Origin of the sequence: Bradyrhizobium sp. BTAi1 (assembly GCF_000015165.1) — a bacterium.
Lineage (GTDB): Bacteria > Pseudomonadota > Alphaproteobacteria > Rhizobiales > Xanthobacteraceae > Bradyrhizobium > Bradyrhizobium denitrificans.
Genome location: NC_009485.1, coordinates 2073529 through 2991363, shown reverse-complemented (window position 1 = coordinate 2991363; position 917835 = coordinate 2073529). Strand labels below are relative to the sequence as shown.

Sequence of the window (917835 nt, the reverse complement as noted above, 5' to 3'; positions counted from 1 at the left end):
GCGGGTCGGCCTGGTGATCGGCGAACACCAGCTTGATCTTGGCGCCGCCGAGGCCCGGCAGGCCTTCGTTACGGGCGAGCGGGAGATCGTAATCGAACTTGCCGTTGATGATCTCGGCCGCGGTTTCGAACGCGCGCTGCGCATCGACGCCGATCTGGGCGCTGGCACCGGAGAACGGATAGATGACGCCAATCTTCACCTCGGACGTCTGGGCACGGGCAGCAATCGGCCCGAGCGCGGCGGCAGCGGTGGCTCCAAGCAGGACGTTACGGCGCGTGATGGTCATGGCAAGATCCTCTGATAAAAGCGCGTCGATGAAGAGTTGAGGTCGGCGTGAAAGCTCAAAAGGAGGCATAGCTGCCTGATTAGAGGACGGCGAGATCCTTGTTCTTGAGATCGGTGATCAGCATCAGCCCCGGTGCGTGGGTGATGGCGAAGGGCAGCTTGGCCGCTGATATGACCGCCTGCGGCGTCACCCCGCAGGCCCAGAATACAGGGATTTCATCCGCCGCGACCGGCACCGGATCACCATAATCCGGCTTGTTGATATCGACGATCCCGATCTGGTCGGGATGACCGAGATGCACCGGCGCGCCGTGCACGGCGGGAAAGCGTGTCGTGATCTGCACCGCGCGGATCGCCTGCGCCGGCTTGAACGGGCGCATCGATACCACCATGGGTCCGGCGAACGGCCCAGACGGCGTGCAGGCGATGTTGGTGCGGTACATCGGCACGCGGCAGCCCTGCTCGATGTGGCGGATCGGCAGGCCGTCGGCCATCAGCGCTTCTTCAAAAGAGAAAGAGCAGCCGAGCACGAAGGTGACGAGATCGTCGAGCCAATGCGCCAGCAGATCGGTCGGCTCCTCCACCATCTCGCCGTCACGCCAGACGCGATAACGCGGCACGTCGGTACGGATGTCGAGATCAGCGCCGAGCGCCGGAATGAAAGGATTGCCCGGATCGGACATGCCGATGATCGGGCACGGCTTGGGATTGAGCTGGCAGAAGCGGTGGAAGGCGCCGGCATACTGCTCGGGGATAATCGCCAGATTACCCTGCACGAAGCCGTTAGCGACCCCCGCCGTGCTCCAGCCCTTGCCGGTGCGATAGTCCAGACGGGCCTGGTGGCTGGGGAGAAGCCCGGCCTCGCCGGCCTGTTGCTGCACTGCCGCGGAAACAGTCATTTGAGCCATTTGCCTAATATCTCGACAAACTCACTCAACATCAGCCATGCTATAAAGTCTAATCTTCGTTTTTAATCAGGATCGATAAAACAAATTGATCCGAGGCGGGGCCGATGTTGGATTTCCGTTCCATCGAGACATTTCTCTGGGTGGTGAAGCTGGGCAGCTTCCGCGGCGCGGCGCAGCGCCTCAATACCACCCAGCCCGCGATCTCCCAGCGCATCGCCCAGCTCGAGCGCGAGCTCGGCGTCAAGCTGCTCAACCGCGATCACCGCGTGGCCTCGCCCACCGCGAGCGGACGGCAGATGCTGGTCTATGCCGAGAAGCTGATCGGCCTGCGTGCGGAGATGCTGGCCGAAGTCGGCGACCGCTCGGCGATGCGCGGCGTTCTCCGACTCGGCGTGGCCGAGACCATCGTGCATGACTGGCTGCCGCGGCTGATCAAGAGCGTCAACGAGAGCTATCCCAATCTCTCGCTGGAGATCGAGGTCGACGTCACGCCCAATCTGCACGCGCGCCTGCTGGCGCAGGAGATCGAGCTCGCCTTCGCATTGGGGGCGCCCTCGGAGTCGGGCATCCGCAGCCGGGTGCTGTGCGATTACCCGATCAGCTTCCTGGCCAGCCCTGCCTTGGGCTTCGGCAAGGGCCTCGTCACGGCCGAGCAGATGGCACGGTTTCCGATCATCACCTTCCCGCGCAACACCCAGCCCTATGACAATGTGCGCTCTCTGTTCAACCGGCCGCATTTGCCGCCGATGCGGCTGCACGCCAGCGCCTCGCTGGCGACCGTCATCCACATGGCGATCGAGGGCCTCGGTGTCGCCGTGATTCCCGCGGCGATCGTCGCCAACGAGATCGAGAGCGGACGCTTGCAGGAGCTAGAAACGGATCTGCGGATTCCGCCACTGACCTTCACCGCAAGCTGGCTGTCATCGCCCGAGATGGTCGCGATCGAGCGCGTTGCCGAGCTCGCAGCCAGGACGGCGCAGACGGCCAGCCATCCGGCCGCATCGGTTGACGGGATCGTCGCGGCGCGCGATGGACAGGATGCCGGAGTACAGGAAATTCAAGCATGAGCCGCGCCGTCACCAATCTGCAGATCGATTCCGCCCGCCTCTGGGACAGTATCCACGAGACCGCCAAGTTCGGTGCCACGCCGAAGGGCGGCGTACGCCGGCTGACCCTGAGCCAGGAGGACAGGCAGGTCCGCGACTGGTTCCGCAAAGCCTGCGAGGACGCGGGGCTCGAGGTTCACGTCGACACGCTCGGCTCGATGTTCGGCTTACGCAAGGGACGCGACATGTCGAAGCCGCCGGTCGGGCTCGGCTCGCATCTCGACACCCAGCCGACCGGCGGCAAGTTCGATGGCATCCTGGGAACGCTCGGCGCGCTCGAGGTGATCCGCACGCTGAACGATGCCGGCATCGAGACCGACGCGCCGCTGTGCATCGTCAACTGGACCAATGAGGAAGGCTCGCGCTTCGCACCGGCGATGATGGCGTCCGCAGCCTATGTCGGCGACTTCACTGTCGAGGACATCCTGTCGCGCAAAGATGCGGACGGCGTCACGGTCGGCGAGGCGCTGGACGGCATCGGCTATCGCGGCGAGAGCAAGGTCGGCACGCAGAAATTCTCCGGCTTCGTCGAGCTGCATATCGAGCAGGGCCCGATCCTGGAGGCCGAGAACAAGACCATCGGCGTGGTCGATCACGGCCAGGGCGTGTTCTGGTATGACGGCAAAGTCACCGGCTTCGAGAGCCATGCCGGCTCGACGCCGATGCCGCTGCGCCGCGACGCGCTGCTGGCACTGTCCGAATTCGCGCTCACTTTGGAGCAGATCGCGCTCAAGCTCGGGCCGAATGCGGTCGCCACCATCGGCGAGGCCGTGATCGCCAATCCCTCGCGCAACGTCATCCCCGGCGAGATCGCCTTCACCATCGACTGCCGCAGCGCCAATGCCGACACGCTTGAAGCGCTCGACGCCAGCCTGCGCGCGGCGGCGAGCGAAATTGCGAAGAAGCGGAAGGTCGAGATCGCGATCGATCAGGTCTGGCGCAAGCCGCCGACGCATTTCGACCCCAAGCTGGTCGACGCCGTCGAGCGCGCCGCCGGCGCGCTCGGCTACGCGCACCGCCGCATCACCTCGGGCGCCGGCCACGACGCCTGCAATCTGAACACCATCATGCCGGCGGCGATGGTGTTCGTCCCCTGCAAGGACGGAATCAGCCACAACGAGCTGGAGGATGCGACCCAGTCCGACTGCGCCGCCGGCGCCAACGTGCTGCTGCACACAGTGCTGTCGCTGGCCGGCGTGGCGTCGTGATGGGCTGACGATTGTGGCCGCATTCTTTTGGGGCCTCATCCTTCGAGACGCCGCTGCGCGGCTCCTCAGGATGAGGGGAAAGTGTGCGGTGAAAGAGTTTCCCCTCATGGTGAGGAGCGCCGAAGGCGCGTCTCGAACCATGAGGCCCGAGACGCTTCAGGCTAAACCACATCCAATCGCCCTGCCCCGCATGGTCCAATAGGGGCTCATCAGGAGGTATCCGTGCGCGGAGTTTTCATCGACGCCAACTCGTCGCTTGCCGAGATCTTCGAGCGGCAGCGCCAACCCGGCGATCCCGAGATGCGCGTGCATCTCAACCCGGACATCAAGCCGGAGGACTGGCCGGCCATCCTCGACGGCGCCGAGATCGGCGTGGTCGATCACACCGCGCTGCCGACGGATGTCGCCCGGCAGTGCACGGGCCTCAAGCACGTCGTGTTCCTCGGCACCGGCGCGCGCAGCTACATGAACCCGGAGGAGCTCGCCGAGCTCGGCATCACCGTCCACCTGATCAAGGGATATGGCGACACCGCCGTGGCCGAAGCCGCCATTGCGCTGATGTGGGCCGCGGCCCGCGGCCTCGCGCAGATGGATCGCGAGATGCGCGCCGGCAATTGGCTGCGTGACGATGGCATGCAACTGACCGGCAAGACGCTCGGCCTGATCGGCTTCGGCGGCATCGCCGCCGAGGTGGCGCGCATCGCGTCCGGCAGCGGCATGAAGGTGATCGCCTGGAACCGCTCGCCGAAGAGCCATCCTGGCGTGGCGTTCACCGATCTCGACACGTTGCTGAAAGAGAGCCACGTCGTCTCGCTGCATCTGCTGCTCAACGACGAGACCCGCGGCTTCCTGTCGCGCCAGCGCATCGCGCAGATGCGCAAGGGCGTGATCTTCGTCAACACCGCCCGCGCCGCCATCGTCGACGAGGCCGCGATGATCGACGCGCTGCGCTCCGGCCACATCCACCACGCCGGCCTGGACGTCTTCAACACCGAGCCACTGCCGGCCAATCACGTCCTGACGACAATCCCGAACGTGACGCTGTCGGCGCATTCCGCGTTCCGGACGCCGGAGGCGAGCGAGAACCTGATCCACGCAGCGTGGGAGCATTGCCGAAGGGTGGCGCGCACCTAACAACCCTCCCCTTCGTCATTGCGAGCGAAGCGAAGCGAAGCAATCCGTCGTCCCGCGACGCCCGGATTGCTTCGTCGCTGCGCTCCTGGCAATGACGCCGTTGTCCGAGCTGTCGTCTAAACTACCCCTGTCGTCCCGGCGAATGCCGGGACGCATACCGCGTGATGCAACGAGAGCAGACGGTGGTCGATACCGGTGCGAAAAATGTCTGCCGGTGGTTATGGGCCCCCGCGTTCGCCGGGGCGACAACACACCGTCGTTCCTAATCCACCATCTCCGCGACCGCCTTGCCGCACGCCTCGGTATCCGCGTTGCCGCCGAGGTCGCGCGTGCGCAACGTCCGCTCGGCCAAGGTGCGCTCGATCGCGCCGACGATCGCCTGCGCCGCGGTCTTCTCGCCCAGATGCTCCAGCATCATCGCGCCCGACCAGATCATGCCGATCGGGTTGGCGATGCCCTGCCCGGCGATGTCGGGCGCGGAGCCGTGCACCGGCTCGAACACCGACGGGAAATTGCGCTCGGGGTTGATATTGCCCGAGGGCGCGATGCCGATAGTACCGGTGCAGGCGGGGCCGAGATCGGACAGGATGTCGCCGAACAGGTTGGACCCGACCACGACATCAAACCAATCCGGATGCAGCACGAAATTCGCGGTGAGGATGTCGATGTGGTACTTGTCCCACTTCACGCCCGGATAGTTCTTGGCCATCGCCTCGACCCGCTCGTCCCAATACGGCATCGTGATCGAGATGCCGTTCGACTTGGTCGCCGACGTCAGGTGCTTCTTCGGCCGGGACTGCGCCAGCTCGAACGCGAACTTCAGGATACGATCGACGCCGGTGCGCGTCATCACCGTCTGCTGGGTGACGAATTCGCGGTCGGTGTCCGGAAACATGCGGCCGCCGACGGACGAATACTCGCCTTCGGTGTTCTCGCGCACCACCCAGAAATCGATGTCGCCCGGCTTGCGGCCCGCCAGCGGCGACGGGACGCCGGGCATCAGCCGCACAGGCCGCAAATTGACGTATTGGTCGAACTCGCGGCGGAACTTGATCAGCGAGCCCCATAGCGAGACATGGTCGGCGATCTTGGCCGGCCAGCCGACGGCACCGAAATAGATCGCGTCATGGCTGCCGATCTGCGCCTTCCAGTCATCCGGCATCATCTGGCCGTGCTTCTCGTAATAATCGTAGCTCGAGAAGTCGAAATGATCGAACTGCACGGCGACGCCATGCTTCTTGGCCGCGGCCTCGATCACGCGCAGCCCCTCGGGCATGACCTCCTTGCCGATGCCGTCGCCGGGGATGACTGCGATGCGATAGGGCTTCTTGCTCATCGAGCGGATCCTCAGATGGGGCGCCGGCTGTCCCGGCTCAAATGGTCGATCGCCTGAATGGACCAAATGGCGGACCGACGCAACGCTGCGGTGCAAGATTGACCGCATGGCTGACGCGCCCGACAATCGGGTCTCCTCCCCTTCAGCGAGAACCTCCATGGATCTTCATCTGCGCGGCAAGCGCGTTCTCATCACCGGCGCCTCCAAGGGCATCGGCGCCGCAGCAGCGGAAGTGTTCGCCGAGGAAGGCTGCCACGTCCGCCTCGCGGCGCGCAGCGCCGACCGGCTCTCCGCGCTGGTCGAGCAGCTCAGGTCGAAGCATCAGATCGATGCGGCGGCGCATGTGGTGGATCTGCGCAAATCCGAGGACGTCACCCGGCTGGCCCAAGAGGCCGCCGACATCGACATCCTCGTCAACAATGCGGGCGACATTCCGGGCGGGCCGATCGACAAGATCGACGAGACGACCTGGCGGCACGCCTGGGACTTGAAGGTGTTCGGCTTCATCAACCTCACCAGGCTGGTCTACGCACAGATGAAGGCACGCGGATCGGGCGTGATCATCAACGACATCGGCGCGGCCGGCGAGAAGTTCGACGCCAACTACATCTGCGGCAGCGCCGGCAATGCGGCGCTGATGGCGTTCACCAGGGCGCTCGGCTCCAAGAGCCTCGCCGACAACATCCGCGTCGTCGGCATCAATCCGGGGCCGGTGGGCACCGACCGCCACGTCACCCTGCTGAAGACCCGCGCGCGACAGCAATTCGGTGACGAGAGCCGCTACACGGAATTCCAGAAGGGCCTGCCGCTCGGCCGCCCCGCGCATGTCAGGGAGATCGCCGACCTGATGGCCTTCCTGGCATCCGACCGTGCCGGCTACACGTCGGGCGTGATCTATACCGTCGACGGCGGCATCAGCGCAGGGTGGGGTTGATCGCCGCAACCTTTCCACGCCGACCGAAACGTGATCTACCAGCTTTCGCCGGGACGCTTCCAATCAGGAGAACTGCACTTTGGCCGACCAGGGATTGATCCGTGAGACCGCCTGCGCCGTCGTCGACAAGTTGAAGGCCGGCGTCATCACGCCGCTCGATTGCCTCGACGCGCTGGAAGCCCGCATCACAGCTGTCGACGACAAGGTCAACGCGCTTCCGACCCTCTGCTTCGACCGCGCCCGCGCTCACGCCAAGGCGCTGATGCAGAAGCCGGTCGCCGAGCGCGGGGTGCTCGCCGGGCTTCCCGTTCCGATCAAGGATCTCACCGATGTTCAGGGCGTGCTGACGACGCAGGGCTCGCCGATCTTCAAGGACCGGATTCCGGAACAGTCCGATCTCCTGGTGACGCATCTCGAAGCCAATGGCGGCGTGATCTACGCCAAGTCGAACACGCCGGAATTCGGCGCCGGCGCCAACACCTTCAACGAAGTGTTCGGCGCGACGCGCAATCCCTGGGACACGTCCCGCTCGGCGGCGGGCTCCTCGGGCGGCGCCGCGGTCGCGCTCGCGACCGGCATGGCGTGGCTGGCGCACGGCTCGGACATGGGCGGCTCGCTGCGGAATCCCGCGAGCTTCTGCGGCATCGTCGGCCTGCGCCCGAGCTTCGGCCGCGTCGCGCATACGCCGGCTGTCGCGGTCGACCGCAATCTCGGCGTCCAGGGTCCGATGGCCCGCAATGTCGAGGACCTCGCGCTGCTGCTCGACGCGATGAGCGGCGAGTACGCCGCCGATCCGATCTCGCTGCCCTCGCCCACGACCTCGTTCCTGGCCGCGGCCCGCTCCGGCAAGAGGCCGGTGCGCGTCGCCTACTCGCCCGATCTTGGGATCACGCCGGTCGATCCCGAAGTCGCCGCGGTCACCCGCAAGGCGGCGCAGCGCTTCACTGAGCTCGGCGTGATCGTCGAGGAGGCGCATCCCGATTTCAGCGAGGCGCATGAATGCTTCCACGTGCTGCGCGCGCTCGACTTCGCGATGAGCAAGGCCGAGCTGTTGCGCACCAAGCGTGACCTGTTGAAGCCCGAGGTGATCTGGAACATCGAGGAAGGCCTGAAGCTCACGGTCGCACAGATCGCGCGCGCCGAGGCGCAGCGCGTCGCGATCACGGCGCGCGCCGTCAGGTTCTTCGAGACCTATGATCTGCTGCTGGCGCCTGCGACCATCGTGCCGCCCTTCCCGGTCGAGAACCGCTACGTCGCCGAATGCGCCGGGCACAAATTCGACAACTACGTGCAATGGCTCGGCATCGTCTACGCGATCACGCTGGCCTGCTGTCCGGCGCTGTCGTTGCCCTGCGGCTTCACCGCGTCGGGGCTTCCGGTCGGCCTGCAGGTGATCGCGGCGCCGCGCGCCGATGCCCAACTGCTCGCCGGCGCCAAGGTGCTGGAGGACATTCTCGGTGTTGCGGCCTCCACGCCGATCGATCCACGCGCGCCGAAGTGATGAACCTTCCCCTCACCCTGAGGAGTCGCGCAGCGGCGTCTCGAAGGGTGAGGCCCGAACGGTGGCCTCATGGTTCGAGACGCGCCTTCGGCGCTCCTCACCATGAGGGGCAAAAGCCGAGGCACTGCACACCGGACCATGAACACGCCGAGAGGCGTGTTCATGGAGAGGGTCGAGTTCGATGTCGACGCTGCGGATTGCAGTAAGCAGCGCCCGTAGAGAGAGTCGCGCGACCGGGGCGCCCCCTGCGTTTCGCGCTGTTCTCGCAACGACTCTCCCCCCTCACCCTGAGGAGCCCGCCGAAGGCGGGCGTCTCGAAGGGCGAGGCCCGGACGTTGCCGGTTCCCCACGCCCTTGAACATGGGACCCCTGCCCTTTCTCCATATTGGCAATCCCGCCGGCTCCCGTAGAAGGGCCGCAAATCATGCTTGCCCGGAGACCGGATATGACAGACCAGGCGATCGAGCCTGCCACCGAAGCCACGACGTTCACCGACGTCGAGCGGCGCATCAAGGCGATCCTGATCGGCTCGGCCGGTAACCTGGTCGAATGGTACGACTTCTATGCCTACACCGCGTTTGCGCTGTATTTCGCGCCGGCGTTCTTCCCGTCAAGAGACCCGGTCGTCGAGCAGTTGAACGCCGCCGTGGTGTTCGCCGCCACCTTCCTGATGCGCCCGCTCGGCGGCTGGTTGTTCGGCTATATCGCCGACCATTATGGCCGGCGGCTGTCGCTGACGGTCTCCGTGCTCTGCATGTGCTTCGGCTCGCTGATCATCGCGGTGACGCCGACCTATGCCACGATCGGGATCGCCGCACCGATCATCCTGGCGCTCGCCCGCGTGATCGAGGGCCTGAGCCTCGGCGGTGAGTATGGCGCCAGCGCCACCTATCTGTCCGAGGTCGCCGACGCCAAGCACCGCGGCTTCTATTCGAGCTTTCAATATGTCACGCTGATCGGCGGCCAGCTCACCGCGATCATCGTGCTCCTGCTGCTGCAGAAAGTGTTTCTGACGACCGACGAGCTGAAGGCCTGGGGCTGGCGCATCCCCTTCCTTATCGGCGCCGGCCTCGCGATCTTCGTCGCGGTGATGCGGCGGAATCTGCACGAGACCGAAGCCTTCGTGGAGGCCAAGAAGACAGTCGGCCCGTCCGGCTCGATCGCCGCGCTGTTCAGATATCCGCGCGAGCTCTTGCTGGTCGTCGGCCTCACCGCCGGCGGCACCGCCGCGTTCTACACCTTCACGACCTATATGCAGACCTTCGTGAAGCTGTCGGTCGGCCTCACCGAGGATCAGACAACCATGGTGATCTTCGGCTCGCTGCTGTTCGCCTGCGTGCTGCAGCCGGTCTATGGCGCGATCTCCGACCGTATCGGCCGCAAGCCGCTGTTGATCTTCTTCGGCGTCGTCGGCACCTTGGCAACGATCCCGATCCTGACCGCGCTGAAGGCCACCAAGGAGCCATTCATGGCGTTCCTGCTGATCTGCGGCGCCTGGATCTTCACGGCCGGCTATACGTCGATCAACGCGGTCGTCAAGGCGGAGCTATTCCCGACCAATGTGCGCGCGCTGGGCGTCGGCCTGCCCTACGCGATCACCGTGTCGCTGTTCGGCGGCACCGCGCCGGCGATCGCGCTCTACTTCAAAAGCATTGGGCATGAGACCTGGTTCTATTATTATCTCTCGGGCGTGATCTTCCTGTCTTTGCTCATCTATGCGACCATGCGCGACACCAAGCATGCGTCCGCGATGCACAGGCACGAATAAGCCCGCACGAACCGACGAGGTGCTGAGATGGCTGACGAGTCCGGGCTGCCGCCCGAGAACAAGCTGACCCGCAGCAAGGAACGCTGGGCGCGCGAGGGCAAGTTCCTGACTGGCCGCATCGCGCGGCCTGAGGACCAGCGCCTGCCGCCGGGTCAGCATCTGACCCGTGACTGGCCGGTGCTGGACCTCGGCCTGACGCCGTCGGTCACATCAGAGCGCTGGCGGCTCGACGTCTATGGCGCGGTCGAAAATCCGCTGTTCTGGGACATGCCGACCTTCCTGGCCCAGGAGCAGCGCCAGTTCGTCTCCGACATCCATTGCGTGACGACCTGGTCGCGCTACGACAATCAATGGGAGGGGCTGGCGACGCGCGATCTGCTCGCCGCCTGCCGGCCGCGCGACACGGCGGACTTCGTCGTGCTGCATTCCTATGACGGCTACACGACCAATCTGGCACTGGCGGATTTCGCTGCTGAGGATGCGCTGCTCGCGCACAGCTGGTCCGGCGCGCCGTTGACGCAGGAGCATGGTGGCCCGGTGCGCGTCGTCGTGCCGCATCTGTATTTCTGGAAGAGCGCGAAATGGCTGAAGGCGATCGAATTCCTCGATCACGATGCCCCCGGCTATTGGGAAGTGCGCGGCTATCACAACCGCGGAGATCCCTGGGCCGAGCAGCGCTATTCGGACTGACCGGCTTCGCTCAACGCCAAGCCAACGCAGTCGCAGGTTGGGCAAAGACGCGGAGCGTCGTGCCCACCGTCTTTCGCCGAAAAGCAAAGAAGGGTGGGCACGCTTCGCTTTGCTCCCGTATCAATCGAGTTCGTTGCAAAGGTCCAAGAGCGACTGCGCGATACAGCGCCCTCTCCCCTTGCGGGAGAGGGCATCTCCGGCCTATCCAGGCACTCGGTTGGGTGAGGGGTCGCTCTCGGCGGACAGCGCTGGTGGCGACATCCCCCTCCCCCAAGGGAGCTTGCGGCTCTGTCCTCCAGGCGCTCTCCCGCAAGGGGAGAGGACGCAGCCATGACCAGCGTGCTGATGATCTCAGTGATTGCTACGGACTGAGTTTCTATGAGCTTCTGAGCTGGGGTCCAACACGGTTATGGTCGTATCCGAGCGTGACAGAGAAGATCAACCATGGAATTCACCTCAGAGACGGGCAAGATACCGAAAGGCTATGGATATCTTCTGAAGCCGTCCGTCATCCTCGCCGCACTGACCGCAAGAGATCTCGGCGGCATTCGCGTCCACCTCGTTCGCAGCCACGGCAGGCGTCTGTTCGATGCACGATATCGGCCTCCGGACGGCGACATTCCTTATGAGCGTCTCAACATCAAAGTCGGCACCGCGCACGAGCGGGACTTGCCCCCACTTCGCCGGCAGGCGAAGGACGAAGCCCTTCCCGCGCTCGTCCGATGGATTTCCGATCTTGTCGCGCAAGACCTGCCGACGGCGATCCGGCACGGTGAACAGGAGATCGAGCTGTTGCCGCCGCGGGAGTGATCGTGGCTTGCTCCCGAGAGCTATTGCGGGTCCGGGCTGACCTCCGTCCAATCGCATACAGATGTCCTCAGCAGAACCTGTGGTTCTGCCGCCTGCATTTTTTCCGCAGGCGGACCATGGGGGCGGCAGGCTCCCGACCTTCCCTGCGCCCTCTCGATGTCAGAGGGGCCAATAACCGCAAAGCTCGGGCCGAGCAAGCCGCGAGAATGCGCCATCATACCTGCGTACAGACGCTATCTGGTGTATCCTGATGCCAGACGGTGCGGCGTCATTGCCGCCAGCGGACGTAGCGATTGGGGACCCACATCATGCCCACCGAACGTTTCCAATTCGAAGGCGCAGGCGGCGACAGACTGTCCGCAGCGCTCGACCTTCCTGATGGCGCGCCGCGCGCCTATGCGCTGTTCGCGCATTGCTTCTCCTGCGGCAAGGACACGCATGCGGCGCGCCGCATCGCGATGGCGCTGACGGCCCATGGCATCGCGGTGCTCAGGTTCGACTTCACCGGCCTCGGCTCCAGCGAGGGCGACTTCGCCAACACGACATTCTCCTCCAACATCGCCGACCTCGTCCGCGCCGCCGATCATTTGCGCAAAGCGCGACAGGCGCCCGCCATCCTGATCGGCCACAGCCTCGGCGGCGCCGCGGTGCTGGCCGCGGCGGCCGACATTCCGGACGCGAAAGCCGTGGTGACGATCGCGGCGCCCTCAGATCCCGCCCATGTCACCGCGATGTTCAAGGACCGTCTCGCCGCGATCCGCCGCGACGGCACGGCCGAGGTCTCGCTCGCGGGCCGCCCGTTCCGCATCAGCAGTTCGTTCCTCGACGACATCGCCGAGCAGCGCCTGCTCGACAAGGTTAGGCATCTGCACAAGGCGCTGCTGGTGATGCACTCGCCCGTCGACGACACGGTCGGGATCGACAACGCCACCCACATCTTCGTCGCCGCCAAGCATCCGAAAAGCTTCATCTCGCTCGATCATGCCGATCATCTCATCAGCAGCAAGACCGACGCCGCCTATATCGCCGAGGTGATCGCAAGCTGGGCCGGCCGCTATGTCGCGCCGGCGGCCGCGGAGCCGGCCGCCAAGGATGGACCGCGCGATGTGGTGGTGCGCGAGACCCGGTCGAGCAAGCTGCAGCAGAGCATCGCGCTCGGCCCGCATCATCTCACCGCCGACGAGCCGCTCTCCGTCGGCGGCCAGGATTCCGGCCCCGGCCCCTACGACCTGCTGCTCGCCGCGCTCGGCGCCTGCACCTCGATGACGCTGCGGCTCTATGCCGATCGCAAAGTCCTGCCGCTCGAACGCATCACCGTCACCCTGCGTCACAGCAAGATCCATGCGGAGGACTGCGCCGAGTGCGAGACCAAGGTCGGGCTGATCGATCAGCTCGAGCGCGAGATCCACCTCGACGGTGCGCTCGACGACGAGCAGCGCAGGAAGCTGATGGAGATCGCCGACAAATGCCCGGTGCACCGGACACTGACATCGGAGATCCGCATCGTCACGCGTGCCACGGAGTGAACAACGTGCGACCCGAACTTGATCGAGGTCGCGCGTCCAGGGACGTCCACCTCTCCCCGGTGGGGGAGGTGAATGAGCGGCCAGCATCTCATTCAAGCCAAAGGCGTCGAGACCTACTAAAGCCCCGCCTTCGGCTCGATCTGCAACGGCCGCACGCGCAAGCCGCCGCGCAGGCCCATGGCCGCGCCGATCATGATCCCGGCAATGGCCACGAACGACGGCAAGGCCAGGGTCGACAGGCCTGTGAGCCCCTGTCCGACCGAGCAGCCCAGCGCCATCACGCCGCCGATCCCCATCAGCGCGGCGCCGCCGGCCGAGCGCAGCATGTGCTGCGGCGAGTGAAAACCTTCGAGCTTGAAGCGGCGCGTGGCGACGGCCGTCAGGAGGCTGCCGAGGAGCACACCCGCCACTGTCACGATGCCGAAATTCACCGTCGAGCCGGTCGATAGCATCACATATTGCAGGCCATCGGCGATCGGCGCGACAAAGGTCAGCGACGCCACCGGCACCGGGTTGAAATCGTCGGCACCGAGATGACCGGTCGCAAACCAGCCCGCCGCGATCAGCAGGCCGACGATAAACCCCGCGAGCATCTGCCCGGGCGCGCGCCGGAATGGTGCATGCGCGAAGGCAAAGATCATCAAGCCGCCACCGAGCACGAGCGCCGGCAACAGCCGTGCCGGTACGCCATGCAGGCCGCCAATCGACAGCAACGCCGGCAGAGAGGTCACGGTCGCCGTGGTCTGCGAGCCCTGCATCAGCGCGATACGCAACGGTGCGATCAGACCCTTCAACGTCATCTCGGCCGCGATCGCCAGCACCATGACGACGACAAACGAGCGCAGATTGCCGCGGCCGAGCAGCACCAGCGCGCGCGAGCCGCAGCCATTGGCGAGCACCATGCCATAGCCGAACAGCACACCACCTGCGAGCATCAGCGGCAGCGAGAATGTCGGCTGCAGATAGATCGATTTGCCGAGATCGACGACGCCATTGGCCGCGAGAAGCTGGGTGACCAGAATGGCGATCCCCATCGCCAGCGCGTAAGTTCGTACCAGACGACCGTCGCCGTCGGCCCACCAGCCGCGCAGGCTGCTCATCATGCAGAAGCCGCTGACGAGACCGACCACGCCATAGATCACGCCGATCAGGAGACCGGCGAGCACGGCGAGGTTGGCAGCTTCGGGCACGGGTCAAATTCCCTCTGGTTGCGATCGACAGGCGGCGACACGCGGGCACCGCTTTCGCTTGACGCGCACGGAAACTTTGCCACGATGTCGGCCCTAACTAGATGAGAATGCTTGTTCCAACAAGCATCAGCGGGAGAGAACGCCGTGGTTTCACCAGCACGCCTTTTGAGGGGGAAACCGGCCTTTGAAGACCGGGAGCCGTGGCGATGAGCGACGCCGCGACGCTCTCCCCTGACGCGCTCGCCCGCGCCTGCGCCAACGCGATGTGGCAGGACGATCGCGCCAGCCAGGGGCTTGGCATGCAGATCATCGACATCGGCCCGGGACGCGCCACCTTGCAGATGACGATCCAGCCGCACATGGTGAACGGCCATGGTATCGCCCATGGCGGCTTCATCTTCACGCTCGCCGATTCCGCCTTCGCCTTCGCCTGCAACTCGCACAATGACCGCACCGTTGCCGCGCAGGGCAGCATCAGCTTCATCCGGCCGGGCAAGCTCGGCGATGTCCTGACGGCAAGCGCGAGCGAGATCTCGCGCAGCGGCCGCTCCGGCATTTACGACGTCCGCGTGACCGCGGCCGGCACCGTGATTGCTGAATTCCGCGGCCATTCGCGCAGCATCGGTGGCGCGCTGGTGCCGTCTGGTACAGCCAACGCGACCTAAAGCAGTTTCCTTTCGCCCCGCCCCTGCCGGAGGATCCGACGCCATGACATCGCCCAAGCATCAATCGGCCGGCAGCTATGTGCCCGACATGGACGCCACCGAGCGCGCCTCGCGCGACGAGATCATGGCGCTGCAGACAAAACGCCTCGCCTGGTCGCTGAAGCACGCCTATGACAACGTCGCGCATTACCGCCGCGCCTTCGACACGGCCGGCGTTCATCCGTCGGATTTCCGCGAGCTCGCCGATCTCGCCAAATTTCCGTTCACGGTGAAGACCGACCTGCGCGACAATTATCCGTTCAACATGTTCGCCGTGCCCCGCGAGCAGTTGGTGCGGGTGCATGCCTCCTCGGGCACCACCGGCAAACCGATCGTGGTCGGCTACACCCGAAACGACATCGCGACCTGGTCTCACGTGATGGCACGCTCGATCCGCGCCGCCGGCGGCCGCAGCGGCATGATCATTCACAATGCCTATGGCTACGGCCTGTTCACCGGCGGGCTTGGCGTCCATTACGGCGCCGAGGAACTCGGCTGCACCGTGGTGCCGATCTCCGGCGGCATGACCGAGCGGCAGGTGCAGCTGATCAACGATTTCCGGCCCGACATCATCACGGTGACGCCGAGCTACATGCTGGCGATCCTCGACGAGTTCAAGCGCCAGGGGCTGGATCCCCGGCAGAGCTCGCTCAAAATCGGCATCTTCGGCGCAGAGCCCTGGACCAACGCGATGCGCGCCGAAATCGAGGACGCCTTCGCGATGGACGCCACCGACATCTACGGCCTGTCCGAGGTGATCGGCCCTGGCGTGGCGCAGGAATGCCTGGAGACCAAGGACGGCTTGCACATCTGGGAGGATCATTTCTATCCGGAGATTGTCGATCCCGACACCGGCAAGGTGCTGCCCGACGGCGAGATGGGAGAATTGGTGTTCACCTCGCTGACCAAGGAGGCCTTCCCAGTCATCCGCTATCGCACCCGCGATCTGACACGGCTGCTACCGGGCACCGCGCGGCCGGGCATGCGTCGGATGGAGAAGGTCACCGGCCGCTCCGACGACATGATCATCCTGCGCGGCGTCAATCTGTTCCCGTCGCAGATCGAGGAAATCCTGCTCACCACCGAATGGTGCGGCGGCCATTTCATGCTGGAGCTCACGCGCGAGGGCCGCATGGACGAGCTGACCATCTACGCGGAATCCCGCCCCGAACATTGGGACGAAACCGGCCTCGGCGCGCACGCCGAACGCATCTCGATCCACATCAAGAACACGATCGGCGTGACGGCAAAGGTGAAGGCGGTCCCGCCCGATACGCTGGAGCGCTCGGCCGGCAAGGCGAAGCGGATCAAGGACAGAAGGCCGGCGGGATAGCGGACCGGAGCGCGGCAAAGCAGCCCCTCTCCATGAGCACGCTGCTCATGGCCGATGTGCAGCGCCGGCATCGGAGCCGGACCCTCTTGGTGAGGAGCGCCGCGCCGATCGGGCCAACGCTAGGCGAAACTCTCGTACGCGGCGCGTCTCGAACCATGAGGCCCCATCACAAGTGCTTCCTCACATATGATCGTAGTCCACCACCACCCGCTCCGTCACCGGCCTCGCTTGGCATGTCAGCACAAATCCCGCCTGCAACTCCCACGGCTCCAGCGAGTAGTTCAGCTCCATCTCCGCGTTTCCTTCGACCAGCTTCGCGCGGCAGGTGGAGCACATGCCGCCTTTGCAAGCGAACGGCAGGTCGACACCAGCGCGCAGCGCGGCGTCGAGGATGGCTTCGCCGTCGGCGACCGGGACCTCGCGGCGCTTGCCGTCGATGATCAGGGCGGCAATCGCTTTCGGTGGCGCGGAGTCGGGCACGACCATCTTCGGCCGCGGCTTGCCGCCAGAACCGGAGACGAAACGCTCGATATGCACGCGCTCGTCGGCGATGCCCATCGCGCGGCAGGCAACCTCGATATCCTCGCTCATTCCGGTGGGGCCGCAGATGAAGACGTGGTCGACGCTCTCGGCCGGCACCAGCGAGCGCAGCAGCATGCGCACCTTCTCGCCGTCGAGCCGGCCGTGCAGGATCGGCAGATCCTGCTCCTCGCCGGAGATGACGTGGAACACCGAGAAGCGCTCAAGGAAACGGTCCTTCAGCTCCTCGAGCTGCTCGCGGAACAGCATGCCGGCGGTGGTGCGGTTGCCGTAGAACAGGAAGAAGCGGCTGTGCGGCTCGCGCGCCAGCACGGCCTTGACGATCGACAAAATCGGCGTGATGCCCGATCCCGCCGCAAAACCGACATGCGTCCGCGCAGCCTCGGGCTGCAGCGCCACGCCGAAACGGCCGGTCGGCGTCATCACGTCGATCTCGTCGCCGCGCTTCAATTCGTCGGTGACGAAGCTGGAGAACGCGCCGCCATCGACGCGCTTCACCGCGATGCGGATCTCGTTGTCGTCAGGGCCCGAGCAGATGGAATAGGAGCGCCGGATCTCCTCGCCGCCGAGCATGGTCTTCAGGGTGAGATATTGCCCCGGCGCGAAGCGATAGTCCGCCGCCAGCTCGTTCGGAATGGCAAAGGTCAACGACACCGCATCAGGCGCCTCACGGCGCAAGTCACGAACGGCGAGACGATGGAAGCGTGGCGTTGTCGACATCGATCCTATCCCCGCGTCATTGCGAGGAGCAAAGCGACGGACCAATGCAGAGCTGCACGCGCAGCCCTGGATCGCGTCGCTGCGCTCGCGATGACGGATGTGGCATCAGTGACATTTGAAATAATCAAACGGCTCGCGGCACGATTTGCAACGCCACAGCGCCTTGCAGGAGGTCGAGCCGAACTCCGCGAGTTGCTCGGTGTCGACGGAGCCGCATTGCGGGCATGCCACCTCGGCGACGCCGAACAGCGCGCGCCGGCCGCTTGATGGCTGCGGCGGCGCAATGCCGTAGTCGCGCAGCTTGCGGCGTCCCTCTTCGCTCATCCAGTCCGTGGTCCAGGCCGGCGACAGCACGGTCCGCACCCTGGCCTCACGGAAACCGGCGCGCTCCAGCGCGAGCTCGATTTCCAAGGCGATCATGTTCATCGCCGGACAGCCGGAATAGGTTGGCGTGATCGCGACGTCGACGCGATCGCCGACCAGTTCGACCTCGCGCAGCACGCCGAGATCGTCGATCGTCAGCACCGGAATTTCCGGATCGGCCACCGACGCAGCCGCCTCCCAGGCGCGCTGGCGCAGTTCGGCAGGGCTGAGGTCCGTGACTACCATGTCGCACCGGGGAAGCTGCGCTGCATATATTGCAGCTCGCTGAGCAGATGACCGAGATGCTCGCTGTGGCGGCCGTCGCGGCCGCCCTGCTGCATCCAGTCGTTTTCCGGCAGGGTCAGCGTCGCCTCGCGCGCGACATGCGAGACGATCGACAGCCACTCCGGCAGCAGCATCGTCGGATCGATCGCGACACCGGCATCGATCAGGCCGCGCTCAGCATCGTCGGCGCCGAACATCTCGCCAGTATAGGCCCAGAGATCGTCGACCGCGACCTGCACGCGGGCGTGGCTCTCATCAGTGCCGTCGCCAAGCCGGATCACCCATTCGCTGGCATGGCGCAGATGATAGGCGGATTCCTTCTCCGACTTGGCTGCGATCGCCGCCAGGGTCGCATCCGTCGAGCCCATCATGCCGCGCCAATAGAGATCGGCGAACGCCGCGTAGAACAGCTGCCGCACCATCGTGTGCGCGAAGTCGCCGTTGGGACGCTCGACCAAGAGGAGATTGCGGTACTGCCGGACGTCGCGCAGATAAGCGAGCTTGTCCTCGTCATTACCGCGCCCCTCGACCTTCGCCGCGTAGCCATACAGCTCACGCGCCTGGCCGATCAGATCGAGCGCCATGTTGGACAGCGCCATGTCCTCTTCGAGCATCGGGGCATGGCCACACCATTCGGACAGCCGATGCCCCAGGATCAGCGCATCATCAGCCCGGCGCAGCGTGTACAGCACCAGCGGCGTTTCCGAGACGATGATCGAGGGTGCGGTCATAGCTATAATCCGATCAGGCCCGCCACAGAGTCCGTCATTGCGAGCGCAGCGAAGCAATCCAGGAATTCATCCGAGCAGGCAGTCTGGATTGCGCCGCTGCGCTCGCAATGATGACGGCTGACAGCCGCGCACAATCACATATGCCCGACTTCCTCGGGCACTTCATAGAATGTCGGGTGGCGATAGATCTTCGATTCCGCCGGCTCGAACATCATGGCCTTGTCAGCAGGGTCCGACGCGGTGATCGCACTCGACGGCACCACCCAGATCGACAGGCCCTCGCCGCGACGGGTGTAGAGGTCGCGCGCGGCCTGCAGCGCCATGGTCGCATCAGGCGCATGCAGCGAACCGCAATGCTTGTGCGCGAGCCCGTTGCGGCTGCGGATGAAGACCTCCCACAACGGCGTGTTCGGCGTCGCCATGTCGCTCTCCCCTGTCCTATTCGGCAGCTTGCGCCATCTGGCGGCGCGCGCGCTTCTCGGCATAGGCTGCCGCCGCCTCGCGCACCCAGGCGCCGTCGGCATGCGCCTTGCGGCGCGCCGCCAGCCGGTCACGGTTGCACGGGCCGTTGCCGGCCAGCACCTGCTTGAACTCGTTCCAGTCGATCGGACCGTGCCGCCAGTGGCCCTGCTCGTCCTGCGTCATCTCGGGATCAGGAATGGTCAGCCCGAGATATTGCGCCTGCGGCACGGTGGCATCGATGAACTTCTGGCGCAGCTCGTCATTGGAGAAGCGCTTGATCTTCCATTTGGTCGACGTGTCGCTGTGCTGGCTGGCCTGGTCGGGCGGGCCGAACATCATCAGCACCGGCCACCACCAGCGGTTCAGCGCATCCTGTGCCATGGCCTTCTGCTCGGCCGTGCCGCGGCACAAGGTCAGCATGATCTCGTAGCCCTGGCGCTGGTGGAACGACTCTTCCTTGCAGACGCGGATCATCGCGCGGGCATAGGGTCCATAGGAGCAGCGGCACAGCGGGATCTGGTTCATGATCGCGGCGCCGTCGACCAGCCAGCCGATCACGCCGATATCCGCCCAGGTCAGGGTCGGGTAGTTGAAGATCGAGGAGTACTTCGCCTTGCCGGCCAGCATCGCGTCGACCAGTTCCTCGCGCGAGGCGCCCAGCGTCTCGGCGGCGGCGTAGAGATACAGCCCATGGCCGCATTCGTCCTGGACCTTGGCGAGCAGCGCCGCCTTGCGGCGCAGGCTCGGCGCGCGCGTGATCCAGTTGCCCTCGGGCAGCATGCCGACGATTTCGGAATGGGCGTGCTGGGAGATCTGCCGGACTAGCGTCTTGCGATAGGCCGCCGGCATCCAGTCGTTCGGCTCGATGCGCTCCTCGGCATCGATACGGGCCTGAAATCGCGAGGCGCGCACGGCGTCCTCGGCGAGGCTGCCCTCCTCGGGCGAATTAAGCGCCTGCGTGTACATGCGGCGGCGTCCTCCCAGGACTTGGTTGCCGCCAATATATAACGGAATTTTATTCGTGCAATCGAATTTTGTAATATATCAGGGCGCCTCATCAACGTCGGCGAACCGCCGCAGCAGCGCCGCAGCGGCGGCGGGCAGCGGCCCTGCTTCGTTGATTGCATGCGCATCGAGCCAGCGCTCCGAGCCCGGCAGCAGCAGCCGGTAGATCTCGCCACACAGCGCCCGGGCCTGCCGGCCCGGCCAGTTCCCCGGCAGCAGCTCCGCCGGCAGCAGCGGATCGCGCAGCACGATGCGGCGATAGTGATGGATCAGCAGAACCCTCGCGGTGAAGGCCTGCCCATCCGACAGCGCCTCGCCGCGTTCGATGCTGGATTTGAGGGGGGCAAAAGACGCGCTGAACTTGCGGTAGGCCTCCGCCGTCCGCTCCAGCGCCCAGCTCTCCGCCACCAGCCGTCGCGCCATGTCAGATCCGGCGGAGGCCTGCAGCCGGATCGCGCCCTCCACGGCGTCGGGGACGGCGATGCTGGAGGGAGCCACGAACACCCCGGGCAGCGGGCTGCCGAAGCCGGCGTCGCGCAGCACGGTGCGTGCCTGCTCGCGATCATCGGCACTGCCGAGCAAGAGCAGTTCGAAGCTGCCGTTCCATTCGGCCGGCGGGGAGTCGTAGATGTGCCGGGTGGCACCGGCAAAGGTCTGCTCGCCGCGCCGGGTCAGGCGATAGAAGCTGTGGCGGCCGCTCTTGCTGCGCTCGAACCAGCCCTCCGCCGTCAGCCGCGACATCGCCGTGCGCACCACGCTGCCATCGATGGCCAGCCCCTCGAAGAAGGCGAGCAGGCTGCCGAGCCAGACACTGCCGCCGCGCGGCACGATGGCGTCGCCGAACACGGTGATGATCAGCGAGCCGGTGCGCGACGGCTCGCTCTTGAGCTGGTTGACGATGCGAGACAGCGGCTGCGGCATGGCCTCCGCTTTAGCCGGTTTCGCCTGATCACAAAAGAAAAGGCCCGCGAGAGGCGGGCCTTGGAGGTCGATCGGCTGACGCGCCGGAGGCGATCAGGCGGTCTTGTTGTAGGCCTTGGCCATGTTCTCCTGGGCGAGCTTGGCCCCCTCGGTGACGAGCTTGCCGACATACTCGCTGGTCGACTTGGCGCGGGCGACGAGCGCCTCGCCGCGGGCACGGGCCAGTTCACCCTGGATCTGAACGGCTTCGCTGAGCGACTTGGCGGACGCCAGCCGATCGATGCCGTCGAAGAACGCTTCGGTGTCCTGGTAGAGCGCCTGCTGGATGTTGCGGCTGATCTTGCCGGCCTCAGTCACGCCGTCGAACACGGCGGTCTCGATCGCCGAGGTCACCTTCTCGGAGCCGGCCAGGGCCTCCGCGGCGCGCTCCTTGGCGGTCGACGCGGTCTTCTTGACGAACTCGCGCGCCGACTCCGGCACTTCCATGGTCTGCAGGTTCTTGAACGCGTCGGTCACCGGCGCAAAGGCATCCTTGACGGTGTCGAACACGGTGTTGGTCTCGCTCATGGCTGTCTCCATCCTCAATGCATCTGAGCTATGGGCTCGCTCCGTCCCTCATGAAACCGGAGTAACTCAACTATAGCATCAACAATGGTGCATCGCAACATTAATGCTGCAACGCACCATTGGCGAAGCAGAAGGGAGGGAGGAATGCCCGGTCAGCTGCCGGACGGCGCGTCATTGCCTGGACGCGCGCCCGAGCCGGCCGGGGCGCCGCCGTGCTTCTTGTTGCGCGACTTGCCAGGCCGCTCCGACGCTCTCGGAACCACCTCGGTTGCTGTGGGCTCGCCCTCGCCTGGCTGCGACGCCTTCAGCAACGCGTCCAGCGCCGTCCGGATCTCGCGCAGCTCCGCTTCGAGCGGTGCCGTGTCAGAGGGCCGCGTGGCGTTGAGGAGCTTGTCAAGCAGGCCCCTGATCTCGCCGAGCTGAGGCGTCACATCAACCGCAGGCGCGGTCGGCGCTGGCGGCGCCTTGGACGCAGCAACAAGCCCGTCCAGCAAGGCCTTGATCTCATTGAGCTCCGGCGTGAGGTCGACCGGCGCGCGAGGCTGAACTTTGGATGCGGCGACAAGCGTATCGAGCAAGCCCTTGATCTCATTCAACTGCGGACTAACATCGGCCGCCGGCTGCGGAGCCACTGCGGGCGCCTTTGCTGCCAGGAGTTCCTTCAACAGCGCCCGCGTCTCGGCCAGTTCGCTTTCGATCGACGCCAGCCGATCATTCAACGCGGTGAGCTGACCACGGCTCGGCACATTCATGCCGGCGAAGTAGTTTTCCATGAGATCGGCCATAGGCTTCTGTCCGGTTCCAGAACCAGTTGCGGAATCGTCGGAGGATGGATGAGACGTCGTGCCCATCGGTCGCAGCCGTGTGAAGGCCGTGAAGCTCTTCTGCATCTCGCCGACCATCTGTTGCCAGAACGCGATCGGATCGCCGGATTTATTCACCATCGGCACGCTCCTTCAGGCCACACAAAGACTCAGAGTACAACCTATCATAGCACGCCCTCGCTGCGATGCGGCAGGATCATGCGGCCGCTTCTCTCGGTCCGCGGAAGCATGGCATAGAGGGCTCGTTGGCCTTGAAAGAGGGATCACGTGACTGCAACCGCCCATCAGCCGCCGCACATCACCCGCGCCAACGGTATCGACATCTGCTACGAGACCTTCGGCGACCCGGCGGCGCCCCCTCTTCTCCTGATCATGGGACTCGGCGCCCAGATGATCATCTGGTACGACGAGTTCTGCGAACAGCTCGCAAGCCGCGGCTTCCGCGTCATCCGATTCGACAACCGCGACATCGGCCAATCGAGCAAGATGCATGGCGGGCGCCGGCTGACGCCGTTCGAGCTGATCAAGCTGCGCTTCTTCAACATCCCGGTCGCGGCGCCCTACAAGCTCATCGACATGGCCAAGGACACGGTCGGCCTGATGGACGCGCTCGACATCAAATCAGCGCATCTGGTCGGCGCCTCGATGGGCGGCATGATCGCGCAGGAGATCGCGCTCAACTTCCCGCAACGCCTCCGCTCGCTGACCTCGATCATGTCGACGACCGGCAATCCACGGCTTCCGCCGCCGACGCGCGAGGTCGCGATGCTGCTGATGGCGCCGCCGCCGAAAACCAAGGACGAGTACGTCCGACGCTTCCAGAAGACCTGGAAGGTGCTGCGCGCCGGCTCGTTTCCGGAGGACGAGGCCCGCGACGTGGTGCTGGCGGAACGCTGCTTCGCCCGCGGTCCCCATCCGGCCGGTGTCGGCCGCCAGCTCCGCGCGATCCTGGCCTCCGGCAGCCGCAAGCCGCGGCTGCATCAGGTGACGGCGCCCACGCTCGTGATCCACGGCAAGGTCGATCCGCTGGTGCATCATGCCGCCGGCACGGACACCGCGGAGTCGATTCCGAATGCCAAGCTGTTGATGATCGAGAAGATGGGCCACGCCATCCCGACCCCGACCTGGCCGCAGATCATCGACGCCATCGCCAAGCACGCCCACGGCGCAAACGCGCAGGCGGCTTAGAACCGGTACGCGGCTCAGGATCGGTGCTCGGCGGTCTCGGAACCGCGGGCACTCAGCGAGCAGTCCCGTCCCTACCCAAACCTCCGCCGCCGCCATTCGATCAGCTTGGCGCTGACCTCCGCCGGCTGCTCCTGCTGGGTCCAGTGGCCGCTGTCCTTGACGAGATACTTTTCCAGGTCCGGCACCAGTCGCTCCATGCCGTCCGCGGCCGACGGCGGCAGCACGGCATCGTTCTCCGCCATGATCATCAGCGACGGCACGCGGACCGTATGGTCGAGTCCCTCCGAGCGCTGCCAGTTGCGGGTCATGTTGCGGTACCAGTTGATGCCGCCCGTGAAGCCGGTGCGCGTGAACGTCTCGACGAACACCCGCTTCTCCGCCTCCGACAGGATCGGCTGCCGCGTATCCTTGGCGGCATCATAGGCGGCAATCATCTGCGGGAACGCCAGATTGAGCGAGGGCGGCGCGGCGATGCCGCCGGCGGGCGGCTCGGTCGGCGGCGCATCGTGACGCGGCAAAGGCTTGCGCATGAAGGCATCGAAGGTCTGCTCGACCCGGTTCGCAAAGATGCGATCCGGCTCGCGCGCCGGATCCTGGAACTGCACGATGTACATCATGTCGCCGAAGCGCTTGCGCATGATCGCAATCGGATCGGCCGGCGCGCGCGGCAGATGCGGCGTGTTGATGCCGACCACGCCGGCGACGCGGTCCGGGTGCCGCAGCGGCATTTGCCAGACGACGAAGCCGCCCCAATCGTGGCCGACGAAGACCGCCTTGTCGATCTTCAGATGATCGAGCAGGCCGACCAGGTCGGCCGTGAGCTGTTCGAGGTCATAGGCCTCGACCGCCTCCGGGCGATCGGTCGCACCATAGCCGCGCTGGTCGGGCGCGATCACGCGGATGCCGGCTTCCGCCAGCGCCCTAATCTGATGCCGCCAGGAAAATGCGAGCTCCGGCCAGCCGTGACACAGGATCAAGGGCGGCCGATCGGACGCAGGGCCGGCCTCGTAATAGCCCATGCGAATGCCGTTCGTCGTGGCGAATTGCAGCGGCGGCATCCAAGCCGAATCGGTCATCGCTCCTCCCCTGAGCTGTCATCGCCGGCTTGCCGCCGGTCTCCAGCGCACGCATGGTGCAGGCCCATGCGCCGATGTAATGGCGCCGATGTAATGGCCTCGCTTCTCGACGCGGCGCCCGCTCCGCTCCGTGCTGATGCCGGAAACCCCGAGGCGAGCCGAGGGCTCGATTCAGGCCGACTTCTTGTCGTTCGAACGGCTGCCGCCGAGCCCCGTCATGGTCAGCATCAGATCCTGGAACCGTTCGGCAAGCCGCGGATCGAACGTGAACCAGCTCTGCATAATGGCTTCGGGCGTGAGCTTGTCGATGTTGCTCGTCATCTGCTGCTGCAGCCGGTCCATCACGGCGGCCTGCATCGGGCCAAGATCGGGAAGTCCGAAAAACTGCCGGGCCTCGAGCGGTGTACAATCGATCTCGATATTGACTTTCATTTCCGCTCCGCGCTGTTCATGGCTCTCCCCGTCGGCGCTCCGGTCGATTTCCCGCAACACGGCAGAACCGACCCGGTCGCCGAAGGCGAACGGTAGCAGTATCACCGCCCTCGCCCCTCTCTAGCAAGCGGCGCTTTGCTGCAGCCGCGCAATTCCTGCGGCATGGTCAATCCATGGGCCCGCCGGGCCCGAGGACCGCATATCCACGCTTGAGTGCGCTGCACGCGGACGAGCGAGGACTAACCATATCGTTTAGGCTTCAACAAACCGGACTTGTGTGGCGCTGCTGAACTCTGGCAACATGCTGACATCGAGGTGCCGCGGGTCCGAAGGCGCCGCTCGGCGCAGCCCTTGGAAGCAGTTCTTCCGGTGCGGCATCAGACTTGCAAGCACATCGCCCGGCGTCCTGTTGCTTCTTGAAGTTCGTGCAAGAGGCGCTGCAGAACTCACGAACTTCAAACAAGGCAGGCCGGATGCGATCTGTCCCTGCCGAGAAAACAAGCGTCAAACGCGGAGAATTTGAACATATGTCGGGACGCAAATCCCTGCTCATTGCGGCGGCCGCCATCCTCGTTGGCCTCGCGGGGCTGCCGGCCTCGGCCCAGACCCTGCGCTATGCCAACCAGGGCACCCTCAAATCGCTCGATCCCTATACTTTCAAGGAATCGACCACGATCGCGCACCACGCCCACGTTTATGAGGGTCTCACCGCCCGTGACAAGGATCTCAAGATCATTCCTGCGCTGGCCGAGAGCTGGGAAACCCCCGAGCCGACCCGCTGGCGTTTCCACCTGCGCAAGGGCGTCAAGTTCCACAATGGCGAACCGTTCACCGCCGATGACGTGATCTTCTCCGCCGACCGCGTTCGCGCCACCGGCTCGAACTTCCTCTCCAACGTTCCGCCCGACGCCAAGTTCGTCAAGATCGACGACTACACCGTCGACGTGAAGCTCGATGCGCCCAATCCCATCCTGATCTCGCAATGGGATACTTGGTACATCATGAGCAAGAAGTGGTGCGAGGAGAACAACTCCGTCGCGCCGACCCCGGTGTCGGCAACGACACCGAGCTACGCGGCACTGCACGAGAACGGCACCGGCCCCTTCATCATCGAGAGCCATCAGCCCGGTGTGAAGACGGTGTTCAAGGTCAATCCGAACTGGTGGCGCAAGCCGGAGCACAACATCAAGGAGATCGTGTTCACCACCATCTCCTCGGACGCCACCCGCGTTGCGGCGCTGCTGTCCGGCGAGGTCGACATCATCGAGCCGGTGCCGGTGCAGGACATCGGCCGCGTCGATTCGAGCCCCAATGCCCAGGTCCTGAAGGGACCCGAGCTGCGCACGATCTTCCTCGGCATGGACGAGAGCCGCGACGAGCTGCTCTATTCGAACGTCAAGGGCAAGAACCCGTTCAAGGATATCCGTGTCCGCGAGGCGTTCTACAAGGCCATTGATGTCGAGCTGATCAAGACCCGCGTGATGCGCGGCCTGTCGACGCCGTCGGCGCTGATGATTGCACCTGAACTGTTCCCGCTGTCCAAGGAGTTCACCAGGCCGAAATACGATCCGGACGGCGCCAAGAAACTGCTGACAGAGGCCGGCTATCCCGACGGCTTCGAAGTCGCTCTGGACTGCCCGAACGACCGCTACGTGAACGACGCCGCCATCTGCCAGGCGGTGGTCGGCATGCTCGCCCGGATCGGGGTCAAGGTGAACCTCAACGCGCAACCGAAGGCGCAGTATTTCGCCAAGGTGCTGAAGCCGGGCGGCTACAACACCTCGTTCTTCCTGCTCGGCTGGACCCCGTCGTCGATGGACGCCCACAATGTGATGCACGACATCATGGGCTGCCGCGAGGATCCCAAGGACCCAACCCGCGGCGAGGCCAATCTCGGCAATTACTGCAACAAGGAGTTCGACGCCCTGACCGACAAGGTCCTGGTCGAGACCGACGCCGCCAAGCGCAATCAGCTGATCAAGCAGGCGTTCGAGATCGGCATCAAGGACTACGGCTATATCCCGGTGCACCAGCAGGCCGTGGCCTGGGGCGTGTCCAAGAAGGTCAAGATTGCGCTGCGCGCCGACAACCTCGTGCTGATGTACTTGGCCACCAAGACCGAGTAGGATTCCGACCATCTCAAGTCCCGGAAAGCAGAACTGCTTTTCGGGACTTTTCATTTCTCGCGACAGGTGCTACCCGCCGCGCGATCGAAGGGACTGAAAGGACCAGATGCTCGCCTTCACGCTTCGCCGAGCAATTCAGGCCATCGGCGTCATGATCGCCGTCGGGATCATCGCGTTCGCCATGTTCCGCTTCGCCGGCGACCCGGTCAGCCAGATCGTGCCGATCGACGCCTCCGCCGCGGAACGCGCCCGCGTCCGTGAATCGCTGGGCCTGGACGATCCTTTCATCGTGCAGTTCGGCCGCTATCTGTTCGACGCCGCGCAGTTCAAATTCGGCGTGTCCTATCAGTTCCGGCAGCCGGTCTCCGATCTGCTCAAGGAGCGCATGCCGGCGACCCTGGAGCTCGCGATCTGCGCGACCATCCTCGCGCTGTTCTTCGGGATCATCATGGGCGTGTTCTCGGCGCTGCGCCGCGACTCGCTGATGGCCAAGCTGTTCCAGATGGTGTCGCTGATCGGCATTTCGCTGCCGACCTTCCTGATCGGTATCCTGCTGATCTATCTGTTCTCGGTCACGCTCGGCTGGCTGCCCTCGTTCGGCCGCGGCGACGTCGTGAAGATCGGTTGGTGGACGACGGGTCTGCTCACCGCCTCCGGATGGAAGGCGCTGATCATGCCCTCGATCACGCTCGGCCTGTTCCAGATGACACTCATCATGCGGCTGGTCCGCGCCGAGATGCTGGAGGTGCTGCGCACCGACTATATCCGCTTCGCCCGCGCCCGCGGGCTGACCACCCGCGCCATCCATTTCGGCCATGCCCTGCGCAACACGCTGGTTCCGGTCATCACCGTGGTCGGCCTGCAATTCGGCTCGGTGATCGCGTTCTCGATCATCACCGAGCAGGTGTTCCAATGGCCGGGCATGGGCCTGTTGTTCGTGCAGGCGGTGCAGAATGTCGACATCCCGATCATGGCGGCCTACCTGATGATGGTGTCGCTGATCTTCGTCACCATCAATCTCGTGGTTGATATCCTCTACACCGTGGTCGATCCGCGCCTGCGCGCGACCATCAGCCGCCCGGCCTGATCATGAGCGACGCCGCCCTTCCCCACCCCACGCCCGTCCAGGCCCCCCACACCGTCAAGAATGGCTGGCTCAAGCGCGCGCTCGCGAGCGACCTGTTCTATTCGTTCCGGCGTTCGAAGCTGACGGTGGTCGCGGCCGTGATCACGCTCATCTTCTTCCTGCTCGCTGTCTTTGCGCCCGTGCTGTCGCCGCAGAATCCGTTCGATCCGGCGCAGCTGCAACTCCTGAACTCGCGCATTTCGCCGCTGTGGACCGCCGACGGCCAGAGCCCGTTCTTGCTTGGCACCGACGAGCAGGGCCGCGACGTGCTCTCGGCCATCCTCTACGGCCTGCGGATCTCGCTGATCGTCGGCATTCTCGGCGTGGTGTTCTCCGGCGCGCTCGGCATCGCGCTCGGCCTGATCGCCGGCTATTTCGGCGGCCGCGTCGACACCGTGATCATGCGCATCGCCGACGTGCAGCTCACCTTCCCGCCGATCCTGATCGCGCTCCTGGTCAACGGCATCGCCAAATCGGTGTCCGGCAATCATCTGGAATGGTTGAGCATGCTGGCCGTCCTCGTGCTGGCGATCGGCCTGTCGTTCTGGGTGCAATATGCGCGCACGGTGCGCAGCTCCGTCATGGTCGAGAAGAACAAGGACTATGTCGCCGCCGCGCAACTGATCGGCCTGCCCGCGCCGGTCATCATGCTGCGTCACGTGCTGCCCAACACCACCGGCCCCGTGCTCGTCATCGCGACCATCAATCTGGCGCTTGCGATCATCACCGAGGCGACCTTGTCGTTTCTCGGCTCCGGCATGCCGGAGACGATGCCCTCGCTCGGAACCCTGATCCGGATCGGCAACAACTACCTGTTCGCCGGCGAATGGTGGATCGTCGCCTTTCCCGGCCTCGCCCTGGCCGGGCTGATCCTCGCCATCAACCTGCTCGGCGACTGGCTGCGCGACGCCCTCAACCCGAAACTGCGATGATCCCGTTCATGCGTATGAAGGTCTGACCTGATGACCGCCCCCGTTCTGTCCGTGCGCAATCTGCAGGTCGAGTTCGAAACAAGGCGCGGCATGCTGCGCGCGATCGACAGCGTCTCCTACGACATCGCCAAAGGCGAGGTGCTCGGCGTGGTCGGCGAATCCGGCGCCGGCAAATCCGTCACCGGCCTCGCCGTGATCGGCCTGATCGATCCGCCCGGCCGCATCTCGGGCGGCGAGATCCTGCTGTCCGGCCTGCGGATCGACAACCTCCCGCCGGAGGAGATGCGCAAGGTGCGCGGCAAGCGGATCGGCATGATCTTCCAGGATCCGCTGACCTCGCTCAATCCGCTGTATCGCGTCGGCGACCAGATCATCGAGACCATCAAGACCCACACCAACCTCACCGACCAGCAGGCGCGCAAGCGCGCCATCGACCTGCTCGCCGAGGTCGGAATCCCCGCCCCTGAGAAGCGCATCGACGGCTATCCGCACGAATTCTCCGGCGGCATGCGCCAGCGCGTCGTGATCGCGCTCGCGCTGTGCGCCGAGCCGGAGCTGATCATCGCCGACGAGCCGACCACCGCGCTCGACGTCTCCGTGCAGGCGCAGATCATTTCGCTGATCAAGCGGCTCGGCCGCGACCACGGCACCGCCGTGATGCTGGTGACCCACGACATGGGCGTGATCGCCGAGACCTGCGACCGCGTCGCCGTGATGTATGCCGGTCGCGTCGCCGAGATCGGCCCGGTGCAGGAGGTCATCAAAAACCCGCTGCACCCCTACGCCAAGGGCCTGATGGGTGCGATCCCGACGCTCGCGGGTGAGGACAAGCGCTTGGTGCAGATCCCGGGCGCGATGCCGCGGCTGTCCGCGATCCCGCCCGGCTGCTCGTTCAATCCGCGCTGCAGCTCCGCCTTCGACCGCTGCCGCGTCGACCGGCCGGAGCCGCTGCGCCAGGGCACGCAGGCAGTCGCCTGCCATCTGTATGATCGCGCGACGGAGACCGCGGCATGAGCGATTTTGTCGAGGTCAGGAATCTGCGCCGGGTGTTCGACGTGTCGAAACCCTGGCTGAACCGGGTGATCGAGCGGCAGCCGCAGGAGTTTCTCAAGGCGGTCGACGGCGTCAGCTTCGGCATTCGGAAGGGCGAGACCTTCGCGCTGGTCGGCGAGTCCGGCTCCGGCAAGACCACGGTCGCGCGCATGGTGGTCGGGTTGCTGGCGCCGACCTCCGGCGAGGTCATCATCGACGGCGTGTCGATGAGCGAAGCGCGCCAGGCCCAGGTGCGGCGCAAGCTGCGCCGCCGCATCCAGATGGTGTTCCAGGATCCGTATGCGAGCCTCAATCCGCGCTTCCGCGTCGACAGCATCATCGCCGAGCCGATCCGCGCCTTCAACGTCATCGAGGGCGAGCGCCAGATCAAGGACCGCGTCGGCGAGCTGCTGACCCTGGTCGGCCTGCATCCGGATGACGGGCAGAAATTCCCGCACGAATTCTCCGGCGGCCAGCGCCAGCGCGTCGCGATCGCGCGGGCCCTCGCCTCCGAGGCCGACTTCATCGTCTGCGACGAGCCGACCTCGGCGCTCGACGTGTCCGTGCAGGCGCAGATCCTCAATCTGATGCGCGACCTGCAGGACAAGTTCGGCCTGACCTATCTGTTCATCAGCCACAATCTCGCGGTCGTGCGCCACATGGCGAGCCGCATCGGCGTGATGTATCTCGGCCGCATCGTCGAGATCGCGGAAGGACGCACGCTCTTCAACGATCCGCGCATGCCCTACACCAAGATGCTGCTCGGCGCGGTGCCGGATCTGTCGATGTCCGGCCGCCAGCGCATTCCGGTCAAGGGCGAGATTCCAAACCCGATCAATCCGCCTTCGGGCTGCACCTTCAACCCGCGTTGTCCGATGGCGTTCGATCTGTGCCGTCAACAGGCCCCGGAGCTGATCGGCGGCGTCGCCTGCCACGTGGTGAACCAGCCGGTCACGACGGCCGTTCCGACGGCATCGGTTGCGTGAAGCCCTCAGATGTAAATGGGGTCGTCATTGCGAGGAGCGAAGCGACGAAGCAATCCAGAGTCCCGCCGAAATCCTGGATTGCTTCGCTTCGCTCGCAATGACGGTGAATGTTTAGGATAGAAAGAAAGGGCCCCATGAGCTTCATCAATCCCGATCCCTTCACGACCCGCCCCGAGATCGACGGCACCTTCGGCGTCGTCACCTCCACGCATTGGCTCGCCACTGCGGTGGGCATGGCGATGCTGGAGCGCGGCGGCAATGCCTTCGACGCCGGCGTTGCTGCGGCCTTCACCCTGCAGGTCGTCGAGCCGCATCTCAACGGACCCGGCGGCGACGTGCCGATCATCCTGCACGACGTGAAGCGCGGACGCACCGAGGTGATCTGCGGTCAGGGCCCGGCGCCAGCAGGCGCCACCATCGCGCACTACAAGCGCGAAGGCCTCGACATGGTGCCCGGCACCGGGCTGCTGGCGGCCTGCGTGCCCGGCACCTTCGAGTCCTGGATGCTGCTGTTGCGCGACTACGGCACGATGCGGCTGCGCGACGTGCTGGAGCCGGCGATTGGTTACGCGCGCGACGGCTATCCGCTGGTCGAGCGCGTCTCGGCGACCATCCAGACCGTCGAGCAGCTGTTCAAGACACATTGGCCGACTTCAGCAGCGCTCTATCTGCCCCATGGCGAGGTACCGAAGCCAGGCACGCTGTTCACCAATCCGCAGCTCGCCGAGACCTATGCGCGCATCCTCAGCGAAGGCGAGAGCGCGGGCGGCGACCGCGACGCGCAGATCGAGCGGGCGCGCAAGGCGTGGTCGCAGGGCTTCGTCGCCGAGGCGATCGACCGCTTCTGCCGGACGCAGGAGGTCATGGACGTCTCGGGCACGCGCCATAAGGGCGTGCTGACCGCCGACGACATGGCGCGCTGGCAGCCGAGCATCGAGGCGCCACTGACCTATGAGTACGGCCGCTACACCGTTTGCAAGGCCGGCGTCTGGAGCCAGGGCCCGGTGCTGCTGCAGCAGCTCGCGCTGCTCAAGGGCTTCGCGCTCGACGGTCTCGACCCGACCGGTCCCGATTTCATCCATTGGCAGATCGAAGCCGCCAAGCTGGCGTTCGCCGATCGCGAGGCGTTCTACGGCGATCCGAACTTCGCCGACATCCCGATCCAGACGCTGCTGTCGGATGCGTACAATGACGAGCGGCGCAAGCTGATCACCGAGAAGGCGTCGCTGGAGCTGCGCCCTGGCAAGCTCGACGGCTACGGCGCCAAGGTGCAGTTGCGCGAGGCGCAGGGCCATCGCGAGGCCGTCGGTGCAATGGGCTCGGGCGAACCCACCGTGGGCCGCTTCGGCGAGGTGCGCGGCGACACCGTGCATTTCGACATTATCGACCGCGACGGCAACATGATCTCAGCGACCCCGTCCGGCGGCTGGCTGCAATCCTCGCCCGTGATCCCCGAGCTCGGTTTCTGCCTCGGCACGCGCGCGCAGATGTTCTGGCTCGAGGAGGATCATCCGGCCGCGCTGGTTCCGGGCAAGCGGCCGCGCACCACGCTGTCGCCGACCATGGCGCTGCGCGATGGCGAGCCCTACGTCGCCTGGGGCTCGCCCGGCGGCGACCAGCAGGACCAGTGGAACACGCAGTTCTTCCTGCGCCACGTTCATGCCGGCATGAACCTGCAGGAAGCGATCGACGCGCCGGCCTGGCACTCCGAGCATTTCCCGATCTCGTTCTGGCCACGCACCGCGCGGCCCGGCGTGCTCGTGGTCGAGAACCGCGTCCCCAAGACGACCGTCGAGGAGCTGCGCCGCCGCGGCCATGTCGTCGAGGTAGGGCCCGACTGGTCGGAGGGCCGCCTCACCGCGGCCTCGCGTGTCAGCCGACGCCGTCGCGCCGCCGCCAATCCGCGTGGCATGCAGGGCTACGCCGCCGGACGATGACAGCGAGACGCCGATGACCTGGTCGATCATTGCCAAGGACGACACAACCGGCCAGATCGGCATCGCCGTCGCCACGCGCTTCTTCGCCGTCGGCGCGCGCGTTCCGTTCATCGTCGCGGGCCACGGCGGCATCGCCACGCAGGCGCTGGTCAATCCGTACTACGGCATCGACGGCGCGACGCTGCTGCGCGACGGCCGGCATCCGCGCGAGATCGTGCAGTTGCTGACGGCGGCCGATCCCGGCCGCGAGAGCCGGCAAGTCCACATCCTCGACCGCAACGGCCAGATCGCCGCCCACACGGGCCACGACTGCATCGACTGGTGTGGCCATCTCGAAGGCCAGGGCTTCTCGATCGCGGGCAACATGCTGGCTGGTCCGCAGGTGCTGAACGAGACCGCGAACGCCTTTCTCGCGAACAGCACTCTCCCCTTCGCCCGGCGCCTGATCGCGGCGATGCAGGCTGGCGAGGCCGCCGGCGGCGACAAGCGCGGCAGACAATCGGCGGCGCTCGTCATCCACGGCAAAGAGGAATGGGCCGAGCTCGATCTGCGCGTCGATGACCATGCCGATCCGCTCGCCGAGCTCGAACGGCTGGAGAGCGTGAGCCGCAAGCATTGGGCGGTGTTCCGGCAGTTCATGCCGACGCGCGAGAATCCAGCCGGCATCACCGATCGCGCGACGATCGACGCCGGCATCGCGGCTGCGCTCGCGAACCAGACATGAGCGGCCGGAAGGACGGCGCATCACCGGGGTTGGTATGAATGGTGCAACAACGCAGGCGGCATGGCCGAGGGGTAATCGGATGATGAGGAACTGGTGCTTGGCCGCAACCGCGGCTGTTGTCATGGCCTCGTGCGGGGCGACCGCGCAGGCACAGACCACGTTGCGCATCGGGCTCGCCGAGGATGCCGACATTCTCGATCCGACCATGGCGCGGACCTATGTCGGCCGCATCGTCTTCGCCGCTGTCTGCGACAAGCTGTTCGACATCGACGAGAAGCTGAACATCGTGCCGCAGCTGGCGCTGTCGCACGAGACCTCCGCCGACGGCAAGGACGTCACGATCAAGCTCCGCCCCGGCGTGAAATTTCACGACGGCGAGCCGTTCGATGCCGAGGCGGCAAAATTCTCGCTCGACCGCCACCTCAGCATGCCCGGCTCGTTCCGCAAGCCCGAGATCGCCTCGCTCGATCATGTCGAGGTGGTCGATCCCCTGACGATCAAGCTGGTGCTGAAGACGCCGTTCTCGCCGCTGCTCGCCCAGCTCACCGACCGAGCCGGGATGATGGTGTCGCCGAAGGCGGCCAAGGAGGCCGGCGACAAGTTCGGCCTGCGCCCGGTCTGCGCCGGCCCCTACAAGTTCGTCGAGCGCGTCCAGCAGGACCGCATCGTGTTCGAGAAGTTCGCCGACTACTGGAACAAGGACAACGTCTTCATCGACAAGATCGTCTATCAGCCGATCGTCGACGCCACGGTGCGGCTGGCCAATCTGAAATCCGGCAGCCTCGACATGATCGAACGGCTGCTCGCCACCGACATCAAGGATGTCACGAGCGACAAGCGGCTGAAGCTGTCGACCGCAACCAGCCTCGGCTATCGCGGCCTCACAATCAACATCGGCAAGGACAAATCCAAGGGGGCGCTGAGTCAGTCCGCCAAGGTCCGCCAGGCGCTGGACTTGGCGATCGACCGCGAGGCACTCAACCAGGTGATCTTCAACGGCGAGTTCAAGCCCGGCAACCAGTTCGTCAATCCCGAGAATCCGTACTACCAGACCGCCTTCCCGGTGCGCGGCCGCGACGTCGAGAAGGCCAAGGCGCTGCTGAAGGAAGCCGGCGTGACGCCGCCGGTCGCGGTCGACTTCATGGTGTCGAAGGAGAGCGAGAGCGAGGCTGCGGCCCAGGTGCTGCAGGCGATGGCCGCCGAGGCTGGTTTCGATCTGAAGATCCGCATCACCGAGTTCGCGACCTCGCTGAAGCAGGCGGAAGCCGGCGAGTACCAGGCCTTCATGCTCGAATGGAGCGGCCGCAGCGATCCCGACGGCAACGCGTTCAACCACCTGCATTCAGGCGCGGCGCTGAACTACAGCGCCTGGAGCAATGCCGCGGCCGACAAGGCGCTTGAGGATGCGCGGCTCGTGTCCGACATGGCCAAGCGCAAGGCGATTTACGAGACCTTGGTGCGCGAGCAGCAGGCGGATGAGCCGATCCTCTACCTCTATCACCGCAAGTTCCTGTTCGCGCAGACCACCAGGCTCGAAGGCTTCAAGCCGATGCCGGACGGCCTGCTGCGCGTGGTCGGACTGAAGCTGAAGTGAGCGGTCGGGCGGCTCCTGTTCGTTCGAACGCGCAACCGGCGCGGCAAGCTCGCTCTGCTCCCTCCCCCCTTGTGGGGGAGGGCTGGGGTGGGGAGTGCCACGCATTCCGACCTCGCTTGCACAAAAAGATGCAGAGCCGTCACGACCAAAGATCCTGGCGATTAGTGACTCCGTCATGCCCGGGCACGTCCCGGGCATCCGCGTCGTTCCCAGCGTGCCGAACGACGTGGATGGCCGGGACAGGCCCGGCCATGACGACCTGCAGACAGGCGAGCGCATCATGTTGACCTTCCTCGCCCGCCGCCTCGCCCAGATCATCCCGACGCTGATCTTCGTCTCGATCCTGATTTTCTCGCTGCAGCAATTGCTGCCCGGCGATCCTGCCCTCGTGATGGCCGGCGAGGAGCGCGATCCGGCTGTGATCGAGCAGATCCGCAAGCAATATCGCCTGGATCAGCCGCTGCCCGTCCAATATGGCTACTGGATCAAGGGCGTGCTCTCAGGCGATTTCGGCGAGTCGCTGCGCATCAAGATGCCGGTGCGCGACCTCATCCTGCAGAAGCTGCCGGTGACGCTGCAGCTCGCATCGATGGCGATCGTGATCGCGTTCCTGATCGGCATTCCTGCCGGCATCATCTCCGCGGTAAAGCGCGGGACCGCGTGGGACTATGCCGCCAACCTGTTTGCGCTGTGGGGCATCTCGACGCCGAATTTCTGGCTCGGCATCATGCTGATCTTCGTGTTCTCGATCCAGCTCGGCTGGCTGCCCGCCTCCGGCTATGTCCCGCTGGCCGAGGACTGGCGCGCCAGCCTCGCCGCCACCATCATGCCAGCCTTCGTGCTCGGCAATGCCATCGCCGCGATCCTGATGCGTCACACCCGCAGCGCGATGCTGCAGGTCCTGGGCAGCGACTACATCCGCACCGCGCGCGCCAAGGGCATCTCCGAGCGCCAGGTCATCCTGCGTCACGCGCTGCGCAATGCCTTGACGCCGGTGATCACGCTGGGGGCGCTCGAGCTCGGCACGCTGCTGTCCGGCGCCGTGCTGACCGAACAGATCTTCTCGATCCCCGGCTTCGGCAAGCTGATCGTCGATGCCGTGTTCAATCGCGACTACGCCGTCGTGCAGGGCGTCGTGCTGGTCACCGCCACCGTCTACATCATGCTGAACCTGATTGCCGATCTCGCCTACGTCCTCGTCAACCCGCGGCTGAGGAGCTGAGATGGCCGAGACGATGCTGTCAGCACCGCAAGGCGCCCGCGCCCTCGCCCCGCTCGAACGGCCAATGCAGCGCGCCTGGCGCCAGCTCGTCAAGCGCAAGGGGGCCATGGTCGGGCTCGGCCTGATCGCAGCCTTCATCCTGCTCGCCGTAGCAGCGCCGCTGGTGGCGCCCTACGATCCCCTCAAGACGAGCTGGACGCTGGTCCGCAAGGCGCCGTCGGCGGCGCATTGGTTCGGCACCGACGATCTCGGCCGCGACGTCCTGGCCCGCGTCCTCTACGGCGCGCGCGCCTCGCTGCTCGCCGGCGCCATCTCGGTCGTCATCGCGCTGTCGATCGGCGTGCCGATCGGCATGATCGCAGGCTACCGCGGCGGCTTCGTCGACGCCCTGATCAGCCGCATCACCGACGCGATGCTGGCCTGCCCGTTCCTGATCCTGGCGATCGCGCTGGCCGCGTTCCTCGGTCCGAGCCTCGGCAACGCCATGATCGCGATCGGCATCTCCGCGACCCCGATCTTCGTCCGACTGACCCGCGGCGAGGTGCTGAACGTCAAGGTCGAGGAGTATGTCGAGGCCGCGCGCAGCGTCGGCGACACCGACCTGCAGATCGCGGTCAGGCACATCCTGCCGAACATCATGCCGGCGCTCTTGGTGCAGGCGACCTTGTCGGTCGCCGCCGCCATCATCGCCGAGGCGGCGCTGTCGTTCCTCGGCCTCGGACAGCAGCCGCCGGCGCCGTCCTGGGGCAGCATGCTCAACGCCGCCCAACGCTTCCTTACCAACGCGCCCTGGATGGCGATCTGGCCGGGACTTGCGATCTTCCTCGTCGTGCTGTCGCTCAACCTGCTGGGTGACGGCCTGCGCGACGCGCTCGACCCGCAGCAGGAGCAGTAGGACGGCCCTCTTTGCCCCAAAACAAAACGGCGGCTGCCGAGGCTGCCGCCGTTGATGTCGCGGAACCAGGACTCGCCGTCTCAGCTCGCCTTCAGCGCATGCTCCGGCTCGGCGTCGAACTGGGCGATCTCGCGGGCGCGCTTCGACTTGGCGGCGGCCTGGTGATCGGTGGCGATGACGGTGTAGACGGCCGGCAGCACGAACAGCGTGAACAGCGTGCCAATCGACATGCCGGCGACGACGACGAGGCCGATCGAGAACCGGCTGGCCGCGCCGGCGCCGGACGCCGTCAGCAGCGGGATCAGGCCGGTGACCATCGCCGCCGTGGTCATCAGGATCGGCCGCAGGCGGATGCGCGCGGAGGTTTCGATCGCGGTCCGGCGGTCCACGCCTTCCTTGAGCTGCAGCTCATTGGCGAACTCCACCATCAGGATGCCGTGCTTGGTGATCAGTCCGACCAGCGTCAGCAGACCGACCTGGGTGTAGATGTTCATCGTCGCAAGTCCGAAGAACAGCGGGATCAGCGCGCCGACGATCGCCATGGGCACGCTGATCATGATCACCAGCGGATCGCGCAGGCTCTCGAACTGCGCCGCCAGCACCAGGAAGATGATGATCAATGCGAAGCCGAAGGTGATCGCGAGCTGATTGCCTTCCTGGACGTATTGACGGGCGTCGGCGAGGTAATCGTGGCTGAAGCCCGACGGCAGGTTCTTGGCCTGCTTCTCCAGGAAGTCGACCGCCTGGCCGACGGTGACGCCCGGCATCGGCACGGCCGAGAAGGTCGCCGAGTTGAGCTGGTTGAAATGCGTCAGCGAGTTCGGATCGGTCGCGGTCTCGATGGTGACCACCGTCGACAGCGGCACCTGCTGGCCCGCGGCGGTCGCCACATAATAACCCGACAGCGAGTCCGGCGACAGCCGCTTGTCGCGCGGCACCTGCGGGATCACCTGGTAGGAGCGGCCTTCGAGATTGAAGCGGTTGATGTAGTTGCCGCCGAGCAGCACCGCCAGCGTGTTGCCGATCGACTGCATGGTGATGCCGAGATCGGAGGCCTTGCTGCGGTTGATCCAGACCTTGACGACGGGCTGGTTGAATTCGAGATCGCTGTCGGAGACGATGAAGATGCCGCTCTTGCGCGCGGCGTCCTTCAGCTTGGCCATCTGCTCATAGACCGCCTGGAAGCCGCTGGTCGAGCTGATCACCATCTGCACCGGCAGGCCGCCCGGGCCGCCCGGCAGCGCCGGCAGGTTGAAGGCGAAGGCGTTGATGCCCTCGATCTTGGACAGCTCCGCCTGCACCAGCGGTTTCAGCTTGATCGAGGAGCGCGTGCGCTCGTCCCACGGCTTCAGCAGCATGCCGGCGAAGCCGCCCTGCGGGCCGTTGATGCCGTTCAGCACAAAGCGCAAATCGGTCTCGGGGAACTTCTGGAACACCTTGTCGAGCTTGTCGGTGTAGAAGTTGATGTAGTCGATATTGGCGTATTTCGGCGCCTTGGTGATCGAGAACACGATGCCCTGATCCTCCTCCGGCGCCAGCTCCTTGGACGTGTGCATATAGAGGAAGCCGACGAGACCGAGGATCGTGACCGCGAACAGCGCCGTCACCGGCCGGTAGTCGAGCGAACGGTCGAGCTGCCGGCCGTACCAGCGGGTCATCGCGCCGAACACGCGGTTGACGATCCGCGCGAAGCGGCCCTCCTCGGCGCTGCGCAGCAGCACCGAGCACATCATCGGCGACAGGGTCAGCGCGATGACGCCCGACACGATGACGGAGCCCGCGAGCGTGAAGGCGAATTCGCGGAACAGCGAGCCGGTGAGGCCGCCGAGAAAGCCGATCGGCGCGTACACTGCGGCCAAGGTGATCGTCATCGAGATGACCGGGCCGACGATCTCGCGCGCGCCCTGCAGCGCCGCCTGGACGGGCGCCCTGCCCTCCTCCAGATGGCGGTGGATGTTCTCGACCACCACGATGGCGTCGTCGACCACGAGACCGATCGCCAGCACCATGGCCAGCAAGGTCAGCAGATTGATGCTGAAGCCGAGCGCCAGCATCATCGTGCAGACGCCGATCAAGGACAGCGGGATCGTCACCACGGGAATGATGACCGAGCGCAGCGAGGCCAGGAACAGGAAGATCACGACGATGACGATGAGCACGGCCTCGCCGAGCGTGTGCTCGACCTCGTCGATCGACGACTGGATGAACTTGGTGGAATCGTAGGCCACCTTCATCTTCATCGACGGCGGCAGGTTGCGCTCGAGATCGGGGAACAGCGCACGCACGCCCTTGACGATGTTGAGCGGGTTGCCCTGCGGCGTCGCGTCGACGCCGATGAAGATGGCGCGCTCGCCGTTGAAGGCGACGCTGGCATCGGTGCTCTGCGCCGCGAGCTCGACGGTGGCGATGTCCTCCATGCGGACGAAGCCGCCGTCCTTGGCCTTGACGATCATCCGCTTGAACTGGTTGACGTCGGTCAGGCCGGTATTGGTCGTGACGTTGGAGACGATGAAGTAGCCCTTCGCCTGTCCGGCGGCGGATTGGAAGTTGTTGGCGGAGATCGCGGCGGCGACATCGGCCGGCGACACGTTACGGCCGGCCATCTTTTCCGGGTTGAGCCAGATCCGCATCGCGAAGGTCTGGCCGCCGAGAATGTTGGCCGCGGCGACGCCGTCGACGGTCGACAGCACCGGCTGCACCACGCGCGTCAGATAGTCCGAGATCGCCGAGCCCGACAGCTCCTCGCTGGAGAAGCCGAGATACATCACCGACGTCGTCTGCCCCGTGCTCTTGGTGACGATCGGGTCGTTGGATTCCCTGGGGATCAGATAGCGGACCGAGTTCACCTTGGCGAGCACCTCGGTGAGCGCCTGGTTCGGATCGAAATTGAGCTTGATGAAGACCTGGATCGTGCTGGTGCCCTGCACCGAGGACGAGGTGATGTAGTCGACGCCTTCGGCCGACGCGACCGCCTGCTCCAGCGGCGTCGTGATGAAGCCCTGGATCAGATCGGCGGAGGCGCCGGGATAGACGGTCGTGACGTTCACGACCGTGTTCGACAGCTTCGGATATTGCCGGATCGGCAGCTCGAACGCGGCACGCAGGCCGAGCAGCAGGATGAGCATGCTGACCACGAGCGACAGCACTGGCCGCTTGATGAAGATATCGGTGAAACGCATCGCGGCAATCTCGTCAGCGGGAGGCAGATGATGCCCGCGCGGGCCGCTTCACAGCGGCCTCGGCGGGCATTTGGTTCGATCAATAGCGCGGCGGCTTGGCGGGCACCGGCGGCGGCGGATCGGTCGAGATCGCGACCGCGGCACCGGACTGGATCTTGAGCTGGCCGACGGCAACCACGCGGTCACCCTCCTTGAGCCCCTTCAGGATCACGGCGCGACCGTTGATGCGGTCGCCGGTCTGCACATAGGTCCGATCGGCCGTCAGCGTGGTCTTGCCGTCGTCGGTCTTCTTCTCGTTGATCACGAAGACCGAGTCGCCATAGAGCGTATAATCGACCGCCGTCTCCGGAACCGTCAGCACCGGCGGCTTGTCCGGCAGCACCACGGTGGTGGTCGCGAACATGCCGGGCTTGAGGATGTGATCCGGATTCGCGATCGTCGCCTGCACCCGGATGTTGCGCGTGTCGGTCGCGATCTGCGGCTCGATGGTGGTGATCTTGCCCTCGAACACCTTGCCCGGATAGGCGTCGACGCCGACGCGCACGGTCTGGCCGACCTTCAACTGACCGCTGTCCTTTTCGGTCACCGTGAAGTTGACCCACAGCTCCGACAGATCGGTCAGCGACACGATCTGGGTGCCGGCGCTGAGATATTGGCCGACCTCAACCTTGCGGACGCCGAGGTCGCCATCGAACGGCGCGCGCACCAGCTTCTGCGCGATCAGCGCCTCGGTCTTGGCGATGCCGGCCTGGGCCTGGTCATAGGCGGCCTGGGCCTGATCGACGGTCGCCTGCGGTCCGAACTGGCGCGAGGCGAGCTGCTTGGCGCGATCGAGCGACAGCTGCGCCACGGTCACCTGGGCCTTGAAATTGGCGAGGTCGCCCTGCTCCGGCGCATCATAAAGCTGCACCAGCGGGGTCCCCTGCTTCACGGTTGTGCCCGGCGTGAACATGATGTCGGTGATGCGGCCCGAGGCATCCGAGGTTACGTTGACTTGATGCACGGCGGCGAGATCGCCGACGGCGGTCAGGAGGTTCGGCACAACCTCTGCGGTCGCGGTGGCCATGCTGACATTGATCGGCGGCGGCTTCATGTTCGCGAAGAACTGCGCGATCATCTTGTCGCGGAACATGTTGAACCACACGAAGCCGCCGACCAGCGCCGCGAGCAGGATGGCGACGATGGTGAACCAGAGCACCGGGCGGGTGCGCTTGCGCGGCTTGTCGTCGATCGGCTTGCCAGAGAGCTTGGGTTCCGTCGCGATGTTCATGTCATGCACTTTCTGCCGTCGCCGGCCGGGCCGGAGGTTGCGACAATTCGTGGTCGAGATAGCACGCAATCGCGGCGTCGGTCAGTCCGATGCCGCGCAGAATGAACTCACTGAGCTGGCGCTCCAGGCTCGCCGCGGTTCCATAGGATAGACACGGGGTCGATGGAAGCCGCGTCAACGCCGCCGTCAACACAGTGTGATGCGCGAACCAGAATAGATCGCGCGGTGCAGCCGCAAGTCGTACGGCATCACCTGACGCCACGGCGCTGTCCAGGGAGTCAACGAACTTCGCGCCGATCAGATCATCGATTTTCGTATAAAGCAGCCTGGCGAATTCGCCATCGTCGAGATGGCTGGTGATCATCAGCCGCAGCCGCTGTTCCTCTTCCTCATTGGCGCCGTCGGCCGTGCTGAGAAAGTGCCGGACCATGCCGGCCATCAGCTTGACCAGCGTGACCGTCGAAGGCTCCTGTCCCAGCAGCAGCTCGAAATCGGGATCGGCCTCGCACTCTTCGGCCAGGATCTCTGCATAGAGCGCAGCCTTCGAAGAGAAGTGCTTGAACAGCAAGGCTTCCGAGATCGCGGCAGCGGCGGCGACGCTCTTCGTCGTGGTGCCGACATAACCATGCCGCGCGAAGCAACGCTTCGCCGCGCCAAGGATCAACTGCCGCCGCAGGTCGCTGGTCATGCGCAGAGTGGACATTACGCGTGAGTAAATACTCACTTGATCTATGTCAAGAAACACGCCGCAACGCAGCAGCAGTCCTGGGCCAAGTCCCTGACATTTCGAGACATATCTCGGCGCCACCGAAGGCAATAAAATACCTTCAATCAAGGCGGTTGTGCGGCAAGGCCTGCGACGCCTACCCAGCTCGGCTGTGCAGACCCCGCGCCGCGCGTTTTCTTCTGTGGCGGACCGTGCGACGGTCGCAGCGACAAGAGCAAGAACCGGCCGGGAGGACCATCGATGAATGACGCCGCTGCGCTCGCTGCCGATTTCGATCTGGAGAGCCTGACGCCCGCCTTCTATGCCGATCCCTACCCCACCTATCGCGCGCTGCGGCAATATGCGCCGGTCAAGCGCCTGCGCAACGGCTCCTATGTTCTCACCCGTTACGACGATCTGGTCACAGCCTACAAGGCAACGAAGACGTTCTCCTCGGACAAGACGCGCGAATTCGCGCCCAAATACGGCGCATCGCTGCTGTATGAGCATCACACCACGAGTCTCGTCTTCAACGATCCTCCGGCGCATACGCGCGTCCGCCGCCTGATCATGGGAGCGCTGTCGCCGCGGGCGATCGCCGAGATGGAGCCCGCTCTGATCGCGCTGGTCGACGGACTGCTGGACCGGATCGCCGCCGAGGACCGGTGCGAGTTGATCGAGGATTTCGCCGCGGCGATCCCCATCGAGGTGATCGGCAATCTGCTCGGCGTCCCGCACGAAGAGCGCGGACCCTTGCGCGACTGGTCGCTGGCCATTCTCGGCGCGCTGGAGCCGGTGGTGTCGGAGGCGCAATTGTCGCGCGGCAATCGGGCGGTGAAGGCGTTTCTCGCCTATCTCGAAGGCCTCGTAGCGCGCCGCCGCGCGGCGCCTGGCAATCCCGAGCGCGACGTTCTGACGCGGCTGATCCTGGGCGAAGCGGATGGCGAGCGCCTGAGCGAGAAGGAGCTGTTGCACAACTGCATCTTCCTGCTCAATGCCGGCCACGAAACCACGACCAACCTGATCGGCAACGGCCTCGTGCTGCTCTGCGAGCATCCTGCCGAGCGGCAAAGGTTGATCGATGCTCCCAGCCTGATCCGCACCGCCGTCGAGGAGATCCTGCGCTATGAGAGCTCGAACCAGCTCGGCAATCGCATGACGACCGAGCCGGTCGAGCTCGGCGGCGTGAAGCTGGAGGCCGGCACCTCGGTCACGCTGTGCATCGGCGCCGCCAACCGCGATCCCGCGCAATTCGAGGACCCCGAACGCTTCGACATCGGCCGCCTCGCCAACCGCCACCTCGCCTTCGGCACCGGCGCACATCAATGCGCGGGCATGGCGCTGGCGAGACTGGAGGGCGCGGTGGCGATCTCGCGGTTTTTGGCGCGGTTTCCGAACTATCAGCTCGACGGCGCGCCGGTGCGGGGTGGACGGGTGAGGTTTCGAGGGTTTGCGAGCGTGCCGTGCAGGATTGGCGTCGGAGGCGGATGAGACTGCCGCTGAGCCGCGTGAGCGCTCGCAAAATTGAGTCCGCAGGGCGGATTATTTTGGTGCGAACGAGATCAGGAGCAGGCGCGTCATTGCCTCGCTTCCGCTCGTCAAAAGACGACTTGCGGGCGATGGAGGCTTGACTTCAAGACCACCGACGTCCCGGGGATGCGGCAAGGAACCCCACCCCGGGGGCTTTGATGGCTTGACACGGGTCAGAGCGCCCGGACACCGCGGAGAAAACCGGACACCGCCATTTCCAGCGTCGCGGACTCCGTCTGCAGCGTATTTGCAGCCTGAAACACTTCCTGCGCCATGGCGCCGGTCTTGGTTGCCGAGGACGTTACCCCCGTGATGTTGTCAGCCACGAGCGTAATACCACCCGCAGCCTGATCCACGTTGCGAGCAATCTCGGCTGTCGCAGACCCCTGCTCCTCCACGGCGCTCGCTACGGCAGCGGTCAGTTCGTTCACTTTCGTGATGGTGGCGGTGATTCCGCGGATCGCCGCAACTGTATCCGTGGTTTCGCTCTGCATCGCCGTGATCTGGCTCGAAATTTCCTCCGTCGCCTTGGCGGTCTGGCTCGCGAGGTTCTTGACCTCTGCTGCGACCACGGCGAAGCCGCGTCCAGCCTCGCCGACCCGTGCCGCCTCGATGGTAGCGTTCAGCGCCAGCAGATTGGTCTGCGAGGCGATGCCATTGATCAGGGTGACGATTTCACCGATCCGGTCGGCAGCCTCCGCAAGGCGGTTGATCTTGGTGTTGCACTCCTCCGCCTCTGCGGTTGCGCCCTGCACGAAGGAGGCCGTCTGGGCGACCTGGCGCGATATTTCCTGGATGGACGACGACAATTCGTTGCCGGCTGCCGCAACGGACTGCACGTTGGTGCGGGCCTGCTCGGCCGCGGACGCCGCAGCCTGACTTTGCCCGCTGGTGGCCTCCGCGGTGCCCGACATCGACTGCGACGATCCATGCAACCCGCCGACGCCGCGCTTGAGGTTTTCGAGCACGGTCACGACTGTGCCATCGAATTCCGACGTCAGTTGCTCCATCCGGTTCTGACGCTCCTGGCGGCGGGTCGTGTCGCCTTTTTCCCGCGCTTCCATAGCGATGCGTGCGATCGCACTGTCCTTGAAGATCTGGACCGCGCGCGCCATGGTGCCGATCTCTTCCTTCTGCTCGATGCTGGGAATGGCGACCGACGTGTCCCCATTGGCAAGCGCCGACATGGCGCCGGTGAGCGCGGCGACCGGCTTGGTGATCGCACTGGACACCACGACGCCAAGGACGATGCCGAGGATCGAAATTCCGCCGCCGATGATCGCCAGCCACATCAGAATGGTCTGACGTGAGGTAATCATCGACTGCGACGTCTCCTGCGCGGCGTCAAAAGCCAGCTTGATGACATTGTCACCCAGCGTCTTCATGTTCGGAAGAATATCCTTGAACAGCAGGTCGCTGCGTTCGACCCACTGATAGGCGTCCTTCTCGTAGCCCTTGGCGGCATCACTGAACTTCTTGACCGCCTGCAATTCCTTGTCGCCTTCGGCGGTCTTTTCAAGCGTCGCCAGACGCTCCATCATGAACGCAAAATTCGCCTTCATCTTGCCGAACGTCTCCGCCCGCTGGTTCAACATGTAGCGCTTTTCGTCGGCACGGATGAGATAGGTGTATTCCAGAATATCGCTCGCCGTGGCGGCTTTCTTAGCATCGCCTACGCTGCGGATATAGTCCTTGGCGACCTGCGACGCGGTCTCGCCGTTCTTCTCCAGCAGATCAGTCAGCTTGTCGAGTTCGACAAGGGCTGCGACACCCTTTCGATACAGCTCCGCGTAGGCGGTCGTGCCCTTGCGAGCAGAACGCGAGCGTTCAACGATCGCAGGCCCCCCGGTGCGGTCAATGCTGTCCAGCGTCTTGAGGATGGTGGCGACGTCTTTTTCGGCCGTCTCGAATGCCTCCGCGGCAAGCTTCTTGTTGGAGGTCGATGCGTTGGCATTCAGCAGATAGTTCTTCTCTTGCAGGATCGTTTCGTACGCATAGCGCTCAACATTGGTGGCCTGAACAAGCTCATCGAGTGAGGACTTGATGTTGGAGAGACCGATCGCCGCCACGACGAACATCAAGGCGCCAGTGACCAGCGCCATGGCGACCAGAACGCCTGCCTTGTACTTGATTTTCAGGTCTCTCACGCTCGACATGATCTCTCCAGAATTGGGCATCGACCTTGTTCGGTCACATGCCCGTTGCCACGAGGATGGGCGCAATCCACGTGGATATGAACGGGAGAAACAGCCGCGTACTTAGCCCCAGCATCACACAAATACGGGAATCACGATACTAACCGCTTAAATTTTCCAGCCGTAGCTTTACCGGCTGTTAGTCGATCGGGTGCCGGACGGCAGCTGAAGAACTGCGGCGTCAACCCTTCGAAACGTTGCGGCGCGGCGCGATCCGCCCCCCCCGGACCGATTGGCCACGTTATGAGCCGATGCATCGTCAGCTTTGCGAATTTCGTTCAAGGCCTTTCGGTTGACCCGTTCTGCAGTTCTCAGCCGACAGTCGGAAAAAGGTAAAAGTGGCACATTCAACGATGCCTGCCTGCTCAGCCCGGCGGGCAAATCGCCAGACGCAGATCGCCTACATCGACCGCGCGATCTGCTGCCCTCACACGCTGATCGCGTGATGATTGCCGCCACATCGGCCTGCACTGAAAGACGTATTTCTCCAGCGGGCTCAAACGGATGCCCCGATACGGCTCCGTTGCGCAAGATTTTTCGCTTTCGTTTTACACGAAATCATGATTGTATATCCCCGTTCCGCCTCACCAGAGGGGCGCTTCGCGGTCGTCACGAACGTCGAGTGCGGGATGCGGTGGGCGTGTCGGTGCTGCGCGTGAGGTCTCCTTGCGCGGACGAACGGCAGCGATGCGCACGGTCAAGTCGCGTGGTCCTGGCACCCCGAAGCTGGTGTCACGCCTGTGTCGGCGCTCACGCGCCGCGCGGGCAACGGTGGCCAGAAAGCCCGGCGCACCGAGGAGAGCGCGAAGCAGCCGTCAAAACCATCGCGCGGGGAATGCCGGGTTGCTCTCGGCTGAACCTGTGGTACCTGCCGCCTGCATTTTTTTCCGCAGGCGGGCCATGGGTGCGGCCAGCGCCCGGCATTCCCCGTGCCCTCTTCAAAGAGAGGGCAGGACAGCAGCAAAGCTCGGACGCGACAGCGCGCCGCGAGATCGGGCACTCATGTCTCATCACCATGATTGCGAGATTCACCACCGTGACCACAAATCTCACATCGTCATTGCGAGCGAAGCGACGCAATCCAGGGCTGCACGCGCGACTCTGGATTGCGTCGTCGCTTACGCTCCTCGCAATGACAGGGAGAGAGATCGAGGCTCAGAACACCGCATGATCGCCACGCTCGGCCATGGCCTCGCCGCGGATCAGCTGTGTGTAGTAGTCGAACAGCGTCTCCGAGCCGGTCGAGGGCGTGGCGTCGGCGTCGTAGCGGCCGGTGACGGGGTCGAGCACCAACATGGATTCGGTGGCGTAGTAGCGACCGATGCGGGCGAGCTCGGCCTTGTCGGCGAGCGATGGCGCGATCCGCCCGGCGATGCCGAGTCCTGCGATGATGACGTCCAACAGCGCCACCGGGACGCGCCGGATGTTCGGCTTGCGTCCGAGCAGCGCGAACAGATGCTCCGCCTGCTCGATCGGCGTGATGGCCGGGCCGGGACCGCCGATCGGCAGCACCTTGTTCCAGCGGCGCTCGTCATCGAGGCATCCGGCCAGATAATCGCCGAGGTCGGCGTCGCTGATCGGCTTGCACGCGGTCAGACGGCCGTCGCCGAACACGAGGTAAGGCCGGCCCTGCTTCACCCGCGCCACCTGCCCCGACAGCGATTTGAAGAACGCGGTGGGGCGGACGATCGAATAGGTCAGCCTCTCCCCCTGCCCGATCAGCCGCGCCTCGAACGCCAGCTTGGCCTGCTGGAACGCCAGCAGCGGCTTCTGCACACAGATGGCGGACAGCAGCACGAAGTGCGTGATGCCTGCACGGCATGCCGCGTCCAGCACATTCACATGAGCCTGGTCATCGATCGCCTGGGCATCCCCGGGCACGCCGGTCCGCGACGCCATGCAGGACACCACGGCGTCGAAAGGCTCACCGCGAAAGCCGTCGCGCGCCAGCGAGACGGGGTCGGTCACGTCGCCGATTCTAAGGGCAGCACCCGGGACCTCCACCACGTCGCGGTGCGGACGAATGAAGCAAACCACCTCGTGCCCGCGCGCGACCAGCGCACGCACGGTGGCGCGGCCAATGGTTCCGGTCGCGCCGAGCATGAAGACGCGACGCCGATCAGACGAGGGGACGACAACAGGAGAGATCATCGGCTTGGGCGAGAGGCTGAAACCGCCTCAGTCTATATCATGGCTCGCACATGCGCGGCGTCGAGACTGCCAATGAGAGTCTCGTCATGCCCGGGCTTGTCCTGCCTGCGCGGCCGAAGCCGCTTCGGCGCGGCGAAGGCCCGGGCATCCACGTCGTCCGGCGTGTGCGGTGCAACGTGGATGGCAGGGACGAGCCCGGCCATGACGAGCTGGAGATAGCTGTGCACAGGCCGAGATCTTTGCCTGCAGCCCTCGCGGCATCGGCGCAAGACAGCGCCAATCGCCGTTCGAAGCCATCACTCCGCTGCGCGCGGCGTCTTCTCCAAAATCAGCGTGTGGATGCCACAGGTGCCGCTGTAGAGGCTCATCACCCGCGTGCCCGGCTTGCGGCCGGCGCGCGGCTCGGAGACCTGCAGGCCGGCGGCGAGCAGGCGCGCCCTCGTGGCTTCGATGTCCGCCACGCGCCAGCTCAGGCCCCACAGCTTGTCGTTGGCCTTGTCGTTGCCGGCCACCGGACGCTTGACGACCTCGACGATGAGGTCGCCGCAGCGGAAGAACATCAGCTGGCCCCATTCCTGATGGCTGCGGTCGAGCGCCATGTCGAGGCCGAGCCGCGCGCCGTAGAGCGCGGCGGCCCGCTCGGGGTCCTCGGTCGAGACCACGATGTGGTCGAGACCGAGCACCGCAGAATCGGCGGTCTTCTCCGACATCGGCCGCGGCCCGGCAAGCTCAAGGAAGAACATGCGCACGCCGCGGGTGAGATCGGTCATCGCACGCGTGCGTTTCCAGTGCAGCGTCTGGCCCGAGATACGGTCGGTGTTGTCGACCTCGGCGATCGGCTCCGGCTTCAGCGCCACGCGTTCCAGCCGCCGATGCATCTTGCCGATGTCATCGGTTGCGAAACAAATGCTGGCGAGCCCCTCGCCCCAGATCTTGATGACATTGCGGATACGGTCGGCGGCGGGGCTCTGCCCTGCCGGCGCCATCAGCTCCAGGCTCATATTGTCGAGCGTGAACAGCACGCGGTCGGCGCCCTCGCCCGAGTTCTGCCAGGACGGCTTGCGCGCCAGCAGCGTCTCGAACGCGGCGCTGCCGGCCTGGATGTCCTCGAGCAGGACGACGACGTGGTCGAGGCCGGTGATCACGGAAACAGCCCTCGCGTGTTCTTGGCGTTGCGCACCTTCTCGACGCCGATCGCCATGGCCGCGGTTCGGTGCGAGATGTCGTCGGCCTTGGCCCGCGTCACCATCCGCTCGAAGGCGCGGTCGAGGATCTGGTACTCGCGCCGCATCACCTCTTCTTCTTCCCAGAACAGCTGCTGCAGATCCTGCACCCATTCGAAATAGCTGACGATGACGCCGCCGGAATTGCAGAGAATGTCTGGAATGAGGAAGATCTCCTTGCGGCGCTGGTCGAGCACGAGGTCGGCATCCGGCGTGGTCGGGCCATTGGCAGCTTCCGCGATGACCCGGCATTTCAAGTTCGCCGCCACCTTGGCATCGATGACCCGCTCGACCGCCGCCGGCACCAGGATGTCGCAGGCGAGTGTCAGGATCTCCTTCGGATCGAAGGCAAGCTCGGTGGAGAAGCCGGCGATGCTGCCGTGCTTGCTCGCATGCGCCATCAGCGCGGGAATATCGAGGCCCCTGGCATCGTGGAGTGCCCCGGTATGATCGCTAACCGCAATCACCTTCATGCCCATCTGGTGGAAGCCGAGCGCGGCATAGGAGCCGACATTGCCAAAGCCCTGCACGACCACGGTGGACTTGGCGGGATCGATGCCCAGCACATCCATCACCCGGCGCGAGACGTGGGCAACGCCACGGCCGGTCGCCTCGCGGCGGCCGAGCGTGCCACCGGAGAACACCGGCTTGCCGGTGACGATCTCGGTCACGGTCTGGCCCTGGTACATCGAATATGTATCCATGAACCAGGCCATCACCTGCTCATTGGTGCCCATGTCGGGCGCCATCACGTCGGTGTGCGGGCCGACGAAGGGGATCATCTCCTGCATGTAGCGGCGCGACAGCGATTCGAGCTCGCGCCGCGACAGCTTGGACAGGTCGACGGTCACGCCGCCCTTGGCTCCGCCATAGGGCAGGCCGACGAGCGCGCATTTCCAGCTCATCCAGATCGCGAGAGCCGCGACCTCGCCGATGTCGACGGTCGGGGCAAAGCGGGTGCCGCCCTTGGTCGGCCCCATGGTCAACAGATGCTGGACGCGGTAGCCCTCATAGACGGCAATGGTGCCATCGTCCTTGTGGATCGGACACGAGACGGTGATCGCGCGCTTCGGCAGCAGCAGGCGATCGCGCTCATCGGCTGGGATGCCAAGGTGATCGGCGATCACGTTGAACTGATTGGCGGCCATCTCGAAGACCGGACCCGCATAGACAGTCATCTTCCACTCCCGAATCTGCGCTCCTGCAGGTCGGCAACCATAGCGCGACCCGGCTGCCGGTGGCAGGGGGCCGGCGGTTGCAAGGAGGTGATCTCAACCACCATGGTGACGATTTGACGAAGAATTTCAGCGTTGATCCGCCTTAACCGCTTGCTAATCTGCGGCGCCGGGGCCGCGATCACCCCTTAGTGAGACAGAAATGGCAATGCAGGCCCTTTTCATCGGACAGACCTACATCGACGTTACGTTCATCACCGACCACATGCCGACCGGAGACGAGAAGCACGTCGCCTCCGACTACGCCGTGTCGTTCGGCGGCAATGCAGTCACTGCGGCATTTTGCTGCGCCAAGCTGGGGATCGTTCCGGACCTGATCGCCACCGTGGCGAATGACTGGCTCGGGCGGATGTTCCAGGACATGACGGCGAAATACGGCATCTCCGTACATCCACGGAAGGTCAATGCCTCGTCGCTGTCCTTCATCATGCCGAAGGACGGCAAGCGCGCCATCGTGCGCTGCCGCGACGATGCCCACATCCACCCTTTCCCGCTGCTCAATCTCGGCAATTGCCGGGCGCTGCATGTCGATGGTCACCAGCCTGATGCAGCCATCCATTACGCCAAGCTATGCCGCGAGGCCGGTATTCTGACCTCGCTCGACGGCGGCGGCCTGCGCACCAACACGCATGAGCTTCTGGAATATATCGACGTCGCGATCGTGGCCGAGCGGCTGTGCGAGCAGATGGATCTCACGCCGGAAAAGATGCTCGATTATCTGAAAGGCCGCGGCTGCCGCATCGGCGGCGTGACCCAGGGCGAGAAGGGCCTCTTGTGGTATGATGAGGTCGGCGCGGTGCATACGTTGCCGGCCTACCCGATTCCGCGCGAGCGCGTCATCGATACCAACGGCGCCGGCGACGTGTTCCACGGCGCCTATGTGTATTCGTATCTGGCCAATCCGGCGAAGGGCTGGAAGGAGCATTTCGAGTTCGCCCGCGCGGCCTCGACGTTCAAGATCCAGAAGCTGGGCAACGAGGCCGGCCTGCCGACGCTCGCCGACATCGATCTTGTCAGGCAGGAATTCGAGGCCCGCGTTTAGCGGCTGATCAGATACAAGGGAGAACACCGATGGGGCGCGTCGTCGTCGCCGGCAGCATCAACATGGATGTGGTGGCGACAGCCGAGCGGCATCCCCGCATCGGTGAGACCGTCGCCGGTCATTCGGTGATGTATTTTCCCGGCGGCAAGGGCGCCAACCAGGCGGTATCAGCCGCCAAGCTGGGCGCGCCGACATCGCTGATCGGCCGGCTCGGCCGTGACGCCTTCGGCGAGCAACTGCGCGCGTTTCTCGCCAGCCAAGGCATCGATCTCACCGCGGTGAAGGACAGCGCCGGCGCGGCGACCGGCACGGCGCTCATCACGCTGGCGAAGGCCGACAACACGATCGTGGTCATCCCGGGCGCCAATGCCGAGGTCTCCCCTGAGGATGTCGCGCAGGTCGCGTTGACTGCAAGCGACGTGGCGGTCAGCCAGTTCGAGATTCCCCAAGCGACGATCGTCGCCTTCTTTCGGCAGGCACGCGCGGCGGGCGCGACCACGATCCTCAATCCGGCCCCTGCAAGTGCATTCGACAGCGCGCTGTTCGCACTCATCGATGTGCTCGTGCTGAACGAGACCGAGCTCGGCTTCCTGACCGGCATCGCGCTCGGCGACACACCCACGCTGCCGCAGGTGAGCGACGCGGTTCGCGCGCTGGACCCGCGCGACGATCAGACGGTCTGCGTGACGCTCGGCGCGCGCGGCGCGGTGGCCGTCACGGGCAGCAAAGCGAGGCTGGTCGAGGGCCGCGCCGTGACGGCCGTCGACACCACCGGCGCCGGCGACTGTTTCGTCGGCGCGCTGGCCGCGCGGCTCTCGCAGGGCGCGCCGATCGCCGATGCGATCGGCTACGCCAACATCGCGGCCTCGATCTCGGTGCAGCGGATGGGCGCCGGGCCGTCGATGCCGACAGCAGAGGAGGTCGGCGCGCTGCTCTAGACGAGAGCGCTCTTCAGGTCGAAGCTGGGATCGGCGGCCTTGGCTGCATCCACCGTGCCGCCTGCCGCGAGCAGCTTGCGGCCGAACATGTGATCGCCGGCGCGGTTGACGGATTCGATGCCGACCAGCCGGCCCTCTTTGTAGCAGAATGCGGAGAATGCCTTTTGCGCCGGATCCCCGCGCAGCACGACCTGGTCATAGCCCGTGGTGAGCCCCGCGATCTGCAGCTTGTCGTTGCCTTGGTCGCTCCAGAACCACGGCTGGCCGTCATACGGCTTGACGTCGCCCGTCAGCCGCGCCGCGACGCAGCGGGCATGATCGGTCGCGTTCTGCACCGACTCCAGCCGCAAGGTGCCGCCAAAGCGCGGGCTGGCGAACAGCGCACAGTCGCCGATCGCGGAGATGTGCGGATCGCTGGTCAGCAGGTACTCGTCGACCACGATGCCCGAGGCGACGGCCAGTCCCGCGTCAGCGGCGAGCTCAATATTCGGCAGCACGCCGACGCCGACCACAACCAGATCGGCCGGAATATGCCGGCCGTCGCTCAGGCTGACGCCGGTGACCTTGTTGCCGTCGGCCTCGATGCTGGTGGCCTGCACGCCGAGATGGATGCGCACGCCGGCTTCAGCATGCTGCTTCTGGAAATAGTCGGAAATCTCGGCCGTAACGGCCCGCGCCATCACCCGCGCCCCGAGTTCGAGCACATCGACCTCGAGACCCTTGATGCGCGCGGTCGCCGCGAATTCGAGGCCGATGAAGCCGGCGCCGATGACGACCACCCGCTTGGCCTCGCCGAGCAGACCGCGCAGCGCCTCGCTGTCGTCGAGGATGCGCAGGTAACGCACCGCGGGAAGATTGGCATTGGGGATGTCGAGCAGGCGATTGCGCGCCCCCGTGGCGAACACCAGGTGCCCGTAGCCGAGCGCCTTACCCGACGCGAGCAGCACCTTGCGCTGGTCGCGCTGCACCGAAACGACGCGGTCATGGACCAGGTCGATGGTCTGGTCGGCATAGAATTTCTGCGGCCGGAACATCAGGGTCTCGGGACCGCCGGTGCCCTTGAGATAGGCCTTGGACAGCGGTGGGCGCTGATACGGCAGATGCGCCTCGTCGTTGATCAGATGAATCGGATCGGCAAAGCCTGCCTGACGCAGCGAGGTCGCGAGCTGGAAGCCCGCATGCCCCGCGCCCACGATCACAACCGGTCCGTTCGTCACTGTCCCCTGCCCCATTCTGTCATCGTCCATGCCGACGGAACCGGGTTGTCGCAGACTTCCCCGGCATTGTCACCGTTCCCGGCCTACGGTTTAAATGCGGCAACACCAGCCATACCCGGGAGGAATGAATGTCGGACGCAGTAGCGGAACCTGCCCGCCTCAGCATCAATGGCGCGATCGCGACCATCACACTCGATCGGCCGGCGGCGTTCAACGCCATCAACCTTGCCATCGCCCAGCGCCTGGAGCAGCTTGCGGCGCAGGTCGAGGCTGATCCGTCCATCCGGGTGCTGGTCCTGAAGGGCGAAGGCCGCGCCTTCTGTGCCGGTGGCGACCTGCAGACGATCGGCGCCGCGGCCGAGGCCGACACCATCACGCCGGTGGTGAGCGAGCTGCTGCATCACTACCACGCCTTCATCGCGAGCCTGCGCCGCATGCCCAAGATCGTGCTGGCGAGCGTGCACGGCTCCGCCGCGGGCGCCGGGATGTCGCTCGCTTTTGCCGCCGATCTGTGCATCGCCGCCGATGAAGCGCGCTTCACCCCCGCTTATGCCAAGCTCGGCGTCTCGCCCGACGGCGGCGGCACGGTTGGCGTCGTCGCGACGGCAGGCGTAAGGCGGGCGCTGCAGATCTTCCTGGCCGAGGACAGCTTCACAGCTGCGCAAGCCTATGAATGGGGCCTTGTCGCCAAGGTCGTCTCGGCATCCGAGCTGGCCGCGGCCACCGAGGCGCTGGCGCAGCGTTTGGCGCAGAACATGCCCGCCGGCATCGCGGCCACCAAGGCGCTGATCCATCGCGCGCCGACCAGCACGGTCGAAGACCAGCTCGCCGCAGAACGCGATGCCATCATCAATTGCATGCACACCGGCGAATTCCGCGCCGCCGTGAAGCGATTCACCAGCAAAGGAAAGTAGGACAGCGCTCACCCCTTCCCTTTCCGGCGCATGAAGTCGAAATCGCAGCCGTCGTCGGCTTGCAGGATCGTTTCATGAAACAGATGCGCATAGCCGCGTTCCGCCCAGTCCGGTGTCGTCGCAGGCTTGAGCGCCGCCCGACGCCGATCCAGCTCGGATTGATCGACCAGCAGGTCGATGCTGCGCCTTTCGACATCGAGCCGGATCATGTCGCCGGTCTGCACCAGCGCCAGCGGACCGCCGACCGCGGATTCCGGCGTGATGTGCAGCACGATGGTGCCGAAGGCGGTGCCGCTCATGCGCGCATCGGAGATGCGCACCATGTCCTTGGTGCCGCCGCGTGCGAGCTTCTTCGGGATCGGCAGATAGCCGGCCTCCGGCATGCCGGGCGCCCCCTTGGGCCCCGCATTGCGCAGCACCAGGACGTCATCGGCAGAGACGTCGAGATCGGGGTCATCGACCCGCCTCGTCATGTCCTCGACCGACTCGAACACGACGGCGCGCCCCGTATGCTGCAGCAGCTTTGGGCTCGCCGCGGAATGCTTGATGACGGCGCCGCGCGGCGCGAGATTGCCGCGCAGCACGGCCAAGCCGCCCTCCGGCTTGATCGCGTCGTCGCGCGCGCGGATCACGTCCTGCCCTGGCACATCCTCGGCGGCGGCGACGATCTCGCGCAGCGACTGGCCGGTGATCGACCGGCAATCGAGATCGATGAGATCGCCGAGTTGCTTCATGAGCTTCGGCACACCGCCGGCGTGGTGGAAGTGCTCCATGTAGTGCTCGCCGGACGGCTTGAGATCGACCAGCACCGGAACCTCGTGGCCGATGCGGTCGAACGCATCGAGGTCGATCTTGTGGGGGGTCCGGCCGGCGATCGCGGTCAGGTGCACCAGACCGTTGGTGGAGCCGCCGATGGCTTGCAGCACCACCTGCGCATTCTTGAAGGCCGCCGGCGTCAACAGCTCGCTCGGCTTCGGCCCCTTGGCCTTGGCCAGTTCAGCCGCGACCCGACCGCTCGCTTCGGCCGATCGGAAACGCTCGGCATGGGGCGCCGGGATCGTCGCGCTCATCGGCAAGGACAGACCGAGCGCCTCGGTGATACAGGCCATGGTCGAGGCCGTGCCCATCACCATGCAGGTGCCGACAGACGGCGCGAGCCGGCCGTTGACCGCCTCGATCTCGCTGTCGTCCATCTCGCCGGCACGATATTTGGCCCACAGGCGCCGGCAGTCGGTGCAGGCGCCGAGCACCTCGCCCTTGTGATGCCCGACGACCATCGGCCCCACGGGAATGACGACCGTGGGCAGGTCGGCAGACACTGCCGCCATGATCTGCGCTGGCAGCGTCTTGTCGCAGCCGCCGATGACGACCACGGCATCCATCGGCTGGGCGCGGATCATCTCCTCGGTTTCCATCGCCATCAGGTTGCGCAGATACATCGAGGTCGGATGCGCAAAGCTCTCCGCGATCGAGATGGTCGGAAACACGAAGGGCATCGCGCCCGAGAGCATGACGCCGCGCTTCACCGCCTCGAGGATCTGCGGCACGTTGCCGTGGCAGGGATTGTAGTCGCTATAGGTGTTGGTGATGCCGACGATGGGTCGATCGAGCGCGTCGTCGGAATAGCCGGCCGCCTTGATGAAGGCCTTGCGCAGGAACAGCGAGAATCCGGCATCGCCGTAAGCGGTCAGTCCCTTGCGCAGGCCGTCGGTCATGTCAGTCTCGTGTCGTTGTCTGTTCTTGTTGTTCTTGGTCACAGGAGCCATTCCGGGGCGCGGTTGCCCCGGAACGCCAAAAAAAAGGATCAACCCCAGTCGATGATCCGGCTGGTATCGCCATCGAACTCGGTGGTGCAGAACGTGCCCCCCTGGAAGTAGTCGCCGATCGGATCGGCGGGCAGCTTGGCCTGCTCGGCAAGGGCATGTTCGCGGAAATCCTCGGCCCGACCGGTCGGACGGTAGCCGAGATCATAGGCGCGCTGATTGTCCCACCAGGCGCGCTCATTCAGCGAAGCACCATAGAGCACCTCAAAATGAATATCCGGATGCTCGAGCCCGATGCGGCAAAGCTGGACCAGATCGTCCGGCTTCAGCCAGATCGACAGACGCCGCCGATCGAGCGGCTTGTCGCCGAAATTGCCGATGCGGATGCAGGTCACCTTCAGCCCGTGCTTGTCGGCATACAGCGAACCGAGCGCCTCGCCGAACACCTTGCTGACGCCATAGCGACCGTCGGGGCGCGGCTGCACGTCGTTGTCGATCTTGCGATGTCGCGGATAAAAGCCGACCGCGTGGTTCGACGATGCGAACACAATCCGCTTGACTCCCTTGCGGCGGGCGGCCTCGAACAGGTTGTAGCCGCCGATAATATTGGCCTGCAGTATGTCGTTCCACGGGCCTTCGACCGAGTAGCCGCCGAAATGGATGATGCCATCGACGCCCTCGCACAACGCCTCGACCTGCGAGAGGTCGGCAAGATCGGCCGCCTTGAAGGTTTCCTGGCTGGAGAGGTCGGCCGGCGGCCGGAGGTCGCTGAGCAAAAGGTCCGGATAGATCGGCGGCAGCAGCTTCCGCAAGGAACTGCCGATTCCACCGCTCGCACCGGTCATCAAGATACGTGGCATTTCATCCCTCGTTTTCGGCCCGCAGGTTTGCGGCCGTGGCGGTCCAATGATAGCAGAGATCGCAAAGGCGCAATAACGGGACGGGACAATGTCCGACGGAAACGCTCATGCCCAGGGCTGGCGCCCTGCGACCTTCTATCCTGACCCGGCGATCCAGGCGCTGGACCCACGCTTCGAAAAATACTGGCTGAAGCTCTCGGCGGTCGAACGGCTGGCCACCGGGCTGCGCTGGGCCGAGGGGCCGGTGTGGTTCGGCGACGGACGCTACCTTTTGTGCAGCGACATCCCCAACCAGCGCATCCTCAAATGGGAGGAGGAGACCGGCGCGGTCTCGGTCTTCCGCAAGCCCTCCAATTTCGCCAATGGCAATACCCGCGATCGGCAGGGCCGGCTCGTCACCTGCGAGCATGGCGGGCGCCGCGTCACCCGCACCGAATATGACGGATCCATCACCGTGCTGATCGACAGTTTCGACGGCAAGCGGCTGAATTCGCCGAACGATGTTGTCGTGAAATCCGACGGTTCGATCTGGTTCACCGATCCGACCTTCGGCCTGCTGGGCAATTACGAGGGCTACAAGGCCGAGCCCGAAATCGACGCTAACGTGTACCGGATCGACGGCGCCACCGGCAAAGCGACGGTTGTCGCCGACGGCGTACTGGGGCCGAATGGGCTGTGCTTCTCGCCCGACGAGCGCATCCTCTACGTCGTCGAATCCCGCGGCGTGCCCAACCGGAAGATCCTCGCTTATGACGTCTCCGCCGACGGCACGACGCTCGCCAACAAACGCGTCCACATCGATGCCGGGCCTGGCACGCCGGACGGCATGCGCTGCGACGTCGACGGCAATCTCTGGTGCGGCTGGGGAATGGGCAGCCCCGAGCTCGACGGCGTCATGGTGTTCGCTCCCGACGGCGGCCCGATCGGCCGCATCGCCTTGCCCGAACGCTGCGCCAACCTGTGCTTCGGCGGCCTCAAGCGCAACCGCCTGTTCATGGCGGCCAGCCAGTCGATCTACGCGCTCTACGTGAACACGCAGGGGGCGCTGGGGGGATGACTGGCCGTCCTTGCGAGGAGCCCCCGGGGTCTCGCCTCCGGCGAGCCCAAGGGCGGGCTCCGCGAAACAATCCAGACTTTCTTTTGGCCCTGGATTGCTTCACTGCGCTCGCAATGACGGAGACCGATCAAGCCGCGTTGTAGCCGGCGACCGCCTTGACCTCGAGATACTCCTCAAGACCGAACTTGCCCCATTCGCGGCCGTTGCCGGACTGCTTGTAGCCGCCGAACGGCGCGGTGCGGTCGTTCGGGACGCCCTGCAGGTTGACGTTGCCGGCACGGATCTTGCGGCCGACCTCGCGGGCCTTCTCGATGGTCGGGGCGGAGACGTAGCCGGCGAGACCATAGGGCGTGTCGTTGGCGATCTTCACCGCCTCAGACTCGTCCTGCGCGCCGATGATCACGAGCACCGGTCCGAAAATCTCCTCGCGCGAGATGGTCATGTCGGGCTTGACGTCGGCGAAGATGGTCGGACGCACATAGAAGCCCTTGTTGACGCCCTCGGGCAGGCCCGGACCACCGGCGACGAGGGTGGCGCCCTCCTCGATGCCCTTGTTGATGAGCGCCTGGATCTTCTCCCACTGACCACGATTGACGACCGGACCGATCGTGGTGCCCTCCCCGCGGGGATCGCCGGCCTTGGTCTTGTCGGCGACGCCCTTGGCGATCGCGGCCACTTCCTTCATGCGCGCGGCCGGCACGATCATGCGCGACGGCGCGTTGCAGGACTGGCCGGAGTTGTTGAACATGTGCATGACGCCGCCGGTCACCGCCTTGACCAGATCGGCGCCCTCCAGGATCACGTTCGGCGACTTTCCGCCGAGCTCCTGGCTGACGCGCTTCACCGTCGGCGCGGCGCGCTTGGCGACGTCGATGCCGGCGCGGGTCGAGCCGGTGAACGAGATCATGTCAATGTCCGGATGCTCGCTCATCGCGGCACCGACCTCCGGGCCGAGGCCGTTGATCAGGTTGAACACGCCCTTCGGCACGCCTGCTTCATGCAGGATCTCGGCGAAGATCAGCGCCGAGGTCGGGGTGAACTCCGACGGCTTCAGGATCATGGTGCAGCCCGCGGCCAGCGCCGGCGCCACCTTGCAGGCGATCTGGTTGAGCGGCCAATTCCAGGGCGTGATCATGCCGACCACGCCGACCGGCTCGCGCACCACCACGGAGGCGGGCAGCGTCTCCTCGAACTCGTACTTCTTCAGCACGTCGAGCGTCGACATCAAGTGGCCGAGGCCGGCGCCGGCCTGCAGCTTCTCGGCCATCGGCAGCGGCGCGCCCATCTCGTCGGAGACGGCAGCGCCGATCTCCTTCATGCGGCCCTTGTAGATCGCGATGATCTTCTCGAGCAGTGCGACCCGCTCCTCGCGCGAGGTCAGCGAGAAGGTCTCGAACGCGCGGCGGGCGGCGGCGACCGCCTTGTCCACATCGGCCTTGGAGCCCAGCGCAACCTCATACATCGCCTCTTCGGTCGCCGGATTGACCACCGGCGTGGACTTCTTGACGACCGGATCGACCCAGGCGCCATCGATGTAGAATTGCAGGCGATTGACCATCGGAAAACCTCTTCACGTCGGAAGCATATGGGAGGGGCGGGAGCGTGCGGGCCAGCACCCTGGCACGAACGGTCCGCAGGTTGAACCCGCCACATGCGGGGACCGGGGTTGCGGATGGCTCGGATATAGGATCAACGCCACGACCGGCGCAAGCCAAGCGCCCGCTGCATCTTGACGCCATTTCCTTTTGCGCTGCAGCAAAACACGGCCTGACCGGAAGGTTTTCCGGCTCCCAGAATTCCAGTTCAACCGCGGCCGGTCGCCGAACATACGCAGATTCATTTTGCGATGTGTGAACTGGTTCACAACCGGGCCCGATCGTCCCGGCTAATCTCTCCCCATCGGACACGCCGGCTCACCGAGACGCTGCCGGAAACGCTTTCATGACGAATGACTTCGTCAGGTTTTATTGAAGCCGCTTTTTAGCACCTAGCCCTTTTAACCCAAGTTGCGACGCCGTCTCCTTCATCCAGGTGAGGGAGACGGCGCATCTGTTTGTGCCGCGCGCCGCTACACCGCCATTTTCCGATGGCGCACCGGCGCGCCGGTCAGGCTTTCCGCCGCATCAATGATGGCATTCGCATCCATGCCGTTGTGACGATAGAGATCGTCGATCGTGCCGGTCTGGCCGAACGTCTCGACCCCCAGCGCCTCGACGCGATGGCCACGGACCGAGCCCAGCCAGCCCAGCGTCGCCGGATGGCCGTCGATGACGGTGACAATGCCGCAATCGCGCGGCAGCGGTGCCAGCAGCTGCTCGACATGACTGAGATGCTGCACACCGCGGCGATGCCGCCGCAGGCTGCGCGCCGCGGTCCATCCGGCATGCAGCCGGTCGGCCGAGGTGATAGCGAGCAGGCCGACGTCGCGCCGCGACTCGCCGATCAGCCCGGTCGCCTCGATCGCCTCCGGCGCAACCGCGCCGGTATAGGCGACGATCACCTCCGCATTCGGGCCCGGCTTGCGCAGCCAATAGGCGCCGGCGGCGATGTCGGCTTCCAGCTCCGGCGACATGATCCGCTGCGGCTGGTCGATGGTGCGGGTCGACAGCCGCAGATAGACCGAACCGCCCTCGCCCGGCGCGGCTTGCATGTGGGCAAAGCCCCATTTCATGATCGCGGCGAGCTCGTCGACGAAGGCCGGCTCGAACGACGACAGTCCGTCCTGCGCCATGCCGATCAGCGGCGTTGCGATCGACTGATGCGCGCCGCCCTCCGGTGCCAAGGTCACGCCCGACGGCGTCGCCACCACCATGAAGCGCGCATCCTGATAGCAGGCGTAGTTCAACGCATCGAGGCCGCGCTCGATGAAGGGATCATAGAGCGTAACGATCGGCAGCAGCCGCGCGCCGTTGATGGCATGCGACAGGCCGAGCGCGGAGGCCATGATGAACAGGTTCATCTCGGCGATCCCCAGCTCGATGTGCTGGCCCTTCGGCGAGGCCGCCCAGTTGAAGGTCGACGGGATCCTCTCGCTGCGGAACAGGTCGGCCTTCTCGGCGCGAGCGAACAGCCCGCGGCGGTTGACCCAGGCGCCGAGATTGGTCGAGACGGTGACGTCGGGCGACGAGGTCACGATGCGTGAGGCCATCGCGCTATCGCTGCGGGCGAGATCGTTGAGGATGAGGCCAAAGCCCTGCTGCGTCGACATCTGCGCCGCGGCCGTGAAGGTCAGTCGCCCCGGCACGTCGAGCACGGCATCGCTCAGGCGGCGACCATCACGGTTGAACGGCACCGACGCCAGGAACGACTCCAGCATCGCCGCATCCTGCTTCAGCCCTTCGAACTTGTCCCACTCGTGGCCGGGGCGGATGTTCTGCTGGGCGCGCCATCTCTCCATCTGCGCGACCGTCATCAGCCCGGCATGATTGTCCTTGTGGCCCTGGAACGGCAGGCCGACGCCCTTGATGGTGTAGGCGATGAAGCAGACCGGGCGGTCGTGGTCGATGGACTCGAACGCCTCCAGCATGCTCGCCATGTCGTGGCCGCCGAGATTCGACATCAGCGCCAGCAGCTCGTCGTCGCTGCGCCGGTCGAGCAGCCGCGTCACGTCGCCCTGGTCGCCGATGTCGTCCTGGATGTGCTTGCGAAAGGCCGCGCCGCCCTGGAAGCACAGCGCGGCGTAGAGCGCGTTGGGACAATTGTCGATCCAGCGCCGCAGCGCCTCGCCGCCGGGCTCGGCGAAGGCCTCACGCATCAGCCGGCCGTATTTCACGATCACCACGTCCCAGCCGAAGTTGCGGAACATGGTCTCGAACTTCTCCCACAGGCCCTCGCGCACCACGGCGTCGAGGCTCTGGCGGTTGTAGTCGACGATCCACCAGGTGTTGCGCAGGCCGTGCTTCCAGCCTTCGGCCAGCGCCTCGAAGATGTTGCCCTCGTCCATCTCGGCATCGCCGACCAGCGCGATCATGCGGCCTTCGCGGCGGTCCTTCATCCAGCCATGCGCCTGCACATAGTCCTGCACCAGCGACGAGAACAGCGTCTGCGCCACGCCGAGGCCGACCGAGCCGGTCGAGAAGTCGACATCGTCGACGTCCTTGGTCCGTGACGGATAGGACTGCGCGCCCTTGAAGCCGCGGAAATTCTCCAGCTTCTCGCGGCTCTGCCGGCCGAACAGATATTGGATGGCATGGAAGACCGGGCTGGCATGCGGCTTCACCGCGACGCGGTCCTCGGGGCGCAGTACCGAGAAATACAACGCCGACATGATGGTCGCGAGCGAGGCCGAGGATGCCTGGTGTCCGCCGACCTTCAGGCCGTCGATGTTGGGCCTGATATGGTTGGCGTGGTGGATGGTCCAGGACGACAGCCAGAGCACCTTGCGGGTCAGCGCGTTCAGGATGTCGAGACGGTCTGACGAGGCGGATGGCTTGGCCATGGCGCTGCTCCCGGCGGGTCGTGGTGGATTCGTCAAGCTTAATCCCGCCGGCCCGGCCAAAATTCTCAATTTTTCGCGCACGATCCGACATTATTGGGATATTTTCCCATCAATCTGCCAGTTTTACCAAAATGATCCCAATGCCCGATCTCGACGCCATCGACCGCAAGATCCTCGGCCATCTCCAGGCCGACGGCCGCATCACCATGCAGGAGCTCGCCGACAAGGTTGGCCTCTCGGTCTCGCCGTGCCACCGCCGCGTCAAGCTGCTGGAGGAGCGCGGCGTCATCACCCGCTATCTCGCGACCGTCGACCAGAAGGCACTCGGGCTGCACGTCTCCGTCTTCATCTCGATCAAGCTGGCTCGGCAGAAGGAGGAGGATCTCAAGCGCTTCGAAAAGGCGATCTCCGCCTGGCCCGAGGTGCTGGAATGCTATCTGATGACCGGCAATCGGGACTATCTGCTGCGCGTAGTCGCGGCCGATCTGTCGTCTTACGAGGCGTTCCTGAAATCGAAGCTGACGCGGCTCGACGGCATCGCCTCGATCGAAAGCAGCTTTGCGCTCAGCCAGGTGAAGTACTCGATCGCCCTGCCGGTGTGAGCCGCGCCACCTCCGCAATCTCTGCCGTCGTTGCCGGGAGCACGCAGGCGCGGCCTTGATCTTGCCGGAGGCGTGTCACAGCAAGGGTCGTCATTGATCCAGATCAAACGCCCGCGGAAATGCACATCGATATCGATCAAATGCTTGATGTTCCTGGATTTGATCCAGATCAAACGGCCGCAAGCCAACCGCAGCATGGCCCAGACACGTCCATATTGGCCGTCAAAAAGCGCCACATCTCGCCGTCAGATTCTGCACCACAGCATGCGCTGAGACACGAGCGAACGGGATCGCCGGACTAACAAGTCCAGATCCGGGGCTCGTGCGGTCGGCGCGATCGTGAAGAACAACACGCGTCCTGGAAAGCAATGCCAAACAACAGCGCCCAACGTTCGTCCCGACACGACTACACTTCGCATCATGGAAACGCCCGGCCGCTCGCTTATGTGGCCGTGAAAGTGGCTCCCGCGCGGTATCAGCCGGCGGCACAGCCCGGCAGCCGCAGCACCGGACGGGCCGAGCGACGGTTCTGGCTGACGATGCAGACGGTCATGTTGATCGTCGGCGTGCTCCTGGTGAATCTGCTGCTGTTCTTTCCTCCGCTCGGCATCGCGCTGATGTGGAATCTCCTGATTCCGATCGCGCCGGCGCTGGTGACGATCTCGCCGGGCCTCTGGCGCAACATCTGCCCGATGGCGACCTTCCATCTGCTGCCGAACAAGATGGGCATCTCGCAGAACATCCGGATGCCGGAATGGGGCGCGGCGACCTTGGCGGTGATCGGCGTGACCCTGCTGTTCATCGTCGTGCCGATGCGGCGCATCGGGCTGAATGTCGACGGTCCGCTGACGGCGCTGATGCTGCTGTCGGCTGCGTTCATGGCGTTCGCAATGGGATCGGTGTTCGAGATGCGTTCGGGCTGGTGCACCTCGCTCTGCCCCATCCACCCGGTCGAGCGTCTCTATGGCACCAACCCGGCGCTCACCTTCAAGAACGCCCGCTGCAATATCTGCGAGGCCTGCAGCAATCCGTGCCCGGACTCGACGCCCGAGCTGACGCCGACGGCGGGCGTCCCGACCAAGGTGCAGCAGTTCCTCGGCAACTTCCTGATCGGCAGTTTTCCGGGCTTCGTCTGGGGCTGGTTCCAGGTGCCGGACTATCCGCCGCAGCAGGTCGGACATGCCGAGATCATCACCGCCTATGTCTGGCCGTTCGGCGCGGCCATCATCAGCTACATCCTCTTCAAGATTGGCGAGCATGTGCTGCGCTACAAGCCGGCCAGCCGCACCAGGATGCATCGCATCTTCGCGGCGGCCGCGATCAGCACCTACTACTGGTATCGCCTGCCCGGCCCGGCCTCGCTGCTGCCGGACTGGTTTCCGCTGGTCTCACATCTCGTCACGACGCCGTTCTTCTTCTGGTTCCTGGTGCTGCGTAACCCGAAGGTGAGCTGGCTGAAGCGGCCGGTGATGGCCTCGAACTATTGGTCGAGCCGGTTCGAGAGCACCGCCAACAAGAACCTGATCCGCGTCTCACCCGGCAAGGCGTGATCCCGCGGCTTAAAGCCTTCCCACAGTCTCAGCGTCATCGATCGAGGAGTAGCCCATGTCGAACTTCAGGACCGTCACCGTCAAAGGCCGCCAGTTCCGCGTCCGCGCGGGTGACGTGCTGCTCGACGGCGCGCTGGCCAACGGCGTCGAAATTCCGTTCGACTGCCGCGCCGGCACCTGCGGCACCTGCATGGTTCACGTCGCCAAGGGCCAGACCGTGTGCGGGGAGACGCATACGCAGGGCATGATCTATGCGTGCCAGGCCCGCGTGGTGTCGGACCTCGACGTCGAGGTGGAGGACGTGCCGGAGATCGACATCAGCAAGGCACGGCTGGTGGGCCTGCGCGAGGTCGCGCCCGACATCATGGAGCTGATGATCGCACCCGAGAAGAGCATCAGCTATCTGCCGGGTCAGTACTTCAAGTTCACCTTCGCCGGCTATCCGGCGCGCGCCTACAGCCCGACGGCGTCGTTCGACGGCCGCATCGGCGGCCGCGTCATCCATCTCAACATCAAGAAGGTGCGCGGCGGCCGCGTGACGACCGCGCTCGGCAGCGGCATCCGCCCGGGGCACCGGCTGCGCATCCAGGGGCCCTATGGGCATGCGTTCCTGCGTCCAGGCGGCGCCGGCCGGCTGATCCTCGCCGGCAGCGGCACCGGCTTCGCGCCGATCTGGGCCATCGCCGCCATGGCGCTGCGCGAGAACCGCAATCGGCCCATGGTGATCATCGCCGGCGCCAAGAAGCTGCCGCAGCTCTACATGACGCCGATCCTGGCGCAGCTGGCGCGGCTGCCGAATGTCACGATCATTCCGACCGTGGAGGAAGGCCCGATCAACCATCCCTCGATCCGCACCGGGCGCATCGAGCCGCAGATGCCGACACTGACGGCCTCCGATGTCGTCTATGCCTGCGGCTCGCCGCGCATGGTCACGGCGCTCGCCGGCATGGTCGAGAAGGCCGGCGCGACGTTCTATGCCGACCCGTTCGACTCCGCCCCGCCGGAGGCGCCGTCCGGCCTGATCGGCCGCATCAAGACCTTGGTGGCACGGCGTCCGGCCGAGGCGGAGCCGAGCCGCGACAGCGGCAAAGGCCGCGAACCCTCGGTCGATCCGTTCGAGCGCGCGCTGTCGCTGGTGCCCAAGGACCCGATCGACGACGATCTGGGCCTGCGCCGTCCCGAACCGCGGCGTAGCACGGCCGCCGAGCGCGACCATGCGCTGTCGCTGGTGCGCGAACGGGCGCTGGCCGATCCCGCACAATTGCAGGAGCGCCCCCGTCGCGCCGCCGGGCAGACGGCGTCAGGGCTTGTGTGACGGGCCGACGGCGGCAGCTCGACGTCCGCCGTCACTCCGTGACACTGGCGCGAGCATGAGCGGACATCGGGCCGGCAGAGCCCTGCAGCGGTCCTTCGAGACGCCCGGCGGGCTCCTCAGGACGAGGGCTGATTGCGTGGCGCGAGCTCGAGCCTGAGATCCTCTCAACCCTCATGGTGAGGGCCGCTTGCGGCGCGTCTCGAACCATGAGGCCCGGCGATGTTTCGCCATCCTCTGACGTCACTCCGGGGCGCGCGCAGCGCGAGCCCGGAGTCCATAACCACGCCCCTGCGTAGTGAAGCACGATCGCCACTCAGCTCGGCGGACTCACCACCGCCGCGGCGTATGGATTCCGGGCGCGCGCTATCGCGCGCCCCGGAATGACATCGTGTGTGTGGAGGCGGCGTGCCTCAGATCAGCTTCCGCCTTGCCAGGTTGCGCATCAGGGCGCCCAAGCCGAAGGTCCAGGGCTCGCATTCGTCGCTGTTGCGCATGCGGTTGACGAGGCGGCCGAGTTGCGGAGCGGAGATGGTGACGATGTCGTCGCGCTTATGGGTGAAGCCTTGGCCTGGCGCGTCGCGATCCTTCACGGGCGCGAACATCGTGCCGAGGAACAGCGCGAAGCCGTCGGGATATTGATGCACGGCGCCGATGGTCTGGGCGACGAGATCCGTCGGATCGCGACTGATCTTCGAGATCGAGGAATGGCCATCGAGCACGAAGCCATCGCTGCCGGTCACGGTGAGCGCGACATCCATCTTGCGGACATCATCCAGCGTGAAGCCCTTGTCGAACAGGCGCAGCAGCGGGCCGATGGCGCAGGAGGCGTTGTTGTCCTTGGCCTTGGACAAGAGCAGCGCCGAGCGGCCCTCGAAGTCGCGCAGATTGACGTCGTTGCCGAGCGTGGCGCCGACGATTTTGCCGCGGCTCGACACCGCCAGCACGACCTCCGGCTCCGGATTGTTCCAGGTCGATTTCGGATGCAGCCCGGCATCCATGCCGGTGCCGACCGACGACAGCGTCGGCGCCTTGGTGAAGACCTCGGCATCGGGGCCGATGCCGACCTCGAGATACTGGCTCCAGGCGTTCTGCTCGATCAGCACCTGCTTGAGGTGCATCGCCTGCTCCGATCCCGGCTTGAGCTTGGAGAAGTCGTCGCCGACCAGCCGCACCACCTCCTTGCGGATGGCGTCGGCCGAGGCCGGATTGCCGCGCGCACGTTCCTCGATGACGCGCTCCAGCATCGAGATCGCAAAGGTGACGCCGGCCGCCTTCAGCACCTGGAGATCGACCGGGGCCAGCAGCCAGGGCTTTGCGGGATCGCGGCGGTCCGGCGGCGTGTTGGCGAGGATATCGGCGAGATCGCCGATCCGATGACCGCCCATGGAGCGGAGCGCGGTCGCGGGATCGTCCTGCTCGCACAGCGCGCTGACGGTCGGGAATGCCGAGGTGACGTCGAACACGCCGTCGTCGCGGACGGCGACCACCGCCGGGCCATCCACGTCGGGGCGCCAGATGCGGCCGACCAGCGTGCCGCTGGTGCCATCGTCGGGCAGCATGGACTCGGGCGTCAGATCGATCATGGCGGCGTGCTCCCTGTTGTTCTTGTTCGTCCGGGGCACACCTAGCATCGGCGGAAGCCGGCTCCAAGCCGCTCGACCTCGCGCCGGAAAGGATCGTCACGATCTCAGGGATTCGGCGAACTCTCGCCGGCAACCTGCAGCAATTGCGAGCGGCGCACGCGCTCGCGATGGGCGGTGTAGAGACCGCTGGAGACGATGAAGGCGGCGCCGACCACGGTCCAGATGCTCGGCACCTCGCCGAACACGAAGAAGCCGAGCAGGCTGACCCACAGCAGCTGGGTGTAGGAGAACGGCGCCAGCACGGAGGCATCGGCGTAGCGGAACGCGAGCACAACGATCCACTGCCCCATCGTCGAGGCGACGCCGACCAGCACGCCGAAGCCGATGTCCTGCCATGACGGCGTGATCCACACGAACGGCACCATCGCCGACAGCAGGCACAGGCCGGCAATCGACGAATAGGTCATGATGGTGATGGCGTGCTCGCGGCCGCTCATGATCCGCGTCATGATCAGGGTGCAGGCCCAGGAGAAGGCGGAGGCGATCGGGAACAGAGCGGCGAGATGGAACGCGCCGGTGCCGGGCCGGAGGATGATCAGCACGCCGCACAGGCCGACCGCGGTCGCGATCCAGCGGCGCAGGCCGACCTTCTCGCCGAGAAAGATGATCGAGAGCGCCGTGACGAACAGCGGCGCGACGAAGCCGGTGGCGGAGGCTTCCGCGATCGGCAGATAGCCGAGACCGGTGATGAAGAAGATCGACGAGCCGAGCAAAGCGACGCCGCGCAGGAGTTGGAATGGCAGCCGCTCGGTGCGCATCGCAAACAGCGGCGAGCCCGGGATCATCGCCGGCACCATGATCAGCGCGAACACCGTGAAGCGGATCCAGGTGATTTCGATCGCGGGCAGCGTCTTCGACAGATATTTGGCGGTCACGTCGGAGGTGCCGAGGAACACGGTCGACAGCAGGATCAGCGCAATCCCGCGGAACGGCCGGTCCGTGCGCGCGGGCGCACGCTTGCGCGCCACTGGCGGCTTCTGTGGCAGGGACGTCGGCACGTCGTCGAGACGCGCGGCGGCTGCCGCGCTCGGTGGCGGGGTCACGGTCGAACTCGGGGATCTCAAGGCGAAACGAATCGGTGAGTGGCGACAAAACGCCAATCAGGCCGTCGCGACAACCCATTGAAAGCGGGCAGCATCTATGCATTGCCCACGCGCCCAGGTCGCAAACATCCGTAATTTTCCGTGATGCTGCACTACAACATGGGCAGACCGCGCGGCTTCGGCCCGCGCGGAAAAGCACGATCGATCGCAGCAATGTCGGCGGCGGTCAGTGCGATGTCCCCGGCAGCGGCATTCTCCTCGGCATGGTCTGGGCGCGAGGCCTTGGGGATGGCGAGCAGCGAGGAGGCGCGGGTCAGGAAGGCGAGTGCGATCTGGCGCGGCGTGGCCCCGTGCTGCTCCGCGATGCGCTGCAGCACCTCGCCGCCGGCGCTGCGGCGCTCCGGAAAATCATCATGGCCGAACGGCGAATAGGCCACCACGGCGACGCCGTGCTGACCGCACCAGGGAATGACCGCGTGCTCGATGGCGCGCTCCTGCAGATGATAGAGCACTTGGTTGCAGGCAATCTTGCCCTCGCCGGCAACCTCCAGCAATTCGTCGAGATCGTCGACGTCGAAATTGCTGACGCCCCAGGAGGCGATCTTGCCGGCGGCCTTGAGTTCCTCGAATGCGGCGACGGTGTCCTCCAGCGGATAGGACCCCGGCCAATGCAGCAGGTAGCAGTCGAGCCGGTCCGTCTTCAGCCGCTTCAGCGAGCGCTCGCAGGCGGTGATGGTGCCCTTGCGCGAGGCGTTGCTCGGCAGCACCTTGGACACCAGGAACACCTCGTCGCGGCGCCCGGCGATGGCCTCGGCAATGATGAGTTCGGCATCGCCATACATCTCGGCGGTGTCGATGTGGGTGGCGCCCAGCTCCAGCCCGCGGCGAAGCGCCGCGATGGCGCGGCTGCGGTCACCGAAGTCGAAATGCCAAGTGCCCTGCCCGATGACGGAGACGCTGGCCCCGCCGGTTCCGAATGTCTTGTGCTTCATGGCAGCGAACATAGAGGATGGCGCTGATGGCGTCGATTGCCTCCTTCCGTCATTGCGAGGAGCCGCATACGACGAAAGCCATCCAGAGTCGTCGCGGGACTCTGGATGGCGTCGCTTCGCTCGCAATGGCGGCGCTGAACTAGCTCGCCACCTTTACCGCGTCGGCAGCCTGCGTCGCCGTCTGCGCGATCAGCCGCTTCATCTCCGGGATGCAGGAGCCGCAATTGGTGCCGGCCTTGAGCCGCGCGCCGATCGCAGCGGGCGTGCGCGCACCGGAGGCGATCGCGTCGCATATCGTGTCGCGGCCGACGCCGAAGCAGGCACAGACGATCGGCCCGCCGCCTGTCCCGTCCGGCGCGCGGCCGGACAGCAGCATGCGGCGCTGCTCGTCGTCGAGGCTGTCGGCCGCGAACATCGTCTTCACCACGTTCCAGTCGCCGGCGTCATGGCCGGGGCCGACGAACATGCAGGTCTCGATGCGATCCCCGGCAAAGGACGCGGCGCGATAGACGCCGCCGCCGACATCCATGTAGTCGGCGACATCGTCGCTGGCGCGCGCCTTGAACCAGGCCGGCCAGCGCATGAGGTCGCCATTGTCGGCGAACAGATAACCGAAGCCGCCCGGCACCGTCGCGCGCACCCACCACAGGTTCGGCGGCAGTGGCAGCTCGCTGCGCGACAGGATGAAGCCGCGGAACACGTACTCATAGGGACTGATCGCAGCCGGCGTCGCCTTGGCCTCGGGCTGGCCGGAGAACGGATCGGTATGCGCGGCGACCAGCGCGCCGACGCGGCCATGCGAGGAGTTGGTCGCGTTCCAATGGATCGGCGCGAACAGCATGCCGCGCTGCTGGCGCTCGCTGACGACGACTTTGAGGATGCACTGGCCATGCTCGGTCGTGACCTTGGCAAAGCCGTCATGCATCAGGCCGTAGCGCAGCGCGTCGTCCGGATGGACCTCGACGAACGGCTCCGGCAGATGCGCCGAGAGCCGTGGGCTAAGGCCCGTGCGCGTCATTGTGTGCCACTGGTCGCGGATACGCCCAGTATTCAGCCGCAAGGGCCGCGCGGCGGTCGTCTCGCTGCGCAGCGCCGGCACGTCAGGCGCGACGAAGCGGGCCTTGCGGTCGTTGGTAAAGAAGCTGCCGTCGGCAAAGACGCGCGGCTCGGGCGGCTTGCCGGCGCGCGCCGGCCACTGCACCGGCGCCATCGCCTCGTATTCCTCATCCGTCAGCGTCGCCAGCGCGCCGATGTCGAAATCGCGGCTGCCCTCGTTCTCGAACGCCGACAGCGCGGCGTGCTCGCGGAACACGTCGGCCGCGGAGTTGTAGTTGAAGGCCTGTGCAAAGCCGAGCCGCTTGCCGACCTCGCTCAGGATCCACCAGTCCGGCCTAGCCTCGCCGGCCGGTGCCATGAAGGCGCGCTGCCGCGAGATGCGCCGCTCCGAATTGGTGACGGTGCCCGACTTCTCGCCCCAGGCCTGCGCGGGCAGCAGCACATGCACGCCGGCATCGACCGTGTCGTTGGAGCGGACATTCTCGGAGACGACGAACAATTCGAGCTTCTTCAGCGCGGCGCGGACGAGATCGGCGTCCGGCAGCGACACCGCCGGATTGGTGCCGATCACCCACAGCGCCTTGATCTGGCCGCGCGCGATCGCCTCGAACATCGCGACCGCCTTCAAGCCCTCATGGGTGGCGATATCGGGCGCCTTCCAGAAGCGGCGGACCCGATCGATCTCCGGCGGCGTGAAGCTCATATGGGCGGCGAGCTGGTTGGCGAGGCCACCGACCTCACGGCCGCCCATGGCATTGGGCTGGCCCGTCAAGGAGAACGGCCCCATGCCCGGTCTGCCGATCCGCGCTGTCGCGAGATGGCAGTTCAGGATGGCATTGACCTTGTCGGTGCCCTGCGCCGACTGGTTGACGCCCTGCGAATACAGCGTGACGACCTTGGGCGTCTCGCGGAACAGCTTGAAGAAGGCGGCCACGTCCGTCTCGGACAGGCCGGTCGCGAGCGCGGTGGCGGCAGCGCTGCCCGCGAGGCTGCGGGCGCGCGCGAGCGTCTCGTCGAAGCCGCTGGTGTGGCGGGCAATGTAGTCGCGATCGAGCGCGCCGCTGTCGGCGAGATGCACCAGCAGGCCGGAGAACAGCGCTGCATCGGTGCCCGGCTTCAGGCCAAGGAACAGGTCCGCTTCGCTGGCGGTGTCGGTGCGGCGCGGATCGATGACGACGAACTTCGCGCCACGGCCCTGCTTGTTGGCGAGCATGCGCTGGTACAGCACCGGATGGCACCAGGCGGCATTGCTGCCGACGAAAACCAGCAGATCGGCCTGGTCGAGATCCTCATAACTCCCGGGCACGGTATCGCTGCCGAAGGCGCGGCGATGGCCGGCGACCGAGGAGGCCATGCACAGGCGCGAATTGGTGTCGACATTGGCCGAACCGAGAAAGCCCTTCATCAGCTTGTTGGCGACGTAATAATCCTCGGTCAGCATCTGGCCGGAGAGATAGAACGCCACCGCATCCTCGCCGTCGCGGGCGACGATGTGCTTCAGACGGCTCGCGACGTGATCGAGCGCATCGCTCCACGCCACCCGCTCCAGGCCGTGCTTGCAGCGGACCATCGGATACAGCAGGCGGCTCTCCAGCCCGAGCGTCTCGCCGAGCGCCGAGCCCTTGGAGCAGAGCCGGCCGAGATTGGCGGGATGCACCGGATCGCCCGAGATGGCGGCGCCGCCGCTGCCATCGGGCGTGGCGAGCACGCCGCAGCCGACGCCACAATAAGGACAGGCGGTGCGCACGGTGCGCAGCTTCGGATCGACAGTGGTCATCGTCGTGCGAATCCCCCTCACGCGGCCCTTGGCCGCGCCCCCGCGCGGCCGAACATCATCTCGGTCCGGATCGACGCAATCGGCTCGCGATTGCGGATCAGGTCGCGATACCAGAGCGCATCCTGCGTGTCGCCGATCAGCACGGCACCGGTGAGGCGGCCATCGGCGATCACGAGCTTCTTGTAGATGCCGCGCCTGGCATCATTGAGCACGATCGCCTCGCTGCCCGGGGCGCCGACGAAGTCACCGGCCGAGAACACCGCGACCCCGGACACCTTCAGATTGGTGGCGACCACGCTGCCCTGATAGGCCGCCTTGCGGCCCGCGAGATGCCGCGCCAGCACCCGCGCCTGCTCATAAGCGGGCTCGACCAGCCCGTAGCAGGTGCCGCGATGCTCGGCGCATTCGCCGAGCGCGGAGATGCCGGGCACCGAACTCTGCAGAGCGTCGTCGACGACGATGCCGCGATTGACCGCAAGCCCCGCCTCCTTGGCGAGCGCCACGTTGGGCCTGATGCCGGCCGCAAAGATCACCGCATCCGCAGCCAGGCTCCGCCCGTCGGCGAGTTCGACACGCTCGACGCGGAGCTCGCCATGGATCGCCGCCGTGCTCGCCTGCAGCAGAACCTCAATGCCTTTCCGCTCGACCAGCACTTTCAACAGCGCCGCCGCCGAGGCGTCGAGCTGCCGCTCCATCAGCCGATCCATCAGGTGCAGCAGCGTCACCTTGGCGCCGGCACGCGCCAGGCCATAGGCCGCCTCCAGCCCGAGCAGTCCACCGCCGACCACGACCACGCGCGACTTCTTCGCAGCCAGGCTCAACAGCACGTCGGTGTCGCGGCTGTCGCGGAACGTATGCACCCCCGCCAGATCGGCGCCGGGCACCGGCAGCCGCAGCGGCAGCGAGCCGGTGGCCAGAACCAGGCGTGAGAACGCCATGTTCTCTTCGTTCTCGACCTCCAACTCCCGGCGGCCGACATCGATGCGCGTGACCCGCGCGCCATATTTCAGCGTCACGCCGCGCTCGCGCCACCACGCCGCGGGCTTGAGCTCGATCTCGTGCGATGCCGCCTCGCCGGCCAAGACCGACGACAGCAGCACGCGGTTGTAGGCGAGCCGCGGCTCCTCGCCGATGACGGCGATCGCATAGCGACCGAGGGCGGTCTGCGACAGCTCCTCGACCAGCTTCGCAGCGGCCATGCCGTTGCCGACGATGACGAGCGGCTCACTCAACGGGCCTACTCCGCTGCCTGTGCGTTGCCATAGGCTTCCGAAATCATGTAGCCGGACAGCGTGCCGTAGGCCGCGGTCCAGGCTTCGGCGACCTCGGGGGTCCAAGCCTCGCCGAGCCCCTTTTCGAGCGTCCACAGCAGCGCGGCGCCGACCACCGGGTAGTGCTCGGGCTTGGCACCATAATTCACGTGGCGCTTGGCGAGTGCGCTTGCCGCCGGCAGCACCGTGTCCAGGTTCGACAGGCCGCCGACCACCACCGCCAGCGTGCCCATCAGCTTCTTGCGCTGCTCGGTCAAATCCTCGGGAAACATCGCGCGCACCGGCGGCGCGACCTCGAACAGCCGATCGTAGAACAGCACGGCGGCCTGATCGGAGATCGGCGCGACCTTGGCGAAGCTCTCCTGAACGAGCGTGATCTGAGACGGGGTCATCGGCAATGCCTTCCTTGAAATGGACGAGAGCCTGTTGGTCGCCTCACGCGGAGAGTGGTTCGATCCACTCTCCGAATGTCTCCTGCGTCACGCGGCCTCGACGAAGCGGTGGCGCTCATAGAGGAATTCGAGCACCCGCTGTCGGCACTTCACATAGGTCGCGTTGGTCGCGAGCTCGAGCCGCTTGCGCGGCCGCGGCAGCGCGACCTCGAGCACCTCGCCGATATGCGCGCTCGGGCCGTTGGTCATCATCACGATGCGGTCCGACAGCAGCACGGCCTCGTCGACATCGTGGGTGATCATCAGGATGGTGTTGCCGAGCTTCTGATGCAGCGCCATCACCGAATCCTGCAGATGCGCCCGCGTCAGCGCGTCGAGCGCGCCGAACGGCTCGTCGAGCAGCAGCACTTTCGGCTCCATCGCCAGCGCCCGCGCGATACCGACGCGCTGCTTCATGCCGCCGGAGATCTCGTTGGGCCGCTTGTCCTTGGCATGCGCCATCTGCACGAGGTTGAGATTGTGCATGGTCCAGGCATCGCGCTCGGCGCGAGTCTTGGTCTTGGCGAACACCTTGTCGACGCCGAGCCGCACGTTCTCATAGACCGTCAGCCAGGGCAGCAGGCTGTGGTTCTGGAACACCACGGCGCGGTCGGGCCCCGGCGAATTGACCTCGCGCTCCTCCAGCAGAACGCCGCCTGACGTCGCGGTGGTGAGGCCGGCGACGATGTTGAGCATCGTCGACTTGCCGCAGCCGGAATGGCCGATGATCGAGACGTACTCGCCCTTCTCGATCGTGAGGTTGATGTCCTTCAGCACTTCGGTCGTGGTGGCGCCGCGGGTGAAGGTTTTGTCGACGTGATCGAGCTTCAGATAGGCCATGATCCAATCCCTCTCAGTTCGTCGCGGTGCCGCGGGTGACGACTTTGCCGACGGTCGCGATCAGGCGATCGAGCACGAAGCCGATGATGCCGACATAGAACAGCGCCAGGACGATCTCGCTGATATGCGAGGAATTCCACGCGTCCCAGATGAAGAAGCCGATGCCGACGCCGCCGATCAGCATCTCGGCGGCGACGATGGCGAGCCAGGACAGGCCGATGCCGATGCGCAGGCCGGTGAAAATGTAGGGAGCGGCCGCGGGGATCATGATCTTGGCGAAGAACTCAAGCGGATTGAGCTGCACCACCGCGGCGACGTTGCGATAGTCCTGCGGAATGTTGCGGATGCCGACCGCAGTGTTGATGATGATCGGCCACACCGAGGTGATGAAGATGACGAAGATCGCCGACGGCTGGCCATCGCGGAACGCCGCCAGCGACAGCGGCAGCCAGGCCAGCGGCGGGATCGTGCGCAGCACCTGGAAGATCGGATCGAGCCCGCGCATCGCCCAGACCGACTGGCCGATCAGCGTGCCGACCGCGACGCCGACGATGGCGGCGATGGCATAGCCGATCGCGACGCGGCGGAGGCTCGCCTCGAGATGCCAGAACAGGCCCTTGTCGATGCCGCCATGGTCGAAGAACGGATCGAAGATCAGCTCGCGCGTATCCGAAAACACGCGCGATGGCGGCGGCAGCGCCGAGCCGGCGCGGCGGCACAACAGCTCCCAGACGATGAGGAACAGCGCCAGCACGATCAGCGGCGGCACCACGCGCACGGCGGCCTCTCGGGCCATCTTCACATAGCGCTCAGCCTTCGGCGGCTGCTTCGGCGTCATCGTCACCACGGACGCAGAAGCGGCCGTGGGCGCGGATGCCGTCGGCACGATCTTGGGCGCGCTATCGCTCGTCAACGCTGGCATGGACATCGGAAACCTTTCTCCGTGCAATGAGAGGAGCCGCGCGCCGGTCGCGCGCGGCGGGTCCTGATCAGGCGTCGACGCGCTTGATCGACAGCGACTTCAGATAGGCGGCGGGATCTTCGGGGTCGAACACCTTGCCGTCGAAGAACGTCTCCTTGCCGCGCGACTTGGAGGTCGGGATCTCGCTGGCGGCGACGTTCATGTCCTTGGCCGCCTCGCGCCAGATGTCCTCGCGGTTGACCTTGGCGATCAGCGCCTTGGCGTCGAAGCCCGCTTCGTATTTGCCCCAGCGGATGTCCTCGGTGATGAACCAGAGATCGTGGCTCTGGAACGGATAGGAGGCGAAGTCGCTCCAGTACTTCATGATATGAGGCGAGTTCTCGACCACCTTGCCGGTGCCGTAGTCGAACTTGCCGGCCGAGCGTCCCGCGACGTCCTCGACCGGGCAGTTGATCCACTGCCGCTTCGCCATGATGGTCGCAAGCTCCTGCTTGTTTTCCATCTTGTCGCACCATTGCTGGGCTTCCATGACCGCCATGGTCAGCGCCTTTGCGGCCTTCGGATATTTGTCGACGAAGGCTGAGCGCATCGCGAAGGATTTTTCGGGATGCTTGTTCCAGATCTCGCCGGTCGTCACCGCGGTGTAGCCGATGCCCTGGTTGACGAGTTGCGCATTCCAGGGCTCGCCGACGCAGAAGCAGTCCATGGTGCCGACCTTCATGTTGGCCACCATCTGCGGCGGCGGCACCACGATGGTCTCGATGTCCTTGTCGGGATCGATGCCCCCGGCCGCGAGCCAGTAGCGGATCCACAGATCGTGCGTGCCGCCCGGGAAGGTCATCGCGGCCTTCACGGCCTTGCCTGAGGCCTTCTTCTTTTCGAGAGCGGCCTTGAACGGCGCGGTGTCGAGGCCGAGCTTGAGGTCGGCATATTCCTTGGCGACGGAGATGCACTGCGCATCGAGATTGAGCCGCGCCAGGATGTACATCGGCGTCGGCTGATTGTTCTGCGTCACCTTGCCCGACGAGATCAGATAAGGCATCGGCGTCAGGATGTGCGCGCCATCGATGCCATTGCCTTCGGAGCCCAGCACGAGGTTGTCGCGCGTCGTCCCCCACGAGGCCTGCTTCTGCACGTCGACATCGGGCATGCCGTATTTGGCGAACATGCCCTTGTCCTTGGCGACGAACAGCGGGCCGGCATCGCTCAAGGCGATGAAGCCGAGCTTGGCGCTGGTGACTTCCGGCCCTGCGCCTTGCGCAAACGCTCCGCCAGGCAGGTTCAGCTTCGCCGCGGCGAGCAGCGCAGCCGTGCCGGCGCCGGCCTTGAGAAGCTGACGACGGCTGAGGCCGTTGCGGCGAGCAGGATTGGCAGTCTTCGTCATGAGTGCTGTCGTCCTTTGTCTGAAAAGCGCTCGATGGGTTGAAGGGCCCGTCCGCCAGTCGCCGATCGATCGCGCACAGGGGCGCGTTCCGAGGGATGCCTCGGAGGGGCAGCGTCAGATGTCGGATGGGGTTTGCGCAGACGGCATCGATGGCGTCAGAGAAATCTATTCAAGCTTTGTGCCAGCGATCGAATGAGCGGGAATTTCTATGAAAACAATAGCTTAGTCAAAATCACCAGCACCTGCGGATCACCGCAATCGCACGCAAAATTTGCGATTCGCCCACTTCCTGTGCGTTGCACAAAAAGTGGGCGCCTTCATTTATCCTACTCCGCTGCGGCCGTTGCGGGCTTCGCCAACATCGGTTGGGGAGCGGTGCCGACGCCCGGCTTCATGCGGAATTCGTAGGTCATCAGGTGCCACGGAGACGATGCCAGCTTGCCGTCGGGCATCACCGGATCGGTGTGTTGACTCACCGTCGCGACCAACTCGTCCTTCACGCCGAAGACCACGTCACTATCGAGATATGCATCGCCGCCGATGAAGACATGGGTGATCAGCGGCTCATAGCCCGCGGCATCCACCAGGAAATGGACATGGGCCGGCCGCATCGGATGTCGCTTGGTCGCGAGGATCAGCTGGCCGACCGGACCATCCGTCGGAATCGGATAGCTACAGGGCAGGATGGTGCGGAAGAAGAAGCGTCCGTCCGCATCGGTGATGAACCGCGCCCGCGACGACGGGCCGTCCGCAGCATAGGCCGGCCGCTGTGAATCGTAGAAGCCTTCATCATCGGCATGCCACACGTCGACAGCCGCGCCCGCGAGCGGCGCGCCGGAAAGATCGGTGACGCGCCCCTGAACGAACATCTTCTCGCCCTTCAGGTTTGCGGAGATATCGGTGCCATGCGGCATCTGCCGATGCTCGCCGACGTAAAACGGGCCTAGCACCGTGGTCTCCGTCGCGCCGGCGCGCTCCCGGTGATTGATCGCGTCGACCAGCATGGACACGCCGAGCACATCCGACAACAGGATGAACTCCTGCCGGCTGGCGGTGCAGGTCTGTCCCGTCCGGGTCAGGAATTCGATCGCGGCGGCCCATTCGTCGAAGGTCAGATGGGTCTTGCGGACATAGTCGTGAAGCGAGGTCACGAGTTCCTGCAGCAGGAATTTCACGCGGCTGTCGGGCGTCTGGTCGAAGCTTGCGACGACCGCGTCGGTAAGCTCGGCTTCATTGAATTGGGTCATTGGCAGTCCTCCCGGCGGCTGACGCTACATCAGCCCGGCAAGCGCTGCCATTGGAGACCGGGCAATTTTCCGCTATCACCCGACTCCTCGCTTGCGCCAGGCCGCCACGCGCGCGGGCCACGAAAATCGAACGACAGCGGAGACGCCCGATGCTCGCCCCCACCCCCGCCTCGCCCGACACCGTCGGCATGTCCAAAGCCGCGCTCGACCGCATCGACGCCCATCTCAGGGACCGCTATGTCGAGGCTGGCCGCTTTCCCGGCACCCAGCTCCTGGTCTATCGCCGCGGCAAGATCGTGCATGCGAGTTCGCTCGGCTATGCCGATGTCGAGCGCAAAGTGCCGGTCAAGGATGACACGATCTATCGCATCTATTCGATGACCAAGCCGATCACCTCGGTCGCCTTCATGATGCTGGTCGAGGAAGGCAAGGTCGCGCTCGACGAGCCGGTCGCCAAATATATTCCGGAGTGGAGGAATCTCGGCGTGTTCGTCGCCGGCACCGCGCCGGCCTTCATCAGCCGGCCGCCGACGCGGCCGATGCTGATCGTCGACCTGCTGCGCCATACCTCCGGCCTCACCTACGGCTTCCAACAGCGCTCCAATGTCGATGCGGCCTATCGCGAGGCGAAGATCGGCGCCGTCGAAAAGGCCGGCACGCTGCAGTCGATGATCGACGATTTGGCGCGGATCCCGCTGGAGTTCTCGCCCGGCGAGGCCTGGAACTACTCCGTTTCCACCGACGTGATCGGCTATCTCGTCGGCAAGATCGCGGACAAGCCGTTCGAGCAATTTCTCAAGGAGCGCATCTTCGATCCGCTCGGCATGACCGACACCGACTTTCACGTCCCGGCCACGAAGGCGCACCGGCTGGCGGCCTGCTACTCGGCTGACGCCGGCGGCGCCTTGTCGTTTCACGCCGCCGACCGCAAAGGCGGCCTGACCTTGCAGGATGATCCCGCGACCAGCTCGTTCCTGAGCCCGCCCGACTTCATCTCCGGCGGCGGCGGCCTGTGCGCGACCACGGCCGACTATCTGACGTTCTGCCGCGCGCTGATCAATGGCGGCGAGGTCGGCGGCGTGCGGCTGCTCGGACCGAAGACCTTGAAGCTGATGACATCCAACCACCTGCCCGGCGGCGTCGACCTGCCGGCGCTGTCGCGGTCGATGTTCGCCGAGGCCGCCTATAACGGCATCGGTTTCGGCCTGGGCTTCTCGGTCACGATGGATCCTGCGAAGACATTGATTGCCGGCAGCCCCGGCGAATATGCCTGGGGCGGCGCCGCCTCCACGGCGTTCTGGATCGACCCGGCGGAAGAGCTGATCACGATCTTCATGACCCAGGTGCTGCCGTCGAATGCCTACCCGATCCGGCGCGAGCTGCGCACCATGGTCTATGCCGCCATCACCGAGAGCAATCTGTAGCAGCCAGACCGGGCACGGCGCCCGCTGATGGAACCGGGGATCGCCGCGCAATGAGCTTGGCGCGGGTGCGCCACTCTCTTATGCTGATGATGCAAACGGCTGCAGCCGCCGGGCCATGCGGATGCAGCCGATGCAGCCTGACCACCGGGCCGTCATCGCCGATCGTCTCCGGGCCCAGCCTTCCTGCCGCCGATTGCGGTCCTACCGCTCATTGGAACCGTCATCTCAACGGGGCATCCGTGCCAAAGCTTTCCCTGCCGGTCCGGCTTGCTCTTCTGGTCGCAGGGACCACGCTGCCGCTCATCCTATTCGCCGGCGGCATCGTATTTCACAACTACATGCAGGACCGCACCGATGCCCGGCAGCGCGTGCTCGAGACGGTGCGCGCCATCCGCCTCACGCTCGATGCGGAGATGCAGCGGATGACGGGCGGCGTGCAGGTGCTGGCGCTGACGGATGCCTTGAAGACCGGCGACTTCGAGCGCTTCCGCCCGATCGCGATGGGCTTCCTCGAGCAGTACGGTAAGCACGGCACGATCCTGGTCGCTGACCGCGACGGACACCAGCTGTTTTCGTCGGCAACCACCGACACTGCCAATCTCCCCTTGCGCAGCAACCGCGAGATTACCAAACGCGTTTTCGAAACGCGCCAGCCGCAATATTCCGACCTGTTCTACGGCATCGTGAAGAAGAGCCTGATCGTCACGGTCGAGGTGCCGGTGTTTCGCGACGGCGAGGTGATCTACGATATCTCTTTCAGTCCGCCGATCGAGATGTTCCAGACCATCCTCGAGAAGCAGCGCCCGAGCGCCGATTGGACATTGTCGCTGCTCGACCGCCAGGCCGTGGTGTTCGCGCGCGTGCCAAATCCGCTCGAGACGATCGGCAAGCAGGCGTCGCCGTCGGTCTATGAACGCATGATCAGCGAGCACGAGGCGACGCTGTCGAGCGTGTCGTTGGAAGGCCTGCCGCTGCTGTCGAGCTTCACCCATTCGCCCCTGACGGGCTGGATCATCGGCGCCGGGATCAGCGAGACCTCGCTGGTGGCGCCGCTCTGGCGCAACCTCGCCATCACCAGCCTGATTGGCGGCATCATGCTGGCAATCGGCCTTGCCTTCGCGGTGCGGATGGCGACGACGATCGCCCGCGCCGAGATGCTGCATGACCTGCTGATCGAGGAACTCAATCACCGCGTCAAGAACACGCTGGCCATCCTGCAGGCCATCGCCGTCCAGACCTTCCGAAGCGCCAGCCGCTTCGAGCGCGAGAAATTCGAGGGGCGGCTGGGAGCCCTCGCCGAGGCCCACAACCTCCTGAGCAAGGAGAAGTGGCAGGGCTCCGAGCTGGAGGACGTGATCGGACGCGTGCTCAAGCCGTACCGGCTGAACACCCCGGAACGCATCCGGATCACCGGCCCCAAAGTGGCGCTGTCACCGCGCCTCGCCGTCGTCCTGTCGATGATCGTGCACGAGATTGCGACCAACGCCGCCAAATACGGCGCATTGTCCAACGACACCGGCGCAGTCGATCTGTCGTGGGAGCTCTTGAACCACGCCGATACGGCAAAGAAGCAGCCGGCACGGCTGAAGCTGACATGGCGGGAGACCGGCGGCCCGGTGGTCTCGGCCCCGATCCAGCGCGGCTTCGGCTCGCGCCTGATCGAGCGCAGCGCGCGCGATCAGCTCGGCGGCGAAGCCACGGTCGACTTCCTGCCGCCGGGCGTGATCTACACGATCACCTGCGCGCTCGACGATTAGACTAATCTCTTTCTTTGAGCATGATCTTTTCGCAAAAACCGGTTTCCACTTTTCCGGATCATGCTCTCACCGCAGCGGCGCCCGCTCAGCCGAACTTCTGCAGCGCCGGGAAGGTTTCGAGCAGCCAGATGCTGAAGGTCGAGACCGCGCCGGTCAGAAAGCCGATGCCGGTGACGATCATCAGGAGGCCCATCGCCCGCTCGACATTGACCAGATGGCCACGCATCCGCATGAACAGCGCCGAGAACTGCTCGATCATGAAGGCGGCGACCAGGAACGGAATACCGAGCCCGGCGGAGTAGATGGCCAGGAGGCCGGCGCCCTTGGCGACCGTTGCTTCGGCCGCGGCGATCGACAGGATCGCAGCCAGGATCGGACCGATGCAGGGGGTCCAGCCGAAGGCGAAGGCAAGCCCCATCACGTAGGCCCCCCACAGGCCGACCGGCTTCGGGATCGGCAACCTCCCCTCCCGCATCAGAAACGCAATCCGGGTGAGGCCCAGGAAGTGAAGGCCCATCACGATGATCACGATGCCGGCGAGGATCGACAATTGCTCGGACCAGGCCCGGATCAGGCCGCCGATCAGCGAGGCGCTCGCCCCCAGCATCACGAAGACGGTGGAGAAGCCCAGCACGAACAGGCCCGCCGAGAGCATGACGGCGCGCCGCGAGGCGGCCGGCGCCTCGTCGCTCTCGATATGCTCGATCGTGGCGCCGGTCAGATAGACCAGATAGGGCGGAACCAGCGGCAGGACGCAGGGCGACAGGAAGCTGACCAGTCCGGCAATGAAAGCAGCCGGTATCGATACGTTTTGGATCATGCGGGTCCCGCGATACACCCTCTTGGCGGCCTCGTGCCCAGGGCACTCCGCTTCATGCCGCCGTTATGAGGAATACGCAACACAGGGCCGGCAGGTTACGGCCAGAACCAGCGCACATCTCGAACGTCCGCAGCGACGGCGATCTCCCCTGCCGAGACGGTCCATCGTCTGACGAGCTTCGTTCAGCGCTCAAATTGAGGAAGATCGGCCTGACAAAAGGTCGGTCCCGATCTTGCCGCAGCAATTCGCTCCGGCTAGCCTTGCACCGCTGACCAGCTTCACAGCTTGATCACGACTTGGAACCGCCCCCCGTGCGCGCATCGCACCGTGCTACTTGACCAGCCTGAGCAAAGGTTGCCGGCGCTGCCCTGGCTGCGGCTTCGGATCGCGCAATTTCTCGGGGTTGTCAGCCTGAACCATTTCATTGCAGAGCGACTTGAGATCGTCTTCGCTCAAGCGGTTCAACTTCATGCGGAGGTCGAGGATGGCAACCGAGACCATATGCGCCGATTCGCGATTCCCGGCAGCAGTGAGCGCAGCGCGGCACTGCTCCAGAGTAGCGAGGACGGCAAGCATTTGTTCGTCTGAATTGGCCACAGGCGTCGTTCCGTTCTAGCGTCTGACGAGATGGAGCTGGAGAAGTCCCGCCCCGCGGATGGCACCCTGATTCGTCATCTCGTTCCTCCCCACGCCGTGTATGCGAACTCCACGTCGCTTCCGTCCCTGCTGTGGCAATCGGCGCCCCGATTTTCCACAACATCGCCGCGCAAGAGTCGATGATCGAAGATCGGAGTCCGCTGAGTCAACAACACGCAGCGTTCACCACGATAGCATGGCCCCTTGCCATCTTCGATTACCATTTCATTGCGGCCGAGGCAAAAACCGTCGATGCTCCGGTCGACTCGCGCTGCGCGTGTCCGCGTGATACTCGGCAGTTCCTGCCAAGCTTCTGCTGCTGGTAAAACCATGCTGCAGAGACTGCACGTCGCAGGGATCATGAATCGCCAATGTCTCAACCAACCGATGGCATCGAACCGGCCACCACGTAGTTTCTCGGCCATACTCTAGCAGGCGAGGAAAGCTTGTATGCGCGCTGCAGCGGAACGGGGCGTTCCTCAAAAGGAACGCCAGGAGGAAGCGGGATCTCATGCGACGGACGTGCCGGCAGAGATCAGCGACGCTTCGGTTGCGCTCCAGGGGCCGGGTGGCGACCAGATCGGTGATGCCGGTGCGGTGGGCGCACCAGCCGCTCGGGCGGTGAAGCCGGCTGCGCGAAGCCCGTCTGGGCGGGCAGCCCCGGCGAAAGCCGTAGCAGGCAAGCCGGCGCTGGCGAGCCTGACCGACTGGGACGCGGCCCGGATCTTCCTCGAGGTCGTCCGGGCCGGCAGCTTCCGTTCCGCCGCCGAACGTCTCACGCTGTCGATCAACGCGGTGCGCCGACGGATCGACGATTTCGAGCGGCAGATCGGCGCCACATTGTTCACGCGCGACGTCCACGGGGCGCGGCTGACGGATGAAGGCGCGCTGGTCGTCTCCGCTGTCGAGCGCATGGAGACCGCCGCGTTCGAATTGCTGCGCGCCGGCGACGGGCTGGCCGGTGCGGCGTCCGGCGAGGTCCGCGTCGCGGTCACCGAGGGGCTTGGGACATTCTGGCTGGCGCCGCGCCTGGTCGAATTTCAGCAGAGCTTTCCGAATGTGCTGGTCGACCTGTATTGCGCGATGCGCTCGGCGGATGTCTCGCGCCACGAGGCCGACGTGGCCATCCACCTCTCGCGGCCGTCCGCGCTCGATGTCAAGCTGGTGCGGCTTGGCCGCATGCATCTGATGTGTTTCGCGAGCGAGAAATATCTAGGTCGTGGACTCAAACCGCATCCAGAGGCGGGTTGAGGCGAGCAAGACGGCGGAGAGGAAATTGCGAGCGCTCTTATCGTAGCGGGTCGCGATGCGGCGGAAATGCTTCAACTTGTTGAAGAAGCGTTCGATCAGATTGCGCTGTCGATAGAGAGCAGGATCGACCGAACGCTGAACCTTGCGGTCGCGGCAGGTTGGGATGTGAGCGCGCCCGCCACGGCTTTCGACCAGATCGATGAGGGCTCGGGCATCGTAACCGCGGTCGGCGACCAGATCGCGCCCCGGCTCGACCGCTTCGATGAGGGGCGGCGCCACGGTCTTGTCCGAGGACTGGCCCTGCGACAGCACAATATGGACCGGCATGCCGGCCTGATCGACGATGGCGTTTATCTTGGTGCTCAGTCCTCCACGAGAACGGCCGATGGCGTTATCCGGGCCCCCTTTTTACCACCGGCGGCGTGCTGGTGAGCGCGGATGATCGAGGAGTCGATTAACTGCAATGACTGTGGAGACTTCGCTGCCAAGGCCTCAAATATCTGCAGCCAGATGCCCTTCTTGGCCCATCGATTAAAGCGATTGTAGGCTGTTGTGTAAGGGCCATAGCGCTCAGGCAGATCGCGCCACGGCGTGCCAGTGCGCAAGACGAAGAAGATGCCGTTGAGCACCTTGCGGTCATCCGGCCGCGGCCGGCCGTTCTTCTTGCCCTCCGCTCCAGGCAACAGCGGCGCGATGATTGTCCACTCCGTGTCTGAAAGGTCGAAGCGAGCCATCGGGACCTCCTCTTTTGGGAAGCCTTGAATCACTCCGCCCCGTCACCCGCAAGGGGTTTGGGTACAGGACCTAGACGTGTATGGCGTTCCGAACACGATTGACGACTTGATGAAACATCGCTTGGTTCTGCAGGTCGCCGATGAAGCCGCTGCGAACGAAGCATTTGCCAGCATCTTTCCCGGCTTCGAGCAGCGGGACCTGATCGCGATGACCACCAACGTCTCGAGCGCCAACTACTGGGCCGTCGCCCACGGCGCCGGTATCGGGGTATTCCCAACCTATGCGAGCGCGCTCGGCGGAAAGATGATACCGCTTGAGGTTGAGTTGAAGTGGTCTTACGATATCTGGCTGTCCTACCATGCCACCACCGGCCGCATCCCGAGGGTGCGCCATATGATTGACTGGTTGGTGGAGGCTTTTAACCCTGGCAAATACCCGTGGTTTAAAGACGAATTCATCCATCCACGGCAACTTAAAACAGTATATATGGGTGAACCCCTGACCCATTTATTCGGGGGCTTTCCGATGGAAGGACGGCAAGACTAGTATGAACAAATCAGCGGCAAAGAAGATGAAGCAGCGCAGTGCCGGCAAGCCGGACATTGAGCTTGGCAAGCGCATTCGCCTGCGCCGGGTTGAACAGAAGATTTCGCAGGCAGAGCTCGGTGAAAAGCTCGGCGTGAGCTTCCAGCAGGTGCAGAAGTACGAGAAGGGCGTCAATCGCGTCGGCGCGGCACGCTTGCAGCAGATCGCGACGGCGCTCGATGTGCCCGTGACCTTCTTCTACGATGGCGACAACAAGGCCCGTGAGGTCGAGAGCCTGCTCTTCCTGGACAGCGCCTTCAGCCTGCGTCTGCTGCGCGCTTACAGCAAGATCAAGGATCAGACGGTGCAGCGTCAGCTCGTTGCCCTTATGGAATCGATTGCAGCGAACGAAGAATAGGCACAGCCGTCTGACCGGGTCAGACGCGCCTGCTGGTCGACGTGGGCCATCATCGCTCGAGGGCGCAACTTGGGGGCGCCAGGCGGTCAGCCAGCTCGGGCGGGTTCACTGCCTTTCCGAGGATTGCCTCAGTGGTTAATGTCAGCTGAGTGCAACGTCGATTACGTGTAACGTCGATTGAGTGCGATGACTGATCGACGCGGCCGGATGATCCGGCCCTTATCTCCGCTCGGCGAGAGCCGTGCGGTCTTACCTTTTTAATCCCTGCCGTCATAGGAAATGGCGGCCCGATTTTGTCGCGACTGATCTTGTCGCGTCCCGAAGGCGGCTGCCCGCCGCCAATGTGCTGGAAACGCCATGCCGATCGCCGCCGGGGACTCCATTGCCTTTGCCGAAGGCAAGATCCTGACGACCCATGCGGGAGATGGCGTCGGCGTCGTCACCTTCAACCATCCGGACAAGCGCAATGCGATGTCGCTGGAGATGTGGGACGGGCTCGGCCAGGCCCTGATCGCCTTGCGCGACAGCACCGACATCCGCGTTGTGGTGCTGACCGGCGCTGGCGACAAGGCGTTTGTATCCGGCGCCGACATCAGCCAATTCGAACAGAGCCGGCACAACGCCGCGGCCTCGGACGCCTATGCGCAGCGAAGCGCCGTCCAGCGGGCATTGCTGGCGAGCTACCCCAAGCCGACCATCGCCTGTATCCGCGGCTTCTGCCTCGGTGGCGGCCTGCAGATCGCGATGCTCGCGGACATGCGCTTCGCCGCCGAGGACAGCCGGTTCGGCATTCCCGCGGCCAGGCTCGGCATCGCCTATGGCTATGACGGCCTGCGCAATCTGGTCTCGCTTGTCGGGCCGTCGCAGGCGCGGCTGCTGCTGTATACGGGGATGCGGATCGACGCCCATGAAGCGCTGCGGATCGGCCTGATCGACCGGATGATGGGCAATGAGGAGCTGATGCCGGCGACGCTCGACATCGCCCGCACCATCGCCGGCAATGCGCCGCTGGCGGTTCAGGCCGCCAAGATCACGATCGCCGAAGTGCTGAAGGACGAGAGCGGCCGCGACATGGCTGCCATCAAGCGGATCGGCGACGCCTGCATGGATTCTGAAGACTTCCGCGAGGGCCGCCGCGCCTTCATGGACAAGCGCAAGCCGGTCTTCAAGGGACACTAGATCATGATGCGTTTCCGCGGAAACGCATCATGATCTTTCCTCCTTGTTTGAGCATGATCTTCCACTTGTCTGGATCATGCTCTTAAAGCGCCTCCAGCACCGCCTTGGTGACCTCGAGCGTGCCGGCACTGCCGCCGAATTCGAACGGCTTGAGACCGGACGCATAGACCTTGTCGACCGCCTGCTCGATCCGCTGCGCCGCCTCGGCCGCGCCTTCGATGCCGCGCGTGTCCGCCAGCCAATCCAGCATCATCGCGGCCGACAGGATCATGGCGGTCGGGTTGGCCTTGCCCTGCCCCATGATGTCGGGCGCGGTGCCGTGGCAAGGCTGAAACACGGCATGGCGATCGCCGATATCGGCCGAGGGCGCCATCCCCATGCCGCCGATGAGGCCGGCGGCGAGGTCAGACAGGATGTCGCCGAACATGTTCTCAGTGACCAGGACGTCGAAATCCCAGGGACGCTTCACCAGCATCAGCGCGCAGGCGTCGATATAGAGCCGCTCCGCCTTCACGTTCGGATGGAGCTCAGCGACCTCGTCGAAAATCTTGCGGAAGTAGGCGAAGGCCTTGAAGACATTCGCTTTATCGACGCAGCCCAAAATGCCGGAACGGCCACGGGCCCGACGCCGCTCGGCGAGCTTGAAGGAGAAGTTGAAGAGACGCTCGGAGGTCTTGCGGGTGATGACGAGCGTCTCGCGCGCCTCCTCATGTGTCACCACACCTTTGCCCATCGAGGCGAACAGGCCCTCGGTCGACTCGCGGATGACGACGAAGTCAATGCCGCGCTCCGCGGCGCCGACGATCGGGCTCGGCACGCCCGGGATCAGCCGCGCCGGCCGCACCCCGGCATAGAGATCGAAGTGGAAGCGCAGCTCGATCTGCGGCGCGATCTCGGTGTTGTCGGGGTAGCGCACCGAGGGCAGGCCGCAGGCGCCGAGCAGGATCGCGTCCGCCTGTTCGCAGAGACGGATCGTGGACTCGGCGATCGACACGCCGGTCGCCAGATAATTGCCGGCGCCGGCCTGGGCTTCCGTGAAGCGGAACGCCAGGCCCGCTTTGGCCTCGACCTTGCGCAGAACTTCAAGAGCGGGCGCCATGACCTCGGGCCCGATGCCGTCGCCGGGCAGAACTGCGATGTGAAGTGAATTGGTCGAGGACATATTTTCTTCGCAATGTGAGTGAGTTGGCGACGTCATTGCAAGCGAAGGACGCAATCCAGAGCCCAGCTTGAGACGCTGGATTGCTTCGCCGCTTCGCTGCTCGCAAGGACGAGAGGAGTCGAGACTTAAGGCGTCAGCACCGCGCGGCCGACCAGCTTGCCCGACTGCAGCTCGCGCAGGGCGTCGTTGGCCTTGACGAGCGGCATCGGGGTGACCGGGATCGGTGTAATGTTCTTGGCGCGGACGAGGTCGAGCAGCTCCTTTGTCTCCCTGAGATTGCCGACATAGCTGCCCTGGATCGTCACGGCCTTGATCGGAATAAGCGGCAGCGCCCATGGCGCGCCGCCGCCGAACAGGCCGACGATGACGAGCTTGCCGCCCTTGGTCAGACAGTCGAAGCCGAGTTGCGCGGTGGCGGCATTGCCGACCAGGTCGATGACGGCCCGGATCGGCTCGCCTGCCGCCTTGGTCAGTTGCTCCAGCGCATCCGGCGCCTTGCCGTCGACGGCCGCGAGCGCGCCCGCCGCCAGCGCCGCCTCGCGCTTGCGGGCATCGATGTCGACGACGATCGCTCCCTTCCCGCCCATGGCCTTGAGCAGCGACAGCGCCATCAAGCCGAGGCCGCCGGCGCCGAAGATCACGATCGGCGTGTCCAGATCCTTCTCGATCTTCTTCAGCGCGCTGTAGGTGGTGACGCCCGAGCAGGCATAGGGCGCGGTCGTCACCGGATCGAGCCCCTTGAGATCGGTCAGATGGCGCGGATGCGGCACCGTCATGTGGTCGGCATAGCCGCCATCGCAATAGACACCGAGCGAGGCCGGCTTCAGGCACATATTTTCATCGCCGGCCAGACATGTCGCGCATTTGCCGCAGCCGATCCAGGGATAGACCAGCGCGACGTCGCCGACCTTCAGCCCGCCCTTCTCCGCCTCGGTGACATCGGGTCCGAACGCCACGATCTCCCCGGCGCTCTCATGTCCCATGGTGCGCGGCAACGACACGCCGCGATCCTTCAGCGACAGCGGCTTGCGGCCATGGCCGAGATCGTAGCCGCCTTCCCAGATGTGCAGATCGCTGTGGCAGACCCCTGCTGCCTTGACCTTGATCAGCACCTGCTTGCCGAACGGCTGCGGCGTCGGCTCGTCGACCTCGGTCAGCGGCGCGTTGAAATCGGTGACCTTGAAGCTCTTCATCTTTCACTCCCGTGGTCCGGTATGACCGGACAGCGCCATCACGGGACGAGCGGCGACGGCTCGCGCGGGCAGCGCGGCCTCGACAGATCCTCCCGACAGACGCGCGTCCGGCTGGTCCGCACCGTTCTTGCAATCCCGCGACATTGGCCGGAAACGGGCAGAGCGGCAAGGCCGCGCGCATGGCGCGCGATCATGGCTGCCCTGCAGCCTTTCGCCTCACCAAGCTCGGCCTTGTCTCATGAAGCTCGACCTTGTCTCAGCCTTGGCCGGTGTCGATCGCGCCGACCTCGCGAAGAACATCGGCCGTGTGCTCACCGAGGCTCGCCGCACGCGCTCCCGCCGCGACCCTCGCTTCCGACATCCGAAACGGCAGGTTGACCACCTTGAAGCTGCCGGCCGCGTCCGTCACCTCGGCCAATGCGTCACGATGGGCGAGCTGCGGGTCGGCAAGCGCCTCGGCGACGCTTCGATAGGCCGAGCTCGGGACCCCGCCCGCGCTCAGTGCCGCGACACATTCGGCCGTCGTGAGCCCGCTGGACCAGGCCTCGACGCCATCCATGAGATCCCCCCAATGACGGCGACGGTCGGCGTAGCGGGCAAATCTGGGATCCTCGACCCAGGCGGGCCGGCCGATGACGCCCATCAGGTTCTGGAACGTCTTCTCGCTGGCAACCGCAATCATCACGTAGCCGTCGCGGGTTTCAGCCGGACCAAACGGCGGGCGCTGCGGCGGCTCGACCGCGAACTGGGCGCCCTGGATCTCGTTCAGGGTGAGGCTGAGCATGGATTCGAGCATCGAACAGTCGATATGCTGGCCGCGTCCGGTGCGCTCGCGCTGATAGAGGGCGGACGCGATGGCGCCGAACGCGTAGGTGCCGGTCACCACGTCGGCATGGTAGATGCCGCAATAATCCGGCCGGCTGCGGCCGGGCTGGTAAGCAAGATGCGCCATCTCGTAGCCGGATGCGGCATGGATCACCGGGGCATAGGCCGGGAGTTCGGCCGATGGGCCGGTCTGGCCGTAGCCGGAGATCGAGCAGTAGATCAGCCGCGGGTTCAACTCACTCAGCGTTGCATAAGCAAGGCCGAGCCGTTGCATGACCCCGGGCCGGAAATTCTCAACCAGGATATCGGCCGTTGCGACGAGCCGACGCACCGCCTCCACATCCGCTGAACATTTCAGATCGAGCACCACGCTCTTCTTGCCGACGTTGAGCTGACCGAAAGCCGTGGAGCAGCCATGCCGGACCGGCGGGCGGGTGCGCATGGTTTCACCTTCCGCTGACTCGATCTTGATCACCTCCGCCCCCATATCAGCAAGCATGCGGGCGCAATGCGGGCCGGCGATGGTGGTCGAGAAGTCGAGGACGCGGAGCCCCTCGAAGCATCCTGTCAAACGGCTCTCATCGTTTCCAGTTAGACTCACCCTCGCAGCTCCTTGGTTCTGATTCTTCGCGTTGATGGCCGGTTGGACAGTCTGCCGCGCCCTCACGGATTCACGAAGCGTAAGCCATGCAACGCGGTGCGCCTCGCTTCTAGATCGAACCATTCGATCTCGAAAGCGTTTCGCCTCTCGCCGCAGTGCGGCACGACTTTCGTTGACGGCTATATTTGGACCTTTTCTTGCATAGGACGGTCATGGGGCTTGATCGAGGACATCTCTTGCGGGTTCTGTTCGTTACAACCGAAATGGACGATTTCGTCCGGGTGGGCGGACTGGCGGCCGTTTCAGCCGCACTGCCCCGGGCACTCCGCTCTCACACTGACGTCAGGATCATGCTGCCCGGCTACCGGGACGTGATCGAACATCTCACTCACATCGAGATCGTCGGCCAATGCGCAGCCCTGGCGGAGATGCCGGCCTGCTCGCTCGGACGATCATCGACGCGCGACGGCCTGCCGGTCTACGTCCTGCTCTGCGACGAGCTGTACGACCGGCCCGGCAACCCCTATGGCGACGAGAGCGGGCAGGACTGGGCGGACAATGACATCCGCTTCGGCCGCCTTGCCGCTGCGGCTGCCGAGCTCGCCGCAGGCACCCTGGACAAGAACTGGGCAGCTGACCTGGTGCACGCCAATGATTGGCAGGCGGCCCTCGTGCCGGCCTATCTCGCATGGCGCGGGGTCGCGGTTCCCTCGATCCTGACCATCCACAACCTGGCCTATCAGGGCCTGTTCCCGCGGGAGTCGCTGCGGAGGATCGGCGCCCCGGAATCATCGTTCCACATCGACGGCCTCGAATTCTACGACAAGCTGTCGTTTCTCAAGGGCGGCCTCGTCTATGCGTCGCATCTCACCACGGTCAGCTCCACCTATGCCCAGGAGATCACCACCTCCGAGCTGGGCTGCGGCCTGGAGGGCCTGCTGCGTCAGCGGTCGAATGCGCATGAGCTGACCGGGATCCTCAATGGCATCGATGAGAGCTGGGATCCGCGCTACTGCCAGCAGCTGGCGCAGCCCTTCGCCGCCGGGGATTGGGAAGGCAAGAAGGCCAACGCGGACTATGTCCGCAAGCAGTTTGGGCTCGCGGTGTCGCGTGGACCGATGTTCGGCATCGTCGCACGTCTCGTACATCAGAAGGGCATCGATCTGGTGCTGGAAGCCGCGGACGAGATCGTCGGGGCGGGAGGCCAGATCGTCGTCACCGGAACAGGCGAGCCGGCGATCGAGCGCGCATTGTTGGAGGCCCATCGCCGCCGGCCGGATGCGATCGGGGTTGCGATCGGGTTCAACGATGCGCAAGCGCGGCGCATCTTCGCAGGCAGCGACTTCACCCTGATGCCGTCGCGCTTCGAGCCGTGCGGCCTCAGCCAAATGTACGCGCAGCGGTTCGGCTCGCTGCCGATCGGCCATCAGACCGGCGGATTGGCTGAAACGATCACCGACGGCGAGACCGGCTTCCTGTTCGAAAAGCCGTCGGCGGAGTCGTTCCTCGGCGGCGTGAAACGCGCCTTCTCGGCTTTCACACGGACGGAGCAATTGAACGCGATGCGACTATCAGCGATGGCGCGCTCCTTCAGCTGGGATCTGTCGGCAGCCTGCTACAACACGCTGTACCGAAAGATGCTGACATCCGCGTAACGCACGAAGGCCCAGACGATCTCCGGGCCTTCTGTTTGTGGATCGGACCTGTCGGACGCCGCGAAGCTATCTCAGGCGGCGCGGACGGCCTCCAGGAAATTGCCAACCTCGCGCTTGAGCCGGTTGGAGTCGCCGGCGAGCGATTTCGCCGACGACAACACTTCGGCCGATGCCGAGCCGGTCTGAGCGGCCCCCCGCTGCACGTCCGTGATGTTGGCTGAGACCTGCTGGGTCCCGGTGGCGGCCTGCTGCACGTTGCGGGAAATTTCCTGGGTCGCGGCCCCCTGCTCCTCGACGGCCGCAGCGATCGCCGAGGCGATCTCGGCCAGCCGCTCGATCGTGGTGCTGATCGACTGGATGGCATTGACCGATTCCTGGGTGGCCGCCTGCACCCCGGAGATCTGATGTGAGATCTCGTCGGTCGCCTTGGCAGTCTGCTCGGCCAGCGCCTTCACTTCGGTCGCCACCACTGCAAAGCCGCGGCCGGCCTCGCCGGCCCGGGCCGCCTCGATCGTGGCGTTCAGGGCCAGCAGGTTGGTCTGGCCGGCAATGGTGTTGATGAGCTCAACGACATCGCCGATGCGGGCGGCAGCCTGCGACAGCTCGGCGACGCGGCCGTTGGTCTGGCGCACCTGCTGCACGGCATCGCCGGCCATGCGGGCCGAGGCCTGGACCTGGCGGCTGATCTCGGTCACGGAAGAGGACAGCTCCTCGGTGGCGGAGGCCACCGATTGAACGTTCGACGAGGCTTCCTCGGAGGCCGCCGCCACGACGGTGCTGAGTTCCTTGGAGCGGTTCGCGGTGTTGGTCAGCGTATCCGCCGAGATTTCGAGTCCGGACGCGGCCGACGAAACCGTATTGACGATGTCGGCGATCGTCGCTTCGAAATTGCGGGTCAGCGTGTCGAGCCGACGGGCGCGATCGATCTGCGCCTGCGCATCGCGCTGCGCCGCCTCATCGGATTCCTTCTTGGCGATCAGGGCATCCTTGAACACCTTGAGCGCGCGCGCCATCGCGCCGATCTCGTCCTTGCGCGACTCGCTCGGAATATCCGCGCCCAATTCGCCATTGGCCAGCCGGAGCGTCACGCCGGTCAGTCCGACCAGCGGCCCGATGACGCCGCGCACGACCCCGACGACCACGGCCGCGGACACGATCGCGACCAGAAGCACGATGCCGAGCGCACCGAACAGGCGCAGCCGCGCCGCGTCGATGGCCTTGTCGATCGCCTGATGCGCCGATGTCAGCGCCGCGTCGCGCAGCACGATGACGTTGTTCAGCATCGGCGTGGTCCAGCGGCCCCACTCCTCCGCGGTGACCGGGGACGGCTGTCCGTCGCGCGCGGCCGTGACGATCTGCCGATAGCGGCGCTCGCCCTCGCCCATCAGCGTCGAACGCACATGCTCCAGCGCGGCGGCAACCGCCGGCGTGTCACGGACGCTGCGCGCTGCGAGCTCGATCTGCTGCCAGAGCAGGGTCACCTGGCCGCTCTGCTCCGTGACCTCGGCAAGACGGGCGGGCGTCCAGTTCTGGTTCTGGATGAAGAAGCGCAGCACCGCGGAGCGTGCACCGTTGACGGTGCGCATCGATTGCGACAATTGCGCCAGCTGGCCCGACGGCAGCAGGTTCTCGACATCGCCGCCGACGCGCGACAGCTCGATCGCGGTCTCGTCGATGGAGGCATTGAGAGCTTCCGCAGCGCGTCCCAGTCCGTCGGTGGTGGCCGCCTGGATATTCGCGGGACGTTGCGCGGCAGGCAACGGAACGGCGCCGCGCGCCGCGGATCGAACATCACGGAGCGTCCGCTCGGCCGAGTCGATGTTGTTGGTCGAGAGGCTCGCGATCTGGGCGGCGGTCTTAGCCTGCGCCAGCGCCTCGTCGGTGGTCGCAATCGCCTTGTCCAGCTTGGCGATGTCGTCGGCCGAGGCCGCCGCGCCGGCGGCGAGCAGATTCCATTGGCTGCGCTCCAACGGGATCTGGGCGTTCACCTTCATCACCAGCTCGAAGGCGTTGAGGACGCGGGCGGCCTGCTCACGCTTGCGCAGATCGCCCCATCCGCCCCACGCCAGGACGCAGGCGAAGACCATCGCAAACACGCCGGTCAACAGATTGCCAGCGAGGATCTTCCATTTGAGACTGACCGCCCCGGTGTCTGCTTGAAATGTCTCGCTTCGCATCGTTCCACGCTCGGACATCGGCCGTTCCTAATCGTCATCGATGGTTCGGCGGCTCACGGCGCACCGGGGCGACTGCACAGCTCTGCAAGATTCCGCTGCCGCATGGCCGGTCGACCGGCAGCAGCAAGGGCGTCGCCTTGATGATTAAGAACAAACTACAACTAATCCCTTAAGCCGAGCGGATCAGCCGGTATCCTGATGGGAGTTTCGGGCTTTCGGGCCTTAGCGAATAGGAGGGAAGCTCACAGCGCAGCGGATCGCTCAGCCCGAACGGGAAGGACGCACCACACTTTAGGTGATGCTGCAACGCAACTCTCGCAGTAGTTGACCTGCGATCAGCCTCCGAATCTGCAGGCACACCTGCGGGTCAAAGCGTGGCCGTCACTCAGGGCCGGCCCGGAGCGGCCTCCGGCTGAGCCGGCGCCGGCTCATCGTCATCGGCGATGGCGCGCCACGCCGCGCCTTCGAGATCCTCATACTGGCCGCTCTTCAGCGACCAGAGGAAGCCGACCAGGCCAGCCAGGCCGAGCGCCAGCGCCAACGGCACGAGAATGATCATCACTTCCATGACACCGCCTCCCCGGCGACCTTGCGGGCGCGCAGCGCATTCAGCATGACCAGGATCGACGAGCCCGACATCGCCGCCGCCGCGATCAATGGCGTGACGAGACCGCTGATCGCCAGCGGCACGGCCAGGACGTTATAGCCGACCGCAAGCCACAGATTCTGCCGCATCAGATGCAGCGCCTTGCGCGCATAGTCGACAGCGGCGAGCACCGGCGCCAGCGGACGGCCGAGAAACACGAGATCGGCGGTAGCCTGGCTGAGATGCGCGGCCGAGATCGGCGACATCGAGACATGCGCGGCGGCGAGCGACGGGGCGTCGTTCATGCCGTCACCGACCATCATCACCTTGACGCCGGCGCGCTTCAGCTCCTCGATCCGCGCGATCTTGTCGGCCGGCGTGACGCTGGCGCGCCACTCATCGATGCCGAGCGCCTTGGCGGCGGCGGCGACGGCCGCCTCACGATCGCCCGATAGGATCTCGACCTTGATGCCGCGACGCTGCAGGCCGGCGACGATCTTGGCCGCGTCGGGACGCAGCCCCTGGCGCACCGAGAACAGGAAGGTGTCGCTGCCACGACGGAAGGCGACGACGGAAGCCTCGGGATCGAGATTGGCATTCTGAACCGCGAGCGCCTCGGCGCCGCAGAAGGCCGGCCGTCCCAACCTGATCTCGACGCCGTCGACCACGGCGCGCACGCCCTGCCCCGGCTCCTCGACCGCGCCCATCAGCGGCGACCGTGCCTTCGCGGCCTGGGCGACGGCGGCGGCCACCGGATGATGGCTCGACAGCGCGAGCTGCCCCGCGAGAGCGAACACATCGGCCGGAATGTCGGCCGCGTTGACCACTTCAAGCTCGGGCAAGGTCAGCGTGCCGGTCTTGTCGAAGATGACGTGCTCAGCCTCGGCGAGGCGCTCGATGGCATCGCCCGCATTGAGCAGCACGCCCGACTTGAACATCGCGCCAGACGCGACGGTCTGCACCGTGGGGATCGCAAGACCGAGCGCGCAGGGACAGGTGATGATCAGCACGGCGATGCCGGTGACAATGGCATCATGCCAGCTCGCCCCAGCCAGAACCCAGCCCAGCACGGTCAGCGCGGCGGTCGCATGCACCACTGGCGCATAGAGCCGCGAGGCGCGGTCGGCCAGTCGCATGTAGCGCGAGCGGGCCTGCAGCGCATTGTCGAGCAGGCGCGTGATCTCGGCCAGCAGCGTGCCTTCGGCCGCCGCGGAGACACGGACGCGCAAGGTGCCGGAGATATTGAGCGAGCCGGCATAGACGGCGGTGCCCTGCTCGGCCGGCACGTAGAGCGTCTCGCCGGTGATCAGGCTCTGGTCGATCTCGGAGCGGCCCTCGACCACCACGCCGTCGACGGCGCAGCGCTCACCGGGACGCAGCAACACCAGATCGCCGGCGCGGATCGCCGCGACCGGCACCTCGGAAATCTCGTCGGCGCCGATGAACTTGGTCGCGGTCTCGGCCTTCAGGGCCGCGAGATTGCCGGCGACCGCACGCGTCCGCCGCCGCATGTTCTGGTCGAGATAGCGGCCGACCAGAAGGAAGGTCAGCAGCATGATCGCGGCGTCAAAATAAGCATGCTCGGCGTGATGGAAGGTCTCGACGAGCGACATGCCGAGCGCCAGGATCACGCCGATGCAGATCGGCACGTCCATGTTGACGTTGCCGCTCTTAAGCGCGCGCCAGGCGGAGCGGAAGAAGGGCTGGCCGGCATAGGCCACGGCCGGCAGCGCGATCACCGCCGACAGCCAATGGAAAAAGTCGCGCTGCTCGGGCAGCATGTCGCTGACATTGCCGGACCACACCGGGACCGACAGCATCATCACATTCATGGTCGCAAACGCCGCGACACCGAGACAGCGCAACAGAAAGCGCGACTCCTCGGCTTCGGTGGCCTCGGCGCTCGCCTTCTCGAACGGATAGGCCTTGTAGCCGAGCTCGGCGAGGCGATCGATGAACTTGGCCGGGTCCAGCGTGCCCTGCTTCCATTCCAGGGCGACGCGGCGATCGGTGAGATTGACGCGCGCGAGGGTCACGTCGGGCAGCGCCGACAAGCCGCGCTCGATCTTGGCCATGCAGCCGGCGCAGCTGACGCCCTCGACCGCAAGGTCGATGTGCTTCAGGCCGGCGCCAAGATCCTTGACGTAATGCGAGAAATCACGCGTCACATGCATGGTCGGACGTCCTTCAGTTCAGCAGCACGCGATTCTTGGACAGGAACAGCCGTCGGCCGCTGGAATCGCCTTCGAGCACGAGGTCCCACTGGCCGGGTGCGATCGCCTCAGCCGTGCCGCGATAGATGCCGATGCCGATCTCGGCGAGCTCGACCTCCTGGTCGGCGCGCTTATCGGCGGGCCGCTCGAGCCGGCCCTGGAATTTCACGCCCGAGAGCGGATTGCCGCTGGCGTCACGTGCATTGACCTGCACCACAGCGGCACCGCTCGCGCCGCGCTCGATATGCGCCTCGACCTGCCAGCGCCGCGCCTCCTGGTCGCGCGCCGCCGCGATCTCCTTCTTGTAGCCGAGGCTCGCGGTATAGGCGCTGTCGACATCGGTGCCCGGCAGGGTCGAGATCGCCATCTTCATCATATAGACGTTGACGCCGATCACGGTCCCGAAGAAGCCGAGGAGCATGGCGAGCACCATGCGGCCGGTCAGCGGCTTGGATCGATCGGAACGGCTGGCCATTGGCGGGCTCCTTCGGCGCGTTAGGGACTGACGAAATTGTCGGTGGCGGCGGCGACGACGCCGAGACCGATATCGGTGACGTGGAACTTTACCGGGATCGACTTCTCGGGATTGTTTTCCTCGGGCGCGGTCACCAGTAGGCGAAGCTCCTCGGTCTGGTCGCGCCCGACCACGATCATCGGACGATCCGGCGTCACCGAATCGGCGCCGACGACATGAACCGTCGCATTCGCCGGCCCCTCGATGTCGATGGCGATGACGCGATCGAAGCCATGCTTGTTGAGGACGCGCACCGTATAGGCGTTGCGGATCGAGCCGTCGGACAGCTTGATCGCAACCGGATTGCGATCGTGCAGCACGTTGACCTCGAGCAGCGAGCGGGTCGCGAGCTTGTAGACCATCGCGCCTCCGACCACGGCGATGATCGCGGCATAGGCGACGGTGCGCGCGCGCACGAGCTTGTAGACCGGCGGCTTGCCTTCCTGGCGGCGGTGGATGTTGATGTCATTATCGTAGCCGATCAGCCGCGTCGGGCGGCCGATCTTGGTCATCACCGTATCGCAGGCGTCGATGCACAGGCCGCACTGAATGCAGTCCATCTGCGCGCCGTCGCGAATGTCGATGCCGGTGGGACACACCGCCACGCATTGCTTGCAGTCGATACAATCGCCGGCGGGCTGGCCCAGCGCGCGCAGCTCGGCCGCCTTCTTGACCGACATGCGGCTCTCGCCGCGGTCATAGCGATAGGTGACGTTGAGCGCCCATTCGTCGGTCAGCGCCGCCTGGATGCGCGGCCAGGGACACATGTAGACGCAGACCTGCTCGCGCATGAAGCCGGCGAGCGTATAGGTCGTGGCGGTCAGGATGGCGATCCAGATATAGGCCAGCATCGGCCCCTGGAAGGTGACGAGGTCCTTCACCAGGGTCGGCGCGTCGCTGAAATACAGCACCCAGGCGCCGCCCGTCCACCAGGCGATCATCAGCCAGATCGAATGTTTGAGCACCAACTCCGAGATCCGCTCCAGCTTCATCGGATCGCTGGAGGCATCCTTCTTCATGCGCTCGCGGCGATCGCCCTCGATCAGTCGCTCCACGGCATAGAACAGGTCCGTCCATACCGTCTGCGGACAGAGATAGCCGCACCAGATGCGGCCGCCGATCGCGTTCATCAGGAACAGACCGATCGCGGCGATGATCAAGAGGCCGGTGAAATAATACACCTCCTGCGGCCACAGTTCGATGAAGAAGAAGTAAAAGCGGTGATTGGGAAAATCGATCAGCACCGCCTGGTCCGGCGCGCCTAGGCCGCGATTCCAGCGCACGAAAGGCAGGAAATAATAGACGCCGAGACAGAAGCCCATCAGGCCCCATTTGATCCGGCGGAAGGTGCCCGAGACGCTCTGCGGATAGACCTTCTTGTGCGCAGCATAGAGCGGACCGTAATCGTCCACCGGTTGCAGGTCTTCGGGCTTTACCGTCTGGTTCATGGCAGGCGCGTCATGGCTGGGGTCTTCTCGCAGTTGCGGCCGAAGGTATGCCCACCTCCGGCCGCTCAGTTGATCCAGCTCAATTGAAGGGAACGTTCCGTTGGATTTCCGTTACTTTCCTCCACCCAGCGAGTGGACATAGACCGCCATCGCCTTGATCGTGGTCGGGTCGAGCCGGCCTTCCCAGGCCGGCATGACGCCGGCGCGACCATTGGTGATGGTCTCGATCAGGGTCGCCTCGTCCGAGCCATAGAGCCAGATCTTGTCCGTGAGGTTCGGCGCGCCGACCTCCGGATTGCCCTTGGCATTGTCGCCATGGCAGGCGACGCAGTTCTCGGCGAAGATCTTGGCGCCCGCCTTGGCGTCGTAGCCCTGCCGGGTCGGCAGGCCCGCTAGCTCGCGGACATAGTTGGCGACCGTGACGATCTCCGCCGGCTTCAGGACACCGTCCTTGCCGAAAGCGAGCATCTGGCCTTCACGGGTCTTCGGATGGCCCGAGCGCACGCCGTACAGCAGGGTCTGCTGGATCTGCTCCAGCGAGCCGCCCCACAGCCAGTCGTCGTCGTTCAGGTTCGGGAAGCCCTTGGCGCCGGCCGCACCCGTGCCGTGGCAGGCGGCGCAATTGTCGCCGAACACGGTCTTGCCCTTGGCGCGCGCCAGGGCGAGCATCTGCGGGTCCTTCTCGATGTCGGCGAGCGAGGCAGTGGCCAGCGCCGCCATCTTGGCGCCGCGGATCTTCTCGAGATTGGCGAGCTCGACCGCCACGTCCGCGCGGGACGAGTAGCCGAACAGGCCCTTGGTGTTGCTGGAGATGGTCGGCCAGGCCGGATACACGATCCAGTAGCCGATCGCCCAGATGATGGTGATGTAGAAGGTGATCACCCACCACCGCGGCAGCGGGGTGTTGAGCTCCTTGATGCCGTCCCAGGCGTGGCCCGTCGTGGCGGTGCCGGAGACGCTGTCGACTTCGGTATGGTCAGCCATGATGAGTTTACTCCTCCCGCAACGGCATGCTCGCCGCCTCATCGAAAGCGGCCTTGTTGCGAGGCCAGAGGGCATACGTCACGATCGCAATGAAGATCGCGAAGAAGATTGGGGTCCACAGCGTCGTCACGAGTGACGACGCGATGTTTTCGACTGCAATGATGGGCTTCATGATGCTCGCCTCTCGATCTCAGCGCAGATTGGCTTTTTCGTTGTAGATCTTGAAGTCGACGAGCGTGCCGAGCATCTGCAAATAGGCCACCAGCGCATCCATTTCCGTCGGCGCTCCCGCCTTGCCGTCGAAGTTGCGCACCACGGCCTTCGGATAGCGCTTGGTGAGCGCCTCCGCACCGGCACCGTCCGGATCGACCTGCGCCTTCAGGTCGGCGGCGGCGTTGGCGATCTGGTCGTCGGTGTAGGGCACGCCCACCGCCCGCAACGTCTTCAAGTGATCGGCGACGTTGTCGGCGTTCAGCTCGGTCTCCTTCAGGAAGGGATAGCCGGGCATGATCGACTGCGGAACGATGGCGCGCGGGTTGGTCAGGTGGGTGACATGCCAGTCGTCGGAGTATTTGTTGCCGACGCGGGCGAGGTCAGGACCGGTGCGCTTGGAGCCCCACTGGAACGGGTGGTCGTACATGCTCTCCGCGGCGAGCGAGAAGTGGCCGTAGCGCTCCACTTCGTCACGCAGCGGACGCACCATCTGCGAGTGGCAGAGATAGCAGCCCTCGCGGACATAGATGTTGCGGCCGGCCAGCTCGAGCGGCGTGTAAGGCCTGATGCCGTCGACCGCCTCGATCGTGCTCTTCAGGTAGAAGAGCGGAGTGATCTCGACGAGGCCGCCGATCGCGATCACCAGCAGGATGCCGATGACCAGGATGATCGAGTTCTTCTCGAAGACTTGGTGTCGTTGCCAGAATGACATGGTTGGATACCTCACTCCGCCGGCTGAAGGGCGACGGGCGACTGAACCTCTTCCTCACCGACACGGACCGTCATCCAGAGATTGTAGGCCATGATGAGTGAGCCGATCAGGAACAGCGCGCCACCGGCGGCACGGATGATGTAGAAGGGATGCATCGCCTCGACGGTCTCGATGAAGGAGTATTCGAGGAAGCCGAGCGCCGTGTAGGACCGCCACATCAGACCCTGCAGGATGCCCGAGACCCACATCGCCGAGATGTAGAGCACGATGCCGAGCGTGGCCGTCCAGAAGTGCCAGTTCACGAGCTTGAGGCTGTAGAGACCCTTGCGGTTCCAGATCCAGGGCACGAGGCAGTACAGCGCGCCGAAGGACACGAAGCCGACCCAGCCGAGCGCACCGGAATGCACATGACCGATGGTCCAGTCGGTGTAGTGGCTGAGCGAGTTGACCACCTTGATCGACATCATCGGACCTTCGAAGGTCGACATGCCGTAGAAGGCGACCGACACGACCAGCATGCGCAGCACGGGGTCAGTCCGCAGCTTGTCCCACGCCCCCGACAGGGTCATGAGGCCGTTGATCATGCCGCCCCAGGAGGGCATCCACAGCATGATCGAGAAGGTCATGCCCAGCGTCTGGGTCCAGTCCGGCAGCGCCGTATAGTGCAGGTGGTGCGGGCCGGCCCAGATGTAGAGGAAGATCAGCGCCCAGAAGTGGATGATCGACAGCCGGTACGAATAGACCGGACGCTCCGCCCGCTTCGGGATGAAGTAGTACATGATGGCGAGGAAGCCGGCGGTCAGGAAGAAGCCGACCGCGTTGTGGCCGTACCACCACTGGAACATCGCATCCTGCACGCCGCCCCAGGCGATGTAGGACTTCGAACCGAAGAACGACACCGGAAGCGCCGGGTTGTTGCCGAGATGCAGCACCGCGATCGTGACGATGAAGGCCAGATAGAACCAGTTCGCCACGAAGATGTGCGGCTCCTTGCGCTTGATGACCGTCACCAGGAACACCAACAGGTAGACCACCCAGACGATCGTCAGCCACAGATCCGAATACCATTCGGGCTCGGCGTACTCCTTGCCCTCGGTGACGCCGAGCAGGTAGCCGGTGCCCGCGATCAGGATGAAGAAGTTGTAGCCGATCACCACGAACCAAGGGGCGAGATCGCCGGCGAGCCGGACGCGGCAGGTGCGCTGCACGACGTAGAACGACGTCGCCAGCAGCACATTGCCGCCGAACGCGAAGATCACCGCCGAGGTGTGCAGCGGCCGCAGGCGGCCGAAGCTGGTCCAGGGCAGGTCAAAGTTCAATGCCGGCCAGGCGAGCTGCGAGGCGATGATGAGGCCGACGGCAAAGCCGGCGATGCCCCAGAACATGGCCATGAAGGAGGAGAACTTGATCGGCCCGAGATTGTAGTTCGGCCGGCCGTTGATCTCCTGCGGCGGCAGCTCGCCACGCTCGAAATAGCGGTTGAGAATGAAGAAGACGGACGCCGCGCTGGCGGCAGCCGCGAGCGAGGCGTGGAACGCGAAGGCCGTATCCAGTGCCTTCGCCGCAGCGAAGACGCACAAGAAGGCGGTGACGGCGAAAGTCAGCGACAAGCCGCTTTCGCCGATGGTCATTGATTTTGTGGGTGAGGACGCGCTCATGCGGAATCTCGCTGAAAGAACACGAGCCCAGCAACCATAATCGTTCACACGTGGAATTGATCGAAATCAAGTTTGCGACCGGTTCGCCGACAACAGGCCGCGCGCGGACCGATTAAGCACGCATGAAGCACGCAAACGCATCGTCCCGCGCGCCGTCATGCGTGCGGGACGATGTGGTCTTAGACTTCCGTATCAGTTCCAGCCGAGCGGCCGCCGTCAGTCCTTCGCGGCCGCCGCGAGCGCCCGAACGATGTCCTCGCGGGCGACGATCCCGACCAGGCGGTTGTTGCCGTCGGTCACTGGAAGACTGCGGATGCGATGCTCCACCATCAATTGCAGCACCCGCGTCAGCTTCGTATCCGGCCGGACATAAATGAACTCGGACGTCATTACGGTGGCGACGGTGCGGTCCATCAGATCGCTGTAGCGGGGCAGCATCTGATTCGGCGTGAACGCGAAGCATCTCAGGATGTCGAACTTGGTGACGATGCCGATTACTTCGTCGTTCTCGACGACGGGATAGGTGTTGAAATCGTCCCGGTCGAACATGTCACTCAGCTCGCGGATCGTCGTGTCCCGGGTCACGGTCGTGACGTTCCGCGTCATGTAGGTGCCGGCGGTTTCCTCGAGAAATCTGTACAAGGCGGCGATCCTGTTCTCGGATGAAGCGGTTGAGTTTCAGTGCGACAGCAGCACGCAACGCTCGGTGCGCGTCACCAGATGCTCGGTGACGCCGCCGAGCACGAGCTCGCGGAAGCGCGAATGACCGTAGGCGCCGGCAACGACGAGGCCGGCCGAGACATCGGCGGCAACGGCATCGAGCTTGGCCGCGACGTTGCGCCCCTGCCCAGGCTGCTCGACCCGGGCCGATGCGACGATCTGATGACGGCCGAGCCAAGCGACCACGTCATCCAGGCGCGCCTCGCAGGCATCGTATTCTGATGTGTTTTCGAGGATCTCGGTCACGACGACGTCGGTCGCCTTGGCGAGCAGCGGCAGCGCATCGACCAGTGCGCGACGGGCCTCGGGGGTCTCCTTCCAGGCGACGAGGACCGTCGAGAGGTCGAGCCAGGTCGCATTGTCCGGAACCACGAGCAGCGGTCGCCCCGCCTGCATCACGAGATCCTTGGGGCTGGCGACCGCGAATGCATCGGACACCCCGGGAGGAATGCTCCCGGTCACCAGGATGTCGGCGGCGCGGGCCTGCGCCAGAACGTAGCGGACCGGGAAATCCAGCGCCGCACGCCAGCTCAATGGCGCCGCGCGCCCCCCGACCACCGAGCGGAAGTGCTGCTCAAGCTCGCCAAGCCGCGTCTGCAGCGCGGCCTCGCCTTGCTCGATCAGATCCTGGGCCTGCTCCCCGGTGGTGAAATACAGCGGCGGGGTAAATTCCGCGGCCGCCACGCCGATCACCCCGGCCTCGAAGCGCGCCGCCAAGTCGCCGGCGACCTGGAGACGGGCTTCATTCGGCTGGCTGAGCGCTAGGCTCACCATGACAGTCGCGAACGTCATCCCGCGTCTCCAAACATTGCTTCCATGCAGCTCATAGAGGTGAAATCCCCCGCCGTGATGAGATAGATCAATGTGCGGCTGCGGAGCCCGCCGGTCGAGGTGAACCGTGGAACTTGCGGAAAACCGGGGAAACCCTTGAATTGTCGATCCAAAGTTTACGCCAACCCTGCGTTGCGGCTGCTAAATCTCGTGTAGAATACCGGTGCGGCCCCTCCCCGCACCGCCTGTTCACGGCAATCCAGCTTCGGCCATTATGGCGAATCGATTGAAAGTCTAGAAGTGCGCGGCGTCACCCAACCTTTTCCCGATGCGGCGGCCCGGCCAGAGGACGCCAATGCGCTCGGCTTCGGCGCCTGGGATCTCGACCTGGCCACCGGCGATTTCTATTGGTCGGCCACCACCCGGAAGCTGTTCGGAGTGGGGGCCGATGACCAGGTCACGTTCGCGGTCTTTCTTGCGCTGCTCGCGCCGGAAGATCGTGCGGCTGTCGAAGCGGCGATCGAGCATTCCCGCCAGCAGGGCACCGGCTTCGACCTGTCGTTCAAAGTGCCCGGCGGCGATCACTGGATTCGCGTGCTGGCCGGCGTGGTGCCCGACGCGGCCGACAAGCCGCGACATCTTCGCGGCATCGCGCTCGATATCGACCAGGAGAAGCGACTGGAAGAGACGCTGCGGCTGCGGGAACAGCATTTCCGCTCGATCCTGGACACGGTGCCCGACGCGATGATCGTGATCGACGGCAGCGGCATCATCCAGTTCTTCAGCACCGCCGCCGAGCGCATGTTCGGCTACACCGAGAAAGAGGCGGCCGGCCTCGACGTCAGCGAATTGATGCCGGAGCCGGACCGGTCGCGTCATGCGGGCTATCTCACCCGCTATCATTCGACCCGCGAGCGCCACATCATAGGCATCGGCCGGATCGTGACCGGCCGGCGCCGCGACGGCACGACCTTCCCGATGCATCTGTCGATCGGCGAGATGCAATCCGGCGGCAAGCCCTATTTCACCGGCTTCGCCCATGACCTCACCGAGCACCAGCAGACCCAGGCACGCTTACGCGAATTGCAGTCCGAGCTGGTTCATGTGTCGCGGCTGAGCGCCATGGGCGAGATGGCCTCGGCGCTGGCGCATGAGCTGAACCAGCCGCTGGCGGCCATCAGCAACTACATGAAGGGCTCGCGCCGGCTGCTCGCCGGCAGCAGCGACCCGAACACCGGCAAGATCGAAAGCGCCATGGACCGCGCTGCCGAGCAGGCGATTCGCGCCGGCCAGATCATCCGCCGGCTCCGCGACTTCGTCTCGCGCGGCGAATCGGAAAAGCGGGTCGAGAGCCTGTCCAAGCTGATCGAGGAGGCCGGCGCGCTCGGCCTCGCCGGCGCCCGCGAACAGAACGTCCAATTGCGCTTCCAGCTCAACCCGGATGCCGATCTGGTTCTGGCCGACCGCGTGCAGATCCAGCAGGTGCTCGTGAACCTGTTCCGCAACGCCCTGGAGGCCATGTCGAACGCTCCGCGACGGGAACTGGCCGCGACAAACCGCCGGATCAGCGACGACTTGATCGAGGTCGCGGTGTCCGATACGGGAACAGGCTTCCACGACGACGTCATGCCCAACCTTTTCAAGACCTTCTTCACAACCAAAGACACCGGAATGGGAGTCGGGCTTTCCATCAGCCGTTCCATCATCGAGGCCCATGGCGGGCGCATGTGGGCCGAGAACAACGAGGCGGGTGGCGCGACATTCCGCTTCACCCTGCCGGCGGCTCCAACCAGGGTTGAGCATGATGGCTGAACGGGCCAAGGTCTATGTGATCGATGACGACGAGGCGATGCGGGATTCGCTCAACTTCCTGCTCGATTCCTCCGGCTTCGAGGTGGTTCTGTTCGAGCACGCGCAGTCGTTTCTCGAGCACCTGCCCTCGCTCAGCTTCGGTTGCGTGGTGTCGGACGTACGGATGCCCGGCATTGACGGCATCGAACTGCTGAAGCGCATGAAGGCGGCTGGCAGCAGCTTCCCGATTCTGGTGATGACCGGCCATGGCGACGTCCCGCTCGCGGTCGAGGCGATGAAACTCGGCGCGGTGGACTTCCTCGAAAAGCCGTTCGAGGACGAGCGGCTCGTGGCGATGATCGAGACGGCAATCCGACAGGCCGAGCCGGCGGCGAAGAACGAATCGATCACGCAAGACATCCTCGGCCGCATCGCCAGCCTGAGCCCCAGGGAGCGGCAGGTTATGGACGGATTGATGGCCGGCCTCTCCAACAAATTGATCGCGCGCGAGTACGACATCAGTCCGCGCACCATCGAGGTCTACCGCGCGAACGTGATGACCAAGATGGGCGCGAACAGCCTCTCCGAGCTGGTGCGGCTGGCGATGCGCGCTGGCGCTTTGAAGGATTGAGCTAGATCAAGCGGCCTTGACGGAATCGATTGTAATGTTGTGTCTCGGTTCAACATTACATTCTCGCGGCACGTGCCATGTCGGTTCACACCAAACCCAAGGTCTACGTCGCCGATGACGATGCCGACGTCCTCGGCTCGCTCCGCTTCCTGCTCGAGGCCGACGGGTTCGACGTCCGCACGTTCCGCAGCGGCATCGCGCTGCTCAACGCATCGGATCATGCGCCGGTCGACTGCTTCGTCGTCGATTACAAGATGCCCGAGCTCAACGGCGTCGAGCTCGCCGAACGGTTGCGCAAGCAGGGTGCGACCGCACCAGTGGTGCTGATCACCGGCCATTATGACGACCGGCTGGAGGCGCGCGCAGCAGCCGTCGGCATCCAGGATTTCCTGCTCAAGCCGCTGCTCGACGACAATCTGGTCAAGCGCATCCGCAAGGCGATCGCGAACGAGCATTCGACTACCGCCCAGCGCGCCTCCTGAGGGGCCGATCTACGTATATCTACGTAAGGGAACGTCCTTAAGATAACGGCCGAAATGTCCTTAACGGGAGCCGCCGTGTACCACATCGCCATCCGCCGCAAGGAGATGGTCATGCTCAATCAGCCGGTTACACATTCGGTCGTCACCCCCACCGCCACCGTCCTTCCCTCTCCTGCCGCCAATCCGTTTGCCGAGATCACCGGCCATGCCGGGCTGATCGCCAGCGAGTTCTCGTACAAGAAGGACGAGGAGATCTACGGCGAGGACGAGCCGGCCGAATATGTCTACCAGGTTATCTCCGGCGCCGTGCGCAGCTACAAGCTGCTGTCCGACGGTCGCCGCCAGATCGGCGCCTTCCATCTGCCGGGCGACGTGTTCGGCCTGGAATTCGGCTCCTCGCATCGTCTGGCCGCCGAAGCCATTATCGACACCAATGTGCGCCTGGTGAAGCGTCGCAGCCTCGAACAGGCCGCCAGCGTCGACGTGGCCGTCGCCCGCAAGCTGTGGACGATGACCGCCGGCGACCTCCGCCATGCGGAAGACCACATGCTGCTGCTGGGCCGCAAGACCGCGATGGAGCGGGTCGCGACCTTCCTGCTGGAAATGGACCGCCGCCTGGCCGTGGCCGGTATGATGGCGCTGCCGATGTGCCGCCGCGACATCGGCGACTATCTCGGCCTGACGCTGGAGACCGTCTCCCGCGCGCTGTCGCAACTGCACAGCCAGGGTGTTCTCGGCTTCTCCGGTGCCCGCCAGATCGTGCTGCGCAACCGCCAGCGCCTGCGCAGCATGGACGCCTGAGGCGCCCAGCGGACTCAAGCCCTCCTTAAGCCTTGCCTCAAGCCCTGCGCGCGTGCTGCCCGGTCTCGGGCATCAGCAGCGCGATCAGGACCAGCCCCGTGAGCGCCACGCCCGATAATCCCAGAAAGGCCGTGGCGCTGCCAAACCTGTCGCTGACGAATCCGGCCACCACGGTCGACAGCGACGCGCCGATTCCGGTCGCGGTCCCCACGATCCCCTGCGCCAGATTGAAGTGACCGCTGCCGAAGGCGACATCGGCCACGGTCAGCGGGATCATCACGGCGAACACCGCGGCAGTCATGCCATCGAAGATCTGCACGGCCACCAGGATGTAGGGGTCGTGCACCACCGCGAACAGCGCGCCGCGAATCGCGAGCGCCGAAAATCCCAGCATCAAGAGTGGCCGGCGGCCATATTGTTGTGCCACCGCGCCGACGGACGGCGAGGTCAGCGCGACGATGGCCTGCGGCACGACGATGCAGAATGCGATCAGCATCGGCGCCCATTCGCTGGATTTTGTGGTCACCACCCCTGCCATCAGCGGCAGCATCGCTGCATTGGCGAATTGCAACAGGAACACGCCGAACGCGAACACCAGCAGCGCCCGTTGGCGCAGCAGGCCGAGCAGATTCGACAGCCGCGCGACCTCCCTGTCCTCCTGCACGGCGTGGCCATGCGCCCGCGCGATGTCGATCTCGCGCTCGCGGATCCGCGACAAAGCGATCAGGGTCGGAAAAGCGAGAATGAAAGTGACGAGAAACACCGCACGGCTCGAGAGCAGATAGCCGCACGTTCCCATGATGGCGGCGGCGACGCCGTTGCCGAGCGAGGCGAAGCGCGCGTTGCGGCCGAGACGCTCGGCCATGCCGCGCGGACCGACCAGACCGAGACTGATCGCGGCGATCGCGGGCCCCAGCACGCAGCTTGCGGCCGCATGCAGGGTCGCCGCGCCTGCGACGACCGGAAAGATCGGCCAGACCGCATAAGCCAGCGCGCAGCATCCGATGGCGGCGACGGCGAGCCCCGCCACGCGCCGCTCGGATTTCGCCGCATCGATGATCGCGCCGCCCGGCATCTGTCCGATCAGGCCGACAATGCCGCCGATCGAGAGCACCAGGCCGATCTGCGCCTGGGTCCATTTCTGCGTCGTGAGATAGACGGCGATGAACGGACCGAAGCCGGTCTGTACGTCGGCCAGGAAGAAGATGAACCAGTCGAGCCCGCGCAGGCTCTGCTGCGACGGCGACGGCTTCCCAGAAGGGCCGTGCTCTTGCGCGGTGCCGGCGCGCGCGCCGGCGTCCGTGCCATCTGGCTCGGGCTCGCGGTCGGGCGGTAGGGACGGCCGTGCAATCGGCATCGCTCTCACGGTCTCAATTCATGACGGTCGCGGGACAGAATAGGCCCACCTTGTCCGGAGCACGCTGACGTGCCGGACCGGCGGTCTCACGCATCAACTCAATGATCGAAAATCCAGGGGGACAGCTTGCCGGCGGCGCCGAGCACGACGACGGGTTTGTCCTCCTTGTATTCGGGCGCGGCCTTCACCTGCTCCTTGGTGAGATCCAGCGTGACCTGGTCGCTCTTGTCGGCGATGTGCTTGAAATCGAGCGCAGTCCAATCGACGACGATCTTGCGGCTGCCGACGCCGAGAAAACCACCGAAATCAATCACCGCCGCCCGCACCGTGCCGGTGAGATCGACGATGACGTCGACGATGTGACCCATGTCCTCGCCGGTCGAACTGCGCACGTCGCGGCCGAGCACGCCATGCGCATCGCGCGCGCCGAGGATCGTCACCGAAGGCGGCGGCGCCGGCTCCTTCGTGGGCGGCGTCGGCGACGCCTGCTGGGCATGGCCGGCATTCATCTGCAGGCCCGCGAGCAGCGACAACCCAACGAGGCCGCCGAGCGCGCGAGCGTTGCGGAACCGATGCACAGTCCGCGTCATTGCGCCAGCACCAGCGAGACCTGGATCTGGCCGCGCCGCCGCAGCACCTCCATCGAGATGTCCTCGTCGTGGCGGCGGATGCGCAGATCGATCGTAGAGCTGCCGAGCCGGAGGTCGCGCAGCACCACCCAGTCCAGGAATGCCGGCAGCCGCGGATTGCGCAGGCGGATCTCGCCGCGAGCGGCGTCGAACTCGAGCCCGAGGGCCGCCTCGAGCAGGGTGAACGGCGTCGCGCTCGCCCAGGCCTGCGGCGCGCAGGCCACCGGATACAGCGTCGGCCCGCGATGCTTCTCACGGCGGAAGCCGCAGAACAGCTCCGGCAGCCGGCGCAGATCCATGTAGGACGCCGCCTCGAACAGGCCCCCGAACACCTGCTCCACCGCGTGCTTCAGGCCGTAGCGCGACAGGCCGAGCGCAATCAGCGCATTGTCGTGCGGCCAGATCGAGCCGTCGTGATAGGACATCGGATTGTAGCGCACCTCGCCAGAGGCGACGGTGCGGATGCCCCAGCCGGAGAAGAAGTGCGGCCGCAACAGATCGGCGGCGACCCTGCGGGCGCGGTCCTCGCGCACCATGCCGCTGAACAGCAATTGCCCCGCATTCGAGGTGCGCACCCGGCACGGCTGCTTGCTGCCGTCGAGCGCGAGCGCATAGGTGTTGAGATCCTCGCACCAGAAGGCGTCCTCGAACTGCTGCGCTAGCCGCGTGGCCTCCGCCTGCAGCCGTTCGGCCAAATCGGCCTTGCCGAGCCGGCGGGCGCACCGCGCCGCCAGCTGCTTGCCGGCGAAGACGTAGCCCTGCACCTCGGCGAGCGCGATGTAACCCTCGGCCAGCCGTCCGTCGGCATGGAACACGGCATCGTAGGAATCCTTCCAGCCCTGATTGGCAAGACCCTGCTCCGAGGCGCGCTGATATTCGACAAAGCCGTCGCGATCGGGATCGCCGGGACCGTCGATCCAGTGCAGCGCCGCCTCGATCGCCGGCCACAGCTCGCGCAGCGTGTCGATGTCGCCGGTCCGCTCGACATAGAGGCCGGCGAGCAGCACGAATAGCGGCGTCGAGTCGACGCTACCATAGTAGCAGGCGAACGGCACCTCGCGCAGCGCCGCCATCTCACCGCCGCGCATCTCGTGCAGGATCTTGCCCGGCTCGGCGTCGGCGAGCGGATCGGTGGCGTCCGCCTGATGCGAGGCGAGCCGGCGCAGCACGCCGCGAGCGATGCGCGGGTCGACCCACAGCATCTGCATCGCCGTGATCAGCCCGTCGCGGCCGAACGTGGTCGAATACCAGGGAATGCCGGCATAGGGATAACGCCCCTCCGGCGTGTCGGTCATCAGGATGTTGAGGTCGGCCGCAGCCTGGCACAGCACCTCGTTGAGAATGTCGTTGGAGGTCTCGATCGTGGTCGCACCATGGGTGCAGCGGCGCATCTCGCGGCGATGCGCGAGCAGGCTGCGGAAGAAGCGGCCCGGCCGTTCGCCCGCCTTCGCATTGCAGCTTACGGCCACGAACAGCGACGTCGATTCCTGCGGCGCGAGATCGAAATGATAGGTCGCGACATCGACCGCAAGCGATGTCGGTCGCGGATCGAAATGCAACGCCGTCGTGCGCGTGACATTGTCGAGCCCGCGATAGTCCAGCACGACATCGGACGGACCGATCAGCCGGCTGGCGCCCTTGCCGCGCCGCGTCCTGACGGCGCCGCGCACCTCGAACAGATCAGCGAAATCATTGTCGAAAGCGAGCTTGAGATCGAAGCTGGCGCGCCGGTCGCCATGGTTCTGCACGCCGATGCGCTGATAGGCGGTCCCGCGCCACAGGAAGATCGTGCGCACGATGTGCAGCACGTCCTTCGGCAGCACCAGCCGGCCCTGCTCATAGATGTCGGGATTGGTGAGGTCGACGGTCAACCCCGAATTGTCGTCGCGCAGGCTGGAACCGAGCAGCAGCGGCTGGACCTCGTCGAGCGTCAGTTCCAGCCGCGCGAGATAGCGCGTATCGGCATTGAACAGGCCGTCCGGCCCGCCGGCGGACGCGCCGATGTCGCCATGGCCGTCGAGCACGATGAAGGTGTCGTCGTGCTTGAGCGAGCGCCGTGGCCGCGCCGCCGGTCCCGTCATCGGAATGTAGAATGGCTGCTCGGCGGGCTCGTCGGTTCGGGCGCTCGATGCGAATGCGGTTGCGGGTTCGGCCGACATGTTGACCTCGTGCGATGTTGGAGTGTCCGCGCGGCCGGCCATGGCCGGCGCGGGAAGCGACGCAACGATCAGGCCGCGACCTTGGCCAGCCGGTTCATCTCCTGGGTGACGAGGTCCCGATAGGGTCCCTCTCCCTGCATGAGCCGGTCGGGCGCGCCGTCCTCGATGATCCTGCCCGATCTGAGCACCACCACGCGATCGAAATTCCGCAACGTCGCGAGCCGATGCGCGATCGCGATCACCGTGCGCCCGCGCATCAGCCGGCTCAGCGCCTCGCGGATCGCCTCTTCCGACTCGCTGTCGAGCGCGGCGGTCGCCTCGTCGAGCAGCAGGATCGGCGCGTCCTTGAGGAACGCGCGCGCAATCGCGATGCGCTGGCGCTGGCCGCCAGAGAGCTTGACGCCGCGATCGCCGACCATGGTCTGCAGTCCCTCCGGCAGCGTCTCGACGAAATCGCAACGCGCAGCGATCGCGGCCCGCAACACCTCGTCATCGGTCGCGCTGGGACGGCCGTAGCGGATGTTTTCCAGGATGGAGCGGTGGAACAGCGAGATGTCCTGCGGAACCACCGAGATCGCCTCACGCAGGCTCTGCTGCGTCACCCGGGCAATGTCCTGGCCGTCGATCATGATGCGGCCCGCTTGCGGATCATAGAACCGTTGCAGCAGGGTGAACAGGCTCGACTTGCCGCCGCCGGACTGTCCGACGAGGCCGACGCGCTGGCCCGGCTGCAGCCGCAGCGAGAAGTTCTCGAACAGCTTGTTGCCGCCGGGATAGTGGAAGGTGATGTTGTCGAAGGCGATGGCCGCACCGCTCTTGACCAGCGGCTCGGCGTCCGGGTGATCGCGCAGCTCATGCGGCTGCAGCAAAGTCGCAATCGCCTCGCTCATGCGCGCGACATGCTGGGTGACATCGACCAGCGCCACCGCCAGATCGCGGGTGGCGTTGAGAATGCTCAGGCCGAGCGTGCACACCAGAACGACGTCGCCGGTGGTCGCCCCGCCCCGCTGCCACAGCGAGATCGCCCAGGCCATCAGCGCCACGGTCAGCACGATCGTCACCGTGGCGTGCAGGATCCGCAGCTTCTCGAGATAACGCAGGCTGCGCCCGCGAGCCTCGAGCTCCTTGTTCACGGTCGCGTCGAATCGGTCGTGCTCGTGACGCAGACCGCAGAATGCGCGGACCAGCGGCATGTTCGAGATCACATCGACCATCTCACCGTCGACCATCGCTGCCTTGTCTGCGAAATCATCGTGCAGCGGTTTGCCCGCCGCCGCAAGCCGGAACATCGCCAGCACCATCATGGCCGCGATCAGCAGCAGCGCGATCGCCATCGCTCCGCTGACGGTTCCGATCAGGGCGATCGCCGCCACCGTCGCGAGGCATGGCGGCAGCACGTTCCAGACGAACATGTTCTCGACCGTGAACACCGCATTCGATGTCGCCGTGATGCGGCTCGACAGCATGCCCGGCAGACGGTCGCCGAAATAACTCGGCGAATGGCCGGTGAGATGCCGGAAGATATCGCGCCGAAGATCGCCTGTGACGCGCACGAAAGTGAAGCTCGCGATCCAGCTGGCGACACGCCAGAGGATGTTGTCGGTTGCGATCAGCGCCATCAACAAGGCGAATGCCGCCCAGACGCGGCCATTGCCACCTGGTCCCGCGGAAAGGCTGTCGACCAGCGCCTTGACGCCGTATTGCGTGCCCACCGAGCAGGCCACTGCGCCGATAACGGATAAGAGAATGACGAGATGGGATACCGGACGCATGCGCAGATAGCGCATGACGAACGGAAACGGCCGGTGCGCGTAGCCTGAGAGCTGATCCATTGTCTTCCTGTGCAGTGAGCTGGTGGTGGCGACACCTGTTGCGGCCAATGAACGATAAACGGTTTCTCCGGTTCCGGCATACCGGCCGTCAAGTTCATGCGGTGGCAGCGTTGGAGATCGTGGATGGCATCATTGAGACGCGGAGGAACACGTTGTCTCGAATAAAGAGTGATCGCCTGAGGGGAACTTCGCAGATGCGACAACGTTCCAGCTACGGCTGTGCCGGTGCCTTCGATCGGGGACGTCAGCGAACATCACAAATAGGAGACGATGAGATGCGCATTGCGCAGGTTGCTCCATTGACGGAGGCCGTGCCTCCGAAGCTCTACGGCGGCACTGAGCGGGTCGTGCACTGGTTGACCGAAGAGCTCGTTGCCCTCGGACACGACGTCACGCTGTTCGCCAGCGGCGATTCCCAGACCTCGGCAAAGCTCTCGCCGACGTGGCCGAAGGCGCTGCGCCTCGATGGTTCGGTGCGCGATCCCAACGCGCTGCACATGGTGATGCTGGAAGGCGTACGGCGGAAATGCGACGATGAGGAGTTCGACATCCTCCATTTCCATCTGGACTATTATCCGTTCTCCCTCTTCCAGCGCCAGCCGACGCCGTTCCTGACCACGTTGCACGGCCGCCTCGATCTGCCCGAGCACCAGCCAGTGTTCTCCATGTTCAAGGATGTTCCCGTCGTCTCGATTTCGGACGCGCAGCGCCGTCCCGTTCCGAATGCCAACTGGGTCCGCACCGTCCTGCACGGATTGCCCGGAAAGCTGCTGATGCCGAAGCCGGTCACGCCGAGCTATCTCGCCGTGCTCGGGCGGATCGCGCCAGAGAAGGGCGTCGACCGCGCCATCAAGATCGCCATGCGCTGCGGCGTGCCGCTCAAGATCGCGGCCAAGGTCGATCGCGCCGACCAGGACTATTACGATCAGCTGATCTATCCCTTGATCAATGGCAACCCGCTGGTCGAATATATCGGCGAGATCGGCGACGATGAAAAGCCGGAGTTCCTATCGGGCGCGGTCGGCCTATTGCTGCCGATCGACTGGCCGGAGCCGTTCGGCCTCGTGATGATCGAAGCGATGGCCTGCGGAACGCCCGTGATCGCCTATAATCGCGGCTCGGTCCCCGAAGTGATCGATGACGGCATCACCGGTTTCATCGTCGAGGACGAGCTCAGCGCCGTCGCCGCGGTCAATCGTCTCGCCGGTCTCAGCCGCGCCCGCGTGCGTGAGCAATTCGAGAGGCGCTTCACCGCGCGGCGCATGGCGCTCGACTATCTCGCCGCCTATCGCGGCCTGATCGACCGCGCCGAGCCGCGCATCAGGCTGGTCAGCAGCGCGGAATAGCAGCATGGAGACCGGGCGATTGCCCCCGGTCTCCGCCTCGATCTAATTTAGGCTTCCTAAGTCACCTTCGTCCGTTTCGGCGCGACGATCTCAAACATGCGCGGGAACTCGTCCATCAAGGACATCAGCTCGGCAAGCCGCATCGGATTGCCAGCGAAGCTGATCTTTCCGGCCGCGACCGCGTCCGGAAAGGTCACAGCTTTCGCGATGATGTCGTCGAATGTGGAGCGCGCCAGCGTAAATCCCGCGTCCGCCGTAGAGGCCTGCACGCCCACCGCATAGGTCAGCGCGCAGTTCTGCAGGGTCAGCACGAAGCGCTCGCCGGTATCGGTGAAGGTCCAGTTCAGCACGATGTGCTTGCCCTCGGCCTTCGGCCCGTTCAGCCGGACGCCGAGCACGTCCCATAATTGCTCCGTGCGCAAGGCCGCCAGGGTCTCGCGCGGCATGCCCGGGCGCGCCGGGACGTCCGGCATGCCGTGGCGCAGCTCCTGCGCACCGAACAAATAGGCATTGCGCCAGGTTGCGCTTTCGGCCGCGTAGCCGAGCTGCTCCAGCGTATCGGCCAGCAGCGCGCGCGCCGCGGCATTGTCGGGCTCGGCAAAGACGAGATGACTGACCGCCTGCGCCACGAAGCGGAACTCGCCTCTTGCAAAATCCTCGCGCGCCCGCGCCAGCAGGCTTGCCGCGCCGCCCATGTATTCGACATATTTCCGCCCGGCCTCGACCGGCGGCAAAGGATCGAGGTTGGCGGGGTTGGCATCATACCAGCCGAGATATTTCTGATAGATCGCCTTCACATTGTGCCGGATGTGGCCGTAATAGCCGCGCGCATGCCACGCGCCTTCGAGGCTTTTCGGCAGCGCGATGGTCTCGGCGATCTCGCTCGCGGTCAGGCCGTGATTCATCAGCCGCACGGTCTGATCATGCGCGAATTTGTAGAGATCGCGCTGCTCGCGGATGACGGTGTCGACCCGGCCCGCACCCCATACCGGCCAATGATGCTGGCCGCACATCGCCTCGGCCTTGCCGCCCCACAATTGCAGCGCCTCGCCGAGATATTTCGACCAGGCCAGCGCATCGCGCACATCGGCGCCGCGAAACGGCAGCAGATTGTGGAAGTTGTGCGTACAGTTCTCGGCGAGGTTCAACAGCCTGTAGCGCGGCACGTAGAAATGCATCTCGGCCGGCGCCTCGCTGTTCGGCGCCATCTGGAATTCGAAGACGAGCCCGTCGATGGTCCTGGTGTCACCCGTCGCCATGATGAGGTCGGTCGGCCGCAGCAGCGCCACGGATCCCGCCGCCATGCTCTTGCCGAGCCCGCAATCGACATGCCCCTTCGCGCCCTTGGCCAGCAACGGACCGAACTGATATTGCGCCCGGCGCAGCATCGCGGGACCGGCGATGATGTTCTCAGACACCGCATGCTCGATGAACAGGTTCGGCGCGATCAGCGGCACCCGGCCACTGGCGACCGCATCCTCGTCGACCACGCCGCGCGCGCCGCCCCAATGATCGGTGTGGGTGTGGGTGAACATCACAGCCGTGACCGGCCGGACCCCGCGATGCTGATAATACAGCTCGAGCGCGGCCCGCGCGCCCTCGATCGAGGTCAGCGTGTCGACCACGATCACCCCCGTCTCGCCCTCGATCAGCGTCATGTTGGCGATATCGAGCCCACGCACCTGGTAGACGCCGGGCACGACCTCGAACAGGCCATGATGCATGTTGAGCTTCGCCTGCCGCCACAGGCTCGGATTGACGGTCGGCGGCGCGTCCTCTGCATCCAGAAAGCTGTAGGGCGCAAGGCTCCAGACGGTCCGCCCCTGCGCCGTCGTGACCTTGGCATCCTCGATGGTGCCGAGAAAGCCGCGCGCCGCGTCCGCGAAATCAGCCGTGTCCGCAAAAGGCAACGCGTCGAGCATGGAGCTCTGCGCCGCGATCACGGCCGAAGTGGCCTCCTTTGGCTCGTTGAAGCGATCACCGTCGATCGAGGCATTCATGGCTTCCGTCCTCCCGCAACCCACCTGTTTGCAGGATGCTAATGCGCGGAACCCTGGAGCGCAAATCGCAGCCGGGGAAGGCTTTCAGATCACGTGATCGACCGCTGCATCGATCGTGGCGTAGATCGCCTCGAGATCGGCAGCGGTGACGCAGTAAGGCGGCATCACATAGATCGTATGGCCGAGCGGCCGCAGCAGTATGTCGCTGTCGCGAAAGAACGCCTGCAGCTTCGGTCCGATGTCGGCGAGATAGCCCTCGTCGTCGGCATGAAGGTCGAGCGCCGTGATGGTGCCGCAGCGCCGCACATCCGAAAATCGCTCGTCCTCTCGAAAGCGCGCAACACTGCGCTCCTGTGCTGCAGCGACGGCAGAGATCCGGGCGTGCGCCTCCGGCTGCCGCCACAGTGCGAGATTGGCACATGCCGCGGCGCAGGCGATCGGATTGGCCGTGTAGGAGCTGGAATGGAAGAAGGTACGCCTGCGGTCGGTCGAATAATGCGCCTCGAAGATGTCTGCGCTGCACAGTGTCACCGCGAGCGGCATCGCCCCGCCGGTCAGACCCTTGGCGTAGCAGGCGATATCGGGAGCGATGCCGGCCTGCTCGCAGGCGAATAAAGTGCCGGTCCGGCCCCATCCGGTCATGACCTCGTCGGCGATGAACAGCACGCCGGACGCCTTGCAGATGCGGTGCATCTCGCGCAGCAGCGCTGCCGGATACATGAGCATGCCGCCGGCACCGAGCACCAGCGGCTCCACGATGAAGGCGGCCGGCCTGTCGCGTTCGCAGGTCGCGGCAAGCGCGTCGAGCGTCGCCTGCTCGAATCCCTCGGCAGGAAACGGCACCACGGCGACATCGAACAGCAGCGGCTCATAGGCTGCGTTGAACACGCCGCGGGCGCCGACCGACATCGTGCCGATCGTATCGCCGTGATAGGAATGCTGCATCACGGCAATGCGTGTGCGCGGCTCGCCGATATTCCTGAAATAGCCGAGCGCCATTTTCAGCGCGACCTCGACGCTGGTCGCGCCGCTGTCCGAGAAGAAGACATGCGCCAGCGTTGGCGGGACCAGATCGAGCAGGCCGGCCGCGAGCTGCTCGGCCGGTTCGTGGGTATGTCCGGCGAAGATGACCTGATCCAGCTGCCCGGCCTGCTCCTGGATCGCGCGCACGATCGGCGGATGACAATGGCCATGCGTCACCACCCACCAGGAGGCGATCGCATCGATAATGCGCCGGCCATCGCGTGTGATGAGATACGCGCCGTCGCCGCGCGCGACCGGCGTCATCTCCGGCTGCAGCGCATGCTGAGTGAAGGGATGCCAGATCGGCGAGACGGCCTTGCGCATCATGGCGCGAAATCCGCCCGCCGGAATTCAGCGGCCACGGCGTGCTGCAGGGATCGCGCGGTCAGCTCCGGAAGCCAGGGCAGCCGGCCGAGCCGCTTCACCGCGCCGAGCCGGCAGATCGTCTCCTCACTATCCGCATTGGCGTCGCCGATGAAGGCGACACCGAGCACCGCGATGCCGCGGCTGCGCAGCGCGGCCAGCGACAACAGCGAGTGATTGATCGTGCCGAGGCTGGTGCGGGCGCAGAGCACGACCGGCCATTGCCATCGCGCGAAGACGTCGAGATAGAGCGTATCCGCGGTGAGCGGCACCATCACGCCGCCGGCGCCCTCGATCACCAGGGGTCTGCCGCCGGTGTCAGGAGGGTTCAAACACAGCGGGTCGATGCTGACGCCATCGAGACGTGCAGCGAGATGCGGCGAAGCTGGCGCGGCCAGGCGATAGGCTTCGGGGACCAAACGGTCGTCGGCCAGGTCGGCGAGCCGCTGGACGCGGTGCGAATCCGTCTCCTCCGCAAGCCCCGCCTGCACCGGCTTCCAGTAGCAGGCCCCGAGCAGGTCCGTGAGCGCCGCGGCGAACACGGTCTTGCCAATTCCAGTGTCGGTGCCCGTGACTACGATGCGCTGCGCCATCGCTGTCCTGCCCCGGTCTCCTCGGCGAGTGCGTCAAGCAACGACACCACCGCGGCCTCGTCGACATTCAAGGTGAGCGACAACCGGAGCCGCGCCGTGCCGGCCGGCACGGTCGGCGGACGGATGCCGCGAATGTCGAAGCCGCGCGCCTGCAGCGCCGAGGCCAGTTGCATCGCCGGCGCATTGTCGCCGACGATGTAGGGAATGATCTGGGACGACGACCAGGTGGCGCCGAACAGGCGCGCGATCTCGCCATGGGCGAAGGCGACAAGCCGTGAGAGCTGCTGCAGCCGTTGCGGCTCGTCCTGCAGGATCGCAAGCGCTTCAAGCACGGCGACCGCCATCAGCGGCGACGGCGCGGTCGCGAAGATGAAGGGACGGCAGCGGTTGACGAGCGTATCGCGCAGCACCCGGCTCGCCGTGACCAGGGCGCCGGCGGCGCCCAGCGCCTTGCCGCAGGTATGAACGACCACGATGTTGTCGCGTCCCTCGAAGCCCGACGCGAGACCCCGCCCCTGCTCGCCATGCACCCCGGTCGCATGCGCCTCGTCGATCAGCAGGAATGCATCGTGACGCGCGGCGATCGCGATCAGATCGTCGAGCGGAGCCAGATCGCCGTCCATGCTGTACAGGCTTTCGACAGCGATCCAAGGCCGGCCGACGCCGCCATCCCTCCGCCATGCCAGGATCGCGTCCTCGGCGGATTGTGGATCATTGTGCTTGAACTGACAGATCTCGGCGCGGCCGGCGCGGGCGCCCTCATGCGTGCTGGCATGCACCAGCGCGTCGAGCACCAGCAGGTCGTCGGCTTGCGGCAGGGTCGTCAGCACGGCGAAATTGGCGACGTAGCCCGATCCGAAGAACAGCGCGCTGTCAGCGCCGAAGAAGCGCGCGGCCGCCGCCTCCAGCCGCTCATGCTCCTCGCAATTGCCGCGCAGCAGGCGCGAACCGCCGGCTCCGACCGGCGTGCCCGCCTCCATGGCAACGGCAATCGCGCGCTTCATCCGCGGCGCCTGCGCCAGGCCAAGATAGTCGTTGGAGGAGAAATCGAGACCGGATCTCGGGCTCAACCGGCGCAGCCGATCGTCGGCGGCGAGGCTCTGCAACCGCTCGGCGTAGCCGGCGAGCTTGTCGGCAGCGGCATTCATGCATCAGCTCCCTTCTTCGAAACGCCATTTGTCAGGGCAACGTCGTCGGCACCGGCGCTGCGCCGGGCCGGTCAAGGGATGACGGCCTTGCTCAGGCGACGAGCGAACTGTCCGCCGTTTCACTCGGGGCCGTCGCTGCGGCCGGACGTACCGACAATGCGGAGGTCATGCCGAGGCGCGCGAGCAGCGCCGCATCGCGATCGGCCTGCGGATTGGCCGTGGTCAGCAACACATCGCCGATGAAGATCGAATTGGCGCCGGCGAGCAGACACAAGCTCTGCAATTCGTCGCTCATATATTGCCGGCCGGCGGACAGCCGCACGACGCTTTGCGGCATCATGATGCGCGTCACCGCGATCAACCGCACCAGTGCGATCGGATCCGGGCGCGCGGCGGTGTCGTTGACCGGCACGCCCTTGACCTCGTTCCACATGTTGATCGGCACGCTGTCGGGATGCGCGCCAAGATTAGCCAGCAGCACCATCATGCCGAGCCGGTCATCGACCGCCTCACCCATGCCGATGATGCCGCCGCAGCACACCTTGATGCCGGCGTCCCGCACATGCGCGAGCGTGTCGATCCGATCCTGCAGGGTCCGCGTCGTGATGATTCGGTCGTAGAATTCGGGCGAGGTGTCGACATTGTGGTTGTAGAAATCGAGTCCGGCCTGCTTCAGACGCTGCGCCTGCGGCGGCGTCAGCATGCCCAGGGTGACGCAGGTCTCCATCCCCAGATCCTTCACCGCGCTGACCATGTCGCAGACCTGGTCGAGATCACGGTCTTTCGGACTGCGCCAGGCTGCGGCCATGCAGAAGCGCTCGGCCCCCGCCGCCTTGGCGCGCTGTGCGGTGGCGACCACGGTGTCGCGATCCATCAGCTTGGTCGCCTTGAGGCCGGTGTCGTAATGCGCGCTCTGGGAACAGTAGCCGCAATCCTCCGGACAGCCGCCGGTCTTGATGCTGAGCAGGCTCGCCGTCTCCAGCCGGGTCGGATCGAAGTGCCGGCGGTGCACCGACTGTGCACGGAACATCAGATCCGGGAATGGCAGAGCGTACAGCGCTTCGGCTTCTTCTCTGGTCCAGTCGTGACGGATGGCGCCGTCCGCTGCAGGTTGCGACGACGATGGCCTGCGCACTTCACTCATCTCAAACTCCCGTCCACAGATCATAGATTTTATTTTGGATAATCTATAATCAAGCGTATTTGAGCACCGTAGAATATCGATCCTTCCGAGGCACGCGGTTTTTCGATAGATAATCTATCACCATGCAGGACGAGAATCTCACCACCGCCCATCGGATCGCCGACGTGCTCACCGAGCGGATCGTCAGCGGCGCGCTGCCGCCAGATGCCCCGCTGCGGCAGGACCACATTGCGCGCGAGTTCAACTCCAGCCACGTGCCGGTGCGCGAGGCGTTCCGACAGCTCGAAGCGCTGTATCTGGTGGTCGCAGCGCCGCGGCGCGGCGTGCGGGTGGCGCCGCTCGACGCGAAGTCGACCAAGGAGATTGTCGAGATGCGCGTTGCGCTCGAGGTGGTGGCGCTGCGCAACGCCGCCCCGCGCTACACGCCGACGCAGCTCGCCGCGATCGAGCTTGCGCTGATCGAGGCGGACAATGCCGAGACCATCCAGGAGTTCGAGACTGCCAACCGCGCCTTCCATCGCGCGCTGGTCGCGCCTTGCGCCATGCCGCGGCTGCTGGCGAGCCTGGACGGATTGCGGCTGGCCAATTCGCGGCTGGTGCTCGCGATGGCGCGCAATGCCGGCTGGCGTCCACGCACCAACCAGGATCACCGGCTGATCCTGCAGGCCCTGCGCGCCCGCCAGATCGGCCATGCCTGCGAACTGCTGACCCGCCACAACCAGACCATCGAGCGGCTGGCGCGGCCGGGCGGCACGTAGCTCTCCACAGAGGTTCTGACGGTTGGCTTGGGCGCCTTGACGGCTTCAAGGGTCCCGATGTTCGAGGAATTCCTTCACCGGCCCAACGAAGGGGTGCATGAACTGGCCGAGCATGCCGCCGGGGATCGGCTTCACCGTACCGTAGTTGACCGGCCAGCGGTCCTTGGGCAGATGCCAGGTTCCGCCCAGCATATCGAACAGCGGCGTGTGGGCCGCGTAGTTCTTGTCGAGGGCCTCGGCGTCAGACGCGTGGTGCCAGTGATGGAACTGCGGCGTGACGATCACGTAGCGCAGCCAGCCGACATCCATCTTGATATTGGAATGGATCAGCACCGATTGCACGGAGATGAAAACGAGATAGGCGAAGATCGTATCCTGCGGAAAGCCGAGCAGGACGATCGGCACCAACACCAGAGCGCGCGTGGCCAGCGGCTCAAGAAAGTGGAGGCGAGATCCCGACAGCCAGTCCATGTGTTCGGGCGAATGATGCACCGCATGGATTCGCCACAACCACGGCACCTCGTGATAGGCGCGGTGGGAGATGTATTCGACGGCATCGGCCGCCAGGATCACCAGCACGAAGCGGACGATCGCCGGCAGGGCCACGACATGCGCCTGCAGGGATGGGCTGATCGCCCAGGCAAAAGCGTCATGCGCAAAATGCGTCGAGACCACCAGGAAGATGCCGATCAGCAGGTGGTTGACGCCGAAATAAGCGAGATCGAGTTTCCAGCCGGGACTGAGCGGCCCTTGCTCCGGCCGCACCCGCGGGAAGATCCACTCCAGCAGCACGAAGGCTGCGCCGGTGAAGAAGAGATCGAGCACCAGCCAGTCGAGGCCGAGATAAAAGCGCGGCTGGAGAAAATCCGGTGTCGGCACGTAGGGCCCACCCAGCAGCGTGGCGAGAAACAGCGCGCTGAGGCCGATCGCAGCCTGCAGCCGCGGGCCGCCGAGCACGATCCCGACGACCCCGAGCCAGGCCCCGATGACCATGGCGATCGCCAGCGTGAGGCGCAGCAGCTCGACGTCGTAATGGACCCGCAGCTCAGGCGTCGTAAGAAAGGCCGGGTAGCGCAGGCACAGCACAGCAGCGACGCTGAGCACGCCGATCGCGGCGCAGAGTGAACTGCCGATGCGCCCTTCCCCGATGCGCGGCCTCGACGTTTCCTGAGCCATTGACGGCCTCCCCACACGGATTCTCGAGCGCGTCAGCATGGGCGCGCGAGTTTTTCAAATCCAACGCTAGGGCATGTAGATGGCCGATAAGAGTTAAAATTGCCGGAAGTCAAAGTCTGCTTGGGCCATAAGCTGACCATCAATCACCGTCTTAGGCGCGATAAGAGCGCGGCCGCGTTCGGCTGCCTCGCAGTCCACGCCATATTATATTCGCCGTCGATCTTCACCCAATACGTACGTTCAGGCATGTCGCTCCCATCTAGTGAGTTGAAAGTGCATGTTGCCCTTTCGCGAATGATGGCGCCGATGGGGTCCTGAGCTTGGTAATCGATGAGCGCGACATACTGAACCGGCGGCACTCGTGCGACTTGGACCATGGCGTTCCTGGCTGCTTCAGACTTAGGCCGTAGAGGGTCCTTGAAGAACTCATAGAACGTCATTGTCTTCCGAAACTCGTCTACGCTAATCCGTTCATAGGTGGACGGAACAACCAGCCGCTCCTTGATTGCTCTATCACACGTTTGCACAAATTGAGAGTTGAAGGGTGGGTAACCACGAACGTACGCGTGGCCCAGAACGATCGCAGCGAAACTCAGAAGCGCTGCGAATACGAGCTTTGTTCTCATCTTCCTGGTCGTTGCCGATATTGTCCACGCGGCACTCTGCACCGCTCCGAACAAGGAAGCGAAAATCAAAGGCAGAACATTTTTCGTTCAGCCGATACTGAGCGCTAACGATGTCGTCTTTGAGTCCGAAGCAGCCATGCGTTTCGGAACGGGTCACCGCCGTCGTGTGTCACCCCCCAGGGCCGTCTTTCATGATGAAGCCCATCAGGTCGTCCACATTGTGCTCGAGATCCCGGATGATGTTCTTAACGACGTCGCCGATCGAGATCACGCCGACGACCTTGCCTGCGTCCAGCACCGGCAGATGTCGGAAGCCGCGCTGGGACATCATGGCCATGCAGCCGTCCAGCGGATGGTCCGGCTTGACCGTTACCGGGTTGGCCGTCATCACCTGGCCGACCTGCGTCTGCTTCGCATCGAGCCCGGGCAGCAGCACCTTGATGGCGCAATCGCCCTGGGTCACGATGCCGACCAGCACGCCGTCGTCGATGACCAGCACCGACCGGACCCGGTTGTCGCGCATCTTTTGCAAGGCTTCGACGACCATGTCGCGGGACCGAACATGGATCAGGGCGTCACTCTTCTGGGCCAGTGCGTTTCTGACTGTGGTCATCGATCTCTCTCGCACTCCCTGGTCTGTCTCGCCTTGACGGTTTGCATGGAAGCGTAGCCGAAATAGCTGGCCTCGTCAGCACTGCGCCGCCGCCGGCGAGGCTCGTCACCGATGGTGCGCTGCAGTGTGTCGAGGAACATGCCGTCGGCCTCCCGGGCACAACCCATCCCCACGACGCCGTATGAGGCACACACACCGTTGGCATCTACGCCACTCACGCGTCCCTGTGGCTATGGATTCCGGATTCGCTTGTGCTGTTTCAAAACGGCTACGCCGTTTGGCGCGCGAATGCCCGGGAATGACGGAGCAAGACGGCAGCAGCGTTCCAGATATCGGCGTGTGTGTCCAAGGGCGAAGGCACGGCGAGCTTGGGCACGATTGGCCGGACGCGGTCGCCCTGCCCCCACAGCCTCGCGCATAAGCCCATGCGCGCGCGACGGCTGGGGCCCTCGCCCGCTCCCGTGTACATGCTCATCCGACGCGCCCGCGAACCGAAGGTCTCCAAAGGGTCCCCATGTCCAACCGCCACCATGCTTCGAAGCTCGCCGGCGACGGCGCCGACGGGCTGCCTTCCAGCCAGCGGCCCTGGGCGATCGCCGCGATCTTCACCGCGCTGTCGATGGCCTCGCTCGACGTCGCCATCGCCAACATCGCACTGCCGTCGATCTCGGCCGATCTCCACGTCACGCCGGCCGAGGTGGTCTGGGTCGTCAACATCTACCAGATCGCGCTGGTCGCAACCCTGCTGCCGCTCGGCGCGCTCGGCGAGATCGTCGGCCATCAGCGCATCTATCTCGGCGGCCTGCTGCTGTTCACGCTGGCGTCGGTCGGCTGCGCGCTGGCCTGGTCGCTGCCGACCTTGGTGATCGCGCGCGCCCTGCAGGGCCTCGGCGCCAGCGGCATCATGAGCGTCAACACCGCGCTGGTCCGCTTCGTCTATCCCGGCAAGATGCTCGGTCGCGGCCTCGGCCATAACGCGCTCGTGGTCGGCATCTCCTTCACCTTCGGCCCGACCATCGCCTCCGCCATTCTTTCGCTCGGCTCCTGGCCGTGGTTGTTCGCGATCAACCTGCCGTTCGGCCTGGTTGCAATCGCGATCGGCATGAAGATGCTGCCGCGGACGCCGCGCGCCGAGCACAGCTTCGACTTTCTCGGCGCCGGCTTCGCCGCACTTTGCCTCGGCCTCTTCATCACCGGCATCGGCAGCGCCGCGCATGGCGCGACGCCAGCGGCGGTCGTGGCCGAACTGGTGGGCGCGCTGGTGCTCGGCATCATCCTGACCCGCCGTCAGGCCGATCACCCGGCGCCGATGCTGCCGATCGACCTGTTCCGCCGCGGCGTGTTCGCGCTCTCGGCCGCGACGGCCGTGTGCTCGTTCTCGGTGCAGGGCCTCGGCTTCGTGTCGCTGCCGTTCTATTTCGAGGACATTCTGCAGCGCTCGCAGGTCGAGACCGGTTTCTTCATGACGCCCTGGCCACTCGCGGTGACGATCATGGCGCCGATCGCCGGGCGGCTGTCGGATCGCTTTCCCGCCGGCCTGCTCGGCGGCATCGGCCTCGTGATGCTTGGAACCGGCATGGCGCTGCTCGCTATGCTGCCGGAAAATCCGAGCACCGCCAACATCGTCTGGCGCATGCTGATCTGCGGCATCGGGTTCGGCTTCTTCCAGGCGCCGAACATGAAGGCCATCATGTCAAGCGCCCCGCCGCATCGCAGCGGCGGCGCCAGCGGCATCGTCGCGACCGCGCGGCTGACCGGCCAGACCACGGGCGCGGCCCTGGCTGCACTGTGCTTCAGCCTGGCGGGGCGCGAAGGCGCGACACTGGCCTTGGCGCTCGGTGCAGGTTTCGCCGCGCTCGGCAGCGTGATGAGCTTCCTGCGGCTTGCCGTGGCGCCACCGCGGGGCTGATGAGTTCGAGCGAACTACAACCCCGCGCCATCACAATTCTTCCGCGCCGCAAACGCATATTCTTGATTTGAAGGATGCAAACGTTCGCGGCACAGTGCGGCCCACAGTTCAACTGGCGAGTTGAACGAAAGGGATCTGCGATGGCAAACCTCACGATTAACGGCAAAGTTTATGATCTCGACGTCGAGCCCGACACGCCGCTGCTGTGGGCGATCCGCGAGAATGCCGGATTGACCGGCACCAAATATGGCTGCGGCATTGCACAATGCGGCGCCTGCACCGTGCATCTCGATGGCGCGGCCGTTCGGTCCTGCGGCGTCACCGTCTCCGAGGCCGCGGGCAAGCAGATCACCACGATCGAAGGCCTCGGCAGCGAGAGCGGCCTGCACAAGGTGCAGCAGGCCTGGCTGGAGAACGATGTTCCACAATGCGGCTATTGCCAGAGCGGCATGATCATGGCGGTGGCCGCGCTGCTGAAGGACAATCCGAAGCCGAGCGACCAGGACATCAACGACGCCATCACCAACATCTGCCGCTGTGGAACCTTCGCGCAGGTGCGCGAGGCGATCCATGCCGCCGCGAACGCCTGAGGAGGTCGGCATGAACAAGCACGTCTCGCCGCGCCTCAACCGCCGCTCCTTCATCATCGGCACCGCCGCGCTCGGCGGCGGGCTCGCGCTCGGGCTCGATCTTCCCTTCGGCGGCCCGCAAGTCGTGCGCGCCGCGGATGGTTCGCCAGAGGTCAATGCCTGGGTGGTGATCCGTCCCGACGACACCGTGGTGATCCGCATCGCCCGCTCCGAGATGGGCCAGGGCTCGCTGACCGGCCTCGCCCAGCTCGTCGCCGAGGAACTCGCCTGCGACTGGAGCAAGGTCACCACCGAATATCCGACACCGGGCCAGAACGTCGCCCGCAAGCGCGTCTGGGGCGACTTCTCCACCGGCGGGAGCCGCGGCATCCGCTCGTCGCAGGACTATGTCCGCAAGGGCGGCGCCGCCGCGCGCATGATGCTGATCCAGGCCGCCGCCGACCAATGGAAAGTGCCGGTGGCCGAATGCACCGCGGCGAACAGCGTCATCACGCACAAGGCGTCGGGCCGGACCACGACCTACGGCAAGGTGGCTGAAGCGGCGGCGAAGTTGACGCCGCCAGCCGACGTCAAGCTGAAGGACCCGAAGGACTGGACCCTGATCGGCAAGGGCGTGAAACGCCTCGACACCGCCGACAAGGTGACGGGCGCCATGATCTACGGCGCCGACATCAAGCTCCCGGGCATGCTCAACGCCGCGATCAAGGATTGTCCGGTCACCGGCGGCAAGCTGAAAAGCTATGATGAAGCCAAGATCGCCGGCATGAAGGGCGTGAAGAAGGTGGTGGCGGTCGACGGCACCGCAGTCGCCGTCGTCGCCGACACCTGGTGGCACGCGAAGACGGCGCTCGATGCGCTGCCGATCGTCTGGGACGAAGGCGAGAACGCCAAGGTCTCTTCGGCCTCGATCGCCAAATGGCTGGCCGAGGGTTTGGAATCCGGCCCGGCCTTCGTCGGCAACGAGAACGGCGACGCCAAGGCGGCGCTCGCCAGCGCAGCGAAGAAGGTGGAGGCAACCTACAACTATCCCTACCAGAACCACGCCACGATGGAGCCGATGAACGCGACCGCGCTCTACACGCCGGAGCGTTGCGAGGTGTGGTGCGGCACGCAGAATGGCGAGGCGGCGTTCGCCGCTGTGCTGGAAGCCTCGGGGCTGCCGGCCGACAAATGCGAGGTGCACAAGCTGATCCTTGGCGGCGGCTTTGGCCGGCGCGGCCAGACCGACTATGTCCGCCAGGCCGTACAGATCGCCAAAGCGATGCCGGGCACGCCGGTCAAGCTGTTGTGGTCGCGCGAGGAGGACATGACCCATGGCCGCTATCACCCGATCACGCAGTGCAAGCTCACCGGCGGCTTCGACGCCGACAACAATCTGACCGCGCTGCACATGCGCATATCCGGCCAGTCGATCCTGTTCAGCCTGCGCCCCGACGCGCTGGTCAACGGCAAGGATCCGGCGACCTTCCAGGGGCTGGCGCCGTCGGGCGAGGCGACGATCGGCTATTCCGTGCCGAATCTGCTGATCGAGCACTCCATGCGCAACCCGCACATCAATCCGGGCTTCTGGCGCGGCGTCAATGTGAACCAGAACGCGATCTATCTCGAATGCTTCATGGATGAACTCGCCAATGCGGTGGGCCAGGACCCGCTGGAATTCCGCCGCAGGCTGATGAGCAAGAATCCGAAGCATCTCGCGGTGCTCGACGCGGTGGCCGAGAAGATCGGTTGGGGCTCGCCGGCGCCGGAGGGCGTCTATCGCGGGCTGGCCCAACTGCACGGCTATGGCAGCTACGTCGCGGGTGCCGCCGAGATCTCGGTGATCGACGGCACCAAGATCAAGATCCACCGCATCGTCGCCTCGACCGACCCGGGCTATGTCGTCAACCCGGCGCAGGTGGAGCGGCAGATCGCGGGCTCGTTCGTGTATGGCCTGTCCGCGCTGTTCTATGGCGGCTGCACGGTCAAAGATGGGCGCATCGAACAGACCAATTTCGACACCTACAACTCGATGCGAATCGCCGAGATGCCGAAGGTCGAAGCGATCATGATACCGAGCGGCGGCTTCTGGGGCGGCGTCGGCGAGCCGACTATCGGCGTGGCTGCGCCGGCCGTGCTGAATGCGTATTTCGCCGCCACCGGCAAACGCATCCGCTCGGTGCCGCTGCGCGACCAGAACATCACCTTCGCATGATCGGCGGGGCGGCAGGCGTTCGGAACAAAGCCTGCCGCCGTGCTATTCTGAAGCCATGACATTCACCCGGCAGCGCACCCGCAGAGAGGTCGGCGGCCTGATCGCGGCGAGCGCTGCCCTGCTCGCGGCGCCGACCGTGCTGCGTGCGCAGACAACCGCGCGCGTCATCGTGATCGGCGGCGGCTTTGGCGGCGCCAGCTGTGCCCGCGCGCTGCGCCAGGCCGATGCGAAGCTCGAGGTCACCCTGGTCGAGGCCAACAAGACCTTCACCTCGTGCCCACAGAGCAACGAGGTCATCGCCGGCCTGCGCGAGATCAGCGCGCAACAGTTCGGCTACGACAAGATCGCCGCTGAAGGCGTGCGCGTCGTGCTGCAGGCGGCCGCCGCGATCGATGCGCCCGCGCACAAGGTCACGCTCGCCGACGGCGCGACGCTGGCCTATGACCGCCTCGTGCTGGCGCCGGGCATCGACATCGATTTCACCGCGCTGCAGGGCTATGACGAGGCCGCCTCCGCGCTTATGCCGCACGCCTACAAGGCGGGCGAACAGACGCTGCTGCTGCGGCAGCAGATCGAGGCGATGCCGGATGGCGGCACAGTCGCGATTGCCGTTCCCGCCAATCCGTCGCGCTGTCCGCCGGCACCTTATGAGCGCGCCAGCCTGATCGCGGATTATCTGAAGACGTACAAGCCGAAGTCGAAAGTGCTGATCCTCGACGCCAAGGACAGTTTTTCGCAACAGAAGCTGTTCGAGCAGGCGTGGAACGAGCTGTACGCTGGCATGATCGAGCGCATTCCGCTGTCGCAGGGTGGCCGCGTCACCGGCGTCGAGATCGCCACGCGCACGGTCGTGACCGAGTTCGGCAACTACAATCCGGATGTCGCCAACATCATCCCGCCGCAGAAGGCCGGTCGCATCGCGGCGCTGGCGGCGGCTGCCGACCGCACCGGCTGGTGCCCGATCGATGCCGCGACCTTCGCCTCCAAGCTCCTCCCGGACGTCCACGTCATCGGCGATGCCTGTCTTGGCGGCGGCATCCCGAAATCCGCGGGCGCCGCGCAGGCGCAGGGCAAGGCCTGCGCGGCCGTGATCGTGCGCGACCTGACCGGACGCTCCTCCGAGCCGCCGCCGCTGACCGGCATCTGCTACAGCCTGGTCGCACCGAACACCGCGTTCTCGCTATCAGGCGTCTATCAGCCCAAGGGCGATCTGTTCGCCGAAGTGGAGGGCGGCAGGACGAGCTCTCTCGACGCGCCGCGCAATGCACGTGCCGCCGAGGCGGACGCTGCGACGGCCTGGTTCAAGGCGCTGACCCATGATGCGTTCGGTTAGCCGGGTCATCGCCATGATCATCTGCGCCCTGCCCGCAGCCGCGGTCGCGCAGGAGCTGAAGCCGTATACGATCGTCGGCGACGGCATCCCCGACTCGCTCACCGGTCAGCCCGGCGACGCCGCGCGCGGCCGCGCGCTCGTGCTCGCCCGCAGTTCGACCTGCATCCTCTGCCATTCCGGCCCGTTTCCGGAAGCGCGCTTCCAGGGCGATCTCGCGCCGAGCCTCGCCGGCGCGGGCCACCGCGCCACCACGGCGCAGCTCCGGCTGCGGCTGGTCGATGCCAGCCGCATCAATCCCGAGACGATCATGCCGTCTTATTACCGCGTCGACGGGCTGACGCGCGTCGGTTCCGCCTGGCGCGGCAAGCCGATCCTGTCGGCCGAGCAGATCGAAGACATCGTCGCCTATCTCGCGACCCTGCGCGAGTGAGCCCATATGGAGAGCATGTTCGACCCGTCCCACATCTCGCGTCGCCTCCTGCTGCAGCTCGCCGGCACGCTCGCGGCCGCGAGCGCGCTGCCGCTGGTGACCGTTCGCACCGCACGGGCCACACCGGCGATGCTCGCCTCGGCCATCCGCAACCTCGTCGGCGAAGCGCATGTGCAGGTCGGCAAGGTCCGGCTCGACATTCCCCCGCTGGTCGAGAACGGCAACACCGTGCCGATGACCGTCAGCGTCGACCACCCGATGACGGCTGACAACTGCGTCAAGAGCATCCACATCTTCAACGAGAAGAACCCGCAGCCCAACATCGCGAACTTCTATCTGACGCCGAGCGCCGGCCGCGCCCAGGTCACGACCCGCATCCGGCTCGCCGACACCCAGAAGGTGGTGGCGATCGCAAAGCTCTCCGACGGCTCGTTCTGGTCGGTCAGCGTCGACGTCATCGTGACCTTGGCCGCCTGCACCGAGGAGCTGCCGTGATGCCCGCCGCCCTCGTCAACGTACCCGCCAAGGCCAAGCGCGGCGCGGTCATCGAGATCAAGACCTTGATGAGCCATGTGATGGAGCCGGGCTATCGCCACACCGCCGCCGGCGAGGTCGTGCCGCGCGACATCATCACCAGCTTCACCTGCAGGTTCAACGGCGCCGAGATCTTCCGGGCCGACCTGTTCCCCGCCATCGCGGCCAATCCGTTCCTGTCGTTCTTCACCACGGCGAGCGAGAGCGGCCGCTTCGAGTTCGAGTGGATCGGCGACAATGGCTTTGTCGCCACCGCCTCGGCGGCGATCATTGTCGAATGATGCGGCGCGCAGCCATCGCTATCCTGGCGCTTCTTGGCGCAGCGCTGCCTGGTCTGGCCGGCGAGATCGGCGAGTCCGCGCGCCGCTCCGGCTATGAGTTCATGTCGGCCGACACGAAGGCGATGCAGGACGACAACACCGCCAATCCCGCGATGCTGTCGGTGCTCGACGGCGAGACGCTGTGGCGCACGAAGGCCGGCGCTGCCGGCAAATCCTGCAGCGATTGCCACGGCGCCGTCGACGTCAGCATGAAAGGCGTCGCCGCGCGCTATCCCGCCTTCAATGCGGCGAGCGGCGCGCCTGTCGATCTCGGCCAGCGCGTCAATCTCTGCCGCAGGCAGCATCAGGAGGCTGAGCCGTTCGCACCCGAGAGCCGCGAATTGCTGGCGCTGACGGCCCTGATCGCAAGGCAGTCGCGCGGGATGCCGATCACCGCCGGTGACGATCCGCGGCTGGCACCGTCGGTCGCGCACGGCCGTGCGCTGTTCATGCAGCGGCAGGGCCAGCTCAATCTCGCCTGCACCAATTGCCATGACGACAATTGGGACAAGCATCTCGCGGGCTCCGCGATCACGCAAGCACAGCCGACAGGCTACCCGATCTATCGGCTGGAATGGCAAGGCATGGGCTCGTTGCAGCGGCGCCTCCGCGGCTGCATGACCGGCGTCCGCGCCCAGGCCTACGATTTCGACGCCCCCGACATGATCGCGCTGGAGCTCTATCTGACGTCGCGGGCGCACGGCATGGCGGTGGAGGCCCCGGCGGTGCGGCCGTGAGCGGGCAAAAGCTCACGAGCTATCATGTGAGTCGTTTTAGAGCCGAGCAGCGCTGCACCTCGCCTCGCTTGCAGGACGTCGCTTCGAGCGAGCCTCCTAATGAGTTACTCGTCATGCCCGGGCTTGACCCGGGCATCCACGTCTTTCTTTCCGGAACAACGGTGTGGATGGCCGGGTCAAGCCCGGCCATGTCGGACGAGAGACCTCCACAACCCCAGATCAGGGCCCTGCCTTCCGTCCCTTCCGCGCCCCCGCCGCTGTCGCATCGATCACCGGGGGCGGTCCCTCCGAGGCCTGCTTCATCAGGGGATCGGCGGCGATGAAGTCGATGAAGGTGCGGACCTTGGCGGAGAGATATTTGCGGCTGGGATAGACCGCCATCAGTGGCGCCCTGATCGTCATCGCGTCCGGCAGCACCGTCTCGAGCCGGCCGCTGGCGAGATCGTCGGCCATCAGCCAGCGCGGCAGCACCGCCATGCCCATGCCGGCGACGGCGGCGTGATGCAGCAGCGTCTCATTGCCGCTGATCAGCACGTCCTTGAACGCCAGCGCGACCTCGCCGTCAGGACTGGACAACGTGATCGTCCGGAGCGGATACAAGGCGTATTTCAGCATTGCATGGCCATTGAGATCGGCCACTGCCTTCGGCCGCCCGGCCGTGGCGAGATAGCTCGGCGCGGCGACGAGCTGCATTAGCACTGGCGTCAGCGGCCGCGCGATCAGCCCGTCGCCCGGTGCCGCGGAGACGCGCAGCGCCAGATCAAACCCCTCGTCGACGAGATTGACCAGGCGTCCGCTGAGATCGAGATCGATCACCACGTCCGGATAGCGCGCGCGGTACGCCGCGAGCGTGCCGGCAAACAGCGGATTGGCGAACCATACCGGCGCGCTGACCTTCAGGGTGCCGCGCGGGATCACGGTCGCCTTGCTGACGACGGCCTCGACCTCGTCGAGAGATTCCAGCATCGGCCGCACCTGGTCGAAATAGACCTGGCCGGCCTCGGTCAGGCCGACCCGCCGGCTGGTGCGGTTGAGCAACCGGGTCGAGAGCCGCTGCTCCAGCTGCATGACATGCTTGGAGGCCATCGCCGGCGAGAGCCCCAGGCGATCGGCGGCGGCCGCGAAGCTCTTGAGCTCCGCGACCTGGCAGAACACCCGAATACTGACCAGCGTATCCACTTGTCATCAACCCTCAGGAAATGATGGCTTAACGAAAAGCATAATGATCAAACCAGAAGAAATTATCAATGTCGGGCACCTTTCCATTTGGAGCTCCGACCATGTCCAGCACCGCATCGACCACCGATCTCAGCCCACTCCAGCCCTCGCTGGCGCTGCGCATCAGCCTGTGGGTCGCCCAGACCCTGCTCTTCGCCCTGTTCTGCTTCGCCGGCGTCACCAAGGTCTTCACCCCGATCAAGGAACTCGCCCAGATGATGCCGTGGACCGGCGAATATTCGGTGGCCTTCGTCCGCACCATCGGCCTGATCGATCTGGCTGGCGGGCTCGGCATCCTGCTGCCGTCGCTGACCCGCATCATGCCGCGCCTGACCGTGCTGGCTGCGATCGGCTGCGCCACGCTGCAGGTGTTCGCGTTCGCCTTCCACATCTCCCGCGGCGAAGCGGCGGTCACGCCCTTGAACATCCTGCTGCTGGCGCTGTCGCTGTTCGTGCTGTGGGGCCGCAGCAGCAAGGCGCCGGTCGCGCCGCGCGGCTGATCCGAGCATCGCCGGCGCTGGTCATCCGGCGCCGGCGCATCCCGTGCTTTGAAGGAAGCCATGATGAGCGAACCGATCCCTGACGTGTCGCGCCGCGGCTTTCTCGCTGGCGCAACGGCCCTCGGCGCCCCAGCCCCCGCCGTCCCGGCCGTCGCCCAGCATCGCGCCGGCATTGTCGTGCTGATCGACCGCAACGACCCCCATGTGATGGGTCATGCCATCAGCTATTCCGGCAATCTGACGCGGCATTTCGCCAGTCTCGGACAGACCCCCGCGATCGAGGTCGTCGCCAACGGCACCGGCATCGATGTGTTTCGCGCCGACAAATCACCGCTCAAGGAGCCGCTCGCGGCGCTGCGGCAGATGTATCCGCATATCGGCTTCAGCATGTGCGCCTCGTCGAAGTCGATCGCGGAGAGCAAGGAGAACCTCACGATCCAGCTGATCGACGGCGCCAGGCTGGTGCCGTTCGGCATCGGCCGCGTCGTCGAACTGCAGCGCAAAGGCTGGGCCTACGTCCATGGCTGAGGCTTTGAGCGCGCCCGCACGGCGCGATCTGCTGCTGGCCGCGGCCAGCCTGCTGCTGACAAGCAGGCCTGCCTGCGCCGGCGCGCAAGACCCGAGCCCGCCGGTGTTCCGCAGCGGCCGCACCCAGTTCATCGTCGAGCGGCCGCGCAAGGCGCTGCGGCCTTTGAAGCTGCAGGATATGAGCGGGAAGGACGTGACTCTCGCGCCCAAGCCCGGCCATGTCACGCTGGTCAATCTCTGGGCGAGCTGGTGCGCGGCATGCAAGATCGACCTGCCGACGCTGGCCGGGCTGGACCGGATGCGGAGTCCGGCGCTCGACGTCTGGACCATCTGCACCGACCGGCGCGACATCAAGAGCATCCGCCGCTATGCCGAGGCGATCGCGATGCCCCGCGCCTCCTTCGCCGATCCGCATGCGCAAGCGACCAATCCGGCCAATGCCGATGCCTCGCTTTTCGCGACGCCGGCGATGCCGATCACCTATCTGATCGGCACGACGGGATTGATCGAAGGCTATGTCACCGGGGCGGCCGAATGGCTGTCCGAGCCGGGCCAGGCGCTGCTGCGCTATTATCTCGATCTGCCGGGCGCGTGAAAAATCATAACCGGCGGCCATGCCGCCGGCTGTCGTTCTCTTTGAAAAGATACCTATTCTGCTGGCGCCGCATGCATGTCGGCATGCGCCACGTAGCTCTCGGACGTGCCGAGCCGCCCCAGCGCGAACAGCCCGCCTGCGACCACGGCATAGGCCAGCGCCACCGCCGGCGTGACGCCGAAGCCGCCGCCGATGCCGACCGCCTCGCCATGCATGAAGCCGAAATAGGTCATCACGGCACCGGCCAAGGCGAAGGCCGCCGCCTTGGTGAAGTCGCGCTCGATCACGAACACGCCGATCGCGCCGAGCACGAGGCCGGCGAGGATCGAGCCGCCGCCCATCACTTCCAAGCCGTGATACAGAACGCCCTGCTGCGGCAGCGCGGCAATCGCGGCGGTCTTGACCGCATCGACCTTGTCGGCTGCGAGACCGCCGATGCTCTGCGCCGCCGTCACGGTGGAAGCCAGCATGGTGTCGATCTGCAGCTTGGCCCAGGCGGCGAGATGCGGCGTGAAGGCGAGCACGATTGCCGGCGCGTGCTTGACCGGCGTGGTCTGGAACGCCTGCGCGCCGATCAACATGCCGATATAGAGCAGGATCGGCGAAATCGCGACCACCGGCACCAGCGCCAGCAGCACCGAGATGATGCCGAGCCAGGATAGCACGATCACCATCAGGCCGGTCGCCGCCGAATAGCCGATGCGGCCGCCCATCGCCTTCCAGCCGGGATGGCCGATATAGACGGCGTTGATGAAGGGGTTGCCCATCATGCAGCCGATCAGGCTGACGATGCCGTCGGCGGTCAGCACGCGCGTGGTCGGATATTCGTCGCCGGCGGCTTCCGCGCTCTCGACATTGTCCATGGCCTCGACGAGGTCGTAGATGCCGAACGGGATCGCGGTGACCAGGATGATGCCGAGATATTCGAAGCCGGAGAACACCGTGCCAAACGCCGGCAGCGGCACCGAGAAGCCGAAGCTCGCAAAGGCATCGCCGACGCCCTTGACGCTGAGGCCGCCGAGACCGAGGCCGAACAGGTTCGAGCCCCAGCCGATGATCATGCCGACGGCGATCGCCACGAGACCTGCAGGCAGCCCCTTCGGATATTTCACGCCGCCGAACCAGCTGACGAGAATGATCGCGAAGCAGACGAGGCCGATCTGCGGCGTCATGTACATCTCGAGCGCCGGCCGCATCGAGATGAAGGTGACCGAGACGCCGGCGAGCGTGCCGAGCAGCGCCGCCCGCGGCGTGATCTTGCGGATGTACGGCGCGACGAAGCCGCCGATCATCAGGATGAAGCTCTGGAAGAACACCCAGACGAGCCCGGCGGACCAGCCCTTCAGCGGATCGCCGGTCTTGAGCGTGATCGGCAGCATGATCACGAAGGTGACGATGAACATATGCGGGACGCTGACACCGGACGGCAGCGCGCAGACATCGGTCCGCCCCGTCTTCTGCGCCAGGCGATAGGCGAGAAACGCGTAGTAGAAGGTCGACAGGCACATCATCAGACCGAGCGCCGGCAGGATGCGGCCGAACACCAGGCTGTCCGGCATCTTCAGCACGAAGCGCAACAGCCCGGTGAGGACGAGCATGTTGACGAGGATGTTGGTGCCGAAACCGAAGAACGCGTTCCAGTCGCCGGGTGTCCACAGCACCGGCTTGAAATCCGCACTTGTCGAGCTTGCCGTCCCGCTTCCGCTCATCGCCTTGCTCCCCTGTTGAGTTGAACGCCTACATTTTCGAGCTCATCTCTCGCGACCCGTGTCTCTCGTGTCTCCTCTGCGGCTCAGCCGATCGCCTGCAGCACGGCCGCTGACTCCGCGACCCAGCCGAAAATGCCGCCCTGGGCCTTGATCATCTTCAGGCCCATCTCGTGGAATTCGGGGAAGTAGGAGGCGCAGCCATCGGAGATGACGACGCAGCGATAGCCGCGGTCATTGGCCTCACGCACGGTGGTGTTGACGCAGACCTCCGTGGTGACACCACACACCAGCAGATTTTCAATGCCGTGATGCTGCAGCACGTCGCCCATTTCGGTCGCGTAGAACGCGCCCTTGCCCGGCTTGTCGATCACCACCTCGCCATCGATCGGATAGAGCGCGGGAATGATGTCGTGCCCGGCCTCGCCGCGAATGAGGATGCGCCCCATCGGTCCGGGATCGCCGATCCGCAAGGACGGTGCACCGCGTTCGATCTTGGCCGGCGGCGCGTCGGACAAATCCGGCTCGTGGCCCTCGCGGGTGTGAATGACCAGCATGCCGGTCTTGCGCGCTGCCGCCAGCACGTTGGCAATCGGTGCAACCGCCCGCGCCAGCTGCGACACGTCATTGCCGAGCGTCTCGCCGAAGCCACCCGGCTCCATGAAGTCGCGCTGCATGTCGATGATGACCAGCGCGGTCCTCGACAGGTCGAGGGTGATCGGCTCAGGCTCGGCTGTGACCGTGGCGGTTGCCGCTGCAGATGAGTTCGCCATGTCAGCCGCTGCCTCCGCGCGAGAATGTCTCGCAACCAGCGAAGCAAGCGCTATGCCATTGTGTACAATGGCCGGATGAGCACGACGGACTACGAAGTCATAACTCATTCAATGGGTTGGAGCGATTGCCTGGTGCTGCCCGCTTGCTGGGCAACCGCCACTCTCAAGCGATCAGCTTATTTTGTAAGCGGCCATTGCATGCAGCGGTCGCCGCTTTGCTGCTCTGCGAGCCAAGCGAAACACACGTGGTGATCGTGGCGTGCTTGACGGCCCGCCCGCCTCGCACGGCTCCCTGGGGTGCGTCCCGGCGTTCGCCGGGACGACCGCATTGTGCTTGGCGCCAGCCTATCGCCTCACGCCGCTACGTCGCCGGCTGCCGCGACGCCGGCTTGCGCTCGACGGGATGAATGTCGATGCCGCGCAGCCGTCCCAGCCGCAGCACGTCCATCGCCACGGTGCGGCCGATGCGGTCGCGGTCGAGCACGCGGATCAGGTCGTCGACGCCGTTGATGTCGACACCGTCGAGCCTGATCACGACATCGCCCGGCAACAGCCCGGCACGCGCGGCCGGCCCGTCCGGCTCGATCTGCATCAACAACGCGCCCATCTTGTTCTCGACGCCGGCCAGCACGGCGTGGCGCCGCGGCACCGGCGCGGTCTGTCCGGAGACGCCGACATAGGCGCGGCGGACATAGCCGTGGCGGATGATCTCCGACAGCACGAATTGCGCGGTGTTGCTGGCAACCGCAAAGCAGATGCCCTGCGCGCCTTGGATGATGGCGGTGTTGATGCCGATCACCTCGGCGGCCGACGACACCAGCGCCCCACCCGAATTGCCGGGGTTGAGCGCGGCATCGGTCTGGATAACGTCCTCGATCATCCGGCCCGAGACCGAGCGGATCGAGCGGCCCAGCGCCGAGACGACGCCGGCGGTCACCGTCGACTCGAAGCCGAGCGGATTGCCGATCGCGACCACGAGTTGGCCGCGCCGCAGGCTCTTGGAGTTGCCGAGCGCGGCGTAACGCAAATCGCGCGCATGGTTCGCGCGCAGCAGCGCGAGGTCGGTGTCGGGATCGACACCGAGCACCTGGGCGTCGGTGACGACACCCTCGACATCGCGCAACCGGATGGTCTTGGAGCTGCCGACCACATGGCTGTTGGTCAGCACGAGACCATCCGGCGAGATCACGATGCCGGAGCCGAGGCCGCCGCGCTCGCCGCGGGAGCCGACCTTCGGGCCGGTCTCGACGCGGACGACGGCCGGGCCGACGCGCTCGGTGACGTCGATGACAGCATTGGAATAGGCGTCGAGCAGCGCCCGATCATCGGCGGGGGCAGCACCAGACGCTTGCGCCGGCGACAGTGCGTCGCCGGCGACATCGGAAGTGAAATCCAGCATGGTGTAATTCCTTTGTAACGTCAGATGGGTAGCAGGCCGCTCCGGCGCAAGATCACAGCCGGCGGAGCTGTTCCCGCGGCCCTTGGCGAGACTCATGCGCGATGTGGTAGGAGTTCGGCAGGGTATTTGATGCATTTGATTGCGGGAGGAAGCATGCGGCTGCGAGACCGGCTGTTGTCATTGTGCGGGGCGATCGTGATCGGAGCGGGCATGGCGAGCGCGTCGCTGGCCGCGACCGCTGCGGTCCGCAGCGGCGACACCCTCCAGCTCGGTGAGACCGTGTATCGACTGGACGGCATCGACGCGCCGGAGGTCGATCAGCTCTGTATCGACGACCACGCCGACCCCTGGAGCTGCGGTGTCGAGGCGCGCGAACAGTTGACCAGACTGATCGCCGGCCGCGCGGTGCGCTGCGACGATCTCGGCCCGGACAAGCCGCTCAAGAGCCGCAGGCTCGGCCTCTGCACCGTCGACGGCGACAAGCTCAGCCTCAACCAGCAGATGGCACGGGCCGGCTACGCCGTGAGCGCCGACCCGGCGGTCAAATATCGCGCCAAGGACGATATCGCCGCCGCCAAGGAGGCGCTGCGCGGGATCTGGAAGGGCTGTTTTGTCGCCCCCGGCGAGTTTCGCACCGACAAGAAGGACGGCTCCCTGCTCGGCGCGTCCTGCCGCAGCGATCGCGACCGCGAGATCCGTGACGTGTTGTTCCCGGACGCCCCGAGCGCGCCGCCCGGCTGCAGCATCAAGGGCAAGTTCGCGGTGCGCGCCCGCGTCACCGGCAATATCGGCATCTATCATCTGCAGGGCTGTCCGAGCTATCCGGCGACGACCGAACCGGATCGCTGGTTCTGCTCAGAGGATGACGCCCGCGCCTCCGGCTTCCGCCGCGCCTTCAATTGCCGGGCGCCGAAGAAGTAAAGTCGGCGCACTGACGCCACATAATCCAGAGGGTTTCGTGTGGCCCCTGGATCGCTTCGCTTGCGCTCGCGATGACCGCATGTGTGGCGCGTTCAGTGCCCGCCACGACCGTCATTGCGAGCGCAAGCGAAGCAATCCAGGGGCTCAGCAACCACTCGGCGATATCAGCGGCGATGCTCAATGCTGCATCTGCATCAGCGGATCCATCGGCATCATGTTGTGGTTGAGGTTCGACATGATCCACAGCGAGCCGCCGACCACAAGGAAGACGATGATCAGCCCGAAGGCGAGCGCCAGCACGTTGTTGGTGTTGTCGGGCCCGGTCGTGATGTGCAGGAAAAACACGAGATGCACGCCCATCTGGGCGATCGCCAGCACGATCAGCGCCACCGGAATCGAGGGCTGCCAGACCAGGTTGGTCCCGGCGATGAAGAACGAGGCCGCGGTCAGCAGCACCGCAAGGCCGAGACCCGCCACGTGGAACAAGATGCGGGAACGCAGATCGCCATGCTGCTGCTCGCCCGGCGCAAGATCGCCGCGATCGTCGAACTCTTGGACCTGATCGGTCATGTCGCACTCCCGAGCAGATAGACCACGGAGAACACCGCGACCCAGATGATGTCGAGCGCGTGCCAGAACAGCGCGAAGCACAGGATGCGGCGCTCGATGTCGGCGCGGAATCCCTTCGTCATCACCTGCGCCATCATCGTCAGCAGCCAGAGAAGGCCGGCGCCGACATGCAGCCCGTGGCAGCCCACGAGGGTGAAGAAGGCCGACAGGAAGGCACTGCGGCTCGGCCCGTCGCCGCGCCCGACGAGATCGGTGAATTCCCGGGCCTCGAGCAGCAGGAAGCCGGCCCCGAGCAGGCCCGTCGCAGCCATTGCGACCTGGAACCAGAGCGCGCTGTGGCGCTCGGCGGCGATGCTCGCCATGCCGCAGGCGAAGCTCGACACCAGCAGCAGCGCGGTCTCGATCGCAACGTTGCGGATGTCGAACAGCTCCGCGCCGCCGGGCCCGCCGGCCGTGGCTTTCGACAGCACCGCGAAGCTCGCGAAGAAACACGAGAACATCACGATGTCTGACAACAGGAAGATCCAGAAGCCGTAGCCGGTCACGATCCGCTTCGGCGCGGGCCCGTCGTGCTCGGCCGCCCGCAGGTGATGCGGATCGGCATAGGCCGGGGCCTGCTCGACAGCGCTTACCGACATCGCCACACTCCGACGACGAACCAATCAGTGTGCATGGGATGCTCCGCCTTCCGGACGCGACTTATTCTCGCTCAGTTGAGGTCCGGGCGCTGGTGGAATGTGCTGGCTGGCGATCTTGCCGAACAGTTCGGGATCGGCGAGCCGGTAGGTCTTCGGCGTCGTCTCGACCGACTGCGCTGCGAGCTGCTTGTAGCTCGCCTCGTCGAGCACCTGGTCGCTCTTGGCGGCATTGGCTGCCCAATTGGAGAAGTCGACCTGCGACACAATGTGGGTGTCGAACATCATGTCCGGAAAGCCGTCGCCGCTGAACTGCGAGGCAAGGCCCTTATAGGTCCCTACGTGATCGCCGCGCAGGTTCAGCTGCGTCACCATGCCGTTCATGGTGTAGATCATGCCGCCGAGCTGCGGGATGAAGAACGCCGTCATGACGCTGCCCGAGGTCAGCTCGAAGCGCAGCGGCGCGCCGATCGGAACCGTGAGGCTGTTGACGGTCGCGATACGCTGGTCGGGATAGAGGAACAGCCATTTCCAGTCGAGCGAGACCGCCTGGATGCGGATCGGAAGGCCGGTGCCGGCGACGGGCTTGGCAGGATCGAGATCGTGCGAGCCGATCCAGGCGACGCCGCCGAGCAGGATCACGGTGAGCGCCGGGATCGACCACACCACGAGTTCGACCGCGCCGGAATAAGCGAAATCCGGTCGGTACGTCGCCCTCGTGTTGGAGCTGCGGAACCAGAACGCGAAGGCGAGCACGGCGATCGAGGTCGGCACGATGATCGCCAGCATGATGATGACGGAGTCGATCAGGATCGTCTGCTGCGCGGCGGCGATCGGTCCTTTCGGATCGAAGATGTTCATGCGGTCATCCGGCGTTCAACCCCGCTCACAACCCATGCTGGGTCGGGAGGTTCCTGCGCCGCGACAACCGCTCAGCGGCTGACGCGCCAGATCGTGCCGTTGCCGTCCTCGGAGATCAGCAAACTGCCGTCGCGCGCCACGGCGACGCCGACCGGCCGGCCCCAGACCTCGCGGTCGTTGACGACGAAGCCGGTGACGAAATCCTCATATTCGCCGGTGGGCACGCCGTCCTTCAGCCTCACCCGGATCACCTTGTAACCGGTGCGCTTGGAGCGGTTCCAGGAGCCGTGCTCCGCGGCGAAGGCATCGCCGCGATACTCCGGCGGGAACAGGGCTGCGTCATAGAAGGTGAGGCCGAGCGAGGCGGAATGTGCCTGCAGCAGCACGTCGGGAATCGTGACCTGCCCCTTCAGGTCAGGACGCTCGCCGGCGTGCCGCGGGTCCTCGTTGTCGCCGACATAGTACCAGGGCCAGCCATAGAACCCGCCCTCCTTCACCCGTGTGACATAATCCGGCACCAGATCGTCGCCGAGCCCATCGCGCTCATTGGTGGAGCACCAGGGCGTGCCCGATCCAGGCTGGATCGCCAGGCCGACGCAATTGCGGATCCCGGTGGCGAACAGGCTGCGGTTCTTGCCGTCGGGATCGAACGCCAGCACGCCGGCACGTTCGGTCTCGGCGCCCCACGCAGCGCCCGGCGGATTCGCCTTGATCCAGGCGGCGAGGCCGCCATCCGGCTCGCCCAGAGCTTCGCCGACATTGCCAGCCGACCCGACCGAGACCAGCATGCGCTGGCCGTCCGGGGTGAAGACGAGATCGCGCGTCGAATGGCCATAGCCCGCGGGCAGGTCGGCGACGACGACCTGCATTGCGCCCGCCGGCTTCATGTCGCCGGACCGATAGGGAAAGCGCAGCACGCGGTCGGTGCTCGCCACATAGACCCATTGCGGATCGACGCTCGGATAGAAAGCGATGCCGAACGGATGGCCGAGCCGCTCGGCGAACATCTCACTTGACGCAACCTTGCTGCCGTCCTCGCTCGGACGCAGCACGCGGATGCGCCCTGCCCGGGTCTCGGCAACGAAGATGTCGCCATTGGGCGCGGTGCGGATGATACGCGGGCCGCTCAGCCCGTCCGCGAACAGCGCGATCTTGAAGCCGTCGACGACCTTTGGCAGGACCGAGGCCGGCCGCTGCACCACGCGCGAGACATTGGCGGCGGATGCGGTGGCGCCGGGCTTCGGCAGATCCTCGGGACGGATCAGCCGGATCGTGCCGGGCGCGTCGCCCTGCCAGCTGCCGAAGGCGTCCCGGCCTTTCAGCACTGCAGGTTCGGCTGCTGCGGATGTCGTCGCCAGCGCAGCGGCAGTCGCCGCAACCGTCATTCTCGTCCAAATCGTCATGCAATCCTCGCGCGTCGGCCGCGTCTCAAGCGGCCGGCAGCCTACTCTGTTCCCGGCGAGAAGATTCCGTGTCGCGGCGATGTGACGCGATTACGACAGCGCGCCGAGCACACCGCGCGTCGCCTGATCGATTTCCTCGACATAGCGGCGGCGCGCGAAGGACTCGGTGAGGAAGCCGATCACCTTGCGGCTGTTCTCCGACTCCAGCACCGCGAGCACCTCGGCGCCGGAATCGTCAAAGATCTTCATCGCCGTCTTGACGTTCATTTCGGGCAACAGCGCGACATCGAAATATTTGGCGAGCTCCACCACCTGGATGTCGTCCGCGATCGAATCCAGTTCGCCCGAGAACAGATCGGGCAGCGACACCAGCCCGCAATAATCGTCGCTGTTGTTGACGACCACGACCGCCTGGCGGGTGCCGAGCGCGAATTCGCGCCGGCAGGCGGCGATCGAGGTGGTGGTCGGTACCTTGCCGACGTCGGAGCGCATCAGCCGCTCGACGGTGAGATTGCGCAGCCAGCCGACATCATTGGCGCTGCGGATGGTCTCACCGCGCAGATGCAGGCGCCAGGTCGAGAACGAGTGCCCGAACAGCACGCGCACGTACACCGAGGTCACGATGCAGGCGGCCAGCACCACCGCGGTGACGTCGACGCTGCGCGTCATCTCCAGCACCAGGAAGGACATCGTCAGCGGCCCGCCGACGATGGCGACGCCGAGCGTCGCCATGCCCGTGAGCATCGCGACGAGGGGATCCAGCGCGACGCCCAGTCCGACCATCGCGAGCAGGCCTGCGAACAGCTTGCCGAGCAGGCTGCCGATGAACAGCGAGGCGAAGAACAGGCCGCCGCGGAAGCCCGACGCCAGCGAGATCAGGCAGGCCGCGAGCTTCAGCACGATGATGGTGGCGATCATGCCGACCGCCATCTCGCGATGCAGGTCGAGCAGCATCGCGCCGTGACCGGCCGCCAGCACCTGCGGCGTGACGATCGCCATCGCTCCGACGCAGACACCGCCGATCGCGGGACGCAGCCACACCGGAATGCGGACGAACAGCCGCTCGACGGCCGGCGAGGCACGCATCACCACGATGCCGATGCCGGCGACCAGCAGCGCGAGCACGAACAGCGCGATATATTGCTCGAAGCCGACCGCGCCGACCTTTTGGATCTCGAGCGAATACGGCGCACCGGTGAGATATTGCGACGTCAACGCCCCGGCCAGCGAGGCCGCCAGGATCGGCGCGGCGCTGGCCACCGAATACACCCCGACGATCAGTTCGCACGCATAGAACGCGCCGGTGATCGGCGCGCCGAAGGCCGCGGCGATGGCGGCGGCCGCGCCGCAGCCGACGATCAGGCGGAGATCGTTGCGGCGAAGCGTGAGATATTGGCCGAGCAGCGAGGCCACGCCGGCACCGATCTGGGTGTAGCCGGCCTCGAGGCCGACCGAGGCGCCGGAGCCGTTGGAGACCAGCGTCTGGCTGCTCACCACGATGCTGTCGCGCATCGACAGCCGGCCGCCGCGCAGGGCATTGGCCTCGACCGGGTCCACAGCGGCCGCGATCTTCCAACGCCGCCGCAGCCATTCCATCACCCCGAGGATGAGGCCACCGCAAGCCGGCGCAATCAAAGCGATGATGGGATTGACCCAGGCGTTGGCGCTGAGCCGCACGTCGATCGGGATGCCGTAGATCAGCACATGGGCGACCTGCGCGATCAGGCTCATCACCGTCACGATCGCGCCGGTAGCAACGCCGATCACCAGCGCCAGCGGTATCAGGTAGAACTCGTTGCTGCGCAGCAGCGCCCGCAGCCGCGTGACCACCCGGTTCGAAGCCTTGCGATCGATGATATGCGACAGTGTGGAGAGCACGAGAGCCATTTCTTCTAAGATGAGGCCTCTCGGTGGCAATAACCCGCCGCAAATTGCGGAACAAGCGCGAATTCCTTTCCAGTCGAAACGTGGTTGACTGGTCCGGAAAGTGGAACCGCCGCGGCCTGCGGGGAGCAGCGACAGCATCAACGAAATCGACGCGGGAACGTCGCAAAACTGGCTTTGCCGTTTCCGGCGGGCTTCCGGCCAATCCGGTCGCCTGTTCCTCGCACCCGAACGACAGCGCCCGCTGCGGGGGTCCGCGGCGGGCGCAACGACCGGTATCAGGCGATAGACGAACGCCTCAGACGCGCTCGATGATGATCGCCGGCGCCATGCCGCCGGCCGCGCACATCGTGACCAGGCCGCGCTTGAGGTCGCGCCGCTCCAGCTCGTCGAGCAGGGTGCCGATCAGAATCGAGCCTGTGGCCCCGATCGGGTGCCCCAGCGCGATCGAACCGCCATTGACGTTGACCTTGGCGCGGTCGAGCTTGAGGTCGCGGATGTACTTCTCGGCAACGACCGCGAACGCCTCGTTGATCTCGAACAGGTCGATGTCATCGAGCGTGAGCCCGGCCTTGGCCAGCACCTTGCGCGTCGCCGGCACCGGCGCGTTCAGCATCAAGGTCGGATCGTCGCCCATATTGGCCATCGCCACCACGCGCGCGCGGGGCTTGAGCCCATGCGCCTTGGCATAGGATGGCGAGGCCAGCAACAGCGCGGCGGCGCCGTCGACCACGCCCGACGAATTGCCGGCGTGATGCATGAACTCGATCTCGAGGCCGGGATAGCGCTGCAGGATCAGGCCGCGATAGGTCGTGCCCTTGTCGTCGAGCGCGTAATCGGCAATCGCTGGAAACGCCGGCTTCAGCCCGGCCAGCGCCTCGGCGGTGGTCTGCGGCCGCGGATATTCCTCATGGTCGAGCGCGAGGCTGCCGTCGTCGCGATGCACCGGCACCAGGCTCTTCTTGAAGTGCCCGCCGGCGATCGCGGCCGCGGCGCGCTTCTGGCTCTCCAGGCCGAGCGCATCGACATCGGCGCGGGTGATGCCTTCCATGGTCGCGATGGCGTCGGCGCACACGCCTTGATGCGACTGCGGATGCAGCGCGCGCAGATGCAGATTGCCGGCATCCATCATCAGCGGACCCTCGCCGCGCCGTCCTTCCATCGACATCATCTCGCAGCCGCCGGCCACGACGAGATCCTCTTGCCCCGCCATGATCGAAGCGGCCGCGATATTGACGCTGGTGATGCCAGAGCCGCAGAAGCGGTCGAGCGTGACGCCGGAGGCGCGGATGTCATAGCCGGCATCGAGCGCCGACATGCGGCCGAGATCGCCGCTCTGCGGGCCGCGCTGCGACGAGCAGCCCCAGATGATATCGTCGACATCGGCGGTGTTGATGCCGGTGCGATCCGCCAAGGCGCGCAGCACGGTGGCGCCGAGATGCTGCGGATGCAGCCCGGCCAGCGCCCCCTTGCCGGCCTTGCCGATGCCGCGCGGTGTCCTGCAGGCGTCGATGATGAGCGCGTCGACCATGGTGTTTCCTTTGCCCGTTGTTGTTCTCAGGTCGGCCGTCAGGCCGCAGCGCCGCGCCGCCAACACCGCCTTTGCTGTCGCATAGCATTCCGCCGGCGGTGTCCACAACGGCACTTCGAGCTGTCAGCGCATGATCAGAACGCACGGCATACCGTTGACGTTACTCGCTTTTCCGTCGCACGAACAATTCACCGCAGCGCCGTGATGGACTGCCCTTCTCACAGGCGCGTTGAAGACGATCCTGCCATGGCCACTTGTCTTGCAGCGCCCCTCGAACCACCGCATCCGCAACATCGCCGCGCAGGCCACAGCGCATTGTCCAATCAAGCGAACTGACCGTTCACCCAAGGCTCCTTGTAAAGCCTGGACGAGTGCAGGATCGTGGCATGCCAGTGGCGAACCGGATCAGGATCGCGCCAGGGCCAAGCGCAACACGGACGCGACAAGGCGCCGGATCGGGAGGACGTCATCATGATCACGATGTCACGCCGCCAACTCATGGCGGGGGCCGCAGGCCTGTCGCTGGCGCCCCTCTGCCGCGTGCCGGCAATGGCGGCAGATGCGGCCAAGTCCGACAGCAAGGACGTCACGAAGATCCTCGCCCATTATCTCGTCAGCGCGCGCTACGAGGACCTGCCGGAGAATGTCCGCAAGGCAGGCGTCCGCACGCTCCTGAACTATGTCGGCGTCGCCATTGGCGGGTCGCACCACGAGACGGTGGACATCGCGGTCGCGGCGCTGGCGCCGTTTTCCGGCCCGCCGCAGGCCAGCCTGTTCGGCCGAGCCGAGCGGCTCGACATCATGAACGCGGCCTTCATCAATGGCGTCTCCAGCCACATCTTCGATTACGACGACACCCACCTGAAGACGATCATTCATCCCGGCGGGCCGGTGATCTCGGCCATCCTGGCTCTTGCAGAGATGAAGCCGGTCAATGGCCGCGACCTGCTCAATGCGCTCGTGCTCGGGGTCGAGACCGAATGCCGGATCGGCAACGCGGTGTATCCCAATCATTACGATGTCGGCTGGCACATCACCGGGACCGCCGGCGTGTTCGGCGCGGCCGCCGCCGCGGGCCGGCTGATGGGCCTAAGCGAACAGCAGATGGTGTGGGCGCTCGGGCTCGCCGCCTCGCAGCCGGTGGGCCTGCGCGAATCCTTCGGCTCGATGAACAAGAGCTTCAATCCCGGCCGCGCCGCCGCCGACGGCCTGTTCGCGGCGATCCTCGCGTCGAAGAACTACACCAGCTCCGATGGGATGATCGAGGCCAAGCGCGGCTGGGCCAACACGATCAGCACCAAGCAGGACTACCGCGAGATCACCGGCGAGCTCGGCCAGCGCTATGAGGCCGCGCTCAACACCTACAAGCCGTTTGCCTGCGGGATCGTGCTGCATCCCGCGATCGATGCCGCGATCCAGCTGCGCAACGAGAACAGCCTGACCGCAGCGCAGGTCAAGTCGATCGACATGAAGGTCAATCCTTTGGTGCTCGAACTGACCGGCAAGAAGACTCCGAAGGAAGGGCTGGAGGGCAAGTTCAGCGTCTACCACGCGGTCGCTGTGGCCCTGATCGAAGGCGCTGGGGGCGAGAAGCAGTTTTCCGACCGCGCGGTGCGCGATGGCGCGATCATCGAGCTGCGCGGCAAGGTCAATCCGGTGATCGATGCGGCGATCAAGCCGGAACAGGTCGAGATGTCGATCACGCTCACCGATGGCCGCGTGCTGACCAAGCGGATCGAGCATGCGATCGGCAGCCTGGAGCGGCCGATGAGCGATGCCGATCTCGAGCGCAAGTTCAAGGATCTCGCCGAAGGCATCATTCCCCCGCAGCAGATCGCGACCGTGATGGAGCGCTGCTGGACTGTCGAAACCCTGGCCAGCGCCGGCGACATCGTCGCGGCCGGCCGCAAGGCGGCCTGAGCGGATCGGCTGCCCGCCGATTCCGGCGATGAGACATGCTGTGACCCGGCAGGTGACGCTGCCGGTCACGACGGCCATTTGAAGGAGACCCACGATGCGACGACGAGATCTGCTGGCCACCATGGCGGGACTGGGCACGGCAACCGCGCTCGGCGCAGCCCCGGCGAGCCTGCGGGCTGATGAGACCAAGATCCCCAGCATTCCCGGGCCGGATCCGGCGACCAAGACGCCGAACTTCAAGGCGCCGCCGGGCAGCGTCGACACCCACACTCACATTTTCGGCCCGGCAGCGACCTACCCGTTCTCGCCGACCCGCCCCTACACCCCACCGGAGGCGCCGCTGGAGATGTTTCGGGCGCTTCATGCCAAGATCGGGATCGAGCGCGCCGTCATCGTCAATGCGACCGTTCATGGCACCGACAACCGCGTCGTCACCGACGCGATTGCGCAGAGCAACGGCAACTACAAGGGCGTCGCCAACATCAACGCCGCGATGTCCGATGCCGACCTCGCAGCGCCCGGCAAGGCCGGCATCTGCGCCTGCCGTTTCGCCTTCCTGCGTCGGCTCGGCGGGGTCGGCGACATGACGGTGTTCCGCACCCTGGTCGATCGCGTCGCGGCGATCGGCTGGCATGTCGACATCTACCTCGAGGCCGGCACGATCCAGGAATTCGTGCCGGTCCTGAAGGCGCTCCCGGTCACCTATGTGATCGACCACATGGGCACGATCAGCGCCGCCAAGGGCATCGACGACGCCGAGTTCAAGGCGCTGCTCAACCTGCAGGCCAGCGACGAGAAGTGCTGGGTCAAGATCACCGGTCCCGAGCGCGCCTCGGCCTCCGGCCCGCCGTTCCACGACGCGGTCCCGTTCGCCCGAAAGCTGATCGACAATGCGCCCGACCGCGTCATCTGGGGCACCGACTGGCCACATCCGAACGTCAAGATCATGCCCAATGACGGTGATCTGGTCGATCTGATCCCACTCTACGCCCCGGACCCTGCGATCCAGCAGAAGCTGCTTGTCAGCAATCCCGAACGGCTGTTCAAGTTCGCCGCGAAGAGCTGAATCACCAGCACCGGCGCAAGGCCAACCGACAGGACCGATCATGACCACCACGACCCTGACTGCCGACAGCAAGGCAGGCTCCCGCCGCGCCTGGTGGAAGGAGCTGTGGGTCCAGGTCATGGTCGCGATGGCCGCCGGCATCCTGCTCGGCGCCGTGAAGCCGGATCTCGGCGCCCAGATGCAGCCGCTGGGCGACGCCTTCATCAAGGCGATCCGGATGCTGATCGCGCCGATCATCTTCTGCACCGTGGTCAACGGCATCGCCCACATGGCCGACATGGCCAAGGTCGGCCGCGTCGCGATCAAGGCGCTGGTCTATTTCGAGGTGATCACGACCTTGGCGCTGATCATCGGTCTCGCCGCCGTCAACCTGTTCCAGCCCGGCGTCGGCATGAACATCGACCCGGCGACCATCAACGCCGCCACCATCGAGCCCTATGTCAAGCAGACCGCGGCGGTGGGCTTGGTGCCGTTCCTGCTCAACATCATCCCGCAGACTTTTGTCGGCGCCTTCGCCGAGGGCAACATCCTGCAGGTGCTGTTCATCTCGGTGATGTGCGGCTTCGCGCTGATCTGGCTCGGCGAGCGCGCCAAGCCCGTGACCGACGTGATCGAGGTCGGCGGGCAGATGATCTTCGGCGTGGTCAGGATCGTGATGTGGGCCGCGCCGCTCGGCGCCTTCGGCGCCATCGCCTTCACCGTCGGCAAGTTCGGCTTGGGCTCGCTCGCCAAGCTCGGCCTGCTGCTCGGCAGCTTCTACGTGACCTGCCTGATCTTCATCGCCGCGGTGCTCGGCCCGATCGCCGCCCTCACCGGCTTCAGCCTGTGGAAGCTGATCCGCTACATCCGCGACGAGGTTCTGGTCTGCATCGCAACCACCTCGTCAGAGACCGTGCTGCCGCGCATGCTGGAGAAGCTGGAAGCTGCCGGTTGCGAGCGCAGCATCGTCGGCCTTGTCATTCCGACCGGCTATTCCTTCAACCTCGACGGCACCTGCCTCTACCTCGCCACCGCCGCCGTCTTCCTGGCGCAGGCCACCAACACCCATCTCGACATCGGCCACCAGATCGGGCTGCTGCTGATCCTGCTGGTGACCTCGAAGGGCGCCGCGGGAATCGCCGGCGCGGCCTTCGTCGTGCTGGCGGCAACCCTCGCGGCCACCGGCACGATTCCCGTGGCCAGCGTCGCGCTGGTGCTCGGCATCCATCGGCTGATGTCTCAGGGGCTCACGCCGACCAACCTGATCGGCAATGCGGTGGCGACCATCGTCATCGCGCGGTGGGAGAATGCCCTCGATACGACACGCCTCACGCAGGTGCTGGATGGCGATGCCGTCGACGCGCCGGACGGACCGCACAGCGCGGCAGGCGAGCGCGGAGACTCTGCGGCTTCCTCGCCTCGGCGTCGCCGCGACCAAGCAGAGTGACCGCTCCGGACATCACGACGGAATGTCTGTCCACGACACGGCGCTGCGCGCAGCCGCCTGCACCCCGGTCTCGCAGGCACCGAATCCTTGTAGCAATGACAGCCATGCCAACGCCGCAATGACATCGATCAAAGCGCGCATGACTTAAAATTAATAGTTGCGCTCTTTCATCGCGCCGGACGGCTCAGCTAATGAAAGCGCAACACGGCCCTCGGCACCATGTGCGCCGTCCGGCAGGAAACGATCGGAAACATACGGGAGGCAAACGCCTGCGGACCATTGTCGCGCCGCATCGCGCTTCATGCGTGACGATCATTCGGAGACGGTCATGAACAAGCTGCTGCTGCTCAAACTCCACCGCTGGATCAGCCTGGTCTTCGCCCTGCCCTTGCTGGTGATCATCGTGACGGGATTGATTCTTTCCTTCGAACCGGTGACGCAGGTTGCGGCGGTCAAGCCCGGCGGCATCGATGCCGCACGCGTGGTCGCGCTGGTCAAGCAATATGATCCCGACGGCAAGGCGCGCGGCCTGTCGATCAACCCGGCGGTGCAGCACATCACGCTGCTCGGCCGTCCGGGCACAGAGATCGATCTCGCGAGCGGCGCCGTGACAGACCGGCCAGCCCTGGCCGGCATCTTCCAATGGGCGCGGATGACCCATGAGCACCTGATCGGCATCCCCGGTCTCACCCTGATCTCCACCATCGCGATGGTCACGATCATGGTCATCGGCATCCTGATGGGGCTGCCACGGCTGCGCAACACGCTGTCCGGCTGGCACAAGGGCGCGGCCTGGTTCACGCTGCCCTTGATCCTGCTCAGCCCGTTGACCGGGATCTGCCTCGAGCTTGGCCTGACCTTCGCGGGCAGCACGCCAGCACCGGCGCCCGCTCGCCTGTCGCTGGCTGATGCCATCAACGTCGTCGCCCGAGATCACGATCTTGCGCAGGTGAATTCCATCGGGAATCGCGGCGGACGGCTGCTGGCGCGAATCATCGAGGGCGACGAGTTGCGCGGCTATGCGATCACGCCCGACGGTCTCTCCGCGCTGCCGCGCAACTGGCCGCGCCTGCTCCACGAGGGCAATTGGTCGACCATCGGCAGCCTGGCCAACGTGCTGATCTCGGTCGTGCTGCTGGCGTTGCTGGTCACGGGCGTGCTGATCTGGACGCAGCGCCGGCTGCGGCGGCCGAACCGGGCCCGAGCGTTTCCGGCAAAGCCCGTCGTGGCGACGTCCCAGAGCTCCTGACGATCAGGGACGCCGGGACGCTGGCGCGCGCGCGCGCTTCGAAGCCGTCTTCGTCACCGGCCTCGCCTGTCTGGTTGGTCCCGCCTTGCGGCCGTAGGCGGCAATGAACACCTTGATCCCCCCTTCGAGCTGGGCGCGGGACTCCGCCGCGCTCGGCGCCTGCAGCGACAGCGCCCACGTCAATGGCAGCCGGCCCTGGATCAGCATGAGAAACTGCGTTGCGGCCAGCCTGACATTGGGGACATCGATCAATCCCTCGGCCTTTGCCGCGCGCAGAAAAGCTGCGACCTCGGCGTCGCATCGGTCGGGCCCCGCCCGCATGAAGGCTTCGGCGATCGCCGGATAGCGCGCGGCGCAGGACATGATCAGCCGATGCATCGCCAGCGCTTGATCGTCCAGAAATATCGACAAGAATCGCTGCCCGATCTCACGCAGATCGCGTTCGAGATCGATCGTCCGATCATGCGGCATCCACAGCGGATCGCGCCGGCGTTCGCAATCTTCCTCGACAAGCGCGAGGAGCAATGCATCCTTGTCGGTGAAATGAGCATAGAGCGTTGCCTTCGATACTCCCGCATGGCGTGCGATCGCATCGACGCTGGTGGTATCGAAGCCGCTCTCCAAAAATAGAGTCCGTGCACTTTCGAGGATCTGCGTGTGCTTCCGTTCTGTACGGCCGGCGTCCGTAACAACGCGGGATAGACCTGGATTCGAAGAGGATGTCATCCTCCCTCCTAGCATCAACGTGACTTGACTCAAGCATGACATGCACAGCATGGTTCCTCAAGAAGAACTAAACGGTTTAGTTTTATGACAAATGATGTCCGAATGTTTCCGACGACGCGACGGATCCTCTCGAGACGCGGCACGGCGGCGACGCCGCTGGGCCTCGTCGGCTGCAGCGTGCTGCTCGCGTCCTGCGCCGTCGGGCCGGACTTCATGCCGCCTGACGCGCCGCCCGCGACCGGCTACACGTCCGAGCGCCGGCTCGCTCCGACCGGAAGTGCGGCGACGCCGGGCGGCAATGCGCAAAGTTTTGCCGCCGGGAGCGACCTGCCCGGCACCTGGTGGGCGCTGTTTCATTCCCGGCAGATCAACGCCTTTGTCGAGGAGGCGATTCGCAACCATCCGGACATTGAAGCTGCGCAATATGCGCTGCGGGCCGCGCGCGAGAACGCGCTGTCGCAGCAGGGATCGCTGTTTCCACAGGTAAGCGCGAGCGGATCGGCCGAGCGCACGCAGGCCTCGACCACGCAGTCCGGGCAATGGCCGGGCCAGACCTCGCTCTACACACTCTATGGTGCCTCCGTCAGCGTCAGCTATGCGCTCGATCTGTGGGGCGGCACCCGCCGCCAGGTCGAGGCGCTGCAGGCGCAGGCGGACTACCAGGCGTTCAGGATGGAAGCGACCTATCTCTCGCTGACCGCCAATGTCGTGACCGCTGCGATCACCGACGCCTCGCTGCGCGATCAGATCGCCGCGACCGAGGAGATCATCAAGGCGGAGACCGATCAGCTCGAGCGGATCCAGCGCCAGTTCGACGTCGGCGCCATCTCCAAATCGGACGTGCTGTCGCAAGAGGCGACGCTGGCGCAGGCCAAGGCAACGCTCGCCCCGCTGCAGAAGCAGCTGGCGCAGCAGCGCAATCAGCTGATGGCCTATCTCGGCCGGCTGCCGCATCAGGATCGCGGCGAGCATGTCAGCCTTGCCGAGCTCCGACTGCCGCGCAAGCTGCCGGTCTCGCTGCCCTCCTCCTTGGTCCGCCAACGGCCCGACATCCGGCAGGCCGAGGCGACCTTGCATCAGGCCACCGCGACGGTCGGCGTCGGCATTGCCAATCTGCTGCCGCAGGTCACGCTGTCGGGCAGCTATGGCGCGAGCGGACCGGAGCGGCTGTTCTCGCCGACCACGCTGGTATGGGAGGCCGCCGCGAGCGTCAGCCAGAAGCTGATCGACGGCGGCGCGCTCTACCACACCAAGGAGGCCGACGTTGCGACGTTCGAGCAGGACCTGTCGCTCTACAAGAGTACGGTCATCACCGCATTTCAGAACGTCGCCGACTCCTTGCGCGCCATCCAATACGACGCCGAGGCGCTGAAGGCGCAGGCCGCCGCCGAGAAGGCGACCGCCGACAGCCTCAACATGGCGATCGAACAGTTCAAGAGCGGCGCCGTGCCCTACGCCAACGTCATCAACGCGCAGCAATCCTATCTCAACGCGCGGGTCTCCCGCATCAAGTCGCAGGCCACCCGCTTCACCGACACCGCGGCGCTGTTCCAGGCGCTCGGCGGCGGCTGGTGGCATCGCCAGGACGAGACACCAGCGGCGCTGCCCCGCGCCAACCCCGGCTATTTCGCCGGCCCCAATCGGACGACCCAGGAAGCAATGTGATGAAGAAGCGCATGACCATCATGCTGGCCGCCATGGCTGTTCTGTTTGGCGGTCTCTACGGCTTTCAGACCTTCAAGGGCATCATGATCGCCAAGGCGATCGGCGCCATGGCGAACCCGCCGCAGACGGTCTCGACGGTCACCGCGGAGACCGCGCCCTGGCGCACCAATCTCACCGCGGTCGGCTCGCTGCGTGCCGTCAACGGCGCCGACCTGGCGCTGCAGGTCGCCGGCATCGTGCAGAGCATCCAGTTCAATTCCGGCGACAGCGTCGAGGCGGGCCAGCCGCTGCTGCAGCTGGTCGCCACCGACGACGTCGCCAAGCTGCAATCGCTGCAGGCAACGGCCGAGAACTATGCCATCGTGGTCAAGCGCGACGAGGAGCAGATCAAGTTCAACGCCGTCAGCCAGGCGACGCTCGACAGCGACCGCGCCAATCTGAAGAACGCCCAGGCGCTGGTGACTCAGCAGAAGGCGATCGTCGAGCAGAAGACGCTGAAGGCGCCGTTTGCCGGCCGGCTCGGCATCCGCGCCGTCGATCTCGGCCAGTATCTCGGAGCCGGCACCACGATCGTGACATTGCAGAGCCTTGATCCGATCTTCGTCGATTTCTATTTGCCGCAACAATCGCTCGCGGAGATCCGGATCGGCCAGGATGTCGGCGTCGCCGTCGATGCCTTTCCGGGCGAGCGCTTCACCGGCCAGATCTCGGCGATCAACGCCAAGGTCGATTCCACCAGCCGCAACGTCCAGGTCCGCGCCACCTTGCGCAACAATCAGGCCCGGCTGCTGCCGGGCATGTTCGCCAAGGTCGAGATCGCGACCGGCAACCCCGAGCAACTCGTGAATGTGCCGCTGACGGCTGTCGTCAGCAATCCCTATGGCGATCTCGTCTACATCGTCGACGATCTCAAGGACGGCCAGGGCAAGGCGCGGCAGATGTTCATCAAAAGCAAGCCGGCCAAGGGCGACCGCGTCGCCATCACCGACGGCGTCAAGCCCGGCGAGACGGTGGTGATCGCAGGCCAGCTCAAGCTGCGCAATGGCAGCCCGGTGAAGATCGACAATTCGCACGTTCCTGTCGCCGAGGCGGCGCCGAACATCGTCGACCAGTAAGCCCCGCGCCCTCGTTCAGAGAACATCCATGCGTTTCACAGACATCTTCATCCGCCGGCCGGTACTGGCGCTCGTGGTCAGCGCCCTGATCCTCGTCCTCGGCCTGCGCTCGATGACGACGCTCTCGATCCTGCAATATCCGCGCACCCAGAACGCGATCGTCACGGTGAGCACCGCCTATGCCGGCGCCGATTCCGACATCATCGCGGGCTTCATCACGACGCCGCTCGAGAATGCGATCGCCCAGGCCAACGGCATCGACTACATGACCTCGACCAGCGTCACCGGCAGCAGCACCATCACGGTCAACCTGCGGCTCAATTACGATTCCGGCAAGGCGATGACCGAGATCAACGCCAAGGTGAACTCGGTGTTGAATCAGCTGCCGACCGGCACGCAACAGCCGACCTTGACCCTCAAGGTGGGCCAGACCATCGATGCGATGTATATCGGCTTCGCCAGCGACGTGCTCGCGCCCAACCAGATCACGGACTATCTGACCCGCGTGGTGCAGCCGAAGCTCCAGGCGGTCTCGGGGGTGCAGACCGCCGAGCTGATCGGCGCCAAGAAGTTCGCGCTCCGCGCCTGGCTCGATCCCGACAAGCTCGCCGCCTACGGCCTGACCGCGACGGACGTGTCGACCGCCTTGTCCGGCAATGACTACATTTCCGGTCTCGGCACGACCAAGGGCCGGCTGGTGCAGGTCGACCTCGCCGCGGCGACCAACCTGCATTCGCTGGAGCAATACCGCAACCTGGTCGTGAAGCAGGTGAACGGCGCCATCATCCGCCTGCGTGACGTCGCCAGCGTCACCCTCGGCAATGACGACTATGACACGGCGACACGCTTCAACGGCAAGACCGCGGTCTATATCGGCATTCAGGTGGCGCCGACGGCCAATCTGCTCGACGTGATCAATGGCGTGAAGGCCGTCTTCCCGGATCTGCAGCAGCAGTTGCCCAACGGCATCCGCAGCGAGATCATCTACGATTCTACCGACTTCGTGAACTCCTCGATCGACGAGGTCGAGCACACCCTGGTGGAGGCGATCGGCATCGTCATCGTGGTCGTGTTCATGTTCCTGGGCTCGTGGCGCTCGGTCCTGATCCCGGTCATCGCCATTCCCCTGTCGCTGATCGGCACCTTCGGCCTGATGCTCCTGATGGGCTTCTCCATCAACCTGCTCACCTTGCTGGCCCTGGTGCTCGCCATCGGCCTCGTCGTCGACGATGCCATCATCGTCGTCGAGGCCGTGCATCGCCTGATCGACGAGGGCGTGTCGCCGGTCGAGGCGGCGATCCAGTCGGCGCGGGCCCTGGCGAGCCCGATCATCGCGATGACCGTGGTACTGATCGCGGTCTATGTGCCCGTCGGCTTCCAGGGCGGCCTCACCGGCGCGCTGTTCACCGAGTTCGCCTTTACGCTGGCCGGCGCCGTCACCGTCTCGGCGGTGATCGCGCTGACCTTGTCGCCGATGAACTGCGCCTGGCTGCTGCGGCGGACCGAGCGCGGTTCGACCACGCTGGAGGCGCGGCTCGTGCGCGCGATCGACCACGTGCTCGAGCGGCTCGCGCATGCCTATCGCCGCTGCCTTGAAAGCGTGTTCTCGACCAAGCCTGTCGTCGTGGTGTTCGCGTTTCTGCTGCTCGCGATGATCCCCTGGCTCTATGTCAGCTCCACCAGCGAGCTCGCACCGGACGAGGACCAGGGCGTGGTGCTGACGCTGACCAACTCGGCGCCTTCGGCCACGCTGGAGCAGCGCCAGTTCTATGCGCAGCAATTGCATGACCTGATCGCGGATCGGCCGGAGACACGCACGGTGTTCCAGATCGACGCCTCCACGCAGGTGATCGGCGGCTGGGTGCTCAAGCCCTGGGATCAGCGCAAGGCAACGACGAAGACCTTGCAGCCTGAATTCCAGCAGATGCTGAATGGCATCGCCGGCGCGCGCTCGGTCGCCTTCCAGCCGTCGCCGCTGCCGGGCAGCAACGGCCTGCCGATCCAGTTCGTGATCGGCAGCACCGGCACCTTCAACCAGCTCAATGATGTGTCGCGCGACCTCATGAACAAGGCGCTCGCCAGTGGCAAGTTCATCTTCCTCGACAGCGACCTCAAGATCGACAAGCCGCAGACCACCGTCGTGTTCGACCGCGACAAGGCCGCCGATCTCGGCCTCAAGATGAGCGATCTCGGCGGCGCGCTCGCCACCATGCTGGGCGGCAATTATCTCGATTATTTCAGCCTCGAGGGCCGCTCCTACAAGGTGATCCCCCAGGTGCGGCAGAACGACCGCCTGACCGACGCGCAACTCCTGGATTATTCGATCCGCGCCGGCAGCAGCACCATGGTGCCGCTTGCGACGGTCGCCCATCTCGAGCACAAGACAATCCCGGAGTCGCTTAACCACTTCCAGCAGATCAACGCCGCGACCATCTCCGGCGTCGCGATGCCGGGTGTCTCGATGGGAGACGCGCTGGCGACGCTGAAGGAGCTCGGGAAGTCCCTGCCATCGGGCTATTCGATCGATTATGGCGGCGCCTCGCGGCAGCTCGAACAGGAATCCGGCGGCTTCGTCACCACCTTCGTCTTCGCGCTGATCATCATCTTCCTGGCGCTCGCCGCCCTCTTCAACAGCTTCGTCGATCCCATCATCATCCTGGTCTCGGTGCCGATGTCGCTGGCCGGCGCGCTGATCTTCATCAGCCTCGGCATCGGCGGCGCCAGCATCAACATCTACACCCAGGTCGGCCTCGTCACCCTGATGGGCCTGGTCAGCAAGCACGGCATCCTGATGGTGGAGGTCGCCAATGAGCTGCGTGAACAGGGCAAGGACCGCACCGAGGCGATCATCGAAGCCGCGACGATCCGGCTGCGGCCGATCCTGATGACGACCGCGGCGATGGTGCTCGGCGTGATCCCGCTGATCACCGCGAGCGGCGCCGGCGCGGTGTCGCGCTTCAACATGGGCCTGGTCATCGCCACCGGCCTCTCGATCGGCACCCTGTTCACGCTGTTCGTGGTCCCCGTCGCCTATGCGCTGATTGCCCATCGCGGCACAACGGTCGAGGCGACAGCGCACAGCAAGGAGGCGCCCGCCGCCGTCTCGTGAGTGAAAACAGTTTCTTTATCAGACACTTGGCGCCGGTTTCGTAAACTCGACACCGGCGCATTGACAAACGATACGACATAACGATATATCGTTCGTACGAAACGGAGATCATATCGTATGAGACATCATTGGACATTCGGCCGCCCGGGTTTTGACGACGACCGCGAGGTCCGCGGCTGGGGCCATCGCGGCCACCACCCAGGCCATCGCCACGGCCAGCATCGTTCTGACGAAAGCTGCGAGGAGGTTCGGCTTGGAGAACGCGGCCCAGGCTTCGGCCGGCACCGCGGACATGGGCTGTTCGAGCGCGACGGCCGCCGCGGCGGTCGCGACGAGTTCGGGCGGGGCGGCGGCGGTCGCTTCTTCGGGCCCGGCGACCTGCGCAGCCTGCTGCTGTGGCTGATCGGCGAGAAGCCGCGCCATGGCTATGAGCTGATCAAGGCCGTCGAGCAGTTGGTCGGCGGCGCCTACTCGCCGAGCCCGGGGTCGGTCTATCCGATCCTCAGCCTGCTCGAGGACATGGGCCAGATCGAAGCGGCAGCGTCGGAGGGCGGCAAGAAGCTGTTCGCGATCACCGACGCCGGACGCCAAGCATTGAAGGACGACGCCGCCGCGATCGAGGGCCTGCTCAGCCGGATGCGGATCATGGCGCGCACGATGGGCGGCATGCGCCCGCCCGAGCCGGTGCTGCAGGCGGTGCAGACGCTGAAGATGGCGCTCAAGATGCACCGTCCCGGCTGGAGCGATGCGGAAGCCAACCGCGTCAGCGACATTCTCACCCGCGCCATCGCCGAGATCCAGGGCGATGACGAGGGCACCGCAACCTGATCAGTCCCCCCCTCTTGCACAAGGAGGCAACCGATGCCCCACGCCTACGCCATCGAAGTGACCGACATCACCCCAAGCGCCGACGGCAGCGCCGGCCGCAGCTACGACTTCACCTTCACCAACCATGACGATCTCAACGAGATCGTCGCGCGCGTCCAGCGCCGCGGCTTGTTCGACCAGAACGAGAGCAAGGCGTTCGTCACCGGGCTGAAGCTGCTCGGCGGCGTGATGCTGAACCATCGCGGCGAACCGCTGTTCGCCGAGTTCGGCCCGGCGTTCAAGGCGTTCATGACAAAGTTGAAATCGGGCGCCAAGACCCAGGAGACCCAGGAGGCCCCGGCGCAGCAGGCGCAAGCGTAGCTCGCGGCGAACCGCCGCGGTCAATCGCTGTGTCCTGAGCGGCCACTGGCCGCAACGTTCCCGACTGTATCGCGGCATGGTTCGCGTCGGTCGCCGGAATGACCGCGGAGATGAGGCGCGTCCGCGCAGCACGTTCCGCTGTCGTCCCGCACCAGCTTTGCCGTCGCATCGCGGCGGCAAAGCGGCGATCCGGGAGCGGTGCTGCGCCATGAAAGTCGGCGGCACAGCTCCCGATCATCGCCGTCCAGGACGAGGCTACACCGGCTCCAGCACCATCAGCCCGGTGGCCGTATTGGAGATCGGAATGTGGTAGTTGGAATGCTCCTTGCGCACCTTCTCCGGCAGGGCGCCGCGCGCGACCATCCAGTTCAGGAGTTCGACGCCCTGCGTGCCTGACAGCTCCACGAGCTCAGTGGTCGAGTACTTCGTCGCCCAGGCGGGATCGTCGACCATGCTGGCCATGAACGTCTCGTCGAAATCCTTGTTGATGAAGCCGGCGCGCTCGCCGTCCAGCTGGTGCGACAGGCCGCCGGTGCCCATGACGACCACCCGCTCGTCCTTCGGCCAGGATTCGATGGCGCGCGCCAGCGCCTGACCGAGCTTGTAGCAGCGCGCGGCCGAGGGCAGCGGCGCCTGCACTGTGTTGACGACGACCGGCACCACGCGCACTGGCCATTTCTGGTCCGGCCAGCACAACGCCATCGGCAGAGTGAAAGCGTGATCGACCACCATCTCCTGGCAGGTGGTGAGATCGAAATCCTCCTTCACCAGATGCTCGATCAGGTGCCAGGATAATTCGCTGTCGCCCTTGAACGGCGCGGTCTGCGGAATGCCCCAGCCTTCGTCGGCATTGCTGTAGCTGTCGCAGGCGCCGACCGCGAAGGTCGGCATCTTGTCGAGGAAGAAATTGAGCCCGTGGTCGTTATAGACCAGCACCACGACATCCGGCTTCACCTTGGCGAGCCACTCGCGCACATGCGGGAAGCCATCGAAGAACGGCTTCCAATAGGGATCCTGCTGCAGCCCCTTGGCGATCGCGCCGCCGATGGCCGGAACGTGGGAGGTGGTGATTGCGCCGACGATCTTTGCCATGATGATTACCCCCTGGCCGCCAGAAGCTTGGCCTTGAACTGATCCTTGGTGAGTCCGGTCTGCTGCGCGCCGATATCCTGCATGTCCAGGCCGAAAATGCCGGCGAACTTGGCGAGGTAATAGGCGTTGCCGCCGGCTTCGATCAGCTCCAGCACGTTGCGGTGCTTGATCGCCGCGCGCTGCTGCGCGTTGAGGCCGAACTTGGTGCAATAGGCGTCTTCGTCGGCGACGAAGGCCTTGCGGTTGGCCGCGTCATTGAACGAGTAGCACATCTTGTTGAGCGCGTAGCCTTTGCGGGCCTGCTCGCCGTCGAAGATGGTGGTGCCGGGCACGGGCTGCCGGGCTGACGTGGCGGACATCTTGACCTCCCCTGTGATGTTTCGGCCGCCCGCGCTTGATCTGGATCAAAGGCGGCCGGCGTCGTGCCGCCAGTATCGCGCTTCGACAGCATCAATAAAGGCCGCGCGCCCGATCCGATCCATGAGCCAATTCGATCATTTGGACCTCGACGGCCACCTGCTGCAGCTGCTGCTCGCCGTCATCGAGGAGGGCTCGGTGACGCGCGCCGCGCAGCGGCTCGGCGTGACGCAATCGGCGGTCAGCCACCTGCTCGACAAGCTGCGCGCGATCACCGGCGATCCGCTATTCGTCAAATCCGGCCGTGGTATCGTGCCGACCGCTCATGCGCAATTGCTGGCGCTGCGGGCGCGCGCTTTGCTCGACGATCTCCGCAGCTTCTCGCATGCCGCAGCGTTCGATCCGGCGCAGGTCTCGGCGCAGGTGACGATCGCCGCCAACGACCTGCAGCGCGACCTGCTGCTGCCGTCCCTGCTCCGCTACGCCCGCGCCCAGGCGCCCGGCTTGAGCCTTCGCGTCATCCCCTCCGGCGCCCCCACGCCCGACATGCTGCGCGAGGAACATTGTCAGCTGATCATCACCCCCCGCCCACCCGAGGGCAGCGACATCCTGCAGAAGCGGCTGTTCGAGGACAGCTACCGCGTGTTCTACGATTCCAGCCAGCGCGAGCCGCCGCAATCTCTCGAGGACTATCTGGCGAGCGACCATGTCACGGTGCTGTATGAGCCGCGGCGCCGACTCGACATTGACGAGGTGTTTGCCGAGCGCGGCATTGTCCGGCGCTTCGTCGCACAAGTGCCGGGCTTCGGCGGCGTCGGCCCGTTCCTGCGCGGCAGCCGCATGATCGCGACGCTGCCGAGCCTGCTGCGCGCCTATATGCTCCGCGGTCTCGCGGTGGCACCGGTGCCGGTCCCCTGCCCGGCAATGCCGATGTACATGGTCTGGCATCTGCGCCACCACGACGATCCGATGCACCGCTGGCTGCGTCAGCAGCTCGAGATCGTGGTCGCGCCGAGCCTCGCCGCGGCCGCCGAGCACATGCCGGTCACGGTGTGACCGACGGCCGCGCGAGCCGTCGGTCTCACGCCGGCATGTGACAGACCGCCTCGACATTGTTGCCGTCGGGATCGCGCACGAACGCGCCGTAATAATGCGCGTGATAATGCGGCCGCAGCCCCGGCGCGCCATTGTCACGGCCGCCTGCTGCGATGGCCGCGCGGTAGAAGGCGTCGACCGTGGCGCGATCCTTGGCGTGGAAGGCAATATGCGTCGCCGTTGCGGCCGTGCCGCCAGTGCCGATCCAGAAATCCGGGCGGCCATCGCCGAATCCGGCATGATCGCCGTGCCCGCCGGTCTGCGCGTCGGAGATCTCCATCATCAGCACATAACCGAGCGGGGCCAGCGCGGCCGCATAGAAGGCCTTGCTGCGGGCAAAGTCCGAGACGGGAAAGCCGACGTGATCGAGCATGACGATCCTCCTGTCGTGATCAGGTGATGACCGGTCGACGATAGGACGGCTTCAACGCGGTCGCAACGCCGTGCCCCGGGCGGCGCCGGCGCAGGACCGTGGCCGGTGCGGGGCCCATGCGCCCCGCACCGACGCTGCGCACCATTCAGCGCAGAATGTGGTGCAGGACCTCGCCATCGACCTGCTGCGGCTTGACACCCAGGATCCTCATGATGGTCGGCGCCACGTCGATGTTGCGCATGCGCCGGATGGTCGCGCCCTCGCGGATGTCGGGCCCGGCCGCGATGAACGTCGCACTCATCTCCGACAGCAGAGGATCGTGGCCGTGGGCGCCATAGAAGTTCGGCATCGACAGCACGGTCGTGGTCGCGTTGAACGCGGCGTCACCGAGGCGGGCCACGCCGGGGCTCTGGATGCCGTCGAAATTGTAGCCCGGAGCCATCAGCGCAAAGACGTCACCGAAATCCTGGCCGATGGCCTTGCTGGTGCACAGCCCCGTGCCAGCGTCGCATTGCAGCGGCCGGCTCTCGACCACCGTGAACAGACGTCCGTCCTTGAGCGACGTGTTGAACTTCGGATTGGGATCGACCGCGTTCTTGACGGCATTGGCGACCTGCGTCACCAGCGCGTTGTAGCTCGCCGGATCGACGGTGCCGCCCGCCTCGCGATTCTGCAGGTTGACATAAATGTTGACGGCAGGCCCCGAGGTGCGGATCGCGAGCTTCGACGTATCGATGCCGGCATTGCGGAGGATGTTGAGCATGCTCACCGATGTGTGGAACGGGGCGAAGCCGTGATCGGACACCACGATGACGTTGCTATCGCGGCCGGCCGTGTCGGCAATGCGCTTCACCGCGTTGTCGGCCGCTTGATACGCCGCACGAATATAGGACGCGTAGCGCGCGACCTTGGCTGCATCCTGGTTGGCACCGATCGAGTGCGGGTCCTTCGGGTTGGTGCCCTGGCGACGATCGGTCAGCAGGAACTGGTGCTCGGAGCCGTCCGGCTGCTCGATATAGATCATGACGAGGTCAGCATCGCGGTGCTTGCGGATCGCGCGCTCGCCGATCGCCGCCTGATAGCGCACGAAGGTCTTCACCATATCCTCGAACATTGCCTCGATCTCGACATCGGGGAAGCTGGTGAAGCCGGGGCTCAGCCGCTCGGGAATGCGGAAATCGGCCTGCGGACGCCAGAAACCGATATTAGTGTTGATATCTTCGACATCGGCCAGAACTGGAGCATTGCGCGGGATGTAGTTGGCGCCGTAACGGGCGAACCGCACCACCGACAGATCCGGAGCCAGCGCCGAGACGAAATAGGCCGTGCCGACCTTGGCGCCGCTGCCTTCGAAGAAGAACGGCGCATTCTCGCCGCCCAGCCTGGCGAAGGCCGGTCCCGTGGAAGGAGCCTGGAACGGACCCGCGGCGATGCCGCGCGTCACATCGAAGAACACCAATGTGTCGTAGTTCACCTTGCCGTCATTGGTGGTGTCGATCGCGGCAACACGGATCGCATATTTAAGGTCGAGCGTCGCTGCCGCCGTACAAGTCGCGGGCGCGGCCGACGCGCAGGAGAAGGTCTCGATCGGCTGAGCGGTGACCAGCACAGGGCTGTAGGAGGAATGTCCAGCCGACTGCAATGCTGCGACAACCGCCGGATCCGACACGAAATCGCTGCGCGACAGCGAGAAGCCCTGGGCCGAGAGACCGCCGAACGCGCCGAACGGCACCGTGTAGTCGGTGACGCGGGTCGGCTCGGCCTGCTGCACCACCGTGCTGTTGATGGAGATGTCGGCGCCGTCGCCGCCCGGCCAGGTCGCGGTGACCACCTTCTTGCCGTGCTGACGCAATTGCACCCACAGCGGCTGCGCGGTCGGCTGCGGGCTCGGCCCGAGCGGGCTCAGGCGGTAGCCGCCGATCGGCGCGGCGAAGCCGCTGATGCTGGACGTGATCGGAGCCGCAATCGCCTGGAACGTATTCGAGGGAATGTCGTTGTGGACCGCCGTGGATCCCGTCGCGATCTCGATATGCGACACCGCCGTCAGCGAGGGTGACGCCGTGATGTTCTGCTTGGCCACGGCCCCGCGGCGGCTCAGCCGCGCCAGCCCGCCGTCGCGCGGCAGAACGCCCTCCGCGATGAACTTCTCGATGAAGTCGGGCTTCGCGCCGTCGAGCGAGATCAGCACCACACGTGGCGATCTCCGGCCCTGCCGGTCGTGATCACGGTCATCGTCACGGTCGCGATCGCCGTCATGATCATGGAATGCGCGATCACCATGTGCGTCATGATCTGCCGTCCACGCTGGCGTCGAAATCGCCGCAAGCAAAGCCGCGAGCGCAGCGCCCGACAGCGCTCGGAGACAACTCTTCGAATGCATGTGATGGCCCCCCAGGTCGCGCAACCTTCGCGCGCTCATTCTTAACGGGGGTACCGCTTATCGGTCCTGGCTGACGCGCATGTGACGTCCGCACGACACATGTGACGGTCGCGCGACATTATGTATCTATCTTCAGGATCGTTCGCGCCGTCTGTCGCCCGCTCGCCAGAGCCGCTTCGACGGTGCCCATATCGCGCCCGCGATAGAGCGCCTCACCGGAGATCAGCACCGGCCCGCCATCCCAACGTGTCAGCACGTCCTGTGCGGTCCGCGTGGCGAGCGTCGCATAGGAATAGGCGCCGCGCGCAAACGGGTCCTTTGCCCAATCGGTCACATGCGCCGCCGTGAGATCCCGCCTGAGAAGGTTCACGGGCTTCGCGAAGATATCGGCAAGTGCTGCAAGTCCGACCTCGATCAGCGCATGCTCGTCGAGCGCCGCGAACGCATGCGTCGGCGGCCCAGCCAGCCAGCCGGTCAGCACGTCACGATCGCTCGGGTGCTGCGTCCACCACACCGGCACCGCGGCATCGGACAACAGGAATAGCATGTCCGACAGATCGCGCGCCGGAATCGCCATCCACCAGCGCCGCTCGAAGCGCAGCAGCAGCTTGATCACGTTGCCAAACCCGATGTCGGCGGCAGCCGCCACCTGCCCGTGCATCGCCGCCGGCAGCGCGATGGTCCGCAGCAGCGGCAGCGGCACGGTCAGAATGACCGCATCGCCGCGAAACGTGCGTCCGTCGGCGCAATGCACGATCGCAACGCCCTCTGCACTCTCGACCGCCGCCACGACGGATTCGAACGCGAACGTGACGCCACGCCCGCGGCACGTGGCTTCGAGATCATCGACCAGCGCCCCGTAACCGCCGACGACGCGGGCCTGGCCGCCACGGTGGCCGCCCATCCACTCGTCGCGCAATGCGAACACGCTGGCGCGATCGGGGTCGGCGGCGTCGTAGCCTTGCACCATGCCGAGCACGGATTTGCGCAGGCTGGCAAACTGCGCGCCGGCGAAATGGCGCTCAAGCAGCGCGGTCACGGTGAGATCGTGATCGAGCCTGGCGAGCACCTCGTGCAGCCTCGTCATCTCCCGGTCGGACGGATCGTCGGAGGAGAAGGTCCCGTTCTCGACATGCCAGCGCGCGCCGTCGACGGGCTGCGCTGTCAGCCCGGCCTCGGCCAGCAGCTGATAGGTCACCGGCGCCTCGCCATGGATGAATTCAGCGCCGGCATCCGCTCTGTAGCCGAAGGAGCTTTCGGCGAGCGGATGGATACGGCCGCCGCAACGATCGCGGGCTTCGAGGACGGTTACTTTCCGGCCGGCGGAGACGAGCTCGCGCGCCGCGATCAGGCCCGCAGCGCCGGCCCCGACGACGATGATATGATCTCTTCTCTCAGCCATGGCTGGCCTGAGCCGGCGCGGACGGGCCGTTGGTGATCTTGTAGCGCAGCCACAGCGCGCCGCCCGCAAGGGCCGTGCTGCTCTCCAACGTCATGGACGTGATCGGCGCGCGCTGATCCGACTCGCTCTCGGGCGAGTCGAACACGCTGGGCGCGCCCTTGGCGCCGTCGATGGCCGGACACAGAACGAGGTTGAACTCGTCGACGAGCCCGGCGCGCAGGAACGCGCCATTGGCGCCACCGCCGCCTTCGAGCAGCAACCGCTTCACACCGAGCTCGCGCGCGAGAACGTCGAGCACCACCGCAAGGTCGAGCTGCGACCGGCCGGCGAAGATGTACGACACGCCCTCGCTGCGTAGGCCCGCAAGATGCGCATCCGACACCGCCTCGGTGAGCACGACCACGATCGGATCACCGCCGATGTCGGCGCGTCCCCAGCAGATCTTGCCTTGCGCATCGAGCACGACGCCATAGGCCCGGGCGTCGCGCCGGACGATCCAATTCTCGCGCGGAAAGCGCTCCGACGTCATTGCCGGATAGGCAGCGCCCTTGGCGAATTCCTGGCCGGTGACGCGGCCGATCAGCCAGGCATCGCCGCCGAGTTGCTCATGGACCTGCTCGAACAGATCACCCGAGCCCTTTGGTCGCCAGCGGCTCGGCAAAGTCCGGCCATCGACGCTCGAGGCCATCAGGCAGATGACGTCCGGTTTCATGCATCCTCCTGTCGTCGCGGATGGGAGCCACCGAATATCGCTCCCGCGGCGTTGTCAACGAAGCGGGTCGGGTTTCGTTCGAATGCGCTGCGGCGACCTGGAACGCTGGCGTCCGCCAGGCGCTGTCACGCCGCATAACCCTGCGCTAGACTTGATGGAAGACGGAGCAAGTCATGGCACGCGGGATCGCGCCGAAACGGCGAAATGGCATAGGTATGCGCGGTGCAGCCTTGCTGATCGCGGCGCTCGCCGGCCTCGCGCTCTGTCTCGCCGGGATCTGGCAGCTCGAAGCTGCACGCGCCGGTCTGACGATCACCCGGCTGCAGGCCGGGACGACGCCCCTCACCGTGTATCGGCGCGACGGCGCCGCGGCCTCGCCGGTGGTGGTCATCGCCCACGGCTTCGCCGGCTCACGCCAATTCATGGAGGCCTATGCGCTGACTTTGGCGCATGCAGGTTATGTTGCCGTCGCATTCGATTTCGAGGGCCACGGCCGCAATCCCACGCCGATGTCCGGTGACGTCACGCGCGTCGACGGCACGACCAGCAAGCTGATGAGCGAGATCGGCCGCGTCACCGACGTCGCCTTGTCGTTGCCAGGTGCCGATGGCCGGGTGGCGCTGCTCGGCCATTCGATGGCCTCCGACATCATCGTGCGCCAGGCCAGCGCCGATCCCCGGATCGGCGCGACGGTCGCGATCTCGATGTTTTCCGAAGCCGTCACGGCGAGCGCGCCGCGCAATTTACTGATCATCGCCGGCGAATGGGAGGCTTCGCTGCGCCAGGACGGCCTGCGCAATCTCAAGCTCGCCGATCCCGACGCGCAGGAGGGCGACACGGTCGGCGATCCCGCGGGTGCAGGCGGGCGCCGGGCCGTCGTGGCGCCGGGCGTCGAGCATGTCAGCGTGCTCTATTCCTCGGCCGCTCTTCACGAGGCGCGCGACTGGCTCGACCGGGTGTTCGGCCGCACCAGCAGCGGTCCGGTGACCGCGACCGGCGGCTCGATCGCGCTGCTGCTCACCGGCCTCGTGCTGCTGGCCTGGCCCTTGGCCGCGCTGCTGCCGAAGGGCGATGCGGCTCCGCTTGTGGTTCCGCTGCGCAGCCTCGCCATCGCCACCCTGGTGCCCGCGGTCGTGACGCCGATCGCGCTGAGATTTGTCGACACCCGGTTTTTGCCGGTGCTGGTCGCGGACTATCTGGCCGCGCATCTGCTCGTCTATGGCGCGCTGTCGCTGGCGCTGCTTCGGCTGCAAGGCGTTCGGTTCGGCCGCATCGCCTGGCTCGGGGCGCTGACGCTGGCTGCCTATGGCATCGTCGGATTCGGCACCGCGCTCGACCGCTATGTCGCCTCCTTCATGCCGATCGCGGCCCGCCTGCCGATCATCGCGGCGATCGCGGTGGGCGCCGTGCCCTATATGCTGGCCGACAGTATCGCCAATCAGGGCGGCCACGCCGCGCTGTGGCGCACGCTCTGGATCCGCGCCGCATTCCTCGCCTCGCTCGGCGGCGCGGTGGCGCTCGATGTCCGGCGGCTGTTCTTCCTGCTGATCATCATCCCCGTGATCGTGCTGTTCTTCATCGTGTTCGGGGTGATCGGCGGCTGCGTCGGCCGCAGGACAGGGTCGCCCTTGGCCGAAGGCATCGGCCTCGGCCTGATCCTGGCATGGGCGCTCGGGGTGACGTTCCCGATGTTCGTGGCGGGTTGAGCGGCGATCCGATCGCTGATGCAGGACCCTGCTCCGTCAGTCCTGCTCCTGCCGCAGCATGAAATGGCCGAAGGCGGTGGCGATCGGCTTGGTTGCGTCGTCCTGCCAGGCGCGGGCCTCGAAGGCGACGACGCGGCGGCCCTGCTTGACGATCGAGGCGGAGGCCATGCTGTCGAGCGCGCGGCCCGACCTGAGATAGTTGATGGTCAGACCGATCGGCTTCGGCGGCGCGGACACACCGAGCTCGCGCATGACCGTGATGATCGCCGTGGTTTCCAGGAATGCGCCGGTCATGCCGCCATGGATTGCGGGCAGCACCGGATTGCCGATAATCCGCTGCGAGAACGGCATCACCAGCGTGTCGCCCTCCCCGGCGCGGATCCCGAGACAGCGCGCGAACGGGCTGGACGCAAACAGTCCGCCGCCATCCTCGGGAGCTTCGAGCGGCGCCGGTTCACCGGCGAAGACCGGCCGGTCGACGAGCATGTTGGTGCGGTTGGCGTCGACCATGAAGCAGGCGGTCGCGGTCGCGACAGGCTCGCTCTCCTGCTCCTGATAGGCCGTCGCACGCACGAAGGCGATCGAGCGCGTGACGCGGAAGCACACCGCATGCGCCTTGATGTCGAGGCCGGGCGTCGCCGGCTTCTGATAGTCGATGCGCAGATCGAGGGTCGCAATAGCCCGCGTGCCGTCGAGCGCAAGCTGCACCGCCATGCCACAGCTTTCATCGAGCATCGCGGTGACGACGCCGCCATGGATCACGCCGGTGTCGCTGTCGCCGACGAACACCGGCCGATAGGGCAACGTCGACCAGACCTCACCGGGGGCGTAGCGATCCATCCTGAGCCCGCTGAGATGGCCGTAGACCGAGCGACGATGCCTGATTGCCTCGGCGAGTGCGTCGAAGGAGGGTGGTGCGGTGGGCGGCTGCGTGTTGGTCATGGCGCGAGTTTAGAGCATGATCCGCCGACAGGGCGAAGTGTTTTCCGATACCGACGGACGACGAGCGTCCATCGCGTAGCGGGCGCGGCAGTCAGCTCGGCCGCACCGCAGAAGGTTGCGCTGATATTCGTCGTGTCATTGACCGTCCCTGACAGGATCTTGTGATGCTGATTGCCGCGCCCCGGTAATCTACGTAGATGAAAAGTTTCACAGGCCGCGCGGACTTAGAACATTGGCAACCTTGCTATGAGCATAATGGTCTCAATCAAATCCCGGAGACCTGCCCATGCGCAAGCCCATCAAGACATCGGACGTTCCGCCGAGCCGCGGCGCTGCCTCTCTACGAATCGTCATGAGCCTGGCCCTCGCCACCAGCGCCGGTGCGATATGGTGGAGCACCGGCGGAGCCAAGAGCTTGTCCTTCGCGATGGACGGATCGCCCTCGCTGGAGACCCGTGTCGCGGCGCTGAGCTCCGAGCTCACCCAGCTGAAAGCCGAGACGGCGCAGTTGCGCGAACGGCAGAACGACACCTCCGGAGAGATCGTCCAGCTGCGCGCGACCCTGACCAGTGCCGAAACGGGCCTTGCGAGCTTGCGCACGGCGGCTGACGTGACCGAGGCGATCCGCCGCGACACGGCCGACAAGATCGAATCCGACATTGCCTTGCTGAAGCGCCAGACCATTCGGCTGCGCACCGCGCAAGAGGACGCGTCGACCGAGCTGAGCGGACTGCGCGCCGCCGCCGCCAACAGCGAAATCGGCATCGAACAGCTCCGCACGAGCACCGGTCAAATTCGTCAGCAGGTCGCGCGCATCGAGACCCTGCGCGAGGTAACCGGCTCGATCGGCCGCGTCCACAAGCATCGCGTCAAGCGGATTGCGCGCGCGCCCGAGACCGAGCCGCAGCCGATGCAGCCGCTTCTCGCCCAGTGGCCGGCCGCGGCACCTGCCAGCCGCAACTGATCCCGACGCACGATCCGCAGACCGGACATCGGTCTTTCGAGACGATCGTGCGTGAACGAGCAGACAAGATCATGATGCGCCGCCCCGCGGCCGCATCATGATCTGTCCCTTTCTGCTATCGAAGAGCAGCGAACCTGTCCGCGTCTTGCGCCGCGGTGAGCACCAGGCGGGTTACCACCAGCCTGGCTGCACCGGCCGGAAATAGGTCGGAGGCGGTCCACGCCGGCGCGGCTGCGTGATAGGCTGGCCGTCCCAGCTGCGCTGGAAGACATTGCCGAAACCGTCGTCATATTCATCGCCGCTCGCAACGACATCGACATTGGTGGTCGGCTTGCGCGTGACGAAGCCGCCCTGCGGCTGATTGCTCAAGACGGCAACGAACTCGGTCCGATAGTTGGTTTCGCTCGACAAAGGCTCGTCAGAGACGATGATCGACGAGCGCGGCACCGCCGTCGGCGCGATTCGGTCCAGGACCTCTTTCGGAATGGTGATCCGGTCGAGCGCGTCCTTGGCGTCGTCGCCATCGTCGATCGTCACCGCCGTCCAGCGCAGGCCCGCATTGCCCTGCGCCACCGCCGTGAAGATGTGCGTGCCGATCGGCCGTTCCGGATCGCGGATCTCCACCGGCGCCTCGATCGAGGTGTCGAACACCTCCCCGCCACCGTCGCGCGCCGGCTTGTGCGTGTTGCGCCTGACATAGACCATCTGCGTGGAGCGGCTGATATAGACCGACACCGGCTCGGTCGCGAGTTGCGCATCGGTCGCCGCCTTGGTGGCGTCGGCCTTCCGCGCGGCGGCGACCTTGGCCGCCTCCTTCGTGCTCGCGACGGCGGCGAGCTTGGCCGCCGCGTCCGCCTTGGCGGCGTCGAGCTGCGTCGCGGCGTCGCTGGCCTGCGTCGCTAGCTTCTGCCTGGCCTCCGCGAGCTGGGCCTTGGCCTCCTCGGTCTTGGCAGCAGCCAGCTTGCGGTCGATCATCTTGAGGTCAGCCTCGGTGCGGGCCTTGGCCTGCTCCAATTTGCGCAGCGACGCCTTCAGCGATTTGGCGTCCCGCTCGGCGGCGGTGGCCGCCGTCTTGGTCTCGTCGGCGCTCCTGGCCGCGTCCTCTGCTTCGCGGCCGAGTGTCGCAGCGCGCGATGGCACGGCGGCGAGCGCCGCGGCCTGCGGCACGAACAAGGCCGGATGGGAGAACTCGACCGGCGCCACGTCGCCCGGCGCGATGATCACCCGCATGCCGATCCAGGTCCGGTCGAACAGCTTCTCCGCGAAGCCATAGGGCATCCGCACACAGCCATGCGAGGCGGCATAACCGGGCAGCGGCCCGCCATGCAGCGCGACACCGTTCCACGTGATGCGCTGCATGTTCGGCATCCAGGCATCGTCATACAGCGTCGAATGGTGGTCCTTGTCCTTCTCGATGATGGCGAACACGCCGGCGGGCGTTTCACGTCCGGTCACGCCGGTCGAGACCGGCGCGCGCCAGATCCAGCCCTCCGCGTCGTAGAACGTCACTTTCTGGGCCTTGATCGACACGATCGCCATGATCGGCTCGCCATGCGCCCGCGGCGCCGTCGCCTCGGTCACCGGCGCAGGCCGCGCCTGCCGCGCGGTCGCGGCCGGAACAGACAGCGCCAGCGCGGCCAGGGTTGCCACAACGCTCAACACCGATCCCGGAACGCGTCTTGCTGCGGTGGTCTGAGCTGCCGAGGATCGTGTCACCATGCTCTGTCCCGATATGCTGCTGTTTCGGCCCGCGCCGTCTTCGATCGGCGCGGCAAGATTTATACGCTCGACCACGTCTTGGGGTGAAGTAAGGCGGAGATCGCTCCGCAGATCCCGCTCCGGCGCATTCCATTGAGGCGCCCGCCAAGCCGGACCGTGGCAGAAGCATGACAGAACGCATCGAAGTCGAAAATGTTCGCGCCCGGTGGAAACATCGAGAGCATGGACGGCCTGCATCATCCGGCGGTTCCGGTCAGCGCGAATCATTGTCGCACTGCTCGCCGGCGAGAGGCTGCATAAGCGTCAACCGCGGTCCCTCGACATGGGTCACCGTGGCGTCGAGGCTTTGGGCATAAGCCGTCATCTCCGCGATCATCTGGCCCGCACGATCCTCGTCCTCGCATCCCATCGTGTCCCGAAGCCTCGTCCATGAGATCGGCACGCGTCGCAATCTGCTCAGTCAGCGGCGCGAGCTCCTCACGACTGCGCATCTGTCGACGCGCGGGCGGCGGAGATCCGTCGCGCGCGGGGGATGGCGCCCGATAGGTTTGTATCTTCAGACCCGCCTTTGGCCGTTCATCCTCGGTCATCCCGGACGGTCCTCCCGCTGCATGGCGAAGATGAAGATGGCGGCGCCAGCACTTTCAGCCGCTCATTTCATATTCATCGCAGCTTTATGAATCCGTTGAGAAGGCTGCGTCCGTGCCCCCCCGAAATCAGCGTCGGCTGCCGCCACCGCGCACTTGAACGGCGAGCACCAGCGTTCCATGTTCCGGGTCACGGGGAGCAAGACGGATGATGGCCCGCTCTTCGACACCACGCTTCTGAACGGAGATAGCGCCGTGCCCCACCCCCACGATTTCCATACGCCGCAGCCGTCCTATTCCAAGGAAGACCTGCTCCGATCCAGCGAAGGCGGCTATTTCGGACCCGGCAACGCCCAACTGCCGGCGCCGCCGATGCTGATGATGGACCGGATCACCGCGCTCAGCCTCGACGGCGGTCGCTACCGCAAGGGTCACGTCGTCGGCGAATTGGACATCACGCCCAAGCTCTGGTTCTTCGACTGTCTGTTTCGCGGCGATCCGGTCATGCCGGGCTGCCTCGGCCTCGATGCGATGTGGCAGATGGTCGGCTATTGGCTCGGCTGGTCGGGCTCCCCCGGCAAGGGCCGCGCCACCGGCGTCGGCGAGGTCCGCTTCCGAGGCGCCATCACGCCCGATGTCAGCTGCGTGCGCTACGAGGTCGACATGCGCCAGGTGAAGCGGGGCCGGCTGGTGCTCGGCATCGCCGATGGCCGCGTGCTGGCGAATGACAGCTGCGTCTATGAGGCCCGCGACATGAAGGTCGCGCTGGTTGGAGCGGCAGGTTGACGCCCCGATCCGTCCGAGGCGACATGAGCAAACAGCTCGTGCTGATCGCGGGTCCGATGGTGCGTGCGTCGAGTTGGCAGCCTACAGCCGCCCATCTGCGTCAGGCCGGCTGGTCGGTCCAGGTGCCGGATCTGCTCGCGTATAGCGTGACGCCCCCCGCCTGGCGCGCCTGGTCTCGGCACTTGCTGGACCACATCACACCAACGAAGGCTCCGATCCTGGTCGGCCATAGTTCGGCGAGCGCGCTGGTCGCCGATCTCGCGATAAAGCTGCCGGCCGGCGGTCTCATCATCGTTGACGGCGACATCCCGCCGGAGCAAGGCCGCGCATCGCCAGTGCGGCCCGCACTGCATGATGTCATCCGCAACCAGGCGGACGCAGATGGAGTGCTTCCGGTTTGGTCACGCTGGTTCTTGCACGATCCCCAGCGCGCCGCGCTGATCGGCCTGGACCGTCTGGCTCAGGACCCTGTTGCTCTCGCCAGGTTCGAGGACGGGCTGCCGGTCATGCATATCGACTGGTTCGACGACTCGATCGAATTGGCGCGCTGGGATCACGTCCCAGCCGGTTTCATCCAGGCCTCGCCGATCTATGATCACGCGACGGCCGAGGCGCTCCGGCGCGGCTGGCCGGTCGCGCGACTCGGCGGAACTCATCTCCACCCCACGCTTTGTCCAGCCGATACCGCGCAAGCCATCCTATTGCTGGTCCATCAGCTCGATGCGGGCTCCGGCCGAACGCAGCTCACAGACGCTTCTCGAAAAACAGGTCTGGATACGGATCGTCGTTGAAGCGCTCGATCTCGGTCCAGCCGGTGCGGCGATAGAGCTGCATCGCCTCGCCGAGCGCGCTGTTGGTGTCGAGCCGCAGCGTCGTGATCGAAAGCTGGCGCGCGGCGGTCTCCGCGGCGTCCATCAGGCGGCGGGCAAGGCCGAGGCCGCGCGCGGCGGGCGCGACCCACAGCCGCTTGATCTCGGCGAGCGGGCCGCCGGCGCCCTTCAGCCCGACGCAGCCGAGCGGCAGCCCGTCCGACAGCGCCACGAAGAACGCGCCCCGCGGCGCTATCATGTCGGTGGCGTCGGGATCGCGCGACAGCGCCACGTCATACCCCCGCGCAAACCGGCGCGACAGCTCGGCGTAATATTCGCCGAGGCAATAACGCGCCGGCTCCGACCGCGGGTCGAGCAGGTCGATGCTGATGCGGCTGCGGCCGAGCGCGGCGGCGACCATGTCCATCGCGGCCAGCAGCGCCTCGGGCTGGCTGTGGCGCGCCAGCATCGACTCCGCTTGCGCATTCGACAGCGTCTCATAGGCCTCGAACTCGCGCCGGCCGGCCGCGGTGAGCTTGGCGATGCGACGGCGCGCATCCTCCGGATGCGGCTTGGTCGTCACCAGCCCCTCCTCCTCCAGGCTGCGCAGCAGCCGACTCATCAGGCCGGAATCGAGCGCGAGATAATCGCGCAGCTCAGCGACGTCGCTGCGGCCATGGCCGATGGCGTTGAGCACGCGCGCCGCGCCGAGCGGCCGTCCGCGGCCCAGGAAGGAGGTGTCGAGCGCGCCGACCTCCGATGTGACGGCGCGGTTGAAGCGGCGGACGCGGGAGATCGGATCGAGCATGATATCTGACCTAAGTCAGATATCAGTTACTGTCAAGCACGCGGCCGCTGGCGCTCACCGCGGCAGCCCCGTCAACAAAAAAGGCGGTCCGGCCGCCGGCCAGGGCCGGATGCCAGACCGCCAGGTTTCCCCGGGAGGAACTTAGTTCAGAAGCTTGGCGACGTTGTCCTTGGTGACGAGGTCGAGGCCGGTATAGATCACCTCCGGCACCTTCTCGCCCTTCTTGATCGCCAGCAGCGTATCCATCGCCTTCTCGCCCATCTCGAACGGGCGCTGGCCGGTGAGTGCGTTGGAATAACCGTCGCGCAGCAGTTCGAGCTGCATCTTGAGCGTATCAGCGACGACCAGCGTCAGCTTGCCGGCGTCGATGTCCTTGCGGTTCTTGTTGACGAACGCCTTGTAGCCCTCGGGCGCGAACATCGGCCAGCCACCGACCGGCACGATCGCGGCGAGGTCGGGCGTCGCGGTGCGCAGATCGGCCATCTGCTGCACGGCGAGCGCTGGATCGTCGTTGCAGAAGGTCGGCGAGCCCGCCACTTCCGTCCACTTCGAGCCCTTCAGCGCCTCACGCACGCCGTCGACGCGCTCGGCAAGATTCTTGGCGCCCGGGCCGCCCGAGACGACGGCGTATTTGCCGCCTTCAGGCTTGAGCTGCAGCAGCTGCTTGCCGAGGGCGAGGCCGAAATCCTTGTTGTTGGTGCCGATATAAGCGAGGCGCTTCGAGCCGGGTGCATCCGCGTCGAACGTGATGACGGGAATGCCCGCCGCGGTCGCCGCGTCGATCGACTTGGACATCGCCGCGACATCGGCGACCGAGATCGCGAGGCCGTCGACCTTCTGGGTGATGAAGTCCTGGATGATCTGCGCCTGCGTGGCCGGCTCGTGCTCGATCGGCCCCTTGTAGATGCACTCGACATTGCCGAGCTCCTTGGCGCGCTTCAGGCAACCGTCGCGCGCGACGTCGAAGAACGGATTGTTCATCGCCTTCGGCACGACGGCGAAACGATACTTGGTCTCGGCCTGCGCCGGGGCCAGCATGATCGCGAGCGACGCGACCGCATACAGCAACTTCTTCATGAGCTTCCCTCCTCCATGTCTATCCCTGCTGATTGTCTGTGCCGGGCGCGGATAGACGTGATCAGTCACATCCCGGACAGTATCTCGTCACATCAGCCGCGCGCGAATGCGGTCGACCAGCACCGCGGCGATGATGATCACGCCGACCAGCGTCTGCTGCCAATAGGAGTTGACCTGCGCCAGCACCAGCCCGTTGCGGATCACTTCGAGCAGCACGCAGCCGACGATCGCACCGAGCGGACCACCGATGCCGCCGGCCAGATTGGCGCCGCCGATCACCGCGGCCGCGATCACGTTGAGCTCGTAGGATGTCGCCATGTTGGCCGGCGCCGAGCCGAGCCAGCCGGAGATGATGATGCCCTGCAGCCCGGCGGCGAGCGCGCCGATCACATAGACCTCAATCTTGACCCGCGTCACCGAGATGCCGGTGAGCTCCGCGGCCTTCTCGTTGCCGCCGATCGCGAACACGTGGCGGCCGAACGCGCTGTGATGCAGCACCACGGCCATCACCAGCGCGAGCATGACCAGATAGATGAACGGCGCCGGCAGGCCCCACAAGTCGCCTTGGGTGAGCGCGTAGAAATACTCGGCGTCCGGACCGCCGGGAAAGCTGCCCCTGCCGTTGGAGATCACGTAGCAGAGGCCGCGCACGATCGACAGCATGCCGAGTGTGGTCACGAATGGCGACAGGCCGAGGATGGCGATGCACATGCCGTTGACGAGGCCGACGAGCACCGACACTACGAGGCCCGCGAGCACCGACACGACCAGGATCAGGCCGGGTACATTGGCGACCACGGTCTTGCCGTCGGCGGCCAGATGCACGAACAGCGACGACAGCGGCGCGCCGGGGGTCGACAGCGTCGTCATCACCATCGAGGTGATCATCGCCGCGAAGCACATCAGTGAGCCGACGGACAGGTCGATGCCGCCGGTGATGATCACGAAGGTGATGCCGAGCGTGGCGATGGCGATGAAGGAAAAGTTCTTGGCGACGTTCTGCAGATTCCCCTCGGTCAGGAAATAGGGACTCGCGAAGCTCATCAGGATGATGAGCGCGATCAGCGCCAGGGTCACATAGGCTGTCTGCGACGCGAACAGGCCGCGATGCCACCATCTGATAGCGCCGACATTGGTGAAAGTGACCTCGCTGCTCGCCACGGGCGTCTCCGACGGGACAGACATCACGCAGTCTCCTTGGCGCCGGTGATCAGGGCGGTGACTTCGTCCGGGCTGGTGTCGCCGACCGGCTTGTCGGCCTTCTTCTCGCCGCGCCGCATCACCACGACGCGATCGCACACCGCAAAGATGTCGGGCATGCGGTGCGAGATCAGGATCACGGCGATCCCCTGCTCCTTCAGCCGGTGGATCAGGCTCAGCACCTGCTCGACCTGGCGCACCGAGATCGCGGCGGTCGGCTCATCCATCATCACGAGCTTGGCGTTGGAGAGCCGGGTGCGCGCGATCGCGACCGCCTGGCGCTGCCCCCCCGACATGTCCTTGACGAGGTCATGCGGCCGCGTCTCGGAGCGCAGCTCGCGGAACAGTTCCAGCGCGCGCGCCTCCATGCCCTTGTGATCGAGCAGCACCAGCGGGCCAAAATTGCGCTTCAGCTCACGGCCGAGGAAGACGTTGGCAGCGGCGGTCAGATTGTTGGCGAGCGCGAGGTCCTGGTAGACGACCTCGATGCCGACGCTGCGCGAATCCATCGGCCGATGGAAATGCACCTCGCGGCCGCAGAAATGGATCGAGCCCTGGCTCGGCGGGAAATTGCCGGCGATGATCCGCACTAGGGTCGATTTGCCGGCGCCATTGTCGCCCATCAGGCCGACCACCTCGCCGGCGCCGATCGAAAGATCCACGCCTTGCAGCGCGCGGATCGCGCCGAATTGCTTCCCGACGCCCTTGAGCTCAAGGACCGGCTGAGCGGCCGGGCTGATCGCCGCTCCGCCCCCTTCATTCACCGACATGCGCAGGCTATTGTCATCAGACATAACGGTTCACCACGCTTTCCAGATATTCCTGCCGGCCCGAACGCGGTTGCGGATCGAGCCCGGACGTGAGGGCACTGTCGGCGAGGTCGGCGAGCGAGCGGCGGCCGGCGAGGATCGCCTGCCCCTCCTCGCCGTCCCAGCCTGCATAGCGCGCCGTGAGCGGCGCGGTCAGCGCGCCAGCCGCGAGCATCTCATCGGCGGCGAGCAGCGCGCGCGCGCATGCATCCATCGAGCCGACATGGGCGTGCAGCAGATCATCCGGGTCGATCGACTGCCGCCGGATCTTGGCGTCGAAATTCAGCCCGCCGGTGGTGAAGCCGCCGCCCTTGAGGAGCTCGTGAAACACCAGCGCCAGCTCCGGCACATTCATCGCAAACTGGTCGGTGTCCCAGCCGAGCAGATCGTCGCCGCGATTGATGTCGAGCGAGCCGAACACGCCGAGCGCCTGCGCCAGCGCGACCTCATGCTGGAACGAATGGCCGGCGAGGATGGCATGGTTCTGCTCGATGTTGAGCTTGACGTCGTTCAGCAGGTCATAGCGCTGCAGGAAGCCGTAGCAGGTGGCGACATCGAAATCATACTGATGCTTGGTCGGCTCCTTCGGCTTCGGCTCGATCAAGAGCGGCCCCTTGAAGCCGATCTTGTGCTTGTGCTCGACGACCAGCGAGACGAAGCGGCCGAGCTGGTCGAGCTCGCGCTTGAGGTCGGTGTTGAGCAAGGTCTCGTAGCCTTCGCGGCCGCCCCACAACACGTAGTTGGCGCCGCCGAGCCGATGCGTCACCTCGAGCGCGGCGCGCACCTGTCCCGCCGCATAGGTGAAGACGTCCGGATCGGGATTGGTCGCGGCGCCCGCCATGTAGCGGCGGTGCGAGAACAGATTGGCCGTGCCCCACAGCAGCCGCACCTTGGCCGCGGCCATCTTCTGCTCGAACAGATCGGCGATCGCGTTGAGGTTGGCGACGGACTCCTTCAGCGTCGCGCCTTCCGGCGCCGCGTCGACGTCGTGGAAGGTGAAGAACGGCACGTCGAGCAGGCGGAACAGTTCGAACGCGACATCGGCTTTCGCGCGCGCCATGGCCATGGCGTCGTCGCCATGCTGCCAGGACCGCAGGAACGTTTCGCCGCCGAACGGATCGCTGCCGGGCCAGCAGAACGAGTGCCAGTAGCAGACGGCAAAGCGCAGATGGTCCTCCATCCGCCTGCCCCTGACGATGCGATCCTTGTCGTACCAGCGGAACGCCAGCGGGCTGCGGGCGTCGGCGCCGCCATAAGCAACGGTCGCACCGGTCTGGAAGAAGGGAGGCTGGACGTTCACGAGGTGCACTCCTTGAGAGCGGGATAGAGCTTGCGCCAATGCGCATAGGCATCGTCATAGGCGGCGCGCTGTGCCGGGCGAGGTTCGAAACTCTGCAGCCGCCGCGGCTTGCGACAGACATCGGCCGGCGCAGCGCCGGTCGCGGCAAGGCGGCCGAGCCGCGCGGCGCCGATTGCGGCGCCGACCTCGCCCTCCTCGACGCGATGCACGCGGACGCCAAGCACATCAGCCATGATCTGCGCCCACACCACGGAGCGCGAGCCGCCGCCGACCAGGTCGAGCTCAGTGATCGGCTGGGCGCTGCGGCCGAGCGCGGCGAGCATGTCGCGTGCGGCGAAGGCGACGCCCTCCAGCACCGCCTGCACGAGATCGCCGCGGCCGGCCGCGCTGCGCAGGCCGACAAAGGCGCCATCGGCATGGGCATCATTATGCGGCGTGCGCTCGCCGTCGAGATAAGGCAGGAACTGCACCGGGCTCGGCCGCTCGACCGTGGCCCCCAGCGGGGCGAGCAACGCAGCCTCGGGCGTCTCGAGGATGCGCGCCAGCCACGCCAGCGACGCCGCCGCCGACAGCATCACGCCCATCTGGTGCCACAGACCGCCGAGCGCGTGACAGAACGCATGCACGGCCGCCTTTGGCGCCGGCGCGAACCGGTCTGTGACGCGGAACAACACGCCCGACGTGCCCAGCGACAGGAACGCATCACCCGGTGTGATGGCGCCGAGGCCGATCGCGCTCGCGGCATTGTCGCCGGCGCCGCCGGCGATGACGACATTGTTTGCCATGCCCCAGCGCTGCGCCAAGTCGGGCGACAACACCGCGCTCGGCGCGTTGCCTTCGACCAGCCGCGGCATGTGGCTGAGATCGAGCCCCGTCGCCGCGAGCAACGCCTCCGACCAGCGCCGCGCCCCGACGTCGAGCCACAGCGTGCCGGCCGCGTCGGACATGTCTTCGACCATCTCTCCGGACAGCCGGTAGCGAACATAGGCCTTCGGCAGCAGCACCTTAGCCACCTCGGCGAAGATCGCCGGTTCGTGCTTGGCGACCCAGGCAAGCTTCGGCGCGGTGAAGCCGGGCATCGCAAGATTGCCGGCGATGGCGTGCAGCTCCGGACAGCGGCGCTCGAGCTCGGCGCATTCGGTTTGCGAGCGGCCGTCATTCCACAGGATCGCCGGCCGCAACGGACGCCCGTCGCGGCCGAGCAGCGTCGCGCCGTGCATCTGGCCGGACAGGCCGATGCCGCTGACGGATGCGGTCTCGCGCGGATGAAGCCGGGCGAGGTCATCGACCGCGCCGACGCTTGCCGCCACCCAATCATCCGGATTCTGCTCGGACCACAGCGGCTTCGGATGCGACAGCGTCAGCGGACGCGACGCCGTCGCGACCAAAGCGCCCGCCTCGTCCTCCAGCACGGCCTTCACGCCGGATGTGCCGACATCCAGTCCGAGAAACACGAGTCTCACTCCTCCCACACACGGCACCGGTCGTGAGCGATCTGCGTCGCTTCGAAACCAGCGTTCCCTCTTTTCTTTCTGCCCAGTGCTCACCGACGCCGCGCCAGCGGCGGCGACCGGCTCAGGGCAGATTGTCCCGCATCACGATGTCGATGCGGATCGTTTCCTGTTCACTCAGCAGCGGCTCGCCCCGCGCCAACGCCAGCAGCACGCGCACCGCCGACCGCGCCTCGTGCCCCGGGTTCTGCGAGATGACCGCATCCATCACGCCGTTCAGCAGCAGCTTGCGCGTCACCGCGGTCACGTCATGGCCGACGAACACGATATTGCCGGCGCGGCCGGCCTCGGTCAGCGCCTTGGCAACGCCGGCCGTGCCGGCACCGACATTGTACAGACCGACAATGTCGCCATGCCGGGCCAGCAGCTGGCCCATGAGGTGTTCTGAGCGATCATCCTCATCATGCCCCTCAAGCACGGGCAAAACCTCAAGTTGTCGATGCTCGGCAGCGATGACTTGGGTGAAGCCGAAGATGCGTTCGGCATGGTCCCGCAGGCCTTGCGAGCCCGCCATGATCGCCAGCCGTCCCGTCCTGCCACCGACGAAGCGCCCCACCAGCGCGCCGGCGCTGCGGCCGGCGGCGATGTTGTCGATCCCGACATAATGGTGCCGCCGCGACGAGGGCACATCCGACACCAGCGTCACCACCTTGGCGCCGGCCTCGACAAGGTCGTTGATGGCGGCGCGCACGCTCGGATGATCGAGCGCGACCACGGCGACGCCATCGACGCGGCCAACCAGATCTTCAAGCTTGCCGGCCAGGACGCCTGGATCAAACACATCGGTGGTGACGATATCGACCGATAGCCGGCGTGCGGCCATCCAGGTCCCCAGCTCGCCGAGATGCGCCTCGATCTGCTGCATGAACAGGTTGATGCCGGCCGGCATCACAAAGGCAAAGCGCCGCGAGCGAGCCCTTGCAAGCTCCGACGCCGCCGCATGGGGCTGGAACGCGCTCCGCGCCATCGCATCCTTGACGCGCTGAACCGTATCCGGTCGTACCCCCGGCCGGTTGTGGAGCACGCGATCGACCGTGGCGAGGCTGACGCCCGCCTGCCGCGCGATGTCCCGCAATGTCAGCGGCGCGTTCATGCTCCTCCCCGTATGGTTGAATAAAGCTTAGCGCGGTTTTTGAGGTGCGCAACTCATTTTTGAGGTGAGACCATCATGGGCCGCAGGGGATGGCGCCCGACATCCCGCCTGCTGACAGCGTGCCCCATACCGCTCTCTGGGATTATGGGTCCCGGCGCAAGGCCGGGACGACAGAGCGGTTTGTCGCGCGAACATTCCGTCTCACCACGCATCGCTGCGCCCGCAACGACGACGGAGAGATGCGATGACGGAGGAGAGAGCCTGCATTATCCGAAGGCCCTCGTCCCTCCTCAAACGACTACGGCGTGCAGCTGAAGCTCGCGGCCTGCGCGACCGGGCCCGTCTTGTAGCGCGGCCAGGAGGGCCAGCGGCACAGCGGCAGGCTGCGTGTGACGGTGAACGCGGGCGCTTCGATCGTCTGCTCGACGACTTCCAGATCGCCCGGCGCCTTGCCGCTCTCGACCCAGTCGACCAGCACACTCAGCATGTCGACATTGGCCGGCGCGCCATTGCCGACATGATCGACGCCCGGCGCCGTGTAGAGCCGCGCGAACTCCGCCGTCTCGGCCTTGCCGAGCTTGCGCTCGACCGCCTCGAAATAGCGGATGCCGGCGTAAGGGCTCTGCGCGTAGTCGGCCATGTGCTCGAGGATCACGAGCCGGCCGCCCCGCGCGCGGAAGCGGCTCAAATCCGGATTGGTGGAGTCCATCAGCTGCGAGACCTGCAGCAGGCGGTCCTTGTAATCCTCCGGGCGATATCTGGTGACGTCGAGCTTGGGATCCCTGGCAAACACATATTGCGTGCCGCCGGCGCCGAACACCCAGGCGATGCCGTTCGCTTGTGTCGGCGGCTGCGTCGGCGCCGCCTTGCCGAGCCACCACGAGATCCAGCCGCCGGCCGAGGCGAAGCCCTCGGTGTCCTCGCCGGAGATACCCCATCCCGGATAGTCATCGAGGCCGTTGGCCAGCGGAAACGAGAATGTGTAAGGTGCATGCAAGGTCGCGATCGCCTTCACCTGCGCATCGCTCAGGCAGGCATCGCCGCTGTTGCCGTCGGGACAGCGCAGGCTCTCGGGCTTGAAGCTTGCCTTGCAGCCGACGGCATCCGCGACAAGGCCATCCTCGGCGCCATCAGCCTTGTCGCAGGTCTTGCGCACCGCGTCCGCCACCAGCTTGACCTGCGCCGGGCTGATCCAGCCCTCGCCCATCGTCACCAGCCCGCCGCGCGTGCCGGCATGCTGCAGCCCGACCCAGTTGATGACCGGCACGCGGGCGAAGATGCCGTCGAAATCGTCCGGGTAGCGCTGCGCCATGGTCAGCGCCTCGCGGCCGCCCTCCGACGAGCCCATGAAGTACATCTTGTCGGGCGCCTTGCCATAGGCACGCTTGACGATGCCGACCGCCGCATCGCGCACCTTCTTGTAGGCGACATGGGCGAAATTCTCGAACGCCTCGTCGTTGAGCGCAAAGGTCTGCGGCGGCTCGCCTTGCTTGGATTCGTGGCCGGAGTCGGTGCCGTAGGTGACGAAGCCGCGCGCGAGCGGCGAGGCCTTGTCGAACGGATAGGCCGGCGGCAGGCCGAGACCGGTGATCAGCACGCCGTTGAAGCCGCCGCCGCCGTATTGCAACGCGCGCCCGTTCCAGTCGGTCGGCAGATTGACCTCGAATTTGATCGGCGGTGCCGCCGGATCCCTCGGCGCGATATGGCCGAGCACCTTGCAGAACGCCGGATTTGCGGGCGCAACCCGCGCCGCCGGCGATCCGGCCTTCTCCGCCACGGTCAGTTGCGACGGCGCCTGCATGGCGGCGCTGTCGATCCGCATCGCGCCATCGGAGAGACTTGCCAAGCCGCTGCAGGTCGCCGTGGCGTCGCCGACCAGGGCCGCAGCGCCCGCGGAACCGATCGTCGTCAGCGTCAACAGGCCGGCGAGCGCGCTCGCATGCGGCCAGCTCGTGAATGTCGTCATGTCGCTTCCTCACCTGTCCGTCCCGTTGAGCCGGGATCTCGAATCCGCGCCGTCGCGGCGCGGATTCACTGGTCGTGTTCTAGCAGAGCGATGTCTAGAACGGCAGCCCGACATAGTTCTCTGCGAGCGACCGCTGCGCGGCCTCGGAGGAGAACAGATAGGCGAACTCTGTGTCCTGCAGCTTGTCTTCATAGGGCAGGCGATCGGGGAAACGATGCAGCAGGGTCGTCATCCACCAGGAGAAGCGCTGCGCCTTCCAGATCCGCGCCAAGGCGCGCTGCGAATAGCCGTCGATACCGCGGTCGTCGCCCTTTTTGTAGTGATCGACCAGCGCGTGGTAGAGATAATAGATGTCGGACGCAGCCGAGTTCAGCCCGCGCGCGCCGGTCGGCGGCACGATGTGCGCAGCATCGCCGGCGAGGAACATCCGGCCGTAGCGCATCGGCTCGGCGACGAAGCTACGCAGCGGCGCGATGCTCTTCTCGATCGACGGCCCGGTGATCAGCTTGGCCGCGATCTCCGCCGGCAGCCGCAGCTTCAGCTCCTCCCAGAACGCGTCGTCGCTCCAATCCTCGACCTTGTCGGTGAGCGGCACCTGGATGTAGTAGCGGCTCAGCACCTGGGAGCGCAGCGAGCACAAAGCGAAGCCGCGCTCGTGCTTGGCGTAGATCAGCTCCGGCGACACCGGCTTGGTGCGGGAGAGCACGCCGAGCCAGCCGAACGGATAGACCCGCTCATATTCCTTGATCTTGTCCTGCGGGATCGACTTGCGGCTGACACCGTGAAAGCCGTCGGCGCCGATGATGTAGTCGCAGTCGACGCGGATCAGCTCGTCGCCGCTTCGGTAGGTCACGTAAGGCGCGTCGGAGGCGATGTCGTGCGGGGTCACGTCGTGGGCATTGTGCACGACCTTGCCGCCAAGCCTGTCGCGCGCCTCATAGAGATCACGGGTCAGTTCGGTCTGGCCGTAGACCATCACCGAATTGCCGCCGGAATATTTGTGCAGGTCGACGCGGTCGAGTTTGCCGTCATGGGCGATGTAGAAACCGTGATGGATCTCGCCCTCGCGGTCCATGCGCTCGCCGCACTGCGCTTCGCGCATCAGCTTGGCGAAACCGTGCTCGAGCACGCCGGCACGGATGCGCGACAGCACGTAGTCGCGGCTGGACTTTTCGAGGATGATCGTATCGATCCCCTGCAGGTGCAGGAGCTGCGACAGCATCAGGCCTGAGGGGCCGCCGCCGATGATACAGACTTGGACTTTCATGAGGCATCTCTCCCGGATTCGCGAAGGGCCGATTTTTGGGTTTGCTTTTCAGTCGCGGAATTTATCAAGGATTGCGCTCGTCCACTTGGATGGACGCAGCATTCTCTTGCACTTTTCCGGCATCGCGCCGGAATAGCGCAGCGGTATCCAGACCCAGCCGGATCAGCCGGCTGCTCCGGCCTCGGTCGAAACGCCCATCGCGCGGCGGTAGTCGCGCGGACTGGCCCCCGTATGGCGCTTGAAGAAGCGGCAGAAATAGGCCGGGTCCTTGAAGCCGAGCTCGAACGCCAGCTTGGACACCGGCGCTGCAATATAAGTGAGCCGCCGGCAGGCCTCGCGGGCGAGCCGCGCATGCACGATGTCCAGCGCGGACTGGCCGGTTTCGGCCCGCGTCAGACGGTTCAGCCGCTCCGGCGTCATGCCGAGCTCGTCGGCATAGCGCGCCACCGACCAGTGGTCGCGGTGGTGCGCCTCGACCAGCACGATGAACCGGGTGAACAGCGCCGCATGCCCGCTGCCGCGCCGCGCGCCCTGCGACTGCCGCGCGCTCTGCTGCGCCAGTCGCCAAACGATCGAGCGCCCAAGCCAATGCGGCACCGGCGAGGCTGCGGAATCCGCGGCAGCGAACTCATCGGCGAGGTCGACGAGCAGCGCGCCGATGCGGCCCGTCGCGACGGCCTTGGGCTCGAGATGCAGGATTTGCGGCGTTGCAAACAGATCGCGCAGCGCCTCGCCCGTCGCCGGCACATCGCCCTCGACCACGGCGCGCGGATTGAACGTGAGGACGAAGCCGTCGGTCTCGCGCGAGAAGCGGAAGGCGTGGACCACGCCGGGCGGGATGATCACCGCGACCGGGCCGGTGCAACGCTCGCGGCTTTCGTCCAAGGCGATCTCGGCGGGGCCGGAGCCGACCCAGAGGATCTGGTGCAGACCCTGATGGGTGTGGGCCTCGATCTCCCAGCGATAGAGCCGGCTGCGCACCTGGATCGGCTCGATATGCAGCATGTCCGGCTGCGCGGCGGAGGCCTCGCCATACAGCGCAAAGGCAGGGATCGACGGCTTGGTGCGAAAGCGCGGCATGATCGGGAGCTAAACCCGAATGTCGGAAAAGTACAAGTCTTGACCGGCGTTCGTGTCTCACGCGGCGCCCGTGGCTCGGATAGGTTCGTGACAAGAACAACAACGACCACACTCAATGGAGAGGAGGCCCCGAGATGTTCACGTTCGACCCGTATTCGGCTGCGGTCGATGCCGACCCGTTCCCGTTCTACAAGACCTTGCGCGACGCGCATCCCTGCTTCTGGAGCCAGCAAGCGCAGATGTGGATCCTGTCGCGCTACGCCGATGTCGCGGCGGCCGGCACCAACTGGCAGACTTATTCCTCGGCCAAGGGCAACCTGATGACCGAGCTGCCGAACCGCGCCGGCGCGACGCTCGGCACGACCGACCCGCCGCGCCACGACCGGCTGCGCGGCCTGGTTCAGCACGCTTTCATGAAGCGCAATCTGGAAAGCCTGTCCGGCCCGATCCGCGACATCGCACGCGCCAGTGCCGAGGCGCTGCGCGGCCAGGAGCGCTTCGACTTCATCGAGGCGTTCTCCTCGAAATTCACCGTGCGCGTGCTGTTCGCCGCGCTTGGCCTGCCGCTCGGCGACGAGCAGACGGTGCGCGACAAGGCGGTGCTGATGGTGCAGAGCGATCCGGTGAGCCGCGCCAAGGGTCCGCAGCACATCGCCGCCTATAATTGGATGCAGGACTATGCGGCGGGCGTCATCGCCGAGCGCCGCGCGCGGCCGCAGAACGATCTGATCTCGCATTTCAGCATGGCCGAGATCGATGGCGACAGGCTCGACGAGCGCGAGGTGCTGCTGACGACGACGACCTTGATCATGGCTGGCATCGAGTCGCTCGGCGGCTTCATGAGCATGCTCGCCTACAATCTTGCCGATCACCCTGACGCGCGCCGGGCCGTGGTCGCCAATCCCGATCTCCTGGCCGACGCGGTGGAAGAGTCGCTGCGCTTCAACACCTCGGCCCAGCGCTTCCGCCGCTGCCTGCAGAAGGACGTCACCCTGCATGGCCAGACCATGCGCGAAGGCGACTTCGTCTGCCTCGCTTACGGCTCCGCCAATCGCGACGAACGGCAGTTTCCCAATCCCGATGTCTACGACATCACGCGCAAGCCGCGCGGCCATTTCGGCTTCGGCGGCGGCGTGCACGCCTGCCTCGGCAGCGCGATCGCGCGCATGGCGATCAGAATAGCCTTCGACGAACTTCACAAGGTCGTGCCGGAGTATCGCCGGACCCAGGAGCAGCTGCCCTGGATGCCGTCATCGACCTTCCGCAGCCCGATGTATCTGGAGCTGACGGTGCATTAGTTGGGAGAGGGATCGGAGACTGCGCGATGACAGTCGTTTCGTCTCCGCATCTACAAACTATCGCCCACGACAGATGACGAGGGACGGCAAGAAACAAAGCAAGAGAGAGAGGAAACGAACAATCGAGCGGCAAGGACGGTGCACCCTCTCCCCTTGTGGGAGAGGGTGGATCGCATGAGCGCAGCGAAATGCGAGCCGGGTGAGGGGTCTCTCTCCGCGAGCTCCCGTGCGGATGAAGACCCCTCACCCGCCTCCGATGCTTCGCATCTCCGGCACCCTCTCCCGCAAGGGGAGAGGGTGCACCGAGCAAGTCTCCACTCATCGAGTTCCACTAGCAGTGAAGGTCATCCACGCTGCGAGAGGAGGACACGAATCGACAATATCAACCAGCAAGGATGCAGCTCAAACCAGCGCGCCGAGATCCGCGGCGTTGAAGCCCTTGAGGCTGGACTTGTCGCCGGCCTTGATCTTGGCGACCCAGTCGGCATCGCTGATCAGCACGCGGCCGACCGCGATGAGATCGAATTCGTCCTTGGCCATGCGCTCCAGCAATGCGTCGAGATCGGCCGTCGTCGACGGCTTGCCGGCAAACGCCGAGAAGAAGTCCCCGGACAGGCCGACAGAGCCGACGCTGATGGTGGCCGCGCCCGTGATCTTCTTCGCCCAGCCGGCGAAGTTCAGGCCCTTCTCGCCGTCGATCTCCGGGAATTCCGGTTCCCAGAAGCGCCGCTGCGAGCAGTGCAGGATGTCGACGCCGGCATCGACCAGCGGCTGCAGCCAGTCGCCCATCAGGGCCGGCGTCTCGGCGAGACGCGCCGCGTAGTCCTGCTGCTTCCATTGGCTGACGCGCAGGATGATCGGGAAGTCCGGGCCGACCGCCTTGCGGATGGCGGCGACGATCTCGCCGGCAAAGCGCGAGCGCTCCTTGATGGTAGCGCCGCCATAGCGGTCCTCGCGCTTGTTGGTGCCGGACCAGAAGAACTGGTCGATCAGATAGCCGTGCGCGCCATGGATCTCGACGGTGTCGAAGCCGGTGCGCTTGGCGTCGGCCGCGGCCTGCGCGAACGCCGCGACGGTGTCGGCGATGTCGTTCTCGGTCATCACCTTGCCGCGCGGCTTGTCCGGCGCGACCAGGCCCGACGGGCTCTCCACCGGCGCATCCGGCTCCCAGCGGCTCATGCCCTTGGTCGAGCCGGTGTGCCAGATCTGCGGCGCGATGCGGCCACCGGCGGCGTGCACGGCGCTCGCCACGCTCTGCCAGCCGGCCAGCGCAGCATCACCGTGGAAGAAGGGAATGTTGGGCTCGTTCTTGGAGGCCGGGCGGTTGACCACCGTGCCCTCGGTCAGGATCAGCCCCACGCCGCCTTCAGCGCGGCGGCGGTAATAGGCGACGTTGGCCTCGCCGGGAATGCCATTCGGCGCCGCGTTGCGCGTCATCGGCGCCATGACGATGCGGTTCTTCAGCTCCAGCGTCTTCAGACGGAAGGGACGAAACAGCACGCTGGTATCGAGATCGGACATTCAGAAGGCTCCATTGCGTTCGGAACCGCTCCAGTATACTTCGTAAACCTGAAGTCAATCAGGCACCTGAAGTCGCTCAGGTATATCCGAGGAAACCACTGCCGTGACGGCCGCGCCGAATGCAGAAACCACCCCGCCGCGCTGCAAGCCGCAGCACTTCTCGTCGGAATGCCCGAGCCGGGTGCTGATCGACCAGATCGCCGACAAATGGTCGATGATGGTGCTGGCCGTGCTCGATTCCGGCCCGCTGCGCTTCAACGCCATCAAGAAGCAGCTCGAAGGCGTCACCCAGAAGGCGCTGACGCAGTGCCTGCGCCGTCTCGAGCGTAACGGCCTCGTCTCGCGCGAGGTGATCGCGGACTCGCCCGTGGCGGTTCAATACGAGATCACGCCGCTCGGCCGCACCCTGCAGCCGCCGTTCCGCGCGCTCTACGCCTGGACCATCGCCAAGATGCCCGAGGTCGAGCAGGCGCGTCAGGCGTTCGATCAACGCTGGGCGCGCTGATATCGTACGGCAGTGCCCGCCGTGGACCCCGGCGGCAGTTGAAGAACCAGCGGCACCGGAGCTGCCCTCAGCTTGTTGACGCCAGCAGCCTACTGGTCGGAACGCAGCGGTTGGATCGGCTGATTCTTGGCATCCGCACCCTGCACATCGTCTCCGATCGTAAACGAATCGAGGTCGTGACCGACCACGAACGGGCCGCGATACGTCGTTCTCGTCCGCGCAATCAGCATGTCCTCGGGAACGTCCTGCACGGGCTTCAACGTCGCGAAGACGATATGCGAGTAGACCGCGAGCTTCGGGCCGGCGATCGAGAAGATCTTGCCCGCCTCCTCAGGCGAGGAGTGGTGCGCTTCGATGTCGCGATAGGACGGATAGCTCTTCGACAGCTCCGGCTCGATCACGGCAACCTCGTGAACGAGGAGATCGGCGCCTTTCGCCGCGTTGGCAACCCGCTCGTCGTATTTGGTATCGCCGGAGAGCACCACCTTCTTGCCGTCATACTCGATCACGTAACCGAAGGATGGCTTGATCTTCTCACCGTGATTGACCTCGATCGCCGTCACCTTGACGCCGTTCTTGTCGTAGACCGGTCCCGGCTCGATATCCTTGGCCACGAAGGCGACGCCCTCCGGAGGGAGATGTTCGTCGTCCTCGCGAATCCGAATGTCCTCGGCAAACGCCTTGGTCAAATTCTCGGTCATCGCCACCGTTCCCTTGGGACCAAAGACGATCATGGGAGACTTGCGCGACGCCCAGGGCGTTCCGATCCAGCCGCTCAGCCACATGTCCGGCAGCCCGACGAGATGATCGGAGTGCAAATGAGTGATGAAATGCGCGGTGATGGAGCCGAGAGCGACCCGTTTCTGAAACAGCCTGATCGTCGAGCCGCGGCCAAAGTCGAACAGCAGCTTTTCAGGGCCGGCCTCGATCAATGTCGACGCGCTGAAGCTGCTCACGCGCGGCGTCGGCGTTCCCGTTCCGAGCAATGTCACCTTCATCGTCTCGGCGCTCGCAGCCTGTCCGGACACGAGCATGGCAACCGTCAAGAGTGTCGGCCCGATTCGCATTATCTCTCTCTTTTTCTTGTTGGTCTTGTTGTTCGTCGTCTTGGCCGAGTCCAAACCGCTACTGAAACGCCACTTCCGCGAAGCTGCGTAGCTTCCGCGAATGCAGCCGCTCCGACTCCTGGTGCTTCAAGAGCTCCAGCGCCTTGAGGCCGATCTGGAGATGCTGGCCGACGCGCTGGCGATAGAAGTCGCTGGCCATGCCCGCGAGCTTGATCTCGCCATGCAGCGGCTTGTCGGAGACGCAGAGCAAGGTGCCGTAGGGCACGCGGAAGCGATAGCCATTGGCGGCGATCGTGGCCGATTCCATATCGAGCGCGATCGCGCGCGACTGCGACAGCCGCCGGATCACGGCCGGACCGGAGATCTCCCAGTTGCGATTGTCGACGCTGGCCACCGTGCCGGTGCGCATCACCCGCTTCAGCTCGAAGCCGGAATAGCCGGTGACCGTCTCCACGGCCTCCTCGAGCGCGACCTGCACCTCGGCGAGCGCCGGGATCGGCACCCAGGGCGGCAGCTCCTGGTCAAGCACGTGATCCTCGCGGACATAGCCGTGCGCCAGCACATAGTCGCCGAGCCGCTGCGTGTTGCGCAGGCCTGCGCAATGGCCGACCATCAGCCAGGCATGCGGCCGCAGCACCGCGATGTGGTCGGTGACGTTGCGCGCGTTGGACGGCCCGGTGCCGATGTTGATCAAAGTGATGCCCTGATGTCCGGGCTCGACAAGGTGAAGCGCCGGCATCTGTGGCGTGCGCGCCGGCGCGGAGCCCGTCGTGCCGCCACCGAGACGCGCATTACGGGTGATGACGTTGCCCGGCTCGACGAAGGCCTCGGCTGCCCCCTGCCCGGCCACCAACTGCTGCCGGCACCAATCGGCGAACGCATCGACGTAGAACTGGTAGTTGGTGAAGATCACGAAGTTCTGGAAATGGTCGGGATCCGTGCCCGTATAGTGATAGAGCCGGCGCAGCGAGTAGTCGACGCGCGCGGCGCGAAACAGCGACAGCGGCTCCGGCATGCCCGGCTTCAGCTCGAGCGTGCCGTCGGCGATTGCATCGTCCATCGTCGAGAGGTCCGGCGCGTCGAACACGTCGCGCAGGGAACGCGTCACCAGCGGGCTCTCGTGATGCGGCAGCGCCGTCTCGATGTTGATGTCGCGCCGATAGGCGAAATGCACCGGGATCGGCTCGGCGGATTCGCCGATCTCGACCGGCACGCCGTGATTTTCGATCAGGAGGCGGATCTGCTCGGTGAGATAGGAGCGGAACAGGTCCGGCCGCGTCACGCTGGTTTCGTGCACGCCAGGCCCCGCGACGAAGCCGTAGGCGAGCCGCGAGTCCAGCCGGGCATGGCTCGCGGTGGTCAGGCGCACGAACGGATATGTCGCCCGGATCCGCATCGCCGGCACCACGCCATTGGCATAGGCCTCGAAATGGCCGCGCAAATACGCCGTGTTGCGCTCATAGATCTCTTCGAGGCGGGCCACAGCGGCGGCGGCGTCGGTAAAGGTCTCGGTCGGTAAGGGTTGCGGCGATTGCACGGTCAAAGGCGGCCTCATCTTGCGGAAGCCGATGGTAAGCGAAGCCGCCGCTCCGGCGCAACGCTCGCCGGCGATTCTTCAAGCCCCCGCCGGAGGCACCCTCCCCGCGCAGTGGCGCGAGGAGGGCGAACGTGTCAGCCCTTGGCGAGCTGCACGTCGAGATCGTGCAGCACCTGGTAGCAGGGCAGCACCTGGGCGACCGAAGCGTTGGGCTCGCGGCCCTCCTTGATCGCGGCGAAGAACTCGCGGTCCTGCAGCTCGATGCCGTTCATGGAGACGTCGACCTTGGAGACGTCGATCTTCTCCTCCTTGCCGTTCACCAGATCGTCGTAGCGGGCGATGTAGGTGCCGGTGTCGCCGATGTAGCGGAAGAAGGTGCCGAGCGGGCCGTCATTGTTGAACGACAGCGACAGGGTGCAGATCGCGCCGTTGGCGGCCTTGAGCTGGATCGACATGTCCATGGCGATGCCCAGCGTCGGGTGGATCGGTCCCTGGATCGCGTTGGCCTTCACAATCGGCGAGCCCGCCTGATAGGCGAACAGGTCGACGGTATGGGCGGCGTGGTGCCACAGCAGATGATCGGTCCAGCTGCGCGGCTGGCCCAGCGCATTCATGTTGGTGCGGCGGAAGAAGTAGGTCTGCACGTCCATCTGCTGGATGTGGAACTCGCCGGCCTTGATCTTCTTGTGCACGAACTGATGGCTGGGGTTGAAGCGCCTTGTGTGGCCGCACATCGCGACCAGCTTGGTCTCCTTCTGCAGCTCGACGACCTGCTGCGCGTCCTTCAGCGAATCCGCGAGCGGAATCTCGACCTGGACGTGCTTGCCGGCCTTGAGGCAGTCGATTGCCTGCGCCGCATGCATCTGCGTCGGCGTGCAGAGGATCACGGCGTCGACCTCCGGCAGCTTCAGGCTGTCGGCGAGTTCGGTCGAGACGTGCTTGATGCCGTATTTGTCGGCGACTTCCTTGGTCTGGTCGAAGCGGCGCCCCACCAGCGACACCACCTCGACGCCATCGATGTTCTTGATGCCGTCGAGATGCTTGATGCCGAAGGCGCCGGCGCCGGCAAGCGCGACCTTGATGGTCTTGCTCATATCAGTTGTTCTCCAGGATCAGATGGCCGACCGCAGTGTTGCTGGCCGGCACATGGTAGAAGCGGTGACGCACGGTCGGCGCGTTGCCCTTCTTGGTCTCGTTGACGTCGCTCATGGCGCCGCGTGCGATCAGCCACATCACGAGTTCGATGCCCTCGCTGCCGGCCTCGCGCACGTAGTCGATATGCGGCACCTTGGAGAGCCCTTCGGGATCGTTGATGAGCTTATCCAGGAACATATTGTCCCATTCGCGATTGATCAGGCCCGCGCGCGGGCCCTGCAGCTGGTGGCTCATGCCGCCGGTGCCCCAGATCTGCACGTTGAGCGGCTCGTCATAGCTCTCGATCGCCTTGCGGATCGCCTTGCCCAGCATGAAGCAGCGGCGGCCCGACGGCACCGGATATTGCACGACGTTGACGGCGAACGGGATCACCGGGCACGGCCACGCATCGACCTGACCGAAGATCAGGCTGAGCGGCACGGTGAGGCCGTGGTCGACGTCCATCTTGTTGACGATGGTGAGATCGAAATCGTCCTGGATCACCGACTGCGCGATATGCGCGGCGAGCCGCGGGTGGCCGATTACCTTCGGCACGGGGCGCGGGCCCCAGCCCTCGTCGGCCGGCTGATACTCGGCGGCGGTGCCGATCGCGAAGGTCGGGATCATTTCCAGGCTGAAGGCGGTCGCGTGATCGTTGAAGACCAGGAACACGACGTCCGGCTTCTGCTCCTTTTCCCACTGCTTGGCGAAGTCGTAGCCTGCGAACACCGGCTTCCAATAATCCTCGCCGGTCTTGCCGAGGTCGAGCGCCGCGCCGATCGCCGGTACGTGCGAGGTGAAAACGCTTGCGGAGATCTTGGCCATTTACTTCTTCTCCCCGGTGTAGCGGTTGCCCTCAGGCGAGCGGCCGCCCTTCACCATCATGTCGCGGTATTGTTCTTCGGTCATGCCGGTCATGCTGCCGGCCATCTGCTGAAAGCTCTTGCCATCGGTCGCACCGATCTTGGCGAGGAAGTAGATGTTGCCGCCAAGCGCAATGCAGCGGTTCAGGTCACGATCGAGCACCGCCTGCTTCTGCTCCTCGCTCATCGGCCATTCGTCGAGATAGGCGCGCTCATTGGCCTTGAAGCGGGCGCGGTTCTCCGCCTTCATCAGTGACATGCAGAACTGGTTGAGGTGATAGCCCATCCGCGACATGTCCGCGTCGAAGATGGTCGTGCCGGGAACGTCGGTATAGGGTTTGTCGAGCGACATCGCTTCCCTCCTTCAGGATTCGTCGGGCCAGTAAAGCCGCATCGGGTTGTCGACCAGGAGCTTGTGCTGCAGCTCCGCGGTGACGGCGATATGCGGAATGAAATCGACCAGCAGGCCGTCATCCGGCATGTGGTCCTTCAGGTTCGGATGCGGCCAGTCGGTGCCCCACAGCACGCGATCCGGGAAGGTCTCGACGATGCGCTTCGCAAACGGCACCACGTCACGATAGGCGTTCTGCTCGCCATTCAGTGCCGGCGGTCCCTTGACCGAGAGACGCTCCGGGCAGCTCACCTTGGACCAGACGTTTGGGTGCTCGCGCATGAACTTCACGAACAGCTCGAACTCCGGACCGTCGACCGGCTTGGTGACATCGGGGCGACCCATGTGGTCGACGACCACGGTGGTCGGCAGCGAGGTGAAGAAGTCCCACAATTCCGGCAGGTCGACCGCCTCGAAATAGATCACGACATGCCAGCCGAGCTTGCTGATGCGGTTGGCGATCTCGATCAGCTCGTCCTTGGGCGTGAAGTCGACCAGGCGCTTGACGAAGTTGAAGCGGACGCCGCGCACGCCGGCGTCGTGCATCGCCTGCAACTCGGCGTCGGTGACGCTGCGCTTCACCGTGGCGACACCGCGGGCCTTGCCGTTGGAATGCACGAGCGCATCGACCATGGCGCGATTGTCGGCGCCGTGGCAGGTCGCCTGCACCACGACATTACGGGCGAAGCCGAGATGGTCGCGCAAGGCATAAAGCTGATGCTTGGAGGCGTCGCAGGGCGTGTACTTCCGCTCGGGCGCATAGGGAAATTCGGCGCCGGGGCCGAACACGTGGCAATGCGCATCGACGGATCCGGCCGGCACCTTGAAGCGCGGCTTCGACGGGCCGTCGTACCAGTCGAGCCATCCCGGGGTCTTCTGGAACTCCATGAGGTTCCCTACTCCTTGGACTTGATCTTGTTGAGAATGCGATCGGCCTCGGTGCGCCAGTCCGGGCTGCGCGCGAATTCTTTCGTGCCACGCGCACCGAACAGGCCGTCATCGGCGAGATCGGCGACCCAGGCCTGGCGCTCGGCGGTCCCCTCCGCCGACCAGGGCGTCAGCCCGATATCACGCACGGTCTCGGCGACCTCCCGCACCTCCTCGGCGCGGCGGCGGCCATGCTCGATCACGCGCTGAAAGAAATAGGCGCCCTGCTTCTCCCAGTCGATGCCGGGAAACGTCTCCTGCAGCGAGGCGATCACCGCATCCTCGACGCCGTAGGCGCGCGCAGTGGTGAAGCTCTCGATCACCATCGCCTCGAGGCCCTTGATCATGATGCTGCGGCACATCTTGGTCGCCGAGGCCACGCCGAGCTTGTCGCTGGCCGCCTTGGCGGCGAAGCCGAGCTCGTTGAGCAGCGGCGCCAGCTCGCGCGCCCCAGCGCCACCGAGCAGCAGCGGCACCTTGATGCGATAGGGCGGCACCGAGGTCATGACGGCGCCCTCGACATAGCGCCCGCCTCCCCCATCGATCAGCGCGGCGGCGCGCTGCTTGGCGCCGGGCGAGGCCGAGTTGAAATCGAGGAACCAGGCACCCGGCTTGATGGTCACAGCGCAGGCCTCGGCGACCGCCACGTCCTGGCTCGCGGTGACCGCGGAGACGATGAAGTCGGCCTGCGCCGCCAGTTCGGCATGCGAGGCCGCCAGCGTCACGCCGATGCCGTCGGCGTGGCTGCGCAACGCATCACCACGCGAGTCCTCCAGCTTGACGTCATAGGCAGAGACGCGCACGCCGTCCTTGCGCAGATCCTCGGCGAGGATCTTGCCGACCTCGCCGTAGCCGATCAGCCCGACATGCCATCGGTTCGAAGGATTTTGGTTGGACGCCGCCGTCATGCTCGATCAATCGATGTATTTGAGCCCGGCCTTCGCCAAGGGCTCGCGCATCTTGTACATGTCGAGACCGAGCACGCCCGACGCCAGCTTCTCGCGCTTGTCGGCCTCGTTGGCCTCGCGCGCAGCGGCGGCATCGGCCGCCTGATGGGCGACCGCGGCCGGCACGACGACGATGCCGTCGACATCGGCGACGATCACGTCGCCCGGATTGACAGCCGCCCCGGCGCAGACGATCGGGATGTTGACCGAGCCGAGCGTCGCCTTGACCGTGCCGCGCGCCGAGATCGCGCGCGAGAATACCGGGAACTGCATCTCGGTGAGGTCGGCGACGTCACGCACGCCGCCGTCGATCACAAGTCCCTGGGCGCCGCGGGCGCGAAAACTGGTGGCGAGCAGGTCGCCGAAGAAGCCGTCGGTGTTCTCGACCGTGCAGGCCGCGACGACGACGTCGCCGGGCTGGATCTGCTCAGCCGCGACATGCAGCATCCAATTGTCGCCGGGCTGCAGCAGCACGGTGACCGCGGTGCCGCACATTTTCGCCGTGGGGTAGATCGGGCGCATGTAGCACTGCATCAGGCCGACGCGGCCCATCGCCTCGTGGATGGTGGCGACGCCGAACTTGGACAGCTTCTCGACCGCCGCCTTGTCGGCGCGGGTGATCTTCGTCTTGACGATGCCGAGATTGTTCATGGATGTGCTCATCGCGATGGTCCTAAATCACTTGCCCTGGGCCTTCAACGCGGCGTCGAGCCGCGGGAACACGCGCCGCGCATTGCCTTCATAGATCTGGTGGCGCTGCTCGGGGGTCAGCTTGGCGGCCTCGATATAGCGCTTGGTGTCGTCATAGTAGAAGCCGGTCTCCGGATCGATGCCGCGGACGGCGCCGATCATCTCCGACGCGAACAGGATGTTGTCGACCGGGATCACGCCGGTCAGCAGATCGATGCCGGGCTGGTGATAGACGCAGGTGTCGAAGAAGATGTTGTTGAGCAGATGATCCTTCAACAGCGGCTTCTTGAGCTCCTGGGCGAGGCCACGGAACCGGCCCCAATGATACGGCACCGCGCCGCCGCCATGCGGGATCAGGAACTTCAAGGTCGGGAAGTCCTTGAACAGGTCCGAGGTCAGGCACTGCATGAACGCCGTGGTGTCGGCATTGAGATAATGCGCGCCCGTGGTGTGGAAACAGGCGTTGCAGCTGGTCGAGACGTGGATCATCGCGGGAATGTCCAGCTCGACCATCTTCTCATAGATCGGATACCAATGCCGGTCGGACAGCGGCGGCGAGGTCCAGTGACCGCCCGACGGATCCGGATTCAGGTTGATTCCGACGAAGCCGTACTCCTTGACGCACTTCTCCAGCTCGGGAATGCAGGTCTTGGGGTCGACGCCGGGCGACTGCGGCAGCATCGCGGCGCCGATGAAATGGTCCGGGAACAGCTTGCTGACGCGGTAGCACAGCTCGTTGCAAATCGCGGCCCAGGTCGAGGACACCTGGAAGTCGCCGATGTGGTGCGCCATGAAGCTCGCGCGCGGCGAGAAGATGGTGAGGTCGCTGCCGCGCTCCTTCATCTTCTTGAGCTGGTTGGCCTCGATGCTCTCGCGCAGTTCGTCGTCGCTGATCTTGAGCTCGGAGGCCTTCGGCATCACGGAAGCGTCCTTGATGCCCGCGATCTGCCGGTTGCGCCACTCTTCCAGCGCCTTCGGAGCCGTCGTGTAATGGCCGTGCACGTCGATGATCACGTCAGTCTCTCCCTCAGATTTTCTCGCGAGCCAGCGACGGTCGGCTCAGCAACGATCCGCTCAATGCGCCGCCACGGGGGCGCCGACATCCTTGCCGCTGGCGCGGCCTCCCGGTCCCACGACCTGCTTTACCACAAGGGCGAGCGCCGCGATCAAGCCGGGAACTGCGATCACGGTGAAAATCTCGCTGAAAGTCAGATGCCTCGCGGTCAATTCGGCGACCAGGAAGGAGCCGGCAATACCGCCGAAGCGGCCGATGCCCATCATCCAGGCGACACCGGTGGCGCGGCCCTGGGTCGGATAGAAGGCGGCCGCCAGCGCCGGCAGCGACGACTGCGCCGTGTTCATGACGACGCCGGCGACGAACACGATCACCACCAGGAAGCCCATATTGCCGGCCGCCTGGCCGATCAGGAAGATCGTCACGGCGGTCAGCGCATAGCCGACCGCGACGATGCGGTTGGCGTTGAAGCGGTCCATCAGGAAGCCGAAGAACACCGCGCCGACGCCGCCGAGCGGGAACAGCGCCGAGATCAACGTCGCCGTCTGCGGGTTCAGCCCGACATCCTTGAACAGGATCGGCATCCAGTTGATCAGCGAATAGAAGATCACGAGCCCCATGAAATAGGTGATCCACAGCATCAGCGAGCCGATGCGCAGCACCGGCGACAGCACCATGCCGATGCCGGTCGCATTGACGCGCCGCGTCGTCTCGGCATGCTCCGGCTCCAGCATCACGAACTGGCCGATATCGTTCGCGGCCTGCGAGATCCGGCGCATCACCTTGCGGACACGCTCGACACTGGCGCCGCGCGACAGCAGGTAATGCACGGATTCCGGCAGGATCGCGATCAGCAGCACGGTCAGCACCAGCGGCGTGACGCCGCCGAGCACCAGCACGCTGCGCCAGCCCCATTGCGGGATCATCCAGGCGGCGAGGAAGCCGCCGCAGGCCGCGCCCAGCGGAAAGCCGCAGAACATCAGGTTGGTCATGGTGGCGCGCAGCCGGCCCGGGCAGTACTCGCTGAGCAGCGTCACGGCGTTGGGCATGGCCGCACCGAGGCCGAGGCCGGTGACGAAGCGCAGCACGGTGAGTTCCGTCAGGTTGGTCGCGAAGGCCGAGACGAGACAGGCGACGCCGAAGACCAGGACCGAGCCGACCAGCACCAGCTTGCGGCCGAGCCGGTCCGCCACGGGACCGGCGAGCAGCGCGCCGGCGGCAAGCCCGAACAGCGCCGCGCTCAGCACGGGTCCGAGCGCCGACTTCTCGATGCCCCACTCCTTCAACAGCGAGGGCGCGATGAAGCCGATCGCCGCGGTGTCGAAGCCGTCGAGCAGCACGATGCTGAAGCCGAGGGCGAAGATCAGCCATTGAAAGGCGGAGAACGGGTGATCGTCGAGAAAGGCCTGGACGTCGACACGGCCGGTCGTTGGCATCGCTTCTGCTTCCCTGGGTGCTGTTTCTGGCTCGTCAACCGAGGTCCACGAGGGCGCGCGGCACGCGCGATCGCCCTGCTGCTTCGGCGGCTTGACCGGCTATGTGACCGAGCGCGCCAGGGCACACCAGCGCCGGGGGACTTCTATCAGCTATTCCAAATCGGCATAAGATATCAAATGAGCCATGCTGATTTTAGAATGGGTCTGGAAAGCTTTGGCCATTTGTTTTTGCGAGACACAGGCGCCGCGGGCTCCACCCTCCCCTGGAGGGGAGGGTGGCACTGCCCGAAACGAGATCACCAGTGATTCAGCGCGGCAGCTTCCTGATCAGCGCGGTCGCCAGCTTGATCGTCTGCTGCGCCAGCGGCGTCGGCCGCTTGTGCGCCGAGGTGACGAAGCACAGCACGCTGGTCGGGGCGGGCTCGGTCAGGGGGCGAATGGCGAGCTCGCTGGCGCGGCCCGAGGCGGCGACGCCGCTCGGCGTCAGCACGGCGTGGCCGTAGCCGGCGCAGACGAGGTCGATGATCGAGGGCACGCTCGACACCTCCCAGGCGATGTCGAGCTTGATCCCGGCCAGCGCAGCCTGGGTCTCCAGCAATCTGCGCATCGCATGCACGCGCTCGGGCATGATCAGGCTGTAGCGCGGCAGCTCGGCCATCGGCAGCGGCGCGGTGGTGCGGCGCTTGCCCTTGGGCGCATGGCTCACCAGCGCGAGCGGCTCCTGCAGCACCGGCGTGATCTCGATGCCGGCCTGGGCCTCGGGATTGTAGACCATGCCGACATCGATGCGTCCGGTGGTGACCCACTCCACCACATGCGTCGACAATCCTTCGACGACGGCCAGTCGCGCCGCCGGATACTCTTTCCGGAAGCGGTCGATCAGCGGCAGCGTCAATTGCCGCGCGATGCTCGGCGGCAGGCCGATGGTGACGCGGCCGACCGGCGCATCACGGCTGGCGCCGAGATCCTCGCGTGCATGCGCCACCAGCTGCAGCACGCCGACGCTGTGATCGAGCAGCCGCTTTCCCGCTTCGGTCAGTTCGACCCCGCGGCCATTGCGCGCGAACAGCTGCTGCTTCAGCTCCGATTCCAGCGCCCGCACCTGCCGCGACAGCGCCGGCTGTGCCACGTCGAGCACGCTCGCCGCCTTGCTGAACGAGCCGAGCTCGGCCACCTGCACGAAATATTCGAGCTGCTTGAGGTTCATGGGTGGGGGCCTCGAGCATCAGGCGTGAGGCGGCCCGGCCACCTACCCCACCCCCCATTGTCGTCCCTGCGAACGCAGGGACCCATACCGCGGAAAGCCGACGATTGAAAAAGGCTCTGCGTCGCCCTTCTTTGTCGACAATTTGGGCTGGTGGCTACGGGTCCCTGCGTTCGCAGGGACGACAGCCGAGCGTAGAGCCGCGCCGTGCCCGATCGTGTCCAACCTCGCCCCATCAGGTCAGCCCCATCTCAATTCAGCACGTTCACCGCAAAATTCAGCACCGACGCAAATCCCACCCAGCACGCATAGGGCACGAACAGCAGCGCCGCGATCCGGTCCTTGCGCCATTGCATCACGATGAAGGTCACGATCAGCACGAACATGCTGGCGATGATCACGAAGGCCGGCCACATCAGATGCGCGGTGAAGAACACCGGCGACCAGGCGAAGTTCAACACCAGCTGGCCCCACCACACCTGCATCACGGCACCGCTGACCACCCGCTCATAGGTACGCCAGCCGGCCACCGCGATCATGATGTAGAGCACCGTCCAGGCGATCGGAAACAGCCAGCCCGGCGGGGTGAACCAGGGCTTGTTCAGCGAGCCGTACCAGGCTCCCGGCAGGTTGGAGGCGCCGATGATCCAGCCGCCTCCGACCACGAGCGCCAGGAGGACGAGGAAATGCAGGATGGATCGGTTCATATTCCGCTCGGCGTGATTCGAAGGGTCCGTCCGCTGGCGATCGGCTGCCATGCGGCCGAGACACCCACGCGCGCACTGGACAGGGCTGCCCGGTGCGCGTAGCCAGGACATAACACAATGCGAGGAAAAGTCAGGGTTTTCGCCTGACGCTTACGTCCAGGGACCGGAACGCCGACCAAATCTGCGCCGGGGTCCTGAGAGCAGGAACGGAGTTTCGTCAGTGGCTGCTTCCCCGGCCCCCTCTTCAGCCATCGCCGCGATCGCGGCCGTCGAAGCCGGCCTCGCCGCGCAGGGCTATATCGCCAGCCGCCAGATCGCCACCGCGGTCTACCTGTCGCAGGCGATCGACAAGCCGATCCTGGTCGAAGGCCCGGCCGGCGTCGGCAAGACCGAGCTCGCCAAGGCGATCGCCGCCTGGCGCGGCCTGAAGATGATCCGGCTGCAATGCTATGAGGGGCTCGACGAGGCCAAGGCGCTGTACGAGTGGAAATACGCCAAGCAGCTGCTCTACACCCAGATCCTGAAGGACAAACTCGGCGAGGTGCTCGGTGGCGCCCAGACCCTGCATGCGGCGCTCAGCCAGCTGCATGATTTCGGCGACGTGTTCTTCTCCAAGGAGTTCGTCGAGCCGCGGCCGCTGCTTCAGGCCCTGCTCGAGCCCGAGGGCTGCGTCCTCCTCATCGATGAGATCGACAAGTCCGACGCCGAGTTCGAATCGCTGCTGCTGGAAATCCTCTCCGACTTCCAGGTCACAATCCCCGAGCTCGGCAGCATCGCCGCCGCCAGCCCGCCGACCGTGATCCTCACCTCCAATTCCGAACGCAATCTCGGCGACGCGCTGAAGCGGCGCTGCCTGCATCTGCATATCGGCTTCCCCGAGCAGCGGCTGGAGGAGCGCATCGTCGAGAGCCGCGTGCCCGGCATCTCGCAGACCTTGCGCCGCCAGCTCGTGGCCTTCATCCACGACATCCGCTCGCTCGACCTGAAGAAGCAGCCCTCGGTCAGCGAGACGATCGACTGGGCGCGGGTGCTGGTGCTGTTGCAGGCGGCCGAGCTCGGCCATGACCTGGTGAAGGACACGCTCAACGTGCTCTTGAAATACGAGTCCGACATTGAGGTGGCGCTGCCCCAGGTGACGACCTTCGTCGCCAAGGCGCAGCGCCAGAACATCTTCGGGTAGGTACCATGCAGGAGAACCTGCATCGGTTCTTCCGGGCGGCGCGCGGCGCCGGCGTACATGTCTCGCCGGCGGAGAGCATCGACGCCATGCGCGCGGTCGCAAGCATCGGCCTGTCCGACCGCACGGTGCTGCGTGACAGCCTGCTGCTGACCTTGGCCAAGAGCGAGGACGAGAAGAAGGCGCTCGGCGCCTGCTTCGACCTGTTCTTCGCCCATGTCGACCCGGCGCAGCCCGAGGCCAAGGACGACGAGGCGCCGCAGGACGCGGCGTCCAGCGAGGCCCAGACAGCGCAGCCTTCAGACCAGCCGGTCCAAGACGAAGCGAATGCCGAGCTCGGCCCTCTCGCCCAGATGCTGCTGGCGCAGAACACCGCCGACATCTCGGCCGCCATCGCCAACGCCTCCAGCGCCGTCGGCCTGTCCGAGATCCGCTATTTCACCCAGCGCGGCTTGTTCTCGAGCCGCATGCTGGAAACAATGGGCATCCAGCGGCTGCGCGACGATCTGGATGCGCTGAACGACAGAAACCCGGCCCAGGCCGAGCGGCTGCAGGCCGCGCTCGACGGCCTGCGCGACACCGTGCGCGATGCGGTCGCGCAAGCGCTCGCTTTGTACGGCCGCGAGGAAACCGAGAACCTGCGTCACGAGATCCTGCGCAACGCGCAGCTGTCGCGCATCGAGCCGCGCCAGGTCGCGGAGATGCGGGCGCTGATCCGGCAGATCGCCCGCCGGCTGCGCGAGCGCTACAGCAAGCCGCGCAAGCGCCAGCGCCGCGGCCATCTCGACGTCCGCCGCACGCTGCGCCGCAACGCAGCCTGGGGCAGCGTGCCCTTCCTCACCGCGTGGAAACGCCGGCATCGCGATCGCCCGAAGATCGTGGCGCTGTGCGACGTCTCCGGCTCGGTCGCTCGCGTGTCCGACTTCTTCCTGCTCTTGATCCACAGCCTGCACGACGTCGTCAGCGACGTCCGCTCCTTTGCCTTCTCCGGCCACCTGATCGAGGTCAGCGAGATCCTGGAGCAGAAATCCGCCGAGGAGGCGATGGCCGAGATCATGCACAAGGTCGGCTTCGGCTCGTCCGACTATGGCTCCTCGCTGGTGGATTTCGAGAAACAGTTCATGGCCGCGGTGACCCCGCAGACCACCGTGATCGTGCTCGGCGACGCCCGCAGCAACAAGCTCGACCCGCGCGCCGACATCCTGAAAGCCATCGCCGAACGCGCCAAGCGCGTGGTCTGGCTCAATCCCGAGGGCCGCATGACCTGGGGCTGGGGCGACTCCGAAATGCCGCGCTACCAGACCTTCTGCAACGTCGTCCGACCCTGCGCCACCGCGCAACAGCTCGAGCGTGCCGTCAGCGACATCGTCTCGGCCTATCAGTAAGCCCCCGCTCTCACCCCGTCATTGCGAGCGCAGCGCCGCAATCCAGGGCCGAAGCAAAGAATCTGAACTGCGTCGTCGCGGAGCCTGTTCTCGGGCTCGCCGCAATGACGATGGAGCAGCGCGTAGTCCGCTCTTATCGTCCCGCCGCGCTACCGTCCCCCCGCCGCCCGCTTCAACAACGCCGCGCGCTGCTGATCGGTGAAGCTCACACCCGACTTCTTCTCCACCACTTTCACCGCCCATGACCGCATCGGATCATCATCGACCCGCGCCGGCTCGCGCAGGATAGCGACGCCGATCTCCAGCATCTTGGCGTCGGCCTGATGCTCGATGCCGCCACCAGCACTCGCCAACGCGAATGCGCCGGCGGCAGCGCCGAAGCCGGCCGCCAGCGCCGTTGTGAGGAATAGTTTCCAGTCCACCTAGGCCCCCTGCTCTCATCGCCACTGCGCCGCCACGCTCGAACAGGTTCGTGTCTGCGACATGGCCATCCCGAGCCCTTCCTTCGGCAGCAAGCGCGTCACCCGTCCACATTTGTGCGGTCCGTGACCGCGCACGGCGCGAGAACTGTGATCCCCGTGTGATTGCCCGTCGCGTTACCATGTCGCAGCAATCAGGCCTTGTACCGTCGGGCAAATCACGACGATGGTTGCGCCCAACCTGGCTCAACGAAAGGGGCGTACGCGTCGTCACGTGACGTGAGGCAGGCTGCGGTGGACGCCATTGCATCATGCGCTTGTTGCGCGGACGAGTGGTGCTGTGGCGTACGGTGAAGTCGTGATGTCCTGACACCCCGATGCTGGTGTCACGCGCGCAGCCATGCATGCGCATGGCGCGCGCAATGGTGGCCAACAAGCCCGGCGCACCAGGGAGACCACGTATAAGCCGTCAGACCATCGCGCAGGGAAGGCCGGAATGTTCGGCCCACCTGTGGTTCCTGCCCCGTGCATTTTTGATCGCACGGGGGCCGCGGGTGTGGTGGACACCCGGCCTTTCCTGCGCCCTCGATCTTACCGGGGGTGATCGATCAGCAAGGCTCGGACGCAGCGGCGCCGCGAGAACGCGATGTCACATCCTGAGATCTCAGCCAGCCTTCGCGTTCGGATCCCACGCTCAGCGCGGCACCACCGCGGTGGCCTCGATCTCGACGCGGGCCGCCTTCTCGACCAGCCGCACCACCTGCACCAGTGCCATCGCCGGATAGTGGCTGCCGAAGATCTCGCGATAGATCCTGCCGAGTTCCTTCAGATTGCCGAGATACTCATCCATGTCGACCACGTACCAGGTCAGCCGAACGAGATGCTCGGGCCGCGCCTGGCCTTCGGCCAGGATGGCCGCGATGTTCTGCAGCGTCTGGCGCACCTGCGCCAGGAAGCCGTCGGCGAGCTTCTCGTGTTCGTCCCAGCCGATCACGCCGCCCGTGACCACGATCCGGCCCTCGGCGCTGATGCCGTTGGCGTAGCCTTTCGGCATCGGCCAGCCGCCCGGCTGCAGCACGCGCAGACCCTCGCTTTCGTCCTGCCTCGCCACGGCCGCGATGGGCGCTTTGGTCGTGCTCACAAACGTCTCTCCTTGTCTATCCTACGCGGCAGTGCCGGACGACGGCGAGGTTGCGGCTTGCGCAATCTGCCGCAAGGCAAACCGCTTGAGCTTGCCGGTCTCGGTCTTCGGCAACTGCGTCACGAATTCGATCGCCCGCGGATATTTGTAGGGCGCGATCTCGCGTTTCACATGCTCCTGAAGCTCGGCGACCAGCGCAGGGGTGCCCGCCACGCCCGGCGCCAGCACGACATAGGCCTTCACGATCATGCCGCGGGCCTCGTCCGGCGCACCGACCACGCCGCATTCGGCCACCGACGGGTGGGTCAGCAGCGCCGCCTCGACGTCCGTGCCGGCGATGTTGTAGCCGGACGAGACGATCATGTCATCCGACCGCGACTGGTACCAGAAGTAGCCGTCGTCATCCATGACATAGGTGTCGCCGGTGACGTTCCAGCCGTTCTGGACGTATTTGCGCTGGCGCTCGTCGGCGAGATAGCGGCAGCCGGTCGGCCCGCGCACCGCGAGGCGTCCCATCGTCCCCGGCGGCACGTCACGGCCCTCGTCATCGACGATCTTCGCCTCATAACCCGGCACCGGCTTGCCGGTCGCCCCGGGCCGGATCTCGTCCTCGACGGCGCTGATGAAGATGTGCAGCATCTCGGTCGAGCCGATGCCATCCATCAGCTTCAGCCCGGTGGCCTTGAGCCAGGCGTCGAAGGTCGGCTTTGGCAGCGTCTCGCCGGCCGAGACGCATTTGCGCAGCGAGGAGATGTCGCGCCCCCCAAGCTTGGCAAGCATGGCCCGATAGGCCGTGGGCGCCGTGAAGCAGATCGTGGCCTTGTAGCGCTCGATGGCGGCGAGGAGATCGTCGGGCGAGGTCTTTTCGAGCACGACATAGGATGCGCCGATATGCATCGGAAACAGCACGCCGCCGAAGCCGAAGGTGAAAGCCAGCGGCGCCGTGCCGATGAAGCGGTCGCTCTGGTTGGCACGCAGCACGTTGCGGGCATAGCCATCGCACACCGCGAGCATGTCGCGGTGGAAATGCATGGTGCCCTTGGGATCGCCAGTCGTCCCCGAGGTAAAGGCGATCAGGCAGAGATCATCGGACGCCGTATCGACCGCCTTGAAGTCGGGGCTGGCATCCGCAATCAAGGCCTCCAAGCCATCGGGCTGGCCGCTGCCCCAATACACCACCTTTTGCAGCGCGGGCGCGACCGCACGGGTCTTTTCCATCTCATCCGAAAGTTTGCCGTCGCAAAGCGCCAGGGCGATCTGCGCCTTCTGGATCGGGTAGGACAGCTCTTTCGCACGCAGCAGGGGCATGGTGGCGACGACGATCCCACCCGCCTTGATGACGGCGAGATAGGTCGCCACCATCATCGGATTGTTGGCAGAGCGCAGCAGCACGCGGCCGCCGGGCACGAGGCCGAGCCTGCCGACGAGCACGTTGGCGATCCTGTTCACCAGCGCCTGAAGCTCGCGATAGGTGTAGCTCACCTCCGCGCTGATGATGCATGGCGCGTCGCCCCGCCCCTCCTCGACCCAGCGGTCGACGAAATGGGTCACGCAGTTCAGGCGCGGCGGATACTGGTATTCCGGCCGGCTGAAAACGAAGTCGGGCCACAGCTCGCGCGGCGGCAGATGGTCCTGCGCGAACGTGTCGACGTGGGCGCTATGCGCCTTCGTTCCGTCCGGAAGTTGAGCCTCGTCGTGGATCTGAGCACTGGCGGCAGAGGCCATCTCACGCTCCTGTCTGAAGGAAAGGACACCCGGCACGTTTCAGTCCTAAACATTTTAGACTTAAAACATTTGGACGCAAGAGCGGAGGAGAGTTGAAGATTGTGCACTGCCCGCAAATTGTTTGAGCGTTTGCCGCCCGGCGCGGCGGCGCGGCCAGGCAACAGCGCTGCCCGAGCCTCAAGTCTGCCGGCGCTGCACGGCGTTCTGCGCCGATCCCTTGGTCTTGGCGAGCAGGCGCATCAGCTCACGCACATCCTTGGGCGTCAGCTCGCTGAACAGATCGGCGATCCAGGTTTCATGCTCGGCCGCCATCTTGCGGAATTCCGCGCGGCCGAGCTTGGTCAGCCGGATCACCTGGACGCGCCGATCGGTCTCGGAGGTCCGGCGATCGAGATGACCGGAATCGACCAGGCGCTCGACGAGCCCGGTCACATTGCCGTTCGACACCATCATGCGCTTGGAGACGTCCGACAAGGTCATGCCGTCAGGGGCCTTGTCGAGCTGAGCCATCAGGTCGAACCGCGGCAGCGTGACGTCGAAACGCTCGCGCAGCCGGGTGCGGATCTCACCCTCGATCAGCGTGGTGCAGGTGAGGAGCCGCAGCCACAGCCGCAACTCCTCGGCATGGTCCTCGGGCAGCTCGACGGCCTTAGTCTCGGAATCAAGAGTCATGACGGAATCACATGCGGACGTTCAGCCCAAACGGGCGAGACTTGGGAGTTTGACCTTTCGGGCCTTCCCGGAGCAAGGAAAAACGTACCATCGCCACGGCACCGCGCGAGGCACGACAATTCCTTTAACCTTCAAGCAATTGGCGCGGCGCTTGCATGCGCGCCTGAACCACCCCGCAGCACGAGCAGCTCGCTTGCGGCCGGGGGCGGCATCAGACTAGGCTTGAGCCGGACTTGCCGTCTGGTCAGGTGCACAACGCATCGTCCTGAATTTCAGAATCCGGGGGAGTTGTCATGAAAGTGAGTTCGAAGCTGGCGGGGCTGGGCCTGGCCGCGAGCCTGTTGGCGCAGCCGGCGCTGGCCGCCGACAAGATCAAGATCGGCGTCATCGTCACCCTGTCCGGACCGGCAGCCGCGCTTGGCGGCCAAGTCCGCGACGGCTTCAATCTCGCGATCAAGGACCTCGGCGGCAAGATGGGCGGCAAGGACGTCGAGGTGATCGTCGCCGATGACGAGCTCAAGCCGGACGCCGCGATCACCAAGGTCAAGGGCCTGCTCGAGCGCGACAAGGTCGACTTCGTCGTCGGCCCGATCTTCTCCAACATGCTGCAGGCGATCCACCGGCCGGTCACCGAGAACAAGACCTTCCTGATCAGCCCGAATGCCGGCCCCTCCTCCTATGCCGGCAAGGAGTGCAACCCGTTCTTCTACGTCACGTCGTATCAGAACGACCAGGTCCATGCGATCCTCGGCAAGGTCGCGCAGGACCGCGGCTACAAGCGGATGTATCTGCTGGTGCCGAACTATCAGGCCGGGCGCGATTCCGTCGCCGGCTTCAAGCTCGACTACAAGGGCGAGATCGTCGAGGAATCCTACGTCCCGCTCAACACGCTCGACTTCCAGCCCGAGCTCTCCAAGATCTCCTCGCAGAAGCCGGACGCGGTGTTCACCTTCATGCCGGGCGGCATGGGCGTGAACCTGGTCAAGCAGTTCAAGCAGGCTGGCCTTGCGGACACCATTCCGGTGCTGTCGGCCTTCACGGTCGACGAATCCACGCTGCCCGCGCAGCAGGATGCGGCAGTGGGCATGTTCGGCGGCGCCGACTGGGCTCCCAATCTCGACAATCCGCAGAGCAAGAAGTTCGTCGCCGGCTATGAAGCCGCCTACAACAGCGTGCCGGGAACCTACGCGATGCAGGCCTATGATGCGGCGCTGCTGATCGAGAGCGCCGTGAAGGCGGTCGGCGGCGACCTCGCCAACAAGGACGCGGTGGCGGCGGCACTGAAGAAGGCCGACTTCACCTCGCTGCGCGGCAGCTTCAAGTTCAACACCAACGGCTATCCGATCCAGGACTTCTATCTGACCAAGGTCGCCAAGCGTCCTGACGGCAAGTTCCAGACCGAGATCGTACAGAAGGTGTTCGAGAACTACGCCGACCGCTACGCCAAGGACTGCGCGGCCAAGTAACAACAGGGAGCGAAACCACCATGAATCATCCGGAAATCGCCGGCATTACCCGCGCCAATGAGGGCATCCAGGGCATCTCCTGGAACATCCTCGGCCAGATCTATGTGCCGAAGAACCGCACCGAGCACAGCTTCTCCTGGCACGCGACCTTCCCGGTCGGCACCTTCGTGCCGCCGCACATCCATCCCGACCAGGATGAGTACCTCTACATCCTCGAAGGCCGGCTCGATTTCTTCCTCGACGGCGCCGAGGAATATGCGACCGCCGGCGACACGGTGCGGCTGCCGATGGGCAAGCCGCACGGCATTTTCAACAAGTCGCAGCAGACCGCGAAGACGCTGTTCTGGGTGTCGCCGACGCGACGGCTCTACGAGCTGTTCTGGGCGATCCACAACATGCGCGAACAGAACCCGGACGATGTGGTCAAGCTCGCCGCCGAGCACAACATCCACTTCCTGCCGCCACCTCCGGGAGCTTAGTTCGGCCAAGAACTTGGCTATCGCGCGGCATGCGGTGCACTCCCTCTCCCCGTCCTTACGGGGAGAGGGGCGGGGCAAGGGGCAGCCCCAACGACGGTGTTGTATATGGGCCCGGCTACGACGCCTGCCGCGTCACCATCCGCGCAGCAAAGCCGGCCCGGCTCGCATAGCCGCGCACAATGGCCTCACGGGCCTCGTAGTTGAGGATCGTGTTGATGTCGGTGAAGCCCTGCGGCGCGAGTTGCTCGACCGCGTCGATGACGCCTTCCGGCCCGCCACGGCGGTTGGATGCCACGATGTCGGCCGTCATCGGCAGCCGCTTCTGCTCATAGGCCATCAGCGCCTGGCGCGGATGCTCGGAGCGGGCCAAGGCATCGGCGAGCGCGCGGGCATCGAGAATCGCCTGCGAGGCGCCGTTGGAGCCGACCGGATACATCGGATGCGCAGCGTCGCCCAGCAGCGTGACGCGGCCGCTCGACCAATAGGGCAGCGGGTCGCGGTCGCAGCATGGGTATTCCCAGAACTCCGGCGTCGCCCGCACCATCGCGGCGAAGTCGACCTGGGGAATGGAGAAGCCGTTGACATGCGGCATCAGTTCGTCGGCCTTGCCGAGCCGCGACCAATCCTCGCGCCGTGGCGGGGTGGTATTGGCATCGCCGATGCGCACCAGCACGGCCCAGTTGGTGAGGCGGGTCGCGGGGCTCGAGCCCTCGGCGATCGGATAGATCACCGCCTTGGCGTTGAGGCCGCCGGCAATGATCATCGAGCGGCCGGTCAGGAACACAGGCCAGTCGGTGGCGCCACGCCACAGCATCAGGCCGTTCCAGCACGGCGCGCCCTCATTGGGGAACAGCGTCTGCCGGACCTTGGAATGAATGCCGTCGGCGCCGATCAGCACGTCGCCACGGACGGTGTGGACATGAGCGCCGCTGCGGTCGAAGAAATAGGCGGTGACCCCGCCCTCGTCCTGCGTGAACGCGCCGAGCCGGCAGCCGGTGTGCACCTTGTCCGGCCCAAGCCGCTGCATCACCGCCTGATGGATCACGCTCTGCAGCCGGCCGCGATGGATCGAGAATTGCGGCACGTCGTGGCCGGCCTCGACGCCGCGGGTCTCGTGCCAGACCTCCTGGCCGCGCCGGGTCAGATAAAACAGCTCATAGGTCCGGATCGCGACCTCATCGAGCCGGTCGAGCAGCCCGAGTTGGGCCAGCTCGCGAATGGCATGCGGCAGGGTGTTGATGCCCACGCCAAGCTCGCGGATCGCATCCGCCTGCTCGAACAGCTCGCAGTCGATGCCACGCGCCCGCAGCATCAGGGCCGTGGTCAGTCCACCGATACCGCCGCCAACGATGATCGCCTTCATCGCTCTCTACTCCACTCGCACGGAACGCACGGGGCAGCAGCGTCGCATGGAGGCTTACTCCGCCGCAAGCGGCTTCGCAGCCTCGGCCCGCAGCTCCGCCCGCGTTTTCGGCTTAGCCTTAATCTTCAGCTCCTCGAAATCCAGCCGGTCGCGCACGCTGTTGCGGAAGATCTGCTCCTTGCCCGGCAGATATTGCGGCGGGCAGAACATGTCAGCGCCATACCAGGCGGCGGCCTTCATCGTGAAGGCGGGGTCGACCAGATGCGGGCGGCCGAGCGCGACGAGATCGGCGCGGCCGGCGGCGAGGATGGTGTTGACCTGATCGGCCGAGGTGATGTTACCCACGCACATGGTCGCGACATGCGCCTCGTTGCGAACCTGATCGGAGAACGGCGTCTGGAACATGCGGCCGTAGATCGGCTTCGCCTCGCGCACGGTCTGCCCCGTCGAAACGTCGACGAGATCGACGCCTGCCTCGCCGAACGCGCGGGCGATCAGCACCGCGTCGTCTCCGGTGATCCCGCCCTCGGCCCAGTCGGTGGCGGAGATGCGCACCGACATCGGCTTGTGCGCCGGCCACGCCGCGCGCATCGCCGCGAACACCTCCAGCGGAAAGCGCAAGCGGTTCTCCAGCGAGCCGCCATAGTCGTCGGTGCGCCTGTTGGTCAGCGGCGAGATGAAGCTCGCGAGCAGATAGCCGTGGGCGCAATGCAGCTCGAGCATGTCGAAGCCGCAAGCGTGGCCACGCTCGGCCGCGGCGACAAAGTCGGCCTTGATCGCATCCATCGACGCGCGGTCGAGCTCGCGCGGCACCTGGCTATCGGGGAAATATGGCAAGGGCGACGCCGACACGACCTCCCAGCCGCCCTGCTCCAGCGGACGGTCCATGCCGTCCCACATCAGCTTGGTCGCGCCCTTGCGGCCGGCATGGCCGAGCTGCAGCGCGAATTTGGCTTGCGAGTTGGCGTGGACGAAATCGACGATGCGCGTCCAGGCCGCCTCCTGCGCGTCGTTCCACAGACCGGCGCAGCCGGGCGTGATGCGCGCATCGCGGCTGACGCAGGTCATTTCGGTGAACAGCAGGCCGGCGCCGCCGATCGCGCGCGAGCCGTAATGCACGAGGTGAAAATCGCCGGGGATGCCCTCCTCGGCCGAGTACATGCACATCGGAGACAGCACCGCGCGATTGACCACCGTCATCTCGCGCAGCTTGAGCGGCTGGAACATCGGCGCGACCGGCTTGTCGACATCGACGTCAAAGCCCTTGGCATGAACCTGCCGCGCAAAGGCTTTGTCGACCTCGGCGACGAAGTCCGGCGCCCGCAGCGTCAGATTGTCGTAGGTGATGGCCTTCGAGCGCGTCATCACGCCAAACGCGAACTGCACCGGATCGAAGTCCCAGAAGCGATCGACATGCTCGAACCACACCAGCGAGACGTCCGCGGCGTGCTGGATCTTCTCGACTTCCTCGCGACGGCCATTCTCGTAAAGCTCGAGCGCGGCAGCGATGCTGGGCGCGCGCGCCATCGCATCGGCGAGCGCGATCGCGTCCTCCATCGCCAGCTTGGTCCCCGAGCCGATCGAGAAATGTGCCGTCGACTTGGCATCGCCGAGCAGGACCATGTTGTCCTTGACCCAGCGCTTGTTGCGGATCATCGGGAAGTTTCGCCACATCGAGCGGTTGATCAGCAGCGGATGATCGCCGAGGAACCAGCCGAAGATCTCCTTCATACGATCCGCGGATTGCCGCTCGTCCAAGCCGGTGAGGCCGGCCCGCTCGAATGTCGCCGGATCCGTCTCGAAGATCCAGGTCGAATGCCCCGCCTCATACTGATAGGCGTGCGCGATGAACGGCCCCCATTCGGTCTCCTGGAAGATGAAGGTGAAGGCGTCGAGCGGCTTGGTCGATCCCATCCAGGCAAACTTGTTGGCGCGCAGGTCGACCTCGGGCTGGAAATGCTCGACGTGCTTCTCGCGAAAGCGGCTGTTGATGCCGTCGGAGAGCAGAATCAGATCGGCACCCGCAAACAGCGCCTCGTTGTCGATGTCGACCTCGAATTGCAGGGTGACGCCAAGTTCACGAGCCCGTTCCTGCAGGATCATCAGCAGCGTGCGGCGCGAGCAGCCACAGAACCCGTTGCCCCCGACCCGGTGCACCGTGCCGCGGAAGTGCACCGCGATATCGTCCCAATAGGCGAACTCCTGGGTGATGCGCTGGTAGCTCGGCAGGTCGTATTTCTCGAAATTGTCGAGCGTAGCGTCGGAAAACACCACGCCGAAGCCGAACGTATCGTCGGGGCGGTTGCGTTCGTAGACCGCGATGTCGGCGCTCGGCCGCTGCTTCTTGAGCAAGATTGCCGCATAGAGACCCGCGGGTCCGCCACCGATGATCGCGATCTTCATGAACGCCTCCGCACGAGAGCCGAGCCAATGAAATTATTTTAACCCTAAAATATCTCCTGGCAAGCCCCTCCGGTTCCTTGCCCGGTCAATTCCCCTGAAACACCGGCTTGGATTTGGCGGCGAAAGCCTCGAAAGCGCGCGTGAAATCCTCGGTGGTCATGCACAAGGCCTGGGCAACTGCCTCGGCCTCGATCGCCTCCTCCACCGACATCGCCCATTCCATCGCCAGCATGCGCTTGGTCATCGTGTTGGCGAAGGTCGGGCCGTTCGCAATCTCGGTCGCCAAGGTGACCGTCTGCGCCAGCACGTCGCCTGGCGCGACGATGCGGCTGAAGAAGCCCCAGCGCTCGCCTTCCTCGGCGCTCATGAAGCGGCCGGTATAAAGCAGCTCCGAGGCGCGGGACTGTCCGATGATGCGCGGCAGGATCGCGCAGGCCCCCATGTCGCAGCCGGCGAGACCGACCTTGTTGAACAGGAACGCCACCTTGGCGCCGGTCGCGGCGAGCCGGATATCGGAGGCCATCGCGACGATTGCCCCGGCGCCGGCGCAGATGCCCTCGACGGCGGCGAGGACAGGCTGCGGACAGGCGCGCATCGCCTTGACGAGATCGCCGGTCATCCGGGTGAAGGCCGTCAGGCCCTTGGTATCCATCTTCACCAGCGGCCCGATGATCTCGAACACGTCGCCACCGGAGGAGAAATTGCCGCCTGCACCGGTGACGACCACGGCCTTGACGTCGTCATCGAAGGCGCAGGCGCGGAAGAAGTCGGCCAGCTCACGATAGCTGTCGAATGTCAGCGGATTCTTGCGCTCGGGCCGGTTCAACGTGACCGTCGCGACGCGGTCCTTCACCGCCAGCAGGAAGTGACGGGGCTGGTAGTCCGCCAACGGCAGGGTGACGGGATTGGCCGGTTTCGACATGATTGTTTCCTTCCTGTTGTCGTCGGGTGTTGCCGATCATACTTCGCCGCCTGCGACAGCGATCGCCTGCCCTGTGATGGCGCCCGCGCCGGCACCGCACAGCCACACGACGGCGTCGGCGACTTCCTGCGGCATGATGAGCCGCCCTTGCGGATTGTGCTTGGCGAGCTCAGCGATCGCCTGCTCGCGGCTGCGACCGGTCTTCTTCATGATGTTGTCGACGCTCTCCGCGACGAGATCCGTGTCGGTGAAACCAGGACAGACGGCGTTCACGGTCACCCGCGTGGCAGCCAATTCCAGCGCCAGCGAGCGCGTGAGACCGACCACCGCGTGCTTGGCCGCGGTGTAGGCGCTGACATAAGGATATCCCTTCAAGCCTGCCGTGGACGCCACTGCGACGATGCGGCCGTAGGGCCTGCTCTTCATGGCGGGCAGCACCGCCTGCGCGGCATGCACGACGCCCATGAAGTTGATGTCCATCATGCGGCGGAACAACGCGGCGTCCGACTTCAGGAATGGCGCTGATTCTGCGCTGCCCGCATTTGCAACGAGGATGTCGATCGGCTGACGTGTCGCAGCCACGGCAACCGCTGCACTCAGTGCAGCCTGATCGGCAACGTCGGCGATCGCCGTGTGATCGGCACATCCAGCCCCGACCGCTTCATCGAGCGTCGCGCCGTTGCGGCCGACGATCGTGACAATTGCGCCGGCCTGCTTGAGCGCCCGCGCGATCTCGCGGCCGATGCCGCGTCCACCGCCGGTCACAACGGCATGTGCGGCGTGGGGAAGTCCGGACATGCGCGCGTCTCCTCCGATGTCAGTGGCAGGCCTCACCACGCAATTTATTTTAACCTTCAAATTTTTGCAACAACGCGCCTGATGCGGCTTGACTCCCCTGCCTCCCCGGCTAGCGTTCCTGCATCTGCTAAGAACAGCTTTGCTGCTCGGCGCGCACTGTCCGATGCCCCCACCTGCGTGTCGCGGGTTCGACGACGAGGGTTCTGCCGGCTGGAAGACCGGCGTCGAACGCGCTCCGGCGGCAGGCGTATCTGCGAGTTGCGGTTTGGACAGGGAGACTCGATCTTGAAGATTGCAGTGCTGGGGGGCGGCAATGGCTCCTTTGCGGCCGCAGGGGATTTCGCCCTCGGTGGTCACGAGGTGCGGCTGTGGCGCCGTGATGCGGAGCTGGTCGCCCAGCACAGAGCGGCGGGATCGACGATCATCGTCAAGGACGTCAACGGCCGACACGAGGCCAGGCTCGCCCTGGTCACGACCGACATCAGCGCGGCCGTTGCGGGGGCTGAGCTCATCCTCTGCCCCGCGCCGGCTTTCGCGCAAGCCGACATTGCGCGCCAGCTCGCGCCGCACCTCGTGGATGGCCAGGTCGTGTTCCTGCCGCCGGCCACGTTCGGCACCATGATCTTCGCGGCGGCCGCGCGCGATGCTGGCAACAAGTCCGTCGTCAGCTTCGCCGAGACCGGCACCCTGCCTTGGCTGACGCGCAAGCACGACCTGTTCGAGGTCGCGATCACGATCCGGGCCAAGCGGCTCCCGGTCGGCGTGTTCCCGCTCAAGACGGCGGAGCACGCGCTCGCGATCATCGGCGGCGCCTTTCCCGGCGTCATCGAGCCATGCGGCGACGCGCTGTCGGGCGCGCTGATGAATGCGGGGTGCATCATTCATCCGCCGCTGATCGTGATGAATGCCGGGCCGATCGAACATTTCGAGCGCTGGGACATCCACAAGGAAGGCACGCAGCCCTCGATCCGTCGCGTGACCGACGCGCTCGATCACGAACGGATCGCGGTGCGCGAGGCACTCGGTTATGGCGCGCCGCATTTTCCGCTGGCGCACCACTATGCCAAGGAGGGCGAGATCTGGATGTATGGCCGCGGCTCGCATGACCGGCTGACGGATTCCGGTGATTGGCGCGAGCAGCTGGTGCTCACGCAGCACCGCTATATGCGGGAAGATCTGCGGCTCGGCCTGTCGTTGCTGATCTCGGCCGCCGAACTGGCCGGCATGCCCACGCCGCTCGCCCGCGCCTTTCTCGCCATCGGCGGCGCGATCTGCGGCGAGGACTTCATGGCGATGGGGCGGACGCTCGCAAGCCTCGGCCTCGGCGGTCTCGATCGCGCCGCGTTGCAAGCGCTGTTGGCTGAAGGATATGCGGCATGAGCCCGCGCGGTCACGTTGCCTGTCTCGGTGCAGGCCGCATGGGCCGCGGCATTGCGGTCGCCTTCGCCTATGCCGGCCATCCGGTCACGATGATCGACATCAAGCAGCGGACGCCGGACGAGTTCGCGCGGCTGCAGCGCGAGGCGCTCGGCGAGATCGAGGCCACGTTCGCCACGCTCACACGGCTGGGATTGCTGCAGGCCACGGATGCCGCGAAGCTGATGCGCAAGGTCGCCGTCGCTCCAGCCGACACCCGTGACGGCGTCCTGGCGCACACGATGCTGGTGTTCGAGGGCGTCCCGGAGATCGTCGATCTCAAGCGCGAGGTGCTGGCTGCAGCCTCACGCGCGGTCGCATCCGACGTGATCATCGCGTCGACGACGTCGACCATCCTGGTCGACGATCTCTCGGGCGCCGTGGAACGGCCGGAGCGCTTCCTCAATGCGCACTGGCTCAATCCGGCCTATCTGATCCCGCTGGTGGAGATCTCGCCGGGCCTTGCGACGGGTCCCGAAGTCACTGAACGCTTGAAGACGCTGCTCGAGGGGATCGGCAAAGTGCCGGTGGTCTGTGCCGCCACGCCGGGATTCATCGTGCCGCGCATTCAGGCGCTCGCGATGAACGAGGCCGCGCGGATGGTCGGCGAAGGCGTCGCGAGTGCCGAGGAGATCGACAAGGCGATCCGCTATGGCTTTGGCTTCCGCTTCGCGGTGCTCGGCCTGCTCGAATTCATCGACTGGGGTGGCGGCGACATTCTCTATTACGCCAGCCGCTATCTCGAAGGAGCGCTGCACAGCGACCGCTACCGCGCACCCGAAGTGATCGAGAAGAACATGGCCGAGGGCCGCATCGGCCTGCGCAGCGGTGCCGGCTTCCTCGACTATTCCGGCCTGGACGTCGCGGCCTATCGCGAGCAGCGGCTCGGCGCGCTGGTCGACATGCTCCGTCACCACAAGCTGGCGCGTCCGCCGGTGGTCGATTGAGCGCGCGGACTGATCAAACCGAGGGAAAGCCGCGCAGCAGGTAGGCACGCAGCCCCTGCAACAGGCCATTGAGGATGAGCCCCAGCAGCGAGATGGTGATCAACGGCACGAACATGTCGACCGCCTGGAAGGTCCGCGCCGCCGTGACCAGCACATGGCCCAGCCCATCGGTAGAGGTGATCATCTCGGCCAGGAACACCACGATGCACGAGATGACGAGGCCGATGCGACAGCCGGTCAAGATGGAGGGCATCGCCGCCGGCAGCACCACCTTCCACAACACGTCGCGCGGCGGCGTGCCAGCCGCGAGCGCCGACCAGATCAACTTCTGTTCGACGATGGTCGCGCCGTAGTAGGTCGACAGCAGGATCGGGAACAGCGCGTCCGCCGCCACCAGCATGATCTTGGATTCGTGGTTGAAGCCGAGCAGCAGCAGGAAGGCCGGATACAGCGCGACCTTCGGCAGCGGCGCCAGCACGCGCACGATCGGCCTGACCACGGCATTGACCGGCGGGCTGACCGCCGCGGCAATGCCGATGGACACGCCCAGCACCACCGCGATGGCAAAGCCGGCGAACAACCGAAACAGCGTGGCCGCGATATCCTGCTGAAATGTGGCACTGGCGAGCTGCTGCCCCATGCGCAGGAACACCTGCACCGGCGGCGGCAGCAGCGTAGCCGGCGCGTAGCCGAACGAGACGAGGCCCTGCCACAGCAGCAGGACCAGCACGATCGGCGCAGCGCCGAGCAGCCATTCGTTGGTCGTGCGCGTCGTGATCATGAGAAGCTCAAGGGCATGTCGAATTGCGGTTCCGACCAGCGCACCAGCCATCTCCGGATCGTCTCGAACACCGCGTCCAGGCAGATGCCCATCGCGCCGATGATGATGATCATCGCAAACACCGTGTCGTACTGGCCCATGTCGAGCGCATTGAACAGGATGTTGCCGGCGCCGGATTGCCGCGCGATCATCTCGCTCGTGACCATCGTGATCAGTGCCAGCACGAGGCCGGTGCGGCATCCGGTCAGGATCTCCGGCAGCGCGGCAGGCAGCACGATGCGCAGCAGGCGTTCGCCAGCCGACAGGCCCATGGCCGCGCCCGACCACAGCATCTTCTCCTCCACCGCCTTGGCGCCCTCGAAGCTGTGATAGATGACGGGAAGGCTGACGCCGAGAAAGATCACCAACGTCTTGGAGACGTCGCCGACGCCGAGCCACAGCATGATGATCGGCATCAGCGCCGCTTTCGGCACCGGGTAGACCAGCATCAGGAGTGGATTGAAGAAGGCAGCGGTCGCCCTGCTCCGCCCCATCAGCAGCCCGAGCGGAATCGAGAACGCGAGCGCCAGCGCGAAGCCGATCGCCATCCGCCGGAGCGAGGCCAGGATGTTGATCAGCGCTTCCTTGTCAGTGAGGATCGGCGGGATCGCGCGCAGCGAGTCGAGAGCCGTCGGAAAGCTGTCATTCTTCAACCCGAGCGAGGCCAGTTGCCAGGTCAGCAGCAGGCCGCAGCAGGCCAGCGCCGGCGACAAATGCTTCAGAGCGCCCTTCATGACGGCAGCTCGTTGTCGCCGGAATCGTCGAACATGCGCTCGATCTCGACGATGTAGTTCTGATAGCGCGGATCCAGCAGCAGCTCCTCGCGGCGGCGCGGCCGCGGCAGGTCGATGTCGATCACCTCGCGGATGCGGCCGGGCGAACGCGACATCATCACGACCTTATCGGACAGGAACACCGCCTCCTCGACCGAATGCGTGACGAACAGCACCGTCTTGCGATCCCGCTCCCAGATCTCGAGCAGATCATTTTGCAGGCGCGTCCGCGTATGCGCATCCAGCGCCCCGAAGGGCTCATCCATCAGCAGCACTTCAGGACCATAAGCGAGCGTGCGCGCCAGCGCGACGCGCTGCTTCATGCCGCCGGAGAGCTCCTTCGGATAGAACTTCTCGAACCCGGTCAGCCCGACCATGGCAATCAGCTCAAGCGCGCGGGCCTCCGCCTTCGCGGAATTCATGCCCTGCTGCAGCGGACCATACATCACGTTGCCGAGCACGCTTTTCCACGGAAACAGCGCAAATTCCTGGAACACAGGCCCACGATCGGTGCCAGGGCCGGTGATCGGCTTGCCCTTCATTTTGGCCGTGCCGCTGGTCGGGCTGACGAAGCCACCGACGATATAGAGCAAGGTGGATTTACCGCAGCCGGAGGGGCCGAGGATGGAGACGAAGGCGCCCTCCTCGACTGACAGCGAGATGTTCGACAGTGCGGTATGGTCGCGGCGCGACGACGTCTTGAACACCTGCGACACGTGGTCGATCTCGATGATCGGCTCGGCCGGACGACGACCGAGCGGAACGCCCGCGAGCTCGCCGGGTCGAATCGGGGTCACGCCCATGTCCGCTTCTCTTTTCGGTGCAGCACGCTCAAACGCTCCGTGATGTCAGGCATGACAGACCGCCAGATTAGCAAGAAACCTGCCAATCGTCGTCTCGCGCGGCTCATTTCTGCTCCTGATCGAACCACGGCCAGTCCGCGGGTCCTTCATGCGTCACGGCGCCGAGCGGTGCCTGGCCGACGAGCTTGGCATATTTCGCCAGCGCGCCGGCGCGATGCCGTGGCGGCCGCTGCGACCACGCGGCGCGACGGGCCGCGAGCTCGGCGTCGTCGAGCAGGACGTCGAGCGTGCGCGCTTTTGCATCGATGCGAATCGGATCGCCGTCGCGCAGCAGCGCCAACGGACCGCCGACGAAGGCTTCCGGCGAGACATAGCCAATGCACATGCCGCGCGTCGCTCCGGAGAAGCGGCCGTCGGTGATCAGCGCCACCTTCTCGCCCATGCCCTGACCGTAGATCAGTGCGGTCACACCGAGCATTTCGCGCATGCCGGGACCGCCGACCGGCCCCTCGTTGCGGATGATCAGTACCTCGCCCGCCTGATAGTTGCGCGCGCGGACGGCGGCGACGCAGGCTTCCTCATCCTCGAATACGCGGGCCCGCCCCTCGAATACGAGGTTCTTCAGGCCGGCCACCTTGATGACCGCGCCGTCAGGCGCCAGATTGCCCTTGAGCACGGCGACGCCGCCCTCCGCCATGATCGGGCTGGCCGGATGAAACACGATCTCGCCATCGGGCGCATTGGCGGCCCCATAGTCCTCGGCAAGCGTGCGGCCGGTCACCGTCATGCAGGAGCCGTCGATATGGCCGCTCTCGATCAGCGCGCGGATCACAACGGCCGCGCCGCCGATGTCATAGACGTCCTTGGCGGTGTACTTCCCGCCCGGCCGGAGATTGCCGATCAGCGGCGTGCGGGCGAAGACCTCGCCGACATCGTCGAGCGTGAAACGGATGCCGGCTTCGTTGGCGATCGCCGGCAGATGCAGCGCGGCATTGGTCGAGCCGCCGGTGGCGGCGACGATCGCCGCACCGTTCTCCAGGGCCTTGCGGGTCACGATATCGCGTGGCAGCGGCCCACCACGAGCCAGCATCTGCATGATCAGCCGGCCGGCCTGCCGCGCGACATGGGCGCGCTCGGCATAGACGCCGGGGATCATCGAGACGTTGGGCATCGACAGGCCCATCGCCTCGGACAGCATGCCCATGGTGTTGGCGGTGAACTGCCCGGCGCAGGCGCCGATGGTGGGCAGGCACGACCGCTCGATGCCCTCGAGCGTCGCGACATCGATCTCGCCGGTCATGTAGCTGCCGACCGCTTCATACGAATCGAGCACCGTGAGCGTCTTGCCCTGGAACTTGCCAGGCAGAGCGCTGCCGCCATAAATGAAGATCGACGGCACGTTGCAACGAACCATGCCCATCATGACGCCCGGCAGGGTCTTATCGCAGCCGCCAAAGCCGATCAGCGCGTCATAAGCGAGACCATGGACCACGGCCTCGATCGAATCCGCGATCAGTTCGCGCGAGAACAGAGAGAACTTCATTCCCTCATGGTTCATGCTGATGCCGTCCGACACCGAGATGGTGGCGAATTCGCGCGGCGTCCCACCGGCTTCGGAGACGCCCGTCTTGGCGGCGTCGACCTGGAAGTCGTGCGTCATGTTGCAGGGCGTCTGCTCGCCCTTCTGGCTGACGATGCCGATCATCGGCTTGGCGATGTCGGCATCATCCAGCCCCATCGCGCGCATGAAGGCGCGGTGCGGGGCACGATCGAGCCCCTCCACCGTGACGCGCGAGCGCAGCTTCCTCATCGACGACGACCTCCGCCCAAAGCGCTCGCTCCTTACTGGATCGGCGCGACGATCGTGGGATGCTTGAACTGGGCGACGTCGAGTTTCGGCAGCATGCCGGTCTCGGCGTAGATGTCGAGCATCTTCTGGATCGCCGGGAAGTTCGGCGCGGCCACGGGATCACGGCCGAAATCATTGTCCTTCAGGAGGTAGGTCTCGATCACCGGCACCGGCACCTTCATCACTTCGGAGACGACCTTCAAGGTCTCGTCGCGATTGGCGAGCGCCTTCTTCATGCCTGCGGTGATGTCGCGGACATAGGCCTTCACGAGATCCGGATTCTTGTCGACAAAATCGGCGCGGCAGGCTTCGAGGATATGGACGATGTTCGGCATCGCCTCCGAGAGCTGGAACAGCTTCCGCGTGCCGCCCTTGGCCTCGGCGCGCGCCGCGAACGGCTGGTTCATGTTGACCGCATCGACACGGCCCTGGCGCAGCGCATCCTCGGCCACGGCGAAGCCGACCTCGACCAGCTTGATGTCCTTGGCGGGATCGAGCCCGGCCTGCTTCAACAGCAGATTGAACGGCCCCTGCGTGCCGCCGCCGATCACGGAGATGCCGACCGTCTTACCTTTGAGGTCGGCGATGGTCTTGATCGGCGAATCATCCTTGACCGCCCAATACACCGAGAAGCCGCCCGGCTTCTCGTAGACATGCTGGGCGACGATGTAGGCCTTGAGGCCGCCACCGACCACACCATTCGACAGCGACAGCGGCGCCTGTGTCGCGCAGTCGAGCGCACCGGCAGCCAGCGCCTGGGTCATCGGTGCCGTTCCCTGGAACTGGGTCCACTCGATGGTGTAGGTCTTGCCGAGGTCGGGAAACTCGGTGGGACGCTTCATCATCCAATACTTCGATTCCTCCGCCGGAATGGTCCAGCCGACGCGGATCGTCTGTTGAGCAAATGTCGGCCCCGCACTCGTCGCCAGCGCCATACTTGCCAGCACCGCCAGCATCACCTGTTTCCGCATCACGCCCCTCCGCCAATCCATCAAGGAACCTCGCGGAGAATGTTTCATGTCTCAAATATCGGTGCAAGCGCGGAAAACGCCCTTGCCTTGCCTGCCCCGTGAGCAAGATCTGCTTCGCAGCGCGACAAGGCCGCACCGTCAGGACTGCCGCGCTCCGTGTGCCGCGCCGGCTCCGGCAACGCAAGGTCGCGCGCGCCGCCGAACCGAACAAGGCCGGCGATTCCGGCCGTTCAGCCGACTGGCGCTGCCGCGCCGCACGCGCTAGGGAGAGGCCCCCGAATTGATCCTTCCAGGAGTTCTCTCGATGTCGATCCAGCGTTTTGAAACCGGCCCGCGCATGAGCCAGGTGGTCGTTCACGGCAATACCGTCTATCTCGCGGGTGTCGTGGCGCAGAAGACGGCCGGCGAGAGCGTCACCAAACAGACCGAGGAGATCCTCTCGATCATCGACGGTCATCTCGCCAAGGCCGGCACCGACAAGTCGAAATTGCTGTCCGCGACCATCTACCTCACCGACATCAAGACGTTCGGCGAGATGAACGCGGTCTGGGATGGCTGGGTGTCGGCCGGCAACACCCCGGCGCGCGCCACCGTCGAGGCCAAGCTCGCGGCGCCGCAATACACGGTCGAGATCATGGTGATCGCGGCCAAGTAAGCCGCTGCGGTGGCCGCGGCATCAGTCGGTGCCGCGGCGGCCGGTGTTGCGATTGAGCGGATCGCGCCGCTCGCGCGTGAGCCCTTCCGGCAGCACCGGCTCGGTGCCCGGAAGCGGTTCGGCGCGCACATCGGCACCCCACTGCTCCCGTTGGCGGGGCGCCGTGTCGTCCTTGACCTGTTGCAGCTGCGGCAGACCGTCCTTGCTGACGGGGTAGTAGGCGCCGGAGCGCAGGTCGCGCGTGTCTCTGCCTGTCATGCCCTCTCAACAAGCCTGGTCGCGCATTCGTTCCTGGTCGCCGGCCCACCAAAACCACTCCAAAGTCACGACCGCATAATCTCGGTTCGGCGTGGCAAGCTCCGCTCCGGACATCGCGGCCAACCTCGTATGAGGAGCCACGCGAGCGCCGGCGCGGCCTTAGCCCTGTGACAGATCATCGCGACACCTCGCCGCAGCAGATACGGAGGCCAACGCCTCTTCAATCAGCCTTCTTCGGAAACGCCTTGACAGCGGTCCGACGCCGCTTCGACGCAACCCGTGACCCGCGGATGCGGCGCTTTCGAAACTCCAAGCCGCACATCACGACATCGATGCTCTCATGCGGCAGACGCAGTCGTCGACCATGGAACCCAAGCCACCTCTCGACCTGTCGAACATGGACCCGAGCAAGCTCGAATCGGCGCGACAGCTCATCACGCGTGTGAAGCGATGCAATGTCGACGATGTAGTCGAGCCGCTCCGACGGAGTACGGCCGACGAGCTGTGCGTAATCGCTTGCAAGCAATAAATCTATAATCTTCTCAGGCAGCTCCGGCTTACCCATCTTCCATTCCCAAACCCGCCGTGCGTGCCCGCCGAGACAGGCCCGTGGGCCGCCGGCATGAGCCATCACGACGTTCACCGATGATCATGCGACCGCCTCTCCTCGGCGAACGCCGATGACGAACTCCGCTTGGATGAAGGTTGCAGGCCGACGTTCGGCTTGTCCGGCCGCCCTGCGCATCAGTCAGGGGGCGCCAGCGGGCCGCAATCGCGAGAGACCAACATCAAGCTGAATTCACGTCGGCGCAGCCGAGCCGCATCGTTCACGACTTGACATCACGCCACAAAAACTCAGTTCGCATGATGCCCAACAAGCAAGACCCCGCCGCGCATCCGGCGCGCGGCGGATCATTGCTCTTTCGCCGGATCGATCCCTCAGAAGTTGAAGGTCGTGGAGACGAGATATGTCCGTGGTGCCCCCAGCGTGATCACGCCGCTATAGGCAGACGCCCAATAGGCCTTGTTGAATACGTTCTCGACGCTGGCCCGCACCACGATCGGCTTGCCGTTCCACGGCGAGGTGAACGTATAGCGGGCGCCCAGATCGACCCGGGTCCAGTCCGGCAGCGACAACGTATTCGCCTGATTGACGTATTGCGCACTTGTGTAGATCACCCGCCCCGTCAAAGTCAGGTCGCGCACGAACGGCGTATCCCATTCGGCCCCGAGATTCACCGCCAGTTGCGGAACACCGATGGCGCGCTTTCCGTCATAGGTCCCGTTGGTCGTCTTCTCCTGAACCGCGTGGATATAGGTCACGCCGCCCAGCACGCGGAACTCCGGCGTGATCTCGCCAAATATGTTGAACTCTGCGCCCCGATTTCGCTGCATGCCATCGAGTTGTTGCGTCGAGCTGCTCCCGCTGACGACCGTGATGGCGTTACGTTGGCTGATGTCAAACAGACTGGCGGTCGTCGTAATGCGACCGAAGTCGACCTTGATGCCGGTCTCGGTCTGCTTGGTCGACGTCGGCGGGAATACAGTTCCGCCGTTGGCAAACGTTCCGGGAACGATGACCGGTGTCTGCAATCCCTCGACGTAATTGGCATAAAGCGAGACGCGATCGACCGGCTTGACGATCACGGCATAGGCCGGCGTCCAGACCGACGCATCCTTGAAGGGCCTGCTGTTTGCCGCCGCCACATAATCCGTCACCTCCGTGCCTGCCGTCTGACGCCGAGCGCCTACGACGAACTGAAGACGGTCGTTGAACAGCGACATGGTGTCAGATACGCCGACGCTCCACAGATCGACCCCGGTCATCTGGTTGAGACGCACGTAATTGTAATTTGGCGCAGGTGCGTTTACCGGCTCAGTGTAGAGATTCCAGCTGGTCGAGATCGCCCCCGCCGCCGCGGCTGTCGCCGCGCCCGGCCTGCTGACCGGCCAGAGGACGCGCTGATTATAGGTGCGGTCAACAATCGAATAGCCAACATTGATGGCGTGGTTGACCGGTCCGGTATCGACCTTGACCCGAACGCCGGCTTCGCCAGCAAATGTCTCGTAGGTCTCCTTGCCCTGCCCTGGGACCGCCGATAAGGCGCCGGCGTTGGAGTTGAGGGTCGGCGACGGATAGGAATAGTTGATATTGCTGTCGTGGTACCCGAACGAGGCGTAGGCCGTGATGCGATCGCTGAGATCGACTTCGCCCTTCACGGTGGTGAAGAAATCGGTCGGCGCGTAATACGCCCATGGCACCTGGAAATTCAGCCCGGCCTTTGGCGGGTCTGGGATCTGGGTGACGGCACCAACGCCAAAGAAGCGAAGCGGTGGCTTCAGATTGTCGGCCTGGTATCCGATGTCGACAGCCAGACGCGCGTTCTCGCCGCGGTAGTCGAGCCCAAGCGCCACGTTGCCCAGCTCGTCAGTCTGCCGGTTCCAGGGCGTGTTGCCGTTCGAATAGGAGCTGTTCAGCCTGACGCCCCACTCCTTGTGCTCGCCATAACGGCGGCTGACGTCGATCTGCTCGCCGAATTGCGACTTGGAGGCATAGGTTCCCGTCAGCTGCGTGATATCGACATCGGGCGCGTGCTTGGTGATCAGGTTGACGCTGCCGCCGACCGCGCCGCCGCTGGACGCGCCGGTTCCGCCCACCGTCATACCGTTGAGAAGCGCGCTCGGCCCCTTCAACAGCTCGACGCGTTCGATGAAGTTCGCCCCTGTCGAATAATAGGGCGCGATGCCAGCGAGGCCGTTCAGCGCATAGTCGCCGCTGTCGTAGAAGAAGCCGCGGATGAAGAGACCGTCGGCCCCGCCACCGGCCGCCTGGGTCACCCGCACCGACGGATCGTTGATCAGGACGTCGCGGATCGTGCGCGCCTGCTGGTTCTGCATCAACTGCGCGGTGAAGCTCGTCTGATTGAACGGCGTGTTCATCACCCCGCGATTGCCGAGCAGCCCAAGTCCGCCTCCGCTCGCCACCTGCCCGCCGGCATAAGGCGCCGGCGGCGCGCCGATCGTTCCGGTCGAGGGGGTGACATAAGGGACCGGAGCCGTCGTCGGCGGCGGGCGATTACGGGTCTCGGCGCGGCGCTGGACGGCCCGGCTCGGCGATGCTTGCGCGCGCTGGACAGATTGTCGCGGCTTCTGCTTGGGCGCATCCACCGTCACGTCCGGCAATTGGGTTTGAGCAAAGAGCGGCCGTACTCCGCCCGGATCTAACGTCAACGCAATTGTGCTTACAGCAGCCAACAAGATCAAACGTCGGGCATTTGCGCCCGTATCGCGACAAGCCATTTTGACACCCCGTACTACCAAGTTCCACACTGGTCCTTGGCGCTCCTAACACACGGGTATTCGGGGATGGCGTCGCCGATCATAGAACCCATCTAACGAACGACAGGTTTGACAAGATCCAGGCATCAAGTTTTTGCCAGCGCAGCAGAAATTCGGCGCCCGATTTTCGTTGAAGCTTTCTAAAGAAGCGCAACATCTCCTACGTTTCGTCGAGGCCAACGCACCGCGTTGTCCGACTTTAACTAACAGCATTTGGTCAGTTTGCGCGCCTTTTTACAAACGGCAACGACACGACCACGATCCCGCCACAGCGGCATCGGCTCCGATGTCAACCAGACCTCATATTTGAAGCCTTCGGAGTGGTTCACAGTCGCGCGTGACCTCCGAACGTCGCCGTCTCCCGCGCGCGTCAGGCCTGCTTGGCGCTCCGCTTCCACGGCACACCATGGATCAACGACAGCAGAATCGGGACTGACAGGCCCAGCCAACACAGGCTGTCCCAGAGACCGTCACCGAACAGCCCGAATGCCAACCCGGCCGCGCTGACAAGGCCGATCATCAGCGGCGCCCGGAAGACCTGCCACGCCGAGCGCCGCTCGTCACGATCCGACGCGATCGCACTGCTGATCGGACCTTTCATGGCGAAACCACGACCGGGGCTGTCGAACCAACAACGACAGCAGACTTCTTCCTGCTGCCCCATCGTTTGGCGATCCACAGATACAGGCCGCTACTCAGCACGATGATGGTGATGATATCGAGCAGAGCCCAGATGATCTTCAGCGGCAGGCCGCCGTAATCACCGAAATGCAGCGGACGCGACAGCTGCAGCGCGTAAAGATACCAGGCGACCGGCGGCGCCGTCAGCTTGGTCGGATCCTGCGCGTCGACCATGACAGGCTGGAACATGCGCGCCGTGAGCGCCGTCTTGCCCTTGGTCCAGACGATCAGATGCTGCGGACTGCCGAAACGCGCCGTCGTGGGCATCGTCACGGAACTGACCCGCCGATCCGGAAACGCCTGACGGACCGCCGTCACGGCGGCATCGACCGCAGCCGACGCGGCGATCGGCTTACCCTGATAAGGAGCGAGCAGCGCCGGCATGGTCTGCGCTCGCCACAGATCTGACAGCGGCACGGCAAGCGTATTGATCGTTCCGGTCAGCCCGACCGCGAGCGCCCAGCTAACGGTGACGATGCCGAGCAGATTGTGCATGTCGAGCCATTTGACGCGCGACGAGCGGTTGCGGATCGTGCCAAACTCAAGACGACGCATGAAGGGCCAATACACGACAATCCCCGACACGATGGAGGCGACGAACACGAGCCCCATCAAGCCGAGGAACAACTCGCCCGGCAGCCCGGCGAACATGTCGCGATGGATCTGCAGGATGATATCCATCACGCCCTGGTGCGGCGGTTCTTCGCCCAGCACGACGCCCGTGCGTGCATCGACGGTGATGCGATGAAACTGGCCAGGAACGGGAATCGCGGTGGCTGACATCGCGACCGTGACCAGCGGCTCCGCCTCCTTGAGCGTGACAAAAAGCGCATGCTGGCTGGGCAATTGATTGCGCGCCGATTCGATCAAGCGGTCGAGAGACAACACGGGCGTATCCGCCGGCATCGGCGGCGCCGCGATCGGGTGTTCCAGCAATTCGTCGATCTCATGATGGAAGATCAGCGGCAGCCCGGTCAGGCAAAGCATGAGCAGAAAGACCATGCTGATCAGCGAAGTCCACGTATGAATCTGCAGCCATACCCGGGTCGCTCGCGCACTCACCATGCTTCACCACCACCTTCCAACGTCGCGACCTGCACCCGACAGCCACTCCTCGCTGCCGCTGTCGCAACCACATCTCGCTGCTTCGATCTCGACTTCGCTCAAATACAATCGAGCCGGAAAGAGCCAAATACAATGCGAGCGGTCCCCTGATGAGCGCGTGAGCTTCACCACGCTCCGGCGTACCATGACATCGAGTCCCAATGACCCATCGGGCAAAAGCAGCGGTAGCGGCGACATCTATCGCGCGCGGCAACGAGATCCGTATCTTGCCGATCGTCCTCCCTGCATCAAACGAATTCGACGGGGCCGATGCTGGAATATCTTTAAGGTAGAGCACGGCCCGCGGCATGTCGGATCGTCGCGCAGCCGCAGATCGAGCGTCGACGTGGCGGCGATGCGGCCGAATATTGCCAGGCGCTGCAGCTCAGCTTCCGAAGGCCTCGATCACAGCCTGCTGCAACGACAATGTCGGCCGTCCGATCAGGCGCGAGAGCGTTCGGCTGTCGTCGTGCAGGACACCGGCGGCGACGCCCTTCGCCTCCACCTCAGCGAGCATGGCAGCCACCGGAGGCGGCAATCCGACGCTCTCGTAGAAGCTGGCGTGCTCGGCCTGGGTCAGATTTCGATAGACCAGAGGCTGTCCGCTTTGGCTTGCGGCCTCTGCGGCGATATCTCCCAGGGTGTGAGCTGTGTCGCCGGCCAATTCGTAGACTTTGCCTTCATGACCCTTTCCGGTCAGGACCGTGACAGCTGCGTCCGCGAAATCCTTTCGCGACGCCCAGGAGATTAATGCCGTGCCGGCGCTTCCGATCAACTGACCGTACCCGAGCGCCACGTTCAGATTTGTGGTGTGGTTCTCCCAGTACCAACCATTGCGCAGGATCGTGTGAACGAGCCCAGATTCCGCAATCCACTTCTCCGTCTCGGTATGATCCTTGGCGAAGCTAGGTTCCCATCGGTCGGCATGGAGCAGGCTGGTATAGACAAGATGTCCAACACCCGCCGTCTTTGCGGCAGCAATCACATTGGCATGCTCAGCCTGGCGAGTGCCGAATGAGCTCGACGAGATTAGAAGAAGTCTTTCAATGCCCGCGAGGGCGCCTTCCAGAGCGCGGGGGTCGGCGTAGTCGGCTGTCCGGATGCCAACGCCAAGATCGGCCGCCTTGCGCGCATCACGAACGACGGCGACGATCTCGGACGACGGGACGAACTCACGCAGGCGTGCGACAACTTTGCGTCCCAAGTGCCCGGTCGCCCCGGTTACTGCATACATCTGGAAAAACTCCCTGTTACGACGGCGCGGGGTCCCCGCACGGCTTAGTCTCTGAAGAGGAGAATTTGCTTCTCTCGTTGGCGATTTACAGTGGTCCCGCCGTCACGACGGCGGAAGCTGGCCCATGCCCCCGCTCCTGTAGCGCACCCGTGCCGCGGCGATCTGCTCTGCGCTACTCATGATGAACGGCCCATCGATGAGGACCGGCTCACGGATCTCAGGGGCGGACATCACGACGAGGTGAGCCAGCTCATCAGCTGCAAAGCTTAAGCGCGCACCATCGCCATGCATGGCAATCGCCTGCCGCTGGGCCAAATGCCGCGCGCCACCTTCGCTGCTGACGGCAAGATCGCCAGTTGCGACATAGATGAGTGTCACGTGACCCTGCGGATGATCGAACGTAAGATGTCGTCGGAGCTCCACGTCGAGAAGCGTGAACGGCTCGATGGGCACCATCGGCGACGTCAGATGCTCGTAACATCCGACCACCACACGGACGCGATCTCCGGCGGCATTCGTCCACTCGGGCACTTCGCTGCCCGACAGCGTCATCGTCTTGGGCGCACTCGACTTGTTCGGCGACGTCAGATTGACGAACAGCTGCAGGCCGTGCAGTTCGCCTGTATCGGCGGGAGTCTCGTGATGCACTATGCCGCTTCCAGCATGAGTCCAGACCAGACCTCCCGCGCCGACCACGATATCGTTGCCGAGCGAGTCCCTGCTGCGCAAACGACCCGCCGAATCGGGGAAGACATAAGTCGCGGCCACAAATCCAGCGTGAGGGTGCAGCGGAAACGGCCGTCCGCTCACCCTGAAATCGTCACAGACCAGCACCGAAGACTTCAGATCTCCCAACGGAGCGAGATCCAGGGCCTGAGCTGAAAAGGAGGATCGGCTGGAGCCTCGCTCCTGCGCGGCGACGATGGAAGAGAAGAGCACGGCCATCTCGGTCCTTTCGATCGACTGATGCGAAGGTTCTCAAGCCGCGAGCTTGGCGGCGTGCTCCTTGGCGGCAGCAATGGCCTTGGCGCGTACAACCGGCCCCAGAGCGACACCTTCAGCTCGCACGAACGAGATCTCGGCGATGCCGAGAAAGCCGAAGAAGCTCAGCAGGTAGTTCTCCTGATGATCGAGCGCAGCAAGGGGAGACCCTGCGCTGAAGATGCCGCCCCGCGCCGAGGCGACGATGACCTTCTTGCCCTTGCAGAGCCCGACCGGGCCATGTTCTCCGTAGCTGAATGTCTTGCCCGGGACTGCCAGCCGATCGATCCAGGCCTTGAGCTGCGACGGAACGCCGAAATTGTACATTGGCGCGCCGATCACGATGACATCGGCTGCTAGAAAATCTTCCATGACCGCCAGACCCGCGCCGACGTCGGCCTGCACTGCCTGATCGGCCGGCGCACCCTGCAGCGCGGCCAGATAGCCTCCCGTCAGATGCGATAACGGTTCGGCCACAAGGTCGCGGTAGATCACGTTCCAAGATTTGTCGGCTCCCTTCAGCAAGGCGACGATCTCGGCCGACAACTCCCGCGTCACGGACCCTACGCCGGCGATGCTCGAATCGATGTGAAGAAGCTTCATGGTTCCTCCATTTGGCGGACGCTCCGCCAAGCCGCCCGACCATGAGAACTTGCCATCGATCTGAAAAGCCAATATAAACCGATGTTATTTATCTGTTTGGACGATATATCGTGCTCGATGGAATCTCCCTCGACCAACTGACGACGTTCGTGACCGCCGCTGAGACCGGCAGCTTCTCTGCTGCCGGACGCAAGCTCGGGCGTGCTCAGTCAGTCGTCAGCCAGAACCTCGCCAATCTCGAAACCCAGCTCGGCATTCAGCTGTTCGATCGCAGCGCGCGCTATCCCGTCCTCACCGCAGCGGGCCGGGCTCTCCTTGCGGACGCCCGCGCGGTCGCGGAGGATCTGGCCAAGCTGAAGGCGCGCGCGCGCGGACTAGGTCGTGGACTCAAACCGCATCCAGAGGCGGGTTGAGGCGAGCAAGACGGCGGAGAGGAAATTGCGAGCGCTCTTATCGTAGCGGGTCGCGATGCGGCGGAAATGCTTCAACTTGTTGAAGAAGCGTTCGATCAGATTGCGCTGTCGATAGAGAGCAGGATCGACCGAACGCTGAACCTTGCGGTCGCGGCAGGTTGGGATGTGAGCGCGCCCGCCACGGCTTTCGACCAGATCGATGAGGGCTCGGGCATCGTAACCGCGGTCGGCGACCAGATCGCGCCCCGGCTCGACCGCTTCGATGAGGGGCGGCGCCACGGTCTTGTCCGAGGACTGGCCCTGCGACAGCACAATATGGACCGGCATGCCGGCCTGATCGACGATGGCGTTTATCTTGGTGCTCAGTCCTCCACGAGAACGGCCGATGGCGTTATCCGGGCCCCCTTTTTACCACCGGCGGCGTGCTGGTGAGCGCGGATGATCGAGGAGTCGATTAACTGCAATGACTGTGGAGACTTCGCTGCCAAGGCCTCAAATATCTGCAGCCAGATGCCCTTCTTGGCCCATCGATTAAAGCGATTGTAGGCTGTTGTGTAAGGGCCATAGCGCTCAGGCAGATCGCGCCACGGCGTGCCAGTGCGCAAGACGAAGAAGATGCCGTTGAGCACCTTGCGGTCATCCGGCCGCGGCCGGCCGTTCTTCTTGCCCTCCGCTCCAGGCAACAGCGGCGCGATGATTGTCCACTCCGTGTCTGAAAGGTCGAAGCGAGCCATCGGGACCTCCTCTTTTGGGAAGCCTTGAATCACTCCGCCCCGTCACCCGCAAGGGGTTTGGGTACAGGACCTAGCTGGTGGACTTGAGCCCGAGCTGAGCGTTGCGTCCAATGTGCTATTTCCAACCGCTGTCCTGACGGAGGCGGTGAGCGCCTTTCAGCAGGAGTTTCCGACCACATCGTTGCGAGTTTCTGTCGAGAGCATGGGAGGGGTCATCGAGCCAGTCCTCGAACGGCGGTGCTCGTTCGGCATCCGAGGCCCTCTGCTGACCAACCATCCCGAACTTCGCGATGAAGCCCTGCTCGGCCTTCGCTACCTTATGGTCGCCTCTCCACGGCATCCTTTGGCCACCCATCCCGGCGCCATTCCTCCGGATGTGCTCAGCGAGCACGTTCAGCTCGTCCTGACCGATCGATCGCGTCTGACCGATGGCAAGGATCTGCGTGTCTATTCGTCAAAGACCTGGCGTTTGTCGGATCTCGGGGCGAAGCATGCGTTCCTGCGGGCAGCACTTGGATGGGGCGGCATGCCCTATCATGTGGTTGAGGATGATCTCCAAAACGGCGAGCTGGTGCCGCTGACGCTCGAACAGGCAGAATCGGATACTCACATCAAGATGTCCGCGGTCTATCGAACAGATACGCCCCCAGGGCCCGCAGGGCGTTGGCTCATCGACCGACTGAAAAAGGCGACAGACATGCGGCGCGCATGAGAGCCAGAGAGCCCACCGATCTCGTCGATCTGCGGCTCGGGCGCGCTGACCGTCTTCCGCAAACGTCGTGTCCCACCTGCCGCATGCAAGGTGCCCGCTGACCAGCAGACTCTCCATTTGCGCATGGTCTTTTCTCGTTCTTGCCATTGCGCGGCGCGCGCATCGGCCAGATTGAAATGCAGCCAGTACCATCCGTACTGATCGAGATGGAACGGCTCGTCATGCACAAGCGGCTGGGGTGTGCCGTCCGCGGTGAAGCGGAAGGCCCACACCAGCCCCTCCAGGGGCGGCGCCGTCACCGCTGCGAGGGCCGCCCCATCTGCGTCAGAAGATCCGGCTGAAGATGACGTAGAGCGAGCCCGACAACAGGATCGCCGCGGGCAAGGTCAGCACCCAGGCCATCAGCAGGTTGCGCACGGTTGCCATCTGCAGGCCGGAGCCGTTGGCCGCCATCGTGCCGGCGACGCCAGACGACAGCACGTGAGTGGTCGACACCGGCAGGCCGAACACATCGGCCGCGCCGATCGTGGCGGCGGCGACCAGCTCGGCGGAGGCGCCCTGCGCATAGGTCAGATGCGACTTGCCGATCTTCTCGCCGACCGTGACCACGATGCGCTTCCAGCCGATCATGGTGCCCAGGCCGAGCGCGATCGCCACCGCGATCTTGACCCAGTTCGGAATGAACTTGGTGGCGCCGTCGAGCGAGGCCTTGTACGCGTTCAGCGTAGCGATCTCCTCCTTGTTGAGGTCGTTCTCCTTGTCCTTCATCAGGAAGCGGATCGCCTCCGAGGTCAGATACATGTCATTACGGGTATTGCCGACGGCTTCCGCGGGTACCTTGTTGAGCGAGCCGTAGGTCCGCACCTGGTTGCCGACGTCCTTCACCAGCATGGCGAGGGACGGATAGGTGCCCTCGTTGATCTTGCGCTGCGCGACGTAGAGCGTGACCGCGGGACGTGGATCGCCGATCACGTTGTGGCCGGCGGCCTTCGCCGCGATCACCTTGGAGGCGGCTTGCGAGGTCTCCTGGAATTTCGCGATCTGCGCCTCGGGGAGCGTGCGGTTCAGCGCATAGGCGGTCGGCACCGTGCCGATCAGGATCAGCATGATCAGGCCCATGCCCTTCTGGCCGTCATTCGAGCCATGGGCAAAGGAGACGCCGGTGCATGTCAGGATCAGCAAACCGCGGATCCAGATCGGCGGCGGCTTCGGGCCTTCCGGAGCGGCGTAGAGCGCGGGGTTGCGAACGAGAAATTTGAGCAAATAGAGCAGCGCAGCGGCGCAGATGAACCCGACCAGCGGCGACAGCAGCAGCGCGTAACCGATCTCGGTCGCCTTGCTCCAGTCGACGCCGGACGTGCCATCGCGGCCGCGAAGGAGAGCATTCGCCACGCCGACGCCGATGATCGACCCGATCAGCGTATGCGAAGACGAGGCCGGCAGGCCGAAATACCAGGTCCCGAGATTCCACACGATGGCGGCAATCAACAGCGCGAACACCATCGCGAAGCCGGCGCTCGATCCCACCTGCAGGATCAGCTCGACGGGCAGCAGCGAGACGATGCCGAACGCGACCGCGCCGCTCGACAGCAGCACGCCGAGGAAATTGAAGAAGCCGGACCACATCACGGCGAACTCGGCCGGCAGCGAATGCGTGTAGATCACGGTGGCCACCGCATTGGCGGTGTCATGGAAGCCGTTGACGAACTCGAACCCGAGCGCGATCAGCAGCGCGACGAACAGCAGCAGGTAAGGCAGATATGTCGTCACCTTCACGCCGGTGGCGTCGACATCGGCATAGATGCTGTAGGCGACGAACAGCAATCCTGCGGCGAGGACGCCGAAGAAGAGGATCATCGTCAGCGGGTTGAAGCCCTTGTCGAGGTTCGGCCGTCCGGCCGGCTGAATTGGCCGTTCGTCGCCGACCGCCTGATTGACTGTGATTTCGGCCATGTCGCTCCCCATACCGTTCCACTTGGAGCCCCATAGTGGAACGAAGATTTGAAGCGTGGATGACATGCGCTCGCAACAGTGTGAGCGGATAACAAATGAACGGGTCAATAAGTCGTCACGGTCAGATCGTATAATAAACATGTGGCACTACGCTTGCGCTCCGTCGATCAGCAGGCGCAGCAATACGATGAAACTTTCGGCAACGGAGCGCGAAATGACCCAGACCATACGCAACAAGAGCTGGGCGGAGCTGGAGGTCGGCGACAAAGCCGCGATCGAACGGACATGCGCAGTACAGGACCTGATCCTGTTCGCCCATGTCTCCGGCAACACCAATCCGATGATGCTGCCGGATGGTAGCGCCAACCATGGTTCGAAAGAGGTCATTGCGCCATCGATGTGGGTCGGATCGTTGATCTCGGCCGTACTTGGCAACGTCATGCCCGGTCCGGGCACGCTGTATCGCTCGCAATCGCTTGAGTTCAAGAAACGTGTGCATGTCGGCGACCGCCTGCGCATCACCGTGACCTGCTGCGAGAAGCGCGAGGCGCCGGTCGCGTTGTTTCGCGCCGAGATCACCGACCAGGCCGGCGATCTCGTCTGCGCGGGGCTTGCCGAGATCGATGCGCCGACAGTGTCGATCGAGACGCCGGTGCGCGAGCTGCCGGCGCTGATCGTCGATCATGCCGATCATTTCGCCAAGCTGGTCGATCTCGCTGCGCAGCTGCCGCCGCTCAAGACCGTCATCGTCTGTCCTGAAGACCGCAACTCGCTCGGCGGCGCCCTGCTCTCAACCGAACGTGGCCTGATCCACCCGGTGCTAATCGGCGATCCCGATCGCATCTCGGCCGCGGCGCGCGAGATCGAGGCCGACATCAGCGGCTGGGCGCTGGTGCCGGAGACTGACCACCGTGCCGCCGCCGCGCGCGCCGTGGCGATGGTGCTGGCCGGCGACGCCCATGCGGTGATGAAGGGGGCGATCCATTCCGACGAGCTGCTGGCGGCGGTGGTGAAGAAGGATGGCGGGCTGCGCACCAATGGCCGGATCAGCCATGTCTTCGCGCTCGACGTGCCAACGCTGGACGAGATCCTGTTCATTTCCGATGCCGCCATCAACATCGCGCCCGACCTGATGGCGAAGGTCGACATCGTGCAGAACGCCATCGATCTGGCGCGCGCCTGCGGACTCGACCGGCCGCGCGTCGGCGTGCTGTCCGCGGTCGAGACCATCAACCCGAACATTCACTCCACGCTCGACGCCGCCGTACTGTCGAAGATGGCCGAGCGCGGCCAGATCAAGGGCGGTATCGTCGACGGTCCGCTGGCGATGGACAATGCCATCGACATGGAAGCTGCGAAGACCAAGGGCATCGCCTCGCTGGTCGCCGGCCATGCCAACGTGCTGATCGTACCGAACCTCGAGGCCGGCAACATGCTGGCGAAAGAGCTGACCTTCATCGCCCGCGCCGAGGCCGCCGGGCTCGTGATCGGCGCGCGCGTGCCGGTCATGCTGACCAGCCGAGCGGACAACGACCGAGCCCGGCTCGCCTCCTGCGCCCTCGCGCAGCTCTACAATCACTGGCGGCGCGAGGGCCGCGCCTTTGCCGGCTCGGCGCAGGCGAAGGCGGCGGCGGAGTAGAGGATGACCGACGCCATTCTGACCATCAATGCCGGTTCGTCCTCGATCAAATTCGCGGCCTATGAGATCGCAACTGCCGGGCTGCGCCCGTTGGCCAGGGGACATATCGACGACATCGGCGACGACACGACGTTCACGGCCGGTCCGGCCGACGGTCCCGCCGAGCGACAACCGATCGATGCGTCCAAGGGCACGGTCGATCACCGCTCTGCGTTGGAGCTCGCCGTCGATTGGCTGCGCCGGCATGAGGACGGCTGCCATGTCGTGGCTGTCGGCCACCGCGTGGTGCATGGCGGGCCGGATCATGCCGAGCCGGTGGTGATCGACGACGGCACGTTGCTGCGCCTGCGCAAGTTTGTGCCGCTGGCGCCGCTGCACCAGCCGCATAATCTCGCCGGGATCGCCGCGGCGCTGCATGCGTTTCCGGACGCGGCGCAGGTGGCCTGCTTCGACACCGCGTTCCACCGCCAGCACCCGTTCATCGCCGACACGTTCGGACTGCCGCGGCGGCTCTATGACGAGGGCGTGCGCCGCTACGGCTTTCACGGCCTGTCCTACGAATATGTCTCGCGCCGGCTGCGCAGCGTGGCGCCAATGCTGGCATCGGGGCGCGTCATCATCGCGCATCTCGGCAATGGCGCCTCGGTCTGCGCGCTGCGCGACGGCCGCTCGGTCGCCTCCACCATGGGCTTCACTGCGCTCGACGGCCTGCCGATGGGCACCCGCTGCGGCCAGCTCGATCCCGGCGTCGTGCTCTATCTCCTGACCGAAAAGGGCATGAGCCCCGACGAGATCACGCATCTCCTGTATCACGACTCCGGGCTGAAGGGCCTCTCGGGCCTCTCCAACGACATGCGCGAGCTCGAGGCATCCCACGCGCCGGCAGCGCGCGAGGCGATCGACTATTTCGTCGCGCGCGTGCGCCGCGAGATCGCGGGGCTCGCCGCGACCATCGGCGGCGTCGATGCCATCGTGTTCGCCGGCGGCATCGGCGAGCATGCCTTTCGCGTGCGCGAGCAGATCCTCGGCGACATGGGCTGGCTCGGCGTCGGTCTCGACCGGGACGCCAATGCGCGCAACGCACAGACCGTGAGCCTGCCGGACTCTCGCGTCGCCGTGCTCGTCATTCCGACCGACGAAGATCGCATGATCGCCGAGCACACCGCCGAGATCCTGGGCCTGATTCACAGCGCCGCGGACTCCACGCGCCTGACAGACTGACCGAAGGGACCGCCAATGTCTTCCCCCTACAGCCCCGCGACCGCCCTCGCCCGCAGCTTCGGCGCAGCCGGCATCACCACGACTCAGACGCAACGCGTCTCGCAGAGCCTCAGCCGGCATCTTGACAAGTTCGCCCGCGAGCATGGCAAGCGGGCGCAGGATCTGATCAGCGAGGGTGCCGGTCTGGCGCGGTCGTTCAGCAGCGCCACGCAAGGCCATATTTTCGACCAGGCGCGTGACTATTGGATCGACGCCGGCCAGCGCATGGTCCTGACACTGGACGTGCTGCGCGAGCGCGCCGACAACGATGCCCGGCACGAGGCCGCGGGGACGCCGCCGGTGCTGATCTACGACCATGAGGTCGCGCTCGATGGCCGCAACCTCGTCCGTCCGGTCAACTACATGCTCCTGAAGATCCTGCCGCCGGCCGGCGTGGTCACCTATGACTGGAAGCGTCCCTATGTCATCATCGATCCTCGCGCCGGCCACGGCGCCGGGATCGGCGGCTTCAAGCAGGACAGCCAGGTCGGTGTCGCCCTGCATGACGGGCATCCCGTCTATTTTGTCGTGTTTAGGCCGCATCCGGAGCCCACCCAGACGCTCGCCGACGTCATGCGCGCCGAGGCGGCGTTCATCGCCGAGGTCCATCGCCGCCATCCCGAGGCGCCGAAGCCGATCATCGTCGGCAATTGCCAGGGCGGCTGGGCGACCCTGATCCTGGCGGCGGCGAATCCCGACATCACCGGACCGCTGGTCGTCAACGGCGCGCCGGTCGCCTCTTGGTCGGGACGGCTCGGCGAGAACCCGATGCGCTATAATGGCGGCCTGCTCGGCGGCATTCTGCCGGCGCTGGTGCTGTCCGATCTCGGCGGCGGCGAATTCGACGGCGTGCACCTCGTCTCCAACTTCGAGATGCTCAATCCCGGCCGCAACTATTTCGGAAAGTATTTCGACCTCTATGCCGATCCGGAGAAGGGCCGCGCGAGCTTCCTCGAATTCGAGCGCTGGTGGGGCGGCTTCCATTTCATGAACGAGCAGGAAATCCGCTGGATCGTCGAGCAGCTGTTCATCGGCAACCGGTTGTCGCGCGGCGAGGCGCGCATCGAGCGCGGCCGTCAGCTCGATCTCAAGGCGATCCGCTCGCCGATCATCGTATTCGCGAGCTGGGGCGACAACATCACGCCGCCGCAGCAGGCGCTGAACTGGATCGTCGACACCTATGCCGACGAGCACGAGATCCGCATCCGCGGCCAGCGCATCATCTACATGGTGCATGACAAGGTCGGCCATCTCGGCATCTTCGTGTCGTCCTCGATCGCGAAGAAGGAGCACACCGAGGTCGCCTCGACGATGAAGACGATCGAGGCGCTGGCGCCCGGTCTCTATGAGATGACGATCGACGAGCAGATCGGCGAAGGCATCGCCGCGCGCTTCCACGTGTCGTTCCATGAGCGCAAGATCTCCGACATCCTGGCGATCGACGACAATGACCGCAGCGAGGAGCGCGGCTTTGCCGCGGTCGCGCGCCTGTCCGAGCTCGGCGCAGAGCTGTACGACCTCACCGCCCGTCCGCTGGTGCAGTCGATGGTGACCGACGAGATGGCCAAGCTGATCAGCGACGCGCATCCGGCACGCCTGATGCGCCGTGGCTTCGGCGGCGACAACGCCATGACCCACGCCATCCGGAAAGCGGCGGATGAGGCCCGCGCGGCGCGGACGAAGGCAGGACCATCGAATCCGTTCCTGGCGCTCGAGCAGTTCTGGGCGAAGAGCGTGGTGCAGGCGTTCGACGTGTTCCGCGACGTCCGCGACAGCCTCTACGAGGCCACGTTCCTGTCGATCTACAGCTCGCCGCTGATGGATGCGATCGCCTCGACCCACGCCTTCCAGCGGGTTCACCGCGAGCCCAAGGAGCTGCGCTTCCTCCCCGAGGTGCAGGCGATCCTGCTCGGCATCGCGCGCGGCGGCTTCGAGGAAGCGGTCATCCGGATGCTGATCCTGCTCGCGGACTCCCGCGGCTCGGTGCGCCGCGACCGGCTGGAGCGCTCCGCCAAGGTCTTGACCAAGGACGAGCCGTTTGCCTCGCTCGGCGCCGAGCGCCGCGCTGCGCTGATCCGCGAGCAATCGATCATCGTCGAGTTCGAGCCCGACCCGGCTGTCGCGACGCTGGCCGAGCTGCTGCCCGACTTCGGCGACCGCAACCGCGCCATCGACGTGGTCGAGTTCATCGCAGGCAGCGTCGAGGACATGGAGCCGAATACGATCCGCACCCTGCAGCGGCTGCGCGAGGCGCTCGGCCTGCCGCCGCTGGCGCTGGCCGCGGTGTCGGCCGATCCGCTCACGGAGAACCTCGCGGTCCGCGACGTGGCCTGACAGGAGAGCACGATGCCGGACACCGCTCACTCGCCCGATCCGCTGCCGATCGTCTGGAATCCCGACGACCGGATCGGCGACATGCTGAAGGGGCGGCGCGGCCTCGTGCTCGGCGTGGCCAATGAGAACTCGATCGCCTTTGGCTGCGCTGCCAAGCTGCGCGCCTTCGGCGCCGAGGTGGCGCTCACCTATGCGGACGACCGCACCCGCAGCTTCGTTGCGCCACTCGCCGAGCGCATCGGCGCCAGCCTGCTGCTGCCGTTGAACGTCGAGCAGCCGGGCGAACTGGACGCGGTGTTCGAGCGCATCAAGCGCGAATGGGGCCGGCTCGATTTCGTCGTGCATTCGATCGCGTTCGCGCCGAAAGCCGACCTGCACGGCCGCGTGATCGACTGCTCCGCCGACGGCTTTGCCCGCGCGATGCGGATCTCGGTCTACTCGTTCCTGGAGCTCGCGCGTGCCGCCGAGCCGCTGATGGCGGCGGGCGGCGCGCTGCTGACGATGAGCTATTACGGCGCCGACAAGGTCGTGAACCACTACAACGTCATGGGCCTCGCCAAGGCCTCGCTGCAGGCCGCCGTACGTTATCTCGCCGCGGAACTCGGCGAGAAGAACATCCGCGTCTATGCCGTCTCCCCCGGGCCGCTGCAGACCCGCGCCGCCAGCGGCATCGCCCATTTCGACGAGCTGATCGAGGCCGCCGTGAACCGCAGCCCGGGACACCGCCTGGTCGACATCGCCGAGATCGGCCGGGTGGTCGCATTCCTCGTCGGCGGCGGCGCCTCCGGCATGACCGGCGACACGATTTATGTCGACGCCGGGCTGCACAATATGGCGTAAGCATCAACCGAGCTGATGCCGGTCGCACTGCTTCGGCCAAAGAAGGCTACCGCGCGCCCTCTCAGGCGGCATTAGCCCATCGCCCTCCGGCGATCAAGATTCTGACCGCTCCTCAAGCTGCTGCCACAGCAGATGGCCACGATAGGCATGCGAGACGCGGCCTTGCGGCGAGATCGCGTAGAGATGCAGCCAATGATGGTCGACGAGTTCACGTACGATGTCATTTTTCGCGATCACGCCGTTGATTGCCTCGAGCGGAGCCTCGATCAGCACCGTCAGGCGCAGCGGCTCGTGCACGAAGCGGCTGCCGTCATGCACGGACTGCCAGGGCAGCCCGACCTTGAGGTCGCCGGCATTACCCTCGAGCACACCGAGCGTGCCGACGACATTGTGCAGCACCTTGTTGCCGGCGCCGAACGCGGCATTGTTGACCGTCGAGCCATAGTATTGAAGGTTGATCCAGCTCGCCACCACCATCGGCGCGGTCATGATCAGCTGCAGCGTGCCGAAGTCCTTGTCCTGCTGCCAGTCGTAATCGTGCAGGAAGCTGCGGCCGCCGAGATCGATTCCCCTGGTGCGGGCGCGCGGCGCCGCGATGAAGCTGGCATTGCCGGCCAGGCCCCATTCCGGCCTGACCTGGGCCCAGTCGCGGCTTCGCGTTACCACCTGCTGCTCCGTCGCCGCGCCGCGAGCTATGCCGAGCAGCGCCGCGCGCTCGAGCCGCGTCAGCGAGGTGGCCTTGGCCAGCAGCGCACGCAGGCGCCGCAGGTCGTCGGCATGAGACGCGGGCAGTTGCTCGATGTCAAACAGCCTGATCACGTCGGTCGTGGTGTCGTGCAGGCAACCGAGGAACACGGTGTCGTCCGGAATGTCGATGCCGCGCTGGCGCAGCGCGACGCGAACGTCGGGATCGTTGAGGATGGCCGCCGCGACCCGCGCATTGGCCTCGCCGGTGTGTCCACCACAGGCGCCGCAGTCCAATCCTGACGCATGCGGATTGTTCACCGTCGTGCTGCCATGGCCCGTCAACATCACCAGGCGCGCGAACGGTCCGGTCATCGACATCGCCCGGAGCACCGCCTCGGCCATCGCGACCCGCTGCGCCGGATCGAAGCCGGTGGCGCGCCCGCCGACCGGGCGCGGCTCGATCCGCGGGCCGAGCCGGCCGATGAGATCGTCGTCCAGCCCGTCGGTGTTCGGATCGTGCACGGTGCGGGTCACTGCAAGGCTGTCGCTGAGGATCTTGCCGGCGAACAGCAGCCCCGCCGTCTCGACATAGATGAACGACGACACCGCCGACAGCTTGAACGACTTCCAGGCCTTCCTGACGCGGCGGCGCAGCAGGCGCATGACCAGGATCTCGGAGTCCTCCTCCTCCGATGTTCCGCCGACGGCCTCGCACACCGTGAATTGCGGCCGCAGCAGCACCGGGCAATGCGCGCGGCCGGTGACGTGACCGATCGGCACGAACTCGATCGGGAAGCCGAAGAAGCCGGCAAATCCCACCGTCTCGACGCCGTCGCCGACCGACTCCATCGCCCGCCGGTACACCTCGGAACGCACGTCGATGCAGAACGCGGCCTGCACCGCCGGCCGCGCGCCTGCCGTGCGTGCTGCAGGCGCCCCAGCGAGACGATCGAGCAGGCGGCGTCGAAACGCGATCTCATAGGCCTCCTGCAGCACCATGTTGATGCAGAAATCAGGATCGCCGCCGAGCTGATCGTCGAGCGGCGGCAGTGCCGCCTGCTCCATCGCGCGGCGCCAGGCCTCGCGGAACGCCGTATCCGTGCGTTGCGCAAACAGCGTGTAGCCCCACACCACGCGGATCGCCAGCAGCTGCTCCAGCGTATCGTCGCGGTCGCCGGCGAGCTCGTGGTTCCACATCAGGTAACGCGCATAGGCAGCCCAGCCGCCGATCTCGAGCAGCGCCTGATGCAGATAGTCCTCGACTGCACGTGCCGGAATGCCGAGCCGTTCGATCACCGTGGCGATGGCGGCGACGTAGTCGTCGGGCATGTCGGCGACCAGCGCGCGGAAACGCGCGATCCCCATCATCTCCGGATTGCGGTCGTAGCGCACCCAGGCGCGCCAGGCCGCATAAGGGCGCAGCCCGCGCGCCGGCATCCGCCACACCGACTGCCCCTCGTCGAAATAGGCGGCGCACCAGCGCGAGATCTCGTCGGTCATGAAGGCGGTGCGCGCCACATGGCGATCGCCGGCCGCGAGCTCGTTGAGCACTTCCGCCACTGTCGCGACCACCGCCGGAGGCTTGCGCGCGATCCGGTCGTTGTCAGCGAGCTTGAGCAGCTCCGCGGCCTCGGTCGGCAGACGCCAATCCGCAGGCGCGGCGGCAAGCGCCGCCGCGAGATCTGCCGTTTCGATCGTGCCGTTGCGAATGGCCTCGCGGTAGAACGCCCGCGGCATCAGCGTATCGATGCGGGCGACCCGATGCAGCATCGCGCAGGTCGCGTGGAAGCTGCGGTCGCTGAAGCCCAGGAACGGGTTGACGGCGACGAAGTTCTTGAGCGGCCAGACCGGCGCGATACGGCGGCAGGCGCGTTCGATGGCGTGTCGCAGCAGCGGCGTCGGGGCCAGGACGGCGGCCGGCGCCTCACGGTCGATCACATCGCTCATGGGTGTTCCCTCAGCACGATTGGAAGACGAACGGGGACGGATGTCGGCGCCGGCCCGGGCCAGTAATGCAGCACGAGACGGTTGGTGATCGTGTTGACGTAGAAGCCGTTGGCGACGTGGACGTACAGCGCCTGCCAGCGCGGCTCCGTCGCATGCCTGGGCACCATGCCCTGCAGGAAGGTGACGGTCGCGAAGGACAGCACGATCAGCGCGACGATGGCGATGCCGAGCGGCCCACGCAGCGCCTCGGTCTTCGGCAGCGCGCCGGCGAACATCTGCTCGGCGACGAGCTGCAGGCCGAAATAGGCCGCCGCGACCACGGCCGCCAGCGCCAGCGTGCGCACGACGACATAGGCATTCGGCCGCTCGTCGATGCCGTTGGCGACGAGGTGGATCAAGCCGAGCAGCAGCACCGCGCCGAGCGCGAACACGCCGGGCTGGCGGGCCGGCGTCGCGCCGGTCAGCAGGCTGAACAGCAAGGTCACCAGCAGCACGCCGGCGATCGAGAAGATCAGCCGAAACGGGTGCGGCTTGCCGCCGGGGCTCGGCGTCCAGGACGCGCGGGCGATGTCGATCACGCTGCCCGAGGACAGGAAGGCATGCGCCTTGTAGAGCGAGTGCGCGACGATGTGCAGGAGCGCGGCGGCGAATGCGCCGAGGCCGCATTCCATCATCATGAATCCCATCTGCGCGATCGTCGACCAGGCCAGCGAGACCTTGATCGAAGTCTGCGTCAGCATCACCACCGAGCCGAACAGCGCAGTGAAGCCGCCGATCACCGCGAGCAGATCCATCGAGGTCAGCGACAGCGAGATGACATCAGTGAAGCGCAGCACCAGGAAGCCGCCGGCATTGATGATGCCCGCATGCAGCAGCGCCGAGACCGGGGTCGGCGTCTCCATCACCTCGATCAGCCAGCCATGCACCGGGAACTGGGCCGACTTCAACAGGCCGGCGAAGACCATCAGCACCGCCGCGATCTGGACGCCGAGCGGTATCGCGCCCTGCCCGCGCATCGCCTGGGCGGCCGAGAACATGCTCTCATAGTCGAGGCTGCCGAACGCCGCGTAGAGCAGGAGCATCGCCGCGACCAGGAACAGGTCGCCAAGCCGGCTGGCGAGGAACTTCTTGCGCGCCGCGATCACCGCCGCCGGCCGCTCGGCGTAGAACACCAGGAGCCGATGCAGCGCCAGGCTGGTGGCCGACCAGGCCAAGGTGAACTGCAGGAGATTGCCGGAGATCGCCAGCGTCAGCACCGCGGCCAAGGTCAGGCACATCAGGCGGATGAAGCGGATCTGGCCGGGATCGCCATCCATGTAGGTGAAGCTGTAGCGCAGCACGATGGCGCCGATGAACGACACCAGGCAGAACATCGTCGCGCTGACGCTGTCGAGATAGAGGCCGAAGCCGATGCCGCTGATGGCGAGCGCCGGCGTATGCAGCGCGCCCAAGGTCGCCACCCCGATTGCGGTGGCGAATGCTGCTGCGCCGGCGACACCGGAGGCGACCGCGGCCATCCGGTTCACGGCCTGGTGCGATAGATCCGGCTTGATCGCGGGTAAGAGAGAGGCAGCGAGCAGGGCCGCAGGCCCGGACATTGCAAGCCAGAGCGAAGAGGTCATCATGTCAGGACTCCCGTTGTCGCAGGAAAACGAGATGTGTCACGGGCGGCGGTCGCGGCGGGCTTGAACAGCGGCAGCTCCGCGGCCGTGCCGTCGGCTCGCAGCATCGTCAGACCTGCCTGCCGGTTGTTTGCCGCGAGCAAGAGCGGCGGCGCTTCGATCGCAAAATCGGCGCCGCGCTGCGCGGCGAGCGCGCGATCGCTGGCATCGTCACAGGCAACGCCCCAGAGCCGCACGGACGGCCGCGCCGGGCTGCGCCGCAGGGTGGCGGAACAGGCGAACGCGCCATGCGCGCCGGCGCGCTGCGCTTCGAGCGCAGATCCTTGCAGCAGTACGCGCGGCCCGGCAGGCGCGACCGCCGCGATGATCCTCCGCGCCAGCGCGATCCGCTGGTCGGGGGCGCAGCGCGGCGCGCGAATGACGATCAGGCCGGCGCCGCGATCGCACGCCGCGATGGCCGCGACGGCGGCGCGCGCCGGATCGTCGTGATCGACCACGGCCAGCAACTGTGGCAGGCCGAGCGCGAACATCGCGCGAGCATTGCTCGGCAGCAGCGGTGCCACGCCGGGTTCAGCCGGGTCGACCCAGGCGAGGCGCTGACCTTCCCGGCCGACCGGCGTGCCGCGCCAGCGCTCGACACGGAAGATATGCAGGCGCACCCGCTTGGTCGGAAACGCATGCACGTAGCAAAGCCACGAGCGGAGCGCGGTGGCGTGGATGCCGGTCTCCTCGTCGAGCTCGCGCACCGCGGCGGCGGATGCGCTTTCGCCGCTGTCGATCTTGCCGCCGGGCAGTTCCCAGAACCCCGCCGCGACCTGCCGCGCCGTGCGCTCGGCGAGCAGCACGTGGCCGCGATCGTCATGTACGACGGCGACAGCGACCTCGATCACCGGCGAGCTCATCGCGCACGGCCGCTGCGCGGCGTGATGGGACGACAGGCCGATCATGGCCCGGTCCAGGCCGCGGCGAGCACCGCCGCGCGCCGCGCATAGTCGATCTCGGCCCCCCCCGGCGCCGCGCCGTCGCGGCCGCGCAGGGTGATGTTGACGAAGGTGCGGGCGAAGCCGAGATCGGGGAACAGACGCGTCTCCTCGGACAGCACCGCCAGGCCATCGAGGAACTCGCGGGTCTGTGCGTAGGATTTGAACTCATAGCGGCAGAACAAGGATGGCGGTTGGCTCACGGCCTTCCACGCCTCGGGCAGTTCGATGGTGGGCTGCATTTCTCGCCTCCGTGATCAACAAGCGGCTGTCGGCGTCATTGCGCGGCGACTTCGTCGCTCAGCAGCTCGCCTTGCGGATAAAGCGGCAGGATGTGCTCGACCTCGCTGTGCGGACGAGCGATGATATGCGCCGCGGCCAAGCCATCGCCGACGCGCTCGCAGGCATCGGCACCGGCCCGCACCGCGGCATTGACCGCCCCGGTCTCGCCGCGCACCATCACCGTGACATAGCCGCCGCCGACGAACTGACGGCCGATCAGCCGCACCTCGGAGGCCTTCGTCATCGCATCCGCCGCCTCGATCGCCGGCACCAGTCCGCGTGTCTCGATCATGCCCAGCGCTATTCCGAACCGCTCGCTTGCCATTTCTCTCTCCTGTCCGATCTTGTTGTGAGGGGAATTCAATTCGTCGCGTCGTCATCGGCACGCGGCCGCCGCGCACCGTGGCGGCGGTGAAGCGCGCGACGCTGTCGGCGCTATTCCGCCGCGGGAATGCGCGCCAGGCTCTGGTCCTCGAGGCGGGTCATGCCGGGCTTCGGCAGCACGTGCTCGACCTCGATATGCGGGCGGGCGATGATATGCGCCGCAGCCAGGCCATCGCCGACGCGCTCGCAGGCATCGGCGCCGGCCCGCACTGCGGCGTTGACCGCACCGGTCTCGCCGCGCACCATCACCGTGACATAGCCGCCGCCGACGAACTGACGGCCGATCAGCCGCACCTCGGACGCCTTCGTCATCGCATCCGCCGCCTCGATCGCCGGCACCAGGCCGCGCGTTTCGATCATGCCCAAGGCAATTCCCATCTTCTCGGTCGCCATCAGTGCTCTCCTCCGCTTGCTGTGCTGTTGATGGTTCAGTCGATCGTCCGCGCGCTGGTCAGGCGCGCCAGCGCTCTTCGCTCCAATCATCGATGATCCCGCCGATGGTGAGATCGGTCGTGATGTTCGGGTTGCCCGCGGCCGCGCGCGCCGCGGAGTAGCCGATGGTGATGACGTAATCGCCCGGCTTGGTGCCGATCGGATCCACCACCACGTCCAGATTGCCAGCGGGGTCCTCGACGACGCGCAGCGATTTCGACGCGAGCCAGAACACCCGCTTGGTGGTAACGAGGTCGCGCACGACGCGGCTAATCTGCATTGGCGACCACCTTCTGTGCCGCCCGCCCGGCCGGATCGTCCCAATAGTCGATGATGCCGACGATGGTCAGGTCGCTCGGAAAATCCTTGCTGCCGGCGGCGTCGCGCGCGGCCGAGCTGCCGACGGCAATCACCCAGTCACCGGGCTTGCAGCCGACCGGGTCGACGGCGACCTGCTTGGCGCTGCTGCCGCGCTCCTTGACCACGAGCAGCCGCCGGTTCAGCAATCCCGGAATGCGCGCAGTGGCGACCAGCGTGCCTTCCACTTGGCAGATCTTCATGGGTGGACCTCCGGTGAAGCGTCGCCATGCGACGCCGTCAGATCGATCGGGGTGAGCGCGCTGCCATCGGCGGCACGCACGACCGCCGCAACACCGAGCTCGCCGCGCGCGGCGAGCGCCGCATGCCGCGCCAGGATCGCGGCCGCCAGCCGCCGGGCCTGCTGCTCAGCCGTGACCGCAGCGCCCGGAATGCGCGGGTCGAAGCGGATATGCGCCAGAATCGGCACCGGCAGGCGATGCGGCGCGTGATGCGCGTGCAGGATGCGAATGCCGACGTCGAGATCGGCGGCGCCCTCCTCCACGGTGCGCATCTGCGCCTGGAATGCGAGGTTGCGCAGCTGCACGTCGTCGACGGGATCGCCGACCACGATCAGACGCTCGGTATGGCCGGCATCGGCGTAGCGGCCGCGGTGCCAGTCGCGCACCGCCTCGACCTGGCCGATATTGTTCTTCAGGAGATAGCCGCAGAACCAGCGCATGCCCTCGGTCTCGGCATCGTCAGCCGGCACGCCGGCGCAGGCCGCCACCGCATCGCGGATCGCGTCCTTGGCATGCTCGCGCGGCAGGTGCGCGGTGGCGTCGTACAGGATCGCGCTGTCGGCGTGGCGCAGGATGTCCATCCGCCCGGTCGCGTCGGGCACATGCACGCGGATCGCGTCGGTGTCGGTGTCGACGCCGATCAGCAGCGTCGCCACCGCGCAGCGCGCGCCGTGCAGCGTGCGCATGGCTTGATCGAACTGGTTCAGCCGCTCCAATAGCGCGCCGGCGGCGCGCACATCGTCGCTGCCATGCGCGGCGCAGCCTTCGTGCCGCGGCGCGATGCTGCTGAAATGATAGACGCCGATCTTGAGGAAGCGCGTCGGCGCCTCGGCGGCGTTCGGCGTGCCAGTGCGCCAGCGCTGCAGCTCGACGCTTTCCCAGTGCCGCACGGACTGCGCGACGTCGAACATCGCGCCGGCATAGGATTCGCGGAAGGCGACGATGCTCGGCGGCACCCGCAGGATGTAGTCGGTCACACCGCTCAGCCGGCCGTCGGCACAGGGCGTGATGTCGATCGCGTGGAAGCCCCAGCGGCGGATTAACGCATCTGCCGGCTCGCCGTCGACGAGGTGCGACAGCCCGCGATCGAAGGCGCGCTCGATCAGGCGGCAGAAGGTGCCGAGCACGCAATGCGCATGCAGCGCGCGCAGGTCGAGCGGCGCGGTCCAGCTCGCCACCAGCGCGGCGGCCGGAATGTCCAGCTGCAACCGCGCATGTAGCGTCGCCGCAGCGTGCGCGGCAAATTCCGGCGCGAATTGGCGCGGCGCCAGCTCCTGCAGCGTCGGTGCGATCGCGCCGAAGGCGGCTTCGATCTCGTCGGCCCGGCGATGCAGCGCCTGGCTGACGGTGCGGTCGGCGAGCGGATGGCGTCCCGCCACTGGCTCACTGGCGCGTGCCGACCATGCGTCCCAGCCGCGCGGCGGCGGGCGATGGCGTGGTCCGGTCGCGGCGGCGCGGCGCGCCGCATGGAGTGCTGCCCCTCTCAACTTTGCGCTCCCCCGGATAGCGTGACGCGGGCGCCGGTCTTGGAGAAATAGCCGAACATCCCGGTCACGAGCTGCTTGGCTTCCTCATGCGTCGCCTGCTGCTTGAACTTCCCTGCGCCGGCAAACGGCTTGGCGCGCGGGCCGCGCTCGCTCGGATTGCGTGCGGCGGCGAAGGCACCTTCGGTTCCGGTCACGCGCGACTGGTCGCTCCATGCGTCACCGGTGACATGGCCGTGGCTGATGCCTTCACCCGTGAGGCGGCCATGTCCGGCCATGTCGCCCGCCTGCCGCAGCCGCGGCCGGCCGGCGAATTCGAGATTGCCGGTCACCTTGCTGCCGCCGGCCGCGAACGCGCCGGTGACGCGCTCGCTTGCCGCTGCCGTGGCCGTTCCGGCCGCGCGCAGTTGCGCGGCACGTTGGGGCGAGCGGATCGAGAAGCGCTGGCCGATGGTGTCGACCGAGATCGCAGCGTCCGCCGCCGTGCCGGGGCTGTCGGCGCGGTAATACGGCGTGCCGGTGATGTCACGCATGGACCCGCGCGCCGTGCCGGTGACGCCTTGGTCCGGCCGAGGCGTGTCGCCAGTCACGGCAGCCGCTGATGTGCGGCGCTGCCAGCGCGCGGCAGCCTCGGGCTCCGCCCACTGCGCCGCCGTCGCCGGCCCCTGATACTGGCTGCCGGTCAGCAACGCGGCGGCGGCCGGCGCGTCACCGGTCACGCGCGAATGATGCTCGACATCCGAGCCGGTGATGCGCTGTCCACCCCAGCTCTGCGCCACGGCCACCTTGGATCGCGCGGCGGCTGCGGGTGCGACGCCCGAACGGTTGAGATGCTGCACGCCGGTGACCTGTCGGCCACCTGCAACGGCATCGTCGCCGGTGATGCGCGGCGAGCAGCCAGGCGAGCTGCCGGTGATGGGTTGACCCAGTTCGGTCATTTCGATGCGCGGCGGCCGCACGCGTTGACGCGAGCCGCGAGCGGCCATCGGCGCCGGGCGGCGCGTCAGATCGTCGTCGGGCGTCTGCTCGACCTCGCCGGTGATCGTCACGCCGTGTCCAGGCTCGTCGCCGGTGATCGCCACGGCGCTGCGCGTCAGCGTGCCGGAGACAACGAGTCCGCCGGCGGTGCGCGACAGCCCGACCTTGGCCGCAGCGCCGGCGCAGGCTGCGCCGGAATTCGGAGCGAAATACGCCGTCCCCGACACCGGCTGCCGGCCGCCGCGCAGATCGCCGGTGATCTGACCGCCATAGCCGACACTGCGGCCGGTGACACGCTGACCGCCCTGGGTGTCGGATTCGGTCACCTTCGGCACGTAGCTGGGCGGCCGCTCGCGCCCCGGACGCGGTGGTGACGGCGGCGCGACCTCGATCTGGCTGGCCGACGTCAAAATCGCGGTGCCGGCTTTCAGCGCCTGCTTGCCACCGGCCAGCAGACGGCGGCGCTGCATCGCCAGGGATCGTCCCGACAAGCTCGTACTGGTGATCGCGGCCGGCGCAGTCGCGATTGCCGGCGCTGTCGCGACAGATGCAGGCAGTGCGGCTTCACCAGTGCCCAGCTCGGGCAACGAGGCACTGCGGAAGCCGTCGCGCACCCGCTGGTTGGCGGGCGGCAGGGCGCCCTTGCCGGCGGCGAGGGCCGCGCGGCGCGCCATCGACGCGGCGCGGCCGGATGATGAGGATGGAGCGGGCATGCGCGACCTCTAGCGTCCGCTGGCGCGGTAGACGATGAAAGCGGTGCCCTGCGACTGCGCGTAGTTATCGTAACCGATCAACCGCACATGCTGGCCGGGATTGGCGCGATGGCAAGCCTCGAGCTCGCCAAGGATGCGCTCGATCGAGCGCTCGCCGAACATCGGCAGCTTCCAGAGATACCAGAAGCTCGACATCGATTTCTCCGGCTCGGTGTGCTCGATCGCCGGATTCCAGTTCTGCGAGATCAGATAGGCGATGTTCTTGCGCAGCCGGTCCTGGGTCATCGGCGGCAGGTAGGAGAAGGTCTCGCCGCGGCGTTCCGCGGACTTGTAGGCGACGGCTTCGGACATGGGGCTTCCCTGGCGTTTTCAATGACGCGTGATCGAGACAGCGATGAACAAAGGTGGGGCTTGCCGGGTCAGGCGTTGACCACGCGCAGCATCGGACCGGTGTCGAGCTTGTCGACGACGTCGAACTCGAACTTGATCTCTTTCCAGGTCTCCATCGCGATCTTCAGCTCGGGCGAGTGCTGCGCTGCCTCGGTGAGGATCTCGCGGCCCTCGCGCTCGACCGGACGGCCCTGGTTGCGTGCCTCGACGCAGGCTTCCAGCGCCACGCGATTGGCGTGCGCGCCGGCGGCATTGCCCCAAGGATGACCGAGCGTGCCGCCGCCGAACTGAAAGCACGCATCGTCGCCAAAGATCGCGGTCAACGCCGGCATGTGCCAGACATGGATGCCGCCGGATGCCACCGGCATCACGCCGGGCATCGCGCCCCAATCCTGATCGAAGAAGATGCCGCGCGCGCGGTTCTCCGGCACGAACGGCTCGCGCATCAGGTCGACCCAGCCGATCGTCGCCTCGCGGTCACCCTCGAGCTTGCCGACCACCGTGCCCGAATGCAGGTGATCGCCGCCCGACAGGCGCAGGCACTTGGTCAGGACGCGGAAATGGATGCCGTGCATCGGATTGCGGTCGAGCACGGCGTGCATCGCGCGGTGGATGTGCAGCAGCATGCCGTTCTCACGGCACCAGTTCGCCAGGCCCGTATTGGCGGTGAAACCGGCGGTGAGGAAGTCGTGCATGATGATCGGCGCGCCGAGCGATTTGGCGAATTCGGCGCGCTTGTACATCTCCTCCGGAGTCGGCGCGGTGACGTTGAGATAATGCCCCTTGCGCTCGCCGGTCTCCGACGTCGCCTTATGCACGGCTTCCATCACAAACTCGAAGCGATGCTGCCAGCGCATGAACGGCTGGCTGTTGATGTTCTCGTCGTCCTTGGTGAAATCGAGGCCACCGCGCAGACATTCATAGACGGCTCGGCCGTAATTCTTCGCAGACAGGCCGAGCTTCGGCTTGATGGTGCAGCCGAGCAGCGGGCGTCCGTATTTGTTGAGCCGATCGCGCTCGAGCTGGATGCCGTTCGGCGGTCCGCCGCAGGTCTTCACATAAGCGAGCGGGAAGCGGATGTCCTCCAGGCGCAAGCTGCGCACCGCCTTGAAACCGAAAACGTTGCCGACCAGCGAGGTCAGCACGTTCACGACCGAGCCTTCCTCGAACAGGTCGATCGGATAAGCGATGAAAGCGTAGAACGCATTGTCGTCGCCCGGAACCGGCTCGATGCGATAGGCGCGGCCTTTGTAATAGTCGAGATCGGTCAGCAGATCTGTCCAAACCGTGGTCCAGGTGCCCGTCGACGACTCGGCTGCGACGGCGGCAGCAGCTTCCTCGCGCGGCACGCCGGCCTGTGCGACAATCTTGAAAACTGCCAGAAGATCAGTATCGAGCGGGACATAATCCGGCGTCCAATAGGTCTTGCGATATTCCTTGACCCCGGCCTGATAGCTCTTCTCTGCCATGCCATCCTCCCTGTCGCTGTTCGTTGCGAGCAGAGAAACATCGATGGCCGCGAAAGAAAATTCAGTGGTTCTTATGCTGGCATTTGCATTCTTGATGATTGCGCGACGCGTGCTATCGTCCTGCCATTCGTTGCACCGCAAAGACGCGTCATGCACATCACCCTGCAACATCTGCGCATCTTCGAAGCCGTCGGCCGTCACGGCGCGATCACGCGCGCTGCCGCCGAACTGCATCTGACACAGCCGGCGGTGTCGATGCAGTGCAAACAGCTGGAGGACCAGATCGGACTGCCGCTGATCGAGCAGATCGGCAAGAAGCTTCAGCTCACAGAAGCCGGTCGCGAGCTGCTGGTGCATGCGCAGCGCATCGCGGCGCAGATGTCGGAGCTGAAGGCGACGATGGATCAGTTCCGCGGTCTCGAGCGCGGCGTGCTGCGCCTCGCCGTGGTGTCCAGCGCCAACTACTTCCTGCCGCCGGTGATCGCGGCCTTCACCGAGCGCCATCCCGGAGTCCGCGTCAGCCTGCGCGTGGTGAACCGCGACGCTGTGTTGGCCGCACTCACCGACAACCAGACCGACCTCGCCATCACCGGCCAGCCACCGGACAGCGCCGACATGGTCAGCCATTATTTCATGGACAATCCGCTGGTGGTGGTGGCTCCCCCGCGGCATCGGCTCGCCGGCTCAGGTCCAATCGGCTTCGCGGCTCTGGCCGACGAGACGCTGGTGCTGCGCGAGACCGGATCCGGCACGCGTGCGACCGTGGAGCGCTACCTCGCCGAGCACAATGTCACCTACCGACCCGGCTGCGAGCTGAGCACCAACGAAGCGATCAAACAGGCGGTTCAGGCCGGCCTGGGACTCGGCATCGTGCCGGCCCAGACGATCGAGCTTGAACTGGAGACGAAGCGCCTGGTGATCCTTCCGCTCGAGGGATTTCCGCTCTACCGGCGCTGGTTTGTACTTCACCGCAAAGACAAGCGGCTGTCCGGCGCAGCCGAAGCGTTCCGCAATCTTCTCGTGGACAAAGTTTCACGGAGTGCCGGCGAGCAGCGCCAGCCACCGTAGTCACCGAGCGCGATAGCCGCACAGGCAGTCCAGCGAATTTCGAAGTCGGCGCTGACCCAGCCACGGTCGCTTCGACTCAGGTTGCGGACGACCGAAAATCTTTGAACTGTTCGCGAAGTCTGTTCTTCAGGACCTTCCCGGTTGCCCCGATCGGGAGCGATTCGACGAAACACACGTCATCCGGCACCCACCATTTGGCGACTTTCCCTGCGTAGAACCCGATCAGCTCGTCCTTCGAAACGGCCGCTCCCGGCCTCTTGACCACGAGGAGCAAAGGACGTTCGTCCCACTTGGGATGCGCAACACCGATGCACGCCGCTTGCTGCACAGCAGGATGATCCATCGCGATGTTCTCCAGCTCGACGGTCCCGATCCACTCGCCGCCGGATTTGATGACATCCTTGCTGCGATCTGTGATCTGCATGTAGCCATCGTGAGTGATGGTGGCGACATCGCCGGTCGGAAACCAGCCATTGTCGAGGATCGATCCGCCCTCGTTCTTGAAATAGCTCTCGACGATCCACGAACCCTTGACCAGAAGATTTCCATAGGTCTTGCCGTCCCAAGGCAGTTCCTGCCCATGGTCGTCGACGATCTTGAGGTCGACTCCGAAAATGGCATTGCCCTGCTTCTGGAGGATCGCGTCTTGGGCCTCGCTGGGAAGGTTCAAATGGTGATTCTGCAGGGTGCCTGTGGTTCCCAAGGGCGACATTTCCGTCATGCCCCATCCATGGACGACCTCGACACCATGCTCGTGGCGAAACGCCTTCATCATCGAGGGTGGGCAGGCCGCTCCACCAATGACGGTGCGCTTGAAGGTGGAGAAGCGCAGCTTGTTCTGCTCGACATAGCCGAGCAGCCCGAGCCAGATGGTCGGTACACCCGCGGAGAACGTCACTCCTTCGCTCTCGAACAGATCGTACAGCGACTTTCCGTCCAGGCCGGCCCCCGGCAACACCAGCTTGGCGCCGGTCATCAGCGCCGAATAAGGCAGCCCCCATGCGTTGACGTGGAACATCGGCACCACGGGCATGACGACTTCGCGCGCCGAGACGTCCAATCCATCTCGCATCGCGGAGGCGTAAGAGTGCAATACCGTGGAACGATGCGAGTACAGTACGCCCTTGGGATTGCCTGTCGTGCCGGATGTGTAGCAGAGTCCGGATGCCGCATTCTCGTCGAACACCGGCCAGCGATACGCGTCGGAGGCGGATGAGATCAGCTCTTCATAGCACAACAGGTCCGGGATCACGGTCGAGACCGGCATTCGCTCTCTGCTGGACAAGGCGATGAACGCTTTGACCGTCGGGCATCGATCGACGACCGCCTCCACCAGCGGCAGAAATGCCGGATCGAAGAACAGGCATTTGTCCTCGGCATGATTGACGATGTAGGCGATCTGGTCGACGTGAAGCCGCGGATTGATCGTGTGGACCACTGCACCGGAGCCTGAAACGGCGTAGTAGAGCTCAAGATGGCGAAAATCATTCCAGGCCAGAGTGGCCACGCGATCGCCCATTTCCACCTGGAGATGCTTGATCACATGCGCCATCTGCCGAGCGCGCCGGTGACAATCTCTGTAATTGTAGCGATGAAGCGAGCCATCCGCCTCTCGCGAGACGATCTCGTTACCACCGAAGTGACGGTCCGCGTGTTGGATGATACCAGAGATCAGCAGCGGATCACTCATCATCTGGCCGATGAGCGGACTCTTTCGATCGTGGGACATGGCTTCCACTTCGACTTTCCAATCAAGCAGGGTTCGTTTGTGCCAATCTTCCGCGTTGCAACCTTGTCCGCCGCGTCTCGACAAATTGAGATGCGGCGAAGAGCGCGTCGGTCCGTTCAACAGAACCGGGGGCTGCGCTTCTCCGTTCCGGCTCGGATCGCCTCGATCTGATTTGGGCTCCCAAGAACCTGCTGCTGCTCCAGAGATTCCAGCATCAGAACCCGTCGCGAGTCGACAGGCGCCGCAGCATTCAAGAGGCGCTTGCCTGCGCGAACGGCGTCGGGGCTCAGCGTGCTGACATGCCGCGCGAACGCTCGCGCATGTTTCAGCGGGTCATCGCTCACATGCGTGGCAAGCCCGAGTTCACCGGCCTCCTCCCCGCTGAACACGCGGCCGCTAAAGACCAGTTCACGCGCGACATCTGCGCGGCAGAGCTCCGTCAGGGCAATGCAGCCCGACATGTCGGGAACGAGGCCCCATTTGACCTCCGCGACCGAAAGCCGAGCCTCGGAATGGACGTAGCGGATGTCCGCGCCAAGCGCGATCTGCAACCCGCCTCCGAACGCGATTCCGTGAACCGCGGCGATGACGGGCACCGGCAGTTTCCGCCACCCCCAGGCAACTTGCTGCCACAAATTCGCATCGCAATGTGTACGTTCGCGAAGGTTGCCCATGGCTCCCGTGCCCTGCGCCAGAATTCTCTCAAACACGCTCTTGTCCAAGCCGGCACAGAAGCCACGGCCCTCGCCATGGAGCACAACGGCACGCACGATGCGATCCGACTGCAGGCGGCCGATTGCCGCCGCAAGCGCTTCGAACATGGCGTCGTCCAGGGCATTCAACCTTTCGTCGCGCGCGAGCACGACCTCAGCCACGCCGTCTGCGTCTACGCTCACATCCACTCTCTGCCTGGTCACTTCAACTTCCTTTGACGGTTAGACTAAGGCCGACTCGATGGCCGTGCTCAGCGCTCGGCGCAGGTAGACGGGCAGCATCTGCCGGCGATATGCCGACGATCCGAACGGATCACCGATGAATTCAACGTTCTCCTCACCCGCCAGCATCGATGCTTCTCGAATGATCTCGCCTGAGATGGCTGTTCCGACGAGACATCGTTCCGCCTTCAGGGCTCTGAAGGCTGCCGACGCCGCTCCTGTGATCGCAATCCTGCACCAATCACACCGTCTGTCCTGGTCGAGCCGCAAGGCGACCGCCACGCCGATCAGAGCGAAGCCGGACGCTGGATGCATGCGCTTCAGGTAGCTGCGTCGGACTTCGCCCTGCACGAGAGGAATCGAGACATGGGTGATCACCTCCGACCTCGCGACGACGGTGCGTCGCCCGACGGCGAGACCATTGCCCGCGGGGGTCGTCTCGATCTGGAAGAAATCGTCGATGGGAACGGCGCGTTCTCCGTTCACACCGGTCAGATGAATGATGGCACCGACAGCCAGTGCAATCGCCGGCCAATCGCCGGACGGCTCGGCTTGCGCGAGAGATCCTCCGATCGTCGCCCGGTTCCTGATCAGGGGGTCGCTGATGACCTTCGCTGCATCTGGAAGCAGCGGCAACGCTTCCTTGAGGAGCGATGAATGCTCGACCTCGGCTGTCGTGACCATGGCCCCGATCTGGATCGCGTCGGAACCGCGGCGGATGCCGCGCAATTCCGGAATCGCTGCAAGATCCACCAGCCTCTCCGGCCGGATTTCGCGCGACTTCATCGCAGGCAGCAGCGCGTGACCGCCAGCAAGCAGCGTGGCCTCCGGATACATGGTCAAGATCTGCATCAAGGCAGGAAGACTGTCCGGCTTACAATACTCGAATTCACAGCTGATCATGTTGCGACCGCGCCGCTTCCGATGGCGTCGACACTCCGTGACCGTTCACGCCTGGCCGTGCTGATTGCGCTCAGCACCTGCTCAGGCAGGAGAGGCATGTCGAGATGCGTGACCCCGAGCGGAGAGAGCGCGTCCAGAACGGCATTCACGATGGCCGGAGGCGTGCAGATGCTGCCCGATTCGCCAATTCCCTTGACGCCCAGCGCATTTCGATCCGTCGGAGTCACCGTGTGTTCGGCTTCGATATAAGGCATGTGCAGGGCGCGAGGAAACGCATAGCCCATCCAGTTCGCTGCTCGCGGCCTACCGTCATCCGTGTAGAGACTTTGCTCAAGAAGCGCCTGACCCAGGCCCTGAGCCGCGCCACCATGGACTTGTCCGCGTGCCAGCAACGGATTGATGATCCGACCGCAGTCATCGACGGCGACGAGACGGCGAACATCGACATCCCCTGTTTCCACATCGACTTCCACCACCGCGGCGTAGGTGCCGAACGGAAACACGAAGTCCTTCGGCCTGTGGAAGACACGCTCGTCCAGGCCAGGCTCCAGCCCGTTGGGATATGTCGTGAGGAAGTGCGCGAGCCGAGCCACCTCCTCCCAGGAGATTTTATCGCGCCCCGCTCCAACCTGAACCGGCTGGACACCCAGCAGATGGCGGTACACTTTTCCGACCAGGTCACGGGTGCCTCGTCTCAGCACCCGGCTGCCCTGCGCGAATGGCGACATTTCGCGGCGCACGCTGAAAATGCCTTTGGCATAGACGATGTCGTCCGCTGTCACACCCAAAGCATGCGCAGCCATTCTTTTGGCTTTCGCGAGCAGACGTCGTGCAGCCTCGTGCAGAGCCGCACCTCCCACCGCCATGGACCTCGAATTGAACGTTCCGAGGCCGAATTCGACCCGGCCCGTATCGCCCTCGACAACGCTGCACTGTCCTGCGGGAATCTCGAGCACATCACAGACGATCTGCACATAGGATGTGGCATGGCCCTGTCCCTGGTCCGCAGAGCCGGTGTGAATTTCGACCGTTCCGGTCGGATGAACCAGAACACGACCGTACTCCCAACCACCGTAGTCGAAGCCGAACATCGCCAACAGATTGCCGTTACCGATGCCGGTAAACTCCGTGTAGGTCGCAAGTCCGATTCCCAGGTATCGGCCGCGCTTCCGAAGCCGCTCCTGCTTTGCGCGTTGGCTCGCATAGCCCACGATCTCCAGCGCCTTATCCAGGTTCTTGGGATAGTCTCCACTGTCGTAGCAGAAGGCGTGCGAGGCGATCGTGTATGGAAACGCCGACGGGGGAATGAAGTTGCGCCGGCGGACCTCGACCGGATCCAGCCCGAGCCGTCGAGCCACCCGGTCGACCATCGTCTCGATCAGGTACGTCGCTTCGGGACGTCCGGCCCCACGATAGGTGTCGACGCGAGATGTGTTGGTGAGCATCAAATTCGTGTCGACGTGCAGATTTGGAATCCGATAGACGCCGGTCAGGATCATTCCGCAGTTGACTGCCGGGATCCCGGGCCCCATGCCCGAGACATATGCACCGAGGTTCCCCCATATCGTCGCCTTGAGGCCGGTGATCGTTCCGTCTCTCGTGGCGCAGATCTCGACCTCCTGCACGTGGTCACGACCATGATTGGTGCTGAGAAAATCCTCCGTCCGTGTCGACGTCCACTTCACCGCCCGCTTCAGGCGGAATGCCATCGCGGTGACCAGAACGTCTTCGGGATAGAGATGCAACTTCGCGCCGAACCCTCCACCGACGTCTGGAGCGATGACCCGCAGACGATGCTCATCGACGTTCAGGACCTGCGCCAACATCCGCTTCATGATGTGTGGCGCCTGGCTCGACAGATGGATGGTCACAACATCAGTCGTCATGTCGTAGGACGCGTGGACGGAGCGCGGCTCCATCGCCCCGGGGACGAGGTTCTGGTTGCGCAGCCGCTGAGTTACGATGACGTCGGCCTTCCTCCTTGCCGCCGCATAGTTTCCTGCGCGAACAGGTACATGTTGCAGGACGTTGCCGCGAATCGATGCTCCATCGAGTTCAGGGTGAACGACAGAGGCACCCGCCTGGGCGGCGCGGTAGGGATCGGTGACTGCAGCAAGAACTTCGTAGTCGATATCGATCGCCTCAAGCGCGTCGGCGGCAATGTATCGGTCGGTGGCCACCACGAGAGCGACGCCCTCACCGACATATCGCGCAACTTTCTCGGAGAGGGCGCGGTGCTCCGGCAACGGCATTCGCGGCCAGATCCAATTGGCCCTGAGGGGCCCCACGTTTTGAGTCAGATCCGCACCGGTGAGCACCTCGATGACACCCGGCATGGCCTTCGCCCGGGCGACATCGATCCGCCGGATCCTGGCATGCGCGTGAGGACTGCGGAGAATGGTCAGATGAAGGGCGTCCTCACCGCTCGCCACGATGTCATCGGTGAACCGGCCCCGGCCCAACAGATGATGGAGGTCCTCGCGACGTCGCGCCGGCCGACCAAATTGGCCGGCATCGTCCGGCCCGGCAGGCATCGCTGCGTCGGGCCGCGCGCGCAGAGAGGTCACGGCGTGAACATCGTCAGCAGCCATGGCATACTCGTGCCTGTGCAGAACCTTCGCGGGTGCCCGCATGCTCGTTCGGGACCGAGCCTGAGCCATGTCCAACTGAACGAATGGCCTCTATGATGTGCTGATATCCGGTGCAACGGCAAAAATTTCCCTTGAGCCACGCCCGAACCTGCGCGTCGCTCGGATCGGGATAGCGTTCGAGCAGGTCCAGCGAACTCATGATCATGCCGGGCGTGCAGAAGCCACACTGCAGCGCATGGCAGTCCTGGAACGCCTGCTGGAGAGGATGCAGGACCCCATCGGTTGCCACGCCCTCGACGGTGCCCAGGGTCGAGCCGTCGGCCTGGACGGCCAGCACCGTGCAGGACTTGACCGCGTGTCCATCAACATGGACCGTGCAGGCGCCGCACTGAGTGCTATCACATCCCACGTGAACGCTGGTGAGACGTAGATCGTCCCGCAAATAGTGAACGAGCAACTTGCGCGATGGCACGCGTCCCTGATGACGGACGCCATTGACCACGACAGTAATGGCGTGTTCCGACATGCCTGCGTGCCTCCCCTTTGCTCTCGCTTGGCGCAGTGTGTTCACCGCCGCAAGGGCAGCGGCTCCGTTCCACGTTCGATGCGCACGTCTATGGAGCCCAGAATGTCCGCCGAGAGCCGAACCCGATCGCCTTCAGAGAGCCACGGATACGCCTCCGGTCCGGAAGTCGTCCTCAGTTCCACGATACATCCCGTCCCCACCGTTCCAGAGCCGATCACGTCTCCCGTAACAAGACGAGTGCCTCGCGAGGCGTAGCTGATCATCTCTGCAAACGACCAATAGATGTCTGCGAGATTTCCGCTGCTATAGGGCTTATCGTTTACGAAGGCAGAAAGCGCCATATCGTGGCTGTGCCCCACGATGCGCTCTTCAAGTTCGTCCGGCGTAACCATGAACGGGCCGAAGCTCATCGCTCCGTCCTTGCCCTTCGACGGACCGAGCCCCATTTGCATCTCCCGCGCCTGCAGGTCCCGCGCGCTCCAATCCGCCATCAGGCAGAAACCCGCGATATGTGAGCGAGCATCCTCCACCGCGATGTCGGATCCGGGCGAGCCTATGATGGCGGCGACTTCAAGCTCGTAGTCGAACGCCTGAGAGCCCGGCGAAATCTTCACAGCTTCACGTGCGCCACGCGCAGAGACCGGGTTGGTGAAATAGAAGACGGGCAATTGATACCAGTCCGGATGCAGCTCTCGGTTCAAGGCCCGCATGGACGTCTTCACATGAGCCTCGAACGCCATGAAGTCCCGGATCGATGGCGGGGTCGGCACCGGGGCGCGCAGGCTCGCGCGACTGAGCTCGATCAGTTCGCTGGGCCTGTCGATCGCAGCGGCAGCATAGTCTTGAAGGGCCGCGCCCCCCATGCGCAAGAGCTCGATGAGGGTGAGCCCGGGCGCGAGCCCATGGATCGTCTCTCCCACCACCAGCCCCACCCGATCCTTGTTGTCGGATGGAGATACATATGTCGACCAACGCATTTTCAGATCATCCGATCACATGAGACGGTTCGTCAGTTCGCGTGGCGGCTCGGCTGGACGAGAGCCTTGCTGGCGCGAAGCTTCGCGATCTCTTCCGCGCTGAAGCCAAGCTCGAGCAGTACCTCGTCGTTGTGCTCGCCCTGCAATGCAGGAAGCTTCGGCGTCGACCGGTCGCCATTCGTCTGGCTGAAATGCCAGGGACGTCCGGGCAGCTTCCATTCACCACCGACCCGGTCAGACACGCTCTCTATGGCGGACCACTCGGCAGCCCAGGCGCTGGACGCAATCTCCTTCACGTGACGCACCTGACCGGTCGCGATCTTCGCAAGATCGAGCTGGGCGTCGAGCGTGGCCATGTCGGAGAAGGTCCAGATCCACTCCTGAACCAGCGCGTGAAGCTCCTCGAGATTCTTCTTTCGGAGCTCCGGCGTTGCAAAACGCGGATCTGTCATAAGATCGAGGCGGCGCATGGCGATCAGGTAGAGCGGGAAGGAGAGACTGCTGACCAGGCTCATCGAGCTCACAAAGGTCTCTCCGCCGGGGCCGACGAAGAACGGGCAATCGGTCGCTCCGAGCACCGGGGTCTCATCGCCGAGCTCGACATCCGACAGATCGTAATGCAGGCGCTCGTTGATCGAGAGCATCACTGCGGCCATGGCGATGTCGATGTACTGACCCTCACCCGTGAGATCGCGGTGCCTGAGCGCGGCGAGGATGGCAATGGCGCCGTGAAGGCCCGAATAGACGTCGGCGTGCGAAAGGGAGTCCGTCCGCAGCGATCCGTTCGGCTTGCCGAACTGGTTGGCTGTGTTCGCCGTGATGCCTGCCTCCGCATGCACCGTCGGCGCGTAGGCCATGCGAGAGCTCCACACGCCTTGCTGGCCGTAGCCGGTAATGGACGCATAGACAACGCGAGGATTGCGCTTGCGGATGTTCTCATAGTCCAGGCCGAAGGCGGCCATCGTGCCTGGCCTGAAATTCTCGACGATCACGTCCGCCTGATCGCACAGGCGCAGAGCAATCTCACGCGCTGCGGGAACGTTGAGATTGATCGAAACGTTGCGCTTGCCCGCGTTCTGCTGCGCGTAGTAGCCCGACGTCTCCCCATTGCGGGGATAAGCCATCCGCGAGAAGTCGGTCGCCGGTGGCTCGATTTTGATGACGTCCGCGCCGAGGTCCAGCAGAGTTTTCGCGCAGTGAGGACCCGCGAGGACGCGGGAGAAGTCCACGACTTTGACGCCGGAAAGAGTTCCTCGCATGGTCAGCGCCCCTCGAACATCGCAAAGCCTGGGCCGCGCTCTCGATAGGAGGCCACGGCATTCGCGAAGTCTCTGGAGGCGAAGACGGCCTTCTGTATTTCGAGCATCGCCTTGTCCGCCGCCTCCACACCCTGACTTGCTGCCACGGCAGCCAGCTTTTTCGTCGCGGCATGTGCAACGGTTGGACCCGCCGCCAATTCACGGGCGAGAACCATCGTGGCTGACGCCAGACGCGCATCCGGCACGACGCGGTTGATGATGTTCCAGCGTTCGAGGGTCTGAGCGTCGAAACGCCGGCCAAACATCGCCATTTCCTTCGCGCGCAATTCGCCCGCACGCTGCGATATCCGCTGGATTGCCCCCATCAGCGGGTGCAATCCGACGATCGGTTCCACACAACCGAGCTTGGAGGATTCGGCAGCGATGACGAAGTCACACGCAAGCGCGATTTCCAGGCCACCTCCGACGCACACGCCATGAACGCTGGCGATGATCGGCGCCGGGTGCTCGCGGAATGCACCCAGCAACTCAAGGAGCAACTGTCCCCCGTCCTCTCCCAGGCCGTTCTCGATGGCTTTCAGATCGGCGCCCGCGGAAAAGTGGCGCATGGCGCTGTTGAGAACGACGGCGCGCGCTCCCTGCCCGCGCGCCCAAGCAAGCGCGTCGATGACCGCGCGCGTCAGCGCGAGATCGAAGAGGTTGTGGGGCGGGTACTGCATCGTGAGGACCGCCACCGCGCCCTCCATCTGCGTGCCGACAATCGGATTGGCGGATTCGGTATGCGGGTTCGGCTCGATGGGCGAAGCGCCATCGGATGTTGTTCGTTCCATGGTATGCTTTCAATCGCTGAGGCCAGAACGCAGAATGGTCGTCGCGGTCAATCCGCGATGGATATCGCGAGGCGACCGAACCGGTAACGCGCCGGGGCCTCGGGCTTGGCGCACCGGTTACCGGCGGACTCGATGAGTCGATGTCGTATGTTCATGCTTGGCTCCCGGGCGTTCCTCGACTGCAGACCGACGCGCATCGCCGCGACACGGAAGCGGCTCCTGGGCGCTAGGCACCTGCTTTTCTTTTGGCTATCATCGCCACCCAGGACCTGCCGCGACAAGGTGAATTAACGCCAATGTGCGGGTCATTGAGTGCCACTCTGGAGGGGGCGCCCCGTGCCGATCATGCCGAAACTGAACTTCCTTAATCGACTGGGCGAACGAAACACCGTCGGCCTCAGCCTCTTCGGCCTGAAGGCCCTGATCGAGGAGTTACAAAACCAGGGTGTGCCGGCCCGCGCTGTCCTCAGCGGCACCGGCGTTCTTCCGAAGCATTTCGAGGACTATACGGCGCTGATCACGCGCGAGCAGCGACTGTCGATTTACCGAAATGCGCGACGTCTCGCGAAGCGATCGGATGTTGCACTCTTGGCTGGCGCGAGGCAGCGCATCAGCGATTTCGGCATCTATGGATATGCCTTGGCCAGCAGCAAGACCTTCGGCGATGCGCTGCACCTAAGCTTCCGACACCTCCGCCAGGCAGGTCCGATGCTACAGATCACTTCGCGCGTCGAGGATGGCGTCGTCAAGCTACGGAGTCACGATCCGGCCTCTCTGGGTGACATGTTGCCATTTGTCGCAGAGTTCTGGCGCAGCTCGAACCTCACCTTTCTCAGTCGCGTCCTGGAGGCTCCGGTTCCTTCGCTGCGCATGTTGCTGCCCTATCCGGCACCGCCGCATTGGCGCCAATACGGCAGGATGTTCAACTGCCCTGTTGAGTTCGGAGCCGACACCATGGAGTGGCACCTGGCCGAGTCCACCTTGTCCGTGCCTCTGCCTAACGCGAATCCGATGGTTGCCAAGGTCTGCGAGCGCTTCTGCGAACAAGTCCTGTCCGAGCAGCGGCCAGCATCGGAATTGGCCGAGTCGATCCGCACGATCTTGGTCAGGCAACCCGGTCGGTTTGCGACCATCGATGAAATCGCTTCTGAAATCGGCATGTCGCTGCGGACGCTGAACCGGCGCCTGGCTGCGGACGGCATCACCTATCAATCGATCATCGACGATATGAGAAAGACACTCGCGATCGAGTACCTCGAAAGGACGACGCTGCCTGTCGAGCAGATCTGCGCAAGAGTCGGATTTTCGGACACGTCGAATTTTCGAAAGGCCTTCAAGAAGTGGACGGGCCAATCACCGAGCTCGTTCCGCGCCGAGACCCTCCAAAAGTCCGGACCGCAGCCCAGGGACGTTCGCGCAGAACCGGCGGTTTCTCCTCCGAAAAATCTGCAACTCTGTTGAGAGAATTTCAGCGAACCTCCGCGGCACACGGCCAAGGACTGCTCAATTCCCTCAACGTCATGCCGATCGTCCTCGGGGTGACCTGAGGCCAGGGCGATAGACGTCTGTGACCTAGCCAAGGAGGCTGCACGCGATCTCGCAACCTCTTAAGCTGAACAAGCCAAGCGCACGCCGCATCGTCACCGACGGACGTCGCCGTCCGCCGTACGTCAAACGGTCTCTGAGCACATCCTCCGAATGCTGCCTGCGCCCTGCCTTTCCCATCGCGAGACCGCGGATCGCGCTCGGGGGCGCAAGCTCCGGCTCGTGCGCCGTCAGCCGACTTTGCTCATCACGCCCACCAGATCGCCGTCGGCTGGCGCATCGGAGGGCACCAGCGTGGCCGCGGTGGCACGCTGCCCCCGCATCGGCTGAGGCACGATGGCAACGCTGGCACGGCCCACGAGGATGTGAGCGGTGATGACCGCGGGCACGCCGAGCCCGAAGACGATGTGAACGAGGCTGATCCAGGGCCGAAGCGCTTCGGAGCCGACGTAATAGAGTCCGAACGCCGTCGCGATCAGCAGCCCATACATCACGAGACTCACGATGCCGGTCGCCAGGTTCTTGCGGGCGCGCCAAGCGCGCTGGACATGCATCGGACCGAGCGCGCCGAGCAACATCAGTGTCACCATGGCAGCTCCGCCATGCGTGCTCAGCAGAAGGGCGGCGGCCTGCTGCCAGGCATCGCTGTCCAGCTCCGAACGGGTCTTCATCTGATCAGCCAGGATCCACAACGCCCCGCTGACGAACAGCAGACCGAAAATCGCATAGAGAGCAAACCGAAACGCGCCTTTAAGCCGCATGTTGAAGATCTCCTTGCCAGTCCGATGTCGTGAGAATGTCGCCGCCTGCCGCAACGAGCATCGCGCTCGCCTGGAATCGGGTGAGGAGCGCCGCTGTCCCTTCGCCAGAGATCATCACGATCTTGGTCAGCGCGTCTGCGATCATGCAGGTCGGAGCCCGGACGGTGGCGCCGTGGACGCGCTGCGCGGGCCGGCCTGTCGCCGGGTCGACGACCGCGGTGTCCGTCGTGTCAGCCGATCGGAACGGATCGAAGCGGCGCGCTGACGATGCCAGCGCTCCATTGCTCACTTCGACCTCGCACAGAAGCCGGTCCGGCGCGCGAGGATCGCGAATGTGGACGAGGCGGACGCCGGATCCCAGCACCGCGAGGTCTCCGCCTGCATTCACCATCGCTGCGCGCACCCCTCGCCCGCGCAACGCCGCGATGGCGCAGTCCACGGCAAATCCCTTTGCGATTCCGCCGAGGTCGATTCTGAGGCCGGCATGGTGAAAGCGCACATGGTGGTCGGCGAGCAGCTCGATCGCGCCAGATGCTTGCGACGACGCACCGGCAGACGGCGGCCCGACACCGGCAACACCAATATCAAAGGCGCCGTCCGAATCACGACTCATGTCCAGAGCCGTCTGCAGCACCGCGTAGGTCCAAGGATGCACCATCACGGCGTAACGCGATGCTTCGCGGTTGAGACGAGACACGTCGCTGTCAGGATCATGGAAGCTCATCAGCCGATGCACATCGGCCACGGCGGAGAACGCCGCTTCCGCGGCGTTCTCCGCATCGCCCCTCTGCGCGTCGGCGATATCGACCTCGACGAACGTACCAAGCAGAGCCCGGGCGCGCCGAAGACTAGCGGAAATGGCTGGCATGATAGGTCAACACTTTTTTCACGCCTTCCGTGAGGTGGGTCGACGACAGCGTGGCGCCGGAGATGTTCCGGATATCCGAGTTGATGCGCAGCTCGTTCTGGCTGCCCTTGCCAACGAACTGGCCGAGCCAGTTGGGATCATGCACCTCGCCGCCATAGGACTCGCGATAGTTCAAGATCTCGACGCGACGCACCTTGCCGTCGGGTCCGATCGCGACCGTGTAGTCGATCAGCAGGTGCTTGCCGACGACATGGTCGTAGTAGAAGTAGCCACCATTGCTCGCCTTCCACACCCGCCCTGCTTGAACCTCGGCGAAGTTCGCTCCTGGAAACGCGGCCTTCTGCGCCTCTTCGACGCTCATGTACTGCATGGCGTAGGCCGGCGCGGCGATCGACATGACGGCTGCAGCGGGCGCCGTCCATTTCAGCCAACCGCTCATCGCGTCCACCTCAAATCTGCATTCATGTCACGTCCTCCCTCGGATCTGATCTCGCGTCTTCCCGAGACGCCACCCCTGTTGGCTGATCGAGAAGCGCCGAAGCGGCTCCTGCTTCTGCTCAAACGTTCCGCGCCCGCCTGCAACATCAGTCAGGACGAGGACCGAAACTCATTACGTACTCGCTTGGACGTCGATCTGACCGCGTCCTTCCGACTCTCATCACCGGCCAGCTGCGAACCGTTGTGATTGTCATCACCAGCATAGTAGGTGGTCCGATTGCGGCGAATTGCTGCATCGATATTGGCGATTTGCCGGAGCGGCCGGGGAATAACAATGTTGCTTTACATCGCCGTATCACGAAGCCCGCGCTTCACGGCTGGCCGCACACGGGCCTGTCTTTTCAGAGGCATGCAAACAAGCCTGCAGCAGTTTGGATCGATTCAAAAATGCGGTTCAGCCTACGAACGCCGCATCGGAAGCGTGCCGCTGTCGCAAGCCGGTCTTTTCCCGGGCGGCGGTGATTACGCACCGTCACGACATCGCAGCGCATTCGTCGCGTCGATGCCGCGCATGCGGCATCGATCTAGCGACGAGCAGAGCGTTGCGACTACCAAGGCATCTGGTTCATCGCCTCCCAGGCATTGCCGCCATAAGGCGACGGCACGACCTTGATCTTGGCCATCATGCCTCCGTCCTCATGCTCGAGGATGTGACAGTGGTAGACGAACTCGCCGACCTGCGAGAACGGAATATCGACGACCACCGGCTTCGACGTGCACTGGCCGCTCCGCCACTGCTCGATGCTGCAGACGCCGCTCTGGGCGTCCATGACCTCCGGAACATTCGGCGTCGCGACGCCCAGCGGGACATTGTCCTGCAGCATGCCTCCGCCGATGCTCCTGTTCAGGGCCACCGACAGCGGTGTGTTCTCGCCCGCCTTGCTGTTGACGGTTCTGAACCGTGTCTGATGGATGTGGAAGTTGTGGTTCTCTGTCGAGAGCTGCACCAGCTCCCAGGTCTCGTGGACCGGGCGCTGTCCGGCTGCGAGCGGCAAACAGACGATGTTCTGCGATGGATCGAACTGACTCACCGGGAGCTGGGTGCCGGGCACCGGATTGCCGTTCTGATCGACTTCCTCATAGCCGAGACCGAACGTGCCGTCGTCGGTCAGATCCGCGAGGCCGAAGAAAATCCGGCGACGATGTCCCGGCGGCAGCGGGCGGCACCCGTCGCGCAGCGGCGCGGCGCTCGCATACGGCACTTTTGCATCAAGGATGCCCGATGGCTGCATCGTGGCCAATGCATCACCCCTGATGTCGAGGCCATAGGCGATGTGGTTGCGCCAGCCGTGCTGGTGGAAGTGCACCTTGGCGAGATCGACCGCCGGCCACTGGTCGCCGCTGCCCATCGTCAGTCCGGCCATCTTGAAGGTCGCGGATGCAGAGCGTCCCGGGCTGGCGATCGCGCCCGTCGCCGGATCACGATAGGTAACGAACACCTCGGTCCGCGAGCTCGGCATCATGACCATCTGGGTGACGCAAACCGGCTTCGAGTGGAAGCGCGAGGTCGGCAGCGGCGGACAGGGAACGACCCGGAAACGAGCGCCGCCGAGACGGACCATGGTGTCCATGGTCGTGTCCTGGGGCAGGTTCACGCTGACGCCGTCGACCGAGATCAGCTGAATGATCATCGGCTTTTGCGTTTCGTCGTCCGTCAGTTGGAGATTGTACGACAGGCTTCCGGACGCGTTGGTCAGCCGCCAGACTTCGCCGTCGGAATCGGTCACCTTGATCTTCGGGAAAGTCCGGCCGTTCACGGTGAAGAACCATTTGCCGCCGGAGAAATTCGAGCCGCCATCGGCCGAGGTATCAACGCCTGGGCAGGACCCTTCCCGCACCTCGGAGCTGTCCGCCGGAAACTGGGCGCAGAAACCGGGATCCTGCTGATTGATCACCTCGCCCGGCTGGACGTTTGCCGGACCGCTGTCGAACTGAACCGGTCCGCCGGGGGCGACCTGAAGATCCTTCAGGATCAGATGGCGCACGCTCGCGTCGGGAAACGGCGTGTCCCGCGCGTCGCCATGCGCATAGTCCGAGACTTCGCCGACCGAGATGATGCCCGCCAGACCCTGCGAGACCTGGTTGAGCGAAATTCCGTGAATGTGCGGATGAAACCAGAACTGGCCCGACGGGTGATTCCACGGAATATCGATCCGATAATCGGCATAGTCCATCTTGTTGGAGCCGTGCTGATGGGTCGTCTGCGGCACCGGCATCCCGTTGGCCGAGTTGAAGATCTGCACGAAAACGTAGTCGCCGAAGGTCTGGTCCTTCAGCGTCGGCGCCCGCGGCTCGACGATCAATCCGTGAGTATGCAGGTTGGTCGGGTTACGGAACAGATTGGCCTGGCCGGGATCGGCATTGTGATTGACCTTGGCCGCGTCGAGCTGCGGCAACTGATTCACCAGCCTGATCTTGAGCGTGTCGCCCTTCTGCAAGGCCAATCGCACGCCGCCGTAATCGGCCACCGCGGCATCGGCCGGGCAGGTATTGCCGGATGCGGGCCGCCGGCAGATCTCATAGACCCAGCCGGTCGGGTTCATGGGCGAGCCGGTAGGCGGAGCATAGGTGATGGTCGAGATCGGCTTGGCCCGGGCGATCATCAGCAGGTCGAGGACACCATGCCTGCTCCTGAACACCGTCGGCTCGGCCAGATCGTGAGCGGATGCTGCTGCCCCGGCGAAGATCAATCCGGCCAGCAGCGCGGCTGCCGATGTCAGTATCCTTGTCATTGGCTTGTGCAGCCCCCCAACTAACATGCCTGATCCCCATTTGGCTCGAGATTAAGATCTTTGCGACACGATGCAGGCTGCACCGACGCGGCTTGCGAGCGTCTCGCCCGAGCCGTCAGCAATTGGTGCGCTCGCACCCTCCCTCCTTGGAGCTATGGATGTCGGATGTCTCCTTTGTGACGCTTTCTTTCGTTTTGTGAGAATCGCGATCCCGCCTTTAAGAATCGATCTAACGAGATGATATTCCGTGCGCCGTGTGCGCAGGACGGACACGGTCGACATAAAACCGACAATCAGTCTACGTAGTTCGTATCGCATAGTCGCACGAGGCTCGCCGCAGCATGCCGACTTGCTCTATCGGCAACCTGTCATGACCCGCTTCAAGGAGACCCAAGGATGCTGCTTGCTGTTGTTCTCGCGTGGGCTTGCAACGTCACCGGCGTGGCCTGTGGCGCGCCAACCACCGACATCATCCAGAAGGCCTACGAGCAGGAAGCGCCGTCATCCGGCGTGCGCCACGACAAAGGGTTGAAGATCGTCGAGGCGACATGCGACAAGGGCGATGATAGCGGGCGCTTCCTATGTCAGGTCTCGTTCGTGTCCGAGGACGATCCTGACAAGCGGCTCTATTTCGACATCGTGTCCGCCGCTCTCACCGACAAGGGATGGGTCCTCACCAGCGGATTGTGCAAGCGCTGACGGCGCGTGGGATCACCGTTCAAATCGACGTCCATGGACATCGACATCGGTGCGGAGTTCTGCCCCAAGCCGCTACGGCATCCACGAACATTGATAGCTCACAGCTGGCGGCGCCCCGAGCGCTGCCGCTGATGCATCCGGAGCAGCCGCGACTCCGGCGACAGAAAAGGCGGCCCCGCCTGCGCAAGCGGAGGAGCGGTCTGTGTCGACGGCACATCAGCAACAGTCGTAGCGACCGAATTGACCGGTTGCCCGGACGGCGAAGCGAAATGGAGAATTGCGAGGTCGTCGCCCTTCTGCAGCGTGACCGACCGCGCCTCGACCCGGCTCAGCGTCCAGCCCTGATAGTCCGCACCGGTCCTGATCCGCAGCGGTCTCCCGCCGCCCGGATCAAGGAAGATGGCAAGACCATTGTCGCCGTTGACGACAGTCCCGACCAGCGAGAGCTGCGGCCGCTCCAGTGGGCTCGGCTCCTGGGCGACCGGTGCAGCAGCGACGACCGGCGGCGGCTCATCGGCCGGCGGAGGGCGTCGCGACGGTGAGAAGATTGGCCGCTCCCGGGTTTCCGACAGCTGCGAGAGCGGAATGGCCCACAGTGGATTGCCGCTCCGCCCCTGTATCCCCGACGTTGAGAGTGCGTCGCGCATCTGTGCGGGTGGCGCGGCGGACAATGAGCCGGTGACATCGTGCCCCGCCGACCCGACGATGCCGAACGCCAAGGCCGCAGCAACGGCGCTACAGCAGGCAGCGACGCAAAGTTTGAGAAAACGCCTCATTGCGGGCCCTGCCATTGTCCGGACACCGTGATCGTGACGCGTAGTTTGCCGCCGGATGTCGCCAAGGACGAATTGCCTTCAACCACCAGCTCGTCGACGAACAGATATGGCATTCCAGCCTCCAGCTCGTAAAGCACGGATTGCAGGGCGACCTCGGCAACTTCGAGATTCGCGGTGACGCTGATATGACCGTCATTGGCGCGAGGACCTTGAACGTCGAGCTGCGACGACGACATGCTGCCGCTGTGACGAGTGACCACGTCACCCAGGCGTTGCAGCAGAACAGCGCCGGCCACCGTGACGGTGGGGCCTTCGAGGAAGGCGGATCCTTTACGAATAACCCCCTCCCCATCCTGATGCGCCGGCACCATGCTGTGGGCGTCCAGCAGCCGAAGTGTCCCGGTCAGCGCGGCCACCTCGTCCCACTGATCGAGCACGCTCTTGATGGGTAGCGTCGTCGCGGCGATCAACACAAGCAATAGGCCGGCATAGACCAGGGCGGCGACTGAAGGTGGTGCAGGAGTGCTCGTCAAGAGTTTCGCGCTGCTCATGTGCCAGGTCCAAAATGCGGCTTGATGTCGGCCTCGATGCGAAAACGCTCCCCGGTCCCATCGACCGAACGTGTCGTCGGCGCCGAGAATGTCGCATGCTTGAAGTGGGCTGACTGCTCGATCAGCCTGACCAGCGCAGCCGCATCCTGGCTGGTCCCCGCAATCTGCAGCTTGTCCTTGTCCATCCGCAGCTCGGTCACGTAGGTATTGTCCGGAAGCACCCGCGACAGGGCATCCAGCGCCAGCACGTCGGCGGCGGTCTCCTGCTTACGATGCTGGAGACCGCGCAACGCGGCGCTGTCGGTGCCCTGCAGATCGAGACGCAGCGCTGCGCGCCGCTCAGAGATCTTGCGCGACAGCAGCCGTTGCTGCTGTTCGAGCTTCTCACCGGCGATGCTCCCCGCCGCAAGAGACAGCGTCGCCGCGATCGCAGCAACCGTCAGGACGGCCGTCAGCATGCGACTGACGCGTCCGACGTCAAGCGACCCGCGCAGATGCTGCTCGGTCAGCTTCGTTGCGCTGCGCGCGCCGAGCTCGCCAGCGTCGGCTGTCTGGACGGCCTCGGGCGCAGCAAACAAGACGACCGATCCAGCTCGCCAGGATTCGGCGAGCCGAATGAGAGGCTCGAACCTTGTTCTTGGCGCGGCGATCACCATGGTCCGGATACGGTCGCCCGATATTTCGACCGGAGCCGCGCTGCCGAACACCGCCTCTTGCGCTGTCCACGGCGTCAGCCGATCGAGCTGCGAGCGGATCATGGCATCGAGAAACTCGACGGCCCGCCTGGGAAGATCCAGCGGCTTCCACAGGAAGCGGTCTGGCCTCAGCACGATCTCGATCTGGCAGCCGCGCAGCAGATTCTGCCAACTCGTGGAAAGCACCGGAACGCTCCTTTCGCCATCCGAGAGAAGAACGCGACAGTCCGGCAGGATCGATCGGCCGGGTCGCGCGATCATCCGCAACACGAAGACGTTCCGCTCGGTTTCGATCAACTGGACGGGTGGCTTGAGATGGAGCCGGCCGATCACGGCGACGGTGATCGTCGCGACAGAGCCGATCCAGGCCGCCAGTTCATGGCGCACGCGCGTTGCCATCCTCATCACAGCGCCTTTCCTGACGGCCTGAGCATGGCGGGATATCCCGCATCGTCGCGCCAGGCCAGGATCTGGTACGGATCATCGCCCTCGCCGAGCAGGATCACGGCCTCGGCCGCGGAGCGGCGACCGGCGTCGAAGGCGATGGTGATCAACACCCGGACCGCATCACCGACGTCCAAGGTCGCCGCGGCCCGGGCCGGTCCGAGTACGGAGGCAAGCGATCGAGCGTCACGGCGCAGGCCAGCGCGCTGCGCGAGGAAGCTCTTCAACAGATCCTCCGTCATCCCTGGCAGCGCGGCCACCACTTCGGGCGCAGCTTCCAGCGCATCGATCTCGCGCCGGCCGTTGAAGACGGTCACGAAGGGCATCGCCTTGTCGACCAGCGCCGGCGGCAGATCGAGCACCAGCCGGAGCTCCTCACTGCTGGCGAACGGCGCACTGCGCGGCATGTAGTCCACGCCGGCTGTCCGGTAGAGGTCGCGCTCGCCATCCGAAGCGGTCTCGCTCAGCGGGGTCCGCCAGCCGATGATCCGCTCGGCATACGCGCCGGCCTTGTCGGAGGACGCACCGAGCTCCCCGAAGAGGTTGGCCAGCATCTGCTTCGACGCGTGATTGAGATCGAGGCGGGACGCTTCCGACTGGAAGACGACCGACACCTGCGCATGATCGAGCCGGAATGAAAAAGCCCCCGCGGACGGCCGTTGTGATTTCGACGTGAGGGAGAGCTTGTAGGCGGCAAGCTCCAGGCTTGCCGAAGCCAAAGCGGCCGATCGCAGGCGCGCATCATCGAGCGACAGCCGCTGGGCCGAGCTGACGAGATACATCGACAGTGCCCCTGCCAGTCCGGCCAGTGAGATCAGGATCCACAGCACCGCCACCAGGACGAAGCCGCCTTCGCGATCATCACGTTCCGTGATCGGGAGCTCTGGCAGCCAGCGCATGATCATGGCTCCGCTCGCGCGGCGGCGCGCCCGACGGTGGCGCCGGCCGCCAGCGCCGACCGCTCGCAACCGCTGTCCGCGGGACGACAGACGCTATCGGCCGGTGCCGAAACATGGATGACTGCGATGCGCGAGATCGACGGCGCAGTCGGGTCGGCTGCGTTGCGCACCGTCACCCGCACCGCGACCGGCAGCGTCTCGGCGTTGCGCCACGACGACGTCCAGCTCCGGTCGGCGCCGGTATAGGCGAACGACACCCGGTAGGGCGATTGCAGCAGCACGACCGGATCGACGAACGCGTGGTCTGATGAACGGCCCGGCGCGAATGCTACACGCTTTCGCGTCACCACGGCGCCATCGCCCTCGCCTGCTTCGGCGACGCGAACCAGGTCGAGGCCGCGGCCTCCTCTCGGTCCGAGCGAGATCCGGACAAAGGTGACCGACGTCTCGGATCCGTCGAACAGGACGGACCTGGTCTGACCGTCGGGCCTGATGAATTCAGACGCAGCGATGTCGGCGCTGATGCGGTCGAGTGCGACGCTCACGGACTCGCTGCGCTGGATGCGATTGAGCCCACGATTCCAGTTCGGCAACCAGTGTGACGCGATCGCGGCCAGCGCCGACACGAGCAGCCCCATCAGCGCCATCGCCGCGAGAGCTTCGATCAGCGTGAAACCCGCTTGTGGATGGTCCGCTCTGCTGGTCATCGCTCGGCCTGCCTTCGGAACAGCCGGATCGTCTCGAGCTCCATAGTGGCGCCTGATGGCGATCGCACCTGGACCAGGATCTTCTGCGGCAGCCAGACGGACGCATTGTCGGCCCCGCCGAGATCGACCGCGAAGGGCTGCATTTGCGCGCGCCAGGCATGCGCCATCGTCTCCCCGGACTGCGCCCGGGATGGCGGCGGCAAACGCGACGGAAAAGCCAGCCACAGCGCGTTGTAGCCGGCCTGCACCAGCGCGACATGCTGCTCCAGCTTGCGGCTGCCACGCGCCGAAGACCCCATCAGGGCAGCGATGGCGACCAGCGACACCGCCACGATCGCGAGCGCGACCAGCGTCTCAAGCAGGGTAAATCCCGCACTCGCTTTATCGCTTGGCAAGGTCAGCATGCGATGCAACGTCGATCCTCCCCGTCAGCCAGTTGACGCGAATGTCGTAGCCGGCATTGTTATGCGTGAGCGTGATCACACCACCACAAGACATGCCTGAGCCGAAGAAGCTGATGGTCTGGCGCGCGGGCTGGTCGTCGCAACTGCGCGGCAGCACGGTCTCGAACCGCACGTCGTCAGGCAGGCGCACCACCTGTCCGTTGGTGCCGGAGCGGATCGTGCGCGCCTGCGCATCGATCCGCGTCGTGACCTCGCCGCCGCGCCGGATGGCGGCGTTGCGGTCGGCCTTCAGCAACGCGGCGACCTCGATCGCATAGGCTTCCAGACGCGGCCGCGAGGTTCGCCCGGAGACCGCAGGCAGCAGCACGGCCGCCAGCAGCGCGACGATCGCGAGCACGCAAACCACCTCGATCAGGGTGAAGCCGGCCTCGCGGCCGTGGCGGCCGACCATGCTATCTCACACCCACAGGGGTCGAGGAGGAGATGTCGGCGGCGAGATCCGTGCCCCCCTCCTGCCCGTCCGCCCCATAGGACAGGATCTCGTACGGCACCTGCTGTCCGGGCGAGCGATAGACGTAGGCGTGGCTCCAGGGATCGCTCGGGACATTGCCGCCTTTGAGATACGGCCCGGCCCAGCCCGGAATCGTCGCGACCGGCCGCACCAAAGCGGCGAGACCTTCCGACGTGGTCGGATAGCGGCCGGTGTCGAGATAGAACAGGTCGAGCGCGCTCGAAAAACTCTGGATCTGAATCCGCGCGGTCTTGACCCGGGATTCGTTCAGCGATGACAGCACGCGCGGACCGATCAGCCCCATGATCATTCCGATGATGGCGATGACGACCAGCATCTCGACCAGCGTGAAGCCGCGCTGATCCTCGTGACGCGCAGCCCCGGCCGGCCGGGGCGTCCTGTTGATCTCGGGGTGCTTCATCTCAAGGTCCATTCCTGTTAGCCCACGAGTTGGGTGACCGACAGCAGCGCGGACATCACCGACACGATGAGGCCACCCACGACGGTGCTGATGAGAATGATGGCCGCAGGACCGACAATGCCAACGATGCGATCGAGGCTGCGCTGCAGCTTCGCCTCATAGAATTCGGCGATGCGGCCAGCCAGGACCGGCACCTGCCCGGTCTCCTCACCGATCCGGATCATCCGCGTCGCCATGGCCGGCAGGATGCTCGTCGCCGCCAGCGCCTCCGACAGCTTGCCGCCGTGACGCACGCGGTCGGCCGCGGCGCCCCATTCCGCGCCATTGCCGATGGCCGACATGATGTCGACCAGGATACGCAAGGTCGCGGTCAAGGTCAGGCCGCTGCCGAGCAGGATCGCCAGATTGCGGCAGAACACGCTCGTACGATACGACCCGAATACTTTCGCGAGGCCCGGCAAGCGGCAGAGCTGTGCGATCAGGGCGGCACGGACACCGGCCCGGCCGAACAGCAGACCACCCGCAGCGACAATCGCGGCCGCCGCCGATGCAAGCGCGGCGCCATGGCCGCGCACGAAATCGGAGATGTCGAGAAACGTCGTAATGGTCGTGTCAGTCTTGGCACCGAAATCGCGCAGCACGGCCGAGAACTGGGGCAGCACGACCAGGAAGAAGAACAGCATCACCAGCGCGGCGGCGGCCAGCACGAACAGCGGGTACTGCATCGCATCGCTGAGCTTGCGCCGCATTGCGTCCGCGCGCGCCCGCTCTGCGCCGAGGACCTCGAGCACGTGATCGAGACTTCCCGAGGCTTCGCCGACCCGCACCAGCGCCAGGTACATTGCGGGAAACTGTAACGGATGATGCGCCAGCGCGTCGGCAAGACTTTCTCCGGCAAGAATGCTCGATCGCAGACGGTTGACGATCGGACGCAGCCGCCCGATGTCGGCGTCGCCGGCCAGCAATTCGAGGGAGTCCTCAAGCCGCGCACCGGCCTTCAGCAGCAGCGCCAGGTCGCGCGTGAACGTCGTGACATCGGCCTGGGTCGGACCGCCGAACCAAGCCAGCATATCGCGGGTGACAGGGCTCGCGGTCTTCTCCTCCACCGTCTCGATCGGGAGCAGCCGCAGATACTCGATGCGATCGATCACATCCTTGGCTGTCGCCGCCGAGATCGTGCCATGCACGACATCACCGTTCTCGGTCAGTGCGCGATAGCGGAACCTGCTCACCGGCTCACCGTAACGTTGTCACGCGCAAGATCTCCGCGACCGACGTCACGCCGGCCCGGCACTTTGCGATCCCGTCATCGAGCATCGTCGTCATGCCCTGACGAACGGCGGCACGGTCGATCACGCCGGCATCGGTCGTCCCCTGGATCAGCGATCGGATCTCCGGGTTGAGCTCGAGCACTTCGAAGATGCCGAGCCGGCCGCGATAACCGGAGCCGCCGCAGCTGTCGCATCCTGCGGGCTCATACACGGTCTCGCCGACCTCGAAGCCGAGGGCGGCATAGCGTGGATCCGCACAGAGATTCTCGGCGCTCAGCCTCCGCTTCGCACGGCAGCGCACGCAGAGTCTGCGGACCAGCCGCTGCGCGATGACGGCCCGCAGCGTCGAGCGCAGCAGGAAATCCTCGACGCCGAGATCGAGCAGCCGCGGCACGGCCGCCGCGGCATTCTCGGTATGCAGCGTCGTCAGCACCAGATGGCCGGTCAACGCGGCATGAACGGCCACGTGGGCGGTCTCGCCGTCGCGCACCTCGCCGACCATGATGACGTCCGGGTCCTGCCGCACGAACGACCGCAGCGCGGAGGCAAAGGTCAACCCGATGGCCGGCTTGACCTGCGACTGGTTGATGCCCGGGATCTCGTATTCAACAGGATCCTCGATGGTGAGGATCTTCCGCGTCGGCTCGTTGAGCATCGACAACGCGGTCGCAAGCGTCGTGGTCTTGCCGCTGCCCGTCGGGCCGCAGATCACGATCATGCCGTGCGGCAGCGCCAGCAGGCGGCGGAGCGCTTGATCGTCGTGCGAGGCGAAGCCGAGCTTTTCGACCGACAGCAGCCCACGTTCCTTCGGCAGCAGCCGGATCACGGCGGACTCGCCATGCTGCGTCGGCATCACGGCGACGCGCACATCGAGCTCGAGACGGCCGATGCGCAGCCGCGCGGCACCGTCCTGAGGCAGCCGCCGTTCGGCGATGTTCAGCCCGGCGACAATCTTGATGCGCGAGATCACCGCCTGGGGCAGCACACCCGACGGCGCAGGAACCGGCTTCAGCAAGCCGTCGACACGCATCCGGACCGACAGACCGCTGCGCATCGCCTCGACATGGATATCGCTGGCGCGCAGCTCGACCGCCTGTTCGAACAGGTCGTTGACGGCCCGCACCACCGGAGCTCCGGTGGCCAGGTCGCGCAGGCTCTCGATGTCGTCTTCGCGCAGCTGCGGCTGCGCCGCCTCAGTGCGAGCCGGGACCTCATCATCGCCGGCCAGCCGATTGAGCGCTGTCGCGATGTCCTCGGCGGAGGCGACCACCAGCTCGATCGGGCCGCCGAAGACCAGTTCAGCCGCGCGCGCTGTCGCAGTGTCGCGAGGATCCGCGACGGCAAGACACGGCCTGTGATCGGCGGATTGGAACGGGAAGACCATCGTCTCGCGCAGAAAGCGCCGTGAAAACTGCTCCGCCAGCGGCTTCGCAGCCAACAGCTCGGCCAGCGCGATGCGCGGCAATCCCAGCTGCCGCGCAATCTCGTCGACAAATCCTGGAGATGCAGGATCGGTCACCTCAGTTGATCTCATCCCACCCCGTTCAGGCGCTGCTCCGGCTGCCGATCCCACGAAGGATCGGACCGGAGCATGGCCGCCTTGCACGGCGTCGGCAAATCCAGGAGGAGGAGTCGAGCTCATGGCGCGTCCCATGACAGATCCTGTCGATCACCTCATTGCGGAGGGCCGTTTGGCGAATGCCTCGTTCTCCGCGTCAAAGATGACGCTTATGAGATCAGCTGATTAGAACAACTACAAACCTGGTGCCGACGCGGCCAGTCCGGTTCGACCTGACCGTCCCTGATGCCATTCCATCGCCAGACGCTGCCCTTCGATCACCTGCTCGAACGACATCTTGATGGCGACTGCATTGCGGAGTCGCAGGTATGGCTCGCGGAGCCGAACGGGTGCCGCGGCGGCTGCCAGACTCAACCATTTGTAGGCCAGCACGTGATCCTGGCTTACGCCATGGCCCTTGTCGTAGCTCAGACCGAGCAGATGCTGGGCCGCCGGATCACCGCCTTCGGCGGCTCCTGTGTACAGTTCGGCTGCGGCATCGTACGATTGCGGAACGCCAAGGCCGTTCTCATACATGTAGCCGAGCGCGGTCATCGCGCGCGGGTGCCCACGCTGCGCCATCGGCGCCAGCAGCGCGCCGGCCCTGACGTAATCGCCGCGGGCGAAGGCCGCCCATCCGTCTCCGCGTGGTCGGGCGTCGGCCACCGCAAGTCCGAGGGTCAGCGCCAGCGCGGCGAGCGCGATAGTCGACACCCGCCTCATCGGCCGGCCCGCGGCGGCTGAAGGGCGCTCGTCGACACCGGCCTGATCGTGCCACGCAGCTTGGAGCGCAGCTCCTCGGCGACGTAATGCGCATCGGTGCCGTCGCGGATGATCTGGGGGCGGATGAAGATGATCAGCTCGGTCCGCCCGCGGGTGCGATCGTTGTTGCTGAACAGATCGCCCAGCACCGGGATCTGGTCGACGCCGGGCACACCGTTGCGCGTACCCTGATGGGTCTCGCTGATGAGGCCAGCCAGCAGCACGGTCTGACCGCTGGCGACCGCGACCGCGCTCTTGACCTTGCGCTGCGCCACCGTCGGCGTGAGGCTGTTCGCGGTCTGCGGCGAGACGTTGCTGATCTCCTGCTCGATCTCCAGCCGCACATTGCCGTTCTCGTTGACGCGCGGCGCCACCCGCAGGATGATCCCGGTATTGCGATAGTCGATCGTATTCACGACCGTGTTGTTGGTCGTCAGCACCGTCGCGCTGCCGGTCGACACCGGCACCTGGTCGCCGACCTGCAATGTCGCCGCTTGATTGTCGATCACCACCAGCGAAGGATTGGACAGCACCTTGACGTCGGTGACCGTGTGCAACGCGCTCAGGATGGCGCTCGGCTGCGATTCCGACCCGATCAGGAAATTGAAGCCCGGAAAGGCACGGTTCAAGAAGGCGTTGGTGATCGTCCCGGCGGCCGAGGCGACCGTCGCCGGCGCCGATGTCGAGGTGGTGTTGAGGAGTGAGCCTTGATCTGGCCGCAGGCCAAGATTCTTGCTGGTCAGATAGGCCTGCACGCCGTAGTTCAGATTGTCGTTGAGCGTCACTTCGGCGATGGTGGCATCAATCGCGACCTGCAGCTGCGGCCGGTCGCACTGTCGCAAGGTAGCTTCGATGATGCGGTAGTTCTCACGGTCGGCATAGATCAGCAGCGTGTTGTTGACCACGTCGGGCGTGATGCGCACGCCGTCCATCAGCGGCTTGCTGCCGCCGGCGGACGCGCGCGACTCCGGGGCCGAATCGAGGCTCGTCTGGGTCGCCGGCGGCGCACCTCCGAAGCCACGATTGGCGACCAGACCGTTGTTGCCGGGCTGCTGACCCGAGAGACTGCCTGTCGACGCCGTCCCCGCGGCCGACAGCCGCTCGCTGCTCGAACTCGATGCGGCGCCCGATCCCGGGGCGAGATCCGTCGACGACGCGTCGGCGCTGGCCGAATTTCCCGTGAACATCTCGTTCAACACCCGCGCCATCTGCCGCGCTTCGCCGTATTTGACGCGGTAGACATGAACGCTGTTGCGGAGCGTGTTGCCGGCATCCAGCCGCTTGATCCAGGTCTCGGCGGTGCGCAGCAGTGCCGGCTTGCGGCTGATGACCATGACCGCGTTCATCCGGCTGATGGTCTGGAACTTGACCATGTTCTGACCGAGCCCACTGTCGCCGGTGTCCATGATCTTCTCGAGCTCGGCGACGATCGGCTCCGGATTGCCGTTGGCGATCGGGAAGATCCCGACCGATTGCCCTTTCATCCAGTCTGCGTCGAAGCTCAGCGCGGCATCGACCGCCGTGCGTCGCTCGGAGCCGGTGCCCTGGATTAACAACATGTTGCGGCCCGGGTCTGCGCGCACCGTGCCGGGCTTGAGTGCGAAGCTGTCGAGTAGCTTCAGCAGCGTCGGTGCCGAGACATATTGCAGCGGAAGCACCGTGATGCCGTAGCCGGGCTCGGCCGCAGCACCGGGCGCATCCACATTGCCCGCGCCGACTGCCTCACCGAGCGGAATCAGGCGATAGCCGGAATTATCACGTACAAGTGCCGTCCCGGCCAGCCGCAGGGCGTTCTCGAGCACGTAGACCACGTCCGATTTCGGCACCGGACGCACCGACGACAGGCTCACGGTCCCCTGGATCCGCGGATCGATGGTGTAGCCGACACCAAGCACGTCGCCGAGCACGACCTTGGCCACGGTCGCGATTGGCGAATTCTCGAAATTCAGCTCGAAGCCGTTGCCGATCGCCTGCGAATGGGCTGCGGCCTCCTGCACCGGAAGCGATGGCGCCGCCGGCAGTTCCGCACGTGCGTCCCTGGGATCGTCATTGCCGCCGTAGATCTCCGCCCGCGCACGGCGCGCCGCCGGCGACTGCTCCGGCATGACCTGTCGCGGATAGCGCGGCGAGAGGTCGAGACGCCCGACCTTGTCCATCACGTCGTCGCCGCGACTGTCGCTCCCGAGCGTCGCCGGATTGCAGCCCGCCAGCACCATCGACACTATGACCAGCGCGGCGAGCGCACGGCATCGCCGCCAACCAGGGCCCTCATCAGAAATCGCCAACACTCGCCCGCCCACCCAATCTACCGAGTACTTCCAAGTTACAAGTCTCCGAGGCGGAACAGCTCTCGTTCCGTCCTGGATCCTCAGCTCGCCTGCTGGAGGACAGCCGCCGCCCAGAGGGCAGCGGCCTCTCCTCATGCGGCCGGCTACCAGAGCCAGCCGACCCCAGCGAGAACCCGGTCGGACATCGCACCGGTCGGACTACGGTCAATGACCTTGGTGTAGTTCAGTTTGTAGACCAGGCTCGGATTGGGGAACACGGCGACGCCGACGTCATGGAACGTCATGTCACCGCTCCCTGTGATGTTATTGAGTCCGTTGGTCAGATCTGAGCCGAGCATGCCGGATGTCTGGAAGTTCTGCCGTGTGTAGCGATAGAACGGCACAATGTCGTAATCATTCGGCGCTCTGAAGTGATAGGCAATCTCGCCCGAATAGCCCCACATGTTCTTGCCGACATTGTTCGTGTCGTCGAGATCATTATTGGCCCGCAGGTTCTCCGGGTTGGAGAAGTTCACATGGGCATATTCGGCTCGCAGCTCGAGTCCGGTGTTCGGCACCCGGTAGCGCGCTTCGGTATTGAAGATCGTCATCGCGTTCTTGCCGAGCGGAACCTCGGTGCCGTCAGGCTGCGTGGCATACGCGCCGCGCGGCGTAACGTTCGGCGAATAATAGATCGCAGAGCTTCCGGCGAAGCCGGGCAGGAACGACGGCGTGTAGCTCAGACGCAAGGTATAAGCGAGCTCATTGCTCAGCTGCCGGAAGTCGCCGATCGGCGCGCGAGAGAGCGCCAGCGCTTCCGAGCCGCTGATGCCAGCCGCATAACCTCCTGAATTGATGTGGCCATTGTCACCCCGATGAGCAAAGTCGTCGCCGAAATCTTCCGCGCTCTGGCTGATCTGGAACTGATAATTCAAGCCGTCGACAATCTTGCCGTAGAAGCCGGCCGCCGGCGCATACCAGGTCGTCGGAATCAGGCCGTTGGCAAGCTCCGGCCGCTGCACCGAGTAGAACAGCGTCGGCTCGTGATAGAGATTTGTAAACGAGATCGGGATCAAGTCGATACCTGGCGAACGCAGGGTGAAATGATCGTTGAACTTGACGTCGAAGAAGGCCTGCTCGACTTCGACCGCGCCATGCAGCTTGTCATCATTGTCGAACGCAGTGCCGCCGTGCTCCCACTCCAGCTCCGCGTTGAAGGTGATATAATCGTTGACCTGATAGGTCGGCAGCAGGACCAGACGCGCCATGTCGAAACCGTTCTGCCACTGGCCGTTGGCGGCAGGATTCTGCATCGAGCCCAGCTTGATCTCGCCATACATGCCGATCCGCATTCCGGGCACTGGCGAGGGCGCCACGCCGAACAGATCCTTCCCGGTGGGCGGCGGAGGCGCCTTCAGATCGGCAGCGGGCAGGAATTTCGGCTTCGGATCGGCGTCCGCGAACGCAGCCGCGAGCCGGGACGCGGGAGATGACGGCGGCGCGGCATCGGCCGTTGTCGATCCCCCATTCTTGACGTCCTTCGAATCGGCCAGCGCCATGGCGTTGCCGACCGACTTGGACGCGGCCTGCGCGTTGTCCGACGCCTTCAAGGCGCCCCCATGTGCATCCTTCGCACCAATCAGAGCGACCGGCCCGGACGGATTCCTGGAGGCCTGCGAGGCCGACTGTCCGACGCTGGTCGTCTTCTTCGCCTTGGCGTCCTTGAGCTCGACCTGAAGCGTGTTGATGCGCTGCTCCATGGACTCGATCTTCGCCATCAGCGCCTTGACCGCCGCCCCGTCCGCCGGCTGCGACGATCGATCGTCGGCCGCCTGTGCGGCTGCCGCGCTCAACGCCAGTGTCGACACCGCGGCAAGCAGAGATGGCAGCAATCCGCCGCGGCCGCGGGTCGGACGACCGCCCCAGCCAATGTGCAAAGCGCCGTCGTGTGAGGACGCGGAATCATCCGCGCGTCTCCCGCTGCAGCTATTCAAGATCATCAGTCCAACCTCCCCATGATGATGCGCGGACTTGCATCCCCTTCACCCGCCGCCGTGAGCATCGACGCCATGCGCGAGTGCGAGCCATTCGCGCTAGAAGCCGGCAATGTCGATACTTGGGCTCGTCGAAGATGCTGGCGTGTCATCAGTTGGGCGGCGCCCGCTCCGCCAGACCGTGACTACGAGCAACCCCGCTGACCTTGGCAATTGCAGCAAACGAGCTAAGTACTTTCAGCTTCTGCTAATTGTCGTCAGATCTTCATTCAGAGCGCGAGACGGAAGTTGTCACAGCGTTGAGCTGTATTCGCTCCTCCAAAACGCGCAGAATGGCGTGACGCCATACATCGCCGGCCAACGCCGCACTCCGAGATAAATTGCGGCCTCGCCACGGCGCCGCTTGGGCGGCGCGCGGGATTTCAGCGACGAAGCGGACGCTGACGCCGTGCTGATTGCGGCAAGGCACCGCATGCTGCACGCGCCCCGGAAACGTCCCGGCACACGCGAATACCTCCCACAACCAATCAAGGCAGGCCGCGCGGATGGAGACCTCGGCTCTTTAAAGAAATTCTAAACGGACTCGCGACAGCCGACGGCAGCAGTTCTCGAAGTGATAACAGATCAGTTGACGCAGTTTTCTATGGCAAGACGTCGCATACGGATCTCTCATCATTACGCCGCATTGCGTGCCCCTATAATCCGACAATTAGTTTGGCCTACACGACGCTTGTTAGTATTTCCGCGAAAGCGGCGGACGAACAACATCAGCTGGCCACACCAAGACACTGACGCAAAGAGCGTCCATTTGCTTTGATGCTCGCGGCTGCGCTTGCCGCCGTCGGATGGACGCCGGAGTCCAGACGCGGAGGTGACCCGCTTGCTTCGTTTCGTCGCCGCCATTGTCGGAGAGCCAACATGAACGCTGTCCATCGACTGCAGCCGACGATCGGACCTTTGCAGAAGGTCCTCGATCATGTGGCCGAAGTGATCCTGCATGACGCGCAATTGGTCGATCGCGTGTCCGACCACCGGCTCGCGGGCGGACATCGCTTCGTCTTCCAGCAGCACGAGCTGGAGGATTTGCCGGGCGTTAGCTGCAATACTTTCGATGCGCATGGCCCCATCTGGCTCGCTGTCGAGCGTCTGCTTCCGGCCGACCCACCGGCGGTCGATACCGATCTGGCGATGTGGATCGACGTCTCCCCGGATCCGGACCGGCGTCCGCTGGTTCGGCAGCGCGTGACAATCACGGTGCAGACCGCAGAGAAGGACCGGCTGATCGCGGCAGCGCAGGCCCGCACCGAGCATTGCGCGCCGGCCAGCGGGCAGCCGGCCTCGGCCGGGCTCTGGAGCCTGCGCTTGCACCTCGAGCAACGCCCGGATGTCGTCGAACGTCTGGATCGCTATCTTGCCGGCTCCTGGGCCGCCTGGGCCGCGGCCGAGCGTCCACGTCGCCGGACCATCGCGCTGTACCACAAGCTGCACGACATGGCCCGCGCGACCGCGCCCGGGCACAACGAGGCGAGCTGCGAGATCGTGTGGGGTGTCGGCCTATCACGTTGGCGTCGCGGTGGCCGCGAGCTGGAGCTGCCGCTGCTCGAACGTCTGGTCGAGATCGAGGTTCGCGGAAGCTCGGACGCCGAGATCAGGATCCGTCCCCGCATGGTCGGCGCGACCGTCAACCTACGCGCATTCGAACCGCTCACATCGGCTGCCAGGCTGGCCGAGCACACCGCCGAGCAGCGGCTCGCGCGCGGCGTCGAGCTTTCGCCATTCGAGCCCGCCACCTTCGAGCCTATCCTCAGCACCATCGGCTCGCAGCTCGACCCGGACGGACTCTATTGCCCGGGGCTGCCGGATACGGCGCTGCCGCCGGCTGAAGAAACTGAGCAACTGGTCGTCTCGGATCGCTGGGTGATCTTTGCGCGGCCGCGCTCGAACGGACTCCTGCTGCGCGACATCAAGCGCCTGCAGCGAGCGCTGGACTACATGCCGGCGAACGAGGGCTGGCTCACTGCGCTGGCGCACTGTTTGCTCGGGGCTGTGGATCACGCCCCCCATGACGGCACGCGCCGGCGGCTGTCCAACGTGATCGGGGACCCGATCGCCACCACGCCAGCCGAGCAATCCGCGGCAGATCGCGGCGATCTGTTCTTTCCGCTGCCGACCAACTCCGACCAGATGGAGATCGTGCGCCAGCTCCAGCGATCGGACGGCCTTGTCGTAAAGGGCGCAGTTGCGCCCGATCGGACGGCTGCGATCGCCAACGTGGTCTGTCACCATCTCGCGCTTGGCCTGCGGGTCCTCGTCGTGTCCCGCAGCAAACCCGCACTTTTGGCGCTGTCCGAAAAGCTGCCCCGCGCCGTTCGCGACCTCACGGTCGATCTGACCGGATCCGACAAGGACGCGTTGAAGCACGCTGAGCGCGTGGTCCGCCGGCTGCTGTCGATCCTGGACACGACCGACCTGCACGCCCAGGCCGAACAGGTCAACCGGCTCGAGCAGGACATCATCGCGACCAGCCACGCAATAACGCGTCTCGATGACGAGGTCGCCGACATCGCCGGCCGTACGCTGCTGCGATCCGGCACTTCCGATTTGCCGCTCGACGCGCTGGCAACCATGATTGCTGATCGCGATGCCTATGCGTGGTTCACTGATCGGCCGCTGCGATTTCTGAGCGAGACCGATCTGATCGTCGCCGCGGTCGACCAGGCGCGGTCGGCGCGATCGCGGCTTGGCGGAGACATCGAATACCTCGATGACCAAGTGCCGGACATCGCGCAGCTGCCTGACGCAGCGGCGGTGATGCGACTGCACGCGGATTTGCAGTTGATGGCCGCGGTAGCGGACCAGGACGGCGATGATGGCCAGCTGGCCCATCAGGCCGTCGCGAAACTCCAGCCGGAGGGCGCCGACAAGTTCGCCAGCGATCTTGAGGCACTGGCGGCGGCGCATCGGACCGTTGCCGACGAACCATGGCTTGCATCGCTGTCTCCGGTCGGCTCCGAGGCAAGCGACACCTCCGTCGACAGCGGCATCCTGGTTGATTTTGCCCGCGATGCATCATCCTTGTTGGCGCGACGCGCCGGATTCCTGGTGAGGCCGGTGGACATTCCAGCCGACGCCTTCACCAACGAGGAGTTGCTGAGGCGCGTCGAGCGGCTCTCGGCCGGACAAAAGGCCTTTGCGACGTTCTCGCGATCCGGACGCGTGCTGAAGCAGACATTGGATGCGATCACAATCTGCGGCTTCGCGCCGAACAGCGCAGCCGATTGGGGCCATGTGCGCGATTATCTGACATGGCGGCGTCACCTGCATTCGCTCGACGTCCGATGGCGCACACTGGCCGTCGAGATCGGTGCGCCAACGCACGAGCCCGACTCCGCCAACACCCTCCACGGCCACGAGCGTATCGTCAGGAACGTCGAGGTCGCGATCGTGACCGCGGCGCTGGCCAGCCGTAATGTCCTGGCCACGATCGCAAAGCTGTCGATGCCGGCCGGCAAAGTCGCCAGCTTGCTCGGCGACAGCCGCCGATTGGCCGCGCTCGCATCCGTCATCAGAAGCACTGCCGAGCGCATCGGCAAGCAGCGCAGCGAGCTCGCCCGGCTGAACGAGCTGTTTCACGGCCGCGGTGCAATCACGACACGGGTCCAGGCCGAAGTACTGTCGCAGATCGGACGAGCCGACGTCGACCCGCGTGAGATCGAGACGCGCTGGGGCGTCATTTGCAGGCAGCTGCAGAGCCTGCATGAGCGGCGCCAGGATATCGAGCTCCTCACCGAGGTTTGCCAGAGCTTGACCGAGGCCGGGGCGAGCGCACTCGCCCGGCGGATCCGCACCGAGCCGGCCACCGCGGACGGCGGCGACGCGGTGCTGGTCGCCGACTGGATGCTGGCCTGGAACTGGGCCGTGCTGATCGGACAGACCGAAGGCGTCGGTCAGCAGCAGCTGCTGCAGGATCTGTCCGAGCAGCGCGCCGTATTGGAGACGCGGCTGCGCGAGCTGTTCGAGGACGTTGTCGTTGCGCGGATGCACCTCGCCTTGGTCCAGAACACGAGCAGCGCCGTGCGGCAGGCGTTCACCATGTTCACGACGACGTCGCACAAGCTTGCCGCGACCTGCTCCGGTCCGAGCGCGTTCCGGCTGCGTCAGGTCGCGCGCGAGGGCCTCGAAAATTGCCACCAAGGCATCCCCTGCCAGCTGATGCCGGCTTGGCGCGTTGCCGAGCAGCTGCCGCCGCGACTGGACGCATTCGATCTCATCATCATCGACGACGCCTCGCGATCGGACCTGCGCGAACTCACGACCCTGCTCAGAGGCCGCAAGATTCTCGCGGTCGCCGAAGACCGGCCGAGCGAGGAGACAATCGTCCCGGACGATCGCGACGTCCGAGAGATCATCCGCGCTCCACGCGGCGGTGTCCCGATCCCCATTCGTCAGCTCATGCCGCCGAAGACGGCGCTCTGCGATCTCCTCAACGCGCTGTTTCCCGACCGGGTGATCCGGCTCCGTGAGCATGCGCGTCGTGTCGCCCCCATCGCACTTCCGATGCTCAGTCCGCCGCAACCATTCATCCCGCCGCAGTCCGCTGCGGCCACAGCATATTCTGCTCCGGCGGCGCTCGCCGGCGCTGCAGAACCTCGACTGCCCGTCACACGGCCGGCCCATTCACTGGAAGACGAAATCGCCACGGTCGCGGAAAACCTCTCGATCGCCCGACGAGACCAGCGCGACGCGTTGAGCGAGCCGACGGAGCATCCAGCGCCGGACTGGCTGCGCAGCGGGATCATCGGCGGCGCCCCGGCGGACGAGGCACGGGCCTCGCGCCGGTCGGGACACGACGTCGCCAGCGAGAAGCTTGACGTCTCGCCGCTTGATGCCCCCTCTCCGGCGCTGCCGCCTTGGATGGAGCCAGTCGCACCGGCGACAGACAAAGAAAACGAACTTCGCGCCCAAGCAACATCGATCTCGAACGATCCCTCGGACGCCGCCCGCGCCAAGCCGGCGAAAGCGCCTGACACGGGCGCGGCCATGGCGCGCGGCCAGTTTGGGCCTGCGCGCGGCCGTGCCATCATCGATCACCAGCGGCTCTCGGCACGCCTGCGTCCGGCGCTCGACCAGATCAGAGCGCGGCCGCGCAGTTCGCTGCGCCGACCGGTCGTGGCCGCAGCCGCAGTCCTGACCATTACCCTGGTGACCGCGTCGCTCGTCTGGCAGCCGACAGGACGTCGGATCGCGACGTCCTGGCAGACAGCCCTGACTCAGCTTACGGCCTCGTGGAATGCAGCCCCGCCTGCCGCCGCGCTGCCGGCGACAACGGAGCCGCACAAGGTCACCGCGGAACGGATGACGCCGGACGTCACGAGCACGGCATCCCGCGAGGGCTCTCCTGGGAGCACCATCACGACGGGGAACGCGGCCCAACCGATGGTGTCGCATGCCGTTCTCTATCAGGAGGACCCGCAGGACCCAGGCGGCAAGCGCTATCTCGGCAAGGTGACCTGGCGCGTCGAGCCCGCCGCCGGCAGCGTGCCGGCTTCGATCAAAGGCGATGTCGAGATCGACAAGCAGATGAAGGCCACGTTGTCGCTGCGGCCCAACAAGGAAAGCGAAATGCCGGCGAGCCATATCCTGGAGGTCAAGTTCAACTGGCCGGGCGACCCGAGCCACGCAGGAGTCGACACCTTGAAGGGCGTCAGCATGAAGGCCAAGGAGGCAGGCCGCGGCGCCGCATTGTCCACCCTGACCGCCAAGGTCACACCGGAATTCTTCATGATCGCGCTGTCCGCCAATGAGGTCGACAAGACGCGGAACTTCCTGCTTCTGAAAGGCAAGGAATGGATCGATATCCCGATCGTGTACAACGGCGGCAGCCGCGCCGTGCTGGCAATCGAGAAGGGAGCGGACGGTGAGCGCGCATTCACGGATGCGTTTACCGCCTGGGGACAATGAACCGGCGGCACAGCCGGCGCATGGCGGCTCGCGCATGCTGACCGGAATCGATGTCTCCAAATCATCGCCGGCTCCGGCGCCCGACGCGCCGGCCAAGCCGCTGGCCACCACCATTTATCCCGTGCCTTGTGCGCGGTGTGGACGAGTCGTGCGCGTCGCGTTGAATACGCTGCGTGCCCCCAGCTTCCATCATGTCGCCGAGCAGGCGTCGTGCCCCGAGATCCAGGAGCGGCCCCGAAGCAAGGGGGATGGTGGACTGCTGCTGATGATGTGCGGCCCCTTGAAGCAATCTCTCTCAGCCTCATGCGACGCTGCCGAGGTCGAGGCGACCGCTCCCAGCGGCGGCAGGCACGGACGAATTGTCTGCAGCATTCCTGGCGTGTCGATCACGCAATACGCCCCGGACGAGGCGCGCAGCCACGCGGAGATCTGGCAGGCGCACGGGCATCACGGGCTGGCCCGCCGCCTTCGTAAGGCCGCTGCCGTCGCAGAGCGTGGGCCACCAATGTGGAGCCGCGCCGCGGCTGGCCTGGGGGCATTGCTGGTCGCGGCCGCCGGCAGCTGGTTCATGCTGGCGCGGGAGCCGATCCCGGCTCCGCCAGCGCAGCCGCAAGCTGGCGAAGCCTCCGTCCCATCTTCCGGCCCCGCAAGCACCGATCCTGCCGTCCGCAGTGTCACAATGGAGGCGGTCTCCGCCGCGACCGCCCCTGCGAGTGCGCCAGCTGATCCGCCCTCGGAGGCGCTGGCGATCGCGGGGCCGGCTCCTCAGGTCGCAGCAGCCGTCGCCCTCGCCGCGGATTTGACCGCCCAGGCAGCCTCGACGACGCCGACACCCAGCCCTGAGGTGGCCAAGATCCGCCTGCCCGATATCGTGATGATCCCCGGCGGAACGTTCGCCATGGGCGGCACCGAGAGCTCCGAGCTTCCGGTTCACCGCGTCACCATCAAGCCGTTTGCGCTCGGCAAATACCCGGTCACGATCGGCGAGTGGAAGGAATGCGTCGCCGACAAAGCGTGCGCTGACGTGACGAGCGGTCCGGATGACAATCCGATCACCAATGTCAGCTACGACGATGCTCGGGACTACCTGACGTGGCTATCTCGGACCGTCGGCAAACCGTTTCGGCTGCCGACCGAGGCCGAATGGGAATACGCGGCGCGCGGCGGGACGAGCACGGCATTCTGGTGGGGCGACCAGATGCGCGGCGGCATGGCCAACTGCAGCCGGTGCAACGACGCCGGCGCGCCTGCACAGCGGATGAAGGTCGGAAGCTTTCCCGCCAATCCGTTTGGCCTGTTCGACATGGGCGGCGGCGTCGACCAGTGGGTCGCCGACAGCTGGCACAAGACCTATCAGGGAGCGCCGTCGGATGGCTCGGCCTGGATCGACGAGCAGAGTTTCATCCGTGTCATTCGCTCGGGCTCGTGGAAGAATGATGCCAGCTATGCGCGCAGCGGCAGCCGCGACCGCTATGATGGCCGCGTGAGATATCCGACCCATGGCTTGCGCATCGCGCTTTCGCTCTGACGCGATCCCCGCTTCGACCTGTGCTCCATCGCACCGTGTTGCCGCTGACAAATCTGGAATCGGCAGGCGAGACCGATCGGAACCTCAAATTCGCCTTGCTGAAGTCGATGTATCGACCGGCTGCCTTTGTTCGATGTTTGCCATCCATGTTGATCCAATTCGTGAGTTCGGAGTGATGACGGGAAAACAATCCGCGTATGCCGCGCCGCCGGCCGATCCAAGGTCCTGGCGGAGATGTTGTCACGCGGTGGTCGCGATGTCCGCCTTGACAGCCATCCTGCTGCTGCTGCCGACGCAGGCGTCGGCGCAGGGCAAGACGGCGCCCAGGGACGCCTATCTCTATTTCATCTCTCCCAGCGACGGCGATACGGTGAAGAGCCCGTTCTGGTGCCGCTTCGGCCTGCGCAACATGGGCGTGACCCATGCCGGCGACAGCTTTTCCAACACCGGCCATCATCATCTTCTGATCGACTCGGACGAAGCGATCAGCCCCGGCGAGCCGATTCCGCAGGACAGAAAGCACCTGCATTACGGAGGCGGCGAGACCGAAGCTCTGATCGAGCTCCCGCCGGGCCGGCACACGTTGCAGCTCGTGATGGGCGATGGCATGCACTTCAACTTCGATCCGCCGCTGCTGTCGAAGAAGATCACGATCACCGTCACTGACGCTGCGCCGCGCCTCAGCCGGAGCACCGAACAGGCCCACCGGCGGACGACGCACGTTCATGCGCGGAGGGCGCGCCCAGCCGAAACATCGACGGCCGAAGCGGCACCGGCCGACCCGTCGAAGTCGACGGGCGCCGTCGATTTCCTCAAAGATCTGTTTGCCGCGCCGAAGTGACGCCGGGTTTGGCGCGCCACGTGAATATTGGAAATCGAATCCACCAATGTGGCATAGGTCCTACGCCCTGCCCCCATCAATCCCCGCCTGAGCTCACTGAGCTTTCTACCCTGGACGCGATGATTCGCCAGAAACAGCGCAACATACACGGAGATCATTCCGGCCATGATGACGTTCCGGTTCGTCGCCAGCACGGCGACGGCAATGCAGATCTGAACCAGCGGCGCGATGGCTGATGACGAGAGGCTTCGTATGATGATGTAAAGATCGTTCGATGCCTGCGCGATTTCCTGACTCAGCTCACCGCCATTTCTCTTCGCGAAGAAGCTGTCAGGTTGTTCGCATAGATAGTTGAAATAGGCGGCAAGCAGCGAGCTGTTGGCGTAGATACGTAACCTATTCTGGAGTTGGAGAACAACCACGCCGATGATTCGCGGCGTTGCGATCGCGGCCAGATATCCGAACACCAGAAGCATGGTGTACCCGCCTGATCCTGGCCGCCCTGCAAGGAGGCCATCGATCAATCGAGCTAAAAGAAGGGGCGACATCGCCATGCATCCTGCCGCGACGATCACACACAGGATCGTCGTCATAATCATGCGGCGCTCCCGCAACTTCAGGTGGCATGACGACCACGCCCACCACGCGATCCAGTCTTTCATGACGACAAGACGTGCAGGGTTTTCAGGGTCTGGGCGTTCGCAGCGAGCGTCGCCACCAGGACACAAGCAGCGGCCAAGCAGCGCTGAGCGGCCCTCACTCGATCCACATCCGTCTCTCCAGATATTTGGTCAAATCCTTCTGGAGGCTCCACCTTCAGCCTCCTGGGTCGGTAACCTGAAAGCGATCTTGGTCGCAACGATGGGCCCCCATATGCAGGCAACCCCTGCCCAATGCTCGGCGAAACCAAACTCCAGATCCTCCCGGAGTTTGGAGCAACAATTCCCGTTATGCGGCCTCACATTTCCCGAAACGGCACGGTTAAGGCCTTTGACTCGTGGAATGATGCTGTTTTTGACACGGACGAATTTTATTCTTTCCGATAAGACACGTACGGCCCGACGATCAGCATGAGACCGCGAGGTCCGCCAGATCGCGGCCAAAGAGCTAGTTCGTGAAAGGCTTCTGATCAGGTTTGGTCGTGGACGCCTCTGGCGGTTCTAACATTGGAGGCACTGGTCTTGCCGACATTGGCCGCCTGGGCGCGAGATACCGACGGTCCCTATGCCCACTTTGCGCTGACGAACCGGTGCGAGCCTTGGCATTCGCGGAAAGACATCGATGCTGTTCGGATGCAAAGGGAACGGCTGACCTGCTCCCCTGAAACGCCCTTGGCATCAGGCCCGCATACTTCTTCTTCCAATTGAAGTACGTCGCGCTGTCCGCCAACCGCCGGCGCGCGGAACTGTGCTGCGGGCTTCCTCGGTAAAGTTACGTGGCCCATTCCGGTCGGTGGCCGCGACCAGCTTTGCATTTGCGGCCTAGCGATATGGACGCGGCCTCGAGACGCTCCAGCGGCGTTTGCGTCAGCGGAGCTCCATTGGCCGTAACAGCGCTGGCCGACAATCCGTCCCCAAGGACGATGACGACGTCGCGCCCGCGCGGACCACCGCGACGGGATCCTGCAGCCGCATGATCTTCGAAACTGCAGCGACCATCTCGGGCGTCAGCACGAACGTGACGGCCTCGAGCTCAGCCTGTGCCGTTTCCGGCTTCATCAGCCATTCGCGGAAACCACCCACGGTCTGAGAGCTGATGACAGCGAACGCCTTCAGCGGCAGGTCGGCCAATGCCATCTGCGCGGACAGGCGCTCGACCGGACCGTCGGCGGCGATGCCGGCCAATTCGTCCCGGACCGCCGCGGAGTAGCCTTGGCCATCAGCTCCTTCAAATCCGCGAAGCGATAGACAGTCCGCTCGATCGTCGTCGTATACACCATCCGCGTGTCATCCCCTGATGATGGCGAGCGCTTCATCGTGCAGCGCCGGGGTTGCCGATGCGAGCACATGGCCGCTCGACTCCACCGAGAGCGGCGCCCCGTCCCAGTCCGTGATCCGGCCGCCGGCTGCCTCGAGGATCGGCACCAGCGCCATGTAGTCGTAAGGCTGCAGGCCGGTCTCGAGGATCAGATCGCAATGGCCCGACGCGAGCAGACCGTAGATGTAGCAATCACCGCCGAAGCGCCGCATCTTCGCCGCGTTTGAAAGCCGCTCGAAGCGAGCCCGATCCGCATCGGCGAACGTGTCGGGCGACGTCGTATAAAACCGCGCATCCGCCACGCGCCGGCAGTCGCGGGTGCGAGAACGGACTCCGCCATAGGTGGTGAGACCCGGGCGCCCGATCCATCGCTCCCCAGTCGCGGGGATGTCGATCAGGCCGCAGAAAGGCTGGCGATCACAGGTCAGCCCGATCAGCGTGCCGAACAGCGGAAAGCCGGTGATGAAGCTCTTGGTGCCGTCGATGGGATCGATCACCCAGGTGAAGGCGTCTCCCTGCTTCACGCCCATCTCCTCGCCATAGATTCCATGGGAAGGATAGCGCGCCGAGATGCGCTCCCGCAGCCGCGCCTCGATCAGGCGGTCGGCGACCGTGACAGGACTATCATCCGACTTGGCGGTGAACTCCACGGCCGTCCGGAAATATGACAAGGCGATCGGGCGGACCTCATCGGCGAGCTCGGCGGCGAAGGCGAGATAGGCGTCGGCCTGCTCGGCTGCGATACTGGAAAGGACCATCAAAGCGCCTTGAGAAACAGCGGCCAGCGCGGATCGTGGATGATGGAACGTGCCCGCATGTGCTTCCATATTCCGTATTTGTAGAAGTCGAAGTCGAGCGTGGAGATCCGATTCTGCACCATGGCCCAGGTGCTCCATTTGATATCGGCGAGGGCCTTGTGAACGATGAAGCGCGCATGAGCGCTCATGTCGTAGCGTCCGAAATACTCCTCAATGATCTCTCGTTCGACCTCCTCGGAAAAGAAGTGTTCGCCGGCCCAGATCGCGAGGTCGTAGAGGCGGTCATTGTTGGAGGCGTATTCGAAATCGATCAGCATGATCGATTTGTCCGCGCCGAGCAGGAAATTGCCGGGCATCGGATCGTTGAAGCATGGGACGAGGTCGAGCCCGGCCGCCTCGAGCGCCGCCCGCGCCTGCCGATATTGCCAGGTCAGCCAGTCGTGATCTTCCGGCAGAAATCCCCCGAGCTGCCGGACCTGATCATCATGCTCATCGATCATGTCGAACACGGTCTTCGTCAGCGGCAAGCGCGGCGCCTGGTGAAACAGGCGGTAGAGCCGGACGGTCTCGGCCCGGACCGCCGGATCGACGAAATCCGCATGGGTGGAGGGCCGCCGATCGGCCACGAATTCGGCAATCTCGATTCCCTCATGGTCGAGATAGTCGAACGTCTTCGGCCCGACGCCGATCATCTCTGCCTGCCGGCTCGCGGCGCGGGCCGCCTTCCGGTCGATGAACATCTCGGTGCCGCGGCCAGGGATCTTGACGAAGAAATCATGCGAGGCGCCCGCGACCTCGATCCGGAAGTTCGTGTTGCTGATGCCTCCGGACACCGGACGATAGCGGATCTGTCCGTTCCAGGCGCCGACCCTGACGATGGCGGCTTCGAGCAAGTGCTCCGCCTCGTTTCCCGCCATTCCCAACTCTTTCATGACCACATCCCCTAAAGCGTGCGCAGGAACTCTTCGAAGCCCGGCCTGCCGAGCAACATGCGGCAGCGCAGGAAACGCCATGCGGCATATTTGAGGAACTCGACGCCTTGCAACGGCGAGCGGCAGGCCAGCAGCAGGCTGCGCAGCGCCCAGTAGAAATCATCCGCTGCGGCATAGAGCCGGCAGCGACTGAAGGCGGCGTCAGTGAAGCGCCCGTCATGCATTTCGAGCAGCGGCTTCATCTGGCTCTCGAACTGATACAGCTCATTCATCTGAGCACCGAGCTGGTAGTAGGGATCGATGTCGCCGGCCATGTCGAAATCGACCAGCGCCATCTCACCATGGGGACCGAGCATCAGATTGGAGGAATGCGGATCTCCGTGCGCCGGCCGGCGATCGACGCCGGCGGCATCGATCGCCTCCGCCATCTTGCTCATCCATCCCCTCATCCAATCGATGTCTCCCGGCAGGGGGACGCCGGCCGCTGGCAACAGCGACCAGATGGCCGAGATGCCCTCAAAAACGGACCAGCGCCTTCCGAATGGCGCGCTCGCTGCGATCGTCTTCTGCATGGCGACGAGACGCGCCGCTCTCTCTTGGGCGATGAGATCGTCGATCTTCGCAACCTTCCAGCCCGCGCCCAGGCGCGCCAACAGCAGGCTGCCGCTCGCGGCATCGGCTGCAATCACGGCCGGAGCCAGCCCGAGGCCGGCCACATGGCGGGCTGCGGCCACAGCGACGTCGCGATCGACCAGCTCGGCGACCTCGGCCGCACCGAGGCGCAGAAACAGGCTCATCTCCGTCCCGTCGCGCGCGACGTGAAAGCTCGTCGATTCCACGGCCTGGTAGGACGGCGACGCAACCGGAAACGCAGCGGCCTCATAGCCGAGCCGGCCAGCATCCGCAGGCAGGAGCCCGGCAAGAGCGCGCTCGGCGCGAAGCTCGTCGGCCGTTTCGGCCTGGCCGATCCGCTTCATGCGTTAGCCTCCGAGGCGATGCTCTTCAGGCCGTCACGCGCGAGCGCGTAGAGCATGTCCGCGAGAATCTGCGTGCTCGCGGCGTGATCCTCCGGACTGGTGTACTCGGTCGGATGATGGATGACGCCGTCCTTCGAGCGGACAGCCATGACGATCGACGGGCAGACCGCCGACATCGCGACAGCGTCATGGCCGCCGATCGTATCGAGATGACGCGCAGTCTCGCCGCGACGCGCCGCGACGCGCTCGGCGAGCGCGATCAGCCCCGGCGCAAAGCCGCCGGCGCGGCGCCGATCGATGGAGCGGACCTCGTAGCCCACGCCGGCCCTTTGCGCCGCGACCTCGATCCGGACCTTCATCTTCTCTTCGGCCTGTGCGAGCACGTCCGGTGAGCCGGAGCGCAGCTCGATGAACAGCACGGCTTCAGCCGGCACGGTGTTCGGCGAGTTCGGATGAACCTCGAGCCGGCCGACCGAGGTATGGAGATCGAGGCCGTGATCGTTCGCCAGTTGCCTGAGATCGGCCATGAGATAGGCAGCCGCGAGCAAAGCGTCCTTGCGCTGCGCCATCGGCGTCGGCCCGGTGTGAGCCTGCTCGCCCAGGAAGGCGAGCCGATACTTGGTCGCGCCCCAGAAGCGCGTGAAGATTCCGAACCTTTCGCTGGCGGCGAACAGCTTGTCGTCGCCCTCGATATGCAGCTCGATCAGCGCGTCTGGACGTTCGACCACGGCCGTGCCGGCATAGCCGATCTCCGCCAGAGACTGCCGAACCGTCATGCCATCGCCGTCCGCCCGGTCGAGCGCCCAGTCGAGCTCGATCGCGCCGGCAAAGACGCTGCTGCCGAGCAGGCTCGGCTGGAAGCGAGCCCCCTCCTCGTTGGTCCAGTTCACGACCTGGAAGTTGCAGGCAGCCAGCCGGCCCTCCGCCTCCATGCGCTCGGCGACGGCCAGCACGGCTTCGCAAGCCGAGACGACCCCGAGCGCGCCGTCGAATCGTCCGCCGTTCGGCTGACTGTCGAGGTGGGAGCCAACCATGACGGTCGGCGCATTGTCGCCGGCAAGCGACAATTTTCCGAACTGATTACCGATTGGATCGATCTGCTGCTCGAACCGGTGTTCCTTGAACCACGATCCAAGCCAGTGGCGCGCCTGCCCGTCGGTCTTCGACAGCGTGAGGCGTGTCATCGCCCCGTTCGGCTTGCCGCCGAAGGTCGAGACCTGCTCCATCATTGACTTCAGGCGCGACGGATTAATCGGGGCATCGGGAAGATGAGCGTCAGGCATAAATCACGTCCACTTTCAATTGACGGAACTGGTCGGCAAACTCGGCGGCGAGAGGCGCAGCGGTGATGACGGCATCGAGGTCACCCAGTCCGAACGTGTGGATCGAGCCGAGCCGGCCGAACTTGGAGCTGTCGGCGACGATCACAGACCGCTTGGCCTGAGCACGGGCGGCGCGTCGCATGATGGCTTCGTCCTCGCCGTAATCCATGAAACCGCGCTGGGCGTGAACGGCACTGATCGCAATGATCGCGAGATCGAAAAAGTGTTCCTTGATGGCGGCGACGGCCTCAGGACCGAACGTCGCCTGGTAGACCGGCTGGAGCCGGCCGCCCAGGACGCGCACGTTCGCCGATCCCTGGTAAAAGAAATGCGATGCGACCGCGAGCGAGTTGGTGACGATGGTGAGATCCTTGCGTGTCTCGATGTATTTCAGGCAGGCCAGCGCCGTCGTTCCCTCGTCGACGAAGATCTTCATGCCGTCCTTGACCAGCGCGCCAGCCGCTTCTCCGATCCGCATCTTCTCGCGGCCGCCGACGCGCAGACGTTCCGCAAAAGGCTGATCGCTTTCCTGGCTCTCGAGCACAGCGCCGCCATAGACACGCCGGGCGAAGCCTTGCGTTTCGAGCTCGCGCAGATCGCGGCGGATCGACTCGTGGCTGACCTTGAGCTGATCGACCAGGTCCTTGACGTGAACGCGCTGCTTCTGCCGCAGCATGGCTCTGATCAATTCGAGCCGGCTCTCGGTGAAGCTCATGGCGAGGCCCTCTCGGCCGGCGACATCGTGCGCGCGACGAGATGACAGGCGGCAAAGTCCTGCTCATCGCGAACGGTCAGGAACGGCTGCTCTCCGTTGCAGATCTCCATCGCGCGCGGGCAGCGCGACTTGAAGCTGCAGCCGGCCGGAATCGAGAGCGGGCTCGGCGGCTCGCCCTCCAGCAGGCAGTCCTCGGGCTTGTAGCGCTTCTCTTCGAGGGTCGGCATCGCACTCAGCAGCGCCATCGTGTAGGGATGGCCGGGATCGAAAAACAGACGCTGATTGTCGGCAAGCTCGAACACCTCCCCGAGATACATCACGGCGACACGATTGCAGACCTTCCGGACCATGGCCAGATCATGTGAGATGAAGATGTAGGTCAGGTTGTATTCCTTCTGCAACGCCTGGAAAAGGTCGAGCAGCTTGAACTGCTCCGCCTGATCGAGCGCCGACAGCGTCTCGTCCATGATCAGAATCGTGGGCTCCAGCACCAGGGCCCGCGCCACGTTGACACGCTGGCGCTGGCCGGCGCTGAGGCCGAGCGGCAGCTCGTTGTACAGCTCGGCAGCGAGGCCGACTTCCAACATCACCTTCAGCACGCGCGCCCGCAGCTTCTCCTTGTCGCGCCAGCCATGCGTGCGCAGCGGCTCCTCCAGCATGCGGCCGATCGAGGTCCGCGGCGGCAGCGATCCGAACGGATCCTGCAGCACGAGCTGAAGCCTGGCGCGAAACGCCAGCAGATCGCGTCCGCGCAAGGTCGCGATATCCTTGCCTTCGCAAAGGATTTGTCCCGCGCTCGGAAGCTCGAGCCGCGACAGCAGCCGCATCAAAGTGGACTTGCCGCATCCGGACTCACCGACAATGGCAAAGCTGTCGCCGCGCCGTACATCGAAGGTCACGTTGCGGACGGCACGCACGAGATTGACGCCGCCGATGCCGTTGCGCTTCTTGACCCGGTAGGTCTGTGATGCGTCGCGCAGGCTGAGCACGACCTCGCGTTCGGCCGGCAGCGCCGGCACGGCGCCGGCACCGCGCCAGATCTGCGGCGTCTGCGCCACCAGCTCACGGGTGTAGGGGTGGATCGGGCTCGCGACAAGCGCCTCCGTCGCCTGCTCCTCCACGATGCGACCGCGATCGATCACGAGCGTCCGCGAACTCGCCTCGCGCACCATGGGAAGCGACGACGAGATGAACAGCACCGCGGTGTCGAACTGATCGGTGAGCTCCTTGATCAAGCGGATGACCTGCGCCGCCACCGTGACATCGAGCGGCTGAGTCACGTTGTCCGCGACCAGCACGGCCGGATTGGTAACGAGGGCGTCGACGATCAAGGCGCGCTGCATCATCCCGCCCGAGAACTGGGAGGGATAATCGTGGAACCTGTTCCGCGCCGAGGGAATGCGGACCGCATCCAACAGCGCGATGACACGATCCTCGGCCTGCCGGCGCGAGACATCCGGCATCACCGCGCGCATCTTCTCGACGATCTGGGCGCCGACAGGCAGCGTCGGGTCGAGCGCCCCCATCGGGTTGGCGCCGACATAGGACACGCGCTGGCGCAGCGCGCGCATGTCCGCCTCCTTCATGGCGTAGATGTCGCGCCCTTCGAACAGCACGGTGCCGGAACGCCGCGTCAGCGGCGGTTCGAGCCAGTTGACCGCGGCGCGCGACAGCACCGTTTTGCCGGACGCGCTGGCGCCCACAACGCCCACGATCTCCTTCGGCGCCAGCGAGAACGAGACGTCGTCGAGAATGACTTTCGCGGTTTCGGACCGGCCGAGCGCAACCGTCATGTTGCGCAGTTCGAGCAGCGCCGCCATCATTCACCTCCGGCGTGAACGGTGTCGCGCGCCCGCTCGAGCGCTGCACCCATTAGGTTGATGCTGGTCAGGGTCAGACCCAGGAACAGTCCTGGCATGGTCGCGATCCACCACGCGTTGAGCAGGTACTTGCGGCCATCGGCGATGATGTTGCCGAAGGTCGGAGTCGGCGGCTGGACGCCGAGGCCGAGGAAACCGAGCGTCGATTCGAAGATCATCATGCGCGCGACGTCCAGCACCGAGGAGAACAGTACCGACGGCAGGAGCAGCGGCAACAGCAGCGTGACGATGATGCGCAGATCGGTCGATCCGCCGATCTTCGCCGCCCGGACGAACTCGCGCTGGCGCTCGGTCATGACAACGCTACGCATCATGCGCGCATAGACGGGCCAGTTCGAAATGCCGAGCACGAGAACAATGGCGGGAATGGTCGGACGCGACACGCCGAGCACGGCGATGGCGAGGATGATCATGGGGATCGAGAGTTGGGCATCCGTGAGGCGCATAATGACGGCATCGGTGCGTCCGCCGAAATAGCCGGCGACCGTGCCGAGAGCGCAGCCGACGATCAGCATGACGATCACCGAGGCCATGCCGATCAGGAACGAGTAGCGCAGCCCGACCAGGGAGCGGACCAGCATATCGCGGCCGATCTGATCGGTGCCCAGGGGATGACCCCAGTTCCAGTTCGTTCCGGTGAACAGCGGCGGGAGAAGCCGCGCCTTGACGTCCATCTTGGTGGGATCGATGGCGCTCAACTCGGGATACAGAGCCGTCGCGAGCACGAGCGCAAGGAAGATCGCCGCCCCGACGCGAAACCCGGGCGACGCCACCGCTCTGTCGAACACGCGCCGCGCGAGCGAGCGGGACGCCAGAGGCGTCGACGAATGGGAAGATGTGATTGACATGATCGACATCGGAAGCCTTCGGAGTCGCGGCTCAGTAGTCGAGCCGGGGGTCGATCGTCGTCGCGACGAGATCGACGATGATGTTGATCACGACGAAGATGGCGCTCGTCACGATCGCGATGCCCTGGATCAGCGGGAAGTCACGCTGCAGCACGGCGTTGATGGTGAGCAGGCCAAGCCCGGGATAGTCGAAGATGTATTCGACGATGATCACGCCGCCGAGCAGGCTCGAGAACTGAATGCCGAGCAGGTTGAGCAGTGGGACCGACGCGTTTCGCATCACGTGGTTGGCGATGATGCGGGTCCGGCCGAGGCCGCGCACGCGCCCGACCGAGACATAGGGCTCGGTCATCTGCGACGACACCGCGCCGACCAGCGTGCGGATCAGCACCGGCGACATCTCGACGGCGAGCACGACGGCCGGCAGAATGGTGTAGGCGAAACCGTGGTAGCCGATGGCCGGCAACCAGCCGAGCTTGACCGACAGCAGAAGCGTCAGGACGATGCCCAGCCAGAAATTGGGCAGCGAGATGAACACCGACGAGATGTAGAATGCGAGCTTGTCGGGCCATCCGCTGGGGTTGAGCCCACCGGCGATGCCGACGACGGCCGAGAACAGCAACGCGATCGCCAGCGTCACCGCGGCAAGCTGAAGCGTCATCGGCAGCGCCTCCAGGATCAGCGTGAGCACCTTGGCGCGCTCGCCGCGAGTGGTATCGTTGAAGTTCGCGCCGCCGGTTGCAGCCCCGTTGGCCGGCCGCACGAAGGACTGGCCCAGATCTCCTTGCAACACGGATCCCATGTAGCGGCCGAACTGCACGATGATCGGGTCGCGCAGCCCCATGTCCTTGGCGATCTTCTCGATCAGCGCCTCCGGCGCCATGCCACCGGCCATGAGCCGCACCGGATCACCGGGGACCACGCGCAACAACGTAAAGATCAGCAGCGACACGAGGCCGATGATGACCACGCCCTGCGTCAGGCGGCGTATCAGAAAATTCAACGTGAACATTCGCGAGCCTCATCGGGTGGCGAGAGCCGCACCTCGCATCGAGGTGCGGCTCGGATCGAGTCAGGCGGCGCTCTTCGACGCGTCCATCGAGCCGTCGGGGTAGATGAACAGCCCGGCATAATCCTTGTGCATCGCGTGGATCATTACGGACGTGAACAGCGACAGCGCCGGCATCTTCGATGCAATGAGCGGCATCGTCTCGGTCTGAAGGATCTTCTTGCGCTCCTCGAGCGTCGGGGCACTGCGCTCCTTGTCGAGCGAGGCGTCGATCGCGGCATCCTCGATGCCGCAAATGCGATGCGACGTCGAATGGAAGTGCGTGCGCAGGATCAGATCCGGCTCCGGCGAGCCGGTCGACCAGCCGCAGTCGACCATGTGGCCGGGACCTCCGCCGGGCCGGTGATAGAGCCGCTCGTTCCACGCCGCAGGCTCGAGCACGGTGAGGCTGACGTTGAAACCCTGCTCATTGAGCATGGCGGTGAGGACTTCGCCGTATTCCTTGGTCTTCGGATAGAAGCCGACCGAGGTGATGTATTCGAGCGGCGGCAGTCCCTTGCCCTTTGGAAAGCCGGCCTCCGCCAGCAGCGCCTGGCACTTTGCAGGGTCGAACTTCGGATAGTTCGGCAGGTCGAAATAGCCGAACTTCACCGGCGAAACGAAGTTCGACGAGGCGTGTCCCGCGCTACCGAGAACCTCGAGAATGACGTCGCGGTTGATCGCATGACAGGCGGCCAGACGGATGCGCGGATCGTTGAAGGGCGGCTTCGAGCAGCGAAACCAGAGATATTTGTTCTCGACCGAGACAACACGATTGATGTGGATGTTGGCGTTGGCCTTGACGGTGTCGACCTGCTCGGGTTCGAGCCGCTCCACGATGGAGGCCTGGCCGTTCATCAGGGACAGCATGCGCGTCGTGGAATCGCCGACGAAGTTGAAGTTGATTCCGGCGATCGCCGGCTTGCCCTTGAAGTAGCCTTCGTTGGCCACCATCACGGTCGAGTTGCCGCGCTGCTCCACGAACTTCAACGGGCCCGTGCCGTTAAGGCGCTGGGACAACACACCGCCCGGGCCGGCAGCGATGTCCTTTGCCGACATCATCGGCAGGAACGCTGCGAGGAACATGAACAGATGAGCGGGATAGCCGCCCTTCGACGTGTCGACGATCACCGTGTAGTCGTCGGGCGTATCGATCTTCAGCGTCTCGGTCGGTCCGGGATACCACTGCGCCGGACGGTCCGCGCGCGCCCCGTATTCGAAGGTCGCCTTGACGTCCTCGGCCTTGAAGGGCTTGCCGTCATGGAAGACGACACCCTCGCGCAGCTTGATCTGGAGCCTGTTGGGATCGAGCAGCTTGATGTCGGTCGCCAGCTCGTAGACGACCTCATCGGGCTTATCGAGCTTCATCGGCGTGCGCGTCAGGAAGCCCATGACGAAGCCCTCGATGTTCTTCTGCGAGAGCGTGGTGTGGGCGGTCGGATCCCAATTGCCGGTGATGTTCTCCGCCGACAGAAACGTCAGCGTCTTCCCGGACTGAGCGAACGCTCTGGAAACGAAGAAGTCCGGATTGATCTGCATGTATCCCGCCGCAGCGGCGGCCGCGGCACCTTGCATAAAGTGACGGCGGCTAAATTCTGAAGGCATCGACATTCCCCTATCTTGCGGAACGAAACTCCAACCGGCCAAAACGGTCATGCAGATGCCGTGCCAAATCCAAATTTCAATAAAATCAATATGATGATCAAGAAGCGCAATGTGGATTTTGACCGATTAGTGGGTGAATGGCGTCCGATCGGGCAGCCGCATGGCGATCATGAGCGCACATGGCAGTTCCGGCGGCGTCGAGGTCGGACGGAGCGCGATCGCCCGTGCCGTTGGCAGACATCGTCGGGGTCGTCCGGCACGCAGATCGGAGGTGGGAGCTCACGAGCCCTACTCGTTCTCCGGCATGCAAAAGATCGTTCAGCGCATGCGGAAGGAAATCGGCCTGCCCGTCACGTTCACACTCGACGCCTGCCGGCATGGCGGGATGACCGAGCTTGAGGAGGCCGAACTTGCGGAGGGACAGGGCCGTGCCCTATCGGCACACCGCACGAGGGAGCTACGCCGGCTACGCCAAGCGCACAGCGCCGCGCATCCTTGCGGCAACACGCAAACGACGAGCTCACGTTTTGACGAACACAACGCAAACAGAGTTTCAGAATGCGGCGTCTGGCGAGTTTCAGAACAACAAAATCGCAAAAATGTAAGATACTGACTGGGCTCCAGAAACCTGGCTGGGGCGGGAGGGATCGAACCTCCGAATGGCGGAATCAAAATCAGCTTGATTATTCAATGATTTCAGAGGGCATTTGGAAGCATTCGCCGCATTTGATCCCCCCGATATCAATCGCTTGGTAGCGGTTTCCAAATGAACTGGCTTGACCGGACCGGGGCTGAGAACGAGCTGCAGGTGTCGAGCCGGCGGTGAGCTGGGCTCAACTCTTCTCCTTGTTGCGCGCTGCTCAGCTCCGCTTGGGGGCCCGATTGTCTCGATGCGCCCCGTGGAACTCGGCCGAGCAACACCCTGCGCCCGCGCGCATCTGATCGTTCCATGGCGAGGCCGGCGCGAGCTTCGCGCCGAGCGTGGGACCGCAGTATCGCTATGGTCAGCGCCCCGTTCAGCTACGCGACAGAGGTGACGCGCCGTTCACCGGTCAGAGCCTGAGCCCCGCGTGGCGGAGCAGCGGCAGCGTCGTCTGTGCGAAATGATCGAAGTCCGGCGCGAAGTCGTAGAAGTTGAGCTGCACGCCATCGATGCCGGCCCTCTTCAGCCCGGCCAGCTTGTCGACGACCTGTTCGGGCGTGCCGATGATCTCGATGTTGCCGCCCAGGCCCAGACCCTGCTTGTGCCGCGGATCACCGCGTCCCTTCCAGGCCACGGCGTCGCTGTCATAGGCGTTGCGCGACGAACTGCCGAAGGTCGAGGGAATCTTGTTGTCGACGATGCCCTTCAGATAGGCCGCAGTCTCGGCCTCAGTATCGCGGCTGATGATGATCGGATTGATGATCGTCTTGACCTCGCGGCCGCGCGCACGGGCGCGTGCCTTGATGCCAGCGATATGATCGGGCAGCGTCTCCAGGGCGCTGTCGATATGAGCGCCGCCCGGCGACGTGATGAACAGCAGGTCGGAATGCTGCGCGGCGAAATCGATGCCGGCCGGCGACCCCGTCGCAGTCACCAGCACCGGCCGGCCATAGAGCGGTTTCGGCGTGATGTAGCCGTCCTTGATCTTCCAAGGTGACAGCTTGCCGTCGTAGGAATAGTTCTCGGTGTCGGTCCACAGCCGGTGCAGCACGTCGAACAGCTCGCCCGTCATCTCGTAGCGCCGATCGTGCTCGATCCGATCCCAGCCGAACATCTCGTGTTCGATCGCGCGGTGCCCGGTGACGATGTTGATGCCCCAGCGGCCTTTCGAGATGTGGTCGAAGGTGGCGCCGATCTTGGCGATATGCAGCGGATGCCAGGGCCCGTAGAGCACATGCAAGGTCGAGATCAGGAGAATGTTCCGGGTGCTGCCCGCCATCGCGCCGAGCGCCACGAAACTGTCGAGCGACGCCTCTCCGTCATATCCACCCTTGGGCAGCCATTGCGTGCGGCTGAACGCAATCTCGAATCCCAATTCGTCGGCCTTGCGCACGATCTCGGCGTTGTAGTCGTAGGTCCAGGTCGAGCTGGATGGAAAGGTCGAGAGCCGGATGTCCTGCAGGTTCAGGAACAGCCCGAGCATCAGCGGCTGGCGCGCCGCGCGCGACAGCGGGCTGTCTGGAAAATCCAGCGGCCCGCGCAGAACCGGTCCGGCGTCCTTTTGAACCGCAATCGACATGGGTCAGTCTCCAGATCCTCGAGAAACATTCAGGCTGCAATGCTGTTCGGTCCGAGCGCACGCTGCATCGCCGCCAGCGAGTCCGTTACCGCGGCGAAGCCGTGCGCGGTCATGGCGGCCTCGTAGGCCGCAAGCGTCTCGATCAACGGGGCGCCGGCCGCGATCTGCACCAGGGCGGGCACCAATAGCCCTGCATCGTGGATCGCCGAGTTGGCACCGAGCGCCCGGAAATAGGTCATGCTGTGAATGGCGTCACCCAGCAAGGTCACGCGTCGCGTCGGCCATGGCGGCACGGGGACCGACGAGCGCACCTTCAGTGCGGCGACTGTGGAGGGGTCGGTGATCTCGATCAGCTTCAACAATTCGGGGTGCCAGTTCGCGTTGTGACGCAGCAGCAGCTCGAGCAAGCCGCGACCATCGAGAGCTTCGAGCGTCGCATCAGCGGCGATCTCGTCACGCCAGAACGCGACGTTCCACCAGACATAACTGGCCGTGTTGTCGAAGTGACGTCCGGCCAGGCCGGCATGGGAGGGATCGTTGGCGCCAATCAGCCCATGGGCCGCGAACGTCGCCGGATCGACACGATGGCTGGTGACCATCAAGGTACGGCCGGCCGTCGGCCGGATATTCACATTGTAGTCCTGCAGCACGCGCGCGAGGCTCGCTCGCTCCGCTTCGGCGAACGTCACCTTCCCGGCAAAGCGGCGCGCGCCGGTGTCGATGAGCCTCGCCGAGGGCAGCAGCTGCGCGCGCACGCGCGAACCGGCGCCGTCGGCACCGACGAGCACGTCGAACACCTCGGAGCTGCGGTCCTCGAAATGAGCCGTGACCGACCCATCTGCGTTCTCAGTGTAGCTGGCGAACGTCCTGCCATAGGCGATGATGTCGTCGAGCCCGGTCAACAGGACCTGCCGCAGCGTGATGCGGCTCAGGGACATCTCGATCAGCGCATCGTCCGCTGCCGGATCGGGGCCTTGCCGAAGATCGAGAGGTCGCAGCAACTCGTCAAACTGCAGCGTTTCCGACGGCGCCCGTCCGGCGGTATCCAACACAGCCTGATAGAGCGCCTCCGGAAGCAACGCCTCGAGCGCCGACAGGCCACGCCGGCGAACCCGCAGGCGGAATCCCTGCACATAGTCGGAGCGCGCACGATTCTTCTCGAAGACGACCGGATCGAGACCGGCCTTCCTCAAGCCCTGCGCCAGCGCAAGCCCGCCCGGCCCACCGCCGATGATCCCGATCCTTAACTGCCGAGCCATTGCCCGCTCCGACGATGCCCGCGATCAAGCCACCGCCTGGACCAGTGCCAGGCGGAAATCGTGCTTGAGGATGGCGAGCTCGAAGCCGCGCCGCTTCAGCCAATGCGCGGTCGTGGCCGCGCGTACGCCCGAACGGTCGTCAACGAGCACGACCCGCGCACCGCGGACGGCGATCGACCGGAATGACACGCCGAGCAATTGTCCACCAGGCGCCGATATCGTTTCCGGAAGATGGTTGCCGGCGAATTCCTCCGGCGTCCTGACATCGAGCAGATAGGTCGTCCGGCCCGAGTCGGCCTGCCAGCGGCGCGCCGTCTCGAGATCGATTTCGGGAATGCGGTCTGAAAACCGGGCGATCCGATGTTCGGCCGCAACGCGCGAAGGAGCACTCACCGAGCCCGATGGCGCGGTAATGCCTGTCTCGAGCTCAAACCCCGCCTCGCGCCAGGCCCTGGTGCCGTCGTCGAGATAGACGACACGATTGGGAACACCGGCATCGATCAGGCTCTGGGCGCCGATGATGGCGCGCGGCAGCCCGGCACAGGAAACGACAACCAACGTATCGGCCGAAGGAACGACATCCTCAAACCGGAGCACGAGTTCGGCGCCGGGAACGCTGATTGCACCGGGCACGTGCGCGATCGCGAACTCTTCCGCCGTCCGGCTGTCGAGAACGACGAGATCCTGACCGGCCGCCTGCAGCTTTGCGAGCTCCGGAACGCTCAGAACCGGCGTCGATTTCTCATCACGAATGCGCAGCGCAAACGTCACGCCGGACGTATCGAAGGTCGGTCTCTCCTGGTCGGTCTGAGCAAGCCATGCCGGGACGCCGCCGTCGAGCGCGGTCACGGATGGCCAGCCGTTCTCGCGAAGAGTCTCGGCCAGCTCGCGCGCCCGGCCATCGCCGCCGTCGACCAGAACCGTGCGCACGGACTGGCGCGGAATGAAACGTCCGATCTCATCCAGGAGACGCGCTGCCGGAATGTTCGTCGCATAGAGCGGTGCTCCCTTGTCGAACGCTGTCTCGTCACGCAGATCGATCACCGCAAGCTCCTGGCGGTCCTTCAGCCACGCAACGAAAGTCGAGACGTCAATCAAGAGCTCACTCACCCCGGCAACCCCTTCGTTGGATCTATCTCAGTCGGGCCATCATACGGTGCCCGACGTCCCGCACACGAGCCGCCCTGCCAGAGACCCGCTGTGCCTGACATCTGCAGCCTGATCTGATCATCATTCCGCTGGAACCATCGCAGGCCAGCTCATCACCTCGGCACGATCTTGGCGCGTTCAGCCGTTTTGCGATCGTCACCTCCGATGCAGCGTGTTGACGGCTTCCTTTGCCAATGCTTTCGTGGCGTTAATCTATCTAACGTGTTCACTAAATAACATTCCAAATTCCGGAGCAGAACGAATGTCCGCTTCCATGATGAGGCCTAATCGGCGTCAATTTTTGAGCTTGGCCGGTGCGCTCACGACGACAGCGGGCGCGGGTCGGGCCATCGCGGCCGAGCCTCGGCGCGGCGGCACGCTCGCGCTGCTGCTCTCCGCCGAACCGCCGACGATCTCAGCCGTCGCCCACACCGCCTACAACACCGTCATCGTCGCGGCCAAGGTGCAGGAAGGTCTGCTCACCTACGATTTCAATCTGACGCCCAAACCGCAGCTCGCGGTGTCCTGGGACGTCGCCGAGGACGGCCTGAGCTACGCCTTCAAGCTTCGCCCCGGCGTGAAATGGCACGATGGGAAGGACTTCACGTCGGCCGACGTCGCCTTCTCGATCACCGCGCTCAAGTCGGTCCACCCCCGCGGACGCTCGACATTCGCCAATGTGTCGGAGATCCGCACACCTGATCCGCTGACCGTCATCCTGGCGCTCGCCAAGCCCGCGCCCTATCTGCTCAGCGCCTTCGCGGCCGCGGAGTCACCGATCGTCCCGAAGCACATCTACGAGCAGGGCGGCCCGGTCGACGCCAATCCCGCCAACAACGCGCCAATCGGCACCGGCCCCTTCGTGTTCAAGGAGTGGGTCCGCGGCAGCCATATTCTCTACGAGAGAAATCCGAATTATTGGGACGCCGGCAAGCCCTATATCGACCGTCTTATCGTGCGCATCATTCCGGACGCGGCTGCGCGCGTGGCCGCCATCGAAACCGGCGAGATCCAGCTTGCGCCGAACTCGCCGATTCCACTCAGCGACGCCGAACGGTTGAAGGCTCTGCCCGGACTCGGCTTCGAGACCAACGGCTATCAGTACACCAACACGATCTCGCGCGTAGAGTTCAATCTCGACCGTCCGGTGTTCAAGGATGTGCGAGTCCGCCGGGCCTTTGCGCATGCGATCGACCGCAAGGTGATCCGCGATGTCGTCAACTATGGCTATGGCAGGATCATCGTCGGCCCGATCAGTGCCTCGCTGGCGAAGTTCTACGTCGACGACCTCAAGACCTATCCGTTCGATCCCAAGGAAGCTGAACGGCTGCTCGACGAGGCCGGCTACCGGCGCGGCAGCGACGGCGTGCGCTTCCGCCTGACCCACGACTACGTCCCCTCCGGCGACCTCTACAGGCGGGGCGCCGACTACATCAAGCAGGCGCTGTCCAGGATCGGCGTCGAAGTGACGGTGCGCGCGCAGGACTTCCCGAGCTACACCAAGCGGGTCTACACCGATCGCGACTTCGATTTCACCTTCAACGGCATGAGCAATCTGTTCGATCCGACGGTCGGCGTGCAGCGGCTGTACTGGTCGAAGAACTTCAAGCCCGGTGTTCCCTTCTCCAATGGGTCGCACTATGCCAATCCCGAGGTCGACCGTCTGCTCGAGACGGCGGCGACCGAACTCGACCCGAAGAAGCGCTACGACCATTTTGTCGCGTTCCAGCGGATTCTCGCCGAGGACCTGCCGGATTTCGGCATCCTCAGCTCCGGTGAATTCACGATCTTCAGTCGCAGCATCGACGGTCATACGATCGGCGCCGACGGCGTCAGCGGCAACCTCGCCGACGTCCATTTCGTGAAATAGCGGGAGCGACCGATGACCGACGCTCTCGATCTCGATCGACCGGCAGCCGCGCGCCCCGATCCGCGTGATGAGGCGCGGCGGCTGGCGCACCTGTTCAGCGGATCGGCTGCCGAGCTCGATCGTTCCGGTGCGTTTCCGCGCGCCAATATCGAGGCTCTCAGTGCGGCCGGTCTGTTGAACCTCGTGATCGGACGCGAGCACGGCGGACATGGCGCCGGCCTCAGGCTGGCGCGCGACATCATCTCGGAGATCGCGCGCGGCGAGCCTTCGACCGCCTTGATCGTGGCGATGCACTATCTCAATCACGCAGCGATCCGCTACAGCCGTCGTTGGCCGGATCATCTCGCAAGGCAGCTCGTTCGCGACAGCCTGTGCGGACCGGCCCTCGTCAATGCGCTGCAGGTCGAACCCGGAGCAGGATCTCCGTCCTACGGCACGCTGCCGCGCACCATCGCGCGCCGAACAGAGACCGGGTGGCGTTTGACCGGCCGCAAGACATTTGCAACAGGCTGCGAGGGCCTCGCATGGTTCATTGTCCTGGCGGTCACTGACGAGCCCCAGCCGCGGATCGGCTCCTTCGTGGTGTCGCATCTCAGTCCGGGGATTCATATCGAAAGGACCTGGGACACGGTCGGCATGCGCGCGACCGGCAGCCACGACGTCACCTTCCGCGACATCGCTGTCCCGCACGCCGACGTGCTCGACCTTGCCCCGGCCTCGGAGGGCATCAGGCGCGACGAGCAGCAGACGGCCTGGTTCATGCTGCTGATCGGCGCCGTCTATCACGGTATCGCCCTGGCCGCGCGCGATGACGTGCTGGCCTTTGCCCTCGACTTCAGGCCCGGTGACCTCAAGGAGCCGTTGTCGTCGCTGCCGCGAATTCAGGACGAACTGGGCGCGATCGAGGTTCTGCTGATCAGCAACGAGCGACTGTTGAACTCGGTGGCTCGCGACTTTGACGAGGACGTGCCGATCGGGCCCGACAGCGGCGCCGTCCGCCATGCCGTCATCGAAAACGCCATTCGGGTGGTCGACCTCGCCCTGACGATCGCCGGCAACGCCGGCGTGTCACGCAACCACGCCCTCGAACGTCACCACCGCAACGTCATTTGCGGACGCACCCACGCGCCGACCGGACCGCTGGTGCGTGCCGCGGCTGCCAGGGCGGCGATTAGCCGGGCCGTCAAGACTCGAACCGCTTCAACATGACGGACTCCATGCCTTGATTCGACCGGCGGATGGCGTTAGCGACGCGTCATCAGCCAACTCGATCGTCGAGCGCCGACCGCGTGCAACGACCATCTCTGCCCACGCGACAAAAAGAATACACATTCTATCGACTTTAGGTGATCACGATTCTAGCCTCGAGCTGCCAATGAGGAGGACCTCACGCGTCGCGAGGACGCTTGGCAGGATCGGCATTCCATCGCACAACGCGCGATACGCGGCGCCGGCGCCCATTGCGCACGTGCATGGGAACGCCGGATAGACACGCGAGGATCTCGGATGCAACGCCTTCTGTCCGCCCTGCTGCTACTCATCGCGGCGACCGGTCTCTCAGCCACAGAATCTCCGATTCGCGGCGGCACGTTGAACTATCTGCTGGCGGTACAGCCGGCCATGCTGGTCGCATTCACGACCGACGGCGTGCGCCAGATCAGCCCCAAGATCACCGAAGGCCTGCTCACCTACGGGTTCGACCTGACACCCCGCCCCGGCCTCGCCACGGCCTGGCGCGTCAGCGAGGACGGTCTGACCTACACGTTTACGCTGCGCCCGGGAGTGAAATGGCATGACGGTAAGCCGTTTACTGCTGCCGACGCCGCGTTCTCGATTCTTCTGCTAAAGGAAATTCATCCGCGCGGCCGCATCACCTTTGCCAACGTCGCAAGTGCTGACACGCCGGACGATCTGACCCTGGTGCTGCATCTGAGCAAGCCAGCGCCCTATCTGCTGAATGCGCTCGACGCCCAGGAATCGCCGATCGTCCCGAAGCATCTCTATGACGGGCGCAAGGCCGATACCAATCCGCGCAACAACGCACCGATCGGCACGGGGCCATTTCGCTTCGTCGAGCTGGTTCACGGCAGCCACCTGATCCTCGAGCGCAATCCCGACTATTGGGATGCCGGCAAGCCTTACCTCGACCGCATCGTGTACCGCTTCGTCAATGATTCCGCCGCGCGCGCTGTCGCAATAGAGACCGGTGAGGCGGATCTCGCCGACGGCACCGTCATCCCGCTGAGCGAGATCGATCGCATCGCGGCGCTGCCGCATATCGCCATCGAGCGCAAAGGCACGATCTTCAATTCCGGCGTGAAGCGGCTCGAATTCAATCTCGACAATCCCATCCTTGCCGATCTGCGCGTCCGCCAGGCCATCGCGCACGCCATCGACAAGCAGTTCATCCGCGACATCGTCTGGTACGGCCACGGTCAGATCGTCTCCGGTCCGATCAGCCCGGACCTCGCGCCATTCCATGTCAAGGACCTGCCGAGCTATCCGCTCGACCTGAAAAAGGCCGAGGCGCTGCTCGACGAAGCTGGCTACAAGCGCGGCACCGACGGCATCCGATTCCGCCTGCCACATGATTTCCGCCCCGCATCGGACGGCGACCGGCGCACCGCCGACTATGTCAAGCAGGCACTGTCGAAGATCGGGATCGAAATCACGGTGCGGACGCAGGACTTCGCCAGCTATGTCAGGCGAGTCTATAGCGACCGCGACTTTGCCTTCACGACCAATTCCATGACCAACACCTTCGATCCGACGGTCGGGGTGCAGCGGCTGTACTGGTCGAAGAATTTCAAGCCGGGCGTCCCCTTCTCCAACGGATCGCACTACCGCAACGACGAGGTCGATCGCCTGCTGGAAGCCGCTGCGATCGAAAACGATCCAGCGCTTCGCAAGCAATTCCTCGCGAAATTCCAGGCGATCGTGGCGCACGACCTGCCGGACCTAAACCTGATCTCGGATGACAATTTTTCGATTCTGAACAAGAGCGTGGTCGACGCTGTCGTCGACGCGAGCGGGATTTCCGGCAGCTTCTCCAGCCTCTATCTGACCGGCAGGGACAAATAGGCGCGACGACAGGCCGAAGCAAGACCTGACCTGACGAAGCCGATGGGGAGACTCGCTCCCCGCGGCCGCGCCAGATTCGCCATGGTTCCCGGCGTCAGTTCGGGCCGGGATCGCTGACCGTCAGACGCCCACGACCGGCTGGGATCGTGACCGATCGGAGGCTGGAGGCGAGACTCCCAGCTTGGCAATCATGGCTTCTGTCGAAGCAACGCTGCGCTTCAACGTTCGCGCGATCTTGTCGATCGGCACATTCTGCTTCGCCAATCCCTTGAGCTTATGTTTGGCCGTGGCTGTCCAGACTCGATCATTCTCTCCTGGTGATCCTTGGCTCACGGTCGCGCTCATTGAGAAATCCACGCTCGTTCCTTCCGCATTGACAGGCTCTGACACCGCCCCTCTCAGCGAATCGGTCGCTCAGGGGCGAGTCAGCCCGACCGTCATGAGCATCAACATGCTAAATGCACGTTACTGGATAATCTTTCCAAAGATCGTCGAGGTCCAGCAACGGCTGCGCTCCCGGAGGCGACGCGGGCGTCTCCCGTTGCGTCAGTTCCGATCCAGGAAGCTCTGGACCTCGCGAAACAGAACATCGCGGCCAGTCTCGACCTCGATGAAATGGGTGGCGCGCGGGATCTCGATCAGATGACGCACGGGAGCGTTGCGCAGCAGCGCGAACAGCGCCTGGGACTGGCTGAGCGGCGTCAATTCGTCCCACGCACCGCGAATGATCAGCGTCGGCGCGGTGATCTTGCCTGGATCATAGATCGCCTTGTCGACGTTCCAATATTCGGCACCGTCGACCAGGACGCCGGTCGGCGAGCGGAACCGTGGCGGCGTGTGCGCCTTGGCGTCCGGCTGGCTGGCAAGAAGGGCCTGCTCCCAGATCGCCTTCCAGGACGGCGGAAAGATCGCTTCGGCCTGCCCGTCGGGCACGCCTGTCTGAAGCCGCTTGAGCGCGCCGTCGACGGTCCATTCCTGCCACGCCGCTTCCGGCCTCTTGCCGCCCGCCGACGAGAGCCAGGGCGGTGCGAGCAGCACGAGGCCGGCCACGCGATCCGGTCGTTCCGCCGCGTAGCTGCCGGCGATCAGCGTTCCCCACGACCATCCGATCAGTTGCAGCTTGGCAAGCGAACGCCGGGACAGGATGAAATCGATCGCCGCCCCGAGATCTTCGACCGCATCCCGGGTCGTCGCAAACGGCTTCGACTGGTCGGCCGGAGCGGTCGAGCCGCCATAGCCGCGGACGTCGACCAGCCAGACGTCGTAGCCCTGTGACGCGATGAAGTCGGCCCAGGATCCCTGCCCGACCGGCAGGTCGAACACGGTTTCAGACGGCTGGGTCGCACCATGGACATAGAGCACCGTGCGAGAGGAGTCGAACCGGCCGAGCTCCTTCGGCCGCTTGTTGCGCAGGAAGAGCTGGACGCCAGGAGCGGCGGAAGCCACGCGAAACTCCTCCGCGACGAGTTGGAGCGGCTCCTTCGACCGGGCCGATGGCAGCACGATCGAGAGCGACGCGAGGATCGACGACAACAACAGGCGCTTCATGCCAACCTCTTTCGACGTGTAGGCTCTGCCCGCCGGAGACATCCGATCGTCTCCTGACGTCTTCACGTGCTTGCATCGACGTCGTTCAATTTGTCCCGATCCGGCGGCCTCAACGCGATAAGGCAACCGCGGATGCTCAGGCATCCGCGGTGCTCATCCTCACTTCACCTGCGGAATCCACGGCGCGGTCGCCGCGTCACTGGTGCGGAAGGCCGGAATCTTGGCGGCCAGATCCTCGATCGTCTTGATGTTGTTCTCGACGAGTTCGGCGCGCGTCACGAGGCGAGGCTGGACCAGCACGGAATGTCCGGGATCCTGGCCGGCGATGAGCAGCGCAACAGCGCGGACCGAGACCTCGCCGACCACGGATGCATTGGTTGCCGCCGTCGCCACCCACGGACTCTTGGGCTCGATGATCGCCTGGATGTCCGAGGTCGAGATGTCGACGCCGTAGATCTTGACCTTCTCGCCGACGCCCAGCTCGTCGATCGCGAGCTTCACACCACGGGCGAATTCATCCCATGGCGTGAAGATGGCGGTGATCTCAGGATGGGCGCGCAGCACGGCCTTGGTCTGGTCGGCGACGGAGGCCGGCACGGAATCGTTCACGACACCCCAGACGGCGCGTTCCTCGAGCCCATGGGTCTTTCCGAACTCCTTCCACACCGCGTAGCGGCGGTCGAGCGGCGCAAAGCCGGCGACATAGACGACGCCGCCCTTGAGGCCCTTGCCCTGCTCCTTGACCGCCTGGTCCAGGACGAGGCGGGCCATGTCCGCATCGCTCTGCTCGACCTGCGGGATTTTGGGATTATCGAGGTTGACATCATAGGCGACGACCTTGATGCCGGCATCGAGCGCCTTCTGCGCGACGTCCTTGAGCGCCTCGGGCTTGCCGTTGTTGATGATCAGGCCATCGACCTTCTGGTTGATCGCGTCCTCGATCAGCCGTCGCTGCGCATCGGGATCCTGCCGCGCCTCGGAGATCCGCAGATCGACCTTCAGCGCATCGGCCTGCCGCTTGGTGCCGGCCTCGAAGGCTTGCAGCCAGTCGCCGCCGCCGATGAAGTTGACGACGGCGATCCTGACGCCGCCCTTGGCGAATGGCGCAGGCGCGTCCGCCAATCCATCCGCAACGACGGGGGACGCCAGCGCCAGCAGCGCAGCGCCGGCGAAAATCACGGATCTCAGCCTAACCATGTTCAGTCCTCATCACCCTTGACAGAATCATTCCGGAATCCAGGCCGCCTTGGCCGCGGACGACGCGCCGAACGACGGAATCTTGGCCGACAGCTCTTCGACCGTTTTCACGCCGCTCTCGGCGAGCGCCTTCTGGGTCAGCAACACCGGCGAGACCGTGATGGCATGGCCCGGATCGGTGCCGGCCACGGCAAGCGCCGCCGCGCGGATCGAAACCGCACCGACGACCGCCGGGTTGGTCGCCACCGTGGCCACCCAGGGACTGTTCGGCTCGGTGATCTCGCGAATGTCGGCGGTGGAGACGTCGGCTGAGTAGATCTTGACCTTGCTTTGCAGCTGCAGCTCGTTGACCGCGAGCTTCACGCCGCGCGCGAACTCGTCATAGGGCGCAAACACCACGGTGATCTCCGGATGGGCACGAAGCACGGCCTTGGCCTGATCCGCCACGCCCGCCGCGGTGGTCGCATTGACGATGCCGAAGCGAGCCACTTCCTTGATCCCGGGATACTTCTTCTTGAACTCCTCCCAGACCTCGTTGCGGCGATCGAGCGGCGCGAAGCCAGCCACGTAGACGTAGCCGGCGGCAAAGCTCTCACCATTCTCTTTCACGGCCTGTTCGAGGGCGAGACGGGCGAGCTGATGATCGCTCTGCTCGACCTGCGGGATCTTCGGGTTGTCGAGATTGACGTCGAAGGCGACGACCTTGACGCCAGCCTCGACGGCCTTCTGCGCCACATCCTTCAGGGCTTCTGGCAAACCATGGTCGATCACGATCGCCTTGACCCCCAGGTTGATCGCCTGCTCGATCTGCGTGCGCTGCTCGGCAGCATCCTGCTTGCCCGGGAACACGCGAAGATCGATTCCAAGCTTCTTGGCCTGGGCCTGGACACCCGACTGGTAGGCCTCGAAGAAATCGCCGCTGGAGATGTAGCTGACGAGCGCGACCTTGACGCCGCCCTTGTCGAACGGCGACGGCGCGCCGGCGAGTCCCTCGGCGGCGGCGGGACCGGTGACGATTGCCGCGAAAAGCGATGCAATCGACAGAACGTGATGAAGCTTCATCGGCGATGTCCTATGGTTGTTAAGTGCAAGTAGAATTCAAATTCTGCGGCGCACGGAGCCGTAGGTGAGCGCAAGGGCACCGACGAGAACGAAGCCCTTGACGAAATCCTGCGTGTAGTACGGCACGTTCAGCATCGTGAGCCCGTTGAGCAGGACGCCGACAAAGATGGCGCCGACCACAGTGCCGAATACGTTGGGGCGCCGGGCGTTCAGCACCGCATAGCCGATCAAGGACGCCGCGACGGCATCGAGCAGCAGCGAGGCGCCGGACGAGACATCGCCGCGCCCGACGCGGGCCGCAACGATGATCCCGCCGAGTGCTGCGAGGCCCGCCGACAGCGCATAGGCGAGGACCTTCAGCCGGCCGGTCCGCGCGCCCGCGAGATGCGCCGCCAGCTCGTTGCCTCCGACGGCGAAGATCAGCCGGCCGAACCGGGTCCGCTCGGTGAAGAATCCGGCGGCGATGGCCACCACGAGCATGATCACGACCGGCAACGGCACGACATCGAACAGGCGAGTGCGGCCAAGGCTCAGAAACGCTGCATCGAATACACCGTTCGCCGACCGTCCGTCCGGCAGGATGAGACCGGTTGCGATGGAGCGCCCGGCCGTGGGAATGAGCTGCAGCCCGGTCAGCAGGAAGTTCACCGCGAGCGTGGCGAGCAGGTCCGGCACGTTGAGACGGACGATCAGGAACGCGTTGAGGAGACCGATGGCGAGGCCAAGGGCAAGAACGAAGAGCACCGTCTGCGGCGCGGTGAAGTGCCAGACGACCATGGCGTAGCTCGCCGCCATGACACTCGACGCGGCCACCGCTCCGACGGAGAGATCGAAGCCGCCCACGGCAATCGAGATCGTGACCCCGACGCCGATGATCGCCACCACCGACACGGCCTGTAGCACGCTCATGACGTTCGGCAGAGTGAGGAAGGCCGGCTCACGCAGCGAGAACAGGACGAACAGAGCGCCGAGCAGGACGAAGACGGCCCAGCGACGGACGAGCTCGGACAGAGGCCGCCTGGTTGGCTGCGCCGGCGTGGCAGCGAGCGGTTCGGTCGTGCTGGTCATGGCTCAGAGTCCTGCAGGTTCTTCGGCGGCGTGAAATCCGGTCTTGTCGAGCAGGAGCACCCGGTCGGCGACCTCGAAAGCCTCCTCGGCATCGGACGTCGCGATCAGCGTGGCGACACTCTCCTGCGCTCGGATCGCGGCGATGATGTCGGCCCTTGCGCCGACATCTACGCCCTGAAACGGCTCGTCGAGCAGCAGCAGCCGCGCGGGCTCCGCCTGCCAGCGCGCGAGCACCACCTTTTGCTGATTGCCGCCCGACAACGTGTCCAGGCGCGCGAACGGCCCCGGCGTTCGGATGCCGAGCCGCGACACCGCGCGCCGCGCCTCGTCACTCTCCTTGCGGCCAAACAGAAAGCCGAATGGGTACCAGCGACGCAGATGCGGCTGGGCGATCGATGCGGCCAGCGTGCCTCCCGGCCAGTCCGATGGGACAAACGACGTCAGCTTGCGATCTTCGCCAGCGAGGAACACGCCAGTGGCGATCGCCTCGCGCGGCGAGCGGATGTTGAACGGCCGACCTTCCAGTTCGATCTCGCCGGCATGCGCGGTCTCAGCTCCGAACAGGATGTTCAGCAGGCGGCTCTTGCCCGACCCGAGCGGACCGATCAGCGCGACGACTTCTCCTTGGCGCACGTCGAGATCGAGCGGCCGGCTGTCGGGAAAGAATTTCAAGCCGCGGAGCCGGAGCTGCACGGCGCCGCCGGGGCGCGAGATCGGCCGCACGCTTGCCACGGGCCGGCCGATCATCGCCTCCAGCGCTGCGGCGAAGTCGATCGGGCGCGCCTGGCTGGCAACCACGCGGCCACCGCGCAGCACGACCACACGGGTCGCCAGCCGCGCCAGATCCGCCGTACGATGCGAGATGTAGATAATGGCGAGCCCGCGGCCGGCGGAGAATGGCAAACAGCCGGTTGGCTTCGGAGGCAGACAGGCTGGCCGTGGGCTCATCGAGAATGAGCAGCTTCGGATCGGACGAGAGTGCGCGCGCGATCGCCACCAATTGCCGCTCGGCAGGACCGATGTCGCCGAAATCCGCATCGAGCGGCAGATCGAAGCCGGCCTTGCGCGCGATCAGTACCGCCTCGTGCGAGACCGAGCGCCGCGAGACGAACAGGCCGCTACGGCCGTCGGCAAACCGGTCGAGCAGCAGCGCATCGGCCACGGTCAGGCCGGGAACGCCGGCCCGGTCGGTAGCTTGATGAATCGCGACGACACCGCCGGCGATCGCCTCCCGCGGAGTCGACGCCCGAAGGGGCTGTCCATCCAGAAAGACTTCGCCGGAGTCGGCAGAGATCACGCCAGCGAGGATGTTCACCAGCGTCGATTTTCCGGCCCCGTTCGCGCCCATCAGGCCGACAATCTCGCCGGGTGCCACGCGGAGCTCGACATTGTCGAGAGCAACGGTCGGACCAAAGCGTTTCGACACGCCGTGGATCTCCAGCCCGTTGCCGGGACGGGATTGCGTTGCCAACGAATTCGATTGCACGGAAGGTCGCTCTTGCAGGAACTACACGCGTGATCCTAGCGACGTGCGCGACGGAATGGCTTTCAAATTCAGGCTGCGCCATGAAACGTCCGCACCGTCGAAGCACTGATATCGAGAATGTCTCGCGTAACGTACGACTATAGCGGGCGTGCCGACCGACTCTCGCGAAATGCGCCTCGTCTGAACGCGCTGATACAAGCGTCTTGAGCAAGACGCATGACGCGTGCAGTGAGCTGACGCGCCTCACTTGCCAACAAGCTGCCGTCACGCGCTGCCGGTATTAGAGCTTCAAGAGACGCTCTGCGTTCTTGGAGAACACCCGTTCCAGAACATCATCGCTGAATCCTGCAGCGGCGTAGTCATCAATCGACTGCCGGATCGGCCGGAACGGATAGGACGAGCCGAACAGGAACTGATCGGCGAGGAAGCTGTTGGCGGCCTTCACATAGGCCTCCTGTCCCGGCTGAAACAGGTACATGTCGGGAATGAGATGAACATTGGCATGCCGGAAGGCGACGCCGATGATCTCCTGCACGCGCGGCCAGTAGCCGTGGAACACGCCGATCTTGAGACGCGGAAAGGCGGCCGCGACCACGGCCACGCCGGAAGGGTCGTTGAAGCGCGGATCGGGCGTCGTCGGGCCGGACATCAGGAACAGCGGAACGTCGAGCTCCTGCAGCCGCTCATAGATTGGCCAGTAGATGCGATCATCGGGATGGCGCGGCGGCGCGCCGAAGCCGGGCTCGATGTCGATCCCCTTCAGTCCGAGCTTGTCAGTGGCACGCTCGATCTCCTCAATGGCGGCACGCTCGCCGAGCAGCACCGGATCGACCGCGCCGATCCCGATCAGCTCCGCGTGGCCGGAGACGATCTCATGGATGCGGTCGTTCGGCAGATGCTGGGACGGCGTGTGACGGCCGACGACCACGGCCCGCGCCAGGCCTGCATCGCGTATCTCGGCAAGGAAGCCGTCGGGGGTCAGCGAGCGCGCGAAATGCGCGTCATCTCCCTTGGTTCCGACCCGCCGGTTCAACCAGCGCGCGGTCTCGTATTCGGGACTGCCCGGCGTAGCGCCGAAGAAGTCGTGCAGATAGGCCGGGCGGCAACGCAGATCGATGATGCTCATCAGCTGGTCCTTTGGCGTTCAGCGTCAGCTCGCGGCGACGTCAGCGCTGGTCGTGGTGCGGATGTCGAAGGCCCCGCCGGTCTGCGTGGTGTTGAGCAGCGTCACCGGCGTCTTGCCCGCGATCCGCGGGAAGGCAAGCTCCGCGAAGCGGATCGCCTCTTCGAGATGCGGATAGCCTGACAGCACGAACGTATCGACGCCGAGGGCTGCATATTCGTCGAGGCGATTCACCACCTGCTCGGGTGACCCGACCAGCGCGGTGCCCGCGCCGCCGCGCACCAGACCGACACCGGCCCAGAGATTGGGCCCGATCACGAGCCGGTCACGCCGGCCCTGATGCAGCGCCGCCATGCGCGCCTGGCCAACCGAATCCATCTGCGCATATTGCGCCTGGGCGCGCGCGATGTCGTCGTCGGTGAGACGGCTGATCAGCCGATCGGCATCCGACCACGCCTCGTCTTCCGTCTCCCGCACGATGACGTGGAGGCGGACACCGAAGCGCACGGTGCGACCGTGCCGCTCGGCGCGCTTGCGGACATCGGCGATCTTGGCCGCGACGGCTTCGACCGGCTCGCCCCAGGTCAGATAGGCGTCGACATGCTTCGCAGCGAGCTCGTGCGCGGCCGGCGAGGAGCCGCCGAAATACAGCGGCGGCCAGGGCTTCTGCAGCGCGTCGTGAAAATTCCTGGCGCCCTCGAGGCGGAAGTGCCGGCCTTCGAAATCCACCTTCTCGCCAGCCAGCAGCCGCTTCCACACGGTGAGATATTCGTCGGCTACATCGTAGCGCTCGTCGTGCGAGAGAAACACGCCTTCCGCCGCGAGCTCGGTCGCGTCGCCGCCCGGCACGACATTGAGCAGCAGCCGGCCTCCGAGCGCCTCATCGAGCGCGGCGGCCTGCCGCGCGCCGGCGGTCGGACCGGATATCGAGGTGCGTAACGCCACCAGCAGCTTGATCCGGCGCGTCACGCCGACGAGAGTCGCAGCGGTGACCCAGGGATCGGCGCAGCTGGCCCCGGTCGGGATCAGGATGCCGTCATAGCCCAGGCGGTCCACCGTCTCGGCGACCTGGCGCAGATAGGCATTGCTGGGCGCGCGGCTGAAATCGGATTTGCCGAGATAGCGGGTATCGCCCGACGTCGGCAGGAACCAGAAGACCTCATATGACATGCGCGATATCCCTTTTACACCGCTTGCGCCCGAGGGGCGGCCCGCCGGTGGCTGCCTCCGGCATGCCGCTCGGGCAGACGGTCACCTTCACCGAACAGCTTGCGGCGGAGCGATCCTTCGGCATAGGCGGTCTTGTAGAGGCCGCGGTCCTGCAGCTCGGGCACGACGATGTCGATGAAGTCCTCGTAGCTCTCGGGCACGACGATGCGGCTGAGGTTGAAGCCATCCACCTCGCCATCCTCGATCCAGGACTGGAGTTCGTCGGCAACCGCTGAGGCATCGCCGGTGATCGCGGCGTAGCGCCCGCCCAGCGCAAGCTCGTTCAGGAGATCGCGCTTGGTGAGTTTCCGCTGCGCAGCCGCGGCGGTCGCGGATTGGATCGCATTGCCCGGTGCGTAGGGGATCGGATCGTCGAGGCCGTAGCGCGAGAAATCGATGCCCGTGGAGGCGGAGAAATGCGCGAGCCCCGCCTCGGGGCTGGCATGGCGCAGATATTCGTCGCGCTTCTCCTCAGCCTCGGCCCTGGTGCGGCCCGGCACCACGGCAATGCCAACGAAGACCTTGATGTCGTCGGGCCGCCGGCCCGCACGCACGGCTTCCGCGCGGATCGCGCGCACGGCATTGCGCGCCGTCGTCTTGTCGCGCGCGGAGATGAAGACGCATTCAGCGTGCCGGCCGGCAAAGGCCCGTCCCCGCGGCGACGTGCCGGCCTGGTAGAGCACGGGCGTACGCTGGATCGATGGCTCGGACAGGTGATAGCCGTCGACGTCGAAGAACTCGCCGTGATGCGAGATGGGGCGGATCCCCGCGGGATCGGTGAACACCCGCGCGGCACGGTCGCGACGCACGGCGGCGTCGTCCCAGCTCGCTTCCCACAGCTTGTAGAGCACTTCGAGATATTCCTCGGCATAATCGTAGCGGCGATCGTGCTCCGGCAGTCGCGCGTCGCCCTTGCCGCGATGCGCGCTGTCGAGATAGCCGGTGACGATGTTCCAGCCGATGCGGCCGCGCGTCAGATGATCGAGGGTCGAGAAGCGCCGCGCCAACGTATAGGGCGCCTCATTGTGCACGTTCACCGTGATGCCGAAGCCGAGATGCTGCGTCACGGCCGCCATGGCGGACACCAGCAGGATCGGGTCATTGACCGGCAATTGCACCGCCTCCCGCGCCGTGACGTCGATCCCGGCGCCATAGATGTCGTAGACGCCGATGATGTCGGCGATGAAGATGCCGTCGAACAGACCGCGTTCGAGCAGCTTCGCCTGGTCGGTCCAATAGGCCAGCGTGTTGTAGTCGGGCGAGCGGTCGCGCGGGTGCGTCCACAGGCCATGATTGATATGGCCGACGCAGTTCATGTTGAAGGCGTTGAGCAGGATCTGCTTCTTCGCGGCCATCAGAGGGCTCCGTGCCGGGGCGGAATCCGGCCGTTGAGGTGGTATTGGCCGATCCAATGATATTTCCAGCGCACCGGATCATGCAGCGTATGGGTGCGGACGTTGCGCCAGTAGCGGTCGAGATCATCCGCGCGGTTGGTGGCCGACGTGCCGCCAAGCTCAAGCAGCTTGTTGGCGGCAAGCAGCCCGGCCCGATGGCTCGCGGCGCGCGCTTCGGCGACGGCGATCGAGGCCGCGGCCACGCTCGCTTCATCAGGTACGGCTTGCGCCGTGTCGACAAAACGCCCGGCACGGTCGAGGAGCGCATCAGCCGCCGCGAGACGGACACGCACGTCGCCGACCGCGTGAAGCGTCAGCGGGTCCTCTGCGGCGCGCTCGACCTTGGCGTCGATCCAGGCCCGCGCCCTCGATCGCAGGAACGGCAGCATGGCCGCGAAGGCGCCCTGCCCGATCCCGAGGTCGATGCCGGCGTGAAGAATCTGCGCGAAAGGACCGATCGCGGTCGGCCGATCAAGCGAGGCCTGGAACGGCACGACCCAGTCCGGCTCCACCTTCACCCGGTCGAGCAGCACCGAACCCGACCCGGTCACGCGCTGACCAAAGCCGTCCCAATCATCGACAACCGTCACGCCCGCGGCATCGCGGGGGATGAACACGAGATAGGCGACCTCCCGGCCGTCCTCCTCGGCGTTCGCCATGGTCGGAATCCAATGGGCGAACAGCGCACCCGTGCAGTAGAATTTGCGTCCTTCGACATACCAGCCGGCAGGATCACGAACGAGCCGCGTGTGCCGCTTGTAATCGCGCGTCCCGATCTCGGCCAGCGCATTGCCGAGCCGGGCGCCGGCCAGAACCTGTCCGTAGAAGAAGCGCTTCTGCGCGTCGGTGCCGCCGTTGCGCAGCACCTCGAGCGAATAGAAGTGGTTCTGCGGGATTTGCCCAAGCGAACCGTCGGCCGCCGAGATCAACGCAATGACCCGCGCCGCCGTCGCGGACTTCACATCCGTTCCGCCATACGCTGAGGGAACGGTGATGGCCCACAGCCCGCTTGCGGTGAAGCGCTCGATCTCGTCCCACGGCAGGCGGCGATCCAGATCGCGGGCCACCGCCTCCGCTGCAAATTCCTTGGCGAGCGCGCGGGCGGTCTCCAACGCCTCGGCGTCGGAGGCAATCCGTGGCACTGGGCGGGACGCCGGCACGATGCGCGCCGTCGGCGAAGGACTCGAGACAGGATTGAGCGACATCTGCCCGCTCCTCAATTCCACTGATGACGCGGCGGCAGAACGCCGTTCAGCGTGTAGTTGCCGAGCAGATGATACTTCCAGCGGACGGGATCATGCAACGTGTGCACCCGCGCATCGCGCCAGAACCGTCCGAGATTGTACTGCTCGCGTGTCGCCGACGAGCCGGCCAATTCGAGCAGGCGTTCGGAGGCTTCGAGCGCAATCTCGGTGGTGAGGATCTTGGCCTCCGCCACGGCGACCGAGGCTTCGGCCGAGCTTTCCGCCGTGATCGGCGCAGCCGCGACCCGGTCGAGCGTCCGGGCAGCGCGCGCAAGCACTTCCTCGGCGGCGTGCAGGTCGAGCTGCAGCCGTCCGATCTCGCCGATGATGTAGGGATCGTCCGTCGCAGCCGCGACGGTGAATGGCCAGGCCCGCGTCTTCGTCCGCACGAAATCGAGCGCGGCATCAATTGCGCCCGCAGCGATCCCGGCATCGATCGCCGCCTGGATGATCTGCGAATGCGGGCCGCCGAGACCGGGCCGCGAGGCCAGCGGGACGAGGTCGATCAGCAGTTCTTCCTCGACCGGCGCGGCCTCGAAGATGACCGTTCCACTCGCCGTGGTGCGCTGGCCAAAGCCATCCCAATCGTCAACGACCTGAACACCCGGCGCATCGCGTCTGACCCAAGCGAGCACCGGCCGGCCGGCGTCGTCGATGGCGCGGGTGGGAATCCAGTGCGCGAAGATCGAGCCCGTCGAATAATAGCGCTGCCCTGACAGCTCCAACCGTCCGTTCACGCGCGTCAGCTGGGTCGTGACATGGGTGATGGCGCGGCCGTGACGCTCGGGCCCGGCATTTCCGATCCGATGACCGGCCAGGATGTCACTGTAGATGCGCGCCTGCTGCTCGGGGCTCGCAGCCTCGCGCACGAGCGCAAGGACGCCGAACTGATTTTGCGGGATCTGCGCCACCGAGGCATCGGCCGCAGCAAGGATCGCGAACACCCGCACCAGCGTCTCATGCGAGACGTCGGCGCCTCCGAACCGGCGCGGCACGGTGATGCCGCCAAGACCGCTGGCCGTGAACAGCTCGATCTCGGCCCAAGGCAGCCCCCGGTCGCGATCGCGCCGCGCAGCGCCCTCGGCAAGCCGCGGGACCAGCGCATGCGCGATGTCGATCGCCTCGGCATCGGACGAGACGAGATGTGGACGGCTGGGCGTCGGCGGCGATCCCGTGCCGGCTGGATTTGCAACCATCAGATTCGATACCTTGTCCGTGATGCGTGCCCGCGGCACCCGATGACCGCGCCGCCACCTATCTCAGCGGCGCGGACATCGATCCTGCGCGGATCAGATACCCTGGCCGAAGCTGCCGTCATGCCGCTCAAATGCCTCACTCATCACGGCCCACACGTCTACCTGCAACCATCCGGCGCGCAAACAACGTCAACGCTGATAACTCAAGATCAACGCACTACTCCGTGTATATCGTTTTTCAATTCCAAATTACCTCCGATCAGGCGAAGGACTTTCTCCTTTTTGTACATATGGAAACGCATCTCTTCGTCGATCACGACATACAGGCATCGTACTCGGACGTTTGCCTAGCGTGTGAGCAGAGGAACTGGCCGGGTCGCACGCCGAGCTCTGTCACATTCATGGCCCCGTCTCCTGATACGCGCTTGGCATCACCACAGCCTGAGCTGCTCATGGAACAGATCGCCTCGATCATCGCCATTTGACAGAATGTCAGACTTCTTCTCGCGTGAACTACGAAAACGCCTTGCATCGGAAAACTGATACACGTCCGACCATGAGATGCGTGTGGTTTGCAACATCAGCGAGGCGGGCGGACGTCCGGCAATGACGACGACGGACATCCCGACAGAGCCTGCAGCGCGTCACACCAGCGCCAGCACCGTTCTCAGGCTGCAGGGCCTGACAGTCGACTTTCCGGGCCGGCGTGCTGTGGACGGGCTCGATCTCGAATTGAAAGAGGGCGAGATCCTCGCGCTGGTCGGCGAGTCCGGCTGCGGCAAGTCGACGACGGCCCTGTCGATCCTGCAGCTTCTTCCCAGGAATGCCGTGATCGGTGGACGGATCGAGCTCGCCGGGCGGGACATACGTGGTCTCAAGCCCAAGGCGCTCGCGGCGCTGCGCGGCAGAGATGTCGCCATGATTTTCCAGGAGCCGATGAGCTCGCTGAACCCACTGCAGACGATCGGAGACCAGGTCGCCGAGGCGATCCTGCTGCATGAAAGGGTTTCGCGGACCGAGGCGCGTCAGCGCGCCATCGCGCTGCTCGAACTGGTCAAGATTCCGGATGCCGCCCGGCGGATCGACGACTACCCGCACCAGCTCTCCGGCGGACAGCGGCAACGGGTGATGATCGCGATGGCCAGCGCCTGCCGCCCCAAGCTGCTGATCGCCGACGAGCCGACCACCGCGCTCGACGTCACGATCCAGGCCGAGATCCTCGGCCTGATCGACGGGCTGCGTCGCGAGCTCGGCATGGCCGTGCTACTGATCACACACGATCTCGGCGTGGTCGCGCAATGGGCGCACCGGGTCGTGGTGATGCATGACGGGCGCAAGCGCGAGGAAGTGGCCGCCTCTCGCCTGCTCGTGCATCCACAAGACGACTACACGCAGGGGCTGATCGGCGTTTCGCTACACGGAGCGGGCGATGACCTGCACTACAGCCGCCGGCGCCTCGCCGAGATCACGCGGACGCCGGATGGCGGCTTCGGCCTCACCCGCCCCTCGCCGCGCCCTGCTCCGCGGGCAGCGGCGCGCGATCCTCGGCCGCGGCTTGCGCTGGAAGAGGTCAGCGTCAGCTATGGTGATCGCCACACCCGAACGGACGTAGTCCGGGGCGTCAGCTTCGCGGTCGTCCGCGGCGAGACCGTCGGTCTGGTCGGCGAGTCCGGCTGCGGAAAATCGAGCCTGTCGCGCGCGATCCTCGGATTGACGCCGGTCAGCGCGGGCCGGGTCGTCGTCGATGGCACCGACATCACCGGCCTGTCGCGCAAGGCCTTGATTCCCTGGCGCCGCCGGATCCAGATGATCTTCCAGGATCCGTTCGGCTCACTCAATCCGCAGCATCGGGTCGAGGATATCCTTGGCCATGCGCTGCGCATCCACGGCGTTTCGGACCGGCATGAGCGCAGCCGGCGCATCGGCAAAATTCTCGACGATGTCGGCCTGCCGCGCGACGCGGCGCGGCGCTGGCCGCACGAATTCTCCGGCGGACAGCGTCAGCGCATCGGCATCGCCCGCGCCTTGGTGCTGCGTCCGGAACTCGTGATTTGCGACGAGCCCGTCTCGGCGCTCGACGTCTCGATCCAGGCGCAGATCCTGAACCTGCTGGTCGACCTGCGCGACGAGCACGGCCTGTCCTACATCTTCATCAGCCATGATCTCGCCGTGGTGCGCTACATCTCGGACCGTGTCCTGGTGATGGAGCGCGGCAGGATCGTCGAGGCCGCCGATGTCGAGCGCATCTGGCATGCGCCACAGCATCCCTACACCCGCAAATTGCTGGGATCGATCCCGGGGCAACATCACGCCCACGACCATCGATCCCCCCACCCGGAACACAGCCCGAGGGCCGCCGCTCTCGGCTGATGACACCCGCTCTTCGATCTCACAAACAGAGACAGGACGCCCTCATGAAAAAGACTCACACGGACACGGCAGCCACGAACGGTCGAGGCCTTGATCGTCGGACCTTCATCGAGCTGACGGGGGCGCTTCTCGGCTCGACAGTGCTGGGCGGCGTTCCTCATGCGGCCCATGCGCTCGACAAGGCGCTGCCGAACACGATCGATGGCGCCGTGAAGGGCGGCACGCTCGATGCCTTGATCCATCCGGAGCCACCGACTCTGGCCTCCTTCATCAATACGTCGACGCCAGGGCGCGCCGTGTTCAGCAAGATCTTCGACGGCCTGCTGGACTACGGTCCCGATCTCGCGCCGCGTCCGCAATTGGCGGAGAGCTGGGAGACGTCGAAGGACGGCCTGGTGTGGACGCTGCACCTGCGCAAGAACGTGTTCTGGCACGACGGCACGCCGTTCACCTCGGCCGACGTCAAGTTCTCGGCCGACGTCATCTGGAAGAAATACGCCCCGACCGCGCGCCGCGTGCTGCGGCACCTGGCGTCGGCGGAGGCGCCCGACGAGCACACCATCGTGCTGACCTTGACGCAATCGACGCCGGTGCTGATCAATGCGCTCGACGCGGTGGCGGCACCGGTGCTGCCGAAGCATCTCTACGAAGGAACCGATGTTCCGAACAATCCGCACAACAACGCGCCCATCGGCACGGGCCCGTTCGTCTTCAAGGAATGGGTGCGTGGCAGCCACATCGCACTGGAGCGCTTCGACAAGTACTGGCAGCCAGGACGCCCCTTCCTCAACAAGCTCACCTGGAAGATCATCACCGACGTGGCCGGCCGCGCCAATGCGCTGGAGACCGGCGTGGTGCAATATGGCGAACGCAATCCCGTCACCTTCGCCGACGCAGACCGTTTCAAGACAAGCGACAAGCTCATCGTGTCGACCGAAGGCTATAACGGCTTTTCCGGAACCCTGTGGCTGATCCCGAACTGGCGCGACCCGATCCTGAGCAATTTCAAGGTCCGTGCCGCAATCCTGCACGCGATCGATCGGCAGCTGCTCACCAAGACCGTATGGGGCGGCTACGCTGTGCCGGCCACGGGACCGGTGTCGTCGCTTCTCAAGCCGTTCTACGAGCCGGCCACCCCGCAATATGCCTTCGACAAGAAGAAGGCCGAGGCCCTGCTCGACGAGGCCGGCTTCCCGAAAAAGGCCGACGGCTGGCGGTTCAAGCTGACGCACGACTTCATTCCGTTCGGCGACGACTATCGCCGCACCGGCGAGTTCGTTCGCCAAGCCCTGCGCGCCGTCGGCATCGACGTCGAGCTGCGCTCGCTCGATCTGGCCACCTGGACCAAGAACGTCTTCACCGACTACAATTTCCAGCTCGTCAGCTCGTGGGGCATCAACTGGCAGGATCCGCAGCTCGGCATCGAGCAACATTTCTGGTCCAAGGCCGAATCCAAGGGGACGCCCTGGTTCAATGCCTCGGGCTATGCCAGCCAGGAGGTCGACGCGCTGTTCGAGGATGCGCAAGGCCAGACCGACGCCGACAAGCGCATCGCCGACTACAAGCAGGTGCAGAAGATCGTGCAGCGCGATCTGGCGCGGCTCGATCTGTTCGAGTTCCGCTGGTTCGGTGTCTGGGACAAGCGGCTGCGCAACGTGACCGACACGTTCGATCACAGCCAGAACAACTTCGCCCATGTCTGGTGGGATCAGACCGCCTGATCGGCGCGCTCCATCTCCGAGGCACGGCTCCAAGGAACGGCGCCAAGGAACGGCGCATCGCCAGACATGAGGGATATCCGATGATCCGACGGCTTCTCACCCATCTGCTGCGGCTCGTCTTCATCGTGCTGGCGATTGCGGTGCTGAACTTCGCACTGCTGAAGTCGTTGCCCGGAGATCTCGCGGATGTGGTCGCCACCGAGAGTGGCGCAGCCTCGTCCGAGCAGGTCGCCGAGCTGCGCGAGCGCTTCGGCCTCGGCCGCAGCGTGCCCGCGCAGCTCGCCTCCTATGTCGGTGGCGTCCTGCGCGGCGATCTCGGCATGTCGTTCCGCTTCGGTGAGCCGGTGGCCCAGCTGGTGCTCGGGCGGCTGCCTGCGACCATCACCCTCGTCGGTCTCGCCCTCCCGATCTCCGTTCTCCTGGGAATGGGGCTCGGGATGCTTTCGGCGCGGCGCCCCAATGGGCTGGTCGACGCCGCGCTGTCGCTGCTCTCGACGCTCGGCTATTCGGCGCCGATGTTCTGGACTGCGCTGATGCTGATCGTGGCGTTCGGCGTGAAGCAGCCATGGTTCCCGGTCGGTGGCATCCGCAACGTCACGGCGGGCTATACGGGCCTGCGGGATCTCGTCGACGTGCTCTGGCATCTCGTGCTGCCGACGGCGACGCTGTCGATCTACTACGTCGCGATCTATGCCCGCCTCTACCGCGCATCCTTGATCGAGCAGCTCGCGGAAGACTACATCCGCACGGCGCGCGCCAAGGGGGCCCGCGAGGGACGCGTGATGTTCGGTCACGCCTTGCGCAACGCGACGTTGCCGGTGCTCACCATGCTCGGCCTGCAGTCGAGCGCGGTGCTCGGCGGCTCGATCGTCATCGAGACGGTGTTTGCCTGGCCGGGACTCGGGCAGCTCTCATTCGAGGCCGTGCGCAGCCGCGATGTGCAGCTCCTGCTCGGCGTGCTGCTGCTGTCCGGAATCCTCGTCGTTCTCACAAATCTGCTGGTCGACCTGCTGCAGACGCGGCTCGATCCCAGGATACGCCACCGCTCGCTGGGGGCCTCCTCGTGAAACGGCTGCTGCACCCGCCCCTCATCCTCGGCACGATCGTGCTTGCGGGCGTCGTCGTGATGGCGCTGCTCGCGCAACGGCTGTTTCCGGGAGATCCGATGGACATGGTGGCCGTGCCATTCACCTGGCCCGGCCAGGATGAGACGGTCCCTCTCGGGTCCGATCTCATGGGACGAGACCTGCTCGCCGGGATTTTCCATGGCGCGCGCGTGTCGCTGCTCGTCGGCGCGTCGGCAGCGACCATCGCGCTGACGATCGGCGTGACCATCGGCGCGATTTCCGGCTTCTACGGCGGCGCAGCCGATGCGGCGCTCGGCCGGATCACCGAATTCTTCCAGACCATTCCGGCGTTTCTGCTGGCGGTCATTCTCGTCGCGATCATGCGCCCGTCGATCGGGACGATCATCCTGGCGCTGGGGATCTCCTCCTGGACAGGCGTGGCCCGTCTCGTGCGTGCGGAATTCCTGACATTGAGGGAGCGCGAGTTCGTGCGCGCCTCCGAGGCCCTGGGCGCGAGCGACCTCCATCTCATCACCCGCGAGATCCTCCCCAATGCCTTGACTCCCATCCTGGCCTCGACCGGCATCCTGGTGGCGCAGGCGATCCTGTCGGAGGCCGGGCTGTCCTTCCTCGGCCTCGGCGATCCCAATCTGATCAGCTGGGGCTCAATGATCGGCATCGGACGCGATGCGCTCAGGACAGGCTGGTACATGAGCGCAATCCCGGGCGCTGCCATCATGCTGACGGTCGTCGCGCTGAACTTCCTCAGCGACGGGCTTCATGCGGTGCTGAGCCCGCGGACCAGCCTCAGGAACGCCTGACGCCGAACGCGACAGACGCGAGCGTCACGCCTGCTCCCAATGGATCAGCCGGCGGCCGAGCCAGACGAAAAGGGTGTCGAGCGTGGCGCCGAGGACACCGAGCTCGATCAGTCCCACGAACATGCGATCGACGAGAATGTATTGCCGGGCCTCGTCGAGCCGGTAGCCGATCCCGGAGGACGCGCCGGTCAGTTCGGCGGCCACGAGGCTCAGGAAGGCGAGCGCGGCGCCGAAGCGCAGCCCCGCGAAGATATGCGGCGCCGAGGCCGGCACCACGACCTGGAGAAACTCGAGGCTCCTGGAGGCGCCGAGCGAGCGCGCGGCGCGGATATAAGTGTCGGGAACGTGCTCCATGCCGTGATGAGTGTTGAGCCACACAGCGAGAAACACCGTGTAGGCAATGACGAAATATTTCGATTCCTCGCCAATGCCGAACCACACCACCGCGATCGGCACCAATGCGATCGCCGGGATCGGCCGCAGCAGGTTGAACAGCGGGCTGAGGCCGATCGAAAACAGTCTCACCCGCGACGTCAGCAGCCCGAGCGTCACGCCGAGCGAGGCGCCGACGACGAAGCCGGCGGCCGCGCGCCGCAGCGACACGAGCAGGTCCTTGAGCAGCACGCCCGACCTGAACATGTCGATCGCAGCAAGGAGGACTTTCGCCGGCGATGGAAATAGCACCGGATTGACGATCGCGATGCTACTGGCCAGCTGCCAGACGGCAACGATCGCCACGAGCGGCACGACGAGGTTGCGGACCCTGACGGCGAGGCTGCGCATCGTTCAGCCGACCTTGGGCCGGTAGCGATCCGAGGGGCCGTGCACGCGGGTGATCCCGGGCAAGGAGCCGATGCGGTGGGCGAGCTCGCGATAGCGCCGTAGGAAGTCGCGCCCATCCCAATCGACCGGCTGTCCCGCCGCCAGCACCGGCCGGCCATCGACGACGACCGCCGCGATCTGGTCGCGGTTGTAGTAGCGGACCAGCTCCCATTCGAAGTCCAGGGTGGGCTGGGTCTCCGGACGATCCATGTCGAGCACCAGGAAATCGGCGAGCGCGCCGGCCCGGAGCACGCCGACATCGGACCAGCCGGCGGCATCCGCCGATCCCCGCGTGATCGCGTCGACCCAGGTCCAGCCCGCGCCGGCCGAGAAATCCGCCGAGCGCAGACCATAGGTCAGGCGCTGGGCATGCTCAGCCGCATCAAGGGTGCGGAAGCCGTCGAACCGCGTGTTGTCGGAGCCGAGCCCGAAGCGGACACCGTGCGCGGCAAAGGCCAAGGCCGGCGCCACAGCATTGCCCTTCCACTCGCTCGCCACGGGATTGTAGGCCACCGCAGTGCCGGTCTTCTGCAGCAGCGCCACCTCGCGATCGGTGGCGAGCGTAGCGTGATGGATCAGGACATGCGGGCCGAGCACGCCATGCTCCGCCAACAGCTCCAGCGGCCGCTTGCCGAACTGCAGGATGCTGTCGTGCACCTCGGGAAAGTGCTCGTTGGCGTGCAGCTGATAGATGATGCCACGCTGCTTCGCATGCGCGCTGATCGCCGCCAGCGTCTCCGGCCGGTTGCCGAAAAAGCTGCCGCTCGACACCGACGGCGTGATGCGGGGGTGGTCTGCGGTCTGCGCGATGTGCTCGTCGATACGCGCGAGAATGTCGGCCAGCGATACGCGCCCGTCCTTCGGGTCCGCGTCGGTCGCGACCTCGTCGAGCCCGGTGGACGATCTCAGGCGGATGCCGGTCTCCTCGGCGGCGCGATGCACGGCGACATTCCGCGAAGCGTCGTTGAGCGCATAGTTGACGACACCTGTGAAGCCACCGCGCAACTGCTCCAGGAACTGCCATTTGGCGGAGACATAGGCGGCCTCGTCGTCGATCCCCGCCTCCATCGGCACCCACAGCCGCCGCCAGATCTGCGCCGGCTCGCCGCCGATCAGGATCTTGCCGAAGGTCTGGCCGAGATGCGTATGCGCGTCGGTGAAGCCCGGGATGATCGCATGGCCGCTCAAGGTCAGCGCCGCGGCCTGATCGGCCGCCGTGAGCTCCGCGGCCGGCCCGGCGCTGACGACCCTCGATCCTTCCACGACGAGGGCATGATCGCGCTGCGGGCCGTTCGCGGTCAGCAGCAGGTCCGGCTTCAGCACGAAGCGATCGCGCTTCAGCACGTCGATCAGGTTGTCGGTCATGGATGGCTCCGCTCGATCGGTCGATGCATCAGGCTTGGCGCGAGCCGCGAGATCATTTGGACAGCGCGTTCAGGTCCGGCGCGAGCGCGCCGATCGGGCCATCGGCGAGATAGCCGCGCAGCCCGGCCCGATCGATGCTCGCACCCTTGATGATGCCCTTCGCCTCGACCCATTTGGCCTCGGCTTCGAGCACATCGAGCAACCCGGTCTGGAAGCCGAGGCGGAAGGTGTATTCAGCCCAGGCTTGGTCGACGGTAGCGGCGCTCAGTGCGCCCTGGGCCGCTGCGACGACCGCAGCCTTCGCCGACGCCGGATCGTTGCGGATGAGCTCGCTCGCCTTCAACAGCGCAGCGAGGAATTTCTTGATGTCGCCGGGCTGCTGCTCGATCGCCTTGCGTGACGCCGACACCACCATGTAGGCGTCGTAGTCCTTGCTGACGATCTCGCGGTAGCGTTCACCGAGGATCTCCCTCGCCTTGCCGTAGTAGTCGGGGAACGGGACGGCCGCCTGGATGTCGCCGCGCTCCAGCGCCGGCACGATGTCGGCGGGCGCCAGATTAACGATCTCCGCCTTCAGCCCGTTCTTCTCCAACGTCAGGTTGGTCAGGAACTCGGCATTGGTGCCAAGACTGGTCCCCACCCGCTTTCCGGCGAGATCGGCAATGCTCGTGAAGCCGAGATCGGCGCGGCCGATGATGCGGTTGCCGGTGAACCTGCCGAGTTCGGTGATGACCGCGAACTTCTGGTTCTGCAGCGCGCCGATGACCGGCGGATATTCGGCCATGAAGGCGAGATCGACCTGGCCGCCGATCAGCGCCTCGAGGCCGCGCCTGCCGCTGGGGAAGCGGACGATCTCGACGTCGAGGCCTGCCTCCTTGAAGTACCCCTTCTCGATGGCGATCGCGACCGGCGCGCTCTGCAGGCTGCCGCCCGGAAGGGTCTGGCCGAAGATCAGCTTGCCGGTGTCGGCGGCAGTCGCGCTGACAGCACCGAGCGCGAGAAACAGCAGGCTGGCCCCGATCGACTTCAATTGGCGCATGATGAATCCTTCCGTCATTGATCTCAGGTGATGTCCGTCACATGTTGCTGGCGCAGCAGGCCGATGATGTGCGCGCGCCGGTCGAGAAAGGCCTGATCGAGCCGGTCGACGGCGCGCGGCCGCGGCGTATCGACATCGATCCGGCGGATGATGCGGCCGGGCGCGGCCGACATCACGTAGACGACGTCGGCCAGGATCAGCGCCTCGTCGACGTCATGGGTGACGAACAGCACGGTGGAGCGCCGCCGGTCCCACAGGCTGAGCAGCAGCGCCTGCATCGACAGCCGGGTCTGCGCATCGAGCGCCCCGAATGGCTCGTCCATCAGCAGCACCTCGGGGCTGAGCACGAGCGTCCGCGCGATCGCGACCCGCTGCTTCATGCCGCCGGAGAGCTGGCCGGGATACTTCCGCAGATGCGCGCCGAGGCCGACCTCCGTCAGCGCGGCGATGGCGCGGTCGCGCCGCTCCGCGCGTGACAGCGACAGCTGCTTCAGCGGAAATTCGACATTGCCGAGCGCCGAGAACCAGGGGAACAGCGCAAAATTCTGGAAGACGATCCCGACCGACGAGGTCGGCCTGTTGACCACGCGACCGTCGACGGCGACCGTGCCGCGGCTGGGGCGGACGAAGCCGGCGGCGGCATTGAGCAAAGTCGACTTTCCGCACCCCGAGGGACCGATCAGCACGGCGAACTGCCCGGGCTCGATCGTGAGATCGATATCCGTGACGACATCGCTCGACTGGCGCGTCTTGTCGCCGAACGCGATCGCGACGTCCGTCATCTCGATCCGGCCCGCCCCGTCGTGACCGTCCGTGGCCGTATCTTGCGGCAGCGCGCGCGGGCGACGGCCCCCTTGATCGACCAATGTCGGGCCGAGACTGATGTTCATGGCCGGCCCTGGATCGCCACGTGCCGCGCGGCTCTTGCGCCCAGCGGCCAGCCTCCCGCGTCATGGACGCGCGCGGCGATCGTGGCGAGCCGATGGTCGGAGAACGCTGGCGCAAGCAGCGTGATGCCGAAGGGCAGCCCGTTCGGCCGGAAGCCGGCGGGGATGGCGACGGCGGCGAGATCGGCGAGATTGACGAAGTTGGTGTAGGTCCCGAGCTTGTAGTTGCGGTCGAGCGGATCGGCCTCGATCTCATCGATGCGATAGATCGTGCCGGTGGTCGGGACGACCAGGACATCGATCCGTTGCCACAGCGCTGCAATCTGTCGCTTCAGAACCTCGCAGCGCTGCTGCGCGGCAAACACTTCGGCACCGGAGATCGACCGGCCGCCTTCGAGAATCGCCCGCGTGACCGGCAGCAGCGCATCGGGCCGGCCATCGACGATGGACCGCAGCGCGCCATAGCGCTCGGCCAGCCACGGCCCCTTGAACAGCAACTGATTGAGCTCGCTGAACGGCGCATAGTCGATACTGCTATCGACGGTTCCGGACTCGCCGAGACGCCGGACGGCGGCGTCGAACAGCGCCGCGGCCTCGGCGTCGCCGAAGAAGTCGAGCGATCCGCGGTCCGGAATGCCAAACCGGATCGGTGTGACAACCTCCTCTGGCGCCAACGCATGCTGCCTTGAAAACGGATCATGGGCGTCGTAGCCGCGCGCGACGTCGAAGACCCTCCGCGCATCCGGCACGGTGAGCGCGAAGATCGAGACCGTCTCGATCGAGCGGCACGCCGGCACGGTGCCGGCGCCGCTGATCAATCCGCGCGTCGGCTTCAATCCGACGATATTGTTGAACGCCGCCGGGACCCGGCCCGAGCCGCCGGTGTCGGTGCCGAGCGCGACGCTCACGAGACCGCTTGCGACCGACACCGCGGCGCCCGAGCTCGATCCGCCGGGAATGTAGGCCGCATCGAACGGATTGCGCGCCACGCCGTAGGGCGATCGCGTGCCCACCAGCCCGGTCGCGAACTGATCCATGTTGGTCTTGCCGATCAGGATCGCGCCGGCCGCCAGCAGACGCTCGACCGATGGGCTGTTGGCCGCCGGCAAATAGGAAAAGCCGGGACAGGCCGACGTGGTGGCAAAGCCGGCAGCGTCGATGCAGTCCTTGACGCTGAAGGGGATGCCCCACAGCGGCAGCGCCTCGCGCTGAGCCGGCGTGAGCGCTTCGAGCTGTCGCGCGCGCGCCAGCAGGCCGTCGCGATCTGCAACGCTGATCCAGACACCGTCCTCGCCCCGGCGCGCAATCTCGCGCACCAGATGATCCACCACCGCCGATGGCGTCAGCGTACCGCTTGCGTAAGCGGCGGCCAGCCGTGGCAGCTCCAGATCGATCTCCAGCTGCGTCGCGGTCATGACGGATCACGGGGCCGGGAGAACGGACGGGCCTGTTCGAACGCCCGCGCCGCGCGCAGCACCAGGGCATCGGCGAATTTCGCGCCGATGATCTGCAGGCCCACCGGAAGGCCGGCCGCGATCAATCCCGCGGGCACCGAAGCCGCCGGCTGCTGTGTCAGGTTGAACGGATAGGTGAACGGCGAACGGATCGGGCGAGCGACCAGATCGGCCTGCGAGGCTTCGATCGCCGAGGCCGGGAAAGCGGTGGTCGGCGTGAGCAGCAGATCCCAATCCTGATGAAAGCGGCCGAAATGCCGCCCCAGCGCCTCGCGGCGATCGACCGCCTTGAGATAGCTCACGACATCGATCGAACGTCCCTTCTCGGCGACATCCTGCAGCCCCTGCTCGATCAGCGCGCGCCGCTCCGGATCGAACGACTGCACCAGCTTGGCGGCGCCTGCAAACCAGAACGTCTGGAAGATGTCGAACGGATCCTCGATGCCCGGATCGACCAGTTCGACCGTCGCACCGAGTCGGGCGAACGCCTTGGCCGCATCGGCCACGATGCGCTCCACCTCCGGATCGATCGACGCATAGCCGAGCGTCGGACTAAATGCGATGCGCAGGCCCTCGACGCCCTGATCGAGGCCCGCTTGCCAGGAAATGTCCTGCGCCGGCAGCGCGTGGAAGTCGCGTGCATCTGGGCGCGCGATGACGTCGAGCAACAGCGCGGCATCCTGCACGGAACGCGTCAGCGGCGTGACGTGAAACAACGTGCCGTTCTGCGATGGCGGATAGACCGGGACGCGGCCGAAGCTCGGCTTGAAGCCGAACACGCCGCTATGCGCGGCGGGAAGCCGGGTCGAGCCGCCGCCATCGGTGGCGACATGCAGCGGACCAAAGCCGATCGCAGCAGCAGCAGCCGAGCCGCCGCTGCTGCCGCCCGGCGTATGCGCGGGATTCCAGGGATTGCGGGTGATGCCGGTCAGCGGACTGTCGCCAAGCCCCTTCCAGCCGAATTCGGACGTCGTCGTCTTGCCGAGCAGCACGGCGCCCTGCTCGCGCAGCCGCGCCGTGGCCGGCGAATCCTCGCTCCAATCCTGTGCGGGATCGACGGCGCGGCTGCCCCGCAGCGTCGGCCAGCCCTTGGCGAGAACAAGGTCCTTCAACGCCGCCGGGACACCATCGACGAGCCCGACCGGCTCGCCGCGCTGCCAGCGCGCCTCAGAGGCCTGCGCAGCTGCCAGCGCAGCGTCGGCATCGAGCTTCGCAAACGCATTGATGCGCGGCTCCAGGCGCGCGATCCGGTCGAGCACCGCGCGGACGACCTCGACCGGCGACAATGTCCTGGCGCGGTAGTGTTCGACCAATTCGACCGCGGAGAGCAGGCTCGGATCGCTCGACGATGACGGCTTAGCCGCGCGCAGCGGTGTGTTCTGAGCAGACATGCGGCCTCACCTTCCCGTTCCGAGAACGATTGATCAGAGATCATGATCGCTAGGGGCTGGATGGGCCGGATTGCAGCAATTAATTGCCGCGGGATCATTGCCGTCCTGATTTGTAAGAACTTGCTACTTCGAGGCGCAATGCGGGCAATAGCGTTCTCTCGTCCACGACGTCGCGAGCTAATTAGGCCACCATGTGTGGTCCCATACTGCCATCACAAGCCGAAGAGCGATCCGGCGCGACGGCCAGAGAACCCTCTGCCGTCCCAAGTGCGGCTCTACGTTGATCCCTGCCTGGCGCGGGTCGGCCCTTGGCCAGCGGCTATTCAGGCCCGCTCGGTCTCACGCAGATCGATGCCGAGGTGCTGTCCGATGATCTGGGATTGCAGGATGTCCTGCCGGCTGCCGTGAAAGACGACGGCGTCGCGGCTGAGCACGTAGAAGACGTCGCCCAGACCGAGCGCCAGCTGCAGATTCTGCTCGACGAGCAGGACTGCGATTCCTCGCGTGCGCATCTGCACAATGGCCTCGCGAATGGCCGCGACCATGACGGGCGCGAGCCCTTCCGACGGCTCGTCGAGCAGCAATAGGCGCGGCTCGGCTGCGAGCGCGCGGGCGATCGCCAGCATCTGCTGCTGTCCGCCGCTCAGCGTCCCCGCGCGCTGCTTCAGCTTGCCGCGCAGATCCGGAAACGGCGCGATCGCCGCCTCGGCCCGCGCTTGTGCCGAACGGGGACCTGTGATCTCGGCTGCGACGCGGATGTTCTCCTCGACCGTGAGGGAGGCGAAGACGCGGCGGTCCTCGGGCACCCAGGCAATGCCGCGCGCGCAGACCCGATGCGGCGGCAGCCCCGCGATCCGCTGGCCCTCGAACGACAGCTCACCCTGGCTCGGCGCCACCAGCCCCATGATCGTGCGCAACGTCGTGCTCTTGCCGACGCCGTTGCGGCCGAGCAGGCAGACGATCTCGCCCGGGCGCACGTCGAGATCGATGCCGTGAAGGATGTGGGCCGATCCCAGATGGACGTGAACCGCCTTGAGATGCAGCGTCATCGATCGACACTCCGTCCCAGATAGGCCTCTTGCACGGCCGCATCCCGGCTGACCGCCTCCGGCGTGCCGGTCGCGATCGCCCGCCCCTGTGCCATCACCGTGATCCGGTCCGACAGTCCCAGCACGAGATCGATATCGTGCTCGACCAGCAGCACCGCCGTGGTGCGCGCCAGCTGGCGCACCAGCCGGCCGATCAGACCGGCATCGCCGGCGGACATTCCCGCCGTCGGCTCGTCCAGCATCAGCAGCTTCGGCGCGACAGACAGCGATATGGCGATTTCAAGCACCCGCCTTTCGCCATGCGAGAGCTCGCTGGCCGCGCTTTGCGCGCGTGCCGTGAGCCCCACGGTGTCGAGGATCTCGTCGCATATCTTCGTCACCGCAGAGACTGCGGCGCCGCCGGGCCAGAAGCGGCGGTTCATGCGCAGGCGCGATCGCACGCCGAGCGCGACGTTCTCGCGCACGCTGATGTCGTCGAACACCTTCGTCACCTGGAAGGTGCGCGAAAGCCCGGCCGAGACCAGCCGGTGCGACGGCCATCCCGTGACGTCGCAGCCGTCGAGCTCGATGCGGCCCGCCGTCGGCGCCAGAAAGCCGGAGATGCAGTTGAAGGCCGTGGTCTTGCCGGCGCCGTTGGGACCGATCAGCGCATGGATCTGCCCTGGCTCCACGGACAGCACGAGTCCGTCGACCGCGCGCAGCGATCCGAAACGACGGACCAGGCCGGTTACCGTGAGAAGCGCCATCGGAGCTTGCCAAATTGCGCGGGCAGGCCCGCAAGGCCCGACGGGAAGGCGATGACGACCACGACGAAGATCAGGCCGAACACGAACTGCCAGATCGCGAGCGTCGAGGTCAGGACGTCGTGCAGGAAGACGAAGCACACCGCGCCGAGGACGGGCCCGACGATGGTGCCGAGGCCGCCGAAGATCGTCATGATCAGGACGTTTCCGGATTCGCTCCAATGCAGCGACATCGGCGTGGTGCCGGCCTTGAGGAACACCATGAGCCCGCCGGCGAGACCGGCCAGCATCCAGGAGATCACGAAGGCCAGCCATTTGTGCAGGCGAACGTCGATCCCGATCGAGGCGGCGCGGATGTCGTTGGTGCGGATCGCCCGCAGCGTCGCACCGAACGGCGATTTCAGCACCAGCGCGAGACCCGCCAGCGTCGCCATCATCACGACCGACACGAGAATGTAGAAGGGCGCTCCGTTTTTGATCGTGGCGCCGAACAGGCGTGGCAAGGGGACACCGAGGAGTCCATCCATGCCTTCGGTGACTGCCCGCCAGGCGATCGCCACCTGATAGAGCACCTGCGCGATGCACAGCGAGACGATCGAGAATGCGACTCCCGACAGCCGGATCGCGACCGCACCGGCCAGCGCGGCGACGATGAAGACCACCGCCTCGGCGAACAGCAGCGACAAGATAACATCCGCCGACACCTCGCGCGCGAAATAGCCGGCCGCGTAGCCACCAAGCCCGAAGCCCGCCGCGTGCCCGAAGCTGAGCAGCCCGGCATGACCGCTGAGCAGATTGAGGCTCATCGCCCAGATCGCGAGCACGAAGGCCTCGGTCAACAGCGTGATGGTGAACGGCTTGGCCAGCCACGGCGCGGCCAGGATGGCCGCCAGCGCGAGCGCACCAACACCGATCGTGACGAGAGCGCTCGTCCGACCCGACGCCGCAGTGCCGATCGTTGATGAGGTGAGCGTCATGAGCGGTCAGGCGATCCGGCCGGTTGCGAAAATGCCGGTCGGACGTGCGACCAGGACGGAAGCGACGATGAGGAACAGCAAGGCGGTCGACCAGTCCGCGAGATAGGCCCCGCCAACCGCCTTCGTGACCGACACCACGGCCGCGCCGATCGTCGACCCCTTGAGGCTGCCGAGGCCGCCCAGTACGACGACCAGGAACGAGTCGATCAGGATCGACAGCCCCATCTCCGGATGAACCGCGAAGATCGGCGCCCCGAGCGCGCCGGCAAAGCCCGCGAGCCCGGCCGCATAGCCGAACACCTGCCACAGCAATCTGGAGCGATCGACGCCGATGGCTTCCGCCATCTCCGCGTCGTCAGCGATCGCGCGGATGCGCAGGCCGAGTGGCGTCCATTGCACGATCGCCAACACGCCCGCGGCCATGAGCAGCGACAATCCCGCCGCGGCGAAGCGATAGATGGGGAAGTCGTTGGAAAGCACCTGAACGATGCCCTCGAAGCCGAGCGGCGGCTTCACGATCGTCGTGCTGGTGCCCCAGAGATATTCGATGCCGCCGACCAGCATCGCGGAGAGACCGAAGGTCGCCAGCAGCGTATCCACCTCCGGCCGCTTGCGCAGACGCCGGATCAGCCCCGCCTCCAGCGCGAGGCCGATGCCCGTCAGCACGACGGGCACCACCGCGAGCGCGAGCCAGAAGCCTGCGCCGACCCGCATCACCGAGATCAGCACGTAGCCGCCCAGCGCGTAGAACGCGCCATGCGCAAAGTTGACGACACGGCCGAGGCCGAACACCAGGCTGAGACCGAGACTCGTCAGCAGCAGGAAGGAGCCGTAGACGAGCCCGTTGACGATATTGACGAACAGGAAGTTGAGCTCGTGCGCCATCCGACGGCGCCACTATTTGGCAGCCGCGGTCGTGCCATCGAGCCGGCAGCCATACTCCGCCGCCGACTTCGGCAGCGACAGGCTGGCCGGCACCGCCGTCGGACGCTGCGCATAGCTCGCGCCATATTTCGGCGCGGCCAGCTTTTCGTAAGGACCGAGGAACAGCGGCGCCAGCGCCTCGCGTCCTCCGGCCTGGAATTTGAGCGGACCGACGGGCGTTTCGGACTCGACCGTCTCCAGCGCCTTGACGATCGCCTCCGGCGACGTCGCGTTGGCCTTCTCGATCGCGTCGAACAGAACGGTGGCCGCGCTCGCCGATTGCAGCGACTGCATGCCCGCGACACGGCCGTGCAACTGATAATGCGCCTCGTTGAAGCCGCGCGTCACCGGCCACTGCTCCTCGGTCCGCCATGCCGCCCACGAGCCCGCCGAGATCACGCCGGTCGACGCCTCGCCGAGCTTGTCGACCAGCCAGTCGGGCAGCCCGATCGGCGACACCAGCACGGCGTCCTTGGTGAGACCGAACTCATTGGCCTGCTGAATGAACTGCAGCAGGGGCACGCCGAGCGTCACCGGCGCGATCACCACCGTGGCGCCGGACGCCTTGGCCTGCGCGATGAACGGCGCCCAATCCGAGGTGTCGAGCGGCGCAAAGGCCTCGCCGGCATATTGCACGGCCTTCACCCCCTTGGTCGCGCCGGCCACCAGCCGCGCCCACGGATAGTCGTGCCCGATCGTGAACCATTTGGCGTTATGCAGCCGCGGCGTCTGCGCGATCAGCGCTTCGAGCGAGACCACCGACATCAGGTCCTCGGGGTTGGTGCGAAACACCCAGCGATTGCAGCGCTCGCGCGTGATCGCGGCCGATCCCGAATTCGAGGTGACGATCGGCACGCCGAGCCGGTCGGCCACCGACAACAGCGCCAGCGTCTCGACGGTGCTGGTGCCGAGGATGGCAGCGACGTTGTCCTGCTGGACCAGCTTGGTCGCCTTGGTCACCGCCGTCTGGGCGTTGAACAGACTCTCCTCGACCACGAGCTCGATCGGCCGCCCCAGCAGCTTGCCGCGCTGACGCACGACGGTCTCGATCCCGGCGAGGATATCATCGCCGATCGGCTTGGATGGACCGCTGCGGACGGTGAGCACGCCGATCCGGATCGGGTCGGGCCCCGCGATGGCACCCGACATGGTCATCGAAACGCCTGCGAGCACGGCAGCCGCCAGCACGCGTAGTCCACCGATCCGTCTCATTTTCATTCGTCCCCCAGAGCTGCCTGAGCTACAAAGCTGACATGCACGCTGTGCGACATTCAAGCTGACAGCAGCGCTTCGGAACAAATTGCATGACCATTCCATGCCCGCGCGCCAGATCGTGGACCGCATGCTCCGGCGCGGCCGAAGATGGAAACACTTTTCCTCGGAAAGTTGAGATACTCAGCCCAGCAATGACGAGCCGAGCAGCGGAGCCGACGGGAGCGTCGCTCCACCAGAGCGGAGAGCCCCCGATGCCGACCCATGCGCAACGCCTCCGCCACGACGGCCCCGCTGCAGCTGATGATGACGATCAGAACCGCATTGCGCAGGCCCGCGCGCTGAAGCCGCTGCTCGAACGGCAAAGCCGCGACACGGACACCACCGGGACCATTGCGGCTCCCGTTCTTGCCGCGCTGCACGACAACCGGATCTTCCGCGCCACCCTGCCCCGGTCGGTCGGCGGTCTGGAGTTGCGCCCTGAGATTCATGCGCAGATCATAGCCGCGATTGCCGAGGGCGATGCGAGCGTGGCGTGGTGCGTGGCGCAATCGGCCTGCGCCAGCTCGATCTCCGCCTACCTCGCGCCCGAGGTTCTCCACGCCATCTTCAGCGACCCGCGCGCGGTCTTCACCTTCGGATTTGCCAGCATCGATCCGCCCTGCCTGGCGATCCCCGTCACCGGCGGATGGCGCGTGACGGGCACCTGGAGCTTCGGCAGCAGCAGCCGCGTCGCGACCTGGCTCGGCGGCCATTCCCGCCTGACCGACGCCAACGGCGTGCCGCTCAAAGACGCTGCGGGGCGCCCTGTCGAACGCACAATGATCTTCCGGCGCGAGGACGCCACCATCCATCCGGACACGTGGGACGTGATGGGCCTGCGCGGCACCGGCAGCGACACCTATTCGGTCACGGATCTGTTCGTCCCGGCCGGCTACGGCGCGGTGCCGCGCGGCCGCGGGCGCGACCACAATCTGCCGGAGGACGTGGTCGCCGAAGCCGAGCCGGAGCGCCGCGAGGCCGGCCTTCTCTATCGTCATTCGATGCAGCTGATCGCCTGCTCCGGCCTGTCGTCGGTCGCGATCGGCGCAGCGCGGGCGATGTTCGATCAGTTCGTCCAGCTCGCGCGCGGCAAGACGCCGTCCAATGCGATCCCGCTGCGCGACGACGGCTGGATCCAGGCGCGCGTCGCCCAGGCGGATTCGCTGATCTCAGCCGCCCAGGCCTGGCTGCTGCAGCTGCTGCGCGAGGCCTGGGAGCAATGCGCGACCGACGGCGCGATCAGCTTCCCCCTGCGGATCAAGATCCGGCAGGCCTGCACGCACCAGATCGACTGCGCGCGCGATGCCGCCAACATCCTGTTCAAGGAGGCCGGCTCCACCGCCCTGTTCCGCCACAACGGATTCGAGCAGCGCTTCCGCGACATCCACGCCGTCTCCAACCAGGTCCAGGGCAGCATCGCCCGCCTCGAAGCGGCGGGGCAGTATCATCTCGGCCTGCCCCCGCAACAGCTGACGCTGATTCCGTGAGCAGCGGCTTAACGTAATTCCGCCGGTTGTACGGTGAACCATCGCTCGTGACCCGCAACGGAGTGCCAATCTGTCTTGTCCTGACTTAGAACTGATAGACTGCAACCGTGTCGGACTCCTCTACTGCCCCGAATGCAATCGTGATCCGCTCATCTTCTCGCACAGGAACGATCGCTATGCGCGCGCTAATTCCATCAACAATCCGTCCGCCCTTGGCTCGTTATAGCCACGGCCTCGCCGTACCGGCCAACCATCGGCTGGTGATCACGGCCGGACAGCTCGGAATCGATCGAGACGACAACATCCCCCCCGACAGCGAAGCCCAAGCCGAGATCTGCCTTGCCAATATCGAGGCTATTCTGGCGGAAGACAGCATGACAATGGAAAACGTCATTCGCCTCAGCGTTTACGTCACAGGTCGCGAGCACATGGAAGGCTATCGGCGCGCGCGGGACCGGCGCTTCCCGGGGACGCCCCCGACGACAACATTGATCGTGGTCGCCGGGCTGGTCAGGCCGGAGTTCGTCATCGAGATTGAAGCTATCGCCGCCGCAATCGTCTGAATGGAAGGGAGATGAGGGATGCCTTCTTATGTAGTTGGACTTCACCAGATAACGGACCACACCAGATTCGACGAGTACAGGAACCAGATCGGGCCGCTAGTTGCAAAATTTGGCGGCCGTTATTTGACGCGGGGCGAAAATCTGAGAATGCCCGAGGGCGGATATTGGAAACCTGAGCGCGTCGTGGTGATAGAGTTTCCGGATAGGGCGGCGATTAATGAGTGGTATTCATCACCCGAGTATCAGCCCCTGATCGAACTCCGCAAGGGTTGTCAAAGCGTGAACGACATGACGTTCTTCATGGACGGTGTCTAACGGCAAGCATCAGGGTCGGGCCCTGGCCCATTGCAGCCGTTTCAGTCGAGGCCGGCGACGTTCCGTGGCGCGACGCCCCGCAACCCAGCCCTGCGCAAATTGCCCGTCGTGCCACTCTGTCGCAGGCCGCGACGCTTGTGTCGTCGGGCAAATCAGATCGATGCTCCACGCCGTCCCGCGCTCGCTGGAGGGGCGTTTCGCGATCGTCACGAACCGTGGAGCGTGGGATGCGGTGGCCGCGATCGGTCGCAGCGCGCTCCTCAGGGCGTGCGGACGAACGGCAGGTTGCGGACGTGAAGACGCGTGGTCCTGGCGCCCCGACGCTGGCGCTAAGCTTCCGGGTGATGATGAGCCCGAAAGCGACGGTGGCTATCAAGCCGGCACACCGAGGAGAGCGCGACATAAGCGTGAAAACCATCGCGCGGGGAATGCCGGGTGTCTTCGGCTGAACCTGTGGTGACTGCCGCCTGCTTTTTTCTGCAGGCGGGCCATGGGTGCGGCTAGCGCCCGGCATTCCCCGCGCCCTCCTCTCTCGACGAGGGCGGAACGACCGGCAAAACTCGGACGTAAGACGCCGCGAGGCTACGAACCCGCGCGCCCCGCCCGAGAGCATCGCGGGCGTCTATCAGGCCCAGTCAGCTCCACGCATGGCTCGGCGGCGAGATTCCGTTCAAGGCGTAGTTGCCGACATGGAAATACTTCCAGCGCACGGGGTCGTGCAGCGTATGGGTCCGCGCGTTGCGCCAGTGCCGGTCGAGATTGTACTGTGCCAGCGTCGAGCGCGTGCCGCCGAGCTCATGCAGCTTGTTGGTCGCAAGAATCGCGATCTCGGTGGTCAGGATCTTGGACTCGGCCACCGCGATCGTGGCCTTGGCCACGGAGGTCGCCGTCGGGTGCTCGAGGATGGTATCGACGGCGCGGCCGGCGCGCTCGAGCAGCGCTTCCGCCGCATGCAGCTTCACCTCGAGATCGCCGATCTGGGAGATCGTGAACACGTCCTCGTAGCCATGCTCCTGTCCGCTGTCGAGCCAGGGCCGGGCGTAATCGCGCACGAAGCGCTTGGTCTCCGCAATCGCGCCGGACGCGATGCCGGCATCGACGGCGGCCTGGATGATCTGGGAGATGGCGCCGTTGGCGGAGGGATTGGAGGCGCCGAGATGGGCGGGGATCACGCCCTCCTTGCCGACGCGTACGTTCTCGATCAGGACCTTGCCGCTCGCGGTCGTCCGCTGCCCGAAGCCCGACCAGTCGTCGATGATCGTGAGACCCGGCGTGTCGCGCGGCACGATGGCAAGATACACGAGGCCGTCCTCGGCGACGGCACCGATATGCACGAAGTGGGCGAACAGCGCGCCGGTCGCGTAGAACTTCTCGCCATTGACGACATGCCCGTCGCCATCGCGGGTCAACCGGGTCTCGAAGGCGCCGACCGTCTTGCTCTTGGCCTCGGAGAACGCGTTGCCGAAGCGGTAGCCCTGCAGCACGCGGTCGAACCAGAGCTTCTTCTGCTCCTCGGAGGCCACGACCCGGATCACGTCGAGCGCCGCGAAATGGTTCTGCGGCAGCTGTCCGAGCGACGGATCGGCGGCGGAGATGAGCTTGATGATTTCGGCCAGGGTCACGATCGAAACTCCGGCGCCGCCATACGCCTTGGGCACGGTGATCGCCCACAGGCCGGAGCCGGAGAAGCGATCGAGCTCGGCTGCAGGCAGCCGGCGCAGGCGATCGCGCTCCGCGGCCTCCTCGGCGAACTCGGCAGCGAGCTTCGTCGCGATCTCGATCGCCTCCGCATCGGAGGTGATGCGGTGCGCGTGCGGATGTTTCTCGAAGACCGGGGTCTGCGCGTCGGCAATGGCCCGGCGTTCAGGGACAGCGTTCATGGTCACTCCTCCTCACTCGTTGATGGTCGCGTCGCGCTTGCGGCGACCGACCGAGCAAAATGGGTTCACGATCTCAATTCCAGGCGTGACGCGGCGGCGCGATGCCGTTCAGCAGGTAGTTGCCGACGTGGAAATACTTCCAGCGCACCGGGTCGTGCAGCGTGTGCGTCCGCGCGTTGCGCCAGTGACGGTCGAGATTGTATTGCGCGAGCGTCGAGCGCGTGCCGCCGAGCTCGTGCAGCTTGCTGCCCGCGAGCACGGCAATCTCGCTCGTCGCGACCTTGGCCACCGCCACCGCGACCGACGCGGCGGCAACGCTCTGTTCGGTCGGCTCGGCGATCGCCGCATCGACGGCGCGGCCGGCCCGCTCCAGCAGCGCTTCCGCCGCATGCAGCTTGATGGTGAGGTCGCCGACCTGGGCGATGGTGAAGTAGTCCTCGTAGCCGTGCTCCTGCCCGCTATCGATCCAGGGCCGGGTCCGCTGCCGCACGAAGGACACGGTGTCGGCGATCGCACCCTTGGCGATGCCGGCATCGACGGCGGCCTGGATGATCTGCGCGACCGGACCGTTGGCCGTCGGACCATCATAGGCGAGATGCGCCGGAAACACCGCGATCGGATCGACCCTGACGCCGCGCAGCAACACGGTTCCGCTCGCCGTCGTCTTCTGGCCGAAGCCCGACCAATCGTCGACGACGGTCAGGCCTTCGGCATCCCGGCCCGCAATGGCAATGTGCACCCGGCCCTCCCTGTCGGTCGCGGCGATCGGAATGTAATGCGCGAGCAGCGCGCCGGTGGAATAGAACTTCTCGCCGTCGATCCGGAAGCCAGCGCCGTCGGGAACGATCTTCGTATCGAAAATGCCGGCATGCTTGCTCCCGGCTTCGGAAAACGCGTTGCCGAAGCGATAGCCCTGCTGCACCTTCTCGAACCAATAGGCCTTCTGCTCGTCGGAGGCCGTCAGCCGCAGCAGGTCGAGAACACCCAGATGGTTCTGCGGAATCTGGCCGAGCGACGAGTCGGCCGCTGAGATCAGCTTGATCACCTCGCCGACGGTCACGAAGGAAACGCCCGCACCACCATGGGCCTTCGGCACCGTGATGCCCCACAAGCCGCTGGCGGAGAAGCGGTCGAGTTCGGCCACCGGCAGGCGCTGATCGCGGTCCCGCTCGGCGGCGCCAATGGCAAAATCCGCCGCGAGCTGACGGGCGATGTCGATGGCTTCGGTATCCGAGCGAATGACATGGGCCTTCGGCGTCCTGTTGAAGGCCGGCGCGGCCGTGCCGAGATCTGCCGTTGCAGCTTTGCTGGACATCGATTGGCTCCCTTTTCCAAGCCGGTCACGATCAACAGTTCACAATGCGCCGTGCCGCGGCGGCTTGACGCCGTTGAGCACGAAGTCGCCGATGCGGTGATATTTCCATCGCACCGGATCGTGCAGCGTATGGGTCCGCGCGTTGCGCCAGTGCCGGTCGAGGCCGAATTCCTCCAGCGTCGAGCGCGAGCCCGTCAGCTCGAACAGCTTGCTCGCGACGAACAGCGACACGTCGGTGGCCAGCGCCTTGACCTCGGCCACGGCGATCGATGCCTCGGCGACGCCGTCCTCGGTCGGCTCATCGACCACCAAATCGACGAAATGGCCGGCGCGCTCCAGCAGCGCATTGGCGGCTTCCACCCTGATGCCGAGATCGCCGACGGCATGGACGAGATGCGGATCTTCCGTGCCTTTCTCGTATTTGGTCTCGAACCAGGGCCGCGCAAACTTCCGGGTGAAGACAAGCGTATCCGCGAGCGCTGCGCGCGCGATCCCGACATCGACGGCGGCATGGATCAGCTGCGCCACCGGCCCCATCGCGGTCGGCCGATCGAACACGTCCTGATGCGGGACCACCTGGAACGGCGCGACGGCCACGTCGTCCAGCAGCGTCGATCCCGAGCCCGTGGTGCGCTGGCCGAAGCCCGACCAGTCGTCGATCAGCGTGAGCCCCTGGGTGGCCCGCTCGAGAAAGACGATGTGCGAGCGATCCGGATCATGCGCCGCCACGACCGCGATCAGATGCGCGAACAGGGCGCCGGTGGAGTAGAATTTCTGACCGTTGAGCACCAGGCGATCGCCGTCCCGCACCAGCCTGGTCTGGAAATCGACCGGGTTACGCGTGCCGACCTCGGTGAAGGCGTTGCCGATGCGGTCGCCATCGAGGACGCGCTCGAAATAGTGGCGCTTCTGGTCCTCATTGCCGCCGAGCCGGAGCGCTTCGACCATGTAGTAATGATTCTGCGGAATCTGTCCGATGCTGGCGTCCGCGGCGGCAATGATCGCCACGACCTCCGCCAACGTCACGTTCGAAACGCCGGCACCGCCATAGGCCTTGGGCACCGTGATGCCCCACAAGCCGCTTTGCGAGAAACGCTCGATCTCGGCGATGGGAAGCCGGCGCTGGTGATCGCGGACGACGGATTCATGCGCGAACTCCGCCGCCAGCTCCTTGGCGATGGCGATCGCCTCGGCATCGCCCGCGATACGATGCGCCTTGCTGCGACGTGGCGGGATGTGCGGCGCAGGCCTGCTCGATCCAGGGATCGCCTGTTGATGCAGCTTGCGGTCGACGTTAGTCATGGTGAGGATCCTGATTATTGGAGTGTGCCGATCGGGCGGCACCGGTTGACGTCACGCGACGGGATCATGCTGGGCCAACGCCGCCGGCCGCGCACCGCTCGCTGCCGAGCCGAGATAGAATTCCGCGACGTCATCGCGCGCGGCGAGCTCGGCCGCGGTGCCGGAGGCCGCGACCCGCCCGTTCTCGAGGACGTAGCCGTGATCGGCGAAGCGCAGGACGAGATGCGCGTTCTGCTCGGCCAGGACGAAGCTGACGCCCTCTTTCGTGTTGAGGTCGCGAATGATGTGAAAGATCTCTTCGACGATGATCGGAGCCAGGCCCATCGAGGGTTCGTCCAGCAGCACGAGGGTCGGATGCGTCATCAAGGCCCGCCCGATCGCCACCATCTGCTGCTCACCGCCCGAGGTGAGGCCGCACCGCGCCTTGCGACGCTGCTTCAGACGCGGAAACCAGCTGTAGACCCGTTCAAGATCGTCGGTGAGCGCGCGACGGCTCGGCCGGCGCAGGAAACCGCCGCTGAGCAGATTCTCCTCGACGGTGAGCTGCGGAAAGACATGACGGCCTTCGAGCACCTGCACGATTCCCTTGGCAACGAGATCGGCAGGATCGAGCCGGGTCGTGACCTCGCCGCGCCATGTGATCGTGCCGCGGCTGAGATGGCCGCGTTCGGAGGCCAGGAGATTCGAGATCGCCTTCAGCGTCGTGGTCTTCCCGGCGCCGTTGGCGCCGAGAAGAGCCACGATCGAGCCTTGCGCGACCTCGAGCGAGACGCCGCGCAGCGCCAGGATCGCATGACCATACAGCACCTCGATCGCATCGAGGTCGAGGAATGGAGATGTGGTCATGACGATCCCTCCGGTCGCAGGGGCTCAGTTGGTGGCGTCACGCGGCGTGATGCCCTTTTCCTTGGCGTAGGCCGCTGCGCGCTCGTAGATCAGCGGCAGCAGCAGGTCGCGGTCGGACTTCACCCAGCCATTCGAGACGACGTTCCACTTCTCGCCATCCCATTGCAGCACCTTGCCGGCGCCGCCGCCCTCGTGGTCCTTGATCGAGAGCTTCAGCGGCTGCTGCAGTCCGGTGGCGCCGATCTCCGCGAGCCGCTTCTCCGAGAGGTCGAGATGCTCGAGGCCCCATTGCGCCTCCTCGCCATTGATCGGCCGCACGCCGAAATGCGCCTGCGCAGTCCGGATCGCCTCGACGGCAATGATGGCCTCGTCGACACCGGAATTGTAGTAGACGGAACCGAAGCTCTTCGGATCCTTCAGGTCGCTCAGCCCCTTGTCGAGGATGTGAGCCTTGAGCTTCTTGTGGATCTCGAAATCGGCGCCGGCCGGGAACGGCGTGATCGCGAGATAGCCCTTGGCGACGGCGCCGGCTGGACGCACGTCCTCTTCCGAACCGGACCAGATGCCGCCGATGATATGATCGACCGGGAAGCCGACCTTGGCGGCGGTCTTGATCGCGACCGGCGTCATCACGCCCCAGCCGCGCAGGAACACCCAGTCTGGCTTCAGCTGGCGGATCTTGGCCCATTGCGCCGACTGCTCGTTGCCCGGGTGCGGCACCGGGATCTGGATGTCCTCGAAGCCGTACGTCTTGGCGAGGTGCGCCAGCGGGACCTGGGTTTCCTTGCCATAGGGCGAGTCGTGATAGACGGTCGCGATCTTCAGACCCTTGAGCTTGTCCTTGCCGCCGACCTTCTCGGCAATGAAGTTGACCGCCGAGGACGCTTCGCTCCAGAAGCTGAAGACGACGGGGAAGCTGTAGGGGAAGACCCGGCCGTCAATCGCCTCGGTCCGGCCATAGGCAATCGTGACCAGCGGAATCTTGTCGGCCACCGATTTTTCGGTCAGCGCCTTCGAGATCGGATCGCCATGCGGCAGGAAGATCGGAACCGGCGAGCCGTTCTTGCCGGCCTTCACGCGCTCGTAGCATTCGACGCCCTTCTCGACCTCCCAATTGGTCTCGCATTCGTCCCAGACCAGCTTGATGCCGTTGATGCCGCCTTCCACCTCGTTGATGTAGCGGAAGTAGTCGATCTCGCCGGCCCAGACCGGGATGCCGCTCGAGGCGTAGGCGCCGACGCGGAAGGTTGCGAGCGGAAAATACTGCGTCTTTGCATCCTCCGCGTGAGCAGCGCCGGACGCAACCGTGGCCATGGTAGCAAGCCCCAGCGCCCTGCCGATGGTCCGCATTCTCGACTTCCGTTTCCACTCGAACATGTCCATCTCCCTCTCCCTGACTTCACAACTCGGCTGCAAATGTCATGCGCGACCACCGCGCAAATGCCGACTTCGGCGCTCGATCAGCGGCGCTAGCCTGGCCGCAGCCTGCGACAGCAGCGCCGCGAGCCCTCGCGGCTCCTTGATCAGGAACCAGATGATCAGCGCGCCAAAGAAGGCCCGCTGGAAATTCTCCAACTGTCCGGCATCGATGGCCCCGCCCAGGAGTCGGGTTCCGACATGATCGAGCAGGATCGGCAGAAGGATCATGAAGGCGGCGCCGAGATAGTTTCCGACGATGCTGCCCATGCCGCCGATGATAATCGCGAACATCACCTGGAACGACCGGTCGAGATTGAAACTGCGCGCATCGACGGTGCCGAGATAGGCAAAGCCCCAGAGCGCGCCGGCAATCCCGATGACCAGCGAGCTGACAAAGAACGCCTTCAGCTTGCCGCTCGCCACGGGAATGCCGATCACCGCTGCCGCCGTGTCCATGTCGCGGATCGCCATCCAGGTTCGGCCGGTCTGGCTGCGCACCAGCCTGACCGCGATCGCCGTGACGACGGCGACCGTCGCCAGCGTCAGCAGATAACGCCCCGCCGGGCTCGACAGGTCACGGCCGAGGATCGCGAGCCGTGGCGCCGAGATCGAGCTCGATGTCGAGTAGTTCGAGAACCAGCCATACTGGTTGAACAACCATTCCAGCAGGAACTGCGTCGCCAGGGTCGAGGCGACGAGATAGAATCCCTTGATGCGCAGGCTCGGGAGTCCCGCGATGACGCCGACCAGCCCGGAGATGATGCCGCCGAGCAGCAGGCTGACGGGCAGCGGCAACTCGGGCAGCCGCAGCAGAAGATTATAGGTCGCGTACGTCCCGACCAGCATGAAACCGCCGGTGCCGAGCGAGGCCTGCCCCGCATAGCCCATCAGCAGGTTCAGTCCGAGCGCCGTCAGCGACATGATCAGGAACGGAATCAGCACGGCGTTCAGCCAATAGTCACTTGCCACCAGCGGAAGCGCTGCGAGCAGCGCCAGCAGGGCGGTCACCGCCCCGGCGCGCCACCAGATCGTCGTGCTGCGACCGCCGGTGTCCGCGGCCACGAACTGCTCGACGGTATCCGAGCCGATGGTGGACATGCCTCAGATCCTTTCGATCGGCGCTTCGCCGAACAAACCGGCGGGCCGGACCAGGAGGAAGGCCACCGCGAGCACGTAGGAGAACCAGGTCGAGACGCTGCCTCCGAGCAGATTGCCGAGATAGATCTCGGCGAGGCTGTCGCTGGCGCCGACGATGAGGCCGCCGACGATGGCACCGGCAATGGACGTGAAGCCGCCGATGATCAGCACCGGCAGCGCCTTCAGCACGACCAGCGTCAGCGCGAATTGAACGCCCTGGCGGGCGCCCCACAGCAGGCCTGCGACCAGCGACACGAATCCAGCCACGCCCCACACGATCTGCCACAGGGACTGCAGCCGGATGCCGATCGACAGCGCCGCCTGGGGATCATCGGCGATGGCGCGCAGCGCGATGCCGGTACGCGTCCTGCTGAAGAAGATCGACAGCGCGGCGACGAGGACCGCAGCCGTACCTGCCGCGACGAGATCGAACTGGCTGACCTGGACATCGCCGAACTTGACCGGGGTGTCGATGATGCCGAGATCGAGCTCATGCACGCTGGCGCCCATCGCGATCTGCGCCAATCCCTCGATCACGAAGGACAGTCCCAGCGTCGCCATGAACAGTGTGATCTGGGGCCGGTTGACCAGCGGCCTCAATACCACGCGCTCGATGAGGATAGCGATCGCAACCATGATCGCAAGCGTGATCACCGCCGCCAGCCAGAACGGAATCTCCTTGTCACGCAGGGTGACGAAGGTGAGCGCCGCGCAGAGCACCATCGACCCTTGCGCGAAATTGAATACGCCGGATGCCTTGAAGACCAGCACGAAGCCGATCGCCACCAGCGAATACATCACACCCGCAAGCAGGCCGCCGACCAGGGTTTCAATGAAGAAGCTCATCGGCGCCTCAATGCACGGTGCCGAGATAGGCGGCGATCACATCAGGATCTCTGCGGACAGACTCCGGAGCGCCGTCCCCGACCTTCCGTCCGTAGTCGAGCACGACGACATGATGCGACAGGCCCATGACGACGCTCATGTCGTGCTCGATCAGCACGATGGTCGTCCCGAGCGCGCGGTTGGCCTCCAGGATGAAGCGGCTCATCTCATGCTTCTCGTCCTGGTTCATGCCGGCCATCGGCTCGTCGAGCAGCAGCAGGCTCGGCCGCCCGACCAGCGCGCGCGCGAGATCCACCCGCTTCTGGACGCCATAGGGCAGCGTCGCCGCGATGGTATCGCGATGCCGGGTCAGATCGAGAAACGCCAGCGTCTCATCGGCCTGGCGGGTGAATTCGCGCGTCTCCCTGCGATCCCTGGCCAAGCCGAACGCATGCTCAATGATCGAGGTGCGGCTGTGCCGGATCAGACCCGCCAGCACATTGTCCAGAACGCTGAGGTGCCTGAACAGCGCATTGTGCTGGAACGTGCGGCCGATCCCGAGATGAGCCGCATGACCAGGGCGGATCCGCACGAAGCGAGCGCCATCGAAAATGACCGCGCCACTGTCGGCGCGATAGACGCCGTTGATGATGTTCAGCAGCGAGCTCTTGCCGGCGCCGTTCGGGCCGATCAGCGCGCAGATCTCGCCGCGCTCGACCTCGAAGCTCAGGGCGTTGAGCGCCTTGATGCCCTTGAACGACAAGGACACGTCCCGCAGTTGCAGAATGGGCTCGGTCATCCCGTGTCACGCCTCGACCGACTGCCGGGCTGGCGCTTCAGCAGCGTGGTGCTCACGCCGCTTGACGGCCTCGATGTCCCGGTACGCCGCCGCCGGATGACTGGACGGCAGATAGGGTCCGTCCCCGAACAGCTTCTCGCGCAAGGTCCCGGGACGATAGGACGTCGGATAGACCCCGCGCTTCTGCAACTCCGGTACGAGCAGATTGACCACGTCCTCGAAGGACTCGGGCGTCACGGCATAAGCGAGATTGAATCCGTCGACATCGGTCTCCTCGACCCACTCCTGCAGGATGTCGGCGATGGTGGCGGGAGAGCCGACGAACACCGGGCCAAGACCACCGACGCCACCCCAGCGGGCGAGTTCCTCGATCGTCCACGACTTGCTGCCGCCGGCCAGATGATCGACCACCGACACGATGGCATTGGTCTCGACCTTCTTCACCAGGTCGGTCGGGGCATACTGGCCGAAATCAATTCCGCTCCAGCCCGACATGAACACCAACGCGCCATCATAGGAGGCATACTGCTGATATTCGCGGAACTTGGCCTGCGCCTTGTCGTCGGTCTCGTCGACGATGACAGTCACGAGATTATAGGTCAGGATCTTGCGCGCATCGCGCCCGGCTTCGGCCGCCTGGCGCCGCACGTCCGCAATGTAGGCCTTGAGTACCGATTTGATCGGCGCCGCCACGAAGACGCATTCCGCATGCTGGGCCGCGAAGGTCTTGCCTGCGCCGGACGCGCCGGCCTGATACAGCAGCGGCGTGCGCTGGGGCGACGGCTCGCAGAGGTGAAAGCCGGGGACGTCGAAATACTTTCCCTTGTGTCCGATCTCATGAACCTTGGAAGGATCCGTGAAAATACGCCGATCGGCGTCGCGCAGGACCGCCCCCTCCTCCCAGCTGCCCTCGAACAGCTTGTAGAGCACCTCGACATATTCGGTCGCAACTTCATAGCGATTGTCGTGCCGGCGCAATCCGCCCTGTCCGACGTTCTTCGCGCCGCTCTCCAGGTAGGACGTCACGATGTTCCAGCCGACACGCCCCTTGGTGTGATGGTCCGCGGTCGAAAGCCGGCGCGCGAAAGTGTAGGGATGCTCGAACGAGGTCGACGCCGTGATGCCGATGCCGAGATGCTCGGTCGCGAGCGCAATGGGCGCCGCCAGCTGCAGGGGATCGTTGACCGGAATCTGGGCTGCTTGCTCCAGCGCATGAAACAGCGATTGCTTATAGACATCGTAGTAGCCGATCACATCGGCGATGAAGATGCCGTCGAAGATGCCGCGCTCCAGCGTGCGGCCGAGATCCTGCCAGTAGTCGAGATCCTTGTATTTGTAGGAGCGGTCTCGCGGATGCGCCCACAGGCCCGGCGATTGATGCCCGACACAATTCATGTCGAACGCGTTGAACCTGATCTGACGCACCATTGCTCTGCTCCCGTATCCTGGACCGCAGACAATCGGTGTCTGTTCCGTCCGGCGAAACATCAGGTCACATCGTACTTTTTAAGTCTATTATCTTTGTCGATTATTTTCAGTCGCTCCCTTCTCGTCTCAGGTCGCTTTGAATGAGGATTTCTCTTTGCTCAGTTCAAACATTGTCGACGCGAAACGACATGCGAGCGGGTCAAGCAATCCGTCACGACGCATTCACACGCGTGTCATGGCGCGGTCCGATCCGCTCATTGGAACGGGCGTCGAACAAATGAAGACGGGCGGGATCGAAGCCGATCCGAACCTGAGTGCCGATGTCCGGGAGGCGCCGGCCGAAATGTCGCAGACACAGGCGGGTCCCGCCTGCCTCGACATAAATCTCGGCCTCCGAGCCGAGATTTTCGACATGGCGCACGGTCGCGTCAAGACGATGCGCCGCGGGAACGCTGTCGATGTCCAGCGTCAGGTGCTCTGGCCTGAGCCCGACCACGATGTCATCAGGCCCGTCGACGTCGCCTTCGGGCAGCCCGATCACGGCGCCGCCTGCCGTATGGATGGCGTCAGCCCGACGGGTCCCCGGAATGAAATTCATCGCAGGCGAGCCGATGAATCCCGCAACGAAGCGGTTGGCGGGAAAATCATAGAGGTCGAGCGGCGTCGCGACCTGAACGATGCGGCCGGCACTCATGACCGCGATCCGGTCGGCCAGCGTGATGGCTTCGACCTGGTCGTGGGTGGTGTAGATCATGGTCATGCCGAGCCGCTTCTGCAGCGTCCGGATTTCGAGCCGGGTCGAGACCCGCAATTGCGCATCGAGATTGGACAACGGCTCGTCCAGCAGAAACGCGCGAGGCTCGCGGACCATGGCGCGTCCCAGCGCCACGCGCTGGCGCTGGCCACCGGACAAGGCTCGTGGATACCGATCGAGCAGCGGCTCCAGTTCGAGCGCCTGCGCGGCCACGGCGATGCGCCGGTCGCGCTCGCTGCGCGGCAGCCCATGCTGCTTCAATCCAAACGCCAGATTGTCCCGGACCTTCATATGCGGGTAGAGCGCGTAGGACTGAAACACCATGGCAATGTTGCGCGCCTGCGGCGGCAACGTATCCACGGGCTCGCCGTCGAAAGCGACGCTGCCGGACGAAATCGGCTCGAGACCAGCGATCACACGCAACAGGGTCGACTTGCCGCAGCCGGACGGTCCGACCAGCGCGAGAAATTCCCCCTCTGCAATCGACAGATTGATATCGCTGAGAACCTGCCGACCCGCGAAGTCCTTGTTGAGGCCTGTGAGCTCGATCCGCGCCATCCTGATCGTCCTCTATTTTACGCTGCCAGCCGTCAATCCGCCGATCAGCCGGTCCTGGAACAGCAAGGCGATCACATAGATCGGCGCGATGCCGACCAGGGATGCCACGGCCATCTGGCCGAAATTGACGAAGCGGTCTCCCTGGAACAGGGAGATCGCCACGGTGAGTCCGCGAACGGAATCGTCCTGTGCAAACAGCGAAGCGAACAGAAACTCGTTGTAGGCCAGGATGAGGCAGATCAGACCCGTGGCGACGAGGCCGGGCGCGAGCAAGGGCAAGTCGATCACCAGAAACGTCTTGAAGAAGCCCGCCCCATCGATCCACGCGGCCTCATCGAGCGCGCTCGGAATCTTCCTGAGAAAGCCCAGCAGGAGCCAATAGGCGACCGGCACGTTCATGATGCCATAGAGCAGGATCATGCCCGGAAAGCTGTTCAAGAGACCAAGCCAGCGCATCAGAAAGAACAGCGGGAGCAATGCGACGACCGGCGGCGCGACATAGCTCGACAACGCCAGCGATCCAAGGAAGGCGCCATGCCGAAGCCGGACCGCAGCATAGGTCGCTGGCGCGGCCACGATCAGGGTGACGACGGCCGACAGGCTGGCGATGACGACCGAATGCCAGACATAGTCGGTCAGATGAATGACCTGAAACGCCTTCCACCAGTTTTCGAGCGTTGGCTTGTCGGTCAAGAAACGGCCGAGAAGCACCTCGTCGCGTGTCTTGAAGGTGAGGCTGACAAGGAAGGCGATCGGCAACAGCAGGAAGGCCGCGTAGAGTGCGATCAGCAGCGCCGAGATCATTCGACCGAGACCGAGCCAAGACGCGGCGCGGTGCGTACGCTCGGTTGCCACCACCTGCCCTTTTTCAGAAACGACCTTGCCATCGAGCCCGATATCGATCGTCATGCCGCATGGTCCTCGGTACGCCGCTCCAGCCAGAGCAGCGGCGTGAGCAGCACTGAAACGAAGACCGCGAACACCACCGTCTGCGCCGCAGCCCTGCCGACATCGAACTCGCGCAGGCCGGTGCGCCAGATCGTAAAGCCCGACATGTCCGTTGCATTGCCGGGGCCGCCGAAGGTCAGGATGTAGACGAGATCGAAGATCTTGAAGGCCATGATCAGACGCAAGACGAAGATCGCGAACAGGAGATGCGCCGTCAGCGGCAGCTGGATCTTCCAGAACACGGCAGCGGGGGGCGCGCCGTCCAGCCAGGCCGCTTCGACGACATCATCGGGCACCTGGCGGAGAGCGGCATAGGCAAGCAGCGCGACGAAAGGTGTCCATTGCCAGACATCCGCGACCATGATCGACATCAGTGCCCACGGCGTGGTGCCGAGAAACGACACCGGCTCAGCGATCAACCCCAGCGACAGCAGCTCGCCATTGATCAGGCCGCCGCCCGGCGCGAGCAGCAGCTTCCAGGCCACGCCAACCAGAACCGGCGGCGTCATCAACGGCAGCAGCAGGACGGAGCGCAGCAGCCGGCCGCCTCGCCGCAACGACGTCAGCCGCACCGCGAGCGCCAGTCCGAGTGCAAGCTCGACCATGCTGACCACGACGGCAAATATCGTGGCGCGCAGCAGCGACGGCACGAATACGCGATCGCCGCCGCCAAGCAGCCAGTAATAGTTCGCCCAGCCGATCCACGACCTGAACGGCTGACCAAGCGTCGACTTCGTGAACGACAACGCGGCGACATAGATCGACGGGAAGACCGCAAACAGCACCAGGGCTGCAGCCAGCGGCAGCAGCATCAGCCACGCGGTCGCGCCGCGACTGACGGTCCCGGCGCGCCCCTTCAGGAAAAGCTTGTCGGTCATGCTTCAGGCAAGCAGATGTTCCCAGGCACGCTGCGCCGCCTCGAGCCCTGCCTTCGGCTTGACCTGCCCGGCCAGAATGAGAGCGAGCTGCTCGGTCAGCGCGTCCAGTAGCTTCGGCGTCTGCGCCACGTTCGGCCACGGCAAGGCGTTGCCGAACGCGGCCGACGCCGCGCGCTGCACCCTCGGCGCGAACGCCTTGTAGTCTGGGTTGTCCAGATTGGATCGACGGATGGGATCGATGCCGGAATTCGGCGTGGTCAGCAGCGTGGTCCCGACCTGGCTGGAGCTCGCCCAGCGCACGAATTCCCAGGCCAGCTCTTTCTTGGTCGAACCCGTCGAGATGGCCCAGCCGAAGCCGGCATCGAGAGCCGCGGTCGGCGTCTTGTTCTTGCCGCCGACCGGAAGCTGGCTCACGTCCCATTTGTCGACAATCTTCGAATTCTGCGGGTCTTGCGCGCGGACGCCAAGATCGGTCCAGAACTCCAGAAAGGCGACCTTGCCCGACAGGAAAGCGGGCAGCGCCTGATCGAACGCCGTTTCGGACGGCGTCGGCAGCGCATAGGGCGCCACCCGCACCAGTTCCTCCGCCGCGGCCACGGCCTCCTCCGACAGCAGATCCGGACGCCCGTCTTTCAGGAACCGCCCGCCAAACCCGGCGAGGCGATTGGCGAAGCTCGAGACGATGATCACCGGAACCTTGAAGCCGAGCAGCGCGGTGCCGTAGATGCCGTTGCCCTTCTCCTTTTCTGTGATCGTCTTCACCGCCTGATAATAGGCATCCCAGGTCGCTGGTGCCTCCAGGCCATGCCGCTTCAGAATCTCGGTGTTGTAGAACAACACGTGAGAATCACCATCATAAGGCAAACCGTAGCGGCGGCCGTTCACCAGCGTATAGGCATCATAGATCGAACCGATGAAATCGCCGGGATTGATCTTGTCCTTGTCGCGCTCGATCAGGTCGGTCACGTCGACGACGACCTTATCATCCACCAGCGCGCCGATGCTCGTATACCAGTAGTCATGCACGTCAAAGCGGTTGGCGCCAGACTGGACGTCGAGTGTCGCCTGGGCGTGAACCTGGTCGTACGGAATGACGGTGAAGTTGAGCGTGACGCCCGCCTGCTCCTGGAACAGCTTCTTCAGCACCTCGCCGGCAATCGCATGCGGCTGGATAATCGTCAGGTTCAGCGACTGACCTGCAAAGGCACCCGACCGCAGAAGCGGCGACAGCTGCAGGGCTCCGGCGCCGGCCACGGCCGCCGCGGCAGCAAGCAACGAGCGTCTGCTGATCCCAATAGTCTCGTTCGGTGTGGTCATCGTGACGATCCAAATAGACACAGAGAGATGCGATAAAATCAATTCTCTATCAGATCCGTCAACTAACTAGGCGCGACCGGGATGAAATAAGAACGACCGCCTGCAATTAGGACAGTCTCAAGGTCAGAATTTATCATAAGGGATCGACCCGCCGATGATTATTCTCATCGTGCCGGTCCCAAGCCCGCGTCGGGCCACGAGGTGTCAGCATCTGGGACCAGACACGAAAACGTCCGGTTGTAATGCCATTGCAGCCAAGCATGTTGCTACACGTTCCGAGAGTATTTTGGAATGGCTACGCGCGGTCCATGGTCGTCATCTCGGCGACCATCATTCCAGTCATGGTTGGACGCTCATTCTCCCGGACTCAGCGACCGTGGCGCGCTCATCGCCGTCATCGACGAGTGATCATCAGGGGCAAGCACGACATCGTCGCCCCGCCTCAGGCTGCCTTGGCCCGCAGACGGCGGACTCGCGGAATCACATTCTCCGCGAAGCTGCGCGTGTTCGCGTCCACTGGCTGGAACTGCAGCATGAATAGCTCGACGCCGATGTCATTGAAGGCGATAATTCGTCGGGCGACGCTGTCGTAGCTGCCGACGAGGCGCGCGGACGTGTCGCCATTGGTCCCGACCCGCGCTTCCTTGGCCGCGGTCTTGAACATCTGCGCTTCCGGATCGGCATTGGCGACGAGTCGGGCACGGGCCGGCTTGTCCTTCTCAGCGATGGCAAACAGGTCGGCGAGCTCAGCCTCGGCCTCCTGATCCGTTTCGCGAGCGATCGCGAACGCCGCCATCCCGAACCGGATCGGAGCGCCGCGCCGCGGTCGCCGTGCGACATCCTGGATCAAGGCGTTGATGTCCTCGAGCGGCTGTCCGTTCATGAAATAGACGTCCGCGGCATCGGCCGCCAGCGCGCGCGCGGGCTCGGACTCGCCGCCGAGATAGATGGTCGGGCGGCTGCGATAGTGGTCGACCGGCCGCAACTGATAGGATGAGACGCTGAAATGCCGGCCTTGGAAATCCACCCGGCGGCCCGCCATCAGGCCTTCGACGATCTCGATCCACTCGCGGCCATACGCGTAGCGCTCATCGTGCTCGGGAAAACCGATACCGGATCGTTCGAGCTCCGGACGATACCAAGCGTTGACGAGGTTGATGCCGAAACGGCCGCCGGAGATATTCTCGATCTGCAACGCCATCTTGGCGAGCACGACCGGCTGAAACAACAGAGGCTTGATGGCAGCAATCAGCTCGATCCTGTCGGTGACCGCGGCAAGAGCGGCTGCCCCCGTCCAGGTCTCCAGCAGATCCTGCTCGTCTCCGCTCGGATGGATGATGTGTTGCGCCAGAAGCGTGGAATCATATCCCAGCGCCTCGGCATCCAGGATCTGCCGACGCACGCGCTCCCAGGAGGCATCGGGCGGATCAAGCGGATGGTGGCGGGAGGCCCAGCTGCCATGCGTGAGACCCCAGACTCCGAATCGCAGCGGGGGCGCCATTCGCGCTCGCTCCTCACGCCCAATCGTCGATAACACCGGTCCGAACTCCGGCGCTGAACGAATCGACCGGCCGCGCCGCGGCTCATCTCGACGCAGCCGTAACGCTAATGCGTTTCGTCAATCAGATGCTTTCAAAGATGTCGACGTTGAGAGCATCGTTTTTCAGCCCTGCCGCGATTGAGAGACGGCAATGCTCAAATTCAACCAGGCACACCGGAGGTCGGAATTCGACGGACGATCATACTATCAAAATAGTGGATTAATATCGACGACGGTCCTAGGTTGCTGCGCGCAAGGATTGACTGTCGTCTCTGGAGTCCTGGAGGATCGCATCATGAGAATCTCTCACATCGTCGTCGCTGCGGCGGTGTTCGCTTCTGTCGTGCAGGCCAAGGCGGCCGATCCCATTCGGATCGCCTATCAGACGCCGCCGAGCCCCTCGCAAGTGGCCATCGTCGACGGCGCTTATGAGAAGGCGACCGGCGCCACGATCGAATGGCGGAAGTTCGAATCGGGAGCGAGCGTGATTGCCGCACTCGCCTCGGGTGCGGTCGATATCGGCTACGCCGGCTCGAGTCCGCTCGCCGCCGGCGTCACGCGCGGGCTTCCGATCAAGGCCTTCCTGATCGCGGACCTGATCGGCGACGCCGAGGCCCTGGTGGTGCGCAACGGTGCGGGGATCGCGGAGCCCAAGGATCTCGCCGGCAAGAAGGTGGCCGTGCCGTTCGTCTCGACCACGCATTACAGCCTGCTGTTCGCCTTGAAACATTGGAACATCGACCCGGCCAAGGTGAACATTCTCAACCTGCAGCCGCCGGAAATCGCCGCAGCCTTCGCGCGCGGCGACATCGATGCCACCTATGTCTGGGACCCGGCGCTGGCGAGCGCGAAGAAGACCGGCAAGGTCCTGATCACGTCCAGCGAGGTCGCCAAGCTGGGGGGACCGACCTTCGACGCCTGGATCGTCCGCAACGACTTCGCAGCCAAACATCCGGACGTTGTCAAGGCCTTCGCCCGGGTGACGCTCGACGCCTTCGCGCGCTATCGGCGCGATCCTTCGGCATTCGGTCCCGGGACCGCCGAGGCGAAGAAGATCGCGGACTTCACCGGCGCCAAGCCTGAGGAGGTTTCCGAGCAGATTGCAGGCAATTACTATCCACTCGCCGCCGAACAGGCTTCCGATACGCTGCTCGGCAAGGGGACGGTCGAGGCCATCAAGGCGACTGCTGCCTTCCTCAAGGAGCAGAAGAAGGTCGACGCCCTGCTGCCGAGCTATGACGCCACCGTGACGGTGGAGTTCGTCAAGGCCGTGGCCGCATCGAACTGAGCCTTCACGCATCGCGCCTCGGCGCCATTCGGCGCCGGGGCGCGAGCGAACGGGAACGCTGCCATGCCGCTGCTTTCGCTTGACGACATCGTCGTGCGATTTGGTCACGGGTCTGACGCCGTCACGGCGCTCGATCGCATCTCGCTCGACATCGATCCGGGCGAGTTTGTCGTCGCCCTGGGAACGTCGGGCTGTGGGAAGACGACGTTGCTCAACCTGATGGCGGGCTTTCTCACGCCGAGCCGAGGTCGCGCGACGTTCAAGGGAGCGCCCATCACTGGCCCAGGCGCCGAGCGTGGCGTCGTGTTCCAGCACGGCGCCTTGCTGCCGTGGCTGAACGTCATCGACAACGTCGCCTTCGGCCTGCGGCTAAAAGGCGTCGGCAAGGCGGAGCGGCGGCAGCGTGCTGCGGAGATCCTTCGGCTCGTCGGCCTCGAAGGCATGGAGGCGCGCCGGATCTGGGAGTTGTCCGGCGGCATGCGCCAGCGGGTCGGCGTGGCCCGGGCGCTTGCGGCCGATCCGCAGGTGCTGCTGATGGACGAGCCGCTGGGCGCTCTCGATGCACTCACGCGCGAGCAGATGCAGGAGCTGATCCTCGACGTCTGGTCGCGCACGGGCAAGAGCATCTTCTTCATCACCCACGGCATCGAGGAGGCGGTGTTCCTCGCCACCCGCCTGCTGGTGATGTCGCCGCGTCCGGGACGCGTGATCGCCTCGTTCGAGCTCGGCTTCAGCCGGCGCTATGCGGCGGGCGAAGCGTCCAGCGTGATCCGGCAGGATCCGGAGTTTTCCAGAACCCGCGAGCAGGTGAAGGCGCTGATCCTCGCGCGCCACGAGCCGATCGGAGACGCCGCGTGAGCGAGGCCGAATTTGCCGCCGACCCGCAGAGCAGCGCCGTGCCGGCAACGGCCACGGAAGATCGCAGCACCAGGGCACGCGGCCCTGCCCTGGCGCTCACCACGATTGCGACGGTGGCCGGGCTGTTTGCACTGTGGTGGCTGGTTGCAGCCGCGCAGATCGTCCCGCCGCTGTTCCTGCCATCGCCCCTCGCCGTTCTCGGCAAGCTCATATCGGTATCGGCCGACGGCTTCGAAGGCGCGACGCTGATTCAGCATACGCTGGCGAGCCTCGCCCGCATCGTGGCCGCGCTGCTCGCGGCGATTGTCGTCGGCACGCTCACGGGCCTCGCCATCGCGCTCAGCCCCAGGGCCCGCGGCATCATCGAGCCCTTGCTCGAATTCTACCGGCCGATCCCGCCGCTGGCCTACCTTCCCCTCGTCATCATCTGGTTCGGCATCGGCGAGTTCGCCAAGGTGCTCGTGATCTATCTCGGCATCCTGCCGTCGATCGTGATCGCGACCGTCGACGGCCTGCGCTCGGTGGCGCCGGACCGGGTCAACGCCGCCCGGTCACTGGGCGCCAGCCGGTGGCAGGTCATCGGTCTCGTCCTGCTGCCGCATGCGCTGCCGTCCATCCTGACCGGGATCCGCATCGGCCTCGGCACCGGCTGGGCGACGCTGGTCGCCGCCGAGCTGGTGGCGGCCACGCGCGGCCTCGGCTTCATGATCAAGGGCGCCTCGGACTTCCTGGTGACCGACGTGGTTGTGCTCGGCATCCTTGTGATCGCCGTCATCGCCTTCGCGCTCGAACTGGCGCTGCGCGTCGTGCAGCGTGTGCTGGTGCCATGGCAGGGACGGGACTGAGCGTCATTCCGCGGCAAAGCTGCGCGCGAAGGCGCCGCGCCAGCGCGCGCCGGGATGACGCTCGTCGAGCCGGTCGCGGCCGAACAGCTTGCGGCGCAGCGTCCCCGGCGCGTATTCACGCTTGGCGAGCCCACGCCTCTGCAATTCGGGCAGAAGATGCGCGTTGAACTCCTGATAGGAACCTGGGATGATCCAGTTGATCAGGTTGACGCCATCGATGCCGGCCTGCTGCCAGAGCGCGAGAGCATCGGCGATCTGCTCCGGCGTACCAACCAGCCGCGGGTGGCGCTTGGAGACCAGTTGGCCGAGATCGCCGACGGTCGGCTCGCGGTTCGGATCGCGCTTGCGCAGCCATTCGATATGGCTGCGCCCGCCATTTGTCTCGATATCCTTCAGCAGGGTTTCAGGCGGCAGCGGCCGGCCGTCATCCTGCGACACGCCGAGATTGGAATGGGCGAGAAAGCCGTCGACGCTGAGATAGGAATCGAGCTCCGCCTCCTTGCGCTTCGCCTCGGCCTCGGTGCTGCCGATGACGAAGGCAAAGCCCTGGAAGAACTTGATGTCGTCACGCCGCCGGCCGGCGCGCTCGGCCAGGTCGCGGGTCTCCGTGATCAGCTCTTTCGCGGTCTGAGGGTTGGGCGTCGAGATGAACTGCGCCTCGGCATTGCGCGCGGCAAAGGCCCGGCCCGCCGGCGACGAGCCGGCCTGGAACAGCAGCGGCGTGCGCTGTGGCGAGGGCGATGGCAGATGTGGCCCTTCGACGCGGTAGCGCTTGCCGACATGATTGATGCGATGGATGCGGCTGGCGTCGGAAAAGACGCCGCGGTACCGATCCTTGCGCAGGGCATCGTCTTCCCACGATCCCTCCCAGAGCTTGAAGGCGACCTCCAGATATTCCTCCGCCCAGACGTAGCGCTCATCATGAGCCGTCAGCCGGTCGAGGCCAAAATTGCGCGCCGCGTTCTCCATCGTCGAGGTCACGATGTTCCAGGCGACCCGGCCCTTGCTGATGTGATCGAGCGTGGAGGCGCGGCGAGCGAACTCGAACGGATGCGCCTGCAGCACCGAGCTGGTGAAGGCAAGGCCGAGATGCTCGGTGTTGACCGCGAGCGCCGACAGTAGCACCGACGGGTCGTTGCTCGGGATCTGCAGGCCCTCGCGGGCATTGACTGTGTAGTCGCCGCCCACCGGGCCATAGACGCCGACGACATCGGCGAAGAAGATGGCATCGAACAGCCCGGCCTCCAGCGTCCGGGCGAGTTCGATCCAGAAATTGACGTCCTCGAAATCGGCCTGCTGTGCGTCCGGGTGACGCCACAGCCCATGCTGGATATGCGAGACCGTGTTCATCACGAAGGCATTGAATGCAAGCGCGGTCATGCGACGGCTCCCGAAGCGCGAGGGGTTGGATGATCGCCCGCCGCACGATGCGCCAGGCGCGGCACCGCGGCGACGAGACGTTTGGTGTAGTCGACACGCGGCTTGAGGAAGATCTCGTCTGCCTCGCCGCTTTCCACGACGCGGCCGAGATTCATCACCAGGACGCGGTCGCTGATGTGATGCACGACGCCGAGATCGTGCGAGATGAAGAGATAGCTGACCCCGAGCTCGGCCTTGAGATCACCGAGCAGGTCGAGCACCTGGGCCTGGATCGAGACATCGAGCGCGGAGACCGGCTCGTCGCAGACGATCAGGCGCGGCCGCGGCGCCACCGCGCGCGCGATTGCCAGCCGCTGTCGCTGGCCGCCCGACAATTCGAGCGGACGCCGATGCGCGAGCGAGCCGGAAAAGCCGACCAGCGCGAACAGCTCCGCGATCCGCCCGCGCCGGTCGGGCTCATCATCGGGCAGCGCGTCGTCCAGGATGCGTCCGACGGTCCAGCGCGGATCGAAGGAGCTGAGCGGATCCTGATAGACGATCGAGATGTCGCGACGGCGGCGGCGCCGCGCGGCCTCAGGGAGCGTGCCCCAATCCTCGCCGAGCAGCGTCACCGATCCCACGTCGGGCGGCTCGAAGGCCATCACCAGCCGCGCCACCGTCGATTTGCCCGACCCGGACTCGCCGACGATGCCGAGCGTCTCGCCGCGGCGCAGCTCGAAGGAGACGCCGTCGACGGCCGTGTGCACGCTGCGATCGGGTCCGGCAAAGCGCTTCACCAAGCCATCGGCACGCAGCAGGATCTCCGGTGCCGCCGCAGCGTGCCGCGGATCGAGCGCAGCGCTGCTCGTGTCGAAGCGTGGCGCCGAGGATGGCGCGAGCCTGCTGCCGCGCGAATGCGCCGACGGGATCGCTGCGATCAGCCGGCGCGTATAGTCATGGCGGGGATCGGAGAAGATCTGCTCCGCGACGCCGCGCTCGACCACCTCGCCGTCGCGCATGACCAGCACCTCGTCGGCCATGCGGGACACGACGGCCAGGTCATGACTGATGAGGATCAGCGCCTTGCCACGCGCGCGAGTCTCCTCCAGCAGCGCCAGGACCTGCGCCTGAATGGTGACGTCGAGCGCGGTCGTCGGCTCATCGGCGATCAACAGACGCGGATCGAGCGCAAGCGCTGCGGCGATCAGGGCGCGCTGGCGCTGGCCGCCGGAGAGCTGCTGCGGCAGCTGGCGCGCCTTCAATTCGGGTTCCGGCACGCCGACCAGCCTGAGCAGATCGACGACGCGCTGCGCGCGCTCCTCCCGCGAGCGGGCGGCACCATGCAGCCGCAGGCCTTCGGCGATCTCCGCGCCGACCGGCCGCAGCGGATCGAGCGAGACCAATGCGTCCTGCAGCACGAAGCCGATCTCCTTGCCCCTGAAGGCGCGCCAGGCGCGGTGGCTCAGCCGGGTCAGATCGCGTCCGTCGAAGGCGAGACGGTCGGCGTGCAGCGTTGCACCGGTGCCCGGAAGTCCGACGAGGCTGCGCGCCGTCACGCTCTTGCCCGATCCGGATTCACCGACGATCGCGAGACAGCGTCCCTGGTGCAGCGAGAACGACACGCCCTTCACCGCCGCGACGTGATGCGCACCGCGGCCGAAGGAGACCTGGAGATTTGCAACGTCCAGCAGCCGCGGCGCCGCAGCATTGGCGCGCGCGTCGACAGCTCGTGCCGGCCGTGCGCCATGTTCAAGAGTGTCTGTCATCGCTCCCTCCGTCCGAGCGTGCTGCGGCCGTCCCGCTCACAGCACTCTCACCCGGCCTTCCAGGCGTTGCTGCAGATGGCGGCCGATCACGGTGACCGACAGCGCGAACACGATGATCGCCAGTCCCGGCATCACCTCGAGCCACCAGGCGCGCGTCACGAATTGACGGCCGGCGTCGAGCAGCGCGCCCCATTCCGGCGAGGGAGGCGCGACGCCGAGACCGAGAAAGGCGAGGCTGGACGCCCAGACGATCGATTGGCCGAAGCCCAGGGTGATCATCGCGACCAGCGGCCGCATCGCGTTGGGGAAGATGTGGCGCAGCACGATGCGCCAATACGGATGCCCCAGCGCCCGCGCCGCCTCGACATAGCCGGCGCCCTTCACCGCCAGAAACTGGCCGCGAACCATTCGCGCATAGCCAGGCGCGGTGCCGACGCCGACCGCAAAGATCAGCGTCGTTGTCGTGGCCTCGAACACGGCGATCAGCAAAAGGCCGAGGAACAGGTTCGGAAAGGCGAACAGCACCTCGAGCAGGCGGCTGATCACCCCGTCGACGACGCGACCGGCGAGACCGGCGGACACGCCAAGGATCAGCGCAAGCGTGGTGCTCAGCGCCGTGGCGCCCAGGCCGATGGCCAGGGATTGCCGCGTGCCCTCCACGACGCGCGAATAAAGATCGCGCCCGGACTGATCGGTCCCGAGCAGATGGGCGAATGACGGCGGCTGGAGGGTGGCGCGGAGATCGGTGCGGAACGGCGCATGACTCTGCAGCAGCTCGGGCGTCACAGCGGCCAGGATGTACAGCATGATGATGGCCGCTGCGAGATACACGCTCACAGGCACGCTGCGGATGACGGCGACGACGTCCGCCAGCCGGCGCAAGAGCTGGACCGGCAGCACCGGGCGGTCGGAGATCAGATCGCTGGTGCTGGTCATGAGGCTTTGATCCGCGGATCGATGATGGGATAGGCGATGTCGACCAGCAGATTGGCGATGATGTACATGCCGGCGGACGCGACGATGATGCCGGTGACCAGCGGCACGTCCCGCGCCGAGGTCGCCGCGACCAGGAGCCCGCCGAGGCCGGGCCGCGCGAACACGGTCTCGATCACCGCGGCGCCGGAGAACAGCGCGCCGAGCGCCCAGCCGGACAGCGTAATGCCGGGCAGCACCGCATGACGCAGCACATGCAGCAGCCGGACGCCGAGATCGCTCATGCCGCGCATCCGCGCCGAGATCACGAAGGGCTGATCCAGCACGCGGGCGAACTCCTCGCGGATGACCTGGCCGATGAAACCGGACAGCGGGATCGCCAGCGCCAGTGCCGGCAGCGCGACGCCGGACAGTCCCGAGCCGCCTTCGACCGGAACGAGACGGAGCTTCACCGCGAGCACCACCAGCAGAATCGAGCCGATCCAGTACGGCGGCGCCACCGCCGCCGCGACCTGGAAGGATGCGACCGCGCGCGACAATGGATCATGACGGCCGGCCGTCGGCACCGTCAGAACAATCGCAATGATCCAGCCCAGCAGAAGCGCCGACAGCGTGAGCCCGATCGTCGGCGGCACCTGTTCGGCGATGATGTGCAGCACAGGACGATGACTTTGATAGGAAGCGCCGAGATCGCCCTGGACGAGCCCGCCGAGATAGCGCAGATACTGCACCACGAGCGGCGCATCGAAGCCGTATTTGGCGTTGACCTTGGCGAGCTCCGCGGCGGTCGGCTGGGTGAAGGTCCCGGCCGCCACGTTGAGAATGAGCTCGGCGCGATCACCCGGCAGCAGCGCCTGGATGCAGAAGGTGAAGCTCGCCACCGCCCAGAACACGGCGATCGCCCCGAGCAGCCGCCGCACAGTGGGCCCAAGCCAGCGGCGCCAGATCACGACCGGACCGGGCGCTAATGCAGATCGTCCGGCCGCGCTCATTTTTCGAAATACGCATCGTGGAACACGGGCTCACTGACACGGCTCGAAATCCAGATGTCCTTGAGCTTGGGCTGGCTCGCGATCGACACCGTCAGCGGAAACAGTCCGACGACGGCGGCATTGTCGACGATCACGCGCTGGGCGTCCTCGTACAGGCGCAACCGCACCTTGTCGTCGAAGGTCCGGTCGGCCTCTTCGATCAGCGTCCACAGTTCGGGCGGCTGGAAGCGCGACGCGTTGTTGGCGTTGATGACGCCGTTCTGGTCCGGCCGCCAGGAGATCTTGAGGATCTCCGCGGAGGACGCAACCCAGTAGGCCGGCTGCGCCTCGTAGTCATCGATGCCGCGTCCCTTGCCGGCGAACCAGTCGGCCTGCGGAATCGGCTTGAGCACGATGTCGAAGCCGGCGCTGCGCGCCTGATCCTGCAGGATCTGCAGCACCGAGACGCCATCGGGCGTGATCAGCGAGCCCCCCGCATACAGCAGCCGCACCGTCAGCCGCTTGCCATCCTTGGTGCGGATGCCGTCACGGCTCCGTGCAGTCCAGCCCGCGTCGTCGAGCAGGCGATTGGCGCGATCAGGATCGTAGGGATAGGAGTCTGCGAGGTCCTTGAGATGTTCTGGCGTGCTGATGCTCAGCGCTCCATTGGCATTGAACGGGATCGAGCCCTGGAACGAGACCTCGACCGCCTTGCGCCGCTCCGCGACATAGGCGAAGGCCCGCCTTACGCGCACGTCGTCGAAGGGCGGACGCGCCGTGTTGAGCTGGAGCCGCGTCGGCGTGCCGCCGGTGATGTCCTGGATCACCTTGAACCGCTTCTGCGCGTCGGCCCAGTCCACCGCGGGAATGTCGTAGATCGCGTCGGATTCGCCGGCGACCAGCGAGCCGTAGCGAACGGTGCTGTCCTTCAGGAACTTCCAGACGATGCCGTCGACATAGGCCGGGCCCTGATGCTTGGCGGTCGCGGGAGCCGAATTGTAGTTGGGGTTGCGCTTGAGGATTACGTTCTGGCCGTGATTCCAGGTCTCGACCGCGAATGGTCCCGAGCCGACCGGATGCTCGCAGAGCTCCTTCGGTCCGCGTTCGAGCGCGGTCGGAGACAGGATTCCGAAGAAATAGGTCGACAGCACCGTCAGGAACGGCTGATACGGCCGGGCGAGTTCGATCTTCAAGGTCAACGGCTCCGGCGCCGTCACGGAACGGATGTACTCGCCGATATAGAGCTTGCCGTTGCGGTTGACCTTGTCGGGATCGTTCGAAAGCCAGCGTTCGAAATTGGTCACGATGGCCTTGGCGTCGAGCACGGTGCCATCGTGGAACGTCACCCCGGGCTTGATCTTGAAGACGTAGGTGAGATTGTCCTCGGAGATCGACCAGTCCGTCGCGAGCCAGGGCACGATCTGCCCGTCATGGGTTCGCGCCACCAGATTGTCGGCATATTGGCGCTGGATGTAGCCGGCCTGGACCCAGCCGGCATAGAGGCAAGGCGGCTCCTGATAGTGACCGTAGCGGATGATGCCGCCGCGCTTGTCGTCCTCGGCAGCCGCGGCCGGCGTTATGATGGAGCACAGCGCCGCAGCCGCGAACAACCCCGCACTGATGCTGCGCCGTCCGTATCCTGGAGAAGGCTCGGCACGATTGCTCGAAAGACTCATCATCCCGTGTGCTCCAATAAAGTGCTGATCGACGCGATCTGCGCCGTGCTTGAGCGCGCCCGCGCGTCAGGCGATCTGCTGTGCTTGCCCCAATGATGCTTCACGCGCTGCCGTGAACCGTCCGACCGGTCGCGGCAGCGCGAAATGATCACGCAGCGTCTGTCCCTCGTAGCCGTCACGGAAGATCCCCTTGCGCCGCAGCAGCGGCACGACATGATCAGCGAAGGTCTCCAGGCCGTCGGGCAGCACGTCCGGCATCAGATTGAAGCCGTCGGCACCGCCGGTTTCGAACCAAGCTGCAATATCATCCGCGATCTGTTCCGGGGTCCCGACCAACTGGCGATGCCCGGTGCTGCCGCCGAGCTTGCGGATGAGTTGACGCACCGTGAGCCGGTCGCGCCGCGCCACATGGACGGTCGCGCCGAAGAAGGTCTGCATGCCGTCGATCGGCACCGGCAGATCGTCAGGCAGCTCCCGGTCCAGCGCGAGCCGCTCCTGATCGATCTGTAGCAGGCCGGCGAGGCGGCCCAGCGCGTAGTCGATCGGCAGCAAGTCCCACAGCTCCTCCTCGCGACGCCTGGCCTCGGCCTCGGTGCCGCCGATCACGGTCGACAGCCCCGGCAGAAACAGGATCTCATCCGGCCCTCGTCCGAACTTCGCCGCACGGCTGCGGATATCCGCGGCGAAGGCACGTCCCTCCTCCGGCGTGTGGGCGACGGAAAAGATCGCCTCCGCATGCAGCGCGGCAAGATGACGGCCGTCGCCAGAGCCGCCGGCCTGCAGCACCACCGGATGCCCCTGGGCCGAGCGCGGCACGTTGAGAGGCCCACGGACCTTGTAGTAGGGGCCGGCATGATCGATCGCGTGCAACCGGTCGAGATCGAGAAACCGCGCCGTCGCGCGATCGCCGATCAAGGCGCCGTCCTCCCAGCTGTCCCACAGCGCCTTCACCACCGCGGTGAACTCGGCCGCCCGCTCGTAGCGGCTGGCATGGGCCACCGCGCCATCGAGGCCGAAATTGCGCGACGCTGCCGCATCGGCCGTCGTCACCACGTTCCATCCGGCCCGCCCGCCGCTGGCGAGGTCGAGCGAGGCGAAGCGACGCGCCAGATTGTAGGGATCATTGTAGGTGGTCGACGCGGTGCCGATCAGGCCGATGTGCCTTGTGTGCGCGGCGACGGTGGCGAGAATGATGGTCGGCTCCAGCGCCTGAAACGGCCGATATTCCGGGCGATCGGTGACCGAGGGTGTATCGGCAAGGAAGACCGCATCGAAGGCCGCGCGCTCAGCGATCTTGGCCGTGGTCACGTAGTGGCCGACGTCCACGAACGCGTCGGGCCCAGCTGATGATGCCCGCCACGCGGCGCCATGAAAGCCGGAGTTCAGGATGTTGATGTTGAGATGAAGCTGTCGCCGCACGCGCCAATCTGCCTTCCATCAGCGATTGCTCTGATTTGCGGCGCCGGTACCAATCGGGCAGCCTGCCGCTCATCGCGCAAAACGCAAACTCGTCATATCGAACGACTTCTCTTCACCAGCGGCGTACGCTCAGCATCGACAACGACAAGACCTTTGACGATGGCAGGCCATGAGCCTAGGCACGGCAACGCTATCGGTCACCCGACCGCAAGAGCAATAGTTTAGTTTTTCAATCTACTTATTAAGGATGGAAAGCTCTGCTCTCTACTCTCCGCAGAGAGATGCACGTCATCATTTATTCCACAACTCGTCCCATCAAGGGATCCATATGGTTGGGCGGCGCCGGTCCCGTCTCGGACGCAGACGCTGGGAATGCGACGTACGCTATCATCCGCGAAATTCGCTCCGTGCTCCGGCTTGTCGCCGAGGTCGCTCAAAACCCAACTGCGGAAACGCAGGGGCCCATGGAGAGCCCGAGAGTGCGGTTCAATCGGGTCTATTTGTAATTCTGCACGATGGTTGACTTTGATGATCTACTCAGCTCATCTACTATAGAACATTTCGAGACGCCTTCTCATCCGAGATGGCTTTGTGGAATGATCCTGTCGAATCTCTCAACGTTTGGAGCATATGAGACCAGCCATGCAGGCGTTCGACGTGATCGTCGTGGGCAGTGGCGCCGCCGGGCTGACGGCTGCGTGGCACGCACGGAACCGGGGAGCCAGCGTCCTGGTCGTCAACAAGGGAATGGCCGGACGGACCGGCGCCACCATCACGACCGGCGGCGGCGTATCGATCGCCGGGCAGACGCTGCAAGCCCTCGGACTGCCGGGCGACGCCTCGGACCGCGAGGACGACTTTCTGCTGGACACACTGAAGGCTGGACAGTTTCTCGGCGACCAGTCGCTGGTGCAATCCATGGTCACCGGCATCGGCGCGGAGATCGCGCGTCTCTCTGCGCTGAAGACGCCGATCAAGATCATGACCCGCGCCCCCGGCCACACCTCCGGCCGCGGCGTGCACATTGCCGGGCCTGATATTCAGCGCGTTCAGGTGCAGGCTGCGGCCGACAGCGGCGTCCGCTTCCTCGAGCACTTCCAGTCAACCGGGCTGCTGCAGGACCGCGACGGCCGGGTCGTCGGCGTGGCCGGGCTCGATCGCGCCACCGGCGAGGTCCGCTGCTTCACCGCCAATGCGGTCGTGCTGGCAAGCGGAGGCGCGACATCGAACTGGTCACTGCGCACGGCCCCCGAAGAGCTCACTGGCGACGGCGCTGCCATGGCGCTCGCGGCCGGCGCCGAGCTGATCGAAATGGAGATGCTGCAGTTCCTGCCTTGCTGCCTCGTCGCCCCTGAAATGTGGCGCGGCCTGCAGTTTCCCTGGATCCTCGGTCCGCAAAGCGGCATCCGCGCCTGGCTCCTGAATAAATATGGCGAGCGCTTCATGGCCCGCTGGGACCCCGAGCGCATGGAGCTGTCGACGCGCGACATGGTCGCCTTCGCCAGCGCCAATGAAGTCGCCGAAGGGCGCGGCAGCCCGAACGGCGGGGTCTACCTGTCCTGGGCGCATCTGCCGCGCGACATCATCGACAATTTCTTCCGCATCTCACAGACCGTCTCGGCCGACTGGCGCTGGGAAGGATTCGACATGACGCCGCTGGTCGAGCGGATCCGCGCCGGCCATGCCATCGAGGTCGCTCCGGCCGCCCACTTTTCGATCGGCGGCGTCAGGATCAATGATCTCGGCGAGACGGCCGTGCCCGGGCTGTTTGCTGGCGGCGAAACAGCCGGCGGTCTGCATGGCGGCAATCGCCTGTCCGGCAATGCCGGCGCCCAGGTTCTGGTGCAGGGAAAAACAGCCGGCATCGCCGCTGCGCAATTTGCGCAAAAGCATCCGACACGGGCGCGACCAGCCAACGAGGACGAGATCATCGATCGCACCCTGGCGCCGCTCGGCCGACGCGATGGCGCCGTGCCGGCAGAAACCAGGTCGCGCCTCACCCGGCTCGCGGAGCGCGCGTTGTCGCCGGTACGCGACGGGGCGACGATCCGCGCCGGGCTGGACGAGCTTGCTGCAATCGTCACCACCGATATTCCCAACCTGTCGGCGCGGCAGTCGGAGCGGCGCTGGAACCGGGACTGGACCGACGCGCTCGAATGCCAGGCGGCCGCAATTGTGCTCGAGTCCGCGCTGCTGTCGGCCGACGCACGCGCGGTTTCGATCGGCGCACATCGGCGGCGCGACGCGCCGAAGACATCCGACGAACCACTCGCTCACGGTCTCGTCCGCAACGTGTCCGGCCGGCTCACGCACCGCTTCGACCCGGTCGCCTTTTCACTGGTGAGCCCTGCGGCATGACGAGGATCCATCTGCGCCGCGCCGGCGGCGCCAAGGATGATTGGGAAACGATCGATCTGCCATCGCCAGCTGAGGCCGGGCTCGCGGCCACGAGCTGGGACGAGGTCTCGGCCAGCACCGCGCTGGCCTGGATCCAGCGCAACACGGACCCGGCGCTTGCCTTCCTGCTGTCCTGCCGCCGTGGCCTGTGCGACATCTGCGCGGTCCGCATCGACGGCAAGGTCGTCACCGCTTGTACGACACCCGTGCGCGACGGCATGCGGATCGAGCCGACCAAGGACAAGCTTGCGCTCGCCGGCACCATCATCGACATCAGCCTGGTCCGGCGCGCGCGACTGTCGTGACGCTGAGCTGATAGCGGCGTTTGGCGCCCCGAAGGACGCAGCGCCGCCGAATCAATTCCGCACACCGCAGCATCCGGCGGTCAATCGTCTCTCAAGCACCGCCAAAAAGTATATACATTCTATCGACTTCTTTCGACGACCTCCCTAGCCTCCGATGCACGCCGGATTCAGGCAGTGTCATCATCGGATCTCGGAGGATTGTTTCGGCATGGGCGACAACTCGATCTGGTACACGCGCTGCCCGGTGCCTTCGCCGCTCGGGCTTGCCGCCCGCTTCGGCTGGCTCGACGAGGCGTTCAGCCGATACGGCATCGATGTGAAGTCGATCGCCGACTCCCGCGACCCGACGGTGCGTGAAAGCCACTTCAACCATACCCTGCGCTGGTCGTTCCGGCAGGGCGGCAACATCCCCGCGATCCGGGCACGGTCCGACGGCCGCGACACAAGGCTGATCGGCCTGACCTGGGTCGACGAGTACCAGGCCATCATCGCGCTGCCCGGCTCGCCGCTGCGCAGCGTCGACGATCTGCCCGGGCGCCGCATCGGCGTTCCGCGACGCGCCGGCAACATCATTGATTTCCACCGCGCGACCGCGCTGAAGGGGATCGTGTCGGCGCTGTCGCTGATCGGTAAATCGATCAGCGCCGTCGAACTGGTCGATGTCGCAATCGAAGAATCGATCATCACGCACAAGGGCGATCCCGGCCTGTTCGGGCTGACGCGACGACACCCCTATTGGCAGGAGATCGCGGCACTCGCACGCGGCGAGGTCGATGCGATCTTCGTCAAGGGCGCCGAGGGCATCACCATCTCCAACCTGCTGGCGGCAACCATCGTCGCCGAGACCGGTCATCATCCCGATCCGAAGATCCGCATCAACAATGGTACGCCGCGCACGCTGACCGTCGACGCGTCCTTCATCGGGGAGCGGCCTGATCTCGCCACGGAACTGGTGACGCAGGTCAATCGCGCCTCCGACTGGGCCCGTCAGCATCCCGCCGAGACACTTCGCTTCGTCGCCCAGGAAGTACTCACCAGCGAGGAAGCGGCAGCGTCCGCCTATGGCGCCGACGTCCATCTCAAGCTCGACCTCGCGCTGCAGCCCGACCAAATCGCCGCCATCGCCCATTTCAAGGACTTCCTGCTCAGCTTCGGCTTTCTCGACCACGACTTCGATGTGACGAATTGGGTCGATCGACGCCCGCTCGAGAGCCTGATCAAGGTGGCCGCAGAATGATCAGCGAGTCCGCCAGCTCCGCTTCCCCGACCCTGCTCACAGCCGCCGCGGGAGACAATGATATCGTGACGCAGATCGACCAGGGCTGGGGCGCCGGACCAAGCGCACGCTACGAACAGATCGCCGCACTGTTCAGGCCGCTGTTCAAGTCCGTGCGAGCCACCGCCGTCGCCCGCGACAATGACCACCATTTGCCGGTTGATGAGATCAAGAGCCTCAAGCAGGCCGGCTTCTCGAAACTGCGCCTTCCGCTGGAGCGCGGTGGTCTCGGCATCACGCTGCCCGAATTCTACGCGCTGCTGATCGAGCTGTCGGAAGCCGACCCCAACATCACCAACGCCTTCCGCTCCCATTTCGGCTTCAGCGAGGACATCCTCAACGCGCCCTCGTCGCCGAAGCGGACAGCGTGGCTCGATCGCATCGCCAATGGCGAGACGATCGGCAGCGGCTTTTCGGAGACCGGCGACGCCAAGGCTTCGGCCGCCTCGACCCGCCTCAGCCGCAGCGGCGACCACTGGATCCTCAACGGCCGGAAATACTACACCAGCGGCTCGCTCTATGCCGATTGGATCAATCTCGGTGCGACCGACGACGAGGGCAAGCCGATCGGAGCGCTGGTTCCGACCCGCGCGGAAGGCGTCGAGATCCTCGACGACTGGGACGGGTTCGGCCAGACGCTCAGCGCCAGCGGCACGGCGATCTTCACGAACGTCGTCATTCCGGACGACCTGATCAATCCGGTGCAGACGCGCTTCCGCTATTCCAACGGCTTCTTCCAGACCGTGCATCTGGCGACGCTCGCCGGCATCGGACGGGCTGCCGCCAACGATGTGTCGCGCCTGGTGGCCGAGCGCCGCCGCATCTACACCAATGGCAATGCGACGCGCGTCGCGGAGGATCCGCAGGTGCTCCAGGTCGTCGGAAAGGTACGCGCGGCCGCCTACGGCGCCGGCGCCATCGCCCTGAAGACGGCCGAGGCCCTGCAGCGCGTCCATGACGCCGATCGTGCCGGCGACGCGCAGGCCGCGGACGCCGCCAATGTCGCCGCCGACATCGAGGTCAGCCAGGCCGTGACCGTCATCAGCAATCTGGTGCTGGACGCCACGACCATCCTGTTCGACGCACTCGGCGCTTCCGCCGCAAAGCGGACCAACGGCCTGGACCGGCATTGGCGCAATGCCCGCACCATCGCGTCCCACAATCCACGCATCTATCGCGAGCGAGCCGTCGGAGATTTCTCGGTCAACGGCACCAAGCCCGCGGTGTTACATCGCGCCGGATTGCCGGACAGTCCGGACGCAACAAAAGCGCACGCTTGATGAGCTGCGATAAGCTCGGTCACGGGGGACCACGAGGGATCACATGGCTGCTTTCACCCAGCTGCCCCTGACATTGCCGCAAACCGCGGCCGATATGACGAATGGCTCGGCTGATATCGAGAACCGGCCGCGCTCCGACAGCCGCGTGATCATCCCGTTCGTGACCACCGCCGTGCTGCTCTTGGCGGTCGACCTGTCGATCGCGCTGACGTGGCAGCGTGACGTCCATGGTCTTGCAAGACCGGACCGGTCACAGCTCGGTCGTCTCGCCCCTTCGACAGGCTCAGGAGCCTGCGACCTGCGTGCCGACGAGATCGCCGCTTCACCACGTCAGATCGTGTGGCCTGCTCTCTGAACGTATGCTGGACGCGATCGCCACGTCCTCCTGGCGCCTGAGCGAGGCCGAGCGACCATCCACGACTTTGTCGCGCGTCTCGAAATCTCACACAGCTCTCTTTGCAAAGCTCGAAGTCGTGAGCGCTGCGCCGAGGTTTCGCCTCGGACACAGCGCCCACGCCTTCGCCGATTCTGGGATCGCAACGCCCTAGAAATCGGCTCCCGCGCCGGCTGCAGGCAGCGCAGCCTTCTCTTTCGGCAGCTCGACGACCAGTGCTTCCGTGGTCACGATCAACGCCGCAACAGAGGCTGCGTCCTGCAGCGCGGTCCGAACGACCTTGGCCGGATCGACAATCCCCGCCTCGATCAGATCGACATACTCTTCCTTCTGCGCATCGAAGCCGAAGGTCGGTGAGCGGTTCTCGAGGATCTTGCCGACGACGATCGAGCCCTCCACGCCGGCATTGTCCGCGATCTGGCGGATCGGCGCTTCCAGCGCCTTCAGCACGATCTGGATGCCCGCCTGGATGTCGGGGTTCGGATTCGTCAGCTTGCTCACCGCAGCCTTGGCACGCAGCAGCGCCACGCCGCCGCCGGGCACGATGCCTTCGGCAATCGCCGCGCGAGTCGCATTCAGCGCGTCATCGACCCGATCCTTCTTCTCCTTGACCTCCACCTCGGTCGCACCGCCGACCCGGATGACAGCAACGCCACCGGACAGCTTGGCGAGGCGCTCCTGCAGCTTCTCGCGGTCGTAGTCCGATGTCGTCTCCTCGATCTGCGCCCGGATCTGAGCAATGCGGGCGTCGATGTCCTTCTTCTTGCCGGTACCGCCGACGACCGTGGTGTTCTCCTTGTCGATCCGGATGCGACGGGCGCGACCGAGCTGCGACAACGTCACGTTCTCGAGCTTGATCCCGAGATCCTGCGAAATCGTCTGACCGCCGGTGAGGATCGCGATGTCCTCCAGCTGGGCCTTGCGTCGATCACCAAAGCCCGGCGCCTTGACCGCGGCCACCTTCAACCCGCCCCGCAGCTTGTTGACGACCAGGGTTGCCAGCGCCTCACCCTCGACATCCTCGGCAATCACGAGCAGAGGACGTCCGGTCTGCACCACCGCCTCGAGCACCGGCAGCAAGGGCTGCAGCGAGGTCAGCTTCGATTCGTGGATGAGGATGTAGGGCTCCTCGAACTCGACCAGCAGCTTGTCGGAATTGGTCACGAAATAGGGAGACAGATAGCCGCGATCGAACTGCAGCCCCTCCACGACGTCGAGCTCGGTCTCCAGGCTCTTGGCCTCCTCGACCGTGATCACGCCATCATTGCCGACCTTCTTCACGGCCGTTGCGATGATCTTGCCGACCGCAGCATCGCTGTTGGCCGAGATGGTGCCGACCTGGGCGACCTCTTCCGACGACTGCACCTTCCTGGCGCGCTTCTCGATATCCTTGATCGCCTCGGCGACGGCAAGATCGATGCCGCGCTTCAGATCGAGCGGATTGAGGCTCGCAGCCACCGCCTTCGCGCCCTCGCGCACGATCGCCTGCGCCAGCACGGTCGCCGTCGTGGTGCCGTCGCCGGCGAGGTCGTTGGTCTTGGATGCCACCTGGCGCAGCAGTTGCGCGCCGAGATTCTCGTATTTGTCCTCGAGCTCGATCTCCTTGGCGACCGTCACCCCATCCTTGGTGATGCGGGGGGCACCGAAGGATTTCTCGATCAGAACATTGCGTCCCTTCGGCCCGAGCGTCACCTTGACCGCATTGGCGAGGATGTCGACTCCACGAATGAGACGTTCGCGCGCATCGGCAGCGAACTTGACGTCTTTGGCAGACATGCGACTAACTTCTCCTTTGAATCATCGATGATCAGTTTAACTGTAAGGTTCAGGCCGGCTGCCGTGCGCACCCCACCTCCGGGCAGGCATGCTCAGCCGATAACGCCGAGAATGTCAGCCTCCTTGACGATCAGAAGATCCTCGCCATTGATCTTCACCTCCGTGCCCGACCATTTGCCGAACAGCACGCGGTCTCCCTTCTTCACATCGAGCGGAACGAGCCGCCCCGCTTCATCGCGCGCACCGCTGCCGACGGCGATGACTTCACCTTCCTGCGGCTTCTCCTTGGCGGTGTCCGGAATGATAATGCCGCCTTTGGTCTTGGCACTCTCCTCGATACGCCGAATGACGACGCGATCGTGCAATGGACGGAAGCTCATTAAACTCTCTCTGTATCTGGGGCCTATCTACCTGAGGCCTATTAGCTACGAGCCCACCGGATTGCGGTGATATCGATGGGGAGCGACAAGGTATCGCGCCTGTAAATTTTCTGTCCATGTCAAACTGATTAGGGAGTTTAGGCGAAAACCTTCGAACGCCTCGCATTCGGTGAAACGGTTGATGCGATCGGCTTCCTGCATGAAGTGCCGCGAGTAGTATCGCCCGACACCTTGGCCGAGATGGTCATCTCCTGTGGAACGCGCACGCCGTCGGCGACGTAGCCTGTCCGCTTGCCCGATATTGGCGTGGACTAAGGACGGCTGGCCAGCCGTCGAACCGATTCAGTCTCGAACGGGACGACCGAGCCCGTGCGGGGTACATGCAGCCATGGCGGAATCGTCGGCAGATTTCAGGGATTTCGGGACGGCAACGGCTCCACCATCAGGTTCAAAACCCGAGGCCGGCACTGCACACTGGACCATGAACACGCCGAGAGGCGCGCTAATGGAGAGGGAATAAAATCCCAATAGTCCACCAATATCGTTTGCAATATTCCAAGTCGGACACTAGACAGGGATGATTGTTGACGTGGCTGACCCGCAATGCTTTCCGCGAAGGGAAAATACGGCCTCAAGGCCCTGATCCATCTGGCCTCGCTGGAGCCGGGTGAACAGGCGCTGTCCGCAGACATTGCCGAAACGAACAATATTTCGAAGAAATTCCTCGACGCGATCCTGCGCGAATTGCGACAGGCCGGTCTCGTCCGGGCCAAGAAGGGTCCTGGAGGCGGCTATGCCCTCGCGCGACCCGCCCGCTCGATCAAGGTCGGCCAGGCGATCCGCCATCTCGACGGGCCCCTCGCCCCGATCGCCTGCGCGAGCCGATCGGCCTATCGGCCGTGCCGCGACTGCCGGGATCCGAAAGCCTGCGCTGTGCGACTCACCATGACCCAGGTCCGCGATGCGATCTCCGGCGTGCTCGACCAGATGACCCTCTACGAGCTCGCCGAGCAGGAGCGCCGGCCGGCACGGACGTCCCACCCGCAGCGAGCTGCGGGCATGGGCGGTAGCCGCGGCTGACGATCGCGGTCGCGGTGCCTGCCGCGCCCAAACGACACCGATACGGCGCCGACGATATTGAGATCGGGATTCCCGATTCATGCTGCCGTTCCATCCCGCACGCGAAAAACGCACTCGCGTACAGGCGTCATGCGCGTATCCGCGCCGCCTTTGCTCACCGGGATCAAGGCGAATAGCCCTGACTTCAAGTTCGGATCATGGAGAACGAACGGCGAGCGTAGATCCTCGTCTCCAGAAGGGTCTTGCTGACACATGGATTAGTTCTCGCGGCAACCACCTTCGGATGTCAGGCATCATACTCCGGATCGCATTCGGCCAGCGTCGCCAGAAACAACGGGATTCGGCGAAGACAACAAAGTTCAGCACATCAAGGGTCCCGCAGGTGCGGCTCAACGCCGGAAGCATTTGGACACCTGAGCAGGTCGGCCAAGATCACAGACGGCGCTCATCCGCTCCAGCGCTGCACATCGGCGGCATGTGTCCCGCCACGAGGCGATGGCGAGAGTGTTTCCAACTCCCCGAGAGGCACCGCATGACATAAAATACTTAGTCTATTGATTCACTATTTTATCGTTGACACTTTGTCGCAAGCGAACCTAGCTTCGCCTCACACCTGCGGACGCGAGCGACGATGGCGACATTCCGTTCTCAATCCCTGCCTGCTGCTATCGATGCGTCGTCTTCCGACGCGCTGTCGGTCTTCGATCCGCCGATGATCGCCGGGCTCGTCTGGCTGCTTGCAGCAGCCGCTGCGATCACCTGGCCCGATATCAGCGACTGGACGCGCACCGGGCTGTATGCCGGCATCGTCGGCGCGCTCGGCGTCGCCATCATCGCGGCTCGTATCATCGTGCTCGTCTGGGGCACCGATCCGCTGCGTGTCGCGCACCGCGCGGCATGGCTCATCGTCATCGGACTGTTCCTGACCGTGTGGGAGCTCGCCTCGGCAAAATTTCGCTGGCTGCCGCTGCCGTTCTTTCCGCCACCGCAGGAACTGCTCGAGGTCTACACGGACGAGTTGCCCAAGCTTGCCGAAAACGTCGCCGCATCGGCCAAGCTCCTGGTCACGGGCTACGCGATCGGCGCGGCGCTCGGCTTCGTCACCGGCGTCAGCATCGGCTGGTCGGTGACGGCAGGCTATTGGGTTCATCCGCTGCTGCGGCTGATCGGTCCCCTGCCGGCCACGGCCTGGCTGCCGATCGCTTTCTTCGCTTTCCCCTCGGGATGGAGCGGCAGCATCTTTCTGATCGCGCTTGCGGCCGGCTTCCCGGTCACCGTGCTCACCTGGTCCGGCATCGCCAGCGTCCCGACCGCCTATTACGACGTGACGCGCACGCTCGGCGGCGGACCCTGGTTCCTGGTGTTTCGCGTGGCCATTCCCGCAGCGCTGCCGCATGTCTTCGTCGGCCTGTTCATGGCGCTCGGCTCAGCATTCTCCGTGCTGATGGTGGCCGAATTGCTCGGCGTCAAGGCTGGGATCGGCTTCTATCTGCAAAAGGCTCAGGGGTGGGCCTCCTACGGCAATGTCTACGCCGCGCTGGTCGTGCTCGCTTTGCTGTGCTCGGGCACGATCACCATTCTGTTTGCGGTCCGTGACCGCCTGCTGTCCTGGCAAAAGGGTCTGGTGAAATGGTAGCCGCCCCCATCCAGCCCATCACGCAGACCGAGCGGCGCGGCGCCTCACTCGACGTCGATGACGTGCATCGATCCTTCATGTCCACCAGCCAGGGGCATCCCCCTGGGAACGTACGACGGAGATAGTCCATGCCTCTGCTTCCCGATACGTCCTCGTTGCTGACGCGCCGCGGCCTCATCGCCGGGGCCTCCGCGCTTGCAGCCACTGCCCCGATTGCGGCGTCGCTCGCCCCGTTCCCATCGTTCGCGCAGGCCGGCGCCGGCTTGCAGAAGCTCAAGCTCGGCTGGAGCGGCACCGGCATCTGCCTGATCTCGGTCCCGGTCGCCGATACCAAGGGCTTCTTCACCAAATACGGCCTCGACGTCGAGATCGTGAAGTTCGGCACCAATTTCGACGGTAGCCTGGAGAGCGTCTCCTCCGGCAAGATCGACGCCACCGTCAACTTCATCCTCCGCTTCCTGAAGCCGCTTGAGCAGGGCATCAATGTCCGCTTCACCGGCGCCCTTCACGGCGGCTGCATCCGCGTGCTCGCTCCGACCGAGGCCAAGGTGGCCGACTATGCCGGCCTCAAGGGCAAGGCCATCGGCGTGACCAGCATGGCCAGCGCGGCGAAGAATTTCGCCTCCGTGCAGCTCTACAAGGCCGGCATCAATCCGGACACCGACGTCGAATGGCGCGTCTATCCCGTCGACCTGCTGGGTGAAGCGATCCGCAAGGGCGAGATCTTTGCAGCAGCCGACGCCGATCCCGGCATCTTCCTGCAGCTCAAGAACAGTGACGGCGCGCTCACCGAAATCGGCGGCTTGGCAAGCGGCGTCTACAAGGACTTGTCCTGCTGCGGCATCGTGGTGCGCAACGACTTCATCGACTCCAACAAAAGTGCGGTTGCGGCGCTGACGCGTGCGCTGCTCGACGCCGCGGACTGGGTCCACCACAATCCGGACGAAGCCGCGGAAGTCTTCACCGCCTATTCGCCGATTCCGATCGCGACGATCGCCGAGATCATCCGCAGCCACACGCATGAACACCATTTCGGCGACGGCAAGCGGCTGAAGCAGGAAGTGGCGCTCTATGCCGAGGATCTCAAGACGGTCGGGATCCTGAAGCCGCGCACCGACGTGCGCGCGCTCTCGGACCGTACGGTCATCGACGTTCTGAGCTGACCTTGTTGTCAGAGCACGCAGGAGAGTGAGGCCGTGACCGAGACGGTTGTCGAGACCAGCACCGCCATCGTTCCACGCGCCGCGACAGCGGCGCTGACACCGCGGCCACGGCCGCCGCTGCTGCTGGTTTCGGCGCTGGCCTGGCTGGTCGCCGCGGTTGTCACCGTACAGTGGCCCAACATCCAGAACTTCGGTCTTACCGTCGATCTCGGACTGGCCCAGGGTGCGTTTGCCGTGCTGTCGCTGCTGGCCTATCTGCTGCGGCCGCGGATCGGCATTGTCGGCGATCGCCTCGATCACAATGCCGCCCGGCTCACGGCCATCGCCGTGCTGCTGACGATCTGGCAGGTCGCCACCGCCAAGACCGGCTATTGGCGCCAGCCCTATTTTCCGCCGCCGCAGAAGATCGTCGAAGCCTACGTCGTCGACCATGCGCGGCTGCTGGAATCGATCCGGGCGTCGCTGGTGCTGCTCGGCCTGGGCATGACGATCGGCGCCAGCGTCGGTTTCCTCAGCGGCCTCTTCACCGGATGGTCGCCGCGCATCAGCTATTGGATCCAGCCGGTGCTGCGCCTGATCGGCCCGATCCCCACTACGGCCCTGATCCCGCTGGCGCTGTTCCTGTTTCCGACCACGTTCAGCGCCAGCCTGTTCCTGCTTGCGCTGGCGACGTGGTTCCCGGTCGCGGTTCTGACCTCGTCCGGCGTCGCCAGCGTCAGCACCGCCTATTACGACGTCGCCCGCACGCTCGGGGCCAGCAACCGCTTCCTGCTGCTGCACATCGCGATACCCGCATCGCTGCCGCATGTGTTCGTCGGCCTGTTCATGGGCCTCGGCCACGCCATCGCCGTGCTGGTCGTCGCCGAGATGATCGGCGTGAAGGCCGGCCTCGGCTACTATCTCGACTGGGCCCAGGGCTGGGGCGCCTACGGCCATCTCTACGCAGCTCTCATCATCATGATGCTGTTGTTCTCGACGCTCACTCTGCTCCTGTTCCGGCTGCGCGATCGCCTGCTCGCTTGGCAGGAGGATGTGGTGGCGTGGTGACGACGAAACTCTGACACTGGACAATCAACGACCATGCAGCGTCTCCTGCTCATCGCCCTCGCGGCCCTCACCTTCACGACTGCCGAAGCCACAGCCCACGCGCACCTCAAGGTCTCCTCGCCGGCGGCCGAGGCCACCGTGCCGGTCGCTCCGACCGAGGTGACGATCACCTTCACCGAGGCACTCGAGGGCAATCTCTCCCGCATCAGCATCAAGGACGGCGCCGGCACGCCGGTGGACGGCGGCGACACCCATGTCGTCGCCGGCGGCGACAACAAGACGTTGGCGGTCTCGGTCAAAGGACTGGCTGCGGGCACCTATCGCGTGGACTGGAGTGCTGCCTCTGTCGATACCCATAAGACGACAGGCTCGTTCCAGTTCACCATCAAGCCCTGAATGACGCTCTCGGAGGCGGAGCTCGATCTGCTCCTCCGCAGCGCCAGGGCTCTCAACCTGATCTCTGCGCTCAGCCTGTTCGGCACGGCGCTGGTCGCGGCCGTGACGGCTCCGTTCGCCGAACGGTTCGGCGACAGTGCCATAAGGCAGCCCGTCCAGTTCACGACGATGTTGCGCGCCACGCTGCTGGTCAACCTGGTGGCGGCGGTGCTGTGGCTGCCGCTGCAGACCTTGCGCGTTGCCGCAGCCGACGATCCTCGCGCGCTTGCCGAACTGATCGGCCAGGTCCTGGTCTCGACCACGTTCGGGCAGACGCTGCTGCTGCGCAGCCTCGCCTTGATCGTCGCGATCGTGCTTGCGGGACACATGGACTCCCGCCGCAGGTTGATTGCCGCCGTCCTTGCAGCTGGTCTCGGCCTCGGCCTGCAGGCGCGGCTCGGTCATGCCGCCGCCGCGGATGCGGCGCTCGGCGCGGCGACAGCGCTGCACGTCGTCGCTGCCGGGGCCTGGATCGGCGGCCTCGTACCGCTCGCGCTGATCCTCGTTCGCACCTCGGGCCCAGATGCGGTGCTGATCGCCCGCCGTTTCTCTCTGGTCGGAATTGCCGCCGTCACGGTCATCCTTGGGTCGGCTGCGCCGTTGGCATGGACCTGGATCGGCAATCTCGGCGGCTGGTTCGGAACGGACTATGGCCTCTGGGCCATCGCCAAACTCGTTGGCCTGCTCCTGCTGCTGTTGCTCGCGGCGCTCAACCGCGTCGCGCTGACGCCGCGCCTCGCAGCCCCTGCCGCGCACACGGCCATGCTCGTGAGCATCGGCCTCGAAGCGATCATGGGCTTTGCCGTGATCATCGCGGCCGTCCACCTCGCCACGCTGCCGCCCGGCGCGCATGAAACGCCGCAATGGCCGTTCCCGGTCCGGCCTGATCTCCGCCGCATCGACGAACCCTTCATCCGCCTGGAGATCGAGCGCGCCGCCATCATCGGCCTGGTGTCCTTGGGCGCGCTGATCTCGCTTCTCATCCGCCGGCTTCGTCTTGCCGGCCCGGTCGTCGCCGGGCTGCTGATCGCATTCTGGCTGCCCTGGCCGAACCTGCGGCTGCTATTGCAGCCGGCGTATCCGACGAGCTATCAGGTGTCCGAAACCGGCTACTCCTCCGGTTCGATCGTCCAGGGACTGGCGATCCTGCGCCGCCACTGCACCAGCGCGTGCTTTCGGCCGAACGACGATCCCAGCGATCTCACGCCCTATGGCGTCTGGCGCCGGCCGGACGGCGATCTATTCTGGTGGCTCGGCACCACCTTCGACCGGATCGGCCACAGCCCATTCCCCCACGGCACGATCGCGACACTGGCCTCGCGCGAGCGCTGGCAGCTGATCGACTATCTTCGCGCACGCGCAGCCGGCACCATGGCGAAGCGGACCGGCCACTGGCCAAGCGCCGTGCTGCCGCCGGATCTGCAATTGCGCTGTGATGGCCGGGCCACGGAACTGCGCGCCTTGCGCGGGCAAGTGGTCGTGCTGACGATCGGCCGGTCCGAACTCAGCGAGGCTGGAGCGGTGCCGGCAGGCATCCCTCTCCGTCATGTGCACCTCGATCGTGACAGCGAAGCCGCCGCCGGTCGTTCCCGCAGCGATTGCACGACGGACGATCCGGACGCCTGGACCGCATATGCCATCGTGGCCGGGATCGAGCCCGAGCAGCTCGACGGCGCGATCTTCGTGATCGATGCCAATGGCTGGTTGCGGGCCTGGCGCAGCGGCGATGCGGCATCCGAAACCCGGCCCGACCTGTTCGCGCAACAAGTCAAGCTGGCGATCGAGCAGCCATTCGCGGCGGATGACATCGGCAGCCATCGGCATTGACGCGAGATTCGCTCAGCTTGGCGCAGCGTGGGTGCATCCCCCTCCTATTCGGTCTTGCTGTGGCGGAGCTCGACGGTGGAAAAATCCGTAATCTCGGGAAAGCGCGGGTCGGACGGCGTGTTGCCCTTGACGACGTGGACGACGACGATGCCGGCTGCGGCCGCCGCCTCCAGCTCGCGCGGATTGTCCGAGAAGAAGACGATGCGCGAAGGCCGCGCGCCGATCGTATCGGCGATCGCCTGATAGGACGCCGCCTCGACCTTGGCGCCGATGTCGGTGTCGAAATGTCCGTCGAACAGGCTGCGCAGATCGCCGGCGCTGCTGAACTGAAAGTACTGGATCTGCGCCTGCACCGAGCCGGAGGAAAAGATGTAGAGCGGCAGACCGGCCGCCTTGAAGCGGCGAAGGGCTATCAGCGCATCATCGTAGATGTGGCTGACATAGGCGCCCTCCTTGTAACCGCTCTCCCAGATCCTGCCCTGCAGCTTCTTCAGCGGCGGAATCTTCTGGTCGGCATCCTGCCACGCCAGCAGCGCCGCCACCGGATCGGTGCCGCCGGCTCGCGCCGCGACGTCGGCCAGGATCGCCTCGATCTCCGGGTCGCCGCGCCGGGCCGCGACGAAGTCCGCCATTCGTGCACGGGAATAGCCAAAGAGCACGTCCAGCACGAAGGATTGCGACGCGATGGTGCCCTCGATGTCGAGCAGCACCACCTCCGCGTCCAGAACCAGCGCCATCAGGCGGCGATCTCATATTTCGGGAATGCGTCGGAGATCGCATCGCCGGTGAAATGCGCCACCCAGCCCTCCTGGTTGGTGAACAGCCTGATGCAGGTGAAATCAGCCTCCGGCCCGCCATCGAACCAATGCTTGACGCCGTGCGGCACCGAGAGCAGGTCGCCAGCTTCGCCGACCAGCTGATAGACCTTGTCGTCGAGATGCAGATAGAACGCGCCGGTGCCCTCGACGAAGAAGCGCACTTCGTCCTCGACATGGACGTGTTCCTGCAGAAACTTACCGCGCAACTCCGGCCAGTTCGGATTGCCGGGCTTGATCCGGACCACATCGCCATTGGTGTAGCCGCGCTCCCGCTTCAGGCGGTCGATCTCGTGTCCATAGGCGGACAGCACCTCTTCGTTGCTCGCTCCCGGCGCAATCGGATGCCTCGCCTCCCAGCGCTCGATCCGGGCGCCGAGCGCCGCGACCTTGCCGGCGATGACGTCGAAATCCGACGTCTGCAACAGGACGTGTGACGGATTGCCGGCTTCGTAGACGATCAGTTGGGTCATGATGCATGTCTCCTGAGCGTGAGAATCTGGGTGAACAGCACATCCAGCGCTTCCAGATGCCGGAACGCATCGACTGCCGTATGTCCCCAGGCATAGAGGCCGTGGCCGGCGATGAGATAGCCCGGCGCACGCACGGCGCCGGCAGCGACCGGCGCCGCCAGCCGGGCCGCGACCTCGTTCGCCAGCGCGACGACGTCCTGATCATTGGCGACGACGGGCACCTCCACCACGGTCTCATGGCTGCGGATGCCCGCCAGGGCCTTCTGCAACTCCCAACCGCTCAGCGTCAGCAGCCGTTCGCCACGGTGCAGTTGAGCAAGGACGGTCGCCGACACCGCGTGGGTGTGAAAGACCGCGCCGATCTCGGCATCATCGGCATAGAGCCGCCGATGCAGCTCGGCTTCGGCCGAGCTGCCGGCAACCAGCGGCTGGCTCAGCTGCTGACACAGCACGTCGTTGGGCGTGAGCCGTCCCTTGTCGACACCGGAGCGGGTCACGGCGATCCGCTCGGCATCGACCCGGACCGAAAAATTGCCCGACGTCGCCGGCACCCAGCCGCGCTCGGCCGACCGCCGCCCGGCCTCGATCACGGCATCGATAGCAGTGACGAGCGCCGTATCGGCGATGGCAGGCTGGCGTGCGGACATCGTTCAATCCCTTCATCGTCACGTCGGCCCCTGCGATCGATCGCGTCTGACCGCAGGATCCCCTTGCGCGAGCTCTACGCGGCCTTCTTCGCCGCGTCGCCAGCGCCCACAGCCTTGTCGAGCGCCTGGGTCAGATCGGCCAGAATGTCGTCCGGATGCTCGATCCCGACTGACAGCCGCACATAGCCCGGCGTGACGCCGGCTGCGAGCTGCTCCTCTGGGCTGAGTTGCTGATGCGTGGTGGAGGCCGGGTGGATCGCGAGCGACCGCACGTCGCCGATATTGGCGACGTGATAGAACAATTGCAGCGCGTCGATGAAGCGCCGCCCCACCTCCACACCACCCTTCAGCTCGAACCCGACCAGCGCGCCATAGCCGCCCTTGAGATAGGCATCGGCGCGCCGGCGATTTTCGCCAGTCTGCAGGCCCGGGAAGATGACATTCGAGATCGCCGGATGCTTCGACAGGAAGTCGGCCACCTTGATCGCGTTCTCATTGTGCTGGCGCAGCCGCAGCGGCAAGGTCTCCAATCCCTGGATGAACTGGAACGCGTTCTGCGGCGCAAGCGATGCGCCGAGATCGCGCAGCAGCTTGACCCGCGCGCGCAGGATATAGGCGATCGGACCGAACGGCTTTGCGGCCTCGGTCCAGACCGCGCCGTGATAGGCAGGGTCCGGCTGGGTCAGCAGCGGGAAACGGGCGGCGTACTTCTCCCAGTCGAAGTTGCCACCGTCGATGACCGCGCCGCCAATGCTGGTGCCGTGGCCGCCGATATATTTGGTCGTGGAATAGACCACGATCGCCGCGCCATGTTCGAACGGACGCGCGATCAAGGGCGACGCGGTGTTGTCCAGGATCAGCGGTACGCCGAGCGAGCGGCCGATATCGGCAACCTCCTTGATCGGGAACACGTTCAACTTCGGATTCGGCAGCGTCTCGGCATAATAAGCGCGGGTCTTGTCGTCGGTCGCCCGACGGAAGTTCTCGGGGTCGCTGGGGTCGACGAAGCGCACCTCGATGCCGAACTGCTTCAGCGTCTGCGAAAACAGCGTCCAAGTGCCGCCATAGAGATCGGTCGACGACACGACATTGTCGCCTGCCTGGGCGAGGTTGAAGATGGCAAACGCCGACGCGGTCTGTCCGGACGACACCGCCAGCGCGCCGACACCGCCTTCGATCGCAGCCAGGCGCTCCTCGAAAGCATCCTGGGTCGGGTTCTTGATCCGCGTATAAACCTGCCCGATCTCCTCGAGCGCGAACAGCCGCGAGGCGTGGTCCGCGTTCTGGAACTGGAACGATGTCGTCTGATAGATCGGAACCGCGACCGCGCCCGTGGTCGGATCAGCGCGGTATGACCCGCCGTGCAGGGCGAGCGTCTCGAAGTGCTTGGTTTCGACAGGCATCTCGTTCTCCGTTGAGCTTGAGTGTCGTCCTAATAGGCTGATGCCGGCTCCGATGAGGCCGGTTCTCCCTCGAGCAGATCGGCGTGGTGGCGCCGAGCAACATCCGGATGCGAGCGCAGACGGCTCTTGAGGTAGTTCTTGCCGACGTCGCGAAAGAGCGGATTGAGCGGATCCTGCGTCACGCCTCGCGCGAGCCTGCTCAGCTCAGGCGATAGCTGCAGCGGACGGACCGTGGCATCCAGCCGTGCGCCAAGAAAGAATGCCACCGACAGCCGGTCGGATCCGGCCGGCGGCGAGACCACGCGGTGGACATTGGCACGCAGCAGACCGTTGGAGGCGATCTCCAGGATTTCGCCGATGTTGACCACGAACGATCCCGGCAGCGGAGGCGCTTCGATCCATCCGCCGTCAGCCTCCACCTGAAGCCCGGCGACCTCATCCTGCAAAAGAATGGTCACGAAGCCGGAATCCTTGTGCGCGCCGACACCTTGGTCACTTTGATCCGGGTCGCGGCCGGGATAGCGGATGATCTTCAACAGCTGGTTTGGTACCGGCGTGTAGATCGGCTCGAAGATGTCGTCCGGCTGGTCGAGGGCTGCGGCAAAGGCCCGCAGCACCCGGATCGCCAGCGCAGTCACCTCGGCCTGATAGTGCAGCAGCACGGGGTTCAGATCAGGCAGCGCTGCCGGCCACTGGTTCGGGCCTTGCAGCCGCAGCCACGCGGGCGCGGACCGATCGACCGGCAAGGCCTCACGCTCAGCGCCAATGTCGACCTGCTCACGCCAATCCGGCTTGCCCCGCGTATGCTCAAAGCCCGCCCGGTTATAGCCGCGGAAATGCGGCGACTTGATCATCTCGATGGCGAGCTTGTCCGGCTCGGGTAAGGCAAAGAATTGGCGCGACAGTTTGAGCACATCGCGCGTCAGCGCCGGCCCGATGCCGTGCCCCGTCAAATAGAAGAAGCCCGGCCCCAAGGCCGCCTCGCGCAGGCTGCGCAGGAACACGGAGCGTTCCTCGGCCCCGGCATCGAAGGCGCTGAGATCCAATACTGGAAGTCCGTGAGCCGCTGCCATGACCGCCGTCCTTCCGACTCAGCCTTGCTGCAGCCGATGGGCACGATGCCGGACCATGCCTGTGGCGCCACGCGCCGGCGGCGAGCGCCATCCACGACCGAGCGACATCGACCCGACGCGTGCTCCTCGCGAGGCAGTCACGAAACTCGAAACAGCGGCAAGGTCGGCGCGCACGCAACGGCTCCAGACGAATCTGTGAGATGAGCACTCGCTCCGGGTGCTGGACGAGTGCCGGCCGTGAAGGATGAAGCGATCTGAATGACGTGTCGAGCCGCCTGGAAAAATAGCGACATGCGACCTGTCGCGGCGACGAGAGGCACCAAGTTTTTCTCGCCGCCTTGACGACCGCAGCGCATTTTCTTCTCCTCACGGACCGGGTCGCGGACTCACAGCCGGCGTCGTAGCCAACGTCGGCGACGACGCTGCGGCATGTCGGGAACCACGCACGCATGTTCCGGCGCCACGGTTCCGCAAGGGGCCGTTCCTACCTAGGAGGCCGGCTTCCTCACGATCGTCGAAACCACGATCGGCTTTGGAATCAGACCAAGCGCGAGGAACGTGTCGGCAATCCGCTGCTGCTCGGCGATCACGCTGCTGTCGAGCGGCTTGATGCCGTAGGTCTGGCGCTTCAAGGCGGTCTCGAGCACCGCCGCGGGGATACCGATTCCAGGGCTGAGCTCCTGGGCGACATCGCTGATCTTGTCCTTTGCCCAGTCGTCCAGCTCGCCGATCGCCGCGACCACGGCATCGACGACCTTCGGATTGGCATCCGAGAATTTCTGCCCGGCAAAGTAGAACTGGTGATTAGGCGCCAGTCCCTTGCCGTTCGTCAGCGTGCGCGCGCCGGTCGCGGCCTCCGCCGCAGCAAGGAACGGATCCCAGATCACCCAGGCGTCGACCGAGCCCCGCTCGAACGCAGCCCGCGCATCGGCCGGAGCGAGAAACACAGTCTCGATGTCGGTATACTTCAATCCGGCATTCTCGAGCGCGCGAACCAGCAGATAGTGAACGTTCGAGCCCTTGTTCAGCGCGACCTTCTTGCCCTTGAGATCCGCGACCGACTTGATGGCAGACTCCTTCGGCACCAGGATCGCCTCGCCTTCCGGCGCCGGCGGCTCATGCGCGACGTAGAGGAACGGCGCGCCCGCGGCCTGTGCGAAGATCGGAGGCGTTTCTCCGGCGTGACCGAAATCAATCGACCCGACATTCAGGGCCTCCAACAGCGGCGGCCCCGACGGAAACTCCTTCCACTCGACGCCGTAGCCGAGCGGCTTCAGCTTCTGCTCGAGCCAGCCTTTGCCCTTGAGCAGGATCAGATTGCCGTATTTCTGGAAGCCGATCCGGATCACCTTGCCCTGATCGTCTGCATGCGCGGATGAGGCGACGCAGACGGTAATTGCGAGCGCCATTGCAAGCTGCCCCACGACACCAAAGCGGATACGGAGACCGCGGCTGACCTGTCCACCCATGAGCACCTCGCTGTTGCAGACCATCGGCGCGTCAAGTCGCGCGACTCCACATCCGTCGAATTTCGCCGCTTATATCGCGGGCCTGTTGGAATTGGTTTCCAAAGTTGATCGCGTCGAAAGACCGTTCTTCCCCCGGATAACAGGGTGTCGTCCGGTGTCGTCAAAAGGCGAGCGATAGACCACGACCGTCTCGCCGCAACACGCCGCCCCGCTCGCCGGTACGACCCCAAGATCGCCACCGGCGAGCGCTCCATGATCTCTCGAAGCCTAGTTGCATTAAGCTGCTGACATCACGCTGGCAGCAGGTGACCTGTACTCTGACTGACAGCGTCACCCCCAGAGCCGGGACTGAAACCGACGATGCCTGATCAAGGCAGCCATTCGCGATCCGATCCCGGGTTGCCGCAGTTGGCGGCGACGTCCCGCGGGCAGGTCAGTGGCGCAGTCACCGCACCTCCGCTGGAGGGCGCCGGCAACGACAGGGCCGGCGCCCTGATCGTCGCGATCTCCGCCGTCGCCTTCAGCACGGCAGGATTGTTCACGCGACTGGTCGAGGCGGACGTCTGGACCATGCTGTTCTGGCGCGGACTGTTCGGCGGCATCATGATCGGCGCCTATGTCATCTGGACGGAACGCACGGCACACCGGAAGGCGTTCACTGCCATCGGCTGGGCAGGAGTGCTGACGGCGACCTGCTCGACCGCCGGCACGATCTGCTTCGTTGCGGCGCTACGCATGACCACGGTCGCCGACGTCACCATCGTCTATGCGACAGCTCCCTTCATTGCAGCAGGGATCGCCTGGGTCTGGCCCCGTGAACGTCCGCGCTGCGTCACGCTCGTCGCCAGCGGCCTCGCCCTGCTCGGCGTCGTCATCCTGTCTGCCGCCGCGCTCCCGGCGGCACGGATGCTCGGCAATCTGCTCGCACTCACCATGACGATCCTGCTGGCCTTGATGATGGTCATCAATCGCAGATTCCGGCACGTTTCGATGGTGCCGGCAGCCTGCCTCTCTGCCTTCGCCTGCGCCGTGCTCGTCGCCCCGCTGGCGGACCCCATGAGCGTGACCGGTGCGGACCTCGTTCTCTTGATGTTGTTCGGGACGACGCAGTTCGGAATGGGCCTCCTGCTGCTCACGATCGGCAGTCGCCGAATTCCGGCAGCACGCGCGTCGCTGCTCGGCAATCTGGAGCTGCCGCTTGCGCCACTCTGGATCTGGATTGCGTTCGGCGAACTGCCATCACGATCGACGCTCGTCGGCGGAGCCGTCGTGTGTGCAGCGCTACTGCTCGACCTTGCGGCCGATCAGGCCCCAGGGCGCTGGCTCGGCCGCCCCCCATTGCACCAGAAGGCTCCAGACATGGGGCGTGGTTGAACCGGCGCTCCGTCTTCGGCCAGAGCCTCACGGCGAGCTGCAGGCCATTCTTCCCTGCGCGTGTTGACTCCTGGATGTTCATTGCACGGAAACGGCCCGGCAAAGCCGAGCTTTTCTTCTCTTGGTGAGAACGTGGCGCGCGCTTGATTCGGAGCGCCATCGCATGCATCGTCGTCGTCATCATCGATTGCTCAAGGGATCTGCCGATGCGTGCCGCGCTCCTGGCTCTGCTGCTGCTCCTTCCCACCGGCACGCTCTACGCCGAGCCGTTGTGGCAGACGCTGCCGCCGACTCCGGCACCTGTCTCGGGCGTTAGAAGCGGCCGCGCAGCGATCAATGGCATCAGCCTGTACTACGGGACCATCGGACAAGGGTCGCCGGTGGTCCTGCTGCATGGAGGCCTGTCGAACTCCGACTATTGGGGCCATCAAGTCAAGGCGCTTGCCCGCACGCACCGCGTCATCATCGTGGACAGCCGCGGCCATGGACGCAGCACGCGCGATGCCCGCCCCTACGGCTACGATCTCATGGCCGACGACGTGGTCGCGCTGCTCGACAAGCTCAGCATCCGCAAGGCCGATATCGTCGGCTGGAGCGACGGCGCAATTCTCGGCCTGGATCTCGCGATCCGCCATCCCGAGCGGGTCAGAAAGGTGTTCGCGTTCGCCGCCAATACGCTCACATCCGGCGTGCAGGAGGGCGTGGAGAAGAACCCGGTGTTCGCCCGCTTCATCGAGCGGGCCCGAGGTGAATATGCCAAGCTGTCCGCCACGCCCGGGGATTACGACGCCTTCGTCGCGCAGATCACCCGGATGTGGGAGAGCGAGCCGAACTGGACCGACGGGCAGCTGCAATCGATCCGCGCAACCGTGCTGGTGGTGGACGGCGATCACGACGAGGCCATCAAGCGCGCTCACACCGAATACATCGCCGCCACGATACCCAATGCCGGCCTGCTGATCCTGCCGAATACCAGCCATTTCGCGTTCCTGCAGGATCCCGAGCTGTTCAATGCCGCCCTGCTGCATTTCCTCGATGGCGAATGAGGCCGGCACCGCGCGAGCGACCGGCGATCGCTGGTGCGCGGACGTGCATGACGGCTGCCGACAAGCCAAATAGGCAGCGAGACTACAGCCTCAGTCCGGCTTGGCGCAGCAGCGGCCGGCCTGCGCCGGGCTGAAATCGAACCCGGCCGCGAGCACGACATGCGCGGTCAAGCCGAAGGCAACGGCACCTGTCGGTGCACGTGATATAATTATTCCTGCGATCTCCTTGATCGAGCAGCGAGGCGAATGGCCGGCCTGCCTCGCAGCCGGCCGTCGGAAGGACGTCTCTCCATCAGCTGATCGGGTTTGTCGGAGACATCAGGACTTGGGAAGCCCCGGCGGGTTGGTCCGCGACTGGCCGATGGCTTCGGACGACAATCCCCAGCGGGCGAGAACCTTGGCGTAGGTGCCGCTCTTGATCTGGGCGTTGAGCGCCACGGTGACGGCCTCGGCAAGCCCGCTTCCCTTGCGTGTCACCACCGCAATCTCGGCATCGAGCGGCCAGCCACCCTTGACGGTGCCGACGAGCCTCGTCTTGCCGGTTTGCGCGGCGTTGAAGGCCTCGAATGCGTTGGGCGTCAGATAGGTGTCGGCGCGACCCGACTGCAGCGCGAGCGAGCGCACTGCGCCATCGTCGTAGTACTGGAGGTCGGTCGGCGGCAGCCCGGCGTCCTTGTTCTGCTTCAGCCAATTGAGCAGGATCTGCTCCTGGCTGGTGCCGGAGCTGACGATCACCTTCAGGCCCGCGACATCCTTCGGCTCGGCGATCGACTTGATCTTGTCGTTGTCGGACTTGACGTAGAAGCCAAGCACATCCTGGCGATAGGTTGAGAAGTCGAACTTCTCCTTGCGCGCCTCGGTCACCGTGACGTTGGAGATGACGGCATCGAATCTGCCCGACACCAGCCCCAGCGGCCAGTCGGCCCAGGCGATCGGCACCAACTCGAGCTTCAGGCCGAGGCTGTCGGCGACGATCTGCGCAATGTCAGCCTCGTTGCCGACGACCGTCCTTGTATCGGACGCGTAGGCGCCGAGCGGCAGCAGATTAGTCGCGGCGATCCCCACCGTCAGTGTCCTCTCCTTGACGAACTTGAAGTCCTTGGGAACAGCGGCGATCGCCTCAGGCACCTTCTCCGAGCGCGGCCGGTCCTTCTGCTCCGGCGACAGGTCCGGCGTGATGGCGTACAGCGCGGGCGACAGCGCGCCGGCCAAGACTGCGGTCGTCGCTGCGACCATGGCATATCTGAAGATCCTGATCATCGGTCAAATCACTCCCGGCTTGAATTGAAAGGCGAGGCCACAGCGTCACAGAACCTTGGCGAGGAATTCCCGCACGCGGGGCTGATCGGCATGGGCGAAGATCTTGTCCGGCGGCCCGGTCTCGACGATGCGGCCGGCCTCCATGAAAACGACCGTGTCGGCGACTTCGCGCGCAAAGCCGATCTCGTGGCTGACGACAATGAGCGTCGTTCCGCTGCGCGCGAGCTCGCGGATGACGTCGAGCACCTCGTTGACGAGCTCGGGGTCGAGCGCCGAGGTCGGCTCATCGAACAGCAGGACCTTCGGCCGCAACGCCAGGGCGCGAGCGATCGCGATGCGCTGCTGCTGGCCGCCGGAAAGCTGGCGGGGATAGGCGTTAGCCTTGTCGGACAGACCGACACGCGCCAGCAGGTCGAGCGCCAGCGACCGCGCTGCGGCTTTCGACACGCCGTGCGCCAGAGGCGCCTCGACGATGTTCTGCAGAACAGTCAAATGCGGGAACAGATTGAAGTTCTGGAACACCATGCCGACGCCGGTCCGCTGCGCCAGCACATCACGCTCCTTGAGCTCATAGAGCGTGTCGCCCTGCTGGCGGTAGCCGATGAAATGGCCATCGATCCAGATCAGTCCGGCATCGACGCGTTCGAGATGGTTGATCGTCCTGAGCAGCGTGGACTTGCCCGAGCCAGACTGCCCGAGAATGACGGTGACGCTGCCTGCCGGGATCTCCAGCGACACGTCGTCGAGCACCTTCAGTGCGCCGAAGCTCTTCGATACGCCCTGAATGGAGACGTGCGCCCCCCGCTTCTGATCGCCGACCCACGACGCATGACCCTGGCCAGCCGCGACACTGCCTGTCGCCTGGGCCGGCGCCGGCGCTGATACCTCGGAAGCAGCGGTCTTGCGCGACAGCCGGGCGAACAAAGACGGCGGCGGATTGCGCAGAGCCCCGCGGGCGAAATGGCGTTCGACCTGGAACTGCAGCGCCGACAACACGGTCAGGATGATCAGATACCAGACGGTTGCCACCATCAGCAGCGGAATGACTTCCAGATTGCGGTGGAAGATCACCTGCACCGTATAGAACAGCTCCGGCAGCGCCAGGATGTAAACGTTGGAGGTTCCCTTCGCCAATCCAATGATGTCGTTGAAGGCGCCCGGCAGAATCGATCGCATCGCCTGCGGCAGGATGATGCGGAACGTCTGGCGCGACCGCGGCAGGCCGAGCGCTGCAGCAGCCTCGTACTGCCCGTGATCGACCGACAGGATGCCGCCACGAATGATCTCCGCGGCAAACGCCGCCTGATTGAGCGCAAGCCCGAGCACCGCCGCAGCGAACGGACTGATCAGCTGGGTCGTCGAATACGAGAAGAAGGTGATGCTGGTATAGGGAATGCCGATCCAGATCTTCTCGTAGAGATAGCCGAGATTGTTGAGAATCAGCAGCAGCACGATCAGCGGGATGGACCGGAAGATCCAGATGTAGGTCCAGGCGAGACCGGCCAGCAGCGAGGATCGCGAAACCCGCGCCAGTGCCAGCGCGCCGCCGAGGAGAAACCCGGACAGCGCGCCAAGTGCGGTCAGCAGCAGGGTTCGGCCAAGGCCGACCAGGATCGGCTCGGCGAAGAACCATTCCGCAAACACGCCCCAGCCCCAGCGCGGATTGCCCAGGACCGAATTGAGCACCGCGGCGATGATGATGATGGAAAATACCGTGCCGATCGCACGCGCCGGGTAGCGCGCGGGCACGATGCGATAGCTGGTCCTGGACGCTCCAGACGACGCGCTTGCCTTCGCGAGGCCCCGGCTGAAGTCGGACACGACTGTCATGGTTCTTCTCATCAGTCCGCGCGACAGCGGGCCGTTTGCAGCCAGCGCCCGTTTCCCCGCAGCAGGCACCACGCGCCAGGTGCATCCGCGCCCATCCGTGTCCGCAAACGCCCGTCGTTCGGATTGTTCACACCGTTATCCTAGAGCCATCGAACCTGGTGAACGTGAAGCCGTCGAACGGCTCGGCAAATGTTGCGCGCTGCTCGCGCAGCAGGGTGATCGCGAGGTTTTCACCTTGGGGAAAGGATGCTGCTGCATCGGAGCGCCAGTGAATGCCGCCCCAGGTCCGACCGCCGGAATAGTTCAACGCGAGCTTGTTCAATTCCCCTCCGATCGTGAGCGCCGGCCCCTGATACGGCAGTTGCACTGCTCGGGTCGGCCGGATCGACATGGGCCACGCTGCCGCGGAACAGCGTCTGAGGCGTGACGCGGCCATTGACCTTTGGTCCTTGGAACGCGGCTGCTGCCGGCAGTTGGAACTGCGATGCATTGAGGCCGTCGAGGCTCACCGCGAGCGTACCGACCGGATTGACGAGCTTGCGCGTGCCACCGAGCTGGATCTTCTCGAAGTTTGAAGGGGCACGCGTGGCGAACGCGACGTTCGCCAGACGCCATGCCTCCGCGCTGACCTCGCCGCGTTCGTCATGCGGCAGACCCCTTGTGTCCGAGCCGATCGCATTGGCATAGCGCTGCTGATCACCCTTGTGAGGGTGAGGTGGAATCGGGGTATTTGCGACCTCGCGCGCCAGATTCTGGCGCAATTCGACGGCGCGGCGGCGGAAGCCTACGTCATAGCTGGAGGCAGCCGTCCATGGACCTTCGGACGTGCGCGCGGCCGGTTTGTCTTCGGCTGACGCAACGACTGCCGATCCGGTTGCGGCAAGGAGCGCGAACGCGCCGGCTCCAATGAACTCGCGGCGACTCCCCTGATTTCGATCGGCCGCGTCGACCGGTGAAGATGCGTTTCGTGACACCCCGTCGGACATGTTCGCCTCCCGCTCTGCATCCCTGCGTCGAAACCGGCTTCGCAGACCATCGAGCGTAGAGGCTTGCAGCAAATGATGTCTATGATTTTTATATACTATAATGCAGCCCGCCGCGGTTGCTCCGTTTTCTGAATGAGGCATCACGGGAAGAGTTTTCATTCGACCACCCGGAGTGAAGCTGTCGGGACCGAGCGATGCGGCGTGAGAAGCTTGCGCATGAGAGAACATCGGACGCTTCCGGGAAGAATGAATGAGCTATCAACAGTCCCGCCCAAGGCATGACACAGCTCAACGCACGCCCGACTTGAAAGACCGTTCTCTTTCGAATCTTCGATGGAGCAGCGGACGTTCCTGCGCTATCACGCGCGCCGCACCTCCTGATGCAGCCCAGATCACACGCCATGCCCCGCGATCCCATCGTCGACCCACAAGACCTCCCGTCCTTGGGGCCGTTCCATCTCCTCGACGCGCGGGATCCGGCGGCCTTCGCGCTCAGCCATCCCGCGCGCGCCGTGCGGGTACCGCTCGAAACCTGGGAGGCCGCGGCAAAGTCTGGCGAGACGTCGTTCGAGAACGTCGCCTATTGGGCGCAGGCGATCGGCGCGCTCGGCGTAAGCGCGGTCATTCCCGCCATCGTCTACGATGATGGACGCATGACAGAGGCGGCCCGTGTCTGGTTCATCCTGCAGTATTTTGGCGTCGCGGCGAAACTCCTGAACGGCGGATGGCCCACGCTGCAGAGCAAGGATGACGTGCTGGCCGGGGCTATCGCGCCGTTGAATTCGGTGACCTTCGACGCTCGTCCGGGAGCCGGTCCCGTGGGGCTCATCGATCGGCACGCTCTGAGGTCGCAGCTGGACGACGTCCGGATTTTCGATGCCCGCACCTCTGGCGAGTTCAACGGCACGGATCTTCGGCGCAATGCGCGCGGCGGCCACCTGCCGGGGGCGACGCTCGTCCCGCACGCCGATCTGCTCGATCGAGGTCAGTTGAAGTCCCCGGGTGAGCTTCGTCGTCTGCTTGCTGAGGCGGGCTTTGTCGGCGGAGACCACGTCGTGACGCATTGTGACGGCGGCGGCCGTGCGGCGCTTGCAGCCGCAGCCGCCGTCCGCGCCGGATTTAACGACGTCCGGGCCTACTATCTCAGCTTCGCCGACTGGACGGCGGACGAGAGCTGCCCTGTGGTTCAGGACCCGCCCGGCGCTTCGTGACGAGCTTGAGGTTCGCCTGCCCCTTGCCGATCAAGAGGCGCTGCAGACGTTCACTGCAGAAGGCCAAGTGCGATGCTGCAGGGATCATCGGACGCGCTACACCTTTTGACTGGGTGCCGCCTGTCGATGACCGCCGCCGTCAGCGTGAATTCAGCCTCTGCATTGAGTTGGGTCAGGCGTTCGATGGCACGATCGATTGGCTGTGCAGGCGATACAGGACAGAGAAGGAATACACTGAGAAGATATCGCCCCGGTCGCAGCACGATCGTGAGCGCGTCGTGCGGATGATCTGCCACCCAGTCGGCAAACCAGCCCACAATTTCCATAAGAGGGGGATACCCAATTTCCAAATTCGACCGAGAACACCACACGGATGCATGCAAATTTATTCAGTAATATCAATTGACTAACCTGGCTGGGGCGGGAGGGATCGAACCTCCGAATGGCGGAATCAAAATCCGCTGCCTTACCGCTTGGCTACGCCCCATCAGGCCTGCCGGATCGGACTGGCACGTAAGCGCCATGCGATTCCGGGTCGGCGCCCGTGGTCTACCGACCGCGCCCGCCCTTTTCAACCGCCGCGCCGCAGGAATTTTGCGGCGCCGCCCGGTGATCCGACGTCCCCGCCAATTCGTCAATGCTGGCAAGCCCTTATCCCGCCCGCCCGGAGCCGCCGCGGCGGCCCGCCGCGGGCCTGTGCGAAAAAGTTGAGGCCCGGCCGGTTTCATGGGATGACGGCGGCCAAATCGGCAAATTCGACCTTTGAGGACACGCCATGACCTATCGCGCCCCGCTCAACGACATGCTGCTCGCCCTCAATCATGGCGCCGGGCTGAAGGCGGCGGTCGAGGCCGGTCATTACGGCGATTTCGACCCCGACATCACCGCCGCCGTGCTCGAGGAGGCCGGCAAGTTCGCCACCGACGTGCTGGCCCCGCTGAACAAGGTCGGCGACAGGAACGGCGTCAAGCTCGCCGACAAGAAGGTCACCACCGCCCCCGGCTGGCCGGATGCGTATAAGCGCTGGACCGAGGCCGGCTGGAACGCCGTGTCCGGCCCGGAGACCCATGGCGGCCAGGGCCTGCCGCTCGCCATCAACGCTGCCTGCACCGAGATCTGGAGCGCAGCCAACGTCGCCTTCGGCCTGTGTCCGCTGCTGACGCTCTCGGCCATCGAGGCGCTCGACGCCCATGGCAGCCAGGAACTGAAGGACATCTATCTCGGCAAGCTGATCTCCGGCGAATGGACCGGCACCATGCAGCTGACCGAGCCGCAGGCCGGCTCCGACGTCGGCGCCTTGCGCACCCGCGCCGAGCGCGCCCCCGACGGCAGCTACCGCATCACCGGCAGCAAGATCTTCATCACCTATGGCGACCACGACATGACCGACAACATCGTGCATTTCGTGCTCGCGCGGCTGCCGGACGCGCCGGCCGGCACCAAGGGCATTTCGCTCTTCCTCATTCCGAAATTCCTCGTCAACAAGGACGGCTCGCTCGGCGCCCGCAACGACATCTATCCGAGCGGCATCGAGCACAAGCTCGGCATGCACGCCTCGCCGACCTGCACCATGACGATGGGCGACCATGGCGGCGCCATCGGCTATCTCATCGGCCAAGAGAATGCCGGCATGCGCTGCATGTTCACGATGATGAACCAGGCCCGGCTCGGCGTCGGCCTCGAAGGCGTCGGCGTCGCCGATCGCGCCTATCAGCAGGCGCTCGCCTATGCGCAGGACCGCAAGCAGGGCCGCGCCGTCGGCAGCAAGGGCAGCGGCTCGGACGCGATCATCGCCCATCCCGACGTCAAGCGCATGCTGATGCAGATGCGCTCGCTGACAGCCGCCTCGCGCTCGATCTGCTACGCGACCGCGGTGGCGCTCGATGTCGCCGTGCGCGCCAAGGATCCGGCCGTCCGCGCGGAAGCCGCCGCGCGCGGCGCGCTGCTGACGCCGATCGCCAAGGCCTTCTCGACCGACATCGGCAACGAGGTCGCCTATCTCGGCGTCCAGATCCATGGCGGCATGGGCTTCATCGAGGAGACCGGCGCCGCCCAGCATTATCGCGACGCCCGCATCACCGCGATCTATGAGGGCACCAACGGCATCCAGGCGATCGACCTCGTGACACGCAAACTGGGCGCGAATGGCGGCGCCTCGGTGTTCAAGCTGCTGGACGAGCTCACCGACATCGTCCGCCGTGTCGAGGCCTCGAACGACCCGGCCTTCGGCACCACCGGCGCCAAGCTGCGCGAGGCGCTGAGCGCGCTCGAGCGTTCCAGCCGCTGGCTGTTGGAGAAGCTCGGCACCGCACCGAACGACGCGCTCGCCGGCGCCACGCCTTATCTCCGCCTGTTCGGCTCGGCGCTCGGCGGCTGCATGCTGGCCAATGAGGCGCTCGCCGCGCGCAGCGAGAACGAGACCGCGGGTGCGCGTCATGTGGCGCTGGCGCGGTTCTTTGCCGAGACGTTTGCCGTGCAGGCGCCGTCGCTGGAAAAGACCGTTACCGACGGCGCGGACGCAGTGCTCGCGGCGGAGGCCGTGCTGGTGGCGTGAGTTCGGCTTCGGCCGACGTCGCGCCGCTTTGACATCCTTGTGTCGCGACTGATGGCTGGGCTCACACCCTCCCCTGGAGGGCAGGGTGTGCACCGCGCTCGCAATGACGCACGTGGCAAACTCCTGATCCACAATCACAAACAGCACCGTGACGAGATGAGCATCCGCGTTCTCGCGACGCAGCGCGCGCCCGAGCTATGCCCTTTCATTCCCGCCCTCTCCGAATGGAGGGCGCGAGGAAGGCCGGACCTCGGCTGAGGCCCGTGGCCCGCCTGCAGCAAAAAAAGCAGGCGGCAGTCACCACAGGTACAGCCGGACAGACCGGCCCTCCCCGCGCGATGGTTTTAACAGGCTATAGCGCGCTCTCCCTGGTGCGCCGGCTTTCTGGCCACCATGTCGCGCAATGTGCTGTGCGCACATCACGCTCGATACTAGCTTCGGAGTATCAGGACCACGCGCCTTGACCGTCCGCGAGGCCGGCGTTCGCCCGTGCTGATCGCACGCCGCCTGCCCGCGTCCACCGCATCCCGCTGCCAACGTCCGTGACGACCGCGAACCGTCCCCTACCGTGCAACGGGATGGACGGACCATAAGGCTGATTTGGGGGCGATGCGAAGCGATTTATGTTTTTCGGAATCCGTTGACACGAAACTTTCGGATGAGCGTGATTTGCCCGCCGGGTGCGCCCTGATATCATCGCCATCGTCGTCTCGCCCCGTTGGCGGCGATCGACCAGATCAATCGGCACATCCCGAAAAAAAAAGCAGCGCAGTATCTGCCTCCACAGCTTTGAATTGTTTGATTGAAATGGAGTTTTGATCGGTTAGGAGGTTCTGATGAATTACGTTGAAACCTTTCGCCGCATTTACGAGTTCGGCTGGGTGACTGTCGCCACCGCAATATCGTCGGCCGTGTTCAACAAATGGTCATCTTCAGTATCAGCCGCCGACTACACTTATATGCAGATGACCTTGCACGGAGCCGGGAGCTTCGCGATCTGGTTGATTCTGCTCACGGTGCCGTTTTGGTTCATCAACGTCCCGCGGATTCGCCACTGGCTGTTCCGCCACAGCGCCATTGAGGGGTGGTGGCTTCAGAAAGTCGATATTGCGGAGCGCCCCTGGAGCTTGTCGCATCTGTCCAAGAACCTGGGATTTGGGTGGACATACTCGGGCTACGCCTACGACCCCTCAGGCAAGGTTGCCGCGACCTGGGACGCTTCGGATATCAAGCTCGATGATCATGCCGGATTCTGGATCTTCAAAGGAGACTCACACCGCATCAACACGTCGGGGATTCCGACCCGCACCGGTAACGTGTTGAGCGTTCTGTACTCCAAGCAATATTACGAGGCTTTCCAGAATGATCCATTGGCGCAACTTCCGGGCAGAATATCCGATCTCGACTATGAGGATTCGCCGACCGCGGCATCCATCCTCCTTGTGCGGGTGACCAGCGCGGATTGGAAGGCAGCGGACATCAACCGTCAATCGACGAGACTGCCTCCCGATCAATTCAAGCGACTGATCGACCACATGAAAAGCAATGGAAGACTATAGATGATCTGGATCGACAGCGATGGGGGAGTAGACGACGCGCTCGCGATCGCTGTCGCTTGCAAAATCGTCTCAGGACATAAGATCGCTTTTTCAACCGTATTCGGAAATGTCTCAGCACGCCAAGCCGCGCACAACATCCGAACCTTGTTACACCGACTCGGTGTCGACGCACCAATTCTCGTCGGCGCCGAACGCGCTTCAGACGGCTTCGCGCAGTCTGCAACGGATATTCACGGACTCGATGGCTTGGGCAATGTCATCGGTGAGGTCAGGCCAGACGAACAATTCGACTCTCTATCAGAGTCGATTGAAAGCCCTTTGGAACGCGCGCGATGGCTCAACGAGGACGTTCATATCCTGAGCATCGGGCCAGCAACCAATATCCCATCGATCGCGCGCATGCTCGGGGCTGAGCGAATTTCCGGTATCACGATGATGACGGGCGCGATTTTTGACAAAGGCAATATCACCGAGGACGCCGAATTCAACGCCTACAACGACCCCATCGCGTTGGCCAACATTCTCCACTCAGGAATTCCAATCACAATTGTCCCGCTTGATATCTGCCGAAAGCTCATATTCAGGCGGGAAGACCTGACGAGCTTAAGCACGTTTGGAGCAGCGGCTCCGATGCTCAGCGAAGCTCATAAATTCTACATGGCGAGCTACGAACAGGCCGAGGGCATCTCCGGCTGCTTTCCGCATGATACGATCGCGCTTCTGTCCATGCTCTATCCGTCGAAATTCAACTTCTGGCGCATTCCATTTGACGTAGACAGCTCCACAGACCATCGCGGACAACTGCGGTTTGATATCAACGGTGCCTATCACGCAAGATTTTGTCTCGGGGGCGACCTGCGCTGGGTCAGGCAGTTCATGCGCTCCTGGTCGATCCTGGCATAATCACGCGAGCTGCGCCACGCTCTCCAAATGGGGGCGCGCAACTGGCTGGACCTTGGCCGAGACCCGTGGCGCGCCTGCACAAGGACATCGGCCGGGAGGCGCCACAGCGACAGGACGGTTCGCACGGCGGGCGGGCCCGATCCCGGCATTGACTTACCGCAGCACCCCTGACGACCGCGCGCGATTTGGCCGATCCTAACCATGCGGGCCCCGGCGCGATCTTGATCGCGCGCTTCGCATTGGCGCGCGAAGGGATTCGTAACGCACTGTCTTTTTCATTGTTTTCATGACATCCATCCGGAGACGCCCCATGAAATTGCTCGCTGCCCCGCTGCTCGCCGCGGCCCTGATGCTGCCGTCAGCACCGGCCTCGGCCGTCGTGCTGGATCTGTCGACCATGAGCTGCAAACAGTTCGTCGAGAGCGGCGACGACAGCATCAAGATGGTGCTGATCTGGCTCGACGGCTGGTACAAGGGCGATCAGGACGAAGCCCTGTTCGATACCGAGGTGTTCATCGAGAACGCCAAGAAGTTCGGCAAGTATTGCGCCGAGCATCCGACGGTCAGCATCGTCACCGCGGCGGAGAAGATCCTCGGCAATTAGGTCAGCAACAGATCGTTAGATCGGTCAATCGGGTTGGCGTCGGCGTAAGCGCAGCAGGCTTTCGCGACGCGTGATGTTTGGCGGGGTGAAAAGGCGACGCTCATGCGTGCAGAACGATAGAGCGCCGCGCCGGCGCTTGGCAATCGCCCCTCTCCGCCCTCCGCCACCATTCCGGAGCGCACAGGACGCCTGGTGGCGTCCTGTTCGCCGCATAGCCGCCGCTGGGAATGACATGGGGAAAGAACTGGGGGTTGAACTTGCGCCGGGGCGTGTGAGAGCCGCGAAGCCAATCCGCAACGCCGTGGCGGGCGCCCTGCGACGGGAGACTTTGCCGCGGGCAGCGCGGCTGGCGACACGCTTCGATGACCCCGAGTGAAACCCGCTGCATCCGGACACATTCAGACGCAACTCAGTACGCCAGCTCCGCGCCAAAGCCGCGTTGAAGAAGCGAGCCGCGCAGCCGTGCGGCACCCGCCCCTTTCTTCATGCGAGAAGTCCATGTCGATCAGCTCCGTTTCGACTCCCATCGCGGCCACGTCGTCCCAGGCGACCGCGGCCACCTCATCCAGCTCGGCGACGTCCGCAACCTCGTCGTCATCAGCCACGAGCTCGGCCGGCGACACGTCGGAGAGCTCCTCCGGCAGCGGCGGCGCGTCGTCGGGCAAGACTGTCGTCAGCGAGGTCTCGATCACGCTCGACGGCGTCACCACCACGACGATCACCTATTCCGACGGCTCGACCGAGGTGACCAAGACGGCCGCCAGCTCGGACGGCAGCAGCAAGGGCGCGCAAACCTACAACGCGCAAGGCGCGGCCAGCGGCGCTGCAAGCACCGGCGGCTCGAGCAGCGCGGGCACGGCGAGTTCGACCGCGGCGGCCTGAGATGTCGAAGGAGGAGCGGCGCATCATCGCGCCAGCCCGACCAGCGCGAGGTGAACGAGGGTTCCGCTGAAGGAACCGCGATCTGCCATCGGTACGAGGCGTTTCCGAGCGGCTGCGGTTGCAGGCGATGCGCCGCCGCAACGCTCGGTGACACTGCGAAGCCACACTGCAGCGATGATGTCACGTGGCCGTCATTTGTTAATTTGCACCCTCGCGCCGAGTCACGCCTGTTATCGGGCAGCTGCGACAAGGGGGAGGAAGTCGATGGTGCGGGGTATGATCGGCGCGGGGATTCTGCTTCTGGCGATGGGATCCGGAGTGCAGGCAGCCAACGAGGCTGGTCCGGACACCCGGATGTCCTGCTCGGAGGTGCGCTACTACGTGGAGAAATACACCGCCGAGGTGGCCGAGATGTATGCGCGCAGCCGCGGCGCCACCGATGCGCAGATCAACCGGGCCAGGCGCTGCCTGTCGACGAACCATTTCCGCAGGGCGGACCGGTCGCGCAGCTATACGGAGTGAGATGGCAGCGGGAGAGCGGCTGGTCCGCTGTTGATCGCTGTTCCCCGTCATTCCAGACGGCCAGCGGAGGGCACATTTGGCGTTTTTAAAGACGGCCGTCATGCCCCGCAAAGGCGAGGCGGTCGGATATGGAGACACGGGACTGTCGCGAACGATCCATCCTGGCAGTTAGTTGTTCCGTTATGCCCGGGCTTGTCCCGGGCATCCATGCGCTTCTCAGCGAGCTGAACGACGTGGATGGCCGGGACAAGCCCGGCCATGACGATATGAAGACGTGGCGCAATGTCTGCGCCCCACCCACGTGGTGCTGTGCTCCACGGAGGCCTGCAGAGCGCAAGCGCGCCGCGGAAGTCCCTACCTCACGCCTGCTCGATCGCCGCCGGCATCTTGGCGACCGACATCAAGGAGCGCGCGACCTGATTGAGGAGCTGATCGGCATTCTCCTCCTCGGCCAGCGACTTCGACAGCAGCGCGACGACGGCGCTGTGGCGGAGCTGTGAGGCAAGGTTGCGCGCGGTGGTGTAGCCGGATATCTCGTAATGCTCGACGCGCTGTGCCGCGCCGATCAGCGCGAGATCCGCCGCCGCATCCTCCTTGTCCTCGGATTGGGTCACGATCTCCTCGCCTTCCTCAACCAGGCCCATCATGCCCTTGCACGGCTTTGCCCGCGGCGTCTTGCCGAGCAGCTCGAAGCATTCGTTGATGCGCTCGATCTGGGCCTCGGTCTCGACCAGATGCTGCTCGAACAATTCGCGCAGCTGATCGAAGCGGGCGGCCTCCGCCATCTTCGGCAGCGCCTTGGTCAGCTGCTTCTCGGCATGGAGGATGTCGCGCAGCTCCTCGATCAAGAGATCGCCGAGACCCGCTTCATCGGCCGGCGGCGAGCTCTCGGTGACGATCGCATTGGCCGCGCCGTTCTCGGCCTGGATCGCCGGTGATTCCGTGAACACCCAGTCACCGCCCTCGTTCCAGGGGCCACGGGTATCGATCTCGCCATGGTCGCCATTGCCGGTGGAATCGTTGAAGAACTGATCGACGAGGCCCGGCGTCGGCGCGATCCGTCCGATGCTGAAGGCCGGCTTGTTCATGCTCTCCAGCGCCAGCGCGAACGCCTTCATATGGGTGATCTCGCGCGTCATCAGGAACTGCAGCGCATCCTTGGTGCCGGCGTCATCAGTGAAATTGATCAGCCGCTCATAGACGATCTTGGCGCGCGCCTCGGCGGCGATGTTGCTGCGCAGATCGACGTCGAGCTCGCCGGTGATTTTCAGATAGTCGGCGGTCCAGGGATTGCCCTGCGAGTTGAACAGATTGACGCCGCCCCCGCCGCAAATCGCGATCAACGGATCGGCCTCGGCGGCCTCGCGGTCGAACTTGGCGGGCTTCAGATGCATGCGGGCGAGCGTGCCGACCACTTCCAGATGGCTCAGCTCCTCGGTGCCGATGTCCATCAGGAGATCCTTGCGATCGGGATCCTCGCAATTGAGGCCCTGGATCGAATACTGCATGGCGGCGGCAAGCTCGCCATTGGCGCCGCCGAACTGCTCCAGCAGCATGTTGCCGAAGCGCGGATCGGGCTCGTCGACACGGACGGTGAACATCAGCTTTTTGACGTGGTGATACATGGAGGCCTCGGACGTTTGCGGGGATGCAGCAAGAGTCCGAACCTCCGGGCACCACGGTTGTTCCTTACCTCTCACCGGAACATCTTCCGCCCTGCTCTGCGCCGGCCGGGTGAACGCAGTCAGGCCGGCGCCCAAGCCTATGCACACTGCCGCGCATTGCCCAGCCAAGCGCCCATCAAGGCCGGCATGGACCAAGACCCCGGGCTGCGGCGGCCGCAACACAGCTGTTGGCAGCGGCAGCGCAACCCTTGCTAAGCTTTTCTCCGCTCGCCTAAGCTAACTTGCTGGAGAGTCAGATGTTGATGCGAACACCTGCCAGGGAGGAGCCGCGGCTCGGCGCGCGATGGCGCCGCGCTGTCGAGCGGCTGCGCGACCTGACGTCGTTCGCCCGTTCTTCGTTCAGCCGCTCGCCGTTCGAGCATTCGCCGTCGGCCCGTTCGTCTTTGACGTTACCGCCGCTTCCGCCGACAGCGGCCATGGAGCCCGCGCTGGACATTTCCGACGAAAGCAATTTCGACGTCGCGCTCGCGGCCATCGTCGATTCCATCGAACGGCAGCCGCGCGGCGCCCAGCCGCGCTTCGCCGGCCAGGCTCGCCCGGCCCCGCCTGGCAGTGGGCCCACGACGGCCTGGGCCGATGAACGCCCTGCTTATTATTTGCCGATGGAGCGGCCGGTCGGCGCCTATCCGCACCCCAGCTACTCCTCTGCGGCCGCGAGCCCGCGCGGTGATCAGGAGGATGAGCTGCAGCAGCTCCGCAAGGAGCTGATGCACGCCGTCTCGGCGCGACTCGGATCGCCCGAGGATCATCTGGCGACGATCAGGACGCTGCTGAGATCGGTGAAGTAATGTCGGGCCGCGGCAACATCGGCAAGGCGGTCGAGGAACTGACCGATCATCTGCGGCTGGTCGATCATGTTCGCGCGCTGCAGGAAGGGCAGAAGGAGATCGCCGAAGCGATCAAGGCCGTCAACCAGCGCCTGACCGCGATCGAGACCGAGTTCAGGGTGCTCAAGGCGGAGACCCAGCGCGACGCGTTGCGCGAGGTGCAGCACGCTGTGCAGGGCGTTCAGAGCTCGATGCATGACGAGCTGACCCGCATGGCGACGCGGCTCGTGGTGCTGGAGCAGGCGCTGCGCCGCGAGGCCGCCCGACAGCAGCAGCCGGCTGCGCCGCGCACTCCCGCGCCGCCGCGTTCGGACGGACCGCGTTGACGCGCCACATCGCGCCGACCAGGCGCGGCTCCGTCTTGCCTCGTTTCGGCTTCGGGAAGCGTTAGTCACGACGCTGATGCAAATCGCCTTCTTCACCATCGTCGAAGAGCGGTTGTGCCTGATCTCCCGCGCAATCCGTCCTATCGTCCATGGCCGCTTCAGCCTTTGGCACGAGCGGCGAATGATGTAGGCTGAGTCGCGAGAAACGACGCCAAGACGACCGACCGCAGCGGAGCGGCCGGCACACCTGCACGAGGGCCACATGACCGACCATCTGATCGTCACCGACGAAGGCGAGACACGGACGATCAAGCTGCGGCGGCCGGAAAAGAAGAACGCGATCACGCAGGCGATGTATCTCGGCATGAGCGATGCGATCGATACCGCGCAGAACAATCCGCTGGTGCGATGCATCATCATCACGGGGGGCTCCGGCGTGTTCACCGCCGGCAACGACCTCGAGGATTTCCTGCAGGCGGGCAACGCCGGCAACGAGGCCATGCGCACCTCCGCCGCGACGAAATTTCTCTATTCGCTGGCCCACAACGTCAAACCGATCATCGCCGCGGTCGACGGCGTCGCCATCGGCATCGGCACCACGATGCTGTTCCACTGCGACTACGTGCTGGCCTCGACGACCGCGACCTTCGCGACGCCCTTCATCCATCTCGGCCTGGTGCCCGAAGGCGCCTCGAGCCTGCTGATGCCGCAGACCATGGGCTATCAGCGCGCCTTTGCGATGCTGGTGATGGGCCGCACCATGACGGCGGCGGACGCGCATATCGCCGGCTTCGTCAATACGGTGGTGGCCCCGGGGCATACCGAGGTCGAGGCGCAGAAGGTCGCGCGCGACATCTGCCGCCTGCCGGCCGAGGCGGTGGCGATCGGACGCAAGCTGATCCGCACCGCGCCGGACGAGTTGACCCGGCGGATCGACCAGGAAGGCTATCTGTTCGCCGAACGCATGACCTCCGAGGAGGCGATCGGCGCCTTCAAGGCATTCCTGTCGCGCAAGAAGAAATGAACGCAGCCAGGCCGGCCGCCGATGCCGCATTATGATGTGATCGTGATCGGCTGCGGCGCGGTCGGCAGCGCCGCCATGCTGCACCTTGCGAAAGCGGGACGCCGCGTGCTCGGCATCGACCGCTTCCAGCCGCCGCATCGCTTCGGCTCGACCCATGGCGAGACCCGCATCACCCGCGCCGCGATCGGCGAGGGCGTCGACTACACGCCGCTGGCGCGGCGTTCGCACCAGATCTGGCGCGAACTGGAGCGCGAGACCGGCACCCACCTGTTCCAGCAATGCGGCTGCCTGTTCATTCCGAGCCAGCACGGCGGCGCAGTGCACGGCGTCAGCAGCGGACAGTTCTTCGCCAATATCGAGGCTGCGGCACGGCTGCACGGGGTCGACGGCGAGACCCTCTCCGCGGAGCGGCTCCGCGCCGACTATCCGGCCTTCGCCACCGCGCCGGGCGACCGCGCCTTTCTCGATCGCGAGGGCGGCTATCTCCTGGTCGAGGATTGCGTGCGCACCGAGCTTGTCGTCGCCGCACGCCATGGCGCGGAGCTCGTGACCGGACGGCGCGTCACCGCGTTCCGCCGCGCGGCCGGCGTGCTCAGCGTCACGCTGGAGGACGGCACGACCACCTCCGCGACGACGCTGATCGTCACCACCGGCCCGTGGATCACCGAGATGATCGCGCCATTGCGCCGCCGCGTCCACATCACCCGCCAGGTGCTGTACTGGTTCGAGATCCTGTCCAACCCGCAGCGCTTCGGTCCGGACGCGCCGGTCTTCATCTGGGACGTCACCGGCCGCGCCGGCGCTGCATCCGACATCTACGGCTTTCCCTGGCTCGGCTCGCCCGGCAACGGCGTCAAGCTCGCCAACGAGGTCATGACCGGCGAGACCGATCCCGATCACGTCGGCCGCGAGGTCACCGCGGACGAGATCGCGGCCACCTACGAGACCTATGTCCGCCCGTTCGTGCCCGATCTCGGCCCTAAATGCCTGCGCAGCGAGGTCTGTCTCTACACCAATGCCAGCGGCGGGCGCTTCATCATCGACCGCGATCCCGGCGCCCCCGAGGTGATCTATGCCTCGGCCTGCTCGGGCCACGGCTTCAAGCATTCGCCGGCCGTCGGCGAAGCGCTCGCGGCGATGGCGCTGGGCCAGGCGCCGCTTGTCGATCTCTCCGGCTTTACGCTGGACCGGCTGGCCGCCGCCCCCTGAACGCTATTTGCCGGTTTGCAGCGCCGCTGTCTGCTTGGACAGGCCCTCGTTGAACTGCGTCTCGAGCCTGTCGAGGTAGGCGTTGAACTCGCCCGGCCGGACGAACGGGTTCGGCCCGCCCTCGGCGATCTTCGCCCGCTTGGCGGCCAAGTCGAACATCTCCGGATGCGGCGCGAGCAGAATGTCCGGATGCACCGTCTTCGCCCAGGCATAGGTCTTCTTGTAGTCGTCGACGATGCCGGGATAGGTCGGCCGGCCCACCAGCTGGTTGAGCGCCACCGTGGCGCTGCAGAAGAAGATGACGCTGCGGGTGGCCTCGCCGTCCTTCACATCGGTGGTCCAGCTGGTGCAGCCCGGCGAATGACCGGGCGTCTCATGCGCGGTCAAGGTGACGCCGCCGAGCGTGACGGTGTCGCCTTCATGCACGGCGCGGTCGACCTTGACCGGCGGGAAGTTCAAATGGCTCTCCTGCTCACGCCCCGGATAGAAGCCGCCTTCGAGCAGCGGCACGTCCTTGGCGCCCGCCACCATCTGCGCGCCGGTCTCCTGCTTGATCTGCGCGAGCCCGCCGGTATGGTCGATATGGGCGTGGGTGTTGAGGATGTATTTGATGTCGGCGACCTTGAAGCCGAGCTTGGCGATGCTGGCCTCGATCTGCGCGGTGGATTCCGGCATCACCGTATCGATCAGGATGTGCCCCTGCGGCGTCGTGATCAGATAGGAGGCGAGCCCGTTTGTGCCGACATAATAGATATTGTCGATCACCTTGAACGGCTCGGTCGGCTTATTCCACGCCGCGATCATCTGCTTCATCAGGTCCGGCAGCGATTGCGCTGCAGCAGAGCCAGCGGCCAGCGACAAGGTCGCCACGAGCAGCAGCATTCTTTTCATCATACCCTCCCCGGATTGCCCGGTATCATTGTTCTGGTTTTATCTGTTTTGTCTTATGTCATTGCCGCCATGGCGGGGCAATCGCACCTCGCCGCCGCCCTGCATCACACGTGATCCTGCCATGAGTCGTCTCAGCCGCGTTCTCGCCGCCTGCCTCGTCGCCGCCCTCACCGCCGCTGGCCTTGCCGCCCTGCCCGTCCATGCCGAGGATGAGCCGGTGTCGCTGCGCATCCTGGCCATCAACGACTTCCACGGCAATCTCAAGCCGCCGCCGGCCGGCATCCGAGTCGCCGATCCTGCGGACCCGGCCAAGACCAGCATGGTCCCGGCCGGCGGTGCCGAGCACATGGCGAGCCTGGTGAAGCTGTTGTCCGACGGCCAGCCGAACACGATCTTCGTGTCGGCCGGCGACCTCATCGGCGCCAGCCCGTTCCTGTCGGCGATGTTCCACGACGAGCCGACCATCGAAGCGATGTCGGAGATGGGGCTGGCTTTGTCGGCCGTCGGCAATCACGAGTTCGACGAGGGCAAGGACGAATTGCTGCGCATGCAGAATGGCGGCTGTCATCCGACTGAGGGCTGCCGCGGGCCACAGCGCTTCACCGGCGCCAAATTCCACTATCTCGCCGCGTCGACATTTCTCGCCGGCACCGACAAGACGGTGTTTCCGCCCTACGAGATCCGCACCTTCGAGGATATTCCCGTCGCCTTCATCGGGCTGACGTTGAAAGCCACCGCCGGGATCATCTCGCCGGCGAGCGCGGCCGGGCTCGATTTCCGCAACGAGGCCGAGAGCATCAACGCCCTGATCCCGGAGCTGAAGGCAAAGGGCGTGCAGGCCATCGTCGTGCTGATTCACGAGGGCGGCTGGCCGTCCGGCGGCATGAACGAGTGCCCGGGCCTGTCCGGGCCGATCGTCGACATCGTCAAGGACCTCGACAGCGCGGTCGACATCATCATCTCCGGCCATACCCACCAGGCCTATGTCTGCACCATCGACAAGCGCCTCGTCACCTCGGCCGACAAGTTCGGCACGCTGGTGACCGCGATCGACGTCAAGCTCGACCGCACCACGCGCGACGTGGTCAGCGCCACCGCGACCAATATCGTGGTCGACACCACGCTGCCGAAGGACCCGGCGCAGACCGCGCTGATCGACGCCTACGAGAAGGTCGCCGCGCCGATCGCCAATCGGCCGGCCGGATCCATCGCACAGCCGCTCTCACGGGTGCCGAATGGAGCGGGCGAAAGCGCGCTCGGCGACGTCATCGCCGATGCCCAGCTCGCCGCAACCGCCAAGGGCGGCGCCGTCATCGCGATGACCAATCCCGGCGGCATCCGCACCGATCTCGCCCGTCGCGACGACGGCGCGGTGACCTATGCCGACGTGTTTGCCAGCCAGCCCTTCCGCAACCAGCTGATGACGGTCACCCTGACCGGCGCCGAGATCAAGGCGGCGCTGGAGCAGCAATGGCTCGATCCCGCAAGGCCGCGCATTCTGCAGATCTCGAACGGGTTCAGCTATGCGTTCGATCCCAAACAGCCGGCCGGGGGGCGCGTCGATGCCGCCAGCATGATGCTGGCCGGCAAGCCGGTCGATCCCGCCGCATCCTATCGCGTCACCCTCAACACCTATCTCGCGCTCGGCGGCGACGGCTTCACCGCCTTCAAAGGGGGCCGCGATCCGGTCGTCGGTCCCTATGACGACGAGGCGCTGTTCGCTTATCTCAAGGCGAACAGCCCGCTCGCTCCGCCGCCGCGCGATCGCATTCTCAACAGGGCGCAGTGAAGTCCGGTCGAACCGCGCGGAAACCGGGCCCTGTCGCCGTCAGGGCCCTTTCCGAGGCTGCGTTCAGCGCATAGATTGGGCATTCCCGTAACGCGCGAGTGGCAGAGCCCAATGTCGACGCTGTATCTTTCTCACGAAGCCTGCCTCGATCATGCGACGCCCTCCGGACACCCCGAGCGTGCCGATCGCCTGCGCGCCGTGGAAGAAGCCCTGACCGAGGAACGCTTCGCCCTGCTGGATCGCGACGAGGCCCCGGAAGCGGACATCGCGCTCGCTTTGCTCTGCCACAATGAGCATTACGTCACCGAATTGCGCCAGATGGCGCCGACCTCGGGGATCATCTATCTCGACGGCGACACCTCGATGTCGCCAGGCACCTGGGAAGCGGTGATGCGCGGCGTCGGCGGGGCCGTGGCTGCGACCGAATCAGTGATGTCCGGCCGCCACCGCAATGCCTTCGTGGCGGTGCGCCCGCCCGGCCACCATGCCGAGATCGCCAAGCCGATGGGCTTCTGCTTCTTCGACAATGTCGCGATCGCCGCCCGCTACGCCCAGCGCACCTTCGGGATCGAGCGCGCCGCCATCATCGATTTCGACGTCCATCACGGCAACGGCACCCAGGACATCTTCTGGGCCGACAAGAGCGTGATGTACTGCTCGACCCACCAGATGCCGCTGTTCCCGGGCACCGGCGCCCGCGGCGAGCGCGGCGAGCACGACACCATCGTCAACGCGCCGCTCGCCTCCGACGATGGCAGCCTGGAGTTCCGCTCCGCCTTCGAAAACCTGATCCTGCCGCAGCTGACCAAGTTCAGCCCGGAGCTCGTGATCATCTCGGCCGGCTTCGACGCCCATTATCGCGACCCACTCGCATCTCTGAATCTCAGGGCCGAAGATTTCGGCTGGGTGACGCGCAAGCTGATGGATCTCGCCGACAAATGCGCCGGCGGCCGCGTCGTTTCGGTCCTGGAGGGCGGCTATGACCTTCAGGGACTGAAGGAATCCGTCTCCGCCCACGTTGCCGCGCTGACCGGGGCGTAATCCCCAGGTTCCAGCCGATCGACGCCGGCAGGACCTGACAGAGCCATGACCGGCGTGTAAAAGCACGGCCCCGGAGTTGAGTGATCTGCAGGGAACCCGCATGGCGGACAACACCGTAACCGACGTCAAGAAGCTGTCGTTCGAGCGCGCGATCGAGGAGCTGGAATCGATCGTGAAGCGGCTCGAGGACGGCAAGGTGCCGCTCGAGGAGTCGGTGGCGATCTATGAGCGCGGCGAGGCGCTGAAGCGTCGCTGCGAGGAGCTGTTGCGCCAAGCCGAGGCGAGGGTCGAGAAGATCACGACCGACGCCAGCGGGCGGGCGACGGGAGTTGCCCCGCTGGACGTCCAATAGCGGCGGTCACACCGGCCCCCTGACCTCATTGGCCGGGTTAAGGTCAAAAAATATTTCGCGTCGGGGTCCGCAGCGAGACCAAGGGGCGAACCGCCTGCCGGTCGTGCATCTCAGCCGTATTTCTCATCAGGACTCCATTAACGTTATTCCGCGACGGCTTCTGCTTCGCGTCGCGACGATTGCTGCGGAACCGGCGCCCCTTGATCGCCGTCATACCCGCAGGTGGGCGGGATCGATCGCCACGACAGCAACGGCGTGATGAGCTCTTCAGGTTCAGTCCGCGATCACCGGGCCGGCGCCCACGCTGCCTTGAGCAAGGCGTTTTCGCGCGCACGTCGCATTCGTGATGGCCAATGAAAGGCCGCATGCCGATGACGACTTCATGATGGTTTGCGGACGACTCCCCTGACGCGAACGCATGGCTCATCCCGCCGCAGCGCTGCCGATTGCGGCCATGACGGATTCTGCATCACGGGAAAAAGCCTGGACCGGGCTTGCCTCTCCGGTCTATTTCGGGGCCGCGTCTGCCAGCGATTTGAGCAGTGCAAGGGAACCGCCGTGGGCCTCCGGGGTTGAGATTTGACGCCACGGAACCGTTTGCGGGCTTGCCATCTTCCGCCGGGTTGGCTTTAAGACGCGCTTTGGTGTAAAGCTTCTCGCAAATGCGGGTTTTTGGAAGTGCTCATTCTCCTCCGACGATTGGAGCCAAGCACTTGCAAGAGCTAGCAAAACTGACTTGGCTGAACAACTTGGCGAGCTTGGGCGACAAACGAGGACGGCAAGGCCACCAAGAGTGACTTACATCACATAGATCGATCTAAAGGCCGGCTAGGCTCCGGTCTGCGGCTTCGATCCGCGCGGATGTGACCTTCAAGACACCAGGTTTCGCCGCCCGTTACGATGAACCTCTCAGACGTCGGCCCTTGAACCCGACCTGCAAAATTGGAATGTCACCGTGACCACATTTAGTAAGACGCCGCTTCTCGACACCATCAAGACTCCGGAAGATCTGCGCCGGCTGAAGGTCGAGCAGGTCCGGCAGGTCGCTGATGAACTGCGCCAGGAGACCATCGATGCGGTCTCGGTGACCGGCGGCCACTTTGGCGCGGGTCTGGGCGTGGTCGAGCTGACCACCGCCATCCATTATGTATTCGACACCCCGCGCGATCGGCTGATCTGGGACGTCGGCCACCAGGCCTATCCGCACAAGATCCTGACCGGTCGCCGCGACCGGATCCGGACCCTGCGCACCGGCGGCGGCCTCTCGGGCTTCACCAAGCGCACCGAGAGCGATTACGATCCGTTCGGCGCCGCGCACTCCTCGACCTCGATTTCCGCCGGCCTCGGCATGGCGGTGGCCCGCGATCTGTCGGGCGGCAAGAATAATGTGATCGCCGTGATCGGCGACGGCGCGATGTCCGCCGGCATGGCCTATGAGGCCATGAACAATGCCGGCGCGATGAATTCCCGCCTGATCGTGATCCTCAACGACAACGACATGTCGATTGCGCCGCCGGTCGGCGCGATGTCGGCCTATCTGTCGCGCCTGTACTCGGGCAAGACCTATCGCACCCTGCGCGATGCGGCCAAGCAGCTCGGCCAGCATCTGCCCAAGGTGATCGCCAACCGCGCCAGCCGCGTCGAGGAGTATTCCCGCGGCTTCATGATGGACGGCGGCACGCTGTTCGAGGAGCTCGGCTTCTATTATGTCGGCCCGATCGACGGCCACAATCTCGACCACCTGCTGCCGGTGCTGAAGAACGTCCGTGACATGGAGACCGGCCCGATCCTGGTCCATGTCGTGACCCAGAAGGGCAAGGGCTATCCGCCGGCAGAAGCGTCCGCCGACAAGTATCATGCCGTCGTCAAGTTCGACGTCGCCACCGGCACCCAGGCCAAGGCCAAGCCGAATGCGCCGGCCTATCAGAACGTGTTCGGCCAAAGCCTGGTCAAGGAAGCCGAGAAGGACGACAAGGTCGTCGGCATCACCGCCGCGATGCCCTCGGGCACCGGCATCGACATCTTCGCCAAGGCGTTCCCGAAGCGCACCTTCGATGTGGGCATCGCCGAGCAGCATGCGGTGACCTTCGCGGCCGGCCTGGCGGCTGAAGGCTTCAAGCCGTTCTGCGCGATCTACTCGACCTTCCTGCAGCGCGGCTACGACCAGATCGTGCATGACGTCTGCATCCAGAGCCTGCCGGTCCGCTTCGCGATCGACCGCGCCGGCTTGGTCGGCGCCGACGGCGCCACCCACGCCGGCTCGTTCGACAACGCCTATCTCGGCTGCCTGCCGAACATGGTGATCATGGCGGCCTCCGACGAGGCCGAGCTCGTGCACATGGTGGCGACCCAGGTCGCGATCAACGACCGGCCGAGCTCGGTGCGCTATCCGCGCGGCGAAGGCCGCGGCGTCGAGATGCCGGAAGTCGGCGTGCCCCTGCCGATCGGCAAGGGTCGCATGATCCGCCAGGGCAAGCAGGTCGCCCTGCTCTCCTTCGGCACCCGCCTCGCCGAGTGCGAGAAGGCGGCCGACGAGCTCGCTGCCCACGGCCTGTCGGCCTCGATCGCCGATGCGCGCTTCATGAAGCCGCTCGACGAGGAGCTGGTGCTAAAGCTGGCCCGCGAGCACGAGATCCTGATCACAATCGAAGAAGGCTCGATCGGCGGCTTCGGCTCGCATGTCATGCAGTACCTGGCCGACCAGGGCATGCTCGACGGCGGCCTGAAGATGCGCTCGATGGTGCTGCCGGACGAGTTCCAGGACCACGACACGCCGGCCGCGATGTACGCCCGCGCCGGCCTCGACGCCAAGGGCATCGTCCGCAAGGTGTTCGAGGCGCTCGGCAAGGACTACACCGCCGAGGTGGTCAAGCTCGCCTGAGGGCGTCCTCGCCAGCCCTCCTTGGTGATCCATGAAGATCTATCTGGCAGGTCCCGACGTGTTCCTGCCGGACGCCGTTGAGACCGGCCGGCGGAAGGTTGCGATCTGCGACCGCCACGGGCTGATCGGCCTCTATCCGCTCGACAACAGCGTCGATCTCGGCAGCTCCGACGCCTCGCGCCAGATCTTCCACGGCAACGAGACGATGATGGACGATGCCGACGCGATCATCGCCAACCTCACGCCGTTCCGTGGCCCGGGCGCCGATGCCGGCACGGTCTATGAGCTCGGCTACATGGCCGGCCGCGGCAGGCTGTGTCTCGGCTATTGCAACGATCCCGCTGTCTATGCCGATCGCGTGCGGCGCCTCACCAATGTCACGGAGCAGGACGGGCGGCTGATCGATGCCGAGGGCCTGACGGTGGAGGATTTCGGCCTGCCGGACAATCTGATGATGATCCACGCGCTCGATCTGCACGGCCATCCGCTGGTGCTGCCGCGCGAGCGGCCAGCCGATGTCTGGCATGATCTCGCAGCGTTCGAGATGTGTGTGAGACTGGCGGCCAAGCGACTGACGATTGGGACGGTTTGATCCGGCCGCGTTCTGAAGCCGCGAGTACTCGCGAACAACTTGCAAAACTCGTCATTGCGAGCGAAGCGAAGCAATCCAGGGCTACAAAGAAAGTTGGGATTGCTTCGTCGCTTCGCTCCTCGCAATGACGGAGTCCGAAACTCATTGCGTCGCCCTCAGCAACCAATCTCGCGATATCGCCCATGTCCCCTCCCCGCAAACGCGCTGATGTCCTCCTCGTCGAACGCGGTCTTTTCGAGAGCCGCGCGCGGGCGCAGGCGGCGATCGAGGCGGGACTGGTGTTCGCCAATGACAAGCAGGTGGCCAAGGCGTCGGAGACCGTGCCCGCCGACGCCTCGCTGCAGGCCGAGCCGGCGCATCCCTGGGTGTCGCGCGGCGGCGTCAAGCTTGCGGCTGCGCTGGAGCATTACGGCATCGAGGTCGAGGAGCATGTCTGCCTCGATGTCGGCGCGTCGACCGGCGGCTTCACCGAGGTGCTGCTGGCGCATGGCGCGGCCCTCGTCTTCGCGGTCGATGTCGGCCGTGACCAGTTGCATCCGTCGCTGCGCAATCATTCCAGGATCGTGTCGATGGAGCAGACCGATATCCGCAGCTATGAGGGAAAGCGCCTGCCACAGCGGCCCGATGTGGTCGTGATCGACTGCAGCTTCATCTCGCTCAAATCGGTGTTGCCGGTGGCGCTGTCGCTGGCTGCGTCGCCGATGAGCCTGCTGGCGCTGATCAAGCCGCAATTCGAGGCGCAGGGTAAGCACGGCAAGGGCGGCATCATCAAGGACGCCGCCGTCCACCAGGCGGTCTGCGACGACGTCGCGGCCTTCGCGGCCGCGCTCGGCTGCAGCGACATCGAGATCTTTCCATCCTGCATCAAGGGCGGCGACGGCAACGCCGAATTCTTCCTGGGAGCGCGCCGCCATGGTTGACCGTCTCGTCATCGACCATGTCGGCCATCGTGGCGACGGTGTGTCGCTGTCCTCGGGCGAAACGCTGTACGTGCCTTACACGCTGGCTGGCGAGACCGTCGAGGCCTCGGCCATTCCTGGTCACCCCGACCGTCGCAAGCTGCTGGCAGTGGAGACCCCCAGCGCCGAGCGGATCGCGCCGTTCTGCCCGCATTTCGGCGTCTGCGGCGGCTGCGCCATCCAGCACTGGGCGACGCAGCCCTATCAGCAATGGAAACGCAACATCGTCGTCGAGACCTTGCGCGCAACGAAGGTCGATTGCGAGGTCGCGGATCTGATCGACGCCCACGGCGCCGGCCGGCGCCGCGCCACCTTCCATGCCCGCATGGGCACCCACGATGTCCTCAGGGTCGGCTTCTCGGCGACGGGCAGCCACGACATCGTTCCGATCGACCGCTGCCCGATCCTCGACCCTGCCCTGGATGGCGCGCTGGAAGCCGCATGGGCGTTGGCCGAAGCGCTGAAGCCGACCGGCAAGCCGCTCGACATCCAGGCGACCGCCACCCACAACGGCCTGGACATCGATGTCCGCGGCTCCGGGCCGCTGCCGCCGGCGCGCGTTGCCGCGCTGTCGCGCCTCGCCGAGCAGCACCGCCTGGCGCGGCTGACGCGCCATGGCGAGCTGGTGCTGATGCGCAATGCGCCGACGGTGACCATGGGCACGGCGCAAGTGACCTTGCCGCCGGGCTCGTTCCTGCAGGCCACCGTGCAAGGCGAGGAGACGCTGGCCCGGCTGGTGCTGGAGCGCACGGCCAAGGCCAAGCACGTCGCCGACCTGTTCTGCGGCGTCGGGCCCTTCGCGCTGCGGCTGGCGGCGCGCGCGCGCGTCACCGCGATGGACAATGACGCGGGCTCGATCGCAGCGCTGCAGAAGGCCGCCGGCTGCCCCGGTCTCAAGCCGATCAAGGCCGAGGCCCGCGACCTGTTCCGGCGTCCCTTGATGCCAGCGGAGCTTCGCGACATCGACGCCGTCGTGTTCGACCCGCCGCGCCAGGGCGCGCAGGCGCAGGCCAAGCAGCTCGCAGCCAGCAAGGTGCCGGTGATCGTCGCCGTGTCCTGCAACGTCACGACCTTCGCGCGCGACATGCGCCTGCTGATCGACGGCGGCTACAAGCTTGAGACGGTGGTGCCCGTCGACCAGTTCCGCCACACGCCGCATGTCGAGCTGGTGGCGAGATTGGCGCGGTGAGCTCTCCGCGTCATTGCGAGCGCAGCTCGCAATGACGGATGCGACTCCTACCTCACCACGTTGACCTTCACCGGCGCGACGCCGGTGTTGACCATGCCGAGCGCCTGGGCGGCTGAGTAGGACACGTCGACCACGCGCCCCTGGACGAACGGTCCGCGATCGTTGACGCGCACCACCACCGAACGTCCGGTCTTGACGTTGGTGACCTGCAGACGGGTGCCGAATGGCAGGCTGCGATGCGCCGCCGTCAGCTCGGAGGGATTGAAGCGCTCGCCGCTCGCGGTCTTCTGACCTTCCGAATAGTAGCTGGCGAGACCCGACGACGCCGCGCGTACCGGCGGCGGACTGAGCTCAGCATGCCGCACGCGGACCATCGACTCCGGCGCCTTCTCGGCGCGCTGGATCTGGGGCCGGAATTCGACCGCGGCCGGCCTGGTCGGCGCCGACAGGCGCGCCTGCCGGACCGCCGATGATTGCGCGCAGGCGGCGAGCGACGCCGCGGCGGCCAACACGAGCGCGGCGGTCACCAGCTTGCGGGCGGATCCCGCGATGTCGCCGGGTAGCAATGAGCAGCGCGCGGTGCGCTGCGCGGGACCTGCTGTCCTATCGGTGATACGCATGTTCTGTGCGCCTCTGCCTCACCCGCTTCATGGTCGCGGCCCAATCGCGGCGGCACCGTGGCAAAAGGGAATCCCGCCTATCTGCAACTCCTGGTTTTTGGACCAAGTGTTGCGCCAATGTCACAGATTCGACGAATCGATGACGGAGCGAGGTTTCCCACAGCAGATCGGCTTACCTCAGCAGGCCGCGCAAGAAGAGGTGGCTCATGCAGGACGACCGGATGCTCGCGCGCATCGTCGCCAGCCTCGCCGGATGCCCGGGACTGGGCGCGGTCGCGCTTGGCGGATCGCGCGCGCGGGGCACGGCGCACGCCGCGTCGGACTACGATATCGGGGTGTATGTGGCGCCGGGTCATCGGCTCGACACCGACGCGTTGCGCGAGGCCATAGCGCCGCTGGTCGATGACCCGCAACGAGCCGAGCTGACAGAGGTCGGCGGCTGGGGCCGCTGGATCGTGGGCGGCGGCTGGCTGCGGATCGCGGGCCACAAGGTCGACCTGCTCTATCGCGAGATCGACGCCGTCAGCCGGGTAATCGCCGACTGCATCAACGGGCGGATCGAGATCGATTACCAGCCGGGTCATCCGCACGGCTTCGTCTCGGCGATCTGGATGGGCGAGGTCGCATTGTGCCGCGTCCTGCATGATCCGGCTCAGCTGCTGGCCGGTTTGAAATCACGCTGCTCGCATTATCCGCGCCCGCTGCGCGATGCGCTGCTCGGTCGCTTCCGATGGGAGATCACGTTCAGCATCGACAATGCGGCGCTGGCCATCTCGCGTGGCGATCACACGCACATTGCAGGATGCGCCTATCGCGCGCTCGCCTGCCTTGCGCAGGTGTTGTTTGCCATCAATGCCCGCTACCTGATCAATGAGAAAGCAGCGCTCGCGGAGGCGGCCAGCTTCCCGCTCACCCCTGACCGTCTGCAGGCCCGCGTGCAGTCCGTCTGGCAGGCGATCGGCTGCAGCCAATTCGGCGCTGCGATCGATGTCTTGAAGGCGCTCGACGCCGACCTCACGCAGATCATGCGGCAGGCTTGTGAGAGCGGCTGAAGCTTCGTCCCTGCCCCGTACGTCCTCGCCAAGGGCGCGCGATCGGCTGGATCACCGGCCCCAGCGGTCCTGCCAGATCTTCTCGCCGATCAGGCAGGACACCCGCGGCTCCTTGTTGGCATCGTCGGCGACCGGCACGATCTTGGCCGGCGGCGTCCGTCCGGCCACCTCCATCAGCAGCTTGGTGCGGATGGCCTCCTTGAATTCGTCGCGGCTCTTGATCGTCACCACGAACGAGCCGCGACCACCGGTCACGCAATCCTTGTAGTAGAGGTCGAGGTTCTCAATATCCATCGTCGAATAGGACGGCTCCTTGACCATGATCGGCAGGCCGTTGATCGTGATGCCCTTGGCCACCGCCTCATCGCGCGCCATCGTGACCGGCGAGGGACCATTGTTGTTTGGACCGTCGCCGGAGATGTCAATCACGCGACGCAGGCCGCGATAGGGATTCTCGTCGAACAGCGGCATCGCGAAGTAGATCGCGCCCGAGATCGAGGTGCGCGAGGCCCGGCGGATCGGCGTCTTCATGATCTCGGCGGCGACCGCATCGGCGCTTTCCGGGCCGTCGATCAGCCGCCAGGGAATGATGATCTTCTGATCGCTCGAGGCGGCCCATTCAAAATAGGTCACGGCGATGCGGCCATGCACGCCGTTCTTCAGAGCCTGCAGGAACTCGCGCGAGCTGAGCGCTTGCGCGTAGCCTTCGCGCTGGATCGCGAGCTCGTCCAGATCCATCGAATAGGATACGTCGACGGCGAGGATCAGCTCGACATCGACGGAGGCGTCCTTGTCGCTCAGCTGCTGCGCCGCCTGGGCGCCGGGCGCCGCCGCGACGCTGGCCACGTCGCCGCCGGCCAAGGCGCCCGCCAGACACGCCACCCCGATCGAGATCCACCAGCGCATAAGCTGCCCTCCAATCGCGTCAGATAATGGTGACACGCAATCCGCGGTCAGCAAAGCAGGAACGCACGCCGCCATTCACTTTCCAGTTAGTCCAGGGCGACCTGCCCGGATGTTGGTCAGGCGCGGAGCCGTGCGCCTTGCACGATGACGGCATGCAGCCCGTGGTTTCCCGGAGGGACCGAAGGCTGTATTGTGGCGGCTCCGCCGCATCAGGAACACACGGGCGCGCCGCACATGAACGACGCCGTTACCAAGCCGAAGACGAAGGTCCGCACCAAGGTCGAGCGCCCGCGGCTCTACAAGGTCATCCTGGTCAATGACGACTTCACGCCGCGCGATTTCGTGGTGATGATCCTGAAATCGGAATTCCGCATGACCGAGGACCAGGCCTACAAGGTGATGATCACGGCCCATAAGCTCGGCGTCTGCGTGGTGGCCGTGTTCACCAAGGACGTCGCCGAGACCAAGGCGACGCGCGCGACCGATGCCGGCCGTGCCAAGGGCTATCCACTGTTGTTCACCACCGAGCCTGAGACATAGACCGAAGAACTAATCTTCTTCGCGAAGCCCGAACACGCGCTGCTGCGTCGCGAGGCCCGCGATCGGGAATGCGCCGAGATCGGTCCATGGCTCGGCACAGGCGCCGGCGAACGTCTCCGAGGCGACCACGGTGCGCGCCAGCCGCGCGGCGATCTTCTCCAGCCGGGCCGCGAGATTGACCGCCGGACCGATGCAGGTGAAATCGAGCCGATTGCCGCCGCCGATATTGCCGTACAGCACCTCTCCGACATGCAGCGCCACGCCGAAGCGGAAGCGCTCGCGCGCATCGCCGCTCACGTACTCCAGGGCGTGGACGCGGCTGCGCGCGGCGCGCGCCGCTGCAAGCACGCGGCTGCAGACCTCCGCGGGGTCGCCATCCTGCGCCGCGATCGGAAACACCGCGAGCAGGCCATCGCCCATGAACTTCAGCACCTCGCCGCCCTGCCCGCGGATCGCCTCGACCTGGCAATCGAAATAGAGGTTGAGGATGTCGACCACGGTTTCGGCCGGCAGCCGGTCCGACAACGGCGTGAAGCCGCGCAGGTCGGACAGCCAGATCGCGGCATGCATCGTATCGGTGTGGCCGCGGCGGATCTGGCCACCCAGAATGCGGGCGCCGGCGCTGTTGCCGACATAGGTGTCGAGCAGCATCGAGGCGATGCGGCGCAAGCCGATGATCTCGGTGTAGCGCGACAAAGCCGGGATCACCGCGCGGATCGCCTCGGCCTGCGCCTCGGTGAAGCCGCCGGGCGACCTGGTCGTCCAGCTCGACGCATGCACCTCCCCGTCGAGAAAGATCAGCGGCAGCGCCAGATAGTCGGTGACGCCGTCAGCGTGCAGGTCCATCAGGATCGGGTAGCGCTCGGCCTCCGGCGACTGCGGATTGGCCCGGAACGCCACGCCCTGGCGCACCACCACCGCGAGCGGGCTGTCCCAATAGGTCGGCGAGTCCTGGAAGCCATAATCGACGCTGCCGATCTCGACCTCGCCGCCCTGCCGCCAGACGAAGCTGCGGCCGAAGATCTCCGGATGCAACGTGCGGACGAAAACACCGGCGCGCCACAGCGGAACGCCGAGCGCGACGAGGCGTCCGCAGGCCTCGGACATGGTCTGGCTCGGCTGGTCCGACGACCGGGCGCCGTCGATGAGCCAGTTGATCAGCGCAGTCAGGCTCGATGGGTCCATTGGCAAAGCCTAGGCCAGCGCGCACGCCGACGGTAGTCAGCGGCGCCGTCAGTCTTCAGCCGCGTCTTCAGCCGACTTGGCCGCGATGGCGCAGCAGATGGTCGGCGAGCACGCAGGCCATCATCGCTTCGCCGACCGGCACGGCGCGGATGCCGACGCAGGGGTCGTGACGGCCCTTGGTCAGGATCTCGGTCTCGTGGCCGGCGCGATCGACGGTCTGGCGCGGGGTCAGGATCGACGAGGTCGGCTTGACGGCGAAGCGCACCACGATCGGCTGCCCGGTGGCGATGCCGCCGAGAATGCCGCCGGCATTGTTGGAGAGGAAGCGCGTGCCGTCATTGGCCGAGCGCATCTCGTCGGCGTTCTCCTCGCCGGTCAGTTCGGCCGCAGCAAAACCGGCGCCGATCTCGACGCCCTTGACGGCGTTGATACTCATCATCGCCGCCGCCAGATCCGCGTCGAGCTTGCCGTAGAGCGGCGCGCCGAGTCCCGCCGGCACGCCTTCGGCGGTGATCTCCAGCACCGCGCCGATCGAGGAGCCGGATTTGCGGATGCCGTCGAGATAGTCCTCGAAGAACGCCGCTTTGTCCTTGTCGGGACAGAAGAACGGGTTGCGCGCGATCTCGTCCCAGTCCCACTTGGCGCGGTCGATCTTGTGCGGCCCCATCTGCACCAGCGCGCCGCGCACCTTGACGCCCGCCAGGATCTTGCGCGCGATCGCGCCCGCCGCGACGCGCGTCGCGGTCTCGCGCGCCGAGGAGCGGCCGCCACCGCGATAATCGCGCAGGCCGTATTTGGCCTCATAGGTGAAGTCGGCATGGCCCGGGCGGAACTTGTCCTTGATCTCGGAATAGTCCTTCGAGCGCTGGTCGGTGTTCTCGATCAAGAGCGCAATCGGCGTGCCCGTGGTGACCTGCGCGCCGGTGTCGGGATCGGGCATCACGCCGGACAGGATCTTCACCTGGTCCGGCTCCTGGCGCTGGGTGGTGAAGCGCGACTGGCCGGGCCGGCGGCGGTCGAGATCGACCTGGATCTCCGCAGGCTCCAGCGGAATGCGCGGCGGACAGCCGTCGACCACGCAGCCGATGGCCACGCCATGGCTCTCGCCGAAGGTGGTGACGCGGAACATGTGGCCGAAGGTGTTGAAGGACATGAGTTGATCACCCGATCGGGAAAACCGTCATTCCGGGATGAAGCCCGGGGTCGCGAGAGTCCGGCTTCGCCTCTGCGAGACGCCCCGGACTGACGGGACAAGCTAGCTGAACTTCTCGAAGCCGTCCTCGCCGAACACATACACCGCGCCCTGCTGGATCGGCAGGTCGACGGCGCGGTTCGGCGTTTCGAAGCCGAGCGCGACCATCAGCGCCCGCGCCGTGCCGCCATGGGCGACGGCGACGATATCGCCGGTGAGCTGATCATACCAGTCGCGGACCCGGCGTTCGACATCGGCGTAGGTCTCGCCGCCTTCAGGCGCCAGGGTCCACTTTTCGGTCAGGCGCTTGGCGTAGAAAACCGGATCGGCGGCCTGCATTTCCGGCAGGGTCGCGCCCTCCCATTTGCCATAGCCGATCTCGCGCAGCCGCGCATCGAGCGCGTAATCCTCGACCGGCAGCTGCAAGGTCTCGCGCACCAGCTCCATGGTGGCGCGGGCGCGGCTGAGCGGGCTCGCGACATAAGGCAGCCGCATCGCGTCATGGCCGTTGCGTGCGACCAGCTGGCTCAGGATGTTGCCGGCCTGCACGGCCTGGACCCGGCCGAGCGCGTTGAGCGGAATGTCCTGCGTGCCTTGCAGCCGGCCGAGTGCATTCCATTCCGTCTCGCCGTGGCGGATGTAGTAGATCGTGGGCCGGGGCATTGCGGTTGAAACGCTACTCCTTGGCGCCGACGGAATTGCTGAGCGAGATGTCGGGCGCCTCCGGCCGCTTCATGCCGACGACGTGATAGCCGGAATCGACGTGGTGCACCTCGCCGGTGACGCCGCGCGACAGGTCGGACAAGAGATACAGAGCGCTGTCGCCGACCTCCTCGATGGTCACGGTCCGGCGCAGCGGCGCGTTGTACTCGTTCCACTTCAGAATATAGCGGAAATCGCCGATGCCCGACGCCGCCAGCGTCTTGATGGGGCCTGCGGAGATCGCGTTGACGCGGATGTTCTTCTCGCCGAGATCGGCGGCGAGATAGCGCACGCTCGCCTCCAGCGCCGCCTTGGCGACGCCCATGACGTTGTAGTGCGGCATCCATTTCTCGGCGCCGTAATAGGTCAAGGTGATGATCGAGCCGCCGTCGGTCATCAGCTTCTCGGCGCGCTGCGCGATCGCGGTCAGCGAGTAGCAGCTGATCAGCATGCTCTTGGAGAAATTGTCCTGCGTGGTCTCGATGTAGCGGCCGTCGAGCTGGTCCTTGTCGGAGAAGGCGATCGCGTGCACGACGAAATCGATCTTGCCCCACTTCTCCTTCAGGACATCGAACACCGCATCGATGGTCGTGGGATCCGTGACGTCGCAATGGCCGAGCACGAGGCCGCCGAGGTCGGCGGCGAGCGGCTCGACCCGCTTCTTCAGCGCGTCGCCCTGATAGGTGAGCGCGATCTCAGCACCGGCCGCGCGCGCCGCCTTCGCGATGCCCCAGGCGATCGAGCGGTTGTTGGCTACGCCGAGCACCACTCCGCGCTTGCCCTGCATCAAACCTGAAATCTGCGCCATGCGGCATCCCATCGAACTGATTATTAACTGTGGACGTACACCACCGGTCTGGCCCGGTACAGCCCCATTCCGCCCGCTCTGTGGCAAACTGCAGGCAGGGGTCTGCCCGGACCGGAATAGGCCCGTCACCGCGGTGTTATGGTCGGTGCAAGGGGGTGGTTGCGGCCCACGCCTTGTCCCAGCAGCGAACGGCCGCAGGACATTCCATGAGCGCGTTCCGCCAGAGCGTCGAGGCCATGATTCCGGCACTGCGCCGCTATGCGCGGGCGTTGGCGCGCGACATGGACGCGGCCGACGACCTCGTCCAGGACACTCTGGTGCGGGCGCTGCGGTCGGAACGGCTGTTCCTCGGCGGCGACATCAGGAGCTGGCTGTACACGATCCTGACCAACCTCAACAAGAACCGCCGGCGCTCGCTGGCCCGCAGGCCGCTGCTCATGCCGCTCCACGACGACAATCCCGACGCCAGCGGCACCGAGGCCGAGGGCCGCGATATCGAACGCGCGCTGGCGACGCTCGTCGAGGAACAGCGCGCCGTGCTGCTGCTCGTCGTCCTGGAGGGGATGAGCTATCGCGAGGTGGCCGACATCCAGGGCGTGCCGATCGGGACCGTGATGTCCCGCCTCGCCCGGGCCCGCGCCCATGTCCGCGCCGTGATCGAAGGTGAACGGCCGGCCCTGCGGAGGGTGAAATGAGCCGACGATCCACCGCACAAAAGCCGCGCCGGCGCGCTCGCCTGCCGCGCGCAAGGGCTGTCGCGCCGCGCGACTGCACGATTGCAACGAGATCCAGATCATGACCGATCCGACGATTCCCGTCACCGAGGACGAACTGCACGCCTATGTCGACGATGAGCTGCCGGCCGAACGCCGCGGCGATGTCGAGAGCTGGCTGGCGGCTCACCCGGCCGATGCCGAGCGCGTGGCCGCCTGGCGCCGGATGGCCGAGGCGCTGCACGCCCGCTACGACGCGGTGGCGAACGAGCCGGTGCCGCCGCGCCTCGATCTGGAGCTGCTGGATCGCAAGCCGCGGCGCTGGATCCTCGGCGCGGCCGCGGCCAGCCTCGCCGCTTTCCTGGCCGGCGGCGCGGCCGGCTGGGTCGCGCATGGCGCCGCGTCGCCGCCGGCTCTGTTGCAGAATGTGACCGGAGAGGCGCTCGACGCGCATCGGCTCTACGTCGTCGACGTCCGCCATCCGGTCGAGGTCCCCGGGGACGAGAAGGCCCATCTGCAGCAATGGCTGACGCGGCGCTGTGGCCGGACCGTGCAGGCACCGGAGCTGGAGGCCACGGGACTCAAGCTGGTGGGCGGACGGCTGCTGCCCGGCCCGACCGGCCCGGCCTCGTTCCTGATGTATGAGAGCGCGTCGGGCGAGCGCTTCACCGTCTACGCCACCAAGACCGCGATCGAAGCGGCGCAGATGCGCTATACGACCCAGGACAATGCCGCGGCGCTGTCCTGGGCGGAGCGCGGCGTCGGCTATGTCGTCACCGGAGGAACTGACCGCACCCGTCTCACCCAGGTTGCGCGCCTTGTTTATGACCAGGCTGAACGGTCGGGCGGATAGCGCCCGATGGCGCGGAAGCGGACGAAGCTCACCACGGCCGCGCGCTTTTTCGCTGGGCTTGCAGGCGCTTGAGCCGACCGCCGAGATCGCGGCAGGCGCCGCAAGAGGCCGCGCTTCGGGGCGCCGGACCCGCACGCAAGCGGCGAGACCCCAATTCGGTCACTGAAAATCTGGAATCAGGCCACCACCCGGTCTCAATATCGCGCCAAACATTCACGAAAAAATGAGGAGTGTTCGATCCGCCGATCGACACACCAGCGGCCTCGATCGGGGTTTTGTACCGCGCTGGTCCCCCTTTCGAGGCCGCACTTTCTCCTCATCGCTTCACAGCCCGCCGGCAACGCGCAGCCTCACGAGAGGTTGCTGCGCGGATTGTACGGATGGCGGTCGCGCCACTTGGTCATCAGCGCCTCCAGCTCGGAATCATTGCCGTCCGGCAGCACGATGCGCGTAGTGACGAACAGGTCCCCCATCGAGCCATCGCCCTTGGGCAGGCCCTTGCCCTTGAGCCGGAACGTCCGGCCGCTCGAGGTGTTCTTGGGAATCGACAGTTCGACCGCGCTGCCGAGCGTCGGCGCACGGACCTTGGCGCCCAGCACCGCCTCGTAGAGCGTGATCGGCAAATCCAGCCTGATGTCGCTGCCCTCGACCTTGAAGAAGGGATGCGGCGCAACCTGAATCGTGATCAGGAGGTCGCCGGGCCGGTGTCCCGGCGCGCTCTCGCCCTGCCCCTTCAGCCGGATCTGCTGACCAGCGGTCACGCCGGCGGGGACCTTGACGTTGAGCTCCTTACCCGAAGGCAGCCGCACCCGCTTCTCGCCGCCTTTGACCGACTCCTCGAGCGTCACCGACATCGCCACCTTCAGGTCGAGATCGAGACCGACGCCGCCGGTATCGAACTCGAACGGGCTGCCGCCGCCGGGCCGGGCACCACGAGCGCCCGCGCCGCCGAACATGCTGTTCAGGATGTCCTCGAAGCCGCCGCCGCCGCCAAAGCCGGGACCGCCCCCGCCACTGCGGAAGGTGTAGCTTTCGAAGCCGCCCGGCCCGCCCCGACCGGCACCGCCGCCCGGGAAGCCCTGGAAGCGCGGCTTGCCGTCGGCGTCGATCTCCCCGCGATCGAACTGCTTGCGCTTCTCCTCGTCGCCCAGGATCTCGTTGGCCGAATTGATCTCGGCAAACCTCGCCGATGCCTTCGGATCATCCTTGTTGCTGTCGGGATGGTGCTTCTTGGCGAGCTTGCGATAGGCGCTCTTGATGGCCGCAGCGCTGGCGCTTCGCGGCACCCCCAAGACCTCATAGGGGTCACGCATCCGTCACGTCTCCTTACAGAAAATGAGATATTAACCTATGGGCTCCCCGCCCGCTTTGCATTTCATCTGGTTAGTCCGTTGTATTTTTGCAACGGGTTCCAGAGCCGTTCCCTCAGCTTTGCTGCCAGGGTTTGAGCGTGCGGATGTCCCAGCGCCCCCGCTCGATCCGGCACGCCGAGCCCTGCAGCCAGCGCTCGGTCTTGCCATTGACGTAGCTCGCCAGAAAGTCGCGGCACGTCCGGCCATTGTCGCCGGTATAGGTCTTGGCGATCGGCGTCACCGAGCCGCGGGCCCCGGTCTGCGGGTTTTGCCAGGGCTGGCTGGAGTCCTTGTCGCCCTTGGTCAGCACGTCGGACGCCGCGTTGCGGGCGAAAGCGAGATCGGCTTCGGTCGGCTCGCGCTCCGGCGCCGGCCTGATCGCGCTCGTGATCTCCGCATCCTCCATCTTGGCAAAGGCCGATTCGGGGCGCGACAGGCTGCAGCCACCGCCGGACAGTCCGATGAGAATGAGTGTCAAAGCCGCGCCAGCATGACCAATCGCGGATAGGCCAAGCCGGACCGATGTCCTATATAGGGCCGTAACGACATGGACGTGCGCGCGCCTGGCCGCCGGTGAACGCAAAACTCGGACTCCCCATACTCATGACCGACCCCACCAGCATCAAACACCAGACAACCTTAACATCCGGTACATCGGCCGATTTTACCCAGGCCAGCGAACCGTTTGCCCTGTTTGCCGAGTGGTTCAGCGAGGCCAACAAAAGCGAGCTGAACGATCCGAATGCGATGGCACTGGCGACGGTCGACGACAGCGGGCTGCCCGATGTGCGCATGGTGCTGATGAAGGGCTATGACGAGGACGGCTTCGTGTTCTACAGCCACAAGGCCAGCCAGAAGGGCCAGGAGCTCGCCGGCAATCCGAAGGCCGCGCTGCTGTTTCACTGGAAGTCGCTGCGCCGGCAGGTCCGCATCCGCGGCCTGGTGACGCCGGTGACCGACGAAGAGGCCGACGCCTATTTCGCGACTAGGCCGAAGCAGGCGCAGCTCGGTGCCTGGGCCAGCAAACAGTCGCAGCCGCTGGAAAGCCGATTCGCCTTCGAGCAGGCGATCGCCAAGGTCGCTGCGCAATACATCATCGGCGAAGTGCCGCGGCCGCCGGGGTGGAGCGGCTGGCGCATCACCCCGGTGCGGATGGAGTTCTGGCACGACCGGCCATTCCGTCTGCACGACCGCATCGAATTCCGGCGCGACGCGGCCGGCCAGCCGTGGACAAAGGTGAGGATGTATCCGTAGCGGCGCGTTCAGGCCCGCACGCCCCGGCCCCTGCCAGCAACAATTGCCATCAGAACTCGGTGCGCAGGAATCGCGCACCGAACACCCAACCATTGTGGTAAACTGATCCCGCGTGGATCGTGAAAGACCCTGTTCATGCCGACCTCCTCGTCCAACCAACCGCGGCGCACGATGCTGCTGACCGGCGCCAGCCGCGGCATCGGCCATGCTACCGTGATCCGCTTCTCGTCAGCCGGCTGGCGCGTGCTCACCTGTTCGCGGCATCCCTTCCCGGAGGAATGCCCCTGGGGCGCCGGCCCCGAGGACCATGTCCAGGTCGACCTCTCCGACCCGCAGGACACGCTGCGCGCCATCGCCGAGATCAAGCAGCGGATCGACGGTGGCGAGCTTCACGCTTTGGTCAACAACGCGGCAATCTCACCAAAGGGCGCCGGAGGCGCCCGGCTCGGCACCGTCGACACCGACCTCGACACCTGGAATCACGTTTTCCGTGTCAACTTCTTCGCGCCCATCATGATGGCGCGCGGCCTGATCAACGAGCTCAAGGCGGCCAAGGGCTCGGTGGTCAACGTCACGTCAATCGCCGGCTCGCGGGTGCATCCGTTTGCAGGCGCGGCCTACGCCACCTCCAAGGCGGCGCTGGCGGCGCTGACCCGCGAGATGGCGTCGGATTTCGGCCGCGTCGGCGTGCGCGTCAACTCGATCGCTCCCGGCGAGATCGACACCTCGATCCTGTCGCCCGGCACCGAGAAGATCGTGCAGGAGCAGATCCCGATGCAGCGCCTCGGCACGCCCGACGAAGTGGCCAAGATCATCTATGTGCTCTGCAGCGAGACCAGCTCCTACGTGAACGGGGCCGAGATCCACATCAATGGCGGCCAGCACGTCTGAGGCGAGCCGCCAAGCCGGACCTGAGACCCGGCTCGGACTTGGTTCACGCCGGCTTTCAGCTCACGACGAAACCAGGGTCGACCCGCGAAGTTGCGATTAACGCCGGCTGGATCATGATGCGTTCCACAGAAACGCATCACGGTCCTACTTCTTGTTCGAGCATGATCTTTTCGGAAGATCCGTTTCTTCTTTTCAGAACGACGCTCGGGACGAAAGATGCAAACGATCGCACTACAAACAAATAGCGCCCCCGGAAGGGAGCGCTGTCGATCTTGCATAGCTGATTTCAGATCATCGGCTGCCGTGTCGAATGACCACGCGCGCCGAGCACGTCGGTTCAGCCTTCGCACACCAAGTTGCGGAGAATCTGCGCGGCGCGCCAGCGCAGACGGGCGGATTCGACGTTGAGCGCACTGGAGCAGTCATCATCGCGCTCATCCTCTTCGAGCTCGGCGCCGCAATAACGGCAGGTGCGCGGCGACAGCGCATGAGCCACGACGGTACCGGCGCGGCCGCGCTGATAGCTCGCGAGCTCGACCACGTTGTTTGATGCCGTTATGCGTTTTTCAACCATTGCCGCCTCTTGGCCATGGACGCGATCAACACGCCCCTCAAGCTCTGTCTCGCAGGCCACGCGCCGAAGCGCTCTTTGGTGGTCCTGATGAGCAGGTTTTATCGCAGAGAAGTTTCGATCAAACGTTCAGCGTTCCCCTCAAATTTTACCTGAGGAATTGAGGCGGCTTTGCAGCGGCGTTGCAACGAGCCTAACAAATATTTCCTGCCAATGCCGCGTCCGAATCATGCCGTGCATAGCGGCAAGCCGTCGACGCCGTTCGATGAGCCACGTCACTAACAACTGCCAGCACCGGCGCGCGAGCAGGGCAAGAATTGCCGAGCATGATGCAGCCGCGCCAGTTCAGATCAGACCGCGGTCATGGCGCCGATCTGCAACGCGCTCGGTCAGAGCCACTTCTTCAATTTGAAGATGTAGTACGGCACGATCGCGCAGATCAGCATCAGCACCAGCGCCATCGGATAGCCGTGCGCCCATTCGAGCTCCGGCATACTCTTGAAATTCATGCCGTAGATCGATGCGATCAAGGTGGGCGGCATCAGCACCACGGCCATGACGGAGAACAGCTTGATGATGTTGTTCTGCTCGAGATTGACGACGCCGAGCATTGCATCCAGCACGAAGGTGATCTTGCCGGAGAGATAGGACGCATGATCAGTCAGCGAGGCAACGTCGCGCTGCATGGTCTTGAGCTGCTCGCGCATGTCCTTTGACCATTTCACGCCTTCGACCACCGCCGACAGGAAAGTGACAAGGCGCCCGATGGAGACCAGACTTTCGCGCACCTTCGAGGTGAGGTCTCCCTTGCGGCCGATCGCGATCAGGATCTGCGAATATTGCTTGGCGTGGCCATGCCGCTCATTGTTCGGCTCGAAGATCTCGTGGCTGACCTGATCGATGTCGGCGCCGACCCGCTCGAGGATGTCGGCGCAGCGGTCGATCACCGCATCGAGCAATTCCATCAGCACCATCTCGCCGGTGATCCCCGGCGCGCAGCTGCGGGCGAGCTTGGCCTCGACCACCGCGAACGGCCGCGGCTGGTCATAGCGCACGGTCACCAGGCGGTGCCCTGCCAGGATGAACGTCACCGCCGTGGTCCTCGGCATGTCGGTGTCGGAGTGACACATCAGCGTCGCCGTCATGTAGCGGGCGCCGTTCTCGATATAGAGCCGGCTGGAGATCTCGATCTCCTGCATGTCCTCCCGGGTCGGCACGGCGATTCCAGCCAGTTGCTCGACGGCGCGGTCTTCGGCGCTGCTCGGATTCACCAGGTCGACCCAGACCGCATTGTCGGGCAGAGCCGAGGGATCGGTGACCGCCGCCTTCTTCAGCGAGGACTCGGACGGGACGAACACCGAGAACATGAAGAACTCCGAATCACGAAACGTGGTTTTAGGGGGCTTAGCGGCGGGATGATGCTGCCTTGTGACGCAGCTTGCCGTTACGGTCCATCGCCCATTTTCGCAAACGCTTGTTTGCATCTGCTCAGGAACAGGGCAGACCGTGCCACCCGGAGCACAGTTGGGGATTGCCGGCAGCATTTTTGCGGCAAAAAGGCAACAATCGCGGCGCTGCAGCGCGGAGTGTGCGTGTATCGGCTGGAGTCGAGGCCAATTTTGACGATAATGGGACGCATGGAATCACGCTGCGGTGGCACCGCCGTGCCCTTGCAACGTCAATTGTCAACTTGGAAAATCGGTGACATGTCGCTGAAGGTGAAACTTGGACTCTTGGCCGCGGGCCTGATGTTGTCGGGCTGCATGCAGGCTACGACCTATGAGGCGACCAACACCCAGGCTTTCAAGCCGAAGGACAAGGAACTTCTGTCGAAGATCCGCTACGCCAATACGCCCGTGGCCGAACCCTATCGGCGCGCGATCGTCGACTATCACCGCAAGGAAGCCCCGGGTTCCATCGTCGTCGATTCGGACAGCCACTACCTCTATTACGTGCTCGAAGGCGGCAAGGCGATTCGCTACGGCATCACCGTCGGCGAGGAGGCGATGGCCTGGTCCGGCATCGCCAAGGTCGGCGCCATGACCGAGTGGCCGGCCTGGCATCCGACCAAGAGCGAGATCGAGCGCTTGGGCGTGCCGACCTTCGTGGCTCCCGGCCCGGACAATCCGATGGGATCGCGCGCGATGTACCTCTATGCCAACGGCAAGGACACGCTGTTCCGCATCCACGGCACCAACCAGCCGGAATATATCGGCGCCTCGATCTCGTCGGGCTGCATCCGCCTGACCAATGAGGACGCGATCGACCTCTACAACCGGGTCAAGGTCGGCACCATTGTCGTGGTGCTGGATCCGAAGAAGGGCGATTCGCCCTACAAGCCGCAGATGGCGCTGCAGGGCGGAGCAACCTTCGCCGCGATGCAGTAAGACCGCGGCGGCGGCCCATGACATCAAAAGCCGAGAAACGCGTTTAGCACCCTTTCAAAGGCGCCGGTCCTCCGGCGCCTTTTTGTTTTGACCCCCGTCAAGACCGGCTCCGATGCCTTCTCTTGCCCGCCTTCGCGGGCGCGGGCTGGGGCGGTGGCGGGGGTGTCGCCGTCTCTGCCTCTTCGGCGTCCGCCGCGGCAGCATCGGCTGAACCCGGCTCTGACGGCGCCGCTCTCTGCGGCTCGGCGGGCGTTGCTTCACCAGCCGCTGCTCCGCGCGCAGGCTTGCCGACCTTGCCCTCCTCGGCCCCCTCGGCCGTCTCCCGCGGCGGCGCCCCGTCGGGACGCACCGCCGGCATCAACGGCGCGATTTGCGGGAGCGGATCCAGCACGTCCCATTGGCAGATGCGATAATTGCTGCGCCGCTCGGCGAGGTCGAGATGGATGTGGTCCTCGTGATACCAGTCGGAATCAGGCCCCAGCACGGTTGTGAAGCGCGTGCACACGGAATGCAGCACGGCCTCACGCAGCTCCCGCGGCTGGGTCCGGTCGGTCAGCTCGATCATGCGGCCGTCGGCCAGCTTGAAGCCGCGCACATCGATCGCATTGGCGCGGCCATGCTCGGAAAGTTGGGCGCCGCTGACACGGTTGCGGCCGCGACACTCATAGGCATCGAAATTATCCAGGACGGCGGGCGGGCTGCCGAGCGATTGCAGGAGGGGCACGACATCGGAGCGGACCCAGGACGCGATCGCCGACGCCATCGGACAACGCATGATCGCCGCCGGGGTCACGGCCACCCGCCGCTTGTCCGGCAGCACCACGGCTTCCAGGCGCACCAGGTCGTCGCCACCGCAAGCCCCCGGCCCCTTGATCGGCGGAATTGATGGCGCCACCGCGATCTCCTCGGTCAAAGCGAGGCGGCAGGCCGATGGCTGCGGCACCTGCAGGGCCCTGGGATCGGCGTTGGCGTCCGGCTTGACGTCCGACTTGACGTCCGACTTGGCGTCGGTCCCAGCCTCGTTCCCAGCCCTCTCCTGCGCCTGCCGCGCAGCTCCCGGCTCGCCCTTCGCGGCGGCCTTCCCGCCAGTGCCGGCCGAATCGGTTGCCCCAGCGCCGGCCCGGACACGCGGCGGCGCCGCTTCGGGGCGCGGCTGCGGCAGCGGCACCGTCGCTATCGCGGGCTCATTGCGCGACGGCCCGGGTGCAGCATGGGCCCGGGGATGGCCCGCCTCGCGCGACCTTGCGGCCGCCGGCGCGGCAGCCATGAGCCAGCTCAATGCGATCACTGCCAGCGCCGCGCTAACCATCGGCCCTTGCGCGACGTCGTGGCCCGCACAAGGCCATTTGCGCGCGCTGCGGCGCGCGCTAAAATTCACGGAACAGACCAAAAGACCCTCGCTGTCCTAAAGCGAATACCACCGGAGGAACGACCTGATGCTTGGTTTGATGCAAGACTGGCCCCTGCTTTGTCACCGGATCATCGAACATGCGGCGACAATCCACGGCTCCCAGGAGGTCGTGACACGCTCTGTCGAAGGTCCCATCGTTCGCACCACCTACGGCGAGATCCACAAACGCGCCCTCAAGGTTTCACAGCAGTTGACGCGTCATGGCATCAAGCTGGGGGATCGTGTTGCCACCATTGCCTGGAATACCGGCCGCCATCTCGAGGTCTGGTACGGCATCATGGGAATCGGCGCGATCTGCCACACCGTCAATCCAAGGCTGTTTCCGGAGCAGATCGCCTGGATCATCAACCACGCCCAGGACCGGGTCGTTATCACCGACCTGACCTTCGTGCCGCTGCTGGAGAAGCTCGCCGACAAGCTGCCCAGCGTCGAGCGCTACGTGGTGCTGACCGATGCAGCGCACATGCCGCAGACGACGCTGAAGAACGCGGTCGCCTATGAATCCTGGATCGGCGAGGCCGATGGCGACTTCGCCTGGGGCACGTTCGACGAGAACACCGCGGCGGCGATGTGCTACACGTCCGGCACCACGGGTGATCCGAAGGGTGTGCTGTATTCGCATCGCTCCAACGTGCTGCATGCGTTGATGGCCAATTCCAGGGATTCGCTCGGCACCTCGGCCGCAGACACAATGCTTCCGGTGGTTCCGCTGTTCCATGCCAACAGCTGGGGCATCGCATTCTCCGCGCCGTCGATGGGCACCAAGCTGGTGATGCCCGGTCCGAAGCTCGACGGCGCGTCCGTCTACGAGCTGCTCGATACCGAGAAGGTGACCTACACCGCGGGCGTGCCGACGGTGTGGCTCATGCTGCTGCAGCACATGCAGGCGCATAACCTCAAACTGCCCCATTTGAAGATGGTGGTGTGCGGCGGCTCGGCGATGCCGCGCTCGATGATCCAGGCCTTCCTCGACATGGGCATCGGCGTGCGCCACGCCTGGGGCATGACCGAGATGAGCCCGATCGGCACGCTCGCGACCTTGAAGCCGCCGTTCCTCGACGCCGAGGGTGACGCCAAGCTCGACGTGCTGCAGACCCAGGGCTTTCCGCCGTTCGGCGTCGAGATGAAGATCACCGACGATGCCGGCAACAAGCTGCCCTGGGACGGCAAGACCTTCGGCCGGCTGAAGGTCTCCGGGCCCGCCGTCTCCAAGGCCTACTACAAGGTCGACACCAACATCCTCGACGGCGAAGGCTTCTTCGACACCGGCGACGTCGCGACGGTCGACCCCCACGGCTTCATGCGCATCACCGATCGCTCCAAGGACGTCATCAAATCCGGCGGCGAATGGATCTCCTCGATCGATCTGGAGAACCTCGCGGTCGGCCATCCGGCCGTCGCAGAGGCGGCCGTGATCGGCGTGTATCACCCGAAATGGGACGAGCGGCCGCTGCTCATCGTACAGCTCAAGCAGGGCCAGACCGCGACGCGCGAGGACATCCTGAAATACATGGAAGGCAAGATCGCCAAATGGTGGATGCCTGATGACGTCGCGTTCGTGGACGGCATCCCGCACACCGCAACCGGCAAGATCCTGAAGACGGCCTTGCGCGACCAGTTCAAGGCCTATCGCTTCCCCAACGCGGCCGCTTGAACGCCCGATCATCGTTGAACGCGACCGGCGGCCTCTCCGACCAGAGAGGCCGCTTCTGCATGTGGGCGTTGGACAGCGGGATCGGCCTGAACCACCATTCCGACCGAACGCGAGAAGGAGATTCGACGGCCATCATGGGCACGAACGCAAACCGGCCGGGACCAGAATCGCCGCGGGCCACGTGGCGCGAGGTGCCCTCGACCGTGCTGACGCTGGGGCTGGTGTCACTCCTGATGGACATCTCCTCGGAGCTGGTGCACGCGCTGCTGCCGGTCTTTCTTGCAAGCGTGGTCGGCGCCAGCACCGTCACCATCGGGCTGATCGAAGGCGTCGCCGAGGCGACCGCGGCCATCACCAAAGTGTTTTCCGGCGCGCTGTCGGACCGGATCGGCAACCGCAAGCTGCTGATCGGGATCGGCTATGGGCTCGCCGCCCTGACCAAGCCGGTGTTTCCGCTCGCCAGCACGCCCGGGCAAATCCTCGCTGCGCGGTTCATCGATCGCATTGGCAAGGGCATCCGCGAAGCGCCGCGGGATGCGCTCATCGCCGATGTGACCCCGGAGGGCATCCGCGGCGCGAGCTACGGCCTGCGCCAGTCGCTGGATACGATCGGAGCCTTTGCCGGTCCGCTGCTCGCGGTGGCACTGATGGCGCTCTACGACGACATCCGCGCCGTGTTCTGGTGGTCGGCGCTTCCAGCCGTGCTCGCCGTGCTGCTGATCCTGTTCGGCGTTCATGAGCCGCGGACGAGCGCGCCCGAGCCGCGCCGCAACTGGCCGATCCATGCGCGCGAGCTGCGCCGGCTGCCCCGTGCCTATTGGATCGTGGTCGCGATCGGCGCAGTGTTCGCGTTGGCGCGCTTCAGCGAGGCCTTCCTGGTCCTCAAGGCGCAAGCCGACGGTCTCGCTCTCTCCCTGATCCCGCTGGTCTACGTGCTGATGAACCTGATCTACGCCGGCGTTGCCATGCCCGCCGGCATCCTCTCCGACCGTATCGGCCGCAGCAATGTGCTCACCTGCGGCCTCGTCGTGCTGACAGCCGCCGACTTGACGCTGGCCTTCGCGCCCGGCCTCGTCGGAACCGCGATCGGCGTTGCGCTCTGGGGCCTGTATCTGGGCCTGTCGCAGGGCCTGCTCTCCGCACTGGTGGCGGATACCGCGCCGCCCGAGCTGCGGGGCACCGGCTTCGGCCTGTTCAACCTCGTGACCGGCGGTGCGCTGCTCATTGCAAGCCTGCTCGCGGGCTGGCTGTGGCACGCCCATGGGTCGCAAGCGACGTTCATGGCCGGTGCCGGGTTCTCGCTTGCCACCCTCGTCTTGATGATGACGGCTCTGCGGACCCGTCCAGCCCCAAACGCTTGACGGTATGCAAGGACCGCTCCCTCGGGCCAAACGCCCCTTGAATTTAGCGCATCCGCGTGGTCTCACACGGATGAACCGGCCGCCCGGCTTAACGCCAGCAGCGGCCCAACCTGGCAGTTCCTGACACGATGGCCCGCAGGTTTCACGCCCCCTATCTGTCGGAGCCGACCTCCAGCCTCGCGACCTGGGCCCGCAATGTGGCGGTGTTCTCCGTCGTCGCCGTGCTGGTTTCGATCCTGATCCTCCGTTTCGACTTCCTGGAGATGAAGCCGGCGCTGGCGACGTTCTTCGGGGCGCTGGGGCTGGCCGCGCTCTCGATCCTGCTCGGGCTCGCCGCCTTCGTCGCGATCTGGCGCAATGGCAGCCGCGGCATGAGCCGGGTGCTGCTGGCATTCATGATCGATGCCGTGGTGCTCGCTTATCCGGCCTATCTCGCGCTTCAATATCGCAAGCTACCCAAGATCTACGACATCACGACCGATCCGATTGATCCGCCGCGCTTCGAGGCGCTGGCGCCACTGCGCAATGGCGACGGCACCAATACCGCGGTCTATGCCGGCCTCTATTCAGCCGAACAGCAGCGGACATTCTATCCCGATATCGAGCCGGTGCAGATCGAGCTGCCGCCCGACCGCGCTTATGCGATCGCGCTGAAGCTCGTCAACCGGCGCAAATGGTTCATCGTCGACGAGCGCGCGCCGCAGCCGCCGCGCCGGATCGGCCGTATCGAGGCCGTGGCGCGCACCCCCATCATGGGCTTCCGCGAGGACATCTCGATCCGCGTCCAGCCCGATGGCGAGGAGTCCCGGATCGATGTGCGCTCCGCCTCGCGCTATTTCGATTCCGATCTCGGCAGCAACGCCGCGCGGGTCGGAAAGCTGCTCGAGGACCTGTCGAGCGCCGGCGAGGCCGAGGCGCAGAAGCCGGTGAAGAAGGTCACGCCGCCGCCGGTGACGGCGAAAGGCCAGGGCAACGCGAAGACCGTGAAGAAGTAAGTGGGCGAGTAGCGAATAGGGAGTCGCGAATAGGAAAGACAGCCGCACTCGCCCGCTTTTGCCCTCCCTACTCGCTACTCCCTATTCGCCAACCCGCTACACCAACCGATACGTCCCGCCGATCACCGGATCGCCGTCTGTCGCAACGACACCGCGGGCGACGAGGTCTTCCAGATGCGCGAGCACCGAATAGCCCGCTGCGGTGGTGAGCCGCGGATCGATCCCGATATAGATCGCACGCACCATGGTCGGGATGTCCGCCTCGCCCTTCGCGAGGCGATGCAGGATCGAGGCCTCGCGCGCCTGGCGGTGCCGCATCAGGAAGCGCGTGTAGCGCGGCCCTTCCGGAATCTCGGGACCATGACCTGAAAAATACAGTTCCTCCGGACGGCCGGCGAGCCGCTCCAGTGACGCCATGTAGTCGACCATCGACCCGTCGGGCGGCGCAACGATCGAGGTCGCCCAGCCCATCACGTGGTCGCCCACAAAGATGGTGCTGCGCCCGGTCCAGGCGAAAGCGAGATGGTTCGCGGTATGGCCTGGCGTGGCCACCGCTTCCAATTGCCAGCCGTCGCCCTCGATGACATCGCCATCGGCAACAATGACGTCGGGCGCGAAATCGCGATCGACGCCGGATTCCGGGCTGTGCTTCTCGCTCTCATAGCGCGGCCGCGACGCACGATGCGGGCCCTCGGCATAGACGGTCGCACCGGTCGCAGCCTTCAGACGGCCGGTGTTCGGCGAGTGGTCGCGGTGGGTGTGCGTGACGAGGATGTGCGTGACCGTCTCGCCCCTGACGGCATCGAGCAGCGCCTGCGCATGTGCCTCGTTATCCGGCCCGGGATCGATGATCGCGACATTGCCGGTGCCCACGATGTAGCTGACCGTGCCGGTGAAGGTGAAGGGACTCGGATTGTTGCAGAGGACACGGCGAATGCCCGGACGGACCTCGTCGACGACACCCGCAGACAGCGGGAAGTTGCGGTTGAACGGGACGTCTTCCTCGGCCATCTGCTGCCCTTACTCTGTGCGGGCCCTTGAACGGCCCGCTTCCTCCGACGTCATGCCCCGCGCAGGCGGGGCATCCCGTACGCCATGACGTCTCGGCTCACCATTGTCGTCCCGGCATACTGGATCGTCCGCCTTCGGCCTTCGCGGACGATGACAGTTGAGGGCGTGGCAGATGCCGGAGACGACGGCACGAACTAGAAAAACGCCTGAATGCCGGTGATGGCGCGGCCGAGGATCAGCGCGTGGACGTCGTGCGTGCCCTCATAGGTGTTGACCGTCTCGAGGTTCGCGGCGTGGCGCATCACCTGATACTCGATCTGGATGCCGTTGCCGCCATGCATGTCGCGGGCGACGCGGGCGATATCGAGCGCCTTGCCGCAATTGTTGCGCTTGACGATCGAGATCATCTCCGGCGCCATCTTGCCCTCGTCCATCAGGCGGCCGACGCGCAAGCTCGCCTGCAGGCCGAGCGCGATCTCGGTCTCCATGTCGGCGAGCTTCTTCTGGACGAGCTGCGTCGCGGCGAGCGGCTTACCGAATTGCTTGCGATCGAGCGTGTACTGGCGGGCGCGATGCATGCAGTCCTCGGCGGCACCGAGCACGCCCCAGGAGATGCCGTAGCGGGCGCGGTTGAGGCAGCCGAACGGGCCCTTCAGGCCGGAGACGTTGGGCAGCAGCGCCTCTTCCGGCACCACCACACCATCCATCACCACCTCGCCGGTGATCGAGGCGCGCAAGGACAGCTTGCCGCCGATCTTCGGCGCCGACAGGCCCTTCATGCCCTTCTCGAGGATGAAGCCGCGGATCTGGTTGTCATGCGCGGCGGACTTCGCCCACACCACGAACACGTCGGCGATCGGCGCATTCGAGATCCACATCTTGCTGCCGGTCAGGCGATAGCCGTCGGCGACCTTCTCAGCGCGCGTCTTCATGCCGGCCGGATCGGAGCCGGCATCCGGCTCGGTGAGGCCGAAGCAGCCGACCCATTCGCCGCTGGCGAGCTTCGGCAGGTACTTCTTGCGCTGGTTTTCGTCGCCATAGGCATAGATCGGATACATCACCAGCGACGACTGCACCGAGTTCATCGAGCGATAGCCGGAATCGACGCGCTCGATCTCGCGCGCCACGAGGCCATAGGCGACGTAGCTCGCATTGGCGCAGCCATATTCCTCCGGCAGGGTGATGCCGATCAGGCCGAGCTCGCCCATCTCGTTGAAGATCTCGCGATCGGTCTTCTCCTCGAGATAGGCCTTGGTCACGCGCGGCAGCAGCTTGTCCTGGGCATAGGCGCGCGCGGTGTCACGCACCATGCGCTCGTCTTCGGTCAGCTGATCATCCAGCAGGAAGGGATCGTCCCACTGGAAGCTCGACTGGGCCGGCTTGTCCTTTGCCTGAGGGCGCGCGCTCATGAATGATCCTTTCGCGTCTCGCTGCGCACGGGTCGCAGCAGTTGAGAGGTTAAGTCCTGGAAGTTCAGCCTTCAAGCCGTTCGTTGGCGACGATCTCGATGCCGAAACCCGACAGGCCCTTGTAGTCATGGGCCGACGAGGTGAGGTTCCGGATCGACGTCACGCCGAGATCACGCAGAATCTGCGCGCCGACCCCGACCTCACGCCATTGCCGATGACGATCGGCCTCGGCGGTGTGCGGCTCTGTGACCGGCTCGACCGGGACGCCGGCTGCGCCATCGCGCAGATAGATCAGAATGCCGCGGCCGGCCTTCTTGAAGTGCTGCAGCACCGCTTGAATACGCTGCGGACCCGCGATCAGGTCCTTCACGATGTTGGGCTTGTGCAGCCGTGTCAGCACGTTCTTGCCGTCGCCGATGCCGTTGTAGACGAATGCCGCATGGGTGATCGGATCGAACGGAGAGCGGTACGCGAAGCCCTGCAGCGGGCCGATCGGACTTTCGGTCGTGAAGGTCGACACGCGCTCGATCAGCTTCTCGCGCGCCTGACGATAGGAGATCAGATCGGCGATCGTGACGTGCTTGAGATTATGGGCCGCCGCGAAACGGACGACCTGCTCGCCCTTCATGACGGTGCCGTCGTCATTCATCAACTCGGAGATGACGCCGACCGGCGGCAGGCCCGACAATTTGCAGAGATCGACCGCCGCCTCGGTGTGGCCCGAGCGCAGCAGCACGCCACCGTCGCGCGCGATCAGCGGGAAGATATGGCCGGGGCGCGCGAAATCGTTGGCACCGGCATTGGGATTGGCGAGCGCACGGCAGCAGGAGGCGCGCTCCTCGGCGGAGATGCCGGTGCCGCCGTCCGGCTTGTAGTCGATCGAGACCGTGAACGCGGTGGTGTGGTTGGAGTCGTTGTGCGCCACCATCGGGTCGAGCCGCAACCGGCGCGCGTCGTCGGCCGTGATCGGGGCGCAGACAATGCCGGAGGTGTGACGAATGATGAACGCCATCTTGTCGGGCGTGCAGAGCGAGGCCGCAACGATGAGGTCGCCTTCCCCCTCGCGATCGTCATCGTCGGTCACGACGACCATCTCGCCCTTGGCGAAGGCGTACAGAACTTCCTGGATCGAGTCGGCCATTTGCAAGTCTCGCTGCTTTTCCGGGGCGTGCTTTAGCCGGGATCGCAGGCGCGCGCCAGAGCAGCGGAACCGCCGCTCGAAGGTCGCCTTCCCCGGGGAAAGAACCTGTCCTGCCGGGACAAGCACCCTGGTATCTGTTTAAAGTCGCCTCCCATCGAGAACAAGGGAGCCGCGCCTCATGGCCGCATTCGATTTTGCACCGCTCCTCGGCCCTGGTCTACCGGCTCCGGCCGCGCGCTGGAGCGGGCTTGCGAAATACAGCTTCGTCGGCGGCAACAATGACGCCGACGCCGTCCCTGTGGAGGGCCTGCGCGCGGCTGCCGATGCCGTGCTCGCCCGCGAAGGCCGGGCGCTGGCCACTTACGGCCTCGCGCATGGCCCGCAGGGCTATCGTCCGTTGCGCGATTTCCTGGCCACCAAGCTGGCGCGCGACGCCGGCATGTCGGTCCGGGCCGATGACATCATGATCCTGTCCGGCTCGCTGCAGGGCCTCGATCTCGTCAACCAGGCGCTGCTGACGCGCGGCGACACGGTGCTGGTCGAGCAGGACAATTACCAGGGCGCTCTGACCCGGCTGGCGCGGCTCGGCGTCAAGCCGATCGCCATTCCGCTCGACCGCGACGGCATGCGGACGGACGTGCTGGCCACGGTCCTGGCCGATCTCAAGGATCGCGGCATCCGGCCGAAATACATCTATACCATTCCGACGGTGCAGAACCCGACCGGCACCATCATGCCGGAGAGCCGACGGGCCGAGCTGCTCTGGCTGTCGCGGGCCTATGGCGTGCCGGTGTTCGAGGACGACTGCTATGCCGACCTGATCTGGGACGGCAAGCGGCCGCGCGCGATCCACGGCATGTCCGACCATGGCGGCGTGATCCATCTCGGCTCGTTCTCGAAGTCGATCGCGCCGGCGCTCCGCGTCGGCTTCCTCGTCGCACCATGGCAGATCATGTCGGTGCTGCTGGCGCTCAAGACCGACGCCGGCTCCGGCGCGCTCGAACAAATGGTGCTGGCCGAATTCTGCAAGCCGCATTTTGCCACCCATGTGCCGCAACTGGTCAAGGGGCTGCGGGCCAAGCTGGACACGCTGGTCGAGGCACTCAATGCGGAGTTCGGCACCGCGGCCGAATTCGACGCGCCGAAGGGCGGCATCTTCCTCTGGGTCAAGCTGCCGGATCAGGTCGACGCGATGAAGCTGTCTCAGGCCGCGCTCAAGCGCGGCGTGTCGATCAATCCGGGACCGGAATGGTCGACCGATGCCACGCATGCGCGGAGCCGGCTGCGGCTGTGCTTCGCGAGCCCCTCGCATCAGGAGATCCGCGAGGGCATCGCCGTGCTCGCCGAGGTCTGCCACGAGGAGTTCGGCGTGCCCAAGCGGTCCGCCAATGTGGAGCGCGGCAGCCCGGCCGACTGACGGCGCGGCTCACCGCACCGAAAACGGCGACTGATATGGCCTCCCGAATGGCACGCCGTTGATCACGGTCTGCACCGGCTTGAGCTGCAGCTTGCCGTCGCGCTTGTTGCCGCGCGTGTCGACGAAACTGGCGGGGCCTTCGACCAGATCCATGATCGCGAGATCGGCCGGTGCGCCGAGCTGCAGGGTGCCGAGCTTCGGCGCCCGGCCGATGATCTTGGCCGGCGCCGACGTCGTCATGCTCACAACCTGCTCCAGCGACAATCCCATCGCCAGGAATTTGCCCATGACGTTGGGCAGGAACGGCATGCCCGGCGTATTGCCCGAGAACACGTGAATATCCGAGGAGATAGTGTCCGGGCCGCAGCCGCCGGGGATCGCGACCTCGGCGACGGTGAAGTCGAAGCTGCCGCCGCCGTGACCGACGTCGAACAGCACGCCGCGCTGCTTGGCCGCGAGCGCCGCCGGCAGGAGCCGGCCGTCCTGCACGATATTGGTGAAGGCGCCATTGAGGTTCGGCGCACCGGAATAAGCGTGGGTGAGGATGTCGCCGGGCCGCAGCAGGTCGAGGATCTGCGACATCAATTCGCCGGTCTCGACGCCACCGATATGCACCATCATCCGCGCCGGCCAGCCGCAGAGCTCACAGGCCTTGATGCCTCGCTTCAATGGCTCGAGCCCGTGCTTGAAGATCACGTTCTCGGACATCCGCACCTTGACCCCGAGCAGGAAGTCCGGGTTCTCGGCGAGCGCCATGGCGCAGGCCTCCACCTGCGCGTTGTCGATATTGTAGAGCTCGGCGACGGGAAAGGCCGACAGGCCATTATTGGCGATATGGACGAAAGCATAGATGCGCGCGCGCGACTGGGCGACGATGAAGCGCCGCAATGCCGCCAGATTGTTGACACCCGCATCGCCGGCCGAGACGACCGTCGTGGTGCCCTGGAACTGCACCAGCTCGTCCGGTGGGATGCCGATCGCAGAGCCGTAGGGATAGACGTGACTATGAAGATCGACGAGGCCCGGCATGACCAGCCGCCCGGCGGCGTCAATCGACCGCAGCCCGCGCTCCACCGGGATCTCAGCGTCAACGGCCTCGATGATGCCCCAGCGGATCCCGATATCGCGCCTGCCCCGCAGGGACTGGCTGGGATCGATGAGGTCGCCTCCCTTGATGATGAGATCGAATTTGTCGGCCGGGCCCATCGCCGCATGGGCCGCCCCTGAGACCACGGCCATGCTGGCCGCTCCGGCAGACAACAAGAACTCACGGCGCGACAGCGCGGACATGGTCGCCTCCCCAATGCTTGTTTGTAGTTGGCCACAGCATGCGCTCGGTCCGCCGATCCGACAAGACCATAGGGTGTCAGATCCGGTTCACACGCCGACGTCGAAACTGCCGATCCGTCGTTGCGCCGTTGACGCGGTGCATTAAGATGGCGCGGCAGATCACCACGAGACCGCATGACCTCGAGCTCTCACCGCCTGCTGGCGATCGCCCTGCTTGCCTCATCATTCGCGTCGGCCGCTGCGGCAGACGAGGCCGTCGACGTCGCGCGCTCCTGGGGGCTGCTCGGAACCTGGGCCGCCGACTGCACTGCAGCGCCGGTCAAGGGCCGCGGCGCCATCATCTCCTATGAGGTCTCAGCGGACGGCAACCTGATCTACCGCCGCGATCATGATCCGTCCGATATCAACGAAGTCGCCAGCGCGCGGGTCGAGCCCGATGAGACACTGGTCCTCTCGATCGTGCTGCCCAAAGCGCGCCAGACGCGCGAGAATGGGATCGTCAGGACGACCGATGGCGGCATACGCTCGGTGTTCAATCGTGGCCAGGATGGCAGCTACACCATTCGCGAGTCCCGCTTCGTCGCCAATGGCAGGCCGACGCCAGCCCTCAAACGCTGTGACTGATCATCGGTGCCCGACGGCCGGGAGATGGCTCGCATGAACCGGTCAGCAGGAATCTGAACGCGCATTCAGCAACTTCGCGGAAGTTCCTCCGGAACGTTCTGCCACACTTCAAGTTGACCTCGCGCAATTCATCTGGAGGACGACATGAAGAAACTTGCTCTTGCACTCGCGTCGCTGACGGCACTCGCACTCGCGGCTCCGTCGATGGCCAGTGCCGAGACCGTCATCATCAAGCGCGGCGGTCATCATTATCATCACGGCTGGGACCGCGGCCATCACGGCTGGGATCGGTCCCGTGCCGAGTACCGCATGCGCCGCGACATCCGGCCCTATCACCGCCATCACGACCGCACCGTGATCATCAAGCGCGGCTACTGATCGACCAGGCGACACCGAAATGGCCCCGCAAGGGGCCATTTGCTTGAGTGCGGATCTCCTCGAGTGCGGATCACGGTGAAAAGCTGTCAGCGATCCCAGTCAGGTGCAAAGCCGGGATTGACGAAGCGCTTGTCCTTCGGAAGCGCGGCGATGGTCGCGCGATCCTCATCATCCAGTTGAACTTTCATCGCGTCCCAATTCGCCTGCTGACTCTCCTTGCGGCCGGCCTTGGGAATCGCCGCTACGCCGTCCTGATCCAACAGCCATTTCAGCGCGACCTGGGCGGCGCTCGCGCCATGCTTGCTGCCGATCGCGGCCAGCGTCGCGTCGGCCGCCGCGCGGCCTTGCGCCAGCGGACAATAGGCCACCAAGGGAATCGATCGGCTCGCCATGTAGCCCATCAGCTTCGATTGATCGAGCATGACGTGGTACTCGACCTGATTGCAGGCGATCGGCGCCTGGATCTCCTCGATCGCCTGCCGCAGCAGCGCGACGGTGAAATTCGCAACCCCGATCGCGCGGGTACGTCCCTCATCCTTCAGCTTGATCAGCGTTTCCAGCGCCGCCGGCAGGTTCATCCCCTTGGCCGGCCAATGAATGAGGTAGAGATCGACGACATCCAATCTGAGCTTCTTCAAGCTCGTGTCGAACGCGCGGCGGATCGCATCGGGTGCGAGGTTCTCCGGCCAAACCTTTGTCGTGACGTGCAATTCAGCTCGCGGCACCTGCGCCGCCGCGAGCGCCGCGCCAATCGCATCCTCATTGGCATACATTTCGGCGGTGTCGATGTGACGGTACCCGAGCGCGAGCGCGCTCTCGACCGCCTCGCGGCAGACCGTGCCCTGCATGCGAAACGTGCCGAGCCCGAGCTTGGGAAGACGGATGCCTTGGGTGTCGATTGCGTCCATGGAATCTCCTGCCAAGGCTTCGCGCCGATCCGGCGTGATCTGGCAGGCGGCGACAAGCCTTGCGTGTCAAGGTGAATGGCGGGATGCGCTGAAATCATCCCGCGGTCGCTGCGCGAGTTCAAGCAGCTCCGCAGCAGCGACAATCACGAAGTCGGGAGACGGTTCCGGGCCGCGACCGATGGAGCTCAGCGCCAGTTGCAGATCCCGCCGCTGTCCGGCCGGCAAGGCCAGGTTTGAACACGGGTATCCATCGCTTGCGCGTCGAGCAGGCTGCGGCGGTGCATCGCTTCGCGCGCCGTGCGCAGGCGTTCGGCGGACCGCACGATGGACCGGCGCTTCGACGCCGCGGCGTTCCGCGGCAGGTCAGGCTTGTCCTGAGCCGCGGCGACAAGCGCCGATCCGACTCTGGCCTCGATCGGAACGGGCTCGAAATGCGCTTCGGGTCCAAGAGGACGCGGCGACAGTACCGCCCGGGACAGATCGAGCCGGAAGACCTCACCCGGCTGATAGTCAGCCGCCGAGACGGCGGTACCGCACACCAGCGTCGCACACGTCAAGATGCCAAACAGATTCCTCAGCTCCATGGCCCTCTCCCGCACACGCCATTGCTGGCGCGCCCCCTCTCGAGATCACGGCATCGCCGATACCCGATGATGTGTTCGGCCGTTGTCAGTCGGTGACGAAGATCATCGGGCTGCCGGCCGTTGCCGCATCATAGCCAGGGCAAAGCCGACGTCTCTCATTTAGGACATGAAGATGCCGTTTCCAGACCCAGATCTGGAATTCACGGTTAGCGCAATGCACGCCGCTGGGCGCTCGCAGCAGGACGGGACGTCATTCTTCGACGGTCATTCGGTAGTTGAACATCTCCGCCGCCCCGGCTGGTATTTGCATCACGCCCGGCTTGTCGGAGAACTCACCATCGAAGCCGACGGGGCTGGCATAGCCACGCCACGGTTCGATGCAGAGGAAGGGAGCGCCTCCCGGCTTGGACCAGATGCCAAGCTCTCGGAAGCCGTCCCAGGCCAGGACCAGCGCCGGCCCCTTGTCGCCCATGAAGCGAAGCGAGCAGCTGACGGGATGATCGAGGATCATGGCATCGTCGTCGAACAGCCGTTCGGACAATGCCAGGTCGCGGCCGCGAATGGGTGAGGGCTCGGCAGCGGCGCGCATCAGCCCACCGGCGAGGCGGCGAATGGGAGCGGGCTCCGGCTCGGCGAACAGCAGCCGATAGCTTTCCTTCGGCTCTCCAGGCAACAGCGGCCAGTTGAATGCCGGATGCGCGCCGAACGAGGCCGGCAGCACCTCGTCTCCAGCGTTGGCGATCTCCACCGCCATGTCGAGGCGATCGGCGGTGATCCGGTAGGTCAAGGTGAGCCGGAAGGCGAACGGGTAGCGCGCCCGTGTCGTCTCGTCGTCGGTCAGGCGCAGCACGCAGGATTCGGCGGTCCGCTCCAGCCAGGTGAAGCGCAGATCGCGGGCGAAGCCGTGCTGGGTCATCGGATAGGTGCGGCCGCGATGGCGCAGCTGGTCATCCTTCAGCCGGCCAACGTTCGGAAACAGCCAGGGCGCATGACGCGGCCAGGCCGGGCCGGCCTGCCACAGCAGCTCCAATCCAGCGGTCGTCTTGAGCGAGCACAGTTCGGCGCCGACGGCCTTGATCGATGCGGTGACGCCGCCGGCGGTGATCGTATGGAGGTCGTCGCTCATCTCGCATCATCCCGTTCGTCGATCGGCGCCGGTGATGCCGGATTGCAGCGGCCACGTCCAGACCCCTGCCCCGCGCGATCAGCGCTCGCCGACCAAGAGCCGGTAGCGGAACTGATCCAGGATGACGGCCAGCACCAGCAGCGAGCCCAGCAGGACCATCTGCATGTAGGAGCCGATCTGCGCGATGTTCATGCCGTTCTGCAGCAGCACGATGAAGAAGCCGCCGAGCACGACGTTCTCGACCCGGCCGATGCCGCCATGGAGCGAGACGCCGGCAATGACGCAGGCCGCAATGGATTCCAGCGCAATGGTGCCGCCGAGATTGGTCTCGCCGGAGCCGACGCGGGCCGTCAGCAACAGACCCGCGACCGACGCGAGCAGCGCGCACAGCGCATAGGCGATGAACAGCACCTTGGTGGTGTTGACGCCCGACAGTCTCGCCGCCTTGGCGTTGCCGCCGACCGCCTGGATGTGCTTGCCGAGCCGGGTCCGGTTCATCACCAGCCAAATCGTGGCGGCCGCGACGATCGCGACCAGCACCGGCACGGGAATGTCGAACACGCGACCGAAGCCGAGGATATCGCCGAACTCATAGGGCACCCCGGAGACCGGGACGCCGCCGGTGAGGAACAGCGCGATGCCGGCCCCGACCGACTGCACACCCAGCGTCATGATGAAGGGCGAGACGCCGAACACGGCGACGCCGAGCCCGTTGATGCTGCCGATCACGAGCGCGGCCGCGAGCCCGGCGCAGCAGCCGAGCACGATCACGAGCCACAGCATGTCCGGCGACAGCATGTGCGACAGCGTCACCATCGCAAGCGCCGACACCACCGAGGTCAGCGCGATGGCCGTGCCGACCGACAGGTCGAAGCCGCCGGTGACCAGCGCCAGCATCTGGCCGAGCGAGACCAGGATCAGATAGACCGACTGCCGCGCGACATTGGTGAGATTCTGCAGCGCCAGGAATTCCTTGGACACCAGCGAGAACGCGATCAGGGTGGCGAACAGGAAGAACGGCAGGACGCCGACGCGCAGAAATACCGCGCGCAGGCCGGCCAGCAGCGCGTTGGAGCGGCGCGGCGCAACGGTGTCCTCGGCGATAGTCGTGGTTGGCATGCTCACGCCGAGCCCTCCGTTTCAGCAAAGAAATGTTTCAAGACGTTCTCTTCGTCGATGGCGCTGCCGGACAGCTCGGCCGCGATGCGCCCCTTGGCGAACACCAAGAGCCGGTGCGACAGGTTCATCACCTCGGGCAGATCCGAGGAGATCACGACCACCGCCTTGCCGGCCTCGGCGATGTCCTTGATCAGCTGGTACAGCGCCATGCGCGTGCCCATGTCGACGCCGACGGTCGGCTCGTCGAAGATGTAGACGTCGCGGTCGTCGCCGAATCCCTTGCCGAACAGCACCTTCTGCTGGTTGCCGCCGGACAGCTTCGAGACCGCGCGATCCATGGCGGGCCTGGCGATGCCGACCTTGTCGCCGATGGCGTCCGTCAGGGCACGGCTGCGCCGGGGCCGCACGAAGCCGAAGGGACCGGCGACATCGGCGCGGTCGAGCAGGCTGAGCTCGATATTGCCGCGTGCGGTCGCGGTCATCTGCAGCCCCTCGCTCTTGCGGTCGGAGGGCAGGAAGAACACGCCGTCATTGAGCAGCGCCCGTGTTGCGGCGCCGGTGACATCACGACCCTTCAACGTGATCCTGCCTGACTGCAGCGGCTGCAGTCCCATCGCCGCGCGCCAGATCCGCGATTTGCCGCTGCCGACGAGGCCGGCGCAGCCGAGCACCTCACCGGCCCGGACCTCGAGACTGGCGCCGTGAACACCTGCGGTGCGGAGGCCTTCCAGCGTCATGATGACGGGACCATCGGCGCGGTGGGCGATCTTCGGATAGACCTGGTCGACCGCCCGCCCCGTCATCAGCTCGATCAGCACGCGCTCCGAGGTCTCGCGTGCCGGCACGGTGGCGATGAGCCGGCCGTCGCGCAGGATCGAGATGCGGTCGGCGATCTTCTGGAATTCCTGGATCCGGTGCGAGATGTAGATGATGCCGACCCCGGAGGCCGCCGCCTTGCCGATGAAGCTGAACAGCCGCTCGGTCTCGCGCTCGGTCAACGACGCCGTGGGCTCGTCGAGGATCAGCACGCGCGCATTGGAGAGGAACGCCTTGGCGATCTCGACCATCTGCTGCTGCGCCCGCGACAGGCTGGACGCCGGGCGCGTCACGTCGATGTCGAAATCGAGCTCGGCGAACAATCGTTGCGCGCCGGCCAGCATGGCGCGGCGGTCGGTCAGCGGACCGCGCATCAGCTCGCGGCCGAGATAGAGATTTTCGAACACCGGCAAGGTCGGCACCAGCGAGAATTCCTGGAACACGGTGCCGATGCCGGCCTTGGCCGCATCATGCACCGAGTGGAAGCTCACCTCGTCGCCAGCGATGCGGATGGCGCCGGACGTCGGCCGGAACACGCCGGAGAGAATGGAGATCAAGGTCGACTTGCCGGCACCGTTCTCGCCGAACAGCACATGCACCTCGCCGCGCTCGACCTTGAGATGGACGCCGCTGAGCGCCTTGACGCCGGGAAACTCCTTGGAGATTCCCGTCATCTCGACCAGCGGTGCAGCAACGCTACTCATCATCTGCCCCCCGCGATGCGGCCCTGCCCCGTCAGGGAACAAAGGCAGAGCCGCACCTTTCCCCGCTCAGTTGAAGACAGGCTTGAAGCCGTCCGGGGGAAGGATGTTCGCCTGCGGCACGGTGGCGATGTTGGCGGAGTCGACCACGAAGATCTTCGGACCGACATGCTTGACGTAGTCCTTGCCTTCGAGGATGCGCACCGCCTGGTCGACCGCGATGCGGCCCTGGATCACCATGGAGTCGGCCGGCGCCGCCATGATCAGGCCGCGCTTGATGCCTTCGTAAACGCCGGGCGTCATGTAGAAGGCCAGCAGGTCCACCTTGCCCTTCAGCCCGCGCTCGCGGATCAGGCCCTGCGCCGCTTCGGCGGTGACCGCCGTGCCGGCGACGTAGCGGATGTTCGGCGCCGCCTGCAGCGCGTCCTCGACCAGCTTGGCCTGCACCTCCTTGCCGGTGTCGCCATATTTCGGCTCCAGCACCTTGATCGCCGAGCCCTTCACCGCATCCATGAAGCCCTTGTTGGCGGCCTCGACCCAGCCGGCACCAGCCGGACCCGGGAACCAGCCGACCACGACCTCGGGCGTGCCGGCGGGATGCTTCTTGGCGAGATAGCTGCCGGTCTCCGCGCCCATCGTGTAGAACGACACCAGCGACTTGGCGGCAATATCCGGCGAGGAGATGCCGTTGACGAGATCGATCACCGGGATCTTCTTCTTGGCGATCTCGCCGATTACCTTGTTGAGGCCATCGGCCGAGATCGCGCCGATGATGACCGCATCGGTGCCGGATGCCACGCAATCCTCGATCTGCGAGATCTGCTTGTTGAGCTCGGTGTAGCCGCCGGCCTCGACCAGGTTCATCTTGACGCCGAGGCGCTTGCTTTCTTCGGCCACGCCGTAGTCCACGCCGAGCCAATAGGCGTCCTTCATGTGTGGAAAGGAGACACACAGCTTCCACGGCTTGGAGGCCTTCTCCAGCGGCACATATTTCACGTCGGACGATTTGCCGTCTGCCGCGAAGGGCGGATCGATCTTGGCGGCATCGTATGGATACCACTCGGCGGCATGGGCGCCGGCCGACAGCACCAGCGCCGACGAGGCCAAGAGAACACGAACCAAACTCTTCATTGAACTACCCCTTTGTCATCTCACTCGTGGAAACCCGACACCGGCCTGCCCGCACCCGCGTGCGGTCAGGCCAATGCCGCCCGGATCTTCTGCAGAAGAGCTTTGCGATCGGCGCGCGCTGCGAGCGCGCCATCCATGTCGATCTCGACGAAGCGCGTCGGCATGTTCGGCTGCAGCTGGCCGATCAGGTCCATGTCGGCCGAGATCACCGTGCCGACCATGAAATAGCCGCCGCCGGAGACGGCGTCGCGATGCAGGATGATCGGCTCCTTGCCGCCCGGCACCTGGATCGAGCCATAGGGATAGCAGCTGTCGACGATGTTGGACGGATCGGAGCCGGCCCCGAACGGCTGCTCGCGCTCGACGAATTGCAGCGCCTGGCCGCCGCGGAAGCGATAGCCCATGCGGTCCGCCTCGGGCGCGACCTTCCACTGGTCGGCGAAGAAGCTCTGTTGCGACTCCGGCAGAATGCGATGCCAGTACAGCCCCGGCAGCACGCGCAGCTCGGCCGGATGGCCGGGCTTGCGGCGCAAGGCCTCCGGCACACTCGCGCCAGCCTTGCCGCTGGCCGCAGCGCCGACGGGCAATTCGTCGCCGGCCGCGATCGCCCGGCCCTTGAAGCCGCCGAGCGCACCGATCGGATAGGTCGAGCGGCTGCCGAGCGCCAGCGGCACATCGATGCCGCCCGCGACCGCGATGATGATGCGCGCGCCGCTCTTCAGATAGTCGAAACTGAGCACCTGCCCGGCCTTGACCGCGAGCGCGGTCCAGCCGGGTTGTTCGACGCCGTCGAGCTTGATCGGCATGTCAGCGCCGGTCACCGCGATGCGCGCGGGCGCCGTGAACTCCAGCTGCGGCCCGATGAACACGGCCTCGAGGCAGGCTGCGCCCTCGTCATTGCCGACCAGCAGATTGGCGGCGCGCAGTGCGAGGCGGTCCATGGCGCCGCCGACGGGAATGCCGAGATGGAAGTAGCCGGGACGGCCGAGATCCTGCACCGTGGTCGACAGGCCCGGGTGAAGCACCTTGATGGTCATGCCAGCGCTCCTTCCAGCTTGGCGTTGTAGCCGGTCATGTCCTTCTGGAAATCGCGGAAGTCGAAGGTGACGTCGCGAATGACAGGCGCGAAGCGGCCGGAGGCGACATCGCCGAGCGCGTGGTCATATTCGTCCTGCTTGATCGGCTTGAACTTGACGATGTCGCCGGGGCGGAAGAACACCATGAAGTCGCGCAGATACGAGATGCTCTGCTCGGGATCGAAGATCGGCATCGGCGTGATGCCGAACATCTGGTAGCCGCCGGCGCCGCGCACCGAATAGATGCAGGAGAAGCAGCCGCCATGGCCGATCGTCAGCTTCGGCGTGTCGGTCCGGGGCCGCAGATATTTCGGCACCTGGAGCTGCTTCTGACGCTCGACCATCTGGTACATGAACGGCAGGCCCGCGACGAAGCCGACCATCGAGACGAACCAGGGCGAGCCGCTATGCGCCTTGATGAAGGCGTCGACATCGGCGAGGCCGTTGACGCGGGCGGCATATTCGAGATCGGTCGCGGTCGGGTCCTGGTGCCGCTCGCGGAAGCGCATCAGGGTCTCGTGCGTCCAGGGGTCCTGATAGAACACCGGAATCTCGATGATGCGGGTCTTGATGACGGGCTCAGTCTTCGCGGCCGCGCTCTCGATGCCCTGCACCTCTTTCAGAATGTCGCCCGGCTTGATCACGTCCGGATCGAACTTGATCTGGAACGAGGCATTGGCCGGGCAGATCTCCGTGACGCCCTTGATGGCGGCGTCGCGGATCGCGTTGGTCATCGACAGGCTCTTGAAGAAGGCGTCGAGCGACATCGCCTCGTCGCATTCGACGAAGAGATGCTCGTCACCCCCGAACGAGTAGCGGGTGGTCATCAGGCGTCCTCCCTGGCGCGGGCAAGCTGCGCGAAATCGGTCTCGAGCCATGGCTCGAGGAAGCGGGTGTGGGTGCGGCCGTCGGCGACGCTGGCATCACGCGCCAGCGCGGCATGCAGCGGAATCGTCGTGGGAATGCCGGTGATCACGAGACCGTCGAGAGCGGTGCGCAGACGCGCGAGGCAGTCGGCGCGATCGGCGCCGCGCACGATCAGCTTGCCGAGCAGCGAATCGTAGAACGGCGGCACCGCATAGCCTTCGAACAGCAGTGTATCGAAGCGGATGCCTTCGCCATCCGGCACGACGAGCCGCTCGATCGTGCCGGGCGCGGGCATGAAGCCCTTGTGCGGGTCCTCGGCATTGATCCGGCACTCGATGGCGTGCCCCTGGATGCGGATGTCGTCCTGCGCGACCGACAGCCTGGCGCCGCCGGCGATTGTCAGCATCTCCTGCACCAGGTCGATACCGGTGATCATCTCGGTCACGGGATGCTCGACCTGGATGCGGGTGTTGACCTCGATGAAGTAGAACGCGCTCGTCGCGTCGTCGTAGAGATATTCGACTGTGCCTGCGCCGCTATAGCCGACGGCGCGGCCGAGCGCGACGGCGCTGGCGCAGAGCCGCTGCCGGACATCGTCGGGAAGCCCGACCGCCGGCGCCTCTTCCCACACCTTCTGCCGCCGCCGCTGCAGCGAGCATTCGCGCTCATAGCAGTGGACGACATCATGGCCGTCGCCGAGGATCTGCACCTCGACATGGCGGGCACGCTCGATGACCTTCTCGATATAGAGTCCGCCGTCGCCGAAGGCGGCCGCGGCTTCGCTCGAGGCCTGCGGGAATTGCCGCGCGAACTCCTCGGCATCGCCGACGATGCGGATGCCGCGCCCGCCGCCACCGGCCGCGGCCTTGATCATCACGGGGTAACCGATGCTGTTGGCGATGGTGATCGCCGCGTCGAGATCGGTGACGCGACCATCCGAGCCAGGCACCGTCGGGACGCCGGCCAGCGCCGCGACCTGCCGCGCCATCACCTTGTCGCCGAGCAGCCGGATCGCTTCCGCGCTCGGACCGACGAAGACGATGCCGGCTGCCGTGACGGCCTCGGCGAATTCGGCATTCTCGGCCAGGAAGCCGTAGCCGGGATGCACGGCGTCGACCTTGGCCGACTTCGCCGCGTTCACCACGGCCTCGATGTTGAGATAGGATTTCTTCGCGGCCGGCGGCCCGATCTCGACCGTCTCGTCGGCGAGCTGTGCGGCGAGCGACTCCTTGTCCGCGATGCTGTGCGCGAGCACGGTGCGCAGGCCGAGCGCCTTCGCCGCGCGGATGATCCGCACCGCGATCTCGCCCCGGTTGGCGATCAGGACCGAGCGCAAGGTCATGCCTCGACCTCGGCAATCACCTGCCCCGCCATGATCGCATCGGCATCATCGACGCTGAAGCGGATGTTCTTGCCTGCGACGCCCGCCTTGACCTCATGGAACGACTTCATCACCTCGACGAGGCCGATCACGTCGTCGGCCGCGACCGCGTCGCCATCATTCTTGAACGGCGCGCTCTCCGGCGAGGGCTTGCGATAGAACACGCCAGGCAGCGGGGACTTGATCTCGATGCTCATGGGTCAGGATTCGCTCTGCGGTTTCTGGGGAACGATGTCGGAGACGGGCGCGATGCGGATGCCGTTGGCGATCAGCGTCTGGCGCATCGCGCTGGCGATCTCGAAGGCGCCTGGCGTATCCGAGTGGAAGCAGATCGACTCGAAGGCGATGTCGATATCGTCGCCGTCGATGGTGCGGACCTTGCCGGTCTGGCAGGCGCGCAGCACCTTGTCGGCGACGCCCTGCGGATCGAGCTTCTTGCCGTGGCGGGTGAACACGATCGAGCCGGAGCGGTCGTAGTCGCGGTCGGCATAGAACTCGCGGATGACCGGCTGACCGGCTTCGACGGCGACGCGATAGGTCACCGAGATGTCCATGCAGAACACGAAGGAATTCGGCGCCACCGTGCGCATCAGCTTGATGAAGGAGCGCGACAGCTGCTCATTGGCGGCGAGCTCCATGTAGAGCGCGCCATGCGGCTTGACGTGCTGCAAGGTGCCGCCGTGCCGGCGGGCGAATTCGCGGATAGCGCCGACCTGGTAGACGATGTCGTTGATCAGCTCGTCGGCCGAACCATCGATGCGACGGCGGCCGAAACCCTGGAGATCGCGATAGCCGGGATGCGCCCCGATGCCGACGCCATGCTGGGTCGCGAGCCGCACCGTGGTGTCCATCAGGTTGGGGTCGCCGGCGTGAAAGCCGGCAGCGATGTTCGCCGAGCTGATCAGCTCCATCAGCTTGGCGTCCTCGGCGTCGCTCAGCCGCCAGGAGCCGAACGCCTCGCCCAGATCGCAATTGATATCGACAGTCTTCAGCGGCACGGCTGCTCCCCTCACTGGCATCGCCGCATCACGCGAAACCGCGACGGGCGATGAGCCGGACGTTAGGGGTCCAATCTCCCATTGAAAATTATTATTGTTGGAAACCCATTTTCAGTTTTTTTGATCTCCCATTGAATAGCGATTACGCGCTGCGTCAGAACAAGTCTCTGTTTTTGCATCGTAAATACTGCCGCCCGTTTGCAGTGCAGGATGCACAAGCTTTGTTCGATTTCATTTTTAAGAATATTGGTATATTGTTGTTCTGATTTTCCAATGGAGTTTTGCGTGGCGATCAGCCTGCGTCAGATCCGCTATTTCGTCGCGACCGCCGAACAGGGCCAGATCACCCAGGCCGCCTCGGCCCTGTCGATCTCGCAATCGGCGATCACCACCTCAATCAAGGAGCTCGAGGAGATCGTCGGCGCCGAGCTGTTCAGCCGATCGCCACAGGGCATGGAGCTGACGCCGATCGGGCGGCAATTCCTGTTTCACGCCTACGACATCCTCAACAAGGTCGAGGAGGCGACATCGCTGCGGGTCCCCGCCGGCGACGTCGAAGGCAGCCTCACGCTGGCGGCAACCTACACGGTGATCGGCTACTTCCTGCCGAACCATCTCGAGCGGCTGAAGCGGCATTATCCGCGGCTCAACATCCAGCTGTTCGAGCTGACGCGCGAGGCGATCGAGGAAGGCCTGCTGTCGAACCGCTACGACGTTGCGGTGCTGCTGACGTCGAACGTGCAGAACCCGGATCTCACGATGGAGACCTTGATCGGCTCGCGGCGGCGGCTGTGGGTGCCGTCGAAACACCCGCTGCTGCAGCGGGAATCCGTCTCGCTGAAGGACGTGGCCGCCGAGCCCTACATCATGCTGACGGTCGACGAGGCTGCGCACACATCGCTCAAATACTGGAACAAGACGGCGTTCCAACCGAACGTCGTCCTCCGGACGTCCTCGGTCGAAGCAGTGCGGTCGATGGTCGCCAACGGCCAGGGCGTCGCGATCCTCTCCGACATGGTGCTGCGGCCCTGGTCGCTGGAGGGCCGGCGGATCGAGACCATCGTGCTGAGCGATCCGGTGCCCGCGATGGATGTCGGCCTCGCCTGGCGGCGCAATATCGAGTTCACGCCGGCCATGGAGGTGTTCCGCTCCTATTTCCGCCAGGCATTTTACATTCCGACGCTGCGGTAGACAGGTCTTTCGACACCGCTGGAGCTACAGCTCCTGCTTGGCCGTCCTTCGAGACCCCCGCCTGTGGCGGGCGCCTCAGGACGAGGGATCAGTTCGCGACGAGACCTCAACCCTCATGGCGAGGAGCGCCGCCTTGCGGCGCGTCTCGACCCCCGAGGCCCGTGAACCTGATACAGGCAAATCGCGCCGAATCTTCGTGCAACACCGCCGCTTGCCGGCCGAGTTCATTCGTGTACGAATGACCACAACCGGCTTGATGCTGCGCCGCGTGCCGGCGCAAACTGCCGCCAAATGCTTCGTCTGGAGAGAAGGACATTCCGATGGCCCATGACGCGCCGCAAGCGACCGGTCCCAGCAAGCTGGTCATCCGCAACATCGGCCTGATGCTGTCCGGCGCGCTGGAACGGCCGATCCTGGATGCCGATACGATCGTCGCCGAGAACGGCAAGATCACTGCCATCGGCCGCTATAAGGATGTCGACACCGAAGGCGCGACCACCATCGTCGACGCGCACGGCACGACGGTCGCTCCGGGCCTGATCGACAGCCACGTCCATCCCGTCGCCGGCGACTGGACGCCGCGGCAGAACCAGAGCAACTGGATCGACTCCTATCTCCACGGCGGCGTCACCACGATGATCTCTGCCGGCGAGGTGCACATGCCGGGCCGTCCACGCGACGTCGTCGGCCTGAAGGCGATGGCGATCTTCGCGCAGCGCGCGTTCTGGACGCTCCGCCCCGGCGGCGTGAAGGTGCATGCCGGCGCCCCTGTCATCGAATGCGAGATGGTCGAGGACGACTTCAAGGAGCTCGCCGCCGCCGGCGTCAAACTGCTCGGCGAGGTCGGCCACGGCGGCGTCAAGGACGGCCCGACCGCACGCAAGATGGTCGGCTGGGCGCGCAAATACGGCATCCAGAGCACCATCCACACCGGCGGCCCCTCGATTCCCGGTTCCGGCCTGATCGACAAGGACGTGGTGCTGGAGGCCGGCACCGATGTGATCGGACACATCAATGGTGGCCACACCGCTTTGCCGGACGATCAGATCCGCTGCATCTGCGAAGGCTGCAAGGCCGGCCTCGAACTGGTGCACAATGGCAATGAGCGCTCGGCCCTGTTCACCTTGCGCACCGCGCGCGAGATGAACGATCTCCACCGCGTCATCCTCGGCACCGACGCGCCGGCCGGCTCCGGTGTGCAGCCGCTCGGCATCCTCCGCATGGTGTCGCTGCTGTCCTCGCTCGGTGACGTCCCGGCCGAGATCGCGTTCTGCTTCGCCACCGGCAACACCGCGCGGATGCGCGAGCTCGATTGCGGCCTGATCGAGGTCGGACGCTCCGCCGATTTCGTCATCATGGACAAGGCGCAGCACTCGCCGGCCAAGACGCTGCTCGACAGCGTCCAGCTCGGCGACCTTCCGGGCATCGGCATGACCATCATCGACGGCATCGTCCGCACCCAGCGCAGCCGCAACACACCGCCGGCGACGAAGATCCCGGAGATCGTGGCGAAGTAGTTGCCACAAGCTCCGTCATTGCGAGCGCAGCGAAGCAATCCAGGGCGTCACGCGTGACTCTGGATTGCTTCGCTGCGCTCGCAACGACGCCGAAGTTCGATGAAGATCGCGTCGGGTGGGCAAAGGCGCACGCGACGCGCCAGCGTCGTGCGCGATGTGCCCACCATCTCGTCGCAACATGGATGGTGGGCACGTCGCATTCGCTGCGCGAATGCGTCTTGCCCGCCCTACGAGATCAGCGCTCGCGGCAACTATCGCAGCCTGCTCAACAACCCCAGCAACGTCTCGCGCTCCTTGGCATCGAGTGGGGCCAACGTTTCCTTGGAGATGGCGAGCGCCAGCGGCGCGGTCTTCTCCGCGAGCTGCTGGCCGGCACGGGTCAGGCTCACGAGCAACCTCCGTCCGTCCTGCGGGTCAGCGCTGGTCTCCGTCAGGCCGCGCGCAGTCAGCCGGTCGATCACGCCCTTGATGGTCGCGACATCCATCGCCGTGAGACGGCCGAGCTGATTTTGCGAGCACGGACCCGTCTCGACCAGCTTCGACAGCGCCGCCCATTGCGTCGGCGTCAGGTTGCTGCCGATGTCGCGCGCGAAGATCATGGTATGGCGCTGCCAGACCTGGCGGAGGATGAAGCCGATCTGATCGTCCAGCACGTAGTTCGATTTCGCCGGCTTGGCCGCAGCCTTCGCGGCCATCTTCGCAGCAGCCTTGGCCGGCTTCAGCGCGACCTTGCTCGCTGCCTTTGCCGGCCGCTTCAACGTGGCGGTCTTTGCCATGATCGTCCTTGCCTCAGATCGACAGATGCGCGTCGCGGATATCGGGCCGCGCGTCGAGCTCGGCCATGGTGCCGGCAAAGCAGATGCGGCCGCGCTCGATGATATAGGCGCGATCCGAAATCAGCCTGGCGAAATGCAGGTTCTGCTCGGACACCACCAGCGACACGCCCTCCTTCTTCATCGTCAGGATGGCGTCGACCATCTGCTCGACAATCTTCGGCGACAGACCTTCGGAGGGCTCATCGAGCAGCACCAGGGACGGATTGCCCATCAGGGTGCGGGCGATCGTCAGCATCTGCTGCTCGCCGCCGCTCATGCGCCCGCCCGGCCGGTTCTTCATCTCGCCGAGATTGGGAAACAGCTTGTATAGCTTCTCGCGCGTCCATTGCGGTGAGCCCGGCCGCGGCTTCTGCCGGCCGACTTCGAGATTTTCCTCGACCGTCAGATCGGTAAAGATCCGCCGCTCCTCCGGCACGTAGCCGAGGCCGGCACGGACGATCTCATGGGTCGGCGCCGTGGAGATGTCCTTGCCCTCGAACAGGATCTGGCCCTCGCGCAGCGCGACGAGGCCGACGATCGAGCGGAACGTCGTCGACTTGCCGGCGCCGTTGCGGCCGAGCAGCGCCACCACTTCACCCTCGCCGACCTCGAGGCCGATGTCGAACAGGATATGCGCCGGACCGTAATGACTGTTGAGATTGGAGACGGACAGCTTCATGCCGAGGCTCCCTCGCGATGGACAGCGTCATACAGCAGGCCTTCGCCGAGATAGATCGCCTGCACCTCGCGGTTAGCGCGGACCTCGGCCGGCGAGCCCTGCGCGATCAGGCTGCCGCGATTGAGCACCAGAATGCGATCGGCATGTTCGAACACGACATCCATGTCGTGCTCGGTGAAGAGAACGCCGATCGACTGCTCGCGCGCGATCTTGGCGGTCAGCCGCATCAGCTCGACGCGCTCGCGCGGCGCCATGCCGGCGGTCGGCTCATCCATCAACAGCAGCTTCGGCTGGTTGGCGAGCGCGATCGCGAGCTCCAGCCGCTTCAGATCGCCATAGGCGAGCTCGCCGCAAGGGCGCTCGGCATAGCCGGCCATGCCGACGAGATCGAGCAGACGATCCGCTTCGCCGCGCTCGATCGACATCATCGGCGTCCAGAAATCGTAGAGCCGGCGGTGATGCGACACCAGCGCGACCTGGATGTTCTCGCGCACGGTCATCGTCGGATAGGTGGCGGTGATCTGGAAGGTGCGGCCGACCCCGAGCCGCCAGACCTCGCGGGGCTTGCGTCCGGTGGTCTCCCCGCCCATGACAGTGATGCGGCCGCTGTCCGGCACGTTCTGGCCGTTGAGCATGTCGAAGCAGGTGCTCTTGCCGGCGCCGTTCGGGCCGATCAACGCGAGGATCTCGCCGGCCTGCAGCATGAACGACACGCTGCGCACGGCGTGAATGCCGCCATAGGATTTCGACAGGCCCTCGACCGAGAGCAGCGACACGCCGAGGCTCATTGGGCGCCCTCCATCTTGGCCGACAATGCGGCCGCCTTGGGCGCCGCCGCACGCCGACGCTGCATGACGCTCTCGACCACGCCGACGATGCCTTTGGGGAAGACGACGACGATCAGCACGATGAAGATGCCGAGCACGAGCTTTGACCAATCGGTCTGGCTGACCAGCCAGATGTTGAGCGCCTTGTAGACGATGGCGCCGAAGATCGCGCCGGGCACCGTCTCGACACCGCCGAGCAGCACCATCACCAGCGCATCCACCGACAGCGAGATGCCCATATTATCGGGGAAGACGCTGCCTTTCAGGTAAGCGAACAGCGCGCCGCCGATGCCGGCCGTGGTGCCGGCGATGATGAAAGCGGTCCACTGGATGCGCTTGCCGTTGATGCCGATCGACTCGCTGCGCAGCGGCGAGTCGCGCATGCCGCGCAGCGCGTAGCCAAACGGTGAGAAGGTGATCAGCCGGAGCACGCTGACCACGAACGCCGATACGCCCAATGCGAGCCAATAGAAGTGCGACGGCGAGGCCGCCCACTTTTCCGGCCAGAGACCGAGAATGCCATTGTCGCCGCCGGTCACGGCCACCCATTGGAACGCGATCGACCAGACGATCTGGGCGAAGGCCAGCGTCAGCATCGCGAAGTAGACGCCGGAGAGCTGGACCGCGAAAGCACCAAACACGGCTGCGCCGAGCGCGCCGAGCAGCGGGCCCAGCAAAATGCAGACGATCATCGGCAGTCCCGCCATCTTGGCGAGGAAGGCGACGCCATAGGCGCCGAGGCCGAAATAGGCAGCGTGGCCGAACGAGGCGAGCCCGCCGACCGCCATCAGGAAATGCAAGGAGGCCGCGAAGATCACGAAGATCGCGATCTCGGCGCCGACGGTCAGCGCGTAGTTGCCGGCGATGAAGGGCAGCATCGCCACCAGCGCCAGCGCGACCACAGAGGCCAGCCGCTCGACCGAGGTCAGCGGGCGCCAGGGGATGACGGTGAGGCCCGGCGTGCGGCGCGCCGGCGCCTCCTTCTTGCCGAACAGGCCCCAGGGCCGGATCACCAGCACCACGGCCATCACCAGGAAGACCAGGATCAGCGAGATCGTCGGGAAGATGAGGATGCCAAAGGCGTTGAGCTCGGACACCAGCACCGCCGCCACGAAGGCGCCGAGGATGCTGCCGAGCCCGCCGATCACGACGACGACGAACACCTCGACGATGATGCGCAGGTCCATCGCGTGATGGACCGCGTCGCGCGGGATCTGCAGCGCACCGCCGAGCGCGGCGAGGAAGACGCCGACCGCGAACACCGAGGTGAACAGCCATTTCTGATTGACGCCGAGCGCCGCGACCATGTCGCGATCCTGCGTCGCCGCGCGCACCAGGATGCCCCAACGTGTCCGCTGGAACAGCAGCCAGAGCGCACCGAGCACGACGGGACCGAGCACGATCAGGAACAGGTCATAGCTCGGGATATTCTGGCCGAAGAAATCCACCGCGCCCTTGAAGCCGGGCGCGCGGCGGCCGACCAGATCGTCCGGGCCCCAGATCAGCACGACGAGATCCTCGACCATCAGCGTCAGGCCGAAGGTGGCGAGCAGCTGGAACAGCTCGGGCGCGTGATAGATCCGGCGCAGCAGCACGATCTCGACGATCACGCCGATCACAGCCACCGCGAGTGCTGCGACGACGATGCCGCCCCAGAAGCCCAGAGCCCCCGACAGACGTTCCGTGAGCGAGAACGCGATATAGGCGCCGAGCATGTAGAACGCGCCATGGGCGAAATTCACGATGCGGGTGACGCCGAAGATGATCGACAGTCCCGACGCCACCAGAAACAGCGAGGCTGCACTGGCAAGGCCGGTCAGGAACTGGACGAAATAGAAGGCCATGGGCGGTCCGCGTCAGGAGGTCGTCTGTCTTGATGAGCCGCATTCGAGCTCGGACTACTCTCCTCGCGGAGAGCCAGCGAGCCGGCGTGGGGTGAGGGATCTCGGCCTGAACCTGTAGATCAGGCGTCGTGCTCCCTCACCCCGCCCGCTCTCCTCCGCGGGAGGAGGAGGCAGGATCGTGTGGATCAGTCCTTCGGCCGGAGCTTGCCGACCTCTTCATCGCTGGGCAGATAGTCCGAGCCCTTGCGATAGACGGTGTCGACCATGATGCCCTTGCCGTCCTTCAGCGCGGTCTTGCCGACGTAGGCGCCGAGCGTCGACTGGTGGTCGATCTTGCGGAAGGTGATCTCGCCGAACGGCGATGGCACGGACAGGCCCTCGGCGGCAGCGATCAGCTTGTCGGCATCGGTCGAGCCGGCCTTGGCGAGAATGGCGGCCGCCGACTTGATGGTCTGGTAGCCGACGATCGAGCCGAGCCGGGGATAGTCGTTGTACTTGGCCTGGTAGGCCTTCAGGAACGCATCATGCTCGGGCGTCTTGATCGAGTACCAGGGATAGCCGGTGACGATCCAGCCCTCTGGCGTCTCCTCCTTGAGCGGATCGAGATATTCCGGCTCGCCGGTGAGGAAGCTCACGACCTTGCGGTCCTTGAACAGGCCGCGCGTGTTGCCCTCGCGGACCAGCTTGACGAGATCGGCGCCGAAGGTGACGTTGAGGATCGCTTCCGGATTGGCGGCGGCGACGGCCTGCACCACCGGACCCGCATCGATCTTGCCCTGCGGCGGCCACTGCTCGTCGACCCACTGGATATCCGGGCGCTTCTCGGAGAGCAGCTTCTTGAACACCGCGACGGCCGACTGGCCATATTCGTAGTTCGGCGCGATCGTCGCCCAGCGCTTGGCCGGCAGCTTGGCGGCTTCTTCCACCAGCATCGCCGCCTGCATGTAGTTCGACGGACGCAGACGGAAGGTGTATTTGTTGCCCTTTGCCCAGGTGATGGCGTCGGTCAGCGGTTCGGCCGCCAGGAAGAATACCTTCTTCTGGTTGGCGAAGTCGCTGACGGCGAGGCCGATATTCGACAGGAAGGTACCGGCGAGCATCGCGACATTCTCGCTCGACACCAGCTCGTTGGCGGCGGTCTGCGCGTCGGCCGGCTTGCCGCTGTCGTCCTTGGAGACGACGACGAGCTTCTTGCCGTTGATGCCGCCGGCCGCATTGACCTCCTCGACCGCCAGCTGCCAGCCCTTGCGATAGGGCTCGGTGAAAGCCGGCAGCAGCGAGTAGCTGTTGATCTCGCCGATCTTGATGACGTCCTCGGCGCGCGCCGCGCCCGCAAGTCCCGCGACGGCAAGGCCCAGGCCTGCCGCAAGCATCGTTCTCCGTCGCATCCCTTCAGCCTCCAATGTTGACTCGAACTATCTTAAACCGTCGTCACCCTTGATCTCGGCGACCGTGAGCCCACCGACCCTCGGCAAGGGACGGCCGCTATCGGTGACCGCGAGCGCCACCATGATCTCGTTGGCACGCGGCGCATCGTTGATCTGCACCTCCATGCCGTCGAAATGACTGCGCACGAAGGCGGCGTCCTTGTGCCCCAGCGGAATGTCGAGCGTGCAGCCGACGCCGCCTCGCTTCTTCGACGACGGGATCAGCGCCGCGCCCTTGCCGAGCACCTTGCGCACCGGCGCGCCCATTTTCGGATGCAAAATCGCCGCGGCGTGCTCCAGCTCGCCGTCGCTGCCGACCGCCGCGGCCTTGCCATAACTGTGCGCGGCCGGCCCCTCGATGCCGAGCGCAGCCACCGCGCGCTTGGCCAGCATCTCGCCAAGCTCCTCGCCGATCGCAATCAGCGGCGACAGGTCCTCGACATAGCGGCCGGCAAACGGGTTCTCGATCACGGCCACCGCGGCGGCACGCCGCGTCGGCGGCGAGATCGGCCTGCCCATCTCCTGATGAACTTCCTCGACCACGGTCACGATCTTGCGGATGACGGCGCTCATCGACGACAGTCCCTCATATTCCAGCCCATCATGCATCAAACCTCACGCCGCGGCCGCCCGCAACCGGGACGGACGAACGATCTCGATCGGACGCGCACCGACGGCGCGGATGGCGCCGTGGAGCTGCAGCACGGCGCCTTCGATCCGGCCATCCGACAGCAACGCCTGCGCGCAATGCTCCCCCGCGGCCAGCGCCGTTGCCACGTCGGTCTCGCTCAGCACGCCGACATCGCATGTGACAAGCCGATGACCGAGATCATTGTCGGGCTGCAGCTCGCAGGCGGGACGGCGGACCACCGCGGAATGTCCGGGCAGGTCGACCGCATTGGCGATCACCGTCGCCGCCGCGTCCGCCTGCGCCGCGCTTGCCGCAAGCACCGTCACCGCATCGGCGATGCCGAGCGAAAAACTGCGGCCATGCCGTCCCGACGTGGCGACGCCGCGGACCGCGTCCGCAGCATGGAGCGTGATCCGACGCATGACGCCGGCCGCATCCGGCCGGTCCATCAATCCGACCGTGAAGGTCGCGGCGTCTTCCAGATGCAGCGCGATATCGCCGCCATTGTTGACATAGGCCCGCGCAAGCGTCGCCGCGCCGCGCATCGCGCCGAGAATCTCCTCGGCCACCGCTCCGGCCACCGCGGCCATCGGCGTGATGAACATCTCGGCCGCGAACGGCGCCACGGCCGCATGCATGCGACGGGCGACGACGCCATTCACAACACAACGATCCTGATCCGCGGCCTTGCGCAGTTCGGACAGTTCCGAGCAGAGCTCATCGAGCAGACCGGTGAAGCGTTCCGCGGCCGCCTGATAGGCGGCGCGGATATCAGCCTCCGCCCCCTCGGCGCCGATGATCAGATCGATCGGTCCATCCTGCAGATGCAGCCGCCGGTCCGGCAATAGCGCGATCTGGGGCTGACGGCTCATATGCCCTGCCCCGGCCACGGCAACTGCCGAATATCCTTGCTGACATCCCTGAGCGACGCGAGCGGCTGCACGTAATCCATGTGGCCGCCCAGCGCCTCATAGTCGGACAGCGTCATGGTGAACTCGATCGGCGCCACCAGCGCCGGAGTCGGCACGTAGCCGAAGGCGCCGGCCGGCATCTGCGTCACGTCCACCATGTAGGTGATGCCGCCACCCGGCCAGACATAGACCGGCGCCCCGCCTGACGTGACGCGCGTCAACGCATCCTTGACCGAACGCGTCAGCCGCACCGGATTGTCGGTGACACCGGCGCGCAAAGAGCCGCCGGCACCGGCCATGAACAGCACGGTGCACAGCGCCGGCTCGCAATTTTCCTGGATGCGCTCGACCGAGAACTGCAGCTCCGGCGGCATGTCGCGCTGGACCGGCTTCAGCGCCTCGTCGAGCACATAGTAGCCGGCATGCTCGCCGGTGGTCGACACCATCAGCAGCGTCGTGCCGGGCTTCGCCGTCTTCGGATCGAACGGCCCGAGAATGGAGAGCGGATCGGAGATGTCGGTGCCACCCCAGCCGGTGCCGGGCTGCGCCACCTGGAAGTACCGCCCCGGCGTGGAGCGTCGCCCCTTCATCTTGATGCCGGTGGCCGGAATGTCGAGCAGCTTGCCGGCCTGGTGCTCGGACAGCACGCCGGTGATGTGGTCGTCGACCACGACGACCTCGTCGACCTTGCCCTGCCACTGCTTGGCGAACATGCCGATCGTGGCCGAGCCGCAACCGACGCGCATGCGCTCTTCCTTGACGCCGTTGACCACCGGCGGCTGCCCCGCCTGCACGATCACGCTGGCGCCGCCATCAATCGTGAGTTCGACGGCCTTGCGGTTGCTGAGATCCATCAGCGCATCGCAGGTGACACGCCCCTCCTTCTTGGAGCCGCCGGTCAGATGATGCACGCCGCCGAGCGACAGCATCTGCGAGCCATATTCGCTGGTCGTGACGTGACCGACCGCCTCGCCGTCGACGCGCACCGTCGCGGCCTCGGGCCCGAGATAGCGGTCGGTGTCGATCTTCACCTTGACACCGCAATAGCTGAAGATGCCCTCGGTCACGACCGTGACCATGTCAACGCCTTCGACCTGCGACGAGACGATGAATGGCGCCGGCTTGTAATCGGGATAGGTGGTGCCGGCTCCGATCGCGGTGACGAACAGTTCCGGCTGATGCACGATTTTGCCGTCCCAGTCGCCGCTGGCCTGGAACGGAACCAGCTTGCCGCCATGCGACACGGTGCGCTCGAGCAGGATGTGCGGATCGACGCGCACCAGCACGCCATCCTGATTGGCGTAGCGATCGCAGGCACCGGCCGCGCCCGGCTTGATGTAGCACATCACCGGGCAGGCATCGCAGCGGATCTTGTCCCCTGCACCGTCGCTCGCCGTCTCAGTCACCATGCAGAGGAGCCCATCTTGAAGCGGAGGCGACGATAACAGCCGGCGCGCCGCGGCAATTCGTTCGTATACGAATGATGTCGCGCCCCTCCGCCGACTGTCAAGCGCTCCCGCAGGCGAAAAGCAGGTTTGCCGGATAAACGATCAGTTTGCCCTGCACAATGACGACAAATCGTGCATACGCTGCACCGCGAAACGCGGTACTTGCATGTTAGTACACAAACGATAGGCTCCGGGGCGATCGCGATCGCATTCTCGTTAACGATAGCATAGCGGACGACAGAAGGGCATGACGCCAGCAACGATTCGGCTGACCGTGAACGGACAGACGCATGACGTCACCGCCGCGCCCGACACGCCCCTGCTCCATGCGCTGCGCAACGACCTCGGTTTGAACGGCCCGAAATATGGCTGCGGCCTCGGCGAGTGCGGCGCGTGCACTGTGCTGATCGACGGCCGCGCCGCACGCTCCTGCGTCATTCCGATCGAGGGCTGCGTCGGTCGCACCGTCACGACGCTGGAAGGCCTCGGCTCGCGCGAGGCGCCGGATCCGGTGCAGCAGGCCTTCATCGCCGAGCAGGCCGCGCAATGCGGCTATTGCCTGAATGGCATGATCATGACCACCAAGGCGCTGCTCGCGATCAAGCCCGATCCGTCGCTCGACGAGATCAAGCAGGCGCTGCGCTACAATCTTTGTCGCTGCGGCGCCCATATCGAAATCCTCCGCGCCGCGATGCGGGCCGCCGGACACGCGCTCGAGGCGTTGGACTGATGAGCGCTGGCACGCCCACCGAAACCGACGCACCGCGCGGCTGGCTGGTCGTCGAACGCCCCGTCGCGGGCGCCGACGGACAGTTCGAGACCTTCATTCGGATCACCGCGTCCGGCGAGGTCTCAGCCTTCAACGGACATGTCGATCTCGGCACCGGCATCCGGACAGCGCTGGGACAGATCGTCGCAGAAGAGCTCGACGTCTCCTTCGCCCGCGTCGTGGTCGTGCTCGGCGACACCGCCATCGTGCCCAACCAGGGCGCGACGATCGCCAGCGAGACCATCCAGATCACCGCGGTGCCGCTGCGCAAAGCGGCCGCGCAGGCGCGCGCCTTTCTGCTGGTCCGGGCGGCAGCGCAACTGGGTGCCGCCATTGAGGATCTGGCCGTCGAGGATGGACTGGTCCGTGGCGCCAATAATCGCGCGCTCAGCTATGGCGAGCTGATCGGCGACGAGACCATCCGTCTCGCGCTGGCTGACGACGTGGCCGTCAAACCGGTCGACAATTATCAGGTCGTCGGCCGCTCGGTGCCGCGCGTCGATCTTCCGGCCAAGGCGACCGGCGAACTCACTTACGTGCACGACGTTCGCGTCCCCGGCATGCTGCACGGCCGCGTCGTGCGTCCGCCCTATGCCGGTATCGATGCCGGCCCGTTCATCGGCACCAGCCTGATCGGCGTCGACAAGGACTCGGTGCGTGACGTTCCCGGCCTGGTCGATGTCGTCGTCATCGGCGATTTTGTCGGCGTCGTTGCCGAGCGCGAGGAGCACGCCATCCTCGCCGCCGAGCGCCTGCAGGTCAGCTGGAAACCGGTGCCGGACTTGCGCAATCTCGACGATGTCGCGAACGCGCTGCGCGCCAACCCGTCGAGCCCACGCCGGCTGCTCGACAAGGGCGATGTCGACGCCGCGATCGCAGGCGCCGCCAAACCGATGCGGCGGACGTATCTCTGGCCCTATCAGATGCACGGCTCGATCGGGCCGTCCTGCGCGGTGGCCGATGTTCGCGACGGCCAGATCCGCATCTATTCGGGGACGCAGAACCCGCACATCCTGCGCGCCGATCTCGCCAAGCTGATCGACTGCCCCGAGCATCAGATCGAGCTGATCCGGCTCGAGGCCGCCGGCTGCTACGGCCGCAACTGCGCCGACGACGTGACCGCCGATGCCCTGCTGCTGTCGCGCGCCGTCGGCCGCCCGGTGCGCGTGCAGCTGACGCGCGAGCAGGAGCACCTGTGGGAGCCCAAGGGCACCGCGCAGCTGATGGACGTCAATGGCGGCCTCAACGCCGACGGGTCGGTCGCGGCCTATGAGTTCGCCACGCGCTATCCCTCGAATGGCGCGCCGACCTTGGCCTTGCTGCTCACCGGCCGCGTCGCGCCGGAGCCGGTCGTGTTCGAGATGGGCGACCGCACCGCGATCCCGCCTTACGATTACGACCACATGCGCGTGACGGCGCACGATATGCCGCCGATCGTGCGCGCATCATGGCTTCGCGGCGTATCCGCCCTGCCCAATACCTTTGCCCATGAGTCCTATATCGACGAACTCGCCGCCGAGGCCGAAGTCGATCCGATCGAATACCGGCTGCGCTATCTGAAGGACGAGCGCGCCCGCGATCTCGTCAACGCGGTCGCCGAGCGCGCCGGCTGGACGCCGCGCCCGGTGCGGCAGGAGAAGACGCCGGTGGATGGCGTCGTGCATGGCCGCGGCTTTGCCTATGCGCTCTATGTCCACAGCAAGTTTCCCGGTTATGGCGCGGCATGGTCGGCGTGGATCGCCGATGTCGCCGTAGACACGACGACCGGCGATGTCAGCGTCACCCGCGTGGTCGCCGGGCAGGATTCCGGCCTGATGATCAACCCGGACGGGGTGCGTCACCAGATCGAGGGCAACGTCATCCAGTCGACCAGCCGGGCGCTGATGGAGGAGGTCCCATTCACACGCGGCAAGGTCGCGGCGCGGGAATGGGGCGCCTATCCGATCATCACCTTCCCCGACGTGCCTGACATCGACGTCTTGATGCTGCCGCGACCGGACCAGCCGCCGCTCGGCGTCGGCGAGTCCGCTTCGGTCCCGAGCGCGGCCGCGATTGCCAACGCGATCTATGACGCCACCGGCGTGCGCTTCCGCGAGCCGCCATTCACGCCGGAGCGCATTCTCGAGGGATTGCGCGGCGAGCAGGCCGAGAGGCCGTCACCGCCGCACCTCCCCACGCCCGACAAGCCGGCCAAGACATGGCTCAAGCCGTTCGCCAAACAAGGCGGCCTGATCGCCGGCGCGGTGGCCGCCTGCGCCGCAGCGATCGGAGTTGCCGCCGCCGTGCTGCCATGGCGCGCGATCGCGCCGATCGCGCCGTCCGATCCCGCCGTCTATTCCGCCGCGACGATCGCGCGCGGCGAGGCGCTCGCCGCGCTCGGCAATTGCGCGGTCTGCCATACCGCGGACGGCGGCCTGACCAATGCCGGTGGCCGCGCATTGGAGACGCCATTCGGCACCCTCTTCAGCACCAACATCACGCCCGACCTGGACACCGGCATCGGGGCCTGGTCCTATCCCGCCTTCGAGCGCGCCATGCGGGAGGGCGTGCATCGCGACGGCCGGCAGCTGTATCCGGCATTCCCTTACACGCATTTCGCACGGACCAGCGACGCCGACCTGCAAGCGCTCTACGCCTATCTGATGGCGCAGCCTCCGGTGCGGCAGCAGGCGCCGGACAATCAGCTTCGCTTTCCGTTCAACCTGCGGCCACTTGTGGCCGGATGGAATGCCCTGTTCCACGATAACCAGCCGTTCAAATCCGATCCAACGAAATCGGAGCAGTGGAATCGCGGCTTCTATCTGGTCGAGAGTCTCGGCCATTGCAGCGCCTGCCACTCGCCGCGCAATGCGCTCGGCGCCGAACAGCGCAAGGCCTATCTCGCAGGTGGATTTGCCGATGGCTGGGAAGCGCCGGCGCTCACCTCGCTCTCGTCAGCGCCGATCCCGTGGACGGAAGACGAGCTCTACACCTATCTGCGCTCCGGCCAGTCGCGCTTTCACGGCGTGGCCGCAGGTCCCATGGCGCCGATCGTCAAGGATCTCGCGACGCTCGCCGACGCAGATATCCGGGCCATGGCGACCTATCTTGCCTCCTTCCAGGAGGCCGCGCCCGAGCCAGCGACATTGGAGGCGATGGCCGCGGAGCTCGAAGCGCTCACCCAGGTGACCTCGGCATCGTCTCCAGCCGCGCGGCTTTACCTCGGCGCCTGCGCTGTCTGCCACGAGGTCGGCGGCCTGCCGCTGTTCGGCAGCCGCCCCTCGCTCGCGCTCAACAGCAACCTGCACAGCGCGACGCCCGACAACCTGATCCAGGTGATCCTGCACGGCATCATGAAGCCGGCCTCGTCCGACCTCGGCTACATGCCGGCATTCAGGGACCATCTGAGCGACACACAACTTGCGGAGCTCGTCAGCTACCTGCGCGGGCAGTTCGCGCCGGACAAGCCCGGCTGGACGAATGTGGAGGCCGCTGTCAGCCGAATCCGGTCGGCCACACCGCATTAGGACCGGCGATGCTGCAGCTGCCCAGGGCACCACGACCACCACCATGACGCGCATTCGGGCATCGCTTTGCCCCTAATTTCGCCTTGCGGCAGGCACTCTGCCGCTTCTAGAATTCGGGACTACGTTCCAAAAAATGGAACAAACGGTATCATCATGAGCGCCCTGACCAACGCCATCGACATTCTGCGCTGCTTTTCGACCTCGCGGCCCGACCTCTCCTTTGCCGACGTGCAAGTCCTGACCGGCAAGCCGAAGAGCTCCACCTCCCGCCTGCTCCGCTCGCTGCGCGATTGCGGCCTGCTCGAGCAGGATCCACACAGCCGCCGTTACCGCCCCGGCCTGCTCACCTTCGAACTTGGACGCCTGCATCGCGCCCATGACGATCTGATCGCGACCGCCGAGCGCGAGCTGCGCGACGTCTGCGCGCGGACCGGCCATACCGGCTACATCGCCGTGCTCGACGGCTATCAGCAGGTCGTGCTGCGCATCGTGACGGGCTCGAACCCGCTGCGCGTCGTCAATCCGCCGGGCCAGCGTACGCCCGCGATCATCACCTCGAACGGACGCGCGATGCTGGCGCGGCTGTCGGACCAGGAGATCCGGGCGCGTGTCCCGCTCGACTATCCGAAGGTGCCCGCCAATTCGCCGCAAAACTTCACCGAGTTGATGGCGCGGCTGAACGAAATCCGCCGCACCGGCATCTCGGACGCAGCGGACGAGGCCATCGAAGGCGTTGGATCGCAGGGTTTTGCACTGGCGAGCGGCGAGAGCGGTGAACTGATCGGCATCGCCGTCTCCTATTCGGTGCAGGCCACGACCGAGATCGAACGCGCCAATGTCCGCCGCGAGCTCGGCGCGATGGCCGCGCGACTGCGCCGCATCACCGGCGATCCGCTGGGCCAGACCATCGAGCAGCTCGCCGGACTGGCTTCCTGATGCCGGCCACCGGCGCGCCGCGCGTCAACAGCCTCGCGCTGTTGATCCTGCCCAGCGCGCTGCTGTTTGCTCTGTTCTTCTTTTTGCCCATCGGGCTGATGGCCGTCATGAGCGTGCTGACCGGCAATCCGGTCGTCATGCCGCATGTCGGCTTCACTGCAAAGCACTATGCCCGCATCGGCAACGACAGCTATTATCTCGAGGTGATCTGGACCACGCTCCGGATCGGCCTCTGGACAACTATCGTGGCGCTCGTGATCGGCTATCCGCTCGCGCATTGGATGGCACGCATCAGGAGTCGCAGCGGCCATGCGCTGCTGCTGATGGCCGTGCTGGCGCCGATGCTGACCGGGATCGTCGTGCGCACCTTCGCCTGGATGACCTTGCTGTCCGACAAGGGCGTCATCAACCAGGTCCTCGCCGCACTCGGCCTGATCTCGACCCCGCTGCAGCTGATGTATAATGAGAGCGGCATCATCATCGGGCTGGTCCACATCTACGTGCCGTTCATGGTGCTCACCCTGACGGGCGTGATCGGCCGCATCGACGAGCGGCTCGAGCAGGCGGCCGAGAATCTCGGTGCCAGCCCGTGGCGCACCTTTCTTGAAGTCACCCTGCCGCTCAGCCTGCCGGGCATCCTCGCCGGCTCGCTGCTGGTGTTCGCACTTGCGATCAGCGCCTATGTCACGCCGATCCTGCTCGGCGGCTTTCAGATCATGACCCTGCCGATCCTGATCTATCAGCAGATCTCCGCGAACTTCAACGTCGGCTTCGCTGCGGCGCTGGGCATGGTGCTGCTTGCGATCTCGCTCATGCTCGTCATCGCCTACAACCATGTGCTCGGCCTCGTCTCCGGCCAGCGCGAGCTGCAATGAAGGGCGGCGATGCCGAGCCCCGCGTCCCCACCACCATCGCAGCTGACGGCCTCGATCGAGCTTGCGACCTCGACCGGCCTTCGCCGCCGGGCAGCGCATCGGGGCTGGGGCCGCAGGCTTTATCTGGCGGCCAACATCGCGGTTCTGGTCTTCCTCCTGGCGCCGATCGCGATCGTGATCGTCTTCGCACTCAATCCGACGCCGTTCATCCAGTTTCCGCCGGTCGGACTCTCCTTGCGCTGGTTCGAGAAGTTCTTTGCCTCGCGCGACTTCATGCAGGCGCTCGTGTTCAGCCTCGAAGTCGCGGCGATGACCACGCTCGCCGCGACCGTGCTCGGCGCATCTGCCGCGCTTGCCATTGCGCGGGGCAATCTGCCGGGCTCGCGGCTGATCGTGGCGACCATGCTGTCGCCGCTGATGCTGCCGGCCATCCTGACCGGGCTTGCACTGTTCCAGTCCTACGTCCTGCTCGACGTCGGCCGTCCATTGTGGGGCCTCGTCGCCGGCCACACGCTGGTGACCATTCCCTACGTCGTCCGCACCACGCTCGCGGTGCTGCACAATTTCGATGTCAGGCTTGAGGAAGCGGCGCAAAATCTTGGCGCCAGCCCGACCCGGACCTTCTTCGAAGTGACCTTGCCGCTGGTGAAGCCTGGCGTGCTGGCCGGCGCGATCTTCGCCTTCATCGTGTCGTTCGACCAGTTTCCCGTGTCGCTGTTTCTCGTTGCCCCTGGCCGCGAGACCCTGCCGATCACGCTGTTCAACTATCTGAAGTTCGATCTCGACGGCACCATCGGAGCCGCCTCGATCGTCTCCATCCTGCTTGCCTTCCTCGTGGTCATCGCGCTCGACCGCACCGTGGGCCTGCGCTCCTACGTCAAACTCTAACGGAGATCCTTGAGATGACCGCCTCATCGCGTCGCTTTTCCCTGAGCCGCCGGCGCTTGCTGACTGCGGCGGCCTCGCTCGGCGCCGGCGTGATCGCGGCGCCTTACGTCGCGCGCGCCGATGAGGCGGTGCTGAACGTGACGGGCTGGGGCGGCAAATGGGGCGAGGTGATGAAGGCGGAGATCGGCCCGGCCTTCGAGACCGAGTTCAAGTGCAAACTCAAGACCGATACCGCCCTGCCCTTCCTGCCGAAGCTGCAGGCCAGTTCGCGCTCTGCGCCGGTCTATGACGTGCTGCACACCAACTCCAACGAGCAGTGGGCGGCCGTCGAAATGGGCCTCGTCGAGCCCAAGGTCGACCCCAGGCTGGTGCCGAACATCGCCGACGTCTACCCCTACGCCGTCAGCGACAAGATCGTCGGCGTCTGCATCTTCACCAGCGCCATTGGCTTGGGCATGCGCACCGACAAGGGCTATGGCAGCATCACGTCGTGGAAGGACTACTGGGACGCGAAATTCAACGGCGCGCGCGGCGGCTATGTCATCCCCGCGAACAGCCTCGGACAGGCGTTCGTGATGATGTGCGGCACGCTCTTCGGCAAGGGCCAGACCGATCTCGATGCCGCCTATGCGGCGCTGGAGAAGCTGAAGCCGATCAAGCTCGTCGACTTCACCGGAGCGATGGAGAAGCTGATCCTGTCCGGCGAGGCCGGCATCGGCATTCTCCACGATTCCGGCATCTATCGCTACGACGGCCAGAACCAGCCGGTCGACTTCGTCACGCCGAAAGAGGGCGTGCTGTCGCTGGAACAGGTGCTGAGCATCACCCCGGGCAGCAAGGCGAAGGAGCTCGGCAATGCCTATATCAACTACATGCTGCGGCCCGATGTTCAAAAGCGCCTCGCGGAGACGGTGTGGTATTCGCCGGCCAACAAACAGGTGAAGCTCGACGCGAAGTATGATGCGAAGCTGCTGACCACGCCGGAGAAGGTCAGCAAGCTGATCCAGGTCGACTGGAAGTGGTACAACGCGCAGAAGGACGAGATCGACAGCCGGGTCAACCGGATCTTCCGCGCATGAGCGCTGCCATCGAGATTGCCGGCGTCAGCAAGGTCTATGACGGCGGCGTCCGCGCCGTCGATGCCGTGGCGATGGACATCCGGCCGGGCGAGTTCTTTTCCCTGCTCGGCCCATCCGGCTGCGGCAAGACCACGACATTGCGCATGATCGCGGGCTTCGACAGCCCGAGCACCGGCAAGATCTGCCTCGACGGCGCCGACATCACCCATGTGCCGGCGCATAAGCGCGACATGGCGATGGTGTTCCAGAACTACGCGCTGTTTCCACATCGAACGGTGGCCGAGAACGTCGCCTTCGGCCTGCGCATGCGCAAGGTCGACAAGGCGACGATCGCCGCCAAGGTCAAGGCCGCGCTGGCCATGGTCGAGCTGTCGGGCATGGAGGATCGCAGGCCGGCGCAGCTCTCGGGCGGTCAGCAGCAGCGCGTCGCGCTGGCCCGCGCGATCGTGATCTCGCCGCGCGTATTGCTGTGCGACGAGCCGCTCGGCGCGCTCGACAAGAAGCTGCGCCAGCAGATGCAGTTCGAACTGAAGCAGTTGCAGAAGAATTTGGGCGTCACCCTCGTCTTCGTCACCCATGACCAGGAAGAGGCACTGGCGATGTCCGATCGCATCGCCGTGATGAACGCCGGCCGGGTCGAGCAGATCGGCACCCCCACCGAGATCTACGACCAGCCGCGAACTCGTTTCGTGGCTGACTTCATCGGCGACACCAACATCTTTCGTGGCCAGCGCGCCATAATGGATCAGGGCGCCGGGCTCGCGGTCGGCAGCGGCCTCGTGCTGACGCTGCCAAAGGCGGTCGCGACGGCCGGCAATGAAGCCGGCCTGTCGGTTGCGCTGAGGCCCGAGAAAATCGTGGTGTCGCCGAGCAGCGGCGCCGATGGCGGGAGCGCGGGCCGGTCGGCGCGCGGCACGGTCGAAAGCACCAACTTCCTCGGCGGCGCCGTGCTCTACCGCATCGTGCTCGAAGACGGCCAGCGCGTGCTCGCGCAGCAGCCGAATTCGGGGGCGCGTCCATTTCATGCGCCCGGTCAGGCGGTCACGCTCAGCTGGCAGCCCGGCGATCTCGTCATTCTCGAGGATTGATATTGTGAACGTCATCTGCGCGTCAGCGTCCAACCGCGAACCAAGCCCGTATTTTCCGATCGGGGAGCCCTTGTCATGACCGGGAGCGCGATGAAAACGATCAACCTCGACGACATCGAGGCGCTCGCGGTCGGCGCCTGGATTCTCGGCACCGGCGGAGGCGGCAGCCCCTATCTCGGCCTGCTCAATCTGCGCCGTCTCTATGCCGAGGGACATCGCGTGCAGCTGATGTCGCCGCTCGATCTGGCGGACGACGACTGGGTGGCCGTCGTGTCCAACATGGGCGCTCCCTTGGTGGGCCAGGAGCGCCTCGCCGACAGCCGCAGCATCGCGCGCGCGGTGCGGATGCAGGAGGAGATCAACTGCATCACCTTCCACGCCGTGATGTCGGTCGAGATCGGCGGCGGCAATGGCATGCAGGCGCTGATGGCGGCGGCGCATCTCGGCATTCCCGTCGTCGACGCCGACTGCATGGGCCGCGCCTTCCCGGAGGCGCAGATGACGTCGGTGGCGATCGGCGACCTCAAGCCCTATCCCTGCACGCTGTACGATCCGCGCGGCATCGAGGCTGTCGTGACCAAGGTGCCCTCCTGGAAGTGGATGGAGCGCGCCAGCCGCAAGATCTGCGTCGAGATGGGCTCGATCGCCTCGACCAGCAAGGCGCCGCGTACGGGACGCGAGGTCAAGGACTGGGGCATCCATTTCACCACCACCAAGGCGATTGCGATCGGCCGTGCGGTCGAGGCCGCCAACAGGAGCCACCAGGACCCGATCGCAGCGATCCTCGCCTGCGAGGGCGGACTGCGCCTGTTCACCGGCAAGATCGTCGATGTCGAACGCCGCACCACCGAAGGTTTTCTGCGCGGCTCTGCCGTCGTGGAGGGCAGCGATGATGATCGCGGCACGCGGCTCAAGCTGTCGTTCCAGAACGAATGGATCGTCGCCTGGCGCGATGGCGAGGCGATCGCGATGTCGCCCGACCTGATCTGCGTGCTCGACAGCGTCAACGGCCATGGCATCGGCACCGAGACCGCGCGCTACGGCCAGCGCGTGACCGTGATCGCGCTGCCCGCGCCCGCCGTGCTGACCAGCCCGCGCGGCCTCGCCTTCGTCGGCCCCCGCGCCTTCGGCTACGACCTCGATTTCCGGTCGCTGTTCGCGACCGCTGGAGCTCAATGAATGAAGCGCATTGGCATTGACGTCGGCGGCACCAATACCGACGCGGTTCTGATTGCCGACGACAGGGTCATCCACTCCGTCAAAAGCGCCACCACCGCCGACGTCACCTCCGGCATTCTCGCCGCGCTGAAAGCGCTGCGGGCCAATCCCGCAGCAGCCGTGCCGGTCGATGCGGTCGTCATCGGCACCACGCATTTCATCAATGCGGTGGTGCAGCGGCGGCACCTGCAGCGGATCGGTGCGGTCAGGATCGGCATGCCGGCCTCCGCCTCGCTGCCGCCGTTCTGCGACTGGCCCGCCGATCTCGCCGCACTGGTCAACGACGAGATCTTCATGCTCGAGGGCGGCCATGACTATGACGGCCGCCCGTTCATGCCGCTCGACACCGACGGCCTGAAGGCCGCCGCGCGCGCCATCAAGGCCAAGGGCCTGCGCGCGGTCGCGATCGCCTCGTCGTTCTCGCCGCTCGACCCGAGTTGCGAGATCACCGCGCGGGAGATCTTCGCCGAGATCTGCCCCGACGTCGCGGTCACGCTGTCGCACGACCTCGGCCGCATCGGCCTGTTGGAGCGCGAGAACGCCGCCCTTCTCAACGCTGCGCTCCACGACCTTGCCGTCACCACCGTCACCGCCTTCCGCAAGGCGATCGCCGAGGCCGGTCTGGATGCGCCGCTGTTCCTGACCCAGAACGACGGCACCGTGATGCAGGCGGAGACCGCGACCGCTTTCCCGGTCATGAGCTTCGCCTCCGGCGCCACCAATTCCATGCGCGGCGCCGCCTATCTGTCCGGCCTCGACGACGCGATGGTCGTCGATGTCGGCGGCACCACCAGCGACATCGGCCAGCTGCGCCACGGCTTTCCGCGCGAGGCCAACGCGGTCGTCGAAGTCGGCGGCGTCCGCACCCTCTTTCGCATGCCCGATCTGCTCTCGATCGGACTGGGCGGCGGCAGCCATGTCGAACAGGATCCCGTCCGCGTCGGCCCGCTCAGCGTCGGATACCGGCTGACATCCGAGGCCCTGGTGTTCGGCGGCGACCGCCTGACGGCGACCGACATCGCGGTCGCGGCCGGACTGATCGATCTCGGGGACCGCGCCCGTGTCGCGCATCTGCCGCGGCGCCTGATCGAGGCTGCACTCGCGGATGCCCATCGCAAGCTCGAAAGCGACATCGACCGGATGAAGACCGAGGCCGGTGACGTACCGCTACTCGCGGTCGGCGGCGGCGCCTTCCTGGTGCCGGAGCGCCTCTCCGGCATCTCGGAGATCGTCCGCGTCGACCATGGCGACTGCGCCAACGCCGTCGGCGCGGCCATCGCCCAGGTCTCCGGCGAGGCCGACCAGGTGTTCCGCGACATGACCCGCGACGAGGCCATCGCGGCGGCGCGCGGCATCGCCGAAGCGCGCGCCGTCCAGGCCGGGGCCGACCGCGACGCGCTCAAAATGGTCGACGTCGAGGACATGCCGATCGCCTATCTCCCCGGCAACGCGCTGCGTGTGCGCGTCCGCGTTGCCGGCGCCATTGCCGAGCCGAACATCGGCGCGGCGGCGTAGCCTCGTCTCAAGCCAGTTCGGCGATCCTGGTCACGCCCGCCTCGGCGCCCTGCGCCTTCGCGGCCGCCATCGATCCGCCGAGATCGATCCCGCGGCAGGCGCTCTCGATCACGACGGCCTCGAAGCCGAGCCGGCGTGCATCGACCGCCGAATAATGCACGCAGAAATCGGTCGCGAGCCCGACCAGAAACACCCGGCGCAAGCCGCGTTCGCGCAGATAGCCGGCAAGGCCGGTCGGCGTCGTCTTGTCGTTCTCGAAAAACGCCGAATAGGAGTCGATCGCCGGACGAAAGCCCTTGCGGATGATCAATTGCGCCTTGTCGGTCGCTAGACCGGCATGAAAGGCCGCGCCCGGCGTGCCCTGGATGCAGTGATCCGGCCACAGCGTCTGCGGACCGTAGGCCATCGGCACGCTCTCGAACGGCGCCTTGCCCGGATGGCTGGAAGCGAAGGAGCTGTGTCCGGCGGGGTGCCAATCCTGGGTGAGAACGACGTGATCAAACAGCCCGCTGAGCCGGTTGATCACCGGGACGACCGCGTCGCCATCGCTCACGGCGAGCGCGCCGCCGGGACAAAAATCGTTCTGCACATCGATGATGAGCAGCAAATCCTCATTGGTCTTGATCTGCATCCTGCACCCGTTTCACCAGACTTTCACGAGGATGGCCTCGGCCCGCGGCGATCTCAAGCCGACCGGCCCAAGATTCTGCGGCGCCCGCCGAGGGGCAGCCCCACCATTTCGGAATCCCTGCCCTGCAGGGCGGCGCTGGAAACGTCGGGCCAATCGTGGATTCTCCCGGCTGGAGGGTTTTCCCGATGCCCACGACCATGACACGCCGCACCGCCAGCGACAGCCTCGCGCGCTGGGCCATCGCCACCCTGCGCGAGGCCGGAGCAATCGTCGCATGCGAGGCGCATGGCTGGATGCGCGAGCGCGGCGACCCGCATGCGCTGGCGCGCGCGCTCGGCGCGGCCCGCGACGATCCGCCCCGCGGCGTTGGCAGCTCGGAAGCTGTGGCGGCGATTGAGGATGTCCTCGGCGGGATCGGCGATACCTGCCCTGATTGCTCGCAGCCAGGCGAACTGGAAGAATTGCCGCGACAGGACTTGCCGCAAATAAAATAAGTGATTTCCCTGCACGCGCGCCTGCTCTAGCCTGACGCCTCCACCGGGAGACATCACCGTGTCGAGGCGTCCCGCTCCCCCGCTGCGCAAGCCGTGCCCGACCTGCGGGCGCCCGTTGGCCGTGCGGGAGGGCAGCGGCGAGCGCTGCAAGCTGATCTGTCCCGCCTGCGACGGCCCCGACCCGCTGCATTCGCCGAAGGCGCTCGGCTGGGCCAAGGGATCGCTGCGGCCGCCGAAGCGGCCGCAGGAGACCTAGCGCGCGAGCTTGCGCTCGACCTTTTTGCGACTGTTGCCCACCTTCTTGACCGCCTTCTTCACGGCGGAGGCCGAACGTCCGCTCTTCTTGGCTTCGTAGCGCACTTCGTGGTCCTGGCCGCCCGCAACGCGGGCACGGTCCTGCTTGCGTCCGCGGCTGGATGTTGCCGTCGAGGTCTTCTTCTTGGCTGCCATGATGCATCTCCTTGCCAGCGCGCAACGCACGACCCCGCAGGGCAGTTCCGCAGAGCGGCAGCGGCGGGCTCCTCACCATCAGGGTCTCGCGTGGCCGAAGAGATGCGTCATGCCGATCACCCGATGTCGAACTTGACGCCTTGGGCGAGCGGCAGGCTGCGTCCATAGTTCACGGTGTTGGTGGTGCGGCGCATATAGGCCTTCCAGGAATCCGAGCCGGATTCGCGGCCGCCGCCAGTCTCCTTCTCGCCGCCAAACGCGCCGCCGATCTCGGCGCCGGACGGACCGATATTGACGTTGGCGATGCCGCAATCAGAGCCTCGCGACGACACGAACAATTCGGCCTCGCGCAGGTCATTGGTGAAGATCGATGACGACAGCCCTTGCGGCACAGCATTATGCAACGCGATCGCGGCGTCGAGATCGCGATACGGCATGACGTAGAGGATCGGCGCGAAGGTCTCACGCTCGACCGGACCGGCCTGCGAGCTGATTTCGACCAGCGCGGGCCGCACGTAATAGGCGCCCTCGCAGCCCACGACCGCGACGCGCTCGCCGCCGAACACGCGCCCGCTTTGATCCCGGGCCGCGCTCAGGGCATCCTGCATGGCGTCATAGGCGCCACGGTCGATCAGCGGACCGATCAACGTGCCCGGCTGCAGCGGATTGCCGATCGCAACCGAGGCATAGGCCTGCTTGAGCCGCGGCACCAGCTGCTCATAGATATCGGCATGCACGAACAGCCGGCGCAGGCTGGTGCAGCGCTGGCCGGCGGTGCCCATCGCCGCGAAGGCCACCGCGCGGAGCGTGAGATCGAGATCGGCCGAGGGAGCGACGATCGCAGCATTGTTGCCGCCGAGTTCGAGAATGGCCCGCGCAAAGCGGCTGGCGAGGCAGGCCCCGACGACGCGGCCCATCGCCGTCGAGCCGGTTGCCGATACCAGCGGCACCCTGACATCGTCGACCAGCATCTCGCCGACCGCACGGCCGCCGATCAGCAGGCCAGCAAGCCCCTCCGGAGCCTCCCCGCCCTCGCGCCGGAACCGGGCCAGCGCGCGCGCCAGCAGGGCGTCGGTCGCCAGCGCCGTCAGCGGCGTCTTCTCGGAGGGCTTCCAGACCACGCTGTTGCCGCACACCAGCGCAATCGCCGCGTTCCACGCCCATACCGCCACGGGGAAGTTGAAGGCCGAAATGATGCCGGTGACGCCCAGGGGATGCCACGTCTCCATCATGCGGTGCTCGGCCCGCTCGGTCGCAATCGTCAGGCCATAGAGCTGGCGCGACAGGCCGACCGCGAAGTCGCAGATGTCGATCATCTCCTGGACCTCGCCGAGGCCCTCGGAGACGATCTTGCCGGCCTCGATCGAGACCAGGCGACCGAGCGCCGCCTTGTTGGCGCGGAGCTCCTCGCCGAGCAGGCGCACCAGTTCGCCGCGCTTCGGCGCGGGCACCAGCCGCCACTGCAAGAACGCGGCATGCGCCTGCGCGATGACCTCGGTCGCACCGGCCTGGGTCTCGTCATGCACCTGCCCCAGCACCTCGCCGGTGATCGGCGAGCGCGCCGCGCGCGCTCCGCCGCGCAGCCGCTCCGGCGCCACGCCGAGCGCGCTCAGGATGTCGGCGGTTTCCACAGCGAGCGAGAGGGAGGATGCTGGACTGGTGGACATTTACAACTCCGAATTTGCCTGCCGCGCCGGTGCGCGTAAGGATTAGTCATGGTCCGTCGGGATCGCCATCCCTGTAGATCAAATTCCGCTGCGGCGCGAGCATAAGGCGGCTGGCGAATCGGCCACTCGGCCATCCCCGCGGGCGGTGTCCTGGCGTCCGGTCGGGCCTGTCGCGAAAAGCTGCTGCGGTTTGCCCTGCGGCCCGGCTTCGCTCAACGTGCTGTTACGGCGGGTGCTGTTCTGGCGCGCATCGGAGAAGTCCCGCGACGCCGATGCGTCCGGGCTGGAGAGGTCGATGGTCCCTCGCAGGATGACGAGGGCGCAGGGAATGCCGGGCGCTGGCCGCAACCCATGGCCCGCCTGCAGCAAAAAAAGCAGGCGGCAGTCACCACAGGTTCAGCCGAACACCGGCATTCCCCGCGCGATGGTTTTCACAGTTATAACGTGCTCTCCCCGGTGTACGGCTGTCTAGCCACCGTCGTCCAGGAGGTCATCATCCCCCTGGACTTGACGCCAGCATCGCGGCGCCAGGACCACACGGCTTCCTGTCCGCCGATTGCCGTTCGTCCGCGTGCAAGCACGCTGCGGCAACAGGCGGCCATCGCCTTCCCGCCTCACGTGTCGTGACGATCGCGATACGCCCCTCGTGGCGAAGCAGGATGGACGGAGTAGAGCATAATTTCTGGAAAAACGAAAGAACAATCTTGAGCAGGAAAGCCGATTGGATCGGGGCTCATCGGCCACGGCCGGCGACTCGCATATGACGATCAAGGACTACGGGCAATTCTCCTCCACGTCGTGTCCAACAACATTGGCGGACGATCAACAAGGCTCCATCCCTACTCCACGCTCGCCAGCACGATCTCGCGCAGGATGCGCGTCGGCGGAATGCTCTGATCGTCGCGCTCGTAGTTGCCGGCGGTCACGGCGATGACCAGCTGCAAGGCGGGAATGATGTACAGGCGCTGGCCGCCTTCGCCTTGCGCCATCCACATCCGTTCCAGCCGGCCGGCGGCCCATCCCTTGGGCTTGCCGAAGGCGACATCGAGGAGAAACCATTGATAGCCGTAGCGGCGAAGCTCGTCGGCGCTGACGGCCGGCGTCGTGCAGCGGCGGATCCAATCGGCCGGAATGAGCTCCCGGCCATCCCATCGGCCGCCGGACAGCATCAGCGCGCCGATCCGGGCGAAGTCGCGCAGCGTCATGCGGGCGCCCGACGCGGCGAAGGGCTCGCCGTCGGCGCCGGTGGCCCATTGCGTCGGTCCGAGGCCGAGCGGATCGAACAGATGCGCGCGGGCGAAATCGTGCAGCGACTGGCCTGATCCTTTCGCGATCAGACGGGCGAGCACAGCCGTTGCTCCGCCGCAATAGGTCCAGTGCGTCCCCGGCGTCTCGACGACCGGGCGCGCCAGGATATAACGATAGCGATCGGCCGCCTCGTCCATGGCGATCTCGCTGTTGCGCGGATCACTGTAAGGCAGGCTGCTCTCGTCCCAGTCGGTGCCCATCGTCATCGTCAGCGCGTGGGCAACGGTGAGCCGCGCGCGCTCCGGACTGGCGAGATCGGCATACTCCGGAAAGGCCGCCAGCAGCGGCGCCTCGGGCGCCGGCACCTTGCCTTGCGCGTGCGCAATCCCATAGAGCAGAGCCACGATGCTCTTCGAGCAGGAGCGCAGATCGTGCGGCGTCTCCGCCGTGAACGTCACCGTGCCGATGTCGCCGACGCCGCGCGCACGATCCGGGCCTTCGAAATAGCGCTCGATGACGCGCTTGCCATCCCGGAGCACGATCAGCCCATGGATATTCCACAGGCGCCGCTCGGCAAGCGCCTGATCGAGCCGCCGGGCAACGCCTGCGGCGAAGGCATCGCCATCCGCGGCCGAAGCAAAGTCCCACGGCTGCTGTCCCGCGACGGGCAACATCTGCGACGAGACGGCCATGGCTCCCAATCCTGACAGAAGCTGACGACGATTTGGCACGATCGGAAGATCCCGCATGACCCGGACAAGTTTGCATTGATAGCAGACGCATTGCTAGCAGACGAGAGATACGCTGACAGCACTCCATTCGACTTGGCCCGTTGCCCGGCGGATGATCGGGACTTGCGGCTCGTATCGAGACGAACCGGCGGCGCGATCACCACGGCAACCCGCACAGATCGAGCATGCCGACGCGCGGCGCCATCATGAGGTCGAACACGAAGGGGTCGATGACACCGAACCGGATGCGTCCCTGCCGCGGCTGCTCGGCATGCACCTCGCCGTCGAACGCGCGCCAGCCGAGCTTTTTGTAGAGAGGCGCATGGCGTGGCTCGCAGAACAGCAGGCCGAAATCGACGCCATGCGTGTCCCGCATCTCGGTCACGGCACGGCGCATCAGTTCACCCGCGAGGCCCTGCCCCCGACAGTCCGGATGCGTCGCCACGTCGCCGACGCCGCAGATCCTGACGGGGCCCGCGTCGAGCGTTGCATCGCGCAGATGCAGTGCTGCATGGGCGATGACGTCGTCACGGCCGTCGAAGACGAGGATGCGGCTATGCGCATTGGCCCAGACCACTTCCTTCCATGGCAGAGCAGCCAGCACCTCCGCAGACCAGACACTATCCAACAGGTGGCGTGCGCGCTGCCGGCCCTGCTCGCCGCTCATGATCTCGATGCGATGGCCCATTGGTCGGTGCTCCGTCGGTGGATGGCGACATCTTACAACCAGGCACCTCCATTCCCCCCGTCACCACAACTCGTGGAAGAGCCCGAAGGCTAAGGCTTGCGAACGGCGATGACGAATGCCAAGAGTCGGCCGAGATGTCGCATGCGCTGCAGCGCAAGGGAAGCGGCCGATGTCTGACCTTCGCGTGCTGGCGCTGTTGTCCCTGGCGAAGGCCAGACTGGGCGCAAGGGGCCGAACACTGAATTCCAGGAGATGTCTCCCATCCGACGGAACGTTGTTGCGGGATGCGACCATTGGCGATCAGCAGCATGTCGGGACCAGCAGACGTGAATGTGCTGTCACCGAGATCTCAGCTTGCACCGAAATCTCGCGCATCAGGACATTTGCAAATGATCGTTGAACATCAGCGCCCGTATCTCGCATCCTATTGCCTGGTGCGCGCCGACGACGCAATCCTGCTGCAGCGGCGCTTCAACACCGGCTATTTGGATGGCCAATGGGCCCTGCCCTCCGGGCACGTCAATGAGGGCGAAGACGCCGTTGCGGCGGCATCACGTGAGCTGTTCGAGGAGACCCGCCTGATCGTCGCCGAGGACGCCTGGCGATTCGTCTGCGCCATGCACCGGCGGACCGACCGCAGCATTGTCGACCTCTTCTTCACCACGGATGGATTCAGCGGCGAGCCGCGCATCTGCGAGCCCGACAAGAGCGACGGCCTGCAGTTCTTTCCGCTCGATTGCCTTCCGCAGGGATTGGTGGGGTACATCGGCGTTGCCATCCAGTGCCTGATCGGGATCGGGCCGTCGCGTGGCACATATTTCAGCGAGGGCTGGTCGTGAGCCGGGGCGCGAACCGCGGCCCGATCTGCTAGGCTGCCGGCCGCTCCGCAACGAGGCACCGGGACCATGGCCGACACGCGCGCAATCCTCACCGAACTCTGGTCATCGCTCCGTCACGAGGCTCAGCTGGCGGCGGCGCGCGATCCGGTCTTCGGCCAGGCCTTGGCGGCTGCGATCCTCGATCATCCCGATCTCGGCAGCGTGGTGGCGCATCAGATCGGGGTTCGCCTGGGCAAGACGGCATCCGAGCGCGCCCGGTTTGCGGCAGTCGCACGCGAGGCCCATGCCGCGGCGCCAGCGCTTGTCGAGGCCGCGAGCCGTGATCTCGGCGCGATCGCGGCCCATGATCCGGCGACCACGGCGCTGCTGCCGCCGCTGCTGAACTACAAGGGCTACGTCGCGTTGCAGGCGTTTCGTGTCGCGCACTGGCTCTGGCGCCACGAACGGTTCGACCTCGCGCTGCTGCTTCAGGCCGAGTCCTCGACATCGTTGCAGGTGAGCATCCATCCCTCGGCGACGATCGGGACGTCGGTGTTTCTCGATCATGCCACCGGCATCGTCATCGGCGCCTTCGCTGCCATCGGCGACGACGTGACGATCCTGCAGAACGTCACGATCGGACGCCAGGATGCGCTGCCCGGCCGCAGCCCGCGGGTCGGCCATGGCGTGCTGATCTCGTCGGGCGCGACGATCCTCGGCAACGTCGCGATCGGCGACTTCGCCAAGATCGGCGCTGGCGCCCTCGTCACCGCCGATGTTCCGGCCGGCTGCACCGCGGTGGGCGCGCCGGCCCGGCTGACGAATTGTCCGCAGCAGCCGATATCGTCCGGAGCAACGCCGCTCGACGCCACATCATGAGACTGCGCTGACGCACAGGCCGTCAGCCATCGACACGGGGCGCGCGTGACGTCGAGGACAAGACCTGCGCCGTCAGTTCCTCCAGAGGCTTGGCCCCGTCCAGGCGCAGCACAGGACAAGGAAGATCGCTTAGCCACGTCTCATGTTTCGCCAGGGTGCGGCTCGTGCCGATGTCGGCCTCGTCATAGGCCGCTGCCCAGGCGACGAACTCTTCGGTTTCGCGATGACGCGCGCCGCCCGGCGCCACCGCTTCCGCGCCGTAGCGGGTGACCTCGCGGACCCGCAAACGCTGCAGCCGAAGCTCTTTCGCGATGGTGATGAAGACGACGAGATCGAAATGCGCGATCAGCGGGTCGCCCCAGCCCTGCAAGGATCCGCTCAGCACCCAGCGCCCCCGCGGCAGGAACATCGCCATCATCAGACGCAACCGCTCGGCGGCGGGACGCAATTCGGCGTAAGGTGGTTCGGTCGGCACCCAGATGTAGTCGTCCGTGTCATGATGCGGGACGGCCAGCGCCGAAGCCACGGCCCGGCCAAGAGTGGTCGTGCCCGAGCCCGACGCCCCCGTGATGTGAATACGACAGCTTGTCATGTCCCCGACCATGGCAGCAACAGATGTCGCCGTGATAACGTTGGTCTGGCAGCGATGCCAATGACGAGGCCAAGGACCGCCGTCGTGTCGGCACGGTTTGGCCGAATGAGCTCCGTATTGTCCCGAATTGTATTGTCGGACTGATCCGTCGATTGATCTCGACAGTTTTGGGATCGTGATGTCAGACGCGTCGAACACCAACCACAGTACTTCACGCGGCAATCAGACTGATCTGCCGCCTTGCCGCAGTTGCGGTCACCCTGCGGGGTCCATCCGCAGCATCCTCAATCCCCGTACCGGGGAGGCCGAGCGCATGTTCAAATGTTCCGCGTGCGGAACTCTCAACTGGCTGGCACCCGGTCGCTGATCGTCTCAGTCGATCGGACCGCCTGGAACCGAGGGAACCTGCCGGTCCTCCTCGGCCGCGAGTAACTCTTGTAGGATTCTGCGCTTCTGCTGATCCGTTTCAGCCTCGAGCAGCTGACGGAAACGACGAATATTCTCGTCGCGGATATAGCGTTCCATGCGGGTTTCCTCCGCGGTGACGGCGGAGACAATGCGAGCAAGTGTGTCCGAGTTCAAGCTGTCAATTATTCCGGACCACGTGCTCGCGGACCATCGTGACCGCTGCTGTTGCCAGTGCGGCGTGCCGTGATGGTCGCGTGCCGCTCGATCGACAGCATCGGCAGACCTCCGATCTCGAGCGGCGATGACAAACGAAACGGCCGCCCGTGAGGCGGCCGTTCTGCCCGATGTTGTCCACGTCAGTTCGTCATCGCGAAGCGCAGCGTCACGCCGCAGCGCTGGCCTGGATTGCGGGCACGCGGGGCTTGGCCTGTGCCAGATGCACCTTCCAGGCTTCGATCGCGACCACGAACGAGGTGATCGCCCAGAACACAGGATATTCGTAGCCGCCGGTGTTCCAGGTCCAGCCGAAGCCCTTGACCACCTGCAACGCATAGACCGCGAACAACAGCAGCACAGTGGCCCCCAGCGCAGCAAAGCGCGTGCAGATCCCGAGCACCAATGCCACCCCCGCGGCGCATTCGGAGGCTGCGGCGAGCACCACCCAGACTTCCGGCGGATGAAAACCAGCCTTGGCAAAGAAGCCGGCGGTCGCCGCCGACACCGCACCGCCGGCGAATTTCCCGGCAACATGCGGAAACAAAAACAGCCCGCACATAATGCGAAGAATGTTCATGCCATTCGTTAAATCAAAATTATCCGCCTTGATACGGAAGTCGTCCTTGGTGAGCCACATGACTCATCTCCTTTCTGATGAAGGCAATGTTCCAGAACGGAGAGCTGCTGTTGTTGCGGCATATCAAAATCGCTCCGCGTTTCATGCAGGACTGATTTGCAGCACGCGAGGCGAAGCGCGCGAGCAGCCGCAAAGCAGACCCAAGCGGTCAGCGACACGCCGCCGCGGAGAGCAGATTCCCTATTCATGACGGCGACTCGGACTTAATGTGAGCCGCTCCGCGGCTGATGCCGCAGGACATCGCTTCGTCTGATTGCAGAGGTTCGTTTTCACATGGATATGCCGCTGTGGCGCTGGTCGGCCACGCAACTCGCTTCCGCCATCCGCAACAAGGAGATCACGAGCCGCGAGGCGGTGACGGCGTGTCTCGACCGGATCGCTTCGATCAACCCCGAACTGAATGCCGTGGTGTCGGTGCAGGCCGACGATGCACTCGCGGCCGCCGACCTCGCCGACCACATGGTGGCGGCGGGGACCACGCTCGGCCCGCTGCACGGCGTGCCGGTGACGACCAAGATCAATGTCGACCAAGCGGGGCTGCCGACCACCAATGGCATCGTCGCGTTCAAGGACAATATCGCCAAGGACGACGCGCCCGTGGTGGCCAATCTCCGCCGCGCCGGCGCGGTCATCATCGGGCGCACCAACACGCCGGCGTTCTCGATGCGCTGGTTCACCGACAATGAGCTGCATGGGCGCACGCTCAATCCATGGCGGCCCGACCGCACCCCGGGCGGCTCGAGCGGCGGCGCGGCGGTAGCTGCGGCCACCGGCATGTGCGCCATCGCCCATGGCAATGACGGCGGCGGCTCGATCCGCTATCCGGCCTACTGCACCGGCACCGTCGGCCTGCGCCCGTCCTTCGGCCGCGTGCCCGCCTTCAACGGCACCGCGCCGAGCGAGCGGCAATTGTCGCTGCAGCTGATCTCGGTGCAGGGCGCGATCACGCGCAACGTCGCTGACGCGCGGCTCGCGCTCGCGGCGATGGCTGCCCCCGATCCGCGCGATCCCTGGCACGTGGCGATGCCGCTGGAAGGGCCGCGCCGCGATCATCCCGGGGTCGCCGTCTGTCTCGATCCGGCCGGGGTCGGCATCGCGCCGGAGGTGGAGGCCGCCGTGCGCAAGGCGGCGGCGATCCTGCATCGCGCCGGTTACGAGGTCAGCTGGCGCGATCCGCCGGACGTCGCCGCGGCCGCCAAGGCATGGAATGATTTCGCCCAAGGCGAGGCGCGCCTGACGCTGTCGGCGCAGATCGAGCAGCATGGCGACGCGCTGGCGCGCCGCGCCTTCGCATTGATGATGGCTCGCACGCCGGAGCTCGACGTCCCCTCACTGATGCAGCTGTCAGCGGCGCGCGCGACCTATCTGCGGCGCTGGCAGGCGTTCATGCAGGAGCATCCGCTGGTGCTGTGTCCGGTGGCGATGGAGACCGCCCTGCCCTACGGAGTCGACATCGAAAGCGAGGCCAGCGTCGACCGGCTGTATCGCTCGCATGTCTTCCTGTTCGCGACCGCCTATCTCGGGCTGCCCTCGATCAGCGTGCCGACCGGCGTGCATGAGGGCATTCCGATCGGAGTCCAGATCGTCGGTCCGCGCTTCCGCGAGGACCTCGTGCTGGATGCCGCCGCCGCGGTCGAACACGCCGCCGCCGAGGCGCCGCCCCTGCTGTCGTCGTGAGCCGCAGGCTCAGCTGCCCGTGCCGGACCAGACGGTCTCGGCCTTGGCGGCATCGAGGGCCGCAGCCAGCTCGTCGATCCGGTAGGGCTTCGACAGGATCCTGACGCCCGCCTCCTTGGCGGCGTGCACGGCGGCCCCCGAATAGCCGCTGGTCAGCAGGATCGGCACATCGCCGCGCCGCTTCTGGATCTCGCGGGCGAGCTCGACGCCATTCATGCCGCCGGGCATCATGACGTCGGAGAATACCAGATCGACCGCGCGTCCATCGGCGAGCGCGCCGAGCGCGGCGGCCGCGCTGGCTGCGCGGGTCACCTCATAGCCCAGCTGGCGCAGCATCTCGCTGACCAGCGCGGCGACCTCGTCATCGTCCTCGACCAGCAGGATCCGGCCCTCGTCGCGACGCCGGAGTCGCGGCCGGTGCAGGTCGACGAGATGGTGCTGACGGCCGGATGCGGCGTGCTCGGAGCGCGGAAGGTACAGGGCGATCGCGGTCCCCCGGCCGACCTCCGAGTCGATGCACACCGAGCCTCGCGACTGCTTGGCAAAGCCATAGACCTGGGCCAGCCCCAGCCCGCTGCCCTTGCCAATATCCTTGGTCGTGAAGAACGGCTCGAAGACGCGAAGGCGGACATCGTCGGTCATGCCGGTGCCGGTGTCGACCACCGACAGGCGGACATAGTCGCCCGCGACCTCGTCATCCTTCCAATTCGGCAGGTTCTCGCCGCGGACCACGATCGTGCCGCCGGTCGGCATCGCATCGCGCGCGTTGACGGCGAGATTGAGCACCACCAGCTCGAGCTCGCCGGGATCGACCTCGACCGGCCAGAGCGTGTCGGGAAAATCGAACATTACATGGACGTCGCCGCGCAGGCTGCGATCGAGCAGTTCGCGCATGCCGCCGATCTGGCGGGCGATGTCGACCGGTTCAGGCCGCAGCTCCTGCCGGCGCGAGAAGGCCAGCAATTGCCGGGTCAGGCTGGCGCCGCGCTGCGCCGCCTGGATCATGCCGTCCATCAGACGCCGACGCCGCGCGGGATCGGCCTGGCGGTCCAGCATGTCGAGCCCGCCGGAGATCACCATCAGAAGATTGTTGAAATCATGCGCCACGCCGCCCGTCAGCCGGCCGATCGCCTCGATCTTCTGCGCCTGGCGCAGCGTCTCCTCGACGCGCGCCCGTTCCGCCATCTCGACGCGGAGCTGCTCGTTGGATTCGGCCAGCGCGCGGGTCCGCTCCACCACCAGCCGTTCGAGCTGCTGCGCCGTCTGCTCGCGCGCCTCGATCAGCGTGCGGATCTCATATTGGCGGCGCCGCGCCCGCAATGCCGACTGCACGGCGCTCATCAGCGTGATCGGCTGGATCGGCCGCTCGAGCAGCGAAACGTTGCGGAGCGCGGCCACCAGGTTGCGCCGCCACGCGGCGACCGCGGGTTGCTCGCGGTGGCTCGTCAGCACGATGAAGGGCAGGTCCGACCAGGCCGCCTGCCGCGCGACCCATTGCGTGAGCCCGGCCGTGTCCTTGGCAAACAGTCCCTCTTCCGCCACCACGACCGCGCCGACCCCGGCGCTCAATTCATCGACCAGCTCGGCGAGCGAGGCGCAGACCCGGGTTGCGAGCTTCGTGCTCCGAAGCAGCTCCGCGGACGCCGGACCGTCGCGTCCGATCGGAGCGAAGACGAGCACACGCTGATCCAGCTCAGTGCTCATCTGGCGTGCCCCGCTCAGGGAGGACGCTGCCCGCATAATGCGGGTTGCCCGTGAAGATCCCGCTGAACTCGGTGAGCGGCGGCCCGAGCGAGAGGCCCGCGCCGCTCAAGCGGAACTCGCGGATCGTATGCTCGTGATGCCCGCTCCGCTTCTTGACGACGGACAACGCGCGGCGGACCGTCCCCGCCACCTCGAAATAGCGCAGCATCAGCACGGCGTCGCTGAGATAGCTGATGTCCAGCGGTGTATCCATCGGCCCGACCAGGCCGTGTTGCGCGAGCACGAGGATGGTCAACACGCCCTGCTGGGCGAGATAGCTCAGCAGCTCGTGCATCTGCAGGATCAGGAAGCGCTCATCTGGCATCGCGTTGAGATAGCCGTTGAGGCTGTCGATGATGATGATACGCGCATTGTCGTGCTCGACGCTGCGCCGGACGATCGCGCCGAACTCGCCCGGCGACAGCTCGGCCGGATCGACCTGCTGGAAACGGATCAGGCCCGAATCCAGGTGCCGCTGCAGCGGCAGGCCGAGCGTGCGCGCGCGCGCTTCCACGGTGCCGCGGCCCTCGTCGAACGCGAAGAATACCGCATGCTCGCCGCGCTCGGCCGCCGCGATCGCATAGCTCAGCGCGACCGACGATTTGCCGACACCGGCCGCGCCGATCAGCAACGCATTGGTGCCGCGTTCCAGCCCTCCGCCCAGCAGCTGATCGAGCTCTGCATTGCCGCTGGAGGTGAATTCGCCCTCGAACGAGCGGTGATGCTCCGAGGCCACGAGGCGCGGAAAGATCCGCAGGCCGCCTTGGCTGATCGTGAAATCGTGGAAGCCGCCACGGAACGAGATGCCGCGCATCTTGATCACGCGCAGGCGGCGGCGTTCGGAGCCATATTCGATCGCAAGCTGCTCCAGGATGACGACACCATGCGCCACCGAATGCAGCTGCAGATCGTCCTGCGACGACGACAGATCGTCGAGCAGGATGACCGTGCAGTTGCGCTTGGCGAAGAAGTGTTTCAGCGCCAGCACCTGGCGACGGTAGCGCAGCGGGCTCTGCGCCAGGAGGCGGAGCTCGGACAGGCTGTCGATCACGATGCGGGCGGGGTTCATGCGCTCGACCTCTCTGAACATCAGGCCGGTAGTTTCGCTGAGCTCGACCTCGGCGGGATGGAACACGGTGAGCTCCCGCTCCGGATCGAGCGTGGTCTCCGGCGGCACCAGCTCGAACATGTCGACGCCGTCGAGCGACCAGCCGTGACGCTGGGCCACGACCTCCAGCTCACGCTTGGTCTCGGACAGGGTGATGTACAGCACGCGTTCGCCCAGGCTCTGGCCCTTGAGCAGGAATTGCAAAGCGATGGTGGTCTTGCCGGTGCCCGGCCGCCCCTCGTAGAGATAGAGCCGATTGGCGTCCAAGCCGCCGCCGAGAATGTCGTCCAGACCCTCACTCCCGGTCGAGACGCGCGCGCTCATCTTGGCCTCGCCGCTCTGTTGGCTGCCTGGCAGCTCCTTCGTCATTCGAACACTCCGTCGTCAGCGCGAGACGCGCCATCGGTCGCCGCTGCGGAGATCGCCCCACGCGACGCCCGCGGCTCCTCCGCACAAGGAACACGGCCGATCCGTGTCAGGTTCCGAAGGAACCGCGTCCCGCTGACACGGCCGTCGCGCATCCACGACCGTCGGCGGGAGCAGCCGGGTCGCATGTGGGGGGCTCGGATAGATCAGGTGGAATGGCCGACCGTGTCGGCCATGGTGGCGCCGCGCGCGCCGAGCGGCTTCTCCGGGCCGGTGGTGGTGTCGCGCAGGGTCTGATGCTCCAGTTCGGCGTCGAGCTCACCGCCGATCAGGATCACGATGGCCGAGATCCAGATCCAGGTCATGAAGCCGATCGCCGCGCCGAGCGAGCCGTAGGTGGCGTTGAAGCTGCCGAAATTCGCCGCATACCAGGAGAACAGCGCCGATCCTCCGAGCCACAGCGCCGCCGCCAGCGCACTGCCCCAGCTGATCCAGCGCCATTTCGGCTCCTCGCGATCCGGCCCGTAGCGGTAGATCAGCGCGAGCCCGAGCGACACGCAGACGAAGATCGCGGGCCAGCGGCCGATGCGCAGCAGGAGATCGGCGGCATCCGACAGGCCCATAGAATGCAGCACCACCGGGACCACGACGATGGCGCCGATCGCCACCAGCGCGAACAGGATCGCGCCGCCGGTGAACAGCAGCGAGATCGCGTTGAGCTTGAAGAAGCCGCGCGTCTCCGGCTCGCGATAGACCACGTTGAGCGTGTCGAACAGCGACTTCATGGCGGCATTGGCGCTCCACAATGAAATCGCCAGGCTGATCCCGAATGTCAGACCGAGGGCCTGGCTGCCTTTGGCGGAGACCCGCGTGAGCTGATCGCGCGCAATATCGATGGCGCCGCCCGGCAGCAGCCCCTGCAGCTGCTCCAGATGCCCGGTGATCCTGGCCGGATCGGAAAACAGGCCATAGATCGCGACCAGCGCCGCCAGCGCCGGAAAGATGGCCAGCAGCGTATAGAACGTCATCCCCGCCGCCAGCGCCACGATCCTGTGCTCGGTGATGTTCTGATAGACCCGATACAGGACGTCCTTCCACCCTCGCGCCGGAATCTCGGACGGCGCGTTGGCGAGCCGGCCTCGGTCATCCCCCAATGCGGTGCTTGATCTCTGGCCACGCATCTCTTCGGAACGCTGCTCGAAATACTGGATCAGAAACGCCAGGCCGAGCAGCGCCAGCATGCCCCCGGTGCTCGGTCCGCGCATGCTGCGCATGCCGAGCACATTCGGCGTCTCCTGATGTGCGTCCTTAGACTTCTTCGATCGACCGAACATGGGAGAGCATCCGCTGTTGCCGGGAAGCAACCGAGCGAGTCCGCGATTGTTCCGGAGCGGAGCCGGAGCGCCCGCACGCTTGATGCGTTAAGTGTGGACGTGAGCTGGCGATAACAGTTAATGTTGTGCGTGAGGAACGCGCTTGCACAGCCCCGCGTTGCAAATGCACCTTTCAACGCAAGGATAATTCGATGCGCCGCCTGCTATTTGCTTCGCTGTCCGCCGCCGTCCTGGCGGGTTTCGCCGCGATCTCGCCCGCGTCCGCCGCGCAGGACCGCTATTGTCTGCAGGGTCGAAGCTGGGGCTATCCCGGCAATTGTCAGTTCGCCACCTATCAGCAGTGCCAGGCTGCCGCGTCCGGCACCAGTGCCGGCTGCGGGATCAACCCGGCCTATGCCTACGCCCGCCAGCGTGGCGGCTACTATCCCCGCTATTGAACGCGGCTCCCCCGGCCTCCGGCACCGCTTCTAGGACTCGCTTGATGTGTAGGGGTGCGGCGGCTGGGTCGCCGCTCCTCGGATGCCCCTTTGATCGCACCGACTGAAGCGATCGTGAAGCTCCGTCCGCCGCATTGCGGCAGGACCACCGACCTCCTCGAAGTTCGGACAAAGGCTCTCTGCTCAGGCGCAGGTCGATGCTGCATGGCCGCATCCCCTCCTCCGTTCGCCGGCCATGGCAATCGGAACATTGCCCGTCGCCACAGCTTATAGGGCGACGGATCCAAACGGAGGAGGACACCATGGACGGACTGATTTACCTCGTCGGCTTGATCGTGGTCATCATGGCCATTCTGTCGTTCTTCGGCCTGCGCTGAGACCAAGGCCATGAGCATGGAAACCACGCCGATCGCCGCGGCACCCATCGGGCGCGCGGCTGCCGACCGCTGGACGCTGCAATGGACCCCGGTCATTGCAGGCGCTCTCACCGCCGGTGCCGTCTCGTCGATCCTGGTCAGCTTCGCGATGACGGTGGGGCTCGGGGTCAGCTCCACGGCGCCGACCTGGCGCGACGCCTCCGTGGCGCTGTGGCTGCTCTCCGGCCTCTACCTCGTGCTGCAGGCCCTCGTCAGCTTCGGCTGTGGCGGCTACGTCGCCGGACGCGTGCGCGCGCCCTATGATCTCGCCGAGAGCGACGAGACCGAGAAGCGTGACGGACTGCATGGCGTCGCGTCCTGGGCGCTGGCGGTCGTGCTCGGCACCGTGCTGGCGGCCATGGTCGCCTCGGCGGCCAGCAGGCCGAATCCGTTGAGCTCGCCGCAGACGGTCAATGAGCCGTCGATGCTGAGCTACGAGATCGACCATCTGTTCCGGGCCACACGGCGAGCACCGAGCCCTGACCTCGCGCCGGCGCGCAGCGAAGCCGGCCGGATCCTGTTGACGGCGTCGAGCCACAGCGGCGTCAGCGCCGACGATCGCAACTATCTGGTCCAACTCGTCGGCGCGACGACCGGGCTTGCCGGTCCTGACGCCGATCGTCGCGTCGACACGACGATCGCGAACGCGAAATCGGCGCTGTCACGTTCACGCGCGAGCACGACCATCCTCGCCTTCTCCGTGGCAACCGCGCTGCTGCTGGGCGTGGTGGCGGCATGGATGGGCGCGGAAAGCGGCGGGCGGCATCGCGACGGCAAGCCGGTCACCGGCTGGATGCTGCACGCCAACCGCTTCAGCCGGCGGCGCGACATGTGGCGTCGCCCGGCGTCGATGCCGGAATAAGCCTCGACGATAACGGCCCGGTCGATGACCGGGCCGTTATTCGCGCATGGAGGGCGAGCTGCTCAACTGAGCAGACGTCGCATCAGATGCGCATCCGCGCCATAGCTCGCGAGCTTGCTGTCGCAGTTCTCGGCTGCCATCGCCGCAAACCCCTGCTTCGTCCAGAACGGCGTCGAGCCGTTGACCGCGACCAGCGAGAGCGACGGCAGGTTGAGATCGCGTGCATGCCGAACCAGCTGCGCAACGATCCAGGACGCGGCACCGCTGCCGCGGGCATCCGGCAGCAGCGCCAGATCGTGGACGTAATAGGTCGCAGCCGCTTCGGGGAGACCGCCGAGCAAGGCGTTCAATGCCGGTGGCTCGCCCAGATGCCACGGATGGCTGATCACATAGCCGGCGATCTCGCCGCCCGTCATCAGCACGCGGCATCCCGTAGCATGCAGACGCAAACGCTCAGCAAACACGGCGTGGTCTTCGGGATAAGAGGGATGCACCCGGGCTGCAATCACATCGACACTGGCGAGGTCGTCGACAGTCATGGCACGCCAGTTAGAGCCAGCCACGTTGGCTTGACGTGCGCTCATCTGGCGAGCGACAGCCATCGCTCGCTGGCCGACACCGCCGCCGGCCAAAGCGCATCGGTCGGCAATCCCCGGTGCAGCGCCTTGCCGACCTCGCAGATCGACAGGAAGGCCGACGACCGGGCCTCTTCGGTCTCGAACGGCTGCGCGTCGCTCGGGCTCCGCACCAGCCCCATCAACCCATTCAACATCTGCAATGCAGCATCCGGAGCCGCAGCCTGCGCCGACCTCAGCGCCGCCACCACCTGCTCGGCCTTTTCCGTCTCCGTCACCAGCGCCTCTCATTCGGCCCAAACCACGCGACGTTAGCAAGCTGAAGACCGCTCCGCAACGCGGTCAGCCCGGCCCGGCACCGGCACATGTCCTCCTCGGCGGCCTCGCGGTGGTGGGCGGCGCTCGGCAAGCTGGGTCACGACCTGCTTAGATGGGACCCGACATGACTCTTGTCGCAACCTCCCAATGCTTCCACCAGACACAGCGGCCGCGATCCCATGATGGGTCGTGAACCTGATCCGGCTTGATCTCGCGTGGCCTGGAATACAGCAGCGTCCGACGCGCGCGCGGCCGCGAAGGTTTCCGGTGAAGGAACGTCCTGCCCGTCCCGCGCAGAGGAACAATATGAACTTGCGAATGTTGAGATCAATTCCGGGCGCAAGATTCTCCGCAACCGATGGACCGAGGATGGGCGCGGGATGCAGGCAGGTTTTGCGTTGACCAAGTTGGCCGACCGGCTGACGAGCCTGATAGAACTGTCGGGCGACGATCTGGAATTGCTGGCGCGAATGCCCAGCTCGATCCGGAGCTTCGCCTCGCATCATGACATTTGGCGCAAGAACGACGAACCCTCCGTCTGCTGTGTTCTCCTGCAGGGCTATGTGTGCTGGAAGGACACCGACGCCGGGGCCGGCCAGATCACCTCCATCTACGTTCCCGGCGATGTGCCGAACCTGTACACCATGGTCTCGCCTGCCGTGACGGCCACGCTGTGCACGCTGAGCCCGGTCGTGGCCGCGTTCGTGCCGCATGCGTTCTTTCGCGAAGCGAAGGCACAGTCGGCGCGCCTCGCCCATGCCTTGACGCTGACGTCGCTTGCGGAGACCGCGACGCTGCGAACATGGCTCACCAACCTCGGCAGCCGGGATTCCCTGAGCCGCGTCGCACATCTGATCTGCGAGATCACAGTGCGGCTGCGCGCCGTCGGCCTCGGCCGCGATCTGCGCTTTCCATCTCCCTTCACCCAACCCGATCTGGCCGCAATCTGCGGCATCTCACCGGTTCATGCCAATCGCACCATTCAGGAGCTGCGGCGCCGCGCGCTGCTGCATTGGCATTCACGCACGATCGCGGTGACCGACTGGGCGGGCCTCGTGCGGCTGGCGGACTTCAACGCCGATTATCTCATGCTCCGCCGGCTGCCGGTGCTGGAGACGCATTCGGCTCCGCGGCAGGCGTCCGATCCCCCGCTCGAGTTGCAGCAAGCGGCCATGTTGACACGATCGCCCACGCGCCTGCTATGACGCGGGCCAGCGCGCCTGCAGAGACGCGGATGGTCGACTCCCTTGGCGGGTATCACCTCGACATCATGGTCGCCCGCATCTTCAACAGCGACGGGCCATACCGTCTACGACGGCTCCGGCAGCCAGACGCGCAGCTTCATGCTGCTCGGCTGGCGTCCGCAGCTTCCGCCGAGCAGCGACAATGGGGCTCTCGCGACAACGCGGCGTCAGCTGCCGCTGCTCTTGCCGGAGGCCAGCGATCTCGCCATGTCCAGATGCTTCTGCAGAACCGGCACGGTCTGCTGGGCGAAATCCGACAGCGGCGATTTCGCTGCAGCTTCCTTCTTGTATTTCGCGATGTCCTTCTCGTGATCGCGAACCATGGCCTTGGCAAAGGCCTGGTCGAAACGGTTGCCCTGGAGCGCGTCCAGCCGGTTATAGATCGCCAATTGCTGCTTGTTCGGTTCCGACGGCACCGTGATGCCGTTCTGTTGCGCCAATTGCTGCGCCTTCTGCAGATGATCCCCATGGTCCTGCTGCAGCGCCTGCCCGAACTGCTTGACCTGGTCGCTCTGGCCCTTCTGCTGCGCCAGCTTGCCCATGTTCACCTCGGCGAGATCGCCTTCGATCGCTTCGGTCATGAAGTGCTGGTCCTTGGCGGCCGATTGTCCTTTCGGCGCAGCGGTCGCGCCCGAAGCCACGAGCAGGGTCGTGGCGCAGGCGGCCAGTGCGGTCTGGATGATTCGCTTCTGATGAGCGCCGATCAGTCTGGTCATCGTCGATCTCCGAGGGTTGAGAGCCGTATCGTCGCCACGGCAAGAGTCGGAGCCTGCGATGGTTCCTAGGATCGTGTCGGCCGCCGCTCTCCAGGGGGGTCGGCGAGCCCGGCGGCACTCGGGTTCCCGCCGAACAGCGTGGCTGGGACGTTCTGCCTTGCTCGCGTCGGCGGGCAGCGCGCGGCGACCGCGGGCGCTTCAGCGAGCGGTCACATCTTGCCCGAGGGCCAGCGCCAGCACGCGCCCGAACTGATCGGCCTGCGCCGCGCTGCCACGCCAAGCCACGACCTGATCGGGACGGATCAAGGCGAGATCGGCTTCATAGAGCTCGCGCAAGGCGCGCGGCAAGGTCACGATCGTCAACTCAGCGCGAAGCGACCTCGCGTCGTCATGCAGCCGATCCTCGTCGACGTCGCAGCCTTCGAACCTCAGCAGCGTCCATTCAAAGCCGAAGCGATCGTACAGCGACACGTCGTGCTGCAGCCAGACGTGCGGTGCGCGGCCCCCTGGACAGGCGCTCGGCACATAGACATTGGCTGCATCGGGGGGCGGCACAGAGCCGTCGGAGACAATGATCGGCGAGCCATCGTAGCGGCCGCCGAAGGTGATACCGGGGATGTTGAACTCGGCGCGCGCATGCTGATCAAGATAGACGCCGGCGCTGCGGCGCGCCTCGGCCCCCGCCTCCGTCGCGTCTTCGATCTCGGGCGCGGCCGCGAACAGGCCGAGCGAGTCGGCGAAGCGTCGCGCGTAGTCAGTGTTCCGCAACGCCAGCGGACGGCGCTCGGCTTGGTAGCTGTCGAGCAGCCGCAGCGGACTGACGCCCTTGACGACGCTGGCGAGCTTCCAGCCGAGATTGACCGCGTCCTCGATCGCAGTGTTGTAGCCGAGCCCGCCGGTCGGCGTGAACAGGTGCGCGGCGTCGCCACCGAGAAACACCCGGCCGCGCTGCATGCTCTCGGCAACGAGCGCGTGGCCTGCGGTCCAGGTCAGATGCGAGAGCACCTCGCACGGAATGGCCGCGCCGCATGCGCGCTGAAACGCCGCTCGCGCATCGGCCGAAGTGATTGCGCTCTCATCCTCGCCCGGCCGCAACTGGGTATGGAAGGCGAACTCGTCGTGCCCGTTCACGGCAGCCATGAACGCCCGGCGATCGCCGTTGAAGCAGACATACATCCAGGCGCGGGCATGCGGAACGCTTGCGTAGAATTCGGGCGAGCGGACATAGACCGCGAGCATGCGGCCGCCCATGAAATCACGTTGCACGCCGGTGGTGCCGCCATAGGAGATGCCCAGGGATTGACGGACCGTCGAACGCGGACCGTCGGCTCCCACCACGAAGGATGCGCAGATCTCGAAGCGCGCGCGGTCACCGAGGCGTTCGACCTCCGCTACGATGCCGTCCTCGTCGGCCCGATAGCCGATCAATCGATGACCGTAATGCAGCTGAACGCCCGGGAGCTGCGCCGCGTGCCTGCGCAGGATCGCCTCGACAAATTTCTGCGACACGCGATGTGGCAACTCGGCCGCGCTCCACGACCCGGACAGCTCCTTGACCAACTTGGTGGCGCGCGCGGCCGACGGCAGCTGGAATCGCGCGAGCTCATAGGTCGCGTAGCGGGTGAAATAGGCAACGTCGGTCGGATAGCCGGACGGCAGGCCGGCGCGTCGGATCTCGTCGGCGAAACCGAGCCGGCGGTAGTGCTCCATCGTTCGCGCCTGGGTCGCATTGGCCTGGGGGTTGAAAGCCGTGCCCGGCTTCTCATCGATCAGAATGGTGGACACGCCGCGGCGGCCGAGCTCGTTGGCGAGCATCAACCCGCAGGGCCCGCCGCCCACGATCAGGACGGAGGTGGTCGATCGTGGCGCCACGGCGCTGTTCCCCTGGTGTTCAAGGGACGCTACAGCGTCCGGTCAAATAGTCAAGTAACCTGACTATCTGACGGACCCAGCGTATCGAAGCGCGCACCATAGGCCGACAGGCCCTCGACGATCGCTTCCATCGCTGCCTTGCCGAGCTCCTTGCGCATCTCCGCCTCGGCCACGTCGACGGCATCGCCGAATGCCTGAAGCCATTTCATGCCGGCCGGCGTGAAGCGCACGATGCGCGCACGCCCGTCCTGCGGATCGACCTCGCGCGCGACCAGCCCGAGCTCCGCGCATTGGTCGACCAGCTCGCCCATCGCCTGCTTGCTCATCGAGGCGCGGCGCGCAAGCTCGGTCAGCCGCGTGCCGTCGACGTCGAGATTGCGGGTGAGGCTGACATGGGCGATGCGCGTCGCGCCGTGACCGCTGGCCGCCATGAGTTCGAGAACCCGCGACTCGAACCGGCGCACCGCATTGTTGAGCAGCCGGCCGACATTGGCGTGACGCCATGCGGCCGCCGTCGGCTTGGCCGGACGTGCCTTCGGTGAATGTCGCGCCGTCATCTCGGGATCACCTTGTTTCATCGCCGCGCGGGTTCAGCGTAGCAGCGAAAGATCATACGGTCGGAAAATCCGCGAGAATCATACGGCCGCGCCGGACCGGCCTCGCACATCAAGCTCGGACCAGGACTTGGCAAATTCCGCAATCCGCGCGCACAGGCACGTCGCCGCGGCGCTGGACGAGAACCGATCTGATCGCGGGAAAGATCGAGGCACCGGGATAGCAAAACGCTTGTGCCTGAAAGAATGGTCGGAGCGGCAGGATTCGAACCTGCGACCCCTGCGTCCCGAACGCAGTGCTCTACCGGGCTGAGCCACGCTCCGACTTGGGAAGCCGGCTTATAGCCTCGGGTTTCCATCTCCGCAAGGCACACGAGGCAGGAAATCGCATCGAAATTGCCGATGTCAGGACGATGGGTTAACTGCTTGAGGCGTCGAGACTTTGAGGGAAGGACCTGGCGCGGGCGCAGCCCAGCGCCGCATTTGCGCGCTTCATTCGAACCGCTCCGCCCGCTATAGCCGGACAGCAAAATCACCATCATCCAGCTCCCTTGATGCCCGCGCCCGAGACCATCGCGATCGAGACCAGGATCCTGCCCGCCGACGCGACCGGAATCGCCGCCGCCGCGGCCGTGTTCGCGCGTGGCGGGCTGGTGGCGTTCCCGACCGAGACCGTCTATGGGCTCGGCGCCGATGCCAGCAACGCCGCGGCGATCACCCGGCTCTACCAGGCCAAGGGCCGGCCGGCCTTCAATCCTTTGATCGCCCATGTGGCCGACGTCGCCGCGGCGCGCCGGATCGGCCGCTTCGATGCCGTTGCGGAACGCCTCGCCCAGGCGTTCTGGCCCGGACCGCTGACCCTGGTGCTGCCGCAGGCGGAGGGGTGTCCGGTGGCCGATCTCGCCACGGCCGGGCTCGATACAGTTGCGATTCGCGTGCCCGCGCATCCGGTTGCGCGCGCGCTGCTCGCGGCCTTCGGCGGCGCCGTGGTGGCGCCCTCGGCCAACATCTCCGGACATGTGTCACCGACCATGGCGGCGCATGTCGCGGCGGACCTGGACGGCCGGATCGACCTGATCCTGGATGGCGGCGCGGTCGAGGTCGGCGTCGAATCGACCATCATCGGCTGCTTTGACGAACCCACTTTGCTGCGCCCGGGCGGCGTCCCGCGCGAGGCGATCGAGGCGGTGCTCGGCCGCCCTTTGGCCCGAGCTGCCGCCGCCGAGGCGCAGGCCTCCGAGCAGCCGCTGGCGCCGGGCATGCTCGCCTCGCATTACGCCCCGCGCGCTGCGGTGCGCCTCGCCGCGACGGAGGTCGCGCCGGACGAAGCGCTGCTCGCGTTCGGCCCGGTGGCGATCCCCGGGGCGGCCGACGCCGCGGCCATGCTGAACCTGTCGCCGTCCGGCGATCCGGCGGAGGCGGCGACGCATCTTTTCGGCTATCTTCGCAGCCTCGACGCCAAGGGGGCGCGCAGCATCGCCGTGATGCCGATCCCGGATGACGGGCTGGGCGAGGCCATCAACGACCGGCTGCGCCGCGCCGCCGCGCCGCGATAACACTGGAAACGACCCACGATGAACATCAGCCAGCCAGCTTTGCCGCCGCTGTCCCCCGAACTGATCGCGCAATTCGCCGCCATCGTCGGCGAGCGCCAGGCGCTGACAACGGAGACCGACGTCGCGCCTTACGTCACCGAGGAGCGCAACCTGTTCCACGGCCGCTCGCCGTTGGTGCTGCGCCCGGGCTCGACCGCCGAGGTCGCGGCGATCTGCCGGCTCGCCAGCGAACATCGCATCGCGCTGGTGCCGCAGGGCGGCAACACCGGTCTGGTCGGCGGCCAGACGCCACACAATGGCGAGGTCGTGGTGTCCTTGAAGCGCATGGACAAGATTCGCGATGTCGACACCGCGTCGAACACGATGATCGCCGAGGCCGGCGTCGTGCTGCAGGTGGCGCAGCAGAAGGCCGCGGAGGTGGACCGGCTGTTCCCGCTGTCGCTCGGCGCCGAGGGCAGCTGCACCATCGGCGGCAATCTCTCCACCAATGCCGGCGGCACCGCCGCGCTCGCCTATGGCGTGGCGCGCGAGATGGCGCTCGGGCTGGAGGTCGTGCTGGCGGACGGGCGCGTGCTCAACGCGCTCTCCAAGCTCAAGAAGGACAACACCGGCTACGACCTGCGCAACCTCTTCATCGGCGCCGAGGGCACGCTCGGCATCATCACCGCGGCGAGCCTGAAGCTGTTTCCGAAGCCGCGCGCGATCGAGACCGCGTTTGTCGGGCTGAAATCGCCGGAGGATGCGCTCAAGCTGCTTGCGATCGCGCAAGCCGAGGCCGCGGGCAGCCTGACCAGCTTCGAGCTGATCGCCCAGATCGCGCTCGACTTCTCGATTCGCCATGTCGCGGGCAACCGTGCGCCGCTGTCCAGCCCGCATCCATGGTTCGTCCTGATGGAACTATCGTCGTCGCGTGACGATGCCCGCGCGACGCTCGAGAGCATCCTCGAGCAGGGCTTCGAATCCGGCATCGTCGACGACGCCGTCATCGCCGACAACCTCGCCCAACGCATGGCGTTCTGGAAGCTGCGCGAGGACATCTCCTGGGCGCAGAAGCCGGAGGGCGGCTCGATCAAGCACGACATCTCGGTCCCCGTCGCGGCGGTGCCGGCCTTCATCGCCGAGGCTAATGAGGCTGTCGTCAAGACGGTGCCCGGCGCGCGTCCGGTGCCGTTCGGCCATCTCGGCGACGGCAACATCCACTACAATGTCAGCCAGCCGATCGGCGCCGACACCGCCGATTATCTCGCGCGCTGGCACGAGGTGAATGCGGTCGTGTTCGAAATCGTGCTGCGGATGGGCGGCTCGATCTCCGCCGAGCACGGCATCGGCGTGCTCAAGCGCGACGAGTTGCCGGACGTCAAGGATCCGACTGCGATCGCGCTGATGCGCGCCATCAAGGCGCAGTTCGATCCGCTGGGGATCATGAACCCCGGCAAGGTTCTCTAGGGTCTCAGCGCACTCATGGACACCGCCCCTCTTCTCGTGATCTCCGACATCACCGATGCCGACGTGCCCGCCATCATCGCGCTGTGGCAGCGCTGCGGGCTGACGCGGCCGTGGAACGATCCGGCTGCCGACATCGCGCTCGCCCGCCGCGGCGACAATGCCACCGTCCTGGTCGGCCGCGTCGGCGGCGCCATCGCGGCGTCCGCGATGGTCGGCCATGACGGCCATCGCGGCTGGGTCTATTACGTCAGCGTCGATCCCGATCATCGCGGCCGCGACCTGGGCCGCGCCATCATGGCTGCCGCTGAGGACTGGCTGCGCGCCCGCGGCATCGCCAAGCTGATGCTGATGGTGCGCGGCGACAATACGAAGGTGCAGGCGTTCTACCAGACGCTCGATTATGCGGTGCAGGACAGCGTGGTGTTCTCGAAATGGCTCGACGGCCGCCCGCCGACTCCCGGAATGAAATAGAGGTTCAGCATGAGCATCTCGAACCGCATCCGCGTGCACGAGACGCGCGTGCTCTCCGATCACTATGGTACGCTGACTTCAACCAAGTTCGAATGGCGACGCGACGACGGCAGCTGGCAGATGCAGAGCCGCGACGTGTTCGACCGCGGCAATGCGGCGGCGATCCTGCCCTACAATCTCGCCCAGCGCAGCGTGATCCTGGTCAAGCAGTTCCGCTACCCCGCCTTCGTCAACGGCTACGACGATCTCCTCATCGAGGCCGCCGCGGGGCTGCTCGATGATGCCTCGCCGGAGGAGCGCATCCGCCTCGAGGCCGAGGAGGAAACCGGGTTCCGGCTGCACGACGTGCAATTCGTGTTCGAGGCGTTCATGAGTCCGGGCGTCGTCACCGAGAAGATCCACTTCTTCGTCGCCGCCTACGAGCCGCAGATGCGCGTGAGCGCCGGCGGCGGGCTGGCGCATGAGGGCGAGGAGATCGAGGTGCTGGAGCTTGCCCTCGACGACGCGCTGGCGATGATCACCGATGGCCGCATCCAGGACGCCAAGACGATCATGCTGCTGCAGCACGCGGCGCTGAGGATCTTCACATAGGCCGCATCCCGGTCTGGACGTGATGGTCTACGCTCTGCTCCTCCGCGACAGCGGAGGACCCAGTGGTCCACAATGCATCCGCCTCAGAACAGGCTCCCCTGCCCATCATCGGCGGCAGAGGTTGTATTTTTTCTAGACACAACCTTCTTTGCCGGTTTGCGCTGCGCGTCTTCAGCGGCGCGCATCTCGTCGGTCATCGGCAGCAATAATTGCTCATCGTCGTTGGCGACCGCGTTGACGCGCGTCGACACCTCGTACCAGGCGAACTCGCCCAATTCGGGCGCGACCATCAGATGCATCACGTCGTCGGCATCATCCGCGCGGCAGTCGAGCCAGAGCGAGAAATCGTTCGGCCTGATCGTCACGGGAACACGGTGATGCAACGCCGCGAGATCGGAACTTGCCGCCGCGGTGACGATCGCGACCGTATCGACCTCCTCGCCATTGGGTCCCATCCAGGTTTCCGCGAGCGCCGCAAACCCCAGCGGCGCGCGATCACGACGATGAATGAAGAATGGCCGCTTGCGACCATCGATCAGTTGCCACTCGTAATATCCATCGGCGGGCACAAGAACGCGCCGCCGCCGTATCGCATTCTTGAACGCGGGCTTCTCGCGTACGGTCTCCGAACGCGCATTGATCAGGAGCGTGAAACTACGGGGATCCTTGACCCACGCCGGCATGAAGCCCCAGCGCATCAGGCGAAAATGCCTGATGTCCTGATCCAGCAAAATTACGGGAATCGGCTGCGTTGGCGCGATGTTGTGGCGCGGCGGAAAGTTCGGTTGCTCCTCGTAGCCGAAGATTTGCCGGAGCGCTGCCGGAGGTGAAGTGATCACGAAACGTCCACACATAATCTCACTCAAATCGTCGTGTGTTCAGCACCTTTTAACTCCGGTTGCGAACACTGCAGCCGATGACTGCAGCGGCGACCCAATCCGTGCCTTCCGATCGCACGACCCAACGACCGGCGGGCAGCGCCATTGATCCGGCGCGCGCCGCGATCCTGCGTGCTGCCAACATCAACCCACGCACCGGCCTCGCCACCGACTATCTGAATCATTTCAACGAAGCCGTGATGCTGCTCGAAATGATTCCCGACATTCCGGAATGCGCCGAGGATTTTCTGGCGTGGTCGCCGCTGACCTATCCAGAACACTTCACGCACACCAATTTCAAGGCCCGAGATCTCGTCATCGAGGCCTATGAGCAGGCCGATCCGTCAATTCGCGACAAATTCGACCATATCACGAAGACCATGACCGACATCCTGCTGGCGGTCGGCAGCGCCATGCGCGAGGCCAAGCAGGACGCCACCAAGGCCAAGCTTGCCGAGCAGGCCGCAGGCTGGGTCAAGCCGTTGGTGTCGCAGGCCGGCGGCATCATCAATGGCGACATCGAGTTCGATCCGGAACCGGTGGCGGAAGTCGATGAGGTCGACGCCGTCGACGCCATCATGGCGAGCTTCTGATCCGCAGAACGGAGCTGCGGAGCGACGGTCTTCACGTTACGGTGCCCCCTCATGGAGCCGCCTTGCGATGAACGACCCCGCACCTCCGCGCCATCCCCAGCTCGCCGTCAGCGCCGCAATCTTCCGGCAGGGCAAGATCCTGCTGGTGCGCCGGGCGCGGTCCCCCGCCCGGGGCGTCTATACCTTGCCGGGGGGCCGGGTGGAATTCGGCGAAAGCCTGCACGAGGCTGTCGCGCGCGAGGTCCTGGAGGAGACAGGGCTCAGGATCGCCGTCATCGGCCTCGCCGGCTGGCGCGAGGTGTTGCCGCCTGCGGGGAGCGGCGGCCATTACGTCATCCTGCCATTCGCCGCGCACTGGGAGGAAGGCGAGCCCCGGCTCAACCATGAGCTGGACGACGCCCAGTGGCGCGTTCCCACGGCCCTGGACGGCCTGCAGCTCACCGACGGACTGCCCGAGGTCATTGCCGCCGCCCGGGCGCTGCTCTAGATCATGATGCGTTTCGACGGAAACGCATCATGATCTTTCCTCTTTGTCGGAGCATGGTCGTTTCGGAAAACCGGTTTCCCCGTCTCCGGATCATGCTCCAGGCCCGCCTTGCGTCCGCCACCGCACAGAGGCATATGACCCCGGTGTTTCCGATCTTCGCCAAGCGCCTGTTCGCCCTCCTGATGCTCGCCGCGGCTTGCGCCGCCGTCCCGGCGCGCGCACAGGACGCGGCTGCGCCGTTCGATGGCGATCTGCAGCGTCTGGCCGAGATCCTCGGCACCCTGCATTACCTTCGCGGCATCTGCGGCAGCAATGAAGGCGCCAAATGGCGCAACCAGATGCAGGCGCTGATCGACGCGGAGACGCCGGCGGGGGACCGCCGCGCCCGCATGATCGCCGGCTTCAACCGCGGCTATAACGGCTTCCAGCAGACCTACCGGACCTGCACGCCGGCGGCGATGGTCGCGATCCGGCGCTATATCGACGAAGGCTCGAAGATTTCGCGCGATCTCACGGCGCGCTACGCCAACTGAGCCGATCGCGTTATCCACGATTGTGTTAACCTTGTTAACCTTTCCTAAAGAACTGGCCTAGGCGTCCGCGCCCTGCGTGGTAAACCTCATTCGTCCGGCGCGCCCGCGTTCGGAATTCCACGCGCCTTGCGGCCCCGCCAGACTGAATTCAATGAGCTATCCCGTCACCTTCAGCGTCCTTCCCGCCGCCTTGCCCGACCATGAGCAGAAGCAGGCCGCGCTCAGCTACCTCAACGAAGCCTGGGCGGAAGCGCGCCATGACGGCGTCGATGGCGACTGCCTGGCGCAGGCCAGCCTGTTTGCCGCGCTCGCCGAGCTCGTCAGCACCTATGGCGAGGACGCCGTGGCGACCTTCGTCGAAGGCATGCCGGAGCGCGTCCGCAACGGCGAATTCTCGCTGTCGCGGGCAACGCAGTAAGACGGCTCCAAAACAGCCGTCATGCCAGCGAAAGCCGGCATCCGGTACGCCGTGACCTCTCGGTTCATCACGACTGCCAGTGAGTACGGGATCCCTGCTTTCGCGGCGATGACAGCAGTGGCTGAGGCAACATCTGCGAGCCCCGGCCTCAGCGCTCATCATGAGTCGCGATGCGTCGGCTGGGCAAAGGCGCGCCCATGTTGATGGTTTGATGCGACGCTGTCGCGCGCGCCGTGCCCACCATCGTGCTCCGAGCCTGCCTCTCGACGGTGGGCCCGCGACCGCCCTGCGGGCGGCTGCCTTGCCCACCCCACGTCTCAAACGCGCTGATCCAGGCCGGCTTCGCCTTCTGGCGTTGCCGCGGCCGAGAGCGTCCGCCTGACAAACAAATCGCACGCTGATTCGTCCGACGGGCTGGGCGGAGCCGATCAACTCATTTCGCGGCGCAAAATATAGGAACGGCCTTCACGTCCCCTTCGAAGGCGGAACCATCGAGCTAACGACAATTGCCCGGAACGGGCACCGTCACAGACAAATAATTAGGTAATGTTCAGCTACGATGACGAAGCACTGTTTCGAGGTCCCGCTCGATCTCGATCACCGTGCTGCGACCTGGTCACCGCCGCATCGAAATCGGAATATCCATCGCAGACGAGCAGGCCGGAGTTTGCAACTGTCTCGTGAAGCCTCCATCACGGAAACGTTGAAAGAATAGTCGGGGATTTCTGATGATTGCGCCGGAAGAAGAAAGGTTGCTGAAAACTTACCTGGTCGAGATGTTCGGCCAGATTAGCAGCATGCGGCGCGAACTCGCGGCTCTTCAAGGCGACGGCAAGGGCAGCTTCGCGTCGATGACCGACACCCTCGACGCGATCGTGGAAAATACGGAAGTCGCCGGCAACGCGATCCTCGAGAGCATGGAGGCGATCAGCGCCAGCGTCGGGAAGCTGCAGGACGTCAAGGACCCGAAGACCGCAGCGGTCTGCGACGAGATCGTCGACAGCACCAACAAGGTGTTCGAGGCTTGCGCGTTTCAGGACCTCACCGGGCAGCGGATCACGCGCGTGGTCAAGTCGCTGAAGTTCATGGAGGACCACATCAACAAGTTGGTCCGCATCTGGGGCAAAGAGGAACTGGCGCGGGTGGCCGCCGAGCTTGCTGCCCCAAAGAGCACGACGCCGGACTTGCTGGAAGGCCCGAAGCGACCGGGCGTGGCGATCTCCCAGGACGACATCGACAAGCTGTTCGGGTGAACTGCCCCGAATAGCGCAGCCAACGATCAGACGCTGGTCATGGGAAGCGTGACGCCCGCTCTGCGTCAGAGCGCGCGCTCCCAATGACGGAGCAAATTGACGCGCAGCGCCACTATGGCCGCAGCGTCTCCATGAACCGCACCGGTTCGCCCGTCGACGGCGTCAGCAGTTCACCTTGCCACATCACGCGCTGGCCGCGCACGAACGTGCCGACCGGCCAGCCCGTCACGCGCACGCCGTCATAGGGCGTCCAGCTAGCTTTCGAGGCGACCCATTTGTTGGTGATGGTTTCGCTGCGCTTGAGATCGACGATCGTCAGATCGGCGTCATAGCCGGCGGCGATGCGGCCCTTGCGGGCGATGTTGTAGATGCGGGCGGGGCCGGCGCTGGTGAGGTCGACGAAGCGCTGCAGCGACAGCCGGCCGGCGTTGACATGGTCGAGCATGATCGGCACCAGCGTCTGCACGCCGGTCATGCCGGACGGCGAAGCGGGATAGGTCTTGGCCTTCTCCTCGGCCGTGTGCGGGGCGTGGTCGGAGCCCAGGATGTCGACGATGCCTTGATGCACGCCCCACCAGATCACGTCGCGATGGTCGGCCGAGCGCACCGGCGGATTCATCTGCGCGTAGGTGCCGAGCCGCTCGTAGCACTCGGGCGCCGCCAAGGTGAGGTGATGCGGCGTCGCCTCGACGGTGGCGACGTCCTTGTGGTCGCGCAAATACACGATCTCTTCCTTGGTCGAGATGTGCAGCACGTGGATGCGCTTGCCGGTCTCGTGCGCGAGATTGACGAGGCGTTGCGTGGCGCGCAGCGCCGCCTCCTCGTCGCGCCACACCGGATGCGAGCGCGGATCGTTCTCGACGCGCAGGCCCTTGCGCTCGTTGAGGCGGTATTCGTCCTCGGCATGGAACGCGGCGCGGCGGCGGATCACCTGGAAGATGCGGCGCAGGCTGTCATCGTCCTCGACCAGCAGCGAGCCGGTGGAGGAGCCGACGAACACTTTCACACCCGCGCAGCCTTCGGCGCGCTCCAGCACCGGCAGTTGCTCGACATTCTCGCGGGTGCCGCCGATGAAGAAGGCGAAGTCGCAATGCATGCGACGCCGGCCCGCTTCGACCTTTGCCGTGAACGCCTCCTCGGTCACCGTCAGCGGATTGGTGTTGGGCATCTCGAACACGGCGGTGACGCCGCCCATCACGGCGCTGCGCGAGCCGGTCTCGAGATCTTCCTTGTGCGTGAGGCCAGGCTCGCGGAAATGCACCTGGGTGTCGATCACGCCGGGCAGCACGTGCAGGCCTTTGCAGTCGATGATCTCGGCGGCGGAAGCCGTGCCGAGATCGCCGATCTCGACGATGCGGCCGGCTGAAATGCCGATGTCGCGGACGCCCTCGCCATCCTGATTGACCACGGTGCCGGATTTCAGAATCACGTCGAAGCGCGCGCTCATGAAGCCCTCATAGGATTTCATTCTCCTCACCACCCCAAGACAGATCGATCATGCTGCGCGCCTGCCCATTTACTGGCCTGTACGGCAGCGCCCGCCTTGATCTTTAGAATGAAGCCACCGCGTGGGGGCGTTTCAGCCTTGTGGTTTATGCCAGGGCGGCTTACGTTTCAGTGCGGCCTGTCGCAAGAGGTTTTTCGAATGAAAGCGACGTTTCTCGACGACCGGGGCGTGGTCCAGGTCAGCGGCGACGATGCACGCAAGTTCCTCAACGGGCTCTTCACCACCGACGTCAGCAAGCTGCATCCGGGCGAGGCCCGATTCGGCGCGCTGCTGACGCCGCAGGGCAAGATCATCGTCGATTTCCTGGTCACCCAGGTGCCGGCGAGCAACGGCGGCGAGCGCTTCCTGCTCGACGTTCCCCGCGCGCTGGCGCAGGCGCTCACCGACAAGCTCAACGTCTACAAGCTCCGCGCCAAGGTCGCGGTCAGCAATCTCTCCGACCAGCTCGGCGTGATCGCGGTCTGGGACGGCGCCGTAGGCGCCACGCCGGAGCCGAGCTTCACCGATCCGCGTCACGAGAGCCTCGGCGCGCGCGTCATTGCGTCACAGGGAGCGCTTCAGGACATCGCCGGAGGGCTCGGCGCCGAGGTCGTGACGGCCGACGCCTATGAAGCGCATCGCATCGACTGCGCGGTGCCGCGCGGCGGGCTCGACTTCATGTATGGCGATGCCTTCCCGCACGAGACCAACATGGACCGGCTGCACGGCGTCGACATTGGCAAGGGCTGCTATGTCGGCCAGGAGGTCGTGAGCCGCATGCATCATCGCGGCACCACGCGGACGCGGACGGCCAAGGTGCTGCTCGACGGGCCGAGCCCCGAGCCCGGCACGCCGATCCTCGCCGGCGAGAAAAGTGTCGGCACCATGGGCTCGGCGTCGCAGCAGAAAGGCATGGCGCTGCTGCGCATCGACCGCGCCACCGAGGCGATGGAAGCCGGCACGCCGCTGACGGCGGGCGGGCTCACCTTGCGTGTTGCGGATCTCGAGGCCCTGCAGGGCGCGCCGAAGCAGACGGTCGCCTGAGCGCATCGAGATGGGTCGCGCCGCTGTCGTCCATCCGGATGGTCTGACCCGCTGCCCCTGGCCGGGCAGCGACCCGCTCTATGTCGCCTATCACGACACCGAGTGGGGCGTGCCGGAATATGACGACCGCGCTCTCTATGAGAAACTGATCCTCGACGGCTTCCAGGCCGGGCTGTCGTGGATCACGATCCTGCGCAAGCGCGACAATTTCCGCCGCGCCTTCGACGACTTCCAGCCGGACAAGATCGCGCGCTATTCCGACAAGAAGATCCACGCGCTGATGAACGATGCCGGCATCGTGCGCAACCGCGCCAAGATCGAGGGCGCGATTCTCAGCGCCAGATCCTGGCTGAAGATCCAGGAGGAGAGCGACGGCTTCTCGAAGTTCCTGTGGGACTTCATGGACGGCACGCCGAAGGTCAACGCGTTCAAGACCACCGCGAGCGTGCCGGCCTCGACGCCGCTGTCGGTCAAGATGTCGAAGGAGCTGGCCTCGCGCGGCTTCAAATTCGTCGGACCCACGATCGTCTACGCCTTCATGCAGGCGACCGGCATGGTCAACGACCATCTCGTCACCTGCTTCTGCCACGAGACCTGCAGCGGCAAGCGCCGCGCCCCGCGCCTCAAGATCAAATGACCACCAAGACCGCCCCGAACGGGCAGGACCGCGTCTGGCAGCGCATGCTGTCCGGCCGGCGGCTCAACCTCATCGACCCCTCGCCTCTCGACGTCGAGATCACCGACATCGCCCACGGGCTGGCGCGCGTGGCGCGCTGGAACGGCCAGACCTCGGGCGCGCACATCTTCTCGGTCGCGCAGCACACGCTGCTGGTCGAGACGGTGATGCGCGCGCGCAAGCCGAACATCGATGCGAGGCTGCGGCTCGCGGCGCTGCTGCACGACGCGCCGGAATACGTCATCGGCGACATGATCTCGCCGTTCAAGGCGGTGCTGGGCGGCAGCTACAAGAGCGTCGAGAAGCGGCTGCTCGGCGCGATCCACATCCGCTTCGGCCTGCCGGCGGAGCTCGCGCCCGAGATCGAGCGCCAGATCAAGGCCGCCGATCGCGGCGCCGCCTTCCTGGAGGCGACGAGGCTCGCCGGCTTCGCCGAGACCGAGGCGAAGAAGCTGTTCGGCCGCGATCCCGGCCTCCCCGAGGCCACGGTCATGGATTATCTGACGCCGTGGAGCGCGGCCAAGGCCGAGAAGCGGTTCCTGACCCGCTTCAATCTGGTGCTCGGGGACGCAACCCATTCGGGGAATTGAGCCATGCCGTTGACGCCGGATGAGCGCCACAACGAGCGGCTGAAACTGCTGGCCAACTGGGCCAATACGCTCGCCACCGCGATCGTCTCGGTCGGCGTTTTCGTGCCGATCGGGCAGGAAGTCTACGGCTTCCTGCCGCAAAATACCGATCCGACGCTGGTCTATGTGTCCGCCCCGATTTGCTTCGGTGCCGGTTTGCTCCTACATTTGGGAGGACAATGGGTCCTTGGAGGGCTCCGATGACGACCGGTCAGATCTATGCTCTGAGCATGCCGCTCGCGGTGGCCGCGATGGTGTGGCTCTACGCGATTGTCCTGCGTCGGCCGTGGGCCGAACCGGCCGTCGAGCGTCCGGTGCAGCCGCCGTCCCGGCGCGACGGGCTGCGCGACAGTCTGGTGGACCGGCTCGACCGGATCAATGCCGAGATCGAAGGCAAGGCCCACCTCGCCCGCCAGGAGCTGCGGCAGTTCAAGAACAGCCGCTGAGCCGCCATCTCTGCGCCCCCGAGGCGCCGGCCGCGGTCCAACCCGCGCTTGGCACGATCGACGCCGCAGCCCCCCGAAAGCCGCTTTTGTGTGCGGGCCCGCGATCGTATAATCGGGCTTTCAAAGGCCCGATATGATCCACGTCTGCTCGCTTGCCGCCTTGCCCGAAACGGTGCGCCTCACCGGCGCCAGCCATGTGCTGACGATCATGGCCAATGTCGAGCAGGTGCAACGGCCGGAGACGATCCGGCCCGAGAACCACCTCAGGGTCTCGGTCGACGACATCACCGAGCAGCTCGCGGGCTTCGTGGCGCCCTGCGAGGAGCATGTCACGCAGGTGCTGGATTTCGTCCGCGGCTGGGATCGGGCTGCGCCGCTGGTCATCCACTGCTATGCCGGCATCAGCCGCTCCACCGCGAGCGCCTTCGCGGCCGCCTGCGCGCTCAATCCGCATCGCGACGAGTTGCAGATCGCCCAGGCGATCCGGGCCGCCTCCCCGATCGCCTCGCCCAATCGGCTGATCGTCAGCCTCGCCGACAAGGCGCTCGGCCGCGACGGCCGCATGGTCCGGGCGCTGGATGCGATCGGCCCCGGCGCCATGATGGTCGACAGCGTGCCGTTTCGGATCGATCTGGAGTGAGCCGGTCGCGACGGCGCGCCGGGTAGCCTGCCACCTCGCTTGAACTTCAACTCCGCCGTTTGACACTCAAGGAACTGCAGCCATCGTGGCGGCCCGCGCGTGCCGCCCGGCGACCAGCTGCGCCATCGCGGGCCGACCGGCCCTGTTGCCTTTCCACGACGCCGGCGGGCGCCACTGATCAATAAGGACTCCTCGGCGTGATGTTCGATTGGCCCCTGGACTGGATTGCACTGCTGGTCGCGTTTGCGGCGCTCGCCTTCGCCCGCAAGACCTCCGATCGCTTGGCCGAGGTGCAGGCCCGGCTGGCCAAGCTGGAGGCTGCACGCCCGATTGGGATCGCACCGGCGGTCCCCGGCGCACCGCCGCTGAGCCCGCTGCAGGAGCCCGCCACTGCCCCGGCGGTGCCGCCGCCACTGCCGGAGGTGACGGAGCCCGCTTTGCAGCCCGCAGCCGTCACGGCGGACCAGACGGCCGACCCCGGCCCCCCGGCCGTGCCGCCGCTGCCCCAGCCGGTGGCCGGCTTCGAGGAGCGCATCGGCACCCGCTGGGTGGTGTGGATCGGCGGGCTGACGCTCGCCCTCGGCGGCTTCTTCATGGTGCGCTATTCGATCGAGGCCGGCCTGGTCGGCCCCGAGGTGCGAGTCGCGCTGGGCGCGCTGTTCGCCGCCGCGCTGCTCGCCGCCGGCGAGTGGACCAGGCGCAAGGAAAGCATCTCGCAGATCGCCGCGCTGCCGATCGCCAATATTCCGGCGATCCTGACCGCCGCCGGCACCGCGGTGGCCTTCGCCACCGTCTACGCGGCCTATGCGCTGTACGGGTTCCTGCCGCCCGCCTTCGCCTTCGTGCTGCTCGGCCTGGTGGCGCTGGGTACGCTGGCGGCCGCGCTCCTGCATGGTCCGGCGCTGGCTGGGCTCGGCCTCGTCGCGGCGTTCACGACACCGGTGCTGGTGTCGACCGGCGAGCCGAACTATTGGGCGCTGTATATCTATCTCGCCATCGTCACGGCCGCCGCTTTCGCGCTGGCCCGCGTGCGGCTGTGGCGCTGGCTCGCGATGACCACCATCGGGCTGTCGTTCCTGTGGACGCTGCCCGGGCTCGACATGGGCATCGAGACCGTCGCGCCGCACGTGTTCCACGTCATCGCCGGCTTTGCGCTGGCGGCGCTGATCGTCGTCTGCGGCTTCGTGTTCGGACCGGCCGCCGAGAACGACGACGCCGAGCCGATTTCATCAGCCGCGCTGGCCGTCTACCTGCTGGGCGCGATGCTGGTCGTGCTGGCGAGCTTCCATGATGGCCTCGCGCTGATCGGCTTCACGGTGCTGGTCGCGGCGACGCTCGCGGTGGCCTGGCGCGCTCCGAGCGCGAGCGGCGCAGTCGGCGCGGCGGCCGCCACGGTGTTCCTGGTGTTCGCCGAATGGGCGCTGCGCGACAATCCCGACCTCCTGGTGCTGCCCGGCGGCGCGCTGCCCTCGATGGGACCGAACCCGCTCGGGGCGTCGGTGTCGTGGCATCTGGTGACGGCGGCGATCTTCGCGATCGGCTTCGGCGCCGCCGGTTTCCTGGCGCAGGGGCGCTCGGAGAATGCCGTTGTGCCGGTGGTGTGGTCGGCGGCCGGCGTGTTCACACCGCTCGCACTGCTGGTCGCCCTGTACGCGCGCATCGCCCATCTCGATCGCTCCATTCCGTTCGCGATTCTGGCGGTGGTGCTCGCAGCAACCCTGGCCGTGGCGACCGAGGCGCTGACCCGGCGGGAGGAGCGGCCCGGCCTCAGTTTCTCGATCGCCTTGTTCGCGACCGGCACGCTGGGCGCGCTGGCGCTGGCGCTGACCTTTGCGCTGGAGAAGGGCTGGCTGACGATCGCGCTCGCCCTGATGTCGCTCGGCACCGCCTGGATCTTCGAGCACCGGCCGATCCCATTCCTGCGCATCCTGGCCGCGGCCTTTGCCGGGCTCGTGGTGCTCCGCATCGGCTACGACCCGCGAATCGTCGGCGCCGATGTCGGCACCACGCCAATCCTGAACTGGCTGCTCTGGGGCTATGGCGTGCCAGCGGCGTCGTTCTGGGGCGCGAGCTATCTGATGCGCCGCTATGGCGACGACGCGCCGCTGCGCGCCGTCGAGGCCGCCGCGATCCTGTTCACCACCCTGCTCGCCTTTCTGGAGATCCGCCACGCGGTCAATGACGGCGACATGCTGGCGGTGCCCTCGCTCGCGGAGATCGGGCTGGATGTCTGCGTCGCGCTGGCGCTGGCGATCGGGCTGGAGCGGCTGCGCGCGCGCAGCGGCAGCGTGGTTCACAATGTCAGCGCCGTGATCCTGACCGGCTTTGCCGGGGGCGCCACCCTCTTCGGATTGCTGCTGTTCGAGAATCCAATGATCTCGGACGTCACGATCCAAGGCGGCCTGCTCAACATCCTCATCCTGGCCTACGCGTTCCCGGCGGTGCTGATGCTGCTGCTGTCCTATGCGGTGGCGGGGCGCCGCCCCCCGGCCTACGGGAATACGCTCGCAGCCGGCGCGCTGATCCTGGCGCTGTCCTATGTGAGCCTCGAGATCCGCCGGATCTATCACGGTCCCGACCTGACCAGCGGGCCGACCAGCGCGGCCGAGCAGTACACCTACTCGATCGCCTGGCTCATCCTCGGCGTGGCGCTGCTCGGGATCGGCGTCATCGTGCAGTCGCAGCGCGCCCGCCTTGCGTCGGCGATCGTGATCGCGCTGACGATCCTGAAGGCCTTCCTGGTCGACATGTCGGCGCTCACCGGGGTCTGGCGCGCGCTGTCGTTCATCGGCCTCGGCCTCGTGCTGGTCGCCATCGGCTGGCTGTACCAGAAGGTGCTGTTCCGCCGGCAGCAGCAGGCTCCGCCTGCTGCGCCGGTGGCGTAGACCTCACGCTGCGCGCACCGACTGGAGGAAGCTCGCCACCTCACGCTTCAGACGATCGCTGTCGGAGGCCAGCGACTTCGCGGCATCGAGCACATGCGTCGACGCCTGGCCGGTCTCCGCCGCGCCCCGCTGCACGTCGACCACGTTGGACGACACCTGCTGCGTGCCGTGCGAGGCCTGCTGGACGTTGCGCGCGATCTCCTGGGTCGCCGCGCCCTGCTCTTCCACGGCAGCGGCGATCGCCGAGGAGATTTCCGACAGCCGCTCGATGGTGCCCGAGATGTCGCGGATGGCGCCGACAGATTCCTGAGTCGCAGCCTGGATGCTGCCGATCTGCTGGCCGATCTCGTCGGTCGCCTTCGCGGTCTGCTCGGCCAGCGCCTTCACTTCGGAGGCGACCACCGCGAAGCCGCGGCCGGCCTCGCCGGCGCGTGCCGCCTCGATCGTGGCGTTCAGCGCCAGCAGGTTGGTCTGCCCGGCGATAGAGTTGATCAGCTCCACGACATCGCCGATGCGGGCCGCGGCCTTCGACAATTCGCCGACGCGATCGTTGGTCTGGCGTGCCTGCGAGACGGCCTCCTGCGCCATGCGCGCCGATTCCTGCACCTGGCGGCTGATCTCGGTGATCGATGATGACAGCTCCTCGGTGGCCGAGGCGACCGATTGCACATTGGTCGAGGCTTCCTCCGAGGCGGCTGCGACCTGGGTCGAGATCTGCTGCGAGCGTGTCGCCGTCGACGACAGCGCGCCGGCGGAATGCTCGAGCTCGGTGGACGCCGAGGACACTGTCTGCACGATCTCACCGATCGTATTCTCGAACTGGCGGGTGAGGTTGTCGACGCGACGGCCGCGCTCGATCTTGGCCTCGGCGTCGCGCGCGGCGAGCGCATCGGCCTCTCGCTTCGCGATCAGCGCCTCCTTGAACACCTGCAGGGTGTCGGCCATCGCGCCCATTTCGGTCGGCTCACCGCGGTGCGGCACCTCGGCCGCGAGATCGCCCTCGCCGAGCGCCTGCATCGGCTTGATGATCGAGGCGATGCCGGAGGAGACGTCGTGCACGAGATAGAAACCGACGCCGACGCCGGCTGCGAGGGCCCCGAGAATGATGGAGGTCACGACCCAGAAGGTGACATTGTAGCTGTCGGCCGCGTCGCGCGTGGCCGTCTCCGCGCCCTTGTCGTTATAGTCGATCGCCTTGGTGAGAATCTCCTCCTGCGCGGCCGCCGCCGCGCCGGCGGGCTTGAACAGCGCATCGACGTCGTCGGGCAGCTTGCCGATGCTCTTGCGCGAGACCTCGAGCACTTTCTCGGCCTCGGCGGCGTATTTGTCCCAAGCGCGCGTCCAGGATTCGTAGATGCTGCGCTCCTCGGCCGTCGAGATCAGCGGCTGATAGGCCTTGATGTCCTTCTTCACCTTGTCGAACACATCGGCCATGCGCTTGTCGTTGTTGGCTTTCGCCTCCGGGGTCAGCGCCATCACGTGGGCGCGCAGCGTGAGCCGGTAGACGTTGATGTCGGCGCGCAGGTTGCCGAGCACCCGCACGCTCGGCAGCCAGTTGGTGGAGATGTCGACCGTTCGTGCGTTGATGCCCTGCATGCTGCGCAGCGCCAGCACGCCCATGCCGGACATCACCACGAGGAGGAGTACGATGACGGCAATGATCTTGAGGCGAATGGAAAGCTTGGACACGTCCGTTGATCCTCCGCGAAAAACGTCTCGCACGGCCGATCGCATCTGCACGGCCGACAGCAGTGTTGCGGCGCCCGGCGCGCCGCTGCGAAACGGACAAAAGCGGCGGCTGCCTCAAGCCAGCCTGCCGCTTTCTCCGCAAAGTTCCGTTAATGCTGAACGTCGTACGAATACGGGTTCGGCAGCATCGATTCCTGCAGCAGATCAGGCTGCGCGGACTGATTGCAAGAATGAGGCGACCTCACGCTTCAAGCGGTCACTGTCGGACGCCAGCGATTGCGCTGCGGACAGCACATGCGACGACGCCGTTCCCGTCTCAGTAGCGCCGCGCTGCACGTCGACCACGTTCGAGGACACCTGCTGGGTGCCCTGTGACGCCTGCTGGACGTTGCGCGAGATCTCCTGGGTGGCGGCGCCCTGCTCTTCCACCGCGGCGGCGATCGCCGACGAGATCTCGGACAGCTTTTCGATCGTCGTCGAGATCGCCTTGATCGCACCGACCGATTCCTGCGTCGCGGCCTGGATGCCGGACACCTGCTGACCGATTTCGTCCGTGGCCTTGGCAGTCTGCTCCGCCAGCGCCTTCACCTCGGACGCGACGACCGCGAAGCCGCGCCCGGCATCGCCGGCACGGGCGGCCTCGATGGTCGCGTTCAGCGCCAGCAGGTTGGTCTGGCCTGCGATCGTATTGATCAGCTCGACCACGTCACCGATGCGCGCGGCGGCCTTGGTCAGCTCACCGACGCGATCATTGGTCATACGTGCCTGCTCGACCGCCTCATTGGCCATGCGCGCCGATTCCTGCACCTGACGGCTGATCTCGGTGATCGACGAGGACAGCTCCTCGGTGGCGGAGGCGACCGACTGCACGTTGGTCGATGCTTCCTCGGAGGCCGCTGCGACCGCGGTCGAAATTTCCTGGGAGCGGTTTGCCGTCGAGGACAGCGCGCCGGCGGAATGCTCGAGCTCGGTCGACGCCGACGACACCGTCTGCACGATCTCGCCGATCGTCGCCTCGAACTGGCGCGTGATGGCATCGACGCGACGGCCACGCTCGATCTTGGCTTCGGCATCAGCGGCGGCGAGCTCGTCGGCCGCCTTCTTGGCGATCAAGGCTTCCTTGAAGACCTGCAGCGTGTCCGCCATGGCGCCGATCTCGGTCGGCTCGCCGCGATGCGTCACCTCCGCACCCAGGTCGCCCTTGGCCAGCTCCTGCATCGGCTTGATGATCGAGGCGATGCCCTGCGAGACGTTCTGCACCAGATAGAAACCGACGGCGACGCCGGCGATGACGGCCGCCGCGATGATCGAGACGACGAGCCACATCGCGCGTGAGTAGCTGTCGGCGGCGTCCCGGGTCGCGTCGGCGGCGCCCTTGTTGTTGAACTCGATGTCCTGGACAAAGTATTTGTCGGCATCGCGCGCGATCGCGGCTGCGGACTTCTCCAGCAGATCGGTGGCCTCGCGCGGAAGCCGTCCGACACTGTTATTGGACGCGTCCATCACCTGCTTGATGACGACGACGTACTTCTCCCAGGCTTGCACCCAGTTGTCATAGATCGCACGCTCCTGTGGCGACGTGATCAGCGGCTCGTAGTTCTTGCGGTCCTTGTTGATCGTCTCGAGAATGCCGGTGATCCGCTGGTCGACAGCCTGTTTGGCCTCCGCCGTTTCCGCCATCACATGCGAGCGTAGCGCGACGCGCAGCAGGTTGATATCCGAGCGCAGCTCGCCGATCGCACGCACGCTCGGCAGCCAGTTGGTGGCGATGTCGACCGTGTTCGCGTTGATCGATCGCATGCTGGTCACCGCGAGAACGCCGAGCCCGCACATCGTGACGAGCATGAAGGCGATGACTGATATGATCTTCGTACGGATGGACAGTTTGGACACTGGTGACCCCGGATGGCTGTGCGGTTCTCACCGCTCTCTGCCAACGCTCGATACGGAAACGGATCCGTGTGTGTGTGCGGCGTTGCACAGTGCTTCGATCAGGGCTGAGAAAGATCGTTCCCCGATTGGAACCATTTGGGGAAAAACAAGCCAAACATCCGTTAAACTTACGGCCCGTACTAATACGGAACGCAGCCATCGCCCCTGCGCCGCCGGTGGGCACAAGGGTGTCGACGGGCCAACCGCCCAATGCTGCTGGAGGCCTGATGCTGCAGGCCGCAGGGACACATCTGCAGGTTTTATTGGTATGCCAGGGCTCTTAAAAGCGAGTTACTACCACTGCATGTATTTTGTGCAACATCGCGCCAAAGGTGTAGGTAGGCATGACGGTCCTGTATCGCCGATGCCGGCCCAGGTTCGGCGGAGCAAGGCGATGAGCAGGAGGCCGTCCAGGAGCTGGCTGACACGGCCGCGGCCCGAAGGCATGGAACGCCTTTCAGGGCGAGAGCTTGAGGATCTTCGGCCCGACGCGATGACATCGAGCGCTCACAGGATCCCCGAAACAAGCTGCGATCAGCACAGGGGCAATCGGAGTTGCCCACACGGCGCGATGGCGTAGCCGAGACTCAGCTGACGGCTTCCGAGACCAGACGGATTCGAAACACCGGCTGCTTGGATTCGTCGAGCAGTTCCATCTGCCACTCAGTCCCCTGCTGCAGCGTGCGCGAGATGCCACCAATCAGATCGGAGCAGACCGCGGTCAGCTCTTTCCAGGCCGATTCCCGATTGGCAAATTCGTAAGGCTGATCAGCCGCGCCGGAATAACGACCCTGGCTGATACGGAAGAAATAAAGCGACATAATCGACCCTCTCTGTGGGCCACCCCCCGGTCGCAAACTGCATCGCGAGTCGCTACCGAGGCATGAATCTAGCCGTCCGTACGACTACGGCGCAATGACCGCTAGCGTGCGGTCACCAGGAGAAATGTTGCTTTATGTTAAGCGGGAGCGGCGGTTTGAACGACCACCGACCTAACAACTAATCAGTCGAACGACGCAATTCCGGCGTGACGTCGGACTTTGCGCTCTCGGATTTCGTTTCGACCTTCGCAGGCTCCGCCTTCACGGGCTCCACCTTGCTCCGCTCCACGCGCGGCGTCTCGACGCGCGCCGCCACCTCGGTGTGAGACGGATCGGCAGCAGGCGCTGCGGCACGCGTCGCACGCGGCCGCGCCACGGCACGCGCCATCAGCATCGTGGCGCCGCCCTGATGCTGGAAGTCGCAATAGGCAAAGGCGCCGAGACCGGAGACCGAACCGCGGAAGCTGCGCTCATCCTTCTTGTCGAGGTTGAAGCAGGGTTCGAACGGCATGCCCTTGATCGACGCACAGACATTCTGTCCGCGGATCTGCAGGGTGTTGCCGGGCAGGCGGATGTGACGGACCGGGCCCGAGCCCGAGAACTGCACCGCACCGGCAGCCCCCATATCATCGAGAATCCGCCCCGCACCGCGGGTGCCGTCGACACAGGTGAAAGCGAACACTTTCCCCGCGACGAATTTCCGCGCCTCATCGGCTGTCATCGATCCTGCGATCGCGGGAGCGACCACGGCTCCGGCCGTCACGGTCCCCAGCAAAAAACGCCCGAGCATGCATCAAACTCCACTTAACCCCACGCAGCGGGTAAGGCGGTATCTTTACCCCATGCTTACCATACCAACCATGGCAACAATGGAGCAGCATGGTTTGAAAAGTCTGAACAACCTCAGGATATTCTTACCACCGTGCGGCCGCGGACCTGGCCGGCGAGGATCTGCGGCCCCAGCGAGGCGACCTGATCCAAGGGAATTTCGTGAGTAATTTCAGATAGTTTTGCGCGATCCAAATCGGCAGCCAGGCGCGACCAGGCCGCTTTCCGGGCCGGCAGCGGGCACATCACCGAATCGATGCCCAGAAGGCACACGCCGCGCAGAATGAACGGTGCGACCGAAGACGGCAGATCCATCCCGGCCGCCAGACCGCAGGCGGCAATGGCACCGCCATACCTTGTCATCGACAGCAGGTTGGCGAGCGTATTGGAGCCGACGCTGTCGATGCCCCCTGCCCAGCGCTCCTTCGCCAGCGGCTTGGCCGGCCCGGATAATTCGTTGCGGTCAATGATTTCGGCGGCGCCCAGCGACTTCAGATAGTCCGCCTCGGCGAGCCGTCCGGTCGAGGCGATCACGTGGTAGCCGAGCTTGGCAAGCACCGCCGTCGCCACCGAGCCGACGCCGCCGGCCGCCCCGGTCACGACCACCGGGCCACTCGCCGGTGTCAGCCCATGCTTCTCAAGGGCCAGAACTGCGAGCATCGCGGTGAAGCCGGCCGTGCCGATCGCCATCGCATCGCGCGCCGAGAGGCCCGGCGGCAGGCCGACCAGCCAATCCCCCTTGACCCTGGCCTTTTCGGCATAGGCACCGAGATGCGTCTCGCCCATGCCCCAGCCGGTACAGATCACCGCATCGCCGGGCTTCCATTGCGGATGAGACGATTGCTCGACCGTGCCTGCGAAATCGATGCCCGCGATCATCGGGAAGCGGCGGACCACCGGCGCCTTCCCGGTCAGCGCCAGCCCGTCCTTGTAGTTCAGCGTCGACCATTCGACCTTCACGGTGACGTCGCCATCCATCAGTTCGGCTTCGTCGAACTGCGTCAGCGTCGCTGTCGTCCCCTTGTCGGCCTTGTCGATCCGGATCGCCTTGAACGTTCCCACAGCGGCACTCCCTGCGCTTTCTTCGTCTCGCGCCATGTTTAGCCGATCGGATCGGCGGCGCAACTCAGGTCGCGGGCACGGCCCGCGCCACCGGCTTCTCGACGATCGGCAGGTTGATCAGCGCCGACAGCACGCCGAACAGGATGGAGAGCCACCAGATCGGGGTATATGAGCCATAGCGCTCGAACACGAGGCCGCCGAGCCAGACGCCGAGGAAGCCACCAACCTGGTGGCTGACGAACGCAAAGCCGTACAGCGTGGCGAGCCAGCGGGTGCCGAACATGATCGCGACCAGCGACGAGGTCGGCGGCACCGTGGAGAGCCAGGCCAGCCCCGAGACCGCGCCGAAGGCGATCGCGGTGGCCGGCGTGACCGGGAACGAGATGAAGGCAAGCGTCGCCAGCGCGCGGGTGAAGTAGATGAAGGACAGGATGTAGCGCTTCGGCAGCCGGCTCTGCAGCCAGCCGACGCTGAGCGAGCCGATGATGTTGAACAGGCCGATCGCTGCGATCACCCAGCCGCCGACCTGCGCCGACAGGCCGCGATCGACCAGGAATGCCGGCAGGTGCACGGTGATGAAGGCCAGCTGGAAGCCGCAGGTGAAGAAGCCGAGCACCAGCAGCACGTAAGAGCGGTGGCCGAACGCTTCCATCAGCGCGGTCGTGAACGACTGCTGCTCGGCATCCGTCGGCTTGGCCTCGGCGGCCGGCGGTGTTGCGACTGCGAGCGACAGCGGCACGATGAACAGCATCAAGGTTGCGAACACCATCAGCGCGCTCTGCCAGCCGAACTGATCGATCAGGGCGACGCCGAACGGCGCAAAGAGGAACTGGCCGAGCGAGCCCGCGGCCGTGCCGGCGCCGAGTGCCACACCGCGCCGCTCCGGCGGCAGCAGCTTGCTGAAGGCTGACAGAATGAGATTGAACGAGCAACCCGACAGGCCGAAGCCGACCAGCACGCCGGCGCCGATGTTGAGCGACAGCGGCGAGGTGGAATAGCGCATCATCAGCAGGCCGCCGGCATAGAGCAGCGCGCCGACGCAGATCACGCGCATGACGCCAAACCGGTCGGCGATGGCGCCGGCAAGCGGCTGGCCGAGCCCCCAGAGCAGGTTCTGCACGGCGACCGCCAGCGCGAACACGTCGCGGCCCCAGGCGAATTCGCGGCTCATCGGCTGCACGAAGAAGCCCAGGCTCGAACGCGGACCGAAGCTCAGGAGCGCGATGGCGCAGCCGCAAACGATGATGACGAGCGGAGTTCGCCAGCCCGCGGCACGGGAGGCCGCGAGATCGCCTGCCTGAATCGACATGGGTGTCCTCCTGACGCGCGCCGTGTTGTCCGGTTCGCTGTCCACGGATTAATGCATTTGCATTGAAATCCCAAGTCCAAAAGCGGAACCCAGCCATGAAAAATAGTGGCAGATGGCGAGTTGGTAGATGCCGACAGAGCGCAACCTCAGCGGAACGAGTTCCGCATGTGGAACTCACACGTGATGTGTGCGGCCCGTCAAACGTCTTTTCACGCGAGTCAGCAGAGACATTTCAGCCTCCGCGGGAGTGACTTGCAGAACAGCCGCGATTTGTCACCAAACACCGCTAAACAACGAAGGAAGTCCCTGAAGAAGAACTAACAAGTAGCGCCGTAGACATATGCTCGGAATGTGGAATTGGACAGCAGATGAACCACCACCAGATCGAGCCGTCAGGCCATGTCGTGATCGTCGGCGCCGGCATTGCCGGACTGTTCTGCGCCCTCAAGCTCGCGCCGCAACCTGTCACGCTGATCTCTGCAACGACGCTCGGCGAGGACTCCTTCGGCTCGACCATGCAGGCCGACATCGCGGCGGCCATTTCTGCCGACGACACTCCGCAAGCTCACGCCGCCGACATGATCGCGGCCGGGGGTGGCCTGGTGGAGGCGGCTGCGGCGCTGGAGCTCGCCACTGATGCGGCGGCGCGGATCGAGGATCTGATCCGGCTCGGCGTCGCGTTCGATCGCGATTACAGGGGGGAGTTGGCGACGTCCCGCGCGGCGGCCCATTCCGTGCGACGCATCCTGAGCGTCTGCGGCGACTTCACCGGGCAGGCGATCGTGACGGCCCTGACCAACGCCGTGCGCGCGACGCCCTCGATCCGCGTGATCGAGAACCATGTCGTCGATGCGCTGCTGACGGAGCACGGCGTCGTGCGCGGCCTGAAATTGCGCAGCTCTGAGGATGGATCTGCCGCGCCCCTGCTGATCGCGGCGGGCGCTGTCGTGCTCGCGACCGGCGGTATCGGCCATCTGTTCGCCACCACGACCAATCCATCTCATGCCAACGGCATCGGCATGGCGATTGCCGCGCGCGCCGGGGCCATCATCGCCGATCCTGAATTCGTTCAGTTTCACCCGACGGCGATGACAGGCGGCAGGGATCCCGCCCCTGTCGTTACCGAGAGCCTGCGCGGCGCCGGCGCGATCCTCGTCAATCGGCGCGGTCAGCGTTTCATGCTGCCACGGCATCCCCTGGTGGATCTTGCGCCGCGGGACACCGTCGCGCGCGGCATCATGGCCGAGATCTCGGCCGGTCGCGGCGCCTTCCTCGATGCCCGCGACGTGCTCGACGACGACGTCGCTGCGCGCTACCCCATCCTCCATCGAGCCTGTGTGGCGCGCGGCCTGGATCCGACCCGGCAGCCGATTCCGGTGGCGCCGGCGGCGCACTTCCACATGGGCGGCATCGCGATCGATGCCTGCGGCCGCAGCTCGATCGAGGGCCTGTGGGCTGCGGGCGAGGTTGCCGCGACCGCGACGGACGGCGCCAACCATATCGCCGGCAACGCGGTGCTGGCCGCGCTTGTCTTCGCCAACCGGATCGCCACGGACATCTCCGGTCGAACGTTCGCCCCCGCATCGAATCTGCAGAGGATCGCCTTCGCCGAGCCGGGCGGCGCCGACCCCACGCTCACCGAGGGAACGTTGCGCGAGATCATGACCAGCCAGGTCGGCGTGATCCGCGACGAGGAACGGCTGGCCGACGCCATCGCCGTCATTGCCAGGCTCGAGCGTGACGGCTGCAATTCCACCCTGCGCAACATGGCTACAGCGGCGCTGCTGATCGCGACGGCCGCCTGGAGCCGGCGCGAGAGTCGCGGGGCGCATTGCCGCGCCGATTGCCCTGCGGAGAATCCAAGCTTCGCGCAGCGCACGATGACGACTTTGGCCGCCGCGCGCGAGATCGCCGACCAGCTCGCCGATCGGCCGTCGATACGCCTGCCGCGGCCGCTGAGCGCATAGCGCGAGACGCCGCGCGCTGTTATCGCCGCGTCCAGTTCGGATTGATCTCGGCTTCGCTCTTGGCGGCCTCGGCCAGCTCGGCCGAAATGGCCGCCGTCTGCTGCGGCGTGCCCCAGCTCGGCGCGTCGCTGCCGTCGCCCCATTTCTTCGGCCGGTAGAAGGTGTGGACGCCGAACTTGTACATGCGCTTCATCTCGGCAACCCAGGACGGCCGCACCCAATAGGCGTGATAGTGGGTCGACTTGCCCACCTCCGGCAGCCAGATCTGTCCGTCGAGCATGGCCGCAGCGATCTTCTTGGCGCGCTCCCACATGTCGGGCTCGCGGATCACGTCGGCGGTGTTGTCGCAGGCGAAGGTGAACTGGCAGGCGAAGTGGCGGTATTTGTTCTGGTAGACGACGCCGCACACCGTGGTCGGATAATAGCCGGAGAAAGCGCGGTTCAACACCACCTGGGCCACCGCGATCTGGCCACGCACCGCCTCGCCGCGGGATTCGAAATAGACCGCCTCGGCCAGGCACTTTTCCGATTTGAAGCGTGACTTCTCATCGGTGAGTCCCAACCGCTCGGCCGGCGTCCGCGCCCGCTGATTGTCGGTGTTGACCTCGCCCTTGGCCGCGATGCTCTCGCCGCCATCCCCGGTCTTGGTGCCCTCGCCAGCCGGCTGCGACAGCGCCGCCATCGATTTGAGGTCCGGATCCGGCATGACGATCAAGGGCGCCTCGCCGGGCTGCCAGGTCTCCATGGTTCCGGCCTCACCGCCCAGCGATGACGTGCCGAAATAGAGGTTGGAGGTCTTGATCGTGAAGCCGTCATAGCTGACCGCACTGTCGACGGCAGCCGCATCCGTCGCGGGCTTGAGCTCAGCCGAGGGCTGGATCTCGGGTTTCGCGGACTCATATTGCGCGAGCGGCGGGGCGCTCAAAGCTTCCTGCAATTCGGGATCGAGTGCAGCGCGCGGCGCCGGCAGCGGCGCCACCGGCGCTTCAGTGGTCTTCGCGCCGAACACCGACGAATTCGAATCCGTCGGCGCGGGCGACATCGCCGGCGCGGGCTCGGGCGGCGCGGGAGCCGGTTCGGCGGCCTCGGTCGGCACCGACGATGGCTGCGGCTGAGACGGAGGGCGCACGACGAGGCGATCACCTTTCAGCGTGCGGTCGACTTTCGGAAAATCCGAGGCCTGATAGCGCGGCGGGACCTGCAGCGCCGGATTGCGCGGCGTCGAGCCGGTGATGTCGAAGTCGCGGCCGTCCAGGCTTGCCAGGCGGATGCTCCACGCCTGCGGCGCCGAGGTTCCAATCGGACGACCAAAGCTGTAGGTGGCGAGCTGCACCGAGGCAGCGGCCGAGAAAACACGCTTCTGCCAGCGCTCGGCGACGCCTGGCTGGCGGGCGAGCAGGGAAGCGATATCTTGATACCCGGTCTCTGTCGGCATCAGAGCGAAGACGCAGAGACCGAGTCCGAAGGACGCAAACCGCGCGCCCTTCGGACCGGGACGCAGAACTACCATCGATACGCTCAACGCAACGCTACGCTACTCACTCGACCGAACGACAGTGCTTCCGTGCAATTCGATCTGTCATCTTCGTATCGGGTTTAGGTTGCTGAGGAGTTAACCCGCGTTGCAGGATCGAAACATGCAAGCGGCGAAGTCGCACAGCGTGATGCGATCGATGCGCGTGGTAAATGGCGCACCGACAAGAGCAGTGAACATTCGGTCAACGAAAGCGGTGAATGAAAATCAACCGCATATGAAGCGGAGGTTCCCGCCGGCGGTATCTCAGATATCGAGCTGCGATCCTAGCAGGCTCGCTCCTCGCCATTCCGGGACGCGCGCGGCGCGAGCCCGGAATCCATAGCCACAGGCCGCTATGAGACGCGAGATGTGCGCGGCGCTCGTCTTCGCAACAATGACCGTTCGTGGTTATGGATTCCGGACTCATGCGCATTGCTTCATAATGGCTGTGCCATCTTGCGCGCGAATGCCCCGGAATGACGGCAGTGGGGGCGAGCCACTCGCCTCGATCCACTCACGCGCGCCGCATCGGCAAGCTCAGGTCCTCAAACGACAAAGGCCGGCAACATCTGCCGGCCTTCATCAGATCAGTTCGATTGCAGCAAGCTCAGGCTTGGCTGGCGATCTCCTTGCCGAGCGCAGACTGCGCGGCGGCGAGGCGCGCGATCGGCACACGATAGGGCGAGCACGACACGTAGTTCATGCCGATCTTGTGGCAGAACGCGACCGAGGCCGGATCGCCGCCATGCTCGCCGCAGATGCCGACCTTGAGGTTGGGCCGCGTGGCGCGGCCGCGCTCGACGCCGATCTTGACCAGTTCGCCGACGCCGTCGCGATCGATCGAGATGAAGGGATCGATCTCCAGGATGCCCTTCGCGACATAGGCGCCGAGGAAGCTGCCGGCGTCGTCGCGGCTGATGCCGTAGGTGGTCTGCGTCAGATCGTTGGTGCCGAACGAGAAGAACTCGGCGGCCTCCGCGATCTGGCCCGCCATCAGGGCTGCGCGCGGCAGCTCGATCATGGTGCCGACCTGATACTCCAGCTTGGCGCCGGTCTCGCGGATGACGGCCTGCGCCATCGCGTCGATGCGCGCCTTGACCAGATCGAACTCGGCTTTGGTGGCGATCAGCGGCACCATCACTTCGAGGCCGACAGCCTCGCCGGTGCGTTTCTCCGCCTCGACGGCCGCCTCGAAGATCGCGCGTGCCTGCATCTCGGCGATCTCCGGATAGGCGATCGCAAGACGGCAGCCGCGGAAACCGAGCATCGGATTGAACTCCGACAGTTCGCGGGCGCGGTCCGCAAGCCGGCGCGGATCGGTGTTCATCGCGCGCGCGACCTCCTCCACCTCGGCCTGGGTGTGCGGCAGGAACTCGTGCAGCGGCGGATCGAGCAGGCGGATCGTGACAGGCAGGCCCTTCATGATCTCGAACAGTTCGACGAAGTCGGCGCGCTGCATCGGCAACAGCTTGGCGAGCGCAGCGCGGCGCTCCTGCTCCTCCTCGGAGAGGATCATCTCGCGCACCGTGCGGATGCGCGTCTCCTCGAAGAACATGTGCTCGGTGCGGCACAGGCCGATGCCCTCGGCGCCGAACTTGATCGCGGTGCGCGCATCCTCCGGGGTGTCTGCATTGACGCGCACGCCGGTCTCGCGCACGGCATCCGCCCAGCCCATCAGCGTACCGAACTCGCCAGACAGCTCCGGCTCGATCATCGGCATGCGTCCCGCCAGCACCTGGCCGACCGAGCCGTCGATGGTGATGACGTCGCCGGTCTTGAAGGTGCGCCCGCCGATGCTCATTGTGCCTCGGCCGTAGTCGACGCGGATGGTGCCGCAGCCGGAGACACAGGGCTTGCCCATGCCGCGCGCGACCACCGCTGCATGCGAGGTCATGCCGCCGCGCGTGGTGAGGATGCCTTCCGCGGCGTGCATGCCGTGGATGTCTTCCGGTGAGGTCTCGATGCGGACCAGGATGACCTTGCGGCCATCGGCCTGCAGCTTGGTCGCCTCGTCCGAGGAGAACACGATCTCGCCCGAGGCTGCGCCCGGCGAGGCCGGCAGGCCGGTCGCGACCACGTCGCGCTTGGCAGCGGGATCGATGGTCGGATGCAGCAGCTGATCGAGCGAGGCCGGATCGACGCGCAGCACGGCGTCGTTCTCCGAGATCAGGCCTTCATTGGCGAGCTCGACGGCGATGCGCAACGCCGCCTTGGCGGTGCGCTTGCCGCTGCGGGTCTGCAGCATCCACAGCTTGCCGCGCTCGACCGTGAACTCCATGTCCTGCATGTCACGGTAGTGCTTTTCGAGCAGCGTGTAGATGCGGGTCAGCTCCTTGAACGCCTCGGGCATCGCGACTTCCATCGAAGCCCGGTCGGAGCCGGACTCGATGCGCGCGTCCTCGGTGATGTCCTGCGGGGTGCGGATGCCGGCGACGACGTCCTCGCCCTGGGCATTGATCAGGAACTCGCCATACAGCTTGCTCTCACCCGTCGAGGGATTGCGGGTGAAGGCGACGCCGGTGGCCGAGGTGTCACCCATGTTGCCGAACACCATCGCCTGGACGTTGACGGCCGTACCCCACGACTCCGGAATGTCGTGCAGCTTGCGATAAGTTACCGCGCGCGCGTTCATCCAGGATGAGAACACCGCGCCGATCGCGCCCCACAGCTGGTCATGCGGATCCTGCGGGAACTCCTTGCCGGTCTCAGTGGCGACCGCTTCCTTGTACTTGCCGACCAGCATCTCCCAATCCTCGGACGAGAGATCGGTGTCGAGCTGATAGCCCTGGCTGTCCTTGAAGCTGTCGAGGATGTCCTCGAAATGATGGTGCTCGAAGCCGAGCACGACATCGGAATACATCGTGATGAAGCGGCGGTAGCTGTCGAAGGCGAAGCGGCGGTCGCCGGACAGCGACGCCAGCGCCTCCACCGTCTGGTCGTTGAGGCCGAGGTTGAGCACGGTGTCCATCATGCCCGGCATCGAGGCGCGGGCGCCGGAGCGCACCGAGACCAGCAGCGGGTTTTCCGGATCGCCGAACGTCTTGTCGGTGAGCTTGCCGATATAATCGAGCGCCTTGTCGACCTGCGCCTGCAGCTCCTTCGGATAGGTCTTGTCGTTGGCGTAGAAGTAGGTGCAGACCGAGGTCGGAATCGTGAAGCCCGGAGGCACCGGCAGGCCGAGATTGGCCATCTCGGCGAGATTGGCGCCCTTGCCACCGAGCAGGTCGCGCAGGCCGGCTTTGCCCTCGGCCTTGCCGTCACCGAAGGTATAGACCCACTTGTTCGGCTTGATCGCGGTCGCCGCGCTCTTGGCCGCGGGCTTCGCAGCCGAGGCTTTGGCAGGCTTGCCAACCGGCTTGGCGACCGTTTTGGCCGGCTTCTTCGGAGCGGTTTTCACCGGCGCTTTGGGCGCCGCCTTCGCAGCCACCTTGGCCGGGGCCTTGGCGGCCGGCTTCGGCGCCGTCTTAAGCGCCTTGCGCGGCGGAGCGAGCGGAGCGGCCTTCGCCTTGCCCGGCTTGGAAGGCTTTGATTTCGCTGCAACTTTCTTAGACTTCGCTACCGCTTTGGCCATGAGATGGTTCGATCCGCAAATGGGGAGGAGAAATCGCGCGCCTTACACCACTTTGGGCGCTGCGGCGCAAGCACAGAGGTTCCCGACCTTGGGACTAGACGGGCCGGAAGACTAGAAATGGAGCCACTTCAGAAGGCCCATGCCGATCAGGCCGTTCAGGATGAGGAAGATCGCGACGATCAGGTTCAACAGCCGCGGCATGATCAGGATGAGCACGCCGGCGATCACGGACATGATCGGCGAGATATGAGCAACGGTCAGGGTCATCGGCGAACTCTGAATTGATGGAAAGAGGAGGTGAGCGATTCGAGTGGGCCGGACTTTATCCCGGCTCATCGTGGCGGAATAGGAGACGCAACAGTAGCGGTTCCGGTTCCCCGCCGTCTGGAACTGCCGCGAAAATGCCTTCGGCCTCGGTCGCGCCAGCTCGGAACGATGCGCAGCCGGTGGCATTGGGAGGCAGGTGCCGGATGTGCCGGCCTTGAATGTCAGCGGATCAACAGCGAGGAGCTCCGTTCATGCGAACCCATCTCACCCTTGCAGGCCTGGTGGCCGCACTCGTGATCCCCGTGGCGGCCGGGGCGCAGTCCTATACCGTGGGTCGCGGCGTCGTCGTCGAAGAGGACGCGCCGCTCATCACCGTCGAGCGGCGCCCGGAATTCCGCGAATATGTCGTGCGGGAGCGTGTTCCCAACTATGTGATCCCCGATCGCGTGGTTGTTGGGACCGTTCTCCCGGAGTCCGGTGTTACATATTACGACGTGCCGCAGCGCTTCGGTACGACACCTTATCGCTACACGGTGGTGAACGGCGAAACTGTTCTGGTCGAACCGCGGTCGCGACGGATCATTCAGGTGGTTGAATAGTTATCGAGCTGCATTTGGTCGCCAACGCCCCCGCAAGCGGCCAGATGTAAAGGCCCTGCCCGGTCCCCCCCGCCGGGCGGGGCTTACTTTTTTCGCCGTCATCTGCGCCGGCATGACAGCGGAGGCTGTAGCCTTCCCCCTCGTCATCGCGAGCGTCAGCGACGCGATCCAGGGGCCACGTGGACAGTCTCTGTTCGCGGCCCCTGGATTGCTTCGGTGCAAGCGCGCCTCGCAATGACGCCTGTGGCAAGCTTGGTCGCGTAACCCACAGCCGTCATCGCCCGGCTTGACCGGGCGATCCAGTATCTCGAGACGGCCATGATCCACCGAGAGGCCGCCGCGTCCGGATGCCGCCTGCGCGAGGGTGACATTGGAGGTTGTAGCCTTCTCCGTCGTCGTCGCGAGCGTCAGCGACGCGATCCAGGGGCCACGTGGACAGTCTCTGTTCGCGGCCCCTGGATTGCTTCGGCGCAAGCGCGCCTCGCAATGACGCCTGTGGCAAGCTTGGTCGCGTAACCCACAGCCGTCATCGCCCGGCTTGACCGGACGATCCAGTATGTCTGAGAGGGCCATGATCAACCGAGAGGCCGCCGCGTCCGGATGCCGCCTGCGCGGGCCTGACAGCGGTGAGTGACCACGACCGTCATTGCGAGCGTCAGCGACGCGATCCAGGGGCTGCGCAGACAGTCTGTCCTGTCAGGCCCGCCCCGCGACGGCCTGCAAACTCAGCCCTCGATCTTGGAGAAGTCGGCCACCGCGCGCGTGGCGTTTCGGATCTCATTCAGCAGTTTGAGCCGGTTCTCGCGGATCGCCGCGTCGTCGTCGTTGACCTTGACCTTGTCGAAGAACGCGTCGACCGCCGGACGCAGCTTGGCCATCGCGTGCATCGCCGCGGCAAAGTCCTCCTTGGCGACGGCAGTGCCTGCCTCGGAGCCGACCTCGCCGATGGCCTTGGCCAGCGCCTTCTCCTCGTCGAGCCTGTAGAGCGCCGCATCGGGCGCGCCGTCGAACTTGCGCTTGTCCTTCTTCTCCTCGATGGCGAGGATGTTGGAGGCGCGCTTGGTGCCGGCAAGCAGGTTCTTGCCGTCGTCGGTCTCGAGGAATTTGCCGAGCGCCTCGACGCGGCGCACGACCATCAGCAGATCATCCTGGCCGCCGAGCGCGAACACCGCGTCGACGAGATCATGCCGCGCGCCCTGCTCACGGAGCTGGACCTTGAGGCGGTCGGCGAAGAAGGAGAGCAGATCGGCGCTGAGCTTCCCGGCGTCCAGCTCACTCTTGACGTGCAGTCCGGCCAAGGCCGAGCCCGCCACCTGCAAAAGCGACAGCCGCAGAGAATTCTCGGTGATGAGCCTGATCACGCCCAGAGCCGCGCGGCGCAGCGCATACGGATCCTTCGATCCCGTCGGCTTCTCATCGATCGCCCAGAAGCCGACAAGCGTATCGAGCTTGTCGGCGAGCGCGACAGCCACCGATACCGGATCGGTCGGCACGCGATCGCCCGGCCCCTGCGGCTTGTAGTGCTCCTCGCACGCAGCCGCGACAGACACGTCCTCGCCCTGGGCCAGCGCGTAGTACTTGCCCATCAGGCCCTGCACTTCCGGGAACTCACCGACGACCTCGGTGAGCAGGTCGGCCTTGGCGAGCTTGGCGGCGCGCGCAGTCTTCGCCGCATCGGCGCCGACCAGCGGCGCGATCTCGGCGGCGAGCTTCTCGATGCGAGCGATGCGCGCGGCCTGCGTCCCGAGCTTCTCGTGGAATACGATCTGCTCGAACTTCGGCAGCCGATCCTCGAGCCTCGTCTTCAGGTCGGTCTCATAGAAGAACTTCGCGTCCGACAGCCGGGCGCGGATGACGCGCTCATTGCCGGCGATGATGGTCTTGCCGCCGTCGGTCGCCTCGATGTTGGCGGTCAGGATGAATTTTGGCGCGAGGCCGCCGGTCTTGGGGTCGCGCACCACGAAGCATTTCTGGTTGTTGCGGATGGTGGCGCGGATCACCTCAGCCGGAACCTTCAGGTACTCCGGATCGAACGAGCCCATCAGCACGACAGGCCATTCGACGAGGCCTGAGACCTCGTCGAGCAGCACGGGGTCCTCGACCAGCTCATAGCCTTGCGCAAACGCGAGCTGCTTGGCGTCGGTGACGATGGTGTCCTTGCGGCGCTGCGGGTCGAGCACGACCTTGGCGTCGAGCAGCTTGGCCTCATAGTCCTCGAAGCGGCGCACCGAGATCGCAGCCGGTGCCATGAAGCGGTGGCCATAGGTGGTCTGCCCCGCCTCGATGCCGTCGACCGAGAAGCTCACCACGTCGGGCTCCTCGGTCTCCAGGCCGAAAGTCGCGGTGATCGCATGCAGCGGCCGGACCCAGTTCAGCGCGCCGGGCTTTTCCGAGCGCTTGCCCCAGCGCATCGATTTCGGCCAGGGGAAGGTGCGCACGATGACCGGCAGCATCTCGGCGAGCACGTCGAGCGTGGCGCGGCCCGGCTTCTCGATCAGCGCGACGTAGAAATCGCCCTTCTTCGGATCGCGCTGGATCGTCGCCTCCTCGAGCGAGGACAGGCCGGTCGCCTTCAGGAAGCCCTGGATCGCAGCATCGGGGCCACCGACGCGCGGGCCCTTGCGCTCCTCCTTCAGGTCGGCCTGCCGCGCCGGAATGCCGTGCACGGTCAGCGCCAGCCGCCGCGGCGTCGCAAACGCCTTGGCGCCCTCATAGACGAGGCCCTCGGCGACCAGCTTGTCGGTGACCATGCGGCGCAGATCCTCAGCCGCCTTGGCCTGCATGCGCGCGGGGATTTCTTCGGAGAACAGTTCGAGGAGAAGATCGGGCATGTCTCAAGTCTCTCTGCACGAAGAACCACCATCCCCAGGGGGAAGGTCGCCTGCGTTTGGCAGGCGGGGTGAGGTGACCGCGATCTCCGCGTGAATGGCTTCGAGCACCGCCTCAGTCCTGGTCATAACGTCGTTGTTCCAAAATCGCAAAACGCGATAGCCTTCCGAGTTGAGCCAACGCGTGCGGGTTTCGTCGCGCTGGATGTTCGCATCCTCTCCATGCTGCGCCCCGTCAACCTCGATGATGAGGCGCCGGGCCAGGCAGGCAAAATCAGCAACATAGGGACCGATGACGACTTGTCGTCTGAAGTGGGTCCCTTCGATCTCGAAGCGCCGCAGGTGGCGCCATAGGATGTCTTCAGCGCCGGTGGTGTTTTCGCGAAGCTTCTTCGCGGTTCGGCGTTTGAAATCGCTGATCGGCCGTTTGCCCATCTGGCACGTTCACCCCACCCCGCTTGCCCAGCGATGCTCTCGTATCCAAGGCGAGCGCCCCTCCCCCTCCAGAGGGTGAACATATCACGTCCACCCACGAGCGCAGGGCCACCCTCCCCTGGAGGGGGAGGGTCGATTGCTCATGCATTCGCATGAGCAATCGGGGTGGGGTGACAGTCTATCCATGATCAACAGTGTTCCAGCCGAGAGATCACCCCACCCCGGCACGCATCTCGCTTCGCTCGATTGCGTGCCGACCCTCCCCCTCCAGGGGAGGGTGAAGAGTCAGCCTCTGCGCTTCCAGGATCACGCGCCAGCCCCGCCCGCTTCCGTATGCAGCCACGCCTCGCCGCAGGCCTTGGCGAGTTCGCGGACGCGCAGGATGTAGCTCTGGCGCTCGGTGACGGAGATGACGCCGCGCGCGTCGAGCAGGTTGAAGACGTGACTGGCCTTGATGCATTGGTCGTAGGCCGGCAGCGCCATCAGATGTTCTTTGCGGTTGCCCAGCTTTGAATTGTCTTGCCAGCCGGCGGCGAGATATTTGCGGCAGGCGCCCTCGGCCATCTTGAACTGCTCGAACAGCATCTCAGTGTCGGCATGCTCGAAATTGTGCCGTGAATATTCCTGCTCGGCCTGCAGGAAGACGTCGCCATAGGTGACCTTGGCGTCGCCGTCGCGGCCGTTGAAGTTGAGGTCATAGACGCGGTCGACGCCCTGGACATACATCGCCAGACGCTCGAGCCCATACGTCAGCTCACCCGCAACCGGCGCGCATTCGAAGCCCGCGACCTGCTGGAAATAGGTGAACTGCGACACCTCCATGCCGTCGCACCAGCATTCCCAGCCCAGCCCCCAGGCGCCCAAAGTCGGGCTCTCCCAATCGTCCTCGACGAAACGGATGTCGTGAACGGCGGCGTCGATGCCGATTGCGCCGAGCGACTTCAGGTACAATTCCTGAAGGTTCGGCGGCGACGGCTTCATGATCACCTGAAACTGGTAGTAGTGCTGCATCCGGTTCGGATTCTCGCCGTAGCGGCCGTCCTTCGGCCGCCGCGACGGCTGCACATAGGCGGCATTCCACGGCTTCGGGCCGAGCGCGCGCAGGGTCGTTGCCGGATGGAAGGTGCCGGCGCCCATCTCCATGTCATAGGGCTGCAGGATCACGCAGCCCTGCTCGGCCCAGAACCGTTGCAGGGCCAGGATGAAGCCCTGGAACGAACGTTCCGGGCGCATGTGCTGAGGCAGCGAATCCATCGTCGGTATCGGTCTTTCGCGCGGGGGTCGGAAAAGCGCGCGGACCGTATCGGCGAGGCCACCAGGAATCAAGGCAATAGGAATCGCGGCCGGGCGGCCAGCGTGCCGCCAGTCGGGCTCAGGTCGTGAGGTCAGCCGGGCCGATAGGCGCCCGTGACCGGATCGCGGCGCAGGGTCTTGATCTCGGCGGTCTGGGCCGCCTCGGCGACGCGCGACAGCCGCGCTTCTTCGAGCTCGCGGTTGATCTTCTGCGCGGTCTTGTAGGCCCAGCGAACCACGGCAAGCCCGCCCACCATACCTGCGAATGCAACGAACGGCGGCATTGGTCGATCCTTGTCCATCATGAGTGCCACCCCCGATTCGTATTCTCGCCGATCCCGGTTCCCGCTGCAATCCGGATCGCGGGGGGCAAAACAGCGCGGGACGACGGCCTAGAACCCGAATCTGGCCCAGATCGCCCTGGTTTCGGCGGCCGAGATCAGTTCCTCGGCGAATCCGGCCCAGCCGAAGGCCAGGCTGCCGGCCCCCGGCGACCGGCGTCCGAGCAGCCCGGACAACAATCCGGCGGCCGGCGCCACCACGGGCATCGCCACCTTGTCGCCGAACCGGGCACGCAACACGGCGCGGAGATCGCCGATGCCGTCGGCAAGACCGAGCGTCACCGCCGTATCGCCGGCCCAGTACTCGCCGGTGAATAGCACGTCGTCGGCGCTTTTCAGCCGGCCGTTGCGGCTCTCCTTCACCAGCGAAATGAACAGCGCGTGGATCTCACGCTGGATCTTCTTCAGCCGCGCCACGGCGTCGGGATTTTCGGGCAGGAACGGATCGAGCATCGCCTTGTGCTCGCCGGCCGTATACAGCCGACGTTCGATGCCGATCTTGTTGATCAGGTCCTGCAATCCGAACGAGCCGCTGACCACGCCGATCGAGCCGAGGATCGACGAGGGATCGCAGAAGATCTCGTCGCCCGCGCAAGCGATCATATAGCCGCCGGACGCGGCGACATCCTCGACGAAGACGAGCACCGGCAGCTTCTTCTCGGCCGCGAGCTGCCGGATCCGCAGATAGATCTGGCGCGACTGCACCGGCGAGCCGCCGGGCGAATTGATCACCAGCGCCACCGCCTTGGCGTTGCGCATCGCGAACGCGCGCTCCAGCATCTTGGCGACCCCCGCCAGCGTCAGCCCGGGACGCAGCGGAGTCACCGCGCCGATCACGCCGGAGAGGCGGACAACGGGCACGACCGGTGCGCCGCGCAGCCGCGCCGGAAGCAGCGCCTTCAACCGATCCAAAGGCCCCTCTGCAGCGCCGGCTTGTGTCAAATTGTCCACCATTCTGTTACCTCGGATTAACCACTTTTTATCGCGGCACTGCCATTCAATGGGCTGGAACGAGCCTTGCAATTCCCTGGGCAATTGCACGGCGAGCCAAGTTGCAGAGTGCGGCGGAGGAATGCATGAAGGTCTACCTGTTGATGCTGCTGATCGGTACTCTCTTGACTGCGATCCGTTTCACGACGGTAACTGAACGCCCATCCGAAGCGCAGACGCAATAACGCGCGACCTCGATCAACCGTTCAGGGGGCCCCAAGGCCAGCCAAGGCCAGCGCCCCCTGCCCCTCCAGCACACGCACAGCATCTACATGAGGCACACCTGCTGCCTCATTGAGCATCACCCCCGGCCAGATCTGGAGGGGTGCCCGCCCTCCTTTAACGGCCCTGACCAGGATACGGATTGCCGGCCTCCCGGCCTGCCCGTGCACCGGCTGCACCCCGAAGCTGCCGAAGCCGCGCGCCAGCGCCGCCAGCACCTCACCGAGACCATCGGCCCGCCAGATCAAGGTCAGCACGCCACCGGATTTGAGCATCCGGCGCGCGGCATGGGTCCAGACCTCCAATGTCGTTGCCGTCGCCATATGCGCTGTCGCCCGCGCAACGTCCGGCGAGGCGCGGTGACGCGCGGCGTCGTGAAACGGCGGATTCATCAGCACGACGTCGACACTGTCGGGGCCGAGCCCAGCTGCGGCAAAGGCCGCAGCGTCCGCGCCGACGTCCAGCGTGACCACATCAGCAGGCAATTGATTGGCGCGTGCATTGTGCTGTGCCAGGCGCGCCAGCTCAGGCTCGCGTTCGACCAGCGTCAGGGCGACACCACCGATGCGGCATGCCAGCGCCAGCCCGGCGGTTCCGACGCCCGCACCGAGATCGACGACGCGATGGCCGGGACGCGCGGCGGTTGCCGCGGCCAGCAGGATGGCGTCATGACCGGCGCGATGACCCGAGGTCGGCTGCCTCAACCGCAATCGGCCGCCAAGCACGGCATCTTCGGAAATCGCGGCCGCGTCACTCATCGGGACGGAGTTCATGCCCGAGCCCTGCGTCGGTGAGAAGCCGGCGGGCCTGCAGATTGTCGTCCTCGTGAACCAGGATCCGTCGCGGCAGAATGCCGAGCGAGCCCTCGATGATGCTCATGTTCTGGTCGAGCACGAGATGGTGGATATCAGCGCCGTCGAGCAGCGCGCCAACAGCCGAAACCAGCACGATATCGTTGGTCCGAACCAATTCCTTCAACCGTTATGTCTCCGTGCAGGATTCGGTCACGGCTGGGTGGGGTTGGGTCAAGGTTCCGTGTCCGCCCTTGCCGCCTGCGGCCGCAGTTTCTATTGTCGGACACAGAATAGCAAAATTGGAGACCAGCGTGGCGGTTATCGTACCTTTCGAGAGTCCATCGGGCGCTTCCATCGATGGGCTGGTCGGCCTGGTCGCGGCCGACATGGAACGGGTCAACGCCACGATCCTGTCACGCACCGGTTCGGACGTGACGATGATTCCCGAGGTCGCCAACCACCTGATCTCCTCGGGCGGCAAACGGCTGCGGCCGATGCTGACGCTCGCGATGGCGCATCTCACCGGCTATGCCGGCGACGGCCATGTCAAGCTCGCCGCGGCGGTCGAATTCATGCACACCGCGACGCTCCTGCATGACGACGTGGTTGACGAGAGCGAAATGCGCCGCGGCAAATTGTCCGCACGCATGCTCTGGGGCAACGAGGCCAGCGTGCTGGTCGGCGACTTCCTGCTCGGCCAAGCGTTCCGCATGATGGTCGAAGTCGGTTCGCTGCGCGCGCTCGACATCCTGTCGGCTGCGGCGGCCACGATCGCCGAGGGCGAGGTGATGCAGCTCGCCGCCGCCAAGAACACCGCGACCACCGAGGATGAATATCTGGCCGTGATCCGCGGCAAGACCGCCGAGCTGTTCGCCGCCGCCTGCGAGGTCGGCCCGGTGCTCGCCGATCGTCCCAAGGCCGAGCAGACCGCGTCGCGCTCGTTCGGCATGAATCTCGGCATTGCGTTCCAGCTCGTCGATGACGTGCTCGATTATGGCGGCAAGGCCGCCAAGCTCGGCAAGAATGTCGGCGACGATTTCCGCGAAGGCAAGATCACGCTCCCGGTGGTGCTCGCCTTCCGCCGTGGCAGCGACAGTGAGCGTGCCTTCTGGATCAAATCGCTGGAGCGCGGCGAGATCAGTGATTCCGATCTCGACCACGCCATCGGCCTGATGAACAAGCACCGCGCGCTGGAGGACACGATCAGCCGCGCCCATCATTACGGCGCCATGGCCGTCGACGCGCTGGCGCTGTTCCCGGCCTCGCCGATGAAGACCGCACTCGAGCAGGTCGTCGCGTTCTGTCTGGCGAGGTCGCATTAGTTCGTTCGCCTGCCGCCTCCATCGCGGGTGTCATGCCACGCGCAGGCGCGGTCTCCACTACGCCGCCCTGTCTCGATCGACACGACAGCCTCTGGAATATTCGATCGCCCGGTCAAGCCGGGCGACGGCTGGGCTGATTGACGAGCACCGTAGCTCCACGCACCGTCATCGCGGGGAGCGAAGCGACGAAGCGATCCAGGGTCGCGACAAAGATTCTTGATTGCTTCGCTCGCAATGACGGCTGCGCAAGCTAACTCAGAGTGCCCGCGTGCACCCACCACTCCGGGTGATCAGCGCTGATTTGTGCGCCCGCGGCCTTTGCATCGGCCTCGCTGCCATAGATCGCAAAGCAGGTCGCACCGGAGCCGGACATCCGGGCCAGCAGCACGCCGTGGCTTGCGCGCAGCGCGTCGAGCACGGTGCCGATGATCGGTTGCACTTTGAGCGCCGGGGGCTCGAGATCGTTCTTGACCTGGTCGAGCGCGGAGACCCAATCGCCGATGGACGCCCCAGCCGTTGGCCAGGACGGCGCGGTGAGAACGTCGGTCACGCCAACCAGGAGATCACCCGGCTTGAGACCGAGCGCCTGGAACACGTCCTTGGTCGCCACCGGCACGCGCGGATTGATCATCACGCAGGGCAGGACAGGCAGCGCGAGCGGCTGCAGATTCTCGCCGACGCCGGTCATGGTGCAGGCCCGCGAGGGCACGCAGACCGGCACGTCGGCCCCGGTCTTCAGCGCCACCGCCTGCAGACGCGGATCATCAAGCGAGAGGCCATTCAGTCTGGCGAGCAGCCGCAGCGCGGCGGCCGCATCCGCCGAGCCGCCGCCGATGCCGGCCGCGACGGGCAGCACCTTCTCCAATTCGAATGCGCCGAGCTTCAGGCCGGGAACGGACTCGGCCAGCAGGCGCGCCGCCTTCAGCACCAGATTGTCGGAGGTCTCACCGCAGGCCGCGGCAAGAGGCCCGGTGGTGGTCAGCGTCAGCTCCGGCCCAGGGACCAGGGTGAGCTGATCCGCGCAATCGGCGAAGGCGACGACGCTTTCGAGATCGTGATAGCCGTCGACGCGACGGCCGACGACCCGCAATGTCAGATTGACCTTGGCACGGCCCTGCTCCTGCAGCGGCGCGCCGGTGACCGTGGACGCCAACATCGGCGCAATGCCCCCAACATCCTCGGTGGCGGGGTCCGGTGTCGCTGTCGGCCCGCGGCCGAAACGAGCGTGGCCGGCACCGCCACATGCTCCATCAAAACCATCCGGGCTCCCCGGCAAACCGAGGAGCCCGCAATCGCGCTCAAACCATGATCGGACGAACTAACCGCCCTTGCCGTCGTCCTTCTTGGCGTCGGACGGCGCGTCCTTGGTGTCCGCGCTCGCTGCCGCAGGCGCCGGATCGTCGGTCAGACCATTCTGGATCTTGGCCTCGATCTTCGGCAGCTCCTCGGCCTCCGGCTTCAGATCGCGGGCATGGGCCCACTGGAATTTCGCTTCCAGCTTGCGGCCGACGCGCCAATAGGCATCGCCGAGATGGTCGTTGATGGTCGGATCCTCGGGCTTCAAATCGATCGCGCGCTCGAGATGCTTCACCGCCTCTTCGTAATTGCCGATGCGGTAATAGGCCCAGCCGAGCGAGTCGACGATGTAGCCATCGTCGGGGCGCTGCTCGACGGCGCGCTTGATCATCTTCATGCCTTCGTCGAGATTGACGCCCTGGTCGATCCAGGAATAGCCGAGATAATTCAGCACATGCGGCTGGTCGGGCTGCAGCTCGAGCGCCTTGCGCATGTCGGCCTCGGCCTTGGGCCACTGCTTGGAGCGCTCCAGGCAGATGCCGCGATAGTAGTAATAGACGCTGTTGGCCTTGTCGTTGTTTGCCGGCAGCGAGTCGACGCCGAGCGAATAGGTCTTGGCGCAATCGGCGAACTTCTTGCGGCCGCGCTCGATATTGCCGAGCGCCATGATCGCCTCGAGATCCTTCGGATCCTGCGCGATCACGTCCTTGAGGATCTTGATCGCCTCATCGCTGCGGTCGGCACTGTCGAGATCGGTGGCGAGCTGGATCTGCGCGTTGCGCTTCAGCGGCGAGCTCGCCGGCACCCGCTCATAGACCTTGATCGCCATCTGCGGCTTCTTCACCGTCTCGTAGAGATCGGCGAGCGACAGCAGCGCCAGCGGATGGCTGGGCTGCAGGTGCAGCGCGAGCTGCAGATAGACCAGCGCGAGATCCTCACCGCCGCGACGGCTCAAGGTCGCGCCGATGCCGTACAGCGCCTCGGCGGCGCCGGCCTGCGCCGAATCGACCAGCGGCGGCAGCTTCTTGCCCGCCTTGGTGTCGCGCAGCCCCTCCTGCACCAGCGGATGACGGGCGAGCTTCTTGTCGAACGCCTCATAGATCGCGGTGGCGGATGCGGCATCCTTGTTGCGCGACAGCCAACGCGCATAGGCCTCGGTGATCCGCAGCATCGAATCGTCGAGCTTGTAGGCGCGCTCGAAGCGCGTGCCGGCCTCCTTCTCCTTGCCGGCCAGCTCCAGGATCATGCCGGCATGCAGATCCTTGAACAGCGGATACCATTCCGGACCGGTCAGCTTGTCGATATTGGCGACCGCGGTCTTGGCGTCACCCGCGCCGGCCGCGGCCCAGGCCGACAGCAGGGTCGCGACGAGATCGGTGATCGGTCCACGCACCGACTGATTGATGTTGGTCTGCGCGGCCGCGTATTTCTTCTGCTTGATATCCTGCACGCCGACGACGAGACGCGCGATGCGGTTCGACTTGTCGACGGTGAGGATGCGCTCGGCCAGCTTGACCGCTTCTTCGATGTCGCCATCGGCAACCGAGGAGATGAAGGCGCGATCGAGCAGCTCGTTGTTCTTGGGGTCGCTGCGCAGCGCGGAACGGTAGAACGCGGCGGCGGAAGCGGCATCGCGCTCGACGCTGGCATGGCGGGCCGCCAGATAGCTGCCGGAGGTGGTGAGCGACTTCAGATCGACGCCGGTGGGAAACTTCGCGCTGTTATCCGACGGGTGATCTGGCGTCTGGGCCAGAACGGCGCCCGGAAGCAGCACGGCGGCAACGGCAATTGCGGTCCAGCGATTGCGAATGGATAACATCACGGTGCGCTCTGGTTGTTGGAAAGGAATGGTCGTATCGGACGCGAACCCGGTCGGCCGCTCTTCAAGGCGCCGACAATGCCGCGTTTGGCGGCCAACCGCAAGGATTTGCAGGATATTCGGGTCAGCCGCGAGCCCCTTTGACGAAGGTGACCTGCGTCAAACCGCGGCAGTATGGCCGTATCGTGGCCGGTCGCCCCCGCAGGGACGACCGCCTCACGCAATCGTGCGTGAATTGCGCTACATGGCTTCGTAGTTCGGCCCCCCGCCGCCTTCCGGAGGAACCCAGGTGATGTTGCCATTGGGATCCTTGACGTCGCAGGTCTTGCAGTGGACGCAGTTCTGCGCGTTGATGACGAAGCGCGGGCTGGCACCGTCCTCGACCCACTCATAGACGCCCGCCGGGCAATAGCGGTTGGACGGGCCGGCATAGACGTCGTGCTCGGAGCTCTTCTGCAGCGCCATGTCGGCGACCTTCAGATGCACCGGCTGGTCTTCCTCGTGATTCGTATTGGACAGGAATACCGACGACAGCCGGTCGAAGGTCAGCTTGCCGTCCGGCTTCATCACTGGCTTCGGCTGGTGCGCCTTGGCGGGATCGAGCGTCGCGCGATCCGGCTTGGCATGCGACTGCGTACCGAACAGCGAGAAGCCGAGCGTGTTGCACCACATGTCGAAGCCGCCGAGGATGACGCCGAGCACGGTGCCGAATTTCGACCACAGCGGCTTGACGTTGCGGACCTTGAACAGGTCCTCGCCGACCGGCGATGAGCGCCAGGCGTTCTCGTAGTCGACCAGTTCGTCATTGGCGCGGCCGGCCGCGAGCGCCGCATTGACATGCTCGGCCGCCAGCATGGCGCTGCCCATCGCATTGTGCACACCCTTGATGCGCGGCACGTTGACGAAGCCTGCCGCGCAGCCGATCAGCACGCCGCCGGCGAACGACAGCCGCGGCACCGATTGATAGCCGCCCTCGGTGATGGCACGCGCGCCATAGGCCAGGCGCTTGCCGCCTTCGAACACGCCGCGGATCGAGGGATGCGTCTTGAAGCGCTGGAATTCCTCGAACGGCGACAGATAGGGATCGTCGTAGTTCAGATGCACGACGAAGCCGACCGCGACCAGATTGTCGTCGTAGTGATAGAGGAACGAGCCGCCGCCGGTCTTCATGTCGAGCGGCCAGCCGAACGAGTGCTGGATCAGTCCCTTCTGGTGCTTGGCGGGATCGATCTGCCAGACTTCCTTCAGGCCGATGCCGAATTTCGGCGGCTCGCTCTTGGCATCGAGGGCGAATTTCGCGATCAGCTGCTTGGACAGGCTGCCGCGCGCGCCTTCCGCGAACAGCGTGTACTTGCCGAGCAGCTCCATGCCGCGCGTGAACGAGGCCTTCGGCTTGCCGTCCTTGGCAATACCCATGTCGCCGGTGGCGATGCCGCGCACCGCGCCCTGCTCGTCATACAGCACCTCGGTTGCCGCGAAGCCCGGATAGATCTCGACGCCGAGCGCCTCGGCCTTGCGCGACAGCCAGCGACAGACATTGCCGAGCGAGCCGATGTAGCAATGGTGATTGTCCATGAATGGCGGCATCGCAAAGCCCGGCAGCTTGATCGCGCCGCTCTTGGTCATCCAGAAGAACTTGTCGTCCTTGACCGGGGTCTTCAGCGGGCAATCGTCGTCCGACCGCCAGTCCGGGATCAGCTTGTCCAGCGCGAGCGGATCGATCACGGCCCCCGACAGAATGTGCGCGCCGACCTCGGAGCCCTTCTCGACGACCACGATGGTGAGGTCGGCATTGAGCTGTTTCAGCCGGATCGCGGCGGTCAGGCCCGAGGGGCCGGCGCCAACGATGACGACGTCAAACTCCATGGATTCGCGCTCGGGTAATTCTTCGGTGCTCATGTCTTTTCGATCTCAGGCCCGGCTGGTGCAGTGGATGTGGCCTTTGCAGCCCCCTGGCGCAAGCAAAGGTCAAACCCGGAGAGCTGCAATAGCAACAATGACTTAACTAGGGTTCCGAAGGCGTTGGCCGTCCGCTGGAGGTGATCCTGAAGGGGAGCGGAGGCTGGCGCCGGAACACTAGGGCGTTCCGTCCCTTTTTTGGGTTATTCCAAGCTCTTGTTTCCGATTTTTCGGGGCAGGACAACCACGTAAATGCATTCCGCCATGCGCCAAGGCGGCGTAGACTGTTGCAACAGACCATCATGATGATCCCCGAGCCCCTCCCCGACGTCCGGCAACTGCTCGCCTTCTATCTGGAGACGGGCGTCGACTGCGCGCTGGCCGACGAGCCGATCAATCGCCTGGTCGAGCCCGAGGCGGCGCCGGCGCCTGCCGCAGCCGTGGCTCGTCCGGCGGCAGCGTCGCCAGCCGGCCGGTTGCCGGCACCGGCGATTATTCCGCCACGCGGCGAACCGCCGCCCCCGCCGGAGGCCGCCATTGCCTCTGCCCGCGAGGCGGCGCTGACGGCGCCGACCCTGGAGGCGCTGCGCGAACTGCTGGAGAATTTCGATGGCTGCGCGCTGAAGCAAACCGCGACGCGGCTGGTGTTCGCCGACGGCAATCCGCAGGCGCGCATCATGCTCGTCGGCGAGGCGCCGGGCCGTGACGAGGACATCGAGGGGCTGCCGTTCGTCGGCCGCTCCGGCAAGCTGCTCGACCGCATGATCGGCGCGATCGGGCTCGACCGCAGCAAGGTCTACATCGCCAATGTCATTCCATGGCGGCCGCCCGGCAACCGCACGCCGACGCCGCAGGAGACGCAGATCTGCCTGCCCTTCATCCGCCGCCAGATCGAGCTGGTCGATCCCGACGTGCTGGTGACGCTCGGCAACCCGTCGACCCAGGCGATCCTCGGTACGACCGAGGGCATCATGCGCAGCCGCGGCAAATGGCGTGACTACGACACCGGCAAGCGCACCATCCGCGCCATCGCGACCTTCCACCCGGCCTATCTGTTGCGCTCGCCGTCCTACAAGCGGCTGTCCTGGCAGGACCTGCGCGCGATCGCGAAGGTGATGGCGGTCTGACGACCGTCTTCGCCGTCATTGCGAGGAGCGAAGCGACGAAGCAATGACGCGGAGAGCATTACGGTCCGCTCGCCGGACGTCGCTGGCGGAAAGGCTACGGCGCCTTCGGCCGCACGATCGCCCAGCCGATCCGCAGCAGCGGCTGGCGACCGTTGATCAGCCAGTCGAAGCTGCGCGGCACCTCCGGCACCAGGCCTGGAAAGCGCTGGGCAAGCTCCGGCGGCGGCGTGCCGACCGTGTCGGAGGCACGCCACACCACGACGCCTCCGGTTTCGGCAAACCTGGCTGGGCTGATCCACGGCGTCCGCTGCGGCGTGGCGTCCAGGAACAGATGCGCGCGGCGGCGGCCGAGCGCAATCAGGCTGGCAAGCTGCGGATCGCCGGCCACGGCCTGCAGCTTCTGATTGGTGCGGCGCTCGAAGCTCTCGACGAAGAAGCGGGAGATGTCGCGCGCGGGCATCGCGGTCGCGACCTCGCCATCGCCGAGCAACGGGACGATCACCGCGCTGCCGGCGACCAGGATTGCGGGCGCGGCCACGGCTGCGGCCCACACGCTGCGCAGCAGCCGCTGGCGCCGCAGATAGATCAGATCGCCCGAGGCGACCACCATGGCGAGGCCGACCATGGTCAGGGCGACGGCGGTCCCGCCCAACACGGTGGGAAGGCCGAACAGGGCCGAGATCAGGCTGCCGACCAAGGCAGGTGCGATCGCGAAGCAATAGGCGAAGTCGCGGGCCAGCGCCGGCACCGACCGGCGGTAGATGATCGGAGAATCGGCTTCACCGCGGGCGAACCAGCCGGCGTCGAGCACCACGAGGAGCAGCACGGCGGAGATCGCCAGCAGCAATCCGCCGGCCAAAGCGAGCCAATGCCAGGCGCGCGCCGAGAGCTCCGCCAGCACCGGCAGGGCCGGAAGCCCCACGCTGTCGGAACGCAACACGAAGATGAGGTAAGGCAGCGCCAGCGCCAGCACGACCAGCAGCGCGAACAGCGGATCGAACGATCGCAGCACCTGCCGGCCCTCGGCGGTCGACACCGTGAAGACCGCGAGCAGCAGCAGCAGGCCGGCGGCGGCGGGCGTGGTGAGCAGCAGCAGACCCGCCTCGATCGACCATGCAAACCAGGCGTTGCGCTGGCCCTGGCCGAGAATCCGCCAGCTATGCAGCAGCAGCAGCGCCCACAGCGGGCGCGCGAGCACGTCCGGCCCGAATTCAAGTGTCGGCGCCCCGAATGCCGTGACGGTCATCGTCAAAAGCACCGCAAGCACCGCCTGCTGGCCGCCGACGATGGCACGGGCGAGCAGATAGATCACCCAGAAGGTCACGGCCGAGCACAGCGCGGCCAGCACATACACGCCGAACAGATGATTGCCGGCGAAGCGATAGGCGATATCCGCGAGCCAGAACGGCAGCGGCGGCCCGAGATCGGTGCCGACCTGGTACTCCCGTCCGAAGGCAATCGACATCGCGAGCTGGCCGGGAGGGCTGCGGTAGAACAGCAGCGCGATGCCCAGCCAGAGAAGGGCGTGACACAGCACCACGATGACGACGACCAGCCGAGGCCGCGCGCGGATCAGTTCGACAACCAGTGACGTGAAACGCATGAACGGCTGGATCGCTTGGGACGTCGAGGAGGCCGGCAGGACCGTCCCTCATCCGCAGCCGCGTTGTCCGACGCCCGCAATCGATACCGCATGATCGAGGCGCACAACACCGCCCCCGCTGCGAGGAGTGACACTTCGTGCTGGTTGGCTGGCAAAACTATTAAGACCGCGGCGCCGTCGAGGCAACCGGCATCAGGCGCCAAGCGCGATTTCGCTGGATGTCACCACCGTCACGTCCGCGAAGAGATCGGGCTCCGGCACGTCGGCCCAGGGCTGATGCTTGCGCCGCGCCGCCACTACAGGCGCAAACAGGCTGCGGTGATGTACCGAGGGCCCCAACCGATCCAGCGCGGCGAGATGCTCGGGCACGCCATAGCCCTTGTGCTGCTCGAAGCCGTAGCCCGGGCAATCCTGCGCCAAGGCGCACATCAGCCGGTCGCGCGTGACCTTGGCGACGATCGAGGCCGCCGCGATCGACATCACCAGCCCATCCCCGCCGATCACCGCCTCGCAATGGCAGTCGACGTCGATTCGGTCGCGGCCATCGACGAACACGTGCTTGGGTGCCTCGGGCAGCGCCCTCACCGCGCGTGACAGCGCCCAGAGCGACGCGCGCAGGATGTTGTCGCGATCGATTCGCGCCGGCGAGGCGAAGGCGACCGCGAACGCCGATGTCTTGCAGATCTTGTCGAACAGCGCCTCGCGCTGCTCGGCGCTCAGCCGCTTCGAATCGTCGAGGCCCTTCGGGATGCGGTTGGGATCAAGAATCACCGCGGCCGCAACCACGGGGCCGGCCAGCGGACCACGGCCGGCCTCGTCACACCCGGCCACCGGCCAGATGCCCTGCTTCAACAGCGCGCGCTCGCGCCGGAAGCTCGGCGGCGCCACGGCGATGACGCCCTTGCCGGACTTGCTGGTGGCGGGCTTTGCGGCGGGCTTGGCAGCGGCCTTGCCTGCAGCGCTTTGGGCGGCCTCATTGCCGCCGCCTTTCGCAGCCGGGCTGGCCTTTGCAGCAGCGGCCGATTTCGCCCTGCCCGGCGTTTTAGCTTGGTCTCGAATCATGGCCGGCATGGTGCGGAACGGCCCGCGGCGACGCAACCCGAACGCGGCTCAATTCCCCGCTATTCGCACCCTGTCCGCGGACCGGCTAGGCCGGCAGATGCACCCGGTCATCCTCGCCGACATCGATCCCCGGCGCCGTCACCACCTCCCAGACGTGACCGTCCGGATCGGCGAAATAGCCGCTGTAACCGCCATAATCGGTCTGCTGCCCCGACTTCAGCAAGTTCGTGCCCTTTTCCACCGCCGACGCAAGCGCCGCATCGACCTCGGCCTCCGAGCGGCAGTTCCAGGCCAGCGTGACGCCGCGAAACGCCTGTGGCCGCGGCGCATCCGGCACGCCCGCATCGTGCGCGAGCGCATCCCAGGGGTACAGGGCCAGCACCGTTCCCCCGGTGTCGAAGAAAGCCACCGCCTCGCCCGTCGCTTGGAATTTCCTGGCGAACCCAAGCGACGCGTAGAAGGCGATGCTCCGCCGCATCTCGGCCACGCCGAGCGTGATGACGGTGAAGCGCGGGACGACGGATTGTGCACTCATGGCGCGACCTCCGTCCGCCTCAGAACAGGCTCAGCTGCTGGCCGCCGCCCTTCGGCCGCACGAAATGATCGGTGGTCAGCTTGGTACGGCGCTTGTTCAGGCCGAGCTTCTCGCAGGCGATCTCGAAGCGGCGGCCGATCATCCAGGCCATCGGTCCGGTCCCCTTCATCCGCGTGCCCCATTGCGAGTCGTAGTCGCGGCCACCGCGCATGTCGCGAATCAAGGTGAAGACGTGGCGGTAGCGATCCGGATAATGCTCGAGCAGCCATTCGCGGAACAGGTCGCGCACCTCCAGCGGCAGCCGCAGCAGCACATAAGCGGCTTCCTTGACACCGGCATGGGCGGCGGCATCGAGGATGCGCTCGATCTCGCTGTCGTTGAGCGCCGGAATCACCGGCGCCACCATCACGGTCGTCGGGATGCCCGCCTTCGACAGCGCCTGCAGCGCCTCCAGCCGCTTCGAGGGTGTCGAGGCCCGCGGCTCCATGGTGCGCGCCAGCTTCGGATCCAGCGTGGTCACGGAGATCGCAACCTTCGCCAGGTTCTTCTTGGCCATCCGCGCCAGGATGTCGGCATCACGCATCACCAGCGCCGACTTGGTCACGATCCCGACGGGATGGCCAACCTTTTCCAGCACCTCGAGGATGCCGCGCATGATCTTCCGCTCGCGCTCGATCGGCTGATAGGGATCGGTGTTGGTGCCGATCGCGATCATCCGCGGCTCATAGCCGCTGGCCGCCAGTTCCTTCTCCAGCAGGGCGGGCGCATCCGGCTTGACGAACAGCTTGGATTCGAAGTCGAGGCCCGGCGAGAGGCCGAGAAAGGCGTGGGTCGGCCGCGCGAAGCAATAGACGCAGCCATGCTCACAGCCCCGATACGGATTGATCGAGCGGTCGAAGCCGATGTCCGGCGAGTCGTTGCGGGTGATGACCTTGCGCGACGTGTCGGTCGCGACCGTCGTCTTGAACGGCGGCAAGTCCTCGAGGCTCTGCCAGCCGTCGTCGAACACAACGCGGGCCTCCGCCTCATAGCGGCCGCTCGCATTGGATTGCGCTCCCCGGCCGCGGCGCCGGCCCCGTTCGATGGCGACCGCGAGTTCGGGAAAGTCCTTCTCGGGACTGCTTTTTTCAAGACCCGAGGAAGGCGCGCCCACCGGCTCGGAGGGCACCGGGACCGGCGGGCGCTTGAGGGCATGTGAAGATGCTCGGCTCATGGCCAAGACATAGCACATAAGAAGAACATTACAAGAACAATAAAGAACAATCCCCGCAGCGGACGTCTGAGGCGGCGCAAGGCCAGCCATCACATTCCCGTTCTATCCTGCAGCCGGGCTGGAACGGGACGGTGCGGCGTTACTCTAATGCACTCTCCCGCAGGCGCGAAACGAATGGCAAGCGAGCTCCCATGCAGACCACTTCTCCCCAGCAGACCCACACGGCCGACGACCTCGACCTGCTCGACCGCTATTGGCGCGCGGCGAATTATCTCTCGGTCGGGCAGATCTACCTGCTGGACAACGCGCTGCTCCGCGAGCCGCTGCAGCCGCAGCACATCAAGCCGCGGCTGCTCGGCCATTGGGGCACGACACCGGGCCTCAACTTCATCTACGCGCATCTCAACCGCGCGATCCGGATGCAGGATCTCAACGTCATCTATGTCTGCGGCCCCGGCCATGGCGGCCCGGGCATGGTCGCCAACACCTATCTCGAAGGCTCCTACAGCGAGATCTATCCGGACATCACGCGCGACGCGGACGGCTTGCGAAAACTGTTCCGGCAGTTCTCCTTCCCCGGCGGTATCCCCAGCCATGCGGCGCCGGAGACGCCGGGCTCGATCCATGAAGGCGGCGAACTCGGCTATGCGCTGGTCCATGCTTATGGCGCCGCGTTCGACAATCCCGACCTGATCGTCGCCTGCGTGGTCGGCGATGGCGAGGCCGAGACCGGCCCGCTCGCCGCGTCCTGGCATTCGAACAAGTTCCTCAACCCGGCCCATGACGGCGCGGTACTGCCGATCCTGCATCTCAACGGCTACAAGATCGCCAACCCGACCGTGCTCGGCCGCATGAGCGACGCCGAGATCAAATGCCTGTTCGAAGGCTATGGCTATGCGCCGCTGTTCGTCGCGGGTGACGAGCCTCAGGCGATGCACAGGCAGATGGCGGACGCGCTCGATGTCGCGCTCGCCAGCATCCGCTCGATCCAGCAGAATGCGCGGCTGCCGGATGCGGTGATCCACCGCCCGCGCTGGCCGATGATCGTGCTGCGCAGCCCGAAGGGCTGGACCGGGCCGAAAGAGGTCGATGGCCTCAAGGTCGAAGGCTTCTGGCGCGCGCACCAGGTGCCGATCGCCAATCCGCGCGGCAAGCCGGAGCATCTCGCGCTGCTCGAAGCCTGGATGAAGAGCTATCAGCCGGAGACGCTGTTCGACACGCAGGGCCGGCTGGTGCCGGAGTTGCAGGCGCTGGCGCCGAAGGGCACGCGCCGCATGGGCGCCAATCCGCACGCCAATGGCGGGCTGTTGAAGCGCGAGCTCAAGCTGCCGGACTTCCGCGCTTTCGCCGTCGCGCTGCGCGCCCCGGGCGAGACCATCGCGGAGGCGACGCGCGAGCTCGGAAAATTCCTGCGCGAGGTCATCACGCTGAATGCGGATGCGAGAAACTTCCGCATCATGGGCCCGGACGAGACCGCTTCGAACCGGCTGGATGCGGTGTTCGACGTCACCGAGCGGGTCTGGATGGAAGGCATCGAGCCCTACGACGTCCACCTCGCCCATGACGGCCGCGTCATGGAGGTGCTGAGCGAACATCTCTGCCAGGGCTGGCTGGAAGGCTATCTGCTCACCGGCCGCCACGGCTTGTTCTCGTGCTACGAAGCCTTCATCCACATCATCGATTCGATGTTCAACCAGCACGCCAAATGGCTGAAGGTGTCGCGCCATCTGCCGTGGCGCCGGCCGATCGCGTCGCTGAACTATCTCTTGACCTCTCACGTCTGGCGCCAAGACCATAACGGCTTCAGCCATCAGGACCCCGGCTTTGTCGACCTCGTCGCCAACAAGAAGGCTGATATCGTCCGCATCTACTTCCCGCCCGATGCCAACACGCTGCTGTGGATCGCCGACCACTGCCTGCGTACCTATGACCGCATCAACGTGATCGTCGCTGGCAAGCAGCCCTCACCGCAATGGCTGACGATGCAGGAGGCGGCGACGCATTGCGATGCCGGCATCGGCATCTGGTCATGGGCCGGCACCGAGCCGGCCGACGCAGCGCCCGACGTGGTGATGGCCTGCGCCGGAGACATCCCGACCTTGGAGACGCTCGCCGCCGTCGACCTGTTGCGCAAGGCGCTGCCCGAGCTCAAGATCCGCGTCGTCAACGTCGTCGATCTGATGACCTTGCAGCCCGACACTGAGCATCCGCACGGACTGAGCGACCGCGATTTCGACAGCCTGTTCACGACCGACAAGCCCGTCATCTTCGCCTATCATGGCTACCCGCATCTCATCCATCGCCTGACCTACAGCCGCACCAATCATGCCGGCATGCATGTGCGCGGCTTCATCGAGGAAGGCACCACGACGACGCCATTCGACATGGTGGTGCTCAACGAGCTCGATCGTTTCCACCTTGCCATCGAAGTCATCGAGCGCGTGCCGGGGCTCAGCGTCTCGGCGGCCCATGTGAAGCAGACATTCCGCGACGCGCTGATCGAACACACGCGCTATGTCCGCGAGCACGGCGAGGACATGCCTGCGATCCGCGATTGGGTCTGGCCCAACAGTACAGGCGGAACGACTCCGGCGGAGGCTGGCGACTGAGTAGCAGCGCCTACTGATGTGACGTTTTCATGAATGATCTAGCGCAATGCCCGCGATGTGGCGTTGCGACACCATGACGGCATCGAAACCTGATCGATGTCGTCATGAAATCTCAGATCATCAAGGAGCTCGGCCAAGCCGACATCCTGCTGCCGTCGCTGATCGCCGACGGACTCGCCGCCAACGACCGCGTCAAGGTGCGCCTGAGCGCGCTGCAAGCCGCCGCGCAACATGCGCATGCGCCGGAGCCGCGGCCCACCGATCTCTCGGCCGAGTGCCGAGCCGCCAACATCGCGCCGGCCGAGCTCGCGAGTTTGATCGGCGGCGCGCATGCCACCACATCCGGTCGCTTTGCTGCGCCCGGTCTTGCCCGGCTGGTCCAGGACATTGAAAGCGACACGCGGGCCATGATCCGCGCGGTCAAGGCCGGACGGAGCACCGAAGGCAACGCGGCCGAGCGGCGGCTCGACACGATGCAGCGCGCCGGTCTTCTGACGGCGAGCGACGATATCGCGTTCGAGCGCGTGGCGCGGCTGACCGCTGCTCAGGACGAGTCGGACAGTCTGCACCGGCTGGTGATGGACCTGCACAAGGCCCTCAACCGCATCGCCGCCGACTGCGCCGAGGAAATCATCGACGGCGCCCATGTCTACGGCGTCGCGACCGACGACAGGAGCGCCATTGTCGCCTTCATGCGCGGCCTGAACGCGACGCGCGCACTCAAATTCGACCACCCCGGCCTCGATACGATGGCGACCCGCTCCGGCGACCGGCTGCTGATCCAGAACGACATCGGCACGACCGACGCTCATGTGATGGTCATCGCGGTCGACGGACTGTCGGTCACCGTCACCTACACCGACGTGCATCAGGCGCGCGCGAAGTTCTTCATTCGCCTGTTCGATGCGTTCGCGGCGAGCTGGAGCGGCCTCGATCGGCGCACCGGGGCGGGTCTGGCCGACGAGAACGCCTTCGTGCTGGTCACCGGCCAATTTCATGGCGCCGATCTGCAGGCGCGCGATGAGTTCCTCGCAGCCCTCGGCGCCGCGCTGGTGTTTCTGATCGATTGGAACAAGGCGCGCAAATTGCTGCGCACGTGGGTCTCCAAGGACGACGCTCTCAAGATCCTCGATTGGGCGGCCCGCAACCGGATCGGCCATCGCGCATTCCTCGAACTCGGCGGCAGCGAGTTGCTGGGCGGCGCAGTGCGCAACGCGGCGCCCAACCGCATCGGCTTCGGCGAACGCCTGGACCGCGCCCTTGGCCGCACCACTGCGATCGAGTTTCTCAAGGCGGCGTTGCGCGACGCCACCGAGGGCTTGCTCGCCGGCCGCTCGGTGCGTGTGGTCCGTGACCAGATCGAGGCTGATCTGGTGCGGCATCTCGACCGCGCCGACGGCGCGCTGCTCGGCATCGTGCTGCGCCAGCTTGGGCTGGCGCATGACATCGCCGCCGCACTGAGCCGCGATCTCGGGGCGTTTCAGTCCGGGCTGACCGGCGGTCGCGAACTGCTGGCCGCCCGCGCCGCACGGATCGAGCAGAAGGCCGACCGCATTGCGATCGAGGCCCGCCAGGAGATTGCGCGCCTCAACGCCGAGCCATTGATCGCGCAACTCGTCGACCGGGTCGAGGAGACCGTCGACGAACTGGAACAGGCAGCCTTCATCGCCTCGCTCGCCCCGGCCGCGATGCCGGCCGACCTGCTGGCCGCGCTGGCCGACCTCTGCAACGTTGCGATCGGCGCGATCGAAGCGGCCGCGAGCGGCCTCGCCGCGGCTGCAGACGTACCCGAGGGCCGGCGCGTCGATTCCGACGATGCGCTCGCCGCCGTGCTGCGCCTGATGGACGCCGAGCACGCCGCCGACGCACAGGAGCGCAGGATCACCACCCTGGTCTTCACCGGCACTTTCGACGTCGCGACGTCGCTGGCCGCGCTGGAGCTGGCGCGGGCCGTCGAACGTGCCACCGACCGCATGGCCAGCTTCGGACATCTGCTGCGCCAATACATCTTGATCGATCTCGCAGGTTAGGAACTGCCATGTCCATCGTCCGCATCTTCGGCAAAGACACCGTCCCCTGCTCGGCTGAAACGGTCGGCGCCAAGGCCGCCAATCTCGCCCGGATGGCCGCGCTGGGACTGCCGGTGCCGCCCGCTTTCGTGCTTCCCGTGGATCTCTGTGCCGACATCATCGCCAATCAGGCCGATGCCGAGCAGCGGCTACGCGACGGCCTGCGCAGCGGCATTCGCTTTCTGGAACAGGCGACCGGCCGCGTCTTCGGCGATCATCGCCAGCCGTTGCTGGTCTCGGTCCGCTCCGGCGCGGCGCGATCGATGCCCGGCATGCTCGACACCGTCCTCAATGTCGGCTGCACGTCAGCCGCCGCGCGCGGCCTGATCCGCAGCACCGGACGGCCGCGCCTCGCCTTCGACTGCCGCCGCCGGCTGATCGAGAGCTTCTCTGAAACCGTCCTCGGCCTTGAGGCCACGCGACTGACGGCGCTGTGCCGCGATCTGGTGACGCAGGAGGGCGTCGCCACGGACCGCGAATTGGACAGCGAAGCCATCGCGCGGCTGGCCGCCGACGAGCAGGCACTGGTCGAGACCGGCAGCGACGGCTGGCTGGAGGATGCCGAAGGCCAGCTCCATGCCGCGGCCCGCGCCGTCTATCAGTCGTGGGCCAGCGAACGCGCACAGACCTATCGCAAGCTGCAAAATCTCGAACACCTGCCGGGCACCGCCGTCACGGTACAGGCCATGGTGTTCGGCAATGGCGGCCTCGCCTCGGGGGCCGGCGTCGCGTTCTCGCGCGATCCTTCGACCGGGGCCAAACTGCCGATGATCGACCTTGTCCTCGACGCCCAAGGCGAGGATGTCGTGTCCGGACGCCGCACGCCGGACAGCGAGGAGACCATCGCGCGCGCCTTGCCGAACCTGCGGACCGAGCTCGTCGCGGTGCTGCGACGGCTCGAAACGGAATTCGGCGACGTCCAGGATGTCGAGTTCACCGTCGAAGACGGCCGCTTGTGGATTCTGCAGACCCGCGCCGCCAAGCGCACCCCCCGTGCGGCACTGAAGATCGCCGTCGACTTGGTGCATGAGCGGGTGATCTCGCCGCAGCAGGCGTTGCAGCGTCTGGAAGAGATCGATCTGGAGCAACTCGTCGAGACGTCGCTGGTCGCGGCCGGCGAACCCGCCGCGACCGGCATTGCGGCGTCGGGCGGGATCGCGGCGGGGCGCGCGGCCTTCGATTCGGAATCCGCAAAGCGTCTGGCCGACAGCGGCGAGCCGGTCATCCTGATGCGCCCGGACACCTCGACCGCCGATATCGCCGGCTTCGCGGCGGCCGCGGGCGTCGTGACGACGGTCGGTGCGCGCACCGCGCATGCGGCGCTGGTTGCGCGCCAGCTCGGTCGGCCCTGCATCGTCGGATGTCCCGCATTGACGGTCAGCGGCGGCGCTGAGCGTGCCTTGCTCGGCACGACCGCGATTGCCAGAGGCGACTGGGTCACGATCGACGGCGATCAGGGCCGCGTCTATTGCGGCCGCCTGGAGATCGTGACCGCGCGTCCGGACGCCGAGCTCGCCGAGGTCGCGGCCTGGCGCCGCGGTGACCTGCAGCCCGTCCGACGGCTGTCGGCGTGACATTCGCTCCGTGCGGTACTCCGTCCGGGGTGCCGCAAAATTCCGCACTGCAACGGGCTGATTTGCATATGACAAAGTGATAACAACTCTGGCAGAGGTGCTGAAAACAACGATGCCAGGCCTATGTTGAGCGTGATCATCCCGACCGAGGGAGCCGAACAGCCGGTGGTCGCGACCCTCTCCGCGCTGGTGCCGGGAGCAGCCGCTGGCGTGGTCAGCGAGGTGCTGCTGGTCGACCGTTCTCCCGACCCCAGCGTCATGGAACGCGTCGCCGACGTCGCCGGCTGCAACTTCATGACGTTCCTGGGCTCGCCCGCCGCCGCACTCGCGGCCGGTGCCGCGCAGGCGCGCGCGCCCTGGCTGATGTTTCTGCCGGCAGGCGCCGTGCTGGATCCCGGCTGGATCGATGAGACCATGCAGTTCGTGCAGAGCGTGGCAGCGGCCGGACGGCCGCGCGCGGGCGTGTTCCGCTATGCCCTCTCCCCCTACGCCAATGTGAGCCTGCGCGACCGCCTGCGGGCGGTCGCACGGGTCGTGATCGGCCCGCTGGGCGACCAGGGCCTGCTGATCGCGCGCGAGCATTACCGCCAGGTCGGCGGCTACAGGCCCGACTCCAAGCGCGCCGAAACGCGACTGTTGCGTCAGCTCGGCCGCGCCTCCCGCACTACGCTGCGCAGCCGGATCGTCATGGTCTAGCCCCAAACGATACTTGCCAACGTCAACAGATTTGTTGACAATGGCAAGCATTGAAAAAGGGTGCGCCATGCCTGCTCAGCCGACCGACCACTCCGTCGCCGCCGTTCGCGCGTTCAACCGCTTCTACACGCGGAAGCTCGGCGCGCTCGACCAGCACCTGCTCGACAGTCCGTTTTCGCTCGCCGAAGCGCGGGTGCTCTATGAGCTCGCTCATCGCGAGACGACCACCGCCAAGGAAATCGGCGTTCTTCTTGGTCTCGACGCCGGCTATCTCAGCCGCATCGTGCAGAGCTTCGACGAGAAGGGCCTGATCAGCCGCACGCCGCTGCCATCGGACCGCCGGCAGCAGCAGCTCAACCTCACCGCCAAGGGACGCCAAGTCTTTGCCAAGCTCGACCGCAGCTCGCAGCAGGAAATCGCTGCGATGCTCGCGGACCTGCCGGCGCCCTCGCGCCAGCGGCTCGTCGGCGCAATGGCCACGATCGAAGACCTGCTGGAGCCGCCGTCGCAGACGCGTCCAGCCGTTCTGCTGCGCAGCCATCGCCCCGGCGACATCGGCTGGGTGATCTCGCGGCACGGCGCCGTATATACGGAGGAATATGGCTGGGACGCCAGTTTCGAGGCGCTGGTCGCCGAGATCGGCGCGCAGTTCCTCCGGTCCTACGATGCGGACCGCGAGCACTGCTGGATCGCCGAGCTCGCTGGCGAGCCGGTCGGCTCGATCTTCCTGGTCAAGGGCAGCGACGACATCGCCAAGCTACGGCTGCTGCTGGTCGAAAAGAAGGCCCGCGGGCTGGGCGTCGGCCGGGCGCTGACAGAACAATGCATCCGCTTCGCCCGGGACAGGCACTACAAGACCATCGAGCTGTGGACACAGAGCATTCTCACCACCGCGCGGGACATCTACGCTCGGGCCGGCTTCCGCAAGATCGCGGAGGAGCCGCACGCCTCGTTCGGCGTCGAGCTCATCGGCGAGACCTGGACGTTGACACTGTAACGCTGCGCCGCCGGCGACGAGCTCAACCGCAGGCAATTCAACGCACCGACTACAACTACACTCATCTCGGGATTGATTAGTTCCAATATCGACGTCGTGTGCCCGGCGTTTTCGAAGGCATGTGAACGGGGGCATCTGAACCATGAGACTCTCGCGTCGATCCATTGCGGCCGCGCTTTTGGCAGTCGCAGTGCTTGCCGTCGCAGATGCCGCCTCGACAGCGGCTCACGCCGCGCCCAAAGGCAGCGCGACCGTCGCCATCACGCGTTCGACAGATCTGCTTTTTCTGGCCGCGCCGGCCGCGATCGAGATCAACGGCACGAAGGTGGCGAGCCTCGGCCGTGGCGAGAGCTTCAACGGTCCGATCGCCCCCGGCCCCACGGAGATCAAGGTGTCGACCTGGTCCACGCCGGGATCATCGAGCTATCGCTTCACCGCTGTTCCGGGAAAGACCTACAAGATGGTCGTCGTACCACGAACAAAGAATTACGCAGCCAATGTGGTCGGAGGACTGGTCGGCGCGGCGATCGAAGGCGGTGGCGCGTTCGAATTCGTGCCAACGCGTTGAGATTGACCTCTCCGCCCGGCCGTCTCGTGCTGGCGGCGCGCCCCTACGCCGTCGCGCCTTGCGCTTTCGGCCGGCGCAGGTGCTCGTCCAGCCGCGGCATGATCTCGACGAAATTGCAGGGCCGAGTACGGTAATCCAGTTGCGCGGCGAGGATGCCGTCCCAGCCGTCGCGGCACGCGCCGGGGGATCCCGGCAGGCAGAAGATATAGGTGGCGCCGGCGACGCCCGCGGTGGCGCGGCTCTGGATGGTCGAGGTGCCGATCTTGGCGTGGCTCAGCAGATGGAAGGCGATCGAGAAGCCGTCCATGCGCTTCTCGAACAGCGGCTCGATCGCTTCCGGTGTGACGTCGCGACCGGTGAAGCCGGTGCCGCCAGTGGTGATGATGACGTCGACTCCGGGATCGGCGATCCACGCCCGCACCACGGTGCGGATCTTCTCGACGTCGTCGGTGACGATTTCGCGCGCGGCCAGTCTGTGACCTGCGGCAGTCAAGCGGTCGCTCAGGGTCGTGCCCGACTTGTCGTCGGCGAGCGAACGCGTGTCCGACACCGTCAGCACGGCGATGTTGAGGGGGATGAAGCTCTTGCTCTCGTCGATCGCCATCACGCGACTCCTTACAGCGAATTGGCGCCGAATGTATTGCACGCCTGCACCGTGCCCTGCTGGTAGCCGACCATGAACCAGCGCTTGCGCTGTGCGGCCGAGCCGTGGGTGAACGAATCCGGCACCACGCGCCCGGTCGCCTTCCGCTGCAGCGTATCGTCGCCGATCGCGGAGGCGGTGGTCAGCGCGGCGTCGATGTCGCCCTCCTCGATGAAGCCCGGGCGCTTCTTCTCCTCGCGATTGACCCAGACGCCGGAGAGGCAGTCGGCCTGCAGTTCGACCTTGACCTGCAGCGCGTTCGCTTCGGCCTTGCTGCCGACCTGCTGCTGCATCCGCGTCACGCGCGGCAGGATGCCGAGCAGATTCTGCACGTGGTGTCCGGCTTCATGCGCGATGATGTAGGCCGCCGTGAACTTGCAGGCGTTGCCCGAGCAGCCGCGGAAGCGCGTCTCCACCTCGCGGAAGAAGCTGGTGTCGAGGAAAATCTGCCGGTCCGGCGGGCAATAGAATGGCCCCATCGCCGACTGCGCCATGCCGCAGCGGCCGCCATTGGTGCTGTTGCGGAACAGCACGATCTTCGGCCCGGTATAGCTCTGGCCGCTGGCCTGGAAGATCTCGCTCCAGCGATCGTCGATCTCGCCGAGGACGCCGGCGATCATGTCGCCCATCTCGTCTTTCGGCGCCCCGGTCTTACCGGGCGAGCGGCGATCGGCCTGATAGCTCGGCGCGCTGCCATGGCTCAGCATCTCGGCTCCTCCGATCAGGATGCGCGGATCGATGCCGAAGGCGTAGCCGATCAGGCCGAGCACGATGATCGTGCCGATGCCGAGCCCGCCGCCGCCGATCGGCAGACCCATACCGCCGCCCATCCCGCCGCCTTCGTCGCGACGGTCGTCGATGTCGTCGCTGCGACGGAAATCATCGTAACGCATGGCGGCTTTTCCTCACGATTCTTGCGCGGCTCTGCGCGAAATGGCCAACGCGGCAAACAGGTAAAATTTCCACTGTGTTAATCAATAACCCGGCCGGCAAATTTTGCCTAGCGCCGGCAAATCAACCGCCGCAGGCGCCGCACCCGCTGGCACCGCTTTTCGCGCGCAGCATCGCGAAAAACCCTTCGCGATCGTCGCGTTGCGCGGCTGATGCCGCGCGTGGTCCGGCCGCTCTTCATCGCTCATGCGCGTGATGAAAACATGCGCTGAGATGCGAAAAATTTTCCCGATTAAGTCCATTTTTACTTTGCCGGGTCAATGTGTGGGCAGTCGGTTGTTAGGTCCCGCGTCGCCGACAGCGTCGCCTGAGTCAGAGTTCTTGAGTCATGGTTGAGTCGCGTCGCGGGGCGTCTGCAAGGGCGCCCCGCACTAAATTTCAGACTCTTGAAGAGCAACGAATCATCGTCGGCGACTGCGTCGCCGAGATGTCGAAACTGCCAGGCGCATCCGTCGACTTGGTGTTTGCAGATCCGCCATACAATCTGCAGCTCAAGGGTGAGCTCAAGCGTCCCGACGAATCGCAGGTCGATGCGGTCGATGACGATTGGGACAAGTTCTCCTCCTTCGCCGCCTATGACGACTTCACGCGCGCCTGGCTGCTCGCCGCGCGGCGCCTGATGAAGCCGAGCGCGACGATCTGGGTGATCGGCTCCTATCACAACATTTTCCGCGTCGGCGCGATCATGCAGGATCTCGGCTTCTGGATCCTCAACGACATCGTGTGGCGCAAATCCAACCCGATGCCGAACTTCCGCGGCCGCCGCTTCACCAATGCGCACGAGACCATGATCTGGGCGGCGCGCGACGAGAAGGCGAAGGGCTACACGTTCAATTACGAAGCGCTGAAGGCCTCCAACGAGGACGTGCAGGCGCGCTCGGACTGGCTGATCCCGCTGTGCACCGGCGAGGAGCGGCTGAAGGATGCGGACGGCAAGAAAGTCCATCCGACACAGAAGCCGGAAGGCCTGCTGGCGCGGGTGCTGCTGTCATCGTCGAAGCCCGGCGATCTCGTGATCGATCCGTTCAACGGCACCGGCACGACCGGCGCCGTGGCAAAACGTCTCGGTCGCCGTTACATCGGCTTCGAGCGCGACAAGACCTATGCCGAGGCTGCCGAGCGGCGCATCGCCGCCGTCGAGCCGCTGCCCGAGGCGACGCTGGTGCCGTTCATGACCGCGCGCGAGGCGCCGCGGGTCGCCTTCTCCGAGTTGATCGAGCGCGGCATGATCTCGCCGGGCACGAAGCTCGTCGACTCCAAGCGGCGCCACGGCGCGCTGGTGCGCGCCGATGGGGCCATCATGCTGGGCGACAAGGTCGGTTCGATCCACCGCATCGGCGCGGTCGCCCAGGGGCTGCCGGCCTGCAACGGCTGGACGTTCTGGCACGTGGAGACGACGCGCGGCCTCAAGCTGATCGACGAGCTTCGCGCCGAGATCCGCGCCGAGATGTCCGCGGCCTGACGCTCAAGACTTCCGGCGTGCCTGCCCGGAATAGCGCGCCAGGAGATCCTCGACCTCGTACTGATCGTCATAGCGGACGTCGTCGCGCGGCACCATCGAGACCTGCGACACGCGCTTGACCGGCTGTTCGCCGCGCGCCAGTGCCGGATGGAATCGATCCACCGGCGGCAGATGCATCCGATCGAGCTCCGGCTCGGCCGGCCAGCGGGCCACGCGCCGCGCGGCCATCGGCTCGAGGCGCAGCTGCCGCTTGGCGCGGGCGCGCGCGAGCAGCACGCTCGTCGAAAAGCCGGCGACGGCGACGGCACCGAGGAACGCGAACAGCCGCGTCCGCGCCGGGTCGTCAAGCCCCGCGCCGGTCGACGCCGTCGGCGCAGCCTCGGCCACGGTCTGGGACGACGCCGTGGGCGCGACGGTCTCGGCCGGACCAGCGTCGCTTGACGCCGCAGCAAGCGTATAGGAATTCGAACGCGGTGCCGGCGCCGGCTGCGCCTGCAATGTGCCTGACGAATCCGGCCAGCGCGATGTGAGCGCCGAATCGCCGGCGGCCGAGTCGGCCACCGCGGCGGCCGGAGCAGCATTCGTCGGCGCGGCGGCTGCGGGCGCCGTTGCCGCAGGCGGCGTGACAACCGACGCAGCGGCAACCGGCGGGAACATTGCCGAAGACCGGGCGGCAGCGCTCGGGGTCGACGACGTGACCTTGACATCGTCAGCAGCCTGGCTCGGCGACGGCTGGATTTCCGCCCGCGCATCGGCGGCCGACTGCGACAGCTCTGTACGATCGCGATGCGAGGCCAATTTCCGCGTCACGAGCGAGGCGCCCTGTGACGCGCGGTCGTCATCGCGGAGATACCAACACTGCTTCTTCGTCGTGCGATCGATCCGGTAGAACCAATGCTTGCCTGCCGGAGTCTCCTTCGGCTTGGTCAGGCATTCGTCAGCAGCCGATGCCGGTTGAAACTCGATCGTTGTCGCAGCCACTCCCGCCAACACGGCGACAGCGACGCACGGCAACAAACTCGTCGTTCGCTTCGTCATCAGACCTCCGACGATTGAACACGCCCCGATCCGCCGTTTCGACGATGACTTCGTTCGGAATAAGGCTGCGGAGGTTCCATTTGTCGAAACAATGTTAGAACGGCGGTGTCCTTTTGATACGTTCTAATTTTTTTGGGCTGTTTTGTCGCAGCAACAGCTGGAATATCCCACGTGGCGGTCGCCGTCCTGCAACGTTCCGGTCGGGACAACACGCGGATGTGAGCGGCGTATCCACCGATTCATGTTGTCCGATAGCCGCCGCGACACGTCGCGTACCGCCCTCCGGCGTTCACTTGAACTTTGACAACGCCTTTTCGATCAGTTCGCGCGTGTACGGCTTCTGAACAATCGGCGCGTCCGACAGTTCGGCCGGAAGCGGCGCGCGCTCGCCATAGCCGGTGACGAACATGAAGGGCACACCCAGCTCTTTCAACCTGTATCCGACAGGGAGACTGCTCTCCGCGCCAAGGTTGATATCGAGCAAAGCGAAGCTTGGCAGCGCCCGTTCGATCGCCTTCAGCGCGTGATTGACCGAGGCCGCCGTCTCGACGTGGCGCGCGCCGAGTTCAAGCAAGATCACCTCGGCTCCCATTGCGATGATCAGATTGTCCTCGACGATCAGCACGGTGCCGGACAATCGCGCCGCCTCCTGCTTCGCGTGATGATGCGCCGGAGCGCCGGTGATCGCCGGCACGATCTGAACGAAATTGGCGGGAATGACAAAGCGGGCCTGAACTCCGAGCAGATCGAAACGGATCTCGGCGTCGCCCTTGAGATCGAACGGCACCGAGCGCTCGATGATGGTGGTGCCGAAACCGCGGCGCGACGGCGGCTGCACCGGCGGTCCGCCGCTTTCCTTCCAGTCGATCACGAGGCTTGCGCCGGGATCGAGACGCCAGATCACCTGCACCTGCCCCGTGGAGTCGGCCAGCGCGCCGTATTTCGCTGAGTTGGTCATCATCTCGTGCACGACGAGTGCGAGCGTCGCGAACGCCTTGGGGTCGAGCGCGACGTCGGGTCCCTCCATCCGCACCCGCCCTGCCCGCGCGCCGAGATAGGCACCCGCCTCCGACTCCAGCAGATGACGCAGCGCCACCGGCGCCCAGTTCAGATTCGTGATCTGGTCATGCGCACGCGCCAAGGCCTGGATCCGTCCGCCCAGGATGGCGGCAAACTCCTCGACCGAATTCGCCGTGTCCTTGCTCTGCGCGACCAGTCCGCGCACGAGACTGAGGATGTTGCGGACGCGGTGGTTGAGCTCGGCGATCATCAGCTCCTGCCGCTCCTGCGCGCCACGGCGCTCGCGCGCGGCGAGCTCCGACAGTTGCAGGATCACTTCAAGCAGTGTCACGCGGAGGCTCTCGGCAATGCGCAGATCGGCCGCGGTCCACGGCTTCGCCTGCCCGGCCACGGTCTGCTGCCACAGTTCGAAGCTCTTGCGCGGCGTGAGCCGCGCCCCGAGCGGCCCCTCGGAGTAGGTCTTGTGGGGATCGCCCGCCCAGTTGACCGAGCGCAGCATCTCGCGACGAAAGAAGATCAGGCAGTCGCGCGGCGTCCGCGAGATCGGAATCGCCAGGAAGCCGGCGGCGCGCGCGCGAAACGCCTCGCCGGCGGCGTAGATCTTCGCGATCTCGGCACTGGCGCAGATCCGCCCCGGCGACGTCCGGTTGATGAAGCCGATCAGATCCTGCACCTCCGCCTCGGTCGGCGTCTCGCCGTCGAGCGTGATCTCGTCGTCGGACCAGACGGCGATGCCGTCGCATTCGATCATCTGCCGGTAGTCGGCGACGAAATCGAGAATGGCGCGCTTGCTGTGCGCCTGCGCGGCGGCGCGCTCGATCAGTCGCTCCTGGATGTGATGCGCGCGCGTCTCATAGGCGATGTCGGTCTCACGCTCGCGCGCCTCGAGCAGCCAGGAATACATCTGGCCGAACAGCTCGGCCGCCGTGCGCTTCTCGAACGACAGATGATGCGGCGCGTAATGATGACAGGCGAACAACCCCCACAATTTGCCGTCACGCAGAATGGAGACCGACATCGAGGCTGCCACGCCCATGTTGCGCAGATATTCGATGTGAATGGGCGAGACGGCGCGCAGCACACTCATCGACAGGTCGAGCAGACCGGCATTATGCACGGGCGTCGAGAGCAGCGGCGCGGGCGCGGCGTTGATGTCGGCGATGATGCGCAGCCAATTGCGCTGATAGAGCTGCCGCGCCTGCCTTGGAATGTCGGATGCGGGGTAATGCAGCCCGAGGAACGGCTCCAGACCCGGCCCGGCAACCTCCGCGATCACCTCGCCGGAGCCGTCGGGATGGAAGCGGTAGACCATGACGCGGTCGAAACCCGTCAGCAGCTTGAGCTGCCGCGCCGCCTCCTGGGCGAGATCGGCCATGCTCGTTGTCTTGCGAATGCGGCCCAGCATCAGCCGCACCAGTTCGCCGGAATTCGCCCCGGACTCGATCAGGCTCGGTTCGGCCTCGACGACCAGATAGGCGCCGGAGAAGTGAATGGCGAGATCGAACAGCCGGCCCTTGCCGAGCAGATCGATGCCGAATATGCGCTCGACCGCATCGGGACCGCTCAGATAATCGACCCGCGACCGGATCGCAGCCACCCCGGCCGGTGACAGCACCGCCGCAATCGGCTGCTGCAGCAGCCCCCCGATGTCGCCGCCGAGATAGTCGGGCGCGTTCTCCGAGGCCATGCAGATGGTGAAATCGGACACCAGCGCCAGCAGAAAGCCGAACGGCTGGACGCTGCCGGGAACATGGATCGGCTCACGATCGCAATTGGTGAGATTGACCTGCTCGTTCATGCCGAGGCCATCGCCATCGCAAACACCGCGAACACCTCGCGCGCACTCGCGATCATTCGGACTTGATTGCTCGACGTGACCGGCTCTTGTGCAAGCTGACCCAGGAAGCTGCGCCACAGCCCCTTGCCAGCGCCATGGCGGAGATAGCGGGTTGCACCTCTGGCGCGAGGATCAGCCGATGCGGCGACGACGCGCAACAGATAGCTCGCGCCCAGCCGCGATCCCTCAAGGACATACAGCGCCCCCAGCACGGATGGCCGGTCGAGCGCGGGCATCGACAGCGCGACCGGGGCGATGCTGCCGTGGAGCGCGGCGACATCGGCCCTGATCGCCTCGCTGCGCCGCCGCTCCGCCCAATCATCGACCATTCCGGCAACGCCGGCCCGCTCGAGCGCCTGCTCCAGCGGCAGCAGCGCAGCCGCGCTCGCCTGCAGGAACCGGCGATAATGCGCAATGGTGGTGAGATCGAACTGACCCAGACACTCGTCGAGTGCGCGGTGTGCCGGGGCTGTCGCCGCCTTCAGCGTTTCGCGAATGCCGATGCTGGTTGCGCAGAAGGGATCATCGGGAGTGGCTGCCAGCAACATCAAGGGGGCCCAGGACAGGAGATCGACCGCAGGCACGCGCCACGGCTTCAAGCAACGTCGGTCGGGCGGGCGGGTTCCTGCGCCTGTGCAAAGTTTTTATGATGGCGGCGACAACGGTCAGGCCAGCTCCGCCAGCGCCTTCTGCACGGCCGGCCGGTCCGACATGCGCTTGAAATGATCGGCGACCTTCGGAAACGCGTTGATGTCGACCCCATCGCCTTCGAGCCACTGCGCGATCGTGAACAGATACGGATCGCAGATCGTGTACTGCTCCCCCATCACCCACGGCGCGCGCAGCATCTTCTGCTCGATCAGCGCGAAGCAGGCGCCCATCGTTTCCGGCACCTTCGTCTTCATGTCGGCGAAGGACGACTCCTCGTTGGCCCAGCGATAGCCGCGCATCTTGTGGGCGTGGGCGATGTGGACCGTCGAGCAGAGATAGCTGGTGAAGGACTGCACCTCGGCAAAGGCGAAGATATCGTCGAGCGGCGCAAGCCGCGCCTGTGGGAAGCGCTGGGCGATATAAGCGAGCATCGCCGGCGTCTCGGTCAGGATGCCCTGCTCCGTCACCAGCGCCGGCACCCGCCCCTTGGGATTGATCGCAAGATACTCCGGGCTGTTCTGCTGGTTGGTCTTGAAGCTGAGCTTCTCGATCGCGTAAGCGGCGCCGGTTTCGGCGAGCGCGATGTGGGAGGCGAGCGCGCAGGTGCCTGGCGCGACATAGAGCTTGAGCATGGTGATCCCTGACAGATGATGGGCGACCCTAGCCGCGCGGATCCCGGCCGTCCACCCTCGAGCCCACCTGCGCGCCGCCTCAGTCATGCTGGCTCGCGAGAAACTCGACCAGCGCCTGCCGGTCGCCGCCATTCTTGATGCCGGGAAACACCATCAGCGTGCCCGGCACCATCGTCTGTGGATCGGCGAGATAGGCGTCAAGCGTCTCGCGCGTCCACACCAGGCCGGAGTTCTTGTTGGCCGAGGAGTAGTTGAACCCGGCCACGGTACCGGCCCTGCGGTCGAGCACGCCGAACAGCGACGGCCCGAGCTTGTTGCGGCCGGGCTCGAGCGAATGGCACATCGCACAGTTTTTCCTGAACTGGGCTTCGCCGAGGTCGGAGGCTGAACGGGCCGGTGCCGCATCAAGGATGACAAGCATGGCGGCGACTGCACCCATCACCGAGTTGACGAGGAGCAACGATCCTTTGGCTGACGCCGATGAGGCATCTGGTTTGTGCCCGGATCTCTCCAAGCCATCATGGCCGGGCTTGTCCCGGCCATCCACGTCTGCGGAAGGCCGAAAGAAAGACGTCGATGCCCGGGTCAAGCCCGGGCACGACAAGTCACTCATGGACGCGTTCGCGCGTTGCGATGGTCGATGCTTGTGAATTTCGATAGCTGTCACCACCGCCTCAATTCGGTAACCCCAGAACGATCAGCGTCGGATTGCCGAGCTCGCCGAAGGTGATGCGCGAGACGTTGCCGGAGGTCAGTGCGACATATTGCTTGCCCCCGGCCTGGTAGGTGACGACGCCGCCGGCGATCATGCCCTGGGTCGCCAGCGTGTAGAGCGGCTTGCCGGTCTGGCTGTCGAGCGCGAAGAAATTACCGCCGGTATCGCCACCGAACACGACGCCGCCCGATGTCGACGTGATGCCGCTGACGACCGGCTTGGCCGCCTTGTATTTCCACTTCACCTCACCGCTCACGGCATTGAGGCTGGTGACCCAGCCGGCGGCCTGGTCCGGCGGGTCGAGCGTCGGCTCGCCGCCGAAGAAGAACTCGCCGGCGACATATTTGGCGTCGCCCTTCTTGAACGTGCCGCACCAATCGACCGCGCCGAAATAGATCGCGCCGTTGACCGGGTCGTAGCTGCCGCCATTCCATTCGACGCCGCCGAGCAGGCCGGGGCAGACATGCACGCCAGCATCCGTCGGCCGCGCCGCGACATTGTCGATGGTCGTGACCGGAACGCGATAAATCGGCTTGCGCGTCGCGCGGTCGATCGCGGTGACAAAACCATCCTTGCCGCCGAACACGACGATGTCCTGGATATCAGGCGAGCGGAACAAGGTCGGCGCGGCACCGAGATCATGGTCGATGCCGTCATTGGCCTTGACCTGGTGATACCATTTCAGCGCGCCGGTGCGCGCGTCGAGCACGACCAGGGAGTCGGTGTAGAGATTGTCGCCGGGACGATAGTCCGGGAACATGTCCGGCGCGGGATTGCCGACCGGCACGAACAATTCCCCGGTGGTGATGTCGAGCGACAGCGTCGACCAGGAGCCGCCGCCGCCGGTCAGCGCCGACTTCTTGTTCTGCCAGGTCTCGGCCCCCGGCTGGTCGCCGGTCGGGATCGTGTCGAAGCGCCAGACCTCGCGCCCGGTCAGCACGTCGAACGCCAGCACGCGGCCGCGCACGCCCCAGTCGGAGCCCGCGGTGGCGGTGAAAACGAGGCCGTTCCAGCCGATCGGCGCGCCCGACAGGAACTCGCCGAGCAGGGAATCGCCGACCATGTTCTGCCAGATCAGCGCACCGCTCTGCGCATCGAGCGCCAGCAGATGACCATCGGGGGTGCCGCGAATGACACGGCCATTGATGACGGCGACGCCGCGATTCACCGGCCAGACATCCTCGCGCGCGGATTCGTAAGCGTGCCGCCATTTTTCCTTGCAGGTGGCCGCGTCCAGCGCGAAGGTCAGGCGCGCCGTGGTCACATACATCACGCCGTCGATCACGACCGGGCCAGTCTGGAACGGTCCGCCCTCCTGCAGCTGGACCCGGCAGACCTCCTTCAGCTCGGCCACGTTCCTGGTGTTGATCTGCTTCAGCCGCTGATAGCGCTGGCCCATATAGTCGTTGTTGTAGGCGGGCCAATCGACGCCTGCCCCGGCCTGCACCAGCGTGGCCTGGACCAGCAGACCGACCCCGGCCAGCGCGGCGACGCCAAGCCCACCCGAGCTCAGAGACTTCTTCCTACCGATGTGCACGGCTCCCCTCCCTCGTACCTTGCAGCGCTGCGCGCGACGTCAGACCGCGGCTGTCGCCAGCCCCCCATGGCGCCGCGATTAGAAAGACGGCTGACAAAGCTCTGCTCAGATCGGCGCGACATCCATCGTGTGCACCGCCGTCGGGTAGTAACGGAAGCCGTCGCCGAACTTGCCGATATGGCCGATGCCCGGCCATGGGAAGTGATAGCCGAGGATGCGCGTCCGGTTGGCCGCGAGCATGTCGAGCACGCGAACGCGGGTCTTGGCGGCCTGCTTCGGATCGGTGTCATAGGCGAACTCGATCAGCGGCTTTTCGATCAGCAGCACCGGATGATGTGAGATGTCGCCGATATAAGCGAGCTGGTCCTTGCCGGACTGGATCAGGAAGATCGTATGCCCGACCGTATGGCCCGGCGTGAACATCGCCTGCACGCCCGGCAAAAACTCCTGGCCGTCCTTGAAGAAGGTGATGCGGTCCTTCACGGGGAGGAGATTGCGCACCGCCTGCTCGTAGAACGCCTTGTAGGTGGGGCCGACCTTGGCCTCATCGGTCCAATAGGTGAAGTCGGCCTCGGAGATGAACAGCTCGGCATTGGGGAAGCTCGGCTTGCCGTCGGGTCCGATGACGCCGCCGCAATGATCGATATGCGCATGCGTCATCACCAGCGCGTCGACGTCCTTGGCCTCGATGCCGGCCTGCTTCAGGGTCAGCAGCATCTTGCCGGTGGTGTCGCCGAACAGCTTCGAGACACCCATGCCGTTGTCGAAGATGATGATCTTGTCGCCGGTGTTGAGTACGAGAATGTTCTGCTCGAGCGTCGCGGCGCCGACCGGCAGGAAGTTGTTCGTCAGCATCGAATCGAGATCGCCGGGGGAGATGCCGAGGAACGCGGCATGGGGATCGCCGAGCGGCAGCACGCCGTCGGAGATGATGGTGGCCTCGGCCGCGCCGAGCTTGAAGCGGAAGAAGGTCGGCGCCTGGGTGTTCAGGAACGGCCCCTTGGCGAGGGCGCTGGGACCGGCGATTCCGGACAGTCCGTAAAGTCCAGCGGCCGCGCCGAGGCTCAGCATCGACCGGCGTGAGTATCCTGCAGCCTTCGTCATGCGTCTCTCCCCAAAACCGATGTTGTTTCTTCGGGCTCGTTGTTCGTCCGAGCCCTGTCCTGCAACGCTATAGCCACCCCGACATAACGAAGAGACGCCGTTGCTCAATCCAACGTCCGCCCGAGCCGAATGCCGGACGAACCGCATCTGCGAGCTTGCCGCCGACGGCCCGCATCGTCGTCTTGAGCGCTTGCCGCAAAACTCGTCATTCGCCGGCGCACACCCAAGGGTGTGCGCCACCGACACCACAATCTAAGACTATCTGCATCCCCGCGCGAACGGCAATCAAAAAGACGTCGCGTACGACATGTTTCAGCGCTGCAGTCGCGAAACCCAACGCGGCGCCGGCGGCTGCTCATGGCATGATCGCCGCAACCGTCATGACGCCGGTTCCCTCGGTGCATGTCGTAACGCCTGCCATCTGCCGCAGGTTCGCCCCGCGCCGCTGCGGACAGGATTGCCGCCGATCGATGAAGCGACACGACAGACATGACCTCACCGCTCTCGCAGCGCGACGCGCCCGAGCTGTTGCCGGAAAGGACCCTCGCAATCGAGGAGGGCGCAGGGAATGCCGGGCGCTGGCCGCAACCCATGGCCCGCCTGCAGAAAGAATAGCAGGCGGCAGTCACCACAGGTCCAGCCGGACATCCGGCATTCCCTGCGCGATGGGCTTCCGTCTTATACGTGATCTCCCCGGGGACCGGCTGTCTTGCCCCCGTCACCGGCGGATCATCATCACCACCAGCTTGGCATCAGCATCGGGATGCCAGGACCACACGATTTCAACGTCCGCGAAAGACCCCGCACCGCGCCACGACGGCAAGCCGCCGCAGCCCTGCACGAGGCCGGTCGACGCCGTTCGTCCGACGACGCCGTCGCAGCCACCGCATCCCGCCCCGCGTGTCGTGACGACGCGTACGCCCCTCCTGCCGGGACGGAACGGGGCGGATAAGACACCTGATTTGGGGGATGAGTCAAGAAAAATTCTGAAAAACGGAATATACATTTCGGCACGTTACGGAGTGGAAGGCAAGAATGACGGGCGGGGTAGACGCATGCCGTACCATCACCCGTCACGGTAACTCTCTCGAAGGCTCGTCGTAGATGTCCGCCGCTCAGGGACTTGGAATTTGCGTTCGGAACGCGCCGGGAACAAATATCGAGAAACGAAGATCCTGACATGCCTCTAGATGAACTCTACGATCTGTTGCAGTGACACCAGCAACAGCGAATGATCGGTTGAATGCTGCAAAATACAGCATGTGGCAACCATCATCGGTTCTGCCATACGTATACTCGAACTGATTATTTGCAGATTTCACTCCCTGCCGCAGCGTCAGCTGTTCCGGCATCAATTCAAACAAAACGCTCGGAATTTGTCCCTTACAAGCTTGAAAATTGGAGTACCACACCACAGCTACTCCGCCCGTTTGAGGCACCGGCACGCCGAATATCGCGCTATGGAGTGCAAAGCCAAACTTGGCCGCGAACGTGGAGATATGGCGGTTTAAGATGGGGCCGTCGGCTCGCACAGGATGCAGATCGACAGGAATGTTCTCCCGCTTGCGAGCCAGCTTCTCCGCTCCCCTGCCGATCCACATTTCCTGCAGAAGCCCAGGGACGTTGTTAGCGACGCCCTTAAGGAGCCGCTTCATATCGTCCTGTTGAACGACAAGGTTCCCAACAGTCCAGCAACGGGACAGCATTGCCGCGACCAAATCTGAATGCTTTGTACCCCCGTTGCACGCTTCGCAGGCCGGAAACTCTAAGCCTTTCGGGCGATCGCGCCCTTCGAACATAGATATCGGCGGCATATGCTCAATAGTCGTCGCTGCCGCGGAGCCGGCGCAGTAGATGCAGCCGGGCTTCCCAACCAACATTTGCCTAAGCGTTTCTCGCTTACGTTTACTTTCGCCCATGTTCAATTTCCGTGATCTTTTCGTCCGAACTAGGCTGAAGAGCAGTCAAAACCAATCCGACATGATACGGGATGGTGACTTGCCCCCAATTTATTGATCCTACACCGATCACGCCTGAATTAGGCGAAGTTCCAGAGGCAGACTGATGATGAGACGAAAGCTGCCGGACAGCTGCTGCAGACGGTCAGCTTCAATTACAAGTTCGTCGAGGACAGCGACCTGGCCTTCGCAACTAGTGACGCTGCAGTAAATAAACCGACCGACCCCGCCCTGGTGAGGCGGTTGGCACCGCCGGCGCACCGGGGCCCAGATGGAATGAACGACGCAGGTGGGCCCGGCAACAGGCTAAATGATAGTGGTGTAGGGCGGACAAAACAACCGCCCGGCAGGGCGGCTGCGTGCCCACCATGCTCCCGCACACTTCGAGTGAGAGATAGTGGGCACGGCGCGCGATAGAGCACAGTCCGTAGCGAACTGTGGTGATGCGGACCTTTGCGCACCCTACGACAGCAGACCGGTTAGCGCAGCGCTGGATTTTTGGCTGAAGCCTTGGCGGTGGTCGTGCTATCGACTCCCCGCTGCGCTGATGCGCACCGTAAGCGTCTCACGTCAGGCAACGCATTCAACGGATCGGTTCGATCCGGAGGAATGCAGGACGCGTTGCCCGTGATCGACCGATCGAATTCCGGAACTGCAATCATGAAACCATCTGCTGAACGGCGCGCGCGCAGAAAACTGCCGGCGCGCTATGCGGCCATCGTCATGCCACTGACACTCTCGGTGCTGATGACGTTCGTCGTGTCCGCGATCGCTACGCTGAAGAGTCTTGGACCGACGCAGGCGTTCATTGAGACCTGGCCCGCAGCGTGGGGCCTCTCCTGGCTGGTCGCGTTTCCCACGCTGCTCGCCGTCCTGCCGCTGGTGCGGCGGATCGTGGCGCTCGTGGTGGATGCGCCGAGGACGAATTGAGCGACAGCAGCGGGGACCGCGGAATTGCGGCCCCCGCCTCAACGTGGTCTCGGTCTCAGTCGCTCATGCAAAACCGCTGTTCGAGCCTTTGAATCCGCCTCATCCACCGCTGTCGTCCCGGACAAGCCGCGACGCGCCCCAGCGCGGCGCGGCGCCGATCCGGGACCCAGACGCCGCGGCCGTCGTGATGGGCAAAATGCCAATGACCAGCGTGCCTCAAACCACTCCCTGTGGGTATGGGTCCCGGCTCAAGGCCGGGACGACAGTGGAGCACGTGGATACAGTTCTCGTGAAAACAACACATAGCGGAGCATCCCGCCCGCCCCGTGGTTTGAGCTTAAGGGTCGCATTATTTGGCGAACGCCTTCGCCGCCTCCACCAGCCGCGCACTTGCGCTGGCGGTTGCGATCAGGACGCCATCGCCGCTGGTCAGACGTCCCTCCATGAAGGCGATGGTCTTGCCGAGTTGCAGCACGCGCGCCTCGCCAACGATCGGCCCGGGCTGCGCCGGCGCAAGATAGTTGACGGTCATGCTCACCGTCGTCGTGTAGAGCCGACCTTCGGTCCTGATAAAGACAGCGGGCCCCATCGTGTCGTCCAACATCGATGCAAGCAGTCCGCCCTGGATTAAGCCGGCGGGATTGCAGAACTCGGGCTTGCCGTCGAAGCCGATCTTGATCCAGCCGTCAGCCGGCCGGGCGTCCAGCAGCCGCCAGCCGAGCAGCCTGGCGCAAGGCGGCGGAGCGAGCGTGTCGAGTGCAGTCGCGATCATGGGCGCCTCCTCTGTGCGCCCGAGTGTTAGATGCCCGCTGCTGCCAGCCCTGTGTCAGCAGCCGCTCGCTTAATCCCCCAGCCCGTGCGCCACCACCTTGCGCATCACGTTGGGCAGCGCCTCGCCGTCGAGCGTTGCGATCGGGACCCAGCGCATGCCGTCGGGGGCGCCTGTTCGCGGCGGCACCTTTGCGGTGTAGACCACGAGCTCCAGCGGGAAGTGCGTGAACACGTGCGTGACGACACCGAGCTTGCGGTGCCAGCGTTTCACGCTCGTGAGTTCCGGCGCTTGCGCCAGCGCGTCGGCATCGTCCTGGCCGGCCAGCCAGTCCGAGCCGGGAACTTCGGTCATGCCGCCGAGCAGGCCCTTGGCGGGGCGCGAGCGGACCAGCAGTTCGTCGCCCCTGGTTACGACGAAGGCGGCGCCGCGGCGGAGGGTGCCGGTCTTCTTGGCGGCCTTGCGCGGGAACGTGTCCTGGTCGCCACGGTCGCGCGCGGCGCAATCCTCGTTCAAGGGACAGAGCGAGCAGGCCGGCTTCTTCGGCGTGCAGATGGTGGCGCCGAGGTCCATCAGCGCCTGGGCGCTGTCGCCGGCGCGCGCCGGCCCCAGCAAAGTGGCCGCGAGCGCCTGGATCTGCGGCTTGGCCTGCGGCAGCGCCTCCTCCACCGCGAACAGCCGCGAGACCACGCGCTCGATATTGCCGTCGACCGGCATGGTCAGCCGATCGAACGCGATCGCGGCGATCGCCGCCGCGGTGTACGGGCCGATGCCGGGCAGCTTGCGCAGCCCCTCCTCGGTGTCCGGGAACACGCCGCCATGCTCGCGCAGCACGGTGACGGCGCAGGCATGCAGATTGCGCGCCCGCGAATAATAGCCGAGCCCGGCCCACATCCGCAGCACGTCGTCGAGCTCGGCGCTGCCGAGCGCGGAGACGTCCGGCCAGCGCGCCAAAAACTTCTCGAAATACGGGCCGACCGCCTTCACCGTGGTCTGCTGCAGCATGATCTCGGACAGCCAGACCCGGTACGGGTCGGAGCGCTGCCCGGCCGGCGCGCGCCACGGCAGCCGCCGGCGGTGGCGGTCGTACCAGGCGAGCAGTTGCGCGGGGCGCGCGGTGGAGGCACGATTCTCTGGCTGGCTCTTGCGCTTGGAAGGAAGGGCTGATGACACCATTGGCTTAATCTAGTACGTCAGGAGCCATCGTCGCCCCATTGGACAGCGGTCTGGTCCGCGGCATCCACGGCTTTCTTCGCGCCCGGGTTGACGATCGCACGCGAGAACCCTGTTCATCATGGCAAAGCCCGGCCGCCTCACCGCAAAGCCTCTCTCGCTCATGATGGGCGACGTGCTGTCGGCCGCCTATGCCAAGCAGGGCTTTGCCGCGCGCGAGCTGGTCACGCGCTGGCCGGAGATCGCCGGCCGCGACATTGCCGAGCATGCCCAGCCGTTGAAGATGCAATGGCCGCGCCCGGTCGAGGGCCAGCCGCAGGAACCGGCGACCTTGATCCTGCGCGTCGAGGGGCCGATGGCGCTGGAGATCCAGCATTCGTCGGACGCGATCCTGGAACGGGTCAACCGTTTCTTCGGCTGGCACGCGGTGGGCAAGCTGGCACTGCGCCAGGGCCCGCTGACCCGGCCGCCGGTGAAGCGCCGCCCTGCTCCGCCCGATCCGACGACGGTCTCGAAAGTGGCGCAGACCCTGACGGCGATCGAGGACGATGCGCTGCGCGACGCGCTGGCGCGGCTCGGCGCCGCCATCAAGCGAAATTGACGTTCGCTGTTTGATCCAGCCTTGCGGCCCGGCATTGCCTCAGACGGGGTTTCAAGCTAGCGAAAAGCCGAGTTACGAGTGTTTCAGGCGCGAGATGCGCCCATTTCGGAGCAGAAGCCTTGATCATCACCCGCCGCGCCTTCACCGCTGCCCTGTCCCTGACCGGCCTCGCCGCGCTGGCCGGCTTTACCCCGCTGCGGCTGATCTCGGAGGCCCTGGCGCAGAGCGCGGCCGACGTCGCCAAGCCGCAGTCGCTGCCCGACATGGCGCTCGGCCCGGCAGACGCCGCGGTGACCATCACCGAATACGCCTCGATGACCTGCCCGCATTGCGCCGCGTTCAACGCCACCGTGTTCCCGAAGCTGAAAGCCGAGTACATCGATACTGGCAAGGTGCGCTACATCTTCCGCGAGTTCCCGCTGGACATCAAGGCCGCCGCCGGCTCGATGCTGACGCGCTGCATCGCCAACGGCGACGCGCAGAAGTATTTTGCCGTCACCGACATGCTGTTCCGTTCTCAGAACGACTGGGTGGTGAAGAACACCACCGAGACCCTGACCCGGATCGGCAAGCAGGCCGGACTCAGCCAGCAGCAGGTGGAAGCCTGCCTGAAGGACCAGGCGCTGCTCGACAAGATCGCCGCCGACCAGAAATACGCGAGCGACATTCTTAAAGTGGATTCGACGCCGACCTTCTTCATCAATGGCGAGAAGATCAAAGGCGAATCCTCGATCGAGGAGTTTCAGAAGCGCATCAACCCGCTTCTCAAGAGCTGATTCGAATCAGCAGGACTCACTGAGTCCTGGAGGACACAGCGCGGCCCCTTCGTGGGGCCGCTTCTGTTTGGCGGGCCCGTTGCCACGAGAAAGCCTTGGAAAAGCAGGGCCGACGGGTTGCCCCGCGGGCCGCCCATCGCCATTGTCCGGCCCCTAGAACGGGCGGCCCCCGGCGACTCAGTCCACATTGACATTGCCTTCCATGGTATTGTCGGGGCTGGGAGATTCGTCTCCCGCCAACAGAGAATCTGTGCATGAAACTCACGCGTCTTCGTCTTCACGGTTTCAAGACGTTCGTCGAACCGACTGATTTCGTGATCGAACCCGGCCTCACCGGCGTCGTCGGTCCGAACGGCTGCGGCAAGTCGAATCTGGTCGAGGCGCTGCGCTGGGCGATGGGCGAGACCTCGCACAAATCTCTGCGCGCGGCTGACATGGACGCGGTGATCTTCTCCGGCTCGAACACCCGTCCGGCGCGCAACCACGCCGAAGTGGTGATGACGATCGACAACAGCGATCGTACCGCGCCGGCCGCCGTCAACGACCGCGACATTCTCGAAATCTCGCGCCGCATCGAGCGCGAGGCCGGCTCGGTCTATCGCATCAACGGCCGCGACGTGCGCGCCCGCGACGTGCAGATCCTGTTCGCCGACGCCGCCACCGGCGCGCGCTCACCGGCGCTGGTCCACCAGGGCAAGATCGGCGAGATCATTCAAGCCAAACCCGAGCAGCGCCGCCGCGTGCTGGAAGACGCCGCCGGCGTCGCCGGCCTGCATGCGCGCCGCCACGAGGCCGAACTGCGGCTGAAGGCGGCCGAGACGAACCTGCTGCGCGTCGAGGACGTCATCGGCCAGCTCTCCGGCCAGATGGAAGGCCTGCGCAAGCAGGCGCGCCAGGCGATCCGCTATCGCGAGGTCGCCGCCAAGGTGCGCAAGGCGGAAGCCACGCTCTATCATCTGCGCTGGATGGGCGCGCATGCCGACCTCAACGACGCCGCGCGGGTGCACGATCTCAGCGTGCGCGAGATGGCGGAGCGGACCCGCGAGCAGGCCGAATCGGCCCGCATCCAGGCCATCCGCTCGTCGCATCTGCCGGCGCTGCGCGAGGCCGAGGCCCGTGCCGCGGCGACGATGCAGCGGCTGAAGAATGCCCGCGACCTACTCGACCGCGAGGAGCTGCGTGCCAAGGAGCGCGCCGGCGAGCTCGACCGCCGCCTGATGCAGCTCACTGCCGACGTCGCGCGCGAGCAGCAGCAGAACCAGGATGCCCAGGTCGCGCTGCAGCGCCTGGAGACCGAAGACGCGGAGCTGAAGGAAGAGATCAAGGCGCGCGTCGAGATGCGCAGCGGCGTCGACGAGCGTGTCGCCGAGGCCGAGGCGCTGCTCGCCGAGACCGAGCGCCAGTTCACCGAGCTGACGACGCAGCTCGCCGATCTCACCGCGCGGCGCAACCAGCTCGAAGCCAACGTCCGCAGCCATCGCGACCGGCTGGCCCGCCTCGACCAGGACATCGCCAATGTCCGCGCCGACGAGGAGCGGCTGGCGCAGGAGACCGCCCATCTCGGCGACCTCGACACGCTCGCGGCCGCGCTCGAAGCGGCCGAAGAGGCCGAGGCGCAGGCCGAGGCCGCGGTGCAGACCAACGAGTCGGCGCAGGCCGCCGCGCGGCAGAAGCTCGAAGCCTCGCGCGCCCCGCTCGCCGAGGCCGAGAAGCGTGCGCAGCGGCTGGAGACCGAGGCGCGCACCATCTCCAAGATGGTCAACAGCGAGACCAAGAATCTGTGGCCGCCGATCATCGACGGCGTCACCGTCGCCAAGGGCTATGAGAAGGCGCTCGGCGCCGTGCTCGGCGACGATCTCGATGCGCCCGTCGATGCCTCCGCGCCGATGCACTGGACCGTGGCAGGCGCCGAGGTCACCGATCCCGCGCTGCCCGATGGCGTCGAGCCGCTCGCGGCCTATGTCCAGGCGCCGCCGGAGCTGTCGCGGCGGCTCGCCCAGATCGGCGTCGTGTCGCGCGATCGCGGTGCCCAGCTGGTGTCGCAGCTGCGCACCGGCCAGCGGCTGGTGTCGCCGGAAGGCGACGTCTGGCGCTGGGACGGCTTCATCGCCGCCGCGCATGCGCCGACCGGCGCGGCCCGCCGTCTTGCCGAGCGCGCCCGCCTGATCGACATCGAGGCCGAGCTGGAGCAGGCGCGCATCGATGCGACGAACAAGCGCCAGGCGCTGGAGAGCGCAGAGGCCGAGGTGAAGGCGGCGACATCAGCCGAGAGCGCCGCGCGCGAAGCCTGGCGCGCCGCCCAGCGCGAGGTCAATTCGGCGCGCGAGCGCCACGCCAATGCCGAGCGCGAGATCAACCGCCATTCGGCGCGCAAATCGGCGCTGGTCGAGGCGTCCACCCGCTTGGCCCATGACCGCGCCGAGATCGCCGAGCTGCACCAGAATGCGCTGGAGGCGATTGAGGAGCTGCCGCCGACCACCGAAGCCGATGGCCGGCTGGCGGCCGTGCGCGCCGAGATCGAGGCCAAGCGCCGCGCCGCGGCGCAGGTCCGCGCCGAGGCCCAGGCGCTGGCCCGCGAAGCCGAACTCGCCGACCGCCGCGTCCAGGCGATCATCACCGAGCGCAACGACTGGTTCAACCGCATCCGCGGCGCCGGCTCGCAGATCGCCACGATCGAGGCGCGCATCGCCGAGGTGAAGGACGAGCGTGCCGAGCTGGAGAATGCGCCGGAGATCTTTGCCGAGAAGCGCAGTGCCCTGATCGACGAGCTCGCCATCGCCGAGGAAGAGCGCCAGGTCGCGGCCGACGCGCTGGCCGAGGCCGAGACCGCGATGGGCGACACCGATCGCGCCGCCAAGGCCTCGCTGGAAGCATTGTCGAAGGCGCGCGAGGCCGCCGCCCGCGCCGAGGAGCGGCTGGAAAGCGCCAAGCGTCGCGTCGCCGATGTCGAGCGCGAGATCCACGACATGCTCGAATGCGAGCCGCAGGCCGTCGCCGCCATGGCCGAGATCGGCCCGGACACCGAGCTACCGCCGCTGCACGAGATCGAAGAGACCCTGGAAAAGCTGCGGCGCGACCGCGAGCGGCTCGGCGCCGTCAATCTGCGCGCCGAGGAGGAGCTCACCGAGGTCGAGGGTTCGCACACCGCGCTGACCACCGAGCGCGACGACCTCGTCGAGGCCATCAAGCGGCTGCGCCAGGGCATCCAGAGCCTCAACAAGGAGGCGCGCGAGCGCCTGCAGTCCTCGTTCGAGACCGTCAACGATCACTTCAAGCGTCTCTTCACCGAGCTGTTCGGCGGCGGCGAGGCGGCGCTGCACCTGATCGAGAGCGACGACCCGCTCGAGGCCGGCCTCGAGATCATCGCCAAGCCGCCGGGCAAGAAGCCGCAGACGCTGTCGCTGCTGTCGGGCGGCGAGCAGGCGCTGACCGCGATGGCGCTGATCTTCGCGGTGTTCTTGACGAACCCATCGCCGATCTGCGTGCTGGACGAGGTCGACGCGCCGCTCGACGACCACAACGTCGAACGCTTCTGCAACCTGCTGCATGAGATGAAGGGCTCGACCGAGACCCGTTTCATCATCATCACCCACAACCCGATCACCATGGCGCGCATGAACCGGCTGTTCGGCGTCACCATGGCGGAGCGCGGCGTGTCGCAGCTCGTCTCGGTCGCGCTCGACGAGGCCGTGAAGATCCTCGACCAGCAGGTGGCGTGATCCTGTTCCGTCGGTCCGGGTCGCCGCGTCAGCGGCGCCCGGGATGACGCGTGGAGAGGACCGATGATCTCTCCTGATCTGCCGGCGGCGCTGAAGTCCGCTTTGGAAGCCAGGCTGCACGGACAGTCGCGACGCGACGCCGGAGAGCGCGCCGGCCGCATCTCGGCTTCCTATCGCAGTGGTGGCAATTCCGGGACGATCACGAGCGAGGCCGACGCCATCGCTTATGCCACGGTGCGGATGCCGGCGACCTACGCCGCCGTCGCGGCCAGCCTGAATGCCCTGATGCAGGCAAACCCGGATTTCGCTCCGGCGTCGCTGCTCGATGTCGGCGCCGGACCAGGCACCGCGAGCTTCGCGGCGGCGGAAGCGTTCTCCTCGCTGGCATCGTACAGCGCCATGGATTCCAATCCCGCCTTGCGCTCGCTGGCCATGGCGCTCGCGGACGACGCGACGCGCCTCCGCGGTCTCACCTACGCGCTCGGCCCGGCGCGGACGCTGCTGGACCGTGCTGAGCGCGCCGATATCGTCATCGCCAGCTACATGATCGGTGAGTTGACCGAGATCGAGCGCGCCGCGACGATCGACGCGTTATGGGCACGAACCAACGGCACGCTCCTGATCGTCGAGCCCGGCACGCCCGCCGGCTATCAGCGCATCATCGCGGCGCGCGACCGCCTGATCGCAACGGGAGCCCATGTCGCGGCCCCCTGCCCGCATGCGGCGGCGTGTCCGTTGATCGCGCCGGATTGGTGCCACTTCGTCCAGCGGCTGGCGCGCTCGCGGGCGCATCGCGAGCTGAAAGGCGCTGACGTCCCGTTCGAGGACGAGAAGTTCAGCTTCATCGCCCTGACGCGCCAGCCGGCCTCGCAACGGCCGGGCGCCCGCGTGCTCGCGCAGCCCCTCGTCACCAAGGTCGGTGCGACGGCGAAGCTGTGCCGTGCCGATGGCACCGCGGCCGTCGTCAGCATTCCCCGTCGCGACAAGCCGGCTTTTGCCGCGGCCCGGCGCTGGGACTGGGGCGACGGCGTGACGCCGCCTTAGCCCGAGATCCGCGACCCGACATGGTTAAGATTGCGTGGCGTTGGTCGCTCATTTTGTCGACTTCGCGAAACCCGCGAGAAATCCACGCTTGCTACGGTGGGCTGTAACGGGCGCTGAAGGCGCTGCTCACAAGGGAACGCGTGTCGATGTTCAGGACGATGACGATCGCTGCAATGCTGCTGGTTTCGGCAGGAACCGCCTTCGCCGGCGGCCATGGCGGTGAGTCCTCGGCACCACCGCCGCCGCCGAAGCAGGAGGGTCCGCCGGCCAAGGCGATCATCGGCAAGAACGGCCCGGTCCTGACCGATCCGAAGGGCATGACGCTCTATTATACCGAGCGCGACAACACCGGAAACAAGTCGACCTGCGACGGCGAATGCGCCCAGAAGCGCCCGCCGCTGATCGCGCCCGACAACGCCGTCGCGAGCGGCGATTTCACCATCATCACCCGCAGCGACGGCAAGAAGATGTGGGCCTATCGCTATCGCCCGCTCTACACCTCGCAGCTCGACAGCGCCCCCGGCGACATCAAGGGCACCGATTCCGCCCAGCAATGGCGCGTCGCCCGCCCCTATTGAGCCGACCGGATCAGGTCCGGAGGACCCCGGAGCGTCGGGCGACCACCGAACGGACGGCCTGGCCCGACCCGGCTTGAACGGTCGCGCACCCTGCTGCGACCAATGCACGCCGGTCCGCCTGAGGACCGACGGCGCCGCCGCCTGGCGGCCGCCTTGCCCTTCCGCCTTCGGAGCCCTTCATGTCCGGCTGGATCATTCTCGGCATCCTTGTCGTTCTCGTGCTGTTCGCTTTCAGCGCCTACAACCGTCTGGTGGCGCTCAGCCAGCGTGTCAGCCAGGCCTTTGCCGACATCGACGTCCAGCTCAAGCAGCGGCACGATTTGATTCCGAACCTGGTCGAGACGGTGAAAGGTTACGCCTCGCATGAGCGGGGAACCCTGGACGAGGTGATCAAGGCCCGGAATGCGGCCATCTCGGCGCAAGGCCCGGCCCAGGTCTCTGCCGCCGAAGGCCAGCTGTCCGGCGCTCTCGGCCGCCTGATTGCGCTCTCGGAGGCGTATCCGGACCTCAAGGCCAATGCCAATTTCCAGCAGCTCGCCGGCGAGCTGTCCGACATCGAGAACAAGATCGCCGCCAGCCGCCGGTTCTTCAACAATGCGGTGTCGGAATATAATACCGGGATCCAGCAGATGCCGGCGGCGCTGTTCGCCGGCACCTTCGGCTTCACCCGCAAGGAATTCTTCGACCTCGGCGCCAGCCGGACGGAGCTCGAAGCCGCGCCGAGCGTGAAGTTCTGAGCCAGCGCCTTCGCGCCTGAAAGGCCGATGTCATGGCTGCCTACGGTCTCTACACCCATATCGCATCGAACAAGACCCGTTCGGTGCTGCTGCTCGGCGGCCTGTTCCTGCTGATCTATGTGCTGGTGTTCGCCGGCGCGCTGATCGCGGAGGTGATGATCAACGGCAATGGCAGCGTCGCCGATTACATGAACGCCGCCACGCGCGACCTGGTCAAGGCGCTGCCCTGGGCCACGCTCGGTGCGGCCGCCTGGATCGTGATCGCCTATTTTTTCCACCAGAAGATGATCGATGCAGTGACGGGGGGCCACGCCGTGACCCGCCAGGAGCAGCCGCGGCTGTACAATCTGCTCGAAAATCTCTGCATCTCGCGCGGCATCACCATGCCGCAGCTGAAGATCATGGAAAGCCCGGCGCTGAACGCCTTCGCCACCGGCCTGAACCCACGGCAATATGCGGTCACGGTCACGACCGGCCTGCTGGCGGCGTTGGACGACCAGGAGATCGAGGCGGTGCTGGGTCACGAGCTGACCCATATCCGCAACGGCGACGTTCAGCTGATGGTGGTGGCGGTGATCATCGCCGGCGTGGTCGGTTTCTTCGGCGAATTGTTCTTCCGCCTGTTCACCAATATGAGCTGGGGCGGCGGCTGGGGCCGCTCCTCCTCGTCCTCCTCCTCGTCATCGTCCGATTCCGATCGCAAGGGCTCCGGCGGGGGTGCGATCATCGTGGTGATCGTAGCCGTCGTCTTGATCGTGCTGGCCTGGCTGCTGTCCCAGGTCGTCAAGCTGGCCCTGTCGCGTACCCGCGAATATCTCGCCGACGCCGGCGCGGTCGAGCTCACCAAGAACCCCGACGCCATGATCAGCGCACTGCGCAAGATCGAAGGCCGCGGCGAGCTGCCCGGCGCAACCTCCGCGGTCATGGAATTGTGCGTCGACAATCCCCGCGAGGGGTTTTCCGATCTGTTCGCCACGCACCCTTCGGTCGATGCCCGGGTCCAGGCGCTGATCAAATTCGCCGGCGGCCATGATCCGGGCCCGCTGGCGCTGCCGTCCGAGGCCGCCGAGGGGGACGCTGCCCCGACGGACGAGAATGCTCCGCCTCCGCTGCCCCCATCAGGCCCCTGGAGCGATGCGGGCCAATCGAACGCCTCTCCCGCGCCAGCAGACGCCCCTCAGGGTCCCTGGACCACGCCGGCCTCCGGCCCCTGGGGCAGACATTGACCCGGCGGACCGAGGCAGGGTTCGCGCACTGATCGCGCACAGCGTGCGGCTGTTCTGCCACTCCCTCTCAAGTGTGTCCGAGCCGGAGCGCGATTTCGGCCGGAATGCTTCCGATTACGTCGGTCTGTTGCAGCAAAAGCGCAAAATTCGCCGCTCCCGTGCTGCAATGAATTTGAATTCTTCAGCGTTTCTGCCATGTTCGCGCCCAAAGCAGAATGCAATGCGCCGGCCCGCTGGCCGGCCTCAAGGCTGAAGGACTTTCCATGGCGAAACCGGCAGTGGTTGTGGTGGGCGCGGACAAGGGTGGGGTCGGCAAGACCACGGTGTCGCGGACGTTGCTCGATTATTTCAGCGCCAACAACGTGCCCACCCGGGCGTTCGACACCGAGCATCCGCGCGGCACCCTGAAGCGCTTCCACCCGGAAATCACCGAGATCGTCGACATGAATTCGACGCCGGACCAGATGAAGATTTTTGACACGCTGAGCGCGGTAGCGCCCTCGGTGACCGTGATCGACGTCCGCGCCGGCCTGATGTCGCCGACGCTCGCGGCGCTGCGCGATATCGGCTTTCTCGACGCTGCCCGCTCCGGCCAGATCACCTTCGCGGTGTTCCACATCCTGGGCTCGTCGATCGCCTCGCTGGACGAAATCGCCGAGACGGCGAGCTACATGATCGGCGCGAAATATTTCCTGGTGAAGAACTTCATCAACAACACCAGCTTCTTCGAGTGGGACCAGTCGACCTATAATTCCTACTTCCACCGCATCAAGGACGCGACCGAGCTGACCATTCCCAAGCTCAACGAGATGGCATTCGAGCAGGTCGAGGTCGCCTCGGTGCCGTTCCTCAAATTCGTCGCCAACAAGGGCCCCCGTGACGAGGCCGCCAACTACTCCTTCGTGCTGCGCGGCTATGTCCGGCATTGGCTCGCCAACGTCTGGAGCGAGTACGATCGCATCAAGCTGACCGACATCGTCGGATCGACGAAGGCGGCGACGCCGCGGCCGGCCGGGGAAAAATAGCGTTTCCGTGAATGATGGGACTTTATCGCAAGCGCATTTGACCTGATATAGGTCTGATGCCCGCGACGCCCGTCTACATCGTCTGCTCGCCCCGGCCGCAGTCCGGGAAGACGCTGCTCGCGCGGGTGCTGAGCGAGTTCCTGCTGCTCAAGGACGGGCAGGTTCTCGCCTTCGACGTCACGCTGCGCGAGCCGTCGCTGCTCGACTTTCTGCCCCAGGTCACCGAAACCGCGACGATCGAGGACACCTACGGCAAGATCCAGCTGATGGATCGCGTGATCCTCAACGATGGCATCGCCAAGGTGATCGACCTCGGCTACTACTCGTTCGAAGAGTTCTTCAAAATGTCCGAGGAGATCGGCTTTTTGAAGGAGGCCGCGCGACGGGGCGTGGTCCCGGTCGTGCTGTACTGCGCCGAGGGCGACCGGGTCTCGATGCGCGCCTATGACGCCCTCCGGCGCCAGATCCCGCGGCCCCAGCTCATCGTGGTCGAGAACGACCATGTGCTGCGCGAGGACCTTCCGGACCTGTACAGCCGCGGCAAGCATCTGCGCATCGGCGCGCTGCCCGCCTTCCTGCGGACCTATATCGAGCGCTTCTCGTTCTCCTTCACCGGCTATCTACGCCAGGAAAAGGACCCTTCCACCGAGCTCTACCAATGGATCCGGCGCAATTACTATGCGTTGCGCGAGATCGAGATGGAGGTCCTGATGCAGCGGTCCTGAGGCCGGCTGTCCTCAATGGCCCTCGAATGCGATCAGCGCACGCACGGGAACGTCTAGCGCGCGCAACTTGGCCGCGCCGCCCAGATCCGGCAGGTCGATGATGAAGCAGGCCGCCACCACAGTGGCGCCGATCTGCCGCAGCAGCTTCACCGCGCCCTCCGCCGTGCCGCCGGTGGCGATGAGGTCGTCGACCAGGATCACCCGCTCGCCGGGCTGCACCGCGTCGACATGCATCTCCATCTCGTCGGTGCCGTATTCCAGCGCATAGGACATGCTGACCGTCTTGTGCGGCAGCTTGCCCTTCTTGCGGATCGGCACGAATCCGGCCGAAAGCTGATGCGCCACCGCACCGCCGAGGATGAAGCCGCGCGCCTCGATGCCCGCGACCTTGTCGATTTTCGACCCGGCCCAGGGATGCACCAGTTCGTCGACCGCGCGGCGGAATGCGCGCGCATCCGCCAGCAGCGTTGTGATGTCCCGGAACAGGATGCCGGGCTTGGGATAGTCCGGAATGGTGCGGACCGTGTTCTTGATGTCCAGATCGAACGTCATCGCGCTCTCGTTGCCTTGTTTGGCCGTGACCGCGAGGAATTCGTCATTGCGAGCGAAGCGAAGCAATCCAGGGGCGAAAAAACAAGTCTGGATCGCTTCGTCGCTCACGCTCCTCACGATGACGGTGACCACGTTTCATCCCGGCTGATTGAGCCGGAACGCATTCTCCACGATCCTCAACCCCACGGCATCGCCGAGCGACATCAGCGATTCCGGGTGGAACTGCACGCCCCCGACCGGCAGCGTCTTGTGCTCGATCGCCATCGCGACGCCATCCTCGGTCGCCGCCGTGACGGTCAAGACCTCGGGCATGCTGTCGCGCTCGACGAACAAGGAATGGTAGCGGCCGATGACGATCTCGTTCGGCAGTCCCTGCATCAGCCGGCCGCCGCGCACCTGGACGCGCGAGGGCCTGCCATGCGCCGGCTGGGCCAGCTGGCCGAGCTGGCCGCCAAAATACTCGCCCATCGCCTGCACGCCCAGACATACGCCGAAAATCGGCAGCTTCCTGGCGAGCGCGGCATCGATCGTCGTCGAGATCTTGAAATCCTCCGGACGACCCGGGCCCGGCGACAGCACGATCAGATCCCAGCTGCGCTCGGCCAGCATCTTCAAGGCATGGACGTAACGCACCACGGTGACGTTGGCGCCGACCTGGCGGAAATAATCGGCCAGCATGTGCACGAAGGAATCGTCGTGGTCGATCAGCAGCACGTTCTTGCCGGAGCCGGTCGCATCCGGCGCGGTCGAGGACAGCGGCTTCGGCGGATCGCCGCGCAGCGCCTGGAACAACGCCGCCGCCTTGACCTGGCACTCGCGATCCTCCGCCGCGGGATCGGAATCGAACAGGCAGGTGGCGCCGACGCGGACCTCGGCGAGCCCATCCTTCATGCGGATGGTACGGATGGTCAGGCCGGTGTTGATCGAGCCGTCGAAATTCACCGCGCCGATGGCGCCGGCATACCAGCGCCGCGGCGAGCGCTCATTGTCCTCGACGAACTGCATGGCCCACAACTTCGGCGCGCCGGTCACCGTCACCGCCCAGGCGTGCGTCAGGAACGCGTCGAGCGCGTCGAAGCCCGGCCGCAGCATGCCCTCGACGTGATCCACCGTGTGGAACAGCTTCGAATAGGTCTCGATCTGCCGGCGCGCCAGCACCTTGATGGTGCCGGGCACGCAGATGCGCGCCTTGTCGTTGCGGTCGACATCGGTGCACATGTTGAGCTCGAACTCGTCCTTCTCCGAGTTCAGGAGCTGGCGGATCTGCTCGGCGTCGCCGATGGCGTCGCGGCCGCGGGCGATGGTGCCGGAGATCGGGCAGGTCTCGACGCGGCGGCCGTCTGAGCGCACGAACATCTCCGGCGAGGCCGAGACGAGGAATTCGCCGTCGCCGAGATTCATCAGCGCGCCATAGGGCGACGGGTTGATGCGACACAGCCGCTGGAACACTTCCGCCGGCGAGCGCTCGCAGGGTTCGGCGAACAGCTGGCCGGGCACCGCCTCGAACAGGTCGCCGCGGGCGAACGCCGCGCGCGCCTTCTCCACCGTGGCCTGGTACTCGCCGGGGGCGTGATCGGCAAAACCCTGGCGCGGCTCCTTCAGATAGAGGCTGGCATCGGTGTCGCGTGGCAGGCCCGCCGTGGACTGGCCATTCCAGGCAAAATCGTAGGACAGAACGACGCCGCGGCCGGTGGCGCGATCATAGGCCAGCAGGCGATCCGGCACATACAGCACGATGTCGCGCTGGTCCTTCTCGCGCGGCCGTTTCTGGACGAGATCTTCGATCTGGAACACGAGGTCGTAGGCGAAGGCGCCGAACAAACCGAGCAGCGGATCGTCATTGGCGGACAGCGTCGCGATCATGGCCCGCACCAGCGACATCACGCTGGCGCGCCTTGTGCGCTGGTCCTCCTCGACCGGGGCCGGGCCCCGGACGATGTGGCCGGCGAGCCGCGCGGGCGAAGCCGCGGTGATGACCACGCAGGGCTCGCGCAGGGTGTCCTTGAGGAAGGCGACCAGGACCTCGCCGCGGCGGTTCAGCGCCTGCAGGGTGAAATCGGTCCCCCTGGTCTCCAGCACCAACGGCGGATCGGCGAAACCAAGATCGAAACTCTCATAGCGGCCGGGCACGGTGGTGCCGGAGGACAGCACCACGCCGCGGCGGCGGTCGAGCAGGTCGATCAGATCGTCGAGCCGGCTGGCGCCGCCGGAAAACTGCTCGACGGCGCGCGTGATCGCGAGCCCGCCAGAGGTGCGGTAGTCACTGCGGGCCGGAAGGGCGAAAACGGTCCTGTTCATGGGTCCTCTCGGGGCTTCTCTTACGAAACTTGCCGAGGAAACGCCACACAGGACCAACCAGAAGCCGCCGCTGCGTGGCGGCCCCTCTGCGATCGAATGTCAGACAAATCGCACCGGCCACCTTTTACAAGGTGCGCCACCAGAGACGGGCTGGGCGGACAAGGGTGCTCATACGACGGAAATGACCACGCGAGACGCCTGCGGTCAAGGGCGGCGGGGCCACAGTCCGGGCTGGCTCCAGTGGCAAACCTTGCACGGGCATTGCTCCGCCTCGACCTCCGAGCACCGCGAGGGCCGGCCCGACTGCAACCCTCCCCTGGAGGGGGAGGGTGGACAGCATGCCCGCATGTCGCACAGGTGCCACAGCCGGGACTGGCGGCAGCGCGCGCCAATTGTTGCAGCTCGTCCCTTCGGCTTTCCAGCAGCGCGCGAAGCGCCGCTCCGCAGCCCATCCGCCGTGGGCGGCTAGGCCGTAGCCCTGGCGGCCAAGGCCTGCGCCTCTGCCGCGGCGCGGGCCATGCTGGACGACATCTCGTTCGTCACCGTGCTCTGCTCCTCGACCGCGGCCGCGGTCGAGGTGACGTATTCGCTGACATTGGTGATCGCCTGTTTGATGGAGCCGAGCGCCGTCACGACGTCTCCGGAGATGCCGTTGAGGTTCTCAATTTCCTGGGCGATCTTGTCGGTCGCCTGCTTGGCCTGGTTGGCGAGGCTCTTGACCTCGGATGCGACCACGGCGAACCCCCGTCCGGCTTCGCCGGCGCGCGCGGATTCGATGGTGGCATTCAGTGCGAGCAAGTTGATCTGCCCGGTGATGTTGTTGATCATCTCGACGATGCCGCTCATGGCCTGGGCTGCGTCCGACAGGCGCTGGGCCTGACCGTCTGCGGCAGTCACCTGCCCCACGGCCCCGATCGCCGTCTCGCGCGACTTGGTCATCGCTTCGGAAATCTCGCGTACCGACGCGTTCAGCTCCTCCGAGCCCGCGGCAACGGATTCCATCATCGCGCGAACGCGCTCGTTGCCGATCCTGATCAGCACCTGGCGGGTGACGTCGGTGGCATATTTCACCACCTTGAACGGCTTGCCGTTGAGGTCGAGGATCGGATTATAGGACGCCTGGATATAGACCTCCTTGCCGCCCTTCCCAATTCGCTTGTATTCGGCCGCCTGATATTGCCCTCGATTGAGAGCCGCCCAGAACTCGCGATAGGCGGCGCTGTCGCGCTCCGCTGCCTCGACGAACATGCTGTGCTGCTTGCCGCTGATTTCGGCCAAGGTGTAGCCAAGCGCGCGCAGAAAATTGTCGTTCGCCGTGATGATCGTGCCATCCATGTTGAATTCGATTACGGCTTGCGACTTGCCGATGGCGTCGATCTGGCCGGCCAGATCTGCGTTCTTCAGCTTCTGCGCGGTCACGTCCGTTGCAAATTTGACGACGCCGAACGGTTTGCCGGTTGTATCGAGGACGGGATTGTAAGTGGCGAGAATCCAGACCTCCTTGCCGCCCTTGCCAATGCGCTTGTACTCGCCGCTCTGATATTCGCCGCGATTGAGAGCCGCCCAGAACGCGCGATACGCCGCGCTGTCGCGTTGCGATGCCTCGATGAACATGCTGTGGTGCCGACCCTGCATCTCATCGAGCCGATAGCCCAGCACGTCGCAGAAATTCTGGTTGGCCGTCACGATCGTCCCGTCGAGCGTGAACTCGATCACCGCCTGGGCGCGATTGATCGCGGCGATCTTGGACGAATCCGCCATGCTGCGTAGCTTCTTCGCCGTGATGTCGGTCGAGAATTTCACCACCTTGATCGGCTTCTTGCTGCCGTCGAGAATGGGATTGTAGGACGCCTCGATCCAGACCTCACGTCCCCCCTTGGCGATCCGCTTGAACTCACCGGCCTGGAATTCGCCGGAGTTGAGAGACGCCCAGAACTCACGATAGGCGGCGTTGTCCCGTTCGTCCGGCGCGACGAACATGCTATGATGTTTGCCTTGGATCTCCTCGAGCCGATATCCAAGCGTATCGAGGAAGTTCTGGTTCGCGGTGATGATGCTGCCGTCCATGTTGAATTCGATCATCGCCTGGGAGCGGCTGATCGCATCGATCATCGCCTGCGCGTCACCCTTCGTCGTCCTGCGGCCGAACATTGTCTTCACTCCGTCCTCCGGCGCAGCCACCGCGGCTGCGATATCCGGACTTGCAAAGCTCTGGGATCATGGATGCCACCACAGCGTGCCTCCACCTCAGAACAGCCGGAACCTATTTGATTCAATTTATAGAAGTATTTGTCCGATCGCCGACAGAATGGCCGATTTCTGCCAGCGCCATTAACTTCACTGACATATTCGCATCGCGCGCACCGCCGGTTGTGCACGCGGACGGTACAAACATCCGGCGCGGCCGGCCGCCAGCGTTGCACGCAGTCGTGTAGCTGCTGGATCCTCCGCGTACGAAGCGGTCCGTGAAACTACGGATGGAAGCCCGATCTTCTGCTGACCTTGCGTCACGCTGGCTCGTTGACGAGGAACAAGAACGACCGGATTATGCACGGCGATGTGCTTACGCAGCGCCGCCGATTCGCACCGACCTTGATCGCGGCGCCCGTGAAGGAAGCAAACTGGGCGGGGGCCGATTGCGCGACATCTCCTATCTCGATCGTTATCCGTTGTTTCGATCGCGAGATCGCGAGTTCGCGCGCGATCGTATGATGGGCATCTACGGCGTCGATCGCTTCGACAGTCACGATGACGAGTTCGGCATTGCGGCCAACCTCGCGTCCCTGAGCGCCACAGGGCTGGCGTTCTGCGCCTATGACGGCGCCGCGTCGGTGTCATTTCCGGAATCGACGATCATCAGGCAGTTCTTTTCGATCCGGGGGACAGCGGCCTATCGGACAGCTGCATCAAGCCACCCGATTGCCGCGTGGAGTCCGATCGTCTCCGGTCGTTCGAGGCTGGATCTTAAGTTTCCCGCGGGATACCGCCAGCTGGTGCTGAGGGTCGAGACCGCTCCCCTGCAAGGCCTGTTGAGAGCCATCGTTGGCGATGGCAGCGATCGAGACTTGGTCTTCGAGGAGGACAGTCCGGATCCGGCTGTCATGGCCTTCGTTCGGCAGGACGTTTTCAAGGCTGCCGACGAGTTGCAGAAGTTCGGGCAGAACTACTCCCCCCTCGCGATCGCAGAGCTCGAGCGCAGCTTGATGACCCGGCTGCTCCTGGCCCATCGACACAACTTCAGCGATCGGCTGCACATCGTCCCGCGGCGCCTCAACCGCAGCATTGTCGATCTCGTCGAGTCGTATATCGAGGCTCATTGGAACGAGCCGCTCGACATGGAGAAGATCGCCCGCATCACCAGTGTCAGCGCCAGATCGATCTTTCGGGAGTTTTCGGAAACCGGACGTGGATCACCCGGCCAGTTCGCCAAGCGCGTGCGACTGCGGCGCGCGTCGGAACTTCTCGGAAAGCCCGATGCAAGAACGAGCGTGGTATCCGTCGCCTTCAAATGCGGCTTTGGCAACCTGGGTCGGTTTGCCTCGGATTATCGCCGGGAGATGGGGGAGTTGCCGTCTGAGACCCTGCGAAAAGCACGGCAGAGGCTTGGACATCCGGCCGCGGATCGTCCCGATGCAGACTCCACGCGGCTCTAACGGGGCGGACGCATTCGGCGCGGTCTGTTCGCGAGCTAAGCCTGCTCTGTCGGCCTCACCAGCCCGAGTTCAGCAAACTTCAGCTCCGTCGCGATGACCGCATTCTCGTACACTTCGCCGCGCTCGACGAAGTAGTTGAAATAGCCGGCCGGCGTTTCCGGCTGGATCTCGACCAGATCAACGCGCTTGTATTTGGGATCGGTGATGACGCCCGCCGCGATCAGGTCGTTGATGCGCTTGAGCGCATCGACCTCCGCCTTGTAGCCGACCGAGAACCACATCTCGGTGGTCCAGTCCTGCACCTCGAACCAGTTCTGCGGCGTCTCGCCCCGCCAGCCATTGGCGAGCGGGCGCACGGCGAAAACGCGATCGAAGCCGTGCAGCTCGGAGATGATGCTGGCGCGGTGATAGGCGCCATCCATCTGTCCCTGGGGCAGCCTGGTGAAGCCGTACAGCGACAGCCACAGCGCGGCCTTGATCGCCTCCGGCGTGATCGGATGGAGGGCGCGTTCGGCCGCGACATCGGAGGCGTAGCGCAGGTCACGCTTGGCCGCGGACTGCCGCGCCTGCGCCGCGTGGGTGTTGGCAATCGCCTTCTCGGAGGGCAGCAGCGCGCGCGCGGCGTCGTTGCCGTAGAGGAGTCCGGTGCCGGACTCGGGATCGTAGGTGTTGAATACGACGCCGATCGACGTCCCGTTCAAGGTCGCGGCGGCCTGCGCGAAGTCGGCCTCGCTGCGCACCGGAACATATTGCTGCGCCGGCAGCAGCCGGTCGGCGAGGACGTTGAACGGGCCGTCGCGCCAATCCGGCCAGGCCACAAAACGCGCCAGCGCCTCGGCATAGGCCGGACGGAACACACCGGGATAGCCGAACATCAAGGTGCGCAGCTGCGACGTCTGATCGCGGAGGCGATCCGCGGAGATCAGCTGCTGGCGCAGATCGAGGCCCTGCAGCCAGGCCGACAGCACCAGGATCTGGCCCGAGGTCGCCGTGACCAGATCCGGCGCGACGCCCCAGGCCCGGGCGGTGTCGAGGAAGCCGGCGCCATGGGCGTTCAGGCCGCCCAGCCCGGCGAGCGCAAAGGCCACACGCACGTCTCTCTCCGTCAGCAGAAGGACAGAAAACACTACCTCAGATTGTTTCGGCTGCGCAACGGAGACGACGCGATTGCGCTCATTGAACGAACAAGCCCCATTCCGGGCGACCATGATCGGCGCTCAGCCGGCGTCGAATCAATGGTGATTCGCGGGCATAGGGCCGTGTCCGACGGCGCGAAAGCTGCAGCCAAGGGGTGTGACGAACCTCACAACCTCATGTTGCGCGCGTGCAGCGAGCATTAATTACCCACTCTTGGTTGCCGTGACCCGAAAAAGTTACATAACTTGACCGGGCCCGGGGGCAGCACCGTTGTTTCCCTGCAATAGTATGGCAATGATTGGTTAACCATATTGAATTACCTTGGTTAACATGGCCCGCGGCAAACAGCCTTCAGTGTCGCATGCGCTCCCGAAGCAGCAGACGCTGCTCGATTGCTTCCTCGAAGCGCAGGCGAAGCGGACGAAGCGTCGGCGGCGCTCCGTCGACGGGCCGACCATCGCTGACCCGCTCGATCCGGCCGACACCGCGCCGGCGGCCGACGAGGCCGAGCCGTCGTCGACCGAGATCTAGACCGCCCGCGCGGTCTGAGCCGCGCGGCGCGATCGTTTCCGATGGGCGGGGCCCACCGCGTTCAGCTTACTTACCCGAGATGCTTGTGGAAGAACGCCGTGGCGCGGCCCCAGGCAAGCTCGGCGGCGGCGCGATCATGCACGGTCATGCGCTGCTCGTTCACGAAGGCATGCTCCGCATCGTAGCGGTAGAGCTCGAGCGACTTGCCGGCCGCCTTCATCGCCGCCTCGAAGCCATCGACCAGCGCCGGCGTGCACCAATCGTCCTTGTTGGCGAAATGCGCCTGCAGCGGGATCTTGACGTCGGCGGGCTTGGCCGCCTGCTCCGGCGGAATGCCGTAGAACACGACGCCGGCCGTGAGCTCATCGATCCTGGTCGCACCGATGATCGTCACCGCGCCGCCGAGGCAGAAGCCGGTCAGGCCGACCTTGGCACCATTGCGGGCCAGATATTGCGCTGCGCCGCGCACGGTCTGCGTGGTCGCATCCATGAAATCGAGCGAGTTCATCTCGCGCCCGGCCGCGTCCGTGTCGTGATACGGCACCACCGTGCCCTTGTAGAGATCGGGCGCCAGCGCGTTGAAGCCGGCCAGCGCAAAGCGGTCGCACATCCCCTTGATCTGGTCCTGCAGGCCCCACCATTCCTGGATGACGACGACGCCCGGCGCATCGGCCTGCGCGGCCTTGGCCAGATAGCCCTTGGCCTCCTGGCCGTCGGGGCGCTTGAAACTGATCAGTGTGCCCATGTGATCCTCCGCATTTTCTGTTGGGGTGTTGGGGATGCGGTTTACCGCAAATATGTGTCGCGCGCGACTGCAGCCGATCGGCTTCGCCGGAACGTGAGCATGTCGAGAGCCGGATAAGTGCGGCGACATCCGGGGCGCGACATCGGCACGCTACGCCGGCATCGCGCGCGGGGCGAACAGGATGACGGCCATGCCGATCAGGCAGATGACCGCACCGGTGACGTCCCAGCCATCCGGGCGATGGCCCTCGACCAGCCAGCCCCACAGCAGCGCCGCGGTGATGTAGATGCCGCCATAGGCGGCATAGGCGCGGCCGGCGAGCGGGCTCTCGGCGATGGTGAGCAGCGCGGCGAAGCCGGCGAGCGCGGCCATTCCGGGCAGCAGCCACAGCACCGACTGGCCGAGCCGCAACCACGCCCAGAACGCAAAGCAGCCGGCGATCTCGAGCACTGCCGCACCTGCAAAGGCCAGCCATGATGTCATGCGTCCCTCCTCTGCCAGATCGCGCAATTGGCGGCGACGAGCCGACTGCCAAAACAAAAAAGCCCCCAGTTGGGGGCTTTTTCGATCTCATGCCGTGATGGCCGTGCGTCTCTAGTGCGCGGCGGCCCAGACGCGCTTCTTGGTGAAGTACATCAGACCGGCGAAGATGATCAGGAACACAAACACCTGATAGCCAAGCCGCTTGCGGGCTTCCATGTGCGGCTCCGCGGTCCACATCAGGAAGGTCGCCACGTCGTGGGCATATTGCTTCACGGTGGCCGGCGAGCCGTCATCGAAGGTCACCTGACCGTCCGACAACGGCGGCGGCATCTTGATGGCATGGCCGGGGAAGTACTTGTTGTAGTACGAACCTTCCGGGATGGTGACGCCGTGCGGCGGGGTCTCTTCATAACCCTGCAGCAGCGCGTTGACATAGTTCGGGCCCTGCTCCTGGAACTGGGTGAAGAAGTCGATCAGGAACCAGGGAAAGCCGCGCTTGTAGGAACGGGCCTTGGCGATCAGCGACAGGTCCGGCGGAGCCGCGCCGCCATTGGCCGCACGCGCCGCCTGCTCGTTCGGGAACGGCGACGGGAAATAGTCCGCCGGACGGCCCGGACGCTCGAACATGTCGCCGGCGTCGTTCGGACCGTCCTTGATCTTGTACTCGGCCGCGAAGGCCGCCGCCTGCGCCGGCGTGTAGCCGGGGCCGCCGGGCTCCGACAGATTGCGGAACGCGACATATTGCAGCGAGTGGCAGTTCGAGCAGACTTCCTTGTAGACCTTGAGACCGCGCTGCACGGCGCCGCGATCGAAGGTGCCGAACGGACCGGCAAACGACCACTTCGCCGACGGCGGGTTCTCCTGGCCTTCGCTGGCGCGGGCGTCGCCGGTGCTTCCGGCGAACAGCGACAATGCGGCAACAAGCCCAACCACCGCCGTGGCCACCGCCTTGCGGCCTGACTTCGCCAGCACGTCGTCGGCGATCGAGTTCGGCAACGGCCGCGGCCGCTCGATCCGGGCGAGCAGCGGCAGCACGATCAGGAAGTAGGCGAAGTACAGCACCGTCAGGATGCGGCCGAGCACGACATAGACGCCCTCCGGCGGCTGCGCGCCGAGATAGCCGAGGCCGATGCAGACGACGAAGAAGATCCAGAAGAACTGCTTGCCGAGCGGACGGTACTTGTTCGAACGGGTCTTGGCCGAGTCCAGCCAGGGCAGGAACACCAGCACGATGATCGCGGAGAACATCGCCACCACGCCGGCGAGCTTGTTCGGGATCGAGCGCAGGATCGCGTAGAACGGCAGGTAGTACCATTCGGGCACGATGTGCGCCGGCGTCACCGCCGGGTTCGCCGGGATGTAGTTGTCGGCCTCGCCGAGATAGTTCGGCATGTAGAAGATGAACCAGGAATAGAAGATCAGGAAGCAGGTGACGCCGAAGAAGTCCTTGATCGTCGCATAGGGCGTGAACGGCACCATGTCCTTTTCGGTCTTGGGCTCGACGCCGGCCGGGTTGTTCTGGCCGGCGACGTGCAGGGCCCAGACGTGCAGCACGACCACGCCGGCGATCAGGAACGGCAGCAGGTAATGCAGCGCGAAGAAGCGGTTCAGGGTCGGGTTGCCGACCGAATAGCCGCCCCACAGCAGGGTCACGATGCTCTCGCCGAAATAGGGCACGGCCGAGAACAGATTGGTGATGACGGTGGCGCCCCAGAAGCTCATCTGGCCCCACGGCAGCACGTAGCCCATGAAGCCGGTCGCCATCATCAACAGGTAGATGATGACGCCGAGGATCCAGAGCACCTCGCGCGGCGCCTTATACGACCCGTAATAGAGGCCGCGGAACATATGGATATAGACGGCGAGGAAGAACATGGATGCGCCGCAGGCATGCATGTTGCGGATCAGCCAGCCGTAGTTCACGTCGCGGACGATCAGCTCGACCGATTTGAAGGCGAGATCGGCGTGCGGCGTGTAATGCATCGCCAGGATGACGCCGGTGATGATCTGCACGCCCAGCATCATCGACAGGATCGCGCCGAACGTCCACCAGTAGTTCAGGTTCCGCGGTGTCGGATAGGCAACGAAGGACGAGTGGACCAGGCCGATGATGGGGAGTCGCTGCTCGAGCCACTTCAAGGCGGGATGGCTCGGCTGATAGTTCGAAGGTCCACTCATGATGCGTTCCTGAAAGAATTATCTTGCACGATCGAGCTTGAGCTTGCGGACGTAACGTCCGCTCAGCCGATCTGGATCTTGGTGTCGGAAACGAACTGATAGGGCGGGACAGGCAGGTTGAGCGGCGCCGGTCCCTGGCGGACGCGCCCGGAGGCGTCGTATTGCGAGCCGTGGCAGGGGCAGAAGAAGCCGTCGTAATTGCCTTCATGGGCGATCGGGATGCAGCCGAGATGCGTACAGATGCCGATCACGACGAGCCACTGCTCATGGCCGTCCTTGGTGCGGGACTGGTCGGTCGCCGGATCAATCAGGCTCGAGACCGGAACCTTGCGGACCTCCTCGACCTGCTTCTTGGTGCGGTGGGAGATGTAGATCGGCTTGCCGCGCCAGAACACCTTGATGTCCTGTCCTTCGGCGATCGGCGAAAGATCGACCTCGATCGGCGCACCGGCGGCGATGGTCGAGGCATCGGGATTCATCTGAGAGATGAAGGGCCACAGGGTGGCCACGCCACCAACCGCCGCGGCTGCGCCCGTGGCGACGTAAAGAAAATCCCGGCGTGTCGGATGATCCGCAGTAGACGCTGTCACGATTCCAACCCTTTCTTCGTTGCAGCCGGTGGAACCGCCCCGCTCGACGTTGGAATGCACGTGATCGGGAGATGCCTGCCGGCGCCCGCGTCCCCCGCGGCGGCAGAAAACAGCTCATGCCACCGCCCCTGGTGGGGAACAAGCCGTCCAGAATCGTTCTATTGGCACCCTTGCGATACGAGCGCAAGCCCGCTATCGGCCCCGCAGCACGCCATGCACCAATTCCCGCTCACCAAGCGGATGTTCCGCCCAATTCTTAAGACCAATTCGCATGCAGATCGCGCTCTATCAGCCCGACATTCCGCAAAACACCGGAACGATTCTGCGCCTGTGCGCCTGCCTCGGGCTCGCGGCCCACATCATCGAGCCGGCCGGCTTCGCCGTCTCGGACCGGCAGTTTCGCCGCGCCGGCATGGACTATCTCGATCATCTCGCATGGCGGAGGCACGATTCCTGGAGCGCCTTCGAGGACTGGCGGGCCGCGCAGGGCCACCGGCTGCTGCTGTTCACGACCAAGGCGGCAACCTCCTACCTGGATTTCAGCTACAAGGCGGACGACATCCTGCTGCTCGGGCGCGAGAGCGCCGGCGTGCCCGACACGGTGGCGGAGGTCGCCGACGCGCGGCTGCGCATTCCGCTGAGGCCCGGCCTGCGCTCGCTCAACGTCGCCATGGCCGCCGCGATGGCCGCGGGCGAAGCACTGCGCCAGGTTGGACATTTCGTCCAATTGCAATCTGAGGGAGCGTGAGCGTGAGCTACGCGGTGAAGGAAATATTCATGACCCTGCAGGGCGAAGGCGCCCTGGCGGGGCGTGCCGCCGTGTTCTGCCGCTTCGCCGGCTGCAACCTGTGGAGCGGACGCGAGGCCGATCGCGCAACCGCGACGTGCCGGTTCTGCGACACCGATTTCGTCGGTACCGACGGAACGTTCGGCGGGCGTTACGACGATGCCGCTGCACTTGCCGCCGCCATCGCCGGGCAATGGACAGGCGGTGCGGCCGACCGCTATACGATCCTCACCGGCGGCGAGCCGCTGCTGCAGGTCGATGCGGACCTGATCGCGGCGCTGCATGCGCGGGACTTCGCGGTCGGGATCGAGACCAACGGCACGCTCATTCCGCCGGACGGCATCGACTGGATCTGCGTCAGTCCGAAAGCCGGCGCAGAGCTGAAGCTGCAGCAGGGCCATGAGCTGAAGCTGGTCTATCCGCAGGACGGCGCCGAGCCGGAGCGGTTTGCCGACCTCGCCTTCCAGCGCTTCTCGCTGCAGCCGATGGACGGGCCGGAGGCGGCCGCGAACACGGCCCGCGCGATTCAATACTGCCAGCATCATCCGCAATGGCGGCTCAGCCTGCAGACGCACAAGATGATCGGCATCAGATAGAGGACTTCGACCCTTCCGATGTGGGAATTGACCAAATCGTTCACCTTCGAGGCCGCGCATGCGCTGGCGCATACGACGCTCGGGGAAGCCAGCCAGGAGATCCACGGCCATTCCTTCCGCGCCGAGGTCACGGTGCGCGGCACGCCGGACCCGACGACCGGCATGGTCGTCGATTTCGGCCTGCTGACACAGCGCTTGGGCGAGATCCAAGCCATGCTCGACCATAAGTTCTTGAACAAGATCGAGGCGATCGGGCTGCCGACGCTGGAGAACCTGTCACGCTTCATCTATGAGCGCGTCCGCTCCATCGGCCACGTCACCAAGGTCAGCGTCCACCGTGACAGCTGCCGGGAGACCTGCACCTATTTCGGTCCGCAGGCCTGATCACTTGTGGTAGGACTTCACCTGCAGCGACAACAGCGCTGTCACCGACAGCTGTCACCCTCTCTTGACAGCAGCGTGAACGACAATGTGCCAGGGGAAGGTTCATGACCACTGCCGCTATCGAGGATCGCAAGGCCCGCGCCCGCGCCTGGTTCGAGAGCCTGCGCGACCAGATTTGCGCCGCGTTCGAACAGCTCGAGGACGAGGCGCCGGCCGCGCTCTATCCGCGCCAGCCCGGCCGCTTCGTGCGCACGCCCTGGCAGCGCACCGACCATAGCGGCGCGCCGGGCGGCGGCGGCGTCATGGGCATGATGCACGGGCGGCTGTTCGAAAAGGTCGGCGTGCACTGCTCCACCGTGCATGGCGAGTTCGCCCCGGAATTCCGCAGCCAGATCCCCGGCGCGTCCGAGGACCCGCGGTTCTGGGCCTCGGGCATCTCCCTGATCGCGCATCTGTGGTCGCCGCACGTGCCGGCCGTGCACATGAACACCCGCTTCGTCGTCACCACCAAGGCCTGGTTCGGTGGCGGCGCCGACCTCACCCCGGTGCTGGACCGCCGCCGCAATCAAGAGGATCCGGACACGCTCGCCTTCCACGCGGCGTTGCAGGGCGCCTGCGATGCGCACGCCACGGTGGCCCCGTATGACAAGTACAAGCGCTGGTGCGACGAATATTTCTATCTGCCCCATCGCAAGGAGCCGCGCGGCATCGGCGGCATCTTCTACGACCATCATGATTCCGGCGACTGGGAGGCCGATCTCGCCTTCACCCAGGATGTCGGCCGGGCCTTCCTGAAGGTCTATCCGGAGCTGGTCCGGCGCAATTTCGGCGCAGCATGGACCGAGGCGGACCGCGAGGAGCAGCTGATCCGACGCGGCCGCTATGTCGAATTCAACCTGCTCTATGACCGCGGCACGACCTTCGGGTTGAAGACCGGCGGCAACGTCGAGTCGATCCTGTCCTCGATGCCCCCCGAGGTGAAATGGCCGTGAAACTCTCCTTCACTCGACGCGTAAATCCACTATGACCGCTCCCCTCCCCCGCGCCATGTTGATCGACATGGACGACACCATTCTCTCGGCCTATGGCCGGCCAGAGATCGCCTGGAATATCGTCGCCACCGAGTTCGCCGACGAACTCCTGCCGCACGCGCCGCAAGCCGTGGCGGCGGCCATCGTCGGCTCGGCGCGCAGCTTCTGGTCGGTCGCCGGTGCCGAATGGCGGATGAAGCTGATCCAGGCGCGGCAGGAGGTCGTGAAGGGCGGCTTCGCTGCGCTGGCAAGCCACGGCCCGGCCCTGCCGACCGAGCTTGCGATCCGCATCGCCGACCGCTTCACCGCCTATCGCGACGAGCAGATGTTCATCTTCCCCGGCGCTCATGAGGCGATCGATACGTTCAAGGCGCGCGGCGTCAGGCTCGCGCTGGTGACGAATGGCGCCGCCGACCAGCAGCGCGCCAAGATCGAGCGCTTCGCGCTGGCGCACCGCTTCGACCACATCCAGATCGAGGGCGAGCACGGCTTCGGCAAGCCCGAGGAACGCGCTTATCTGCATGCGATGGAGCGGCTCGGCGTCGGTCCCGAGGACACCTGGATGATTGGCGACAATCTGGAATGGGAGATCGAGGCGCCGCAGCGGCTCGGCATCTATTCGATCTGGATCGACATCCATGGCGACGGCCTGCCCGAAGGCACGCATGTGAAGCCCGACCGCATCATCCGCTCGCTGACGGAGCTCGTGCCGGCGCGGTGATCCGGCGCGCTGCGCTCATCGCGGGCTCGGGCGTCTTGCAGCCGGGCGTTTGTGCTCGTCCATCAGCATCGCCACGAACGCGGTCACCTTTGGCGCGCGAAAGCGCGCCGCCGGAAACACCGCATGGATGCCGCCGGACGGCAGCGTCCAGGACGGCAGGATGGGCACAAGGCGGCCGGCCGCGAGATCGTCGCCGATCAGGAAATCGGGCAGCACCGCGAGGCCGCCGCCGGCCAGGGTCGCGGCGAGCACGGCCGGCGTCGTGTTGATGGTCAGCGTCTGGCTCATCTGCACGATTTCCCGCGCGGCACTCCCTTTCGTGAACTGCCATGTGAGCGGCTCCTTCAGCGCCGTGTTCGCAATGAAGGGCAGCGCGGCCAGGTCGCGCGGATGCGCGACGCGCTTGATCGCGTTCGGAGCGGCCACCAGCAACTGACGAAAGCTGCCGATCCGCCGGGTCTGCAGGGTCGAATCGTCGAGCCATCCGACGCGGATCGAGAGATCGATCTGGCTCGCGACGAGGTCGATCTTGCTGTCGGACAGGATCAGTTCGACCCGGCAGGCCGGATAGGCCCGCGAGAACGCCGTCACGATCGGGGCGAGCGTGCAGGTGCCGTAGTCGTTCGGCGCGGCGATCCGCAACAGGCCCATCGGCGCAGCATTGGTCTGCGCCAGCTCGGCCATCGCGCTCTCCGCCTCGCGCAGGATCGCGGCGCATCGGGCGTGCAGCAGACGGCCGGCCTCGGTCGGCTCGACCCGGCGCGTGGTCCGCACCAGCAGGTCGGTTCTGAGCTCGCGCTCGAGCTGCGCGACCTGCTGGCTGACCACGGCCTTGCTGATCCCGAGCCGGCCGGCCGCGCGGGTGAAGGACGCGGCGTCGACCACGGCCGCGAAATAGACGAGGCGATTGAGATTGATCGGCTCCATGTTGCCCCGATGTGATTGTCAGTCTTTGGCATACAGTCTGTCCGATTATGCTGCCTTTCTCAACAAAGGAGATCGGGCTATGTGAGCGCCATGGCGATCCGAGACAGGGTTCTGGAGATGCGACTGACCTATCTGTTCGATCCGCTCTGCGGCTGGTGCTACGGGGCCGGCCCGGTGCTCGAGAAGCTCGCTGCCCGCCACACGGTCGCGCTCGAGCTGCTGCCCACCGGCCTGTTCGCGGGCCGGGGCGCCGGCCGGATGGACGCGCAATTTGCCGAATATGCCTGGAGCAACGATCAGCGCATCGCCAAGCTGACCGGACAGCGCTTCACCGACGCCTACCGCACCCGCATTCTCGGCGCCGGCGGCGCATTCGACTCGACCGCCGCGTCCCTCGGCCTGACGGCGGTCCACGTCACCGAGCCCGACCGGGAGCTCACGGCGCTGAAGGAGCTGCAGCTCGCGCGCTATGTGCACGGCCAGGACATCGTGAGCGCCGCGGGCGTCAGCGAGGTCCTTCGATCGGCAGGCTTCGCAGAGGCCGCCGAACGCATGCTGGCGCGCGACCCGTTGCTCGTCGAAGCCTATGGCCGCCGCATCCAGACCGCGCAGGCCCTGATGCGGCGCCACGGCTTGTCCGGCGTACCGGCCCTGCTGGCCGGGGACGGCACGGACCAGAGGCCCCTGCCCGGCAACGTGTTGTACCAGCCGATCGACGGCCTGCTCGCGCAGCTAGGAGCTTCCTGAGCCAACCAGCTCACCTTCGCCCGGCACACGTCACCCGGCCGTCGCGCACGGCCGGAGCGCCGTCGACTGCCCGGCTTCATCCTTTCACAACACCAAGGAGACTGAGATGCCGACCCGGAGACAGATCATGACGACCACTCTTGCAGGGACTGCCGCGGCCATTCTCGGCGCGTCCGTGACGGGCCGTGCCGCCGACAGCAAGCTGAGCTGGACGCATTTTCCGGCCGGCCCGAACGGCTTCTTCCGCGCACCCGTGCTGCTCTCGGGCCCGACCGAAGCGCTGCTGATCGATGGCGGCTTCAGCTATCCGGATGGCCGCGCGGTGGCGGCCGCGATCAAGGCGAGCGGCAAGTCGCTGACGGCGATCTATGTCAGCCAGTCGGATCCTGACTACTACTTCAGCCTCAAGCCGATCCGCGAGGCGTTCCCCGGCGTGAAGGTGCTCGCCGCCACGGCGACCGTCGAGGCGATCAAGGGCAATGTCGAGAAGAAGCTCGCGGTCTGGGGGCCGCAACTGAAGGAGAACGGCCCGCAGACGATGGCCGACATCGTTCTGCCCGAGCCGTTCGATGGCCCGTCGCTGTCGGTCGATGGCGAGACGATCGAGATCGTCGCAGCCGAGGGGCTCGCCAACCGGCGTTATCTCTGGGTGCCCTCGCTCAAGGCCGTGTTCGGCGGCGTCATGATCTTCTCGGGCGTGCATGTCTGGACCGCCGACACCCCGAGCAAGGAGCAGCGCGCCGCCTGGGTCGCGACCCTCGACACGATCATCGCACGCGCTCCGGCCGTGGTGGTTGCCGGCCATGCTGCCCCGGACGCTGCCACCGGCCTGTCCGGCGTTCGGCACACCAAGGCCTATCTCATCGCGTTCGAGGACGAGCTCGCCAAGGCCAAGGACGCCGCGGCGCTGAAGGCCGCGATGGAGGCGAAATTCCCCGGCCTCGGCATGGGCATCGCGCTCGACATCGGCGCCAAGGTCACGAAGGGCGAGATGAAGTGGGGCTGACTCGGACGGCGCGATCATCGTAGCAAGCACGACAAGGCTGCACCTGGCCCGGGGCATCCGCCCCGCGCCTTAGGACTGTCGTATAAGGCGCTCTGCGTATGGCTCTGGTCTGTTTTCACGTCGTCATGGCCGGGCGTGTCCCGGCCATCCACGTCGCCCGGCGCCTGCGGAACGACGCGGATGCCCGGAGCCTTCGCCGCGCCGGAGCGGCTTCGGCCGCGCCGGCGGGACAAGCCCGGGCATGACGGAGGAACTCATTGGCAGACGACCGTGCCGCGATTGCCCATCTCTTCAGAATCGATCACCGATCCCCGTGCCCGGTTGCATCGTTAGTACGAAATTCACTCTGCAGCGACACGCGACCTTAACCAGCCGCGCCATTGGTGCCGCCCCCCGGTGCTCTACGGAGCCGCCGTAACCCAATCGCAATCCGCCCCCAGGTGTAGTTGCTGCGGGGCTTGGAGGGGAAAGGCGCCAGTCCGTGCGCGCCGCTTCGACCGATCGCAAGCCATTGGTGCAGCGACGGTGTCATGGCTCTCAATCTGCCGCAGATCTCCCTGAGCGTGTCGATCAGGAACTCGCTCCTGACCTCGGTATTCCTGCTGCTGGCCATTCTGGCCGGCGTGTCGGTGCTGGCGACGATGCGGCTGTCGGCGCTGCAGGACGCGGTCGAGAGCATCAACCGCGACCGGCTGCCGGAGATCCGCGCCCTCGCCGATCTCAATGTCGATGTCGCCCACACCCACCTCGTCGCGATCCGCGCCGCATTGTCCACGGCGGCCGAGCCGCGTGCCGCGGCCGAGCAGGAGCTCCGCCGCCGCACCACCGAGGTCGATGCGAAGATCGCGCGCTTCAAGGAGAGCATCGGCGACGACGCGCCGATGAGGATGGCGTTCGACCAGTTCGTCAACAAATGGGACATGTACCAGAAGCAGCAGGCCGTCATGCTGGAGCCGGAGGTCGGCGCCAACCGCGACCGTCTGGAGCGTGTCGTCAACATCGAGACGCCCCCGCTCTTCCAGGCCGTGGTCGATGCGGTCGAGCACGGCATCAGGCTCGCCGATCACCGCGCGGACAGCGCGATCAACAGCGCAACGCTGGACGCGCAGATCTTTCGCTGGGTGCTGTGGTCGGTCAACGGCGTCAGTATCATGATCGGGCTTGCCACGCTGCTCTTCGTGATTCACGACGTCTCGATGCCGATCTTCCGGATCACGCGCAGCATGGAGGCGATCGCCAAGGGCGAGCTGCAGACCGAGATCCCCTATGCCGATCACACCAACGAGCTCGGCCTGATGGCGCGGGCGCTGGCGGTGTTCCGCGCGAGTCTGGTCGAGAACGAACGGCTCAACGCAGCGACACGGACCTTGTCGGAGCTCAGCGAATGGCTGCAATCGGCAAAGTCCGAGCCGGAGCTGTACCAGATGATCTCGACAGTGCTGGGTGGCCTGATGCCGGAATGCACCGGCGCGCTCTACATCTATGCCGACAGCCGCGACGTGCTCGAGATCGCCGCCGAATGGAACGGCAGCTCGACGACGCGCGCGCTGCATCCGGACGATTGCTGGAGCCTGCGCCGCGGCCATGTCTACATCCACGGCACCAGCGAGGTCGAATTCCGCTGCGACCACGTGCATGACGGCGTCAACGAGAACTATTGCTGCATCCCGATCCTGGCCCATGGCGAGACCGTCGGCCTGCTGCATGTCGAATACAACTCCACGGGCCAGGAGACCGAGGCCGAGGCCAAGGCGCGTTTTGCCGATCGCGCAAGGCTGGGGCTCGCCTGCGCCGAGCATCTGTCGATCGCCATCGCCAACGTGAAGCTGCGCGAGGGCCTGCGCGATCAGTCGCTGCGCGATGCGCTGACCGGGCTGAACAACCGCCGCTACCTGATCGAGACCGCTCGCCGCGAATTGCTGCGCGCCGCGCGCAGCCGCACGCCGGTCAGCGTCGTGACACTCGACATCGATCACTTCAAGTCGTTCAACGACAATCACGGCCACGAGGCCGGCGACACCGTGCTGCGCCACATCGGCGAGATCCTCAAGGCGACGTTCGCCGACGGCGAGATGCCGTGCCGCCTCGGCGGCGAGGAGTTCGTGGTGCTGCTGCCGAACTGCACCATCGAGGAAGCCGCGCTGCGCGCCGAGGAGCTGCGCGCCCGCGTCGAGGCGCTCAACATCAGCTATGGTGACGGCATGCTGCCGCGGGTGACGATCTCGGTCGGCGTCGCCGCCTATCCCGAGGCCGGCATCGATCTGCCGGAGATCCTGCGCGTCGCCGACGGCGCGCTGTACCGTGCCAAGCAGAGGGGCCGCAACCGGGTCGAGCTCGCCTCCGGCGGCATGGTCCCGCCGATCGACGAGATGACCAGCCGGGCCGTCGCGACGCTCGACGCCATCGTTGCGCGCGCCGAGACCAGACCGATCGCGCCCGCCGATCCGGAGAGCGGCGCCCGCGTGGCGTGACCATCATCAGACCGGCGGACAGGCCTCAGCGGCGATGGCGAAGCGCATCGACGACCAGATCGAACGCGGCCGAGGTTTGGCGGCTGATCGGGTAATAGAGATGGTAGCCGGTCCAGGGCACGCACCAATCCTCGATCAGGCGTCGCAGTCGGCCGCCGGCAACATCCGCCAGCACCATGTCTTCCGGAACGTAAGCCAGGCCGAAACCGGCGAGTGCCGCCTCATAGACCTCGAAAATGCTGTTGAAGGCGAGTTGCCCCTCCACCCGCACCTTCAGCTCCTTGCCCCGCTTCTCGAACTCCCAGGCGTAAAGACCGCCATGGGTCGACAGCCGCAGATTGATGCAGCGGTGACCAACGAGATCATCGGGCCGTTCCGGCGGAGAGCGGCCATCCAGATAGGACGGCGCGCCGACCACAGCAAAGCGGATGTCGGGGCTGATGCGCACCGCAATCATGTCCTTGGCAACCTGCTCGCCGAGGCGCACGCCGGCATCGAATCCCTCCTCGACGATGTCGACGAGCTTGTTGTCCGAAACCAACTCCACATTGATGTCCGGATAGGCCGCGAGCAGCCGCTTGAGCTTCGGCCACAGGATGGCGCGGACGGCGTGATCGCCGGCGCTGATCCGGATGGTGCCGGCCGGCCGGTCCTGGAAGTCCCTGAGGCTCGCAAGCTCGGCTTCGATGTCGTCGAGCCGCGGCGCCACGGTGCGCAGCAGGCGTTCGCCCGCCTCGGTCGGGTTGACGCCGCGGGTGTTGCGTGTCAGCAGCCGCACGCCAAGCCGGCTCTCGAGCTCGCGGATGGTATGGCTGAGGGCGGATTGCGAGACGCCAAGCTTGGCGGCGGCCTTGGTGAAGGAGCGCTCGCGGCCGACGGCCTTGAAGGCCTTGAGGTGATCGAGATAGCCGCGCTGCATGAATGGACTCCGCTCAGACGAGCTTGCACCGATCGAGCAAACGCCAAGTGAAAAAACCGGCGCGGCCTGCGCAACCTCTCCCCGCCCTTCGCGGGGAGAGGTCGGATTGCGCAGCAATCCGGGTGAGGGGCATGGCACATACGACGTGACAGTCACAACTCCATCGGAGTCATGCGTCGGCGGCCCCAGATGCACCACCCGTGTGGCTGCCCACCCCGCCCCTCTCAGCGCGAGCGAAGCTCGTCGCGCCCCGTAAGAACGGGGAGAGGGAGCGCACCGGCTACGCAGCTCCAGCGTTGCCTTACGTGCGACCGGCCGCCTCCTCGAACTTCACCTTGGACAGCGGCAGGCTACGAACGCGTTGTCCGGTGAGTGCCGCGACGGCGTTGGCCACCGCGGGCGGCACGCCCGGCAGACCGGGCTCGCCGATGCCGCCCATCGGCGCGCCGCTCTCGACGATGCGGACATGCACGCGCGGCATCCGGTCCGGCGGCAGGATCGGATAGGCGTCGAAATTCCGCGCCTGCGGCGCGCCGTCGACGAAGACGATCTCCTCCAGCAGCGCCGAGGACAGGCCGAGCGCGACCGCCGAATTGACCTGCGACTCGATGATGGCCGGATTGACGATGCGGCCGGGATCGATCGCCACCCAGACATCGTGGACGCGCACGGCGCCGTCCTTCAGCGACACCTCGGCGATGGTCGCGACCTCGCTGCCGAACGGCGAGGCCATCGCCACGCCGCGCGCCCGCTTGCTGCCGTCGGCGGCGGTGAACGGGCCGCGCTTCCAGCCGCCGGAAAGCTCGCCCACGGCTTCGAGCAGCGTCTTGTGGCGCGGCTTGTCAGCGAGCAGGCGCAGCCGCAGCTGATACGGATCCTGCCGCCCGGCATCGGCGAGCTCGTCGAAGAACGTCTCGTAGAAGAAGTCGTTCATCGAATGCCCGACCGAGCGCCAGAAGCCGAGCACGTTGGGATCTTCGACCAGCACATGGGCGACGCGCCGGTGCGGGATCGCGTAGGGCTTCTCGGCAATGCCTTCGACAGCGGAGGAGTCAGCAGTGTCCGGCTTGCGGCCGAACCAGCGCGCCAGCGGGCCGTCGCCGACGGCCTCGGCCTCGATCGCGACGGGAATGCCGTCCTTGTCGAGGCCACCCTTGAAGCGCGCGAAGCCGAGCGGGCGCATGGCATCGCGCGAAAACTCCTCCTCGCGGCTCCAGATCACTTTCACCGGACGGCCGACGGCCTTGGCGAGCTGGATCACCTGCGGGAACGGATTGGCCGGCGGATAGACGAAGTGACGGCCGAAGAAGCCGCCGAGCGGCGGCGAGTGCAGCTTGACCTTGTCGGGCGTGATGCCGGCGACTTTCGCCGCGGCAGCCTGGAACATCTCCGGCGCCTGGTTGGGCAGCCACAGATCGAGCGTGCCGTCGGCATTCCAGCGCGCGATCGCCGAGGGCGGCTCGAGCTGGCCATGCACCAGATAAGGCGCGTCGTAGCTCGCAGTGATGACGCGCCCGGCTCCCGCAAGGCCAGCCGTGACGTCGCCGACCTTCTCCGCATCGAAGCCCGGCCCCGGCGTGGCCCCGAGCTGGGCCTTGCGGCCTTCCGACGAAAAGTTCGCGGGCACCACGCCCTGCGCGCCGGCCGCGGGCTCCGTCCACGTCACTTTCAGCGTCTCGACCGCGCGGCGCGCGTACCACCAGCGCTCGGCGACGACGGCGACCGCGCCAGCTAAGCGATGGATCGAATGCACGCCGGGCATCGCCTTGACCTCGGCCTCATTGGCGAAGGCGCCGGGCTCTTGGCCGCGGCGCGGCGCGTGCTGCACGGCGGCCTGCAGCATGCCGTCGACCTTCAGGTCGATGCCGTAGCTCACCTTGCCGGTCGACTTGTCGCGCGCATCGAGCCGCGCGAACGGCTTGCCAATCCAGCGGAAGTCCTTCTCCGGCCGCAGCGCGACCGTCTCCGGCACCGGCAGCTTGGCCGCGTCAGCGGCGAGCTCACCATAGGCGAGCGTGCGGTTCGAGGCGGCGTGACGCACGCGGCCGGGCTCGGTGGAGAGGCTGTCGGCCGGCACGCGCCACCGCGCGGCGGCGGCCTGCAGCAGCATCTGCCGCGCCGAGGCGCCGACACGGCGCATGGTCGCGTAGCTCGCGCGTACGGAGAAGCTGCCGCCGGTGAAGCGGGCCCCGCCGACGACGAGATAATCGGCGCCGGGCGGCGCGCATTCTACAACGAAAGTCGCGGGATCGGCGTCGAGCTCCTCGCCGACGATCTGCGCCAGCGCGGTCGAGATGCCCTGCCCGCCTTCGATGAACGGGCTGCGCAGCAGGATGGTGCTGTCGGGGCGGATCTCCAGGAACGCTGCAACGTTCGGCGCCTTGGCGACAGGCGCCGCGCCCTGCGCGACGGCCTTGGTGCCCGGCAGATCGAAGCCGAGCACCAGCGCGCCGGCGGCAGCACCGAGAAAGCCGCGGCGCGAGAGATTGACCGGGCGACCGGCGGACGTGGTGGAGGAGTGATCGCGAATGATCCTGTTCATGTGCGCTTGCCCTCATCCCTGCGCGACCTGCCGCACGGCGGCGGCGATCGCATTGTAGGTGCCGCAGCGGCACAGATTGACCATGGCGGCGGCGATGTCCTGCTCGCTCGGCTTCGGCGTCTGCTTGATCAGCGCGGTGGCGGCCATCACCTGGCCGGACTGGCAATAGCCGCATTGCGGCACCTGGTTGGCCACCCAGGCCTCGACCACGCGGCGGCCGACCGCGTCGTCGCTGATCGCCTCGATCGTGGTGACCTGCTGCCCGGCGACGCTGCCGACCGGCGTGACGCAGGAGCGTGTCACCTGGCCGTCGATCAGCACCGTACAGGCGCCGCATTGCGCGATGCCGCAGCCGTATTTCGTGCCGGTCATGCCCAACTCGTCGCGGATCACCCACAACAGCGGCGTGTCGTCGGCCATCGTCACTTGATGGCGCTTGCCGTTGATGGTCACTTCCATGGTGCTACTCCCAGGGCATCGGCGGCGGACAGCCGGCCGCGCGGACAGAAAACGAGGCGTCACGTCTATCGCCTGCGTCCGCCTCGCATTAGCCGTCCGGCTTCGCATGCACCTATGAGTCGGTTCGATTAATCGAGGCGACATGCCGCAGCCAAATCGCAGCCCGGATGAGCGGGAGCCTGCGCCCGGAGGGCGGAAGGCGGACGCGACATCCGGGTTCTCACGCGCTGCCGCTGGTGAACCCGGATGTCGCTCCAGCCGACGCCGAAGAGGCGTCGGGTGGAGCTCATTCGGGCTACAAACTGGCTCCTGAGCGAACGACCCCGCCCCTCACCCAGAGGAGCCCGCCGCAAGCGGGCGTCTCGAAAGGCGAGGCCCGCAACCGCCGGCCGTGCCGCACGCACACGATCTGCTCACGCGCGATGGCGCAGCGCCTCGACCAGCAGCGTGAAGGCCGCCGACTGCTGGCGGCGGCTCGGGTAATAAAGATGATAGCCCGAATAGGGCAGACACCAGTCTTCGAGCACACGCTTCAGACGTCCTTTGGCGATGTGCGGCTGCGCCCAGCCCTCCGGCACGTAAGCGAGGCCGAGGCCGGCGAGCGCGGCCTTCATGATCTGCGAGGTTGCGTTGTAGGTCAGCTGGCCCTCGACGCGGACGCGCAGATCGCGGCCGCCCTTCTCGAACTCCCAGGCATGCAGGCCGCCATGCGTCGGCAGCCGCAAGGTCAGGCAATTGTGCCCGATCAGGTCCTGCGGCTTCTTTGGAACAGGCCGCGTCTTGAAATAGGACGGCGCACCGACCACGGCGATGCGCATGTCCGGCGCGATCCGCACCGCCACCATGTCCTTCTCGACCTGCTCGCCGCTGCGGACGCCGGCATCGAAGCCCTTGGCCACGATGTCGGTGAGGCCGTAGTCGACCACGATTTCGACCTTGATGTCGGGATAGGCCGGCAACAGCTTCGCGAGCTTCGGCAGCAGGATCGCTTCGGCAGCATATTCGGTCGCCGTGATGCGGATCGTGCCAGCCGGCTTGTCGCGCAATTCGCGGATTGCCGCGAGCTCCGCCTCGATCTCCTCCAGGCGAGGGCCTGCGGTGGTGAGAAGACGCAGCCCCGCCGCGGTCGGCGCGACGCTGCGCGTGGTGCGCGTCAACAGCCGCACGCCGAGCCGCGCCTCGAGCTCGCGGATCGTGTAGCTCAGCGCCGATTGCGAGACGCCGAGCTTGGCCGCTGCGTTGGTGAAACTGCGCTCGCGCGCGATCGCCACGAAGGCCAGGAGATCGTCCAGTCTGCCGCCCTGCATTCATCAATCCTGCTTATAAGTGCATGCCGATTATAGCGGCTAGTGCCGGTCGAGGCGCGCGCTAAATGAGCCATGGCGGCAAGCCCCTGTGAGGAGACCAAGCCATGCGCGGCGCTGTTCTGTATGGTCCACATGACGTGCGTTTCGAGGACCGCGAAACGCCAGATATCATCGAGCCGACCGACGCCATCATCCGCATTGCCGCAACCTGCGTCTGCGGCTCGGATCTGTGGCCCTATCGCGGCCTGCAGCCGCTGAACGGCCCGACGCCGATGGGCCACGAATATTGCGGCGTGGTCGAGGAGGTCGGCCGTGCGGTGCGCCGGATCAAGCCCGGCCAGTTCGTCGTCGGCTCGTTCGCCACGTCGGACAATACCTGCCCGCACTGCAATTTCGGCTATCAGTCGTCCTGCGTGAAGCGCGAGTTCATCAGCCGCGCCCAGGCGCCGTTCCTGCGGGTGCCGCAGGCCGATGGCACGCTGGTGCCGACGCCCGGAGTCCCCTCGCCCGAGCAGTTGGCGAGCATCCTGACCACCTCGGACGTGCTCGGCACCGGCTGGTTCGCCGCCGATGCTGCCAACGTCAAGCCGGGAACGACGGTCGCCGTGGTCGGTGACGGCGCCGTTGGCCTGCTCGGCATTCTCTCCGCCAGACAGATGGGCGCCGAGCGCATCATCGCGATGAGCCGGCATGAGAGCCGGCAGAAGCTCGCGCTGGAATTCGGCGCCACCGACATTGTCACCCAGCGCGGCGACGCGGGCGTGGCTGAAATCATGGACATGACGGATGGCATCGGCGCCGACTCGGTGCTGGAATGCGTCGGCACGCAGCAATCGATGCTGCAGGCGATCCACGCCGCGCGTCCCGGCGGCTATGTCAGCTATGTCGGCGTCCCGCACGGGGTCGAGCTGAACGGCGAGGAGTTGTTCTTCGCGCACGTCCACCTGCATGGCGGTCCGGCCCCGGTGCGCAAATATCTCCCCAAGCTGATCGACCTGGTGATGAGCGGCGCGATCACCCCCGGCAAGGTGTTCGATCTCACGCTGCCGCTCGAAAAGGTCGCGGACGCCTATCGCGCCATGGATGAGCGCCGCGCGATCAAGGTGCTGCTGCAGCCCTGAGGGCTTCGACCGGCCGCCGTGCCCGACGGCGCCGGCGTCCGATCCACGAAGAAGGACTTGTTCGATGACAAACCCGTTGGACTACACCGGCAAGGTGGCGCTGGTCACCGGCGCCTCCTCCGGCATGGGGCTGGCAACGGCGCAGGCCTTCGCTGTGGCCGGCGCCGCTGTGGTGCTCGCGGATATCAGAGAGGATGCGGTGGTCGCAGCAGCCAGGGAGCTGGTTGGTCGCGGTCACAACGCGCTGGCAATCCGCTGCGACGTGAGCGACGACGCCGACGTGGCCGCGCTGGTCGATCGCACCGTCGCGACCTTCGGGCGGCTCGACGCCGCCTTCAACAATGCCGGCGTGATGGCGCGCATCGCCCCGATCACCGACAGCCCGCGCGAGGATTGGGACCGCGTGATCGGCATCAATCTGCGCGGTGTCTGGAGCTGCATGGCCTACGAGTTGCGGCAGATGCAGAAACAGGGCAGCGGCGCGATCGTCAACAACGCGTCGGTCGGCGCGCTGACCGGCAATCCCGGCATCGCTTCCTACATCGCCTCCAAGCATGGCGTGGTCGGGCTGACGCGGACGGCGGCGCTCGAGGTCGTCAGGCACGGCATCCGCGTGAATGCGGTCAATCCCGGCCTGATCGATACGCAGATCGCGCGCGACGTCGTCGCCGGTGACGAGACCGCCTATGACGGCATCGCCAACACGGTGCCGATCGGCCGCGCCGGCCGGCCCGAGGAGATCGCGTCTGCGGTGCTGTGGCTGTGCAGTCCGGGCGCGAGCTACGTGATCGGCCACGCGCTGACCGTCGACGGCGGAATGACCGTGGCATGATCCGTGCCGCCACGACGCATCTGCTCGCCGCCACGCTCGCGCTGGCGCTCACGCACCGCGCCGAGGCAGCAGGGGAAACGACGGCACCACCGCTCCGGACAGGACAGATCATGAAGCTTCGCCTGACGATCAACGGCAAGGCCGCATCGGCCACGCTGCAGGACAACCCGACGACGCGCGACTTTGTCGCGCTGCTGCCGCTGTCCTTCACTATGAAAGACCTGTTCGGCCGCGAAAAATTCGCCCATCTTCCCCGCGCCCTCACCGAGGGTGGCGAGCGACGCCGCGACTACGCGATCGGCGACGTGATCTACTGGTCGCCCGGGCCTGATGTCGCTATCTATTACCGCCATGACGGGACACCGATCCCATCGCCGGGCGTCATCGTTCTCGGCAGAATCGACGGCAGCGTGGCGGCGCTCGAGGTGCCCGGATCCGTCGAGGTGACCATCGTGGCGGAGTGAGCGTGGCCATGCGTCGTCGCGACCTGCTCGCGGCGATGGCCAGCGCCATCGCCGCACCCATCACTGCCAAGAGCGCGACCGCGCCCGCGGCCCAGCAGAGGAATGAGATCATGGACATCGACATCAAGCGCGCCGGCTCGCGGCCATCCGGCAAAGGTCCGGCCGAGTGGTTCACCGGCGCGGTCCGCATCGACCCGCTGTTTCAGGCCCAGGACCCGGCCCGCGCCAATGGCGCTCACGTCACCTTCGAGCCCGGCGCCCGCACCGCCTGGCATACCCATCCGCTCGGACAGACGCTGATCATCACCTCCGGGCTCGGCTGGGTACAGCGCGAGGGCGGCACGATCGAGGAGGTTCGTCCTGGCGATGTCGTATGGTTTCCGCCGGGGCTCAAGCACTGGCATGGCGCGACGGCGACCACCGCGATGAGCCACATCGCGATCCAGGAGTCGCTGAATGGCAGTCCGGTGACCTGGATGGAGCATGTAAGCGACGCGCAGTACGGACGGTGATCGGCGATCTCCGGCTTCGTCTGCACCGCTCGGCGGACTGTCACTCCGGCTCGTAGCTATCGAGCGCCGCGCGCAACGCCGTCACGCCGCTCAGCAACTGCCGCGCCTGCGCCGCGGTCAATCCGGAGGCGGCCTGGATGCAGGCCGGGACGGTCGCGGCCTTGGCGCGCAGTGCCGCGCCCGCCTCCGTCAGGCTGATCCGCACCTGGCGCTCGTCCGAGGGATCACGCCGCCGCGCGATGTAGCCGAGCGCCTCGAGGCGCTTCAGCAAGGGCGTCAGCGTGTTCGATTCCAGGAACAGCCGCGAGCCGAGCTCACCAACGGTCTGGTCGTCCCGCTCCCACAGCAGCACCATCACCAGATATTGCGGGTAGGTCACGTTGAGGTCGTCGAGCAGCTGCTTGTAAACGCGGTTGAAGGCGTGACCTGCGGCATAGATGCCGAAGCACAGCAACTCGTCGAGCTTCACCTCCGGGCCGTCCGGGCGCTCCATCGTCTTGCCAGCCATCGTGCCTCGCGACTTGGTCTCCCCGTCCCAATTTATATCGCACACGATCTAATCGCAAGCGCTTGACACCCGGCCTTCTCGCGCCCATAAATATCGTGCACGATTTAATCGTGAACGATATTAAGGAGTACGGCCATGAGCTTCAACGAATCCGATCAAGCATCGCTATCCCGGCGGGTGGCGCTCGCAGCCGGCGCGGCGCTGGCGACGGCACCGCTGCTGACATCGACGCCGGCCACGGCGAAGTCTTCGGCCGACCACGGCGCGCAGCGCAGCAGCACACCGGCCTTCATCACCACCAAGGACGGCACGAAGATCGCCTACAAGGATTGGGGCAAAGGCCAGCCGATCCTGTTCTCGCACGGCTGGCCGCTCGCCGGCGACGCCTGGGACGCCCAGATGCTGTTCTTCGGCCAGAAGGGCTTTCGCGTCATCGCCCATGACCGGCGCGGCCACGGCAGCTCCGATCAGCCGTGGGACGGCAACACCATGGATCAGTACGCCGACGATCTCGCCGAGCTGATCGAGAAGCTCGACCTCACCGACCTCGTGCTCGTGGGGCACTCGACCGGCGGCGGCGAGGTCGCGCACTATATCGGCCGTCACGGCTCCAAGCGCGTCGCCAAGGTGGTGCTCGTCGGCGCCGTGCCGCCGCTGATGCTCAAGACCGAGGCCAATCCCGACGGCACGCCGCTCCAGGTGTTCGACGACATCCGCAAAGGCACCGCGACCAACCGCGCGCAGTTCTTCAAGGACCTGACGATCCCGTTCTACGGCTTCAACCGGCCGGGGGCGAAGGTCAGCGAGGGGCTGCGCGAACAGTTCTGGCGGCTCGGCATGCAGGGCGGCATCAAGGGCGAATACGACTGCATCCACGAGTTCTCGGAAGTCGACTATACCGCCGACCTCAAGAAGATCGACAAGCCGACGCTCGTCATTCACGGCGACGACGATCAGATCGTGCCAATCGCGGCCTCCGCGGCGAAGACCGCGAAGATCGTCAAGGACGCACAGCTCAAGATCTACAAGGGTGGCGCCCACGGCCTCGCCCAGGTCGATCCCGACACGTTCAACGCCGACCTGCTCGCGTTCATCCGAAGCTGAGCACGGTCGTCCGGGCCGGCTCGGCCGGCCCGGAACGCCGTAACGGCTATGCTGCCGGCAGCAGGTGCCGCAGCGCCGATGCGATCATCACGCCGCCGCCGGTGATGACGGCGGCGTCGAGGATCGCGGCATGGATGTGCACCGGCATGCGCGCGACGAAGGCCTTGGCAAGAAAGGCACCGGGCACCGCGATCGCACCGATCAGAAGTGCGAAGGCCAGCACCTGGGCGGTGACAACGCCGGCAAGGCCGAACACCGAGATCTTGATGACGCCGGTCGCCACCGAAATCATCGCGTCGGTGGCGATGACCGCGGCGCCCTCGAGGCCGGCCGCCATCAACAGCGACAGCAGGATTACGCCGGAGCCGGAGGTGCCGCCGACGAGAACCCCATATCCGACAGCGCCGGCAGCCAGCCCGCCATTGCCGATCCTGACCTCACGCTTGCGCAGAATTCGGCGCAGCGGAACGCTCATGATCAGCATCGTGCCGATCACGAAGGCCGCGCCGGCATTGGTCAGGCGGGTATAGCCATAGGCGCCGAGCGCCGTGGTGACCGCGGCCGCGGCGATGACGATGCCGGCGCGCGTGCGGTCGGCATGGCTGATATAGGCGACGACGCGGCTGAGATTGGTGAGGATCGCGGAGATCGCGATGATCGGCACGACCGGCTCGGCGCCCACCATCGGCACCAGCACCAGCGGCATCAGGGCACCCGTGCCGTAGCCGGCGAGACCGCCGATGATCGAAGCGAATAAAGCGACGGAAGCAACGAGCAGGAGCTGCAGCAGCGAGATATCGGCAAAGCCTGCGAGAAAATTCATGCACGTCCGTCGCGGTTGACACGCGCCGCCGCCTGACCGGCGGTCGCGGTCAGCGATGCCGGCCCGGCCGGACGATCCGCCGCGCTAAGCATCCGCTGCGAGAGCCAGTTCATGACCGAGAAGCGGTGCGGCCGCAACCCCGCGCGCGATCAAATCGACGCTTCCGGCAGCAATGCCGCCGAGTCGTGCGCCACGCGCAACGACGCGCGAGCGAAGGACGCCCCCGCGACATGCACCCCGATCCGCTTCAGACCTCGATGAAGTCCTGCGTGGTGTGCTCACCCGACCAGATCTTGTCCGGATCATAGATCCGTTCGCGCCGCTTCGATCGGAAATCAATTCCGCGCACGACCTCACCCGTCCCCCTGAGCGGGCGCTGGCCGTCGCTCGCAACGCCGGCGCTTCCAAAACGAGGTCTGCGGATGATTTCGGATTTGCTCATGGATCCTCTCTGGCGGGAGATTTTGTAATGTTATAACATCACTATCGTCAAGCGAAAGCCGCGCCGCCCCAGGCGAGCAACGGCGGGACCGAACCCGACCCTCCGGCCAGCGAGCGGTCGGCACCAGATCGCGACGACAGCAGCGGGGGCTCGCTTGCGATGGCCCCGTCACGACCGGACGGCTCGCTTGCGACGCAGACTTCAACGACCTCAGACGCCGACGACCCAGACGCCAACGACCCCAGACGCCAACGACCCCAGACGCCGAAAGAGACGAACATGACCGCGGCCATCAAACAGACTCCCGTCACCGTTCTCACCGGATATCTCGGTGCGGGAAAGACAACCTTGCTGAACCGCATCCTGACCGAGACACATGGCAAGCGCTACGCCGTCATCGTCAACGAGTTCGGCGAAATCGGCATCGACAATGATCTGGTCGTGAATGCGGAGGAAGAGATCTTCGAGATGAACAACGGGTGCATCTGCTGCACCGTGCGCGGCGATCTCATCAGGATCTTGCAGGGATTGATGAAACGGCGCGGCAAGTTCGACGGCATCATCGTCGAAACCACCGGGCTCGCCGACCCCGCCCCCGTGGCACAGACATTCCTTGTCGACGAGGACGTCCGCCGCGACACCAGGCTCGATGCCATCGTCACCGTCATCGATGCGAGACACCTGCTCGGAGACATCGATCGCGCGCAGGAGGCGCAGGAGCAGATCGCATTCGCCGACGTGGTGCTCCTCAACAAGACCGATCTCGCCTCGGAAGCGGAGCTTGATACGATCGAGGCCCGCATCCGCCTGATCAATCCCTATGCGACCCTCCATCGCACGCAGCGCTGCGCGCTCGATCTCGAGCAGATCCTCGATCGCCATGCATTCGATCTCGACAGGGTTCTCGCTTTCGAGCCGAACTTTCTCGCCGAGGACCATGACCACGAGCACGATTCCCATGTCAAAAGCCTGTCCTTGACGACGGAAATCCCGCTCGTTCCGGAGAAGTTCTTTCCGTGGATCCAGCAGACGGTCCAGCTGTTCGGGACGGATATCCTGCGTCTGAAGGGCATCCTCCATTTCCGGGACGATCCCGATCGCTTTGTCGTTCAAGGCATTCACATGCTGCTCGAGGGCGATCATCAACGTCCCTGGAAGCCCGGGGAGCCGAGAAGCAGCCGCTTGGTGTTCATCGGGCGCGATCTGCCGGAGGAGATTCTGCGCGACGGCTTCGGCCGCTGTCAGAGCCCGGAGCCGTGACGCCGCTGTTGTGAGGCAATGCCCCCCAGGATCGAACCGTTAGATGCGTCCGTCGCGGTTCACCCGCGCCGCGGCCTGATCGGCGATCGCACTCAGAGAGGCCTCGTCGAGCGGGAAGTCGGCCGCGAGCCAGGCATCCTCCGCAAGCGTCAGCACATGGCCAAGCAGCGGCCCTTCCGCGACGCCGCGCGCGATGAAATCGGCCGCCTTCAGCGGCAGCTTCGGCGGCGTGAAGCGCTGCGGCAACAGCGCCAGCTCGCGCCAGCGTTGCGCATCGTGATCCCGCCCGGCGCGAGCCCAGCCCAGCATCAGACGGTCGCGATAGACGGTCTCACCGAGACGATACAGAAGGCGCCGCGCGCGCGCCTCGTCGGCGGTCGCAAGCCGCCACCAGCGGTGACCCATGCCGTCGAGCGCTTTGGTCTCGGCATTGGAGAGCTTCAACCGCGCGCCGAGGCGGCGCGCATCCTCGGTGACGGCGACGGCGAGCGCCGCAAGGCGCCGAACGGCGCTCGGCGGCAGCGCCAGCGTGCGTTCGATCTCGATCATCGCCGCGAACGGGCCCAGATAAGCGACGCCGCCGAGAATCGCGGTCAGCAATCCGCCATCGGTCATCGCAGTGACCGCGCCGACCGCGCCCTCGGTGACGAGCAGCTTCAGCATCTCCATCCGCACGCGTTCGGCCGACAAGGTGGCGAGCCCGGCCCGACCGGCGATACAGGCGAGATAGCCGTCACGGTCGGGCACGCCGTGGCCGAACGCCGAATGGATGCGGAAGAAGCGCAGGATGCGCAAATAATCCTCTGCGATGCGCTGTGCCGGATCGCCGATGAAGCGCACGCGCCGCGCCGCGATGTCGGCGAGCCCACCGACATGATCGTGCACGACGCCGTCCGGCCCCACCGACAGCGCATTGATGGTGAAGTCGCGCCGATGCGCGTCGCCGATCCAGTCGCGGCCGAACTCGACCTTGGCCTTGCGGCCAAAGGTCTCGGTATCCTCGCGCAGGGTCGTGACCTCGAATGGATGCCCCTCCAGCACCAAGGTCACGGTGCCATGGTCGATACCGGTCGGCACGCTCTTGATCGAGGCGGCCTTGGCGCGGCGGATCACCTCCGCCGGGAGGGCCGTGGTCGCGATGTCGATATCGCCGATATCGATGCCGAGCAGTGCGTTGCGGACGGCGCCGCCGACCACCCGGGCCTCCTCGCCGTCGCTGTTGAGCAGCGCCAGCACGCGCGCGGCCGGACCGGACGAGAGCCAGGGCGCGCTCAGCACCCGTACCTCGGTCATTTCTCGGCTCCGGGAACGAGCCTGCCATTCTCGATATGGGCGGGGACGTAGGTCGAATGCGGCGGCGCGCCGGAGAATTCCGCCAGCAGGACCAGACTTGCAATCACCAGCAACAACGCCGCCACCGTCAATTTTGCGACCAGGTGCAGCGGCCATGAGGCAGGCACCAGGAGCCCGGACCGGGTCGCGATCAAAAACACAATATAAACTGCGAAAGGAATGAGGAAGATTCCGACTTCCGTCAACACGGGTCGGATCATGGCAGATAAATCCGTTCGTAGAGCACGCGCAGGATCCCCGCCGTCGCCCCCCAAATGTAGCGCTCCGCAAACGGCATCGCGTAGTACGAGCGCTCCATGCCACGAAATTCCTTGGAATGCAGCTGATGATTGGTGGGGTCCATCAGGAAGGCCAGCGGCACTTCGAACGCATCGTCGACCTCGCCTTCGTTGATTTTGAGCGTAAATCCGGGCCGTACGCGGGCCACGGTCGGCAGGATGCGGAAGCCGAACGCGGTGCCGTAGACGTCGAGATAGCCGATCGGGTCGACGAAGCTGCGGTCGAGCCCGACCTCCTCCTCCGCCTCGCGCAAGGCCGCGTCGAGCGGCGAGGCGTCGGTGACGTCGATCTTGCCGCCCGGAAACGCGATCTGGCCGGCATGGCTGCTGAGATTCGGCGAGCGCTGGGTCAAGAGCACGGTAGGCTCGGGATGATCGACCACGGGGATCAGCACGGCTGCGGGCCGGATCGGCTGCTCGCGGGCGATGATTTCGAGCATGCGATCGGTGCCGGAATCGCCGCTGGTCGGAATGACGTCCGGATCGAGCAGAGCTTTTGGAACGTCGAAGCGCAACCGCTCCCGGCCACGCGCAAAGAACTCGACCGAGTTCACCTCGGCCGTCGTCGTCCTCACCACCATGGGCTCGTTCAAAGCGCCGCCCTCACCTCTTCTGCGTTGGCCATGGGGAAGAACGCACCGTCCGACTCCACCCCGAACATGACATCACCATCGATCATCCGCTCCTGACCCATGTCAACAAGCTCATAATAGAGCGACCGCGTCACCTTGGCCCAGAGATCGGCGCGGACGTGCAGATAGGGCGTCAATCCGCCGCTTTCGCCCGGCTCGAAGCGCAGCCGGTGCTCGGCGTCGCAGACGACCCAATCGTCGACATTGGTTCGGAAGTAGAGCCGCGCTCCGCCCTCACGCGCCTCTTTCCGCATTTCTACGGCCATGAAGGGCGCATCATCGACGCGAATGCCGACCTTCTCGACCGGCGTGACCAGGACATAACGGTCGCCTTCGCGCTTGAGGATGGTCGAGAACAGCCGCACCAGGGCCGGACGGCCGATTGGCGTGCCCATGTAGTACCAGCTACCATCGCTGGCGATTCGCATATCGATATCGCCGCAAAATGGCGGATTCCACAGATGCACCGGCGGGAGGCCTTTTCCCGATGCGCCGGCCTGTGTCACGGCCGAGGTCAACCGATCGAGTCCAATATCGGTACTCTGCCCTTGCTTCGCCATGGTTTGCCCCGAGTTTGCGTTCGCCTTGGCACGATTGGTGCAAGAATTCATCGCGCTCGTCTGTGCAAAAGTTCCTGACGGCCGTGCACGTCATGTAAGGTCGCCATATCGTGATGCCGTCAATACCCCGTAATGCCGATAATATGGGGATAGTTTAACTCAACGAATACAGCGCCTTCGCATAGATTGGCAGCCGGCTCCTGACAAATTGGAGCGGAACAACCGTCTGAAGGTTGAAATGCGGGGCAGAAGGAGCGACGGGAATGGCTGAGAGTGCCGAGAAGCTCGAGGATGCGATCGTCCGATCCGCCGAACAGGTCTCCGGTCAGGTCCGCGCGGCAAAGGAGGCGATCTCCGGCGTCATCTTCGGCCAGGACCGCGTGGTGGAAAACACCCTGGTGACGATCCTGTCCGGCGGCCACGCCTTACTGATCGGCGTGCCCGGCCTGGCCAAGACCAAGCTCGTTGAGACATTGGGCGTCACGCTCGGCCTCGACGCCAAGCGCGTTCAGTTCACGCCCGACCTCATGCCGTCCGACATTCTCGGCGCCGAGGTGCTCGACGAGAGCACCGTGGGCAAGCGCTCGTTCCGCTTCATTGCCGGACCGGTGTTCGCGCAGCTCTTGATGGCCGACGAAATCAACCGCGCCAGCCCGCGCACCCAGTCGGCGCTGCTCCAGGCCATGCAGGAGCAGCACATCACGGTTGCAGGCGCGCGGCACGATCTGCCCAAGCCTTTCCACGTGTTGGCGACGCAGAACCCGCTGGAGCAGGAAGGAACCTATCCGCTCCCCGAGGCGCAGCTCGACCGCTTCCTGATGGAAATCGACGTCGACTATCCCGATCGCGACGCCGAACGCCGCATCCTGTTCGAGACCACGGGCGCCGAAGAGAGCGCGGCCAAGGGCGCGATGACCGCCGATGCGCTGATCGCGGCGCAGCGGCTGGTCCGGCGGCTGCCGGTCGGCGATTCCGTCGTCGAGGCAATCCTGACTCTGGTGCGCTCGGCACGTCCCGGCGCCGAGGCCGGCGATGCCGGCAAGCTGATCGCCTGGGGCCCTGGCCCGCGCGCCAGCCAATCACTGATGCTCGCGGTGCGCGCACGCGCGCTGCTCGACGGCCGCCTCGCGCCGTCGATCGACGACGTGCTCGATCTCGCCGAGCCGGTGCTGAAGCATCGCATGGCGCTGACCTTCCCCGCCCGCGCCGAAGGCCGCACCATTCCGGACGTGATCCGGCAACTGAAGAGCCGGATTGGTTGATGGCCGCAGCGACAGGGCACGCCGACAAGGAGATCCTCGCAATCCGGCGCGCCGACGGCGAAAGCCGGACATTGGCGTCCTCGCTGCCGCGCCTGGTCCTGGAAGCCCGGCAGATCGCCGCCAACGTCATTCACGGCCTGCACGGGCGACGCCGCGCCGGGTCGGGCGAAAGCTTCTGGCAATATCGCCGCTTCGTCTCCGGCGAGCCGTCGCAGCGCGTCGACTGGCGCCGCTCGGCACGCGATGACCATCTTTATGTCCGCGAGCAGGAATGGGAGGCCGCACACACGGTGTGGATCTGGCCGGATCGTTCGCCGTCAATGGCCTTCGCCTCCAAAGGCGCGCGCGACAGCAAGCTGGAGCGTGCGCTGATCGTGACATTTGCGCTGGCCGAACTGCTGGTCGCCGGCGGTGAACGCGTCGGCATTCCCGGCCTGCTCAATCCGACCGGGAGCCGCAGCGTCATCGACCGCATCGCGCAGGCGATGCTGCATGATGAGACGGCGCGGCCGAGCCTGCCGCCCTCCTTCGTGCCGTCGGCGCTGGCCGAAATCGTGGTGCTGTCGGATTTCTGGTCGCCGATCCCGGAGATCAGCACGATGCTCGCCGGCCTGTCGGCGTCGGGCGCGCATGGCACGATGGTGCAGGTAGTCGATCCCGCCGAGGAGACCTTTCCCTATTCCGGGCGTGTCGAGTTCGTCGAGCCCGAAGGTGGCGAGGTGATCACCGCCGGCCGCGCCGAGAGCTGGGCGCAGGACTACGTCGCCCGCGTCGCGCTGCATCGCGACCAGATCCGCGCCGAGACCGCCAAGCTCGACTGGCTGTTCACGACGCACACCACCAGCCGCTCGGCGGCCGAGTTGCTGTTGTTCCTGCACGCCGGCATGACGACGAGCAAGGTCGGCACCCGCGGCAGCGTCAAAGTGGGCGCAGGCACGAGAGGGCTCGGCGCATGATGGGACTGCCGCTGTCATTCGCCGAACCGTTGCTGCTGACCGGCCTCATCAGCCTGCCCGTGCTGTGGTGGTTGCTGCGGGTGATGCCGCCGCGGCCGCGGCGCATCGAGTTTCCGCCGACACGGCTGCTGTTCGACATCACGCCGAGAGAGGAGACGCCATCGCGCTCGCCGTGGTGGCTCACATTGCTGCGGCTGATCGCGGCGGCGCTGGTGATCTTTGCGGCGGCCGGCCCGATCTGGAATCCGCGCACCGAAGCCGTCGGCAGTAAAGCGCCGCTGGTGCTGCTGCTCGACGACAGCTGGAGCGCCGCCGCAAGCTGGGAGACGCGCATCAAGGCGGCCGACGAGATCATCGCCAATGCCGATGCCGACCGCCGCGGCGTTGCGCTCGTGCCGCTGTCGGAGCCCGCGCGCGATCTCACGCTGATGCCAGCCGGCGCGGCCCGCGTCGCGCTGCGCCAGATTGCGCCCAAGGCCTACACCACCGAGCGCGCCGACGCGCTGCCGCAGCTCGATCGCTTTCTCAAGGCCACGGGCGATGCCGAGATCCTGTGGTTCTCGGACGGCGTCGATCCCGGCCGCGGCAGTGATTTCGTGACCGGTCTCGCCAAGACCATCGGCGATCGCAGCCTGACCGTGTTCGAAGGCGGCACCCTGTCGGCGCTGGCGCTCGCCGGCGCCGAGAATGCCGCCGCCCGGATGACCGTGAAGGTGCTGCGCGCCGATCTCTCGATCCCCGGGGGCGTGGTGCGCGCCCTCGACGCCAAGGGCTCGCCGCTCGGCGAGGCGCAATTCAGCTTCGCCGCCGGTGCACACGACGCGGAAGCCAGTTTCGACCTGCCGGTCGAGCTGCGCAACGACATCACCCGGCTGGAGATCGCGGGCGAGCGCTCGGCCGGCGCCGTGCAGCTGCTCGACAAGCGCTGGCGCCGCCGCGCCGTCGGCATCGTTTCGGGCGCCACCAGCGACACCGCCCAGCCGCTGCTCGCACCGACCTTCTATCTGACCCGCGCGCTGTCGCCCTTCGCCGATCTGAGGCTGGGTGACCGCGGCGCGCCGCAACAGATCATCACGCAGTTTCTCGACCAGAAAGTGCCGATGATCGTGATGGCCGATGTCGGCACGCTGTCTCCGGAGCTGCGCGATCGCCTCAATGGCTGGATCGAGAATGGCGGCGTGCTGGTGCGCTTCGCCGGCCCCCGGCTGGCGCAAGGCGATGACGACCTCGTGCCGGTCAAGCTGCGGCGTGGCGGGCGCACGCTCGGCGGCAGCCTGACCTGGGAGAAGCCGCAGCATCTCGCAGCGTTCGCAGCAGACGGCCCGTTCGCCGGCATCAGCGTGCCGAAGGACGTCACGATCAGCCGTCAGGTGCTGGCCGAGCCCGACGCCGTGCTCGCGACCAAGAGCTGGGCCTCGCTCGAGGACGGCACGCCGCTGGTCACCGGCGAACATCGCGGCAAGGGCCTGATCGCGCTGTTCCATGTCAGCGCCGACATGCGCTGGTCGGATCTGCCGATGTCCGGTGCCATGGTCGAGATGCTCCGCCGCATTGTCGACATGTCCGGCTACACCTCGACGCCGGGGGCGGGTCCCGCCGGCGAGAGCGCCAAGGCGACGCTGGCGCCGCTGCACATCCTCGACGGCTTCGGTGCCTTCGGACCGCCGCCTTCGACGGCCAAGCCGCTGCCGGCCGATTTCAACGACCGGGCTTCGCTCGATCATCCACCCGGCTTCTACGGCCCAGCCGAGGGACCTACCGCAGTGAACACGCTCAGCCCCGCCGATCGCATCCTGCAGCTCGACACCTCTGCGCTGCGCGCCAAGCGCGCGAGCTACACGACGGCGGAACCGCGCGATCTCCGGGGCATCCTGCTGTCGACCGCCTTGCTGCTGTTCCTGATCGACGCGGTCATCGTCGCGCTGCTCGGCGGCGCGCTGGCCGCACTGGCACGCCGGCGGCGCGCCGCGCCGGCGGCGATCGCCTTGGTCATGCTCGCCACCGGTGCGCTGCTTGCGGTCGCGCTGCCAACCGCCGCACGCGCCGACGCGGCCAGCGATGATTTCGCCATGCGTGCAGTGTCGCAGACGCGGCTCGCTTACGTCGTGACCGGCAATGCCGATGTCGATGCGATCGTGAAGGCCGGGATGACCGGGTTGACCTTGTTCCTGGCGCAGCGCACGGCGCTGGAGGCCGGCGACCCCGTCGGCGTCGATCCCGCCCATGACGAACTCGCCTTCTTCCCCCTGATCTATTGGCCGATCGTGCCGGGCGCGCCGAAGCCGCCGCAGGACGCGATCAACAAGATCGACGCCTATATGAAGCAAGGTGGCACCGTGATCTTCGACACCCGCGACGCGGTCGAGGCGCCTCCCGGCGACAACGGCGCCCAGCAGACGCCGGGCATGCAGTCGCTGCGCGACATCCTGTCCTCGCTGGATGTGCCCGAGCTCGAGCCGGTGCCGCGCGAGCATGTGCTGACCAAGACGTTCTATCTGCTGCGCGACTTCCCCGGCCGCTTCACCGCAGGGCAGACCTGGGTCGAGGCGCTGCCCAAGGACGAGGACGAGGACAGCGCGGCCCGCCCGGCGCGCGGCGGCGACGGCGTGTCGCCGATCATCATCACCTCGAACGATCTCGCCGGCGCCTGGGCGCTCCGCCCCGACGGCCAGGCCATGCTGCCGATGGTGCCGGGCGAGCCGCGCCAGCGCGAATTCGCCTTCCGCGCCGGCGTCAACATCGTGATGTACACGTTGACCGGCAACTACAAGGCCGACCAGGTGCATGCACCGGCGCTGATCGAACGGCTCGGGCAGTGACCATGGTCGTCATGAACATCGGTCCCGCCCCAATCTCCGCCGTCATGCCCGGGCTTGTCCCGGGCATCCACGTCTCTCCGTTCTCTCAGCACGACGTGGATGGCCGGGACGGGCCCGGCCATGACGAAGCCAGCGAGTTTGCCTCATGAACTACGGCATCGCGTTCACGCCTCTGGTTCCGACATTGGTGCTGTGGCTGGCGATCGGCGCGATCGTGGTCATCGCGGCGCTGCTGTTGCTCGGCCGCTCGCGCTCGGCCTGGATCCGCGTCACTGCGCTCGCGCTGATCGCGCTGGCGCTCGCCAATCCGCAGTTCACGCGCGAGGACCGCGAGCCGTTGAGCTCGGTGGCCGCCGTCGTCGTCGACAAGAGCCCGAGCCAGAATTTCGGCGACCGCAACAAGCAGACGCAGGCGGCCCAGGAGGCGCTGGTCGACAGCCTGAAGAAGATCAAGGGCCTCGAGGTCCGCGTCGTCGATGCCGGCCAGGCCGATGGCGAGACCGACGGCACGCATCTGTTCGGCGCGCTGACCTCGGCGCTGTCGGACGTGCCGGTCGATCGCGTCGCCGGCGCCTTCCTGATCACCGACGGCCGCGTGCATGACATTCCCGGCAGTGTCGCAGCCCTCGGCTTCCAGGCGCCGCTGCAGGCGCTGATCACCGGACAGAATGCCGAGCGCGACCGCCGCATCGCCATCACCGCCGCACCGCGCTTCGGCATCGTCGGCCAGCCGCAGACGATCAGCTTCCGGCTCGACGATCAGGGCGTCAGTGGCGCCAGCGCCAAGGTCGTGATCCGCCGCGACGGCGAGGTCATCAGCGAGCGCACCTTGACCAGCGGTCAGGCCGCCAATGTCGACGTGGACATCAAGCATGAAGGCCAGAACATCGTCGAGATCGAGGCCTCCCCGCTCGACAACGAGCTGACGCTCGTCAACAACCGTGCTGTCGTGTCGATCGACGGCGTGCGCGACAAACTGCGCGTGCTGCTGGTGTCGGGCGAGCCGCATTCCGGCGAGCGCACTTGGCGCAACCTGTTGAAGTCGGACGCCAGCATCGACCTCGTCCACTTCACCATCCTGCGGCCGCCGGAGAAGCAGGACGGCACGCCGATCAACGAGCTGTCGCTGATCGCGTTTCCGACCCGCGAGCTGTTCCAGCAGAAGATCAACGAATTCCAGCTGATCATCTTCGATCGCTACGCCCGCCAGGGCGTGCTGCCGATCGCCTATTTCGACAATATCGCCCGCTACGTCAGGAATGGCGGCGCGGTGCTGGTGTCGGCCGGGCCGGACTACGCCTCCAACACCAGCATCTGGCGCACGCCGCTGGACTCGGTGCTGCCCGCCGAACCGGTCGGCGTGACCGAGAAGCCGTTTTATGCGCATCTCTCCGACGCCGGCAAACGCCACCCGGTCACGCGCGGGCTCGAAGGCTCGGCCTCCGAGCCGCCGCATTGGAGCCGCTTCTTCCGCACCGTCGAGACCCGCAACGCGGTCAGCCCGCCGGTCATGACCGGCGCCGACGGCAAGCCGCTCTTGCTGCTGTCGCGCTTCGGCGCCGGCCGCGTCGCGCTGCTGCTGTCCGACCACATCTGGCTGTGGGCACGCGGCTATGAAGGCGGCGGTCCACATCTCGATCTGCTGCGGCGCATGTCGCATTGGCTGATGCAGCAGCCTGACCTCGACGAGGAGGCGCTGCGGCTGCAGGTCCAGGGCAAGGACCTCGCCGTCATCCGCCAGACCATGGGCGACACCGTGCCGCCGGTGACCGTGACGTCACCGTCGGGCCAGACGCGTGAGCTCACCCTGGCCCAAGGCGATCCTGGCGAATGGCGCGCGACCCTGCCCGCCAACGAGCTCGGCCTGTGGCAGGCCACCGACGGCACCTTGAAGGCGCTGATCAATGTCGGGCCGACCAATCCCAAGGAGTTCTCCGAGGTCACCTCCACCACCGAGACCCTGAAGCCGCTGGCGCAGGCGACCGGCGGCGATGCCCGCCGCATCGGCGATGGATCGGGCATCGACATGCCGCGCATCGTCCCGGTCCGCTCGTCGACGCTGTTCAGCGGCGATGGCTGGATGGGCGTGCGGATCCGCGATGCCAGCGTGGTCAAGGGCGTCGGCGTGCTGCCGATGTTCGCCGGCGTGATCGGCCTCCTGCTGCTGCTCGGCGCGCTCGCCGCGACCTGGGTTCGCGAGGGACGCTGAGACCAATCGTTCGGGTGCGGCCCTTCATGCGCATCCGGACGCGTCAGCGTGGCGCTGAGGGCACAGCTGGGCCGATTCAGTGGCCATTTGTCGTCGGCTGATTGACAGTTCCTGATCCCCCCTGCGATGTTACTTTGTAACAATGGCTGAGCCTCTCAGCTGAACGGGGTGGCCGATCGACATGAGCCAATGCTGGCCATGAGCTGGTTTCGCGCGAACATCAAACATGGATCGCGGCTGGCGCTGTGTGCGCTGCTGCTGCAGTTCGCGCTCGCCTTCGGTCATGTTCATTGGCTCGCAGCGCAGGCTCAGGATGGCGCGGCGGTCAATATCGCCAGCGTTCGCACCGGCTCGCCGGCAAGTCCCGATCCCGATCAGCAGCCGTCCGCAGACAACTGCGCCATCTGCGCCGTCATGGCGATGGCGCAGTCGATCCTGCTGTCCCCGGCGCCGGTTCTCGCCCTTCCCGCCCCCGTCGCGTTTCGTCTGCCCGACGCGATCACTGCTCCGCTCGCCGCCGTCGCGGTCAGCACGGCGTTCCAGCCGCGCGCCCCTCCCACCGCCTGATCTCAACCACGCGAAACATCGCCACCGCTGCGCGCACGCGCGCAGCGACAGCATGCACGAATGGGGCCGGCGCAAGCCGGCGGCAGGCGCATCCCACAAGCGACGATGTGGGACGCCTGATCAGAATCAGGAATGGAAAATGTTGCCCAGAGCTTTGATGTCAGGCTGCAGCGCCGCAGCCATTTTGTGCCTTTTCAGCGCCTCCGCGCGTGCCGATGATCCAAAGCCGGCGGCCGAACTGCCTGAAGTCAACGTCACCGCGCCGAGCCCGATCCGAGCGCGCAAGCCGGTGGTGCCGCGGCCCAATCCGACCACGCGCGTGGCGCGCGGCGGCACCCGTGCGCCGGCGCCCGCGCGCGAAACACCGGCCGCGCCGCCGCCCCCCCAGCAAGGCGTGCTGCCGGTCGTGACCGATCAGTTCGCCACCGTCACGGTGGTGCCGAACGAGGAGCTTCGCCGCTCCGGTGCCGCCACACTCGGCGATCTGCTGAACTCGAAGCCGGGCATCACCGGCTCCAGCTTCGCACCGGGCGCCTCGAGCAGGCCGATCATCCGCGGCCTCGATGTCAACCGCGTGGGCATTGTCGAGAACGGCATCGGCGGCGGCGGCGCCTCGGATCTCGGCGAGGACCATTTCGTCCCGATCGATCCGCTCACCAGCGATCAGATCGAGGTGGTCCGCGGTCCTGCGGCGCTGCGCTATGGCTCGACGTCGATCGGCGGCGTCGTCAGCGCCACCAACAATCGCATCCCGCAGGCGCTGCCGACGTGCTCGACCGCGCCGTTTCAGAGCTATGGCCTGCCCGCGACCGCGCCCGCGGCGGCAAGTGCGCCCTGCGTCACGGCCGAGACGCGCACCTCCTTCAGCTCGGTCGATCGCGGCGTCGAAGGCGGCGTGCTGCTCGATGCCGGCGGCGGCAATTTTGCCCTTCACGCCGACGCCTATGGCCGCAAGACCGGTGATTATTCCATTCCGGGCTATCCGTATCTGTTCGACCAGACCCGTCCGGTGAACGGCCGGCAGCCCAATTCGGCGGTGCAGAATGACGGCGCCTCGATCGGCGGCAGCTATTTCTTCAGCGGCGGCTTCATCGGCGCGGCGATCACGCAGACCGACGCGCTCTACCACATTCCGGGAACCGACGGATCCGACAACCGGACGCGCATCGATGCGCATCAGACCAAGATCACCGCGAAGGGCGAGTACCGGCCGGACTCGGCGGCGATCGACGCGATCCGCTTCTGGGCCGGTGCGACCGACTACCGGCACAATGAAATCGGACTCGCCGATGTGACCAACCCGGCGACCGACGGCGTCCGCCAGACCTTCACCAACCGCGAGCAGGAAATCCGCGTCGAAATGCAGATGATGCCGGTCAATCTGCGCTTCGCCACGCTGACGACGGCCTATGGCCTACAGGCGGGTCACCAGGAGCTCAACGCGCCGAGCCCGGACAATCCAGGCACCGTCTTCAACGGCCTGTTCGGGCCTAACACCAACAACCGCGTTGCCGGCTACGTCTTCAATGAACTCGCCTTCACGCCCACGACCAAAGCGCAGGTCGCCGGCCGCATCGAGCACGTCTCGTTGAACGGCTCCACGCCCGACTTCCCGGCGGACTTTCTTCCGAACGGCGCGCCGCAAGCCAACATCGCCCGCAACCCGTCTTACACGCCGAAGAGCGCGAGCGTCGGCCTGTTGCAGGATCTGCCCGGCGATCTGGTGGCGAGCATCACGGCCCAATATGTCGAGCGTGCGCCGAAGGCGGCCGAACTGTTCTCGCGCGGCGGGCATGATGCGACCGCGACCTTCGACATCGGCAACCCGAACCTGACGATCGAGACCGCCAAGACCGTCGAGGTCGGCCTGCGCAAGGCTACCGGTCCGTTCCGCTTCGAGGCGACCGCCTACTACACGCAGTTCAGCAACTTCATCTATCGCCGTCTCACCGGCGTGATGTGCAGCGACGATTTCGACTCATGCGGCACTGCGGGTGCCAATCTCAACCAGGCGGTCTATTCGCAGCGTAACGCGCTGTTCCGCGGCGCCGAGTTCCAGAGCCAGTTCGATGTCGCTCCGCTCGGCACCGGCATCTGGGGCATCGAGAACCAGTTCGACGTCGTCCGGGCGACATTCCCTGACGGCACCAACGTGCCGCGGATTCCGCCGCTGCGCATCGGCGGCGGCCTGTTCTGGCGCGACGCGAACTGGCTGACACGCGTCAACCTGTTGCACGCCTTCGCCCAGAACGACATCGCCCCGATCGCGGAAACGCCGACTCCGGGCTACAACCTGCTGAAGGCCGAGGTCAGCTACCGGACCAAGCTCGATCCGAACATGTTCGGCGCGCGCGAGATGCTGGTCGGCCTGGTCGGCAACAACCTGCTGAACGAGAAGATCCGCAACTCCGTGTCCTACACCAAGGATCAGGTCCTGCTGCCCGGCATCGGGGTGCGGATATTTGCCAATCTGAAGTTCTGATCACGAACTCGGAGGAGCGCAGAAGCCGACCAACCTGCGCTCCCTCCTTCGTCATTGCGAGGAGCGCAGCGACGAAGCAATCCAGAGTCCTCGCTGGGCCCTGGATTGCTTCGCTTCGCTCGCAATGATGGAAAGATCTTAGCGCGCGTAATCCCAATCCGGACGGATCTCGCCCGCGACACCCTCGAAGGCGCCCTCGACCAGCTCGTTCACCAGCAACCGGTTGTAGTCGACAGGCCCGGGCATCGTCGCGCGGCCCTTCGGCACCGGCTTGAAGCCGACCCGCGCATAATAGGCGGCATCACCGACCAGCAGGATCAGGCGGTGGCCCTGCACGCGCGCATCCGCGATCGAGCGCTCCATCAGCATGCGGCCGATGCCGTGCTTGCGGAACGGCGGCTCGACCGTCAGCGGCCCGAGCATCAGCGCCTTGGTGTCGCCGACGCAGATCGGCAGCTGCCGCACCGAGCCGACCAGCAAGGTGCCGATATGGGCGGTGAACGACAATTCGAGCAGGTGATCGACGTGCTCGCGCAACCGATAGGCGCTCAGCACGAAGCGGCCGGGGCCGAAGGTGCGCTCATGCAGCCGCTCGATCGCCTGCGCATCGCCCGGCTTCTCGGCTGAGATCGTGATGGAGAGGTCACTCATGTGGGGTGGCGAGATAGCATCCCGGCGCGGCGCGGTCCATGGCGTGGCGCCGTCGCTTTCACCGCATTCGCTCAGTTCTCCAGATCATCTGCTGAATTTCTGAGCATTCAGACGGTGTGACCGAAGATTGTGCTGAGATGTCAAGTTTCCGGAGCCGCCATCGCCTAACCTCGCCCCCGTCATGAGCGTTGCGGCCGTCGTCCCGGCCGCTTGGGACCCCTCTGACACAGCGGCAGGTCGAAGATGACAGGTGCATTCCGGTCGCGCCATCGCGGCGAAACTCATGTTTTCGATGATCTCAAGACGCTGCTGGCCTGCGCCTCACCCCGCCGCTCCGGCGATGAACTGGCGGGCGTCGCGGCCGACAGCGCCGCGCGGCGGGTGGCGGCACGGATGGCGCTGGCCGATGTGCCGTTGCGACGTTTCCTCGACGAGCCGCTGATTCCCTACGAGACCGACGAGGTCACGCGCCTCATCCTCGACAGCCACGATGCCGCGGCATTCGCGCCGGTCGCCGCGCTGACCGTTGGGCAGTTTCGCGAGTGGCTGCTGTCCTGGGAGGCGGATGCCGACCGGCTTGCCACGCTCGCGCCCGGCCTCACCCCGGAAATGGTCGCGGCCGTCTCCAAGCTGTGCGGCAATGGCGATCTGATCGCCATCGCGGCGAAGTGCCGGGTGGTGACCGCGTTTCGTTCCACCATCGGCCTGCCCGGCCGGCTGTCGTCACGGCTGCAGCCCAACGATCCGACCGACGATCCCCAGGCGATCGCGGCCGGCACCCTCGACGGTCTGCTGTTCGGCATGGGCGATGCCGTGATCGGCATCAATCCAGCGACGGACAATGTCGAAGCCTGCATTCGCCTGCTGTCGATGCTCGACGACATCAGGTGCAAATTCGAGGTGCCGACGCAATCCTGCGTGCTCAGCCACGTCACGACCTCGATCCAGGCGATCGAGCAAGGCGCGCCCCTGGATCTCGTCTTTCAATCGATTGCCGGCACCGAGGCCGCCAATGCCGGGTTCGGCGTGACGCTCGCATTGCTGGCGGAGGCGCAGGACGCCGCGCAGTCGCTCAAGCGCGGCACCATCGGCAGCAACGTCATGTATTTCGAGACCGGCCAGGGCGCGGCGCTCTCGGCCGACGCCCATCACGGCCTCGATCAGCAGACCGTCGAGGCCCGCGCCTACGCGGTCGCGCGCGCCTTCTCGCCGCTGCTGGTCAATACCGTCGTCGGCTTCATCGGTCCGGAATATCTGTACGACGCAAAGGAAATCATCCGCGCCGGGCTGGAGGATCATTTCTGCGCCAAGCTGCTCGGCGTGCCGATGGGCTGCGACGTCTGCTACACCAACCATGCCGAGGCCGATCAGGACGACATGGACGATCTGGCGCTGCTGCTCGCGGCGGCCAATGTCAATTTCCTGATCGCGGTCCCCGGCGCCGACGACATCATGCTCAACTATCAAAGCCTGTCGCATCACGACGTGATGCGGTTGCGGCATCTGCTCAATCGCCGCCCGGCACCCGAGTTCGAGGCCTGGCTGGCGCGCATGGGCCTGCTCGACGAACACGGCCGCGTGCCGCCGCTGCCGCGCAGCGCGCCCGCCGTCACCCGGCTGATCGGACGCGGAGCGCGGGCATGAGGGACGATGCGTTCGACATGTTGCGCCGGATGACGCGCGCCCGCGTCGCGCTCGGACGCTGCGGAGACGGGCTGCCGACGCAGGCCAGACTGGAATTCCAGATGGCGCATGCGCTCGCGCGCGACGCCGTGTGGGGCAAGGTCAATTTCGACAGCATCGCCGACGCGCTGGCGCCGCGCGAGGTGATCAAGGTGGCCAGCGCGGCGCCGGACCGCGCCAGCTACCTGCGCCGGCCCGACCTCGGACGCCGCCTCGCCGCAGGCGCAGCCTCACAGCTGCCGTCAGGTCCGTTCGATCTCGTCTTCGTCATCGCCGACGGGCTCTCCGCCGATGCGGTCGAACGCCACGCAGCTGACGTGGTGATCGCGACCGAGGCGCGACTCCCGGGCCTTGCCATTGGTCCGGTCGTGCTGGCCTCGCAGGCGCGCGTCGCGCTGGGCGACGATGTCGGCGCGGCGATGCGCGCCCGGCTCGTGGCCGTTCTCATCGGCGAGCGCCCGGGGCTGTCGGCGGCCGACTCGCTCGGCGTCTACCTCACACTCCATCCGGCGCCCGGCCTGCGCGACAGCGCGCGCAACTGCATCTCGAACATTCATGACCACGGCCTGTCGGCGGAGCGGGCCGGCGAGAAGCTGGCCTGGCTGGTGCGCGAAGCGCTGCGGATCGGCGTGACCGGCATCGGCCTCAAGGAAGCGGCGCCTGACGGCGCGATCGAGACCACACACTCGACAGCAGAGATCACCCATCACAAACCGACAGGAGCGCGTGGACATGAGTGACGAGACCAAACCGACGCTTTCGAAGAGCCTGACCGGCCTCCATCTCTGGGGCATCGCGGTCGGGCTGGTGATCTCCGGCGAATATTTCGGCTGGAGCTATGGCTGGGACAAGGCGGGCACGCTCGGCTTCCTGGTCACCACGATCTTCATCGCGGTGATGTACACGACCTTCATCTTCTCCTTCACCGAGCTGACCACGGCGATCCCGCATGCCGGCGGCCCGTTCGCCTATTCCTATCGCGCCTTCGGCCCGCTCGGCGGCTTCGTCGCGGGCTTTGCGACCTTGATCGAGTTCGTGTTCGCCCCGCCCGCGATTGCGCTCGCGATCGGTGCCTATCTCAACGTCCAGTTTCCGGCGCTGTCGCCGAAAGCCGCCGCGCTCGGCGCCTATGTGGTGTTCATGGCGCTCAACATCGCCGGCGTCTCGATCGCCGCGACGTTCGAATTGTTCGTCACGATCCTGGCGATCGCCGAACTCCTGGTGTTCATGGGCGTGGTGTCGCCCGGCTTCTCCTTCGCCAATTTCGCCGCCAATGGCTGGGCCGGTGAAAGCACGTTCTCGCTGACGAGCATCGGCGGCATCATCGCGGCCATTCCCTTCGCGATCTGGTTCTTCCTGGCGATCGAAGGCGCGGCCATGGCTGCCGAGGAGACGAAGAATCCGACCAAGACCGTTCCGCTCGCCTATATCGCCGGCATCCTGACCCTCGTCGTGCTCGCCTTCGGCACCATGATCATGGCCGGCGGCGTCGGCGACTGGTCGAAGCTCGCCAACATCAACGATCCCCTGCCGCAGGCCATGAAGATCGTCGTCGGCGAGAATTCGGGCTGGCTGCACATGCTGGTGTGGATCGGCCTGTTCGGCCTGATTGCCTCGTTTCACGGCATCATCATGGGCTATTCGCGCCAGATCTTCGCGCTGTCGCGCGCCGGCTTCCTGCCAGCAAAGCTCGCCGCGCTGCATCCGACCTGCCGCACGCCGCATTGGGCGATCCTCGCCGGCGGCGTGGTCGGCATCGCCGCGATCTTTTCCGACGAGCTGATCCAATTCGCCGGGCAGACGCTGACGGCGAACATCGTCACCATGAGCGTGTTCGGCGCCCTGGTGATGTACATCATGAGCATGGCCGCCCTGTTCCGCCTGCGCGCGACCGAGCCCAATTTGGTCCGGCCGTTCAAGGCGCCGCTCTATCCGGTGCTCCCGGCCGTGGCCCTGGTGTGCGCGACGCTCTCGCTGCTCACGATGGTCTGGTTCAACCTGCAGGTGTTTGCGGCCTTCGTGGTGCTGTTCGCCGCCGGCCTGCTGCTCTATCGTCTGACGGCAGGCAAGCGCACCAATGCGGCGAATGACAATCTGCTCGACATCGCCCTGAACGAGGCCCGCGCCATGGCCGATTGATCCGGCCGCCGCGTGAGATCTTCGCCAACAGCCCTCCGCGCCATGTCCGTGCGCGGAGGTCCCATCGAGAGCCCGCTTCGACAGGCACGTGACTTGCATAACTACGAGGTGTGAATCGACGGCGCATTTCCTCAAAGGCGAGGATCTCATGGCACAGCATCTTGCAGCCGACAGCCAGCCTCCGCGGGATCGGAGCCGGAACATTCTGGCCGCCGCCGCGACCGGCGTGGCTGACTTCATCGCCCGCACGGGAGGTCGCCCCGAAGCGGTGTTCGAGCGGATCGGCATCGATGCGGAATGCCTTGGCCAGACCCGCCGCGCGCTCGACCTCGCAGACTATGTCGCGATGATGGAGGACGCCGCGCAGGAGACCGGCAACGACAATTTCGGACTGTGGTTCGGCCAGCGCTACCAGCCGCAGATGCTCGGTCTGATCGGCGAGATCGCGCTTGCGGCCCCGACGCTCGGCTCGGCCATCGAGCACCTCGCGCTGTGGTTTCCCTGGCATCAGCAGGCGACCGAGACCCGGCTCACCCGACGTGACGGCTTGCTCCGGCTCGAATATCGCATTCTCGACGGCTCGATCGTCGATCGCCGGCAGGATGCCGAGCTGACCATGGGCATGTTCGCGAATGTCTTCCGCACCTGCCTGCCGTCGGGCTGGGCGCCCGAGATGGTGCTGTTCGAGCATGCCCGGCCCGCGTCCTGGCGCGACCATGAAGCGGCGTTCGATGCCGATGTCGGCTGGTCGCAGGGGACCAACGCGCTGGTGTTTCGCGATCGCGGCCTGGACCGCGCGATGCCGCAGGCCGATCTGTCGCGCCTGCAGCGGCTGACCACCGATCTCGCCGGCGTTGCCGGCTCGTGCGGCACGCCGGCATTTCTCGACCTGGTTCGCGGCGAGATCAGGCGGCGGCTGTCCGCGGGCGCGCTTCATCTGGAGGAGGTCGCCGAGGCGCTGTCGACCACGCCCTGGACCTTGCAGCGCCGCCTTGCTGAATTCGGCGCCACCTTCTCCGATCTGATCGAGGCCACGCGCCTCGATCTCGCCCGCCATTATCTGCGCCAGGCCCATTTGCCGCTGGGCGACATCGCCTTCCTGCTCGGCTATTCCGAAGCTTCAGCCTTCTCCCGCGCGTTCGCCCGCTGGACCGGCTGCAGCCCGCGGCGATGGCGTCAGCTCTCCTTGCAGGCGATGGCCCGCAACTGACGCCACGCCAGCGTCACTCCGCCGGCATTGTCTTCTCGACCAGCCGCACCCAATAGGACGCGCCGTGGCCGAGAATGTTGTCGTTGAAGCGATAGGCCGGATGGTGACAGTCCTTGCCGTCGCCCATGCCGAGGAACACGAACGCGCCGGGGCGGGCCTGCAGCATGAAAGCGAAGTCCTCGGCGCCCATCAGCGGCGGCGCCTGATCGACGACGCGCTCCGCCCCGACCACGTCGCGCGCGACGTCGGCGGCGATCACGGTCTCGCGCGCATGATTCATCGTGATCGGATAGAGCCGGGTGTATTTCGTCGTGGCCGTGCCGCCATAGGTGCGCGCGATGCCGTCGGCGACCTCGGCGATGCGCCGTTCGACCAGGTCCTGCACCTCGGGATCGAGCGTGCGCACGGTGCCCTTCAGCTCGACGGTTTCGGGAATGACGTTCATGGCCTTGCCGGCCTCGACCATGCAGATCGAGATGACCGCCGACTTGATCGGATCGACGTTGCGCGACACGATCGACTGCAGTGCCGTGATGATGTGCGCGGCGATCAGCACGCTGTCGACCGCCTTGTGGACGCCGGCGCCGGCATGGCCGCCCTTGCCATGAACGGTGATCTCGAGTTCGTCGGACGCGGCCAGCATCGGGCCCGGCCGCAGCGCAAAGACTCCCTCGGGCACGCCTGGCGCATTGTGCAGGCCGTAGACCTCCTGGATGCCCCAGCGGGTCATCAGGCCATCATCGACCATCGCCTTGCCGCCGGCACCGCCCTCCTCGGCCGGCTGGAAGATCACGATCGCCGTGCCGTCGAAATTGCGGGTCTCGGCGAGATGCTTGGCGGCCCCGAGCAGCATCGCGGTGTGGCCGTCATGGCCGCAGGCATGCATCAGCCCCGGTGTCTTCGAGGCATAGGGCACGCCCGAAGCCTCCTCGATCGGCAGCGCGTCCATGTCGGCGCGCAGGCCGATGATGCGGCCCGACCCCGTCTTGCGGCCACGGATCACACCGACCACGCCGGTCCGCCCGATGCCGGTGACGACCTCGTCGCACCCGAATTCCCGCAGCCGCTCGGCGACGATGCCGGCGGTGCGATGCACCTCATACATCAACTCCGGATGCTCGTGAAAATCGTGGCGCCAGGCGGCCATATCGTCGGCGAGAGCGGCGATGCTGTTGAGGATGGGCATGGAAGCAGGGATCTCTTTGCAGGACGTGGAGCGAACCCGAACCATGACGGCACTGGCGGGCGGATACAAGCGTCCGCCATGCGGTGGGATGGGATGTGATGAGCCGGCCTCAGGCGGATGGCCGCCCGAGCGGTGCATGCGACAGATAGGCCAGCAGCTTCATCTCGCGACGGCCGCGGGTGACGGTATCCAGCACCAGGCCCGACGAGGCCGACAGCAGCGCCATGATCATCAGGCCCATCGACAGCACGGCCGTGGGCAGCCGCGGCACCAGCCCGGTCTCGATGAAGGTAACGAAGACCGGGATAGCGAAGCCGATCGAGACCAGCGCGAAGAAGATGCCGATCGCCGTGAAGAAGCGCAGCGGCTTCTCCGAGCGATAGAGCTTCAGGATCGTACCGAGGATGCGGAAGCCGTCGCGCCAGGTGTTGAGCTTGGAGACCGAACCTTCTGGCCGCGCATAATACGGCGTTGCGATTTCGGCCACCGGGAGCGCCAGTTCCAGCGCATGAACGCTGAGTTCGGTCTCGATCTCGAAACCGTCGGAGAGAACGGGAAATGATTTCACAAAGCGCCGCGAGAACACGCGGTAGCCGGACAGGATGTCCTTGAAGGCCTGACCGAACACTTCGGCGAGAAAGCGCGTCAGCATCCAATTGCCGGTGCGATGGCCCATGCGATAGGCCGCCTGCTCCTGGTCGATCCGCAGTCCCACGACCATGTCGAGATGCTCGGCCACGAGCCGCTCGATCATGCGTGGCGCGCTCGGCGCATCATAGGTGGCGTCGCCATCGACCAGCACGTAGATGTCGGCATCGACATCGGCAAACATTCGCCGGACCACATGGCCTTTGCCCTGCCGCCGCTCGCTGCGCACCTCGGCGCCGGCCGCGCGCGCGACCTCGATGGTGCGATCCTTCGAATTGTTGTCATAGACGTAGACGGTCGCCGTCGGCAGCGCCTGCTTGAAGTCCCTGACCACGGCGGCGACGGCCGCCTCTTCATTATAGCAGGGCACCAGCACTGCGATCCGCATCGATGGTGAACTCATAGACCCCTCTCCCACGCTGGGGAGACTGCCCGCATTCGGTGCAGAATTTCATAATGAGCCGGCCTGAGCGGGCTGTTCCGGCCGCCAGGTGGGAATGACCTTAACGCCGTCTAGCACCTCGCGCAGGCGGGACAGCGTCCCCAAAGTGGTTCCCTCGGGCAGCGCATCGCGGGCGAAGAAGCCGGTCTCGACGATCTCGCTGTTCGGCGTTGGCGGCCGGTCCTGCGTGAACCTTTTGATAACGAATACGGCGACGTGGTCCCGTGGCGAGACGTGGCTGTTGAGGAAAATGCCGTGCAGCTCCGGCTCAGCCGAGAGCTGGATCCGTCCCTCCTCGAACAATTCCCGCGTCAGCGCCTCCAGGAAGGTCTCGCCGACCTCGACACCCCCGCCCGGCAGGTGCCAGCCGGCGACATAGCCATGCCTGACCAGGAACACCCGATTGTCGGCATCCAGCACGACGCCGCGCACACCCAGGGTCATGCCGCGCGCGAACCGCCAATACAGATGAAAGCCGCGCCGGAGCAGCGGCTCGAACCGGATCCGCAAGCGGCTGAGATGTGTTGTCATCAGAATTCGAAGTCCTGGTTGTCCTTGCGCTTCCCCGCGGGGCTTGCCATGAGAGCCGGCAGCATGAGGGATAGCACGACATGACGATTTGGCGCGCTCGCATCCGCATTCGGCGCCGAGGCCGGTGATGGCCGCGTTCACGCTCGCGCATCTGTCCGACCCGCATCTCGCACCGCTGCCGCGGCCGCGGCTGGCGGAGCTCGCCGGCAAGCGCGCGCTCGGCTATCTGAACTGGACCCGCAACCGCTACAAATATCACCGGCGCGATATTCTCGATCTGCTGGTGTCGGACCTGCACACGCAGATGCCGGACCAGATTGCCGTCACCGGCGATCTGGTCAATTTCGCCCTGGAGTCGGAATTCCCGCTCGCCCAGGCCTGGCTCAAGACGGTCGGGCCACCGGACAAGGTCACGGCCATTCCCGGCAACCACGACGCCTATGTGCGCTCGACCCGGCTGCGTTTCGCCGAGAGTTTTGCCGCCTATTTCGGCGGCGATGCCCCGCAGGAGGGACCGGCGACTTTTCCCTCGCTGCGCCGGCGCGGGCCGCTGGCGCTGATCAGCCTGTCATCGGCCGTGCCTTCCGGTCCGTTCATGGCGACCGGCCGGCTCGGCAGCGCGCAGCTTGCCGCTTTGGAGCAACTGCTGCAGTCGATCGCCCATGAGCAGCTGTTCCGGGTGCTGCTGGTGCATCATCCGTTGCGCTCCGCCAATCGCATGAAGCGGCTGACCGACGCCAAGGATCTCATCGCCCTGCTCGCACGCCACGGCGTCGAGCTGATCCTGCACGGCCACGATCACGTGCATTCGACGATCTGGATCGACGGCCCCGAGCGCAAGATTCCGACCGTCGGTGTGCCCTCGGCCTCCTCCATTGCACACGGCCATTATCCGGCGGCCGCCTACAACATCTTCGCCATCTCCCGCGCCGGCAATCACTGGCGCTGCGACATGACGGTCCGCAGCGTCAACGATGCGTTGCGGGTGCGCGAGATTCGGCAGGTTCGGCTGCTCTGACGCGGGTTCAGAAAGAGATCGGTTTCAGGCTCTCATAAAGCGCGACGCCGAACAGCGACAGCGCGCCGAGCACAAAGCCGAGCGCAAACGTCCAAACCCTGCTGCCTTGGCGCGGCTTCTCCGCGGCGATCGGGGCCTGCGCGCGCGCCGGGCTGAAGGCGCGCTCGCGCTCGACCATGCGGCGCGCAACATAATCGGTCACAGCCTTCACGATGGCGCCGGCCTCGTGCGATTCGGCGAGCACGATGCGGCCGTTGCGGGTGTCCTGCACGAAGCGATATTGCCGCTTGTCGCGGCCCATCACGACATGGGCGACAATGTCGATCCACAAGCGCGGCGTCTCGCCCTGGCTGATGCCGCGATCGAACAAATCGATCTGGCCCGGGATCTCATTGAACAGCGGATCGAGCGCGTCGTTGAGAATCTCCAGCCGCGCCACCTCGGCATCGCGCAGATCGACCACCACCCCGGTGCGGTCTGCGGCCTCGATCCGGGCTTGTCGCAGCGCCTCGCGCAGGCGCACGGGACGCGGTTCGGTGCTGCTGTCGGGGGCCTCGGACATCGCTGACGCTTTCACAGTTTGGCCCTGGTTCTGCCAGGTTCCCACCCGGTTAACCTAGCAGTAACCCAGTATTCTGCAATCCCCTTTGATCTTCAATGGGTTATAAGCACAGCATCGTAACCAGAACGGACGTGGGCGGCCTCCTCCGGTGACCCGGCTGAGACCGCCCCGTCCTTGGGCTCTTCCTCGAGCTTATTCAAATACCCGGCAATGCCTCGCGTCGGGTCACGCCGCCGGGGCGCGCTGCGGCTCCTCGACGATCGAGAACCGCACGCCAGCCTTGTGCCGGTTCTCCTCGGAGACCTCGCGCCAGCAGTCCTCGGCTTCCTTGCGCGACTTGAACGGACCCTTCACCTGGGCCGAGCCTTCCACCAGCTTGTGGAAATTCATCGAGCCGAACTCGCCGCCGATCACCCAGAAATTGCTGGTCATGAGACCCTCCTTCAACGTCACAACTTTGACAGTGCATTGCGAATTGCGTGACAGGAGATAAACGCGAAACCGACGCTTACCGCTAGTCCCCTTGTTTTTGAATGGTGATGTCATGTAACATCATCACTTGTCACAAATGTCATTTTGTAAATCTTGTCACAAAATTGGGTCTTCCGGCCTGTCAGGAGATCGCGATGCCCGGTGAATCCGGAAAGAAGCTGTTCGTCGGCCCGCGCTTCCGGCGGATTCGCCAGCAGCTCGGCCTGTCGCAGACCCAGCTCGCCGAGGGGCTCGGCATTTCGCCAAGCTACGTCAACCTGATCGAGCGCAACCAGCGGCCGGTCAGCGCCCAGATCCTGCTCCGGCTGGCCGAGACCTACGACCTCGATCTGCGCGATCTTGCGACCGCCGACGAGGACCGCTTCTTCGCCGAGCTCAACGAGATCTTCTCCGACCCGCTGTTCCGCCAGATCGAGCTGCCGAAGCAGGAGTTGCGCGACCTCGCCGAGCTGTGCCCCGGCATTACCCACGCCCTGCAGCGTCTGTATGCCGCCTACGCTGAAGCGCGCCGCGGCGAGACGCTGGTGGCGGCACAGATGGCCGACCGCAACGCGGGCGGCGGCCATTTCGAGGCCAACCCGATCGAACGGGTGCGCGACCTGATCGAGGCCAACCGCAACTACTTCGCCGAGCTCGAGCAGCAGGCCGAAGGCCTGCGCGACGCGCTCGACGTGCCCGCCGAAGGACTCTATGCGGCGCTTGCGGCGCGGCTGCGCGAAAAGCATTCGGTGCAGACCCGGGTGATGCCGGTCGACGTCATGCGCGAGACATTGCGCCGCTATGACCGACATCGCCGCCAATTGCTGATCTCGGAACTCGTCGATGGGCCCGGCCGCACCTTTCAGCTCGCGTTCCAGCTCGGCATGGCTGAATGCCTGCCGCAGTTCGAAATCATCATCGGCCGCGCCGGCGCACTCGACGACACATCGCGAAGGCTCTACCGCATGACGCTGGCAAGCTATTACGCCGCCGCCGTCATGATGCCCTACGGCCCCTTCCTCGCCGCCGCAGAAGCGCTGAGCTACGACATCAACGTGCTGGCGCAGCGCTTCAACACCGGCTTCGAGCAGGTCTGCCATCGCCTGACCACGCTATCGCGCCCCAATGCGCGCGGCATTCCATTCTTCATGCTGCGCGTCGACAATGCCGGCAACGTCTCCAAGCGGTTTTCGTCCGGCACCTTCCCTTTCTCGAAGTTCGGCGGCACCTGCCCGCTGTGGAATGTGCACTCGACCTTCGACACGCCGGACCGCCTTCTCAAGCAGATCATCGAGCTGCCCGACGGCTCGCGCTATTTCTCCATCGCGCAGATGGTGCGCCGTCCGGTCGCGCCGCATCCGCTGCCCCAGCCGCGCTTCGCCATCGGCCTCGGCTGCGAGATCCGCCACGCCTCACGTCTCGTCTATGCGGCAGGCATGGACCTGGAGAAGACCGAGGGCACGCCGATCGGCGTCAATTGCCGGCTGTGCGAGCGCGAAAACTGCGCCCAGCGCGCCGAGCCGCCGATCACCCGGACGCTGATCCTGGACGAGACGACACGGCGGGTGAGCTCGTTCGCGTTCAGCAATGCGAGGGAGCTGTAGGGCAAACGCTGTCCACGTCATTGTCGTCCGACTGCAATGACGAGAATCTGAAATCGCAATGGCTCGCCCCGCCAGCCAGCGTCTGCGTCCTTTCGAGATGGATGCCGCGCACGGCATAGGCGTCGACATCGAGCCAGCAGATGTTCGGCAGAATCGCCTGATCGCCGTGACGCGCCGCGAACTTGCAGAATCCGCATGATGTGTAGTTGATGCCGAACTCGAACCGGTCGCCCGGGCCAGGCTCGACAAACTCATAGACGAAGTCATCGGGAAACTCGCGCTGATGAGCTTCTGAAGCGCTGTGTGCGGCCTGCTCGCGCAGACGTCTCCGGTTCTCCGGCGACATGAACTGGCGCCCTTCGGCAAGGCGATCCGCTGCGGGCTCGATGAGCAGTTGCGCCCTGTAGGTTTCCCGTTCGATGTCGCCGATCAGGGAGGGTGACACGCCGTGCCGCCGCAGCACGCGGCTGATGGCGATGAAGCCGATCAGGCGCATGAAGAAGTCAGTCATGCGGCTTGCGGCGCCGCCGACATAGGGCATCTGGGTGAGCACGACCTCGAATTCGTCCATCACCTGCCGCCTCACCTGCGCGATGCCGGACACATGCGCACGGTCGCGCAGCAGCGGTTCGGCGAGGTCGAGGCGGTGGCCCATGACAGCTTCCATCGCATCGCGATGCCCCTCGTAGAACGGGTGAACGATATCGACCATGGCGTATCTCTCCTCTGGCGGCTCTCGGGCCTTGCCCTGTAGGCACCGATGACATGAGGAGCGGAACGTAGCTGTCGAGGCCGGGCCGGCTCAAAGCAGATTTGCCGTGGTCTCACCGTAGAAAATCTATTGCAAGGCCACGGCCGATCAGTGTCAAACTCGATGCAATGACCTATACGCTTCCGCCGCTCAACGCGTTGCGCGCATTCGAAGCTGCCGCGCGACATCTCAGCTTCAAGCGCGCCGCGCAGGAGCTGCATGTGACTCCTGCGGCCGTGGGCCAGCAGGTCAAGGCGCTGGAGGCTCGCCTGGGCGTCCGCCTGTTCGAGCGATTGCACAAACAACTCATCCTGACTGCAGCCGGTCAAAGCTATTTGCCCGGAATATCGGACGGTTTCCGTCGCATCGCCGACGCGACCGCGCAACTCAAGCCGCAAGGCGCCGTGCTGCTGCAATTGGGCGTCCATGGCGGCCTTGACCTGCGCCGGCTCGGGCTGGACGCATTCCGGGCCGGGAATGCCGAGATCGGCTTGCGCGTGCTGCAACCCGCCGGCTTGCATGAACTGGTCGAGGGCAAGGTCGACGCGCTGATTGCCCGCAGCCTCGGTCACCACCCGGGCTATCGCTGCGACCGGATTCACGGGGAAACTGGCGTGGGCGATTGGCTGATCGCTCCCGAAGGGACGGCCGATTGTCCGGAGATCGTCAGCCTTCGTAACTGGCTGCGCCGGCGATCGAGCGAGGCCGGGCTCGCGCCTCAGCGGTCCCCGCACCGGATCGGTATCGTCTGACGATGAAGCACCTCTGAAGCAGGGGTCTGCGGCTCAACATCCTGCTCATCACGCGCATCCTCTCCGCGCCTGACGCGCTGCGCTGTCGCCATTCATGTGTCGTTCGGCAACGATGATCCATTGGTGAGAGCGGCAAGGTCGCCGACTCCGATGGAACCCGACGTCGCCTGAGCGGTTGCTTCGGCGTCCACGCAGAAAAGTGAGAACAAGTTGAATCGCCGTCAGTTCATGCAATCTGCGGCTGCGATCCCGATCGCCGCATCCGTCGCGCGGAGCGTCGCGGTCGCGGCGCCTGCGGGTCAGCCGTTCAATGCAGCCAATGTCCGCGATCTCGCGCGCAACCTCGCGGCCAAGCCATATGCCACGCCGGACGACAACCTGCCGGATGCGCTGGCGAAGCTCGACTACGATGCCTACCGCTCGATCCGCTTTCTGCCGGAGCACGCGCTGTGGCGCGACGAGAAGCTGCCGTTCCAGGCGCAGTTCTTTCATCGCGGGTTCATCTACAAGGACCGCGTCGACATCTACGAGGTCACGGACGGCCAGGCCAGGCCGGTGACCTATCGTCCGGAAGACTTCGCGTTTGGCCCGCAAGTGCCGGCGTTTCCGGCGGCCGATCTCGGCTTCGCCGGCTTTCGGCTGCACACGCCGATGAACCGGCCGGACTATTATGACGAGGTCTGCGTATTTCTCGGCGCGAGCTATTTTCGCGCGGTCGCCAAAGGCGAGATCTACGGGCTGTCGGCGCGCGGCCTGTCGATCGACACCGGCGAGGCCAAGGGCGAGGAGTTCCCCGTCTTCAAGGCGTTCTGGCTGGAGAAGCCGACCGCCGGCGCCACTGCGATGGTGGTGCACGCGCTGCTCGACAGCAAGAGCGCGACCGGCTCCTACCGCTTCACGATCCGCCCGGGCGACACCACCGTGTTCGATGTCGAGGCCTCGCTGTATCCGCGCGTCGAGATCGGCCATGCCGGACTGGCGCCGATGACCAGCATGTTCCTGTTCGGGCCCAACGACCGCAGCGACACCGACGACTTCCGGCCCGCGGTGCATGATTCCGACGGGCTTGCGATGTTCAACGGCAAGGGCGAGCAGCTCTGGCGTCCGCTCAGCAATCCGCGCGACCTGCAGGTCAGCGTCTTCAACGATCTCAATCCACGCGGCTTCGGCCTGATGCAGCGGGAGCGGCAATTCGCCGCCTACCAGGATCTGGAATCGCGGTTCGAGCGGCGACCGAGCCTGTGGATCGAACCGATCGGCGATTGGGGCGAAGGCGCCGTGGTGCTGTTCGAGATCCCGACCAAGCAGGAGATCCATGACAACATCGCCGCATTCTGGCGGCCGAAGACGCCGCTCGCGGCCAAGGGCGAGCACAACATGACCTATCGGCTGCATTGGGGCCCGGACGTGCCGAAGCCGCATGCGCTGGCGCGCTTCACCCGCACCGGCGTGGCCGCGCTGGGCGAGGGACGGCTGTTCGTGCTCGAACTCGCGGGCGATGCGCTCAAGGGGCTCGATCCCGGCACCGTCAAGGGTGTCGTGAGCGCCGAGAAGACCGAGGTGACCAACGTGGTCGCCCAGCCCAATCCCGAGACCGGCGGATGGCGCCTGAGCTTTCAATGCGCCGCCAAGGACGCGCCGGTCGAGCTGCGGGCCGAACTGTTCGCGAGCGACAAGCTCATCTCCGAGAGCTGGATCTATCGATGGACGCCGTAAGCTCAAGACGATCGCATCAGCTTCGTGACGAGACGGGAACGGACTTCCTGCCCTCCGAGGCGCCCTGCGAGATGGTGGCTGCGCCGCTTGACCAGCCCGTGCCGGGCCGTCCTGCGCTCAGCAGCGGGCCAGGGGTCGCGGTCCGTCGCGCGCTCGTTCTGGCCTCCACCGCCGCGCTGACCGCGGTGGGCTGCGCCAAGATGTACCAGGTCGTCGAGGTCGGCGGCGTGACCGTGCTCGAAGGCCTGGTGCTCGTGCTGTTCTGCATCCTGCTCGCCTGGATCACCTTCGCCTTCATCACGGCGCTGGCCGGCTTTGCCGTGACCTTGGCTCGGACTCGGGAGACGATCCCGATCGATCTCGACGGCCCCCTCCCCGCGCTGTCGAGCCGCTCCGCGATGCTGCTGCCGACCTATAACGAAGATCCGGACGCGGTGATGGTGCGGCTGCGCGCGATGATCGAATCCGCGGCCAAGACCGGCGCGACCGATCGCTTCGACTGGTTTCTGCTCAGCGACACCACCGACCCCGACACCTGGATCGGAGAGGAGGCCGCGTTCCTGGCGCTGCGCGACGCATGTCCCACGCATCGCGTCTACTACCGGCACCGCGCCGACAATCTCGCGCGAAAATCCGGCAACATCGCCGAATGGGTGCGGCGGTTCGGCGCAGCCTACGACCACATGATCATTCTCGATGCCGACAGCCTGATGAGCGGCGAGACGATGGTCCGGCTCGCTTATGCGATGGAACAGGCGCCGCAGGCCGCGCTGATCCAGACGCTTCCGGTGATCGTCAACGGCAGCAGCCTGTTCGCGCGGCTGCAACAATTCGCAGGCCGGCTCTACGGGCCCGTCATCGCCTCCGGCAATGCGTGGTGGTACGGCGCCGAAGGCAATTATTGGGGCCATAACGCCATCATCCGCGTCGCCGCCTTCGCGCAGCACGCCGGACTGCCCGAGCTGCGCGGCCGCAAGCCGTTCGGCGGGCACATCCTCAGCCATGATTTCATCGAGGCCGCGCTGATGCGCCGCGCCGGATGGGGCATCTACATGACGGTGAATCTCGGCGGCAGCTACGAGGAGGTGCCGCCGTCGCTGATCGACTATGCCGCGCGCGACCGGCGCTGGTGCCAGGGCAATCTGCAGCATCTGGCGGTGCTACCGGCTCGCGGGCTGCACTGGGTGTCGCGACTGCATCTACTGATCGGCATCGGCGCCTATGTCACCGCTCCGCTATGGCTCGCCTTCCTGGTGCTCGGCATCCTGATTTCGCTGCAGGCCAATTTCGTCCGGCCCGAATACTTCCCGAAAGGCTTTGCGCTGTTTCCGAGCTGGCCGGCCCAGGATCCGGTGCTCGCCGCCCAGGTGTTCGGCGCGACGCTCGGCCTGCTCATGATCCCGAAGCTGCTCGCCTGCCTGGCTGCCTTGTTCACCGCGGACAGACGCCGGGGCTTTGGTGGCGGCCTCCGTCTCTGCGCCGCAGTGGTGACCGAAACGTTGCTGTCGGCGCTGATCGCGCCGTCGATGATGATCTTCCAGTCGGTCGCCGTGATCGACATCCTGCTCGGCCGGGACGCCGGCTGGCAGGTGCAGCGGCGCAGCGATGGCGGCGTCAACCGGCAGGAAATCTTCCGCAAATTCGCCCTGCCCTCGGTCTGCGGCGTGGCCATGGCCGCCGCCGCCTATGCGGTCTCCGTTCCGCTGCTGGCCTGGATGTCGCCCGTGATCGCAGGACTTGTGCTCGCCATCCCGATCGGCCTGCTGACCGCCGGCCGCGGCCGCGGCGCGCGCCTGTTCACCACGCCGGAGGACCGCGAGCCGGCGCCGGTGCTGATCCGCGCCAGGGAGCTTGGCGAGGCCCCGCGGCAACCGCACGAAGCCGCGCTGCACGCGCTCCGGCAGAACGCCGAGCTGTGCCGCCAGCATATCAATGCCCTGCCCGCGCCGCCGCAGCGCCGGCCCGGCGACATCGATATCGATCTCGCCACCACCCGGGCGCGGATCGCCCAGGCCGGCGGTTTCGCCGAGGCGATCGGCTACCTGTCCCGCCGCGAAACGCTCGCCGTGCTCAAGGATGCCGCGACGCTACAGCACCTGCTCGCCTTGCCGGCTTAAGGACCTGACCCGCGTTCGGCTACTTCGTCAGATGCGCCGACGCGATGGCCTGCTGGAACAGCGCGGTCAGCGCGGCGCCGATGCTGCCCGAGGAATCGACCTCGTAATAATAGCCCGGGCTGGCGCACGACTTCATGATGCCGCTGATCGAATCCCGCCACGGCGCGATATAGGTCGTGTACCAGCTATTGTTGGTGATCGCGAGATAGGTGGTGTAGAGCACCGCGATCTTGATGCCGCGCGCCTTCAGCGTGTCGCAGGTCGTGGTGTTCAACGGCTCCTGGCAGCGCCCGCCCGAAAGCACGGTCTTGCTGCACGTCGTCGGATAGGAATAGTCGGCGACCCCATCGGAGACGAAGAACAGCCATTTCTGCGGACTGGTCGATGACCCGTCGCCCTGCGCCGGGATGACGCCATTCATACCCGACATCGCACCATCGAAATCGGTGCACATGTCGTTGTTGTAGCCGCTATAGGGGATGGTCATCAGGTCCAGCGCGCCGACCGAGGACTTCACCGACGACATGCTCGACGACAGGCTGGCGACGGTCGTCAGCCCCAGCGAGCCGCAATCGCTCCCCAGGCTGTAGACCGCCATGCGATATTGGTTGCTGACGACCTGGCTCGACGTCGCCGTATCGGTCAGCGACTGCGTTGCCGACCTGACGACGTCGATCCGCATCGTCACGCCCTTGTTCTTGGCGATCTGGTAGTAGCTGTTGGTCTGCAGCGTCTTCTTCGTGCTCGATGTGTAAGTATCGTGACAGGCGAAGGCGCATTTGTCAGAGGTCGCGTTCTGCAGCGTCGTCATGTCGGCCGTGGTTGCGCCGAGCCCCTGTGACGGCGAATTGTCGACCAGGACGTAGAAATCCATATAGGTCGGGAACGACGCCGACGCCGACGAGGAGGCCGTCACGGTCATTGTCGGAAAACCGAACATGTACATGAACGCCGTATTGACGACCACCGACGCCGTGCCAGTCACGGTTCGCGCCGTCACGCTGTCCGTGACGGTGATGTTCAGCGAGTTCGAGGTCAGCTTATGCGACGACATCTGGCCATTGTACATGTTGGTGGCAGATGTCTTGGCGTCCGCCGCCGTGCCGCGCATCGCGGTATAGCCTGTTGCGGCGAGCATCGCCGCATCGAGCGAGGCGGACAGCTTGGCCTTGGCACGTACCGCCATCGAATAGTCGATCGCGGAGCCGACGAAGGTGAGGATCGGCAACAATGCGAGCGCGAATATGATCGCGATATTCCCGCTCTCGTTGCGGCGAAACCGCGACAGGAGCCCGAGGTATCGATGTCCGGACAGCACCGCAACACTCCAAACGCAGAACTCTGATGCGGGCCATATTGCTGATGATCCCTTTCATCCGAATTGACGCAATTGCCGAGAATTCGTTACCAGGCGTTTCCACCGAGGTTTCGCCGGCCCCGTTAGTCCGTCCTTAGTGATATGACAGCGCGGCCCCTGCACATGACACCGTCGGCAGGTCCGGCTCGAACGCCGGAGAACGCCGTGCCGCCTGCCTGACCGCGGCGGACGTTGCCGCCGCTCGCCATGCAAGTCGACCTCTCACGCTTTTCAGAATTCGGAGGCATCGAGCGCGGCCGGTCTGGTCGGCCGGCACGAGGCGCCCGGGTGTGGCGCAGCTGTTCAGCCCCGATTGCAAAGCGGCAGCGCCGATAGCATAGTCCGCGCGCTCTGGGGCGCCTGGAGCGCTGATTCTCGGGAGTTTGGGGACGACGATGGCGGATGCCGATCTTGATGCCGTGATCCGGCAACTGGCCAAGCAGCAGAACAAGACCATTCTGGCGGCGGCCAAGAAGCGGCGGGACCGCTTCAGCGGCTTGGCCATGAAAGCCAAGGACAAGGACGCCAAGGAGCGCTACAAGATGCTCGCCCGCGAAGTGGCCGAGCAGGCCAATGCCGCGGCGCGCCGGCTCCTGATCTCGGCGGACAACGTCGCCGACAGCTATGCCCGCGCGATGCGTCAGGCCGCCGCGGCCGAGCTGCCCAAGAAGCCCGAAAAGCCGCAAAAGTCCGAAAAGTCAGCCGCGGCAGCGCCGGCAAAGCCGGACGGCAAGAGCGGCAAGAAGTCCGTCAGCAAGACCGCGAAGGCCGCCGCCAGGAAAACCGGCAAAGCCGCAGCCTGACCGCGCCTCCCGACACGAGACACGGACGTCCGACATGATCGGCCGGATGACGGCCGCCATGTGCCGCCGAGGCGGCCCCACATCCCCAGGCGCGGGCCGCGCCCGGCGAAAAATCCCTGGTCCATAGCAACCATCCGCGCATGACCGACTTTCTCCGAGGGTCGTTCAGGACGCGGAGATGGGAATGAAGGCGCTGGTCTGGCATGGCAAAGAGGACATCCGCTGCGACACGGTGAGCGATCCCGAGATCGAGCACGACAGGGACGCGATCATCAAGGTCACGAGCTGCGCTATTTGCGGCTCGGACCTGCATCTGTTTCACAACTACATCCCTGCGATGATGCCCGGCGACATCATGGGCCACGAGACGATGGGCGAGGTCGTCGAGGTCGGTTCCGGGGTCAATGGCAAACTCAAGAAGGGCGACCGCATCGTCGTGCCCTTCACAATCATCTGCGGTGAGTGCGAGCAGTGCCGGCGCGGCAATTACTCAGTGTGCGAGACCACCAACCGCAACAAGCATCTCGCCGAGAAGGTGTTCGGGCACACGACCGCGGGATTGTTCGGCTACACGCATCTGACCGGCGGCTATCCTGGCGGTCAGGCGGAATATCTCCGCGTCCCCTTCGCCGACGCCACCCACATCAAGGTGCCGGACGGGATGACCGACGAGCAGGCGTTGTTCCTGAGCGACATCTTCCCGACCGGATGGCAGGCGGCCGCGCAATGCGACATCGAGCCGGACGACACCGTCGCGGTGTGGGGCTGCGGCCCTGTCGGACAGATGGCGATCCGCAGCGCCATCCTGCTCGGCGCCTCCAGGGTGATCGCGATCGACCGGATTCCCGAGCGGCTGGCCATGGCCGAAGCCGGCGGCGCCATCACCATCAATTTCGATAAGGAGAGCGTCGTCGGACGGCTGAACGAGCTGACCGACAACAAGGGCCCGGAGAAGTGCATCGACTGCGTCGGCTTCGAGAGCCATATCAGCATGGCGCAGCCCGACAGCGTGCTCGACCGGGCCAAACAGATGTTCATGCTGGAGAACGACCGGCCCCACGCGCTACGTGAGATCATCTATGTCTGCCGGCCCGGCGGCATCGTCTCGATCCCCGGCGTCTATAGCGGCTTCTCCGACATGGTGCCGATGGGCGCGCTGATGAACAAGGGGCTGACGATCCGCACCGGCCAGACCCACGTCAACCGCTGGACCGACGATCTCACGCAGCGCATCGCCGACGGCCAGATCGATCCGTCCTTCGTGATCACCCATACCGTGCCGCTCGCGCAGGGACCTGAGATGTATCGCGCCTTCCGCGACAAGCAGGACAGCTGCGTAAAGGTCGTGCTGAAGCCATAAGGGATCGCATCGCATGTTTCATTTCTCCAATCTCGTCAGGTCGAAGGGCGACCCCAAGATCATCTCCACCGGCCCGAGTTCGCTGACGGCGGCGGATCGGCTGGCGCGCGGGCTCGGCTGGTTCAGCATCGCGCTCGGGACGCTGGAGCTGCTGGCGCCACATCGCGTCACCAACGCGCTCGGCATGCAGGGACGCGAGGGTCTGGTGCGCGCCTATGGTGTGCGCGAACTGCTCGCCGGCGTGATGACGCTGTCGGTGGAGAAGAAGGCTGGCCTATGGAGCCGCGTGGTCGGCGACGGTCTCGACATGGCGACGCTGCTCGGCGAGGTCAGGCCGAGCAATCCGCGCGCCGGCACCGTGATGGCGGCGCTGGTGATGGTCGGCGGAATCACCGTGCTGGACTATCTGGCGGCCAAGGATGTCGCAGCACAGCACGACCCGAAACGCGGCCGCAAACGGCTCTACAGCGATCGCAGCGGTTTCCCGAAGGGCATCGCCGCCGTCAGGGGCGCGGCGCTGCCGCGTCCCGCGAGCAGCACGGCCACGACGTAGTTCGCGCGCCGCGCTTGGCTACGGCGTCAGCATGACCGAGAACAGGCGGAAACCTGCGATCTTCGGAAAGGCCTCGGCCGCCTCGGGCGACGCCAGAGCAACGACGGCCGCGCTCACTTCGCCATTGGTCAGCCGGGTGATCGCAGTGGCCTGGCCTTCCAGCAGCAAAACCTCGGACGCCCCGGCCGCGTTCATCGCAGCGGTGATCTTGGCGTTCGACTTCGCATAGCGCTCGTCGATCGCGATCACCTTGCCGCTGAGATCGGCGAGTGCGCGCACGTTCGGACGCGCCATGAGCACAGCCACGAGATGCGTATCGGCAGGGACCTCGGGCACGCGCAACGCCGTCATCCGTTCGGCCAATTCGGCCGCGACAGTGACCTCGCTTTGCACCTTGGCCGGGTTCGGTAGAACATCCGACACGGCAGGCGGCGGCTTGGCGCCGGATTCGCCGGCTGCAGGCGGCGACGTTGGCTCCGGGCGGGCTGTTCGCGCCGGCGTGTTGATCGGCTTGTCCGCGGATGTCTCCGTCCGCTTGTCTCGCGTCTTGTCGCTGGGCTTGTCGGCGGGCTTGGTCACGGTGGCGTGAGACGCGGCCCGCCGCTTGGCGGCGCGCGCATGCTTGCGCTGCAACTTTGCCCGACGCGCCACGGCCGGAGCAGATTTACGGCTCGACTGGCCGGCGATTTCGGCAGGCGCCAGCACGGTCGGCTCGCCGACGGGCGGACTATCCGCGCAGGCTTGGCCGCTCAGATCCACACAGGGCACCGCGAACTGCGGCGTTGCCGGGTGACTGCAGCCCCCGAGGGCCAACGCTGACACCACGGCCAACGCGCCGATACAAAGCGCTCTCACTTTTCCGCTCCTGACGACTCTCCTAGCGCGCCTGTGGGCGTCTGCTTTGCTCACCATCTCGATCGGGATGCGTTAAACTCACGCTTAAGCGGCGGCCGCGGGCGGCTCGGACAGCGCCGCGTGGTTAATAGCCCGCGCACAAAGCGGCGGATCCGGCCGGGCTGCCCCCGCGCCGATAGGAGCCTATCCGGCCATGCCGGCTGATTTTCGCCGTTGATCGGAGCGCCCGCCGCGGCCATGGTGCGGCTGTTGTCGGGACAGCGGAGGCAATCGTGGCCGCAAGGCCTGCCACGCGGAACGAACCGCCGCCGCTGCCGTTTTTCGAACCTGCGAAGGATGCTCCATGGCCAAGATTGACCCCGCTGCCGGCAAGCCGCTCGCCAATGCCGCGCTCGCCAACATTCCGCGGCTGATCACGGCCTATTATGCGCTCAAGCCCGATCCGCATGAGCCGACCCAGCGGGTCGCGTTCGGCACCTCCGGCCATCGCGGCTCGTCGCTCAAGACGGGCTTCAACGAAAACCACATTCTCGCCACCACGCAGGCGCTCTGTGACTACCGACGTCAGCACGGGCTTGATGGTCCGCTGTTCGTCGGCATCGATACCCACGCCCTCGCCGAGCCGGCCCTCGCCAGCGCGCTCGAAGTGTTCGGCGCCAATGGCGTCGACGTGATGGTCGACAAGGACGGCGGCTACACGCCGACGCCGGTGATTTCGCACGCCATCATCGCCTACAACAAGGGCCGTACGGAGCACCTCGCCGACGGCGTGGTCATCACGCCGTCGCATAACCCGCCAGAAGATGGCGGCTACAAGTACAATCCGCCGCATGGCGGCCCGGCCGACACCGATGCCACCGGGGAGATCGAGCGGCAGGCCAATATCTATCTGGCCAACGAACTCGATGGCGTGTCGCGCATCAGCTACACGAAAGCCAGGCAGCGCGGCTCAGTGCATCCTTACGACTACATCACGCCTTATGTCGCCGACCTCGCCAACACGGTCGACCTCGACGCCATCAAGGCCGCAGGCGTCAAGATCGGCATCGATCCGCTCGGCGGCGCCGCCATCGCCTATGGGGCGCCGCTGATCGAGCGCTACGGGCTCAACGCCACCATCGTCAACGATCTCGTCGATCCCACTTTCCGCTTCATGACCGCGGATTGGGACGGCAAGATCCGCATGGACTGCTCGTCACCTTACGCGATGGCGAGCCTGATCGGCATGCGCGAGCGCTTCGACGTCGCCTTCGCCAACGACACCGATGCCGATCGTCACGGCATCGTGACGCGCTCGGGCGGCCTGATGAATCCGAACCATTATCTGGCGACCGCGATCTCCTATCTGTTCGCGCACCGGCCCGACTGGCGCAGCGACGCTGCGATCGGCAAGACCATCGTGTCGAGCTCCCTGATTGACCGCGTCGCACGCAAGCTCGGGCGAAAGCTGGTCGAGACGCCCGTCGGCTTCAAATGGTTCGTCGAGGGCCTTCACTCCGGCAGCTTCGGCTTTGCCGGCGAGGAGAGCGCCGGCGCCTCGTTCCTCAAGCGCGACGGCACGGTCTGGACCACTGACAAGGACGGCCTCATCCTCGGCCTGCTCGCGGCCGAGATCATGGCCAGGCGCGGCCGCGATCCGAGCGAGCTCTACAAGGAGCTGACGTCGGAGCTGGGTGCGCCGGTCTATGAGCGGATCGACGTCCCGGCGAGCCCGCCACAGAAGGCCGCGCTGAAGGCGCTGACGCCGGAGCAGTTGAACCTGACCGAGCTCGCCGGCGATCCGGTCCGCGTCGTGCACACCAAAGCGCCCGGCAACGGCCAGTCGTTCGGCGGCATCAAGGTCGAGACCGATTATGGCTGGTTCGCGGCGCGGCCGTCCGGCACCGAGGACGTCAACAAGCTCTATGCCGAGAGCTTCCGCGATGCCGAACATCTCAAGCGCATCCAGAGCGAGGCGCAGGCGGCGCTGGCCAAGGTGGCGTAAAAAAGTGAATGGCGAATAGCGAGTGGCGAATAGGGGTCTTGCCGTTCCCTATTCGCTCTTCGCGCGCCCCCTTCCCTGCCGCACCCCGGATCGGATATCGATGGTCCGACAAGGAATTAGACAGCCATCGGTGAGACCGGATGCGAAGCTCTTCGACTGCCTTGCGCGTGACCTTCAGCGCGCTCGCGACCTCCTTCATGCTGGTTGTCGGCGCGTCGGCGCAAATGGCGCCGGAGGCGGCTGCGCCCCGACCGAAGCCGGCGCCCTCGATGCGCGCCGCCTCCTGTCATAACGGCCAGAGCTTCGACCGCTTTCTCGCCGAGCTGAAGCAGCGCGCCGTGGCCGAAGGCGTGTCGCAGCGCGCCATCGCCGCAGCATCGCCCTACCTCACCTACGACCAGGGCATCGTCAACCGCGACCGCGGCCAGCGCGTATTCGGCCAGCTGTTCACCGAATTCGCCGGCCGCATGGCGGCGGTCTACCGGATGCAGAACGGCCAGCAGCATATCAAGATGCATGCGGCGGCATTCGCCCGCGCTGAGAAGGACTATGGCGTGCCGCCGGCGGTCATCGCGGCGTTCTGGGGCCTGGAGAGCGATTTCGGCGCCAATATGGGCAACCTGCCGGTGCTGCCCTCGCTGGTGTCGCTGGCCTATGATTGCCGCCGCAGCGAGCGCTTCCAGAACGAGACCATTGCCGCGCTGAAAGTCATCGACCGTGGCGACCTCTCGCCCACCGAGATGATCGGCTCCTGGGCCGGCGAGCTCGGCCAGACCCAGTTCCTGCCGACGCATTATGTCACCTATGCCGTCGACTATGACGGCGACGGCCGCCGCGACCTCTTGCGCAGCGCGCCCGACGTGATCGGCTCGACCGCCAACTATATCGCGACCGGCCTCAAATGGCGCCGCGGCGAGCCCTGGCTGGAGGAGATCCGCGTGCCTCCAACCTTCCCCTGGGAGCAGGCCGATCTCACCGTCAAGGCGCCGCGCAGCAAATGGATCGGCCTCGGCGTGACCTATGCCGACGGACGGCCGCTGCCGAATGATGCGCTGGAAGCGTCCGTGCTGCTGCCGATGGGCCGCAACGGCCCGGCGTTCCTGGCCTATGCCAATTTCGCCGCCTACACCGAATGGAACAATTCGCTGATCTATTCGACCACCGCGGCCTATCTCGCCACCCGCATCGCCGGCGCCGCGCCGATGCGCAAAGCCAGCGGCCCGGTCGCGCAACTGCCGTTCAACGAGATCAAGGAGCTGCAGCAGCTGCTGGTGAAAGCCGGCTTCGACGTCGGCAAGGTCGACGGCGTGCTGGGCCAGCAGAGCCGCATCGCCGTCAAGACCATGCAGCTGCGGCTCGGCCTGCCCGCAGATTCCTGGCCGACGGCAGAGCTGCTGGCGCGGATGCGCGGCAACACGCCGCGCGCTCAGGCCGCGCCGGCGACGACCACTGCCACGCGCTGATCATCCTCGGCCAAAGGACAACGGCAATGCCTCACGTTATCGTCAAACTCTACCCGGGCAGGTCCGAACAACAGAAGCAGGCGCTCGCACGGGCCCTCACCGAAGCGGTGACACGCACGCTCAATTCCGGCGAAGACTCGGTCTCGGTCGGCATCGAAGATGTCACCCCGAACGAGTGGACGGCAAAAGTGTACAGGCCCGACATCATCGACAAGGCTGACACGATCTACAAGAAGCCCGGCTACGATCCGCAGTGAGCTGATGCTGCTATGATCGCGCGCAAGGCGTTGTGATCGGCAGCCGTACCCGATCGGGTTCGGGTCTGCGCGGGCGGGACGCCCGAGTTGCGGGCTGGCGCCGTCGCAGCTAAATGCCGCCGTGAGCATTCGGAGAACCAGCGTATGGCCATCGTCTTCATTACCGGGAGCGCGGACGGGCTCGGCCGGGCCGCGGCGCAATCGCTGCTCGATCAGGGCCATCGGGTGGTGCTGCATGCGCGCTCGGCCGATCGCGCCGCGGCGCTCGGCGAGCTCGGATCGCGCGCGGCCGGGATCGCGGTGGGCGATCTCCGCAGCGCCGAGGAGACGCGGCGCATCGCAGACCAGGTCAATGCGATCGGGCGCATGGACGCGATCATCCATAATGCCGGCGTCTATTCTCAACCGGATCGCGGCGCGACTCCGGAAGGACATGCCACCACCCTCGCCATCAACACGCTCGCGCCGTACGTGCTGACAGCGCTGATCGAACGCCCCGCCCGACTGGTGTATCTCAGCAGCGGGCTGCACCGCGGCGGAGAAGGCTCGCTGACCGATCTCGACTGGACGACGCGCCCGTGGGATTCGGCAAAGGCCTATGCCGAGACCAAGCTGCACGTCGTGGCGCTGGCCTTGGCGCTGGCGCGGCTCTGGCCAGAGGTGCTGAGCAACGCGGTCGATCCCGGTTGGGTGCAGACGAGAATGGGTGGGACGAGCGCCCCTGTCGACATCGAAACCGGACAGCGGACCCAGACCTGGCTGGCGGTCAGCGACGATCCCGAAGCCCTGGTCAGCGGACGCTATTGGCATCACCTCCGGCAGCAGGAACCGGCCGAGGAGGCAGTCGAACGGACGTTCCAGGACAAACTCATCGCCAGATTGGCCGAATTGACCGGTGTCACGCTGCCGTAGTTCAGGTGAATCTCAGGGCCGAACCCGTCAAGCGCTTGGGCCGACAGAGCAACACGCCAGCCTTGACCATTTCCTGCTGCAAACGACGCCCTGGATGGAATTCCATCCTGCGCCACTTGCGCGGAACCCACCCGCATTTTTGGAATGGCTCGGGCCATTGTGCCGTCTGCGGCAATGCACAATTGACCCTCACCTGTCCTCTCCAAGGGAAGAGCCGATGAGCACATCGAAACTGTTCGAGCCGTACAAGCTTGGTCCGATCACTCTCGCCAATCGCGCCGTGATGGCACCGTTGACGCGCAACCGCGCCGTCGAAGGCCTGGCCGCCGGCCCGCTGACCGCCACCTATTACGCCCAGCGCGCCAGCGCCGGCCTCTTGATCTCCGAGGCCAGCCAGGTCTCGCAGCAGGGCCAGGGCTACCAGGACACGCCCGGCATCTACTCCAAGGAGCAGATCGCCGGCTGGCGCAAGGTCACGGACGCGGTACATGCCAAGGGTGGGCGCATCTTCATCCAGCTCTGGCATGTCGGCCGCATCTCACATGTCTCGCTGCAGCCTCATGGCGGCGCGCCCGTCGCCCCGTCGGCGATCGCCGCCAAGACCAAGACCTTTGTCGGCGGCGCCTTCACCGATGTCTCGGCGCCCCGCGCGCTAGAGCTCGCCGAGATCCCGGGGATCGTCCAGGCGTTCAAGCAGGCCGCGCTGAACGCGATCGAAGCCGGCTTCGACGGCGTCGAGATTCATGGCGCCAACGGCTATCTGCTCGACCAGTTCGCCAAGGACGGCGCCAACAAGCGCACCGATGCCTATGGCGGATCGATCGAGAACCGCGCCCGGCTGATGCTGGAGGTCGCCAAGGCGGTCTCGGAGGCGATCGGCGCCGACAAGACCGGCATCCGCCTGTCGCCGGTGACCCCCGCGAACGACATCTCCGATTCCAATCCGCAGGCCCTGTTCGACTATATCGTCGACCAGCTCAACGCGCTGAAGCTCGTCTACATCCATGTCATCGAGGGCGCGACCGGCGGCCCGCGCGACGTGGCGCCGTTCGACTATGCCTCGCTGCGCAAGCGCTTCAAGGGCACCTACATCGCCAATAATGGCTACGACCTCGCGCTGGCCAACAAGCAGCTCGATGCCAACGCCGCCGATTTGATCGCGTTCGGGCGGCCCTTCATCGCCAATCCGGACCTGGTCGAGCGGCTCAAGCAGAACGCACCGCTCAACGAGCTCGATCGCGCGACACTCTATGGCGGCGGCGCCAAGGGCTACACCGACTATCCCACGCTGCAGGCGTCTCAGGCAGCAGAATAGCGCCCGGCGTCGCGCGTTCACGCCCCGCAAACCTGGTGAGACCGCCGCTCTGCGGTCTCACCACCACTTTGGATGGTCCCCCTCAGGTCATGCTTCCCGGCAGAAAGCAGCGCACTTCGATGCGCAGCACCTTGTCGAGCTGGCGATAATAGACCGGCCAGACCATCGTCCGGCCGGCGCGATTGGGCCCGGCGACGACAGCGTCCTCCGGAACGTCCCACCATAGACCTTCAATCCGCACCCGGTAGCGGCCATCCTGCATCTCCCAATCGATATCGGACAGCGCGGTCCCGTCCGCATCCGAGCAGCACGGCCCCTTGGCCGAGCGAAGACTTTCGAACCAGGCCTTGAGCGGCGAGTTCGCATAACGCCCGTCGAGATCGCGCGCCGTCGCGTCGCATCGGAGCGGACACCACATCGCGAGACCGGCCGAGAGAATGAGCAACGCCATGGCTCCGAGCGTGCGACGGAGGACGGTCGGCCGACGCGAGGCCATCGGTCCTGATGCGCTGATCGGTTCGAATGTTGACGGCCGGTCGGACATGTCTGCACCTCGTTGCTCGCTGCAAAGGATGCGCAACAGTTCGATGAGCTTCATGGCGGAAGTTCGTAGTTGGCGAGGACGATCGGCGTGCATCGCGCCGTCGTCGTAAATTCCAATGCCAGGCGCTGAGCTGTTCTCGTTAAGCCCGGGAGAACCTCCCGGCACCCACCATGATCAGGGCCGATCACGACACGCGGTCGTCGTCCGACGAAGAGGCGCAGCGAATCAGCTTCCAGGCTTGCTGTTCGACAGGCATCCATACGACGAACGAAGAGGCCGGGATTGCTCCCGGCCTCTTCGCGAGCTGCCGCGCACGTCCATCCGGTGCTGGGGGAGCTCAGAACTCGGCGCGAACTTTCAGCACGGCCGACTGCTCGAGATAGGCGCTTCCCACCACGGCGTTGTAGCCGAGCGAAAGCGACTGCCGGTCGCCGAACGCGATCAGCTTCAGCGCGGCGCCGAGCTCCGCTGTGTCGCGCGTGGGCGATGGTCCGGCGGCGAAGAACGTGCCGGCGCCTCCGGCAAAGCCCGCCGTGACGGTCTGCGCCGTGTTGCCGAATTCGTGCCGCCATGCCGCGAGCGTCTCCAGGCCGAAGCCGTAGGTCGATGTGACCAGAAGCGGAATCATCGAACGCAGGCCCAGATTGGAGCGGACCGAGTTGGTGGTCTGCTTGGCGATGGTGAGCGCTGCCCCGGCCGCGCTGGCCTCGGTGTAGCCCTGCTGGTCGAGATGAGCGAACGCGACCCCGGCGAAGGGCGTCAGCACGGCCTGATCCACCTTCACGGGGACGCCGAGCTCGGCGCGGCCCACGGTCAACCATCCCTTGTGGCTGCCCGACACGCTGTCAGCAAAGCCCGCGAAGCCGATGCGGCGCGTGGTGGTGTAGTCGAGCAGCGCGACGCCGGCGGATCCGCTGACGTACCAGGACGGCTGAACATAGGCGCCGTACACCGTGCCCTGGTAATGCTGGATGCCGACCGAGTCGCCCGCTGCCGTCTTGTCGTCCATCGCGCTGGCGGCGTAGCCGAACGCGGCGCCGATGCGTGACGCGCTGCCGATCCGTTGATCGATGCCCGCCACCAGCCCGCCGGTGTTGCCGGCATAGCCCGCGACACCGCCGACCTCGCGCTGCGAGATGTTGGTGCCGATCAGGCTGCCCCACACCGTGCGCTCGGGCTCGGGCACCACGGCCGGCGCCTTCAAGGTCGGACGCGCTTTGGTTGGGGCAAAGGCCAGCAGCACCGAGGTCAGCGGGTCTGTGTCATCGGCGAAGGCCGAGGCGACGCGCGCGTTCGGCGACGCGCCGGCCGCCGCAGCCGTGAGGCGGTTGTCGATCTGGCCCTGCAGCAGCGCGGCAGTCGCCAGCGGGACCTCGATCTGCGCCCCGTTGACGAACGGGCGCAGCTGGTCGCCGGCGCGGCGCACCTCGTTGTCGCTGCGCAGGCTCTGGACCGCGCCGCCCAGCGCCTGCAATTGCGCGTTGCCGCCGCGATAGCCGACCAGATGATCGAGTGCCGCGAGGCTGCTCGGCGAGAGTCCGGCGATGCTCGCCGGTGACCGCACATTGGCCTTCAGCAACAGCGCACCGGTCGTGCTATCCGCATTGAAGCTCACGAGCGCGCCGGAAAAATCGACGTTGAGCGGCGCGGTCGAGACCGAGGTCGCCACACGGTAGACATCGCCGTCGCGCACGATGCCCTGAAGCCGCGGGGCGATCGTGCCGGTGCCCGCAAAGGCCAGCCTGCCACTGATGTTGCCGAGATTGGTCGACGGCGCTGCCGCGGTGCCGCCCGGTCCATAGATCGTGGTGCGCAGCACGGCATTGTCGACGAGCTGCACGCCGTTGACGCTGTTGACCGTCACCTGCGATTTCATCAGATCGAGCATGCCGAAATTGACGACACTGGCGAGGCTCGTCACCCCGTCCAGTGTCAGCGCGTTGCTGCCGATGCCGTTCCGAGCCACGACATTGCCGCTAAAACCGGTGCCCCTGAGCAAGATGGTGTTGGACGCCCCCCTCTGATCGATGATCGTGATATCGCCATCCAGCCTGCCGCTGTTGACCAGCCTGAAATTGCGCGCGCCAGAAAAGCTGGCGGCCTGGGCGGTGGTCGCGGCACAGAGCGGATCGGTGGTGTTGGTGCCGGCGGCCGGACAGGCCCTGCCGCCCGCATCGGTCCCCGTCCCCGAGCTGCTGAAGGTGCCGGCCGCAGTGCCTGCGATCCCCTTGGTGAACGACCCGCGCGAGGCGCTCTGGTCGACCTCGATCTTTCCGGAGATCGTGCCGCTGTTGGTGACGTTGTGCGCGCCCGAACCGAGATAGAGGTTGCCCTGGATCAGCCCGGCATTGGCGATGACGCTGTCGCGCGGACCCGAATTGGAGCCGCTGCCTGTCAGCGGAAATGCCTGGCCCGACGCTCGTCCAGCCGCGGTTGTCAACGGATTGGTATCCAGCGCCAGGATGTCGCCCTTGATGACGCCGCCTGCCGTGTTGGTCAGGTTCAGCGTCTTGGTTTCACTCACCGTCACATTGCCATTGCTGTCGAACGCATAAAGCGGCGTGTCCGGGTTGCTGCCGGCAACCGTCCTGAACTCGGCGCCGGCGAAGGCAGCGATCGCCCAATGGCCGTCGTAGAAGCGGCTCGCCGCCGTCCAGTCCGTGTTGGCGATGGTGCCGGAGTTGGCGATGATCGTCGCGGCCCGGCCGTAATAGGCGGCAGCAAAATGGCCGGTCGCCGACACAGTCCCGCCGGCCCGGTTGTTCAGCACGAAGCTGTTGGTGTTGTCGTCGGAATAGAGCGCCGAGATGATCGCCAGATTGGTGCCGTTATAGCGCGCCGTCGCGGTGGCCCCGGTCGAGACGGTGAGCCGGGCCGGATCGAACGTACTGAAGACATTCTGCGTCGCCGCCAGCGTGCCGGTGTTGTTGACCGTAAACCGGTTGACCTGACTGTCGGCGACGACGACGTGCAGCCGGCCGGCGCTCAGCTGGCTGGTGGTGAGGCTGAGCCAGCCGGCATTGTTGATCACCACGTTGTTGACGGCCGGGTTCTCGGCATTCGAGAAGTTGGCGGCGATCATGCCGCGATCGGCGAGACCCGCCTGGGTGTTGGTGACGAGGGTGCGGTTGGCTGTCGCGTCCAGCGTGATGATCGCCGTCGGCGGATTTGGATTGTAGCCCCTTGCGGGGAAAGCCGGGTTCGCCGGCGTGTAGGCGTTACTTCCGCTCGCGGGCGTCGCGGTAGCCGCTGCCGCGTCATATACCGTGACGGCCGTTGTGATGCTCCCACTGCAACTGACGGCCACACCAGGCGTCGTACATTCGGCCTTTGCGCCGCCGGTCGTCATCCATGCGGACAGCAGCACAACGCCTGCGGCAGCCGCTTCGCTGCGCTTCCTGATCTTCGAATCCAACTGCCGTCCCCCGAGCTACGCAAAAATTACTGATTAGTTATTTGTTTCTGAATTTATCTGAACAATACCGTGCATGAGCAAGGCGAAAGTTTCTCGGCACACGCAGGATCAAATCCAATGCGCGACGGAAATTGTCCCGCTCGCAACGCGATGTCTCATCGGACTGTTCTCGCGTGATGTATTCGTCGCGACGCCAGCGAGCGCCAGCCAACGCCGTGGCTCTGCACGGATCGCAATGATCCGACTGGAGCGAGCCAAATAAAAAGGCCGGGATTGCTCCCGGCCTTTAGCCGCGGTGGGGATCGGCCGCGGCGGCGCAAACGCGCAGCTATGATCCTGCAGGCGTCCGCACGCTTTAGAACGTTGCCTTCAAGCCGGCATAGACCGCGAGCGGCATGCCCGGCAGCATGCTGCGGGGATCGTTGAAGGTGACCAGATTGGCCGCCCCCTCGGTCGAATTGTTGAAGCCTTTCGGATCAAACACCGTTCCGGCGGAATAATAGCGCTTGTTGAAAAGGTTCTGCACCATCCCAAACAGCTCCACGTTCTTCGTCACCTGATAGGACGTGTGCAGATTGACGACCCAGTAGGCCGGCACCTTGGGATAGGTGTTGGCCTCGTCGCGCAGCAGATACTGGCTGCCGATATAGTTCATGTCGGCGCCGACCTTCCAGGCGTCGGTCACGGCATACTCGGCACCGAGTTTCAGACGATGCGCGGGGATGGCCGGGATGTGACTGCCGGGCGTCACGGCGACGACGGCCTGGAGATTCGGATCGTTGACGCTGAACGAACTGCGGAACGTGGCGTCGACGAAGGTGTAGTTGGCGTAGGCGGCCCAACGATCCCAGGTCAGGTCGACCTTGGCCTCGACGCCCTGACGCAGGGTGGTTCCTGCATTGGTGAAGTAGCCGGCGTTCGGACGCGCCAGGCTGGCGACATTGATGATGTCGTCGGAGTTCTGCGTCCGGAACAGGCTGATACCCCACCGCAGCCGCCAGCCGTCATTCTCGACCAAGGGCGGCGCTTTGCGATAGGGCGCAACCGCCGCATAGGCCGAGCGGCCGCCGGAGATCTCGCCGCGCAGACCACCTTCGATCGTCCGCGACACCACCTGCTTCAACGGCGGATCCGCGATCAGGAAGTTGTCGATCAGACAAGGATTGGCCGGATCAGAACAGCCGAGCTCGAGCGGGGTCGGGGCGCGATTGGCCTCCGAATAGCCGGCATAAGCGGTGAGGCCCGGCGTGAACTTGTAGGTGAAGCCGACCACCGGATTGAAGCGCTGGAAATTATTGCGGCTGTTCAGCGCCGGATTGAGCCCGGTCTCGTCCTGCAGATTGATCTGGGCGTAATTGAACCGACCGCCAGCGGTGAACGCCAGCTGCGACGTGATATCGAACGTATCGGTCGCATAGACGCCCACATAGGTGTTCTTCGCCCCAAGGTTCACCGGCGCGACATTCGCCTGCGGCTGGTCGATGAAGACGCCGGTGCCGGTGACGAAGAAGTTGCCATCGACGGTTCCGAGCTCGGACGTCGCCTGGAAGTTGGAGCGGCCGTGATCGACGCTGCTGCCCACCACGAAATGGTTGTCATGCCCGAACAGCTGGGCGGTGTTGGCCGCCTGCAGCGAGCCGCCATAGCTGTTCGACTTGGTCCAGTTACGATCGATCGCACCGAGCGCCGTGTTGGCCGGCAGGTTATTCACAGACGCGCTATTGCGATTGATCGGAAACTCCGCCCCCGTGGCATCATCCTGAAAACAGAATTCCCCGGGGAACGCCCCATTGTCGTCGCAGGCCTGGGCCTCAGTCCCGTTGCCGTCGACATGGGACGCGCGGTAGGCGCGGTAATAGGCGTTGGCCTGGACGGTCCAGGCATCGGTCGGCGTCCACTTGGCGCTTGCCTGCAGGAAGGCGAGTTGCAGACGGGTCGACTGCGGCCAGGTGTAGACGCTGGACCAGCGCTGATTGAGCATCTCGATCGGCGTTGCCGCCACCGAACCCAGTTTGTTGTCGGCGCCGGTGAACGACAGATGGAATTCGGTCGTATCACCGCGCAGACCAAGGTCGGCATACATGCGCCGGACCTGCGACGAGGACGAGTGATCGCGCCAGCCGCGGTCATAGGCGCCTTCTGCCGCGACGTAAGCCGACACATTGCCGTTGGTCCAGCCGGTCTGCGCACCGGACTGAATGCGGCCATAGGAGCCCCCCCAGAGCTGCGCCTCGGTGCCCTGATAGGTGAAGCCGTTCTTCATCTCGATCGACAGCGCGCCGCCGGTGGCGTTGAGACCGAACAGCGGATTGTTCGGCATCAGGGTCATGCGCGCGATCGCCATCTCCGGGATCAGGTCCCAGTTCACGACGTCGCCGAACGCCTCATTGATGCGGCTGCCATTCTGATACACGGCAATGCCTTGCGGGGTGCCCGGCACGGGGGATGCCGTCGCGCCGCGATAGTCCAGATTGCGCTGGAACGCGTTGCCGGATTGGTCGCTCAGCGAGACGCCCGGCACCGAGCGCAGAATGTTGTCGAGCAGCGATGGCGCGCGGCTGTGATCAAGCTCGCGCGCGCCGATCGTCTCGACATTGGACGGGACCTTGTCGCGGTCGATTTCGGCGCCCGGCACCGGCGCCACACCGACAACCTCGATGGTCTGGAGTGTCTGCTGCGCGAACGCAGCCGCAGGTAGCAACGCACACGTGGCAAGAAGCGCGCTCTTCAGCGCTGACAGTCTGGTCAAGACGTCCCCCAGTTTCTTGTCTCCCGCTTCCACGCACGCCCACGCCCCTGGGCGGCCAGCACGTGAAGCCGGTCGGATGACACGATTACAAACGTTATTATTGGTAAATAGCGGCCATGTTCCTCGCAACGGGCAATATTCTTCGCCCCATAGGGACAATCTTCCCGTAACCTTAGATGGGCAATCATTTTGCCAAGCCGTCTCCACGGAGCGGCCGCATTGTCGCCGCGGGTCCGGTTTGCAACGGAACCTGCATGGTGGACGAACGCCCGGCGGATACCGGTAGCCAAGGAAGAGACCTTCATCGGATGTATCGCGTTCTGCTCGTTGACGACCACCCGGTCGTGGTTGCGGCCTGCCGCTGGCTGCTGAGCGAGGCCGGGATCGGGGAGCTGTCCGAAGCGCATGATGCCGAAAGCGCCTATGAGGCCTTTGTGCGCGAGCGCCCGGACGCGGCGGTGGTCGACCTTCGCCTGCAGAGCCAGGAATTGGGCGGGATCGGCCTGATTCAGCGCATGCGCTCGCACGACCCCGGGGCCAGGATCCTGGTCTTCAGCATGCTCGCCGACCCGCGAATCGTCCGCTCGGCGATCGACGCCGGCGCGAGCGGCTATCTGCTCAAGGATGCACCGCCGCACGAACTGCCGAAGGCGCTGGATCAGATCCGATCGGGCGGCACCTATCTCGATCCGCAGCTTGCCAAGCGCATTGCGTTATTGCGCAAGGATGCCGACGGCACTGCAGCAACAGCGCTGACCCAGCGTGAGCGTCAGGCGCTCGCGCTGCTCGGGCAGGCGAAATCCTATCAGGCGATCGCGGATCAGCTCGGGATCAGCTACAAGACCGTCATCAACCTGACCTACCGGCTGCGACAGAAGCTCGGGGCGCGCAGCCTTCCGGACTTGGTTCGGCTGGCGGTCGAGATGTCGCGCCCGAGCCTGTAAGAGGCTGTGACAATCTCGGCGACCGGATGTTCATACGACTTGCCGGCCCACGACGCGCATCCGCCTTCAAAGCCGCGTCGCGCATCCGCCTCAAAAGTCGCGCATCCGCCTCAAAATAAAAGGGCCCGCGACGGTTTGCCATCGCAGGCCCTCCTGATCAGGTTTGGTCGGCTCGCGGGGGGCCGCGCGCCTCACTTCAGCAGCTTGGCCACCGACTTCAACTCTTTCGAATCGAGCGTGCCGTCATTGTCGGGATCGGCGGCCTTGAAGCGTCCCTCGACCAGCGCGAGATATTCGTCCTTGGTCAGCGTGCCGTCATTGTCGGGATCAGCAGCCTTCAGGTCCTTGGCCGACACGCGGCCGCGGAGCTCCTTGGCATCGAGCGTGCCATCATGATCGCGGTCGAGACGATCGAACAGTGCTCCCGCCGCGGCACGAACCTCGTTCATGTCGGCAGTGCCGTCCTTGTCCGGGTCGATCGAGGTGAGCAGCTTGGAGGTGGCGGGCGCGCTGGCCGCCATCGTGGCCGTGCCGACCATCGCCGTCATGGCCACAGCAGCAGCCGCCGTCATCATCAGTTTCCAATTCATCGAATTGATCCTCTGTCTCCGCCGTCCGACCAGGGCGGCGATGAATGGCGCAGTAACAACTCATGCGAGCATCATCGGCTTCGCAGACGACGCAACACGCACGCCCTGACCTATGAGACGGTTTCCGATTTCGCAAGTGCAATAGGGAGACGTTCGGGAATTTCCCAGCGGGGTGCCGGGACTAGAACCTCGGGCCATGCAGGAAATACCGCCCAGGGCGGTCGCGACGGGGCGACATCTCCAGGTCGGCACCCGCCGCGTCTCGGGCCTCGCCGCGGCTGTTGGCGGCGACGTCGCGTCCTCGCTTGGCGGCGCGCCGCCGCTGCGTCCCGCTGTGCATCATCGTGTCCACGCCGCCCTTGGCCTGCGCGGCTGGGAGGACGGCGCGCCCCAACGACACACGCCTGGCTCGCCCGACGTGACCTCCGGCCTCCGCCGCATCCGCCGCCGTCGCTTTCGCGCCGCGTCTCCGAACGATCTTGCGCTTCGTGCAGCCGGCCTCGGATGTCACGCAGGTCTTGTCTGCAGCCTTCGTGCCGGTATGGCTATGTTTCCACCAAGCTTCCAATTCGTCGCGCAGTGACTGCTCTCGCGCGAATGCATGTCCATCCGACAGCAGCATGAAGGACAGCAAGAGAATCGTGATCGCGCCCAGCCGTCCCCACGGAGTGGAAGATCGGCGGCGATGAACAATAGCTTTGAGCACGGGCGGCTCCATTCTCTGGCTGATTTGGGAGTCAGCATGCATGCGGTCATGCATGTTTTCCCCGCTCTATGACCTCAATGTGTTTGCACCGCGCCACATTCATTGCCGCGCTGCGATTCGTTCGCGAGTTGGCTGCCACATTGCGCCGGTCAAAAAGTCCCGCTTGCCTTGCCAAAACATCCCTATTGGCGGCTATACAAGAACGCAGCTGACAAAATGGGGCACACAGCAGCTCATCGTTTCCCGATTGTGTCACCTTTCAGCCGGTCGCCCCGCATGTTTTCGCCGCGCCGACTCGATAGCTCCTCGTCGCAGGGGAGCACGAGGATATGCAGTCGGCCGGCATCGCAAGACAGCAAAGACAATCGCGATGGTGCGTGACCACTGCTGCCCTCCTGCTCATGCCATTCGGCGCATCAGCCGAGGAGATCCAGGGCAACGACCCCGCCTCGCCCGGGCATTTCCAGATCGAGCAGCGCTTCGGCTATGTCACCACGTTCAATCCACAGCAGCAGAATGGCGGCCAGCGCGTACCGCAGCGCGCGATCACCGGCGAGACCGAGATCGGCTATTCGCCGACCGAATGGTATGAGATCGCGCTGACGTCGCCTTACGCCTTCGCGCGCGCCAATGTGCCGATGACGCTGGGCAATGTGATGGACAATGGCGTGCCCGGCTACTCCTTCCAGTCCGGCGGCGTGACGATCAGGCAGACTTTCATCCAGGGTGATCGCCTCGAACGCACGGTCTTTCTCGGCCTGGTGTCGCGCACCATCCTGGCGCCGCAGGGAGGACTCACGCCGGATCTGTGGGTCGCCAACAAGGCCGGCGCCGGCCAGCCGGGCGCGCCGCGCTTCGTACAGGAAGCCACGCCGCGCGTGGCGCAAATGTTCACGCCGATCATCGGCGTCAATCTGCCCAATGATTATCAGTTGATCTTCAACGCCAACATGACCTTCGGCATCGACGGCGCCGGCTCGGCCTTCGAGCCATCGGTCCGCTTCGTCAAACGCCTCAACGACCGCTGGACCGTTGGCATCGAGCACTTCTCCAATCTCGGACCAATCGGCCATATCCTGCCGTGGAACCAGCAGATGCAGACGCTCTATGCGGTCGCCGATACCAAGTTCAAAGGCTTCGAATTCAGCTTCGGCGTCGGCTACGGCCTGACCAATGCCTCGCGCGGCCTCGCGGTCAAGACCAGCATCGGCAAGGATTTTTGACACGGACCTGATCTGCCGCGGCACCTCATCTTCGATCACAACACAAGGAAGCTCATCATGCGTCGCCTCGTCACCACCTGCGCTGTTCTCATGCTGGCCGGCTCGGCCGCCTTTGCCGAGGACGGTCCGCGCTTTCTCAACCGCACCGGCCAGACCATCGTGAAAATGTATTTGGCGGCAGCAGGCACCAAGAGCTGGGGCACCGATCAGTGCAAGAACGACGACGAGGGCGAGGTCGACCACAATGAGCGCATGACCTTGGTCGGCGTCAAATCCGGCCGCTACGATATCAAGCTCGCCGACAAGGCCGGACGCACCTGCGTGGCCAAGAACATCGAGCTCAAGGAAGGCGCGCAGTTCGTCGTGCGCGATACCGATCTCACCGAATGCTCGAAGTGAGCAGACGATCGTGAGGCCGCTCAGCGCGGCCTCATATGCAACGGCACCGAGCGTGTTTCCTGCGCCTGTTTCATGACGGGCGGAAAGCGCGGAAACGGTGCGGCGCGTTCGATGATGGACAGCGCCGCGCGATCCAGCGCCGGCGAGCCTGAGCTGCCAGCGAGCCGGCGCGACACCAGCCGCCCGTTGCGATCAATCACGACATTGACGATGGCGGTCCCGCTTGCGCCATTGCCGTCGGACGGATAGGCGACGTAGCGGCGGATATGCGCCACCACTTCGGCATTCCAGCTTGCCTGCCCCTCGCGCGCACCGACACTGTCCTCGCCAGGGTTGGGAGCAGATGCGACGCGCGACGGACGGCTCGCCTGCGCCGCAGCCGGCTTCGGCGGTGCGGGCTTCTTCTCGGCCTTCTCCTGCGTTTCCTTCTTCTCGACCGGTTTGCGCTCGACGCGCTCGGGCACCGGGGCCGGCTTCTGCTCCGGCGGTTTGGCCTCGACCGGCTTGGGCAGCGGCGGCGGCAGCACGATGTCATCGACGCGTGGCGGCTCTGGCGCCAGCGCAACCTGAGGCGCGGGCTCGGGCGCGGGAGCGACCTCGGGCACCGGATCCGGCTGAGCCATGACCTGCGGCTCCGGATCAGGCGGAGGCTGCGGGACCGGCTCGGCCACGGCTTCGCGCGCGACGGGCTCCTCCTTGACCGGCTCTTCCTTCGGTGGCTCGACCGGCGGCGTGGGATCGGCCGGCGGCGCATCCTGGGCCGCGGGCGCGGGATCGCTGACCACGGCCGGCGTGAACACCACATCGAAGGCCGGCGCCTCGGCGCGCCCTTGGGCCGCAGGACGCAGCAGCAAATAGCCCGCCGCCAGCCCGACATGCAGCGCGGCCACGACCAGCGCGGCGATGGTCCACAACGTCCGCTCGCGGCGCTCGTCATCCTCGAACGGATCGAGCGTCAGGACGCTCACGGCACGCTCCGGTCTTCCAATGCGACCAGCGCCACCTTGGTGTAGCCGGCGCGCCGCAGCGTGTTCATCAGCGCCATCACCTCGCCATAGGGCAGCGTCTGGTCGGCGCGCAGCAGCACCCGCTGGCCATGGTCGGACTTCGTCGCGGCATCGAGCGAGGCGGCGATGTCGGCCTGCGCCACGCTTTGATCGCCGACCGCAAGCGAACGGTCGGCCTTGAAGGTCACGAAAACCGGCGTCTCCGCGCGCGGCTGCGGCTCCGCCGAGATCGCCGGCAGGTTGACCGGGATATCGACGGTCGCCAGCGGCGCGGCCACCATAAAGATGATGAGCAGCACCAGCATGACGTCGATGAACGGCGTCACATTGATGTCGTGCGTCTCCTCGAACTCATCAGGACGCTTGGCGAGCTTGACGGCCATCGCTCACTCCGCCGGATTGGCGATCGACAGCAGCGACGTATCCACCGCCCGGATCGCGCCACGCCGCGCTTCGGTCGAGGCCGCGTGCTGACGATCGAGATCGCGGCTCAGCAGCCGCATCACGGCCACCGACGCATCGGCGATGACCGCGCGATAACCGCCGGTTGCGCGCGCGAAAAGGTTGTAGATGACAACGGCCGGGATCGCGGCCGCCAGGCCGAAGGCGGTGGCCAGCAGCGCCTCCGCAATGCCCGGCGCGACCACCGCGAGGTTGGTGGTGTGGGCATGCGAGATGCCGATGAAGCTGTTCATGATGCCCCAGACGGTGCCGAACAGACCCACAAAGGGCGCCACAGCGCCCACGGTGGCGAGAATGCCGATGCCGCGGCCGATCCGGGCCACCGCAGCCGCCTCGACCCGCTCGAACTGCCACGCGACGCGCTCCTTGATGCCATCAGCCGGAAGGCCGCGTGACTTGTCGATCTCGTCCTCGGCGACGGCGAGCAGGCGACCCACCACCCCCTCTTGCGCGGATTCGGATCCCGCCGCATTCGCCAAGGAGTGGGCCGTGACCGCGGTGCCGAGCGCAACGCGCGCCACGCGGAGCGCCGCACGGAGCTGAATCGTCTTCACGACCAGAACGGTCCAGGTCGCGACGGACGCGAGCGCCAGCCCGATCATGACCGCCTTCACGACCATGTCGGCCTGCAGGAACATGGTCCAGGGGGACAGCGCTTCCGGCAGCGTGCTCGCGAGACTGGCGATGTTCGCCTGGTCCATGGTCCGACTCCCTCGCTGGCCGCGTGGTTTGATGATCCCGAATCCGGACGTGCGATCGCATCGCGCGACGCCGGATCAGTCGTGGCCTTGTTGTTTCGCGTCGTTGGGGCAAAGTCGCGGCGAACACCGCAACAATTCCGCTGCGGAAGAGTGCAGCCTGTCCTCATCGCCTTCAAGGCACTTGCGACGTGGAATATGTCCCGGGTTGCTCGGGAATAATTCCCGGACGGAACCATGCGCGGCTGCGGGCAAAACAAAAGGCCGGGATCGCTCCCGGCCTTTCGATCTCTCTGGTCTTCCGCTCCGCCGTGACGCCGCGGTGTCGTGGACTGCCCGGTCAAGCCGGGCGGTCACGGTGGTGTGCGATCACTTCGCTTCGGCGCGCTTGGGCGGGCTGGCCGGCCACGACTTGATCAGCGTGTCGTAGTCGATCGTCTCGCCCTTCGGCTTTTCGTTCGCGAGCTTGCGCTGCGGAGCGATGTTGCCGTCCTTGGCCGACTTGTTGAACCAGAACTCGGCCGATTCCTTCTTGTTCAGCTTCGGACCGCACTCGCCCTGCACCTTGGACTTCTCGAGACGCTCAAGGACAGAGTCCTGGGCGGCTGCGAGCGCATCCATCGCGGCTTGCGGGGTCTTCGCACCGGACGACGCGTCGCCGATGTTCTGCCACCACAGCTGCGCCAGCTTCGGATAGTCGGGCACGTTGTTGCCGGTCGGGGTCCACTGCACGCGCGCGGGCGAGCGGTAGAACTCGATCAGGCCGCCGAGCTTCGGCGCACGCTCGGTGAACGACTTGTCCCAGATGTCGGATTCACGGATGAAGGTGAGGCCGACATGGCTCTTCTTGAGGGACACCGTCTTGGAGACGATGAACTGCAGGTACAGCCAGGCCGCCTTGCGGCGATCCGGCGGGGTCGACTTCAGCAGCGTCAGCGAGCCGGCGTCCTGATAGCCGAGCTTCATCCCTTCCTTCCAATAGGCGCCATGCGGCGACGGGGCCATGCGCCATTTCGGCGTGCCGTCCGCGTTCACGACCGGCAGGCCGGGCTTCACCATGTCGGCGGTGAAGGCGGTGTACCAGAAGATCTGCTGGGCGACGTTGCCCTGCGCCGGAACCGGGCCGGCCTCCGAGAAGGTCATGCCCTGCGCCTGCGGCGGCGCATACTTCTTCATCCACTCGAGATATTTGGTGATCGAGTAGACCGCCGCCGGTCCGTTGGTGTCGCCACCACGCTCGACCGAGGAGCCGACCGGACGGCAGCCTTCCATGCGGATGCCCCATTCGTCGACCGGCAGGCCGTTCGGGATGCCCTTGTCGCCGTTGCCAGCCATCGACAGCCAGGCGTCGGTGAAGCGCCAGCCGAGCGAGGGGTCCTTCTTGCCATAGTCCATGTGGCCATAGACCTTGACGCCGTTGATCTCCTTGATGTCGTTGGTGAAGAACTCGGCGATGTCTTCATAGGCCGACCAGTTCACGGGCACGCCGAGGTCGTAGCCATACTTGGCCTTGAACTTCGCCTTGTACTCCGGGTTGGTAAACCAGTCGTAGCGGAACCAATAGAGGTTGGCGAACTGCTGGTCGGGCAGCTGATAGAGCTTGCCGTCCGGCGCGGTCGTGAACGACTTGCCGATGAAGTCGTTGACGTCGAGATAGGGGTCGGTGACGTCCTTGCCCTCGCCCTTCATGTAGTCCGACAGCGCGATGGTCTGGCCGTAGCGGAAGTGAGTGCCGATCAGGTCCGAGTCGTTGATCCAGCCGTCATAGACGTTCTTGCCGGACTGCATCTGGGTCTGCAGCTTCTCGACGACGTCACCTTCCTGGATGATGTCGTGCTTCAGCTTGATGCCGGTGATCTCGCTGAACGCCTTGGCCAGCGTCTTGGCTTCGTATTCGTGGGTGGTGATGGTCTCGGAGACGACGTTGATCTCCATGCCCTTGAACGGCTCGGCCGCCTTGGCGAACCACTGCAGTTCCTTCAGCTGCTCTTCCTTCGACAGGGTCGAAGGCTGGAATTCGCTGTCGATCCATTTCTGGATCGTGGCGTCGTCCGAACGGGCCGGCGCGGACAGCGTCATGGTCGCGGCGAACAGCGCGACAGCGCTGGTCATCGCAAGATAGCTCGCCTTGGTCAGGTGATGCTTCCTAGGTTTCAAGTGTCGCATGGTTTCCTCCTTGCAGCGACAGACGTATCCAGGTCCGGGTTGCCCCCGGATCTGCCCCTTTTCACCTGCGTCAGACGGTGCGGAAGATCGCAACGGCTGACGCAAGCGAAATTGCGGTCGCGAGCCACAGGCTCGAAACCTCAAACCCTTCCTCACCGATCGGCAAGGTCGCAATCGTATCGGTGCCGACCAGGCCGATCCATGCGAGATGGATGACGGCGGCCGTGATCAGCGAAATGAACAGGCGGTCGCCGCGCGTGGTCGGAATGCGCAGCACACCGACGCGCTCCGCCTCGGGATAGCGCGCGGCCAACAGCGTCATGACGCCGAGCGTACACGCCAGCGCCACGAAGAAGATCGCCGTCGGCGCGGTCCAGGCCATCCATGCGATGCTGTCCATGGCTATCAGCTCCAGGCGGTGGTGAGCCCCCTCCCCCGCTTGCGGGGGAGGGTTAGGGTGGGGGCGCCGCGAGTCCGGCTGCCCGAGAGGAGAGATGCCACCCGCATCGCATCTGACGACGCGATTCGGCCTCCCCCGCAAGCGGAGGAAGCGGAACGGAGGCTATGGCGTGGCACGTGCATCATCACACCCGTCCCAGCGCGAAGCCGCGCGCGATGTAGTTGCGGACGAACCAGATGACGAGCGCGCCGGGGATGATCGTGAGCACGCCGGCGGCCGCCAGCAGGCCCCAATCCATGCCGGACGCCGAGACGGTGCGGGTCATCACCGCCGAGATCGGCTTGGCATCGACCGAGGTCAAGGTGCGCGCGAGCAAGAGCTCGACCCAGGAGAACATGAAGCAGAAGAAGGCCGCGACGCCGATGCCGCTCGCGATCAGCGGCACCAGGATCTTCACGAAAAAGCGCGGGAACGAGTAGCCGTCGAGGAAGGCGGTCTCGTCGATCTCGCGCGGCACCGACGACACGAAGCCCTCGAGGATCCAGACGGCGAGCGGAATGTTGAAGATGCAATGCGCCAGCGCCACCGCCCACGGCGTATCGAACAGGCCGATCGCCGAATAGAGGTTGAAGAACGGCAGCGCATAGACCGCGGCCGGCGCCATGCGGTTCGACAACAGCCAGAAGAACAGGTGCTTGTCGCCGAGGAAGCGGTAGCGCGAGAACGCGTAGGCCGCCGGCAGCGCCACCAGGATCGAGATCACCGTGTTGAGGATGACGTATTTCAGCGAGTTGATGTAGCCGGAATACCAGCTCTCGTCGGTGAAGATCCGCATGTAGTTTGCGATCGTCGGCTGATGCGGCCACAGCGTCATCGTCGTGACGATCTCGTTGTTGGTCTTGAAGCTCATGTTGACGAGCCAATAGATCGGCAACAGCAGGAAGACCAGGAACACCGCCATGATGACGCGACGGCCCGGAATCGTGTTCATCACGCGCCCCCCTCGGCCGGCCGGCGCTCGGCGCCGGCATTGGTCATGATGGTGTAGAACACCCAGCACACGATCAGGATGATCAGGTTATAGACCAGCGACAGCGCGGCCGCCTTGCCGAGGTCGAACTGGCCGAGCGCAATCTTGACGAGCTCGATCGAGATGAAGGTCGTCGAATTGCCCGGCCCGCCGCCGGTCACGACGAACGGCTCGGTGTAGATCATGAAGCTGTCCATGAAGCGCAGCAGCACGGCGATCAGCAGCACGCGATGCATCTTGGGCAGCTGGATCGCGGTGAACACCGCCCAGCGCGAGGCGCCGTCGATCTGCGCCGCCTGGTAATAGGCGTCGGGAATCGATTTCAGGCCGGCATAGCACAGCAGCGCGACGAGGCTCGTCCAGTGCCAAACGTCCATCACGATCACGGTGGCCCAGGCATCGAGATCGTTGGAGACGTAATTGTAGTCGATCCCCATGCTCGTCAGCGTATAGCCAAGCAGGCCGATGTCGGGCCTGCCGAAGATCTGCCAGATGGTGCCGACCACGTTCCACGGAATCAGCAGCGGCAGCGCCAGCACGACGAGGCAGAAGGCGACGGTCCAGCCGTCGCGCGGCATCGACAGCGCCACGACGATGCCGAGCGGCACCTCGATGGCCAGGATGGCGAGCGAGAAGATCAGGTTGCGGCCGAGCGAGGCGAGGAAGCGACCGCCGAGATCGGTCGAGGGATCGAGCAGCTCCTTGAACCAGCCGACGCCGTTCCAGAAGAACTGGTTGTTGCCGAACGTGTCCTGCATCGAATAGTTCACGACCGTCATCAGCGGCAGGATCGCGGAGAACGCGACCAGCAGGAACACCGGCAGGACCAGGAACCAGGCCTTGTTGTTGATGGTCTTGTCCATCTCTCAGGCTCCCTCGACGAGACGGCTGTCGGCATAGACATGGACATAGGCCGGGTTGAACTTCAGCCCGATCGCCGAGCCCTGCGGCGAGACGCCGGCCGGCAGGCGCGCGGCAAACTTGACATCGCCGACCCGGACCCGCGCGAAGCGGATGCGGCCGAGATCGTCGACACGTTCGATATTGGCATCGAGCAGGCCCGGTCCCGGCTCTGCGACATCGACGAATTCCGGCCGCACCCCGATCTCGATCTTGGCGCCGGCCGGCAGCGCATCATAGCTGCGCGCCAACGACAGCGTGTGACCGGCAATGCGGGCCTCACGGCCCTTCACCTCGGCGGCGAGAATGTTCATGCCGGGCGAGCCGATGAAATAGCCGACAAAGGTGTGCGCCGGCTTGTCGAACAGCTCGGCCGGCGTGCCGCTCTGCACGACGCGGCCGTCATGCATCACGACGACCGTGTCGGCGAAGGTCAGCGCCTCGGTCTGGTCGTGCGTGACGTAGATCATCGTCAAATCGAGCTCACGATGCAGCGCCTTGAGCTTCGAGCGCAACTGCCATTTCAGCTCGGGATCGATCACCGTCAGCGGCTCGTCGAACAGGACGGCGGCGACATCCGAGCGCACCAGCCCGCGGCCGAGCGAGATCTTCTGCTTGGCATCCGCGGTGAGGCGCGTCGCCTTGCGGTTGAGGTCCGGCGTCAGATCGAGCAACCGCGCGATCTCGGCGACGCGCTTGTCGATCTCGGCCTTGGGCACGCCGCGGTTCTTCAGCGGAAATGCGAGATTCTCGCCGACCGTCATGGTGTCGTAGATCACCGGGAACTGAAACACCTGGGCGATGTTGCGCTCGCGGGTGGTGCGGTGGGTGATGTCGGTGCCGTCGAACAGGATCTTGCCGCGCGATGGCGTCAGGATCCCGGAGATCAGGTTCAACAGCGTGGTCTTGCCGCAGCCGGACGGACCGAGCAGCGCGTAGGCGCCGCCCTGCCGCCAGGTCATCGTCACCGGCTTGAGCGCGAAGCTTTCGATGTCGGCGTCGTTGCCGTGATAGGACTGGGCGAGATCGACGAGGTCAATGCGGGCCATGCGGCATCTCCCTCTAAAGGCTGCCAGGTGCCGCGACCAGGCGGTCGCCGGCGTCGAACACGAAGATATTGGCGGGATCGAGCACGGCATCGAGAATCTCGCCGGGCTCGTATTCATGGACGCCGTGCAGCACGGCGACCCAGTTCATGCCGTCGCGGGTCAGATGCACGAAGCTCTCCGATCCCGTGATCTCGGTGACCGAGACGGTCGCCGGAAAGGCATGGCGGCCATGGCTGCCGTCGCCCTTGGCCAGTCCGAGCTGATGCGGCCGGAAGCCGACGCGATAGGAGCCCTCCGGCAGATCGGCATAGAGGCCGGCCGCCGGCGCCCTGACGCCGCCGGCATAATGCACGCTGTCGCCGCGCTTCTGGATCTCGACGACATTCATCGGCGGATCGGAGAACACCTGCCCGACGCGCAACGTGTCCGGACGGCGGTAGACGGTGGCGGTATCGCCGGCCTGCAGCGCCTGACCTTCCCACATGCACACGGTGCGGCCGCCCAGCAGCAGCGCCTCCGACGGCTCGGTGGTTGCATAGACGAAGATCGCCCCCGACGCTTCGAAGATGCGCGGCAATTCGGCGCGCAGCTCCTCGCGCAGCTTGTAATCGAGATTGGCCAGGGGCTCGTCGAGCAGCACGAGATCGGCGCCCTTCACCAGCGCGCGCGCGATCGCGGTGCGCTGCTGCTGGCCGCCGGAGAGCTGCAGCGGGGTGCGCTTCAGATAGGGCTCGAGCCGCAGCAGCCTGGCGGCCTCGGCCACGCGCTTCTCGATCTCCTCGCGCGGCTTGCCCTGCACCCGCAGCGGCGAGGCGATATTCTCATACACCGTGAGCGAGGGATAGTTGATGAACTGCTGATAGACCATCGCGACCGATCGCTGCCGCACGTCGGCGCCGGTGACGTCCTTGCCGTCGACCAGCACGCGGCCGGTGGTCGGCTTGTCGAGCCCGGCGAGCAAACGCATGATCGAAGTCTTGCCGGACAGAGTCGGGCCGAGCAGCACGCTCAGCGTGCCGCGCTCCAGGGTCAGCGAAACGTCTCGAATGGTCGTGACGCCGTCGACGACCCGGGAGACGTGATCGAGCGTGACGCTCATGCGCGTCCCCCGGCTTCACGCGCCGTCACGGCAGCGCGCTCGCGGTGGGCTGTGATCCACGCATCGAGCGCTGCGATCTCAGCCGCCGACATTCGCAACCCCAGCTTCGATCGCCGCCACACAATGTCCTCGGCCGTCAACGCCCACTCATTCGTCATCAGGTACCTGACTTCGCGCTCCGTCAAGGTGCCACCGAAGTCCTGGCCGAGATCGGCCAAAGATGTCGCACCCGCGAGCATGGTCTGGGCCCGCGTACCATAGGCATGCGCGATGCGCTTCGCATGTGCATCCGACAGGAACGGATAGGTCTTGCCGAGATCGGCGACCAACGTGGCAACGGCCTGCACCTGCATGTCGCCGCCGGGCAGCGCGGCCTTGCCGGTCCAGCCTTCGTCCGCCTTCGCGCCCTTCAGATACGGCGCCAGGCGCTCCAGCGCCTCCTCCGACAGTCGCCGGTAGGTGGTGATCTTGCCACCATAGATCGAGAGCAGCGGCAGGCCGCCGGGCGTATCGAGCTCGAACACGTAGTCGCGCGTCGCCGCCTTGGCCTCGCTGGCGCCGTCGTCATACAGCGGGCGCACGCCGGAATAGCTCCACACCACGTCAGCCGGCGTCACTGGCTTGGCGATGTACTCGCCGAGCGCGGCGCAGAGATAGGCGATTTCCTCGTCGGTCGCCTTCACCTTGGCCGGATCGCCCTGATAGTCGCGATCGGTGGTGCCGATCAGCGTGAAATCCTGTTGGTAGGGAATCGCGAAGATGATGCGGCCGTCGGCATTCTGGAAGATGTAGGCGCGGTCGTGATCATAGAGCTTGCGCACCACGATATGCGAGCCCTGCACCAGGCGCACTTTCGCTTTTGCATTGACACCGGCGCCGGTCGAAAGCACCTGCTCCACCCACGGGCCGGCGGCATTGACCAGCGCACGCGCCTTGATGGTCTCGCGCTCGCCGGTCTGGGTGTTCTCGGTGGTGACAAGCCAGTTGCTGCCGTCCTGCCGGATCGCGGTCGCCCGCGTGCGCGTGCGGATGACGGCCCCGCGGTCGGCGGCATCGCGCGCGGTCAGCACCACGAGGCGCGCATCATCGACAAAACAGTCGGAATATTCGAAACCGGTGGAATAGCGTCCGGCGATCAGCGGACGGCCGACCTCATCGCTGCGCAGATTCACCGAGCGTGTCGGCGGCAGCAGTTTGCGGCCGCCGAGATGGTCGTAGAGGAACAGGCCGAGCCGCAGCAGCCAGGCCGGGCGCAGGCCGGAATGATGCGGCAGCACGAAACGCAGCGGGCGGATGATGTGGGGCGCGATCTGCCAGAGAATCTCGCGCTCGATCAGCGCCTCACGCACCAGGCGGAATTCGTAATATTCGAGATAGCGCAAGCCGCCATGCACGAGCTTGGTTGACCAGGACGAGGTTCCGCTCGCCAGATCGTTCATCTCACACAGAAAAACGGAATTTCCGCGTCCGGCCGCATCGCGCGCGATGCCGCAGCCATTCACGCCGCCTCCGACAATGGCGAGGTCGTAGATCCGCTCCAACAGACGCATCCCCCGTCAATCGCCTTGACCGCGGCGATTTCACTTTCGCTTTCGAGTTAAACACAAACGAAAGTGAAAGCAAATCGAAAAACGCATATTGGGCCGCGATTGGGCATAACGTGCCCAATCTCGGCCCAAACAGCCTGTGGAATCAGCGCGGGGGGTCAGGCGCGGCGGAGTGCCGCCGGGTTGGCTGTTTCGGCCGCCTCTGCGGCCTCCTCCGCCTCGTCGGCCGGCATCGCCGAGACCACCTCGATGCCGCGGCTGTGGCAGAGGCTGGCGAGCCCATCGGGCAACGGACGGTCGGTGACGAAGGTCTGGATCTGGCTGAGATGGGCGATGCGCACCGGGGCACTGCGATGCAGTTTGGTGGAATCCGCCACCAGCATCACGCTGCGCGCATTGGCGATGATGGCCTGCGCCACCTGCACCTCGCGATAGTCGAAGTCGAGCAGCGCGCCCTCCTCATCGATCGCCGAGGCGCCGATGATCGCGTAGTCCACCTTGAACTGGCCGATCAGTTGCGTCGCCGTCGAGCCGACCACGCCGCCATCCGAACGCCGCACCGTGCCGCCGGCCACGATCACCTCGATGCGCGGATGCGGATAGAGCAGCATCGCGACATTCAGATTGTTGGTGATGACCAGCAGATCCTGATGCGAAGACAGCGCGCTCGCCACCTCCTCGGTGGTGGTGCCGATGTTGATGAAGAGCGACGAGCCGTTGGGAATGCGCGCAGCGGCAACCGTCCCGATCGCCTTCTTCTCGTCCGCCGCGACGAAGCGCCGCGCTTCATAAGCGAGGTTCTCCACCCCCGACGCGATAATGGCACCGCCGTGAATGCGCGTCAGCGCGCGCTGCTCGCAGAGATCGTTGAGATCCTTGCGAATCGTCTGCGCCGAGACTTCGAAACGGCGCGCCAGATCTTCCACCATGACGCGACCGGAGGCGCGCGCGATGTTGAGAATGTCAGTCTGGCGCTGGGAGAGAACGGCCATGGCAAGCTTTCAGGACAAGCTGCACCATGGTGATGCTGATCGAGTCAAGGGTCAATCGGCGAGGCGTTCAAGCGCACTGCAGCAATGACGGCTTGACGCATGTGCAACGCGGCATTCCCTACGGGTCGTCAGCGGAAGATTGACGCGCCCGTCATGCGACAGGTCAGGCGGCCGCACTCAACTCGCCGCTGACGAGACGAATCGCGGCGCGCTCGGCCTCGCGCGCGTTGCGAAACACCTGGCCCTCGAGCGCATTGAAACGGTGCGACGCCGCAAAGAAACGGAAGCCGCCGCGATCCCGCACGACGATCCCTGCCGCCTGGGAGCTGACCTCGATGATATAGGTGTCGGACATTGCGAAATCCCGTCGTTCATTCCGGGGCTTATAACGGAGCCCGACCAGGAATGTTCCTGCGATGCTCCATAGCTGCGGTCCATGACGCGGAATTCAACAGGCGATTCTGTCGATCCTATGTTTGATCGACGCCCGGTTCGTGACAACGACTGTTGACTGGACGATCTCGCAACGCACCCGGCCGCAACAGCGGCTGCTGCTTCGGTCAATTGGCCGCACGCCGCGATGATGATCTTTTCGGAAAGCTGGTTTCCACTTTCCGGATCATGTCTAAGCCGACGTCGTCGCGCCGTCGCGCTTGACCGGTTGCGGCCGGCCGTCATCATCGATCGAGACATAGGTGAAATTGCCGTCGGTCACCAGGATCGGCTGCTCCTCCCTGCGGCGCAGAACCCAGGCCTCCAGGCGCACCGTCAGCGAGGTGCGCCCGACGCGTACCAGATGCGCATAGACCGAGACGAGGTCGCCGACATAGACCGCCTTGCGAAAGTTCATCGCCTCGATCGCGACGGTGACGGTGCGAGACTTCGCGATCTTGGCAGCGAACACGCCGCCGCCCACGTCCATCTGGCTGAGCAGCCAGCCGCCGAAAATGTCGCCATTGGCGTTGGTGTCGGCCGGCATCGCCAAGGTGCGGATGCAGAGATCGCCGCGCGGCTCGGTCGGCGCTGACAGCGCGGCATGGACAGTCGCTTCGGTCACGTCAGGTGGTCTCCAGTTCAGGGCTCTCGCATATGATGATCATAGCTTGAGTTCGGCTCCCTTCACATCGTCATGGCCGGGCTCCGTCCCGGCCATCCACGCCGTTCGGCATCCTGGGAAAGACGTGAATGCCCGGGCCTTCGCCGCGCCGAAGCGGCTTCGGCCGCGCAGGCGGGACGGAGCCCGGACATGGCAATGGGGAGGCAGCCTGGCGAAAAACTCAGATTGGTCATATGCGATAGCCCTGAGTTCAACCGGGGGGCAGCGCGCGCCGAAGACGGCGTCAGTCCGGCCGGATCATCTCGAACATGTCCTCGGCCTTGATCTCGAAATAATCGCCGCGACGGCCGGCGCGGACGATCGGATGTGCGAGCGCTGTCTGGTAGACGCCATCCTTGATCAGGGATTTGTCGATGTGCACGCCGACGACTTCGCCGAACGTCATCCAGGCTTCGGTCTTGGCGCCGTCCGCCCCCTGCAGCTGAAGGATCTGCGTCACCTTGCACTCGAAGGCGACCGGACTCTCGCCGACGCGCGGCACATTGACGAATTTGCACGGCAGCGGCGTGACACCGGCCAGCTTGAACTCGTCGACATCGCGCGCAACATGGGCCGCCGTCGCATTCATCTGGGTCGCGAGATCGCGCGTCACCAGGTTCCAGACGAACTCGCCGGTGTCCCGGATATTGGCGGCCGAGTCCTTCATGTTGGTCGACGAAAAGCCGATGATCGGCGGCGTGTAGTTGAAGGCGTTGAAGAAGCTGTAAGGCGCGAGATTGACGTGACCGTCCGGATCGCGCGAGGAGATCCAACCGATCGGGCGAGGTGCGATGATGGCGTTGAAGGGATCGTGCCTGAGGCCGTGGCCGTTCTTCGGTTCGTAGAAATGCAGGTCCCGTTCGGTCACGCGGCCGTCCCTTCCGTCATCGCGAGGAGCGCAAGCGACGAAGCGGTCCAGGATGCGAACACCATCCTGAATGGCCTCGTATCGCTCGCAATGACGCAGAACTTAGCTTGCGGCGCCCTTCGAACCAAGCCCTGCCAGCACGAAATCGATCATCTCGTCGACCGTCGGACCCGGCTTTGTCGCACATTGCGCAATCATCTGGGGATGAAAGAAGCGCATCATGGCCGTCGTTGCACATTCTGCCGCCAGTTCCAGTTCGCGGACCGCGAACTCGCCCGATGCGGCGCCCTGCCCGATCACCCGGCCGATGATCTCGGTGATCAGCTGCATATGTGCCTCGCAGACCTCCCAGCTCTGCTCCATGGCTACCGTGACCATCTCGTGCAGCTTGGAGTCGCCGACATAGCGCTCGGTATTCATGCGATGGATGGTGCCGAGCATCTCGCGCAGCCGAGGTGCGGCCGGGCCGGGCCGATCGGCGATCACGAGCGCCGCCGCTTCGACCTGGCCCATCAGCGTGCGCGCGACAGCCTCATGAATGGCCTTCTTGGAGTCGAAGAAGCGGTAGACGTTCGCCGGGCTCATGCGAAGCTCCTTGGCGATGTCGGCGACAGTGGTCTTCTGATAGCCGATCTGCCGAAACAGGCGTTCGGCCACGACGAGGATGCGTTCGCGCGTATCGGGCTCGATATGGTCGGAAACCAGCGTCATCATGCTCGCGATCTTGTCGGTCCTTACTCAGCCGCCTGGGCGATAGGAAGCTCCGGTGCCGGTTCATCAACGTGCTGCGCCGCAGAATGATCCCGCGCCCCCGCCCCGCGCTCATCGAGGCTCTTCCGGAACCATAGGGCATAGAGGCCTGGCAAGTACAGCAGCGTGAGGAAGGTTGCAACAAACAAGCCGCCCATGATGGTGATCGCCATCGGCCCCCAAAACGCGGAACGCGACAGCGGGATCATCGCAAGGATCGCGGCCAGCGCGGTCAGCACCACCGGACGCGCACGCCGCACCGTGGCCTCGATGATCGCCTCGCGCCGGGTCAGGCCCGAGGCCACGTCGGTTTCGATCTGGTCGACCAGGATCACGGTGTTGCGCATGATCATGCCGGCCAGCGCGATCAGCCCGAGCAGCGCCACGAAACCGAACGGCGCATTGGCGACGTTGAGCCCAAACGATGCGCCGATGATGCCGAGCGGTGCCGTCAGGAACACCAGCACCAGGCGCGAAAAGCTCTGCAGCTGGATCATCAGCAGGGTCAGCATGACGATGACCATCAGCGGAAACAGCACGAAGATCGACGCATTGCCCTTGGCCGACTCCTCGATCGCGCCGCCCATCTCGATGCGGTAGGCCGGATCGAGGTGACTACGAATGTCGGCGAGCTTCGGCCAGATCTGGTTGGTGACGTCGGGCGCCTGCACGCCGTCGGCGACGTCGGACCGCACCGTGATCGCCATGTCGCGGTTGCGCCGCCGCAGGATCGGCTCCTCATGCGAATATTCGATCTTGGCGATCTGCTGCAGCGGCACGGCGACGCCGTTGCGCGAGGTGATGGTGAGGTCGCCGACGCCCGCGAGATCGAGCCGTTCGGACGGCACGGCCCGTGCGATTACGCCGACCTTCTCGATGCCGTCACGGATGGTAGTCACCTGCACGCCTGAGATCAGCATCGCCAGCGACTGCGACACGTCCTGCGGCGTCAGGCCGATCGCGCGGGCGCGATCCTGGTCGACGACCAGCTTCAAATAGGGCGACTGCTCGTTCCAGTCGAACTGCGGGTCCCGCACATTGGCATTCTGGCGCATGACATCGCGCACCTGATAGGCGATCTCGCGAACCTTGGCGGTGTCAGGGCCGATCACCCGGAACTGCACGGGGAAGCCGACGGGCGGACCGAAATTGAAGCGATCGACGCGCACCCTCGCCTCGTTGATCTCGCCATTGGCAGCGGCGGCCTCGATTCTGGCCTTGATCCGCTCGCGCGCCGCGACGTCCTTGGCGACGATCACGATCTCGGCAAAAGCCTCGTTCGGCAGTTGCGGATTGAGGCCAAGCCAGAAGCGCGGCGAGCCCTGGCCGACATAGGAGGTGAAGGTCTCGATGTCCTTATCGTCCTTCAAGAACCCCTCGGCCTTGCGCGCGGCCTTCTCGGTGACGTTGAAGGCGGTGCCCTCCGGCAGCCGCAACTGCAGGAACAGCTCGGGCCGCTCCGACAGCGGGAAGAACTGCTGCTGGACGTGGCCGAAGGCGACGATCGAGGCCACGAACACGCCGACCGTCGCGGCCACGGTGGTGATGCGATGCGCGACACACCAGCTCACGACGGCGCGCAGACCGCGATACATCCGGGTATCATAGACCGCATTCTCATCGTGACCGTGATGGGCCTTCATGTCCGGCAACAGCTTCACGCCGATATAGGGTGTGAAGATGACAGCGACAAACCAGGACGCCACCAGCGAGATGGCGACGATCCAGAAGATGGTTCCCGTGTATTCGCCGACCGCAGAACTGGCGAAGCCGATCGGCAGGAATCCGGCGGCGGTGACCAGCGTTCCCGTGAGCATCGGGAAGGCCGTGGATTCCCAGGCGAACGATGCGGCGCGGACGCGGTCCCAGCCCTGCTCCATCTTCACCACCATCATCTCGACCGCGATGATCGCGTCGTCCACCAGGAGGCCGAGGGCGATGATCAGCGCGCCGAGAGAGATGCGGTGCAGATCCAGTCCCATTGCACTCATCACGATGAAGACGATGCCGAGCACCAGCGGCACCGACAGCGCCACCACGATGCCGGTGCGCCAGCCGAGCGCCAGGAACGAAACGAACAGCACGATGACCAGCGCCTCGACGAAGGAGTGCACGAATTCGCCGACCGCGGTCTCGACCACTTTCGGCTGGTCAGCGATCTGCTTCAGCTCGATACCCTGCGGCACCGCTTTCATGAAATCGTCGGACGCGGCGTGCACGTCCTTGCCAAGCTCGAGGATGTTGGCGCCCTTGGCGGTGACGATACCGAGGCCGAGCGCCGGCTTGCCCTCCTGATGCACCTTGTAGGTCGGCGGATCGACGAAGCCGTGGGTGACGGTGGCGATGTCGCCGAGCCGGAACACGCGGCCGTTGCTCTCGACCGGCGTCTCGGCCACCGCCTTGGCGCCGTCGAGCGCGCCGGTGACGCGCAGCGGCACGCGCTGCGACGAGGTCTCGACCGTGCCGGCCGGTGTCACATTGTTCTGCTTGGCGAGGGAATCGAACAGCGCCTGCGGCGTGATCCCGAGCGTTGCCAGCTTGGCATGGCTGAACTCGACATAGATGCGCTCGTCCTGGGTGCCGTAGAGATTGACCTTGGTGACGCCGTCGACCTTCAACAGGCGCTGGCGCAGGCCTTCCGCGACCTTCTTCAGCTGAGCATAGTCCGCCCCGTCGCCGGTCATCATGAACAGGATGGAATCGACGTCGGAAAACTCGTCATTGACGAACGGCCCGAGCACCCCCGAAGGCAGCGAGGCCTGCACATCCGCGAGCTTCCTACGGACGAGGTAGAACAGGTAAGGCACCTCCTTCGGCGGCGTCGAGTCGCGGAAGGTGATCTGCATCGCGGCGAAGGCGGGCTTGGAATAGGTCTCCACCTTCTCGAAGTAAGGCAGCTCCTGCAGCTTCTTCTCGATGGGGTCCGCGACCTGGCTCTGCATTTCCGTCGCGGTGGCGCCGGGCCAAATCATCGAGACGTTGACGACCTTGACGGTAAAGGACGGATCCTCGGCGCGCCCGAGACGCTCATAGGAGATGAACCCGAACAGGCCGAGCGCCACGATCAGGAACAGCACCAGTGGCGGATGACTGACCGCCCAGGCCGACAGGTTGAAACGCTTCATGGCACGCTCCCGATGATCCGATATCGCTAGTCCAGTCCATTCTCAGTGATCGTCGTTGCGAGCGAAGCGAAGCAATCCAGGACTCTTTCCGCAGACGCAGTCTGGATTGCTTCGTCGCTTTGCTCCTCGCAATGACGACAGCGACTTCCTTCATTCCGGGGAGATGCGGAGCATCCACCCCGGAACGACAACCGGCTAGAACGTCAGCGCGGAGACGACGCGCACCTTCTGCGCGGGATCGATCTTCTGGACGCCGAGCGCGACCACCTTCTCGCCCTCCTCGACGCCCGACGTGACGAGCACGTCCTTGCTGTCATAGGCTTTCACCTTGACCGGCTTCAGCGTGACCTCGCCCTTGTCGTTGACCACGTAGAGGGAGGGATCGCGGCCGTCGCTGAACAGCGCCGAGAGGGGCAGCCGCGCCACGCGCGTGGTGGCCGGATCAGACAGCGTGAGCGTCGCGGTCATGCCGAGCGAGACATTATCCGTTGCTTCCGGCAGCGAGAATTTGGCGAGATAGGTGCGCGTCGCGGGATCGGCAGCCGGAGCGATCTCGCGCAGCCGCGCCGTGTAGGTCTTGCCCGCCTCAGACCACAGCGACGCGGTCGCGACCCCGTTCTTGGCGCGATCGAGCAGGGTCTCCGGGATGGCGACGACGGCTTCCTTCTCGGCGAAGCGCGCGACCCGTATGGCCGCCTGACCGGCGGCGACCACCATGCCGGGTTCGATCATGCTGGCGGTGACCACGCCGCGCGCATCGGCGACCAGCGTGGCATAGGACAGCGAATTGCGGGTCAATTCGACCGAGCGCTCGGCCCGGTTCAGCCGCGCGCGCGCCTCGTCGGCGGACGCCTTGGCCTGATCCATCTGTGCATCCGTGGTCCAACCCTTGACGCGCAGCTCCTTGGCGCGGGTCTCGGCAGCGGAAGCCTGTGCCAGCACGCCGGTGGCGGCCCGGAATTCGGCCTCGGCCTGCTCGGCCTGCAGCTTAAGGTCAACTTCGTCGAGCGTGGCCAAGGGCTGGCCGATCTCCACGGTCTGCCCCACCTCGACCAGGCGCTTGGCGACCTTTCCGGCCACGCGGAAGCCGATATCGGCCTCGATCCGCGGCCGGATGGTGCCAACAAAGCTGCGCTCCGGTGTTTCGGCCTCGTAATGCACGGACGCGACCAGAACCGGCCGGATGGGTTCGGCCTTCTGAGCGACGGTTTCGTTGCAGCCGGCAAGCGAGACCGCCATCGCGGCCAGCGCCACGCCGCTCAACAGCTTGGAAAAGCTAGAGAAAACCTGACGAACGAGCATCGCATACCCCTTGCTGCTATTGCGAAGGAGTGTCGATTATCGAGTGACGATTGTCAATAATCGTCATCAATCATGACTTCGTGAATGTTAAGACATGTTGCCGCAGTTGCTCATTCGTTGCGCAGGTGGTCATGAGAGAGCCGGCCGCAACGGCGGCCGGCCTCACAACACGCAATGGTTGGCCTGATCCACAGCCCGGCCGGCGGCCCTCCCAGGGGGCAGCCTCGGGGCTCGCTCACTCCGCCGGGGCCTGACCGGCGAATTCGACCTTGCTCTCGTGACGGCCGAAGAACACCAGCAGCCCGGCGATCAGCGGCAGCACCGACAACGCGAGCAGCCCGTGCGTCGTCGAGCCGGTCGTGTCCTTGATCCAGCCGACCAGATAGGGGCCGCCGAAACCGGCAAGATTGCCGATCGAGTTGATCAGCGCGATGGCGCCGGCCGCGGCGGTGCCCGACAGCCACGCCGTCGGCAAGGTCCAGAACACGCCGAACACGCAGAACACGCCGATTGCCGCCACGGTCAGCGCGACCATGGTCAACGTCGGATCGCCGATCATGCTGGATGCGGCCAGCGCCACCGCGATCAGGATCAGCGGCGCGCCGACATGGACCACGCGCTCGCGCGTCGCATCCGAATGCCGCGCCCACAGGATCATCGCAACGGTGCCGAACGCATAAGGAATCGCGGTCACGAATCCGGTCTGCACATTGGTCAGGCCAAACGCCTTGACGATCTGCGGCAGCCAGAACTGCATGCCATAGAGCGCGCCGACGAAGCCGAAATAGATCAGGCTGAGCACGATGACCTTGGGCGACGACAGCGCCTCGCCCAGCGTCATGTGTCCCGCCGCCTGCTTCGCGGCAGTCTCGGCCTCGATGCGCGTGGCGAGCCAGGCCTTCTGCTCCGCCGACAGCCAGTTCGCATGCTCCGGCCGGTCGGTCAGATAAAACCAGGTGACGACGCCGAGCAGGATCGACGGAAGGCCCTCGATGATGAACAGCCACTGCCAGCCCTGCAGCCCCAGCAGGCCGTGCATGCCGAGCAGCAGGCCCGAGACGGGCGCGCCGATCACCGTTGAGACAGGAACGGCGACGGCGAAGGCGGCGAGAAAGCGCGCGCGATACTGCGCCGGGTACCAGTAGGTGAGATAGAGGATGATGCCTGGAAAGAAGCCCGCCTCCGCGACGCCGAGCAGGAAGCGCAGCGCATAGAAGCTCCACGGGCCCGAGACCAGCGCCATCAGCGCCGAGATGATGCCCCAGGTCACCATGATGCGCGCGATCCAGCGGCTCGCGCCGAACTTCTCCAGGGCCAGATTGCTCGGCACCTCGAAGATGAAATAGCCGATGAAGAAGATGCCGGCGCCCCAGGCGAACACCAGCGGCGAGAATTTCAGCTCGGCATTCATGGTCAGCGCGGCGAAGCCGAGATTGACGCGGTCGAGATAGGAGAAGAAATAAGCGAGCACCAGGAACGGAATGAGCCGCCAGGAGATGGCGCGGATGGTCGAGCTCTCGATATCGGAACGGCCCGGCGCGGCCGGCGTGCTGGCGGACAAACTCATCGATCTCCTCCCCGGAGCATTGCAGGATTTGGTAGTTGAGGGGCGGTGTTGAGCATCGGTCGTGGCAAGTCAATCGGAAAACCCGATCTCCCACAGTTCGAGGGCGCATTCCCGGGGCGCGGCGCACGCATGACGCTGGCATCGGCCGGGATCGCCGCTGACACGCGCCGCCGCGCCGCTGCTCGGTCGGATCTTCTCGCTCTGGAACATCGTGGCCTATGCGATCGGCATCGTCCTCGGCCTTCTGGTCGACCGGATCGCAATGCGGCGGGCCTCGGCATCGGCCTGCCGACGGCAGGCCGGCGATCTCACATCATGAGATATCCCATCATGAGAGGGCTCAGCTCGGCGCTGTGCCGACGCGGCTGAAAAAGGCGTCGAGCTGTTCTGCCAGAACGGCCGGCTGCTCTTCCGGGATGTAGTGGCCGCATGCGGCGATGGTGATGCCTTCGACATGCTGGGCGAACTCCCGGAGCGGCGCCGCCATGTCCACGATCGATCCCTGGTCGGAGCCGACCGCCAGCAGGGGCGGCTTGAGTCTGCCCCTGGCGCTGAGCTCCCGGTTCTGGCTCGCCGACAGCGCCGCCGAACGATAATAGGCCAGCCCGGCCCGCAAGCCGCCGGCCTTGGTCAGCACGCGGCTGTACTCATCGAGGTCGCTCTCCAGGAAAGTCTCGGGATTGGCGGACTTTCGCCGCAGGAACCAGCCGAGATAGTCGCGTTCGCGCCCCTGAATCAGAAACTCCGGAAGGTCCGCGAGGACGTGGAACGCAAAGTGCCAGGTCCGCCACGCGCGGTCCGGCGTGAACGGCAATGCATCCGGCAAGGTGACGCCAGGAATTCCGGCATCGAGGAGCGCCAGGCTGCGCAGCTCGGCCTCAAACAGCGCCGCATAGGGATAGGCCACCCACGCGCCGATGTCGTGCGCCGCAAGATGACAGCGGGTGGCGCCGAGCCGTTGCAGCAGTCGGTGCACGGCCGTGGCCAGGGTCTTGGTGTCGTAGCCATCGGCCGGCCGATCCGAGTCGCCCTGCCCTGGCAGATCGACCGCGATGACCCGATAGCGCGGCGCGAGCAGCGGCATGACCTTCCGCCAGGCGAACCAGCTCTCCGGAAAGCCGGCGAGCAGCACCACGATCTCGCCCTCCGGCAGGCCACCGCTGACATAATGCAGCCGGGTCCCGTCGATGGTCTCGAACCGGTGCGCGAAGCCTGGCAGCGACGCCTCCGCCCGCGCCAGCGGCTCCGCCGCGACGATGCGCGACGCGCCGGCTTGGGCGGTCCCATTCGACTGATGATGCATGAGGCCTCTCCTTAAATGTAGAACAATCGTTTCCTATTTAGCCGCAGGATTATCCGAGCAAGGCGTCGGCCTGGCTCGCGACGGCCAGCATCTCGCGCTTCGTACGCCCGGTCTTGCCGACCACGCGCAAGCCCTGGATCAGGCAGAACAGCGCGCCGGCGACGGCGTCTGGGTCCCGTCCAGTCCGGATCGATCCATCGGCCTGGCCGAGCCTGACGAGGTCGCACAACGCGGTCTCGACCCGGCGCAGCGCGGCGCGGACCTTGACCGCGATCTCCGCGTCCAGGCTGGCGAGTTCGGCGGCGCTGGTGACGACCAGGCAACCGCGCCGGCCTTCGCTGTCGCTGGCGGACTCCGCGTAGAACTGCAGCAGGGCGCGCAGCTTGTCGCGCCCGCTCTGCTCCGCATCGAGCCGCTCGCGCAATTGCCGGTCGCGCCGTGCGATGTAGTAATCCAAGGTCGCAACGAAGATCGCGCGCTTGTCCTCGAATGCCTTGTAGAGGCTTCCTGTCGCAAGCTTCATGGCGGCGCGCAGTTCGGCCAGCGACGCCGCGTGGTAGCCGCGCTCGCTGAACACCACCAGCGCCCTGCTCAAGGCCGTGTCCATGTCGAACTCACGCGGCCGGCCAGGCCCGCGGCGCGCGACGGAATTGCTCGGTGACTTCGTCATGCTCCCATATTAGGAAACAATCATTCCCAAATCAAGGGAGAGGCATGTGCGCTGCTTTCCCCCTCAATCTCCAAGCTGGAACTTCTGGAACCGGTGCAGCTCATCCTCGATGCGCCGCTTCAGATCCTTGCGTCCGGCGCCCCGCGCGGATTTCCCCGCGCCGACCCAGCTCCATTGCTGCATCAACAGCCTGCCGTTCTGCCGGTCGGTCTTGAGGTCCAGCGCCGCGACGATCTCCTCGCCGACCAGCACCGGCAGCGCGAAATAGCCGAACAGCCGCCTGTCCTTCGGGACATAGGCCTCGAAGCGGTGATCGTAGCCGAAGATCGCCTGCGTCCGCTTGCGCTGGATGATCAGCGGGTCGAACGGCGAGAGGATGTGGACCCGCTCCGGCGAGATCTCGATCACCTCCGCCAAGGCGCCCGGCGTGGCCCAGTGTTCCTGCCTGCCGGCGCCCTCCAGCGCGACCGGCACCAGTTCGCCGCGCCGCACCCGGCCGTCGATCACGCGCCGCACGTCGCTTTTGCGCGCGGCATTGAGGTGGCACAATGAGTCGAGGCTGACGACGCCCTGCGCGCGCAAACCGCGGTCGAGCAGATAGGTGGCGATCTCGCGCTCGCTCGCGCCCTTCGGCAACCGCTCCCAGCCGAAATGCCGGGTCGTCAGGTCATAGGTCTTGAGCATGCCGTCGCGGCCCGACACGGTCAGCACGCCTTCGTAGAAACCGAGCTGAAGCGCCCGCTTCGACGGCTTGCGGCTGGCCCAGGCGTGGTCCTTCTCCCGCAGCACGTCATCGTCGATGTCGCGGATGGTCAGCGCCCCACCCTGCCGGACCAGGCGCATCACCTTGCGCGTATCCTCGGGCTTCACCGTCTTGAACCAGCCATGCCCCTCGCGGCGATAACGCCGCATCGCCGGCACGAAATAGCGGAAATCCTGCACCGGAACATAGGACAACGCATGCGTCCAATATTCGAACACGGTCTTGTCCGCGCTCTGGGCCTGGCGCAGGTCGGCGCGGCGATAGGCGGGAATCCGGCTGAACAGGATATGGTGATGGCAGCGTTCGATCACGTTGATGGTGTCGATCTGCACATAGCCGAGATGGGCGACCGCGGCCGCCACGGCCGCGGGGCCGGCGCCAAACGGCGCCTCGGCATCGAGGCGCTGGGCGCGCAGCCAGAGTCGGCGCGCTGCGGTGGCGGACAGTTGATGGTGGGAGGAAGGCGCGGGCATGACGACGAGATCGTGCGAGATTCGGCAGCGTCCGCGCAACATCCATTCCGTCCGCCCGATCCGCCTGGCCCCTACGGCTTGGGCTTGTCCGGAATGCTGCCGGTGGCGATCTCGGCTCGGCAATTGGCCCGCCCCGGATCGGGCGCACGACATTTGTACATGCGGCCGGTGAGCCGGTCGACCAGCCAGGCTGTGTCCTCGGACGGGCTTTCCAGCCCGATATAGCGATTGCCGACGGCCGAGATCAGGGTCGACAACAAGATGGCGGCGGCGATGATGCCGGCGCCGATAAGGGTCGACATGGAACCGGTGGAGCCGGCGTGGTCCTGGCCGCTCGGCCGATGGGATTGATAGTCGCGCCTCTGGGATGAGTTGAACACGGCTGTGCTTTGCTTTTCTGTTGCGTTTCTTGTTTCAATGCTTGTTGCCGACCTCGCTTTCCATGGTTTGCGATTTTTTTCCGGCGGTGGATATCCGGTAGAACCGCATCTTGCCGATTTGTTGTTCGTGGACCGGCCCCGGCCCGATGGCTTTGCGACAAACTTGCAAGCCCGGCAGCCCGGCTACAGCCGTGAGGCCGGCCGGCGGGTGACATCAATCACATTCGAAACTTTGAACCGATTCTATCGTCGCCCCATCCAATGCCCAGAGGGCACACCCGAGGATGACGACGATGACCGTATTTTTTGGACGTTTTGCCATGCGAGCGACGACGGTGGCTGCCGTGCTGGCCCTGGGCGCAGGTGCCGCTCTCGCCGGCGAAGCCGTGTCCGCCGATCAGATCCTGAACGCGTTGAAGCCGAAACCCGCCACCCGCGGCCTGTCTGTCGGGCCGCAGGCCGCCCCGCAAATCGACGCGACCGCCCAGGCGAAGCAGTCGACCTTCATCGACAGCATGCGCAACCGCAAGACCCGGTCGCTGTCGCTCGGCGAGCGCGAGCAGCTGGCCGAGATCGCCGCGACCAAGCCGAAGATCGATCTCGAGATCCAGTTCGACTACAATTCGGCCGCGATCAGCAAGACCTCGATCCAGGCGGTGCAGGAACTCGGCAAGGCGCTGTCCGATCCGAACCTGAAGGGCTCGACCTTCATGGTGGCCGGCCACACCGACGGGATCGGCAGCGACGGCTTCAATCAGGATCTGTCGGAGCGCCGCGCCGACACCCTCAAGCGCTATCTGGTCGAGAAATTCGGCCTGGCCGGGCAGGACCTCGTGACCGTCGGCTACGGCAAGACCAAGCTGAAGGATGCCGCGAACCCCGCCGATCCGGTCAACCGTCGGGTCCAGGTCGTCAACATGGACACCAAAACCGCGGCGAAGTGAGAGCGCTCCGCCGCGTGGCGCTCCGCCTGCCGATGGTCCCCCGGCAGGCGGAGCGTATCGTTGGCGGTCAGATCCAGCTCGGGAACAGCATCAGTCGGCTGAAGCCCTGCATCGTGGTGCCGATGAAGGCGGCGCTGATCGGCAGCATCACCAGGAATCCGATCGTCGCGACGGCGACATAGGCCCACAGGGCCCAGCGCGGCAGGCGCGTCAGCGCATGGACCAGCGCAAGGCTCGTGAGCGTCGCCGACGGCAAGTAATAATACAGAAAGCTCAACGCCCGCGGCAGCAGCGCCCAAGGCAGATAGCAGCCGAGATAGAACGCCAGGATCAGGAACGCCGGCGCGCTGCGCGCCGCCACGACATCCCTGGCACAGACGGCGAGCGCCACGAGCGCCGGCCATAGCACCAGGGGATTGCCGAGCAGCACCACGGCCGCGATGTCGCTGTCGCCGGCCTTGTCGAACAAGAACCAGACCGGACGCATCAGCAAGGGCCAGGTCGGCCACGCACTCATGTAAGTATGACCTGCGATCGCTGTCGTGATACTGTCGGCGAAAATTCGTCGCTGCGCGTCGAAAATCCCTGGGATCGACATGCCGTGCAGCGGAACGAAGGTGGCGAGATAGCACAGCGCCGGGATCGCGACGAGGCAGAGGAGGATATGCCATCCCCTCAACTCCGGCCATTGCTCCGGCCGATACCAGTCGGTCGGCTGCGGGTCGCCGAACGCCGTCTGCCAATGCTGCAGCAGCTTGATCACGCCCACAATCCCGAGCACGGTCAGAAGCGGGAACAGCCCGCTCCATTTGCACGCGACGGCAACGCCGAACAGGGCGCCGGCCAGCGCAAACAGGAGCTGCGGCCGCCGCTGCCCGTAGGCGAACAGGAACGCCGCAATCCCCAGCAGGCTGAAGGCGAGCGCGCCGATATCGAGCATCGCGGCGCGCGCCTGGACGAACAGCATCTGGTTAACGAGGGCGAGCAGCGCGGCGGCGAGCGCCGCCGGCTGCGCCGCGAACAGGGCGAGACCGCACAGATAGATCGCGACGACGGCCAGGGCGCCGAGCACCGTCCCGGGATAGCGCCATGCGAAGGCATTGTCGCCGAAGGTCCTGATCGACAGCGCGATGAGCTCCTTGGCGAGCGGGGGATGCATCGGATTGAGCTGCGGGGCCGCCGGCGCAAGCCCGAGCATCTGCCGCGCCGCCGGCACGTAATGGACCTCGTCGAACACGAATTTCGACGGCGCGGCCACCCCGACCATCAGCAGCACATGCGTGATCGCGAAGATCAGCAAGGCCGTCAGCGCGCAACGTCGGACGGCCGGCACGCCCTCCGGCACAGCCTCGTCGGCGCCGTCGTCATCGTCCCGGCGCGCAGCAGGTGACTTCGTGTGCATGCGCGTAACCGCCCCAGCGCCTTGAACGAAGATGCCGCATCTTACAGCATTCCGTTCTCCTGTCTCGGGCCGGCGGCGCGATGCCCCCCTCGGAGCACTCGCATCTCCCCGGGGTTCCCAGGGAGCAGCCGCCTTGCGACGTCACGACAGCCGGTCGAGGGTCCCAGTCATGGCTGCGTCGGGCCCACGTTCGGGCCGTGGCGCCGCCAGCCTGGCGGCGCGCTCCCTCAAATATTCATGATCGACCCGCGCCCCGGTCTCCTTGACCCCCGTGCATCGACGGTCATATTGAATGACGCTCATCATTCAAATGCGACGCGATCGCCGGTCGCGCGGAGGTAGGATGAACGTCTCGACGCAGGCAACCCGCTTGGCGCCACGCCCTGCTCCGGCGGCTCTGCCTCCTTCCCCGCCGCGTCCGGACCCCACGCACCACAGGACAGCGACCGCGCGCGCGGCGCTGCTCTCCGGCCCGATCCTTCCAACGCTGTTCCGGCTGGCGCTGCCGACGATGTCGGTGCTGGTCGCGCAGACTGCGGTCAATATCGCCGAGGCCTATTATGTCGGCTTCCTCGGCACCGACGCCCTGGCCGGTGCGGCGCTCGTCTTTCCGATCTTCATGCTGATGACGATGATGTCCAATGGCGGCATCGGCAGCGGCGTCTCCTCGGCGGTGGCCCGCGCCATCGGGGCCGGGCGGGATGGCGATGCGGAGGCGATCGCCTTCCATGCCATCGTGGTTGCCGTGGTCGCCGGCGGCCTGTTCACGCTCGCCACCACCCTGCTCGGCCCGGCGCTGTATCGTGCCCTGGGCGGTCAAGCCGGCGCGCTGGAGGCGGCGTTGCGCTACTCCAACTATCTGTTCGCCGGCGCCATCCCGGTGTGGATCGTCAATCTGCAGGCGGCGGCGCTGCGCGGCGCGGGCAATGTGCGGGTGCCGGCGCTTGTCACTCTGGTCGGCGCCCTGGTCATGATTCCGGCGTCCCCGCTGCTGATCTTCGGTCTCGGACCGCTGCCGGGTCTCGGCATCGCCGGCGCCGGCATCGCCTTCGGGCTGTATTATTGCGGCGCCATGCTGGTCCTGCTGCGCTACATGGCCTCCGGCCGCTCCAGCCTGCATGTCCGTCTCGCCCCGCTGCGGGGCCGCCTGTTCGCCGACATTCTCAAGGTCGGGCTGCCGACGGCGCTCAACGCCGTGCTGGTCAATCTCACCGTGATCCTGGTGACCGCGCTGGCCGGCCGCTTCGGCACCTCGGAGCTCGCCGCCTACGGCATCGCCTCGCGGCTCGACTACATCATGATTCCAATCCTGTTCGGCCTGTGTACGGCGACCCTGACCATGGTCGGCATCAATGTCGGCGCCGGCCAGAGCGGGCGCGCCCGCCGCATTGCCGGACTCAGCGCCCTGACCGGCGCAATTCTGGTCGGAGCGATCGGCGCGATCGCGGCGGTGCATCCGCCGCTCTGGCTCGGGCTGTTCAGCCACGATGCCGACGTGCAGCGCGAGGGCGCGATCTATCTGCGCATTGTTGCGCCCGCTTACGCCGCGCTCGGCTTCGGCTTCGTGCTGTCCTTTGCCGGCCAGGGCGCCGGCCATGTGCTATGGCCGTTCGTGGCCTCCGCGCTGCGCATCCTGATCGCCGCCGGCGGCGGCTATGTTGCCACCACGATGATGGGCGGCAGCATGGCCTCGCTTGCAGCGATGGTGACGCTGTCACTCCTCGCCTATGCGCTGATCTGCAGTGTCGTCTTGTGGGCCGACCGGATCTGGCGCGCGGCCCGATAGCTCGCATCGATTGGCGAAGCCTATCGCTTTACAACTAATAAGCAGCAGAGCTGAACACCACCAAATACAAGTAATCGGCGCAAGCACTACTCGAGAGATGTGCCAACACCCAGCTCTCATCGAATCAAAAAACAGTCTGATAACCTTCGGCCGCCCCTCACTTGAATCGGGTTCCCTTTACGGAACCCGATTCAGCGCGCGGTAAGATCTTGCGCTCCTTTCTGCGGGAACGCGCTGGCACTGAGCCAGAGCCATCAGCAGGAGCGTCGCAATGGCTGCAAAGATCTGGCTCGCAACCTTTCGCAATCTCTGTCGCCGGTTCGGGTGGGCCAGCGACGGTCAGATCAGCATGATCTTCGCCATCGCCAGCATTCCGATCCTGGTGTCGGTTGGCGCCGCCGTGGATTTCGCGAAATCGAGCGACGTAAAGGCGCAGTTGCAGAAGTCGATCGACGCTGCTGTCCTGGCCGGCGTCGTCCGGCCGAACGACCAGCAGATCTCGACCGCGGCCGCCGTGTTCTCGGGCGCCTATCGCGGCCGGTTCGACACCGCCGCGACCGCCAGCTTCGCGTCCAACACCGACGGCTCGCTGACCGGAACGGCGACGACGTCGGTGAAGACGTCGTTCCTCAACGTGATGGGCACCTCGGCGCTCGGCGTGACCGCATCCGCCACCGCCAAGGCCGGAGCCCAGGCCCAGTCGTCGGTCTGCATCCTGCTGGTCAGCACCGTCAATGCGCAATCGCTGCTGGTGAACTCCGGGGCCCAGCTCAATGCGCCGTCTTGCGAGATCCACGTTCTGTCGACACAGAGCCCGGCCGCGATGTTCAACGCCACGCTCAACGCCAAGCGCATCTGCATCAAGGGCAGCAACATCACCAAGAATGGCGGTGTCAATCCGCCGGTCGAGACCGGCTGCGCAGCGATATCGGATCCCTTTGTCGGCAAGCTGCCCGCGGTCACGGTCGGATCATGCACCACCAACAACAAGGTCTTCGATCCTGGCGCGGTCACCCTCAATCCCGGCGTCTATTGCGGCGCGACTAATTTCAACGGCTCCGGCACGCTGACGCTCAATCCCGGCCTCTACATCATCAAAGGCGGCGCGATGACCTTCAACTCGGGCTGGACGGTGACCGGCAGCGGCGTCACCTTCTACCTCGTGGATCAGAACGCAACCCTCACCTTCAACGGCAATGTGAACGCCACGCTCGCCGCGCCGTCCACAGGCACCTATGCCAACATCCTGATGTTCGAGCCCAACGGTCTCTCGACCTCGCAGCTTCCGATCAACGGGACCAGCAGTTCGTCCTACACCGGCCTGATCTACCTGCCGAGCCGCAACGTCACCATCAATTCGGTGTCGACCATGAGCAGCAACAGCGTGACCATGGTGTTCAACACACTGATCCTCAACCAGACCAATTGGAGCATCGCGCCGGGCGCGCTATCGATGTCGGTGGCCAGCGGTCCCGCCGGCACGGCGTATCTGTCGAGGTAGTTGCGCTCCTCATGATGGTCTGAGCCACCGCCACCCAGCACTGCTGCGCTTCATCACGGGGATTGTGCGTCGGCGACTGCCGCCCGACGCGAGCAGAACTCCGGTTTACAAAGCCGCCATAACCGGCTTGCGCGTCTGTGCGCGCAATGGGGCATCGACAAAAGGGGCGGAGAGCGCTCGCCTTCATTTCAATTGTACGCCCGTTTCGGCAACCCGGGCGTGCGGCTCACGCCTTCGTCACCGCTCCTCCCTTGACACGCCCAGTCTTTTCAGATGATGTTATGTTATAACATAACACATGAGGCCGCATGCCCGCTCGCCGGCACCGCCCCCTCCCGTTGAAGAGGCTGTTCGATCTCGATGCCCAAACTCCCCGTCACAGTCTTGTCCGGCTTCCTTGGGGCTGGGAAGACTACTTTGCTCAACCACATCCTGAACAACCGCCAGGGTCTGAAAGTGGCGGTGATCGTCAACGACATGAGCGAGGTGAACATCGATGCGGACCTCGTTCGCGATGGCGGTGCCAATCTTTCGCGGACGGATGAGCAGTTGGTCGAAATGACCAATGGCTGTATCTGCTGCACCCTGCGCGACGATCTGCTGAAGGAGGTTCGCGCGCTCGCCGAAAGCGGCCGGTTCGATTACCTCGTGATCGAATCGACCGGGATCTCCGAGCCGCTCCCGGTCGCCGCGACGTTCGACTTCCGCGACGAGCACGGCGCGAGCCTGTCGGACGTCGCACGCCTCGACACGATGGTGACGGTCGTGGACGCGGTGAATCTGCTGAAGGATTATTCCTCGTCGGATTTCCTCGCGCAGCGCGGCGAGGCACTGGATGGCGACCAGCGCGCGCTGGTCGATCTCCTGGTCGAGCAGATCGAGTTCGCCGACGTGGTCGTGCTGAACAAGGTCGACGACGCCAGCGAGGATCAACGCGAGGCGGCGCGCAAGATCATTCGCTCGCTCAATCCCGATGCCGATTTGATCGAGGCAAGCCATAGCTGCGTGCCGCTGGAGCGCGTGCTCGCCACCGGCCGTTTCGACTTCGCGCGCGCTCAGCAGCATCCGCTCTGGTATAATGAGCTCTACGGCTTTGCCGAGCACACGCCGGAGACGGAGACCTATGGCGTGACCAGCTTCGTCTATCGCGCCCGGCGTCCGTTCGTTCCGGTTCGGTTCGATCAGTTCCTGCGCGAGCAGTGGCCTGGGGTCATCCGCGCCAAGGGGCACTTCTGGCTGGCCACGCGGCCGCAATGGCTCGGCGAGATCAGCCAGGCCGGAGCCATCGTGCGCACCAGCGCGCTCGGCTTCTGGTGGGCGGCGGTGCCGCAGAAATTATGGCCGGAGGACCCCGCTTGGCGCGCACGCATGCTCGAGCGCTGGGACGACATCTACGGCGACCGCCGTCAGGAGATTGTCTTCATCGGCAGCAACATGGACGAGGCTGGGCTGCGTGCGCGCCTGGACGCCTGCCTGCTGGCCGGCAAGCCGGCGATGGATGTCGCCGCCTGGGCCAGATTGTCCGATCCGTTTCCCGTCTGGCGACGGGCCAATGAGGCAGCCTGATCACGGCAGAGGTCGAACGGTTCAGCTCACCCGCAAATTCACCTGCGAAGATCCAGAAACACGCGTGCAGTCGCCCCTGCTCCGCGTGTGAAGGAAGCGGTGCAGCCGCTTCCGGTCCGGCGGAGCCATCGCAAGATGGCTCCGCCACTTGCTCTTGCGATCAAGGCTTCTGCGACTCGGCCGGATCACGATGCACCGGGTCGATCCACAGCACGGTCTCAGGCTTTTCGACAGGCTCGATGTCGATATTGATCGCCACGGCCTCACCGTCGCTACGCACCAGCACGCATTCCAGCACCTCGTCGGGGCTGGCGTTGATCTCCTGGTGCGGCACGTAAGGCGGCACGAAGATGAAATCGCCAGGACCGGCTTCTGCCGTGAACTGCAGCTGCTCGCCCCAGCGCATCCGCGCTTTGCCTTTCACGACATAGATCACGCTTTCGAGATGTCCGTGATGATGCGCACCGGTCTTGGCATCCGGCCTGATCGTGACGGTGCCGGCCCACAGCTTCTGCGCCCCGACCCGCGCGAAATTGATCGCGGCCTTGCGGTCCATTCCCGGCGTCGACGGCACGTTGGAATCGAGCTGATTGCCGGGAATGACGCGCACGCCGTCGTGCTTCCAGCGCTCGTCGCTGTGATGGGAATGGCCGTGGGCGTGATCGTGAGAACCTGACATGTCTCTCTTCTTCTCGTCTCTCGTGTTTGCTCGTGTGCCGTGGAACCCGACCATTCTAGTCCAACTCCCGCGCCGGCGCCATTCCGGTTCCCGGCCGAACCTTTTCGGATCGCCCGCGTTGGTCAGGTGCAGTTCAAACAGACAACGGAGACAGATCATGGGTTCGACGACGGACAAGATCAAAGGCGCGACCAACGAGGCGATCGGCAAGGCCAAGCAGGGCATCGGCGAAGCCACCGGCTCGGAGCGTCTGCAGGGCGAAGGCGTCATTCAGGAAGTGAAGGGCAAGGGTCAGCAGGCGATGGGCGATGCCAAGCAGGCCACCAAGGACGCCGTGAACAGCGCCGCCGGCGCGGCCAACAAGAATCTCTGAACGAGATCGGCGCGGCGCGCCGATGATGGTCGATGATGAATCACAGAACCGGCCCCTCGCGGGGCCGGCTTTGCATTGTTGTGAGTTGATGTGCCGAAGCGGCAGAGACTGGGGTGTGTCATACGGCGCCCTCCCACCTCGTGGAAAAAGGCGCATCCATGAGTACCGTCATCGCAAGCGAAGCAACGCGATCCAGGGCCACGAGATCCAGGGCCACGCGATCCAAAGCGACCGGATCTAAGGCCACACGATCCAGAGCGATGCGGCTCCGGATCGTGTCGTTGTTGCCGCTGCTCCTCGCAATTGGCGCTCCGAGCCGCGGCGAGCGCGGACTTACTTCACACCCAGCAGCTCGACATCGAACAGCAGCGTCGCATTCGGCGGGATCACACCGCCGGCGCCGCGGGCGCCATAGCCAAGCTCGGGCGGAATGATCAGCGTGCGCTTGCCGCCAACCTTCATCGTGGCGACGCCCTCGTCCCACCCCGCGATCACGCGCTTCATGCCGATCGGAAACTCGAACGGCTCGTTGCGGTCCACCGACGAGTCGAATTTCTTGCCCTTCTGGCCGTTCTCATACAGCCAGCCCGTATAGTGCATCACGCAGGTCTGGCCGCGGGTCGGCGTTGCGCCGGTGCCTTCCTTGGTGTCGATGATCTGCAGTCCGGAGGGAGTCGTCATGGTCTTTCCTGTCGGTGTTGCGGGACGCGTCTGTGCCGAAGCTGCATGCGAGCCCAGCACCAGGCCGGCCGCTGCCATCAGCGCTACTCTTCGATCGATCGGACGCCGCATGCTTCAGACTGCCTCTGCTCGTTCACGGGGAGCCGCGGTTTAGCGCATGGCGAGGCCGGTGACCAGCCTGCCCAGCGCCTCCGCATCTCCCGATGCGGGATGCCGCCCCCGCGACCGATTTCTGAATTAAATAATTCTATTGCGCTTTTTCGGAAATCGTGTTTGTCTATCCGCATCCCGCCTCACTGCGGAGGGGCGCATCGCGATCGTCACGACACGCGAGGCGGGGAGCGGCGGCCGCGAGCGATCGCAGCGTGTCTTCCGATGCGCGGACGAACGATTGCTTGCGGACGTGAAGTCGCAGCGTCCTGATACCCCGATGCTGGTATCACGCGCGGTGCGCGTGAGCGCATTGCCGCTATGGTGACCAACAAGCCCGGCGCACCAGGGAGACTGCGTATAAGCGTGAAGACCGCCGCGCAGGGAATGCCGGATGATCGGCTTTGCCTGTGGTACCTGCCGCCTGCATTCTTGTTCGCAGGCGGGCCATGGGTGAGGTCTTCACCCGGCATTCCCTGCGCCCTCTGCAATCTCGCGAGGGACGACCTGATGCAGACCTCGGGCATCCCTTGCCGCGAGACGTGAAGCCATGTCGATCGCTGTTTGAGCCGTGAACGCGCCCCCTACGCATCTGTCATCGTCGATGCGAGGAGCGCACCGACGAAGAAATCCAGAGCCACGGCCGTCGCTCTGGATCGCTTTCACTGCGCTCGCGACGACGAAGAGCCTCGCCTCAATACCCCAGCGCGCAGCCATCCTTGCGCGGGTCGGAGCCGCCGGTGAGCGTGCCCTTGTCCCAGTCGATCCAGATCGCCTGGCCACCACCGAGCGGCGAGACCACTTTGGAGGTCTTGTGGCCGATCTTCTGCAGCCCTTCGACCACGTCGGCCGGCACGCCATCCTCGAGCTGATAGACGCCCTCGTAGTGCAGACCCCTGGCCATATCGATCGCTTCCTGCACGTCGCAGCCATAGTCCAGGATGTTGGTCAGCACGTGGGTCTGGCCGACCGGCTGATACTGGCCGCCCATGACGCCGAACGACATCTGGGCGCGGCCGGCCTTGGTGGCGAGCGCCGGGATGATCGTGTGCAGCGGACGCTTGCCCGGCCCGATGCAGTTCGGATGGTCCGGCTGGATGCGGAAGCCGCCGGCGCGGTTCTGCAGCAGAACGCCGGTCTCGTTGGACACGATCGCCGAGCCGAACGAATGCGCGATCGAATTGATGAACGAGCAGACATTGCGGTCGCGGTCGACGACGGTGATGTAGACCGTCTCCGGATTCATCGGCGGCGCGACGTTCGGCAGATCGAGCAGCTTGTCGAGGCTGATCTGCGAAATGTACTCGTCCGCGAATTCCTTGGCGAGGATGCTCGCGACCTCGGTCGTCATATGCGCGGGGTCGCCGATGTGCTGCTCGCGCATCATGTAGGCGATGCGTGCAGCCTCGGCTTCGAGATGGAAGCGCTCGACGCTGAGCGGCGCGATCCGGGTCAGGTCGAAACGCGACAGGATGTTGAGCATCACCAGCATGGTGATGCCCGGGCCGTTGGGCGGGCACTGCCAGACGTCGTAATCCTTGTAGCTGGTGCCGATCGGCGCGGTCACCTCGGTCTGGTGGTTGGCGAAGTCCTCCAGCGTGTGCAGGCCGCCGATGCCGCGCAAGGTCTGCACCATGTCCTCGGCCACCGCGCCGGTGTAGAAGCCCTTTGGCCCCTCTTTGGCGATGATGCGCAGCGTCTGCGCCAGTTCCGGCTGGCGGATGACATCGCCGACCGCGGCGACCTTGCCATGCGGCAGAAAATAGCGGGCGGTGTTGGTGCCGTTCCTGAGCTTCTCGAACTGATTGTTCCAGTCGAAGGCGACGCGCGGCGCCACCACATAGCCGTCCTCCGCGGCGCGGATCGCAGGCTGCAGCAGACGATCAAGCCCGAGCCGGCCGTGGTCGCGCAGGATGCGGTCCCAGGCATCGATCGCACCGGGAACGGACACGGCATGGGCCGAGGTCAGCGGCACCGAATGGATCTTGCGCTCCAGGTACCAGTCCACCGTTGCGGCCATCGGTGCACGGCCGGAGCCGTTATAGGCCGTGATCCGGCCCTCCCCCTTGGGCTGTACCAAAGCGAAACAGTCGCCGCCGATTCCGGTCGACTGCGGTTCAATCACCCCGAGCAGCGCGCAGGCCGCGACCGCCGCGTCCGCCGCCGTGCCGCCGGCGCGCAGCACCTCGATGCCGGCCAGCGCGGCCTGCGGATGCGAGGTTGCGATCATGCCGTTCTGGGCGTGAACCGTGGACCTGCCAGGGAAATGGAAGCTTCTCATCGTGGCTCGCTGCGTGATCGGGTGGTGGCTGGAATGCCAGGGGGCTGGTCGGCTACATGGCATATTCCTTCCGGCCTCGGCAATGGCCGGGGATACCAGCTTTTCTATGATCAGGTCTGCTGCTAAACGGCCGCATGCCCTTGAGCGTCGCTGCCTTCTATCAATTCGTCGCGCTGCCGGATTTCCGTGACTTGCGCGCGCCGCTTCATGCCTTCTGCGCGGAACGCGCCATCCAGGGCAGCATCCTGCTCGCCGCAGAGGGCATCAACGGCACGGTGGCCGGGACCGACCAGGCGATCGCCGCGCTGGTGGACGAATTCCGCCACGGGCCGCTGTTTGCCGGCCGGCTGGACAATCTGGAGCTGAAATTCTCGTCGGCTGCGGCGATGCCCTTTCAGCGCCTGAAAGTGAGATTGAAGCGCGAGATCGTCACGCTGGGCGATCCCGCCGCTGATCCGACCCGGCAGGTCGGGACCTATGTCAGTCCCACCGATTGGAACGCGCTGATCACGGCGCCGGATACCGTCGTCCTCGACACCAGGAATGCATTCGAGGTCGCGCTCGGCACCTTCGACGGGGCGATCGATCCCGGGCTGCAGAGCTTCGGCCAGTTCAAGGATTTCGTGGCGCGCGCGCTCGATCCAGCCAAGCATAAGCGGATCGCGATGTTCTGCACCGGCGGCATCCGCTGCGAAAAGGCCAGCGCACTGCTGCTCGCACGGGGCTTCTCCGAGGTCTACCACCTGAAGGGCGGCATCCTCAGCTATCTCGAGGAGATCCCGGAAGCCGAGAGCCTTTGGCGTGGCGGCTGTTTCGTCTTCGACGATCGGGTCATGCTCGGTCACGGCCTGCGGGAGCAGGGCCATGCGATGCAGCAGAACGTCCCGGAGGATCCGCGATGAGCAGCTTCGAGCAGCCGGACCAGGAGTTCGGCGAGCGGATCGACCGTCTGGAGATGCGGCTGACGTTCCAGGACGACACGATCGAGACGCTCAACCAGACCATCACGGCGCAGTGGCGCGAGATCGACGCGCTGAAGCGGCAGATCGCCCTGCTCGTCGAGCGGCTCGAAGATGCGCAAGACAACGCCGAGGGGCCGCGCAACGAACGGCCGCCGCATTACTGACGGCGAAGCGACATCACGCCGGAACCGTCGCCGGCGTCTTGCCGGACGGCAGCTCGATGATCTCCCCGGCCATGACCACGCGGTCGCGGCCACCATCCTTGGCGGCGTAGAGGGCGCGGTCCGCCGCCTCGATCAGCGACGCAGGACCGGCCGAGCGTTCGAAGCCGGGACGGCACACCGCGCCGCCGATGCTCGCCGTCACGATACCCGGCCCATTGTGGTCGTGCGTGATGCGGGCCTCGTGCAGGGCCCGCCTGATGCGCTCACCGAGCCTGGCGCATCCCGCAGCATCGGTGTTCGGCAGCAGAATCGCGAACTCCTCACCGCCATAGCGGGCCGCGAGATCCGAGCTGCGCTGCGCCTCGTCGGCAAGGATTCCGGCAACGGTGTGCAGGCACTCGTCGCCCGCCGGATGGCCGTAGCTGTCGTTGAAGGCCTTGAAATGGTCGATGTCGATCATCAGCAATGCGAGCGAGGTCTTGTCGCGATACGCCCTGCCCCACTCCTCCAGCAGCCGCTCGTCGAAGCGGCGGCGATTGGCGAGGCCGGTCAGGCCATCCTCGATCGCAAGCGTCTCGAGCCGGCCCTGCAAGGCCTTCTGCTGCGTCACGTCGCGGGTAACCGCAACGAAGCCGTCGAGCGTCCCATCCGGCCGGCGGGTGGCGCGGATCGTGGCTTCGACCCAGATCTCGGACTTGTCCCGGCGCCGCATGCGATAGGTCGCGCGCGCCTCGTCGACGATGCCCTTCTTGATCTGATCGAGCATTTCCTGCAGCTGCGGACGATCCAGCGGATTCACGCCGGAGATCGCGCGCTTTCCGAGCAGTTGCGAGGGATGCCAGCCAAGAACGCGCATCGTGGAGGGCGACACATAGCCGATGCATTCGTCCAACTCGATCCGAGTCACGATGTCGCTGGAGCCCTCGGCAAGCAGCCGGAAGTTCTCCTCCTTGGCGGCCAAGGCTGAGGCCAGACGCTGCCGCTGCAGCAACTGCTTGACGAGGAAAGCGCCGATCGCGACGACAAGGGCAACAAGACAGACCAGCACCCCGACCCGGATCAGCGCATCGCGTCTCCACACCGCAAGCACGTCGGCCTGCGTCCGTGTTGCAAGCACCAGGAACGGGTAACGTTGGGCATGCTGATAGGTCCCGATGCGATCGAGATCGTCGTCCGCCAGGCGAAAGCGCAAGACACCCGAGAGCGGGTGATAGGGAATGGTTTCCAGCATGGGACGTCCAAGCTCCTGCGGATTGGGGATCGAATTATCCGCGAGAAGGGTGCCATCACGTGCCATCAGACTGATGGTGCCGCGGTGCCCGACATCGAACTGGCGATAGAACTGAGCGAAGTAAGCGACATCGATCGTCGCCGCTACGACACCGCCGAAACGACCGTCAGCATGATTCCAGCGCCGCGACAAAGTAATGACCCATTGCCCTCCTGACTTGCTCCGGACAGGGCGGCCGATCAGAAGCGAGCGGTCCGCCGAGATCCTGTGACGGGCAAAATAGTCGCGATCGGCATTGTTGTAGTTGGAGAGATTGACGTCCTCGGTTGTCGCAAGCCACGCTCCGCTCTGGTCGTAGGCGAAGATTCCCCTGACCCGTCCGAGATTGGCTTTTCTCGCCGTCAGGAACGCCTGAAGCCGTTCGATACCGCCAGGCTTGCCGTCATCTCTCTCCAGAGCGGTGACCACGCCCCTGATCAGCGAATCCGCCAGCTCGAACGTGTCCTCCACATGCTGCGTCAGCGACCGGGTCAGATTGCCGAGCTCGACTTCCGCGTTACGCAGTTCGTTGTTGCGCCACTCCCATTCGCTCCAGCCGCTGAATGCGAGGATCGCCCCGCACACAAACGCAAGGATGCCAGCAGCCCACATCGGCAAGCGGCTGGGATCAACTCTGGTCGCAACAACGTCCATTCCGCGGGACTCTCCGGACCAGGAGAGAGTCCCATGGAACATCTTATTTAACTCTGAAATGAGGCTGGTCCGCCGACGTCTGCAGCGCCCCGTAAGACTACGGCATCTACCGTACAACTACGGGATCATACAACGAACACACCGGGGATGACCGCTTCTGTTAGTTCAGCGAGCGAAGACCGAACGCACCTTTTCCCACAGCGACGGCGCATCTCGCTCATGACCGCGCAAGTCTGTGTCGTTCCCCTTCACGCGCGTGGTCGAAGGCTGTTGCAGGCTCACCGGGTCGGACGCCGGAAACGTGTCCATCAGCCCCTTGTCGAGCGGCGTCTTGGTCTCACGATCGAGACGGGCGGCTTCGCGCGGATCAACCGCATGCTTGTCCGGCGGTGCGGGATTGAATTTCTCGGCCATGATCTGTCTCCCTGTCCGGGGACAACGCAGCGAGATCGGCGGTGTTCCCCGACAGCCGGGACCGCCCTCCGTAGCCGAGATCGGGGAGGTCCTGCCGTGCGGCAACCAGAATCCTCGCCAACCGCCGAGTTGCGACCGATAGGAGCTTGGCCGGAACCGCGTGGCCATGTATCACGGAAGGTATACCGTTCCCGAGGTTGCGGAGCCCCAGCGTGAGTGAGACTGCCGTGAACAAGCCTTTCATCGATGTGCTGGCCGGTCAGCGGCAAAGCGCGCCTCCGGTCTGGATGATGCGACAGGCGGGCCGCTATTTGCCCGAATATCGCGAAGTGCGCGCGAAGGCCGGCGGCTTCCTCGATCTCTGCTTCAACCCCGAGATGGCGGCCGAGGTCACGTTGCAGCCGATCCGGCGGTTCGGCTTCGACGCCGCAATCATCTTCTCCGATATTCTGGTGATCCCGCACGCGCTCGGCCGCAGCGTGCGCTTCGAGGTCGGAGAAGGGCCGCGGCTTGATCCGCTCGATACGCCCGAGAAGATCGCCACGCTCGCAGGACATGCGGACCTGACGAAGCTCGACGCCGTGTTCGAGGCGCTGCGCCGCGTCCGTGCAGAGCTCCCCAAGAGCACCGCGCTGATCGGCTTCTGTGGCGCGCCCTGGACAGTGGCCACCTACATGGTTGCAGGTCAAGGCACGCCCGACCAGGCACCGGCGCGGCTGCTCGCTTATGCCCAGCCCGAGGCCTTCAGCAGGATCATCGACGCGCTGGTCGAGAGCTCGATCGCCTATTTGCTCAAGCAGCTGGAAGCCGGCGCCGACGCGCTGCAGATCTTCGACACCTGGGCCGGTGTGTTGTCACCGCGCGAGTTCGCACGCTGGTCGGCGGCACCGACGCGCCGCATCGTCGAAGGTGTCCGCAACGCGCGGCCCGACGCCAAGATCATCGGCTTTCCGCGCGGCGCCGGTGCGCTGCTGCCGGGCTATGTCGCCGAGACCGCCGTCGACGCCGTCAGCATCGACTGGACCGCCGAGCCTAGCCTGGTGCGCGAACGGGTGCAGAGCAAGGTCGCCGTTCAGGGCAATCTCGATCCGCTGGCGCTGATGACCGGCGGCGCGGCGCTCGACCAGGCGGTCGACGATGTGCTGGCGAGCTATGCGGGCGGCCGCCACATCTTCAATCTCGGCCACGGCATCCTGCCGGAGACACCGATCGCCCATGTCGAGCAAATGCTCAAGCGCGTCCGCGCTTACAAGGGGTGACGCACTAACGCGGCCGGCTGCGCTCGATCAGCTCGGCCGCGCCGTTGGCAAGCAGTTCGAGCCCGACCGTGCGGCCAAGCTCGCGGGGGCGATCAGCGGGACCGGCGCGCTGGGCTTCGATGAAGCGGCCGCCATCCTCGTCGAGCACTGAGGCGGTCAAGGTCATCTGGTCCCCGTCGATGGTCGCGAAGCCCGCGATCGGCGAATTGCAGTGCCCATTGAGCACCCACAGCACCTCGCGCTCCGCGTCGGCGCAGCTTCGCGCTGCGCCATCGTCGATCGTCGCGAGGATGCGCCGCGTCTCCCAATCCAGGGACGGGCACTCGACCGCGACGATGCCCTGCCCAACCGCTGGCAGCATATCGGCGGCCGCGAAGTCGAACGAGGCGCGGTCGGAGAGACCGACACGCTCCAGGCCGGACCGCGCCATGATCAGAGCATCCGCCGGTCCGACCGCCCCGCCATCGGGAAGCCGCTGCAGCTCGCCATTGTCGAGCTTGCGGATACGGGTATCGGCCGCGCCGCGGAAATGGATGAGCTCGGCCTGCGGGAACAGCCGCCGCGCATAGGCGGCGCGGCGAACCGCATTTGTGCCGATCTTGAAGCCACGGCCGCCATCCTTGCGGAATTCGTCCAACGACAGCCCGCGCCGCAAGACCAGCACGTCGCCTGGCGGATCACGCGAGAGCAGCGCCGCGATGACCAGGCCCGGGGTCTCTTCATTGCCCGGCATGTCCTTCAACGAATGCATCGCCGCATGCAGTCTGCCGTCCAGCATCGCACGGCGAATTTCGGCCACGAATGCCCCGCCCTTGCCGCCATGGGTCAAGAGCTTGCTGGTCTGGTCGGAATCTCCTGTCGTCTCGAATTTGACGATCTCGATGTCGAGCGAGGGAATTGCCGCCTGCAGACGGCGTGCGATTTCCTCCGTCTGCGCCAACGCCATCGTGCTCTTGCGGGTGCCGATCCGGAAACGTGTCACGAATTCATTCCTGCGTCAGCGCGCGTCCTGCAAGATCATGTCGGAGGCTTTTTCCGCGATCATGATGACCGGCGCATTGGTGTTGCCCGAAACCAGATCCGGCATGATCGAGGCGTCGACGACGCGCAGACCATCGATGCCACGCACCCGCAGACGCTGATCGACCACCGCCAAGTCATCCGTCCCCATCCGGCAGGTCGAGGTTGGATGATAGATCGTGCTGCCGGTCTGCCGACAATAGGCCAGGATATCGTCGTCGCTCACGATCTTGGACCCCGGATAGGCTTCATCCGAGACATACGGCTTCAGGGCCGGCGCCGCCAGGATTTTTCGCAGGATCCGGATGCCGTCGATATTGGCGCGCCGGTCGGTCTCGCTGGCGAGATAATTGATGCGGATTTCCGGGGCTGCCGCCGGGTCGGCGCTCCTGATCCGCAGCGAGCCGCGGCTTTCCGGCCGCAACTGGCAGACCGAAGCCGTGAAGCCGGAAAAGGCGTGCAGCTTTTCGCCCATCTTGTCCGTCGAGAACGGGATGAAATGGATCTGGATGTCCGGGCTCGCCAGCCTCGGATCGGTCTTGAAGAAGGCGCCCGCGGTGCCGGCCGCGATCGTCAGCGGTCCCTTGCGGAAGGCGGCATAGCGGGCGCCGGCGAGCAGCTTGCGCACCGGATTGTTGACAATATCATTGAGCGTGATGCGCTGGCTGCACCGCATCACGATGCGCACCTGCAGATGATCCTGCAGGTCGCTGCCGACGCCTGGCGCATCGAGCACGACGTCGATGCCATGCTGCTTCAAGAGATCGGCCGGACCGACGCCGGACAGCTGCAGCAGTTGGGGCGAATTATAGGCGCCGCTCGATACGAGAATTTCTCTGCGGGCACGGGCCGTCCGCAGCCGGCCGCGCTGGCTGAACGTGACGCCGGACGCGCGGCGGCCGTCGAACAGGATACGCTGGGCCAGCGCGTCGGTCTCCACGTGAAGATTGCTGCGACCGAGCGCCGGCCGCAGATAGGATACCGCGCTGCTGGCGCGCCGCCCATGCCGTGTCGTCGTCTGGAAGAAGCCGGCGCCTTCCTGGCTTGCACCGTTGAAATCGGCATTGAACGGTAGACCGGTCTCGCCAGCTGCCTTGACGAACGCCTCCGAGAGCGGATCCTCGTGCCTCCAGTCGGACACCGGGAGCGGGCCACCGACCCCATGGTAATCATCGGCGCCGCGCGACTGATTTTCCGCCCGCTTGAAATAAGGCAGAACGTCGTCATAGCCCCAGCCGACATTGCCGCGTTGCCGCCAGCGGTCATAGTCCTCGTGCTGGCCGCGGACATAGAGCAGACCATTGATCGAGCTGGAGCCGCCGAGCACCTTGCCGCGCGGCTGAAACACGGAACGGCCGCCGAGCCCGGGCTCCGGCTCGGTCTGGTACATCCAGTTGACAGTCTTGTCCTTGAACAGCTTGCCGTAGCCGAGCGGGACGTGGATCCAGATATTGGTGTCCTTCGGGCCCGCCTCGAGCAGCAGCACGGTATGCTTGCCGTCCTTGCTGAGGCGGTTGGCGAGCACGCAGCCAGCCGAGCCGGCCCCGACCACGATGTAGTCGAACTCCAGGTCCGCCCCCCGTAACGCCACGCTGCCTTCCATCGTTTCCCCGCCCAGGCTCTCTTGTTGTTTCATCCTGGAGATACCAAAAAACCGGGACATGCAAGCGGCAAATCGACAGGGCTGGCCGGCTGGATCAGGTCTTCCCTCCTGCTGCAAGCAGCTGCGCAGTGTGCCGCGCGATCATCAGCTCCTCGTTGGTGTTGATGACGAACACGCTGATGTCCGAGCCCTCCGACGAGATCACGGTTGCGCTCGCGCGGTTCCGGCGCGCGTCGAGCGCGATGCCAAGCCATTCGAAGTCTCGGCAGACGCGCTCCCGAACGCGCCAGGCGTGCTCGCCGATACCGCCGCAGAACACGATCGCGTCCACGCCGGAGAGGACCGCCGCCATGGCGCCGAGCTCGCGCCTGATCCGGTCGACGAAATAATCGACGGCCTGCCGGGCCTCCGGCGTATCCGCCGCTTCCAGCTCACGCATGTCCTGCGACAGTCCCGACAGGCCCTTGAGACCCGAATGATTGTAGAGGAGATCGGTGACCGCCGCGGCGGTCATCCGCTTCTCCTGCAGCAGGTAGAGAACGACGCCAGGGTCCAACTGCCCGCAGCGCGTACCCATCGGCAATCCGTCGAGCGCGGTGAAGCCCATCGACGAGCCGATGCTCCGCCCGTCGCGAATCGCACACATCGACGCGCCGTTGCCGAGATGCATGACGACGACGCGCCCCTTCTCGGCCTGCGGTGCAATCTCCTGCAATCGCGAGATCACGTACTCATAGGACAGACCGTGGAAGCCGTAGCGCCGGACGCCCTGCTCATAGAGCTCGCGCGGCAAGGCGTAGGTATCATTGACCCAGGGATGGGAGCGGTGGAAGGCGGTGTCGAAGCAAGCCACCTGCAGCGCGCCGGGGAAAGCCCGGTGCGCCGCGCGAACGCCGGAGAGATTGTGGGGCTGATGCAGCGGCGCCAGGGGATTGAGCGCCTCGAGACGCGTCAGGTCCTCATCGGCGACGACGATGGGCCGTGTGAAGGCGAGCCCGCCATGGACGATGCGGTGGCCAATCGCATCGACGGTCGCGCGACCGGCAGCGCGCTGCAGAACATCGATGACCACGGTGAGAGCCGCTTCATGATCGGTCGCCCTTTCCGGATCGAGCCGCTCATCAGCCAAGATGCGGCTGCTCGAACGGGCTTCGAGATGCGGCGTCGCGGTACCGAGCCCTTCGACTTGGCCCCGCAGGATTTCGACCGGGCCGGCCGCGTCCTCGAACAGTGCAAACTTGATCGACGACGAGCCGGCGTTGAGGGTCAGGATGTGGCGCATCGTCATGCTGCTGGTCCTCGTCTTGGCCGCGCGCCATCGTGCAAACTGCGGAAAATACGACCCGTTTTCATGACGGTCCAAAAACAAATAAAACGCCAGGTTGTATCGCCAGGCCGATAATATCGTATGCTGACATTCTGCCCAAGCGAGCCGGATCGCGGAGAGGACCAGCGCGGTGACCATGCCTCGACATCTTCTGCCGACCACCGTGGTCGGAAGCTACCCGCAGCCGGACTGGCTGGTCGATCGCGCCATGCTCGCAAAGTCGGTTCCCCGCATTCGCATGCAGGGCATGTGGCGGATCCAGCGGCCGCTGCTCGACGACGCTCAGGACGATGCGACGATCGTCGCGATCCATGACATGGAGCAAGCCGGGATCGACATCGTGTCGGACGGCGAAATCCGGCGCGAGAGCTACTCGAACCGTTTCGCCACCGCGCTCGACGGCATCGATGCCGACAATCCGGCCATCATCGTCTCGCCTTCGGGACTCAAGACGCCTGTGCCGCGCGTAGTCGGGCCGATCAGACGAAAGTATCCGATCGAGCTGCGCGACATGGAGTTCCTCCGCCGCAACACAAGCCGCGCCGCCAAGATCACCTTGCCCGGGCCGTTCACCTTGGCCCAGCAGGCGCAGGATGATTTCTACCGGGACGACGAGGCGCTCGCGATGGCCTTCGCCGAGGTCGTCAATGCCGAAGCGCGCGATCTGCAAAGGGCGGGCGCCGACGTCATCCAGCTCGACGAACCCTGGGTGCGCAACAATCCCCAGGCTGCGCGGCGTTTTGCGGTGAAAGCCATCGACCGGGCGCTCGATCATATTACGGTTCCGACCATCGTTCACGTCTGCTTCGGCTATGCGGCCATCGTGCCCGGCTCCAGCAAACCGACCGGATACCCGTTCCTGTCCGAACTCGCTGATTGCTGCGCGGAGCAGATCGCGATCGAGGCGGCGCAGCCGCGGCTCGATCTCGGCGTTCTCAAGGATCTTTCGGCCAAGACCATCGTGCTCGGCGTGCTCGATCTTGGCGATCCCGAGGTCGAACCGGTCGCCGTGATCGCCGCCCGCATCCGCAGCGGTCTCAACATCGTGGCACCGGAGCATCTCGTCGTCGCGCCGGATTGCGGCATGAAGTATTTGCCGCGCGCGACCGCCTTCGGCAAATTGCAGGCGATGTGTGCGGCGGCAACGCGGGTCCGCGAGGAGCTCGCCTGAAACCAATGTGGCAGAAGCGGCGCATGTCGGGCAGCGTCCTTCACGATCACACCACCCTGCGCCCGCATTTCCGGAATAAGGCAGACGGCGAGCGCCAGGAGATCGGTTGGGCCGACCTCTTCGGATATGGAGGCTCGGATGACCGTTTGCATCACCGCCAGACACGTCCTCGGCTCAATCGCCGTGCTGGGCTGCGCAGCATCAAGCGGGACTGCAATGGCCGATCCGCTCGACGACGTCATGGGCGGCCTCATGCGCGACGCGCGCAGTTCGTTCGCGCGCATGGTGCCGCTCGACCTCGTTCCCGCGATGCCGTCGCTGCAACCTCCTGCAATCCAACACCCCAGCGCGCCGCCGGTGGCCGCGCAACCGCTGCCGCCCCCACAGCCCAGCGCGAGGCCGGTGGCGCCAGCTTCGGACCGCACGGCCAAGCCGCGTCCGCCGCTCAGTCCGGCCGCCGCGGCGCTGGCCGCCGCGGAAGCTGCGGAGACCGTCGCCGACGCCAATCTCGATGCCGCGCTGGCGGCCAATGAGAAGGCGGTGGCCGATCGCAACGCCGCCGACGCGCTGGCCAAGGCCAATCCCAATCCCGCCAATATCGCCGCGGCGAAAGCGGCGACCGAGGCGGCGCACACCGCAGACGCCAACCTCACCGACGCGCTGCTCGCCGACAAGGATGCCGATGCGCGGCTCAAGGCGGCCCGCGCCGCGCTGGCCGCCGAGCAGAGCGGCCGGAGGTCGTCGACCGGAGCACAAGTGCAAACGCCAGTCAGCCTGACCGACAAATAGCCGCTGACCTTACGCCGACCTCACAACCATGGACCTCACAACGCGTCAGCGCGCTCCAACGTGTCGATTGTCACGACGCCATGGGCGCGGGACACGCAGGCGCAGAGCTTGCGATTGTCGTGCTTCTGCTCCTCGCTGAAGAACACGTCGCGATGATCGATCTCGCCTTCGACCGCAACCACGTCGATCGCGCAGACCCCACATTCGCCGCGGCGGCAATCGGCCATGACCTCGTGTCCTGCTGCATTCAGCACATCGAGCATCGAGCGATCGCGCGGCACGATGATCTCCTCGCCGCTGCCGCGCAGCCGCACCTTGAACGGCTCGGTCGCCAGACGACCTGATGATCCGAACGTCTCATAATTGAGGTCGGACGACGCCCGGCCGCATGCGGCCCAGGCCGCACGCGCGGCGTCCAGCATCCGCATCGGACCGCAGAACAGGACGGCGGTGCCGGCCGGCAAGCCGGCGAACAGGCCTGCCAGATCGAGCCGCTGCGCCTGGTCGGCCGCATAGACCGCAAGCCGATCGCCGAGCAGCGGCGACAGCTCATCGAGATAGGCCGCATCGCCGCGCGATCTCACCGCATAATGCAGCGCGACATTCGGCGTCTTGCGCATCAGCGCCTGCGCGGCACCGACCAGGGGTGTGATGCCGATGCCGCCGGCGACGAGACAATAATGCTGGCGCTGCCAGTCGACCTGCAGCAGCGAGGTCGGGCTGGTCACGTCGAGCCGGGCGCCCGGCTGCAGCGACCACAGATAGCGTGAGCCGCCGCGCGAATCCTCGGCGAAGCGCACCGCGATCCGGTAACCCCGCGGGTCGGCCTCGCCGACCAGTGAATAAGAGCGGACATCCGCCTGACCCGCGATGAAAACGCTGACCTTGATGTGGCTGCCGACCGGATAGGGCGCGCAGGCATAGCCGTCCGGCCGCAGGATGAACTCGCGAATGCCCGGCGCGAGATCGCGCGTCGCCACGAGCGTGGCGGGCGACCAATTGTCCTGGAAGCGCATGATGGTCTCCTCAGCTCTCGGTCTGCGTCTTGATCAGCACTGCGGCCGGAACGAGGTCCATAGGTCCGCGCGTCCTGACCGCCAGGCGCAAATTGCGGGCTGCAAGCCGGGCATGCTCCCGCATGATCGCCTCGGCGCGCGCGCCTTCCCGGTTCTCGATCGCATCGACGACGATGCGATGGTGCTCCTGGGCCACGACCAGGATATGGCGTGCCTCGGGCAGCGCCGACTGCGCCATGACGAAACCGCTCGGCGAGGCAAAGGGCAACGCACTGGCGCGATCGACCTGGCGGATCACTGGCGCACTGCGCGACAGCTCGGCCAGCAGCGCGTGGAAGCGGGCATTGAGCGCGACATAGGCAGAGAACGCGTCGAAGGAAATTTCGGCCGGCGCGATCAGCTCGTCGATCTGCGCCAGGCATTCGCGCATCGGCTCGGTATCGCGCACGGAGACGCCGCGCTCGGCGGCGATGCGCGCCGCCAGACCTTCCATCGTGCCGCGAATCTCGATGGAATCGAGCACGTCGCGCTCGGAGAACGATTTGACCATGAAGCCGCCGGACGGAATCGCCTCCAGCAGCCCCTCCTCTTCCAGCCGCACCAGCGCCATGCGCACCGGGGTGCGCGAGACGCCGGCAGCTTCCACCGCCTGCAGCTCCGAGATGCGCTCGCCCGGCCGCAGCGCGCCGGTGAGGATCAGGTCGCGCAGCGTCAGCTGCGCACGAACAGTCTGGGAAATCGAGCGCTCATTCTCACGCTCTGCCATGTCCGATTACTCCGCGGCTTCGCGCAGCGGTGTCTCGCGCGCGATCATCCGGTCGATGATCCGCCGCGCCCACATCGCCCCTGCATCGATGTTGAGATTGTAGAAGACGCGTCCCGGATTTGCGTCCATGGCGCGCTGCTGTGCTTCCAGGATCAGCTCATCCTCGCGGAAGATGCCCGACACGCCCTCGCGGATCTCGGTCGTCAGCCGCTGCTCGGTGAGCTGGTAGTTGCGGGCGAAAGCCCAGAAATAATGGCAGGTCTTGTCGGTCTCCGGCGTGATGGTGTTGAGCACCATGCCGTTGACGCCCTGCGAACGGTCGCCTTCCGGCGCGCCCGTCCCCGTCGGCGCGACGCCGACATCGATCGTCACCGTGCATGGCGCCTCGAACCGGATGATCTGCCAGCGGTCGACCAGACCGGGCTTGCCCAGCTGCTTGGCCCAGAACGGCGGCGGCTCGATGCCGCGCATCCAGCGCGTCACGGTCGCGGTGCGCTCGCCATGGGTGACATCGAACGGCGCTTCCGCCACCGCATCATTGCCGATCGACGAGCCGTGCACGAAGGTCTCGTGCGTAAGGTCCATCAGATTGTCGACCACCAGGCGGTAGTCGCATTTGACCTGAATCGTCTTGCCGTCGCCCGCCCAGGCCGGATCGTGATTCCAGTGCATGTCGGGGATCGTGGCCGGATCGGCCAGTGCCGGATCGCCCATCCACAACCAGATGAAACGATGACGCTCGACGGCCGGATAAGCGCGCACGCAGGCGGACGGATTGATGGTTTCCTGAGACGGCATGAAAGTGCAGCGGCCCTGCGGGCTGAACTTCAGGCCGTGATAGCCGCAGACGACCGTGTCGCCTTCCAGCCGTCCCTTGGACAGCGGAACCAGCCGGTGCCAACAGGCGTCTTCGAGCGCTGCGATGGAGCCGTCGGCTTTGCGGTACATCACCACATGCTTGCCGCAGATGGTGCGAGGCAGCAGAGCCTGCTTGACCTCGGCATCCCAGGCAGCGGCATACCAGGCGTTCATGGGGAACGAAGCAGCCATCACGTTTCCTCGCTGATATATTAGTATACTGGCAGGTCGGTATACTCAACCGCCATGAATTGTATACATCAGACGCGCCTTTCCGGCAAGTTCTCTTGTAATTCCGTCCGAAGTTACCGTTCTCGGTATACAATCCGCTTCTCGGCCGGGCGTTTTCATCTCCAGCGGCAGCCTCGATCGGCCGCCGGCTGTCTTCGCTCAGCGCTCCCGCCGGTCCGGCGCGGGACAGATTGGATCCCGATCGGCTGCCGCGCCGCCTCTGCCATGTTCCCTCACGTCGCCGGGCATAGAACGAGATTTGGGCTTGGCCGGATCAGACGGTGCCGGCCGCAGGCACGTCGCAAGCGCGTCGGGTTGCGCCGCTCCTGATCGGACGCGGCGCCCCCCGGATTGATCACACCGGCTCGCCCTTGAGCCAGGCTGCCCCCCGCGCGTAGAGCGCCTCGACCTCCGGCCCTTTCAATCCCGGCATGTCGCGCTTGACCGTGTAGCCGATGCGGGTCTGCAGATAAGCGAGATGGCGGTAGCCAACCGGAAACTGCTCCAGCAGGACATCATCGAGCGCGGGCACAGCGCCGGGTGTCACCGGGTCCATGCGATCCTTCTCGTAAATCGGCTGGCGCAGCACGATCCCCCATTTGCCCTGGCGCTTTTCGAGAAAGTCGTAGAAGCGGCCGGTGCAGAGCACATCGCAGAGCACGCCTTCGACCTCGGCGCGCTGCGAAATCGTCATCTTCGTCTGCGCGATCGCGCGGGATCCTGCGAGATCGACCGAGATACCGCCGAGAAAGTGCAGGATGTTGACGCCCTTGGCCCAGGCCGCCTTGCTGATCTCGATAAACTCGTCGCCCGTCCCCTGCGTCCAGGTCGCCATCATCCGTCCGTCCGGATGCCAGACCGTGCGAAAGCGCTCCCAGTCGCCGGCGTCGCGCCAGATCGCCCAGTTCTGCAGCAGCTCGCGGATCTGGCGGTCGTCCTCGATCTCGGCGGCGGTCTTGGTCATGGTGGCATTCCTCCTGATTGTGCGGCTGCTGGATACATGGATCGGGTGAACGCTGCAAAACCCCCGGCAGAGTCATGGCGGGCCCCGCAGCTCGCCTCATGCCCGCTGTCGTCCCAGGGAAGTGCGGCAACGCGCCAGCGTTGGCGGATACTGACCCGGGACCCATACGCCGTGGTCGTCGTGGCTGGGAGAGACGGGGCGAACATCGTGCCTCGCACGTCTCCCTAGGGTTATGTCCCGGATCGGCGCGCGCGTTGCGCGCTTGTCCGGGACGACAGCGGGGCAAATGATCAACATCTTCGGCCTCATCATCAGGTGTGGGAGACAGGCGTCTTTCGTCCCGCGGCATGTGATGCCCGGGTGATGCAGCGATCTTGCCCTCCTGAACAATGAGAGGGCGCGGGGAAGGCCGGGCCTCGGCTGAGGCCCCGTGGCCCGCCTGCAACAAAGAAAGCAGGCGGCAGTCACCACAGGTCCAGCCGGACAGACCCGGCCTTCCCCGCGCGACGGTTTTAACGGTGTCCTTCGTGCTCTCCCTGGGGATCGGCGTTCTTGCCCCCATTTGCGACAACGCGCTTGTGGCGCGTTGCGCAGACCTCAGCGTCGAGAGGCCAGGACCACACGACTTTGCCGTCCGTCACGCCTGCGCTCGTCCGGCGCAGCCGTCACGTCCATCGCAGCCCACCTCCACGTTCGTGACGACGCGTCCGTCCCTCTGCTTGAGGCGGGATGAGCCGAGAAGACCATGATTTCGGAAAAATAGCAATACAAATGTTTGCCGCGCGCCACACGCCGGCTGCGCTCGATCGCCTGCCTTGTCCGGGATCTTGAGCGTGCGGCGCCGTTCCATCCGGACACGGCGCACCGGCTGGCGTGGCGTCCACCGCGGCGAGCTGCTACGATCGCGGCGTTGCGATTGCGAAAGGCTGGCCTGTCATGACCGAGCGCAAACCGCTGGCGACGAGCTTCGAGTCGTGGGTCGAGGCGCAGATCCGAGCAGCCCAGAGCCAAGGCGCCTTCGACAATCTGCCGGGGGCGGGCCAGCCGCTTGCAAATCTCGGCGACGAGCACGATCCGCTGTGGTGGGTGAAACAGCTGATCCGGCGCGAGCAGATCTCGATGCTGCCGCCCGCGCTGGAGTTGCAGCGCAGGGTGGAAAAGCAGCTGGCGGCAATCGAGAAGATGGCGGACGAAGCCGCAGTCCGTCGCGAGATCGCCGCGCTGAATGCTGACATCGCCAAGGTCAATGCCACCGTTGTGGAGGGACCGTCGACCCGGCTGGGCGTGCTCGATGAAGATCAGATCGTGGCGGGCTGGCGCAGCCGCCGGCGTCGATAACCGATCCGGGAAGCCGCGCCTGGAGCATCGCTTAGCGATCGCCCTGGACCGCGTGCCCATGGTCAGCCCTGATGCAGGCTCTCAAAAAAATCTCAGGATCAGGCGAGCAACGTGTCGGGCTGTGTCCGCGAGGACCGTCCTTGGGTCAGCCAGGCGAGACGAGCTGGCGTTGAGCCTATTCCGAGGACTGCACATCCGGCGTGACGTGCAGCCTGCATTTGCGAGAGAAGGAAGCCCGATGGCAAACAACAAGAACACGATCTGCCTGTGGTTCGACAAGGACGCCGAGGCCGCGGCACGCTTTTACGCGGAGGTGTTTCCCGACAGCCGCGTGACCGCCGTCCACCGCGCACCTGGCGATTACCCATCAGGCAAGGCCGGCGACGTCCTGACGGTGCAGTTCACCGTGTGCGGCATCCCCTGTCTCGGCCTCAATGGCGGACCCGCGTTCACGCCCAGCGAAGCCTTCTCGTTCCAGATCGCGACCGACGACCAGGCCGAGACCGACCGCTATTGGAATGCCATTGTCGGCCATGGCGGCAAGGAGAGCGCCTGCGGCTGGTGCAAGGACAAATGGGGCATTTCCTGGCAGATCACGCCGCGCGCGCTGACCGACGCCATGACCGAAGGCGGTGACGTCGCCAAGCGCGTGTTCGCCGCGATGATGACGATGCACAAGATCGACGTCGCCGCGATCGAGGCGGCCCGGCGGGGCTGACATCGCCATCCAGCCGGAACGCGTGACGGCGTTCCGGCTCTACGGGCGCAGGCAGCGCAGATGCAGGAACAGCGGCACCCGCAGCCAGCGCCGGCTGCTGTCGCGGGTGATGATCTGCTCGGGTGTCGACGGCTCGCGCAGCGCCTCGATCAGGAAGCCGGCGCTCTCCAGCGCTGCGAAATAGCTCTGCAGCGGGCGGTGCGCGCTGTGGAATGTCATGTTCAGCCCGTCGCGCTCCACCGCGTCACTGAAGGTGAAGGAATCCAGATAGCTTCCCTTGATGACGAAGGGCGCATCCGGCGCCGGGCTCTCGAACCGCCCGGCCGAATTCAGCGGATGGACGATCGCCATGCAGAAGCGGCCGCCGCGCCGGAGCACCCGCGCCGCTTCGCCGATCGCGGCCGGCATCGCATCGACATCCTGCAGCGACATGAAGGCGATGACGAGATCGGCGCAGGCATCGGCCAGCGGCAGCGCGGCCGCATCGGCGCGAATGACCGCGATCGACGGGTCGGCCTGCCTCGCCGCGGCGATGAGGGACGGCGAGGCATCGAGGCCGACCACTCTGTGGCCGCCGGCCGTGAGCTGCCGGGAGAGCCGGCCCTCGCCGCAGCCGATGTCCAGCGTGAGGACACCCGGCGGCGGCAGCAGGCGGTTGAACTGCTCGCCATGATGACGCCAGAAGCTGTCGTGACCTGGCGCCCTCGCCCAGGCCAGCCACGCGCTGGCCTGGTCTTCCCACTGCTCGCGAAGAGTCATCACCGGCCCCCTCTCACCTGACGCGTCAATCCGGAGCCGCGCTCAATAAACCGCTTCCGCGCGAGAGTCACCGGCTGCGCTGACCGCTTGGCGCTTGACGTGCGCGACAACGAAATTCCGGGCCCTGGGAACCATGCGGCCGCGAGCCTATTGGCTCCATGACATATCACCCCTGTGACACGTCCCCCCTGGAGATCCATCATGGCCATCAAGGCTCTCACGATCACTCTCGCCGCCGCTGTGACGACATTGTTGACTGCAGCCGCCTCGGCTGCGCCGCTCACAGCGGGCCTGTCGGGTGTCCCAGATAACAGCGTCCAGCAGGTTCGCATGGTCTGCACCGAGAACGGCCGCTGCTGGCGCGAAGACCGCGGACACCGCACGATCGTCCGCGAAGATCGCGGCGCCTATGGCTATGGCCGGCGCGAGCGTCGTGATGATGACGACCGTGGCGGCATCGGCATCCGTGCCCCCGGCGTGAGCGTCGGAATTGGCCGCTACTGAGACTGACGCGATCGGCGTCCTGATCAGCACCGGCTGATCAGGAACGACAAATCAGTAAGAATTCGAGCAAGCCGGCGCTCGCGGGTGACCGCAACGGACCTGCGAATGCCGCGTCAAGATATTAGTTTTCGGCCGGGCCTCGCTATTGCGGGCGCACGCACCACATATGGATGATCACCGCGCGTCTCCCCGGCTGCCATCGGTGACTGAGAGCCCTGCGCTCCCGCCGCGACCAGAAGGCGGACAGCATGTCGAACATCCCGCAATTGAGCACCAAGGCCGGTATTCGCGAATGGCTGGTGCCGCCCCTCCTCGTGCCGATCTTCTTCGGCTTGCTGATCATCGTTGCGGTACTCGTCCGATGGTAGCCCCGCGCGGCGGGCCGCCGATGCCGGCCGAGCCTGTCGGCTCCTCCGCACCGGATCAACGAGATCCCTCGGCGCTGGATACGGCGCTCAGTTTGCAAGCGGAGAGCGCGCTCGCGAAAGCCGGCCTGATGCAGCCTGGCGGTGAACGCGCCGCAGCCGTCAGGAAGGCCAAGGTCCTCGCCAACGCTGCCGAAATCCTCAGGCATTTCAGCGGGCGGATTGGGCTGCGGACGAAGTGAAGGCCGAGCCGCGGCCTTCTCTTGCGCGCTGATCGACATCTTCCGATGGCGGCATCCAGTGCGAGGACATCTCGGCCCATGCTCAAGATCGATCTCACCACGAAAGCGCATCTTCACGGAACGGTCGTAGACCCGGACTTTCTGGTGCGGGAGATTCGCGGGCTGAAGCGCCTGCTCGCCGAGGCCGAGAGCAATGCAAAGGCGTTGCTCGACAAGGCCGAGATCGAGGCGAGAGAGCGCGAGGTCGTCGGTGGGCTGCAACGGCTCATTCTCGAGGAACTGCAGCACCGCATCAAGAACACGCTCGCAACCGTCGGCGCCATCGTCTCGCAGAGCCTGAGCGGCCTGCCGGCAGCCAAGGACGCTCAGCATGCCATTTCGGGGCGGCTCCAGGCCCTCGGGCGCGCGCACGACCTCTTGCTGCAAGCGCGATGGTCCAGCGCCGACCTCGGCACCGTGATCCGCAACTCCATCCAGGCCTTCGACGACCCGGACGTCTCGCGATTTTCGATTCTGGGCCCCGAGGTCCCGGTGACGTCGAATGCCATTGTGGTCATGGCGATGACGCTGAACGAGCTTTGCACGAATGCGCTGAAGTTCGGCGCCTTGTCGGTCCCGACGGGCCGCATTGATCTCGTCTGGACCATCGATCGGCCGAAGCAGCACCTGCATCTCGTCTGGACCGAACGCGACGGCCCGACGGTCCAAGAGCCCGCCAGCCGAAGCTTCGGCACCCGGCTGATCGAAACGCTCGGCATGCAGTTCGGGGGCGAGGTGCAGCTAAGCTATCCGCCGACGGGCTTCTCCTACACGTTCGATGCGCCGATCACCGCACTCAATTCTCCGGCAAGATCGCCGGTGCACGACAACAGACGAGGATCGCAGATGTCACTCAGCCAATTTTGCGTCGACGAGCAGCCGCATACGATGGATGGACTGCGCCTGCTCGCCCAGGATGGCACGACGGGCGTCGAGGCCTTCATCAGCCGCAAGGTGATGGACATCTGGGCCGAACAGATCGAGCATGCGGGCGGGCGGCAGAGCCTGTTTCGCAGCCAGTACAACGCTCTGGGAAAACGAAACCTTGCAGCCCTCGCACGGATCGTGAGCGCGAAATATCAGCGCGGCGCGGCGGCCAACCGTCAGCATCCCTTCGTCGAGGTGCTGTTCTCGGACATCGCCGAGAGCGGCGAAACCCTGGACCTGAGCCAGTTGGTCCGCGCGCCCCTGCCGCCATCCTTCCACCGCCTGCCGTGAAGGCGGCGGCCGGAGCGATCAAGGCGTGCGGGGCTCGGCGCAGATCTCCTCGAGAAAATCCAGGAAGGCGCGAGCGCGCGAGGAGATCAGCTTGCGGCTCGGAAAGATCGCGGTGAGCTGGGCGGCGCGGGTGTCGAACACGACCTCCTTGCCGATCTCGACCAGCCGGCCCTCGTCGAGCAGCTCGACGCAATAATGCTCCGGCAGGAACGAGACGCCGGCGCCATGCGCCACCGCGCGGCGCACCGCCAGGGGATTGTTGATGCGGGCAACATGCGGGCCGACGTCGAAGCGGACGAGATGGCCGTGCTGCTTGATCGTCAAGGTGCGGTCGCCGTAGCGGCGCTCGCAGATCATCAGATGAGCTTCCAAGGCGCGGATGTCGTCGCCGATGTCATGCGCGGCGAGATAGGCCGGGCTCGTCACCCAGATCAGGCGGCCGCCGATCAAGACCTTCTGCGCCAGCTCGGAATCCTCCTGCACCCCGACCACCACCGCGATGTCGAAGCGATCGGCCAGCATGTCGATCGCCCGCGTGGTCGCCTCGACATCAAGCTCGATGCGCGGATAACGGTGGTGGAATTCGGCGAGCTTGGGTGCGAGGATCTCCTCGCAGAAGGCCGGCGGCAGCGCGACCGACAGCCGGCCGCTGGGCACATCGACCAGCCCGGTCATGACCGCATCGGCCTCCGACACCTGGTCGAGGATCTTCTGACATTGCTGGAAGAACAATTCGCCCTCACGGGTGACGCGGACGCGCCGCGAATTGCGGTCGAACAGCCGGATGCCGAGGTCCTGCTCCAGGCGGGCGACCGACTTGCTGACCGAGGATTTGGGCATACCGAGGGAGCGTGACGCCCCGGTCATGCCGCCCGTGGCCACCACGGCATGGAACACGGGAATGTCCTCGATCCGCCACTTCATCTTCGACTCATGCGTCCATACAGAGAAACGATCCGTGCACAATAGCATCATTGTCTAGCCGGGGAAACTTCTTAGGCTCGCCGGCCACGTGCCGCCGCGCGTCAGCCAGAGGCGGCGTCGCATTTCGCGGAGGGAGACATGGCCCGGATCATCGGCGGCATCGGCGCGTCGCACTCGCCCACCATCGGCTTTGCGCGCGACACCAACAAGCAGAACGACCCCGCCTGGAAGCCGATCTTCGACGGCTTCGCGGTGGTCCGCGACTGGGTGAGGAAGACGGACATCGACGTCCTGTTCATGATCTACAATGACCACGTCACCTCGTTCTTCTTCGACCATTACTCGGCGTTCGCGCTCGGCATCGACGACAGCTATGTCGCGGCCGACGAAGGCGGCGGACCACGCAACGTCCCGCCGGCGAGAGGCCATCTCGGCCTGTCGCAGCACATCGCCATGGCGATGGTCGCCGACGAGTTCGACCTGTCGTTCTTCCAGGGCAAGCCGGTCGATCATGGCCTGTTGTCGCCGCTGTCGATGATGGGCGATGCCAGCGATCCATGGCCGGGCACCGTCGTCCCGCTGCAGGTCGGCGTGCTGCAACTGCCGATTCCCAGTGCCAAGCGGATGTGGAAGCTCGGCAGGACGCTGCGCAAGGCGATCGAGAGCTATCCGGAGGATCTGAAGGTGGCGATCTTCGCCACCGGCGGGCTGTCGCACCAGGTCCATGGCGAGCGTGCCGGCTTCCTCAACGAGGACTGGGACAACGAATTTCTCGATCTGCTGGAGAAGGAGCCCGAGGGGCTGACGGCGATGCGGATCGCCGACTACGCCGTGAAGGGCGGCATGGAAGGCGCCGAGGTGATCATGTGGCTGATCATGCGCGGCGCGCTCTCCGACAAGGTCCGCCTGGTTCACAAACAGACCTACGCGCCATCGGTGACCAATATCGCGACGCTGGTGTTCGAGGATCTCGGCACTGCGCCAGACCCGCGGGAGGTCGCGGCCTATCGCGCGCATATCGCCCATGAGCTGCAGGGCGCGGAGACGCTGCCCGGCACCTACCCGTTCACCCACGCGCGCAGCCAGGCCAATTTCCGCATCAACGACTTCCTGCACCGGCTCGTCATCCCGGCGCATCGCAAGAGATTCATTGAGGAATTCGACGCGCTGGCGGATGAATACCGCCTCACGCAAGAGGAGCGCGAGCTGATCCGGAACCGCAGATGGATCGAGATGATCAGGCGCGGTGTCAGCTTCTTCATGCTGGAAAAGATGGCCGCGGTGATCGGCGTCTCCAACCCGGAGGTCTATGCGGCGTTCCGCGGCGAAACCCTCGAGGCCTTCCTCAAGACCCGCAAGGTGCCGATGCGCTACTCGGTCGCCGGCGGCGCCAAGGCGGACGCGATCGACGCGCAGTGACACACGCCCGACCGCTGGCCCTCCCTTTGCATCGGCTGCTCATCAGCCGGGTCGCAAGATGGAGTTGTCAGATGTCCGACACCCTGCACACCGTCGTCGTGGCCAGGAAGGCCATCGAGGCGCACAACATGGCCTCGTTCGAGCTCGTCCCGGCGGACGACCATCCGCTGCCGGGCTTCACCCCCGGCAGCCATATCGACGTCACCCTGCCGAACGGGCTGACGCGGCAATATTCGCTGCTGAACAGCGCCGCCGAGCGCAACCGCTATTGCATCGGCGTCTGGAAGGATGCCAACAGCCGCGGCGGCTCGAAGGCGCTGCATCTCGACATCAAGGAAGGCGACAGGCTGCAGGTCAGCCGGCCGCGCAACCGCTTCAAGATCCCGAAGGACACCAAGCGCGCGCTGCTGGTCGCGCGCGGCATCGGCGTGACGCCGATCCTGTCGATCGCCGACACGCTGAAGGCCAAGGCCATCCCGTTCGAGCTGCACTATGTGTTCGCGCTGATGTCGCCGGATTCGTTCCGTGGCACCATCGAGGGCTCGTCCTTCGCCGAGAATACCAGGTACTACACGGAATCCAGCGAGGACAATCAGCTGCTGAAAGCGGCGGATCTACTCGCCGACCGTCCCGACGACACCCAATTGTTCATCTGCGGCGTCGACTGGTGGATGGATCCGATCATCGCGCAGGCCAAGCAGAAGGGCTTCGCCGAGGAGCGCATCCATATCGAGCGCTTCACCGCGAAGGCGGCCGCCGCGCTGCTCGACAAGGTGTTCGACGTCACCATCAAGAGCAGCGGCGCGACCTTCAAGATACCGGGCGACAAGACCGTCACGGCGTTTCTCGAGGAGCACGGCGTCAAGATCGCGACCTCCTGCGAACAGGGCCTATGTGGCACCTGCAAGACCAGGGTTGTCGAGGGCGAGATCGACCATCGCGACAAGCGCCTGTCGGCGGCACAGCGCGCCGAGGGCTATTTCCTGCCCTGCGTGTCGCGCGCCAAAGGCGACCGGCTGGTGCTGGATCTGTAGCGCCGTGACCACCGAGACCGATCTGTGGCAGACCGCGTGGATCATCGCGCACCAGCATGGCAGCGACGGACCGGCCTTCGCGACCCGCATGGCCGACAGTTTCAAGCTTGGCCACAAGGTCGACGCGCACCAGGCATGGCTGTCGATTGCGGCCAAGGTCGCCGTGCTGATCGACGCCACGGCGTCGGGCAGCGCGCACCGGCACTGATGTCGAAAACCGGACAGCGCCGGATGGAATCTGTCCGAAGTCGCACACGATCTGCGGCGACAAGCGTATCTCTTCGCTTGTTTGGAGATCCGCCGTCGACCGCTTCTCTATCGTCATTCCGGGGCAACGCGCAGCGGCGAGCCTGGAATGACGATGTGGAGACAGCCGGAGCTCGTCGGAACGGAATTTGCTCCGTCGCATCCGGTCACCCAGCGACCATCCCCCATGCGCGGATACACGCGTCGCGCCTTGTGAGGAATCATGTCCGTGTCACCGTCCAGCGCGGCAGAGCTCCCGGCCGCGGCCGACATCGCGCTCGCCTACCATGCCCGCACCAGGCATAGCCTGAAGCGCTATGCGGCGGGACCGGAGACGCTGGATTGGGATGCGCAGCCCAATCCGTTCCGCGACTTCGCCGGCAGCCCGCGCACGGCGCTGCCGCTGACCTCGGACCGTCTCGCCACGAGCTTCGCCGAGGCCTGCAATGGCACCGCTCCCACGCAACCACTGACCATCGACAGCGTCGCGCTGCTGCTGGAATTGTCGTTCGGGCTCAGCGCGTGGAAAGAGTTCGGCCCGGATCGCTGGGCGCTGCGCTGCAATCCTTCGAGCGGCAATTTGCATCCGACCGAAGCCTATGTGATCGCGGAGCATGTCAGCGGTCTCGGCGACGGCCTGCATCATTATGTCAGCCGCGATCACGTGCTGGAGCAGCGCTGCCGGCGGGCCATGGCTTCAACAAACGAGCCGCGGCTATGGCTCGGCCTGTCCTCGATCCACTGGCGCGAGGCGTGGAAATATGGCGAGCGCGCGTTCCGCTATTGCCAGCTCGATCTCGGCCACGCGATCGGCGCCGTCAGCTACGCGGCCGCCGCGCTCGGCTGGACCGCCCGCGTCGTCGACGGCCTCGACAGCAGCAGGCTGGCCGCACTCATGGGGCTCGATCGCGCCAGCGATTTCGCCGGCGTCGAGGCCGAGGATGCCGACGTACTGCTCGCGATCACGCCGCGCGACGCGGCCGCAGGCGCGCCGCCGCCACTGCCCGCTGCTGCCGCGATCGACGATGATTGGACGGGACAGGCCAATAGGCTCGACCGCCATCCGCTCTATCGCTGGCCAGTGATCGCCGAGGTGAGCGCCGCGACGCGCGGCGGCGGACGTGATGCGGCCGCCGCGCCGCCACCCCACCCGCCGCGCGCCTCGCCATCCCCTGCGCGCGCAGCCGAACTCATTCTCGGCCGCCGCAGCGCCCAGCGCTTCGATGCGAAATTCACGATGGCGCTCGCCGCATTCCATCAGCTGCTCGACGCGCTGCTGCCGCGCGCCGCACCGCCCTGGGAGGCCTGGCCGTTCACGCCGCGGCTGCATCCGCTGCTGTTCGTGCATCGCGTCGAGGGTCTCACGCCCGGCCTCTATGCGCTGCCCCGCAGCGGCGAGGCCGAAAGCGATCTGCGCCATGCGCTGCGTGCCGAGTTCGACTGGCAACGCGTCGCGCGCGCGCCCGATCGTCTGCCGCTGTTTCAACTGCTGCCGACCGACAGCCGCGGCGTGATCCGGACCGCGAGCTGTCATCAGGCCATCGCCGGCGACAGCTGCTTTGCGGTGGCCATGCTCGCCGAGTTCGCCCCACTCATCCGCGAGACTCCCTGGCGCTATCGCCAACTTCATTGGGAGGCCGGCCTGATCGGCCAGGTGCTGTATCTCGAAGCCGAGGCGGCGGGCCTGCGCGGCACCGGCATCGGCTGCTTCTTCGACGAGTCCGTGCACGAGATACTCGGCGTCGCCGGCACCGATCATCAGACGCTCTACCACTTCACCGTCGGCCGCCCCCTGGCCGACGACCGCATCACCACGCTGCCGGCCTATCCCGGCCGCACGCGCAATGAGTCGGGAGCCTTGCCATGAGACCGCGTATCCCGTTCCAACGCATCGATGTCGGCCAGGCCGCCGAGCTGCTGCTGCGCGACGACGTGCTGCGCTTCGACGTGCGCGACCGCGCCTCGTTCAACGCCGCCCACATCACCGGCGCGCAGCATCTCACCCAGGGCAATCTCTCGGCGCTGATCTCCGGCACCACCCGGCGCACGCCGATCCTGATCTACTGCTATCACGGCCATGCCAGCCAGGAGTATGCGCAGACCTTCTCCGATTTCGGCTTCGCGGAGGTCTATAGCCTCGATGGCGGCTACGAAGCGTGGCGGCAGCGCGTCCCGGCGCAGAACGGCTCGGCGAATGTCGGCCCGACATTGGCGGCTTGGCTCGCCGCGGAGGGATTTCCCGCCGATGACGTCGACGCTCGCATCGCCAATCGCACCACGCCGCTGATGAAGGCGGCCTATCTCGGCAATGTCGCCATCATCCGCGAGCTGCTCGCCGCCGGCGCGGCGGTCGCTGCGATCAACGCCGACGGCAACAACGCGCTGTGGCTCGCCTGCGTCGGCCAGCACCTGGACGCCATCGATGCGCTGGTCGAGGCCGGCATCGATCTCGACAACCGCAACGACAATGGCGCGACGGCGCTGATGTATGCGTCGTCTTCCGGCAGAGCGGACGTGGTCGCACATCTCCTCGCCAAGGGCGCCGATATCAGCGCCGAGACGCTCGACGGCTTCACGGCGCTCGACATGGCCGCATCGCTCGAATGCCTCAGCCTGTTGCGTCACGCGGCCAAGGCCACGGCCCGTCCGGTGCCGGAGGTGAGACCATGACCGTCATCGAGCACGATTTCGGGATGCAGCAGCGCCAAATCGAACGCCGGTTCCGAACGCTGCTCAGCCTCGACGCGCTGCACGAGGCCAATGTCCGCGCCAATCCGGTCCCTTATCTGGAGCGGGCGAGCGAGCGGATCTATCAGCTCGAGAAGGCGCTGTTCGAGGCATGGCAGGCGGCAATGGCCGCGACCGACGGCGACGACGAGACGGTGAGCATCGGCAAGGCCGAGCATGCGCGCCTGCTGCAATGCCGAACCATCGTCGCGCGCGCTTATGCGCAACTGGTCGCCGATCAGCCCGCCCCTGAGACGCATGAACCAAATGGAGACCAACATGGCGAGTGACGGCTTCTTCGTGGACTGGGATGGCAATCTGCGCAGCGCCGCCGATCCCGGCGGCGGCTATCTCTGCGACATCGATACGGTGGCACGCTATGTCGCTGTGACGACGAAGAACGGCACGCTGGTGCACGAGGCAACATTCTTCAGGTCGCAAGCCGATGTCGAGAAGGCCGGAATCAAGGCTCAGCTGGTGCCCGGCAGCCATCCCTGGGGCAAGAAGGCGGATGGGTTTTAGGAGATGCGTCGAACGCCGTTGACCCCATGAGCGTCATTGCGCGCGAAGCAACCCAGAGATGGACCAAGACTCTGGATTGCGTCGTCGCTTCGCTCCTCGCAATGACGGCAGGCAGCATCTGTCAATCCGGGTGGATCATGATCTCCATGGTCTCATCAAGATCGTCGAACGGATCAGGGAAACTGACATCCTCGACCAGCGCGACGCCGCACAGGCAGACGTCGCCGTCGATGACGGCGAGCGCGATCGGCTCGAGGCTTTGGCCTTCGCAGGCGCCGGCGTGGCACAGGCCGGTGTCGATCTCGAACGTCGCGCCATGACGGCCGCAGCGCAGCAGCGTCCGGTCGGCATTGAAGAACTGGCCGCTGCCGATGTTCAGCCATTTGCCCTCGTGCGGGCACGCATTGACATAGCCGACGAAGCCACCCGAAGCGGTGTGGACGATGACGATCGGAAACGGCCGCGCCTCGCCATTGTCGCCAATCCGCGACAGGCTGAACGCCTTCGCCTCGCCCCTCGCAAGGCTCGTGGTGGGACAGATGACGAAGACTTCGGGCTCACGTTCGGTCATGCACGGCACTCCCTGATCGATGCGACGGGAGCAGCGGGACCGTGATGTCGTCTCCTGTCGCAAAGCTGACGACGGCAGCTCGGCTTGCCGAGCCACGGCACGTCCCTCTGGAAATTGTCCCGATCCTTGCATGAAGCGTGCCGCGTGCATCGAAAGCACGTGCGATGTCGCGTGGGAGACAATGATGGCCGCGATGAAGTTCTACATGACGCCGGGCTCCTGCTCGACCGGCATTCACATCATTCTCGAGGAGCTCGAGGAGGTGTTCGAAGCCCATATCGTCAATCTCCCGGCGGGCGACAATTTCAAGCCGGACTACGTCGCCATCAATCCGAAATCCACGATCCCTGCTCTGGTGCGCACCGACGGCAGCGTGCTGACCGAGGTCCCGGCGATCGCCTACTGGCTCGGCCGCTCCAGGCCGCGGGCGAAGCTGTGGCCGAGCGACCTCGAAACCGAAACCCGGCTGCTCGAGGCCATGACCTACATTTCCGGCACCGTGCACGGCCACGGCTTCGCCCGCATCTTCGCGACACCGACCTTCAGCCGCAACGAGGCCGACCAGGAGTCGGTGCGCGCACTCGGCCGCAATATCGTCGTGAAGGGCTTTGCGATCCTGAGCCGGATACTCGGCGAGCAGCCCTATCTCGGCGGCGATTTCTCGGTCGCCGATCCGATCCAGTTCTATGTCGCGTTCTGGGCCGACAAGACGGGGATCGCGCTGCCGGCCAATCTGCTGGCGCACTACCGGCGGATGTTGGCACGGCCCGTCGTGCAGCGCGTGCTGCGCGAGGAAGGGTATAATCCGGCGACGCTGGGAAAGAGTGCCGAGTAGCTCCTGCTCGTGCAGGAGCTATAGGTCCTTCTCGACCACGGCCGCACAGGCAGTGCTGGTGCCATGCTGCCAACCCTGGAGCTTATGAGCTCCATCAACGCGACGGCGTCATTGCGAGCGCAGCGGCGCAGCGAAGCAATCCACAGCCACGCGCGCGGCCCTGGATTGCTTCGTCGCTCCGCTCCGCAATGACGTGCCAACGGGATTTCGGCCGTTGGCGTCGACGCCAGGGTCTCACCTCTCGCCAGCCGGAGGCGAGCAGAGCGGCGTTCTACTCCGCCGCCTCTGCCATGGCGGCATGATCACCGAGATCTATGCCGCGGAAGATCGCGCAGCGGCGGAACACGTCGATGGTCGGGCGCACGCTCTTGTGGTGGCAATATTTGGCGACGAGCTTGGCCAACCCCTTGATGTCGCGCCCCGAGGCGCCCGGAAACGTCTCGACCAGCAACTCGACCAAGCCGGCTTCGACCTTCAGCCCGAACTGCTCGCACATCACCTGCCAGATCCGCCGGCGCGCTGCGGCATCCGGCGCCTGGAATTTGATCAGCGCGATGCAGCGCGATACGATCGCTTCATCGATATCGTCGATGCGGTTGGTGGTGAGAAACAGCAGGCCGTTGAAATATTCGAGCACGCGCAGGAACACGCCGACGACGGCATTCATGGTCATGTCGTCCTCGCGCCGCTTGATGTAGACGTCGGCCTCGTCGATCAGCATCACCGCACCCCAGCGCTGCGCCCGTGTCAGCGCATCCTTCAGGGCGGTCTCCATCGCTGCTACGCTCAGCCCGAGCTGCCCGGAATGCACCCGGTAGAGCGGCCGGCCGATGATCTCGGCATAGACCTCCGCCGTCAGCGTCTTGCCCACGCCAGGGGGACCCGCGCACAACACCGTGGTCCCGCCCGACTTGCCGGCGACGATATCGTCCATCAACAGATCCATCTCGGCGGTGAGGATGTCGATCAGGTCGGTCTGCTCCTCCGGCAGCACCAGCTTCTGCTTCAGCTCGGGCTGATAGGCATAGGGCGTCATATCGTCGGCATGCACCCAGAGATAATGGTGCAGATCGAGGTGGAACATCAGCATGTAGGGATGAACAGGAATCTTGCAGAACATCCCCTTCGGGATCGCCGCCTTGGAGTCCTCGACCTCCTGCTCGGCATCGTAGAGATTGCTCTTGGCGGCCTTGCGCAAATACTGCCCGAGAATGTCGCCGGTGACCTCGAGCGTGAGCGCACGCTCGGTCAGAATCCCTTCGTCATTGACCAGCCGCGCGCTGCCGCCGCCGGACGACAGCACGATCACGTCCTTTCGCGACCAGTCCAGGTCCCGATGCGAGGCGTTCGGATCATCGGCGAAAAAGCCGGTCCCGCGGCCGGAGAACTGCGCGCCATAGCGACCGCGCCAGGCGAAATAGCGCTCGGAGGTCTCGTCATAGGCGGCGATCAACTCCGGCGTCTCCTTGAGGACGCCCTTGGCGGCGAAGATCTCGGCGACGGTCCGGCCGACGATGTCACCGGCCGAAATGCGCAAGGTGGCCGTGGTGATCGATCCCTTGGCGTTGGCCTTCAGCTCGATGAAGACGCGGCCGGCCTCGTCATTGGACGGCGCCGTGTAGTCGAGCCGTGTGACGACATAAGGCAGCGGCCGGCTGGCCACGTTGGCCGTGAACATCCAGCCGCGGATGGCACCGGAGGTCAGATAGCGCGCGATCGCGGGCAGAACCTGTTCCAGCTCGTTCTCGGCAAAGCGCGCGCCGGCATCGTTGAACGCCCGCTGCAGGGTCACGATATGCGCCGCGCGCGCGTGCCATTCGGGACCGGCCTTCTGATAGACGTCGCGCAAGAACTCCAGCTCGGCGCCTGCGAGTTGCGCGACGTTGACCTCGACCTTGTCACCGAACCGCAGCTGCTCCTTGAGAGGGGTGAGGTGCGGAAAGGCCGCCGCCATGGCCTCGATGGTCGGACGTTCGATCTGCAGCTTCATCGGTCGTCACCCGACGGTTCCGGTGTCACGACGACACCCCGCTCGGCTGGCGCACCGCGTCAGCCTTGGCCAGCAACAGGTGATTGGCGGCGAGCGAGAACTCCTGCCAGGCGGCGGCGATGTCGCGCAGGATGGTCTGCACATAATCCTTCGGCGGCCTGTGCTCGAACGGAAAGTTCGACAGCGCACAGGAGGTGCGGTTGAAGGCGATGGCATCGTCGAGCAGCGACTGCATGACATCGCGGAACGGCTTCTGGATCTCCGGCATCAAAGCCGAGCGCCCACGCTCGACCGCCACGTTGCGCATGTCGAAGGTCAGGGCATCGAGCACCTGCAGCGCGGCTGCGAACACCTGCTCGATGGCGCCGAGAACCGCGAGCTGTGTCAGTTGCTCCCGCTGCTGCGTCGCGAGGCTGCGGTTGAGCCGCTGGCGGTAGTCGTCGAAGGCCGCATCGCGCTGCGCGGCGACCCAGGCGGCAAACCAGGCGAGGCTGGCCTCATTGCCGGTCAGTCCCTCGTCGAGGGCCACGCCGGCGCGCGCGCCGACCGGCGCGTCGGCTGCGCGGGCGATCGCGCGCTCGATGCGCCGGGCCGCATTGATTGCGCCTTCGAGATAGCCGGCCGCATGGCTTGCAGTCTCGGCGCCGCCGAGATGTAGCCGCCCGTCCCATAGCGGCCGCCGCAGCATCGGGCTGGCGATCTCGCTGTGTTCGCCGCGCGGCGTGGTGCGGTCCAGTGCGCTGCAGGTGAAGCGCTCGGTCGCCCAATCCTGATAATGCTGCTCGCCGCCATCCAGCTCCGCGCCGAACAGCTGCACCATCTGGCTGTCCATCAACATCGGAAGACCGACGGCGAAAGTCTCGCGCAGAGCTGGCGCAAAGGCGAGAAAGCCGCCGAGCGCAGCTCGGTCACCTCCTTCGTCGCAAGCATCGAAAATCTCGCCGACGACAGCCTGCTCGTGGCTCGCGAAGGCATTGCCGGACAGGCCCTTGTCACGCCAACGCGCCTGGTCATAGGCGATCACGACCTTGGCCTGTGCCGCCATCCAGGTCTCCGTACTGCGCATCGCCTCGAAGGTCGCATCGTCGAGCTCGGGGCGAAAACCGACGTGATCGATCAGCAGCCGCGGCGGCAGCGCCAGCACCGCACGCTTGGCCTCGATGGCGACCGATTCGGTCGATGTCGCGAAGACCAGTCGCACATGGGTGCCGCAATCGATGACGCGCATCAGCTCATGGCCGGTATGGATGCTGGACGGCGGGAGATCACGGACGAGCGCCTCGATCAGCCTGGTCATGCCGCCCGAGAGCCGGCGCGCGCCCTGGTGAAGTGGCGGCCCGCTGATTGGCTCCGGGCTCTTGTCCGCCTCCTTCAGGTGCAGAACCGTGCCGTCATCGTGCTGGGCGAAATCAGACAGGCCAAGCTCCGCAATCAGCCCGGTCAGCAGCGGCTGGGTGTCGGGCCAGAACCAGGTCGGACCGAGATCCAGCGCCAGACCCGTCCTGCTGCGCGCAGACAGGACACGTCCTCCCAGGCGATGTCGGGCTTCGAACAAGGCGAAGCTGCCGCCGCGTTGCTGCAAGCTGCGTGCAAGTGCGATTCCGCACAATCCACCCCCGACAATGGCCGTTTCGAGCATGGCAGGACCTCGGCTGATGCGTTGCAAGGACGTTGCAAGCGGGTCTTGCAAGAAGCTTGCAAGTTTTTGCCGGCCAACGATGTGAGTTTCCAAACATCGCTTGATTTTGCCAGCGGCTTGGCCCACCTCATCATGATGAGTGACGAGAGCGACCTCCTGGCGGCCAACGCGGCCTTCTATGCAGCCTTCGCGGCCGGTGATTTTGCCGCACTTGCGGCGCTCTGGGCCGATCGCGACGGCATCTCCTGCATCCATCCGGGATGGTCGCCGATCATTGGCCGCGGCGCGGTGATCGGAACCTGGCGCGACATCATCAACAATCCGGGACGGCCCCAGATCGTCTGCGCCGATCCGTACGCGATCGTCGACGGCGACCACGGCCACGTTCTGTGCATCGAGCTGGTGGATGGGGCGGCGCTCGCCGCCGCCAATCACTTCGCGCGCATCGGCGGCGTCTGGCGGATGGTGCACCATCAATCGGGGGCGATCGCGCAACTCACGTCTGCGCACGACGACCCGGACAGCCATCGCCTGCATTGATCCTCGGCCAACTGGCACGAAACTTGATCTGACGACACTGACCGGCAGCAATGTCGGAGATTGTTGATGTCGTCGCGTCGGATTCGGGCCAGAAGCCTGTCTCCGCGCCCGGGGGAACGGCTGTGCGACCAGCATCGTGCGCATGCCGACGGGAGAGATGGGATGGCCCGCGTTGTTACCGCCTATCTGAAGCGCGCTGAGGTGCCTGAGCGCGCATCTTTGCAGCAGGCGATCGATCGCCTCCCCTTCACGCTGACACTCGACGAGACGTATAGGCCGCTGGAGAGCACGAGCTACCTGCCCTGCACGCTGGATGGAGAGGACGCTGGCTTCGGCTTGCGCTTCAGCGCGGTCGCGCCGCGTCAGGACGAACGCGATGTCGCGATGACGCTCACATGGGGCGGCGATCCGCGCGAAGAGGCGGCAGCGCTCGCGATCTGTGCTGCGCTCGCCGCGACGTTCGGCGCGCTGGTGCTGCGCGACGGCAAAGAGCTTGCACCCGACGAGATGCTCGAACAGGCGAAAGGAGCACTGGTATGAACATGACGGCTCCCCTGCAGCCGACGGCGATCCATGCCGTCCCGGCCGAGCTTTGCGAATGCGGCTTCCGCCTGCTGATGATCCGGCAGTTCAATGTCGGCGCCGTGCCGCCGGCCTTTGCGATCATCGATCAGCGGGTCATGCGGATGCCGCAACGGCTCGGCCGCCACGGCGTGTCGTTCGCCGCGACCTTTCTTCCGGAGGTCATGTCATGGCTGATCGATCATCTCGGCCGGCCGTCGCTGCATGACGAGAGCGGGCGCTCCTACCGCAATCCGCGCTGGCCGGTGGTGTGCTGGCACGATCAGGAACGCTATTGGCCGAGCGGCGCCGTGACGGTGGAATGGTTCGCCGAGGTCGCGTTTCAAGATCATGCCTCGTGGATGGCGTTCCGGACGCGTTGGCATGAGAGCCTGATGGGCCGGAATGCTGATGCCGACTCAGGATTGGGAGAAGCATACGCGCGCGAGTCGCATGACACGGAAAAGGAATTTGCCGACGAGGCGTTTCAGCAGGCATGATCTGCCAAATTGATGCTGGGCCACAACCGGCTCTGTTCGATCCCGATCGAGGCGTGATATCAAACGCGTGATCAAACGAAGCGGAGGCGATCGTGCGCTACGTCTCATGGCTTGAAGGCTGGCTCGGAGGCTTGTTCGGTCATCTGCTCACGGAATGGCAGCCTGACCGCCGTGCCGGTGCTGGCGGCCCCTTCATCCGGCCTCCTGCGGCGGAGCTGTCAAACGAAGATCTGTTTTACCTCGCGATGCTCGGCCCTCACGTGTGAGCGGACCAGCCTCGGCTTCGACGCTCCGTCCAATCCCACGAGTCGACCATGACTGATATCGCGCGCTTCCGCGACTTCGTCGCCGCTACCGCACGCCTGATTGCGGGCACCACAGACGAGACAACGCTGCTCACCGCCCTCGCGCCCAAGCTTGCTGAACTGGTCGGATATGACGACTGGCTGCCCGAGGCCTATGCCGTGGCGGGTGGGGAGAAGTACCGCCAATATCTGCTCTACGCCGATCCGCTGGAGCGGTTCTCGATCGTCAGCTTCGTCTGGGGTCCGGGCCAGGGCACGCCGGTGCACGATCATCGCGTCTGGGGCCTGGTCGGCGTGCTCAGGGGCGAGGAGCTCTCGGTGAGCTATGAACGGCGGCCGGACGGAACGTTGCGCGCCGGCCAGCCGGAACGGTTGCGGGCTGGACAAACCGCCGCGGTATCGCCACAGATTGGCGACATCCACGCCATCTCCAACGGTCTGGCGGACCGCTCCTCGATCAGCATCCACGTCTATGGCGGCAATATCGGCCGCATCCGCCGCGCGGTGTTCGACGCGGAGACCGGCACCGCCAAGGACTTCATCTCCGGATATTCGAATGACACCGTCCCCAACCTCTGGCCCGACCGCAACACCGCCTGACCAGGTCCGCTTCATCACCCCGACGGAGCTGCGGCGGCGCTGGCGGGCCCAGGAAGAAGTGGCGCTGCTCGACGTCCGCGAGGAAGGCCCCTACTCGCTATCGCATCCGTTCTTCGCGGTGTCGCTGCCGCTGTCGCAGATCGAACTGCGCATTCTCGACCTGATCCCGCGGCTGAGCGCGCCGGTCGTGGTCTATGATGACGGCGAAGGCTATGCGGCGCGCGCGGTGCCGCGCATCCATGCACTGGGTTATCGCGACGTGTCGATCCTCGACGGCGGACTCGCGGGCTATGCCCGGGTCGGCGAAGTGTTCCGCGACGTCAACGTGCCGAGCAAGGCGTTCGGCGAGTTGGTCGAGGCGATCCGGCACACCCCGTCACTGTCCGCTGACGACGCCAAGGCGCTGATCGAGCACGAGTCCAATCTCGTCGTCCTCGACGCAAGGCGGTTCGAGGAATATCGCACCATGAGCATTCCGCGCGGCGTCAGCGTGCCCGGCGGCGAGCTCGCATTCCGGGCGCGCGAGATCGCGCCCTCGCCCGACACCACCATCATCGTCAATTGCGCCGGCCGCACGCGCTCGATCATCGGCACGCAGTCGCTGATCAATGCTGGGCTGCCGAACAAGATCTATGCGCTGCGCAACGGCACCATCGGCTGGACGCTGGCCGGCCACCAGGTCGAGCGCGGCAAGACCGCGCGGATGTTGGAGCGGCCGCAGGCGAGCTACGCGGCGGCGCTGGCCGATGCCAAGGCCTGGGCCGCGCGCGTGGGCGTCGGCGAGCTCGATGCCGCGACCTTCGCGCGCTTCCAGGCCGAGGCCGGCACGCGCACGCTCTATTGCCTCGACGTCCGCACGCCCGAGGAATATGCCGCCGGCCATCCGGCCGGCTTCGCCTCCGCACCCGGCGGCCAGTTGGTGCAGGCGACCGACGAATGGGTCGGCGTGCGCGGCGCGCGGCTTGTGCTGTTCGATGATGATGGCGTACGCGCGCGCATGACGGCGTCATGGCTGACGCAGATGGGGTGGGACGCATCGATCATTGGGCCGGACGTGGTTGCGCCGACAGAAGCCGTGATCCCGGCCGCGCGCCGGCCGGCGCTGCCGGACCTTGGCGGCGCCGCCATCGGTGTCGGAGAGCTTGCAGCCGCCCCCGCGTCCTGGACGATCGTCGACCTCTCCCGCAGTCCGGCCTACAAGACCGGGCACATTCCGGCCGCGCATTTCGTGCTGGCGTCGCGCTTTGCCACGGATCTCGCCAGGCTGCCCGGTGAGGGCCCGATCGTGCTGGTCAGCGCCGACGGCGCGGAGGCTGCGTTTGCGCTCGCCGACGCACGCGCGGCAACCAAGCGAGAGCTCCGCGTGCTCTCGGGCGGCACGCGCGCCTGGACGGACGCGGGACATGCCCTGGACACCGAGCGCCAGTCATGGATCTCGACGCCTGACGACGTCTACAAGCGTCCCTATGAGGGCACTGATAACGCCACCGCGGCGATGCAGGCCTATATCGACTGGGAGCTGCAGCTGGTCGCCCAACTCGCCAATGATTCCGTGTCGAATTTCCACGTGGTGTAGTTGGCCAGGAACGTCACGGCAGGTGGGCGCACGCGCCGCTTTGCCCACTCTTCGCTTGTCCCACTGCATGACTCCGTCATTGCGAGCGCAGCGAAGCCATCCAGGGCGTCACGGCGACTCTGGATGGCTTCATCGCCTTGGGGTTCCTCGCAATGACGGCCGCGTGTGGCGGTGTCCTTACAGCTGCACGGGAAACAGGTGATTGATCGCCACCAGGATCACCAGAAGAACGATACCGAGGCCGAGACTATAACCGATCAGCTTCTTCTCGATCGGCAGCAACGGCTCGACCTCGCTTGCCGTCTCGGTCTTGAATTCGGATGATGACATTGCAACCTCTCCCGATCAGCTGGCGAGCGGCGGCTTGAAGCCGCTGAAGAACAGCCAGGAAATCAACAATCCGACCCAGATGACGAAGCCGAACAGGCTGACGACATAGACTGCGGCGAGCTTGGCAAAGCCGTCCTGCCAGAGCTTGCGGAAATCCGAGAGCACGCCGATCGAGAAGAAGGTCAGGATGAAGAAGATCACGCGAAACACGTTGGCCTCGTTGGCGGCCGCAGGCAGCGCCTTGCCGATCTCGGGCGTGGTGCCGGTCGCGAGCCACAGCGAGATCGCGAACACCGCGACGAAGCCGAGGATGAATTTCGGGAAGCGCTCCCAGATCTCGCCGGCCTTCGCCTTGTCTGTGCGCGGCGTGATGTGGTTGGTCCAGATGTAGCCGAGGATGAAGGCCCAGATGCCGATGAAGATATCGATGAACACCTTCACCGTGGCCGTGGTCGCGAGGATCCAGCCCGGCTGATATTTGATGCCTTCGGCCGCGGCCTTTGCCAGGATCAGCGACTCGGTGATGCCGCCACCGGCGACCGCTGCGCCGTCGGTCTTGATCGCCAGGCCCATCCAGGCCCCCGCGACCAGCGGCTCCTGCCACAGGAAGGTCTGCGCCAGGAACGGCAGGATCAGGATCTCGACCACCGCGAACACCACCACCAGCGACGACACCAGGATCGGCACCGCGGGCCGCGCGCGAATGGCGCCGCCGGTCGCGATCGCCGCTGCGACGCCGCAGATCGAGATGCCGGACGCGAGCGGCACCGACCATTCGCGGCTGAAGCCGAACCATTTGCGGGCCACGAAATACACCACCGACCAGTAGATCAGATAGGCCTCGATGATGGCGGCGACGCCGCGCAGCAGGATCGACGACGCCAGATTGAGCCGGCCGGCGGCAGTCACCGCAATGGTGGCCCCGAGGATCACGATCGCGATCTTGATATAGAGCTCGGGCCGGATCGCCTCCTTCAGCCACTCGGCGAAGCGCGGGAAGACGTTGGCGATCACGAGGCCCGCGACAAGCGCGACGATGAAGCCGCCTTCATTGGTCAGCTTCAGCGACCAAGAGATGCCGAACTTCTGCTGATCGGCCGGCGTCACCACGGCGATATAGGCATAGCTGCCGACGATCCAGCTCGCATAGGCAATTGCGAACACGATGGTGAAGGCGAGGATGAAGCGCTTGACGTCGCCGCCAAGCGCCGCGACTCCGGCCGTGAGCACCACAAGCAGCGACACATAGGTCGCAGCGAGCGAGCCGATGCCGCCGAGCGCGGCATAACCCTTGGCCACCGGCGCCAATGCCTTGCCAAGGTCGGTGTAGACCGACGTGGTGACCGCCCAGCCGAGCAGATCGATGCCGCCGAGGCTGAACAAAGACAGGGCAAAAACGAGAACGCCAATGACCAGCGCCAGCCAGTCCTCCGTCAGGTTTCCCTTGGTCACGGCCTGCTTGGCCGAGCTGATTGCAACGTCCGACATCGATCTTTCCTCCCGCGCGACACGCCGCGCGGCCAGCGCCAATGATGCGCCATCAAAGTCGTGTCGTGAGAAAGTCGCAATCTCACAGAATTTCTTTGTTCGCTGTGACGAAGGCAAAGTCCTACTGTCAGCTGGACCAATCGTAGCAAATCCTGCTTTGGACCATTCTCCATGGGCGCCGTGGCTGCACGCGCGCAGGCCGGCGGCGGCCCCGGATGGTCCAAGCCGCCGGCGCTTGCGGCGACCCGGTCAGGAGACGAACATCTCGAGCTGCCCGTTGCCGCCTGCCTGCAGCGGCGGCGCGTCGGCATATTGCGGCAGCGCCCAGCGGCGAATCGCGGCGAACAGCAGCGGCGGCTGGATCGGCTTGGTCACATAGTCGTTCATGCCCGCCGCCAGATAGGTTTCGCGTTGCCCGACCAGCGCATTCGCGGTCAGCGCGATGATCGGAACGCAGCGCTCGGGACCCGGGAGTTGACGGATCGCCTTGGTGGCCGAGATGCCGTCCATCTCCGGCATCTGCACGTCCATCAGGACGAGATCGTAGACCTTGTCGGAGATGGCAGCGATCGCCTCGGCGCCATTGACCACCATCGTCGGCCTGAACCCCTGCTTCACCAGCAGGCTCTGGATCAGGGTCGCGATGATCGGGCTGTCCTCGGCGACCAGAATGTCCAGCGGGCGGTCGACACTCGCCACGACCGTCTCGGCCGGCAGCGCCAGCGCCTCGCCGCACCGGCACTTGGTCTCGAACCAGAAGCGGCTGCCGCGGCCGAGCTCGCTGTCGACGCCGATGCTGCCGCCCATGATGGTGCAGAGCTGCCTGCAGATCGCAAGCCCGAGACCGCTGCCGCCATATTTGCGCGAGATCGACGTGTCGGCCTGGACGAACGGATCGAAGATCTGCGCCAGGATCTCCGGCGACATGCCGATGCCGGTATCGATCACCTCGATCCTGAGGTCGACGACGCCGCCATCCAGCTGGCGATGCGAGGCGCGCACTTCGATCGAGCCCTGCTCCGTGAATTTGATCGCATTGCCGACCAGGTTCAGCATCACCTGGCGGATGCGGGTCGGATCGCCCTCGAGATATTGCGGCAGGCCCGGCGCGAGGCTGACCTTGAGATCGAGGCCCCGCCTCCTCGCCTTCTCGCCCATGAACGAGACCGCGCTCTCGACCAGATTCGGAACGTCGAAATCGATACATTCCGATTGCAGCCGCCCGGCTTCGAGCTTCGAGAAATCGAGAATGTCGTTGATCACCTCCAGCAGCAGGTCCGCCGATTCCTTGGCCAGCGCCGTGTACCGCTTCTGCTCCTCGCTGAGCGAGGTGCCGCGCAACAGATCGACCATGCCGACCATGCCGCTGAGCGGCGTCCGGATCTCGTGGCTCATGATGGCCAGAAAATCCGACTTGGCCCGATTGGCGGCTTCCGCGGCGTCACGCGCCGCGCGCAGCTCGGCCCCTCTCGCCTCCAGCTCCTGCGTCTGCTGCTCGAGATCGGAGCGGATGGCTTCGACATAGGCAAGCTTCTGTTCGAGCTCGGCCTGAACCGTCTTGAAGGCGGTGATATCGGTTACCAAACAGACCGTTCCGCCATCGGAGATGCGATGATCGACGCTCTGGATCCAGCGGCCGTTGAGTTCGCGGTGCTCGATCATCCGGCTGCCGCCGAGATGCCAGGCCGTCTTGCGCGCGAGCCACTCCTCGAAGCGATCGCCCTTCGACCGGATCAGCCCGTGCTCATAAGCCCGTCGCATCAGCTCGGTGAACGAGATGCCCGGCTTCATCAGGACGGTCCAGGCCGGAAACATTTCGCGGAACATCGTGTTCGACATCACGAAACGATCGTCCTTGTCGAACAGCACGAAGCCATTGGTCAGCGACTCGATGGCATCCATCAGCAGCAGCCGGGCCTGATCCGCGTTGATCTCGGCGAGCTTGCGCTCGGTGATGTCCTGCACGATGCCGAAGCGCTCTCGAAACACGCCGTCGGCTTCGTCGCTGGCATTGGCCTCGATCCTCACCCAGCGGACCTGGCCGTTCGGCGTGACGAAGCGAAGCTCCTGGATGAAGGCGCAGCCGGTCGCGCGCGACCGGTCTCTCGCGCGCACATAGGCTCCGACATCCTCCGGGTGGATGATGTCGAGCATCTTGGCGAAGGCGACCTGATCGACCGGCTCCAGTCCGGCGATCTCGAACAGCTCATCGGACCACACCGCGAACTCGCCGCTGGGATCGGTCACCCAATGGCCGAGCCTGCCGATCCGCTGCGCATCGCCCAGCAGCCGCGTGGTCTGCGCCAGCTGATCGTTCTGCCGGGCCAGTGCGTTCGCGAGCGCGATGGCGTGTCGGCTCTTGCGGATCAGCATCGATGTCAGGACGATCATGACGACCACGGCGCCGAAGGCGAGCATCAGCAGCGACACGATACGATCCTTCTGCAGATCCGTCAGCAGCTCGACCGCCACGACCGTTGCGGCAGCGGCCAGAACCGACGCCAGGAACATGCGGAAGGACAGCGCCCCCGCAGCGGGCGGCGGCGCCTGCATCGCTTCGAGCAACGCCTCGGACGACGCCCCCGTCGGGTTCGGCATCGGCGGCGTCATGCGCGCTCCACCACTCTGCTCAGCGCATCCGCGGTCGCCTCGATGGTCTCCGACAGCAGCGGCAGGCATGCCGCCATCTCGGCGGTGGTCGCGCGATCGAGCTCGATGTCCCGCGCGATCTCGGCCAGCCGCGCGGCGCCGAGGCTCGAGCAGGATCCCTTGAGCACATGCGCAGCCTTTCGCGCACCGTCGAGATCGCCTGCCGCAAGCGCTGCCGTGATGGCGGCGAGCGCATCCGCGGCCGCCGCAGGCAGCTGCGCCAACATCGCCCGCAGCGCGCCGGGGTCGAGCGCCGCACGCAGCAGATCGAGCTGATCCTGATCGAGCAGCGGCTGATCATGGGCCGCGATCATCTCACTGCGCTCCGTTCGACAGGTTCGTCGGCACCTGCTTGGCTGCCGGCGTGCGGACGGCCCTGCCGTCATCGCACGGCGTCGCCCGCGGCGCGATGCGGCGGTCAAGACAGACGATCGTGGTATCGTCGGGCAGCGGGCTGGTCGCTGTGATGCCTGCAGCGGCACAGAGCTGGTCGATCACCTCCTTGGGCGTCAGTCCGGCAGGACAGGCGTTCAGCGCCGTGACCAGCCCCTTGTCGCCGATCCTGCGGCCCTTCGCATTCGGGAATTCGGGCAGGCCATCGCTGAACAGCAGAAGCAGCGAGCCGGCGGGAAATCTGCGCTTGGAGGTGAGGTATTGCACGCCTCGCTCGATGCCGAGCGGAAGGCTGCTCGTGTCGCACAGCCGGGCCCGCGCCGCCGTGCCCTGAACCAGGATCGCCGGCGGCGCGCCAGCGGAGGCGAACCTGATCTCGCCTTTCTGATGATCCACGACGACGTAGAGGAATGTCGCAAACTGGCCGATGCGCAGCAGCCGGACCAGGCGCTCATTGAGCATCGAGACCAGCGCGCCCGGATCGCCGTGCAGCTCCTTGTATTCGTGGATCAGCGCATGCAGGCGGAAGGTGTTGAGGGCGGCATTGACGCCATGGCCGGTGAAATCAGCCAGAAAGATTCCAAACGATCCGTCGTCGATCGGGAGCACGCCCCAGAGATCCCCCCCGAGCTCCGAGGACGGCCGATTATAGGACGCGATCCGCAGACCGAGCGCGTGCGCCGCCTCCTGCAAGGCCGCAGGCTCGGGCAGCAGCTCGAACTGCATGCGCCGCGCCGCCTCGAGCTCGCGGGAGATGCGCTCACGATAGAAGCGCAACTCGCGCAACGAGTTCCAGCGCTCGATATGCGCAACGACACGTGCGATCAGCTCGGACGGATTGACCGGTTTGGAGAGGAAATCAGAGGCACCGCCGCAGAACAGCTCTCCCATCTTCTTGCGGTCGACGGTCGCGGTCTGCAGCAGGATCGGGACGTCGGCAAAGTCGGGGTCGGCGCGCAGCTGGCCGCAGACGTCCAGCCCGTTCAGATCCGGCATCTGCATGTCCAGCAGGATCAGGTCCGGCCGGAAGCTCCTGACCTGCTCCAGAGCCGAGCGGCCGCCATCGGCGAATTCCAACCTGGTGAATTTCTGCTGCCGCAGGACGCCGGCGACGAGCTGGCGACACAGCGGATCGTCATCCGCGATCAGGATCTTCGCGCCGGTGATGTCGTCGCTCAGGATTCTGTCCTCGGAGGTCACTTCGCCCCCCTGCGCGCTCAGGGGCATAGCTGAAACTCCAGCCTGACCGTCGTACCGCCGTTCAGCACGGTCACCCGGTCGGAGAACACCTGGAGAATCTCGAGGCCACGCCCCGACATGCCATCCTCGGCTGCGGGCCGCACGCCGCTGTAATCGTAACCATCGCCGCTGTCGCGGACCGTGATCGCGAGCGCGGACGACGTCCAATCCGCGTCCAACCGGATCATCGAACTGCCGACCTCCGGAGACTCGAGCTTCGCCTCGATGATCGCCTGGGCGGCGATCAGGCCGTCGAGGCTGCCGCGCAGCCCACCGTCGATCCTGAGGTTGCCGTGCAGAACCGCGTTCATCAGCGCCTCCTGCACGGCGCTGTAAACCCTGATCCGCAGATCCTCGGTGAGCGCAAGACGCTCGCCGAGCGCCTGAACATAGGTCTTCACGACGGAGTGGCGATATGCGGAGCGCGTGGTGATGACGAGACTGAGAGCCTTGTCGGTGGACAGATCCGCGCCTTCGTAAATCTCAGCGGAACGGTCGAGCAGCCCGGCTTCGATGCATCGACGCGCGGGACGCGCCAAGGCAGCGTCCAGCGTCTGTTCCGAAGCGCCGTTCCAGCACGACAGGAACGCGTCTGCAGGAACCTGCCGGTCGACCGACACATACATCGAGGATCACTCCTCAACGGTGAAGAGCGTGTTGAACTTGGTGACCGCGAACATGCGTTTCACCTGCCCGCTCGGCCGCCGAAGGATGAGCTCGCGATGATTCTTCTTGGCCTCGTCCCGGGCCAGCAACAGCATGCCGAGACCGGCCGAATCGATGAAATCCAGCTTCGAAAGATCGATCACGACCGACCGGCCGGGAGCGGCGAAGATTTCGGTCACCATCTGCTTGAACGGAACATGATCGCTAAAGGTGAACTCGCCGCTCATCGCGATCGGACCACCTGCGTTGTCCATGTGGATCTGCATGCTTGTCTCTCCTAAAACAGTTCAATGGTCCCCGTCTGCGAAGGGCTGGCCTCCGTTTCGCTCGGATCGGCCGGCTGCTTGCCTTCGAGAATCTGCGCGACGAAGCGCGACCTCAATTCGCCGAGCGTGAACCGATCGAGCAGCGTCTTGACCCATTCATTGTCGATTGTCGTCTCCACGACCGGTTCATCCAGGACATCGGCCGTCGTCGTCTTCAGCTCGTCGAGCGCCTCGTCGACAACGCGCAACGTGTCGACCACATGTTCGAGCCGTTGCCGCGTGCGATCCTGGAACTGGATGCCCGTGATCATGCCGGCGACGTCGGCCGAGATCACCTCGGCTTCTTTCATCGCTTCATTGACGACTTCGGTCAGGTTGCCGCCGCGCTCGATCAGGGCGTTCATCAGCAGCTCGAGACGGTCCTTGGCCATCAGGTTCTGCGACATATCGATGGTCGCGACGCGCTGCAGCGTTTCGTGGCCGTTCTCGATGCCCTGGGTGACGGCATGCAGCTCCGTCGCCATGTCGACGGACAACCGCTGCGTGGCGCTCGACAGCTCGCGGACCTCACCGGCGACCACACGAAACGCTGCGCCCGCCGTTCCAGCCCGCTCCGCCTCGATCCTGGCATTGAGCGCCAGCATATTGGTGACGCGGTTGATCTTGTTCAACTCTTCCATGCAGGAGTCGACGCGGTTGACGTTCCCGTTGAGCTCGCTCAACGCGTAGACCATCGACATCGCGTCCTTCGACAGCAGCAGGATCTTCTCGACGACGTCGCTCAATGTCTCCTCGAGCAGACCCGCGATGCGATCGATCGCGATCGCCTCGCCATCGACCTCGATGCCCATCGCGAGCTTGCTCAGGCTTTCGACGCGTTCCGTCTGCTGCCCCGCGCAGACGGCGAGACGCTGAAACCGGCTGCTCAGACTGTCCGCCTCGGTCTCCACCACGGCGGAGGTCTGCTGGATCTCGCTGACAAGCGTCCGGATCACGCGCTGCTGCATGCCGGCGAACGCGATCCACCGGCGCATCAACTCGTCCTGCTGTGAGGGCGCAACCGGCGCAAGCGCCGGCGACGGCTCCGGGCTGGGCGGCTTCGCTGCAGCCGCGTTGCTCTGTTTCCAACCGAACATGGATTACACCCTGACGCCGCGCGCAGCGAGCGACTCGCACCGCTTCAGGACCTGATCGGCAATCTTGTTGAGCGGCAGCTCGATCTCAACGGCGCCACATTCCCGCGCCGCCTTCGGCATGCCGTAGACCACGCATGTCGCCTCGTCCTGACCGATGGTCGACGCTCCGGCCGAGCGCATTTCCAACAGCCCGAGCGCACCGTCCCGGCCCATGCCGGTGAGGATGACGCCAATCGCATTGAGCCCCGCGGCGTGGGCGACGGACCGGAACAGAACGTCGACCGACGGCCGGTGTCCTGACACGGCCGGCTCGTCGTGAACCCGGCAAACGTAGTTCGCGCCATTGCGGGCGAGCTCCAGATGGCAGCCGCCCGGTGCGATATAGGCATGGCCCGGCAGCACCCGCTCGCCGCTCTCGGCCTGCTTGACGGTGACTGCGCACAGCTGATTGAGGCGGTTGGCGAAGGACGCCGTAAACATCGCCGGCATATGCTGCGTGATCACGACAGCCGGCGCATCCGATGGAAACGCCATCAACAGCTCCTGCAGCGCTTCGACGCCGCCGGTCGACGCGCCCACCGCAATGATCTTTTCGGACGAACTATACGATACGCCGGGCCGGTGTAGAGGGCGGACCTCGTCTCCCGAGCGCGGCCGGATCTTCGCCGCCGCGGCCGCCTTGACCTTGGTGACGATCTCGTCGCGCAAGGCCGGCAGTCCCTCGACAAGGCCAATGACGGGCTTCGCCACGCAGTCAAAGGCTCCCATTTCCAGGGCGCGCACGGCCGTATCCGCGCCTTTCTGCGTGAGAGATGAGATCATCAGCACCGGCATCGGACGCAGGGTCATGATCTTGTCCAGAAAAGCGAGGCCGTCCATGCGCGGCATCTCGATGTCGAGCGTGAGCACATCAGGATTGAGGGACTTGATCATATCGCGCGCCACAATCGGATTGGGCGCGGCGCCGAGGACCTCGATTCCCGGATCACTTGAAAGGAGATCCGTCAACATCTGCCGCACGAAGGCGGAGTCGTCGACGATCAGAACGCGAATGGCACTCATCTTACTGCCTCAAAAAATCTCGACCGATCCGGCAACGGGTTCGACCTGGATTCGTGTCTTGTAGGACGTCTCGTTGCGGACAAGGGCATCATGATCGGCGCGCGGCAATTCGAGCAGCATCACGCGGCCGGTTACCGGGAAGTAGTGAACACGGCGCGGCAGCGAGCCGCGCAGGTGATACGCTGCGATGGGAAGGTGTTCCGCCGCCAGATAGTCTTCGACGAAGTCGGCGTTGCGATGCCCGATCTTCGCCATGCCATTCAGCACATTGGCGCCGCCGAACACCTTGATCTCCAGGCGGCGTCGGGCGCCGCCCCGGGCGAGAATGTCGTTGATCAGCCGCTCCATCGCGACATTGCCATAGCGCATCCCGTCGGACACGTCGCCCCAATCGCCAAAGCTCTCCGGCAGCATGAAATGGTTCATGCCGCCGACCCGGGTTTGCGGATCACGGATGCAGGCTGCAACACAGGACCCGAGCACGGTAACGAGCATCTCGTCCACGGCGTCGGTGACATAGTGCTCTCCCGGAAAGAGCTTGACCGCGATCGCGTCAAAGCGCTCGTCGCGATACTTCCGAGGACATGTCAGAAGGTCGTCGGAGACCGAGGCATCCGTCGTTTGACGCCGCCTGCTCTTCGCCCTGATCATCTGCGCCTCCGATAGATCGTTCGTCCGACCAGATCGAAACGCTCGCAGACGCCGAGCAGGTTTTCCGAGTGCCCGGCGATCAGCCAGCCGTCGGGCCTGAGCAGATCGGCGTAGCGGTCGAACAAGCGACGTTGGGTCGGCTTGTCGAAATAGATCACCACGTTGCGGCAGAAGATGATGTCGAAGGGCCCCGACATCGGCCAGGGCCCGAGCAGATTGAGATGGACGAAAGTGATGAGTCTGCAGAGCTCATCGTTCATGACGACCTTGCTGTCGCGCAACCGGGTGAACCGCTTGCGATAGGCATCCGGGATCCCCTCGGCCCGCTCCAGCTCGTATGCGCCCTCGGCCCCACGGGCGATCACATTCGTATCGAGATCGGTCGCGAGGATCTTGATGTCGCGCTCCATCAGCGCCGTCGGGCCGGCGGCCAAGGTCATGGCAATGCTGTAGGGCTCCTCCCCGGTCGAGCAGCCCGCAGACCAGATCCGCAGGCGTGTCGTATTCCCGCTCAGGAATTCCGGAATGATGACCCGCGAAAGGAAATCGAAATGGTGGGCTTCCCTGAAGAAGCTCGTGTGATTGGTGGTGACGGCGTTGATGAAATTGCGCAGCTCATCGTCACCGTCATCCGTTTCCAGCAGACGGCAATATTGTGAGAAGTCCGCCAGGCCGAGCGCGCGCAGCCGCCGCCCCAGCCGTCCATGGATGAAGGCACGCTTGCGCTCGCTCAGCACGATGCCGGCCGTATCCATCACAAGCTTGGACAGCTTGCGAAAGTCGTTGTCTTCAAGCGCGAACTGTTCCTGCACCATGGTCTCCCGGCACCCCAGAGAGGCGCCCCCGCACCGACGGGGACGCCGCGTCGCGGCCTAGAATTCCTTCCAATCGACGTCGCCGGCCCCGACCACGCGGCGACGCACCGGCTCCATCTCGGCAGCGCGCGCTGGCGAGGGGCGCGGGGCGGACGCAGGCGCGGGCTTGCCGGCGGGGGCCCGCATCGCTGCGAGCTTGTCCTTGCCAAGCGACCGGTCGACCACCGGATTGCCGGTCTTTGCCGCATAGGGGCGGCCGCGCTCGAATTCTGGCAGCACCATGAAGCGGCCGACCATCTCCGACATCGTCTCGGTCTGCTCCTCCATTGACTTGGCTGCCGCAGCAGCCTCCTCCACCAGAGCGGCATTCTGCTGGGTCACCTTGTCCATCTGGGTGACGGCGTTGTTGACCTGCTCGATGCCGCCGCGCTGCTCCTGCGACGCCGCCGAGATCTCGGCCATGATGTCGGTGACCCGCTTCACCGACTGGACGATCTCCTCCATCGTCTTGCCGGCGGTGTCGACCAGGCGCGAGCCCGATTCCACCTTGGACACCGAGTCCGAGATCAGCCCCTTGATCTCCTTGGCCGCGTTGGCACTGCGCTGCGCGAGGTTACGCACTTCGGCGGCGACCACCGCGAAGCCGCGGCCCTGGTCGCCGGCGCGCGCGGCTTCGACCGCGGCGTTGAGCGCAAGGATGTTGGTCTGGAATGCGATCTCGTCGATCACCCCGATGATGTCGGCGATCTTGCGGCTCGCATGGGTGATGCCCTCCATGGTCTGCACGACCTCGGCCACCACGGTGCCGCCCCTGATCGCGACGTCGGATGCAGATGACGCGAGCTTGTTCGCCTGCTGTGCATTCTCGGCGTTCTGCCGGACGGTCGAGGTCAGCTCCTCCATGCTGGCCGCCGTCTCCTCCAGACTGGCCGCCTGCTCCTCCGTCCGCTGCGACAGGTCGGTGTTGCCGTTCGCGATCTCGCGCGCGGCGCTCGACAGCGTCTGCGAGCTTTCGAGCACGTCGGCAAGGATGGACGACATCGTGTCGAGCAGCCCGTTCACGCCGTCGCAGAGCTGGCCGATCTCGCCCGACTTGCCGTCCGTCGGAATGCGCTCGCGAAGATCGTTGTTCTTGGCGGCGTCGACCACCGCCTGCGTCTGCCGCACCGCTGTTTGCAGCGCCTCGGAGGCCTTGACCTGCTCGGTGACGTCGGTCGCATATTTGACGACCTTGACCGGCTTGCCGTCGGGCCCCATGATCGGGTTGTAGCTCGCCTGGATCCAGACTTCGCGGCCGCCCTTGCCGATCCGTCGGTATTGACCGGCCTCATATTCGCCACGCGCGAGCTTGTCCCAGAACATGCGGTAGTCGGTCGAGCTGCGATAGGCGACATCGACGAAGATCGAGTGATGCTGGCCCTTGATCTCGGCCAGCGAGTAGCCCAGCGTATTGAGGAAGTTGTCGTTGGCGTCGAGGATCTTGCCGTCCAACGTGAACTGGATCACCGCCTGGGCCTTGTTGATGGCGTCGATCTGGCCGGCGAAGTCGGCGTTGCGGATCACCTCGCTGGTGATGTCGGTCGCGTATTTCACCACCTTGAAGGGCTTGCCGGACTGATCGAGAATCGGATTGTAGCTCGCCTGGATCCAGACCTCGCGCCCCCCCTTGCCGATGCGCTTGTATTGTCCGGCGTCATATTCGCCACGCCCGAGCTTGTCCCAGAACAGACGATAGTCGGTCGACTGGCGATAGACGGGATCGACGAACATCGAATGGTGCTGGCCCTTGATCTCGTCGAGCGAGTAGCCCAGCGTTCGCAGAAAGTTCTCGTTGGCATATTCGATCTTGCCGTCGAGCGAGAACATGATCATCGCCTGCGAACGATCGATGGCCGCGAGCTGCGACGCCTGGCTGCGGATCTCGGTGACATCCGCCCATTCCAGCATGAAGCCCTGGTTGACGCCCTGCGCGTTCCGCATCGCATTGACGTTGAGCGAGATCTTGAGCGGTCCGACGGAAATGTCGGTGCGGAACGGCAGATTGGCCGGATTGGCGAGCATCGTCCGCTGATGCGCCGGATTGCGGTGAAAGACGTCGATGCAGGTCCCGACCATGGCGGCGGGATCGAAGGTCGGCCAGACCTTGCGAAACTCCGTGAGGTGCTGGCCGAACAGCTGCTTCGAGGCTTGATTGAGGTATGTGATCTTGAGATCGTTATCGACCAGCATCACGGCGCTGGTGACCTTCTCGACGACGGCTGTCATCTGATCGTCACGGCTCACCGCGCGGGGCGCTGCCGCCGGAGCCTTCGCGGCGGACGACCGCGGACGACTGCTCCGCGACCTTGCCTTCGATTTGGGCGCGCCATCGCCCGGAGCGCCGTCCGTGGTGAAGTCCTGCATGATGTTCTCCTCGAAAGTGTCGCTCATGACGATCTCGTAAATTGTAGGGGTTAGGCGGCCGCCGCGGCGGCTGCGGCAGACGTACGCGTCACTGACGAAGCCGGCATCCCGAACAGACCCGACAACGACACCAGCGTCACCATCCTGTTCTGGATCGCGACCAGCCCCTCCAGGAACTGATCCTCGGTCGGCATGCCCATGTCCGGCACGTCGCGGATGTCTTTCGGATCGACGGAGATGATGTCCGAGACGGTATCGACCAGCAGGCCGACCGTGCGCGTGCCGGCGGCGACGATGATCACCACATGCATATTGGTCGGCACGGTCACGCCGGTGCCGAACCGGGCGCGCAGGTCGAAGATGGGAACGATGATGCCGCGCAGATTGATGACACCCCGGACATGGGGCGGAGCGTTCGGGATCATGGTCGTTTCGGTCCAGCCCTTGATCTCCCGGACCACCATGATGTCGATGCCGTACTCCTCCGCGCCCAGCGTGAAGGTGATGAACTGCTGCGCGTTCTCGCTGACCGCCGCTTCTTGGCCAAACGGAGCGATCGGCTTGTTGTCAGGCTGCATGGGTCAGGTCCTTTGCGGATTCTGGTCTCGATTGCTCCGGGGACGGCAGCCGTTCTGGCGTGCCGCGCATGTCGATCTCGTGCAGGCGCGCGACGTCGAGGATCAGCGCGACGCGGCCATTGCCGAGGATCGTGGCGCCGCTGATGCCGTCCACCGGCTCGTAATTGGCTTCGAGGCTCTTCACCACCACCTGCTGCTGGCCGAGGAGTTCGTCGACGACGATACCGACGCGGCCGGCGCTCTCGCTCTGCACGATGATCACGATGCCCCGGCAGGGATCGCCGATCGCATCGCCGATCGAGAACACGCGATGCAGATAGACCAGCGGCAGATACTCGCCGCGCAACGCCAGGACATGGCCGCGGCCGACCACGGGATGAATGTCGGCGGGGAGCGGACGCAGATTCTCGACGATCGCAACCAGCGGAATGATGAACGTCTCGCGCCCGACCGACACCACCATGCCGTCGACCACCGCCAAGGTGAGCGGCAGCGACAGCGTGAATGACGAGCCATGGCCGAAGCGCGAGCGCACCGAGATCCGGCCACCGAGCGCCTGCACGTTACGCTTCACGACATCCATGCCGACGCCACGGCCCGAGATGTTCGAGATCACCTCGGCGGTCGAGAAGGCCGGCAGGAAGATCAGATTGTCGATGTCGTCATCGCTGAGATTGGCGCCTGCAGGCACGAGGCCACGCGCGCGCGCCTTGGCCAGGACCTTGTCGCGATTGATGCCGCGGCCGTCATCCGAGACCTCGATGACGATGCGGCCGCTGCGCTGGGCGGCCGAGAGGTTGATCGTGCCCTGCCGCGGCTTGCCTGCGGCAAGCCGCTCGGCCGGCGGTTCGATGCCGTGGTCGAGCGCGTTGCGGATCATGTGCGTCAACGGATCGTTGAGCTGCTCGATGACCGTCTTGTCGATCTCGGTCATCTCGCCGGAGGTGACAATGCGCACCTCCTTGCCGAGCACGGCGGCCAGTTCGCGCACGATGCGCGGCATCCGCGCGAACACGGATTTGACGGGCTGCGCGCGGATCGCCATCACGCTTTCCTGCAGCTCACGCGCACTCTGGGCCAGCGCCTCGATGCCCTGAATGAGCTGGGGATATTTATCGGCCGGCAACGCCAGTCCCTGCTCCGTCAGCATCGCCTGGCTGATCACGAGCTCGCCGACGAGATTCACCAGCCGATCGACCTTGTCGACGTCGACCCGGATCGACTGAGCCAGGGAGACTGCGGCGACCACGGGAGCCGCCGCACTGCCGGCATCGCCCGGCGCAACCTCGACCGCGGCCGTGGCGGACTCGAGCAACTCGATCTGAAGGTCGCAATCATCCTCGACGAACTCGAACACGTCCTGGATGCCGCTGCGCGGCACCGCCGTTTCGAGCGTGAAGGTCCAGTTGAAATAGGCCGCCTCGGGATCCAGCGCGCCGAGCGCCGGGAGCGCCGAACAATCGACATCGATCGCGAGCGCGCCCAGCTTGCGGAGCTGGCGGATCAGGAGCAGCGGCTCGTTCGCCTTCTTCAGCATCTCCGTGTGTGGACGGAACCTGATGCGATATGTCTGCTCATGGAGCGGCTTCGCGTCGGACGCGGCGGGCGCAGGGCCAGGCTCGGCCGCCGGGCCCGCGCCCTGCAGGACGTGCTGCATGGCCGTGCGGATGTCGACGGCGAAACTCGGCGCGAGTTGCTGCTCGAGCCGCGCTGCATTGACGATGTCGGCCAGCGCATCGCTGGCCCGAAGCAGCAATTGCTTGATGTCGTTGGTGACCGCGATCTTGTGATCGCGCAAGGCGTCGAGCAGGCTCTCGAAGGTGTGCGAGAAGGCGACGAGGTCCGTGCAGCCGAACGCGCCGGCTCCACCCTTGATGGAATGCACCGACCGGAAGATCGCGTGCAGCGTCTCGTCGTCCTCCTGTCCGCTGGACAACAGTTCGAGATTCGACTGCAAGGCGTCGAGCAGTTCGGCGCATTCCTCGAAATAGGTCTTGCGGAACTGCGCGACCGGATAGGCCTCTTGCTCGGATGCTACGGACATACGCGGTTGACCGTCGCGATCAATTGATCGGGATTGAACGGCTTCACCAGCCACCCCGTCGCGCCCGCCGCCTTGCCGTCGGCCTTCTTTGCGCCATCGCTCTCGGTCGTGAGGATCAGGATCGGCACCGTGCGGTGCTGACTGCCGGCCCGCACGCTCTTGATCAACGAAATGCCATCCATGTTCGGCATGTTGAGGTCGGTGATGATCAAGTCGAACTTACCGCCGGTCAGCACGTTCAGCGCTGCCTTGCCATCTTCGGCTTCTGCTACGTCGAAGCCAGCCTTCTTCAACGTGAAGGACACCATGTCACGCATGGTCTTCGAATCGTCGACTGCCAGAATTCGCTTGGTCATGTCACTCCATCCAATTGTCAAACTCATGCCGGAGTCCGAGATCGGCGATCGCCGTCCTGAACAGCTCGGATGCCTGCGTGATCTTGAAAAGCTTGTTGGCCGCCTTCGCCCCGTGACCGGCGGCAAGGAGAATCTGTGCGCATGGCGTCGACATCCGCTCGACGCCGCTCGCATCGAGCAGGATGCTCTCGTGTCCCGACAGTCTGATCAGTTCGTCACGAAGTTGCGACGCCTGCATCAGGTCCAGCATCTGCGGCAGAGGATAGGCTGTCGCGGAAGCGGCTTCAGCGCACGTCTCAATGCTCGGGGTGGCGTCCGTCATCGTTGAACCATCCGTGCGCTGCGGCAACCGAGCCGTTGCGCTCGACGCCCCCAGGCAGCCTTGCCGAAGTTGAATTCAAGCCCACCGACGGACCCCACGCGGCCGCCGTCACTCGTTCAAATTGGGTGGAAAGCGATTGTTGTATTGTTAAAGATGAGAGCCGTAATAGTACGGTCGCTCTACCTTGAGATGTCGCCTGGCCAGGCGCCGTTTCCGCAAGGCATGCCCGCGCGCTGCGCTGCAATTGCGACACGCTGTTCGCGTCATGGGCTGCTCAGCTCACTGCTCTTGGCGGAGAACCTGCTGAGAGCGGCCAGTACGACGGCCGCCGCCGTCCCGGCAGGCACCGCGGCCCGGCGATCGATCGGAACATCGGCCTTGATGTGGAAAAGATCGAACATGCGCTATCGGCTCGGCAAATACGCCGAGGCTGATAGCAACGCATCAGTTAAGAGACTCTCCGCCGATTGCCGCAGTCGGGGCCCGGAACATTACGGCCCGGCGCAAAGGCCGGGCTAGTGATTTTCGGGCATCTCTATGCACGTTGAGATGATCAAGCCGCGCCGCGGCAGGATCGGCGGCTGCCGTTTATCGACGCTGGTTGTAGACGTCGATGCAGACGGCGCCGAGCAGCACGAGCCCCTTGATCACCTGCTGGTAGTCGATGCCGATGCCAAGGATCGACATGCCGTTGTTCATCACGCCCATGATCATGGCACCCACGACCGCGCCGCCGACCCGTCCGACACCGCCATAGGCGGAGGCGCCACCGATGAAGCAGGCCGCGATGACGTCGAGCTCGAAGCCGAGCCCCGCCTTCGGCGTCGCGGTGTTGAGCCGCGCGGCGAAGATCAGGCCGGCCAGCGCCGCCAGCACGCCCATGTTGACGAAGGTCATGAAAACCAGGCGCTCGGTCTTGATGCCCGACAGCTTCGCCGCCTTGGCATTGCCGCCGACGGCGTAGATCTGCCGGCCGACGACGGTGCGCCGCGTCATGAAGCCGTAGAGCGCGATCAGCGCGGTCATGATCACGAGTACGTTCGGCAGGCCGCGATGCGAGGCGATCAGATAGGTGAAATACATCAGCGCACCGGCCAGAACGACGTTCTTGGCGGCGAAGAAGCCGAACGGCTCGACCTCGATGCCATGCTCGACCTCACGCGCGCGTCCCTTCACGCTGGCATAGACCAGCACCAGCGTCAGCACCGCGCCGATGGCGAGCGAGGTCAGATTGAGATTGCCGGAGCTTGGAATGAGCTCCGGAATGAAGCCCGACGACAGTTTCTGGAACGTCGCCGGGAACGGACCGACCGACTGTCCCTGCAGCAGCGCCAGCGCCAAGCCCTTGAACACGAGCATGCCGGCAAGCGTGACGATGAAGGAGGGAATGCCGAAATACGCCACCCAATAGCCTTGGGCCGCGCCGATCGCGGCGCCGACGATCAGGCAGGCGATGATCGCGAGCGGATAGTCGAGGTGATAGCGCACCATCAGCACGGCCGCGACCGCGCCGACGAAGCCCGCCACCGAACCGACCGAGAGGTCGATATGCCCGGTCACGATGACCAGCAGCATGCCGAGCGCCATGATGACGATGTAGCTGTTCTGCAGCACCAGGTTGGTGAGGTTGAGCGGCTGCAGCAGAGTGCCGTCGGTCATGAACTGGAAGAACAGCATGATGACGAACAACGACATCAGCATGCCGTAGCTGCGCAGATTATTCTTCAGGAAGCCGGCGTGCGACTTCTCTTCCGGGAGCGAAACCGTCTTGTCGGTCATGGCTGGCGTCCTCCGACCGCTTACGCGGCCGTCTCCTCGTTCTTGATGGCTTCGTTGCGCATGATCGCGCGCATGATCTTTTCCTGTGTCGCCTCCTGGGCGGCGAACTCGCCGACGAAGGCGCCGTCATTCATCACACAGATGCGGTCGCAGATCCCGAGCAGCTCCGGCATTTCCGACGAGATCACCACCACACCGCGGCCGGCATCCGCAAGCTCCTGGATGATACAGTAGATCTCGTATTTGGCGCCAACGTCGATGCCGCGCGTGGGTTCGTCCAGGATCAACACCTTGGGATCGGTCATGAGCCATTTCGACAGCACGACCTTCTGCTGATTGCCGCCGGAGAGCTGGCCGGCCTCCTGATAGACGTCGGAGCAGCGGATGCGCATGCGGCCGCGGTAACCGGACGCCGCCTTGAGCTCGGCAATATCGTCGATCACCCCCTTCGGCGCGACCTGCGAGAGGCTGGCCAAAGTGATGTTCTTGCGGACGTCGTCGGCCAGGATCAGGCCGAGCTGCTTGCGATCCTCGGTGACATAGGCAAGCCCGGCATCGATCGCCGCCGGCACGCTGGTGAGATTGACGTCCTTGCCCTCGAGCCGGGCGCGGCCAGAGATGTTGACGCCCCAGGAACGGCCGAACAGGCTCATGGCGAACTCGGTGCGGCCGGCCCCCATCAGCCCGGCGATGCCGACGATCTCGCCGCGGCGTACCTGGAAATCGACGTTCTTGATGACGCGCCGGTCCGGGTGCTGCGGATGGAACACCGACCAGTTCTCCACCGTGAACACCGGCTCGCCGATCTTCGGCTGGCGCTCGGGAAAGCGGTGCGCCATGTCGCGGTTGACCATGCTCTTGATGATGCGGTCCTCCAGGACCGGCTCGGCGCGGCAGTCGATGCCGTCGACGCTGCGGCCGTCACGCAGCACGGTGATGCGGTCGGCGACGCGCGCGACTTCGTTGAGCTTGTGCGTGATCAGGATCGAGGAGATGCCCTGCTCGCGGAAGGCGACGAGACGATCGAGCAGCGCCTGGCTGTCGGCCTCGTTGAGGCTGGCGGTCGGCTCGTCCAGGATCAGGAGCTTGACGCGCTTGGACAGCGCCTTGGCGATCTCGACCAGCTGCTGCTTGCCGACGCCGAGATCGGTGATCAGCGTATCCGGCGACTCCTTCAAGCCGACCTGGGCCAGTAATTGCTGGGTGCGCCGGTAGACCTCGTCGCGATCGATGACGCCGAAGCGTGACGGCGCATGCGACAGGAAGATGTTCTCCGCGATCGACATCAGCGGAATCAGCGCCAGCTCCTGGTGGATGATGATGATGCCGAGCGCCTCGGAATCATTGATGTCACGGAACCGCCGCTCCTCACCTTCGAAGATGATCTGGCCCTCGTAGCGGCCATGCGGATAGACGCCGCTCAGCACCTTCATCAGGGTCGACTTGCCGGCCCCGTTCTCGCCGACCAAAGCGTGGATCTCGCCCGGCGCGACGGCGAAGCTGACGTCCCGCAAGGCCTGGACATTGCCGAAGCTCTTGCTGACGTTGCGCATTTCCAGGATTGCGGTCATCGTCTCGTGTCTCTGTTCATGACGCCAACTCGCCCCCGCCGCGCGAGCTTCAGCAAATATATCCCTCTCCCCGAGACCGGGGAGAGGGAGCGTAAGTCGTCGACCAAGATTACTGGAACTGGGCCTTCTTGTAGTAGCCGCTGTCGACCAGAACCTTCTCCCAATTGCTCTTGTCGACCACGACCGGCTTGAGCAGGTAGGACGGAACGACCTTCACACCGTTGTTGTAGGTCTTGGTGTCGTTGACCGGGACTTCCTTGCCGGCCAGCGCGGCATCGACCATGTCGGCGGTCACCTTGGCGAGATCGCGGGTGTCCTTGAAGATGGTCGAGTACTGATCGCCGCGCAGGATCGCCTTGACCGACGGCACCTCGGCGTCCTGACCCGAGATCACCGGCATCGGCTGATCGGCGCTGCCATAGCCCACGCCCTTCAGCGATGAGATGATGCCGATCGACAGACCGTCATAGGGCGACAGCACCGCGTCGACGCGCTTCTTGCCGTAGAAGGCGCTCAGCAGGTTGTCCATGCGGGCCTGGGCGGTGGCGCCGTCCCAGCGCAAGGTCGCGACCTTGTCCATGCCCTTCTGGCCGGAGCCGATCACCAGCTTGCCCGAGTCGAGATAGGGCTGCAGCACCGACATCGCGCCATTGTAGAAGAAGTAGGCGTTGTTGTCGTCCGGCGAGCCACCGAACAGCTCGATGTTGAACGGACCCTTGCCGTCCTTCAGTCCGAGCTTGTCGACGATCGACTGCGCCTGCAGCACGCCGACCTGGAAGTTATCGAACGTGGCGTAGTAGTCGAGGTTCGGCGTGTCGCGGATCAGGCGGTCATAGGCGATCACGGTGATGCCCTTGGCCTTGGCCTGCTTCAGCACGTCGGACAGCGTGGTGCCGTCGATCGCGGCGATCACCAGCACCTTGGCGCCCTTGGTCACCATGTTCTCGATCTGCGAGAGCTGGTTCGGGATGTCGTCCTCGGCGTATTGCAGGTCGGTGGCGTAGCCGCGATCCTTCAGCACCTTCACAATGTTGTTGCCGTCGTCGATCCAGCGCGCCGAGGACTTGGTCGGCATCGCGATGCCCACGGTCCCCTTGCTCTGGGCCATTGCGGCGCCGGACAGCGCCAGGGCGCCGAGGCCGGCCAACGCGGCCGCCATGATGGTCTTGAAATTCAGCATGCTTCACTCCCTTTGGATTTTCGAATTTCACCAATGAATACGCGATTGCGTATGTTGATACCAGTTAGCTGTTAGGCTGAACGACGCTTGACTGATTGTTCCTCCTCTCAGATCGACAGCTTGACGTCAGGCTCGACACGACCGCGGGCGCCGACATCGAGCAGAAAGGTCTGGCCATGGCCGGGGTCGGCCGCCTTCGCAGCCGCGTCCATGTCCTGCCACGCCGAGGTGACCAGCAGGCGCGACAGGTCCGGGCCGACGAAGGCCGGGCAGCTCGCCTGGCTGGCCGGCACGGCGATGCTGCGCAAACACTCGCCATACGGGCTATAAACATCGACACAACCGGCGCCCCAGCAGGCATGCCAGATCAGTCCCTCGGCATCGACGATCGCGCCATCGATGCCGCCGGGCTCGCGGCGGCGCAAGAGCACGTCCGGCATGCTGCGCGGCAGACCCGTTTCTGGATCGAGGACGACTCGATAGAGCACGTTCTCGTCCGTATCGGCGAAATAGCCGACCGACCCGTCCGGCGCGAAGCAGATGGCGTTGGGAATGGTGATGTTCGGGAACAGGCGGATGATCTCGCCGCGATGCAGCGCGTAGATCGCGCCAAGCCCGCGCTCCGCCTTGCGCCCCATCGTGCCGATCCAGAACGTGCCGGAGGGATGGACGCGCGAATCGTTCGACCGCGTCGCCGGATTGTCAGCTTCGAGCGGCAGATAGAGCGACAACGCCCCGTCAGCGATGCTGCGGACGTACAGCCCGTCCTCGGCCACGATCAGCTGTCGCGCGTCATCGATGCGGCCGAGCGCGCTCGCCATCTTCCCCAGGGCATGGCGGCGAACCTCGCCGCTGGCAATCCTGGCCTCGAACAGCAGGCCCTCGCGGATGTCGAACCACCAGGCGGTGTCGGTCGCGGGATCATAGGTCGGGCCTTCGCCGAGGTGGCAGCGCTCGGCGCAGAGCACGGTGGTCGGGACCTGCTCCATCATGCCGACGCTCCCGTGGTCGAGAAGCGATACACGGTCTCGTGCTTATAGACGTCGTCGGGCCCAAGGCGCGGGCTTGGAAAATCCGGACGGTTCGGGCTGTCCGGCCAGACCTGCGGCTCCAGGCAGATGGCGTCGGATTGGCGATAGACCCGCCCCTTGCCGCTGACGGTGGCATCAAGATAGTTGCCGGAATAGACCTGCAGGCCGGGCTGATCGGTGAGCAACTCCATGACCCTCCCCGACCGCGGCGACTCGAGCCGGGCCGCCGGACGGACACCTGTGCCGTCGCGCAGGCAGAAATTGTGGTCATAGCCGCGGCCGCATTTGATCTGCGCATCGTCGGCGCGGATGCGCGCGCCAACCGGATGGGCTTCGCGGAAGTCGAACGGCGTGCCGGCAACGGATTGCGGCGGTCCCTCCAGCGGGATCGCGGTCTCGTCGATCGCGAGATAGTGGTCGGCTTCGACCGTCAGACAGTGATCGAGAATGCCGGTGCCGGCGGTCAGGCCGTCGAGATTGAAGAAGCTGTGATTGGTCAGGTTGACGACCGTCGTGCGGGTCGTCCGGGCGCTGAAGCTGACGGCCAGTTCCATCGGTCCCGTCAGCTGATAGGTGACACGGACGTCGAGCCGCCCCGGATAATTGGCCTCGCCGTCGGGACTGACATAGAGCATCGTGACCGAGGGCTGGGCGCCATCTTCGGTGGCGACGATCTGCCAGAGCTTGCGGTCGAAGCCGTCGGGGCCGCCATGCAATGCATGGGCACCGTTGTTGGCGTCGAGGCGCAGGTCCTGACCGTCGAGCGAAAAGCGTGCCTTGGCGATCCGGTTGGCGTAGCGCCCGACCGTCGCACCGAAATATTTCCGGAGCTTGAGATAGCTCAGCAGGTCATCATGGCCGAGCACAACATCGTCAACGGCGCCTTGCGCATCCGGCACCAGCAGCGCCTGCAGCGCCGCGCCGTAGGTGATGATCCGCGCCTCGAAACCGTCAGCGCCGCGCAGGGTGACGCGCTCGACGTCACGACCGTCCGGCAGGCTGCCAAACACATCCTTGGTAATCCGCGCCTCCGCCATGGCTCAATCCTCGAACGGTTCGACGAAGTTGCGGCGGCCGAGCAGGAAGGCGTCGGCCACGAGCCGTAGCGGCGCAAGATCGACGTCGCTGGCGCCGGTCTTCGTCAGCGCGACAAAGCGGCGATAGAGGCCGGGATATTCCCGCTCCTTCTCGTCGATCATCACCTGATCGTCCCTGCTCATGCGCGCACCGCCCAGCGACAGCTTCAGCTGCCCGGCATCGGTCTCGATCCGGATGTCCCAGCTCTGCGGCCCGGTCTGGCGGAAATCGAACTCGGCCGCGATCGGCAGATCGCTGGCGGTAGTGAGCGACAGATTGGCCGCGATCGGCGCCTGGCGGTTCGACGGGAACGACAGCTCCGCCTCGGTCAGGAACACCGGTTCGGGCAGGATGCGCGTCAGGATCGACAGTGCATTGATCCCCGGATCGAACACGCCGAGCCCGCCCGGCTCCCAGATCCAGGCCTGTCCCGGATGCCAGACGCGCACGTCCTCCTTCCAATCGATGCGGACGCTGCGGATCTGCCGCGAGGACAACCACGTGCGCGCCGGCTCCACCGCTGGCGCATAGCGCGAGTGCCAGGTCGCAAACAGCGTGCGCTGCCTCGCGTTCGCGAGCGCGATCAGCGGATCGAGCTCGGTGACAGCGGCCCCCGGCGGCTTCTCCAGCATCACATGCTTGCCGGCCTCAAGCGCGGCCTGCGCCTGGGCGCGACGGACCTGCGGCGGCGTGCACAGCGCGACGGCGTCGATCTCCGGCCCGTCGCGCAGCAGCTCCTCGATCGAGCCGAAATGCGGCAGGCCGGGCAGCGAGGCATTGCGGCTCGCGACCGCCGTCAAAGTCACGCCCTCGGTGGCAGCGATGGCCGGGACGTGCTGATCCCTGGCGATCTTGCCGAAGCCGACGATGGCGACACGAAGCGCGCTCATCTCTAGCGTCCCCAGCGCAGCACGACCGGGTCGAGCCGGCGCGCGATCTCGAGCAGGCCCGTTTGCGTCGCCGGATGAATCGGCGGCTGGGGGCTGCGCAAGGTATCATGGCGAATCACGCCACCCGCCTTCATCAGGATCTTGCAGGTCGCAAGGCCGCACTGCCGGTTCTCGTAGTTGATCAGCGGCAGCCAGCGCTCATAGGCCGCGGCCGCAGCTTCGCGATCGCCGGCAAAATAGGGATCGATGATCTTGCGGATGCCGTCCGGATAGCCGCCGCCGGTCATCGCGCCGGTCGCGCCGGCGTCGAGATCGGCCATCAAAGTGATCGCCTCCTCGCCGTCCCACGGGCCTTCGATGGCCGCGCCACCCGCCTCGATCAGCGCACGCAGCTTATCGGCGGCCCGCGGCACCTCGATCTTGAAATAAGCGAGGTTCTCGATCTCCTTGGCCATGCGCGCCAGCAGCGGCACCGACAGCGGCGTGCCGGCGACCGGCGCATCCTGCACCATGATCGGAATCGAGATCGCATCCGAGACGCCGCGATAGAATTCGTAGATCGAGCTGTCAGGGACGCGGAAGGTGGCGCCGTGATAGGGCGGCATCACCATGACCATGGCGGCTCCCTTGTCCTGCGCGCGGCGCGAGCGCTCCGCGCAGACGAAGGTCGAGAAATGCGTGGTCGTGACGATGACCGGCACGCGTCCCGCGACATGCTCCAGCACGGTGGTCATGACGAGATCGCGCTCGTCATCGGTCAGCACGAACTGCTCGGAGAAATTGGCGAGGATGCAGATGCCGTGGGAGCCGGCATCGATCATGAAGTCGATCGCGCGCTTCTGGCCCTCGAGATCGAGACGGCCGTCGGCGTCGAAGATGGTCGGCGCGACCGGGAAGACGCCCTTGTAGAGCTTTCTGGATGATGCGGTCATGCGGCCCCTCTTAGTGATTGTCGCGCGGCACGGGCGAACCGGTGCGGCCGACCAGGAAGTCGAAATCCACGCCGCGATCGGCCTGCAGCACGTGATCGATGTAGAGCTTCTGATAGCCGCGCGACGCGTGCGGCTTCGGTGGCGTCCAGGCGGCGCGGCGCGTGGCGAGCTCCTCGTCGCTGACATGCAGATGCAGCCGGCGCGCGGCGACGTCGAGCGTGATCATGTCGCCGTTCTTCACCAGCGCCAGCGGTCCGCCGACGGTCGCCTCCGGCGCCACGTGCAGCACCACCGTGCCATAGGCGGTGCCGGACATGCGGGCATCCGAGATCCGGATCATGTCGCGCACGCCCTCGCGCAGCAGCTTGGCCGGCAGCGGCATGTTGCCGACCTCGGCCATGCCGGGATAGCCCTTCGGCCCGCAATTCTTCAGCACCATGATGCAGGACGCATCGATGTCGAGCGTGTCGTCGTCGACGGCGTCATGCATCTCCTCGACGCTTTCAAACACGACCGCGCGTCCGGTGTGGTTCATCAGCTCTGGCGAGGCCGCCGACGGCTTGATGACGGCGCCATTGGGCGCGAGGTTGCCGGTGAGGATGGCGATGCCGGCTTCGGACTTGAACGGCGTCTCGAACGGCGTGATCACCTCGGCGTTGTAGTTGGGCGCGTCGGCGACGTTGTCCCACAACGTCTTGCCGTTCACAGTGCGCGCATCCTTGTGCAGCAGGCCGCGCTCGCCGAGTGCGCGCAGCACCGCCGGGAGGCCGCCGGCGTAGTAGAAGTCCTCCATCAGGAAGCGGCCCGACGGCATCAGGTCGACCAGGCAGTGCACGTCGCGGCACAGACGGTCGAAATCGTCGAGCGTCAACTCGACGCCGACGCGGCCAGCGATAGCGAGCAGATGCACCACCGCATTGGTCGAGCCGCCGATCGCGGCCAGCGTGCGGATCGCATTCTCGAACGCCTGACGCGTGAGAATGTCCGAGGGCTTCAGGTCTTCTCCGACCATCTCGACGATGCGCCGCCCGGCCATGCGGGCCAGCAGGTTGCGCCGCGCGTCGGCGGCGGGGATCGCAGCATTCTCCGGCAGGCCGATGCCGAGCGCCTCGACCATCGAGGCCATCGTCGAGGCCGTGCCCATGGTCATGCAGCTGCCGGCGGACCGGTTCATGCCCGCTTCGGCTTCGTGGAATTCCTTCAGCGTGATCTCGCCGGCGCGCAGCTGCTCGCTCATCGAGATGATGTTAGTGCCGGAGCCGATGATCTGGCCACGATAGACACCGCGCAATTGCGGGCCGCCGGAGACGCCGATCGCCGGCAGGTCGGCCGAGGCCGCGCCCATCAGGAGCGCCGGCGTGATCTTGTCGCAGCCCATCAAGAGCACGACGCCGTCGAGCGGATGCGCGCGGATCGCCTCCTCGACGTCCATCGAGGCGAGGTTGCGGAACAGCATCGCGGTCGGACGCATCGTCACTTCGCCGAGCGAGGAGACCGGGAACTCCAGCGGATAGCCCCCGGCATCGAGCACGCCCTGACGCACATGCTCGGCGATGACGCGGAAATGCGCGTTGCACGGGGTCAGCTCCGACCAGGTGTTGCAAATGCCGATGACCGGGCGCCCCTCGAAGCGGTCCTGCGGCGTGCCGCTGTTCTTCAGGAATGAGCGATAATAGAAGCCCATCTTGTCCTGGCGGCCGAACCACGCCTGGCTGCGCAGCTGCTTGTCTGACTTGTCGTTGCTCATTGCTGGTCCGTTCGTGCAGCCGACTGCGCGTGACGTCGCCGGCCGTTGTAGATGACTTCGATCATGGCCTCGGAGGCGGCCTCGGGATTGCCGTCGGCAATCGCGTCGATGATGCGCTGGTGCCAGACCAGCACGGTGTCGCGATCGGCGGTCTCCACCGGCGCGCTCAATACGAAGGAGGCGCGCAGCGCCGCCTCGATGACCGCGCCGATCGAGCGCATGAACGGGTTGCCGGAGGCATTGGCCACCGCGATATGCAGCGCAAGATCGGCGTCGGCGAAGGCGACCGAGGTCGACGGCTCGCGCTCCATCTGCGCCATCGCCATGCGCATCGCCGCCACGTCGCCGTCGCTGCGCCGTTCGGCAGCCAGCGCCGCCGCGCGCGGCTCGATCGCCAGGCGGATCTCGGCGAGGTCGGCGAGGAAGCGCTTGTCGATGCCGGCGTCGAGGTGCCAGGCCAGCACGTCCGGATCGAACATGTTCCAGTCCGAGCGCCCGCGCACCACGGTGCCGACGCGGGCCTTGGTTGACAGCAGTCCCTTCGCGACCAGCGTCTTCACGCTCTCGCGCAGCACCGGGCGCGACACGCCGAACGTCGCCGTCAGCTCGGCGTCGCCCGGCAGGCGCGCGCCCTCGGCCAGACGGCCGGAGATGATATCGATGCCGATGCTGCGGGCGACCTCGGCATGGTTGGAATGGGCGCGCCGCGTCGGAATCGAGACGATGTGCGACGTGGTCACGTGCTCACCCCCACGGGTTTGACCCCTGGGGGCTTGACGGACGAGCGGCGCGCGAGCGCCATCAGACCTTGCTGCAGCGCAATGAAGACGAACAACAGAACCCCCGTGGCGATCTTGGTCCACCAGCTCGACAGCGTGCCGTCGAAATTGATGTAGGTCTGGATCATGCCCTGGATCAGGACGCCGAGGAAGGTGCCGATGACGGAGCCCTGGCCGCCCGTCAACAAGGTTCCGCCGATCACGACGGCCGCGATCGTGTCGAGTTCGACGCCGACAGCGGAGAGCGAATAGCCGGCTGCCGTATAGAACGAGAAGACGATGCCGGCGAGGCCCGCGAGCACGCTCGACAGCATATAGATCCGGATGGTCATTGATCCCACCGGAATGCCCATCAGCGCCGTCGCGGTGCGGCTGCCGCCGAGCGCGTAGACATTGGCCCCGAAGCGGGTGAGGTGCAGCAGAAGCGCGCTGAGCACGAGGATCGCGAGCATGGCGATCGCGATCGCGGTGAGCCGCCCTCCTCCAGGAAGCCGGATCGCGAAATCAGAGACGGCGCTGTAGATCGGCGCGGTGATCGGAATCGATTCGGTCGAGAGCAGGAAGCTGATGCCGCGCGCCAGGAACATTCCGGCGAGCGTTACGATGAAGGGCGGCAGATCGAACACGTGGATGACCGCGCCCATCGCTGCGCCGAACAGCGCGCACAGCACGAGCACCAGCGCGAACGCCGCAAACGGCGGGATGCCCCAGCGCTCGACGGCGAGCGCAACGAACACCGTGGTGAAGCCGATCACCGAGCCGACCGAGAGGTCGATGCCGCCGGAGATGATGACAAAGGTCATGCCGGCCGCGACGATGCCGAGGAAGGCATTGTCGGTGAGCAGATTGGCGACCACGCGCGTCGAGGCGATGTTCGGAAATTGCAGCGCGCACAGCGCAAAACCGGCGACGAGCACTGCGGCGGTGATGGCGACCGAGGTCGAGGCCTTCATGGTTTGCTCCTCCGCCAGCGCGCGGTGAAGCGCGAGAGATCGCCAAGGCGCGGCGACTGCGCCAGGAGGACGGCGAGCACGACAACGGCCTTCACCAGGAGATTGAGCTCCGGCGGATAGCCGGACAGCAGAATGCCGGTGTTCATGGCCTGGATGATCATTGCGCCGGCCACCGCCAGCACCAGGCTGAAGCGGCCGCCGAACAGCGAGGTGCCGCCGATCACCACAGCGAGGATGGCATCGAGCTCGAGCCAGAGGCCGGCATTGTTGGCATCCGCGCCCATGATGTCGGCGGCGGCGATGACGCCGGCGAGCGCGGCGCAGATGCCGCACCAGACATAGACCGAGAGGATCATGGCGCGGGTACCGACGCCCGACAACTCGCTGGCGCGGGCATTGCCGCCGGTCGCCTCGATCAAGAGCCCCAGCGCGGTGCCGCGCACGACCGCTCCCGTCAGGAGCAGCATGCCGATGGCGATCACGATCGGCGTCGGCAGGCCGAGCACGGCGCCGTTGCCCATCCAGACCAGGTCGGGCGAGGTGAAAGTGACGATGCGCCCCTCGGTGATGAGCTGCGCGATGCCGCGGCCCGCCACCATCAGGATGAGCGTCGCCACGATCGGCTGGATGCGCAGCACGGCGACGAGAATGCCGTTCCACAATCCGCACGCCAGGCCGACGGCGAGCGCGGAGCCGATCACCACCGGCAGCGAATGCGTGTCGGCGAGGCTCGCCGCGGTGGCGCCCGCGATCGCCATCACGGCGCCGACCGACAGATCGATGCCACCGGTCGCGATCACCAGCACCATGCCGAGCGACAGCAGCGCCACCGGCGTGCCGCGATTGAGCACGTCGATGACGCTGCCGAACAGCCGGCCATCCTGCAGATGCAGGTTGAAGAATTGCGGCGACACCGCGCGATCGATCATCAGGATCACGATCAGCGCAAATGCCTGCGCGAGGCCGCGGCGCGGGATCCGGAGCGTCATGATGCGACCTCCTGCGCGGTCGGCGCATCGGCCGCGATCGCCGCGAGGATGCTGGAGACCTCGACAGCGTCGCCCTTCAGCTCCTCGACATGGGCGCGGTCGCGCAGCACGACAACGCGGTTGGAATAAGTGACGATCTCGTCGAGCTCGGACGAAATCACCAGCAGCGCCAGCCCCTGCTCGCACAAGTCGCGGACGAGGCGGATAATCTCGGCGTGGGCGCCGACATCGATGCCGCGGGTCGGCTCATCGAGCACCAGCAGCTTCGGCGAGGTGGCGAGCCAGCGCGCCAATAGCGCCTTCTGCTGATTGCCGCCCGACAGCAGCCCGATCGGACGCTCCGGATCAGGCGGCCTGATGTCGAGCATGCGGATGTAGCGCATCGCGATCTCGTCCTGCTCACGCCGCGACAGCGGACGGTGCAGGCCGCGCCGGGCCTGCAGCGCCAGCACAATGTTCTCGCGGACGGTGAGATCGGCAACGATGCCCTCGGTCTTGCGCTCCTCCGGGCAATAGCCGAAGCCGAGGCCTGCGGCGTCGCGCGGCGAGTTCAGCCTGACAGCCTTGCCCGCAACACTGGCTTCGCCGCTGTCGGCGCGCTCGGCCCCGAACACGAGCCTTGCCGTTTCGGTTCGTCCCGAGCCGAGCAGGCCGGCCAGCCCGACCACCTCGCCGCGGCGAAGCTCCAGGTCGAACGGCGCCACATAGCCCTGCTTGCCAAAGCCTTTGAAGCTGACGCAGACCTCGCGCGCCGTGTCGGGCTGGCTCGCGGCGCGTTCGTGGGTGGTCTCGGCCAATTCCCGCCCCAGCATCATGCGGATGAGGTCGAGCCGCGGCAGATCGGTGATGTCGCGGGTGCCGATCAGGCGGCCATTGCGCAGCACGGTGACACGATCGCAGATCTCGTAGACCTGATCGAGGAAATGGCTGACGAAGACGATGCCGATGCCATCAGCTGCGAGCTTTCGCATTACCCTGAAAAGAATTTCGACCTCGTGGCGATCGAGGCTCGCAGTCGGCTCGTCGAGAATGAGGACGCGCGCCGACAGATCGACCGCGCGCGCGATCGCCGTGATGTGCTGGACCGCCACCGAATAGCTCGCCAAGGGCGCGCCGACATCGATATCCAGGCCGTAATCGAGCAGCAGCGCATGCGCGCGCCGCCGCATCTCGGCCTGCCGCACGACGCCGAAGCGCGTCGGCTGCCGGCCGAGATAGAGATTCTGCGCCACCGAGAGGTTCGGCAGCAGGTTCACTTCCTGATAGACGGTGGCGATGCCGGCCTCGACGGCATCCTTGGCGGAGCGCGGCGCGATCTCATCGCCGGCGAGACGGACAGTTCCTGCATCGCGCGCGAACACGCCGGTGACGACCTTGATCAAGGTCGACTTGCCGGCACCATTCTCGCCGAGCAGCGCATGGATCTCGCCCTCACCGAGCGTGAAGTCGACATCCTGCAGCGCCTTCAGCGCACCGAAGCTCTTGGTCAGGCCACGGATCTCCAGAAGAGAGGGCCGCGCTGCCGGTGGAGCTGAACTATCAGACATGACGAACGACTTGACTACTTCGCGGACGACTTGGCCGGCACCTCGACAGTCGTCGTCCCGGCGTACGCCAGGACGACGTCAGTATCGTGCGGCTCAGTAGCCGAGCCCCTTCTTGCTGTCGTAGACCTTCTGCGGATCGTCAGCAGCGGTGTAGAGCTTCGACTCGGTCTGGATCCATTTCGGCGGCACGGTGCCCTTCTCCTTGAAGGCGACGATAGCGTCGAAAGCCGGGCCCGCCATGTTCGGCGTGAGCTCGACGGTGGCGTTGGCTTCGCCGGCTGAGATCGCCTTGAAGATATCCGGCACGGCATCGATCGAGACGGTCAGGATGTCCTTGCCGGGCTTGAGGCCGGCTTCCTTCATCGCCTGGATCGCACCGACCATCATGTCGTCATTATGGGCATAGACCGCGCAGATCGACTTGCCGCCGTTCTCGGCCTTGATGAAGCTTTCCATCACCTCCTTGCCCTTGGCACGGGTGAAGTCGCCGGTCTGGCTGCGCACGACCTTCAGGTTGGCGTTCTTGGCAATGACGGCGTCAAAACCCTTCTTGCGGTTGGTGGCGACGCTGGCGCCGACCGTGCCCTGCAGTTCGACCACGTTGCAGGCCTTGCCGCCGACGGTCTTGGCGAGCCATTCGCCGGCCACTTCGCCCTCATGCACGCTGTCGGAGGTGACGGCGGTCAGATAGAGGTCCTTGCCCGAGGGATCGATGTCGCGGTCGAGCAGCACGACCGGGATCTTGGCTTCCTTGGCTTCCTTCAGCACGGCATCCCAGCCCGAGGCCACGACCGGCGCGAGGAAGATCGCGTCGACGTTCTGGGCGATGAAGGATCGGATCGCCTTGATCTGGTTTTCCTGCTTCTGCTGGGCGTCAGCAATCTTCAGGTTGATCTTGCGCTTGGCCGCTTCCGACTTCGAGACCGAGGTCTCGGCCGCGCGCCAGCCGGACTCGGATCCGATCTGCGAAAAGCCGACGGTCAATTCGGCGGCGCTGGCGGAGGTGGCAAGCAACAAGGCGGCCGTCGCGGACGCCGCAAAGAGGGCTTTCAGGGTCATCAGGCGTTCTCCCACAATATCTATTCTGGGTGCGCCGCCGCAGCATGCGGTGTCGTCGCACCTCTTGAGCCGGCCGCAACAGCCGACGCGCCCGTTATTCCACGGAACATCAGGCCTGACTAGTCATATTATTTGACTGTAATACTTTTTGGCCTGCGCTGTAAGAAACCGCGCCTAAGCGCACAAAAAGCCCGCCAAGATATGGCGGGCCACTGTAGCAAAATCTGAAGTTGTATCCAGCCCCTCAGCGCAGGGCCGCTGCCGCGCGGGCACGCTGTTCGATCGCGGACCAGGCGCCGGCCGTGATGTCGGCCGCAGGCGCGATCCAGGAGCCGCCGAGCGCGACGACTTTCTTGTGCGCCAGCCACTGCGCCGCATTGCCGGCATTGATGCCGCCGGTCGGGCAGAAGCGCACGGTCGGGAATGGTCCACCCAGCGCATCGAGCGCGGCGAGGCCGCCGGCCGGCATTGCGGGGAAGAACTTGACCAGCTCGTAGCCGCGCGTGACACAGGCGATGAGATCGGACGGGGTCTGGACGCCCGGCGCAAACGGCAGCTCGCCTTCATTCGCGGCGTCCAGCAGGTCGATCGACAGGCCCGGACTGATCGCAAAGGCGGCCCCGAGCCTGGCGGCACGGTCATAGTCCGCGGGCGTCAGCACCGTTCCGATGCCGACCACGGCGTCCGGCACCTCCTCGATGATCGCGCGCGCGGCATCGAGACCGGCCTGCGTCCGCAACGTGATCTCGATGACCCGCAGGCCGCCGGCAATGAGGGCACGTGCCAGCGGCACCGCCTGCGCGGCGTCCTCGATCGTGATCACGGGGATCACCGGCGCGAGCGCTAGGATGCCAGCGAGCTTCGTACGCTTGTCCGGAATGCTCATCATGTTTCGCTCTGCACCAGAATGTCCTTCGGCATCGCCGCGCGCGGGATCACCGCGCCCGGCGACATGATCACGGCTCCGGCGAGCCGGTGGCCTGCGAGCGCGGCCTTGCGCGGCGGCACCCGATTGAGACGCGCGGCGAGATAGGCCGCATTGAAGGAATCGCCGGCCGCGGTCGTATCGACGGGCTGCATCACCTGCGGCGGCGTGATGTCGACCAGCACGCCGTCGGCGTCGATCAGGCAGCCGCGCGCGCCGCGCTTGACGACGATCTCCCTGACCCCTGCATCCTTGAAGCGGCGCAGGCTGACCGACACGTCGGAATCGCCGAACAGCATCTGTTCGTCCTCCAGCGTCGGCAGCGCCAGATCGACCAGCGGCAGGATCGCCCGGAACGCGCGTTGCGCCGCCTCGCGGCTGGGCCAACCGCGGGGCCGGTAATTGCCGTCAAACGCGACGCGCGCGCCGCGCTTGCGGGCCACCGTCAGGAGCTCGCGCAGCTTGGCCTTGCCGGTCTCGCTGTACAGCGACAGGCTGATGCCTGAGAGATAGATCAGGTCGAAGCGCGACAGCCGGTCGAGCATCGCGGGATCGGCGCGGTCGAACAATTCGCGAGCCGGGGCGCGGTCGCGCCAATAGAGGAAGCTGCGCTCGCCCTTGGCGTCGCGCTCGATCATATAGAGGCCGGGCACGCGACCATCGACCCGCAGCACCTCGGCGGTGTTGATGCCCTCCGCCTGCCATGCCGCCAGCATCATCGCGCTCAACGGATCGTCGCCGAGCGCAGTGACATAGGAGGTGGGCACGCCGAGCCGCGCCAGATAGAGCGCCGTGTTGAGCGTGTCGCCGCCGAAACCGCGCCGGAACAGACTTCCGTCCTCCTGCGCGAACTCCACCATGCACTCTCCGATGCAGGCGACTTTCATCGGCGTCGATCCATCCATCAAAACGTCAAATGAACCTTCATCGACCGGCTTCGATCGCTGGCGAGTTCGAAGGCGGCAATCGCCTCCTGGAACGGCAAGGTCGCGGAGATGAGCGGCTTCACATCCAGAAGCCCCTCGCCCATCAGCCGCAGCGCCAGCTCGAATTCGCGGTCGAAGCGGAAAGTGCCGCGCAATTGCAGCTCCTTCGTGACAAGCGTGTTAAGCGGCAGAGTCATTTCGCCACCGAGCCCGAGCTGCACGATGACGCCGCCCGGCCTCATCACGTCGAGCGCAGACCGCAGCGCGGACTGGTTGCCGGACGCCTCGAACAACACGTCAAACTGGCCCTTGCCGGCCCGCCACGGATCGAGCGCGGACGGCTCCGTCCCCACATTGAACGCGTGACTAGCACCGAGCCTGCCCGCAACCGCGAGTGGGGCATCGGCGACATCAGTGGTCACGATTTCGGCAGCTCCGCCGTACCGCGCAACCAGGATCGATAGCGCGCCGATCGGGCCGCAGCCCGTCACCAGCACACGCTTGCCGAGCAGCGAGCCGGCCTGATGCGCGGCATGAAGGCAGACCGACAGCGGCTCGGCCATCGCCGCCTCGCCGAGCGACAAAGACGGCGCGATCGGCACGGCCTGCGCGGCATCGACGGTGACATATTCGCGGAAGCCGCCCTGGATGTGGGGATCGCGCATCGCGCTGCCCATGAAGCGCATGTCCAGACATTGGTTGCGCAGCCCTTCGCGGCAATACGCACATTGTCCGCATGGCAGGCTCGGATTGACCGCAACGCGCGTGCCCTCCGACAGGCCGCTCACGCCGGCGCCGACCGCGGCCACGACGCCGGCAATCTCGTGCCCCAGCGCCATCGGCTGCTTGATGCGCACGGTGCCGAAGCCGCCGTGGTGGTAGTAGTGCAGATCGGAGCCGCAGATGCCGCCGGCCTCGATCTTGACCCGGACCTCGCCGGCCCCCGGCGCCGGATCGGGAAAGCTGTCGATGCGCAGATCCTTGGGCGCGTGAATGACGACCGCACGCATGGGGCCGGTTCTCCCTGTCTCGCCTTGTGCCCCGATCCTAGATCACGACAGGCTCATACCGGCAAGCGGTTGATGGCGGCAACGGCGGTCATCACGCCGCGGATCTCGGCCAGACCCTTGAGCCGCCCGACCAGCGGATAGCCGGGATGCGTGCCGCGACCGATGTCATCGGCAAGCTCATGGCCATGATCCGGCCGGAACGGGATGCGCCAATCCGGCTCGCCCCCGGCCTTGCGGCGGGCCTGCTCCTTGAGGAGCGTCGTGACGACGTTAACCATGTCGACATCGCCGCGCAGATGCTCCGCCTCCATGAACGAGCCGTCGAGCATCTTGGTAACGTTGCGCAGGTGCACGAAGCGGATGTGCGGGGCGAAGCGCTCGGCCAGCGCTGGAACATTGTTGTGGCCGCTGGCGCCGAGCGCCCCGGTGCAGAAGGTGATGCCGTTGGCCTTGGACGGGACGGCGTCGACGATGAACTGCAGATCGTCGGCCGACGACACCACCCGCGGCAGACCGAACAGGTCGCGCGGCGGATCGTCCGGATGGACGCACAGGTTCACACCACATTCCTCAGCCGTCGGCACCACCTCGCGCAGGAAGCGCGCGTAATTGGCACGCAGCTCGGCATGGCCGATGCCGCGATAGGTCTCCAGCATGCGGCGCAGGCCCGGCACGTCGTAGCGGTCGTAGGCGCCGGGAAGTCCGGCCATGATGGTCGCGAGCAGCCGGTCCTTGTCGGATTCGGATGCCTGCGCCACCCAGGCGCGGGCCCGGTCGAGCACATCGGAGGAAAACTCCGCCTCGGCCCCCGGACGCTGCAGGATGTAGCAATCGAATGCAGCGAGGCGATCCTGGTCGAAGCGCAGCGCGGTGGCCCCACCGGGAAGCCGAAACGCGAGCTCGGTGCGGGTCCAGTCGAGCACCGCCATGAAATTGTAGCAGACCGTGGTGATGCCGCAGGCCGCGAGGTTGCGCAGCGACTGGCGATAATTCTCGAACAGGGCGGTGAGATCGCCCTCGCCCAGCTTGATCGCCTCCGACACCGGCAGGCTCTCGACCACGCTCCAGCGCAGCCGCAGCGATGAATCGCCTTCGATCAGGCCGATGCGCTTGATGATCTCGTCGGTGCTCCACACCACACCATAGGGGATGTGGTGCAGCGCCGTCACGATGCCAGTCGCGCCGGTCTGGCGGACCTGCGGCAGAGTGATCGGATCATCGGGTCCGAACCAGCGCCACGTCTGTTCCATGTCTCTTACCTCTCAAAACTGAGCCGGCGCGATCAGCGCCGCCGCCGGGCCCGCGTCCGTGGCTCGGCCTGCGCCATCTCCTCCTGACGGGCAAAGATGCCGTCGGCGCGGCGGAACACCTCGCGCAGATGCCGTCGCATTGCCGCGACCGCCTGCGCCTCGTTGCAGGCCGCGAGCCCGTCCAGGATCTCCTGATGCTGCGCGATCAGGAGCGGAATATGGCCGGCGTCCTCGATCAGGGTCAGATGACGCACGCGGTCGAAATGGATCTTGGTCTGGCGGATCACCTGCCAGACATGCGGATGCCGGCTGGTACGGGCGATGGTCTGGTGGAACGCCTCGTCATGGGCGTAGAATTCGGCCGGCGTCGCTGCAGCCTTCTGCTTCTCGATCAGCTCGTTCAGCTCGCGCAACGAGGTCGCATCCATGTAGCGCACGGCCTCGGCGACCAGCGCGCATTCCAGATGCTCGCGGATGAACTGCGCCTCGCCAAAGGCCTCGCGCGAGACCGGGGCCACGACGCTGCCGCTCTGCGGATAGATGCGCACAAGGTCGACGTCGGCGAGCTTGATCAACGCCTCGCGCACGGGGGTGCGGCTGACGCCGAGACGCTCGCACAAATCGAGCTCGGCCATCGGCGTGCCCGGCGGCAGCGCGCCGGAAACGATGTCGTCGAGCAACCGCTCATAGACCTGGTCGGCGAGCCGCCGGCCGGCCTTGCCTTCCAGTCGCGTCAGCGGTGTCAGATCGTCATCCATGGCGGCAGCCTATCCGATTCACAGGAAGCCGATCGAGATCCATGGCAGGAACACGATCAGCAGCAGCGCGACCAGGAGCGCGGCGAGGTGCGGCCAGACATGGCGGATGACCTCGTCCGGCGAGGCGCGGCCGATGGCGCAGGCGAGGTAGAAGCCGACACCGAAAGGCGGCGTGAACAGGCCGAGCCCCATCGCGAACACCGCGATGATGGCGTAGTGGACCTCGTGCACGCCCATCATGCGCGCGATCGGAAACAACAGCGGCCCGAACAGCACCACGGCCGGCACGCCTTCGAGCACGCTGCCGAGCACCACGAAGGCGAGCGCAGAGATCAGCAGAAAGCCCCAGCGGCCGCCGGGAACGGCGACCATCATGTCGACGAGCTGCTGCGAGAAGCCGGATTGGGTCAGCGCCCAGGCCATGCCGGTGGCGGCACCGACCACCAGCAGGATCGCACCGGACAGCGAGGCCGTGTCGACCAGGATTGGATAGACCCGCTTCCAGTCGAATTGGCGATAAAAGAAGATGCCGACCAGCACCGTGTAGATGACGCCGATGGCGGCAACCTCGGTCGCGGTGGCGACGCCCTCGACCACCGCCGAGCGGATCACGATCGGCAGGCCGAGACCGGGAATGGCGATCGCGAACAGCTTAAGCCGCGTCCTGGCGTCGAAGCGCTGCGCGCCGCTCATGTCCTCCTTGCGGGTCTGCATGTAGACCACGACCGAGAGCGCGAGGAGGCCGACCACCGCGGGCAGCAGGCCACCGGTGAAGAGCGCGGCGATCGACACGCCGGTCACCGATCCCACCGTGATCAGCACGATCGAGGGCGGGATGGTCTCCGACATCACGGCCGAGGCCGACAGCAGCGAGACCAGATCGCCCTCGCGGCTGCCGCGCTGCTTCATCTCCGGAAACAGCGCCGGCGCGACCGCAGCCATGTCGGCCGCCTTGGCGCCGGAGATGCCCGAGACCAGGTACATTGCGCCGAGCAGCACATATTGCAGGCCGCCGCGCAGATGACCGATCAGCGAGACCAGAAACAGGATCATTGCGCGCGCCAGGCCGGCGATCTCGATCAGCGCGCCGAGCAGCACGAACATCGGCACCGCCAGCAGCACCATGTGCGACATGCCCTCGCTGACGCGGCCGGGCACGATCAGCACCGGCACCGTCGTGCTGAAATGCAGGTAGGCCACGGTGGCGAGCAGAAAGGTGAAGGCAATGGGCGTACCGATCACCATGGCGGCTGCGACGAGAACGAAGAAGAAGATGAACAGATTGGTGTTGCCGAGATCCTCCAGGACAGGCGCGGCCGCGTAGAGCGCCCCGGCGCCCGCGAGCACCAGCGCCAGCGCGCCGATGATCTGCGGCAGGCTCGCCTGCTGGACGAGCCGCTCGACCGCCGTGAGCAGCATCAGCAGCACGCCGACCAGCATCGCTCCTTCGCGAAAACCTTCGCTGATCTCCAGCACCGGCATCTGGCTGATCATGTGGCTGTCGAGATGATGCCAGGACGGCATCACCAGCGCGGCTAGCACGGTGCAGACCAGCATCAGGCCGAGCGCATCGGTGCGCGCCCGCCACGCCGGCGACAAATTGCGCACGAACGCGGTCAGCCGCATGTGCTCGGAGCGACGCAGCGCCACGACCGCGCCCAGCATCGCCAGCCACACGAACAGCACGGTGGCGAGTTCGTCCGACCAGATCAGCGGCGCGTTGAAGACGTAGCGCGCGGCCGTCGCCGCGCCGAGCAGGACCAGCTCGGCGACGACGAGCGCTGCCGCCAGCGCCTCGACGGTCCGGCCGAGCACATGGTCGAACCGCGCGAACGCGCCATGCGACGGCACGGAGGTCGTCGCTGTCATCTCAACGGCCATTGCATCCTCCCGCAGATTGCTGGCGTGTCCGCGCGCTGTGCCGGTCTCAGAGCTGGCCGACCGACTTCTCGAGCAGGCTCCAGGCCTCGGCACCGAACTTGGTCTTCCACTCGGAATAGAAGCCGGCGGTGCGCAGCGCGTCGCGGAACGGCTTGGTATCGACCTTGTTGAAGGCGATGCCGGCGGCCTGCATCTCGGCCTGCGCCTTCTCGTTGAAGCTCTGGATGTCCTGCCGCTCCTTCACCGCCGCATCCGACAGCGCCGCGGTGATGGCGTCGCGCACGTCGGCCGGCAAACCGCTCCAGCGCGTGGCATTGGCGAAGATGTGATGGCCGTCCCAGATGTGGCCGGACAGCGCGATGAACTTCTGCACCTCGTAGAGCTTGGCGCTCTGGATCAGCGCCAGCGGATTCTCCTGGCCGTCGACGATGCGGGTCTGCAAGGCGGCATAGAGCTCGCCGAAATTGATCGGCGTCGGTGCGGCGCCCAGCGTCTTGAACAAGGTCACCCACAGCGGATTGCCGGGCACGCGGATCTTGAAGCCCTTAAGGTCGTCCGGCGACGTGATCGGCTTGGCGCCGGAGGTGATGTTGCGGTAGCCGTTGTCGAGGCATTTCGGCAGCACGTGCAGGCCGACCTTGGCAAACTCGCCACGCACATGGTTGCCGAGATCGCCATCCATCGCCGACCACACCTGGTCGTAGCTCTCGAACGCGAAGGCGACCGCATTGATGCCGCCGATCGGCACCACCGTCTGGTTCACGCCTGACGTCGACATGAAGTCGAGCGCGCCAGAGCGGACTTGCGAGAACATGTCGGGCTCGCTGCCGAGCTGGCTGTTCGGATAGACCTGCAGATCGACCAGGCCGTTTGTCTGCTTCTTGATCAGCTCGGACGCCTCGATGATTCTGATGACGCCGGGATGGGTGGCGGGAAACGCCGTGCCGTAGCGCAGGCGATATTTGGCCGATTGCGCCTGCGCGGACCCGAACGCCAGAGCCGAGGCCCCTGCGAGCGCGGAGCCGACGAAGCGGCGACGGGACATGGATGTGGCTGACGACATTGGCAAACCTCCCCTGCCGGCCCGCTTGGGAGCCTTTTGTATGTCATTCCGATCCCTTCAGCCTATAATGGATACCAAAATACGTTTCAATAGATAACTTGTATCCAAGTTTTGAGATTGCTATACGACGCGGGCTCACGGTCGAGATGAGCCTCGGGGATGGAGGAACGCGTGAAGAGCCTGGTGGTGGAGCGGCCCGGCCGCCTGTCGATCGAAACCCGCGCCATCCCTGAACCTGCGAGCGGCGAGATCCGCATCAAGGTCGAACGCGCCGGCATCTGCGGCTCAGACATCCACATCCTTCACGGCAGCAATCCGTTCGCGCGCTATCCGCGCGTGATCGGCCATGAATTCTTCGGCCGCATCGACAAGCTCGGCGATGGTGTGCACGCCCGGCTCGGGGCCCGCATCGTGGTCGATCCCGTGGTCGCCTGCGGCACCTGCTATCCCTGCTCGGTCGGCCGCCCCAATGTCTGCGCGCAGCTTGCCGTGCTCGGCGTGCACCGCGACGGCGGCTTCTCTGAATATGCCTGCGTGCCGGCCGAGAACGCGCACCTGCTGCCGGACAGCGTCGGCGACGACCAGGCGCCGCTGGTCGAGCCGTTCTCGATCGCCGCCAACATCACCGACCACACAAGCGTGTTCGCGTCCGATATCGCGCTGGTCTACGGCGCGGGACCGATCGGGCTGACCGTGATCCAGGTGCTCAAGCACGTCTACGGCGTCAAGGAGCTGATCGTCACCGACCGCATCGATCAACGGCTCGAGGCGGCCCGGAACAACGGCGCCGACCGCGTCATCAACACGGCACAGACCGCCCTGCCCGCAGCCCTCGCGGACGCCGGTGTGACGCCGACGCTGATCATCGATGCCGCCTGCCATCCGTCCATTCTCGCTGAGGCCATCGAGATCGCCTCACCCGCCGCGCGGATCGGGCTGCTCGGCTTCTCGGCCGAGCCCTCGACCATCGTGCAGCAGAAGGTCACGGCGAAGGAGCTCGCGATCCACGCGTCCCGGCTGAACAGCGGCAAGTTCGCCAAGGTGATCGACTGGTTCGCTAGCGGCACATTGCAGCCGGAGCGGCTGATCACCCACCGCTTCGGGCTCGATGACTACGCGATCGCGTTCGACACGTTCGAGCACAATCCAACCGAATGCTGCAAAGTGCAGCTGATCTTCTGAAGTCCCAGCATGGACCGCCTCAGCCCTTCAACGCTCCATCGCCTGCCCTCCGGCGTTCTCAAGCCGGATTACGATCGCGCGGCGGTCGCAACCGGCATCGTCCATCTCGGCCTCGGCGCGTTTCATCGCGGCCATCAAGCCGTCTACACCGACGCGCTGCTCAAGAACGATCCGCGCTGGGGCATCCTCGGCGTCTCCCTGCGCTCGCGGGATACGCGCGACGCGCTGCAGCCGCAGGCCGGCCTCTACAGCGTGACGGCGAGCGACGGCAGCGGACAGCAGCGGCGCGTCGTCGGCGCGCTCACCGGGCTTGCCGTGGCGCCGGACGATCCAGCGGGCCTGCTCGCGCGCCTCGCAGATCCCGCCGTGCGCATCGTCTCCACCACCGTGACCGAAAAGGGCTACAGCCACGATCCCGCGACCGGCGCGCTGCGCGCTGATGATCCCGACATCCGTCACGACATTCTCAATCTCACGCATCCCCGCAGCACGCTCGGATTCATCGTCGGCGGCCTGCGGCTACGGCGGCAACAGGGTCTGCCGCCCTATGCCGTGCTGGCCTGCGACAACCTTCCGGCCAACGGCCACACGTTGCGCGGCCTCGCCATCGCCTTCGCCGAGTTGGTCGACCGCGATCTCGCCCGGTGGATCGCGGACGAGGTCCACTTTCCCTCGACCATGGTCGATCGCATCGTGCCCGCCACCACCGATGTCGACCGGGATGAGGTCCGCGCCGCGCTCGGCCTGGACGATGCCTGGCCTGTCGTCACCGAGCCGTTCAGCCAATGGGTGATCGAGGATGATTTCGGCAGCGACCGTCCGGCCTGGGACGCGAGTGGCGCGCAATTCGTGCGCGACGTCGCGCCGTTCGAGCTGATGAAGCTGCGGCTGCTCAACGGCGCGCATTCGACCATCGCCTATCTCGGCTATCTCATGGGCTGCCAGACCGTGGCCGCGGCGATGGCCGAGCCTGAGCTCGCCGGGCTCGTCGCGGGCATGATGCGCGAGGAGGTCACGCCGATTTTGCCCGCGCTCGGCGGCTTCGACGTCACAGCCTATCGCGCCGCGCTGCTGCAACGATTCCGCAATCCCGCACTCAAGCACCTGACAGCGCAGATCGCGATGGACGGCTCGCAGAAGCTGCCGCAGCGCCTGCTTGGCACCATCAGCGACCGCCTCGCCCGCGGCCTGCCGATCACCCGCCTCGCGCTCGCCGTGGCCGGATGGATGCGCTATGTCAGCGGCACCGACGAACAAGGCCAGCCGATCGCGCTGCGTGATCCGCTGGCTGTAAAGCTGCGGGCGCTGGCGGATGACGCCGGCCCGGTCGCGAACCGGCTCGCGCCGGCGTTGTTGTCGGTCACGCCGGTGTTCGGCCACGAGTTGCCGAACGATCCGCGGTTCGCGCGTACAGTTGAGGCAGCGCTCGATCACCTCTTTCTGAATGGAACCCGTGCGACGGTCGAGCAGATCCTGCAAAACGCAGGCTGACGTCACGCCGGCTTTGACGGACGAACGCGCGACCTCCGCCGCGAACTACACGTTCGGCAGCAGCTTGCCCGGGTTCATCAGCCCGTGCGGATCGAGCGTGCGCTTGAGCTGTTGCATCAGCTCCAATTCGAGGGGCGGCTTGCACAGCGGCATCTCCGACATGCGGAGCTGGCCGATGCCGTGCTCGGCGCTGATCGAGCCGCGGCGGCGGGTGATCTCGTCGTGGACGAGGCGGGTGATGCGCGGGCCGTGGCCAGAGAACGCGTCCTCCGTCATGGCGAGCGGACACATCAGATTGTAGTGCAGGTTGCCATCGCCGAGATGGCCGAACACCATGGGACGGATGCCGGGCAGCGCGGCGTCGACCGCTGCGTCCATCACCTTGACGAAATCGGCGATCTCGGCGACCGGCACGGCGATGTCATGCTTGAGCGCCTTGCCCTCGCGCACCAGCGCTTCCGACACGCTTTCGCGCACGCGCCAGAACGCCTTGGCCTGCGTGCCGTCCTGCGCGACGACGGCGTCGGAGGCCAGCCCCTCCGCCATCGCGTCGGCCAGCGTGGTTTCGAGCCGGGCCGCGAGCGTCGGCTCGTCGCTGATGTCGCTCAGCTCGATCAGCACGGCCGCGCTGGGAAGCGCGTCGAATGGCAGCCTCGTATCGGGAATCTGGCGCAGGATCATGTCGAGCGTCGCCGACGTCAGGAATTCGAACGCCGTGAGGCGGTCGCCGCAATGGCTGCGGGAGAGGCGCAGCAGTTTGAGCGCGGCCGCCGCATCGGCCACTGCGACAAACGCAGTGGCGCGCGCGGTCGGCTGCGCAAACAGCTTGAGCACGGCGCCCGTGATGATGCCGAGCGTCCCTTCGGAGCCGATGAACAGATCGCGCAGCGCGTAGCCGGTGTTGTCCTTGCGCAAGGCCCGCAGGCCGTCCCAGATCCGCCCGTCCGGCAGCACCACTTCGAGGCCGAGCGTCAGTTCGCGCATCACGCCATAGCGCAGCACGGCGACGCCGCCGGCGTTGGCCGCAAGATTGCCGCCGACCGTGCAACTGCCCTCGGAGCCGAGGCTGAGCGGAAACAGCAGGCCGGCATCCCGCGCGGCGTCCTGAACCTTGGCCAGCACCGCGCCGGCATCGACGACGACGGTCTGACCGATCGGATCGATCTTGCGAATCCGGTTCATCCGCGACAGCGACAGCACGATCGCCTGGCCGCTCGCATCCGGCGTCGCGCCGCCGGACAGGCTCGTGTGACCTCCTTGCGGCACCACGGCGACACGGGCCGCCGCGCAGGCGGCCATCACGGCCGCCACCTCCGCGGTCGATCCCGGCCGCACCACCGCCAGCGCCGTCCCATGATACTTGCCGAGCCAGTCGCGCAGATAAGGCGCCTGATCCTCGACTGCGTCGAGAACATGCGCGGCGCCGACGGCGTTCTGCAGCCTGGAAATCAGCTCCGTCATGGTCAGCGCTTCAGCCTTTCGAGTGGGAGGGATGGCGACGGCCGCAAACTAACAGGCCCGCCGATCGCGGCCCCAATACCAAGTTGTCGGCCCTCCATAATCGATTGTTATGGGGGGCGCTCAGGCCGGCGCCGGGGCGATATGCGGAACCGCATCGACCAGCTCGCGCGTGTAGTCAGTCTGCGGGTTGGCGAACAAGGCCCGGCTTTCGCCCTGCTCGACGATGACGCCGGTACGCAGCACGATGGTGCGATCGCACATCATGCGCACGACGTTGAGATCGTGGCTGACAAACAGGAAAGCGAGATTGTCCTCACGCCTGAGCTTGTTGAGGAGCTGCAGCACCACCGCCTGCACGGAGACGTCGAGCGCCGCGGTCGGCTCGTCCAGCACCAGCAGGCGCGGCTTGCAGGCGATGGCGCGGGCAATGCCGACGCGCGCCTTCTGGCCGCCGGACAGCTGATGCGGAAAGCGCGACAGCAGCTCCCGCGGCAGCCCCACACGGTCAGCGCATTCCTCGACCCGCTGGCGCAGCTTGTCGCCGCTGCGCATATTCATCAGCCGCAGCAGCGGATGCGCGATGCAGTCGAACGCCGTGTAGCGCGGATTGAGGCTGTCGTTCGGATCCTGGAAGACGATCTGGATGTCCCTGCGCAGCTCGGAACGGTGGAAGTCGCGCGCAGGGATCTGGCCGATCGACTGGCCGTCGAACAGGATCTCGCCGGCGCTGGCGTCGATCAGGCGGCAGATCATGCGCGACGTCGTGCTCTTGCCGGAGCCGCTCTCGCCGACCAGGCCGACGCTCTCGCCACCGCGCATGGTCATCGAGAAATCAGCAACGCCGACCGTGCCGTCGTCGAAACGCTTGCTGACAGCCTTGACATCGAGCAGCAGCGGCGTGCCGTGCGGCGGCGGCAGCTCCGTCACCGCGACCAGCGGAATCCTCTCGCCATCAGGCACCAGGTCCTCGATGCGCGAGGTCGCCGTCGGCGAGGCCGCAACCAGCCGCCGGGTGTAGGGGTGCTGCGGCCGGTGGAACAGCGTCAGCGGCTCGGCCTCCTCGACCAGCCTGCCCTGCTCCATCACCACGACGCGCGCGCAATAGCGCGCGGCCAGCCCGAGGTCATGCGTGATCAGGATCGTCGCCATGCCGCGGTCGGCGGCGATCCTGGCGAGCAGGTCCATCACCACCTTCTGCGTTGTGACGTCGAGGCCGGTGGTCGGCTCGTCGGCGATAAGCAGTGATGGATTGCAGGAGATCGCGACCGCGATCATCACGCGCTGGCACATGCCGCCCGACAATTCGTGCGGATAGGCGCCCATGCGCCGCTCGGGATCGCGGATCTGCACGGCCTTGAGCAGGCTCAGCGCCTCGGCCTGCGCCTCCGCCCGTGACAGCCGCCGATGCGCGAGGATCGCGTCCGCAATCTGCTGGCCGACGGTGCGGATCGGATTGAGTGCCGCGCGCGGGTTCTGGAAGATCATCGCCATCGCAGCCCCATGCAGGCTGCGCAGATCGGCGCCGCCGGCGCGGGTGATGTCCTGCCCCTTGAAGCGGATCAGGCCCTCGGTGATGTGGCCGGCCCTGTCGAGCAGATGGGTGATGGCAAAGCCGGTCACCGATTTGCCGGAGCCGCTCTCGCCGACCAGCCCGAGCATCTCGCCGGGCTGCAGCGACAGCGACACGCCGCGCACGGCCTCAACGAGACCGCGGCGGGTCGAGAAGGTCACCTTGAGGTTCTCGACCTCGAGCAGCGGCTGTGTGCTTTCTGATCCGATCACGTTCTCATCCTCGGATCGAGGATGTCGCGTAAACCGTCGCCGAGCAGGTTGAAGCACAGCACCGCGCTCATCAGGGCGAGGCCGGGAAATGCCACCAGCCACCAGCGTCCGGTCGAGATGAAGCGGGCGCCCTCGGCGACCATGATGCCCCATTCCGGCGTCGGCGGCTTGACGCCGAGGCCGATGAAGGAGAGGCCCGCCGCATTGAGGATCGCCCAGCCGAGATTGAGCGACATCTGCACCGCCATCGCCGGCAGCACGTTCGGCAGCAGGAACCGCAGCACAACGGCGACATGGCTCTCGCCGCAGGCGCGCGCGGCCTCGACCCAGCCGAGATTGCGGCGGATGTTCACCTCGGCACGCGCGAAGCGGATGTAGAACGGCAAATTGATGATCGCGGTCGCGATCACGATGTTCTCGACCCTGTTGCCGAGCGCAGCAACCATCGCCATCGCCAGCACGAACAGCGGGAACGCCATCAGCACGTCGACGAAGCGGCCAACCGCATTGTCGAGCCGGCCGCCGGCATAACCGCAGAGCGCGCCGACGACCGAGCCGAGCGCAAAGGACACGGCGACCGCGGTCACCGCGATGGTGAGATCGAGCCGGCTGGCGACGATCAGGCGGCTCAGCACGTCGCGGCCGAGCTGGTCGGTGCCGAACCAGTGCGCGGCGCTTGGCGGCTGCAGCGCCGCCGAGACCTCGGAGGCGATGGGATCGTAAGGCGTGAGCCACGGCGCTGATATCGCGAGCAGCGCCAGCAGCAGCGCGCCAGCGGCCGCGATCGCCGTGACCGGATTGCCGCGCAGCACGAAGGCGGTGTGGCGCAAGGTGGATGAGGTCTCGATCGTGCTCATGTGCAATCGCTCATGCCACCGTCGCCCGGGGATCGGCGATACCGTAGAGCACATCGACCAGGAGATTGACGATCACGAAGATGGTCGCCATCAGCAGCACGAAACCCTGCACCGGCGCATAGTCCGACACCAGCAGCGCATCGAGCGCGTAGGAGGCGACGCCTGGCCAGGAGAACACCTTCTCCACCAGGACATTGGCGCCGAGCATGGTCGAGAACACGATGCCGGCAATGGTGATGACAGGCAGGATCGCGTTGCGCAGCGCATAGGTGACGACGATCCGCCACCAGGACAGCCCGACCGAGCGCGCGGTGCGGACGAAATCACTGCCGAGCGAGACCAGCATCGAGGCCCGGGTGATGCGCGCCAGCGGCGCGATCACGAACAGCGCCATGGTCAGCGCTGGCAGCATCAGCTGCCGCGCCGCCGCCCACCAGCCGTCGAGATCGCCCGCGAGAAGGAAGTCGATGATCAGGAAGCCAGTGCGCGATGGCGGCAGAGTGGCGAAGATGTCGATACGCCCGGTCGGATCCGGCGCGAAACCGAGCAGATAATAGAACACGTAGATCAGCAGCAGGCCGGAGACGAAGGTCGGCACGCAGACGCCGAGCGAGCAGAACAGCCGCACGCCGTGATCGACCAGCGATCCCGGCCGCAACGCCGCGAGCACGCCGAGCGGCACCGCGGTGACCAGCGCAATCAGCAACGCTGTCAATGTCAGCTCGAGCGAGGCCGGCAGCCGCTCCTTGAGGTCCTTGGCGACCGCCTGCCCAGTCATCATCGAGCGGCCGAGATTGCCGCGGCCGACGTCGTAGAGATAGATCGCGAGCTGGTTCGGCAGCGGCTTGTCGAGCCCGAGCTGCCGGCGGATCACCTCGATCTCCTCCTTGCCGGCATTCGGGCCGGAGGCGAAGAACACGGCCGGATCGCCCGGCAGTACGCGCATCAAGAGGAAGGTGAAGACCAGGACACCGAACAGCGCCGGCAGCGACGAGACGAAGCGTCGTCCCGCCCGCAGCAAAGTTGCGCCGATCGTGCCCATGGATCTACCTTCTGTCCCAAGCCATCGTTATCGAACACAGGCGCCCGCCACGATCTCCCACCTCTCCCCAGCGGGGAGAGGTCGCGCCGCAAGCGCGGCTAAGGGGCGCCACGGCAAACACTCTCAACCAGATCCCTCACCCGTGCCGGCGCACCAGATCGACCCGAACTGCGTTTGTCGTCCTACTTGCGGCTCAGGTTACGATAATCGACCTGCCGCGTGAACTGGTAGACATAGCCGTCCACCGTCGGCTGCATCACAGCGTCCTGCGCCGCCTGCCAGATCGGGATCTGGAACATCTGGTCGAAATGGATGGCGTTGAGCGCCTTGCCCTGCTCCTCATATTTCGCCTTGTCGGCCTCGAAGCGCGCCTCCTGCGCGATCTTCTCCAGCTCGGCATTGTCGGTCGAGGAGTAGTTCCAGCGCTGCTTGCCGGTGTAGAAGTTGCGATAGAAATAGTCCGTCGAGGGCAGCCAGGCGACGATGCCTTCGATGAAGAAGGGCAGCTTCTTCTCGTTGATCGCCGTCGACATCTGCGCATCGGGCAGCTTCTGGATGTCGACCTTGATGCCGATCTTGCCGAGCTGCTCCTTCACGAGCGCCGCCATCGGCTCGGCGGTTGCGGCCTGGCCGACATTGAAGCTGAAGGTGGTCGAGAAGCCATCGGGCATGCCGGCCTCCTTCAGATAGGCCTTGGCCTTCTCCAGATCGAGCTTGATCGGCTGCGGGATCGGATAACCGCCGCTCGGCGGCTTGCCGTCGGCCCAGGTCGCGCCGTACAGCGGCGCGCCGCGGCCGAACAACGCCGCCTTGAACATGTCGTCATAGGGCAGCGCAAAAGCGATGGCGCGGCGCACATTGACGTTGTCAAACGGCGGGATGGTGTTGTTCATCGAGATGAAGGTCACCGCATTGTATTGCGGCGTCGAGATCACCTTCAGCTTACCCTTGCCTTCCAGCGACTGCACGTCGCTCGCCTGCAGGTCGATGACGAGATCGGCATCGCCGCGCTCGACGAGATTGGCGCGCGTCGCCGGCTCCGGCACCGACTGGATGATCAGGCGCTTGAATGCCGCCGGCTTGTCCGGCGTGCCGCGGTTCCAGGCCTCGTTGCGCTTCGCGATCACCTGCTCGCCGGGCTTGAACGTCTCGACGATGTAGGCGCCGCTGCCGGCCGCGTTCTCCTTGGTCCAGTTCAGCGCCCACGGATCCTCGGCGGTCGCGTGGGCCTTGGCGAGCTTGGAGTTGATGATGATCGGATAGACGGTCGCCAGATTCGGCAGCGCCAGCTTGTCCGGCTTGGGCAGCGTTACCTCGATCGTCAACGGGTCGATCACCTTGAACTGATCGGCCGACGTCAGCGAGCCCGTCAGCAGCTGCGCCTTGCCGAGGATCGGCGCGGTGACGCAGCGGTCGAGCGACCATTTGACGTCCTCGGCCGTGACCGGCGAGCCGTCCTGGAACTTGGCATCGGGGCGCAGCTTGAAGGTGATCTTCAGGCCGTCGGCGCTGACGGAATAGGATTCGGCGAGTTCGCCGGTGATCGTGTCCAGATCGAACACCCACTTACCATTGAGCAGCTTGCGGCCGAACGACACCAGCCGGTCGTAGCTCGACATCGACAGCGCAAAGGCCTCGCGCGTCGAGCCCGGAATGTTCGGATCAAGCGTGTTGACGGTGGCGCCGGTGACGTAGCGCAGGGTTTCGGCGCGGCTCTGCGCAAAGGCTGAAGGCGCGGCCAGCGTCACGGCGAGCAAGGCAGTCGCCGCAAATAACGAACGTTTAGACATTTCGATACTCATCGCCCCTGTTCCCCTGTTAGTCTCAAAATCCGGGACTGAATAGCCTGCCAGCGGTCACCGGCGACGCCTGCCGAGCAGCAAATCACGTGCCACGCCGCACCGCGGCCTGCTTCACATCATAGGCCTGAAAGCTGGCCCAATGCTTGTCGATATCCGCTCTGAACAGCCCGCGCGTCAGACCATGCACGAGCTTCGGCACCGCCGTCGTCATCGCGTTGATCGACGAGCCCGAGGCGCCGAAGCTCATCGTCGAGGCAATGGCGAAGACGTGAATGTTGCTGATCCACGGCGTTTCGCCTGCGTTGCGCTCGCACAGTGCATAGTCGTCAGCGAGATAGGGGAAAGCGCCGAGCCGGTCATTGCGCTCGCTTGCTTCCGGCGTGTAACGGTCCGTCCAACGCGCGATGTTGGCGGCGAAGCGCTTCAATTCAGGCCGCTGAGCGAAATCCATCGTGATGCCGGTCGCGCTGATCACGAAGTCGACGATGACTTCGCCGTTCGCCGTCTGTAGCACGACGCCCTCACTGGTCTCGCGCGCAGCCACCACCGGCGCCCCCTCATGCAGGTGGAACGCGGCATGGTGGGCGCAGCGATCATAAGTGTGCTGCGGAAAGCCTTCGCGCAGCTCCAGCACCGCGCGCATGAAGCGCCAGCGCCAGGCATCGTCGAGCTCGGAGAAATGCCGGAGGAAGCCCCGGAAGGTCAGCCAACGATACGGCTGGATCAGCTGAATTTCCGCGCGGCGGCACAACAGATCCACGCGCGCCGCGCCGGTCTCGAGCGCCACCGCCGCATTGTCGAAGGCCGACGCGCCGGCGCCGATCACGGCGACGCGGCGGCCACGCAGAGCCTCGAAGTCGATCTGAGCGCCTGAGTGGACGCAGCGCGTTGCAGGCAGATGCCGCAGCGGCTCCGGGATGCTCCAGTCGCCCATGCCCTCCTGTCCGGTCGCCAGCACGATCTTGCGCGCATGGATCGTCGTCTCACCGTCCTTGCCGCGCACGGTCGCCTGCAGCAGGCCGTCAGCAGCGGCTGCGATGTCGACGACCTCGCAGCCATTGCGCACCGGAAGATCGAGCACCTCGCGATACCAGGCAAGATAATCTGCCCAATATTCGCGCGGGATCAGGTCAAGTTCGCGCCAGCTGTCAGTGCCGAATGTCGCTTCGTGCCAGGACTGATAGGTCAGGCTCGGAATGTCGAGATCGGGCCCGGTGAAGTCCTTCGGGCTGCGCAGGGTCGGCATGCGCGCATAAGTGAGCCACGGCCCTTCTCGGCCGGCTTCGGCCTTGTCGAGCACGAGAATGTTGCTGACTCGCGAGCGCAGCAGCGCAAAGGCAGTCGCAAGGCCCGACTGGCCGCCGCCGACGATCAGAACGTCGAGCGCAGGGCGACCATCGGGAGCGATCACGGGCGTCAGCCATGGCATGCTGGGATGGGCGATCCTGGCGAGGTCGCTACGAACCTGGGCCGTCAGCGCGGCGAGACCGTCGCTCATGCCAGCCACCGGATGAAACACGCGCAATCGCGATCGACACGCTCGCTGTCGCTCACGCTCTCTCCATCAGTCATGTCACCCGGCGCACGAAGCTTAGCAAAGCGGGCCCAGGGCCGACCATACCGATTTGTCCGCGGCCCATAACAGCTTGTTATGGGATACCGGCTGCAGCTAAAGTCGGGCGCTCAGCTGCGAGACAAGAGGTCGCATGCCGCTCAATCTGCGCCAGATCGAAGTGTTCCGCGCCATCATGATATCAGGCTCGATCAGCGGCGCCGCGCGGCTGTTGTCGGTGTCGCAACCGGCGATCAGCCGGCTGCTGGCCTATACCGAGGATGGCCTCAAGCTGAAGCTGTTCGAGCGCATCAGCGGCCGGGTGCAGCCGACGCCGGAGGCCAAACGGCTGTTCGCCGAGGTCGAGCACATCCATCGCGGCGTCGCGCGCATCAACGATCTCGCCGATGAGCTGCGCGCCGGCGGCACCGGCACGATCCGCGTCGTGGCGAGCCCGAGCGCGGGCCACAGCATGGTGCCGGAGGCGCTGGCGCGGCTGCGCAGCCGCTTTCCTGACCTGCGTGTCGAGTTCGAGTCGTTGACGCTTCTGGAGATTGTCAACCGCGTCGGAACAGCACGCGCCGATCTCGGCATCACCGTGCTGCCGGTCGACGAGCCGACGGTCGCGGTGGAAACGATCGCCGAGGGCGCGCTGCATGTGATCATGCCGGTCGATCACGCGCTGACAAGGCTGCGCAGCATCCGGCCGAAAGACATCGCGCCCTATCCGCTGGTCGGCTTCGGCCCGCAGACGCCCTACGGCCATATCGTCGCGCAGGCCCTGGCCGGCGGCAGCCCTGAGCCGACGACCATCGTGCGCTACACGCCCGACGCCTGCGCGATGGTCCGCGCCGGCGCGGGCCTTGCGGTGGTCGACGAATTCGTGCTGCGCGGCCGGGCCTGGCCCGACCTCGCCGCCCGTCCCCTGGCGCCGAAGATCCCGATGCGCGCCTATCTGCTGACGCCGCGCTTCGAGCCGCTGTCGCGCAACGCTACGGCGCTCGCGGATATCCTGCGCGGACGTGACCGGAAGGCGCCAGTAAAGCGATGAGTGCTGAGCCGAACTGAGTTCTCCCACGCCTTGCTCCATCAGCAAGATTGCCTCTCCGTTGTCCGGAAGTTCGAGCCGGACCATCGCCGCAACAGCGGTGCGCTCCCTCTCCCCGTCCTTACGGGGAGAGGGTTGGGGTGAGGGACAGCCACTCGCACCGGCCGTGCGGAGAGTCCCCCTCACCCGGATTGCGTCTGGCGATGCAATCCGGCCTCTCCCCGCACGCGGGACGAGGCGGGGCACCGTCCGCATTCTGATATCTGTATCGAAAACTAGCGAGTGTGAGACAGACCCGTGTCCAGCTCGGATGGATCCGGACTCATAACCACGACTACGCCGCCAGCCAGCCGCCATCCACCGGCAGCACGATGCCCGTGGTGAACGACGCCTCGTCGCTGGCCAGAAACAGCGCAGCGGCGGCGACCTCGTCCGCCTCGCCGAAGCGCTTCATCGCATGCCGCAGGCGCGAGGCCTCGCGCACCGGCTCGGGATCGGCGTGACGGGCGAAGCTCCGGCGCAGCAGCGGCGTGTCGATCGCGCCCGGCGCCAGCGCGTTGACGCGGATGCCGTCGGTCGCGAAGTCAACCGCCATCGTGCGAGTGAGACTGATGATCGCGCCCTTGGCGGCGATATAGGCGCTGTTGCCTTTGCCGCCGGCGACCGCGAGCTGCGACGCCACAGTGATGATCGATCCAGACTTCTGGACTTGCATGATCGGCACCGCGACCTTCGCCCACAGCCAGGTGCCGCCGACATTGGCGCGGAACACCGCGTCCCAATCGGCGGGATCGGTGGTGACGACGGTCCCGCCGCAGGAGAAGCCGGCCGCGGTCATCAGCACATCGACCCGGCCGCGCGCCGCGGCGACGTTTTCGATCGTGGTCTTGGCAAAATCGGCGTCGCCGACATCTCCGATATGGACGCTGCCGTCACCGCCTGCATCGCGCATCAGCGCGCGTGTTTCCTCGGCGCCCGCGGCGTCGCGATCGACCAGCGCAAGGAACGCACCTTCGCGCGCAAACATCACGGCGCTGGCGCGGCCGATGCCCGAGCCGCCACCGGTGATGACCGCGACCTTGCCTGCGAGCCTCATCTCAGCCTCTCCCATATTGATCGAACCAGCGGCCGAAATGCTCGGCGGAGCCTACACAGTCGAAGCGCGCGCGCCAGCCAAACTCATCCGCGAGCCGCGTCGTCGACAGCCGCCCGCGGCTCGGCGCAAACACCGGCACGCTCGGTGTCTCCCCCTGCGTGGCGAGGCGGCAGACAAAGCCGGGGCGGCCTTGGGCAAAGCTGCGTCCCCACGCTTCGGCCGTGAACGTCGCTTCGTTGGAGATGTTGTACAGCCTATGCTGCGGCTTGTCGGCTTCGAGCAGCAGACAGACCGCGTCGGCGACGTCCACGGCGTAAACCCAATCCTTTTCGCCCGGCTCGTCCAGCAGTGCCGCTTCGTTACGCGCGCAGCAGGCCGCGATCAAAGCCTGCGGCGACGGCGTGTCGCGCACGCCGCCGCCACGCTCGAACGGGCCGAACACCGCCGACAGCCGCACGCTGATCACGTCGGTCTGCCACAGATCGGAGAGCCGCGACGCGACGCGCTCGGAGGCGAACTTGGTGATCGCATAAAGCGATACCGGCTCGCACGGCATCGTCTCCTCCAGCACGGCGAAGCGCTGGCCGCTCGCGCCGTAGGACGCCGCCGAGGACAGGTTGATCACGCGGCGCACGCCGCTGCTCCGTGCCGTCTGCAGGATCGGCACCTGCGCCAGCAGGTTGACCGCGAGGATGCGCTCGGGGTCCGCCGCATCGCGCTCGGGCCCGGCGGTGATCGCCGCGCCCATCACGACGGCATCGCAGCCGCCGGCAATGGCAGAAGCAACGGCGCGCTCGTCAGTGACATCGCCCGTGATCACGTGCAGCCGATCACCGTGATCAGCAAAGGCGCGCTGCGCAGCATTCGGCAGAGGCGCCGCATCGAACATGGTGACGGCGTGGCCACGCTCCAGCAGGCCTTGCGCCACGTTGAGCCCGACGAAGCCGGCGCCGCCGAAGATCAGAACATGCATGGAAAACGCCTCTCCGTCAGGGCCTCATGGTTCGAGACAGCTGCTGGCGCAGCCTCCTCACCATGAGGATTTAGCGCCGGGTGCGGCGCTGCACGTTGACCATGAGCAGCGTGCTCATGGAGAGGAGAACCAGCTTGCGCGCCGCAAGGCTCGCTCTTCCTCCTCATGCTGAGGAGGGCGCGAAGCGCCCGTCTCGAAGCACGAGGCCACGGACCGTGGTCGGCCCGGCTGCTCACAGCAGCGTCGCGCCAAAATTCTGCTCGGGATCCATGTCCGGCACCAGCCGCCCGGTGGGCTTCGCCGCCTCGCCGCCGCTGCGGGCGAGGAACTGGCCGGAGCCGGGCTGCACCAACAGCTTGCCGCCATCGACGATGACGCGGCCGCGCGACAGCACGGTCACCGGCCAGCCCTGCACGCTGCGCCCGGCAAACGGCGTGTAGCCGGCGAGGTCGTGCATGTCAGCGTCGCTGATCGTCACGCGCTTGTCCGGATCCCACAGCGCGATGTCGGCGTCGGCGCCGATCGCGATCGCGCCCTTCTTCGGATGAAGATTGTAGATCTTGGCGGGCGACGTTGCGGTCAGCTCGACGAACTTGTTGAGCCCGAGCCGTCCCTTCGACACCATCGCGTCGAACAGCAGCGGCAGCCGCAGCTCCAGGCCGGGCAGGCCGTTGGCGATCTGCTTGAAGTTGGGATTGGGACCAGCGCGCAGCTTGCCGGTCTCGTCGAAGCGATAGGGCGCGTGGTCGGAGGAGATCGTCTGCAGATCGCCGAGCGACAGCGCCTGCCACAGCGCCTCCTGGTCCGGCGCGCGGCGCGGCGGCGGGCTGCACATCCATTTCGCGCCCTCGATGCCCGGCTTGTCGAGATCGTCAGCAGTCATGAACAGATATTGCGGGCAGGTCTCGGCAAACACTTTCAGCCCCAGCCCGCGCGCATCGCGGATCACCTTGGCGCCTTCGGCGGTCGAGACGTGGAAGATCATGATCGGCTGGTCGACCAGCGCCGCCATGCCGATCAGGCGATTGAACGCTTCCGCTTCGGAGAAGCGGGCATGGCTGATGGCGTGATATTTTGGTGCGGTGTAGCCGCGCGCGAGCAGCCGCTTCACCATCCACGAGATGATGCCGTGGTTCTCGGCATGCGCGCACAACATCGCGCCGCCCTCGCGCGCGGCGACGAGAATGTCGAGCAACGGCTCGTCGTCGATCTTGAGCCGGTCATAGGTCATGAAGATCTTGATCGAGCCGTGGCCCTGGCGGATCAGCGCCGGCAGGTCGCGCTCCAAAGTCTCCTTGGTCGGATCGGCGACGATCATGTGGAACGCGTAGTCGATGACGGCCCCCTTGCGCGCCAGCGCGTGATAGTCCTCAACCACCTGCGGCAACAGCATACCGACATGCTGCGCGGCGAAGGAAATCACGCTCGTGGTGCCGCCGAACGCCGCCGAGGTGGTCGCGCTCTCGAACGTGTCGGCGTTGACGATGCCGGCGGCAGAGAGCTGCTCGATATGGCAATGGCTGTCGACGCCGCCGGGCAGCACATATTTGCCGCGCGCGTCGATCTCGCGCTTCGCAGGCCCCAGCCCGTGGCCGATCGCCGCGATGGTCTCGCCTGATATGGCGACGTCGGCCTCGAACGTGTCGGTGGTGGTGGCGACGCGCCCTCCCCGGATGATCAGGTCATAGGCCGGCTCGGTCATCGCGATCTCCTCAGTTCTGCCAGATGGAACGCCGTGGACGCGGGGGAGCCGCATCGGCCCCATTGCGTCAGCCGTGGCATAGTGGTTGCCTGTCACGCGCCGTCAACACTGAAGAAGCAGGTAGCTCCCATGTCCCGCCCGCGCATCACCGTGATCAACCCGAACTCCAACCAGGTGGTCACCGACGGTCTCGCTGCTGCGCTGCGGCCGCTGATGTTCGCGGATGGGCCGGAGATCGTCTGCGAGACGTTGAAGGACGGACCTTACGGCATCGAGAGCCAGAAGGATGCCGACAGCGTCACCCTGCCGCTGCGACGCTTCGTCGAGGGCGATAATGCGTCCAGCGCGTTTGTCATCGCCTGCTACAGCGATCCCGGCCTGCATGTCTGCCGCGAGGCGACGACGCGGCCGGTGCTCGGCATCGCCGAATGCGGCGTGCTCACCGCGCTGACCCGCGCCGACACCTTCGGCGTGCTCGCCATCGCGCAACGTTCGATCCGCCGTCACATCCGCTATCTCCGCCAGATGGGGCTGATGGACCGGCTCGCGGCCGAGCGGCCGCTTGACATGACGGTGGCGGAGACGGCGTCGGGCGAAGGCACCTTGGCGAAGATGATCGCGGTCGGCCGCGCGCTGAAGGACGAGGACGGCGCCGGCGCGATCGTCATGGGTTGCGCCGGCATGGCGCGGCATCGCAAGAATCTGGAGGGTGCGCTGGGCATTCCGGTGATCGATCCGACCCAGGCGGCGGTGACGATGGCGCTGGGCGCGGTGGCGTTTGCGGGGTGAGTGGATGTCTCGCTGAGCCTCGCGCTCTGCAACTTTCGGATCTGACCGACCGGCCGCCTCATACTCGCTGTCGTCCCGGCGAACGCCGGGATCCATAACCATCGGCTGCGGTGAGGCAGGCAACTCGCAGCTGCGTTCCTCGATAGCTTCCGCGGTATGGGTCCCGGCGTTCGCCGGGACGACACCGTCGTTGTAGCAACACTGGTGTCCAACAACTGCTCTTTGCTGAGTTCTATCAGCGAAGACTCGCTGTTCAATCCGGCGGCACCGCACCCGTGCGGCTCGTGATCAGCCCGTAATGCTCGACCCGGCGATGCCGGGCGAAGTCGAAGATCGTCTGCTTGCCGAACCGGGTGGCATCAAGATCGCACGGCACGACCAGCACCTCGTCGCCCTCGGTCGCCGCCTCCGCGACGATCTCGCCATCGGGATTGACGATCAGGGTGCCGCCGATCAAATGATGACCGTCCTCGACACCGGCCTTGGCCACAGCGACCACCCAGCATGAATTTTGGTATGCGCCGGCCTGCGCGGAGAGCCGATTGTGGAACAGCCGCTGCTGCAGGCCCTCCGCTGATTTCAATGAGTTCACCGACGGCGTGTTGTAGCCGATCAGCACCAGCTCGACGTCCTGCAGGCCCATGACCCGATAGGTCTCCGGCCAGCGGCGGTCGTTGCAGATCGCCATGCCGATGATGCCGCCAAGATTGCGCCACACTGGAAAGCCGAGATCACCGGGCTCGAAATAGCGCTTCTCGAGATGCTGGTGGCTGCGCGCGGGCTCGAACTCGTCGTGGCCGGGCAGATGCACCTTGCGATACTTGCCGATGATGGTGCTGTTGCGATCGGTCAGGACGGCGGTGTTGTAGTGGTGCCCGTCCGGCGTCAGCTCGGCATAGCCGAGATACATCGCGATGCCGTGCTGCGCAGCGCGATCGAACAGCGGCTGAACCGCTTCGTTCGGCATCGTCTTTTCGAACCACGTATCGACCTCCGCCTGATCCTCCATGTACCAGCGTGGAAAGAACGTCGTCAGCGCCAGCTCGGGATAGATGATGAGATCGGCGCCCTTGCGCTTGGCCTCATCCAGCAGCGCGATCATGCGCATCACGACCGCCGCGCGGCTGTCGGCGCGCTGGATCGGCCCCATCTGGGCGGCAGCGATATTTATCACGCGCATGGTAAGTCTCCGGCGTTAGACCCGCCGTCATTGCGAGCGAAGCGACGCAATCAAGAGTCCTTGCGCGGGCCCTGGATTGCGTCGCTTCGCTCGCAATGACGCGTTGAAAGAGCTTCATCTGAGAACGGTCCGCCTCAGCCCGGCCGATGCAGCACGGGCCGCGTGCGCGAGAACGACGGCCGACCGCGCTTGAGGCCCCACAGCGGCTGCGCCAGGGTCGCCACCGCCTCGGTTGGATCAGCAGCATCGATGCAGACGAGGTCGGCCGGCGCGCCGACAGCGATGCCGTAGTCGCCGAGCCGCATCAATTTCGCCGCATCATGAGTCACCATATCGAGGCAGCCGGCGAGATGATCGGGCCGCGAGACATGGCAGACATTGGCGTAGAGATTGGCCATGCGGATCAGCGAGCCGTCGCCATAGGGCGTGAACGGGTTGAGCACGTTGTTAGTCGAGAGCGAGCACGTCACGCCCTTGTCGCGGAGCGGCTGCAGCGGCACCACGCCGCGCGGGATGGCGTGATCCTGGCGGCGGCCCATCAGATGCAGGTCGGTTGACGGCAGCACGGTGACCGCGACGCCGGCATTGGCAAGCTGCGTTGCGATCGTTTGGAAACGCTCGGGCGGCAGCAGTGACAGCTGCGTGACATGGCCAACCGCGACGCGGCCACCCCAGCCATAGTCCTCGGTCTTGCGGCAGACATATTCGATCTGCATGTGGTCGAGCGTCTCGGCGAGATCGAGATGCATGTCGATGTCGACATCGAAGTCACGCGCGATGGCGAAGATGCGGTCGATCTGCGCCGGCGGATCGCTGTCGAAATAGGGCGCGGCGCCGATGGTGCGCGCACCGCGGCGCAGGCCTTCGATGAGCAGTTCCTCGGTGCCTGGATAGTTCGTCAGGCCTTCCTGCGGGAAGACGCAGATCTCCAGATCGAGCGCCCAGGCATAGTCGCGCGCCAGTTGCTGGATCGCCTCGAACGCAACGAAGCCGATGCCGGGATCGAGCTCGACATGGGTGCGCATGCGCATCGTGCCGTGGCTGACGCAGCGCTCCACGGTCTGCTTCGCACGGGCATAGACATCCTCGGCGGTGAAATTGCGCTTGGCGGCCGCGGTCTCGCGCACGGCCTCGGCGACCGTACCTTCCCGGATCGTGCAGCGATCAAGGATGCAGGTCTTGTCGAGATGGATGTGCGTCTCGATCAAGCCTGGCACGACGAGGCAATTCTCGGCGTCGCGCGCCTCACCGTCGGCCTGCAGCGACGGCGCGATTGCCGCGATGCGGCCTTTGGAAATTCCGATATCGGCGCAGCGCAGCTCGCCTTGCTGCGCCAGCACCGCGTTGCGAATGATCAGGTCCATGCCGCCTTGCCGTCGAAGACTCCGTGCGCGCCAAGCTGGCGGCCTCGCACCTAAAAGGCAAGCGCCATGCCAGGGCGGCCATCCGCGCTGCAACGCCACCCTGCTTCGTCACCATTCGTTTACAAATAGGCGGCGGCCTTCGACCACTTGTTTGCTGTGGAAAAACTGCTATATTGGTGCATGGAAAACGTGAACTCGTTGTGCTCAGGCCCGTCGTCAAGGCGGGCCGTTGCCGTTTTGGGGGTGGCCGTCCGATGACTCGCTCCAACCGCACGGATCACATTCGCCTGACCTCGCACCCGGTGCCAGGCGCCAAGCATCATTTCCCGCTGCAATGGGGCGCTGCTAGCGCGCGCGAGCGCGGGCCGATCATCGGCACGGTGTCGCGGCCGCAGGACCGCAACGTGATCGGCAGCCATGGCGGCTCCTACACGGTCTACCGCGCGCTCGCGGTATCATCCGGCGCGCTGGATCCGATCCGCCGTCCCGATCTCACCAACACCCATCCCGCCGCCACGATCGGCCCGTTCGGGCAGTGGCGCGATCCGGCCAAGATCGTCGCCCTCGACCCCTGGGGCCATCTGGTCGCGGAGAGTTTCGGCAGCGAGATCGCCGAAGGCATCGATATCCGGCCGACCATCGCGGTGACCAAGGCGCGGATCGAGCTGCCGGAGCTGCATGCCGCGCTCGCGGCCAAGCGGCTCGTCCATGATGGCCATGTCGTGCATGCCAATGGCAGCGTGTCGGTGGTCAAGATCGCGATCGACCCGGTGTGGTATCTGCCCGGCGTCGCCGCGCGCTTCGGCACCAGCGAGACCAATCTGCGCCGCGGCCTGTTCGAGCAGACCGGCGGCATGTATCCGGAGTTGGTGACGCGTCCCGATCTGCAGGTGTTCCTGCCGCCGATCGGCGGCACCACGGTCTATCTGTTTGGCGACGTCACCAAGCTGAATGATGCGAGAACGAAGATCACATGTCGGGTGCATGACGAATGCAACGGCTCGGACGTGTTCGGTTCCGACATCTGCACCTGCCGCCCCTATCTGATCCACGGCATCGAGGAGTGCGTCGCGGCGGGACAGAACGGCGGCCTCGGCATCATCGTCTACAATCGCAAGGAAGGCCGCGCGCTCGGCGAGGTCACGAAGTTCCTGGTCTACAATGCGCGCAAGCGCCAGGAGGACGGCGACGCCGCGGCGGCCTATTTCGAGCGCACCGAATGCGTCGCCGGCGTGCAGGACGCGCGCTTCCAGCAGCTGATGCCCGACGTGATCCACTGGCTCGGCATCACGCGCATCGACCGCTTCATCTCGATGAGCGACATGAAGCATGATGCGCTGACGGGCCAGGGCGTCGACATCGTCGAGCGTGTGCCGATCCCGGACGAGCTGATCCCGGCGGATGCCCATGTCGAGATCGCCGCCAAGAAGGCTGCCGGCTATTTCTCGCTGGAGCCGCAGAAACCGCAAGAGCTCGGCGACACGGTCGGCCGTCCGCTCGAGAAGTACTGAGCGTCACGGCAGATCATGACTGACATGTCTGACCTCCTGTCCGCCCGTGCCGTGCGCGAGCGGGCACATCAGCTGCTTGCACTCGGCCTTGCGGACAAGCTGCCGCACTTCCGGATCGATCTCGGCCAGCTCGATGCGATTGCCGATCTCGTCCTTGACGTGACCAGCAAGGCCTATCCCGGCGGCACGGTGCCGTTTCATTCGCGCTGGCGGCACTTCGTGGTCGGCGGCGTCGATCGCTGGACCGAGATTGCCGGCAGAGTGAGCTGGCCGGATGCCGCCGCACGCGCGCGCGCCGAGTTCGATCTCGCCATCACCAGCGTCCTGCTGGACGCCGGCGCCGGCGCGGCCTGGCGCTATCAGGATGCCGTGACCGGCACTCAGATCGGTCGCTCCGAGGGGCTGGCGCTGGCGAGCCTCGACATGTTCGCGAGCGGCGCTTTCTCCGCCGACGCGGGCAATCCCTTGCGCGCCGACGCGACCAAGCTCAAGCAGCTCACGGTCGCTGATCTCGAGCGCGGCTTTCAGGTCGGGCCTGACAATCCGCTGGTCGGACTCGAGGGCCGCGTCGCGCTGCTGCGCCGGCTGGGCGAGGTCGTTGCGGCGAAGCCGGAGATTTTCGGTGCGAAGGACAGCCCGCGTCCCGGCTGCCTGTTCGATCAGTTCGCCGCTGGCGCTGCGAACGCCCGCATCCAGGCCGCCGATATCCTGCAGCAGGTCCTGCTACAGCTCGGCCCGATCTGGCCATCACGCCTCACGCTGCAGGGCATTGCGCTCGGCGATTGCTGGCGGCATGACTCTGTTGTGACCGACGATGCCACCACCGGTCTCGTCCCGCTGCACAAACTGTCGCAATGGCTGAGCTATTCGCTGATCGAACCGCTGCAGCGCGCCGGCTTAGAGGTGGCTGATATCGACGGCCTCACCGGCCTCGCCGAATACCGCAATGGCGGCCTGTTCGTCGATGGCGGCGTGCTGCTGCTACGCGACCCGGCTGATGCCGGGCGAGCCCATGCCGTGGATTCGCCGCTGGTCGTGGAATGGCGAGCCCTGACCGTCGCCCTGCTCGACCGGCTGGCCGAGCTGATCCGCCAGCGCACCGGGCAGACGCCTGAGCAGCTGCCGCTGGCGCGCATCCTCGAAGGCGGCAGCTGGGCCGCGGGCCGCAAGCTCGCCTTCGCCCGCCGCCCCGACGGCTCGCCGCCCCTGACCATCATCAGCGACGGCACGGTGTTTTAAGGGGTTTTGGGGAACACTCGCCGACTCGCGGGCACGTCATTGCGAGCGAGGCGAAGCAATCCGAGGCCGAAAAGAAAGTCTGGATTGCCTGGTCGCTTCGCTCCTCGCAATGACGATGCTGGAGCATAGGAGAAAAGCCATGGAAGGCGTCACGGTCGTCGATCATCCGCTGGTGCAGCACAAGCTGACCCTGATCCGCGACAAGTCGATCTCGACCAAGTCGTTCCGCGAGCTCCTCAAGGAGATCGGCATGCTGCTCTGCTACGAGGTCACGCGCGATCTGCCGCTGACCGAGGTCGAGGTCGAGACGCCGCTGGCGCGGATGCAGTCGGCCAAGATTGCCGGCAAGAAGCTGGTGTTTGTGCCGGTGTTGCGCGCCGGCGTCACCTTCGTCGACGGCATGCTCGACCTGGTGCCGACCGCGCGCGTCGCCCATATCGGCCTGTATCGCGAGCCGCAGACCTTCACCGCCGTCGAATATTTCTTCAAGGCGCCGTCCGACCTCCAGGAACGCCTCGCCGTCGTGGTGACGCCGGTGCTGGCGACCGGCAACACCGCGGTCGCCGCGGTCGACCGGCTCAAGGAGCGCGGCGCCAAGGATATCCGCATGGTCTGCATGATCGCCGCGCCTGAAGGCGTCGAGCGCGTCCGCGGGCTGCATCCCGACGTCGCGCTGTGGACGGCGGCGATCGACGACGGCCTCGACGACGACGCCTTCATCGTCCCCGGCCTCGGCGACGCCGGCGATCGCGCCTACGGCACGCGGTAGCCGCAGTCAGCCCGCAAACGCCGCCTGCGCCTCCGGCAGCGCCCAGATCTTCGCGATCGCCGTCGCCCCCGCCGCCGTGATCGCGGCCTCGTCGCCGTGGAGATAGTGGCCGTCGTGAATCAGCAGCCGGCCGTCGACCATCACCTGGTCGATATTGGCACGGTTGGCGAGCGCGATCAGACCGCGACGGGGATCGTGCAATGGCTGAAGATGCGGATGCGTCATGTCGACGATGGTGAGATCGGCGGTCGCGCCCGGGGCGATCACGCCGAGATCGTCGCGCTTGATCATGGCGGCCGCGGTTGCAGTGACCGCGTCGATCAGTTCCGGCGCGCTCGCCGTCTCGGCGCTACCCAGCGCGATCTTGGAAATCAACGAGGCCGCATTGAGCTCGCCGAGCAGGTCCATGTTGTAGCCGTCGGTGCCGACGGCGGTACGCACGCCATGCGCGGCGAAGCGGCCGAAGGCGGCGGTGATGCCGGCGCGCGCAAACACGCGCGGGCAGTTCAGCACACCGGCGCCGCGTGCCGCCATCAGCCTGAGATCCGCATCGGTCGAGGCGTGGCAGTGCGCGGCGAGCAGGTCGGGAGCGAGCAGGCCGAGCCAGTCGAGATATTCGGCCGGCGTGCGGCCGCCATGGCGCTGTGCGATGGTCGCCACCTCACCCGCGCTCTGCGCCATGTGGATGGTGATGGGAACGTCGAGCTCGCGCGCCCGCGCGGCGATGGCGCGCATCAGATCGGGACCGCAGGTATCGGTCGCGTGCGGGCTCATCGCCAGCCGGACGCGGCCATCGCCCTGCCCGTGCCAACGCTGATAGAGCGCATTCCAGATCGCGAGGTCGGCCTCGCCGTCATCGCCGGCATAGGTCACGACGCCGGAGGCATCCGCCTTGGCATCCCCGGTCGAGAACAGATAGGGCGCACCGTAGAAGCGCAGCCCCATTTCGCAGGCCGCGTCGAACAACTCGGGGATCGCGTTGCGGAACGGCTCCATGACCGTGGTGGCGCCGCCCTTCAACAGCTGCAGCACGCCCATGCGGCCGATCGCCAGCCGCTCCTCGGCCGTGAGGATCTCGGCGCCGCGCTTGGAGAGCGGCAGCAGCACCGTATAGATGATGCTCTTGTTGTTGCGGCGGCCATTGCCGTCCTCGGTCAAGGTCCGCGCGATCGCCTCGCTAAAGATGTGGTTGTGCAGGTTCAACAGACCCGGCAGCACGAAGCGGCCCGGCCGGTCGAACACCTCGTCGGCCACCGGCCGGCTCGGCGTGATCGCCGCGATGCGCCGGCCCTCGACCAGCACCCAGTGATCGCGCAGGACGTCCTGCGCGCCATCCTTGCGCGTCAGCACATAGCTGCCGAAGATCGCTGTCGTGCTCATGCGCCCTTCGTCTCGGCCGCCTCGTGACGTTGATAGTTCGCCGCAATCTCCGCACCGGTCGTGATCCAGACGTCCTGGCACGACTTGGCGTAGGCCAGGAACTCACGCAGCAGCCGGAAGCGCATCGGCCGTCCGGAGACCTGCGGATGCAGCACCGTGGTCACCATCGCGCCCCAGTCCCGCACCTCGTCGAGCTCGTCCTTCCACATCGAGAGCACATGCTCCTTCGGGAAGATCGAGCGCGGCGAGAACCGCGCCGACAGGCCGTGCATCCAATCGTCATAGCTCGCAGTCACCGGGATCTCGATCGTGCCCGGCTTGCCGTCCGCGAGACGATGACGATAGGGCCGGACGTCGTCGCGGAACGAAGAGGTGTAGACGATGCCCTGGCGCACGAGCGCCACGCGTAGCTCCTCGCAGAACTCGCCGAACGGCGCGCGGTAGCCGATCGGCCGGACGCCGAGCCGGCGCTGGATCGCCTCGAAACCGCGCTCGATCTCCTCGACGATGAAGGGATCGCCGGGATCGGGCAGCAGATGGTGATAGCCGTGATGGCCGATCTCGTGGCCCGCTTTCAGCACGGCCTCCGCCATCGTCGGATGCGCATCGACCGACCAGCCGGTGATGAAGAACGTCGCCTTCAGATCGAGCTCCGCGAGCAGTTCGAGCAGCTTCGGCGTGCCGACGCGCGCCTCATAGCCGCCGAAGCTCATCGTGACGAGACGTGCGGCGTGCGCCGGATCCTTCGAGGTCCAGGCGCTCTCCGCGTCGATGTCGAACGACAGGAACATCGCCGCCTTATACGGCGTGGGCCATGGATAGTCCGGCGCCGGCGGTGCCGTGTTGGCCGGAACGACCGGGATGCTCGCGAGCGCCTTACTCTCCAGCATTGATCAGCACCTTCTCGATTCCATTGTCGCCAAGCTTCCATTTCGTCAGCAGCGCCTTGTAGCTGCCGTCGGCGATCATCGCCTCCAGGGCGCCGCGCAGCGCCTCGCGGAGCTCTTCCGCCTTTACCGGCGTCGCGAGCCCCGTGTATTGGAGCGCGATCGGCGTACCCACGGGAACATAGGTGTTCGGCTCGAGGTCCATGATGTAGGGCAAGGTCTCGTTGCCCTGCACGGCGGCATCGATGCGGCCCTGCTTCAGCTGTGTCCGCGCATCGGCCGAGCCCTCGGTGCCGACGAACGCGATCGGACTCGTGCCGCAGTTCTTCTCGCTCCAGGCTGCGATGTCCTTCGGGAACATCGTGCGCCTGGAGGCGCCGACCTTCTTGCCGCACAGCGCGGCTGGCTCCTTGAACTCGGCCGCGCGCGCGGCCTGCACAAAGAAGCGCGGACCGCTGCGCAGGTAGTCGATGAAGGTCGCGGTTTCCTGCCGGCTCTTGTAGTCGGTCATGCCGGTCAGGATGACGTCGAAGCGCTGCGTCGCGAGGCCTGGCATCAGCTGGTCGAAGCTGGTCTCCTGCCAGACCGCCTTGACGCCGAGCTTCTTCGCCAGCACCTCACCGAGCTCGACGTCGAATCCGGTCAGGGTCGCGGTGGCCGGATCCTTGAACTCCATCGGTGGATAGTTCGGCACCACGGCGATGCGCAGCCCGTTCTGCCTGATGTCGGCGGGCAGCTCGGCAGCCGCAGCGACGCCGGTCACGACGGCAGTCGCGACAGCGGCCAACATGATCGACTTGAATTCCCTCACCTCACCCAACCTCCGCTGCCAGAAATGCCTTCGTCCTGGCCTCGCGCGGCGCCCGCAGCACCTCGGCAGCCGGACCACTCTCCACGATCACGCCCTGGTCCATATAAACGACACGGTCGGCGACCTCGCGCGCAAAGCCGAGCTCATGCGTCACCACCAGCATGGTCATGCCAGATCTCGCCAGTTCCTTCATCACGCTCAGCACCTCGCCGACCAGTTCCGGATCGAGCGCCGAGGTCGGCTCGTCGAACAGCACGAGCCTCGGCTTCATCGCCAGCGCGCGTGCGATCGCGACGCGCTGCTGTTGTCCGCCGGACAATTGTGACGGATAAGAGCCGGCCTTGTCGGCAAGGCCGACCCGGCGCAACAGCGCCATCGCCTCGTCCTTCGCCTCGGCCACGGCCCGTCTCTGCACCTGGACTGGCCCCTCGATGAGGTTCTCCAGCGCCGTCATGTGCGGAAACAGGTTGAAGCGTTGGAACACCATGCCGCAGGCGAGCCGCTGCCGCGCAATGTCGCGCTCCGACAGCCGGTGCAGCCGGCCGTCGATCTCGCGAAAGCCGAGCAGCTCGCCGTCGAGCCAGATGCCGCCGCTGTCGGCCGTGGCGAGCTGGTTGACGCAGCGGAGCAAGGTGGTCTTGCCGGAGCCGGACTGCCCGATGAGGCAGACCACCTCGCCTTCGAAGACATCGAGCGAGACCTGCTTCAGCGCCTGGAACTCGCCGAAACGCTTGCTGACCTGGCGAATGGCGACCAGCGGCCTCATCAGCGGCCACCTCGCGCAAGGCCGCGCGCAAAGCGGCGCTCCAGCAGCATCTGCAGCGGCGTCAGGATCGACACCACGAGCAGATACCAGAGGCCGGCAACGATCAAGAGCTCGATGACGCGTGAATTGGCGTAGTAGATGTTCTCGGCCGAATGCAGCACTTCCGGATACTGGATCACGCTGGCGAGCGAGGTCGCCTTGACCAGGCCGATGAACTCGTTGCCGAGCGGCGGGATCACCACCCGCATCGCCTGCGGCAGGATGATCCGGCGCAGCGCCTGCAGCCGGCCCATGCCGATCGCCTGCGCCGCCTCATACTGGCCGATGTCGACCGACAGCAGCCCGGCCCGCATCACCTCCGAGGTATAGGCGCCCTGGTTGATGCCGAGCCCGAGCAGCGCGGCCAGGAACGGCGTCATCACATCGACCGCGCGCGCGCTCCACAGGCCGGGAATCCCGATGGTCGGAAACACCAGCGCCAAGTTGAACCACAGCAGCAATTGCAGAATCAGCGGCGTGCCGCGGAACAGCCAAGTGTATCCCGCGGCGACCGAGCGCAGCACAGGATTGGGCGACAGCCGCATGATCGCGACGACCACGCCGAGCGCAATGCCGAGCGCCATTGCCGCCACCGCCATGATCATGGTGTTGACGATGCCGCGCAGGATCACCGGCGCCGTGAGGAAGCGCTCGACATAGGACCATTCGATCTGGCCGTTGGCAAAGGCGCGGCCGATCGCGCCGAGCATGACGATGATGATGGCAGCGGCGAGCCAGCGGCCCCAATGCGCCTGCCGCGCGATCGTGTGCCCGGACAGGTCCGGAAAGCCGTCCGCCAGCGCGTCGCCGTGGCTCATTGCGGCGCCGCGTTGAGCATGGGCTCGCGCACCGCATTGGCTCCGAGGCCCCATTTTTCGAGAATGGCCTTGTAGCTGCCGTCGGCGATCATCGCCTTGAGCTGGTCGGTGATCAGGTCGCGAAAGCCGGCATTATCCTTGCGAAACATGATGCCCTGATAGCCGAAGGCGATGGGCTCGCCGACGATGCGGTACTTGCCGGCCTCCTGCGACTGCGCATAGGGCAAGGTCTCGCTGCCCTGCACGGCCGCGTCGATGCGACCCTGCTTGAGCTGGTTGCGCACGTCGATCGAGTTCTCGCCGGGAACGTATTGCGCAGCCGGTTTGCCTGAGGCCTCGCAAGTCGCCTTGCTCCACTTCTCGATCTCGGCGGGGAAGCTGGTCGAGCGCGTAGTGCCGATCTTGCGGCCGCAGAGGTCGATGACGACCTTGGCATCGCTTTCGGCCAGCACGAAGAATTGCGGACCGGTGACGAGATAGTCGACGAAATCGGCGGTCTCGCGCCGCGAGGCGCGGTCTGAAATTCCGGAAATGATGAAGTCGGCGCGCTTCGTCTGCAGCGAGGGGATGAGCTCGGCGAACGGCGTCTCGCTCCACGCGATCTTCACGCCAAGGCGCTTCGCCAGCTCGTTGGCGAGATCAATGTCCAGCCCCTTGAGCTCGTTGGTGGCGGGGTCGTGATATTCCATCGGCGCGTAGGTCGAGTTGACCGTGAGCTTGAGCGTGCCCGACTGCTTGATCTCGGCGGGCAGCTCGGCGGCGCCGGCGGAGGCGAGCGACGCGAGGGCGGCGAAACTGATGAACAACGAACGTCGCATCCTGCAGAACTCCCTCGAACGAAGAAACTAATCGACCGCGACCGGCTCGACCACGCCCGCGCGCTCGGTGATGACCTTGTATTGATCCGGCCGGCGGTGCGCGGCGAAATTGAACATCTTGTCCTTGCCCTGCCGGCACAGATCGAGATCGATGTCAGCGACGATGACCTCGTCGCCGAGCGTCTTGGCCTGCGCCACGATGCAGCCATTGGGGTCGACGATGCAGGAGCCGCCGATCAGGCCGCTACCGTCCTCGTCACCGGCCTTGGCCACGGCGATCGCCCAGGTCGCGTTCATATAGGCATTGGCTTGCGCCACCAGCGTCGAGTGGAAGGTGCGCAGCGACGCATCCTCGGTATTGCCGCCATTGGGATCATAGGCCGCCGAATTGTAGCCGACGCAGACGAGCTCGACGCCCTGCAGCCCGAGCACGCGCCAGGATTCCGGCCAGCGCCGGTCGTTGCAGATCATCATGCCCATGATGGCGCCGCCCCAGTCGCTGCCGGCGCGCACCGCCGGGAAGCCGAGATCGCCATAGCCGAAATAGCGCTTCTCGAGCTGCTGATACTTGGCGCCCGGACGCGGCTCGACCGAGCCCGGCAGATGCACCTTGCGATATTTGCTGATGATCTCGCCGTCGGGATCGACCAGGATGGCGCTGTTGAAGCGGCGGCCGTCGGGCGTGAGTTCGGCATAGCCGACATAGAAGCCGACCCCGAGGGTGCGCGCGCGATCGAACAGCGCTGCGACGGACGGGTTGGGCATGCTGCGCTCGAAATAGCTGTCGAGCGCATCGCCCTCCAGGATCCAGCGCGGAAAGAAGGTGGTGAAAGCGAGCTCGGGAAACACGACCAGCTTGGCGCCCTCGGCCGCGGCCTTGTCCAGCAGCCCGATCAGGCGCGCAAGGGTGTGGGCCCGGCTGTCGGCCCGCTGGGTCGGCCCCATCTGGGCAGCGGCGGCGCGAAATAGACGGCTCAACATTGCCTCCGTACTGGGCGCATTGCCTGCCTATCAGGCGACAGGGCCACCTGTTGCAGTGCGCAGAAGAGAGGTTCATTTGGCGAAAGCGGCGCGGGATTTGCAATCGACACCGCACGGCCTGCGCTATGATATTTTGGCCGAGACCATAACCCGGGCTTATAGGGCGTTCACATGAACCTGCGCCAGCTGGAGATCCTGCGGGCCGTCATCCGCCATCACACCACCGTCGCCGCCGCCGAGGAGCTGGCGCTGTCGCAGCCCGCGATCAGCAACGCGCTGAAGGCGATGGAGGCACAGGCCGGCTTCACACTGTTCGAGCGCGTCAACAACCGGCTGTTTCCGACGCCGGAGGCGATGACGCTGTACGAGGAAAGCGAGGCGATCTTCGCCTTGCATGCGCGGCTGGAAAACCGCGTGCGCGATCTGCGCGAACAGAAGACCGGCCATTTGTCGATCGTCGCTACGCCGCCGCTGGCCTACAGCATCATCCCGCCGACCTTGTCGGGATTCCTGCGGCGCAGGCCGCAGACGCGGATGTTTTTCGACGTCAGGCGTTATGAAGGCGTTGTCGAAGGCGTGCTCGGCAGCGTCGCCGAGCTGGGCTTCGCGCTCGGCCTGTCCGATCATCCCGGCATTGCCCATGAGGTGGTGCACACCGGCGAGATGGTCTGCGTGATGCCGCCGCAACATTCTCTCGCCGAGCGCGACGTGATCTCCGCGCGGGATCTCGCCGGCCTGCCACTGATCGGCCTTGAGCGTGGGACCCGGCTCGGCGAAGCCGTGCGCGACAGCTTTCGCGAGGCCGACGCGGAGTTCCAGCCGACCGTCGAGGTCCGCTATTGCAACACGGCCTGCGTGCTGGCCGCGACCGGTGTCGGCGTCGCCGTGGTCGATCCGTTCTCGCCGCGCCAGGGCGGCCACGATCTCGTGGTGCGGCCGTTCACGCCCAGCACGAAAGTCTCGGCCTATGTGCTGTGGTCGGAGGCAAGGCCGCTGTCAAACCTGGCGAAGACGTTTCGCAATGAAGTGCGGAATGCTGCAAGCCGGACTCTGACTGGACAGGTTGACGCAATCGGCCCCGCAGCAAGGCTGCGCGAGACAGCGCCCTCTCCCCTTGCGGGAAAGGGCATCGCTGTCCCATCCACGCGCTCGGTCGGGTGAGGGGCATCCCTCGGCACGCAACACTCGTAGATGCATCCCCCGCACCCGAGTGAGTTTGTTGATGCAAGCCATCTCCCGCAAGGGGGAGAGGGCGCATCAACGGTCACCGTCTGCACAGCTACAAAGGACGAGACGCGTGCTTTCGCGCCCACTGCACGTCAGCAACGATGTCAATCACATGCTGGAGTATTGCGCCCTCGCAGTGCCACGGCCCGCGAATCTCACGCCCGCGCCAGCTCGATATCGTGCGTCTGCCTGGTCTCGGCGTCGTACACCTTGATCTGCAACATCGGGAACCGACGCTTGAGATCATGCGCCCCGTTATGGGCCCCCTCTTTGGTCTTGAACTCGGTCTTGATCTGACCATCGACCACGACGGCATAGCCGGTCAGCGGCAGGTCTTTGCCGGACTTGTCTTGAGCAGGCTTGTTGTGAACAGACTTCTCTTGGGCAGACTTGAGCATTGCGAGCCGACGTCAATTGGTGAGTTGAGGGAGTGCCGAGTGCGCGATCTCTCCGCCTCGTGCGACTCCGATGTAAGGTGAGTCTGTCGCGACGGGCAAGCGAAGACGCGTTCTGCACAAGCAGGACGATTATGGTTCAACCTGACAGCGCATTGATACCGCGCGATCACTTGAGGATGTCACTTCCAATCGCCATTCGAATCAGCGTGGCCCGCCCCCCCCCATTGCCGATCGCGAGCGAATCCTGGCACGATGCCTGTGACAACCCGCGACCTCCGCTGCCGCCGGTATCCCCTGCAGCGGGATGACGACGGCGGCTTCGCCAGCGTGAACGCACGGCTTGGTCATTGACTGTCCGTTTACCCCGCGATCGCGCATTCCACACTGGCGTTGATGCAGATCAATATTCCGCGACAGGAGACGCGCCTACTCGACGCGTGTCCAATCGACTCAAGCATTGCTACGGCCTCGTTCGTTGCCTTGCGGACGATCGGAGACAGCTGTCACGGAGACTGAGATGAGTGAGATCGGCGTCAAAGCGCTGGACCATACCGTCCAGGAAACCAATATCTGGCTCAAGGCCATCGAGCAAAGGCTCGGGATTGCGAGCCGGCAGCACGCCTACAACGCGTTGCGCGCGGTGCTGCATGTGCTGCGCGACCGCGTGCCGTTGGCGACCGCGGTGAACCTGGGTGCCCAGCTGCCGCTGCTCATCCGCGGCATCTATTACGAGGGCTGGCACCACGCGGCCACGCCGGCCAAAGACCGCCACCTCGAGGAGTTTGTCGACGGCATCTTTCAACAGCTGCCGCCGCAATTCCCGGTCGATCCGCTCACGGCCGCGCGCGGCATCTTCGAGATCCTCTGGGAGAAGCTCGACCCCGGCGAGTTCGACAAGCTGATGGGCCATCTGCCGGTGCCGCTGCGGAACCTGCGCGAACCTGCAACGTGAGCGCTGGCCTGCGGCCACAATCTCCACCCCCATGCTGAGGAGCGCCGTTGTTCGGCGCGCCTCGACCCATGAGGCCCGGGCTGCTTGCATCGGCTTGCACAGGCCGGGGCCCGCTTGCCCTCAATGCGCCAGCTGCCGATACAGCGCCGGCAGCGCGGCGGGCAGCCGGCGGATGTTGCCGACGATGGCATAGCCACCGCGGCCGAACAGCGTCGGAAAGTAGGATTGCGCCGCCGCATCGATGGTTACGCCGAACACGGCGACGCCGGCGCGCCGCGCCTCCTGCACCGCCTTGCGCGTATCCTCGATCGCGAACCGTCCCTCATAATGATCGACATCGTTCGGCTTGCCATCGGTCAGCACCAGCAGCAGGCGCTTGCGCTCCGGACGATCCGCCAGTTCGTGCGCAGCGTGACGCACGGCGGTGCCGATTCGCGTATAATAGCCTGGCCGGAGCGCGCCGATGCGCCGCTCGACCTGCCCGCTCATCGGCTCGCCGAACGCCTTCACTGTCTCGAGGCGGACCCAGGAATTGCGCCGTGACGTGAAGGTGAGAATGCTATGACTGTCGCCACAGGCCGACAGCCCATGCGCGAGCACCAACAGCGCCTCCTTCTCGACATCGAGCACGCGCACGCCGTCAACCCACGCGTCAGTCGATAGGGAGACGTCGACCAGCAAGGTCACCGCGAGATCATGCGCGAGCGGCCGCATCGCGAGATGGACGCGATCGAGCGCACCATGCCCGGCATTGAGGTCGCTGCGCACACGCACCAGCGCGTCGATGTCGAGATCGTGGCCGTCGGTCTGCGCGCGCATCACCTCGTGGCGCGGCCGCAGCGTCTCGAATCTGCGGCGTACGCTGCGGATCCGCCGGCGCATCGCCGCATCCGGCGTCCAGGTGTCGCCGGTCTCGGCAGCATCGCCGGTGACGACCCGACAATGATCGGGCAGATAGGCACCGCTGCGATAGTTCCATTCCGGATAGAGCCGGCCACTGCTTAGCCGCGCCGCGTCGATCGCCTCGGGGGGCAGATCGAGATCGAATTTCAGCTTGCTCGCCGGCCGCCCCTTGCGCCTGGAGATCGCGAGTTCGTCGAGATCGTCAGCCGCCTTGCGCGCATCGTCATCGTCGGTGTCGTCCGAGGGACGATCGACATTCACCATCTCCGCCATCGCAAGGATCTTCTCGAAGCGGTTGAGGATGAACGGATCACGGCGCGGCGCCTCCTCGCGCTCACGCCGTGCGAAGCGCTTGCGGGTATCGAGCGCGCTGGCCTGCTCTCCCGGCGCTTGCGTCTCCTCGTCATCGCGCCCAGCGGCGACCGCCGCGCGGCTCCAGCAATCGCCCCACAACGGGCATGGCAGCAGCGGCCGATAGCCGGGCGGCGCGGTGTCCGGCAGTTCGCCATCGGCGATCACGGCGTTCCACAGCGCGCCCTGAAGCGGCCCGCTGCCGCCGAGCAGCGCCATGGCCACGTGTTCGACCTGCCGCTCGAGCCGCGGCAATGGCCGCCGCGGCCGGGCGGCAGCCAGCGCCGCGGCAAGCGTCGCATGGGAGCGCGCGAGCCCCGGGAAGCACGCCAGCACCAGGGCGGTCGTCTCGCGGGCACGGCGCAGCACCAGCAGATCGCGCCGCAGCGGATCAGTCTCCGCGATCGGGGCGGCCGGCATGGTCGCAAACCACGCCGCGAGCCAGTGATAGAGCTGCGCATTGAGGGCGCGATCCGGCAGCAGCGCGATGCTCTCGGGCAGGAAGATCGTGGCGCCATCGCGCCCCGCCTGGTCAAGGCACTCGTCGCCGAGCCCGATGCGCTGACGCCAGCCGAGACGGTGGCGTGATTTGCGCGCCTTGGCGCCCGCGATCTGCACACCGCTCTCGCCGCCCAGCGCACGGAACATCACCGCGATGCGGCCGCTGACCTCGGTCAGGGCCACGGCATGATCCGGATGGACCGGATAGCTCGACGTCGTGCCGACGAGGCGATGCCAGGCGCGGCCGACGGTCTCCTCCAGTTCGAGAACATCGAGCATGGCTCACCCGATCACGGCGTGCGCGACCTCGCGCAGGCCCGCTTTGACGTCGGCATCGTCGGTGAGCGGCTCGATCATCGCGGCGAGGACGGCGTCCACGATTGGCGTGCCGGCCGCGACCAGCGTCGCGCAATAGACGAGCAGCCGCGTCGAGACGCCCTCCTCCAGATCATGGCCCTGCAGCGCCCGCAGCCGATGCGCCAGCGCGACCAGCGGCCGCACGCGCTCCGCCGACAGGCCGCTTTCGGCGGCGACCACCGCGGTCTCCTGCTCGGCAGCCAGAAAGCCGAACTCGATGGCGATGAAGCGCTGCCGGGTCGACGGCTTCAGCGCCTTCTGCAGCGACTGGTAGCCGGGATTGTAGGACACCACGAGCATGAAACCGTCAGGCGCAGCCAGCTCCTCGCCGGTGCGCTCCAAGGGGAGAATGCGGCGGTCGTCGGTCAAAGGATGCAGCACGACGGTGACGTCCTTGCGCGCCTCGACCACCTCGTCGAGATAGCAGATGCCGCCTTCGCGCACCGCGCGGGTCAGCGGCCCATCGGTCCACACCGTGTCGCCGCCCTGCAGCAGATAGCGCCCGGTGAGATCGGCGGCGGTGAGATCGTCGTGACAGGCCACCGTGTGCAGCGGCAGGCCGAGCCGCGCCGCCATGTGGGCGACGAAGCGGGTCTTGCCGCAGCCCGTCGGCCCCTTCAGCAGCACCGGCAGGCGGTGCCGGAACGCATGTTCGAACAGCGCGCATTCATTGCCGGTCGGCGTGTACAAGGGAAACGAGGGAACGGTGTCGATCGCGTGCAGCGCAGGTTTCATGATGACTCTCCGAAGATCCGGGGGGAGGCAGGCGGCGGCACCGAGGCCGCCGCCCGCCGGCATTCACTCCGCGGGCTGCAGCGCGCCGGGGATGACGGCCGGCTTGGCGCGCCCGGGCACCAGCACGGCCCAGACGAACATCAGCGCCGAGATCGCAACGAACACGCCGGAGCCGAGGCGGACCCAGTAGAACATCGCGAGCTGGTCCTGCACGTCCATGTAGCTCTGGCCGAGCACGCGCTGCAGATGCACCTGGAGGATGCCGGCGAAGGTCAGCGCGAAAGTCATGACCAGCATGGCCGTGCACATGATCCAGAAGCTCGCGATCGATAGCCACTGGTTGTACGGCGCACGCTGGCGCAGCTGCGGCACGGCATAGGCCATCACCGCGAGGTTGAGCATCACATAGGCGCCGAAGAAGGCGAGATGGCCGTGCGCCGCGGTGACCTGGGTGCCGTGGGTGTAGTAGTTGACCGAGGACAGCGTGTGCAGGAAGCCCCACACGCCGGCGCCGAGGAACGCCATGACCGAGCAGCCGACGGACCACAACAAGGCCGCACGATTCGGGTGACTACGGCCGGCCTTCAAGGTCATCTGCACCGTGAAGATCACCATGGTGAAGAACGGCGCGACCTCGAGGGTGGAGAACAGCGAGCCGATCCACTGCCAGTAGCCGGGGGCGCCGATCCAGTAGAAATGATGACCGGTGCCGAGGATGCCGGAGAACAGCGCGAGGCCAATGATGACGTACAGCCACTTCTCGACCACCTCGCGGTCGATGCCGTTGAGCTTGATCATCAGGAAGGCCAGGATCGAGGCCATGATCAGCTCCCAGACGCCTTCGACCCAGAGGTGGACGATGTACCACCAGTACATCTTGTCGACGGCGAGATTAGCCGGGTTATAGAAGGCGAACAGGAAGAAGATCGCCACGCCCCACAGGCCGAACAGCAGGATGTTGGTCACCGTGGTCTTGCGGCCCTTCAGGGCCGTCATGGTGACGTTGAACAGGAACATCAGGCAGACCACGACGATGCCGACCTTGATGATGAAGGGCTGCTCGAGGAACTCGCGCCCTTCGTGATAGTGGAAGAGATAGCCAACCACGGCGGCCCCCGCCGCGCCGAAGAACATCCAGAACTGGATCTTGGCGAGCAGCGGACTGTAGAGCTCGGTCTCGGTCTCCTCGGGCAGCAGGAAATAGGTCGCGCCCATGAAGCCGATCAGCGACCATACGATCAGCGCGTTGGTGTGGATCATGCGCACGATGTTGAAGGGCAGCAGAACCGACAGCGTGTTCGGCAGCACGTAGATGGTGCCGGCGAGCAGGCCGAACAGCACCTGGGCGAGGAAGAGCGTCAGCGCGCCGTAGAAATACAGCATCGCGACCTTCTGGGTCTCATATCTCATCGAGGATCTCTCTCATGATGGAGGGCGGGAAGCGGGCTCAGCCTGCCTTGTTCGGCGGCCAGTCCTGACGCTTGATCGTGTCGGCCCATTGCAGGAAGTCGGCGAGGTCGTTGAGCTCCTGGTCGGTCAGGTTGAACTGCGGCATCTGCCGCCGGCCCGGTGCGCCGGAGGGCTGCGACTGCATCCAGGATTTCAGCATCTCGCGGGCCGCGGCGGGGTCCTCTCTGCCGCCCCAGCGGTCCCAGACATTGCCGACCTCCGGCGCGAAATAGGCGCCCTCGCCGAGCAGGGTGTGGCAGTTGATGCAGGAGTTCCTCTCCCAGACATGCTTGCCGCGCGCCACCGAGTCCGACAGCGTCGCGGCATTGGTCGAGGTCGTGACCATGTAGTAGTGGCTGTGCGCGGTCAGCCCGAGGAAGATCGCAAAGAAGAAGGCCGAACCGCCATAGAAGACGTTCCGCGCGGCCGACTTGGTCAGGCGTTCCGCCATGACACGTCCTTTCCGTGTGGTGAAGGTTGATGATGTGAGATCAGTCTATCGATTGCGCCCGGTGGCTCTTTGTCGGGGCGCAACGAACGCGGCGATGGCCGCTCAGACCATCGCGCGGAGCGCGACCGCAAGCCCGGCGAGCATGGCGAGGCCCGCGAGCCATGTCGTGAGCAGGCCGCGCCACAGCGCAGGCGCGTGACGGAGGCCGAGAAAATCGAGGACGATCACCCTTCCCTTGGCCATCGCGAGCGAGAGGACGACCGCATCGATCAGCCACCGGCTCGGCAGCAGCGAGGCGGCTGCGAGCGTGGCGATGGCGAGGGCCAGCAGCTGGAGCCAGGCGACATTGAGCCGATCGCGAACCATGGCTCAGCGCACCAGATAGACGATCGGGAACATCACGATCCAGACGAGATCGACCATGTGCCAGAACGCCGTCCCGGTCTCGACGCCGCTCGCGGTGGCATGGCGGCCGACGATCGCGAGGATGACGATGCCGAGCGCCACGTGCAGCAGATGAAACCCGGTGAGCAGGAAGTAGAGCGTGAAGAAAGGCGAGGTCTCAAAGCCGGCGCCGGCAGCAATCTCGCCGCCATATTCAGTCAGCTTGACGGCGATGAACGCGGCGCCGAGCAGCATGGCCAGCGCGATCCAGCGCCGCGCGGCTGCCGAGGATGCGCCGTGCGCCGCAGCAGCAGCGCGAGCCGCCGCCCAGCCGCTGGTGATCAGCACGATCGTGTTCAATGCAGCGAGATGTCCGTCGAGCATCGACTGCCCGGCCGAGAACACGGCCGGATTGATCGCCCGCGCCACGACAAAGCCGCCAAGCAGCAGGCCGAAGGCAACGAGTTCGCTGAGGATCAGAACCCACATCATGGGATCGCCGGGCAGGCCGTCGAACACGTCCCCACGTTCCTCGTCTTCCGGTTCGCATGCGACCGCCGACATCGCCATCTCCGCCTGGATAGCGGAAAGCTAGTCGCGACAGCAGGACCGCTCTTTGTCGCCGCACAAACACTGCGCCGGCGGTTTGGGTTAGGGATCAGCACCGTCAGGAGCAGATTCATGACCGAAGCACAGCTCGGCCTGGTCACGGCCACGCCGATCATCATCGTGTTTGCCGTGGCGCTGCGACGCATCGGCGTGCTGTCAACCACAGCGGCGGCTTTCGCCGTCGCCGCCTCGGTCGCGATTGCGGTGGTGCTGTTCACCACGCAATAGCCGGCTGGAACCTTTGTCGCTCTCGGACGTCAGATCGTCCGGAGGTGCCTCATGGACGACAACCGGTTCGCAGAGCTGCTCGGCAACGCCGCCATCAGCGTATGGGGAGACATGCCGCGTGACATCCAGGAGGCCTTGTTCGAGACCGCGATGCGCGGTCGCGACGACCTGCGGCACCAGCTCGCGAAGCTTCTGCACGACCGTCATCCGCGAACCCAGCATCCGCCGCGGCCGGTCTGAGCACGCTCATTCGGGACGATCGTCAGCGCGAAATTGCGACGGATCATCGTAGCCCTTGCGGCTGCTGTAGAACAGCAACGCCATCAGACCGACGCCGACGATCAGCGAGAAGACCACCCCGAGGACCAGCGCCATCCAGCCTTCCGTGGGCATGGGATCGCTGGACGCAACGCAACGATGATCGCAATCGGTCCGGCAAGCATGACGATGGCGCTCCTGGCACGGAAAACCGAACTTGCCGGCGATCGCTCCTGGACGTCGCGGTAACGGCGCACAGGCCAGTTCCGAAATGCGAGAACATCACCTCTCAGCTGGCGCTCGGGAAAGCGCCGCATTGCCACCGACCGCAGCAACATCTGCTCAAGGACGGCGCGCTCGCACACAGCGTCGAGCGCGCCGCATGGCTGCTCCCGCCGGGGGTCGCTAGGCGTCGGGGAACTTAGCTGATATCGATAGCGCTTCCGATGGCAGCAGAGGACGAAGACCCGAGATGGACAACCGCAGCGAGATCTGGCGCGGCGTCGACGCAATCAAGACCCGTTTCATCGAACTCAGCGACCGGGTGTGGGGCATGCCCGAAGTCTGCTACACTGAAGCCCGCTCCTGCGCCGAACATCTCGCCGAGCTGAAGCATCAGGGTTTTCGCATCACCGAGAAGGTCGGAGGCATCCCGACGGCGCTGATGGGCGAATGGGGCGAAGGCGGCCCGGTCATCGCCTTCATGGGCGAATATGATGCCCTGCCCGGTCTCAGCCAGGAAGCCGGCGTCGCCGAGCATCGGCCGGTCGAAACCGGCGGTCATGGCCACGGCTGCGGCCACAATCTGCTGGGATCGGCGGCCCTGCTCGCGGCCACCGCGGTCAAGGATTGGCTCGCGGCCAACAAGGTGCCGGGCCGGGTGCGCTATTACGGCTGCCCCGCGGAAGAAGGCGGTGCCGCGAAAGCCTTCATGGTGCGCTCGGGGGCGTTCGAGGACGCCGACATCGCCATCACCTGGCACCCGTCGAGCTTCTGGGAAGTGGTGATGACGCCGTCACTGGCCAACACCCGCGCCGATTTCATCTTCACCGGCCGCACCTCACATGCCGCAGCGTCGCCGCATCTCGGCCGCAGCGCGCTCGATGCCGTCGAGCTGATGAATGTCGGCGTCAACTACATGCGCGAGCATATGCCGAGCGACGCCCGCGTGCACTACGCGCTGCTCGACACTGGCGGCATCGCGCCGAACGTCGTCCAGGCCCATGCGCGCGTCCGCTACTCGATCCGCGCCCGCGACCTGCCCGGCATGAACGAGCTGGTCGAGCGCGTGCGCAAGATCGCGCAAGGCGCGGCGATGATGACCGAGACCAAGGTCGAGATGAAGATCATCTCGGCGGTGTCGAACATCCTGCCCAACACGCCGCTCGAGGAAGCGCTGTACGGGATCATGGAGGAGCTCGGGCCACCGCATTTCGACGAGAACGACCGGGACTTCGCCGGTCAGATCCAGGCGACGCTGACCGAGAAGGATATCGAGTCCGTCTACTACAGCATCGGCATGGAGCCGACCGACAAGCCGCTCGCCGATTTCCTGGTGCCGTTGAACACCAAGCGCAATCCGCAGATCGGCTCGACCGATGTCGGCGACGTCAGCTGGGTCGTGCCCACGGTCCAGGTTCACGCCCCGACGGTGGCCATCGGCACGCCGTTCCACACCTGGCAGGTCGTCGCCCAAGGCAAATCACCGGCCGCCCACAAGGCGATGGTGCAGGCCGCCAAGGCGATGGCGGGCCTCGGCATCAAGGCGCTCAACGAGCCGGCTTTGATCGCGGCTGCCAAGGCCGACCTGAACAAACGGACCTTGCGCACGCCCTATGTCAGCCCGCTGCCTGCCGACGTGGAACCGCCGCTGACAATGTCGGTGGCCTGAGACAATCACTGGGGGGACGACAATGGCAAAGACAGCGAAGAAGCCGGCAAAAGTGAAGAAGGCGGCAAAGACGGCGAAGCCGGCGCCGAAGCGCGCGGCCGCGAGCGCCGCGGTGAAGAAGCCGGCGCCCAAGGCCAAGCCGCACCCCGCATTGTCGGCGAAGGCGGCTGCGGCAAAGCCGCGCCTGCCGAAGGGACCGGTCTGGCAATGGTCGGCGGTCGACACCGCGGCTGCGATCCGCTCCGGCGCGGTCTCTTCCGTCGAGGTGACCGAGGCGCATATCGCGCGCATGGCGGAGGTCAATCCGAAGCTCAATGCCGTCGTCGTCGATCTCTCCGAGGACGCCCTGAAGGCCGCGCGTGCGGCCGACAAGTCACGCAACAAGACCGGCCTTCTGCATGGCGTGCCCGTCACCATCAAGGAGAACGTCGACTATCAGGGACGGCCGAATCCCAACGGTGTTCCGGCCCAGATGGGCATCATTGCGCCCTCCGACGCGCCCGTGGTGCGCAACCTCAAGAATGCCGGCGCGATCGTGCTCGGCCTGACCAACACGCCGGAATTCTCGTTCCGCGGCTTCACCGACAACCCGCTGCATGGACTGACCTTGAACCCGTGGGATGCGGAGATCACCTGCGGCGGGTCGTCCGGCGGCGCCGGCGCGGCGGTCGCGGCCGGCATCGGCACCATTGCCCATGGCAACGACATCGGCGGCTCGTTGCGCTGGCCGGCGCATTGCAACGGCGTCGTGACGATCAAGCCGACGCAGGGCCGCATCCCCGCCTACAATGAAAGCGCCGCGGCCGAGCGGCCGCTGCTGGCGCATCTGATGTCGTCGCAGGGCCCGCTGGCGCGCAGCGTCGCCGACGTGAGGCTGGCCCTCGAGGTCATGAGCCGGCGAGATCCACGCGACCCCTGGTGGGTGCCGGCGCCGCTCGAGGGCGACAAGCCGAAGCGCCCGATCAAGGTCGCGCTCGCCAAGATCCCCGATGACATGGAGGTCGATCCTGCGGTCGAGGCCGCGCTTCGGCAGGCCGCGGATCATCTGGAGCGCTCGGGCTACCGGGTCAGCGAGGTCGAGGTTCCCGACATCTCCGGCGTCTGGCAGACCTGGTGCGACATCATCACCAACGAGGTGGTGGTGATGCAGGAGGCCAAGATGCTGGCCGTCACCTCCGAGGACTTCCACAAGGCTTGGGGCGGCATGCGCGCCAAGGCCGAGATGCTCGATCTCGCCGGCTGGATGAATGCGACGGCGCAGCGGTCGACGCATATTCGCGCCTGGCAGCTGTTCTTCGAGGACTACCCCGTCGTGCTGGCGCCGACGACGGTCAAGCCGACGCCGGGTCCGCGCGACGACACCGTGAGTGCGGAGCGCGTTCGCGAGATCTTCTTCAACGAGATCCGCTTCATCTCGGCCATCAACGTGCTCGGCCTGCCCGGCGCGGTGGTGCCGGTCACGGTTCATCATAACCAGCCGATCGGCGTCCAGCTGATCGCAGGCCGCTATCGCGAGGATCTCGCGCTCGATGCCGCAGCCGCGATCGAGAAGCGCGCGGGCATGCTGGTGCGGCAGCTCTGGGACCGGATGTCCTGATCCTGCAACGGCCCGAAGATCCTGCAACGGCCCGGGGATCGCGATCCTCGGGCCGTTGTGTTTGCGACACGGCGCCGCATCGATTGTCGAAAGTCGAACACTAACTACCATCGCGTTGGCCGACGCAGCCCTCGTGTTGACGGGAACCGGCCGAGCTGTCTATTCTGATATATACGAATGGATATAGCACGGCATCGGTTCCGGCCGATGTGACGGAATGGGACTTGCAGTTCACCGCAATGAGCCCGTGTTGGTGGATAAAACAAGGACAATGTTGATGAGATCGATGCGTTTCGCCACCGCCGCCCTCGGCGCGGCCATTGCTCTGCTGACGGGCGCCAGCGCCTTCGCGGGCAGCGCCAATGTCGCGGTCGCCGCCAACTTCACCGAGCCGGCCAAGGAGATCGCAGGCCTGTTCAAGGCCAAGACGGGACATGACATCGTGCTGAGCTTCGGGGCGTCCGGGCAGTTCTACACCCAGATCAAGGAGAACGCGCCGTTCGCGATCCTGCTCTCCGCCGACGACGAGCGACCGAAGAAGCTGGTGTCCGAGGGCCTCGGCGTCGCCGAAAGCCGCTTTACCTATGCCATCGGCAAGCTCGTGCTGTGGAGCAAGGACCCGGCCACGGTGAAGGGCGAGGAGACCCTGAAGGCGAACGCGTTCAACAAGCTGTCGATCGCCAATCCGACGGCCGCGCCCTACGGGGCCGCAGCCGTCGAGACATTGAAGGCGCTCAACCTCTATGACACGATCCAACCGAAGATCGTGCAGGGCAACACGATCTCGCAGGCGTTCCAGTTCGTCGATACCGGCAATGCCGAACTCGGTTTCGTGGCGCTCTCGCAATTGATGCCGAATGCCGGCGGGTCGCGCTGGCTGGTGCCGCAGAACCTCTACACCGAGATCCGCCAGGACGCCGTGCTCCTCAAGGCCTCCGCCGGCAATGAGGCGGCGACAGCCTTCCTGGCATTCCTCAAGACTCCGGAAGCCCGTGCTGTCATCGAGAAGTTCGGCTATGCTCTGGATCCGAAGTCCGGCACCTGAACCCGCGCATCGATGATGCTTGAAGGATGAACCTCCACGTTTCGGCCGACATCTGGCAACCGGTCCGGCTGACTCTCGAGCTCGCCGCCCTCACGACCGTCATCCTGATGGTGGTGGGGACGCCGATCGCGTGGTGGCTGGCACGGTCCCCGGCGTGGTGGAAGGAGGCTGTCGCGGCGCTTGTGGCCATTCCGCTGGTGCTTCCTCCCACCGTTCTCGGCTTCTACCTGCTGGTGGCGCTGGGGCCGAGTGGTCCGGGCGGCGCGCTGGCCTCGTTGTGGGGCGCACGCACCCTGGCCTTCACCTTTCCGGGCCTCGTCATCGGCTCGGTGTTGTTCTCGATGCCCTTTGTGGTGCAGCCGATCCGCAACGCGTTTGAGGCGATGGGTGACAGGCCGATGGAGGCTGCGGCGACATTGCGCGCCTCGCCTTGGCGGGCGTTCTGGACCATCGCCGTGCCGCTGGCGAGCCCCGGTTTCCTCACCGGCGCGATCCTCGGTTTTGCGCACACGGTCGGCGAGTTCGGCGTCGTGCTGATGATCGGCGGCAATATCCCCGGCAAGACCAAGGTGCTGTCGGTCGCGATCTACGACTATGTCGAGACGTCGCAATGGGCCGAAGCCTCGGTGCTCGCGCTGGGCATGGTCGTGTTCTCGTTCTGCGTCATCCTGACGATGATGCTGATCGAGAAGAAGATGACGAAAAGCGCGTCATGAGCACGGTCAAGGTCGATTTCCGCGGCACGCTCGGGCACTTCGAGCTGAACGCGCGGTTCGAGGTGCCAGCCCGCGGCGTGACCGCGATCTTCGGTCCCTCCGGCTGCGGCAAGACCGCGGTGATGCGCTGCATTGCCGGGCTCAACCGGCTCGCTGACGGACTCTGCTCGGTGGCCGGCGACGTCTGGCAGGACGAGAAGACGTTCCGTCCCGTGTACCAGCGCCCGATCGGCTATGTGTTCCAGGAAGCCAATCTGTTCCCGCATCTCTCGGTCCGCCGCAACCTGATGTACGGCCATCCCGCCACGACTGGCGCCGCTACGATCGGCTTCGACGAGGTCGTATCGCTGCTCGGCATCGCCAAGCTGCTGGAGCGCTCGCCGAGGCATCTGTCCGGCGGCGAGCGCCAGCGCGTCGCGATCGGCCGCGCGTTGCTCAGCCAGCCCAAGCTGCTGCTGATGGACGAGCCGCTGTCGGCGCTCGACCAGATGACCAAGGACGAGATCCTGCCTTATCTGGAGCGGCTGCATGCCGCGCTCGACCTGCCGATCCTCTATATCAGCCACGATATCGCCGAGGTCGAGCGGCTCGCCGATCAGCTGGTGCTGATGCGGAGCGGCGCTGTCCTCGCCTCCGGGCCGCTGTCCAAGCTCCAGGCCGATCTGTCGCTGCCGCTCGCGCTATCGCGCGATGCGGCCGTGAGTTTCGATGCAGAGGTCGTGGGCCAGGACGCCGCCGACGGAATGGCGACCCTCGTCGTGCCCGGCGGCCAATTCCTGTTGCCGGCCGAGCCACTGCCGCCGGGCACGCGCCGCCGGCTGCGCGTGCTGGCCGACGACGTCAGCCTGGCGCTGGAAGCCCCGAGCCGCAGCACCATCGTCAATGTACTTCGGGCGAGGATTCTGGAGATCCGCAGTCAGGCGGATCATCGCGTCACCGCGCTGCTTGGGCTCGGCGACGATGGCGAGGGGGCGCGGCTGCTCTCGCGCGTCACCCAGCGTTCGTGGCACGAGCTCGGCCTGCAAACGGGGCTTGCCGTCTACGCCCAGGTCAAGGGCGTCGCCCTGGTCCGCCGCGAAGATCCGGCCGCCTGAGCCAGCCGTCCGTCGCGATCCATCGCCTGCAATGTTGTATAAACGACAATATAGCATCCGATGTTATATCATTGACAATATAGCTTCGGATCATACCAACGCCGAACATCTTACGTTTCATCAACGTCATCAGGGAGTTGACCGACGATCGGCCGAATGGCCCGGGGCTTGCTAGTTCGGCCTTGCAACATGAGGTCATCAGCATGAAAGCCGCCGCCGTCACCTGGCATCCGAACGCGCCCGAGCCGCTCGCGCTGCTGCTGGGCACCAACGAGATCGCCTCCGCCGTCGCGGCAAGGCTGAACCAGGCCCGCTTTGCGGTCGTGCTCTGCCACGACGCGTTTCCGCCGGTGATCCGACGCGGCATGGCCTTCCACGACGTGCTGTTCGGCGAAGCGCGCGACGTCGGCGGCGTGATCGGTTGCCGCGCCGAAAGCATCGCAGACGTCGTGCGGATTCACCGCGCGCCCAGCCAGGTCGCCGTGACCGCGATGCATCTCACCGACATCATCGCCTTCCGCTATCCAGCCGTCATCGTCGACGCGCGCATGCAGAAGCATTTGGTCACGCCGGATCTGCGCGGCGTCGCCGGCATCGCCGTCGGCATCGGCCCGCGCTTTGCTGTCGGGCACAATTGCGACGTCGCGATCGAGACGCATCCGTGCGAGACCGGGGCGATCGTCGCGCAGGGCACCACACGCAACGCCGACGGCAAGGCGCGCGATCTCGGCGGCGCCGGGAGCGAGCGCTTCGTCTATTCGGACCAGGAGGCGGTCTGGCACACGCCGCTCGACATTGGCACCCGCGTCTACAAGGGGCTGCAGCTCGGCTCGCTCGGCGGCGCGCCGGTGCTCGCGCCGCTCGACGGCGCGCTGCGCGGCATCGCGCGTGACGGCGTGCGTGTGCCGGCCAACGTCAAGCTGCTCGAGATCGATCCGCGCGGCCGTCACGCCGCCTGGACCGGCATGGACGAGCGCGGCCAGGCGATCGCCGCGAGCGTCGTGTCGGCCGTTCACCAGGTCATGCAAACCGGTCGGAAGGCGGGCCGCGTCTCCGCCATCGTGTGAAGAGGACTGCCATGGATGTCGCAGAAGCCGGGACGTGTCAGATCGTGGCATTGCAGGGCGCCGCATCCGCCGTGATCCAGGAGCTGCTGGGTGAGTTCGCGTTGCGCCTTGCGGACGCGGGTTTGCGCGTCTCCGGCGTGATCGAGAGCAGTGCGGACAAGGCCAAGCCCTGCAAAGCCATGGTGCTGCGCAATCTCGATGACGAACGCCTGTTCTCGATCTCGCAGGATCTCGGTCCGGGGTCGCAGGCCTGCAATCTCGATCCCGAAGGATTGGTGCTCGCCTGCGCCGCCGTGCAGCAGTCGATCGCGCGGGGCACCGATGTCGTGATCCTCAGCAAGTTCGGCAAGCAGGAAGCCGCCGGCGGCGGCCTCGCCGACGCCTTCGGCTCGGCCATCGCCGCCGGGCTTCCGATCATCACCGCGGTGTCGCCGGCGATGATGGTGGCATGGAGCAATTTCGCCGGCCCCTTCGCCGCATGCGTTCCGGCCGAGATCGCGCGCGGGCCAGGATGGATCGAGGCGTGGTCCGGCCGCATGGTGACAGCGCGGAGCGCGCGTGACATGATCGGCTCGCCACGCGAGCGGATCGGATTGGGATGAAGCGCGAAGCTCAGATCGCATTGACCATCACCTTCGGCAATGGCGGCAGCCTCGCCTCCGAGGATCTGCAGCTGATCGAATTCATCCGCAAGGAGCGCTCGATTCTCGGTGCGGCGCGGGCCAGCGGCATCTCGTATCGCAAGTGCTGGCTGATGGTCGATGCGCTCAACCGCACCTTCGAGACGCCGGTTTTCGAGACCCATCCCGGCCGCCGCGGCGGCGGCGCCGAGATCACACTGTTCGGCGAGCGTCTGATCGCGCTGTATCGCTCGATGGAGCGGCGCACGCGCACGGCCACGGCCGCGGCGCTGGGCGAGCTACAGAAGGCTACGGACCCTCATTATCAGAAGCGGGCCAGCGGCGCGGCCGAGGCAGCTCCGAAGGCCGAACCGCGCCGGGTCCGATCGCGACGCTCTTGATCATCGCCCAGGCCGACAGATCCGGCTCCAGCGCCAGCCGCTCGACCGATTCGAGCGTCACCAAGGCGTGCAGCTTCGTCGCGCCGAGATCGAATGTGACGCGCACATAGGGCGGATCCAGCGGCAGGATCGCCTCGATGCGGCCCGGCAGCCGATTGGTGATCGACACGTCCATCGGCCGCGACAATGCGATCGACACGTCACGCGCCTCGATGGTCACGGAGACGCCGGCATCGATCGCGGCATCGACCATCGGCACCCGCAGCTCGCCATCGGCGAAAAACAGCGTCGACATGCCATATTGCGGATCGTGCCGCAGCACCCGCGCAGGCACCGTGGTGCTGAGCACCACGGCGGAGGCTGGAGACGAGGGAGCCTCGGCAGTCATCGCGCAAGCGCCTCCATCACGTCACGGCCGATCGTGATCGTACAGCACGCGGACGCGGATCGTGCCCTCCACAGCGCGCAGCTCCGACAGCAGCTCCTCGCCCTCGCCGCCCACCACGTCGGTTTCGAGCACGACATAGCCGACCTCGGGATCGGTCTGCAGATATTGCGCGAGGATGTTGATGTTGTGCCGCGAGACCGCCTCGTTGACCTGGCGCAGCACACCCGGGACGTTGCGGTGGACGTGGATGAAGCGCGTGCCGGTCGGACGCGCCGGCAACTGCACCTGCGGAAAGTTGACCGCGCCGAAGGTCGAGCCGACGTCGGAATAGTCGATCAGCTTGCGCGCGACCTCGCCACCGATCCGGTCCTGCGCCTCCTCCGTGGAGCCGCCGACATGCGGGGTCAGGATCACGTTCGGCAGGCCCTGCAGCGGAGACACAAAGGGATCAGCGTTCGAGGCCGGCTCGACGGGGAAGACGTCGACCGCCGCGCCAGCGAGCTTGCCGTCGCGTAGCGCGCTGGCCAGCGCCTCGATATCGACGACCGTGCCGCGCGAATTGTTGATCAGATAGGCGCCGTCCTTCATGTGCCGGATCTGGCGCTCGCCGATCATGTTGGCGGTTGCCGGCGTCTCCGGCACATGCAGCGAGACGACGTCGCTCATCGCCAGCAGCTCATCGAGGCTCTCGACCGGCTCGGTGTTGCCATGGCGCAGCTTGTCGGTGAGATCGAAGAAGATCACACGCATGCCCATGGCTTCGGCCAGGTTCGACAGCTGCGAGCCGATATTGCCGTAGCCGACGATGCCGAGCGTCTTGCCGCGCACCTCGCGGCTGCCATTGGCGGACTTGTCCCAGCCGCCGGCATGCGCCGCCACCGAGCGCGGGAAGATGCGCCGCATCAGCATCACGACTTCGGCAATGGTCAATTCGGCGACACTGCGCGTGTTCGAGTACGGCGCGTTGAACACGGGAATGCCGAGCCGCTTGGCGGCGTCGAGATCGACCTGGTTGGTGCCGACCGAGAAGCAGCCGACCACCATCAGCCGGTCTGCGGCCTGCAGGACGTCCTCGGTCAGATGCGTGCGCGAGCGAATGCCGAGCATATGCACGCCGGACAGCATGCGCTTCAGTTCAGCCGAGCCGAGCGCCTTGGGCAGCCGTTCGATCTCGGTGTAGCCGTTGGCCTCGAACATGCGGACGGCCGAGTCGTTCACGCCCTCCAGGAGCAGAACGCGGATCTTTTGCTTGGGCAGCGATAGCGGCATGGGCCTGGCCTGATCAATCGTGGGTGTGGCGTAGTGTAGCGCTTGTTACAGTCGCGATGCGTTGAAACTTGGTGAATGCAGCGCGGCAGCGTCGCTTTCTGTCGCTTTCTCAGGGCCTTGTCCACTCCATTGGCGTCTTTTGACAGGCAATGCAAAATCAGCGCCTGACCGGTGGAACGCCCGGCAACGCCCGCACTGCAGCAACCGCAGATCGTTGTTTTGGCTGCTGACAAACCACGCGAGCGGCGCTAGCCTTCCGGCAATCACAAAATCATCGGGAGGTCAGCATGTCAGACGGAATGGTCGAGGCACGCGCGTCGGAATCCGCTCAGGGTGAAACCCAGACGGTCGACGTCGCCGTCGTGGGCGCCGGATTTGCGGGATTGTACCTGCTTTACCGCCTGCGCAAGGCGGGATTCTCGACCGTGGCGCTGGATATCGCAACCGATGTCGGCGGCACCTGGTATTGGAACCGCTATCCGGGCGCGCGCTGCGACATCCAGACCGTCGACTACAGCTACACGTTCGATCCCGAGCTCGAGACCGCCTGGCAGTGGTCCGAGAAATATGCCACCCAGCCGGAGATCCTGCGCTATCTCGGCTTCGTCGCCGATCGTTACGATCTGCGCCGGGACATTCGCTTCGGCACCCGCGTGCTCGGCGCCTCCTGGGATGAGTCGAAGGAGCGCTGGCTGCTCACGACGGACAACGGCCCGGCCGTCTCCTGCCGCCACTACATCATGGCGACCGGCTGCCTGTCGCAGCCCAAGCCGCCGGAATTCGACGGCGTGCACGACTTCAAGGGCGCGATCTACTTCACCAGCCGCTGGCCGCATGACGGCGTCGACCTCAAGGGCAAGCGCGTCGCGGTGATCGGCACCGGCTCGTCCGCCATCCAGTCGATCCCGATCATCGCCGAGCAGGCGGCGCAGCTGACCGTGTTCCAGCGCACGCCGAACTTCGCTCTACCGGCGCATAACGGCCCGTTGCCGGCCGATCGTGCCGCCCAGCTGACGCAGGATCGCAACGGCCTGCGCGAGCAGGCGCGCTGGTCGCTGACGGGCGTGCCGATTCCGCCGGCCACCGAATTCAGCTGGCAGATGAGCGAGAGTGAGCGCCGCGCGCGCTTCGAGAAGCTATGGGCTGCGGGCGACCTCGTCGGCATGCTGACGCAGCTCTGGGCCGACCAGGGGGTCGACGCCGACGGCAACGCGCTACTCGCGGATCTCATCCGCGAGAAGATCCGCGAGATCGTCAAGGATCCCGAGACGGCCGAGGCGCTCACGCCGCATGATCATCCGTTCGGCGCGAAGCGTCCGTGTCTGGACACCAACTACTACGCGACGTTCAACCGGCCGAACGTCACCCTGGTCAACCTGCGCAAGGAGCCGATCACGTCGATCACGGCGAACGGCATCAAGACCGACAAGCGCAGCTTCGACATCGACGTGATCGTGTTCGCCACCGGCTTCGATGCCATGACCGGCGCGATCCGCGCCGTGCATCCGATCAAGGGCCGCGGCGGCCAATCGCTCGATGAGACCTGGGCGAACGGCCCGGAGACCTATCTCGGCCTGACCGTCGCCGGCTTCCCCAATCTGTTCCTGATCACCGGGCCGGGCAGCCCATCGGTGCTCTCGAACATGGCGGTGTCGATCGAACAGCATGTCGACTTCGTGGTGGACCGCCTGGCCGAGATGCGCGAGGCCGGCTTCACGACGATCGAGCCGACGGACACCGCGCAGGCCGGCTGGATGCGCCACATGGCGGACTGCGCGACGGTGACGCTGCATCGGCTCGCCAACACCTGGTACACGGGCGCCAACGTGCCAGGCAAGCCGCAGACATTGATGCCCTATACCGGCGGCGTCGGGCCCTATCGCGGCATCTGCAACGAGATCGTGAAGCGCGGCATGCTCGGCTTCAAGCTGGCTGGTCCGAACGGCGCGGCCCAATGCAATGACGGAGAGATCGTGCAGCTGCAGCCGGATGTGCGGCTGGTGCTGAACATGCTCGCCGAGATGAACCTGCCGCCGATCGAATCGATGGGCGCGCAGGGCGCCCGCGACTTCATCACCGAGTTCAACAAGACCCGGCCGCCGGGACGCCCCGTCGGTGAGGTCAAGGACGGCACGCTCCCAGGCGCGGATGGCCCCCTCGCCTACCGGCTCTATCGCCCGGCGACACCCGGGCCGCATCCGATCGTGGTGTACTTCCATGGTGGCGGCTGGGTGCTCGGCGACGAGCAGTCGGATGATCCGTTCTGCCGCGACATGTGCCGCCGCTCCAACATGATCTTCATCAGCGTGAACTACCGCCACGCTCCCGAGCATCGCTTCCCGGCGGCGGCCGAAGATGGCTACGCCGCCACCCGCTGGGTTGCGGAGCACGCCGCCGAACTCGGCGGCCGCGAAGGTCCAGTATTGGTCGCGGGCTGGAGCGCGGGCGGCAATATCGCCGCCGTGACATGCCAGCTGGCGCGCGATCGCGGCGGTCCCGTTGTCGGTGGCCAGCTGCTGGTGTGCCCGGTCACCGATTGCAGCTTCGATCGTCCGTCGTACACCGAGAATGCCGCCGGCTACTTCCTGACGCGCGGCCTGATGTTCTGGTTCTGGGACATCTACTGCTCGCCGGCCGATCGCACCGATCCGCGCGTGTCGCCGCTGCGCGGCCAGCTGAAAGGACTGCCGCCGGCCTATATCGTGACCTGCGAGTTCGACCCGCTGCGCGACGAAGGCGTGGCCTATGCGGAGGCATTGGCAGCGGCGGGCGTCCCCGTCGGACAGCTCAAGGCCCGCGGCCATTTCCACTCATCGTTCACGATGGTCGATATCGTCATTACCGGTGTCGGTGGTCGCGTGCAGATGGCGGAGGCGCTGCAGGCGTTCACCCAGCCTGCCGAAGACAGCGGCTCGCCGGAGATCAACGCCGCGGCGAGCTAGCACCGGCGCCGGCGGCCATCTTGCGAAAGGCTGCAGGGCGTTCTGCAAGCTGGGCCGCCGCCCGCGTCAGAATCGGTCTGCAGCCGGACATCTCGGCCGGCAGCCGGCCCACGGCATCGAGCAAGGCGCGGGCCGCGCGCAGCGGATCCGTGCCGATGCGGTGCAGCCGCTCCAGCGTCGCCGTGCAGCGCCGTCTGGCGCCCGGCGACGTTCCGCTTGCAGCGAGTTCGCCGAGTTGCTCGATCGCCTGTCCGACATACAGCAACGCCAGGGCATCGTCGGCCAGGCGCGCAGTCGGATACGAGGCCCGTTCGCCCCAATAGGTGGCGAGCAGGACGCGGTGATGCAGCAGCGCGCGCCATCGCTTGCGGCGATCCGATCGCAGGGCGCTGGCCGCGAGATGTTCGAGATCGTCGATCATCGAATATCTGACCGCCTCATAGCGCCGGCGACTGTCGACAGGATAGATCAGGCTGAAGGCAATCAGCGCGACCACGGGTCCGGCGACCACGGCAAGGCTAGCCATCAGCGAATGCCCGAAGCTCATGGTCTGCGGCCAGGTCGGCTGCAGCATCAGCAACAGCACCATGTTGACGTCGAACGCCATGCGCTGGGTCAGGCGATGCGCCGACAGCGGCGCACCGAGCAAGATGAAGGGGACCATCGCCAGCACCGCCCCGAGCGATCCACCGACGTATGGCCAGATCAGCCAGCGGCAGATCAGGGCGAGGCCCGTCCCCAGCACCTGCCCTGCGAGCACGTGAGGCAGGATGGCAGCCGGTTTCTCGAAGGTCGAGAAGACCGACAGCATGATCGCCGTGCCGAGCATCATGAAGCCGCCCATCTCCCAGCCGGTTGCGAGCCAGACCAGACCCGCGGCCAGCATCGCGACAAGGGTGCGCAACATCGCGCGGCGCGCCAGCATCCAATCGCGATGCAAAAGCAGTTCGGCAGCAGGGCGTCCGTCGAGATCAGCCAGATTGCTTGTCGCCGCGGCGAGGTCATTCAGGACCGACGCCAATGGTTCATGCGGATTCGCGGCGGCCGCGGCCTCGCCCAACCGCTGCAGCGCCGGCACGGAAACTCCGGTCTCGGACATGTCTGTTCGCGCCAGCGAGTCCGCCATCGCGGCATCGATGGCCCGGCTGTCCTCCGAGCGCAGCCACAGCACGGCCGAGACCTGCGCCGCCAGCAGCGCGCGGATCTTCCGAACCAGCCGTCGTCGCCGGCGTGAGCCAGCACCATGCAGGTCGAGCGTGCCTTCGAGCGCCGAGATGTCCGACAGAATCGAACGCTGCTCATTCTCCGAGACCGGCGCCCCGCGCAGACGCGCGACGATGTCGGCTGCCAGTTGCTCGCTGACAAGCCGCGCCTTCTCCACAACCGAGATATCGTCGCCGGGCGCGGCGAACAGCCAGCCGACAAGCAGCGCGGCCAGAATGCCGACGGCAACGGTCAGCACGCGATCGGCGCCCAAGGCCAGCACATGCTCCGGATGGGCCGCGTCGAGCAGGGCCACCATGGCCGCCGAATAGCCGGAGAGCATGGCGGCATAGGAGGCGTAGCCACGGACGAGATTGCCGGCAAAGGCGCACAGGCCGATCCAGAGCGAGATGCCGATGACGAGCACCATGGCGTCGCCGTGCGAGACACGCATCAAGGCCAGTCCGAACAACACGCCGATGATGGTGCCGGCGAGCCGGGCCGCGCTCTTCTCCAGAAGATGTCCGCGGAGAGGTTGCGAGGCCGCCCACACCGTCATCCCCGACCATTGCGGATGCTCCAGTCCCACCAGCCAGGCAAGCAGGAGCGCAAGACATGCGGCGAGCGCGGTCCGAAAGCCGAATGCGAGGCGGGGCCATTCGAAGCCGAACCGCGAAGCGGGTGGCGCATTCATTCCTTGCCGTCTCCTTCGATGAGCCGCTGCTCGATCCGGTCGAACATGTCGAGCGTCGCCTGCAGGCGCGTGTCGTCGATGTCCCGGAGCATCGCGCTCTCGGCCTCGCGCAGCACTCGATAGACCGAGGTGAGCAGCCGCCTGCCCTTCGCGGTGAGAAAGACCAGCCGCGAGCGGCGGTCGGTCGGGGAGACCCGCCGCTCGATCAGTTCACGCTCACCGAGCATGTCGAGCAGGCGCACCAGGCTCGATCCGTCGATGCCGCAGCGGGCCGCAAGCTCATTCTGGGTGATGCCATCGCCCGATCGATCGAGATGCACCAACGGCGGCCATGCCGCATCCGACAATCCGAGCGCGCCCATCCGTTCGTCCAGCGCGCGGCGCCAGCGGCGGGCGAGGCCAACGAGCGCAAAGCCGAAGCGAAGACGGGCGGTGGATGCCGACGGTGTCATCCCCCATTTACTTGAACCAAAATGATTTGAATTCAATCTATTTTCGGGGCAGCGCGCGCCGGGCTGCTCCGCGTCCGGCGCATGCCGAGCGATCCGGACGCAGCTGCAGCCGGTCAAACCTGCTGTTTCATGGCCTCGTCATAGGCCAGCACCGAGGCACGCGCGGTGTCACGCACATCGCTCGCCGTCATGCCCGCCTTGTACAGGCTCGAGCCGAGGCCGAACGCGCGCACGCCAGCCGCGACATAGGTCGCAAGGTTCTTGTCCGAAACGCCACCGACCGCCCCGACGACGACGCCTTTCGGCAGCACGGCCAATTGCGCCGCGATGCCGGCGGGGCCGAGAACCGAAGCAGGAAAATACTTCAACGCCGAAGCGCCGCAGCGCAGGGCAAGAAATGCCTCTGTCGGGGTGAACACCCCGGGCATCGTCACCATGTCGTAAGCCTGCGCCGTTGCCAGCACTTCGGCATCGACGTTCGGGCTGACCATCAAGCGGCCGCCTGCCTCCGCAACCCGCACACAATCCGGTGCATTGGTCACCGTCCCCGCGCCGATCAGGCAGTCCTGGCCGAAGCGCCTGGCCAGCCGTTCGATCGAGACGAACGGCTCGGGCGAGTTGAGCGGGACCTCGATCATCTCGAAACCCGCTTCGACCAGGACAGCCACGATCTCCTCGGCCTCGTCAGGCTTGATGCCGCGCAGGATCGCAACCAGCGACCGCTTCACGTTGGGCCAGTTCACAGACTGTGTCATGTCAGAAACGCGCTCCCCAGATCTGCCGGGCCGCCTTGATCAGGCCTTGGCGCGAGGCCAGCTCAGCATCGCATTCGTTCACGGTGAAACCAGACGCCGTCAAGGCCTCGCGATAGAGCCGGCCGAGCCGGCCTGCTCCGATCAGCCGCAGCGGGAGGTCGCTGCCGAAGCGCATGCGGGCATCCGCGATCTCGCTGCCGATCAACAGTCCCGACAACCGCGCGGCGCCTTCGGAGCGCGGCTCGAATCCGAGCAACTGGGCCGCGCGCAGCCGGAACAGCGCGCTGGTCAGGCTCGCCGGAGACGATAGCGCGGACGCGAGGCCCGCGCGAAACGAAGCGCCGTCCTCGGCTGGCGCGGCGTCCGGCTCGACGGCATGCATCAGGATGCTGTGCTGGGAGATCACCGCGAACAGCTCACCGGTCATGTAGGTTGCAAATGCGACCACGGCGTCGGCCTCGACCCGGATCCATTTGCTGTGGGTGCCGGGGATGCACACGATCCCGGAAAAGCCTGGCTCGGTGACGCCGAACAGCTGCGTCTCCTCGCCGCGCATCACATCCGGCTGATCGGCGCGGGCCTGGGCCAGACCAGGGAGGATCCTGACGTCGCCCTCGGTCTCGACGCAGATCGCGCCGGCATGCAGCGCGTCGAGGCGGGTCGGCGTTTGCAGATATGGCGCTTCGACCCAGCCCTGCCGCGCGCCGGCCATGCCGCAGATCAGCACCGGCAGGTCGGCCGGTCCACCGAGCTTGCGGAGATGATCGCGCAGCACCGGCGCGAACCCCGACGTCGCACATTGCAACATGCCCTCGGGGCCTCGGCTCTCGGCGAGCTCCGTTCCGTCGGCGGCCATCAGCCAGGCGCGGAAGCTCGAAGTTCCCCAGTCGACGGCAACAAAGGCCGCCTTGGACATCTCGATCGAGCTCATCGTTCCTCTGCGGCTGCGCTGCGACACTCTGGAGGCCCAGCTCGGATGACGCCCGCCCTATATGCATGATATGTCGCGGCCGACAAGCTCGGCCAGTGGATCGGCAGGTCCGCCGGCATCGTCCCTTCTTTGTTGCGTTGCAAAGGCGCGGCGCCTGGCTTCCCGATCTCCCGCAGCCGCTGTCAGGCGCGGCTTCATCCGCATTCCGGACCCCCATCCATGACCATTTCAGACCACCGCGCGGCGCAGCTCGCGACACGCCTGGCCTTCTTCGTCGCCGGCTTCGGCATCGCGTGCTGGGCGCCGCTGGTGCCATTCGCCAAGCAGCGGCTCGGCGTCGATGATGCGACGCTCGGACTCCTGCTGCTGTCGCTCGGTGTCGGCTCGGTCGCATCGATGCTGGCGGCCGGCCTGCTCAGCGCGCGCTATGGCAGCAAGCCGGTGGTGATCGTCAGCGGACTTGCCCTCAGCGTTCTGCTGCCTCCGCTCGTCATCGCCACGACGCCGGTCACGCTCGCGCTCGCGCTGTTCGCCTTCGGCGCGGCGCTCGGCTCGCTCGACGTCGCCGTGAACATCCAGGCCATCGAGGTCGAGCGGCTCAGCGCACGGCCATTGATGTCCGGCTTTCACGCCCAATTCAGCATCGGGGGCTTTGCCGGCTCCGGCGTCATGACCGCGCTGCTCGCCTTCGAGGTCGCGCCGCTGCCGGGCACGCTCGCCTGCTGCGCGATCGCATTGGCGGCGATGATCATCGCCGTTCCGCGGCTGATCGCAGGCAAGCCGGCAGAATCGGGCCCGCTGCTGGTGCTGCCGCACGGCGCGGTGCTGTTGCTGGCGGCGCTCGCGGCGATCATGTTCCTGGTCGAAGGCGCGATGCTTGACTGGAGCGCGCTGCTGCTCACGGCCTCCGGCCGTCTGCCGGCCGCGCAGGCCGGGCTCGGCTACATCATGTTCTCGATCACGATGACGATCGGCCGTCTCGCCGGCGATGTCGTCGTCGCGCGGATCGGAGATCGGGCGACATTGCTGTGGGGCAGCGTCATGGCGATCACCGGATTCGTCGTGCTGCTGGCCGTTCCCTCGGTCGTCAGTGCGATGACAGGCTTTGCCCTGGTCGGCCTCGGCGCCTCGAATCTGGTGCCGGTGCTGTTCCGACGAGCCGGAGCACAGACCGTGATGCCGGTCGGCCTGGCCGTCGCGGCCGTCACCACCGCCGGCTACTCCGGCGTGCTGCTCGGGCCCGCCGGCATCGGCTTCGTCGCCGCGGCCACGAGCCTGTCGACCGCATTCTGGCTGCTCGCGGCGCTGCTGGTCGTCGTGCTTGCGAGTGCGCCTTTGGTCGCAACTGCGCCGCGATAGGAACGAGCCGGCCGTCCTCGCCTTGGTCAATATCGAATGCATTGGCCAAGGAGCAGAACCATGCGCGCACTCAATATCCTCACTCTCGTTCTGGTGATCGTCGGCGGACTGAACTGGGGCCTCGTCGGCCTGTTCGATGTCGATCTCGTCACCGCCATCTTCGGCAATGGTGCGGCGGAAACCGCGACATCCTCGCCGATCGCCCGGATCGTCTATATCCTGGTCGCGCTCTCGGCGATCTATCAGATCGGCATGCTGGTGCGGCTGTCGTCCGCACGCAGCGACGTCGTCTACCGCTGACCGCATGCCGGGCGGCGCTGATCTCCCGATAGCGGCGGCCGGTCTGGGGTTTCACGAACAACGTCGCGATCTCGGGATGGCGGGCACGCAGCTCGGTCTCGATCGCGACGACGGCGAGTTCGACGCCATCCCCACGCAGGTTACCCTTGCGCGTTCCGGCATGCCGGCACAGACTCTGCCCAATGCGCAATGGAGCAGTGCGATGGCGATGAATGACGATAGCACGGCGGATGATCAAAGTGCCGCCGGCACGCAGGCGCGTGATGCCCATTTCCTGCGTCACAGCTTTGCCGTCGCCCGGCGCTCGATGTCGCACGGCAACCATCCGTTCGCAGCCGTTCTCGTCGACGCCGGCGGTCGCGTGCTGATCGAGGCGGAGAATGGCTACATGCCGGCGCGCGACGCCACGGCGCATGCAGAGCGGCTCGTGGCGACGCAGGCCTGCACCTCGATCGCCGCCGACATTCGAGCGACGGCCACGCTGTATTCGTCGGCCGAGCCGTGCGCGATGTGCGCGGGCGCGATCTACTGGGCCGGCATCGGACGGGTGGTCTACGGCCTGAGCGAACGGCGACTGCGCGACTTCACCGGCAACCATCCGGAGAATCCGACGCTCGACCTGCCCTGTCGCGACGTCTTCGCGAGCGGCCAGCGTACCACGGAGGTCGTCGGGCCACTGCTGGAGGACGAAGCCGCCGCGCTGCATATCGGCGTCTGGGACAGATGATTATCGGGGACACATCATAGCCGACAAGGGCGCCGCGGCCGAACTGCGGCGCCCCTCCTCCGGTCACGTCCAATCAGAACTTGACGGTCACGCCGGCATAGAGCGTTTCCTCGGTACACGTCGAATTGCCTCTGCAAACCGCGCTGACCTTGCGATCAAGGCCAAACTTGTTCTGCCAGTAGTGATAGGCAACCCAGACGTCGACAAAGTGGGAATACTTGTCGCCCATGAAGGCCTTCGAAGCGTCGAAGGTCAGGCGGATCGGCTCGGAGTTGAACTCGATCGCGGTCTTGGTCCCGGGCAGCGGGTTGTTCTCGTTGCCCTTCTCACCGTACCAGCCAGCGCGTCCGCTGATCGACCAGAACTGCATGTTCGGCGGCAGGAAGCCGAGGTCCATGTAATAGTTCAGCTCGAGTGCCCAGGTCGGGTTGAAGCTGCGATTGCCATCCGCAAGGCAGTTCACGCCCGGGACGGCCGCAGCCGGCAGTTGCCAGCCCGCTCCGCACTGCGTGAAGGCGTTACGGTTGTAGAATTCGTAATACAGCAACGGCGCGGCGTTGAAATAGCCCTTGTAGGGCAGATCGAACTCGAATTGCACACCGGCGACCACGGAGCGCTTGGCCGGCGACACATAGGTGTTCTGGCTATTCGCATCCATGCCCACCTCGAACGAGATGTTGCGCAGCGGCCCCATCGTGAAGGCGTTGGTGTTGAAGATCTGATTCCAGCCCAACGTCGAGCGGAACACACCGTAGATCTCGGTGGCGCCTTCACACGTTGCGGGGGTGGCGACGCCGGTGCCGGGATTGAAGATCACCCCGGCATTGGTACAGGGATTGGCCGGATCGTTGTGATCCGACTTGAACAACGAAATGGTGAAGAAGTTGGTGCCGTACTGCCAGATGTCGAAGTGAGTGAACGAATAGCCCTGCTGGGCGGTGGTGCCTTTGATGCTGCCATCCGGCCGCACCGAGAACACGCCGGGATCGGTGCCCTTGGGCATCCAGGAGAAGGTGACGCGGTTGTCGACGAGCAGAAAGAACGGCAGTTCAGCCGGGGCCTTCTTCGCGATCTTGGCCGGCAGATCCGCAGCGCCAGCCTGCCCGAGCGCCGCGGTCGCGCCTGCACCAAGCACAAACGCAGTAGTGATAAACTTCCGAAAGGACATTTAAACCCCCAAGCAACAAGAGTCGATGCAGCCCCGGCACGCACAGTTGCCCCAAAGCTTCGTCAGGAGAAGCCTTAAGATTCTCCATGCCTTGCTCGCAGCTTGATCGAGGTTCGATCCCAAACGGGGGCGCGCGCCCCCTGTTTGGGGGCCAGAATATGAAACGATCGGCAGCAGCAGATAGACCCGCACCACCGAGCTTTCGACTTCACATCGCTGGAGTTTTCTTGATCCGACAGAGGCCGCTTCATCGTCCTCTGAGGACCCGGCAAGAGACTGACAAGCGATCATTTGGCCGCTTTGAATGACGCTGATCATCCAAAGAGCAGGCGAATGCGCGAGATCGAATCCTAATGACTGTCGCAAAAGCGCCACATGCCGGTTCACGCAAATGAAGCAAATCTAATTACTTACAACTAATCAAATGCCAACAACCAAGCGAACACGAACTAATAGACAACCAATGGAACCAGCGCGAATCACACCAAGAATTGCGTGTATTTTGCCGCTTACACAGCCGGACAAATGTCTCACAATTGAGACAGCTCCATTCGCTATCCAAGACGCAGCACATGATCTACAGGGCCGGCATTGGACAGGAGGTCCACGGCCGAGCGAACGGCGGCGGCGCGACTTCACGGCAAACACCAGGAAACCCGACGCTCGACCTACCCTGCCGCAAGGTTTTCTCGAGTGGCCAGCGTATGACGGAGGTCGTGGACCGCTGCTGGACGACGAAGCCGCCGCGCTGCATGACGGCGTCAGGGGCCTATGATCATCTGGGACACATGACAAACAACAAGGGCGCCGCAGCCTGGCTGCAGCGCCCTCCTCTGGTCACGTCAGATCAGAACTTGACGGTCACGCCGCCATAGACCGTTTCCTCGGTGCAGGTCGAATTGCCGACGCAGACCCTGCTCACCTTGTGGTCGAGGCCGAACTTGTTCTGCCAGTAGCGATAGGCAACCCAGACGTCGACAAAGTGGGAATACTTGTCACCCATGAAGGCCTTCGAAGCATCGAAGGTCAGGCGGATCGGCTCGGAGTTGAACTCGATCGCGGTCTTGGTCCCGGGCAGCGGGTTGTTCTCGTTGCCCTTCTCACCGTACCAGGCGGCGCGGCCGCTGATCGACCAGAACTGCATGTTCGGCGGCAGGAAGCCGAGGTCCATGTAATAGTTCAGCTCAAGCGCCCAGGTCGGGTTGAAGCTGCGGTTACCGTCGGTCAAGCAGTTCACGCCGGGGACGGCCGCAGCCGGCAGCTGCCAGCCCGCTCCACACTGCGTGAACGCATTACGGTTGTAGAATTCGTAATACAGCAACGGCGCGGCGTTGAAATAGCCCTTGTAGGGCAGATCGAACGCGAATTGCAGACCGGCAACCACGGAGCGCTTGGCCGGTGCCACATAGGTGTTCTGGGTCCCCGCATCCATGCCCACCTCGAACGAGATGTTGTTCAGCGGCCCCATGGTGAAGGCCTTGGTGTTGAAAATCTGATTCCAGCCGAAGGTCGAGCGGAACAGACCATAGATCTCGGTAGCGCCTTCACACGTTGCGCGGGTACCGATGCCGGTGCCGGGATTGAAGATCACGCCGGCATTGGTGCAGGGATTGGCAGGATCGTTTTGATCCGACTTGAACATCGAAATGGTCAAGAAGTTGGCGCCGTACTGCCAGATATCGAAGTGAGTAAACGAATAGACCTGCTTGGCGGTAGTGCCGTTGATGCTGCCATTCGGCCGCACCGAGAACACGCCGGGATCGGTGCCCTTGGGCATCCAGGAGAAGCTGACGCGGTTGTCGACGACGAGGAAGAACGGCAGATCAGCCGGGGCCTTCTTCGCGGCCTTGCCCGGCAGATCCGCGGCGCCGGCCTGCCCGAGCGCCGCGATCGCGCCTGCGCCCAGCGCGACCGCAGCAATGATGAACTTTCGAAACGACATGTAGATCCCCCAAGCAGCAAGTGCCAATTCAGCACTTGCATGCAAAGTTGCCCGGAAGCTTCGTCGCGAGAAGCCTCAAAATTCTCCATGCCTCGCTCGCGGTTTGAGCAAGCTTCCGCCCCAAGCCGCGCTGGCGCCTCGCCTCGGGATCTCAGAATGTGAGACGATCCGCAGCAGCAGATGGCATCGCAAAACCGAGCTTTCGACTTCACATCGTTGGAGTTTTATGGATCCGACAGAGGCCGCTTCATCGTCCTCTGAGGCCCCCGGCAAGAGACTGACAAGCGATCGCTTGGCCGCTTTGGATGACGCTGATCATCTAACGAGCAGGCGAATGCGCGAGATTGAATCCTAATGACTGTCGCAAAAGCGCCACACGTCGCTTCACGCAAACGAATTGACTCAAATTACTTACAACTAATCAAACACCAACAAACAAGCGAATACGAACTAATAGACAACCAATGTAATCGGCGCGAATCGCACCAAGCATTGCGTGTATTTTGTCTCTTACACAGCCGGCAAATGTCTCACAATTGAGACAGCTCCATTCGCCGTCCAAGACGCAGCACATGATCTACCGGGCCGGCATTGGACAGGAGGTCCACGGCCGAGCGATCGGCGGCTGCGCGACTTCACGGCAAACACCAGGAAACCCGACGCTCGACCTACCCTGCCGCAAGGTCTTCTTGAGTGGCCAGCGTATGACGGAGGTCGTGGACCGCTGCTGGACGACGAAGCCGCCGCGCTGCATGACGGCGTCAGGGGCCTATGATCATCTGAGACATATGATCAAACGAGAAGGGCGCCGCAGCCTGGCTGCAGCGCCCTCCTCTGGTCACGCCAGATCAGAACTTGACGGTCACGCCGCCATAGACCGTCTCCTCGGTGCAGCTGGCATTGCCGACGCAGGCCCCGCTGGTCTTGTGGTCGAGGCCGAACTTGTTCTGCCAGTAGCGATAGGCAACCCAGACGTCGACGAAGTGCGAATACTTGTCGCCCATGAAGGCCTTGGAAGCGTCGAAGGTCAGACGGATCGGCTCGGAGTTGAACTCGATCGCGGTCTTGGTCCCCGGCAGCGGGCTGTTCTCGTTGCCCTTCTCACCGTACCAGCCGGCGCGGCCGCTGATAGACCAGAATTGCATGTTTGGCGGCAGGAAGCCGAGATCCATGTAGTAATTCAGCTCGAGCGCCCAGGTCGGGTTGAAGCTGCGATTGCCGTCGGTCAAGCAGTTCACGCCCGGAACAGCCGCTGCCGGTAGCTGCCAGCCTGCTCCGCACTGGGTGAACGCATTACGGTTGTAGAATTCGTAATACAGCAGCGGCGCGGCGTTGAAGTAGCCCTTGTAGGGCAGATCGAACGCGAATTGCAGACCGGCGACCATGGAGCGCTTGGCCGGCGACAGATAGTTGTTCTCGGTGTTGGCATCCATGCCCACCTCGAACGAGATGTTGTGCAGCGGCCCCATCGTGAAAGCGTTGGTGTTGAAGATCTGATTCCAGCCGAAGGTCGAGCGGAACAGGCCATAGATCTCGGTGGCGCCTTCGCACGTTGCGGGGGTGGCGATCCCGGTGCCGGGATTGAAGATCACGCCGGCATTGGTGCAGGGATTGGCCGGGTCGTTATGATCCGACTTGAACATCGAAATGGTGAAGAAGTTGGTGCCGTACTGCCAGACGTCGAAGTGGCTGAACGAATAGACCTGCTTGGCGGTGGTGCTGTTGATGCTGCCATTCGGCCGCACCGAGAACACGCCGGGATCGGTGCCCTTGGGCATCCAGGAGAAGCTGACGCGGTTGTCGACGACGAGGAAGAACGGCAGATCAACCGGAGCCTTTTTCGCGGCCTTGGCCGGCAGATCCGCAGCGCCGGCCTGCCCCAGCGCCGCGATCGCGCCTGCGCCCAGCGCAACGGCAGCAGTGATGAAATGACGAAATGACATGTAGACACCCCCAATGAACAAGCGCCGATTCCGCACTTGCCTGCACAGTTGCGCCGAAGCTTCGTCGCGAGAAGCCTCAAGATTCTCCACGTCTTGCCCGCAGTTTGATCAAGGTTCCGCCCCAAACGGTGGCGCGCGCCTCGCGCCGGCGTTCCAGGATGTGAGACGATTGGCCGCGGCAAATGGAACCGCGAAACGGGGCTTTCGACTTCACATCGTTGGAGTTTTCTGGACAGGGCAGAAGCAGCTTCATCGGCCGCTGCGGAACGCTGCAAGCACACGACGGAGGTTCGCTCGGCCGTTGAGATGATGCTGCTCATCCAACGGGCACGCTGCTGTCCGAGATTGATTCCCGGCAACTGTCGCAAAAGTGCCACATGTCGCGTCGCGCGGACGGAGGCAATCCAATTGCATCACCGGCCCGATGCAACTGGCCTTGAAGCGGAAATGGACGGGGGGACGTTTCCAGGGGCTGGGCAAGAGTTGTGCAAACGATGGCGCTTTTCGCCTCTTACGCGGCGAGTTAAATTAGCTCACAATTGAGGCAGTTCCATTCCCTGCCTAAGACGCAGCACATGCCCGATCCCGCGCTGGCTCACCCAGCCCCCGTACAGCCGCTCCTGCAGACGGTCGGATTGACCAAGCGCTACGGCGATTTCCTCGCCAATGACAGGATCGACATCGAGATCGTCCCGCGCGAAATCCACGCTCTCCTCGGCGAGAACGGCGCGGGCAAGTCGACATTGGTCAAGACCATCTACGGACTGGTGCAGCCGAGTGGCGGGGAATTGCGTTGGCAGGGCCGACCGATCAAGCTCTCCGGGCCCTCCGAGGCCCGATCGCTAGGCATCGGTATGGTGTTTCAGCATTTCTCCCTGTTCGACAATCTGACCGTCGCCGAGAACGTAGCGCTCGGGCTAGATGGCAAGGAGCCGCTCAGGGCGGTGTCGGCCCGGCTGGCCGACGTCGCCCGCGACTACGGACTGCCGCTCGATCCCAAGCGGGAGGTCTGGCAACTCTCCGTGGGCGAGCGGCAGCGCATCGAGATCGTACGGGCCTTGATGCAGAACCCGAAATTCCTGATCCTGGACGAGCCCACGGCGGTGCTGACGCCGCAGGAGGCCGATCAGCTCTTCATCGTGCTTGAGCGGCTGAAGCAAGAGGGGCGCGCGATCCTCTATATCAGCCATAAGCTGGATGAGGTGAAGCGGCTGTGCGACACCGCCACGATCCTGCGCGGCGGCAGGAAGGTTGCTACCTGCAATCCGAAGCTCGAGACGGCCGGATCGCTTGCCCGTATGATGGTGGGGAGCGAGATCAAGGAAGTGAAGCCGTCGGCCGAGCGGCGCACGACGGTGCCGCGCCTGGTCGTGAATGATCTCACGCTGCAACCGGCCGAGTTGCATGGGGTCCGTCTGCAGAATATCTCGTTCGAGTTGAAGGGCGGTGAGATCCTCGGCATCGCCGGGGTCGCAGGCAATGGACAGGACGAACTGTTCGCCGCGCTTTCCGGGGAGCGCCTTGTCAAGGAGCCGGGAACGATCATCATCGACGGCATCGCCTGCGGCAATCTCTCGATCAGCGAGCGCCGCAAGATGGGCGCGGCTTTCGTGCCCGAGGAACGGCTCGGTCACGGCACCGCGCCGCGGATGAGGCTGTCGGAGAATGCGCTGCTGACGGGGCACGCCGCCGGCGACATGGTGCGCCACGGCTTCATCAATGCCGCCGCCACGCTGCGGACGGTGGATCGCACCACCGAGACGTTCGACGTCCGCAAGGCCAAGCGCGATCCCGAGGCCGCCAGCCTGTCCGGCGGCAATCTCCAGAAATTCGTCGTCGGCCGCGAGATCTTGCGGCAACCAGCGGTGCTCGTCGTCAACCAGCCGACCTGGGGCGTCGATGCCGGCGCTGCGGCGATCATCCGCCAGGCGTTGATCGACCTCGCAAGTGCGGGCGCCGCGGTGCTCGTCACCAGCCAGGATCTCGATGAGCTGATCGAAATCGCCGACCGCATTGCCGTGATGTTTCATGGCCGGCTCTCGGCAGCCCTGCCGCGCATGGAAGCCACGCGCGAAAAACTCGGCCTGCTGATGGGCGGCGCCAGTCTCGACCAGAAGGAGGCCGCGCATGCAACTCGTGCTTGAGAAGCGCGCCGAGCGCTCACGCACCATAGCGCTGGTCTCGCCGCTGATCGCCATCGGGCTGACGCTGGTGACCATGAGCGTGCTGTTCGCCCTGCTCGGCAAGAACCCGATCACCGCGCTCGGCGTGTATTTCATCGCCCCTCTCACCGACGGCTATTCGCTGCAGGAAATCGCCGTGAAGGCGACGCCGCTGGTGATGATCGCGATCGGATTATCGCTGTGCTATCTCGCCAATGCCTGGAACATCGGCGCCGAAGGCCAGTTTCTGATCGGCGCCGTCGCCGGCAGCTGGATCGCGGTCAAGACACAGGGCACGGAAGCCGGCCATTGGGTGCTGCCGGCAATGCTGCTCGCCGGCGCTGCCGCGGGCGCGCTTTACGCGCTGATTCCGGCGCTGTGCCGGGTGAAGTTCGGCGCCAGCGAGATCCTCACCAGCCTGATGCTGGTCTATGTCGCCGATCTCCTGCTCGATTATCTCGTTCGCGGCCCGTGGCGTGATCCGGCCGGCTTCAATTTCCCGACCACCGCCGAGTTCGATCCGGTCGCGACCGTGCCGCTGCTGATCGAGGGCGGACGGCTGCATCTCGGCAGCATCATCGCGCTCATTGTCGTCATCTGCGCCTTCGTGCTGCTCGATCGCACCATCAAGGGTTTTGAAATCCGGGTGGTCGGCGTCGCGCCGCGCGCCGCCCGCTTCGGCGGTTTCAACGCCAATCAGCTCGTGCTGGTGACCTTCGCAATCTCCGGTGCTTTGGCCGGCCTCGCCGGCATCATCGAGGTGGCGGGTCCGATCGGCCATCTGCAACCGGGCATTTCGCCGGGCTATGGCTTCACGGCGATCATCGTCGCCTTCCTCGGCCGGCTCAATCCCGTTGGAATATTAATTGCAGGACTTTTCCTCGCGCTGACGTTCATCGGCGGAGAGCAGGCCCAGATCACGATGAAGATTCCGCTCGACGTGACCAAGGTATTCCAGGGCATCCTGCTGTTCTACGTGCTCGCCTGCGACTCCCTCATCCTCTACCGGTTCAAGCTCGTCTTCGCCGCCCGACAGGTGCAAAGTGGTGCTGGTTGAAGCAATCATCCTGTCGGTGCTCGCCGCATCGACGCCGCTGCTGCTGGCAGCGACCGGTGAGCTGGTCACCGAGCGCGCCGGCGTGCTCAACCTCGGCGTCGAGGGCATGATGATCGTCGGCGCCGCCTGTGGTTTTGGCGGCGCCTGGCTGTCCGGCTCGATCGTCGTCGGCGCGCTGTGCGGCATCATCGCCGGCATGCTGATGTCGCTGATCTTCGCATTCATGACGCTCGGGCTCGCGGTGAATCAGGTCGCGACCGGCCTGGCATTGACCATTTTCGGCATCGGCCTCTCCGGCCTGATCGGGGCGCGCTTTGTCGGCGAGCGCATCAACACCGCCCCGCACCTCTCGGTTCCCGGCCTGAGTGACATCCCGCTGGTCGGCCGCATCCTGTTCGGCGAGGACGCCTTTGTCTATCTGTCGCTGGCCTTGATTGTCGCCGTCTGGTGGTTCCTCTATCGCACCCGCGCCGGTCTCGTCCTGCGCGCCTGCGGCGACAACCACATCTCCGCGCATGCGCTCGGCTATCCCGTGCTGCGCATCCGCATGCTGGCCGTGCTGTTCGGCGGCGCCTGCGCCGGGCTCGCCGGAGCCTATCTGCCGCTGGCCTACACGCCATTCTTCATTCCCGGCATGACGGCGGGACGCGGCTGGATCGCGCTCGCGCTCGTCGTGTTTGCATCCTGGCGACCGGGCCGTCTCGTCATCGGCGCCTATCTCTTCGGTGCGGTGACGATCCTGCAGCTGCATGCGCAAGGCGCCGGTGTCGGCATCCCCTCGCAATTCATGTCGGCGCTGCCCTATCTCGCCACCGTGATCGTGCTGGTGCTGCTGTCGCGCGCCCGGACCGGCGGCTCGACGGCGCCGGCTGCATTGGGAACGGTGTTCGTCCCGGACCGCTGATCGTTTCATCCGGAGCGCCTGCGATGGGGCGCGACGCTCTGGAAATAGGCTTTCCCCTGACAATTTGGAGATATTGACGATGATGAAAAGGCTTCTGGGGGCTGCCGCCGCGCTGTTGCTGGCGGGGAGCATCGCCGGCGTCGCGCACGCCGCCGACAAGCTGAAGGTCGGCTTCATCTACCTTGGACCGATCGGCGATCTCGGCTGGACCTATCAGCACGAGTTGGCGCGCCAGGCGCTCGTGAAGGAGTTCGGCGACAAGATCGAGACGACCTATCTCGAGAACGTGCCGGAAGGCCCCGACTCCGAGCGCGCCATCGAGCAGCTCGTCCGCGCCGGCAACAAGCTGATCTTCACGACCTCGTTCGGCTACATGGACCCGACCCTGAAGGTCGCCAAAAAATATCCCAACGTGCATTTCGAGCACGCCACCGGCTACAAGCGCGACAAGAACATGTCGACCTATTCGGCGCGCTGGTACCAGGGCCGCTATATCCAGGGCCAGATCGCGGCCAAGATGTCGAAGGCCGGCGTGCTTGGCTATATCGGCTCGTTCCCGATTCCCGAGGTCGTCTCGGGCATCAACGCGACGATGCTCGGCGCGCAGTCGATCAATCCCAACATCAAGGTCAAGATCATCTGGGTCAACACCTGGTTCGATCCTGGCAAGGAGGCCGACGCCGCCAAGGCGCTGCTCGATCAGGGCGCCGACATCATCATGCAGCATACCGACAGCCCGGCGCCGATGCAGGTCGCGGCCGAGCGCGGCAAGCTCGCCTTCGGCCAGGACTCCGAGATGATCAAGTTCGGCCCCAAGGCGCAGCTGACTTCGATCCTCGACACCTGGGCGCCCTATTACATCTCCCGCGTCAAGGCCGAGCTCGACGGCACCTGGAAGTCGGAGGACACCTGGGGTGGCCTCGACTCCAAGATGTTCGAAATGGCGCCCTACACCAACATGCCTGATGATGTGAAGAAGATGGCCGAGGAGACGCAGGCCGCGATCACCGCAGGCAAGCTGCATCCGTTCAAATGCCCGGTCGTCGGCCAGGACGGCAAGGAGGTGGAGTGCAAGGGCGGCGATCATCTCGCCGACGGCCAGATCCTCGGCATGAACTTCTACGTCAAAGGCGTCGACGACAAGCTTCCCGGCAAGTAATCGCGATCAGCGACCAAGACCCCCTGCCGTTCGCATTGCGGCAGGGGTTCGCAGGTGAAGCGGTCCGCCATGAGGGGCAAAAGCCGAGGCACTGCACACCGGACCATGAACACGCCGAGAGGTGTGTTGATGGAGAGCGGCGGACAAGCGCCTGCATAGAGAGCTACCTGCGCTCTACCTTACGATGCATTGACAGCAGCAACACACAATAGCAAGGTTGAGGCAGGCGCGACGATGCGGCGCATCCCCTCTTTGCATCGCCAGTTTCTACCTGGAGTTCCATCCGTGAACAAATGTAACCTGCTTGTTGCCGTCTGCGCTTCGGCGTTGCTGGCCTCTCCCGCCGCTTTCGCGAAGACTCTCGTGTTCTGCTCAGAAGGCAGCCCTGAAAATTTCTATCCCGGCATCAACACGACCGGGACCTCGTTCGACGGCAATGAGCCGATCTACAACCGCATTGTCGAGTTCGATCGCGGCAGCACGCAAGTGGTGCCAGGCTTGGCCGAAACATGGACGATCTCGCCCGACGGCACCACCTATACGTTCAATCTGCGGAAGGGCGTGAAGTGGCATACGGCCTCCAAATCGTTCAAGCCCACGCGCGACTTCAATGCCGACGACATTCTGTTCTCGATCGAGCGGCAGTGGAAAGAGGATCATCCTTATTTCAAGGTGACGAGCCCGAACCATTCCTATTTCGGAGACATGGCGCTGCCGAAACTGTTGAAGTCGGTCGAGAAGATCGATGACTACACGATCAAGATCACCCTCAATCAGCCGGAAGCTCCGTTCCTTGCGGATCTCGCGATGCCGTTCGCCGCGATCCAGTCGAAGGAATATGCCGATGCGATGCTGAAGGCGGGGACGCCCGAGAAGATCGACCAGGATCCGATCGGCACGGGTCCGTTCTATCTGGTGCAGTATCAAAAGGATGCGGTGATCCGCTACAAGGCATTCCCGCAATATTGGGGCGGCAAGGCCAAGATCGACGACCTCGTCTATTCGATCACGCCGGATTCGTCCGTTCGCTGGGCCAAGCTGCAAAAGGGCGAATGCGACGTGATGCCCTATCCGAACCCGGCCGACATCGACGCGATCAGGAAGGACCCGAACGTCACGGTCCTCGAACAACCCGGCCTCAATGTCGGCTATCTGGCGTTCAACACGCAGAAGAAGCCGTTCGATGATGTCCGCGTGCGCAAAGCCCTGAGCATGGCGATCAACAAGAAGGCGATCATCGACGCCGTCTATCTGTCGACCGGCATTGCGGCAAAGAACCCGATCCCGCCGTCGATGTGGTCCTACAATGACGACGTCAAGGACGATCCCTATGATCCGGAGGCCGCCAAGAAGCTGCTCGCCGAAGCCGGATTTCCCAACGGGCTGGACTCGGACCTGTGGGCCATGCCGGTGCAGCGTCCCTACAATCCGAACGCCAAGCGGATCGCCGAATTGATGCAGGCCGACCTCGCCAAGATCGGGGTCAAGGCCGAGATCAAGTCGTTCGAATGGGGTGAATATCGCAAGCGATTGCAGGCCGGCGAGCATCAGATGGGCATGTATGGCTGGACCGGCGACAATGGCGATCCAGACAATTTCCTGCACACTTTGCTCGGTTGCGCCTCGGCCTCGGGCTCGGGCTCGAACATCGCGAAGTTCTGCTACAAGCCGTTCGATGATCTGGTCGTGAAGGCCAAAACGGTCAGCGATCAGGCCGAGCGTGCCAAGCTCTACGCGGAGGCCCAGGTCGTCTTCAAGGAGCAGGCGCCGTGGTACACCATCGCGCATGCCGTGCAGTTGAAGCCTGTCAGCAAGCGCGTCATCGACTTCAAACTGTCGCCGTTCGGACGGCACAGCTTCTACGGTGTCGACGTCAAGGACTGACGGACTCCGCTGTCGTACGAGGGCAGCCGTCGGGGGCTGCCCTCCATGATCCCTGAACTTCGTGATCCCTGAACTTGCCAGCATGGCACGCGGAAGCATGGTTCGACGCCAGCAGATCCGGCCAGGGCGAGTTGAGCGGGGCCATCCTCGATCTCGCGGTTGAATTCGATTAATCTGTCCTCGCGGCCGGGGACGACAGAGCCAGGCATGCTTCGATTCGCGCTGACCAGATTGAGCCTCGTGGTTCCGACGTTCATCGGAATCACCTTGCTCGTGTTCGTGTTGATCCGTCTGATCCCCGGGGATCCGATCGAGACCATGGCCGGCGAGCGCGGCATCGATCCCGCCCGCCTCGCGCAGCTTCGCAAAGATTACGGCTTCGATCAGCCGGTGCTGGTCCAATATGGATTCTATTTGTCGCGGCTGGTGCATGGCGACTTCGGCCGCTCGATCGTCACGCATGAGCCGGTCATCGCCGAATTCCAGAGCCTGTTTCCGGCCACGGTCGAATTGTCGATCTGCGCCATCCTGTTTGCGCTCTGTATCGGGCTGCCGGCCGGCATTATCGCGGCGGTGCGGCGCAACTCGATCTTCGATCACGGCGTGATGGGGATCTCGCTCACCGGCTATTCGATGCCGATCTTCTGGTGGGGATTGCTGCTGATCCTGCTGTTCTCGGTACAGCTTGGGTGGACGCCGGTGTCGGGCCGGATCGCAGTGCAGTACTTCATCGAGCCGGTCACAGGCTTTCTGCTGGTCGATACGCTGCTTGCCGGCGACGTCGGCGCGTTCCGGTCCGCCCTGTCGCATCTCGTGCTGCCGACGATCGTGCTCGGCACCGTGCCGCTTGCAGTGATCGCGCGCATGACGCGCTCGGCGATGCTGGAGGTTCTGGGCGAGGATTACATCCGCACCGCCCGCGCCAAGGGCCTGCCGCGCTTCCGCGTGATCGCGATCCATGCCTTACGCAATGCCCTGATCCCGGTGGTGACGGTGATCGGCCTGCAGGTCGGCGTGCTGTTCACCGGGGCCATCCTCACCGAGACGATCTTTTCCTGGCCGGGCGTCGGCAAATGGCTGATCGAGGGCATCAACCGCCGGGACTATCCCGTGTTGCAGGGCGGCACGTTGATGATTGGCGCGGTCGTCATGACTGTCAATCTCCTGGTTGATCTCGCCTATGGGCTGATCAATCCGCGCATCCGGTACACGCGATGACCGCACACCCCCTTCCGACCCCCGCCGTGACAGCGCCGGCAGCCGCACCGCCGTCTCCCGTGTTGGAGTTCTGGCTCGACTTCCGGAAGAATTCAGGCGCGGTCGCAGGCCTCGTCCTGATCACGGTCCTCATCCTGCTGGCGCTGTCAGCCCATCTCGTCGCGCCGCATTCGCCGGTTCTCACCAATGATACGGCGTTCCTGAGACCTCCATTCTGGCAGCAAGGCGGATCGCTCACCTATCCGCTCGGCACCGACGCGATCGGACGCGATATTCTGTCCCGTTTGATCCACGGCGCCCGGCTGTCTCTGCTGATCGGCATCGCGGTGGTCAGCCTGTCCGTGATCGCGGGGACAATCCTGGGTCTCGTCGCGGGCTTCTTCCGCGGCGTGACCGAGGTCGCGATCATGCGGCTGATGGACATCACCTTGACGCTGCCGAGCCTTCTGCTCGCGATCGTGATCGTTGCGATTCTCGGGCCGGGCCTGATGAATGCCATGCTGGCCGTCGCCATCGTGCTGCTGCCGCATTACGTGCGGATCGCGCGTGCCGCCGTGATCAGCGAGGTGTCCAAGGACTATGTCACCGCAGCCAAGGTCGCAGGCGCCGGCCGGCTCCGGCTGATGTTCAAGGAGGTGCTGCCGAATTGCGCGGCGCCTCTGATCGTGCAGGCGACGCTCGGCATCTCCACCGCGATCCTGGACGCGGCCGCACTCGGCTTCCTCGGTCTTGGTGCGCAACCGCCCTCGCCGGAATGGGGAACCATGCTGGCGGACGCGCGCGAATTCGTGCTGCGGGCCTGGTGGGTCGTCACACTGCCGGGCTTGGCGATCCTGCTGACCGTGCTGGCCTTCAATCTGCTGGGCGACGGGCTGCGCGATGCGCTCGATCCCAAGCTCAAACGATGACGCAGGCAACGCAGTAAAGGCTCCCCGATGCCGCTTCTCGAGATCGAAAACTTGTCGGTCGCCTTCCCGTCGCGCAACGGCATGCTGCGCGCCGTGGACGGCGTCAGCATGACGCTCGACAAGGGCGAGGTGCTCGGAATCGTCGGCGAATCCGGCTCCGGCAAGAGCGTCGGCATGCTGGCGCTGATGGGGCTGGTCCCTCACCCAGGGCGCGTCGAGGCCGACAGGTTGCGGTTCGAGGGCAAGGATCTGCAACGCTTGTCCGAGCGCGAGCGGCGGGCCCTCACCGGCAAGGACGTCGCGATGATCTTTCAGGAGCCGACGACATCGCTGAACCCGTCCTTCACGATCGGCTATCAACTGGCCGAGACATTGCGCATCCATGAGGGGATGGACCGCAAGGCCGCGCGGCGGCGGGTGATCGAACTGCTCGAACAGGTTGGCATTCCCGCCGCGGAGAGCCGGCTGTCGGCCTACCCGCACCAGCTTTCGGGCGGCATGAACCAGCGCGTCATGATAGCGATGGCGATCGCCTGCAATCCGAAGCTCCTGATCGCTGACGAGCCGACCACCGCGCTCGACGTCACCATCCAGGCTCAGATCCTCGATCTGCTGCTGTCGCTGCAGCGCGACCGCGGCATGGCGCTGATCCTGATCACGCACAATATGGGCGTGGTCTCGGACACGACCGAACGGGTCGCGGTGATGTATGCCGGGCAGATCATGGAGATGCGGCCGACGCAGAGCCTGCTCGAATCGCCACAGCATCCCTATACGGCCGCGCTGCTGGCAGCGCGCCCCGAGGCGAGCGATGGCGGGCGGCTCGCCACCATTCCGGGCGTAGTGCCCGGTGCCTATGATCGGCCGCGCGGATGCTTGTTCAGTCCGCGCTGCGCCTACGCGACGCCGTTGAGCGACGAGCTCCGCCCCGATCTGCGCCCCTGGCGCGATGGCCTGATCCGCTGCCATTATCCGCTCGGAGATTCAACGCGCGAGGCGCGACGTGCCGCTGACGGCGGTGACAGCGCTGCCGCCAACCGCCGCGAGGCCGTGTCATGACGGCGCTTGTCACTGCAAATGATCTCAAGCGCAGCTACGACATCAGGCGTGGCCTGTTCCGCGCCCCGGCGCAGTTGCAGGCCGTCGGCGGCATATCCTTTGCGATCGACGCCGGCAAGACGCTGGCGATCGTTGGCGAATCCGGTTGCGGCAAGTCGACGCTCGCGCGGCTCGTCACTCTGATCGAGAAGCCCAGCGCCGGCACGCTCTCGCTCGACGGGCTCGACGCCGTGCATCCGCCGGCCGGCGCCGCGAAAGCCTTGCGGCGAACGGTGCAGATCGTGTTCCAGAACCCCTATGGTTCGCTCAATCCGCGCAAGCGGATCGGCGCCATCCTGGAAGAGCCGCTGATCATCAACACCAACCTCGGCAAACAGGAGCGTCGGGCGCAGGCGCTCGACATGATGGCGAAGGTCGGGCTTCGCCCGGAGCAATATGGCCGCTATCCGCACATGTTCTCAGGAGGGCAGCGGCAGCGTATCGCGATCGCGCGGGCCTTGATGCTGCGGCCGAAACTGCTGGTCGCCGACGAGCCGGTCTCCGCCCTCGACATGTCGGTGCAGGCCCAGGTGCTCAATTTGCTGGCCGACCTGCAGCGCGAGCTCGGTCTCGCTTATCTCTTCATCTCGCATGACCTCGGCGTGGTCAGGCATATCGCCGATGACGTGCTGATCATGTATCTCGGCCTGGTCATGGAGCATGGGCCGAAGGAGCGCATCTTTGCGCGGCCACTGCATCCTTACGCACAGGCTCTTGTCGACGCCACCCCGGGGCTTGGCCGCAAGGGACGGCGCATCGTGCCCAAGGGCGAGTTGCCCTCGCCGCTCGATCCGCCCGCCGGCTGCGTGTTCTCGACCCGCTGCCCGCATGTGACGGAGCTCTGCCGCGCACAACGCCCGCCGCTGCGTCCGCTCGATGGCCGCCTGGTCGCCTGCCATGACGCCGAGCGCTTCCTGGACACACAGCCGGCCTGACGATCGCCGTCAGCCGGCCCGCATCCGTTCTGCCGCCGCGCTGTGGCGCCGGATCAGCGCGGCGACGTCGAGGCCCGGAATGGCGCCGTCGATCACCGTCCAGCGGCCGCCGACCATGACGCGGTCGGCGCGGTGCGCGCCGCACAGCACCAGCGCCGCGATCGGATCGCTGGCGCCGGAGAAGCGCAGCTCGTCGAGCTTGAACAGCGCGAGATCGGCGGCGTTGCCGACCGCGATCTCGCCGAGCTCGGGACGGCCGACGCAGGCTGCCGAGCCCTTCGTCGCCCAGCGCAGCGCGTCCTTGTGGCTGAGCCGGCTGACGCCGTAGCGGGCGCGCTGCATCAGGAACGCGGCCCGCAGCTCCTGCATCAGATTGGAGCCGTCATTGGAGGCAGAGCCGTCGACGCCGATACCGATGCCGACACCGGCATCTTCCATCTCGCACACCGGGCAAGCTCCGGAGGCAAGCAGCTGGTTCGAGCAGGCGCAATGGCTGATCGTCGTCTTGGCCTTGCCGAGGCGCTTCATTTCGTCGGCGTTGAAGAAGATGCCGTGCGCGAGCCAGGTCCGCGGGCCGAGCCAGCCATGTTTCTCGAGATAATCGAGCGGACGACAACCGAACATGGCTTCGCAGAATCGGTTCTCGTCCTCGGTCTCCGCCAGATGCGTGTGCAGGCGCACGTCGAGCTTCTCCGCCAAGGCAGCCGTCTGCTGCATCAAGGATCCCGTGACGGAGAAGGGCGAGCACGGCGCCAGCGCGATCTGCACCATCGCATCCGGCCCGCGCTGGTGAAACTGCGCGACCACGCGCTCGCTATCGGCGAGGATCGTATCCTCGTCCTGCACCACACTGTCCGGAGGCAATCCGCCGTCGCGCTCGGACAGATTCATCGAGCCTCGGGTCAACAGCACCCGGATGCCGAGCCGCTTCGCGGCCTCGACTTCGATCCCGACAGCGTCATCGAGACCGGCAGGGAACACGTAATGATGATCCGTCGTCGTGGTGCAGCCCGACAGCATCAGCTCGGCCATCGCGACCGTGACCGCCGCGTCGAGCGCCTCCGGCGTCAGCTTCGCCCAGATCGGATACAGCGCCTTCAGCCACGGGAACAGCTCGCGGTCCATCGCCGCCGGCAGCGCACGCGTCAGCGTCTGGTAGAAATGGTGGTGCGTGTTGATCAGCCCGGGGATCACGACATGTCCACTGGCATCGTATGCAACCGCGCCCGCGGTCGCGGGCTCGGCGCCGGCCGGCACCAGCTCGACGATGCGGCCGTCCTTGACGACGAGGCCGCGGCCGGCACCCTCGGCCAGAATGGCGAGTGGGTCCTTGATCCAGATCGGCATGGTGCTCATGGCTGTCTCGTCTCGCTATGTGGGCGCTCGCGTGTACCGGTGCTTTGCAAACGAAAGGCCAACCTCATCCTATTGCCAGTTGGCGCTGGTCTTGCAAGGATTTCACCCCCGATACCGTGCGCCAATGAGCTTGCGCTACCATGGATCTGAACACCGTCACCGAGATCGTGCGTCCTAGAACGCGGGCAGAGCTGCCCAGCTGGAAGGCAGGCGACGCTTGGCTGGCCGGCGGCACCTGGCTGTTCTCCGAGCCGCAGGCGCAACTGTCGCGGCTGATCGACCTCGGCGATTTCGCCTGGCCATCCCTCACGATCGGCGATCAGGGGCTGAGCATCGCGGCGACCTGCAGTGTCGCTGAGCTCGACGCGCTGCCATGCCCGTCCGATTGGATCGCGGCGCCGCTGATCGATCAATGCTGCCGCGCGTTCCTGGCGTCCTTCAAGATCTGGAAGACGGCGACGGTCGGTGGCAATCTCTGCATGTCGCTGCCGGCGGGGCCGATGATCTCGCTGCTCGCAGCCCTCGAAGGCATCTGCACGATCTGGAAGAATGACGGCGGCGAGCAGCGCGTCGCGGTCACCGACTTCGTCACCGGCAACAACAGCAACCTCCTTGCCCCCGGTGACCTGCTGCGCCAGATCGACGTCTCCCTCGCCGCCTTGAAGCGCCGCACCGCATTTCGTCAGATCGCCCTGACGCCCGTCGGACGCTCCGGCGCGCTGCTGATCGGCACGGCCGGCCGTGACGGCGACCTGGTGCTCACGATCACCGCATCGACGGTCAGACCATTGCAGCTGCGCTTTGCGGCCATGCCGGACGCGGCCACGCTGCGCGCCAGCATTCTCGACGGCGTGTCCGACGCACTCTATCATGACGATGTCCACGGCAAGCCGACCTGGCGCAAGGCCATGACGTTACGCCTCGCGGACGAGATCCGCGGCCAGCTCGCAAGCGGCGCACGATCATGAGCGTCGTCGTCAACGGCAAGGCTGTCGATGCCGCCCCGCGCCCTGGGCAATGCCTGCGCACTTTTCTGCGCGACACCGGCCATTTCGGCGTGAAGAAAGGTTGCGATGCCGGCGACTGCGGCGCCTGCACCGTGCTGCTCGATGGCGAGCCGGTGCACAGCTGCCTGATCCCGGCCTTTCGCGCCGATGGCCGCGAGGTCACGACGGTCGAAGGTCTCGCCACCGCCGACGGCCTGCATCCGATGCAGCAGGCCTTCCTCGACGCCCAGGCGTTCCAATGCGGCTTCTGCACCGCCGGCATGATCGTCACCTGCGCCTCGCTCAACCAGGCCCAGAAGAAGGACCTGGGCGCCGCGCTGAAAGGCAATCTGTGCCGCTGCACCGGCTACCGGGCCATCGAGGACGCCCTGCTCGGCCGCAGCCATGTCGAGGATGTCGCCGCCGGCGAAGCCTTCGGCCGCAGCCTGCCCGCGCCCGCCGGGCCCGACGTGGTGCGCGGAAAGGCGCGCTACACCTTCGATACCGCCATCGAAGGCCTGCTGCATGTCAAGCTCGCGCGCTCCCCGCATGCGCATGCGCGCATCACCGGCATCGACAAAGCGGCGGCGCTCGCCGTGCCGGGCGTGCACACCGTGCTGACGCATGAGGATGCGCCGGCGATGCTGTTCTCCACCGCGCGCCACGAGCAGGCCTGGATGGATCCCGCCGACACCCGCGTGCTCGACGATACCGTCCGCTTCATCGGCCAGAAGGTCGCGGCCGTGGTCGCCGACAGCGAAGCCGCTGCCGAGGAAGGCTGCCGGCGCCTGCGCGTCGACTACGAGGTGCTGCCCGCGGTCGTCGATCCCGCACAAGCGATCGCGCCCGGCGCCCCTCGGATCCACGCCGGCCGCAGCCGGGAGCATCGCATCGCCGACGTCAGCCGCAACATCGTCGCCGAGACCCATGGCGAATTCGGCGACGTCGCGACAGCGCTTGCCGCCGCTGCGGCGACCTATGAAGGCACCTTCACGACGCAGCGCGTCCAGCATGCCGCGCTGGAAACGCATGGCGGCCTTGCCTGGCTCGACGACGACGGCACCCTCAATGTCCGCTCCAGCACACAGGTGCCATTCCTGACGCGGCGGGCGCTGAGCGAGATCTTTGCACTCGCCCCCGACAAGGTCCGGGTGTTCTGCGAACGCGTCGGCGGCGGCTTCGGCGGCAAGCAGGAGATGTTCGTCGAGGATATCCTGGCGCTCGCGGCGCTGAAGACGAAGCGGCCGGTGAAGCTTGAATTCACCCGCGAGGAGCAGTTCATCGCGACCTCGACCCGGCATCCGATGCGCGTCACCGTCAAGGCGGGTGCGGACAAGGACGGCAAGCTCACCGCGCTGCAGCTCGACGTGCTGTCCAATACCGGCGCGTACGGCAATCACGCCGGGCCGGTGCTGTTCCATGCCTGCGGCGAGTCGATCGCGGTCTACAATTGTCCGAACAAGAAGGTCAACGCGGCCGCCGTCTACACCAACACGGTGCCTGCCGGCGCCTATCGCGGTTACGGCCTGCCGCAGACGACCTTGGCGGTCGAAGCCGCGATCGACGAGCTCGCGCTGCAGCTCGGCATCGACCCGTTTGAGATGCGCCGCCGCAACATCGTGCGGCCCGGCGATCCCATGCTGTCGCCGCCGGGCGCCGAGCACAGCGACGTTCTGTACGGCTCCTACGGGCTCGACCAATGCCTCGATCTGGTGGAGCGCGCGATGGCCGAGGCGACGCCGACGCCGGAACTCTCCGACGAATGGCTGACCGGCGACGGCATCGCACTGACGATGATCGACACCGTGCCGCCCGACGGCCACATCGCCGATGCCGCGATCAGCCTGGGCGCCGATGGCGGCTTCACGCTCACCGTCGGCACCGCCGAGTTCGGCAACGGCACCAGCACGGTACACCGGCAGATCGCCGCAACGATCCTCGGAACCACCGTCGACCGCATCACGCTCAAGCAATCCGACACGTCCCATGGCGGCCACGACACCGGCGCCTACGGCTCGACCGGCACCTTCGTGGCGGGGCGGGCGACACAGGCCGCAGCCGAGGCGCTCGCCGAGACGATCAAGCGCGTCGCCGCGGATCACTGGAACGTCGATCCGAGCGAGTGCCGGCTCGCGGATGACGCGGTCAGTTGCGGCGCTCGCCGTCTTCCCTTCACTGACCTCATCAAGGCCGGTGGGCCACCATTGACCGCGCAGGGTAATTCCCAGGGCACGCCGCGATCGGTCGCATTCAACGTCCAAGGTTTCCGTGTCGCCGTGAACAAGTACACCGGCGTGGTCAGGATCCTCAAAAGCGTGCAGGCGGCCGATGCCGGCCGGGTCGCCAATCCGATGCAATGCCGCGGCCAGATCGAAGGCGGCGTCGCGCAATCGCTCGGCGCCGCGCTCTACGAGGAGATCGTCATCGACGAGACGGGCCGCGTCATCAATCCGCGCTTCCGCGACTATCATCTGCCGTCCTATGCCGACGTGCCGCGCACCGAGGTGTTGTTCGCCGAAACGACCGACACGATCGGGCCGCTGGGAGCGAAGTCGATGAGCGAGAGCCCGTACAACCCGGTCTCCGCGGCGCTCGGCAATGCGCTGCGCGCGGCAACCGGCATCCGCTTCACGGCCACGCCTTTCAAGCCGGACCGGCTCTTTCCGCTGTTGCAGGAGAAGTTCGGCGCCTGACACGACCAAGGGGACGATCTGGGGGGACACATGAGCAAGACGATTGATCCGGTCGACGAGATGCTGCCCGTGCCGAAGCTGCTCGCGCTGGGGCTGCAGCATGTGCTGGTGATGTATGCCGGCGCCGTCGCCGTGCCTCTGATCATCGGCCGCGCCCTGAAGCTGCCGCCAGAGGACGTCGCCTTCCTGATCAGCGCCGATCTGTTCGCCTGCGGGCTTGCCACGCTCGTGCAGTGCATCGGCTTTCCCGGCGTCGGCATCCGCCTGCCGGTCATGATGGGCGTCACTTTCGCGTCCGTCGGGCCGATGTTGTCGATGGCCGCCTCGCCCGACATCGGATTGCTGGGCATCTACGGCTCGGTGATCGCCGCCGGCCTGTTCGGCATCATCATTGCGCCGTTCATCAGCCGGCTGCTGCCGCTGTTTCCCCCGGTCGTGACGGGCACCATCATCCTCATCATCGGCGTCTCGCTGATGCGGGTCGGCATCAACTGGGCCGGCGGCGGCCAGCCGACCATCATCAAGGTCGTCGACGGCGTCAGGGGCAATTTTCCCAATCCGGACTATGGTCAGTTGCAGGGCTTGGGCATCGCGCTGTTCGTGCTGCTGGTCATCCTCGGCCTGATCAAATGGGGCACCGGCTTCGTCGCCAATGTGTCGGTGCTGCTCGGCATCGTCGCGGGCGCGATGCTCGCCAGCGCGCTGGGCGTGATGCATTTCGACAAGGTCGCGGCCGCCCCCTGGGGCGCATTGGTGGTGCCGTTCAAGTTCGGCGTTCCGCAATTCAAGCCGGTGCCGATCGTAACGATGTGCATCGTCATGGTCGTGGTGATGATCGAATCGCTCGGCATGTTCCTGGCGCTCGGCGAGATGACCGGCAAGAAGGTCGATCGCGAGGCGCTGGCGCGCGGCCTGCGCGCCGACGGCGTCGGCACCCTGCTCGGCGGCCTCTTCAACACCTTCCCCTATACGTCCTTCTCGCAGAATGTCGGGCTGGTGTCGGTCACCGGCGTGCGCACGCGCTGGGTCACGGTGACCGGCGGCGTCATCATGCTGCTGCTCGGATTGCTGCCGAAAATGGCGGCGCTGGTCGAGGCCGTGCCGCAGGTGGTGCTCGGCGGCGCCGGCCTGGTGATGTTCGGGATGGTGGCGGCGACCGGCGCGCGCATCCTCGCCGCTGTGGATTTCAAGACCAACCGCTTCAATCTGTTCATTGTCGCGATCTCGGTCGGGTTCGGGCTGATCCCGCTCGCCGCACCCGGGTTCTTTCACAACCTGCCCAAGGACCTGCAGCCGCTGCTGGAATCCGGCATCCTGCTGTGCGCCCTGGTCGCCGTGCTGCTGAATGCCTTCTTCAACGGACTCGGCAGCAGCAAGGCCGCGGAAACCGACGCCGCAGCCGCGGCCTCGTCCGCCCAGCACGTCTGAGGCGAAGGATGACTGCGCTACTGCTTGGGACGGCGATCGAACGACATGCCGAACAGACCGCTGCGCTCCGTCTCGGGCTCCGGCTCGGCGGCCGCAGCCGGCGCGCTCGGCTGAGCGGCCGCCTGCGGCGGCGTCACCGGTTTGGGAAGGGTCTCGCACTTCAACGAATACACCAACTTGCCGTCCTCGGTGCGTCCGATCGGCGCGCAGGCATCGGCACGCTTGGCCACACCGGGCTTTGGCGCAGGCGCCATCTGTGCCAGCACGGCTTGCGACATTGCGGTCTGCGCCGCCACCAGCATGACCAGGATCAGTCTCTTCATCGCATCCGCCCCGCTTCGCTATCCGGCGCATTGAACGCAATCGCAGCGCCGAAGTCCACCACATCGCGCGTGCAGGCCGGCCTGTCGGCTGTGCAGGGGCCGCCGCCGCGATGCGCTGGAAATCACTCCCGATCGATGCGACAGATGACAGCCAGGCGCCCAGCTTCCGCGGCGCCCCGCATGAGGAGATGAGCGCACGATGTGGGCTTCGATCATATCGGAATGGCTGAGCCTGATCTTCCGCTGGCTGCACGTGATCGCCGCCATCGCCTGGATCGGCAGCTCGTTCTATTTCATCGCGCTCGATCTGAGCCTGAAGCCGCGCGCGGGGCTGCCGAACGGCGTGATGGGCGAGGCCTGGCAGGTCCATGGCGGCGGCTTCTACCACATCGTCAAATATCTCGTGGCGCCGGCCCAGATGCCGAGCGAACTGACCTGGTTCAAATGGGAGGCCTACACCACCTGGCTGTCCGGCTTCGTGCTGATGATCGTGGTGTACTATCTCAATGCCGACCTGTTCCTGGTCGACAAGTCGATCCTCGATCTGACGCCCGTCCAGGCCGGCCTGTTCAGCTTCGGCTCGCTGGCGCTGGCCTGGTTGCTCTATGAGGCCGCCTGCCGCATCGGGCTTGCGAAGCATGAGCTGCTGTTCGCCATCGGCGGCTATATCTTCCTGGTCGCGCTCACCTATGCGTTCACGCATGTGCTGAGCGGACGCGGCGCCTTCAACCAGATCGGCGCCATCATCGGCACCATCATGGTCGCCAATGTATTCGCGGTCATCATCCCCAACCAGAAGAAGATCGTCGCCGCCCTGCTGGCGGGCGAGGCGCCCGACCCCAAGCTCGGCAAGGCCGGCAAGGAGCGCTCGGTCCACAACAACTACCTGACCCTGCCGGTCGTCGTGCTGATGATCAGCAACCATTATCCGCTGTTGTTCGGCACCCGCTATAATTGGGCGATCGTCGCCATCGTGCTGGCGCTCGGTCCGGTGATCCGCCATTTCTTCAACGAGCGCCACAAGGGCCATCCCTCGCCCTGGTGGGTGTGGGGCGTTGCCGCTGCCGGCATGATCGCGATCCTGCTGCTGTCGGCGGCCGGTCCCCGCGACGCGAAGGCGGCAGCGGTGGCGCCGCCGAGCTTCGCTGAGGTCGCGGACATCGTGACCTCTCGCTGCAGCATGTGTCATGCTACCGAGCCGGTGTGGGAGGGCATCGTTGCCGCGCCCAAGGGTGTGCGGCTCGACACTGCCGAGAATATCCAGCGCAATGCGCGGCTGATCGCGCGCAATGCGGCGTGGTCGAGCGCCATGCCGCCCGGCAACATCACCGAGATCACCGGCGAGGAGCGCGCCGTTCTCGCGGCCTGGGCCGGCGCGCAATAGCGCACCTCCGTGCTCCTGCGCCACATGTCGAATCACCGACTTCACCGAAAGCATCGTCGCGTCGACCTCAGGCCCTTCGGTCGCATCCCTCTTGCTCACATCGCGCTTGCACCGACAGGACGCACCGCGACATTCCCGCAGCGCGATCGGCTCGGGTGATGCGGCTTGTTTCACCCCCTACGAGATGAGAGGGCGCAGGGAAGGCCGGACCTCGGCTGAGGCCCGTGGCCCCCGTGCGTGAAAAAAATGCACGGGGCAGGAACCACAGGTACAGCCGGTCATCCGGCCTTCCCTGCGCGATGGGTTTCACGCTTATGTCGCGCTCTCCTCGGTGTCCGGCCTTTAGCCACCGTCGTCCTCGGGTTCATCATCCCCACGGACTTGGCACCAGCATCGGGGCGCCAGGACCACACGATTTTGCGTCCGTGCCCGACAGCGCTCGTCCTGCACCGCCATTCACGGCCACCGCGACCCACCCCAACGTATCGTGACGACGCGCACGTCCCTCTGCATGAGGCGGGATGACGCTAGAGAACCACACTTTCTGATAAAACGAAAGAGATTTTTTTCGGCGAGGAACGGGCCGGCCTCATCAGACGGGAAGCTTTGCGAAATTGGTGTCCTGGCGCCATCGCTTCCAACCATCACCCGCGAATCGTGCGAGGAATGCGGGAGACGAGCGCGGGGACAACCCGACAAGCGCAACGCGCGGTTGAGCTCAGGCGTCACAAAATACGATTCAGTTCGAGCACGCGTGATTCTCGCCATGAGCTTTGCAGTACTGTTTACCACCCTCAGCCACGCGACTTGGCTGCGGAGGAGATGACGCTACAGTGCGGCAACAACCAGTCGCAGCGAAACGCCCACAATGTCGACCTCCGTCAAAAGCCTGTTGGCCATTGTTGTCGCGCTCATCGCGATCGCCTGTTTCGCGAGTTCGGTGCTGAAGCTTTATCTCGGACTTCTGGTGATCTCGCTGCTCGTCAGCTTTGCGGTCGTCGGCTTTGTCGCGTGGCTGATCGAAGCGCTTGTCAGGCAACGCGATGCGAGCATCAAACGGCGCATCGCGTCGGTTCGCTCGGTCCTCACCGAGGACGCAGCGCCGCTGTCGATGACGAGCGTCGATCAGGCCGCGCCGCCGACACCGAGAGGCGGCTGAGATGCATGTCCGCATGAGCTTCGAGCCGCCGGCGAACTGCACATCGAGCGCGAAGCCGCGTCACCGTTTCATTCGCTTCGCTTTCGACTCCAGCGCGATCAGATAGGACGCCAACATGTCTGGCAGCACGGCGACCACGAGATCGCGGCTGCTTGGGTCCTGCTCGCGCGTGAACAGCAAGGTGCCGAGCATGACCGCGTCGATGGTTGTGGCCGCCGGCGGCCCCAGCTCCTCACCGAGCCTGGCACGCAGGATCCGGTCGATGACCGCCTTGAATTCGCCATGCATGGCCTTGTCATGCAGATCGAGCGTCGCCAGCGCATCAGGATGACGGACGAAGTAGCGGATCGCCCAGCCGATCAGCTGTTCGATGATCTCGGCTGGCGACAGCGCCGCCCACTCCGCATCGGTTCTCTGCAGCACACGATCGAATGCCGACCGCAGCTCGGCATCGTGCCGCTCCGCCAGCGCATCGAGCATCTGGTCCTTGTCGCGGAAGAAGTGATACGCGGAGCCAATCGAGGCACCTGCCCGCTGGGCCGCGGCATGCATGCTGACCGCAGCGAGGCCGGACTCGGCGATAAGCGCTGCCGCCGCATCAAGGAGCTGTTCGCGGCGCTCACGCCCTCGCGCCTGGCGGGGCGCGCGGGCCGCGGTCCGCGTCGAAGGCTCCGGTTTCGTTACATCCTTCCGCCGCACGTCTGGTCGCGTCCTCATTTCCGCCCCCCAAGGCCTCGATGTCCTCGCCCCAGGGACGGCCCTTCTGAGTTCTAAACCGCCCAACAGGAATGTTACTAGACAATTATTTCTAGACATGATTGTCTAATTCACGCACTGTCAAGGGGATGATGCTCAGCATGGTTCCCGAAGCCGTGATCCCTCCCGACGGGAAACCGCTGGTTGGGGTTCTTCGGCCTGCTGCGCCACCCGTTTCATCGTCCGGATGCCATGCGACCGACGGTCCGCTCGGTCGGATGGAAACTGTCAACCCTTCGCTTTGGGCCTGAACGTGCAACCATGATCTCATTCATGCGATCTCCCCCTCCCGCTTGGTCATCAAGCCCTCGCCTTGTGATCATGGCTGGTTGTGCCGCGGCAGGGCTGCTGCTGACGGGCTGCGACCGCAAGGCGGACGTCGCCAAGCAACCGGCCCGGCTGGTGCAGATCGAGACGGTGAAGCTGTCGGAGCGGCGGCAATCGATCACGCTGACGGGCGATGTCCAGCCGCGCGTGCTCGCGGACCTGTCGTTCCGGGTCAGCGGCCGTGTCACCGAGCGGCTCGTCGAGGTTGGCGCACATGTCACGGCTGGCCAGGTGCTGGCCAGGATCGATCCCGCCGAACAGCAGGCCGACCTGGATTCCGCCGAAGCGGCGGTCAGCGCCGCGGAATCGCAGGTCAAGGTCGCGACCTCCAATTTCAATCGCCAGCAGACCTTGTTGTCGAGCGGCTTCACGACCAGGGCGACGTTCGATCAGGCCCAGGAGACGCTGCGGACCGCGGAAGGATCGCTGGAAGCCGCCAAGGCGCAGCGCGACACCGCGAAGGATGCGCTCACCTACACCGAGCTGCGCGCCGACGCCGATGGCACGATCACCGCGCGCAACATCGAGGCCGGCCAGGTCGCGCAGGCCGCACAGCCGGTGTTCACGCTCGCCCGTGACGGCGACCGCGATGCCGTCATCGATGTCTACGAAGCAGCGCTGTCGCTGAAATTCGACGACACCAAGGTCGCGCTGGCACTGCTCTCGGATCCTTCCGTGACCGCCAAGGGCCGCGTGCGCGAGGTCTCGCCGACCATCGATTCCAAATCCGGAACGGTTCGCGTCAAGATCGCGATCGAGAATCCGCCGCCCGAGATGATCCTGGGCAGCGCCGTGTCCGCCACCGGCTTCATCAAGCCCGAGCAGCGCATCGTGCTGCCGTGGAGCGCGCTGACCGCGACCGGCAAGACGCCGGCTGTCTGGCTGGTCGATGACAGCGACAAATCGGTGTCGCTCAAGCCGATCACGATCGAGGACTACGAGACCGGCGCCATCGTCGTCTCCTCCGGACTGAAGCCGGGCGATCGCGTCGTGACCGAGGGCGGCAAGCTGCTCAGCGTCGGACAGAAGGTCACATTCAACGAGGAGACGCGGTCGTGATGACGCCGATGCGTTCTGTGTTTCCGGTTCTCGCGCTCGCCGTGCTCGCCGGCTGCAACGAGAAGAACGAGGCGCCCGAGCCGATCCGGCCGGTGCTGTCGATGAAGGTCGAGCCGCAGGCTGCCAATGCCTCGGCGGTCACCGGCACGGTCGAGCCGCGCTACAAGGCCGATCTCAGCTTCCGTGTGCTGGGACGACTGATCGCCCGGCCGGTCTATGTCGGCGACATCGTGAAGAAGGATCAGGTCGTCGCGGCGATCGATCCCGCCGCGCTCGAGTTGGCGGTTCGCGCCTCGGTCGCCGACGTGTCCCGCAGCCAGGCGCAGCTGACCAATGCCACCGGCACCGAAGGCCGGCAGCGCACCTTGCTGGAAACCGATGCAACCACGAAGGCGACGCTGGAGAGTGCCGAGCAGTCAAGGGCGGCGGCGCAGGCCTCGGTGATCAAGGCGCAGGCCAATCTTGCCAAGGCGCGCGAGCAGCTCGGCTACGCCCAGCTGAAGGCGGATTTCGCCGGCATCGTCACCGCCGTCAGCGCAGAGGTCGGCCAGGTCGTCTCGCCCGGCGTGAGCGTCGTGACCGTGGCGCGGCCCGACATCCGCGAGGCGGTCATCGACGTCGGCGACGACCTCGCAAGCGGATTGCAGGCCGGCACGCCATTCACGGTGCGTCTCCAGGTCGATCCCAGCGTCAGCGCCTCGGGCAAAGTGCGCGAGATTGCGCCACGCGCCGACGCGACGACGCGCACCCGCCGTGTCCGCATCGCGCTCGACAATCCGCCTGAGATCATGCGTCTCGGTACCACGGTCACCGCCAGTCTCGATGCGGAGCAGAAGATGGTCATCCGGCTGCCGCGCTCGGCCGTGCTGGAGCAAAACGACAAGCGCTTCGTCTGGCTGATCGACACCGCCAGCAAGACGGTGAAGCGGCAGGAAGTCACGATCGCCACCAATGAGGATGGCAGCCTCCGGGTCACCGGCGGCCTCGAAGCCGGCCAGCGCGTCGTCACCGCCGGCGTGAACAGTCTCAAGGATGGCCAGTCCATCCGCATCGATCAGGAAACTCAGCCGTGAAGTCCTTCAATCTCTCCGACTGGGCCCTCGAGCACCGTTCGCTCGTCTGGTACTTCATGATCGCCTTCATGGCGGCCGGCCTCTACTCCTATCTGCATCTGGGACGCGAGGAGGATCCGTCCTTCACCATCAAGACGATGCTGATCCAGGCCAAATGGCCCGGCGCCTCGGCCGAGGAGATGACGCGGCAGGTCACCGAGCGGATCGAGAAGAAGCTCGAGGAGCTGCCGGCGCTCGACTACACCAAGAGCCTGACCGTGCCGGGCCAGACCACCGTGTTCGTCAATCTGCGCGACACGACCAAGGCGCGCGACGTGGTGCCGACCTGGCTGCAGGTCCGCAACCTGATCAATGACATCAAGGGCGACTTCCCGTCGGGCGTGGTCGGGCCCGGCTTCAACGACCGCTTCGGCGACGTGTTCGGCAACATCTACGCCTTCACCAGCGACGGCTTGAGCCAGCGCCAGCTGCGCGACCGCGTCGAGGAGGTCCGCGCCAAGGTGCTGACGGTGCCGAATGTCGGCCGCGTCGACATCGTCGGCGCGCAGAACGAGGTGATCTATCTCGAATTCTCGCCGCGCAAGGTGGCCGCGCTCGGCATCGACCAGCGCACCATCCTCAACGCGCTGCAGGCCCAGAACGCGGTGTCGCCGTCCGGCGTGCTCCAGGCGGGCCCCGAGCGCGTTGCGGTGCGCGTCTCCGGCCAGTTCACCTCGGAGGAGAGCCTCAAGGCGATCAACCTGCGCATCAACGACCGCTTCTTCCCGCTCACCGACGTCGCCACCATCAGCCGCGGCTACGAGGATCCGCCGACCTCGCTGTTCCGCTTCAACGGCCAGCCGGCCATCGGCCTGGCCATCGGCATGAAGGCCGGCGCCAATCTGCTCGATTTCGGCGAGGCGCTGAAGGAGGAGATGACCAAGGTCGTTGCCGACCTGCCGGTCGGCGTCGGCGTGCATCTCGTCTCGGACCAGCCCAAGATCGTCGAGGAAGCGGTTGGCGGCTTCACCAAGGCGCTCTACGAGGCCGTCATCATCGTGCTCGCGATCAGCTTCGTCAGCCTCGGCGTGCGCGCCGGCCTGGTCGTCGCGATCTCGATCCCGCTGGTGCTCGCGATCACCTTCCTGGTCATGGCCTATACCGGCATCTCGCTGCAGCGCATCTCGCTGGGCGCGCTGATCATCGCGCTCGGCCTCCTCGTCGACGACGCCATGATCGCGGTCGAGATGATGGTAGCGCGGCTCGAGGTCGGCGATTCGCTGAAGAAGGCGGCGACCTATGTGTACACGTCCACGGCGTTTCCGATGCTGACGGGAACGCTGGTCACGGTCGCCGGTTTCATCCCGATCGGGCTGAACAACAGCGCCGCCGGCGAATTCACCTTCACGCTCTTCGTCGTGATCGCGGTCTCGCTGATCGTATCGTGGATCGTGGCCGTGCTGTTCACGCCGCTGCTCGGGGTCACCATCCTGCCCGCGAGCCTGCCGAGCCACCATGCCGAGGCGGGCCGGCTGACGCGGATGTTCCGCGCCATGCTCGACGCCTGCATGCGGCATCGCTGGACCACGATCATCGTGACCGTCCTGATCTTCGCTCTCTCGGTGTTCGGGATGCGCTTCGTGCAGCAGCAGTTCTTCCCCTCCTCGGACCGCAACGAGCTGGTGATCGACTTCAACCTGCCGCAGAATTCCTCGATCGCCGAGACCAATGCGCAGATGGCGAGGTTCGAGCAGGAGGCGCTCAAGGGCGATCCTGATATCGACCATTGGTCGACCTATGTCGGCTCCGGCGCGCAGCGCTTCGTCCTGTCGTTCGACGTGCAGCCGGCCGACGTGTCGTTCGGCCAGATCATCGTCGTGACCAAGAGCCTGGAGGCGCGCGACCGCGCCCGCGCCAAGCTGCAGACCTATCTCACCAAGACCTTCCCCGGCACCGACGCCTATGTGCATCTGCTCGACATCGGGCCGCCGGTCGGCCGCCCGGTGCAATATCGTGTCAGCGGGCCCGATGTCGCCAAGGTGCGCGAAATCGCCCAGCAGCTCGCCGGCGTGATGCGGGCCAACAGTCATCTCGGCGCCGTCATCTTCGACTGGATGGAGCCCGCCCGCGTCGTGAAGGTCGACGTGCTGCAGGACAAGGCGCGCCAGCTCGGCGTGACCTCATCCGACATCGCCAACGCGCTCAACAGCGTGCTCGACGGCTCCTCGATCACCCAGGTGCGCGACGACATCTATCTCATCGATGTGCGCGGCCGCGCCCAGGCCAAGGAACGGCAATCGCTGGAGACGCTGCGCGACCTGCAGCTGTCGGGCTCGAACGGCCAGTCGATCCCGCTCGCCGCGCTCGCGACGCTGCGCTACGAGATCGAGCAGCCCGAGATCTGGCGGCGCTCGCGGCAGCCGACGCTGACCCTGAAGGCCAGCGTGATCGATCAGGTCCAGCCGAACACGGTGGTCGATCAGCTCAAGCCCGCGATCACGGCCTTCAACGCCAAGCTTCCGGCCGGCTTCAAGGTCGTCACCGGCGGCGCGGTCGAGGAAAGCGCCAAGAGCCAGGCGCCGATCATTGCCGTCGTTCCGATCATGCTGTTCACGATGGCCACCATCCTGATGCTGCAGCTGCAGAGCTTCCAGCGCCTGTTCCTGGTGTTCGCAGTGGCGCCACTGGCGCTGATCGGCGTTGTCGCGGCGCTGCTGCCGAGCGGCGCGCCGCTCGGCTTCGTCGCCATCCTCGGCGTGCTCGCACTGATCGGCATCCTGATCCGCAACTCGGTGATCCTGATCGTGCAGATCGAGCATCTGCGCGACGAGGGCCGGCCGCCCTGGGAGGCGGTGATGGAGGCGACCGAGCACCGCATGCGGCCGATCATGCTGACCGCCGCCGCAGCCTCGCTGGCGCTGATTCCGATCGCCCGCGAGGTGTTCTGGGGCCCCATGGCCTATGCGATGATGGGCGGCATCATCGTCGGCACCGTGCTGACGCTCCTGTTCCTGCCGGCGCTCTACGTCGCCTGGTTCCGCATCAAGACGCCGGAGAACAGCGCAGCGGCCGATGCCGCTCCGCATGGGGCCTAAGTCGGGGCTTGCGGAATCGCAGATAATTGCATGGGATAAGCCGTTCGCGTGGGTTAAACGCCACGCGGCGGCCGGTTAGGTTCGGCTTCCATGGAAGGATGCGAATCATGACCGATCCACAGATCGTCTGCCCCTCCTGCCGCACCGAGATCAAGCTCACCGAGCAGCTCGCCGCGCCCTTGATCGCGGAGACCCGCCGGCAGTTCGAGAAGCAGCTTGCCGCCAAGGAGGCCGATTTCGGCCGCCGCGAGGCGCAGCTCAAAGCGGCGCAGGAGCAGATCGCGCAGGCCAAGGCCGCGATCGACCAGCAGGTCGCCGCCAAGCTGAAGGCGGAGCGCGCCGCGATCGCCGAGGCCGAGGCGGCGAAGGCACGCCAGGCCGTCGCGGATGAGATGGGCAATCGCGACCGCCAGCTCGCCGAACTGCACGAGGCCATCCTCAGCAAGGACGCCAAGCTCGCCGACGCCCAGAAGGCGCAGGCCGAGATGATGCGCAAGCAGCGCGAGCTCGACGAGGCCCGCCGCGAGCTCGATCTCACCGTCGAGAAGAAGGTCCAGGAGTCGCTCGTCGCCGTGCGCGACAAGGCGCGGCTCGAGGCCGAAGAAGGGCTGAAAGCCAAGGTCGCCGAGAAGGAGACCCAGATCGCCGGCATGCAGCGCCAGATCGAGGAGCTGCGCCGCAAGGCCGAGCAGGGCTCGCAGCAGCTGCAGGGCGAAGCGCTGGAGATCGAGCTGGAATCGCAGTTGCGCGCGCGCTTCCCGCGCGATCTGGTCGAGCCGGTACCGAAGGGCGAGTTCGGCGGCGACGTGATCCATCGGGTGGTGGCCCCGAGCGGCCAGGTCTGCGGCGCGATCCTGTGGGAATCCAAGCGCACCAAGAACTGGAGCGATGGCTGGCTCGTCAAGCTGCGCGACGACCTGCGCGCGGCCAAGGCCGACATCGCGCTGATCGTGTCGACCGCGCTGCCCAAGGGCGTCGACGGCTTCGACCTGATCGACGGCGTCTGGGTCGCCGAGCCGCGGTTCGCGCTGCCGCTCTCGCTGGCGCTGCGCCAGTCGCTGATCGACGTCGCCGGCAGCAAGCTCGCCCAGGAGGGCCAGCAGACCAAGATGGAGATGGTCTACGCCTATCTCACAGGTCCCCGTTTTCGTCACCGCATCGACGCCATCGTCGAACGCTTCACCGAGATGCAGTCGGATCTCGATCGCGAGCGCAAGACCATGATGCGTCTGTGGGCCAAGCGCGAGGAGCAACTGCGCGGCGTGCTGGATTCCACCGCGGGCCTCTACGGCGACCTGCAGGGCATCGCCGGACGAGCGATGCAGGAGATCGAAAGCCTCGACGTGCTGCTGATCGAGGGCAAGAGCCAGGCGGCGGAGTAGGCGCGTCGCCCGCGCGCATTCGGCCGTAGCCCTGCACCACTATACTACTTTTATGATTTTCCTATGCGGCCGCACGCGGCCGCATCTCGCATTCCTATGACATGCGGAGGCATATCCATCCGAGCGAAGGTCGGCTTGGCCGACCGGACATATGGATGGATCAGATGTCCCTTCTCACGTCTCACCACCAGCAGCTGCATCGTGCGGCATGGTCAAAACCTCAGGCGCGCGCGAACGACAGGGCCCGCGCCCTGCTCGGTCAGTTCGCTCGCTTCGCGCTGGTGCTGACCGGCGCCTGCGGCCTGCTGACCTTGATGGTCATCCTCAAGACGACAGCCTACCTGTCGCATCATCCGATGTGATGATGAGGGCGAATTCGCCCAAGGAGATGGATGAGCTGCTGATGTGGCGCTGAGGCCGTGCCTCTTGCGCGGTTTACCTCATCCCTCCCCTCTCAGCGCGAGCGAAGCTCGTCGCGCCCCCGTGTACAACGGGGAGCGGGAGCGCCCCGTCGGTGCCGAGGCAGCTGACTACGACCAAGCAAGGCGAGCCGCCTACTTCACTGGCCGCTTTTCGAGCTTGCGGGCCAAGGTGCGGCGATGCATGCCGAGCCGTCGTGCCGCCTCGGAGATGTTGAAGTCGGTCTCGATCAGGGTCTGGTGGATGCGTTCCCATTCCAGGGTCTTGATCGAGGTGGAGCGCTCGGGGAGCGCGATCTGCGCATTGCCCTCGGCCTTGCGGAAGGCTTCCTCGATGTCGTCGGTGTTCGACGGCTTGGCGAGATAATGGCAGGCGCCGAGCTTGATCGCCTCGACCGCGGTGGCGATGCTGGCAAAGCCGGTGAGCACCACGATCAGCATCTCCGGATCATGCGCATGCAGCTTCTCGACGCAGACGAGACCCGAAGCGCCGCCGAGCTTCAGATCGACCACCGCATAGCCGAACGTCTTCTCTTTCAGGGCCTCGTCGACTTCCTCGAGCGAGGCGGCGACCACGGCCTCATAGCCACGCCGCTCGAACGACCGCTTCAGGGTGCGCGCGAAGCCGTCGTCATCCTCGACAATCAGAAGAGAGCGTTCAATCTCCACTGGGCTCTCCAATCGCAAGCATCGACAGCGGCAGAGACAGCCGCACGGTTGCCCCGCGTCCCCGGTGGTTCCAGGCAGAAACGCCGCCGCCAAGCTTGCGGATCACATTGACCACCAGGAACAGGCCTAGGCCGCGGCCGGGGCGCCCCTTGCTCGACTGATAGGGACGGCCGAGCTGCGCCAGCATCGCAGGATCGAAGCCGGGTCCGCGATCGCTGACGCTGAGCAGCAGCTGATCACCGTCGCGCTCAGCGACGAACTCGACCCACTCGCGCGACACCTCAAACGCGTTGTCGAGCACATTGACGATCGCCTGCTTCAGCGCGACGTCGGAGACAATCGCGGGGTCCGAGCCGAACTCATTGCGGAACATCAGGTTGCGCGCCGAGCGCGCGGCGCTCCACTCGGCAACGAGATTGCTCAGGAACGCCTTCAAGGTCGTCGGCGCCGAGCCTTCGCCGCGCGCCTGCCCGGCTGACACGAGAATGTCGGTCACGATCGACTTGCAGCGCTGCACCGCCGCTTCCATCTCGGTGAAGTCTTCCGCCAGCGCCGGGTCGGCCGAGATGGCCGTCATTCGCCGCCAATCGTTGAGGATCACCGAGATCGACGCCAGCGGCGTGCCGAGCTCATGCGCCGCGCCGGAGGCGAGCAGGCCCATGCGGATGATGTGATCCTGCTCGGCGGCGTGCTGCCGCAGATCGGCAAGCTTGGCATCGCGTTCGCGCAGGTTCCGGTTGATGCGCGTGACGAACACGACGAGCAGCACCGCGTCGAGTACGAAGCCGACGAACATGCCTGTGACGTGCAGGCTGAAAGGATCGCTGACGTGACGGTGCGGCAGCTCCAGCGGCCGGTACTCGATGGTGAGCCAGATGAAGCTGAGCACGGTCAGCGCAACCAGCGACCAGGACGAGCGCGCGTCGAGCAGCACCGCGCCCAGCGTCACCTGCAGCAGATAGAGGCAGGTGAACGGATTCGACGCGCCGCCGGTGAGATAGAGCTCCGACGTCAGCGCGACGACGTCGAGCATCAGCGCGATCAGGAGATCGCGATTGCCGACATCATCGCGCGTGCGCAGCCAGACATGGCTGGCGATGTTGAGCGCCACGAGGGCGCAGATGATCGCGGCCATCGGCACCACCGGCAGCGCGATCCCGAACCAGGAGGTGACGAAGGCGATGGTCACGATCTGACCGACCACGGCGATCCAGCGCAGCTGGATCAGGAGCACCATGTTCTTGCGGTTGGTGGCGTCCTTGGTCGGCAGCGGCGCGTGGATCTCGGGCGTGGCGAGCGCGGCCACCGCCCCGATCGGCAGGTTTGGCGCCTCGTTCCTCATACGGCGGCGTCCAACATCAGCGTCGAGGTCGGCAAGGCGCGTCCGCTCACCATGGCGACGCCTCGTGTCCACGCCTGCTCTGCTGCCGATGATCCCATTCCGCATCCTGCGCTGCCGCTGCGCCGCCCTCGCCGCGCCCGCGGCGCAGCCGCTGCAGCCCGGCCCCAGCCAGCATCAGAGCCAATGTAAACCACGTCAGCGCGTAAACCAGATGGTTGTTCGGAAACGCGATGACGGTCAGTCCGCCGACCGGGTACCCGCCTGGATTGGGCGTCGCATCCGCATCGATGAAAAACGGCGCAACACCGGACAGGCCGCGCGCCGCCGCAATGGCCGCGACGTCACGCGAATACCAGCGGTTGGCCGCGGGATCGTTGTGGCGCAGGAAGCCGCCGCCCGGTTCCGAGATCCGCAGCAATCCCGCCACGGCGGCCGGACCGTCCGGGTTCCCGGCAGCACGGCTCGCGGCGTCGCGGCGGTCCGACGGCACGAAGCCACGGTTGACCAACACGACGCCGTCAGCGGTCTGCAGCGGCGTCACCACCCAATAGCCCGGCCCCTCGACCGTCAGCGCCTGGACCAGCGTCTCGCGGTCGTGCAGAAAGCGGCCGCTGACGATGACACGCCGGTATTCGTCATCGGCGCGATTGATGGCCGGCCACGCCGCGGGTCCCGGCGCCGGCACGGCATCGGCATGCACCCGTTGCTCGACCCGATCGATCAGATCGAGCTTCCAGGCGCGGCGCTCGACTTGCCAGACGCCCAGCGCCAGCAGGACTCCCACACATGCGACCCAGGCTGCGCCGATCGCGAGCGTCGCCGGCCGCAGCGCGCGGCGCCGCCGGCGCCCGGGCGCGTCTGTCACCCCTGCCCTGTCGGCAGGAGCTGACATCACGGCGTCTGGCCCATCTCGTGCACCGGCATCATGTTGGTGGTCAGATGATGCATGACCCAGAGCGAGCCGCTGAGCGCGATCACCACCATGATGATGGTGAAGATCAGCGCCATCATGGTCCAGCCGCCCTCGGCCTTGGTGTTCATGTGCAGGAAGAAGATCATGTGGACGACGACCTGCACGGCCGCGAAAGCCATGATGATCAGCGCGGTCGCCTGCTTGTCGAGCGTGCCGTGCATGACCAGCAGGAACGGGATTGCCGTCAGGACGACGGAGGCGCCGAAGCCGATCAGCTGTCCCTGCCGGGTGCCGGCATGGGCATCGGCCGAGTCATGAGCGTGGGCGTGGGCATCAGAGCTCATCGAAGCATCCCCATCAGATAGACGAACGTGAAGACACCGATCCAGATCACGTCGAGGAAGTGCCAGAACATGCTGAGGCAGACCAGGCGCCGCCGGTTGGCCTCGATCAGGCCGTAGGTCTTCACCTGCACCATCAAGGTGACCAGCCAGATCAGACCGAACGTCACGTGCAGGCCGTGGGTTCCCACCAGGGTGAAGAACGACGACAGGAACGCGCTGCGCTGCGGCGTCGCGCCCTCATGGATCATGTGCGCGAACTCGGTCAGCTCGATGCCGAGGAAGGCCAGGCCGAACAGGCCGGTGATTGCCAGCCAGGCCTGCATGGCGCCCACTCGGTTCTGCTGCATCGACAGCATCGCGAAGCCATAGGTGAGCGAGGACAGCAGCAGGAATGACGTGTTCACCGCGACCAGCGACAGGTCGAACAGATCCTTCGGCGCCGGGCCGGCGGCATATTTGGCCCCGAGCACGCCATAGACGGCGAACAGGATCGCAAAGATGAGACAGTCGCTCATCAGATAGATCCAGAAGCCGAGCATCGTGCTGCTCCCCTCGGGGTGCTCGTGCTCGTCGACGACGTAGAACACCGGCTCGCCGGCCTTCATGGAGCCCATCGCTACGGTCATGACTTGGCTCCTGCGGCGAGCAGCTCGGTCCGCGCGCGCTCGACGCTGACAACCTCATCGGCCGGAATGTGGAAGCTGCGGTGATAGTTGAAGGTGTGGCCGATCGCGACGGCCAGCAGCGCAACGAAACTGCCGGCCGCCATCCACCACATGTACCAGATCAGGCCGAACGCCATGGTGGTGCTGAGGCCCGCCAGGATCACGCCGGTGCCGGTGTTGCTCGGCATGTGGATCGCCTTGAAGCCGGCGAGCGGACGCACGTAGCCGCGGCGCTTCATGTCCCACCAGGCGTCGTTGTCGTGCACCACGGGCGTGAAGGCGAAATTGTAGGCCGGCGGCGGCGACGACGTCGCCCATTCCAGCGTGCGCGCATCCCAGGGATCGCCGCTGACATCGGCGAGCTGTTCGCGGCGGAGTATGCTGACCGCGATCTGGATCAGGAAGCTCGCGATTCCCAGCAGGATCAGAAACGCGCCGATGCCGGCGATGACGAACCAGATCTGCAGGCTCGGATCGTCGAAGGTGCGCAGCCGCCGGGTCACCCCCATCAGGCCGAGCACGTAGAGCGGCATGAAGGCGAAATAGAAGCCCACGGTCCAGAACCAGAACGACATCTTGCCCCAGAACACGTCGAGCTTGAAGCCGAACGCCTTCGGGAACCAGTAGGCGATGCCGGCGAACAGGCCGAACAGCACACCGCCGATGATGACGTTGTGGAAATGCGCGACCAGGAACAGGCTGTTGTGCAGCACGAAGTCGGCCGGCGGCACCGCCAGCAACACGCCGGTCATACCGCCGATCACGAAGGTCAGCATGAAGGCCACCGTCCACATCATCGGCAGCTCGAAGCGGATGCGGCCGCGATACATCGTGAACAGCCAGTTGAACATCTTCGCGCCCGTCGGGATCGAAATGATCATCGTGGTGATGCCGAAGAACGAGTTCACGCTGGCGCCCGAGCCCATCGTGAAGAAATGGTGCAGCCAGACCAGATAGGACAGGATGGTGATGACGACGGTGGCATAAACCATCGAGGTGTAGCCGAACAAGCGCTTGCCCGAGAAGGTCGAGGTCACCTCGGAGAAGATGCCGAACGCCGGCAGGATCAGGATGTAGACCTCCGGATGCCCCCAGATCCAGATGAGGTTCACATACATCATCGGATCACCGCCGAAATCATTGGTGAAGAAGTTGGTGCCGACATAGCGGTCGAGCGACAGCAGCGCGAGCACCGCCGTCAGCACCGGGAAGGAGGCGACGATCAGCACGTTGGTGCAGAGCGAGGTCCAGGTGAAGACCGGCATCTTCATCATGGTCATGCCGGGCGCCCGCATCTTCACGATGGTGCAGATCAAGTTGACGCCGGATAACAGCGTGCCCACGCCGGCGACCTGCAGCGCCCAGATGTAATAATCGACACCGACGTCCGGACTGTAGGACAGGTTCGACAGCGGCGGATAAGCGAGCCAGCCGGTGCGGGCGAACTCGCCGACGAACAGCGAGCACATCACCAGCACGGCGCCGGCCGTGGTCATCCAGAAGCTGAAATTGTTGAGGAACGGAAACGAGACGTCGCGGGCGCCGATCTGCAGCGGCACGACATAGTTCATCAGGCCGGTGACCAGCGGCATCGCCACGAAGAAGATCATGATCACGCCATGCGCCGTGAACACCTGATCATAGTGGTGCGAATTGAGATAGCCTTCCGAGCCGTTGAAGGCGATCGCCTGCTGCAGCCGCATCATCAGCGCGTCCGCGAAGCCGCGCAGCAGCATGACGATGCCAAGCACCATGTACATGATGCCGATGCGCTTGTGGTCGACGGTGGTGAACCATTCCCTCCAGAGGTAGCCCCAGAGCCGGAAATAGGTGATGGCGCCGAACAGCGCGAGGCCGCCGAGCGCGACCATCGCGAAAGTGCCGACGATGATCGGCTCGTGCAGCGGCAGCGACTCCAGGGTCAGCCGGCCGAAGATGAGCTTGGTGAGATCTGCTGTATCAAACATGATGGACCCTCACGAATCCGACTTTCAAGAATTTGACTTGGAGGTTGGCCCCGTGAAGGACGCCTTGGACGGCCGCATCAGGCTGGGCCGTTCCAGACCGCGTCCCTGCAGCGGCGTCCAGTCGAGCGGCGCCAGGACGGTCGGCGAGGAGTCCTCGGCCATGCGCGTGACCTGGTCGCCGGGCAGGCAGACGCCGCCGGCGACGAAGCTCGGCTCGGCGCCGAATACCGCGCCGCGCCCAGCGAACTTGTCATAGGCCAGCGGCAGCGTGTTGCGCACGCCGGCCATTCCCATGCCGCCGCGGGCGTCGATCGCCATCATCTCGCTCATGCACATCTTGCCGGTCTCGACGCACATGTTGAGGATCGCGCGGAACAGGTCACTGTCGACCGAGGCATAATAGCGAACCGGCTCGTTGGCGCTGGGACGCTCGAGCACGAGATAATCCGGCTTGGTGAGCTGCTGCCCGCTCGCTTTCGCCTTGTCGACCCACCCGGCGAACTCCGCATCCGACAGGCCGTGGAAGGCGAAGCGCATGCCCGAGAAGCCGGCGCCGCTGTAGTTCGCCGAGAAGCCGCGATAGACGCCCGGCTTGTTGATGACCGCGTGCAGCCGGCTCTGCATGCCCGGCATCGCATAGATCTGGCCGGCGAGTGCCGGAATATAGAACGAGTTCATCACCGAGGACGAGGTGATCCTGAAATCGAGCGGACGATTGACCGGCGCTGCGAGCTCGTTGACGGAGGCGACGCCATATTCGGGATAGATGAACAGCCACTTCCAATCGAGCGCGACGACATTGACCTCGAGCGGCTTGTCCTGCGGCGTCACCGGCCGGTCGGCGGCGATGCGGCCGAGCGTGCGATAGGGATCGAGCAGATGCGTGCCCATCCAGGTCACCGCACCCAGGCAGATGATGATGAGCAGCGGCGCCGCCCAGATCAAAAGCTCGAGCTGGGTCGAGTGATCCCAATCCGGCGTGTAGGTCGCCGCCTCATTCGACTGCCGGTAGCGCCAGGCCACGATCGCTGTAGCAGCCATCACCGGCACCACGATCAGCAGCATCAAGACGGTGGCGATGATCACGAGATCGCGCTGCTGGGCGGCGACGTCACCGGAGGGCGCAAGCACCACCAGATTGCAGCCGCCGAGCGCGAGCCCGAGCGGTAGCAGGGCCAACGATTTCCAGTAACGCACGATTAACCTCGTCAAAAGGCGGATCTCTGAACGAGGCCTGACGTAGCGACCGGACGCCGTGCCCAACATTGGACAATTTGTCCAATACCGGAGCCGCGTCCGGGCAGACAATTACGGACACAGATAGAGTGCGAGAGGACTGCAGGCAGCGATGACACAGGCAGCAGCGACAGCCGACGGCGAGACCAATCTCTCCCGCAGGCATGAAGCGAATCCCGGCGAAATCGCGATCGGGGTCATCATCGGCCGCACGTCGGAGTTCTTCGACTTCTTCGTCTACGCCATCGCCTCGGTGATCGTGTTTCCACGCCTGGTTTTCCCGTTCGCCGACGAGCTGACGCAGACGCTGTATTCCTTCGCGCTGTTCGCGCTCGCCTTCATCGCGCGCCCGTTCGGCAGCGTGATCTTCATGGCGGTCGACCGCCGCTACGGCAAGAGCGCCAAGCTGATCATGGCGCTGTTCCTGCTCGGCACCTCCACCGTCGCCATCGCCTTCCTGCCAAGCTATTACACCGTCGGCGCTTCGGCGATCTGGCTGCTGGCGCTGGCCCGAATCGGCCAGGGCCTCGCTTGGGGTGGCGCCTGGGACGGCCTGGCGTCCCTGCTCGCGATGAACGCGCCGGAACATCAGCGCGGCTGGTATGCGATGATTCCGCAACTCGGCGCGCCGCTCGGCCTGATCGTCGCCAGCACCCTGTTTGCGTTCTTCGTCGGCCATCTCTCGGCGGCCGACTTCTTCGACTGGGGCTGGCGCTATCCGTTCTTCGTCGCGTTCGCGATCAACGTCGTGGCGCTGTTCGCCCGGCTGCGCATGGTCGTGACGCCGGAATATGACGAGCTGTTCCAGTCGCGCGAGCTGCAGCCGGCCAGCGTCAGCAACACGATCCGGCACGAGGGCCGCAACATCGTGATCGGCGCCTTCGCGCCGCTGGCGAGCTTTGCGCTGTTCCACATGGTGACGGTGTTTCCGCTGTCCTGGGTGTTCCTGTTCACCAAGGAGACGCCGGCGCGATTCCTGATCATCGAGGCGGTCGGCGCCGTGTTCGGCGTGGTCGCGATCGTCGCGTCCGGCATGCTGGCCGACCGCATCGGGCGAAAATCGCTGCTGATCAGCTCGGCGATCGCCATCGCGGTGTTCTCGGGCTTTGCGCCGCAGCTGCTCGACGCCGGTCCGGTCGGCGAGACGATCTATATGGTGCTCGGCTTCATCCTGCTCGGCCTGTCGTTCGGCCAGTCCTCCGGGGCGATCGCCGCGAACTTCGCCCGCACCTATCGCTACACGGCCTCGGCGCTGACCGCCGACTTGGCGTGGCTGTTCGGCGCGGGCTTCGCGCCGCTCGCCGCGCTGCTGCTGGCGGCCTATCTTGGGCTGATCTCAGCGGGTGGCTATCTGCTGTCAGGCGCGGTGTGCACCCTGCTCGCGCTGTGGCTCAGCACGCCGCGGCAGCTGGAACAGAAATAAGCGAAGCGTCGCATTTCGCTGGAGATTGACCTCATGGTTCGAGACGCGCCGTCGGCGCTCCTCACCATGAGGGTTGATACCTCGCCCCGAACTCACCCTCGTCCTGAGGAGCCCGCCGAAGGCGGGCGTCTCGAAGGACGCTGAGAGCCGCACTCCTCGCCAGGAGTGCCGCTGACCGGACATCACGTCCCACGCCACTTCCGCTCCGCCTCGTCCCAGGCGGCGAGCGGCTGCAGGTCCGGCACCCAGGCGAGTCCTGTCTTGGCGTCGGAGGAGACCGCCTCCGGTGTCACGACCATGTCGAGCAGCGCCGGCCGGTTGGCGAGCGCGCGCTTGATCGCAGGCCCCAGCTGCTCCGCAGTTTCGACGCGCTCGGCGTGCATGCCGAAAGCGCGCGCCATCGCGGCGTGATCGGCGAATTGCAGCTTCGTGCCGACGACCTTGCCATGCGTCACGGTCTGGTCGTGCACCTCGATCTGCCAGGCGCCGTTATTGGCGACGACGATCAGCACCGGCGCCTTGTGGCGGACTGCGGTGTCGACCTCGATCGCGTTGAATCCGAAAGCGCCGTCGCCGGTCGCGACCACCACGGGTCTGTCGGGAAAAGCGAGGCTGGCGGCGATGCCGTAGGGCACGCCGATGCCGATACAGCCGAACGGGCCGGGATCGAGCATCAACGGCGCGCTGAGGCCGACGCGGGCAAAGGACAGGAAATCGCCGCCATCGGTGATGACCACGGCGTCGTTGCCGATCGCGTCCTGCAGCGCCGACAGCACGCGATTCGGATGCAGCCGGCCGTCGGAGCCGGCCGGCGCCGCCGCCATGCTCTGCTTCAGCTTGGCCGCGCGTTCCTGATGGCCGGCGCGCAGCTTTGCGGCCCACTGACGATCGACAGCGGATTCACGATTGCCCGCCAGCGCCACCATCGCCCGCAACGTTTCCGCCGGTGACGCCAGGATCTCGGCAGCACCGCGGCGGTTGTCGCGCAGCTCGCTCGCGCTGTCGCTGATGCGCACGAATTTGGCGTCCTTGAACACGGCGGGCGAACCATAAGCGAGCTGGAAGTCGAGCTTTCGGCCGACCGTCAGCACAACATCCGCATCGCCCATTACCGCGCCGCGCATCGCGCCGACGACCGAGGGATGATCATCGGGCACGAGCCCCCTGCTCTCGCCGGTGTCGAGATAGACCGCGCCGAGACGATCGAGGAGACCGATCAGCTCGGGACCCGCCCCGCGCGCGCCGCGGCCGGAGATGACGAGTACGCGGCGCGCCGACCACAGCAGCTCGACCGCCTTCTCCACCTCCGCCGGATCAGGCCGCGGCGCCGCGCGCGGCTTCGGCGCGAGATGCTCCTCGAGTTGCAAGGCCTCGGGCACGATCCCGCGCAAGGTGTCGACCGGAAAATCGATGAAGACGGGCCCCGGCTCGCCGCCATCGCCAAAGGCGCGCGAGATCGCCTCGTCGAGCTCCTGCAGTACCAGCGACGGCTCGCGCACGGTGCGGGCATAGCGCGTGATCGAACGCACCAGCTGGGTATGATCCATGTCCTGCAGGCCGCCGCGATTCTCCTGCGGCCGCGGATTGCCGCCGGAGATCACCAGCACCGGCGCGCGCGACACATGCGCGTTGGCGATGCCGGTGATCGCATTGGTCATGCCGGGCCCGGCCGTGACCAGCGCGACGCCAAGCTCACCCGTCAATTCGGCATGGGCCTGCGCCATGTGCACGGCGGCGCGCTCGTCGCGCACGTCGATGATGCGGATGCCCTCGGCGTCGAGCCGCATCCAGATCGGCATGATGTGGCCACCGCACAGCGCGAACACGCGGCTCACGCCGCGGCGCTTGAGCAGGCGGGCGATCAGGGCGGCGGCACTGTCGGGGGAGATTTTCATCTGACGACTCCGGCGGACGATGGTGGGGTCAGCCCGGCGCGAGCCAGGCCACCAGCAGCGAGACGGTGAGGACGGCGAAGATGTGCGAGACCAGGATCGCGCCCGATGTGACGCCGGCCTCCAGGCCATAGAGCTTGGCGATCGTGAACGGCCCCGAGCCGATCGGCAGCGCGCTCAGGATCACGGCCGAATGCGACCACAGCGGCGGCATCGCGAACACATGAAAGGCGAGCAGCGCGGTCACCGCCGGCTGCATCACGAGCTTCAGCGACACGAGAATGGCGATCGAGTTGGCATCGTGCGTCACCACCCGCTCCTGGGCGAGAAAGAGACCGATGCAGACCAGCGCCGCCGGCGACGCCGCGCCGCCCAGCAAGGTCGTGAAGCTCATGAACGGCGCCGGCAGCGCGAAGCCGCTCAAGCCCACCGCGAGCCCGGCGACGGGCGCGATGAACAACGGGCTGGTCAGGAGCGAGCGCGCGACCTTGGCGATGGTCGCCCCGAGCGTGGCGCCCTTCTGCAGATCCATCTCGACGACCACGATCGCGAACAGAAACAGCACGCAGGCCGTGAACAAAGTGGCGATGATCGAGGCCGGCGCGCTGTCCGGGCCGAACACCAACAAGCACATCGGAATGCCCATGAAGCCGACATTGCTGTAGCCGGCGTCCAGCCCCTCGATGCTGGCATTGGCGACGCGACGGCCGCGGAGCCGGCTGATCGCAAAGCCGGTCGCAAAGGTCGCGGCGATGCCGCCGCAGAACGCGCCGATGAAGCCGAACTGGCTGACCTGCTCGACGCCGATCCTGGACATCGCCGTGAAGATCAGCGCCGGCAATGCCAGATACACGGCAAAGCGGTTGAGGTTGTCGGTCGCGGTGCGATCGAACACATTGAACCGTCCGCACAGGAAGCCGGTGAGGATCAGCGCGAAAATCGGAAGAGCGGAGTTGAGAACGGCCTGCATCGCAGTTCCATATCAGACCGCGGCCCATCGCAACCACCTCACGGCGCAAATCTCTTCTTCAACTCGCGATGCAGGATCTTGCCGGTGGCATTGCGCGGCATCTCGGCGTCGGTGATGAAGGCATAGGTCCGCGGCCGCTTGAAGCCGGCGAGACGATCCTTCGCCCATTCAGCCAGCTCGCATTCCTTGATCGCCATGCCGTCGCGCGGCACGATCACGGCGTGGACGCGCTCGCCCCATTTGTCGTCGGGCAGGCCGATCACGGCGATGTCCTTGACGCCGGGATGCGCGCCGACCAGCGCCTCGACCTCCGAGGGATAGATGTTCTCGCCGCCCGAGATGATCATGTTGCTCTTGCGGTCGGCGAGGTGGATGTAGCCGTCCGCATCGCGGCGGGCCATGTCGCCGACCGAGCAATAGTCGCCACGAAACGCCTCCGCGGTCTTGTCGGGCAGGCGCCAGTAGCAGTCGAAGGTATGTGCGTTGGAGGAATAGAGCTCGCCCGCCTGCCCGTCCGGCACTTCGTTGCCGGCTTCATCAAGGATGCGGATCGGCGCGGCGCCGACGCATTCGCGCCCCACGGAGCCGAGCTTGGTGAATTGCTCATGCGGGTGCAGCATCGTCACCCAGCCGGTCTCGGTCGCGCCATAGAGCTCGTAGAGGCCGGACTTCGGAAACATCTCCATCACCTCGCGCTTGGTCTCCGGGCGGGCCGGCGCCGAGGAGATCATCAGCTTGGTCACCGCGCTGAAATCATGCTGCGCGCGGATCGCGCGCGGCAGGTCCAGCATCATGATGTAGTGCGTCGGCACCAGCGAGGTGAAGGTCGAGCCGCCGTCGGCGAGCGTCGTCACCGCGTGCTCGGGATCGAAACTCTTGCGCGAATAGATCGAATTGACGCCGCCAATATAGCCGAAGGCTCCGAAGAAGTTCAGCGAGTTGGCGTGGCACATCGGCATCACCAGCAACGCGCCGTCATTGCGGCTGAGCTTCAGCTCGATCTCGGTGACCATCGAGAGCAGCACCGCGCTGCGATGGCTGCGCAGCACGCCCTTCGGCTTGCCGGTCGTGCCCGACGTATACATCAGGGTCCAGGGGTCCGATAGCGCGACCTGCTGGGTCGGCTCGCGATCGGCAGCCGCCGCGATGATGTCCTCATAGTCGCGATAGCCGGCCGGACGCGGCCCGGTGCCGAAATGGATGAAGCGATCATCGGCGATGCCGAGATCCTGGCGTACCTCCTCGACCAGGCCGACGAGTTCGTCCTGCACGATGACAGCGGACGCTTCGGCATTCTGGACGATGAACTGCACCTCGGGCGCGGTGAGACGGAAATTGATCGGCAAGGCCACCAGTCCGGCTTTGGCCGTGGCTGCATAGATCTCGCACCACTCCACGCAATTATAGGCGAGAATGGCCACCCGATCGCCCTTGGCCAGCCCGAGCCCGAGCAGCGCATTGGCGAGCCGGCAGGCGCGCGCGTTCCAGAGCCTGAAGCTCATCGACCGTTCGAGATCGCGGGCGCCGGTGCGCTCCGGCGACATCCGGGCGTGGGCCGCCAGCATCTGGCCGAAATTCAAGAGGTCCTTCATCGTCGTTCCCCCGTCATCTCTTCATGTGCGGTCGATGGATCATCGCAGCAGCCCGATCGAGAACCACGGCACGGCCGCGATCACGATCGTGCCGATCAGGAGCGCCAGCGTGTAGCCCAGCATCGGCCTGATCCCGAGGTCCGGATGAATCCGGCTGATAGCGCAGGCGGCGTAGTAGCCGACGCCGAATGGCGGCGCGAACAGGCCGATCCCCATCGCCAGGATCACCACCATCGCATAGTGCACCTCGTGGATGCCGATCTGCTTGGCGATCGGAAACAGCAGCGGGCCGAACAGCACGATCGCGGGAATGCCTTCGAGCACGCTGCCGAGCACGATGAAGGCCACGATGGTGACCGCCAGGAACATCGGGGCGCCGCCGGGCAGATTGGTCATGAAGCGCGCCAGCGCGGTGGAGAAGCCGGACTGGGTCAGCGCCCAGGCCATGCCGGTGGCGGCGCCGATGATCAGCAGGATGGCGCCGGACAGCGCCGCGGTCTCGATCAGCATCGGCGACAGCCGCCGCCAGTCGAAGCGGCGGTAGAGCAGCAGACCGCACAGTGCCGAATAGACGATGCCGATGGTGGAGACTTCGGTCGCGGTCGCGACGCCGCCGACCACGGCGGCGCGGATGATGAAAGGCAGCGCCACCGCCGGCAGAGCGATGACAAAGCTCTTGGCGATCATGCCGAGACTCGCCTTGCTGACATGCGACAGATCCTCGCCGCGATAGCGCTGCCAGACCACGATGCACAGCATGACGGCCAGTACCAGGCCGGGCAGCAGGCCGCCGGTGAACAGCGCCGCGATCGATACGCCGGTGACCGAGCCGATGGTGATCAGCACGAGACTCGGCGGGATCGTCTCGGTCTGCGCGCCAGTGGCGGACAAGAGGGCCACGAGATCGCCGGGCCTGGCGCCGCGCTTCACCATTTCGGGAAACAGCACCGGCGCGACCGCCGCCATGTCGGCGGCCTTGGAGCCGGAGATGCCGGAGACGAGATACATCGCCGCGACCAGCACATATTGCAGGCCGCCACGGACGTGCCCCAGCAGGCTGGCAAGAAAGCCGACCATCGCCCGCGCCATCCCGGTCATCTCGATCAGCAGGCCGAGGAACACGAACAGCGGCACCGACAGCAGGATCAGATGGCTCATGCCCTCGTCCATGCGACCGATCACGACGGTGGACGGCGTGGTCGTCGTCAAGGTGATGTAGGCGAAGGTGGCGAGGCCGAAGGCGAAGGCGATCGGCACCGCGGCGAACACCAGGATCGCAACGAGGCCGACGAAGAAGATCAGCAGATTGAGGTTGCCGAGCGGGATCAGCGCCGGGCCGATCAGATGAAGCCCCATGCCGGTCGCGCCGATCAGCACAGCGGCGGCACCGACCAGCTTCCATTCGCCGAGCGTGCACAGCCGCAGCACGGCCATGACCAGCATGACGCCGAGGCCGGTCGGCAGCGCGGCGGCGCGCCACAGATTGGACAGCTCCAGCGCCGGCGTGGTGATGATCGCCTCGTCGGCAGCGAACTCATAGGCGGGATCGATGACGAGGATCAGGAAGGCGAGCGGCGCGGCGATGGCGAGCACGTCGAGGAACGATTGCATCCGCTTCGACAAGCGCCCCACCGCGGCGGTCATGCGCATGTGCTCGCCGCGCTGGAAGGCGACGGCGGCGCCGAGCATGGCAAGCCACAGGAAGAGAATGCCGGCCAGCTCGTCCGACCAGATCAGCGGCCTGTGGAAGACGTAGCGGGTGCACACGCCCGCGAACAGCACGCCGATCTCGGCGACGACGAGCAGCGCCGCCGCAGCCGAAACGATGGCGCCGAGCCCCCGCTCGAGCGCGCGCGTGATGGAGACCAATCCGGTTGCCGGCAGGAGGGACGCACTGGATTGTTCGGCGAGCTGCATGGCCATGGCCCGACATCCGCGCTAGTGTGAAGATCAGCTGATATTTCCGGCGTAGCGCTGCAGCAGCGCCCAGGCCTCGTCGCCGAACTTCGTCTTGGCGTCCTTGTAGAAACTGGTTTTGGCCAGGGTCGCCTGGAACAGCTCGGCATCGGTCTTGTTGAAGGTCAGGCCCTTGCCTTCCAAGCTCTTCTGCAGATCGGCGTTGGCCTGGACGATATCGTTGCGCTGCTTCCTGGCGGCCGCGTTGAACGTCGTCTGCAGCAGCTTCTGGACGTCCTGCGGGATCGTCTTCCAGATCTTGCCGCTGGACAGCAGCCAGAAGCCGTCCCAGCTGTGATTGGTCAGCGAGCAGAATTTCTGCACCTCGTAGAACTTGGCGGAATCGATCAGCGCCAGCGGGTTCTCCTGGCCGTCGGCGATCCTGGTCTGCAGCGCCGAATAGGCCTCGCTCAAGGGCACGCTGATCGGCGAGGCGCCGAACGCCGAGAACATCGCGACCCACAGCGGCACGACGGGCACACGGATCTTGAAGTTGGCGAGATCGGCCGGCGCGGTGATCGGCTTGGTGCTGGTCGTGATCTGGCGGAAGCCATTGTCCCAGACGCTCTCGAACGGAAACAGCCCCACCTTCTCGATGTTGCGGCGGATGAAGCCACCGACCTCGCCGTCCATCGCGGCCCACACCTTATCGTAGCTGGTGAAGGCGAAGCCGACGCCGGTCAGCGACGCCGTCGGGATCAACGTCGACAGCACGGTGCCCGGCATGGTCGCGAGCTCGAGCGCGCCGGAACGCAGCTGGGTGATCATGTCGCTGTCGCTGCCGAGCTGGTTGTTCGGAAACAGGCTGATCTCGACCTGCCCCTTGGTCTCCGCGGTGATCGCCTCGACGGCCTCGCGCAGCCGCACGTTGACCGCGTGCGTGGCCGGCAGATCGTTGCCAAATTTCAGCTTGAGCGGCGCAGCCTGGGCCAGCACGGCCGGGCTCTGCACGAGACAGCCAGCGGCGGCGCCGGCTGCAGTGGTCAACAACGCACGACGGCTCACCTTGAGCATGGCCTCTCTCCCACGAGGGTCGCATTTTCGCGACTTCTGAGGAATTCGTATTCCGAATTCGAATTCAAAGCAAGTGAATTTGATCGGAGCTGCTCGGCTGAAATTGTTCCGGGAGACGGATCTGAATACCTCTCCCCGGCCCACACCTCCCGTTTCGTCTCGGGCAAGTCCGATAACGCGTCAGCGCTGGCGGGCGCGGACCCGGGACACCATCACTCCGCGGCGGTCGTGGCTTGGGCGAGATCGGTCGACCATCGTTCCCTCCACATTTTCTGGGGTGATGGGGTCCCGGATCGGCGCGCCCTTTGCGCGCTTGTCCGGGACGACAGCTGGGGAGACATCGGGAGATCACCAATCTCCTTGCCTCCTGATTGTCGCGCAAAACATGCACTGCGGACATGCGGAGCAATCAACGAGCTAAGGCTCGTCCGACAAACAAGCTGAAATTCAAGCCGGCTAACTCATGGACAGAAGCCGCGCGGAAGCGATGGCCGCTGGGTGAACGAAGAACTTAAAATATAGAGGGTGGAGCGGACCGCCCCACCCTGCTTGTTCGTGCTACGCCTTCATGTTGGCCTTCACCGCTTCCGCGGTGATCGGCAGCGAGCGCAGGCGGGCACCGCAGGCGTTGTAGATGGCGTTGCCGAGCGCCGGCGCGACCACGGTCACCGCGGGCTCGCCGACGCCGGTCGCCTTCTCGCCATTGGCGATCACGGCGATCGCGACCTCCGGCACCTGGCTCATCCGCAGCGGCGTGTAGCTGTCGAAGTTGGTCTGCTCGATGCCGCCATCCTTCAACGTCGCCTTCTCGTACATCGCCAGCGACAATCCCCACAGCGCCGCGCCCTCGACCTGGGCGCGGATGTTGTCGGGATGCACCTGGGTGCCGACGTCGGTCGCCACGGTGAGCTTCTTCACCGTCACCGCGCCGTTGTCAGCCACCGCGACATGGGCGACGCAGGCCGTCCAGCTCGCGGACGCCCGCTCCTGCGACGACACGCAGGCGACGCCCATGCCCTCGCCCTTCGACAGCTTCTTCGACCCGTAGCCGGACAGGCCCATCGCCGCCAGCAGCGTGTTGCGCAGCCGCTGCGCGCCGCCATCGTTCTTGCCCTTGCCGTCGAGCAGCGCGATACGGAACTGCGCCGGGTCCTGGCCGGACGCGGCGGCGATCTCGTCGATCATGCTCTCGACCGCCCAGAACGTCCAACCCGGCGCCACCGAGCGGAGCTGGCCGGACGGCGTCGCATTATGCGCGAGCTCGTTCTTGATCGCGCGCACATGGTGGTTGGGCACGGTGTAGAAGAAGTCGGCGCCGTTGACCGTGAACGAGTCGAGCGGGCCCTTCTTGTCGACCGACGGCGTCAGGAAGTCCGGGATGCCCCAGCGCGCCGTCGGCCAGGCCGAGACGACGTCGTGGCTCAGAGCAATGAGCTTGCCATTGCTGTCGAGCCCGGCCTTCACTTTCTGGTAGGTGAGCGGCCGCGAGTAGTCCATCGTCATGTCGTTCTCGCGGGAATAGATCACCTTGACCGGCTTGCCCACGGCCTTCGCCGCCTGCACCGCCGGCACCATCATGTCGGCATCGAGCCGGCGGCCGAAGCCGCCGCCAAGCCAGGCCTGGTGCATCACGACATATTTCGGATCGATCCCGGCGGCGCCCGCCGCGATCGCGCCGGAGCGGGTCGCGAACTGATTGCCGGAGTAGATGTGCAGGATGTCGCCCTTGAACTCGGCGGTGGCGTTCATCGGCTCCATCGGCGCGTGGATGTTGATGCTGGTGGTGTACTCCGCCTCCAGCACTTTCGCGGCGCCCGCCAGTGCCGCATTGGCATCGCCATCCTTGACGAAGAACTGCCCGGCATCGTCCTGCGCCTGCAGCCGCATCGCCTCGGTGATGATGCTGTCGGTGCTGACATTGGCATACGGACCCTTGTCATAGCTGATCTTCAGCGCGTCCGCGGCCTTCTTGGCATTGGCGAAGGTCGAGGCCACCGCGACCACCCAGCCTGACGTGGAGCCGGTCTTGTCGTCGAGCACGACCGCCTTGATGAAGCCCGGGACCTTCTTGGCCTCGCTGTCATCGACGGACTTGACGGTGGCGCCGAAGCGCACCGGCGGCGTCACCACCTTGCCGTAGACCATGCCCGGCAGCATCGTGTCGATGCCGTATTTCGCCGTGCCGTTGGTCTTGGCGGGAATGTCGAGCTGCGGCACCGAGACGCCGATCATCGTGTACTGATCGGGGGTCTTCAAGGTCAGCGCCTTCAGTTCGTCGGCCGTGAAGCTCTTGGTGATCTTGCCGCTCTTGACGATCTCGGCATAGCTCATCTGCTTCTTCGACTTCGGATGCATCACGACGCCGTCGCGCACCACGAGTTCCTTCGCCGGGACGCCCATCGCTGATGCGGCGGCCTCGGTCAGCGCGATGCGGCCGGCGGCGCCGGCGCGGCTCATGGCGTCGAAGTTCATCATCGTGCTCCAGCTGCCGCCGGTGATCTGGGCGCCGAGCACGGGATCGTTGAACTTCGGATCGTTGGAGGCGAGCTGGACGCGCATGTCCTTCCAGGCCGCACCGAGCTCCTCGCAGATGATCTGCGCCATCGTCGAGGCGATGTGCTGACCCATATCGGCCTTGCCGCAGGTCACGGTAACCAGGCCATCCGGCGCGATCGAATACCAGACGCTGGGCTCGAAGCTCGCAGGTGTCGTTGCGGCGAGCGCGCTATCGGCGAGGCCGGCATAGCCAAGCACGAGGCCGGTCGCGGCGGTGCCGACCAGGAAGGAGCGGCGGCTGAGATCGGGCGCCATCGACGGCGCTGCCTTGACGTGCTGGTTCATGTCGCCCTCCGGTCGCTGGTGTTCGACGCGGTGCGCATCTCGGATGCGGCGCGCTGGATCGCCTTCTGGATCCGCGAATAGGTCATGCAGCGGCAGAGATTGCCGTCCATATGCGCGACGATCTCCTCCTTGGTCGGGCTCGTGGTCTTGGCCAGCAGCGAGGCCGCCTGCATGATCTGGCCGGACTGGCAGTAGCCGCATTGCGGCACCTGCTCGGCGATCCACGCCTTCTGCAAGGGATGGTCGCCCTTCTGCGACAGTCCCTCGATGGTGGTGATCTTCTTGTTGGTGACGTCGCCGACCATGGTCTGGCATGAGCGCACCGCCTCGCCATTGACATGCACGGTACAGGCCCCGCACAGCCCGGCGCCGCAGCCGAACTTGGTGCCGGTCATCTGCAACTGCTCGCGGATGACCCATAGCAGCGGCGTGTCATTCGCCGCGTCGACAGAGACGTCTCTGCCGTTGATACTGAGTTTCGCCATTGCCAAGAACCTCCTTACGGGACGGATTTGCTCTGCAGCGAACGCCCATCGGCGTTCCGGCTCATCTCGGCCGCACGGCGCCCCATCGCCCGCGCGCTGTCCGAATGGTGAATTGCCGTCTCAGTCGCGTGGCAGCGACAACAAGGGCTGCGGTCGCTGCCACGGCAGATGTTCGTACGTATTCGCTCAGCTCTTGCGCTGAGCCGCCTGCCTGCTCGCGCAGGCGTACATGTTGATTTCCATCCCGACGGCGACTTCGACGATCTTGGGGGCAGTCCAGCTCATGCGCGTTCTCCCGGAGAGGATGATCATTGCCGCGCTACCAGCGGCCACCTGCATCTCCGGCAACTCTCCGTGCCCGGCGATGGCAAGCTCGACCCGCATGTGCTTCGCTGGCGAGGCGAGGCACGAATTTGCCTAATTCGTCTGCTTCGTGATCCGAACCAGTGTCTGGTCGACGAAGCTCTTGGCGTCCTGATCCGGCTTGCGGAACAGCTCGCGCTCGACCGTGACCATCCGTCCCGGAACGGTCTTCCTGCAGACCTCGCGCAGGAACACGCCGCCCACCGGCTGCTCATTCGCGGTCGGCTGCTGCTCCCTGCAATCCCAGCCCTCGGCGCCATAGCGCGACTTCACCTGGTTGCCGAGCAGGAACGCCTTCTTGCGGATGTAGAGCCGTGCCTTCGGGTCGGTCTCGATGGTCAGGCCGGTGACGGTGCCCTTGTCGTCAACTAGAACGGTCAGCAGCACGGGGTGTCCCGCCACCTTGGTGCCATCCTGGCTGGTCTCCGGATCGAAATCGAACCGCACCGCGTGGCGTGCCTGCTCGTCAGCGGGGCAGTCGCGCCACGCCGACCACGTCGCGAGCTTGCGACCCGGATCCTTGGCGCAGGTCAGATTGACATAGCCTTCATTCGGCAGATCGCCGACCGGCATGCCGACGGTGATGTCGCGCAGATCATAGCTCGGCACGGCCTGCGCCGCGGCCGCGTGCATGACGAAGGGCAGCAGGACCATTGCGAAGATGGCAGCGAAGGATGTCCGTTTCATTTGGATGGCTCGTTCGCAGGCTTGGTGGCATTCGCCTTGTAGATGTCGCAGACGCGGGACGTGTTGCCGAAGAAGGCCGTGCACTCGTCGTAAGTCGGCTCACCGCGGCCCTTGATATGCGCGAGCACGTAGTCCGCGACCGCCTCGATGTCGTTGGGCCGCAGGAACGTGCCGCCTTCGGGCGGCATGCGCTCGCCGACGTCCTGGCGAGTCATGTCGTAGCACTTCGCCGTGTCATAGGAGCCGCGCGCAAAATATGGCATGCCGGTTCCGGGGCGGCCGCAGGTGACGGTCTCGATGATGTGCTGACGGTCGAGCTCGGTCTTGCGCAGCGACAGCGCATCACCGCCATAGCCGCCGCCGCCATTGCCGTGCCATTTGTGGCAGCCGACGCAGTTGGCGCGTTTGAACACCGCCTTGCCAGCGTCGGTCGTATCCGCCGGAGCGGCTGATTGCGCCGACGCCAAGGACGCAGAGACGAGAACGAAGGCCAACGCCGCCGCGGACGTGATCGCAGTGAATTTCATCTGATCTTCTTGTCGAACAGGGGACACGGAGGGAGCGGAGGCCAGGCCTCCGCTCCCTCATCGACATCACAGCGCGAAGACGTAGAGCATCGAGCCGGGCTGGATCTTCTTCAGCTCGGGCGTGGATTCGATGAACCACTTGTCCCAGGCGCCGCCAAGACCGACCAGGATCGCGACATATTGCTTGCCATCGACCGAGAACGTCACCGGAGGCGCATTGACGCCACCGCCGGTGTTGAACTCCCAGAGCTTCTGCAGGGTCTTGGCATCGAGCGCCATCACCTCGCCCGAGGGCTGGCCAGTGAAGACGAGATCAGGCGTCGACAGCATGCCGCCGAGATTCGGGAACGGCGTCTCCATCTTGCCGGCGATCTTGCCGGTGGTGACGTCGATCGCGGTCACGCTGCCCGTGATCTTGAACGGCTGGCTCGGTCCGCCGCCGGTCCAGAACTCGCGCGCCTTCAGCTTGTCCTTGGTCGCCTCCTCGACGGTAATCCGGTTGCAGCTCTCGATCACCGGGATGTACCAGAGCTTCAGGTCGGGATTGTACGAGGTCGGCGGCCAGTTCTTTCCGCCCATATTGCCGGGGCAGATGTCCGCCACCTTGTTCTCACGATGCGGCGTCACCGCAGCATTGTAGCGCTGCACCGGGTTCTTGGGATCGTACTCGATCGGCTTGCCGGTCTCGGCGTCGAGCCCCTTGGTCCAGGTGACCTTCTTGACGAAGGGCAGACCCCAGATGAACTTGCCGTTGGTGCGGTCGATCGCATAGGCGAAGCCGTTACGGTCGGCCTCGAGCGCGAGCTTCAGCGTTGATCCGTTCGGCGCGGGCACGTCGACCAGGACGTTCTCGGCAACGCTGTCATAGTCGTAAGGATCGTTCGGCGTGTGCTGATAGTGCCACTTGATCTTGCCGGTGTTGGCATCCAGCGCCAGCGAGCTGTCGGTGTAGAGGTTATCGCCAGGACGATAGGCGTTGTCCCAGTCCGGACCGGGATTGCCGACGCCCCAGATGATGGTGTCGGTCGCCGGGTCATAGGTGCCTGTCACCCAGGTCGAACCGCCGCCGGCCGCAGCAGCGTCGTTGCTGTCCTTCCAGGTCTCGCTGCCGGGCTCGCCCTTGGCCGGAATGGTGTGGGTGCGCCAGACTTCCTTCTGCGAGGTGAGATCGGTCGCCGCGATCCAGCCGCGGATGCCGTATTCGGCGCCGGCGACTCCTGACACCGCCATGTTCTTCACAATCAGCGGCGCGCCGGTGATGACCTCGCCCTTGTCGGGATCGGCGACCTGGCGCTGCCAGGCGACCTGTCCGGTCTCCTTGTTGGTCGCGATCAGGCGGCCGTCGAGCGTGTGCGAGATGACGAGATTGCCCCACAGCGCGACGCCACGATTGTCGACGCCGCAGCAGGCGATCGCGCCGGCCCAGTCATGATCCGTCTTCGGATCCATCTTCCAGACCAGCTGGCCTTTGCCGCCGCGCGCGTCGATCTTGTAGACCGAGCCCCAGCCGTCGGTGACATAGATCATGCCGTTCTCGACGATCGGCGTGCCTTCCAGACCGCCATGGCTCCAGATGCCGCCGCCCTCGACGCCGCCGAGATGCATGGTCCAGGCGACCTTCAGGTTCTTGACGTTGTCCTTGTTGATTTCCTTCAGCGCCGAGAAGCGCGTGCCGGAGTAGTTCTTATGATGGTGCAGCCAATTGCCGTCTTCCTTGTCGGCATTCAGCAGCCGCTCCGGCGTGATCTCGTCGGCGGCGCGCACCGGCGAGGCAAGCTGGAAACAGGCGAAGGCTGCGCTGGCGAGCAGAACCGCCCGCAATTTCGACCTGACGTGATTCCTCATCGTTTCCTTCTCCCACTTTGATTTTTGAATCTTTGTGATTTTTGAATCTTTGTTGGACCCACTCCGCCTTGCAGCGGAGAGGCAGCAGGCGACAAGCAAGCTAAGGGAATTGACGAACCTCGACCTCCGTTTCGATGGACCCTGCCTTCTGGAACACGATCGTGCAGGTGAAGCGCTTGCCGGGCTCGAGCGGCTCGCGTGTCTGCAGCAGCATCACGTGATAGGCGGTCGGCAACAGCACCAAGGTGCTGCCGGCGGGGACCGGAATATTCGGGATCGAACGCATGGCCGGCGCGCCTTCGCCGCGATCGACAGTGTGACGCTCAGAGAAATTGGCGATGGGACAGCGCACGCGCATCAAGGCTTCGGGCGCGGAGGTCTCGTTCTTGATCGTCAGCAGCAGCGGAATATCGTGGCCAACCTCGGGCGCCGCAGGAACCCAGGCGTCCGATAGAGTCAGACCTTCGCCCGCCGCCGCGACGCTTCGCGCATCGAGCACCATGAGGCCGGCCAGCGCGGCAAGGCATCCGCCAATGATGCGCGCAAACGCGCGCATGCTGCCCTCCAGGGCGCCCGAGCAATTCTGGTCTCGCTTCGAACGAGCCGGTTGATCCGACACGGACACCCTCCCCGATGAAAAGCCGTTAAGCGTGGCTTCATTTTTTTGAATTCGTACTCTGAATTCGAATTCTTCGCAAATGGATTTTCGCGCTTGACGTGTTATTGTGCGCGAAATTGTGATGCCCCATGAGAATCGTACCTCCTGCCCCCTCCCTGGTTGACCAAGTCGTCGAAGCGATCACCGACGAGATCGTCAGTGGCGTGCTCACATCCGGCTCACGGTTGATCCAAGACGATCTGGCGCAGGCTTACGGCGTGTCGCGCCAGCCGGTGCAACAGGCGCTGATGCTGTTGCGGGGATGCGGGCTGGTGCAGAGCGCGCCGGGCCGCGGCCTGATCGTGGCGCCGCTCGACCCGAGCTCGGTCCGCGATCTCTATGAGATGCGGGCCGTCCTTGAAGGTCTTGCCGCGCGGCTCGCCGCTGAGCGCGCCAGCCATCGCGCCGCCAGCGAAGGGCCGGCCTATCTCGCGGCCGGGCACGAGGCCGTGCGGAGCGGTCTGGTCAGCCGCAAGATCGAGACCGATATCGCCTTCCATCGCTTCCTGAGCGAGCTCTCCGGCAACACCCTCATCAACGAGACCATGGCACCGCATTGGCCCTATCTGAAGCGCGTGATGTCCGACGTGCTGCAGAAGGAAGTCGGGATGTCGCAGACGGTCTGGGACGAACATGAGGAGATTCTTGCTGCCGTGATCGAGGGCCGCAGCAACGACGCCGAACGCCTGAGCCGCGAGCACATCACCCGGGCGGCGCGCGTGTTCGTGCATCACCTCGAGGCTCAACAGGACAGCAAGCCGAAGCAGCGGCGTACGCTCGCTGCGCGAAAAGTGTCGCTAGAATCATGATGGATCGCGAACCGCGCGTGCGGGAAACGCAGGATCACCGCGCCACAGGCGCGCCGCATCCAGCTGAGCAGGTGTTCACGTGCCGCCGCTGAAGACCCAGCCCAATCTGACCGAACGCGTCTATCAGCGCATCCTTTCCGACATTGTCGGCGGCGAACTGCCGGAACTGGCCCGCCTGATCCAGGACGATCTGGCGCGTGACCTTGGCGTGTCGCGCCAGCCCGTGCAGCAGGCGCTGCTGCTGCTGCGCAATCAGGGCTTTGTGCGCGAGGCGCCGGGACGCGGACTGGAAGTGGCGCCGATCGATACTGACTTCATCCGCAATCTCTACGAAATCCGCGCCGTCGCCGAAGGCCTCGCCTGCGGGCTCGCCGCAACCCGCGGCGCCGAACGCGCTGCCAAGGAAGGTCCGAAATTGATCGAGGACGGCCGCCGCGCCGAGCGCGAGCATTCGGTCGAGCGTCTGATCGAGGCCGACGTCAAGTTTCACGAATTTCTCTACGAGATCTCCGGCAACGCGATCATCCAGGACACCACCCAGCCGCATTGGCTGCATCTGCGCCGCCTGATGGGCGAGGTGCTGATGCGCGACGAGACCCCGCGGCGAATCTGGGATCAGCACGAGGACATCCTCAAGGCCGTGATCGCAGGAGACGCCGCGAAGGCCGAGGAGCTGGCGCGGCAACACATCACGCGGACCGCAGGCGTGCTGCTGGCAAGAATGACCAAGCAGCGCGAGCGCAGCGCCGTCCCGGCTCAGAGCTGACGCGCAGCCTACGCTGCCGGCAGAGCGAAAGAGAAGGTCGCGCCGCCCTCCGACGCATTGCTCGCGATCAGCTCGCCGCCATGCTCGCGGACGATGCCATAGCTGATCCACAGTCCGAGGCCGGTGCCCTCGCCGACGCGCTTGGTGGTGAAGAACGGCTCGAAGATATGGCTCAGATGGTCCTGGTCGATGCCGGGTCCGTTGTCGGCGATTCTGAACACGATCTCGTTGCCCTGGCGCCCCGCCGCGACGAGGAGACGTGGCTGTTCGGTCGACCGCATGGCGTCAATCGCGTTCTCCACGAGATTGACGATCACCTGATGCAACTGGCCCTCATTGCCGGAAATCCACACATCCGGCTCGACCTCGATCTGGATGTCGACGCGATGCTGCTTGGTGCGTCCTGCCCACAGCACGGCGGTGTTGATCAGCCGCTCGATATTGACGCGCTCGACCTCGCCGAGCTTGGAGAATGACAGTCGGCGCAAGTTCTTGACGATCTCGCTGATCCGCACCGCGCCTTCCAGCGTGCCCTCGATCAGGGGTCCGAAATCCTCGAGGATGGCGTCGATCCTGAGATCCGAGCGCAGCGCGGCGAGCTCGTCCGCCACCGGCTGCTCATGCACGGCATCGAGATAGCCGACCAGCGAGGTGCGGTAGCGCATCAAGGTGTGGATGTTGCCGTAGACGAAGCTGATCGGATTGTTCAGCTCATGGGCGACGCCGGCCACCAGCCGGCCGAGGCTCGCCATCTTCTCCTGCTCGACCAATTGCCGCTGCGCCCGCTGCAGCTCCTGATGCGCCTTGTGCAGCGCCTCATAGGCCCGGCGGAGCTCGCCGATGGGACGGCCGGTCAGCACCACGCCGATGAAGCGGCCGCGGTGGTCGTGCCGCGGCGAGCTGTTGATCGCGAACAGGTCGGAGCTTGAACCGCCGGCGGCAAACCGCAGCTCGCCATCGACGACCTCGGCGCTGCTGCGCGGCTTCAGCAGCGACGGCAGTTGCGTCCGGTGCGGCAGATCGATCATCTCGGCGATGTTGCGGCCGCTGATATCAGCCAGGCTCCGTCCCGAGGTCTGCAGGAATGCGGAGTTGGCCTGCTGGACGGTGCCCTTGGCGTCGCAGACGACGAGGATGTCGGAAACCGATTCGATGACATTGGTGACGAAGGCCTGGGCCTCCTCGAGCTCCGCATTCTTGTGCTCGAGATCGACCTCGTAGCGCAGCAGGTCGGAATAGACCTCGTCCATCTTGCGGATGACTTCGATCCACACGCCCTCGCGCTCGCTGTCGAGCTCCAGCGTGCTGCTGCTCGCGATCAGCTTGAGAAGCGTATCAGCCCCCGAGGCCTCAGGAGAGTGCGTGGCCTTTGCCATTTTTCTTCAGATCGTATCTCGACAATTTGTTGCGCAGGCCGACCCGCGAGAGGCCGAGCTCGCTCGCGACCCGGCTGATGTTACCATCATATTTCTCCAGGCAGGACACGATGATGGTCTTTTCGAGATCTTCCACCCGGTCCTTCAGGCTTGCCGTCCCGTTCAGCTTGCCATGGGTCGCCGCAGGCGCGGCGCGGCGGCCGTTGCGCCGCCCGGCGAAAGGCGGGCAGCGCAGCTCGTCGGCATCGGCAAGCACCGCCATGCGCTGGATCTCGTTCTGCAGCTCGCGCACATTGCCGGGCCAATGGTAACGGCAGAACTCCTCCAGCGCGGGCGGCGCGAAGCGCAGATGCGGCCGGTTGAACGAGGTCTTCACCGCCGACAGCACTCCTTCGGCAATCAACGGAATGTCCATCGGGCGGTCCCGCAGCGCCGGCATGTGCACCGGGAACGCGGCAAGCCGGTAATACAGGTCGCGACGGAAGCGCCCGGCCTCGACCTCGGCTTCGAGATCCCGGTTGGTCGCGGCGACCACGCGGACATCCACCTTGCGGACACGCTGCGCTCCGAGCGGCCGGATCTCGCTCTCCTGCAGCACGCGCAAGAGCTTCACCTGGAACGCCGGCGATGTCTCGCCGATCTCGTCGAGAAAAATGGTGCCGCCATCGGCGACCTCGAACAGGCCGATGCGATCCTGATAGGCGCCGGTGAACGCGCCTTTCTTGCAGCCGAACAGCTCGCTCTCGAGCAGCTCATCCGGCAGCGCGCCGCAATTCTCGACCACGAACGCCTTGGTCGCGCGCGCCGAGCCATAGTGGATCGCACGCGCCAGCAGTTCCTTGCCAGTGCCGGACTCGCCGGTGATCAGCACCGAGATGTCATAGTCGGCGGCGCGGCGGCCGAGCTCGATCACGTTGCGCATCGGGCTTGCGGCCGAGTGCACGATACGGTCGAAATCGTACAGCTTCTTGGCCGCGCCGCGCTTGACGGACACGACCTGCTTGATATGCGCCGGCGTCGCCTTGACGTCGACACCGGCAGTCTCGGTCTCCTTCTGCAGCCGGTAGAGCTGAACGGCCTCGCGCACGATCTCGATCAGCCGGTCAGGCTGCCAGGGCTTGGTGATGTACTGATAGATGCCGGCTTCGTTGAGCCCGGCGATGATGTCCTCGGAATCCGAATAGCCGGAGATGATCATCCGCACCGGATCCGGCCACAGCTCGCGCACGCGCTTCAGGAAGCTGACACCGGATTCCTGCGGCATGCGCTGATCGCAGATCACGGCATGGACGATCTCGCCCTCGAGCAGCTTCTCGGCATCGGTCGTATTGCCGGCGCACAGGACCTCGAAGTCCTGGTTCAGGACGCGCCGCAGCGCCTCCTGCGACCGGACCTCGTCGTCCACAACCAATATCGTTCCCTGGATTCCCATCACGCCGTCTCAGCAGATCCGCGGCAGTTGCTCGCCCGACAGCCAGTCGACGATGCGGCCGCCGCCAAAGCTGGTTGCCATCTGGACGAAGCGATGATCATCGGCAACAGCCTCGCCGATCTGAGCCGCGTCGCGCCCGAGCGGATGCGCTTTCATCGCGGCGAGCACCGTATCGGCCTGCTCCGGTGCGACCACCGCGACCAGCTTGCCTTCATTGGCGACATGAAGCGGGTCCAATCCCAGCAGCTCACAGGCAGCGGCCACCGCCGGCTTGACCGGAATGGCATCCTCCTGCAGCCGGAAGCCGAGATTGGATTGCTGCGCGATCTCGTTCATGGTCGCGGCGAGCCCACCGCGGGTCGGGTCGCGCATCAGCCGGAGGCCTTGGCCCCCGGCTGCCACCATGGCTGCGACCAAGCCGTGCAGCGCGGCCGAGTCGGAGACGATCTCGGTGTCGAAGGTGAGGTTCTGCCGCTTCGACATGATGGCGACGCCGTGGTCGCCGAGGCTGCCCGACAGCAGCACGCGATCGCCCGGCCTCGCTTTATCGGCCGACAGGTCGAGTCCGTCCGGCAGCACGCCGACGCCAGCGGTGGAGATGAAGACGCCATCCGCCTTGCCGCGTTCGACCACCTTGGTATCACCGGTGATGATCGCGACGCCGGCCTCGCGCGCCGCCTCGCCCATCGAATCTGCGATGCGCTTCAAGTCGGAGAACCGGAAGCCCTCCTCGATGATGAAGCTGGCCGACAGATAAAGCGGCCTGGCACCGGCCATCGCGATGTCGTTGACCGTGCCGTGCACGGCGAGCGAGCCGATATTGCCGCCCGGGAAGAACAGCGGCGACACGACATAGCCGTCGGTCGTCATCACCATCCGGCCGGTGGCGACATCGAACGCCGACTGGTCATTGCCGCGCGCCAGCCATTCATTGCCGAATGCCTCGTGGAACAGGCCGGCAATCAGCTGCGCCATGGCGCGGCCGCCGGCGCCGTGCGAGAGATCGACGCAGCCGGTCTTCAGATCGAGTCGACGCTGATGCATGCTCATGATGCGAGCCTCCGCTGATGGTCGCGGAAGCGGCCATAGGTCCAATGTGCCGCGCAGGCGCCTTCCGACGAGACCATGCAGGAGCCGACCGGCGTCTCCGGCGTGCACGCCGTGCCGAACAGCTTGCAGTCGACCGGCTTCTTGAGTCCGCGCAGGATCGCCGGGCATTCGCAGGCCGGGTTGTCGGCGACGACTCGTTCTGCCATGGCGAAACGCAACTCGGCATCGAGATGCGCTAAGGCCGAACGCAGCTTCAACGCGCTCGCTGGAATGCTGCCGAGACCGCGCCACTCGAACTGGTCGCGCAGCTCGAACAGCGCGGCGACCTCCTTGATTGCGCGCTGGTTGCCGCCACCGGCCACCGCGCGGCGATACTGGTTCTCGACCTCGTGGCGGCCGTCATTGACCTGCTCGATCAGCATCAGGATCGCCTGCATCATGTCGAGCGGCTCGAAGCCGGCGATCACCACCGGCTTGCGATCGTCGCGCGCGAATGGCGCGTAAGGCTCGGTGCCGATCACGGTCGAGACATGGGCCGGTCCGACAAAGCCGTCGATCTCGATCGGCGTGTCGCTGTCGAGGATCGCGCGCATCGCCGGTGGCGTCAGGACGTGGTTGCAGAACACGCTGAAATTGGTGAGGCTCTTTTTTTCAGCGGCGCGGATCATCACCGCGGTGGGCGGCGTCGTGGTCTCGAAGCCGATGGCGAAGAACACGACCTCACGGCTGGGATTCTGCTCGGCGAGCGCGATCGCGTCCAAGGTCGAATAGACCATGCGGATGTCGGCGCCCCGCGCTTTCGCCTTGAGCAGCGAGGACCCGCGCGATCCCGGCACGCGCATGAGATCGCCATAGACGCAGAGGATGATGTCGGGACGCTCGGCCAGCGCAATCGCCATGTCGATGCGCCCCGCCGGCAGCACGCAGACAGGACAGCCCGGACCGTGAATCATGCGGACATTGTCCGGCAGCATGTCCTCCAGACCATAGCGTGCGATCGCATGCGTATGGCCGCCGCAGAACTCCATGAAGCGATAGGCGCGCGATGGATCGGCCTTGGCGCGGATGGCGCGCGCAAGACCCGTCGCCAGCTCCTTGTCGCGAAACTCGTCGGCATATTTCATGGGGAAACCTCCGCCGTCACCGCACCCATCTGCCGGAGCAGGTCGAGCGTTTCGCGCGCCTCCTCGGGATCGATCTTGGCCAGCGCGTGGCCGACATGAAGAATGACGTAATCGCCGACGGCGATCTCCTCGATCAGCGCCACCGAGACCTCCTTGCTGACGCCATCGATCGATACGATCGCCATGTCGTCGGCCAACAGCTTGATCACCTCGGCAGGAATGGCCAGGCACATCAGACGCTCCCTCCAGAGATTTTTTGGTCTTGTATGACACGCTGACCGGCGATCCAGGCCTGCCCGAGGCTGAGCCCGCCATCATTCGGCGGCAGTTGGCGCGGCAGTCGCGCATCGAGGCCGGCAGCGCGGCAGCCGCGGATGATCTGCGTCGCCAGATGCGCATTGAGGAAGCAGCCGCCGCTCAGCGTGACGATCTCGATGCCGGTCGCACGGGCCGCGGTCGCGATCAGATCGACACAGGCCGCGGCCAAAGTGCCGTGAAACAGCGCCGCCGCCTCGGCGGCCTCGAGATTGCCCTCGATCAGATGCGCAAGCAGGGGACGCAGCGACAGCACGCCATCCCTGATGCTCCAGCCGCGCGCCAGCGTCACCGGCTCACGCACGAGCGCCTCGAGCTTCATCGCAGCTTCGCCCTCATAGCTCTGGACCATGTTGACGCCGAGCAGTCCCGCGACGGCATCGAACAGCCGGCCGGCGCTGGTCGTGGCCGGGGCATCGGCGCGCTGCAGCAGCATCGCGAGGTGAGGTGCTTGGGGCTGCGCGGCGAAGCGCGACGCAATCTTCGCATCGCGTCCCATCTCGTGCAGCACGGCGGCCGCCATCCGCCACGGCTCGCGGGCGGCCCGGTCGCCGCCCGGCATGTTCAGCGGCGCGAGATGACCAAGGCGCTGGAAGCGGGCCCCCTCGCACAGCAGCAGCTCGCCGCCCCAAGCGCCGCCATCGCTGCCATAGCCGTAGCCATCGAGCACCAGCGCAAGCGCACGTTCCGTCAATCCGTGCTCGGCCATCACCGAGGCGGCATGTGCATGGTGATGCTGCACCGCCAGGCTGGGCAAGCCGCAGGATTGCGCATAGCGCGTCGAGGCCAGGTCGGGATGCAGATCATGCGCGATCAAGACCGGCGCGACATCGAGAATGGCGGTGAGGTGGCCGATCGTCTCTTCGAAGAAGCGGATCGCTTGCGCCGTGTCGAGATCGCCGAGATGCTGCGACACGAACGCCTCGTCACCGCGAGTCACCGTCACCGTCGCTTTCAGATGTGCGCCGACGGCAAGACATGGCGGCACGGCATGCGCGAGCCGGATCGGCTCGGGAACATAGCCGCGTGCACGCCGGATGAAGCGAGGCGCATCAGCGATGACCGCCGCAACGGAATCATCCGCACGGATCACGATATCACGGTCATGCGTCACGATCAGATCGGCGATGTCAGCCAATCCGGCACGGGCCTC

The 917835-nt window shown here is 65.5% G+C and carries 817 protein-coding genes, 2 tRNA genes and 6 pseudogenes (2 of these 825 cut by a window edge); 322 read left to right on the top strand and 503 right to left on the bottom strand.

What is annotated here, in order from left to right:
- Positions 1 to 286, bottom strand: the start of a protein-coding gene (locus BBTA_RS13445; RefSeq protein ID WP_012043032.1) for an ABC transporter substrate-binding protein. Its footprint begins 959 nt before the window's first position; the window shows 286 of its 1245 coding nt (coding positions 1-286); it begins with the start codon at positions 284 to 286; the stop codon falls past the left edge of the window.
- 79 nt (positions 287 to 365) lie between these two features.
- Positions 366 to 1184, bottom strand: coding sequence for a putative hydro-lyase (locus BBTA_RS13440; RefSeq protein WP_012043031.1), 819 nt, complete (start codon positions 1182 to 1184; stop codon positions 366 to 368).
- A 113-nt stretch (positions 1185 to 1297) separates the two neighbouring features.
- Between BBTA_RS13440 and BBTA_RS13435 the strand changes: the two genes are divergently transcribed.
- From BBTA_RS13435 to BBTA_RS13425, 3 genes are all read left to right on the top strand, one after another.
- Positions 1298 to 2260 carry a LysR family transcriptional regulator gene (locus BBTA_RS13435; RefSeq protein WP_012043030.1) on the top strand — a complete coding sequence of 321 codons (963 nt, stop codon included), beginning with the start codon at positions 1298 to 1300 and terminating at the stop codon, positions 2258 to 2260.
- Positions 2257 to 3507 carry a Zn-dependent hydrolase gene (locus tag BBTA_RS13430; RefSeq protein WP_012043029.1) on the top strand — a complete coding sequence of 417 codons (1251 nt, stop codon included), beginning with the start codon at positions 2257 to 2259 and terminating at the stop codon, positions 3505 to 3507. Before BBTA_RS13435 ends, BBTA_RS13430 begins: the two co-directional genes overlap by 4 nt.
- Positions 3508 to 3729: 222 nt before the next feature.
- Positions 3730 to 4641 (top strand): NAD(P)-dependent oxidoreductase, encoded by a 912-nt coding sequence (locus BBTA_RS13425; RefSeq protein WP_012043028.1) that lies wholly within the window; start codon positions 3730 to 3732, stop codon positions 4639 to 4641.
- 262 nt (positions 4642 to 4903) lie between these two features.
- Here BBTA_RS13425 and BBTA_RS13420 read toward each other — a convergent pair whose 3' ends face one another.
- Positions 4904 to 5977 (bottom strand): tartrate dehydrogenase, encoded by a 1074-nt coding sequence (locus tag BBTA_RS13420; protein ID WP_041750617.1) that lies wholly within the window; start codon positions 5975 to 5977, stop codon positions 4904 to 4906.
- A gap of 157 nt (positions 5978 to 6134) precedes the next feature.
- Between BBTA_RS13420 and BBTA_RS13415 the strand changes: the two genes are divergently transcribed.
- The 6 genes from BBTA_RS13415 (at position 6135) to BBTA_RS13390 (ending at position 13206) form a co-directional block, all read left to right on the top strand.
- A complete protein-coding gene (locus tag BBTA_RS13415) occupies positions 6135 to 6911 on the top strand; it encodes an SDR family oxidoreductase (protein ID WP_012043026.1) in 777 nt (258 codons plus the stop codon).
- Positions 6912 to 6990: 79 nt separating this feature from the next.
- Positions 6991 to 8412, top strand: a complete 1422-nt coding sequence (locus BBTA_RS13410) for an amidase (protein WP_012043025.1) — start codon at positions 6991 to 6993, stop codon at positions 8410 to 8412.
- Between the two features lie 445 nt (positions 8413 to 8857).
- Positions 8858 to 10180: an MFS transporter gene (locus BBTA_RS13405; RefSeq protein ID WP_012043024.1), complete on the top strand. Its 1323-nt coding sequence runs from the start codon at positions 8858 to 8860 to the stop codon at positions 10178 to 10180.
- A gap of 27 nt (positions 10181 to 10207) precedes the next feature.
- Positions 10208 to 10870 (top strand): sulfite oxidase-like oxidoreductase, encoded by a 663-nt coding sequence (locus BBTA_RS13400; protein WP_012043023.1) that lies wholly within the window; start codon positions 10208 to 10210, stop codon positions 10868 to 10870.
- Between the two features lie 444 nt (positions 10871 to 11314).
- Positions 11315 to 11680 carry a hypothetical protein gene (locus BBTA_RS13395; RefSeq protein WP_012043022.1) on the top strand — a complete coding sequence of 122 codons (366 nt, stop codon included), beginning with the start codon at positions 11315 to 11317 and terminating at the stop codon, positions 11678 to 11680.
- Positions 11681 to 11988: 308 nt separating this feature from the next.
- Entirely contained in the window at positions 11989 to 13206 is a 1218-nt protein-coding gene (locus BBTA_RS13390; RefSeq protein WP_012043021.1) for a bifunctional alpha/beta hydrolase/OsmC family protein, read from the top strand.
- A gap of 116 nt (positions 13207 to 13322) precedes the next feature.
- Here the strand turns inward: BBTA_RS13390 and BBTA_RS13385 are convergent, their stop codons facing one another.
- Entirely contained in the window at positions 13323 to 14396 is a 1074-nt protein-coding gene (locus BBTA_RS13385) for a YeeE/YedE family protein (RefSeq protein ID WP_012043020.1), read from the bottom strand.
- Positions 14397 to 14602: 206 nt separating this feature from the next.
- Between BBTA_RS13385 and paaI the strand changes: the two genes are divergently transcribed.
- Entirely contained in the window at positions 14603 to 15061 is a 459-nt protein-coding gene (gene paaI, locus BBTA_RS13380) for a hydroxyphenylacetyl-CoA thioesterase PaaI (RefSeq protein ID WP_012043019.1), read from the top strand.
- 43 nt (positions 15062 to 15104) lie between these two features.
- A complete protein-coding gene (gene paaK / locus BBTA_RS13375; RefSeq protein ID WP_012043018.1) occupies positions 15105 to 16433 on the top strand; it encodes a phenylacetate--CoA ligase PaaK in 1329 nt (442 codons plus the stop codon).
- A gap of 180 nt (positions 16434 to 16613) precedes the next feature.
- Here the strand turns inward: paaK and paaE are convergent, their stop codons facing one another.
- The 8 genes from paaE to BBTA_RS13335 all read right to left on the bottom strand — a co-directional run bounded on the left by paaE (position 16614) and on the right by BBTA_RS13335 (position 22971).
- Complete coding sequence (gene paaE, locus BBTA_RS13370; RefSeq protein WP_041750616.1) at positions 16614 to 17693, bottom strand: 1,2-phenylacetyl-CoA epoxidase subunit PaaE; 1080 nt, start codon at positions 17691 to 17693, stop codon at positions 16614 to 16616.
- Between the two features lie 105 nt (positions 17694 to 17798).
- Positions 17799 to 18302: a 1,2-phenylacetyl-CoA epoxidase subunit PaaD gene (gene paaD / locus BBTA_RS13365; protein WP_012043016.1), complete on the bottom strand. Its 504-nt coding sequence runs from the start codon at positions 18300 to 18302 to the stop codon at positions 17799 to 17801.
- On the bottom strand, positions 18296 to 19072 hold the full coding sequence (paaC, locus tag BBTA_RS13360; RefSeq protein WP_012043015.1) for a 1,2-phenylacetyl-CoA epoxidase subunit PaaC: 777 nt from the start codon (positions 19070 to 19072) through the stop codon (positions 18296 to 18298). The genes paaD and paaC overlap by 7 nt, the downstream gene beginning before the upstream one ends.
- Before the next feature lie 134 nt (positions 19073 to 19206).
- Positions 19207 to 19494 (bottom strand): 1,2-phenylacetyl-CoA epoxidase subunit PaaB, encoded by a 288-nt coding sequence (gene paaB / locus BBTA_RS13355; protein WP_012043014.1) that lies wholly within the window; start codon positions 19492 to 19494, stop codon positions 19207 to 19209.
- 16 nt (positions 19495 to 19510) lie between these two features.
- Positions 19511 to 20500 carry a 1,2-phenylacetyl-CoA epoxidase subunit PaaA gene (gene paaA / locus BBTA_RS13350; protein ID WP_012043013.1) on the bottom strand — a complete coding sequence of 330 codons (990 nt, stop codon included), beginning with the start codon at positions 20498 to 20500 and terminating at the stop codon, positions 19511 to 19513.
- A 78-nt stretch (positions 20501 to 20578) separates the two neighbouring features.
- Positions 20579 to 21460 (bottom strand): phenylacetic acid degradation operon negative regulatory protein PaaX, encoded by an 882-nt coding sequence (paaX, locus tag BBTA_RS13345; RefSeq protein WP_012043012.1) that lies wholly within the window; start codon positions 21458 to 21460, stop codon positions 20579 to 20581.
- Positions 21461 to 21553: 93 nt separating this feature from the next.
- Complete coding sequence (locus BBTA_RS13340; RefSeq protein ID WP_012043011.1) at positions 21554 to 22027, bottom strand: phasin; 474 nt, start codon at positions 22025 to 22027, stop codon at positions 21554 to 21556.
- 152 nt (positions 22028 to 22179) lie between these two features.
- Positions 22180 to 22971, bottom strand: a complete 792-nt coding sequence (locus BBTA_RS13335) for a hypothetical protein (protein ID WP_012043010.1) — start codon at positions 22969 to 22971, stop codon at positions 22180 to 22182.
- 147 nt (positions 22972 to 23118) lie between these two features.
- On the opposite strand from BBTA_RS13335, the gene BBTA_RS13330 reads away from it, so the two are divergent.
- Entirely contained in the window at positions 23119 to 24039 is a 921-nt protein-coding gene (locus BBTA_RS13330; protein WP_012043009.1) for an alpha/beta fold hydrolase, read from the top strand.
- A gap of 71 nt (positions 24040 to 24110) precedes the next feature.
- Here the strand turns inward: BBTA_RS13330 and BBTA_RS13325 are convergent, their stop codons facing one another.
- Positions 24111 to 25115, bottom strand: a complete 1005-nt coding sequence (locus BBTA_RS13325) for an alpha/beta fold hydrolase (protein ID WP_012043008.1) — start codon at positions 25113 to 25115, stop codon at positions 24111 to 24113.
- A gap of 171 nt (positions 25116 to 25286) precedes the next feature.
- Positions 25287 to 25547: a DUF6489 family protein gene (locus BBTA_RS13320; RefSeq protein ID WP_012043007.1), complete on the bottom strand. Its 261-nt coding sequence runs from the start codon at positions 25545 to 25547 to the stop codon at positions 25287 to 25289.
- Between the two features lie 527 nt (positions 25548 to 26074).
- Here BBTA_RS13320 and BBTA_RS13315 point away from each other — a divergent pair.
- The 10 genes from BBTA_RS13315 to BBTA_RS13270 all read left to right on the top strand — a co-directional run bounded on the left by BBTA_RS13315 (position 26075) and on the right by BBTA_RS13270 (position 38121).
- Complete coding sequence (locus BBTA_RS13315) at positions 26075 to 27673, top strand: ABC transporter substrate-binding protein (RefSeq protein WP_012043006.1); 1599 nt, start codon at positions 26075 to 26077, stop codon at positions 27671 to 27673.
- Positions 27674 to 27779: 106 nt separating this feature from the next.
- Complete coding sequence (locus BBTA_RS13310) at positions 27780 to 28760, top strand: ABC transporter permease (protein WP_012043005.1); 981 nt, start codon at positions 27780 to 27782, stop codon at positions 28758 to 28760.
- A 2-nt stretch (positions 28761 to 28762) separates the two neighbouring features.
- On the top strand, positions 28763 to 29731 hold the full coding sequence (locus tag BBTA_RS13305; RefSeq protein ID WP_012043004.1) for an ABC transporter permease: 969 nt from the start codon (positions 28763 to 28765) through the stop codon (positions 29729 to 29731).
- A gap of 30 nt (positions 29732 to 29761) precedes the next feature.
- Positions 29762 to 30745, top strand: coding sequence for an ABC transporter ATP-binding protein (locus BBTA_RS13300; protein ID WP_012043003.1), 984 nt, complete (start codon positions 29762 to 29764; stop codon positions 30743 to 30745).
- Positions 30742 to 31749: an ABC transporter ATP-binding protein gene (locus tag BBTA_RS13295; protein ID WP_041750615.1), complete on the top strand. Its 1008-nt coding sequence runs from the start codon at positions 30742 to 30744 to the stop codon at positions 31747 to 31749. Before BBTA_RS13300 ends, BBTA_RS13295 begins: the two co-directional genes overlap by 4 nt.
- A gap of 134 nt (positions 31750 to 31883) precedes the next feature.
- Positions 31884 to 33686: a gamma-glutamyltransferase family protein gene (locus BBTA_RS13290; RefSeq protein WP_012043001.1), complete on the top strand. Its 1803-nt coding sequence runs from the start codon at positions 31884 to 31886 to the stop codon at positions 33684 to 33686.
- A gap of 13 nt (positions 33687 to 33699) precedes the next feature.
- On the top strand, positions 33700 to 34410 hold the full coding sequence (locus BBTA_RS13285) for a DUF1028 domain-containing protein (RefSeq protein ID WP_012043000.1): 711 nt from the start codon (positions 33700 to 33702) through the stop codon (positions 34408 to 34410).
- 121 nt (positions 34411 to 34531) lie between these two features.
- Positions 34532 to 36004, top strand: coding sequence for an ABC transporter substrate-binding protein (locus tag BBTA_RS13280; RefSeq protein WP_012042999.1), 1473 nt, complete (start codon positions 34532 to 34534; stop codon positions 36002 to 36004).
- Positions 36005 to 36284: 280 nt separating this feature from the next.
- Positions 36285 to 37226 (top strand): ABC transporter permease, encoded by a 942-nt coding sequence (locus tag BBTA_RS13275; protein ID WP_012042998.1) that lies wholly within the window; start codon positions 36285 to 36287, stop codon positions 37224 to 37226.
- A 64-nt stretch (positions 37227 to 37290) separates the two neighbouring features.
- Positions 37291 to 38121, top strand: a complete 831-nt coding sequence (locus tag BBTA_RS13270; protein WP_012042997.1) for an ABC transporter permease — start codon at positions 37291 to 37293, stop codon at positions 38119 to 38121.
- A gap of 80 nt (positions 38122 to 38201) precedes the next feature.
- Here BBTA_RS13270 and BBTA_RS13265 read toward each other — a convergent pair whose 3' ends face one another.
- The 3 genes from BBTA_RS13265 to BBTA_RS13255 all read right to left on the bottom strand — a co-directional run bounded on the left by BBTA_RS13265 (position 38202) and on the right by BBTA_RS13255 (position 43258).
- Positions 38202 to 41300 carry a MexW/MexI family multidrug efflux RND transporter permease subunit gene (locus BBTA_RS13265; RefSeq protein ID WP_012042996.1) on the bottom strand — a complete coding sequence of 1033 codons (3099 nt, stop codon included), beginning with the start codon at positions 41298 to 41300 and terminating at the stop codon, positions 38202 to 38204.
- A gap of 79 nt (positions 41301 to 41379) precedes the next feature.
- Entirely contained in the window at positions 41380 to 42570 is a 1191-nt protein-coding gene (locus tag BBTA_RS13260; RefSeq protein ID WP_012042995.1) for an efflux RND transporter periplasmic adaptor subunit, read from the bottom strand.
- 1 nt (position 42571) lies between these two features.
- Positions 42572 to 43258, bottom strand: coding sequence for a TetR/AcrR family transcriptional regulator (locus tag BBTA_RS13255; protein WP_041751425.1), 687 nt, complete (start codon positions 43256 to 43258; stop codon positions 42572 to 42574).
- Positions 43259 to 43537: 279 nt separating this feature from the next.
- Between BBTA_RS13255 and BBTA_RS13250 the strand changes: the two genes are divergently transcribed.
- Positions 43538 to 44767, top strand: a complete 1230-nt coding sequence (locus BBTA_RS13250; protein ID WP_012042993.1) for a cytochrome P450 — start codon at positions 43538 to 43540, stop codon at positions 44765 to 44767.
- Positions 44768 to 44979: 212 nt separating this feature from the next.
- On the opposite strand, the gene BBTA_RS38150 is transcribed toward BBTA_RS13250, so the two are convergent.
- The 4 genes from BBTA_RS38150 to BBTA_RS13225 form a co-directional block, all read right to left on the bottom strand.
- Positions 44980 to 46875 (bottom strand): methyl-accepting chemotaxis protein, encoded by a 1896-nt coding sequence (locus BBTA_RS38150; protein ID WP_168167891.1) that lies wholly within the window; start codon positions 46873 to 46875, stop codon positions 44980 to 44982.
- Positions 46876 to 48156: 1281 nt separating this feature from the next.
- Positions 48157 to 49104, bottom strand: a complete 948-nt coding sequence (locus BBTA_RS13240) for an NAD(P)H-binding protein (protein ID WP_012042991.1) — start codon at positions 49102 to 49104, stop codon at positions 48157 to 48159.
- A gap of 344 nt (positions 49105 to 49448) precedes the next feature.
- Positions 49449 to 50297 carry a VOC family protein gene (locus BBTA_RS13230; RefSeq protein WP_012042990.1) on the bottom strand — a complete coding sequence of 283 codons (849 nt, stop codon included), beginning with the start codon at positions 50295 to 50297 and terminating at the stop codon, positions 49449 to 49451.
- The gene (locus BBTA_RS13225) at positions 50294 to 51553 is read right to left on the bottom strand and encodes a Glu/Leu/Phe/Val dehydrogenase (protein ID WP_012042989.1); all 1260 of its coding nucleotides are present in this window, start codon (positions 51551 to 51553) and stop codon (positions 50294 to 50296) included. The genes BBTA_RS13230 and BBTA_RS13225 overlap by 4 nt, the downstream gene beginning before the upstream one ends.
- 205 nt (positions 51554 to 51758) lie before the next feature.
- Between BBTA_RS13225 and BBTA_RS13220 the strand changes: the two genes are divergently transcribed.
- Both BBTA_RS13220 and rbsK read left to right on the top strand, forming a co-directional pair.
- Entirely contained in the window at positions 51759 to 52652 is an 894-nt protein-coding gene (locus tag BBTA_RS13220) for a sugar kinase (RefSeq protein WP_041750613.1), read from the top strand.
- Between the two features lie 29 nt (positions 52653 to 52681).
- Entirely contained in the window at positions 52682 to 53590 is a 909-nt protein-coding gene (rbsK, locus tag BBTA_RS13215) for a ribokinase (protein ID WP_012042987.1), read from the top strand.
- On the opposite strand, the gene BBTA_RS13210 is transcribed toward rbsK, so the two are convergent.
- Positions 53587 to 54822 carry an NAD(P)/FAD-dependent oxidoreductase gene (locus BBTA_RS13210; RefSeq protein WP_012042986.1) on the bottom strand — a complete coding sequence of 412 codons (1236 nt, stop codon included), beginning with the start codon at positions 54820 to 54822 and terminating at the stop codon, positions 53587 to 53589. The genes rbsK and BBTA_RS13210 overlap by 4 nt on opposite strands.
- Before the next feature lie 113 nt (positions 54823 to 54935).
- Between BBTA_RS13210 and BBTA_RS13205 the strand changes: the two genes are divergently transcribed.
- The gene (locus BBTA_RS13205; RefSeq protein ID WP_012042985.1) at positions 54936 to 55721 is read left to right on the top strand and encodes an enoyl-CoA hydratase/isomerase family protein; all 786 of its coding nucleotides are present in this window, start codon (positions 54936 to 54938) and stop codon (positions 55719 to 55721) included.
- A gap of 8 nt (positions 55722 to 55729) precedes the next feature.
- On the opposite strand, the gene BBTA_RS13200 is transcribed toward BBTA_RS13205, so the two are convergent.
- Both BBTA_RS13200 and BBTA_RS13195 read right to left on the bottom strand, forming a co-directional pair.
- Positions 55730 to 57436 carry an IlvD/Edd family dehydratase gene (locus tag BBTA_RS13200; protein ID WP_012042984.1) on the bottom strand — a complete coding sequence of 569 codons (1707 nt, stop codon included), beginning with the start codon at positions 57434 to 57436 and terminating at the stop codon, positions 55730 to 55732.
- An 89-nt stretch (positions 57437 to 57525) separates the two neighbouring features.
- Complete coding sequence (locus tag BBTA_RS13195) at positions 57526 to 58344, bottom strand: NAD(P)-dependent oxidoreductase (protein WP_041750612.1); 819 nt, start codon at positions 58342 to 58344, stop codon at positions 57526 to 57528.
- Positions 58345 to 58432: 88 nt separating this feature from the next.
- Here BBTA_RS13195 and BBTA_RS13190 point away from each other — a divergent pair, with 88 nt between their 5' ends.
- Positions 58433 to 59401: an SMP-30/gluconolactonase/LRE family protein gene (locus BBTA_RS13190; protein WP_012042982.1), complete on the top strand. Its 969-nt coding sequence runs from the start codon at positions 58433 to 58435 to the stop codon at positions 59399 to 59401.
- Between the two features lie 127 nt (positions 59402 to 59528).
- On the opposite strand, the gene BBTA_RS13185 is transcribed toward BBTA_RS13190, so the two are convergent.
- Positions 59529 to 60959 (bottom strand): aldehyde dehydrogenase family protein, encoded by a 1431-nt coding sequence (locus BBTA_RS13185; RefSeq protein ID WP_012042981.1) that lies wholly within the window; start codon positions 60957 to 60959, stop codon positions 59529 to 59531.
- Positions 60960 to 61469: 510 nt separating this feature from the next.
- Positions 61470 to 63839, bottom strand: coding sequence for a transketolase (locus BBTA_RS13180; RefSeq protein WP_012042980.1), 2370 nt, complete (start codon positions 63837 to 63839; stop codon positions 61470 to 61472).
- Between the two features lie 140 nt (positions 63840 to 63979).
- Here BBTA_RS13180 and BBTA_RS13175 point away from each other — a divergent pair, with 140 nt between their 5' ends.
- The 3 genes from BBTA_RS13175 (at position 63980) to BBTA_RS13160 (ending at position 67306) form a co-directional block, all read left to right on the top strand.
- Complete coding sequence (locus tag BBTA_RS13175; RefSeq protein WP_012042979.1) at positions 63980 to 64441, top strand: Lrp/AsnC family transcriptional regulator; 462 nt, start codon at positions 63980 to 63982, stop codon at positions 64439 to 64441.
- A gap of 446 nt (positions 64442 to 64887) precedes the next feature.
- Positions 64888 to 65991 (top strand): ferredoxin, encoded by a 1104-nt coding sequence (locus BBTA_RS13165; RefSeq protein ID WP_012042978.1) that lies wholly within the window; start codon positions 64888 to 64890, stop codon positions 65989 to 65991.
- Positions 65992 to 66046: 55 nt separating this feature from the next.
- Positions 66047 to 67306 (top strand): 2Fe-2S iron-sulfur cluster-binding protein, encoded by a 1260-nt coding sequence (locus tag BBTA_RS13160; protein ID WP_012042977.1) that lies wholly within the window; start codon positions 66047 to 66049, stop codon positions 67304 to 67306.
- A 410-nt stretch (positions 67307 to 67716) separates the two neighbouring features.
- On the opposite strand, the gene BBTA_RS13155 is transcribed toward BBTA_RS13160, so the two are convergent.
- The 10 genes from BBTA_RS13155 to BBTA_RS13110 form a co-directional block, all read right to left on the bottom strand.
- Entirely contained in the window at positions 67717 to 68889 is a 1173-nt protein-coding gene (locus tag BBTA_RS13155; RefSeq protein WP_012042976.1) for a fumarylacetoacetate hydrolase family protein, read from the bottom strand.
- Positions 68890 to 68993: 104 nt separating this feature from the next.
- Positions 68994 to 69947 carry a DMT family transporter gene (locus BBTA_RS13150; protein WP_012042975.1) on the bottom strand — a complete coding sequence of 318 codons (954 nt, stop codon included), beginning with the start codon at positions 69945 to 69947 and terminating at the stop codon, positions 68994 to 68996.
- A 197-nt stretch (positions 69948 to 70144) separates the two neighbouring features.
- Positions 70145 to 70984: an aldo/keto reductase gene (locus BBTA_RS13145; protein WP_012042974.1), complete on the bottom strand. Its 840-nt coding sequence runs from the start codon at positions 70982 to 70984 to the stop codon at positions 70145 to 70147.
- A 139-nt stretch (positions 70985 to 71123) separates the two neighbouring features.
- On the bottom strand, positions 71124 to 73817 hold the full coding sequence (locus BBTA_RS13140) for a nitrate reductase (RefSeq protein WP_012042973.1): 2694 nt from the start codon (positions 73815 to 73817) through the stop codon (positions 71124 to 71126).
- 17 nt (positions 73818 to 73834) lie between these two features.
- Positions 73835 to 75049: an NAD(P)/FAD-dependent oxidoreductase gene (locus BBTA_RS13135; protein WP_049795356.1), complete on the bottom strand. Its 1215-nt coding sequence runs from the start codon at positions 75047 to 75049 to the stop codon at positions 73835 to 73837.
- A gap of 5 nt (positions 75050 to 75054) precedes the next feature.
- Positions 75055 to 75480, bottom strand: a complete 426-nt coding sequence (locus BBTA_RS13130; RefSeq protein WP_012042971.1) for a globin family protein — start codon at positions 75478 to 75480, stop codon at positions 75055 to 75057.
- 87 nt (positions 75481 to 75567) lie between these two features.
- Positions 75568 to 76362 (bottom strand): ABC transporter ATP-binding protein, encoded by a 795-nt coding sequence (locus BBTA_RS13125; protein ID WP_085972607.1) that lies wholly within the window; start codon positions 76360 to 76362, stop codon positions 75568 to 75570.
- Positions 76363 to 76372: 10 nt separating this feature from the next.
- Positions 76373 to 77287, bottom strand: a complete 915-nt coding sequence (gene ntrB / locus BBTA_RS13120; protein ID WP_012042969.1) for a nitrate ABC transporter permease — start codon at positions 77285 to 77287, stop codon at positions 76373 to 76375.
- Positions 77288 to 77348: 61 nt separating this feature from the next.
- Positions 77349 to 78665 (bottom strand): CmpA/NrtA family ABC transporter substrate-binding protein, encoded by a 1317-nt coding sequence (locus BBTA_RS13115; protein WP_012042968.1) that lies wholly within the window; start codon positions 78663 to 78665, stop codon positions 77349 to 77351.
- A 326-nt stretch (positions 78666 to 78991) separates the two neighbouring features.
- Entirely contained in the window at positions 78992 to 79912 is a 921-nt protein-coding gene (locus BBTA_RS13110; protein WP_012042967.1) for an intradiol ring-cleavage dioxygenase, read from the bottom strand.
- Positions 79913 to 80061: 149 nt separating this feature from the next.
- Between BBTA_RS13110 and BBTA_RS13105 the strand changes: the two genes are divergently transcribed.
- Together BBTA_RS13105 and BBTA_RS13100 are read left to right on the top strand one after the other, a co-directional pair.
- On the top strand, positions 80062 to 81336 hold the full coding sequence (locus BBTA_RS13105; RefSeq protein WP_012042966.1) for a serine hydrolase: 1275 nt from the start codon (positions 80062 to 80064) through the stop codon (positions 81334 to 81336).
- 239 nt (positions 81337 to 81575) lie between these two features.
- Positions 81576 to 83093, top strand: coding sequence for a sensor histidine kinase (locus tag BBTA_RS13100; protein WP_012042965.1), 1518 nt, complete (start codon positions 81576 to 81578; stop codon positions 83091 to 83093).
- Positions 83094 to 83178: 85 nt separating this feature from the next.
- Here the strand turns inward: BBTA_RS13100 and BBTA_RS13095 are convergent, their stop codons facing one another.
- Together BBTA_RS13095 and BBTA_RS13090 are read right to left on the bottom strand one after the other, a co-directional pair.
- Positions 83179 to 83913: a cytochrome c biogenesis CcdA family protein gene (locus tag BBTA_RS13095; RefSeq protein WP_012042964.1), complete on the bottom strand. Its 735-nt coding sequence runs from the start codon at positions 83911 to 83913 to the stop codon at positions 83179 to 83181.
- Between the two features lie 330 nt (positions 83914 to 84243).
- Positions 84244 to 84510, bottom strand: a complete 267-nt coding sequence (locus tag BBTA_RS13090) for a hypothetical protein (protein ID WP_244424416.1) — start codon at positions 84508 to 84510, stop codon at positions 84244 to 84246.
- Positions 84511 to 84999: 489 nt separating this feature from the next.
- Between BBTA_RS13090 and BBTA_RS13085 the strand changes: the two are divergent.
- Positions 85000 to 85764: pseudogene (locus BBTA_RS13085) on the top strand (LysR family transcriptional regulator); the annotation flags it as partial.
- On the opposite strand, the gene BBTA_RS38850 reads toward BBTA_RS13085, so the two are convergent.
- Positions 85762 to 86534 (bottom strand): IS5 family transposase gene (locus BBTA_RS38850; RefSeq protein WP_148221378.1). Its coding sequence is split into 2 segments (ribosomal slippage): positions 85762 to 86201 and positions 86201 to 86534, totalling 774 coding nucleotides; the frame shifts between segments, so codons are not numbered across the junction. The pseudogene BBTA_RS13085 and the gene BBTA_RS38850 sit on opposite strands and share 3 nt — an antisense overlap.
- Before the next feature lie 70 nt (positions 86535 to 86604).
- Here BBTA_RS38850 and BBTA_RS13070 point away from each other — a divergent pair.
- The 3 genes and pseudogenes from BBTA_RS13070 to BBTA_RS13060 all read left to right on the top strand — a co-directional run.
- Positions 86605 to 87081 (top strand): annotated as a pseudogene (locus BBTA_RS13070) (LysR substrate-binding domain-containing protein); the annotation flags it as partial.
- Position 87082: 1 nt separating this feature from the next.
- The gene (locus tag BBTA_RS13065; protein WP_012042961.1) at positions 87083 to 87478 is read left to right on the top strand and encodes a helix-turn-helix domain-containing protein; all 396 of its coding nucleotides are present in this window, start codon (positions 87083 to 87085) and stop codon (positions 87476 to 87478) included.
- A gap of 357 nt (positions 87479 to 87835) precedes the next feature.
- Positions 87836 to 88657, top strand: coding sequence for an enoyl-CoA hydratase (locus BBTA_RS13060; protein ID WP_012042960.1), 822 nt, complete (start codon positions 87836 to 87838; stop codon positions 88655 to 88657).
- An 82-nt stretch (positions 88658 to 88739) separates the two neighbouring features.
- On the opposite strand, the gene BBTA_RS13055 is transcribed toward BBTA_RS13060, so the two are convergent.
- The 3 genes from BBTA_RS13055 to BBTA_RS13045 all read right to left on the bottom strand — a co-directional run bounded on the left by BBTA_RS13055 (position 88740) and on the right by BBTA_RS13045 (position 92336).
- Positions 88740 to 89819 (bottom strand): isocitrate/isopropylmalate dehydrogenase family protein, encoded by a 1080-nt coding sequence (locus BBTA_RS13055; RefSeq protein WP_012042959.1) that lies wholly within the window; start codon positions 89817 to 89819, stop codon positions 88740 to 88742.
- Positions 89820 to 89944: 125 nt separating this feature from the next.
- Entirely contained in the window at positions 89945 to 91012 is a 1068-nt protein-coding gene (locus BBTA_RS13050; RefSeq protein WP_012042958.1) for an alcohol dehydrogenase, read from the bottom strand.
- A gap of 256 nt (positions 91013 to 91268) precedes the next feature.
- Positions 91269 to 92336, bottom strand: coding sequence for a CaiB/BaiF CoA-transferase family protein (locus BBTA_RS13045; RefSeq protein WP_012042957.1), 1068 nt, complete (start codon positions 92334 to 92336; stop codon positions 91269 to 91271).
- A gap of 338 nt (positions 92337 to 92674) precedes the next feature.
- On the opposite strand from BBTA_RS13045, the gene glgA reads away from it, so the two are divergent.
- Entirely contained in the window at positions 92675 to 94093 is a 1419-nt protein-coding gene (glgA, locus tag BBTA_RS13040) for a glycogen synthase GlgA (RefSeq protein ID WP_041750609.1), read from the top strand.
- Positions 94094 to 94164: 71 nt separating this feature from the next.
- Here glgA and BBTA_RS13035 read toward each other — a convergent pair whose 3' ends face one another.
- From BBTA_RS13035 to BBTA_RS12985, 11 genes are all read right to left on the bottom strand, one after another.
- Entirely contained in the window at positions 94165 to 96288 is a 2124-nt protein-coding gene (locus BBTA_RS13035; RefSeq protein WP_012042955.1) for a methyl-accepting chemotaxis protein, read from the bottom strand.
- A gap of 367 nt (positions 96289 to 96655) precedes the next feature.
- On the bottom strand, positions 96656 to 96838 hold the full coding sequence (gene ccoS, locus BBTA_RS13030) for a cbb3-type cytochrome oxidase assembly protein CcoS (protein ID WP_041750608.1): 183 nt from the start codon (positions 96836 to 96838) through the stop codon (positions 96656 to 96658).
- Positions 96829 to 99030: a cation-translocating P-type ATPase gene (locus BBTA_RS13025; protein WP_012042953.1), complete on the bottom strand. Its 2202-nt coding sequence runs from the start codon at positions 99028 to 99030 to the stop codon at positions 96829 to 96831. Before BBTA_RS13025 ends, ccoS begins: the two co-directional genes overlap by 10 nt.
- Before the next feature lie 13 nt (positions 99031 to 99043).
- Positions 99044 to 99544, bottom strand: a complete 501-nt coding sequence (locus tag BBTA_RS13020; RefSeq protein WP_083780645.1) for a FixH family protein — start codon at positions 99542 to 99544, stop codon at positions 99044 to 99046.
- 20 nt (positions 99545 to 99564) lie between these two features.
- Entirely contained in the window at positions 99565 to 101031 is a 1467-nt protein-coding gene (gene ccoG, locus BBTA_RS13015) for a cytochrome c oxidase accessory protein CcoG (protein ID WP_012042951.1), read from the bottom strand.
- Positions 101032 to 101142: 111 nt separating this feature from the next.
- Complete coding sequence (ccoP, locus tag BBTA_RS13010; protein WP_012042950.1) at positions 101143 to 102015, bottom strand: cytochrome-c oxidase, cbb3-type subunit III; 873 nt, start codon at positions 102013 to 102015, stop codon at positions 101143 to 101145.
- A 7-nt stretch (positions 102016 to 102022) separates the two neighbouring features.
- Positions 102023 to 102187, bottom strand: coding sequence for a CcoQ/FixQ family Cbb3-type cytochrome c oxidase assembly chaperone (locus tag BBTA_RS13005; protein WP_041750607.1), 165 nt, complete (start codon positions 102185 to 102187; stop codon positions 102023 to 102025).
- 18 nt (positions 102188 to 102205) lie between these two features.
- Positions 102206 to 102940 carry a cytochrome-c oxidase, cbb3-type subunit II gene (gene ccoO, locus BBTA_RS13000; protein ID WP_012042949.1) on the bottom strand — a complete coding sequence of 245 codons (735 nt, stop codon included), beginning with the start codon at positions 102938 to 102940 and terminating at the stop codon, positions 102206 to 102208.
- 11 nt (positions 102941 to 102951) lie between these two features.
- On the bottom strand, positions 102952 to 104598 hold the full coding sequence (gene ccoN / locus BBTA_RS12995) for a cytochrome-c oxidase, cbb3-type subunit I (RefSeq protein ID WP_041750606.1): 1647 nt from the start codon (positions 104596 to 104598) through the stop codon (positions 102952 to 102954).
- A 216-nt stretch (positions 104599 to 104814) separates the two neighbouring features.
- The gene (locus tag BBTA_RS12990) at positions 104815 to 105240 is read right to left on the bottom strand and encodes an HPP family protein (RefSeq protein WP_012042947.1); all 426 of its coding nucleotides are present in this window, start codon (positions 105238 to 105240) and stop codon (positions 104815 to 104817) included.
- A 36-nt stretch (positions 105241 to 105276) separates the two neighbouring features.
- The gene (locus tag BBTA_RS12985; RefSeq protein WP_012042946.1) at positions 105277 to 106110 is read right to left on the bottom strand and encodes a universal stress protein; all 834 of its coding nucleotides are present in this window, start codon (positions 106108 to 106110) and stop codon (positions 105277 to 105279) included.
- A gap of 279 nt (positions 106111 to 106389) precedes the next feature.
- On the opposite strand from BBTA_RS12985, the gene fixL reads away from it, so the two are divergent.
- The 4 genes from fixL (at position 106390) to BBTA_RS12965 (ending at position 109794) form a co-directional block, all read left to right on the top strand.
- Positions 106390 to 107901 carry a sensor protein FixL gene (fixL, locus tag BBTA_RS12980; RefSeq protein ID WP_012042945.1) on the top strand — a complete coding sequence of 504 codons (1512 nt, stop codon included), beginning with the start codon at positions 106390 to 106392 and terminating at the stop codon, positions 107899 to 107901.
- Complete coding sequence (gene fixJ, locus BBTA_RS12975; protein ID WP_012042944.1) at positions 107894 to 108511, top strand: response regulator FixJ; 618 nt, start codon at positions 107894 to 107896, stop codon at positions 108509 to 108511. Before fixL ends, fixJ begins: the two co-directional genes overlap by 8 nt.
- A 77-nt stretch (positions 108512 to 108588) precedes the next feature.
- Positions 108589 to 108993: a response regulator gene (locus tag BBTA_RS12970; protein WP_012042943.1), complete on the top strand. Its 405-nt coding sequence runs from the start codon at positions 108589 to 108591 to the stop codon at positions 108991 to 108993.
- 111 nt (positions 108994 to 109104) lie between these two features.
- Positions 109105 to 109794, top strand: a complete 690-nt coding sequence (locus BBTA_RS12965; RefSeq protein WP_012042942.1) for a helix-turn-helix domain-containing protein — start codon at positions 109105 to 109107, stop codon at positions 109792 to 109794.
- A 37-nt stretch (positions 109795 to 109831) separates the two neighbouring features.
- Here the strand turns inward: BBTA_RS12965 and BBTA_RS12960 are convergent, their stop codons facing one another.
- The 4 genes from BBTA_RS12960 to BBTA_RS12945 all read right to left on the bottom strand — a co-directional run bounded on the left by BBTA_RS12960 (position 109832) and on the right by BBTA_RS12945 (position 115771).
- Entirely contained in the window at positions 109832 to 111151 is a 1320-nt protein-coding gene (locus tag BBTA_RS12960) for an MFS transporter (protein WP_012042941.1), read from the bottom strand.
- Between the two features lie 98 nt (positions 111152 to 111249).
- Positions 111250 to 111741 (bottom strand): PRC-barrel domain-containing protein, encoded by a 492-nt coding sequence (locus BBTA_RS12955; protein ID WP_049795354.1) that lies wholly within the window; start codon positions 111739 to 111741, stop codon positions 111250 to 111252.
- Positions 111738 to 113939 (bottom strand): amylo-alpha-1,6-glucosidase, encoded by a 2202-nt coding sequence (locus BBTA_RS12950; RefSeq protein WP_012042939.1) that lies wholly within the window; start codon positions 113937 to 113939, stop codon positions 111738 to 111740. The genes BBTA_RS12955 and BBTA_RS12950 overlap by 4 nt, the downstream gene beginning before the upstream one ends.
- 68 nt (positions 113940 to 114007) lie before the next feature.
- A complete protein-coding gene (locus tag BBTA_RS12945) occupies positions 114008 to 115771 on the bottom strand; it encodes an ABC transporter ATP-binding protein (RefSeq protein WP_012042938.1) in 1764 nt (587 codons plus the stop codon).
- Between the two features lie 275 nt (positions 115772 to 116046).
- Between BBTA_RS12945 and BBTA_RS12940 the strand changes: the two genes are divergently transcribed.
- Positions 116047 to 117117, top strand: coding sequence for a glycosyltransferase family 4 protein (locus tag BBTA_RS12940; RefSeq protein WP_012042937.1), 1071 nt, complete (start codon positions 116047 to 116049; stop codon positions 117115 to 117117).
- A 56-nt stretch (positions 117118 to 117173) separates the two neighbouring features.
- On the opposite strand, the gene BBTA_RS12935 is transcribed toward BBTA_RS12940, so the two are convergent.
- From BBTA_RS12935 to bioB, 5 genes are all read right to left on the bottom strand, one after another.
- Complete coding sequence (locus BBTA_RS12935; protein ID WP_012042936.1) at positions 117174 to 119039, bottom strand: alkyl/aryl-sulfatase; 1866 nt, start codon at positions 119037 to 119039, stop codon at positions 117174 to 117176.
- 162 nt (positions 119040 to 119201) lie between these two features.
- A complete protein-coding gene (locus BBTA_RS12930) occupies positions 119202 to 120467 on the bottom strand; it encodes an adenosylmethionine--8-amino-7-oxononanoate transaminase (RefSeq protein ID WP_012042935.1) in 1266 nt (421 codons plus the stop codon).
- Positions 120464 to 121096 carry a dethiobiotin synthase gene (bioD, locus tag BBTA_RS12925; RefSeq protein WP_012042934.1) on the bottom strand — a complete coding sequence of 211 codons (633 nt, stop codon included), beginning with the start codon at positions 121094 to 121096 and terminating at the stop codon, positions 120464 to 120466. The genes BBTA_RS12930 and bioD overlap by 4 nt, the downstream gene beginning before the upstream one ends.
- A complete protein-coding gene (locus BBTA_RS12920) occupies positions 121078 to 122244 on the bottom strand; it encodes an 8-amino-7-oxononanoate synthase (RefSeq protein WP_012042933.1) in 1167 nt (388 codons plus the stop codon). Before BBTA_RS12920 ends, bioD begins: the two co-directional genes overlap by 19 nt.
- A gap of 91 nt (positions 122245 to 122335) precedes the next feature.
- Positions 122336 to 123388 carry a biotin synthase BioB gene (gene bioB, locus BBTA_RS12915; protein WP_012042932.1) on the bottom strand — a complete coding sequence of 351 codons (1053 nt, stop codon included), beginning with the start codon at positions 123386 to 123388 and terminating at the stop codon, positions 122336 to 122338.
- A 122-nt stretch (positions 123389 to 123510) separates the two neighbouring features.
- On the opposite strand from bioB, the gene BBTA_RS12910 reads away from it, so the two are divergent.
- Positions 123511 to 124146 carry a GntR family transcriptional regulator gene (locus BBTA_RS12910; RefSeq protein WP_012042931.1) on the top strand — a complete coding sequence of 212 codons (636 nt, stop codon included), beginning with the start codon at positions 123511 to 123513 and terminating at the stop codon, positions 124144 to 124146.
- Between the two features lie 45 nt (positions 124147 to 124191).
- On the opposite strand, the gene BBTA_RS12905 is transcribed toward BBTA_RS12910, so the two are convergent.
- On the bottom strand, positions 124192 to 125322 hold the full coding sequence (locus BBTA_RS12905; RefSeq protein WP_012042930.1) for a sterol desaturase family protein: 1131 nt from the start codon (positions 125320 to 125322) through the stop codon (positions 124192 to 124194).
- Positions 125323 to 126117: 795 nt separating this feature from the next.
- Positions 126118 to 126561, bottom strand: coding sequence for a CBS domain-containing protein (locus BBTA_RS12895; protein ID WP_083780644.1), 444 nt, complete (start codon positions 126559 to 126561; stop codon positions 126118 to 126120).
- 514 nt (positions 126562 to 127075) lie between these two features.
- Here BBTA_RS12895 and BBTA_RS12885 point away from each other — a divergent pair.
- The 8 genes from BBTA_RS12885 (at position 127076) to soxA (ending at position 134608) form a co-directional block, all read left to right on the top strand.
- A complete protein-coding gene (locus tag BBTA_RS12885; RefSeq protein ID WP_012042927.1) occupies positions 127076 to 128470 on the top strand; it encodes an MFS transporter in 1395 nt (464 codons plus the stop codon).
- Between the two features lie 140 nt (positions 128471 to 128610).
- Positions 128611 to 129060, top strand: a complete 450-nt coding sequence (locus BBTA_RS12880; RefSeq protein ID WP_012042926.1) for a (2Fe-2S)-binding protein — start codon at positions 128611 to 128613, stop codon at positions 129058 to 129060.
- A 10-nt stretch (positions 129061 to 129070) separates the two neighbouring features.
- Positions 129071 to 131254 carry a molybdopterin cofactor-binding domain-containing protein gene (locus BBTA_RS12875; RefSeq protein WP_041751418.1) on the top strand — a complete coding sequence of 728 codons (2184 nt, stop codon included), beginning with the start codon at positions 129071 to 129073 and terminating at the stop codon, positions 131252 to 131254.
- A 55-nt stretch (positions 131255 to 131309) separates the two neighbouring features.
- Positions 131310 to 132587 (top strand): NAD(P)/FAD-dependent oxidoreductase, encoded by a 1278-nt coding sequence (locus BBTA_RS12870; protein WP_012042924.1) that lies wholly within the window; start codon positions 131310 to 131312, stop codon positions 132585 to 132587.
- On the top strand, positions 132571 to 133017 hold the full coding sequence (soxX, locus tag BBTA_RS12865) for a sulfur oxidation c-type cytochrome SoxX (protein WP_049795353.1): 447 nt from the start codon (positions 132571 to 132573) through the stop codon (positions 133015 to 133017). Before BBTA_RS12870 ends, soxX begins: the two co-directional genes overlap by 17 nt.
- Positions 133018 to 133023: 6 nt before the next feature.
- Positions 133024 to 133512, top strand: a complete 489-nt coding sequence (locus BBTA_RS12860) for a SoxY-related AACIE arm protein (protein ID WP_012042922.1) — start codon at positions 133024 to 133026, stop codon at positions 133510 to 133512.
- Entirely contained in the window at positions 133512 to 133832 is a 321-nt protein-coding gene (gene soxZ / locus BBTA_RS12855; protein WP_012042921.1) for a thiosulfate oxidation carrier complex protein SoxZ, read from the top strand. Before BBTA_RS12860 ends, soxZ begins: the two co-directional genes overlap by 1 nt.
- Positions 133829 to 134608 (top strand): sulfur oxidation c-type cytochrome SoxA, encoded by a 780-nt coding sequence (gene soxA / locus BBTA_RS12850; protein ID WP_148221436.1) that lies wholly within the window; start codon positions 133829 to 133831, stop codon positions 134606 to 134608. Before soxZ ends, soxA begins: the two co-directional genes overlap by 4 nt.
- A 219-nt stretch (positions 134609 to 134827) precedes the next feature.
- On the opposite strand, the gene BBTA_RS12845 is transcribed toward soxA, so the two are convergent.
- Complete coding sequence (locus BBTA_RS12845; RefSeq protein WP_012042919.1) at positions 134828 to 135787, bottom strand: LysR family transcriptional regulator; 960 nt, start codon at positions 135785 to 135787, stop codon at positions 134828 to 134830.
- 101 nt (positions 135788 to 135888) lie between these two features.
- Here BBTA_RS12845 and BBTA_RS12840 point away from each other — a divergent pair, with 101 nt between their 5' ends.
- The 3 genes from BBTA_RS12840 (at position 135889) to BBTA_RS12830 (ending at position 137449) form a co-directional block, all read left to right on the top strand.
- A complete protein-coding gene (locus BBTA_RS12840; RefSeq protein ID WP_012042918.1) occupies positions 135889 to 136326 on the top strand; it encodes a DoxX family protein in 438 nt (145 codons plus the stop codon).
- Positions 136327 to 136389: 63 nt separating this feature from the next.
- Positions 136390 to 136854: a hypothetical protein gene (locus BBTA_RS12835; protein WP_012042917.1), complete on the top strand. Its 465-nt coding sequence runs from the start codon at positions 136390 to 136392 to the stop codon at positions 136852 to 136854.
- Between the two features lie 103 nt (positions 136855 to 136957).
- Entirely contained in the window at positions 136958 to 137449 is a 492-nt protein-coding gene (locus BBTA_RS12830) for a TlpA disulfide reductase family protein (protein ID WP_012042916.1), read from the top strand.
- Between the two features lie 53 nt (positions 137450 to 137502).
- Here the strand turns inward: BBTA_RS12830 and BBTA_RS12825 are convergent, their stop codons facing one another.
- The 3 genes from BBTA_RS12825 to BBTA_RS12815 form a co-directional block, all read right to left on the bottom strand.
- Positions 137503 to 139158, bottom strand: coding sequence for a hypothetical protein (locus BBTA_RS12825; protein WP_012042915.1), 1656 nt, complete (start codon positions 139156 to 139158; stop codon positions 137503 to 137505).
- A gap of 83 nt (positions 139159 to 139241) precedes the next feature.
- On the bottom strand, positions 139242 to 139928 hold the full coding sequence (locus BBTA_RS12820; protein ID WP_012042914.1) for a cysteine hydrolase family protein: 687 nt from the start codon (positions 139926 to 139928) through the stop codon (positions 139242 to 139244).
- Positions 139929 to 140289: 361 nt separating this feature from the next.
- Positions 140290 to 141327 carry a S1C family serine protease gene (locus BBTA_RS12815; protein ID WP_012042913.1) on the bottom strand — a complete coding sequence of 346 codons (1038 nt, stop codon included), beginning with the start codon at positions 141325 to 141327 and terminating at the stop codon, positions 140290 to 140292.
- A 153-nt stretch (positions 141328 to 141480) separates the two neighbouring features.
- Between BBTA_RS12815 and BBTA_RS12810 the strand changes: the two genes are divergently transcribed.
- Complete coding sequence (locus tag BBTA_RS12810; protein ID WP_041750603.1) at positions 141481 to 142248, top strand: thermonuclease family protein; 768 nt, start codon at positions 141481 to 141483, stop codon at positions 142246 to 142248.
- Here the strand turns inward: BBTA_RS12810 and BBTA_RS12805 are convergent.
- The 7 genes from BBTA_RS12805 to BBTA_RS12775 form a co-directional block, all read right to left on the bottom strand.
- Entirely contained in the window at positions 142223 to 142429 is a 207-nt protein-coding gene (locus BBTA_RS12805; RefSeq protein ID WP_041750602.1) for a hypothetical protein, read from the bottom strand. The genes BBTA_RS12810 and BBTA_RS12805 overlap by 26 nt on opposite strands.
- Positions 142426 to 142818, bottom strand: a complete 393-nt coding sequence (gene cyoD / locus BBTA_RS12800) for a cytochrome o ubiquinol oxidase subunit IV (protein ID WP_012042911.1) — start codon at positions 142816 to 142818, stop codon at positions 142426 to 142428. The genes BBTA_RS12805 and cyoD (BBTA_RS12800) overlap by 4 nt, the downstream gene beginning before the upstream one ends.
- Positions 142815 to 143456: a cytochrome (ubi)quinol oxidase subunit III gene (locus BBTA_RS12795; RefSeq protein WP_012042910.1), complete on the bottom strand. Its 642-nt coding sequence runs from the start codon at positions 143454 to 143456 to the stop codon at positions 142815 to 142817. The genes cyoD (BBTA_RS12800) and BBTA_RS12795 overlap by 4 nt, the downstream gene beginning before the upstream one ends.
- A gap of 24 nt (positions 143457 to 143480) precedes the next feature.
- Positions 143481 to 144314, bottom strand: a complete 834-nt coding sequence (locus BBTA_RS12790) for a COX aromatic rich motif-containing protein (RefSeq protein WP_012042909.1) — start codon at positions 144312 to 144314, stop codon at positions 143481 to 143483.
- A gap of 71 nt (positions 144315 to 144385) precedes the next feature.
- Entirely contained in the window at positions 144386 to 145717 is a 1332-nt protein-coding gene (locus BBTA_RS12785; protein WP_041750601.1) for a sorbosone dehydrogenase family protein, read from the bottom strand.
- Between the two features lie 90 nt (positions 145718 to 145807).
- On the bottom strand, positions 145808 to 147604 hold the full coding sequence (locus BBTA_RS12780; protein ID WP_371260195.1) for a chloride channel protein: 1797 nt from the start codon (positions 147602 to 147604) through the stop codon (positions 145808 to 145810).
- A 295-nt stretch (positions 147605 to 147899) separates the two neighbouring features.
- Entirely contained in the window at positions 147900 to 149132 is a 1233-nt protein-coding gene (locus tag BBTA_RS12775; protein ID WP_012042906.1) for an acetyl-CoA C-acetyltransferase, read from the bottom strand.
- 471 nt (positions 149133 to 149603) lie between these two features.
- Here BBTA_RS12775 and BBTA_RS12770 point away from each other — a divergent pair, with 471 nt between their 5' ends.
- The 3 genes from BBTA_RS12770 to dctA all read left to right on the top strand — a co-directional run bounded on the left by BBTA_RS12770 (position 149604) and on the right by dctA (position 153544).
- Positions 149604 to 151052 (top strand): MmgE/PrpD family protein, encoded by a 1449-nt coding sequence (locus tag BBTA_RS12770; protein WP_012042905.1) that lies wholly within the window; start codon positions 149604 to 149606, stop codon positions 151050 to 151052.
- A gap of 94 nt (positions 151053 to 151146) precedes the next feature.
- The gene (locus BBTA_RS12765; RefSeq protein WP_012042904.1) at positions 151147 to 152118 is read left to right on the top strand and encodes an amidohydrolase; all 972 of its coding nucleotides are present in this window, start codon (positions 151147 to 151149) and stop codon (positions 152116 to 152118) included.
- Positions 152119 to 152158: 40 nt separating this feature from the next.
- Positions 152159 to 153544, top strand: a complete 1386-nt coding sequence (gene dctA, locus BBTA_RS12760) for a C4-dicarboxylate transporter DctA (RefSeq protein WP_012042903.1) — start codon at positions 152159 to 152161, stop codon at positions 153542 to 153544.
- Positions 153545 to 153694: 150 nt separating this feature from the next.
- On the opposite strand, the gene BBTA_RS40725 is transcribed toward dctA, so the two are convergent.
- Positions 153695 to 153847, bottom strand: coding sequence for a hypothetical protein (locus BBTA_RS40725; protein WP_168167889.1), 153 nt, complete (start codon positions 153845 to 153847; stop codon positions 153695 to 153697).
- Between the two features lie 25 nt (positions 153848 to 153872).
- On the opposite strand from BBTA_RS40725, the gene BBTA_RS12755 reads away from it, so the two are divergent.
- Entirely contained in the window at positions 153873 to 154793 is a 921-nt protein-coding gene (locus BBTA_RS12755; protein WP_012042902.1) for a PepSY-associated TM helix domain-containing protein, read from the top strand.
- Positions 154794 to 154796: 3 nt separating this feature from the next.
- Here the strand turns inward: BBTA_RS12755 and BBTA_RS12750 are convergent, their stop codons facing one another.
- Complete coding sequence (locus BBTA_RS12750) at positions 154797 to 155570, bottom strand: TetR/AcrR family transcriptional regulator (RefSeq protein WP_012042901.1); 774 nt, start codon at positions 155568 to 155570, stop codon at positions 154797 to 154799.
- Between the two features lie 51 nt (positions 155571 to 155621).
- On the opposite strand from BBTA_RS12750, the gene BBTA_RS12745 reads away from it, so the two are divergent.
- The 5 genes from BBTA_RS12745 to BBTA_RS12725 all read left to right on the top strand — a co-directional run bounded on the left by BBTA_RS12745 (position 155622) and on the right by BBTA_RS12725 (position 162596).
- A complete protein-coding gene (locus tag BBTA_RS12745) occupies positions 155622 to 157184 on the top strand; it encodes an efflux transporter outer membrane subunit (protein WP_012042900.1) in 1563 nt (520 codons plus the stop codon).
- Complete coding sequence (locus BBTA_RS12740) at positions 157184 to 158299, top strand: efflux RND transporter periplasmic adaptor subunit (protein WP_012042899.1); 1116 nt, start codon at positions 157184 to 157186, stop codon at positions 158297 to 158299. Before BBTA_RS12745 ends, BBTA_RS12740 begins: the two co-directional genes overlap by 1 nt.
- Before the next feature lie 28 nt (positions 158300 to 158327).
- A complete protein-coding gene (locus BBTA_RS12735) occupies positions 158328 to 161408 on the top strand; it encodes an efflux RND transporter permease subunit (RefSeq protein WP_012042898.1) in 3081 nt (1026 codons plus the stop codon).
- A gap of 117 nt (positions 161409 to 161525) precedes the next feature.
- Complete coding sequence (locus BBTA_RS12730; protein WP_012042897.1) at positions 161526 to 162236, top strand: PadR family transcriptional regulator; 711 nt, start codon at positions 161526 to 161528, stop codon at positions 162234 to 162236.
- 33 nt (positions 162237 to 162269) lie between these two features.
- Positions 162270 to 162596, top strand: a complete 327-nt coding sequence (locus BBTA_RS12725; RefSeq protein ID WP_012042896.1) for a DUF3861 domain-containing protein — start codon at positions 162270 to 162272, stop codon at positions 162594 to 162596.
- A gap of 255 nt (positions 162597 to 162851) precedes the next feature.
- Here BBTA_RS12725 and BBTA_RS12720 read toward each other — a convergent pair whose 3' ends face one another.
- Together BBTA_RS12720 and BBTA_RS12715 are read right to left on the bottom strand one after the other, a co-directional pair.
- A complete protein-coding gene (locus tag BBTA_RS12720; RefSeq protein ID WP_012042895.1) occupies positions 162852 to 163688 on the bottom strand; it encodes a class III extradiol dioxygenase family protein in 837 nt (278 codons plus the stop codon).
- A gap of 5 nt (positions 163689 to 163693) precedes the next feature.
- A complete protein-coding gene (locus BBTA_RS12715; RefSeq protein ID WP_012042894.1) occupies positions 163694 to 164047 on the bottom strand; it encodes a protocatechuate 4,5-dioxygenase subunit alpha in 354 nt (117 codons plus the stop codon).
- A gap of 121 nt (positions 164048 to 164168) precedes the next feature.
- On the opposite strand from BBTA_RS12715, the gene BBTA_RS12710 reads away from it, so the two are divergent.
- Positions 164169 to 165101: a LysR family transcriptional regulator gene (locus tag BBTA_RS12710; protein ID WP_012042893.1), complete on the top strand. Its 933-nt coding sequence runs from the start codon at positions 164169 to 164171 to the stop codon at positions 165099 to 165101.
- Between the two features lie 25 nt (positions 165102 to 165126).
- Here BBTA_RS12710 and BBTA_RS12705 read toward each other — a convergent pair whose 3' ends face one another.
- The 4 genes from BBTA_RS12705 to BBTA_RS12690 form a co-directional block, all read right to left on the bottom strand.
- A complete protein-coding gene (locus BBTA_RS12705; protein ID WP_012042892.1) occupies positions 165127 to 165513 on the bottom strand; it encodes a VOC family protein in 387 nt (128 codons plus the stop codon).
- Positions 165514 to 165658: 145 nt separating this feature from the next.
- On the bottom strand, positions 165659 to 167704 hold the full coding sequence (locus BBTA_RS12700; RefSeq protein ID WP_244424414.1) for an alkaline phosphatase family protein: 2046 nt from the start codon (positions 167702 to 167704) through the stop codon (positions 165659 to 165661).
- A 307-nt stretch (positions 167705 to 168011) separates the two neighbouring features.
- Positions 168012 to 169295, bottom strand: coding sequence for an NAD(P)/FAD-dependent oxidoreductase (locus BBTA_RS12695; RefSeq protein WP_012042890.1), 1284 nt, complete (start codon positions 169293 to 169295; stop codon positions 168012 to 168014).
- Positions 169288 to 170007, bottom strand: a complete 720-nt coding sequence (locus BBTA_RS12690) for a RibD family protein (RefSeq protein ID WP_012042889.1) — start codon at positions 170005 to 170007, stop codon at positions 169288 to 169290. The genes BBTA_RS12695 and BBTA_RS12690 overlap by 8 nt, the downstream gene beginning before the upstream one ends.
- Positions 170008 to 170180: 173 nt before the next feature.
- Here BBTA_RS12690 and BBTA_RS12685 point away from each other — a divergent pair, with 173 nt between their 5' ends.
- On the top strand, positions 170181 to 171713 hold the full coding sequence (locus BBTA_RS12685) for an alpha/beta hydrolase (protein WP_012042888.1): 1533 nt from the start codon (positions 170181 to 170183) through the stop codon (positions 171711 to 171713).
- Positions 171714 to 171749: 36 nt separating this feature from the next.
- On the opposite strand, the gene BBTA_RS12680 is transcribed toward BBTA_RS12685, so the two are convergent.
- Complete coding sequence (locus BBTA_RS12680; protein WP_012042887.1) at positions 171750 to 172655, bottom strand: PaaI family thioesterase; 906 nt, start codon at positions 172653 to 172655, stop codon at positions 171750 to 171752.
- Positions 172656 to 172941: 286 nt separating this feature from the next.
- Between BBTA_RS12680 and BBTA_RS12675 the strand changes: the two genes are divergently transcribed.
- Positions 172942 to 173619 carry a hypothetical protein gene (locus BBTA_RS12675; protein ID WP_041750600.1) on the top strand — a complete coding sequence of 226 codons (678 nt, stop codon included), beginning with the start codon at positions 172942 to 172944 and terminating at the stop codon, positions 173617 to 173619.
- Between the two features lie 171 nt (positions 173620 to 173790).
- Here BBTA_RS12675 and BBTA_RS12670 read toward each other — a convergent pair whose 3' ends face one another.
- Positions 173791 to 175338: a L,D-transpeptidase gene (locus tag BBTA_RS12670; protein ID WP_041750599.1), complete on the bottom strand. Its 1548-nt coding sequence runs from the start codon at positions 175336 to 175338 to the stop codon at positions 173791 to 173793.
- Between the two features lie 842 nt (positions 175339 to 176180).
- Between BBTA_RS12670 and fabA the strand changes: the two genes are divergently transcribed.
- Both fabA and BBTA_RS12660 read left to right on the top strand, forming a co-directional pair.
- Entirely contained in the window at positions 176181 to 176711 is a 531-nt protein-coding gene (gene fabA / locus BBTA_RS12665) for a bifunctional 3-hydroxydecanoyl-ACP dehydratase/trans-2-decenoyl-ACP isomerase (protein ID WP_012042883.1), read from the top strand.
- A gap of 23 nt (positions 176712 to 176734) precedes the next feature.
- Complete coding sequence (locus BBTA_RS12660) at positions 176735 to 177502, top strand: alpha/beta fold hydrolase (RefSeq protein ID WP_041750598.1); 768 nt, start codon at positions 176735 to 176737, stop codon at positions 177500 to 177502.
- Here the strand turns inward: BBTA_RS12660 and BBTA_RS12655 are convergent.
- From BBTA_RS12655 to BBTA_RS12610, 10 genes are all read right to left on the bottom strand, one after another.
- Positions 177456 to 178328, bottom strand: coding sequence for a helix-turn-helix domain-containing GNAT family N-acetyltransferase (locus BBTA_RS12655; protein ID WP_012042881.1), 873 nt, complete (start codon positions 178326 to 178328; stop codon positions 177456 to 177458). The two genes, BBTA_RS12660 and BBTA_RS12655, sit on opposite strands and share 47 nt — an antisense overlap.
- Positions 178329 to 178469: 141 nt before the next feature.
- A complete protein-coding gene (locus BBTA_RS12650; RefSeq protein ID WP_012042880.1) occupies positions 178470 to 179405 on the bottom strand; it encodes a sugar-binding protein in 936 nt (311 codons plus the stop codon).
- Between the two features lie 87 nt (positions 179406 to 179492).
- Entirely contained in the window at positions 179493 to 180590 is a 1098-nt protein-coding gene (locus BBTA_RS12645) for an ABC transporter permease (RefSeq protein WP_012042879.1), read from the bottom strand.
- A complete protein-coding gene (locus BBTA_RS12640; protein WP_012042878.1) occupies positions 180590 to 181375 on the bottom strand; it encodes an ATP-binding cassette domain-containing protein in 786 nt (261 codons plus the stop codon). The genes BBTA_RS12645 and BBTA_RS12640 overlap by 1 nt, the downstream gene beginning before the upstream one ends.
- 16 nt (positions 181376 to 181391) lie before the next feature.
- The gene (gene xylA, locus BBTA_RS12635) at positions 181392 to 182714 is read right to left on the bottom strand and encodes a xylose isomerase (protein ID WP_012042877.1); all 1323 of its coding nucleotides are present in this window, start codon (positions 182712 to 182714) and stop codon (positions 181392 to 181394) included.
- Positions 182711 to 184168: a xylulokinase gene (gene xylB / locus BBTA_RS12630; protein ID WP_012042876.1), complete on the bottom strand. Its 1458-nt coding sequence runs from the start codon at positions 184166 to 184168 to the stop codon at positions 182711 to 182713. Before xylB ends, xylA begins: the two co-directional genes overlap by 4 nt.
- Positions 184169 to 184289: 121 nt before the next feature.
- On the bottom strand, positions 184290 to 185318 hold the full coding sequence (locus BBTA_RS12625) for a LacI family DNA-binding transcriptional regulator (protein WP_012042875.1): 1029 nt from the start codon (positions 185316 to 185318) through the stop codon (positions 184290 to 184292).
- Positions 185319 to 185616: 298 nt separating this feature from the next.
- Positions 185617 to 187284, bottom strand: a complete 1668-nt coding sequence (locus BBTA_RS12620) for a tannase/feruloyl esterase family alpha/beta hydrolase (RefSeq protein ID WP_012042874.1) — start codon at positions 187282 to 187284, stop codon at positions 185617 to 185619.
- Between the two features lie 94 nt (positions 187285 to 187378).
- Positions 187379 to 188551, bottom strand: coding sequence for a 4-hydroxybenzoate 3-monooxygenase (pobA, locus tag BBTA_RS12615; protein WP_012042873.1), 1173 nt, complete (start codon positions 188549 to 188551; stop codon positions 187379 to 187381).
- Positions 188552 to 188713: 162 nt separating this feature from the next.
- Positions 188714 to 189631 carry a helix-turn-helix domain-containing protein gene (locus BBTA_RS12610; RefSeq protein WP_012042872.1) on the bottom strand — a complete coding sequence of 306 codons (918 nt, stop codon included), beginning with the start codon at positions 189629 to 189631 and terminating at the stop codon, positions 188714 to 188716.
- A gap of 134 nt (positions 189632 to 189765) precedes the next feature.
- On the opposite strand from BBTA_RS12610, the gene BBTA_RS12605 reads away from it, so the two are divergent.
- Positions 189766 to 190929 (top strand): cytochrome P450, encoded by a 1164-nt coding sequence (locus tag BBTA_RS12605; protein ID WP_012042871.1) that lies wholly within the window; start codon positions 189766 to 189768, stop codon positions 190927 to 190929.
- Positions 190930 to 191331: 402 nt separating this feature from the next.
- On the opposite strand, the gene BBTA_RS12600 is transcribed toward BBTA_RS12605, so the two are convergent.
- On the bottom strand, positions 191332 to 192450 hold the full coding sequence (locus BBTA_RS12600) for an NADH:flavin oxidoreductase (RefSeq protein WP_012042870.1): 1119 nt from the start codon (positions 192448 to 192450) through the stop codon (positions 191332 to 191334).
- Between the two features lie 181 nt (positions 192451 to 192631).
- Here BBTA_RS12600 and BBTA_RS12595 point away from each other — a divergent pair, with 181 nt between their 5' ends.
- Positions 192632 to 192955, top strand: coding sequence for a helix-turn-helix domain-containing protein (locus BBTA_RS12595; RefSeq protein ID WP_041751412.1), 324 nt, complete (start codon positions 192632 to 192634; stop codon positions 192953 to 192955).
- An 89-nt stretch (positions 192956 to 193044) separates the two neighbouring features.
- Here BBTA_RS12595 and BBTA_RS12590 read toward each other — a convergent pair whose 3' ends face one another.
- The 12 genes from BBTA_RS12590 to BBTA_RS12535 all read right to left on the bottom strand — a co-directional run bounded on the left by BBTA_RS12590 (position 193045) and on the right by BBTA_RS12535 (position 204831).
- Complete coding sequence (locus tag BBTA_RS12590; protein ID WP_244424413.1) at positions 193045 to 193989, bottom strand: MBL fold metallo-hydrolase; 945 nt, start codon at positions 193987 to 193989, stop codon at positions 193045 to 193047.
- A gap of 91 nt (positions 193990 to 194080) precedes the next feature.
- The gene (locus BBTA_RS12585; RefSeq protein WP_085972604.1) at positions 194081 to 195577 is read right to left on the bottom strand and encodes an AMP nucleosidase; all 1497 of its coding nucleotides are present in this window, start codon (positions 195575 to 195577) and stop codon (positions 194081 to 194083) included.
- A gap of 116 nt (positions 195578 to 195693) precedes the next feature.
- The gene (locus BBTA_RS12580) at positions 195694 to 196653 is read right to left on the bottom strand and encodes a Gfo/Idh/MocA family oxidoreductase (RefSeq protein ID WP_012042866.1); all 960 of its coding nucleotides are present in this window, start codon (positions 196651 to 196653) and stop codon (positions 195694 to 195696) included.
- 1 nt (position 196654) lies between these two features.
- Complete coding sequence (locus BBTA_RS12575) at positions 196655 to 197518, bottom strand: class III extradiol dioxygenase subunit beta (protein WP_012042865.1); 864 nt, start codon at positions 197516 to 197518, stop codon at positions 196655 to 196657.
- The gene (gene ligA, locus BBTA_RS12570) at positions 197519 to 197908 is read right to left on the bottom strand and encodes a protocatechuate 4,5-dioxygenase subunit alpha (RefSeq protein ID WP_012042864.1); all 390 of its coding nucleotides are present in this window, start codon (positions 197906 to 197908) and stop codon (positions 197519 to 197521) included.
- Positions 197909 to 197920: 12 nt separating this feature from the next.
- Positions 197921 to 198835, bottom strand: coding sequence for an amidohydrolase family protein (locus BBTA_RS12565; RefSeq protein ID WP_012042863.1), 915 nt, complete (start codon positions 198833 to 198835; stop codon positions 197921 to 197923).
- 8 nt (positions 198836 to 198843) lie between these two features.
- On the bottom strand, positions 198844 to 199782 hold the full coding sequence (locus BBTA_RS12560; protein WP_012042862.1) for an NAD(P)-dependent oxidoreductase: 939 nt from the start codon (positions 199780 to 199782) through the stop codon (positions 198844 to 198846).
- A gap of 6 nt (positions 199783 to 199788) precedes the next feature.
- On the bottom strand, positions 199789 to 200484 hold the full coding sequence (gene ligK / locus BBTA_RS12555; RefSeq protein ID WP_201767757.1) for a 4-carboxy-4-hydroxy-2-oxoadipate aldolase/oxaloacetate decarboxylase: 696 nt from the start codon (positions 200482 to 200484) through the stop codon (positions 199789 to 199791).
- 15 nt (positions 200485 to 200499) lie between these two features.
- Positions 200500 to 201525 carry an amidohydrolase family protein gene (locus tag BBTA_RS12550; RefSeq protein WP_012042860.1) on the bottom strand — a complete coding sequence of 342 codons (1026 nt, stop codon included), beginning with the start codon at positions 201523 to 201525 and terminating at the stop codon, positions 200500 to 200502.
- Between the two features lie 60 nt (positions 201526 to 201585).
- Entirely contained in the window at positions 201586 to 202962 is a 1377-nt protein-coding gene (locus tag BBTA_RS12545) for an MFS transporter (protein WP_012042859.1), read from the bottom strand.
- A gap of 307 nt (positions 202963 to 203269) precedes the next feature.
- A complete protein-coding gene (locus BBTA_RS12540) occupies positions 203270 to 204169 on the bottom strand; it encodes a LysR substrate-binding domain-containing protein (RefSeq protein ID WP_012042858.1) in 900 nt (299 codons plus the stop codon).
- Between the two features lie 248 nt (positions 204170 to 204417).
- Positions 204418 to 204831, bottom strand: coding sequence for a TspO/MBR family protein (locus tag BBTA_RS12535; RefSeq protein ID WP_012042857.1), 414 nt, complete (start codon positions 204829 to 204831; stop codon positions 204418 to 204420).
- Between the two features lie 262 nt (positions 204832 to 205093).
- Between BBTA_RS12535 and BBTA_RS12530 the strand changes: the two genes are divergently transcribed.
- Together BBTA_RS12530 and BBTA_RS12525 are read left to right on the top strand one after the other, a co-directional pair.
- Positions 205094 to 206053 (top strand): MoxR family ATPase, encoded by a 960-nt coding sequence (locus tag BBTA_RS12530; RefSeq protein WP_012042856.1) that lies wholly within the window; start codon positions 205094 to 205096, stop codon positions 206051 to 206053.
- A 5-nt stretch (positions 206054 to 206058) separates the two neighbouring features.
- Positions 206059 to 207435, top strand: a complete 1377-nt coding sequence (locus tag BBTA_RS12525) for a VWA domain-containing protein (protein ID WP_012042855.1) — start codon at positions 206059 to 206061, stop codon at positions 207433 to 207435.
- Between the two features lie 149 nt (positions 207436 to 207584).
- Here the strand turns inward: BBTA_RS12525 and BBTA_RS12520 are convergent, their stop codons facing one another.
- From BBTA_RS12520 to BBTA_RS12505, 4 genes are all read right to left on the bottom strand, one after another.
- A complete protein-coding gene (locus BBTA_RS12520; protein ID WP_012042854.1) occupies positions 207585 to 207857 on the bottom strand; it encodes a hypothetical protein in 273 nt (90 codons plus the stop codon).
- A 691-nt stretch (positions 207858 to 208548) separates the two neighbouring features.
- On the bottom strand, positions 208549 to 208995 hold the full coding sequence (locus tag BBTA_RS12515) for a RidA family protein (RefSeq protein WP_012042853.1): 447 nt from the start codon (positions 208993 to 208995) through the stop codon (positions 208549 to 208551).
- Between the two features lie 21 nt (positions 208996 to 209016).
- Positions 209017 to 210720 (bottom strand): benzoate-CoA ligase family protein, encoded by a 1704-nt coding sequence (locus tag BBTA_RS12510; protein WP_012042852.1) that lies wholly within the window; start codon positions 210718 to 210720, stop codon positions 209017 to 209019.
- Between the two features lie 177 nt (positions 210721 to 210897).
- The gene (locus tag BBTA_RS12505) at positions 210898 to 211392 is read right to left on the bottom strand and encodes a MarR family winged helix-turn-helix transcriptional regulator (protein WP_012042851.1); all 495 of its coding nucleotides are present in this window, start codon (positions 211390 to 211392) and stop codon (positions 210898 to 210900) included.
- 293 nt (positions 211393 to 211685) lie between these two features.
- On the opposite strand from BBTA_RS12505, the gene BBTA_RS12500 reads away from it, so the two are divergent.
- A complete protein-coding gene (locus BBTA_RS12500) occupies positions 211686 to 212858 on the top strand; it encodes an ABC transporter substrate-binding protein (RefSeq protein ID WP_012042850.1) in 1173 nt (390 codons plus the stop codon).
- A 20-nt stretch (positions 212859 to 212878) separates the two neighbouring features.
- Complete coding sequence (locus BBTA_RS12495; RefSeq protein WP_012042849.1) at positions 212879 to 213337, top strand: cupin domain-containing protein; 459 nt, start codon at positions 212879 to 212881, stop codon at positions 213335 to 213337.
- Positions 213338 to 213452: 115 nt separating this feature from the next.
- On the opposite strand, the gene BBTA_RS12490 is transcribed toward BBTA_RS12495, so the two are convergent.
- The 4 genes from BBTA_RS12490 to BBTA_RS12475 all read right to left on the bottom strand — a co-directional run bounded on the left by BBTA_RS12490 (position 213453) and on the right by BBTA_RS12475 (position 218823).
- On the bottom strand, positions 213453 to 214700 hold the full coding sequence (locus BBTA_RS12490) for a flavin-dependent oxidoreductase (RefSeq protein WP_012042848.1): 1248 nt from the start codon (positions 214698 to 214700) through the stop codon (positions 213453 to 213455).
- Positions 214701 to 214754: 54 nt separating this feature from the next.
- The gene (locus BBTA_RS12485; RefSeq protein ID WP_012042847.1) at positions 214755 to 217103 is read right to left on the bottom strand and encodes a bifunctional salicylyl-CoA 5-hydroxylase/oxidoreductase; all 2349 of its coding nucleotides are present in this window, start codon (positions 217101 to 217103) and stop codon (positions 214755 to 214757) included.
- A gap of 85 nt (positions 217104 to 217188) precedes the next feature.
- On the bottom strand, positions 217189 to 218025 hold the full coding sequence (locus BBTA_RS12480) for an enoyl-CoA hydratase family protein (RefSeq protein WP_012042846.1): 837 nt from the start codon (positions 218023 to 218025) through the stop codon (positions 217189 to 217191).
- 36 nt (positions 218026 to 218061) lie between these two features.
- Positions 218062 to 218823: an SDR family NAD(P)-dependent oxidoreductase gene (locus BBTA_RS12475; protein WP_012042845.1), complete on the bottom strand. Its 762-nt coding sequence runs from the start codon at positions 218821 to 218823 to the stop codon at positions 218062 to 218064.
- Positions 218824 to 219108: 285 nt separating this feature from the next.
- Here BBTA_RS12475 and BBTA_RS12470 point away from each other — a divergent pair, with 285 nt between their 5' ends.
- Together BBTA_RS12470 and BBTA_RS12465 are read left to right on the top strand one after the other, a co-directional pair.
- Positions 219109 to 220203 (top strand): NAD/NADP-dependent octopine/nopaline dehydrogenase family protein, encoded by a 1095-nt coding sequence (locus tag BBTA_RS12470; protein ID WP_012042844.1) that lies wholly within the window; start codon positions 219109 to 219111, stop codon positions 220201 to 220203.
- A 38-nt stretch (positions 220204 to 220241) separates the two neighbouring features.
- On the top strand, positions 220242 to 221186 hold the full coding sequence (locus BBTA_RS12465) for a 3-hydroxybutyryl-CoA dehydrogenase (RefSeq protein WP_012042843.1): 945 nt from the start codon (positions 220242 to 220244) through the stop codon (positions 221184 to 221186).
- Between the two features lie 13 nt (positions 221187 to 221199).
- Here BBTA_RS12465 and BBTA_RS12460 read toward each other — a convergent pair whose 3' ends face one another.
- The 5 genes from BBTA_RS12460 to BBTA_RS12440 form a co-directional block, all read right to left on the bottom strand.
- The gene (locus BBTA_RS12460; RefSeq protein ID WP_012042842.1) at positions 221200 to 221967 is read right to left on the bottom strand and encodes an ABC transporter permease; all 768 of its coding nucleotides are present in this window, start codon (positions 221965 to 221967) and stop codon (positions 221200 to 221202) included.
- A complete protein-coding gene (locus tag BBTA_RS12455) occupies positions 221964 to 222740 on the bottom strand; it encodes an ABC transporter permease (protein WP_012042841.1) in 777 nt (258 codons plus the stop codon). Before BBTA_RS12455 ends, BBTA_RS12460 begins: the two co-directional genes overlap by 4 nt.
- Complete coding sequence (locus BBTA_RS12450; RefSeq protein ID WP_012042840.1) at positions 222737 to 223582, bottom strand: ABC transporter ATP-binding protein; 846 nt, start codon at positions 223580 to 223582, stop codon at positions 222737 to 222739. Before BBTA_RS12450 ends, BBTA_RS12455 begins: the two co-directional genes overlap by 4 nt.
- 103 nt (positions 223583 to 223685) lie before the next feature.
- Positions 223686 to 225392: a dihydroxy-acid dehydratase gene (gene ilvD, locus BBTA_RS12445; RefSeq protein WP_012042839.1), complete on the bottom strand. Its 1707-nt coding sequence runs from the start codon at positions 225390 to 225392 to the stop codon at positions 223686 to 223688.
- A gap of 32 nt (positions 225393 to 225424) precedes the next feature.
- Positions 225425 to 226402, bottom strand: a complete 978-nt coding sequence (locus BBTA_RS12440; protein WP_041750596.1) for an ABC transporter substrate-binding protein — start codon at positions 226400 to 226402, stop codon at positions 225425 to 225427.
- A 304-nt stretch (positions 226403 to 226706) separates the two neighbouring features.
- On the opposite strand from BBTA_RS12440, the gene BBTA_RS12435 reads away from it, so the two are divergent.
- Complete coding sequence (locus BBTA_RS12435) at positions 226707 to 227057, top strand: RidA family protein (protein ID WP_012042837.1); 351 nt, start codon at positions 226707 to 226709, stop codon at positions 227055 to 227057.
- Positions 227058 to 227078: 21 nt separating this feature from the next.
- On the opposite strand, the gene BBTA_RS12430 is transcribed toward BBTA_RS12435, so the two are convergent.
- From BBTA_RS12430 to BBTA_RS12395, 8 genes are all read right to left on the bottom strand, one after another.
- Positions 227079 to 227315, bottom strand: coding sequence for a hypothetical protein (locus BBTA_RS12430; protein ID WP_012042836.1), 237 nt, complete (start codon positions 227313 to 227315; stop codon positions 227079 to 227081).
- A 220-nt stretch (positions 227316 to 227535) separates the two neighbouring features.
- The gene (locus tag BBTA_RS12425) at positions 227536 to 227880 is read right to left on the bottom strand and encodes a hypothetical protein (protein ID WP_012042835.1); all 345 of its coding nucleotides are present in this window, start codon (positions 227878 to 227880) and stop codon (positions 227536 to 227538) included.
- A 374-nt stretch (positions 227881 to 228254) separates the two neighbouring features.
- Entirely contained in the window at positions 228255 to 230615 is a 2361-nt protein-coding gene (locus BBTA_RS12420; protein WP_041750595.1) for a TonB-dependent siderophore receptor, read from the bottom strand.
- A gap of 409 nt (positions 230616 to 231024) precedes the next feature.
- Positions 231025 to 231255 (bottom strand): hypothetical protein, encoded by a 231-nt coding sequence (locus tag BBTA_RS12415; protein WP_049795350.1) that lies wholly within the window; start codon positions 231253 to 231255, stop codon positions 231025 to 231027.
- Entirely contained in the window at positions 231252 to 232400 is a 1149-nt protein-coding gene (locus BBTA_RS12410; RefSeq protein ID WP_012042832.1) for a PepSY domain-containing protein, read from the bottom strand. The genes BBTA_RS12415 and BBTA_RS12410 overlap by 4 nt, the downstream gene beginning before the upstream one ends.
- Positions 232401 to 232824: 424 nt before the next feature.
- Positions 232825 to 233673, bottom strand: a complete 849-nt coding sequence (locus BBTA_RS12405; RefSeq protein ID WP_012042831.1) for an SDR family oxidoreductase — start codon at positions 233671 to 233673, stop codon at positions 232825 to 232827.
- Positions 233674 to 233775: 102 nt separating this feature from the next.
- Complete coding sequence (locus tag BBTA_RS12400) at positions 233776 to 234618, bottom strand: pirin family protein (protein ID WP_012042830.1); 843 nt, start codon at positions 234616 to 234618, stop codon at positions 233776 to 233778.
- 33 nt (positions 234619 to 234651) lie between these two features.
- Complete coding sequence (locus BBTA_RS12395; RefSeq protein ID WP_012042829.1) at positions 234652 to 235257, bottom strand: FMN-dependent NADH-azoreductase; 606 nt, start codon at positions 235255 to 235257, stop codon at positions 234652 to 234654.
- A gap of 110 nt (positions 235258 to 235367) precedes the next feature.
- On the opposite strand from BBTA_RS12395, the gene BBTA_RS12390 reads away from it, so the two are divergent.
- Positions 235368 to 235670 (top strand): LysR family transcriptional regulator, encoded by a 303-nt coding sequence (locus BBTA_RS12390; RefSeq protein ID WP_012042828.1) that lies wholly within the window; start codon positions 235368 to 235370, stop codon positions 235668 to 235670.
- Here the strand turns inward: BBTA_RS12390 and BBTA_RS38840 are convergent.
- Positions 235632 to 236404 (bottom strand): IS5 family transposase gene (locus BBTA_RS38840; protein ID WP_148221378.1). Its coding sequence is split into 2 segments (ribosomal slippage): positions 235632 to 236071 and positions 236071 to 236404, totalling 774 coding nucleotides; the frame shifts between segments, so codons are not numbered across the junction. The genes BBTA_RS12390 and BBTA_RS38840 overlap by 39 nt on opposite strands.
- A gap of 28 nt (positions 236405 to 236432) precedes the next feature.
- On the opposite strand from BBTA_RS38840, the gene BBTA_RS12375 reads away from it, so the two are divergent.
- Positions 236433 to 237116, top strand: a complete 684-nt coding sequence (locus tag BBTA_RS12375) for a substrate-binding domain-containing protein (RefSeq protein ID WP_083780643.1) — start codon at positions 236433 to 236435, stop codon at positions 237114 to 237116.
- Between the two features lie 324 nt (positions 237117 to 237440).
- Here BBTA_RS12375 and BBTA_RS12370 read toward each other — a convergent pair whose 3' ends face one another.
- Entirely contained in the window at positions 237441 to 239069 is a 1629-nt protein-coding gene (locus tag BBTA_RS12370; protein WP_012042825.1) for an inorganic phosphate transporter, read from the bottom strand.
- 214 nt (positions 239070 to 239283) lie between these two features.
- On the opposite strand from BBTA_RS12370, the gene BBTA_RS12365 reads away from it, so the two are divergent.
- Genes BBTA_RS12365 through fabI (BBTA_RS12350) form a run of 4 tightly spaced genes read left to right on the top strand, consistent with a single transcriptional unit; the run spans position 239284 to position 245142 of the window.
- Entirely contained in the window at positions 239284 to 240708 is a 1425-nt protein-coding gene (locus BBTA_RS12365; RefSeq protein WP_012042824.1) for a bifunctional enoyl-CoA hydratase/phosphate acetyltransferase, read from the top strand.
- A 3-nt stretch (positions 240709 to 240711) separates the two neighbouring features.
- Positions 240712 to 241929 (top strand): acetate/propionate family kinase, encoded by a 1218-nt coding sequence (locus BBTA_RS12360; protein WP_012042823.1) that lies wholly within the window; start codon positions 240712 to 240714, stop codon positions 241927 to 241929.
- Positions 241930 to 241944: 15 nt separating this feature from the next.
- Positions 241945 to 244302 (top strand): DUF3141 domain-containing protein, encoded by a 2358-nt coding sequence (locus BBTA_RS12355; protein WP_012042822.1) that lies wholly within the window; start codon positions 241945 to 241947, stop codon positions 244300 to 244302.
- A 12-nt stretch (positions 244303 to 244314) separates the two neighbouring features.
- A complete protein-coding gene (gene fabI, locus BBTA_RS12350) occupies positions 244315 to 245142 on the top strand; it encodes an enoyl-ACP reductase FabI (protein WP_012042821.1) in 828 nt (275 codons plus the stop codon).
- A gap of 93 nt (positions 245143 to 245235) precedes the next feature.
- Here the strand turns inward: fabI (BBTA_RS12350) and BBTA_RS12345 are convergent, their stop codons facing one another.
- The 12 genes from BBTA_RS12345 to BBTA_RS12290 form a co-directional block, all read right to left on the bottom strand.
- Positions 245236 to 247776, bottom strand: a complete 2541-nt coding sequence (locus BBTA_RS12345; protein WP_041750594.1) for a YbcC family protein — start codon at positions 247774 to 247776, stop codon at positions 245236 to 245238.
- The gene (locus BBTA_RS12340; RefSeq protein WP_012042819.1) at positions 247773 to 249401 is read right to left on the bottom strand and encodes an NADH-quinone oxidoreductase subunit L; all 1629 of its coding nucleotides are present in this window, start codon (positions 249399 to 249401) and stop codon (positions 247773 to 247775) included. Before BBTA_RS12340 ends, BBTA_RS12345 begins: the two co-directional genes overlap by 4 nt.
- Positions 249398 to 250300, bottom strand: a complete 903-nt coding sequence (locus BBTA_RS12335) for an NUDIX domain-containing protein (RefSeq protein WP_041750593.1) — start codon at positions 250298 to 250300, stop codon at positions 249398 to 249400. Before BBTA_RS12335 ends, BBTA_RS12340 begins: the two co-directional genes overlap by 4 nt.
- Positions 250301 to 250341: 41 nt before the next feature.
- Positions 250342 to 250620 (bottom strand): 4a-hydroxytetrahydrobiopterin dehydratase, encoded by a 279-nt coding sequence (locus tag BBTA_RS12330; RefSeq protein ID WP_041750592.1) that lies wholly within the window; start codon positions 250618 to 250620, stop codon positions 250342 to 250344.
- Positions 250621 to 250655: 35 nt separating this feature from the next.
- Positions 250656 to 250985 (bottom strand): BMC domain-containing protein, encoded by a 330-nt coding sequence (locus BBTA_RS12325; protein ID WP_049795349.1) that lies wholly within the window; start codon positions 250983 to 250985, stop codon positions 250656 to 250658.
- Between the two features lie 110 nt (positions 250986 to 251095).
- Positions 251096 to 251437, bottom strand: coding sequence for a BMC domain-containing protein (locus BBTA_RS12320; protein ID WP_012042816.1), 342 nt, complete (start codon positions 251435 to 251437; stop codon positions 251096 to 251098).
- 58 nt (positions 251438 to 251495) lie between these two features.
- The gene (locus BBTA_RS12315; protein ID WP_008961423.1) at positions 251496 to 251756 is read right to left on the bottom strand and encodes a carboxysome peptide B; all 261 of its coding nucleotides are present in this window, start codon (positions 251754 to 251756) and stop codon (positions 251496 to 251498) included.
- Entirely contained in the window at positions 251746 to 252036 is a 291-nt protein-coding gene (locus BBTA_RS12310; RefSeq protein ID WP_008961424.1) for a carboxysome peptide A, read from the bottom strand. The genes BBTA_RS12315 and BBTA_RS12310 overlap by 11 nt, the downstream gene beginning before the upstream one ends.
- Entirely contained in the window at positions 252033 to 253562 is a 1530-nt protein-coding gene (locus tag BBTA_RS12305) for a carboxysome shell carbonic anhydrase (RefSeq protein WP_012042815.1), read from the bottom strand. The genes BBTA_RS12310 and BBTA_RS12305 overlap by 4 nt, the downstream gene beginning before the upstream one ends.
- Positions 253559 to 255250 carry a CsoS2 family carboxysome shell protein gene (locus BBTA_RS12300; protein ID WP_244424412.1) on the bottom strand — a complete coding sequence of 564 codons (1692 nt, stop codon included), beginning with the start codon at positions 255248 to 255250 and terminating at the stop codon, positions 253559 to 253561. Before BBTA_RS12300 ends, BBTA_RS12305 begins: the two co-directional genes overlap by 4 nt.
- 9 nt (positions 255251 to 255259) lie before the next feature.
- Positions 255260 to 255601 carry a ribulose bisphosphate carboxylase small subunit gene (locus BBTA_RS12295; protein ID WP_012042813.1) on the bottom strand — a complete coding sequence of 114 codons (342 nt, stop codon included), beginning with the start codon at positions 255599 to 255601 and terminating at the stop codon, positions 255260 to 255262.
- Between the two features lie 68 nt (positions 255602 to 255669).
- Positions 255670 to 257109 carry a form I ribulose bisphosphate carboxylase large subunit gene (locus BBTA_RS12290; RefSeq protein ID WP_012042812.1) on the bottom strand — a complete coding sequence of 480 codons (1440 nt, stop codon included), beginning with the start codon at positions 257107 to 257109 and terminating at the stop codon, positions 255670 to 255672.
- Positions 257110 to 257259: 150 nt separating this feature from the next.
- Between BBTA_RS12290 and BBTA_RS12285 the strand changes: the two genes are divergently transcribed.
- Positions 257260 to 258177: a LysR family transcriptional regulator gene (locus BBTA_RS12285; protein WP_012042811.1), complete on the top strand. Its 918-nt coding sequence runs from the start codon at positions 257260 to 257262 to the stop codon at positions 258175 to 258177.
- Between the two features lie 76 nt (positions 258178 to 258253).
- Here BBTA_RS12285 and BBTA_RS12280 read toward each other — a convergent pair whose 3' ends face one another.
- From BBTA_RS12280 to BBTA_RS12245, 8 genes are all read right to left on the bottom strand, one after another.
- Positions 258254 to 259906, bottom strand: a complete 1653-nt coding sequence (locus tag BBTA_RS12280) for a 3-(methylthio)propionyl-CoA ligase (protein ID WP_041750591.1) — start codon at positions 259904 to 259906, stop codon at positions 258254 to 258256.
- A gap of 116 nt (positions 259907 to 260022) precedes the next feature.
- Complete coding sequence (locus BBTA_RS12275) at positions 260023 to 260823, bottom strand: crotonase/enoyl-CoA hydratase family protein (protein WP_012042808.1); 801 nt, start codon at positions 260821 to 260823, stop codon at positions 260023 to 260025.
- Positions 260824 to 260841: 18 nt separating this feature from the next.
- Positions 260842 to 261744, bottom strand: a complete 903-nt coding sequence (locus tag BBTA_RS12270; RefSeq protein WP_012042807.1) for a xanthine dehydrogenase family protein subunit M — start codon at positions 261742 to 261744, stop codon at positions 260842 to 260844.
- Entirely contained in the window at positions 261741 to 264335 is a 2595-nt protein-coding gene (locus BBTA_RS12265; protein WP_049795348.1) for a xanthine dehydrogenase family protein molybdopterin-binding subunit, read from the bottom strand. Before BBTA_RS12265 ends, BBTA_RS12270 begins: the two co-directional genes overlap by 4 nt.
- The gene (locus BBTA_RS38830) at positions 264325 to 264861 is read right to left on the bottom strand and encodes a (2Fe-2S)-binding protein (RefSeq protein WP_012042805.1); all 537 of its coding nucleotides are present in this window, start codon (positions 264859 to 264861) and stop codon (positions 264325 to 264327) included. The genes BBTA_RS12265 and BBTA_RS38830 overlap by 11 nt, the downstream gene beginning before the upstream one ends.
- A gap of 41 nt (positions 264862 to 264902) precedes the next feature.
- Complete coding sequence (locus BBTA_RS12255; RefSeq protein WP_012042804.1) at positions 264903 to 265838, bottom strand: fumarylacetoacetate hydrolase family protein; 936 nt, start codon at positions 265836 to 265838, stop codon at positions 264903 to 264905.
- Positions 265839 to 265870: 32 nt separating this feature from the next.
- Positions 265871 to 267097 carry a CaiB/BaiF CoA-transferase family protein gene (locus BBTA_RS12250; protein ID WP_012042803.1) on the bottom strand — a complete coding sequence of 409 codons (1227 nt, stop codon included), beginning with the start codon at positions 267095 to 267097 and terminating at the stop codon, positions 265871 to 265873.
- A 2-nt stretch (positions 267098 to 267099) separates the two neighbouring features.
- Positions 267100 to 267927: an enoyl-CoA hydratase/isomerase family protein gene (locus BBTA_RS12245; RefSeq protein WP_012042802.1), complete on the bottom strand. Its 828-nt coding sequence runs from the start codon at positions 267925 to 267927 to the stop codon at positions 267100 to 267102.
- Positions 267928 to 268272: 345 nt separating this feature from the next.
- On the opposite strand from BBTA_RS12245, the gene BBTA_RS12240 reads away from it, so the two are divergent.
- Positions 268273 to 269388 (top strand): AraC family transcriptional regulator, encoded by a 1116-nt coding sequence (locus tag BBTA_RS12240; RefSeq protein WP_041751404.1) that lies wholly within the window; start codon positions 268273 to 268275, stop codon positions 269386 to 269388.
- A gap of 314 nt (positions 269389 to 269702) precedes the next feature.
- Here BBTA_RS12240 and BBTA_RS12235 read toward each other — a convergent pair whose 3' ends face one another.
- The 4 genes from BBTA_RS12235 to BBTA_RS12220 all read right to left on the bottom strand — a co-directional run bounded on the left by BBTA_RS12235 (position 269703) and on the right by BBTA_RS12220 (position 274142).
- Positions 269703 to 270233 (bottom strand): hypothetical protein, encoded by a 531-nt coding sequence (locus tag BBTA_RS12235; RefSeq protein ID WP_012042800.1) that lies wholly within the window; start codon positions 270231 to 270233, stop codon positions 269703 to 269705.
- Positions 270223 to 271101, bottom strand: coding sequence for an FAD:protein FMN transferase (locus BBTA_RS12230; RefSeq protein ID WP_012042799.1), 879 nt, complete (start codon positions 271099 to 271101; stop codon positions 270223 to 270225). Before BBTA_RS12230 ends, BBTA_RS12235 begins: the two co-directional genes overlap by 11 nt.
- Positions 271082 to 271540, bottom strand: a complete 459-nt coding sequence (locus tag BBTA_RS12225; RefSeq protein ID WP_012042798.1) for an FMN-binding protein — start codon at positions 271538 to 271540, stop codon at positions 271082 to 271084. The genes BBTA_RS12230 and BBTA_RS12225 overlap by 20 nt, the downstream gene beginning before the upstream one ends.
- A 607-nt stretch (positions 271541 to 272147) precedes the next feature.
- Complete coding sequence (locus BBTA_RS12220; RefSeq protein ID WP_012042797.1) at positions 272148 to 274142, bottom strand: multicopper oxidase domain-containing protein; 1995 nt, start codon at positions 274140 to 274142, stop codon at positions 272148 to 272150.
- Positions 274143 to 274727: 585 nt separating this feature from the next.
- On the opposite strand from BBTA_RS12220, the gene BBTA_RS12215 reads away from it, so the two are divergent.
- Positions 274728 to 275030: a hypothetical protein gene (locus tag BBTA_RS12215; protein WP_012042796.1), complete on the top strand. Its 303-nt coding sequence runs from the start codon at positions 274728 to 274730 to the stop codon at positions 275028 to 275030.
- 98 nt (positions 275031 to 275128) lie between these two features.
- Here the strand turns inward: BBTA_RS12215 and BBTA_RS12210 are convergent, their stop codons facing one another.
- The 13 genes from BBTA_RS12210 to BBTA_RS12150 all read right to left on the bottom strand — a co-directional run bounded on the left by BBTA_RS12210 (position 275129) and on the right by BBTA_RS12150 (position 288296).
- A complete protein-coding gene (locus BBTA_RS12210) occupies positions 275129 to 275806 on the bottom strand; it encodes a hypothetical protein (RefSeq protein WP_012042795.1) in 678 nt (225 codons plus the stop codon).
- Positions 275803 to 276357, bottom strand: a complete 555-nt coding sequence (gspM, locus tag BBTA_RS12205; RefSeq protein WP_012042794.1) for a type II secretion system protein GspM — start codon at positions 276355 to 276357, stop codon at positions 275803 to 275805. The genes BBTA_RS12210 and gspM overlap by 4 nt, the downstream gene beginning before the upstream one ends.
- Positions 276354 to 277457 (bottom strand): PilN domain-containing protein, encoded by a 1104-nt coding sequence (locus BBTA_RS12200; protein WP_041750589.1) that lies wholly within the window; start codon positions 277455 to 277457, stop codon positions 276354 to 276356. The genes gspM and BBTA_RS12200 overlap by 4 nt, the downstream gene beginning before the upstream one ends.
- A complete protein-coding gene (locus BBTA_RS12195; RefSeq protein ID WP_012042792.1) occupies positions 277457 to 278401 on the bottom strand; it encodes a general secretion pathway protein GspK in 945 nt (314 codons plus the stop codon). Before BBTA_RS12195 ends, BBTA_RS12200 begins: the two co-directional genes overlap by 1 nt.
- Entirely contained in the window at positions 278398 to 279102 is a 705-nt protein-coding gene (locus BBTA_RS12190; protein ID WP_012042791.1) for a type II secretion system protein J, read from the bottom strand. Before BBTA_RS12190 ends, BBTA_RS12195 begins: the two co-directional genes overlap by 4 nt.
- On the bottom strand, positions 279099 to 279506 hold the full coding sequence (locus BBTA_RS12185; protein ID WP_041750588.1) for a prepilin-type N-terminal cleavage/methylation domain-containing protein: 408 nt from the start codon (positions 279504 to 279506) through the stop codon (positions 279099 to 279101). Before BBTA_RS12185 ends, BBTA_RS12190 begins: the two co-directional genes overlap by 4 nt.
- Positions 279484 to 279957: a GspH/FimT family pseudopilin gene (locus BBTA_RS12180; RefSeq protein WP_041750587.1), complete on the bottom strand. Its 474-nt coding sequence runs from the start codon at positions 279955 to 279957 to the stop codon at positions 279484 to 279486. The genes BBTA_RS12185 and BBTA_RS12180 overlap by 23 nt, the downstream gene beginning before the upstream one ends.
- Before the next feature lies 1 nt (position 279958).
- Entirely contained in the window at positions 279959 to 280438 is a 480-nt protein-coding gene (gene gspG / locus BBTA_RS12175; protein ID WP_041750586.1) for a type II secretion system major pseudopilin GspG, read from the bottom strand.
- Between the two features lie 17 nt (positions 280439 to 280455).
- A complete protein-coding gene (locus BBTA_RS12170) occupies positions 280456 to 281625 on the bottom strand; it encodes a type II secretion system F family protein (RefSeq protein WP_012042787.1) in 1170 nt (389 codons plus the stop codon).
- A gap of 49 nt (positions 281626 to 281674) precedes the next feature.
- The gene (locus BBTA_RS12165) at positions 281675 to 283351 is read right to left on the bottom strand and encodes a GspE/PulE family protein (protein ID WP_041751403.1); all 1677 of its coding nucleotides are present in this window, start codon (positions 283349 to 283351) and stop codon (positions 281675 to 281677) included.
- Positions 283352 to 283462: 111 nt separating this feature from the next.
- The gene (locus tag BBTA_RS12160; protein ID WP_012042785.1) at positions 283463 to 283990 is read right to left on the bottom strand and encodes a tetratricopeptide repeat protein; all 528 of its coding nucleotides are present in this window, start codon (positions 283988 to 283990) and stop codon (positions 283463 to 283465) included.
- A complete protein-coding gene (gspD, locus tag BBTA_RS12155; protein WP_012042784.1) occupies positions 283987 to 286329 on the bottom strand; it encodes a type II secretion system secretin GspD in 2343 nt (780 codons plus the stop codon). Before gspD ends, BBTA_RS12160 begins: the two co-directional genes overlap by 4 nt.
- 131 nt (positions 286330 to 286460) lie before the next feature.
- On the bottom strand, positions 286461 to 288296 hold the full coding sequence (locus BBTA_RS12150; RefSeq protein ID WP_168167887.1) for a hypothetical protein: 1836 nt from the start codon (positions 288294 to 288296) through the stop codon (positions 286461 to 286463).
- 912 nt (positions 288297 to 289208) lie between these two features.
- Between BBTA_RS12150 and BBTA_RS12145 the strand changes: the two genes are divergently transcribed.
- The 3 genes from BBTA_RS12145 (at position 289209) to BBTA_RS12135 (ending at position 296620) form a co-directional block, all read left to right on the top strand.
- Positions 289209 to 294251, top strand: coding sequence for a helicase (locus tag BBTA_RS12145; protein ID WP_012042782.1), 5043 nt, complete (start codon positions 289209 to 289211; stop codon positions 294249 to 294251).
- 34 nt (positions 294252 to 294285) lie between these two features.
- A complete protein-coding gene (locus tag BBTA_RS12140; RefSeq protein WP_012042781.1) occupies positions 294286 to 295779 on the top strand; it encodes an SUMF1/EgtB/PvdO family nonheme iron enzyme in 1494 nt (497 codons plus the stop codon).
- 256 nt (positions 295780 to 296035) lie between these two features.
- Positions 296036 to 296620, top strand: coding sequence for a DUF4399 domain-containing protein (locus BBTA_RS12135; RefSeq protein WP_012042780.1), 585 nt, complete (start codon positions 296036 to 296038; stop codon positions 296618 to 296620).
- On the opposite strand, the gene BBTA_RS38825 is transcribed toward BBTA_RS12135, so the two are convergent.
- The 15 genes and pseudogenes from BBTA_RS38825 to BBTA_RS12070 form a co-directional block, all read right to left on the bottom strand.
- Entirely contained in the window at positions 296503 to 297219 is a 717-nt protein-coding gene (locus BBTA_RS38825) for an ABC transporter transmembrane domain-containing protein (protein ID WP_168167886.1), read from the bottom strand. The genes BBTA_RS12135 and BBTA_RS38825 overlap by 118 nt on opposite strands.
- An 832-nt stretch (positions 297220 to 298051) precedes the next feature.
- Positions 298052 to 298186, bottom strand: coding sequence for a hypothetical protein (locus BBTA_RS41790; protein WP_371260192.1), 135 nt, complete (start codon positions 298184 to 298186; stop codon positions 298052 to 298054).
- 41 nt (positions 298187 to 298227) lie between these two features.
- Positions 298228 to 298559, bottom strand: a pseudogene (eutB, locus tag BBTA_RS12130) (ethanolamine ammonia-lyase subunit EutB); the annotation flags it as partial.
- Between the two features lie 7 nt (positions 298560 to 298566).
- Entirely contained in the window at positions 298567 to 299355 is a 789-nt protein-coding gene (locus BBTA_RS12125; RefSeq protein ID WP_012042778.1) for an inositol monophosphatase family protein, read from the bottom strand.
- Complete coding sequence (locus tag BBTA_RS12120; protein WP_041750585.1) at positions 299355 to 300287, bottom strand: choline/ethanolamine kinase family protein; 933 nt, start codon at positions 300285 to 300287, stop codon at positions 299355 to 299357. The genes BBTA_RS12125 and BBTA_RS12120 overlap by 1 nt, the downstream gene beginning before the upstream one ends.
- Before the next feature lie 11 nt (positions 300288 to 300298).
- Positions 300299 to 301264, bottom strand: a complete 966-nt coding sequence (locus BBTA_RS12115; RefSeq protein WP_012042776.1) for a phosphotransferase family protein — start codon at positions 301262 to 301264, stop codon at positions 300299 to 300301.
- Positions 301261 to 302547, bottom strand: coding sequence for a Zn-dependent hydrolase (locus BBTA_RS12110; RefSeq protein ID WP_012042775.1), 1287 nt, complete (start codon positions 302545 to 302547; stop codon positions 301261 to 301263). Before BBTA_RS12110 ends, BBTA_RS12115 begins: the two co-directional genes overlap by 4 nt.
- Positions 302540 to 303301, bottom strand: a complete 762-nt coding sequence (locus BBTA_RS12105) for a DeoR/GlpR family DNA-binding transcription regulator (RefSeq protein ID WP_012042774.1) — start codon at positions 303299 to 303301, stop codon at positions 302540 to 302542. Before BBTA_RS12105 ends, BBTA_RS12110 begins: the two co-directional genes overlap by 8 nt.
- Entirely contained in the window at positions 303298 to 305124 is a 1827-nt protein-coding gene (locus BBTA_RS12100; protein ID WP_012042773.1) for an ABC transporter ATP-binding protein, read from the bottom strand. The genes BBTA_RS12105 and BBTA_RS12100 overlap by 4 nt, the downstream gene beginning before the upstream one ends.
- A complete protein-coding gene (locus tag BBTA_RS12095) occupies positions 305121 to 306029 on the bottom strand; it encodes an ABC transporter permease (protein ID WP_041751402.1) in 909 nt (302 codons plus the stop codon). The genes BBTA_RS12100 and BBTA_RS12095 overlap by 4 nt, the downstream gene beginning before the upstream one ends.
- A 31-nt stretch (positions 306030 to 306060) precedes the next feature.
- The gene (locus BBTA_RS12090) at positions 306061 to 307041 is read right to left on the bottom strand and encodes an ABC transporter permease (RefSeq protein WP_012042771.1); all 981 of its coding nucleotides are present in this window, start codon (positions 307039 to 307041) and stop codon (positions 306061 to 306063) included.
- A gap of 60 nt (positions 307042 to 307101) precedes the next feature.
- Positions 307102 to 308682, bottom strand: coding sequence for an ABC transporter substrate-binding protein (locus BBTA_RS12085; protein WP_012042770.1), 1581 nt, complete (start codon positions 308680 to 308682; stop codon positions 307102 to 307104).
- A gap of 1052 nt (positions 308683 to 309734) precedes the next feature.
- Positions 309735 to 310904: an LLM class flavin-dependent oxidoreductase gene (locus tag BBTA_RS12080; protein ID WP_012042769.1), complete on the bottom strand. Its 1170-nt coding sequence runs from the start codon at positions 310902 to 310904 to the stop codon at positions 309735 to 309737.
- 29 nt (positions 310905 to 310933) lie between these two features.
- A complete protein-coding gene (locus BBTA_RS12075) occupies positions 310934 to 312163 on the bottom strand; it encodes an NAD(P)/FAD-dependent oxidoreductase (protein WP_012042768.1) in 1230 nt (409 codons plus the stop codon).
- Between the two features lie 24 nt (positions 312164 to 312187).
- On the bottom strand, positions 312188 to 313273 hold the full coding sequence (locus BBTA_RS12070; protein ID WP_012042767.1) for a rhodanese-like domain-containing protein: 1086 nt from the start codon (positions 313271 to 313273) through the stop codon (positions 312188 to 312190).
- A gap of 301 nt (positions 313274 to 313574) precedes the next feature.
- On the opposite strand from BBTA_RS12070, the gene BBTA_RS12065 reads away from it, so the two are divergent.
- From BBTA_RS12065 to BBTA_RS12055, 3 genes are all read left to right on the top strand, one after another.
- The gene (locus tag BBTA_RS12065) at positions 313575 to 315182 is read left to right on the top strand and encodes an ABC transporter substrate-binding protein (RefSeq protein WP_083780640.1); all 1608 of its coding nucleotides are present in this window, start codon (positions 313575 to 313577) and stop codon (positions 315180 to 315182) included.
- Between the two features lie 12 nt (positions 315183 to 315194).
- On the top strand, positions 315195 to 316391 hold the full coding sequence (locus BBTA_RS12060) for an acyl-CoA dehydrogenase family protein (RefSeq protein WP_012042765.1): 1197 nt from the start codon (positions 315195 to 315197) through the stop codon (positions 316389 to 316391).
- Between the two features lie 297 nt (positions 316392 to 316688).
- On the top strand, positions 316689 to 318263 hold the full coding sequence (locus BBTA_RS12055) for an ABC transporter substrate-binding protein (RefSeq protein ID WP_012042764.1): 1575 nt from the start codon (positions 316689 to 316691) through the stop codon (positions 318261 to 318263).
- Positions 318264 to 318383: 120 nt separating this feature from the next.
- Here the strand turns inward: BBTA_RS12055 and BBTA_RS40025 are convergent, their stop codons facing one another.
- The 13 genes and pseudogenes from BBTA_RS40025 to BBTA_RS40720 all read right to left on the bottom strand — a co-directional run bounded on the left by BBTA_RS40025 (position 318384) and on the right by BBTA_RS40720 (position 331413).
- Positions 318384 to 318608: a hypothetical protein gene (locus tag BBTA_RS40025; RefSeq protein WP_148221433.1), complete on the bottom strand. Its 225-nt coding sequence runs from the start codon at positions 318606 to 318608 to the stop codon at positions 318384 to 318386.
- A 201-nt stretch (positions 318609 to 318809) separates the two neighbouring features.
- Complete coding sequence (locus tag BBTA_RS12050; protein ID WP_012042763.1) at positions 318810 to 319811, bottom strand: alpha/beta hydrolase; 1002 nt, start codon at positions 319809 to 319811, stop codon at positions 318810 to 318812.
- A 159-nt stretch (positions 319812 to 319970) separates the two neighbouring features.
- On the bottom strand, positions 319971 to 321008 hold the full coding sequence (locus BBTA_RS12045) for a substrate-binding domain-containing protein (RefSeq protein WP_012042762.1): 1038 nt from the start codon (positions 321006 to 321008) through the stop codon (positions 319971 to 319973).
- Between the two features lie 27 nt (positions 321009 to 321035).
- Positions 321036 to 322070, bottom strand: a complete 1035-nt coding sequence (locus BBTA_RS12040; RefSeq protein ID WP_012042761.1) for a substrate-binding domain-containing protein — start codon at positions 322068 to 322070, stop codon at positions 321036 to 321038.
- A gap of 36 nt (positions 322071 to 322106) precedes the next feature.
- A complete protein-coding gene (locus BBTA_RS12035; protein ID WP_012042760.1) occupies positions 322107 to 323138 on the bottom strand; it encodes an ABC transporter permease in 1032 nt (343 codons plus the stop codon).
- A 3-nt stretch (positions 323139 to 323141) separates the two neighbouring features.
- The gene (locus BBTA_RS12030; protein WP_244424467.1) at positions 323142 to 324041 is read right to left on the bottom strand and encodes an ATP-binding cassette domain-containing protein; all 900 of its coding nucleotides are present in this window, start codon (positions 324039 to 324041) and stop codon (positions 323142 to 323144) included.
- Between the two features lie 91 nt (positions 324042 to 324132).
- A pseudogene (locus BBTA_RS41310) lies at positions 324133 to 324486 on the bottom strand (ATP-binding cassette domain-containing protein); the annotation flags it as partial.
- Between the two features lie 418 nt (positions 324487 to 324904).
- Positions 324905 to 325750 (bottom strand): amidohydrolase family protein, encoded by an 846-nt coding sequence (locus BBTA_RS12025; protein ID WP_012042759.1) that lies wholly within the window; start codon positions 325748 to 325750, stop codon positions 324905 to 324907.
- Between the two features lie 24 nt (positions 325751 to 325774).
- The gene (gene ssuD, locus BBTA_RS12020) at positions 325775 to 326917 is read right to left on the bottom strand and encodes an FMNH2-dependent alkanesulfonate monooxygenase (RefSeq protein ID WP_012042758.1); all 1143 of its coding nucleotides are present in this window, start codon (positions 326915 to 326917) and stop codon (positions 325775 to 325777) included.
- A 14-nt stretch (positions 326918 to 326931) separates the two neighbouring features.
- Positions 326932 to 328311, bottom strand: a complete 1380-nt coding sequence (locus BBTA_RS12015) for an LLM class flavin-dependent oxidoreductase (protein ID WP_041750581.1) — start codon at positions 328309 to 328311, stop codon at positions 326932 to 326934.
- Positions 328311 to 329555: an SfnB family sulfur acquisition oxidoreductase gene (locus tag BBTA_RS12010; RefSeq protein ID WP_041750580.1), complete on the bottom strand. Its 1245-nt coding sequence runs from the start codon at positions 329553 to 329555 to the stop codon at positions 328311 to 328313. Before BBTA_RS12010 ends, BBTA_RS12015 begins: the two co-directional genes overlap by 1 nt.
- Before the next feature lie 11 nt (positions 329556 to 329566).
- The gene (locus BBTA_RS12005; RefSeq protein WP_083780783.1) at positions 329567 to 330790 is read right to left on the bottom strand and encodes an SfnB family sulfur acquisition oxidoreductase; all 1224 of its coding nucleotides are present in this window, start codon (positions 330788 to 330790) and stop codon (positions 329567 to 329569) included.
- Positions 330791 to 331221: 431 nt separating this feature from the next.
- On the bottom strand, positions 331222 to 331413 hold the full coding sequence (locus BBTA_RS40720) for a hypothetical protein (RefSeq protein ID WP_168167885.1): 192 nt from the start codon (positions 331411 to 331413) through the stop codon (positions 331222 to 331224).
- Between BBTA_RS40720 and BBTA_RS11995 the strand changes: the two genes are divergently transcribed.
- From BBTA_RS11995 to BBTA_RS41095, 4 genes are all read left to right on the top strand, one after another.
- On the top strand, positions 331397 to 333160 hold the full coding sequence (locus BBTA_RS11995) for an ABC transporter ATP-binding protein (RefSeq protein ID WP_049795491.1): 1764 nt from the start codon (positions 331397 to 331399) through the stop codon (positions 333158 to 333160). The two genes, BBTA_RS40720 and BBTA_RS11995, sit on opposite strands and share 17 nt — an antisense overlap.
- A gap of 44 nt (positions 333161 to 333204) precedes the next feature.
- Positions 333205 to 334881, top strand: coding sequence for an ABC transporter substrate-binding protein (locus tag BBTA_RS11990; RefSeq protein WP_012042753.1), 1677 nt, complete (start codon positions 333205 to 333207; stop codon positions 334879 to 334881).
- An 80-nt stretch (positions 334882 to 334961) separates the two neighbouring features.
- Entirely contained in the window at positions 334962 to 335948 is a 987-nt protein-coding gene (locus tag BBTA_RS41100) for an ABC transporter permease (protein ID WP_012042752.1), read from the top strand.
- Positions 335945 to 336769, top strand: coding sequence for an ABC transporter permease (locus BBTA_RS41095; RefSeq protein WP_012042751.1), 825 nt, complete (start codon positions 335945 to 335947; stop codon positions 336767 to 336769). Before BBTA_RS41100 ends, BBTA_RS41095 begins: the two co-directional genes overlap by 4 nt.
- A 24-nt stretch (positions 336770 to 336793) precedes the next feature.
- Here the strand turns inward: BBTA_RS41095 and BBTA_RS11975 are convergent, their stop codons facing one another.
- The 11 genes from BBTA_RS11975 to BBTA_RS11925 form a co-directional block, all read right to left on the bottom strand.
- A complete protein-coding gene (locus tag BBTA_RS11975) occupies positions 336794 to 337552 on the bottom strand; it encodes an ABC transporter permease (protein ID WP_012042750.1) in 759 nt (252 codons plus the stop codon).
- A 3-nt stretch (positions 337553 to 337555) separates the two neighbouring features.
- Positions 337556 to 338956 carry an amidohydrolase family protein gene (locus BBTA_RS11970; protein WP_012042749.1) on the bottom strand — a complete coding sequence of 467 codons (1401 nt, stop codon included), beginning with the start codon at positions 338954 to 338956 and terminating at the stop codon, positions 337556 to 337558.
- A 52-nt stretch (positions 338957 to 339008) separates the two neighbouring features.
- The gene (locus BBTA_RS11965; protein ID WP_041751397.1) at positions 339009 to 339995 is read right to left on the bottom strand and encodes an ABC transporter substrate-binding protein; all 987 of its coding nucleotides are present in this window, start codon (positions 339993 to 339995) and stop codon (positions 339009 to 339011) included.
- A 23-nt stretch (positions 339996 to 340018) separates the two neighbouring features.
- Positions 340019 to 340885, bottom strand: coding sequence for an ABC transporter ATP-binding protein (locus tag BBTA_RS11960; protein WP_012042747.1), 867 nt, complete (start codon positions 340883 to 340885; stop codon positions 340019 to 340021).
- Positions 340882 to 342297, bottom strand: a complete 1416-nt coding sequence (atzF, locus tag BBTA_RS11955; RefSeq protein ID WP_012042746.1) for an allophanate hydrolase — start codon at positions 342295 to 342297, stop codon at positions 340882 to 340884. Before atzF ends, BBTA_RS11960 begins: the two co-directional genes overlap by 4 nt.
- A complete protein-coding gene (locus BBTA_RS11950) occupies positions 342294 to 343727 on the bottom strand; it encodes an amidase (protein ID WP_012042745.1) in 1434 nt (477 codons plus the stop codon). Before BBTA_RS11950 ends, atzF begins: the two co-directional genes overlap by 4 nt.
- 323 nt (positions 343728 to 344050) lie before the next feature.
- Positions 344051 to 344776, bottom strand: coding sequence for an ABC transporter ATP-binding protein (locus BBTA_RS11945; RefSeq protein WP_012042744.1), 726 nt, complete (start codon positions 344774 to 344776; stop codon positions 344051 to 344053).
- Positions 344773 to 345522: an ABC transporter ATP-binding protein gene (locus tag BBTA_RS11940; RefSeq protein WP_012042743.1), complete on the bottom strand. Its 750-nt coding sequence runs from the start codon at positions 345520 to 345522 to the stop codon at positions 344773 to 344775. The genes BBTA_RS11945 and BBTA_RS11940 overlap by 4 nt, the downstream gene beginning before the upstream one ends.
- Entirely contained in the window at positions 345504 to 346496 is a 993-nt protein-coding gene (locus BBTA_RS11935; protein WP_012042742.1) for a branched-chain amino acid ABC transporter permease, read from the bottom strand. Before BBTA_RS11935 ends, BBTA_RS11940 begins: the two co-directional genes overlap by 19 nt.
- A gap of 6 nt (positions 346497 to 346502) precedes the next feature.
- A complete protein-coding gene (locus BBTA_RS11930; protein ID WP_012042741.1) occupies positions 346503 to 347381 on the bottom strand; it encodes a branched-chain amino acid ABC transporter permease in 879 nt (292 codons plus the stop codon).
- A gap of 12 nt (positions 347382 to 347393) precedes the next feature.
- Complete coding sequence (locus tag BBTA_RS11925) at positions 347394 to 348632, bottom strand: ABC transporter substrate-binding protein (RefSeq protein WP_168167884.1); 1239 nt, start codon at positions 348630 to 348632, stop codon at positions 347394 to 347396.
- A 254-nt stretch (positions 348633 to 348886) separates the two neighbouring features.
- Here BBTA_RS11925 and BBTA_RS11920 point away from each other — a divergent pair, with 254 nt between their 5' ends.
- The 3 genes from BBTA_RS11920 (at position 348887) to BBTA_RS11910 (ending at position 351039) form a co-directional block, all read left to right on the top strand.
- Positions 348887 to 350161, top strand: coding sequence for an acyl-CoA dehydrogenase family protein (locus BBTA_RS11920; RefSeq protein ID WP_012042739.1), 1275 nt, complete (start codon positions 348887 to 348889; stop codon positions 350159 to 350161).
- 176 nt (positions 350162 to 350337) lie between these two features.
- Entirely contained in the window at positions 350338 to 350724 is a 387-nt protein-coding gene (locus tag BBTA_RS11915) for a RidA family protein (protein ID WP_041750577.1), read from the top strand.
- Between the two features lie 18 nt (positions 350725 to 350742).
- Positions 350743 to 351039, top strand: coding sequence for a DUF1330 domain-containing protein (locus BBTA_RS11910; RefSeq protein ID WP_012042737.1), 297 nt, complete (start codon positions 350743 to 350745; stop codon positions 351037 to 351039).
- 635 nt (positions 351040 to 351674) lie between these two features.
- On the opposite strand, the gene BBTA_RS11905 is transcribed toward BBTA_RS11910, so the two are convergent.
- The 14 genes from BBTA_RS11905 to BBTA_RS11840 all read right to left on the bottom strand — a co-directional run bounded on the left by BBTA_RS11905 (position 351675) and on the right by BBTA_RS11840 (position 367946).
- Positions 351675 to 352925 (bottom strand): SfnB family sulfur acquisition oxidoreductase, encoded by a 1251-nt coding sequence (locus BBTA_RS11905; RefSeq protein WP_012042736.1) that lies wholly within the window; start codon positions 352923 to 352925, stop codon positions 351675 to 351677.
- A 67-nt stretch (positions 352926 to 352992) separates the two neighbouring features.
- Positions 352993 to 354234, bottom strand: a complete 1242-nt coding sequence (locus tag BBTA_RS11900) for an SfnB family sulfur acquisition oxidoreductase (protein WP_012042735.1) — start codon at positions 354232 to 354234, stop codon at positions 352993 to 352995.
- A 39-nt stretch (positions 354235 to 354273) separates the two neighbouring features.
- Complete coding sequence (locus BBTA_RS11895) at positions 354274 to 355536, bottom strand: SfnB family sulfur acquisition oxidoreductase (RefSeq protein WP_041750576.1); 1263 nt, start codon at positions 355534 to 355536, stop codon at positions 354274 to 354276.
- A 51-nt stretch (positions 355537 to 355587) separates the two neighbouring features.
- Positions 355588 to 356382: an ABC transporter ATP-binding protein gene (locus BBTA_RS11890; protein WP_012042733.1), complete on the bottom strand. Its 795-nt coding sequence runs from the start codon at positions 356380 to 356382 to the stop codon at positions 355588 to 355590.
- A 24-nt stretch (positions 356383 to 356406) separates the two neighbouring features.
- Entirely contained in the window at positions 356407 to 357696 is a 1290-nt protein-coding gene (locus BBTA_RS11885; protein ID WP_012042732.1) for an ABC transporter substrate-binding protein, read from the bottom strand.
- A 105-nt stretch (positions 357697 to 357801) separates the two neighbouring features.
- A complete protein-coding gene (locus BBTA_RS11880) occupies positions 357802 to 358899 on the bottom strand; it encodes a branched-chain amino acid ABC transporter permease (RefSeq protein ID WP_012042731.1) in 1098 nt (365 codons plus the stop codon).
- Positions 358900 to 358902: 3 nt separating this feature from the next.
- Positions 358903 to 359784 carry a branched-chain amino acid ABC transporter permease gene (locus tag BBTA_RS11875; protein WP_012042730.1) on the bottom strand — a complete coding sequence of 294 codons (882 nt, stop codon included), beginning with the start codon at positions 359782 to 359784 and terminating at the stop codon, positions 358903 to 358905.
- A gap of 7 nt (positions 359785 to 359791) precedes the next feature.
- Positions 359792 to 360562: an ABC transporter ATP-binding protein gene (locus BBTA_RS11870; RefSeq protein WP_012042729.1), complete on the bottom strand. Its 771-nt coding sequence runs from the start codon at positions 360560 to 360562 to the stop codon at positions 359792 to 359794.
- Between the two features lie 6 nt (positions 360563 to 360568).
- On the bottom strand, positions 360569 to 361990 hold the full coding sequence (locus BBTA_RS11865) for an LLM class flavin-dependent oxidoreductase (protein ID WP_041750574.1): 1422 nt from the start codon (positions 361988 to 361990) through the stop codon (positions 360569 to 360571).
- 211 nt (positions 361991 to 362201) lie between these two features.
- The gene (locus BBTA_RS11860) at positions 362202 to 363302 is read right to left on the bottom strand and encodes an ABC transporter ATP-binding protein (RefSeq protein ID WP_012042727.1); all 1101 of its coding nucleotides are present in this window, start codon (positions 363300 to 363302) and stop codon (positions 362202 to 362204) included.
- Positions 363303 to 363314: 12 nt separating this feature from the next.
- Positions 363315 to 364211 (bottom strand): carbohydrate ABC transporter permease, encoded by an 897-nt coding sequence (locus tag BBTA_RS11855; RefSeq protein ID WP_012042726.1) that lies wholly within the window; start codon positions 364209 to 364211, stop codon positions 363315 to 363317.
- Entirely contained in the window at positions 364208 to 365128 is a 921-nt protein-coding gene (locus BBTA_RS11850; protein ID WP_012042725.1) for a carbohydrate ABC transporter permease, read from the bottom strand. Before BBTA_RS11850 ends, BBTA_RS11855 begins: the two co-directional genes overlap by 4 nt.
- A 3-nt stretch (positions 365129 to 365131) precedes the next feature.
- Positions 365132 to 366445, bottom strand: coding sequence for an extracellular solute-binding protein (locus BBTA_RS11845; protein WP_012042724.1), 1314 nt, complete (start codon positions 366443 to 366445; stop codon positions 365132 to 365134).
- A 442-nt stretch (positions 366446 to 366887) separates the two neighbouring features.
- Positions 366888 to 367946, bottom strand: a complete 1059-nt coding sequence (locus BBTA_RS11840) for an LLM class flavin-dependent oxidoreductase (protein WP_012042723.1) — start codon at positions 367944 to 367946, stop codon at positions 366888 to 366890.
- A 334-nt stretch (positions 367947 to 368280) separates the two neighbouring features.
- Between BBTA_RS11840 and tauA the strand changes: the two genes are divergently transcribed.
- The 3 genes from tauA to BBTA_RS11825 all read left to right on the top strand — a co-directional run bounded on the left by tauA (position 368281) and on the right by BBTA_RS11825 (position 370976).
- Positions 368281 to 369273: a taurine ABC transporter substrate-binding protein gene (tauA, locus tag BBTA_RS11835; RefSeq protein WP_012042722.1), complete on the top strand. Its 993-nt coding sequence runs from the start codon at positions 368281 to 368283 to the stop codon at positions 369271 to 369273.
- 63 nt (positions 369274 to 369336) lie between these two features.
- Entirely contained in the window at positions 369337 to 370131 is a 795-nt protein-coding gene (gene tauB / locus BBTA_RS11830) for a taurine ABC transporter ATP-binding subunit (RefSeq protein WP_012042721.1), read from the top strand.
- Positions 370128 to 370976 (top strand): ABC transporter permease subunit, encoded by an 849-nt coding sequence (locus tag BBTA_RS11825; protein WP_012042720.1) that lies wholly within the window; start codon positions 370128 to 370130, stop codon positions 370974 to 370976. Before tauB ends, BBTA_RS11825 begins: the two co-directional genes overlap by 4 nt.
- Before the next feature lie 3 nt (positions 370977 to 370979).
- Here the strand turns inward: BBTA_RS11825 and BBTA_RS11820 are convergent, their stop codons facing one another.
- The 6 genes from BBTA_RS11820 to BBTA_RS11795 form a co-directional block, all read right to left on the bottom strand.
- Complete coding sequence (locus BBTA_RS11820) at positions 370980 to 372356, bottom strand: LLM class flavin-dependent oxidoreductase (protein ID WP_012042719.1); 1377 nt, start codon at positions 372354 to 372356, stop codon at positions 370980 to 370982.
- Complete coding sequence (locus BBTA_RS11815) at positions 372353 to 374101, bottom strand: ABC transporter ATP-binding protein (RefSeq protein ID WP_012042718.1); 1749 nt, start codon at positions 374099 to 374101, stop codon at positions 372353 to 372355. Before BBTA_RS11815 ends, BBTA_RS11820 begins: the two co-directional genes overlap by 4 nt.
- Positions 374102 to 374137: 36 nt before the next feature.
- The gene (locus BBTA_RS11810; RefSeq protein WP_012042717.1) at positions 374138 to 375037 is read right to left on the bottom strand and encodes an ABC transporter permease; all 900 of its coding nucleotides are present in this window, start codon (positions 375035 to 375037) and stop codon (positions 374138 to 374140) included.
- Positions 375034 to 375984: an ABC transporter permease gene (locus BBTA_RS11805; RefSeq protein ID WP_244424406.1), complete on the bottom strand. Its 951-nt coding sequence runs from the start codon at positions 375982 to 375984 to the stop codon at positions 375034 to 375036. The genes BBTA_RS11810 and BBTA_RS11805 overlap by 4 nt, the downstream gene beginning before the upstream one ends.
- A gap of 38 nt (positions 375985 to 376022) precedes the next feature.
- On the bottom strand, positions 376023 to 377684 hold the full coding sequence (locus BBTA_RS11800) for an ABC transporter substrate-binding protein (RefSeq protein WP_012042715.1): 1662 nt from the start codon (positions 377682 to 377684) through the stop codon (positions 376023 to 376025).
- Between the two features lie 63 nt (positions 377685 to 377747).
- Positions 377748 to 379100, bottom strand: a complete 1353-nt coding sequence (locus BBTA_RS11795; RefSeq protein ID WP_012042714.1) for an LLM class flavin-dependent oxidoreductase — start codon at positions 379098 to 379100, stop codon at positions 377748 to 377750.
- A 642-nt stretch (positions 379101 to 379742) separates the two neighbouring features.
- On the opposite strand from BBTA_RS11795, the gene BBTA_RS11785 reads away from it, so the two are divergent.
- The 5 genes from BBTA_RS11785 to BBTA_RS11765 all read left to right on the top strand — a co-directional run bounded on the left by BBTA_RS11785 (position 379743) and on the right by BBTA_RS11765 (position 384713).
- Positions 379743 to 381458: an FAD-binding protein gene (locus BBTA_RS11785; RefSeq protein ID WP_041750572.1), complete on the top strand. Its 1716-nt coding sequence runs from the start codon at positions 379743 to 379745 to the stop codon at positions 381456 to 381458.
- The gene (locus BBTA_RS11780) at positions 381455 to 381802 is read left to right on the top strand and encodes a 2Fe-2S iron-sulfur cluster-binding protein (RefSeq protein WP_012042712.1); all 348 of its coding nucleotides are present in this window, start codon (positions 381455 to 381457) and stop codon (positions 381800 to 381802) included. The genes BBTA_RS11785 and BBTA_RS11780 overlap by 4 nt, the downstream gene beginning before the upstream one ends.
- A 208-nt stretch (positions 381803 to 382010) precedes the next feature.
- Positions 382011 to 383039, top strand: coding sequence for an ABC transporter substrate-binding protein (locus BBTA_RS11775; RefSeq protein WP_041750571.1), 1029 nt, complete (start codon positions 382011 to 382013; stop codon positions 383037 to 383039).
- A 65-nt stretch (positions 383040 to 383104) separates the two neighbouring features.
- Positions 383105 to 384358: an acyl-CoA dehydrogenase family protein gene (locus tag BBTA_RS11770; protein WP_012042710.1), complete on the top strand. Its 1254-nt coding sequence runs from the start codon at positions 383105 to 383107 to the stop codon at positions 384356 to 384358.
- 43 nt (positions 384359 to 384401) lie between these two features.
- Positions 384402 to 384713 (top strand): hypothetical protein, encoded by a 312-nt coding sequence (locus tag BBTA_RS11765; RefSeq protein WP_012042709.1) that lies wholly within the window; start codon positions 384402 to 384404, stop codon positions 384711 to 384713.
- A gap of 189 nt (positions 384714 to 384902) precedes the next feature.
- Here BBTA_RS11765 and groL read toward each other — a convergent pair whose 3' ends face one another.
- Positions 384903 to 386528: a chaperonin GroEL gene (gene groL, locus BBTA_RS11755; RefSeq protein WP_012042708.1), complete on the bottom strand. Its 1626-nt coding sequence runs from the start codon at positions 386526 to 386528 to the stop codon at positions 384903 to 384905.
- A 92-nt stretch (positions 386529 to 386620) separates the two neighbouring features.
- A complete protein-coding gene (gene groES / locus BBTA_RS11750; protein WP_012042707.1) occupies positions 386621 to 386908 on the bottom strand; it encodes a co-chaperone GroES in 288 nt (95 codons plus the stop codon).
- A 603-nt stretch (positions 386909 to 387511) separates the two neighbouring features.
- Here groES and BBTA_RS11745 point away from each other — a divergent pair.
- The 6 genes from BBTA_RS11745 to BBTA_RS38145 all read left to right on the top strand — a co-directional run bounded on the left by BBTA_RS11745 (position 387512) and on the right by BBTA_RS38145 (position 394096).
- Entirely contained in the window at positions 387512 to 387988 is a 477-nt protein-coding gene (locus BBTA_RS11745) for an Rrf2 family transcriptional regulator (protein ID WP_012042706.1), read from the top strand.
- A gap of 631 nt (positions 387989 to 388619) precedes the next feature.
- Positions 388620 to 389624 carry an ABC transporter permease gene (locus BBTA_RS11740; RefSeq protein WP_012042705.1) on the top strand — a complete coding sequence of 335 codons (1005 nt, stop codon included), beginning with the start codon at positions 388620 to 388622 and terminating at the stop codon, positions 389622 to 389624.
- Positions 389625 to 389752: 128 nt separating this feature from the next.
- Positions 389753 to 390787 carry an ABC transporter substrate-binding protein gene (locus BBTA_RS11735; RefSeq protein ID WP_012042704.1) on the top strand — a complete coding sequence of 345 codons (1035 nt, stop codon included), beginning with the start codon at positions 389753 to 389755 and terminating at the stop codon, positions 390785 to 390787.
- A gap of 33 nt (positions 390788 to 390820) precedes the next feature.
- Entirely contained in the window at positions 390821 to 391834 is a 1014-nt protein-coding gene (locus BBTA_RS11730) for an ABC transporter permease (protein WP_012042703.1), read from the top strand.
- Positions 391835 to 391867: 33 nt separating this feature from the next.
- Entirely contained in the window at positions 391868 to 392230 is a 363-nt protein-coding gene (gene copC / locus BBTA_RS11725; protein WP_012042702.1) for a copper homeostasis periplasmic binding protein CopC, read from the top strand.
- Positions 392231 to 394096: a CopD family protein gene (locus BBTA_RS38145; RefSeq protein ID WP_012042701.1), complete on the top strand. Its 1866-nt coding sequence runs from the start codon at positions 392231 to 392233 to the stop codon at positions 394094 to 394096. It abuts the gene before it with no gap.
- A 44-nt stretch (positions 394097 to 394140) separates the two neighbouring features.
- Here the strand turns inward: BBTA_RS38145 and mtnC are convergent, their stop codons facing one another.
- From mtnC to BBTA_RS11690, 6 genes are all read right to left on the bottom strand, one after another.
- The gene (gene mtnC, locus BBTA_RS11715) at positions 394141 to 394833 is read right to left on the bottom strand and encodes an acireductone synthase (RefSeq protein ID WP_012042700.1); all 693 of its coding nucleotides are present in this window, start codon (positions 394831 to 394833) and stop codon (positions 394141 to 394143) included.
- Positions 394833 to 395384, bottom strand: a complete 552-nt coding sequence (locus BBTA_RS11710) for an acireductone dioxygenase (protein ID WP_012042699.1) — start codon at positions 395382 to 395384, stop codon at positions 394833 to 394835. Before BBTA_RS11710 ends, mtnC begins: the two co-directional genes overlap by 1 nt.
- Entirely contained in the window at positions 395381 to 396031 is a 651-nt protein-coding gene (mtnB, locus tag BBTA_RS11705) for a methylthioribulose 1-phosphate dehydratase (protein ID WP_012042698.1), read from the bottom strand. Before mtnB ends, BBTA_RS11710 begins: the two co-directional genes overlap by 4 nt.
- 74 nt (positions 396032 to 396105) lie before the next feature.
- Positions 396106 to 397434: an O-acetylhomoserine aminocarboxypropyltransferase/cysteine synthase family protein gene (locus BBTA_RS11700; RefSeq protein WP_012042697.1), complete on the bottom strand. Its 1329-nt coding sequence runs from the start codon at positions 397432 to 397434 to the stop codon at positions 396106 to 396108.
- Between the two features lie 29 nt (positions 397435 to 397463).
- On the bottom strand, positions 397464 to 398507 hold the full coding sequence (locus BBTA_RS11695; protein ID WP_012042696.1) for an isopenicillin N synthase family oxygenase: 1044 nt from the start codon (positions 398505 to 398507) through the stop codon (positions 397464 to 397466).
- A 488-nt stretch (positions 398508 to 398995) separates the two neighbouring features.
- Positions 398996 to 399976: a sulfonate ABC transporter substrate-binding protein gene (locus tag BBTA_RS11690; RefSeq protein ID WP_049795488.1), complete on the bottom strand. Its 981-nt coding sequence runs from the start codon at positions 399974 to 399976 to the stop codon at positions 398996 to 398998.
- A gap of 360 nt (positions 399977 to 400336) precedes the next feature.
- Between BBTA_RS11690 and BBTA_RS11685 the strand changes: the two genes are divergently transcribed.
- Both BBTA_RS11685 and BBTA_RS11680 read left to right on the top strand, forming a co-directional pair.
- On the top strand, positions 400337 to 401350 hold the full coding sequence (locus tag BBTA_RS11685; RefSeq protein WP_012042694.1) for a DMT family transporter: 1014 nt from the start codon (positions 400337 to 400339) through the stop codon (positions 401348 to 401350).
- Between the two features lie 206 nt (positions 401351 to 401556).
- Entirely contained in the window at positions 401557 to 402396 is an 840-nt protein-coding gene (locus BBTA_RS11680; RefSeq protein ID WP_012042693.1) for an alpha/beta fold hydrolase, read from the top strand.
- Between the two features lie 318 nt (positions 402397 to 402714).
- On the opposite strand, the gene BBTA_RS11675 is transcribed toward BBTA_RS11680, so the two are convergent.
- The 3 genes from BBTA_RS11675 to BBTA_RS39700 form a co-directional block, all read right to left on the bottom strand.
- Positions 402715 to 403656: an ABC transporter substrate-binding protein gene (locus BBTA_RS11675; RefSeq protein ID WP_012042692.1), complete on the bottom strand. Its 942-nt coding sequence runs from the start codon at positions 403654 to 403656 to the stop codon at positions 402715 to 402717.
- Between the two features lie 45 nt (positions 403657 to 403701).
- Entirely contained in the window at positions 403702 to 405486 is a 1785-nt protein-coding gene (locus tag BBTA_RS41730; RefSeq protein WP_148221430.1) for an amino acid ABC transporter permease/ATP-binding protein, read from the bottom strand.
- Positions 405487 to 405716: 230 nt separating this feature from the next.
- Positions 405717 to 406472, bottom strand: coding sequence for a hypothetical protein (locus BBTA_RS39700; RefSeq protein ID WP_201767756.1), 756 nt, complete (start codon positions 406470 to 406472; stop codon positions 405717 to 405719).
- A 401-nt stretch (positions 406473 to 406873) separates the two neighbouring features.
- Here BBTA_RS39700 and BBTA_RS11645 point away from each other — a divergent pair, with 401 nt between their 5' ends.
- Complete coding sequence (locus tag BBTA_RS11645; protein ID WP_148221429.1) at positions 406874 to 407683, top strand: sulfurtransferase; 810 nt, start codon at positions 406874 to 406876, stop codon at positions 407681 to 407683.
- A 412-nt stretch (positions 407684 to 408095) separates the two neighbouring features.
- Here the strand turns inward: BBTA_RS11645 and BBTA_RS11640 are convergent.
- Positions 408096 to 408170, bottom strand: a tRNA-Gln gene (locus BBTA_RS11640).
- A gap of 288 nt (positions 408171 to 408458) precedes the next feature.
- Here BBTA_RS11640 and BBTA_RS11635 point away from each other — a divergent pair.
- From BBTA_RS11635 to BBTA_RS11610, 6 genes are all read left to right on the top strand, one after another.
- Positions 408459 to 410237, top strand: coding sequence for an acyl-CoA dehydrogenase (locus tag BBTA_RS11635; protein WP_012042687.1), 1779 nt, complete (start codon positions 408459 to 408461; stop codon positions 410235 to 410237).
- Positions 410238 to 411073: 836 nt separating this feature from the next.
- The gene (locus BBTA_RS11630; RefSeq protein WP_012042685.1) at positions 411074 to 411796 is read left to right on the top strand and encodes a hypothetical protein; all 723 of its coding nucleotides are present in this window, start codon (positions 411074 to 411076) and stop codon (positions 411794 to 411796) included.
- Positions 411797 to 412699, top strand: a complete 903-nt coding sequence (locus tag BBTA_RS11625) for a nucleoside hydrolase (protein ID WP_041750567.1) — start codon at positions 411797 to 411799, stop codon at positions 412697 to 412699.
- Between the two features lie 310 nt (positions 412700 to 413009).
- Positions 413010 to 413303 carry an HdeA/HdeB family chaperone gene (locus tag BBTA_RS11620; protein WP_041750566.1) on the top strand — a complete coding sequence of 98 codons (294 nt, stop codon included), beginning with the start codon at positions 413010 to 413012 and terminating at the stop codon, positions 413301 to 413303.
- A 498-nt stretch (positions 413304 to 413801) separates the two neighbouring features.
- Complete coding sequence (locus BBTA_RS40715; protein ID WP_041750565.1) at positions 413802 to 414185, top strand: hypothetical protein; 384 nt, start codon at positions 413802 to 413804, stop codon at positions 414183 to 414185.
- Between the two features lie 264 nt (positions 414186 to 414449).
- A complete protein-coding gene (locus BBTA_RS11610; RefSeq protein WP_012042681.1) occupies positions 414450 to 414707 on the top strand; it encodes a hypothetical protein in 258 nt (85 codons plus the stop codon).
- A gap of 359 nt (positions 414708 to 415066) precedes the next feature.
- Here the strand turns inward: BBTA_RS11610 and BBTA_RS11605 are convergent, their stop codons facing one another.
- Positions 415067 to 416332, bottom strand: coding sequence for a DUF892 family protein (locus tag BBTA_RS11605; protein ID WP_012042680.1), 1266 nt, complete (start codon positions 416330 to 416332; stop codon positions 415067 to 415069).
- Positions 416333 to 416628: 296 nt separating this feature from the next.
- Between BBTA_RS11605 and BBTA_RS11600 the strand changes: the two genes are divergently transcribed.
- From BBTA_RS11600 to solA, 4 genes are all read left to right on the top strand, one after another.
- Positions 416629 to 417180: a hypothetical protein gene (locus BBTA_RS11600; RefSeq protein WP_041750564.1), complete on the top strand. Its 552-nt coding sequence runs from the start codon at positions 416629 to 416631 to the stop codon at positions 417178 to 417180.
- Positions 417180 to 417545: a hypothetical protein gene (locus tag BBTA_RS11595; protein WP_012042679.1), complete on the top strand. Its 366-nt coding sequence runs from the start codon at positions 417180 to 417182 to the stop codon at positions 417543 to 417545. The genes BBTA_RS11600 and BBTA_RS11595 overlap by 1 nt, the downstream gene beginning before the upstream one ends.
- 262 nt (positions 417546 to 417807) lie before the next feature.
- Entirely contained in the window at positions 417808 to 418569 is a 762-nt protein-coding gene (locus BBTA_RS11590) for an enoyl-CoA hydratase-related protein (RefSeq protein ID WP_012042678.1), read from the top strand.
- A 21-nt stretch (positions 418570 to 418590) separates the two neighbouring features.
- Complete coding sequence (solA, locus tag BBTA_RS11585; protein WP_012042677.1) at positions 418591 to 419778, top strand: N-methyl-L-tryptophan oxidase; 1188 nt, start codon at positions 418591 to 418593, stop codon at positions 419776 to 419778.
- 3 nt (positions 419779 to 419781) lie between these two features.
- Here solA and bla read toward each other — a convergent pair whose 3' ends face one another.
- On the bottom strand, positions 419782 to 420669 hold the full coding sequence (bla, locus tag BBTA_RS11580; protein WP_041751378.1) for a subclass B3 metallo-beta-lactamase: 888 nt from the start codon (positions 420667 to 420669) through the stop codon (positions 419782 to 419784).
- Positions 420670 to 420790: 121 nt separating this feature from the next.
- Here bla and BBTA_RS11575 point away from each other — a divergent pair, with 121 nt between their 5' ends.
- The 7 genes from BBTA_RS11575 (at position 420791) to BBTA_RS11545 (ending at position 429472) form a co-directional block, all read left to right on the top strand.
- A complete protein-coding gene (locus tag BBTA_RS11575) occupies positions 420791 to 422458 on the top strand; it encodes a bifunctional UDP-sugar hydrolase/5'-nucleotidase (protein ID WP_012042675.1) in 1668 nt (555 codons plus the stop codon).
- 111 nt (positions 422459 to 422569) lie between these two features.
- A complete protein-coding gene (locus BBTA_RS11570) occupies positions 422570 to 423499 on the top strand; it encodes a histone deacetylase family protein (RefSeq protein ID WP_012042674.1) in 930 nt (309 codons plus the stop codon).
- Between the two features lie 100 nt (positions 423500 to 423599).
- Positions 423600 to 423851, top strand: a complete 252-nt coding sequence (locus tag BBTA_RS11565; RefSeq protein WP_012042673.1) for an exodeoxyribonuclease VII small subunit — start codon at positions 423600 to 423602, stop codon at positions 423849 to 423851.
- A gap of 955 nt (positions 423852 to 424806) precedes the next feature.
- Positions 424807 to 426732: a 1-deoxy-D-xylulose-5-phosphate synthase gene (gene dxs / locus BBTA_RS11560; RefSeq protein WP_012042672.1), complete on the top strand. Its 1926-nt coding sequence runs from the start codon at positions 424807 to 424809 to the stop codon at positions 426730 to 426732.
- 31 nt (positions 426733 to 426763) lie between these two features.
- Positions 426764 to 427324 (top strand): nucleoside 2-deoxyribosyltransferase, encoded by a 561-nt coding sequence (locus tag BBTA_RS11555; RefSeq protein WP_012042671.1) that lies wholly within the window; start codon positions 426764 to 426766, stop codon positions 427322 to 427324.
- A gap of 182 nt (positions 427325 to 427506) precedes the next feature.
- Entirely contained in the window at positions 427507 to 428244 is a 738-nt protein-coding gene (locus tag BBTA_RS11550; RefSeq protein WP_012042670.1) for a TlyA family RNA methyltransferase, read from the top strand.
- Positions 428237 to 429472, top strand: a complete 1236-nt coding sequence (locus tag BBTA_RS11545; RefSeq protein WP_012042669.1) for a class I SAM-dependent RNA methyltransferase — start codon at positions 428237 to 428239, stop codon at positions 429470 to 429472. Before BBTA_RS11550 ends, BBTA_RS11545 begins: the two co-directional genes overlap by 8 nt.
- A gap of 47 nt (positions 429473 to 429519) precedes the next feature.
- On the opposite strand, the gene BBTA_RS11540 is transcribed toward BBTA_RS11545, so the two are convergent.
- The gene (locus BBTA_RS11540) at positions 429520 to 430092 is read right to left on the bottom strand and encodes a septal ring lytic transglycosylase RlpA family protein (RefSeq protein ID WP_041750563.1); all 573 of its coding nucleotides are present in this window, start codon (positions 430090 to 430092) and stop codon (positions 429520 to 429522) included.
- A gap of 206 nt (positions 430093 to 430298) precedes the next feature.
- Here BBTA_RS11540 and BBTA_RS11535 point away from each other — a divergent pair, with 206 nt between their 5' ends.
- Positions 430299 to 431144 (top strand): nucleotidyltransferase domain-containing protein, encoded by an 846-nt coding sequence (locus BBTA_RS11535; RefSeq protein ID WP_012042667.1) that lies wholly within the window; start codon positions 430299 to 430301, stop codon positions 431142 to 431144.
- Between the two features lie 51 nt (positions 431145 to 431195).
- On the opposite strand, the gene BBTA_RS11530 is transcribed toward BBTA_RS11535, so the two are convergent.
- Positions 431196 to 432050, bottom strand: a complete 855-nt coding sequence (locus BBTA_RS11530) for a DUF1194 domain-containing protein (RefSeq protein WP_012042666.1) — start codon at positions 432048 to 432050, stop codon at positions 431196 to 431198.
- 234 nt (positions 432051 to 432284) lie between these two features.
- Between BBTA_RS11530 and clpS the strand changes: the two genes are divergently transcribed.
- Complete coding sequence (gene clpS, locus BBTA_RS11525) at positions 432285 to 432590, top strand: ATP-dependent Clp protease adapter ClpS (protein WP_041750562.1); 306 nt, start codon at positions 432285 to 432287, stop codon at positions 432588 to 432590.
- A gap of 9 nt (positions 432591 to 432599) precedes the next feature.
- Here clpS and BBTA_RS11520 read toward each other — a convergent pair whose 3' ends face one another.
- From BBTA_RS11520 to fabI (BBTA_RS11505), 4 genes are all read right to left on the bottom strand, one after another.
- Positions 432600 to 433775: an adenylate/guanylate cyclase domain-containing protein gene (locus tag BBTA_RS11520; RefSeq protein ID WP_012042664.1), complete on the bottom strand. Its 1176-nt coding sequence runs from the start codon at positions 433773 to 433775 to the stop codon at positions 432600 to 432602.
- Positions 433776 to 433842: 67 nt separating this feature from the next.
- A complete protein-coding gene (aroC, locus tag BBTA_RS11515) occupies positions 433843 to 434928 on the bottom strand; it encodes a chorismate synthase (protein ID WP_012042663.1) in 1086 nt (361 codons plus the stop codon).
- Positions 434929 to 435030: 102 nt separating this feature from the next.
- The gene (locus tag BBTA_RS11510; RefSeq protein WP_012042662.1) at positions 435031 to 435630 is read right to left on the bottom strand and encodes a histidine phosphatase family protein; all 600 of its coding nucleotides are present in this window, start codon (positions 435628 to 435630) and stop codon (positions 435031 to 435033) included.
- A 13-nt stretch (positions 435631 to 435643) separates the two neighbouring features.
- A complete protein-coding gene (gene fabI / locus BBTA_RS11505; protein WP_012042661.1) occupies positions 435644 to 436477 on the bottom strand; it encodes an enoyl-ACP reductase FabI in 834 nt (277 codons plus the stop codon).
- A gap of 206 nt (positions 436478 to 436683) precedes the next feature.
- On the opposite strand from fabI (BBTA_RS11505), the gene BBTA_RS11500 reads away from it, so the two are divergent.
- Both BBTA_RS11500 and BBTA_RS11495 read left to right on the top strand, forming a co-directional pair.
- Complete coding sequence (locus tag BBTA_RS11500) at positions 436684 to 437172, top strand: sigma-70 family RNA polymerase sigma factor (protein ID WP_012042660.1); 489 nt, start codon at positions 436684 to 436686, stop codon at positions 437170 to 437172.
- 100 nt (positions 437173 to 437272) lie between these two features.
- Positions 437273 to 438043 carry an anti-sigma factor gene (locus BBTA_RS11495; protein WP_012042659.1) on the top strand — a complete coding sequence of 257 codons (771 nt, stop codon included), beginning with the start codon at positions 437273 to 437275 and terminating at the stop codon, positions 438041 to 438043.
- Positions 438044 to 438393: 350 nt separating this feature from the next.
- Here BBTA_RS11495 and BBTA_RS11490 read toward each other — a convergent pair whose 3' ends face one another.
- Positions 438394 to 439356 carry a DnaJ C-terminal domain-containing protein gene (locus BBTA_RS11490; RefSeq protein WP_012042658.1) on the bottom strand — a complete coding sequence of 321 codons (963 nt, stop codon included), beginning with the start codon at positions 439354 to 439356 and terminating at the stop codon, positions 438394 to 438396.
- Positions 439357 to 439468: 112 nt separating this feature from the next.
- A complete protein-coding gene (locus BBTA_RS11485; protein ID WP_012042657.1) occupies positions 439469 to 439873 on the bottom strand; it encodes an RT0821/Lpp0805 family surface protein in 405 nt (134 codons plus the stop codon).
- Positions 439874 to 439998: 125 nt separating this feature from the next.
- On the opposite strand from BBTA_RS11485, the gene pdxH reads away from it, so the two are divergent.
- On the top strand, positions 439999 to 440649 hold the full coding sequence (gene pdxH / locus BBTA_RS11480) for a pyridoxamine 5'-phosphate oxidase (RefSeq protein ID WP_012042656.1): 651 nt from the start codon (positions 439999 to 440001) through the stop codon (positions 440647 to 440649).
- Positions 440650 to 440784: 135 nt separating this feature from the next.
- Positions 440785 to 441540 carry an SDR family NAD(P)-dependent oxidoreductase gene (locus tag BBTA_RS11475; RefSeq protein WP_012042655.1) on the top strand — a complete coding sequence of 252 codons (756 nt, stop codon included), beginning with the start codon at positions 440785 to 440787 and terminating at the stop codon, positions 441538 to 441540.
- Positions 441541 to 441877: 337 nt separating this feature from the next.
- On the opposite strand, the gene BBTA_RS11470 is transcribed toward BBTA_RS11475, so the two are convergent.
- Positions 441878 to 442174: a hypothetical protein gene (locus tag BBTA_RS11470; protein ID WP_244424405.1), complete on the bottom strand. Its 297-nt coding sequence runs from the start codon at positions 442172 to 442174 to the stop codon at positions 441878 to 441880.
- Positions 442175 to 442500: 326 nt separating this feature from the next.
- Positions 442501 to 443478: a magnesium transporter CorA family protein gene (locus BBTA_RS11465; protein ID WP_012042653.1), complete on the bottom strand. Its 978-nt coding sequence runs from the start codon at positions 443476 to 443478 to the stop codon at positions 442501 to 442503.
- Positions 443479 to 443817: 339 nt separating this feature from the next.
- Between BBTA_RS11465 and BBTA_RS11460 the strand changes: the two genes are divergently transcribed.
- Entirely contained in the window at positions 443818 to 444498 is a 681-nt protein-coding gene (locus tag BBTA_RS11460; protein WP_012042652.1) for a L,D-transpeptidase, read from the top strand.
- A gap of 97 nt (positions 444499 to 444595) precedes the next feature.
- Here the strand turns inward: BBTA_RS11460 and BBTA_RS11455 are convergent, their stop codons facing one another.
- Positions 444596 to 445807, bottom strand: coding sequence for an extensin family protein (locus BBTA_RS11455; protein WP_012042651.1), 1212 nt, complete (start codon positions 445805 to 445807; stop codon positions 444596 to 444598).
- A 127-nt stretch (positions 445808 to 445934) separates the two neighbouring features.
- Between BBTA_RS11455 and BBTA_RS11450 the strand changes: the two genes are divergently transcribed.
- The 3 genes from BBTA_RS11450 (at position 445935) to BBTA_RS11440 (ending at position 449919) form a co-directional block, all read left to right on the top strand.
- Complete coding sequence (locus tag BBTA_RS11450) at positions 445935 to 447563, top strand: fatty-acid--CoA ligase (RefSeq protein WP_012042650.1); 1629 nt, start codon at positions 445935 to 445937, stop codon at positions 447561 to 447563.
- Between the two features lie 134 nt (positions 447564 to 447697).
- Positions 447698 to 448924 (top strand): MFS transporter, encoded by a 1227-nt coding sequence (locus BBTA_RS11445; protein WP_083780780.1) that lies wholly within the window; start codon positions 447698 to 447700, stop codon positions 448922 to 448924.
- 128 nt (positions 448925 to 449052) lie between these two features.
- A complete protein-coding gene (locus tag BBTA_RS11440; protein ID WP_012042648.1) occupies positions 449053 to 449919 on the top strand; it encodes a DUF1499 domain-containing protein in 867 nt (288 codons plus the stop codon).
- Between the two features lie 96 nt (positions 449920 to 450015).
- On the opposite strand, the gene BBTA_RS11435 is transcribed toward BBTA_RS11440, so the two are convergent.
- The 3 genes from BBTA_RS11435 to ribB all read right to left on the bottom strand — a co-directional run bounded on the left by BBTA_RS11435 (position 450016) and on the right by ribB (position 453480).
- Positions 450016 to 450930, bottom strand: coding sequence for an MBL fold metallo-hydrolase (locus BBTA_RS11435; protein WP_012042647.1), 915 nt, complete (start codon positions 450928 to 450930; stop codon positions 450016 to 450018).
- A gap of 194 nt (positions 450931 to 451124) precedes the next feature.
- The gene (locus BBTA_RS11430) at positions 451125 to 452339 is read right to left on the bottom strand and encodes an acyl-CoA dehydrogenase (RefSeq protein WP_012042646.1); all 1215 of its coding nucleotides are present in this window, start codon (positions 452337 to 452339) and stop codon (positions 451125 to 451127) included.
- A 64-nt stretch (positions 452340 to 452403) separates the two neighbouring features.
- Positions 452404 to 453480, bottom strand: a complete 1077-nt coding sequence (gene ribB, locus BBTA_RS11425) for a 3,4-dihydroxy-2-butanone-4-phosphate synthase (RefSeq protein WP_012042645.1) — start codon at positions 453478 to 453480, stop codon at positions 452404 to 452406.
- 178 nt (positions 453481 to 453658) lie between these two features.
- Between ribB and BBTA_RS11420 the strand changes: the two genes are divergently transcribed.
- Positions 453659 to 454897: a PLP-dependent aminotransferase family protein gene (locus BBTA_RS11420; protein WP_012042644.1), complete on the top strand. Its 1239-nt coding sequence runs from the start codon at positions 453659 to 453661 to the stop codon at positions 454895 to 454897.
- A gap of 9 nt (positions 454898 to 454906) precedes the next feature.
- On the opposite strand, the gene BBTA_RS11415 is transcribed toward BBTA_RS11420, so the two are convergent.
- Positions 454907 to 456187, bottom strand: coding sequence for an amidohydrolase family protein (locus BBTA_RS11415; RefSeq protein WP_012042643.1), 1281 nt, complete (start codon positions 456185 to 456187; stop codon positions 454907 to 454909).
- A 174-nt stretch (positions 456188 to 456361) separates the two neighbouring features.
- On the opposite strand from BBTA_RS11415, the gene BBTA_RS11410 reads away from it, so the two are divergent.
- The gene (locus tag BBTA_RS11410) at positions 456362 to 456811 is read left to right on the top strand and encodes a hypothetical protein (protein WP_012042642.1); all 450 of its coding nucleotides are present in this window, start codon (positions 456362 to 456364) and stop codon (positions 456809 to 456811) included.
- 144 nt (positions 456812 to 456955) lie between these two features.
- Positions 456956 to 457189, top strand: a complete 234-nt coding sequence (locus tag BBTA_RS11405; protein ID WP_012042641.1) for a hypothetical protein — start codon at positions 456956 to 456958, stop codon at positions 457187 to 457189.
- Between the two features lie 86 nt (positions 457190 to 457275).
- Here BBTA_RS11405 and BBTA_RS11400 read toward each other — a convergent pair whose 3' ends face one another.
- From BBTA_RS11400 to BBTA_RS11350, 11 genes are all read right to left on the bottom strand, one after another.
- Positions 457276 to 458097, bottom strand: a complete 822-nt coding sequence (locus tag BBTA_RS11400; protein ID WP_012042640.1) for an aldo/keto reductase — start codon at positions 458095 to 458097, stop codon at positions 457276 to 457278.
- Between the two features lie 185 nt (positions 458098 to 458282).
- Positions 458283 to 458681, bottom strand: a complete 399-nt coding sequence (locus BBTA_RS11395; protein ID WP_012042639.1) for a hypothetical protein — start codon at positions 458679 to 458681, stop codon at positions 458283 to 458285.
- Positions 458682 to 458931: 250 nt separating this feature from the next.
- Positions 458932 to 459807 carry an aldose 1-epimerase family protein gene (locus BBTA_RS11390; RefSeq protein ID WP_012042638.1) on the bottom strand — a complete coding sequence of 292 codons (876 nt, stop codon included), beginning with the start codon at positions 459805 to 459807 and terminating at the stop codon, positions 458932 to 458934.
- A 78-nt stretch (positions 459808 to 459885) separates the two neighbouring features.
- Positions 459886 to 460932, bottom strand: coding sequence for an ABC transporter permease (locus BBTA_RS11385; RefSeq protein ID WP_012042637.1), 1047 nt, complete (start codon positions 460930 to 460932; stop codon positions 459886 to 459888).
- The gene (locus tag BBTA_RS11380) at positions 460929 to 462446 is read right to left on the bottom strand and encodes a sugar ABC transporter ATP-binding protein (RefSeq protein WP_083780779.1); all 1518 of its coding nucleotides are present in this window, start codon (positions 462444 to 462446) and stop codon (positions 460929 to 460931) included. Before BBTA_RS11380 ends, BBTA_RS11385 begins: the two co-directional genes overlap by 4 nt.
- A 66-nt stretch (positions 462447 to 462512) precedes the next feature.
- Complete coding sequence (gene torT, locus BBTA_RS11375) at positions 462513 to 463574, bottom strand: TMAO reductase system periplasmic protein TorT (protein ID WP_012042635.1); 1062 nt, start codon at positions 463572 to 463574, stop codon at positions 462513 to 462515.
- 65 nt (positions 463575 to 463639) lie between these two features.
- On the bottom strand, positions 463640 to 464611 hold the full coding sequence (locus BBTA_RS11370; RefSeq protein ID WP_012042634.1) for a biotin-dependent carboxyltransferase family protein: 972 nt from the start codon (positions 464609 to 464611) through the stop codon (positions 463640 to 463642).
- On the bottom strand, positions 464608 to 465477 hold the full coding sequence (locus BBTA_RS11365) for an allophanate hydrolase subunit 1 (RefSeq protein WP_012042633.1): 870 nt from the start codon (positions 465475 to 465477) through the stop codon (positions 464608 to 464610). Before BBTA_RS11365 ends, BBTA_RS11370 begins: the two co-directional genes overlap by 4 nt.
- Positions 465477 to 466859, bottom strand: coding sequence for an acetyl-CoA carboxylase biotin carboxylase subunit (locus BBTA_RS11360; RefSeq protein WP_012042632.1), 1383 nt, complete (start codon positions 466857 to 466859; stop codon positions 465477 to 465479). Before BBTA_RS11360 ends, BBTA_RS11365 begins: the two co-directional genes overlap by 1 nt.
- Positions 466856 to 467095: an acetyl-CoA carboxylase gene (locus BBTA_RS11355; protein WP_012042631.1), complete on the bottom strand. Its 240-nt coding sequence runs from the start codon at positions 467093 to 467095 to the stop codon at positions 466856 to 466858. The genes BBTA_RS11360 and BBTA_RS11355 overlap by 4 nt, the downstream gene beginning before the upstream one ends.
- 3 nt (positions 467096 to 467098) lie before the next feature.
- A complete protein-coding gene (locus tag BBTA_RS11350; RefSeq protein ID WP_012042630.1) occupies positions 467099 to 467917 on the bottom strand; it encodes a 5-oxoprolinase subunit PxpA in 819 nt (272 codons plus the stop codon).
- Between the two features lie 264 nt (positions 467918 to 468181).
- Between BBTA_RS11350 and BBTA_RS11345 the strand changes: the two genes are divergently transcribed.
- Together BBTA_RS11345 and BBTA_RS11340 are read left to right on the top strand one after the other, a co-directional pair.
- The gene (locus BBTA_RS11345; RefSeq protein ID WP_012042629.1) at positions 468182 to 469087 is read left to right on the top strand and encodes a LysR family transcriptional regulator; all 906 of its coding nucleotides are present in this window, start codon (positions 468182 to 468184) and stop codon (positions 469085 to 469087) included.
- A 320-nt stretch (positions 469088 to 469407) separates the two neighbouring features.
- Positions 469408 to 470604 (top strand): amidohydrolase family protein, encoded by a 1197-nt coding sequence (locus BBTA_RS11340; RefSeq protein ID WP_012042628.1) that lies wholly within the window; start codon positions 469408 to 469410, stop codon positions 470602 to 470604.
- Between the two features lie 251 nt (positions 470605 to 470855).
- On the opposite strand, the gene BBTA_RS11335 is transcribed toward BBTA_RS11340, so the two are convergent.
- The 8 genes from BBTA_RS11335 to BBTA_RS11300 all read right to left on the bottom strand — a co-directional run bounded on the left by BBTA_RS11335 (position 470856) and on the right by BBTA_RS11300 (position 479147).
- The gene (locus tag BBTA_RS11335) at positions 470856 to 471380 is read right to left on the bottom strand and encodes a MarR family winged helix-turn-helix transcriptional regulator (protein WP_012042627.1); all 525 of its coding nucleotides are present in this window, start codon (positions 471378 to 471380) and stop codon (positions 470856 to 470858) included.
- A gap of 13 nt (positions 471381 to 471393) precedes the next feature.
- On the bottom strand, positions 471394 to 472098 hold the full coding sequence (locus tag BBTA_RS11330; protein WP_012042626.1) for an ABC transporter ATP-binding protein: 705 nt from the start codon (positions 472096 to 472098) through the stop codon (positions 471394 to 471396).
- A complete protein-coding gene (locus BBTA_RS11325) occupies positions 472095 to 472886 on the bottom strand; it encodes an ABC transporter ATP-binding protein (RefSeq protein ID WP_012042625.1) in 792 nt (263 codons plus the stop codon). The genes BBTA_RS11330 and BBTA_RS11325 overlap by 4 nt, the downstream gene beginning before the upstream one ends.
- Positions 472883 to 474769, bottom strand: coding sequence for an ABC transporter permease (locus tag BBTA_RS11320; protein WP_012042624.1), 1887 nt, complete (start codon positions 474767 to 474769; stop codon positions 472883 to 472885). Before BBTA_RS11320 ends, BBTA_RS11325 begins: the two co-directional genes overlap by 4 nt.
- A 185-nt stretch (positions 474770 to 474954) precedes the next feature.
- The gene (locus BBTA_RS11315) at positions 474955 to 476142 is read right to left on the bottom strand and encodes an ABC transporter substrate-binding protein (RefSeq protein ID WP_012042623.1); all 1188 of its coding nucleotides are present in this window, start codon (positions 476140 to 476142) and stop codon (positions 474955 to 474957) included.
- A gap of 42 nt (positions 476143 to 476184) precedes the next feature.
- Complete coding sequence (locus tag BBTA_RS11310) at positions 476185 to 476769, bottom strand: amino acid synthesis family protein (protein WP_012042622.1); 585 nt, start codon at positions 476767 to 476769, stop codon at positions 476185 to 476187.
- 42 nt (positions 476770 to 476811) lie between these two features.
- Positions 476812 to 477699 (bottom strand): UPF0280 family protein, encoded by an 888-nt coding sequence (locus BBTA_RS11305; protein ID WP_041750559.1) that lies wholly within the window; start codon positions 477697 to 477699, stop codon positions 476812 to 476814.
- The gene (locus tag BBTA_RS11300) at positions 477696 to 479147 is read right to left on the bottom strand and encodes a 6-hydroxynicotinate reductase (protein WP_085972600.1); all 1452 of its coding nucleotides are present in this window, start codon (positions 479145 to 479147) and stop codon (positions 477696 to 477698) included. Before BBTA_RS11300 ends, BBTA_RS11305 begins: the two co-directional genes overlap by 4 nt.
- Before the next feature lie 286 nt (positions 479148 to 479433).
- Between BBTA_RS11300 and BBTA_RS11295 the strand changes: the two genes are divergently transcribed.
- The 9 genes from BBTA_RS11295 to BBTA_RS11255 all read left to right on the top strand — a co-directional run bounded on the left by BBTA_RS11295 (position 479434) and on the right by BBTA_RS11255 (position 491060).
- The gene (locus BBTA_RS11295) at positions 479434 to 479916 is read left to right on the top strand and encodes a (2Fe-2S)-binding protein (RefSeq protein WP_012042619.1); all 483 of its coding nucleotides are present in this window, start codon (positions 479434 to 479436) and stop codon (positions 479914 to 479916) included.
- The gene (locus tag BBTA_RS11290; RefSeq protein ID WP_012042618.1) at positions 479916 to 483461 is read left to right on the top strand and encodes a molybdopterin cofactor-binding domain-containing protein; all 3546 of its coding nucleotides are present in this window, start codon (positions 479916 to 479918) and stop codon (positions 483459 to 483461) included. The genes BBTA_RS11295 and BBTA_RS11290 overlap by 1 nt, the downstream gene beginning before the upstream one ends.
- Before the next feature lie 153 nt (positions 483462 to 483614).
- Positions 483615 to 484397, top strand: coding sequence for an IclR family transcriptional regulator (locus BBTA_RS11285; protein ID WP_012042617.1), 783 nt, complete (start codon positions 483615 to 483617; stop codon positions 484395 to 484397).
- Positions 484397 to 485272: an ABC transporter permease gene (locus tag BBTA_RS11280; RefSeq protein WP_012042616.1), complete on the top strand. Its 876-nt coding sequence runs from the start codon at positions 484397 to 484399 to the stop codon at positions 485270 to 485272. The genes BBTA_RS11285 and BBTA_RS11280 overlap by 1 nt, the downstream gene beginning before the upstream one ends.
- 9 nt (positions 485273 to 485281) lie before the next feature.
- On the top strand, positions 485282 to 486160 hold the full coding sequence (locus BBTA_RS11275) for an ABC transporter permease (protein ID WP_041750558.1): 879 nt from the start codon (positions 485282 to 485284) through the stop codon (positions 486158 to 486160).
- Positions 486161 to 486174: 14 nt separating this feature from the next.
- Positions 486175 to 487239 carry an extracellular solute-binding protein gene (locus tag BBTA_RS11270; protein WP_012042614.1) on the top strand — a complete coding sequence of 355 codons (1065 nt, stop codon included), beginning with the start codon at positions 486175 to 486177 and terminating at the stop codon, positions 487237 to 487239.
- Positions 487236 to 488327, top strand: a complete 1092-nt coding sequence (locus BBTA_RS11265; protein ID WP_012042613.1) for an ABC transporter ATP-binding protein — start codon at positions 487236 to 487238, stop codon at positions 488325 to 488327. Before BBTA_RS11270 ends, BBTA_RS11265 begins: the two co-directional genes overlap by 4 nt.
- 75 nt (positions 488328 to 488402) lie before the next feature.
- On the top strand, positions 488403 to 489506 hold the full coding sequence (locus BBTA_RS11260; RefSeq protein ID WP_012042612.1) for a DUF917 domain-containing protein: 1104 nt from the start codon (positions 488403 to 488405) through the stop codon (positions 489504 to 489506).
- Positions 489507 to 491060: a hydantoinase/oxoprolinase N-terminal domain-containing protein gene (locus BBTA_RS11255; protein WP_012042611.1), complete on the top strand. Its 1554-nt coding sequence runs from the start codon at positions 489507 to 489509 to the stop codon at positions 491058 to 491060.
- A 7-nt stretch (positions 491061 to 491067) separates the two neighbouring features.
- Here BBTA_RS11255 and pncA read toward each other — a convergent pair whose 3' ends face one another.
- Positions 491068 to 491691 (bottom strand): bifunctional nicotinamidase/pyrazinamidase, encoded by a 624-nt coding sequence (gene pncA / locus BBTA_RS11250; RefSeq protein ID WP_012042610.1) that lies wholly within the window; start codon positions 491689 to 491691, stop codon positions 491068 to 491070.
- 185 nt (positions 491692 to 491876) lie between these two features.
- Here pncA and BBTA_RS11245 point away from each other — a divergent pair, with 185 nt between their 5' ends.
- Together BBTA_RS11245 and BBTA_RS11240 are read left to right on the top strand one after the other, a co-directional pair.
- On the top strand, positions 491877 to 492185 hold the full coding sequence (locus BBTA_RS11245; RefSeq protein WP_041750557.1) for a hypothetical protein: 309 nt from the start codon (positions 491877 to 491879) through the stop codon (positions 492183 to 492185).
- 58 nt (positions 492186 to 492243) lie between these two features.
- Positions 492244 to 492441 (top strand): hypothetical protein, encoded by a 198-nt coding sequence (locus BBTA_RS11240; protein WP_041750556.1) that lies wholly within the window; start codon positions 492244 to 492246, stop codon positions 492439 to 492441.
- Here the strand turns inward: BBTA_RS11240 and BBTA_RS11235 are convergent.
- The gene (locus BBTA_RS11235) at positions 492438 to 492635 is read right to left on the bottom strand and encodes a DUF3606 domain-containing protein (protein ID WP_012042607.1); all 198 of its coding nucleotides are present in this window, start codon (positions 492633 to 492635) and stop codon (positions 492438 to 492440) included. The genes BBTA_RS11240 and BBTA_RS11235 overlap by 4 nt on opposite strands.
- Before the next feature lie 116 nt (positions 492636 to 492751).
- Positions 492752 to 494302, bottom strand: a complete 1551-nt coding sequence (locus BBTA_RS11230; protein WP_012042606.1) for an aldehyde dehydrogenase family protein — start codon at positions 494300 to 494302, stop codon at positions 492752 to 492754.
- A 351-nt stretch (positions 494303 to 494653) separates the two neighbouring features.
- Between BBTA_RS11230 and BBTA_RS38800 the strand changes: the two genes are divergently transcribed.
- The gene (locus BBTA_RS38800) at positions 494654 to 494929 is read left to right on the top strand and encodes a hypothetical protein (RefSeq protein ID WP_012042605.1); all 276 of its coding nucleotides are present in this window, start codon (positions 494654 to 494656) and stop codon (positions 494927 to 494929) included.
- Between the two features lie 212 nt (positions 494930 to 495141).
- Here the strand turns inward: BBTA_RS38800 and BBTA_RS11225 are convergent, their stop codons facing one another.
- Both BBTA_RS11225 and BBTA_RS11220 read right to left on the bottom strand, forming a co-directional pair.
- A complete protein-coding gene (locus BBTA_RS11225) occupies positions 495142 to 496242 on the bottom strand; it encodes a serine hydrolase (protein ID WP_012042604.1) in 1101 nt (366 codons plus the stop codon).
- A gap of 196 nt (positions 496243 to 496438) precedes the next feature.
- Positions 496439 to 496948 carry a GNAT family N-acetyltransferase gene (locus BBTA_RS11220; protein ID WP_244424404.1) on the bottom strand — a complete coding sequence of 170 codons (510 nt, stop codon included), beginning with the start codon at positions 496946 to 496948 and terminating at the stop codon, positions 496439 to 496441.
- 410 nt (positions 496949 to 497358) lie between these two features.
- Between BBTA_RS11220 and BBTA_RS11215 the strand changes: the two genes are divergently transcribed.
- Both BBTA_RS11215 and epsC read left to right on the top strand, forming a co-directional pair.
- Positions 497359 to 497808, top strand: coding sequence for an NUDIX domain-containing protein (locus BBTA_RS11215; protein ID WP_012042602.1), 450 nt, complete (start codon positions 497359 to 497361; stop codon positions 497806 to 497808).
- Positions 497809 to 497874: 66 nt separating this feature from the next.
- The gene (gene epsC / locus BBTA_RS11210) at positions 497875 to 498666 is read left to right on the top strand and encodes a serine O-acetyltransferase EpsC (protein ID WP_012042601.1); all 792 of its coding nucleotides are present in this window, start codon (positions 497875 to 497877) and stop codon (positions 498664 to 498666) included.
- Positions 498667 to 498688: 22 nt separating this feature from the next.
- On the opposite strand, the gene BBTA_RS11205 is transcribed toward epsC, so the two are convergent.
- The 3 genes from BBTA_RS11205 to BBTA_RS11195 form a co-directional block, all read right to left on the bottom strand.
- The gene (locus tag BBTA_RS11205) at positions 498689 to 499258 is read right to left on the bottom strand and encodes a hypothetical protein (RefSeq protein WP_012042600.1); all 570 of its coding nucleotides are present in this window, start codon (positions 499256 to 499258) and stop codon (positions 498689 to 498691) included.
- A 372-nt stretch (positions 499259 to 499630) separates the two neighbouring features.
- Complete coding sequence (locus tag BBTA_RS40710) at positions 499631 to 499783, bottom strand: hypothetical protein (RefSeq protein ID WP_168167883.1); 153 nt, start codon at positions 499781 to 499783, stop codon at positions 499631 to 499633.
- Between the two features lie 265 nt (positions 499784 to 500048).
- Entirely contained in the window at positions 500049 to 500519 is a 471-nt protein-coding gene (locus tag BBTA_RS11195; protein WP_012042598.1) for a DoxX family protein, read from the bottom strand.
- Positions 500520 to 500792: 273 nt separating this feature from the next.
- On the opposite strand from BBTA_RS11195, the gene BBTA_RS11190 reads away from it, so the two are divergent.
- On the top strand, positions 500793 to 502196 hold the full coding sequence (locus BBTA_RS11190; protein WP_012042597.1) for an amidase: 1404 nt from the start codon (positions 500793 to 500795) through the stop codon (positions 502194 to 502196).
- 9 nt (positions 502197 to 502205) lie between these two features.
- On the opposite strand, the gene BBTA_RS11185 is transcribed toward BBTA_RS11190, so the two are convergent.
- The 3 genes from BBTA_RS11185 to BBTA_RS11175 all read right to left on the bottom strand — a co-directional run bounded on the left by BBTA_RS11185 (position 502206) and on the right by BBTA_RS11175 (position 506678).
- Positions 502206 to 503900, bottom strand: coding sequence for a response regulator (locus BBTA_RS11185; RefSeq protein WP_012042596.1), 1695 nt, complete (start codon positions 503898 to 503900; stop codon positions 502206 to 502208).
- Complete coding sequence (locus BBTA_RS11180) at positions 503890 to 505416, bottom strand: ATPase domain-containing protein (RefSeq protein WP_012042595.1); 1527 nt, start codon at positions 505414 to 505416, stop codon at positions 503890 to 503892. The genes BBTA_RS11185 and BBTA_RS11180 overlap by 11 nt, the downstream gene beginning before the upstream one ends.
- Positions 505417 to 505619: 203 nt before the next feature.
- A complete protein-coding gene (locus BBTA_RS11175; protein WP_012042594.1) occupies positions 505620 to 506678 on the bottom strand; it encodes a YihY/virulence factor BrkB family protein in 1059 nt (352 codons plus the stop codon).
- Between the two features lie 260 nt (positions 506679 to 506938).
- Between BBTA_RS11175 and BBTA_RS11170 the strand changes: the two genes are divergently transcribed.
- The 3 genes from BBTA_RS11170 (at position 506939) to BBTA_RS11165 (ending at position 508462) form a co-directional block, all read left to right on the top strand.
- Complete coding sequence (locus BBTA_RS11170) at positions 506939 to 507184, top strand: DUF3551 domain-containing protein (RefSeq protein WP_012042593.1); 246 nt, start codon at positions 506939 to 506941, stop codon at positions 507182 to 507184.
- Positions 507185 to 507381: 197 nt separating this feature from the next.
- Entirely contained in the window at positions 507382 to 507561 is a 180-nt protein-coding gene (locus BBTA_RS38135) for a hypothetical protein (RefSeq protein ID WP_049795342.1), read from the top strand.
- 10 nt (positions 507562 to 507571) lie between these two features.
- Positions 507572 to 508462: a hypothetical protein gene (locus BBTA_RS11165; protein ID WP_041750554.1), complete on the top strand. Its 891-nt coding sequence runs from the start codon at positions 507572 to 507574 to the stop codon at positions 508460 to 508462.
- 62 nt (positions 508463 to 508524) lie between these two features.
- Here the strand turns inward: BBTA_RS11165 and BBTA_RS11160 are convergent, their stop codons facing one another.
- Positions 508525 to 509046 (bottom strand): GNAT family N-acetyltransferase, encoded by a 522-nt coding sequence (locus BBTA_RS11160; protein ID WP_012042590.1) that lies wholly within the window; start codon positions 509044 to 509046, stop codon positions 508525 to 508527.
- On the bottom strand, positions 509043 to 509315 hold the full coding sequence (locus BBTA_RS11155) for a hypothetical protein (RefSeq protein WP_012042589.1): 273 nt from the start codon (positions 509313 to 509315) through the stop codon (positions 509043 to 509045). Before BBTA_RS11155 ends, BBTA_RS11160 begins: the two co-directional genes overlap by 4 nt.
- Positions 509316 to 509735: 420 nt before the next feature.
- Here BBTA_RS11155 and BBTA_RS11150 point away from each other — a divergent pair, with 420 nt between their 5' ends.
- The gene (locus tag BBTA_RS11150; protein ID WP_012042588.1) at positions 509736 to 510560 is read left to right on the top strand and encodes a Crp/Fnr family transcriptional regulator; all 825 of its coding nucleotides are present in this window, start codon (positions 509736 to 509738) and stop codon (positions 510558 to 510560) included.
- Positions 510561 to 510766: 206 nt separating this feature from the next.
- Here BBTA_RS11150 and BBTA_RS11145 read toward each other — a convergent pair whose 3' ends face one another.
- The 4 genes from BBTA_RS11145 to BBTA_RS11130 all read right to left on the bottom strand — a co-directional run bounded on the left by BBTA_RS11145 (position 510767) and on the right by BBTA_RS11130 (position 514065).
- Positions 510767 to 511315 carry a DUF4142 domain-containing protein gene (locus BBTA_RS11145; protein ID WP_012042587.1) on the bottom strand — a complete coding sequence of 183 codons (549 nt, stop codon included), beginning with the start codon at positions 511313 to 511315 and terminating at the stop codon, positions 510767 to 510769.
- Between the two features lie 198 nt (positions 511316 to 511513).
- Positions 511514 to 513130 carry an FAD-dependent monooxygenase gene (locus BBTA_RS11140; RefSeq protein WP_244424465.1) on the bottom strand — a complete coding sequence of 539 codons (1617 nt, stop codon included), beginning with the start codon at positions 513128 to 513130 and terminating at the stop codon, positions 511514 to 511516.
- A gap of 107 nt (positions 513131 to 513237) precedes the next feature.
- Positions 513238 to 513744: a MarR family winged helix-turn-helix transcriptional regulator gene (locus BBTA_RS11135; protein ID WP_012042585.1), complete on the bottom strand. Its 507-nt coding sequence runs from the start codon at positions 513742 to 513744 to the stop codon at positions 513238 to 513240.
- 244 nt (positions 513745 to 513988) lie between these two features.
- A tRNA-Pro gene (locus BBTA_RS11130) sits at positions 513989 to 514065 on the bottom strand.
- Positions 514066 to 514295: 230 nt separating this feature from the next.
- Here BBTA_RS11130 and BBTA_RS11125 point away from each other — a divergent pair.
- The 4 genes from BBTA_RS11125 to BBTA_RS11110 are packed head-to-tail and all read left to right on the top strand — an operon-like array spanning position 514296 to position 517805.
- The gene (locus BBTA_RS11125; protein ID WP_012042584.1) at positions 514296 to 515297 is read left to right on the top strand and encodes an L-threonylcarbamoyladenylate synthase; all 1002 of its coding nucleotides are present in this window, start codon (positions 514296 to 514298) and stop codon (positions 515295 to 515297) included.
- A gap of 18 nt (positions 515298 to 515315) precedes the next feature.
- A complete protein-coding gene (locus BBTA_RS11120; RefSeq protein ID WP_012042583.1) occupies positions 515316 to 516743 on the top strand; it encodes an FAD-binding oxidoreductase in 1428 nt (475 codons plus the stop codon).
- 15 nt (positions 516744 to 516758) lie between these two features.
- The gene (locus BBTA_RS11115) at positions 516759 to 517214 is read left to right on the top strand and encodes a GNAT family acetyltransferase (RefSeq protein ID WP_012042582.1); all 456 of its coding nucleotides are present in this window, start codon (positions 516759 to 516761) and stop codon (positions 517212 to 517214) included.
- Between the two features lie 9 nt (positions 517215 to 517223).
- Positions 517224 to 517805 (top strand): NUDIX domain-containing protein, encoded by a 582-nt coding sequence (locus tag BBTA_RS11110; RefSeq protein ID WP_012042581.1) that lies wholly within the window; start codon positions 517224 to 517226, stop codon positions 517803 to 517805.
- An 83-nt stretch (positions 517806 to 517888) separates the two neighbouring features.
- On the opposite strand, the gene BBTA_RS11105 is transcribed toward BBTA_RS11110, so the two are convergent.
- Positions 517889 to 518659, bottom strand: coding sequence for an SOS response-associated peptidase (locus BBTA_RS11105; RefSeq protein ID WP_083780634.1), 771 nt, complete (start codon positions 518657 to 518659; stop codon positions 517889 to 517891).
- Positions 518660 to 518721: 62 nt separating this feature from the next.
- On the opposite strand from BBTA_RS11105, the gene BBTA_RS11100 reads away from it, so the two are divergent.
- From BBTA_RS11100 to BBTA_RS11080, 5 genes are all read left to right on the top strand, one after another.
- Positions 518722 to 519276: a hypothetical protein gene (locus BBTA_RS11100; RefSeq protein ID WP_041750553.1), complete on the top strand. Its 555-nt coding sequence runs from the start codon at positions 518722 to 518724 to the stop codon at positions 519274 to 519276.
- 67 nt (positions 519277 to 519343) lie between these two features.
- Positions 519344 to 519763, top strand: coding sequence for an NUDIX hydrolase (locus BBTA_RS11095; RefSeq protein WP_012042578.1), 420 nt, complete (start codon positions 519344 to 519346; stop codon positions 519761 to 519763).
- A gap of 134 nt (positions 519764 to 519897) precedes the next feature.
- On the top strand, positions 519898 to 520296 hold the full coding sequence (locus BBTA_RS11090) for a TIGR02301 family protein (RefSeq protein ID WP_041751373.1): 399 nt from the start codon (positions 519898 to 519900) through the stop codon (positions 520294 to 520296).
- Positions 520297 to 520447: 151 nt separating this feature from the next.
- Positions 520448 to 520714 (top strand): hypothetical protein, encoded by a 267-nt coding sequence (locus tag BBTA_RS11085; RefSeq protein WP_012042576.1) that lies wholly within the window; start codon positions 520448 to 520450, stop codon positions 520712 to 520714.
- A 728-nt stretch (positions 520715 to 521442) separates the two neighbouring features.
- Positions 521443 to 521967: a protein phosphatase CheZ gene (locus tag BBTA_RS11080; protein WP_012042575.1), complete on the top strand. Its 525-nt coding sequence runs from the start codon at positions 521443 to 521445 to the stop codon at positions 521965 to 521967.
- Positions 521968 to 522079: 112 nt separating this feature from the next.
- Here BBTA_RS11080 and BBTA_RS11075 read toward each other — a convergent pair whose 3' ends face one another.
- Positions 522080 to 523414: a dihydroorotase gene (locus BBTA_RS11075; RefSeq protein WP_012042574.1), complete on the bottom strand. Its 1335-nt coding sequence runs from the start codon at positions 523412 to 523414 to the stop codon at positions 522080 to 522082.
- 198 nt (positions 523415 to 523612) lie between these two features.
- Here BBTA_RS11075 and BBTA_RS11070 point away from each other — a divergent pair, with 198 nt between their 5' ends.
- The 7 genes from BBTA_RS11070 to BBTA_RS11040 all read left to right on the top strand — a co-directional run bounded on the left by BBTA_RS11070 (position 523613) and on the right by BBTA_RS11040 (position 529773).
- The gene (locus BBTA_RS11070) at positions 523613 to 524497 is read left to right on the top strand and encodes a folate-binding protein YgfZ (protein WP_012042573.1); all 885 of its coding nucleotides are present in this window, start codon (positions 523613 to 523615) and stop codon (positions 524495 to 524497) included.
- 10 nt (positions 524498 to 524507) lie between these two features.
- Positions 524508 to 525134, top strand: a complete 627-nt coding sequence (locus BBTA_RS11065) for a DNA-3-methyladenine glycosylase I (RefSeq protein ID WP_012042572.1) — start codon at positions 524508 to 524510, stop codon at positions 525132 to 525134.
- Complete coding sequence (locus tag BBTA_RS11060; RefSeq protein WP_012042571.1) at positions 525131 to 525763, top strand: YfbR-like 5'-deoxynucleotidase; 633 nt, start codon at positions 525131 to 525133, stop codon at positions 525761 to 525763. Before BBTA_RS11065 ends, BBTA_RS11060 begins: the two co-directional genes overlap by 4 nt.
- Positions 525764 to 525766: 3 nt before the next feature.
- Complete coding sequence (locus tag BBTA_RS11055; protein ID WP_012042570.1) at positions 525767 to 526006, top strand: hypothetical protein; 240 nt, start codon at positions 525767 to 525769, stop codon at positions 526004 to 526006.
- A complete protein-coding gene (locus BBTA_RS11050) occupies positions 526003 to 526248 on the top strand; it encodes a hypothetical protein (protein ID WP_041750552.1) in 246 nt (81 codons plus the stop codon). Before BBTA_RS11055 ends, BBTA_RS11050 begins: the two co-directional genes overlap by 4 nt.
- Positions 526249 to 526381: 133 nt before the next feature.
- Positions 526382 to 526888 (top strand): tyrosine phosphatase family protein, encoded by a 507-nt coding sequence (locus BBTA_RS11045; protein ID WP_012042569.1) that lies wholly within the window; start codon positions 526382 to 526384, stop codon positions 526886 to 526888.
- Between the two features lie 200 nt (positions 526889 to 527088).
- Complete coding sequence (locus BBTA_RS11040) at positions 527089 to 529773, top strand: DUF2339 domain-containing protein (RefSeq protein WP_012042568.1); 2685 nt, start codon at positions 527089 to 527091, stop codon at positions 529771 to 529773.
- A 3-nt stretch (positions 529774 to 529776) separates the two neighbouring features.
- Here the strand turns inward: BBTA_RS11040 and BBTA_RS11035 are convergent, their stop codons facing one another.
- The 6 genes from BBTA_RS11035 to BBTA_RS11010 form a co-directional block, all read right to left on the bottom strand.
- Entirely contained in the window at positions 529777 to 531462 is a 1686-nt protein-coding gene (locus BBTA_RS11035; protein ID WP_012042567.1) for a methyl-accepting chemotaxis protein, read from the bottom strand.
- A gap of 204 nt (positions 531463 to 531666) precedes the next feature.
- A complete protein-coding gene (locus tag BBTA_RS11030; RefSeq protein WP_012042566.1) occupies positions 531667 to 533355 on the bottom strand; it encodes a methyl-accepting chemotaxis protein in 1689 nt (562 codons plus the stop codon).
- A 626-nt stretch (positions 533356 to 533981) separates the two neighbouring features.
- Positions 533982 to 534215 carry a hypothetical protein gene (locus tag BBTA_RS11025; protein WP_012042565.1) on the bottom strand — a complete coding sequence of 78 codons (234 nt, stop codon included), beginning with the start codon at positions 534213 to 534215 and terminating at the stop codon, positions 533982 to 533984.
- A 178-nt stretch (positions 534216 to 534393) separates the two neighbouring features.
- Positions 534394 to 535005: a hypothetical protein gene (locus tag BBTA_RS11020; protein ID WP_012042564.1), complete on the bottom strand. Its 612-nt coding sequence runs from the start codon at positions 535003 to 535005 to the stop codon at positions 534394 to 534396.
- Between the two features lie 113 nt (positions 535006 to 535118).
- Positions 535119 to 536105, bottom strand: coding sequence for an MDR family oxidoreductase (locus BBTA_RS11015; protein WP_012042563.1), 987 nt, complete (start codon positions 536103 to 536105; stop codon positions 535119 to 535121).
- 64 nt (positions 536106 to 536169) lie between these two features.
- Positions 536170 to 537414, bottom strand: coding sequence for an MFS transporter (locus BBTA_RS11010; protein ID WP_012042562.1), 1245 nt, complete (start codon positions 537412 to 537414; stop codon positions 536170 to 536172).
- Positions 537415 to 537782: 368 nt separating this feature from the next.
- Here BBTA_RS11010 and BBTA_RS11005 point away from each other — a divergent pair, with 368 nt between their 5' ends.
- The gene (locus BBTA_RS11005; RefSeq protein WP_012042561.1) at positions 537783 to 539381 is read left to right on the top strand and encodes an L-aspartate oxidase; all 1599 of its coding nucleotides are present in this window, start codon (positions 537783 to 537785) and stop codon (positions 539379 to 539381) included.
- A gap of 19 nt (positions 539382 to 539400) precedes the next feature.
- Here BBTA_RS11005 and BBTA_RS11000 read toward each other — a convergent pair whose 3' ends face one another.
- The 3 genes from BBTA_RS11000 to BBTA_RS38795 all read right to left on the bottom strand — a co-directional run bounded on the left by BBTA_RS11000 (position 539401) and on the right by BBTA_RS38795 (position 544735).
- Positions 539401 to 540891, bottom strand: a complete 1491-nt coding sequence (locus BBTA_RS11000; RefSeq protein ID WP_012042560.1) for a cell wall hydrolase — start codon at positions 540889 to 540891, stop codon at positions 539401 to 539403.
- A 613-nt stretch (positions 540892 to 541504) separates the two neighbouring features.
- Positions 541505 to 544468, bottom strand: a complete 2964-nt coding sequence (gene ppdK / locus BBTA_RS10995) for a pyruvate, phosphate dikinase (RefSeq protein WP_012042559.1) — start codon at positions 544466 to 544468, stop codon at positions 541505 to 541507.
- A gap of 111 nt (positions 544469 to 544579) precedes the next feature.
- On the bottom strand, positions 544580 to 544735 hold the full coding sequence (locus BBTA_RS38795; protein WP_012042558.1) for a DUF3096 domain-containing protein: 156 nt from the start codon (positions 544733 to 544735) through the stop codon (positions 544580 to 544582).
- Between the two features lie 251 nt (positions 544736 to 544986).
- On the opposite strand from BBTA_RS38795, the gene BBTA_RS10990 reads away from it, so the two are divergent.
- Positions 544987 to 545334: a DUF1236 domain-containing protein gene (locus tag BBTA_RS10990; RefSeq protein ID WP_012042557.1), complete on the top strand. Its 348-nt coding sequence runs from the start codon at positions 544987 to 544989 to the stop codon at positions 545332 to 545334.
- Positions 545335 to 546059: 725 nt separating this feature from the next.
- On the opposite strand, the gene glyS is transcribed toward BBTA_RS10990, so the two are convergent.
- The 7 genes from glyS to BBTA_RS10955 all read right to left on the bottom strand — a co-directional run bounded on the left by glyS (position 546060) and on the right by BBTA_RS10955 (position 552421).
- Positions 546060 to 548165 (bottom strand): glycine--tRNA ligase subunit beta, encoded by a 2106-nt coding sequence (gene glyS, locus BBTA_RS10985; RefSeq protein WP_012042556.1) that lies wholly within the window; start codon positions 548163 to 548165, stop codon positions 546060 to 546062.
- Positions 548166 to 548168: 3 nt separating this feature from the next.
- Positions 548169 to 548597, bottom strand: a complete 429-nt coding sequence (locus BBTA_RS10980) for an endonuclease domain-containing protein (protein ID WP_012042555.1) — start codon at positions 548595 to 548597, stop codon at positions 548169 to 548171.
- Positions 548598 to 548903: 306 nt separating this feature from the next.
- Positions 548904 to 549851, bottom strand: a complete 948-nt coding sequence (locus tag BBTA_RS10975) for a glycine--tRNA ligase subunit alpha (protein WP_012042554.1) — start codon at positions 549849 to 549851, stop codon at positions 548904 to 548906.
- 131 nt (positions 549852 to 549982) lie between these two features.
- Positions 549983 to 550174: a hypothetical protein gene (locus BBTA_RS10970; RefSeq protein ID WP_012042553.1), complete on the bottom strand. Its 192-nt coding sequence runs from the start codon at positions 550172 to 550174 to the stop codon at positions 549983 to 549985.
- 108 nt (positions 550175 to 550282) lie between these two features.
- Positions 550283 to 551185, bottom strand: coding sequence for a S49 family peptidase (locus BBTA_RS10965; RefSeq protein WP_041750551.1), 903 nt, complete (start codon positions 551183 to 551185; stop codon positions 550283 to 550285).
- Between the two features lie 242 nt (positions 551186 to 551427).
- The gene (locus BBTA_RS10960; RefSeq protein ID WP_012042551.1) at positions 551428 to 552201 is read right to left on the bottom strand and encodes a tRNA1(Val) (adenine(37)-N6)-methyltransferase; all 774 of its coding nucleotides are present in this window, start codon (positions 552199 to 552201) and stop codon (positions 551428 to 551430) included.
- A complete protein-coding gene (locus BBTA_RS10955; protein ID WP_012042550.1) occupies positions 552194 to 552421 on the bottom strand; it encodes a DUF2007 domain-containing protein in 228 nt (75 codons plus the stop codon). Before BBTA_RS10955 ends, BBTA_RS10960 begins: the two co-directional genes overlap by 8 nt.
- Positions 552422 to 552548: 127 nt before the next feature.
- On the opposite strand from BBTA_RS10955, the gene BBTA_RS10950 reads away from it, so the two are divergent.
- The gene (locus BBTA_RS10950) at positions 552549 to 553559 is read left to right on the top strand and encodes a polyprenyl synthetase family protein (RefSeq protein WP_012042549.1); all 1011 of its coding nucleotides are present in this window, start codon (positions 552549 to 552551) and stop codon (positions 553557 to 553559) included.
- A 250-nt stretch (positions 553560 to 553809) separates the two neighbouring features.
- On the opposite strand, the gene BBTA_RS10945 is transcribed toward BBTA_RS10950, so the two are convergent.
- From BBTA_RS10945 to BBTA_RS10935, 3 genes are all read right to left on the bottom strand, one after another.
- Positions 553810 to 554715, bottom strand: a complete 906-nt coding sequence (locus BBTA_RS10945) for a 4-(cytidine 5'-diphospho)-2-C-methyl-D-erythritol kinase (RefSeq protein WP_012042548.1) — start codon at positions 554713 to 554715, stop codon at positions 553810 to 553812.
- A 162-nt stretch (positions 554716 to 554877) separates the two neighbouring features.
- Entirely contained in the window at positions 554878 to 556674 is a 1797-nt protein-coding gene (locus BBTA_RS10940; protein ID WP_085972597.1) for a tetratricopeptide repeat protein, read from the bottom strand.
- Positions 556675 to 556914: 240 nt separating this feature from the next.
- The gene (locus BBTA_RS10935; RefSeq protein ID WP_012042546.1) at positions 556915 to 558573 is read right to left on the bottom strand and encodes an electron transfer flavoprotein-ubiquinone oxidoreductase; all 1659 of its coding nucleotides are present in this window, start codon (positions 558571 to 558573) and stop codon (positions 556915 to 556917) included.
- 305 nt (positions 558574 to 558878) lie between these two features.
- Between BBTA_RS10935 and BBTA_RS10930 the strand changes: the two genes are divergently transcribed.
- Positions 558879 to 559700, top strand: coding sequence for a uracil-DNA glycosylase family protein (locus tag BBTA_RS10930; protein WP_041750550.1), 822 nt, complete (start codon positions 558879 to 558881; stop codon positions 559698 to 559700).
- A gap of 94 nt (positions 559701 to 559794) precedes the next feature.
- Here the strand turns inward: BBTA_RS10930 and BBTA_RS10925 are convergent, their stop codons facing one another.
- The 4 genes from BBTA_RS10925 to BBTA_RS10910 all read right to left on the bottom strand — a co-directional run bounded on the left by BBTA_RS10925 (position 559795) and on the right by BBTA_RS10910 (position 564113).
- Positions 559795 to 561303, bottom strand: a complete 1509-nt coding sequence (locus tag BBTA_RS10925) for a glycosyltransferase family 39 protein (protein ID WP_012042544.1) — start codon at positions 561301 to 561303, stop codon at positions 559795 to 559797.
- A 192-nt stretch (positions 561304 to 561495) separates the two neighbouring features.
- Positions 561496 to 562374 carry a ribonuclease HII gene (locus tag BBTA_RS10920; protein ID WP_012042543.1) on the bottom strand — a complete coding sequence of 293 codons (879 nt, stop codon included), beginning with the start codon at positions 562372 to 562374 and terminating at the stop codon, positions 561496 to 561498.
- A gap of 76 nt (positions 562375 to 562450) precedes the next feature.
- Complete coding sequence (locus tag BBTA_RS10915; RefSeq protein WP_012042542.1) at positions 562451 to 562900, bottom strand: VOC family protein; 450 nt, start codon at positions 562898 to 562900, stop codon at positions 562451 to 562453.
- Positions 562901 to 562919: 19 nt separating this feature from the next.
- The gene (locus BBTA_RS10910) at positions 562920 to 564113 is read right to left on the bottom strand and encodes a PA0069 family radical SAM protein (RefSeq protein WP_041751372.1); all 1194 of its coding nucleotides are present in this window, start codon (positions 564111 to 564113) and stop codon (positions 562920 to 562922) included.
- A gap of 191 nt (positions 564114 to 564304) precedes the next feature.
- Here BBTA_RS10910 and BBTA_RS10905 point away from each other — a divergent pair, with 191 nt between their 5' ends.
- The 6 genes from BBTA_RS10905 to BBTA_RS10880 all read left to right on the top strand — a co-directional run bounded on the left by BBTA_RS10905 (position 564305) and on the right by BBTA_RS10880 (position 572626).
- Positions 564305 to 566722, top strand: a complete 2418-nt coding sequence (locus tag BBTA_RS10905) for a phosphoketolase (protein ID WP_012042540.1) — start codon at positions 564305 to 564307, stop codon at positions 566720 to 566722.
- Positions 566723 to 566826: 104 nt separating this feature from the next.
- The gene (locus BBTA_RS10900) at positions 566827 to 568752 is read left to right on the top strand and encodes a hypothetical protein (RefSeq protein ID WP_012042539.1); all 1926 of its coding nucleotides are present in this window, start codon (positions 566827 to 566829) and stop codon (positions 568750 to 568752) included.
- Between the two features lie 8 nt (positions 568753 to 568760).
- Positions 568761 to 570365, top strand: coding sequence for a PEP/pyruvate-binding domain-containing protein (locus BBTA_RS10895; RefSeq protein WP_012042538.1), 1605 nt, complete (start codon positions 568761 to 568763; stop codon positions 570363 to 570365).
- A 123-nt stretch (positions 570366 to 570488) separates the two neighbouring features.
- Positions 570489 to 571061, top strand: coding sequence for a glycosyl transferase (locus tag BBTA_RS10890; protein ID WP_012042537.1), 573 nt, complete (start codon positions 570489 to 570491; stop codon positions 571059 to 571061).
- 67 nt (positions 571062 to 571128) lie between these two features.
- A complete protein-coding gene (locus tag BBTA_RS10885) occupies positions 571129 to 572058 on the top strand; it encodes a helix-turn-helix domain-containing GNAT family N-acetyltransferase (RefSeq protein ID WP_012042536.1) in 930 nt (309 codons plus the stop codon).
- Between the two features lie 190 nt (positions 572059 to 572248).
- Positions 572249 to 572626, top strand: a complete 378-nt coding sequence (locus BBTA_RS10880; RefSeq protein WP_012042535.1) for a hypothetical protein — start codon at positions 572249 to 572251, stop codon at positions 572624 to 572626.
- Between the two features lie 43 nt (positions 572627 to 572669).
- Here BBTA_RS10880 and moaB read toward each other — a convergent pair whose 3' ends face one another.
- The gene (moaB, locus tag BBTA_RS10875) at positions 572670 to 573230 is read right to left on the bottom strand and encodes a molybdenum cofactor biosynthesis protein B (protein WP_012042534.1); all 561 of its coding nucleotides are present in this window, start codon (positions 573228 to 573230) and stop codon (positions 572670 to 572672) included.
- A gap of 11 nt (positions 573231 to 573241) precedes the next feature.
- Positions 573242 to 574162 carry a neutral zinc metallopeptidase gene (locus BBTA_RS10870; protein ID WP_041750549.1) on the bottom strand — a complete coding sequence of 307 codons (921 nt, stop codon included), beginning with the start codon at positions 574160 to 574162 and terminating at the stop codon, positions 573242 to 573244.
- Positions 574163 to 574548: 386 nt separating this feature from the next.
- Here BBTA_RS10870 and BBTA_RS10865 point away from each other — a divergent pair, with 386 nt between their 5' ends.
- On the top strand, positions 574549 to 575682 hold the full coding sequence (locus BBTA_RS10865) for a site-specific DNA-methyltransferase (RefSeq protein ID WP_083780633.1): 1134 nt from the start codon (positions 574549 to 574551) through the stop codon (positions 575680 to 575682).
- Between the two features lie 3 nt (positions 575683 to 575685).
- On the opposite strand, the gene BBTA_RS10860 is transcribed toward BBTA_RS10865, so the two are convergent.
- The 8 genes from BBTA_RS10860 to BBTA_RS40000 form a co-directional block, all read right to left on the bottom strand.
- A complete protein-coding gene (locus BBTA_RS10860) occupies positions 575686 to 576720 on the bottom strand; it encodes a hypothetical protein (protein ID WP_012042531.1) in 1035 nt (344 codons plus the stop codon).
- Positions 576721 to 577009: 289 nt separating this feature from the next.
- Positions 577010 to 579538 (bottom strand): HWE histidine kinase domain-containing protein, encoded by a 2529-nt coding sequence (locus tag BBTA_RS10855; protein WP_012042530.1) that lies wholly within the window; start codon positions 579536 to 579538, stop codon positions 577010 to 577012.
- Entirely contained in the window at positions 579535 to 580125 is a 591-nt protein-coding gene (locus tag BBTA_RS10850; protein WP_041750548.1) for a biliverdin-producing heme oxygenase, read from the bottom strand. The genes BBTA_RS10855 and BBTA_RS10850 overlap by 4 nt, the downstream gene beginning before the upstream one ends.
- A 117-nt stretch (positions 580126 to 580242) precedes the next feature.
- On the bottom strand, positions 580243 to 580860 hold the full coding sequence (locus tag BBTA_RS10845) for a glutathione S-transferase family protein (protein WP_012042528.1): 618 nt from the start codon (positions 580858 to 580860) through the stop codon (positions 580243 to 580245).
- A gap of 79 nt (positions 580861 to 580939) precedes the next feature.
- Complete coding sequence (locus tag BBTA_RS10840) at positions 580940 to 581281, bottom strand: cytochrome c family protein (RefSeq protein WP_041751371.1); 342 nt, start codon at positions 581279 to 581281, stop codon at positions 580940 to 580942.
- A gap of 253 nt (positions 581282 to 581534) precedes the next feature.
- On the bottom strand, positions 581535 to 583112 hold the full coding sequence (locus BBTA_RS10835; RefSeq protein ID WP_012042526.1) for a PQQ-binding-like beta-propeller repeat protein: 1578 nt from the start codon (positions 583110 to 583112) through the stop codon (positions 581535 to 581537).
- A gap of 105 nt (positions 583113 to 583217) precedes the next feature.
- Positions 583218 to 584216, bottom strand: a complete 999-nt coding sequence (locus tag BBTA_RS10830) for an MBL fold metallo-hydrolase (RefSeq protein WP_041750547.1) — start codon at positions 584214 to 584216, stop codon at positions 583218 to 583220.
- A 1115-nt stretch (positions 584217 to 585331) separates the two neighbouring features.
- Positions 585332 to 586135, bottom strand: coding sequence for a hypothetical protein (locus BBTA_RS40000; RefSeq protein WP_148221426.1), 804 nt, complete (start codon positions 586133 to 586135; stop codon positions 585332 to 585334).
- A 699-nt stretch (positions 586136 to 586834) separates the two neighbouring features.
- Between BBTA_RS40000 and BBTA_RS10820 the strand changes: the two genes are divergently transcribed.
- Complete coding sequence (locus tag BBTA_RS10820) at positions 586835 to 587104, top strand: DUF2798 domain-containing protein (protein WP_041751370.1); 270 nt, start codon at positions 586835 to 586837, stop codon at positions 587102 to 587104.
- 349 nt (positions 587105 to 587453) lie between these two features.
- Here BBTA_RS10820 and BBTA_RS10815 read toward each other — a convergent pair whose 3' ends face one another.
- Complete coding sequence (locus tag BBTA_RS10815) at positions 587454 to 587876, bottom strand: PaaI family thioesterase (protein ID WP_012042523.1); 423 nt, start codon at positions 587874 to 587876, stop codon at positions 587454 to 587456.
- A 69-nt stretch (positions 587877 to 587945) separates the two neighbouring features.
- On the bottom strand, positions 587946 to 589049 hold the full coding sequence (gene mutY / locus BBTA_RS10810; RefSeq protein WP_012042522.1) for an A/G-specific adenine glycosylase: 1104 nt from the start codon (positions 589047 to 589049) through the stop codon (positions 587946 to 587948).
- A gap of 118 nt (positions 589050 to 589167) precedes the next feature.
- Here mutY and BBTA_RS10805 point away from each other — a divergent pair, with 118 nt between their 5' ends.
- From BBTA_RS10805 to BBTA_RS10765, 9 genes are all read left to right on the top strand, one after another.
- On the top strand, positions 589168 to 589647 hold the full coding sequence (locus BBTA_RS10805; protein WP_041750545.1) for a DUF721 domain-containing protein: 480 nt from the start codon (positions 589168 to 589170) through the stop codon (positions 589645 to 589647).
- Positions 589648 to 589766: 119 nt separating this feature from the next.
- Positions 589767 to 590423 (top strand): DsbA family protein, encoded by a 657-nt coding sequence (locus BBTA_RS10800; RefSeq protein ID WP_012042520.1) that lies wholly within the window; start codon positions 589767 to 589769, stop codon positions 590421 to 590423.
- Positions 590424 to 590677: 254 nt separating this feature from the next.
- Positions 590678 to 594142 carry a chromosome segregation protein SMC gene (smc, locus tag BBTA_RS10795; RefSeq protein WP_012042519.1) on the top strand — a complete coding sequence of 1155 codons (3465 nt, stop codon included), beginning with the start codon at positions 590678 to 590680 and terminating at the stop codon, positions 594140 to 594142.
- 63 nt (positions 594143 to 594205) lie between these two features.
- On the top strand, positions 594206 to 595186 hold the full coding sequence (locus tag BBTA_RS10790; protein ID WP_012042518.1) for a small ribosomal subunit Rsm22 family protein: 981 nt from the start codon (positions 594206 to 594208) through the stop codon (positions 595184 to 595186).
- Positions 595187 to 595365: 179 nt separating this feature from the next.
- Positions 595366 to 595764 (top strand): hypothetical protein, encoded by a 399-nt coding sequence (locus BBTA_RS10785; protein ID WP_012042517.1) that lies wholly within the window; start codon positions 595366 to 595368, stop codon positions 595762 to 595764.
- 179 nt (positions 595765 to 595943) lie between these two features.
- Entirely contained in the window at positions 595944 to 596501 is a 558-nt protein-coding gene (locus BBTA_RS10780) for a LemA family protein (RefSeq protein ID WP_012042516.1), read from the top strand.
- Positions 596502 to 596533: 32 nt separating this feature from the next.
- Complete coding sequence (locus BBTA_RS10775; protein ID WP_012042515.1) at positions 596534 to 597727, top strand: M48 family metallopeptidase; 1194 nt, start codon at positions 596534 to 596536, stop codon at positions 597725 to 597727.
- Positions 597728 to 597990: 263 nt separating this feature from the next.
- Positions 597991 to 598752 carry a hypothetical protein gene (locus BBTA_RS10770; protein ID WP_012042514.1) on the top strand — a complete coding sequence of 254 codons (762 nt, stop codon included), beginning with the start codon at positions 597991 to 597993 and terminating at the stop codon, positions 598750 to 598752.
- A 56-nt stretch (positions 598753 to 598808) separates the two neighbouring features.
- A complete protein-coding gene (locus tag BBTA_RS10765; protein WP_012042513.1) occupies positions 598809 to 599477 on the top strand; it encodes a hypothetical protein in 669 nt (222 codons plus the stop codon).
- Positions 599478 to 599489: 12 nt separating this feature from the next.
- Here BBTA_RS10765 and BBTA_RS10760 read toward each other — a convergent pair whose 3' ends face one another.
- The 3 genes from BBTA_RS10760 to BBTA_RS10750 form a co-directional block, all read right to left on the bottom strand.
- Positions 599490 to 600029: an adenine phosphoribosyltransferase gene (locus BBTA_RS10760; protein ID WP_012042512.1), complete on the bottom strand. Its 540-nt coding sequence runs from the start codon at positions 600027 to 600029 to the stop codon at positions 599490 to 599492.
- 135 nt (positions 600030 to 600164) lie between these two features.
- Positions 600165 to 602327 carry an anthranilate synthase component I gene (locus tag BBTA_RS10755; protein ID WP_012042511.1) on the bottom strand — a complete coding sequence of 721 codons (2163 nt, stop codon included), beginning with the start codon at positions 602325 to 602327 and terminating at the stop codon, positions 600165 to 600167.
- A gap of 465 nt (positions 602328 to 602792) precedes the next feature.
- Positions 602793 to 604478, bottom strand: coding sequence for a PAS domain-containing methyl-accepting chemotaxis protein (locus tag BBTA_RS10750; RefSeq protein ID WP_041750543.1), 1686 nt, complete (start codon positions 604476 to 604478; stop codon positions 602793 to 602795).
- A 326-nt stretch (positions 604479 to 604804) separates the two neighbouring features.
- On the opposite strand from BBTA_RS10750, the gene BBTA_RS10745 reads away from it, so the two are divergent.
- Positions 604805 to 605980: an AraC family transcriptional regulator gene (locus tag BBTA_RS10745; protein ID WP_244424401.1), complete on the top strand. Its 1176-nt coding sequence runs from the start codon at positions 604805 to 604807 to the stop codon at positions 605978 to 605980.
- Positions 605981 to 606015: 35 nt separating this feature from the next.
- Here BBTA_RS10745 and BBTA_RS10740 read toward each other — a convergent pair whose 3' ends face one another.
- On the bottom strand, positions 606016 to 607074 hold the full coding sequence (locus BBTA_RS10740; RefSeq protein ID WP_012042508.1) for a hypothetical protein: 1059 nt from the start codon (positions 607072 to 607074) through the stop codon (positions 606016 to 606018).
- Between the two features lie 397 nt (positions 607075 to 607471).
- Between BBTA_RS10740 and BBTA_RS10735 the strand changes: the two genes are divergently transcribed.
- Positions 607472 to 607648 carry a hypothetical protein gene (locus tag BBTA_RS10735; protein ID WP_168167850.1) on the top strand — a complete coding sequence of 59 codons (177 nt, stop codon included), beginning with the start codon at positions 607472 to 607474 and terminating at the stop codon, positions 607646 to 607648.
- Between the two features lie 70 nt (positions 607649 to 607718).
- On the opposite strand, the gene BBTA_RS10730 is transcribed toward BBTA_RS10735, so the two are convergent.
- The 4 genes from BBTA_RS10730 to petA all read right to left on the bottom strand — a co-directional run bounded on the left by BBTA_RS10730 (position 607719) and on the right by petA (position 611647).
- Positions 607719 to 608393, bottom strand: coding sequence for a dienelactone hydrolase family protein (locus BBTA_RS10730; protein ID WP_012042507.1), 675 nt, complete (start codon positions 608391 to 608393; stop codon positions 607719 to 607721).
- Between the two features lie 150 nt (positions 608394 to 608543).
- On the bottom strand, positions 608544 to 608876 hold the full coding sequence (locus BBTA_RS10725; protein ID WP_041750540.1) for a YnfA family protein: 333 nt from the start codon (positions 608874 to 608876) through the stop codon (positions 608544 to 608546).
- A 111-nt stretch (positions 608877 to 608987) separates the two neighbouring features.
- Positions 608988 to 611054 carry a cytochrome c1 gene (locus BBTA_RS10720; protein ID WP_012042505.1) on the bottom strand — a complete coding sequence of 689 codons (2067 nt, stop codon included), beginning with the start codon at positions 611052 to 611054 and terminating at the stop codon, positions 608988 to 608990.
- Between the two features lie 62 nt (positions 611055 to 611116).
- The gene (gene petA, locus BBTA_RS10715) at positions 611117 to 611647 is read right to left on the bottom strand and encodes a ubiquinol-cytochrome c reductase iron-sulfur subunit (protein ID WP_085972692.1); all 531 of its coding nucleotides are present in this window, start codon (positions 611645 to 611647) and stop codon (positions 611117 to 611119) included.
- 268 nt (positions 611648 to 611915) lie between these two features.
- Between petA and BBTA_RS10710 the strand changes: the two genes are divergently transcribed.
- The 5 genes from BBTA_RS10710 (at position 611916) to BBTA_RS10690 (ending at position 615163) form a co-directional block, all read left to right on the top strand.
- Positions 611916 to 612392 (top strand): tRNA (cytidine(34)-2'-O)-methyltransferase, encoded by a 477-nt coding sequence (locus BBTA_RS10710; RefSeq protein WP_012042503.1) that lies wholly within the window; start codon positions 611916 to 611918, stop codon positions 612390 to 612392.
- A gap of 2 nt (positions 612393 to 612394) precedes the next feature.
- Complete coding sequence (gene queE, locus BBTA_RS10705; RefSeq protein ID WP_012042502.1) at positions 612395 to 613027, top strand: 7-carboxy-7-deazaguanine synthase; 633 nt, start codon at positions 612395 to 612397, stop codon at positions 613025 to 613027.
- Between the two features lie 18 nt (positions 613028 to 613045).
- Positions 613046 to 613411 carry a 6-carboxytetrahydropterin synthase gene (locus BBTA_RS10700; RefSeq protein WP_041750538.1) on the top strand — a complete coding sequence of 122 codons (366 nt, stop codon included), beginning with the start codon at positions 613046 to 613048 and terminating at the stop codon, positions 613409 to 613411.
- A 104-nt stretch (positions 613412 to 613515) separates the two neighbouring features.
- Complete coding sequence (hemF, locus tag BBTA_RS10695; RefSeq protein WP_012042500.1) at positions 613516 to 614403, top strand: oxygen-dependent coproporphyrinogen oxidase; 888 nt, start codon at positions 613516 to 613518, stop codon at positions 614401 to 614403.
- Between the two features lie 31 nt (positions 614404 to 614434).
- On the top strand, positions 614435 to 615163 hold the full coding sequence (locus BBTA_RS10690) for an HAD family hydrolase (RefSeq protein WP_041750537.1): 729 nt from the start codon (positions 614435 to 614437) through the stop codon (positions 615161 to 615163).
- A gap of 15 nt (positions 615164 to 615178) precedes the next feature.
- Here the strand turns inward: BBTA_RS10690 and BBTA_RS10685 are convergent, their stop codons facing one another.
- The gene (locus BBTA_RS10685; protein WP_012042498.1) at positions 615179 to 616090 is read right to left on the bottom strand and encodes a LysR family transcriptional regulator; all 912 of its coding nucleotides are present in this window, start codon (positions 616088 to 616090) and stop codon (positions 615179 to 615181) included.
- A gap of 117 nt (positions 616091 to 616207) precedes the next feature.
- Between BBTA_RS10685 and BBTA_RS10680 the strand changes: the two genes are divergently transcribed.
- From BBTA_RS10680 to BBTA_RS10670, 3 genes are all read left to right on the top strand, one after another.
- The gene (locus tag BBTA_RS10680; protein ID WP_041751369.1) at positions 616208 to 616837 is read left to right on the top strand and encodes a DsbA family protein; all 630 of its coding nucleotides are present in this window, start codon (positions 616208 to 616210) and stop codon (positions 616835 to 616837) included.
- A 106-nt stretch (positions 616838 to 616943) separates the two neighbouring features.
- On the top strand, positions 616944 to 617843 hold the full coding sequence (locus BBTA_RS10675) for an MBL fold metallo-hydrolase (protein WP_012042496.1): 900 nt from the start codon (positions 616944 to 616946) through the stop codon (positions 617841 to 617843).
- Positions 617844 to 618373: 530 nt separating this feature from the next.
- Entirely contained in the window at positions 618374 to 620314 is a 1941-nt protein-coding gene (locus tag BBTA_RS10670) for a diguanylate cyclase (protein WP_012042494.1), read from the top strand.
- A gap of 25 nt (positions 620315 to 620339) precedes the next feature.
- Here BBTA_RS10670 and BBTA_RS10665 read toward each other — a convergent pair whose 3' ends face one another.
- The 4 genes from BBTA_RS10665 to BBTA_RS10650 all read right to left on the bottom strand — a co-directional run bounded on the left by BBTA_RS10665 (position 620340) and on the right by BBTA_RS10650 (position 625541).
- Positions 620340 to 621233 carry a LysR family transcriptional regulator gene (locus BBTA_RS10665; RefSeq protein ID WP_012042493.1) on the bottom strand — a complete coding sequence of 298 codons (894 nt, stop codon included), beginning with the start codon at positions 621231 to 621233 and terminating at the stop codon, positions 620340 to 620342.
- Between the two features lie 301 nt (positions 621234 to 621534).
- Positions 621535 to 623775, bottom strand: a complete 2241-nt coding sequence (locus BBTA_RS10660) for a xanthine dehydrogenase family protein molybdopterin-binding subunit (RefSeq protein ID WP_012042492.1) — start codon at positions 623773 to 623775, stop codon at positions 621535 to 621537.
- Between the two features lie 12 nt (positions 623776 to 623787).
- Positions 623788 to 624234, bottom strand: coding sequence for a (2Fe-2S)-binding protein (locus BBTA_RS10655; RefSeq protein ID WP_012042491.1), 447 nt, complete (start codon positions 624232 to 624234; stop codon positions 623788 to 623790).
- Positions 624235 to 624647: 413 nt separating this feature from the next.
- Complete coding sequence (locus BBTA_RS10650) at positions 624648 to 625541, bottom strand: LysR family transcriptional regulator (protein WP_012042490.1); 894 nt, start codon at positions 625539 to 625541, stop codon at positions 624648 to 624650.
- A 104-nt stretch (positions 625542 to 625645) separates the two neighbouring features.
- Between BBTA_RS10650 and BBTA_RS10645 the strand changes: the two genes are divergently transcribed.
- The 4 genes from BBTA_RS10645 to BBTA_RS10630 all read left to right on the top strand — a co-directional run bounded on the left by BBTA_RS10645 (position 625646) and on the right by BBTA_RS10630 (position 628470).
- Positions 625646 to 626662: a zinc-dependent alcohol dehydrogenase family protein gene (locus BBTA_RS10645; RefSeq protein WP_012042489.1), complete on the top strand. Its 1017-nt coding sequence runs from the start codon at positions 625646 to 625648 to the stop codon at positions 626660 to 626662.
- A 64-nt stretch (positions 626663 to 626726) separates the two neighbouring features.
- A complete protein-coding gene (locus BBTA_RS10640) occupies positions 626727 to 627494 on the top strand; it encodes a glucose 1-dehydrogenase (RefSeq protein WP_041750536.1) in 768 nt (255 codons plus the stop codon).
- Positions 627495 to 627604: 110 nt separating this feature from the next.
- The gene (locus BBTA_RS10635; RefSeq protein ID WP_201767755.1) at positions 627605 to 627958 is read left to right on the top strand and encodes a cyclophilin-like fold protein; all 354 of its coding nucleotides are present in this window, start codon (positions 627605 to 627607) and stop codon (positions 627956 to 627958) included.
- Positions 627959 to 628074: 116 nt separating this feature from the next.
- A complete protein-coding gene (locus tag BBTA_RS10630) occupies positions 628075 to 628470 on the top strand; it encodes a cupin domain-containing protein (protein WP_041751368.1) in 396 nt (131 codons plus the stop codon).
- A 40-nt stretch (positions 628471 to 628510) separates the two neighbouring features.
- Here the strand turns inward: BBTA_RS10630 and BBTA_RS10625 are convergent, their stop codons facing one another.
- Positions 628511 to 628963, bottom strand: a complete 453-nt coding sequence (locus BBTA_RS10625; protein WP_041751367.1) for a MarR family winged helix-turn-helix transcriptional regulator — start codon at positions 628961 to 628963, stop codon at positions 628511 to 628513.
- 150 nt (positions 628964 to 629113) lie between these two features.
- On the opposite strand from BBTA_RS10625, the gene BBTA_RS10620 reads away from it, so the two are divergent.
- Complete coding sequence (locus tag BBTA_RS10620; protein ID WP_012042484.1) at positions 629114 to 630082, top strand: alpha/beta fold hydrolase; 969 nt, start codon at positions 629114 to 629116, stop codon at positions 630080 to 630082.
- Between the two features lie 46 nt (positions 630083 to 630128).
- On the opposite strand, the gene BBTA_RS10615 is transcribed toward BBTA_RS10620, so the two are convergent.
- Together BBTA_RS10615 and BBTA_RS10610 are read right to left on the bottom strand one after the other, a co-directional pair.
- Entirely contained in the window at positions 630129 to 630905 is a 777-nt protein-coding gene (locus tag BBTA_RS10615; RefSeq protein WP_012042483.1) for a TSUP family transporter, read from the bottom strand.
- A 247-nt stretch (positions 630906 to 631152) separates the two neighbouring features.
- Positions 631153 to 631347 (bottom strand): hypothetical protein, encoded by a 195-nt coding sequence (locus BBTA_RS10610; protein ID WP_041750535.1) that lies wholly within the window; start codon positions 631345 to 631347, stop codon positions 631153 to 631155.
- A gap of 279 nt (positions 631348 to 631626) precedes the next feature.
- Between BBTA_RS10610 and BBTA_RS10605 the strand changes: the two genes are divergently transcribed.
- A complete protein-coding gene (locus tag BBTA_RS10605; protein ID WP_012042482.1) occupies positions 631627 to 632607 on the top strand; it encodes a GTP-binding protein in 981 nt (326 codons plus the stop codon).
- Positions 632608 to 632646: 39 nt separating this feature from the next.
- On the opposite strand, the gene BBTA_RS10600 is transcribed toward BBTA_RS10605, so the two are convergent.
- From BBTA_RS10600 to BBTA_RS10585, 4 genes are read right to left on the bottom strand one after another with little or no spacing between them, the layout of a single operon-like run.
- Complete coding sequence (locus BBTA_RS10600) at positions 632647 to 633900, bottom strand: CCA tRNA nucleotidyltransferase (protein WP_012042481.1); 1254 nt, start codon at positions 633898 to 633900, stop codon at positions 632647 to 632649.
- A complete protein-coding gene (locus tag BBTA_RS10595; RefSeq protein WP_012042480.1) occupies positions 633897 to 634160 on the bottom strand; it encodes a DUF6111 family protein in 264 nt (87 codons plus the stop codon). The genes BBTA_RS10600 and BBTA_RS10595 overlap by 4 nt, the downstream gene beginning before the upstream one ends.
- Positions 634157 to 634819, bottom strand: coding sequence for a CoA pyrophosphatase (locus tag BBTA_RS10590; RefSeq protein ID WP_371260190.1), 663 nt, complete (start codon positions 634817 to 634819; stop codon positions 634157 to 634159). The genes BBTA_RS10595 and BBTA_RS10590 overlap by 4 nt, the downstream gene beginning before the upstream one ends.
- A gap of 8 nt (positions 634820 to 634827) precedes the next feature.
- On the bottom strand, positions 634828 to 635430 hold the full coding sequence (locus tag BBTA_RS10585; protein ID WP_041750533.1) for a DUF1285 domain-containing protein: 603 nt from the start codon (positions 635428 to 635430) through the stop codon (positions 634828 to 634830).
- A gap of 263 nt (positions 635431 to 635693) precedes the next feature.
- On the opposite strand from BBTA_RS10585, the gene BBTA_RS10580 reads away from it, so the two are divergent.
- The 6 genes from BBTA_RS10580 (at position 635694) to BBTA_RS10555 (ending at position 645725) form a co-directional block, all read left to right on the top strand.
- Positions 635694 to 636692 (top strand): MoxR family ATPase, encoded by a 999-nt coding sequence (locus BBTA_RS10580; RefSeq protein ID WP_012042477.1) that lies wholly within the window; start codon positions 635694 to 635696, stop codon positions 636690 to 636692.
- The gene (locus BBTA_RS10575; RefSeq protein ID WP_012042476.1) at positions 636692 to 637648 is read left to right on the top strand and encodes a DUF58 domain-containing protein; all 957 of its coding nucleotides are present in this window, start codon (positions 636692 to 636694) and stop codon (positions 637646 to 637648) included. Before BBTA_RS10580 ends, BBTA_RS10575 begins: the two co-directional genes overlap by 1 nt.
- Complete coding sequence (locus tag BBTA_RS10570) at positions 637645 to 640467, top strand: DUF4159 domain-containing protein (RefSeq protein WP_012042475.1); 2823 nt, start codon at positions 637645 to 637647, stop codon at positions 640465 to 640467. Before BBTA_RS10575 ends, BBTA_RS10570 begins: the two co-directional genes overlap by 4 nt.
- 145 nt (positions 640468 to 640612) lie before the next feature.
- Complete coding sequence (locus BBTA_RS10565) at positions 640613 to 642676, top strand: membrane protein (RefSeq protein WP_012042474.1); 2064 nt, start codon at positions 640613 to 640615, stop codon at positions 642674 to 642676.
- A gap of 198 nt (positions 642677 to 642874) precedes the next feature.
- On the top strand, positions 642875 to 643243 hold the full coding sequence (locus BBTA_RS10560; RefSeq protein ID WP_012042473.1) for a DUF2946 family protein: 369 nt from the start codon (positions 642875 to 642877) through the stop codon (positions 643241 to 643243).
- A 157-nt stretch (positions 643244 to 643400) separates the two neighbouring features.
- Positions 643401 to 645725, top strand: coding sequence for a TonB-dependent receptor (locus tag BBTA_RS10555; RefSeq protein ID WP_012042472.1), 2325 nt, complete (start codon positions 643401 to 643403; stop codon positions 645723 to 645725).
- 138 nt (positions 645726 to 645863) lie between these two features.
- Here the strand turns inward: BBTA_RS10555 and BBTA_RS10550 are convergent, their stop codons facing one another.
- Positions 645864 to 646376 carry a GNAT family N-acetyltransferase gene (locus BBTA_RS10550; protein ID WP_012042471.1) on the bottom strand — a complete coding sequence of 171 codons (513 nt, stop codon included), beginning with the start codon at positions 646374 to 646376 and terminating at the stop codon, positions 645864 to 645866.
- A 243-nt stretch (positions 646377 to 646619) separates the two neighbouring features.
- Here BBTA_RS10550 and BBTA_RS10545 point away from each other — a divergent pair, with 243 nt between their 5' ends.
- The 4 genes from BBTA_RS10545 (at position 646620) to BBTA_RS10530 (ending at position 651408) form a co-directional block, all read left to right on the top strand.
- Positions 646620 to 648020, top strand: a complete 1401-nt coding sequence (locus tag BBTA_RS10545) for an ethanolamine ammonia-lyase subunit EutB (RefSeq protein WP_012042470.1) — start codon at positions 646620 to 646622, stop codon at positions 648018 to 648020.
- Positions 648017 to 648799 (top strand): ethanolamine ammonia-lyase subunit EutC, encoded by a 783-nt coding sequence (gene eutC / locus BBTA_RS10540; RefSeq protein WP_049795341.1) that lies wholly within the window; start codon positions 648017 to 648019, stop codon positions 648797 to 648799. The genes BBTA_RS10545 and eutC overlap by 4 nt, the downstream gene beginning before the upstream one ends.
- Positions 648792 to 650198, top strand: coding sequence for an ethanolamine permease (eat, locus tag BBTA_RS10535; protein ID WP_041750532.1), 1407 nt, complete (start codon positions 648792 to 648794; stop codon positions 650196 to 650198). Before eutC ends, eat begins: the two co-directional genes overlap by 8 nt.
- A gap of 148 nt (positions 650199 to 650346) precedes the next feature.
- A complete protein-coding gene (locus BBTA_RS10530) occupies positions 650347 to 651408 on the top strand; it encodes an AraC family transcriptional regulator (protein WP_041750531.1) in 1062 nt (353 codons plus the stop codon).
- Between the two features lie 13 nt (positions 651409 to 651421).
- On the opposite strand, the gene BBTA_RS10525 is transcribed toward BBTA_RS10530, so the two are convergent.
- The 3 genes from BBTA_RS10525 to BBTA_RS10515 all read right to left on the bottom strand — a co-directional run bounded on the left by BBTA_RS10525 (position 651422) and on the right by BBTA_RS10515 (position 654215).
- A complete protein-coding gene (locus BBTA_RS10525; RefSeq protein ID WP_012042466.1) occupies positions 651422 to 652594 on the bottom strand; it encodes a M20 aminoacylase family protein in 1173 nt (390 codons plus the stop codon).
- Positions 652595 to 652703: 109 nt separating this feature from the next.
- On the bottom strand, positions 652704 to 653645 hold the full coding sequence (locus BBTA_RS10520) for a glycosyltransferase family 2 protein (protein WP_012042465.1): 942 nt from the start codon (positions 653643 to 653645) through the stop codon (positions 652704 to 652706).
- 48 nt (positions 653646 to 653693) lie between these two features.
- Positions 653694 to 654215 (bottom strand): NUDIX domain-containing protein, encoded by a 522-nt coding sequence (locus BBTA_RS10515; RefSeq protein WP_012042464.1) that lies wholly within the window; start codon positions 654213 to 654215, stop codon positions 653694 to 653696.
- 127 nt (positions 654216 to 654342) lie between these two features.
- Here BBTA_RS10515 and BBTA_RS10510 point away from each other — a divergent pair, with 127 nt between their 5' ends.
- Positions 654343 to 655233 (top strand): metallophosphoesterase, encoded by an 891-nt coding sequence (locus tag BBTA_RS10510; protein ID WP_041751364.1) that lies wholly within the window; start codon positions 654343 to 654345, stop codon positions 655231 to 655233.
- A gap of 7 nt (positions 655234 to 655240) precedes the next feature.
- Here BBTA_RS10510 and BBTA_RS10505 read toward each other — a convergent pair whose 3' ends face one another.
- On the bottom strand, positions 655241 to 655795 hold the full coding sequence (locus tag BBTA_RS10505; protein WP_041750529.1) for a hypothetical protein: 555 nt from the start codon (positions 655793 to 655795) through the stop codon (positions 655241 to 655243).
- Between the two features lie 225 nt (positions 655796 to 656020).
- Positions 656021 to 656227, bottom strand: a complete 207-nt coding sequence (locus BBTA_RS10500) for a hypothetical protein (protein ID WP_006612464.1) — start codon at positions 656225 to 656227, stop codon at positions 656021 to 656023.
- Between the two features lie 194 nt (positions 656228 to 656421).
- Between BBTA_RS10500 and BBTA_RS10495 the strand changes: the two genes are divergently transcribed.
- On the top strand, positions 656422 to 657870 hold the full coding sequence (locus BBTA_RS10495) for a short-chain fatty acyl-CoA regulator family protein (protein ID WP_012042461.1): 1449 nt from the start codon (positions 656422 to 656424) through the stop codon (positions 657868 to 657870).
- Here BBTA_RS10495 and BBTA_RS10490 read toward each other — a convergent pair.
- Positions 657848 to 658582 (bottom strand): L-2-amino-thiazoline-4-carboxylic acid hydrolase, encoded by a 735-nt coding sequence (locus BBTA_RS10490; RefSeq protein ID WP_012042460.1) that lies wholly within the window; start codon positions 658580 to 658582, stop codon positions 657848 to 657850. The two genes, BBTA_RS10495 and BBTA_RS10490, sit on opposite strands and share 23 nt — an antisense overlap.
- 167 nt (positions 658583 to 658749) lie before the next feature.
- Between BBTA_RS10490 and BBTA_RS41725 the strand changes: the two genes are divergently transcribed.
- The 3 genes from BBTA_RS41725 (at position 658750) to mdoH (ending at position 663206) form a co-directional block, all read left to right on the top strand.
- Positions 658750 to 659373, top strand: coding sequence for a LysR family transcriptional regulator (locus BBTA_RS41725; RefSeq protein WP_012042459.1), 624 nt, complete (start codon positions 658750 to 658752; stop codon positions 659371 to 659373).
- 228 nt (positions 659374 to 659601) lie between these two features.
- On the top strand, positions 659602 to 661089 hold the full coding sequence (locus BBTA_RS10480) for a glucan biosynthesis protein G (RefSeq protein ID WP_012042458.1): 1488 nt from the start codon (positions 659602 to 659604) through the stop codon (positions 661087 to 661089).
- Complete coding sequence (gene mdoH / locus BBTA_RS10475) at positions 661077 to 663206, top strand: glucans biosynthesis glucosyltransferase MdoH (protein WP_041750528.1); 2130 nt, start codon at positions 661077 to 661079, stop codon at positions 663204 to 663206. Before BBTA_RS10480 ends, mdoH begins: the two co-directional genes overlap by 13 nt.
- A 19-nt stretch (positions 663207 to 663225) precedes the next feature.
- On the opposite strand, the gene BBTA_RS10470 is transcribed toward mdoH, so the two are convergent.
- Positions 663226 to 664524 carry a TadE/TadG family type IV pilus assembly protein gene (locus BBTA_RS10470; protein ID WP_012042456.1) on the bottom strand — a complete coding sequence of 433 codons (1299 nt, stop codon included), beginning with the start codon at positions 664522 to 664524 and terminating at the stop codon, positions 663226 to 663228.
- Positions 664525 to 664958: 434 nt separating this feature from the next.
- Between BBTA_RS10470 and BBTA_RS10465 the strand changes: the two genes are divergently transcribed.
- The 3 genes from BBTA_RS10465 to BBTA_RS10455 all read left to right on the top strand — a co-directional run bounded on the left by BBTA_RS10465 (position 664959) and on the right by BBTA_RS10455 (position 667279).
- A complete protein-coding gene (locus tag BBTA_RS10465) occupies positions 664959 to 665366 on the top strand; it encodes a hypothetical protein (protein WP_012042455.1) in 408 nt (135 codons plus the stop codon).
- 184 nt (positions 665367 to 665550) lie between these two features.
- Positions 665551 to 666726, top strand: a complete 1176-nt coding sequence (locus tag BBTA_RS10460) for a zinc-dependent alcohol dehydrogenase (protein ID WP_012042454.1) — start codon at positions 665551 to 665553, stop codon at positions 666724 to 666726.
- Between the two features lie 13 nt (positions 666727 to 666739).
- On the top strand, positions 666740 to 667279 hold the full coding sequence (locus BBTA_RS10455; RefSeq protein WP_012042453.1) for a hypothetical protein: 540 nt from the start codon (positions 666740 to 666742) through the stop codon (positions 667277 to 667279).
- An 18-nt stretch (positions 667280 to 667297) separates the two neighbouring features.
- Here the strand turns inward: BBTA_RS10455 and BBTA_RS10450 are convergent, their stop codons facing one another.
- Entirely contained in the window at positions 667298 to 668134 is an 837-nt protein-coding gene (locus BBTA_RS10450) for a hypothetical protein (RefSeq protein WP_012042452.1), read from the bottom strand.
- A gap of 343 nt (positions 668135 to 668477) precedes the next feature.
- Here BBTA_RS10450 and pgm point away from each other — a divergent pair, with 343 nt between their 5' ends.
- The 5 genes from pgm to BBTA_RS10425 all read left to right on the top strand — a co-directional run bounded on the left by pgm (position 668478) and on the right by BBTA_RS10425 (position 674065).
- Positions 668478 to 670118 carry a phosphoglucomutase (alpha-D-glucose-1,6-bisphosphate-dependent) gene (pgm, locus tag BBTA_RS10445; protein WP_012042451.1) on the top strand — a complete coding sequence of 547 codons (1641 nt, stop codon included), beginning with the start codon at positions 668478 to 668480 and terminating at the stop codon, positions 670116 to 670118.
- A 224-nt stretch (positions 670119 to 670342) separates the two neighbouring features.
- On the top strand, positions 670343 to 671581 hold the full coding sequence (locus tag BBTA_RS10440) for a lytic murein transglycosylase (RefSeq protein WP_012042450.1): 1239 nt from the start codon (positions 670343 to 670345) through the stop codon (positions 671579 to 671581).
- A 26-nt stretch (positions 671582 to 671607) separates the two neighbouring features.
- A complete protein-coding gene (locus BBTA_RS10435) occupies positions 671608 to 671838 on the top strand; it encodes a tautomerase family protein (protein ID WP_041750527.1) in 231 nt (76 codons plus the stop codon).
- A gap of 144 nt (positions 671839 to 671982) precedes the next feature.
- Positions 671983 to 672750, top strand: a complete 768-nt coding sequence (locus BBTA_RS10430; RefSeq protein ID WP_012042448.1) for an SDR family NAD(P)-dependent oxidoreductase — start codon at positions 671983 to 671985, stop codon at positions 672748 to 672750.
- 217 nt (positions 672751 to 672967) lie between these two features.
- Positions 672968 to 674065: an alkene reductase gene (locus BBTA_RS10425; protein ID WP_012042447.1), complete on the top strand. Its 1098-nt coding sequence runs from the start codon at positions 672968 to 672970 to the stop codon at positions 674063 to 674065.
- 82 nt (positions 674066 to 674147) lie between these two features.
- Here BBTA_RS10425 and BBTA_RS10420 read toward each other — a convergent pair whose 3' ends face one another.
- The 3 genes from BBTA_RS10420 to BBTA_RS10410 form a co-directional block, all read right to left on the bottom strand.
- Positions 674148 to 674516 (bottom strand): hypothetical protein, encoded by a 369-nt coding sequence (locus tag BBTA_RS10420; RefSeq protein WP_172235495.1) that lies wholly within the window; start codon positions 674514 to 674516, stop codon positions 674148 to 674150.
- Positions 674517 to 674946: 430 nt separating this feature from the next.
- Entirely contained in the window at positions 674947 to 678024 is a 3078-nt protein-coding gene (locus tag BBTA_RS10415; RefSeq protein ID WP_012042445.1) for an autotransporter outer membrane beta-barrel domain-containing protein, read from the bottom strand.
- Positions 678025 to 678379: 355 nt separating this feature from the next.
- Positions 678380 to 680773, bottom strand: coding sequence for a TonB-dependent receptor (locus tag BBTA_RS10410; protein ID WP_012042444.1), 2394 nt, complete (start codon positions 680771 to 680773; stop codon positions 678380 to 678382).
- 308 nt (positions 680774 to 681081) lie between these two features.
- On the opposite strand from BBTA_RS10410, the gene BBTA_RS10405 reads away from it, so the two are divergent.
- Positions 681082 to 681717 (top strand): response regulator transcription factor, encoded by a 636-nt coding sequence (locus BBTA_RS10405; RefSeq protein ID WP_012042443.1) that lies wholly within the window; start codon positions 681082 to 681084, stop codon positions 681715 to 681717.
- A gap of 191 nt (positions 681718 to 681908) precedes the next feature.
- Here the strand turns inward: BBTA_RS10405 and BBTA_RS10400 are convergent, their stop codons facing one another.
- Entirely contained in the window at positions 681909 to 682265 is a 357-nt protein-coding gene (locus tag BBTA_RS10400) for an EF-hand domain-containing protein (protein WP_012042442.1), read from the bottom strand.
- Positions 682266 to 682488: 223 nt separating this feature from the next.
- Positions 682489 to 683067: a hypothetical protein gene (locus BBTA_RS38130; RefSeq protein WP_012042441.1), complete on the bottom strand. Its 579-nt coding sequence runs from the start codon at positions 683065 to 683067 to the stop codon at positions 682489 to 682491.
- 323 nt (positions 683068 to 683390) lie between these two features.
- On the opposite strand from BBTA_RS38130, the gene BBTA_RS10395 reads away from it, so the two are divergent.
- Positions 683391 to 684236 (top strand): hypothetical protein, encoded by an 846-nt coding sequence (locus BBTA_RS10395; RefSeq protein ID WP_012042440.1) that lies wholly within the window; start codon positions 683391 to 683393, stop codon positions 684234 to 684236.
- 57 nt (positions 684237 to 684293) lie between these two features.
- Complete coding sequence (locus tag BBTA_RS10390; RefSeq protein WP_041750526.1) at positions 684294 to 684635, top strand: hypothetical protein; 342 nt, start codon at positions 684294 to 684296, stop codon at positions 684633 to 684635.
- Positions 684636 to 684655: 20 nt separating this feature from the next.
- On the opposite strand, the gene BBTA_RS10385 is transcribed toward BBTA_RS10390, so the two are convergent.
- The 22 genes from BBTA_RS10385 to BBTA_RS10280 all read right to left on the bottom strand — a co-directional run bounded on the left by BBTA_RS10385 (position 684656) and on the right by BBTA_RS10280 (position 708204).
- A complete protein-coding gene (locus BBTA_RS10385; protein WP_012042438.1) occupies positions 684656 to 685603 on the bottom strand; it encodes a TonB family protein in 948 nt (315 codons plus the stop codon).
- Positions 685600 to 686025, bottom strand: a complete 426-nt coding sequence (exbD, locus tag BBTA_RS10380) for a TonB system transport protein ExbD (RefSeq protein ID WP_012042437.1) — start codon at positions 686023 to 686025, stop codon at positions 685600 to 685602. The genes BBTA_RS10385 and exbD overlap by 4 nt, the downstream gene beginning before the upstream one ends.
- A gap of 3 nt (positions 686026 to 686028) precedes the next feature.
- On the bottom strand, positions 686029 to 686805 hold the full coding sequence (gene exbB, locus BBTA_RS10375; protein ID WP_012042436.1) for a tonB-system energizer ExbB: 777 nt from the start codon (positions 686803 to 686805) through the stop codon (positions 686029 to 686031).
- 366 nt (positions 686806 to 687171) lie between these two features.
- Entirely contained in the window at positions 687172 to 688914 is a 1743-nt protein-coding gene (locus BBTA_RS10370; RefSeq protein ID WP_012042435.1) for an ABC transporter substrate-binding protein, read from the bottom strand.
- A gap of 124 nt (positions 688915 to 689038) precedes the next feature.
- Positions 689039 to 689368, bottom strand: coding sequence for a DUF2160 domain-containing protein (locus BBTA_RS10365; RefSeq protein WP_012042434.1), 330 nt, complete (start codon positions 689366 to 689368; stop codon positions 689039 to 689041).
- 184 nt (positions 689369 to 689552) lie between these two features.
- Positions 689553 to 690359 (bottom strand): carbohydrate ABC transporter permease, encoded by an 807-nt coding sequence (locus BBTA_RS10360; RefSeq protein WP_012042433.1) that lies wholly within the window; start codon positions 690357 to 690359, stop codon positions 689553 to 689555.
- The gene (locus tag BBTA_RS10355; protein ID WP_012042432.1) at positions 690359 to 691261 is read right to left on the bottom strand and encodes a carbohydrate ABC transporter permease; all 903 of its coding nucleotides are present in this window, start codon (positions 691259 to 691261) and stop codon (positions 690359 to 690361) included. The genes BBTA_RS10360 and BBTA_RS10355 overlap by 1 nt, the downstream gene beginning before the upstream one ends.
- Positions 691262 to 691264: 3 nt before the next feature.
- The gene (locus BBTA_RS10350) at positions 691265 to 692347 is read right to left on the bottom strand and encodes an ABC transporter ATP-binding protein (RefSeq protein ID WP_012042431.1); all 1083 of its coding nucleotides are present in this window, start codon (positions 692345 to 692347) and stop codon (positions 691265 to 691267) included.
- Positions 692348 to 692360: 13 nt separating this feature from the next.
- Positions 692361 to 693446, bottom strand: coding sequence for an ABC transporter ATP-binding protein (locus tag BBTA_RS10345; RefSeq protein ID WP_012042430.1), 1086 nt, complete (start codon positions 693444 to 693446; stop codon positions 692361 to 692363).
- Entirely contained in the window at positions 693443 to 694996 is a 1554-nt protein-coding gene (gene glpD, locus BBTA_RS10340; protein ID WP_041750525.1) for a glycerol-3-phosphate dehydrogenase, read from the bottom strand. Before glpD ends, BBTA_RS10345 begins: the two co-directional genes overlap by 4 nt.
- A 155-nt stretch (positions 694997 to 695151) precedes the next feature.
- Positions 695152 to 695985: a DeoR/GlpR family DNA-binding transcription regulator gene (locus tag BBTA_RS10335; protein WP_012042428.1), complete on the bottom strand. Its 834-nt coding sequence runs from the start codon at positions 695983 to 695985 to the stop codon at positions 695152 to 695154.
- Positions 695986 to 696148: 163 nt separating this feature from the next.
- Entirely contained in the window at positions 696149 to 696340 is a 192-nt protein-coding gene (locus BBTA_RS10330; RefSeq protein WP_012042427.1) for a hypothetical protein, read from the bottom strand.
- Positions 696341 to 696610: 270 nt separating this feature from the next.
- Complete coding sequence (locus tag BBTA_RS10325) at positions 696611 to 697042, bottom strand: acyl-CoA thioesterase (RefSeq protein WP_012042426.1); 432 nt, start codon at positions 697040 to 697042, stop codon at positions 696611 to 696613.
- Between the two features lie 283 nt (positions 697043 to 697325).
- Positions 697326 to 697949 carry a flavin reductase family protein gene (locus BBTA_RS10320; protein WP_012042425.1) on the bottom strand — a complete coding sequence of 208 codons (624 nt, stop codon included), beginning with the start codon at positions 697947 to 697949 and terminating at the stop codon, positions 697326 to 697328.
- Between the two features lie 102 nt (positions 697950 to 698051).
- Positions 698052 to 698660 carry a TetR/AcrR family transcriptional regulator gene (locus BBTA_RS10315; protein ID WP_041751362.1) on the bottom strand — a complete coding sequence of 203 codons (609 nt, stop codon included), beginning with the start codon at positions 698658 to 698660 and terminating at the stop codon, positions 698052 to 698054.
- 23 nt (positions 698661 to 698683) lie between these two features.
- Entirely contained in the window at positions 698684 to 701824 is a 3141-nt protein-coding gene (locus BBTA_RS10310; protein WP_012042423.1) for an efflux RND transporter permease subunit, read from the bottom strand.
- Positions 701825 to 702019: 195 nt separating this feature from the next.
- Positions 702020 to 703126 carry an efflux RND transporter periplasmic adaptor subunit gene (locus tag BBTA_RS10305; protein ID WP_012042422.1) on the bottom strand — a complete coding sequence of 369 codons (1107 nt, stop codon included), beginning with the start codon at positions 703124 to 703126 and terminating at the stop codon, positions 702020 to 702022.
- Between the two features lie 235 nt (positions 703127 to 703361).
- Entirely contained in the window at positions 703362 to 704693 is a 1332-nt protein-coding gene (locus tag BBTA_RS10300) for an MFS transporter (protein ID WP_012042421.1), read from the bottom strand.
- Between the two features lie 340 nt (positions 704694 to 705033).
- A complete protein-coding gene (locus BBTA_RS10295; protein WP_012042420.1) occupies positions 705034 to 705996 on the bottom strand; it encodes an alpha/beta fold hydrolase in 963 nt (320 codons plus the stop codon).
- Positions 705997 to 706045: 49 nt separating this feature from the next.
- Positions 706046 to 706603 carry a TetR/AcrR family transcriptional regulator gene (locus BBTA_RS10290; RefSeq protein ID WP_012042419.1) on the bottom strand — a complete coding sequence of 186 codons (558 nt, stop codon included), beginning with the start codon at positions 706601 to 706603 and terminating at the stop codon, positions 706046 to 706048.
- A gap of 126 nt (positions 706604 to 706729) precedes the next feature.
- Complete coding sequence (locus BBTA_RS10285; protein ID WP_049795486.1) at positions 706730 to 707902, bottom strand: winged helix-turn-helix domain-containing protein; 1173 nt, start codon at positions 707900 to 707902, stop codon at positions 706730 to 706732.
- Positions 707903 to 707973: 71 nt separating this feature from the next.
- Positions 707974 to 708204, bottom strand: coding sequence for a hypothetical protein (locus tag BBTA_RS10280; RefSeq protein WP_012042417.1), 231 nt, complete (start codon positions 708202 to 708204; stop codon positions 707974 to 707976).
- Positions 708205 to 708575: 371 nt separating this feature from the next.
- On the opposite strand from BBTA_RS10280, the gene BBTA_RS10275 reads away from it, so the two are divergent.
- Positions 708576 to 709226, top strand: a complete 651-nt coding sequence (locus BBTA_RS10275) for an OmpA family protein (RefSeq protein ID WP_012042416.1) — start codon at positions 708576 to 708578, stop codon at positions 709224 to 709226.
- 67 nt (positions 709227 to 709293) lie between these two features.
- On the opposite strand, the gene BBTA_RS10270 is transcribed toward BBTA_RS10275, so the two are convergent.
- Positions 709294 to 710628, bottom strand: a complete 1335-nt coding sequence (locus tag BBTA_RS10270) for a phospholipid carrier-dependent glycosyltransferase (protein ID WP_012042415.1) — start codon at positions 710626 to 710628, stop codon at positions 709294 to 709296.
- Positions 710629 to 710971: 343 nt separating this feature from the next.
- Between BBTA_RS10270 and BBTA_RS10265 the strand changes: the two genes are divergently transcribed.
- The 3 genes from BBTA_RS10265 (at position 710972) to zigA (ending at position 715481) form a co-directional block, all read left to right on the top strand.
- A complete protein-coding gene (locus tag BBTA_RS10265; RefSeq protein ID WP_012042414.1) occupies positions 710972 to 712414 on the top strand; it encodes an MATE family efflux transporter in 1443 nt (480 codons plus the stop codon).
- 271 nt (positions 712415 to 712685) lie between these two features.
- Complete coding sequence (locus tag BBTA_RS10260; RefSeq protein WP_012042413.1) at positions 712686 to 713915, top strand: TadE/TadG family type IV pilus assembly protein; 1230 nt, start codon at positions 712686 to 712688, stop codon at positions 713913 to 713915.
- 360 nt (positions 713916 to 714275) lie between these two features.
- The gene (zigA, locus tag BBTA_RS10255; RefSeq protein WP_012042412.1) at positions 714276 to 715481 is read left to right on the top strand and encodes a zinc metallochaperone GTPase ZigA; all 1206 of its coding nucleotides are present in this window, start codon (positions 714276 to 714278) and stop codon (positions 715479 to 715481) included.
- Positions 715482 to 715641: 160 nt separating this feature from the next.
- Here zigA and BBTA_RS10250 read toward each other — a convergent pair whose 3' ends face one another.
- A complete protein-coding gene (locus BBTA_RS10250; RefSeq protein WP_012042411.1) occupies positions 715642 to 716160 on the bottom strand; it encodes a cupin domain-containing protein in 519 nt (172 codons plus the stop codon).
- A gap of 157 nt (positions 716161 to 716317) precedes the next feature.
- On the opposite strand from BBTA_RS10250, the gene BBTA_RS10245 reads away from it, so the two are divergent.
- Positions 716318 to 716533, top strand: a complete 216-nt coding sequence (locus tag BBTA_RS10245) for a CsbD family protein (RefSeq protein ID WP_012042410.1) — start codon at positions 716318 to 716320, stop codon at positions 716531 to 716533.
- 333 nt (positions 716534 to 716866) lie between these two features.
- On the opposite strand, the gene BBTA_RS10240 is transcribed toward BBTA_RS10245, so the two are convergent.
- Positions 716867 to 717325, bottom strand: a complete 459-nt coding sequence (locus BBTA_RS10240) for an FKBP-type peptidyl-prolyl cis-trans isomerase (protein WP_244424400.1) — start codon at positions 717323 to 717325, stop codon at positions 716867 to 716869.
- Between the two features lie 733 nt (positions 717326 to 718058).
- Positions 718059 to 719645, bottom strand: coding sequence for a gamma-glutamyltransferase (gene ggt / locus BBTA_RS10235; RefSeq protein WP_041750524.1), 1587 nt, complete (start codon positions 719643 to 719645; stop codon positions 718059 to 718061).
- A gap of 134 nt (positions 719646 to 719779) precedes the next feature.
- Here ggt and BBTA_RS10230 point away from each other — a divergent pair, with 134 nt between their 5' ends.
- Entirely contained in the window at positions 719780 to 720547 is a 768-nt protein-coding gene (locus tag BBTA_RS10230; protein ID WP_012042408.1) for a rhodanese-related sulfurtransferase, read from the top strand.
- A complete protein-coding gene (locus tag BBTA_RS10225; RefSeq protein WP_012042407.1) occupies positions 720544 to 720771 on the top strand; it encodes a SlyX family protein in 228 nt (75 codons plus the stop codon). The genes BBTA_RS10230 and BBTA_RS10225 overlap by 4 nt, the downstream gene beginning before the upstream one ends.
- Positions 720772 to 720784: 13 nt before the next feature.
- Here the strand turns inward: BBTA_RS10225 and BBTA_RS10220 are convergent, their stop codons facing one another.
- Together BBTA_RS10220 and BBTA_RS10215 are read right to left on the bottom strand one after the other, a co-directional pair.
- A complete protein-coding gene (locus BBTA_RS10220) occupies positions 720785 to 722695 on the bottom strand; it encodes a diguanylate cyclase (protein ID WP_012042406.1) in 1911 nt (636 codons plus the stop codon).
- A 165-nt stretch (positions 722696 to 722860) separates the two neighbouring features.
- Positions 722861 to 723109 carry a hypothetical protein gene (locus BBTA_RS10215; RefSeq protein WP_012042405.1) on the bottom strand — a complete coding sequence of 83 codons (249 nt, stop codon included), beginning with the start codon at positions 723107 to 723109 and terminating at the stop codon, positions 722861 to 722863.
- Positions 723110 to 723336: 227 nt separating this feature from the next.
- Between BBTA_RS10215 and hemE the strand changes: the two genes are divergently transcribed.
- Positions 723337 to 724368 (top strand): uroporphyrinogen decarboxylase, encoded by a 1032-nt coding sequence (gene hemE / locus BBTA_RS10210; RefSeq protein WP_012042404.1) that lies wholly within the window; start codon positions 723337 to 723339, stop codon positions 724366 to 724368.
- Between the two features lie 4 nt (positions 724369 to 724372).
- Here hemE and hemC read toward each other — a convergent pair whose 3' ends face one another.
- The 3 genes from hemC to BBTA_RS10195 all read right to left on the bottom strand — a co-directional run bounded on the left by hemC (position 724373) and on the right by BBTA_RS10195 (position 728279).
- Positions 724373 to 725350: a hydroxymethylbilane synthase gene (gene hemC / locus BBTA_RS10205; protein WP_012042403.1), complete on the bottom strand. Its 978-nt coding sequence runs from the start codon at positions 725348 to 725350 to the stop codon at positions 724373 to 724375.
- 15 nt (positions 725351 to 725365) lie between these two features.
- Complete coding sequence (locus tag BBTA_RS10200) at positions 725366 to 726991, bottom strand: GMC family oxidoreductase (protein ID WP_012042402.1); 1626 nt, start codon at positions 726989 to 726991, stop codon at positions 725366 to 725368.
- Positions 726992 to 727085: 94 nt separating this feature from the next.
- Positions 727086 to 728279 (bottom strand): acetate/propionate family kinase, encoded by a 1194-nt coding sequence (locus tag BBTA_RS10195; protein ID WP_012042401.1) that lies wholly within the window; start codon positions 728277 to 728279, stop codon positions 727086 to 727088.
- 175 nt (positions 728280 to 728454) lie between these two features.
- Here BBTA_RS10195 and BBTA_RS10190 point away from each other — a divergent pair, with 175 nt between their 5' ends.
- Positions 728455 to 729489, top strand: a complete 1035-nt coding sequence (locus tag BBTA_RS10190) for a cobalamin-independent methionine synthase II family protein (RefSeq protein WP_012042400.1) — start codon at positions 728455 to 728457, stop codon at positions 729487 to 729489.
- Between the two features lie 138 nt (positions 729490 to 729627).
- Positions 729628 to 730278, top strand: a complete 651-nt coding sequence (locus BBTA_RS10185) for a hypothetical protein (protein WP_012042399.1) — start codon at positions 729628 to 729630, stop codon at positions 730276 to 730278.
- 35 nt (positions 730279 to 730313) lie between these two features.
- Here the strand turns inward: BBTA_RS10185 and BBTA_RS10180 are convergent, their stop codons facing one another.
- The 4 genes from BBTA_RS10180 to BBTA_RS10165 all read right to left on the bottom strand — a co-directional run bounded on the left by BBTA_RS10180 (position 730314) and on the right by BBTA_RS10165 (position 734113).
- The gene (locus BBTA_RS10180) at positions 730314 to 731294 is read right to left on the bottom strand and encodes a PDR/VanB family oxidoreductase (RefSeq protein WP_012042398.1); all 981 of its coding nucleotides are present in this window, start codon (positions 731292 to 731294) and stop codon (positions 730314 to 730316) included.
- A 10-nt stretch (positions 731295 to 731304) separates the two neighbouring features.
- Positions 731305 to 732060 (bottom strand): GntR family transcriptional regulator, encoded by a 756-nt coding sequence (locus tag BBTA_RS10175; RefSeq protein WP_012042397.1) that lies wholly within the window; start codon positions 732058 to 732060, stop codon positions 731305 to 731307.
- Between the two features lie 6 nt (positions 732061 to 732066).
- Positions 732067 to 733110, bottom strand: a complete 1044-nt coding sequence (locus BBTA_RS10170) for an aromatic ring-hydroxylating dioxygenase subunit alpha (RefSeq protein ID WP_012042396.1) — start codon at positions 733108 to 733110, stop codon at positions 732067 to 732069.
- Between the two features lie 394 nt (positions 733111 to 733504).
- The gene (locus BBTA_RS10165; protein WP_012042395.1) at positions 733505 to 734113 is read right to left on the bottom strand and encodes a nuclear transport factor 2 family protein; all 609 of its coding nucleotides are present in this window, start codon (positions 734111 to 734113) and stop codon (positions 733505 to 733507) included.
- Positions 734114 to 735049: 936 nt separating this feature from the next.
- Between BBTA_RS10165 and BBTA_RS10160 the strand changes: the two genes are divergently transcribed.
- Positions 735050 to 735451 carry a DUF1992 domain-containing protein gene (locus BBTA_RS10160; RefSeq protein WP_012042394.1) on the top strand — a complete coding sequence of 134 codons (402 nt, stop codon included), beginning with the start codon at positions 735050 to 735052 and terminating at the stop codon, positions 735449 to 735451.
- A 238-nt stretch (positions 735452 to 735689) separates the two neighbouring features.
- Positions 735690 to 736169 (top strand): VOC family protein, encoded by a 480-nt coding sequence (locus tag BBTA_RS10155; RefSeq protein ID WP_012042393.1) that lies wholly within the window; start codon positions 735690 to 735692, stop codon positions 736167 to 736169.
- Positions 736170 to 736208: 39 nt separating this feature from the next.
- Here the strand turns inward: BBTA_RS10155 and BBTA_RS10150 are convergent, their stop codons facing one another.
- Complete coding sequence (locus BBTA_RS10150; protein ID WP_012042392.1) at positions 736209 to 736928, bottom strand: bifunctional 2-polyprenyl-6-hydroxyphenol methylase/3-demethylubiquinol 3-O-methyltransferase UbiG; 720 nt, start codon at positions 736926 to 736928, stop codon at positions 736209 to 736211.
- A 201-nt stretch (positions 736929 to 737129) separates the two neighbouring features.
- Here BBTA_RS10150 and BBTA_RS10145 point away from each other — a divergent pair, with 201 nt between their 5' ends.
- From BBTA_RS10145 to BBTA_RS38780, 4 genes and pseudogenes are all read left to right on the top strand, one after another.
- A complete protein-coding gene (locus BBTA_RS10145) occupies positions 737130 to 737432 on the top strand; it encodes a hypothetical protein (RefSeq protein WP_083780631.1) in 303 nt (100 codons plus the stop codon).
- A 388-nt stretch (positions 737433 to 737820) separates the two neighbouring features.
- A complete protein-coding gene (locus BBTA_RS10140; RefSeq protein WP_148221424.1) occupies positions 737821 to 738039 on the top strand; it encodes a hypothetical protein in 219 nt (72 codons plus the stop codon).
- A gap of 45 nt (positions 738040 to 738084) precedes the next feature.
- Positions 738085 to 738552, top strand: a pseudogene (locus tag BBTA_RS41785) (HWE histidine kinase domain-containing protein); the annotation flags it as partial.
- Between the two features lie 372 nt (positions 738553 to 738924).
- Positions 738925 to 739296: a signal transduction histidine kinase gene (locus BBTA_RS38780; RefSeq protein WP_083780775.1), complete on the top strand. Its 372-nt coding sequence runs from the start codon at positions 738925 to 738927 to the stop codon at positions 739294 to 739296.
- 18 nt (positions 739297 to 739314) lie between these two features.
- Here BBTA_RS38780 and BBTA_RS10130 read toward each other — a convergent pair whose 3' ends face one another.
- A complete protein-coding gene (locus tag BBTA_RS10130) occupies positions 739315 to 740220 on the bottom strand; it encodes a LysR family transcriptional regulator (RefSeq protein WP_012042389.1) in 906 nt (301 codons plus the stop codon).
- 138 nt (positions 740221 to 740358) lie between these two features.
- Between BBTA_RS10130 and BBTA_RS10125 the strand changes: the two genes are divergently transcribed.
- The 7 genes from BBTA_RS10125 (at position 740359) to BBTA_RS10095 (ending at position 746168) form a co-directional block, all read left to right on the top strand.
- Positions 740359 to 741639, top strand: coding sequence for a gallate dioxygenase (locus BBTA_RS10125; protein ID WP_012042388.1), 1281 nt, complete (start codon positions 740359 to 740361; stop codon positions 741637 to 741639).
- Positions 741640 to 741710: 71 nt separating this feature from the next.
- Positions 741711 to 742673 (top strand): PDR/VanB family oxidoreductase, encoded by a 963-nt coding sequence (locus BBTA_RS10120; RefSeq protein ID WP_012042387.1) that lies wholly within the window; start codon positions 741711 to 741713, stop codon positions 742671 to 742673.
- Positions 742674 to 742677: 4 nt separating this feature from the next.
- On the top strand, positions 742678 to 742881 hold the full coding sequence (locus BBTA_RS10115) for a hypothetical protein (RefSeq protein WP_012042386.1): 204 nt from the start codon (positions 742678 to 742680) through the stop codon (positions 742879 to 742881).
- Between the two features lie 261 nt (positions 742882 to 743142).
- Entirely contained in the window at positions 743143 to 744786 is a 1644-nt protein-coding gene (locus BBTA_RS10110) for a SagB/ThcOx family dehydrogenase (protein WP_012042385.1), read from the top strand.
- Between the two features lie 65 nt (positions 744787 to 744851).
- Positions 744852 to 745589: an ankyrin repeat domain-containing protein gene (locus BBTA_RS10105; protein ID WP_012042384.1), complete on the top strand. Its 738-nt coding sequence runs from the start codon at positions 744852 to 744854 to the stop codon at positions 745587 to 745589.
- A complete protein-coding gene (locus tag BBTA_RS10100) occupies positions 745586 to 745936 on the top strand; it encodes a hypothetical protein (protein WP_012042383.1) in 351 nt (116 codons plus the stop codon). The genes BBTA_RS10105 and BBTA_RS10100 overlap by 4 nt, the downstream gene beginning before the upstream one ends.
- Positions 745926 to 746168 carry a hypothetical protein gene (locus tag BBTA_RS10095; RefSeq protein WP_041751355.1) on the top strand — a complete coding sequence of 81 codons (243 nt, stop codon included), beginning with the start codon at positions 745926 to 745928 and terminating at the stop codon, positions 746166 to 746168. The genes BBTA_RS10100 and BBTA_RS10095 overlap by 11 nt, the downstream gene beginning before the upstream one ends.
- Positions 746169 to 746289: 121 nt before the next feature.
- Here the strand turns inward: BBTA_RS10095 and BBTA_RS10090 are convergent, their stop codons facing one another.
- Positions 746290 to 746739: a Rieske 2Fe-2S domain-containing protein gene (locus tag BBTA_RS10090; RefSeq protein ID WP_012042381.1), complete on the bottom strand. Its 450-nt coding sequence runs from the start codon at positions 746737 to 746739 to the stop codon at positions 746290 to 746292.
- Between the two features lie 193 nt (positions 746740 to 746932).
- Between BBTA_RS10090 and BBTA_RS10085 the strand changes: the two genes are divergently transcribed.
- The gene (locus tag BBTA_RS10085; RefSeq protein ID WP_012042380.1) at positions 746933 to 747574 is read left to right on the top strand and encodes a glutathione S-transferase family protein; all 642 of its coding nucleotides are present in this window, start codon (positions 746933 to 746935) and stop codon (positions 747572 to 747574) included.
- Between the two features lie 271 nt (positions 747575 to 747845).
- Here the strand turns inward: BBTA_RS10085 and BBTA_RS10080 are convergent, their stop codons facing one another.
- Positions 747846 to 749564 (bottom strand): ATP-binding protein, encoded by a 1719-nt coding sequence (locus BBTA_RS10080; protein WP_041750521.1) that lies wholly within the window; start codon positions 749562 to 749564, stop codon positions 747846 to 747848.
- A gap of 25 nt (positions 749565 to 749589) precedes the next feature.
- On the bottom strand, positions 749590 to 751203 hold the full coding sequence (locus tag BBTA_RS10075; RefSeq protein WP_012042378.1) for an FAD-dependent oxidoreductase: 1614 nt from the start codon (positions 751201 to 751203) through the stop codon (positions 749590 to 749592).
- Between the two features lie 135 nt (positions 751204 to 751338).
- On the opposite strand from BBTA_RS10075, the gene BBTA_RS10070 reads away from it, so the two are divergent.
- The 5 genes from BBTA_RS10070 to BBTA_RS10050 all read left to right on the top strand — a co-directional run bounded on the left by BBTA_RS10070 (position 751339) and on the right by BBTA_RS10050 (position 755285).
- Entirely contained in the window at positions 751339 to 751743 is a 405-nt protein-coding gene (locus BBTA_RS10070; protein WP_041751354.1) for a nuclear transport factor 2 family protein, read from the top strand.
- A gap of 162 nt (positions 751744 to 751905) precedes the next feature.
- Positions 751906 to 752283, top strand: a complete 378-nt coding sequence (locus tag BBTA_RS10065) for a hypothetical protein (RefSeq protein ID WP_012042376.1) — start codon at positions 751906 to 751908, stop codon at positions 752281 to 752283.
- Between the two features lie 2 nt (positions 752284 to 752285).
- Positions 752286 to 752804 (top strand): hypothetical protein, encoded by a 519-nt coding sequence (locus BBTA_RS10060; protein WP_012042375.1) that lies wholly within the window; start codon positions 752286 to 752288, stop codon positions 752802 to 752804.
- Between the two features lie 314 nt (positions 752805 to 753118).
- Positions 753119 to 753709, top strand: coding sequence for a cysteine dioxygenase (locus tag BBTA_RS10055; protein ID WP_012042374.1), 591 nt, complete (start codon positions 753119 to 753121; stop codon positions 753707 to 753709).
- Positions 753666 to 755285, top strand: coding sequence for a rhodanese-like domain-containing protein (locus BBTA_RS10050; protein WP_012042373.1), 1620 nt, complete (start codon positions 753666 to 753668; stop codon positions 755283 to 755285). Before BBTA_RS10055 ends, BBTA_RS10050 begins: the two co-directional genes overlap by 44 nt.
- Positions 755286 to 755462: 177 nt before the next feature.
- Here the strand turns inward: BBTA_RS10050 and BBTA_RS40705 are convergent, their stop codons facing one another.
- The 37 genes from BBTA_RS40705 to BBTA_RS09875 form a co-directional block, all read right to left on the bottom strand.
- A complete protein-coding gene (locus BBTA_RS40705) occupies positions 755463 to 755615 on the bottom strand; it encodes a hypothetical protein (protein WP_012042372.1) in 153 nt (50 codons plus the stop codon).
- Positions 755616 to 755630: 15 nt separating this feature from the next.
- Positions 755631 to 757103 (bottom strand): putative sulfate exporter family transporter, encoded by a 1473-nt coding sequence (locus BBTA_RS10045; protein WP_049795482.1) that lies wholly within the window; start codon positions 757101 to 757103, stop codon positions 755631 to 755633.
- A gap of 249 nt (positions 757104 to 757352) precedes the next feature.
- Positions 757353 to 759713: an ATP-binding protein gene (locus BBTA_RS10040; protein ID WP_012042370.1), complete on the bottom strand. Its 2361-nt coding sequence runs from the start codon at positions 759711 to 759713 to the stop codon at positions 757353 to 757355.
- The gene (locus BBTA_RS10035; protein ID WP_012042369.1) at positions 759710 to 760066 is read right to left on the bottom strand and encodes an Hpt domain-containing protein; all 357 of its coding nucleotides are present in this window, start codon (positions 760064 to 760066) and stop codon (positions 759710 to 759712) included. The genes BBTA_RS10040 and BBTA_RS10035 overlap by 4 nt, the downstream gene beginning before the upstream one ends.
- Position 760067: 1 nt before the next feature.
- Complete coding sequence (locus BBTA_RS10030) at positions 760068 to 761372, bottom strand: PP2C family protein-serine/threonine phosphatase (RefSeq protein ID WP_012042368.1); 1305 nt, start codon at positions 761370 to 761372, stop codon at positions 760068 to 760070.
- Entirely contained in the window at positions 761363 to 762010 is a 648-nt protein-coding gene (locus tag BBTA_RS10025; RefSeq protein ID WP_012042367.1) for an ATP-binding protein, read from the bottom strand. The genes BBTA_RS10030 and BBTA_RS10025 overlap by 10 nt, the downstream gene beginning before the upstream one ends.
- 6 nt (positions 762011 to 762016) lie before the next feature.
- Positions 762017 to 762316: an STAS domain-containing protein gene (locus tag BBTA_RS10020; protein ID WP_012042366.1), complete on the bottom strand. Its 300-nt coding sequence runs from the start codon at positions 762314 to 762316 to the stop codon at positions 762017 to 762019.
- 11 nt (positions 762317 to 762327) lie between these two features.
- Positions 762328 to 763452, bottom strand: a complete 1125-nt coding sequence (locus BBTA_RS10015) for a methyl-accepting chemotaxis protein (RefSeq protein WP_012042365.1) — start codon at positions 763450 to 763452, stop codon at positions 762328 to 762330.
- A 3-nt stretch (positions 763453 to 763455) separates the two neighbouring features.
- Entirely contained in the window at positions 763456 to 764514 is a 1059-nt protein-coding gene (locus BBTA_RS10010; protein WP_012042364.1) for a chemotaxis response regulator protein-glutamate methylesterase, read from the bottom strand.
- A gap of 9 nt (positions 764515 to 764523) precedes the next feature.
- Positions 764524 to 765165 (bottom strand): chemoreceptor glutamine deamidase CheD, encoded by a 642-nt coding sequence (gene cheD, locus BBTA_RS10005; protein ID WP_012042363.1) that lies wholly within the window; start codon positions 765163 to 765165, stop codon positions 764524 to 764526.
- Positions 765162 to 765980, bottom strand: coding sequence for a protein-glutamate O-methyltransferase CheR (locus BBTA_RS10000; RefSeq protein WP_041750520.1), 819 nt, complete (start codon positions 765978 to 765980; stop codon positions 765162 to 765164). Before BBTA_RS10000 ends, cheD begins: the two co-directional genes overlap by 4 nt.
- 57 nt (positions 765981 to 766037) lie before the next feature.
- Positions 766038 to 768383: a methyl-accepting chemotaxis protein gene (locus BBTA_RS09995; RefSeq protein WP_012042361.1), complete on the bottom strand. Its 2346-nt coding sequence runs from the start codon at positions 768381 to 768383 to the stop codon at positions 766038 to 766040.
- A gap of 50 nt (positions 768384 to 768433) precedes the next feature.
- Positions 768434 to 768961, bottom strand: coding sequence for a chemotaxis protein CheW (locus BBTA_RS09990; protein ID WP_012042360.1), 528 nt, complete (start codon positions 768959 to 768961; stop codon positions 768434 to 768436).
- Entirely contained in the window at positions 768951 to 771005 is a 2055-nt protein-coding gene (locus BBTA_RS09985; RefSeq protein WP_012042359.1) for a chemotaxis protein CheA, read from the bottom strand. Before BBTA_RS09985 ends, BBTA_RS09990 begins: the two co-directional genes overlap by 11 nt.
- Positions 770996 to 771361 (bottom strand): response regulator, encoded by a 366-nt coding sequence (locus BBTA_RS09980; protein ID WP_012042358.1) that lies wholly within the window; start codon positions 771359 to 771361, stop codon positions 770996 to 770998. Before BBTA_RS09980 ends, BBTA_RS09985 begins: the two co-directional genes overlap by 10 nt.
- Before the next feature lies 1 nt (position 771362).
- On the bottom strand, positions 771363 to 771710 hold the full coding sequence (locus BBTA_RS09975; RefSeq protein WP_244424396.1) for an STAS domain-containing protein: 348 nt from the start codon (positions 771708 to 771710) through the stop codon (positions 771363 to 771365).
- A gap of 236 nt (positions 771711 to 771946) precedes the next feature.
- Positions 771947 to 772084, bottom strand: coding sequence for a hypothetical protein (locus BBTA_RS40700; RefSeq protein ID WP_168167881.1), 138 nt, complete (start codon positions 772082 to 772084; stop codon positions 771947 to 771949).
- A gap of 187 nt (positions 772085 to 772271) precedes the next feature.
- A complete protein-coding gene (gene mmsB / locus BBTA_RS09970) occupies positions 772272 to 773462 on the bottom strand; it encodes a multiple monosaccharide ABC transporter permease (RefSeq protein WP_012042356.1) in 1191 nt (396 codons plus the stop codon).
- Between the two features lie 20 nt (positions 773463 to 773482).
- A complete protein-coding gene (gene mmsA, locus BBTA_RS09965) occupies positions 773483 to 775033 on the bottom strand; it encodes a multiple monosaccharide ABC transporter ATP-binding protein (protein ID WP_012042355.1) in 1551 nt (516 codons plus the stop codon).
- Positions 775034 to 775142: 109 nt separating this feature from the next.
- A complete protein-coding gene (gene chvE / locus BBTA_RS09960) occupies positions 775143 to 776213 on the bottom strand; it encodes a multiple monosaccharide ABC transporter substrate-binding protein (protein ID WP_012042354.1) in 1071 nt (356 codons plus the stop codon).
- 107 nt (positions 776214 to 776320) lie between these two features.
- Positions 776321 to 777202 (bottom strand): SMP-30/gluconolactonase/LRE family protein, encoded by an 882-nt coding sequence (locus BBTA_RS09955; RefSeq protein ID WP_012042353.1) that lies wholly within the window; start codon positions 777200 to 777202, stop codon positions 776321 to 776323.
- On the bottom strand, positions 777202 to 778281 hold the full coding sequence (locus BBTA_RS09950; RefSeq protein ID WP_012042352.1) for an aldose epimerase family protein: 1080 nt from the start codon (positions 778279 to 778281) through the stop codon (positions 777202 to 777204). The genes BBTA_RS09955 and BBTA_RS09950 overlap by 1 nt, the downstream gene beginning before the upstream one ends.
- Before the next feature lie 3 nt (positions 778282 to 778284).
- Positions 778285 to 779211, bottom strand: coding sequence for a Gfo/Idh/MocA family protein (locus BBTA_RS09945; protein WP_012042351.1), 927 nt, complete (start codon positions 779209 to 779211; stop codon positions 778285 to 778287).
- A 2-nt stretch (positions 779212 to 779213) separates the two neighbouring features.
- Positions 779214 to 780143: a dihydrodipicolinate synthase family protein gene (locus BBTA_RS09940; protein WP_012042350.1), complete on the bottom strand. Its 930-nt coding sequence runs from the start codon at positions 780141 to 780143 to the stop codon at positions 779214 to 779216.
- Positions 780144 to 780153: 10 nt separating this feature from the next.
- Positions 780154 to 781890, bottom strand: coding sequence for an IlvD/Edd family dehydratase (locus BBTA_RS09935; protein WP_012042349.1), 1737 nt, complete (start codon positions 781888 to 781890; stop codon positions 780154 to 780156).
- Positions 781887 to 782630, bottom strand: coding sequence for a FadR/GntR family transcriptional regulator (locus BBTA_RS09930; RefSeq protein WP_012042348.1), 744 nt, complete (start codon positions 782628 to 782630; stop codon positions 781887 to 781889). The genes BBTA_RS09935 and BBTA_RS09930 overlap by 4 nt, the downstream gene beginning before the upstream one ends.
- Entirely contained in the window at positions 782627 to 783622 is a 996-nt protein-coding gene (yjfF, locus tag BBTA_RS09925; protein ID WP_012042347.1) for a galactofuranose ABC transporter, permease protein YjfF, read from the bottom strand. The genes BBTA_RS09930 and yjfF overlap by 4 nt, the downstream gene beginning before the upstream one ends.
- Positions 783619 to 784611, bottom strand: a complete 993-nt coding sequence (locus BBTA_RS09920; protein ID WP_012042346.1) for an ABC transporter permease — start codon at positions 784609 to 784611, stop codon at positions 783619 to 783621. Before BBTA_RS09920 ends, yjfF begins: the two co-directional genes overlap by 4 nt.
- Positions 784608 to 786158, bottom strand: a complete 1551-nt coding sequence (locus BBTA_RS09915) for a sugar ABC transporter ATP-binding protein (protein ID WP_012042345.1) — start codon at positions 786156 to 786158, stop codon at positions 784608 to 784610. The genes BBTA_RS09920 and BBTA_RS09915 overlap by 4 nt, the downstream gene beginning before the upstream one ends.
- A gap of 93 nt (positions 786159 to 786251) precedes the next feature.
- A complete protein-coding gene (gene ytfQ / locus BBTA_RS09910; protein ID WP_041750519.1) occupies positions 786252 to 787217 on the bottom strand; it encodes a galactofuranose ABC transporter, galactofuranose-binding protein YtfQ in 966 nt (321 codons plus the stop codon).
- A 244-nt stretch (positions 787218 to 787461) separates the two neighbouring features.
- Entirely contained in the window at positions 787462 to 788106 is a 645-nt protein-coding gene (eda, locus tag BBTA_RS09905) for a bifunctional 4-hydroxy-2-oxoglutarate aldolase/2-dehydro-3-deoxy-phosphogluconate aldolase (RefSeq protein ID WP_012042343.1), read from the bottom strand.
- Positions 788103 to 788999: a sugar kinase gene (locus BBTA_RS09900; protein WP_012042342.1), complete on the bottom strand. Its 897-nt coding sequence runs from the start codon at positions 788997 to 788999 to the stop codon at positions 788103 to 788105. The genes eda and BBTA_RS09900 overlap by 4 nt, the downstream gene beginning before the upstream one ends.
- A gap of 47 nt (positions 789000 to 789046) precedes the next feature.
- Complete coding sequence (locus BBTA_RS09895) at positions 789047 to 790078, bottom strand: L-idonate 5-dehydrogenase (protein ID WP_012042341.1); 1032 nt, start codon at positions 790076 to 790078, stop codon at positions 789047 to 789049.
- A 53-nt stretch (positions 790079 to 790131) separates the two neighbouring features.
- On the bottom strand, positions 790132 to 791328 hold the full coding sequence (gene uxuA / locus BBTA_RS09890; protein WP_012042340.1) for a mannonate dehydratase: 1197 nt from the start codon (positions 791326 to 791328) through the stop codon (positions 790132 to 790134).
- Between the two features lie 32 nt (positions 791329 to 791360).
- Positions 791361 to 792086, bottom strand: coding sequence for a GntR family transcriptional regulator (locus tag BBTA_RS09885; RefSeq protein ID WP_012042339.1), 726 nt, complete (start codon positions 792084 to 792086; stop codon positions 791361 to 791363).
- Positions 792087 to 792104: 18 nt separating this feature from the next.
- Positions 792105 to 793967, bottom strand: a complete 1863-nt coding sequence (locus BBTA_RS09880) for a TRAP transporter large permease subunit (protein ID WP_012042338.1) — start codon at positions 793965 to 793967, stop codon at positions 792105 to 792107.
- Positions 793968 to 794013: 46 nt separating this feature from the next.
- Positions 794014 to 795030 carry a TRAP transporter substrate-binding protein gene (locus tag BBTA_RS09875; protein ID WP_012042337.1) on the bottom strand — a complete coding sequence of 339 codons (1017 nt, stop codon included), beginning with the start codon at positions 795028 to 795030 and terminating at the stop codon, positions 794014 to 794016.
- A gap of 159 nt (positions 795031 to 795189) precedes the next feature.
- Between BBTA_RS09875 and BBTA_RS09870 the strand changes: the two genes are divergently transcribed.
- On the top strand, positions 795190 to 796212 hold the full coding sequence (locus BBTA_RS09870; protein ID WP_012042336.1) for a Zn-dependent oxidoreductase: 1023 nt from the start codon (positions 795190 to 795192) through the stop codon (positions 796210 to 796212).
- Positions 796213 to 796221: 9 nt separating this feature from the next.
- Complete coding sequence (locus BBTA_RS09865; RefSeq protein ID WP_012042335.1) at positions 796222 to 797703, top strand: mannitol dehydrogenase family protein; 1482 nt, start codon at positions 796222 to 796224, stop codon at positions 797701 to 797703.
- A 45-nt stretch (positions 797704 to 797748) separates the two neighbouring features.
- Here BBTA_RS09865 and BBTA_RS09860 read toward each other — a convergent pair whose 3' ends face one another.
- The 6 genes from BBTA_RS09860 to BBTA_RS09835 all read right to left on the bottom strand — a co-directional run bounded on the left by BBTA_RS09860 (position 797749) and on the right by BBTA_RS09835 (position 806145).
- On the bottom strand, positions 797749 to 799164 hold the full coding sequence (locus BBTA_RS09860) for an FAD-binding oxidoreductase (RefSeq protein WP_012042334.1): 1416 nt from the start codon (positions 799162 to 799164) through the stop codon (positions 797749 to 797751).
- A 120-nt stretch (positions 799165 to 799284) separates the two neighbouring features.
- Entirely contained in the window at positions 799285 to 800919 is a 1635-nt protein-coding gene (nikE, locus tag BBTA_RS09855; RefSeq protein ID WP_172235610.1) for an ABC transporter ATP-binding protein, read from the bottom strand.
- Between the two features lie 23 nt (positions 800920 to 800942).
- A complete protein-coding gene (locus tag BBTA_RS09850) occupies positions 800943 to 801803 on the bottom strand; it encodes an ABC transporter permease (RefSeq protein ID WP_012042332.1) in 861 nt (286 codons plus the stop codon).
- Positions 801804 to 801813: 10 nt separating this feature from the next.
- The gene (locus BBTA_RS09845) at positions 801814 to 802845 is read right to left on the bottom strand and encodes an ABC transporter permease (protein ID WP_012042331.1); all 1032 of its coding nucleotides are present in this window, start codon (positions 802843 to 802845) and stop codon (positions 801814 to 801816) included.
- A gap of 182 nt (positions 802846 to 803027) precedes the next feature.
- Positions 803028 to 804647, bottom strand: coding sequence for an ABC transporter substrate-binding protein (locus tag BBTA_RS09840; protein ID WP_012042330.1), 1620 nt, complete (start codon positions 804645 to 804647; stop codon positions 803028 to 803030).
- A gap of 82 nt (positions 804648 to 804729) precedes the next feature.
- Positions 804730 to 806145, bottom strand: a complete 1416-nt coding sequence (locus tag BBTA_RS09835; RefSeq protein WP_041751349.1) for an NAD(P)-binding domain-containing protein — start codon at positions 806143 to 806145, stop codon at positions 804730 to 804732.
- Positions 806146 to 806353: 208 nt separating this feature from the next.
- On the opposite strand from BBTA_RS09835, the gene BBTA_RS09830 reads away from it, so the two are divergent.
- A complete protein-coding gene (locus tag BBTA_RS09830; protein ID WP_012042328.1) occupies positions 806354 to 807250 on the top strand; it encodes a LysR substrate-binding domain-containing protein in 897 nt (298 codons plus the stop codon).
- A 331-nt stretch (positions 807251 to 807581) separates the two neighbouring features.
- Here BBTA_RS09830 and BBTA_RS09825 read toward each other — a convergent pair whose 3' ends face one another.
- From BBTA_RS09825 to hydA, 3 genes are all read right to left on the bottom strand, one after another.
- Complete coding sequence (locus BBTA_RS09825; RefSeq protein WP_012042327.1) at positions 807582 to 808343, bottom strand: SDR family oxidoreductase; 762 nt, start codon at positions 808341 to 808343, stop codon at positions 807582 to 807584.
- A 1-nt stretch (position 808344) separates the two neighbouring features.
- A complete protein-coding gene (locus BBTA_RS09820) occupies positions 808345 to 809316 on the bottom strand; it encodes an NAD(P)-dependent oxidoreductase (protein ID WP_012042326.1) in 972 nt (323 codons plus the stop codon).
- A gap of 232 nt (positions 809317 to 809548) precedes the next feature.
- Positions 809549 to 811018 (bottom strand): dihydropyrimidinase, encoded by a 1470-nt coding sequence (gene hydA, locus BBTA_RS09815; RefSeq protein ID WP_012042325.1) that lies wholly within the window; start codon positions 811016 to 811018, stop codon positions 809549 to 809551.
- 129 nt (positions 811019 to 811147) lie between these two features.
- Here hydA and BBTA_RS09810 point away from each other — a divergent pair, with 129 nt between their 5' ends.
- On the top strand, positions 811148 to 811807 hold the full coding sequence (locus BBTA_RS09810; RefSeq protein ID WP_172235547.1) for an aspartate/glutamate racemase family protein: 660 nt from the start codon (positions 811148 to 811150) through the stop codon (positions 811805 to 811807).
- 253 nt (positions 811808 to 812060) lie between these two features.
- On the opposite strand, the gene BBTA_RS09805 is transcribed toward BBTA_RS09810, so the two are convergent.
- Together BBTA_RS09805 and BBTA_RS09800 are read right to left on the bottom strand one after the other, a co-directional pair.
- Positions 812061 to 812987, bottom strand: coding sequence for an N-carbamoyl-D-amino-acid hydrolase (locus BBTA_RS09805; protein ID WP_012042323.1), 927 nt, complete (start codon positions 812985 to 812987; stop codon positions 812061 to 812063).
- 134 nt (positions 812988 to 813121) lie between these two features.
- Positions 813122 to 814351 (bottom strand): amidohydrolase family protein, encoded by a 1230-nt coding sequence (locus tag BBTA_RS09800; RefSeq protein WP_012042322.1) that lies wholly within the window; start codon positions 814349 to 814351, stop codon positions 813122 to 813124.
- Positions 814352 to 814605: 254 nt separating this feature from the next.
- Between BBTA_RS09800 and BBTA_RS09795 the strand changes: the two genes are divergently transcribed.
- The 3 genes from BBTA_RS09795 (at position 814606) to upp (ending at position 817870) form a co-directional block, all read left to right on the top strand.
- A complete protein-coding gene (locus BBTA_RS09795; protein ID WP_012042321.1) occupies positions 814606 to 815862 on the top strand; it encodes a GTP cyclohydrolase II in 1257 nt (418 codons plus the stop codon).
- A 15-nt stretch (positions 815863 to 815877) separates the two neighbouring features.
- A complete protein-coding gene (locus BBTA_RS09790) occupies positions 815878 to 817101 on the top strand; it encodes a URC4/urg3 family protein (RefSeq protein ID WP_041750518.1) in 1224 nt (407 codons plus the stop codon).
- 139 nt (positions 817102 to 817240) lie between these two features.
- The gene (gene upp, locus BBTA_RS09785) at positions 817241 to 817870 is read left to right on the top strand and encodes a uracil phosphoribosyltransferase (RefSeq protein ID WP_012042319.1); all 630 of its coding nucleotides are present in this window, start codon (positions 817241 to 817243) and stop codon (positions 817868 to 817870) included.
- A gap of 6 nt (positions 817871 to 817876) precedes the next feature.
- Here the strand turns inward: upp and BBTA_RS09780 are convergent, their stop codons facing one another.
- From BBTA_RS09780 to BBTA_RS09750, 7 genes are read right to left on the bottom strand one after another with little or no spacing between them, the layout of a single operon-like run.
- Positions 817877 to 819250 (bottom strand): amidohydrolase family protein, encoded by a 1374-nt coding sequence (locus BBTA_RS09780; RefSeq protein WP_012042318.1) that lies wholly within the window; start codon positions 819248 to 819250, stop codon positions 817877 to 817879.
- Positions 819247 to 820140 carry a polysaccharide deacetylase gene (locus tag BBTA_RS09775; protein ID WP_012042317.1) on the bottom strand — a complete coding sequence of 298 codons (894 nt, stop codon included), beginning with the start codon at positions 820138 to 820140 and terminating at the stop codon, positions 819247 to 819249. Before BBTA_RS09775 ends, BBTA_RS09780 begins: the two co-directional genes overlap by 4 nt.
- Positions 820127 to 820927, bottom strand: coding sequence for an ABC transporter substrate-binding protein (locus tag BBTA_RS09770; protein WP_041751348.1), 801 nt, complete (start codon positions 820925 to 820927; stop codon positions 820127 to 820129). Before BBTA_RS09770 ends, BBTA_RS09775 begins: the two co-directional genes overlap by 14 nt.
- Positions 820928 to 820949: 22 nt before the next feature.
- A complete protein-coding gene (locus tag BBTA_RS09765) occupies positions 820950 to 821717 on the bottom strand; it encodes an amino acid ABC transporter ATP-binding protein (RefSeq protein WP_085972594.1) in 768 nt (255 codons plus the stop codon).
- A complete protein-coding gene (locus BBTA_RS09760) occupies positions 821714 to 822571 on the bottom strand; it encodes an amino acid ABC transporter permease (protein ID WP_012042314.1) in 858 nt (285 codons plus the stop codon). The genes BBTA_RS09765 and BBTA_RS09760 overlap by 4 nt, the downstream gene beginning before the upstream one ends.
- Positions 822568 to 823389 (bottom strand): ABC transporter substrate-binding protein, encoded by an 822-nt coding sequence (locus tag BBTA_RS09755; RefSeq protein WP_012042313.1) that lies wholly within the window; start codon positions 823387 to 823389, stop codon positions 822568 to 822570. Before BBTA_RS09755 ends, BBTA_RS09760 begins: the two co-directional genes overlap by 4 nt.
- 27 nt (positions 823390 to 823416) lie before the next feature.
- The gene (locus tag BBTA_RS09750) at positions 823417 to 824370 is read right to left on the bottom strand and encodes an N-carbamoyl-D-amino-acid hydrolase (RefSeq protein ID WP_083780630.1); all 954 of its coding nucleotides are present in this window, start codon (positions 824368 to 824370) and stop codon (positions 823417 to 823419) included.
- Positions 824371 to 824541: 171 nt separating this feature from the next.
- On the opposite strand from BBTA_RS09750, the gene BBTA_RS09745 reads away from it, so the two are divergent.
- Positions 824542 to 825531 (top strand): LysR family transcriptional regulator, encoded by a 990-nt coding sequence (locus BBTA_RS09745; RefSeq protein ID WP_012042311.1) that lies wholly within the window; start codon positions 824542 to 824544, stop codon positions 825529 to 825531.
- A gap of 221 nt (positions 825532 to 825752) precedes the next feature.
- On the opposite strand, the gene BBTA_RS09740 is transcribed toward BBTA_RS09745, so the two are convergent.
- On the bottom strand, positions 825753 to 825995 hold the full coding sequence (locus BBTA_RS09740; RefSeq protein WP_012042310.1) for a hypothetical protein: 243 nt from the start codon (positions 825993 to 825995) through the stop codon (positions 825753 to 825755).
- Between the two features lie 517 nt (positions 825996 to 826512).
- Between BBTA_RS09740 and BBTA_RS09735 the strand changes: the two genes are divergently transcribed.
- Complete coding sequence (locus BBTA_RS09735; RefSeq protein ID WP_012042309.1) at positions 826513 to 826947, top strand: DUF2267 domain-containing protein; 435 nt, start codon at positions 826513 to 826515, stop codon at positions 826945 to 826947.
- Positions 826948 to 827067: 120 nt separating this feature from the next.
- On the opposite strand, the gene BBTA_RS09730 is transcribed toward BBTA_RS09735, so the two are convergent.
- From BBTA_RS09730 to BBTA_RS09705, 6 genes are all read right to left on the bottom strand, one after another.
- A complete protein-coding gene (locus tag BBTA_RS09730; protein ID WP_012042308.1) occupies positions 827068 to 828981 on the bottom strand; it encodes a nitric oxide reductase activation protein NorD in 1914 nt (637 codons plus the stop codon).
- A 3-nt stretch (positions 828982 to 828984) separates the two neighbouring features.
- Complete coding sequence (locus BBTA_RS09725) at positions 828985 to 829794, bottom strand: CbbQ/NirQ/NorQ/GpvN family protein (RefSeq protein WP_012042307.1); 810 nt, start codon at positions 829792 to 829794, stop codon at positions 828985 to 828987.
- Between the two features lie 63 nt (positions 829795 to 829857).
- Positions 829858 to 831204: a cbb3-type cytochrome c oxidase subunit I gene (locus tag BBTA_RS09720; protein WP_012042306.1), complete on the bottom strand. Its 1347-nt coding sequence runs from the start codon at positions 831202 to 831204 to the stop codon at positions 829858 to 829860.
- 37 nt (positions 831205 to 831241) lie between these two features.
- On the bottom strand, positions 831242 to 831694 hold the full coding sequence (locus tag BBTA_RS09715) for a cytochrome c (protein ID WP_012042305.1): 453 nt from the start codon (positions 831692 to 831694) through the stop codon (positions 831242 to 831244).
- Between the two features lie 102 nt (positions 831695 to 831796).
- Complete coding sequence (locus tag BBTA_RS09710; protein ID WP_012042304.1) at positions 831797 to 832060, bottom strand: cytochrome C oxidase subunit IV family protein; 264 nt, start codon at positions 832058 to 832060, stop codon at positions 831797 to 831799.
- 3 nt (positions 832061 to 832063) lie between these two features.
- Positions 832064 to 832642, bottom strand: coding sequence for a cytochrome c oxidase subunit 3 (locus BBTA_RS09705; protein WP_012042303.1), 579 nt, complete (start codon positions 832640 to 832642; stop codon positions 832064 to 832066).
- A 117-nt stretch (positions 832643 to 832759) separates the two neighbouring features.
- Here BBTA_RS09705 and BBTA_RS40695 point away from each other — a divergent pair, with 117 nt between their 5' ends.
- Positions 832760 to 832915 (top strand): hypothetical protein, encoded by a 156-nt coding sequence (locus tag BBTA_RS40695; protein WP_012042302.1) that lies wholly within the window; start codon positions 832760 to 832762, stop codon positions 832913 to 832915.
- Positions 832916 to 832966: 51 nt separating this feature from the next.
- The gene (locus BBTA_RS09700; RefSeq protein WP_012042301.1) at positions 832967 to 833155 is read left to right on the top strand and encodes a hypothetical protein; all 189 of its coding nucleotides are present in this window, start codon (positions 832967 to 832969) and stop codon (positions 833153 to 833155) included.
- 6 nt (positions 833156 to 833161) lie between these two features.
- On the opposite strand, the gene BBTA_RS39990 is transcribed toward BBTA_RS09700, so the two are convergent.
- Positions 833162 to 833290, bottom strand: coding sequence for a hypothetical protein (locus tag BBTA_RS39990; protein WP_371260188.1), 129 nt, complete (start codon positions 833288 to 833290; stop codon positions 833162 to 833164).
- A gap of 355 nt (positions 833291 to 833645) precedes the next feature.
- Between BBTA_RS39990 and BBTA_RS09695 the strand changes: the two genes are divergently transcribed.
- The 8 genes from BBTA_RS09695 (at position 833646) to BBTA_RS09660 (ending at position 841604) form a co-directional block, all read left to right on the top strand.
- Positions 833646 to 835064, top strand: coding sequence for a M20 family metallopeptidase (locus BBTA_RS09695; protein ID WP_012042299.1), 1419 nt, complete (start codon positions 833646 to 833648; stop codon positions 835062 to 835064).
- A 22-nt stretch (positions 835065 to 835086) separates the two neighbouring features.
- Positions 835087 to 836661 (top strand): amidase family protein, encoded by a 1575-nt coding sequence (locus BBTA_RS09690; RefSeq protein WP_012042298.1) that lies wholly within the window; start codon positions 835087 to 835089, stop codon positions 836659 to 836661.
- Between the two features lie 277 nt (positions 836662 to 836938).
- On the top strand, positions 836939 to 837706 hold the full coding sequence (gene modA / locus BBTA_RS09685; RefSeq protein WP_012042297.1) for a molybdate ABC transporter substrate-binding protein: 768 nt from the start codon (positions 836939 to 836941) through the stop codon (positions 837704 to 837706).
- 26 nt (positions 837707 to 837732) lie between these two features.
- Positions 837733 to 838422, top strand: coding sequence for a molybdate ABC transporter permease subunit (modB, locus tag BBTA_RS09680; protein ID WP_012042296.1), 690 nt, complete (start codon positions 837733 to 837735; stop codon positions 838420 to 838422).
- Entirely contained in the window at positions 838419 to 839516 is a 1098-nt protein-coding gene (modC, locus tag BBTA_RS09675; RefSeq protein WP_012042295.1) for a molybdenum ABC transporter ATP-binding protein, read from the top strand. Before modB ends, modC begins: the two co-directional genes overlap by 4 nt.
- Positions 839517 to 839719: 203 nt before the next feature.
- On the top strand, positions 839720 to 840583 hold the full coding sequence (locus BBTA_RS09670) for a xanthine dehydrogenase (RefSeq protein ID WP_012042294.1): 864 nt from the start codon (positions 839720 to 839722) through the stop codon (positions 840581 to 840583).
- A gap of 11 nt (positions 840584 to 840594) precedes the next feature.
- Positions 840595 to 841185 carry a DUF2478 domain-containing protein gene (locus BBTA_RS09665; protein WP_012042293.1) on the top strand — a complete coding sequence of 197 codons (591 nt, stop codon included), beginning with the start codon at positions 840595 to 840597 and terminating at the stop codon, positions 841183 to 841185.
- On the top strand, positions 841182 to 841604 hold the full coding sequence (locus tag BBTA_RS09660) for a winged helix-turn-helix domain-containing protein (protein ID WP_012042292.1): 423 nt from the start codon (positions 841182 to 841184) through the stop codon (positions 841602 to 841604). Before BBTA_RS09665 ends, BBTA_RS09660 begins: the two co-directional genes overlap by 4 nt.
- On the opposite strand, the gene BBTA_RS09655 is transcribed toward BBTA_RS09660, so the two are convergent.
- Together BBTA_RS09655 and serA are read right to left on the bottom strand one after the other, a co-directional pair.
- Positions 841513 to 841992 (bottom strand): TOBE domain-containing protein, encoded by a 480-nt coding sequence (locus BBTA_RS09655; RefSeq protein ID WP_012042291.1) that lies wholly within the window; start codon positions 841990 to 841992, stop codon positions 841513 to 841515. The two genes, BBTA_RS09660 and BBTA_RS09655, sit on opposite strands and share 92 nt — an antisense overlap.
- Before the next feature lie 21 nt (positions 841993 to 842013).
- A complete protein-coding gene (gene serA, locus BBTA_RS09650) occupies positions 842014 to 843261 on the bottom strand; it encodes a phosphoglycerate dehydrogenase (RefSeq protein WP_012042290.1) in 1248 nt (415 codons plus the stop codon).
- 287 nt (positions 843262 to 843548) lie between these two features.
- On the opposite strand from serA, the gene BBTA_RS09645 reads away from it, so the two are divergent.
- On the top strand, positions 843549 to 846203 hold the full coding sequence (locus BBTA_RS09645; RefSeq protein ID WP_012042289.1) for an alpha/beta hydrolase fold domain-containing protein: 2655 nt from the start codon (positions 843549 to 843551) through the stop codon (positions 846201 to 846203).
- Here BBTA_RS09645 and BBTA_RS09640 read toward each other — a convergent pair.
- The 4 genes from BBTA_RS09640 to BBTA_RS09625 form a co-directional block, all read right to left on the bottom strand.
- The gene (locus tag BBTA_RS09640; RefSeq protein ID WP_041750517.1) at positions 846184 to 848100 is read right to left on the bottom strand and encodes an FUSC family protein; all 1917 of its coding nucleotides are present in this window, start codon (positions 848098 to 848100) and stop codon (positions 846184 to 846186) included. The two genes, BBTA_RS09645 and BBTA_RS09640, sit on opposite strands and share 20 nt — an antisense overlap.
- On the bottom strand, positions 848097 to 848552 hold the full coding sequence (locus tag BBTA_RS09635) for a MarR family winged helix-turn-helix transcriptional regulator (RefSeq protein ID WP_012042287.1): 456 nt from the start codon (positions 848550 to 848552) through the stop codon (positions 848097 to 848099). The genes BBTA_RS09640 and BBTA_RS09635 overlap by 4 nt, the downstream gene beginning before the upstream one ends.
- A gap of 113 nt (positions 848553 to 848665) precedes the next feature.
- Positions 848666 to 849307: a 2-dehydro-3-deoxy-6-phosphogalactonate aldolase gene (locus BBTA_RS09630; RefSeq protein WP_012042286.1), complete on the bottom strand. Its 642-nt coding sequence runs from the start codon at positions 849305 to 849307 to the stop codon at positions 848666 to 848668.
- 1 nt (position 849308) lies between these two features.
- Positions 849309 to 850238 carry a 2-dehydro-3-deoxygalactonokinase gene (locus BBTA_RS09625; RefSeq protein ID WP_012042285.1) on the bottom strand — a complete coding sequence of 310 codons (930 nt, stop codon included), beginning with the start codon at positions 850236 to 850238 and terminating at the stop codon, positions 849309 to 849311.
- A gap of 219 nt (positions 850239 to 850457) precedes the next feature.
- Here BBTA_RS09625 and BBTA_RS09620 point away from each other — a divergent pair, with 219 nt between their 5' ends.
- The 3 genes from BBTA_RS09620 (at position 850458) to BBTA_RS09610 (ending at position 852624) form a co-directional block, all read left to right on the top strand.
- Complete coding sequence (locus BBTA_RS09620; RefSeq protein WP_012042284.1) at positions 850458 to 851597, top strand: MFS transporter; 1140 nt, start codon at positions 850458 to 850460, stop codon at positions 851595 to 851597.
- Positions 851598 to 851657: 60 nt separating this feature from the next.
- Complete coding sequence (locus tag BBTA_RS09615) at positions 851658 to 851897, top strand: DUF378 domain-containing protein (protein ID WP_012042283.1); 240 nt, start codon at positions 851658 to 851660, stop codon at positions 851895 to 851897.
- Between the two features lie 208 nt (positions 851898 to 852105).
- Positions 852106 to 852624 (top strand): nucleoside deaminase, encoded by a 519-nt coding sequence (locus BBTA_RS09610; protein WP_083780773.1) that lies wholly within the window; start codon positions 852106 to 852108, stop codon positions 852622 to 852624.
- A 73-nt stretch (positions 852625 to 852697) separates the two neighbouring features.
- Here BBTA_RS09610 and BBTA_RS09605 read toward each other — a convergent pair whose 3' ends face one another.
- Together BBTA_RS09605 and BBTA_RS09600 are read right to left on the bottom strand one after the other, a co-directional pair.
- Positions 852698 to 853792 carry a hypothetical protein gene (locus tag BBTA_RS09605; protein WP_012042281.1) on the bottom strand — a complete coding sequence of 365 codons (1095 nt, stop codon included), beginning with the start codon at positions 853790 to 853792 and terminating at the stop codon, positions 852698 to 852700.
- An 847-nt stretch (positions 853793 to 854639) separates the two neighbouring features.
- The gene (locus tag BBTA_RS09600; protein WP_012042279.1) at positions 854640 to 855734 is read right to left on the bottom strand and encodes a hypothetical protein; all 1095 of its coding nucleotides are present in this window, start codon (positions 855732 to 855734) and stop codon (positions 854640 to 854642) included.
- 575 nt (positions 855735 to 856309) lie between these two features.
- On the opposite strand from BBTA_RS09600, the pseudogene BBTA_RS41780 reads away from it, so the two are divergent.
- Positions 856310 to 856509: pseudogene (locus BBTA_RS41780) on the top strand (nucleoside deaminase); the annotation flags it as partial.
- Positions 856510 to 856582: 73 nt separating this feature from the next.
- Here the strand turns inward: BBTA_RS41780 and BBTA_RS09595 are convergent.
- Positions 856583 to 857677, bottom strand: a complete 1095-nt coding sequence (locus BBTA_RS09595; protein ID WP_012042278.1) for a hypothetical protein — start codon at positions 857675 to 857677, stop codon at positions 856583 to 856585.
- Between the two features lie 575 nt (positions 857678 to 858252).
- Between BBTA_RS09595 and BBTA_RS09590 the strand changes: the two genes are divergently transcribed.
- From BBTA_RS09590 to BBTA_RS09550, 9 genes are all read left to right on the top strand, one after another.
- Positions 858253 to 859821: an ABC transporter ATP-binding protein gene (locus BBTA_RS09590; protein WP_012042277.1), complete on the top strand. Its 1569-nt coding sequence runs from the start codon at positions 858253 to 858255 to the stop codon at positions 859819 to 859821.
- Positions 859805 to 860896, top strand: coding sequence for an ABC transporter permease (locus BBTA_RS09585; RefSeq protein WP_012042276.1), 1092 nt, complete (start codon positions 859805 to 859807; stop codon positions 860894 to 860896). Before BBTA_RS09590 ends, BBTA_RS09585 begins: the two co-directional genes overlap by 17 nt.
- Positions 860883 to 861800 (top strand): ABC transporter permease, encoded by a 918-nt coding sequence (locus BBTA_RS09580; RefSeq protein ID WP_041750516.1) that lies wholly within the window; start codon positions 860883 to 860885, stop codon positions 861798 to 861800. Before BBTA_RS09585 ends, BBTA_RS09580 begins: the two co-directional genes overlap by 14 nt.
- 79 nt (positions 861801 to 861879) lie before the next feature.
- A complete protein-coding gene (locus BBTA_RS09575; RefSeq protein WP_012042274.1) occupies positions 861880 to 862959 on the top strand; it encodes a BMP family ABC transporter substrate-binding protein in 1080 nt (359 codons plus the stop codon).
- A gap of 285 nt (positions 862960 to 863244) precedes the next feature.
- Positions 863245 to 864843, top strand: coding sequence for an ABC transporter substrate-binding protein (locus BBTA_RS09570; RefSeq protein ID WP_012042273.1), 1599 nt, complete (start codon positions 863245 to 863247; stop codon positions 864841 to 864843).
- A gap of 207 nt (positions 864844 to 865050) precedes the next feature.
- The gene (locus tag BBTA_RS09565) at positions 865051 to 866061 is read left to right on the top strand and encodes an ABC transporter permease subunit (RefSeq protein ID WP_012042272.1); all 1011 of its coding nucleotides are present in this window, start codon (positions 865051 to 865053) and stop codon (positions 866059 to 866061) included.
- On the top strand, positions 866058 to 866969 hold the full coding sequence (locus tag BBTA_RS09560; protein ID WP_012042271.1) for an ABC transporter permease subunit: 912 nt from the start codon (positions 866058 to 866060) through the stop codon (positions 866967 to 866969). The genes BBTA_RS09565 and BBTA_RS09560 overlap by 4 nt, the downstream gene beginning before the upstream one ends.
- 27 nt (positions 866970 to 866996) lie before the next feature.
- Entirely contained in the window at positions 866997 to 868028 is a 1032-nt protein-coding gene (locus tag BBTA_RS09555) for an ABC transporter ATP-binding protein (protein WP_012042270.1), read from the top strand.
- The gene (locus tag BBTA_RS09550) at positions 868025 to 869002 is read left to right on the top strand and encodes a peptide ABC transporter ATP-binding protein (protein ID WP_012042269.1); all 978 of its coding nucleotides are present in this window, start codon (positions 868025 to 868027) and stop codon (positions 869000 to 869002) included. Before BBTA_RS09555 ends, BBTA_RS09550 begins: the two co-directional genes overlap by 4 nt.
- Positions 869003 to 869011: 9 nt before the next feature.
- Here the strand turns inward: BBTA_RS09550 and BBTA_RS09545 are convergent, their stop codons facing one another.
- Entirely contained in the window at positions 869012 to 870358 is a 1347-nt protein-coding gene (locus tag BBTA_RS09545; RefSeq protein WP_012042268.1) for an 8-oxoguanine deaminase, read from the bottom strand.
- 140 nt (positions 870359 to 870498) lie between these two features.
- Between BBTA_RS09545 and BBTA_RS09540 the strand changes: the two genes are divergently transcribed.
- From BBTA_RS09540 to BBTA_RS09530, 3 genes are read left to right on the top strand one after another with little or no spacing between them, the layout of a single operon-like run.
- Positions 870499 to 871326 carry an FAD binding domain-containing protein gene (locus BBTA_RS09540; protein WP_012042267.1) on the top strand — a complete coding sequence of 276 codons (828 nt, stop codon included), beginning with the start codon at positions 870499 to 870501 and terminating at the stop codon, positions 871324 to 871326.
- Positions 871323 to 874037, top strand: a complete 2715-nt coding sequence (locus tag BBTA_RS09535; RefSeq protein WP_012042266.1) for a molybdopterin-dependent oxidoreductase — start codon at positions 871323 to 871325, stop codon at positions 874035 to 874037. The genes BBTA_RS09540 and BBTA_RS09535 overlap by 4 nt, the downstream gene beginning before the upstream one ends.
- 30 nt (positions 874038 to 874067) lie before the next feature.
- Positions 874068 to 875465: a nucleobase:cation symporter-2 family protein gene (locus BBTA_RS09530; RefSeq protein WP_012042265.1), complete on the top strand. Its 1398-nt coding sequence runs from the start codon at positions 874068 to 874070 to the stop codon at positions 875463 to 875465.
- 17 nt (positions 875466 to 875482) lie between these two features.
- Here the strand turns inward: BBTA_RS09530 and BBTA_RS09525 are convergent, their stop codons facing one another.
- Positions 875483 to 875788: a hypothetical protein gene (locus tag BBTA_RS09525; RefSeq protein WP_012042264.1), complete on the bottom strand. Its 306-nt coding sequence runs from the start codon at positions 875786 to 875788 to the stop codon at positions 875483 to 875485.
- Positions 875789 to 875987: 199 nt separating this feature from the next.
- On the opposite strand from BBTA_RS09525, the gene BBTA_RS09520 reads away from it, so the two are divergent.
- Together BBTA_RS09520 and BBTA_RS09515 are read left to right on the top strand one after the other, a co-directional pair.
- Positions 875988 to 877172 carry a urate hydroxylase PuuD gene (locus tag BBTA_RS09520; RefSeq protein ID WP_012042263.1) on the top strand — a complete coding sequence of 395 codons (1185 nt, stop codon included), beginning with the start codon at positions 875988 to 875990 and terminating at the stop codon, positions 877170 to 877172.
- A gap of 868 nt (positions 877173 to 878040) precedes the next feature.
- Positions 878041 to 878331: a hypothetical protein gene (locus tag BBTA_RS09515; RefSeq protein WP_012042262.1), complete on the top strand. Its 291-nt coding sequence runs from the start codon at positions 878041 to 878043 to the stop codon at positions 878329 to 878331.
- Between the two features lie 60 nt (positions 878332 to 878391).
- On the opposite strand, the gene BBTA_RS09510 is transcribed toward BBTA_RS09515, so the two are convergent.
- Positions 878392 to 879048, bottom strand: a complete 657-nt coding sequence (locus BBTA_RS09510; protein WP_085972592.1) for a TetR/AcrR family transcriptional regulator — start codon at positions 879046 to 879048, stop codon at positions 878392 to 878394.
- 300 nt (positions 879049 to 879348) lie between these two features.
- On the opposite strand from BBTA_RS09510, the gene BBTA_RS09505 reads away from it, so the two are divergent.
- The 5 genes from BBTA_RS09505 to BBTA_RS09485 all read left to right on the top strand — a co-directional run bounded on the left by BBTA_RS09505 (position 879349) and on the right by BBTA_RS09485 (position 886364).
- Positions 879349 to 880473, top strand: coding sequence for an efflux RND transporter periplasmic adaptor subunit (locus BBTA_RS09505; protein WP_012042260.1), 1125 nt, complete (start codon positions 879349 to 879351; stop codon positions 880471 to 880473).
- Positions 880470 to 881546 (top strand): efflux RND transporter periplasmic adaptor subunit, encoded by a 1077-nt coding sequence (locus tag BBTA_RS09500; RefSeq protein WP_012042259.1) that lies wholly within the window; start codon positions 880470 to 880472, stop codon positions 881544 to 881546. Before BBTA_RS09505 ends, BBTA_RS09500 begins: the two co-directional genes overlap by 4 nt.
- Positions 881543 to 884620 carry an efflux RND transporter permease subunit gene (locus BBTA_RS09495; protein ID WP_012042258.1) on the top strand — a complete coding sequence of 1026 codons (3078 nt, stop codon included), beginning with the start codon at positions 881543 to 881545 and terminating at the stop codon, positions 884618 to 884620. Before BBTA_RS09500 ends, BBTA_RS09495 begins: the two co-directional genes overlap by 4 nt.
- Positions 884621 to 884727: 107 nt before the next feature.
- Positions 884728 to 886002 (top strand): DUF2130 domain-containing protein, encoded by a 1275-nt coding sequence (locus tag BBTA_RS09490; protein WP_012042257.1) that lies wholly within the window; start codon positions 884728 to 884730, stop codon positions 886000 to 886002.
- Positions 886003 to 886166: 164 nt separating this feature from the next.
- Entirely contained in the window at positions 886167 to 886364 is a 198-nt protein-coding gene (locus BBTA_RS09485; protein WP_148221423.1) for a hypothetical protein, read from the top strand.
- 192 nt (positions 886365 to 886556) lie between these two features.
- Here the strand turns inward: BBTA_RS09485 and BBTA_RS09480 are convergent, their stop codons facing one another.
- Genes BBTA_RS09480 through cyoA form a run of 7 tightly spaced genes read right to left on the bottom strand, consistent with a single transcriptional unit; the run spans position 886557 to position 893518 of the window.
- Complete coding sequence (locus BBTA_RS09480; RefSeq protein WP_012042256.1) at positions 886557 to 887090, bottom strand: response regulator transcription factor; 534 nt, start codon at positions 887088 to 887090, stop codon at positions 886557 to 886559.
- Entirely contained in the window at positions 887080 to 888432 is a 1353-nt protein-coding gene (locus tag BBTA_RS09475; RefSeq protein WP_012042255.1) for an ATP-binding protein, read from the bottom strand. Before BBTA_RS09475 ends, BBTA_RS09480 begins: the two co-directional genes overlap by 11 nt.
- A gap of 46 nt (positions 888433 to 888478) precedes the next feature.
- A complete protein-coding gene (locus BBTA_RS09470) occupies positions 888479 to 889324 on the bottom strand; it encodes an SURF1 family protein (RefSeq protein ID WP_012042254.1) in 846 nt (281 codons plus the stop codon).
- On the bottom strand, positions 889324 to 889689 hold the full coding sequence (gene cyoD / locus BBTA_RS09465; RefSeq protein WP_012042253.1) for a cytochrome o ubiquinol oxidase subunit IV: 366 nt from the start codon (positions 889687 to 889689) through the stop codon (positions 889324 to 889326). The genes BBTA_RS09470 and cyoD (BBTA_RS09465) overlap by 1 nt, the downstream gene beginning before the upstream one ends.
- Positions 889686 to 890315 (bottom strand): cytochrome o ubiquinol oxidase subunit III, encoded by a 630-nt coding sequence (gene cyoC, locus BBTA_RS09460; RefSeq protein WP_012042252.1) that lies wholly within the window; start codon positions 890313 to 890315, stop codon positions 889686 to 889688. The genes cyoD (BBTA_RS09465) and cyoC overlap by 4 nt, the downstream gene beginning before the upstream one ends.
- Complete coding sequence (cyoB, locus tag BBTA_RS09455; RefSeq protein ID WP_012042251.1) at positions 890312 to 892321, bottom strand: cytochrome o ubiquinol oxidase subunit I; 2010 nt, start codon at positions 892319 to 892321, stop codon at positions 890312 to 890314. Before cyoB ends, cyoC begins: the two co-directional genes overlap by 4 nt.
- A gap of 24 nt (positions 892322 to 892345) precedes the next feature.
- Positions 892346 to 893518, bottom strand: a complete 1173-nt coding sequence (cyoA, locus tag BBTA_RS09450; protein ID WP_012042250.1) for a ubiquinol oxidase subunit II — start codon at positions 893516 to 893518, stop codon at positions 892346 to 892348.
- A gap of 151 nt (positions 893519 to 893669) precedes the next feature.
- Between cyoA and BBTA_RS09445 the strand changes: the two genes are divergently transcribed.
- Positions 893670 to 894980, top strand: a complete 1311-nt coding sequence (locus BBTA_RS09445) for an MFS transporter (protein ID WP_012042249.1) — start codon at positions 893670 to 893672, stop codon at positions 894978 to 894980.
- Positions 894981 to 895162: 182 nt separating this feature from the next.
- On the opposite strand, the gene BBTA_RS09440 is transcribed toward BBTA_RS09445, so the two are convergent.
- From BBTA_RS09440 to BBTA_RS09385, 12 genes are all read right to left on the bottom strand, one after another.
- On the bottom strand, positions 895163 to 896875 hold the full coding sequence (locus tag BBTA_RS09440; RefSeq protein ID WP_012042248.1) for a thiamine pyrophosphate-binding protein: 1713 nt from the start codon (positions 896873 to 896875) through the stop codon (positions 895163 to 895165).
- 28 nt (positions 896876 to 896903) lie between these two features.
- Positions 896904 to 897842, bottom strand: a complete 939-nt coding sequence (locus tag BBTA_RS09435) for an AEC family transporter (RefSeq protein ID WP_012042247.1) — start codon at positions 897840 to 897842, stop codon at positions 896904 to 896906.
- 38 nt (positions 897843 to 897880) lie between these two features.
- A complete protein-coding gene (locus tag BBTA_RS09430) occupies positions 897881 to 899434 on the bottom strand; it encodes an AMP-binding protein (RefSeq protein ID WP_012042246.1) in 1554 nt (517 codons plus the stop codon).
- Between the two features lie 39 nt (positions 899435 to 899473).
- The gene (locus BBTA_RS09425; protein WP_012042245.1) at positions 899474 to 901357 is read right to left on the bottom strand and encodes a TRAP transporter large permease subunit; all 1884 of its coding nucleotides are present in this window, start codon (positions 901355 to 901357) and stop codon (positions 899474 to 899476) included.
- A 27-nt stretch (positions 901358 to 901384) separates the two neighbouring features.
- Entirely contained in the window at positions 901385 to 902404 is a 1020-nt protein-coding gene (locus tag BBTA_RS09420) for a TRAP transporter substrate-binding protein (protein WP_012042244.1), read from the bottom strand.
- A 558-nt stretch (positions 902405 to 902962) separates the two neighbouring features.
- A complete protein-coding gene (locus tag BBTA_RS09415; RefSeq protein ID WP_012042243.1) occupies positions 902963 to 905245 on the bottom strand; it encodes a molybdopterin cofactor-binding domain-containing protein in 2283 nt (760 codons plus the stop codon).
- Positions 905242 to 905730 carry a (2Fe-2S)-binding protein gene (locus BBTA_RS09410; RefSeq protein WP_012042242.1) on the bottom strand — a complete coding sequence of 163 codons (489 nt, stop codon included), beginning with the start codon at positions 905728 to 905730 and terminating at the stop codon, positions 905242 to 905244. The genes BBTA_RS09415 and BBTA_RS09410 overlap by 4 nt, the downstream gene beginning before the upstream one ends.
- 186 nt (positions 905731 to 905916) lie before the next feature.
- A complete protein-coding gene (gene pqqA, locus BBTA_RS09405) occupies positions 905917 to 906015 on the bottom strand; it encodes a pyrroloquinoline quinone precursor peptide PqqA (protein ID WP_012042241.1) in 99 nt (32 codons plus the stop codon).
- Positions 906016 to 906147: 132 nt separating this feature from the next.
- Entirely contained in the window at positions 906148 to 906780 is a 633-nt protein-coding gene (locus tag BBTA_RS09400) for a hypothetical protein (RefSeq protein ID WP_012042240.1), read from the bottom strand.
- A complete protein-coding gene (locus BBTA_RS09395; RefSeq protein WP_012042239.1) occupies positions 906777 to 907274 on the bottom strand; it encodes a c-type cytochrome in 498 nt (165 codons plus the stop codon). Before BBTA_RS09395 ends, BBTA_RS09400 begins: the two co-directional genes overlap by 4 nt.
- 99 nt (positions 907275 to 907373) lie before the next feature.
- The gene (locus tag BBTA_RS09390; protein WP_012042238.1) at positions 907374 to 909152 is read right to left on the bottom strand and encodes a PQQ-dependent dehydrogenase, methanol/ethanol family; all 1779 of its coding nucleotides are present in this window, start codon (positions 909150 to 909152) and stop codon (positions 907374 to 907376) included.
- A 100-nt stretch (positions 909153 to 909252) separates the two neighbouring features.
- Positions 909253 to 909654: a copper chaperone PCu(A)C gene (locus BBTA_RS09385; protein WP_049795481.1), complete on the bottom strand. Its 402-nt coding sequence runs from the start codon at positions 909652 to 909654 to the stop codon at positions 909253 to 909255.
- 245 nt (positions 909655 to 909899) lie between these two features.
- Here BBTA_RS09385 and BBTA_RS09380 point away from each other — a divergent pair, with 245 nt between their 5' ends.
- Together BBTA_RS09380 and BBTA_RS09375 are read left to right on the top strand one after the other, a co-directional pair.
- On the top strand, positions 909900 to 910619 hold the full coding sequence (locus tag BBTA_RS09380; RefSeq protein WP_012042236.1) for a GntR family transcriptional regulator: 720 nt from the start codon (positions 909900 to 909902) through the stop codon (positions 910617 to 910619).
- Between the two features lie 79 nt (positions 910620 to 910698).
- The gene (locus BBTA_RS09375) at positions 910699 to 911385 is read left to right on the top strand and encodes a GntR family transcriptional regulator (protein WP_012042235.1); all 687 of its coding nucleotides are present in this window, start codon (positions 910699 to 910701) and stop codon (positions 911383 to 911385) included.
- 8 nt (positions 911386 to 911393) lie between these two features.
- On the opposite strand, the gene BBTA_RS09370 is transcribed toward BBTA_RS09375, so the two are convergent.
- The 6 genes in view from BBTA_RS09370 to hypF are tightly spaced (at most 9 nt apart) and all read right to left on the bottom strand, a layout consistent with a single transcriptional unit that may run on beyond the window.
- Positions 911394 to 912761, bottom strand: coding sequence for a sensor histidine kinase (locus BBTA_RS09370; protein WP_012042234.1), 1368 nt, complete (start codon positions 912759 to 912761; stop codon positions 911394 to 911396).
- The gene (locus tag BBTA_RS09365) at positions 912736 to 914193 is read right to left on the bottom strand and encodes a sigma-54 dependent transcriptional regulator (protein WP_012042233.1); all 1458 of its coding nucleotides are present in this window, start codon (positions 914191 to 914193) and stop codon (positions 912736 to 912738) included. The genes BBTA_RS09370 and BBTA_RS09365 overlap by 26 nt, the downstream gene beginning before the upstream one ends.
- Before the next feature lie 9 nt (positions 914194 to 914202).
- On the bottom strand, positions 914203 to 915243 hold the full coding sequence (gene hypE, locus BBTA_RS09360; protein ID WP_012042232.1) for a hydrogenase expression/formation protein HypE: 1041 nt from the start codon (positions 915241 to 915243) through the stop codon (positions 914203 to 914205).
- Entirely contained in the window at positions 915240 to 916367 is a 1128-nt protein-coding gene (gene hypD / locus BBTA_RS09355; protein ID WP_012042231.1) for a hydrogenase formation protein HypD, read from the bottom strand. The genes hypE and hypD overlap by 4 nt, the downstream gene beginning before the upstream one ends.
- The gene (locus tag BBTA_RS09350) at positions 916364 to 916600 is read right to left on the bottom strand and encodes a HypC/HybG/HupF family hydrogenase formation chaperone (RefSeq protein WP_041750512.1); all 237 of its coding nucleotides are present in this window, start codon (positions 916598 to 916600) and stop codon (positions 916364 to 916366) included. The genes hypD and BBTA_RS09350 overlap by 4 nt, the downstream gene beginning before the upstream one ends.
- On the bottom strand, positions 916600 to 917835 hold the 3' portion of the coding sequence (gene hypF, locus BBTA_RS09345; RefSeq protein ID WP_012042229.1) for a carbamoyltransferase HypF. Its footprint extends 1023 nt past the window's final position; 1236 of the gene's 2259 nt are visible here — the last part of the coding sequence; the start codon falls outside the window, past its right edge — the gene reads right to left on this strand; the stop codon is at positions 916600 to 916602. Before hypF ends, BBTA_RS09350 begins: the two co-directional genes overlap by 1 nt.

What these genes read in the sequence shown, in the direction of transcription:
- BBTA_RS13440 (WP_012043031.1), bottom strand. Translation starts at nt 1,184, where the DNA reads ATGACTGTTTCCGCGGCAGTGCAGCAACAGGCCGGCGAGGCCGGGCTT.
- BBTA_RS13435 (WP_012043030.1), top strand. Translation starts at nt 1,298, where the DNA reads ATGTTGGATTTCCGTTCCATCGAGACATTTCTCTGGGTGGTGAAGCTG.
- BBTA_RS13430 (WP_012043029.1), top strand. Translation starts at nt 2,257, where the DNA reads ATGAGCCGCGCCGTCACCAATCTGCAGATCGATTCCGCCCGCCTCTGG.
- BBTA_RS13420 (WP_041750617.1), bottom strand. Translation starts at nt 5,977, where the DNA reads ATGAGCAAGAAGCCCTATCGCATCGCAGTCATCCCCGGCGACGGCATC.
- BBTA_RS13415 (WP_012043026.1), top strand. Translation starts at nt 6,135, where the DNA reads ATGGATCTTCATCTGCGCGGCAAGCGCGTTCTCATCACCGGCGCCTCC.
- BBTA_RS13405 (WP_012043024.1), top strand. Translation starts at nt 8,858, where the DNA reads ATGACAGACCAGGCGATCGAGCCTGCCACCGAAGCCACGACGTTCACC.
- BBTA_RS13400 (WP_012043023.1), top strand. Translation starts at nt 10,208, where the DNA reads ATGGCTGACGAGTCCGGGCTGCCGCCCGAGAACAAGCTGACCCGCAGC.
- BBTA_RS13395 (WP_012043022.1), top strand. Translation starts at nt 11,315, where the DNA reads ATGGAATTCACCTCAGAGACGGGCAAGATACCGAAAGGCTATGGATAT.
- BBTA_RS13390 (WP_012043021.1), top strand. Translation starts at nt 11,989, where the DNA reads ATGCCCACCGAACGTTTCCAATTCGAAGGCGCAGGCGGCGACAGACTG.
- paaI (WP_012043019.1), top strand. Translation starts at nt 14,603, where the DNA reads ATGAGCGACGCCGCGACGCTCTCCCCTGACGCGCTCGCCCGCGCCTGC.
- paaK (WP_012043018.1), top strand. Translation starts at nt 15,105, where the DNA reads ATGACATCGCCCAAGCATCAATCGGCCGGCAGCTATGTGCCCGACATG.
- paaE (WP_041750616.1), bottom strand. Translation starts at nt 17,693, where the DNA reads ATGTCGACAACGCCACGCTTCCATCGTCTCGCCGTTCGTGACTTGCGC.
- paaD (WP_012043016.1), bottom strand. Translation starts at nt 18,302, where the DNA reads ATGGTAGTCACGGACCTCAGCCCTGCCGAACTGCGCCAGCGCGCCTGG.
- paaC (WP_012043015.1), bottom strand. Translation starts at nt 19,072, where the DNA reads ATGACCGCACCCTCGATCATCGTCTCGGAAACGCCGCTGGTGCTGTAC.
- paaB (WP_012043014.1), bottom strand. Translation starts at nt 19,494, where the DNA reads ATGGCGACGCCGAACACGCCGTTGTGGGAGGTCTTCATCCGCAGCCGC.
- paaA (WP_012043013.1), bottom strand. Translation starts at nt 20,500, where the DNA reads ATGTACACGCAGGCGCTTAATTCGCCCGAGGAGGGCAGCCTCGCCGAG.
- paaX (WP_012043012.1), bottom strand. Translation starts at nt 21,460, where the DNA reads ATGCCGCAGCCGCTGTCTCGCATCGTCAACCAGCTCAAGAGCGAGCCG.
- BBTA_RS13340 (WP_012043011.1), bottom strand. Translation starts at nt 22,027, where the DNA reads ATGAGCGAGACCAACACCGTGTTCGACACCGTCAAGGATGCCTTTGCG.
- BBTA_RS13335 (WP_012043010.1), bottom strand. Translation starts at nt 22,971, where the DNA reads ATGGTGAATAAATCCGGCGATCCGATCGCGTTCTGGCAACAGATGGTC.
- BBTA_RS13325 (WP_012043008.1), bottom strand. Translation starts at nt 25,115, where the DNA reads ATGACCGATTCGGCTTGGATGCCGCCGCTGCAATTCGCCACGACGAAC.
- BBTA_RS13320 (WP_012043007.1), bottom strand. Translation starts at nt 25,547, where the DNA reads ATGAAAGTCAATATCGAGATCGATTGTACACCGCTCGAGGCCCGGCAG.
- BBTA_RS13315 (WP_012043006.1), top strand. Translation starts at nt 26,075, where the DNA reads ATGTCGGGACGCAAATCCCTGCTCATTGCGGCGGCCGCCATCCTCGTT.
- BBTA_RS13310 (WP_012043005.1), top strand. Translation starts at nt 27,780, where the DNA reads ATGCTCGCCTTCACGCTTCGCCGAGCAATTCAGGCCATCGGCGTCATG.
- BBTA_RS13305 (WP_012043004.1), top strand. Translation starts at nt 28,763, where the DNA reads ATGAGCGACGCCGCCCTTCCCCACCCCACGCCCGTCCAGGCCCCCCAC.
- BBTA_RS13300 (WP_012043003.1), top strand. Translation starts at nt 29,762, where the DNA reads ATGACCGCCCCCGTTCTGTCCGTGCGCAATCTGCAGGTCGAGTTCGAA.
- BBTA_RS13295 (WP_041750615.1), top strand. Translation starts at nt 30,742, where the DNA reads ATGAGCGATTTTGTCGAGGTCAGGAATCTGCGCCGGGTGTTCGACGTG.
- BBTA_RS13290 (WP_012043001.1), top strand. Translation starts at nt 31,884, where the DNA reads ATGAGCTTCATCAATCCCGATCCCTTCACGACCCGCCCCGAGATCGAC.
- BBTA_RS13285 (WP_012043000.1), top strand. Translation starts at nt 33,700, where the DNA reads ATGACCTGGTCGATCATTGCCAAGGACGACACAACCGGCCAGATCGGC.
- BBTA_RS13280 (WP_012042999.1), top strand. Translation starts at nt 34,532, where the DNA reads ATGGCCTCGTGCGGGGCGACCGCGCAGGCACAGACCACGTTGCGCATC.
- BBTA_RS13275 (WP_012042998.1), top strand. Translation starts at nt 36,285, where the DNA reads ATGTTGACCTTCCTCGCCCGCCGCCTCGCCCAGATCATCCCGACGCTG.
- BBTA_RS13270 (WP_012042997.1), top strand. Translation starts at nt 37,291, where the DNA reads ATGCAGCGCGCCTGGCGCCAGCTCGTCAAGCGCAAGGGGGCCATGGTC.
- BBTA_RS13265 (WP_012042996.1), bottom strand. Translation starts at nt 41,300, where the DNA reads ATGCGTTTCACCGATATCTTCATCAAGCGGCCAGTGCTGTCGCTCGTG.
- BBTA_RS13260 (WP_012042995.1), bottom strand. Translation starts at nt 42,570, where the DNA reads ATGAACATCGCGACGGAACCCAAGCTCTCTGGCAAGCCGATCGACGAC.
- BBTA_RS13255 (WP_041751425.1), bottom strand. Translation starts at nt 43,258, where the DNA reads ATGACCAGCGACCTGCGGCGGCAGTTGATCCTTGGCGCGGCGAAGCGT.
- BBTA_RS13250 (WP_012042993.1), top strand. Translation starts at nt 43,538, where the DNA reads ATGAATGACGCCGCTGCGCTCGCTGCCGATTTCGATCTGGAGAGCCTG.
- BBTA_RS13240 (WP_012042991.1), bottom strand. Translation starts at nt 49,104, where the DNA reads ATGCTCGGCGCGACCGGAACCATTGGCCGCGCCACCGTGCGTGCGCTG.
- BBTA_RS13225 (WP_012042989.1), bottom strand. Translation starts at nt 51,553, where the DNA reads ATGACTGTCTATGCGGGTCCGGTCTTCGAGATGGCCGCCAATCAGTTC.
- BBTA_RS13220 (WP_041750613.1), top strand. Translation starts at nt 51,759, where the DNA reads ATGCAGGCCCTTTTCATCGGACAGACCTACATCGACGTTACGTTCATC.
- rbsK (WP_012042987.1), top strand. Translation starts at nt 52,682, where the DNA reads ATGGGGCGCGTCGTCGTCGCCGGCAGCATCAACATGGATGTGGTGGCG.
- BBTA_RS13210 (WP_012042986.1), bottom strand. Translation starts at nt 54,822, where the DNA reads ATGGGGCAGGGGACAGTGACGAACGGACCGGTTGTGATCGTGGGCGCG.
- BBTA_RS13205 (WP_012042985.1), top strand. Translation starts at nt 54,936, where the DNA reads ATGTCGGACGCAGTAGCGGAACCTGCCCGCCTCAGCATCAATGGCGCG.
- BBTA_RS13200 (WP_012042984.1), bottom strand. Translation starts at nt 57,436, where the DNA reads ATGACCGACGGCCTGCGCAAGGGACTGACCGCTTACGGCGATGCCGGA.
- BBTA_RS13195 (WP_041750612.1), bottom strand. Translation starts at nt 58,344, where the DNA reads ATGCCACGTATCTTGATGACCGGTGCGAGCGGTGGAATCGGCAGTTCC.
- BBTA_RS13190 (WP_012042982.1), top strand. Translation starts at nt 58,433, where the DNA reads ATGTCCGACGGAAACGCTCATGCCCAGGGCTGGCGCCCTGCGACCTTC.
- BBTA_RS13185 (WP_012042981.1), bottom strand. Translation starts at nt 60,959, where the DNA reads ATGGTCAATCGCCTGCAATTCTACATCGATGGCGCCTGGGTCGATCCG.
- BBTA_RS13180 (WP_012042980.1), bottom strand. Translation starts at nt 63,839, where the DNA reads ATGGCCAAGCCATCCGCCTCGTCAGACCGTCTCGACATCCTGAACGCG.
- BBTA_RS13175 (WP_012042979.1), top strand. Translation starts at nt 63,980, where the DNA reads ATGCCCGATCTCGACGCCATCGACCGCAAGATCCTCGGCCATCTCCAG.
- BBTA_RS13160 (WP_012042977.1), top strand. Translation starts at nt 66,047, where the DNA reads ATGTCGAACTTCAGGACCGTCACCGTCAAAGGCCGCCAGTTCCGCGTC.
- BBTA_RS13155 (WP_012042976.1), bottom strand. Translation starts at nt 68,889, where the DNA reads ATGATCGATCTGACGCCCGAGTCCATGCTGCCCGACGATGGCACCAGC.
- BBTA_RS13145 (WP_012042974.1), bottom strand. Translation starts at nt 70,984, where the DNA reads ATGAAGCACAAGACATTCGGAACCGGCGGGGCCAGCGTCTCCGTCATC.
- BBTA_RS13140 (WP_012042973.1), bottom strand. Translation starts at nt 73,817, where the DNA reads ATGACCACTGTCGATCCGAAGCTGCGCACCGTGCGCACCGCCTGTCCT.
- BBTA_RS13130 (WP_012042971.1), bottom strand. Translation starts at nt 75,480, where the DNA reads ATGACCCCGTCTCAGATCACGCTCGTTCAGGAGAGCTTCGCCAAGGTC.
- ntrB (WP_012042969.1), bottom strand. Translation starts at nt 77,287, where the DNA reads ATGTCCATGCCAGCGTTGACGAGCGATAGCGCGCCCAAGATCGTGCCG.
- BBTA_RS13115 (WP_012042968.1), bottom strand. Translation starts at nt 78,665, where the DNA reads ATGACGAAGACTGCCAATCCTGCTCGCCGCAACGGCCTCAGCCGTCGT.
- BBTA_RS13110 (WP_012042967.1), bottom strand. Translation starts at nt 79,912, where the DNA reads ATGACCCAATTCAATGAAGCCGAGCTTACCGACGCGGTCGTCGCAAGC.
- BBTA_RS13105 (WP_012042966.1), top strand. Translation starts at nt 80,062, where the DNA reads ATGCTCGCCCCCACCCCCGCCTCGCCCGACACCGTCGGCATGTCCAAA.
- BBTA_RS13095 (WP_012042964.1), bottom strand. Translation starts at nt 83,913, where the DNA reads ATGATCCAAAACGTATCGATACCGGCTGCTTTCATTGCCGGACTGGTC.
- BBTA_RS13065 (WP_012042961.1), top strand. Translation starts at nt 87,083, where the DNA reads ATGAACAAATCAGCGGCAAAGAAGATGAAGCAGCGCAGTGCCGGCAAG.
- BBTA_RS13060 (WP_012042960.1), top strand. Translation starts at nt 87,836, where the DNA reads ATGCCGATCGCCGCCGGGGACTCCATTGCCTTTGCCGAAGGCAAGATC.
- BBTA_RS13055 (WP_012042959.1), bottom strand. Translation starts at nt 89,819, where the DNA reads ATGTCCTCGACCAATTCACTTCACATCGCAGTTCTGCCCGGCGACGGC.
- BBTA_RS13050 (WP_012042958.1), bottom strand. Translation starts at nt 91,012, where the DNA reads ATGAAGAGCTTCAAGGTCACCGATTTCAACGCGCCGCTGACCGAGGTC.
- BBTA_RS13045 (WP_012042957.1), bottom strand. Translation starts at nt 92,336, where the DNA reads ATGCTTGCTGATATGGGGGCGGAGGTGATCAAGATCGAGTCAGCGGAA.
- BBTA_RS13035 (WP_012042955.1), bottom strand. Translation starts at nt 96,288, where the DNA reads ATGTCCGAGCGTGGAACGATGCGAAGCGAGACATTTCAAGCAGACACC.
- ccoS (WP_041750608.1), bottom strand. Translation starts at nt 96,838, where the DNA reads ATGGAAGTGATGATCATTCTCGTGCCGTTGGCGCTGGCGCTCGGCCTG.
- BBTA_RS13025 (WP_012042953.1), bottom strand. Translation starts at nt 99,030, where the DNA reads ATGCATGTGACGCGTGATTTCTCGCATTACGTCAAGGATCTTGGCGCC.
- BBTA_RS13020 (WP_083780645.1), bottom strand. Translation starts at nt 99,544, where the DNA reads ATGGCCAGCCGTTCCGATCGATCCAAGCCGCTGACCGGCCGCATGGTG.
- ccoG (WP_012042951.1), bottom strand. Translation starts at nt 101,031, where the DNA reads ATGAACCAGACGGTAAAGCCCGAAGACCTGCAACCGGTGGACGATTAC.
- ccoP (WP_012042950.1), bottom strand. Translation starts at nt 102,015, where the DNA reads ATGGCTGACCATACCGAAGTCGACAGCGTCTCCGGCACCGCCACGACG.
- BBTA_RS13005 (WP_041750607.1), bottom strand. Translation starts at nt 102,187, where the DNA reads ATGAAGCCCATCATTGCAGTCGAAAACATCGCGTCGTCACTCGTGACG.
- ccoO (WP_012042949.1), bottom strand. Translation starts at nt 102,940, where the DNA reads ATGTCATTCTGGCAACGACACCAAGTCTTCGAGAAGAACTCGATCATC.
- ccoN (WP_041750606.1), bottom strand. Translation starts at nt 104,598, where the DNA reads ATGAGCGCGTCCTCACCCACAAAATCAATGACCATCGGCGAAAGCGGC.
- BBTA_RS12985 (WP_012042946.1), bottom strand. Translation starts at nt 106,110, where the DNA reads ATGACGTTCGCGACTGTCATGGTGAGCCTAGCGCTCAGCCAGCCGAAT.
- fixJ (WP_012042944.1), top strand. Translation starts at nt 107,894, where the DNA reads ATGGCTGAACGGGCCAAGGTCTATGTGATCGATGACGACGAGGCGATG.
- BBTA_RS12970 (WP_012042943.1), top strand. Translation starts at nt 108,589, where the DNA reads ATGTCGGTTCACACCAAACCCAAGGTCTACGTCGCCGATGACGATGCC.
- BBTA_RS12965 (WP_012042942.1), top strand. Translation starts at nt 109,105, where the DNA reads ATGCTCAATCAGCCGGTTACACATTCGGTCGTCACCCCCACCGCCACC.
- BBTA_RS12960 (WP_012042941.1), bottom strand. Translation starts at nt 111,151, where the DNA reads ATGCCGATTGCACGGCCGTCCCTACCGCCCGACCGCGAGCCCGAGCCA.
- BBTA_RS12955 (WP_049795354.1), bottom strand. Translation starts at nt 111,741, where the DNA reads ATGACGCGGACTGTGCATCGGTTCCGCAACGCTCGCGCGCTCGGCGGC.
- BBTA_RS12950 (WP_012042939.1), bottom strand. Translation starts at nt 113,939, where the DNA reads ATGTCGGCCGAACCCGCAACCGCATTCGCATCGAGCGCCCGAACCGAC.
- BBTA_RS12945 (WP_012042938.1), bottom strand. Translation starts at nt 115,771, where the DNA reads ATGGATCAGCTCTCAGGCTACGCGCACCGGCCGTTTCCGTTCGTCATG.
- BBTA_RS12940 (WP_012042937.1), top strand. Translation starts at nt 116,047, where the DNA reads ATGCGCATTGCGCAGGTTGCTCCATTGACGGAGGCCGTGCCTCCGAAG.
- BBTA_RS12935 (WP_012042936.1), bottom strand. Translation starts at nt 119,039, where the DNA reads ATGCTCGACGCGTTGCCTTTTGCGGACACGGCTGATTTCGCGGACGCG.
- BBTA_RS12930 (WP_012042935.1), bottom strand. Translation starts at nt 120,467, where the DNA reads ATGATGCGCAAGGCCGTCTCGCCGATCTGGCATCCCTTCACTCAGCAT.
- bioD (WP_012042934.1), bottom strand. Translation starts at nt 121,096, where the DNA reads ATGGCGCAGCGCATCGTAGTCACGGGCACCGACACTGGAATTGGCAAG.
- BBTA_RS12920 (WP_012042933.1), bottom strand. Translation starts at nt 122,244, where the DNA reads ATGAATGCCGCTGCCGACAAGCTCGCCGGCTACGCCGAGCGGTTGCAG.
- bioB (WP_012042932.1), bottom strand. Translation starts at nt 123,388, where the DNA reads ATGAGTGAAGTGCGCAGGCCATCGTCGTCGCAACCTGCAGCGGACGGC.
- BBTA_RS12910 (WP_012042931.1), top strand. Translation starts at nt 123,511, where the DNA reads ATGCAGGACGAGAATCTCACCACCGCCCATCGGATCGCCGACGTGCTC.
- BBTA_RS12905 (WP_012042930.1), bottom strand. Translation starts at nt 125,322, where the DNA reads ATGGCTCAGGAAACGTCGAGGCCGCGCATCGGGGAAGGGCGCATCGGC.
- BBTA_RS12895 (WP_083780644.1), bottom strand. Translation starts at nt 126,561, where the DNA reads ATGACCACAGTCAGAAACGCACTGGCCCAGAAGAGTGACGCCCTGATC.
- BBTA_RS12885 (WP_012042927.1), top strand. Translation starts at nt 127,076, where the DNA reads ATGTCCAACCGCCACCATGCTTCGAAGCTCGCCGGCGACGGCGCCGAC.
- BBTA_RS12880 (WP_012042926.1), top strand. Translation starts at nt 128,611, where the DNA reads ATGGCAAACCTCACGATTAACGGCAAAGTTTATGATCTCGACGTCGAG.
- BBTA_RS12875 (WP_041751418.1), top strand. Translation starts at nt 129,071, where the DNA reads ATGAACAAGCACGTCTCGCCGCGCCTCAACCGCCGCTCCTTCATCATC.
- BBTA_RS12870 (WP_012042924.1), top strand. Translation starts at nt 131,310, where the DNA reads ATGACATTCACCCGGCAGCGCACCCGCAGAGAGGTCGGCGGCCTGATC.
- soxX (WP_049795353.1), top strand. Translation starts at nt 132,571, where the DNA reads ATGATGCGTTCGGTTAGCCGGGTCATCGCCATGATCATCTGCGCCCTG.
- BBTA_RS12860 (WP_012042922.1), top strand. Translation starts at nt 133,024, where the DNA reads ATGGAGAGCATGTTCGACCCGTCCCACATCTCGCGTCGCCTCCTGCTG.
- soxZ (WP_012042921.1), top strand. Translation starts at nt 133,512, where the DNA reads ATGCCCGCCGCCCTCGTCAACGTACCCGCCAAGGCCAAGCGCGGCGCG.
- soxA (WP_148221436.1), top strand. Translation starts at nt 133,829, where the DNA reads ATGATGCGGCGCGCAGCCATCGCTATCCTGGCGCTTCTTGGCGCAGCG.
- BBTA_RS12840 (WP_012042918.1), top strand. Translation starts at nt 135,889, where the DNA reads ATGTCCAGCACCGCATCGACCACCGATCTCAGCCCACTCCAGCCCTCG.
- BBTA_RS12835 (WP_012042917.1), top strand. Translation starts at nt 136,390, where the DNA reads ATGAGCGAACCGATCCCTGACGTGTCGCGCCGCGGCTTTCTCGCTGGC.
- BBTA_RS12825 (WP_012042915.1), bottom strand. Translation starts at nt 139,158, where the DNA reads ATGAGCGGAAGCGGGACGGCAAGCTCGACAAGTGCGGATTTCAAGCCG.
- BBTA_RS12820 (WP_012042914.1), bottom strand. Translation starts at nt 139,928, where the DNA reads ATGGCGAACTCATCTGCAGCGGCAACCGCCACGGTCACAGCCGAGCCT.
- BBTA_RS12815 (WP_012042913.1), bottom strand. Translation starts at nt 141,327, where the DNA reads ATGCTGGATTTCACTTCCGATGTCGCCGGCGACGCACTGTCGCCGGCG.
- BBTA_RS12810 (WP_041750603.1), top strand. Translation starts at nt 141,481, where the DNA reads ATGCGGCTGCGAGACCGGCTGTTGTCATTGTGCGGGGCGATCGTGATC.
- cyoD (WP_012042911.1), bottom strand. Translation starts at nt 142,818, where the DNA reads ATGACCGATCAGGTCCAAGAGTTCGACGATCGCGGCGATCTTGCGCCG.
- BBTA_RS12795 (WP_012042910.1), bottom strand. Translation starts at nt 143,456, where the DNA reads ATGTCGGTAAGCGCTGTCGAGCAGGCCCCGGCCTATGCCGATCCGCAT.
- BBTA_RS12790 (WP_012042909.1), bottom strand. Translation starts at nt 144,314, where the DNA reads ATGAACATCTTCGATCCGAAAGGACCGATCGCCGCCGCGCAGCAGACG.
- BBTA_RS12785 (WP_041750601.1), bottom strand. Translation starts at nt 145,717, where the DNA reads ATGACGATTTGGACGAGAATGACGGTTGCGGCGACTGCCGCTGCGCTG.
- BBTA_RS12780 (WP_371260195.1), bottom strand. Translation starts at nt 147,604, where the DNA reads ATGGCTCTCGTGCTCTCCACACTGTCGCATATCATCGATCGCAAGGCT.
- BBTA_RS12775 (WP_012042906.1), bottom strand. Translation starts at nt 149,132, where the DNA reads ATGGTCGACGCGCTCATCATCGACGCCTGCAGGACACCGCGCGGCATC.
- BBTA_RS12770 (WP_012042905.1), top strand. Translation starts at nt 149,604, where the DNA reads ATGATCACGATGTCACGCCGCCAACTCATGGCGGGGGCCGCAGGCCTG.
- BBTA_RS12765 (WP_012042904.1), top strand. Translation starts at nt 151,147, where the DNA reads ATGCGACGACGAGATCTGCTGGCCACCATGGCGGGACTGGGCACGGCA.
- dctA (WP_012042903.1), top strand. Translation starts at nt 152,159, where the DNA reads ATGACCACCACGACCCTGACTGCCGACAGCAAGGCAGGCTCCCGCCGC.
- BBTA_RS40725 (WP_168167889.1), bottom strand. Translation starts at nt 153,847, where the DNA reads ATGAAGCGCGATGCGGCGCGACAATGGTCCGCAGGCGTTTGCCTCCCG.
- BBTA_RS12755 (WP_012042902.1), top strand. Translation starts at nt 153,873, where the DNA reads ATGAACAAGCTGCTGCTGCTCAAACTCCACCGCTGGATCAGCCTGGTC.
- BBTA_RS12750 (WP_012042901.1), bottom strand. Translation starts at nt 155,570, where the DNA reads ATGCTGTGCATGTCATGCTTGAGTCAAGTCACGTTGATGCTAGGAGGG.
- BBTA_RS12745 (WP_012042900.1), top strand. Translation starts at nt 155,622, where the DNA reads ATGTTTCCGACGACGCGACGGATCCTCTCGAGACGCGGCACGGCGGCG.
- BBTA_RS12740 (WP_012042899.1), top strand. Translation starts at nt 157,184, where the DNA reads ATGAAGAAGCGCATGACCATCATGCTGGCCGCCATGGCTGTTCTGTTT.
- BBTA_RS12735 (WP_012042898.1), top strand. Translation starts at nt 158,328, where the DNA reads ATGCGTTTCACAGACATCTTCATCCGCCGGCCGGTACTGGCGCTCGTG.
- BBTA_RS12730 (WP_012042897.1), top strand. Translation starts at nt 161,526, where the DNA reads ATGAGACATCATTGGACATTCGGCCGCCCGGGTTTTGACGACGACCGC.
- BBTA_RS12725 (WP_012042896.1), top strand. Translation starts at nt 162,270, where the DNA reads ATGCCCCACGCCTACGCCATCGAAGTGACCGACATCACCCCAAGCGCC.
- BBTA_RS12720 (WP_012042895.1), bottom strand. Translation starts at nt 163,688, where the DNA reads ATGGCAAAGATCGTCGGCGCAATCACCACCTCCCACGTTCCGGCCATC.
- BBTA_RS12715 (WP_012042894.1), bottom strand. Translation starts at nt 164,047, where the DNA reads ATGTCCGCCACGTCAGCCCGGCAGCCCGTGCCCGGCACCACCATCTTC.
- BBTA_RS12710 (WP_012042893.1), top strand. Translation starts at nt 164,169, where the DNA reads ATGAGCCAATTCGATCATTTGGACCTCGACGGCCACCTGCTGCAGCTG.
- BBTA_RS12705 (WP_012042892.1), bottom strand. Translation starts at nt 165,513, where the DNA reads ATGCTCGATCACGTCGGCTTTCCCGTCTCGGACTTTGCCCGCAGCAAG.
- BBTA_RS12695 (WP_012042890.1), bottom strand. Translation starts at nt 169,295, where the DNA reads ATGGCTGAGAGAAGAGATCATATCATCGTCGTCGGGGCCGGCGCTGCG.
- BBTA_RS12690 (WP_012042889.1), bottom strand. Translation starts at nt 170,007, where the DNA reads ATGAAACCGGACGTCATCTGCCTGATGGCCTCGAGCGTCGATGGCCGG.
- BBTA_RS12685 (WP_012042888.1), top strand. Translation starts at nt 170,181, where the DNA reads ATGGCACGCGGGATCGCGCCGAAACGGCGAAATGGCATAGGTATGCGC.
- BBTA_RS12680 (WP_012042887.1), bottom strand. Translation starts at nt 172,655, where the DNA reads ATGACCAACACGCAGCCGCCCACCGCACCACCCTCCTTCGACGCACTC.
- BBTA_RS12675 (WP_041750600.1), top strand. Translation starts at nt 172,942, where the DNA reads ATGCGCAAGCCCATCAAGACATCGGACGTTCCGCCGAGCCGCGGCGCT.
- BBTA_RS12670 (WP_041750599.1), bottom strand. Translation starts at nt 175,338, where the DNA reads ATGGTGACACGATCCTCGGCAGCTCAGACCACCGCAGCAAGACGCGTT.
- BBTA_RS12660 (WP_041750598.1), top strand. Translation starts at nt 176,735, where the DNA reads ATGAGCAAACAGCTCGTGCTGATCGCGGGTCCGATGGTGCGTGCGTCG.
- BBTA_RS12655 (WP_012042881.1), bottom strand. Translation starts at nt 178,328, where the DNA reads ATGCTCGATCCGATCTCCCGCGTCCGCCGCTTCAACCGCGCCGTCACA.
- BBTA_RS12650 (WP_012042880.1), bottom strand. Translation starts at nt 179,405, where the DNA reads ATGAAGAAGTTGCTGTATGCGGTCGCGTCGCTCGCGATCATGCTGGCC.
- BBTA_RS12645 (WP_012042879.1), bottom strand. Translation starts at nt 180,590, where the DNA reads ATGTCTGTCCCGTCGGAGACGCCCGTGGCGAGCAGCGAGGTCACTTTC.
- BBTA_RS12640 (WP_012042878.1), bottom strand. Translation starts at nt 181,375, where the DNA reads ATGTCGGTGAATGAAGGGGGCGGAGCGGCGATCAGCCCGGCCGCTCAG.
- BBTA_RS12625 (WP_012042875.1), bottom strand. Translation starts at nt 185,318, where the DNA reads ATGAACGCGCCGCTGACATTGCGGGACATCGCGCGGCAGGCGGGCGTC.
- BBTA_RS12620 (WP_012042874.1), bottom strand. Translation starts at nt 187,284, where the DNA reads ATGACGACATTCACGAGCTGGCCGCATGCGAGCGCGCTCGCCGGCCTG.
- pobA (WP_012042873.1), bottom strand. Translation starts at nt 188,551, where the DNA reads ATGAAAGTCCAAGTCTGTATCATCGGCGGCGGCCCCTCAGGCCTGATG.
- BBTA_RS12610 (WP_012042872.1), bottom strand. Translation starts at nt 189,631, where the DNA reads ATGCCGCGCTTTCGCACCAAGCCGTCGATCCCTGCCTTTGCGCTGTAT.
- BBTA_RS12605 (WP_012042871.1), top strand. Translation starts at nt 189,766, where the DNA reads ATGTTCACGTTCGACCCGTATTCGGCTGCGGTCGATGCCGACCCGTTC.
- BBTA_RS12600 (WP_012042870.1), bottom strand. Translation starts at nt 192,450, where the DNA reads ATGTCCGATCTCGATACCAGCGTGCTGTTTCGTCCCTTCCGTCTGAAG.
- BBTA_RS12590 (WP_244424413.1), bottom strand. Translation starts at nt 193,989, where the DNA reads ATGCTCGTGTCCGGACAGGCTGCGAGCGCCGAGACGATGAAGGTGACA.
- BBTA_RS12585 (WP_085972604.1), bottom strand. Translation starts at nt 195,577, where the DNA reads ATGAGGCCGCCTTTGACCGTGCAATCGCCGCAACCCTTACCGACCGAG.
- BBTA_RS12580 (WP_012042866.1), bottom strand. Translation starts at nt 196,653, where the DNA reads ATGAGCAAGACCATCAAGGTCGCGCTTGCCGGCGCCGGCGCCTTCGGC.
- BBTA_RS12575 (WP_012042865.1), bottom strand. Translation starts at nt 197,518, where the DNA reads ATGGCCAAGATCTCCGCAAGCGTTTTCACCTCGCACGTACCGGCGATC.
- ligA (WP_012042864.1), bottom strand. Translation starts at nt 197,908, where the DNA reads ATGTCGCTCGACAAACCCTATACCGACGTTCCCGGCACGACCATCTTC.
- BBTA_RS12565 (WP_012042863.1), bottom strand. Translation starts at nt 198,835, where the DNA reads ATGGAGTTCCAGAAGACCCCGGGATGGCTCGACTGGTACGACGGCCCG.
- BBTA_RS12560 (WP_012042862.1), bottom strand. Translation starts at nt 199,782, where the DNA reads ATGACGGCGGCGTCCAACCAAAATCCTTCGAACCGATGGCATGTCGGG.
- ligK (WP_201767757.1), bottom strand. Translation starts at nt 200,484, where the DNA reads ATGAGCACATCCATGAACAATCTCGGCATCGTCAAGACGAAGATCACC.
- BBTA_RS12545 (WP_012042859.1), bottom strand. Translation starts at nt 202,962, where the DNA reads ATGCCAACGACCGGCCGTGTCGACGTCCAGGCCTTTCTCGACGATCAC.
- BBTA_RS12540 (WP_012042858.1), bottom strand. Translation starts at nt 204,169, where the DNA reads ATGAACCTCAAGCAGCTCGAATATTTCGTGCAGGTGGCCGAGCTCGGC.
- BBTA_RS12525 (WP_012042855.1), top strand. Translation starts at nt 206,059, where the DNA reads ATGCAGGAGAACCTGCATCGGTTCTTCCGGGCGGCGCGCGGCGCCGGC.
- BBTA_RS12510 (WP_012042852.1), bottom strand. Translation starts at nt 210,720, where the DNA reads ATGGCCTCTGCCGCCAGTGCTCAGATCCACGACGAGGCTCAACTTCCG.
- BBTA_RS12505 (WP_012042851.1), bottom strand. Translation starts at nt 211,392, where the DNA reads ATGACTCTTGATTCCGAGACTAAGGCCGTCGAGCTGCCCGAGGACCAT.
- BBTA_RS12500 (WP_012042850.1), top strand. Translation starts at nt 211,686, where the DNA reads ATGAAAGTGAGTTCGAAGCTGGCGGGGCTGGGCCTGGCCGCGAGCCTG.
- BBTA_RS12495 (WP_012042849.1), top strand. Translation starts at nt 212,879, where the DNA reads ATGAATCATCCGGAAATCGCCGGCATTACCCGCGCCAATGAGGGCATC.
- BBTA_RS12490 (WP_012042848.1), bottom strand. Translation starts at nt 214,700, where the DNA reads ATGAAGGCGATCATCGTTGGCGGCGGTATCGGTGGACTGACCACGGCC.
- BBTA_RS12485 (WP_012042847.1), bottom strand. Translation starts at nt 217,103, where the DNA reads ATGAAGATCGCGATCATCGGTGGCGGACCCGCGGGTCTCTATGCGGCA.
- BBTA_RS12480 (WP_012042846.1), bottom strand. Translation starts at nt 218,025, where the DNA reads ATGTCGAAACCGGCCAATCCCGTCACCCTGCCGTTGGCGGACTACCAG.
- BBTA_RS12475 (WP_012042845.1), bottom strand. Translation starts at nt 218,823, where the DNA reads ATGTCCGGACTTCCCCACGCCGCACATGCCGTTGTGACCGGCGGTGGA.
- BBTA_RS12465 (WP_012042843.1), top strand. Translation starts at nt 220,242, where the DNA reads ATGGGCCGCGGCATTGCGGTCGCCTTCGCCTATGCCGGCCATCCGGTC.
- BBTA_RS12460 (WP_012042842.1), bottom strand. Translation starts at nt 221,967, where the DNA reads ATGATCACGACGCGCACGACCAACGAATGGCTGCTCGGCGCTGCGCCG.
- BBTA_RS12455 (WP_012042841.1), bottom strand. Translation starts at nt 222,740, where the DNA reads ATGAAGGGCGCTCTGAAGCATTTGTCGCCGGCGCTGGCCTGCTGCGGC.
- BBTA_RS12450 (WP_012042840.1), bottom strand. Translation starts at nt 223,582, where the DNA reads ATGGGCGTGACCCCGATTCGACCCGGCGAGCTCGCGGGCGTTCCGCTC.
- ilvD (WP_012042839.1), bottom strand. Translation starts at nt 225,392, where the DNA reads ATGAGGAAGCTGCGCTCGCGCGTCACGGTGGAGGGGCTCGATCGTGCC.
- BBTA_RS12440 (WP_041750596.1), bottom strand. Translation starts at nt 226,402, where the DNA reads ATGCGGAAACAGGTGATGCTGGCGGTGCTGGCAAGTATGGCGCTGGCG.
- BBTA_RS12435 (WP_012042837.1), top strand. Translation starts at nt 226,707, where the DNA reads ATGTCGATCCAGCGTTTTGAAACCGGCCCGCGCATGAGCCAGGTGGTC.
- BBTA_RS12430 (WP_012042836.1), bottom strand. Translation starts at nt 227,315, where the DNA reads ATGACAGGCAGAGACACGCGCGACCTGCGCTCCGGCGCCTACTACCCC.
- BBTA_RS12425 (WP_012042835.1), bottom strand. Translation starts at nt 227,880, where the DNA reads ATGGGTAAGCCGGAGCTGCCTGAGAAGATTATAGATTTATTGCTTGCA.
- BBTA_RS12420 (WP_041750595.1), bottom strand. Translation starts at nt 230,615, where the DNA reads ATGGCTTGTCGCGATACGGGCGCAAATGCCCGACGTTTGATCTTGTTG.
- BBTA_RS12415 (WP_049795350.1), bottom strand. Translation starts at nt 231,255, where the DNA reads ATGAAAGGTCCGATCAGCAGTGCGATCGCGTCGGATCGTGACGAGCGG.
- BBTA_RS12410 (WP_012042832.1), bottom strand. Translation starts at nt 232,400, where the DNA reads ATGGTGAGTGCGCGAGCGACCCGGGTATGGCTGCAGATTCATACGTGG.
- BBTA_RS12405 (WP_012042831.1), bottom strand. Translation starts at nt 233,673, where the DNA reads ATGTATGCAGTAACCGGGGCGACCGGGCACTTGGGACGCAAAGTTGTC.
- BBTA_RS12400 (WP_012042830.1), bottom strand. Translation starts at nt 234,618, where the DNA reads ATGGCCGTGCTCTTCTCTTCCATCGTCGCCGCGCAGGAGCGAGGCTCC.
- BBTA_RS12395 (WP_012042829.1), bottom strand. Translation starts at nt 235,257, where the DNA reads ATGAAGCTTCTTCACATCGATTCGAGCATCGCCGGCGTAGGGTCCGTG.
- BBTA_RS12370 (WP_012042825.1), bottom strand. Translation starts at nt 239,069, where the DNA reads ATGGCCGAAATCACAGTCAATCAGGCGGTCGGCGACGAACGGCCAATT.
- BBTA_RS12365 (WP_012042824.1), top strand. Translation starts at nt 239,284, where the DNA reads ATGACCCAGACCATACGCAACAAGAGCTGGGCGGAGCTGGAGGTCGGC.
- BBTA_RS12360 (WP_012042823.1), top strand. Translation starts at nt 240,712, where the DNA reads ATGACCGACGCCATTCTGACCATCAATGCCGGTTCGTCCTCGATCAAA.
- BBTA_RS12355 (WP_012042822.1), top strand. Translation starts at nt 241,945, where the DNA reads ATGTCTTCCCCCTACAGCCCCGCGACCGCCCTCGCCCGCAGCTTCGGC.
- fabI (WP_012042821.1), top strand. Translation starts at nt 244,315, where the DNA reads ATGCCGGACACCGCTCACTCGCCCGATCCGCTGCCGATCGTCTGGAAT.
- BBTA_RS12345 (WP_041750594.1), bottom strand. Translation starts at nt 247,776, where the DNA reads ATGAGCGATGTGATCGACCGTGAGGCGCCGGCCGCCGTCCTGGCCCCG.
- BBTA_RS12340 (WP_012042819.1), bottom strand. Translation starts at nt 249,401, where the DNA reads ATGATGACCTCTTCGCTCTGGCTTGCAATGTCCGGGCCTGCGGCCCTG.
- BBTA_RS12335 (WP_041750593.1), bottom strand. Translation starts at nt 250,300, where the DNA reads ATGAGCTCGCCGGTGATCGAGGTCGCTGTCGCCGTCGTACATGACGAT.
- BBTA_RS12330 (WP_041750592.1), bottom strand. Translation starts at nt 250,620, where the DNA reads ATGCAGCCCACCATCGAACTGCCCGAGGCGTGGAAGGCCGTGAGCCAA.
- BBTA_RS12325 (WP_049795349.1), bottom strand. Translation starts at nt 250,985, where the DNA reads ATGGCAAGCGAGCGGTTCGGAATAGCGCTGGGCATGATCGAGACACGC.
- BBTA_RS12320 (WP_012042816.1), bottom strand. Translation starts at nt 251,437, where the DNA reads ATGGCGACCGAGAAGATGGGAATTGCCTTGGGCATGATCGAAACGCGC.
- BBTA_RS12315 (WP_008961423.1), bottom strand. Translation starts at nt 251,756, where the DNA reads ATGCAGATTAGCCGCGTCGTGCGCGACCTCGTTACCACCAAGCGGGTG.
- BBTA_RS12310 (WP_008961424.1), bottom strand. Translation starts at nt 252,036, where the DNA reads ATGAAGATCTGCCAAGTGGAAGGCACGCTGGTCGCCACTGCGCGCATT.
- BBTA_RS12300 (WP_244424412.1), bottom strand. Translation starts at nt 255,250, where the DNA reads ATGCCCGCTCCATCCTCATCATCCGGCCGCGCCGCGTCGATGGCGCGC.
- BBTA_RS12295 (WP_012042813.1), bottom strand. Translation starts at nt 255,601, where the DNA reads ATGTCCGAAGCCGTCGCCTACAAGTCCGCGGAACGCCGCGGCGAGACC.
- BBTA_RS12290 (WP_012042812.1), bottom strand. Translation starts at nt 257,109, where the DNA reads ATGGCAGAGAAGAGCTATCAGGCCGGGGTCAAGGAATATCGCAAGACC.
- BBTA_RS12285 (WP_012042811.1), top strand. Translation starts at nt 257,260, where the DNA reads ATGCACATCACCCTGCAACATCTGCGCATCTTCGAAGCCGTCGGCCGT.
- BBTA_RS12280 (WP_041750591.1), bottom strand. Translation starts at nt 259,906, where the DNA reads ATGTCCCACGATCGAAAGAGTCCGCTCATCGGCCAGATGATGAGTGAT.
- BBTA_RS12270 (WP_012042807.1), bottom strand. Translation starts at nt 261,744, where the DNA reads ATGATCAGCTGTGAATTCGAGTATTGTAAGCCGGACAGTCTTCCTGCC.
- BBTA_RS12265 (WP_049795348.1), bottom strand. Translation starts at nt 264,335, where the DNA reads ATGGCTGCTGACGATGTTCACGCCGTGACCTCTCTGCGCGCGCGGCCC.
- BBTA_RS38830 (WP_012042805.1), bottom strand. Translation starts at nt 264,861, where the DNA reads ATGTCGGAACACGCCATTACTGTCGTGGTCAATGGCGTCCGTCATCAG.
- BBTA_RS12255 (WP_012042804.1), bottom strand. Translation starts at nt 265,838, where the DNA reads ATGCGTTGGTCGACATATGTATCTCCATCCGACAACAAGGATCGGGTG.
- BBTA_RS12250 (WP_012042803.1), bottom strand. Translation starts at nt 267,097, where the DNA reads ATGCGAGGAACTCTTTCCGGCGTCAAAGTCGTGGACTTCTCCCGCGTC.
- BBTA_RS12245 (WP_012042802.1), bottom strand. Translation starts at nt 267,927, where the DNA reads ATGGAACGAACAACATCCGATGGCGCTTCGCCCATCGAGCCGAACCCG.
- BBTA_RS12240 (WP_041751404.1), top strand. Translation starts at nt 268,273, where the DNA reads ATGCCGAAACTGAACTTCCTTAATCGACTGGGCGAACGAAACACCGTC.
- BBTA_RS12235 (WP_012042800.1), bottom strand. Translation starts at nt 270,233, where the DNA reads ATGCGGCTTAAAGGCGCGTTTCGGTTTGCTCTCTATGCGATTTTCGGT.
- BBTA_RS12230 (WP_012042799.1), bottom strand. Translation starts at nt 271,101, where the DNA reads ATGCCAGCCATTTCCGCTAGTCTTCGGCGCGCCCGGGCTCTGCTTGGT.
- BBTA_RS12225 (WP_012042798.1), bottom strand. Translation starts at nt 271,540, where the DNA reads ATGAGCGGTTGGCTGAAATGGACGGCGCCCGCTGCAGCCGTCATGTCG.
- BBTA_RS12220 (WP_012042797.1), bottom strand. Translation starts at nt 274,142, where the DNA reads ATGAACCCGACCGGCTGGGTCTATGAGATCTGCCGGCGGCCCGCATCC.
- BBTA_RS12215 (WP_012042796.1), top strand. Translation starts at nt 274,728, where the DNA reads ATGCTGCTTGCTGTTGTTCTCGCGTGGGCTTGCAACGTCACCGGCGTG.
- BBTA_RS12210 (WP_012042795.1), bottom strand. Translation starts at nt 275,806, where the DNA reads ATGAGGCGTTTTCTCAAACTTTGCGTCGCTGCCTGCTGTAGCGCCGTT.
- gspM (WP_012042794.1), bottom strand. Translation starts at nt 276,357, where the DNA reads ATGAGCAGCGCGAAACTCTTGACGAGCACTCCTGCACCACCTTCAGTC.
- BBTA_RS12200 (WP_041750589.1), bottom strand. Translation starts at nt 277,457, where the DNA reads ATGAGGATGGCAACGCGCGTGCGCCATGAACTGGCGGCCTGGATCGGC.
- BBTA_RS12195 (WP_012042792.1), bottom strand. Translation starts at nt 278,401, where the DNA reads ATGATCATGCGCTGGCTGCCAGAGCTCCCGATCACGGAACGTGATGAT.
- BBTA_RS12190 (WP_012042791.1), bottom strand. Translation starts at nt 279,102, where the DNA reads ATGACCAGCAGAGCGGACCATCCACAAGCGGGTTTCACGCTGATCGAA.
- BBTA_RS12185 (WP_041750588.1), bottom strand. Translation starts at nt 279,506, where the DNA reads ATGCTGACCTTGCCAAGCGATAAAGCGAGTGCGGGATTTACCCTGCTT.
- BBTA_RS12180 (WP_041750587.1), bottom strand. Translation starts at nt 279,957, where the DNA reads ATGGTCGGCCGCCACGGCCGCGAGGCCGGCTTCACCCTGATCGAGGTG.
- gspG (WP_041750586.1), bottom strand. Translation starts at nt 280,438, where the DNA reads ATGAAGCACCCCGAGATCAACAGGACGCCCCGGCCGGCCGGGGCTGCG.
- BBTA_RS12165 (WP_041751403.1), bottom strand. Translation starts at nt 283,351, where the DNA reads ATGAGCTCGACTCCTCCTCCTGGATTTGCCGACGCCGTGCAAGGCGGC.
- BBTA_RS12160 (WP_012042785.1), bottom strand. Translation starts at nt 283,990, where the DNA reads ATGAGGCGGGTGTCGACTATCGCGCTCGCCGCGCTGGCGCTGACCCTC.
- BBTA_RS12150 (WP_168167887.1), bottom strand. Translation starts at nt 288,296, where the DNA reads ATGATCTTGAATAGCTGCAGCGGGAGACGCGCGGATGATTCCGCGTCC.
- BBTA_RS12145 (WP_012042782.1), top strand. Translation starts at nt 289,209, where the DNA reads ATGAACGCTGTCCATCGACTGCAGCCGACGATCGGACCTTTGCAGAAG.
- BBTA_RS12140 (WP_012042781.1), top strand. Translation starts at nt 294,286, where the DNA reads ATGCTGACCGGAATCGATGTCTCCAAATCATCGCCGGCTCCGGCGCCC.
- BBTA_RS12135 (WP_012042780.1), top strand. Translation starts at nt 296,036, where the DNA reads ATGTCCGCCTTGACAGCCATCCTGCTGCTGCTGCCGACGCAGGCGTCG.
- BBTA_RS38825 (WP_168167886.1), bottom strand. Translation starts at nt 297,219, where the DNA reads ATGATTATGACGACGATCCTGTGTGTGATCGTCGCGGCAGGATGCATG.
- BBTA_RS12125 (WP_012042778.1), bottom strand. Translation starts at nt 299,355, where the DNA reads ATGGTCCTTTCCAGTATCGCAGCCGAGCAGGCCGACGCCTATCTCGCC.
- BBTA_RS12120 (WP_041750585.1), bottom strand. Translation starts at nt 300,287, where the DNA reads ATGAAAGAGTTGGGAATGGCGGGAAACGAGGCGGAGCACTTGCTCGAA.
- BBTA_RS12115 (WP_012042776.1), bottom strand. Translation starts at nt 301,264, where the DNA reads ATGAAGCGGATCGGCCAGGCCGAAACGGCCGACGAGCTTCGCGCCGAG.
- BBTA_RS12110 (WP_012042775.1), bottom strand. Translation starts at nt 302,547, where the DNA reads ATGCCTGACGCTCATCTTCCCGATGCCCCGATTAATCCGTCGCGCCTG.
- BBTA_RS12105 (WP_012042774.1), bottom strand. Translation starts at nt 303,301, where the DNA reads ATGAGCTTCACCGAGAGCCGGCTCGAATTGATCAGAGCCATGCTGCGG.
- BBTA_RS12100 (WP_012042773.1), bottom strand. Translation starts at nt 305,124, where the DNA reads ATGATGGCGGCGCTGCTCGAACTGCGCAACATGACGGTTGCGCTCGGC.
- BBTA_RS12095 (WP_041751402.1), bottom strand. Translation starts at nt 306,029, where the DNA reads ATGTCAATCACATCTTCCCATTCGTCGACGCCTCTGGCGTCCCGCTCG.
- BBTA_RS12090 (WP_012042771.1), bottom strand. Translation starts at nt 307,041, where the DNA reads ATGTTCACGTTGAATTTTCTGATACGCCGCCTGACGCAGGGCGTGGTC.
- BBTA_RS12085 (WP_012042770.1), bottom strand. Translation starts at nt 308,682, where the DNA reads ATGCCTTCAGAATTTAGCCGCCGTCACTTTATGCAAGGTGCCGCGGCC.
- BBTA_RS12080 (WP_012042769.1), bottom strand. Translation starts at nt 310,904, where the DNA reads ATGTCGATTGCGGTTCAAAAGGACGCCGGACCGGTTCTGCGCGGGCCG.
- BBTA_RS12075 (WP_012042768.1), bottom strand. Translation starts at nt 312,163, where the DNA reads ATGGCTCGGCAGTTAAGGATCGGGATCATCGGCGGTGGGCCGGGCGGG.
- BBTA_RS12065 (WP_083780640.1), top strand. Translation starts at nt 313,575, where the DNA reads ATGTCCGCTTCCATGATGAGGCCTAATCGGCGTCAATTTTTGAGCTTG.
- BBTA_RS12060 (WP_012042765.1), top strand. Translation starts at nt 315,195, where the DNA reads ATGACCGACGCTCTCGATCTCGATCGACCGGCAGCCGCGCGCCCCGAT.
- BBTA_RS12055 (WP_012042764.1), top strand. Translation starts at nt 316,689, where the DNA reads ATGCAACGCCTTCTGTCCGCCCTGCTGCTACTCATCGCGGCGACCGGT.
- BBTA_RS40025 (WP_148221433.1), bottom strand. Translation starts at nt 318,608, where the DNA reads ATGAGCGCGACCGTGAGCCAAGGATCACCAGGAGAGAATGATCGAGTC.
- BBTA_RS12050 (WP_012042763.1), bottom strand. Translation starts at nt 319,811, where the DNA reads ATGAAGCGCCTGTTGTTGTCGTCGATCCTCGCGTCGCTCTCGATCGTG.
- BBTA_RS12045 (WP_012042762.1), bottom strand. Translation starts at nt 321,008, where the DNA reads ATGGTTAGGCTGAGATCCGTGATTTTCGCCGGCGCTGCGCTGCTGGCG.
- BBTA_RS12040 (WP_012042761.1), bottom strand. Translation starts at nt 322,070, where the DNA reads ATGAAGCTTCATCACGTTCTGTCGATTGCATCGCTTTTCGCGGCAATC.
- BBTA_RS12035 (WP_012042760.1), bottom strand. Translation starts at nt 323,138, where the DNA reads ATGACCAGCACGACCGAACCGCTCGCTGCCACGCCGGCGCAGCCAACC.
- BBTA_RS12025 (WP_012042759.1), bottom strand. Translation starts at nt 325,750, where the DNA reads ATGAGCATCATCGATCTGCGTTGCCGCCCGGCCTATCTGCACGACTTC.
- ssuD (WP_012042758.1), bottom strand. Translation starts at nt 326,917, where the DNA reads ATGTCATATGAGGTCTTCTGGTTCCTGCCGACGTCGGGCGATACCCGC.
- BBTA_RS12015 (WP_041750581.1), bottom strand. Translation starts at nt 328,311, where the DNA reads ATGGCCGCGAAGAAGCAGATCCTGCTCAACGCCTTCAACATGAACTGC.
- BBTA_RS12010 (WP_041750580.1), bottom strand. Translation starts at nt 329,555, where the DNA reads ATGTCGCTCAATCCTGTCTCGAGTCCTTCGCCGACGGCGCGCATCGTG.
- BBTA_RS12005 (WP_083780783.1), bottom strand. Translation starts at nt 330,790, where the DNA reads ATGGTTGCAAATCCAGCCGGCACGGGATCGCCGCCGACGCCCAGCCGT.
- BBTA_RS11995 (WP_049795491.1), top strand. Translation starts at nt 331,397, where the DNA reads ATGACGACGACGGACATCCCGACAGAGCCTGCAGCGCGTCACACCAGC.
- BBTA_RS40720 (WP_168167885.1), bottom strand. Translation starts at nt 331,413, where the DNA reads ATGTCCGTCGTCGTCATTGCCGGACGTCCGCCCGCCTCGCTGATGTTG.
- BBTA_RS11990 (WP_012042753.1), top strand. Translation starts at nt 333,205, where the DNA reads ATGAAAAAGACTCACACGGACACGGCAGCCACGAACGGTCGAGGCCTT.
- BBTA_RS41100 (WP_012042752.1), top strand. Translation starts at nt 334,962, where the DNA reads ATGATCCGACGGCTTCTCACCCATCTGCTGCGGCTCGTCTTCATCGTG.
- BBTA_RS11975 (WP_012042750.1), bottom strand. Translation starts at nt 337,552, where the DNA reads ATGCGCAGCCTCGCCGTCAGGGTCCGCAACCTCGTCGTGCCGCTCGTG.
- BBTA_RS11970 (WP_012042749.1), bottom strand. Translation starts at nt 338,956, where the DNA reads ATGACCGACAACCTGATCGACGTGCTGAAGCGCGATCGCTTCGTGCTG.
- BBTA_RS11965 (WP_041751397.1), bottom strand. Translation starts at nt 339,995, where the DNA reads ATGCGCCAATTGAAGTCGATCGGGGCCAGCCTGCTGTTTCTCGCGCTC.
- BBTA_RS11960 (WP_012042747.1), bottom strand. Translation starts at nt 340,885, where the DNA reads ATGAACATCAGTCTCGGCCCGACATTGGTCGATCAAGGGGGCCGTCGC.
- atzF (WP_012042746.1), bottom strand. Translation starts at nt 342,297, where the DNA reads ATGACCGCGACGCAGCTGGAGATCGATCTGGAGCTGCCACGGCTGGCC.
- BBTA_RS11950 (WP_012042745.1), bottom strand. Translation starts at nt 343,727, where the DNA reads ATGTCTGCTCAGAACACACCGCTGCGCGCGGCTAAGCCGTCATCGTCG.
- BBTA_RS11945 (WP_012042744.1), bottom strand. Translation starts at nt 344,776, where the DNA reads ATGACGCTGCATCTCAAGGCGGTTCACGTCCATCTGGGATCGGCCCAC.
- BBTA_RS11940 (WP_012042743.1), bottom strand. Translation starts at nt 345,522, where the DNA reads ATGGCGCTTCTCACGGTAACCGGCCTGGTCCGTCGTTTCGGATCGCTG.
- BBTA_RS11935 (WP_012042742.1), bottom strand. Translation starts at nt 346,496, where the DNA reads ATGACGCTCACCTCATCAACGATCGGCACTGCGGCGTCGGGTCGGACG.
- BBTA_RS11930 (WP_012042741.1), bottom strand. Translation starts at nt 347,381, where the DNA reads ATGGCGCACGAGCTCAACTTCCTGTTCGTCAATATCGTCAACGGGCTC.
- BBTA_RS11925 (WP_168167884.1), bottom strand. Translation starts at nt 348,632, where the DNA reads ATGAGACGGATCGGTGGACTACGCGTGCTGGCGGCTGCCGTGCTCGCA.
- BBTA_RS11920 (WP_012042739.1), top strand. Translation starts at nt 348,887, where the DNA reads ATGCCGACCCATGCGCAACGCCTCCGCCACGACGGCCCCGCTGCAGCT.
- BBTA_RS11915 (WP_041750577.1), top strand. Translation starts at nt 350,338, where the DNA reads ATGCGCGCGCTAATTCCATCAACAATCCGTCCGCCCTTGGCTCGTTAT.
- BBTA_RS11910 (WP_012042737.1), top strand. Translation starts at nt 350,743, where the DNA reads ATGCCTTCTTATGTAGTTGGACTTCACCAGATAACGGACCACACCAGA.
- BBTA_RS11900 (WP_012042735.1), bottom strand. Translation starts at nt 354,234, where the DNA reads ATGTCCAGCAAAGCTGCAACGGCAGATCTCGGCACGGCCGCGCCGGCC.
- BBTA_RS11895 (WP_041750576.1), bottom strand. Translation starts at nt 355,536, where the DNA reads ATGACTAACGTCGACCGCAAGCTGCATCAACAGGCGATCCCTGGATCG.
- BBTA_RS11890 (WP_012042733.1), bottom strand. Translation starts at nt 356,382, where the DNA reads ATGACCACATCTCCATTCCTCGACCTCGATGCGATCGAGGTGCTGTAT.
- BBTA_RS11885 (WP_012042732.1), bottom strand. Translation starts at nt 357,696, where the DNA reads ATGGCCACGGTTGCGTCCGGCGCTGCTCACGCGGAGGATGCAAAGACG.
- BBTA_RS11880 (WP_012042731.1), bottom strand. Translation starts at nt 358,899, where the DNA reads ATGTCCACCATCGGCTCGGATACCGTCGAGCAGTTCGTGGCCGCGGAC.
- BBTA_RS11875 (WP_012042730.1), bottom strand. Translation starts at nt 359,784, where the DNA reads ATGAGCTTCTTCATTGAAACCCTGGTCGGCGGCCTGCTTGCGGGTGTG.
- BBTA_RS11870 (WP_012042729.1), bottom strand. Translation starts at nt 360,562, where the DNA reads ATGACCGAGCCCATTCTGCAACTGCGGGACGTGTCCTTGTCGTTCAAG.
- BBTA_RS11865 (WP_041750574.1), bottom strand. Translation starts at nt 361,990, where the DNA reads ATGGTGCGTCAGATCAGGTTCAACGCGTTCGACATGAATTGTGTCGGG.
- BBTA_RS11860 (WP_012042727.1), bottom strand. Translation starts at nt 363,302, where the DNA reads ATGGCGCGGATCGAGCTCACAGGCCTCAACAAGGACTTCGCGGGTCGG.
- BBTA_RS11855 (WP_012042726.1), bottom strand. Translation starts at nt 364,211, where the DNA reads ATGACGATCGATATCGGGCTCGATGGCAAGGTCGTTTCTGAAAAAGGG.
- BBTA_RS11850 (WP_012042725.1), bottom strand. Translation starts at nt 365,128, where the DNA reads ATGACCGACAAGCTTTTCCTGAAGGGGCGCGCCGGGACCGTCAGTCGC.
- BBTA_RS11845 (WP_012042724.1), bottom strand. Translation starts at nt 366,445, where the DNA reads ATGACCACACCGAACGAGACTATTGGGATCAGCAGACGCTCGTTGCTT.
- BBTA_RS11840 (WP_012042723.1), bottom strand. Translation starts at nt 367,946, where the DNA reads ATGGCGCCCCCGCTGCGATTCGGAGTCTGGGGTCTCACGCATGGCAGC.
- tauA (WP_012042722.1), top strand. Translation starts at nt 368,281, where the DNA reads ATGAGAATCTCTCACATCGTCGTCGCTGCGGCGGTGTTCGCTTCTGTC.
- tauB (WP_012042721.1), top strand. Translation starts at nt 369,337, where the DNA reads ATGCCGCTGCTTTCGCTTGACGACATCGTCGTGCGATTTGGTCACGGG.
- BBTA_RS11820 (WP_012042719.1), bottom strand. Translation starts at nt 372,356, where the DNA reads ATGACCGCGCTTGCATTCAATGCCTTCGTGATGAACACGGTCTCGCAT.
- BBTA_RS11815 (WP_012042718.1), bottom strand. Translation starts at nt 374,101, where the DNA reads ATGACAGACACTCTTGAACATGGCGCACGGCCGGCACGAGCTGTCGAC.
- BBTA_RS11810 (WP_012042717.1), bottom strand. Translation starts at nt 375,037, where the DNA reads ATGACCAGCACCAGCGATCTGATCTCCGACCGCCCGGTGCTGCCGGTC.
- BBTA_RS11800 (WP_012042715.1), bottom strand. Translation starts at nt 377,684, where the DNA reads ATGATGAGTCTTTCGAGCAATCGTGCCGAGCCTTCTCCAGGATACGGA.
- BBTA_RS11785 (WP_041750572.1), top strand. Translation starts at nt 379,743, where the DNA reads ATGCAGGCGTTCGACGTGATCGTCGTGGGCAGTGGCGCCGCCGGGCTG.
- BBTA_RS11780 (WP_012042712.1), top strand. Translation starts at nt 381,455, where the DNA reads ATGACGAGGATCCATCTGCGCCGCGCCGGCGGCGCCAAGGATGATTGG.
- BBTA_RS11775 (WP_041750571.1), top strand. Translation starts at nt 382,011, where the DNA reads ATGGGCGACAACTCGATCTGGTACACGCGCTGCCCGGTGCCTTCGCCG.
- BBTA_RS11765 (WP_012042709.1), top strand. Translation starts at nt 384,402, where the DNA reads ATGGCTGCTTTCACCCAGCTGCCCCTGACATTGCCGCAAACCGCGGCC.
- groL (WP_012042708.1), bottom strand. Translation starts at nt 386,528, where the DNA reads ATGTCTGCCAAAGACGTCAAGTTCGCTGCCGATGCGCGCGAACGTCTC.
- groES (WP_012042707.1), bottom strand. Translation starts at nt 386,908, where the DNA reads ATGAGCTTCCGTCCATTGCACGATCGCGTCGTCATTCGGCGTATCGAG.
- BBTA_RS11745 (WP_012042706.1), top strand. Translation starts at nt 387,512, where the DNA reads ATGCTTTCCGCGAAGGGAAAATACGGCCTCAAGGCCCTGATCCATCTG.
- BBTA_RS11740 (WP_012042705.1), top strand. Translation starts at nt 388,620, where the DNA reads ATGGCGACATTCCGTTCTCAATCCCTGCCTGCTGCTATCGATGCGTCG.
- BBTA_RS11735 (WP_012042704.1), top strand. Translation starts at nt 389,753, where the DNA reads ATGCCTCTGCTTCCCGATACGTCCTCGTTGCTGACGCGCCGCGGCCTC.
- copC (WP_012042702.1), top strand. Translation starts at nt 391,868, where the DNA reads ATGCAGCGTCTCCTGCTCATCGCCCTCGCGGCCCTCACCTTCACGACT.
- BBTA_RS38145 (WP_012042701.1), top strand. Translation starts at nt 392,231, where the DNA reads ATGACGCTCTCGGAGGCGGAGCTCGATCTGCTCCTCCGCAGCGCCAGG.
- mtnC (WP_012042700.1), bottom strand. Translation starts at nt 394,833, where the DNA reads ATGGCGCTGGTTCTGGACGCGGAGGTGGTGCTGCTCGACATCGAGGGC.
- BBTA_RS11710 (WP_012042699.1), bottom strand. Translation starts at nt 395,384, where the DNA reads ATGACCCAACTGATCGTCTACGAAGCCGGCAATCCGTCACACGTCCTG.
- mtnB (WP_012042698.1), bottom strand. Translation starts at nt 396,031, where the DNA reads ATGTCCGCACGCCAGCCTGCCATCGCCGATACGGCGCTCGTCACTGCT.
- BBTA_RS11700 (WP_012042697.1), bottom strand. Translation starts at nt 397,434, where the DNA reads ATGCCTGTCGAAACCAAGCACTTCGAGACGCTCGCCCTGCACGGCGGG.
- BBTA_RS11695 (WP_012042696.1), bottom strand. Translation starts at nt 398,507, where the DNA reads ATGGCAGCGGCTCACGGACTTCCAGTATTGGATCTCAGCGCCTTCGAT.
- BBTA_RS11690 (WP_049795488.1), bottom strand. Translation starts at nt 399,976, where the DNA reads ATGGGTGGACAGGTCAGCCGCGGTCTCCGTATCCGCTTTGGTGTCGTG.
- BBTA_RS11685 (WP_012042694.1), top strand. Translation starts at nt 400,337, where the DNA reads ATGCCTGATCAAGGCAGCCATTCGCGATCCGATCCCGGGTTGCCGCAG.
- BBTA_RS11680 (WP_012042693.1), top strand. Translation starts at nt 401,557, where the DNA reads ATGCGTGCCGCGCTCCTGGCTCTGCTGCTGCTCCTTCCCACCGGCACG.
- BBTA_RS11675 (WP_012042692.1), bottom strand. Translation starts at nt 403,656, where the DNA reads ATGATCAGGATCTTCAGATATGCCATGGTCGCAGCGACGACCGCAGTC.
- BBTA_RS41730 (WP_148221430.1), bottom strand. Translation starts at nt 405,486, where the DNA reads ATGACAGTCGTGTCCGACTTCAGCCGGGGCCTCGCGAAGGCAAGCGCG.
- BBTA_RS39700 (WP_201767756.1), bottom strand. Translation starts at nt 406,472, where the DNA reads ATGTCCGACGGGGTGTCACGAAACGCATCTTCACCGGTCGACGCGGCC.
- BBTA_RS11645 (WP_148221429.1), top strand. Translation starts at nt 406,874, where the DNA reads ATGCCCCGCGATCCCATCGTCGACCCACAAGACCTCCCGTCCTTGGGG.
- BBTA_RS11635 (WP_012042687.1), top strand. Translation starts at nt 408,459, where the DNA reads ATGACCTATCGCGCCCCGCTCAACGACATGCTGCTCGCCCTCAATCAT.
- BBTA_RS11630 (WP_012042685.1), top strand. Translation starts at nt 411,074, where the DNA reads ATGAATTACGTTGAAACCTTTCGCCGCATTTACGAGTTCGGCTGGGTG.
- BBTA_RS11625 (WP_041750567.1), top strand. Translation starts at nt 411,797, where the DNA reads ATGATCTGGATCGACAGCGATGGGGGAGTAGACGACGCGCTCGCGATC.
- BBTA_RS11620 (WP_041750566.1), top strand. Translation starts at nt 413,010, where the DNA reads ATGAAATTGCTCGCTGCCCCGCTGCTCGCCGCGGCCCTGATGCTGCCG.
- BBTA_RS40715 (WP_041750565.1), top strand. Translation starts at nt 413,802, where the DNA reads ATGTCGATCAGCTCCGTTTCGACTCCCATCGCGGCCACGTCGTCCCAG.
- BBTA_RS11610 (WP_012042681.1), top strand. Translation starts at nt 414,450, where the DNA reads ATGGTGCGGGGTATGATCGGCGCGGGGATTCTGCTTCTGGCGATGGGA.
- BBTA_RS11605 (WP_012042680.1), bottom strand. Translation starts at nt 416,332, where the DNA reads ATGTATCACCACGTCAAAAAGCTGATGTTCACCGTCCGTGTCGACGAG.
- BBTA_RS11600 (WP_041750564.1), top strand. Translation starts at nt 416,629, where the DNA reads ATGTTGATGCGAACACCTGCCAGGGAGGAGCCGCGGCTCGGCGCGCGA.
- BBTA_RS11595 (WP_012042679.1), top strand. Translation starts at nt 417,180, where the DNA reads ATGTCGGGCCGCGGCAACATCGGCAAGGCGGTCGAGGAACTGACCGAT.
- BBTA_RS11590 (WP_012042678.1), top strand. Translation starts at nt 417,808, where the DNA reads ATGACCGACCATCTGATCGTCACCGACGAAGGCGAGACACGGACGATC.
- solA (WP_012042677.1), top strand. Translation starts at nt 418,591, where the DNA reads ATGCCGCATTATGATGTGATCGTGATCGGCTGCGGCGCGGTCGGCAGC.
- bla (WP_041751378.1), bottom strand. Translation starts at nt 420,669, where the DNA reads ATGAAAAGAATGCTGCTGCTCGTGGCGACCTTGTCGCTGGCCGCTGGC.
- BBTA_RS11575 (WP_012042675.1), top strand. Translation starts at nt 420,791, where the DNA reads ATGAGTCGTCTCAGCCGCGTTCTCGCCGCCTGCCTCGTCGCCGCCCTC.
- BBTA_RS11570 (WP_012042674.1), top strand. Translation starts at nt 422,570, where the DNA reads ATGTCGACGCTGTATCTTTCTCACGAAGCCTGCCTCGATCATGCGACG.
- BBTA_RS11565 (WP_012042673.1), top strand. Translation starts at nt 423,600, where the DNA reads ATGGCGGACAACACCGTAACCGACGTCAAGAAGCTGTCGTTCGAGCGC.
- BBTA_RS11555 (WP_012042671.1), top strand. Translation starts at nt 426,764, where the DNA reads ATGAAGATCTATCTGGCAGGTCCCGACGTGTTCCTGCCGGACGCCGTT.
- BBTA_RS11550 (WP_012042670.1), top strand. Translation starts at nt 427,507, where the DNA reads ATGTCCCCTCCCCGCAAACGCGCTGATGTCCTCCTCGTCGAACGCGGT.
- BBTA_RS11545 (WP_012042669.1), top strand. Translation starts at nt 428,237, where the DNA reads ATGGTTGACCGTCTCGTCATCGACCATGTCGGCCATCGTGGCGACGGT.
- BBTA_RS11540 (WP_041750563.1), bottom strand. Translation starts at nt 430,092, where the DNA reads ATGCGTATCACCGATAGGACAGCAGGTCCCGCGCAGCGCACCGCGCGC.
- BBTA_RS11535 (WP_012042667.1), top strand. Translation starts at nt 430,299, where the DNA reads ATGCAGGACGACCGGATGCTCGCGCGCATCGTCGCCAGCCTCGCCGGA.
- BBTA_RS11530 (WP_012042666.1), bottom strand. Translation starts at nt 432,050, where the DNA reads ATGCGCTGGTGGATCTCGATCGGGGTGGCGTGTCTGGCGGGCGCCTTG.
- clpS (WP_041750562.1), top strand. Translation starts at nt 432,285, where the DNA reads ATGAACGACGCCGTTACCAAGCCGAAGACGAAGGTCCGCACCAAGGTC.
- BBTA_RS11520 (WP_012042664.1), bottom strand. Translation starts at nt 433,775, where the DNA reads ATGGACCCATCGAGCCTGACTGCGCTGATCAACTGGCTCATCGACGGC.
- aroC (WP_012042663.1), bottom strand. Translation starts at nt 434,928, where the DNA reads ATGTCCTTCAACACCTTCGGCCACATGTTCCGCGTCACCACCTTCGGC.
- BBTA_RS11510 (WP_012042662.1), bottom strand. Translation starts at nt 435,630, where the DNA reads ATGCCCCGGCCCACGATCTACTACATCCGCCACGGCGAGACGGAATGG.
- fabI (WP_012042661.1), bottom strand. Translation starts at nt 436,477, where the DNA reads ATGGCGCAGATTTCAGGTTTGATGCAGGGCAAGCGCGGAGTGGTGCTC.
- BBTA_RS11500 (WP_012042660.1), top strand. Translation starts at nt 436,684, where the DNA reads ATGAGCGCGTTCCGCCAGAGCGTCGAGGCCATGATTCCGGCACTGCGC.
- BBTA_RS11495 (WP_012042659.1), top strand. Translation starts at nt 437,273, where the DNA reads ATGACCGATCCGACGATTCCCGTCACCGAGGACGAACTGCACGCCTAT.
- BBTA_RS11490 (WP_012042658.1), bottom strand. Translation starts at nt 439,356, where the DNA reads ATGCGTGACCCCTATGAGGTCTTGGGGGTGCCGCGAAGCGCCAGCGCT.
- pdxH (WP_012042656.1), top strand. Translation starts at nt 439,999, where the DNA reads ATGACCGACCCCACCAGCATCAAACACCAGACAACCTTAACATCCGGT.
- BBTA_RS11475 (WP_012042655.1), top strand. Translation starts at nt 440,785, where the DNA reads ATGCCGACCTCCTCGTCCAACCAACCGCGGCGCACGATGCTGCTGACC.
- BBTA_RS11465 (WP_012042653.1), bottom strand. Translation starts at nt 443,478, where the DNA reads ATGTTCTCGGTGTTCGTCCCGTCCGAGTCCTCGCTGAAGAAGGCGGCG.
- BBTA_RS11460 (WP_012042652.1), top strand. Translation starts at nt 443,818, where the DNA reads ATGTCGCTGAAGGTGAAACTTGGACTCTTGGCCGCGGGCCTGATGTTG.
- BBTA_RS11455 (WP_012042651.1), bottom strand. Translation starts at nt 445,807, where the DNA reads ATGGTTAGCGCGGCGCTGGCAGTGATCGCATTGAGCTGGCTCATGGCT.
- BBTA_RS11450 (WP_012042650.1), top strand. Translation starts at nt 445,935, where the DNA reads ATGCTTGGTTTGATGCAAGACTGGCCCCTGCTTTGTCACCGGATCATC.
- BBTA_RS11445 (WP_083780780.1), top strand. Translation starts at nt 447,698, where the DNA reads ATGGGCACGAACGCAAACCGGCCGGGACCAGAATCGCCGCGGGCCACG.
- BBTA_RS11440 (WP_012042648.1), top strand. Translation starts at nt 449,053, where the DNA reads ATGGCCCGCAGGTTTCACGCCCCCTATCTGTCGGAGCCGACCTCCAGC.
- BBTA_RS11435 (WP_012042647.1), bottom strand. Translation starts at nt 450,930, where the DNA reads ATGGCCGAGGAAGACGTCCCGTTCAACCGCAACTTCCCGCTGTCTGCG.
- BBTA_RS11430 (WP_012042646.1), bottom strand. Translation starts at nt 452,339, where the DNA reads ATGAGCGCGCGCCCTCAGGCAAAGGACAAGCCGGCCCAGTCGAGCTTC.
- ribB (WP_012042645.1), bottom strand. Translation starts at nt 453,480, where the DNA reads ATGGCCGACTCGATCCAGGAAGTTCTGTACGCCTTCGCCAAGGGCGAG.
- BBTA_RS11420 (WP_012042644.1), top strand. Translation starts at nt 453,659, where the DNA reads ATGGCCGCATTCGATTTTGCACCGCTCCTCGGCCCTGGTCTACCGGCT.
- BBTA_RS11415 (WP_012042643.1), bottom strand. Translation starts at nt 456,187, where the DNA reads ATGTCCGCGCTGTCGCGCCGTGAGTTCTTGTTGTCTGCCGGAGCGGCC.
- BBTA_RS11410 (WP_012042642.1), top strand. Translation starts at nt 456,362, where the DNA reads ATGACCTCGAGCTCTCACCGCCTGCTGGCGATCGCCCTGCTTGCCTCA.
- BBTA_RS11405 (WP_012042641.1), top strand. Translation starts at nt 456,956, where the DNA reads ATGAAGAAACTTGCTCTTGCACTCGCGTCGCTGACGGCACTCGCACTC.
- BBTA_RS11400 (WP_012042640.1), bottom strand. Translation starts at nt 458,097, where the DNA reads ATGGACGCAATCGACACCCAAGGCATCCGTCTTCCCAAGCTCGGGCTC.
- BBTA_RS11395 (WP_012042639.1), bottom strand. Translation starts at nt 458,681, where the DNA reads ATGGAGCTGAGGAATCTGTTTGGCATCTTGACGTGTGCGACGCTGGTG.
- BBTA_RS11390 (WP_012042638.1), bottom strand. Translation starts at nt 459,807, where the DNA reads ATGAGCGACGACCTCCATACGATCACCGCCGGCGGCGTCACCGCATCG.
- BBTA_RS11380 (WP_083780779.1), bottom strand. Translation starts at nt 462,446, where the DNA reads ATGAGTAGCGTTGCTGCACCGCTGGTCGAGATGACGGGAATCTCCAAG.
- torT (WP_012042635.1), bottom strand. Translation starts at nt 463,574, where the DNA reads ATGAAGAGTTTGGTTCGTGTTCTCTTGGCCTCGTCGGCGCTGGTGCTG.
- BBTA_RS11370 (WP_012042634.1), bottom strand. Translation starts at nt 464,611, where the DNA reads ATGACCATCAAGGTGCTTCACCCGGGCCTGTCGACCACGGTGCAGGAT.
- BBTA_RS11365 (WP_012042633.1), bottom strand. Translation starts at nt 465,477, where the DNA reads ATGACCACCCGCTACTCGTTCGGGGGTGACGAGCATCTCTTCGTCGAA.
- BBTA_RS11360 (WP_012042632.1), bottom strand. Translation starts at nt 466,859, where the DNA reads ATGACCTTGCGCTCGGTCCTGATCGCCAACCGGGGCGAGATCGCGGTG.
- BBTA_RS11355 (WP_012042631.1), bottom strand. Translation starts at nt 467,095, where the DNA reads ATGAGCATCGAGATCAAGTCCCCGCTGCCTGGCGTGTTCTATCGCAAG.
- BBTA_RS11350 (WP_012042630.1), bottom strand. Translation starts at nt 467,917, where the DNA reads ATGCCAGTGAGGGGAGCAGCCGTGCCGCTGAAGACTGTCGATATCAAT.
- BBTA_RS11340 (WP_012042628.1), top strand. Translation starts at nt 469,408, where the DNA reads ATGGCCCATGACGCGCCGCAAGCGACCGGTCCCAGCAAGCTGGTCATC.
- BBTA_RS11335 (WP_012042627.1), bottom strand. Translation starts at nt 471,380, where the DNA reads ATGGCAAAGACCGCCACGTTGAAGCGGCCGGCAAAGGCAGCGAGCAAG.
- BBTA_RS11330 (WP_012042626.1), bottom strand. Translation starts at nt 472,098, where the DNA reads ATGAAGCTGTCCGTCTCCAATCTCAACAGTCATTACGGTCCGGCGCAT.
- BBTA_RS11325 (WP_012042625.1), bottom strand. Translation starts at nt 472,886, where the DNA reads ATGAGCCTCGGCGTGTCGCTGCTCTCGGTCGAGGGCCTGTCGAAATCC.
- BBTA_RS11320 (WP_012042624.1), bottom strand. Translation starts at nt 474,769, where the DNA reads ATGGCCTTCTATTTCGTCCAGTTCCTGACCGGCCTTGCCAGTGCAGCC.
- BBTA_RS11315 (WP_012042623.1), bottom strand. Translation starts at nt 476,142, where the DNA reads ATGCTTGCGGCAGGCCTGGGCCTTGCCGTCGCGGGACTTGCGGGCGCG.
- BBTA_RS11310 (WP_012042622.1), bottom strand. Translation starts at nt 476,769, where the DNA reads ATGAGCGCCGTCATCCGCAAGATCGTGACCGTGGTCGAGGAAGTTCAT.
- BBTA_RS11305 (WP_041750559.1), bottom strand. Translation starts at nt 477,699, where the DNA reads ATGAGCCGTCAGCCCCAGATCGCGCTATTGCCGGACCGGCGGCTGCAT.
- BBTA_RS11300 (WP_085972600.1), bottom strand. Translation starts at nt 479,147, where the DNA reads ATGGTGACTGAGACGGCGAGCGACGGTGCAGGGGACAAGATCCGCTGC.
- BBTA_RS11295 (WP_012042619.1), top strand. Translation starts at nt 479,434, where the DNA reads ATGACGCCAGCAACGATTCGGCTGACCGTGAACGGACAGACGCATGAC.
- BBTA_RS11290 (WP_012042618.1), top strand. Translation starts at nt 479,916, where the DNA reads ATGAGCGCTGGCACGCCCACCGAAACCGACGCACCGCGCGGCTGGCTG.
- BBTA_RS11285 (WP_012042617.1), top strand. Translation starts at nt 483,615, where the DNA reads ATGAGCGCCCTGACCAACGCCATCGACATTCTGCGCTGCTTTTCGACC.
- BBTA_RS11280 (WP_012042616.1), top strand. Translation starts at nt 484,397, where the DNA reads ATGCCGGCCACCGGCGCGCCGCGCGTCAACAGCCTCGCGCTGTTGATC.
- BBTA_RS11275 (WP_041750558.1), top strand. Translation starts at nt 485,282, where the DNA reads ATGCCGAGCCCCGCGTCCCCACCACCATCGCAGCTGACGGCCTCGATC.
- BBTA_RS11270 (WP_012042614.1), top strand. Translation starts at nt 486,175, where the DNA reads ATGACCGCCTCATCGCGTCGCTTTTCCCTGAGCCGCCGGCGCTTGCTG.
- BBTA_RS11265 (WP_012042613.1), top strand. Translation starts at nt 487,236, where the DNA reads ATGAGCGCTGCCATCGAGATTGCCGGCGTCAGCAAGGTCTATGACGGC.
- BBTA_RS11260 (WP_012042612.1), top strand. Translation starts at nt 488,403, where the DNA reads ATGACCGGGAGCGCGATGAAAACGATCAACCTCGACGACATCGAGGCG.
- BBTA_RS11255 (WP_012042611.1), top strand. Translation starts at nt 489,507, where the DNA reads ATGAAGCGCATTGGCATTGACGTCGGCGGCACCAATACCGACGCGGTT.
- pncA (WP_012042610.1), bottom strand. Translation starts at nt 491,691, where the DNA reads ATGCAGATCAAGACCAATGAGGATTTGCTGCTCATCATCGATGTGCAG.
- BBTA_RS11245 (WP_041750557.1), top strand. Translation starts at nt 491,877, where the DNA reads ATGCCCACGACCATGACACGCCGCACCGCCAGCGACAGCCTCGCGCGC.
- BBTA_RS11235 (WP_012042607.1), bottom strand. Translation starts at nt 492,635, where the DNA reads ATGGCAGCCAAGAAGAAGACCTCGACGGCAACATCCAGCCGCGGACGC.
- BBTA_RS11230 (WP_012042606.1), bottom strand. Translation starts at nt 494,302, where the DNA reads ATGTCCACCAGTCCAGCATCCTCCCTCTCGCTCGCTGTGGAAACCGCC.
- BBTA_RS38800 (WP_012042605.1), top strand. Translation starts at nt 494,654, where the DNA reads ATGGCCCGCCTGCAGCAAAAAAAGCAGGCGGCAGTCACCACAGGTTCA.
- BBTA_RS11225 (WP_012042604.1), bottom strand. Translation starts at nt 496,242, where the DNA reads ATGGCCGTCTCGTCGCAGATGTTGCCCGTCGCGGGACAGCAGCCGTGG.
- BBTA_RS11220 (WP_244424404.1), bottom strand. Translation starts at nt 496,948, where the DNA reads ATGAGCGGCGAGCAGGGCCGGCAGCGCGCACGCCACCTGTTGGATAGT.
- BBTA_RS11215 (WP_012042602.1), top strand. Translation starts at nt 497,359, where the DNA reads ATGATCGTTGAACATCAGCGCCCGTATCTCGCATCCTATTGCCTGGTG.
- epsC (WP_012042601.1), top strand. Translation starts at nt 497,875, where the DNA reads ATGGCCGACACGCGCGCAATCCTCACCGAACTCTGGTCATCGCTCCGT.
- BBTA_RS11205 (WP_012042600.1), bottom strand. Translation starts at nt 499,258, where the DNA reads ATGACAAGCTGTCGTATTCACATCACGGGGGCGTCGGGCTCGGGCACG.
- BBTA_RS40710 (WP_168167883.1), bottom strand. Translation starts at nt 499,783, where the DNA reads ATGGAACGCTATATCCGCGACGAGAATATTCGTCGTTTCCGTCAGCTG.
- BBTA_RS11195 (WP_012042598.1), bottom strand. Translation starts at nt 500,519, where the DNA reads ATGTGGCTCACCAAGGACGACTTCCGTATCAAGGCGGATAATTTTGAT.
- BBTA_RS11190 (WP_012042597.1), top strand. Translation starts at nt 500,793, where the DNA reads ATGGATATGCCGCTGTGGCGCTGGTCGGCCACGCAACTCGCTTCCGCC.
- BBTA_RS11185 (WP_012042596.1), bottom strand. Translation starts at nt 503,900, where the DNA reads ATGAGCACTGAGCTGGATCAGCGTGTGCTCGTCTTCGCTCCGATCGGA.
- BBTA_RS11180 (WP_012042595.1), bottom strand. Translation starts at nt 505,416, where the DNA reads ATGACGAAGGAGCTGCCAGGCAGCCAACAGAGCGGCGAGGCCAAGATG.
- BBTA_RS11175 (WP_012042594.1), bottom strand. Translation starts at nt 506,678, where the DNA reads ATGCGCGGACCGAGCACCGGGGGCATGCTGGCGCTGCTCGGCCTGGCG.
- BBTA_RS11170 (WP_012042593.1), top strand. Translation starts at nt 506,939, where the DNA reads ATGCGCCGCCTGCTATTTGCTTCGCTGTCCGCCGCCGTCCTGGCGGGT.
- BBTA_RS38135 (WP_049795342.1), top strand. Translation starts at nt 507,382, where the DNA reads ATGCTGCATGGCCGCATCCCCTCCTCCGTTCGCCGGCCATGGCAATCG.
- BBTA_RS11165 (WP_041750554.1), top strand. Translation starts at nt 507,572, where the DNA reads ATGAGCATGGAAACCACGCCGATCGCCGCGGCACCCATCGGGCGCGCG.
- BBTA_RS11160 (WP_012042590.1), bottom strand. Translation starts at nt 509,046, where the DNA reads ATGAGCGCACGTCAAGCCAACGTGGCTGGCTCTAACTGGCGTGCCATG.
- BBTA_RS11150 (WP_012042588.1), top strand. Translation starts at nt 509,736, where the DNA reads ATGCAGGCAGGTTTTGCGTTGACCAAGTTGGCCGACCGGCTGACGAGC.
- BBTA_RS11145 (WP_012042587.1), bottom strand. Translation starts at nt 511,315, where the DNA reads ATGACCAGACTGATCGGCGCTCATCAGAAGCGAATCATCCAGACCGCA.
- BBTA_RS11140 (WP_244424465.1), bottom strand. Translation starts at nt 513,130, where the DNA reads ATGCTCGCCAACGAGCTCGGCCGCCGCGGCGTGTCCACCATTCTGATC.
- BBTA_RS11135 (WP_012042585.1), bottom strand. Translation starts at nt 513,744, where the DNA reads ATGACGGCGCGACATTCACCGAAGGCACGTCCGGCCAAGCCGACGGCG.
- BBTA_RS11125 (WP_012042584.1), top strand. Translation starts at nt 514,296, where the DNA reads ATGCCCGCGCCCGAGACCATCGCGATCGAGACCAGGATCCTGCCCGCC.
- BBTA_RS11120 (WP_012042583.1), top strand. Translation starts at nt 515,316, where the DNA reads ATGAACATCAGCCAGCCAGCTTTGCCGCCGCTGTCCCCCGAACTGATC.
- BBTA_RS11115 (WP_012042582.1), top strand. Translation starts at nt 516,759, where the DNA reads ATGGACACCGCCCCTCTTCTCGTGATCTCCGACATCACCGATGCCGAC.
- BBTA_RS11110 (WP_012042581.1), top strand. Translation starts at nt 517,224, where the DNA reads ATGAGCATCTCGAACCGCATCCGCGTGCACGAGACGCGCGTGCTCTCC.
- BBTA_RS11105 (WP_083780634.1), bottom strand. Translation starts at nt 518,659, where the DNA reads ATGTGTGGACGTTTCGTGATCACTTCACCTCCGGCAGCGCTCCGGCAA.
- BBTA_RS11100 (WP_041750553.1), top strand. Translation starts at nt 518,722, where the DNA reads ATGACTGCAGCGGCGACCCAATCCGTGCCTTCCGATCGCACGACCCAA.
- BBTA_RS11095 (WP_012042578.1), top strand. Translation starts at nt 519,344, where the DNA reads ATGAACGACCCCGCACCTCCGCGCCATCCCCAGCTCGCCGTCAGCGCC.
- BBTA_RS11090 (WP_041751373.1), top strand. Translation starts at nt 519,898, where the DNA reads ATGACCCCGGTGTTTCCGATCTTCGCCAAGCGCCTGTTCGCCCTCCTG.
- BBTA_RS11085 (WP_012042576.1), top strand. Translation starts at nt 520,448, where the DNA reads ATGAGCTATCCCGTCACCTTCAGCGTCCTTCCCGCCGCCTTGCCCGAC.
- BBTA_RS11080 (WP_012042575.1), top strand. Translation starts at nt 521,443, where the DNA reads ATGATTGCGCCGGAAGAAGAAAGGTTGCTGAAAACTTACCTGGTCGAG.
- BBTA_RS11075 (WP_012042574.1), bottom strand. Translation starts at nt 523,414, where the DNA reads ATGAGCGCGCGCTTCGACGTGATTCTGAAATCCGGCACCGTGGTCAAT.
- BBTA_RS11070 (WP_012042573.1), top strand. Translation starts at nt 523,613, where the DNA reads ATGAAAGCGACGTTTCTCGACGACCGGGGCGTGGTCCAGGTCAGCGGC.
- BBTA_RS11065 (WP_012042572.1), top strand. Translation starts at nt 524,508, where the DNA reads ATGGGTCGCGCCGCTGTCGTCCATCCGGATGGTCTGACCCGCTGCCCC.
- BBTA_RS11060 (WP_012042571.1), top strand. Translation starts at nt 525,131, where the DNA reads ATGACCACCAAGACCGCCCCGAACGGGCAGGACCGCGTCTGGCAGCGC.
- BBTA_RS11055 (WP_012042570.1), top strand. Translation starts at nt 525,767, where the DNA reads ATGCCGTTGACGCCGGATGAGCGCCACAACGAGCGGCTGAAACTGCTG.
- BBTA_RS11050 (WP_041750552.1), top strand. Translation starts at nt 526,003, where the DNA reads ATGACGACCGGTCAGATCTATGCTCTGAGCATGCCGCTCGCGGTGGCC.
- BBTA_RS11045 (WP_012042569.1), top strand. Translation starts at nt 526,382, where the DNA reads ATGATCCACGTCTGCTCGCTTGCCGCCTTGCCCGAAACGGTGCGCCTC.
- BBTA_RS11040 (WP_012042568.1), top strand. Translation starts at nt 527,089, where the DNA reads ATGTTCGATTGGCCCCTGGACTGGATTGCACTGCTGGTCGCGTTTGCG.
- BBTA_RS11025 (WP_012042565.1), bottom strand. Translation starts at nt 534,215, where the DNA reads ATGTCGCTTTATTTCTTCCGTATCAGCCAGGGTCGTTATTCCGGCGCG.
- BBTA_RS11020 (WP_012042564.1), bottom strand. Translation starts at nt 535,005, where the DNA reads ATGCTCGGGCGTTTTTTGCTGGGGACCGTGACGGCCGGAGCCGTGGTC.
- BBTA_RS11010 (WP_012042562.1), bottom strand. Translation starts at nt 537,414, where the DNA reads ATGTCGATTCAGGCAGGCGATCTCGCGGCCTCCCGTGCCGCGGGCTGG.
- BBTA_RS11005 (WP_012042561.1), top strand. Translation starts at nt 537,783, where the DNA reads ATGAACCACCACCAGATCGAGCCGTCAGGCCATGTCGTGATCGTCGGC.
- BBTA_RS11000 (WP_012042560.1), bottom strand. Translation starts at nt 540,891, where the DNA reads ATGGTAGTTCTGCGTCCCGGTCCGAAGGGCGCGCGGTTTGCGTCCTTC.
- ppdK (WP_012042559.1), bottom strand. Translation starts at nt 544,468, where the DNA reads ATGGCCAAAGCGGTAGCGAAGTCTAAGAAAGTTGCAGCGAAATCAAAG.
- BBTA_RS38795 (WP_012042558.1), bottom strand. Translation starts at nt 544,735, where the DNA reads ATGACCCTGACCGTTGCTCATATCTCGCCGATCATGTCCGTGATCGCC.
- BBTA_RS10990 (WP_012042557.1), top strand. Translation starts at nt 544,987, where the DNA reads ATGCGAACCCATCTCACCCTTGCAGGCCTGGTGGCCGCACTCGTGATC.
- glyS (WP_012042556.1), bottom strand. Translation starts at nt 548,165, where the DNA reads ATGCCCGATCTTCTCCTCGAACTGTTCTCCGAAGAAATCCCCGCGCGC.
- BBTA_RS10980 (WP_012042555.1), bottom strand. Translation starts at nt 548,597, where the DNA reads ATGGGCAAACGGCCGATCAGCGATTTCAAACGCCGAACCGCGAAGAAG.
- BBTA_RS10975 (WP_012042554.1), bottom strand. Translation starts at nt 549,851, where the DNA reads ATGGATTCGCTGCCTCAGCACATGCGCCCGGAACGTTCGTTCCAGGGC.
- BBTA_RS10970 (WP_012042553.1), bottom strand. Translation starts at nt 550,174, where the DNA reads ATGCCGCCGTTCGTTGCATTCGCAGGTATGGTGGGCGGGCTTGCCGTG.
- BBTA_RS10965 (WP_041750551.1), bottom strand. Translation starts at nt 551,185, where the DNA reads ATGGTGGACAATTTGACACAAGCCGGCGCTGCAGAGGGGCCTTTGGAT.
- BBTA_RS10960 (WP_012042551.1), bottom strand. Translation starts at nt 552,201, where the DNA reads ATGAGTGACGCGGCCGCGATTTCCGAAGATGCCGTGCTTGGCGGCCGA.
- BBTA_RS10945 (WP_012042548.1), bottom strand. Translation starts at nt 554,715, where the DNA reads ATGTTGGCGTCCACGGTCACCGGCGCGCCGCTGCAGGAGCAGGGCCGT.
- BBTA_RS10940 (WP_085972597.1), bottom strand. Translation starts at nt 556,674, where the DNA reads ATGTTATCCATTCGCAATCGCTGGACCGCAATTGCCGTTGCCGCCGTG.
- BBTA_RS10935 (WP_012042546.1), bottom strand. Translation starts at nt 558,573, where the DNA reads ATGAGCACCGAAGAATTACCCGAGCGCGAATCCATGGAGTTTGACGTC.
- BBTA_RS10930 (WP_041750550.1), top strand. Translation starts at nt 558,879, where the DNA reads ATGATCCCCGAGCCCCTCCCCGACGTCCGGCAACTGCTCGCCTTCTAT.
- BBTA_RS10925 (WP_012042544.1), bottom strand. Translation starts at nt 561,303, where the DNA reads ATGCGTTTCACGTCACTGGTTGTCGAACTGATCCGCGCGCGGCCTCGG.
- BBTA_RS10920 (WP_012042543.1), bottom strand. Translation starts at nt 562,374, where the DNA reads ATGCCGGCCATGATTCGAGACCAAGCTAAAACGCCGGGCAGGGCGAAA.
- BBTA_RS10915 (WP_012042542.1), bottom strand. Translation starts at nt 562,900, where the DNA reads ATGAGTGCACAATCCGTCGTCCCGCGCTTCACCGTCATCACGCTCGGC.
- BBTA_RS10910 (WP_041751372.1), bottom strand. Translation starts at nt 564,113, where the DNA reads ATGAGCCGAGCATCTTCACATGCCCTCAAGCGCCCGCCGGTCCCGGTG.
- BBTA_RS10905 (WP_012042540.1), top strand. Translation starts at nt 564,305, where the DNA reads ATGCAGACCACTTCTCCCCAGCAGACCCACACGGCCGACGACCTCGAC.
- BBTA_RS10900 (WP_012042539.1), top strand. Translation starts at nt 566,827, where the DNA reads ATGAAATCTCAGATCATCAAGGAGCTCGGCCAAGCCGACATCCTGCTG.
- BBTA_RS10895 (WP_012042538.1), top strand. Translation starts at nt 568,761, where the DNA reads ATGTCCATCGTCCGCATCTTCGGCAAAGACACCGTCCCCTGCTCGGCT.
- BBTA_RS10890 (WP_012042537.1), top strand. Translation starts at nt 570,489, where the DNA reads ATGTTGAGCGTGATCATCCCGACCGAGGGAGCCGAACAGCCGGTGGTC.
- BBTA_RS10885 (WP_012042536.1), top strand. Translation starts at nt 571,129, where the DNA reads ATGCCTGCTCAGCCGACCGACCACTCCGTCGCCGCCGTTCGCGCGTTC.
- moaB (WP_012042534.1), bottom strand. Translation starts at nt 573,230, where the DNA reads ATGGCGATCGACGAGAGCAAGAGCTTCATCCCCCTCAACATCGCCGTG.
- BBTA_RS10870 (WP_041750549.1), bottom strand. Translation starts at nt 574,162, where the DNA reads ATGCGTTACGATGATTTCCGTCGCAGCGACGACATCGACGACCGTCGC.
- BBTA_RS10865 (WP_083780633.1), top strand. Translation starts at nt 574,549, where the DNA reads ATGGTTGAGTCGCGTCGCGGGGCGTCTGCAAGGGCGCCCCGCACTAAA.
- BBTA_RS10860 (WP_012042531.1), bottom strand. Translation starts at nt 576,720, where the DNA reads ATGACGAAGCGAACGACGAGTTTGTTGCCGTGCGTCGCTGTCGCCGTG.
- BBTA_RS10855 (WP_012042530.1), bottom strand. Translation starts at nt 579,538, where the DNA reads ATGAACGAGCAGGTCAATCTCACCAATTGCGATCGTGAGCCGATCCAT.
- BBTA_RS10850 (WP_041750548.1), bottom strand. Translation starts at nt 580,125, where the DNA reads ATGTTGCTGGCAGCCACTCCCGATGATCCCTTCTGCGCAACCAGCATC.
- BBTA_RS10845 (WP_012042528.1), bottom strand. Translation starts at nt 580,860, where the DNA reads ATGCTCAAGCTCTATGTCGCGCCAGGCACCTGCGCGCTCGCCTCCCAC.
- BBTA_RS10840 (WP_041751371.1), bottom strand. Translation starts at nt 581,281, where the DNA reads ATGCTTGTCATCCTTGATGCGGCACCGGCCCGTTCAGCCTCCGACCTC.
- BBTA_RS10830 (WP_041750547.1), bottom strand. Translation starts at nt 584,216, where the DNA reads ATGACGAAGGCTGCAGGATACTCACGCCGGTCGATGCTGAGCCTCGGC.
- BBTA_RS40000 (WP_148221426.1), bottom strand. Translation starts at nt 586,135, where the DNA reads ATGGGCGAAAGTAAACGTAAGCGAGAAACGCTTAGGCAAATGTTGGTT.
- BBTA_RS10820 (WP_041751370.1), top strand. Translation starts at nt 586,835, where the DNA reads ATGAAACCATCTGCTGAACGGCGCGCGCGCAGAAAACTGCCGGCGCGC.
- BBTA_RS10815 (WP_012042523.1), bottom strand. Translation starts at nt 587,876, where the DNA reads ATGATCGCGACTGCACTCGACACGCTCGCTCCGCCGCCTTGCGCCAGG.
- mutY (WP_012042522.1), bottom strand. Translation starts at nt 589,049, where the DNA reads ATGGTGTCATCAGCCCTTCCTTCCAAGCGCAAGAGCCAGCCAGAGAAT.
- BBTA_RS10805 (WP_041750545.1), top strand. Translation starts at nt 589,168, where the DNA reads ATGGCAAAGCCCGGCCGCCTCACCGCAAAGCCTCTCTCGCTCATGATG.
- smc (WP_012042519.1), top strand. Translation starts at nt 590,678, where the DNA reads ATGAAACTCACGCGTCTTCGTCTTCACGGTTTCAAGACGTTCGTCGAA.
- BBTA_RS10790 (WP_012042518.1), top strand. Translation starts at nt 594,206, where the DNA reads ATGATCTCTCCTGATCTGCCGGCGGCGCTGAAGTCCGCTTTGGAAGCC.
- BBTA_RS10780 (WP_012042516.1), top strand. Translation starts at nt 595,944, where the DNA reads ATGTCCGGCTGGATCATTCTCGGCATCCTTGTCGTTCTCGTGCTGTTC.
- BBTA_RS10775 (WP_012042515.1), top strand. Translation starts at nt 596,534, where the DNA reads ATGGCTGCCTACGGTCTCTACACCCATATCGCATCGAACAAGACCCGT.
- BBTA_RS10770 (WP_012042514.1), top strand. Translation starts at nt 597,991, where the DNA reads ATGGCGAAACCGGCAGTGGTTGTGGTGGGCGCGGACAAGGGTGGGGTC.
- BBTA_RS10765 (WP_012042513.1), top strand. Translation starts at nt 598,809, where the DNA reads ATGCCCGCGACGCCCGTCTACATCGTCTGCTCGCCCCGGCCGCAGTCC.
- BBTA_RS10760 (WP_012042512.1), bottom strand. Translation starts at nt 600,029, where the DNA reads ATGACGTTCGATCTGGACATCAAGAACACGGTCCGCACCATTCCGGAC.
- BBTA_RS10755 (WP_012042511.1), bottom strand. Translation starts at nt 602,327, where the DNA reads ATGAACAGGACCGTTTTCGCCCTTCCGGCCCGCAGTGACTACCGCACC.
- BBTA_RS10750 (WP_041750543.1), bottom strand. Translation starts at nt 604,478, where the DNA reads ATGTTCGGCCGCAGGACGACGAAGGGTGACGCGCAGGCGATGATCGAT.
- BBTA_RS10745 (WP_244424401.1), top strand. Translation starts at nt 604,805, where the DNA reads ATGGAAGCCCGATCTTCTGCTGACCTTGCGTCACGCTGGCTCGTTGAC.
- BBTA_RS10730 (WP_012042507.1), bottom strand. Translation starts at nt 608,393, where the DNA reads ATGGGCACACTGATCAGTTTCAAGCGCCCCGACGGCCAGGAGGCCAAG.
- BBTA_RS10725 (WP_041750540.1), bottom strand. Translation starts at nt 608,876, where the DNA reads ATGACATCATGGCTGGCCTTTGCAGGTGCGGCAGTGCTCGAGATCGCC.
- BBTA_RS10720 (WP_012042505.1), bottom strand. Translation starts at nt 611,054, where the DNA reads ATGAGTGGACCTTCGAACTATCAGCCGAGCCATCCCGCCTTGAAGTGG.
- BBTA_RS10710 (WP_012042503.1), top strand. Translation starts at nt 611,916, where the DNA reads ATGCAGATCGCGCTCTATCAGCCCGACATTCCGCAAAACACCGGAACG.
- BBTA_RS10700 (WP_041750538.1), top strand. Translation starts at nt 613,046, where the DNA reads ATGTGGGAATTGACCAAATCGTTCACCTTCGAGGCCGCGCATGCGCTG.
- hemF (WP_012042500.1), top strand. Translation starts at nt 613,516, where the DNA reads ATGACCACTGCCGCTATCGAGGATCGCAAGGCCCGCGCCCGCGCCTGG.
- BBTA_RS10690 (WP_041750537.1), top strand. Translation starts at nt 614,435, where the DNA reads ATGACCGCTCCCCTCCCCCGCGCCATGTTGATCGACATGGACGACACC.
- BBTA_RS10685 (WP_012042498.1), bottom strand. Translation starts at nt 616,090, where the DNA reads ATGGAGCCGATCAATCTCAATCGCCTCGTCTATTTCGCGGCCGTGGTC.
- BBTA_RS10680 (WP_041751369.1), top strand. Translation starts at nt 616,208, where the DNA reads ATGCGACTGACCTATCTGTTCGATCCGCTCTGCGGCTGGTGCTACGGG.
- BBTA_RS10675 (WP_012042496.1), top strand. Translation starts at nt 616,944, where the DNA reads ATGCCGACCCGGAGACAGATCATGACGACCACTCTTGCAGGGACTGCC.
- BBTA_RS10670 (WP_012042494.1), top strand. Translation starts at nt 618,374, where the DNA reads ATGGCTCTCAATCTGCCGCAGATCTCCCTGAGCGTGTCGATCAGGAAC.
- BBTA_RS10665 (WP_012042493.1), bottom strand. Translation starts at nt 621,233, where the DNA reads ATGCAGCGCGGCTATCTCGATCACCTCAAGGCCTTCAAGGCCGTCGGC.
- BBTA_RS10660 (WP_012042492.1), bottom strand. Translation starts at nt 623,775, where the DNA reads ATGAACAGGATCATTCGCGATCACTCCTCCACCACGTCCGCCGGTCGC.
- BBTA_RS10655 (WP_012042491.1), bottom strand. Translation starts at nt 624,234, where the DNA reads ATGGAAGTGACCATCAACGGCAAGCGCCATCAAGTGACGATGGCCGAC.
- BBTA_RS10650 (WP_012042490.1), bottom strand. Translation starts at nt 625,541, where the DNA reads ATGCAGGGCGGCAGACTGGACGATCTCCTGGCCTTCGTGGCGATCGCG.
- BBTA_RS10645 (WP_012042489.1), top strand. Translation starts at nt 625,646, where the DNA reads ATGCGCGGCGCTGTTCTGTATGGTCCACATGACGTGCGTTTCGAGGAC.
- BBTA_RS10640 (WP_041750536.1), top strand. Translation starts at nt 626,727, where the DNA reads ATGACAAACCCGTTGGACTACACCGGCAAGGTGGCGCTGGTCACCGGC.
- BBTA_RS10635 (WP_201767755.1), top strand. Translation starts at nt 627,605, where the DNA reads ATGAAGCTTCGCCTGACGATCAACGGCAAGGCCGCATCGGCCACGCTG.
- BBTA_RS10625 (WP_041751367.1), bottom strand. Translation starts at nt 628,963, where the DNA reads ATGGAGCGCCCGGACGGCCCGGAGGTGAAGCTCGACGAGTTGCTGTGC.
- BBTA_RS10620 (WP_012042484.1), top strand. Translation starts at nt 629,114, where the DNA reads ATGAGCTTCAACGAATCCGATCAAGCATCGCTATCCCGGCGGGTGGCG.
- BBTA_RS10615 (WP_012042483.1), bottom strand. Translation starts at nt 630,905, where the DNA reads ATGAATTTTCTCGCAGGCTTTGCCGATATCTCGCTGCTGCAGCTCCTG.
- BBTA_RS10610 (WP_041750535.1), bottom strand. Translation starts at nt 631,347, where the DNA reads ATGAGCAAATCCGAAATCATCCGCAGACCTCGTTTTGGAAGCGCCGGC.
- BBTA_RS10605 (WP_012042482.1), top strand. Translation starts at nt 631,627, where the DNA reads ATGACCGCGGCCATCAAACAGACTCCCGTCACCGTTCTCACCGGATAT.
- BBTA_RS10600 (WP_012042481.1), bottom strand. Translation starts at nt 633,900, where the DNA reads ATGACCGAGGTACGGGTGCTGAGCGCGCCCTGGCTCTCGTCCGGTCCG.
- BBTA_RS10595 (WP_012042480.1), bottom strand. Translation starts at nt 634,160, where the DNA reads ATGATCCGACCCGTGTTGACGGAAGTCGGAATCTTCCTCATTCCTTTC.
- BBTA_RS10590 (WP_371260190.1), bottom strand. Translation starts at nt 634,819, where the DNA reads ATGGTGGTGAGGACGACGACGGCCGAGGTGAACTCGGTCGAGTTCTTT.
- BBTA_RS10585 (WP_041750533.1), bottom strand. Translation starts at nt 635,430, where the DNA reads ATGGCGAAGCAAGGGCAGAGTACCGATATTGGACTCGATCGGTTGACC.
- BBTA_RS10580 (WP_012042477.1), top strand. Translation starts at nt 635,694, where the DNA reads ATGGCTGAGAGTGCCGAGAAGCTCGAGGATGCGATCGTCCGATCCGCC.
- BBTA_RS10575 (WP_012042476.1), top strand. Translation starts at nt 636,692, where the DNA reads ATGGCCGCAGCGACAGGGCACGCCGACAAGGAGATCCTCGCAATCCGG.
- BBTA_RS10570 (WP_012042475.1), top strand. Translation starts at nt 637,645, where the DNA reads ATGATGGGACTGCCGCTGTCATTCGCCGAACCGTTGCTGCTGACCGGC.
- BBTA_RS10565 (WP_012042474.1), top strand. Translation starts at nt 640,613, where the DNA reads ATGAACTACGGCATCGCGTTCACGCCTCTGGTTCCGACATTGGTGCTG.
- BBTA_RS10560 (WP_012042473.1), top strand. Translation starts at nt 642,875, where the DNA reads ATGAGCTGGTTTCGCGCGAACATCAAACATGGATCGCGGCTGGCGCTG.
- BBTA_RS10555 (WP_012042472.1), top strand. Translation starts at nt 643,401, where the DNA reads ATGTCAGGCTGCAGCGCCGCAGCCATTTTGTGCCTTTTCAGCGCCTCC.
- BBTA_RS10550 (WP_012042471.1), bottom strand. Translation starts at nt 646,376, where the DNA reads ATGAGTGACCTCTCCATCACGATCTCAGCCGAGAAGCCGGGCGATGCG.
- BBTA_RS10545 (WP_012042470.1), top strand. Translation starts at nt 646,620, where the DNA reads ATGACAGGTGCATTCCGGTCGCGCCATCGCGGCGAAACTCATGTTTTC.
- eutC (WP_049795341.1), top strand. Translation starts at nt 648,017, where the DNA reads ATGAGGGACGATGCGTTCGACATGTTGCGCCGGATGACGCGCGCCCGC.
- eat (WP_041750532.1), top strand. Translation starts at nt 648,792, where the DNA reads ATGAGTGACGAGACCAAACCGACGCTTTCGAAGAGCCTGACCGGCCTC.
- BBTA_RS10530 (WP_041750531.1), top strand. Translation starts at nt 650,347, where the DNA reads ATGGCACAGCATCTTGCAGCCGACAGCCAGCCTCCGCGGGATCGGAGC.
- BBTA_RS10525 (WP_012042466.1), bottom strand. Translation starts at nt 652,594, where the DNA reads ATGCCCATCCTCAACAGCATCGCCGCTCTCGCCGACGATATGGCCGCC.
- BBTA_RS10520 (WP_012042465.1), bottom strand. Translation starts at nt 653,645, where the DNA reads ATGAGTTCACCATCGATGCGGATCGCAGTGCTGGTGCCCTGCTATAAT.
- BBTA_RS10515 (WP_012042464.1), bottom strand. Translation starts at nt 654,215, where the DNA reads ATGACAACACATCTCAGCCGCTTGCGGATCCGGTTCGAGCCGCTGCTC.
- BBTA_RS10510 (WP_041751364.1), top strand. Translation starts at nt 654,343, where the DNA reads ATGGCCGCGTTCACGCTCGCGCATCTGTCCGACCCGCATCTCGCACCG.
- BBTA_RS10505 (WP_041750529.1), bottom strand. Translation starts at nt 655,795, where the DNA reads ATGTCCGAGGCCCCCGACAGCAGCACCGAACCGCGTCCCGTGCGCCTG.
- BBTA_RS10500 (WP_006612464.1), bottom strand. Translation starts at nt 656,227, where the DNA reads ATGACCAGCAATTTCTGGGTGATCGGCGGCGAGTTCGGCTCGATGAAT.
- BBTA_RS10495 (WP_012042461.1), top strand. Translation starts at nt 656,422, where the DNA reads ATGCCCGGTGAATCCGGAAAGAAGCTGTTCGTCGGCCCGCGCTTCCGG.
- BBTA_RS10490 (WP_012042460.1), bottom strand. Translation starts at nt 658,582, where the DNA reads ATGGTCGATATCGTTCACCCGTTCTACGAGGGGCATCGCGATGCGATG.
- BBTA_RS41725 (WP_012042459.1), top strand. Translation starts at nt 658,750, where the DNA reads ATGACCTATACGCTTCCGCCGCTCAACGCGTTGCGCGCATTCGAAGCT.
- BBTA_RS10480 (WP_012042458.1), top strand. Translation starts at nt 659,602, where the DNA reads ATGCAATCTGCGGCTGCGATCCCGATCGCCGCATCCGTCGCGCGGAGC.
- mdoH (WP_041750528.1), top strand. Translation starts at nt 661,077, where the DNA reads ATGGACGCCGTAAGCTCAAGACGATCGCATCAGCTTCGTGACGAGACG.
- BBTA_RS10465 (WP_012042455.1), top strand. Translation starts at nt 664,959, where the DNA reads ATGGCGGATGCCGATCTTGATGCCGTGATCCGGCAACTGGCCAAGCAG.
- BBTA_RS10460 (WP_012042454.1), top strand. Translation starts at nt 665,551, where the DNA reads ATGAAGGCGCTGGTCTGGCATGGCAAAGAGGACATCCGCTGCGACACG.
- BBTA_RS10455 (WP_012042453.1), top strand. Translation starts at nt 666,740, where the DNA reads ATGTTTCATTTCTCCAATCTCGTCAGGTCGAAGGGCGACCCCAAGATC.
- pgm (WP_012042451.1), top strand. Translation starts at nt 668,478, where the DNA reads ATGGCCAAGATTGACCCCGCTGCCGGCAAGCCGCTCGCCAATGCCGCG.
- BBTA_RS10440 (WP_012042450.1), top strand. Translation starts at nt 670,343, where the DNA reads ATGGCGCCGGAGGCGGCTGCGCCCCGACCGAAGCCGGCGCCCTCGATG.
- BBTA_RS10435 (WP_041750527.1), top strand. Translation starts at nt 671,608, where the DNA reads ATGCCTCACGTTATCGTCAAACTCTACCCGGGCAGGTCCGAACAACAG.
- BBTA_RS10430 (WP_012042448.1), top strand. Translation starts at nt 671,983, where the DNA reads ATGGCCATCGTCTTCATTACCGGGAGCGCGGACGGGCTCGGCCGGGCC.
- BBTA_RS10425 (WP_012042447.1), top strand. Translation starts at nt 672,968, where the DNA reads ATGAGCACATCGAAACTGTTCGAGCCGTACAAGCTTGGTCCGATCACT.
- BBTA_RS10420 (WP_172235495.1), bottom strand. Translation starts at nt 674,516, where the DNA reads ATGGCGTTGCTCATTCTCTCGGCCGGTCTCGCGATGTGGTGTCCGCTC.
- BBTA_RS10405 (WP_012042443.1), top strand. Translation starts at nt 681,082, where the DNA reads ATGTATCGCGTTCTGCTCGTTGACGACCACCCGGTCGTGGTTGCGGCC.
- BBTA_RS10400 (WP_012042442.1), bottom strand. Translation starts at nt 682,265, where the DNA reads ATGACGGCGATGGTCGGCACGGCCACGATGGCGGCCAGCGCGCCCGCC.
- BBTA_RS38130 (WP_012042441.1), bottom strand. Translation starts at nt 683,067, where the DNA reads ATGCATGACCGCATGCATGCTGACTCCCAAATCAGCCAGAGAATGGAG.
- BBTA_RS10390 (WP_041750526.1), top strand. Translation starts at nt 684,294, where the DNA reads ATGCGTCGCCTCGTCACCACCTGCGCTGTTCTCATGCTGGCCGGCTCG.
- exbD (WP_012042437.1), bottom strand. Translation starts at nt 686,025, where the DNA reads ATGGCCGTCAAGCTCGCCAAGCGTCCTGATGAGTTCGAGGAGACGCAC.
- exbB (WP_012042436.1), bottom strand. Translation starts at nt 686,805, where the DNA reads ATGGACCAGGCGAACATCGCCAGTCTCGCGAGCACGCTGCCGGAAGCG.
- BBTA_RS10370 (WP_012042435.1), bottom strand. Translation starts at nt 688,914, where the DNA reads ATGACCAGCGCTGTCGCGCTGTTCGCCGCGACCATGACGCTGTCCGCG.
- BBTA_RS10365 (WP_012042434.1), bottom strand. Translation starts at nt 689,368, where the DNA reads ATGGACAGCATCGCATGGATGGCCTGGACCGCGCCGACGGCGATCTTC.
- BBTA_RS10360 (WP_012042433.1), bottom strand. Translation starts at nt 690,359, where the DNA reads ATGAACACGATTCCGGGCCGTCGCGTCATCATGGCGGTGTTCCTGGTC.
- BBTA_RS10355 (WP_012042432.1), bottom strand. Translation starts at nt 691,261, where the DNA reads ATGGACAAGACCATCAACAACAAGGCCTGGTTCCTGGTCCTGCCGGTG.
- BBTA_RS10350 (WP_012042431.1), bottom strand. Translation starts at nt 692,347, where the DNA reads ATGGCCCGCATTGACCTCGTCGATCTCGCCCAGTCCTATCACGGCAAC.
- BBTA_RS10345 (WP_012042430.1), bottom strand. Translation starts at nt 693,446, where the DNA reads ATGAGCGTCACGCTCGATCACGTCTCCCGGGTCGTCGACGGCGTCACG.
- glpD (WP_041750525.1), bottom strand. Translation starts at nt 694,996, where the DNA reads ATGCGTCTGTTGGAGCGGATCTACGACCTCGCCATTGTCGGAGGCGGC.
- BBTA_RS10335 (WP_012042428.1), bottom strand. Translation starts at nt 695,985, where the DNA reads ATGGCCGTTCTCTCCCAGCGCCAGACTGACATTCTCAACATCGCGCGC.
- BBTA_RS10330 (WP_012042427.1), bottom strand. Translation starts at nt 696,340, where the DNA reads ATGTCCGACACCTATATCATCGAGGTCAGCTCCCAGGCGGCAGGGATC.
- BBTA_RS10315 (WP_041751362.1), bottom strand. Translation starts at nt 698,660, where the DNA reads ATGACGCTGGTTTCCGACCATATCGAGCCCGATACGCGCGAACGCATC.
- BBTA_RS10310 (WP_012042423.1), bottom strand. Translation starts at nt 701,824, where the DNA reads ATGAAGCGTTTCAACCTGTCGGCCTGGGCGGTCAGTCATCCGCCACTG.
- BBTA_RS10305 (WP_012042422.1), bottom strand. Translation starts at nt 703,126, where the DNA reads ATGCTCGTTCGTCAGGTTTTCTCTAGCTTTTCCAAGCTGTTGAGCGGC.
- BBTA_RS10300 (WP_012042421.1), bottom strand. Translation starts at nt 704,693, where the DNA reads ATGAGTTTGTCCGCCAGCACGCCGGCCGCGCCGGGCCGTTCCGATATC.
- BBTA_RS10295 (WP_012042420.1), bottom strand. Translation starts at nt 705,996, where the DNA reads ATGCATCATCAGTCGAATGGGACCGCCCAAGCCGGCGCGTCGCGCATC.
- BBTA_RS10290 (WP_012042419.1), bottom strand. Translation starts at nt 706,603, where the DNA reads ATGGACACGGCCTTGAGCAGGGCGCTGGTGGTGTTCAGCGAGCGCGGC.
- BBTA_RS10285 (WP_049795486.1), bottom strand. Translation starts at nt 707,902, where the DNA reads ATGCCCGCGCCTTCCTCCCACCATCAACTGTCCGCCACCGCAGCGCGC.
- BBTA_RS10280 (WP_012042417.1), bottom strand. Translation starts at nt 708,204, where the DNA reads ATGTCGACCCTTATCGGCGCCGGCATCATCGCCGCCGCCATCTTGTTG.
- BBTA_RS10275 (WP_012042416.1), top strand. Translation starts at nt 708,576, where the DNA reads ATGACCGTATTTTTTGGACGTTTTGCCATGCGAGCGACGACGGTGGCT.
- BBTA_RS10270 (WP_012042415.1), bottom strand. Translation starts at nt 710,628, where the DNA reads ATGCACACGAAGTCACCTGCTGCGCGCCGGGACGATGACGACGGCGCC.
- BBTA_RS10265 (WP_012042414.1), top strand. Translation starts at nt 710,972, where the DNA reads ATGAACGTCTCGACGCAGGCAACCCGCTTGGCGCCACGCCCTGCTCCG.
- BBTA_RS10260 (WP_012042413.1), top strand. Translation starts at nt 712,686, where the DNA reads ATGGCTGCAAAGATCTGGCTCGCAACCTTTCGCAATCTCTGTCGCCGG.
- zigA (WP_012042412.1), top strand. Translation starts at nt 714,276, where the DNA reads ATGCCCAAACTCCCCGTCACAGTCTTGTCCGGCTTCCTTGGGGCTGGG.
- BBTA_RS10250 (WP_012042411.1), bottom strand. Translation starts at nt 716,160, where the DNA reads ATGTCAGGTTCTCACGATCACGCCCACGGCCATTCCCATCACAGCGAC.
- BBTA_RS10245 (WP_012042410.1), top strand. Translation starts at nt 716,318, where the DNA reads ATGGGTTCGACGACGGACAAGATCAAAGGCGCGACCAACGAGGCGATC.
- BBTA_RS10240 (WP_244424400.1), bottom strand. Translation starts at nt 717,325, where the DNA reads ATGCGGCGTCCGATCGATCGAAGAGTAGCGCTGATGGCAGCGGCCGGC.
- ggt (WP_041750524.1), bottom strand. Translation starts at nt 719,645, where the DNA reads ATGAGAAGCTTCCATTTCCCTGGCAGGTCCACGGTTCACGCCCAGAAC.
- BBTA_RS10230 (WP_012042408.1), top strand. Translation starts at nt 719,780, where the DNA reads ATGCCCTTGAGCGTCGCTGCCTTCTATCAATTCGTCGCGCTGCCGGAT.
- BBTA_RS10225 (WP_012042407.1), top strand. Translation starts at nt 720,544, where the DNA reads ATGAGCAGCTTCGAGCAGCCGGACCAGGAGTTCGGCGAGCGGATCGAC.
- BBTA_RS10220 (WP_012042406.1), bottom strand. Translation starts at nt 722,695, where the DNA reads ATGGACGTTGTTGCGACCAGAGTTGATCCCAGCCGCTTGCCGATGTGG.
- BBTA_RS10215 (WP_012042405.1), bottom strand. Translation starts at nt 723,109, where the DNA reads ATGGCCGAGAAATTCAATCCCGCACCGCCGGACAAGCATGCGGTTGAT.
- BBTA_RS10200 (WP_012042402.1), bottom strand. Translation starts at nt 726,991, where the DNA reads ATGGAAGGCAGCGTGGCGTTACGGGGGGCGGACCTGGAGTTCGACTAC.
- BBTA_RS10195 (WP_012042401.1), bottom strand. Translation starts at nt 728,279, where the DNA reads ATGACGATGCGCCACATCCTGACCCTCAACGCCGGCTCGTCGTCGATC.
- BBTA_RS10190 (WP_012042400.1), top strand. Translation starts at nt 728,455, where the DNA reads ATGCCTCGACATCTTCTGCCGACCACCGTGGTCGGAAGCTACCCGCAG.
- BBTA_RS10185 (WP_012042399.1), top strand. Translation starts at nt 729,628, where the DNA reads ATGACCGTTTGCATCACCGCCAGACACGTCCTCGGCTCAATCGCCGTG.
- BBTA_RS10180 (WP_012042398.1), bottom strand. Translation starts at nt 731,294, where the DNA reads ATGCGCTTCCAGGACAATTGGTCGCCCGCCACGCTCGTGGCGACGCGC.
- BBTA_RS10175 (WP_012042397.1), bottom strand. Translation starts at nt 732,060, where the DNA reads ATGGCAGAGCGTGAGAATGAGCGCTCGATTTCCCAGACTGTTCGTGCG.
- BBTA_RS10170 (WP_012042396.1), bottom strand. Translation starts at nt 733,110, where the DNA reads ATGGCTGCTTCGTTCCCCATGAACGCCTGGTATGCCGCTGCCTGGGAT.
- BBTA_RS10165 (WP_012042395.1), bottom strand. Translation starts at nt 734,113, where the DNA reads ATGACCAAGACCGCCGCCGAGATCGAGGACGACCGCCAGATCCGCGAG.
- BBTA_RS10160 (WP_012042394.1), top strand. Translation starts at nt 735,050, where the DNA reads ATGACCGAGCGCAAACCGCTGGCGACGAGCTTCGAGTCGTGGGTCGAG.
- BBTA_RS10155 (WP_012042393.1), top strand. Translation starts at nt 735,690, where the DNA reads ATGGCAAACAACAAGAACACGATCTGCCTGTGGTTCGACAAGGACGCC.
- BBTA_RS10150 (WP_012042392.1), bottom strand. Translation starts at nt 736,928, where the DNA reads ATGACTCTTCGCGAGCAGTGGGAAGACCAGGCCAGCGCGTGGCTGGCC.
- BBTA_RS10145 (WP_083780631.1), top strand. Translation starts at nt 737,130, where the DNA reads ATGGCCATCAAGGCTCTCACGATCACTCTCGCCGCCGCTGTGACGACA.
- BBTA_RS10140 (WP_148221424.1), top strand. Translation starts at nt 737,821, where the DNA reads ATGCCGGCCGAGCCTGTCGGCTCCTCCGCACCGGATCAACGAGATCCC.
- BBTA_RS38780 (WP_083780775.1), top strand. Translation starts at nt 738,925, where the DNA reads ATGTCACTCAGCCAATTTTGCGTCGACGAGCAGCCGCATACGATGGAT.
- BBTA_RS10130 (WP_012042389.1), bottom strand. Translation starts at nt 740,220, where the DNA reads ATGAAGTGGCGGATCGAGGACATTCCCGTGTTCCATGCCGTGGTGGCC.
- BBTA_RS10125 (WP_012042388.1), top strand. Translation starts at nt 740,359, where the DNA reads ATGGCCCGGATCATCGGCGGCATCGGCGCGTCGCACTCGCCCACCATC.
- BBTA_RS10120 (WP_012042387.1), top strand. Translation starts at nt 741,711, where the DNA reads ATGTCCGACACCCTGCACACCGTCGTCGTGGCCAGGAAGGCCATCGAG.
- BBTA_RS10110 (WP_012042385.1), top strand. Translation starts at nt 743,143, where the DNA reads ATGTCCGTGTCACCGTCCAGCGCGGCAGAGCTCCCGGCCGCGGCCGAC.
- BBTA_RS10100 (WP_012042383.1), top strand. Translation starts at nt 745,586, where the DNA reads ATGACCGTCATCGAGCACGATTTCGGGATGCAGCAGCGCCAAATCGAA.
- BBTA_RS10095 (WP_041751355.1), top strand. Translation starts at nt 745,926, where the DNA reads ATGGCGAGTGACGGCTTCTTCGTGGACTGGGATGGCAATCTGCGCAGC.
- BBTA_RS10090 (WP_012042381.1), bottom strand. Translation starts at nt 746,739, where the DNA reads ATGACCGAACGTGAGCCCGAAGTCTTCGTCATCTGTCCCACCACGAGC.
- BBTA_RS10085 (WP_012042380.1), top strand. Translation starts at nt 746,933, where the DNA reads ATGAAGTTCTACATGACGCCGGGCTCCTGCTCGACCGGCATTCACATC.
- BBTA_RS10080 (WP_041750521.1), bottom strand. Translation starts at nt 749,564, where the DNA reads ATGAAGCTGCAGATCGAACGTCCGACCATCGAGGCCATGGCGGCGGCC.
- BBTA_RS10075 (WP_012042378.1), bottom strand. Translation starts at nt 751,203, where the DNA reads ATGCTCGAAACGGCCATTGTCGGGGGTGGATTGTGCGGAATCGCACTT.
- BBTA_RS10070 (WP_041751354.1), top strand. Translation starts at nt 751,339, where the DNA reads ATGAGTGACGAGAGCGACCTCCTGGCGGCCAACGCGGCCTTCTATGCA.
- BBTA_RS10065 (WP_012042376.1), top strand. Translation starts at nt 751,906, where the DNA reads ATGGCCCGCGTTGTTACCGCCTATCTGAAGCGCGCTGAGGTGCCTGAG.
- BBTA_RS10060 (WP_012042375.1), top strand. Translation starts at nt 752,286, where the DNA reads ATGACGGCTCCCCTGCAGCCGACGGCGATCCATGCCGTCCCGGCCGAG.
- BBTA_RS10055 (WP_012042374.1), top strand. Translation starts at nt 753,119, where the DNA reads ATGACTGATATCGCGCGCTTCCGCGACTTCGTCGCCGCTACCGCACGC.
- BBTA_RS10050 (WP_012042373.1), top strand. Translation starts at nt 753,666, where the DNA reads ATGACACCGTCCCCAACCTCTGGCCCGACCGCAACACCGCCTGACCAG.
- BBTA_RS40705 (WP_012042372.1), bottom strand. Translation starts at nt 755,615, where the DNA reads ATGTCATCATCCGAATTCAAGACCGAGACGGCAAGCGAGGTCGAGCCG.
- BBTA_RS10045 (WP_049795482.1), bottom strand. Translation starts at nt 757,103, where the DNA reads ATGTCGGACGTTGCAATCAGCTCGGCCAAGCAGGCCGTGACCAAGGGA.
- BBTA_RS10040 (WP_012042370.1), bottom strand. Translation starts at nt 759,713, where the DNA reads ATGACGCCGCCGATGCCGAACCCGACGGGGGCGTCGTCCGAGGCGTTG.
- BBTA_RS10035 (WP_012042369.1), bottom strand. Translation starts at nt 760,066, where the DNA reads ATGATCGCGGCCCATGATCAGCCGCTGCTCGATCAGGATCAGCTCGAT.
- BBTA_RS10030 (WP_012042368.1), bottom strand. Translation starts at nt 761,372, where the DNA reads ATGCCCCTGAGCGCGCAGGGGGGCGAAGTGACCTCCGAGGACAGAATC.
- BBTA_RS10025 (WP_012042367.1), bottom strand. Translation starts at nt 762,010, where the DNA reads ATGTATGTGTCGGTCGACCGGCAGGTTCCTGCAGACGCGTTCCTGTCG.
- BBTA_RS10020 (WP_012042366.1), bottom strand. Translation starts at nt 762,316, where the DNA reads ATGCAGATCCACATGGACAACGCAGGTGGTCCGATCGCGATGAGCGGC.
- BBTA_RS10015 (WP_012042365.1), bottom strand. Translation starts at nt 763,452, where the DNA reads ATGTTCGGTTGGAAACAGAGCAACGCGGCTGCAGCGAAGCCGCCCAGC.
- BBTA_RS10010 (WP_012042364.1), bottom strand. Translation starts at nt 764,514, where the DNA reads ATGAGTGCCATTCGCGTTCTGATCGTCGACGACTCCGCCTTCGTGCGG.
- cheD (WP_012042363.1), bottom strand. Translation starts at nt 765,165, where the DNA reads ATGATCAGGGCGAAGAGCAGGCGGCGTCAAACGACGGATGCCTCGGTC.
- BBTA_RS10000 (WP_041750520.1), bottom strand. Translation starts at nt 765,980, where the DNA reads ATGGTGCAGGAACAGTTCGCGCTTGAAGACAACGACTTTCGCAAGCTG.
- BBTA_RS09995 (WP_012042361.1), bottom strand. Translation starts at nt 768,383, where the DNA reads ATGCAGGACTTCACCACGGACGGCGCTCCGGGCGATGGCGCGCCCAAA.
- BBTA_RS09990 (WP_012042360.1), bottom strand. Translation starts at nt 768,961, where the DNA reads ATGCAGCCTGACAACAAGCCGATCGCTCCGTTTGGCCAAGAAGCGGCG.
- BBTA_RS09985 (WP_012042359.1), bottom strand. Translation starts at nt 771,005, where the DNA reads ATGTCCGTAGCATCCGAGCAAGAGGCCTATCCGGTCGCGCAGTTCCGC.
- BBTA_RS09980 (WP_012042358.1), bottom strand. Translation starts at nt 771,361, where the DNA reads ATGACCAAGCGAATTCTGGCAGTCGACGATTCGAAGACCATGCGTGAC.
- BBTA_RS40700 (WP_168167881.1), bottom strand. Translation starts at nt 772,084, where the DNA reads ATGTTCGATCTTTTCCACATCAAGGCCGATGTTCCGATCGATCGCCGG.
- mmsB (WP_012042356.1), bottom strand. Translation starts at nt 773,462, where the DNA reads ATGACCGACAAGACGGTTTCGCTCCCGGAAGAGAAGTCGCACGCCGGC.
- mmsA (WP_012042355.1), bottom strand. Translation starts at nt 775,033, where the DNA reads ATGACCGCAATCCTGGAAATGCGCAACGTCAGCAAGAGCTTCGGCAAT.
- chvE (WP_012042354.1), bottom strand. Translation starts at nt 776,213, where the DNA reads ATGCTGAATTTCAAGACCATCATGGCGGCCGCGTTGGCCGGCCTCGGC.
- BBTA_RS09955 (WP_012042353.1), bottom strand. Translation starts at nt 777,202, where the DNA reads ATGGAGCAGGTCCCGACCACCGTGCTCTGCGCCGAGCGCTGCCACCTC.
- BBTA_RS09950 (WP_012042352.1), bottom strand. Translation starts at nt 778,281, where the DNA reads ATGGCGGAGGCGCGGATTACCAAGGATGTGTTTGGCAGCCTGCCGGAC.
- BBTA_RS09945 (WP_012042351.1), bottom strand. Translation starts at nt 779,211, where the DNA reads ATGAGCGCGCTTCGTGTCGCCATCGTCGGCTTCGGCAAGATCGCCAGG.
- BBTA_RS09940 (WP_012042350.1), bottom strand. Translation starts at nt 780,143, where the DNA reads ATGACCGCATCATCCAGAAAGCTCTACAAGGGCGTCTTCCCGGTCGCG.
- BBTA_RS09935 (WP_012042349.1), bottom strand. Translation starts at nt 781,890, where the DNA reads ATGAGCAACGACAAGTCAGACAAGCAGCTGCGCAGCCAGGCGTGGTTC.
- yjfF (WP_012042347.1), bottom strand. Translation starts at nt 783,622, where the DNA reads ATGAAGGCCTCGACCTCGGTCGCCATCACCGCCGCAGTGCTCGTCGCC.
- BBTA_RS09920 (WP_012042346.1), bottom strand. Translation starts at nt 784,611, where the DNA reads ATGACGCTCCGGATCCCGCGCCGCGGCCTCGCGCAGGCATTTGCGCTG.
- BBTA_RS09915 (WP_012042345.1), bottom strand. Translation starts at nt 786,158, where the DNA reads ATGTCTGATAGTTCAGCTCCACCGGCAGCGCGGCCCTCTCTTCTGGAG.
- ytfQ (WP_041750519.1), bottom strand. Translation starts at nt 787,217, where the DNA reads ATGACCCTGAAAGCCCTCTTTGCGGCGTCCGCGACGGCCGCCTTGTTG.
- eda (WP_012042343.1), bottom strand. Translation starts at nt 788,106, where the DNA reads ATGATGAGCATTCCGGACAAGCGTACGAAGCTCGCTGGCATCCTAGCG.
- BBTA_RS09895 (WP_012042341.1), bottom strand. Translation starts at nt 790,078, where the DNA reads ATGCGTGCGGTCGTCATTCACGCGCCCAAGGATCTGCGCATCGACAGC.
- uxuA (WP_012042340.1), bottom strand. Translation starts at nt 791,328, where the DNA reads ATGGAACAGACGTGGCGCTGGTTCGGACCCGATGATCCGATCACTCTG.
- BBTA_RS09885 (WP_012042339.1), bottom strand. Translation starts at nt 792,086, where the DNA reads ATGGATGACGATCTGACACCGCTGACGCGACTGGAAGGCAAGGCCGGC.
- BBTA_RS09880 (WP_012042338.1), bottom strand. Translation starts at nt 793,967, where the DNA reads ATGGCCGTTGAGATGACAGCGACGACCTCCGTGCCGTCGCATGGCGCG.
- BBTA_RS09875 (WP_012042337.1), bottom strand. Translation starts at nt 795,030, where the DNA reads ATGTCGTCAGCCACATCCATGTCCCGTCGCCGCTTCGTCGGCTCCGCG.
- BBTA_RS09870 (WP_012042336.1), top strand. Translation starts at nt 795,190, where the DNA reads ATGGAGGAACGCGTGAAGAGCCTGGTGGTGGAGCGGCCCGGCCGCCTG.
- BBTA_RS09865 (WP_012042335.1), top strand. Translation starts at nt 796,222, where the DNA reads ATGGACCGCCTCAGCCCTTCAACGCTCCATCGCCTGCCCTCCGGCGTT.
- BBTA_RS09860 (WP_012042334.1), bottom strand. Translation starts at nt 799,164, where the DNA reads ATGACGGAGCTGATTTCCAGGCTGCAGAACGCCGTCGGCGCCGCGCAT.
- BBTA_RS09850 (WP_012042332.1), bottom strand. Translation starts at nt 801,803, where the DNA reads ATGAGCACGATCGAGACCTCATCCACCTTGCGCCACACCGCCTTCGTG.
- BBTA_RS09845 (WP_012042331.1), bottom strand. Translation starts at nt 802,845, where the DNA reads ATGGGCACGATCGGCGCAACTTTGCTGCGGGCGGGACGACGCTTCGTC.
- BBTA_RS09840 (WP_012042330.1), bottom strand. Translation starts at nt 804,647, where the DNA reads ATGAGTATCGAAATGTCTAAACGTTCGTTATTTGCGGCGACTGCCTTG.
- BBTA_RS09835 (WP_041751349.1), bottom strand. Translation starts at nt 806,145, where the DNA reads ATGAGCGACGGTCTCGCCGCGCTGACGGCCCAGGTTCGTAGCGACCTC.
- BBTA_RS09830 (WP_012042328.1), top strand. Translation starts at nt 806,354, where the DNA reads ATGCCGCTCAATCTGCGCCAGATCGAAGTGTTCCGCGCCATCATGATA.
- BBTA_RS09825 (WP_012042327.1), bottom strand. Translation starts at nt 808,343, where the DNA reads ATGAGGCTCGCAGGCAAGGTCGCGGTCATCACCGGTGGCGGCTCGGGC.
- BBTA_RS09820 (WP_012042326.1), bottom strand. Translation starts at nt 809,316, where the DNA reads ATGCATGTTCTGATCTTCGGCGGCGCCGGCTTCGTCGGGCTCAACGTG.
- hydA (WP_012042325.1), bottom strand. Translation starts at nt 811,018, where the DNA reads ATGACCGAGCCGGCCTATGACCTGATCATCCGGGGAGGGCGCGTCGCC.
- BBTA_RS09810 (WP_172235547.1), top strand. Translation starts at nt 811,148, where the DNA reads ATGTCCCGCCCGCGCATCACCGTGATCAACCCGAACTCCAACCAGGTG.
- BBTA_RS09805 (WP_012042323.1), bottom strand. Translation starts at nt 812,987, where the DNA reads ATGCGCGTGATAAATATCGCTGCCGCCCAGATGGGGCCGATCCAGCGC.
- BBTA_RS09800 (WP_012042322.1), bottom strand. Translation starts at nt 814,351, where the DNA reads ATGGACCTGATCATTCGCAACGCGGTGCTGGCGCAGCAAGGCGAGCTG.
- BBTA_RS09795 (WP_012042321.1), top strand. Translation starts at nt 814,606, where the DNA reads ATGACTCGCTCCAACCGCACGGATCACATTCGCCTGACCTCGCACCCG.
- BBTA_RS09790 (WP_041750518.1), top strand. Translation starts at nt 815,878, where the DNA reads ATGACTGACATGTCTGACCTCCTGTCCGCCCGTGCCGTGCGCGAGCGG.
- upp (WP_012042319.1), top strand. Translation starts at nt 817,241, where the DNA reads ATGGAAGGCGTCACGGTCGTCGATCATCCGCTGGTGCAGCACAAGCTG.
- BBTA_RS09780 (WP_012042318.1), bottom strand. Translation starts at nt 819,250, where the DNA reads ATGAGCACGACAGCGATCTTCGGCAGCTATGTGCTGACGCGCAAGGAT.
- BBTA_RS09775 (WP_012042317.1), bottom strand. Translation starts at nt 820,140, where the DNA reads ATGCTGGAGAGTAAGGCGCTCGCGAGCATCCCGGTCGTTCCGGCCAAC.
- BBTA_RS09770 (WP_041751348.1), bottom strand. Translation starts at nt 820,927, where the DNA reads ATGTTGGCCGCTGTCGCGACTGCCGTCGTGACCGGCGTCGCTGCGGCT.
- BBTA_RS09760 (WP_012042314.1), bottom strand. Translation starts at nt 822,571, where the DNA reads ATGAGCCACGGCGACGCGCTGGCGGACGGCTTTCCGGACCTGTCCGGG.
- BBTA_RS09755 (WP_012042313.1), bottom strand. Translation starts at nt 823,389, where the DNA reads ATGCGACGTTCGTTGTTCATCAGTTTCGCCGCCCTCGCGTCGCTCGCC.
- BBTA_RS09750 (WP_083780630.1), bottom strand. Translation starts at nt 824,370, where the DNA reads ATGTTGAGCCGTCTATTTCGCGCCGCCGCTGCCCAGATGGGGCCGACC.
- BBTA_RS09745 (WP_012042311.1), top strand. Translation starts at nt 824,542, where the DNA reads ATGAACCTGCGCCAGCTGGAGATCCTGCGGGCCGTCATCCGCCATCAC.
- BBTA_RS09740 (WP_012042310.1), bottom strand. Translation starts at nt 825,995, where the DNA reads ATGCTCAAGTCTGCCCAAGAGAAGTCTGTTCACAACAAGCCTGCTCAA.
- BBTA_RS09735 (WP_012042309.1), top strand. Translation starts at nt 826,513, where the DNA reads ATGAGTGAGATCGGCGTCAAAGCGCTGGACCATACCGTCCAGGAAACC.
- BBTA_RS09730 (WP_012042308.1), bottom strand. Translation starts at nt 828,981, where the DNA reads ATGCTCGATGTTCTCGAACTGGAGGAGACCGTCGGCCGCGCCTGGCAT.
- BBTA_RS09725 (WP_012042307.1), bottom strand. Translation starts at nt 829,794, where the DNA reads ATGAAACCTGCGCTGCACGCGATCGACACCGTTCCCTCGTTTCCCTTG.
- BBTA_RS09720 (WP_012042306.1), bottom strand. Translation starts at nt 831,204, where the DNA reads ATGAGATATGAGACCCAGAAGGTCGCGATGCTGTATTTCTACGGCGCG.
- BBTA_RS09715 (WP_012042305.1), bottom strand. Translation starts at nt 831,694, where the DNA reads ATGGCGGAACGCCTGACCAAGTCGGCCGCGCGGAACGTCTTCTATGGC.
- BBTA_RS09710 (WP_012042304.1), bottom strand. Translation starts at nt 832,060, where the DNA reads ATGGTTCGCGATCGGCTCAATGTCGCCTGGCTCCAGCTGCTGGCCCTC.
- BBTA_RS09705 (WP_012042303.1), bottom strand. Translation starts at nt 832,642, where the DNA reads ATGTCGGCGGTCGCATGCGAACCGGAAGACGAGGAACGTGGGGACGTG.
- BBTA_RS40695 (WP_012042302.1), top strand. Translation starts at nt 832,760, where the DNA reads ATGACCGAAGCACAGCTCGGCCTGGTCACGGCCACGCCGATCATCATC.
- BBTA_RS09700 (WP_012042301.1), top strand. Translation starts at nt 832,967, where the DNA reads ATGGACGACAACCGGTTCGCAGAGCTGCTCGGCAACGCCGCCATCAGC.
- BBTA_RS39990 (WP_371260188.1), bottom strand. Translation starts at nt 833,290, where the DNA reads ATGGCGCTGGTCCTCGGGGTGGTCTTCTCGCTGATCGTCGGCGTCGGT.
- BBTA_RS09695 (WP_012042299.1), top strand. Translation starts at nt 833,646, where the DNA reads ATGGACAACCGCAGCGAGATCTGGCGCGGCGTCGACGCAATCAAGACC.
- BBTA_RS09690 (WP_012042298.1), top strand. Translation starts at nt 835,087, where the DNA reads ATGGCAAAGACAGCGAAGAAGCCGGCAAAAGTGAAGAAGGCGGCAAAG.
- modA (WP_012042297.1), top strand. Translation starts at nt 836,939, where the DNA reads ATGAGATCGATGCGTTTCGCCACCGCCGCCCTCGGCGCGGCCATTGCT.
- modB (WP_012042296.1), top strand. Translation starts at nt 837,733, where the DNA reads ATGAACCTCCACGTTTCGGCCGACATCTGGCAACCGGTCCGGCTGACT.
- modC (WP_012042295.1), top strand. Translation starts at nt 838,419, where the DNA reads ATGAGCACGGTCAAGGTCGATTTCCGCGGCACGCTCGGGCACTTCGAG.
- BBTA_RS09670 (WP_012042294.1), top strand. Translation starts at nt 839,720, where the DNA reads ATGAAAGCCGCCGCCGTCACCTGGCATCCGAACGCGCCCGAGCCGCTC.
- BBTA_RS09665 (WP_012042293.1), top strand. Translation starts at nt 840,595, where the DNA reads ATGGATGTCGCAGAAGCCGGGACGTGTCAGATCGTGGCATTGCAGGGC.
- BBTA_RS09660 (WP_012042292.1), top strand. Translation starts at nt 841,182, where the DNA reads ATGAAGCGCGAAGCTCAGATCGCATTGACCATCACCTTCGGCAATGGC.
- BBTA_RS09655 (WP_012042291.1), bottom strand. Translation starts at nt 841,992, where the DNA reads ATGACTGCCGAGGCTCCCTCGTCTCCAGCCTCCGCCGTGGTGCTCAGC.
- serA (WP_012042290.1), bottom strand. Translation starts at nt 843,261, where the DNA reads ATGCCGCTATCGCTGCCCAAGCAAAAGATCCGCGTTCTGCTCCTGGAG.
- BBTA_RS09645 (WP_012042289.1), top strand. Translation starts at nt 843,549, where the DNA reads ATGTCAGACGGAATGGTCGAGGCACGCGCGTCGGAATCCGCTCAGGGT.
- BBTA_RS09640 (WP_041750517.1), bottom strand. Translation starts at nt 848,100, where the DNA reads ATGAATGCGCCACCCGCTTCGCGGTTCGGCTTCGAATGGCCCCGCCTC.
- BBTA_RS09635 (WP_012042287.1), bottom strand. Translation starts at nt 848,552, where the DNA reads ATGACACCGTCGGCATCCACCGCCCGTCTTCGCTTCGGCTTTGCGCTC.
- BBTA_RS09630 (WP_012042286.1), bottom strand. Translation starts at nt 849,307, where the DNA reads ATGACACAGTCTGTGAACTGGCCCAACGTGAAGCGGTCGCTGGTTGCG.
- BBTA_RS09625 (WP_012042285.1), bottom strand. Translation starts at nt 850,238, where the DNA reads ATGAGCTCGATCGAGATGTCCAAGGCGGCCTTTGTTGCCGTCGACTGG.
- BBTA_RS09620 (WP_012042284.1), top strand. Translation starts at nt 850,458, where the DNA reads ATGACCATTTCAGACCACCGCGCGGCGCAGCTCGCGACACGCCTGGCC.
- BBTA_RS09615 (WP_012042283.1), top strand. Translation starts at nt 851,658, where the DNA reads ATGCGCGCACTCAATATCCTCACTCTCGTTCTGGTGATCGTCGGCGGA.
- BBTA_RS09610 (WP_083780773.1), top strand. Translation starts at nt 852,106, where the DNA reads ATGAATGACGATAGCACGGCGGATGATCAAAGTGCCGCCGGCACGCAG.
- BBTA_RS09605 (WP_012042281.1), bottom strand. Translation starts at nt 853,792, where the DNA reads ATGTCCTTTCGGAAGTTTATCACTACTGCGTTTGTGCTTGGTGCAGGC.
- BBTA_RS09600 (WP_012042279.1), bottom strand. Translation starts at nt 855,734, where the DNA reads ATGTCGTTTCGAAAGTTCATCATTGCTGCGGTCGCGCTGGGCGCAGGC.
- BBTA_RS09595 (WP_012042278.1), bottom strand. Translation starts at nt 857,677, where the DNA reads ATGTCATTTCGTCATTTCATCACTGCTGCCGTTGCGCTGGGCGCAGGC.
- BBTA_RS09590 (WP_012042277.1), top strand. Translation starts at nt 858,253, where the DNA reads ATGCCCGATCCCGCGCTGGCTCACCCAGCCCCCGTACAGCCGCTCCTG.
- BBTA_RS09585 (WP_012042276.1), top strand. Translation starts at nt 859,805, where the DNA reads ATGCAACTCGTGCTTGAGAAGCGCGCCGAGCGCTCACGCACCATAGCG.
- BBTA_RS09575 (WP_012042274.1), top strand. Translation starts at nt 861,880, where the DNA reads ATGATGAAAAGGCTTCTGGGGGCTGCCGCCGCGCTGTTGCTGGCGGGG.
- BBTA_RS09565 (WP_012042272.1), top strand. Translation starts at nt 865,051, where the DNA reads ATGCTTCGATTCGCGCTGACCAGATTGAGCCTCGTGGTTCCGACGTTC.
- BBTA_RS09560 (WP_012042271.1), top strand. Translation starts at nt 866,058, where the DNA reads ATGACCGCACACCCCCTTCCGACCCCCGCCGTGACAGCGCCGGCAGCC.
- BBTA_RS09555 (WP_012042270.1), top strand. Translation starts at nt 866,997, where the DNA reads ATGCCGCTTCTCGAGATCGAAAACTTGTCGGTCGCCTTCCCGTCGCGC.
- BBTA_RS09550 (WP_012042269.1), top strand. Translation starts at nt 868,025, where the DNA reads ATGACGGCGCTTGTCACTGCAAATGATCTCAAGCGCAGCTACGACATC.
- BBTA_RS09545 (WP_012042268.1), bottom strand. Translation starts at nt 870,358, where the DNA reads ATGAGCACCATGCCGATCTGGATCAAGGACCCACTCGCCATTCTGGCC.
- BBTA_RS09540 (WP_012042267.1), top strand. Translation starts at nt 870,499, where the DNA reads ATGGATCTGAACACCGTCACCGAGATCGTGCGTCCTAGAACGCGGGCA.
- BBTA_RS09535 (WP_012042266.1), top strand. Translation starts at nt 871,323, where the DNA reads ATGAGCGTCGTCGTCAACGGCAAGGCTGTCGATGCCGCCCCGCGCCCT.
- BBTA_RS09530 (WP_012042265.1), top strand. Translation starts at nt 874,068, where the DNA reads ATGAGCAAGACGATTGATCCGGTCGACGAGATGCTGCCCGTGCCGAAG.
- BBTA_RS09525 (WP_012042264.1), bottom strand. Translation starts at nt 875,788, where the DNA reads ATGAAGAGACTGATCCTGGTCATGCTGGTGGCGGCGCAGACCGCAATG.
- BBTA_RS09520 (WP_012042263.1), top strand. Translation starts at nt 875,988, where the DNA reads ATGTGGGCTTCGATCATATCGGAATGGCTGAGCCTGATCTTCCGCTGG.
- BBTA_RS09515 (WP_012042262.1), top strand. Translation starts at nt 878,041, where the DNA reads ATGTCGACCTCCGTCAAAAGCCTGTTGGCCATTGTTGTCGCGCTCATC.
- BBTA_RS09510 (WP_085972592.1), bottom strand. Translation starts at nt 879,048, where the DNA reads ATGAGGACGCGACCAGACGTGCGGCGGAAGGATGTAACGAAACCGGAG.
- BBTA_RS09505 (WP_012042260.1), top strand. Translation starts at nt 879,349, where the DNA reads ATGATCTCATTCATGCGATCTCCCCCTCCCGCTTGGTCATCAAGCCCT.
- BBTA_RS09490 (WP_012042257.1), top strand. Translation starts at nt 884,728, where the DNA reads ATGACCGATCCACAGATCGTCTGCCCCTCCTGCCGCACCGAGATCAAG.
- BBTA_RS09485 (WP_148221423.1), top strand. Translation starts at nt 886,167, where the DNA reads ATGTCCCTTCTCACGTCTCACCACCAGCAGCTGCATCGTGCGGCATGG.
- BBTA_RS09475 (WP_012042255.1), bottom strand. Translation starts at nt 888,432, where the DNA reads ATGAGGAACGAGGCGCCAAACCTGCCGATCGGGGCGGTGGCCGCGCTC.
- BBTA_RS09470 (WP_012042254.1), bottom strand. Translation starts at nt 889,324, where the DNA reads ATGTCAGCTCCTGCCGACAGGGCAGGGGTGACAGACGCGCCCGGGCGC.
- cyoD (WP_012042253.1), bottom strand. Translation starts at nt 889,689, where the DNA reads ATGAGCTCTGATGCCCACGCCCACGCTCATGACTCGGCCGATGCCCAT.
- cyoC (WP_012042252.1), bottom strand. Translation starts at nt 890,315, where the DNA reads ATGACCGTAGCGATGGGCTCCATGAAGGCCGGCGAGCCGGTGTTCTAC.
- cyoB (WP_012042251.1), bottom strand. Translation starts at nt 892,321, where the DNA reads ATGTTTGATACAGCAGATCTCACCAAGCTCATCTTCGGCCGGCTGACC.
- BBTA_RS09445 (WP_012042249.1), top strand. Translation starts at nt 893,670, where the DNA reads ATGACACAGGCAGCAGCGACAGCCGACGGCGAGACCAATCTCTCCCGC.
- BBTA_RS09440 (WP_012042248.1), bottom strand. Translation starts at nt 896,875, where the DNA reads ATGAAAATCTCCCCCGACAGTGCCGCCGCCCTGATCGCCCGCCTGCTC.
- BBTA_RS09435 (WP_012042247.1), bottom strand. Translation starts at nt 897,842, where the DNA reads ATGCAGGCCGTTCTCAACTCCGCTCTTCCGATTTTCGCGCTGATCCTC.
- BBTA_RS09430 (WP_012042246.1), bottom strand. Translation starts at nt 899,434, where the DNA reads ATGAAGGACCTCTTGAATTTCGGCCAGATGCTGGCGGCCCACGCCCGG.
- BBTA_RS09425 (WP_012042245.1), bottom strand. Translation starts at nt 901,357, where the DNA reads ATGGCCATGCAGCTCGCCGAACAATCCAGTGCGTCCCTCCTGCCGGCA.
- BBTA_RS09420 (WP_012042244.1), bottom strand. Translation starts at nt 902,404, where the DNA reads ATGCTCAAGGTGAGCCGTCGTGCGTTGTTGACCACTGCAGCCGGCGCC.
- BBTA_RS09415 (WP_012042243.1), bottom strand. Translation starts at nt 905,245, where the DNA reads ATGAACCAGCACGTCAAGGCAGCGCCGTCGATGGCGCCCGATCTCAGC.
- BBTA_RS09410 (WP_012042242.1), bottom strand. Translation starts at nt 905,730, where the DNA reads ATGGCGAAACTCAGTATCAACGGCAGAGACGTCTCTGTCGACGCGGCG.
- pqqA (WP_012042241.1), bottom strand. Translation starts at nt 906,015, where the DNA reads ATGAGCTGGACTGCCCCCAAGATCGTCGAAGTCGCCGTCGGGATGGAA.
- BBTA_RS09400 (WP_012042240.1), bottom strand. Translation starts at nt 906,780, where the DNA reads ATGAAACGGACATCCTTCGCTGCCATCTTCGCAATGGTCCTGCTGCCC.
- BBTA_RS09390 (WP_012042238.1), bottom strand. Translation starts at nt 909,152, where the DNA reads ATGAGGAATCACGTCAGGTCGAAATTGCGGGCGGTTCTGCTCGCCAGC.
- BBTA_RS09385 (WP_049795481.1), bottom strand. Translation starts at nt 909,654, where the DNA reads ATGGTGCTCGATGCGCGAAGCGTCGCGGCGGCGGGCGAAGGTCTGACT.
- BBTA_RS09380 (WP_012042236.1), top strand. Translation starts at nt 909,900, where the DNA reads ATGAGAATCGTACCTCCTGCCCCCTCCCTGGTTGACCAAGTCGTCGAA.
- BBTA_RS09370 (WP_012042234.1), bottom strand. Translation starts at nt 912,761, where the DNA reads ATGGCAAAGGCCACGCACTCTCCTGAGGCCTCGGGGGCTGATACGCTT.
- BBTA_RS09365 (WP_012042233.1), bottom strand. Translation starts at nt 914,193, where the DNA reads ATGGGAATCCAGGGAACGATATTGGTTGTGGACGACGAGGTCCGGTCG.
- hypE (WP_012042232.1), bottom strand. Translation starts at nt 915,243, where the DNA reads ATGAGCATGCATCAGCGTCGACTCGATCTGAAGACCGGCTGCGTCGAT.
- hypD (WP_012042231.1), bottom strand. Translation starts at nt 916,367, where the DNA reads ATGAAATATGCCGACGAGTTTCGCGACAAGGAGCTGGCGACGGGTCTT.
- BBTA_RS09350 (WP_041750512.1), bottom strand. Translation starts at nt 916,600, where the DNA reads ATGTGCCTGGCCATTCCTGCCGAGGTGATCAAGCTGTTGGCCGACGAC.